This window comes from Virgibacillus halodenitrificans (assembly GCF_001878675.1).
Taxonomy (GTDB): domain Bacteria; phylum Bacillota; class Bacilli; order Bacillales; family Amphibacillaceae; genus Virgibacillus_Q; species Virgibacillus_Q halodenitrificans.
In genome coordinates this window covers 1,036,981-1,959,726 of the sequence record NZ_CP017962.1, presented here as the reverse complement: position 1 = coordinate 1,959,726, position 922,746 = coordinate 1,036,981, and the positions used below count along the sequence as shown (strand labels likewise).

General features: G+C 36.6%; 988 protein-coding genes, 8 tRNA genes, 6 rRNA genes, 2 other RNA genes, 8 pseudogenes, 6 riboswitches and 8 other annotated features (2 of these 1026 cut by a window edge). Of the genes and pseudogenes, 204 read left to right on the top strand and 808 right to left on the bottom strand.

From position 1 onward, the window contains the following. The 13 genes from parE to BME96_RS10225 all read left to right on the top strand — a co-directional run. On the top strand, positions 1–355 hold the end of the coding sequence (gene parE, locus BME96_RS10285) for a DNA topoisomerase IV subunit B (protein ID WP_019378466.1). The gene continues 1,604 nt to the left of window position 1, outside the view; 355 of the gene's 1,959 nt are visible here — the last part of the coding sequence; the start codon falls outside the window, past its left edge; it ends in the stop codon at positions 353–355. Positions 356–382: 27 nt separating this feature from the next. Further along, entirely contained in the window at positions 383–2,833 is a 2,451-nt protein-coding gene (parC, locus tag BME96_RS10280; protein ID WP_071649028.1) for a DNA topoisomerase IV subunit A, read from the top strand. Positions 2,834–3,544: 711 nt separating this feature from the next. Then, positions 3,545–4,162 (top strand): TetR/AcrR family transcriptional regulator, encoded by a 618-nt coding sequence (locus BME96_RS10275; RefSeq protein ID WP_026041472.1) that lies wholly within the window; start codon positions 3,545–3,547, stop codon positions 4,160–4,162. A gap of 66 nt (positions 4,163–4,228) precedes the next feature. Continuing rightward, positions 4,229–5,371, top strand: a complete 1,143-nt coding sequence (locus tag BME96_RS10270; RefSeq protein ID WP_019378463.1) for an acyl-CoA dehydrogenase family protein — start codon at positions 4,229–4,231, stop codon at positions 5,369–5,371. A 24-nt stretch (positions 5,372–5,395) separates the two neighbouring features. Next, positions 5,396–7,027, top strand: coding sequence for an AMP-binding protein (locus BME96_RS10265; RefSeq protein ID WP_071649027.1), 1,632 nt, complete (start codon positions 5,396–5,398; stop codon positions 7,025–7,027). Between the two features lie 15 nt (positions 7,028–7,042). Then, positions 7,043–8,398, top strand: a complete 1,356-nt coding sequence (locus BME96_RS10260; RefSeq protein ID WP_071649026.1) for an acetyl-CoA carboxylase biotin carboxylase subunit — start codon at positions 7,043–7,045, stop codon at positions 8,396–8,398. 13 nt (positions 8,399–8,411) lie between these two features. Continuing rightward, entirely contained in the window at positions 8,412–8,621 is a 210-nt protein-coding gene (locus BME96_RS10255; RefSeq protein ID WP_019378460.1) for an acetyl-CoA carboxylase biotin carboxyl carrier protein subunit, read from the top strand. 47 nt (positions 8,622–8,668) lie between these two features. Next, positions 8,669–9,451, top strand: a complete 783-nt coding sequence (locus BME96_RS10250; RefSeq protein WP_071649025.1) for an enoyl-CoA hydratase — start codon at positions 8,669–8,671, stop codon at positions 9,449–9,451. 15 nt (positions 9,452–9,466) lie between these two features. Further along, a complete protein-coding gene (locus BME96_RS10245) occupies positions 9,467–10,996 on the top strand; it encodes an acyl-CoA carboxylase subunit beta (RefSeq protein WP_071649024.1) in 1,530 nt (509 codons plus the stop codon). A gap of 387 nt (positions 10,997–11,383) precedes the next feature. Continuing rightward, on the top strand, positions 11,384–11,851 hold the full coding sequence (locus BME96_RS10240) for a flavin reductase family protein (RefSeq protein ID WP_026041470.1): 468 nt from the start codon (positions 11,384–11,386) through the stop codon (positions 11,849–11,851). Positions 11,852–12,125: 274 nt separating this feature from the next. Continuing rightward, positions 12,126–15,791 carry a dynamin family protein gene (locus BME96_RS10235; protein WP_071649023.1) on the top strand — a complete coding sequence of 1,222 codons (3,666 nt, stop codon included), beginning with the start codon at positions 12,126–12,128 and terminating at the stop codon, positions 15,789–15,791. Beyond that, complete coding sequence (locus BME96_RS10230; RefSeq protein ID WP_083547457.1) at positions 15,778–16,641, top strand: 5'-3' exonuclease; 864 nt, start codon at positions 15,778–15,780, stop codon at positions 16,639–16,641. The genes BME96_RS10235 and BME96_RS10230 overlap by 14 nt, the downstream gene beginning before the upstream one ends. A 377-nt stretch (positions 16,642–17,018) precedes the next feature. Beyond that, a complete protein-coding gene (locus BME96_RS10225; RefSeq protein ID WP_071649021.1) occupies positions 17,019–18,530 on the top strand; it encodes an FAD-dependent oxidoreductase in 1,512 nt (503 codons plus the stop codon). A 71-nt stretch (positions 18,531–18,601) separates the two neighbouring features. Here the strand turns inward: BME96_RS10225 and BME96_RS19860 are convergent, their stop codons facing one another. Then, complete coding sequence (locus BME96_RS19860; RefSeq protein WP_162985601.1) at positions 18,602–18,766, bottom strand: hypothetical protein; 165 nt, start codon at positions 18,764–18,766, stop codon at positions 18,602–18,604. Between the two features lie 232 nt (positions 18,767–18,998). Here BME96_RS19860 and cysK point away from each other — a divergent pair, with 232 nt between their 5' ends. Next, entirely contained in the window at positions 18,999–19,916 is a 918-nt protein-coding gene (gene cysK, locus BME96_RS10220) for a cysteine synthase A (protein WP_071649995.1), read from the top strand. Between the two features lie 700 nt (positions 19,917–20,616). On the opposite strand, the gene BME96_RS10210 is transcribed toward cysK, so the two are convergent. The 8 genes from BME96_RS10210 to BME96_RS10175 form a co-directional block, all read right to left on the bottom strand. Beyond that, positions 20,617–22,146 carry an FAD-dependent oxidoreductase gene (locus BME96_RS10210; RefSeq protein WP_071649020.1) on the bottom strand — a complete coding sequence of 510 codons (1,530 nt, stop codon included), beginning with the start codon at positions 22,144–22,146 and terminating at the stop codon, positions 20,617–20,619. Positions 22,147–22,286: 140 nt separating this feature from the next. Continuing rightward, positions 22,287–22,976, bottom strand: a complete 690-nt coding sequence (narI, locus tag BME96_RS10205; protein ID WP_019378449.1) for a respiratory nitrate reductase subunit gamma — start codon at positions 22,974–22,976, stop codon at positions 22,287–22,289. Between the two features lie 13 nt (positions 22,977–22,989). Continuing rightward, positions 22,990–23,592, bottom strand: a complete 603-nt coding sequence (narJ, locus tag BME96_RS10200) for a nitrate reductase molybdenum cofactor assembly chaperone (protein ID WP_071649019.1) — start codon at positions 23,590–23,592, stop codon at positions 22,990–22,992. A 4-nt stretch (positions 23,593–23,596) separates the two neighbouring features. Continuing rightward, the gene (narH, locus tag BME96_RS10195; protein ID WP_071649018.1) at positions 23,597–25,090 is read right to left on the bottom strand and encodes a nitrate reductase subunit beta; all 1,494 of its coding nucleotides are present in this window, start codon (positions 25,088–25,090) and stop codon (positions 23,597–23,599) included. Beyond that, positions 25,080–28,763: a nitrate reductase subunit alpha gene (locus BME96_RS10190; RefSeq protein WP_071649017.1), complete on the bottom strand. Its 3,684-nt coding sequence runs from the start codon at positions 28,761–28,763 to the stop codon at positions 25,080–25,082. Before BME96_RS10190 ends, narH begins: the two co-directional genes overlap by 11 nt. Continuing rightward, complete coding sequence (locus BME96_RS10185; protein WP_060681275.1) at positions 28,753–29,037, bottom strand: hypothetical protein; 285 nt, start codon at positions 29,035–29,037, stop codon at positions 28,753–28,755. Before BME96_RS10185 ends, BME96_RS10190 begins: the two co-directional genes overlap by 11 nt. Before the next feature lie 14 nt (positions 29,038–29,051). Then, positions 29,052–29,357, bottom strand: coding sequence for a hypothetical protein (locus BME96_RS10180; RefSeq protein ID WP_071649016.1), 306 nt, complete (start codon positions 29,355–29,357; stop codon positions 29,052–29,054). An 18-nt stretch (positions 29,358–29,375) separates the two neighbouring features. Further along, complete coding sequence (locus BME96_RS10175) at positions 29,376–29,795, bottom strand: hemerythrin domain-containing protein (protein WP_071649015.1); 420 nt, start codon at positions 29,793–29,795, stop codon at positions 29,376–29,378. A gap of 235 nt (positions 29,796–30,030) precedes the next feature. On the opposite strand from BME96_RS10175, the gene BME96_RS10170 reads away from it, so the two are divergent. Beyond that, positions 30,031–30,300, top strand: coding sequence for an acylphosphatase (locus BME96_RS10170; protein ID WP_071649014.1), 270 nt, complete (start codon positions 30,031–30,033; stop codon positions 30,298–30,300). Between the two features lie 57 nt (positions 30,301–30,357). Here the strand turns inward: BME96_RS10170 and BME96_RS10165 are convergent, their stop codons facing one another. Further along, on the bottom strand, positions 30,358–30,597 hold the full coding sequence (locus BME96_RS10165) for a ferredoxin family protein (RefSeq protein ID WP_019378441.1): 240 nt from the start codon (positions 30,595–30,597) through the stop codon (positions 30,358–30,360). A 191-nt stretch (positions 30,598–30,788) separates the two neighbouring features. Between BME96_RS10165 and BME96_RS10160 the strand changes: the two genes are divergently transcribed. Further along, positions 30,789–31,979 carry a M14 family metallopeptidase gene (locus BME96_RS10160; RefSeq protein ID WP_071649013.1) on the top strand — a complete coding sequence of 397 codons (1,191 nt, stop codon included), beginning with the start codon at positions 30,789–30,791 and terminating at the stop codon, positions 31,977–31,979. 48 nt (positions 31,980–32,027) lie between these two features. On the opposite strand, the gene BME96_RS10155 is transcribed toward BME96_RS10160, so the two are convergent. From BME96_RS10155 to vrrA, 3 genes are all read right to left on the bottom strand, one after another. After that, positions 32,028–32,234 (bottom strand): DUF6501 family protein, encoded by a 207-nt coding sequence (locus BME96_RS10155; protein WP_019378439.1) that lies wholly within the window; start codon positions 32,232–32,234, stop codon positions 32,028–32,030. A 36-nt stretch (positions 32,235–32,270) separates the two neighbouring features. Beyond that, complete coding sequence (gene msrB / locus BME96_RS10150; protein WP_060681286.1) at positions 32,271–33,239, bottom strand: peptide-methionine (R)-S-oxide reductase MsrB; 969 nt, start codon at positions 33,237–33,239, stop codon at positions 32,271–32,273. 75 nt (positions 33,240–33,314) lie between these two features. Next, positions 33,315–33,803, bottom strand: a complete 489-nt coding sequence (gene vrrA / locus BME96_RS10145; RefSeq protein ID WP_071649012.1) for a VrrA/YqfQ family protein — start codon at positions 33,801–33,803, stop codon at positions 33,315–33,317. 354 nt (positions 33,804–34,157) lie between these two features. Here vrrA and BME96_RS10140 point away from each other — a divergent pair, with 354 nt between their 5' ends. Next, entirely contained in the window at positions 34,158–34,475 is a 318-nt protein-coding gene (locus BME96_RS10140; RefSeq protein WP_071649011.1) for a YolD-like family protein, read from the top strand. A 265-nt stretch (positions 34,476–34,740) separates the two neighbouring features. Here the strand turns inward: BME96_RS10140 and BME96_RS10135 are convergent, their stop codons facing one another. The 7 genes from BME96_RS10135 to BME96_RS10105 all read right to left on the bottom strand — a co-directional run bounded on the left by BME96_RS10135 (position 34,741) and on the right by BME96_RS10105 (position 38,425). Next, positions 34,741–34,953 carry a YozE family protein gene (locus tag BME96_RS10135; protein WP_019378435.1) on the bottom strand — a complete coding sequence of 71 codons (213 nt, stop codon included), beginning with the start codon at positions 34,951–34,953 and terminating at the stop codon, positions 34,741–34,743. A gap of 20 nt (positions 34,954–34,973) precedes the next feature. Next, positions 34,974–35,729: a twin-arginine translocase subunit TatC gene (gene tatC, locus BME96_RS10130; protein ID WP_019378434.1), complete on the bottom strand. Its 756-nt coding sequence runs from the start codon at positions 35,727–35,729 to the stop codon at positions 34,974–34,976. 72 nt (positions 35,730–35,801) lie between these two features. Beyond that, complete coding sequence (locus BME96_RS10125) at positions 35,802–35,990, bottom strand: twin-arginine translocase TatA/TatE family subunit (RefSeq protein ID WP_019378433.1); 189 nt, start codon at positions 35,988–35,990, stop codon at positions 35,802–35,804. A gap of 17 nt (positions 35,991–36,007) precedes the next feature. Further along, positions 36,008–36,214 (bottom strand): twin-arginine translocase TatA/TatE family subunit, encoded by a 207-nt coding sequence (tatA, locus tag BME96_RS10120; protein ID WP_071649010.1) that lies wholly within the window; start codon positions 36,212–36,214, stop codon positions 36,008–36,010. A gap of 143 nt (positions 36,215–36,357) precedes the next feature. After that, positions 36,358–36,936, bottom strand: a complete 579-nt coding sequence (gene mobA, locus BME96_RS10115) for a molybdenum cofactor guanylyltransferase (RefSeq protein ID WP_071649009.1) — start codon at positions 36,934–36,936, stop codon at positions 36,358–36,360. A 17-nt stretch (positions 36,937–36,953) separates the two neighbouring features. Further along, a complete protein-coding gene (locus tag BME96_RS10110; RefSeq protein WP_071649008.1) occupies positions 36,954–37,439 on the bottom strand; it encodes a dihydrofolate reductase in 486 nt (161 codons plus the stop codon). A 29-nt stretch (positions 37,440–37,468) separates the two neighbouring features. Beyond that, positions 37,469–38,425: a thymidylate synthase gene (locus BME96_RS10105; protein ID WP_071649007.1), complete on the bottom strand. Its 957-nt coding sequence runs from the start codon at positions 38,423–38,425 to the stop codon at positions 37,469–37,471. A gap of 131 nt (positions 38,426–38,556) precedes the next feature. Here BME96_RS10105 and BME96_RS10100 point away from each other — a divergent pair, with 131 nt between their 5' ends. Then, positions 38,557–39,636, top strand: a complete 1,080-nt coding sequence (locus BME96_RS10100; RefSeq protein ID WP_071649006.1) for a C40 family peptidase — start codon at positions 38,557–38,559, stop codon at positions 39,634–39,636. 42 nt (positions 39,637–39,678) lie between these two features. On the opposite strand, the gene BME96_RS10095 is transcribed toward BME96_RS10100, so the two are convergent. Beyond that, positions 39,679–40,269 (bottom strand): HD domain-containing protein, encoded by a 591-nt coding sequence (locus tag BME96_RS10095; RefSeq protein WP_071649005.1) that lies wholly within the window; start codon positions 40,267–40,269, stop codon positions 39,679–39,681. Then, entirely contained in the window at positions 40,266–41,936 is a 1,671-nt protein-coding gene (locus BME96_RS10090; RefSeq protein ID WP_071649004.1) for a formate--tetrahydrofolate ligase, read from the bottom strand. The genes BME96_RS10095 and BME96_RS10090 overlap by 4 nt, the downstream gene beginning before the upstream one ends. Positions 41,937–42,254: 318 nt before the next feature. Here BME96_RS10090 and BME96_RS10085 point away from each other — a divergent pair, with 318 nt between their 5' ends. Both BME96_RS10085 and BME96_RS10080 read left to right on the top strand, forming a co-directional pair. Continuing rightward, entirely contained in the window at positions 42,255–42,455 is a 201-nt protein-coding gene (locus BME96_RS10085; RefSeq protein ID WP_019378425.1) for a cold-shock protein, read from the top strand. Between the two features lie 618 nt (positions 42,456–43,073). Continuing rightward, positions 43,074–43,754: a queuosine precursor transporter gene (locus tag BME96_RS10080; protein WP_071649003.1), complete on the top strand. Its 681-nt coding sequence runs from the start codon at positions 43,074–43,076 to the stop codon at positions 43,752–43,754. Positions 43,755–43,771: 17 nt separating this feature from the next. On the opposite strand, the gene BME96_RS19990 is transcribed toward BME96_RS10080, so the two are convergent. After that, the gene (locus BME96_RS19990) at positions 43,772–44,014 is read right to left on the bottom strand and encodes an isoprenylcysteine carboxylmethyltransferase family protein (RefSeq protein WP_231478692.1); all 243 of its coding nucleotides are present in this window, start codon (positions 44,012–44,014) and stop codon (positions 43,772–43,774) included. A 525-nt stretch (positions 44,015–44,539) separates the two neighbouring features. Here BME96_RS19990 and BME96_RS10070 point away from each other — a divergent pair. Genes BME96_RS10070 through BME96_RS10060 form a run of 3 tightly spaced genes read left to right on the top strand, consistent with a single transcriptional unit; the run spans position 44,540 to position 46,894 of the window. Further along, positions 44,540–44,683: a cytochrome C oxidase subunit II gene (locus BME96_RS10070; RefSeq protein ID WP_071649001.1), complete on the top strand. Its 144-nt coding sequence runs from the start codon at positions 44,540–44,542 to the stop codon at positions 44,681–44,683. Positions 44,684–44,702: 19 nt separating this feature from the next. Further along, on the top strand, positions 44,703–45,206 hold the full coding sequence (locus BME96_RS10065) for a cytochrome c oxidase subunit II (protein WP_071649000.1): 504 nt from the start codon (positions 44,703–44,705) through the stop codon (positions 45,204–45,206). Further along, on the top strand, positions 45,206–46,894 hold the full coding sequence (locus tag BME96_RS10060; protein ID WP_071648999.1) for a b(o/a)3-type cytochrome-c oxidase subunit 1: 1,689 nt from the start codon (positions 45,206–45,208) through the stop codon (positions 46,892–46,894). Before BME96_RS10065 ends, BME96_RS10060 begins: the two co-directional genes overlap by 1 nt. Before the next feature lie 63 nt (positions 46,895–46,957). Here the strand turns inward: BME96_RS10060 and BME96_RS10055 are convergent, their stop codons facing one another. The 9 genes from BME96_RS10055 to BME96_RS10015 all read right to left on the bottom strand — a co-directional run bounded on the left by BME96_RS10055 (position 46,958) and on the right by BME96_RS10015 (position 53,495). Further along, the gene (locus BME96_RS10055) at positions 46,958–47,482 is read right to left on the bottom strand and encodes an isoprenylcysteine carboxyl methyltransferase family protein (RefSeq protein ID WP_071648998.1); all 525 of its coding nucleotides are present in this window, start codon (positions 47,480–47,482) and stop codon (positions 46,958–46,960) included. After that, positions 47,482–48,567 (bottom strand): type III polyketide synthase, encoded by a 1,086-nt coding sequence (locus BME96_RS10050; protein ID WP_071648997.1) that lies wholly within the window; start codon positions 48,565–48,567, stop codon positions 47,482–47,484. Before BME96_RS10050 ends, BME96_RS10055 begins: the two co-directional genes overlap by 1 nt. A 35-nt stretch (positions 48,568–48,602) precedes the next feature. Beyond that, entirely contained in the window at positions 48,603–50,102 is a 1,500-nt protein-coding gene (locus BME96_RS10045; RefSeq protein ID WP_071648996.1) for a carboxypeptidase M32, read from the bottom strand. A gap of 8 nt (positions 50,103–50,110) precedes the next feature. Continuing rightward, positions 50,111–51,244 (bottom strand): THUMP domain-containing class I SAM-dependent RNA methyltransferase, encoded by a 1,134-nt coding sequence (locus BME96_RS10040; protein ID WP_071648995.1) that lies wholly within the window; start codon positions 51,242–51,244, stop codon positions 50,111–50,113. Between the two features lie 191 nt (positions 51,245–51,435). Then, an RNA gene (gene rnpB, locus BME96_RS10035) (RNase P RNA component class B) lies at positions 51,436–51,811 on the bottom strand. A gap of 84 nt (positions 51,812–51,895) precedes the next feature. After that, positions 51,896–52,213, bottom strand: coding sequence for a cell division regulator GpsB (gene gpsB / locus BME96_RS10030; protein WP_019378415.1), 318 nt, complete (start codon positions 52,211–52,213; stop codon positions 51,896–51,898). A 166-nt stretch (positions 52,214–52,379) separates the two neighbouring features. Next, positions 52,380–52,781, bottom strand: a complete 402-nt coding sequence (locus BME96_RS10025) for a cytidine deaminase (RefSeq protein ID WP_019378414.1) — start codon at positions 52,779–52,781, stop codon at positions 52,380–52,382. Between the two features lie 73 nt (positions 52,782–52,854). Continuing rightward, complete coding sequence (locus tag BME96_RS10020) at positions 52,855–53,205, bottom strand: DUF1798 family protein (RefSeq protein WP_019378413.1); 351 nt, start codon at positions 53,203–53,205, stop codon at positions 52,855–52,857. Positions 53,206–53,273: 68 nt separating this feature from the next. Then, a complete protein-coding gene (locus BME96_RS10015) occupies positions 53,274–53,495 on the bottom strand; it encodes a hypothetical protein (protein ID WP_071648994.1) in 222 nt (73 codons plus the stop codon). Positions 53,496–53,653: 158 nt separating this feature from the next. Between BME96_RS10015 and BME96_RS19855 the strand changes: the two genes are divergently transcribed. Continuing rightward, positions 53,654–53,758, top strand: a complete 105-nt coding sequence (locus BME96_RS19855; RefSeq protein WP_019378411.1) for a hypothetical protein — start codon at positions 53,654–53,656, stop codon at positions 53,756–53,758. 98 nt (positions 53,759–53,856) lie between these two features. Here the strand turns inward: BME96_RS19855 and BME96_RS10010 are convergent, their stop codons facing one another. Beyond that, positions 53,857–54,810 carry a DUF2515 family protein gene (locus BME96_RS10010; RefSeq protein ID WP_071648993.1) on the bottom strand — a complete coding sequence of 318 codons (954 nt, stop codon included), beginning with the start codon at positions 54,808–54,810 and terminating at the stop codon, positions 53,857–53,859. A 126-nt stretch (positions 54,811–54,936) separates the two neighbouring features. On the opposite strand from BME96_RS10010, the gene recU reads away from it, so the two are divergent. Beyond that, positions 54,937–55,527, top strand: a complete 591-nt coding sequence (recU, locus tag BME96_RS10005) for a Holliday junction resolvase RecU (protein ID WP_019378409.1) — start codon at positions 54,937–54,939, stop codon at positions 55,525–55,527. Positions 55,528–55,544: 17 nt separating this feature from the next. Further along, positions 55,545–58,265, top strand: a complete 2,721-nt coding sequence (locus BME96_RS10000) for a transglycosylase domain-containing protein (protein ID WP_060678923.1) — start codon at positions 55,545–55,547, stop codon at positions 58,263–58,265. Positions 58,266–58,331: 66 nt separating this feature from the next. On the opposite strand, the gene nth is transcribed toward BME96_RS10000, so the two are convergent. The 16 genes from nth to BME96_RS09920 all read right to left on the bottom strand — a co-directional run bounded on the left by nth (position 58,332) and on the right by BME96_RS09920 (position 73,034). Beyond that, complete coding sequence (nth, locus tag BME96_RS09995; protein WP_060678921.1) at positions 58,332–58,979, bottom strand: endonuclease III; 648 nt, start codon at positions 58,977–58,979, stop codon at positions 58,332–58,334. Between the two features lies 1 nt (position 58,980). Next, positions 58,981–59,664 (bottom strand): DnaD domain-containing protein, encoded by a 684-nt coding sequence (locus BME96_RS09990; RefSeq protein ID WP_060678919.1) that lies wholly within the window; start codon positions 59,662–59,664, stop codon positions 58,981–58,983. Between the two features lie 96 nt (positions 59,665–59,760). Next, positions 59,761–61,053 carry an asparagine--tRNA ligase gene (gene asnS, locus BME96_RS09985; RefSeq protein ID WP_019378405.1) on the bottom strand — a complete coding sequence of 431 codons (1,293 nt, stop codon included), beginning with the start codon at positions 61,051–61,053 and terminating at the stop codon, positions 59,761–59,763. Between the two features lie 23 nt (positions 61,054–61,076). Beyond that, positions 61,077–62,255 (bottom strand): pyridoxal phosphate-dependent aminotransferase, encoded by a 1,179-nt coding sequence (locus BME96_RS09980; protein WP_071649994.1) that lies wholly within the window; start codon positions 62,253–62,255, stop codon positions 61,077–61,079. 17 nt (positions 62,256–62,272) lie between these two features. Further along, positions 62,273–62,806 (bottom strand): cell wall elongation regulator TseB-like domain-containing protein, encoded by a 534-nt coding sequence (locus BME96_RS09975; protein ID WP_060678917.1) that lies wholly within the window; start codon positions 62,804–62,806, stop codon positions 62,273–62,275. After that, entirely contained in the window at positions 62,769–62,945 is a 177-nt protein-coding gene (locus tag BME96_RS09970) for a YpmA family protein (protein WP_019378402.1), read from the bottom strand. Before BME96_RS09970 ends, BME96_RS09975 begins: the two co-directional genes overlap by 38 nt. Before the next feature lie 197 nt (positions 62,946–63,142). Next, the gene (gene dinG / locus BME96_RS09965; RefSeq protein WP_071648992.1) at positions 63,143–65,944 is read right to left on the bottom strand and encodes an ATP-dependent DNA helicase DinG; all 2,802 of its coding nucleotides are present in this window, start codon (positions 65,942–65,944) and stop codon (positions 63,143–63,145) included. 81 nt (positions 65,945–66,025) lie between these two features. Then, a complete protein-coding gene (gene panD, locus BME96_RS09960; protein WP_060678914.1) occupies positions 66,026–66,415 on the bottom strand; it encodes an aspartate 1-decarboxylase in 390 nt (129 codons plus the stop codon). After that, positions 66,412–67,299: a pantoate--beta-alanine ligase gene (gene panC, locus BME96_RS09955; RefSeq protein ID WP_071648991.1), complete on the bottom strand. Its 888-nt coding sequence runs from the start codon at positions 67,297–67,299 to the stop codon at positions 66,412–66,414. Before panC ends, panD begins: the two co-directional genes overlap by 4 nt. A gap of 13 nt (positions 67,300–67,312) precedes the next feature. After that, on the bottom strand, positions 67,313–68,140 hold the full coding sequence (gene panB / locus BME96_RS09950) for a 3-methyl-2-oxobutanoate hydroxymethyltransferase (protein WP_019378398.1): 828 nt from the start codon (positions 68,138–68,140) through the stop codon (positions 67,313–67,315). Next, positions 68,134–69,129 (bottom strand): biotin--[acetyl-CoA-carboxylase] ligase, encoded by a 996-nt coding sequence (locus tag BME96_RS09945; protein ID WP_019378397.1) that lies wholly within the window; start codon positions 69,127–69,129, stop codon positions 68,134–68,136. Before BME96_RS09945 ends, panB begins: the two co-directional genes overlap by 7 nt. Then, complete coding sequence (locus BME96_RS09940; protein WP_019378396.1) at positions 69,105–70,307, bottom strand: CCA tRNA nucleotidyltransferase; 1,203 nt, start codon at positions 70,305–70,307, stop codon at positions 69,105–69,107. The genes BME96_RS09945 and BME96_RS09940 overlap by 25 nt, the downstream gene beginning before the upstream one ends. 12 nt (positions 70,308–70,319) lie before the next feature. Further along, entirely contained in the window at positions 70,320–71,444 is a 1,125-nt protein-coding gene (gene bshA, locus BME96_RS09935; protein WP_019378395.1) for an N-acetyl-alpha-D-glucosaminyl L-malate synthase BshA, read from the bottom strand. After that, positions 71,441–71,863: a methylglyoxal synthase gene (locus BME96_RS09930; protein ID WP_019378394.1), complete on the bottom strand. Its 423-nt coding sequence runs from the start codon at positions 71,861–71,863 to the stop codon at positions 71,441–71,443. Before BME96_RS09930 ends, bshA begins: the two co-directional genes overlap by 4 nt. Positions 71,864–71,873: 10 nt before the next feature. Continuing rightward, positions 71,874–72,668 carry a 4-hydroxy-tetrahydrodipicolinate reductase gene (gene dapB, locus BME96_RS09925; RefSeq protein ID WP_060678899.1) on the bottom strand — a complete coding sequence of 265 codons (795 nt, stop codon included), beginning with the start codon at positions 72,666–72,668 and terminating at the stop codon, positions 71,874–71,876. Between the two features lie 33 nt (positions 72,669–72,701). After that, entirely contained in the window at positions 72,702–73,034 is a 333-nt protein-coding gene (locus tag BME96_RS09920; RefSeq protein WP_019378392.1) for a nucleotide pyrophosphohydrolase, read from the bottom strand. Between the two features lie 180 nt (positions 73,035–73,214). Between BME96_RS09920 and BME96_RS09915 the strand changes: the two genes are divergently transcribed. Beyond that, the gene (locus tag BME96_RS09915; protein ID WP_019378391.1) at positions 73,215–74,090 is read left to right on the top strand and encodes a YitT family protein; all 876 of its coding nucleotides are present in this window, start codon (positions 73,215–73,217) and stop codon (positions 74,088–74,090) included. A gap of 30 nt (positions 74,091–74,120) precedes the next feature. Here BME96_RS09915 and BME96_RS09910 read toward each other — a convergent pair whose 3' ends face one another. The 38 genes from BME96_RS09910 to prsW form a co-directional block, all read right to left on the bottom strand. Further along, the gene (locus BME96_RS09910; RefSeq protein WP_051002318.1) at positions 74,121–74,765 is read right to left on the bottom strand and encodes a zinc metallopeptidase; all 645 of its coding nucleotides are present in this window, start codon (positions 74,763–74,765) and stop codon (positions 74,121–74,123) included. 108 nt (positions 74,766–74,873) lie between these two features. Further along, positions 74,874–75,143 (bottom strand): sporulation protein YpjB, encoded by a 270-nt coding sequence (locus tag BME96_RS09905; RefSeq protein WP_019378389.1) that lies wholly within the window; start codon positions 75,141–75,143, stop codon positions 74,874–74,876. 76 nt (positions 75,144–75,219) lie between these two features. Beyond that, on the bottom strand, positions 75,220–75,792 hold the full coding sequence (gene lhaT / locus BME96_RS09900; protein ID WP_060678896.1) for a lipoprotein heptaprenylglyceryl N-acetyltransferase LhaT: 573 nt from the start codon (positions 75,790–75,792) through the stop codon (positions 75,220–75,222). An 87-nt stretch (positions 75,793–75,879) separates the two neighbouring features. Continuing rightward, on the bottom strand, positions 75,880–76,656 hold the full coding sequence (locus BME96_RS09895) for a menaquinol-cytochrome c reductase cytochrome b/c subunit (protein ID WP_071648990.1): 777 nt from the start codon (positions 76,654–76,656) through the stop codon (positions 75,880–75,882). Positions 76,657–76,672: 16 nt separating this feature from the next. Next, a complete protein-coding gene (gene qcrB / locus BME96_RS09890) occupies positions 76,673–77,347 on the bottom strand; it encodes a menaquinol-cytochrome c reductase cytochrome b subunit (RefSeq protein ID WP_019378386.1) in 675 nt (224 codons plus the stop codon). Between the two features lie 6 nt (positions 77,348–77,353). Next, complete coding sequence (locus BME96_RS09885; RefSeq protein WP_019378385.1) at positions 77,354–77,866, bottom strand: QcrA and Rieske domain-containing protein; 513 nt, start codon at positions 77,864–77,866, stop codon at positions 77,354–77,356. Between the two features lie 143 nt (positions 77,867–78,009). Continuing rightward, entirely contained in the window at positions 78,010–78,468 is a 459-nt protein-coding gene (locus tag BME96_RS09880; RefSeq protein WP_019378384.1) for a DUF2487 family protein, read from the bottom strand. 91 nt (positions 78,469–78,559) lie between these two features. After that, the gene (locus BME96_RS09875; RefSeq protein WP_019378383.1) at positions 78,560–79,132 is read right to left on the bottom strand and encodes a ReoY family proteolytic degradation factor; all 573 of its coding nucleotides are present in this window, start codon (positions 79,130–79,132) and stop codon (positions 78,560–78,562) included. A gap of 66 nt (positions 79,133–79,198) precedes the next feature. Continuing rightward, positions 79,199–80,461 carry a tetratricopeptide repeat protein gene (locus tag BME96_RS09870; RefSeq protein WP_071648989.1) on the bottom strand — a complete coding sequence of 421 codons (1,263 nt, stop codon included), beginning with the start codon at positions 80,459–80,461 and terminating at the stop codon, positions 79,199–79,201. Between the two features lie 113 nt (positions 80,462–80,574). Next, entirely contained in the window at positions 80,575–81,861 is a 1,287-nt protein-coding gene (gene aroA, locus BME96_RS09865) for a 3-phosphoshikimate 1-carboxyvinyltransferase (RefSeq protein WP_071648988.1), read from the bottom strand. An 82-nt stretch (positions 81,862–81,943) separates the two neighbouring features. Then, a complete protein-coding gene (locus tag BME96_RS09860) occupies positions 81,944–83,044 on the bottom strand; it encodes a prephenate dehydrogenase (protein ID WP_197035852.1) in 1,101 nt (366 codons plus the stop codon). 3 nt (positions 83,045–83,047) lie between these two features. Continuing rightward, positions 83,048–84,148, bottom strand: coding sequence for a histidinol-phosphate transaminase (gene hisC / locus BME96_RS09855; RefSeq protein ID WP_071648986.1), 1,101 nt, complete (start codon positions 84,146–84,148; stop codon positions 83,048–83,050). 7 nt (positions 84,149–84,155) lie between these two features. Further along, entirely contained in the window at positions 84,156–84,527 is a 372-nt protein-coding gene (gene aroH / locus BME96_RS09850; RefSeq protein ID WP_019378378.1) for a chorismate mutase, read from the bottom strand. Further along, positions 84,524–85,597 (bottom strand): 3-dehydroquinate synthase, encoded by a 1,074-nt coding sequence (gene aroB / locus BME96_RS09845; RefSeq protein ID WP_071648985.1) that lies wholly within the window; start codon positions 85,595–85,597, stop codon positions 84,524–84,526. The genes aroH and aroB overlap by 4 nt, the downstream gene beginning before the upstream one ends. Then, complete coding sequence (aroC, locus tag BME96_RS09840) at positions 85,597–86,766, bottom strand: chorismate synthase (protein ID WP_071648984.1); 1,170 nt, start codon at positions 86,764–86,766, stop codon at positions 85,597–85,599. The genes aroB and aroC overlap by 1 nt, the downstream gene beginning before the upstream one ends. 305 nt (positions 86,767–87,071) lie before the next feature. Beyond that, positions 87,072–87,863 carry a CheR family methyltransferase gene (locus tag BME96_RS09835; RefSeq protein WP_019378375.1) on the bottom strand — a complete coding sequence of 264 codons (792 nt, stop codon included), beginning with the start codon at positions 87,861–87,863 and terminating at the stop codon, positions 87,072–87,074. Between the two features lie 644 nt (positions 87,864–88,507). Beyond that, complete coding sequence (gene ndk, locus BME96_RS09830) at positions 88,508–88,954, bottom strand: nucleoside-diphosphate kinase (RefSeq protein ID WP_019378374.1); 447 nt, start codon at positions 88,952–88,954, stop codon at positions 88,508–88,510. Between the two features lie 133 nt (positions 88,955–89,087). After that, entirely contained in the window at positions 89,088–90,059 is a 972-nt protein-coding gene (hepT, locus tag BME96_RS09825) for a heptaprenyl diphosphate synthase component II (RefSeq protein WP_071648983.1), read from the bottom strand. 59 nt (positions 90,060–90,118) lie between these two features. Beyond that, positions 90,119–90,829: a demethylmenaquinone methyltransferase gene (gene menG, locus BME96_RS09820; protein WP_019378372.1), complete on the bottom strand. Its 711-nt coding sequence runs from the start codon at positions 90,827–90,829 to the stop codon at positions 90,119–90,121. Between the two features lie 3 nt (positions 90,830–90,832). Beyond that, on the bottom strand, positions 90,833–91,603 hold the full coding sequence (locus tag BME96_RS09815) for a heptaprenyl diphosphate synthase component 1 (protein WP_156035988.1): 771 nt from the start codon (positions 91,601–91,603) through the stop codon (positions 90,833–90,835). Between the two features lie 102 nt (positions 91,604–91,705). Next, positions 91,706–91,921: a trp RNA-binding attenuation protein MtrB gene (gene mtrB / locus BME96_RS09810; RefSeq protein ID WP_019378370.1), complete on the bottom strand. Its 216-nt coding sequence runs from the start codon at positions 91,919–91,921 to the stop codon at positions 91,706–91,708. Positions 91,922–92,054: 133 nt separating this feature from the next. Next, positions 92,055–92,327 (bottom strand): HU family DNA-binding protein, encoded by a 273-nt coding sequence (locus BME96_RS09805; protein ID WP_033354088.1) that lies wholly within the window; start codon positions 92,325–92,327, stop codon positions 92,055–92,057. Between the two features lie 347 nt (positions 92,328–92,674). Continuing rightward, a complete protein-coding gene (gene spoIVA / locus BME96_RS09800; protein ID WP_019378368.1) occupies positions 92,675–94,153 on the bottom strand; it encodes a stage IV sporulation protein A in 1,479 nt (492 codons plus the stop codon). Positions 94,154–94,343: 190 nt separating this feature from the next. Beyond that, complete coding sequence (locus tag BME96_RS09795; protein WP_060678880.1) at positions 94,344–95,066, bottom strand: hypothetical protein; 723 nt, start codon at positions 95,064–95,066, stop codon at positions 94,344–94,346. A gap of 22 nt (positions 95,067–95,088) precedes the next feature. Then, positions 95,089–95,289 carry a DUF2768 domain-containing protein gene (locus tag BME96_RS09790; RefSeq protein ID WP_019378366.1) on the bottom strand — a complete coding sequence of 67 codons (201 nt, stop codon included), beginning with the start codon at positions 95,287–95,289 and terminating at the stop codon, positions 95,089–95,091. Between the two features lie 578 nt (positions 95,290–95,867). Continuing rightward, positions 95,868–96,128: a stage VI sporulation protein F gene (locus tag BME96_RS09785; protein ID WP_019378365.1), complete on the bottom strand. Its 261-nt coding sequence runs from the start codon at positions 96,126–96,128 to the stop codon at positions 95,868–95,870. A 57-nt stretch (positions 96,129–96,185) separates the two neighbouring features. Next, the gene (locus tag BME96_RS09780) at positions 96,186–97,223 is read right to left on the bottom strand and encodes an NAD(P)H-dependent glycerol-3-phosphate dehydrogenase (protein WP_071648981.1); all 1,038 of its coding nucleotides are present in this window, start codon (positions 97,221–97,223) and stop codon (positions 96,186–96,188) included. A 14-nt stretch (positions 97,224–97,237) separates the two neighbouring features. Beyond that, positions 97,238–98,548, bottom strand: a complete 1,311-nt coding sequence (gene der / locus BME96_RS09775; RefSeq protein ID WP_019378363.1) for a ribosome biogenesis GTPase Der — start codon at positions 98,546–98,548, stop codon at positions 97,238–97,240. A gap of 83 nt (positions 98,549–98,631) precedes the next feature. Beyond that, positions 98,632–98,817: a capping complex subunit for YIEGIA gene (locus BME96_RS09770; RefSeq protein WP_019378362.1), complete on the bottom strand. Its 186-nt coding sequence runs from the start codon at positions 98,815–98,817 to the stop codon at positions 98,632–98,634. After that, the gene (locus BME96_RS09765; RefSeq protein WP_071648980.1) at positions 98,814–99,707 is read right to left on the bottom strand and encodes a YIEGIA family protein; all 894 of its coding nucleotides are present in this window, start codon (positions 99,705–99,707) and stop codon (positions 98,814–98,816) included. Before BME96_RS09765 ends, BME96_RS09770 begins: the two co-directional genes overlap by 4 nt. Next, entirely contained in the window at positions 99,700–100,299 is a 600-nt protein-coding gene (locus BME96_RS09760) for a YphA family membrane protein (protein WP_071648979.1), read from the bottom strand. Before BME96_RS09760 ends, BME96_RS09765 begins: the two co-directional genes overlap by 8 nt. Before the next feature lie 195 nt (positions 100,300–100,494). After that, positions 100,495–101,631, bottom strand: coding sequence for a 30S ribosomal protein S1 (rpsA, locus tag BME96_RS09755; protein WP_071648978.1), 1,137 nt, complete (start codon positions 101,629–101,631; stop codon positions 100,495–100,497). Between the two features lie 140 nt (positions 101,632–101,771). Then, positions 101,772–102,356, bottom strand: coding sequence for a lysophospholipid acyltransferase family protein (locus BME96_RS09750; RefSeq protein WP_071648977.1), 585 nt, complete (start codon positions 102,354–102,356; stop codon positions 101,772–101,774). A gap of 51 nt (positions 102,357–102,407) precedes the next feature. Next, a complete protein-coding gene (cmk, locus tag BME96_RS09745) occupies positions 102,408–103,082 on the bottom strand; it encodes a (d)CMP kinase (protein WP_060678874.1) in 675 nt (224 codons plus the stop codon). A gap of 133 nt (positions 103,083–103,215) precedes the next feature. Then, complete coding sequence (locus BME96_RS09740) at positions 103,216–103,875, bottom strand: flagellar brake protein (RefSeq protein ID WP_083547454.1); 660 nt, start codon at positions 103,873–103,875, stop codon at positions 103,216–103,218. A gap of 84 nt (positions 103,876–103,959) precedes the next feature. Further along, a complete protein-coding gene (ypeB, locus tag BME96_RS09735) occupies positions 103,960–105,303 on the bottom strand; it encodes a germination protein YpeB (RefSeq protein WP_060678870.1) in 1,344 nt (447 codons plus the stop codon). 14 nt (positions 105,304–105,317) lie between these two features. Beyond that, positions 105,318–106,136, bottom strand: a complete 819-nt coding sequence (gene sleB / locus BME96_RS09730; protein ID WP_071648975.1) for a spore cortex-lytic enzyme — start codon at positions 106,134–106,136, stop codon at positions 105,318–105,320. 154 nt (positions 106,137–106,290) lie between these two features. Continuing rightward, on the bottom strand, positions 106,291–106,968 hold the full coding sequence (gene prsW / locus BME96_RS09725; RefSeq protein WP_060678867.1) for a glutamic-type intramembrane protease PrsW: 678 nt from the start codon (positions 106,966–106,968) through the stop codon (positions 106,291–106,293). Positions 106,969–107,055: 87 nt separating this feature from the next. Here prsW and BME96_RS09720 point away from each other — a divergent pair, with 87 nt between their 5' ends. After that, positions 107,056–108,027 carry an asparaginase gene (locus BME96_RS09720; RefSeq protein WP_071648974.1) on the top strand — a complete coding sequence of 324 codons (972 nt, stop codon included), beginning with the start codon at positions 107,056–107,058 and terminating at the stop codon, positions 108,025–108,027. A gap of 60 nt (positions 108,028–108,087) precedes the next feature. Here the strand turns inward: BME96_RS09720 and BME96_RS09715 are convergent, their stop codons facing one another. The 8 genes from BME96_RS09715 to BME96_RS09680 form a co-directional block, all read right to left on the bottom strand. Beyond that, on the bottom strand, positions 108,088–109,068 hold the full coding sequence (locus BME96_RS09715; protein WP_019378351.1) for a YpdA family putative bacillithiol disulfide reductase: 981 nt from the start codon (positions 109,066–109,068) through the stop codon (positions 108,088–108,090). A 96-nt stretch (positions 109,069–109,164) separates the two neighbouring features. Next, positions 109,165–110,442: a Glu/Leu/Phe/Val family dehydrogenase gene (locus BME96_RS09710; protein WP_019378350.1), complete on the bottom strand. Its 1,278-nt coding sequence runs from the start codon at positions 110,440–110,442 to the stop codon at positions 109,165–109,167. A 217-nt stretch (positions 110,443–110,659) separates the two neighbouring features. Further along, on the bottom strand, positions 110,660–111,253 hold the full coding sequence (locus tag BME96_RS09705; protein ID WP_019378349.1) for a genetic competence negative regulator: 594 nt from the start codon (positions 111,251–111,253) through the stop codon (positions 110,660–110,662). A 139-nt stretch (positions 111,254–111,392) separates the two neighbouring features. Further along, positions 111,393–112,160 carry a metallophosphoesterase gene (locus tag BME96_RS09700; protein WP_019378348.1) on the bottom strand — a complete coding sequence of 256 codons (768 nt, stop codon included), beginning with the start codon at positions 112,158–112,160 and terminating at the stop codon, positions 111,393–111,395. 45 nt (positions 112,161–112,205) lie between these two features. Beyond that, on the bottom strand, positions 112,206–112,472 hold the full coding sequence (locus tag BME96_RS09695; protein WP_019378347.1) for a hypothetical protein: 267 nt from the start codon (positions 112,470–112,472) through the stop codon (positions 112,206–112,208). 3 nt (positions 112,473–112,475) lie between these two features. Continuing rightward, positions 112,476–113,048 (bottom strand): CPBP family intramembrane glutamic endopeptidase, encoded by a 573-nt coding sequence (locus BME96_RS09690; RefSeq protein WP_019378346.1) that lies wholly within the window; start codon positions 113,046–113,048, stop codon positions 112,476–112,478. After that, entirely contained in the window at positions 113,035–114,585 is a 1,551-nt protein-coding gene (locus BME96_RS09685; RefSeq protein WP_071648973.1) for a RecQ family ATP-dependent DNA helicase, read from the bottom strand. Before BME96_RS09685 ends, BME96_RS09690 begins: the two co-directional genes overlap by 14 nt. Continuing rightward, complete coding sequence (locus BME96_RS09680; RefSeq protein WP_071648972.1) at positions 114,575–115,663, bottom strand: YpbB family protein; 1,089 nt, start codon at positions 115,661–115,663, stop codon at positions 114,575–114,577. The genes BME96_RS09685 and BME96_RS09680 overlap by 11 nt, the downstream gene beginning before the upstream one ends. A 236-nt stretch (positions 115,664–115,899) precedes the next feature. Here BME96_RS09680 and BME96_RS09675 point away from each other — a divergent pair, with 236 nt between their 5' ends. Then, positions 115,900–116,148 (top strand): ferredoxin, encoded by a 249-nt coding sequence (locus tag BME96_RS09675; protein ID WP_060678854.1) that lies wholly within the window; start codon positions 115,900–115,902, stop codon positions 116,146–116,148. Positions 116,149–116,207: 59 nt separating this feature from the next. On the opposite strand, the gene BME96_RS09670 is transcribed toward BME96_RS09675, so the two are convergent. The 12 genes from BME96_RS09670 to BME96_RS09615 all read right to left on the bottom strand — a co-directional run bounded on the left by BME96_RS09670 (position 116,208) and on the right by BME96_RS09615 (position 127,600). Beyond that, a complete protein-coding gene (locus tag BME96_RS09670) occupies positions 116,208–116,585 on the bottom strand; it encodes a DUF4430 domain-containing protein (RefSeq protein ID WP_019378342.1) in 378 nt (125 codons plus the stop codon). 50 nt (positions 116,586–116,635) lie between these two features. Further along, entirely contained in the window at positions 116,636–118,408 is a 1,773-nt protein-coding gene (locus BME96_RS09665) for an ATP-binding protein (RefSeq protein WP_071648971.1), read from the bottom strand. After that, a complete protein-coding gene (locus tag BME96_RS09660) occupies positions 118,408–119,124 on the bottom strand; it encodes a response regulator transcription factor (RefSeq protein WP_019378340.1) in 717 nt (238 codons plus the stop codon). Before BME96_RS09660 ends, BME96_RS09665 begins: the two co-directional genes overlap by 1 nt. A 191-nt stretch (positions 119,125–119,315) precedes the next feature. After that, positions 119,316–120,506: a cytochrome c biogenesis protein CcsA gene (gene ccsA, locus BME96_RS09655; protein ID WP_019378339.1), complete on the bottom strand. Its 1,191-nt coding sequence runs from the start codon at positions 120,504–120,506 to the stop codon at positions 119,316–119,318. Positions 120,507–120,532: 26 nt separating this feature from the next. Continuing rightward, complete coding sequence (gene resB, locus BME96_RS09650) at positions 120,533–122,176, bottom strand: cytochrome c biogenesis protein ResB (RefSeq protein ID WP_071648970.1); 1,644 nt, start codon at positions 122,174–122,176, stop codon at positions 120,533–120,535. 30 nt (positions 122,177–122,206) lie between these two features. Then, positions 122,207–122,782 carry a thiol-disulfide oxidoreductase ResA gene (resA, locus tag BME96_RS09645; protein WP_019378337.1) on the bottom strand — a complete coding sequence of 192 codons (576 nt, stop codon included), beginning with the start codon at positions 122,780–122,782 and terminating at the stop codon, positions 122,207–122,209. Between the two features lie 58 nt (positions 122,783–122,840). Then, on the bottom strand, positions 122,841–123,578 hold the full coding sequence (locus BME96_RS09640) for a pseudouridine synthase (RefSeq protein ID WP_019378336.1): 738 nt from the start codon (positions 123,576–123,578) through the stop codon (positions 122,841–122,843). Positions 123,579–123,658: 80 nt separating this feature from the next. Next, entirely contained in the window at positions 123,659–124,189 is a 531-nt protein-coding gene (locus BME96_RS09635) for a spore maturation protein (RefSeq protein ID WP_019378335.1), read from the bottom strand. A gap of 95 nt (positions 124,190–124,284) precedes the next feature. Beyond that, positions 124,285–124,866 carry a nucleoside recognition domain-containing protein gene (locus BME96_RS09630; RefSeq protein WP_071648969.1) on the bottom strand — a complete coding sequence of 194 codons (582 nt, stop codon included), beginning with the start codon at positions 124,864–124,866 and terminating at the stop codon, positions 124,285–124,287. After that, the gene (locus tag BME96_RS09625; protein WP_060678842.1) at positions 124,860–125,957 is read right to left on the bottom strand and encodes a D-alanyl-D-alanine carboxypeptidase family protein; all 1,098 of its coding nucleotides are present in this window, start codon (positions 125,955–125,957) and stop codon (positions 124,860–124,862) included. The genes BME96_RS09630 and BME96_RS09625 overlap by 7 nt, the downstream gene beginning before the upstream one ends. Before the next feature lie 318 nt (positions 125,958–126,275). Further along, positions 126,276–126,860: an SMC-Scp complex subunit ScpB gene (gene scpB / locus BME96_RS09620; protein ID WP_019378332.1), complete on the bottom strand. Its 585-nt coding sequence runs from the start codon at positions 126,858–126,860 to the stop codon at positions 126,276–126,278. Between the two features lie 2 nt (positions 126,861–126,862). Next, positions 126,863–127,600 carry a segregation/condensation protein A gene (locus tag BME96_RS09615; RefSeq protein WP_071648968.1) on the bottom strand — a complete coding sequence of 246 codons (738 nt, stop codon included), beginning with the start codon at positions 127,598–127,600 and terminating at the stop codon, positions 126,863–126,865. Between the two features lie 145 nt (positions 127,601–127,745). On the opposite strand from BME96_RS09615, the gene BME96_RS09610 reads away from it, so the two are divergent. Next, positions 127,746–127,835 (top strand): YjcZ family sporulation protein, encoded by a 90-nt coding sequence (locus tag BME96_RS09610; RefSeq protein WP_019378330.1) that lies wholly within the window; start codon positions 127,746–127,748, stop codon positions 127,833–127,835. Positions 127,836–127,981: 146 nt separating this feature from the next. On the opposite strand, the gene BME96_RS09605 is transcribed toward BME96_RS09610, so the two are convergent. The 20 genes from BME96_RS09605 to BME96_RS09510 all read right to left on the bottom strand — a co-directional run bounded on the left by BME96_RS09605 (position 127,982) and on the right by BME96_RS09510 (position 145,250). Then, positions 127,982–128,353: a GNAT family N-acetyltransferase gene (locus BME96_RS09605; protein ID WP_019378329.1), complete on the bottom strand. Its 372-nt coding sequence runs from the start codon at positions 128,351–128,353 to the stop codon at positions 127,982–127,984. A 220-nt stretch (positions 128,354–128,573) separates the two neighbouring features. Beyond that, a complete protein-coding gene (locus BME96_RS09600; protein WP_060678837.1) occupies positions 128,574–129,026 on the bottom strand; it encodes a M50 family metallopeptidase in 453 nt (150 codons plus the stop codon). Positions 129,027–129,047: 21 nt separating this feature from the next. Continuing rightward, positions 129,048–129,485, bottom strand: coding sequence for a peptidylprolyl isomerase (locus tag BME96_RS09595; protein ID WP_019378327.1), 438 nt, complete (start codon positions 129,483–129,485; stop codon positions 129,048–129,050). Between the two features lie 77 nt (positions 129,486–129,562). Further along, a complete protein-coding gene (gene lysA / locus BME96_RS09590) occupies positions 129,563–130,870 on the bottom strand; it encodes a diaminopimelate decarboxylase (RefSeq protein WP_071648967.1) in 1,308 nt (435 codons plus the stop codon). Positions 130,871–130,956: 86 nt separating this feature from the next. Then, positions 130,957–132,438 carry a spore germination protein gene (locus tag BME96_RS09585; protein ID WP_071648966.1) on the bottom strand — a complete coding sequence of 494 codons (1,482 nt, stop codon included), beginning with the start codon at positions 132,436–132,438 and terminating at the stop codon, positions 130,957–130,959. A 20-nt stretch (positions 132,439–132,458) separates the two neighbouring features. Further along, positions 132,459–132,884, bottom strand: coding sequence for a stage V sporulation protein AB (locus BME96_RS09580; RefSeq protein ID WP_019378324.1), 426 nt, complete (start codon positions 132,882–132,884; stop codon positions 132,459–132,461). Further along, entirely contained in the window at positions 132,865–133,479 is a 615-nt protein-coding gene (locus BME96_RS09575; protein WP_083547453.1) for a stage V sporulation protein AA, read from the bottom strand. The genes BME96_RS09580 and BME96_RS09575 overlap by 20 nt, the downstream gene beginning before the upstream one ends. 782 nt (positions 133,480–134,261) lie before the next feature. After that, positions 134,262–135,014, bottom strand: coding sequence for an RNA polymerase sporulation sigma factor SigF (sigF, locus tag BME96_RS09570; RefSeq protein ID WP_019378322.1), 753 nt, complete (start codon positions 135,012–135,014; stop codon positions 134,262–134,264). Between the two features lie 8 nt (positions 135,015–135,022). Further along, positions 135,023–135,463, bottom strand: a complete 441-nt coding sequence (gene spoIIAB / locus BME96_RS09565) for an anti-sigma F factor (RefSeq protein WP_019378321.1) — start codon at positions 135,461–135,463, stop codon at positions 135,023–135,025. After that, positions 135,460–135,813, bottom strand: a complete 354-nt coding sequence (gene spoIIAA, locus BME96_RS09560; protein WP_019378320.1) for an anti-sigma F factor antagonist — start codon at positions 135,811–135,813, stop codon at positions 135,460–135,462. Before spoIIAA ends, spoIIAB begins: the two co-directional genes overlap by 4 nt. Before the next feature lie 106 nt (positions 135,814–135,919). After that, a complete protein-coding gene (locus BME96_RS09555) occupies positions 135,920–137,101 on the bottom strand; it encodes a D-alanyl-D-alanine carboxypeptidase family protein (protein WP_071648965.1) in 1,182 nt (393 codons plus the stop codon). A 217-nt stretch (positions 137,102–137,318) separates the two neighbouring features. Then, a complete protein-coding gene (locus BME96_RS09550; RefSeq protein WP_019378318.1) occupies positions 137,319–138,623 on the bottom strand; it encodes a pyrimidine-nucleoside phosphorylase in 1,305 nt (434 codons plus the stop codon). 21 nt (positions 138,624–138,644) lie between these two features. Then, positions 138,645–139,463 carry a purine-nucleoside phosphorylase gene (locus tag BME96_RS09545; protein WP_019378317.1) on the bottom strand — a complete coding sequence of 273 codons (819 nt, stop codon included), beginning with the start codon at positions 139,461–139,463 and terminating at the stop codon, positions 138,645–138,647. Continuing rightward, on the bottom strand, positions 139,463–140,653 hold the full coding sequence (gene deoB / locus BME96_RS09540; RefSeq protein ID WP_019378316.1) for a phosphopentomutase: 1,191 nt from the start codon (positions 140,651–140,653) through the stop codon (positions 139,463–139,465). Before deoB ends, BME96_RS09545 begins: the two co-directional genes overlap by 1 nt. 115 nt (positions 140,654–140,768) lie before the next feature. After that, positions 140,769–141,662, bottom strand: coding sequence for a site-specific tyrosine recombinase XerD (xerD, locus tag BME96_RS09535; protein WP_071648964.1), 894 nt, complete (start codon positions 141,660–141,662; stop codon positions 140,769–140,771). Between the two features lie 3 nt (positions 141,663–141,665). Continuing rightward, positions 141,666–141,872, bottom strand: a complete 207-nt coding sequence (locus BME96_RS09530; RefSeq protein WP_019378314.1) for a DUF4227 family protein — start codon at positions 141,870–141,872, stop codon at positions 141,666–141,668. A 235-nt stretch (positions 141,873–142,107) separates the two neighbouring features. Beyond that, entirely contained in the window at positions 142,108–142,560 is a 453-nt protein-coding gene (gene fur, locus BME96_RS09525) for a ferric iron uptake transcriptional regulator (RefSeq protein ID WP_019378313.1), read from the bottom strand. Positions 142,561–142,668: 108 nt separating this feature from the next. Continuing rightward, complete coding sequence (gene spoIIM, locus BME96_RS09520; protein ID WP_019378312.1) at positions 142,669–143,307, bottom strand: stage II sporulation protein M; 639 nt, start codon at positions 143,305–143,307, stop codon at positions 142,669–142,671. A gap of 228 nt (positions 143,308–143,535) precedes the next feature. Further along, positions 143,536–144,705, bottom strand: coding sequence for an endonuclease Q family protein (locus BME96_RS09515; RefSeq protein WP_071648963.1), 1,170 nt, complete (start codon positions 144,703–144,705; stop codon positions 143,536–143,538). Beyond that, positions 144,705–145,250: an NUDIX hydrolase gene (locus BME96_RS09510; RefSeq protein ID WP_071649992.1), complete on the bottom strand. Its 546-nt coding sequence runs from the start codon at positions 145,248–145,250 to the stop codon at positions 144,705–144,707. Before BME96_RS09510 ends, BME96_RS09515 begins: the two co-directional genes overlap by 1 nt. A gap of 123 nt (positions 145,251–145,373) precedes the next feature. On the opposite strand from BME96_RS09510, the gene BME96_RS09505 reads away from it, so the two are divergent. Further along, entirely contained in the window at positions 145,374–146,294 is a 921-nt protein-coding gene (locus tag BME96_RS09505) for an aldo/keto reductase (RefSeq protein WP_071648962.1), read from the top strand. 28 nt (positions 146,295–146,322) lie between these two features. Here BME96_RS09505 and BME96_RS09500 read toward each other — a convergent pair whose 3' ends face one another. The 4 genes from BME96_RS09500 to BME96_RS09485 form a co-directional block, all read right to left on the bottom strand. Then, positions 146,323–146,652 carry an iron-sulfur cluster biosynthesis family protein gene (locus tag BME96_RS09500; protein WP_231478690.1) on the bottom strand — a complete coding sequence of 110 codons (330 nt, stop codon included), beginning with the start codon at positions 146,650–146,652 and terminating at the stop codon, positions 146,323–146,325. Between the two features lie 23 nt (positions 146,653–146,675). Further along, positions 146,676–147,479 carry an SDR family NAD(P)-dependent oxidoreductase gene (locus tag BME96_RS09495; RefSeq protein ID WP_071649991.1) on the bottom strand — a complete coding sequence of 268 codons (804 nt, stop codon included), beginning with the start codon at positions 147,477–147,479 and terminating at the stop codon, positions 146,676–146,678. Continuing rightward, positions 147,460–148,422 (bottom strand): MBL fold metallo-hydrolase, encoded by a 963-nt coding sequence (locus tag BME96_RS09490; RefSeq protein ID WP_071648960.1) that lies wholly within the window; start codon positions 148,420–148,422, stop codon positions 147,460–147,462. The genes BME96_RS09495 and BME96_RS09490 overlap by 20 nt, the downstream gene beginning before the upstream one ends. Positions 148,423–148,502: 80 nt before the next feature. Beyond that, entirely contained in the window at positions 148,503–150,125 is a 1,623-nt protein-coding gene (locus BME96_RS09485) for a M20/M25/M40 family metallo-hydrolase (RefSeq protein ID WP_071648959.1), read from the bottom strand. A 67-nt stretch (positions 150,126–150,192) separates the two neighbouring features. Here BME96_RS09485 and BME96_RS09480 point away from each other — a divergent pair, with 67 nt between their 5' ends. From BME96_RS09480 to BME96_RS09465, 4 genes are all read left to right on the top strand, one after another. Beyond that, positions 150,193–150,912, top strand: a complete 720-nt coding sequence (locus BME96_RS09480) for a glycerophosphodiester phosphodiesterase (RefSeq protein ID WP_019378304.1) — start codon at positions 150,193–150,195, stop codon at positions 150,910–150,912. Between the two features lie 82 nt (positions 150,913–150,994). Further along, entirely contained in the window at positions 150,995–152,011 is a 1,017-nt protein-coding gene (namA, locus tag BME96_RS09475; protein WP_408068409.1) for an NADPH dehydrogenase NamA, read from the top strand. Between the two features lie 20 nt (positions 152,012–152,031). Beyond that, on the top strand, positions 152,032–152,946 hold the full coding sequence (gene rnz, locus BME96_RS09470; protein ID WP_019378302.1) for a ribonuclease Z: 915 nt from the start codon (positions 152,032–152,034) through the stop codon (positions 152,944–152,946). Between the two features lie 25 nt (positions 152,947–152,971). Beyond that, the gene (locus tag BME96_RS09465; RefSeq protein ID WP_060678815.1) at positions 152,972–154,342 is read left to right on the top strand and encodes an aldehyde dehydrogenase; all 1,371 of its coding nucleotides are present in this window, start codon (positions 152,972–152,974) and stop codon (positions 154,340–154,342) included. A gap of 66 nt (positions 154,343–154,408) precedes the next feature. Here the strand turns inward: BME96_RS09465 and BME96_RS09460 are convergent, their stop codons facing one another. The 6 genes from BME96_RS09460 to BME96_RS09435 all read right to left on the bottom strand — a co-directional run bounded on the left by BME96_RS09460 (position 154,409) and on the right by BME96_RS09435 (position 163,064). Next, the gene (locus BME96_RS09460) at positions 154,409–155,662 is read right to left on the bottom strand and encodes a DNA polymerase IV (protein ID WP_071648957.1); all 1,254 of its coding nucleotides are present in this window, start codon (positions 155,660–155,662) and stop codon (positions 154,409–154,411) included. Between the two features lie 581 nt (positions 155,663–156,243). Continuing rightward, on the bottom strand, positions 156,244–157,590 hold the full coding sequence (locus BME96_RS09455) for an IS4 family transposase (protein ID WP_071647988.1): 1,347 nt from the start codon (positions 157,588–157,590) through the stop codon (positions 156,244–156,246). Positions 157,591–157,879: 289 nt separating this feature from the next. Beyond that, a complete protein-coding gene (locus BME96_RS09450; RefSeq protein WP_019378299.1) occupies positions 157,880–159,007 on the bottom strand; it encodes a M20/M25/M40 family metallo-hydrolase in 1,128 nt (375 codons plus the stop codon). Positions 159,008–159,031: 24 nt separating this feature from the next. Next, positions 159,032–160,582 carry an acyl-CoA carboxylase subunit beta gene (locus BME96_RS09445; RefSeq protein WP_060678441.1) on the bottom strand — a complete coding sequence of 517 codons (1,551 nt, stop codon included), beginning with the start codon at positions 160,580–160,582 and terminating at the stop codon, positions 159,032–159,034. Then, on the bottom strand, positions 160,582–161,406 hold the full coding sequence (gene mce, locus BME96_RS09440; RefSeq protein ID WP_071648956.1) for a methylmalonyl-CoA epimerase: 825 nt from the start codon (positions 161,404–161,406) through the stop codon (positions 160,582–160,584). Before mce ends, BME96_RS09445 begins: the two co-directional genes overlap by 1 nt. A gap of 14 nt (positions 161,407–161,420) precedes the next feature. Beyond that, complete coding sequence (locus tag BME96_RS09435) at positions 161,421–163,064, bottom strand: acyl-CoA mutase large subunit family protein (RefSeq protein WP_060678440.1); 1,644 nt, start codon at positions 163,062–163,064, stop codon at positions 161,421–161,423. A 113-nt stretch (positions 163,065–163,177) separates the two neighbouring features. Between BME96_RS09435 and prli42 the strand changes: the two genes are divergently transcribed. Further along, positions 163,178–163,291: a stressosome-associated protein Prli42 gene (prli42, locus tag BME96_RS19590; protein WP_019378295.1), complete on the top strand. Its 114-nt coding sequence runs from the start codon at positions 163,178–163,180 to the stop codon at positions 163,289–163,291. 31 nt (positions 163,292–163,322) lie between these two features. Here prli42 and BME96_RS09430 read toward each other — a convergent pair whose 3' ends face one another. The 10 genes from BME96_RS09430 to BME96_RS09385 form a co-directional block, all read right to left on the bottom strand. Further along, positions 163,323–164,309, bottom strand: a complete 987-nt coding sequence (locus BME96_RS09430) for an aromatic acid exporter family protein (protein WP_083547451.1) — start codon at positions 164,307–164,309, stop codon at positions 163,323–163,325. Between the two features lie 126 nt (positions 164,310–164,435). Beyond that, on the bottom strand, positions 164,436–164,867 hold the full coding sequence (locus BME96_RS09425; protein ID WP_019378293.1) for a BrxA/BrxB family bacilliredoxin: 432 nt from the start codon (positions 164,865–164,867) through the stop codon (positions 164,436–164,438). Between the two features lie 214 nt (positions 164,868–165,081). Beyond that, a complete protein-coding gene (locus tag BME96_RS09420) occupies positions 165,082–166,347 on the bottom strand; it encodes a dihydrolipoamide acetyltransferase family protein (protein ID WP_071648954.1) in 1,266 nt (421 codons plus the stop codon). Positions 166,348–166,388: 41 nt separating this feature from the next. Next, the gene (locus tag BME96_RS09415) at positions 166,389–167,372 is read right to left on the bottom strand and encodes an alpha-ketoacid dehydrogenase subunit beta (protein WP_071648953.1); all 984 of its coding nucleotides are present in this window, start codon (positions 167,370–167,372) and stop codon (positions 166,389–166,391) included. Positions 167,373–167,389: 17 nt separating this feature from the next. Then, the gene (locus BME96_RS09410; RefSeq protein WP_060678437.1) at positions 167,390–168,382 is read right to left on the bottom strand and encodes a thiamine pyrophosphate-dependent dehydrogenase E1 component subunit alpha; all 993 of its coding nucleotides are present in this window, start codon (positions 168,380–168,382) and stop codon (positions 167,390–167,392) included. Positions 168,383–168,399: 17 nt separating this feature from the next. Then, a complete protein-coding gene (gene lpdA / locus BME96_RS09405) occupies positions 168,400–169,821 on the bottom strand; it encodes a dihydrolipoyl dehydrogenase (RefSeq protein WP_071648952.1) in 1,422 nt (473 codons plus the stop codon). 21 nt (positions 169,822–169,842) lie between these two features. Further along, a complete protein-coding gene (buk, locus tag BME96_RS09400) occupies positions 169,843–170,961 on the bottom strand; it encodes a butyrate kinase (protein ID WP_071648951.1) in 1,119 nt (372 codons plus the stop codon). Between the two features lie 52 nt (positions 170,962–171,013). Further along, positions 171,014–172,108, bottom strand: coding sequence for a branched-chain amino acid dehydrogenase (gene bcd / locus BME96_RS09395; protein ID WP_019378287.1), 1,095 nt, complete (start codon positions 172,106–172,108; stop codon positions 171,014–171,016). A gap of 1 nt (position 172,109) precedes the next feature. Further along, complete coding sequence (yqiS, locus tag BME96_RS09390; protein WP_060678434.1) at positions 172,110–173,030, bottom strand: phosphate butyryltransferase; 921 nt, start codon at positions 173,028–173,030, stop codon at positions 172,110–172,112. Between the two features lie 130 nt (positions 173,031–173,160). After that, positions 173,161–175,212: a sigma 54-interacting transcriptional regulator gene (locus BME96_RS09385; RefSeq protein ID WP_071648950.1), complete on the bottom strand. Its 2,052-nt coding sequence runs from the start codon at positions 175,210–175,212 to the stop codon at positions 173,161–173,163. Between the two features lie 133 nt (positions 175,213–175,345). Here BME96_RS09385 and BME96_RS09380 point away from each other — a divergent pair, with 133 nt between their 5' ends. Continuing rightward, on the top strand, positions 175,346–175,576 hold the full coding sequence (locus BME96_RS09380) for a DUF2627 domain-containing protein (RefSeq protein ID WP_019378284.1): 231 nt from the start codon (positions 175,346–175,348) through the stop codon (positions 175,574–175,576). A 160-nt stretch (positions 175,577–175,736) separates the two neighbouring features. Beyond that, the gene (locus BME96_RS09375) at positions 175,737–177,083 is read left to right on the top strand and encodes an aspartate kinase (RefSeq protein WP_019378283.1); all 1,347 of its coding nucleotides are present in this window, start codon (positions 175,737–175,739) and stop codon (positions 177,081–177,083) included. Positions 177,084–177,194: 111 nt separating this feature from the next. Here BME96_RS09375 and spo0A read toward each other — a convergent pair whose 3' ends face one another. From spo0A to BME96_RS09250, 25 genes are all read right to left on the bottom strand, one after another. Then, on the bottom strand, positions 177,195–177,974 hold the full coding sequence (gene spo0A, locus BME96_RS09370) for a sporulation transcription factor Spo0A (protein ID WP_019378282.1): 780 nt from the start codon (positions 177,972–177,974) through the stop codon (positions 177,195–177,197). A 262-nt stretch (positions 177,975–178,236) separates the two neighbouring features. Beyond that, a complete protein-coding gene (gene spoIVB, locus BME96_RS09365; RefSeq protein WP_033354082.1) occupies positions 178,237–179,496 on the bottom strand; it encodes a SpoIVB peptidase in 1,260 nt (419 codons plus the stop codon). 233 nt (positions 179,497–179,729) lie between these two features. Further along, positions 179,730–181,457: a DNA repair protein RecN gene (recN, locus tag BME96_RS09360; RefSeq protein WP_071648949.1), complete on the bottom strand. Its 1,728-nt coding sequence runs from the start codon at positions 181,455–181,457 to the stop codon at positions 179,730–179,732. Between the two features lie 29 nt (positions 181,458–181,486). Further along, positions 181,487–181,936, bottom strand: a complete 450-nt coding sequence (ahrC, locus tag BME96_RS09355; protein ID WP_019378278.1) for a transcriptional regulator AhrC/ArgR — start codon at positions 181,934–181,936, stop codon at positions 181,487–181,489. A gap of 37 nt (positions 181,937–181,973) precedes the next feature. Next, positions 181,974–182,807 (bottom strand): TlyA family RNA methyltransferase, encoded by an 834-nt coding sequence (locus BME96_RS09350; protein ID WP_019378277.1) that lies wholly within the window; start codon positions 182,805–182,807, stop codon positions 181,974–181,976. 17 nt (positions 182,808–182,824) lie between these two features. Then, entirely contained in the window at positions 182,825–183,406 is a 582-nt protein-coding gene (locus tag BME96_RS09345; protein ID WP_019378276.1) for a CNNM metal transporter family protein, read from the bottom strand. A gap of 682 nt (positions 183,407–184,088) precedes the next feature. Next, positions 184,089–184,973 carry a polyprenyl synthetase family protein gene (locus BME96_RS09340; RefSeq protein WP_019378275.1) on the bottom strand — a complete coding sequence of 295 codons (885 nt, stop codon included), beginning with the start codon at positions 184,971–184,973 and terminating at the stop codon, positions 184,089–184,091. Further along, on the bottom strand, positions 184,974–185,207 hold the full coding sequence (locus BME96_RS09335; RefSeq protein WP_019378274.1) for an exodeoxyribonuclease VII small subunit: 234 nt from the start codon (positions 185,205–185,207) through the stop codon (positions 184,974–184,976). Beyond that, positions 185,191–186,549, bottom strand: a complete 1,359-nt coding sequence (xseA, locus tag BME96_RS09330; protein ID WP_071648948.1) for an exodeoxyribonuclease VII large subunit — start codon at positions 186,547–186,549, stop codon at positions 185,191–185,193. Before xseA ends, BME96_RS09335 begins: the two co-directional genes overlap by 17 nt. Further along, positions 186,550–187,401: a bifunctional methylenetetrahydrofolate dehydrogenase/methenyltetrahydrofolate cyclohydrolase FolD gene (folD, locus tag BME96_RS09325; RefSeq protein ID WP_071648947.1), complete on the bottom strand. Its 852-nt coding sequence runs from the start codon at positions 187,399–187,401 to the stop codon at positions 186,550–186,552. A 3-nt stretch (positions 187,402–187,404) separates the two neighbouring features. Next, the gene (nusB, locus tag BME96_RS09320; RefSeq protein ID WP_060678427.1) at positions 187,405–187,797 is read right to left on the bottom strand and encodes a transcription antitermination factor NusB; all 393 of its coding nucleotides are present in this window, start codon (positions 187,795–187,797) and stop codon (positions 187,405–187,407) included. 165 nt (positions 187,798–187,962) lie between these two features. Beyond that, positions 187,963–188,361, bottom strand: a complete 399-nt coding sequence (locus BME96_RS09315; RefSeq protein ID WP_019378270.1) for an Asp23/Gls24 family envelope stress response protein — start codon at positions 188,359–188,361, stop codon at positions 187,963–187,965. A 31-nt stretch (positions 188,362–188,392) separates the two neighbouring features. Further along, positions 188,393–189,751 (bottom strand): acetyl-CoA carboxylase biotin carboxylase subunit, encoded by a 1,359-nt coding sequence (gene accC / locus BME96_RS09310; RefSeq protein ID WP_071648946.1) that lies wholly within the window; start codon positions 189,749–189,751, stop codon positions 188,393–188,395. A 13-nt stretch (positions 189,752–189,764) separates the two neighbouring features. Further along, a complete protein-coding gene (gene accB, locus BME96_RS09305; protein WP_071648945.1) occupies positions 189,765–190,268 on the bottom strand; it encodes an acetyl-CoA carboxylase biotin carboxyl carrier protein in 504 nt (167 codons plus the stop codon). A gap of 274 nt (positions 190,269–190,542) precedes the next feature. After that, positions 190,543–191,097, bottom strand: a complete 555-nt coding sequence (locus BME96_RS09300; protein WP_019378267.1) for a SpoIIIAH-like family protein — start codon at positions 191,095–191,097, stop codon at positions 190,543–190,545. 15 nt (positions 191,098–191,112) lie between these two features. Next, positions 191,113–191,739 carry a stage III sporulation protein AG gene (gene spoIIIAG / locus BME96_RS09295; protein ID WP_019378266.1) on the bottom strand — a complete coding sequence of 209 codons (627 nt, stop codon included), beginning with the start codon at positions 191,737–191,739 and terminating at the stop codon, positions 191,113–191,115. Continuing rightward, on the bottom strand, positions 191,736–192,356 hold the full coding sequence (gene spoIIIAF, locus BME96_RS09290; RefSeq protein WP_019378265.1) for a stage III sporulation protein AF: 621 nt from the start codon (positions 192,354–192,356) through the stop codon (positions 191,736–191,738). The genes spoIIIAG and spoIIIAF overlap by 4 nt, the downstream gene beginning before the upstream one ends. 10 nt (positions 192,357–192,366) lie before the next feature. Continuing rightward, positions 192,367–193,554 carry a stage III sporulation protein AE gene (spoIIIAE, locus tag BME96_RS09285; RefSeq protein ID WP_019378264.1) on the bottom strand — a complete coding sequence of 396 codons (1,188 nt, stop codon included), beginning with the start codon at positions 193,552–193,554 and terminating at the stop codon, positions 192,367–192,369. Positions 193,555–193,588: 34 nt separating this feature from the next. Then, on the bottom strand, positions 193,589–193,981 hold the full coding sequence (gene spoIIIAD / locus BME96_RS09280; protein ID WP_019378263.1) for a stage III sporulation protein AD: 393 nt from the start codon (positions 193,979–193,981) through the stop codon (positions 193,589–193,591). A 6-nt stretch (positions 193,982–193,987) separates the two neighbouring features. Next, positions 193,988–194,194, bottom strand: a complete 207-nt coding sequence (gene spoIIIAC, locus BME96_RS09275; RefSeq protein ID WP_019378262.1) for a stage III sporulation protein AC — start codon at positions 194,192–194,194, stop codon at positions 193,988–193,990. An 18-nt stretch (positions 194,195–194,212) separates the two neighbouring features. Further along, the gene (spoIIIAB, locus tag BME96_RS09270) at positions 194,213–194,725 is read right to left on the bottom strand and encodes a stage III sporulation protein SpoIIIAB (RefSeq protein ID WP_071648944.1); all 513 of its coding nucleotides are present in this window, start codon (positions 194,723–194,725) and stop codon (positions 194,213–194,215) included. Beyond that, positions 194,670–195,647: a stage III sporulation protein AA gene (gene spoIIIAA / locus BME96_RS09265; RefSeq protein ID WP_019378260.1), complete on the bottom strand. Its 978-nt coding sequence runs from the start codon at positions 195,645–195,647 to the stop codon at positions 194,670–194,672. Before spoIIIAA ends, spoIIIAB begins: the two co-directional genes overlap by 56 nt. A gap of 755 nt (positions 195,648–196,402) precedes the next feature. After that, entirely contained in the window at positions 196,403–196,960 is a 558-nt protein-coding gene (gene efp, locus BME96_RS09260) for an elongation factor P (RefSeq protein ID WP_019377921.1), read from the bottom strand. 33 nt (positions 196,961–196,993) lie between these two features. After that, positions 196,994–198,055 carry a M24 family metallopeptidase gene (locus BME96_RS09255; protein WP_071648943.1) on the bottom strand — a complete coding sequence of 354 codons (1,062 nt, stop codon included), beginning with the start codon at positions 198,053–198,055 and terminating at the stop codon, positions 196,994–196,996. A 116-nt stretch (positions 198,056–198,171) separates the two neighbouring features. After that, positions 198,172–198,672 (bottom strand): YqhR family membrane protein, encoded by a 501-nt coding sequence (locus tag BME96_RS09250; protein WP_019377923.1) that lies wholly within the window; start codon positions 198,670–198,672, stop codon positions 198,172–198,174. Between the two features lie 258 nt (positions 198,673–198,930). Between BME96_RS09250 and BME96_RS09245 the strand changes: the two genes are divergently transcribed. After that, positions 198,931–199,305: an SA1362 family protein gene (locus tag BME96_RS09245; protein WP_071648942.1), complete on the top strand. Its 375-nt coding sequence runs from the start codon at positions 198,931–198,933 to the stop codon at positions 199,303–199,305. A gap of 14 nt (positions 199,306–199,319) precedes the next feature. On the opposite strand, the gene BME96_RS09240 is transcribed toward BME96_RS09245, so the two are convergent. The 3 genes from BME96_RS09240 to BME96_RS09230 form a co-directional block, all read right to left on the bottom strand. Then, on the bottom strand, positions 199,320–200,216 hold the full coding sequence (locus BME96_RS09240; RefSeq protein WP_071648941.1) for a patatin-like phospholipase family protein: 897 nt from the start codon (positions 200,214–200,216) through the stop codon (positions 199,320–199,322). A 295-nt stretch (positions 200,217–200,511) separates the two neighbouring features. Beyond that, on the bottom strand, positions 200,512–200,934 hold the full coding sequence (gene mntR / locus BME96_RS09235; protein WP_019377926.1) for a transcriptional regulator MntR: 423 nt from the start codon (positions 200,932–200,934) through the stop codon (positions 200,512–200,514). A gap of 348 nt (positions 200,935–201,282) precedes the next feature. Beyond that, positions 201,283–203,841, bottom strand: a complete 2,559-nt coding sequence (locus BME96_RS09230; protein WP_071648940.1) for a vitamin B12-dependent ribonucleotide reductase — start codon at positions 203,839–203,841, stop codon at positions 201,283–201,285. Positions 203,842–204,242: 401 nt separating this feature from the next. Here BME96_RS09230 and BME96_RS09225 point away from each other — a divergent pair, with 401 nt between their 5' ends. Then, positions 204,243–204,617, top strand: a complete 375-nt coding sequence (locus BME96_RS09225) for a rhodanese-like domain-containing protein (protein WP_019377928.1) — start codon at positions 204,243–204,245, stop codon at positions 204,615–204,617. A 51-nt stretch (positions 204,618–204,668) separates the two neighbouring features. Here the strand turns inward: BME96_RS09225 and gcvPB are convergent, their stop codons facing one another. Genes gcvPB through gcvT form a run of 3 tightly spaced genes read right to left on the bottom strand, consistent with a single transcriptional unit; the run spans position 204,669 to position 208,600 of the window. Continuing rightward, positions 204,669–206,129 (bottom strand): aminomethyl-transferring glycine dehydrogenase subunit GcvPB, encoded by a 1,461-nt coding sequence (gene gcvPB / locus BME96_RS09220; RefSeq protein ID WP_019377929.1) that lies wholly within the window; start codon positions 206,127–206,129, stop codon positions 204,669–204,671. Beyond that, on the bottom strand, positions 206,122–207,471 hold the full coding sequence (gene gcvPA / locus BME96_RS09215; RefSeq protein ID WP_071648939.1) for an aminomethyl-transferring glycine dehydrogenase subunit GcvPA: 1,350 nt from the start codon (positions 207,469–207,471) through the stop codon (positions 206,122–206,124). Before gcvPA ends, gcvPB begins: the two co-directional genes overlap by 8 nt. A 13-nt stretch (positions 207,472–207,484) precedes the next feature. Further along, on the bottom strand, positions 207,485–208,600 hold the full coding sequence (gene gcvT, locus BME96_RS09210) for a glycine cleavage system aminomethyltransferase GcvT (RefSeq protein WP_071648938.1): 1,116 nt from the start codon (positions 208,598–208,600) through the stop codon (positions 207,485–207,487). Between the two features lie 181 nt (positions 208,601–208,781). After that, positions 208,782–208,890, bottom strand: a riboswitch (glycine riboswitch). A 138-nt stretch (positions 208,891–209,028) separates the two neighbouring features. Between gcvT and BME96_RS09205 the strand changes: the two genes are divergently transcribed. Together BME96_RS09205 and BME96_RS09200 are read left to right on the top strand one after the other, a co-directional pair. Beyond that, positions 209,029–210,696, top strand: a complete 1,668-nt coding sequence (locus BME96_RS09205) for a DEAD/DEAH box helicase (RefSeq protein ID WP_071648937.1) — start codon at positions 209,029–209,031, stop codon at positions 210,694–210,696. Beyond that, positions 210,683–211,468: a YqhG family protein gene (locus BME96_RS09200; RefSeq protein ID WP_071648936.1), complete on the top strand. Its 786-nt coding sequence runs from the start codon at positions 210,683–210,685 to the stop codon at positions 211,466–211,468. The genes BME96_RS09205 and BME96_RS09200 overlap by 14 nt, the downstream gene beginning before the upstream one ends. A 24-nt stretch (positions 211,469–211,492) precedes the next feature. Here the strand turns inward: BME96_RS09200 and BME96_RS09195 are convergent, their stop codons facing one another. Continuing rightward, positions 211,493–211,666 (bottom strand): YqzE family protein, encoded by a 174-nt coding sequence (locus tag BME96_RS09195; protein ID WP_019377934.1) that lies wholly within the window; start codon positions 211,664–211,666, stop codon positions 211,493–211,495. A 166-nt stretch (positions 211,667–211,832) separates the two neighbouring features. Here BME96_RS09195 and BME96_RS09190 point away from each other — a divergent pair, with 166 nt between their 5' ends. The 3 genes from BME96_RS09190 to BME96_RS09185 all read left to right on the top strand — a co-directional run bounded on the left by BME96_RS09190 (position 211,833) and on the right by BME96_RS09185 (position 212,972). Next, a complete protein-coding gene (locus BME96_RS09190; protein ID WP_156035984.1) occupies positions 211,833–212,285 on the top strand; it encodes an ATPase, T2SS/T4P/T4SS family in 453 nt (150 codons plus the stop codon). 77 nt (positions 212,286–212,362) lie between these two features. Beyond that, a complete protein-coding gene (locus BME96_RS19585; RefSeq protein ID WP_156035982.1) occupies positions 212,363–212,521 on the top strand; it encodes a YhjD family protein in 159 nt (52 codons plus the stop codon). 253 nt (positions 212,522–212,774) lie between these two features. Further along, the gene (locus BME96_RS09185; protein ID WP_071648935.1) at positions 212,775–212,972 is read left to right on the top strand and encodes a hypothetical protein; all 198 of its coding nucleotides are present in this window, start codon (positions 212,775–212,777) and stop codon (positions 212,970–212,972) included. Between the two features lie 63 nt (positions 212,973–213,035). Here BME96_RS09185 and BME96_RS09180 read toward each other — a convergent pair whose 3' ends face one another. After that, on the bottom strand, positions 213,036–214,004 hold the full coding sequence (locus tag BME96_RS09180; RefSeq protein ID WP_071648934.1) for a DNA/RNA non-specific endonuclease: 969 nt from the start codon (positions 214,002–214,004) through the stop codon (positions 213,036–213,038). A gap of 183 nt (positions 214,005–214,187) precedes the next feature. Beyond that, on the bottom strand, positions 214,188–214,403 hold the full coding sequence (locus BME96_RS09175) for a hypothetical protein (protein ID WP_071648933.1): 216 nt from the start codon (positions 214,401–214,403) through the stop codon (positions 214,188–214,190). A gap of 148 nt (positions 214,404–214,551) precedes the next feature. Between BME96_RS09175 and BME96_RS19850 the strand changes: the two genes are divergently transcribed. Next, positions 214,552–214,983, top strand: coding sequence for a helix-turn-helix domain-containing protein (locus tag BME96_RS19850; protein ID WP_071648932.1), 432 nt, complete (start codon positions 214,552–214,554; stop codon positions 214,981–214,983). A 111-nt stretch (positions 214,984–215,094) separates the two neighbouring features. Here the strand turns inward: BME96_RS19850 and BME96_RS09165 are convergent, their stop codons facing one another. The 51 genes and pseudogenes from BME96_RS09165 to BME96_RS08950 all read right to left on the bottom strand — a co-directional run bounded on the left by BME96_RS09165 (position 215,095) and on the right by BME96_RS08950 (position 250,435). Continuing rightward, complete coding sequence (locus BME96_RS09165) at positions 215,095–216,285, bottom strand: abortive infection system toxin AbiGii family protein (protein WP_231478689.1); 1,191 nt, start codon at positions 216,283–216,285, stop codon at positions 215,095–215,097. Between the two features lie 136 nt (positions 216,286–216,421). Beyond that, the gene (locus BME96_RS09160) at positions 216,422–216,616 is read right to left on the bottom strand and encodes a hypothetical protein (RefSeq protein WP_071648930.1); all 195 of its coding nucleotides are present in this window, start codon (positions 216,614–216,616) and stop codon (positions 216,422–216,424) included. Positions 216,617–216,861: 245 nt separating this feature from the next. Beyond that, the gene (locus BME96_RS19845; RefSeq protein ID WP_071648929.1) at positions 216,862–217,701 is read right to left on the bottom strand and encodes a peptidoglycan-binding protein; all 840 of its coding nucleotides are present in this window, start codon (positions 217,699–217,701) and stop codon (positions 216,862–216,864) included. Continuing rightward, complete coding sequence (locus BME96_RS09150) at positions 217,701–217,958, bottom strand: holin (protein ID WP_071649990.1); 258 nt, start codon at positions 217,956–217,958, stop codon at positions 217,701–217,703. Before BME96_RS09150 ends, BME96_RS19845 begins: the two co-directional genes overlap by 1 nt. Before the next feature lie 30 nt (positions 217,959–217,988). After that, positions 217,989–218,330 carry a hypothetical protein gene (locus BME96_RS09145; protein ID WP_071648928.1) on the bottom strand — a complete coding sequence of 114 codons (342 nt, stop codon included), beginning with the start codon at positions 218,328–218,330 and terminating at the stop codon, positions 217,989–217,991. 86 nt (positions 218,331–218,416) lie between these two features. Beyond that, positions 218,417–218,575, bottom strand: a complete 159-nt coding sequence (locus BME96_RS19575; RefSeq protein ID WP_156035980.1) for a hypothetical protein — start codon at positions 218,573–218,575, stop codon at positions 218,417–218,419. Positions 218,576–218,711: 136 nt separating this feature from the next. Beyond that, entirely contained in the window at positions 218,712–219,356 is a 645-nt protein-coding gene (locus tag BME96_RS09140) for a hypothetical protein (protein WP_071648927.1), read from the bottom strand. A gap of 58 nt (positions 219,357–219,414) precedes the next feature. Next, positions 219,415–219,645 carry a hypothetical protein gene (locus BME96_RS09135; RefSeq protein ID WP_071648926.1) on the bottom strand — a complete coding sequence of 77 codons (231 nt, stop codon included), beginning with the start codon at positions 219,643–219,645 and terminating at the stop codon, positions 219,415–219,417. Further along, positions 219,645–220,010 (bottom strand): hypothetical protein, encoded by a 366-nt coding sequence (locus tag BME96_RS09130; RefSeq protein WP_071648925.1) that lies wholly within the window; start codon positions 220,008–220,010, stop codon positions 219,645–219,647. The genes BME96_RS09135 and BME96_RS09130 overlap by 1 nt, the downstream gene beginning before the upstream one ends. Further along, the gene (locus BME96_RS09125) at positions 220,011–223,712 is read right to left on the bottom strand and encodes a phage tail spike protein (protein ID WP_071648924.1); all 3,702 of its coding nucleotides are present in this window, start codon (positions 223,710–223,712) and stop codon (positions 220,011–220,013) included. A gap of 13 nt (positions 223,713–223,725) precedes the next feature. Further along, positions 223,726–225,165: a distal tail protein Dit gene (locus tag BME96_RS09120; protein WP_071648923.1), complete on the bottom strand. Its 1,440-nt coding sequence runs from the start codon at positions 225,163–225,165 to the stop codon at positions 223,726–223,728. Further along, positions 225,158–229,024: a phage tail tape measure protein gene (locus tag BME96_RS09115; RefSeq protein WP_071648922.1), complete on the bottom strand. Its 3,867-nt coding sequence runs from the start codon at positions 229,022–229,024 to the stop codon at positions 225,158–225,160. The genes BME96_RS09120 and BME96_RS09115 overlap by 8 nt, the downstream gene beginning before the upstream one ends. 36 nt (positions 229,025–229,060) lie before the next feature. Continuing rightward, positions 229,061–229,207 (bottom strand): phage tail assembly chaperone GT, encoded by a 147-nt coding sequence (gene gpGT / locus BME96_RS19840; RefSeq protein WP_197035851.1) that lies wholly within the window; start codon positions 229,205–229,207, stop codon positions 229,061–229,063. A gap of 38 nt (positions 229,208–229,245) precedes the next feature. Next, positions 229,246–229,605: a phage tail assembly chaperone G gene (gpG, locus tag BME96_RS09110; protein ID WP_071648921.1), complete on the bottom strand. Its 360-nt coding sequence runs from the start codon at positions 229,603–229,605 to the stop codon at positions 229,246–229,248. Positions 229,606–229,638: 33 nt separating this feature from the next. Continuing rightward, complete coding sequence (locus BME96_RS19985) at positions 229,639–230,655, bottom strand: hypothetical protein (RefSeq protein ID WP_071648920.1); 1,017 nt, start codon at positions 230,653–230,655, stop codon at positions 229,639–229,641. A gap of 3 nt (positions 230,656–230,658) precedes the next feature. Beyond that, positions 230,659–231,291, bottom strand: a complete 633-nt coding sequence (locus tag BME96_RS09100; RefSeq protein WP_071648919.1) for a major tail protein — start codon at positions 231,289–231,291, stop codon at positions 230,659–230,661. A gap of 5 nt (positions 231,292–231,296) precedes the next feature. Next, positions 231,297–231,665, bottom strand: coding sequence for a tail completion protein gp17 (gene gp17 / locus BME96_RS09095; RefSeq protein ID WP_071648918.1), 369 nt, complete (start codon positions 231,663–231,665; stop codon positions 231,297–231,299). Then, on the bottom strand, positions 231,665–232,072 hold the full coding sequence (locus BME96_RS09090; RefSeq protein WP_071648917.1) for an HK97-gp10 family putative phage morphogenesis protein: 408 nt from the start codon (positions 232,070–232,072) through the stop codon (positions 231,665–231,667). The genes gp17 and BME96_RS09090 overlap by 1 nt, the downstream gene beginning before the upstream one ends. Next, positions 232,069–232,437, bottom strand: a complete 369-nt coding sequence (locus BME96_RS09085; RefSeq protein WP_071648916.1) for a phage head-tail adapter protein — start codon at positions 232,435–232,437, stop codon at positions 232,069–232,071. The genes BME96_RS09090 and BME96_RS09085 overlap by 4 nt, the downstream gene beginning before the upstream one ends. Before the next feature lies 1 nt (position 232,438). Then, positions 232,439–232,765: a phage gp6-like head-tail connector protein gene (locus BME96_RS09080; RefSeq protein WP_156035978.1), complete on the bottom strand. Its 327-nt coding sequence runs from the start codon at positions 232,763–232,765 to the stop codon at positions 232,439–232,441. A gap of 13 nt (positions 232,766–232,778) precedes the next feature. After that, positions 232,779–233,990 (bottom strand): phage major capsid protein, encoded by a 1,212-nt coding sequence (locus tag BME96_RS09075; RefSeq protein WP_083547449.1) that lies wholly within the window; start codon positions 233,988–233,990, stop codon positions 232,779–232,781. 25 nt (positions 233,991–234,015) lie between these two features. Beyond that, positions 234,016–234,795 (bottom strand): head maturation protease, ClpP-related, encoded by a 780-nt coding sequence (locus tag BME96_RS09070; protein ID WP_071648915.1) that lies wholly within the window; start codon positions 234,793–234,795, stop codon positions 234,016–234,018. Beyond that, complete coding sequence (locus tag BME96_RS09065) at positions 234,795–235,931, bottom strand: phage portal protein (protein ID WP_071648914.1); 1,137 nt, start codon at positions 235,929–235,931, stop codon at positions 234,795–234,797. Before BME96_RS09065 ends, BME96_RS09070 begins: the two co-directional genes overlap by 1 nt. 18 nt (positions 235,932–235,949) lie before the next feature. After that, complete coding sequence (locus tag BME96_RS09060) at positions 235,950–237,635, bottom strand: terminase large subunit domain-containing protein (protein WP_071648913.1); 1,686 nt, start codon at positions 237,633–237,635, stop codon at positions 235,950–235,952. A 3-nt stretch (positions 237,636–237,638) separates the two neighbouring features. Beyond that, on the bottom strand, positions 237,639–237,965 hold the full coding sequence (locus BME96_RS20115) for a hypothetical protein (RefSeq protein ID WP_331279810.1): 327 nt from the start codon (positions 237,963–237,965) through the stop codon (positions 237,639–237,641). Between the two features lie 78 nt (positions 237,966–238,043). Further along, positions 238,044–238,151, bottom strand: a pseudogene (locus BME96_RS20110) (helix-turn-helix domain-containing protein); the annotation flags it as partial. 323 nt (positions 238,152–238,474) lie between these two features. Next, complete coding sequence (locus BME96_RS09050; RefSeq protein ID WP_071648912.1) at positions 238,475–238,816, bottom strand: HNH endonuclease; 342 nt, start codon at positions 238,814–238,816, stop codon at positions 238,475–238,477. A 30-nt stretch (positions 238,817–238,846) separates the two neighbouring features. Then, positions 238,847–239,251: a hypothetical protein gene (locus BME96_RS09045; RefSeq protein WP_071648911.1), complete on the bottom strand. Its 405-nt coding sequence runs from the start codon at positions 239,249–239,251 to the stop codon at positions 238,847–238,849. A gap of 368 nt (positions 239,252–239,619) precedes the next feature. Next, positions 239,620–240,066, bottom strand: coding sequence for a hypothetical protein (locus tag BME96_RS09040; RefSeq protein WP_071648910.1), 447 nt, complete (start codon positions 240,064–240,066; stop codon positions 239,620–239,622). 73 nt (positions 240,067–240,139) lie between these two features. After that, positions 240,140–240,619 (bottom strand): hypothetical protein, encoded by a 480-nt coding sequence (locus BME96_RS09035; protein ID WP_071648909.1) that lies wholly within the window; start codon positions 240,617–240,619, stop codon positions 240,140–240,142. Positions 240,620–240,837: 218 nt separating this feature from the next. After that, positions 240,838–241,380, bottom strand: coding sequence for a site-specific integrase (locus BME96_RS09030; protein WP_071648908.1), 543 nt, complete (start codon positions 241,378–241,380; stop codon positions 240,838–240,840). After that, a complete protein-coding gene (locus tag BME96_RS09025) occupies positions 241,377–241,826 on the bottom strand; it encodes an ArpU family phage packaging/lysis transcriptional regulator (RefSeq protein WP_071648907.1) in 450 nt (149 codons plus the stop codon). The genes BME96_RS09030 and BME96_RS09025 overlap by 4 nt, the downstream gene beginning before the upstream one ends. A gap of 133 nt (positions 241,827–241,959) precedes the next feature. Then, on the bottom strand, positions 241,960–242,115 hold the full coding sequence (locus BME96_RS19830) for a YWFCY domain-containing protein (protein WP_197035850.1): 156 nt from the start codon (positions 242,113–242,115) through the stop codon (positions 241,960–241,962). Between the two features lie 85 nt (positions 242,116–242,200). Next, positions 242,201–242,734, bottom strand: coding sequence for a hypothetical protein (locus BME96_RS09020; protein WP_071648906.1), 534 nt, complete (start codon positions 242,732–242,734; stop codon positions 242,201–242,203). After that, on the bottom strand, positions 242,727–243,578 hold the full coding sequence (locus BME96_RS19980) for an HNH endonuclease (RefSeq protein WP_231478683.1): 852 nt from the start codon (positions 243,576–243,578) through the stop codon (positions 242,727–242,729). Before BME96_RS19980 ends, BME96_RS09020 begins: the two co-directional genes overlap by 8 nt. Positions 243,579–243,662: 84 nt before the next feature. After that, on the bottom strand, positions 243,663–244,145 hold the full coding sequence (locus BME96_RS09010) for a hypothetical protein (protein ID WP_071648905.1): 483 nt from the start codon (positions 244,143–244,145) through the stop codon (positions 243,663–243,665). Continuing rightward, on the bottom strand, positions 244,142–244,336 hold the full coding sequence (locus BME96_RS09005) for an XtrA/YqaO family protein (RefSeq protein WP_071648904.1): 195 nt from the start codon (positions 244,334–244,336) through the stop codon (positions 244,142–244,144). Before BME96_RS09005 ends, BME96_RS09010 begins: the two co-directional genes overlap by 4 nt. A gap of 104 nt (positions 244,337–244,440) precedes the next feature. After that, a complete protein-coding gene (locus tag BME96_RS09000) occupies positions 244,441–244,893 on the bottom strand; it encodes a RusA family crossover junction endodeoxyribonuclease (protein ID WP_071648903.1) in 453 nt (150 codons plus the stop codon). A gap of 427 nt (positions 244,894–245,320) precedes the next feature. After that, on the bottom strand, positions 245,321–245,926 hold the full coding sequence (locus BME96_RS08990; protein WP_071648901.1) for a dUTP diphosphatase: 606 nt from the start codon (positions 245,924–245,926) through the stop codon (positions 245,321–245,323). After that, a complete protein-coding gene (locus tag BME96_RS08985; RefSeq protein WP_071648900.1) occupies positions 245,923–246,168 on the bottom strand; it encodes a hypothetical protein in 246 nt (81 codons plus the stop codon). Before BME96_RS08985 ends, BME96_RS08990 begins: the two co-directional genes overlap by 4 nt. Positions 246,169–246,346: 178 nt before the next feature. Continuing rightward, positions 246,347–246,676: a hypothetical protein gene (locus BME96_RS08980; protein WP_071648899.1), complete on the bottom strand. Its 330-nt coding sequence runs from the start codon at positions 246,674–246,676 to the stop codon at positions 246,347–246,349. Then, the gene (locus tag BME96_RS19570; protein WP_156035976.1) at positions 246,673–246,834 is read right to left on the bottom strand and encodes a hypothetical protein; all 162 of its coding nucleotides are present in this window, start codon (positions 246,832–246,834) and stop codon (positions 246,673–246,675) included. The genes BME96_RS08980 and BME96_RS19570 overlap by 4 nt, the downstream gene beginning before the upstream one ends. Before the next feature lies 1 nt (position 246,835). Next, a complete protein-coding gene (locus tag BME96_RS08975; protein ID WP_071648898.1) occupies positions 246,836–247,609 on the bottom strand; it encodes an ATP-binding protein in 774 nt (257 codons plus the stop codon). Positions 247,610–247,618: 9 nt separating this feature from the next. After that, positions 247,619–248,458: a phage replisome organizer N-terminal domain-containing protein gene (locus BME96_RS08970; protein WP_071648897.1), complete on the bottom strand. Its 840-nt coding sequence runs from the start codon at positions 248,456–248,458 to the stop codon at positions 247,619–247,621. Between the two features lie 17 nt (positions 248,459–248,475). Continuing rightward, a complete protein-coding gene (locus BME96_RS19820; RefSeq protein WP_197035849.1) occupies positions 248,476–248,643 on the bottom strand; it encodes a hypothetical protein in 168 nt (55 codons plus the stop codon). Positions 248,644–248,940: 297 nt separating this feature from the next. Then, complete coding sequence (locus tag BME96_RS19815) at positions 248,941–249,084, bottom strand: hypothetical protein (RefSeq protein ID WP_197035848.1); 144 nt, start codon at positions 249,082–249,084, stop codon at positions 248,941–248,943. 103 nt (positions 249,085–249,187) lie between these two features. Beyond that, the gene (locus BME96_RS08965) at positions 249,188–249,427 is read right to left on the bottom strand and encodes a hypothetical protein (protein WP_071648896.1); all 240 of its coding nucleotides are present in this window, start codon (positions 249,425–249,427) and stop codon (positions 249,188–249,190) included. Beyond that, complete coding sequence (locus tag BME96_RS19810) at positions 249,424–249,561, bottom strand: hypothetical protein (protein ID WP_197035847.1); 138 nt, start codon at positions 249,559–249,561, stop codon at positions 249,424–249,426. The genes BME96_RS08965 and BME96_RS19810 overlap by 4 nt, the downstream gene beginning before the upstream one ends. Further along, positions 249,562–249,762: a hypothetical protein gene (locus BME96_RS08960; RefSeq protein WP_071648895.1), complete on the bottom strand. Its 201-nt coding sequence runs from the start codon at positions 249,760–249,762 to the stop codon at positions 249,562–249,564. It abuts the gene before it with no gap. Then, positions 249,763–249,978 carry a hypothetical protein gene (locus tag BME96_RS08955; RefSeq protein WP_071648894.1) on the bottom strand — a complete coding sequence of 72 codons (216 nt, stop codon included), beginning with the start codon at positions 249,976–249,978 and terminating at the stop codon, positions 249,763–249,765. 241 nt (positions 249,979–250,219) lie between these two features. Beyond that, entirely contained in the window at positions 250,220–250,435 is a 216-nt protein-coding gene (locus tag BME96_RS08950) for a helix-turn-helix domain-containing protein (protein ID WP_071648893.1), read from the bottom strand. Positions 250,436–250,609: 174 nt separating this feature from the next. Here BME96_RS08950 and BME96_RS08945 point away from each other — a divergent pair, with 174 nt between their 5' ends. From BME96_RS08945 to BME96_RS08895, 11 genes and pseudogenes are all read left to right on the top strand, one after another. Continuing rightward, positions 250,610–251,239, top strand: coding sequence for a helix-turn-helix domain-containing protein (locus BME96_RS08945; RefSeq protein WP_071648892.1), 630 nt, complete (start codon positions 250,610–250,612; stop codon positions 251,237–251,239). Positions 251,240–251,307: 68 nt separating this feature from the next. Continuing rightward, on the top strand, positions 251,308–252,708 hold the full coding sequence (locus BME96_RS08940; protein ID WP_071648891.1) for a recombinase family protein: 1,401 nt from the start codon (positions 251,308–251,310) through the stop codon (positions 252,706–252,708). Further along, positions 252,699–253,304 (top strand): annotated as a pseudogene (locus tag BME96_RS08935) (ATPase, T2SS/T4P/T4SS family); the annotation flags it as partial. The gene BME96_RS08940 and the pseudogene BME96_RS08935, both read left to right, overlap by 10 nt. Further along, positions 253,255–254,313 (top strand): type II secretion system F family protein, encoded by a 1,059-nt coding sequence (locus BME96_RS08930; RefSeq protein ID WP_071648890.1) that lies wholly within the window; start codon positions 253,255–253,257, stop codon positions 254,311–254,313. The pseudogene BME96_RS08935 and the gene BME96_RS08930, both read left to right, overlap by 50 nt. Positions 254,314–254,324: 11 nt before the next feature. Beyond that, on the top strand, positions 254,325–254,642 hold the full coding sequence (gene comGC / locus BME96_RS08925) for a competence type IV pilus major pilin ComGC (RefSeq protein WP_019377937.1): 318 nt from the start codon (positions 254,325–254,327) through the stop codon (positions 254,640–254,642). Beyond that, positions 254,617–255,066, top strand: coding sequence for a competence type IV pilus minor pilin ComGD (gene comGD, locus BME96_RS08920; protein WP_197035846.1), 450 nt, complete (start codon positions 254,617–254,619; stop codon positions 255,064–255,066). Before comGC ends, comGD begins: the two co-directional genes overlap by 26 nt. Then, a complete protein-coding gene (locus BME96_RS08915; protein WP_071648888.1) occupies positions 255,053–255,391 on the top strand; it encodes a prepilin-type N-terminal cleavage/methylation domain-containing protein in 339 nt (112 codons plus the stop codon). The genes comGD and BME96_RS08915 overlap by 14 nt, the downstream gene beginning before the upstream one ends. Further along, complete coding sequence (locus BME96_RS08910; RefSeq protein WP_083547446.1) at positions 255,339–255,791, top strand: competence type IV pilus minor pilin ComGF; 453 nt, start codon at positions 255,339–255,341, stop codon at positions 255,789–255,791. Before BME96_RS08915 ends, BME96_RS08910 begins: the two co-directional genes overlap by 53 nt. After that, a complete protein-coding gene (locus tag BME96_RS08905; protein WP_071648886.1) occupies positions 255,760–256,149 on the top strand; it encodes a hypothetical protein in 390 nt (129 codons plus the stop codon). The genes BME96_RS08910 and BME96_RS08905 overlap by 32 nt, the downstream gene beginning before the upstream one ends. Before the next feature lie 92 nt (positions 256,150–256,241). Continuing rightward, positions 256,242–256,931, top strand: a complete 690-nt coding sequence (locus BME96_RS08900; protein WP_071649986.1) for a helix-turn-helix transcriptional regulator — start codon at positions 256,242–256,244, stop codon at positions 256,929–256,931. An 82-nt stretch (positions 256,932–257,013) separates the two neighbouring features. Then, positions 257,014–257,256 (top strand): DUF2626 domain-containing protein, encoded by a 243-nt coding sequence (locus BME96_RS08895; RefSeq protein WP_019377943.1) that lies wholly within the window; start codon positions 257,014–257,016, stop codon positions 257,254–257,256. Positions 257,257–257,423: 167 nt separating this feature from the next. On the opposite strand, the gene BME96_RS08890 is transcribed toward BME96_RS08895, so the two are convergent. Beyond that, a complete protein-coding gene (locus BME96_RS08890; protein ID WP_071648885.1) occupies positions 257,424–258,047 on the bottom strand; it encodes an MBL fold metallo-hydrolase in 624 nt (207 codons plus the stop codon). Between the two features lie 167 nt (positions 258,048–258,214). Here BME96_RS08890 and BME96_RS08885 point away from each other — a divergent pair, with 167 nt between their 5' ends. Next, a complete protein-coding gene (locus tag BME96_RS08885; protein ID WP_019377945.1) occupies positions 258,215–258,385 on the top strand; it encodes a DUF2759 family protein in 171 nt (56 codons plus the stop codon). A 138-nt stretch (positions 258,386–258,523) separates the two neighbouring features. On the opposite strand, the gene BME96_RS08880 is transcribed toward BME96_RS08885, so the two are convergent. The 3 genes from BME96_RS08880 to BME96_RS08870 form a co-directional block, all read right to left on the bottom strand. After that, positions 258,524–259,495 carry an ROK family glucokinase gene (locus BME96_RS08880; RefSeq protein ID WP_071648884.1) on the bottom strand — a complete coding sequence of 324 codons (972 nt, stop codon included), beginning with the start codon at positions 259,493–259,495 and terminating at the stop codon, positions 258,524–258,526. Beyond that, positions 259,492–259,713 carry a YqgQ family protein gene (locus BME96_RS08875; protein ID WP_060678446.1) on the bottom strand — a complete coding sequence of 74 codons (222 nt, stop codon included), beginning with the start codon at positions 259,711–259,713 and terminating at the stop codon, positions 259,492–259,494. The genes BME96_RS08880 and BME96_RS08875 overlap by 4 nt, the downstream gene beginning before the upstream one ends. A gap of 138 nt (positions 259,714–259,851) precedes the next feature. Then, a complete protein-coding gene (locus BME96_RS08870; protein ID WP_071648883.1) occupies positions 259,852–261,309 on the bottom strand; it encodes a spore germination protein in 1,458 nt (485 codons plus the stop codon). Positions 261,310–261,440: 131 nt separating this feature from the next. Between BME96_RS08870 and BME96_RS08865 the strand changes: the two genes are divergently transcribed. Continuing rightward, positions 261,441–262,298, top strand: a complete 858-nt coding sequence (locus BME96_RS08865) for a hypothetical protein (RefSeq protein WP_071648882.1) — start codon at positions 261,441–261,443, stop codon at positions 262,296–262,298. A gap of 95 nt (positions 262,299–262,393) precedes the next feature. Here the strand turns inward: BME96_RS08865 and BME96_RS08860 are convergent, their stop codons facing one another. The 5 genes from BME96_RS08860 to rpmG form a co-directional block, all read right to left on the bottom strand. After that, the gene (locus BME96_RS08860) at positions 262,394–263,938 is read right to left on the bottom strand and encodes a rhomboid family intramembrane serine protease (protein ID WP_071648881.1); all 1,545 of its coding nucleotides are present in this window, start codon (positions 263,936–263,938) and stop codon (positions 262,394–262,396) included. Between the two features lie 106 nt (positions 263,939–264,044). Further along, positions 264,045–264,233, bottom strand: coding sequence for a hypothetical protein (locus BME96_RS08855; RefSeq protein ID WP_019377951.1), 189 nt, complete (start codon positions 264,231–264,233; stop codon positions 264,045–264,047). 62 nt (positions 264,234–264,295) lie between these two features. Then, positions 264,296–265,309, bottom strand: coding sequence for a ThiF family adenylyltransferase (locus tag BME96_RS08850; protein ID WP_019377952.1), 1,014 nt, complete (start codon positions 265,307–265,309; stop codon positions 264,296–264,298). Positions 265,310–265,317: 8 nt separating this feature from the next. Next, on the bottom strand, positions 265,318–265,884 hold the full coding sequence (locus BME96_RS08845) for a 5-formyltetrahydrofolate cyclo-ligase (protein WP_019377953.1): 567 nt from the start codon (positions 265,882–265,884) through the stop codon (positions 265,318–265,320). A gap of 140 nt (positions 265,885–266,024) precedes the next feature. Beyond that, positions 266,025–266,174 carry a 50S ribosomal protein L33 gene (gene rpmG, locus BME96_RS08840; RefSeq protein ID WP_019377954.1) on the bottom strand — a complete coding sequence of 50 codons (150 nt, stop codon included), beginning with the start codon at positions 266,172–266,174 and terminating at the stop codon, positions 266,025–266,027. Positions 266,175–266,351: 177 nt separating this feature from the next. On the opposite strand from rpmG, the gene BME96_RS08835 reads away from it, so the two are divergent. Together BME96_RS08835 and BME96_RS19975 are read left to right on the top strand one after the other, a co-directional pair. Next, entirely contained in the window at positions 266,352–266,579 is a 228-nt protein-coding gene (locus BME96_RS08835; RefSeq protein WP_019377955.1) for a hypothetical protein, read from the top strand. A 15-nt stretch (positions 266,580–266,594) separates the two neighbouring features. After that, the gene (locus tag BME96_RS19975; protein ID WP_019377956.1) at positions 266,595–267,107 is read left to right on the top strand and encodes an endolytic transglycosylase MltG; all 513 of its coding nucleotides are present in this window, start codon (positions 266,595–266,597) and stop codon (positions 267,105–267,107) included. 33 nt (positions 267,108–267,140) lie between these two features. Here the strand turns inward: BME96_RS19975 and BME96_RS08825 are convergent, their stop codons facing one another. The 11 genes from BME96_RS08825 to BME96_RS08775 form a co-directional block, all read right to left on the bottom strand. Further along, positions 267,141–269,222, bottom strand: a complete 2,082-nt coding sequence (locus tag BME96_RS08825) for a peptidoglycan D,D-transpeptidase FtsI family protein (protein WP_071648880.1) — start codon at positions 269,220–269,222, stop codon at positions 267,141–267,143. A 70-nt stretch (positions 269,223–269,292) separates the two neighbouring features. Further along, positions 269,293–270,564, bottom strand: coding sequence for an MFS transporter (locus BME96_RS08820; RefSeq protein ID WP_071648879.1), 1,272 nt, complete (start codon positions 270,562–270,564; stop codon positions 269,293–269,295). 303 nt (positions 270,565–270,867) lie between these two features. Next, positions 270,868–271,479 carry a superoxide dismutase gene (locus BME96_RS08815; RefSeq protein ID WP_040955307.1) on the bottom strand — a complete coding sequence of 204 codons (612 nt, stop codon included), beginning with the start codon at positions 271,477–271,479 and terminating at the stop codon, positions 270,868–270,870. Between the two features lie 340 nt (positions 271,480–271,819). After that, positions 271,820–271,895: transfer RNA gene (locus tag BME96_RS08810), tRNA-Phe, on the bottom strand. 36 nt (positions 271,896–271,931) lie between these two features. Further along, positions 271,932–272,024 (bottom strand) — tRNA-Ser (locus tag BME96_RS08805). Positions 272,025–272,033: 9 nt separating this feature from the next. After that, positions 272,034–272,110, bottom strand: a tRNA-Ile gene (locus BME96_RS08800). Positions 272,111–272,125: 15 nt separating this feature from the next. After that, positions 272,126–272,201 (bottom strand) — tRNA-His (locus BME96_RS08795). Between the two features lie 14 nt (positions 272,202–272,215). Continuing rightward, a tRNA-Met gene (locus BME96_RS08790) sits at positions 272,216–272,292 on the bottom strand. Positions 272,293–272,294: 2 nt separating this feature from the next. Further along, positions 272,295–272,369: transfer RNA gene (locus tag BME96_RS08785), tRNA-Asn, on the bottom strand. 470 nt (positions 272,370–272,839) lie between these two features. After that, complete coding sequence (locus BME96_RS08780) at positions 272,840–274,471, bottom strand: Na/Pi cotransporter family protein (protein ID WP_019377960.1); 1,632 nt, start codon at positions 274,469–274,471, stop codon at positions 272,840–272,842. A gap of 277 nt (positions 274,472–274,748) precedes the next feature. Next, on the bottom strand, positions 274,749–275,381 hold the full coding sequence (locus BME96_RS08775) for an NfeD family protein (RefSeq protein WP_071648878.1): 633 nt from the start codon (positions 275,379–275,381) through the stop codon (positions 274,749–274,751). 76 nt (positions 275,382–275,457) lie between these two features. Between BME96_RS08775 and BME96_RS08770 the strand changes: the two genes are divergently transcribed. Further along, entirely contained in the window at positions 275,458–275,766 is a 309-nt protein-coding gene (locus BME96_RS08770) for a hypothetical protein (protein ID WP_071648877.1), read from the top strand. A 25-nt stretch (positions 275,767–275,791) separates the two neighbouring features. Here the strand turns inward: BME96_RS08770 and BME96_RS08765 are convergent, their stop codons facing one another. Beyond that, complete coding sequence (locus BME96_RS08765) at positions 275,792–276,172, bottom strand: hypothetical protein (RefSeq protein WP_060678402.1); 381 nt, start codon at positions 276,170–276,172, stop codon at positions 275,792–275,794. A 169-nt stretch (positions 276,173–276,341) separates the two neighbouring features. Here BME96_RS08765 and BME96_RS08760 point away from each other — a divergent pair, with 169 nt between their 5' ends. Beyond that, positions 276,342–276,629, top strand: coding sequence for a DUF2624 domain-containing protein (locus BME96_RS08760; RefSeq protein WP_060678401.1), 288 nt, complete (start codon positions 276,342–276,344; stop codon positions 276,627–276,629). A gap of 340 nt (positions 276,630–276,969) precedes the next feature. On the opposite strand, the gene BME96_RS08755 is transcribed toward BME96_RS08760, so the two are convergent. The 38 genes from BME96_RS08755 to gpr all read right to left on the bottom strand — a co-directional run bounded on the left by BME96_RS08755 (position 276,970) and on the right by gpr (position 318,004). Next, complete coding sequence (locus tag BME96_RS08755; protein ID WP_060678400.1) at positions 276,970–277,863, bottom strand: deoxyribonuclease IV; 894 nt, start codon at positions 277,861–277,863, stop codon at positions 276,970–276,972. A gap of 26 nt (positions 277,864–277,889) precedes the next feature. Beyond that, on the bottom strand, positions 277,890–279,203 hold the full coding sequence (locus BME96_RS08750) for a DEAD/DEAH box helicase (protein ID WP_071648876.1): 1,314 nt from the start codon (positions 279,201–279,203) through the stop codon (positions 277,890–277,892). Positions 279,204–279,247: 44 nt separating this feature from the next. Next, positions 279,248–280,360, bottom strand: coding sequence for a Nif3-like dinuclear metal center hexameric protein (locus tag BME96_RS08745; protein WP_060678398.1), 1,113 nt, complete (start codon positions 280,358–280,360; stop codon positions 279,248–279,250). Then, positions 280,344–281,060 (bottom strand): tRNA (adenine(22)-N(1))-methyltransferase, encoded by a 717-nt coding sequence (locus BME96_RS08740; RefSeq protein WP_060678397.1) that lies wholly within the window; start codon positions 281,058–281,060, stop codon positions 280,344–280,346. The genes BME96_RS08745 and BME96_RS08740 overlap by 17 nt, the downstream gene beginning before the upstream one ends. Positions 281,061–281,218: 158 nt before the next feature. Next, positions 281,219–281,593 (bottom strand): cytochrome c550, encoded by a 375-nt coding sequence (gene cccA / locus BME96_RS08735; RefSeq protein ID WP_019377970.1) that lies wholly within the window; start codon positions 281,591–281,593, stop codon positions 281,219–281,221. Between the two features lie 737 nt (positions 281,594–282,330). Beyond that, positions 282,331–283,452 (bottom strand): RNA polymerase sigma factor RpoD, encoded by a 1,122-nt coding sequence (rpoD, locus tag BME96_RS08725; RefSeq protein WP_019377972.1) that lies wholly within the window; start codon positions 283,450–283,452, stop codon positions 282,331–282,333. 43 nt (positions 283,453–283,495) lie between these two features. Further along, positions 283,496–285,310 carry a DNA primase gene (gene dnaG, locus BME96_RS08720; protein ID WP_019377973.1) on the bottom strand — a complete coding sequence of 605 codons (1,815 nt, stop codon included), beginning with the start codon at positions 285,308–285,310 and terminating at the stop codon, positions 283,496–283,498. A gap of 516 nt (positions 285,311–285,826) precedes the next feature. Beyond that, entirely contained in the window at positions 285,827–286,630 is an 804-nt protein-coding gene (locus BME96_RS08715) for a pyruvate, water dikinase regulatory protein (protein ID WP_060678395.1), read from the bottom strand. A gap of 33 nt (positions 286,631–286,663) precedes the next feature. Next, entirely contained in the window at positions 286,664–287,293 is a 630-nt protein-coding gene (locus BME96_RS08710) for a transcriptional regulator CcpN (protein WP_019377975.1), read from the bottom strand. A gap of 82 nt (positions 287,294–287,375) precedes the next feature. After that, positions 287,376–289,460 (bottom strand): glycine--tRNA ligase subunit beta, encoded by a 2,085-nt coding sequence (gene glyS / locus BME96_RS08705; RefSeq protein WP_071648875.1) that lies wholly within the window; start codon positions 289,458–289,460, stop codon positions 287,376–287,378. Beyond that, the gene (gene glyQ, locus BME96_RS08700) at positions 289,453–290,343 is read right to left on the bottom strand and encodes a glycine--tRNA ligase subunit alpha (protein ID WP_071648874.1); all 891 of its coding nucleotides are present in this window, start codon (positions 290,341–290,343) and stop codon (positions 289,453–289,455) included. Before glyQ ends, glyS begins: the two co-directional genes overlap by 8 nt. 61 nt (positions 290,344–290,404) lie before the next feature. Continuing rightward, positions 290,405–290,574 (bottom strand) — a binding site (T-box leader). Positions 290,575–290,634: 60 nt separating this feature from the next. Then, complete coding sequence (recO, locus tag BME96_RS08695; protein ID WP_060678393.1) at positions 290,635–291,378, bottom strand: DNA repair protein RecO; 744 nt, start codon at positions 291,376–291,378, stop codon at positions 290,635–290,637. Positions 291,379–291,452: 74 nt separating this feature from the next. Next, positions 291,453–291,599 (bottom strand): YqzL family protein, encoded by a 147-nt coding sequence (locus tag BME96_RS08690; protein ID WP_019377979.1) that lies wholly within the window; start codon positions 291,597–291,599, stop codon positions 291,453–291,455. A gap of 95 nt (positions 291,600–291,694) precedes the next feature. Next, a complete protein-coding gene (gene era, locus BME96_RS08685) occupies positions 291,695–292,597 on the bottom strand; it encodes a GTPase Era (RefSeq protein ID WP_019377980.1) in 903 nt (300 codons plus the stop codon). Between the two features lie 901 nt (positions 292,598–293,498). Further along, positions 293,499–293,861: a diacylglycerol kinase gene (locus tag BME96_RS08680; protein WP_202413369.1), complete on the bottom strand. Its 363-nt coding sequence runs from the start codon at positions 293,859–293,861 to the stop codon at positions 293,499–293,501. Further along, entirely contained in the window at positions 293,851–294,315 is a 465-nt protein-coding gene (gene ybeY / locus BME96_RS08675; RefSeq protein ID WP_019377982.1) for an rRNA maturation RNase YbeY, read from the bottom strand. Before ybeY ends, BME96_RS08680 begins: the two co-directional genes overlap by 11 nt. After that, positions 294,315–296,450 (bottom strand): HD family phosphohydrolase, encoded by a 2,136-nt coding sequence (locus BME96_RS08670; protein WP_019377983.1) that lies wholly within the window; start codon positions 296,448–296,450, stop codon positions 294,315–294,317. The genes ybeY and BME96_RS08670 overlap by 1 nt, the downstream gene beginning before the upstream one ends. Positions 296,451–296,518: 68 nt before the next feature. Continuing rightward, on the bottom strand, positions 296,519–297,478 hold the full coding sequence (locus tag BME96_RS08665) for a PhoH family protein (protein ID WP_019377984.1): 960 nt from the start codon (positions 297,476–297,478) through the stop codon (positions 296,519–296,521). 2 nt (positions 297,479–297,480) lie between these two features. Next, a complete protein-coding gene (gene yqfD / locus BME96_RS08660; protein WP_083547444.1) occupies positions 297,481–298,713 on the bottom strand; it encodes a sporulation protein YqfD in 1,233 nt (410 codons plus the stop codon). Between the two features lie 16 nt (positions 298,714–298,729). Further along, entirely contained in the window at positions 298,730–299,011 is a 282-nt protein-coding gene (yqfC, locus tag BME96_RS08655; protein ID WP_019377986.1) for a sporulation protein YqfC, read from the bottom strand. A gap of 118 nt (positions 299,012–299,129) precedes the next feature. After that, positions 299,130–299,642: a hypothetical protein gene (locus tag BME96_RS08650; protein ID WP_071648873.1), complete on the bottom strand. Its 513-nt coding sequence runs from the start codon at positions 299,640–299,642 to the stop codon at positions 299,130–299,132. Positions 299,643–299,674: 32 nt separating this feature from the next. Continuing rightward, positions 299,675–300,667 (bottom strand): flotillin-like protein FloA, encoded by a 993-nt coding sequence (gene floA / locus BME96_RS08645; RefSeq protein ID WP_019377988.1) that lies wholly within the window; start codon positions 300,665–300,667, stop codon positions 299,675–299,677. A 37-nt stretch (positions 300,668–300,704) separates the two neighbouring features. After that, complete coding sequence (locus BME96_RS08640; protein ID WP_033354020.1) at positions 300,705–302,021, bottom strand: NfeD family protein; 1,317 nt, start codon at positions 302,019–302,021, stop codon at positions 300,705–300,707. A gap of 301 nt (positions 302,022–302,322) precedes the next feature. Continuing rightward, positions 302,323–302,769, bottom strand: a complete 447-nt coding sequence (locus tag BME96_RS08635; protein WP_019377990.1) for a GatB/YqeY domain-containing protein — start codon at positions 302,767–302,769, stop codon at positions 302,323–302,325. 15 nt (positions 302,770–302,784) lie between these two features. After that, positions 302,785–302,961, bottom strand: a complete 177-nt coding sequence (rpsU, locus tag BME96_RS08630) for a 30S ribosomal protein S21 (protein ID WP_019377991.1) — start codon at positions 302,959–302,961, stop codon at positions 302,785–302,787. 143 nt (positions 302,962–303,104) lie between these two features. Continuing rightward, positions 303,105–303,776 (bottom strand): deoxyribose-phosphate aldolase, encoded by a 672-nt coding sequence (deoC, locus tag BME96_RS08625; protein WP_026041440.1) that lies wholly within the window; start codon positions 303,774–303,776, stop codon positions 303,105–303,107. Between the two features lie 172 nt (positions 303,777–303,948). Next, complete coding sequence (gene mtaB / locus BME96_RS08620; RefSeq protein ID WP_040955285.1) at positions 303,949–305,307, bottom strand: tRNA (N(6)-L-threonylcarbamoyladenosine(37)-C(2))-methylthiotransferase MtaB; 1,359 nt, start codon at positions 305,305–305,307, stop codon at positions 303,949–303,951. After that, positions 305,304–306,065 carry a 16S rRNA (uracil(1498)-N(3))-methyltransferase gene (locus tag BME96_RS08615; RefSeq protein WP_071648872.1) on the bottom strand — a complete coding sequence of 254 codons (762 nt, stop codon included), beginning with the start codon at positions 306,063–306,065 and terminating at the stop codon, positions 305,304–305,306. Before BME96_RS08615 ends, mtaB begins: the two co-directional genes overlap by 4 nt. A gap of 27 nt (positions 306,066–306,092) precedes the next feature. Further along, on the bottom strand, positions 306,093–307,037 hold the full coding sequence (prmA, locus tag BME96_RS08610; RefSeq protein WP_071648871.1) for a 50S ribosomal protein L11 methyltransferase: 945 nt from the start codon (positions 307,035–307,037) through the stop codon (positions 306,093–306,095). Between the two features lie 61 nt (positions 307,038–307,098). After that, positions 307,099–308,226 carry a molecular chaperone DnaJ gene (gene dnaJ / locus BME96_RS08605; RefSeq protein WP_071648870.1) on the bottom strand — a complete coding sequence of 376 codons (1,128 nt, stop codon included), beginning with the start codon at positions 308,224–308,226 and terminating at the stop codon, positions 307,099–307,101. A 161-nt stretch (positions 308,227–308,387) separates the two neighbouring features. Beyond that, positions 308,388–310,229, bottom strand: coding sequence for a molecular chaperone DnaK (gene dnaK, locus BME96_RS08600; protein ID WP_019377997.1), 1,842 nt, complete (start codon positions 310,227–310,229; stop codon positions 308,388–308,390). Between the two features lie 32 nt (positions 310,230–310,261). After that, entirely contained in the window at positions 310,262–310,822 is a 561-nt protein-coding gene (gene grpE / locus BME96_RS08595; protein ID WP_019377998.1) for a nucleotide exchange factor GrpE, read from the bottom strand. 80 nt (positions 310,823–310,902) lie between these two features. Further along, positions 310,903–311,937: a heat-inducible transcriptional repressor HrcA gene (gene hrcA, locus BME96_RS08590; RefSeq protein WP_019377999.1), complete on the bottom strand. Its 1,035-nt coding sequence runs from the start codon at positions 311,935–311,937 to the stop codon at positions 310,903–310,905. A gap of 119 nt (positions 311,938–312,056) precedes the next feature. Then, positions 312,057–313,220 carry a radical SAM family heme chaperone HemW gene (hemW, locus tag BME96_RS08585; RefSeq protein WP_071648869.1) on the bottom strand — a complete coding sequence of 388 codons (1,164 nt, stop codon included), beginning with the start codon at positions 313,218–313,220 and terminating at the stop codon, positions 312,057–312,059. 92 nt (positions 313,221–313,312) lie between these two features. After that, positions 313,313–315,121: a translation elongation factor 4 gene (lepA, locus tag BME96_RS08580; protein ID WP_019378001.1), complete on the bottom strand. Its 1,809-nt coding sequence runs from the start codon at positions 315,119–315,121 to the stop codon at positions 313,313–313,315. Positions 315,122–315,269: 148 nt separating this feature from the next. Continuing rightward, complete coding sequence (locus tag BME96_RS08575; protein ID WP_019378002.1) at positions 315,270–315,602, bottom strand: DUF3679 domain-containing protein; 333 nt, start codon at positions 315,600–315,602, stop codon at positions 315,270–315,272. Between the two features lie 12 nt (positions 315,603–315,614). After that, entirely contained in the window at positions 315,615–316,787 is a 1,173-nt protein-coding gene (spoIIP, locus tag BME96_RS08570) for a stage II sporulation protein P (RefSeq protein ID WP_019378003.1), read from the bottom strand. Positions 316,788–316,894: 107 nt separating this feature from the next. Beyond that, on the bottom strand, positions 316,895–318,004 hold the full coding sequence (gene gpr, locus BME96_RS08565; RefSeq protein ID WP_026041441.1) for a GPR endopeptidase: 1,110 nt from the start codon (positions 318,002–318,004) through the stop codon (positions 316,895–316,897). 217 nt (positions 318,005–318,221) lie between these two features. On the opposite strand from gpr, the gene rpsT reads away from it, so the two are divergent. Further along, complete coding sequence (gene rpsT / locus BME96_RS08560) at positions 318,222–318,488, top strand: 30S ribosomal protein S20 (RefSeq protein ID WP_019378005.1); 267 nt, start codon at positions 318,222–318,224, stop codon at positions 318,486–318,488. Positions 318,489–319,353: 865 nt separating this feature from the next. Here the strand turns inward: rpsT and holA are convergent. Then, the gene (holA, locus tag BME96_RS08555; protein WP_071648868.1) at positions 319,354–320,370 is read right to left on the bottom strand and encodes a DNA polymerase III subunit delta; all 1,017 of its coding nucleotides are present in this window, start codon (positions 320,368–320,370) and stop codon (positions 319,354–319,356) included. A 309-nt stretch (positions 320,371–320,679) separates the two neighbouring features. On the opposite strand from holA, the gene BME96_RS08550 reads away from it, so the two are divergent. After that, on the top strand, positions 320,680–320,814 hold the full coding sequence (locus BME96_RS08550; protein ID WP_019377884.1) for a YqzM family protein: 135 nt from the start codon (positions 320,680–320,682) through the stop codon (positions 320,812–320,814). A gap of 109 nt (positions 320,815–320,923) precedes the next feature. Here BME96_RS08550 and BME96_RS08545 read toward each other — a convergent pair whose 3' ends face one another. The 11 genes from BME96_RS08545 to BME96_RS08495 all read right to left on the bottom strand — a co-directional run bounded on the left by BME96_RS08545 (position 320,924) and on the right by BME96_RS08495 (position 329,743). Further along, the gene (locus BME96_RS08545; RefSeq protein ID WP_071648867.1) at positions 320,924–323,224 is read right to left on the bottom strand and encodes a DNA internalization-related competence protein ComEC/Rec2; all 2,301 of its coding nucleotides are present in this window, start codon (positions 323,222–323,224) and stop codon (positions 320,924–320,926) included. 12 nt (positions 323,225–323,236) lie between these two features. Further along, positions 323,237–323,809 carry a ComE operon protein 2 gene (locus tag BME96_RS08540; protein ID WP_019377882.1) on the bottom strand — a complete coding sequence of 191 codons (573 nt, stop codon included), beginning with the start codon at positions 323,807–323,809 and terminating at the stop codon, positions 323,237–323,239. 145 nt (positions 323,810–323,954) lie between these two features. Beyond that, positions 323,955–324,539, bottom strand: coding sequence for a helix-hairpin-helix domain-containing protein (locus BME96_RS08535; RefSeq protein ID WP_071649982.1), 585 nt, complete (start codon positions 324,537–324,539; stop codon positions 323,955–323,957). A gap of 180 nt (positions 324,540–324,719) precedes the next feature. Next, positions 324,720–325,469: a class I SAM-dependent DNA methyltransferase gene (locus tag BME96_RS08530; protein WP_019377880.1), complete on the bottom strand. Its 750-nt coding sequence runs from the start codon at positions 325,467–325,469 to the stop codon at positions 324,720–324,722. Between the two features lies 1 nt (position 325,470). After that, positions 325,471–325,827, bottom strand: coding sequence for a ribosome silencing factor (rsfS, locus tag BME96_RS08525; protein WP_019377879.1), 357 nt, complete (start codon positions 325,825–325,827; stop codon positions 325,471–325,473). Continuing rightward, positions 325,827–326,402 carry a bis(5'-nucleosyl)-tetraphosphatase (symmetrical) YqeK gene (gene yqeK, locus BME96_RS08520; protein ID WP_071648866.1) on the bottom strand — a complete coding sequence of 192 codons (576 nt, stop codon included), beginning with the start codon at positions 326,400–326,402 and terminating at the stop codon, positions 325,827–325,829. Before yqeK ends, rsfS begins: the two co-directional genes overlap by 1 nt. Next, entirely contained in the window at positions 326,380–326,958 is a 579-nt protein-coding gene (locus tag BME96_RS08515; protein WP_071648865.1) for a nicotinate-nucleotide adenylyltransferase, read from the bottom strand. Before BME96_RS08515 ends, yqeK begins: the two co-directional genes overlap by 23 nt. Positions 326,959–326,974: 16 nt before the next feature. Then, positions 326,975–327,265 (bottom strand): ribosome assembly RNA-binding protein YhbY, encoded by a 291-nt coding sequence (gene yhbY / locus BME96_RS08510; protein ID WP_019377876.1) that lies wholly within the window; start codon positions 327,263–327,265, stop codon positions 326,975–326,977. A gap of 1 nt (position 327,266) precedes the next feature. Beyond that, positions 327,267–328,112, bottom strand: a complete 846-nt coding sequence (gene aroE / locus BME96_RS08505; RefSeq protein WP_071648864.1) for a shikimate dehydrogenase — start codon at positions 328,110–328,112, stop codon at positions 327,267–327,269. A 12-nt stretch (positions 328,113–328,124) separates the two neighbouring features. Next, positions 328,125–329,225 (bottom strand): ribosome biogenesis GTPase YqeH, encoded by a 1,101-nt coding sequence (yqeH, locus tag BME96_RS08500; RefSeq protein WP_071648863.1) that lies wholly within the window; start codon positions 329,223–329,225, stop codon positions 328,125–328,127. Positions 329,226–329,227: 2 nt separating this feature from the next. After that, positions 329,228–329,743 carry a YqeG family HAD IIIA-type phosphatase gene (locus BME96_RS08495; RefSeq protein ID WP_019377873.1) on the bottom strand — a complete coding sequence of 172 codons (516 nt, stop codon included), beginning with the start codon at positions 329,741–329,743 and terminating at the stop codon, positions 329,228–329,230. A gap of 374 nt (positions 329,744–330,117) precedes the next feature. Here BME96_RS08495 and sda point away from each other — a divergent pair, with 374 nt between their 5' ends. The 8 genes from sda to sigK all read left to right on the top strand — a co-directional run bounded on the left by sda (position 330,118) and on the right by sigK (position 337,395). Next, positions 330,118–330,264, top strand: coding sequence for a sporulation histidine kinase inhibitor Sda (gene sda / locus BME96_RS08490; protein ID WP_019377872.1), 147 nt, complete (start codon positions 330,118–330,120; stop codon positions 330,262–330,264). Positions 330,265–330,564: 300 nt separating this feature from the next. Then, positions 330,565–332,883 (top strand): Na+/H+ antiporter subunit A, encoded by a 2,319-nt coding sequence (locus BME96_RS08485; protein ID WP_071648862.1) that lies wholly within the window; start codon positions 330,565–330,567, stop codon positions 332,881–332,883. Beyond that, positions 332,883–333,221: a Na(+)/H(+) antiporter subunit C gene (locus BME96_RS08480; RefSeq protein ID WP_019377870.1), complete on the top strand. Its 339-nt coding sequence runs from the start codon at positions 332,883–332,885 to the stop codon at positions 333,219–333,221. Before BME96_RS08485 ends, BME96_RS08480 begins: the two co-directional genes overlap by 1 nt. Beyond that, a complete protein-coding gene (locus tag BME96_RS08475; protein WP_060678379.1) occupies positions 333,214–334,695 on the top strand; it encodes a Na+/H+ antiporter subunit D in 1,482 nt (493 codons plus the stop codon). The genes BME96_RS08480 and BME96_RS08475 overlap by 8 nt, the downstream gene beginning before the upstream one ends. A gap of 6 nt (positions 334,696–334,701) precedes the next feature. Next, positions 334,702–335,178 (top strand): Na+/H+ antiporter subunit E, encoded by a 477-nt coding sequence (locus tag BME96_RS08470; RefSeq protein ID WP_071648861.1) that lies wholly within the window; start codon positions 334,702–334,704, stop codon positions 335,176–335,178. Then, on the top strand, positions 335,175–335,486 hold the full coding sequence (locus tag BME96_RS08465) for a Na(+)/H(+) antiporter subunit F (protein ID WP_019377867.1): 312 nt from the start codon (positions 335,175–335,177) through the stop codon (positions 335,484–335,486). The genes BME96_RS08470 and BME96_RS08465 overlap by 4 nt, the downstream gene beginning before the upstream one ends. After that, positions 335,467–335,853: a monovalent cation/H(+) antiporter subunit G gene (gene mnhG, locus BME96_RS08460; RefSeq protein WP_019377866.1), complete on the top strand. Its 387-nt coding sequence runs from the start codon at positions 335,467–335,469 to the stop codon at positions 335,851–335,853. Before BME96_RS08465 ends, mnhG begins: the two co-directional genes overlap by 20 nt. Positions 335,854–336,687: 834 nt before the next feature. Further along, positions 336,688–337,395 carry an RNA polymerase sporulation sigma factor SigK gene (gene sigK / locus BME96_RS08455; protein ID WP_019377865.1) on the top strand — a complete coding sequence of 236 codons (708 nt, stop codon included), beginning with the start codon at positions 336,688–336,690 and terminating at the stop codon, positions 337,393–337,395. Positions 337,396–337,470: 75 nt separating this feature from the next. Here the strand turns inward: sigK and BME96_RS08450 are convergent, their stop codons facing one another. The 18 genes from BME96_RS08450 to cymR all read right to left on the bottom strand — a co-directional run bounded on the left by BME96_RS08450 (position 337,471) and on the right by cymR (position 353,937). Continuing rightward, on the bottom strand, positions 337,471–337,704 hold the full coding sequence (locus BME96_RS08450; RefSeq protein WP_019377864.1) for a YrhC family protein: 234 nt from the start codon (positions 337,702–337,704) through the stop codon (positions 337,471–337,473). A gap of 74 nt (positions 337,705–337,778) precedes the next feature. Next, a complete protein-coding gene (gene mtnN / locus BME96_RS08445; protein ID WP_083547441.1) occupies positions 337,779–338,465 on the bottom strand; it encodes a 5'-methylthioadenosine/S-adenosylhomocysteine nucleosidase in 687 nt (228 codons plus the stop codon). A 24-nt stretch (positions 338,466–338,489) separates the two neighbouring features. Further along, positions 338,490–339,146: a YrrS family protein gene (locus BME96_RS08440; RefSeq protein WP_071648859.1), complete on the bottom strand. Its 657-nt coding sequence runs from the start codon at positions 339,144–339,146 to the stop codon at positions 338,490–338,492. Between the two features lie 133 nt (positions 339,147–339,279). Continuing rightward, the gene (gene greA, locus BME96_RS08435) at positions 339,280–339,756 is read right to left on the bottom strand and encodes a transcription elongation factor GreA (RefSeq protein WP_060678376.1); all 477 of its coding nucleotides are present in this window, start codon (positions 339,754–339,756) and stop codon (positions 339,280–339,282) included. Between the two features lie 144 nt (positions 339,757–339,900). Beyond that, positions 339,901–340,536, bottom strand: coding sequence for a uridine kinase (udk, locus tag BME96_RS08430; protein WP_060678375.1), 636 nt, complete (start codon positions 340,534–340,536; stop codon positions 339,901–339,903). After that, positions 340,529–341,188, bottom strand: coding sequence for an O-methyltransferase (locus tag BME96_RS08425; protein WP_019377859.1), 660 nt, complete (start codon positions 341,186–341,188; stop codon positions 340,529–340,531). The genes udk and BME96_RS08425 overlap by 8 nt, the downstream gene beginning before the upstream one ends. Before the next feature lie 112 nt (positions 341,189–341,300). Continuing rightward, positions 341,301–342,419 (bottom strand): endolytic transglycosylase MltG, encoded by a 1,119-nt coding sequence (mltG, locus tag BME96_RS08420; RefSeq protein ID WP_071648858.1) that lies wholly within the window; start codon positions 342,417–342,419, stop codon positions 341,301–341,303. Between the two features lie 243 nt (positions 342,420–342,662). Further along, the gene (locus BME96_RS08415) at positions 342,663–342,950 is read right to left on the bottom strand and encodes a DUF1292 domain-containing protein (protein ID WP_071648857.1); all 288 of its coding nucleotides are present in this window, start codon (positions 342,948–342,950) and stop codon (positions 342,663–342,665) included. Between the two features lie 12 nt (positions 342,951–342,962). After that, positions 342,963–343,376 carry a Holliday junction resolvase RuvX gene (gene ruvX / locus BME96_RS08410; protein WP_019377856.1) on the bottom strand — a complete coding sequence of 138 codons (414 nt, stop codon included), beginning with the start codon at positions 343,374–343,376 and terminating at the stop codon, positions 342,963–342,965. Beyond that, on the bottom strand, positions 343,377–343,643 hold the full coding sequence (locus BME96_RS08405; protein ID WP_019377855.1) for an IreB family regulatory phosphoprotein: 267 nt from the start codon (positions 343,641–343,643) through the stop codon (positions 343,377–343,379). Positions 343,644–343,804: 161 nt separating this feature from the next. Then, positions 343,805–346,444 (bottom strand): alanine--tRNA ligase, encoded by a 2,640-nt coding sequence (alaS, locus tag BME96_RS08400; protein ID WP_071648856.1) that lies wholly within the window; start codon positions 346,442–346,444, stop codon positions 343,805–343,807. 53 nt (positions 346,445–346,497) lie between these two features. Continuing rightward, positions 346,498–346,707: a binding site (T-box leader), on the bottom strand. 42 nt (positions 346,708–346,749) lie between these two features. Continuing rightward, positions 346,750–347,817 (bottom strand): AI-2E family transporter, encoded by a 1,068-nt coding sequence (locus BME96_RS08395; RefSeq protein ID WP_019377853.1) that lies wholly within the window; start codon positions 347,815–347,817, stop codon positions 346,750–346,752. A 48-nt stretch (positions 347,818–347,865) separates the two neighbouring features. After that, positions 347,866–348,054: a hypothetical protein gene (locus BME96_RS08390; RefSeq protein WP_019377852.1), complete on the bottom strand. Its 189-nt coding sequence runs from the start codon at positions 348,052–348,054 to the stop codon at positions 347,866–347,868. Between the two features lie 73 nt (positions 348,055–348,127). Continuing rightward, positions 348,128–350,440, bottom strand: coding sequence for an SF1B family DNA helicase RecD2 (recD2, locus tag BME96_RS08385; protein WP_083547440.1), 2,313 nt, complete (start codon positions 350,438–350,440; stop codon positions 348,128–348,130). A gap of 19 nt (positions 350,441–350,459) precedes the next feature. Then, the gene (locus BME96_RS08380) at positions 350,460–351,122 is read right to left on the bottom strand and encodes a tetratricopeptide repeat protein (protein ID WP_060678371.1); all 663 of its coding nucleotides are present in this window, start codon (positions 351,120–351,122) and stop codon (positions 350,460–350,462) included. Between the two features lie 15 nt (positions 351,123–351,137). Continuing rightward, a complete protein-coding gene (gene mnmA / locus BME96_RS08375) occupies positions 351,138–352,253 on the bottom strand; it encodes a tRNA 2-thiouridine(34) synthase MnmA (RefSeq protein WP_071648855.1) in 1,116 nt (371 codons plus the stop codon). Positions 352,254–352,269: 16 nt separating this feature from the next. Beyond that, positions 352,270–353,412, bottom strand: coding sequence for a cysteine desulfurase family protein (locus BME96_RS08370; protein WP_071648854.1), 1,143 nt, complete (start codon positions 353,410–353,412; stop codon positions 352,270–352,272). A 105-nt stretch (positions 353,413–353,517) separates the two neighbouring features. Then, a complete protein-coding gene (cymR, locus tag BME96_RS08365; RefSeq protein ID WP_019377847.1) occupies positions 353,518–353,937 on the bottom strand; it encodes a cysteine metabolism transcriptional regulator CymR in 420 nt (139 codons plus the stop codon). A gap of 142 nt (positions 353,938–354,079) precedes the next feature. On the opposite strand from cymR, the gene BME96_RS08360 reads away from it, so the two are divergent. Beyond that, positions 354,080–355,357, top strand: a complete 1,278-nt coding sequence (locus BME96_RS08360; protein ID WP_071648853.1) for a replication-associated recombination protein A — start codon at positions 354,080–354,082, stop codon at positions 355,355–355,357. 85 nt (positions 355,358–355,442) lie between these two features. Beyond that, positions 355,443–356,105: an RsfA family transcriptional regulator gene (locus tag BME96_RS08355; RefSeq protein ID WP_019377845.1), complete on the top strand. Its 663-nt coding sequence runs from the start codon at positions 355,443–355,445 to the stop codon at positions 356,103–356,105. A 97-nt stretch (positions 356,106–356,202) separates the two neighbouring features. On the opposite strand, the gene ssrS is transcribed toward BME96_RS08355, so the two are convergent. The 4 genes from ssrS to BME96_RS19805 form a co-directional block, all read right to left on the bottom strand. Then, positions 356,203–356,394, bottom strand: a non-coding RNA gene (gene ssrS, locus BME96_RS08350) — 6S RNA. 112 nt (positions 356,395–356,506) lie between these two features. Beyond that, entirely contained in the window at positions 356,507–358,276 is a 1,770-nt protein-coding gene (gene aspS / locus BME96_RS08345) for an aspartate--tRNA ligase (protein ID WP_071648852.1), read from the bottom strand. Positions 358,277–358,287: 11 nt separating this feature from the next. Beyond that, positions 358,288–359,556, bottom strand: a complete 1,269-nt coding sequence (gene hisS, locus BME96_RS08340; protein ID WP_071648851.1) for a histidine--tRNA ligase — start codon at positions 359,554–359,556, stop codon at positions 358,288–358,290. A 49-nt stretch (positions 359,557–359,605) separates the two neighbouring features. Next, positions 359,606–359,823 (bottom strand) — a binding site (T-box leader). Positions 359,824–359,882: 59 nt separating this feature from the next. Next, on the bottom strand, positions 359,883–360,056 hold the full coding sequence (locus BME96_RS19805; RefSeq protein WP_019377842.1) for a hypothetical protein: 174 nt from the start codon (positions 360,054–360,056) through the stop codon (positions 359,883–359,885). A 123-nt stretch (positions 360,057–360,179) separates the two neighbouring features. Between BME96_RS19805 and BME96_RS08335 the strand changes: the two genes are divergently transcribed. Continuing rightward, positions 360,180–361,199: an N-acetylmuramoyl-L-alanine amidase family protein gene (locus BME96_RS08335; protein WP_060678365.1), complete on the top strand. Its 1,020-nt coding sequence runs from the start codon at positions 360,180–360,182 to the stop codon at positions 361,197–361,199. Positions 361,200–361,366: 167 nt separating this feature from the next. Here BME96_RS08335 and dtd read toward each other — a convergent pair whose 3' ends face one another. From dtd to BME96_RS08300, 7 genes are all read right to left on the bottom strand, one after another. Beyond that, a complete protein-coding gene (gene dtd / locus BME96_RS08330; protein WP_060678364.1) occupies positions 361,367–361,813 on the bottom strand; it encodes a D-aminoacyl-tRNA deacylase in 447 nt (148 codons plus the stop codon). 29 nt (positions 361,814–361,842) lie between these two features. Next, the gene (locus BME96_RS08325) at positions 361,843–364,047 is read right to left on the bottom strand and encodes a RelA/SpoT family protein (RefSeq protein WP_019377839.1); all 2,205 of its coding nucleotides are present in this window, start codon (positions 364,045–364,047) and stop codon (positions 361,843–361,845) included. Positions 364,048–364,339: 292 nt separating this feature from the next. Further along, a complete protein-coding gene (locus tag BME96_RS08320) occupies positions 364,340–364,852 on the bottom strand; it encodes an adenine phosphoribosyltransferase (protein ID WP_019377838.1) in 513 nt (170 codons plus the stop codon). Beyond that, on the bottom strand, positions 364,842–367,166 hold the full coding sequence (gene recJ / locus BME96_RS08315; protein ID WP_071648850.1) for a single-stranded-DNA-specific exonuclease RecJ: 2,325 nt from the start codon (positions 367,164–367,166) through the stop codon (positions 364,842–364,844). The genes BME96_RS08320 and recJ overlap by 11 nt, the downstream gene beginning before the upstream one ends. A 56-nt stretch (positions 367,167–367,222) precedes the next feature. Then, the gene (locus BME96_RS08310) at positions 367,223–367,549 is read right to left on the bottom strand and encodes a LapA family protein (RefSeq protein ID WP_019377836.1); all 327 of its coding nucleotides are present in this window, start codon (positions 367,547–367,549) and stop codon (positions 367,223–367,225) included. Positions 367,550–367,884: 335 nt separating this feature from the next. Beyond that, complete coding sequence (secDF, locus tag BME96_RS08305; RefSeq protein WP_060678362.1) at positions 367,885–370,137, bottom strand: protein translocase subunit SecDF; 2,253 nt, start codon at positions 370,135–370,137, stop codon at positions 367,885–367,887. Positions 370,138–370,194: 57 nt separating this feature from the next. After that, on the bottom strand, positions 370,195–370,482 hold the full coding sequence (locus tag BME96_RS08300) for a post-transcriptional regulator (RefSeq protein WP_019377834.1): 288 nt from the start codon (positions 370,480–370,482) through the stop codon (positions 370,195–370,197). A 117-nt stretch (positions 370,483–370,599) separates the two neighbouring features. On the opposite strand from BME96_RS08300, the gene spoVB reads away from it, so the two are divergent. Further along, positions 370,600–372,150 carry a stage V sporulation protein B gene (spoVB, locus tag BME96_RS08295; protein WP_060678361.1) on the top strand — a complete coding sequence of 517 codons (1,551 nt, stop codon included), beginning with the start codon at positions 370,600–370,602 and terminating at the stop codon, positions 372,148–372,150. Between the two features lie 562 nt (positions 372,151–372,712). Next, entirely contained in the window at positions 372,713–373,936 is a 1,224-nt protein-coding gene (locus BME96_RS08290) for an IS110 family RNA-guided transposase (RefSeq protein WP_071648278.1), read from the top strand. A gap of 571 nt (positions 373,937–374,507) precedes the next feature. Here the strand turns inward: BME96_RS08290 and BME96_RS08285 are convergent. After that, a complete protein-coding gene (locus tag BME96_RS08285; protein WP_071648849.1) occupies positions 374,508–375,797 on the bottom strand; it encodes an ArsB/NhaD family transporter in 1,290 nt (429 codons plus the stop codon). A 128-nt stretch (positions 375,798–375,925) separates the two neighbouring features. Here BME96_RS08285 and BME96_RS08280 point away from each other — a divergent pair, with 128 nt between their 5' ends. After that, complete coding sequence (locus tag BME96_RS08280) at positions 375,926–376,303, top strand: TIGR04086 family membrane protein (protein WP_019376829.1); 378 nt, start codon at positions 375,926–375,928, stop codon at positions 376,301–376,303. A gap of 67 nt (positions 376,304–376,370) precedes the next feature. Here the strand turns inward: BME96_RS08280 and yajC are convergent, their stop codons facing one another. From yajC to BME96_RS08160, 24 genes are all read right to left on the bottom strand, one after another. Further along, on the bottom strand, positions 376,371–376,628 hold the full coding sequence (gene yajC, locus BME96_RS08275) for a preprotein translocase subunit YajC (RefSeq protein ID WP_019376828.1): 258 nt from the start codon (positions 376,626–376,628) through the stop codon (positions 376,371–376,373). A gap of 36 nt (positions 376,629–376,664) precedes the next feature. After that, entirely contained in the window at positions 376,665–377,804 is a 1,140-nt protein-coding gene (gene tgt, locus BME96_RS08270; protein WP_060678360.1) for a tRNA guanosine(34) transglycosylase Tgt, read from the bottom strand. Between the two features lie 18 nt (positions 377,805–377,822). Then, on the bottom strand, positions 377,823–378,851 hold the full coding sequence (queA, locus tag BME96_RS08265) for a tRNA preQ1(34) S-adenosylmethionine ribosyltransferase-isomerase QueA (RefSeq protein WP_060678359.1): 1,029 nt from the start codon (positions 378,849–378,851) through the stop codon (positions 377,823–377,825). Positions 378,852–378,871: 20 nt separating this feature from the next. Continuing rightward, on the bottom strand, positions 378,872–379,075 hold the full coding sequence (locus tag BME96_RS08260) for a DUF2905 family protein (RefSeq protein WP_019376825.1): 204 nt from the start codon (positions 379,073–379,075) through the stop codon (positions 378,872–378,874). After that, the gene (gene ruvB, locus BME96_RS08255; protein WP_019376824.1) at positions 379,065–380,066 is read right to left on the bottom strand and encodes a Holliday junction branch migration DNA helicase RuvB; all 1,002 of its coding nucleotides are present in this window, start codon (positions 380,064–380,066) and stop codon (positions 379,065–379,067) included. Before ruvB ends, BME96_RS08260 begins: the two co-directional genes overlap by 11 nt. 17 nt (positions 380,067–380,083) lie before the next feature. Beyond that, entirely contained in the window at positions 380,084–380,698 is a 615-nt protein-coding gene (ruvA, locus tag BME96_RS08250; RefSeq protein WP_019376823.1) for a Holliday junction branch migration protein RuvA, read from the bottom strand. 203 nt (positions 380,699–380,901) lie between these two features. Next, positions 380,902–381,633, bottom strand: coding sequence for a YebC/PmpR family DNA-binding transcriptional regulator (locus tag BME96_RS08245; protein WP_019376822.1), 732 nt, complete (start codon positions 381,631–381,633; stop codon positions 380,902–380,904). Between the two features lie 84 nt (positions 381,634–381,717). Further along, positions 381,718–382,281: a YhcN/YlaJ family sporulation lipoprotein gene (locus tag BME96_RS08240; RefSeq protein WP_071648848.1), complete on the bottom strand. Its 564-nt coding sequence runs from the start codon at positions 382,279–382,281 to the stop codon at positions 381,718–381,720. 66 nt (positions 382,282–382,347) lie between these two features. Beyond that, the gene (nadE, locus tag BME96_RS08235) at positions 382,348–383,091 is read right to left on the bottom strand and encodes an NAD(+) synthase (RefSeq protein ID WP_019376820.1); all 744 of its coding nucleotides are present in this window, start codon (positions 383,089–383,091) and stop codon (positions 382,348–382,350) included. 31 nt (positions 383,092–383,122) lie between these two features. Further along, complete coding sequence (locus BME96_RS08230) at positions 383,123–384,076, bottom strand: hypothetical protein (protein WP_060678358.1); 954 nt, start codon at positions 384,074–384,076, stop codon at positions 383,123–383,125. Next, a complete protein-coding gene (gene safA, locus BME96_RS08225; protein WP_071648847.1) occupies positions 384,069–384,989 on the bottom strand; it encodes a SafA/ExsA family spore coat assembly protein in 921 nt (306 codons plus the stop codon). The genes BME96_RS08230 and safA overlap by 8 nt, the downstream gene beginning before the upstream one ends. Positions 384,990–385,135: 146 nt before the next feature. Next, positions 385,136–385,990 carry a prephenate dehydratase gene (gene pheA / locus BME96_RS08220; protein ID WP_019376817.1) on the bottom strand — a complete coding sequence of 285 codons (855 nt, stop codon included), beginning with the start codon at positions 385,988–385,990 and terminating at the stop codon, positions 385,136–385,138. A 41-nt stretch (positions 385,991–386,031) separates the two neighbouring features. Continuing rightward, complete coding sequence (obgE, locus tag BME96_RS08215; RefSeq protein WP_071648846.1) at positions 386,032–387,312, bottom strand: GTPase ObgE; 1,281 nt, start codon at positions 387,310–387,312, stop codon at positions 386,032–386,034. A 19-nt stretch (positions 387,313–387,331) separates the two neighbouring features. Continuing rightward, entirely contained in the window at positions 387,332–387,859 is a 528-nt protein-coding gene (locus BME96_RS08210) for a Spo0B domain-containing protein (RefSeq protein WP_071648845.1), read from the bottom strand. A 544-nt stretch (positions 387,860–388,403) separates the two neighbouring features. Further along, positions 388,404–388,694 (bottom strand): 50S ribosomal protein L27, encoded by a 291-nt coding sequence (rpmA, locus tag BME96_RS08205; RefSeq protein WP_019376814.1) that lies wholly within the window; start codon positions 388,692–388,694, stop codon positions 388,404–388,406. Between the two features lie 14 nt (positions 388,695–388,708). Continuing rightward, positions 388,709–389,038 carry a ribosomal-processing cysteine protease Prp gene (locus BME96_RS08200; RefSeq protein WP_019376813.1) on the bottom strand — a complete coding sequence of 110 codons (330 nt, stop codon included), beginning with the start codon at positions 389,036–389,038 and terminating at the stop codon, positions 388,709–388,711. A gap of 14 nt (positions 389,039–389,052) precedes the next feature. Then, positions 389,053–389,361 carry a 50S ribosomal protein L21 gene (gene rplU / locus BME96_RS08195; protein ID WP_019376812.1) on the bottom strand — a complete coding sequence of 103 codons (309 nt, stop codon included), beginning with the start codon at positions 389,359–389,361 and terminating at the stop codon, positions 389,053–389,055. Positions 389,362–389,374: 13 nt separating this feature from the next. Next, positions 389,375–389,446, bottom strand: a sequence feature (ribosomal protein L21 leader region). Between the two features lie 71 nt (positions 389,447–389,517). Further along, positions 389,518–390,375: a site-2 protease family protein gene (locus BME96_RS08190; RefSeq protein ID WP_083547438.1), complete on the bottom strand. Its 858-nt coding sequence runs from the start codon at positions 390,373–390,375 to the stop codon at positions 389,518–389,520. Then, the gene (locus BME96_RS08185; protein WP_071648844.1) at positions 390,368–391,138 is read right to left on the bottom strand and encodes a M23 family metallopeptidase; all 771 of its coding nucleotides are present in this window, start codon (positions 391,136–391,138) and stop codon (positions 390,368–390,370) included. Before BME96_RS08185 ends, BME96_RS08190 begins: the two co-directional genes overlap by 8 nt. A gap of 192 nt (positions 391,139–391,330) precedes the next feature. Then, complete coding sequence (gene minD, locus BME96_RS08180; RefSeq protein ID WP_019376809.1) at positions 391,331–392,128, bottom strand: septum site-determining protein MinD; 798 nt, start codon at positions 392,126–392,128, stop codon at positions 391,331–391,333. Further along, positions 392,121–392,807, bottom strand: coding sequence for a septum site-determining protein MinC (gene minC / locus BME96_RS08175; protein ID WP_019376808.1), 687 nt, complete (start codon positions 392,805–392,807; stop codon positions 392,121–392,123). The genes minD and minC overlap by 8 nt, the downstream gene beginning before the upstream one ends. A gap of 21 nt (positions 392,808–392,828) precedes the next feature. Then, entirely contained in the window at positions 392,829–393,368 is a 540-nt protein-coding gene (gene mreD / locus BME96_RS08170; protein WP_172675239.1) for a rod shape-determining protein MreD, read from the bottom strand. Continuing rightward, complete coding sequence (gene mreC, locus BME96_RS08165; RefSeq protein WP_071648843.1) at positions 393,368–394,255, bottom strand: rod shape-determining protein MreC; 888 nt, start codon at positions 394,253–394,255, stop codon at positions 393,368–393,370. The genes mreD and mreC overlap by 1 nt, the downstream gene beginning before the upstream one ends. 12 nt (positions 394,256–394,267) lie before the next feature. After that, positions 394,268–395,308, bottom strand: a complete 1,041-nt coding sequence (locus BME96_RS08160) for a rod shape-determining protein (RefSeq protein ID WP_019376805.1) — start codon at positions 395,306–395,308, stop codon at positions 394,268–394,270. Between the two features lie 383 nt (positions 395,309–395,691). On the opposite strand from BME96_RS08160, the gene BME96_RS08155 reads away from it, so the two are divergent. After that, positions 395,692–395,934, top strand: a complete 243-nt coding sequence (locus BME96_RS08155) for a hypothetical protein (RefSeq protein ID WP_071648842.1) — start codon at positions 395,692–395,694, stop codon at positions 395,932–395,934. 231 nt (positions 395,935–396,165) lie between these two features. Here the strand turns inward: BME96_RS08155 and BME96_RS19565 are convergent. From BME96_RS19565 to BME96_RS08115, 8 genes and pseudogenes are all read right to left on the bottom strand, one after another. Further along, a pseudogene (locus BME96_RS19565) lies at positions 396,166–396,300 on the bottom strand (JAB domain-containing protein); the annotation flags it as partial. A 129-nt stretch (positions 396,301–396,429) separates the two neighbouring features. Further along, positions 396,430–397,233, bottom strand: a complete 804-nt coding sequence (lnu(G), locus tag BME96_RS08145; RefSeq protein ID WP_002333496.1) for a lincosamide nucleotidyltransferase Lnu(G) — start codon at positions 397,231–397,233, stop codon at positions 396,430–396,432. 318 nt (positions 397,234–397,551) lie between these two features. Further along, positions 397,552–397,926, bottom strand: coding sequence for a DUF6262 family protein (locus BME96_RS08140; protein WP_071648841.1), 375 nt, complete (start codon positions 397,924–397,926; stop codon positions 397,552–397,554). Further along, positions 397,927–399,825, bottom strand: coding sequence for a tyrosine-type recombinase/integrase (locus tag BME96_RS08135; protein ID WP_031911636.1), 1,899 nt, complete (start codon positions 399,823–399,825; stop codon positions 397,927–397,929). Beyond that, positions 399,822–400,907, bottom strand: a complete 1,086-nt coding sequence (locus BME96_RS08130; protein ID WP_071648840.1) for a tyrosine-type recombinase/integrase — start codon at positions 400,905–400,907, stop codon at positions 399,822–399,824. Before BME96_RS08130 ends, BME96_RS08135 begins: the two co-directional genes overlap by 4 nt. Positions 400,908–401,025: 118 nt before the next feature. After that, positions 401,026–401,589 (bottom strand): RadC family protein, encoded by a 564-nt coding sequence (radC, locus tag BME96_RS08125; RefSeq protein WP_071649979.1) that lies wholly within the window; start codon positions 401,587–401,589, stop codon positions 401,026–401,028. 184 nt (positions 401,590–401,773) lie between these two features. After that, entirely contained in the window at positions 401,774–402,697 is a 924-nt protein-coding gene (locus BME96_RS08120) for an SPOR domain-containing protein (protein ID WP_156035974.1), read from the bottom strand. A gap of 95 nt (positions 402,698–402,792) precedes the next feature. Next, positions 402,793–404,073, bottom strand: a complete 1,281-nt coding sequence (locus BME96_RS08115) for a bifunctional folylpolyglutamate synthase/dihydrofolate synthase (RefSeq protein ID WP_071648838.1) — start codon at positions 404,071–404,073, stop codon at positions 402,793–402,795. A 61-nt stretch (positions 404,074–404,134) separates the two neighbouring features. Here BME96_RS08115 and BME96_RS08110 point away from each other — a divergent pair, with 61 nt between their 5' ends. Both BME96_RS08110 and BME96_RS08105 read left to right on the top strand, forming a co-directional pair. Beyond that, on the top strand, positions 404,135–405,031 hold the full coding sequence (locus BME96_RS08110) for an ATP-grasp domain-containing protein (protein ID WP_019376800.1): 897 nt from the start codon (positions 404,135–404,137) through the stop codon (positions 405,029–405,031). 9 nt (positions 405,032–405,040) lie between these two features. Further along, positions 405,041–405,910 carry an ATP-grasp domain-containing protein gene (locus BME96_RS08105; protein WP_071648837.1) on the top strand — a complete coding sequence of 290 codons (870 nt, stop codon included), beginning with the start codon at positions 405,041–405,043 and terminating at the stop codon, positions 405,908–405,910. A gap of 16 nt (positions 405,911–405,926) precedes the next feature. Here the strand turns inward: BME96_RS08105 and BME96_RS08100 are convergent, their stop codons facing one another. Next, positions 405,927–408,572 carry a valine--tRNA ligase gene (locus tag BME96_RS08100; RefSeq protein WP_071648836.1) on the bottom strand — a complete coding sequence of 882 codons (2,646 nt, stop codon included), beginning with the start codon at positions 408,570–408,572 and terminating at the stop codon, positions 405,927–405,929. Positions 408,573–408,805: 233 nt separating this feature from the next. Next, positions 408,806–409,050, bottom strand: a binding site (T-box leader). Positions 409,051–409,193: 143 nt separating this feature from the next. On the opposite strand from BME96_RS08100, the gene BME96_RS19970 reads away from it, so the two are divergent. Next, positions 409,194–409,382 carry a hypothetical protein gene (locus tag BME96_RS19970; protein WP_019376797.1) on the top strand — a complete coding sequence of 63 codons (189 nt, stop codon included), beginning with the start codon at positions 409,194–409,196 and terminating at the stop codon, positions 409,380–409,382. On the opposite strand, the gene BME96_RS08090 is transcribed toward BME96_RS19970, so the two are convergent. From BME96_RS08090 to hemA, 8 genes are all read right to left on the bottom strand, one after another. Further along, a complete protein-coding gene (locus BME96_RS08090; RefSeq protein ID WP_071648835.1) occupies positions 409,379–410,392 on the bottom strand; it encodes a phosphotransferase in 1,014 nt (337 codons plus the stop codon). The two genes, BME96_RS19970 and BME96_RS08090, sit on opposite strands and share 4 nt — an antisense overlap. A 54-nt stretch (positions 410,393–410,446) precedes the next feature. Continuing rightward, a complete protein-coding gene (gene spoVID / locus BME96_RS08085; protein ID WP_060678348.1) occupies positions 410,447–411,529 on the bottom strand; it encodes a stage VI sporulation protein D in 1,083 nt (360 codons plus the stop codon). Positions 411,530–411,691: 162 nt separating this feature from the next. Continuing rightward, positions 411,692–412,981, bottom strand: coding sequence for a glutamate-1-semialdehyde 2,1-aminomutase (gene hemL, locus BME96_RS08080; protein WP_060678347.1), 1,290 nt, complete (start codon positions 412,979–412,981; stop codon positions 411,692–411,694). 33 nt (positions 412,982–413,014) lie between these two features. Further along, on the bottom strand, positions 413,015–413,995 hold the full coding sequence (gene hemB / locus BME96_RS08075) for a porphobilinogen synthase (protein ID WP_019376793.1): 981 nt from the start codon (positions 413,993–413,995) through the stop codon (positions 413,015–413,017). Positions 413,996–414,001: 6 nt separating this feature from the next. Next, positions 414,002–414,763, bottom strand: a complete 762-nt coding sequence (locus BME96_RS08070; RefSeq protein WP_083547437.1) for a uroporphyrinogen-III synthase — start codon at positions 414,761–414,763, stop codon at positions 414,002–414,004. Further along, on the bottom strand, positions 414,763–415,692 hold the full coding sequence (gene hemC / locus BME96_RS08065) for a hydroxymethylbilane synthase (RefSeq protein ID WP_071648832.1): 930 nt from the start codon (positions 415,690–415,692) through the stop codon (positions 414,763–414,765). Before hemC ends, BME96_RS08070 begins: the two co-directional genes overlap by 1 nt. An 11-nt stretch (positions 415,693–415,703) precedes the next feature. Continuing rightward, a complete protein-coding gene (locus BME96_RS08060; RefSeq protein WP_019376790.1) occupies positions 415,704–416,528 on the bottom strand; it encodes a cytochrome c biogenesis protein in 825 nt (274 codons plus the stop codon). Between the two features lie 18 nt (positions 416,529–416,546). After that, positions 416,547–417,920: a glutamyl-tRNA reductase gene (gene hemA, locus BME96_RS08055; RefSeq protein ID WP_071648831.1), complete on the bottom strand. Its 1,374-nt coding sequence runs from the start codon at positions 417,918–417,920 to the stop codon at positions 416,547–416,549. A 283-nt stretch (positions 417,921–418,203) separates the two neighbouring features. Between hemA and BME96_RS08050 the strand changes: the two genes are divergently transcribed. Beyond that, on the top strand, positions 418,204–418,683 hold the full coding sequence (locus BME96_RS08050) for a LiaI-LiaF-like domain-containing protein (protein WP_019376788.1): 480 nt from the start codon (positions 418,204–418,206) through the stop codon (positions 418,681–418,683). Positions 418,684–418,767: 84 nt separating this feature from the next. Here BME96_RS08050 and BME96_RS08045 read toward each other — a convergent pair whose 3' ends face one another. From BME96_RS08045 to BME96_RS08010, 8 genes are all read right to left on the bottom strand, one after another. Continuing rightward, on the bottom strand, positions 418,768–419,508 hold the full coding sequence (locus tag BME96_RS08045; RefSeq protein ID WP_019376787.1) for an amino acid ABC transporter ATP-binding protein: 741 nt from the start codon (positions 419,506–419,508) through the stop codon (positions 418,768–418,770). A gap of 17 nt (positions 419,509–419,525) precedes the next feature. Next, complete coding sequence (locus BME96_RS08040; protein ID WP_026041359.1) at positions 419,526–420,176, bottom strand: amino acid ABC transporter permease; 651 nt, start codon at positions 420,174–420,176, stop codon at positions 419,526–419,528. Positions 420,177–420,259: 83 nt separating this feature from the next. Continuing rightward, positions 420,260–421,078 carry a transporter substrate-binding domain-containing protein gene (locus BME96_RS08035; protein WP_071648830.1) on the bottom strand — a complete coding sequence of 273 codons (819 nt, stop codon included), beginning with the start codon at positions 421,076–421,078 and terminating at the stop codon, positions 420,260–420,262. 670 nt (positions 421,079–421,748) lie between these two features. Beyond that, the gene (gene yihA, locus BME96_RS08030) at positions 421,749–422,330 is read right to left on the bottom strand and encodes a ribosome biogenesis GTP-binding protein YihA/YsxC (RefSeq protein ID WP_071648829.1); all 582 of its coding nucleotides are present in this window, start codon (positions 422,328–422,330) and stop codon (positions 421,749–421,751) included. Continuing rightward, the gene (gene lon / locus BME96_RS08025) at positions 422,317–424,647 is read right to left on the bottom strand and encodes an endopeptidase La (RefSeq protein WP_019376782.1); all 2,331 of its coding nucleotides are present in this window, start codon (positions 424,645–424,647) and stop codon (positions 422,317–422,319) included. Before lon ends, yihA begins: the two co-directional genes overlap by 14 nt. A gap of 423 nt (positions 424,648–425,070) precedes the next feature. Beyond that, positions 425,071–426,351, bottom strand: a complete 1,281-nt coding sequence (clpX, locus tag BME96_RS08020; protein WP_019376781.1) for an ATP-dependent protease ATP-binding subunit ClpX — start codon at positions 426,349–426,351, stop codon at positions 425,071–425,073. Positions 426,352–426,666: 315 nt separating this feature from the next. Beyond that, the gene (gene tig, locus BME96_RS08015; RefSeq protein WP_071648828.1) at positions 426,667–427,953 is read right to left on the bottom strand and encodes a trigger factor; all 1,287 of its coding nucleotides are present in this window, start codon (positions 427,951–427,953) and stop codon (positions 426,667–426,669) included. A 133-nt stretch (positions 427,954–428,086) separates the two neighbouring features. Beyond that, positions 428,087–429,067, bottom strand: coding sequence for a tetratricopeptide repeat protein (locus BME96_RS08010; RefSeq protein ID WP_019376779.1), 981 nt, complete (start codon positions 429,065–429,067; stop codon positions 428,087–428,089). A gap of 491 nt (positions 429,068–429,558) precedes the next feature. Between BME96_RS08010 and BME96_RS08005 the strand changes: the two genes are divergently transcribed. Next, positions 429,559–429,954 carry a DUF1259 domain-containing protein gene (locus BME96_RS08005; protein ID WP_071648827.1) on the top strand — a complete coding sequence of 132 codons (396 nt, stop codon included), beginning with the start codon at positions 429,559–429,561 and terminating at the stop codon, positions 429,952–429,954. A gap of 277 nt (positions 429,955–430,231) precedes the next feature. Here the strand turns inward: BME96_RS08005 and BME96_RS08000 are convergent. From BME96_RS08000 to BME96_RS07965, 8 genes are all read right to left on the bottom strand, one after another. After that, positions 430,232–430,305: transfer RNA gene (locus BME96_RS08000), tRNA-Arg, on the bottom strand. Positions 430,306–430,318: 13 nt separating this feature from the next. Continuing rightward, positions 430,319–430,392 (bottom strand) — tRNA-Gly (locus tag BME96_RS07995). Between the two features lie 139 nt (positions 430,393–430,531). Further along, positions 430,532–431,041: a metallophosphoesterase gene (locus tag BME96_RS07990; RefSeq protein ID WP_060678340.1), complete on the bottom strand. Its 510-nt coding sequence runs from the start codon at positions 431,039–431,041 to the stop codon at positions 430,532–430,534. Positions 431,042–431,067: 26 nt separating this feature from the next. Continuing rightward, complete coding sequence (locus BME96_RS07985) at positions 431,068–431,661, bottom strand: XTP/dITP diphosphatase (RefSeq protein WP_060678339.1); 594 nt, start codon at positions 431,659–431,661, stop codon at positions 431,068–431,070. Positions 431,662–431,671: 10 nt separating this feature from the next. Continuing rightward, positions 431,672–432,418 carry a ribonuclease PH gene (gene rph / locus BME96_RS07980; protein ID WP_071648826.1) on the bottom strand — a complete coding sequence of 249 codons (747 nt, stop codon included), beginning with the start codon at positions 432,416–432,418 and terminating at the stop codon, positions 431,672–431,674. A gap of 240 nt (positions 432,419–432,658) precedes the next feature. Then, positions 432,659–433,735 carry a GerMN domain-containing protein gene (locus BME96_RS07975; protein WP_071648825.1) on the bottom strand — a complete coding sequence of 359 codons (1,077 nt, stop codon included), beginning with the start codon at positions 433,733–433,735 and terminating at the stop codon, positions 432,659–432,661. A gap of 893 nt (positions 433,736–434,628) precedes the next feature. Beyond that, complete coding sequence (gene racE, locus BME96_RS07970) at positions 434,629–435,435, bottom strand: glutamate racemase (RefSeq protein ID WP_071648824.1); 807 nt, start codon at positions 435,433–435,435, stop codon at positions 434,629–434,631. Between the two features lie 21 nt (positions 435,436–435,456). Next, positions 435,457–435,909 (bottom strand): MarR family winged helix-turn-helix transcriptional regulator, encoded by a 453-nt coding sequence (locus BME96_RS07965; RefSeq protein ID WP_019376772.1) that lies wholly within the window; start codon positions 435,907–435,909, stop codon positions 435,457–435,459. A 221-nt stretch (positions 435,910–436,130) separates the two neighbouring features. Between BME96_RS07965 and BME96_RS07960 the strand changes: the two genes are divergently transcribed. Next, positions 436,131–436,355: a helix-turn-helix domain-containing protein gene (locus tag BME96_RS07960; protein WP_019376771.1), complete on the top strand. Its 225-nt coding sequence runs from the start codon at positions 436,131–436,133 to the stop codon at positions 436,353–436,355. A gap of 45 nt (positions 436,356–436,400) precedes the next feature. Here the strand turns inward: BME96_RS07960 and BME96_RS07955 are convergent, their stop codons facing one another. From BME96_RS07955 to BME96_RS07940, 4 genes are all read right to left on the bottom strand, one after another. Then, on the bottom strand, positions 436,401–436,844 hold the full coding sequence (locus BME96_RS07955; RefSeq protein WP_077357863.1) for an acyl-CoA thioesterase: 444 nt from the start codon (positions 436,842–436,844) through the stop codon (positions 436,401–436,403). Positions 436,845–437,049: 205 nt separating this feature from the next. Then, the gene (sdhB, locus tag BME96_RS07950) at positions 437,050–437,814 is read right to left on the bottom strand and encodes a succinate dehydrogenase iron-sulfur subunit (RefSeq protein ID WP_019376769.1); all 765 of its coding nucleotides are present in this window, start codon (positions 437,812–437,814) and stop codon (positions 437,050–437,052) included. A 2-nt stretch (positions 437,815–437,816) separates the two neighbouring features. Then, complete coding sequence (gene sdhA / locus BME96_RS07945; RefSeq protein ID WP_019376768.1) at positions 437,817–439,580, bottom strand: succinate dehydrogenase flavoprotein subunit; 1,764 nt, start codon at positions 439,578–439,580, stop codon at positions 437,817–437,819. 28 nt (positions 439,581–439,608) lie between these two features. Then, positions 439,609–440,229 (bottom strand): succinate dehydrogenase cytochrome b558 subunit, encoded by a 621-nt coding sequence (locus BME96_RS07940; RefSeq protein WP_019376767.1) that lies wholly within the window; start codon positions 440,227–440,229, stop codon positions 439,609–439,611. Positions 440,230–440,525: 296 nt separating this feature from the next. Here BME96_RS07940 and BME96_RS07935 point away from each other — a divergent pair, with 296 nt between their 5' ends. Further along, the gene (locus BME96_RS07935; protein WP_019376766.1) at positions 440,526–440,960 is read left to right on the top strand and encodes a YslB family protein; all 435 of its coding nucleotides are present in this window, start codon (positions 440,526–440,528) and stop codon (positions 440,958–440,960) included. Between the two features lie 66 nt (positions 440,961–441,026). On the opposite strand, the gene uvrC is transcribed toward BME96_RS07935, so the two are convergent. From uvrC to zapA, 12 genes are all read right to left on the bottom strand, one after another. Continuing rightward, positions 441,027–442,817 (bottom strand): excinuclease ABC subunit UvrC, encoded by a 1,791-nt coding sequence (gene uvrC / locus BME96_RS07930; RefSeq protein ID WP_071648823.1) that lies wholly within the window; start codon positions 442,815–442,817, stop codon positions 441,027–441,029. A gap of 90 nt (positions 442,818–442,907) precedes the next feature. After that, the gene (trxA, locus tag BME96_RS07925; protein ID WP_019376764.1) at positions 442,908–443,222 is read right to left on the bottom strand and encodes a thioredoxin; all 315 of its coding nucleotides are present in this window, start codon (positions 443,220–443,222) and stop codon (positions 442,908–442,910) included. A 186-nt stretch (positions 443,223–443,408) separates the two neighbouring features. Continuing rightward, positions 443,409–444,380: an electron transfer flavoprotein subunit alpha/FixB family protein gene (locus tag BME96_RS07920; protein WP_071648822.1), complete on the bottom strand. Its 972-nt coding sequence runs from the start codon at positions 444,378–444,380 to the stop codon at positions 443,409–443,411. A gap of 30 nt (positions 444,381–444,410) precedes the next feature. Then, entirely contained in the window at positions 444,411–445,184 is a 774-nt protein-coding gene (locus tag BME96_RS07915; protein WP_019376762.1) for an electron transfer flavoprotein subunit beta/FixA family protein, read from the bottom strand. Between the two features lie 17 nt (positions 445,185–445,201). Beyond that, complete coding sequence (locus BME96_RS07910) at positions 445,202–445,975, bottom strand: enoyl-CoA hydratase (RefSeq protein WP_071648821.1); 774 nt, start codon at positions 445,973–445,975, stop codon at positions 445,202–445,204. A gap of 55 nt (positions 445,976–446,030) precedes the next feature. Beyond that, positions 446,031–446,615: a fatty acid metabolism transcriptional regulator FadR gene (locus BME96_RS07905; protein WP_019376760.1), complete on the bottom strand. Its 585-nt coding sequence runs from the start codon at positions 446,613–446,615 to the stop codon at positions 446,031–446,033. A 117-nt stretch (positions 446,616–446,732) separates the two neighbouring features. Next, on the bottom strand, positions 446,733–448,439 hold the full coding sequence (locus BME96_RS07900) for a long-chain-fatty-acid--CoA ligase (RefSeq protein WP_071648820.1): 1,707 nt from the start codon (positions 448,437–448,439) through the stop codon (positions 446,733–446,735). A gap of 184 nt (positions 448,440–448,623) precedes the next feature. Then, a complete protein-coding gene (locus tag BME96_RS07895; protein WP_019376758.1) occupies positions 448,624–449,034 on the bottom strand; it encodes a DUF350 domain-containing protein in 411 nt (136 codons plus the stop codon). A gap of 33 nt (positions 449,035–449,067) precedes the next feature. Further along, positions 449,068–451,410, bottom strand: coding sequence for an endonuclease MutS2 (locus BME96_RS07890; protein ID WP_071648819.1), 2,343 nt, complete (start codon positions 451,408–451,410; stop codon positions 449,068–449,070). A gap of 52 nt (positions 451,411–451,462) precedes the next feature. After that, positions 451,463–453,181 (bottom strand): DNA polymerase/3'-5' exonuclease PolX, encoded by a 1,719-nt coding sequence (gene polX / locus BME96_RS07885; protein WP_019376756.1) that lies wholly within the window; start codon positions 453,179–453,181, stop codon positions 451,463–451,465. 284 nt (positions 453,182–453,465) lie between these two features. After that, positions 453,466–454,020: a CvpA family protein gene (locus tag BME96_RS07880; RefSeq protein WP_071648818.1), complete on the bottom strand. Its 555-nt coding sequence runs from the start codon at positions 454,018–454,020 to the stop codon at positions 453,466–453,468. Position 454,021: 1 nt separating this feature from the next. Then, on the bottom strand, positions 454,022–454,285 hold the full coding sequence (gene zapA, locus BME96_RS07875) for a cell division protein ZapA (protein WP_040955165.1): 264 nt from the start codon (positions 454,283–454,285) through the stop codon (positions 454,022–454,024). 156 nt (positions 454,286–454,441) lie between these two features. On the opposite strand from zapA, the gene rnhC reads away from it, so the two are divergent. Continuing rightward, on the top strand, positions 454,442–455,374 hold the full coding sequence (rnhC, locus tag BME96_RS07870) for a ribonuclease HIII (RefSeq protein ID WP_071648817.1): 933 nt from the start codon (positions 454,442–454,444) through the stop codon (positions 455,372–455,374). A 382-nt stretch (positions 455,375–455,756) separates the two neighbouring features. Here the strand turns inward: rnhC and pheT are convergent, their stop codons facing one another. The 3 genes from pheT to BME96_RS07855 form a co-directional block, all read right to left on the bottom strand. Beyond that, positions 455,757–458,183, bottom strand: a complete 2,427-nt coding sequence (gene pheT / locus BME96_RS07865) for a phenylalanine--tRNA ligase subunit beta (protein WP_071648816.1) — start codon at positions 458,181–458,183, stop codon at positions 455,757–455,759. Between the two features lie 14 nt (positions 458,184–458,197). After that, on the bottom strand, positions 458,198–459,232 hold the full coding sequence (gene pheS, locus BME96_RS07860; RefSeq protein WP_071648815.1) for a phenylalanine--tRNA ligase subunit alpha: 1,035 nt from the start codon (positions 459,230–459,232) through the stop codon (positions 458,198–458,200). Positions 459,233–459,630: 398 nt separating this feature from the next. After that, positions 459,631–460,368: a TrmH family RNA methyltransferase gene (locus BME96_RS07855; RefSeq protein WP_060679155.1), complete on the bottom strand. Its 738-nt coding sequence runs from the start codon at positions 460,366–460,368 to the stop codon at positions 459,631–459,633. A 104-nt stretch (positions 460,369–460,472) separates the two neighbouring features. Between BME96_RS07855 and sspI the strand changes: the two genes are divergently transcribed. The 6 genes from sspI to BME96_RS07825 all read left to right on the top strand — a co-directional run bounded on the left by sspI (position 460,473) and on the right by BME96_RS07825 (position 466,505). Continuing rightward, on the top strand, positions 460,473–460,697 hold the full coding sequence (gene sspI / locus BME96_RS07850) for a small acid-soluble spore protein SspI (protein WP_019376749.1): 225 nt from the start codon (positions 460,473–460,475) through the stop codon (positions 460,695–460,697). Between the two features lie 420 nt (positions 460,698–461,117). After that, complete coding sequence (locus BME96_RS07845) at positions 461,118–462,692, top strand: flagellar basal body-associated FliL family protein (protein WP_071648814.1); 1,575 nt, start codon at positions 461,118–461,120, stop codon at positions 462,690–462,692. A 39-nt stretch (positions 462,693–462,731) separates the two neighbouring features. Further along, positions 462,732–463,955, top strand: coding sequence for an ABC transporter permease (locus BME96_RS07840; protein WP_019376747.1), 1,224 nt, complete (start codon positions 462,732–462,734; stop codon positions 463,953–463,955). Then, positions 463,952–465,091 (top strand): ABC transporter permease, encoded by a 1,140-nt coding sequence (locus tag BME96_RS07835; protein WP_071648813.1) that lies wholly within the window; start codon positions 463,952–463,954, stop codon positions 465,089–465,091. Before BME96_RS07840 ends, BME96_RS07835 begins: the two co-directional genes overlap by 4 nt. Then, on the top strand, positions 465,078–465,749 hold the full coding sequence (locus tag BME96_RS07830; protein ID WP_019376745.1) for an ABC transporter ATP-binding protein: 672 nt from the start codon (positions 465,078–465,080) through the stop codon (positions 465,747–465,749). The genes BME96_RS07835 and BME96_RS07830 overlap by 14 nt, the downstream gene beginning before the upstream one ends. Before the next feature lie 132 nt (positions 465,750–465,881). After that, on the top strand, positions 465,882–466,505 hold the full coding sequence (locus BME96_RS07825; RefSeq protein WP_071648812.1) for a lytic transglycosylase domain-containing protein: 624 nt from the start codon (positions 465,882–465,884) through the stop codon (positions 466,503–466,505). A 155-nt stretch (positions 466,506–466,660) separates the two neighbouring features. Here the strand turns inward: BME96_RS07825 and BME96_RS07820 are convergent, their stop codons facing one another. Both BME96_RS07820 and BME96_RS07815 read right to left on the bottom strand, forming a co-directional pair. Next, on the bottom strand, positions 466,661–467,746 hold the full coding sequence (locus BME96_RS07820; protein WP_019376743.1) for a M42 family metallopeptidase: 1,086 nt from the start codon (positions 467,744–467,746) through the stop codon (positions 466,661–466,663). Positions 467,747–467,827: 81 nt separating this feature from the next. Further along, complete coding sequence (locus BME96_RS07815; RefSeq protein ID WP_019376742.1) at positions 467,828–468,313, bottom strand: dUTP diphosphatase; 486 nt, start codon at positions 468,311–468,313, stop codon at positions 467,828–467,830. A 198-nt stretch (positions 468,314–468,511) separates the two neighbouring features. Between BME96_RS07815 and BME96_RS07810 the strand changes: the two genes are divergently transcribed. After that, positions 468,512–468,904 carry a hypothetical protein gene (locus BME96_RS07810; RefSeq protein WP_019376741.1) on the top strand — a complete coding sequence of 131 codons (393 nt, stop codon included), beginning with the start codon at positions 468,512–468,514 and terminating at the stop codon, positions 468,902–468,904. Between the two features lie 182 nt (positions 468,905–469,086). Here BME96_RS07810 and BME96_RS07805 read toward each other — a convergent pair whose 3' ends face one another. The 22 genes from BME96_RS07805 to citZ all read right to left on the bottom strand — a co-directional run bounded on the left by BME96_RS07805 (position 469,087) and on the right by citZ (position 492,243). Further along, the gene (locus tag BME96_RS07805; RefSeq protein ID WP_019376740.1) at positions 469,087–469,698 is read right to left on the bottom strand and encodes a TVP38/TMEM64 family protein; all 612 of its coding nucleotides are present in this window, start codon (positions 469,696–469,698) and stop codon (positions 469,087–469,089) included. Between the two features lie 78 nt (positions 469,699–469,776). Continuing rightward, positions 469,777–470,055: a DUF1294 domain-containing protein gene (locus BME96_RS07800; RefSeq protein WP_019376739.1), complete on the bottom strand. Its 279-nt coding sequence runs from the start codon at positions 470,053–470,055 to the stop codon at positions 469,777–469,779. Positions 470,056–470,120: 65 nt separating this feature from the next. Continuing rightward, on the bottom strand, positions 470,121–470,477 hold the full coding sequence (gene rplT, locus BME96_RS07795; protein WP_019376738.1) for a 50S ribosomal protein L20: 357 nt from the start codon (positions 470,475–470,477) through the stop codon (positions 470,121–470,123). A 70-nt stretch (positions 470,478–470,547) separates the two neighbouring features. Further along, a complete protein-coding gene (rpmI, locus tag BME96_RS07790; RefSeq protein WP_019376737.1) occupies positions 470,548–470,745 on the bottom strand; it encodes a 50S ribosomal protein L35 in 198 nt (65 codons plus the stop codon). 31 nt (positions 470,746–470,776) lie between these two features. Beyond that, positions 470,777–471,280, bottom strand: a complete 504-nt coding sequence (gene infC, locus BME96_RS07785; RefSeq protein ID WP_019376736.1) for a translation initiation factor IF-3 — start codon at positions 471,278–471,280, stop codon at positions 470,777–470,779. 68 nt (positions 471,281–471,348) lie between these two features. After that, positions 471,349–471,474: a sequence feature (ribosomal protein L20 leader region), on the bottom strand. A 371-nt stretch (positions 471,475–471,845) separates the two neighbouring features. Next, a complete protein-coding gene (gene thrS / locus BME96_RS07780; protein ID WP_071648811.1) occupies positions 471,846–473,789 on the bottom strand; it encodes a threonine--tRNA ligase in 1,944 nt (647 codons plus the stop codon). A 50-nt stretch (positions 473,790–473,839) separates the two neighbouring features. Further along, positions 473,840–474,061: a binding site (T-box leader), on the bottom strand. Positions 474,062–474,118: 57 nt separating this feature from the next. Beyond that, positions 474,119–474,970 (bottom strand): sporulation protein YtxC, encoded by an 852-nt coding sequence (gene ytxC / locus BME96_RS07775; protein WP_019376734.1) that lies wholly within the window; start codon positions 474,968–474,970, stop codon positions 474,119–474,121. Between the two features lie 413 nt (positions 474,971–475,383). Then, positions 475,384–476,310, bottom strand: coding sequence for a primosomal protein DnaI (dnaI, locus tag BME96_RS07770; RefSeq protein WP_071648810.1), 927 nt, complete (start codon positions 476,308–476,310; stop codon positions 475,384–475,386). Positions 476,311–476,331: 21 nt separating this feature from the next. Further along, entirely contained in the window at positions 476,332–477,666 is a 1,335-nt protein-coding gene (locus tag BME96_RS07765; RefSeq protein WP_071648809.1) for a replication initiation and membrane attachment family protein, read from the bottom strand. A gap of 36 nt (positions 477,667–477,702) precedes the next feature. After that, positions 477,703–478,185: a transcriptional regulator NrdR gene (nrdR, locus tag BME96_RS07760; RefSeq protein WP_019376730.1), complete on the bottom strand. Its 483-nt coding sequence runs from the start codon at positions 478,183–478,185 to the stop codon at positions 477,703–477,705. A 34-nt stretch (positions 478,186–478,219) separates the two neighbouring features. Further along, positions 478,220–478,609, bottom strand: a complete 390-nt coding sequence (locus BME96_RS07755; RefSeq protein WP_077357829.1) for a cytosolic protein — start codon at positions 478,607–478,609, stop codon at positions 478,220–478,222. Between the two features lie 258 nt (positions 478,610–478,867). Continuing rightward, a complete protein-coding gene (speD, locus tag BME96_RS07750; protein WP_019376728.1) occupies positions 478,868–479,248 on the bottom strand; it encodes an adenosylmethionine decarboxylase in 381 nt (126 codons plus the stop codon). 223 nt (positions 479,249–479,471) lie between these two features. Next, a complete protein-coding gene (locus tag BME96_RS07745) occupies positions 479,472–480,503 on the bottom strand; it encodes a glyceraldehyde-3-phosphate dehydrogenase (RefSeq protein ID WP_071648808.1) in 1,032 nt (343 codons plus the stop codon). Positions 480,504–481,330: 827 nt separating this feature from the next. After that, the gene (gene coaE / locus BME96_RS07740) at positions 481,331–481,930 is read right to left on the bottom strand and encodes a dephospho-CoA kinase (RefSeq protein WP_071648807.1); all 600 of its coding nucleotides are present in this window, start codon (positions 481,928–481,930) and stop codon (positions 481,331–481,333) included. A 14-nt stretch (positions 481,931–481,944) separates the two neighbouring features. Beyond that, positions 481,945–482,772 carry a DNA-formamidopyrimidine glycosylase gene (mutM, locus tag BME96_RS07735; RefSeq protein WP_071648806.1) on the bottom strand — a complete coding sequence of 276 codons (828 nt, stop codon included), beginning with the start codon at positions 482,770–482,772 and terminating at the stop codon, positions 481,945–481,947. A gap of 14 nt (positions 482,773–482,786) precedes the next feature. After that, positions 482,787–485,426: a DNA polymerase I gene (gene polA / locus BME96_RS07730; RefSeq protein WP_071648805.1), complete on the bottom strand. Its 2,640-nt coding sequence runs from the start codon at positions 485,424–485,426 to the stop codon at positions 482,787–482,789. Between the two features lie 244 nt (positions 485,427–485,670). After that, the gene (gene pnpS / locus BME96_RS07725; RefSeq protein WP_019378613.1) at positions 485,671–487,047 is read right to left on the bottom strand and encodes a two-component system histidine kinase PnpS; all 1,377 of its coding nucleotides are present in this window, start codon (positions 487,045–487,047) and stop codon (positions 485,671–485,673) included. Next, positions 487,044–487,739, bottom strand: a complete 696-nt coding sequence (locus BME96_RS07720; RefSeq protein ID WP_019378612.1) for a response regulator transcription factor — start codon at positions 487,737–487,739, stop codon at positions 487,044–487,046. The genes pnpS and BME96_RS07720 overlap by 4 nt, the downstream gene beginning before the upstream one ends. A 257-nt stretch (positions 487,740–487,996) precedes the next feature. Then, positions 487,997–488,473, bottom strand: a complete 477-nt coding sequence (locus BME96_RS07715; protein WP_019378611.1) for a MaoC/PaaZ C-terminal domain-containing protein — start codon at positions 488,471–488,473, stop codon at positions 487,997–487,999. Positions 488,474–488,722: 249 nt separating this feature from the next. Then, entirely contained in the window at positions 488,723–489,661 is a 939-nt protein-coding gene (gene mdh / locus BME96_RS07710) for a malate dehydrogenase (protein WP_019378610.1), read from the bottom strand. A gap of 30 nt (positions 489,662–489,691) precedes the next feature. Beyond that, a complete protein-coding gene (gene icd, locus BME96_RS07705) occupies positions 489,692–490,963 on the bottom strand; it encodes an NADP-dependent isocitrate dehydrogenase (RefSeq protein ID WP_071648804.1) in 1,272 nt (423 codons plus the stop codon). 164 nt (positions 490,964–491,127) lie between these two features. Continuing rightward, on the bottom strand, positions 491,128–492,243 hold the full coding sequence (gene citZ, locus BME96_RS07700) for a citrate synthase (protein WP_019378608.1): 1,116 nt from the start codon (positions 492,241–492,243) through the stop codon (positions 491,128–491,130). 286 nt (positions 492,244–492,529) lie between these two features. On the opposite strand from citZ, the gene ytvI reads away from it, so the two are divergent. After that, positions 492,530–493,639: a sporulation integral membrane protein YtvI gene (gene ytvI, locus BME96_RS07695; protein WP_071648803.1), complete on the top strand. Its 1,110-nt coding sequence runs from the start codon at positions 492,530–492,532 to the stop codon at positions 493,637–493,639. A gap of 2 nt (positions 493,640–493,641) precedes the next feature. Here the strand turns inward: ytvI and BME96_RS07690 are convergent, their stop codons facing one another. The 8 genes from BME96_RS07690 to dnaE all read right to left on the bottom strand — a co-directional run bounded on the left by BME96_RS07690 (position 493,642) and on the right by dnaE (position 504,399). Continuing rightward, complete coding sequence (locus BME96_RS07690; RefSeq protein WP_060679178.1) at positions 493,642–494,031, bottom strand: FxsA family protein; 390 nt, start codon at positions 494,029–494,031, stop codon at positions 493,642–493,644. 71 nt (positions 494,032–494,102) lie between these two features. After that, a complete protein-coding gene (gene pyk, locus BME96_RS07685; protein WP_019378605.1) occupies positions 494,103–495,863 on the bottom strand; it encodes a pyruvate kinase in 1,761 nt (586 codons plus the stop codon). A 25-nt stretch (positions 495,864–495,888) separates the two neighbouring features. Continuing rightward, positions 495,889–496,848, bottom strand: coding sequence for a 6-phosphofructokinase (gene pfkA / locus BME96_RS07680; protein ID WP_019378604.1), 960 nt, complete (start codon positions 496,846–496,848; stop codon positions 495,889–495,891). Between the two features lie 202 nt (positions 496,849–497,050). Further along, positions 497,051–498,070, bottom strand: coding sequence for an acetyl-CoA carboxylase carboxyl transferase subunit alpha (gene accA / locus BME96_RS07675; RefSeq protein WP_051002320.1), 1,020 nt, complete (start codon positions 498,068–498,070; stop codon positions 497,051–497,053). Beyond that, positions 498,006–498,878 carry an acetyl-CoA carboxylase, carboxyltransferase subunit beta gene (gene accD / locus BME96_RS07670; protein ID WP_071648802.1) on the bottom strand — a complete coding sequence of 291 codons (873 nt, stop codon included), beginning with the start codon at positions 498,876–498,878 and terminating at the stop codon, positions 498,006–498,008. The genes accA and accD overlap by 65 nt, the downstream gene beginning before the upstream one ends. A 165-nt stretch (positions 498,879–499,043) precedes the next feature. Then, a complete protein-coding gene (locus tag BME96_RS07665) occupies positions 499,044–499,667 on the bottom strand; it encodes a FadR/GntR family transcriptional regulator (RefSeq protein ID WP_019378601.1) in 624 nt (207 codons plus the stop codon). Positions 499,668–499,690: 23 nt separating this feature from the next. Then, positions 499,691–500,926: an NADP-dependent malic enzyme gene (locus BME96_RS07660; RefSeq protein WP_019378600.1), complete on the bottom strand. Its 1,236-nt coding sequence runs from the start codon at positions 500,924–500,926 to the stop codon at positions 499,691–499,693. A 122-nt stretch (positions 500,927–501,048) separates the two neighbouring features. After that, positions 501,049–504,399: a DNA polymerase III subunit alpha gene (dnaE, locus tag BME96_RS07655; RefSeq protein ID WP_071648801.1), complete on the bottom strand. Its 3,351-nt coding sequence runs from the start codon at positions 504,397–504,399 to the stop codon at positions 501,049–501,051. 141 nt (positions 504,400–504,540) lie between these two features. Here dnaE and BME96_RS07650 point away from each other — a divergent pair, with 141 nt between their 5' ends. From BME96_RS07650 to BME96_RS07640, 3 genes are all read left to right on the top strand, one after another. Further along, positions 504,541–504,873, top strand: a complete 333-nt coding sequence (locus tag BME96_RS07650) for a sporulation membrane protein YtrH (protein WP_019378598.1) — start codon at positions 504,541–504,543, stop codon at positions 504,871–504,873. After that, the gene (ytrI, locus tag BME96_RS07645) at positions 504,873–505,379 is read left to right on the top strand and encodes a sporulation membrane protein YtrI (RefSeq protein WP_019378597.1); all 507 of its coding nucleotides are present in this window, start codon (positions 504,873–504,875) and stop codon (positions 505,377–505,379) included. Before BME96_RS07650 ends, ytrI begins: the two co-directional genes overlap by 1 nt. Before the next feature lie 122 nt (positions 505,380–505,501). Then, positions 505,502–505,699: a YtzJ family protein gene (locus tag BME96_RS07640; RefSeq protein WP_019378596.1), complete on the top strand. Its 198-nt coding sequence runs from the start codon at positions 505,502–505,504 to the stop codon at positions 505,697–505,699. A 64-nt stretch (positions 505,700–505,763) separates the two neighbouring features. On the opposite strand, the gene BME96_RS07635 is transcribed toward BME96_RS07640, so the two are convergent. Then, the gene (locus tag BME96_RS07635; protein ID WP_071648800.1) at positions 505,764–506,705 is read right to left on the bottom strand and encodes a DHH family phosphoesterase; all 942 of its coding nucleotides are present in this window, start codon (positions 506,703–506,705) and stop codon (positions 505,764–505,766) included. 157 nt (positions 506,706–506,862) lie between these two features. On the opposite strand from BME96_RS07635, the gene BME96_RS07630 reads away from it, so the two are divergent. Beyond that, positions 506,863–507,156: a YtpI family protein gene (locus BME96_RS07630; RefSeq protein ID WP_019378594.1), complete on the top strand. Its 294-nt coding sequence runs from the start codon at positions 506,863–506,865 to the stop codon at positions 507,154–507,156. A gap of 153 nt (positions 507,157–507,309) precedes the next feature. Here the strand turns inward: BME96_RS07630 and BME96_RS07625 are convergent, their stop codons facing one another. The 12 genes from BME96_RS07625 to BME96_RS07570 form a co-directional block, all read right to left on the bottom strand. Next, on the bottom strand, positions 507,310–508,617 hold the full coding sequence (locus tag BME96_RS07625; RefSeq protein ID WP_071648799.1) for a DRTGG domain-containing protein: 1,308 nt from the start codon (positions 508,615–508,617) through the stop codon (positions 507,310–507,312). Positions 508,618–508,688: 71 nt separating this feature from the next. Beyond that, positions 508,689–508,916: a hypothetical protein gene (locus BME96_RS07620; protein WP_019378592.1), complete on the bottom strand. Its 228-nt coding sequence runs from the start codon at positions 508,914–508,916 to the stop codon at positions 508,689–508,691. A 175-nt stretch (positions 508,917–509,091) separates the two neighbouring features. Next, complete coding sequence (gene pilO / locus BME96_RS07615; protein ID WP_019378591.1) at positions 509,092–509,634, bottom strand: type 4a pilus biogenesis protein PilO; 543 nt, start codon at positions 509,632–509,634, stop codon at positions 509,092–509,094. Beyond that, a complete protein-coding gene (locus BME96_RS07610; RefSeq protein WP_019378590.1) occupies positions 509,615–510,166 on the bottom strand; it encodes a hypothetical protein in 552 nt (183 codons plus the stop codon). The genes pilO and BME96_RS07610 overlap by 20 nt, the downstream gene beginning before the upstream one ends. A gap of 12 nt (positions 510,167–510,178) precedes the next feature. After that, positions 510,179–511,096, bottom strand: coding sequence for a type IV pilus biogenesis protein PilM (gene pilM / locus BME96_RS07605; protein WP_071648798.1), 918 nt, complete (start codon positions 511,094–511,096; stop codon positions 510,179–510,181). An 18-nt stretch (positions 511,097–511,114) separates the two neighbouring features. Continuing rightward, positions 511,115–511,870, bottom strand: coding sequence for a prepilin peptidase (locus BME96_RS07600; RefSeq protein WP_071648797.1), 756 nt, complete (start codon positions 511,868–511,870; stop codon positions 511,115–511,117). An 86-nt stretch (positions 511,871–511,956) separates the two neighbouring features. Further along, positions 511,957–512,331 (bottom strand): prepilin-type N-terminal cleavage/methylation domain-containing protein, encoded by a 375-nt coding sequence (locus tag BME96_RS07595; protein WP_019378587.1) that lies wholly within the window; start codon positions 512,329–512,331, stop codon positions 511,957–511,959. A 34-nt stretch (positions 512,332–512,365) separates the two neighbouring features. Next, a riboswitch (cyclic di-GMP riboswitch) is annotated at positions 512,366–512,449 on the bottom strand. Between the two features lie 43 nt (positions 512,450–512,492). After that, positions 512,493–513,692: a type II secretion system F family protein gene (locus BME96_RS07590; protein WP_071648796.1), complete on the bottom strand. Its 1,200-nt coding sequence runs from the start codon at positions 513,690–513,692 to the stop codon at positions 512,493–512,495. Between the two features lie 2 nt (positions 513,693–513,694). Then, positions 513,695–514,735, bottom strand: coding sequence for a type IV pilus twitching motility protein PilT (locus BME96_RS07585; protein ID WP_019378585.1), 1,041 nt, complete (start codon positions 514,733–514,735; stop codon positions 513,695–513,697). A 12-nt stretch (positions 514,736–514,747) separates the two neighbouring features. After that, positions 514,748–516,376 carry a GspE/PulE family protein gene (locus tag BME96_RS07580; protein ID WP_019378584.1) on the bottom strand — a complete coding sequence of 543 codons (1,629 nt, stop codon included), beginning with the start codon at positions 516,374–516,376 and terminating at the stop codon, positions 514,748–514,750. Between the two features lie 13 nt (positions 516,377–516,389). Then, complete coding sequence (locus BME96_RS07575) at positions 516,390–516,809, bottom strand: hypothetical protein (protein WP_019378583.1); 420 nt, start codon at positions 516,807–516,809, stop codon at positions 516,390–516,392. Next, positions 516,806–517,228: a type II secretion system protein gene (locus tag BME96_RS07570; RefSeq protein ID WP_019378582.1), complete on the bottom strand. Its 423-nt coding sequence runs from the start codon at positions 517,226–517,228 to the stop codon at positions 516,806–516,808. The genes BME96_RS07575 and BME96_RS07570 overlap by 4 nt, the downstream gene beginning before the upstream one ends. 59 nt (positions 517,229–517,287) lie before the next feature. Here BME96_RS07570 and BME96_RS07565 point away from each other — a divergent pair, with 59 nt between their 5' ends. Then, positions 517,288–518,391, top strand: a complete 1,104-nt coding sequence (locus tag BME96_RS07565; RefSeq protein ID WP_071648795.1) for a prepilin-type N-terminal cleavage/methylation domain-containing protein — start codon at positions 517,288–517,290, stop codon at positions 518,389–518,391. A gap of 37 nt (positions 518,392–518,428) precedes the next feature. On the opposite strand, the gene BME96_RS07560 is transcribed toward BME96_RS07565, so the two are convergent. From BME96_RS07560 to BME96_RS19800, 7 genes are all read right to left on the bottom strand, one after another. Next, positions 518,429–519,109 carry a metal-dependent hydrolase gene (locus BME96_RS07560; RefSeq protein ID WP_019378580.1) on the bottom strand — a complete coding sequence of 227 codons (681 nt, stop codon included), beginning with the start codon at positions 519,107–519,109 and terminating at the stop codon, positions 518,429–518,431. An 81-nt stretch (positions 519,110–519,190) separates the two neighbouring features. Next, positions 519,191–520,741, bottom strand: coding sequence for a polyamine aminopropyltransferase (locus BME96_RS07555; protein ID WP_019378579.1), 1,551 nt, complete (start codon positions 520,739–520,741; stop codon positions 519,191–519,193). 102 nt (positions 520,742–520,843) lie between these two features. Beyond that, on the bottom strand, positions 520,844–521,239 hold the full coding sequence (locus BME96_RS07550) for a DUF350 domain-containing protein (RefSeq protein ID WP_019378578.1): 396 nt from the start codon (positions 521,237–521,239) through the stop codon (positions 520,844–520,846). A 15-nt stretch (positions 521,240–521,254) separates the two neighbouring features. After that, entirely contained in the window at positions 521,255–521,890 is a 636-nt protein-coding gene (locus BME96_RS07545; protein WP_019378577.1) for a DUF4247 domain-containing protein, read from the bottom strand. 69 nt (positions 521,891–521,959) lie between these two features. Next, positions 521,960–522,628: a PspA/IM30 family protein gene (locus BME96_RS07540; protein WP_040955108.1), complete on the bottom strand. Its 669-nt coding sequence runs from the start codon at positions 522,626–522,628 to the stop codon at positions 521,960–521,962. A gap of 12 nt (positions 522,629–522,640) precedes the next feature. Then, complete coding sequence (locus tag BME96_RS07535) at positions 522,641–523,150, bottom strand: DUF4178 domain-containing protein (RefSeq protein WP_019378575.1); 510 nt, start codon at positions 523,148–523,150, stop codon at positions 522,641–522,643. Between the two features lie 174 nt (positions 523,151–523,324). Then, positions 523,325–523,489 (bottom strand): hypothetical protein, encoded by a 165-nt coding sequence (locus tag BME96_RS19800; RefSeq protein ID WP_019378574.1) that lies wholly within the window; start codon positions 523,487–523,489, stop codon positions 523,325–523,327. Positions 523,490–523,619: 130 nt separating this feature from the next. Between BME96_RS19800 and BME96_RS07530 the strand changes: the two genes are divergently transcribed. Beyond that, the gene (locus BME96_RS07530; RefSeq protein WP_040955106.1) at positions 523,620–524,048 is read left to right on the top strand and encodes a universal stress protein; all 429 of its coding nucleotides are present in this window, start codon (positions 523,620–523,622) and stop codon (positions 524,046–524,048) included. Positions 524,049–524,080: 32 nt separating this feature from the next. On the opposite strand, the gene BME96_RS07525 is transcribed toward BME96_RS07530, so the two are convergent. From BME96_RS07525 to BME96_RS07500, 6 genes are all read right to left on the bottom strand, one after another. Beyond that, on the bottom strand, positions 524,081–524,593 hold the full coding sequence (locus tag BME96_RS07525) for a MogA/MoaB family molybdenum cofactor biosynthesis protein (protein WP_060679209.1): 513 nt from the start codon (positions 524,591–524,593) through the stop codon (positions 524,081–524,083). 21 nt (positions 524,594–524,614) lie between these two features. After that, positions 524,615–525,805, bottom strand: a complete 1,191-nt coding sequence (locus BME96_RS07520) for an acetate kinase (protein ID WP_060679211.1) — start codon at positions 525,803–525,805, stop codon at positions 524,615–524,617. Then, entirely contained in the window at positions 525,798–526,802 is a 1,005-nt protein-coding gene (locus tag BME96_RS07515) for a class I SAM-dependent methyltransferase (RefSeq protein WP_071648794.1), read from the bottom strand. The genes BME96_RS07520 and BME96_RS07515 overlap by 8 nt, the downstream gene beginning before the upstream one ends. 174 nt (positions 526,803–526,976) lie before the next feature. Then, positions 526,977–527,477: a thiol peroxidase gene (gene tpx, locus BME96_RS07510; RefSeq protein WP_019378569.1), complete on the bottom strand. Its 501-nt coding sequence runs from the start codon at positions 527,475–527,477 to the stop codon at positions 526,977–526,979. Between the two features lie 88 nt (positions 527,478–527,565). Next, positions 527,566–528,027: a GerW family sporulation protein gene (gene ytfJ, locus BME96_RS07505; protein WP_071648793.1), complete on the bottom strand. Its 462-nt coding sequence runs from the start codon at positions 528,025–528,027 to the stop codon at positions 527,566–527,568. Continuing rightward, positions 528,000–528,425, bottom strand: coding sequence for a DUF2953 domain-containing protein (locus BME96_RS07500; protein ID WP_197035845.1), 426 nt, complete (start codon positions 528,423–528,425; stop codon positions 528,000–528,002). The genes ytfJ and BME96_RS07500 overlap by 28 nt, the downstream gene beginning before the upstream one ends. Before the next feature lie 319 nt (positions 528,426–528,744). Here BME96_RS07500 and BME96_RS07495 point away from each other — a divergent pair, with 319 nt between their 5' ends. Further along, the gene (locus tag BME96_RS07495; RefSeq protein ID WP_019378566.1) at positions 528,745–529,545 is read left to right on the top strand and encodes an NAD kinase; all 801 of its coding nucleotides are present in this window, start codon (positions 528,745–528,747) and stop codon (positions 529,543–529,545) included. A 55-nt stretch (positions 529,546–529,600) separates the two neighbouring features. Here the strand turns inward: BME96_RS07495 and BME96_RS07490 are convergent, their stop codons facing one another. From BME96_RS07490 to refZ, 5 genes are all read right to left on the bottom strand, one after another. After that, entirely contained in the window at positions 529,601–529,801 is a 201-nt protein-coding gene (locus BME96_RS07490) for an alpha/beta-type small acid-soluble spore protein (RefSeq protein WP_060679219.1), read from the bottom strand. A 786-nt stretch (positions 529,802–530,587) separates the two neighbouring features. Next, positions 530,588–531,790: a tRNA uracil 4-sulfurtransferase ThiI gene (gene thiI, locus BME96_RS07485; RefSeq protein ID WP_071648791.1), complete on the bottom strand. Its 1,203-nt coding sequence runs from the start codon at positions 531,788–531,790 to the stop codon at positions 530,588–530,590. Positions 531,791–531,796: 6 nt separating this feature from the next. Next, a complete protein-coding gene (locus BME96_RS07480; RefSeq protein ID WP_071648790.1) occupies positions 531,797–532,936 on the bottom strand; it encodes a cysteine desulfurase family protein in 1,140 nt (379 codons plus the stop codon). Between the two features lie 71 nt (positions 532,937–533,007). Next, the gene (ezrA, locus tag BME96_RS07475; protein WP_071648789.1) at positions 533,008–534,699 is read right to left on the bottom strand and encodes a septation ring formation regulator EzrA; all 1,692 of its coding nucleotides are present in this window, start codon (positions 534,697–534,699) and stop codon (positions 533,008–533,010) included. Positions 534,700–534,884: 185 nt separating this feature from the next. Then, on the bottom strand, positions 534,885–535,511 hold the full coding sequence (gene refZ / locus BME96_RS07470) for a forespore capture DNA-binding protein RefZ (RefSeq protein ID WP_071648788.1): 627 nt from the start codon (positions 535,509–535,511) through the stop codon (positions 534,885–534,887). 127 nt (positions 535,512–535,638) lie between these two features. On the opposite strand from refZ, the gene BME96_RS07465 reads away from it, so the two are divergent. After that, complete coding sequence (locus BME96_RS07465) at positions 535,639–536,121, top strand: GAF domain-containing protein (RefSeq protein ID WP_071648787.1); 483 nt, start codon at positions 535,639–535,641, stop codon at positions 536,119–536,121. Positions 536,122–536,534: 413 nt separating this feature from the next. Here the strand turns inward: BME96_RS07465 and BME96_RS07460 are convergent, their stop codons facing one another. Continuing rightward, on the bottom strand, positions 536,535–538,385 hold the full coding sequence (locus BME96_RS07460; RefSeq protein ID WP_071648786.1) for a sensor domain-containing diguanylate cyclase: 1,851 nt from the start codon (positions 538,383–538,385) through the stop codon (positions 536,535–536,537). A gap of 341 nt (positions 538,386–538,726) precedes the next feature. Between BME96_RS07460 and rpsD the strand changes: the two genes are divergently transcribed. Further along, entirely contained in the window at positions 538,727–539,329 is a 603-nt protein-coding gene (gene rpsD, locus BME96_RS07455; protein ID WP_019378152.1) for a 30S ribosomal protein S4, read from the top strand. 331 nt (positions 539,330–539,660) lie between these two features. Here the strand turns inward: rpsD and tyrS are convergent, their stop codons facing one another. Next, positions 539,661–540,932 (bottom strand): tyrosine--tRNA ligase, encoded by a 1,272-nt coding sequence (tyrS, locus tag BME96_RS07450; RefSeq protein WP_071648785.1) that lies wholly within the window; start codon positions 540,930–540,932, stop codon positions 539,661–539,663. Positions 540,933–541,024: 92 nt separating this feature from the next. Beyond that, positions 541,025–541,247 (bottom strand) — a binding site (T-box leader). Positions 541,248–541,363: 116 nt separating this feature from the next. Between tyrS and BME96_RS07445 the strand changes: the two genes are divergently transcribed. The 4 genes from BME96_RS07445 to BME96_RS07430 all read left to right on the top strand — a co-directional run bounded on the left by BME96_RS07445 (position 541,364) and on the right by BME96_RS07430 (position 547,262). Then, the gene (locus tag BME96_RS07445) at positions 541,364–544,360 is read left to right on the top strand and encodes a transglycosylase domain-containing protein (protein WP_071648784.1); all 2,997 of its coding nucleotides are present in this window, start codon (positions 541,364–541,366) and stop codon (positions 544,358–544,360) included. Positions 544,361–544,800: 440 nt separating this feature from the next. Next, the gene (locus tag BME96_RS07440; RefSeq protein WP_019378155.1) at positions 544,801–545,454 is read left to right on the top strand and encodes a GNAT family N-acetyltransferase; all 654 of its coding nucleotides are present in this window, start codon (positions 544,801–544,803) and stop codon (positions 545,452–545,454) included. Beyond that, on the top strand, positions 545,455–546,108 hold the full coding sequence (locus BME96_RS07435; RefSeq protein ID WP_019378156.1) for an acetoin utilization AcuB family protein: 654 nt from the start codon (positions 545,455–545,457) through the stop codon (positions 546,106–546,108). It abuts the gene before it with no gap. Next, the gene (locus BME96_RS07430) at positions 546,105–547,262 is read left to right on the top strand and encodes an acetoin utilization protein AcuC (RefSeq protein ID WP_071648783.1); all 1,158 of its coding nucleotides are present in this window, start codon (positions 546,105–546,107) and stop codon (positions 547,260–547,262) included. Before BME96_RS07435 ends, BME96_RS07430 begins: the two co-directional genes overlap by 4 nt. A 237-nt stretch (positions 547,263–547,499) precedes the next feature. On the opposite strand, the gene motS is transcribed toward BME96_RS07430, so the two are convergent. The 12 genes from motS to BME96_RS07370 all read right to left on the bottom strand — a co-directional run bounded on the left by motS (position 547,500) and on the right by BME96_RS07370 (position 559,772). Then, complete coding sequence (gene motS, locus BME96_RS07425) at positions 547,500–548,288, bottom strand: flagellar motor protein MotS (RefSeq protein WP_019378158.1); 789 nt, start codon at positions 548,286–548,288, stop codon at positions 547,500–547,502. Next, positions 548,278–549,102: a flagellar motor protein MotP gene (motP, locus tag BME96_RS07420; RefSeq protein ID WP_071648782.1), complete on the bottom strand. Its 825-nt coding sequence runs from the start codon at positions 549,100–549,102 to the stop codon at positions 548,278–548,280. The genes motS and motP overlap by 11 nt, the downstream gene beginning before the upstream one ends. A gap of 56 nt (positions 549,103–549,158) precedes the next feature. Further along, positions 549,159–550,154, bottom strand: coding sequence for a catabolite control protein A (gene ccpA, locus BME96_RS07415; protein ID WP_019378160.1), 996 nt, complete (start codon positions 550,152–550,154; stop codon positions 549,159–549,161). 154 nt (positions 550,155–550,308) lie between these two features. Next, positions 550,309–551,397 carry a bifunctional 3-deoxy-7-phosphoheptulonate synthase/chorismate mutase gene (locus BME96_RS07410; RefSeq protein ID WP_071648781.1) on the bottom strand — a complete coding sequence of 363 codons (1,089 nt, stop codon included), beginning with the start codon at positions 551,395–551,397 and terminating at the stop codon, positions 550,309–550,311. Positions 551,398–551,746: 349 nt separating this feature from the next. Continuing rightward, positions 551,747–552,178 carry a YtxH domain-containing protein gene (locus tag BME96_RS07405; RefSeq protein WP_071648780.1) on the bottom strand — a complete coding sequence of 144 codons (432 nt, stop codon included), beginning with the start codon at positions 552,176–552,178 and terminating at the stop codon, positions 551,747–551,749. A 23-nt stretch (positions 552,179–552,201) separates the two neighbouring features. Beyond that, positions 552,202–552,606, bottom strand: a complete 405-nt coding sequence (locus BME96_RS07400) for a DUF948 domain-containing protein (RefSeq protein WP_060679239.1) — start codon at positions 552,604–552,606, stop codon at positions 552,202–552,204. A gap of 308 nt (positions 552,607–552,914) precedes the next feature. Next, positions 552,915–554,216, bottom strand: a complete 1,302-nt coding sequence (gene murC / locus BME96_RS07395; protein ID WP_019378164.1) for a UDP-N-acetylmuramate--L-alanine ligase — start codon at positions 554,214–554,216, stop codon at positions 552,915–552,917. Between the two features lie 124 nt (positions 554,217–554,340). Beyond that, positions 554,341–555,453 carry a nicotinate phosphoribosyltransferase gene (locus BME96_RS07390; RefSeq protein WP_060679241.1) on the bottom strand — a complete coding sequence of 371 codons (1,113 nt, stop codon included), beginning with the start codon at positions 555,451–555,453 and terminating at the stop codon, positions 554,341–554,343. A gap of 97 nt (positions 555,454–555,550) precedes the next feature. Beyond that, positions 555,551–557,878 carry a DNA translocase FtsK gene (locus BME96_RS07385; RefSeq protein WP_071648779.1) on the bottom strand — a complete coding sequence of 776 codons (2,328 nt, stop codon included), beginning with the start codon at positions 557,876–557,878 and terminating at the stop codon, positions 555,551–555,553. A gap of 115 nt (positions 557,879–557,993) precedes the next feature. Further along, the gene (gene ytpR, locus BME96_RS07380) at positions 557,994–558,602 is read right to left on the bottom strand and encodes a YtpR family tRNA-binding protein (protein WP_071648778.1); all 609 of its coding nucleotides are present in this window, start codon (positions 558,600–558,602) and stop codon (positions 557,994–557,996) included. A 16-nt stretch (positions 558,603–558,618) separates the two neighbouring features. After that, positions 558,619–559,422, bottom strand: a complete 804-nt coding sequence (locus BME96_RS07375) for a DUF1444 domain-containing protein (RefSeq protein ID WP_071648777.1) — start codon at positions 559,420–559,422, stop codon at positions 558,619–558,621. Between the two features lie 32 nt (positions 559,423–559,454). Next, a complete protein-coding gene (locus BME96_RS07370) occupies positions 559,455–559,772 on the bottom strand; it encodes a thioredoxin family protein (RefSeq protein ID WP_060679244.1) in 318 nt (105 codons plus the stop codon). Positions 559,773–559,959: 187 nt separating this feature from the next. Between BME96_RS07370 and BME96_RS07365 the strand changes: the two genes are divergently transcribed. Then, entirely contained in the window at positions 559,960–560,400 is a 441-nt protein-coding gene (locus tag BME96_RS07365; protein ID WP_060679246.1) for a YtoQ family protein, read from the top strand. Positions 560,401–560,432: 32 nt separating this feature from the next. Here the strand turns inward: BME96_RS07365 and BME96_RS07360 are convergent, their stop codons facing one another. Further along, the gene (locus tag BME96_RS07360) at positions 560,433–560,939 is read right to left on the bottom strand and encodes a DUF84 family protein (RefSeq protein ID WP_071648776.1); all 507 of its coding nucleotides are present in this window, start codon (positions 560,937–560,939) and stop codon (positions 560,433–560,435) included. 109 nt (positions 560,940–561,048) lie between these two features. After that, the gene (locus BME96_RS07355) at positions 561,049–562,116 is read right to left on the bottom strand and encodes a M42 family metallopeptidase (protein ID WP_071648775.1); all 1,068 of its coding nucleotides are present in this window, start codon (positions 562,114–562,116) and stop codon (positions 561,049–561,051) included. A gap of 178 nt (positions 562,117–562,294) precedes the next feature. Between BME96_RS07355 and BME96_RS07350 the strand changes: the two genes are divergently transcribed. Further along, positions 562,295–562,609 carry a PepSY domain-containing protein gene (locus BME96_RS07350; RefSeq protein WP_019378173.1) on the top strand — a complete coding sequence of 105 codons (315 nt, stop codon included), beginning with the start codon at positions 562,295–562,297 and terminating at the stop codon, positions 562,607–562,609. 41 nt (positions 562,610–562,650) lie between these two features. Here BME96_RS07350 and BME96_RS07345 read toward each other — a convergent pair whose 3' ends face one another. Both BME96_RS07345 and trmB read right to left on the bottom strand, forming a co-directional pair. After that, positions 562,651–563,505, bottom strand: coding sequence for a YtnP family quorum-quenching lactonase (locus tag BME96_RS07345; RefSeq protein ID WP_071648774.1), 855 nt, complete (start codon positions 563,503–563,505; stop codon positions 562,651–562,653). A gap of 293 nt (positions 563,506–563,798) precedes the next feature. Beyond that, a complete protein-coding gene (gene trmB, locus BME96_RS07340; RefSeq protein WP_071648773.1) occupies positions 563,799–564,437 on the bottom strand; it encodes a tRNA (guanosine(46)-N7)-methyltransferase TrmB in 639 nt (212 codons plus the stop codon). Positions 564,438–564,515: 78 nt separating this feature from the next. Here trmB and BME96_RS07335 point away from each other — a divergent pair, with 78 nt between their 5' ends. Further along, a complete protein-coding gene (locus BME96_RS07335) occupies positions 564,516–564,803 on the top strand; it encodes a YtzH-like family protein (protein WP_071648772.1) in 288 nt (95 codons plus the stop codon). Here BME96_RS07335 and BME96_RS07330 read toward each other — a convergent pair. From BME96_RS07330 to BME96_RS07310, 5 genes are all read right to left on the bottom strand, one after another. After that, positions 564,790–565,608: a phosphotransferase family protein gene (locus BME96_RS07330; RefSeq protein ID WP_019378177.1), complete on the bottom strand. Its 819-nt coding sequence runs from the start codon at positions 565,606–565,608 to the stop codon at positions 564,790–564,792. The two genes, BME96_RS07335 and BME96_RS07330, sit on opposite strands and share 14 nt — an antisense overlap. An 83-nt stretch (positions 565,609–565,691) precedes the next feature. Further along, positions 565,692–566,630: an NERD domain-containing protein gene (locus BME96_RS07325; protein WP_231478682.1), complete on the bottom strand. Its 939-nt coding sequence runs from the start codon at positions 566,628–566,630 to the stop codon at positions 565,692–565,694. Then, positions 566,605–567,186 carry an RNA 2',3'-cyclic phosphodiesterase gene (gene thpR / locus BME96_RS07320; protein ID WP_071648771.1) on the bottom strand — a complete coding sequence of 194 codons (582 nt, stop codon included), beginning with the start codon at positions 567,184–567,186 and terminating at the stop codon, positions 566,605–566,607. The genes BME96_RS07325 and thpR overlap by 26 nt, the downstream gene beginning before the upstream one ends. Positions 567,187–567,192: 6 nt before the next feature. Then, positions 567,193–567,915, bottom strand: a complete 723-nt coding sequence (locus BME96_RS07315) for a pseudouridine synthase (RefSeq protein WP_071648770.1) — start codon at positions 567,913–567,915, stop codon at positions 567,193–567,195. 13 nt (positions 567,916–567,928) lie between these two features. Next, positions 567,929–569,548: a putative polysaccharide biosynthesis protein gene (locus BME96_RS07310; RefSeq protein WP_071648769.1), complete on the bottom strand. Its 1,620-nt coding sequence runs from the start codon at positions 569,546–569,548 to the stop codon at positions 567,929–567,931. Positions 569,549–569,728: 180 nt separating this feature from the next. On the opposite strand from BME96_RS07310, the gene BME96_RS07305 reads away from it, so the two are divergent. The 3 genes from BME96_RS07305 (at position 569,729) to BME96_RS07295 (ending at position 572,641) form a co-directional block, all read left to right on the top strand. Beyond that, complete coding sequence (locus BME96_RS07305) at positions 569,729–570,991, top strand: BaiN/RdsA family NAD(P)/FAD-dependent oxidoreductase (protein WP_019378182.1); 1,263 nt, start codon at positions 569,729–569,731, stop codon at positions 570,989–570,991. A 112-nt stretch (positions 570,992–571,103) separates the two neighbouring features. Then, positions 571,104–571,295 carry a hypothetical protein gene (locus tag BME96_RS07300; RefSeq protein WP_033354065.1) on the top strand — a complete coding sequence of 64 codons (192 nt, stop codon included), beginning with the start codon at positions 571,104–571,106 and terminating at the stop codon, positions 571,293–571,295. A gap of 155 nt (positions 571,296–571,450) precedes the next feature. Continuing rightward, positions 571,451–572,641, top strand: a complete 1,191-nt coding sequence (locus BME96_RS07295; RefSeq protein WP_071648768.1) for a dicarboxylate/amino acid:cation symporter — start codon at positions 571,451–571,453, stop codon at positions 572,639–572,641. 922 nt (positions 572,642–573,563) lie between these two features. Here BME96_RS07295 and rrf (BME96_RS07290) read toward each other — a convergent pair. The 14 genes from rrf (BME96_RS07290) to BME96_RS07225 all read right to left on the bottom strand — a co-directional run bounded on the left by rrf (BME96_RS07290) (position 573,564) and on the right by BME96_RS07225 (position 589,977). Next, a 5S ribosomal RNA gene (gene rrf / locus BME96_RS07290) occupies positions 573,564–573,679 on the bottom strand. An 85-nt stretch (positions 573,680–573,764) separates the two neighbouring features. Next, positions 573,765–576,680, bottom strand: a 23S ribosomal RNA gene (locus tag BME96_RS07285). Between the two features lie 252 nt (positions 576,681–576,932). Beyond that, a 16S ribosomal RNA gene (locus tag BME96_RS07280) occupies positions 576,933–578,498 on the bottom strand. Together the 16S, 23S and 5S rRNA genes form the textbook arrangement of a ribosomal RNA operon. Positions 578,499–579,080: 582 nt before the next feature. Then, complete coding sequence (locus BME96_RS07275; protein WP_060679149.1) at positions 579,081–579,518, bottom strand: CBS domain-containing protein; 438 nt, start codon at positions 579,516–579,518, stop codon at positions 579,081–579,083. A gap of 86 nt (positions 579,519–579,604) precedes the next feature. Further along, positions 579,605–580,576, bottom strand: coding sequence for a UV DNA damage repair endonuclease UvsE (uvsE, locus tag BME96_RS07270; RefSeq protein WP_071648767.1), 972 nt, complete (start codon positions 580,574–580,576; stop codon positions 579,605–579,607). 107 nt (positions 580,577–580,683) lie between these two features. Continuing rightward, a complete protein-coding gene (locus tag BME96_RS07265) occupies positions 580,684–581,808 on the bottom strand; it encodes a Ger(x)C family spore germination protein (RefSeq protein ID WP_060679144.1) in 1,125 nt (374 codons plus the stop codon). A gap of 10 nt (positions 581,809–581,818) precedes the next feature. Beyond that, entirely contained in the window at positions 581,819–583,246 is a 1,428-nt protein-coding gene (locus tag BME96_RS07260; protein ID WP_060679142.1) for a spore germination protein, read from the bottom strand. After that, on the bottom strand, positions 583,243–584,316 hold the full coding sequence (locus tag BME96_RS07255; protein ID WP_019378926.1) for a GerAB/ArcD/ProY family transporter: 1,074 nt from the start codon (positions 584,314–584,316) through the stop codon (positions 583,243–583,245). The genes BME96_RS07260 and BME96_RS07255 overlap by 4 nt, the downstream gene beginning before the upstream one ends. A 125-nt stretch (positions 584,317–584,441) precedes the next feature. After that, entirely contained in the window at positions 584,442–585,932 is a 1,491-nt protein-coding gene (locus tag BME96_RS07250) for a PH domain-containing protein (RefSeq protein WP_060679141.1), read from the bottom strand. Continuing rightward, positions 585,929–586,435: a PH domain-containing protein gene (locus BME96_RS07245; RefSeq protein WP_019378928.1), complete on the bottom strand. Its 507-nt coding sequence runs from the start codon at positions 586,433–586,435 to the stop codon at positions 585,929–585,931. Before BME96_RS07245 ends, BME96_RS07250 begins: the two co-directional genes overlap by 4 nt. A gap of 637 nt (positions 586,436–587,072) precedes the next feature. Further along, positions 587,073–588,566: a peptide MFS transporter gene (locus BME96_RS07240; RefSeq protein WP_019378929.1), complete on the bottom strand. Its 1,494-nt coding sequence runs from the start codon at positions 588,564–588,566 to the stop codon at positions 587,073–587,075. 147 nt (positions 588,567–588,713) lie between these two features. After that, positions 588,714–589,316: a Dph6-related ATP pyrophosphatase gene (locus BME96_RS07235; RefSeq protein WP_060679137.1), complete on the bottom strand. Its 603-nt coding sequence runs from the start codon at positions 589,314–589,316 to the stop codon at positions 588,714–588,716. 78 nt (positions 589,317–589,394) lie between these two features. Next, on the bottom strand, positions 589,395–589,643 hold the full coding sequence (locus BME96_RS07230; protein ID WP_019378931.1) for a stage VI sporulation protein F: 249 nt from the start codon (positions 589,641–589,643) through the stop codon (positions 589,395–589,397). A 103-nt stretch (positions 589,644–589,746) separates the two neighbouring features. Next, on the bottom strand, positions 589,747–589,977 hold the full coding sequence (locus tag BME96_RS07225; protein ID WP_071648766.1) for a YppG family protein: 231 nt from the start codon (positions 589,975–589,977) through the stop codon (positions 589,747–589,749). Positions 589,978–590,335: 358 nt separating this feature from the next. Here BME96_RS07225 and BME96_RS07220 point away from each other — a divergent pair, with 358 nt between their 5' ends. Next, positions 590,336–591,112 carry a DUF2268 domain-containing putative Zn-dependent protease gene (locus BME96_RS07220; RefSeq protein WP_071648765.1) on the top strand — a complete coding sequence of 259 codons (777 nt, stop codon included), beginning with the start codon at positions 590,336–590,338 and terminating at the stop codon, positions 591,110–591,112. A gap of 167 nt (positions 591,113–591,279) precedes the next feature. Here BME96_RS07220 and BME96_RS07215 read toward each other — a convergent pair whose 3' ends face one another. Beyond that, positions 591,280–591,561 carry a hypothetical protein gene (locus BME96_RS07215; RefSeq protein ID WP_019378934.1) on the bottom strand — a complete coding sequence of 94 codons (282 nt, stop codon included), beginning with the start codon at positions 591,559–591,561 and terminating at the stop codon, positions 591,280–591,282. Between the two features lie 196 nt (positions 591,562–591,757). Here BME96_RS07215 and BME96_RS07210 point away from each other — a divergent pair, with 196 nt between their 5' ends. Beyond that, the gene (locus BME96_RS07210) at positions 591,758–591,862 is read left to right on the top strand and encodes a YjcZ family sporulation protein (protein ID WP_019378935.1); all 105 of its coding nucleotides are present in this window, start codon (positions 591,758–591,760) and stop codon (positions 591,860–591,862) included. A gap of 84 nt (positions 591,863–591,946) precedes the next feature. After that, positions 591,947–592,030, top strand: a pseudogene (locus BME96_RS20170) (YjcZ family sporulation protein); the annotation flags it as partial. A gap of 78 nt (positions 592,031–592,108) precedes the next feature. Here BME96_RS20170 and BME96_RS07200 read toward each other — a convergent pair. Next, positions 592,109–594,799, bottom strand: coding sequence for a UPF0182 family membrane protein (locus BME96_RS07200; protein ID WP_231478710.1), 2,691 nt, complete (start codon positions 594,797–594,799; stop codon positions 592,109–592,111). A 228-nt stretch (positions 594,800–595,027) separates the two neighbouring features. On the opposite strand from BME96_RS07200, the gene BME96_RS07195 reads away from it, so the two are divergent. Next, the gene (locus BME96_RS07195; RefSeq protein WP_060679129.1) at positions 595,028–595,261 is read left to right on the top strand and encodes a TM2 domain-containing protein; all 234 of its coding nucleotides are present in this window, start codon (positions 595,028–595,030) and stop codon (positions 595,259–595,261) included. An 86-nt stretch (positions 595,262–595,347) separates the two neighbouring features. Further along, entirely contained in the window at positions 595,348–596,340 is a 993-nt protein-coding gene (locus BME96_RS07190) for a sodium:calcium antiporter (protein ID WP_331279809.1), read from the top strand. Between the two features lie 102 nt (positions 596,341–596,442). Here the strand turns inward: BME96_RS07190 and BME96_RS07185 are convergent, their stop codons facing one another. The 7 genes from BME96_RS07185 to BME96_RS19795 all read right to left on the bottom strand — a co-directional run bounded on the left by BME96_RS07185 (position 596,443) and on the right by BME96_RS19795 (position 602,290). Then, positions 596,443–597,681, bottom strand: a complete 1,239-nt coding sequence (locus tag BME96_RS07185; RefSeq protein ID WP_071648762.1) for a metal-dependent hydrolase family protein — start codon at positions 597,679–597,681, stop codon at positions 596,443–596,445. Positions 597,682–597,696: 15 nt separating this feature from the next. Next, complete coding sequence (locus BME96_RS07180) at positions 597,697–598,860, bottom strand: hypothetical protein (RefSeq protein WP_071648761.1); 1,164 nt, start codon at positions 598,858–598,860, stop codon at positions 597,697–597,699. A 336-nt stretch (positions 598,861–599,196) separates the two neighbouring features. Beyond that, on the bottom strand, positions 599,197–599,352 hold the full coding sequence (gene sspO / locus BME96_RS07175) for a small acid-soluble spore protein O (RefSeq protein ID WP_019378942.1): 156 nt from the start codon (positions 599,350–599,352) through the stop codon (positions 599,197–599,199). Between the two features lie 57 nt (positions 599,353–599,409). Then, positions 599,410–600,600 carry a hypothetical protein gene (locus tag BME96_RS07170; RefSeq protein ID WP_231478681.1) on the bottom strand — a complete coding sequence of 397 codons (1,191 nt, stop codon included), beginning with the start codon at positions 600,598–600,600 and terminating at the stop codon, positions 599,410–599,412. A 21-nt stretch (positions 600,601–600,621) separates the two neighbouring features. Continuing rightward, on the bottom strand, positions 600,622–600,909 hold the full coding sequence (locus BME96_RS19965) for an alkaline phosphatase family protein (protein WP_231478680.1): 288 nt from the start codon (positions 600,907–600,909) through the stop codon (positions 600,622–600,624). A gap of 280 nt (positions 600,910–601,189) precedes the next feature. Beyond that, on the bottom strand, positions 601,190–601,966 hold the full coding sequence (locus BME96_RS07165) for a YtvA family blue-light photoreceptor (RefSeq protein WP_071648760.1): 777 nt from the start codon (positions 601,964–601,966) through the stop codon (positions 601,190–601,192). Between the two features lie 162 nt (positions 601,967–602,128). Then, the gene (locus BME96_RS19795; protein WP_019378945.1) at positions 602,129–602,290 is read right to left on the bottom strand and encodes a hypothetical protein; all 162 of its coding nucleotides are present in this window, start codon (positions 602,288–602,290) and stop codon (positions 602,129–602,131) included. 182 nt (positions 602,291–602,472) lie between these two features. On the opposite strand from BME96_RS19795, the gene BME96_RS07160 reads away from it, so the two are divergent. Next, complete coding sequence (locus BME96_RS07160) at positions 602,473–602,580, top strand: YjcZ family sporulation protein (RefSeq protein WP_019378946.1); 108 nt, start codon at positions 602,473–602,475, stop codon at positions 602,578–602,580. Positions 602,581–602,677: 97 nt separating this feature from the next. Here BME96_RS07160 and BME96_RS07155 read toward each other — a convergent pair whose 3' ends face one another. Both BME96_RS07155 and BME96_RS07150 read right to left on the bottom strand, forming a co-directional pair. Continuing rightward, positions 602,678–603,115, bottom strand: coding sequence for an antibiotic biosynthesis monooxygenase family protein (locus tag BME96_RS07155; RefSeq protein WP_071648759.1), 438 nt, complete (start codon positions 603,113–603,115; stop codon positions 602,678–602,680). Between the two features lie 117 nt (positions 603,116–603,232). Beyond that, positions 603,233–603,733: a metallophosphoesterase family protein gene (locus BME96_RS07150; RefSeq protein WP_071648758.1), complete on the bottom strand. Its 501-nt coding sequence runs from the start codon at positions 603,731–603,733 to the stop codon at positions 603,233–603,235. A 143-nt stretch (positions 603,734–603,876) separates the two neighbouring features. Between BME96_RS07150 and BME96_RS07145 the strand changes: the two genes are divergently transcribed. Together BME96_RS07145 and BME96_RS07140 are read left to right on the top strand one after the other, a co-directional pair. Beyond that, entirely contained in the window at positions 603,877–604,266 is a 390-nt protein-coding gene (locus tag BME96_RS07145; protein WP_019378949.1) for a hypothetical protein, read from the top strand. 78 nt (positions 604,267–604,344) lie between these two features. Continuing rightward, positions 604,345–604,950, top strand: a complete 606-nt coding sequence (locus tag BME96_RS07140) for a C39 family peptidase (RefSeq protein ID WP_071648757.1) — start codon at positions 604,345–604,347, stop codon at positions 604,948–604,950. A gap of 118 nt (positions 604,951–605,068) precedes the next feature. Here BME96_RS07140 and BME96_RS07135 read toward each other — a convergent pair whose 3' ends face one another. Then, positions 605,069–605,485, bottom strand: a complete 417-nt coding sequence (locus BME96_RS07135; RefSeq protein ID WP_060679111.1) for a universal stress protein — start codon at positions 605,483–605,485, stop codon at positions 605,069–605,071. 29 nt (positions 605,486–605,514) lie between these two features. Continuing rightward, a complete protein-coding gene (locus BME96_RS07130) occupies positions 605,515–607,161 on the bottom strand; it encodes a SulP family inorganic anion transporter (RefSeq protein WP_408068408.1) in 1,647 nt (548 codons plus the stop codon). Positions 607,162–607,279: 118 nt separating this feature from the next. On the opposite strand from BME96_RS07130, the gene BME96_RS07125 reads away from it, so the two are divergent. Beyond that, entirely contained in the window at positions 607,280–607,462 is a 183-nt protein-coding gene (locus tag BME96_RS07125; protein WP_019378953.1) for a helix-turn-helix domain-containing protein, read from the top strand. Positions 607,463–607,715: 253 nt separating this feature from the next. Here the strand turns inward: BME96_RS07125 and BME96_RS07120 are convergent, their stop codons facing one another. Both BME96_RS07120 and BME96_RS07115 read right to left on the bottom strand, forming a co-directional pair. Beyond that, positions 607,716–607,913: a hypothetical protein gene (locus tag BME96_RS07120; RefSeq protein ID WP_083547431.1), complete on the bottom strand. Its 198-nt coding sequence runs from the start codon at positions 607,911–607,913 to the stop codon at positions 607,716–607,718. 129 nt (positions 607,914–608,042) lie between these two features. After that, positions 608,043–608,699 (bottom strand): DUF4396 domain-containing protein, encoded by a 657-nt coding sequence (locus BME96_RS07115; protein WP_071648755.1) that lies wholly within the window; start codon positions 608,697–608,699, stop codon positions 608,043–608,045. 161 nt (positions 608,700–608,860) lie between these two features. Here BME96_RS07115 and BME96_RS07110 point away from each other — a divergent pair, with 161 nt between their 5' ends. After that, positions 608,861–609,244: a TIGR02328 family protein gene (locus tag BME96_RS07110; RefSeq protein ID WP_019378734.1), complete on the top strand. Its 384-nt coding sequence runs from the start codon at positions 608,861–608,863 to the stop codon at positions 609,242–609,244. Between the two features lie 52 nt (positions 609,245–609,296). On the opposite strand, the gene gvpU is transcribed toward BME96_RS07110, so the two are convergent. From gvpU to BME96_RS07030, 16 genes are all read right to left on the bottom strand, one after another. Next, positions 609,297–609,704: a gas vesicle accessory protein GvpU gene (gene gvpU, locus BME96_RS07105; protein WP_071648754.1), complete on the bottom strand. Its 408-nt coding sequence runs from the start codon at positions 609,702–609,704 to the stop codon at positions 609,297–609,299. Positions 609,705–609,733: 29 nt separating this feature from the next. Then, on the bottom strand, positions 609,734–610,516 hold the full coding sequence (gene gvpT / locus BME96_RS07100) for a GvpT/GvpP family gas vesicle accessory protein (RefSeq protein ID WP_071648753.1): 783 nt from the start codon (positions 610,514–610,516) through the stop codon (positions 609,734–609,736). Positions 610,517–610,519: 3 nt separating this feature from the next. Further along, positions 610,520–610,855: a gas vesicle protein gene (gene gvpJ, locus BME96_RS07095; protein WP_060679099.1), complete on the bottom strand. Its 336-nt coding sequence runs from the start codon at positions 610,853–610,855 to the stop codon at positions 610,520–610,522. A 64-nt stretch (positions 610,856–610,919) separates the two neighbouring features. Further along, positions 610,920–611,204: a gas vesicle protein K gene (locus BME96_RS07090; protein WP_019378730.1), complete on the bottom strand. Its 285-nt coding sequence runs from the start codon at positions 611,202–611,204 to the stop codon at positions 610,920–610,922. After that, the gene (locus BME96_RS07085) at positions 611,170–611,448 is read right to left on the bottom strand and encodes a gas vesicle protein (RefSeq protein WP_060679095.1); all 279 of its coding nucleotides are present in this window, start codon (positions 611,446–611,448) and stop codon (positions 611,170–611,172) included. Before BME96_RS07085 ends, BME96_RS07090 begins: the two co-directional genes overlap by 35 nt. Positions 611,449–611,458: 10 nt before the next feature. Continuing rightward, a complete protein-coding gene (locus BME96_RS07080) occupies positions 611,459–612,277 on the bottom strand; it encodes a GvpL/GvpF family gas vesicle protein (protein WP_071648752.1) in 819 nt (272 codons plus the stop codon). A gap of 5 nt (positions 612,278–612,282) precedes the next feature. Continuing rightward, positions 612,283–612,543, bottom strand: a complete 261-nt coding sequence (locus tag BME96_RS07075) for a gas vesicle protein GvpG (protein WP_071648751.1) — start codon at positions 612,541–612,543, stop codon at positions 612,283–612,285. Continuing rightward, on the bottom strand, positions 612,543–613,307 hold the full coding sequence (locus tag BME96_RS07070; RefSeq protein WP_071648750.1) for a GvpL/GvpF family gas vesicle protein: 765 nt from the start codon (positions 613,305–613,307) through the stop codon (positions 612,543–612,545). The genes BME96_RS07075 and BME96_RS07070 overlap by 1 nt, the downstream gene beginning before the upstream one ends. Positions 613,308–613,334: 27 nt before the next feature. Further along, positions 613,335–614,243 (bottom strand): gas vesicle protein GvpN, encoded by a 909-nt coding sequence (gene gvpN / locus BME96_RS07065; protein ID WP_071648749.1) that lies wholly within the window; start codon positions 614,241–614,243, stop codon positions 613,335–613,337. 22 nt (positions 614,244–614,265) lie between these two features. After that, the gene (gene gvpO, locus BME96_RS07060; RefSeq protein WP_019378724.1) at positions 614,266–614,526 is read right to left on the bottom strand and encodes a gas vesicle protein GvpO; all 261 of its coding nucleotides are present in this window, start codon (positions 614,524–614,526) and stop codon (positions 614,266–614,268) included. A 77-nt stretch (positions 614,527–614,603) separates the two neighbouring features. Continuing rightward, entirely contained in the window at positions 614,604–614,864 is a 261-nt protein-coding gene (gene gvpJ / locus BME96_RS07055; protein ID WP_019378723.1) for a gas vesicle protein GvpJ, read from the bottom strand. Positions 614,865–614,889: 25 nt separating this feature from the next. Further along, positions 614,890–615,354, bottom strand: coding sequence for a gas vesicle protein GvpQ (gene gvpQ, locus BME96_RS07050; protein ID WP_019378722.1), 465 nt, complete (start codon positions 615,352–615,354; stop codon positions 614,890–614,892). Positions 615,355–615,369: 15 nt separating this feature from the next. Then, on the bottom strand, positions 615,370–615,855 hold the full coding sequence (gene gvpT, locus BME96_RS07045; protein ID WP_019378721.1) for a GvpT/GvpP family gas vesicle accessory protein: 486 nt from the start codon (positions 615,853–615,855) through the stop codon (positions 615,370–615,372). Positions 615,856–616,150: 295 nt separating this feature from the next. Then, positions 616,151–617,179 (bottom strand): spore photoproduct lyase, encoded by a 1,029-nt coding sequence (gene splB / locus BME96_RS07040; protein WP_019378720.1) that lies wholly within the window; start codon positions 617,177–617,179, stop codon positions 616,151–616,153. After that, the gene (locus tag BME96_RS07035) at positions 617,172–617,432 is read right to left on the bottom strand and encodes a transcriptional regulator SplA domain-containing protein (protein WP_071648748.1); all 261 of its coding nucleotides are present in this window, start codon (positions 617,430–617,432) and stop codon (positions 617,172–617,174) included. The genes splB and BME96_RS07035 overlap by 8 nt, the downstream gene beginning before the upstream one ends. 111 nt (positions 617,433–617,543) lie before the next feature. Continuing rightward, positions 617,544–617,930, bottom strand: coding sequence for a DUF302 domain-containing protein (locus BME96_RS07030; RefSeq protein ID WP_060679084.1), 387 nt, complete (start codon positions 617,928–617,930; stop codon positions 617,544–617,546). 154 nt (positions 617,931–618,084) lie between these two features. Between BME96_RS07030 and BME96_RS07025 the strand changes: the two genes are divergently transcribed. After that, positions 618,085–619,731: a CoA-disulfide reductase gene (locus tag BME96_RS07025; RefSeq protein WP_071648747.1), complete on the top strand. Its 1,647-nt coding sequence runs from the start codon at positions 618,085–618,087 to the stop codon at positions 619,729–619,731. 140 nt (positions 619,732–619,871) lie between these two features. Here BME96_RS07025 and BME96_RS07020 read toward each other — a convergent pair whose 3' ends face one another. Further along, the gene (locus BME96_RS07020; RefSeq protein WP_019378716.1) at positions 619,872–620,420 is read right to left on the bottom strand and encodes a GNAT family N-acetyltransferase; all 549 of its coding nucleotides are present in this window, start codon (positions 620,418–620,420) and stop codon (positions 619,872–619,874) included. Positions 620,421–620,662: 242 nt separating this feature from the next. Here BME96_RS07020 and BME96_RS20165 point away from each other — a divergent pair, with 242 nt between their 5' ends. Next, a complete protein-coding gene (locus tag BME96_RS20165; RefSeq protein WP_223280644.1) occupies positions 620,663–620,749 on the top strand; it encodes a putative holin-like toxin in 87 nt (28 codons plus the stop codon). 222 nt (positions 620,750–620,971) lie between these two features. On the opposite strand, the gene BME96_RS07015 is transcribed toward BME96_RS20165, so the two are convergent. From BME96_RS07015 to BME96_RS06985, 7 genes are all read right to left on the bottom strand, one after another. Next, on the bottom strand, positions 620,972–622,552 hold the full coding sequence (locus BME96_RS07015) for a peptide chain release factor 3 (protein WP_071648746.1): 1,581 nt from the start codon (positions 622,550–622,552) through the stop codon (positions 620,972–620,974). A gap of 402 nt (positions 622,553–622,954) precedes the next feature. Then, positions 622,955–624,466, bottom strand: coding sequence for a multicopper oxidase family protein (locus BME96_RS07010; protein WP_071648745.1), 1,512 nt, complete (start codon positions 624,464–624,466; stop codon positions 622,955–622,957). A gap of 442 nt (positions 624,467–624,908) precedes the next feature. After that, entirely contained in the window at positions 624,909–627,017 is a 2,109-nt protein-coding gene (locus tag BME96_RS07005; protein ID WP_071648744.1) for a heavy metal translocating P-type ATPase, read from the bottom strand. 32 nt (positions 627,018–627,049) lie between these two features. Further along, complete coding sequence (locus BME96_RS07000) at positions 627,050–627,727, bottom strand: response regulator transcription factor (protein WP_071648743.1); 678 nt, start codon at positions 627,725–627,727, stop codon at positions 627,050–627,052. Further along, positions 627,720–629,111, bottom strand: coding sequence for a sensor histidine kinase (locus BME96_RS06995; RefSeq protein WP_071648742.1), 1,392 nt, complete (start codon positions 629,109–629,111; stop codon positions 627,720–627,722). The genes BME96_RS07000 and BME96_RS06995 overlap by 8 nt, the downstream gene beginning before the upstream one ends. 15 nt (positions 629,112–629,126) lie before the next feature. After that, positions 629,127–629,858 (bottom strand): urease accessory protein UreH domain-containing protein, encoded by a 732-nt coding sequence (locus BME96_RS06990; protein WP_071648741.1) that lies wholly within the window; start codon positions 629,856–629,858, stop codon positions 629,127–629,129. A 21-nt stretch (positions 629,859–629,879) separates the two neighbouring features. After that, entirely contained in the window at positions 629,880–630,788 is a 909-nt protein-coding gene (locus tag BME96_RS06985; RefSeq protein ID WP_060679069.1) for a F510_1955 family glycosylhydrolase, read from the bottom strand. Between the two features lie 230 nt (positions 630,789–631,018). Between BME96_RS06985 and BME96_RS06980 the strand changes: the two genes are divergently transcribed. After that, a complete protein-coding gene (locus BME96_RS06980; protein ID WP_071648740.1) occupies positions 631,019–632,227 on the top strand; it encodes a dicarboxylate/amino acid:cation symporter in 1,209 nt (402 codons plus the stop codon). 500 nt (positions 632,228–632,727) lie between these two features. Here BME96_RS06980 and BME96_RS06975 read toward each other — a convergent pair whose 3' ends face one another. Continuing rightward, complete coding sequence (locus BME96_RS06975; RefSeq protein ID WP_071648739.1) at positions 632,728–635,259, bottom strand: heavy metal translocating P-type ATPase; 2,532 nt, start codon at positions 635,257–635,259, stop codon at positions 632,728–632,730. A 13-nt stretch (positions 635,260–635,272) separates the two neighbouring features. Beyond that, positions 635,273–635,593, bottom strand: coding sequence for an ArsR/SmtB family transcription factor (locus BME96_RS06970; protein WP_071648738.1), 321 nt, complete (start codon positions 635,591–635,593; stop codon positions 635,273–635,275). Between the two features lie 188 nt (positions 635,594–635,781). Here BME96_RS06970 and BME96_RS06965 point away from each other — a divergent pair, with 188 nt between their 5' ends. The 4 genes from BME96_RS06965 to BME96_RS06950 all read left to right on the top strand — a co-directional run bounded on the left by BME96_RS06965 (position 635,782) and on the right by BME96_RS06950 (position 638,169). Continuing rightward, a complete protein-coding gene (locus tag BME96_RS06965) occupies positions 635,782–636,453 on the top strand; it encodes a DsbA family protein (protein ID WP_071648737.1) in 672 nt (223 codons plus the stop codon). A 3-nt stretch (positions 636,454–636,456) separates the two neighbouring features. Then, the gene (locus BME96_RS06960) at positions 636,457–636,873 is read left to right on the top strand and encodes a disulfide oxidoreductase (protein ID WP_060679060.1); all 417 of its coding nucleotides are present in this window, start codon (positions 636,457–636,459) and stop codon (positions 636,871–636,873) included. A 178-nt stretch (positions 636,874–637,051) separates the two neighbouring features. Continuing rightward, on the top strand, positions 637,052–637,960 hold the full coding sequence (locus BME96_RS06955) for a YIEGIA domain-containing protein (protein WP_071648736.1): 909 nt from the start codon (positions 637,052–637,054) through the stop codon (positions 637,958–637,960). Positions 637,961–637,962: 2 nt separating this feature from the next. Beyond that, positions 637,963–638,169: a capping complex subunit for YIEGIA gene (locus BME96_RS06950; RefSeq protein WP_019379341.1), complete on the top strand. Its 207-nt coding sequence runs from the start codon at positions 637,963–637,965 to the stop codon at positions 638,167–638,169. Between the two features lie 40 nt (positions 638,170–638,209). Here the strand turns inward: BME96_RS06950 and BME96_RS06945 are convergent, their stop codons facing one another. Next, positions 638,210–639,028, bottom strand: a complete 819-nt coding sequence (locus tag BME96_RS06945) for a ZIP family metal transporter (RefSeq protein ID WP_071648735.1) — start codon at positions 639,026–639,028, stop codon at positions 638,210–638,212. A gap of 214 nt (positions 639,029–639,242) precedes the next feature. Between BME96_RS06945 and BME96_RS06940 the strand changes: the two genes are divergently transcribed. Further along, on the top strand, positions 639,243–639,695 hold the full coding sequence (locus tag BME96_RS06940; protein ID WP_071648734.1) for a YndM family protein: 453 nt from the start codon (positions 639,243–639,245) through the stop codon (positions 639,693–639,695). Between the two features lie 124 nt (positions 639,696–639,819). Here BME96_RS06940 and ribH read toward each other — a convergent pair whose 3' ends face one another. The 5 genes from ribH to BME96_RS06915 form a co-directional block, all read right to left on the bottom strand. Further along, positions 639,820–640,287 carry a 6,7-dimethyl-8-ribityllumazine synthase gene (gene ribH, locus BME96_RS06935; RefSeq protein WP_019377264.1) on the bottom strand — a complete coding sequence of 156 codons (468 nt, stop codon included), beginning with the start codon at positions 640,285–640,287 and terminating at the stop codon, positions 639,820–639,822. Positions 640,288–640,301: 14 nt separating this feature from the next. Further along, positions 640,302–641,495 (bottom strand): bifunctional 3,4-dihydroxy-2-butanone-4-phosphate synthase/GTP cyclohydrolase II, encoded by a 1,194-nt coding sequence (locus tag BME96_RS06930; RefSeq protein ID WP_071648733.1) that lies wholly within the window; start codon positions 641,493–641,495, stop codon positions 640,302–640,304. A 68-nt stretch (positions 641,496–641,563) separates the two neighbouring features. Continuing rightward, entirely contained in the window at positions 641,564–642,214 is a 651-nt protein-coding gene (gene ribE / locus BME96_RS06925; protein WP_019377266.1) for a riboflavin synthase, read from the bottom strand. After that, entirely contained in the window at positions 642,199–643,311 is a 1,113-nt protein-coding gene (ribD, locus tag BME96_RS06920) for a bifunctional diaminohydroxyphosphoribosylaminopyrimidine deaminase/5-amino-6-(5-phosphoribosylamino)uracil reductase RibD (protein WP_071648732.1), read from the bottom strand. Before ribD ends, ribE begins: the two co-directional genes overlap by 16 nt. 225 nt (positions 643,312–643,536) lie before the next feature. After that, positions 643,537–643,684, bottom strand: a riboswitch (FMN riboswitch). 113 nt (positions 643,685–643,797) lie between these two features. Then, on the bottom strand, positions 643,798–644,772 hold the full coding sequence (locus BME96_RS06915; RefSeq protein ID WP_071648731.1) for an NAD-dependent epimerase/dehydratase family protein: 975 nt from the start codon (positions 644,770–644,772) through the stop codon (positions 643,798–643,800). Positions 644,773–645,084: 312 nt separating this feature from the next. Between BME96_RS06915 and corA the strand changes: the two genes are divergently transcribed. After that, positions 645,085–646,038, top strand: coding sequence for a magnesium/cobalt transporter CorA (gene corA, locus BME96_RS06910; protein ID WP_071648730.1), 954 nt, complete (start codon positions 645,085–645,087; stop codon positions 646,036–646,038). A 149-nt stretch (positions 646,039–646,187) separates the two neighbouring features. On the opposite strand, the gene BME96_RS06905 is transcribed toward corA, so the two are convergent. Both BME96_RS06905 and BME96_RS06900 read right to left on the bottom strand, forming a co-directional pair. After that, the gene (locus tag BME96_RS06905) at positions 646,188–646,727 is read right to left on the bottom strand and encodes a DinB family protein (RefSeq protein WP_071649973.1); all 540 of its coding nucleotides are present in this window, start codon (positions 646,725–646,727) and stop codon (positions 646,188–646,190) included. A gap of 8 nt (positions 646,728–646,735) precedes the next feature. Beyond that, entirely contained in the window at positions 646,736–647,161 is a 426-nt protein-coding gene (locus BME96_RS06900; RefSeq protein ID WP_071648729.1) for an RDD family protein, read from the bottom strand. 141 nt (positions 647,162–647,302) lie between these two features. Here BME96_RS06900 and BME96_RS06895 point away from each other — a divergent pair, with 141 nt between their 5' ends. After that, positions 647,303–647,647, top strand: coding sequence for a DnaJ family domain-containing protein (locus tag BME96_RS06895; RefSeq protein ID WP_019377275.1), 345 nt, complete (start codon positions 647,303–647,305; stop codon positions 647,645–647,647). Positions 647,648–647,759: 112 nt separating this feature from the next. On the opposite strand, the gene BME96_RS06890 is transcribed toward BME96_RS06895, so the two are convergent. From BME96_RS06890 to BME96_RS06845, 10 genes are all read right to left on the bottom strand, one after another. Then, positions 647,760–648,413, bottom strand: a complete 654-nt coding sequence (locus BME96_RS06890) for a Type 1 glutamine amidotransferase-like domain-containing protein (protein ID WP_071648728.1) — start codon at positions 648,411–648,413, stop codon at positions 647,760–647,762. Positions 648,414–648,589: 176 nt separating this feature from the next. Continuing rightward, positions 648,590–649,321 (bottom strand): pyruvate formate-lyase-activating protein, encoded by a 732-nt coding sequence (gene pflA, locus BME96_RS06885; protein WP_071648727.1) that lies wholly within the window; start codon positions 649,319–649,321, stop codon positions 648,590–648,592. A 41-nt stretch (positions 649,322–649,362) separates the two neighbouring features. Continuing rightward, entirely contained in the window at positions 649,363–651,615 is a 2,253-nt protein-coding gene (gene pflB, locus BME96_RS06880) for a formate C-acetyltransferase (protein ID WP_071648726.1), read from the bottom strand. Positions 651,616–651,899: 284 nt separating this feature from the next. After that, positions 651,900–652,319, bottom strand: a complete 420-nt coding sequence (gene arsC, locus BME96_RS06875) for an arsenate reductase (thioredoxin) (protein ID WP_019377279.1) — start codon at positions 652,317–652,319, stop codon at positions 651,900–651,902. Between the two features lie 18 nt (positions 652,320–652,337). Further along, the gene (locus BME96_RS06870) at positions 652,338–653,636 is read right to left on the bottom strand and encodes an arsenic transporter (protein ID WP_019377280.1); all 1,299 of its coding nucleotides are present in this window, start codon (positions 653,634–653,636) and stop codon (positions 652,338–652,340) included. Between the two features lie 15 nt (positions 653,637–653,651). Then, positions 653,652–653,990, bottom strand: a complete 339-nt coding sequence (locus BME96_RS06865; RefSeq protein ID WP_019377281.1) for an ArsR/SmtB family transcription factor — start codon at positions 653,988–653,990, stop codon at positions 653,652–653,654. 139 nt (positions 653,991–654,129) lie between these two features. Further along, positions 654,130–655,971: an LTA synthase family protein gene (locus tag BME96_RS06860; protein ID WP_071648725.1), complete on the bottom strand. Its 1,842-nt coding sequence runs from the start codon at positions 655,969–655,971 to the stop codon at positions 654,130–654,132. After that, positions 655,968–657,578 (bottom strand): aminotransferase class V-fold PLP-dependent enzyme, encoded by a 1,611-nt coding sequence (locus tag BME96_RS06855; protein WP_071648724.1) that lies wholly within the window; start codon positions 657,576–657,578, stop codon positions 655,968–655,970. The genes BME96_RS06860 and BME96_RS06855 overlap by 4 nt, the downstream gene beginning before the upstream one ends. Then, the gene (locus BME96_RS06850; RefSeq protein ID WP_019377284.1) at positions 657,575–658,126 is read right to left on the bottom strand and encodes a glycerol-3-phosphate acyltransferase; all 552 of its coding nucleotides are present in this window, start codon (positions 658,124–658,126) and stop codon (positions 657,575–657,577) included. Before BME96_RS06850 ends, BME96_RS06855 begins: the two co-directional genes overlap by 4 nt. Positions 658,127–658,348: 222 nt before the next feature. Continuing rightward, positions 658,349–658,960, bottom strand: a complete 612-nt coding sequence (locus BME96_RS06845; protein ID WP_231478679.1) for a GNAT family N-acetyltransferase — start codon at positions 658,958–658,960, stop codon at positions 658,349–658,351. Positions 658,961–659,101: 141 nt separating this feature from the next. Between BME96_RS06845 and BME96_RS06840 the strand changes: the two genes are divergently transcribed. Beyond that, entirely contained in the window at positions 659,102–659,995 is an 894-nt protein-coding gene (locus tag BME96_RS06840) for a DMT family transporter (protein ID WP_019377286.1), read from the top strand. Between the two features lie 37 nt (positions 659,996–660,032). Here BME96_RS06840 and BME96_RS06835 read toward each other — a convergent pair whose 3' ends face one another. From BME96_RS06835 to BME96_RS06820, 4 genes are all read right to left on the bottom strand, one after another. Continuing rightward, positions 660,033–660,536: a DUF1648 domain-containing protein gene (locus BME96_RS06835; RefSeq protein ID WP_071648723.1), complete on the bottom strand. Its 504-nt coding sequence runs from the start codon at positions 660,534–660,536 to the stop codon at positions 660,033–660,035. 42 nt (positions 660,537–660,578) lie between these two features. Further along, positions 660,579–660,806 carry a hypothetical protein gene (locus BME96_RS06830; protein ID WP_071648722.1) on the bottom strand — a complete coding sequence of 76 codons (228 nt, stop codon included), beginning with the start codon at positions 660,804–660,806 and terminating at the stop codon, positions 660,579–660,581. A gap of 104 nt (positions 660,807–660,910) precedes the next feature. Beyond that, a complete protein-coding gene (locus tag BME96_RS06825; RefSeq protein WP_071648721.1) occupies positions 660,911–661,339 on the bottom strand; it encodes a hypothetical protein in 429 nt (142 codons plus the stop codon). A 77-nt stretch (positions 661,340–661,416) separates the two neighbouring features. Then, positions 661,417–662,688 carry a S41 family peptidase gene (locus tag BME96_RS06820; RefSeq protein WP_071648720.1) on the bottom strand — a complete coding sequence of 424 codons (1,272 nt, stop codon included), beginning with the start codon at positions 662,686–662,688 and terminating at the stop codon, positions 661,417–661,419. 215 nt (positions 662,689–662,903) lie between these two features. Between BME96_RS06820 and BME96_RS06815 the strand changes: the two genes are divergently transcribed. Further along, positions 662,904–664,142 (top strand): dicarboxylate/amino acid:cation symporter, encoded by a 1,239-nt coding sequence (locus tag BME96_RS06815; protein ID WP_019377291.1) that lies wholly within the window; start codon positions 662,904–662,906, stop codon positions 664,140–664,142. A 463-nt stretch (positions 664,143–664,605) separates the two neighbouring features. Here BME96_RS06815 and BME96_RS06810 read toward each other — a convergent pair whose 3' ends face one another. Both BME96_RS06810 and fdhA read right to left on the bottom strand, forming a co-directional pair. Then, the gene (locus tag BME96_RS06810) at positions 664,606–665,511 is read right to left on the bottom strand and encodes a nuclease-related domain-containing protein (protein ID WP_071648719.1); all 906 of its coding nucleotides are present in this window, start codon (positions 665,509–665,511) and stop codon (positions 664,606–664,608) included. Positions 665,512–665,623: 112 nt separating this feature from the next. Then, positions 665,624–666,841 carry a formaldehyde dehydrogenase, glutathione-independent gene (fdhA, locus tag BME96_RS06805; RefSeq protein WP_071648718.1) on the bottom strand — a complete coding sequence of 406 codons (1,218 nt, stop codon included), beginning with the start codon at positions 666,839–666,841 and terminating at the stop codon, positions 665,624–665,626. Positions 666,842–667,057: 216 nt separating this feature from the next. On the opposite strand from fdhA, the gene BME96_RS06800 reads away from it, so the two are divergent. Beyond that, a complete protein-coding gene (locus BME96_RS06800; RefSeq protein WP_019377294.1) occupies positions 667,058–667,471 on the top strand; it encodes a GlcG/HbpS family heme-binding protein in 414 nt (137 codons plus the stop codon). Positions 667,472–667,966: 495 nt separating this feature from the next. Further along, the gene (locus BME96_RS06795) at positions 667,967–668,302 is read left to right on the top strand and encodes an antibiotic biosynthesis monooxygenase (RefSeq protein ID WP_082387990.1); all 336 of its coding nucleotides are present in this window, start codon (positions 667,967–667,969) and stop codon (positions 668,300–668,302) included. An 87-nt stretch (positions 668,303–668,389) separates the two neighbouring features. Here BME96_RS06795 and BME96_RS06790 read toward each other — a convergent pair whose 3' ends face one another. From BME96_RS06790 to tnpB (BME96_RS06785), 4 genes are all read right to left on the bottom strand, one after another. Next, positions 668,390–668,908 carry a GNAT family N-acetyltransferase gene (locus BME96_RS06790; protein ID WP_071648717.1) on the bottom strand — a complete coding sequence of 173 codons (519 nt, stop codon included), beginning with the start codon at positions 668,906–668,908 and terminating at the stop codon, positions 668,390–668,392. Positions 668,909–669,288: 380 nt separating this feature from the next. Beyond that, positions 669,289–669,339 carry a hypothetical protein gene (locus tag BME96_RS20160; protein WP_408068413.1) on the bottom strand — a complete coding sequence of 17 codons (51 nt, stop codon included), beginning with the start codon at positions 669,337–669,339 and terminating at the stop codon, positions 669,289–669,291. Positions 669,340–669,540: 201 nt separating this feature from the next. Next, a complete protein-coding gene (locus BME96_RS19560; RefSeq protein ID WP_156035972.1) occupies positions 669,541–669,708 on the bottom strand; it encodes a hypothetical protein in 168 nt (55 codons plus the stop codon). Positions 669,709–669,776: 68 nt separating this feature from the next. Continuing rightward, on the bottom strand, positions 669,777–670,949 hold the full coding sequence (gene tnpB, locus BME96_RS06785) for an IS200/IS605 family element RNA-guided endonuclease TnpB (RefSeq protein ID WP_071648716.1): 1,173 nt from the start codon (positions 670,947–670,949) through the stop codon (positions 669,777–669,779). A gap of 85 nt (positions 670,950–671,034) precedes the next feature. Between tnpB (BME96_RS06785) and BME96_RS19790 the strand changes: the two genes are divergently transcribed. After that, positions 671,035–671,184, top strand: coding sequence for a ribbon-helix-helix domain-containing protein (locus tag BME96_RS19790; RefSeq protein WP_019379196.1), 150 nt, complete (start codon positions 671,035–671,037; stop codon positions 671,182–671,184). Positions 671,185–671,276: 92 nt separating this feature from the next. On the opposite strand, the gene BME96_RS06780 is transcribed toward BME96_RS19790, so the two are convergent. Together BME96_RS06780 and BME96_RS06775 are read right to left on the bottom strand one after the other, a co-directional pair. After that, positions 671,277–671,984 carry a deoxyribonuclease IV gene (locus BME96_RS06780; protein ID WP_231478678.1) on the bottom strand — a complete coding sequence of 236 codons (708 nt, stop codon included), beginning with the start codon at positions 671,982–671,984 and terminating at the stop codon, positions 671,277–671,279. Positions 671,985–672,039: 55 nt separating this feature from the next. After that, a complete protein-coding gene (locus BME96_RS06775) occupies positions 672,040–672,378 on the bottom strand; it encodes a DUF4363 family protein (RefSeq protein ID WP_071648715.1) in 339 nt (112 codons plus the stop codon). 87 nt (positions 672,379–672,465) lie between these two features. On the opposite strand from BME96_RS06775, the gene BME96_RS06770 reads away from it, so the two are divergent. Further along, positions 672,466–673,326: a DUF421 domain-containing protein gene (locus BME96_RS06770; protein WP_019377307.1), complete on the top strand. Its 861-nt coding sequence runs from the start codon at positions 672,466–672,468 to the stop codon at positions 673,324–673,326. A gap of 126 nt (positions 673,327–673,452) precedes the next feature. Here BME96_RS06770 and BME96_RS06765 read toward each other — a convergent pair whose 3' ends face one another. The 5 genes from BME96_RS06765 to BME96_RS06745 all read right to left on the bottom strand — a co-directional run bounded on the left by BME96_RS06765 (position 673,453) and on the right by BME96_RS06745 (position 679,447). Then, positions 673,453–674,334 carry a M23 family metallopeptidase gene (locus BME96_RS06765; RefSeq protein ID WP_223280617.1) on the bottom strand — a complete coding sequence of 294 codons (882 nt, stop codon included), beginning with the start codon at positions 674,332–674,334 and terminating at the stop codon, positions 673,453–673,455. Positions 674,335–674,657: 323 nt separating this feature from the next. Continuing rightward, positions 674,658–675,350, bottom strand: coding sequence for an OmpA family protein (locus BME96_RS06760; protein WP_060678994.1), 693 nt, complete (start codon positions 675,348–675,350; stop codon positions 674,658–674,660). Beyond that, a complete protein-coding gene (locus BME96_RS06755; protein ID WP_071648713.1) occupies positions 675,340–677,169 on the bottom strand; it encodes a MotA/TolQ/ExbB proton channel family protein in 1,830 nt (609 codons plus the stop codon). Before BME96_RS06755 ends, BME96_RS06760 begins: the two co-directional genes overlap by 11 nt. 184 nt (positions 677,170–677,353) lie before the next feature. After that, positions 677,354–677,584: a cation transporter gene (locus BME96_RS06750; RefSeq protein ID WP_019377311.1), complete on the bottom strand. Its 231-nt coding sequence runs from the start codon at positions 677,582–677,584 to the stop codon at positions 677,354–677,356. Positions 677,585–677,938: 354 nt separating this feature from the next. Continuing rightward, positions 677,939–679,447 (bottom strand): DHA2 family efflux MFS transporter permease subunit, encoded by a 1,509-nt coding sequence (locus tag BME96_RS06745; RefSeq protein ID WP_071648712.1) that lies wholly within the window; start codon positions 679,445–679,447, stop codon positions 677,939–677,941. Between the two features lie 179 nt (positions 679,448–679,626). On the opposite strand from BME96_RS06745, the gene BME96_RS06740 reads away from it, so the two are divergent. Further along, positions 679,627–680,511, top strand: a complete 885-nt coding sequence (locus BME96_RS06740) for a TetR/AcrR family transcriptional regulator (protein ID WP_019377313.1) — start codon at positions 679,627–679,629, stop codon at positions 680,509–680,511. Between the two features lie 306 nt (positions 680,512–680,817). Here the strand turns inward: BME96_RS06740 and BME96_RS06735 are convergent, their stop codons facing one another. The 6 genes from BME96_RS06735 to BME96_RS06710 all read right to left on the bottom strand — a co-directional run bounded on the left by BME96_RS06735 (position 680,818) and on the right by BME96_RS06710 (position 685,360). Beyond that, positions 680,818–682,404 (bottom strand): BCCT family transporter, encoded by a 1,587-nt coding sequence (locus BME96_RS06735; RefSeq protein WP_019377314.1) that lies wholly within the window; start codon positions 682,402–682,404, stop codon positions 680,818–680,820. 146 nt (positions 682,405–682,550) lie between these two features. Further along, entirely contained in the window at positions 682,551–683,306 is a 756-nt protein-coding gene (locus tag BME96_RS06730) for an STAS domain-containing protein (protein ID WP_060678989.1), read from the bottom strand. Next, positions 683,290–683,952, bottom strand: coding sequence for a cobalamin B12-binding domain-containing protein (locus BME96_RS06725; protein ID WP_060678987.1), 663 nt, complete (start codon positions 683,950–683,952; stop codon positions 683,290–683,292). Before BME96_RS06725 ends, BME96_RS06730 begins: the two co-directional genes overlap by 17 nt. Before the next feature lie 29 nt (positions 683,953–683,981). Further along, on the bottom strand, positions 683,982–684,320 hold the full coding sequence (locus tag BME96_RS06720) for a hypothetical protein (protein WP_060678985.1): 339 nt from the start codon (positions 684,318–684,320) through the stop codon (positions 683,982–683,984). Next, positions 684,320–684,625, bottom strand: coding sequence for an antibiotic biosynthesis monooxygenase family protein (locus BME96_RS06715; protein ID WP_071648711.1), 306 nt, complete (start codon positions 684,623–684,625; stop codon positions 684,320–684,322). The genes BME96_RS06720 and BME96_RS06715 overlap by 1 nt, the downstream gene beginning before the upstream one ends. 117 nt (positions 684,626–684,742) lie before the next feature. After that, positions 684,743–685,360 carry a hypothetical protein gene (locus BME96_RS06710; RefSeq protein WP_071648710.1) on the bottom strand — a complete coding sequence of 206 codons (618 nt, stop codon included), beginning with the start codon at positions 685,358–685,360 and terminating at the stop codon, positions 684,743–684,745. Between the two features lie 152 nt (positions 685,361–685,512). Between BME96_RS06710 and BME96_RS06705 the strand changes: the two genes are divergently transcribed. Both BME96_RS06705 and BME96_RS06700 read left to right on the top strand, forming a co-directional pair. Next, positions 685,513–686,139, top strand: a complete 627-nt coding sequence (locus BME96_RS06705; RefSeq protein ID WP_071648709.1) for a metal-dependent hydrolase — start codon at positions 685,513–685,515, stop codon at positions 686,137–686,139. A 107-nt stretch (positions 686,140–686,246) separates the two neighbouring features. Next, entirely contained in the window at positions 686,247–687,071 is an 825-nt protein-coding gene (locus BME96_RS06700) for an alpha/beta fold hydrolase (protein ID WP_019377321.1), read from the top strand. Here the strand turns inward: BME96_RS06700 and BME96_RS06695 are convergent. Beyond that, positions 687,068–687,724 carry a DNA-3-methyladenine glycosylase family protein gene (locus BME96_RS06695; protein WP_071648708.1) on the bottom strand — a complete coding sequence of 219 codons (657 nt, stop codon included), beginning with the start codon at positions 687,722–687,724 and terminating at the stop codon, positions 687,068–687,070. The genes BME96_RS06700 and BME96_RS06695 overlap by 4 nt on opposite strands. Before the next feature lie 45 nt (positions 687,725–687,769). Next, positions 687,770–688,363 carry a class I SAM-dependent methyltransferase gene (locus tag BME96_RS06690; RefSeq protein WP_071648707.1) on the bottom strand — a complete coding sequence of 198 codons (594 nt, stop codon included), beginning with the start codon at positions 688,361–688,363 and terminating at the stop codon, positions 687,770–687,772. Positions 688,364–688,500: 137 nt separating this feature from the next. Between BME96_RS06690 and BME96_RS06685 the strand changes: the two genes are divergently transcribed. Further along, complete coding sequence (locus tag BME96_RS06685) at positions 688,501–689,043, top strand: DUF420 domain-containing protein (RefSeq protein ID WP_019377324.1); 543 nt, start codon at positions 688,501–688,503, stop codon at positions 689,041–689,043. 46 nt (positions 689,044–689,089) lie between these two features. On the opposite strand, the gene BME96_RS06680 is transcribed toward BME96_RS06685, so the two are convergent. The 19 genes from BME96_RS06680 to kynU form a co-directional block, all read right to left on the bottom strand. Continuing rightward, entirely contained in the window at positions 689,090–690,184 is a 1,095-nt protein-coding gene (locus BME96_RS06680) for a hypothetical protein (protein WP_071648706.1), read from the bottom strand. Between the two features lie 566 nt (positions 690,185–690,750). Then, positions 690,751–691,683 (bottom strand): aldo/keto reductase, encoded by a 933-nt coding sequence (locus tag BME96_RS06675; protein WP_071648705.1) that lies wholly within the window; start codon positions 691,681–691,683, stop codon positions 690,751–690,753. Between the two features lie 65 nt (positions 691,684–691,748). Further along, positions 691,749–692,072, bottom strand: a complete 324-nt coding sequence (locus tag BME96_RS06670; protein ID WP_060681990.1) for a YrhK family protein — start codon at positions 692,070–692,072, stop codon at positions 691,749–691,751. A 90-nt stretch (positions 692,073–692,162) separates the two neighbouring features. Beyond that, the gene (locus BME96_RS06665; RefSeq protein WP_060681991.1) at positions 692,163–692,399 is read right to left on the bottom strand and encodes a DUF3953 domain-containing protein; all 237 of its coding nucleotides are present in this window, start codon (positions 692,397–692,399) and stop codon (positions 692,163–692,165) included. A gap of 349 nt (positions 692,400–692,748) precedes the next feature. Next, a complete protein-coding gene (locus tag BME96_RS06655; RefSeq protein WP_071648703.1) occupies positions 692,749–693,225 on the bottom strand; it encodes a GNAT family N-acetyltransferase in 477 nt (158 codons plus the stop codon). A gap of 340 nt (positions 693,226–693,565) precedes the next feature. Beyond that, positions 693,566–694,075, bottom strand: coding sequence for a GrpB family protein (locus BME96_RS06650; protein WP_019377331.1), 510 nt, complete (start codon positions 694,073–694,075; stop codon positions 693,566–693,568). A gap of 40 nt (positions 694,076–694,115) precedes the next feature. Next, positions 694,116–695,126, bottom strand: a complete 1,011-nt coding sequence (locus tag BME96_RS06645; RefSeq protein WP_071648702.1) for a serine hydrolase domain-containing protein — start codon at positions 695,124–695,126, stop codon at positions 694,116–694,118. A 47-nt stretch (positions 695,127–695,173) separates the two neighbouring features. Beyond that, positions 695,174–696,037 (bottom strand): hypothetical protein, encoded by an 864-nt coding sequence (locus BME96_RS06640; protein ID WP_071648701.1) that lies wholly within the window; start codon positions 696,035–696,037, stop codon positions 695,174–695,176. A gap of 143 nt (positions 696,038–696,180) precedes the next feature. Next, positions 696,181–696,957 (bottom strand): GNAT family N-acetyltransferase, encoded by a 777-nt coding sequence (locus BME96_RS06635; RefSeq protein WP_060681808.1) that lies wholly within the window; start codon positions 696,955–696,957, stop codon positions 696,181–696,183. Between the two features lie 259 nt (positions 696,958–697,216). Then, the gene (locus BME96_RS06630; protein WP_071648700.1) at positions 697,217–697,423 is read right to left on the bottom strand and encodes a hypothetical protein; all 207 of its coding nucleotides are present in this window, start codon (positions 697,421–697,423) and stop codon (positions 697,217–697,219) included. Positions 697,424–697,446: 23 nt separating this feature from the next. Continuing rightward, a complete protein-coding gene (locus BME96_RS06625; protein WP_060681810.1) occupies positions 697,447–697,734 on the bottom strand; it encodes a hypothetical protein in 288 nt (95 codons plus the stop codon). After that, a complete protein-coding gene (locus BME96_RS06620) occupies positions 697,725–699,485 on the bottom strand; it encodes a M56 family metallopeptidase (RefSeq protein ID WP_083547429.1) in 1,761 nt (586 codons plus the stop codon). Before BME96_RS06620 ends, BME96_RS06625 begins: the two co-directional genes overlap by 10 nt. Positions 699,486–699,506: 21 nt before the next feature. Then, positions 699,507–700,601, bottom strand: a complete 1,095-nt coding sequence (locus BME96_RS06615; RefSeq protein ID WP_019377338.1) for a LolA family protein — start codon at positions 700,599–700,601, stop codon at positions 699,507–699,509. Beyond that, positions 700,588–702,066, bottom strand: coding sequence for a HAMP domain-containing sensor histidine kinase (locus BME96_RS06610; RefSeq protein WP_071648699.1), 1,479 nt, complete (start codon positions 702,064–702,066; stop codon positions 700,588–700,590). Before BME96_RS06610 ends, BME96_RS06615 begins: the two co-directional genes overlap by 14 nt. Then, positions 702,063–702,764 (bottom strand): response regulator transcription factor, encoded by a 702-nt coding sequence (locus BME96_RS06605; protein ID WP_071648698.1) that lies wholly within the window; start codon positions 702,762–702,764, stop codon positions 702,063–702,065. Before BME96_RS06605 ends, BME96_RS06610 begins: the two co-directional genes overlap by 4 nt. 265 nt (positions 702,765–703,029) lie before the next feature. Beyond that, positions 703,030–704,373, bottom strand: coding sequence for a sodium-dependent transporter (locus tag BME96_RS06600; RefSeq protein ID WP_019377341.1), 1,344 nt, complete (start codon positions 704,371–704,373; stop codon positions 703,030–703,032). A gap of 55 nt (positions 704,374–704,428) precedes the next feature. Then, on the bottom strand, positions 704,429–705,280 hold the full coding sequence (gene kynA, locus BME96_RS06595) for a tryptophan 2,3-dioxygenase (RefSeq protein ID WP_019377342.1): 852 nt from the start codon (positions 705,278–705,280) through the stop codon (positions 704,429–704,431). Next, the gene (gene kynB / locus BME96_RS06590) at positions 705,277–705,915 is read right to left on the bottom strand and encodes an arylformamidase (protein ID WP_019377343.1); all 639 of its coding nucleotides are present in this window, start codon (positions 705,913–705,915) and stop codon (positions 705,277–705,279) included. The genes kynA and kynB overlap by 4 nt, the downstream gene beginning before the upstream one ends. Continuing rightward, positions 705,915–707,189: a kynureninase gene (kynU, locus tag BME96_RS06585; protein WP_071648697.1), complete on the bottom strand. Its 1,275-nt coding sequence runs from the start codon at positions 707,187–707,189 to the stop codon at positions 705,915–705,917. The genes kynB and kynU overlap by 1 nt, the downstream gene beginning before the upstream one ends. Before the next feature lie 144 nt (positions 707,190–707,333). Between kynU and BME96_RS06580 the strand changes: the two genes are divergently transcribed. After that, positions 707,334–707,942, top strand: a complete 609-nt coding sequence (locus BME96_RS06580) for a TetR/AcrR family transcriptional regulator (protein WP_019377345.1) — start codon at positions 707,334–707,336, stop codon at positions 707,940–707,942. A gap of 235 nt (positions 707,943–708,177) precedes the next feature. On the opposite strand, the gene BME96_RS06575 is transcribed toward BME96_RS06580, so the two are convergent. Then, on the bottom strand, positions 708,178–709,605 hold the full coding sequence (locus BME96_RS06575; RefSeq protein WP_071648696.1) for an aldehyde dehydrogenase family protein: 1,428 nt from the start codon (positions 709,603–709,605) through the stop codon (positions 708,178–708,180). Between the two features lie 191 nt (positions 709,606–709,796). Here BME96_RS06575 and BME96_RS06570 point away from each other — a divergent pair, with 191 nt between their 5' ends. Continuing rightward, the gene (locus BME96_RS06570; protein WP_071648695.1) at positions 709,797–710,450 is read left to right on the top strand and encodes a serine/threonine protein kinase; all 654 of its coding nucleotides are present in this window, start codon (positions 709,797–709,799) and stop codon (positions 710,448–710,450) included. A gap of 64 nt (positions 710,451–710,514) precedes the next feature. Here BME96_RS06570 and BME96_RS06565 read toward each other — a convergent pair whose 3' ends face one another. Both BME96_RS06565 and BME96_RS06560 read right to left on the bottom strand, forming a co-directional pair. Beyond that, positions 710,515–710,946 carry a S1 domain-containing RNA-binding protein gene (locus BME96_RS06565; RefSeq protein ID WP_019377348.1) on the bottom strand — a complete coding sequence of 144 codons (432 nt, stop codon included), beginning with the start codon at positions 710,944–710,946 and terminating at the stop codon, positions 710,515–710,517. A gap of 343 nt (positions 710,947–711,289) precedes the next feature. After that, on the bottom strand, positions 711,290–712,852 hold the full coding sequence (locus tag BME96_RS06560; protein WP_071648694.1) for a hypothetical protein: 1,563 nt from the start codon (positions 712,850–712,852) through the stop codon (positions 711,290–711,292). A 168-nt stretch (positions 712,853–713,020) separates the two neighbouring features. On the opposite strand from BME96_RS06560, the gene BME96_RS06555 reads away from it, so the two are divergent. After that, the gene (locus BME96_RS06555) at positions 713,021–714,151 is read left to right on the top strand and encodes a CAP domain-containing protein (RefSeq protein ID WP_071648693.1); all 1,131 of its coding nucleotides are present in this window, start codon (positions 713,021–713,023) and stop codon (positions 714,149–714,151) included. 91 nt (positions 714,152–714,242) lie between these two features. Then, positions 714,243–714,458: a hypothetical protein gene (locus BME96_RS06550; RefSeq protein WP_071648692.1), complete on the top strand. Its 216-nt coding sequence runs from the start codon at positions 714,243–714,245 to the stop codon at positions 714,456–714,458. Positions 714,459–714,803: 345 nt separating this feature from the next. Here the strand turns inward: BME96_RS06550 and rrf (BME96_RS06545) are convergent. The 5 genes from rrf (BME96_RS06545) to BME96_RS06525 form a co-directional block, all read right to left on the bottom strand. Continuing rightward, positions 714,804–714,919, bottom strand: a 5S ribosomal RNA gene (rrf, locus tag BME96_RS06545). An 84-nt stretch (positions 714,920–715,003) separates the two neighbouring features. Continuing rightward, positions 715,004–717,919 (bottom strand): 23S ribosomal RNA (locus tag BME96_RS06540). A 397-nt stretch (positions 717,920–718,316) separates the two neighbouring features. Further along, a 16S ribosomal RNA gene (locus BME96_RS06535) occupies positions 718,317–719,882 on the bottom strand. Between the two features lie 488 nt (positions 719,883–720,370). Further along, positions 720,371–720,763 (bottom strand): gamma-glutamylcyclotransferase family protein, encoded by a 393-nt coding sequence (locus BME96_RS06530; RefSeq protein WP_060681955.1) that lies wholly within the window; start codon positions 720,761–720,763, stop codon positions 720,371–720,373. Positions 720,764–720,977: 214 nt separating this feature from the next. Continuing rightward, positions 720,978–721,190 (bottom strand): YdbC family protein, encoded by a 213-nt coding sequence (locus BME96_RS06525; RefSeq protein ID WP_071648691.1) that lies wholly within the window; start codon positions 721,188–721,190, stop codon positions 720,978–720,980. A gap of 329 nt (positions 721,191–721,519) precedes the next feature. On the opposite strand from BME96_RS06525, the gene BME96_RS06520 reads away from it, so the two are divergent. Further along, positions 721,520–722,434 (top strand): methyl-accepting chemotaxis protein, encoded by a 915-nt coding sequence (locus tag BME96_RS06520; protein ID WP_071648690.1) that lies wholly within the window; start codon positions 721,520–721,522, stop codon positions 722,432–722,434. A gap of 60 nt (positions 722,435–722,494) precedes the next feature. On the opposite strand, the gene BME96_RS06515 is transcribed toward BME96_RS06520, so the two are convergent. Continuing rightward, the gene (locus BME96_RS06515; RefSeq protein WP_071648689.1) at positions 722,495–723,118 is read right to left on the bottom strand and encodes a fumarylacetoacetate hydrolase family protein; all 624 of its coding nucleotides are present in this window, start codon (positions 723,116–723,118) and stop codon (positions 722,495–722,497) included. A 261-nt stretch (positions 723,119–723,379) separates the two neighbouring features. On the opposite strand from BME96_RS06515, the gene BME96_RS06510 reads away from it, so the two are divergent. The 4 genes from BME96_RS06510 to abc-f all read left to right on the top strand — a co-directional run bounded on the left by BME96_RS06510 (position 723,380) and on the right by abc-f (position 728,857). Then, positions 723,380–724,312: an NADP-dependent oxidoreductase gene (locus tag BME96_RS06510; protein WP_071648688.1), complete on the top strand. Its 933-nt coding sequence runs from the start codon at positions 723,380–723,382 to the stop codon at positions 724,310–724,312. A gap of 311 nt (positions 724,313–724,623) precedes the next feature. Continuing rightward, entirely contained in the window at positions 724,624–725,508 is an 885-nt protein-coding gene (locus BME96_RS06505) for a fructose bisphosphate aldolase (RefSeq protein WP_019377139.1), read from the top strand. A 604-nt stretch (positions 725,509–726,112) separates the two neighbouring features. Beyond that, positions 726,113–726,721, top strand: a complete 609-nt coding sequence (locus BME96_RS06495; RefSeq protein ID WP_071648686.1) for a hypothetical protein — start codon at positions 726,113–726,115, stop codon at positions 726,719–726,721. A gap of 510 nt (positions 726,722–727,231) precedes the next feature. After that, complete coding sequence (abc-f, locus tag BME96_RS06490) at positions 727,232–728,857, top strand: ribosomal protection-like ABC-F family protein (RefSeq protein ID WP_071648685.1); 1,626 nt, start codon at positions 727,232–727,234, stop codon at positions 728,855–728,857. Between the two features lie 171 nt (positions 728,858–729,028). On the opposite strand, the gene BME96_RS06485 is transcribed toward abc-f, so the two are convergent. From BME96_RS06485 to BME96_RS06465, 5 genes are all read right to left on the bottom strand, one after another. Beyond that, a complete protein-coding gene (locus BME96_RS06485; protein WP_071648684.1) occupies positions 729,029–729,595 on the bottom strand; it encodes a hypothetical protein in 567 nt (188 codons plus the stop codon). A 520-nt stretch (positions 729,596–730,115) separates the two neighbouring features. Further along, positions 730,116–730,583, bottom strand: a complete 468-nt coding sequence (locus BME96_RS06480; protein ID WP_071648683.1) for an NUDIX hydrolase — start codon at positions 730,581–730,583, stop codon at positions 730,116–730,118. A 92-nt stretch (positions 730,584–730,675) separates the two neighbouring features. Next, positions 730,676–731,386 carry a nucleotidyltransferase domain-containing protein gene (locus tag BME96_RS06475; protein WP_071648682.1) on the bottom strand — a complete coding sequence of 237 codons (711 nt, stop codon included), beginning with the start codon at positions 731,384–731,386 and terminating at the stop codon, positions 730,676–730,678. Between the two features lie 15 nt (positions 731,387–731,401). Then, positions 731,402–731,824 (bottom strand): FosM family fosfomycin resistance protein, encoded by a 423-nt coding sequence (fosM, locus tag BME96_RS06470; RefSeq protein ID WP_071648681.1) that lies wholly within the window; start codon positions 731,822–731,824, stop codon positions 731,402–731,404. Next, positions 731,825–732,910: a S66 family peptidase gene (locus BME96_RS06465; RefSeq protein ID WP_071648680.1), complete on the bottom strand. Its 1,086-nt coding sequence runs from the start codon at positions 732,908–732,910 to the stop codon at positions 731,825–731,827. Positions 732,911–733,176: 266 nt separating this feature from the next. Between BME96_RS06465 and BME96_RS06460 the strand changes: the two genes are divergently transcribed. The 5 genes from BME96_RS06460 to BME96_RS06440 all read left to right on the top strand — a co-directional run bounded on the left by BME96_RS06460 (position 733,177) and on the right by BME96_RS06440 (position 736,077). After that, on the top strand, positions 733,177–734,082 hold the full coding sequence (locus BME96_RS06460) for an ABC transporter ATP-binding protein (protein ID WP_083547428.1): 906 nt from the start codon (positions 733,177–733,179) through the stop codon (positions 734,080–734,082). Next, complete coding sequence (locus BME96_RS06455) at positions 734,083–734,817, top strand: ABC transporter permease (protein ID WP_071648678.1); 735 nt, start codon at positions 734,083–734,085, stop codon at positions 734,815–734,817. It abuts the gene before it with no gap. Positions 734,818–734,932: 115 nt separating this feature from the next. Further along, complete coding sequence (locus BME96_RS06450) at positions 734,933–735,532, top strand: histidine phosphatase family protein (protein ID WP_071648677.1); 600 nt, start codon at positions 734,933–734,935, stop codon at positions 735,530–735,532. Between the two features lie 72 nt (positions 735,533–735,604). Then, positions 735,605–735,859 (top strand): hypothetical protein, encoded by a 255-nt coding sequence (locus BME96_RS06445; RefSeq protein ID WP_071648676.1) that lies wholly within the window; start codon positions 735,605–735,607, stop codon positions 735,857–735,859. Between the two features lie 23 nt (positions 735,860–735,882). Continuing rightward, positions 735,883–736,077, top strand: a complete 195-nt coding sequence (locus tag BME96_RS06440; RefSeq protein WP_071648675.1) for a hypothetical protein — start codon at positions 735,883–735,885, stop codon at positions 736,075–736,077. 226 nt (positions 736,078–736,303) lie between these two features. Here BME96_RS06440 and BME96_RS06435 read toward each other — a convergent pair whose 3' ends face one another. Further along, positions 736,304–738,142: a hypothetical protein gene (locus BME96_RS06435; RefSeq protein ID WP_071648674.1), complete on the bottom strand. Its 1,839-nt coding sequence runs from the start codon at positions 738,140–738,142 to the stop codon at positions 736,304–736,306. A 187-nt stretch (positions 738,143–738,329) separates the two neighbouring features. Here BME96_RS06435 and BME96_RS06430 point away from each other — a divergent pair, with 187 nt between their 5' ends. Both BME96_RS06430 and BME96_RS06420 read left to right on the top strand, forming a co-directional pair. Continuing rightward, complete coding sequence (locus tag BME96_RS06430) at positions 738,330–738,689, top strand: DUF4181 domain-containing protein (protein ID WP_071648673.1); 360 nt, start codon at positions 738,330–738,332, stop codon at positions 738,687–738,689. A gap of 463 nt (positions 738,690–739,152) precedes the next feature. Further along, on the top strand, positions 739,153–739,335 hold the full coding sequence (locus BME96_RS06420) for an aspartyl-phosphate phosphatase Spo0E family protein (protein ID WP_231478676.1): 183 nt from the start codon (positions 739,153–739,155) through the stop codon (positions 739,333–739,335). Between the two features lie 9 nt (positions 739,336–739,344). Here the strand turns inward: BME96_RS06420 and BME96_RS06415 are convergent, their stop codons facing one another. From BME96_RS06415 to BME96_RS06330, 21 genes and pseudogenes are all read right to left on the bottom strand, one after another. Then, the gene (locus tag BME96_RS06415; protein WP_156035970.1) at positions 739,345–740,175 is read right to left on the bottom strand and encodes a DUF817 domain-containing protein; all 831 of its coding nucleotides are present in this window, start codon (positions 740,173–740,175) and stop codon (positions 739,345–739,347) included. A gap of 37 nt (positions 740,176–740,212) precedes the next feature. Continuing rightward, the gene (locus BME96_RS06410) at positions 740,213–740,431 is read right to left on the bottom strand and encodes a helix-turn-helix domain-containing protein (RefSeq protein ID WP_019377157.1); all 219 of its coding nucleotides are present in this window, start codon (positions 740,429–740,431) and stop codon (positions 740,213–740,215) included. A 10-nt stretch (positions 740,432–740,441) separates the two neighbouring features. Continuing rightward, complete coding sequence (locus tag BME96_RS06405; protein WP_071648669.1) at positions 740,442–740,921, bottom strand: DUF2975 domain-containing protein; 480 nt, start codon at positions 740,919–740,921, stop codon at positions 740,442–740,444. A gap of 276 nt (positions 740,922–741,197) precedes the next feature. Then, positions 741,198–742,826 (bottom strand): sodium:solute symporter family protein, encoded by a 1,629-nt coding sequence (locus BME96_RS06400; RefSeq protein WP_071648668.1) that lies wholly within the window; start codon positions 742,824–742,826, stop codon positions 741,198–741,200. Between the two features lie 144 nt (positions 742,827–742,970). Further along, positions 742,971–743,077, bottom strand: a riboswitch (SAM riboswitch). A gap of 312 nt (positions 743,078–743,389) precedes the next feature. Further along, positions 743,390–744,037 carry a hypothetical protein gene (locus tag BME96_RS06395; protein ID WP_071648667.1) on the bottom strand — a complete coding sequence of 216 codons (648 nt, stop codon included), beginning with the start codon at positions 744,035–744,037 and terminating at the stop codon, positions 743,390–743,392. 128 nt (positions 744,038–744,165) lie between these two features. Next, positions 744,166–744,579 (bottom strand): hypothetical protein, encoded by a 414-nt coding sequence (locus BME96_RS06390; protein ID WP_071648666.1) that lies wholly within the window; start codon positions 744,577–744,579, stop codon positions 744,166–744,168. 86 nt (positions 744,580–744,665) lie between these two features. Then, positions 744,666–745,142, bottom strand: a complete 477-nt coding sequence (locus tag BME96_RS06385; protein ID WP_071648665.1) for a GNAT family N-acetyltransferase — start codon at positions 745,140–745,142, stop codon at positions 744,666–744,668. Positions 745,143–745,189: 47 nt separating this feature from the next. After that, a complete protein-coding gene (locus BME96_RS06380; protein ID WP_019377164.1) occupies positions 745,190–745,378 on the bottom strand; it encodes a hypothetical protein in 189 nt (62 codons plus the stop codon). A 33-nt stretch (positions 745,379–745,411) separates the two neighbouring features. After that, positions 745,412–745,579: a hypothetical protein gene (locus BME96_RS19555; RefSeq protein ID WP_156035968.1), complete on the bottom strand. Its 168-nt coding sequence runs from the start codon at positions 745,577–745,579 to the stop codon at positions 745,412–745,414. A 41-nt stretch (positions 745,580–745,620) separates the two neighbouring features. Beyond that, a complete protein-coding gene (locus tag BME96_RS06375) occupies positions 745,621–746,022 on the bottom strand; it encodes a group-specific protein (protein WP_071648664.1) in 402 nt (133 codons plus the stop codon). Between the two features lie 59 nt (positions 746,023–746,081). Further along, complete coding sequence (locus BME96_RS06370; RefSeq protein WP_071648663.1) at positions 746,082–746,333, bottom strand: hypothetical protein; 252 nt, start codon at positions 746,331–746,333, stop codon at positions 746,082–746,084. Between the two features lie 59 nt (positions 746,334–746,392). After that, on the bottom strand, positions 746,393–747,142 hold the full coding sequence (locus tag BME96_RS06365) for a hypothetical protein (protein ID WP_071648662.1): 750 nt from the start codon (positions 747,140–747,142) through the stop codon (positions 746,393–746,395). A 26-nt stretch (positions 747,143–747,168) separates the two neighbouring features. Beyond that, a complete protein-coding gene (locus BME96_RS06360) occupies positions 747,169–747,591 on the bottom strand; it encodes a GNAT family N-acetyltransferase (RefSeq protein ID WP_071648661.1) in 423 nt (140 codons plus the stop codon). A gap of 58 nt (positions 747,592–747,649) precedes the next feature. Continuing rightward, positions 747,650–747,808: a hypothetical protein gene (locus BME96_RS19550; protein WP_156035966.1), complete on the bottom strand. Its 159-nt coding sequence runs from the start codon at positions 747,806–747,808 to the stop codon at positions 747,650–747,652. 50 nt (positions 747,809–747,858) lie between these two features. Beyond that, a pseudogene (locus BME96_RS06355) lies at positions 747,859–748,428 on the bottom strand (Uma2 family endonuclease). A gap of 167 nt (positions 748,429–748,595) precedes the next feature. Next, complete coding sequence (locus BME96_RS20050; RefSeq protein ID WP_019377172.1) at positions 748,596–748,724, bottom strand: hypothetical protein; 129 nt, start codon at positions 748,722–748,724, stop codon at positions 748,596–748,598. A 56-nt stretch (positions 748,725–748,780) separates the two neighbouring features. Further along, a complete protein-coding gene (locus tag BME96_RS06350) occupies positions 748,781–749,065 on the bottom strand; it encodes a hypothetical protein (protein ID WP_083547427.1) in 285 nt (94 codons plus the stop codon). 71 nt (positions 749,066–749,136) lie between these two features. Next, the gene (locus BME96_RS06345) at positions 749,137–749,637 is read right to left on the bottom strand and encodes a DUF4825 domain-containing protein (protein ID WP_071648660.1); all 501 of its coding nucleotides are present in this window, start codon (positions 749,635–749,637) and stop codon (positions 749,137–749,139) included. A 62-nt stretch (positions 749,638–749,699) separates the two neighbouring features. Then, positions 749,700–749,972 (bottom strand): hypothetical protein, encoded by a 273-nt coding sequence (locus BME96_RS06340; RefSeq protein WP_071648659.1) that lies wholly within the window; start codon positions 749,970–749,972, stop codon positions 749,700–749,702. Positions 749,973–750,051: 79 nt separating this feature from the next. Then, a complete protein-coding gene (locus BME96_RS06335; RefSeq protein WP_071648658.1) occupies positions 750,052–750,648 on the bottom strand; it encodes a hypothetical protein in 597 nt (198 codons plus the stop codon). Positions 750,649–750,692: 44 nt separating this feature from the next. Continuing rightward, positions 750,693–751,157 (bottom strand): glycine zipper domain-containing protein, encoded by a 465-nt coding sequence (locus BME96_RS06330; protein WP_071648657.1) that lies wholly within the window; start codon positions 751,155–751,157, stop codon positions 750,693–750,695. Positions 751,158–751,454: 297 nt separating this feature from the next. Here BME96_RS06330 and BME96_RS06325 point away from each other — a divergent pair, with 297 nt between their 5' ends. Then, positions 751,455–751,745: a hypothetical protein gene (locus tag BME96_RS06325; protein ID WP_071648656.1), complete on the top strand. Its 291-nt coding sequence runs from the start codon at positions 751,455–751,457 to the stop codon at positions 751,743–751,745. Between the two features lie 119 nt (positions 751,746–751,864). Here BME96_RS06325 and BME96_RS06320 read toward each other — a convergent pair whose 3' ends face one another. The 3 genes from BME96_RS06320 to BME96_RS06310 all read right to left on the bottom strand — a co-directional run bounded on the left by BME96_RS06320 (position 751,865) and on the right by BME96_RS06310 (position 753,119). After that, positions 751,865–752,515 (bottom strand): hypothetical protein, encoded by a 651-nt coding sequence (locus BME96_RS06320; protein WP_071648655.1) that lies wholly within the window; start codon positions 752,513–752,515, stop codon positions 751,865–751,867. Positions 752,516–752,664: 149 nt separating this feature from the next. Next, positions 752,665–752,847 (bottom strand): hypothetical protein, encoded by a 183-nt coding sequence (locus BME96_RS06315; protein ID WP_040954914.1) that lies wholly within the window; start codon positions 752,845–752,847, stop codon positions 752,665–752,667. A 47-nt stretch (positions 752,848–752,894) separates the two neighbouring features. Beyond that, complete coding sequence (locus tag BME96_RS06310; RefSeq protein WP_071648654.1) at positions 752,895–753,119, bottom strand: hexameric tyrosine-coordinated heme protein; 225 nt, start codon at positions 753,117–753,119, stop codon at positions 752,895–752,897. A 294-nt stretch (positions 753,120–753,413) separates the two neighbouring features. On the opposite strand from BME96_RS06310, the gene cls reads away from it, so the two are divergent. Beyond that, positions 753,414–754,835, top strand: coding sequence for a cardiolipin synthase (gene cls, locus BME96_RS06305; protein WP_071648653.1), 1,422 nt, complete (start codon positions 753,414–753,416; stop codon positions 754,833–754,835). A 109-nt stretch (positions 754,836–754,944) separates the two neighbouring features. On the opposite strand, the gene BME96_RS06300 is transcribed toward cls, so the two are convergent. The 4 genes from BME96_RS06300 to BME96_RS06285 all read right to left on the bottom strand — a co-directional run bounded on the left by BME96_RS06300 (position 754,945) and on the right by BME96_RS06285 (position 757,308). Next, the gene (locus tag BME96_RS06300) at positions 754,945–755,679 is read right to left on the bottom strand and encodes a spore coat protein (protein WP_071648652.1); all 735 of its coding nucleotides are present in this window, start codon (positions 755,677–755,679) and stop codon (positions 754,945–754,947) included. A gap of 535 nt (positions 755,680–756,214) precedes the next feature. Further along, positions 756,215–756,454 carry a hypothetical protein gene (locus BME96_RS06295; protein WP_019377188.1) on the bottom strand — a complete coding sequence of 80 codons (240 nt, stop codon included), beginning with the start codon at positions 756,452–756,454 and terminating at the stop codon, positions 756,215–756,217. Positions 756,455–756,527: 73 nt separating this feature from the next. Next, entirely contained in the window at positions 756,528–757,064 is a 537-nt protein-coding gene (locus BME96_RS06290) for a DUF5412 family protein (RefSeq protein WP_071648651.1), read from the bottom strand. Between the two features lie 55 nt (positions 757,065–757,119). Continuing rightward, positions 757,120–757,308 carry a hypothetical protein gene (locus tag BME96_RS06285; RefSeq protein WP_071648650.1) on the bottom strand — a complete coding sequence of 63 codons (189 nt, stop codon included), beginning with the start codon at positions 757,306–757,308 and terminating at the stop codon, positions 757,120–757,122. 279 nt (positions 757,309–757,587) lie between these two features. Here BME96_RS06285 and BME96_RS06280 point away from each other — a divergent pair, with 279 nt between their 5' ends. The 4 genes from BME96_RS06280 (at position 757,588) to BME96_RS06265 (ending at position 763,528) form a co-directional block, all read left to right on the top strand. After that, entirely contained in the window at positions 757,588–759,045 is a 1,458-nt protein-coding gene (locus tag BME96_RS06280; RefSeq protein WP_071648649.1) for an aldehyde dehydrogenase family protein, read from the top strand. A gap of 189 nt (positions 759,046–759,234) precedes the next feature. Continuing rightward, complete coding sequence (locus BME96_RS06275) at positions 759,235–760,563, top strand: ISL3 family transposase (RefSeq protein WP_071649969.1); 1,329 nt, start codon at positions 759,235–759,237, stop codon at positions 760,561–760,563. A 209-nt stretch (positions 760,564–760,772) separates the two neighbouring features. Next, positions 760,773–761,099 (top strand): nucleoside triphosphate pyrophosphohydrolase, encoded by a 327-nt coding sequence (locus BME96_RS06270; protein ID WP_071648648.1) that lies wholly within the window; start codon positions 760,773–760,775, stop codon positions 761,097–761,099. Then, a complete protein-coding gene (locus BME96_RS06265; protein WP_156035964.1) occupies positions 761,096–763,528 on the top strand; it encodes a DEAD/DEAH box helicase family protein in 2,433 nt (810 codons plus the stop codon). The genes BME96_RS06270 and BME96_RS06265 overlap by 4 nt, the downstream gene beginning before the upstream one ends. A 459-nt stretch (positions 763,529–763,987) precedes the next feature. On the opposite strand, the gene BME96_RS06255 is transcribed toward BME96_RS06265, so the two are convergent. From BME96_RS06255 to BME96_RS06190, 14 genes and pseudogenes are all read right to left on the bottom strand, one after another. After that, positions 763,988–764,383 (bottom strand): (deoxy)nucleoside triphosphate pyrophosphohydrolase, encoded by a 396-nt coding sequence (locus BME96_RS06255; RefSeq protein WP_071648646.1) that lies wholly within the window; start codon positions 764,381–764,383, stop codon positions 763,988–763,990. Between the two features lie 59 nt (positions 764,384–764,442). Continuing rightward, a complete protein-coding gene (locus BME96_RS06250) occupies positions 764,443–766,530 on the bottom strand; it encodes a DUF262 and DUF1524 domain-containing protein (protein ID WP_071648645.1) in 2,088 nt (695 codons plus the stop codon). 164 nt (positions 766,531–766,694) lie between these two features. Beyond that, positions 766,695–768,830: a DEAD/DEAH box helicase gene (locus tag BME96_RS06245; protein ID WP_071648644.1), complete on the bottom strand. Its 2,136-nt coding sequence runs from the start codon at positions 768,828–768,830 to the stop codon at positions 766,695–766,697. Next, positions 768,827–770,152, bottom strand: coding sequence for a BREX system ATP-binding domain-containing protein (locus BME96_RS06240; RefSeq protein ID WP_071648643.1), 1,326 nt, complete (start codon positions 770,150–770,152; stop codon positions 768,827–768,829). The genes BME96_RS06245 and BME96_RS06240 overlap by 4 nt, the downstream gene beginning before the upstream one ends. 8 nt (positions 770,153–770,160) lie before the next feature. Beyond that, positions 770,161–772,713, bottom strand: coding sequence for a PglZ domain-containing protein (locus tag BME96_RS06235; protein ID WP_071648642.1), 2,553 nt, complete (start codon positions 772,711–772,713; stop codon positions 770,161–770,163). 19 nt (positions 772,714–772,732) lie between these two features. After that, complete coding sequence (gene pglX / locus BME96_RS06230; RefSeq protein WP_071648641.1) at positions 772,733–776,287, bottom strand: BREX-1 system adenine-specific DNA-methyltransferase PglX; 3,555 nt, start codon at positions 776,285–776,287, stop codon at positions 772,733–772,735. A gap of 24 nt (positions 776,288–776,311) precedes the next feature. Next, complete coding sequence (gene brxC / locus BME96_RS06225) at positions 776,312–779,935, bottom strand: BREX system P-loop protein BrxC (protein ID WP_197035844.1); 3,624 nt, start codon at positions 779,933–779,935, stop codon at positions 776,312–776,314. A 13-nt stretch (positions 779,936–779,948) separates the two neighbouring features. Further along, positions 779,949–780,494 carry a BREX protein BrxB domain-containing protein gene (locus BME96_RS06220; RefSeq protein WP_071648639.1) on the bottom strand — a complete coding sequence of 182 codons (546 nt, stop codon included), beginning with the start codon at positions 780,492–780,494 and terminating at the stop codon, positions 779,949–779,951. Then, on the bottom strand, positions 780,475–781,263 hold the full coding sequence (locus BME96_RS06215) for a BrxA family protein (protein WP_071648638.1): 789 nt from the start codon (positions 781,261–781,263) through the stop codon (positions 780,475–780,477). The genes BME96_RS06220 and BME96_RS06215 overlap by 20 nt, the downstream gene beginning before the upstream one ends. Beyond that, positions 781,263–781,892 (bottom strand): BREX-6 system BrxE protein, encoded by a 630-nt coding sequence (gene brxE / locus BME96_RS06210; protein ID WP_071648637.1) that lies wholly within the window; start codon positions 781,890–781,892, stop codon positions 781,263–781,265. Before brxE ends, BME96_RS06215 begins: the two co-directional genes overlap by 1 nt. A gap of 176 nt (positions 781,893–782,068) precedes the next feature. Next, a pseudogene (locus BME96_RS06205) lies at positions 782,069–782,527 on the bottom strand (ATP-binding protein); the annotation flags it as partial. A gap of 299 nt (positions 782,528–782,826) precedes the next feature. Next, positions 782,827–786,609: an AAA domain-containing protein gene (locus BME96_RS06200; protein WP_071648635.1), complete on the bottom strand. Its 3,783-nt coding sequence runs from the start codon at positions 786,607–786,609 to the stop codon at positions 782,827–782,829. A gap of 470 nt (positions 786,610–787,079) precedes the next feature. Next, on the bottom strand, positions 787,080–788,093 hold the full coding sequence (locus BME96_RS06195; RefSeq protein WP_071648634.1) for an ABC transporter permease: 1,014 nt from the start codon (positions 788,091–788,093) through the stop codon (positions 787,080–787,082). Beyond that, positions 788,093–788,815 (bottom strand): ABC transporter ATP-binding protein, encoded by a 723-nt coding sequence (locus BME96_RS06190; protein ID WP_071648633.1) that lies wholly within the window; start codon positions 788,813–788,815, stop codon positions 788,093–788,095. Before BME96_RS06190 ends, BME96_RS06195 begins: the two co-directional genes overlap by 1 nt. A gap of 121 nt (positions 788,816–788,936) precedes the next feature. Here BME96_RS06190 and BME96_RS06185 point away from each other — a divergent pair, with 121 nt between their 5' ends. The 4 genes from BME96_RS06185 to BME96_RS06170 all read left to right on the top strand — a co-directional run bounded on the left by BME96_RS06185 (position 788,937) and on the right by BME96_RS06170 (position 794,321). Next, a complete protein-coding gene (locus tag BME96_RS06185) occupies positions 788,937–789,542 on the top strand; it encodes a TetR/AcrR family transcriptional regulator (protein ID WP_071648632.1) in 606 nt (201 codons plus the stop codon). 255 nt (positions 789,543–789,797) lie between these two features. Then, on the top strand, positions 789,798–791,126 hold the full coding sequence (locus BME96_RS06180) for a short-chain fatty acid transporter (RefSeq protein WP_071648631.1): 1,329 nt from the start codon (positions 789,798–789,800) through the stop codon (positions 791,124–791,126). 967 nt (positions 791,127–792,093) lie between these two features. Then, positions 792,094–792,174 carry a putative holin-like toxin gene (locus BME96_RS20155; RefSeq protein ID WP_223280501.1) on the top strand — a complete coding sequence of 27 codons (81 nt, stop codon included), beginning with the start codon at positions 792,094–792,096 and terminating at the stop codon, positions 792,172–792,174. 917 nt (positions 792,175–793,091) lie between these two features. Next, a complete protein-coding gene (locus BME96_RS06170; protein WP_071648629.1) occupies positions 793,092–794,321 on the top strand; it encodes a DUF438 domain-containing protein in 1,230 nt (409 codons plus the stop codon). Between the two features lie 247 nt (positions 794,322–794,568). Here BME96_RS06170 and BME96_RS06165 read toward each other — a convergent pair whose 3' ends face one another. From BME96_RS06165 to BME96_RS06105, 12 genes are all read right to left on the bottom strand, one after another. Next, positions 794,569–796,140 (bottom strand): hydantoinase/oxoprolinase N-terminal domain-containing protein, encoded by a 1,572-nt coding sequence (locus BME96_RS06165; RefSeq protein WP_071648628.1) that lies wholly within the window; start codon positions 796,138–796,140, stop codon positions 794,569–794,571. A 1-nt stretch (position 796,141) separates the two neighbouring features. Then, the gene (locus tag BME96_RS06160; protein WP_071648627.1) at positions 796,142–797,233 is read right to left on the bottom strand and encodes an S-methyl thiohydantoin desulfurase family protein; all 1,092 of its coding nucleotides are present in this window, start codon (positions 797,231–797,233) and stop codon (positions 796,142–796,144) included. Continuing rightward, a complete protein-coding gene (locus BME96_RS06155; protein ID WP_071648626.1) occupies positions 797,230–798,567 on the bottom strand; it encodes a cytosine permease in 1,338 nt (445 codons plus the stop codon). Before BME96_RS06155 ends, BME96_RS06160 begins: the two co-directional genes overlap by 4 nt. A gap of 23 nt (positions 798,568–798,590) precedes the next feature. Next, positions 798,591–799,175, bottom strand: a complete 585-nt coding sequence (locus BME96_RS06150) for a TetR/AcrR family transcriptional regulator (protein WP_071648625.1) — start codon at positions 799,173–799,175, stop codon at positions 798,591–798,593. A gap of 435 nt (positions 799,176–799,610) precedes the next feature. Then, positions 799,611–800,660, bottom strand: coding sequence for a nicotinate-nucleotide--dimethylbenzimidazole phosphoribosyltransferase (cobT, locus tag BME96_RS06145; protein WP_071648624.1), 1,050 nt, complete (start codon positions 800,658–800,660; stop codon positions 799,611–799,613). Positions 800,661–800,749: 89 nt separating this feature from the next. Beyond that, positions 800,750–800,924: riboswitch (cobalamin riboswitch) on the bottom strand. 94 nt (positions 800,925–801,018) lie between these two features. Next, positions 801,019–801,516 carry a methylated-DNA--[protein]-cysteine S-methyltransferase gene (locus tag BME96_RS06140; RefSeq protein ID WP_071648623.1) on the bottom strand — a complete coding sequence of 166 codons (498 nt, stop codon included), beginning with the start codon at positions 801,514–801,516 and terminating at the stop codon, positions 801,019–801,021. Continuing rightward, a complete protein-coding gene (locus tag BME96_RS06135) occupies positions 801,513–802,088 on the bottom strand; it encodes a bifunctional transcriptional activator/DNA repair enzyme AdaA (protein ID WP_071648622.1) in 576 nt (191 codons plus the stop codon). The genes BME96_RS06140 and BME96_RS06135 overlap by 4 nt, the downstream gene beginning before the upstream one ends. A gap of 66 nt (positions 802,089–802,154) precedes the next feature. After that, positions 802,155–803,408, bottom strand: a complete 1,254-nt coding sequence (locus BME96_RS06130) for an APC family permease (protein WP_071648621.1) — start codon at positions 803,406–803,408, stop codon at positions 802,155–802,157. Between the two features lie 568 nt (positions 803,409–803,976). Then, on the bottom strand, positions 803,977–805,104 hold the full coding sequence (gene yfkAB / locus BME96_RS06120) for a radical SAM/CxCxxxxC motif protein YfkAB (protein WP_071648620.1): 1,128 nt from the start codon (positions 805,102–805,104) through the stop codon (positions 803,977–803,979). Positions 805,105–805,255: 151 nt separating this feature from the next. Further along, entirely contained in the window at positions 805,256–806,443 is a 1,188-nt protein-coding gene (gene chrA, locus BME96_RS06115; protein ID WP_071648619.1) for a chromate efflux transporter, read from the bottom strand. Positions 806,444–806,458: 15 nt separating this feature from the next. Next, the gene (locus BME96_RS06110) at positions 806,459–806,764 is read right to left on the bottom strand and encodes a PadR family transcriptional regulator (RefSeq protein WP_019377214.1); all 306 of its coding nucleotides are present in this window, start codon (positions 806,762–806,764) and stop codon (positions 806,459–806,461) included. A 289-nt stretch (positions 806,765–807,053) separates the two neighbouring features. Continuing rightward, on the bottom strand, positions 807,054–807,620 hold the full coding sequence (locus BME96_RS06105) for a sugar O-acetyltransferase (RefSeq protein WP_071648618.1): 567 nt from the start codon (positions 807,618–807,620) through the stop codon (positions 807,054–807,056). 159 nt (positions 807,621–807,779) lie between these two features. Between BME96_RS06105 and BME96_RS06100 the strand changes: the two genes are divergently transcribed. The 3 genes from BME96_RS06100 to BME96_RS06090 all read left to right on the top strand — a co-directional run bounded on the left by BME96_RS06100 (position 807,780) and on the right by BME96_RS06090 (position 810,435). Continuing rightward, on the top strand, positions 807,780–808,727 hold the full coding sequence (locus BME96_RS06100) for a response regulator transcription factor (RefSeq protein WP_071648617.1): 948 nt from the start codon (positions 807,780–807,782) through the stop codon (positions 808,725–808,727). 164 nt (positions 808,728–808,891) lie between these two features. Further along, positions 808,892–809,743 (top strand): ABC transporter ATP-binding protein, encoded by an 852-nt coding sequence (locus BME96_RS06095; protein ID WP_071648616.1) that lies wholly within the window; start codon positions 808,892–808,894, stop codon positions 809,741–809,743. After that, entirely contained in the window at positions 809,740–810,435 is a 696-nt protein-coding gene (locus BME96_RS06090) for an ABC transporter permease (protein WP_071648615.1), read from the top strand. The genes BME96_RS06095 and BME96_RS06090 overlap by 4 nt, the downstream gene beginning before the upstream one ends. A 373-nt stretch (positions 810,436–810,808) precedes the next feature. On the opposite strand, the gene BME96_RS06080 is transcribed toward BME96_RS06090, so the two are convergent. The 11 genes from BME96_RS06080 to BME96_RS06030 form a co-directional block, all read right to left on the bottom strand. After that, positions 810,809–811,000: a hypothetical protein gene (locus BME96_RS06080; RefSeq protein ID WP_071648613.1), complete on the bottom strand. Its 192-nt coding sequence runs from the start codon at positions 810,998–811,000 to the stop codon at positions 810,809–810,811. A 22-nt stretch (positions 811,001–811,022) separates the two neighbouring features. Continuing rightward, positions 811,023–811,250: a hypothetical protein gene (locus tag BME96_RS06075; RefSeq protein ID WP_071648612.1), complete on the bottom strand. Its 228-nt coding sequence runs from the start codon at positions 811,248–811,250 to the stop codon at positions 811,023–811,025. 61 nt (positions 811,251–811,311) lie between these two features. Further along, positions 811,312–811,821, bottom strand: coding sequence for a hypothetical protein (locus BME96_RS06070; RefSeq protein WP_071648611.1), 510 nt, complete (start codon positions 811,819–811,821; stop codon positions 811,312–811,314). 511 nt (positions 811,822–812,332) lie between these two features. Next, positions 812,333–812,899, bottom strand: a complete 567-nt coding sequence (locus tag BME96_RS06065; RefSeq protein WP_071648610.1) for a DUF4256 domain-containing protein — start codon at positions 812,897–812,899, stop codon at positions 812,333–812,335. A gap of 212 nt (positions 812,900–813,111) precedes the next feature. Then, complete coding sequence (gene dhaM, locus BME96_RS06060) at positions 813,112–813,483, bottom strand: dihydroxyacetone kinase phosphoryl donor subunit DhaM (RefSeq protein WP_071648609.1); 372 nt, start codon at positions 813,481–813,483, stop codon at positions 813,112–813,114. Between the two features lie 6 nt (positions 813,484–813,489). Beyond that, entirely contained in the window at positions 813,490–814,110 is a 621-nt protein-coding gene (dhaL, locus tag BME96_RS06055; RefSeq protein ID WP_071648608.1) for a dihydroxyacetone kinase subunit DhaL, read from the bottom strand. A 22-nt stretch (positions 814,111–814,132) separates the two neighbouring features. Next, complete coding sequence (gene dhaK, locus BME96_RS06050) at positions 814,133–815,125, bottom strand: dihydroxyacetone kinase subunit DhaK (protein ID WP_071648607.1); 993 nt, start codon at positions 815,123–815,125, stop codon at positions 814,133–814,135. Positions 815,126–815,218: 93 nt separating this feature from the next. Continuing rightward, a complete protein-coding gene (glpK, locus tag BME96_RS06045) occupies positions 815,219–816,715 on the bottom strand; it encodes a glycerol kinase GlpK (RefSeq protein WP_060679412.1) in 1,497 nt (498 codons plus the stop codon). Between the two features lie 18 nt (positions 816,716–816,733). Continuing rightward, complete coding sequence (locus tag BME96_RS06040; protein ID WP_060679410.1) at positions 816,734–817,564, bottom strand: MIP/aquaporin family protein; 831 nt, start codon at positions 817,562–817,564, stop codon at positions 816,734–816,736. 232 nt (positions 817,565–817,796) lie between these two features. Further along, on the bottom strand, positions 817,797–818,294 hold the full coding sequence (locus tag BME96_RS06035) for a GNAT family N-acetyltransferase (RefSeq protein WP_071648606.1): 498 nt from the start codon (positions 818,292–818,294) through the stop codon (positions 817,797–817,799). Between the two features lie 50 nt (positions 818,295–818,344). Beyond that, positions 818,345–818,785 (bottom strand): VOC family protein, encoded by a 441-nt coding sequence (locus tag BME96_RS06030; protein ID WP_071648605.1) that lies wholly within the window; start codon positions 818,783–818,785, stop codon positions 818,345–818,347. 316 nt (positions 818,786–819,101) lie between these two features. Here BME96_RS06030 and bla point away from each other — a divergent pair, with 316 nt between their 5' ends. From bla to blaI, 3 genes are all read left to right on the top strand, one after another. After that, a complete protein-coding gene (gene bla, locus BME96_RS06025; protein WP_071648604.1) occupies positions 819,102–820,022 on the top strand; it encodes a class A beta-lactamase in 921 nt (306 codons plus the stop codon). Between the two features lie 182 nt (positions 820,023–820,204). Then, the gene (locus BME96_RS06020; protein WP_071648603.1) at positions 820,205–821,965 is read left to right on the top strand and encodes a BlaR1 family beta-lactam sensor/signal transducer; all 1,761 of its coding nucleotides are present in this window, start codon (positions 820,205–820,207) and stop codon (positions 821,963–821,965) included. Between the two features lie 23 nt (positions 821,966–821,988). Continuing rightward, a complete protein-coding gene (gene blaI / locus BME96_RS06015) occupies positions 821,989–822,393 on the top strand; it encodes a penicillinase repressor BlaI (protein WP_026041390.1) in 405 nt (134 codons plus the stop codon). A 53-nt stretch (positions 822,394–822,446) separates the two neighbouring features. On the opposite strand, the gene BME96_RS06010 is transcribed toward blaI, so the two are convergent. From BME96_RS06010 to BME96_RS05970, 8 genes are all read right to left on the bottom strand, one after another. Further along, positions 822,447–822,752, bottom strand: coding sequence for a hypothetical protein (locus BME96_RS06010; RefSeq protein ID WP_019377235.1), 306 nt, complete (start codon positions 822,750–822,752; stop codon positions 822,447–822,449). Positions 822,753–822,814: 62 nt separating this feature from the next. Continuing rightward, entirely contained in the window at positions 822,815–823,828 is a 1,014-nt protein-coding gene (locus BME96_RS06005) for a C45 family autoproteolytic acyltransferase/hydrolase (protein WP_071648602.1), read from the bottom strand. Positions 823,829–824,294: 466 nt separating this feature from the next. Further along, positions 824,295–824,483: a DUF6366 family protein gene (locus tag BME96_RS05995; RefSeq protein WP_019377238.1), complete on the bottom strand. Its 189-nt coding sequence runs from the start codon at positions 824,481–824,483 to the stop codon at positions 824,295–824,297. 150 nt (positions 824,484–824,633) lie between these two features. Then, positions 824,634–824,822 (bottom strand): hypothetical protein, encoded by a 189-nt coding sequence (locus tag BME96_RS05990; RefSeq protein WP_019377239.1) that lies wholly within the window; start codon positions 824,820–824,822, stop codon positions 824,634–824,636. Positions 824,823–824,847: 25 nt separating this feature from the next. After that, positions 824,848–825,297, bottom strand: coding sequence for a GNAT family N-acetyltransferase (locus BME96_RS05985; protein WP_019377240.1), 450 nt, complete (start codon positions 825,295–825,297; stop codon positions 824,848–824,850). Between the two features lie 160 nt (positions 825,298–825,457). Then, positions 825,458–825,946, bottom strand: coding sequence for a hypothetical protein (locus tag BME96_RS05980; protein ID WP_019377241.1), 489 nt, complete (start codon positions 825,944–825,946; stop codon positions 825,458–825,460). An 86-nt stretch (positions 825,947–826,032) separates the two neighbouring features. Beyond that, positions 826,033–826,644: a hypothetical protein gene (locus BME96_RS05975; protein ID WP_019377242.1), complete on the bottom strand. Its 612-nt coding sequence runs from the start codon at positions 826,642–826,644 to the stop codon at positions 826,033–826,035. 78 nt (positions 826,645–826,722) lie between these two features. Then, a complete protein-coding gene (locus BME96_RS05970) occupies positions 826,723–827,193 on the bottom strand; it encodes a peptide-methionine (S)-S-oxide reductase (protein WP_026041391.1) in 471 nt (156 codons plus the stop codon). Positions 827,194–827,542: 349 nt separating this feature from the next. Between BME96_RS05970 and BME96_RS05965 the strand changes: the two genes are divergently transcribed. The 7 genes from BME96_RS05965 (at position 827,543) to BME96_RS05935 (ending at position 832,694) form a co-directional block, all read left to right on the top strand. Then, positions 827,543–827,998 (top strand): MarR family winged helix-turn-helix transcriptional regulator, encoded by a 456-nt coding sequence (locus BME96_RS05965; RefSeq protein WP_071648601.1) that lies wholly within the window; start codon positions 827,543–827,545, stop codon positions 827,996–827,998. A 117-nt stretch (positions 827,999–828,115) separates the two neighbouring features. Continuing rightward, on the top strand, positions 828,116–829,072 hold the full coding sequence (mhqE, locus tag BME96_RS05960; RefSeq protein ID WP_071648600.1) for a ring-cleaving dioxygenase MhqE: 957 nt from the start codon (positions 828,116–828,118) through the stop codon (positions 829,070–829,072). Between the two features lie 20 nt (positions 829,073–829,092). Further along, positions 829,093–829,986: a VOC family protein gene (locus BME96_RS05955; RefSeq protein ID WP_071648599.1), complete on the top strand. Its 894-nt coding sequence runs from the start codon at positions 829,093–829,095 to the stop codon at positions 829,984–829,986. A 101-nt stretch (positions 829,987–830,087) separates the two neighbouring features. Beyond that, positions 830,088–830,678, top strand: a complete 591-nt coding sequence (locus BME96_RS05950; protein WP_019377247.1) for an alpha/beta hydrolase — start codon at positions 830,088–830,090, stop codon at positions 830,676–830,678. 145 nt (positions 830,679–830,823) lie between these two features. Next, a complete protein-coding gene (locus BME96_RS05945; protein ID WP_071648598.1) occupies positions 830,824–831,354 on the top strand; it encodes a YceI family protein in 531 nt (176 codons plus the stop codon). Positions 831,355–831,602: 248 nt separating this feature from the next. Continuing rightward, a complete protein-coding gene (locus BME96_RS05940) occupies positions 831,603–831,998 on the top strand; it encodes an NEAT domain-containing protein (RefSeq protein WP_019377249.1) in 396 nt (131 codons plus the stop codon). 168 nt (positions 831,999–832,166) lie between these two features. Continuing rightward, positions 832,167–832,694 (top strand): hypothetical protein, encoded by a 528-nt coding sequence (locus BME96_RS05935; protein ID WP_083547424.1) that lies wholly within the window; start codon positions 832,167–832,169, stop codon positions 832,692–832,694. Positions 832,695–832,844: 150 nt separating this feature from the next. Here the strand turns inward: BME96_RS05935 and BME96_RS05930 are convergent, their stop codons facing one another. From BME96_RS05930 to tnpB (BME96_RS05895), 8 genes are all read right to left on the bottom strand, one after another. Beyond that, positions 832,845–833,060 (bottom strand): hypothetical protein, encoded by a 216-nt coding sequence (locus BME96_RS05930; protein WP_019377251.1) that lies wholly within the window; start codon positions 833,058–833,060, stop codon positions 832,845–832,847. A gap of 88 nt (positions 833,061–833,148) precedes the next feature. After that, a complete protein-coding gene (locus tag BME96_RS05925; RefSeq protein WP_071649966.1) occupies positions 833,149–833,331 on the bottom strand; it encodes a PspC domain-containing protein in 183 nt (60 codons plus the stop codon). 90 nt (positions 833,332–833,421) lie between these two features. Then, positions 833,422–833,697, bottom strand: coding sequence for a hypothetical protein (locus tag BME96_RS05920; RefSeq protein ID WP_071648597.1), 276 nt, complete (start codon positions 833,695–833,697; stop codon positions 833,422–833,424). Between the two features lie 258 nt (positions 833,698–833,955). Continuing rightward, a complete protein-coding gene (locus BME96_RS05915) occupies positions 833,956–834,864 on the bottom strand; it encodes a sensor histidine kinase (protein ID WP_071648596.1) in 909 nt (302 codons plus the stop codon). A gap of 21 nt (positions 834,865–834,885) precedes the next feature. Further along, positions 834,886–835,635: an ABC transporter permease gene (locus BME96_RS05910; protein WP_071648595.1), complete on the bottom strand. Its 750-nt coding sequence runs from the start codon at positions 835,633–835,635 to the stop codon at positions 834,886–834,888. Then, positions 835,628–836,545 carry an ATP-binding cassette domain-containing protein gene (locus tag BME96_RS05905; RefSeq protein WP_071648594.1) on the bottom strand — a complete coding sequence of 306 codons (918 nt, stop codon included), beginning with the start codon at positions 836,543–836,545 and terminating at the stop codon, positions 835,628–835,630. The genes BME96_RS05910 and BME96_RS05905 overlap by 8 nt, the downstream gene beginning before the upstream one ends. 162 nt (positions 836,546–836,707) lie before the next feature. Further along, positions 836,708–837,394 carry a response regulator transcription factor gene (locus BME96_RS05900; RefSeq protein WP_071648593.1) on the bottom strand — a complete coding sequence of 229 codons (687 nt, stop codon included), beginning with the start codon at positions 837,392–837,394 and terminating at the stop codon, positions 836,708–836,710. A 258-nt stretch (positions 837,395–837,652) separates the two neighbouring features. Further along, positions 837,653–838,834: an IS200/IS605 family element RNA-guided endonuclease TnpB gene (gene tnpB, locus BME96_RS05895; protein ID WP_408068407.1), complete on the bottom strand. Its 1,182-nt coding sequence runs from the start codon at positions 838,832–838,834 to the stop codon at positions 837,653–837,655. A 75-nt stretch (positions 838,835–838,909) separates the two neighbouring features. On the opposite strand from tnpB (BME96_RS05895), the gene BME96_RS19785 reads away from it, so the two are divergent. After that, complete coding sequence (locus BME96_RS19785; protein ID WP_019379196.1) at positions 838,910–839,059, top strand: ribbon-helix-helix domain-containing protein; 150 nt, start codon at positions 838,910–838,912, stop codon at positions 839,057–839,059. Positions 839,060–839,251: 192 nt separating this feature from the next. Here the strand turns inward: BME96_RS19785 and BME96_RS05890 are convergent, their stop codons facing one another. The 11 genes from BME96_RS05890 to BME96_RS05840 all read right to left on the bottom strand — a co-directional run bounded on the left by BME96_RS05890 (position 839,252) and on the right by BME96_RS05840 (position 847,478). After that, positions 839,252–839,710, bottom strand: coding sequence for a GNAT family N-acetyltransferase (locus tag BME96_RS05890; protein ID WP_071648592.1), 459 nt, complete (start codon positions 839,708–839,710; stop codon positions 839,252–839,254). A 108-nt stretch (positions 839,711–839,818) separates the two neighbouring features. Next, a complete protein-coding gene (locus tag BME96_RS05885; RefSeq protein WP_071648591.1) occupies positions 839,819–840,310 on the bottom strand; it encodes a DUF4188 domain-containing protein in 492 nt (163 codons plus the stop codon). Positions 840,311–840,583: 273 nt separating this feature from the next. Beyond that, positions 840,584–841,003 carry a flavoprotein gene (locus BME96_RS05880; protein ID WP_071648590.1) on the bottom strand — a complete coding sequence of 140 codons (420 nt, stop codon included), beginning with the start codon at positions 841,001–841,003 and terminating at the stop codon, positions 840,584–840,586. 122 nt (positions 841,004–841,125) lie between these two features. Then, the gene (locus BME96_RS05875) at positions 841,126–841,314 is read right to left on the bottom strand and encodes a Z-ring associated ZapG family protein (RefSeq protein ID WP_071648589.1); all 189 of its coding nucleotides are present in this window, start codon (positions 841,312–841,314) and stop codon (positions 841,126–841,128) included. 93 nt (positions 841,315–841,407) lie between these two features. Then, positions 841,408–842,148, bottom strand: coding sequence for a type I methionyl aminopeptidase (gene map, locus BME96_RS05870; RefSeq protein WP_071648588.1), 741 nt, complete (start codon positions 842,146–842,148; stop codon positions 841,408–841,410). A 1,071-nt stretch (positions 842,149–843,219) separates the two neighbouring features. Next, positions 843,220–843,690, bottom strand: a complete 471-nt coding sequence (locus BME96_RS05865; protein WP_156035962.1) for a hypothetical protein — start codon at positions 843,688–843,690, stop codon at positions 843,220–843,222. A 110-nt stretch (positions 843,691–843,800) separates the two neighbouring features. Then, positions 843,801–844,583 carry a class I SAM-dependent methyltransferase gene (locus BME96_RS05860; RefSeq protein ID WP_071648586.1) on the bottom strand — a complete coding sequence of 261 codons (783 nt, stop codon included), beginning with the start codon at positions 844,581–844,583 and terminating at the stop codon, positions 843,801–843,803. Between the two features lie 104 nt (positions 844,584–844,687). After that, entirely contained in the window at positions 844,688–845,002 is a 315-nt protein-coding gene (locus BME96_RS05855; protein ID WP_231478674.1) for a hypothetical protein, read from the bottom strand. Positions 845,003–845,122: 120 nt separating this feature from the next. Further along, positions 845,123–845,779, bottom strand: coding sequence for a Type 1 glutamine amidotransferase-like domain-containing protein (locus BME96_RS05850; protein WP_071648584.1), 657 nt, complete (start codon positions 845,777–845,779; stop codon positions 845,123–845,125). 340 nt (positions 845,780–846,119) lie between these two features. Continuing rightward, on the bottom strand, positions 846,120–846,653 hold the full coding sequence (locus tag BME96_RS05845) for a hypothetical protein (RefSeq protein WP_071648583.1): 534 nt from the start codon (positions 846,651–846,653) through the stop codon (positions 846,120–846,122). A gap of 120 nt (positions 846,654–846,773) precedes the next feature. Beyond that, entirely contained in the window at positions 846,774–847,478 is a 705-nt protein-coding gene (locus BME96_RS05840; protein WP_071648582.1) for a CPBP family intramembrane glutamic endopeptidase, read from the bottom strand. A gap of 88 nt (positions 847,479–847,566) precedes the next feature. Here BME96_RS05840 and BME96_RS05835 point away from each other — a divergent pair, with 88 nt between their 5' ends. Then, entirely contained in the window at positions 847,567–848,292 is a 726-nt protein-coding gene (locus BME96_RS05835) for a MerR family transcriptional regulator (RefSeq protein ID WP_019376658.1), read from the top strand. A 107-nt stretch (positions 848,293–848,399) separates the two neighbouring features. Here BME96_RS05835 and BME96_RS05830 read toward each other — a convergent pair whose 3' ends face one another. From BME96_RS05830 to BME96_RS05780, 13 genes are all read right to left on the bottom strand, one after another. Then, a complete protein-coding gene (locus tag BME96_RS05830; protein WP_156035960.1) occupies positions 848,400–848,810 on the bottom strand; it encodes a hypothetical protein in 411 nt (136 codons plus the stop codon). Positions 848,811–848,879: 69 nt separating this feature from the next. Then, complete coding sequence (locus tag BME96_RS05825; RefSeq protein WP_019376656.1) at positions 848,880–849,074, bottom strand: helix-turn-helix transcriptional regulator; 195 nt, start codon at positions 849,072–849,074, stop codon at positions 848,880–848,882. Between the two features lie 203 nt (positions 849,075–849,277). After that, positions 849,278–849,835, bottom strand: a complete 558-nt coding sequence (locus tag BME96_RS05820) for a hypothetical protein (protein WP_071648580.1) — start codon at positions 849,833–849,835, stop codon at positions 849,278–849,280. A 20-nt stretch (positions 849,836–849,855) separates the two neighbouring features. Further along, positions 849,856–850,875, bottom strand: a complete 1,020-nt coding sequence (locus tag BME96_RS05815; protein WP_071648579.1) for a DUF2268 domain-containing putative Zn-dependent protease — start codon at positions 850,873–850,875, stop codon at positions 849,856–849,858. Between the two features lie 100 nt (positions 850,876–850,975). Continuing rightward, positions 850,976–851,284 (bottom strand): TIGR04104 family putative zinc finger protein, encoded by a 309-nt coding sequence (locus BME96_RS05810; protein ID WP_071648578.1) that lies wholly within the window; start codon positions 851,282–851,284, stop codon positions 850,976–850,978. A 76-nt stretch (positions 851,285–851,360) separates the two neighbouring features. After that, positions 851,361–851,528: a hypothetical protein gene (locus tag BME96_RS19540; RefSeq protein ID WP_156035958.1), complete on the bottom strand. Its 168-nt coding sequence runs from the start codon at positions 851,526–851,528 to the stop codon at positions 851,361–851,363. Positions 851,529–851,603: 75 nt separating this feature from the next. After that, a complete protein-coding gene (locus tag BME96_RS19535; RefSeq protein WP_019376651.1) occupies positions 851,604–851,759 on the bottom strand; it encodes a hypothetical protein in 156 nt (51 codons plus the stop codon). 139 nt (positions 851,760–851,898) lie between these two features. Next, a complete protein-coding gene (locus BME96_RS05805) occupies positions 851,899–852,420 on the bottom strand; it encodes a GNAT family N-acetyltransferase (RefSeq protein WP_083547422.1) in 522 nt (173 codons plus the stop codon). A gap of 52 nt (positions 852,421–852,472) precedes the next feature. Then, a complete protein-coding gene (locus BME96_RS05800; RefSeq protein WP_071648576.1) occupies positions 852,473–852,832 on the bottom strand; it encodes a VOC family protein in 360 nt (119 codons plus the stop codon). 105 nt (positions 852,833–852,937) lie between these two features. Continuing rightward, a complete protein-coding gene (locus BME96_RS05795; RefSeq protein WP_060678739.1) occupies positions 852,938–853,333 on the bottom strand; it encodes a VOC family protein in 396 nt (131 codons plus the stop codon). A 54-nt stretch (positions 853,334–853,387) separates the two neighbouring features. Further along, the gene (locus BME96_RS05790) at positions 853,388–854,245 is read right to left on the bottom strand and encodes an aminoglycoside phosphotransferase family protein (RefSeq protein WP_071648575.1); all 858 of its coding nucleotides are present in this window, start codon (positions 854,243–854,245) and stop codon (positions 853,388–853,390) included. 120 nt (positions 854,246–854,365) lie between these two features. After that, entirely contained in the window at positions 854,366–854,716 is a 351-nt protein-coding gene (locus BME96_RS05785; RefSeq protein WP_071648574.1) for a hypothetical protein, read from the bottom strand. Positions 854,717–854,793: 77 nt separating this feature from the next. Further along, positions 854,794–855,234 carry a MarR family winged helix-turn-helix transcriptional regulator gene (locus tag BME96_RS05780; protein ID WP_019376645.1) on the bottom strand — a complete coding sequence of 147 codons (441 nt, stop codon included), beginning with the start codon at positions 855,232–855,234 and terminating at the stop codon, positions 854,794–854,796. Positions 855,235–855,541: 307 nt separating this feature from the next. On the opposite strand from BME96_RS05780, the gene BME96_RS05775 reads away from it, so the two are divergent. Together BME96_RS05775 and BME96_RS05770 are read left to right on the top strand one after the other, a co-directional pair. Beyond that, complete coding sequence (locus BME96_RS05775) at positions 855,542–857,212, top strand: alpha-keto acid decarboxylase family protein (protein WP_071648573.1); 1,671 nt, start codon at positions 855,542–855,544, stop codon at positions 857,210–857,212. A 213-nt stretch (positions 857,213–857,425) separates the two neighbouring features. Further along, positions 857,426–857,794 carry a thiol-disulfide oxidoreductase DCC family protein gene (locus BME96_RS05770; protein WP_071648572.1) on the top strand — a complete coding sequence of 123 codons (369 nt, stop codon included), beginning with the start codon at positions 857,426–857,428 and terminating at the stop codon, positions 857,792–857,794. A gap of 85 nt (positions 857,795–857,879) precedes the next feature. Here BME96_RS05770 and BME96_RS05765 read toward each other — a convergent pair whose 3' ends face one another. The 43 genes and pseudogenes from BME96_RS05765 to BME96_RS05580 all read right to left on the bottom strand — a co-directional run bounded on the left by BME96_RS05765 (position 857,880) and on the right by BME96_RS05580 (position 883,674). Next, positions 857,880–858,200 carry a hypothetical protein gene (locus tag BME96_RS05765; protein ID WP_071648571.1) on the bottom strand — a complete coding sequence of 107 codons (321 nt, stop codon included), beginning with the start codon at positions 858,198–858,200 and terminating at the stop codon, positions 857,880–857,882. 286 nt (positions 858,201–858,486) lie between these two features. Further along, positions 858,487–858,594 (bottom strand): annotated as a pseudogene (locus tag BME96_RS19960) (GNAT family N-acetyltransferase); the annotation flags it as partial. 52 nt (positions 858,595–858,646) lie between these two features. Then, the gene (locus BME96_RS05755; RefSeq protein WP_071648570.1) at positions 858,647–859,021 is read right to left on the bottom strand and encodes a VOC family protein; all 375 of its coding nucleotides are present in this window, start codon (positions 859,019–859,021) and stop codon (positions 858,647–858,649) included. 152 nt (positions 859,022–859,173) lie between these two features. After that, on the bottom strand, positions 859,174–859,560 hold the full coding sequence (locus tag BME96_RS05750; protein WP_071648569.1) for a hypothetical protein: 387 nt from the start codon (positions 859,558–859,560) through the stop codon (positions 859,174–859,176). 56 nt (positions 859,561–859,616) lie between these two features. Then, positions 859,617–860,162: a hypothetical protein gene (locus tag BME96_RS05745; protein WP_071648568.1), complete on the bottom strand. Its 546-nt coding sequence runs from the start codon at positions 860,160–860,162 to the stop codon at positions 859,617–859,619. A gap of 266 nt (positions 860,163–860,428) precedes the next feature. Next, positions 860,429–861,100 carry a 5'-methylthioadenosine/S-adenosylhomocysteine nucleosidase family protein gene (locus tag BME96_RS05740; RefSeq protein ID WP_071648567.1) on the bottom strand — a complete coding sequence of 224 codons (672 nt, stop codon included), beginning with the start codon at positions 861,098–861,100 and terminating at the stop codon, positions 860,429–860,431. Between the two features lie 69 nt (positions 861,101–861,169). Further along, complete coding sequence (locus tag BME96_RS05735) at positions 861,170–861,730, bottom strand: class I SAM-dependent methyltransferase (RefSeq protein ID WP_071648566.1); 561 nt, start codon at positions 861,728–861,730, stop codon at positions 861,170–861,172. A 63-nt stretch (positions 861,731–861,793) separates the two neighbouring features. Continuing rightward, on the bottom strand, positions 861,794–862,228 hold the full coding sequence (gene aac(6'), locus BME96_RS05730; protein WP_071648565.1) for an aminoglycoside 6'-N-acetyltransferase: 435 nt from the start codon (positions 862,226–862,228) through the stop codon (positions 861,794–861,796). A gap of 255 nt (positions 862,229–862,483) precedes the next feature. Continuing rightward, positions 862,484–862,984, bottom strand: coding sequence for a hypothetical protein (locus tag BME96_RS05725; RefSeq protein ID WP_071648564.1), 501 nt, complete (start codon positions 862,982–862,984; stop codon positions 862,484–862,486). Between the two features lie 122 nt (positions 862,985–863,106). Beyond that, the gene (locus BME96_RS05720) at positions 863,107–863,943 is read right to left on the bottom strand and encodes a hypothetical protein (RefSeq protein WP_071648563.1); all 837 of its coding nucleotides are present in this window, start codon (positions 863,941–863,943) and stop codon (positions 863,107–863,109) included. A 40-nt stretch (positions 863,944–863,983) separates the two neighbouring features. Then, positions 863,984–864,541 carry an isochorismatase family protein gene (locus BME96_RS05715; RefSeq protein ID WP_040954785.1) on the bottom strand — a complete coding sequence of 186 codons (558 nt, stop codon included), beginning with the start codon at positions 864,539–864,541 and terminating at the stop codon, positions 863,984–863,986. A 197-nt stretch (positions 864,542–864,738) separates the two neighbouring features. Further along, the gene (locus BME96_RS05710) at positions 864,739–865,224 is read right to left on the bottom strand and encodes a tetratricopeptide repeat protein (RefSeq protein WP_060678716.1); all 486 of its coding nucleotides are present in this window, start codon (positions 865,222–865,224) and stop codon (positions 864,739–864,741) included. A 65-nt stretch (positions 865,225–865,289) separates the two neighbouring features. Next, a pseudogene (locus tag BME96_RS05705) lies at positions 865,290–865,493 on the bottom strand (alpha/beta fold hydrolase); the annotation flags it as partial. 55 nt (positions 865,494–865,548) lie between these two features. Further along, positions 865,549–866,406, bottom strand: a complete 858-nt coding sequence (locus tag BME96_RS05700) for an alpha/beta fold hydrolase (RefSeq protein ID WP_083547543.1) — start codon at positions 866,404–866,406, stop codon at positions 865,549–865,551. An 87-nt stretch (positions 866,407–866,493) separates the two neighbouring features. After that, positions 866,494–866,928 (bottom strand): GNAT family N-acetyltransferase, encoded by a 435-nt coding sequence (locus BME96_RS05695; protein WP_071648562.1) that lies wholly within the window; start codon positions 866,926–866,928, stop codon positions 866,494–866,496. Positions 866,929–867,248: 320 nt separating this feature from the next. After that, on the bottom strand, positions 867,249–867,299 hold the full coding sequence (locus BME96_RS20150; protein WP_408068412.1) for a hypothetical protein: 51 nt from the start codon (positions 867,297–867,299) through the stop codon (positions 867,249–867,251). Positions 867,300–867,710: 411 nt separating this feature from the next. Continuing rightward, complete coding sequence (locus BME96_RS05690) at positions 867,711–868,148, bottom strand: N-acetyltransferase (RefSeq protein ID WP_071648561.1); 438 nt, start codon at positions 868,146–868,148, stop codon at positions 867,711–867,713. Positions 868,149–868,286: 138 nt separating this feature from the next. Continuing rightward, on the bottom strand, positions 868,287–868,832 hold the full coding sequence (locus BME96_RS05685) for a hypothetical protein (protein WP_071648560.1): 546 nt from the start codon (positions 868,830–868,832) through the stop codon (positions 868,287–868,289). Positions 868,833–868,941: 109 nt separating this feature from the next. Then, positions 868,942–869,448 carry an NUDIX hydrolase gene (locus tag BME96_RS05680; RefSeq protein WP_071648559.1) on the bottom strand — a complete coding sequence of 169 codons (507 nt, stop codon included), beginning with the start codon at positions 869,446–869,448 and terminating at the stop codon, positions 868,942–868,944. 99 nt (positions 869,449–869,547) lie between these two features. Next, positions 869,548–869,910, bottom strand: coding sequence for a hypothetical protein (locus BME96_RS05675; RefSeq protein ID WP_019376614.1), 363 nt, complete (start codon positions 869,908–869,910; stop codon positions 869,548–869,550). 252 nt (positions 869,911–870,162) lie between these two features. After that, positions 870,163–870,615: an NUDIX hydrolase gene (locus tag BME96_RS05670; protein ID WP_071648558.1), complete on the bottom strand. Its 453-nt coding sequence runs from the start codon at positions 870,613–870,615 to the stop codon at positions 870,163–870,165. Between the two features lie 70 nt (positions 870,616–870,685). Beyond that, a complete protein-coding gene (locus BME96_RS05665; protein WP_019376612.1) occupies positions 870,686–871,156 on the bottom strand; it encodes a GNAT family N-acetyltransferase in 471 nt (156 codons plus the stop codon). A gap of 132 nt (positions 871,157–871,288) precedes the next feature. Next, the gene (locus BME96_RS05660; RefSeq protein WP_156035956.1) at positions 871,289–872,122 is read right to left on the bottom strand and encodes an alpha/beta hydrolase; all 834 of its coding nucleotides are present in this window, start codon (positions 872,120–872,122) and stop codon (positions 871,289–871,291) included. Between the two features lie 135 nt (positions 872,123–872,257). Continuing rightward, positions 872,258–873,127, bottom strand: a complete 870-nt coding sequence (locus BME96_RS05655; RefSeq protein WP_071648556.1) for an alpha/beta hydrolase — start codon at positions 873,125–873,127, stop codon at positions 872,258–872,260. Between the two features lie 129 nt (positions 873,128–873,256). Continuing rightward, positions 873,257–873,775, bottom strand: coding sequence for a P-loop NTPase family protein (locus BME96_RS05650; protein WP_071648555.1), 519 nt, complete (start codon positions 873,773–873,775; stop codon positions 873,257–873,259). 102 nt (positions 873,776–873,877) lie between these two features. After that, entirely contained in the window at positions 873,878–874,654 is a 777-nt protein-coding gene (locus BME96_RS05645) for a class I SAM-dependent methyltransferase (RefSeq protein ID WP_071648554.1), read from the bottom strand. Between the two features lie 213 nt (positions 874,655–874,867). After that, a complete protein-coding gene (locus BME96_RS05640; protein WP_071648553.1) occupies positions 874,868–875,308 on the bottom strand; it encodes a hypothetical protein in 441 nt (146 codons plus the stop codon). 70 nt (positions 875,309–875,378) lie between these two features. Further along, positions 875,379–875,753: a hypothetical protein gene (locus BME96_RS05635; protein ID WP_071648552.1), complete on the bottom strand. Its 375-nt coding sequence runs from the start codon at positions 875,751–875,753 to the stop codon at positions 875,379–875,381. A 180-nt stretch (positions 875,754–875,933) separates the two neighbouring features. After that, positions 875,934–876,131: a hypothetical protein gene (locus BME96_RS05630; protein WP_071648551.1), complete on the bottom strand. Its 198-nt coding sequence runs from the start codon at positions 876,129–876,131 to the stop codon at positions 875,934–875,936. Between the two features lie 274 nt (positions 876,132–876,405). Beyond that, the gene (locus BME96_RS19780) at positions 876,406–876,564 is read right to left on the bottom strand and encodes a hypothetical protein (protein WP_197035843.1); all 159 of its coding nucleotides are present in this window, start codon (positions 876,562–876,564) and stop codon (positions 876,406–876,408) included. A gap of 32 nt (positions 876,565–876,596) precedes the next feature. Next, complete coding sequence (locus tag BME96_RS20045) at positions 876,597–876,719, bottom strand: hypothetical protein (protein ID WP_269321199.1); 123 nt, start codon at positions 876,717–876,719, stop codon at positions 876,597–876,599. A gap of 796 nt (positions 876,720–877,515) precedes the next feature. Continuing rightward, positions 877,516–877,689: a hypothetical protein gene (locus BME96_RS19775; protein WP_162985626.1), complete on the bottom strand. Its 174-nt coding sequence runs from the start codon at positions 877,687–877,689 to the stop codon at positions 877,516–877,518. Between the two features lie 167 nt (positions 877,690–877,856). Continuing rightward, on the bottom strand, positions 877,857–878,210 hold the full coding sequence (locus tag BME96_RS05625; RefSeq protein ID WP_071648550.1) for a Fe3+-siderophore ABC transporter permease: 354 nt from the start codon (positions 878,208–878,210) through the stop codon (positions 877,857–877,859). A gap of 85 nt (positions 878,211–878,295) precedes the next feature. Continuing rightward, entirely contained in the window at positions 878,296–878,502 is a 207-nt protein-coding gene (locus BME96_RS05620) for a hypothetical protein (RefSeq protein ID WP_071648038.1), read from the bottom strand. Positions 878,503–879,342: 840 nt separating this feature from the next. After that, entirely contained in the window at positions 879,343–879,516 is a 174-nt protein-coding gene (locus tag BME96_RS19530; RefSeq protein ID WP_156035954.1) for a hypothetical protein, read from the bottom strand. Positions 879,517–879,632: 116 nt separating this feature from the next. Continuing rightward, positions 879,633–880,028: an HIT family protein gene (locus BME96_RS05610; protein WP_071648548.1), complete on the bottom strand. Its 396-nt coding sequence runs from the start codon at positions 880,026–880,028 to the stop codon at positions 879,633–879,635. A 244-nt stretch (positions 880,029–880,272) separates the two neighbouring features. Beyond that, positions 880,273–880,623, bottom strand: coding sequence for a DUF2200 domain-containing protein (locus BME96_RS05605; RefSeq protein WP_071648547.1), 351 nt, complete (start codon positions 880,621–880,623; stop codon positions 880,273–880,275). A gap of 2 nt (positions 880,624–880,625) precedes the next feature. Next, complete coding sequence (locus tag BME96_RS05600) at positions 880,626–881,135, bottom strand: hypothetical protein (RefSeq protein ID WP_060678700.1); 510 nt, start codon at positions 881,133–881,135, stop codon at positions 880,626–880,628. Further along, positions 881,116–881,859 carry a DUF5694 domain-containing protein gene (locus BME96_RS05595; RefSeq protein WP_071648546.1) on the bottom strand — a complete coding sequence of 248 codons (744 nt, stop codon included), beginning with the start codon at positions 881,857–881,859 and terminating at the stop codon, positions 881,116–881,118. The genes BME96_RS05600 and BME96_RS05595 overlap by 20 nt, the downstream gene beginning before the upstream one ends. Positions 881,860–881,899: 40 nt before the next feature. Next, entirely contained in the window at positions 881,900–882,193 is a 294-nt protein-coding gene (locus BME96_RS05590; protein ID WP_071648545.1) for a hypothetical protein, read from the bottom strand. 59 nt (positions 882,194–882,252) lie between these two features. Further along, a complete protein-coding gene (locus BME96_RS05585) occupies positions 882,253–882,681 on the bottom strand; it encodes a hypothetical protein (protein ID WP_071648544.1) in 429 nt (142 codons plus the stop codon). Between the two features lie 25 nt (positions 882,682–882,706). Continuing rightward, positions 882,707–882,880, bottom strand: a complete 174-nt coding sequence (locus tag BME96_RS19525; protein WP_156035952.1) for a hypothetical protein — start codon at positions 882,878–882,880, stop codon at positions 882,707–882,709. Positions 882,881–883,041: 161 nt separating this feature from the next. Next, the gene (locus BME96_RS05580; protein ID WP_019375673.1) at positions 883,042–883,674 is read right to left on the bottom strand and encodes a hypothetical protein; all 633 of its coding nucleotides are present in this window, start codon (positions 883,672–883,674) and stop codon (positions 883,042–883,044) included. An 892-nt stretch (positions 883,675–884,566) separates the two neighbouring features. Between BME96_RS05580 and BME96_RS05570 the strand changes: the two genes are divergently transcribed. After that, positions 884,567–886,051, top strand: a complete 1,485-nt coding sequence (locus tag BME96_RS05570; RefSeq protein WP_060678692.1) for an MDR family MFS transporter — start codon at positions 884,567–884,569, stop codon at positions 886,049–886,051. 92 nt (positions 886,052–886,143) lie between these two features. Here BME96_RS05570 and BME96_RS05565 read toward each other — a convergent pair whose 3' ends face one another. Beyond that, positions 886,144–886,650: a hypothetical protein gene (locus BME96_RS05565; RefSeq protein WP_071648543.1), complete on the bottom strand. Its 507-nt coding sequence runs from the start codon at positions 886,648–886,650 to the stop codon at positions 886,144–886,146. Positions 886,651–886,870: 220 nt separating this feature from the next. Between BME96_RS05565 and BME96_RS05560 the strand changes: the two genes are divergently transcribed. Further along, the gene (locus BME96_RS05560; protein WP_071648542.1) at positions 886,871–887,080 is read left to right on the top strand and encodes a hypothetical protein; all 210 of its coding nucleotides are present in this window, start codon (positions 886,871–886,873) and stop codon (positions 887,078–887,080) included. Between the two features lie 547 nt (positions 887,081–887,627). Here BME96_RS05560 and BME96_RS20040 read toward each other — a convergent pair. Continuing rightward, the gene (locus BME96_RS20040; RefSeq protein WP_071648541.1) at positions 887,628–888,758 is read right to left on the bottom strand and encodes an SEC-C metal-binding domain-containing protein; all 1,131 of its coding nucleotides are present in this window, start codon (positions 888,756–888,758) and stop codon (positions 887,628–887,630) included. 142 nt (positions 888,759–888,900) lie between these two features. Between BME96_RS20040 and BME96_RS20035 the strand changes: the two genes are divergently transcribed. From BME96_RS20035 to BME96_RS05520, 6 genes are all read left to right on the top strand, one after another. Next, positions 888,901–889,035 carry a hypothetical protein gene (locus BME96_RS20035; protein ID WP_269321198.1) on the top strand — a complete coding sequence of 45 codons (135 nt, stop codon included), beginning with the start codon at positions 888,901–888,903 and terminating at the stop codon, positions 889,033–889,035. Positions 889,036–889,320: 285 nt separating this feature from the next. After that, a complete protein-coding gene (locus tag BME96_RS05550) occupies positions 889,321–889,701 on the top strand; it encodes a potassium channel family protein (protein ID WP_071648540.1) in 381 nt (126 codons plus the stop codon). A 458-nt stretch (positions 889,702–890,159) separates the two neighbouring features. After that, entirely contained in the window at positions 890,160–891,269 is a 1,110-nt protein-coding gene (locus BME96_RS05540; protein WP_071649963.1) for a mandelate racemase/muconate lactonizing enzyme family protein, read from the top strand. A gap of 2 nt (positions 891,270–891,271) precedes the next feature. Then, entirely contained in the window at positions 891,272–891,970 is a 699-nt protein-coding gene (locus BME96_RS05535; RefSeq protein WP_071648538.1) for an N-acetyltransferase, read from the top strand. A 62-nt stretch (positions 891,971–892,032) separates the two neighbouring features. Further along, positions 892,033–893,154: a M20 peptidase aminoacylase family protein gene (locus tag BME96_RS05530; protein WP_071648537.1), complete on the top strand. Its 1,122-nt coding sequence runs from the start codon at positions 892,033–892,035 to the stop codon at positions 893,152–893,154. Between the two features lie 447 nt (positions 893,155–893,601). After that, positions 893,602–893,937 (top strand): hypothetical protein, encoded by a 336-nt coding sequence (locus BME96_RS05520; protein WP_071648535.1) that lies wholly within the window; start codon positions 893,602–893,604, stop codon positions 893,935–893,937. 173 nt (positions 893,938–894,110) lie between these two features. On the opposite strand, the gene BME96_RS05515 is transcribed toward BME96_RS05520, so the two are convergent. After that, positions 894,111–894,644, bottom strand: coding sequence for a hypothetical protein (locus tag BME96_RS05515; protein WP_060678684.1), 534 nt, complete (start codon positions 894,642–894,644; stop codon positions 894,111–894,113). 228 nt (positions 894,645–894,872) lie between these two features. On the opposite strand from BME96_RS05515, the gene msrA reads away from it, so the two are divergent. Then, positions 894,873–895,601, top strand: coding sequence for a peptide-methionine (S)-S-oxide reductase MsrA (gene msrA, locus BME96_RS05510; protein ID WP_071648534.1), 729 nt, complete (start codon positions 894,873–894,875; stop codon positions 895,599–895,601). 394 nt (positions 895,602–895,995) lie between these two features. Here msrA and BME96_RS05505 read toward each other — a convergent pair whose 3' ends face one another. Genes BME96_RS05505 through BME96_RS05450 form a run of 12 tightly spaced genes read right to left on the bottom strand, consistent with a single transcriptional unit; the run spans position 895,996 to position 905,986 of the window. After that, entirely contained in the window at positions 895,996–896,700 is a 705-nt protein-coding gene (locus BME96_RS05505) for a hypothetical protein (protein WP_071648533.1), read from the bottom strand. A gap of 14 nt (positions 896,701–896,714) precedes the next feature. Further along, positions 896,715–897,302 (bottom strand): cob(I)yrinic acid a,c-diamide adenosyltransferase, encoded by a 588-nt coding sequence (locus tag BME96_RS05500; RefSeq protein ID WP_071648532.1) that lies wholly within the window; start codon positions 897,300–897,302, stop codon positions 896,715–896,717. Between the two features lie 33 nt (positions 897,303–897,335). Further along, positions 897,336–897,767 carry a bifunctional adenosylcobinamide kinase/adenosylcobinamide-phosphate guanylyltransferase gene (locus tag BME96_RS05495; protein WP_071648531.1) on the bottom strand — a complete coding sequence of 144 codons (432 nt, stop codon included), beginning with the start codon at positions 897,765–897,767 and terminating at the stop codon, positions 897,336–897,338. After that, positions 897,719–898,345 carry a histidine phosphatase family protein gene (locus tag BME96_RS05490; protein ID WP_071648530.1) on the bottom strand — a complete coding sequence of 209 codons (627 nt, stop codon included), beginning with the start codon at positions 898,343–898,345 and terminating at the stop codon, positions 897,719–897,721. Before BME96_RS05490 ends, BME96_RS05495 begins: the two co-directional genes overlap by 49 nt. Then, complete coding sequence (cobS, locus tag BME96_RS05485; protein WP_071648529.1) at positions 898,303–899,103, bottom strand: adenosylcobinamide-GDP ribazoletransferase; 801 nt, start codon at positions 899,101–899,103, stop codon at positions 898,303–898,305. Before cobS ends, BME96_RS05490 begins: the two co-directional genes overlap by 43 nt. Further along, positions 899,093–899,935: a cobyric acid synthase gene (locus BME96_RS05480; RefSeq protein ID WP_071648528.1), complete on the bottom strand. Its 843-nt coding sequence runs from the start codon at positions 899,933–899,935 to the stop codon at positions 899,093–899,095. The genes cobS and BME96_RS05480 overlap by 11 nt, the downstream gene beginning before the upstream one ends. Further along, positions 899,932–900,495 (bottom strand): bifunctional adenosylcobinamide kinase/adenosylcobinamide-phosphate guanylyltransferase, encoded by a 564-nt coding sequence (locus BME96_RS05475; protein ID WP_071648527.1) that lies wholly within the window; start codon positions 900,493–900,495, stop codon positions 899,932–899,934. The genes BME96_RS05480 and BME96_RS05475 overlap by 4 nt, the downstream gene beginning before the upstream one ends. Further along, positions 900,477–901,553, bottom strand: a complete 1,077-nt coding sequence (gene cobD / locus BME96_RS05470) for a threonine-phosphate decarboxylase CobD (protein ID WP_071648526.1) — start codon at positions 901,551–901,553, stop codon at positions 900,477–900,479. Before cobD ends, BME96_RS05475 begins: the two co-directional genes overlap by 19 nt. Next, on the bottom strand, positions 901,528–902,493 hold the full coding sequence (gene cbiB / locus BME96_RS05465) for an adenosylcobinamide-phosphate synthase CbiB (RefSeq protein ID WP_071648525.1): 966 nt from the start codon (positions 902,491–902,493) through the stop codon (positions 901,528–901,530). The genes cobD and cbiB overlap by 26 nt, the downstream gene beginning before the upstream one ends. Further along, positions 902,447–903,958 carry an adenosylcobinamide amidohydrolase gene (locus tag BME96_RS05460; protein ID WP_071648524.1) on the bottom strand — a complete coding sequence of 504 codons (1,512 nt, stop codon included), beginning with the start codon at positions 903,956–903,958 and terminating at the stop codon, positions 902,447–902,449. The genes cbiB and BME96_RS05460 overlap by 47 nt, the downstream gene beginning before the upstream one ends. Further along, on the bottom strand, positions 903,958–905,025 hold the full coding sequence (locus BME96_RS05455; RefSeq protein WP_071648523.1) for a FecCD family ABC transporter permease: 1,068 nt from the start codon (positions 905,023–905,025) through the stop codon (positions 903,958–903,960). Before BME96_RS05455 ends, BME96_RS05460 begins: the two co-directional genes overlap by 1 nt. Continuing rightward, entirely contained in the window at positions 904,988–905,986 is a 999-nt protein-coding gene (locus BME96_RS05450; protein ID WP_071648522.1) for an ABC transporter substrate-binding protein, read from the bottom strand. Before BME96_RS05450 ends, BME96_RS05455 begins: the two co-directional genes overlap by 38 nt. A gap of 235 nt (positions 905,987–906,221) precedes the next feature. Beyond that, positions 906,222–906,407: riboswitch (cobalamin riboswitch) on the bottom strand. A gap of 273 nt (positions 906,408–906,680) precedes the next feature. On the opposite strand from BME96_RS05450, the gene BME96_RS05445 reads away from it, so the two are divergent. Genes BME96_RS05445 through BME96_RS05435 form a run of 3 tightly spaced genes read left to right on the top strand, consistent with a single transcriptional unit; the run spans position 906,681 to position 908,639 of the window. Further along, positions 906,681–907,064, top strand: a complete 384-nt coding sequence (locus BME96_RS05445) for a GntR family transcriptional regulator (protein ID WP_071648521.1) — start codon at positions 906,681–906,683, stop codon at positions 907,062–907,064. Then, positions 907,054–907,929, top strand: coding sequence for an ATP-binding cassette domain-containing protein (locus tag BME96_RS05440; protein ID WP_071648520.1), 876 nt, complete (start codon positions 907,054–907,056; stop codon positions 907,927–907,929). Before BME96_RS05445 ends, BME96_RS05440 begins: the two co-directional genes overlap by 11 nt. Continuing rightward, the gene (locus BME96_RS05435) at positions 907,929–908,639 is read left to right on the top strand and encodes a hypothetical protein (protein WP_071648519.1); all 711 of its coding nucleotides are present in this window, start codon (positions 907,929–907,931) and stop codon (positions 908,637–908,639) included. Before BME96_RS05440 ends, BME96_RS05435 begins: the two co-directional genes overlap by 1 nt. A 20-nt stretch (positions 908,640–908,659) precedes the next feature. Here BME96_RS05435 and BME96_RS05430 read toward each other — a convergent pair whose 3' ends face one another. The 10 genes from BME96_RS05430 to BME96_RS05380 all read right to left on the bottom strand — a co-directional run bounded on the left by BME96_RS05430 (position 908,660) and on the right by BME96_RS05380 (position 914,978). Then, the gene (locus BME96_RS05430) at positions 908,660–908,956 is read right to left on the bottom strand and encodes a hypothetical protein (RefSeq protein ID WP_071648518.1); all 297 of its coding nucleotides are present in this window, start codon (positions 908,954–908,956) and stop codon (positions 908,660–908,662) included. Positions 908,957–909,047: 91 nt separating this feature from the next. Continuing rightward, entirely contained in the window at positions 909,048–910,022 is a 975-nt protein-coding gene (locus BME96_RS05425; RefSeq protein ID WP_060678672.1) for a nuclease-related domain-containing protein, read from the bottom strand. A 181-nt stretch (positions 910,023–910,203) separates the two neighbouring features. After that, the gene (locus tag BME96_RS05420; RefSeq protein WP_071648517.1) at positions 910,204–910,932 is read right to left on the bottom strand and encodes a hypothetical protein; all 729 of its coding nucleotides are present in this window, start codon (positions 910,930–910,932) and stop codon (positions 910,204–910,206) included. Positions 910,933–911,127: 195 nt separating this feature from the next. Next, positions 911,128–911,532 carry a transposase gene (locus tag BME96_RS05415; protein WP_231478673.1) on the bottom strand — a complete coding sequence of 135 codons (405 nt, stop codon included), beginning with the start codon at positions 911,530–911,532 and terminating at the stop codon, positions 911,128–911,130. Continuing rightward, on the bottom strand, positions 911,504–911,821 hold the full coding sequence (locus BME96_RS05410) for a hypothetical protein (protein ID WP_071648516.1): 318 nt from the start codon (positions 911,819–911,821) through the stop codon (positions 911,504–911,506). The genes BME96_RS05415 and BME96_RS05410 overlap by 29 nt, the downstream gene beginning before the upstream one ends. A 20-nt stretch (positions 911,822–911,841) precedes the next feature. Continuing rightward, on the bottom strand, positions 911,842–913,221 hold the full coding sequence (locus tag BME96_RS19355; protein ID WP_083547421.1) for a T7SS effector LXG polymorphic toxin: 1,380 nt from the start codon (positions 913,219–913,221) through the stop codon (positions 911,842–911,844). Positions 913,222–913,319: 98 nt separating this feature from the next. After that, on the bottom strand, positions 913,320–913,574 hold the full coding sequence (locus tag BME96_RS05395; protein WP_071648515.1) for a T7SS effector LXG polymorphic toxin: 255 nt from the start codon (positions 913,572–913,574) through the stop codon (positions 913,320–913,322). Between the two features lie 24 nt (positions 913,575–913,598). Continuing rightward, positions 913,599–913,874: a YwqI/YxiC family protein gene (locus BME96_RS05390; RefSeq protein WP_071648514.1), complete on the bottom strand. Its 276-nt coding sequence runs from the start codon at positions 913,872–913,874 to the stop codon at positions 913,599–913,601. Beyond that, a complete protein-coding gene (locus tag BME96_RS05385) occupies positions 913,871–914,293 on the bottom strand; it encodes a YwqH-like family protein (protein ID WP_071648513.1) in 423 nt (140 codons plus the stop codon). Before BME96_RS05385 ends, BME96_RS05390 begins: the two co-directional genes overlap by 4 nt. Positions 914,294–914,459: 166 nt before the next feature. After that, positions 914,460–914,978 carry a GrpB family protein gene (locus BME96_RS05380; protein WP_060678666.1) on the bottom strand — a complete coding sequence of 173 codons (519 nt, stop codon included), beginning with the start codon at positions 914,976–914,978 and terminating at the stop codon, positions 914,460–914,462. Between the two features lie 132 nt (positions 914,979–915,110). Here BME96_RS05380 and BME96_RS05375 point away from each other — a divergent pair, with 132 nt between their 5' ends. The 3 genes from BME96_RS05375 (at position 915,111) to BME96_RS05365 (ending at position 916,447) form a co-directional block, all read left to right on the top strand. After that, on the top strand, positions 915,111–915,398 hold the full coding sequence (locus BME96_RS05375) for a hypothetical protein (RefSeq protein WP_019375636.1): 288 nt from the start codon (positions 915,111–915,113) through the stop codon (positions 915,396–915,398). A 77-nt stretch (positions 915,399–915,475) separates the two neighbouring features. Then, positions 915,476–916,027 (top strand): cupin domain-containing protein, encoded by a 552-nt coding sequence (locus BME96_RS05370; protein ID WP_019375635.1) that lies wholly within the window; start codon positions 915,476–915,478, stop codon positions 916,025–916,027. Between the two features lie 117 nt (positions 916,028–916,144). Continuing rightward, positions 916,145–916,447, top strand: a complete 303-nt coding sequence (locus BME96_RS05365) for a hypothetical protein (protein ID WP_071648512.1) — start codon at positions 916,145–916,147, stop codon at positions 916,445–916,447. 117 nt (positions 916,448–916,564) lie between these two features. On the opposite strand, the gene BME96_RS19770 is transcribed toward BME96_RS05365, so the two are convergent. Then, complete coding sequence (locus BME96_RS19770; RefSeq protein ID WP_060678663.1) at positions 916,565–917,821, bottom strand: thermonuclease family protein; 1,257 nt, start codon at positions 917,819–917,821, stop codon at positions 916,565–916,567. Between the two features lie 235 nt (positions 917,822–918,056). Here BME96_RS19770 and adhP point away from each other — a divergent pair, with 235 nt between their 5' ends. After that, entirely contained in the window at positions 918,057–919,079 is a 1,023-nt protein-coding gene (gene adhP, locus BME96_RS05355; RefSeq protein WP_019375632.1) for an alcohol dehydrogenase AdhP, read from the top strand. Between the two features lie 42 nt (positions 919,080–919,121). Here adhP and BME96_RS05350 read toward each other — a convergent pair whose 3' ends face one another. The 7 genes from BME96_RS05350 to BME96_RS05320 all read right to left on the bottom strand — a co-directional run. Continuing rightward, the gene (locus tag BME96_RS05350) at positions 919,122–919,691 is read right to left on the bottom strand and encodes a nucleotidyltransferase family protein (RefSeq protein ID WP_071648511.1); all 570 of its coding nucleotides are present in this window, start codon (positions 919,689–919,691) and stop codon (positions 919,122–919,124) included. Between the two features lie 24 nt (positions 919,692–919,715). Further along, a complete protein-coding gene (locus BME96_RS05345; protein ID WP_071649961.1) occupies positions 919,716–920,153 on the bottom strand; it encodes a DUF4181 domain-containing protein in 438 nt (145 codons plus the stop codon). Between the two features lie 288 nt (positions 920,154–920,441). Then, positions 920,442–920,699, bottom strand: coding sequence for a hypothetical protein (locus tag BME96_RS05340; RefSeq protein WP_071648510.1), 258 nt, complete (start codon positions 920,697–920,699; stop codon positions 920,442–920,444). 52 nt (positions 920,700–920,751) lie between these two features. Then, entirely contained in the window at positions 920,752–921,327 is a 576-nt protein-coding gene (gene bamE / locus BME96_RS05335; RefSeq protein WP_071648509.1) for an outer membrane protein assembly factor BamE domain-containing protein, read from the bottom strand. A gap of 59 nt (positions 921,328–921,386) precedes the next feature. Beyond that, positions 921,387–922,004: an NUDIX hydrolase gene (locus BME96_RS05330; RefSeq protein WP_071648508.1), complete on the bottom strand. Its 618-nt coding sequence runs from the start codon at positions 922,002–922,004 to the stop codon at positions 921,387–921,389. A gap of 75 nt (positions 922,005–922,079) precedes the next feature. Beyond that, the gene (locus BME96_RS05325) at positions 922,080–922,328 is read right to left on the bottom strand and encodes a hypothetical protein (protein ID WP_060678656.1); all 249 of its coding nucleotides are present in this window, start codon (positions 922,326–922,328) and stop codon (positions 922,080–922,082) included. A gap of 129 nt (positions 922,329–922,457) precedes the next feature. Beyond that, a protein-coding gene (locus BME96_RS05320) for a hypothetical protein (protein WP_071648507.1) crosses the window boundary here: on the bottom strand, positions 922,458–922,746 show its 3' portion. The gene runs 236 nt beyond the window's last position; 289 of the gene's 525 nt are visible here — the last part of the coding sequence; its start codon lies off the right edge, out of view; the stop codon is at positions 922,458–922,460.

Genomic DNA, 922,746 nt, shown 5'->3' with positions numbered 1-922,746 from the left:
TCCGCTTTATAAAATCTCCAAGGGAAAAGGAAAGAAAGAACAAATTAAATATGCTTGGGAAGAAGAAGAAATGAAAAAAGCGCTTAAAGAATTTAAGAGCGGATATGTTATTCAACGATATAAAGGTCTTGGTGAGATGAATGCAGATCAATTGTGGGAAACGACAATGAACCCTGAAACACGTACGTTAATCCGTGTAACATTAGAAGACCTAGCTAGGGCCGAACGAAGGGTAACTACATTGATGGGCGATAAAGTAGAGCCGAGAAGAAAATGGATCGAAGGTAATGTTGCTTTTGGTTTGGAAGACGACGCAAATATTTTGGATAATGATAAAATTCATACAGAAATATAATACGTATAATAGTAAGGGGGGGTTGGTTTGTCACAACCAGAAACATTTTTAGACCTTCCACTAGAAGAAGTTATTGGTGACAGATTTGGAAGGTATAGTAAATATATAATTCAAGATCGTGCGCTGCCAGATGCTCGTGATGGGCTAAAACCGGTGCAACGCCGTATTTTGTATGCAATGCATGAAGAAAGAAATACACACGATAAAAATTTTCGTAAGTCTGCAAAAACAGTTGGAACAGTAATAGGTAATTACCATCCACATGGAGACTCCTCCGTGTATGAGGCAATGGTTCGTCTTAGTCAAGACTGGAAGATGAGGAATCTCTTAATTGAAATGCACGGAAATAACGGTAGTATTGACGGTGATCCGCCTGCAGCTATGCGTTATACGGAGGCCAGACTTTCAAGTATCGCTTCCGAACTTTTACGGGACATTGATAAAGAAACTGTTGATTTCATTCCAAACTTTGATGATACGGATGCAGAACCAGTAGTTCTCCCTGCTAAATTTCCTAATTTGCTTGTCAATGGTTCCACAGGTATTTCAGCAGGCTATGCAACAGATATTCCTCCACATAATCTTGGTGAGGTTATAGATGCTGTCATTATGAAGATCGATAAACCTGAAGCAACAGTAGACCAATTAATGAAAGTTATCAGTGGACCAGACTTTCCTACTGGTGGAATTATTCAAGGTGTTGAAGGCATCAAAAAAGCTTATGAAACAGGTAGAGGTAAGATAATAGTTCGAGGCAAAACAAAAGTTGAGGATGTTCGTGGAAATCGACAGCAAATCATTATAGATGAAATTCCATTTGAAGTGAACAAAGCAAATATGGTTAAGAAAATTGATGAATTGCGTATTGATCGAAAAGTGGAAGGGATTGCTGAAGTACGTGACGAAACGGACCGTACTGGTTTACGCATTGTGATTGAGTTGAAAAAAGATGCAAACAGTGCAGGTATACTGAATTATCTATTTAAAAATACAGATCTTCAGGTTACATACCATTTTAATATGGTAGCCATTCAGGACAAAACACCGAAGCTATTATCATTACCTAACATTTTGGATGCGTATATACTTCATCAGAAAGAAGTAGTCACAAGGCAAATTAACTTTGACTTGAGGAAAGCTAAAGACCGTGCCCACATTGTAGAAGGCTTAATTAAAGCTATTTCTATATTAGATGAATTGATTGCTACTATTCGCTCATCAAAGGATAAACAAGATGCAAAGAAACAAATTATAGCGAAATATGACTTTACAGAAGCGCAGGCTGAAGCTATAGTTATGCTTCAATTATATCGCTTAACGAATACAGATATAACCTCACTTGAGAAAGAAGCAGACGAGCTTCGAAAAAAGATAGCTGAATACGAATCCATGCTACAAAGTGAGAATAAACTATTTCAATCAATTAAGAAGGATCTAAGACAGCTAAAGAAACAGTATTCAGATAGAAGACGTACTGTAATAGAAGAGCAGATCGAGGAACTAAAAATAAATATTGAGGTCATGGTAGCAAGTGAGGACGTGCTAGTGTCAACTACCAGAGACGGCTATATTAAAAGGACAAGTCTTCGTTCATATGCTGCTTCCAATGGGGAAGATTTTGCCATGAAAGATGAAGATCATCTCGTAGGTTTGATAGAAATGAACACAACAGATAAAATCCTGCTCTTTACAAATAAAGGTAAATATCTTTCTATACCAGTTCATGAACTTCCAGACATTAGATGGAAAGATATAGGCCAACATGTTTCAAATATCGCTTCTATTGATCAAGATGAACGTATTATTCAGTGTCTTCCGGTGAGAGACTTTGAAAAGGATAATTATCTTGTCTTCTTTACTAGAAATGGAATGGTAAAACGTAGTGAATTACAACTGTATGATGCTCAAAGATATTCAAAAGCGTTAATTGCTCTAAACGTAAGAAATAATGATGAAGTAGTGCAGGTTTGCAGAACGAATGGTCATGCAGATATATTTGTAGCATCCGATAAGGGCTATGGGCTTTGGTATCATGAGGAGGAAATTTCTGTAGTCGGTCAGCGGGCTGCAGGAGTAAAAGCAATACAACTAAGAGACAATGAAAAAGTAATAAGTGGGCAGGTTTTTGATGATTTATCTGAACCATCGCTTGTATTAATAACTCAACGAGGGGCTTGCAAGCGAATGAATTTGAAAGATTTTGAGAAAACAAGTCGTGCTAAACGAGGCCTCGTAATGCTACGCGAATTAAAAAACAAACCACATTCCCTTGTAGGCCTATTAGTTGTAGATGATAATGACTCATTATGTTTCCAAACGGAAAACGGAGAAAAACATACTGTTTTTCCATTGGAGCTACCGTTAAGTGATCGATATAGTAATGGATCATTTGTTATAGATACTGACCAGCATGGAGAAGTAAAGGAAGTATGGAAAAAAGCTAACTATTACAAACCATTTGAAGAATTAAATAATTAAAGATTGTTGCTACCTACAACCATAAAACCGAACTGATTCGACTTCTAATTTAAATAGATTCGAACAAGTTCGGTTTTTATTTAAAGTAAGACTATTTTTGATTATAATATATTGGGGTTATTTAATGATTCAGAAAATTTATAAACTGCGAACTAACTTGATTAAGATTTTAAATTAGCTTTTTGTGCAGGAAAGCTCGCTGAAATAATGAATCTGGTTACACCACCGCTACGGAAAATACTGGGCTTAATTATACTTTTTCAGCAATTATGGCTTTAGCATTAAGTGGAAAAAGCTTGCTTAACATCTTCAAGTACAAGTGAAAAGCCTACTCGGCATTTAAAATTTTAAAGCAGATATAAATTGATTGGAGCGAAAGCGTCCCCCTGCAGCGGAAATCAATGGGTCCTTCCGCTTCCATAAAATAAGATATACTTTAGTTCGTAGTTTCCTCCTACTATGAATGTAAGAGATAACGTTTGTACCTTAATATTTGCAAAAGAACTTAAAAAACTTTTGCATTAATAAGTTAAGTTCTTTGCTAGTGAACCCAAGTCCGGCTCCTCAGCCTAATCTAATGATTTGTATACGAAAGAGACTGTCTCCTAAGCTTTAAATTAAAAGGATAGCAAAGCAATTAACTTTTCTTGTTAAAATACTTTATGTATTCAGAAAAATATGGTAAACTTTTTATAATGCGTAAAAGGAGGGATTAGAACGGAATTACGTCAAAAAATTATCCAGTCTGCTTTACTTTTATTCGAAAAACAAGGCTACCATGGTGTCACTGTAAATCAAATTGTGGAAGATGTCGGCACATCAAAAGGTGGATTTTATCATCACTTTAAAACAAAAGATGAACTACTATATGTTATCCACGACACATTCATATCTTATGCTTTGGAGAAGGCAACAAAAGCGAACGACATGCATGACTCACCAACCAAGAAGCTCCAAGCCATTATCCATGACTTTGTAAAAGTATTTGACATTTACAAACCACATATCTCTGTTTTTTATCAGGAAAATATTTATTTGAATGAGGAATACGAAATATTAATTAAAAAGAAAAGAGATCAATTTAAAAACATTATTATGAAAGCGCTTTATGAAGGGAAGGAACAAGGAGAATTCAGATCAGATCTTCAGGTTGATATTACTGGAATGGCAATATTAGGAATGGTCAATTGGACATATAAATGGTATCACCAAGGTGGATTTAGAACCATTGATGACATAAGTAATATATTTGTTGATTTAATTCTACATGCCGTATTGGAATCTGAAACTATCACAAGTGGCAAATACAAGGAATTGTTAATGAAATAATCCGCATGAGTAAGCTAAATTTTTAACCAAAACAGACCAACTAGTCGGTCTAATAGGAGGCTTGACATGAATTTTGAGTTAACAAAAGAACAGGCAATGATTAAAAAGATGGTTCGTGACTTTGCTGAAGAAGTTATTCGTCCAAGAGCAATTGAGATTGATACGAAAGCAGAATTTCCAAAAGATATATTTGATCAATTAGGCGAGCTTGGGTTAATGGGAATACCTTTTCCGGGGGAATATGGTGGATCTGGTGGGGATACGTTATCGTATGCGCTTGCTGTAGAAGAAATAGGCAGGGTATGCGGAAGCACCGGCTTAAGCTATGCGGCTGCAGTATCGCTTGGTGCCAGTCCAATTTATTACTTTGGCACAGAAGAGCAAAAAAAAGAGTTTTTAACCCCTTTAGCAGAGGGCAAAGCGCTAGGAGCTTTTGGATTAACAGAGCCGAATGCCGGTTCAGATGCAGGGGGAACGAAGACTACTGCAGTGGAGGATGGAGATGACTATGTAATCAATGGCGAGAAATGTTTTATTACTAATGCCAGCTTTGCAAAGACTGTGATTGTTACAGCTGTAACAGGAAAAAACGAAAAAGGTAAAAATATTATATCGGCGATTATCGTTCCTACAGATTGTGAAGGGATAAAGATTACAAGTAATTACGATAAAATGGGCGTAAGGGGTTCAGACACAGCAGAAATTGTCTTAACAAATGTACGTGTGCCTAAAAAGAATTTATTAGGGGATCCTGAAAAAGGTTTTAAGCAATTTCTTCATACACTTGATGGAGGACGTATTTCTATTGCAGCTTTAGGCCTTGGTATCGCTCAAGGATCATTGGATAAAGCATTGACCTATGCAAAGGAACGTAAGCAATTCGGAAAACCAATTTCCAGCTTTCAAGCTATACAATTTAAACTTGCAGATATGTCAATGGAGGTTGAACTGGCAAGGAATATGGTACATAAAGCAGCATGGCTGAAGGATAATCATAAACCCTTTAGCAAAGAGGCAGCATATGCAAAACTTTATGCTACAGAAACAGCCTTCAGATCAGCGAATCAAGCGATACAAATACATGGAGGCTATGGCTACATGAGAGAATATGAGGTTGAAAGGTATTTGCGGGATGCCAAACTATTGGAAATCGGGGAAGGTACTTCAGAAGTTCAAAGATTAGTTATTGCTAGACAGCTAGGGTGTTAGAATAACTATGGAAGGAGTAAATTCATGTCTCTAAGAAAAATAACCGTTGGTGAATTATTAGAAGAACAAGTGAATTTGTATCCAGACCAGGAAGCAGTGATCTATCCAGAACTAAATATGAGAAAAACATATAGTGAATTTAATGAGATGGTTGATAAAGCTGCAAAAGGGTTGATGGCTCTCGGTATCAAAAAGGATGAACATGTTGCTATATGGTCTGATAATAAACCTGAATGGCTTACTTCCCAATTTGCAACAGGTAAAATGGGTGCTGTACTTGTAACCGTTAACACAAACTATCAAGCAAAAGAGCTGGAATATCTCTTAAAACAATCTGATGCTACGACTTTAATTATGGCAGAGAGTTACAAGGGAACATCTTATATTGACATCTTAAAGAAGGTTTGCCCTGAATTCTCTACAGCAGAAAAAGGAAATTTACATTCCAAAAAGCTTCCGCGGCTAAAAAATATCATTATTATTGGTGAGACTACTTATTCATTCGCTTATAACTGGGATGAAGTTTTAAGGAATGCAGATAAAATTACCGACGAAGAACTCCACCTTAGACAATCTTCTTTGAATCATGACGAAGTAATCAATATGCAATATACATCTGGCACCACAGGATTTCCAAAAGGCGTCATGCTGACACATTATAATATCGTTAATAATGGTAACCAGATTGCAGATTGTATGAAGCTAACAAATATAGACAGATTATGTATTCCCGTCCCATTTTTTCACTGCTTTGGCTGTGTACTTGGGGTACTGGCTGCAGTGTCGAAGGGTGCAACCATGGTAATTCTCGAGCAATTTGATGCTGAAAAGGTACTCCAAGCTGTAGATAATGAAAAATGTACTGCCCTTCATGGTGTACCGACAATGTTTATTGCAGAATTAAATCATCCAAGTTTCAACACTTACGATCTAACTCATTTACGTACAGGTATCATGGCTGGCTCAACTTGTCCAATGGAAGTGATGACAAAGGTTATGAATGAAATGGGTGCAAAAGAAATTACGATTGCTTATGGGCAAACGGAGTCATCACCGGTAATAACCCAAACCAGAGCAGATGATCCCATTGAGCTGAAGGTAGGCTCAGTAGGTAAACCACATCCTAATGTCGAGGTTAGAGTTGTTATACCTGGAACGAAGCAAGAGCAGGAAACGGGCGTACCAGGTGAATTGTTGACAAGAGGCTATCATGTTATGAAAGGTTATTATAATAATCTTTCTGCAACAAAAGAAGCAATTGATGATGAAGGGTGGCTTCATACTGGGGATCTCGCCGTATTGTATGATAATGGTTATTTGGAGATCACAGGGCGCATGAAGGATATGATTATTCGGGGAGGAGAAAATGTTTATCCCCGTGAGATCGAAGAATTTCTGTATCAGCATCCAGCTATTCTTGATGTTCAGGTAACCGGTATTCCTGATGAGAAATATGGGGAAGAAATAGTGGCCTGGGTCATTCTAAAGAAAGGCATAACTACCACCGTTCAAGATATTAAGTCATTTTGCAAAGGAAATATCTCTCATCATAAAATACCGAAGTATATTCAATTTGTGAATGAATATCCAATGACTGCTAGTGGGAAGATCCAAAAATTTAAATTAAAAGAACTAGCTGTTAAACAATTTCAGTAATAGGAGAGAGAGCGTATGATTAAAAAAGTTTTAATAGCAAATCGTGGTGAAATAGCTGCACGTATCATTCGTAGTTGTAAGAAATTAGATATTTTAACAGTAGCTGTATACTCTGAAGTTGATCAAAAAGCTCCATATGTCTCCATGGCTGATGAGAGCTATTTAATTGGACCCCCTAGGGTAAATGAGAGTTACTTAAATACGGAAAGAATATTTTCTATTGCCAAAGAAGCAAAAGTGGATGCAATACATCCAGGGTACGGCTTTTTAAGTGAAAATGGAGACTTTGCGGAAGCTTGTAATAAGGAAGGAATAATATTTATTGGTCCTTCTAGTCAAATTATAAAGCAAATGGGAGACAAAATTGCTGCACGTAAAGAAATGCAGAAGGCTGGTGTTCCGGTTGTCCCTGGCACCAGTGAGGCCGTGCCATCTGTTGAAGAAGCACTGGAAGTTGCAGGGCAAATTGGTTATCCGATTATGCTTAAGGCAACAGCCGGAGGTGGTGGGATTGGAATGCAGGTTGTGCGTTCTGATAAAGAGTTAACAAAAGCATTTGAAAGTAATTCCAAGCGAGCACTAACTTTCTTTGGTAACGGGGCAATGTTTATGGAAAAGAAAATCGAGAATGCCAGGCACATAGAAATTCAGGTTTTAGCAGATCATCATGGAAACGTTGTCCACCTTTTTGAGAGAGATTGTTCCATTCAACGAAGGAACCAAAAAGTGATTGAGGAAGCCCCTTCTACATTTATCTCTGAGAGAACGAGGGAAGAAATGGGAAGTGCTGCAGTAAAGGCAGCAAAAACATTAGGCTATACAAATGCGGGTACAATAGAATTTCTTGTGGATCAAAATGAAAATTATTACTTTTTGGAGATGAACACCAGAATTCAAGTGGAACACCCGATAACGGAGGAAATTACAGGGACAGATATTGTGGAAGCACAGTTTGCCATTGCGAATAATGAAAGACTTAACATAGAACAACATGAGTTAGAAATAGATGGACACGCTATAGAGGTGCGTATCTATGCAGAAGACCCTGTTTCATTTTTTCCATCACCTGGCCATATATCAAAACTGGAGTTACCAAAAGGAGAATCAGTGCGAAACGAAATCGCAGTAACAAGCGAGTACGATGTAACTCCATTTTATGATCCAATGATTGGAAAGTTAATAGTAAAAGGGAATACTAGAGATGATGCTATTGATTTATTAAAACAAGCTTTACTTGAGTATAAGGTGGAAGGAATAAAAACAAATATTTCAATGCTACTTAATATCGTAGATAGTGAACCATTCAAAAAAGGTAACACGACAACTGCATTTGTTGAGGAACATTATTTACCATCATTGACCAAAAACTAAGGAGGAATTAATTATGGAAATAACTGCAAATATGGCTGGTAACGTATGGAAAATTGTTGTAGCGGAAGGGGATCAAGTAGAAGAGGATCAAGACGTTGTTATTCTTGAATCTATGAAGATGGAAATTCCTATAGCTGCTGAAGAGGCAGGTACCATAAAAGAGCTGAAAGTTGCGGAAGGTGATTTTGTAAATGAAGGGGACGTACTGGCAATTGTAGAATAATCTCTATGATTCTCTCTTCATATATAGATTCTGATAAGGAGGCAGTTATGAAGGAACTCATTTCATTAGAGGTGGTTGATCAACATATCGCCGTATTAACCCTTAACCGACCTCAAGCAGCAAACGCATTATCGAAAGATTTACTTGACCAGTTAAATCATGTTATAGACAAAGTAAATAACAACCCGGATATTTACTGTACCATTATAACAGGTGCTGGTGAAAAAGCTTTTTGCGCTGGTGCTGATTTAAAGGAACGGAAGGGAATGACAGATTCGGAGGTTATTGAAGCTGTCAGTTATATAGGCTCAACGATCCAATCGGTTGAAAAAATGAAAAGTCCAGTGATTGCAGCCATAAATGGTGTTGCATTTGGGGGTGGTCTGGAGCTTGCATTAGCATGTGACCTTCGGATATCAGCTGCACATGCAAAGATGGGGCTTACAGAAACATCGTTGGCAATCATACCAGGAGCTGGCGGTACCCAGCGATTACCTCGTCTAATTGGGGTCGGTCAGGCAAAGCGCTTAATCTATACTGCCAAGCCTGTAACTGCGGACGAAGCGCTCTCTATCGGGTTGGTAGAACAGCTTTCAGATAAGGAAAAATTATTGGAAGATGCATTGGAGATCGCTAAAAAAATTGCCCAAAATGGCCCTGTTGCCCTGCGCCAGGCTAAAATAGCGATTAATCATGGAATGCAAACAGACATAACTACCGGGCTACTCATCGAGCATCTTTCTTATAAGGAAACAATTCCGACTAGAGATAGGTTGGAAGGGTTAGAAGCCTTTCAACAAAAGAGGAAACCATTGTATAAAGGGGTATAATTCAGGAGGTATTGTATGTCGTATATTGAAGTATTACAAAATAAAATAGAAAATATAGAGAAAGGCGGTCTTGAAAAGTATCATCAAAAAAACGAAGAAAAAGGTAAATTATTTGTTCGAAAAAGATTAGAATTGTTATTTGACGAAGGCTTAAATGTTGAAGATGCTTTCTTCGCTAATTGTATGGATGGATCTTTACCAGCGGATGGAGTTGTAACCGGTATTGGGAAAATTCATGGTCAGGATGTCTGTGTTATGGCAAATGATTCTACTATAAAAGCCGGCTCCTGGGGGAAACGAACAGTAGAGAAAATCATCCGCATTCAAGAAACAGCCGAAAAAATGGAAATACCAATGCTTTACTTGGTGGACTCAGCCGGTGCGAGAATCACAGATCAAATAGAGATGTTCCCAGGCAGACGTGGAGCAGGGAAAATTTTCCACAACCAAATCAAATTATCTGGACGTATTCCGCAAGTTTGTTTGTTGTTCGGTCCATCAGCCGCTGGCGGAGCTTACATTCCTGCATTTAGTGATATAGTTATTATGGTGGATGGTAATGCATCTATGTATTTGGGATCCCCACGAATGGCAGAGAAAGTTATTGGTGAAAAAGTTAGTTTGGAAGAAATGGGCGGAGCAAAAATGCATTGTTCTGTTTCTGGCGTTGGTGATGTATTAGTTAAAACGGAAGAAGATGCGATTGCATATGCAAAAAACTATTTAAGTTATTTTCCAAAGAATTTTAGACACAAGCCAGCCCAAATCGAACCTAAAAAAGAGCAAACGATAGAAAAGTCCATTAAAGATATCATTCCTGAGAATCAAAATGCCCCGTTTAATATGCATGATCTTATTAAAAAAATAATTGATGAGGGAAGCTTTTGTGAGATTAAGAAGAAATTCGCACCTGAATTAATCACTGGTTTAGCTAGAGTAGATGGGAAATCTGTAGGCATTATTGCAAACCAGCCACGGATGAAGGGCGGAGTTCTTTTCCCTGATTCGGCCGATAAATCTGCTAAATTTGTACAGTTATGTGACGCCTTTAATATCCCTCTACTCTTTCTCGTCGATGTACCTGGATTTATGATTGGAACAAAGGTGGAAAGAGCTGGGATAATTCGACATGGAGCTAAAATGCTCGCAACTATGAGTGAGGCTACAGTACCCAAAATATCGGTAATTGTAAGAAAAGCTTATGGCGCTGGATTGTACGCAATGGCCGGACCAGCGTTTGAGCCAGATTGTTGTATTGCTCTACCGACCGCACAAATTGCAGTTATGGGGCCTGAAGCAGCTGTCAACGCAGTATATGCTAATAAAATTGCCGAACTGCCTGAAGATGAAAGACCAGCCTTTATTAAAGAGAAACAGGATGAATACAAAGAAAACATCGATATTTACAGGCTTGCATCTGAGATGGTTGTTGATGCAGTGATTGATCCGAATCGTTTAAGAGAGGAATTAATCCAACGTTTTTCTATTTATGATGCAAAAAATGTTAGCTTTACGGATCGAAAGCATGGTGTATATCCTGTTTAAAAATAAGATTTATTGAAATAATAAATTGCAAAAAAATAGCTGAAATTAAATAATCCAGCTTAGGCAGGTAACCGATCGTAGAAGTAATGCATAGAATAACTATTAAGTTAAACGTAACCGGGATGTTATTTCTTCGCTCGTGAAAAGTCTTTTCGCATATTATAATAAATTATATTCTTTGACCAATCTAGCCGAACTAGTTCGAAATATTTCTATACAAATTTCGAATAATGTTCGGTTTTTACTATGTGCGAACGTTTGTTTGATCATGCATCATTTTAGTAGACCGTAATTATATTATGTAAACTGAAAGGCAGTTTTATTCAATTTTTGCTTAAATAATGATACGCTGAACTATAAGCAATAAAAGGAAAGTGGGGAATGATTATGGATAGTCGTACATTTCGTGATGTTATGGGAAAGTTTGCAACTGGAATTACAGTGGTGGCAACCGATTTTGAGAATGATATTAAGGCAATGACAGTTAATGCTTTCATGTCTGTCTCTTTAGATCCTAAACTAATTGCTATATCAATTGATGAAAAGGCAAGTATGTATACAATTTTACAAGAAACAGAGCAGTTTGGATTAAGTATATTATCAGAGGAACAAAAAGAATTATCCATGATATTTGCAAAGCAAATGGAGAAAGATAGAGAAATTAAATTTTCTCAACAAGATGGTGTACCGGTCATTAAAGATTCCATTGCAACATTATCTTGCCAAATAAAAGAAAAAGCTCTTGCGGGGGATCACATGATTTTTATTGCGGAGGTTACAGAAATAGATATGAAAGATGGAAATCCAATTCTCTTTTATGGAGGACAGTATCGCAATCTTGATAATGATGCTTAAACTTCTTCTCCCTAAACCAGCTGTATTTTGGCTGGTTTTTTTAATACTTCAATTTACCTGCAGTTGCATATAATTTTATTTAAGGCGATTAATTCGTGTAGCAGGAGCTTAAACTGTCTTCTCTGTAAGGGACTTTTCTTTCTGATATAAAAACCAAAATACGATCCAGTAGCCGTCCAAAGAACTATATGTACTTATTGGCTTTTCATAAACAAGGTAGCAAAACTGCTATTTATTCCGTATAATAGACGCTAGATGATACAGAGGAAGGGACATGAATGTTGTGTTTTTAAAAGAAAAAATAGATAGAGAGATAAAGCTTCATCATTTGGCAGCTCTATATAGATTAATGATAAATAATGAAGATGAACTTAATGCTAAAAAAATCTTAGATTTATATGAAAAACAACAAAAAGAAGAGATCATGATTAGTTTTGCTGGACATTTTTCTGCTGGAAAATCCTCTATGATTAACGCACTTCTTGATGACGATATACTACCTAAGAGTCCAATTCCAACAAGTGCTAACATCGTAAGAATAACATCAGGAGGCGGTTATGCGAGGGTTTATTTTCGTCATGAGCAACCGATACAGTATACAGAACCTTATGACATTGATCGTATCAAAGCTTACTCCAAGGATAAGAAAGCTATTAAACAGATTGATATTAGTACGTCTAAAAAAATCATTCCCCCGGGCTGTTATATAATCGATACACCAGGTATAGATGCTGCTGATGATGCGGATCGGATTATGACAGAGGGTTCTTTACATTTGGTTGATATTGTTTTCTATGTAATGGATTATAATCATGTGCAATCTGAAGTCAATTTGGAATTCTTAAAAGGACTCCAGGATAAGTCTATACCTTATTACGTTATCGTTAATCAGATCGACAAACACGATGAGCAAGAGTTAACATTTAAAGCTTTTCAACAAAGTATTGAACAAACATTTAAGCAATGGGGTGTTACACCAGAGAAAATCTTCTTTTCCTCTTTAACAGATTCAAATGCAGAACATAATCAATTTGAGGCTATAAAGAATAAACTATTTGCTTTTTTAAATGGAAAACGTAGAGATATTTATACTATTGGACCTTCAGTTAAGCAGATAATGGCAGGACATAAACGGTTTCTTGAAGAAAAATATGAAGAAATGGAAATCGAAATATCTGATGGTGAGGCTAACTCGGCACCAGACACTAACCATATAGAAGAACTCAATTATCAGCTTTCTGCCCTTTTGAAGGAACCCGCGGAGGTAGAAGAGCAGTTTATTGAAGAATTGAATCAAACATTAAAGAATGCTTATTTGATGCCAGCAGATCTTAGGGATATTGCAGAGGCGTTTTTGCATTCCAGGCAACCAGATTTTAAAGTCGGTTTTCTAAGTAGTAAACGAAAAACAGATGAAGCTAGAAAGAATAGAATGGAAAACTTTCTAACTGCCCTTCAGAAGAACACGGAAACAGCGATTGAATGGAAATTACGTGATAAATTCACCAATTTATTGAAGGTAAACAAGCTTTCCAACACTTCATTACAGCAAATGGTTCAAAAGCTAGGGATCTCTTTAACTGAAGATAGTATAATTGGAAAACTAAAACCTGGGGCAAAGGTAAATGGTGAATATGTGTTGAACTACACCAATGAAGTAGCAAACGAAATAAAAAGCAGATACAAGAGAGAAGCACTCCATCTTATTGGGAGAATAAAAGAGCAACAGGTGTCTGCAAATGAACAAAAGATAGCGGAAATTGAAGAGAAGCTAAATGAGCTTAAAAAAGCACATTCACAACATTTAAGAGTAGAAAACCTGCGAAATAATTTGTATGAAAAGTTGGACCAATTAGAGAAACAACTTATGTTAAATGAGGTGGAAGAAGCAACGTGGGAGCAAATTAAGAAAGCTGTTGAAGATTCCAACGTTACAGTTAAAATGGCAGAGGAGAATTCCCTCGGCTTTGAGTCAACTGGAGAGAATGACAAGGTTGCAGTTGTACCCACAGAGTTAAACAAACAACATAAAGCAATGACAACAGAAAAAATTATAGATAATGTGGAGAAGGTAATTCAAACAATTAAGGATTCTCCTGGTTTTCAAGGTATAGTAGAAGATTTACAACGAAAGAAGGAAAAGCTGGAAGATCAGTCTTACACGATAGCTTTATTTGGAGCCTTTAGTGCAGGGAAGTCTTCATTTGCTAATGCCCTTCTAGGCGAGGGAGTCTTACCTGTTTCACCTAATCCAACAACAGCTACGGTAAATCGGATAAATCCGGTTTGTGAAAAATATCCGCATGGATCTGTAGTCATTACAGTTAAGAATGAAGAAACGTTAAAAAATGATGTAAAACTGATCACCAAAAATGTGTCCTCTAAAGAAGGGGATTTTCAGGAATTACTGGAGTGGATTAAACAGGATAATATCCAACATCATGAAAAACTCGGTAATTTATATCAATCCTATTTACGCGCTATGTTAGCAGGATATGAAGATATTAAAGAATATATTGGATCCACTTTAACAGTTTCAATCAATGAGTTTGCCACCTATGTGGCGGACGAAGCAAAAGCTAGCTTTATAGAGTCGATTGATCTTTATTATGATTGCTCTTTGACACAACAGGGGATCACCCTTGTAGATACTCCTGGTGCAGATTCGGTAAACGCTCGGCATACGAATGTAGCTTTTGATTATATCAAATATGCCGATGCAATTTTATACGTAACTTATTATAATCACGCATTGGCTCGAGCGGATAAAGACTTCTTAACACAACTAGGGAGAGTAAAAGACACTTTTCAATTAGATAAAATGTTCTTCATTGTAAATGCAGCAGACCTTGCAGAAAACCAAACAGAAATCAATATGGTAACGAACTATGTTAAAGAACAATTAGTTCAACTTGGAATTAGAATTCCAAGACTTTATCCTGTGTCTAGTAAATTGGCTTTAAGGGAAAAACAAAATAAATCCCAACTCAATGAAGACATGCAATTCTTTGAGAATGAATTTTATCAGTTTATTCATCAAGACTTATCAGCATTAACAGCACAATCAGCTATCTGGGATATGAAACGGGCTTATACGAATATGGCGCATTACAAAGAGTCTGTTAATATGGATCAACAATCAAAAGAATCATTTAGATTGCAATTGCAAGATAAACAGAAAACAGTTACGAAAATAATAGACAAAACAGATACAACTATTCAGGAAGATCAACTTATCCAAAAAATTGAAAAACAACTCCATTACGTATTGGAAAGGACTTCGATTCAATTCCATGATCTATTCAAGGAAACATTTAACCCAACGACAATTACTGAATCTGGTAAGGATGCCAAAGTCCAGCTATGGAAAAGTTTAGAGCAGTTAATTGGTTATGTTGGCCATGAATTACTTCAAGAATTGCGGGCGGTTTCTTTGCGTGTGGAAGCGATGGAAAATAATTTGGCTAAAGAAATGTATGATGATTTAATAAAAACCACTAATTCAATAGATGATACATTAACCTTTCCTAAATACGAAGCTGCAGATTTAGCTACTCCGGTATTTTCTATTGCTTTCGAGTCAGTTGATTTGCAGCAATTTGATAAAGCTTTATCAATGTTCAAAAACACGAAAACATTCTTTGCACAGAATGAAAAAGAAAAGATGAAAGATAAAATTTATGAACAATTAGAGCCACTGATCAGTAGTTATTTAAGCGAGAATAAGTCATTGATGACCCGGGATTATTTAAGCCAATGGAAGGAATTAGTTACTATAATAAAGCGCGAGATGAAGGAACAGCTTCAGCAGCATACAAATAGTTACTTGGAAATGATGTCTTCTCATGTAAATATCGAAATCATCAATCAAAAACTATCAACTTTAACTGTAATCTTAACCAATCATGATATAAGGATGGATGAAAATGAACAAAAATAATATATTATTAGTTGATGGGATGGCTCTTCTGTTCCGCGGTTTTTTTGCGACTGCATTTAGGGGGAACTTTATGATGACAAGTAAAGGCATTCCTACAAATGGAGTATATCAGTTCTTGAGATATTTTCTGGATGCGGTCCAAACATTTGAACCAACACATGTTATTTGTTGTTGGGATATGGGAAGCAAAACCTTTAGAAGTGAACTTTACAATGAATATAAAGCAAACAGGGGAGAACCACCTGTAGAATTAATTCCTCAATTTGAGCTTGTAAAAGAAGTAACAGAGGCATTTAACATGCCTAATATCGGTATCACTAATTATGAAGCAGATGATTGCATTGGTACTTTGGCAAAAGCTTATTCAGAAGAAAATCAGGTAATAATTCTTACAGGAGACCAAGATATTCTTCAACTTGTTGATGAGGGAATAAGTGTTGCTATTATGAGGAAAGGCCAGGGTAATTATGAAATTTTTGACGTGAATAATTTTTACGATAAAAAGGGCATCCATCCTAATCAAATTGTTGACCTTAAGGGTTTAATGGGCGATTCCTCTGATAATTACCCTGGAGTGAAAGGAATTGGCGAAAAGACTGCCTTAAAATTGATTAAAGAACATGGTACTATTGATGCAATATTGGCTAATATAGAACAATTGCCTAAAGGTATACGAGCTAAAATAAGTGATAACCTGGATATGCTCCATCTATCTAGAGAACTGGCAGAAATCAAATGCGATGTGCCAATTCGTTGTGAAATAGAAGATGCACTTTGGAAATATGATAGGAATATAATTGAACAGAAATTCAGTGAATTAGAATTTAAAAATCTGGCAAAATTAATATGAGATACGGTAATCTGACATATCTCTTTATATTAGTTTAAGATTATATTTTGTAGTTTAATGAAACCTCTTGTGAACTTAGTTCATAAGAGGTTTTTTATATACCCCTATTAAAAGGTTAAATTTCACAACGATTCCCTTTGTATTAACAGTAACTTCAATCAGGACACCAGGTATGTGCATATACCCCTATGTGTATACAGATATAATTGAGGGGTATCCTTGAGTGGGTGAGGGGTATCGAAGTCCTGCTGAAAATGAAGGAAATTTATTCGGTTGAGTGACTGTACAGAGCTAAAGTTTTCATATTTTCGTTTAGGCAGGTTGGTTTTAGGTTATTAAATTAACAAGAAGATTTTAGACTTAGGGAGGCTATTAAAGTGAGTACAAAATTACAAAAAGAAGTAGTATCTTACTGGCGTGAAACAGGAAAAGCTAAAAGCTATGAAAAATTACAAGAAAATATAAAGGTTGATATTGCAATCGTCGGTGGAGGGATTGCTGGTACACTTACGGCCTATAATTTGGCAAAGGAAGGGAAAAAAGTAGCTCTATTGGAAGCTCGCGACTTATTTAGTGGAACGACGGGTTATACAACGGCTAAACTTACAGCACAACACAATTTAATTTATGATGAATTAATTAATCGATATGGTCAGGAAGCAGCTAAATTGTATTATCAAGCAAATATGGAAGGGATTGCTACAATAAAAGAATTAGCAAAGGAAAATAATATCGATTGTGAGTTGGAAGAAAAGGATGCTTTTGTATTTACAGAAAAAGCAAAGCATCGTGATGCAATACAAAAAGAAGCAAAGGCTTATGAAAAGTTAGGTATAGAGGGCGAGTTTATTGAGAGTCTCCCATTAAACTTAGATATAGAAGTTGCTATTATGATGCGAAATCAAGCGCAATTTCATCCGGTTAAATTTTTACAGTCAATGGTTGAACTTATCAAGCAATATGAAGGGGGAGTATTTGAAAACACACGGGTGATGGATATAAAAGAAGAAAAAGAAGGAGTTATTTGTAAAACAGATTCAAGTTATACTGTAACTGCGAAAGAAGTTGTTGTTGCAACACATTTCCCTGTATACGAAACAGAGGAGAAATTTTATTCAAATAACTTATCTACGGAAAGTTCATACGCACTAGCTATAAAATCTAATCAAGAATTTCCGGATGGGATGTATATTAACACTGATCTACCTAAGAGAACAATGAGAGGGATATTCAACGAGAAAGAAAATTATATCCTTGTAGGAGGAGAAAGCCACCCAACTGGAGATGGTAAATCATCTGAAGAACGCTACAATGAATTAGTAAGATTTGCAGAAAAACATTTTGGTGACATAGAAGTTGTGAATCATTGGTCTTCTCATGATTATATTTCCTCCGATCGGATTCCTTTTGTAGGTAAATTACATGAAGATTTAACCCATATGTATACCTTGACTGGGTTTTCAAAGTGGGGATTAGCAGCATCAGTAACCGGCGCAAAGGTTATAGCTGATTTGATTCTAGATAGAGAAAATCCTTATCAAGAGTTATTCTCCCCTCAAAGGAATATGGCAGCCATTAAGGAAGAAGGAGCAGAGGAAAAGAATCCAATTGATCAATATAAGGATGCTAGCCAAGCAAAGACCTATGAGGAACTTGGAAAAGGAGAGGGTTCTATAGTAGAAATGGATGGGGAAAATGTTGGAGCATATAGAGATAATGAAGGAAAAATTCATTTGCTTGATACATCTTGTACCCACTTAGGTTGTGACGTAGCTTGGAACGATGGCGATCATACATGGGACTGTCCTTGTCACGGATCTAGATTTTCTGCTACAGGAGAAGTTGTAGAAGGTCCCGCTGTGGAAGATTTGAAAAAAATTAATAAATAAGAAAAGCGCAAGCGTCTTGCGTAATTATTAAAAGGAACCTGGGGTAATCAGGTTTCTTTTAATATACAATACTATTTATTGTTCTCATTCTTAGTATCACGGCGGATATTACGGTTGTTATTATACGTGTTTTCTAAATTATACTTATCAAAGAACTCGTTTGCGAACTCTACATTATCTATATTATGATTGTTAGCATTGTTATTTCCTCTATGGTTTCGCTGGTTCTTTCCCATTGTAAGTTCTCCTTTATAAACATTTTTATTAATAAAAATATAGTTTGCATTCATTTACAAATATTTTAAACGCTTAGATTAAAAACATACATTTTTTAATTTTTTTGTTATGTTACGTACCCTAAACGTAAGCAATAAAAATTGAACTCCAGAAAACAAGATGATAAAATTAAGTTTAGTAAATAACTCGGAATTAATAGTGGAAGTTTATATGGGAAAGAAGGTTGTTATTATGAAGGTCGTAGATAGTATATCTGAACTTATTGGAGAGACACCGCTCGTCAAATTAAATAAAATTATACCTGAAGATGCAGCAGAGGTTTATGTGAAATTAGAAATGTTTAATCCTAGCAAGAGCGTAAAAGACAGGGCTGCCTATAACATGATAAAAGTAGCTGAGGAAAAAGGGTTACTTAAACCAGGTGCGACAATTATTGAGCCAACAAGTGGAAATACAGGTATTGGTCTTGCTATGAATGCAGCAGCAAAAGGATATAATGCCATAATGATCATGCCCGATAATAGTACAGAAGAGAGAAGGAATATCTTACGTGCATATGGAGCAGAAGTAGTGCTTACTCCAAGCAAAGAAAAGATGCCGGGAGCGATTAAAAAAGCGTTGGAATTACAAAAGGAAATTCCAGGCAGCTTTATCCCGCAACAATTTGAAAATACAGCAAACCCGGATATCCATCGAACGACTACTGCAGTGGAAATATATGAACAAACCAAAGGAAACTTGGATGCATTTGTTTGTACAGCTGGTACAGGAGGCACAGTAACAGGTACCGGGGAAGCTTTAAAAGAGAAGTTACCTGGCTTGCACATTGCTGTTGTTGAGCCAAAGGGATCACCTGTTCTGTCTGGTGGTAAACCTGGCAGTCATAAGTTAGTTGGAACAAGTCCTGGTTTTATTCCGGAAATATTAAACACATCAGTATACGATGAAATTATTCAAATTAGTGATGAAGAAGCCATTACCATGTTTAGAAAAGTAGTACAAACCGAAGGGATTTTTGTAGGGCCATCAGCTGCGGCTGCTATATATGCTGCAATTAATATTGCCAAAAAATTAGGCAAAGGAAAACGCGTTGTTTGTATAGCTCCAGATACCGGAGAAAGATATTTAAGCATGGATTTGTTTAGTTAGAAGTATTAAATAAAACCCAATCTTACCGTTAGATTGGGTTTTATTATTGGCAGGATAAGATTTTTACGCTCACCAAGTAAGAAGCGGAAGAGAACTTAAGCTTAATTTAAAAATGATAGTAATACTTTAAATGTTAATAAGCTAATGACTAGTACAATTGCATTTAGTAAATGATTTCTTGAAATTTTTTCGCTTTCTGTTCTGGAAGCTATTATATTGGCTAGTAATATAGTACTGCAAGAAAATAATAATATCAACATCACAGGCTTAATAATAATAGCTAAAAAAGGGATCATCATATTATTTGAGTCCAAATAAAAATAGGTTGAAATTAAAATTACGCTTATGGCTGCTAAAATAAGAGTTAGCCACCTTGCAGTGGAATATTTCATATATTTTCACCTTCTTTACGATAATTTACTATTAGTACGAATCATAAATGAAAGTGTTTCAAAATGTTGGAGAAGGTGGAAGTTTTTATAGCGTATTCCCGGGGGAGTTAGAGACATTGTTCAAGAAGGGAAGGAATCAAGAAATAATTATTACTTCTTCTAGTTTACATAATATATATTATCGGAAGTTAGTGCAAAACTTATAAATGTTGTCTCATAATAAAAGTATACTTAAGATAGTGAGATGAAACTAAAATTTACTATCTTAAGTATTATATTATTTACTAGTTTATTGTTGATCGTTGTTATTAGCTATGGTCTTCAATTTTCTTTAACGGTTTTTTTGCTGGACCTTCAATGACATCTCCTGTATATGAAAATCTCGAACCATGACAAGGACAATCCCAAGTGCGGTCTCCTGAGTTCCATTCAACCTCACAGCCTAAATGTGTACAAGTTGTATCAACCATATGGAGCTCATTTTCTTTATCTTTATATACACCTGTACGATTTCCTTTTATTCTAGCTACCAGAGCATTATCCGGCTCTAACTTGCTTACATCCGAGTTTGTATATTCCAATTTGCCTTTTACTAAATGTTTTGCAACGTCTGTATTCATTTTAATGAATTTTCTCACAGATGGATCAGCTTGAAATCTTGACGGTGAAAACAATTCACTATACACGTTTTCTTTGTTCAATATTTGATCGCATATAATTTTCCCTGAGATGGTACCATTAGTCATTCCCCATTTTCTGAAACCGGTTGCTATAAAGACTGCATCTTCATTTTTGGTTATCCTTCCTATATATGGAACTTTATCCAAAGTGGTTAAGTCTTGAGCTGACCATCTGTAAAGATAATCTTTAACAGTAAAATGATTTTCAGCAAAGTTGTACAGAGCTTTGTAGTGTTCCATTGTAGGGATCCCCTGCCCTGTTTTGTGATTTTCTCCACCTATCAACCATAATTTCTTGCCATTATGTTCAGTCGCACGAATTGATCTTGTTGGGGATTCTGCATTGATATACATTCCACCAGGAAAATTCTGATCTGCTTTTATAGCAATCAAATACGACCTTTCGGGGTACATTCTGCTAAAATAGAAACTCTCCTTATCATAAAATGGGAAATGCGATGCTGCTATCACATATCTGCATGTTACCCGATTGCCATCACGCATAACAATAGAAGGATGTTTATTATATTCAATGTCTACAGCAGTTGTGTTTTCGTAAAATTTAACCCCATTTTTGACACATTCTTTTACTAAAGCTTTCAAATATTTGATAGGATGGAATTGTGCCTGCTCTTTCATAATTAGAGCAGCTTTGACTGGAAGATCTAAAGGGATACTATTTGTAAGTTCTCCGGAAATGCTTAGTTGGTCATACGCTTTCTTTTCTAGTTCCAATTGTTTTATAAAATTATCCTCATTTGTATATATATAGGCATCTTCTTTTTGAAAATCACAATTTATGCCTAATTCTTTAACTGTCGTTTCAATGAATTGCTTGGCCTCTTCAGCAGCTTGATAATATAGAGTAGCCTTCTCTACACCAAAATGATTAATTAATTCATCATAAACTAGCCCATGTTGAGCTGTGATTTTTGCTGTAGTATGGCCTGTAGTTCCATTAACTAATACACCAGCATCTACTAAAGTTACCTGCAACCCCTGTCTAGAGAGTAAGTAAGCAGAAGTTATTCCTGTGATCCCCCCTCCCACGATGCCGACGTCTGTTTTTACGGATTCATTTAATTTATCAAAAGAGGGAATTTTACTATTTTCTCTCCAATAAGGTTCTGGGAATTGAGGAATCGATGAATTTTCCATTATGTAACATCTCCTTCGTATATTATTACCGTTAATTTCCCCTTGTGAAATACAAATATACCTATTCCTTCTTGTTTAGAGTGATTTAGATAAATAAAAAGTTCGGGAAATAACTCCCGAACTAGAAATACTATACTTAATTATTTGTTTTTATATTGTGCTCGTGACCTGTATTGTTGAGGTGAACGAACAGGATATGCTACTGGAATTGTATAAAAGTGGATTAATCGCGTAAATGGTATAGAAGCAAATAATCCGAAGGCTAATAAAGTATGAACCTTAAACAATACAGGTATCTCGCTCATTAACTGGTAACTCGGATTAAGGGTAAACAAACTTCGAAACCATGGACCAATCGTTGAACGATAATCAAATTCTTCAGGTGTTACGTTCTGAAATAGTGTCATATATAACCCAATACCTGAGATAATTAATAAAGCAATTACTGAATAAAAGTCAGCAAAGGTTGCATGTATACGAACAGGATCTATTACAATCTTACGAATAAGCAGGATAATAAGCCCAACAACTACCATTATTCCTGCTAACGCTCCACCATAAACAGCCCCTATATGGTAAAGATGGTTTGTAACACCTATAGCATTGTAAAAGCTTAAAGGCAATACAATCCCCATAATATGCCCAATGAATGCAAAGATGATCCCGTAGTGAAATAAGGGAGAACCTAAGCGTAACCATTTTTTTTCAAAAAATTCGGTTGATGGAGCAGCCCATGTTAGCTGACGAAAAGCAAACCGATATAATGTTCCGAATACCATTATAACCAAACAGATATACGGAAAAACGACCCACCAAAAAATGTCGCTCATTTTAATCCTCCTATCATTTATACATTATGGGATAAGGTAATTCTTCAAGGTCAGCCTCTTCACGCTCAAATTCCAATTTCTTAATATCTTCTCTTGTCGGTTGTGGAAAAACAAAATCCATTAAGACACTGAAAATACCGTAATATGGATTATTCTCTGGTAAATGCTCTTTTATTCTTTGTAAAGCAACCGAAAGTCTCTTGACTAGCCGAGCACTATTTTCTGTTTCTGGAGAAACGGCTAAAAACTCTAATAGCATAGGTATATAATCAGCCAATTCGTTATCTGTCCGATCATAACCCGCTACATTAATCAACTTCTGTAATTTAATTAATGCTGCACCTCTTTTCGGACTATCCCCAAGTTCATGTGCAGAGAGATACAAGCCAAATTTTGCCTTTAGATCAAAAATGGACACATATAGTTGTTGTAATTCTTCTGGTTTAAAATTGAAAAGCGGGTTTATTGCTACTTGCAATCTATTGCGAGCAGCTACTGATGGAATTTCTTCAGACATACATGCATTTATATCTTCCTTAGCTTCAAAAAGATCCGCATCAGGATAAGATAATACCCTTGAAGCTATGATTAGTATAGCTCTCTCTTGTGGTCCCATATTATCATCTCCTTCTCTGCATGTTTGTTACAATCCCTTCAGGTGGTGCCAGATCTTCTAAACTGCAAATTCCTTGCTTTGCATATAAATCATCTTCCATTTCTCTTCTGCCAGTGGGAATAACAAACCTTTCATTATATTTTGCTACTCCTAGTAATCTCGCCATATCTTCAATTTCTTCCGGTGTCGTGTTAGCTTCCTTTAATAATTCACTTTGTCTAAATTCATCAATTCCACCAACTGTTTTCCCCCGCATATGCACACGCATGGCGGTTAACTTCAGAAGCACATTACGAATTACTTCTGTATCGTCAGCTGCTAGAATAGAGGCTAGGTATTGAATAGGTATACGCATTTGATCGACAGCTGGAATATAGCCATCTGTACTAAGCTCTTCTTCATTGGTGATGTGATTCATAATTGGGCTTAGTGGTGGTACATACCAGACCATCGGCAAAGTTCGATATTCCGGATGTAGTGGCAATGCTATTTTCCATTTCATCGCCATTTTGTAAACAGGTGAATTTTGGGCACCTTCTATCCATTCATTATTTATTCCCGCTTTTTTTGCTTCTTTTATAACCTCCGGATCAAAAGGATCCAGAAATACAGATAATTGAGATTCGTACAAGTCTTTTGGATCTTCTACAGACGCGGCTGCTTTTACTTTATCTGCATCATAGAGCACTACTCCTATATAGCGAATTCTACCGACACATGTTTCAGAACAAATCGTTGGCAGACCTGCTTCTGTTCGTGGGTAGCAAAAATTACACTTTTCGGCCTTATGTGTATTCCAGTTATAATAAACCTTATGATAAGGGCAACCACTCATACAAAAACGCCACCCTCTACAAGCCTCCTGGTCTACAAGAACTACACCATCTTCGTCTCGTTTATAAAGTGCGCCAGATGGACAGGAAGCAACACATGATGGATTAAGGCAATGTTCACATATTCTCGGCAAATACATCATAAATGTTTTTTCATACTCCATAGAGATATGTTCTTGTAGCTTCTCAACGGTCGGATCCATGGAAGTTGTCTCACTACCACCAGCAAGGTCATCATCCCAGTTAGGTCCCCACTCCGGTTTATCGATATATTTACCGGTTATCTGGGATTGAGGCCTTCCTACAGGCAAATTTTCACGCTTCGGACTATGAATTAAATTATCATAATCATATGTCCAAGGCTCATAATAATTATCCATTGATGCCATGTCCGGATTATAAAAAATATTCATCAGTTTGGAAATGGGACCTCCAGCTTTAAGCTGTAATTTGCCATTTTTTAATACCCAGCCTCCCTTATAGTGGCCCGTATCCTCCCATCTTTTTGGGTAACCAGGCCCCGGTCTGGTTTCGACATTGTTAAACCACATATACTCCGTTCCTGGCCGGTTTGTCCACGTATTTTTACATGTTACTGAACAAGTGTGACATCCAATACATTTGTCCAAATGCATCACCATAGCGACCTGTGCCTTAATTCTCAAGCCAATCAACCTCCTTTAAAGCCCTTATGACTGCAACTGTATCTCTTTGGTGACCAGTGGGACCATAATAATTAAATCCATAACTTAATTGCGAATATCCACCAATCATATGTGTCGGTTTCAAGGTAATTCTTGTTACACTGTTGTGCGTGCCACCACGTTGCTTATTAATAGATGTTGCTGGAACACCTAAAGTTCTATCTTGCGCGTGATACATATAAACCATGCCTTTTGGAATCCGGTATGTTAATACAACTCTGGCAGCAATTGCTCCATTTCGGTTATATACTTCAACAAAATCATTATCTTTTAGGTCGATCGATGCCCCATCTTCTTCATTCATCCATATTGTTTGCCATCCTCTGAACAGTGTCGACATATTTGTTGTGTCGGTAAACATCGTATGAATACCCCATTTTTGGTGTGGTGTCAGATATCTGACTGTCAGAGATTTACCGCTTTCCTCAACACCTTTTTCTTTCTTTAAAAAAGGATCATAACTTAATGGTGGGAGATATAGTGGTAACCCTTCTCCAAAGTCAAGCATCATTTCATGATCCATATAAAAACTTTGTCGGCCTGTCAATGTTCTCCATGGTATATTGTATTCAGTATTGACTGTAAATGGAGAATATCGTCGGTGGTCTTTTTCCAAGCCGCTCCATACAGGAGTTGAAATGGCGGTTCTAGGTTGTATTGTTAAGTCATCTAACGTGTAGTCCTCTTCTTCCCTTGCTTTTGCAATTTCCTCCAATTTTTGACCGGTTTTTGCCTCCAGTGATTTCCAACCTGCAACAGCTCGTTTTCCATTCGTCGCACCTGACATTAAAAGGATGGCATTGATTGCTTGTTTGTCTGTATAAAGATCAGGATTACCTTTTCCAATGCCTTCTCTGGACGAAGTTCCTAATCTTGCGCTTAATTCGTCATGTACAGGCTCACCGGGAATAGTTACTCCCTTGCCACCATATCCTTTCTTAATCAGGTCTCCAATCGTAGTCATCTTTTGATATACATTAGGGTAATCTCTTGGCACTACCTTGAAGGATGGCATCGTTTTACCAGGGATGGGCTCAACCTCACCTTTACGCCAATCTTTTATCTTTCCTAATGATTGAGCAATTTCACCTTCCGTATCGTGCGCAAGAGGGGACATTACAAGATCTTCTGTAGCAGGCAAATGCTTTTCTGCTAACTCAGAAAAGACCCTACTTATTTCCCTGAACGTATTCCAATCACTTTTAGCTTCCCATGGCGGTGAAACTGCTGCATTAAAGGGGTGTACAAATGGGTGCATATCTGTACTGCTAATATCATACTTCTCATACCAAGTCGCAGCAGGCAAAACGATATCTGAAAATAATCCAGAACTAGTCATCCGAAAATCAACACTAACGAGAAGGTCTGCTTTTCCGGTTGGGCCTTCACCTTCCGCTTTCACAGTTTCCGGCTTCCAGGAATTTTCTGGTTCTGCCATTACTTGATTATCCCCACCAACTAAATGTTTAACAAAAAACTCGTGTCCCTTACCACTATCACCTAACAAGTTTGATCTCCAGTTGAAAAATACCCGCGGAAAATTTCTAGGATCGTCTGGGTTCTCAATTGCCCATTCTATATGTTCATTCTTAATCTGCTTAACTACATCTTCTATAATTTCTTGCTCCGTTTTAGCTCCTCTCTCTCTACTTTCTTTAACTAAATTTATGGAGTTCTGAGAGAATTGAGGGAAAGAAGGCAGCCATCCAAGTCTAACTGCAAGTGCATTTAGATCGGCCGGATGCATTTGATCGTACTTGCTAGCCCAATCCGTTTTTACTTCTTGATCTGGCTTGGTCTCATAACGGAATTGGTCTGTTACAAAGTAAAAGTAAGAAGTGCCATTCTGTAGGCGTGGTGGTTTTTGCCAGTCATTCGCAAAAGCAACTTGTTGCCAGCCTTCCTGTGGGCGAACTTTTTCCTGACCAACATAATGAGCCCAACCACCTCCATTTACACCTTGAGAGCCAGTTAATAATACAAGATTAAGGATTGCTCGGTATATATGATCACTATGATACCAATGGTTTGTACCGCCTCCCATTGCAATCATGGATTTTCCCTTTGTACGTTCCGCATTATCCGCAAATTCTCTTGCCACTTGGGTAACATGGTTTTTACTTACTCCTGTGATACTCTCCTGCCATGCCGGTGTATATGGCTTAGGGTCATTGTAATCTTTTGGATAATCGCCCGCTAATCCACGGTCGACTCCCGTATGTGCCATCATTAAATCATAAACAGTAGTTACTTTTAATGTTTTTCCATTAATATCTTTAATGTTTTTAACCGGTACTCCACGAGTCAATGTATTCCCACTTTTTTCTGCAAAATAGGGGAATTCTACCATTGCTATTTCATCGGAATGATCAATGAAGCTTAATCTTGGATCAATTGAACTTCCATCCTCTTTATTTAATTCTAAGTTCCATTGATTGCTTCCATCCCAACGAAAGCCCATGCTGCCATTTGGTGTTTCAAGCAAATTTGTAAGCTCATTCCAAACCAGCGTCTTCCATTCACCTAACGAAAGGTCTTTTTGTATATCTGAAGAACGGAGAAAACGATCAGAACGCATCTTACCATCCTCATTTTCTTCAATCGTTACTAAAAACGGCAAATCCGTAAACTTTTTTGCATATGATGTAAAATAAGGAGTTTCCTTTTCTACATAAAATTCCTTTAAAATAACATGTGTCATTGCCATTGCTAAAGCAGCATCCGTTCCTGCACGGGCCGGAAGCCAAATGTCTGCAAATTTTTCGTATTCCGCATAGTCCGGACTCACGCCAACCACTTTTGTCCCATTATATCTTGCCTCTACCATGAAATGAGCGTCAGGCGTACGTGTTTGAGGAAGGTTTGTCCCCCAAATTATAAAATATTTGGAATTGTACCAGTCAGCGCTTTCAGGTACATCCGTTTGCTCTCCCCATACTTGAGGAGATGCTGGTGGTAAATCTGCGTACCAGTCATAAAAACTTAATATTGTACCTCCGATTAGAGATAAGAATCTTGTGCCAGCAGCATAACTAATCATTGACATAGCAGGAATAGGGCTAAAACCGGCAATACGATCTGGTCCATACTTTTTAATTGTATGTATGGAAGCGCTCGCAATAATTTCACACATGTCTTCCCATGTCGCACGGACGAAGCCACCTTTTCCTCTTGCTTTCACATATTTTTCACGTTTTTGAGGATCGCTGACAATTGTTTCCCAAGCTTGGACCGCATCGCTTGCCTTGCTGCGCTCTTGCTTCCAAAGCTCATATAAATCACTACGAATATAAGGATACTTTACGCGAATAGGGCTGTAAGAATACCATGAGAAACTTGCTCCTCTTGGACAGCCCCTTGGTTCATATTCTGGAAAGTCATCCCCTGTACTAGGGTAATCTGTTTGTTGAGTTTCAGAAGTTATGATTCCATCTTTCACATATATTTTCCAACTACATGAGCCAGTACAATTTACTCCATGTGTAGAGCGAACAATCTTGTCATGTTGCCAACGCCGCCGATAAATATCTTCTGAGTCTCTCGGCCTCTTGCTCTCTTCTGTCCAATTATCGTTAATCTTTTCACCAGGTTTAATATGCTTTAACGCTTCGAATAGTTTATTCTTACTTCTCAATTTTACTACCCCCTTCTAACTGGCCTTTTATTGGATCAAATCGATCACCAAGTATTTTAAAACTATCTTGCCCTTCCTCTAGTTCTTCCAGGAATACAGATAAACTAGAGACATTAGATGCAACTAGTATTAATCTTTCTAAGCTATCATACGACTTAATCTCATAAATACGTTCTGTCACTTGAGGCGGCACTTCTTCAAAGCGCATTTTTAGTATTGCAATTAAATCTTCCCGATCTTGGACAATATTGGCTTCATCTTCAAACATGAACATCTATCTCCACTCCTTTACATTTTCATCATTTTGTAGTAATCAGCTATCATTGTTTCCTTGCACTTTTCACCAAATTCCTTAATAAATGGTTTTATATTGTCTTCTTTATTTTGAATTTGCTTTAAAGAAAGAGTTATTTTTTCTTGGTGACTGTAGTCCTCTCCAAAAGCGAAAGAGAGCTGATAACCGTCATGTTGATTCATTACAAATACTTGAATGTCATATGAGTGGATATTATGTTGCTCTTCAAGATATTCAATAATATATTGATAGAGTTCGGGCAGTAGGATGCGTAAGGGCTGCTGAGTGGATCTTTCCATATTTTTAAGCCTCCTTTTTTAATGTTCAGGGAGCACTTCCATTTCTTTTTGATTGTGTAGTTCATCTATAATAATTAGAGATTGAAAAAGTTGTACAATGTTATCAGAAATAGTTTTCTCCTCATTAAATTTCTCTTTTATATCCTTAATTATGATACGTAACAAATTATGATCTCTCGTTAATGCAGTAATTTCACTTTGTAGATCAGGATTATCTTTTACAATTTCCTTATATAAACCGGCTTCCTCTTCTTCTGCGTGTCGAAGCGTACGAGTTTCCCATTGTTCTACAAGAATATAACCAACTTCCAATGCTTTTTTATGTTGTTCTTTAATTACTAGCTGATCAAGCAGATTTGTTAATTCAATTGCTTCATTTAATGCTGCTTCATGTATGGCCGAATGGCTGTCTATTTTCCTCAATGCAGGTCCAGACATTTTTTAATCACTCCCTTAATTTTAATATTATTTCTAGTTTTTAACATAAAGATACTATGATTTTCCATTTATACTACGTATTTTCAGCATATCACTAATGAAAATTCAGAACAAATAATTATAGTAAATATTCTAAATAGTGTGATCATCATCACACTATTTTATATTTATAGTAGTTTAAATAGACCCTGTTTAGGTTATTAGTTATAAAGAGAATGAATTGAGGTGACTTTTTATGAGATTAATGCTATTAGTAAGTGGAAAGGTTCAAGGAGTTGGGTTTCGTAATGCAGCTAAGCAATATGCTGATATAAATGACATTACCGGTTGGGTGCAAAATCAAGATGACGGCACCGTTAAATTGGAGGTACAGGGAAAAGAACAAGTTGTAAATAAATTTATTGAGAAAATGAAAGAAGGTTTCAATAGTTTTATTCGCGTAAATGATGTACAAATTATTCACCAAGATGAAGAAGTAAGCTATAACAACTTTAAGATAAAATAAAGTTTCTGTGAATTAGAAGTAAAATAAAAAGATCACTGTCCTCGGACAGTGATCTTTTTATTGCTCTTCGAAGAATTTTCGATTCAAAGCAATATATTCAGTTTCCTCTTCCGGTACTTCATCCTCCATATAGATGGCCTCGACCGGACAGACAGCCTCACACGCTCCACAATCAATACAAATATCCGGATCAATGTAAAACATATCTTTACCTTCTTCTATACAATCAACAGGGCAAACTTCTACGCACTCCCCTGCTTTTTCATCTTTGCACGGTGATGTAATTATAAATGCCAATTTATTTTTCCTCCTTAAGCTGCTTCTGAAAATGAGTGGGATGAATGATCTTATTTATATCACCATTATTATAACGTAATTATCTTAAAAAATAAAAGATATAGAGGTAAAATAACCATCTCTCCTTATTGTATACATGTTTTAACGTTTTCTTCATATGAATTAGTATTCGAGGTTAAGGAGAGATTACCATGGATATTAAGGTACGTAATGGAGATACATACTGGTATTATAGCCAGTTATTTGGAATTCCACTGATCTTGATTGAAAATTCAAATCCGTTAATTAGCGCAGAAAAGCTTACGGTTGGTCAAATAGTACAAATACCAGGGTACAGAAAGACATCATATACAGTACAAGCTGGTGATTCGTTTTGGACGATATCGCTTACGAATAATATTTCTATAGATAGTTTATTGCTTTTGAATCCAAGTGTAGACTCCCAAAACCTGCAAATTGGAGATATTGTATCTTTACCCAAAAAGGTAAGTGAACTAATTATTAAAGACGTAAATAACTACACATACGAGAGAATGGTTGCTGACCTAAATGAACTATCTAATATTTACCCGTTTGTTAAGAAGCAATCGATCGGAAATTCAGTGATGGGTAAAGAGCTAATTGAACTCCAGATAGGAAATGGAACAAAGCAAGTTCATTTAAATGGAGCTTTTCATGCAAATGAATGGATTACTGTTCCTGTACTAATGCGTTTTATTAATGAATATGTTCTTTCCTTAATAACACATGAACCAATCCGAGGTATGTTTACACTTCCACTATATATGGAAACTAATTTATCCATTGTACCAATGGTTAACCCTGATGGCGTTAATCTTGTATTACAAGGTGCAACCACAGCCGGGGAGTTTAAGGAAGAAGTATTAGAAATCAATAATCAACAGAAAGATTTCAGTAACTGGAAAGCAAATATTAGAGGGGTAGATTTAAACAAACAATATCCTGCCCTATGGGAAACAGAAGCAGAAAGAAAACCTACAACGCCTCAACCACGAGACTTTCCAGGGTATGAGCCATTAACTGAACCTGAGTCGATTGCTATGGCAGAACTTGCTGATAATCGTAACTTTTCGATCGTAAATGCTTTTCATACACAAGGGGAAGAAATTTATTGGGGATTTCAAGGTATGGAGCCACCAATTTCAGAGCAAATTGTAGAGGAATACTCGCGCGTGAGCGGGTATGCACCAATTAGATACATTGATAGCTACGCTGGGTACAAAGATTGGTTTATTCAGGAGTTTAGACGGCCCGGGTATACGATAGAATTAGGTAGAGGAGTAAATCCTTTGCCAATTGGTCAATTCCCGGAAATTTATCAAAGAAGCTTAGGAATTATGCTCGCAAGTCTATATGTGTAAACAATGGTTTACTAACAAAAAGCAACAGGATATTCCTGTTGCTTTTTGTTAGCTTATTTCTTTAAAATACTCTTTTAAGAACCCACCAATGCGGTTGCTGTTATCAATAATAAAATAAAATTCATCTGTTTCATTCTTTACATCGTACTTCTTTCCAGGTGTAAGCTTATCATGCACAATAAATTTCTTGGCATCTACATGAACACATTCTATTTGCTTGATGGTTTCTTTGTTTTCCCAATTTAAATGAATCATTTATATTTCCTCCGTGTTTACATAATAATATTATAATCAATTAGATGAATGAAATAAATAATGGAATTGTCCGTAACCTTCTTCATCCATCTTCTGTTTTGGTATAAAACGCATGGCTGCAGAGTTCATGCAATAACGTAACCCTCCAGCTTCTTTGGGCCCATCATTGAAGACATGACCCAAATGAGAGTCAGCATTTTTGCTTCTGACTTCTGTACGAATCATTCCATGCGACTTATCTGTGTTCTCTTTAATATGGTAATGATCAACTGGTTTGGTAAAGCTCGGCCACCCGCAACCTGCGTCAAATTTATCCTTAGAAGAGAATAACACGTCACCAGAAACTATGTCTACGTATATCCCCTCTTCTTCATTATCCCAATATTCATTTTGGAAGGGTCTTTCTGTTCCATTTTCCTGTGTAACTTGATATTGAGTAGGAGTCAATTTTTTCTTTAGTTCACTCTTTTCTATTTTCGGTTGCCAGTTTGATTTGATAAAATCTTCTCTTCCAGACCCTTTCTTATATAGACGGTAATGGAAGGACTGCTTCTTGTAATAATCCTGATGCTTCTCTTCCGCTTCGTAAAAAGGCGTAGCAGGTAATATCTTTGTAGCAATTGGTTGATTGAACTTTCCGCTGTTATTCAATTTCTGTTTGGAAGCTTCCGCTATTTGTCGCTGCTGTTCATTATGATAAAAAATCACTGTCTGATAGGACTCTCCCCTGTCATTAAATTGACCTCCAGCATCTGTCGGGTCAATTTGCTGCCAAAATGTTTCAACAAGCTGCTCAAAGGACATAATAGCAGGGTCAAAAGTTATTTGTACTGCTTCCACGTGGCCAGTTTTATTTGAACAAACCTGCTCATACGTTGGGTTTTCTATATCACCCCCGGTATAACCCGACACTACTTTGATGATACCCGGTCTTCTATCAAACGGTTCTACCATACACCAGAAACATCCACCTGCAAATGTAGCCAATTCTATATTTTCCTTCATTTTATCTGCCTCCATTCCTTTATCTATACTATCTCTATTTTTTCGTTTATTAGAAGAAAAATCAAGTTTCAACTGTTAGATATATAATTTTGGTTGAGAAAGACTCCGGGTATCTTTTTTTGAAACTATCCGTTCATCCGATTCGGCTTGGATACTCTCGAGCAAAATTTTATCTTCCTCTGCTCCTTCATTTTCTGTTGTTTCTTCTATATTTTCCATATCTTTAAATGCCTTCATCATTCGATACATTGCAGGCAGGTTTTTTACCATCGGTCCATACTCCTGGACAAGTGGTGCTGTTGTTTGCACCATCTTTAATATGTTCTGCACATTGTCTAGTTTGCTTGTTATTCCTCCGCTTGTTGCCAAAGTTGAAGCGGTGTTAGCTGTATTATTTAAAGCACCAATTCCCCCTTTTGGTCTTATAAACCTGCTAATAAGAGATTGCAGCCCTTTCTGCCTTTCTGGATAGTTCATTGCCTGGGAAGGCATAAGAAAATTTGCTGATCTTTCTAAATTACGATAGGGGTATAAGCCCATTCTATGTTGATTTGGGTTAAACATAACAGATCCTCCCTATACAAAGCATAGTCTAGGTTATTGTACGCTGTGGATTTTAAATTGTGTAGGCATCTTACGGTTGTCTATATAAATAAGTCCCTCACATAAAAGGAAATAACGAGAAATATTTCCCGGGCAACCGCATGAACCTACAAATTACAGGCAATATAGGGATTTTTTTAGCGAATTAGAGAATATTTTGTAGAGACCTTGCATTGATTCCCTAAAATAAACAGCTTTCTTTATTGACCTATATTATCAGTTAATTGATCAAACGTTTGTTTGAAAATATATAGTAGTATCTTTTCATTGATAAAAGAACTTATGTTCGCTTATAATAATAAAGAGGTGGTAATAATGGTTCAAGATAGAGGGAATATAAAATGGTCATCTATGATGCTGCCAGAGCATGCAGAATTGCTTAAAACCATGTGGGCAGAAGATAAAAAAAAAGCAAGACCCTTATTAGATGAACAAGAAAAGGAAAGGTTAAATGAAGTGATCGTTCTGGCCCTTAAAAATCAAAAAATCATCACGGTTAGCGCATACCATAATAATATGATTATCAATTATAGTGGAGTGATTAAAAAAATAGATGAGATTAATAATAAAATCCTACTTCAAAATGGAGAGAATTATTCCATTCCAATAATGGATATTGTTGATGCACGGTAAGGGTTTAAAACACAGAGGTTGTGCTGTTTGTTGGAATGATCATAGAAATAATACATGCAGCTAGTTAGTGGGCTTTGCTTGTATCCAGAGAGGTGTGAAGGTGCCCCCTACTGTGGAAACTCCCTTTAAAAAGAGATAAAATACTACCAGGTTAGTTAGTTTATCATTGTTTTTCCGAATCATTGAATACCCCTAACCTATTTATTAAAAACTTCCTAATCTAAAAAAAGCACTGGCTTACTTAATCTGCCAGTGCTTTCAATAGTTATCTGCTTGAATAGACTTCCCATAGTTCATCAAAAACACGCAAGGCGGTTGTAAAGGGACTGTTCCACTCCAAATAATCACTAATCTCACTATAGTCAGTTGAGTGCTTTGGAAAATTATGGTCCATAAAAGCCCAATCAGCGAGCAAAGATTTATCGTCTGGTTGCTTTTTCCCTCGATAAGTCATTAAAAAATGATAAAAAGATCGCACCGTTTTTCACCTCTTTGATATTAGCTCTCCTCACGCATAAATGCTTCATGCTTTTTCAGTTTTCTACGATATACAATTGCGGCAAGATAAATACTGATTTCATATAAGATAATTAACGGAACTGCCACTACCAACTGCAATATAAAATCAGGTGGTGTTACAATTGTTCCAATAATAACTAAAACCAAATACGCGTATTTTCTTGTTTTTCTCATAAAATCAGGAGTCAGAACACCTAAAGCAGTCAAAAACATAGCAACTATTGGTATTTCAAATAACAGTGCAAATGGCAAAGTAATTCGAAGTAAAAATCTAAAGTATTTATCGACAGTAAACATTTCATTAAACATACCACTATTTAATGAAAGTAAAAAAGGAAGAATTAGTTTTATGAACATAATATAGCCAAAGACCAAACCAACAATGAATAATATAAACACAGCAGGAATGTATGCCAGAGATGCTTTTCGCTCAGTGGGAGTTAACCCTGGTTTGATAAAAAGCCATATTTGGAGAGCCAATAATGGTAAAGTAGCTGCAATTGCTACGAGACCTGCCATGGTAAAATGAATCCAAATAATTTCCCCGGGACTAATAACTGTCAACTTGAAATCCAGATCATTAACGAAAAACGAATATATATCTTTAACAAAAATAAAGCCGACAATAAAAAAAGCAAGAAAGAATAAAGCAGTAACAATTAATCTGTTTCTTAATTCGGATAAGTGTCCTGTTAGATTCATTTCTTTATCAATTTGAGCACCATTATCAGACATTCTTCCACCCCTCTACTACTCTATATCCAATATAAAAGAAGATGCAAGGGTATGCCTTACACCTTCCTTAGCTCATTTCTTAGAATGGTCACTTTTAGTTGACGTACTTTCGTCAGAAACTATATCCTTTGTAGCATTTTTGAATTCTCTCAAAGAGCTTCCAAAGGCTTTACCAATCTCAGGTAATTTAGAGGGACCGAACACTACAAGAGCAATCACGAGGATGAGTATTAATCCCGGCATACCAATACTACTAAACATTAATCATCACTCCAAAATTATTTTGCTTTATTCCCTTGGATAATATCTTTTGTGTCCTGAAATTCATCTGCTACGTCATTAGTTAAATCACTGGTAGATTTTTTAAACTCACGTAATGTCTGACCAGCGGCTTTCCCGATCTCAGGTAGCTTTTTAGGGCCAAAAACAATTAAAGCAATTATTAATATTAAAATCAATCCGGGGATCCCGATACTTGAAAACATATAGGCACCTTCTTTTTACATGATAACGTTATTATAGTGCAAATTTCCAATTACGTATATTTTTTTAAAAAAAATACATAAAACGTTCATAGATAAACTCGAAACGTATATAGTTTAACATGATTTAAATTAAGTAAACAAGTTTAAAATAATTTAGCTTCTCTGTATTGATCTGGATGATTCATATTAAAGAAATGCTTCTCAAGCACCCCTTTTGGAATACCATTGTAATCTTCTACGTACTTGATATCAATATGTTCGAAAAAGCTTTTCATCCGAAGGTTATTTTGTGCCAACTGTTCCTGTACTTTCAGTAATACTTCACGTTTATAGACACCAGCTAAGGGGTGTGTTTTTTCGTTAAAAATAGGTACAGCTGCACTGTAATGAGAAATCTGCTTTTGTAACCAATCGTATACACTCTTATTCACAAATGGCATATCGCAAGCAGCCACAAAATAGAGGTCTGCTTTTTTGTAATACATAGCACTCTCTAGCCCGGCAAGGGGGCCCTTCCCTGTATATCTGTCAGCTACAATATCTGTATTCAAAAAACGGTATAGGATTGGATCATTTGCTACAATTGTAATTTCATCTGTAAATAAACTCATTTCATTGAAGATATGCTCAATACTTGTCTTCCCTCCCAAGGGTAACAAGGATTTATTCGTACCCATCCTTGAAGACTTGCCACCAGCTAAAATAATCCCCTGTTTTAGCATGAAATCCCCCCCTAGTTCTATTTTCGATCATATTGTAAGAAATAGTAGTCATAAGGATTGGTCTCATTTTTTTCGCCTTTTGTTTTAGAGGTCAGGTTCCATTCCTCATCTGAAAATGCCGGGAAATAAGTATCACCTTCAAATTCTTCATCAATCCAAGTTATATACATACGATCAGCAAACGGCAGTGCCTGATTAAATATATTTCCGCCACCTATCACGAAAAACTCTTGCTCTGGATACTGCCTATTCCACTCTTCTACCGTTTCTAAATCATGGATAACTTCTACCTGATCTTTTAGGTTGGTATTTCGTGAGATTACAACATTTTTACGATTTGGCAAGGAACCTCCCATAGAGTCATATGTTTTCCTACCCATAATTATTGTTTGTCCCGTCGTTTTCTCTTTAAAAAAACGTAGATCCTTGGGTAAATGCCATGGCATCCCGTTATTGTGTCCGATCACATGGTTCTTGTCCATTGCAACTAATAAAGAAATCATAAAGATCCTCACCTTTCCATAAATGTATATTAAACTGCTATAGGTGCTTTTATTGCTGGATGAGGATTATAATTTTTTAATTCAAAATCCTCTAACTCAAAATCAAAAATAGATTTCTTCTCTTTATTTAAGAAAAGTTGTGGTTGCGTTTTAATCTCTCGGCTTAACTGTGTTTTAACTTGCGCAATATGATTTGAATAAATATGGGCATCTCCCAGAGTATGAACAAATTCCCCTACTTCCAAACCACATTCATGGGCAATTAAATGCGTTAATAATGCATAGCTTGCAATATTAAAAGGAACACCGAGAAAAACATCTGCACTACGCTGATAAAGCTGACAAGATAATTTGCCATCAGCTACATAAAACTGGAACAGTGTATGACATGGAGGTAATGCCATGTTTGGAACGTCCTCGGGATTCCAAGCTGAAACGATATGACGTCTGGAATCCGGATTATTACGAATGGATGCAATAACCTCTTTTAGCTGATCAATCGTTTCCCCTCTCGTTGTTTCCCATTTTCTCCACTGTTTTCCATATACTGCTCCAAGTTCACCATACAACTTAGCAAAGCTCTCATCCGTAAGTATTTTTTCTTTAAAATATTCCATTTGTGTTATATAGAGTTCTTTAAACGCCGGGTCCTTTTGGGCTCTATTCCCAAAACCGCTCATATCGGGACCGGTGTAATCGTCACTTTTAACCCATCTTTCAAATGCCCATTCGTTCCAAATATTATTATTATTTTCCAATAAATAACGAATATTCGTATCGCCTTTTATAAACCAGAGAAGCTCGCTAGCAACTAAACGAAAAGGAACTTTTTTTGTTGTTAATAACGGAAATCCTTTGCTTAGATCAAACCTCATTTGATGTCCAAATACTGATATAGTACCGGTATTTGTACGATCTTCCTTTTTATTTCCATTTTTCAATATGTAGTTACATAAACTTAAGTATGCCTCTTCACCACTCACCATGGTTATACCCCCATCTAAATTAAGATATCAACTGGATGTATTATATCATTCCTGTAACATAAACGTAACTCATACAACTATATTTTCTGACATAATACTTTATAGACAGACATCAAGAGAGGAGTAATAATATGCTAACTGGCACAATGGAGCATGTAGTTAAACATTCCTTAGTGTATAGCTATGCATTAAGCCAACCACTTACAACTTATGTTGATGCTTACCCTGAACTACAAAATAAACTATTGCTGGAAGCTGAACACTTGGAATATGGGGATCACGGAGAAATAGTCAGATTTCTACAATATAAGATGAGTGACCTATCATACTATGATGACAAAATAGATGGCGAATTTGGGATATTAACAGAATATGCTATAAAAAAATTTCAAAGGAAGCATACATTAACAGGTGACGGTCAGGTAGATCCGATTACACTTCAAACATTAATAAAGATAGAGAAGCAAAAAAATTTAAAACAGATTGAGAATCTGTCAGAGACAATTTACCCTGGGTTACATAGTAAAGACGTGAAAATTATGCAGGAATCTTTACGATATTTTGGATATTATACTGGTGAAATAGATGGGATTTACGGGCCTCTCACTACAAAGGCATTAAAGCTTGCGGAAGAAGAACATAAATTAGAACTAACAAAAGAAGTTACCAAAAAAGCATTAGTTCAGCTTTATGAAAAAAATAGCGCAAACGAAGAGATAAATATAGTTGATGAAAAAGCTAAAACGCATCTAAAGACTACAAGTCAGAAAAATAAGAAACCAAAGAAAGCGAATGAGAAAAAGAAATCAGTAAAAAAAGAGATAAAGCAAGCGAAAGTAATCGGGGCAAATAAGGGAGATACTGTAAAAACTGCACACTCTGTTTTAGGAACTCCCTATAAATGGGGTGGGTCCTCGCCAAGTGGTTTTGATTGCAGTGGCTTCATCCAATATGTTTTTCAGGAAAATGGGATGACAATACCCCGAACGGTTAATGATGTATGGAACTTTGCCGGACCAGTAAGTAGTAGATCTGTTGGAGATCTTGTGTTTTTTGAGACATATAAACCTGGGCCATCGCATATGGGGATTTATATTGGGGATGGAAGGTTTATCCATGCAAGTGAATCTAGAGGGGTAGAAATAAGTGAACTCACAAACACTTATTGGGAACCGAGATACCTTGGTACAAAAAGAATTACAAAGCAATAATTAAAAGTTGAAGAGGCAGGCAAATCAATCCCTGCCTTCCCCTTACCACTCTTTATAAAATTGGTTTAAAAATATCTCCATAAAATGATGTCGATCAGCAGCTATTTCAATTGCTGCTTCCGTATTTAGCATTGATTTTAATTTTAGCAATTTGTCGTAAAAATGCTGGAGCGAAGTATTCTTGTCCTCAGGATGATAAATCAGTTGCCCTGCTGCCCCACCATATGCAAAAGTTCTTGCGATACCAACTGCACCGATTGCATCCAACCGGTCAGCATCCTGCACTACTTTAGCTTCAAGAGAAACAGGCACTTCCCCTTTACTAAAAGAAACACTATCAATGACTTCATGGATCAAACTTATTTCTTTTTCCGGTATATGAATGGATGTAAGGAATTCAATCATATCTTGCTTTGCTGTTACAGGGTTAGCAACAAGTTTACTATCATAGACATCATGAAGCCAAGATGCCGCTTCACAAATAAATTGATTAGCTTCTTCTTCTTCTGCAATTACTACAGCTTGGTGTGCTACCCGCTTCATATGAAAATAATCATGGCCAGTTGGATCATTTGAAAATAAACGACGAACATAAGTTTTGATTTGATCTAGTTCTCTCTCACGTTGACTCAAAATAAGCCTACTGCCTTTCCGTCTTCTGATACATCCATTTTCAGTGCGGCAGGCTCTTTTGGTAAACCAGGCATTGTCATAACATCACCTGTAAGGACGACAATAAATCCAGCACCAATGGATGGTCGAAGTTCTCTAATATTAATTGTAAAATCTCGCGGTCTTCCTAATAATGTTGGGTCATCAGAAAGTGAATATTGGGTTTTTGCCATACAAATGGCAAGCTTTCCCCACCCCAGTTCTTCATATAAGGTTATTTGTTTTTTTGCTTTCGGGGATAATTCAATATCATCCGCACCATAAACTTGTTGAGCAACTTTTCTAATTTTCGTTTCTAAAGACTCATCCAGTTCATAAATCCGCTTAAAATTCTTATCAGAAGTATTTGCTTTCTCTACAACTTTTTGAGCAAGCTCAATGCCACCTTCTCCTCCATGTGCAAATACATCTGTTAAAGCTACTTCAAATCCCCTGGATTCGCACCAGTTACTGATAAAGTCTGTCTCGGCCTTAGTATCTGAAGGGAATTTATTAATAGCAACTACGAAAGGCAGGCCAAATGTTTCAATTGTTTCAATATGTTTTTTTAAATTTTCCATACCTGCTTTTAATGCTTCAACATTTTCTTGCTTCAGCTCAGCTTTCGCCATGCCTCCATGCATTTTTAAAGCTCTTACTGTTGCTACTATAACTACTGCCGCAGTATCAATATCTCCAGCCCTAGTCTTAATATCTAAGAACTTTTCTGCACCTAAATCAGCGCCAAATCCTCCTTCAGTGACAACATATTCACCAAGCTTAGCGGCTGTTTTTGTTGCGAGCACACTATTACAACCATGGGCTATGTTGGCAAATGGACCTCCATGTACAATGGCTGGAGTGTTCTCTATTGTTTGGACAAGATTTGGCTTAATTGCCTCTTTAAGTAGTAATGTTAATGCGCCTTCTACCTTTAGATCCTTAACCGTAATTGGTTGCTCGTCATATGTATAGCCTACCACCATTCTCGAAAGCCGGGCTTTCAAATCATTGATTGAAGTAGACAGACAAAGAACTGCCATAATTTCAGATGCTACAGATATATTAAAGCCGTCTTCTCTTGGCACTCCGCGTAATGGCCCGCCAAGACCTACTACTATTTGTCTTAGAACCCGATCGTTCATATCCATAACGCGTTTCCATTCAATTCTACGTGGGTCAATATTCAATTCATTACCTCTGTGAATATGATTATCAATGATAGCAGACAGAGCATTATTAGCAGTAGTAATAGCATGAAGATCCCCAGTAAAATGCAAGTTGATATCCTCCATCGGCAAAATCTGTGAGAATCCCCCACCTGCTGCTCCTCCTTTTATTCCCATTACCGGACCAAGTGAAGGTTCTCTTAAAGCAATAACTGATTTTTTTCCAATTCTATTTAATGCTTGTCCTAAACCTACAGTAACTGTAGATTTCCCTTCACCCGCTGGTGTAGGATTTATCGAAGTAACTAGAATTACTTTTCCTTCTGGTCTATCTTTTAATTTATCTAATAAGTGCTCAGAGAGCTTAGCTTTTGTATGACCATATGGTTCCCAATCGTCTAAATCTAAACCTAGGTCTGTAGCGATTGTATTGATTGGTTTCAGTGTGGCTTCCTGTGCAATTTCTATATCAGACTTCATGTATGTGCCCCTCTCTAAATTCAGGTTTTTTAATATCTCTTTAAACGCTTTCATTATAACTTTAATTTTTGTACAAAGCTAGTAAATACACAATAATAATTACAGCGAATACCTTGACTGCTCTAGTGAAATAAGCTATATTAGACACAAGCAAAGAAGATGTATGGATTCATTTATAACACAGGCAGCTTCTATAGAAGTGGATGTAATTGTGATCCTACACTTCTATGGATGCTGCCTTTATTTATGTATCATGAATCTTCTTTGTATTACCACGTTACATGAGATAGCGTGAAAGTTTTTAGGAGGATTAATAACATGGAAAATGGAGTAGTAAAATGGTTTAACGCAGAAAAAGGATATGGTTTTATCCAGCTTGAAGAAGGAAATGATGTATTTGTACATTATTCCGCTATTCAAGAAGAAGGTTTTAAATCTTTAGAAGAAGGTCAACAAGTTTCCTTTGAAATCGTTGAAGGTGAACGCGGCCCACAAGCAGCTAATGTAATTAAAAACTAATTAAATTATAATTAATATAATATAAGCGGCAGTCGAGATGACTGTCGCTTTTTTTGGTTCTACTATATAAGTTGTGATTATCCAATGATTCGTAAAGTAAATAAACTCCGAACTAAAGTAGACTTATTTCTCTGTTAATGTAACATTAACACCGCTACGGAAAAATACTGCGCTTTCCGGGGGCGGCTCCTACCGGAATAGCATGAGCTGAAGACCCTGGACGTAGCGTGGCGGAGGAAGCGACTGAAGCCATGCCGGTGGAAAGCGTCCCACTAAAGTGAAAAATCAATGGGTCCATCTGCTTCCTTAAAATGAGATATACTTTAGTTCACAGTTGCTTCCTATTGTGAATATACGAGATAATGTTTGCACCTCAACATTTACAATAGAACCTAAATTTTTGAACTAGAGAGCAATATATATTACTAGGTTAGCCATCTCGAGCTCCAGGACCTCCACCAAGTGGAGAACGAGTGTTATTTCACAATTAAAAGTCCTCTCCATTTTATCTATAAAAAAAGCACCTTGATTTATTGACCGTCTATCCGTATAATTAATTCTGTTGTTTTTCGCGGTTCGCAAACTCCCGCGTTATCAAAACTAAGGAGGAAATATTTCATGACAAATGAAGTTATTTGGTTATTATTTGCATTAGTTAATTTTTCTTTACTTCTCCTATTTTACAAGCTATTTGGAAAGATGGGACTATTTGTTTGGATAGGTATGGCTACTATATTAGCTAATATTCAAGTTTTAAAAACAGTTGAGCTTTTAGGGATGACAGCCACCTTAGGAAATATCATGTATGGTTCAGCATACTTGGCAACAGATATACTAAACGAAAAGTATGGCAAGCAAGATGCTAAAAAGGCTGTCTGGCTTGGATTCTCCACCCTAATTACTATGACTGTTATTATGCAAATCGCATTGACCTTTCAACCAGGTACACAAGATATTGCACATAACTCTCTGGAAACAATATTTGGGCTTATTCCACGAATTGCTTTAGGTAGCTTGGCAGCCTATATTGTAAGTCAATACTTTGATGTCTGGATTTATGATAAGGTAAGAAAACTTCTTCCCTCAGATAAATATTTATGGGTCAGAAATAATGGAAGCACCGGAATAAGTCAATTATTAGATACTGCAGTCTTTTGCACAATTGCTTTTTATGGGAGCTTCCCGTTAAATATTTGGATAGAAATCTTTATTACCACTTATATAATTAAGTTTCTTGTTGCGTTAATGGATACACCTTTTATGTATATAGCTAAAAATATGAATAAAAAGGATAGATGATCTCTCATCTATCCTTTTTAAATTGGGTTTTTTTTCAACAGTTTACTTTTCACTAATGCAGGAATATCCACTTTTAGAATTACTAAATGTACGAGTAAAAACAAAAAAGCAGTCATGTAGGCTTCAAACAAAAATGGCAAGAGGAACAACTCTGCAGTTAAAAGGAATAAATATGGTTGTCTAATCAATTTATATGGGCCTTTTTTAATTACAATTACATGGGGCAATTGAATATTTTTTGTGTTCCAAAACCTTCCCAAAGACATATAACACCATAATTTCAATAAAACTAAACAACAAAATAAAATAACCGGAAGGAAACTTATTAGAAATACAGACTTTTTGAGGAGCAAGATCTCCAAAAGAATAGAAAAAATGGAGAAATGATACAAGAAGAAAAATGCTTTATTTCTAAAATTGTCCTTTTCCTCTCCTCCTCTTTCTCTTAACCAGCGTTCATTCCTTCTTGAAACTCTCCATTCCACGCTTCGAAGCCAAATAACTATTGTAAAAAACATAAAAATCCCCACTATCTGCATTAACCCCACTCCCATAATTTTTTATCAATCTACCAATTAGTTTGCACCGCTTTTCAAGAATTATTAACAAAAAATACACAGAAAATACACAAACTTTCTAAACCTATTTGTTAGTAAAATCTTTAAATAGCCTTTTATCAAGGTAATTGAACAAAATGTGAACTGTACCGCATTCTTAATATTTCTATTTGCAAATTGTGTATGATGAAAACAAGAAGAAAAACTTTATTTCAAGGGGTGAAGGAAATGAATGAAATACATGGTAAGCATTCGAATACACCGAAAAAGGAAGAGCCTATTTTAAAGGGAACCTTTGTTTCAGTCCTATTAGTCGGAGTGTTTATAATTGTTAGTTGGGTCGCAGTCTATTTGTTGTTTATACTACGTTAGTGAAAAAGGAGGTTAAATTATGCATTTACACAAGTATGAGAAAAAATGGTTAATCTTTGGAATTAGTTCATTAGTTGTCTTTTTAATTATTTTAGGTTTTGGAGCGTTTTGGCAAGGTACGCATCCTCAAAGTCATGGGGTGACCATTGATCCGGAAAATGTTGAAGCTAACGAAGCTTTCAGGCCCGAAAATTTAGGGATTACAAAAGTAGATGATAATAAATATATTGTTAATATTGTAGCTTCAGCTTTCAACTATGACTTTGGTACTGATGAAAATGGAGCTCCGTTAAAGCATATCCGAATTCCTAAAGGAGCAACTGTTCTTTTCCAAATCACTACAAAGGATGTTGTACATGGATTCAATATTGCTGGGACGAATGTAAACATGATGGTAGAGCCAGGCTATGTAAGTAGTATAGAAACTGTCATGGACCGTACTGGCGAATATACAGTTGTTTGTAATGAGTACTGCGGAGTTGGGCATCATTTAATGTTTGCGACTGTGGAGGTGTATGATTAATGGGACTAGAGAAGATAAAAAAGGTTTCAAATAATGAAATACTACCATTGACTATTTCTAAACAAGAATCAAGGCTATATATGTCATTTATATATGTTGCTATTATCTCTTTACTTATTGGTGGACTAATGGGTTTACTACAAACTCTCGTACGTTCGAATACAATAACATTGCCATGGGGGATCGGTTATTATCAAATATTAACTCTTCATGGAGTAGTACTTGCACTTGTTCTAACTACTTATTTTATTATAGGATTCCAGTTTGCATTAATGGGTAAAACGGTTGGAATATCATTGAAACAAAGAAAAGTTGCTTGGCTTAGCTTCTGGGTAATGATAGTAGGTACGGTGATGGCTGCAATAACTATTTTAATGGGGAAAGCAAGTGTCCTTTATACTTTTTACGCTCCCTTAAAAGCCCATCCTGTTTTTTATATTGGTTTAGCACTTGTAATTGTAGGCAGTTGGATTGCAGGATTTGTTAATTGGCAACAGCTATTTGTATGGAAAAAGAAACATCCTGGAGAAAAGTCTCCCCTACTTGCTTTTATGGTTGCAATTAATATGGCAATGTGGTTTATTGCTTCTCTTGGTGTTGCAGTTGCAGTACTTGTACAATTTATTCCATGGTCTCTGGGGTATGCAGAAACAATTAATGTACTTGTAAGTAGAACACTATTTTGGTATTTTGGCCACCCATTGGTATACTTCTGGTTATTGCCTGCTTATATGGCGTGGTATGCAATCATACCAAAAATTATTGGTGGCAAAATATTTAGTGATTCACTTGCAAGATTGTCGTTTATCCTATTTTTATTCTTCTCCATCCCAGTAGGGTTTCACCATCAATTAACAGAACCTGGGATAGATCCAGTCTGGAAGTTTATTCAAGTAGTGTTAACGTTTATGGTAATTATCCCAAGTCTAATGACTGCATTTTCAATGTTTGCTACTTTTGAGATTACTGGACGTCGTAAAGGGTTTGGTGGATTATTTGGCTGGCTGAAACATTTACCATGGAAGGATGTAAGATTTCTTGCTCCATTTATAGGAATGCTTGCATTTATACCTGGTGGTGCTGGCGGTATCATTAATGCTTCTCATCAAATGAACGCAGTCGTTCATAATACGATTTGGGTAACAGGTCACTTTCACTTAACTGTGGCTACAACAGTCATTCTCACCTTTTTCGGTATTTCCTATTGGTTGATACCACATTTGACCGGAAGAAAGCTGACACCACAACTGAATAGATTAGGTATTATCCAAACTATTGTCTGGACAGTAGGAATGACCATCATGTCAGGTGCTATGCATATCCAAGGACTTTTAGGAGGACCTAGACGTTCAGCTTTTTCAGAATACGGCGGCACAGAACAAGCATCCAATTGGATTGGATATCAATTAGCGCAAGCAATCGGAGGAAGCATCCTATTTATTGGTATAATATTAATGCTTTATATTTTTATAAAATTAGCGTTCTTTGCTCCGAAAGGAATAGAAGAATTTCCAATAGCAGAGGAAGAAGAAGATGCAGAACCTACTCCAATGTTTCTCGAAAATTGGAAGCTATGGATTGCTATCACACTTGCATTAATTCTTTTTGCATACACGATTCCTTTTGTTGATATTATTCAAAATTCACCTCCTGGGTCACCACCTTTTTCTTGGCCTATTGGGAATTAGGGAAATAGAAATAAAATTCAATAAAAAAGAAGAGATAGCATATAAAGCTCCTCTCTTCTTTTTTTATTTCTCAATATTGTAAGCTTCCACCAAGGCTCTGTTTTCAACTGGAATTCGTATAAAAAGTAACAGAACATGCAGAATTGGAAATATTACTGCGGTTAAATAAGCACCAAATAGAAGAGGTATAATGAACAATTCAATACCTACAATAATGTAATTAGGATGTTTCACATATTTATAGGGACCTTTTTTAACCAATGAAAACTCCGGAGAAATTATTATTTTTGTATTCCAAAATTTACCCAATGATCGTATGCACCAAACTCTAATTAATTGAGTAAAAAGGAAAAGAGTAAAAAGAACAAGTGAGAATTGTTCTGTGGGAAAACCACGATAGCTAAATTCTGTAATAATAGATATAAAAAATAAACCGTGCACAATCACAAACCATTTATAATGCTCTCTTCCCCTTTCCACTCCACCCCTTTCTTTCATCCATAACTCATTATCTTTGGCAATTTTCAATTCCATAACCCGTTGAATAACAATAAAGATAAAAATTACCCACATAAACGTTAACAACATTATTCCCACTCCATTAAAATAAGCTCTGAACTGAAGCCAGGTCCTAAGGCGGAAATTATACTTTTTTCACCTCGGTTGTTATCTTCTATCATCCACTGTCTTAAAACATATAAAACGGTTGGTGAGGACATATTTCCGTGCTGGGAGAGAACTTTATAAGAATGTTTTAGTTTATTATCTGTCGTATTTAAAACTTCTCTCATCGCCTCTAACACCTTTTTCCCCCCAGGATGAGAAATAAATGAACTAATTTGTTTTTCTGTTATTTTATTTTCTTTCAGAAAACTATTTATGTGTCTATCCCAAAAGGTCTGAACCAAAGAAGGAATGCTTTTCGAAAAAACAACTTCCAATCCACTGTTCGTTACATTCCACCCCATTACTGAGGCACTTCCCTTCTTTGTTAGTGAACTATAATTAAGTAACTTCGGCGAGACATGCTTTCGGTATGAGAGATAGGGTGAGTTTTTCCCAACTGCCAAAGTCGCACAAACTCCGTCTCCAAATAAGGCGCTACCTATAATGTTACTTTTCTTCATATCCCCTTTTTGAAAGGTTAAACTACATAACTCACAACATATTATTAATACTGTTTTATCTGGATTGGCAGTAATCCAATCATGTGCGCGTGATAAAGCTATAGCTCCTCCTGCACAGCCCAGTCCCCAAATAGGCATTCGATTGACATCTTCTCTAAAAGGACGTTCGTGAACAAGGTGAGCATCTATAGAAGGTGTTGAGATTCCAGTGCTTGAAACAAATATAATCATATCTATTGCCTCATAAGGAACCTCTTTCTCTAAAAAATCCTGATTTTTAAGGCAATCATCTACCGCATTAAGCGAATATTGAATAGCCAACTCCTTATATAAATCATTTCGTTCCTTGAATGAATGATCTTCTTTAAACCAAGTAGCAGGAACAGCAAATTGTCTTTTTTCCACCTGAGCGTTATCAAAAACAGATAATAATCTTGATAGACGTTTATCAGATGAAACAAATATTTCTTGCACGAGCTTTTTTATATCACCTTGACCTATTTCGTACTCAGGGACTCCAATTCCAGTTGAACAGATATGTGTCATGAACTCACCCTTCTCACCTTAGGTAATGTAATTAATCAAAGTCTGTAGATATCTGTGTATTTCTGTGTCAAGTAATTAATTAAATAAACAGGGTTTAATTTCTCTTGAGTTACGTCTTCTATGAGCTGAAGTGGTTTTTTCATTTTACCGTATTGATGAATATTTTGAGTTAACCAATGCTTAATAGAACCTAAATTTCCAGTGGATATCGCTTCCTTTACATTAACTTCTCTCGACAAAATATGATTAAATTGCGCAGCATACATATACCCGAGAGCATAAGAAGGGAAATATCCAAAGTCTCCTCCTGCCCAATGTATATCCTGTAATACTCCCTCTTTATCCGTGGGTGGCTTAACACCTAAATAATCTTGCATTTTCTCATTCCATAAGTTTGGCAGGTCACTAACTTTAATGTCTCCATTTATTAAAAGTTTTTCTAATTCGTAACGAATCATGATATGAAGTGGATATGTTAATTCATCTGCCTCAATTCGAATGAAGGAAGCCTTTACTTCATTAATTGCTTGATAAAATTCATTTAAAGGAACTTGTTGAAATGATGTTGGAGCAAACTTCTTAAATAATTCGTAGTGACTGCTCCAAAAAGCTTTACTTCTTCCTATAAAGTTTTCCCAAAATAAGGATTGTGATTCATGTATGCCCATGGAAGTTCCTGTAGCAAGTGGTGTAGAAGCAAGTTTTTTACTAATATTCTGTTCATAAAGGGCATGTCCACCTTCATGGATAGTGCCAAAGATTGCTGTCCTAAAATCACTCTCATCATATCTGGTAGTTATTCTTACATCATTTAAATTTAATGTAATGGCAAAAGGATGTATTGTTTCATCTAGTCTGCCTGACGAAAAGTCATAACCCATTCTGTTTAAAATTTCCTTACTGAATTCCTCTTGATCCGTTTTAGGAAAATGGGATTGAAGGATAGAAGAATCTGGTTTTAGTGAACTTTCATTGATTTTTGTTAATAGGGAACTAATTGCCTGTCTTAAGTCAGGAAAAACACGATCAAGCGTTTCGGTGGTTATACCTGGTTCAAAGTTGTGCAATAAAGCATCGTAGATATGATCTTCATAACCCCAATAAGTAGCGAATCTTTGGTTATATTCAACTAGTCTCTCCAAATAGGGCTGAAATAAAGCAAAATTCGCTTTTTCCCTTGCTTCTTGCCAAACTGCTTCTGATTTTGATTGCAGCATGACATAATTTTTATATTCATCAAGTGGTATTTTGCTATTTCTAATATAATTTTCTTCACATTCAAGCACTGCTTTTTTAATAATTTCATTCTCCGTGTCTTCTTTCAGCATATCTATGAAGTATTTCATTTTCTCGGAAGTTTCAAGCTGATGTGCTTTTTCTGCAAGGAAACCAACAACTTCTGAACGCTGTTCTACTCCCTTTTTAGGTATTTTTGTTCGCATATCCCATTGAGCCAGAGCCAGCATTTCTTTGTAAGAATTTAATTCACTTAACAAGTTCTTAAAATCTTTTTCCAATAACTCCTTATTACCCATATAACAAACTACTCCTTTATTTTGTTACCGAAGTATTGATAAAAATCTGTTCGAATAAAACCATTAAATAACTTTCTCTTTTTGGTTGATTTCTGGCCATATTCTTTTTCAAATTCTTCGTAAGCAGTCAGAATATAAACACTCCAGCTTGGATGATTTCGCATAATCAATCCCAAATTCCGGTAGATATCCGCCACTGTTTCTTTGTCGCCGAGACGTTGTCCATATGGTGGATTACCTATAATATATCCGTTATCTTTTCTAATAAACAAATCTTTAACCTGCATCTGTTTCCAAGAAATAAGATCTCCCAAACCTGCTTCTATCGCATTATCATTGGCTATACCAATGAGCTTGTGGTCAATGTCTGATCCAATGATATCAAGCTTTTGGTCATAATTAGCCTTGTCCTCAGCCTCTTCAAAAGCTTCTTGCCAATATTTATTTTTAATAAAGCCCCAATTTTCAGAAGCAAATTCTCTATTAAACCCAGGGGCGATATTTTGACCAATTAATGCGGCTTCAATAGGAATAGTTCCTGATCCGCAGAAAGGATCAATGAGAGGGAATTCTGGTTTCCAGTTTGTAAGTAGAACAAGAGCTGCGGCCATCGTTTCTTTTAATGGTGCTTCTCCTTGCCCCACACGATAGCCTCTCTTATGAAGCCCAGCGCCGGAAGTATCCAGGGTTAAGGTTACTTCATCCTTTAATAAGGCTACTTCAACTTTATACATAGCCCCAGTTTCGCTCATTTTTGATGCAATACCATATTTTAGTTTAAGACGTTCTGCTATTGCTTTCTTAGTAATTGCTTGGCAGTCAGAGACGCTGTAAAGTTTGGATTTTACAGACTTCCCTGTAACAGGAAATTGTCCGTCTTCCGCAATGAAACTCTCCCAAGATAAGGATTTCACAGATTCAAAAAGCTCATCAAAAGTTACTGCTTTGAATTTACCGACAAGTAACCGCACACGATCAGCAGTACGAAGCCACAAATTACATCGGGGAATAGCAGAGACGGGAGCCTCAAAAATCACCTTTCCATTTTCTACTTCTGCTTCATATCCAAGCTGTTTTACTTCTTTAGCTACAACAGACTCTAAGCCCATTGCTGCTGTAGCAATTAGAGTTACATTTCTCATTTAATAATTCCTTTCGTTTCTAAAATAGTGTATCTAGATTAGCCTTAGTTTATCATAATCCTTTCTTGAATATGAAAACATAACCATCCGCAATTCAATAAGTTATGTAAAAACCATAACATAATAAAAAACCCTTTTTAGCATTTAAGCAAAAAAGGGTTCTCATTTAAAATATAATAGACCGTTAAATACTCGATAAGCCATGTTCTGTACCAATGTACTGCAATCGATGGTCAATCTCGTACATATGGATGTGATCATCTATCTACAAGTATATACTTGTCCTTCTTTCGGTTCGCTTCCCTACTGGAAGATGCCCCTACCATTATTTGGGTTGCTCACTCGCGGGGTTTACCTCGTTCCACCCGGATGTTTCCAAACCGGCTACGTCACTGTGGCACTTTCAAGGATAAATCCGTATCACAATGTGACTTAGGATGTCTCCTGCCGTTAACCGAAAAGGTTACCTTGACTTATGATTTCGTCAAGCACGAACACTACAAACATCACAGTTTGTGTGAGCATGGACTTTCCTCTGTATTATAAATACAGCGATCACCTGAGTATTTAACAATTTGCTAATAAATAGTTTACCACAGAAATAAAAGAAATTCAATCGGTGGGAATATTTTCCATTTATTATTCAGCTTGTTACATTTCACTATCCGATTCGTTAAACTTCTTTCCAAAAACTGCTTTTTCTAAATTTGAAAGTCTCTTCAATACATCATAATTAACTTGGGTGTTTTGCTGTACAGAAGATCTCGTTCTTGTTTGGTCTTGAGAAGTTTTCTTCAATCGCTCATTCTCTTGCTGTAGTCTCTCTATCTCTTGGCTAAAGGTGTCATAGTCTTGAATCACGGAATCCAGGAACTCGTCTACTTCTTCTTGATTGTAACCACGCATCGCTGTCTTAAATTCTTTTTCAAGTATATCTTTTCCACTTAATTGCACTCTACTTAAACTCATTTAATCACCTCTTCATATTCGCATGCTCATTTTTTCAAATTTCTAACGGAAAGTCAATTTAAAGTATTATACCTGTAGTTACCAATTATATTTATTAATTAGCTATAGTATACCATTAAAAAAGGAACCTGAAAAAGATCAGCTTCCTTTACTTGAAATTTATGTGCTATTTATTATGTAAATCTGATGGTTGAAAGGAAAATGGCAATAATTCTTCCATGGTCACAGTTTTCACTTCATTTTCCAGGTTAGTCAAATGAATCCGCATATCAGAAGAAAAGAATTCGCTCATTACTTGTCTGCAAGAGCCGCATGGTGGTACAGGTCTTTGGGTATCTGCAACAACCGCCATTTCCTTAAATTCTTTTTCCCCATTGGAAATTGCGTTAAATATTGCGACACGTTCAGCACAACAACTTACAGGATAGGCAGCGTTCTCGATATTACAGCCTGTGTATATTCTTCCCGATCCAGTAAGAACAGCTGCCCCAACTTGAAACTTAGAATATGGTACATAAGCACATTCCTTTATTTTTATTGCTTTTTCAATCAACTGTTTTCTATACATCTGTATTCCCTCCTCAACGTGTGGAAAGATATTATATGCGAAAATAAAGTGAATGTAAAGCGGTTTCACTGATCTATTGAAGTTCTTCTATTAGTTGATCAAAAATATAAGTAATTGAATTGTAAAGTTCCATATACCTTTTCCTTCTTACATCTACATAATAGCTATGCAGGAGAACCAATTCCATATTTTCCTTTGTGGACGTAATTTGATGTGGGTGTACATTCACTTTCCTTTCTTTAACAGTTTGTAAACCTAAAGCCTCCCACTCTTCAAGTAAATCATATATAGGGTTGGTTTCTTCCTTAACCTGTTGAAAAAATGCTTTGTCCCTCATGCTGGCAGGAGGCTCGTTCATTTCATATTTGTGTTTCAGGAAAATTAAATGATGTTTTAATGTTTTAGTTATATCTTGTAAATCCATATACGTTTAGCCCGTCCTTTATCTAATTCTTCTTTTCTATACTTTACCATTTTAAGGTTTAAATAGCATTAATCATGATAACATTCTATTGTACCTCTAATAAATTTTTTTGTTTCGCTTATCTCTTTATAATGTGATTGAAAACAGCCCCATACCTCACTATCTATGCTTGTGGTTAACTTCTGATCCAACAAACGTAATTGATCTAACATATGTTGCAGAGACTCTTCTGTTGCTTTTTTATCTAAATCATTCCTTATTCGATCATTTTTTAACATGGCTAAACCCATTCTATCCACCCTCTCATGGTTTTTTTATAGTAATTCGCGATCCGGCCTGGTTAAACCTTCCCCTTCGACAAAAGTAGAAAAAAGCTTACAAAACAAGTGATTTATTTCATTTTTTCTGCCATGTTGAGACATACTACACACAAAAGGAGGGTTTATTTATGAGCAAAAAACAAAAACCTGATAAATCAGCAGAGACCATTCAATCAAAGTCTCTGAAACAGGGAGATAAAAAGTTAGCTGGTCCAAATCGCCCTTCAACTTAATAAAAGAGGAGAAAGCGGCACAAAAGACTTTTATATATTAAAAATCCGAACCGATTCATTACTATTACTGAATCACGGTTCGGATTTTTTACAAATTATTAATTTTTCATGGTTTGTTTTAAATGGTAATAAGCGTACAACATGGCTCTTTTTCGATAAAAGGGTTTACCAATCTCCTTTATTTCTACTTTTTCATCTTCCATCCATTTTTTCTTTATACCGACCCAATTACTCCAATCCCGACGAATGATATCCTGATGTTCAATTACCGGATAAATCGTTCTCAAAGCGGGAGCAGCAGGCAGATTCACATTTATATATTGTTCATAGTCCTTTCGGGAACCTGTATGTTCACACTTCTTTGCAAAATTAATCGCTTGATGATAAATACTTGGTTCAAAAAGTATAGAAGCTAATTGTTTTCCTATCCTAATTCGTTTTGAGAGGTTCGAGAAGTCATGGACATAGATACCGTATAAAACTCCTGAAAATCCAGGAAAAACTGCAGCATTCATCATTAAAAAATCTTGGAGTAAATAAGGTATACTGGTAAATACATGCTTACGAAAAAATGATTGCCTTATTACAGGAGCTTGTATTACATTCTGTTCATTAATAATTAACGATTTTACTAGTCGATTTAGATCCTTCGTTCTCCAGAAACTTTCCCATTCGTTTATCATAAATTGAGACGTGTGAAAATTTCTTAATAAATAAAACAATGGTTGGTTTCGGTAAGAGGATAACTCATATGTCAGTAACTGAGGATATGCATCAGAAAAAATAAGCCAATTAGCACGTTCATATGTCATAAACATCCGGGTACGTTCCCTCTTATTTAACATATCGGTAAATGGAGGAAGCCATAAGTCGGTCATGTTATATCCGGCGTTCCTTGAGACCATACTGGCAAGGAATGACCATTTAATCTCTGGGTGTGCAACATAGTAATTAAAATAAGCTTTTGTACGTGATATGTTGTCCTTATTATGCTTCCTTGTTAATTTTGTTATATAATGAAGGTAATTAGTATCTTGAAGTGATAAATTCATTTCTCTTCTTCCTTTATTCAATGTTTATATTTAACTATCTGTATAAAGAAGGAAGTTTATACTTGTTTTTTATTATCAACGAGCTACTCTTATAGTATGATACAGTAATTCAAGGAGGAAACATGTTTGAAGTATCCAAATGGAAAAAGGCTTAACACATCTCAAAATACGATGCAGGCTAAGATGGGAAGTGTGTTTAGTAACCGTGGAATGACACTAGAGGACGACATCAATGCTACTAATAAATTTTATTTGGAAAGTAATAAAGCTATAATTCATAAAAAGCCTACCCCTGTACAAATTGTCAAGGTAAATTACCCTAAACGAAGTGCAGCTGTAATTACTGAAGCATATTTCAAACAGGCTTCAACAACCGATTATAACGGAGTTTATAGAAATAAGTACATTGACTTTGAGGCAAAAGAAACAAAAAATAAAACATTGTTTCCCCTGGCAAACGTCCACGAACATCAAATGGAACATATGAAATCAGTAACCGATCACGGTGGAATATGTTTTCTCATCATCCGGTTTTCTATGTATAACGAAACATACCTATTAGAGGCCGAAAATCTTTTTTATTATTGGCGAGAAAAGTTATCCGGTGGGAAAAAATCCATCCCTTATAGTGATATAGCAAAGAAAGGATATTTGATTCCTTTTCATTATCAAGCAAGAATTGATTACCTAGCTACAATAGATAAGCTTTATTTTTAGAGACGGAGGAATGAGCTATGGCAGATAAGAGCCAGACGCGTACAGCACGAAGAAAACAAAAGAAAACAAAAAAGAAACCAATATGGAAAAAGATATTAGTTGCGTCATTAATATTTGTTCTGGTGATTGGTTTGGGAGTGGCAGCAGTAGGTACTTACTGGATCGTAACTGCCCCCGACATTGAAGCATCAAAATTATCCGATCCCCTTGCTTCCCAGGTATTAGACAAAGATGGTGATGTTTTTGCAACACCTGGTGACCAAAAGAGGACGAAAATTGAGTATGATGATTTGCCTCAAATTTTGGTTGACGCTGTAACTGCTACGGAGGATGCCAGGTTTTTTGAACATAGTGGTATTGATTTACGGAGAATAGGTGGAGCGGTTATCGCCAACTTTACCAATGGATTTGGTTCAGAAGGTGCCAGTACAATAACCCAACAGGTTGTAGAAAAATCCTTCCTTTCACCAGAGAAAAAGATTAGCTTAAAAGTACAAGAACAATGGCTTGCATTGAAGCTTGAAAGAAAGTATTCCAAAGAAGAAATATTAGAAATGTACTTAAACAAGATATTCTATGGAAGTAATGCTTATGGTGTAGCAAGAGCAGCGGATGTATATTTTGGGAAGAAGGAGTTAAGTGAGTTGACTCTTCCTGAGGCAGCGATTTTGGCTGGTCTTCCGCAAAGACCAACAGCATATAATCCTTTTAAAAATCCTGAACTAACAAAGAAACGAATGAATACTGTTCTAACTCTAATGGTTAGACATAATAAAATAACTCAGGAAGAAGCAGATGAAGCACGAAAAGTAGATATTCCATCATTATTAAATGAATCAAAGCCAGACTCCATCAAATATGACGCTTTTCTAGATCAAGTGCGAAAAGAAGTAAGTGAAAAATTAGATGGTGCAGACATCGATACAGATGGTTTAAAAATTCATACAACATTGGATAAAAATATCCAGGAACATGTTGAGTTCTTATTAAAGGATAAAGAAAATAGCCCTATTTCCTACCCAGATGAAGAAATGCAGGCAGGAATGGTAGTGCTTGACACCAAAAATGGTGCAATACGTTCTATTGGCGGCAATCGCAGTGAAAAGGCTGGTGGCTTAAATTATGCCATTGACTTAAACAGACAGCCTGGTTCCACAGCCAAGCCTATTCTATCTTATGGGCCTGCAATTGAATATGATAAGATTTCCACCTATCATCAAATTAATGATGACAAACCATATGATGAAGGTGTTGAAACTCCAATAAGAAACTGGAATAGACAGTACGGTGGTTGGATGTCAGCAAGGTATGCTCTTGCCCAATCATTGAATGTACCCGCTGTGAAATTAGCAAAAGAAACAGGGCTTGATAAAGCACAAGAGTTCGGAGAAGGGCTTGGATATAAATTTGACAATGATCAGATAGATATCCGTGACGTTATTGGCGGGACAGGTACCGGAGTCTCCCCTCTTCAATTAGCTGGTGCCTATAGAGCATTTGGTAATGAAGGGATTTATAATGAACCATATGCTGTAACGAAAGTTGAGTTTCCGGATGGCAAAGTAGTTGAATTACAACCTAAACCAGAGGCTGCTATGTCTGATTACACGGCATACATGGTAACAGATATGTTGAAGAGTGTAATGACAGAAGGAACAGGAAAAGAGGCAAATATTCCAGGGCTCCACGTAGCTGGGAAAACAGGTACTACCAACCACACAGAATTAGAAGGTAGTCCAGATTCATGGTTTAGTGGATACACTACAAACTATACAATATCTATTTGGACTGGTTATAATGATTACAATAAAACGTTGCCGAATACAAAAATTCCACATGCTTTATTTAAAAATACAATGACGGAGATTTCCAAAGATAAGGAAACAGCTGATTTTGAAAAACCAAACTCCGTTGTGGAAGTTGCAGTAGAAAAAGGATCGCAACCAGCAAGGTTACCAAGTGACTTTACTCCAAGTTCTCAAATAGTAAAAGAATTGTTTGTAAAAGGTACGGAGCCAAAGAAAACTTCAGAAAAATATGATGAGCTTGATCCTGTCAGCGACTTAAAAGCAACTTACGATAAAGAAAGCAACACGATTGATGTAAAATGGAAATATGATGCTGATGAAAAAGTGAATTTTGAAGTTAGCACAAGTGTTGACGGTGGAGAAATGCAAAGCCTATCATCGACAGAAGATAAGACTATACAGATTTCAGAAGTGGAGAAAGGTGCTGAATATACAATTCAGGTTGTTGCGGTAAGCAGTGAATCAAGCTCCATGAAGAGTGAACCTGTGACTACAAGTGTCAATATAACTGATGAAGAAGAGGAAGATACTGAAGAAGAAAATGAAGAGGAAGATAGTGCTGAAAATATTCCTGCTGTGAGTGGGTTAAGTGCAAAGTACAACGAAGAGAATTCCATTATTGATGTTTCTTGGAATTACAATGGTCCACCAGCATCCTTTGAAGTATCTGTAAATGGTCAAACTCAATCGGTACAATCAAACGGAATAGAAATTTCAGGTGCCTCCCCTGGCCAATCTTACACTATTCAGGTAACTCCTATTGGCCAAAAAGGCGCGAATAAAGATGCTAAGGGTGAACCGCAAAGTACTCAAATTACAGTACCGGAAAGTCAAAATGAAGAAACGAACGGAAATGAAGATTCTCAGGAAGATCAAAACAATGAAGACAACCAAGAAGAATCTGGTGAGGAAGGACAAAACGAAGAATAAGTTAATTTAAAAGAGGTAAACGCCATTTAGGCGTTTACCTCTTTATTTTGTGAGTATTAACCACACTTAACGTTTCTTCATTCTTTTTTTACCCTCTCTACAGACAACTAATAAAGGGCATTCAGAACAATTTGGATTCCTTGCCTTACAGTGATACCTTCCAAAAAAGATCATGCGATGATGTGTTACACTCCACTCTTCTCTAGGAACTTTACGCATTAAAGTTTCTTCTACTTCAATGACAGAATCTTTCCATCTACATATACCAAGTCTCTTAGAAACACGCTCAACATGAGTATCAACTGCAATAGCTGGTTCATCAAAAGCTACAGAAGCAACAACATTGGCTGTTTTTCGACCTACACCTGCAAGCTTCACTAATTCTTCTTTTGTATTTGGCACTACGCCATTATAATCCTTTAATAGAACCTCACATAACTTACGAATATTCTTTGCTTTGTTTCGATATAGTCCTATTGATTTAATATCCATTTGTAATTGCTCAAGAGATACAGCTAAATAATCCTCGGGGGTTTTATACTTTTCAAATAATCCCTCTGTCACTTTATTTACAAGTACATCTGTACATTGGGCAGATAACAAAACAGCTATTACCAGTTCGAAAGGATTACTATGCTGTAACTCGCATGCTGCTTCGGGGAACATTTTTTCCATTTCATCTAAACAAAATCTTATTTGTGTTTTATTTAACATATTAATCTTCCCCCTCTAACCAGTTATAGTAAAAGGATGTATCTCTTTTTTTGGTTTGCTCTTGTTGAGAAGAATTTCTCGTCGAGGAATGAAAACTTTTACTGGCTTCTCGGGCTTGTTCAACCGTGTTTATTCCTTTTTTCTTCCATTCTCTAAGTATACGATCAATATATTTAAAATTTAATTTCCCCATCAACACGGATTCTCTAAGCCCGGCTTTTATTAGAGAAGCAGATATTTTATCATGATCAAGCCATGTATTAATTGTTTCTATTTCGAACGGGGATAATGGCCTGCCAAACTCCTGTTCAAAGAGAATAAATATCGTACCGTCTTCATGCTTCTCCCCCACTTCCTCTACTTTAAATAATTTTTCCCAAAGGGGATTAAGGCTATATGCTTCAGTAAGTTGATTTCTGTTATTTTTTAGTTGCTCAATTAACAATAAATCTTTCTGAATAAGTTTACGCAAGATGTTAGCACATTCCTTTTCATCGATACTTAAGTCAGAGGAAAGCTCATAAGGTGTAGGGAAATTATTGTTTTCAATTGCAAAACGATGAATCTGTAGAATTACAACCATATCCGTTTCCGTCAACCCCAATTTGACATAAGAAGTCAAAAGCTGAACCGGGATATGAATTTGATTTTTTATAATTTGTTGAAAAGAAACGTATTTTGTCACAAAGAACACCTCATTCTTAGTATATCACGAAATGAAGGATAAGCAGATGAAATCCCCTGCTTAGAAGCAGAGGATTCCATAATAGGTAAATATTAATTACGGGTATAAGCGATTTAATAGTCTTGGAAAAGGAATTGTTTCTCTAACATGGTCTACTCCTGATAACCATGCAACAGTTCTTTCTAATCCAAGGCCAAACCCAGAGTGTGGGACACTGCCGTATTTTCTAAGTTCTAAATACCACTCATATGCTTCCCCAGTTAAACCATGCTGTTCATATCTTTCCTTCATTAATTCTAAATCATCAATCCTTTGGGAACCGCCTATGATTTCGCCATATCCTTCCGGAGCAATAAGATCTGCACATAGTACAACATCAGACCTGTCCGGATCAGGCTTCATATAAAATGCTTTTATTTCAGCAGGATAATTTGTAATGAAAACTGGTTGTTCAAAATTCTCTGCGATAGCTGTTTCATGTGGAGCGCCAAAATCTTCTCCCCATTCTATATCATCAAACCCTTTTTCCTTTAACAGTTCTATGGCATGGTCATAAGAAATTCTAGGGAATGGTGCTTTAATTTTTTCCAGTTTTGCTGTATCTCTCTCCAATACCGACAGTTCAAGCTTACAATTTTCCAATACACTTTGAACAACGAAACTAACGTATTGTTCTTGTATCTCAAGGCTTTCGTTATGATCAACGAATGCCATCTCAGGCTCGATCATCCAAAATTCAATTAGATGCCGGCGAGTTTTTGACTTTTCTGCACGGAATGTAGGTCCAAAAGAGAATACTTTACCAAAAGCCATTGCAGCAGCTTCCATATACAGTTGACCGCTTTGGGATAGATATGCTTCTTCATCAAAGTATTTCGTATGAAATAGCTCCGTAGTACCTTCTGCGGAAGAACCAGTTAAAATTGGTGGATCAATTTTAACATACCCGTTATCATTAAAGAATTGATACGTTGAACGGATAATTTCATTACGAATCTTCATTACAGCATGTTGCCTTTTTGAACGTAACCAAAGATGTCTGTGATCCATTAAAAACTCTGTCCCATGTTCTTTCGGAGTAATTGGGTAGTCGTTAGCCTCATGTATCAGTTCAATATTACTTACTTGCATTTCATAGCCAAATGGCGAACGATTGTCCTCTACAATTTTCCCTGTTATGTACATGGATGATTCTTGGTTCATATTTTTTGCTAACTGAAATGTTTCTTCACTAACATCATTTTTAACTACTACTCCTTGGATGAATCCAGTACCATCACGCAGCTGTAAAAAAGCAATCTTACCACTAGATCGTTTATTGGCCAACCACGCTCCAATGGTTACTGTCTGTTCTATAAATTGTGGCGATTGTGAAATCGTTGTTTTCAAAAGAAGTCCTCCTAGTTCTCAATTTAATGTTCTGATACAAATCGTTTAATTCTTTTAGCAGCTTCTTCTAAAGCTTCTGTAGATGTAGCATAAGATAAACGTACATTATCTGGGGAGCCGAAGCCGGAACCTGGTACTAAAGCTACTTTTTCTTCCTCAAGAAGAGCATTGACCCAGTCATCTACCGAATCAAACCCATTATTAGTAGCAGCTTCTCTCACATTAGGGAATAAATAAAAAGCTCCTTTTGGCTTTTGACAAGTAACCCCAGGAATATCTACCAGTAACTTATACAAAAGATTTAATCTCTCATCAAATGTTTTCTTCATTTCTTTAACTGGATCTTCGTTTGCAGAATAGGCAGCAAGTGCAGCATACTGTGCAATAGAAGTGGGATTAGATGTTGAATGGGAAGCAAGATTTGTCATTGGCTTGATTATTTTGCTTGTCCCGGCAGCATATCCAATTCTCCAGCCTGTCATAGAATGAGATTTTGAAACACCATTAATGACAATCGTCTGCTCCTTTAATTCAGGGCTCAATTGTGCTATTGAAACATGGTTATCTTCAGTGTATAACAGCTTCTCATATATTTCATCAGAAACAATAAGAATATCATGTTTCATACAGATTTCCCCAAGTTCTCTTAGTTCTTGTTCGTTATACACCATTCCTGTAGGGTTACTTGGTGAGTTAATAATAACTGCTTTTGTACTTGGATTTATTGCCTCTTCTAAAGCTTGAGGGGTAATTTTAAATTCGTTTTCTTCCTTAGCAGATAGAATAACTGGTTTCCCGCCTGCAAGTTTAATTTGCTCTGGGTAACTCACCCAGTAAGGGGCTGGCACAATTACTTCGTCTTCGTCATTTAAAATTACTTGAAAAAGAGTATACAAAGCATGCTTAGCTCCTGTAGTAACAATAACTTCGTCAGCATTATACTCTAAGTTATTATCTGTTTGAAACTTATTAATAATAGCTTTTTTTAATTCTGCTACACCACCGGATGGGGTATATTTAGTCAGACCATCATGCATAGCTTTTTCTGCAGCTTCAAGAATATATTCAGGTGTATTAAAATCCGGTTCACCTGCGCCTAAACCAATGACATCATGCCCTTGCATTTTTAATTCCTTTGCTTTTGCTGTAATTGCTAATGTAGTTGATGGTGTTAATGTTTTTACTCTCTTTGCTAAATCAATCATTTTTGATCACCTTTCTATTTAAACATTTGTTTAAAACGATATTGTTCATAGCGGGAACCATCATAGATGGATAAATAATCCAATACATATCTGTTGGCCTCATCTCTATAAGAAAGTTCCCAAAGCGGCTTATCATTTACTAATGCTGGAGTAATTTTTATAAATTCACAGCTAGAGCATTGCTGTCTCCATTCCTTTTTGATTGCCTCTTCTGTAATAATATCTGATTGATCTATAGTTGTAAGTTCTTTTTTCTTTTTTTGCAGGGGATAAAATATAATTTGTTGCTTATTATTATCCGTTGTACCAAAAATAACATGGTATGCTTCTTCTCCGTTAAATTTTCTAATTTCATCAATTTTCTCTATTGACGTTGCTTGTAAAATTTGTTTTTTTGTTTCTGCAAAGCCCTCTGTTTTACTATCTTTTAGATCAAGATATAAAAATAATACGTAAATAAAACAAGAAATGATTACGATTAAAAATATTATGCTGCTCCAAACAAACCCTCTATGTCTTGTATATTGTAAAGATCGCTTTATCTTCATCTTTATCATCCAATGATAAACCGAACATGAGATCTTGATATTTTAATGTTCGATTTAAAGTATCCACTATTTTATAAAGATCTGATGAATAATTTAGTTTCACTGTAGACAATGTCTCAATATTTTTATGTTTATCCATCTTAACCTCCTTCAGTAATACAATTCTTGTTTTATCAATATTTGTTAGTCATATTGCTAAGAACTTTGCAGATAATATAAATACTATTGTAATAAATAAAAGCTAATGTAAATGAATTTATTTATTTCAATAAAAAAATTCCTAACCTGTGCTTAATTGCTACTGATGTATTCTTCCAACATTAGTAGCTTTTTTTCTTAAAACCATTCCTTTGCTTGCTCCATTAGTTTTTGTGTAGAATCATTTGTTATTGGTACCTCAGGTATAGAATCTCTAAAATAACTGCCGTATTTGGCCGTGATCATTCTTGAATCACAAACAAATACAATACCGCGATCTGAAGCTGAACGAATTAATCTGCCAAAACCTTGTTTAAATCGGATCACCGCATTAGGAAGAGCAAGCTCCATAAACGGATTTTTCCCTTCATTTTTAAGGTGCTCCGATTTTGCCTCATAGATTGGGTGATCAGGTGGTTGAAAAGGAAGTCTGATGATCATTAAACAAGAAAGGTCTTCCCCTGGAATATCTACTCCCTCCCAGAAAGAGCTAGTTCCAAGTAAAATTGCCTGTTCAAAGGTTTGAAAATTCTTTTTTAATCTGGCGCGACTTCCACTGCTAATTCCTTGTGCGATAACCATATATTTGTCACTTTCCATTATTTCTTTTAATAAATAGTACGATTTTCGCAACATATCATATGACGTAAACAGTACAAGCATCCTGCCGTTTGTTATCTCAGCAAGTGACATAATAGCTTCACATGTGGCATAAATAAAATCATCGGGTTTTCCATATTTAATACTGGGAAAGTCATTAGGTATCATTAACTTAACCTGATCTTTATACGAAAAAGGAGATTTTATTTTTGTAGTTAAAACTAAATCTGATGGTAACCCCAGCCGATTCTGTATAAAGCTAAAAGACTGCTTCATCGTCAGGGTTGCACTAGTTAATATAACACTTTTCTTTTTTGTGAAAAAGTCATTGGTTAAAAAGTCAGCTATGTCTGTAGGCTCACTATATAAATATACAGCATTTTTCGCTCCATGTGTTTCAATTTCCATCCATTTCACATACTTTTCCCCATGATGATTAAAGAACAGTTCAGCTAACCGATCAATGAAAGATTGTAGTTGGTCTATATTTCCTTTCAATTCATCATGATCAAATTTTTCAAAAGTTTCTTCTTTCAGCAGGTCTCTCTCTATACTGGTGAGAATATGGATTAAATCCTTTAAGTAAAAAGAAACACGGGAAGCCATTTCTCTTATAGCCTTCCATTTATCCGGTATTTCGTTCTCATCTTCAAAGCGATATTGTATTCTTCCGACATCACTTAAAGATTTATTTTTACTATTCTGTGCCATAACATATTGAAACAGCGTACGAAATAATTCATCTATTTCATATTTCGCATCAGATAAGGTAGCATTCCATTTTTCTAAGGAAAGATGGTGTTGTTTATACGGATACTTTTCTATAAACTTACCTAAAAATTTAGTTTCCTCGGTAGTACCCAATTGATTGAGTATGTACTGCATGCTAATATAATCAAGTTTTTTACCATAATGACGAGAAGCTGTTTCCTCCAGATGGTGTGCTTCATCTACAATTATTTTATCATAACTGGGTAATAGCTTGTATTCATTAAAAATATCCGTGCATAATAAAGCATGGTTTGTAATAACGATAGAAGCTAGTTGTGCTTTTTTTCTTGCCTTTTGATAAAAAGATCTGGAAAACCAGGGAGATGATGGATCTATATATCCCTCTGATTCTGTAGATACTTTCTTAAAAAAATGAAATCCACTAGTTGGGAGCTGTATTTCCTCAATATCTCCTGTTTCCGTTTCAGTTATCCAAATAAGAAGCATTGCTTTCGTTAAAACAACATCATAATTGTCTTCATAAGGAGAAGCTAGCTCATGATTAAATTTTTCCAGACTAAGATAATGCGACTTTCCTTTTAATAGAGCTACTTGTATCGGAAAATTGACAATATCTCTCACTAAAGGGATTTCTTCTTCCAATAGTTGAGATTGCAATTGTGTCGTAAAAGTACTTATCACAATTTTCCGCTCCGAATATACAGCTTCGTACACTGCTGGAAGTAAGTAAGCCAATGATTTTCCAGTACCTGTCTCTGCTTCGATCAGAGCATGTTTTTGTAACTGGAATGCATCAAAAATCACTTCAGACATTTCTCGTTGACCATCTCTTTTTTCATAACTGGATAACTTATTCTGTAAAGCTCCATTCTCTTCATAAATACTGTCAAGGAAATCTCCAAATGAAACATGCTCCACCCCATGTTCTACTTGTGGGACTTCTATGTGTTTAAATGCAAGCCCCTGGTATGTTGCAATATTTTTTTGAACTATTTCTTCATACATAAGTTGCTTTTGTCTTTCTAACAGCAGTGGATATAGATCTGACTTTAGCTTCTTCTCCAATCTGATTAAATGTTCGATCGTTTCACCGGGCAATGCCCAAAGCTTTTCTTTAAGCTTTAAAAAGACTTTTCCGGTAACATACGCATCTGAGAGTGCTCGATGAGGTTCATCATGGTAAATTCCTAAGTATTCAGCCAGTTGTCCTAGTTTATAACTGGGTGCCTGGGGGAATAAAATTCGAGATAACTCTACAGTATCTAATACAGGATTCTTTAGTTGTTGAAATCCATTTATAGCAAGCTGCGTATTTAAAAAGCCTAAATCAAATGGCACGTTGTGTGCTATTAAATAGCTTTCCTTAAATAGCTCAATAATTTCCTCTGCTTTTTCAAAAAAAGAAGGTGCATCTTTAACATCCTCATTTGATATACCAGTTAGATTAGAAATAAATGGCGGTATTTTCTTATGAGGGTTAAGTAATGTAGAATATTGATCGACTATTTTATCCTTTTTTAATATAACAATACCAACTTCAATAATCCGATCGTCCTTCGTTGGAGAATGACCAGTAGTTTCCAAATCAATAACAACATATCTGTTCACTGTTTCACCTCATTTCTACCGCAAGCCTATCATAAAAAACTCTTACCTTTTCATGCGATAAGAGTTTTTACATCTTAACATCTAGCTAGTTACTTCAGTTAATGGCGGCTCTTGTTCTAGGAGTTGCTCAACTTCATTTTTCTCATTCATAATCGCTACTTTTGGACGGAATGTAGCTAACTCTTCAGGAAAAAACATTCCATAAGATACTATAATGACAATGTCCCCTTTTTGGACAAGTCGGGCAGCTGCACCATTAAGGCAAACCACTCCTGACCCTCTTTCTCCTGGTATAACATATGTTTCCAAGCGGGCTCCATTATTATTATTAACTATTTGTACTTTTTCATGTGGCAATATATTAACCAAATCCAAAATGTCCTGGTCAATGGTTACACTGCCTACATAATTTAAGTTAGCTTCCGTAACTCTTGCACGATGAATTTTACCCTTCATCAATGTACGAATCATTGTGACTCCTCCTGTTTCCAAAAACGAATAATATCTCCATCCTCATTCAATAATAAATTATCAATTAATCTGGCTCGCTCAAATTGAACTGCCAGTGCTATTATTACCTGTTGATTCATATCGGAAACTGGCTTCAATTCAGGGTAACTAAGCACTTCTATATAATCAATCTTACCGTCCGTATTATTGGAAATGATATTATTTATCTCTTTAATAATAATAGCAGGATTAAATTCTCCGTCAACAACAAGTTGGTGACCATGCTTGAGTGCTTTATATAGCCAATTTGCTTGAGCTCTTTCTCTCTTGCTTAGATTTACATTTCTGCTACTCTTTGCTAAACCATCCTCTTCACGAACAGTTGGTAAACCGATTAGAGAAATCGGAAAGTTTAAATTATGGATTAACGCATCTATTACAGCAACCTGTTGTGCATCCTTCATTCCAAAATATACTTGATCGGGCTGTGTTATATGAAACAATTTTGTTACTACGGTTATGACTCCATCAAAATGCCCTGGACGAGCTTTACCGCACAACACATCAATTCGATCATTGATTGTCATTGTAATTTGCATCTTCTGTGGGTACATCTCATCAAGAGGAGGGATAAACAAGAAATCTACACCTACATATTCTGCCTTCCTAATATCCTCTTCTTCATTGCGTGGATACCTGTCAAAGTCCTCATTAGGGCCAAATTGCAGTGGGTTAACGAAGACACTAGAGACAACAGTATCATTTTCTTCTTTTGCTTTCTTCATAAGTTGGAGATGTCCGTCATGAAAAAAACCCATTGTCGGCACAAACCCAATCTTTTTTTGCCCTTGCTTTAACAACTTAATTATATTCCGCATTTCATTCACTTCACGAATTATTTCCATAGTAATCCCCACTTCAATTTTCAGGTAGAATATTCTTATCCTTTATAAAGAAAGAATGTTTATCGCCAGGAAAAATAGATTCTTTTACATCTCTAATATATGTCTCTATTGCTTGTTGACCATGTGAGTTAAAGTCTCCATATTTATTAACAAATTTAGGAAGACGGTCAACACCATAATTTACTATATCATGATATACTAATACTTGCCCATCACAATGGGCTCCAGCACCAATTCCGATTGTCGGAATATTAATTGCTTCCGTTATTAGCTCCGCTAACTCTTTGGGGACACACTCCAAAACTAATGCAATGGCACCATGAGTACTTACTTCTTTAGCTTCATAAAGCAGTTTTGCTGCTGCATCTGCATCTTTGCCCTGAACTTTATATCCACCCAAGACGTTTACGGACTGGGGTGTTAAGCCTAAATGGGCAATGACGGGGACTCCTGCTTCGCTTAAACGTTTAATTAAGTCGAGGTTGTCCTTTGAAGCACCTTCCAATTTAATTGCTTGGGCACCTGTTTCCTGAAAAATTCGCTGGGCGTTTTTCATCGATTCCTCCATGGAAATATGATAGGACATGAAAGGCATATCCACAACGATAAACGTATTACTTGCCCCCCTTTGAACCGCCTTTCCGTGATGAATCATATCTTCAACTGTTACCTGGATGGTAGAGTTATACCCAAGTACAACCATACCTAATGAGTCTCCTACTAGGATCATATCTATTCCAGCTTCCTCTGCAAGCCTTGCTGATGGATAGTCATATGCTGTAAGCATGGTTATCTTCTCTTTAGTTTCTTTCATCTTCAATAAATCAATTCGATTTAACATTCTTCCACATCCTTAAACCATTCGATTTCAGCTGAATATAATTTTTTAATTTCGCCATCCTTTTGTTTTACCAATAATGCACCATCCTCAGCAATACCCGAAAATATAGCTTGGAATTGGTCACGTAAGGTAGTGATCGAAATCGATTCACCTATTTTAAAGCCATACCTCTCCCATTTCTTTTTCACTTCCGGGAAGCCATTTATCAAATAGGAATCATACGCTTTTTCAAACTCCTCTAATATAAGGTGGATAAATTGTTTAATAGAATGCTTTTCACTGGATTCTACTCTTAAAGAGGTTGCTTTCGACTGAATTTCAATAGGAATGTCCTCTTTGGTCTGATTGATATTCATCCCAATTCCAATTATTACATATTGGATCTGATCCTGTTCAGCTTGCATCTCAGTCAAAATACCAGCAGTCTTTTTCTTGTTTACAAGTATGTCGTTTGGCCATTTGATCATCGGAGTAACGGTTGTGTTCTTTTGGACTACCTCTGCTAACACAGTAGCTGTTAATAATGTTAATTGAGGTGCTAAATATGGCAGAATCTCTGGCCGGAGTATAATACTCATCCATATTCCTTTTCCTTTGGAAGAAAACCATTCCCTATTCAACCTTCCTCTGCCACTCGTTTGCTCGTCAGCAAGTACAATAGTGCCATGTGGCGAACCTTCCTGTGCCAACTGGTGAGCGATAACCTGAGTGGAAGGAGTAGATTCTTTATGAATAATTTTACTTCCTAGCCATGATGTATTTAAACCCCATTTAATTGTATTCTCGCTTAATTTGTCAGGGAAACTGATGATACGATACCCTTTGTTTGATTTACCTTCTATTTGATACCCGTCTTTTTCAAGGTTTTTCATATGCTTCCAAACTGCACTACGGGAAATACCAAGATGTTCAGATAACATTTGTCCGGATATATATGTATCCTTATCTTTTGCTAGCAAATCAATTAATTTGTTTCGGGTGGATTCCATCTTATCCACTCCTTTATTTCTTTATTATTATTTCGAAGGTTTCCTAAAACAATTTCTTTTTCCAAGTTATCCATAATTTGACGGATCCACGGTCCTCTTCGCATGAAAGGAAATAAATCTATAACCTCTTGACCATTTATAGAAAGATCCGCTTTAGAATGTATAGGTAATTTATTATTAATAGTAAGTAATTTCTCCATGCTTAACGACACTGACGGATCAGCTAATGTTACAATACGAAGGAACGGAGCAAGATATGGCTTTTTCAACTGATAGACCAGCATAGAATTAACTCCGAATCTTTTAAATAAGTAATAAGAATCCACTAAATGAAGGGCATCTTTTTTTATTTTATTGGAACATTTCCATTCCTTAACCCAATGGGCAATAGATATACTTGGTTCTACTATATGCATATATGCAATCACTTCACTAAAGCTCATGAGTGAATGTATGTTAGAGGGTAACTTTTTTATTAAGTTCGGAAACGATCTGAATACAGGTAGGAAGGAATCAACTTGGATTTCCTTCATGTAGTTAACAGCCTTCCTTATATCATTTCCAGCAAAAAGCTTGGAAAATTCATTCGTTAAACGCTCTACCGCAAGTGTATTAACCAGATGGGCTGCCTCTTTCATGTGCACTTTGGTATCAGGTGCAAGTGAAAATCCTAATTGGCTTGTAAATCGTAAAGCCCGAATAATGCGAAGTGGATCCTCTGCAAATCTTTCGTAGCCATTTCCTACAGTCCGAATAATCTTTTCCTTTAGATCTCTTCTACCTTCAAATAAATCTATGATATGACCGCCTTTAGACATAGCCAAAGCGTTTATTGTAAAGTCTCTTCGTGCCAAATCTGCATCAATTTCATTCACAAATTCAACCTCATCCGGTCGTCTATTATCGGAATAGCTCCCATCAATACGAAATGTAGTTACTTCATAAGATTCTTTTTTATAACGGACCACCACTGTGCCGTGCTCAATACCGACTGGAATAACTTTATTAAAAAGCTGCTGAATGATCTCCGGCTTTGCAGAGGTAGCAATATCTACATCCCCAATTGGCCGATCAAGCAAATAATCCCTGACACAACCGCCAACGAAGTATGCCCGATGCCCGTTAGATTCAATTTTTGTTAATATATTTGTAGCAGTTAGAAAAGGTTCAGTTAACATAGTAATCACCTGTTATTCATTTCCAAGGTTATTATATAATTGCAGATATTGTCTGACAATTTTTTTAGAATGAAAGTGCTCCATAGCATGTGTTAATGAACGATTCGAGAATTCCACTAGTCTTTCAGAGTTCGTCAGTAACTCTATAGCATAAGCAGCTGCTTGCTCAGTATCCCCAATATTCACGAGATAACCCGTCTCTCCATGCTCGATAACTTCAGGTATCCCACCTGCCCTTGTGCCTATACAAGGAACCTCACAAGCCATAGCTTCAAGTAACACGAGCCCGAAGCTTTCTTTCTCAGAGAGTAGAAGCTTTAAATCGGAAATTGATAATAAATCACTTATATTTTTTTGTTTTCCTAGAAAAAGCACCTTATCATTAATGCCAAGATCTTTTACTAACTGAACAATAGAAGTATATTCAGGCCCATCTCCAACTAGCAGAAGCTTACTCTTACAATGATGCTGGATCTTTTCAAACGTATATATGACGTCCTCAACCCTTTTTACCTTTCTGAAGTTAGATATATGAATGATTACTCTTTCATCAGCTTTTATTCCATATTGTTCTCTCAGATGAGGTAATTCCTTTTTCACATACTCTTTTTCATTAACAAAATTGTAAATAACAGAAATATCTTTTTGAACATCGAGCATTTCGTAAGTCTGTTCTACTAAATCATTTGAAACAGCAGTAACAGCATCCGATTGTTCAATTCCATGCTTTATCATTTTTTTAAATGTATGATCAATGCCAAGAACAGTGATATCGGTACCGTGGAGTGTAGTGACAATCTTTACATCTCTTTCTGCAATATCTCGCGCTAATATGGCACAAATAGCATGTGGCATTGCGTAGTGCACATGGAGTATATCCAATTTTTCCTCATCAATAACCTCTGCCATTTTAGTTGCTAGTGCAAGATCATAAGGAGGATATTGAAAAACCGGATAATGATTTAATTCCACCTCATGATAATAGATTTGTGGATAAATACGGTCAAGACGGAAAGGTATACTAGAAGTAATAAAATGAATCTGATGTCCTTGCTCTGCAAGAAGCATGCCTAACTCCGTTGCGATAACACCTGATCCACCAACGGTTGGGTAGCAAGTAATGCCTATTTTTTTCATTTCTCTTTATCCTTTTTTCTATTCGATTTCACAATATTTCTCCAGCTAAGATCGCCTCGCTCCAAACCCCTAATAAAAATTTCCGATGCAGCAATATTTGTCGCTAAAGGTATATCATGAACATCACATAGTCTCATCAATGCACTTACATCAGGTTCATGTGGTTGAGCTGTTAGAGGATCTCTAAAAAAGATCACCATGTCCATTTCTTGATTGGCAATCATAGCCCCTATCTGTTGATCGCCTCCGAGTGGTCCTGATTGAAATAAATGTACATTTAGACCTGTTGCCTCCATAATCATTGTCCCAGTTGTTCCTGTAGCAAATAAATGATGTTTTTTCAAAATGTGTTGGTATGCAATACTAAAATCAATGATCTTCTGCTTCTTTTTATCGTGTGCGATTAAAGCAATATTCATAGTATCTCTCCTACAGTAAGTTTTCCAATCCGTAAACAAGTTCTTTGCGTTCCATGACATTTTCGATGCCGAGTTTTATTCCTTCCATAAAAGACTCACGATTTATGGAATCATGTTTGATAGTCAAGGTTTGCCCTGCACTTCCGAACATCACTTCCTGATGTGCAACAAGTCCAGGTAAACGCACACTATGAATATGCATCCCGTCAGTAACTGCACCTCTTGCACCTTGTATGGTTTCTGATTCATTCGGGTGTCCTTGTCGTTTTAAGTCCCTTGTTTCTTTAATAAGCTCTGCCGTTTTAATAGCTGTTCCAGAAGGAGCATCAAGCTTATTATCGTGATGTTTTTCGATAATTTCTACATCTGAAAAGTACTTTGCTGCCATTTGTGAAAATTTCATCATCAGAACAGCTCCAATTGCAAAATTTGGAGCAATTAGACATCCTAAGCCTTTCTCCTTTGCAAGCTCAGATAATTCTTCGATCTGTTCTGTAGTGAAACCTGTTGTGCCTACAACCGGACGCATATTATGGTTAAGAGCAGATTTGGTATGTAAGTAACCTGATTCAGGGATAGTTAAGTCAATAAACACATCAGCATTTATCTCTTTAAAACATTGCTCATGGTTTTCATAAATCGGAACATCTATTTCTGGAAGTCCTTCAATATCAGATATTTGCTTCCCGCCATTTTTACGATCAATACATGCTACAAGTTTAAAATCTTTTTCTTTATTTACCATTCGTACGGCTTCTCCACCCATTTTCCCACGCGGTCCTGCAATTATAATATTTATACTCATTATCCATTTTCCTCTCTCATCAAATTAGTAGAATTATTTTCTAGTCCATCGATCTTTGTCTCTTGTTTCTATCTTACTGACCGAAGCTTCAAATGCCTCAGAGAGATCAATTTGTAATGAATTTGCAAAGCAGGTCAGTACAAATATAATGTCCCCAAGCTCTTCTTCAACGGTTTTCTCTTTTTCTGTTTTCTTTTTAGGTTTTTCCCCATGATAATGATTAACTTCTCGCGCCAATTCACCTACTTCTTCTGTAAGTCTTGCCATCAAACTAAGCGGTGAGAAATATCCTTCTTTAAACTGAGAGATGTATTGATCGACTCTTTTTTGTATTTCTTGTGTAGTATATATGGATTGATTAGTCATATTTCCTCCTTATAAAAGCTTTCCGATTATGTACCTGTTTTTATGGTAGCTAATCACGCGGGTTTTGACAAATTTTTTATTCTGATAAAAGGATTTTATTGTTCTATCATGCAATTTTGATTATAATGATAAAAGTATGCCGAAGTACCACATTTAAATGTTGGGAGGTACGTATTACGAATGCTGTTTGGCTTAAAAATTAAAAACATTGTATTTATTTTATTAGGGGCTGCTATTTTTTCTTTTGGAATTGTTCACTTTAATATGCAGAACAACTTAAGTGAGGGTGGTTTTACAGGTATAACCCTTTTGTTATATTTTCTATGGGAATGGGATCCTGCCATTACCAATATTTTATTAAACATACCACTATTCTTTATAGGTTGGAAATTTCTAGGTCGTAATACTTTTTTATATACAATAATAGGTACAATTGCTGTTTCTGTATTTCTAAGTATTTTTCAGGCAAATCAATTTAACTTGGGGCTCGAATCTGATATGACATTAGTGTCACTATTTGCCGGTGTTTTTATAGGGGTCGGTCTCGGAATAATCTTTCGCTTTGGAGGTACTACAGGCGGCGTAGATATTATAGCTAGACTTGTTAATAAATATGCTGGGTGGAGCATGGGCAGGACGATGTTCTTATTCGATTTTATAGTAATCACAACTTCTGTCTTCGTTATACTAGATCTGGTTCAGGGAATGTACACCCTTGTCGCTGTATATATTGGTGCAAGAGTAATTGATTTTATTCAAGAAGGAGCTTATTCGGCAAAAGGGGCAACAATTATCTCAAGTCAAAGTGATGATATTGCTGAAAAGATTCTTAAAGAAATGGATCGAGGAGTGACTGTTCTTGAAGGAAGAGGCAGTTTTTCGGGAGAAAAGAGAGATGTGTTATATTGTGTTGTAGCCAGAAATGAAATTGTCAGATTAAAAAGTATAATTAATTCTATAGATCCACATGCATTTGTAGCTGTAAGCACTGTACATGATGTATTAGGAGAAGGATTTACTCTGGATGAAAATAAGAATCCGTTACACGAAAATTAAAAAACAGAGGACCTCGACGTCCTCTGTTTTTTAGTCATTGTTCCCGGCAAAGTAAATTAGTATAAAACGTACTAATTCTGCTACAGCTACCAAGGCTGCTGCAACATATGTCATTGCAGCGGCATTCAATACCTTCTTCGTTTCCCGTTCTTCATTATTTCTAATAACTCCTGTTGATACAAGCTGTGTCATAGCTCTGCTCGAAGCGTCAAATTCTACTGGTAATGTTACCAATTGGAATAAAACAGCAGCTGACATAAAAATAATACCAAACAGCAGTAAATTACTCATCTGCAGGAAAATACCCGCTAAGATTAAAAAGAAAGATATATTTGAACCGAAACTTGCCACTGGCACTAGAGCACTTCTAAATCTAAGAAAAGCATATTCCTCTGCATCTTGGATAGCATGTCCTACTTCATGAGCCGCAACAGCAGAAGAGGCCATCGATTGACCGTGAAAGTTTCCAGTAGATAGCCTCACTACCTTTTTTCTAGGGTCATAATGATCGGAGAGCATCCCTTTTGTTTCTTCAATAGAAATGTTATACAAACCATTGTCATCAAGTATCTTTCTAGCTACTTGTGCACCAGTCATTTGGGAAGAAGTTGCTTTTTTCGAGTATTTATTGTACGTGTTTTTTACTTTCGATTGAGCCCAGATTGGAATAATCATTAAAAGGGCAATATATATTATATACCCACCTAATCCACCTAACACCTTTGCATTCCTCCATTATTAGAATAAAATATCTATAGGTCAATTTTAGTCAAATCCAAGTAATTAGTCAACTAAATCGTCCTTTTGCATTTTCTTGTTTTTCTCGCCTTTATATTTTCTCCAACTTACGTAAGATAATGTAATACCAATACACCCACCAACTATTATAACAGTCCAGATAAGTAGTCCCAGACCATTACTTTGTGTGTCTACAACAGTGGTACCAAGTTGGATCTCAGCTTTTACCTGTAGTGGAAAAAAGTAAGAGCTAAAAATAATCCCTATGCTGAAGAAAATTAACCAAAGAAGTGTAATTCTTTTACAACCTGCCATAGAGATCACCTCAATATACATATTCTATTACAATATATGTAACGAGTCGGCGTTATATAACAAAGAAAACGGATATTTATCTTTTATTATTTGTAACTGTTAATCGATAAGCAATAATAATGGATATAATGCTTAGCCAGAATGTAAAGTAACCTATTTCATTCATATATGAAGTAAGTGATGAGTAGATTGGCATCATTTCAAATACGTAATCAATGATGTCATTGTGAAGTGTCCATATTCCAGCAACAACTATATGTCTTAGTTTAATTTTATAATAAGGGGCGTACAATAACCCCTGAATCGCCATCGCTCCATGTGAAGCAATTAACATATAACCTTGCCAGCCTAAGTCGCCCTGTACCAACCATGTAAGCCCATTCATCGCAACCGCCCAAACTCCGTATTTAAATAAAGTAATTATGGCAAGTGCTTCTATGTAAGGAAAGTGCTTTTTGAAAATAAAAAGAAGTAAAAATATAGTAAAAAAAAGACTTGCCGTAGGACTATCAGGTACAAAAATCATAAAGATTGGAGGAGTAATTTTCAATTGACTCTCATACCAGATATATCCATATATCGTTCCGACTAAGTTTACAATAAAAAGAAAGATTAAAAATTTCCTGTCTGTTAATATGTATCTAATCATAAGTTCACCCTTTCCTATCGAGACTAGGTTTTCAGGTAATAAAACACCTTCACCCCATTCGTGGGTGAAGGTGTATGAGTTAGTATCTTATTCTGTTCCTTCGTTTACGGAAACAATGAAGTCAACTAACTGTTTAAGTTCTTCATCTGTTCCTTGGAACTGATCTGGAGGCATGCTGCCAATACCCTCTTGGGCAATTTTTGCAATCTCTTCAGCAGAGTGTTCAGTTCCAATAAGTGCTGGAGCTGCCGGACCACCTGTTAAATCTTCACCATGGCAAGACATACAATTACCTTCGTATATAGCATAGCCAGGATCTTCTTTATCAATTTCAATTGCAGATGGCGGAATAGGCTTATTCGCTTCAGCTCTTGTTTCCCAATCCACATGTGAAGAAGATTCATAAGTAAGCCACATAACAGCAGCTAGACCAAGGAGCATCATTCCTACAGCAACCGGTCTTTGATGTGGTCTCCTACCTGGTCCTTGGTCTAAAAATGGTGCAAGTAAAAGTGCACCGAACGCTAAACCAGGTAATACAATTATACCTATAAGGCTAAAAGTACCACTGGCAAATTCATATTTTAATAATTGGTATAGAAACAAGAAGTACCAATCCGGCAATGGTATATAGGCTGCATTTGTAGGATCGGCCATCCCTTCAAGTGGTGAAGGGTGAGCAACTGTCAAACTTAGGAATCCTACTAAGAATACTGCCCCTACTAACCATTCTTTTAATAAAAAGTTAGGCCAGAAAGCTTCTGTTCTACCAGGATATTCAGAATAATCTTTTGGTATATTCGGTTTCCTTTCAGCAGAGATACGGGAATCTCCGACAAACTTCATACCTTTACCCTTATGCACAGCTTTCCCCTCCTTTTTATAATGGTCCAGAAATACCTTGTCTACGTATTAATATAAAGTGCACTGCTAGTAGAGCAAATAAAGCACCCGGCAAGAAAAACACATGAATTGCGAAGAATCGAGTCAGCGTTTGAGCACCAACAATATTCGGGTCACCAGCTAGCAATGTTTTTAAATCACCGCCGATAAATGGAACTTGTTCGGCAATTTCAAGACCAACCTGAGTTGCAAAATAGGCTTTATTGTCCCATGGAAGTAAATAACCAGTAAATCCAAGGCCGAGCATAATAAAGAAGATCAGGACTCCAACCATCCAGTTAAGTTCCCGCGGTTTCTTATATGCCCCTTGGAAAAACACACGTAAAGTATGTAATAAAAGCATTACGATAACGACACTTGCACCCCAGTGATGCATACCACGAACAATTTGTCCATGAGCAACCTCTGTTTGAAGATAATAAACGGATTTCCAAGCATTTTCAATATCTGGTACATAGTACATTGTTAAAAACATACCAGAAAGAATTTGAATAACGACAACAAAAAATGTTAATCCCCCAAAACAGTATACAAAAGCAGAGAAGTGATGGGCAGGGTTAACATGTTCCGGAACTTCGTGATCTGCAATATCGCGCCATATAGGCGTAATATCGATTCGATCATCAATCCAATCATACATTTTCTGCAGCATAATTGATTACGCCTCCTCTCTTAATTGTGGTTCTCCGAGGAATAACATTCCATCCTTGACTTCCTGCTCATAAACATCCAGTGGAGCTAATGGTGGTGTACCAGGTACGTTTGTCCCATCTTTATAATAGCGTCCATCATGACATGGGCAGTAGAATTGGTTTGGATATTGATCGCTTCCTTCCCATGATACTACACAACCTAAGTGCTTACATATTGGGGAAAAAGCTTGTATATCCCCATTGTCATCTTTAAATACCCAAGCAGATCTGCTGACTTGAGATTCATACCAGCCGTCTACCTGATCAATTTTCCAGTCAACACGCTGTGGTTCGTTTGTAATATCTTCCACTGCTAGTCCAACATTTATTAGACCGCCGTGTTTTTCTTCCTTTAATACTGGGTCAACAGCCATACGTAACATTGGAGCAAGCATACCCGCTGCCATAAAACCCCCGACACCTGTAAGCGTATAATTTAAAAATTGTCTACGGGATACTTGTTGCTTTTCTTCGCTCATGATTTTCCCCCCTCTTTTACGATAATCACGGACATTAAAATTAAAATCAGATTACTAGGACATTACCATAATAGCGCAAACTGGTAATTCGGTCAATGATTTATCAAATTTGTTCTTAAAAAGACATAGAATCAATTAATTACCTACCAATAAGACCTCATAAACTCTGTTAACTGCTCTACTTGATCTTTTATTACTCCGTGCATTTCTGCAGATTGCAAGTCCCCTGATTGGATGCCAGGAATCCAAAGCAAGGTACCGTTTAATTGACTCTCTACTTTTTTCCAAGAGGAATCAAATGATATAAAGAATATATGTGAAAACGGTTGTGCTTGAAGATTATTAACCCAGCCATTCACTCTTTGTACTTCCATCTCTTTTTCGGCAGTTTTCACGTAATTATATATAGGGGTTAATAACAATCTTCCAGTCAATTCTTTTTCAATTTCAGAGCATAGCAGTGTAAGGACTTCATGTTGAAATGACATTTTTTCTAAGTCAGTATCATTTGAAAACTGAAATGGTGCTAAAGGTAAAATTATTGTGTCGATATACTCCTTTGCCTGAACATACTGTTGCAAGTCAGCTTTTTTCCACTTCATACTTATCAACCCTTCTTAACTAGTATTTAACAAATTAAAAAAATTATTACATTACACATAAGTTTATCTTATGCGATCAAAAAAAATCAACCTATTGCCTTAGCAATTTAGGTTGATTGGATTCTTCCTTTAGTTTAAGTAACTTATTAGTAAAAAGAGTAAACTTTTCTTGATTATTTTCATCTAATGCCCGATCAATTTCACCTAATATATGAGTCAATTTGTATTCATATAAGGACTTTTCCAATAATAGTTCAGCTTGTTGCTGGTCTTTCTCTGTTATAAAATATTCATCTGGAATATAAGGATTTTCTTCAAGCACAGAAACATAGAAAGCATTTTGATAGGATTTCTTAAAATTCAACTGTAAGTATAATGGATCTTCTTGGTTCAAACGAATATCATGAAAAGATTTCTCAGCATCTGTGGTAACCAGTTGATTCTTATAAAAACGAAAAGGTGTTTCCTCTGAACAATGGCTTGTCATAATGATACCACGTGGACAAAATTTCGCTTCTCTTACAAAATGAACATTTGCCAGAACATCTTTATGATTTACTAAGTAATTTAAAATCCAAACACTTTCCCGCTTTTTAAGTTGATAATGATTTAGAAACCACTGTATAAAACTCTTTTTGTCCTGGACAGAAACAGGAGTTTGCATTTTTTAATGGCCTCCTTTATATTCTATTATGTTTTATTTCAACAAACCAGATAGAATTCCCTTTATTTACTGTTCTTCAGCTTGTTCCAGTCTCTCAACAAATTCCTCAATCTCGTCATCCACTGGAGTTAACTGAAGATATGCTCTAAATACCTCTGTTGCTTCCTTGCTCCTCCCTTCTTCTAATAGAAAATAACCATATTCTTTCAAGAAGTCACTGTCTTGGTTTAAATTATTGTATGCTTCTTTATAGTGATTTAATGCATCTTTAAATTTTTCAATTTCATTATATGCTCTAGCAAGCTCCCATTCGTATAAAGGATCTGTTGCTCCAGTATTCTTTATTTCGCTAAGCAGATCAATAATCCCTGCAAAATCATCTCGTTTTTTTAATAATTCTATTAAAAATAATATTGCTTCCTTATAATCGGGGTCTAATGCAATTGCTTCTCTTACCCATTGCTCACTATCCTGGTTTTGATCCAACTTATGTGCCAAGTTTCCAGCTACGAAATACAGCTCCTTATTAAATTCATCTATTTTAATTCCTTTTTTAGCTGTTTCATATGCTTCTTTCAACATTCCCTCTTCTTCATAAACCGTTGCAAGATGTACGTAAACGGTATGATAATAGATATCTATTTCAATAACATGCTCCCATGCCTTAATTGCAATATCCTTACGTCCTGCTTGGGATGCAGTAATTCCGTATTTAAACAATGTATCTGGATTTTCGCTCTCAATATCTTGGTAAAAAGTAAGTGCAAGTTCATATTCTCCTGCTGCTGCATACGATTCAGCTAACCGGTCATTAATCGAAACGTTAGCAATTTCCTTTTCTTTTGGAAGTACTTTTTCGTAGAAGGTTGCAGCCTTTCTATATTCACCGATAGAAAAAAACAGTTCCCCTAAAGCGAAATCGATAATGAGTTCATTAGGCTCGAATTGTTTTGCCTGCAATAGCTTCTGTTCAGCAACCTCAAACAGTCCTTGAGCTTGATATAAATCTGCTAACTGAATCAATGCCTGTACGTATGCTGGGTCATCCTCTTTTATATTGTTTAATAATCCCATTGCTGCCTCATCTTTATCCAATTCAATGTAGACATCTGCCAAGGTTACTACCAATTCAGTTTCACCTGGATACTGTTGTACTAATTCTTCAAGTATCGTGCTTGCTTCCTCCAAATACCCCCACTGCATGTATAATTCCGCAATCGTATATTTCTCTTCCTCGTCAGCAAGAGGCAGGTAATCTTCCAGTACTTCAATAGCTTTTTCAGTCTGATTGCTCTCCATCAGGTTTACTGCTTCCATAATTTTTTCCATTTTCTCCACACCCCTAGCGTTTAATTTCAATTAACATGATTTTAATCATAACTAAAATTAAATACATGTTCAAATAAGAAAGAATCTGTAACAAGTACAGATTCTTTCTTATATTATTTAATTTTTTTCAGATCTTCAAAAAAGGAAGGATAAGAGATAGATATTGAAGAGATATCATCAATAACGACCTCGTCTTCAGCAATCAAGGATGCAATTGCTGCCATCATAGCAATCCGATGATCATGATATGATGTAGCCTTGCCACCATGTAATTTTGCTTCTCCATGGATTTTCATCCCATCTTCAGTTGGCTCAATTGTTGCACCTAGGGTCGATAAGACGTCGTCGACTGCGGCAATTCTATCAGTCTCTTTAACACGTAACTCTTTTGCATCTTTAATAATGGTAGTTCCTTCGGCTTGAGTAGCAATTAATGCAAGAATAGGAATTTCATCAATAAGCCGAGGAATTATTTCCCCACCAATTGTCGTACCTGTTAATTTTGAATAACTAACAATAATATCCCCTAGTAACTCCCCACTAATTGTTTGCTTATTCCTAATTTGAATGTTTGCCCCCATAGAAATCAGCACATCAATAATACCTGTTCGTGTCTGATTTAACCCAACATTTTTTAATGTTAATTTACTTCCTGGTACGATTAGTGCTGCAGCTATAAAAAAAGCAGCTGAAGAAATATCTCCAGGTACGTGTACGTCAGTAGCTACTAACGTTTTTTCATTTGTTATAGTAACCTGCTTTCCTTCTGTTTTAATAGATGCTCCAAAAGCTTTCAGCATATTTTCTGTATGATCACGGGTTTTTGTTCGTTCCGTAATTTTTGTTGCCCCTTCTGCATGTAGTCCTGCAAGTAAAACAGCTGATTTAACTTGGGCGCTTTTCAGTGGCATTACATAATCAATACCTTGCAATTTTGAACCTCTAAGTGATAAAGGTATATAGCTCCCTTTCTCTCTACCATCAATTACTGCGCCCATTTGTCGTAATGGTTTTATCACTCTATCCATCGGACGTTTGGAAAGCGAAGAGTCTCCGTATATGGTCGTAAATAGTGGTAATCCTGCCAGAAGTCCAATCATTAATCTTGCTGTTGTTCCGGAATTACCGAAATACAACGGATTTTCCGGTTCTTTAAGGCCAGCTATCCCATTTCCTTGAATGGTAAGTGTTGTATTTTGCTTTTTTATTTCGACACCCATTTTTTGAAAAGCTTGGACAGTGCGCATGCAATCCTCTCCATCAAGAAAGTTGGTCACTGTTGTCTCCCCTTCTGCTAACGATGCCAGCATAACGGATCTATGTGATATAGATTTGTCACCGGGGACATGAATTTCTCCTGAAACAGGTGTTTTAACAGGCTTTAGTATAACCTCACTCATTTCTTTCACATCCTAAGTTATTAATTATGTTTTTCAATATAAACTGTCCTTCAATCATTATAAAACATAACAGGATCTCTAATTATTTCTCTATCATGGTCTCATAGCCATTAGCTTGTAATACCTGATCGCTCTTTTTCTGTGCTTCCTCACTTGAAAAACTTAAACGTAATGCACCATTTATACCTTCCCTTATCTCAAGTATCTGTATATTATTTATGCTAATTCTGTAACTGGCAAGCAATTGGGTAACAGTCGCAAGAGCTCCAGCCTGGTCTCGAATATCGACGTAAATATCATAAAAGGAAGGAATAGCTCCTTTGTCTGAGACACCCAATCCGTCTCGAAATTGCTTTGCCTCGTTTAGATATGTAATCATCTCATCTTTATTATTATCATCAAGTAAATTTTTTAAATAATGCATTTCCTTAATCCATTCTTCAAGCAAATGTGACATTTTATAGCGATTATGATAAAAAATATCCTGCCACATTGTAGGGTTACTTGAAGCAATTCTTGTGATATCACGGAACCCTCCTGCTGCCAGATTAGGTAAAAATGAATGCATGTCGTTCCATTTTCTTGCTTGATGAACAAGAGAAGATGCTATTAAATGTGGAAAATGAGAAACTACCCCAGTCATTTCATCATGCTCTGTCTGATTTAATATGACAAACTTACTTTTCGTATTTACTAATAGATTTTGAAGTAAATACGTATCTTCACTATTTGCGTAAACGGAAGGAGTCAATACATAAATGGCGTTTTCAAACAAATGCCCTCTTGCTGCCTGAATACCTTTTTTATGAGAGCCAGCCATAGGATGTCCACCAATAAACGTAATGTGTTTGTTTGTTAACGTATCAGCTATACGCATGACATTACTCTTTACAGAGGAAACATCTGATACAATTACTTTTTTATTAAATGTAAGACCATTTAACTCTTTTAATAGATAGATGGTTTGAGTAATAGGCGCAGCTAGTATAATAAAATCAGCTCTAACGGCATCCTTTTGGAACTCTGTTGCTGCTTCGTTAATTATTCCATTTTCTAAAGCATAGTTCATTACTTCTTCACTTACATCATAACCAATTACATGATTATCAGCTGATAAGACAATAGATTTAGCTATTGAACCACCAATTAATCCTAATCCTGCAATAACAATTGTCTTTTTCAAAATTTAACGCTCCTTGCTCACTTGCTGTTCCAACTCATGAAGAATCCTTTGCAGTTCCTTCATGTCATCTTTTTGTCCAAGTGTTATTCTAACAGTCTGTGGGCAGCCCAACAATTCACCAGGTCGAACTATAAACCCTCTTTTTAACAAGAAGTCAAAGACTTCCATACCACTTATAGGAGTCTTAACTAAGATAAAATTTGTTTCTGTAGGGTAATAACCCCATTTTATTTGGTCTAAGAATTTTTCAAAGTCATGCTTGACCTCCACATTATATCCCAATGTTTCATCTAGAAAAGACTCATCTTGAATAGCAATAACTGCTGCCTTTTGAGCAATGGATGATGTATTAAAAGGCCCTCTTACAACATTCAACTTCGAAATAACCGATTCATCTGCTATACCATAACCAACTCGTAAACCAGCTAGTCCATATGCTTTTGAAAACGTCCGGAGAATAATTAGATTTTTATGTTGAGATAGTAATGTGATCGCAGAAGGATCAAACTCTTTAGACAAATATTCATAGTATGCTTCATCTAATACGATAAGTACGTGTTTTGGGCATTTTAGCATAAACTCGTGAAGTTGGTTCTTTGATATAATGCCACCAGTTGGGTTATTAGGTGAGCAAAGCCACATAATCTTTGTATTTTCGTTTACCATTTGAAGCATCTGCTCTAGATTGTGCTTACCTTCAATCGTAGGGACTTCCTTTACCTCTGCCCCCTCAATAAGAGCATGATGTCTGTATTGAGGAAAAGTCGGTGTGGCCATAACAGTGTTCAATCCAGGTGCCAAAAAGGCACGGCACAGCATTTGAACAATTTCATCAGATCCGCTACCAAATACTAACTGACTCTCTGTCACCTGCCATTTATCAGCAACTGTTTTTCGCAATTCTCCGGCATTTCCATCCGGATAGATATTTAATTCCTTTATATTGTCTGTTAAAAATGTTTCTACCTTTTTAGAACATCCATATGGATTTTCATTGGATGCTAATTTTACAATTCGAGACAGTCCGTATTCATTCTGAATATCCTTTACTTGTTTCCCAGGCTTGTATGCGGAAAGCTGCTCTAAAACCGGTTTCCCCTCCATTGACTCTTCACCTCTTGTTCTTCACTAAATCTGGACGTAGCTTTACTGCCTCATTATGAAAGATGTGTTTTATATTTTGTTGGTCTTTTTCCGTATTGATTACCATCATAATGCGTATACAGTTTGGCAAGCTGCCAGGCACATCTATTTCAGTCATACACATTACTGGAACAAAAGTGTAACCAGGTAATTCACGAAGTGCTTTGGCAGGAAAAGCTGCATTTAAATCTTTGGTAACAGAGATAAATACATGTGAAACATCATTTGCTTCAATGTCATTTGCATTAACCATTTCTTCGAACAATGCTTTTGTGTTAGCAATTATTTGTCCTTCTTCATTACTTAAAACAGATGTTGCTCCTCGCAAACCCCTCGTCATGCTATCACCAGCTTTCTTAAAAATTGTTTTAGATAGCTACTCATATCCTCATCACTTATTTCTTTTATAACTGGTTCACCTACATTTTTAAGCAGCACCATTTGAATGTGGTGATTCAATGTTTTTTTGTCTGTTTTCATTAATGTAATTAAATCATTAACATGGAGTTGCTCTAAGAACAAAGGATAGTTATTGTTTAATAACCATCTATATAAAGGCTCATAAGGTAATTTTATCGTATAAACAGATTCACTTACGTACATAGAGAATAATAAACCAATGCCAATAGCTTCCCCATGTGTTAATACCCCGTACCCCAACGTAGTTTCCAAAGCATGGCCTAGCGTATGTCCAAGATTCAAATACTTTCTCATACCTTTTTCTTTCTCATCTGCCTCTACAATGGCAGCTTTTATTTTTATACCAGACCGTATATGATTATGTAACTGATCTTGAGAAAGACTCATTAAATCTGAGCTTAGAATAGACTGGAACAGTTCTTCATCCGCTATAAGACCTTCTTTTATAAGTTCAGCATACCCGGAACGAACTTGTGACCTTGGCAGAGTTGATAATGTATCAATATCATACAATACAGCTTTTGGTGGATAAAAACTGCCAATCAAGTTTTTTCCAAGCTGATGGTTAATAGCGACTTTCCCTCCGACACTGCTGTCATGTGCAAGAATAGTAGTAGGCATTTGAATATAATCAATACCGCGCATATAAGTTGCTGCCACAAAACCTGCTAAATCACCAACGACGCCTCCGCCCAGAGCTATAATCAGTGACTCTCTGTCCAGCCCATATGTAAGAGCTTCTGTATGCAGTTTTTCAAATAAAGCAAAACTTTTTGATTGTTCACCAGCTGGGATAATGCTTGTGAATATGTTCTCAGCCTGCAGGTTACTCATAACTTCACTTAGATACTTTTCTGCGACTTTATCGTCTGTAATAACTAGAATGGTAGAGTACGTTTTTGGCAATAATGTATTAATATCGTAACGAATTCTGTTGCCAATCATTATCTTATATTGATGTAATTCCGAGTTAATTATTAACTCATCCATTAAAAACACCTTATTTCTTCACGATAATCGTCAATTGCTTTCTTTAAAGTAGGAAATTGATCACTTGGAAATTGTTCAGTTATAGCTTTAGCTAGTTCAAACGCTACGACATGCTCCATGACTACAGCAGCTGCAGGGACAGCACATGCATCTGATCTCTCCACCGTAGCTTTGAATGGCTCTTTAGTTTCGATATCGACACTTTGCAACGGTCTCTTCATTAACGTAGGAATAGGTTTCATTACTCCCTTTACAACGATTGGCATCCCAGTTGTCATACCACCTTCGAAACCCCCGAGGCGATTTGTTTTACGATAATAGCCTATCTCCTCATCCCAAGCAATTTCATCATGTACCTTGCTTCCATTTCTTTTGGCAGCTTCAAATCCAAGACCGAATTCTACACCTTTAAAGGCGTTTATACTCACGACACTGCCAGCAATGCGACTATCTAATTTTCGATCGAAATGGACATATGATCCCACACCCGCAGGCATGCCTTCTACATAAACCTCAACAACTCCACCAATTGAGTCGCCTTCTTGCTTTGCCTGGTCTATCGCGTCCATCATTTCCTGTTCTACATCTTTATCCAAAACTCTCACTGGCGAATCTTCAGAAATTGTCTGCCTATCTTTAATGCTAAGCTCTTCTACTTCCTTTGCTTCAATTCCGGCAATTTCTTTTACATAGCCAGAAATTTCGATATCTAATTGCTTTAATAATGTTTTTGCAACAGCACCTGCTGCAACTCGTGCTGCTGTTTCTCTGGCAGACGATCGTTCTAACACATTACGAATATCTCGGTGTCCATATTTCATAGCACCATTTAGATCAGCATGGCCTGGTCTGGGTCTGGTTATAACACGTCTGATTTTTGCATCAGCTTCGATAGGATCTTCTCCCATAATATCCACCCAATGCTTAAAATCATCATTGTTTATTACTAAAGTAATTGGCGAGCCTAATGTGGATCCATGTCTAATACCACTGGTTATCTCCACAAGATCTTTTTCGATCTGCATTCGTTTTCCGCGTCCGTGACCTTTTTGGCGGCGCAATAATGATTCATTGATGTTTTCTTTAACTAGAGGCATGCGAGCTGGTACACCTTCAATTATTGTAGTTAGTTTTTTTCCATGGGATTCCCCTGCTGTTAAATAACGCAATGAACATTCTCCTTTTGAATTTTTTCTAATAACTATATCATAAGTTCATTTCATTTTGGGATAAAATTTAGAAAAAAGCAACTTATTTATCATGTTTTTTTATTACTTGTCAAATGTAAGCGTATACAGTATTTCAGTATTTTTATTTGTACACATGCTAACGTAAAATAGGCATTTAAGCTAAACATGGATGTTCGTACATAGAAGATGATGTTAGTTAGTATATTTTTACATAAAAAAACCGAACTAATTCGAAATATAGTACCTCGAATAAAGTTCGGTCTCTTAAAAATTCTCCCAGCTGTTTATACTTGAATCACATTTCCTTCTTTCTTGTAAAAGAAAGTATCCAGTAATTGCAGTTTATAATCTTTTGGGCTAAAAATTTGTTCTGTACTTCCAACAAATAATACCCCATTAGAATTTAATGATCTACCAAAATTCATATAGATCTCTTCCTTCGCTTGGTCAGTAAAATAAATAAGAACGTTGCGGCATATAAGCAAATCGACATCTTTTGGGTAACTGTCTGCCAATAAGTTGTGTTTTTTGAAAGAAATATTTCTTTTTATCGTAGGTGAAACAGAATAGAGGCCTTCCCTCTCAATAAAATATTTTTTAAGGATTTCGGCAGGCAACTCTTTTAATGCATTCTTGCCATAAATTCCTTCCTTTGCCTTAAGCAATACGTTTTCATCAATGTCTGTTGCTATAATTTCAGCTTTTGCTTCCGGAAAATGCTCCTTAAGCATAATAGAGACTGAATAAGGTTCTTCACCAGTGGAACAAGCAGCACTCCAAACCTTAATACTATTCTTTTGTTGAAGTAACCCTGGTATAATATTATCTTTTAGCACTTGCCATCTTTTCGGGTTCCGGTAAAACTCGGAAACGTTAATTGTTAAGCGATCGACAAATTCATTCATTAATTCTTTCTGATTAATCAATTCTTCATAGTAAGTATGAAAGTTTGCGAAGCCTCGTTTATTTCTCAATGAAATAATACGCCTTTTCATTTGGGCTTCTTTATATAAACTCAAATCTATACCGATTCTTTTTTTTATTTCAGCAATAAAATCATCATAATCACTTATCATTTCATCATGCCTCTCCGCTATAATAAGGCCAATAATTAGGTTCTAATATATATGTGTTAGTGTTATTCACTGATTCGCAAAAAAGATATATTGCGACGTAACTAAGAATATAGAGGCTGCGTAAATCCACCGCTACGGGGAAATATTCCGCTTTCCGCGGGCGGCTGATGAGCCTCCTCACGCTACGCGTTCCGGGGTCACATCTAGGCCTCTCCTCCCGCAGGACAAGGAAAGCTTCGTCAGCAAGGCATCGCACGAAGAAAATGTGTATTTTCATTTTCGAGGAGTCTCCATATTCCCCCTTCGCTACTATTTCCTATTATATCTACGAAGGATATGCTGTGTACGAATTGATTGGAGTGGAGGGCGGCAAAGAAGACACTGCGGATAACGAGCAGATGTCGCACTTGTACCCGGAGGTGTGAAAGCGTCCGCCTGAAACGCAAATCAATGGGGCATTTCTCCTCAAATATTTCACTGAGCTTTTCATTAATAAAGTTACATCGCAGTTTACTCCTACTATGAATGTACTAGTTAGAAATTGTTCCCTAACATTTGCAATCAAACCACAATTTATTTCTTAATAAAAGCCTCCGCTTAAAACGGAGGCTTGCAATGATATATAGCATTCCTTGCTATGAAAATTAATAAATCCAAGAGCTGTCTTGTTTTTCATAAGAAACTAACTCACTGTTATCAAAGAACAAATTAATTTCTCTTTCAGCGCTTTCAGGTGAATCTGATCCGTGGATTACATTTTTCCCTACTGTCATGCCAAAGTCTCCACGAATAGTACCAGCAGCAGCTTCCAATGGATTTGTCTTACCCATCATATCGCGAGCTGTAGTGATAACTTTTTCACCTTCCCAAACCATAGCAAATACAGGGCCGGATGTAATAAAGTCGACCAACTCACCAAAGAATGGTCTTTCTTTATGTTCTCCATAATGTTCTTTAGCTAAATCATCAGAAATAACCATAAGTTTAGCGCCAGCTAATTTAAATCCTTTTGATTCAAAACGTTTAACTATTTCTCCTACCAAATTGCGTTGTACTCCATCTGGTTTTACCATTAAGAATGTTTTTTCCATAATCTACACCTCTTCTATGTAATATAAGCTAAAAATGAGCGATAGCCAGTACCAACGTTTAATCGACTTAGGCTAGTTTCACTTCTCTTACTCGATAAAATTCTACCAAAACTTCCGTAAAATAACAAATAAATTATGACCGTCTATTACCAATATACTTAGCAATATCTTTTAATGTACTCTTTGCTTTCTTTTCAGGAGTTTTATCCAACATGTGAAGTGCCTTTTCTAAATACAGATTGCTCATCTCATAAGATCTTTCAATTGCATTTGTAGAGTGCAGATGAGACAGAATTGGTTGTATATCTGTTTCAGTTATCTCTTCCTTCTGGCTAAACAAATTCTTTACCTTCGAATTAAAAGATTCATCTTCCATTGCAAATAGCACAGGTAATGTTATGTTCCCTTGCAATAAATCATTTCCAACAGGTTTACCAAGTTCTTTTGGCGAAGAAGTAAAATCTAAAATGTCATCAATAATTTGATAAGACATGCCTATATAATACCCGTATTGATAAAGTCGGTTCGCATCTTTCCTGGATACCCCTGCTGCTAAAGCACCCAATTGACAACTGGTAGCAATTAATAAAGCTGTTTTCCTTTTAATTCTTCGTAAGTAATCCCTTAATCCCTGATTATAATTATATTTATCTTTAATTTGCTCAATCTCGCCCACACATACTTCCACGATTGTTTTTGAAAGAATGCGGTGAATGGCAATATCATTTAATGTAGTAATCTCCTCTAGGGCTCTCGCTAGTATATAATCTCCAGTATACATAGCTATCCGATTTCCATACAACCTTCTTATTGTAGGCTGACTTCTTCGTATGTCTGCATCATCAATTACATCATCATGTACTAATGTAGCCATATGGATCAATTCAAGGGTCACTGCAACTGTTTGCAGCCGTTCTATGTCACATTCCCCAAAACGACCGGATAGCAACACAAAGATAGGACGGATTCTTTTCCCGCCCGCTTTCAATAATTCAGTAGAAGCCTCACGCAATACAGAATGGTCGGCCTGTATTACTTTATTAATTGATTGCTCAATTAAATCTAAGTCCTTTTTTAAGTATCCATATGTTTTAGCTAATTTCATGTGGGTCACCTTTTATTTCATAGAAAATGTCTGTTCTGAATAACTTTTTTTGCATTTAGTCATTCTTTAAAGCCCATATGCATGGCAGCTACTCCACCTGTATAGCTTTTTATATCCACCTTTGAAAATCCTGCTTCCAAAAACATCTTTTTAAGCTCTTTTTTGTCAGGAAAGTTCTTTGCGGACTCATGTAACCATGCATACTCTTTATAGCTTTTGGCAAATAACCGGCCAAAGGCAGGCATTATAAAACGGAAATAAAAATAATACAATTGTCTAAAACCAATCAATTCCGGTTGGGAGGTTTCTAAGCAAACAACCTTGCCACCGGGCTTAACTACCCGATACATTTCTTGTAAAACTGTCAGGTAATCAGGAACATTCCTTAAGCCAAATCCGATCGTAACGTAATCAAACGTATTATCTTTAAAAGGCAGTTCCATTGCATTACCATGAATGAACTGAAGTTGCTTGATATTGTGTTCCTCTTTCTTCTGTTTAGCTACAGATAGCATATTTTCACTAAAATCAAGTCCTATTATTTCTCCAGAGGTACCAATTTCTTCAGCAAGTGAAATAGCCCAGTCTCCGGTTCCGCAACAAACATCCAGTGCCATAGCACCTTCTTCAACTTGCATTCGTTTCATTACATCCTTTCGCCAAGCTTTATGGCGCTGAAAAGAAATAATGGAATTCATGGCATCATATTTATTGTAGATCTTTTCAAAGACATGATGTACACGTTCTTCTTTTGATTGTTGTTGAGACATAAATTATCCACCCTCTGCAAACATTGACTTACCATGCCATACTTTCTTCAATAAACCCTCTACTTGGATGCCGTGAAGTGAATGACAATCCGGTAATGTGCGTAAATAACCATTAATTTTTTGCGATTTATGTTTAATAATTTCATCTATCTTCTCTACGATTGATGAATAAGTCCATTCTGGATAATATGCCTGCCAATGATTGATAATAGAATTTTCTTTTGTTTTTATAAAAATTAATTTATTTACATACATCCAGTCTTCGATCAAAGGCATAATGGTTACATTTCCCACATAGCGTGCTAACGATAGTGCTACTAGTGATTCTGTTTTCATAACGAAATCCAAATGCTCTATGAAAGTATTTGCTTCGTGGTAATATACTTTCATTTTATATTCATTAATCTCTTTAATGGCTGTTGCGAGTTTATGTATAAGATCAATTTCCTCAAGCTCTGAAAGCAACATATAGTATAGTCCACTATAATAATCTCCTGCCAGTACTCTCAGCTGTTTTTCTAGTTTTTCTGTTTTACTTTCCAGGCCATTTATTTCAGCTGGAACGTGATCATGTGTATCCAAGGCTATTTGCACAAGCATTGCTGTAATTATAATTTGCTCTTTTTTGTTTTTCGAAAAATCAGTACCTTCCATAATGCCAGACAAAATAAGCAGTTTTCCTTCATCAACAAAGGGCTGTTTTATATATTTATTAATAAATGAATGCTTCATTCTATCTTCCAGTAAAGTTTTGATAGTTGTTGAGGTATTCAAAAAATCACCCTAGCCCTTCTAACCGTCAGTAATTGCATTTGCTATTATAGCATAATTTTAGTAAAAACGTTAATCAATAATCATGGGAAAACTATTTATATATTAATTATTATCTATTTCTCCATGACTTGTTTGAATAATCGCTTTACCACGAACTTTTACGGCCGAGGTATGTTCTGTAAATTGAGCAATCATAACTTCATTTTTATCCAGTTTTTCGGAATGGTGGAAACGGGTATCAGTACCTCTCGTTAAACCAATTACGTTAACTCCGTCTTCCAATGCTTTAATAACAAAAAAATCACTTTTATTGTCCATAATAACCTCCTGTTTAATTATTCCCTCGTCCAACCTATTGTCTAAATATATTTATACTAAAGCTTGAGTTAATATCTTATTACTAAAAAAAAGATACGCCGAAGCGTATCTTTTTTGCCCTATGTAAAATTTATTATTTTACAATGTCTTTAAGGGCTTTACCTGGTTTAAAAGCAGGTACTTTGCTTGCTGGGATTTCAATTTCTTCCCCAGTTTGCGGGTTACGGCCTTTACGGGCTGAACGCTCGCGTACTTCAAAGTTACCAAACCCGATTAATTGTACTTTGTCACCATTTTTAAGTGAATCCATGACAGATTCAAAAACTGCATCTACTGCTTTAGTTGCATCTTTCTTAGAAAGATCGCTTTTCTCAGCTACAGCATTCACTAGGTCTGTTTTGTTCATGACATTCACCTCCTCCCAAAATCTTTCAATCGACATAGGAACAAAAGAAGTTATTCTCATTTGTTCACCAATTTGCCTACTTTTATACATAAAAGTCATCTTTTTCATTGATGACAAGGCTTATAATAACCGAGTTCGCGATAAAATTCAACAATAAGTAACTAATTTTTACCGATTTATTTAGAAAAAACCTGTTTTCAAGGAAAAAAGCACAATATTAGCCAAAATATGGGATGAATTTAATGATTGCGAACAGGTTGCTAAGCCTATTATACATATACGACAGAGAAATCAATTTTCCTGCCGTTGTTAAAAAAGAATAAAAAATAGCAGCTGGGTTACAGCTGCTATAAAATAATTGCTATCAATCCACCTGAGCCTTCATTGATGATTCGCTCCAAGGTGTCTTTTAATTTATATCTTGCATTTTCAGGCATGAGAGCAATCTTAGCTTGAATACCTTCTCGAACAATAGAACTTAATGAACGACCAAAGATATCTGATTCCCATATAGATAGTGGATCTTCTTCAAAATCCTGCATTAAATATCGTACTAATTCTTCACTTTGCTTCTCTGTACCAATTATAGGGGCAAATTCCGATTCAACTTCTACTTTAATCATGTGAATGGACGGTGCCACGGCCTTCAATCGAACACCAAATCTTGATCCTTGTCTGATAATTTCAGGTTCATCTAATAACATATCTTCCAATGAAGGAGCAGCGATACCATATCCTGTCTGCTTAACCATTTGTAATGCTCCTGAGACTTGATCATACTCTCTTTTTGCATGAGCAAAATCTTGCATTAGCTGAAGAAGGTGGTCTTTTCCTCTAATTTCCTCTCCAACAATTTCTTTTAATACTTGATCATATAAATACTCTGGTGCATGCAAATCAATTTCCGCAACTCCTTCTCCCATTTCCATTCCTGCTATATTCGCTTTATCAATATAATCAAATTCAGAAAATTCCCCTACTATCTCGTCAACATCCCGTAATCGCTTAATATTCTTTACTGTTTCTTGAATGGTGTCCTGATAGTTCTTTCTCAACCAGTGATTTTCCTTTAACACCATCACCCAACTTGGTAAGTTTACATTTACCTCTAAAACTGGAAATTCGTAGAGCGCTTCTCGCAAAACATTATGGACATCATGTTCAGTCATTGATTCTATACTCATAGAAAGTACAGGTATGTCATGTGTTTCGCTCAATTCCTGCCGTAACAGTTCTGTTTCCTGACTAGTTGGTCTTGTAGAATTGATGACCATTATAAATGGCTTACCCACTTCCTTTAATTCCTCAACAACTCTAGCCTCTGCATCTAAGTAATCATTTCTAGGGATCTCCCCTATGGTCCCATCAGTTGTAACGATTACTCCGATAGTTGAATGTTCCTGAATTACTTTTCTCGTACCAATCTCTGCAGCGTCGTGAAAAGGTATGGGATCTTCATACCAAGGTGTATGAATCATTCTGGGGCCATTCTCATCCTCAAAGCCTTTTGCCCCTTCTACTGCATATCCAACACAATCAACAAGTCTTACATTTACATCTAATCCTTCATCTACATTAACTGATACTGCTTGGTTAGGAATGAACTTTGGTTCTGTAGTCATTATTGTCCTGCCAGCAGCACTTTGCGGTAATTCATCGTGTGCTCTTGCTCTTTCGCTTTCCTCTTCAATATTAGGGAGCACAACCAACTCCATAAACTTTTTAATAAACGTTGATTTTCCTGTACGGACTGCTCCCACTATTCCTAGATAAATATCTCCATTTGTCCGTTTTGAAATATCTTTAAAAATATCAACTCTTTCCAAAAGATCCCCTCCCGATCTCCGTACTTTTATTAACGTACAATCTACGAACTATTGACATTACAAGTCTATGATGTTGTCCTATCAAATTATGACTAAAAATATGTGTAAATAAATATATTTCGTAAGTAAAAATGGATAACAAAAAAAACCCTTGCAACAATATATGTTACAAGGGAGTTAATATGTTATATTATTTATTTTTCATAAATACAGGTTCACCATTTTTTATTGTGTAAGGTAAAGAGTAGACAGGTAAAAACGGAGTATTTTCAGCTAGAATATAACGTATATCATCGCCTTCTTTATAGGAATGATCATATTCTTTTAAGGCATTATTTAGATCTATCCGATAATCAACAAATAAATCTCCATTTACATCCATTACTAATTGGAGATTTTCCTGTGAGTATGGACTAACTATTTTTGGTGCAGCATCAAAGCCAAGCTTTTTGTAATCAATAGTAAAAATACCATCAGAAATTTCCTTTTTATACGGTGGATATATATGTTTATCTCTATAAATATCCAGCTTAACATTTATCTTTCGAATAGCTTCAGTAATTCGAAGGTCGATTAATTTGACTTGCGGATTATCCTCTGGATAGATTAACGAGTATTGATATACTCCGCCGTTTTCATATGCATTCCCTGGTATATCAGTTAGTAAATTACTTTCTTTTAGAGCTGAAAAATCTATTAAATATTTTTGAAAGATGGGTGTGTCGCTTGGTTTTGTTTTAATAGGTACCAAGCCATTCGTTCCTTCCTTGTACTTCTCAACAGCCTGTTGTACTGTATCCAGTTGTAGTTCATTAGGTGATTGGTTTTTTGAAAGTTCACTCTCAGGATACATACACCCAGTAAGCAATCCTATAATAACCAGTAAATAAGTTAATTTATATGTAAATTTCATTTTTGCAACCTCCCTGGTTAACTTAGCCACCTGTTGGACCACTAAAGACAATATATAATATAATTATACTCCCTAAAAGAAGAGATATATAAGCAAGAATTGAAATGATGCCAGACAGCCACCCATTTAGCTTATTTCTGCTTAGCCAGATTAACCCTATAGCCAAAAATAATAATAGCATTCCGGCAAAAGAGATATACATGTTCAGCATTGATTGTGACATTTTTATTTCTCACTCCTATTAATGACTTTTTAACTGCAAACTGTATTATACCATAAGCTACTTGGATGCATAATAAAAAAATCAAGGTTGAAACACATAAAATATAAATAAAAGTTTACCTTATTAATTAGATTTTACAGCATTTGATATAAAGTTAATTTATTTTTTACTACAACATAAAAAAGCACAGTCCTAGTAGTAATGAAAACAGACTGAATTTATCTCATGAAACATTGATTTCAATTATTCACCTTCTCAAAAGCCAATTTAATTATGGAAAATCTCAACTAACTTAATGCTTAATGCGTTATAAGTTTATTTCAGCACATATACATTGACTTAAGACCTTGAGTGGGTAAATGCCCTTTCGATTTAGTTTGTTAGCTTATCAACTATTGAAATGATATGCAGATATTAGATATTGCGATTTTCTAAGCAATAAAAAATCCGAGATAAAGGGGGCTATCTTTATCTCGGGTTGACTAAATAACATCCACAGCAACTCTATTCTTGAATGCTTGTGCGATTTATTTTATGCAAGTATACCTGTTAATGTATCCTCACTTGCCCAAGGACAATTACTTTTTAAATAATTCATTTAACGATTGCATATCTGCAGGCATTTTATTTTTCACAATAGATTCAACTATTTTATTCTCTTTCTCTTTTGAAACCGGCTTATTGGCTATTTTAGATAATTGACGAACCAACCGCCGGACTGTTTTTTCATCAGTAAAATCAGCATTCTTCACCGAATCTGCTACTTTAAAAACATCTTCGGGTTTAATATTTGCATTCTTTTGGATCTTGTCAAAAAGTCCCTTCTGAAAGTTATTCACATACTCTCCTCCTTGCTGATATCCTCAACATATTGTATGCAAGAGAGTATTGACGTGTTATTGTGAATATCTTTCCATAAGTAATTTAGCAAGATCATCCATTTCTTCCCGTTTTGTTCGGTTCATTAATTGATCAACAACATCACGAGGATCTTTATCTTCAAATATTACTTGGTATATGCCTGTAGTAATAGGCATTTCAACCTTTTGTTCATTTGCAAATTGATGAGCTGCCTTTACGGTTCTAACTCCCTCAACGACCATCCCCATTTGTTCCAAAACATCATCCAAATTATTACCTTTACCGAGCAAATTTCCTGCACGCCAGTTTCGGCTATGGACACTTGTACAGGTCACAATAAGATCGCCAACTCCTGGAAGTCCTAAGAAACTTAAAGGGTTTGCCCCTAAAGTGGTCCCTAGTCTGGCAATTTCCGCCAAGCCTCTTGTAATTAATGCAGCCTTTGCATTATCCCCATAACCTAGACCATCAGAGATGCCTGCACCAAGAGCAATAATGTTCTTTAGTGCTCCACCAAGTTCAATCCCAATAATATCAGGGCTTGTGTAAACACGAAAGACTTCATTTATAAATAAATCTTGCGCGTGTTTAGCCAACTCAATATTCAATGCGGATACAGTAACAGTAGTCGGTTGTCTTAAGGCCACTTCCTCTGCATGGCTTGGGCCCGATAATACAACAATATCTTCATTGTCATATTGACTCAACTCATCGCTAATCATCTCGGACACACGTTTTAATGAAACAGGTTCAATACCCTTAGAAGCATGAATAATATTCACTTTCTGCTCAAGAACTTCGTTAAGCTGTTTGCATACTTCTCTAATTGCCTTTGTTGGAACTACGATTACAATTGCTGTTACATCCTTCACAGCACTCTTTAAATCATGATAAGCATTAATTTCTTTAGGTATTGTAACATCTAAGTATTTCTCGTTTTTGTGAGTTTTATTAATTAATTCCGCCTGTTCTTGGCGATGTGTCCACAATCGTACATCATGTCCATTATCTGCCAAGACAATGCTCAGCGCAGTTCCCCAGCTTCCTGCCCCTAATACAGCGACTTTTTGCATCAAGATCTCCTCCTTTATTGCCTTCTTCTTGGGAATAATTTTATGGGTGTCCCCACAAAGCCAAAAGCGTCTCTTATTTTATTTTCTAAAAATCGTTGATAAGAAAAGTGCATAAGCTCCGGATCATTGACAAATACAACAAATCCCGGTGGCTTCACTGCAACTTGGGTAGTATATAATACTTTTAATCTTTGACCCTTCATAGTAGGAGTTGGGTTCATAGCTAATGCATCCATAATAACATCATTTAAAACATTTGTCGGAACACGTTTTGCGTGATTTTCGCTAGCCAGCTTTATCGCAGGCAGCAATGTGTGTAATCTTTTTTTCGTTTTCGCGGATAAAAATACGATTGGAGCATAATCAAGATATTGAAAATGTGCTCTAACATTCGCTTCAAACTCTTTCATTGTTTTATCATCCGTCTCTATCGTATCCCACTTATTTATAACTATAACAATTGCTCGTCCAGCATCATGGGCATAACCGGCAATTTTTTTATCCTGCTCTCTAATACCCGTCTCTGCATCCAATAATACAAGAACTACATCTGATCGTTCTATCGCCTTTAGGGCCCGAAGTACGCTATATTTCTCTGTTGTCTCGTAGACCTTCCCGCGTTTACGCATACCAGCTGTATCAATTATAACAAAATCCTGATCATCCCTATGTAAGTGGGTGTCAATAGCATCTCTTGTAGTTCCTTCAATCTCACTAACAATCACACGCTCTTCATTTAACATGGCATTGACCAATGAAGATTTTCCAACATTAGGTCTGCCAATTAAACTGAAATAAATCGTTTCCTCATCCTTCGTCTCTTCCTCTTTCTCTGGAAAATGACCTACTACTTCATCAAGCAAATCCCCTAATCCTAAACCGTGTGAACCTGAAATAGGAAATGGTTCCCCAAAGCCAAGGGAATAATATTCATAAATATTTTCCCGCATCTCCGGGTTGTCAATCTTGTTCACCCCGAGCACAATTGGCTTATTTGACTTATAAAGCAGTTTAGCAACTTCTTCATCGGCTGCAGTAATACCTTCTCTTCCATTTACCAAGAAAATGATTACATCTGCTTCATCAATAGCTATTTCTGCTTGGTGACGCATTTGGACAAGAAGCGGTTCATCACCTATTTCAATACCACCTGTATCAATCAGACTAAAGGTAGTTGTCAGCCACTCAGCTTGGGCATATATACGATCTCTAGTCACTCCAGGTATATCTTCTACAATAGAAATTCTTTCACCAACTAATCTATTAAAAATGGTTGATTTACCTACATTCGGTCTACCTACAATTGCTACTACAGATTTCCTCATGAAAAGGAACATCCTTTCTCTATACGTTCTATTTGCCTAACTTTATACATTTTAGCAAATGTAGCACGTATTAACAATTCTTTTTAATGCTTAACAATAATAAATAAGTCATCACTAAGAGAATGTGCAATACCATCAGTTATTGCTTCAAGATTTGCAGCAAGAGCTTCCGATTCATTTCGATTATCACAAATAAAGATGGGGGCGCCTCCAGATATTCTTGTTTTATCCGTTGTAACCACCGCTAAGATTGCTTTTTCAAGCTTCATTCAAATTCCTCCTTAGCGATCGGTTTTGATTCAGAAGGCATTCGTATGGCACTTTCAAGCACAGGTACAGAACCGATCACTTTTATTGCTTTTTCAACATCTCTTAATTGAGGAAGAATAAACACACCGATTCTTCCGTCATCCAAATCTCTTTTTATTAAAGGAGTTAATGCAGGGGTTCCAGAATCTCTAAATACTCCGAGGGATACTGCTGTATCATGCAAGATAGCTTGGCGTTGTCCTAAATTACCGATTGTTGTAATCACATTCATATTTTTTGGTGTTAGAATAAAGCCCATACCATATTTTAATATCTCTTCTTGTCTTTCTTTTAAACCGATATTCATGATGTAGATAGTATCTACATAAAGACCAGCTCCATCGAAATGAAGGTCATGCTGCTTGATGTCGACAATATCCTTAATTATAGAGCCACTCATCAAACCTTTCCCTAAAACTAGCGCAACAACTCCGCCAAAAATTGCCAAATACGGATTAAAAACTATATATAACAAGGTACCTATTAAGGCGGTAAAAATAACAAGATAATTTCTACCTTCAAATGATATAGCGATTCCTTCAATATAAGTTTTTCCACGGGGTACCAATTCTAACTGATCTAATTCATTTAATGTATTTCTTTCCATGTTTCTTACTTCTCTGAATTGAGTAGCTGCAAGAGTCAAAAAAGTAACGGCAGTAAACTCAAGTTCCATAATTGCTGGGACAGCGACTGCACCAAGTGATGCTGCAATAAAACCTAACGAAATATGTATAATTTTCCCATGCAAATAAGTGGGATATTGGCGATAATCCGTTCGTAACATAATCATTCTTGCTATTACCCCAAGCATAATCCCAAAAACAATTGGATAGGTATATTCATTCATTTTGCCACCTCGTTAAATGATGATTAAATATTATTGAAACTATCTTATTTCTAATCCTTACTAGTATGTGTAATAAAGATATTAATACTATCGTTAAAAGCAATTCGTCCAAAAACTCCATTCCACCAATATCGACAGACAAGCCATACCCATATAAAATATATTGAAAAAGAATATCCCCGAACGTCATACCGATAATACCTATTATTAGTTGACCTTGTATCTGTTTAGTTAGAAAAAAAATTATTATCACTAGAACAAATGGTGTAATTTTAAATATTGGATTTATATATAGAATCGGTAAATTTGCTTCCCATAGTTGCGCAGATGCAAAAGCAATCATTACAACGAAAGAATACAAAGAATGAGCAATTGTTCTTTTTAATTTTATCATCCAAATGCCCCCACCCATCAATAAAACAAATACAACCACTGTTAACGTTATACCTGAAAAGCTAAAGTATAAGTTGGAAGTAATAATTATTAGCAAAAGCCAGCAAGAGAGTTCCGTTCGATATTCATTCTTTGGCATAATGAACGTTAAAATCACCCAAGCCATCCAACTAAACCAAAAAAATAATAGTCCACTCATCACGACCTCCTCCCAGTAGCAGTATAACTATTCTTATTTCTTAATATACCTCTAGGTGTTGTTCAGATCTCACTACTTCTAAAAGTTGCTCTTTTGCTTCCATAACAACCTATAGAATGAATTACAAAATAAAAAGACCGTCGAGAATATCGACAGTCTTTTGACCACACAACTCAATAACTTGAGTCAAATGGTTTATTTATACTTATTTAATTTATCACCAATGAAGTCACCAAGTTGGAAACCTGATTGGTCTTCATCTTTTTCATATTGTTTATATTCTTTTGTTTCTTGCTCCTGTTCTAATTCTTTAATACTTAAAGAAATACGTTCTTCTTTTGCATTAACATCAAGAACTTTCACTTTAACTTGTTGCCCTGACTCTAATACTTCTTGAGGTGTACCAATATGACGATTGGCAATTTGGGAAATGTGTACAAGCCCCTCAACTCCAGGTTGTATTTCAACAAACGCACCAAAGTTTACAAGACGGCGTACAACTCCATCTACTACATCCCCACGCTGGATACGATCTTCGATGTCAGACCATGGCCCAGGAATTGTATTTTTATGGGATAAAGAAATACGTTCATTATCACGGTCAACCGACAACACTTCTACACTTATTTTATCTCCTTCTGAGACAACATCAGATGCATTATCCACGTGCTCATGAGCTAATTGGGAAATGTGTACAAGACCATCAACTCCACCAAGATCAACAAATACACCAAAGCTTGTAATGCGTTGCACAGTACCTTCCAGAACTTGACCTTCTTCTAAATTATTTAAGATTTCATTTTTCTTCTCTTCTTTCTCTTCTTCAGCAATAGCCCGATGAGAAAGAATCACACGATTTTGTTCTCTATCCAGATCTGCAACTTTAACTTCCAGTGTTTTATTTAGGTAATCAGAAAAATCTTCTACGAAATAGGTTTCAACTAAAGAAGCTGGAATGAAGCCACGAACTCCTACATCAACAACTAAGCCGCCTTTAACAACTTCTTTTACCTCTGTTTCAAATTTTTCCTTATTGTCATATTTGCGTTCAAGCTCTTCCCAAGCTTTATCAGCTTCAACTGCTTTCTTTGATAAAACAACTTCATCTTCTTCTTCGTTTACCTTTTTCACCATAAGTGTAAGTTGATCACCTTCTTGAACAACATCCCCTGCAGTTTCCACATGTAGGTTTGAAAGTTCACTAATTGGAACAATTCCTTCGGTTTTATAACCTATGTCAACAAGCACCTGCTTGTCCTCCACTTTTATAACAGTTCCCGTCAATGTTTCTCCTTCTCTTACTTCTGTTAATTCATTCTTTTGTTCACTCATATTCTTAGCCCTCCTAATTACAATTAAAACTGCATAACTACAATAACAACCTGAAAATTCATCCTATAAATCCAGGTAACTGTTGTTATCGCCTTTTTTATAATTTCTAATAATTATAATTAATTGTCAAGTAAAGCAAATCATTTTTGGTGAGTTTCTATCAGTTTGCTGATTTCTTCCATTATTCCATCAGCAGCTTCCTTTGCAGATGCCTTTGATTTCCTATAATGTTCCATGTCTACAGGGGAGCCATACACTACTTTTAGTCTTTTAAAAGGTTTATATGGGCCGATAATTGCACATGGAATAATTACTGCTTGCGATCTTAATGCAAAAAAGCCTGCTCCAGCTAGAGGCTTACCCAACTCTCCTGATTTACTTCTTGTACCTTCGGGAAATAAGCCTAAAGTTTCTTGATTATCGAGAATTTTTAAACCCTTCCTAAGCGCATTTCGGTCACTTAGACCCCTTTTCACCGGAAATGCATGTATCCCTAATAATAATTTCCCTAAAATGGGTTTTTCAAACAATTCTCCTTTAGCCATAAAGTAAATATCCCTTGGAGAAGTAATCCCTACCACAGGCGGATCTAAATTAGATATGTGATTGGAACATATTATTACAGGCCCTTGCTTTGGTACATTTTCTTTTCCAATAACTTTAATTCTATAAAGTGGGAAAAGAATTATAGCAACTATCGTTCTTGCAAATTTGTATAAATTCATATAAAAACTCCTCGTAACCCATTATAACAAGTTATATGCTATTAGTTTCCGTTATTGCTTTTTGGAAACCTCTTCCATTATTTTATTGGCAACGTCTTTAATAGACAATGATGTTGTATCTATTTCTATTGCATCATCGGCTTTTATAAGTGGTGCAGCTTCCCGTTTTGAATCAATTTCATCTCTTTTTTCAATTTCTTTTTTTAATTCTTCCATGGAAGGAGTATGGCCTTTTAAAACATTTTCTTCGTAGCGACGTTTTGCTCTTTCTTCCACCGTTGCAATTAAAAATATTTTAATCTCTGCTTCGGGCAAAACATGCGTACCAATATCTCTACCGTCCATAACTACACTTCGCTTTTCAGCTAACTGTCTTTGTCTATTTACCATTTCATGTCTAATTGCAGGATGTTTGGCGACATAGGATACAGAATTCGTGACCTTTTGACTACGAATAGCATCCGTGACATCCTGACCATTTAAATAAACCAGTTGGCCTTGTTCACTTTGCAACAATTCAATCTCCGTATGAAGTAACAGATTTAACAGACTTTTTTCATCATTGATATCCGTATTATTTTCAATTGCATTTAATGTTAACGCTCGATACATCGCTCCTGTGTCAACATAAATACAAGAAAGTTTTTCTGCTACTATTTTTGCCACTGTACTTTTCCCTGCTGCCGCTGGTCCGTCAATGGCAATTGCTAACGATTTTTTTAACATGATTCTACCTCATTTCCTCATTAACCATAGTGTCTTTTGGAAGTAATTTAAAATAGTCAAACCTCTCCCAACTTAGTCCAATATAAATAATAACATAGCAACAGAAAAATGGTCTATTTGAATGAAGAGAAGATTAAACGGATATTTCTTTCTTTCTGCGTTCTCTTTGCTTTTCAAAACAATAACGAATAATATGTTGCTGATCATGTTTTGTAATAGTGGTAAACTGAAACGAGCCTATCTTTACTGTGCTTTTCTCTTTTTTTACAAATACTGTTTTTGCTCTCATGTTAAGATATCGCATTTTTCCTGTATACTCACCAAAAGCCAACCACACATCTACCTCTTTATCATCACCCCATGTAATATGATCCGGCAGAATAATTGAAATACCCCCACCACTTATGTCCCGCGTCACAGTAGTAAATGGTATAAAAGAGTTGTCTAATGGATGAATAGCAACATCTATTGCTGTTTCAATTCGCACAAATTGCCTGCGTTGTATTTTTTCGTGACTTTTGTCCGGTTTTCTAATTGCTAAAGCAGGTACATTCATTTTCACTCTATCAATAAGCTCAGATTTAAAGTGATAAATTGTTTCATCTTTAGTCATATATGTAATAGAGAAAATTGCACCGATTGGCAAAAAAGCAGTCTTATTTGTCTTTTTATTTACCGGATAATCAATATATATAAACTCATCGTTATCTTCTATTACTTTACTATAATATTCAGTAGGCTGCCTTTCACCAGGTCGGGTATGTTCTATATTTAATAATGTTCCGATAATCATAATTAACCCCCATTTCTTACGGCTAATCGCTTACAATTTAATTATTACAGAAAAGTCTAAAAAGGGAAAGACATTTGTCCTTCCCTAAAAGCTTCCTGCGTAGTTTATTTCTGTCCCATCTAATTTTTCTATCTTCTCTTCCTTCCCATCCATTGCATTAATAAAAATACGGTAGGTCTCCTGTCCCATCACACCTAAAAATTCATACGTTAATACCTCTTCTCCCAGATCGTTATCGATAATTGAAAGGAAATCTTCTTGAATTTTCACATTCGGATTCACCATTTCTTTTGCCTCGGATTTAGTTATAGACGGCTTAGGAATATTTCTTTCTTGATGATTCATAAAATAATTTCTTGCCGTTAATCCTAAGATGTCTCCATTATCCAATCCTATTTTTACTTCTATAGCATCAGAGAATACACGCACTCCATTATCGGTATACAAGAAGGAGTAAAACCCAATATTATTATATTCACTACTTTGGTAGAGCTGCATATCATCAAAACCAGCGTTTTCCAAGTACTTTTCAGCCTTATTCAATCCTTCATTTAGGCTTATTTTTTTATCATCTATTGGTCTTTCTACCAAGAGGGTTAATGGATGTCCACCTTGTACTGACATATCCATATAAGCATTAGTATTTCCCTTTTCGTAAGAGATACTGTAGAAAGGTATATCAGCACCTTTTCCGCTTTTTGTTATTTTCATATCTTCTGTATTATTTACATTAAAATAATCCTTACTCTTCAATAATGCTTTTTGTTCATTAAGCTTATCTCCCTGCAAATTTTGATATTGATGTTCTTTAGATGAAGTACCAATTATCGAAGAATCTACATTACTTTCTGAGTAACCTTTCACCGTTTTTTCTACTGTCTTAAAACCATCGATTATTGTGTTATCTGCCTGTTCATCTGCATTTACTAATGCCAGTTGCACATCCATCCAACGAAGGTTATTATCCAGTGCTACATGTTGTACTTGTCGAAGTTCATCACGTATGTCACCCGATTGCTTATATAAATTTTGTAATGCTTTGGTTTCCTTTTCAGATAACGGATCTTTTTCAAGATTCCTAACAGCTGTCTTGTAGGTGAAATCACCTATATCAGCTAAAAATTCCTCTGTTTTGTTAAATGGTAATAACCCAAGTGGTAGCTGACCTACGTTCGATAGAGCTTCTGAGGATAGCCGCCAAATTTCAACTAGTTGTGGGGATAAGCTCTTATTAGAATTCATTGCCAGTGCCGTTCCTATTTTATCATTCAAAAGATCCATATGATAGGATAGTTCATGAAAAGAACGTTGATATGTGTTCTCCGCTTGAATTAGTATGGCGTTTTTTTCCTGATGCTCCTGATATCCCCAAAAAGCAGTTCCAGCTATCCCCAATGTGAGTACAGTAATAATTATCCAGCGAATCATCAAATCACACCTTTCTATTTACAGAATATATGTTTCCCAATTTGCTTAATTTGTGGCCGAGACCATATCCATGCAGAAGTAGCTGTATCCGGATTGAAATAATATTGGGCACTGCCCGTCGGGTCCCACCCATTTATAGCATCCAAAACTGCCTGTCTTGCAGTGTCATTTGGGGTCAGCCATATTTGTCCATCAGCAACTGCTGTAAAGGCTCGAGGTTCAAAAATTACACCTGAGGCAGTATTAGGAAAAGTAGGGCTTTCTATTCGGTTCAATATTACTGCAGCTACAGCGACCTGCCCTACATACGGTTCACCCCTTGCTTCTCCATAAACAGCATTCGCCATTAATTGAATATCGTTTTGAGAGTACCCTTGGGGCACATTAACAGCTGTATTAGCTGTGTTTGCCGGTTTACCATCTTTGTCTTTTTGAGGGGCAGATTGTTTTTCTTTATCGACACCACCGTAATGAGTAAATTTTTTCCCTTGATTTAATTGGCTTTTTACATACTTCTCATCGTATTCACTTGCTTTTGCTAGTTTTTGCTTGGTTGTTTGCCCAGCTAGCCCGTCTATTTCCATACCAAATTCATATTGAAAATTTCTAAGTGCCCAGTACGTACCCCATCCAAAAACACCATCAATCTTTCCGTTATAAAAACCTAAATATTGTAATCTTGCTTGCAATTCAATTACATCATCCCCAACTGCTCCCTGCTGAATTACCTGGGAACTGAAGGCATCTGTTGTTTTTACAGGTAGTATCGTTACAACACCTATAAACACCAAGACTATTAACAAAAATATTGGGGAAAGTTTTTTATATACCATGTTTTTTTCCTCCTGATGAAACCTTGTATTATATGAGCTATTTTTTGAGTAAATCTTTCTTTTTATTCATCAAGAATTAAAACATGGTCAAAACAGCGTTTGAAGATTAATAAAGTAAAACAAAAAATCCTTTGTATTTTAAATACAAAGGATTTTACACTTGTTGTTTCTTAGTATGCAAGATAGTATGAGGTATAGAGGCATTTGCAGACTTAACACGACGCATTCCAATTATCCACAATGCAATCATAAAAGGGATAAGTAGTAGCAGCCAGTCACTTGCTATTGTTTTTAATATATAATTATATATTCCGTGTAAAAGAAATGGAATTAAAAATGCAAATAAGATATTTCTTTTTTTATTGGTAGTGTGAACCTTAGCTTTACCAAAATAATAACCCATTATCACTCCAAATAAAGCATGGGATGAGACAGGAAACAAAGCCCTGCTAACTGCATATCCTATCCCGTTAGTAAGCAAAAACAAGATATTTTCAACTGTCGCAAATCCTAAGCTAACAGCTACTGCGTATACAATTCCATCATAGTGAGCGTCGAATTCCGAATGATGATAAATGGTATACATGATGATAAACCATTTAAAAAATTCTTCTATTAATGCAATAGCGAAGAAAGACTGAAGAAATGCATCATTACTAATACCCTCCGAGCTAAGTATGTGTTGGATAAACATGATTGGAAATACAAGTAATGCGCCAAGGATGAAGGTTCTGATTATTAAACCCATAGGCTCAGCGAAGCGATCTTTTAAGTAAAAAAAGGACATTAATGCCAAAGCAGGAGCCACTCCGGCAGAGAGAACAGCAAACATAACCAAAACCTCTTTTCAATCCCGATAACATCATCCTATCATTAAGTTAACTTATTGGGAATAACAAATTTCAAAGTAGGTGAGTATATGAAAAAAATACTAATAATACATACTGGTGGAACAATCTCTATGTTAGAGAACAAAGAAACAGGAGAAGTTGCGGAAACAAATACACATCCCTTAACTGACCTTTCCTATCATTTTAGCAAATATGCACAAACAGAAGAGATGGTAATATTTTCGTTACCATCTCCCCATATTACACCTGAGCATATGTTAAAGCTATCTGAAGAAATAAAGAAGAAGTTATCTGATTATGATGGAATTGTGGTAACTCATGGCACTGATACATTGGAAGAAACAGCTTACTTCCTTGACTTGGTAATCCAGTCCTCCAAGCCAGTCATATTAACAGGTGCCATGCGATCTAGTAATGAAATAGGATCAGATGCTTTATATAATTTAATTAGTTCAATAAGGGTGACTGTTGGAGAGCATGCTAGAAATAAGGGCGTCCTTGTTGTGATGAACGATGAAATACACACGGCAAAGAATGTAACAAAGACCTCAACAAGTAATGTTGCAACATTTCAAAGCCCCCAATATGGTCCTTTAGGAATTATAACTAAAGATGCAATTATATTTCATCACACACCAATTGCGCATTACTCTTATCCTATAGATAAAATAGATAAAAAGGTCTTTTTATTAAAAGCTTATGCAGGTATGGACCTATCCTTGTTGGAAGCGATCATACAAGCAAAACCAGATGGCTTGGTAATCGAAGCATTAGGCCAAGGAAATTTACCAAAAGAAACGATAACTCCATTACGCGATCTAATTCAAAATCAAATTCCAGTTATTCTTGTTTCCAGATGTTATCAGGGGATCGTGCAGGCAACCTATGGATATGAAGCTGGTGGAAAACAATTGAAAGAAATGGGAGTTATTTTCGCCAATGGACTAACAGGTCCTAAAGCAAGAATAAAATTACTTATTGCTCTGCAAAATGAATATAATCTCGAATCACTTCAGAAGATGTTTGAACGTGAATTTTAATTTTTTAAAAAAACTTGTAGAAAGTAATTAGATTTTCTACAAGTTTTTTTATTGCTATATTTATCTATAGTCCAAAGAAATATGGTTTGCGATAGCCTCTCCGTGAAAGCGACCATTTTCAATGAAAATCTCATTATTATTATAACCTGAAGCAACTACCCCAGCAATATAGATACCGGGAATATTTGTTTCATAAGTATTTTCATTATAGTTAGGGCGACCATTATTTTTGTTGATTTCAACACCAGACTGTCTTAAGAAAGAAAGATCAGGATGATACCCAGTCATTGCAAACACATAATCATTTTCAATTGAGTAATCTTTGTCATCTACTGAATAGTGGACCTTTTCTTCTGTAATCTCCGTCACGCATGCATTAAAATACATGCTTATTTTTTTATTTCTCACCAAAGAATCAAATTCCGGAAGAATCCATGGCTTTATACTTTTTGAATATTCGCTTCCGCGGTATAAAACAGTGACGCGCGCGCCTGCTTTGTGAAGTTCAAGAGTTGCATCTACGGCGGAATTCTTTCCGCCTATTACTAAGACATTCGAATCAAAGTAAGGATGAGCCTCTTTAAAATAATGCATTACTTTTGCCTTATCTTCACCAGGTATTCCCATATAATTGGGTTGATCATAATAACCAGAAGCTATAATTACGTGGTCAGCGAGATATTTATTTTCTCCACCAGCTTTGTATTCTGTATTAACTTCGAACAACTTATTCTTTTTATTTATTGATACCACTTTTTCAAATGGTTGGATTCGAAGGTTTTCACGTTCGGCTACTGTTCTATAGTAGGCTAAAGCTTGATTGCGGACAGGTTTTTGTTTTTCCGTAATAAAAGGAATCCCTCCAATTTCCAACTTTTCACTGGAACTAAAGAAGGTTTGATGTGTTGGGAAATTATAAATTGTATTTACTATATTTTCTTTTTCAATGATGAGCGAGCTTATACCTTTTCGTTGTAATTCTATAGCACAAGACATCCCACAGGGCCCACCGCCAATAATTATTACCTTTTCTCTATTCAATTCTATGCACTTCCTTTAATTAAACGATAACTTAACTAATGAAAAAACTCTTATCCAACTATACATGATAAGAGTTTTTTCGTCATATGATTTGTTTTATACCCAACCGCGGAATCTGGATGCTTCTGCCATTTTTCTAACTCCAACCATGTATGCTGCCAAGCGCATATCTACACGTCTTGTTTCAGCTACATTATAAATGGAATTAAAGCCTTTAATCATAATTTCATGAAGCTTTTCCTCAATCTCTTCTTCAGACCAATAATAGCCTTGATTATTTTGAACCCACTCAAAATAAGAGACTGTTACACCACCAGCTGAGGCAAGCACATCTGGAACAAGTAAAATACCTCTATCAGTTAAAATCTTTGTTCCTTCAATGGTTGTTGGACCATTTGCCGCTTCTACTACAATACTGGCTTTAATATTATGAGCATTCTCTTCTGTAATTTGGTTTTCAACTGCAGCTGGAACTAATATATCACAATCTAACTCTAACAATTCTTTATTTGAAATTGTGTTATTAAAAAGTTTTGTAACAGTTCCAAAACTATCTCTTCTGTCAAGTAGATAATCAATATCCAGTCCTTCAGGATCATGCAACGCCCCATAAGCGTCGGATATGCCTACAACTTTTGCCCCTGCATCATGTAAAAACTTAGATAAGAAGCTACCAGCATTACCAAATCCTTGCACTACAACTCTAGCGCCTTTTACATCAATGCCCTTTTTCTTAGCAGCTTCATTAATGCAAATTGTAACACCTTTTGCAGTTGCAGATTCTCTTCCATGGGAGCCACCGAGTACAATCGGTTTACCTGTAATAAAACCTGGACTATTAAATTCATCAATGCGACTGTATTCATCCATCATCCATGCCATAATTTGTGAGTTTGTAAAGACATCCGGTGCCGGAATATCTTTAGTTGGCCCAACAATTTGACTAATAGCACGAACATAACCTCTACTTAAGCCTTCAAGTTCACGGAATGACATTTCGCGGGGGTCACAAATAATCCCGCCTTTACCACCGCCATAAGGCAAGTCAACAATACCAGCTTTCAGACTCATCCAGATTGAGAGCGCTTTAACTTCTTTCTCAGTTACATCCGGGTGGAATCTCACGCCTCCCTTTGTTGGTCCAACCGCATCATTATGCTGTGCACGATACCCAGTAAATATTTTAATTGACCCGTCATCCATGCGTACTGGAATTCTGACAGTCATCATACGGATTGGTTCTTTTAGTAATTCAAAAACCTCGTCTGGGTAACCCAGTTTTTCCAATGCTGTTTTAACAACAGTTCGTGTTGAACTTAATACATCCATTTTATTACTTCCCTTGGTAGAATCTGCTGCTTTATCGGCTACCATTAATTTACCTCCTAGAATATCTATAAATATTTTATAAATAGCTGTACTCAGAGATTAGTATACACTTTCATCATAATTATGCAATAAAATAAAATGATTTTATACAATTATTTTATTTTTGATTCTATAAGTAGTGTTTCTATTCCTGGTACTGCGGAATAGTTAGTTAAAAATCATCAATTTTTATTATGTGGAGATAAACAATTCACATATCCTATTACTTATCATCCTTGCTCATTAAAAAATACTGTACTACCTGTTGAACAGCTTGGGAAGAGAATATTATCTTTCCATATTCTTTTAAGCGTATGGACGTAATAATACTAGGAAAAGCATATTCTGACATAATAGCAATGATATCTTCTTTATGTTGACCGTTTAGATCTTCCTCATTTAACAACACATAATATGAATCGCTCATATAATATATCTCTCCACCATTAACTCCTAATGGAGATAAATAGGAACAAACTTGGATAATATTCTCAAAATCGTTAAATGAGAAAATCAATTCATTGCTTTCATCAAGAGTGACCTTCATTTCAATAAAATCCTCATCGTACTCCATCTCTTCTTTCTGTGTCACAATCACATGCATCCCTTGAGCTTGCATTAATTGTACTTGTACAAGTAGCATTCCTTCCAATTCAAAGCCAAGCTCTGAACTTGCCTCATACATCATATCACTAAAAAGCGTCCGGACACTTGATGCATCATGCCACAAATCTTCTTTCGTAAAACCACGTTCGATCAAATCATCAAACGTTAAGAAAATCGTAAACTGATCGTCAGACATTCTTTCAATGCGCATACAGTATCCTCCTTTGTATTGCAAAATACAGAATCCTTATTTCTTTAAATGTGCTGTAAAATACAGCGTTAATTTAATCCTTTATATACTATATGCAAATTTTAAGATTGTTGAACACGGCAACTTCTTTAGATTAGCATTAATTTCTCTTCAATTGAAGAATATGGCACTCTGCGTTTGTTCCCAGACGCAAAGGCAAGGTAGTATAACCGTATCCCTCACTAATTAACACATTCGTATCTCTGATCTTTCTAAGCTTACCTCTTTCATATGGCCCTTTGCCAAAAATCCGTATTTGCCCACCGTGTGTATGTCCAGCTAATACAATATGAAACATATCTTTTTCGTTGTTATTTAACTCCATGTAAGTGCTTGGATCATGTGTGATAAGTAGTTTATATCTACCCTTGGATTCGTTCATAGCTGCTTCAAGATTGACGCTTCCATACCTATAACAATCAAGTCCTACTAAGCTAATAATATGATCTCCTCTTTTTAAATCTTTACTAGCATTCAACAGTATATTGACATCTTCCTGTTCAAGCATACGTTTTATTTTTTCAGGAGAGGCTTCATAGTCATTGTTCCCCCAAATAAAATAAATGGGTGCGTGCATGTTTTTTAATTTCTTAATGTTATTTCTAATCCTATCAAGCGGAACTCCTTTCTCCGTTAAATCTCCTCCAATAACGATAATATCAATTTGGCTCAATATGGTTTTCAGTGTTGTTGTCCTAATCGACCTTCTATGTATATCAGAAATAAAGAAAATCTTAAAGCCATTAAATTTAGCGGGTAACCTTTCATCTCTGATTGTCTGATATCGTACATGATCATGATGTGCCAAAAATAACATATAGCAAAAAAGTATAGCACCAATACCAAACAGTGTAGCTATGAATAACAATACTTTTCCTCCTATCCATATCACCAGAATGTTATATATTTTAGATCAATACCACAGGTAATATGCTATGAGGACAAGAAAAGTCAGAGCAAGAAATACAATGATAAATCGGATGAATGCACTACTGACTTTAACCTTGGTTGATTTTTTTGTCGTATGTACTTGTTTTCTGGGTGGCAAATTTAATAAATCTATTTTAGTAGTTTCATCATCCTCAATGTTTCCTTCTTCTGCTATATCTATGCTTTTTTCATCATCTGTAACTAATTTTCTTAGTTCGGTTGCTTGATCTTTAGATTGATTAGAATCCATTGTTTACACCTCTTTTTTTAAGCGGATGAGTAACGCAAGTACAAAGTCTGTTATAAAATGAGCTGTGATGGTTACAACTAAATTTCCAGTCAGCTCAAATATGTACCCTATCAAAAAACTGACAAACAAAACAGAGATCAATAAGACTGGTTTCTTCAAATAACGAAGGTGTACCAAAGCAAATGTTATACTTGCAACTATATACCCGAAAGAACTCTGTATTACTCCTCTAAATAGCATCTCTTCCGCAATAGCAACAAACATCGTAATTAACAATAAAGATGAAAAAGTTATGTTATTAAATAAGCGCTTATTTACCCCACCATCATCATAATATTCTGGTGGAAAAATTAACATTATAAGCAAGTCTATCAGCACAATAATTAAAGCTGTTCCTATACCAAACCAAACTATTTCTCCAGGGTCTATCTCGAATAAGTCGAACCACCTCGAGGGTGGATCAAACAAGAAGAAACTCAAAAGTAAACTTCCCAAAAAAAATACAGTCTGGGTTAATACTACTTGTTGTCTTAATTCTTTATCAGTTAGTCGTTTAATTAATTCAGATTGTTTCATCGGGTGCCTCTATCAAAAGTAATTTTCTTAATTTTGTCTTCCAAGTATCATCCATCCCTTTTTTTGCTATATTAGTTTGTGGGGGATTCCATTGAGACCATTGGAAGTCACAATTACTACAGCATTGAAAAAGGGGTGATTTAACAGTGTTTTGAAATGCACTATACAGCCTCTTTCTCAGGCAACTTTTCTCCTCTGTCCATCTTAGAATTTCGGTAAGATTTTTTTCTTTTAAGCCAGACCTCTGATTCCTTAGTTTTATTATTTCTTCCTGTGCAGTTTTCCATTTCACCGGCTCGAAATAAATTGCTCTTCTTTTAATTATCCCTCTCTTTTCAAATTGAAAGAGTAAGAACCTCCACTGAATTTCACTTAATTGAAAGTAATTCTCTATTTCAATGTTATCAGTTGGCAGGGATTGATTCGCTATAACTAATTTTTCAAGTTGATGAAAAGTATATTCGATCTGATTATTAGTAGGGAGTTCTCCTTGAATCATAGATTGGGGAATATAAATATCACCAGGAGAAGACAAAAGTAAACTAACACATGTGTCTCCATCCCTTCCTCCCCTTCCCACTTCTTGAATAAAGCTTTCCAAATTCGGAGGCATATGAAAATGTATAATTAGCCGAATATTACTTTTGTTAATTCCCATCCCGAATGCACTTGTGCAACATATTACATCCAACTGATCATTCATAAACTGTTGTTGGATTGTAACACGGTCATATTGATCCATACCACCATGATAAAAAGCAATTCGAGCTTCTGTATTGCTTTTTAACTGTTCGGAAACCTTTTCTGTAGCTTCTCTGCCAGAAAAGTAAATAATGGTAGGTACCCTGTATTTATTAAGTAAGGGCGTTATTACCTGTAATTTTTCATTTTCGTCTACTACTTGCTGCACACTAAAAGTGATATTGTCTTTGTCCATGGGGTGTACATGGCGTGCGAATTCTTTTCTTCCAAGCGTTTTCACAATATCTGATTGTACCTGCAACGTCGCTGTTGCTGTCAACGCTAGTATTGGTGGATTATTTAATAATTCTATAGTAGATGCAAGTCTAAGATAATCTGGACGAAATTCATGCCCCCATTGAGAGATACAATGTGCTTCATCAATTACAAACAAACTGACGTGAAGTTCTTTTAGTAACCTCTGCAATCTATCCTGCTGTAAAATTTCTGGAGAAACATATACTAATTTATAGTAGTGTATATTTTTGTAGATGTGGTTTCTCTCTGATCTGGAAATAAAGCTATTAATTGCAGCTACTTTCTTGAAATGCGAGGCCTTCAATTGCCGCACTTGATCAACCATCAGTGAGATCAATGGGGATACAACAATGGTTACTCCTTCCAGAAGCTTTGCAGGTAACTGATAGCATATGGACTTACCTGAACCGGTAGGTAAAATGCCTAATACATCTTTCCCTTTCATTACATCCAGGATTATTTCTTCCTGACCTGTACGAAAAGCAGAATAGCCAAAATGTTTTTGTAAATTTTCTCTTAATATACGTTTATTTATCACGTTTATCACCTGAATGGGTTGTGTTCTTAATTAATGACAATACTAACCTGATCTCAAAGTAGCTTACTTCGTGATTAATATTCTCTTTAATATCTTTTAACATATACGATTTTGTTTGTTGGATCGCTTGCATTATGGATTGTTGAGTTTCTTTATTAACATACTTTTCAATTGGGAATGTTCGATCATGGATGGCGATTTCTACAATATGATCATATATTGTATTATATTTTAATTTTCTAATCTGGGCAATTGCAGGAATATCATGTCCCTTTTGTAAAAGTCGGTTTGTAATTATTGCTGAATTCGTTAATAGAGTATTTTCGGTTTGGAGGTCAGCTGCAATAAAGGTGAGAAAAGGGAATCGCTTTTTATTTGTAATTACAACCTGCAACATATTTTGTGTCATTGCTGTAATTAATAATTGTACTTCCAAATATGACTTACCATATTTATTTGCCAGCTGATCTAAGCTTAATCCATATTGGTCAAAACCAGTTAAACGGTCAATAAATAGATGAGCTTCTTCATCGGTAAAATAAAGAAATAATTTTTTAAGTTCCTCATACAATTGGTTGAGTATTTCTCTGGGTTGATAAACAGAGCTGCTATAAATTTTCTTCACCCACCTTTCTGTCTCTGGATCATTGACGATCGGTAGAAAAGAGTAATTATTCAATGTTGTATTCGTAAATGTTTGAATGAGGAGTACTAATCGCGAGTAAAACTTTAGTGAAGTGTTAGCATATGTTAGACCATTAAAGTAATGAATGGAGGAGCTACCAATATTTTTGCCCAACCATTCATTTCCTAATTCTGTCAACAAATAGGTCGCTATTTTTGGTTCTACATCTGTTTTTTTTATTAAATTTTGTCTAAGTAATTTCTGCATTTCTTTATTAAAATCAGCTTTTCTAATATTTTTAGCGCTAGAATAAAATTCTGTCAGTCGATACATATGAATATCCTGTATGGTTTGTATCGAGCGCTTTCCTTTAAGAATATGAAAGATAGCTGAGCTGGAACGTTCCCCATTTAGTCTCTTTATACATGTGAGTAGCAGTGCTTCTAATATCAATCTGTTTCTTCCTTTACTTATAAAATTATTGAATTACGGCACGATCAGATTTAAACTATAGTAAAGGGTTTTGAACAAAAACGAAAATGCCTTAAAATAAAAGGTACAAGATAAAATCAAACACTTGTGACTTTACTATTAAGGTCTGTCTGTCGGAAGTTAGACATAGCCAGAAAGAAAATCAAAACCTTTATACTTTTCTTAAAAAGCTCCCTTTAGACGAAGGAGGTTCTAAAATGTCTAAATTCACAGCTGTTGATCAAGAAACATGTATAGCCTGCGGTGCCTGTGGCATTAACGCTCCTGATATATTTGATTATGATGATGAAGGAATAGCATTTTCCTTACTTGATAGTAATTCGGGCACAGTAATCGTTCCGGAACATTTGGAAGAGGATCTAATAGATGCTTGGCAAGGCTGTCCGACTGACTCCGTAAAAGTGTCAGAAGCTCCATTTAAAAATAATCTTAAATGTGTTAAGTAAATATTTAAATACCAGTTTTATTGGAAACTGGTATTTAAATAAATAACACTTACCTATATTTACTTAGAAGAATGAAAATCAAATACAATTTTATCCCCAGGCTTTAGCTCGTAATTCTTTGGGTTTTCAGTAGTTGCCTCTCCGTTAACAGTATAGTACCACTGCTTTCCCTTATTCTCTTCTATTGACAATCGTTCAATCGAGGTAATTTCATCATTGTGGGAATTTGTTTCTACATAAAAATTATTCATCATTACATCAAGTAGATTATTCCCTTTTTCTACTGATATTTCTTTTTCATGTAGATATTCACTCCCATTGTCCTTTGAAATTGTAATTAATACATTATTTTCTTTCTTACTCATTTCATCTCCGCATCCAGCCAGCAAACAAATTATAATTAATATTATTCCCAGCTGAAGTGGTTTTTTAATCATCTCCAAACCCTCCACAATTTCACAAGTAGGTTACTTGATAACGAAAAAAATCAGCTTAGATTTTGATCAAGATGGTGTAGCTTAAACATAAAAGTAGTTCCTTGATCCAGCTTACTTTTTACCGTAATCAACCCATTATGAGTATCAATAATATTCTTTGCTATAGATAAACCCAGGCCTGTACCTTTTTGTTTATGAACTCTTGTCCTAGATTTGTCTGCCTTATAAAACCTTTCAAAAACAAACGGCAGATCTTCCTCAGAAATTCCACTGCCATTGTCAACTACCTTAACTTGAAGGGCTTCATTATCAGAAAAAACTTCAACATTTACATAGCCATTTTCTGCCGTATGACGGATAGCGTTATCAATTAAATTTGTAAAAACCTGATCAATTCGGTCAGGATCAAAATAAGCTGTAGGAACTTCAAGTTTTTTGGAAAGAGTTAGAGATACATTATTATCGTTTGCCAGTCCACTGAATTTCTTCATTATACGATCTACATATGGACCTATCTCAACTTCTTCGATATTTAATTGAATATTTCCTGCTTCCATTCTAGCAAGATCTAATAATTCATTTACTAATCTTCCAAGCCGGAGTGATTCATCATGAATAATTTGTGCCAATTCATTTTTTTCCTCTTTAGAATCTGCAATATCATCTACAATTGCCTCACTATAGCCTTGAAGCATAGAGATAGGTGTTCTTAGCTCATGTGACACATTTGCTATGAAATCCTTCCTGAGCTTATCCAAGCGTCGCTCGTCTGTCATATCCCGAACCACAGCAACCGCTCCGCGCACGTAGGATTGGTCATATAAAGGTGTCATAAGCATTACCCAGTTTCTTCCTTGTAGACTGAATTCATGTAAGACTTCTGGTTTCCCTTCAATGACTTCCCTTAACAACTCTTTTAACTCATCAGGAATTTTTCTTTCTTCATTGTTGACAGTTATGTTATTTTCAAAATACCAATCTTCAATAAACTGCTTTGCAGGTCCATTCGTTACAATCATATCGCCATTCCGATTCATTGTAATTACACCATCAGCCATTGAGCTAACGATGCTTGAAAGCTGTTCCTTTTCTTGTCTTAATGCGTTTATATGAAACTTTAACTGTCTTCCCATACGATTAAATGCCAAAGCCAATTCCCCTATTTCATCATGAGTTAATATCGGCACTTTCGTATTAAATTCTCCACGAGTTAGATCAAAAGCAGCTTCACGCATTTTAATTAAAGGCGAAGTTATTCTTGTTGATAGGAAAAAAGCAAATATTGTTGTAAGTACAATAGCAATTCCAGCAGCTAAAAAAATTATTTTAGTAGTTTCTGCTTTAGTTTGTTCTATAACATCCAAAGATTGGTAGACAAATATCGCACCATTTCCAGGAATAGGCATTCCAACAATCATTACTTCGGTTTCTTCATTTGGCAGTGTAATTTGTTTCCTAATTTCTCTCTTTTCAGTCAGTACATTTCTTAAATCAGGTTCATGATTGATTAGTTGTCTGTTTAGTTCCATTAACTCTTTATTTTTACTATCAGAAACCCAGCTTTCTCCATCTCCAAAGAAAATTGCAATTCTACTGGCGGGGTTTTTCACTCGTTCAGTAGTTTCCTCAATTAGCGATGTATTTTGATGCTGTTCCACAAGGACTGAAACCTTTGTAGCTGTTTGCATCATTGCTTTTTCAGCCTCTTGGATGTGGAAGTTTTCGAAAAACTGGAGTAACAAGATTGTTAAAATAAAAAGTACAAATGAAACAAGTAGCAAGATTGTAATTGCCAGCTTCCCTACTACACTACGCCAGAACATTAAACATCATCAACTTCGAATTTATAACCTACACCCCATACAGTCACAATCATTTTTGCAGCATCCTTGGAAACATTATTAAGCTTTTCTCTAAGACGTTTCACATGGGTATCTACTGTACGTAAATCACCAAAAAATTCATACTGCCAAACTTCTTTCAATAAATGTTCACGATTGAAAACCTTGTCTGGTGACTTTGCTAGAAAGCATAATAATTCGTATTCTTTTGGCGTTAAGCTAACTTCCGCGCCATCTGCTGTAACCCGATGTGCATCATGGTCAATTGTGATATGTGGGAAAACGATGATATTGGTAGAAGTTGATTCAGTCTGATTAAAAGCACCTGTGGTTACTCTTTTAAGTATAGCCTTAATCCGTAAAACAACTTCGCGAGGGCTAAAGGGCTTGACAATGTAGTCATCCGCACCAATTTCAAAACCCTGTACTCGGTTGGCCTCTTCTCCTTTAGCAGTGAGCATAATTACCGGTGTTGATTTTTCTTTTCTTAGCTCTTTACAGACTTCTATCCCATCCATTTCCGGCATCATAATATCAAGTAAGATAACATCATAATCATTATTTAATGAAAGTTCTAAAGCGTCTGTACCATTATCTGCCTCTTCTACTGTGAAATCTTCACGTTCCAAATACATTCGAATCAGTCTTCTTATTCTTTCTTCATCGTCTACAACTAAGATTTTCGGTGATGTTTCCATCAGTGTTCCCCCTTTGCAATTACGGAAAAATAAAAAATATTAAACAATTAACTAATAATGACTCGCCTTATCTAATATAGTAATAGTAGGCTAATAATATTATCTCTTTACATAGAGTATAAACTATAAACTATAAAAAGTATAAGAAAAAACAAGGCATCTCTTTTTCAAAAGATGCCTTGTTGGAAGAATTAAGCGTATGAATGTAAACCTGCCAACACAAGATTTACTGCAACTAGATTAAACATAATAATAGCGAAACCTACAGTTGCGAGCCAGGCAGATTTTTCTCCATGCCATCCTCTGGAAAGTCTTAGGTGAAGAAAAGCAGCATAGAAGAACCAAGTAATTAGCGCCCATACTTCTTTCGGATCCCAGCCCCAGAAACGTCCCCACGCTTCCTGTGCCCAAATTGCAGCAAATATTAAACCACCTAAAGTAAATACAGGGAAACCAATTGCTACAGCTCTATACGTGATTTCATCAAGTAAATCAGGTTTAGTATTTTTCAACAATGGTTGAATAACTGCACCAATTCGTTTACGAAGTACAACTCGTAAAAGTACGTATAATACAGTTCCGGTTATAAACGACCAGATTAGTGTATTAAACTTTCTGCCTGCATCTGCCCCGTGCATCCAAGCAGGAGTTTCAAATAAAGGTTGATTTGCATCTTTCGTTAGCAATTCCCCATCATTTGGACCTGCTATAGGAGGTAAATGATAATTAGACTCCAAAGTTTGTCCGCCTGTTGGATAAGTAAAGGTAGCATTATAATTCATCATATTAAAGGTTACTGTAATAACAATAAAACCAACAAACACGATTAATGAGTACAATACTACTTCTAGCCATGCTGTGCGTTTACTGCTCTTCGTCTGGTCAATTTGTCTTATTAAATAGATCAATCCCGATACAAAGCTAAAGGCCAAAATACCTTCTGCAAGTGATACGGTTGTGACGTGAATATATAGCCAGTGACTTTGCAACGATGGAACCAATGGCGATATATCAGTAGGGAACATGCTGGCATATGCAATAATAATTAATGCAACTGGTAATGCAAATAATCCTAAAACCTGCAAATCATAGATAAAGTAAATGATGATAAATGCCAGTACCAGAGACATCCCGAAAAAGGTCATAAACTCAAACAAATTACTAACAGGTACATGACCACTAGCTATCCATCTGGTCACAAAATATGTGAGTTGGGATAAAAAACCAATAATAGTAATAGTAATTCCTATTTTACCAGCATTTCCCTTCTTTGAACTTGTGCGTTTGTCCTTTATCGTAGCAGCAAAAAAAATGGTTGCTATTAAGTACAGTATAAAAGTTATATATAACATCGTACTACTGATCGTTGTTAAATCTCCCATGTATATCCTCCTAATATAAACATTGGTTAATCATCAAGTTCCTGCTGATCATTCACCATATTAACTTGTGTACCAGCTATCACTTTTTCAATGTCTTTTTTGACACCAAACCAGTTTTTATTTGTATGTGCAGCCATTAATAAACCACCATTTGATGGTTGTATCCAAATTCTTCTATGCTGCCAATACATCCCCTGTATTACACCAATCATGAAGATCAACGCCCCTAGACCGAAGAAAGGTAAGGAGTAGTCACGCTTTACAGCTAAACCACTAACATCATGCATTTCAAAGTCGGTAATTCCTAACTTATAATCATTTTCACCAGTAGCATCAATATTCTTACCTATGCCTAAAAAGCTAACTTCTGCTTCTTCGCTATCTGGTGGATATACTAAGAGTACAAATGCAGGATTTCTGGGAAAGTTAGTTTTTGAAGCAGGAATATTATTATCGTTTAAGTAATAGTCAGGATAATATTTACTTATCTCCACTTTAAAACCGTTATCTAAAATGTATTCAGGTTTAGGCGAATTTAATTCAATTGTAAACGATCCCAGCGCTTTTTCTTCTGCATCCTCAACTTCATGCAATTTAAATGTCATGTTGGTAAACTCATTTAATTGGTAGCCAGATTGGTAAATCGAATAACCATCGAATTGGATCGGTTGATTCATACGAATACTATCTTCAATAATTTTTGTTAGGTCAGGGTCTGCTCCTGGTACGGAAGATTCCTCTGCTTTATATATAATAGCATTTGTCTGAAAATTGCTTGGGATCTCTCCACCTTCTTTAACAATTGCTTCCTGGAATTTTTTGTCATTTTTATCATATGTTTCAATGATAAAATCTTTGTTTTCTATATAATACTCTCCGTCTGTTCCAGGAATCACTAATTGCTGTCCCTCTCTTACCCATACGTATTCATTGGTATAAAACAGCGGGGTTAAGCGCAAAATCGCTGCAAGTAAAATAATAATTAAACCAATATGATTGACATATGGTCCCCACCTTGAAAAACGGCCTTTTTCAGCTAGGATATGACCATTCTCTTCTTGAAGCTTATACTTTTGATTTTTTAACTGTTGTTTAATTAATTGTATCTCTTCATCGGTCACAGCATTCGTTTCACTGAACAATCGTTGTCTTCTCAAAAAAGTTTCATGACGCTTGGCTTTTTGTTTCTTTAATGCTTTGTATAGCGGTACGAAACGGTCCAAACTACATATAACTAGAGAAATACCGATTAAAGCGATTAATACCATATACCACCAAGAACTATATAAATTATGGAATCCAAGCTGATAAAAAATTAAACCAAAAATACCATATTGAGCCTCGTAGAAAACAGCTGGATCCCGGGATGGTGCATCGGCAGGTATGTACATTTCTTGAGGAAATATGGACCCAATTGCTGAAGCGATCAAAGCAAGAACAATCAGCCATACCCCTACTTTAACAGATGAGAAAAAACTCCAAATTTTATCAATGATGGATTTATTGTATGTTTGAGATCTTCTTGCTGTACCGTCATAACGCATGTTTAATAGCTTTTTTTTATCATTTCCGTCAATATGCTGGTTTCCTTCAATCGGCTTTCCACATGATTCACAGAGCACTGTCCCTTCCGGATTAACATGCCCGCATTCACACTTTATTTTATTCATTTAAATCCCTCGCAATAAGTTAAAATGATATTAGCTTTTCGGCTTAATATCCTGCAAATAACTTTCCAATCTCTCTAACGTCAAGGCCCCTTCCACAACTTCAACTATTTCGCCTTGCGGATTAATAAATAATGTGCTTGGAATCGGCCCTATTTTATACAAATCCTTCACTTCACCTGATTTATCAAACGGAACAGGAAATGTAAGACCATATTCATCGATGAAACGTTTAACCACTAATTGAGTGGCATCAAGACTTACAGCTACAATCTCAACTCCTTGTTCTTTGTATTTTGGATAAAGCTTTTGCATATAAGGCATTTCAACTTTACAAGGCTCACACCATGTGCCCCAAAAGTTAAGCATGACTCCTTTTCCCTTTAATTCGCTAAGTTGAATTGTTTCTAGCTCATTATTCTCATTAATCTGTTGGAGCTGAAAATCCGGTGCTTTGTCACCCGCTTTATAAATAGCATTATCTTTCTGAAAATGGGAAACAAGTGCAAAAATGACTGCACCAACTAAAATTGCTAATATAATCGAACGAAAAATCAGGCGATTACGTTTCTTTACTTTCTTATTTTCTCTAATTTTGTCTAAGCTCAAGCCGATCACTCCCTCAGCTATTATACCATTTAAGCTTACTTCTAATTTTGACTATTGTTTAACAATTTTCTAATGCAAGATTTCTCATTTGCTTTACTTCTTTTGGAGTAAGCGGTCGATACTTCCCTGGTTGCAAACCTTCCAATGTTAACATGCCATACTTTTCTCTTTTAAGCTTAATAACAGGATAGCCAAGCTTGTCCATCATTCTACGTACATGTTTATTTTTTCCTTCCTGCAAGGTTAACTGAATAATACTAGTATTTTTATTTTTGTCCGTAGAAAGGATATCGTAACGTACAGCCTTCAATAAGTCTCCCTCGTCGCGAACTCCTTTTCGCAGTAAGCCCAATTCTTTTTTTGTTGGGAGGCCTTTAACCTTAGTAACATATACTTTTTCAATTTGATATTTAGGATGCATTAGCAAATTAGCGAACTCACCATCATTCGTAAGAAGAAGAAGTCCAGACGTATCATAATCTAATCTTCCTACAGGAAAAACTCTCTCTTGTATATCTCCAAGTATTTCTGTTACGACTTTTCTCCCCTTGTCATCCTTCACACTAGAGATAACCCCTCTAGGTTTGTAAAGCATATAATATACAGGCTCTTCTTTTTCTAAAGGAACTCCATCTATTTCTATCTGGTCTCCTTGAGTTACCTTTGTACCTAATTCCGTAATTGTTTTTCCATTTACTTTTACTTTTCCATCTATAATAAGTTGTTCCGCTTTTCTTCTCGAAGTAACTCCACTTTGTGCTATTACTTTCTGAAGTCTTTCTAAAGAGTTTGTCATCTTTTTATCACCATTTCCACAAAATTTTCTTACACAATAATAGCGTTAACTTTATGTTAACGCTACTAAGTCATTATTTATTATCCAAACACCAATTTTACTACAATTACTGATGCTATTATACCAAGAAGGTCTGCTAATAGTCCAACTTTTAAAGCATATCCCATTTTCCGAATACCCACTGCTCCAAAGTATACCGTTAAAATGTACAATGTCGTATCAGTACTTCCTTGCATCGTGGAAGCAAGTCTTCCAATAAACGAATCAGGGCCATGTGTGCTAATTAGCTCTGTAGTCATTCCCAAAGCAGCGGTTCCTGATATAGGTCGGACAATTGCTAAAGGAATAATATCAGGCGGAACGCCCATATAGGAGAGAGCCGGTGCTAGTAAGCCAATAAAAGCTTCCAAAACCCCAGAGCTTCTTAAAATTGAAATGGATACAATCATACCTACTAAAAAAGGAAGTAAGGAAAATGCCATCTTGACACCATCCTTTCCTCCTTCCACAAATGATTCATAAGCTGGTACTCTTTTCATTGTAGCGGTTATCAAAACCAGAAGTAAAAAGCACGGTATAAGCCATGTGCTTATAGAGGTTATTAACTGCATGATCTATCCCCCCACATTTAATATAAACTTTTTCGCCTATTTACTTATTCAAAAGAAGATTGCTTCAATTATTTTTAACATAGCATAAAGCATGGTTATTTTTTGTTTTCTCTATAGGCGAAAAAGCGATCAATTAGTATAGCTCCAGTGGAAGAGATGACAGTAGCAATAATTGTTGTACCAACTATTTCTGTTGGTGAGACAGAATCATATTGCATTCGTATAGCTATGACGGTTGTTGGTATGATCGTGAGACTAGAGGTGTTTAATGCCAGAAATGTAATCATAGAACGGGATGCAGTTTCGCTACCGCTTAATTGCTTCATTTGTTCCATTGCTTTTATGCCTAGTGGTGTTGCTGCATTTCCTAACCCAAATATATTTGCAGTAAAATTACTTAAAATATACCCCATGGCCGGGTGATCCTTTGGCACTTCGGGAAATAATCGAGTTACAAAGGGGCGAAATAATTTAGTCAGGAATTTTAATATTCCAGCTTCTTCAGCTACCTTCATAATCCCAAGCCAGAACACAAGAACACTAATGAGACCAATCGATAGAGTTACTGCTTCCTGAGCGCTTGCAAATAATGCTTTATTTACTTCTTCCATTGTTCCATTAAACATTGCATAAATAATACCTATGATCGCCATAGAAGCCCAAATTATATTTACCATATAGAATTCATACCCATAACTTTTTCTATCATGTATTTTAGATCTGCGGATAAGTCCCTACGTTTCGGATGATCATATACAGAAGCTTGCAGTATAGGTTGGTTGTTAAGGTAAAATACCGACTTACCTATCGGATTATTAGCTGATTGCTTGGTTTTAGCAAGCAACACGTTTTTCTGCACTATCCTGTCCGTTTCATCTTCAGTTAGTGGGTATTCTACATCATCCCTGATATAACCTGAAGTCAGATTGTTTATGTCATCAAGTTTATATAATTTTTCTCCCTTTTTTTCCACTGTCTTCATTTTATAATTTTTAAAACCCCATTCAAATAATTGAATATGGTCATTCCAATCGTCTGGTGCATCTAAGGTAACGGCAATTAACTTCATCCCATCTTTTTCAGCAGTTGTGACAAGTGTTCTTCCAGTCTTTTTGGTATAACCTGTCTTTCCTCCTGTACAATATTTATAATACTGAGTAAGTAATTTATTTTTATTTCTCCAGCTGTAGGTTCTTGCATCAGATAAGTAAGTCTCTGCTCCACTAATTGCTCTAAATTTTTTATTATCCATTGCATATTTTGTAAGCAATGCCATGTCGTAAGCTGAAGAATAATGCTCCTTTGCATCAAGACCATGTGGGTTCATAAAATGAGAATCATTCATACCTAACCATTTAGCCTTTTCATTCATTAAAAAAGTAAAACCTTCCTCACTACCGCCTACGTGCTCACTAATGGCCACCGCGGCATCGTTTCCAGAGCGAAGCATCAAGCCATATAAAAGGTCTTCCAGCGTCATTTTTTCCCCTTGTTCTAAATATATTGAAGAACCCTCTGTATAAACTGCTTTACGGCTTGCAGTTACTTTCTTGTCTAAATTTCCAGATTCAATTGCTATAATCGCAGTCATTATTTTTGTAATACTGGCGATGGATTGTCTATCGTAAGCTCTTTTTTCAAATAAAACTCTTCCTGATGAAGCTTCCATTAATATAGCATTATTAGCTGAGACTGCAGGGGATGCTTGTCCAATCCTTGGGAAAGCAATAATTAACAAAATAGTCATCGTAAGTATGATATACCGCATAATAGTTCTCCTCCACCGTAGTAGTGTCTTTATATAATATGCTTGTATATATCGAGTATGAGTAAATTTTACATTCTACCATCGTCAAAGATCGAGAAGTACTGTTCGCTAATGAAACTGAGAGTACATGCTCTCCAAAAATAAACAAAAAAGTTGACGTTAAGTCAACTTTTTTTTACGTAATATTGTATTATGCCTGGTTATGTAAGATGAAATTTGCTTGAATGGACAATTAATTTCACTGGTAATTTCATTTTCAGCAATTATATGGCTATTCCTATTAGCACCGGCTTACATACCCAGCTCTGCATTCACCTATCATTCACTTAATTTTTCATTGAATTGTTTAAAGAAAAGATCTGCATCTTCCTCTACATTGCTTGGATCTGAGACCTCTGGAAGTGGGGGAAGTTCTTCTAGAGAAGTTAATCCGAAGAACGTTAAAAACTCTTTTGTTGTTGCAAAAAGAACTGGTCGACCGATTCCTTCTCTTCTTCCTACCTCTTCAATTAGCATACGAGCAATCAATGTTTGTACTGGACGATCACTTTTAACTCCTCTTATTTCCTCAATCTCAGTTCTGGTGATCGGTTGTCGATATGCAATAATAGCAAGTGTTTCCAAAGCTGCCTGGGAAAGCTTCGTAAGCATTGGTGTTTCCAACATCTTTTTATAATAGGAACTGTGCTCAGGTTTAGTTGTCATATAGTACTGTTGATTTGACTCCAAAATAGTTACTCCTCTGTGTTCACTTTCGTAGTCAAAACGTAATTCTTCCAATATGTGAACAACATAATCCTCGGGCACCTCTATAATTTTTGAAATTTGTTTGCAAGTAATTCCTTCGTCCCCGCTTGCAAAAAGGAGACCTTCTAAGATCGCTTTGTGTTCCGTAATTTCCACGTTTATTCCTCCATATGATAAACATATAAAGCTTCAAAATGTTTCTCTTGATTACAATAGACTTTATTATCTTTCATTAGTTCCAGTAATGCCATAAAGGTAACTACAATCGCACTATTTGATGGAACGCTGAATAATTCATAAAATAGCAAGCCCTCTTTAGCTCTGCTAACTTGTTCAAATATCTCGTCCATCCGGTTTTCTATAGATATTTCCGCCTTACTTATTCTTGTCTCCAGTGGTTCTTTCCATTTCTTTCTTTCCATCATCTTTCCAAGCGCGTGCAACATATCATACACAGAAATATTTCCTCTAGTCAAGGTAGGTGGTTCATTTAACAATTCTTCAAACGAAGAAGGGGGACGTGTGTGAACTTGATTTAAGTCTTCTTCTCTCTCCCTTAATTTTTCTGCAGCCTCTTTATATTTTCTATATTCAATTAGCCGCTCCATAAGTTCAGTCCTTGGGTCTTCCATATACTCCTCTGTATCTTCCACTATATCAGGCTTCGGCAAGAGCATTTCGCTTTTAATGGCAACCAATGTTGCAGCCATTACCAAGTATTCACTTGCAACGTTCAATTCAAGTCGTTGCATTGTATGTATATAGTTCATATATTGTTCAGTAATTACAGCAACTGGAATATCATATATATCTATCTCATATTGGTTAATTAGATGTAAAAGTAAATCAAGTGGCCCCTCGAACTTATCTAGTTTCACCTCATATGCCTGATTCATTTTTAACAACATCCTTTCTAATTTTTGTTGCATGAGTTTGGCATAAACGCCTATACAAACAACAGGGTCCCTACATAATTTACTAATGTAAGATAAATAATAACACAATTTATTTGTCTTAAGAAGAAAAAGGAGGAGTACTATTATGAGCAATAGTTATGGATATGGCGGCGGTTTTGCGCTAATTGTAGTTCTATTTATTCTGTTAATAATCGTTGGGGCAGCTTGGTTCTAAACCAAAACTGTATAACAATGCCGTAAAATAAAAAAATAAAAAGCCAGCCCTTCATATAAGAGGGCTGGCTTTTTATTTACTTAGGGCATTATAGATTTAAAACTTTGGATACTTTATTACTGGATTAGCCATGTCCAGATTTTTAATTAACCATTCTGTTCATCTACATCATCACATTTTGTATAGAACTGTTGCACTTCATCACTTGCACATACAGCGTATTTCTCCTGATATAGATTACTCACTTCAATAACCATTTTTTTACCTATTCCATTATTTCGGTGAGATGGATTGACAGATACGTGTTGAATAACAGCATTAATTTCATCTTCAATCTTTAAACCTACAGCACCTAATATATCATCATCTTCTTTCCACAAAAAAAGATGCCAATCTGGATTAGTTTCATATTCTTTTATCGTCTGCTGTAATTTTTTCACGTCTTTTTTTTCCTCAGGCATAAAAGATAATAAACCCATGGCGATTTTTTCTAAGTTCTTCTTATAGCGAATTAACATAGATACCCCTCATTAACAAAATAACTTAAATAACAGGTTATCCTGTTGTTTATTAAAATTAAACTAACATTTGAATAAGTAAGATTTGATTCGTATCTTTTTGCTTGTTATTATATATATTTATACATTATTCTTATTATTTGTCAACTCTCGCATAGCTATTATTAATAAGGATGAACAAAAATCTCCCAAATAATACCTTTTTCAACTATATGTATGTCTAAATTCTTCTGATAATCTCCTTAAAAATGGTATAACCATCCGTTTGCTTTTCCTTTATCTTAAAAGGAATTAAATTTACAACCGCTAGCCAAATATTAAATAAAAGAAATAAAGAAGTATAATTGTTAGGTATCCAATCATAAAGTAAATAAACAATAAAGGCTATTATAGCATTCATAATAGGACCAGATAAGCTGATCCATATAATCTCTCTCAATTTATATGGATGTTTCTTTTCATGCTCTACTACGCCGCCTAAAAAGTAAAGGCTATAGATGGAGAGCTGAAATCCTTTCCGGGAAATTCCTCCCAGTTTTTTTCCAGCTCCGATTGAAACTTCCACCTTATGTGCTTTTAACACAATAGCCATTAATGCATGACCGAGTTCATGCATTGCAATACTAATTGGCGCTACAATTAATATCAGATAAAACAGTAAAGGTATACTCATTCTATTTTATCCTTACACCTACTACTCAGAAAAAACTTTCATTTCTTTCATTTGATCTCCATTTTTCATTGCTTTGGCATGCTCAATGCCTGAGGTTACTTTACCAAATACCGTGTGCACCCCGTCGAGATGCGGCTGAGCTTCATGCACAATAAAGAATTGACAGCTACCTGTATCTTTTCCTGCATGGGCCATAGATAAAGAACCTTCTTCATGCTTATGAGGATTTCCTTCAGTTTCACATTTTATAGTGTAGCCAGCAGAGCCCGTTCCATTTCCGACCGGACAACCACCCTGGCTAACAAATCCGTCAATTACTCTATGAAAAGTCAACCCATCATAAAAGTTATCGTTGGCAAGTTTTTCAAAGTTAGCAACAGTGTTTGGAGCTTCATTTGGGTATAATTCAAATTCTATTTTATTACCATTTTCCATCAAGATATAACCATGTTTAGACATAGGTCACAACCCCTTTACTATTTTTCAACCAGTGTTATTTTACCACTTAATTTATTTTATGAAAAGAAATGCTTACTTTAAACGTAATGTAAATCATTTTTTGTAACATCCATATAGCTTTCTCTACGTACAACTAATTTTTCAGTTCCATTCTCTACAAACACTACAGCTGCCTTAGGCAAGCGATTATAATGATTTGCCATTGAATAGCCATAAGCCCCTGTTGAAAATACGGCAAGCACGTCACCATTGTTAACTTCTGGAACAGGCAAGTCCCAGATTAACATATCGCCGGATTCGCAACATTTACCTGCAACGGAAACATCCCTCACAGGAGGGTGTGACGCTTTATTCGCAATAACTCCTTCATACTTGGCCTGATATAACGCTGGTCGCAGATTATCTGTCATTCCTCCATTAATGGAAATATAATCTCTCGTACCCGGTATATGCTTTTGGGAGCCAATCGTATACAAGGTGATCCCTGCATTTCCAACTATTGCTCTGCCTGGTTCAAGCCAAATTTCAGGCATCGGTATGCCCATTTTATGAGAGTGGTTACGGACCGCTTTGACTAATTCCTCTATATAAAATTCATAAGGAATAGGGTTATCCTTTTCCGTATATCTAATTCCAAAACCGCCCCCCAAATTCAATACTTCCGGGGTATAACCATGTTTTTCTTTCCAAGTATTCAACTCCTGAAATAATAGCTCTACAGCAATTAAAAAACGATCAGTTTCAAAAATTTGTGAACCTATGTGGCAATGCAACCCTTTAAATTGGATCCTGCTGTGTTCATGTAATAAACAGAACGCTTTTTCAGCCTGTCCATTATTTAAATTAAAACCGAATTTAGAATCTTCATTTCCAGTCATAATATATTGATGTGTTTTGGATTCAATTCCTGGAGTTACCCGAAGAAGAACATCCATTTGTTTTTCATGCTTTTCAAGCAAGCTTTCCAGTAAATGTATTTCATTAAAGTTATCTATAACAATACAACCAATGTTATTTTCGATAGCCATCGTAAGTTCTTCTTCACTTTTATTATTGCCGTGCATATGGATTTTCTCTGTAGGGAAATCGGCTTGGATCGCAGTATATAATTCACCTTCCGAGACAACATCCAAGCAAAGGTTTTCCTGTTTTATTACTTGGAGCATAGCAATTGATGAAAAAGCTTTGCTCGCATATGCTACTTTAGCATTTATATTTAAATTATTAAATGTTTGAACAAAAGACCTACAATTTTTACGAATTAATTCTACATCATATACATACAATGGTGTCCCATAATTGCTTGCTAAATAAGTAGTATCTATCCCTCCAACTTCTAAATGACCTAATTCATTTACTTTAAAGGGGTGATTGTCAATAATCATGCTTAAGTTCCTCCGTTCCCCAACACCTAAATATAATTACAAACTTTATCATAATAATGAAAATTTTAAAAGAGCTAACATCATACTTAGCTCTTTTTAATTGGTTGACTATAGTTGTTTTTCGGATGCACAATACTCGGTCTACTATTACTGTATGGTTTAGGGACCCGAAAAATAATTTGTAACATTGCTCGTGGGTTAAATGGAATAAATGGCCATAAGTAAGGTGTTTTTATGGAACGTAAATGGATTAAAAAGAGTAGGTGTGACAATACACCGATAGTTAATCCGTAAACCCCAAAGAAGCCCACTGCCAAAACTAATCCTAAATTTATTAACTTATTTGCCACGCTCAATTCATAACTTGGTGTAACATAAGAGCCTATTGCGCTTACTGAGATATACAGAATTACTTCCGGACCAAACATCCCAACATCAATTGCAATTTGTCCAATCAGAACGGCTGCTATCAGACCCATTGCTGTTGCTAAAGGTGTGGGAGTATGAATTGCTGCCATTCGCAAAAACTCTAAGCCGATTATACCTAATATGATTTGATAGGTGATAGGGATATTCCCTTCTTCATTTGGTCCAATAAAAGCCAGTTCTTTCGGTAAAAACGTTGGTTCAATAACAAATAACAACCAGACGGGCAAGAGATATAAAGATATAAAAACAGCAATAAACCGAATGAGACGAATAAAAGTTCCTGTTAGAGGTGCTTCCCTGTATTCCTCAGCGTGCTGCATATGATGAAAAAAAGTAGTTGGTAAAATAATGGCACTTGGGGAAGTATCTACAAAAACAATAACATGTCCTTCTAACAAATGAGAAGCCGCTACGTCTGGTCTTTCTGTATACCTTACTAGGGGGTAAGGACTCCATTTTCTATCGATAATAAACTCTTCCAACGTTTTGTCGGCCATTGTAATCCCATCAACTTCAATTTTTTCAATCTTATCTTTAATAGTTTTTACTAATCCATCATCAGCTACGTCTTCCAAGTAAGTAACACACACATCCGTTTTGGAACGTTCTCCCACTTTCAACATTTCATTACGTAAACGAGCGTCTCGAATTCTCCTTCTCGTTAGAGCTGTGCTTTCTACAATGTTTTCTGTGTAGCCATCACGTGATCCACGAATCACTCTTTCTGTATCTGGTTCTTCAGGGGTTCGACCAGGATAATTACGTACATCAATGACAAAGGCAATTTTTTCACCATTTACAAAGACGATAATTAATCCGGAAAGCAAATTATCCACGACTTCATCCATCGTTTCTACTTCTTCTACCTGTTGATGCACTAACCGATTATTGACAATTTCTTTTAACTTCTTGGAATTTGCTTCATTATCATTTATTTGAATAAGAGTTTCTAAAATTTCCTGAATAATAACAGAATCACATAAACCTGTCACATAATATAACTGAACTTTTTTTCTTAATAAAGTAATTTCGCGGAACCCCAAATCAAAGGAGACATCTAGCCCAATTCTTTTTTTCATATATGTTTGGTTATCCATTATATTAGATGAGACCGCTATTTTATTATCTCGGCGTTTCATTGCTTTCACCCCTAAATCAGTTATTTAACAAAATACAGCCATTGAAATAATGAACCGGCAATCTTACCAAACACAAAAGCCATTAAAAGGAATAATAAATAATCGTCCATTCCAATCCTTTTTGATAATACTGGAAATACGTTCAAAACCTCAGTTAAAGCCGCAGCAAGCATGCCATTAAAGATACCATGAAGCAATCCCCATATAATTAGCATAATAGTTGGCTGATCCCAGCTAATATTAGCAAAGGAAATAAATGTACCAAAGATAGATGCAATCAGCACACACGCACCGTATACTTTCACTAATTTTTTTCTTTTTGTCAGTTGTACCATTCGCGGAATAACCCCAAGAACAGTCAGAAATGCTACAAAGCCAGCTCCGACCGCTATCCCTCCGGAAAATCCAATAAGTGCTTGAAAAAAATTAACGATTATTTCTTTCATCGTCCAACATATTTTCATTTTGGATTAAATAATCATCTAAATTTTGCTGGTAATTATTAATCTCGATTTCCAGGGGGCTTGGTTCCTCATTAAATTTTTTGCTAAACCAATGATTAAAGAACAGTAACATACCTATCCCAAGTCCAATTGAGTAAGGGACCTGAATCCATAATGGAAACTCATTCTCTTGTCCTGTCAATAAAAAGTGGAGCTTTTGCTGAACTTCCTGCATACTGACATCATAATGAAAATTCATGATCGTCATTGCGGTGCCTATGAATAAAATTAGCCATACGATTACTACCAGAAGAAAGGATAATGGTTTTTTCTTTTCATGAATCCGAATAATACATTGAGCTGGGCCAATAACTTGTAATTCCAACTCAGGAAATTTTTTATTTAAATAATCAATGATTAAAAAACTGTCAATTACTACAATATTTTTATCCTTTTTTGTTATGTGATAAATAGTTGTATTATTCAGCTCTTCTTTGTAAGAAGAGTCTATGGAGATATGTGCAATATTTTTTAAGGTAACTTCTTGATATTTAGGTAATTCAACACTTTTTTTCATTCTAAGATAAACAATAGACACAGGATCTCTCCTCTAAATGATAATCTACCTGTATTGTTTACCAAAAAAGGAATTATTATTAGATTCAATTGCAAATGTTGCGTACAAATGAGTTTGTTCATTCATAGTTGGAGGGAAATGCGACGTAACTTGTGGTGGACGGAGTAATTCATTTTACAGAGGAAGCACCCATTGATTTGCGTTTCAGGCGGAAGCTTTCACACCTCCGGGTACAAGCGCGACATCTGCTCGTGCCCTCACAGTGTCTTCTTTGCCGCCAGCATGGCCTCGGCCGCTTCCTTCGCTAAGGTCCGTGCAGAGTCTTCAGCTCATGCTATTCCGGTAAGAATCACCCCCTTCCGCTCCAATCAATTTGTACGAGCTTTAAAAGAGTGGTTTTTTTCACTTGTCCTTGAGGATGTTAAGCTAGCTTTTTACACCTGATACTAAAGTCACTTATTGCTTATAAAGTAAAACTAAGCGGAGGAAAATACGGAGACTTCTGGGGGAGATGAGGCATAGGTGAGACCCCGGAATGCGTTAGCATGAGGAGGCTCATCAGCCGCCCCCGAAAAGCGTAGTTTTTTCCGTAGCGGTGGTGTAATCAGATTCAATATTTCAGTGAACTTTCCAGCAACATAGTTATTTTTCTTACGCTAAAGACGAAAAGTTACTTCGCATTTTATCCATTTTGCGAATCATTGGATAACTACATTATTTGTAGTATTATCCAAAAAGGTGGTAATGATGAATATACTTCTTCTCATGTAAAAAGATCACCATCAGTATGGTGATCTTCTTTGTTATGTACCATCTATGTTGACTTTCATATCCTGCAGGATTTTTTTCTCAAGTCTAGAAACTTGTACCTGCGATATTCCCAGTCTCTGGGCAACTTCAGATTGTGTTTGATCTTTGTAGTATCTTAAATAGACAATCAATCTTTCTCGCTCATTTAAACCTCGAATCGCTTCCTGCAAAGTTATTTTTTCGAACCAGTGGGAGTCTTGCTCAGCAATTTGATCAAGTAAAGTGATAGGATCCCCATCGTTCTCGTAAACTGTTTCATGAATGGAATGCGGTGACTTTGAAGCCTCCTGTGCATGTACTACTTCTTCAGAAGAAATTTCTAATGCGTTGGCTATCTCATTAACAGTAGGAGACCTACCAAGTTCTTTAGTCAATTCATCCTTTTTTCTTCTAATTTTGTTTCCCATTTCTTTTAAAGAACGACTAACTTTTAAACTGCCATCATCTCGAAGAAAACGTTGGATCTCTCCAATAATCATAGGTACGGCATATGTTGAAAATCGAACATCATAGGATAAATCAAATTTATCAATCGATTTTATTAAACCAATACTTCCAATTTGAAAAAGATCTTCTTGTTCGTAGCCTCTATTCATGAAACGCTGAACAACTGACCAGACAAGACGGACATTTTTTTCCACCAACAAGTCCCTTGCACTCATATCACCTTGTTGACTTCTGCGAATATACTCTTTTACCTGTTCATCAGTTAGTGTCTTGTTTTCTTTTTTAACGTTTACATTCATAGACATCCCTACTTACAAACAGTCTTACTGTTTATTAGTTGTTTTGTCATGTGAACTGTTGTTCCTTCACCTGGATTAGAAATAACCTCAATAGTATCCATGAAATTTTCAATTATTGTAAACCCCATTCCAGACCTTTCCAAATCTGGCTTTGAAGTGTATAAAGGTTGTCTTGCTTCTTCCACGTCACCTATACCTACACCGTTATCCTTAATAACTAGTTCAATCTCACCTTCGTGAATGATGCATTTAATGAAAACCTGATGGTTAGGTTCATTATTGTAACCATGAATAATAGAATTAGTTACTGCTTCAGAAACAACTGTTTTAATTTCCGTTAGTTCATCCATAGTAGGGTCCAATTGGGAGATAAAAGCACCAACGGTCACCCTTGCAAAAGACTCGTTCTCACTTACACTTAAAAACTCTACTGCCATCTCATTTTTCATGAAGCCACCCCCAACGTTTCTAAGGCAAATTGCTCACTTTCTTCCAGTCTGATTATTTTAAATAACCCCGACATCTCAAATAGTCTTCTTATTGGCGGAGAAATAGAACACACTACCATTTCCCCACCGAGTTGTAGTACTTCTTTATATCTGCCTAAGACCACTCCAAGTCCGGAACTATCCATAAAGCTTACAGCTTCCAGATTTAAGATCACATGTTTTATCCCATGTTTATAAATTTCTTCTTTCCATTTATCACGAAGCTCTTCTGCTTCGTGATGATCTAACTCACCGGAGAGCCTAACGATCAATACTTCATCTTTCACTTGAAATTCTGCACTAAGACCCATCTTCTTTTCCTCCTTACATAACTTCATATGACTCTCTTTCTATATTGATTGATTGAAATCCTGCTAAGTGACAAAAGAAGAAGTATTTCATTGAAATTAGAAGATATCACCTAGAATTCGCTAATTTTTGCACAGATCTTTTAAATAAGGTTAAATAAGATGCTTTTTCGATATCTTCTTTCACTGTAAGTGATGTCTTAGATAACGTTTTGTCTCCGTCCTTTACATATAACATTCCTACTTTAGCTCCCTTTTTCAAAGGTAAAGTAAATTCAGAGTCTAGTGTAATGACAGTTTCAACATTCTTTGTGTCTTCGCCTTTTCGGTGAACGGTACTTATAGACTCTGAAGTAATTATTTCAATATTTTTTCTTTCTGCCTTTAAAAGATTTAATGAAGTTATTCGCTCACCTTTATCAAATATATGCTTTGTTTCATAATGATTAAATGCATAATCCAGCATACCCGATATTGTTGCATTCCTCTCTTTAATCGTCCCTGCGCCCATCACAACAGCTATAACTCTCATGTCACCTTTCTTGGCAGTAGCAGTTAAGCAATACTTTGCTTCATTGGTATAACCTGTTTTCAACCCATCTACGCCAGGATAAAACTTTACAAGTTTATTTGTGTTAACAAGCCAAAATTCATTTTCTTTCCCTTTTCTCAAATAATCTTCATAAATGGAGGTATACTTTGTGATTTTTTCATATTTCAAGAGTTCTTTCGCTATCATAGCCATATCATAGGCTGTGCTATAGTGATCTTCTGCCGGTAAACCAGTTGTATTTTGAAACTTTGTGTTTTCTAAACCTAGTTTCTTTACTTTTTGATTCATCTTTTTTACAAACGCTTTTTCACTGCCAGCAATTCTTTCTGCTAAAGCAACGCTTGCATCATTGCCAGAGGCAACTGCAATCCCTTTAAGCAAATCTTTTACAGTCATTTCTTCGCCTGCCTCCAGAAAAATCTGAGAACCTCCCATAGAAGCAGCACGCTCACTCACCCTAACTTTTTCTTCGTACTTTAAGTCACCTTGTTCCAATGCTTCCATAATTAATAATAATGTCATAATTTTAGTCATACTAGCAGGGGGTAATTTTACGTGTGCATCTTTATCATAGAATACTTGACCAGTATCTCTTTCTAATAAAATTGCAGATTTCGCATTATCTGCAAGGTTAATTGAATTGGTTTGATCTCCTTTACTTTCTTCCGCATATACTGACATTCCAAATAAGCTATAAACAATTACCATCATACTGGTTATGAGTAACTTTTTCTTCATCGTACTACCTCCAACTCATTTTATATAAGTATAGGATTCCCATTAGTAAATATATTTATACTGCTTTATAAGTCAGTTTAGCAATGTAAATAAACTCATTTGAAATGTTAAGTGCCGTAACAAATACTTTAAAGCCATAAAGAAAAATCCGAACTATGATTCATATTAAAAGAATCAGTTCGGATTTCCCATAATTAAAAATATATTTTCTTAAACATTAATCTGTATAAACCTCATAGATTAATGTTGGTGCTTTAATTTCTGACGAAGCTATGGTGATGTTCTTATATAATAATTGTTTTACTTCTTCAATGTCTTCTTTGTTGGAATGGACAGTCAGTAAGGTCTCTCCTTTTTCAACTGAATCTCCGATCTTTTTATGCAAAACAATACCAACACCTAGATCAATCTCTGATTCTTTAGTTGCTCTTCCTGCTCCTAGCATCATTGCTGCAGTACCAATTTCATTTGCAACAATTTCAGAAACTGTGCCTGCTTCTTTAGCAGGTACATCTATCTTATATTTTGCTTGTGGCAAAAGTTCTGGTTGATCAGCGACGGAAGGGTCTCCACCTTGAGATTCAAGGAATTCTTTAAACTTTTCAAATGCTTTACCGTTTCGCAAATTTTCTTCTAATTTGTTTCTGGCTTCATCTAGATTTTCCGCTTGTTTAGCCAGAACTACCATTTGACTACCTAATGTTAAACATAACTCAGTCAAATCTTCTGGGCCTTTACCTTTTAAGGTCTCAATTGCTTCTTTCACTTCCAGCGCATTACCAATGGCATAACCCAAAGGCTGACTCATATCGGAAATAACCGCCATTGTGTTTCTTCCCACTTTATTTCCGATGGATACCATCGCCTTAGCCAGTGACTGAGCATCTTTCAAATCCTTCATGAAAGCACCGGAACCTGTTTTAACATCAAGCACGATAGCATCCGCCCCAGAGGCTATTTTTTTACTCATTATAGAACTCGCTATCAATGGGATAGAGCTAACTGTTGCTGTGACATCACGTAAGCCATAAATTTTCTTGTCAGCTGGAGTTAAATTGCCTGACTGACCAATAACAGCTACTTTATTCCTGTTTACAAGATTTATAAATTCATCATTTGATATCTCCACATGGAAACCTGGAACAGATTCTAGTTTATCAATTGTACCTCCTGTATGTCCCAAGCCACGACCGCTCATCTTGGCTACCGGGACACCGACAGAGGCTACCAAAGGCGCAAGTATTAAAGTAGTTGTATCTCCTACTCCACCGGTGGAGTGTTTATCTACTTTTACTCCGTTTATATCGGAAAGATTAATTTGATCGCCGGATTCAACCATAGCTAACGTCAGGTTTGCTCTCTCTTCTTCCGTCATATCTTGAAAATAGATAGCCATTAAAAGTGCGCTGGTTTGGTAATCCGGGATATCTCCGTTCGTATAACCCTCGATAAAATAGTTAATTTCTTCAGAAGTTAATTCTTCTCCATCTCTTTTTTTCTCAATAATGTCATACATTCTCATCTTTATCGCCCCTAATAGGTATTATGGTAAAGTACTGATTATTTTTTTAATAAACCTTAAAAAGTCATCACGGACTCTTTGAGTTGTTTCAATAACTTCCTCATGCGTTAAAGGTTGATCCAGTATACCAGCTGCCATATTTGAAATACAAGAAACACCTAACACACGTAATCCTGCATGTCCTGCTACTGTTACTTCAGGGACTGTAGACATTCCTACTGCATCCCCTCCCCATGAACGTAACATTCTAATTTCTGCAGGAGTCTCGTATGTTGGACCAGTGTTACCTACATATACTCCTTCTTGTACTTGCAAATCTAAATCTTCGGCACATTCCTTCGCTAAACGTATATACGCTTTGTCGTAGACCTGAGACATATCTGGAAAACGAGGCCCCAACTGCTCTTCATTTTTTCCAATTAAAGGATTATCTCCCATGTTATTAATATGGTCAGTAATTACCATTAGATCTCCAGGTTGAAACTTTTCGTTTATTCCACCAGCTGCATTTGTAACAATAATAGTTTCTATTCCAAGTTGTTTCATTACTCTTACAGGGAATGTAACCTGCTGCATAGAGTAACCTTCATAGTAATGAAAACGCCCTTGCATAGCTAGTACCTCTTTACCTTGAAGTTTACCTATAACTAATTGGCCTTTATGCCCTTCCACAGTGGATACAGGAAAACCTGGAATATCTTCATATGAAATATCAATAGCTTCTTCAATTTCTTCAGCTAACACTCCTAAGCCCGAACCTAGAATCAACCCGATTTTAGGAGTAGTATCTAATTTCCCTGAAATATAAGCACTCGCTTCTTTAATTGATGATGGAATCATTAAGCATCTTCCCTTCCTAATTGGTTTAACAAGCTTTTACCGTAAGATGGCAGCTTCACGTTAAAATTATCAGAGATTGTTGCCCCAATATCAGCAAAAGTTTTACTAATAGGCAATTCTTTCCCTTCTTCTATACCTGTATGATAAGCAATTAAAGGAACATATTCTCGTGTATGATCCGTACCGTGATGAATTGGGTCATTACCATGGTCTGCAGTAATAAGCAGTAAATCATCCTCTTGCAATCTTTCTAACACTTCAGGTAGGCGGGCATCAAATGCTTCTAATGCATCACCATATCCCTTGGGATCACGTCGATGGCCGTACTTCGCATCAAAATCCACTAAATTCAAAAAGCTGATTCCTTTAAAATCTTTTGACATTGTATCTACAAGCTTAGTCATACCATCCTCGTTATCAATGGTTCTAATAGCTTCAGTAACCCCTTCCCCATCATAAATATCGGAAATTTTTCCTAGGGCAATTACATCATAGTTTTCATCCTTTAATTCATTCATTACCGTTCTTCCAAACGGCTTTAAAGCATAGTCATGACGATTAGCTGTCCGTTGAAAAGAACCAGGATCACCAACAAATGGACGTGCGATTACACGACCAACCATATATTTTTCATCGAGGGTTAACTCACGCGCCATTTCACATATACGATATTGTTCCTCTATAGGAACAATGTCTTCATGTGCAGCTATTTGCAGTACAGAGTCGGCAGAAGTGTAAACAATTAAGGCTCCGGTTTCCATATGCTCCTGGCCAAGTTCTTCAATAATTTCCGTACCGGAAGCAGGTTTATTTCCAATTATTTTCCGTCCGGATTTTTTTTCTAACTCTTGGATTAACTCATCTGGAAAGCCATCAGGAAATGTACGAAATGGCTGTTCTATATATAAACCCATTATTTCCCAATGACCTGTCATCGTATCCTTGCCATTTGAAGCCTCTTGCATTTTTGTATAATATGCCAACGGTCTTTCTGCCTTTTTTATTCCTTGAATTTCTCGAATATTACTTAATCCAAGCTTCCCCATATTAGGCATTTTAAGTCCTTTCATATGTTCTGCAATATGTCCTAATGTATCTGCACCTAAATCGTTGAATTCAGCCGCATCCGGTGCTTCACCAATTCCAACAGAATCCATAACAATTAAAAATACACGATTAAATTTTTTCATACCTAAAACCTCCCATAAATTGTATTCCCATTTCCTAGATATAATATGTCCAGTATTCTAAGACTACTGAACGAAACAACAACTTGTAGGATGTCAGACAACTATAATTAAAAAATTACGCCCTAGGATGATAGGCTGTATAAATATCTTTTAATCTAGTTTTCGTGACATGTGTATAAATTTGAGTAGTTGAAATGTCAACATGGCCTAGCATTTCCTGAACAACTCTCAGATCGGCTCCATTCTCTAATAAATGTGTCGCAAAGGAATGTCGCAATGTATGTGGCGTAATCTTTTTTTGGATACCAGCACGATTAGCATTTGCTTTAAGTATCTTCCAAAAACCCTGTCGTGTGAGAGGTCTGCCATGCTGATTAAGGAACAACACATTCCCATCCTTATTATTTTTCCCTAATATTGACCTTCCCTTTCTAATGTATTCTTCAAGGGACTTTATGGCTATATCGCCTAGTGGGACGATCCTTTCTTTATTTCCCTTTCCAACACACTGAACAAAGCCCATAGTTAAATGCAGGTCACTTACTTTTAAATTAATCATCTCGCTAACACGCAAACCCGTTGCGTATAATAACTCAAGCATTGCTTTATTTCTGAGTTCCAAGGGTTTTTCACCAGAAATAGCCAACAGTGAATCTATGTCTTTTTCGCTCAGCACATCCGGCAGTTTTCTTTCTTTTCTTGGTGATTCAATATGTAAACTCGCATCTTGCTGTACAAGTTGTTCGCGGATTAAAAACTGATGAAAGGATCTAATTGATGAAGTGTACCTTGCAATACTCGCCGCTGATTTACCTGCATCTTTTAACATTTGAAGGAACGCAATAATATCATTGCGGTGAACTGTTGCCCAATCAGATTTTAACTCTACCTTGCTAAGATAGTTTATATACTGAGTAAGATCACGTTTATATGAAATTAACGTATTCTCAGACAAGCCTCTTTCAATTTGCAGATAATGAAGAAAATCTGAAACAGTATCCTTAAGCATAATCTATTCTCCTAAACGAAAGAAAATATTCAAACGGTCGATAAACCGATCCTCTGTGTTTGATACCTTTACAGCTGGACCTTCTGGTGGATCATACCGATGAATTTGTTCATATTCATCGTGCATATAACGTAAACCAAAATAAAATAAAAAAGTGCAGGCAGTAAAAATGATAAAAACTTTTAGTATTTCACTAATGATCTGTTTCATGTCATATCTCCTTATTCAGAATTTAAATCCTACTAAAAGATATGCCAGAAATGGATCATATTATACATATAACTAGTTATTCAGTACACTTTAAATGTAACCTTTTTCTATTGATTTGTAAATTATTATGAAGATAAGGATTTTTGTAATTTATATTTTTAGCAATGGGTATATAAAACTAACTTTATGTAAAAATAAAAAAACCTTTTCTCAGCTGAAAAAAGGTTAGTCTATGTTAAGATTTTATGGTTATCTTTTGGCATTGTTTGCACACTCCGTGAAAAGTAAGCCTATGATCTTTAACTTGAAACTGCCAATCATTTTCTACAATTTTTTCTACATCTTTCAGCAAATCTTCCACTATTTCTTCAACTGAACCACATTCTATACATACAAGGTGATGATGAAAATGTTCAGCACCTTCTTTTCTCAGATCATATCGAGAGACGCCATCACCGAAATTTATTTTATCCACGATTTTTAACTCAGATAATAATTCCAGTGTACGGTATACTGTTGCTAACCCTATTTCAGGTGCCTTTTCTTTTACCAATAAAAAAATATCTTCAGCACTTAAATGATCTTCTTCACGTTCTAGCAGCACTCTAACAGTTGCTTCTCTCTGAGGCGTAAGTTTATAACTTTGTGCGTGGAGCTGCTTCTTTATATTATCTATTCGATGTTCCATGGCATTTACCTCCCTCGTGTGCCCATCTTCATTATATGCATGAATGAAAAAAGTGTCAAAACAAAATACTACTTTGTATTTATAATAATTATAATATAATAACCGTTATTAGTAAAATGATTTTATTAGAAGCTCCATTGTTTCATTAGCCACAAAAGCTTCCAGTAATGCAGCTACAAAAGAAAATAATAAAAGAAAAGCAAATGTTATGAAATATCTTCCGAATGGTTGAAAAACAGGCTGTGAAATCTTACGTGCAAATAACTTGTTTAACAATTTGAGCGAGAATATCATCGCCAAACTGCCTGCAGTAATATATATTGGAATAATTATAATGTTTTGAGGAGCAATTGACAAAGAAGCTAATAAGAGTCCTTTAAATCCTAGTTGGTTAACAATAAAGCCAATCGAAAACCCCACTACCAGTCCTTTAATAAACAGTAATACCCAAACAATTGGTAATCCGATCACAGATAAACCCAATATAAATAGTAATAATAAGTACTTACTGTGATATAAAAAGCTGCTTTTTAATATATCTACATTTTTAATATCTTGTTGACCTATTATTTGGCCAAAAAACCTCTCTAAATAAAAAAACAATTCCTGTTTTTGAATGAAATTCATACTATTAACCAGGATAGCTCCAAAAACGATTCCGGTAAGAAACAAAATGATCATAAACAGATAAACAGTGGCATTTTCTTTGACATGATCGACTACTATGAGAGATTTATTTTTGTACATCGGAATCCTCCATTCAATAAATACGACTATAGTAGAAATCTATGAAGGATCCCGAAGTAAAATACCAGTTCTCTATCTTTTTCCTATCTTTTCATATAAATTTATTCTGAACCCATCGCAACACGACGCAAAGAAGATACTGCAATAGCAAACGAGCAGATGCTCCACTTGTTACCGAAAATATGAAAAAAAGGTCTATTTATTAGTAAGTTGAGTTCTATATCACGGCTATTTGGATTTTACACTTCCGTATTTGCCTCCGCCCCCAGCTTCTATTTCCAACTTACCTTCGCGCATCTGTATAATATAGTGTGCAAGCTTTTCAGGAACTATCTTCACCAATTCTTCAAATGAAACATGGTGGATAATATTCATTTCGGTTGCAAACTGATCTAAAAGTTTCTCAAACGTCCTTTTTCCTAAAGCAGGCAGATATTCTAATGGCACTTGGTATAAATAGGGTGGCCGCTCCCTTTTAAAATTACTATCTTGTTTTAGTTCCTGAATCCGGTCAAACACGCCTTTAATAATCTTTTTAGAACCACAAACCGGGCACTCTATGGTATCAGAAGGTAATTTCGAAAAGCATTTGTTGCAAACTGTAGTATGATATTTTCCTAACTGTGGGTTCATACCAAAATTTTTAGTAACCTTCCTACCTTCTAATTGGTGTAAAGCCCACAGAAATTCTTTAAATGACGGTTTGTCCATTTTAATCTCCTGATATTCTCTAGCTATTTTTGCTAGAGAGTGTGCATCCGAATTAGTTAAAAATGTATAAGCATGTAGTTCCTTAATTTGATCAGCCATTTCTGTATCAGAGCTTAACCCCAACTCAACACCATCAATTAAATCTGGATCGAGTACTTCCTCCAACGATTCTCTTACCCCTTTACCATATAAACTTTTAAACGGAGTAAATATGTGGGCGGGGATAAATATACCTTCCAGTTCTTTTACTTTATACTGTAATTCCTTGGCTGTTCCGTAATATCTTTGAGAGCTTAATGTAATGTTCTTCATTTTGGTTGTAAGCCATTCAGAAAAAAGGCTGATTTTCTCCAAAGTAGGAAGGAAACAAAGAACATGAATTGGCCCTAAACAATTATCATCATACACCTCTATTTCTGAACCAAGTAATAAAGTAACTTCTTCAAATTGAATACCACCATCACTCAATTCATATGCTTTTCCTTCACTTATCAGGTTTTTAATTTCCTGCTGTACAGCAGGAGCATGGCTATCAATTACTCCTACCATGTCAATACCCTTATTACGGCTTGATTCTTTTAATATATTTGTAAGTGTAAGATTTTTGGACCCTGTTATTTTCACTGGCTTCCCATATATATCTCTACCTACGTGAATGTGCATATCTGCAAAATAAGGTGTAAGCATCAAAATCTCCCCAAAGCATGCAAATATAAAATTGCATAGTTTGTTTTTGCATCATGGATACGCTCTTCTTCTACATATTTCTTTGCTTCATCTAAGCTAAGTTCAAGTATTTCCACAAATTCATCTTCATCTCCTGCTGGAGGATTTTCTATTTTTTTTATTTCATCAGTTATATAAATATACATCAATTCATCCGCAAAGCCGGGAGAAGTATAAAATGATGTAACAAGTGAGAGATTATTTGTTGTATATCCTGTTTCTTCTTCCAATTCACGAATGCCAGTAAGCTCTGGCTTTTCACCTTTTTCAAGTTTTCCTGCCGGAAGTTCAATAAGTGATTTTTCCAAGGGTTTACGATACTGCTCTACAAAAACTATCTTATTTTCCTCAGTAATTGCGATTACTGCAACGGCTCCTGGGTGATTAATAATTTCTCTTTTAGCCGTTTTTCCATTAGGTAAAGTAACGTCATCCACCTTCAAGTGAACAACCTTCCCATCATAAATTGTTTTGGATTCTATCGTGTTTTCAGTAAATTTATCCATTTCAATCATCCTTTTATATCTCTTTTTATTTCATTCTAGCATATTTATATATACCCAATAAAAAATAGTTGTATTTCTTTATATTAATTCCTACAATAATAGTTAGGATTGGAGGTATTTATTATGCAAAAAAACCGGTTAGGCAATTCCGAATTGTATGTATCAGAACTAACACTCGGCTGTATGTCACTTGGCAAGGATCAGAAACAAGCAGGAAATATTATTGACTATGCACTGGAACATAATATTAACCATTTAGATACTGCTGACTTATATGATTTTGGAAAAAATGAAGAAGTAGTAGGTAAAGCTATTAAAGAAAAACGTGAGCAGATCATTCTGACATCAAAAGTTGGGAATAATTTTAATAAGGAAGACAAGAACTGGTATTGGGACCCTTCAAAAAAGCATATTACTGAAGGATTGAAAGATAGTCTGAAGCGATTGCAAACAGATTACATTGATTTTTATATGCTCCATGGAGGTACAATTGAGGATCCAATTGATGAAACAATCGAAGCCTTTGAGATTTTAAAAAGAGAAGGGTTGATTAGAGCTTATGGTATATCATCCATACGTCCTAATGTTATAAAAGAATACGTAAAACATTCCAATATAGATGCTGTTATGATGCAGTATAACATTCTCGACCGAAGGCCAGAGGAAGAAATACTCGACCTGCTCCACTCCAACAACATTAGTGTTTTGGCAAGAGGCCCACTTGCCAAGGGAATGCTAAGTAATCATTCAGCTAATGTGATCGCCCGAAAAGGCAAAGAAGGCTTTCTTGATTATAGCTTTAAAGAACTTACAGATATAAATAAAAACTTGGCTACACTTTGTGATGAGGATTTCACTTTAAACGAAATGGCACTAAAATATACACTAAAAAACCCTGCCATAGCAAGCGCAGTATTTGGTGCAAGCTCAGTTGAGCAAGTTAAAGAGAATATTGCGAACTATAATAAAGAGCCATTATCTGATGAGTTATACTCAAAGATTAGGCAAATAAGCAAGCCAATTCAATATAACGCTCATAGATAAAGCAACGAAGGGGATCCCTCTTCATTGCTTAGCCATTAAAAACCCTTCTATCCGGCAGAAAAGGATTCAATATACCTTCCGGACTAGATAATCGAAACATCCCATTCACAACAGTTAATTTCATCTTATCAGAAAAAAATGTTGCTTGCTGCTCTTCCATTACAGTCTTGTATTCTTCATTTTCTACTACAATATAATTATTGGGGAGACGATCAACAAAGCGAATCATCGGAATCCCATTAACTCCGCAACCGCAACCTTCCGTATCATACCATAGCAGTAAATAAGGAAAATTCATTGTATTTATTTCCTTTAGTTTCTTCTTAGCTTCTGAACTAATTTCTAGTTTCAACCTCATGGCCCTCCCAGTACTTTATTTTCTTACTTTTTATTAAACTGCTTTTTTAATAGTCTTTCCATAAGCCCTGGAAATAATTGATATAGTTTACTCCCCATCTCCATCCATACTGGTAGGTTTATTTCCCGTTTACGTTTAAATAAAACACCAACGACCCTGTCTGCTACATAATCCGGATCTAGCATGTACTTTTCTACACTCTTCTGATAATTCCCTTCCGGATCAGCCTTCGTAAAAAAATTTGTCTTAACAGGGCCTAAGTTAATAGATGTTACATAGACATGGTGAGCTTTTGTTTCTAATCGCAGACCATTGGTATATCCGATTACAGCATGTTTTGTTGCTGCATAAACTGCAGATTTAGGTGTGGCAATTTTTCCTGCCTGGGATGCGATATTAATAATATGTCCTTGACCATGTTCAATAAAGTGAGGTAAAAATAGTTGAGTAAGCTTGATAACCGAATTAACATTTAAAAATAGCATTTCCTCTGTTTCCTGCCAACTAGTATCTATAATATATTTAAAGTATCCTAAGCCTGCGTTATTAATTAAACCATGTACTTGTTCTTGCTCTTTAATAATTCTCTCCGCAAGCTTTTCTACTTCTTGGATGTCAATTAAATTAATTTGATATACAGGACTATTAATATGGTAATCCCTCTTAATAGAGTGCTGTAAATTATCCAGTTTCTCCTTAGACCTTGCCAACAAAATAGGAATCCCACCATTTAAAGCAACATGTCTGGCAATTTGTTCTCCGATTCCGCTTGAAGCGCCTGTGACAATAATTTTTTTATTTGTTAATTTATTTTGTTTCATATACATATTGTCCATTGACTAAGTCTTTTTCAATTAAACCTTCATTTTCTAAATAATCAAGCTGCCCGATAGTTTCTGACATAGTTAAACCAATCTGCTTTTCATATTGTTTTGGGAATAGCTGCTTACATATTTGATAGGGAGAAGCGGACTCCTTTTTTAGATATTGGTAAACTTTATCTGCTCGCTGTTCCTGCCTCGATAATTGATGTTCTACTACTTCATCTACATTAGAAAATACAGGACCATGGCCTGGCAAAACAGTTCGAATACTTGCCTCTTTGCATTTAATTAAATTCGACCTAAACTGCAGTAAAGATTTAGAACGGTCGTTTTGCCCTTCATATGGTGGTTCAATGAGTGGATTAGGAGAGATATGCTGTAAAAGATGGTCTCCCCCTATAAACATGCCGTCTTGTTCTCTTAGAAAAGATAAATGACTCTGTGCGTGTCCCTTTGTTTCAATAACACTCCAATCTTCATGTCCTGGTAGATTTTGTCCTTGATCAATAAATTCAGTTAACTCCCCTCGACCAAAATAATCAAAGGCCTTCCGCTCCTTTTCCATTTCAGATTGAAAAGATTCAGGAACCCCATTCACATGAAAACAAGTTTTAAAGAATTCAATATAATTGTCAATAAAACCTTCGTCCCTAATTAAAAAGGGGTTTATATATCTGTGTCCTACAATACTTTTCACCCTCGGAAATTCTTCAATTAGCCCTATATGGTCAGGATGGTGATGAGTTAATATAATTTGCTCTATATCATTTGGTGAATAGTTTAATTGCTTTAACTGACTCGTCAGTGCTTCCCACGCTTCCTTTGTTTTTACACCAGCATCTACTAATGACAATTTATCTCCCTTCAAAAGATATACATGTGTATCCCCCACTGCAAAAGGAGTGGGAATGGTGATTTGACTAATATCCTTATTAATAACTTTCATTTATAATCCCCCAAAACTGAACATCCATTCATTTTTATATTAATCTTACATCTTTTTAAAGAGATTGTCACAGTATTATGCTACTTTTTTAATAATTGTTTTATTGCCTCCGACACAATTTCCGGTAATACTTCAAAACTGTATGATAATTCTAGCCGTTCTGTCCACTGATGCGCGTCCTTTCCAAGAGGACCAATATTTAAAATAGGCATCGTTAGTTTTTCCATAATATCACTTGGAAAAGTGAACCCATGATTTTGCAATGGCATATTGACTGTTAACTGATCCAACTTCCCTTTGGAGGATACCGGGCCAATAAAACTCAAATCGGACAAACCAGTAAAAAATTCGGACACAGTCAAGGAAAGACCATACTTGTCAGCTACGTATTCCTTCACATAATCCATAACCCGACTAATATACTTATCTTGATGGGAAGATACCGCTGGATAAAATGGAGGGCTGTAAAATAAAACTATTAACGGTGTGAGATCTTTACACATTGCTGCCAACTCTTGAACAAGTAATGTAGAAAAATCCCTGTCGCCTTGTTCTCTCTGATTTACCAATAAATTTTGTATTCTATCAATTTCATCTTGGCCAAACCGCTTAACCGCTTCATTGTATAGTTCTTCATACATCATTACATGCACTTTTGAGTAAGACATGGTAAAATCAGATGCCATATCAGCATACTTTTCAGCTTTTTCATTAACATGTGTTTCTATATTTTTCGCAGCTTTTTTTGCGCTTTCAAGTAATTTTTCATTTATATCGTTAAAAGATTGCTGAAGGTACAAAACATTATACATAGAAACAGCAGCTTGCGGAGTTTGCACAGAATATTCCTCTTTCAAATCTCGCTGCATAAGACTTACAGGTGGTGGAGTTACTTCATCTCCTGCTTTCTCAATAAATGATTCGTTTAATTCAAGCTGCAGGGATAGAAAGCTATTCATAAGATTCGGATTTATTCCGGAAAAAGGCTCTCCTACATGGGACTCTTTGCCATAACAATAAAAACCGGGAAGCACCTTACCGATTGAACCAGTATACACATAATAAGATGGATCACCAGGATACTTACTAAACATCGGCTCTCCGTTTAGGCAGGCATTAAATTCAAGGTTTTCACTTTCTTTTAACTGATTTAAAACTGGTAATGCAGTTAACATACCTTTTGAGTTCACTTCCTCATCGGGAACAGTAAGAAGTAAAATGTTGCCATTAAACTCACCATTCATAGCCCTTTCAAGCATAGATAAATGAATGGATAATCCTGCTTTCATATCCATTGTCCCTCTGCCAAACAGCCATTCTCCCTGTTTAAGATCTTTTTGTACTTGTAAAGGTAATTGATCGTAAATCTTATTCATTTCCTTCGTAAGTTCCTTTGGACGGAATGCTAAATTTTCTAACGATCCATAATCCTCTGTTCCAACGACATCGAAATGGCTTAGCAAAATTATTGTTTCTTTTGTATTAGAAGCTCCTTTAACAAGAGCAGTTAACAAATGCCTGCCATCGTCCAAAGGGTGTAAATTTAAGTGATCGGAGTTTTTTTGGAAATAAGTCTTTTCCGCTAATAAATGATGGAGATATTCTGCCAAAGCTATTTCCGCATTTGTACCTGTTACACTTTGGTAGTGAGCAAGTGAAGAAAGTAATTCAGTTAATTGTTCCTTTGATTGCCAACTATTCATAATAATCCTCCTGTACAAATTGACTTTTATAACTAAATAAAACACAATCATAAGAGAGGTGAATTCATTGAAAACAAAAATTTATGCTCATCGTGGCTCAAGTCTTTTGGCACCTGAAAATACAATGGCTGCGTTTCAATTAGCTTTTCAACAAGGGGCTCAAGGCATAGAAACAGACGTTCAGCTCACAAAAGATAACATCCCCGTCCTTATTCACGATGAACGCGTTAATCGTACAACGAATGGAAAGGGTTATGTTAAGGACTATACATTTCAACAGCTGAAACAACTGGATGCCGGTGCTTGGTTCAATACAGAGTTTGCAGGCGCCACCGTCCCCTCTCTAGAAGAGTTCCTCAAATGGTTCGGTGGAAAACCTCTTACTTTAAATATAGAATTAAAAAACAATAAAATAGATTATAAGAATATGGAGTCCATTGTGTATGATTTGCTCTATTCCTATGATTTACTTGATCGTACCATACTATCTACCTTTAATCCAAACAGTGTAGAACGCTTAAGGAAGATCTCTCAACATCTAAATTGTGCACTATTACGTTCCAGGAGAAAAAAGCAGCTTATCACCTATGCTAAAGAACTCGGTGCAAACGCCATTCATATAAAATACCGGTTATTATCAAACTCACTTGTTCAACAATGTAAACAGCAAGGGTTACAAGTTAGAGTTTATACTGTAAATCATCCTAGACAAATAAAGCGTTGTTTGGACCTTGAGGTTAATGGAGTTATTACGGATGTACCGAACATTGCACTAAGCCATTTATAAAAAGCATAAATACTGCTTATAAGTTACTTAAAGATTTACTTAGAAAAATTTACTACTAACTATCTAACAGGAGGAATGAATAATGACAAAGTTATTCTCACCAATTAATTTTAAAAAAATCAGTCTAAAGAACCGAATTGTTATGTCTCCAATGTGCATGTATTCCTGCTTCAATGAAGACGGTATGATTACACCCTTTCATGTCACTCATTATGTCTCAAGAGCGATGGGTCAAGTGGGTTTAGTAATAACAGAAGCTGCTGCTGTGTTACCAGAAGGGCGTATTTCTCCTCAAGACCTAGGGATCTGGAATAATGAGCAAGTTGCAGGTTTAACCGATTTAAATAATCAAATTCACCAAGCAGGAAGTAAATCTGCTATCCAGCTTGCGCATGCTGGCAGGAAAGCACAAGTAGATACTCCCATATATTCAGCCTCGACGCTTGCTTTTGATGAGTCATATAAAAAGCCACAGCAAATGACATGGCAAAATATTAATGAAGTGGTATCTGCATTTCGCGATGCTGCGATTAGAGCTGATAAAGCTAATTTTGATATTATAGAAATACATGCAGCCCATGGCTATTTAATTAATCAGTTTCTATCCCCCCTAACAAATAAAAGAACAGACAATTATGGTGGCACTAGAGCGAACAGATATCGACTATTAAGAGAAATTGTCACAGCTATAAAAGAAGTTTGGGAAGGTCCTATCTTTGTCAGGCTTTCTACAGACGAATATAATGAGGAGGGAAACTCACTTGCTGACATTATATATTTTTCAAATATGTTAAAGGAGCAAGGTGTTGATCTAATCGATTGTAGTTCAGGTGGTGTAATTCCTGCTAAAATCCATACATACCCAGGCTACCAATTAAAACGCTGTGAATTTATTAAACAAAAAGCTAATATAAAAACAGGGGCTGTTGGACTGATTACAACTGGCTTACAGGCAGAAGAAATTCTTCAAAACGAACGTGCAAATCTTATCTTTATCGGTAGAGCTTTACTTCGCAATCCATATTGGGCAAAAACAGCTGCTGATGAAATCAATTATGAGATAGAAGCACCGCAACAATATAAACGCGGTTGGTTTTAAGTAAAACGGAGGTTCAATTTATGGAATTAATCTTTCTTGGAACAGGTGCAGGGCTTCCCTCTAAAGAACGCAACGTCTCTTCAGTTGCACTTACTTTATTACAGGAACAAAATAATATTTGGCTTTTTGATTGTGGTGAGGCTACACAGCACCAAATTCTGCGCACCTCAATAAAACCTAAGAAAATAAATAAAATTTTCATTACACATTTACATGGGGACCATATTTTTGGTTTACCTGGCTTACTAAGTAGCAGATCCTTTCAAGGCGGTGAAGAATTACTCACTATCTATGGACCTCATGGTATTAAAGAGTATGTCAACACATCTTTACAACTTAGCGGCACACATCTTACTTATCCAATTAATATCGTAGAGCTGTCGGAGGGCAAGCTATTTGAGAATGATCAATTTGTTGTGGAAACAAAACATCTTGATCATGGTCTTCCTAGCTTTGGATTCCGAATTATAGAAAAAGATAAACCCGGGGAATTGTTAGTGTCCAAATTAAAAGAGATAGGTATTAAGCCTGGCCCTATTTACAAACAAATTAAGGAAAATACTAAAATAAAGCTATCCAATGGCCAATATATTTATCGCAAGGACTTTCTAGGTGAAGATAAAAAAGGAAGAGTTATTAGCATTCTTGGGGACACTCGTTTTACACACGTTAATAGTAATTTTGTAAAGAATTCAGATGTTTTAGTGCATGAAGCTACTTTTGGTGGGGCATTAGAAGATCTTGCAGAAAAATACTATCACACTACTACCGAACAAGCGGCAAGGCTTGCTAAAGCCAGTAATTGTTCAAAATTAATATTGACTCACATTTCCTCTCGGTACCAATCAGAAGATATAGAGAATTTGATTGATGAAGCCAGGAGAATATTCCCTAATACGGAAATAGCTAATGATTTTACTCATATAAATTTATAGATAAATAAAAAAGGGAGAGCTTTTAATGGAACAATATTCATCTATGATAGCTAACCAACGTACTTTTTTTAAAAACGGTAACACACTGGAATTTAATTTCCGTAAAAAACAACTGCAAGAATTGAAGGACATGCTTAAAAACTATGAAGGTGCCATTTACCAAGCTTTAAAGGAAGACTTAAATAAATCCGAACATGAAGTTCTTACAACGGAACTTGGTATTCTTTATACAGAAATTGACTTTGCTATAAAGCATTTGAAAGAATGGATGGAGCCTATTAGCGTAAATGCTCCAATGACGCATAAAGGGACCAAAAATCTTATTATGAAGGAACCGTTTGGTGTAATATTAATTATGGCTCCATGGAATTACCCTTTACAACTAGCTCTAGCACCAGTAATAGGTGCAATTGCTGCTGGTAATTGTGTCGTTATTAAACCATCAGAATATGCTACCGCGACATCTGCGTTGCTGGAGGAGATGATTCGCGACACATTCGATCCTTCGTTCATTAGGGTCATTCAGGGAGATAAAGATATTAGTGAGAAATTATTAGAGCAGCGTTTTGATTATATATTTTTTACTGGTAGTTCTTCTGTGGGGAAGATTGTTATGAGAAAAGCAAGTGAGCACCTAACTCCTGTTACGTTAGAACTTGGAGGTAAAAGCCCGGTAATCGTCGATAAAGATGCGAATATTAATCTTGCTGCAAAAAGAATTGTCTGGGGAAAATACACTAATGCCGGGCAAACGTGTGTTGCACCAGATTATTTATATGTTCATGAAAAAGTTAAATTTAAATTAATGAAAGCAATGAAGAAACAGATTAAAGAATTGTTTGGAAAACAGCCATTACGAAATGATGAATACACTCGAATCATTAACCAATTTCATTTTGAACGGTTAAAAAAGTTACTAACTAATGGTAGTATACTTCATGGAGGTATTTCAGACAGTGATACACTCACTATCGAACCAACCATTTTAGATAAAGTTACATGGGAAGATCCGATCATGCAAGAAGAAATTTTCGGCCCTATTCTTCCTGTATTGACCTTTAGTTCAATTGAGAATGCAGTAGAGATAATTAAAAATAACCATAAGCCACTAGCGCTTTATTATTTTGGGGAAAATGATAAAATGGCCCATCAGGTTATCCAGTATCTATCCTTCGGGGGAGGAAGTATTAACGATACGTTTTATCACCTAGGAAATCCTTATTTACCTTTCGGTGGGGTTGGAAATAGCGGAATGGGATCATACCATGGGAAATACAGCTTTGAAACTTTTTCCCATAAAAAGAGTATTATGAAGCAGACAACGAAGTTCGATCTGCCATTTCGCTATCCTGGCAGCAAAATTTCCCACTCTATTGTAAAGAAGTTTATGAGCTGAGAGCCATTGGCGGTCTGGTAAACAAAACACTAAGAAACCCACACGTTATCTTTATGTGTGGGTTTCTTAGTGTTTATAGTCATCCAGAAAATCCTTTTGAAAGCTAGTAGTTGGATTTTCTTTTTCTTTTCTAATAGAATTTTCCCATCTCTTGAAAACATCTTTACCGTATTTCTGAGATAACTGATCAATAGCTGTATACAACTTTTCGTTTTGTGCTTCTTTTTCATATGTGAATAGATCTAATTGCTTTGCTATTCTCTGTTTTTCTTGTATATCCTGTACAGTAATTCCAAGGAGACGAATGGGCTCCTCATTCCAATGAAGTTCAAGGAGTTCTTTGGCAAAATATAAGATGTCTTCTTTATCTTCTATAAACATTTGTAATTTTTTACTTCTTGTTATCGTTTTTCGATCTGCATATCGAATCATTAATTGAATACTTTGCCCTACTGCTTGCTTTCTTTTTAATCTTCTTTCAACATTTGTTGCCAAAATAACCATTAATTTTTTAATTTCTTCTTCTTCTATCGTATCATGAGGTAATGTTTGCGAACTGCCAATACTCTTAAAATCGTAAATGGCGTCTGGATCCACACTCCTCTTGTCATTACCATTAGCTCTGTTGTTGAGTCGCTCACCATTAATTCCAAGAACCTGTTTTAACTCATAAACATCTTTTTTTGCCAGATCCCCAATTGTATGTATCTCCATTTTCTTTAATTTTTCAGCGGTTTTATTGCCAACCCCATACATTTCTTCAATTGGAAGTGGCCAAAGAGTAGTACTTAACTCTCTTTTTCTAAGAACAGTAATCCCCATAGGCTTTTTCATATCAGAAGCCATTTTAGCTAAAAACTTATTTGGTGCGATTCCTATACTACAAGGAAGGTCTAACTCATGTAATATGCGATTTTGAATATTTTCCGCAAGTTCAATAGCCTTTTCAGGTGGACCACAATCCGTTACATCCATATAGCCTTCATCAATGGAGACTGGTTGTACTATCGGGGTTATCTCTGAAAGGATTTTAAACATTGCTTTGGATGCAGATCGATAACGATCAAAGTTTGGCCTTAACACTACAAGTTCTGGACATAACCTTCTTGCCTGCCAAAGTGGCATTGTAGTTTTTACACCTTTAGCTCTGGCTTCATAGCTGCTCGTCACAATAATCCCTTTTCTTTCTTCAGGGTTTCCGGCAATCGCTAAAGCCTTTCCTTTTAAATCACTGTCATAAGCCATTTCTACTGATGCATAAAAACAATTCATATCAATATGGAATATTACTCTTCTTTTATTCTGATGTTCAACTACCATACGTATACATCCCTTTTACCCTTCATTACTCTCTATTGTACCAGAATAAAAGTGGCTGCGTCTTGTTGTAAAACTATGTGCATAATAAGGACACAGATATCTTTAACTCTTGCAAAAAATTATACCGCAATTGTTGAGGTCCAAACGTATTTTGTTTATTCATAGTTGGAGGAAACTGCGACGTAGTGAAAACTTATTTCCCAATTAATATAAAATAGCTTAATAACACCGCTACGGAAAAATACTACGCATTCCGGGGTCTCACCGATGCCTCACCTCCCCCAGGAGTCTCCGTATTTTTCCTTCGCTACTATTTACTATTATACCTAGGAAGAAAAATTGCGTCTGCATACCCCAGAATATGCTGTGTACGAATTGATTGGAGTGGAGGGCGGCGACTCCTGCCGGAATAGCATGAGGCGAAGACCCTGGACGGAGCGTAGCGGAGGAAGCGGCTGAGGCCATGCCGCATAGCCGTCAAGCTAAGAAAAAAGTTGTATGGTGCAATGAAAATACAAACATATTTTTCCAGTTTAATCCATATTCTTTTATGGCCATTTGTTTTCGTTTTTACACTTTTACTACGCGGCACGGAAATGTACTTTATACGCAATGTTTAAGACATCAAAAGGACTTTTATGCCGACAACGGTGATCTTTCCTTCCATGCCGGTATATGTTCTGGTAAATATTATCGATGAGCGCTTTCAAAGAAGAAAGGTGATAGAGTGAATACCCCCTCGTCTCTATTATTGCGTTTCTCGCATGGTTGATACATTTGTACTCACTCCCTTCTAGTTGATACCTTTCGTAAAGGCAGTAACGGCACTGAAAAGCAATCATCGAAGAAAGAAGAATATGAATTAAAGTCCCATATAAATGACAGTAAAAGCGGGCGGTATTCATTTCCTGCACATCATTAATTTCAAATAACGATTTCCATGTCTTAAAGAGAATCTCCACTTGCCAACGCAAGGAATAGATAGGATACAAGGTTTGCTCATCCATTTCTTCTTGTGTTATATTGGTGGCAAGAATTTGGATATGATTCTTCTTGTTGGCGGATTGGGTATGCCCCCCTTTCCGTCTTCTTTCTTTTAAATAGGTATCTCTTTGTTTTTGTTGCTCCTCGGTTAACCGTTGTACGACTACACGGGCATGGAATGTATTTTTTCCCTTAACACCTAATTGAATGAACCCATAATCCTGTATCTCTCCTGGAGCTAGATGCATGGCATCCTCTTCGGGCTTTATTTGGATTCGTCGTTGCTTGTCATCCAAAGTCCAATAGGTCATATTGGCAGGAACGCGAGTAATATAATAGGCTCCTGCTCGATCTATTTTTTTAAAGTGATCTCCTGAGAAATAGCCGAGGTCACGCAAGATAAGATCCCCTTCTTCTATTGTATCTGCCAATTCTTCAGCCGCATCGTGATCACTGTCTCTTGGACCATAGAACAACGTATGCAAAAATTTCCCTTGATACACTTCATACTCTAATTGGATTTTCACTCCATCATAATAACTCGGGGTTTTCTTCTTTACTTGAAAGGAGGTGCCATCTAAGATGCGGATCCGAGAAAAAGGATAATCGGATGGAGAAGGTAACGACAACATTTGTTGTTTCTCCACTAACTGCATAAAAACCTGCTTTAAAAAGGCTACTCCTTTCTCATCTAATCGTTGATGTAAGGCTTGTTTTGATATGGATATTTCTGATTCACGAGAAAGGGAAGCACATAGCTGTCCTAACCCCTCCGTACCAACTTTTTCATGTAAGAAGGCACATATACTTAAGAAATCTTCCGGCATTATCTTCTTCAATCGTTGTACAAAACCTGATTCTCGAGCAATATTGCGAAGTTCAGAAATAGATAAAATATCGAGCACACTTTTTACAAACGAGTCAAAATAATATTGCTTAGCCATACGTAATCCCTCCAAATTATTCCATTTATAATGTCAGAATAACGAATAACTTTTTGGGTTTTAAAATATTCTGCTTAACTTGACGGCTATGGGCCATGCCGGCGGAAAGCGTCCGCCTGAAACGCAAATCAATGGGTGCTTCCTCTGTAAAATGAATTACTTCATTCTCCACAAATTACGTCGCAGTATATCTATTTTCCGACGCATTGAATAACCTCAACATGTATATTTGAACATGCAAAAAAGCCCTGCCAGGCAAAATACCTGATAGGACTTTTTTTAATATAACTTAATTAGCTGCAACCTCTTCAATGATTGCCGTTACAAGCTCTGTTACTTTCACAAGTTCATCTACCGGAATTCGTTCATTGGTTGTATGAATCTCTTCATAGCCCACAGCAAGGTTTACAGTCGGTATCCCGTGCCCGGCAATAATATTAGCGTCACTCCCGCCGCCGCTTTTTAATAACTTGCTCTCTCTGCCAATTTTTTTAGCAGCACTTCTTGCAATCTCAACTACTTGATCACCGGCCTGGTGCTTAAATCCTGGATACATGACTTTGACCTCAACTTCAGCAGATCCTCCCATTTCTTCTGCAACAGTGATAAAAGTTTGTTTCATTTTTTTAACTTGTTCTTCCATTTTCTCTGGAACAAGCGATCTGGCTTCAGCTAAAATTTCTACATGATCCACAACAATATTTGTTTGTTTTCCCCCTTCAAACCGACCAATATTTGCAGTAGTGTCCTCATCAATTCGACCTAAAGGCATACGAGAAATGGCCTTAGAAGCAATCGTAATGGCAGAAACTCCTTTCTCAGGGGCAACTCCAGCATGGGCAGTTTTTCCTTTAATTACCGCAAATAACTTTGCTTGCGTAGGTGCAGCTACAATAATGTCTCCAACATCACCATTGCTATCTAAAGCATAACCATAATCAGCTTTGAGAAGAGAACGATCTAGAGCCTTAGCTCCAACTAAACCAGATTCTTCCCCAACGGTAATAATAAATTGTATATCGCCGTGCTCCACTTTATTTTCTCTTATCACTCGAATTGACTCTAAAATAGCAGCAAGTCCGGCTTTATCATCTGCACCTAAAATAGTTGTTCCATCAGATACAATATATCCGTCTTTAATTGAAGGTTGGATACTCTTTCCAGGAACTACCGTATCCATATGGGAAGTGAAATAAATACAGTCAGTATCTTCTTTATTTCCTTTTAGTAAACAGATAAGGTTACCGGCTCCATGGCCAGTTTTGGTAATACTCTCATCTTCATATACTTCTACATCTAAATCTTTCAATTTTTGTTTTAAAACTTTTGCTATTGAGGCTTCGTGTTTTGTTTCAGAATCCACCTTAACCAACTCAAAAAATTCATTAACTAATCTGTCTTTGTTTACTAATGTCATTCCAGTGCCTCCAGTGTACAACTTTTATAGTGGAATATTTCCGTGTTTCTTCATTGGTCTTTCTTCTTTTTTATTATAGAGCATTTCTAAAGCCTGAATCAATTTTATCCTTGTCTCTCTTGGATCGATGACGTCATCAACCATCCCCAAACCTGCAGCTACATAAGGATTTGCAAACTTCTCCCGATACATATCAATTTTTTCCTGTCTGGTACTTTCTGGATTCTCACTTTCAGCAATCTCTTTAGCAAAAATAATATTCGCTGCCCCATCAGGCCCCATTACAGCAATCTCTGCGTTTGGCCAAGCATAGACTAAATCAGCTCCTATTGATTTACTGTTTAATGCTACATAAGCTCCACCATATGCTTTTCTAGTTATTACAGTTATTTTGGGGACAGTTGCTTCTGAATAGGCATAAAGAATTTTAGCTCCATGGCGGATAATTCCCCCATGTTCCTGTTTCACACCAGGGAAGAAACCTGTAACATCCTCAAAAGTAACTAACGGAATATTGAATGAATCACAAAATCTAATAAATCTAGCTGCTTTATCACTTGAATCTATATCCAGTCCGCCAGCTAAATATTTAGGTTGATTGCAAACCAGGCCTACCGTTTCACCCTTAATTCTAGCAAATCCTACGACAATATTTTTTGCAAAATGCTTATGAATTTCAAAGAAGGTATTCTTATCGGCAACTTGTTCAATTACATTCTTCACGTCATACGGGCTCCTGGCATTAAATGGAACAATATCAGTTAGTTCCGGCCGCTCATCAGAATCTGTATTATCAACGGAGAGTTTTTCTGTTTTCACTTTATTATTCGCAGGTAAGAAAGAAATTAACTCTCGAACTGCATCCAAAGCTTCTTCTTCGTTTTTCGACTTAATATGGGCGTTGCCACTTTTTGCATTATGAATATGTGCCCCTCCTAAATCTTCCGAAGAAATCTTCTCACCAGTTACTGTTTCAATTACTTTTGGCCCGGTAATAAACATTTGCGACGTTTCTTCCACCATGATTACAAAGTCGGTAATTGCTGGTGAATAGACTGCTCCACCAGCGCTCGGTCCCATAATAACAGAGATTTGGGGAATTACACCGGAATAGATGGAATTTCGATAAAATACTTGTCCATATCCATCTAGTGATGACACCCCCTCTTGTATTCTAGCTCCCCCAGAATCATTCAAGCCGATGAAAGGAACACCATTTTTTGCAGCTAAATCCATTACAGCAGCAATTTTTTTGCCGTGCATCTCCCCTAAAGCTCCACCATAGACAGTAAAATCCTGGGCGAATAAATATACAGGTTTACCGGAGATTTTTCCATAACCTGTGACGACACCTTCCCCTTTAGCAGAATTACTGTTCATACCAAAATCAGAAACTCGGTGTTCAATAAAAGGGTTTAATTCAACGAAGCTGCCATCATCCAGAAGGTAATCAATTCTTTCCCTGGCCGTCATCTTTCCCTTTGCATGTTGCTTATCAATCTTTTCATCTCCGCCGCCTAGTTCCACTAATCTGCGTTTATCGTATAATTCATTAATCTTATCAAATATATCCATTAATCTTCACTCCTGCCTAAATGCTGACATAATTCAAATAATACCCCGTTGGCAGATTGAGGGTGGATAAAAGCGATTTCGCTATTATCAGCACCTTTTTTTGGTTCATCATTAATTAATTTTATATTTTCTGATTTATACTTTTTCAATCTTTTATTTATATCATCTACTTCCAGTGCTATGTGATGAATTCCTTCCCCTTTTTTATCAAGAAATCCTTGAATCGGCGAATTCTCATCTAAAGGCTCTAATAACTCAAAGCGTGACTCACCAATCTTTAAAAAGGCAACTTTAACACCTTCCGTTTCTACTTTCTCCACACCCTCCAAACTCAGTCCTAAAGCTCCTGTATAAAATGGTAGTGCATGATCAATATTCTTTACAGCTATACCTATATGAGCTATTTTCTTTGGCGGAATCATTTCTTTAGTTTTAGGATCAATTAATTCCTGAATGTAGTTTGCTAATGCTTCGGTTGATGAACCGCTTGTAAAGATATTTTTAACCCCCTTTTCCAATAAAAAAGGGATATCTTCACTCGGTATGACTCCTCCTCCGATTACCGGGATGTCTGCAGCATCTCGCTTACTCAATTCTTCTAACACTTTAGGAAATAAAGTATTATGAGCACCTGATAAGGATGATAAACCTATTACGTCTACATCTTCTTGTACAGCTGCTTGGGCAATCTGTGCAGGTGATTGGCGTAATCCTGTATAAATTACTTCCATACCGTGATCTCTTAACGCCTGAGATATTACTAATGCTCCTCGGTCATGACCGTCTAAACCCGGCTTTGCTACTAATACACGAATTTCCCCCAATTTACATCTCTCCTTTATGCCCCTGTATACTCACCAAATTCATCACGCAACACATTGCATATTTCACCAAGTGTTGCATATGCTTTTACAGCAGCCAAAATATAAGGTATTAAATTACTATTTTTATTTTTTGCACTTTCTCTTAATTCTGCGAGGGTTTTCAAAACTTCATCCTGGTTCCGTTGTTTTCGTATTTTTTCCAAGTTATTAACTTGCTCCTTCTCTAGTTTTTCATCTACTTTAAGAAGGTCAGGATTTACTTCCTCATCAAGTTGGAATTTATTCAGTCCAACAATTACTTCCTCTTCCTTTTCAATCTTTTTCTGAGTTTCGTAAGCGTTTTGATGTATTTCTCTTTGCATATATCCCTCTTCTACAGCTTGAACTGCCCCGCCTATTTCAGAAATTCGATCAAGATACTTGTTAACCTCTTTCTCTATTTGATCTGTCAGTTCCTCTACATAGTAAGAACCTCCCATAGGATCAATAGTATCCGCGACACCGCTTTCATTTGCTATTATTTGTTGTGTTCGTAAAGCAATTCTGGCAGAACTTTCTGTAGGTAGTGACAGTGCTTCATCACGGGAATTTGTATGTAAACTTTGCGTTCCCCCCATTACTGCTGCCAAAGCCTGTAATGTAACCCTAACAATGTTGTTATCCGGTTGCTGGGCTGTTAAGGTCGATCCGCCGGTTTGTGTATGAAAGCGCATTTTCCAGCTTTTTGAATTTTTAGCTTTGTAATGTTCTTTCATGATTTTAGCCCAAATTCTCCTAGCTGCACGAAACTTAGCTATTTCTTCAAAAAAGTTATTGTGTGCATTGAAGAAGAATGATAAACGTGATGCAAATGCATCGATATCCAATCCAGATTCCAACGCTGCATCTACATATGCCATTCCATTTGCTATCGTAAAAGCTACTTCTTGAACAGCGTTAGAACCAGCTTCCCTTATGTGATAACCTGAGATACTAATTGTATTGAATTTTGGCACATGTTCTTGACAATATTCGAATATATTTGTTATTAATCTCATTGAAGGTTTTGGTGGATAGATATAAGTCCCTCTCGCAATATATTCTTTTAAGATGTCGTTTTGAATCGTTCCCGTCAATTTATCTAGGGACACACCTTGTTTTTCCCCTACAGCAATATACATACATAACAATACAGACGCTGGGGCATTTATTGTCATAGAAGTACTTACTTTATCCAGAGGAATCTGGTCTAACAATTGTTCCATATCGTGAAGTGTATCAATTGCTACGCCTACTTTTCCGACTTCTCCTTCAGACATAACATCGTCAGAATCATAACCAATTTGTGTAGGCAAGTCAAAGGCTACAGAAAGTCCGGTTTGCCCTTGGTCTAATAAATAACGGAATCGTTTATTTGTCTCTGTGGCGGAGCCAAAGCCAGCGTATTGTCTCATCGTCCAAAACCGGCTCCGGTACATTGTAGGCTGTATTCCTCTTGTGTAGGGATATTGCCCTGGATAACCCAATTTATGTATTTCTTCATTGCTTTCATCAGAATATAGTCGCTTTACTTCTGTATCAGAAGATGTTGTAAACTTCTCCTTTCTTTCAGGAAAGCGCTTTATTATAGACTCCACTTGATCTTCCCATTTAGCTTTATTGTTAGTTGATTCTTTCATATAAAAACCTCCATTCTTTTAAAACGTTTATTTATTTCTATAATTAGTACTTGTCCAATCTACAGTTTCACGATAGAATACAAATAGAATCAGGTACTAAAGGAGGACGAAACATGGCTGTAAAAAGAAAGTCAAAACGCGAACGCAGGGCTAAAGTTATTATTTACATTATGATTATTGCAATGGTTCTCTCTTCATTGACAGCTGGATTGTCGTTATTCATATAATAATACGGATCAGGATTTGAAGGACTGGAGTTTACTCCAGTCTCTTCTTTATTTTGGATCTTTTGCTTGAAACATCACTTGTTTTAAATTTCTTCTTTAATAGCAAATATTGTTCAATTTCATGAAGTAAACGAAATAGATTTGCCCTTGTTTCAAATTCCTCTCTAGAAGTAGGTAAATCTTCATCATCAAAAGTTTTTCGTAATTCCTCCAGTTCCTCCAAATAAAGAATTGCTGTGTTACCTGGATGGACTGCATTTGATAAACCTTCAAAAAAGTTTGCTATCTTCTCTGATATGGAATATTGTTTCGGTAATTTAGTAACAAGAGGTAGCATGCGCTGTAATAATTCAAACTGTCTTTCTCGCATATTAAAATAATCCCTGAAAGGATGTCGATTTCGTAATAGATGATTCTCCTGGTCTCTTTCTACCAAGTCATGCGCTTCTTCTAGTAGTTCTTGTATTTTAGTAATTTCCTTACCGTCCCAGTCAATATTTTTATTTCTTATGTATTGAGCTATTTCAAACAATACTACTTGAAAGTTTTCTTCTAGCAGCATTTGTTTTTCAGTAAGCTTTTTATCTAAACTTGGCATATATAAATTCAGTAGTAAACCTATACCCACCCCAATAATAATAAGCAAAAACTGATCAACTAAAAAGGAAACGGACATATAAGAGGCACTATATAAATTTAATATAATTACAGAGCTTGTAGCGATACCTTGGGTAATGTTCAAATAAACAGTTGTGGGAATAAAAACCGCAAGCATCAGCCCAACAACTAGTGGGTTGTAACCTATTGTTTCAAAAAATATAAATGAATATATTGTTGCGATAATACAAGCTGAAAAACGATTCCAGGCACTTAAAAAGGATTGTTTTCTTGATGGTTGAATACATAATATAGTTAATATTCCTGCAGATACGAAGTTGGTAACACCTAATAACTGAGCAACTGAAATAGCTAACGGAGTCCCAATTGCTGTTTTAATTGTGCGGTAGCCAATCTTCACAATGTTATTCCCCTTTTAAATAATCAAATGAATAAAATGAGACTGACCTAAGTAACATAGAGACAGCCTCATAATTATTATTTTACCATATAGATATGGACTAATAATAAACTTTAGGAAATATAATTATACTTCTTTACAATGATCATCAAAGATATTCTGCAGTTTTCCAATCACATCCATAGCGCTGAATCCTTCAATATCATGTCTTTCCAGCATAGTTACAATTTTACCATCATTTAAAAAGGCAAAAGACGGAGAAGAAGGAGGATATCCCTCGAAATATTCACGTGCTCTTTCAGTAGCTTCACGATCTTGTCCAGCAAATACGGTAACAAGGTTATCTGGTCTTTTATCATAATGAATGGCGTTTGCTGCAGCTGGACGAGCCACACCACCGGCACAGCCACACACAGAGTTAATCATCACAAGAGTGGTGCCTTGTCTGCTAAGTGCCTGATCAACTTCTTCAGGGGTTTTCAATTCCTCATAACCAGCTTCTCTTATATCCTGTCGTGCAGCGTCCACTACATCATTCATAAATAAGTTGAAATCCATAGTAAGTACATCCCCTTCTTTCATAGTATTTGTAAAAACTAACAATAGCATATCAATTTTATTTACAGAATTCAATTCTAAGTAGTTGTACAACGATTGTAGTAGATGAGTTCATCAAAGTGCTATGTCAGCAAATTTAGATTTCATCCCAGCTACAAACTGTATAGATAATTAATCTTCTATACTTAATGCGTGAGGTGATGTCCTTCATCGCTTAGTATAAGCTGGTAGATGAATTCATATTTTCTAAAATTTCTTTAACGCGTGCTAAGAATTGTCCGCAAACCAATCCATCAAGGATTCGATGGTCTAATGATAAGGAAAGGTTAACCATATCTCTTGCAGCAAACATGTCATTTACAATAACAGGTCGCTTTACTATAGATTCCACTTGAAGGATTGCTGCCTGAGGATGATTAATAACCCCCATGGAATGGATAGATCCAAATGATCCCGTATTATTCACAGTGAAGGTACCTCCTTGCATATCTGAAGAGGTAAGCTTATTTGAACGTGCTTTCATCGCTAGTTCGTATATGTCTCTAGCAATACCTTTTATGCTTTTCTCATCAGCATGTTTAATAACAGGTACAAATAATTCTTGATCCTTTGCTACGGCAATTGATAAATTAATGTCTTTCCGCTGAATAATCTTATCTTCTGCCCAAGTACTATTAAGTTGCGGATATTCTTTAAGAGCCTGAGCAACAGCTTTTACAAAGAAAGCAAAGAAAGTTAAACTGAAGCCTTCCTTCTGCTTAAAATCATTTTTTACTTTATTCCGGTAAGTCACTAAGTCTGTTACATCCACTTCAACCGTCATCCATGCATGTGGGATCTCCTGCTTTGAGCGTACCATATTTTGGGCGATCACTTTACGAACCCCGGTGACTGGAATTTCAATATCTCCTGCTGAAGATGATACTGACTGGTTTTGTTCTGACTTCATTTTACTTGGTTCAGTTTTAGATTGATTGACAGTAACTTCACTTGAAGTTGTGCTTTCTTGTGGAACATTACCTGATTTAATTATCTTCTCTATATCTTTTCTCGTAATTCTTCCCTGCCTGCCACTTCCCTCTATTTGTGACAAATCAATATCGTTTTCCTGAGCCATACGAAGCACTGCGGGGGAATAGCGTTTTTTCATAGACGTATCAGTCTCGCTTTTTACTTCTTCACTAGCTTCATAATCGGTTTTCTCTGAAGTCTCTTCGTTAGCTGCACCCGATTGACTTTCTTCCGTATCGATATAGCACATTAATTCTCCTACTTCTATTGTCTGTCCCTCATCTGCCACAAGCTCCTTAATTGTACCTGTGAACGATGATGGAACTTCCGCATTCACTTTGTCAGTCATTACTTCAGCGATAGGATCATATTTGTTCACTTTATCTCCTGGAGCAACCAGCCAAGAACTAATGGTACCTTCCGTTACACTCTCACCTAATTGCGGCATGTTAATTTTTTCTTGGGCCATCCTACTTTCCTCCTTCTAGTAAATATGCAAAGTATGATTTTTTAAAATTCAGCTAGTTCTCGCATTGCTTTTTCTACTTTATCTGGATTAATCATAAAGAATTTTTCCATTGTTGGAGCGTATGGCATGGAAGGAACATCTGGTCCTGCTAAGCGGCTGATTGGCGCATCCAAGTCAAACAAGCAATTTTCTGCAATAATTGCTGCTACTTCTCCAATGATACTTCCTTCTTTATTATCTTCTGTAACCAATAGTACTTTACCGGTCTTTTTCGCAGCTTCAATAATTGCTGCCTTATCAAGTGGGTAGACAGTTCTAAGGTCCAAAATATGAGTGTCGATACCTTCTTCGGCAAGCTTTTCAGCAGCCTGTAAAGCAAAGTGAACACTTAATCCATAAGTGATAACAGTAATATCGGTACCTTCCCGCTTAACATCAGCTTTTCCAATAGGCAATACATAATCTTCCTCAGGAACCTCTCCTTTAAGTAAACGGTAGGCGCGTTTATGCTCAAAGAAAAGAACAGGGTCATTATCTCTTATAGCAGCTTTTAATAATCCTTTCGCATCATAAGGAGTTGATGGCATTACAATTTTCAAGCCTGGTTGGTTCGCAAAAATTGCCTCAACAGATTGAGAATGGTACAATGCGCCATGTACTCCACCACCATAAGGAGCTCGAATTGTAATGGGCACATTCCAGTCATTATTTGAACGGTATCTAATTTTAGCTGCTTCTGAAATAATTTGATTTACGGCTGGCATAATAAAGTCTGCAAACTGCATTTCAGCAACTGGCCGCATACCATACATTGCTGCACCTATACCAACTCCTGCAATAGCCGATTCAGCAAGAGGAGTATCCAATACACGAGCTTCTCCAAATTCATCATATAATCCATCAGTTGCTCGGAAAACGCCACCTTTTTTACCTACATCCTCACCTAAGATAAAGACTTTTTCATCACGTTTCATTTCTTCTTTTAATGCAGTAGTTACTGCTTGAATATAAGACATTACTGGCATTTTATTTTACTCCCTCCTTACTCTTCATAAACATATTTTAAAGCATCTTCCGGATCCGCATATGGAGCATTTTCAGCATAATCTGTAGCCTCATTAACAATTGAACCAATTTCTTGATTTAACTCTTTTTCAACTTCCTCCGTTAAAATACCTACTTCTTTAAGATAGGCTGCGAATGTTATGATGGAATCCTTTTGTTTAGCCTCTTCAACTTCATCACTTTCCCTGTATTGACGATCATCGTCATCACTTGAGTGTGCTGTTAAGCGGTAAGAAACTGCCTCAATCAGTGTCGGGCCTTCTCCATTAATTGCACGTTCTCTTGCATCTTTGACTGCTTCATACACAGCGAGTGGATCGTTTCCATCTACTGTGATGCCCGGCATACCATATCCTTGGGCCCTGTCAGAGACATTTTTACTTGCAATTTGTTTTTCAATAGGGACAGAAATTGCATATTTATTGTTTTCAACCATTGTAATGACAGGTAATTTATGTACACCTGCGAAGTTTAACCCTTCATGAAAATCACCTTGGTTGGATGATCCCTCTCCTAAAGTTACAAAAGAAACAAAGTCTTTTTTCTCCATTTTTGCAGCAAGTGCGACTCCAACTGCATGGGGAACCTGCGTAGTGACTGGTGAAGAACCAGTTAAAATCCTATTTTTCTTTTGACCAAAATGTCCTGGCATTTGTCTCCCGCCTGAATTCGGGTCCTCAGCCTTGGCAAATCCAGATAGCATTAATTCGGTAGCAGTCATTCCAAACGCAAGCACAACACCCATATCACGATAATATGGCGCAACATAATCTTTGTCTCTATCTAAAGCAAAGGAAGCCCCTACTTGTGCTGCTTCCTGTCCTTGACAGGATATGACAAACGGAATTTTCCCTGCTCGATTTAATAACCACATTCTTTCATCTAATTTTCTGGCCAGCAGCATAGTCTTAAACATTTCCAAAACTTGGTCATCAGATAAACCTAATGCTTCATGACGTTCCTTAGACATAGATCTCACTCCTTTAGTTATCCGTGAATTTGTTTTCCTTCCACTGCCAAAGCAGCTTCTCCCATTATCTCTGAAAGAGTTGGGTGTGGGTGCACTGTATTTGCAATTTCCCATGGTGTAGCGTCCAATACTTTTGCCAAACCAGCTTCAGAAATCATATCTGTTACATGCGGTCCCACCATATGAACACCTAATAAATCTTCTGTTTTTTTATCGGCAATAACTTTTACAAATCCTTCTGATTCACCATGAACAAGTGCTTTTCCAATAGCCTTAAAAGGGAATTTACCAACATTAATTTGAAAGCCTGCTTCTTTGGCTTGTTTCTCCGTTAGTCCAACACTTGCTGCTTCGGGATTAGAATAAATACAGGAAGGTATATTATTGTAATTAAGTGGTTGCGGTTTTTGGTCCGCCATATGTTCCACGGCTACAATACCTTCATGTGAAGCAACATGCGCCAGTTGCATTCCACCTATTACATCACCAATAGCGTAAATATGTGTTTCTTTTGTCTGATAATAATCATTTGTCTGTATGAAACCTTTATCAACTACAATGTCCGTATTCTCCAAACCAATATTCGTTGTATTAGCTTCACGTCCAACAGAAACAAGCATCTTGTCAGCGTTGAAATCTTTCTTTTCCCCATCAATTTCTGCCTCTATCGAAACCATATTATTAATTTCAAGTGTCTCCGGTAAGACTTTGGCACTTTTCACAAAGGTAATTCCCTTATTTTTCAACTGCTTTTCAACTTCCTTTGCAATCGCTTCATCCTCTGTAGAAAGAATATGTGGTAAATATTCAATTACTGTCACCTTTACACCAAAATCAGCTAGCATCGAAGCCCACTCAATTCCGATTACTCCGCCGCCTACAATAATTATGGAATTAGGCAACTCTTCCATCTGTAAAGCTTCATCAGAACTCATTACATATGTTCCGTCAAGAGTAAGTCCCGGTAAGGATTTAGGTTTTGACCCTGTAGCAATTAGCACATTTTTAGGAACAATCATTGTGTTTTCATCACCATTTGCATATTCAATGGAAATAGTCCCTGGCATTGGAGAAAAAATACTCGGACCCAATATCCGACCATACCCCTCAAAAACATCTATTTTACCCTTTTTCATTAGTCCTTGCACACCTTGATGCAAGTTGCTCACGATGCTTTCTTTTCTTTCTTGTACTTTAGAAAAATTTAAAGTTGTGTTTTCCGTATCTATACCAAATTCGTCAGCTTGCTTTGTCTGACGATATACTTCCGCACTCCTAAGCAAAGCTTTTGAAGGTATACATCCACGGTGCAGGCAAGTTCCGCCTAACTTTTCTTTTTCTACAACGGCTACCTGCATTCCAATTTGTGCAGCCCGAATAGCAGCAACGTAGCCACCAGTTCCTCCACCTAAAATAACTAAATCATATTCCTTTGCCATACAACTACCACTCCTTCCTAATTAACTATGTGTATATATCTTTGGCTTTTCTTCTTCACGAAGTACACGAAGTACACCTTCATTCAAGGCGTTAAGTTCATTCTCACCAGGATATGTTAATGTATCAGCTATCCAACCAACTCTTTTTGTGATCATTTCTACAAATGTCCTTCCATATGCCAATCCGCCGGTTAACACAATTACGTCTACATTTCCTTCGAGGACAGTGCTCATAGAACCAATTTCTTTTGCAACTTGATATGCCATAGCCTCATAAACTTTCAGTGAAAATTCATCTCCACTTTCAATTCTCTTTTCCACTTCTAAAGCGTCATTGGTGTTTAGATAAGCTACTAACCCACCCTTTCCAACAAGCTTTCCCATTATTTCGTCCCTATAGTAAACCCCTGAAAAACACATGGAAACAAGGTCCCCAGCAGGCACTGTTCCGGCTCTCTCAGGAGAAAATGGACCTTCTCCATGCAGACCATTATTGACATCTATTACTTTTCCTTTTTTGTGGGCCCCAACTGTGATCCCACCACCCATATGAGCTACAATTATATGAAGATCTTCATAGGAAGAACTTAAATCGGACGCAGCCCTTCGTGCAACTGCTTTCTGATTCAAAGCATGGAAAATACTTTTTCTAGGAATTTCAGGCACCCCTGAAAAACGTGCAATATCATCTAATTCATCAACAACAACCGGATCTACTATATAAGCATTTACGTTTAGTCCTGAAGCAATTTCATATGCGAGAATTCCTCCTAGATTGGAAGCATGTTCACCGTTATACCCAACCCTTAAATCGTGAAGCATCGCTTCATTAACTTGATATGTACCTCCTTCAATTGCTCTAAGCAAACCACCGCGCCCGCAAACAGAATTTAATTTTGATATATTGATACCTTCATAATCGAGCTGTTCCAATATAACTTGTTTTCTAAATTCAAATTGATCTACAACATGAGGGAAACGACTTAACTCCTCAACGTTATGACGAAGTGTCTTTTCAAAAATACAGTGCTCATTATTAAAAACGCCAATTTTAGTAGAGGTAGACCCAGGGTTAATGACAAGTATTCTGTACTGTGGTTTCAAATTATTTTCCCTCCGTTGAGAAAGTAAACAGCCCATTAGCGGACAATTTAGCCACTAATGGAACTGTTGCTCTACTAATAGCTATAGATTATCTTCTACTTAAAATATGGTGCCCATTTAATAGAAATTGGCTTCTCGAATTTCTTTCTGCTTCAATTCTTTCCTCAGCCATACGATCTGCAGCTAAATATGAAGGAATATGATCTCTTCGGGATATTTCAAATACTTTTTGTAAACTATCATAAATAGTTTCAACCTTTTTAAGTGCTCTCTCTTCATTGTAGCCAACTAATTCATCAGCTACATTTATCACACCACCAGAATTAATCACATAGTCAGGAGCATATACAATTCCTTTTTCAAAAATAATATCTCCATGTTCTGATGATTTGAGTTGATTATTAGCAGATCCGGCAATTACTTTAGCTTTTATTCTTGGAATAGTATCATCATTTACTGTTGCGCCTAAAGCACAAGGAGCATAAATATCACAATCCACATCATAAATATCCTCAGGGTCAACCGCTGTTGCATTGAATGCTTCTACTGCACGCTCGACTGCTCCTTTGTTGATGTCTGTAACAATCAGTTTAGCGCCTTCTTTATGTAAGTACTCACATAAAGCATATGCTACGTTACCAACTCCCTGTACGGCAATTGTTTTCCCTTCAAGCGAATCATCGTTAAATGCCTCTTTAGCAGCAGCTTTCATTCCTTTATAAACACCGTATGCAGTAACTGGAGAAGGATTACCTGATGAACCTGCCTCTGCTGAGATACCTGTAACAAAGTCAGTTTCCATATGGATTAAGTCCATATCTTGTACAGTTGTTCCCACGTCTTCTGCAGTGATGTAGCGACCATTTAATCCCTGAATATAACGGCCGAATGCCCTAAACATTTCTGGATTTTTATCTTTCTTTGGATCACCAATTATTACTGTTTTTCCTCCACCTAAGTTAAGACCGGCTGCAGCATTCTTATAAGTCATTCCTTTCGCCAGTCTTAAAGCATCTTCAATCGCTTCTTCTTCTGAACTATAAGTCCACATTCTGGTACCTCCCAAAGCTGGACCTAATGTTGTATCGTGAATTGCGATGATTGCCTTTAATCCTGAGCTTTTATCCTGACAAAAAACCAACTGTTCATAATCATATTTCTCCATATAAGTAAAAATTTCCATTTTAATTCTCCTCCTCAAATGTTGTTGATGATAACAAAGCTAAAGCTAATGAATTTAACTTACTCTCCGCGGAATCAGCCCTTGATGTTAGTACAATCGGAGCCTTAGCACCACTAACTACAGCTGCCACTTTTGCCTCAGCAAAATATACAAAAGACTTATATAATGTATTTCCGACCTCAATGGATGGAACCATAAGAATATCCGCTCTACCAGCAACTTCTGATTGAATATTCTTATGGTTAGCAGCTTCAGATGAAACAGCATTATCAAATGCGAGTGGACCATCAACAGTACATCCTGTAATTTGTCCTCTGACTTGCATTTGGGTTAAGATTGCTGCGTCTATTGTAGACTGCATCTCTTCGTTTACAACTTCAACTGGTGCAAGAATGGCGACTCGAGGTCGTTGGTAACCAATTCCTCTTGCTACTTTAACTGCATTTTGTATAATTTGTGCTTTGACTTTTAAATCTGGTTCTATATTCATTGCTGCATCTGTAAGAAAGAATAAACGATCTTGGCCAGGTATCTCAAATAGAGCCACATGCGATAATACTTGTCCTGACCTAAGTCCGTATTCCTTATGCAGTACGGCTCTTAACAGAGATTTAGTTGCTATATTACCCTTCATTAAAATATCAGCTTTTCTATTATGAACCGCAGAAACAGCTACCCTCGCAATTTCACTTTCCCCTTTAACATCCTCAATATTTATATACCGAGGATCTAACTCTAAAGCAATATCACTTGCAGCTGAACGTATTTTCTCAGAATCACCAACTAATAAAAAGGTACAAAAATCTTGCTCAAGAGCATATTTAATTGCTAAAAGCACTTCCTGATCAGCAGGATTTGCCACGGATACTTTCTGTTTTCTTTTCGTTCTAACTTTTTGTTTGATTTCTTCTAATGTTTGCATCATACCCTCCTAGAGTCCCTAATAAAGATAATGCAAGAAACATGCCAACCCTAAATTCCTGTAAGCGCTTTAACCACCCATAATATTACTATGCATTTTCATGCGCGTTTGCAAAATTTTGCATGCTGGATTATTCAAGTTGATGCTTTTCTAATTTATAGTATAAACTTCTTATTGAAATTTTTAATTCCTTAGCTGTTTTAGTTTTGTTAAAATTGTTCTTTTCAAATATTTTTGCAATATAACTTCTTTCATATCTTTCTACAGCCAGTTGTAAAGATTGTGCTTCAGTTAAATCATTCACAGTAGGCTGGTTTGATACTTTTGTTGTAACCCCTAGTTCGGGTAAATGCTCTAATTGAATAACTTCCTCATTAATATCCATATAAATCATTGCTCGACCTATTACATTCTCCAATTCCCTGATATTTCCCGGCCAATTATATTTTTTTAATTCCGTAAGTGCTTCATTTGATATAGATTTGACGTTTTTTCCATAATCCTGATTTGTCTTCACAATAATATGATGAACGAGTTCGGGGAGATCTGAGACCCTTTCTTGAAGGCTGGGAATAAAAATTGGCAATCGATTTAACCGATAATACAAGTCTTCCCTAAAGGTCTTATTCATTATTGCTTTTTCCAAGTTAACATTTGTGGCTGTAATCACCCTGACATCCAACGTAATAGGATCAGTTCCTCCGACGCGCACAATTTCATTCTCCTGTAAGACTCGAAGAAGTTTTGCCTGCATATTTAACGATAATTCCCCTATTTCATCAAGAAATATACTTCCAAAATTAGCTTCCTCAAATAAACCTTTTTTCCCTCCGTGTTTTGCACCGGAAAAAGCTCCCTCTTCATAACCAAATAATTCACTTTCTAAAATAGATTCTGCAATTGCCGCACAGTTTACTCGAATAAACTTATTATGCTTCCGATCACTTTCATTGTGAATAGCATGCGCAAATAATTCTTTTCCAGTACCCGACTTTCCTCTCAAAAGAACAGTTGCAGGGGTCTTCGCTCCTACTTTTGCCTGCTCCAAAGCTAACCTCATCTCTGACGAACCACCTATAATATCATCAAAAGTGTATTTCGCTTCTAAACTGCGAATAATCTGCCTTGCTCTTTTTAATTCACTTGTCAAAGAGCGGACTTCCGTAACATCATGCAAGACCCCGACACTACCTTTAATTTTCCCGTCTACAATTATTGGAGCAACGTTCACATACACATCTTTGTTGGTTGGCCCAACCTTCATTCTTACACCTCTAACCGCTCTGCGGGTCTGTAGCACTTTCATATGCATACTCTCTCCTTCAGAGATGTCCACAGATGCAGGGGCACCGACGATATCTGATTCTTTTAGACCGGTAATTTTTGTATATGCAGGATTGATCATTAAGCCTAATCCGTTTTCATCAACGACACTAATTGCTTCATCAGAGGATTGAATTATAGCTTCAAGCATTGTCTTAATTTCCTTGAGATCAGTATTTTCTTCTGCCAAATTTACTACTTCTGTAATATCCTTGAATATAGCAAAAGCACCCTGTAAATTACCGTCAGCATTGATAATTGGAATTCTTGTAGTAATTATTTGCTTTCCGTTTTCCAATACTAATTTTTGATTGACTTCTTTTCTTTTATTACGTAGAATAATCGGAAGTCTCGAATTTTGGATTACTTCACGAATTTGCTTACCTTCAAACTCATCTTTGTGTAATCCTACAATTTCCTGAGCACTTCTATTCACAAAGTCCACTTTACCTGTATGATTTACAACAATCATGCCATCTCTTATATTATTTAGAATAAGGTTTTGGTTATCCATTTGCAGGCGGATTTCTTTTAGTAATTCTTCTTTTTCATTAAAAAGCTCCGCAATTATGTAAGCTACAGTACCTGGAATAACAACAGTCTTTCTACTCCTGGTTTCTATGATCTCGTCAAGAACTTTATCGTCTCCTGTTGCTTCAATAATTATATCTATATCTTTGTCTACCCATTGTTTCCAGTCATTATCACAAGAGATATTAAATTTTCTAGCAAGACTTAACCCCTCTGCATGTATGTCTTTGTCTACTATTGCAACAATATGCATACGTTTGGTCGCGCGTAATATGTTTAAGAGCACACTGCCCCCTTTACCGGCCCCAACGATAAGTACTCGCTTCATCTCATCCCACCTTGCATTGTTTTGCATGTATTTATCATACGATACTCTGCATTTTTTAGCAAATAACCTTTCTTCCCAATTCCTACACATATTTGCTATACTAATAATAAGAAAATTTTTAAGGGGAAAAAAAATGAGTAGAACAATTGCTTTACTAGTGTTGCTAATCCCTGGTGTTATTGCTGCATTTGGAATTAAGTTAATGAGAGATTCCTTATTCGCTGACTTCTATCCGGTATTTTTCCATATAGGAATTCAGTTTTTTATAGGTTTAGTACTGTTCTTAGCAGGTATCGCATTCATTGGAGGTTTTATTGTACATAGAGACAGAAAGAAGGAAACTACAGCAAAGAAGAAGAATTAAAAGAATAGAGAAAAAAAGACGGCTACAGACCGTCTTTTTTTGTTATAGCCTCCTTTAATGCCTCCACAATCTGTTTGCTCTGACCTTATTTGTTCTGTTAAAATATAAAAAATTTTGTTATTATTAATAATAAAAAATATAGTTATCGGGAGGATTTTTGATGAAAGTTGTAAAGTTCGGCGGAAGTTCTGTGGCAAGTGCAGAACAGTTAGTAAAAGTAGGAGATATTATTAAGGAGGATGATTCAAGAAAATTCATAGTAGTGTCTGCACCAGGAAAAAGAACAAAAGAGGATATAAAAATCACGGATTTACTCATTGAATTAGGAAATACTTATATACATAAAATGGATTATAAGAAAGTTAAACAAATTATTCTTCAACGTTTTAATGATATAATTGAAAATTTAGCTTTACAACTAAGTCTATTGGACGAAATTGAAGAATCCATTGATAAAGGACTGATCGACCTGGAATATAACCTTGAAAACATCGATTGTCTTAAAGCGATAGGAGAAGATAGTTCAGCAAAAATTTTAAGTGCATACCTTCAAAAACTTGGACTAAATGCACGTTATTTAAATCCTAAACAGGCTGGAATTATCGTAAGTAATGAGCCAGGTAACGCTCATATCCTTCCTGACAGTTATAAAAAAATTCAGACCCTGCGTGAGAAGGAAGGAATTATGGTTATACCTGGTTTCTTTGGTTACACAGAAGAAGATGAACTAATGACTTTTTCCCGGGGCGGTTCTGATATCACAGGTTCAATAATTGCAGCAGGGGTTAAGGCCAGCTTATACGAAAATTTTACTGATGTGGATTCAGTCTACAAAGTTAACCCTACAATTGTTGATAATCCGAAAGAAATTAGAACATTAACTTATAAAGAGATGCGAGAATTATCTTATGCTGGTTTTTCTGTATTTCATGATGAGGCACTTATCCCTGCATTTAATGCTCAAATTCCGGTTTGCATTAAGAATACCAACAATCCTTCCAAACCTGGTACAATGATTGTCTCTGAGAAGAAACAAGATGAGAAGTGTGTTGTCGGGATTGCAAGTGACATAGGCTTTACCAGCATTTATATAAGTAAATATTTAATGAACCGAGAAGTTGGATTTGGAAGAAAGTTATTTCAAATTCTAGAAGAAGAAGGCGTTTCTTTTGAACATGCTCCTTCTGGAATTGATGATATGTCCATAATTATAAGAGAAAGCAGATTAGGGAGCGACAAAGAAGAAATCATTTTAAAACGGTTTAAAGAAGAACTACAGCCTGATCAAGTTGATATCCACCGTGATCTAGCTATAGTAATGGTTGTAGGAGAAGGTTTAGTCAGTACAATTGGCGTTGCACAAAAAGCGACAACTGCTTTTGCAGAGGCAAACGTAAATATTGAAATGATTAACCAGGGGTCCTCAGAGGTCTCTATGATGTTCGGTATTAAAAAGGAAGATTTAAGCAAGGCCGTTCGCTCATTATATTATCATTTTTTCGAATAATTAATTAAGAAAAGCGCAAGCGAACATTTAGCATTCAGATGGGACTAGAGAGATGCTTATTCTCACCTCAGTCATCAATAATGCTAAGCAATCGCTTGCGCTTTATATAACTTAACTCGCTTTATGCTCCAAACGTAACCGATCTGCAACCATAGCAATAAATTCAGAATTAGTCGGTTTAGCTTTTGTAATACTAATTGTGTAGCCAAAAAGAGCAGATATTGAGTCAATATTGCCTCTACTCCAAGCTACCTCAATCGCATGGCGGATTGCACGCTCTACTCTTGATGCCGTAGTATTATACTTTTTAGCTATATCTGGGTATAAGACTTTTGTAATAGACCCCAATAACTCGATATCATTGTATACCATTGTAATTGCTTCTCTTAAATACATATACCCCTTAATATGCGCAGGAACTCCAATCTCATGAATTATATTTGTAATACTTGCTTCTAAATCCTGCTTCTTTTTCTCTCTTTTGTTTGACTGACGCATATTTGGTGATGAAAAAGAACCATTACCCTGTACTTGACGTATTTGATCTGCCAAATGATCCAAATCAAACGGTTTTAATATAAAATAAGAAGCACCTAAATCTACTGCCTTTTTCATCACTTCTTCCTGCCCAAATGCAGTTAACATGATAACATTCGGCTTGTTACCATCTTGGTTTCTAAGTGTATTAAGAACGGCAAGCCCATCAATGTGCGGCATTATGATATCTAATAAGAGAACATCTGGCTCCATCTCTTCTAACATAGATAAACATTCTCTACCATTATGAGCAACTCCAATTACTTCTATATCGGATTGATCCTCGAAATACTCTTCCATCAATTTAACTAATTCCCTATTATCATCGACAAGACAAACTTTAACTTTTCCCACTAAAAAAATCCTCCTTTATGTAACAGTTATCTCTATTACTAATATTCTCCAAAAAATTAGAAATTCCTTCTTTTATTTAAAAAACTTTGACTTTTTTTTGTTTTACATTCTTTTTCTCTATATTACTTCAACTTACTGCATCATTTGATAAATTTAGACAAATTTGTCGAAAAATATTTATTTAAATATAACACATATTCCATAATATGGCTATATGTAAAAAATGACTTGAAATGGAGCATCTCCATAACAAGTCATTATTTTAACCAGCTTTATTTTTACTTTGTTTCTTAACATCTATACCTGCGTCCTGTAACATCCATTCAATATGGACTCCATAACCAGAGGTCGGATCATTTACAAATACATGTGTAACTGCACCTATAATTTTTCCGTTTTGTATAATTGGACTTCCACTCATTCCTTGAACAATACCTCCAGTTTTTTTGAGTAATTCTTCATCGGTTATCTTGATTACCATCCCTTTTGTTGCAGGAAATTTTTGCGGCACTGAACTGACAATCTCCACATCAAATTCTTCTACTTTTTCATCCTTCACAACAGTTCGGATTGTGGCAGGACCCTCTTTGACTTCATGTGATAAAGCAACAGGCAGTGGCTTGCCTTTTAAGTTGTTTATACTATTTGCATTCAATTTACCAAAAATACCAAAAGGGCTATTTTTAGTTATAGAACCAATTTTATTTTCTTTAATAGAGAATGTCGCTTGTTTTTCACCAGGTACACCATTATTTCCTTTTTCAATTGAAGTAACCGAAGAGTGTACAATTGTTCCATCATTAATTTGTATTGGTTTCTTCGTATCCATATCCGATATAACATGACCTAGCGCTCCATATTTTTTTGATTTTGTATCATAAAAAGTCATTGTTCCAATCCCTGCAGCCGTATCTCTTATATATAAACCCAGCTTGTATTCTTGGTCATTCTTATCCATTACTGGCTGCAATTTTTTCTCAAGTATCTCGTCTCCTCTTTTTAACCTAATATTTAGAGGGGTTTTATTTTTTGCAGCCTTACTTACAAATGGCTTTACTTCTTTCATTTCTTTTATAGGCTCCCCATCGATCTCCAAAATAACGTCACCAACCATAATATCTGCTTCTTCTCCAGGTGATACAGATCCATTCTTAATAGTAACTAAGTGGTGTCCTACTACAAGTACTCCTTTAGTCTGAAGTTGAACACCTATAGAATGCCCACCTGGTATCACTCGTAAATCATCAAGTACGGACATATCCACTTTTTTTATCGGCATTCCGGCAAGCTCATAAATAATTTCACTTCCACCAGGACTTTTAGCGTAAAAGGATGAGCCATCTATTGACTGCACACTTTTTTCAGAGGTATTACTTACTTGAATACTCTCTCCTAAAGTAGGGATTTGCACTTGGCTATTATGAAAAATTTCCAGCTCATTCGGAATGGAGAGGTAATTTTGTACAGGTGTTAGAAATGGAATAATTAACGCGGCAGCGAGAAGTAATATGCCTGTTAACATTCTTATATTTGTTTTTAAGAAATTCAACTGTGTCACTCTCCTCTTCCTAACCTATGCTTTATTTCTTCTGTGTCTTTAATTTGACCTAACAGCCATGTAAATAAACTGGTTAATGATAAGCAAAGATGTGTATCTTTTCCTTTTAAACGGTCAGCTATTTTATGTATATATGTATGTGGGCTCTTATCGTTTTTAAACAAACAAAAAAGCCAGATATTCTATTTTCTGGCTTCTTACATAAATTTATCCGTATTTTTTTGCTCTTTATAATGATTTGCTAATTCAAGCATCTCTTTTCCATGTTCTTTTGCAGTCTCGGTTAACTTAGTGCCGGTTATCATTCTGCTAAGTTCATCAATTTGTTCCTCAATTGTAAGCTCCGAGACAGATGTGAAAGTGCGCTGGTTTTTTTCAAGTTTTTTAATAAATTTGTGGGTATCTGCCATCGATGCTACCTGTGGTAAGTGTGTAATACACAGTACTTGCGAAGCTTGTGATATTTGATATATTTTTTCAGCAATGGCTTGTGCAACCCTGCCACTAACTCCTGTATCCACTTCATCAAAAATAACACTTGTAACACCTTGGTGTCTGGAAAAAATCTTTTTAAGAACAAGCATTATTCTGGAAAGCTCTCCACCGGAAGCAATTTTGTTCAATTCTTTAAGCGGTTCACCTGTATTTGTTGAAATTAAAAACCGTATTTGATCGAAACCATTTTTATGAAGAGGAAGCTTTTCTTCATTATAACCATCAACCTCTCCAAACGAAATCGCAAATGAGGCTTTTTCTAAATATAATCCTTTTAATTCTTTATGAATATTTGCAGTTAGAGAATTGGCTGCTTTTTTTCGTAAATCATGTAATTGTCTTGCTTCTAAATATGCATCTTTTTCTAATTCCTTTATTTCCTCATCCAACTTAGACAAGTGTGAATCTTTGTTAGTTATTTCTTCGATTTCCTCTTCTACTTTTCCCATATATTCCAGAATATCATTTACCGTAGCACCATACTTCTTTTTCAAACGGCTGATTTCGTTTAATCTACCCTCAAGTTCATTCAACCGGCTTGGAGAGTATTGTTGCATTTCTGTATAATTCCGTAGTTCATAAGTTAATTCCTCTAAAGCATAGTAGTGATTAGAGATTGCTTCAGCTTTTTCTTCAATAAATTTATCATATGTAGCAGCAGATTGTAGCGCCACCTGAGCTTTATTAACCCATTCCAGCCCTCGTTGCTCTCCATACAAAGCATTGTATCCATCCTGTAAAGCTTGATAAATACGTTCATAATTAACCAAGGAATCTCTTTCTTCTTCCAAGTTCTGATCTTCATCAGGAGCTAGATCTGCTTGTTCAATTTCCTTAAGTTGGAATTGAAGAAGATCTAACCGATGAGCCATTTCCTGTTCATTTTCACTTAATTTCTTATAGCGGTTTTTGAGGGATAAAAGTTTATTAAAAAGTTCTCGATATTCTTGTTTAGTTTTTCTAATTTGACCTGCATCATACATATCAAGTAAGTCGATATGATGTTCAGGATTCATAAGCGACTGCGTTTCATGCTGACTGTGAATATCAATTAGTGTCTTTCCAAACTCCCTCAATATTGCAAGTGTAACTAATTTACTATTTACCCTGCATATACTCTTCCCGTTGGCAGTAATAGTGCGTTGTAACACAATCTGCTTATCAGATATTTCTATACCATATTCTTTTCCTACTTTATAAATGGGATGGGTGTCAGAATCAATAATGAATAAGCCTTCAATCTCCGCTTTCTTAGTTCCATGTCTTACAAATTCGACAGATCCTCTGCCGCCAGCCAATAACTGCACTGCATCAATAATAATGGATTTCCCAGCACCAGTCTCACCAGTTAGAACTGTTAGTCCTTCATTAAACGTTATAGATATATCTTCAATAATCGCGAAGTCATGAATAGATAGTTCTGTTAACAATTTAATAATCACCCCAAACAAGACATTAGTTAAAGCATATCAATAAATCGTTCTTTAATAACTTCTGCTTTTTCTTCCGTCCTACAAATAATAAGACAGGTATCATCCCCACAAATGGTGCCCATAATTTCTTTCCAATCCAAATTATCAATTAATGCTCCCACTGCTTGGGCATTACCAGGTAAAGTCTTTAAAATTATAAAGTGGCTTGCATGCTCTATTTTTACAAATGCGTCATTAATTAACCGTTTTAATTTTTCTAATGGATTGAATCGTTGGTCAGCAGGAAGACTGTATTTATAGCTGCCGTTTGTGGATGGTACTTTTACAAGATGAAGTTCTTTGATATCACGTGAGACGGTAGCTTGAGTTACATTGAATCCAAGATCTTTTAAATCAGATACTAGCTCATCCTGTGTTTCAACTTCGTTTTCTGTAATTAATTCTCGAATTTTAATATGACGTTGTAGTTTACTCATTTAACACCCTCATTACGCAGACCACAAAGACCCGTAGTCATTTTTCTTTTTTATTTATTATTGTTAATTCATTATGTGCATCATCAACTAGCTTCAAAAGCTGCTTTTCATCTATTGGTTCACAATCTTCCCTATTCACCCAAGAAAGGTGAGCTAAAAATTCAATATTTCCATCTCCGCCCGTTATAGGGGAATATGTTACATCTTTGAAAGCGTATCCTTCCAACTGAGCAAAAGAAATAATTTGCTTTAAAACTTGAAAATGAACACCTCGGTCTCTAACGATGCCTTTCTTACCCACTTGCTCCTTACCCGCTTCAAATTGTGGTTTAATCAGAATTATAACATTACTATCTGCTTTTAATAATTTTTTCAACACTGGTAATATTAATTTAAGGGAGATAAATGATACATCAACAGAAGCTAAATCCGGTTGTCCATGTGCCAGCATATCTGGTGTAACATAGCGAAAGTTGGTACGTTCCATTACAATTACTCTTTCATCATTTCTTAACTTCCAATCTAATTGATTGTATCCTACATCTATCGCATAGCTTAATTTAGCTCCATTTTGTAAAGCACAATCTGTAAATCCACCGGTCGAGGAACCTACATCAATCATGATTTTATCCTGAGCAGAGATAGCAAAATAAGTAAGGGCCTTTTCAAACTTTAAGCCTCCTCTACCTACATATGGAAAAAGCTTTCCTTTAACAGTTAAAGGAATATCTTCTTCTACCTTTATTCCCGGTTTATCAATTCTTTCTTGCTCTGTGTATACAAGTCCAGCCATAATGATACGCTTGGCTTTTTCCCTTGTTTCAATTAACCCTCTTTCCACTAATAGAACATCAACCCGTTTTTTACCCATATTTAAATAATCCTTTACTACTTTTTATTTTTTGGTAATACTTTTATTTTAAATTTATTCTCAATTATTGAGATTAACTTTCCAGCAAAAAAAATGATTGAAGTAGAAGAATGTATAGCAAAAAACTTCCCAATTGCTTTGCCTCCAACTGTAATTGCTGCTACCAAGCTTGTCAATATAACAGAGAGGATGATCTGGATGGAGGACCCCTCGCCTTCACCAAATAAATTGGCAATTTGCAGCACCACAATAGCTGATGCAGTTCCACTTACAATACCAGAAATATCTCCTATCACATCATTACAAAAACTGGCGAATTTGTCTGCATTTCTTATTATTGCTACAGCTTCTTTGGCACCGTGTACTTTTTCCGCTGCCATCGCATGAAAAGGCGACTCGCTAGCAGCAGTAGCAGCAATACCAAGCATGTCAAAAATAACACCAATTAGCACAATGAGAAACACAATAACTAACCCTATCATCCACATAACTTCACCCAAAATGGAAGAAGAAATAACTGAAAAAATAGCCGCTAACACAAATGTGATAACGGCAATAGTAAGACTAAATTTTAAAGAATTTTTTATTTGGGAATTCATAATTTACCTCTGAAATCTTATTTTATTATGTAAGAAGGAATGGTCATTTAAAAGATAAAAACTGCGGCTTAGGTCCAGTAGGTTTTCCCAGATGGGTACCCTATGTTGCCATAAAAGGAGGTTCCCCTTTAAACCCATCTTAGCTATGTCACCATTAGCTAGACTGGATTACCACTTAGTCCACACTATAATCCCTTTTAAATGTCCAAGAACAGTCTAGGAGTTTTCCTCTACAGTCTTTAGCCGTTCCCTAGCCTCTTTTGCAGTGCTGATTTCATAGAGATAAAAATATAAATTCTGTGGCCACCAGTACTTATATTTAAGACTCTAATCCCCTCAGACACCACTCAAGGCAGGCTACGCTGCTAACAAGGTGTCCCTTACCCAATTAAGCAGGTTCATACCCCATTCCATAATGACTCCTAGGCTTAGCAGTCACGACAGAGATGGGCCTCCGCGGTAATCGGGTCAACGCCCACATGCCTTTGTGGATCGCCCGAAAACCTTAACTCCCAGCATCGACCCAAGGCTGGGCGCCTCAAGCCAACACAAGGAACTTCATCGATGTGCCCTTTGGCGGATTTTTAGGCCCGCCTTCAGGAACGGAGGACTGACTAGAATACTGCACCATTCCTCATTCTTTATAATTATAACATAAAAATCACTTTTATACCAATTACTATCAATGATCTCTATTACTAAAATGGTCTGTTAACGCCATTAAGTTAGAATGAGCTGCATTTGCTTCTTTTAAAGCTTCCTTTGCTTTTTTAGCATACATATTTTTTTGTTCGATAGCCCCATCCAAACCGAGTAACTTTGGATAAGTGCTTTTATTGTTTCCCTCATCACTACCGACCTGTTTTCCCATTTTTTGAGAATCTCCAGTAACATCAAGAATATCATCTTGTATTTGGAAGATTAGCCCAAGATAATAGGAAAAATCATTTAGTGCCGCTAACTCAGTAGTAGAAGCACCCCCAAGATACGCTCCAGAATAAACAGCAAATTGAAGTAATTCACCAGTTTTTAATACATGTATTCGTTCTAATTCAGTTAGAGAGGTAGCTTTATTTTCAGCTTCCATATCTAGAATTTGTCCACCAACCATCCCTTTAGGTCCACTAGCACGAGATAAAGATTTAATTAATTCAACTTTTTCTGCGTCTTGCAGAAGAGGATCATTTGCTATTAATTCAAAACTGTATGTTAGTAATGCATCACCGGCCAGGATGGCAGTCGCCTCACCAAAAACTTTATGATTTGTTAGCTTTCCTCTTCTGTAATCATCATTATCCATAGCAGGGAGATCATCATGGACCAGTGAATAAGTATGAATAAGCTCAAGAGCAATTGCACTGGAAATAGCTTTTTTATTATCTTCTCCATATGCTTCAAACGCTGAAAATAATAATACAGGTCTTAATCGTTTCCCTCCAGCTTTAACTGAATATAGCATTGCTTGCTTTAAGTTATCCGGAATGTCCAATTTCTCCAGACATGATATAAGTCCATCATGAATAAGCTCTTTACTTTCTTCCATATATGAAATCAGATTTCTACTCACCTATTCATCCTCCTGTATTTCAAAAGGCTCAAGGTCACCTTGTTCATTCATGATATTTGTCATCTTTTCTTGAACATTTTTTAATTTATCATTACATAGCTTTGAAAGCTTCATACCCTCTTGATAGTAATCAATTGCTCGTTCGAGAGGGACATCACCTTCCTCTAATTTTCCTACAATTTTTTCTAATTCCTTCATTGCTTCCTCAAAGGATAATTCATTGTTTTCCTCCATTATGCTCCTCCTCTACTTTCTCAACATAACAACTTAACCTTCCATCTGCCATATGCAGAATTATTGATTCTTTTTCTTTCACTTGTTTAGCTGACTTTAATATGGTCCCTCTCTGCGTATAAGGTATTGCAAATCCGCGCTGCATAATAGCAAGAGGGTTCACAAGTGGTAATTTATCAATTGTGTTCTGTAATTGATTACTACTCTGTTCAATTAACAAATTCATGCAATACTTTTGTCTTTTTGTCAGTTGGTCTAATTCGTTATGAGATTGTTGTATTTGATTTTTAGGATGCTGGGCCAGTAATCGCTTAAAAAGATCTCTATATGCTTTCTCTGTCTCTTTAACATAGTTGCCAGCGCTTTTTTGTAAATTTCCTACACTCTGATCCAGTTCCTGTTCTTTCTGCTTAAGAAGAAGTTGAGGGTAACGAAAAGCATAGGAATCTTTTATCCGTTGAACCTGTCGCTCCTCTTCCATAACTTTCCGTGCCATTTCTTTTTTCACTGATCTTCTTAACGTCTTTATTCTTTCTCTTAATTCAATATGTGAAGGCACAGCCAGTTCGGCTGCACCAGTAGGTGTGGGGGCGCGCATATCAGCAACAAAATCACTTATCGTAAGATCTGTTTCATGTCCTACTGCCGAAATTATAGGGATGCTAGAGCGAAAGATGGCCTCGGCAACTATCTCCTCATTAAAACTCCATAACTCTTCAATAGAGCCACCGCCTCTACCTACAATTAAAACATCAAACATTGCCATTTCATTCGCTTTATCAATTGCTTGCTTGATCGAATTTGTAGCATTTTGACCTTGTACCAAAACGGGAATTACGGTTAGGGAAACAATTGGATATCTTCTTTTTATTGTCGTGATAATATCACGAACAGCTGCACCTGTTGGCGAGGTTATAACTCCAATATGTTTTGGGTGTACAGGAATTTGCTTTTTATATTGCTGGTCAAAATACCCTTTTTTATGTAATTTTTCCTTCAGCTGTTCAAAGGCTAAATATAAAGCACCAATGCCATCTGGTTCCATATTTTGTATATATAACTGATATTGTCCGTATGCTTCAAATATACTTATTTCACCTTTTATCAAAACTTTCATTCCATTTTCAGGCATGAATTTGAGGAAGCGGTTGTTTCCAGCAAACATCACTGCCTGTATACGCGTCTGATCATCTTTAATCGTTAAATACATGTGACCACGACTATGGTGTTTGAAGTTAGAGATTTCACCTTTTAACCAAACATTTTTTAAATGGGGATCTGTCTCAAGCTTCCTTTTTAAATACTTTGTAAGCGCAGTTACTGTTAAATAATTGTCTTTCAATTATCTTGTCATTCCTTTAGCTGCTTTAATGGTATTTTTCAACAACATGGTAATTGTCATTGGCCCAACTCCACGAGGCACAGGAGTAATATAAGAAGCTATTTCCTTTGCGCTATCAAAGTCAACATCCCCAGTCAAGGAACCGTCTTCAAGCCTATTTACGCCGACATCTATGACTATGGCTCCTTCTTTAAGATGAGTTTGGTTAATTACATTTGGTCTGCCTACAGCAACTATTAGGATATCTGCTTGCTTCGTATAATGTTGAAGATTCTTGGTTTTTGAATGGCAGTAAGTGACCGTCGCATTTTCATTTAATAGTAATTGTCCAACAGGCTTACCTACTATATTACTTCTTCCAATAACTACAGCATGTTTACTTTCTATCTGTAAATTACGGGATTTAAGCATAGTAATTATACCATGTGGGGTACATGGAAGAAAGGTATCATTACCTGTCATCATGTGACCAATATTAATTGGGTGAAATCCATCCACATCTTTCTTTGGAGAAATTGTCTCAATTACCTTCTGTTCATTAATATGGTCAGGTAAGGGCAACTGAACCAAAATCCCGTGAATTGAATTATCATTATTCAACTTATTTAGCAAGCTTAATAATTCTGTCTCTGTAGTTGAAACCGGGAGCTCAATAAGTTCAGATTCGATCCCTGTTTCTGCTGAAGCTTTCTTTTTGCCTTTAACGTATGATTTAGAGGCAGGATCATCTCCTACAAGAACAACTGTCAGCTTTGGATATATTCCTTTACGATTAAGTTCTTCCACTTCCACCTTCATTTCATCTTTAATTTCTTGCGCCAAGTCTCTCCCATTAATTTCAACAGCAGTCATTACTTACTCCCCTTTGTCAATAATTACTTTTGAAAGTACACCATTTATAAATTTACCTGATTTCTCATCTCCATATTTATTGGCCAGTTCAACTGCTTCATTAATAGATACATTTGTTGGTATGTCATCAAGGTATCGAATCTCATATGAAGCAATACGCAGAATTGTTTTTTCTACTGAAGCTATCCTTTCAAAAGACCACTTTTCAATACGTTCAGTCAACACCCGGTCAATTTTTTGTTTATTTTCTGTTACTCCCTCAACAAGTAAGATTAAGAATGGATCACTTTCCTCTGTTTCAAGGAAATCATTAATTGCTTGACTAGGCTCATTTTTATTAATATCAAGTTGGAACAGAATTTGAAATGCTTTTTCTCTCGCTGTGTGTCTATTCATTTGTATATAGCTCCTTTAACTAATCTCTCCAAATAATAACATGATTAAGAAACCAACGCTAGGACCAACCAACTAAATTAAAAGTGTAATTTTAGAACTTTTTATTCGCATTAATTGTATAAAAAAGCAGACCAAAAGATGTGAAATCATCTTTTGGTCTCTCCCTTAATCCTCTTTCTGTTCATCGCTTTCTTTTGTTTCCATTTGTATACCTACAACATGTACATTAATTTCATCAATTTCCAAAGCAGTCATATTTTTTAGTGTCTGTCTTATATTTGTTTGCAACTTCTGTGCAGTTTGAGGAATAGAAGTGCCATAATTCAGGATAACGAAGAGATCAATTAGCACACCATTTTCAGTAAGTTCAACTTTAACACCCTTACTATGTGCTTTTTTCCCAAAGCGTTCTACAACACCCGTTGCAAAGTTTCCGCGCATCGCATAGAGGCCATCTACTTCTGTAGCAGCTATACCAGCAATTACCTCAATAACTTCAGGCGCAATTTCAACTTGACCTAAATTATTATCACTACTAACGTTTAACAAAGGCTGTTCATCCATATTCTCACTCCTTTATTAATTAAAAGATCAGTCAATCTTTTTTCTCGATGATCGGATTTTCCTCAAGAAAATTCGTATTGAAATCTCCCTTTATAAATACTTCATGATCCATAATCTGCCGATGAAATGGAATTGTTGTATACACTCCTTCTACAACAAACTCATCTAGTGAGCGTTTCATTCTATTTATTGCTTCTTCCCTCGTTTTTCCATATGTAATCAGCTTAGCGATCATGGAATCATAGTAAGGGGGTATTCTATATCCAGGATAAGCCGCAGAATCTACTCTTACCCCTAATCCACCTGGTGGAAGATACATCTCTATTTCGCCTGCAGAAGGCATAAAGTTTTTAAATGGGTTCTCCGCATTTATCCTACATTCCATTGCATACCCTTCAAACTCAATATCCTCTTGTTTAAAGGATAGTTTCTCACCATTAGCAATTAAAATTTGTTCTTTAATAAGGTCCACACCAGTCACAAGTTCTGTTACAGGATGTTCTACTTGGATTCTTGTATTCATTTCCATAAAATAAAAATCGTTACTTTTTCTATCAAATATATATTCAATTGTTCCTGCTCCTACATAATTAACTGCTTTTGCAGCCTTTACAGAAGCTTCACCCATTTTCTCCCTGATCTCAGGGGTAAGAGCAGGTGAAGGAGTTTCTTCTATTAGCTTTTGCAACCTTCTTTGAATAGAGCAATCTCTCTCCCCAAGGTGGACTACATTTCCATGCTCATCTGCAAGAATTTGTATTTCCACATGTCGGAAATCTTCAATAAATTTTTCAATATAAACCCCTGGATTTCCAAAAGCTGTTTCTGCTTCTTTCTGTGTTACTTGGATTCCTTTAATAAGATCTTCTTCTGTTCTGGCGACACGAATACCTTTGCCCCCGCCCCCAGCAGTTGCCTTTATAATAACTGGATATCCGATTTTTTCAGCAATTTCAATTCCTTCGTCCGTATTTTCAACAATTCCATCAGAACCAGGTACAATAGGCACATTCGCCTTTTCCATTGTTTCTCTGGCCACGTCTTTAATCCCCATTTGCTGGATAGCTTCTGGAGTGGGGCCAACAAAAGTAATATTACAGGCTTTACAAATTTCCGCGAAATCTGCATTTTCAGCCAAAAACCCATAACCTGGGTGGATGGCATCTACTTCTGTAAGTGTTGCTACACTCATAATATTAGTGAAATTCAGATAGCTGTCCTTACTTAAAGTAGGTCCAATACAATAAGCTTCATCAGCCAATTGCACATGCAATGCCTCTTTATCAGCTTCTGAGTATACTGCTACTGTCGTAATATCCATTTCTTTACAAGCACGAATAATACGCACAGCTATTTCACCTCTGTTAGCAATTAACAGTTTCCTAATCACACGCTACATCCCCTTATTTCTTGTTTACTCTGAATAATGGCTGACCATACTCTACTAACTCGCCATCTTTTACAAGGATTTCAACTATTTCCCCCGAAACTTCTGCTTCTATTTCATTGAATAGCTTCATTGCTTCTACAATACATACAACTGATGAATCTTCTACATTGCTGCCTACAGAAACATAAGGACCGCTTTCAGGAGATGGTGAACTATAGAATGTTCCTACCATAGGAGAGGTTATTTCATAATCAAATGACGGCTTACTCTCTTCTTTTACCGTTTCTTCTTTATGAGACTCTACTGGTTTTTCTTCTTTAATAGTTGGTTCTTCTTTTGTCTGAACAGACGGATTCTCTTCTACTACTTGAACTGGGGTATTTTGTGGTTGAACCGTTGTATTTCCGGCTGACTTTTCCATTGTTATAGTTGTTCCGTTTGACTCATAAGTAAATTGATTAATGGATGATTGATCAATTAGCTTGATAATTTCTCTAATTTCCTGCACTTTCAACATAATGGTAGCACCCTTCCATTCTTAATTTTAGTATTAGGTCCTAAAAACTCCTAATAATATTTTACGATAAATTGTGGTGTTCATTCAACATTGAGTACTTTCTTGTTTAAAGAACTCTTTAAGAATACGGTTTTATATAGATTATGTAAAACAATTTACTCCCCTATTATAACAATGATGTGTCTTCAATGCGAATAGTTTTGTATGTTAAATGAGGATGCCATGCTTCTAAAATTAAAAACCCGAGTCTGTCCACGGCTCGGGTTTTAGCAATTTATTCACTTGCTTTAGGTTGAAAGTTCACATCTACAGGAACTTCACCAAATTCGTCTCTCACCATTTGCATAATGTTAACTACTTCTGTTGAAGACAGTGTATCAACTTTAACATGTACATGTACTTTGTCATCTTCTGAACGAACTAATACATCCTCATATTTTTCTGAACCTAGAATAGTTTCCTCAAGAATGGACTCCTTTGTAGATACATCCTCGATAACGTCTATATCTCTAAGCGCCTGATCCTTTTCATCTGCAGAAGCAGAACTTGAAGCAACTATATCTTTTAACCTATCCTTTTTCATACTTCTTTCATCTTCCAACTCCATGCGAATAGTTGTGAATAATTCATCTTCACCCATGTTTGAAATACCTTCTACCTCAGCTTCTCCTTCTGTCTCCTGTGAATCTGTAGGTACAGCTTCCTCCTGATCTTGTCCATCATTAATATAGGCTAAATCTTCACTTGCTGGTGACGTCATGTAATAGACGCTCAACACAATCATCAAACTTAACATTGTTAGTAACCAAACTGTTTGCTTTTTTAACATTACTTCATTCCTCCCCTAATTCTTTGGCATTACTGAAACTCTATGTTTTGGAACATCAAGCACACGAGAGATTGATTCAATCATCCATTTTTTCACAGTAGCGTGATCAGCACCCTTGGCTACAACAAAGACTCCTCTCACTTGGGGCTTCTTTGTTTGTATCAACAAAGGCACCTCTCTATCTCCTTGTCTTACCAGCACTGTCTGCACCTCTTCCGTTTGGTCCTCCACTTTTCTTTCTCCGCCATTTTTATCAGATTCATCCGTTGATTGTTGTCCCTTTATTAAGTTTTTTTCATAGACCTTCACCGAAGTTGATTCCAGATTGACCATCACTTCAGCTTCTGATACCCCTGTTATTTTATTAAGCATTGATTCTAAATCTTTTTTATACAGGGATTCCAGTTCATCTATGCTAGTTGTAGTAGGTGCCTCCTGCTGACTTGTTTCCTTTGCTGTCTCCATTTTTTCTATCTCTTGATCATTAATTCCTTCAGAAGGAGACGAAGAGAAAATATTACTGAGAATTAATAAAAACAAACCAGCTATTCCCAATATAATCATATATCCGGTTTTTTTGGATGGTCGTTTACTGCCTTCACTATCTTTTCCTCCGAAAAACCTTTCCAATAGCTGCTTCAAGTGATCCCTCCCTCCTTTATAACCGTTAGGTCCTTATCTCCCATTTCCCAAAGCTCTCTTAAAAAAGACTCTATTTGTTCATTATTCTCGTTTCCTTTGGTTTCCACAGGGTTGTTCATGTCAATTACCACATCATCAACTAAACTCACTGCTCCCTCCCCACCCTTTGATTCTTTTATATATACAATGACTTTTTCCAATCCTTCAAAAGAAACCTCTGATGCTTCCGTGAATTGAAAATCAATATTTTTGATTTCAACCCTGTAATTTTCTAATAGAGGTTTTTCTGCAATTTCTGTTAATTGGACAGCCATTTGTTTTAAAATATATGCATCATGTGTTGTTTGTATTTCACTTTTTTGAAATTCTATTAAATTTGTTATAGATTTATCTTGGTTTCTTTCTAAATTAACTTGATTAATAGAAGTCCTGACAGCTTGTTCAATATCAATTTGAAGAACATAGAAAATAGGCTTTAATAAAATTAATACTAATATGAGCCCGGTAACTAACTTTACATATTTCTTCATCTTAGTTGAAGACACCAATAATTCAATAACGGTTGCCAGCAGAAGGAAAATAATAATCTGAGTGATCCAGTCTATAAGTATACTCATTTTAACCACCTTAACGTAAAAGCAATGTGATGTTGCTAGCTGCAACTAGTAGAACAATGGCTAACAGAAACATAAAAGATACCGCAAGTAAACAGGCTAATATATAGACAATATAATTACTGATTGTGTTGAGACTGGATATAACAGGTCCATCACCTATCGGTTGAAGAATTGCAGCAGCAATTTTATATATTAAAGCAATAGCAAATATCTTTATTGCCGGAAAAAGAGTGATAAACAAGACAATTGCCAAACCAACGATTCCAACTGCATTCTTTAAAAGAAGCGAGGCACTTAGAATAGTATCTGCTGCATCAGTAAATGTTCTACCTACTACCGGGATAAAATTTCCAGTAAGGAACTTCGCTGTTTTCATAGCCACACCGTCCTGTATTGCGCTTGCTGCTCCCTGAACAGATAGCACTCCCAGAAATATAGTAAAAAACACCCCTAGTGTGCCTATACCTACGTTGCGTAATAACTTAGCTAAATGTGTTACTTTGTATCCATCACTTAAACTACTAACTATTAGTAGAAGAGCAGACAAAAAGAGTAAAGGCATAATAAAATGCGATATAAGTAAACCACTTAAATTGATAAGAAAAATGATAATTGGATGAAAGAAAGAAACTGTAAGGAGATTTCCAAAGGTTGCCATCAGTCCCAGCACTAATGGTAATAATGCAATCATAAAACTACTCATTGTATTGATTGCCTCTTTCGCATATGAAAAGGCCAGATAAAAACTATTCAGTGCAATGAATATAAGTACAATGTAAACAACAAAATAAGCAATCTTACTTACTGCGCTTTTTTCAAAAGCTGTATGCATCGTCTGCAAAATAATTGAGAACAATGTAAGCATTAACAACATACCAAGTAACTTTCCGTTTAAAATAAGTTCATAAAACAGAAATTCCAGAAAGCCAATCACGCTATCTTTTATCGAAAAAGACTCTTGATTTTTTATTAGATCATACACACTTTTCTTCTCAAGTCCTGGTAAATAGCCGTTATATTCATTTACAAGCTCACTCCAGTACTCCTGGACACCTTCAAGAGAAATTTCCTGAAGCATGTCATCCTCTAATTCCTCAGAACTAACAGGTGGACTTGTTGTTGTAGCCGATACTTGTCCTGAAAATATATAAGGCAAGATCAGCAAGGAAACGAATAGAATTTTAGCAGTCCGATTCACACCTATTTCCCCTTTCTTTCAATTCATTGGTTCATTAGGTTGCCGGCAAGAAGCCTAATATTGCCTCGATCACAGCAGTAATAATCGGAACTGCTAATAAAAGAATAAATATTTTTCCTGCCAGTTCAATATATGAAGCAACGGATTGAAGACCGGCATCTTTAGATATACTTGCGCCTAACTCTGCAATATATGATATTCCAATTATTTTAAGGATTGTTTCCATATACATACCTTTTACGTTTGCTTTTTCGCCAAGTGATTGAAGTAATTGAAAGATGGTTCCAATTTGATGAACAATGGAAATAAAGATGATAATTCCTGTAATAATAATAATAAAAAATGCAAACGAACCATTAATATCTTTTAATGTAATATATAAAATGGTTGCAACGAGTCCAAGTGTAACAATCTGCAAAATGTCCATAACAACCTACCCTTGGAATAAAAACACAGATTTAATTTGTTGAAATAACTCTGAAAGACCATTGATTACAATAACCAGGACAATGATAAACCCCAATAATGTAGCAAATTGTGCAATTTCCTCTTTTCCCATTTGTTTTAATATTGTATGGATTAATGCTACAATGATCCCGATTCCAGCAATTTGGAAGAGAATAGACGCATCTGTAAGCATAGATGGGCTCCTTTCTAATTAGATAAGCAATAATACGATGAACACCCCGCATAAGAATCCAAGGCTTTTCGCCATTTTACTGTATTTAAAATAATTATCTCTTGCCTCTTCCAATTCCCTGTCCAGATGACCAACTGCGAGCTGTATATGTTTTTGTTGTTGGACGAAATCATGTTGACCTAATGTTCTTCCAAATTGTAATAAAATTTCCTTTTCATTTCTCTCTAAAGAAGAGACCTCAATCAGTCTATCTACAGAACTTTTCCATATGACGTATAGGTCTTTATTGTTGTCATTAAGAAAATCATCTAACCCAACAAAAAATGTTCGTGTAGGTTCTGGAACTTGTTTAGATATAACAACAAAAGCGTCTTTTAATGGAGATTGGCTATAAATCATTTCCGCCTCTAGTATTTGTAATGCATTTTTTAATTGACGGATATGACGTGGTCTCTTCTCCAGTCTGCTACTCCATTCAAACCCCATCCAGGTGGTTGTTCCTATCAAAAGAAGTGCTCCAACCCACATCATCCGATAAGCACCTCGTTTCCTTCCATATATTCACCTCATCTTCGTTGTAAATTCTTGCAATATGGCCTGGTTTTCTGTACTTTTCTAGAATGATAATCCGCTGAAATATTTTTTGCTCTATAAGATGACTAAAAGAAGGCCTTCTTTTTATCTCTTCAAGCGATCTACCATGCATCGAACAAATAATAGTTACACCAGCATGAATTGCTTCCATCAAGGCTTCTACATCCTTACTTGTTCCAATTTCATCCACAATCAAAATGTCTGGAGACATAGAACGAATCATCATCATCATCCCCTCAGCCTTAGGACAAGCATCCATCACATCGGTTCTTTTACCTAAATTGTGCTGAGGAATACCTTTGATGGAGGCGGCAATCTCCGAACGCTCATCAATAACACCAACTTTTTTAGCAGGCTTGTCCTTCCAACCGGTAGAGATTAATCGAGTTACATCTCGTATGATTGTTGTTTTCCCTGTTTGAGGTGCGCCTACGATTAACGTATTTACATATTGAGAATCATACAAATATGGTATGATAGGTATTGCTGCTCCAACTTTCGCCTTCGCTATTCGTATATTTAAAAAGGTGATATATTGAATAGATTTTACAGTGCCTCCAAGTGTATTTACTTTGCCTGCTAACCCAATTCGATGACCACCTTCAATCGTTATAAAACCTTCTCTGAGCTCGTCCTCCATACGATATAATGAAAACTGGCTAAGTTGGTTTATAATAGATATAAACTCTTGCTTTGTTGGCCTGGCATTTTCTAACCATTCATTAAGGTCATCCCAAATTAACTCCACAGGTTGATTTAATCGTAACCTTATCTCCTGAAGTTTGCCCCAACGATTCATTATATGCTTACTTAATTTTTGCTGAAGTATGTCCGGAAATATTCTTAATATTTCTTCCATGGCATGTCCCCACTTTTTAGAATTAACTTATTAATAAATGTATGTGGAAGCAAAAAAAATATGCCTTTCTATTGATAATCTAAAAGGAGAAAGTGCAAGGGCTCTTATAGATAGGAATGAAGGGAAGTAGATGAGTTGAGTAAAACGAAGAGTGGCAAGCAAAAATCTGGCCTCAGCAGCAGAGCGGGGCGTAACTGTTCAAGCATAGAAACAGACTAAAGTATATGTTGGTGAAGATACTGCAAATCTTAGATTACAAACTTTCTCTTACATTTAGCAAAATAGGAACTGGTGGATAAAACTAACTAGCTTAAAATGCTTTAATCAGCAATAAAAGAAAGTAATTCGCAGTACGAGGAAACTGCGACGTAACTTTATTGATGAAAAGCTCAGTGAAATATTTGAGGAGAAGTGCCCCATTGATTTTCGTTTCAGGCGGACGCTTTCACACCTCCGGGTACAAGCGCGACACCTGTTCGTAACCTCACAGTGTCTTCTTTGCCGCCCGGCACGACCTCAGCCGCCCGAGGAAAGCAGAATATTTCCCCGTAGCGGTGATTTACGCAGCCTCTATAACCTTAGTTACGTCGCAGTATATCTTTTTTACGAATCATTGAGTAACGCTATCAATATTAGAATCAAAATTTCATATTTTTTAATGTAAAAAAGCAGCCCTTGTAGGACTGCTTTTTATTGCTTAGATATTTGTGAAATTTGTAAACAGGACAAGTTATACCTGTTTTGCTTCCATGAAGTTATGCTCTTGAAACATATTTTCCATCAGTAGTATTGATCTGCAAAACATCACCTTTATTAATGAAAAAAGGTACTTGAACGGTGTGCCCTGTTTCCAACGTTGCAGGCTTCGTCCCCCCACTAGCTGTGTCGCCTTTAATACCGGGTTCGGTCTCTGTTACCTCAAGTTCAACGTTCTTTGGCAAATCAACCCCTAATATTTCACCTTCATACGTTATAATAGATACTTCCATATTTTCTTTCATGAATTTTAGCTCATACTCTATTTGGCTTGAAGTCAGCTCAATTTGTTCATACGTATTTGTGTCCATAAACGCATGAGAATCTCCAGATCCATATAAATACTGCATCTTTTTATTTTCAATATGGGCTTTATTTACCTTTTCTCCTCCACGAAATGTTTTTTCTTGAATGTTTCCATTTCGTAAATTGCGAAGTTTGGAACGAACAAAGGCTGCTCCCTTTCCCGGTTTAACATGCTGAAACTCCATTACCTGCCATATATCATTATCAACCTCAATTGTTAAACCTGTTTTAAAATCATTTACTGAAATCATGTTGTAGATCCTCCCTTTACATGTGTATTGTTTCTATAGTTGGATGAGTTCTTTTGGAGCTAAAGTTAAACGCTCATTACCTTCCTCTTTTATCAGAATATCATCTTCTATTCTGCAACCACCAACATTAGGTATGTATATACCCGGCTCCACTGTTACAACCATTCCGGTCCTCAATTTATCGTTTGTTCTATAAGATAGTCCTGGAGCTTCATGTACCTCCATTCCTAGTCCATGACCTGTTGAATGTCCAAAATACGCTCCATACCCTTGTTCTGTAATATAATCCCTTGTTAAAGCATCCGCTTCTTTACCAGTTATACCAGCTTTTATCCCATTTACCCCTCTAAGCTGTGCTTCCAACACTGTATTATATATTTCACGCAATTTATCACTAATTTCCCCAACAGCTAAGGTCCTTGTTATATCTGAACAGTACCCATTATATAACGCTCCATAATCTAACGTAACCAATTCTCCTGACTGGATTACCTTATCTGAAGCAACACCATGGGGAAGTGCGGAACGTAAACCAGATGCTACAATAATATCAAAGCTTGAAGATGTAGCACCTTGTTTTCTCATATAGAACTCTAATTCATTTGATATATCAATTTCTTTTACGCCAGGTTTTATAAAAGCTTGAATATGCTCAAATGCATCATCTGCAATTTTTGCAGCCTGCTTTATAATTTGTACTTCTTCCTCTGTCTTAATCAAGCGCAAATCTTCAACTAAACCACTCATTGGGATCAATTCCACATCAAAGGTACTTTTATACGTCTCAAACTGGCTATAAGTTACATGATCTTTTTCAAAGCCAAGACGCTTTATCCCCATGTTGCTAAGCTGATCTTTTATTTCCAATTCGATTGGTTGCTTATGCTCAATGACATCAAAGCCCTTTGCTTGTTCATTCGCTTGCTCCATATAACGGAAGTCCGTAATGAATTTGGTATCATTTTGACCAACAAGCGCAACCCCAGCTGTACCTGTAAAACCAGTAATATATCTTCTGTTAAAATCGCTTGTTATTAAAATACCATCTAAATTGTTGCCTTCTAAGGCTTTTTTTAAATTCTTTAGTTTATCCATTCTCCCTTTCCTTTCTATAACATTGTTATAAGCACGTTCATCTGCCAAGCGGATGTTTTTAGTTTATCATATTCACGTACTTTTGAATAATCATTACACTACAAGACACGGGAATTTTATCCATTTGCTTCTCTCATTTTAGTATCATAATAATCGTATGATATGGAATAACCAACAAAAGAACCATAGATGACAAACAAACAAATAGTGGAAACAATAGTATGATTAGTGAGCTGAGATAGCTCAGGAATATTTGGGAAAATAGGTTGAAATAAATAAAAACAAAGCCCCCAAAGTATTATACCAAACAACACCCCAGCCCATAAAGAATATATTTTTCTTAGTAAGCCATAATAACACATTGCAATTAATACAGATAGTATACCAAGCAGCAATATTGCAATAATGTTTCCCAGCCACTTTTCCGTCCATTCTTCTGTTACCCACGACCGAAGAACATATGATTTAGGAGACACTTCTGAAAAATTAAAGTAATACATCACCATCCCAAGACTTCCGAATAATAGCCCACCAATAAAGCCTGTTAGAAGTGAACGAGATAATAAAGACATAGGTTCTTCACGTTTGTTTTGTTCCAGCTTTTTTTCTTCCTGCATAAAAAACACCTCCGCGTTTAGTATTGCCAATTTGGTTAAAAAAACGCATAATTTACTTATTCATAAACTGGTTTCGTCTACCTAATTGTAGTAAAATTAATTAAGTATCAATGAATAAAATTTACCAATATGGGAAGAATTTTAACTAATAACGAGATATTTTTATATTTTCCGCCTAAAAATAGGGTAGAAAAATCAAAATAGTGGTATACAGTTTATAGGTGCTATTATTACCTTGGAGAGAGGAGGATCAATCTAATGGCTCGTAACAAAATATCTATTATTATGTATTTAATCATTTCATTAGCAGCTGTTGGGTTAGTATCACAAATTTTCACTAATACAAAAAGCTTTTTAACCAATATACTTGTTATGCTTGGTTTCGGTATAGCAATGTTTGCGGTTATCTACTTTATCTTTCTCAAGAAAAAGGCTCCCTCAAACGATATGAAAAAATATAAAAAAGCGGTCAAACAATCAAAAGCTAAATATAAACACAATACACCAGTGAAATCCACTCACACAAAAAAACAAGTACTTAACCCTTCAAAGCGTAAACCGAATAAACGTGCTTCTCACTTAAAAGTAATTGATGGGAATAAAACAAAAGAAAAGGACCGAGCATCATTTTAATTGCTCGCTCCTTTTTATTTTGGCCAAAATCTAAGAAACTTTTCTGCATGTTCTCTTCCATCTTGAATTAACCTTCTTTTCGTTTCATTATTAATATGTAAGTTAGTGGCATGTTGGTTCTCAACTGGGATAGTAATAATATTATTATTTTCTGATTTTGATATATATCTTGTATCATGTGCTTGTTTCATCGTAGAAAAAAGCGCGTAAAACATATCAATTGCATTATTAATAGAATTTGTCTCCTCTAATTGAGGCTTTTTTACTTCTTCTAATTTTATTCCTAGTACAGGTCGTTGATTTATTTCTCTCTCTTTTTCGAAAATCCATAAAGGAAAATTACTTAACAATCCTCCATCCACAATTAAACTTTTTCTGGAAGTCAAGTTTGGTATTTGTTTAGGCATGAAAAAGTATGGAAAACCAGCACTCATCCTAATCGCTTTTGAAACCGGAAAATAATCTGGATTAATATCATAAATTCGCTTTAAATCATCTGGTATAACGACTAACTTACCTAGGGAAATATCACTGACTACAATTTTAAGGGTTTCAAGGTGGAGATCTTTAAACGTATATACATTTTTGTTTGCTAAATGTTCGTACAACCATGCTTCTAATATATCTCCTTTATTTATTCCTAACTTAAAATAAATGTAGAACCATTTGCTTAACGGAAAAATCTTTGTGATTACAGGAGGATCAATAAATTTCGTTAATTCCAAGTTTGAAATAAGTTCGAATATCTCTTTATTCTTATATCCAGCTGCTATAAGCGCTGCAACAATCGCTCCTGCTGAAGTACCTGCACATCTTCTAATTTCCAATCCTTTATTCTCCATACTTTCCAGCACGCCAAGAAATGCATAGGCTTTTATTCCACCACCAGAAAAAACCGCATCAACCTCCAAAATAACACCCCATTTCAAAAATTCTTTGCTATACAGCTATATAGCTTTTTAAAATTTTTAGAACATTTTTCATGGAAGTAGTTCATTTCGAAGGTTATCTTGCTCTGCTGCTGACTTACTAGTTCTTTGCTGCTAATTAAAGTTTCCTGCGTCAGATTTTCCCACACTATTTCGCAGTTCTATCCTATACTGAATATACCAGCTAATGATTGTACTCCGGCATTGCAATAGAACCAATATTTTCTTCAAAAAATAAAAAACATACAATGTATTATCATTGTATGTTAATGGCTATTCATTGATCTTCTTCTTTCATGTGATACTCTCGTAAAGCATCTACTCTAGCTGGGTCTTCTTTAAAATAGTTGACTAAATCTCCAATACGATCAATGGAATTCCAGCTAAGATGATGTTCAATACCCTCTACATCTTCGTAGATATTCTCTTTGTCTACTCCAATAATTTCAAGGAAATCTTCTAACAACTCATGACGAAATACCAATCGTTCACCTATTTTTTCTCCTTGAGCCGTAAGAACAAATCCTCTATATTTTTCGTAATTAAGATAATCGTCCTTGTCCAATTTTTGAATCATTTTTGTAACTGAGGAAGGGTGGACTTCAAGTGCTTCTGCCAGTGCAGATACCCTTGCATATCCTTTTGACTTCATTAGGTTATATATTTGTTCAATATAGTCTTCCATACTTGGTGTCGGCATTAGTTTCTCCCCTCATTTCATTAATTATTATTTGGTTATCGGATAAAGTTTAAACGTGCATAATTATCATCCATCTAATATGAATGAACGTATAATGAAGCAAAAAAGTTGGCGTGTTTTAAAATAGGTCGTGTGAATTTGGTTAACTTCCTTCACAGTAAAGAAGTGTTACTTATACATCTGTTGTAGTTTGTTCAACAGTACCTATAAGAAATTTTCTCTATACAATTATAAAGAATCTTTTTTTATCTTGCGCAACTTTGTTTCTATCCTAAAGCATACAGGAACATTTAGTATTAAACAAGGAAAAAGAAAGCAACCTCTCTGGCTACTTTCTTTTTTGAAGATTTACAAACCACATTTAAGTTGGGCTCCACAACTTGTGCATGTATTACATCCTCCGATGTCTTCTACACTTCCATTTCGGCATACTGGACATGTATCCCCTACCTCTGAACCTATTGTTACATTTGTTTTATCAAGTTCTTGAATCGTATCCATTAAAACTACTTTAGGGCGCTCAGTTTCCGGGAAGAGCTCTGTTTGTTCACCGAATGTATTCTCTTCTGCTTTAAGTGTTAAGACTTGGGTATCTCGACTGCCATCCACATAGACAGTTCCGCCCTTAGCCCCGCCTTTATAAAGTCTGCGATATACATTCTCTACTTGATCAACTGAATAACCTTTCGGTGCGTTTACTGTTTTAGAAATAGAGCTATCAACCCACCGCTGAATAACACATTGTGTATCAGCATGTGCTTCTGGTTTTAGGTCCATTGCAGTAACAAACCATGCAGGTAGGTTATTTGAATCCTGTTCTGGATGCTTGTCCAAGTATTCTTGTACGATATCCGCCTTTACTTCGATAAACTTACCTAACCTGCCACTGCGGTAATAGGAGAAGGAAAAATACGGTTCAAGGCCCGTAGATACACCCACCATTGTTCCCGTACTACCTGTTGGAGCCACTGTTAGTAAATGAGAGTTTCGAATCCCATGCTCCAAAATACCATTTCTTATATCCTCTGGCATTTGTTTCATATAACCTGTATTAATAAATGCTTTGCGTAAATCTTCTGTTTCCTCTCTTGTACTTCCTGTTAAGAAAGGAAAACTCCCCTTTTCTTTTGCCAGTTCGATTGACTCTCTATAAGCAGTAGTGGCAATTATTTCAAAGATCTGATCTACTAATTTATTACCTTCCTCTGAACCATATTCTGTCTCACAATAAATTAATAGATCATGTAACCCCATAACACCTAAGCCTACACGTCTTTCTCCTAATGCTTGCTTCTTATTTTCCTCCAAAAAATATGGTGTCGCATCTATGACATTATCCTGCATCCTCACACCGGTTCTAACTGTTTGCTTTAATTTTTCAAAATTAACGTTCTTTGTTTCTTTATTTGCCATCTGAGCTAAATTTACAGCAGCCAAATTACAAACAGAGTAAGGAGCCAATGGTTGCTCACCACATGGATTTGTAGCCACAACCTGATCACCATATGCTTTTGCATTTGTCATATCATTTGCATTATCAATAAAGAAAATACCTGGCTCAGCTGAATAGGTTGCACAAATATTAATAAGATTCCATAATTCTGTAGCTTTTATACGACGGTAAACACGAACTCCGTAGCCCATTTCTTCCCATTTACGTACATCACCAATTTCATGCCACTTGTTATTATATGCTTCCATTTCTTCATTGGTATAGCTTTCTACATCTGGAAAACGTAAATCATACATAGTATCATTTTCTACTGCTTCCATAAATTCCTTTGTCAAACAGACGGAAATATTAGCACCAGTAAGAAATTCAGCGTTATGGACAGAGTATGTTCCACCTGTTCTTAATTTATCTTCAGCTTCCCTAATAGCAGCTTGGGTGAACCCTCCCAAACCTGGTTGGTTACGATAATTTACAATTCCTTGATACAAATCCATTTCTGTATCTGTTAACGGGGTAAAATTCAGTTTTTCCTTAGCAAGACGCTTAATTTGTTCATCTTGAGTGTTTTCAATTAAATAACGTAAAATACGTGGGTTTTGCATTTTAGAAATAATAAACTCAATAATATCAGGGTGGGAATCAACAAGCATAATCATTTGCGCTCCACGACGTGACCCTCCCTGTTCTACTAAATGCGTTAATTTAGCAATGTCATCCAGCCAGGAAACAGAGCCGGACGATTTACCATTCACTCCTCGTGCTAATGTATTCCTTGGACGAAGAGTAGAGCCATTCGTTCCTACCCCGCCGCCTCTGCTCATTATCTCCATTACTTGTTTTCTATGGTCGGAGATACCTTCACGAGAATCTTTAATATATGGCATTACATAGCAATTAAAATAAGTTACATCTGTATTTGCTCCTGCTCCATATAAAACCCTGCCTGCAGGTATGAAATTCATGTCCGTTAATTCTCTATTAAACTGCTGAAACCATGTCTGTTGCTTCTCAGTTGTTTGTTCCACGCTGGAAAGCCCTTTAGCATTTCGCTTTGCGATTTGTTCATAAAAAATCTCCAGCGGCTTGTCTATGACATCCAGACTCCGTTTAACAATACCGGACTTAGCTTCCTCTTCATTATCTAAGATGGAAACAAATTCTGCATCTACTTTAATCTCAGCCTCTTTTTCTATCCAATTGACAGATTTTACAAAACCATAACCTCTTGCAGGAAACTTAGGGTCTGCTTTTACTGTCAAAACTACAAAATCCCCAGCTTTTAAAGTTCTCTTTTCTGTATCTTTATATGCATATCTATCAAGCATAACAAGTCTGGAAACCCCTTGATGACTAAGCTGCATTTCTTCTGTGATTGGGTGGACTTGCGGAAATAACCGAATGTCCTCATTTAGTTGTTCAACATTTATTCCTGTTTGATCAATAACAGTAGGCATTTAATCGCTCCTTTTACTACTACATTTGACTGTCTTAAGTAATTAATTCGCTAGTAATACATTACCACATTCGGTCTATCATAAACAATATATTGAGAAGAATTCTTTAAAAAATACTATATGTTGGGCTTTTCGATTTTTGTCAAGCAATGAAAAGAGGTGAAATTACTAGCAAATAAAAGCCTAAGTAAGATTTTGATTAAAATCTCCTGCGAAACCAAGAATTTTGTGGTTTGCATTAATAAGTTATGTAGGTTTTTGTCACCAACATAGTATAAGATTTTCTTTGTAAGAAAAGCAACTCTAAAGAAACTTACAAAGATCCTTGGGAAAAGCTTTGAAAAAATATTAGATTAAGCATATAATAGATATGAAATAATTGTAGTGACGGGGGAAGAATGATGGAGTTTTTAATAATAGCGATCGTTGCATTGGCAGCGTTTAGTATTTTTAGGTATTTTCGCCAGCGCACATTTTTAAAGACCTTAACGGAAGATCAGTTTCGTGAAGGATATCGAAAAGCACAGTTAATAGACGTGCGGGAGCCACAGGAATTTGATCGTGGTCATATATTAGGGGCCAGAAATATCCCTGTAACTCAAATGCGGCAACGCCTGATTGAAATCCGTAAAGATAAACCAGTATACTTATACTGTCAAAGTGGATCAAGATCTGCGAGAGCAGCTCAATTACTTAATAAAAAAGGCTATGAGGATATAAACCAGTTAAAAGGCGGCTTTAAAAAATGGACTGGTAAAGTAAAAACTAAGAAATAGAAAAAAGTTCCTAAGTAACTCTTAGGAACTTTTTTTCTATTTTATTCTCGATTATTTACCATAATAACGCAGTATTGGTTTTCTGGCAGCAGTTGTTTCATCCATTCTTTTGACTATTGTATTGTGCGGGGCTTCTTGAACTAACTCTGGGTTATGTTCAGATTCGTCTGCAATCGAAAGCATTGTATCAATAAACCCATCTAACGTTTCCTTTGACTCTGTTTCTGTTGGCTCAACCATTAAAGCCTCTTCCACATTTAATGGGAAGTAAATAGTTGGTGGGTGATATCCATAGTCCAACAAACGCTTAGCTATATCTAACGTCCGCACCCCTAACTTTTTCTGTTGCTTACCTGACAATACAAACTCATGTTTACAATGTTGTGGATATGGAAGCGTATATCTTTTCTCTAATTTTCTCATCATATAATTTGCATTTAGTACAGCATACTCACTAACCTTTTTCAGTCCTTCAGCACCCATTGTCCGAATATAAGTATACGCCCGGAGGTTAATACCGAAATTACCATAATACGGCTTCACTCTTCCAATGGAATGAGGTCGATCATAATTAAAGATATATTGATCTTCTTTTTTAGTTAAAATCGGTTTAGGTAAATAAGGTTCCAACTCTTTAGAAACCCCAACTGGCCCAGAGCCTGGTCCTCCTCCACCATGTGGTCCGGTAAATGTTTTATGAAGATTTAGATGAACCGCATCAAATCCCATGTCTCCAGGGCGGGTGTAACCCATGATGGCATTCAGATTTGCTCCATCATAATATAATTTACCTCCTGCAGTATGGACGATTTCAGCCATCTCCATAATTTCAGTTTCGAATAACCCTAACGTATTTGGATTAGTCAGCATTAACGCAGCAGTATCCTTACCCACCACTCTTCTTAAATCCTCTAAGTCTACTAAACCTTTTTCATTTGATTTAACTGTTATTGCTTCAAAGCCAGCCACGGTAGCTGATGCTGGATTTGTTCCATGAGCAGAATCCGGGACGATTACCTTGGTACGCTCCATATCTCCATTTGCTTCATGATAAGCACGAATCATCATTAAAGCGGTCCATTCTCCGTGTGCTCCTGCTGCAGGCTGAAGGGATACCTCATGCATTCCTGTTATTTCCTTTAAAGAAGTTTGCAGATCATAGAGCATCTCCATAGCTCCTTGAACACTATTGGCATTTTGATAGGGATGAATATGACTGAAGCCATCAAGTCTTGCTACATCCTCATTAATTTTAGGGTTGTACTTCATCGTACATGAACCTAACGGATAAAATCCTGAATCGACTCCATAATTTCGATTGGAGAGTCCGGTATAATGACGGATGATGTCCAATTCGCTTACCTCTGGCAATTCAGGAGCAGATTTACGAATATAAACTTCTTCCATTTCTTGATCAATGTCGTAATCTGGTACATCTAATTCTGGTAAGCTATAACTTGTTCTTCCTTCTCTGCTTCGTTCAAAAATTAACGGAAAGTCCTGATTAGCCATTTATATCCCCCAATTCTTTTACAAAAGTTTCTATTTCTTCTTTTGTACGAATTTCTGTTACTGCGATTAGCATATGACCTTGTAGTTCTGGATAAGCCTGCTCCAGATCATAACCTCCAATTATCTTCTTCTCCAACAAACCAGTATTTACTTCTGCTACTGATTTATCCAGTTTAATGACAATCTCATTAAAATAAGCTCCGTTGTTTACTACGGGAATTTTTGCTTTCTTCAGTAATTCTTTAGCATAACGGGTCTTTTGCATATTCATCACAGCCATTTTCCTTAAACCATGCTTTCCAATTGAACTCATAGCAACAGAGCTCGCTAATGCATTCAAAGCTTGATTGGAGCATATATTAGAAGTGGCTTTATCTCTTCTAATATGTTGCTCCCTTGCTTGCAAGGTTAATACAAATCCACGAACGCCATCTTCATCTACAGTTTGACCAACAAGACGACCCGGAACCTTTCTCATGAGTTTCTCGGTGGTAGCGAAATAACCACAATGTGGTCCACCATATTGTGCTGGAATGCCAAAAACTTGTGTGTCACCTACTACAATATCTGCTCCGAAATCTCCTGGTGGCGTCAAATAACCTAAAGCCAATGGATTGCTGGAAACAATAAACATCGTTTTCTTTTGTGTACTGATTAACTCTTTAACTTTTTCCAAAGGTTCAATTTGACCAAAGAAATTAGGATACTGTAAAACAACACTTGCTGTATTTTCATCGAGTTCTTTTTCAAGCTGTGCGAGATCCGTCAATCCATTTTCAAAGTCTATTTCCACAATTTCTAAATTTGGTCCTTTGGCATAGGATGCAATAACAGCCCGTGATTCTGGATGAACTGCTTTAGAAACAAGTATCTTTTTCTTTTTTGTTTGTGCAGCACTTAGGTTAACAGCTTCAGCTAGGGCAGTACCTCCATCATACATAGAAGAGTTCGCCACAGCCATACCAGTAAGTTCTGATATCATTGTCTGAAATTCAAATATTGCTTGTAACTCTCCTTGTGAGATTTCAGGCTGATAAGGAGTATATGCCGTATAGAATTCAGAACGTGAAATGATATGATCCACGACAGATGGAATAAAATGATCATAAACCCCAGCGCCTAAAAAGGAACTATATTCTTTCAAATTGGCATTTCTTCCAGCCATTTTTGAAAGTTCTTTCATTAAATCAGCCTCATTGGCAGGTTTTTTTAGGTTTAACTCTTGCTGCATACGTAATTGACTTGGAATATCTGAGAATAACTCATCTGTAGAACGAATTCCTATTGTATTAAGCATTTCCTGCTTATCAATCTCGGTCATTGGTAAATAACGAAATTCCATCCCGGTTTCCCCCTTATTTCACTCGTTTATAAAATGGAGTTTTAATAATCTTAGCTTTTAATTTTCTCTTTCTAACTTGAACAGTTAATTCTGTACCTTCTTCTGTATAACCTTTTTCAACTAATGCCAGACCTATATTCTTATTTAACGTTGGTGATTGGGTACCTGAGGTTATAAAGCCAATAGACCGGTCATCAACTAACACTTCGTAACCATGTCTAGGTATTCCTTTATCAATCATTTCAATCCCTACTAGCTTTCTCTTTGGACCATTTTCCATTTGATTTTTCAGTACTTCTTTTCCAATGAAGTCAGCCTCTTTATTCGGTTTTATAGCAAAAGTTAACCCGGCTTCCACTGGGGAAATATCTTTAGATAGCTCCTGGCCATACAACGCGAGATTTGCTTCAAAACGCAGTGTGTCTCTTGCACCAAGACCAATTGGCTGCACACCCTCTTTTTCCCCGGCCTGAAGAATCAACTTCCATAGATCCCTGCCATGTTCCTTCTTAATATAAATTTCAAAACCATCTTCTCCTGTATAACCTGTTCGTGACACAAGGGCAGGTGTGGTAATACCATGGAAATACACTTCTTTTTCGAAGCGGAAGAATTTAATCTCTGACAAATCGAAATCCGTAATAGATTGAAGTACTAATTCTGCCTTAGGTCCCTGTAGAGCTAATTGGACGTAAAAAGCAGATGTATTTTCAATGCTTATTTCATCGTCACTGTAGCCATTATTTTTTACCAGCCATTCATAATCTTTTTCAGTATTTGCTGCATTCACTACTAATAAATAATGGGAGTCCTCTATCATATAGATAAGAAAATCATCGACTGTACCGCCATCCTCGTAACACATAAACGTATACTGTGCTTTATTAGGTACAAGTTTAGATACATCATTGGTTACCATTTGCTGTAAAAACTCTAAACTTTTTGGTCCTTTTACTTCAATTTCTCCCATATGAGATACATCAAATAAACCAGCTGTTGTTCTAGTAACCTCGTGTTCTTCTTTTATACTGGAAAACTGTACTGGTAAGTCCCAACCTCCAAAATCAATTGTCTTTGCCCCATGCTTTTCATACTCGGGGAATAAAGGTGTTCGCTTCAAATCACTCATTTCCCACTCTCCCATCTAAATTTTCTGATTCTTTAAATAAAAAAAGAGATCTCACTGATATTCAATGAAATCTCTGTCCTTAAACCAGAAAGTTGCATACCTGTAGCTTTTCTAAGTAAACACTACAAATACTTGCTTCGTGGGTGGCTTCCCGATTACTAGTAAGCGCTCTCCAGAGGTGCGTCCTACAAGAGTCTTTTTGCCTGAGAGATTCACAATTGTTTGCTCCTTCGGCGTTACGGCGGAATTAATTCGCTTTCTTTCCCCATAATCTCTCCCCTTGTAATCATTCGCTTTTATGAAATATTGAAAGTTGGTTATACTATGTAACAATATCATGAAAGATCTACTCACTTTTATAAAATCATTATAGCATAGAAGTAACCTTTTGTATTAATAATCTAACTTTTTATAAAGGAAGAATGTAAATGAAATCTATTGAACTTCAGAGGGATACACAATTTATTATGGAGTTACAAAAGAAGCTAAATAATAGTGATTATACTTCCACTTGGGATTTATTTTCACTTACGTACGACGCAGAGTTGACCAGGATGGCACCTGCTTTCACAGGCTTAAGAGCCTTAGATTACCTACCGCAGATCACGTTTATGAAACATCAAATAGAATGTGCAGAGCAGGTTATTGAGGATATGAATGGCCGCGCCATTTTAGCAGATGAAGTTGGTTTAGGTAAGACGATTGAAGCTGGTTTAATCTTGAAGGAATATATGATACGAGGTCTTGTAAAAAAAGCTCTAATTCTTGTGCCTGCCTCTCTAGTTAATCAATGGGAAAGAGAATTGAATGAAAAATTCTATATACCTGCTATAGCACACCGTAAAAACTACGGTTGGGAACATGGAGAAATCATAATTTCTTCTATTGACACTGCAAAAAGATCCCCACATAGAGAAGAAATCTTGAATATTGACTATGACTTCATTTTGATTGATGAAGCTCACAAGCTTAAAAATCATAAGACTAAAAATTTCTCTTTTGTACGTTCACTTAGAAAAAAGTACTGTCTTTTATTAACAGCAACTCCAGTGCAAAATCAACTTATAGAGATTTTTAATTTAGTATCCATTTTAAAGCCTGGACATTTAGGAAATTATGAATCCTTTCTAGAAAGATACGGAAAAGATAGAACAAAGATTAAAGAGGACATTTATCTTAAACAACTAATACAAAAAGTAATGGTCAGGAACACTAGAAAAGAAACATCACTCAATAACACAAAAAGAAATATTGAAACAGTATGGGTACAGTTTAGCGATGAAGAAAGATCTGTATATAAGGAGCTTGAAAACAGTAAATATTCCTTGCCTGCATTTTCCAAGATTACCTATTTAAGAGAAATTTGTTCCTCCAGAGAAGCTTGCTTCTTGTCATTAAATAAACTGGAAGAAGAAAACAAAGATTACTCTACTCTAGATCTGAAACACATCATCCAGAAGATCGAACAGCTTCCACACCATACAAAAGCAGTAAAAGTGATTGAACTAATTAAACAAATTGGTGATGAAAAAGTAATTATTTTCACAGAGTATAGAGCAACACAGCTTTATCTTCAGTGGTATTTACAACAATACGGAATTACATCTGTACCTTTCCGAGGCGGATTTAAGAGAGGTAAGAAAGACTGGATGCGTCAATTGTTTCAAAATCATGCCCAAGTTTTAATAGCTACAGAAGCTGGTGGAGAAGGGATTAACCTTCAATTCTGTAATTACATGATCAATTATGATTTACCTTGGAATCCAATGCGGCTTGAACAACGGATCGGGCGCGTTCATCGATATGGACAAACAAAAGACGTGCATATTTATAACCTCGCTATAAAAGGAACCATCGAAGAACATATTATGAAATTACTATACGAAAAAATTAATTTATTTGAACAAGTAATTGGGCAATTGGATGATATTCTTGCCGAATTAGATATTAAAGACATGGAAAAAGAAATACAAACAATATATTCGGAATCAAGAACGGTTGGAGAAGCGAAAATAAAAATAGATAATTTGGCTTCCATAATCCAACAAAATCAGCGGTTAAGTGAAGGCGAGGTAGATCAGTTTGGCAGTTACTGATTTAAATAAATTTCTAGCAACCTTTTTTTCAGCGAAACGTTGTACTATCGTTGAAAATAAGGATGGAGTATTAACTGTCCAATTGACGGAAGAAATGGACAGAGCCCTAATGAATCGGCCCTTTTATTGGCACTATATTAAAAAAATGGGTAACCAAGGAGACCCCATGCAATTAACCCTTGTTACAAATCCTAATAAAAAAGAGGTCAAAGGAGAATGGATTCATTTTGGAAGTCCAAGATTACAACAAATTATGAATTATTTAAACCAAAATGAAAAATACACTAAGCTTTTTCAATCCATGAACGTGGAAAGCAATACACCTCTTTACCCTTGGTTGATTACCAATATCAAAGTTAGTTATAAAGGAAAACACAAAAAAGATGAATTAATTTCGATCGGGCTTCATTTAGTTAATGGTTCCATGAAAGTAGAAATGATGAAAGAGCTTTCATCTGTTCCCTTGCAACAGTTGATTCCAGATTATTGCTATACCATCTCTCCAATGATTAAGCTGGATAGCGGGTTTAAAAGAATAGAGCGGGTTATCGATGATTATATTGAAAGACAAACGCATGATTGGGCTGAGGAGTCTATTCATCTTTTAAAGAAGGAAATGACTTTATTACAACACTTTTACAGTAATGACGACGAAGAAAATAGTGAACAACAGATGGAAAAAGAATTGAAGGAAATCAAAAACAGATATAATCCAACTATAACTTATCAAGTCATAAACGGTGGATTGTTTTATTTATCTCCTGCTCTTTAGATAAAAAGGATAGCCTAGTATCGGCTATCCCTTTTTTCTCCACGTACGATATGCAAAAGGCAGTATTCCAAACCATCTGTTGGCAACAATTTTGTTACTCTTTTTCTCATTATGTTTTTTCTTTCTCTCTTCTGGGGGCAAGTCAATATAGGATACAATTTGCTCAGTCATAAATTTCAGATAATCGTTTCCGGACATTGAGTACACACCTCTCTTCTTTGTTCTATTTTTAACAAAACAAGAAAAGTCTATTCTATTTAATAACAAGAACAAATTTTTTGTATTAATTTTCTAAAAAAGAAGGAGAAAGGAAGATCGTGTCGAATAAACTATATATTAGTCGTTAAAAGGAGGTGAATAACCTTTGGATGATGCTACAACAATATCTGATAAACTCTTGCTGCATGCCTTTGATGTGGAGGCGTCGGATATTCATTTTTCTCCTTTCCCCGATCGCGTTGATATATATTTACGTATCCATGGAAGAAGAATGTTTTACAAATCCATCCTTCCTTCACAATATCAAGTATTAATTACTTTTTATAAATTTACTTCTGGCATGGATATTGGAGAAATCAGAAAGCCTCAAAATGGTACCATACTTTATAAAGTACATCCTCAAGAATATTCTCTACGTTTATCTACACTCCCGGTTAACCAAAGCGAAAGTTTAGCAATTCGTATTCTCCCCCAACAACAAAAGATGACATTAGATCAACTCTTTCTTTTCCCTAACCAACTAACAAAAATTAAAAATTGGATATCAAACCGATCTGGCATCATTCTGTTTACTGGTCCGACTGATAACGTATTATAAATACAACTTATTAAATAAATTGATAAAACTTTTTTAATCACATATAATAAGAACAAACGTTCTTAAAGGGTGGTTATATGGACCAACAAATAAAAGAGTATATCGCTTTGTCATTAGCCATTAATGTATTTAAGCATGATCGACCTTTGTTTAAAGGCTGGTCAATGGCTAATTTGTACCTTAGCAAGATAGATCATGTAGTTGAGCAGATGCAGAATGATTTTAACCAAATGTGAGATGTAAATACTACAACAGGGTCAGAAAGCTGGAGAACGCTTATATAATTGATGGTCGAAAGTACACTTTTACAAGCGAGCAATTGAAGGAAATGACTGCTGAGGTTGCGAGTAGATACATGTCTGGAGACAAGGCTACGGATTTTGAATTAAATAATTTTATCCCATATACAGATAATCCTTATACTAATTAAACTAGATGCCCCCTTTTAGCTATGATATACGAATATAGCTTAAAGGAGGCTATTTTATTATGAAGATAAAGAGTCATTTAGTGAGTTTAACTGAATGGAGATATTGGGAGGAATATGAAAATCACGAGTGGCTTGGAGGTGCTACGTCTTACCTAGGATATGATGCTTATAGTGATACACCTAGTAAGGAAGAATGTGACCGAATATGCAAGAAAATGTCAGGTGAAGTAAAAATTTATAATATGAAAAGCAGATAAACAAAAGCCTAATTCCTCTGTAAGCGTTAAGAGAAATTAGGCTCAATATGTTTCACTAGAGTTTTACTCGCCTACCATGCCGTCACCATCGCGGTCATCCATATACTGGTATAACCAATGATCGCTTGTTATTGGCATACTAAAACCTGCAGCTTTTGCTTCACTAATTGTCACCTTACCATTACCATTTGTATCTACACTTGAGACATCACCTTCAGAGTTTGAACCCGTGGAATTGGAAGGCTCTTTGGAAGGTTCACTATCTGTTAAACCGAGTGACTCGTTTACTTCATCCGGGTTAACATTGTCATATGTATCAACGATCTCGTTCCCCATTAAAGTATAAGTATACTGATAACTTGAAGGTATCTGAGTTTCCGTATCCGGGTAAGTAATAATTGCTTCAAAATTAGTTGCTCCACCTGCATCACGGATTGCACGTTCCATATAAGCTACATCACCGTTTCGATTGAGCGTACTATCTTGTGGGGTTATATTATAAGCATTAGATACCCCACCGAGAGAATCAGCAATGACATGGCCTTCATCTAAAACATCACTTTCGACACCAGGGACTTTTGCTTCGTCAGAATAGTATCTGCCAGACGATAATACAGGTTCGCTATTGTCATCCTGTAAAATAATTTCATCCGCAATAATACGTACTAATTGTCCGTATTCATTAGTAAAAGCCCAATATTCTCGGTCTCCAAAACCAATATCAACAACCACTTTGGATTCACGATGACCAGACAAATCTCCACCATCGACTTCAATAAGATCGTATCCCTGGAACTGTTCATCATCTGTTTCACTTTCTTCAGCAACTGCAGTGGTGGATTCCTCGTCTTTGCTATTTACTTTTTCTTCTTCTGGTTCTGATTCTTCAGCCTGTTCTTCATCGGTATTAACTGTAGTTTCTTCTTGTGGTTTTGTTGGTTCCTCTGCACCAGATGCATCTTCTACGTCGGTACAACCAACCATAAAGATGATCGTAATAAGTAACATTAAATAGTTTAATTTCTTTTTCATTTTAAGACTCCCTTATAACCGTTTTATGGTAATTATTTCTAAATATATTATACAGTAGATACAAATAATTATGGGAGTTTAATTGATTTTTCTACCTTTTTTATGTTATTTTTGTTTTTATCTAATTGCGACTTAATCAAACCATTCACTCGTAATGCTGTCTACTAGTAACTCTATCTTGCATTATGCACTCACTCCATTTCTAATCGGTCCAGCTGAAAGGATATTATCTAATTTGAAAGTGCGCACTTTCTTACGGTAATAACAATAAGCTAAGATATGATCATCATGTACCTCCAGCACTCTAACAAAACGCTGTGTGACTTGATTTTCGCTATCAATATAAAAGATGATTAGCTTTTGTTTGGTGCTTACTGATTTAGATAATAGACCATTCATGCTTTTACCTCCCGGAACGTTTGTTTTCATTCATTATATACGAACAGTTGTTCTTTTTCAATCGTTTTTATGTTAAAGAAGGATTTTGGAAATATTTGACGAATATCTCTATAAATGTATTGAAGGACCAGACTTGGAGGATGATAAAATGAATATACATAGATACATGACACCCAATGAAGCTGCTTATCGCTGGGGAATAAATCAAGAAACCGTTATGACTAAATTGAATTCTTCTCTTCACCAAGAAGATATAGACACTTTTATTAAGAACGGATTAATAAAGTTTTTTGCAATAAATGATGGTACGAAAAAAGAATGGATAATCACAGAAGAAGCTATGGAAAGATGGTTTGGAGAATTGGAATTCAAAATCTGGGTAAGAGAAGGTTATGAAATTAAAGAAATTAAATCTCAAGGTAATTTACATGAGTTTGAAGTAGTAAAAGGAAGCGAGGTTGTTGCTACTATAGCTCCAGCTGATGTATATGATATGGAAATGATTAAAGCTGATCTTGATGATGGTGATGACGTCAATGGTTGGGATGATGGGAAAGGTAATACTATAAACGTTGATTAGTTATAAAAGCGCTCTGTTTCCGCAGAGCGCTTTTTAAGGCAATGTATTCGCAAATTCTTTTTCAGAAAGCACCAGTTTGCTTAATACACAAAGTAATTAGAATAAGAAAGATTATGTTAGTGTTTCTTTAACAAAGTATTTTTCCTTAAAAACTTTATCTGCTCCTGGAACCAGTGTAACTTTAACCAATTCTCCATCTTCCATGTCACGAGCTTTTCTTCTCATTTTTTCGATATTCTTCATCTTAAGGCAATTATAAGTTGTCTCTACTTTTTCTAAAGGGATGACAGCGTCAAAAAGCTCAATTCTAGCATCTTTGCCAGTGGCGGTCACTTTTAAACCCAAACCCTTTTGATTTTTAGGTTCAAATACTTGAATTAAGTCAAGCAATGCTTTTCTTTCAGTGCAATCAACCTTGACATCTTTTATCGTTTTTTGAACAGGTTTGTCTTCTACAATACTCTCCAATATCTGAATGCTTTCCCAATCTTCTTTATCAAACTTTTCAGGGATACGAAACTTAACATCAAAATTCTTTTCTAAACTAAGAAGACGGTTTATCAGCCTATACTCTCCTTCTAACTTTTCTAGGCTACCGTTAAATTCGAATTTGTTTGCAACAATAAAGTCTGTATCTGTTTGTAAATTTTTAAATATAAGCGAGCCTTTCTTTTCTGACACAGTTTTGAAAAAGGACAAAAGAGAATAATTTGCATCTAAATCCCGTTGTAAATCCGGTTTTATTTTTATATCAATTTTAACATTAGGTTTCCCCAAGCGAAATTGAAGGGCTACATGAAGCTTTGAGTAAACATGCTTGCTGTTATCTAACGTATATAAATTATTTCTTCTATCAACATCACATATATTTAGCTCAAGATAATCCAGTAGAGTTATTTCTTTACAATCTGATTCACTTTTTAATGACACCTTCAAACCCATCGGTTTAGGGAGAGGATCGGGAGCAATGACCCACTTCCACTCTTTTATGGCTTCATCAAATTCAGGCGTGGGGACTTCATTTTCTCCAAGCCATGCTTGAAAAGAAAGCATATTGATTTCAATATCTTCTTGTTTTATGTACGCTTCATCAAGAAGCTGGTCGAAATCTTTAGATTTATCTTTTTTAATCTTAAATTTTCCCCTATAAGAAAGGGGATATTTCTCTCTTGCTTCCTGGGTTAGTGGTTCATGTTCGAAAATATAGCGATCTCCCAATTGAACAGGTTTATAGCGATAATGGGGATAGAGAGGATGTGTAGTTCCTGCCATGTCAGTAACTTGTTTCAATAACTGGGCCATTCCCTCGTAATCCCCTTCTTGATTCAATCTTGCTATTTCATCATAAATAGAGATGGAAATATTTATTGTTGAATTCTGAACCGCAATATTATCATTGCCTTTTTGCTTAATATAATAGCCCTTCCTTTCTTCCATTTTATTCTCCTTTATTACGTTTTTTATTATTATAAATGTTAAGGGTAGAATCCATCATCGCTTTATTACTATCACCTTTTTGGGAAATAACCTTTTTTGTTTTACTCTTATTAATTAATTTATATGCAGCTCCCCCGACTATTACTGTACCGACCACACCAGCAATAACACTCCAAATGAAATTTGTCAGTTCCATAGATTCACCTCAATTCATCTTTTATTAATATCCTGTTCTAATTTGAGATTTCATTCAAAAATATGACCTATTATTGTATATAAATTAATTCTACATTTTAATTGTACCAAACTTTTCCACAAATTATCAGACTAAATCGGTTTTTTTATAGAAAATGGATTAAAAACTAATCCAACTAAATATAAAGAAAGAGATGGCCACCATTAGTGATAATTACACCAACGCGACATCTCTTTTATGTTTTCCTATTTAAACAAATGTTTAAACGTTACTGGACCTACTCGACCATCAACAACTAAACTTTCTGCTTCTTGGAACTCTCTTACTGCTGCTTCACAGCCACTACCAAAAATACTGTCTAACCCTTTTGGATCATAACCTTTACAGTATAACAATGCTTGGATAATCCAAGTAAGTCTGCCTTTTGCTCCTGGGTAAACAATGATACTTGCATTTTCTGTCTTAGGACCCCAAACACCATCTTTAACCAAACCTCTGTCAAACTGTTTATTTAATTCCGTTTGATATGCTTTAAGAAGCGCTTTTCTCGTTTTAGGCCCATCATAGCCATCTACTCTTAATCCTGCATTATAATACTTGTTGGCATAGATCTGTATCTCTTTTATGATAACTTTACTATTACCATAACTTGGTTTAGATGGTTTGCTACTGGAGACGTTAGGCATCTGCAAATGAGGATAGTCTTTGAAGCTTTTCCAATCCCCTCCCCACTCAAAACCAAGTGACTTACCAATAGCTGCAGCTCGTCTCCATTTTTTATCTACTTTCCAGATGGCATCTTGGCCATCATCTGAAACAATAAAGAAGTCTACTGCAGTACCGTAATTATGGATAGATTGACCAGGCTTCGCATTGGTTACAATGTTACCTGGTGTCGTTCTACCCTGATCATATAATGCTTGCTGTCTTGCATAGGAGCGATAACCTTCACTGATCTGTACGTAGATTCCTTCCTTATATGCTCTTTTAATCAATTCTAAAGCTTTATCGCGTACTACTGGATGAGTACCCTTGTCCATGTTTCTATTTGATCTGTCTAATAAAGTTTGTAGTGATACTGTCATTATTTAGTCACTCCATTTCTCTTTTTAAATAACTCAAATAATCCTGTTCCAGCTAGTCCAGCGAATCCTCCCGCCCATAACCTCAATACGAGATCCATGTCGGTAAATGGGTAAGCTGCAGCACCTATTAACAATCCGATAACTAAACTAATACCTGGTAAGATGTTCTTAGGTAATTTAACCGATCTCTTAACACCTTCCATTAATGCTGCGACTACTGGCATAATAACTGTGGCAAAAACTAATACTTGTTTCATAACTTCATTTTCCATAGATAATTCCTCCTCTTAATTAGCTAAATAAGTCAAAATAAAACCCGACATGGAAATAGCAAGAGCAATCCACGCGGGCAAATTTTTAAAAGTATTTTCACGTTGTTTAATGATTTTTTCTACATCCTCCTTACTAGCTTTTGAGCTGACCTTGGTTTGTAAATGTCCAATATCTTTTTCGTTGGATTCAGAGCGACTATCTGCTTCTTTGGCAATGTCATAGGTCTCATTAATTTTATCTTTCATGTCCAATAAACTATCTAATTTTCCATTTTGTTCAGCCAGAGAGACTTTAACATCCATCAGAACCGTCATAAATTCTTTCATGTCCTCCACTTCCTTCGCTGTTTGTGTCATCCTCGACCCCCTAACGTCCTGACGTAAAACTCTTTTTGTGCAAAGAAAAAGCACCTCATTAAAAGGTGCTCCTTACTTGAATTAAATTATGCTTTTTTTTTAAAATACATGAAACTGTATAAAACAGCCGTAATAGCGATCAATAGCCACATTTCTGCGGGCATTGCACTAATTATGATATTGATTACCATAATTATATTGTCCAGTATAGCCGTTGTTATTTCTTCGGCGGTCAAACCTAACATTGAATCCCTCCTTTACCTTTTATATCGGTTATAAGGAAGGAGTTTAAAACATAAAAATAACCCCTATGGATGGCAAGGGGAATTGCAGGCTCCCCGGTTACATATAAAAAAGCACCCGGTTAGGAGTGCCTTAAAATTAATTAATAGATTTCTTTTGATGAAAGTACACTTTGTTTTTACTAAAGACTAATATATCTATATGTCCTCCGCATGGATGATAGCCATCAATAGTTTCCTCATTAATGGAAGTTTCAACAATTTTTTCTGCAAATTCAATGGAATCTTTTAGGGGAAACTGATCAAAATCAATATCTACATCAGTGTATAATTCATCAACCTTGCTATGGTCTCCCCTCCATATAGCACCAAAAATAATTGAACCATTATTATAATTATTTCTAACATACTTATCTTCACAAATTGTATATACACTCGGAGTATCTTTATCATAGCCCGAAGCTATAAAACAAACTTTTGAACCAGAATTAACCAATAAAAACTCATGTAGTTTTCTACTAACGTCCTCTACAGTATCATTTTCTTGAATATACTTACTTTCTAATTCCGCAATTAATACGGCTATAGGAATTGATTTAATGTGAGTTTCTCCATGATAACTTATTGCTACATTTCTTTTTGTCAGTTGTAATATTTTAAATTCATTCTCTCGCTCACAATATTGATGTTTTTTACCATCAGGATATTGTATAGTAGTTGTCACTCTACTATCCGCAGCCATTACTATGCCTTCGGGAACAAACACACATGATAGTATCGTCATAAATATCCCCCTCCCATCTCCTAATATTCGACAGGAGGAAGCATTTTCCTTTTATTTTTTACGCAGCTGGACCATTCAATCGTTCCAGGACCTCACCTTTTACCAACGTTCCTAAACTGTCAGTAGATCCACTGTGTTGGAAGAACTCTACAGTAGTAACTGGAACATATCCATTCATGTTAATTTGATTGTTAGGATCCACTCCACGAAAATGAATATTTACCTTTTGTTCTTCACCCACGTTTACAAATTGAATATTAGTCACTTGAAAATCCATTGTTTCAATCATTATTTTTCCTCCTTAATAACTGTATTTAATAACCCTAATGTCTTTGGTGTAATCGAAATCGTGTTTAGGTCATTAATATTGATCTTGTGTATTTCCAACTTCACTTCCTGATCGAGCAATTCTTCCAATTCTTTATTAAATTCTTCTAGCTTATCTTCTTGTAGCTTTACACGCCCGTTTTCCAGGTCCTTCTCCTTATACTTGCCTATAATCTTAGAACGCAATTCCTGTGCTGTTTTAACCTCACCTCCCACAATTTTATGAACCCTTTGAATGTGAAAAGCTACCCCAACGGGTAGCTCTTTTTCGGATAGGGCAGTTAAACCCTCATCAATATTAAATATGTCTTTTACTTTTATTTTCATCTAAGCCACTCCTTTTAGTTGTTCTATTTCAGCTTTTAACCGTTGGTTTTCCATCTCTAAGAAATTAATACGCTCGTCATGATCGGTGGTAATAACGGATAGTTCCTGGATGGCTTTTGAGTTTAATGTACTATGAGAATATCCATCAATTGTTACTTGGTTATCCCCCAATACTTCCTTTGGTGTTCTATATCCTTTACCAATAATGAATCCATATTTAGTGTACATAGATCCATTTTCTACATCTGATTTAAATTTAAACTCGCATAGATCAGAGTTATTTAGTAAATCTAAAGCCTGAAAACCAATTGGTTTAATATCTGTTTTCAGGTCCAAAGTGGACACCGTATTAAAAGCTTTTGCAATACTGTTAACTGTAGTAGAAGAAGCAATTTGTGTATTCCATACTTCTTTTGGTGCTTGTATATAAGTTCTGTCATCTCCTACTGTTATTCTTGCTCGGTTAGCTCCATAAATGTTAATAGAACCATTGTATATTTTAAAATCCTTACCAAGAATCTGTATGCCTTCTTTTAATGGATCTGCCCCCCATTTTGCTTTAAATATAGGGTTACCTTGATAATCAAGCACATTCCATGAAGAAGTTTCTGAAGCACTAGGAGGAGCCCCGATATTTCCATACTTATCAAACTGCGCTCCACTCGCTTCTGTAAAACCAACTGTTCCAGAAAACTTCGTGTATGCTGCCCTTACTGTAAATCCTGCTAAGTCACGTAAATTACCTGTGGTGTCATATGCTAGAATTTCAAGTGCATCATTTAGGGTATTAAATTCAATATAGCCTGTTTCCTTAAAAGGTTTATTTACATCAGCCTGCCACAATCCTGTCTGCAACTGCAGGGAAACTCCGCCTTCTTGCTCTAAGTTAGGATTATTGATGTTAAGGACAGGCGTTTCGATTGAGCCTTTAAAAGTTCCGGTAGCACCATCTAAATGACCACCAAAAGTTAAATTACCATCTACAGCTAGATCAGTAGCAGTGACAAATCCATCTAGCTCTATACGATCTGCTTTTGCACTAATGGTGCTTTGCATGCCGTCAATGGTAAACTCTGCACTGGATACTCTATCCTCTAAATCACCCACCACTGTTGCATCTGCTTTAAGCGTTATAGTGCTGTTTAAACCATCAATATCAGCTTCAGCTGTGTTCATCCTCACACCTAAGCTATCAACAGTTGATGATTCAGCCTTAGCATTTATTCTCGTATCATATTGTGTAAGTGTGGTTTCGTTCGCTGTTACTCTACCTTCAATGGCATTAACTACACTTGTTTCCACTTTAGATGTAATTTGGTTAGATAATTGTGTAATAGATGTATCATGTTGCTCTATAATTAAAGCATTATCATCTATTTGCGCTTGTGTATCTTCTGGTGCTGGTGTCCAATCGGTGGCTACGTTGCCTTTTTCTATTTTGACATTACTGATTGTATACCAATCCTCTGACCCATATTGACTATAAAATTCAAGCCAAGTATCACCCGGTCTGGATACTGTACCAGGGTTTTCAATTATTGTTGTTTGAAAAGATAGCCTTTGTTTTGAAGTGCCGATATTCTGAAACGTTTTTTGAGGACTAAAAACCAATTCCCCATCTCTATTGCTGTTATAAACTTGGAGATATTCGCCTTTAGCCATTTTTACATCAAAACTAATAGTAATTTCATCACCAATATTCAACTTGGCAATTACATGTTGAATGCTTCCCCAATAGGTATGTTCAGATCTGGGAGTATTACCGCTGTATACTTCCCTTGCGCTATCATGAGTTAAATTCCTTCCACCAACCTCGATACCATCAATAGCCCCCTGCACATAAGTAGCATCAACTTTACTCGCAATCTGGTTAGCCTGGACATTAAGCTGAGCTGAATTATCACTAACAGTTCCTTTTAACGTATCAACTTCAGTCTGGTTAGCTTTTAACCCAATAGCTGTTTCATTCTGGCCAATACGTGTACTATAACTGTTTAAGTCCGTGACAATACCATCCATATCCGTTTGGTACTTCGTAACACCTACATAGTTAAGGAGTCGATTATCTACCTCAGATATGGTATATACATCACCTTTATTGGCTTTAGATACTAACTGACCATCTACATATGCCAATCCTGCTTTATCAGCTAAGTCCCCTGCTATTTCCGTCATTTTGGCATCATAGATAGTTTTCGCAACTGCATATGCTTTGGCATTCGCTTCTGCTTGTCCGGCAACAGTATCGGCATGTTGTTCGGCATTGGATTGTGCTTGACTTGCTTTTAGATCAGCATGAGTTTTGGCTGCGGACTCTGCGGCTGCTGCTGTTGTATCAGCATGTTGTTTTGCTTCCGTTAATTTAGCATTCACATCATTTATCCGCGCTTGCTCTTCAGCAGTGACAATTCCATCAGCATAACTTTCCGCCTTTACCCTCTCTGCTTCTGCTTTAGTGGTAGCGTATTGCTCAGATGCAGCTTGCGCTTCACTTGCTCGAATTTGTGCAAATGTCTTTCCATCTTCAAATACAACCTCGTCTTTGCTATCGATTGTCACTTTGTCGTAGGTGTATTCTGCTAGTTTGGCTCCGTCTATTTTGAGAGCAACAAGGGATTGCAAAGATCGAAAAATCGATTTCACTTCATCTTCGGTGTATTCAATGTAATCACCTAAAGTAACTTCACTTTGAGTTTGGCTATTTTCCTTAATACTTTCTTTCATGCTGTGCACGCGTGCTTCCAGATAAAGTGGTGGATAGAAACCTTCATCTTTTACCCGGATTGTATCCCCAAAGAATACGTGTTGGCCTGTTTTCGCAGATAGAGTTTCAAAGCTTGTTTTGTATTCAATTTGTGAGTTTACACGTTTGCCAAGTTCGTTTTCTGTTAAAGTAGTTAAATACTTTAACGTCATATCTTGGTCTGTAGATTGAGGATAGTATGGTTGAATAAGATGTTTACCGTTTCTTCCCCATCGCTTTAAAGCTTCCTCATCTTTTACTAGCACAGTCTTTCTATTTCCTTCTGTATCAGCAGGACCAATACCTAATAAGGCTGTAACGATCTCTGTATTTTTCTCAATCCGTTCTATTCCAGTTAAATTATGACCAAAAGTAACTTCATAACCTCTCCAAACTCCAATCCGTTGCAACAAATCAACATATCTACCAACTATTTTATTTCCTTCTATCTCAATTCGAAAATGAAGTTCTAAACTAAAATCCTTGGCAATCATTTTCAAGGCAGCATATGGATCGGTGTGTTCTTCGATAACAAATGTTTTACTTCCTTCTCCTTCAATTCGTCCTGGTGTCCATTCTGTACCATTTAAAACTAAGCCAGTTGCACTTGTAGCAGATTGATCTGTTAGTTTTTGAGGATGTATAACAGCCTGTTTCTGTAATTCCAAATAACTTGCAGTAGTAAAAACGGAGTAACCTCGGCTGCCATCTTGGTTTAGTACCTGACTTGATTCCTCAATAATAAATTCTACGTAGTAACCTTGTTTATCAGGAATAATGATTCGATTTCGATTCTTTAGGAACTTGGAAAAATTCTTGTTTGCAAAAGTAGTAAAATCAAAAGTATCCCAGTTTTTTGCGATTTGTCTTTCTCTAATATCTTCCCAATAATCCTTTTCCTCAATATAGTCGAGTAATTTATCATCTTGATTACCAGCTATATGAATTAATGATTGCATTCCCTCCCCTCCCTTATCTATAAGCTGGGCTATATTTCATTTTTCCATGAACTTTAGCTTCTGGCAGAAGAACAACATTATTTTCTCCTGGATACAAACTAAAAGGACTTGCCCCGAAATCACCTTTAACTAAAGGTTCTCCATTTAAGAGCAACTCCTTATTTTTATTATCTATTACAATTTTGTCACCAATACGAGCGATATAAGGCGTTTGGTCTATTGTTTCCTGTTTTAATTCGAAGGCTTTGATATGTTGTATTTTAGGCGCAGATGCTCGATCTGTAGAAGCATATTTCCCAATATGAATCTGAATATATTTTAATTTGCCCATGTACTCATTTGCATTATCGGTATAAGATTCTAAAAGGCTGTAAACATGGCGATTGTTATTTGCTATTCGAGAAACATAAAATTCAAATTTATTACCGATGCGTCGCATTCTTAACATGCCATAAAAGAAATCCCAGTTGTATAAATAATTTTGGGAACTAATAATGTAATTCTGCTGCCTACCAACAAACGGGCCTATACGCCCCTCTGCCTTTTTCCGATTGATATTAGTGTTATTATCAATTACAGCCATTTTGCCTAATTCATTCCTATTTTCATCAAGCAAATAAAACTCAATTCGATACGTCTGGCTGGTTTTTGTAGTCCTCCCACTCAACATCATTTCAATTTCAAAATTTTGCGTAGGTGGGACTTCTTTAACTAATGCCGGACCGTGCCAACCTGTTTCTGTATCTTGCCCATAACTAGGTACTGTGATCCCATCATTATCCGTATTTAAGGATCCGGTTACTACTCCACCATCCACATATGTTGGAGTACTTGACCATGTATCTAAAGTTTGACCACGTTCTTCCAAAAGAAGCATCTTTGTATCTACTTCTGTTTCTGAAACCGTTGCAGGTTTGCCTACTATCATATATTCTTCTCCATTGGAAACCATTGCAAAAGTTATTGGTGCTAATACTTCTAATTCAAAAACAGGCTTTGTTGGTGCAGTTCCTTCTACATTAACTATATTGCCTAATGTTGCGTCTAGGTTAACAGTCTTTTCAGGGCCGTATTTATATGGCTTGCATAAAAAAGTTAGCGTTCCTGATCTTAGAGTAACTTGTCTTTCATAGTCACTCATATCACCTGTTAATCGGCCAATATAGGTTTTTCCTGGAACATTATCAAACTCGATTTCTTGATTTTCTTCTGTAATCAGCCAGGATTTTAACTCATCTAATATTTGTTGTTCGTGTACTTCATCTTTGACTGTAAAGCCTACAGGCTGTTTAACGTACAATACTCCTGTTTCTGTTGATTGGATATGTGCTCCTGGCATTCCTGGTACTGATAATAAGTTATGATTGATTGGAGCGTAAGGGGATTCGCTTCTGCCTTTTAACAAATATAGCCATGGCTTTCGTATGCTGTTAAATTTTAATGATTCATGCAAAGCGCTCCCCCCTCTCTTGATTCCTTTTTTGAATTTCAGTTACACGTGGCTCCACCATACCTCCAACAAGCCTACTATCCATATATACATCAGAGTCTTTCAAAAGTATTTGAGCTAGCAAAGAAACGATTTCTTTTGTTTCTGCAACTTGTTGTTCTAGTTTTTCAACAATTAATTTAGATCCATTCTCTTGTACTTGCTTACTACTCTGGACAGGAGCACTCACTTTACTAGTTAAAGCCAACAACTTCATGAATTCAGTATTTCTTAAATTAGCTACAATCCTGTCTGCTTCACCTGCAGGGCTAACGCCAGAAGCAAAGCCTGGAATACTGCTTGTTGACGTTAAGATTTTTTTGGTTTCTTCATTCGTAAATACTTGAGCCCCTCGAGGCATATTGTACAAACCGAAATCGGCAATTGACCACTTGTTTTTATACCTTACAAGTTCTGGTCCTTCTTCTCCTAGAAACGCTGGTCCTTTTGGAGAAGAGTCAGTACCTTTGGCAAAACCAAGCGCGTTTCCAATCCATTTAACTCCTACGCTAACAACGCTAGGAACTAAACTGGCAATGCTAAATGTCTGCCTCCAAGATACATCTACATTTTTCTTTTTCTTCTGAGACACGTCTCTGTTTAGCTTACTTACACCACCATTGTCATCCACGTGTACATCTTTATTGGCATCTTTACCAGCTTCTCTAGTTCGCTTTTCCTCTTTCTTTATTCCTGCATCTGTTTTTCTATTATTCTTATCAATCTGAGCGCCCTGACTTCTTAAAGCGTTTTCGCCTAGGTTTATTTCATCTTTAACTTGATCCCATAGACCGGCTTCTTTCAGGATCTTCACTAATACATCATCATTCTTTAGAATTTTTCTATCCAGAGCAGAAATTTGTTTGTTTATTTCATCCTTGTTTGCTCCTTGTTTCTTTAGATTTTCTACAAGGTTCTTACGTTCCTTAAGGTGCTCATCATTCTTTTTTTGCAGCTGGCGAACGATATTACCTTCTTCAACTTTAATTTCTGTAGTCTTAGCAAGGTTTTCTATTTTTTTCTGTTTTTCTTTAGAGAGTTTTCCAAGCTTACCTTCTAGTAGCGAATTAACGCTTTTGTACAGATTAAGTTCTTCGTTAATATAGGTTTTAGCTTCCTGTTGCTTCTGGTTAGTTGCTACCAACTTATCGTAACGTTTTTGTTCTTCAGCAGTTAGCTGTCCATTCTTCTGTCTTTTTACTTCTAGTTTGGCTATTTCCTCATTGTTCTTAGCAATAGACTTATCAAGCTGCGCAAGCCCTTTTTCTCCTTCTGCGTTGATTCCTGCTTGTTTTAGCATCAAGTTGGCCATTTGTAGATCCATGGCTTCAAACTTCTGCAGCTTCTTTTCTGTTTCTTCTTTACTTATTCTTGCATTTTTAACTTCTTCAGTTTGGTCGGCTATTCTCTTCTTTAAATTACCGCTTAACTTTTGGTCTATGGCATTGTGTTCAGCTCTTAGTTCCTTTTTTCTTTCTTCTGAAGTTGTTTCCTTTTGGAGAGCTTCGTTAATTTCCCACTGTCTTTCTAAAGCTTCGTCTCTACTTATATTTTGAAGCTTTATCATTTCCTCAAGCTCTTTATTATGAAAGTTATAAACCTTTTGTTGCCCAACTAGTTCTTTACGAAGCTCTTTTTCTTGTTGAAGTTGTTTTATTCTTTCCCCTTCTATTTCGGCTCGAGAAGCCTTATACAACGATTCAACGAGTTCATTGACTGCATCCGTGTTTGCTGCCCAAGCGTTGCCTTGATCGGAGACAGTTTTTTCCACTTCTTCTGACTGATCTATGATGTGTTTATTAGCTTCAAATAGCCTTTTCAGCTCATCTTTAGATAAGCCAGAGTTTTTGGCAAGCGCATCATATTGTTTCTGTAACTCTGCAATCTCTCCTGGATTACTAGATTCAGAAATTCTTATATTAAGATCGTTCAATTCTGCCAATTGTGCATTACTTAATTTTGCTTTGCTAGATAGTTTATCAAACGTATTTGCGCTGTTTTCCAATTCAACTGCTTGATCAGTAAATGATTGTGCAAGGTCAAGGTTCACTTCCTTAGCTTCTTTTGATTTTTCGATTAGTTTAAAAACACCAAATCCAACTGCAGCTATTCCGGTGACAGCTAATCCTGCGACTCCACCTTTACCTAATAGAGATAAAGCTCCGGCAGTTCCTTTACCACCAGCAATTCCAATAGTTTTGGTTAACTTTCCTGCAACTTGCATTAGCGCCCCTGTTCCAGTTGCTAGGTGCCCAAACACTGTTATCACTGGTCCGGCAGCTGCAGCAGTACCAGCAAACATAAGAATATTCTTTTTCCCTTGTTCATCTAGGCTGGAGAACCAATCTGTAACATCTTGTATACCTTCTTTTACATCTGGAAGAACTTCACGGCTAAAATCCAGTAGTGTCTCACCTAATGGCAAAACTGCTTCTTTTGCTTCTCGCCAAGTAGATTTCCATTGTTGGGAGATGGATTTCTCTGCATTTTTAGTCATGTCATCCATGGTGCCATCTACATTTTTAAGCTCCCCATCGATTCCACCTAGCGCATACATTGCTTCTGTTTCTAAATCTTCCCATTTAGTTCCGTATAGCTGCACCCCGACTTCATTTGCTTTAACTTGATCGTCCATGCCTTCTAATTCACTAAGAACCGTATTGGAAACATCTTTGACTGTCTTATCGCCTTTAAGGAATTCCTTCCATACTTTTTGGGTATCTTTTGAAAGTAAACTCATTGCATCAGAAGTAGCATCTGAGCCATCTTTCACACGTATTTGAAATTCTTTCATTACATCGTTAATGTAATCTAGGTTGTAAACCCCAGCTTCAGTACCTTTCTGCAATAGTTGGAAATATTCTTCTGCTGAATATCCCATACTTGCAAATAGGGTAGAGTATTCGCTTAGGTTATCAAACATCTCATTTGAGAAATTGAGTCCATTTTGCGCGCCGTGAGCCATCAAATCAAAGGCTTGGTCAGCTTCAATACCAAAACCCTTCATAAGGTTATTTCCTGCTCTAGTGACCTCATTTACATCTGTTTCAAAAGTGTCTGCAAGTGTGAATGCTTTTTGGGTGATGCGTTCGAGATCCTCGTTATTAAGATCTTTTATGTTTTGTCTGGTTTGGATTAACGCGTTCTCTATTTCTTCTGTACTTTCTCCAAATCCCTTTTTATAAATATTTCGGGATATACGTGTTAGTTCCTTAGCTTCCTTAGATGTTAGTCCCAAGGAATTTTGCATTCTCACACTTGAACTTTCTACATTGGATGCAACTATTCCGATTGCAGTACCGAATCCTAATATAGGCGCGGTTACTCCGGTAGACATAATGGACCCTACACCCTTGGCGTTGTCACCAAAGGTTTTCATTTTAGAACCAGTTTCATCTAGCTTATTGCCAAACTTTGTCCAATTAGAGTTAGCAATTCGTTGCTCTTCTTTTAACTTAGCTAAATCATCTTTCACGCCTTCTACATAACGTTCTAAGTTATTTAATGCAGCTGCTTGATTGTTATATTCAGTAGCCGCCTTCTCTGCTTGCTCTGAGCCCTCACCATGTTCTTTTACCATCTTCTCGTAGCTTTTTAATGCTTTTTCTGTTACTTCTTTCTGTACTTCTAATTTCTTATTTAAGCCTGTCAATCTTGTTTCATATTTACCAATAGATTTATCACTACGATCGAAAGCAGACATGTTCGCTTTCATTTCACTGTTAACGAGTTTCAATTTTGTGTTCACGTTTTTTAGACCTGAATCTATTTTCATTGTTTCCAAGTCAAGGCCAATTGACAGACCTTCTATTCTTTCAGCCATTAGTTACCTCCTTTCTTTGGAGATAGAACAAAATCCTTAACCACCAAAAGCAGCAATTAAGGATTTTTTTTGTTTTGGTTTATTTTTATCTTTCATCAGTTCAACAACATAATGAATAGGCATGTTTAAAATATCGTTAATGTCTTTACCACTTTCCATCATGCTAACGATGAGTTTGTCCATGTATTCGGCTTGCTTGGCGAAAGAAAAATCCTCATCGTTTAACCTTTCTTCGCCAGGAAGTTTTTTGTATCATCCGATTGCTGTCCTTGAGCAATAAAAATGATTTGCTCCATTAAAACATTCTTTCCGCCTGGTGCGTGTAGCCGATTAAAAATATCATCTTTTGTAATTTTACCTGCAAAAATTTCGTTGGCTACAAAGTCTGCTATCTTATCAAACTTATCAAACTCTGACATATCTTCTACATCAATATCGTTATATAACTGAATTGCATCTCTTGCTACCCTTAGAGGGATAAAAGCAGGAGTCCAAATTTTTTCAATCTCAGGCTCTTCACCTTTCACAATTGCCTCCGGATTTTTAACAAGCTCTAACATATTACGCTTTAAATTTGCCATTCATATTCCTCCCAATATAAAAAGAGCAGGGGATTAATCCTGCTCTTCTACTTTTTCGATCAATGCTTTACCTTGTTTATTTTTAGCAGATGCAAGTTCCTGCAATCGTTTCTTAGTCACTTTTTTGTTTGCTGGACGCGGAAAAACATCACCCTCGTTATATGGCTTATTATCATCCTGTAAGTCCTCGAAATAATGTAGCACTTTGTATTTCATTGCATGTACCTCCTTTATCGCTTTTAGATACTCATAAGAAGCTTTATTTTTATTAGCATTTAATACATCTGTAAAAGGGGTGTGTTTAACATACTTCCCTTTAAAAAATAAGCCTTGTTGATCATCAATAACCCCTGCGTTATGGAGTATTTTCGTTTCCTGGTATCGTGTTATAGAATCCGTTGGCCAACAAAAGTCTAGTTCGTTAGGCGTTTCAACTTTTATATCAAAAAGGTAAACATTCCAAAGTTGAGCCCACATTTCTGCGGTCCATTTCTGAATATCTTTATCCTTTAAGAAGCGATACAGTTCAATCGAATCCTCGTACACCTTTTGCCAATATTGTAGGGAAGGATTTTCAATAACCCATTGAGCACCACCTGTTGGTTTTTCTTTGCGGATTAGTTCTGGATCAATGTCTATAGCATTGCACATCGGCTCCAATAATTCACCTACATAATCTATTCCTAAATACCCTTCACAATCAGAAGCATACCAGGTTGATTCAGTCGGTTTGATATTCGGTTCTTCTCGCAAGATCACATCACTATCCAAATAAAAATAGACCCCTTCTTCTCTTGTGGGATCTTCCTCTAAATATCTGGTCCATAAATATGGTTTTACAGATGGAATATAGGTTTTATCTTTTCGGTTATCCTCATACACATGGACATCAACAGTAAACTGCTCCTGGAGCTTTTTAGGTACTCGATCATCATTTTTAGTAAATAGCAAAACAATGTCATTCACTCCAAGAGATTTCAACCTAGTTAAGCAAACTTCCAACTCCCACTCAAAACGTTTAATGGCTGGTTGGCATAAGATGAATTTCATTTATTAAGATCCAGCACTAGTTGTGGTGGTTGTCGTTGTGGTAGATGGATAAGCTCGTCCAAAAACAGCTTGGAAAATAGCATCTCTTGCTGTTGTTGAACCTTTAGCGTCACGGCCGAATATAACCGTTTTCTCTTCCGTGAATCCTGCGACCTTACGATCCATAAATTCGGCAGTTGTTTCTTCACTTGAGAATTCTACACCGCCGCCTTCTTTAGTCTTGGCTTCTTGATTCGGGCGCATAAACATGCCCTTAGGTAAACCGACATATTCCTTCGAACCATCCTCAAATGTTTTGACAAACACAACTCCTACATATGGAGGTGAATCATTTGAGCCATACGCGTACAAACCTGTTTCCGTCTTTTCTAGACCAAACAGTCGTTGTTTGTCCTCTTCAGGGATACGGTGAAATGCAGCTGTTACTGATACATCACCGGAAGAAACAGCGATTTCTGCTGTTTTGTTACTGCCATAAGCACGTGCCGCTTCCTGAGGCATTTCGATGTTAATTGTTTGCGCAAAATCAACAAGTTCCGGATCGTTTAACGTAATGCTTGCCCCTGTTTCATCAAGCTCTGAATAATAAAATTCATCTACCCCTGTTGCTGATTTATAATATTTTTGTTCTGCCATTCAAATCACTCCTTATAATATATAAATGTGTAACGCCTTGCGTCACGAAAAACTCCCTTATCGTAATCAGAAGGACCAATCGCCGACTGTGTTACGTTATCATTGCGCAATACGTCTCTAATTGCATTTGCTAGGTTACGTGTTAGTTTGCGATCTGTTGACCATACATCAATTTGGGTTATTTGTTCATAAGCAATTTCTTTATTACCACCATATTCAACGGCTATCGGTGGTCCGATCTCATCAATTACGATGTAGGGACCTGTTACATCTCCAGTTGCCGGATATTCAAAGAATTTAATTCTACCCATTACCTGTTCTCGGATGTAATTATCAGCAACTAACAATTTATAAATTTCATCTAAGACATCCATCACAGACCTCCTTTTAATGCTTTTCTTACAGCATTACGATACGCCTTTTCACTATTTTTCATAGCACGGGCAATTACGCCTTTTCTAGGAGGGTTAGGATTGTTAATTGTACCCCACTCGTTCAAGTGAATAAGTCGATAACGCCCATGTGGACCCACCCAATGAACTTTCATAGTTCTAACTCCTCTAGCGTCCCAAAATGGTCCAGTGACCGTTATCTCGTCAACGGTATATCCTTCTGCATAACCTTTATCTCCTGCAGCTTCAAAATCCATTCTTAACACTTTAACAAATTCATTCGCAGCATCTATTAAAGCTTTGTCACTAATACGCTGCATGGCTTGTTTCCCTAGTTTGGTTTCCAGTTCGGACAGTAGTTTGTTTAATCCTGTTATCTTTACACTCATGTTACCAACCGCCCAATAATATTTATAAATCTATTATTTTGTGGATCCGGCTGTACATGTTTAACGTTATACCGATTGTCTTTATATTGAGGATGGTCAATGGATATATAATGCTTATCGGTTGGAATGTAATCCCCCAAGGGATCCCGAATGGTGATCGTGATGTCCGATAATGTTCCGTTTGACTTTGCAAGTTCTACATCCTTTAACCACACTTCATCGATCTTTCCCATACAATTGTATAGGGTGTTCTTTTCACTTTCCCCTGGTTCTGGACCTTGATTAGGTTTGTATTCATAAAAAGTAATAGGGGTTCTTAATTCCCCGCTATGGACACGTGGTGGCTTATACTTAAATTCTCTCAAACTATCCACCTCCCGTAGTTGTGGTGGTTGTGGTAGTGACACCTTCTTTAGCAAATACCATATCTAAACTTAGTGATAGAATATCACTTTGAAAGTTATCATCGAAGTATTCAACGGCATCATTGTAAGCATATCTGGTTCTTTCTATGACAAGTTCCTTTGCTCTAATATCAATATTAGCCGATCCGGAAATGTCAAACTCTCCACAGTTATCTTCTACGAATGCAATAGAAAAGGACAACAACTCTTTCAAATTGTCATCCTCTCCGCTATGAGATATATGCATTCGACCTTTAAACTTTTTCAGTAATTCCTCTGTGAGTTCCAATCACATCAGCCCCTTAAGCGCCAGCGCTAGTTGTTGTTGTCGTTGTGGTAGAGCTGGTAGTTGTAGTGGTAGAATTACCACCGCCATTAAACTGGATATTCAAGTCATAAAGCAATGCTGTCTTATTGTCCTCTGGCTTACCATTAGCAAATTGCTTAATTGTGTATAGCATTGCATCTTCAATCGCTAATGTTTGATCAAACTTGTTTGTTTTATATCCTCCTGCCAGTGCGGCAAGGTACTTTCCTTGTACAAAGAATAGTGCTTTTTTTGATGGGATTTCCTCAGATTCCACAGTTTTAATATTGTAAGGTAAAGCTGTTACCCATTGCCCGTTAGCTGTTTGAATTGTGTTTCTTGCTTGTACGCTAATAGCATCGATTGGGTTAACTACCATTACAATTTTATTTAACACTTTTCTAGCTTTCTCTTTTTCGTCGGTAGACAAAGCTTGAATTACATCGTGTAGCTCCCCAGCAACTATTTCCCCTTTGTCAGACGGTGCAAAAGTGAGTGTGCCGGCTGAAGTTTTTTCAGTTACTGCCCCTGTTTCCGCATCAACGTTTTTCATTAATCCAATTGGTTCATTTTTGGATGGGCCGCGGCCGTTTACTAAGCCATACTCCAAGCCAACAGAATAAGATTCAACCAGTAGAGTACGAGTGTAGCGTTCGACCCATACTGGTCCTAGCTCTAGCATATCTTTTGGTATTACAGCAAATGCGGTAAGTTTTAATTGTGTAATTTGTTCTTCGCTGAACGCAGCACTAACCTGGCCAGAAATACCTTCAAACAATTTACCCCAAGCGTAAGCTTTAGTTGGGTCTGATTTAATAAAACGTGTAACTGCCCCTAGATCTTTTAGTCCGATCGCTTGAAGTAACGGGTGGGCTTCTACCAGATCTTCAAACACTCTCTCTTGCGTGGTAACTGGCAAAATGGAATCCTCATCAAATCCACCAGATGTTACTACTGCGTTAAAGAACTTCTTTTCTTCGGAAGTCAATACGTTTTGACCGCGAGCTGATAGAATTTGAGCATCCATTTGTTGTGTGCGAACTTCTGCAGTAATTTTCTCTGTTAAATCTTCTGCGAGAGCTGTCTGCATTTCATCCCATGCAGATGCAAGTTTCTCCTGGTCTTGCTCTTCCGCTTTCACTAAATTCATATAAGCTTCTTTTTTCGCTTGAAAGTTATCCATTTTTCCTTTTAACTTAATTGTCATTTCTCATTCCTCCATTATTTTTTAATTAAAAAATGAACCCTTTTCTTTTTGGCTGCGTTGTTGCAGCTGGAGTAGGTTCATTTTGATCTTTGTTATTTTCTTTTAATTCATTTAAAATTTCTTTCTTAAACTCAGTAAACATATTCTTTACGGTATCTTTATCCAGGGTTTGTTCAGGCTTACCTGGTACTTTGTTTAACTTCCCCTGCCTAATACCGTCAATTACTTCCTGAGGTATTAAATTGGAAACACCTGAACTTGCTGTAAGTTTAATTTCATTTTCAAACATGATTTCATCAACTAGGCCTTTTTCGAGCGCATCCTGCGGAGTTAGCCATGTTTCTTCACCCATGAGATCCAGTAATTCTTTCTCATTCATCCCGGTCTTTAATCGATAGGCATTAGCAATCGTTTTATCCGTGTTCTGTAGCATTTCAGATGCTTTACTCATGTCCCGGTGGTCTCCTAAATAACCCATTTTGGAATTGTGAATCATCATTTCTCCAGTTGGGGCTATCAAAACTCTATCTCCACCCATTGCGATTACGCTTGCTGCAGATGCAGCTAATCCTACAATTCGTGTTTCAACACTTCCAGCATAAGATTTCAAATCGTAGTATATTTCAGATGCAGCATATACCTCTCCGCCCCCACTATTGATAATGACTTCTAAACTATCGCCATTAGCTTCTTCGATTTGCCTAGCAACTCCTTGCGGTGATGTATGTTCTATGTCAAACAAGTCATATATCCAGGAAATATCACTAGATACGATAGGACCTTTTACATTAATTCTCTTTGGCATTAATTCTCACCTCCTTCAGATGTATTAGCTGATTGGTAATTTTTCGTTTGATAATGTTCATCAAGACGTGGGTCTGAGGACGGTTCATCGCCAAGTTTCCCTCGTATTTCGTTTGGCGTGTATGCCATGCTTGCGATCAATTTATCTACCGCGTCAGCTACTTCTAACGGATTCATTTCTGCAACGCCTCTCACTTCAATTCTATCACCTTTAAAGTAATCAGCTTTTTCGATTAGCTTTGCGTTAAGTTCATCTGATATTTTTTTAATTAATGGCCCAATGCAAAACTTTATATAGGCCTTTAAACTTGTCTCATATTCTGCCAGATCTCCGTGTACTAAGGCAGTAGGTATGCCAAGGATATTTGCAACCTCATCCACCAATGTTTTCTTAAGTTTGTTTATTTCATCAATAGACTGTCCCTTGCCATCTCCTTTAGAAACCTCGGTATACTCGAAACCTTTTAACTTTGGCACAAGAGCAACAGTGTTTTTCTTGAAAGATGTAAATAACTTGTCAATAAAAGCTTGTAATTTATCCTGATGGTCTGAATCAAGTTTTTGATTGGCATTTAATCCAACGGTACCTCGTATTTGGTGGTTTCTCATACTAATTTCAATCATCCGACTGAACAAATCTCCAAAGTCTTGGAACATCCCATTCATAAAATTAGTAAGCTTTTTATTGTTATACGTTAAGTAGAGCACTTCGGTCATTTGAAATGTTCGAGCGAACGTGTAATCTTTGACTGTGACGTTTTTAAATACATCTGGGTAAACAGCGTATTCGACTCTCTCAAAATCATCTGCTATTAAAAAATCGTTATTGTCCGTAAGTATTACTAAAACCTCATTTTCATCTATCAACTTATAAATAAAGTCTTGCCAAAACTTTGCAGCTGTTTGATCTGTATTAGGACGAACATTTAAAAGATAATGCCAGTCATCAATTTGGCGTTTGCCATCTGTTATAATTCTAAATTCGGATTGGCTAATAGTCCTCCCAATAAAATTAATGTTTGTTTCAAGAGCCATTTGTTTTAAATATGCTCTGTGGTTTGTTTCATCAATTAAGTCTAAGTCAAATAATGACTCAAGTTCGCTATTTCTTCTTAAAACTTTATCAAGCCATCCCACCTTTTCTACTCACCTCCTTTAGAAGTTTAAGGCTTCGAGTGCATCAAATGAATCGTCAAGATCAACTTCATCTTCCAATTCTCCTGCACGATACAATGCGTGAACAAACGCCTGGAAACCGTCTGTCTTTCTTTTTACTTCTTCTTTCTTTAAAAACTGCTTTCCTGCCTGTGTTTCTTTTACCAATACGTTATTAGTAAACCAACGCATTAATGGGTTATCCCCAAAAATGAATTTGTGATTTGCAAATCCATCCTCTACTCTTGGAGCAAGTAATGGATGAATGCTTGATGGCCTTCTTATAGGCTCAACTTCAAAACCTTCCGCTTCTAGTAAAGGCCTTAATATATCCAACTTATAATTATCAGCAATGATTTTCTCTACTCCATATATCTCTCGCATTTCAATAAACCAGTTAACAATATGCATTGGATTTAAGGAAGGCTCATCTACTACCTTAATAAGTCCATCTTTTTCCCATTTTTTAATAGGAGCTTTTTTCTCGGTACCGAAATCGTTATTGGTGTTTGAATAGCCATAATGCACATCACAAAAATGTTTAATAGCAAACGTAAACGATTTAAACGCATATTCATCGGCTTTTTTAAATAACAATCCACACGTAGCAAAATCTCGGACACTTCCAAAGTCCAAAGATCCGATCGGCTTTGTATCCAATTTAAAGAATGGTCGATTAGTTGCCATGATCTCTTCACGGGAGGCTACAGAATTTTCCATATTGTCTTCAATGAAATTCATTCGTTTGGTAACGAATGCAGCACGTCCGGATGGTTCATAAGCTAGTTTTAAATACTTTTTCTTGACCTCGTTAAACAGCCTTTTGCCTCGTTTGTTTAAAGGCGGTTGGAGAGCTGGATTAGCTTTTGGCCACATATCAAAATTGTCCATCTCTGAGATATCATCCAATTCAGCTATATAAGGAAAAACCCCCTTAAACGCAATTAATCCATTAAGAATGTCTTCACACTCTCGGTACTTCGTATCGAAATAACCCTCTCTAACAAATCCTTTTGTTCCAATAAAAAACTGACGGCCGTGATCCACCTTACCAAGACCGCCGGAGAATACATCAACAATAGATGTGTCTTCCATTTCATGATACTCATCATACATAACTGCGCCTTCTCGACCGCCATCTTGAGAACTTGCGTTACTCGTTTTGTATTCAAAAAGACTCTGGGTTTCGTAAGAGGTAATGCTACTTTTATAGGCTTCAAATTCCTCTTTTAAATCTTCATTGCCTTTTTTATTTATAACTCTAAAGCATTCCATGAAGCTTCTTTTCGCCTGTTTTTCAGAGTTAGCCACAATGGACACGTCGTAGTAATCAATACCATGAAGTGGGCTGATAAAGTAATTGGCCAATGTAGATAAGAAACCATTCTTACCTCCACCGCGGCCAATGTTGATAACAAATTCATCGAATACTACTTCATCATCTTCAACATAAAATAAAAAGATGAATGCAGAGATAAATTTCTCCCACTCATCTAATTCGAAGTACCATTTTTCACTGAATTCTATATAGTTATCGATCTGCTCATCATCAAAATAATAAAGATCGTCTCTTGGTAGTATGTGTTTTTCAATTAGAGTTAATAGTTTTTCTCTTTTATCGTTTAAAACAATTTCCCCGTCATGCCATTTACGAATATACTCAGCAACATATTGATTATGCAGCATAGGCTATCGACCCAATAACTTCGATTTCCTATCATGCTTCGGTTGTGGCAGTAGATCGGTTAATTGTTTAATAATGGTTTGATAGGTTTTGTCTCGGTTGTCATAGTTTTCAACGATAGGTCTTTTGCGATCATAAGGCACCTGGTTCTCGCTTTGTTTAAACTTTTCATACTCTCCGTTTTCTAAGATGTCTTTCCAGTTATCATCGAGCAAAACCCTAAGTCGTGCAGCTTGGGTAATTAATCCTTCTGCAACATCCAGTTGATTCTTCGGAATGCTTTTAAAGAGATCTTTCAATCTTTCAGCTTCCGCCTCAACACGGTTCTCCATATCGTCGATTCTATCGTTTAATAAATAAAGTACAGATACATCCAAAGCTTTAGCGATCTTTGTTAAGAGATCCAAACTAGGTGAGTTTTTCCCCTGTTCAAGGCTTGCGTAGTAATTCGTAGAAATGCCTGCTTCCTTAGCGAATTCAGCTTGTGTAAGCTTTCTCTGTTTTCGTTTTTCTCGCATTCGAAAACCAACTTTTTGTTTATCCAAATCAATCACCTTCTTTCTGTACTGACCTAGGGGGAGGGAGGGGGTAGCTTATCGTGTTGCATTTGCAGAGTTGAGCCCATGCACCGGTTTCCCGCTATAGATTTTTTGCCAAAACTTTTTACCCGGGGGGTATTATTTATTTTTAATAAACAATCTAAATTGATTTTTGCTATCTTCTTTAGACTGTTTGCTAATTAAAGGTTGTTCTTTAGTAATATCATTTATCATCTTCTGTTCAATCTCTTGCGCAATGTATGGTGCCATTAAACACTGTATACAATTACATTTGTAGACCTCTACCACCATTCATCATCCCATTTCTTTTCCTTTTTCCTAGCTTTATAATTAAATCGTTTGTGTCTTTTATTATGGCAGTCCTTACACAATGTTCTCAGGTTATCATCTTCCAACGCTAACTCTGGACTAACCTCCAGCTCTTTAATATGGTCAACTTCTAATATCACTTCATTGCCATGTCTATCTAAGCCACCTAATACTGTTACAAACCCTTCTTCTTTACACCAAACACATTCGTAGTTATCTCGCTCTAAGATATCCCATCTCTTACCGTTTGGACCTTTCCACTGTGGAGAATTGTAGAAGTTCTTTTGTTGATCTTTCGTTTTGTATTCAGGCAATTACTTATCACCTCATAATAAAAAGACACCTCATTGAGATGTCTTCGATGTTTCTTCCTCTTTATTAGCCTCTCTGTATGCTTCAAATCCACCCTCTAAAGTGATTTGAATGTTATCTGCATAATTAATAGTATTTTCTATTTCACTAGGCAGCATGCTTGTAGACTGATTATCTATCAAATATCGAGTCAGTAAATACGCGTGGACCTCATGCTCCGAATCAAGGTTTTTATCATAATTAAGTATATAATTATCAATTTTCCCCTGTTCTTTTTCTGTAGGGTCGCGCTCTTCTTCAATTGCCTTAATAACTATATCTCTTATTGACTCTGTATCTTTTGCAAATGATGTTCTTATTTCGTCGTGATAAGCATTTGATTCACCACAAGCCGCTAATACTAACAGAGTTAATAATACAAACAAAACCTTCTTCATAACCAACTACCCCCAAATATGTATTGGTTAAATTATACAATACATGTAAGGGAGAAAGCACCCACTTATTAAAATGGATGCTTTGGTTAATCACTATTGTTACTGTGTTTCTGTGGACAGTAAACCGTCCCGATCCATCCCTTATTGACTGGGATCACCTTTAATCGGGAGGATTATAGAAACGTCATTGACATGGCCATCAACAACATTCAGGAGTGGAGTAAATTAAACTAATTACTTATTACCATAATAACTCTTTTATCATATAAAAATCTGTTTTTTTTCTGTCATTTATCTGCCATTTATTTTGTTATTGCTGAATTTATGTGTAAGATATTAAAAAAGCACTCACATATTTGTGAGTGCAATTAGACTGCTGAACTTGATACTAAGCTCTTGTATGCATGGTAAATTTTCTTCTGAGAAGAGTATTGAGGCATATCCCGTAATTCTATGGATTTTTTCTTTCTAATAGCTTTTTTCCGATTAGTTTTTCTTTTCATTTTTACAATTTTATCATTTTCACTAATTCTTAATGCTGCGTTCTCAAGCATTAACTCAATTATCATACCCACCACCACTGGGTACTTAAATAATACCATCTTAAATAAATAAATTGATTGTTTATTACTTTTAAAAAGAGACGTGATTGCCCAAAATAAGTGTAAAAAAATTAAAGATATTGGTATGAATGGAAATACCAACTTTGCTTTACCTATAAAATTTATCCCGTTTTGTCTGAATTTTTTGTAGGTGCCAACAACTAAACCTGTATACAAAGCAACCAGCAATGTAGTAATACCGATAATTAGCATGTCGATCCACCTCTCCTATTATACATATATCTTTATACATTAATTATAAGGCATAAATCAGAAAATGTGAATCCTAAGTATTCACTTTTTCTTCTCTATAATATTCTACCCGTTCTTCGAAGCTTTCATTACTTTTTTTATCCCGAAGTACTTTTTTAATTCTGTCCCTGTGTGCCACTTCTTCAACAGAGCTATACGAAGCCCAATCAGAAACAGCCATAACAATATAAAATGCAGCTAGGATCCAAACTAAAGATTTAAACCAGATTGCTAGCACCAAAAATTCCACATTAAAACCTGTAAAAGTAATTCCTAAACAAATTGATGATAAAATAACAGCACTCCAAATCCCGATGTTTTTTCTTCTTATATTTTTAGTTTCTATTGGTTGATGACTATAATAATCAAATGCTAAAGGAATTAAAAATAGAATGATTGCACTAAAAAATGATAACTGATCAGCACTATTAATTATAGTACCACCAAAAGAAAACCAAATAAGAATAATACATCCAAGTCTCAACCCGTAATGTACATCATATTGATGTGTCACACAACCAACACCTTTATATAGTCTTAAACAAATTATACCATATTCTTTTAACTAATAGAACACTAGTTATCCATATCTTATATTGTGTTGAATTAATAAATCTCTTAAATACGTTGATACATATGATTCTAACATACACTACTAAAATGAGTTATACATCATCTTTTTATGGTTAACTAATAAGGATAAAAAAATAAACTCACCGATTATAGATGAGTTTATATCCTAAAATCTTTCATGGCTTTATCTAAGCTATCCTGATTAATCCCTATGTATTTCAGGGTTATATCAGGGCTTGAGTGATTAAATATTTCCTGCAACATTGCAACATCTTTCGTTTGTTTATAAAAGTGATAACCGAAGGTTTTACGAAGAGTATGTGTACCTATTTCATCTAGACTTACGTATTCTGCAGCTTCTCTCAGTATCTTATAGGCCATACTCCTGCCGATTGGCTTATTAATGCCTTCTCTGCTCTTAAATAGATATTCATAGTCTTCCATATCCTCTACATATGCCTTCAATTCCCTTTTCAATGCTGGTGTCATATCAATACGCTTATGCTTTTTAGTTTTCATTTCCTTTAAGCTAAAATAAGACCTTTTCGCATCACTAACACGTAAAGGAAGAATATCAGATATTCTTAGCCCTGAATTAATCCCGACAACAAACATCATATAATTCCTTTTATTTTTTTCTTTAAAATAATGCTTGATTGCTCTTATCACTTCAGGATCCCGAATCGGTTGTACAAAGTTCAACTCACTTCACCTTCTTGTTCATAAGTCTCAATTCGAAGGATAAATGCTAATTTGTAGAATGCTCTTGCTTTAATCCGGTAATATTTCCTTTCACTATAACCTAGCTCGTTATACACTTCATAGTCGTATATTTCATCTTCTTTTAAATAGCGATTGATTATTACTGTTCTTTCCTGATAGGCAAGGCGATTAACAGCTTTCTGTATCTTAGTAATGTACTCTCTTCTTTTTCTTTCATCATCTAATCGTTTTATTGCCGTTTCCTCGGTAGAAGAATGAAACTGATTATTCACTGTTGGTGGAACTAAGCTGAATGAAGAAGTTATTTTAGGTTGGTAGTCCTCTGGATCCATTAATAAAAACATCTTATATTTTTCCAATGCAGACTCGACAGATGACTTTGTTTCATCTCTATTAATCTCTGGCAACTTAAACGACATTTGCATAGTTACACCGACCCCTTTTTATTTTTTTGCTCTGACTCCTTAAACAACTGTTTTAAGTACTCACTGCGCTTTACTGGAGATAGAGCCCCCACTCGTTTATCCCGTCTGTATTTGCTTATTTTCCATTGATAGATCATAGCCACACCAAACTCGCAAAAAATAATGCCATTGAAATAGCGCATAGAAACGCCATATTTTCCTGTAGTTTTTTATCATCCTTTTCTCCAATTGCTCCGATGAAGCTAATTACCAATATGATGATTACAATTGCTTTGAATGCTGTTATCATTTTTCGACCCCCTAATGAAAATAAAAAGGACACCAAACGGCAGCGTATAGCTGTCATTCAGTGTCCTCCAGTTGACTGGTAGAACTCATTTATTTTGTTCTATTAAATAATTGTGTTCTTTAATAAGGGAATCCCTTATTGAAATTAGCAGTTCTTGTTCATTATCCTCTTTAATTCCTTCTTTTTTGTTTTCCAATAAAGCTTGATAGTCTAAAATATTGCTATGACACTTAATAAAAGAGTCGTATTTTTCCATAGTAATTAACTCTAGAGGAAAATTATCAAACTTCTCTATCGTTACTTTAAGTATATTTAAATTCGATTGATGGAATGTTTCAGACATCTTTCCATTAATATGATAATTAATTCTTCTTATGACCGAATTAACCGCGAAACTTATTCTGTTATACCTTTTTGTAAATTCAAAATCCTTTTCTTTGTTTTGTCTGTCTATCAATTTAGAGTGTTGTACTTTAGTAGCGTAAATAGCTCCAAAAGCGCCTAATAAAGCACCTATTAATGCACCTAACAAAGTACCCAATGAAGTTACCCACGCATCCGGTGTAATGCATTCCCAAAATCCTTGGCACTTTGATTCTAATAAAATTACATCACTCAAAACTCTTCACCCTATGTTGGTTTAAATGATTTTCAACTTTCTCAAAAAGCTTTGAAATGTCCCTTTTATCCTCTAAATGATGCATTCTCTCATGACAATTAGGACAAAGCGCTATGACATTTCCTATAGTATCTTCTCCACCCCTAGATAACCAATTAATATGGTGTGTATGTAGGTAAGGCCGTCCTTGCTTATCAAGAAATGGAGCCTTCTTCTCGCATAATTGACAATAACCTTTTGCCCATCTTTTTGCATATTCTACAATAAATTGATCTCTCTCAAATATTTTAGCATATGATTTCATTGAGCCTGGCTTTCCGGAAGATAATTTAGCTCTTTTCTTTAATTCATCATCAGACATTTTTTTAGCAGATCTTGCTTGCTTTTTATGTCGATTAACTATTTTTCCAGGATCAACCTCAAAAGGTTGTGAATTAATTAATCTTAAAGGAAAGACCCAGACATCCCTTACTTGCTTAGAATCATCTAATTGTTTTTCCTTAAAGGGCTTTCCAACTAGCTTTACAGCTCCGATAAAAGTATATCTACGCTCTTGAAATACTTCAAAAAGAAATATGCTTATATCCATATTATTTGAGTTATTCAAAGTCTTATTTTGACTATAATCGAGGTCTTGATCCCCATTAAGTCCCATGCCAGTATAATAGAATATATCTCCTTCCCACTTATCTATATACAATGATTTAAAGGGATTTGATATCAATACTAAACTATTAGTCGTCTTTGACCTTCTCATCCCACCTTGGGGCGCGCATTTAAATATATCAACTAATTCCTTATTGTTTATTTCATCACCTTGCTTCAAACCATGTTTAAAAGTCACTAAAATCCTCCTTTCCATTTGTCTAAGAAGACAATCAAACGGCAGCATATAGCTGTCATTCTATCCACCAGTTGGATTAAGCAACTATATTTTTTCTCTGATGGATTGTATATATCCTTCATAATTTGATTCTAGTATAGAGATCTTTTTGATTGTGTCTTCATAAACTTCCTCTACAGATTTTTTTAGGTGTTTGCTATATTGCTTCGAGTTTATAACTCCTTTTGAATTTACAACTGCTTTTAGTAAGCCTATACACTCATAATATTCTTCAAAAATTTCAATTGGTACGTCTTCATAATTAACATGCTCTAATATATCAGCATCATTTGCTAAATGATCATAGTAATCGTCCGTATACAGTTTATCATTTATTAAATTTAGCATTGAGAAAAAGGAATTCCCTAAAGCTGGTTTTATTATATAATAATTTCTAATTTCTTTTCTAAACAACTGTTTTTTTTGAATTTTCTCATCATAAAAGAATTTAGATTTAGACGTCAGCCATGTGGTAATCATTGGTATTAAAGCACCTATTGCTAACGTAGATAAGATCTCCCAATTCAAAACTCTTCCCCCTCATCAAACTTGATGCGCTTCACCCTCCCTTGATGCGTGATCACTTTCGTCTCACCATGTTCAGGTAAATACGTCAATTTAGCCTCTCCTTGACAATATACGACAACAAACGGCTTTTCTCCTTTTTCTATATCGACATTTAATTTACCTTTTTCAAATGGAATATCCTTTAATCTCATAGCACCGACCCCCTGTTGTTATTTCGTTAACTGCTTATTAAAGCACTCTTGGCAGAGATAACTTGTATTGCTCCTTGATTCATTCCCACACTCGATACAAACTTTCATAACATCCCTCCTATGGCGATTTCATCTATTTCCCTTACGCTGATCTCCACCCTTGGATTATCTGAATAATACTTTGCAGCATATAAATCTACTATCTGGCTATCATCTTTGTATATAATGCCATTAAGGGCATCTTCAATTCCTTTGACATAATTGCTGGTGTCCGCCTTGGTGACAGGGCGCTTAATTCCTGCCAGAAATAGCGCTCTGTCCTTTTTCGTTGTTGACTTAGGTATTTGCCTGTAAATCTTAATAGAAACTTGTAGCGCCCCCTCAAATGGAATTTTCGGAGCATGTTGTTTGGCTATAATAGATACATAGTTTTTATAAGCTTTACTTTCTTGTGGATCATAAAGTACAATTTGTCCTCTTTTCTTACCACGTTGTATTTTTCCTGCTCTTGGCCTACCTTGTGGCACTGGTTGTCCAGGTATGACGAACTCAATCATTAGAACCCCCCTTAATCAGCTGTAATTTGTTGCGTTTTTGGTGATTCCGATATTTCTTGTTTGGTTCAACAATCTGTGTGATGTAGTATTTCATAGGAACATGAACTGTCATTTTATTTGTCCACTTTGGAACCCCTGTGGATATAACATAAACTAAGCAAGTGCCATAATTCGGGTTAATCAATCTCATGCTTCTTCTTGGCACGGGAAACGGATCCCCATATTTCACTTCAAAATTGTTAAGATATTTTTTCCCATCAATGCTGATCGACATAAGCTCTCGCCGCCTTATTCTTCTCATAGATGTGCGTCCATTCTAGGGTGTACAAGCTAAGATCCGTTAAGTTCCTGCCATCAATAGTTTGCGAGACTCCAAGATTGTGAAGCTCACGAATCAGTTCCTCTTTCCGTTCTTCTACAGCTATACTCAATATCCATTCGCCTGCCTCTCGTGGTTTTCTTGATTCTTTTGGAAATAAGCTTCTTCAATTTCTGAAAAGGAGAATCCAAAACCATTGATACCGATATTCAAAAAAGTTATCCAAGATAAATGAAAAGAATATTCGTTTTTCTGTATTCCTGCTATTTTGGCATCTTGTCCGTAATTAACCATATAAGATTCATTTAGGAAATAAGTCATTTGGAGATAATATCCTGTCAAATCTCCATCAAACTCATCGGGTTCCAGTTGTTCTTCGTACACCCAGAGAGAGTCTTCCCAGCCCTTTAAAATTGCTATTTGCAAGAATAAGTGGAGTCCGTCTATAAATTCTTCTAAGAGAGGATTTTTCCATACTGCTCCCGGGCCTAAAATAGAATCTTGCTCCGTGTAGTTTGTTAGATATTCTCTAGTATTTGGTTTTTGGTTATGACTCCAATACTTAAACCAACGACCTTCATTCGCAAACTCTGCCAATTCCACTTGTAACGCAAGGAAAGTATCAGCTACTATTTTTTCTACTTTAAGCCCTTTTTCTTGAACGATATACAGCAGTAATTCTCTCTGTTTATCTATTAGTTTTTGTAAATTCATCTTGTAGCCCTTCTTTCCCTCAAAGCCTTTGCCTGCTCTAATATCAATTTGTCACATTCGCTATCACCAAGCGTTTGCTGAGTAATACAATTAAACACCTTCCCTGTAATATCCGTTTTGTAAGGGAAGTTCATTGAGTATCGTTTAAACCATTCTTTCTTTATCTCTGTATTGTCTAAGGTGCCTCGTCCATATAACATAACCAATTGGTGTTCAGCGAAGTTTCTATATACTACTTTCATTGTTTACCTCCTCCTAGTACCATAGAGTCGCAATATAACCCCACAATGACCTACGTTTTTTGGAGAAAAACTCCTTTTCTTTCTGCAGCCGATCTTTTCTCATTTGTTTGCTCCCTTCGGATCGTATACGTATCTTCTTCCAGAGACCGTAATAATCGTTGGCACTTTCTTCACCTTTTCAATTGTCACGATAGGACGGTATTTCTGACCTTTTTTGAACTCTCTCACGACCTTCCCTCCCTTTCAGCAATTTACTTCCAGTAGCAAAAGCCTTCTCAATATCATCAAAATTTCCATCCATCCAAGCTTCATAGAGTGCAAGAAACACTTCATGAGGATTTCGCTTGGTCCATTTGGCAATGTACATTACGCTCTTTCCATCACGCCAGAGCCTTAGAATTTCTTTAAACTGCCAGAGTGGCATTCCAAAATCTATATCACTATCAGCAAACAACACCTTTGACTTTTCTTGTGGGAGAATCGGCGCATTGCCACCTAATGTATTCATGCGCTCACTCTCTCTGATTCTTTTAACCTCTCCCAAAGATCTTCTATATCGCTATCATCCCGAACAAAATCACAATGATTGTCAGGGCATGGTTCAAACTGTATGCCCCATTTATGTTCGATTGCTAGACCGCCTTGTCCGTTGCATGTTTTACACATATTAAAACTCCTTCCTACGGTAATCTCTACCGTTCATTGTGATAATTTCCGTGTTCTCCATCATCCGAGAGAAGTTGCGCTCATTGATCTGCGCCCGTAACTCTTTGCTGTTTAAATTCGTTGTGTAAATAGTTGATTTACCGGAACGATCGTCCAGTATTTCAAATAGTTTTGTATTCGCCCATTCGGTATGATGTTCAGCTCCAATATCATCTAAGACCAATAGATCTACTCGTTGGATGACTGCTAGTAATTCATCCTCTGTTACGCCTTTATTGTTATAAGTTTCTTTAATTTTGGTGAGTAACTTCGGCAATGATAGAAACAAGCACTCTTTCTTTTTCTCCATTACCTTTTTGGTTATCGCTACTGACAAGTGACTCTTTCCGGTTCCGTAACTACCATGGAGGAGCAAATTCTTTTTACCATCAAACTCCTGTATGTAGTTCGTGATGTTTTGCTTGGCGGTTGCTAGTTCCTGACTAGTAGGTTCATAGTTTTCAAGAGTTGCACTTTTTAAGTTGTCATTCATAAGAGAGTAATAATCAAAAAACTGTTTCATCTTCTCGTTCCGCAGCTGTACTCTTCTTTGTCCAGCTTCTTCAGCAAGTTTTAAATCCTCACACTTGCAACCAGCATTTACTTCTATCCAATCACCTTTATTGGGGCCACCTGTAATTTGCATTTCTTTCTTCTGGACAGTTCGTCCGCATCCTTCGCATTCGTAGGTTATGATCAAACGCTCTTTAGGTTTAAATAAACTAATCTGTTCCATAGCAACCTCCTAAAATCCGTAATTATAACCGTCATCTTCGGCTTCTTTTGGTCGTTTTGGCTTGAACGGGATAGTGTTGTTTTTATAATTCATGCGTTCTTTAGCTTCATCAGCGCTTGTATTTCTCATAATCCCAATGGTGTATTCTTCTTTCTTTCCAGCATGGAGCTCTACATGCGCTCTTAATGCATATTCAACAACTAAACGATCGTACTTCCTCCACTTTTTCATGTTGTTATAAATTACACTTTTAGCAATCTTTCCTGTTTTGCGAGTTTCTCTAATAACATCCCAATAGCGTTTGTTCAATTCGTTGAAAGTTTTTATAGAAGAAAAGTCCGGCAATAAATCCATGATTTTTGACGTATAGTATTTATCTTTATCTCTTTCTATATCTTCTTCTCTTTCTTCTTCTGTTGCGTTAGGTAACGTTTCATGTAACGTTACATCTTTATTTTTAATTTTTTTATTCTCCCTATGGCGCTGTACACGTTCTCTAGTCTGCTTTCTTATCCTTTCCATACCTTCAATGTTCTGGTGTTTCTCCCAATTGGAGATAGATATAAAAGATTGGTCATCAATTTCTATCATCCCGAAACTTTTAAAGGTTTCTAATGCTAATCGAACAGTGTTTAACGGTCTGTTAAAAATAGTTGATAGCATTTCATCTGTGTAGGGAATGTTTTCACTTAAATAGATATATCCACTTGCGTTTGTTCTTCCTGCTTGCGATAGAAGCTTGATCCAAATAATGAGGATGGTATCAGCTTCTGGCATTTGCTCAATCAACCTTATTTTCTCGTCCTCAAACATATTTGTGCTTAGCTTTATCCACTTCACATCACTCATTTTTAAATCACTACTCCTTAATTTCTATTAATTTCGCAAATAGCAAGACGACCGTTTATTTTTATCATTGTGTAATCTGGATAACCTACTTTCAGGTAATCAATAATTATTTTTTTAAGTTCTTGTTGATTGTGTGCCTGCTCGAATATCCAAGCAGGCAACAATACTTTACTACTGTTATTCATAAATAACCTCCCAACATTGTTTTCCAGAGGGTTTTCCGCTATAATAGAGTTACGCTCAAAAAAGAAAACCCTTTATTAGATCCCATTCCAGTGGGGTCTTTTATTTTTCTTGCCACATACAATGCATCTGTCAGTAAATACGCTGTATCTGTGTATCTTTCTAAATCTACAGTTAACAGTAAGATCCTGGTGGCTTTTAAAGTTTGTTAGATTAAGAGATTTAAATTTTATTTGCATTGTTTAGTTCTCCTTCCTAAATAATTATTAAGATGATTAATGTAATTACTAAAGCGCCTGTTAAGCTTCCTCTGAGCACTCTGTTTCACTCCTTTTCACAGTCTTCGCATTTTCTTGATAACCAGGTTCTTCAAAGTCTTCTACATATGCACCACATACTTCACATAGCAAACCATATAAAGTCATTTCAACTAATTCACCCACATTCTCACCTCCCCTCAGTAATTAACTAGTAGATATAAATTCCATAGCAGCATGGCGACAAACAAACCTAGCAGTGACCAATCTACGCTATCGTACTTCAAAATCAATTCCTCCTGGCATATACATGGTCTTTATGCTCTTCTCGTTTTAGCTTTTTATGGTTGAAAGCCTTTAGCACTTTTATCCCCTGCTCCAAATCAGCTAAAATCCTGTCAGTACCGGAAAACTGTGCCTCTATTGCGCTATCCAATAATTTAAGGCAATTCTTCTGTATATTCACTAATTCATCCGAAGCCTGGAAAAAGTCCTCCGGTGGATAGTTATCTTGTATCTTGCTAGTCATTTTCTAAGCCTCCTATTTAACTCAGATTTGTAAGCCATTAGCCGATCATAACGATAAGGATTATGACCTTTACTTATATGCTTAGCAACATATTCAGCGACCTTACGTGTGTAGTAAGCTATGCGTATATCCATTTAATTCACCTCATAAAAAGCAACGAATTGAATGTTACCGTACTTAATCAACAACCATTGTGAGTGGCTATCATAACTTTCCATTTCAATGCGACCAAAGTTTTTATAAGGATTTAATTTCTCCTCTGCCTCTTTCAAATTATCGCAATGAAACAACACTTCCACCTTAGCTCCTTGTGCGATTAGATCTTCAAGTTTCATTTATCTCACCCTCCCTGAGTCGACTGCATAACATACATCTCGATACAAACTCATAACTTCCAAGTTATTATTGATAAAAGCAACTGAGTAGTGTTCTGGAATGTTATAACACTCTTCCAGGTCTTTCTTTAAAGCTAAAAGGCGAGATCCACGTACAGGTGACTGTTTAATTTCTTTAAAACGTTCCTTGAGGGCTTCCAACTCTTCAGCTGTCATGATTTTGCCTCCTTTGTTCTAATATTTTGGGTAAGCTGTGTTTTACAAAGAATGCTGCCATTTCTTTTTTTGTTTCCTCGCTGATCTTGGGTTGAATAACAGCTTTCATACTATCCTCCTTCTTTCTACGCACACCCCCAAATCAGAAAACAAATGTCTTGGTGATTGGCTATTGGTAAATCATTGCAAGCCCCGCTCAATTCGTTTTCTCATTACAGGGTGTGCTATCTAAATTCGCATATCATGCGACAAATTGATTAAAAAAAATACTCATTGCTTCTTCTTTGGTTAATTTTAAAACCTTACAAATTAAGTTCACATCTTTAATAGTTAAAGAGTCTCCATCATTACTAATCTTTCTATAAAGGGTGCTTCGGTCCATTCCTATTTGATTAGCTAGCTCGCCAACAGTCAAACCGTTTTCGACAATTTTCCCCTTTAACTTGTTCACATTCACAAATATTCACTCCTCTCTTGTCGCATTTCCTGCGACTGACTAAATCTTACGACACAATTTTACAAAGGTCAAGACATTTTTCGCATAAAATAATAATAGTTTTATAGAATAACTAATTTTCGTTGCATATTTGCGACAAAATGATATAATTGAATTAAGAAAAGAGGTGAAATAATGAATGTTGGAGAGCGCATTAAACGTAGAAGAAAACAATTAAAATTGACTGCAGATGAACTAGCAGAAAAACTAGGAAAAAATAGAGCAACCATTTATAGGTATGAAAAGAATGAAATTGAAAATATGCCTTATGAAGTAATTGTGCCATTAGCTGAAGTATTAAGGGTATCCCCTGCATATTTAATGGGGTGGGAAGAAAACAATAATAAGGTAATTTCTACACCTTACAAGTTCATCCCCACCGCTATTTCCGCAGGCTTACCTTTGGATGTGGCCTCTATTAAACAAGTAGATGAGATAGAAATACCGGATGCGCTGATGGGTAAGTGGGCTGGAAGTGATGTTTTTATTACTAGAATTAATGGAGAGTCTATGAATAAAGTAATGCCGCATGATTCTCTTATTGCAGTAAAACCCATGGATTTGTGTAATTTAAAAGACGGAGATATTGTAGTATTCAGTGATCACCATGAGTACTCGGTTAAAAAATTTTACAGGGATGAAGATAAAATTATTTTCAGACCACATTCAAGTGATCGAAGATTTACAGATTATATAACTAATACAACTAATTCTGATTTAAAAATATATGGAAAAGTTGTCGTTTATGTAGTCGGTTTAGATTAATAATTGACGTCAAAGATTAATCATCAGGGAGGCTGATCACCTCCCTCTTTTTATAGGAGGTAATTAATATGATTGGCATTTATATAAGAGTATCTACAATTGAACAAGTGAAAGAAGGATATTCAATCTCTGCGCAACGAGAAAGATTAACAGCATTTTGCAAAGCACAAGGATGGTCTAATTATAAATTTTATGTAGATGAAGGTATTTCTGGAAGAAGCACCAATCGCCCTGAATTAGAAAAGCTAATAAATGATGTGCAACAAGATAAGATAAGAATGATATTAGTCTATAAATTGGATCGCTTCACCAGATCAGTACTTGATCTTCATAAAATGCTAGAAGTATTAGACAAACATGGATGTACGTTTAAGTCAGCAACAGAACCCTATGACACATCTACAGCTATGGGAAGAATGTTTATTACTATTGTAGCTGCAATGGCTCAATGGGAAGTAGAGAATTCATCGGAAAGAATTAAGATGGCCTTGGAAGAAAAGGTATCTAAAGGAGAACGTGTAGGCAACGTACCTTACGGATTTGATCTCAATGAGGAAGAAAAACTAGTGGCAAATGAGAAAGCCAATATAGTGTTGGATATGATAGATAAATTAAAATCCGGTTGGTCTGCTATGAGGATAGCCGATTATCTTACAAACACTAACGATGATAAAGGTAAATGGCTAGCTAATACCGTATTAAGGATATTGAGGAACCCTGCCCTTTATGGATCTACTAGATGGAATGATAGGATATATGAAAACACGCATGAAGGTCTTATATCCAAAGAAGAATATTTAAAGATACAACAAATATTAGAAGATAGAACACATACCAGATTAAGAAATGTTAAAAATACGTATGTGTTTCAAAATAAAATAGTTTGTCCAGAATGCGGCAAGATAATGTCGGTGAATCGATTTATACGTAAAAGAGCAGACGGCAGTAATTATGAAGGTGCTGTTTATCGTTGCCAACCATGTGCTAAAAGTAAGAAATTCACTAAAAGCCCAAGTGATCAAGTTTTAAGAAAAGCACTATATGAATATATGGAGAATGTTACATTTGAACAATTTAAACTACCAGAGCAAAAAGAAAATCCTCACATTGAAGAGCTTAAAAAAGTAGAAAAGAAAAGAGAAAAATTTCAAAGAGCCTGGGCCAATGATTTAATGACTGATGGTGAGTTCAAAAAACTAATGAATGAAACAAAGGAAATTTATGATGACCTTAAAGCAAAAACCCAAGAAAACAATCAAGAATACATTATCAACCCAGAAGAAATAAAAGACATTGTAATATCATTTAATGACGGATTTAAATACCTGGATGACGAACATAAAAGAGAATTTATCTCTAGGTTTATTAGAAAGATTGAGATAGAAATAATTGAAACTCCCCCTAAAAGAAAAGATAGATCGTTGAGAGGACAGTATAAAACCGTGATTAGTAACATTGTATTTATGTAACGCTAACAACAGGAAGCGGCAAAACTACGACTTTATATGCCTTATTGGAAACCATTCTGAAAGAAAAATCCTACCAGACCATTACATTAGAAGATCCAATAGAGAAAAATATGGCCGATATTTTACAAGTCCAAGTTAATGAAAAAGCTGGCGTAACGTATCAAACAGGATTAAAAGCAGCACTTCGTCACGATCCTGACATCATTATGGTAGGGGAAATTCGCGATAGTTATACAGCCCGTTTTGCTTTTGATGCTTCGCTTACGGGCCACCTCGTATTGAGTACTCTTCACGCGAAGGATGCACCAGGAACTATACACAGATTATTGGAAATGGGATTAAAGCAAACAGATTTGGAGCAATCATTAATAGCGGTAGCAGCATTACAATTAATTCCCATAGATATTGATAATAGAACTATCCGTCGAGCAGCTATTCTCGAACTATTAGAAAAAGAAGCATTGTTTAAAACAATACGGAATATGGATATAGCTGCAAATGATCAGTTTCATACATTTGATTATTTAAGAAAGAAGGCATTTGCTTATGGCTATTTTTCTGAGGAAAATTATCATGTGTTTCAAGAAAAAAGATAAATTGGCACCAGCACTTCAATTGAATTTTATAAGACGTCTTCATCGACTACTACTAAATGGTTACACACTCCTTGATGGATTAAAAATAATCAAATGGGATACACAGCTAAGCACAGCAGCTGATAATATTTCACTTTCTCTCCAAAATGGTTACACGATTGATGAGGCTTTTGAAAAAGCTCATTTTCATCCTATAGTTGTTGATTACATGAGTTTTGTGAAATCGAATGGTGATTTAGAGGGAAGCATTGGAAAGTGTGTTGATATGTTTTCCGATCGGCTTAAGTACACAAGGAAACTCAGTCAAATGATCAGGTATCCACTTATTTTACTTACCATTTTTTCACTTCTGCTTATCTTCATTAAGCAATCTGTTCTTCCCTCCTTTATAGATATTTTCCAAACAAGCGAAGAAGCATCTTCCACTGTAGTTATTTCGATGATAACTATTGAAGTGTTTTTTACAATAGCGGTTTTATTACTTATCATCTTAATTATAGTGGTTATATTTTGGCAATTCACCAGACACAAGTTCTCCATTGAAAACAGAATTGCACTCTATAACAGGCTTCCATTCTACAGAACAATTCTCAAGCTTCAAACTTCATTTCAATTTGCCACACATTTTCAAACCTTATTAAAAGCCGGAATGAATTATAAAGATATTCTTCTACAAATGAAACAACAAAAGAAACAACCGATCATCGCCTACTATTCTGACCTTTTAATTGATGAATTATCAAGAGGGTTTTACATTTCCTCTTTGCTTTCTCAATTTAGCTTTCTTGATAAACAGCTTGTAGCTATTTTTCAAAAAAATAATGACAGCTTGGAACTAGAGAAAGAATTATCTTTATATGCTGAATGGTTATCCGAATCCATTCAAACAAAATTAATGAAATCCATAACGTATTTTCAACCGCTATTTTTCATCATTGTGGCTTGCTTTATCATTTTTATCTACATTATTTTAATGTGGCCAATGTTTCAATTAATTACAACAATATAAGGAGGTTAATCATGCTAAAAAATAACAGGGGTTTTACATTGATAGAAATGCTTATCGTCTTAATGATTATATCAGTTTTAATTATATTGATTGTGCCTAACCTAAGCGGAAAGAGTAAACAGGTTCACGATAAAGGATGCGAAGCACTTGTGAATGTAGTACAGGCCCAGGTGGATCTTTATCATTTGGAAGAAGGAAACCTCCCTCCCACACTGGATTCTTTAATTCAAGGAAAGTATATTAAAGCAAGCCAAACAGAGTGCCCGAGTAAAGAAAAGTTAAAGTATGAGGACGGAATCGTCAGTGCTCCTCCGACAAATGGCCAATAAAAATGGCTTTACACTCATTGAAATGCTCCTCGTCCTAAGCATCGTATCAATTCTTTCCCTTCTGTCAGTCACTTGGAGTTTATCTGCCATATCAAAACAAGAAAGAGAACAATTTATAAATACGCTGGAAAACGATACTCTTTATATACAGCAGGTCACATCTATTAAGGGATCAGTGGAACAAAGACCATATATCACATTTAAAGAAGATTTTTATACAATCTATTTTACAAAAAGAAGAAAGCCTATTATAAGAAACTATCCTCCAGGTGTTCGAATCGATACTAGAAAACATCAATATTTAAAATTTGAACAAAACGGAAATATTCGCCAACCTAGAAGTATGGATTTATTTATGGGAGATGAAAGATATAAAATAATTTTTCCATTCGGTAAGGGGAGGTTTTATCTTGAAAAAGAATAACGGTTTTACCTTGGTAGAAGTAATTATTTCTGCAAGTATACTAATGACTGTTGTAACTACTATGTTTCCTCTCCTTCATATAATAACTACAGAAAAAATAATATTGAGTGATCGGCGTACCATTGTTGATAGACTCCATGATGAAATGCAGCCTTTTCTATTGGTAAGTAAAAAGACTCCGTATGAAACAGTAAAAAATATTAATCAGAAATTGGTCACTTTCACATTTGTACTTGATAGGAATTATTTAAAAGGATGTGTTGTGTGGGAAAATGCTAAAAAGAAAAAAGAAAGCCATTGCTTGTATGGTGTACCTAAAAGCTGAAAAGGGTTTTACCTTTCTTAACATGTTACTAGCTCTATCCCTTCTATTATTACTATTGCCCTTACCTTTTGAATTAGTAAAAGTCGATAAATACACTTCCAATGATATGGAACTATCCTTACAGCAATTTACTCATTTTTTAATGGAAGATTCATTAACAGCGGTAGGATATAAAGTAGATCCTACCTCGGTTTCTTTACAATTATCAGATGGGACGATTGCTGTTATAAGTCAATATAAGAATCAAATTCGCAGACAAGTTGACGGAGAAGGGCATGAAATTTATTTGAGAGACATAAAAAATGTACAGTTTTCTCCACTACCCTACGGATATCATATAAGTGTCACATCTGACAAAGGAGACTCATATGAAAAAACGATTCCTTTCTACAATCACTAATCAAAGAGGTTTTATTCTCCCAGTGGTACTCTTTACGATATCTATATTTTTTATTTTAATTACAGCAACTATAACCAGTTATCAAAATGAGATTCACATGAGTGAAGCGCATCTAGAGAGGATAAAAATGCACACACTCCTGCAAATGGGTTTCCAATCTGTCATGGAAGAATATGATGACCCAAGTGCTCTTCCTCACACCTTATACTACTCATTTTTGCAAGGAGAAGTAAACATTACCACAACTTCTATTACAAAAGACACTTGGGAAACGCTTGCTAAAGTAACTACAAATAACCATTCTGAACATACTTTTAAACAAAATATAAATATTCCTCACTTTTACCCTAAAGACTAAATGTGGACATTTTCTTACAAAAAAGAAGTACTAGCCCGTGCATAGATTATTTTTACTATAATATAAGTAATAACATAATGGGGTGATAGATGATGGAAAATACGTTGAAGATAACAAACGTACTGAGTGACCCAACAAGATATAATATTTATCAATATTTAATAAAAGAACATGAGGAAGTGAATGTAAATGACATTGCTAAAGCTTTCTTTATTCATCCAAATGTTGCAAGACTTCATTTATCTAAACTGGAAGATATCGGGATGGTTGTCTCCTACAATCTAAAATCCGGAAAAGGTGGAAGACCTAGCCGAAGATACCGTTTATCAGATCAGGTAATTGAACTGAACTTTCCTCATCGAGATTATAAATTATTATCCTCTATTGCACTGGAAGCATTTATGGAATTAGGCGAACCAGGTAAAGTGGCGTTATATCAAACTGGAAAAAAGTACGGACAAAAATTAATGGAAAATCAACATAATAACCTACAACCACAATCTATCACCATTGAAAATAAGATGAGGTTATTGGAAGACGCCGGGACATTGTTGGGAATGTATCCTTCTTTTTCTTATAATGAAGAAAATAATATAATATCTTTTCATATTAATAACTGCCCATTTAAAGAGATTGCTTCATCCAATCATACGATAATCTGTAACATGCATCAGGCTTTCATAAAAGGGATGCTCGAAGTGTTGTTTGAAAACGTTCAATTACAGGAAGTGAATAATATGTTTGAAGGATGTGAAAACTGTACTTATATAGCGAGAATTTAAATTCATTTATCAGTATCGTTTACAATATGACAAACCTCGTTTATAATATCAATGATAAGGATACATAAAAGGAGGGGAAAACATGGATCGTATGTTTCGTGTGCTTGCCTTTTGGACAGGAATTTTTACAGTAATGTTTTATATTGGCGACATGCAGAAGACAGCAGTATTATTCTTGGTACAGACGGTATTTTTCCTTACAGTTAGTTATTTGAAATTATCTGAACGTATGTATATGTATTTATTCGGAGCTTATTGTACTGTATTCTTTATTGGTTTTACGTGGTATACAGAATTTATACTTGTACCTGGTTTCGGACACTAAGAAAAATGGCGCTGCTTACGTATTCGTTTGCAGGCCATTTTTCTGTTGACATGATAACTGGTTGGGTTTATAGTAAAGGTGTAGCTTAACTTATATCCCTTTAACAACGAAAGAACAGAGCACATCCCCCCAAAAAAACCCTTCTATTAAGAAGGGTTTTTACTATATTATTCTCGCACAAAAGGATTTTGGATTTTTTCTTCCCTAATCGTTGTGGTTCCACCATGCCCAGGATATACAAGAAATGTATCACTCAACTTATATAATTGGTCTCTAATACTGCTCTCTAACTGTTTATAATCTCCACCAGGTAAGTCAGTCCTGCCTATCCCCTGTTTAAACAAAACATCTCCACTGATGACGAAACCTTCATCTTCAAAAACAAAACTGGTACTGCCTGGCGAGTGACCAGGAGTGTACAGCACATCAAAGTTGAATTCACCAATAGTCATCTTCCCTGGTACAATTCTTTTATCGGGGTCTTGTGTGACGATTTTGTCTCCCATAAATAAAGAAGAACCATTTAAACTGGGTTCTGCTAACCAGGAAGATTCTTTCTCATGCAAATATACCTCTATATTGTAATGCTTTCTTAAAGTCTCAACACCGCCAATATGATCGAAATGTGCATGAGTCAATAATATGGCTTGAGGAATAATATTCTTGTCTTCTAAATAATGAATGATCTTATCCTCGTCGCCACCAGGATCAAAAATTAACGCGTTTTTATTGTTATGGACGATGTAGCAATTAGTGCCTAATGGGCCTAACGGCATTTTAATGACTTCCACTTTTCCTGCCTCCTCATTTCTTCGTAAAACAAGTTTGGATTTACCTCGACAAAATATTGTTTTTACTATAAAATATATAATATAATTACTTAGATACATAATAATAAAATATAGTTCCATTATCAAACATGAGATAGTAGGAAGCATACAAGGAGGATGAATTAGTAATGCATATTGTATTGGCAATTCTGCTTTTATTAGTTACTTTACTCGCAGTAGTATCTGTTATTCGTCAATTGAAGTATAAGAACCTTTTTGCATTAGGATTCTCTGCAATCACTGCCGTTGCTTTTGGTTTTTTCTCAATTGCAACATTAATTTCAGAAATCGCTGGATAAGAACATTTCACATAAAAAAGCTGCTTCCTCTAATGAAGCAGCTTTTTTATGTGAAATTAATTAATTTCCTTAATTTGTAACATCCAATTCAGCTTTTACTTTCAAAGAATAAATATCAGTTAAATATACAGTATTGCTTTAAAACGTGAGATTTTCCTTTTTCTGTTTAACAAGAAAAGCAGCACCAATAATCCCTGCATCATTTCCCAGCTTAGCTGTTTTAATTTCGCAAATATCACTGACTCTTTTTAAGGCATATTTTTCAAATGCCATTTTTATTTCATTGATTAATGTATCCCCGGCTTTAGACACCCCACCCCCGATTAATACTTTTGATGGGTTTATAATTGTACCTAGATTTGAAATTAACAACCCTAACACGTCTGCAGTATGTCTAACTATTTTAAGAGCAGCTTTATCACCTTCCTCTGCGAAAATAAAGATGTCTTTAGCTGTAACAACACCTGTCTTCATGTAATGCTCTGCCATTCTGGATTGTTTGTCATGAGTAATTACATCCATTGCTTGCCTGACAATACCAGTTGCCGATGCTACAGTTTCCAAGCAACCAACTCTCCCACAATTACATTGGTATCCATTTTTATCAACAGTGATATGGCCAATTTCTCCTGCCATACCATTTTCTCCATTAATTATTTTACCATTGGCAATGATACCACCACCAACTCCGGTTCCAAGTGTTATTGCTAGTAGATTTGTCGCCTGATTGCCGGCACCCTTCCAATTTTCTCCTAACACAGCTATATTCGCATCATTTTCAAGGTAAACAGGAAGTCCAGATAGCTTTGTTAATATTTCTGCTAAACGATAATTCTTCCACCCGATATTTACAGCTTCATGTATGAAACCGGTATCCCCATCAATAAAACCTGGAGCTCCCACGCCTATACCTATTATTGTACGCTTATTTATATGTAAATCCTGCAGTTTTGTTTCAATAGCACTCCAAAGGTCAGAGAGAATAGAGTTTCCCCCGTTTGTCTTAACAGTTGGTATCTCCCATTTGTACCGGATATCACCTTCATTGGTAATAATGCCTATCTTTACAGAAGTTCCCCCTATATCCACACCTAATATATATTTACTCATTTGCTTTCCCCTTCCATTGCTTGTTGATCACGAATAATAGCCATTTCTTTTCTCAATAACAGCTTGGCACTTATGTAGTCCTCCTTCTGAATAAATCCATATTTTTGAAGCTCTTCAATTTCCATTTCCATGAGCTCTAAATCACCTATCTTATTCCCTGTATATATGTATGTTCCAAATTTTTTTAATAACTGACGAATATCGTACATTGATTTCATTTTTATCACCATTTTTATTATAGCAAATTTATTCACCTTCTGCTTCTGAAAAAATAGCTAAGGCATTTTATATTAAAACTTTTGTGAAGACAAATTCTCTATACTTTTATATCCATTAAAAAAGACCCTTCGCCTTTATTAACGGTCCGGGTCTTTAGGATGGAGAAATGTGGGCCTCCTATTTTTCAATGGAATCGGAGAACGAATAAATATATCTCTGAATGCTTTATAAGAAAATGGCAGGAATGGCCAAAAATAAGGGACTTTAAAGGAGTTCATCCTTACTAAATATAGAATCCATAAGCTAACCCCAAGCACATAGCCTGCAACTCCAAAACTCGCTGCCATTAGCAACAAGAAAATACGTACAAGCCTGTTCGCTAAACTCATTTCGTAACTTGGTGTAGCATAGGTGCCAATAGCAGCTACTGCAAGATATAAAACTACCTCGTAGGAAAACCAACCTACTTCAACAGAAACCTGCCCGATCATAATTGCAGCAACCAAGCCTAGAGCGGTTGCTAATGACGAAGGAGTGTGAATTGCAGCCATCCTTAATATATCTATACCTATTTCTGCAATTAAAAATTGAAATAATAAAGGGATTACTCCTGGTTCACTCGGGCCAATAAACTCAAGTGCATCGGGGAGTATTTCCGGATTTTCTGAGAATAAAAAATATAATGGGAGAATAAAAATGGAAGCCATAACGGCAATAAACCGTACTAGCCTTAAATATGCACCAACCAATGGCTTTTGACGGTATTCCTCTGCATGTTGCATATGATGCCAATAAGTTGCCGGAGTGATCATCACACTTGGTGAACCATCAATAATAAGCAGCACATGTCCTTCATATAAGTGGGAAGCGGCCGTATCTGGCCTTTCAGTATAGCGTACAGCCGGATATGGATTCCAATGCCTTCCACTTATAAATTCTTCAACCGTTTTTTCCGCCATTGGAAGACCATCTGTATCAATTGCTTTCAGTACTTTTTTTAAGTCTTCCACTCTTTCTTCCTCTGCAATATCTTCTAAATAACAGACACATACATCTGTTTTTGATCTTCTCCCAATTTGTAAATATTCCATTCGAAGAGAGCGATCTCGTACTCTTCTTCTGGTTAATGCCGTATTAAACACAATGGTTTCGACGTATCCATCTCTTGAACCTCTAACAACCCTCTCTAAGTCTGGCTCTTCTGGAGACCGTGCAGGATATGTTCTGGCATCAATTAAAATAATTTCATCAATTCCCTCTACTACTAATGCCGCGGGTCCAGCCAGGACAAAATCGGTAACTTTGTTTAAATCATCTTCCTTCTCTATTTCAACATAAGGAATGTAAGTTTTCATCAGTCTAGTGAGTGGATCCGGATCCAAATGTTCAGGTTCAAGTTTTGCCAAAAACTTCATAAGTAAATGTAATATATCATCTTTTACGAACCCATCAATAAAAAAGAAGGCCATCTTTCGACCAGCATATTCTAAATCAAGCTGAATAACATCGAAATTTTTATCAACACCAAGCCGCTCACGTAAATAAGAAATATTCTTTTTATAGGAATTAGAAGCTTCTTTTTTCTCTTTAGTCATTTTCTCACCCAGTCGTTGAGTAGTCTTACATTAATTTGCGCAAGTTCCCGGTGGTTATGCATAAAACAAGCATAAAGTATAGAACAAATTCATAGAATGCAGTAAGACAAGCATATAAAGGAAGCGATAAGATGTTTAAATGGATTATAACTATTACATTTGCTCTACTAATCAGTGTTATAACTATATATTTTATTAATGTACAAACAAAACCTGCCATTACATATTTTCCTGCTAATGAGGAAACTAAATTTACGGAAACAGAAACAAACTTGAAGTTATTTTCAGAAAAAGATAAGGATAAATATGAAATTAGCTGGACTAGTAATTCTAAAAGCGAAAAACCAATGTACCTTAGACAGGATGTGTCAATTTTATTTGAAAATGGCAGATTACGTGGTATGCGCAGTAAATGGGAACAGAACACTGATAAGATTTATATTAATGAAAAGATTACCCAGGAGGATAGTGGATATTTTCAAAGTGTATCCTATCATCATGGGGAAATTCATACAAATAATAACATAACGAGCATTCATAGACTATCTGGTGATAACCTTTATGTAATTGATTCCCCCACTACAGCTATAGATTCATTTAAAAAGCCTGAAAATAGATATGAAGAAGAATGGAAGCATCTACTAGACAGTATAACTAAACAACAGCTCCTCTTTCACTGGCACCAATTACTCAAGCATTTTTCGATTAAAAGCAAAGATTATTTAACTGTACCTTTAACTCAACTATCCAAATATAATGAAGAACCATTACCAAACCTTTCACAAGAGCAAACGGATAAAATAATGGGTCAATTATGGGAAGGACTTTATAAAAATTATGTTATTCCAATTATCAATAGTAACGAAGAAAAGGTACAGAGCTATATACCAATTGTTTTATTCTCCAACCAAGCTGATCATCTAATCGTACTTTTTGAAAGTAACGGCGAGAAAATGAAGCTAATCCAACGTTATAGTCCTATAAAATAAAAGACGCAAGGGAGCATTTTAGTTCTTAGCTGTGTTAACTGATACATTTAGCATTAGAACTAGTTTGGCTTTCCTTGCGCTTAGCATTTCCTGTTTTAATCTACTTTTTCTCCGGTTATTTGCTCATATAAATGAATAAAATCTTCATTTTCCGAGTTAAGCTTATAGGCTGTTCGGATCGCATCTTCCGCCTTTTTCTGTTCACCTGTATTGTAATAAACCAAGGCCAAATTATAGTAAGCTTGCGGAAATTCCGGATTGATTTTAACAGCTTCCTGTAAGTCCTGTTTAGCTTCATTTATTTTCCCAAGCTCAATAAAGGCATATGAACGCTGAAATAATATAGTCGCTTCTAAATCACCTTTTTTGTCTAACGAATCGGTAGCCAACTGGACAACTTCTTTGTATTTTTCTTCTTGCAAGTATTTTTCAATTTGAGTAAGTTGATAACTTTGGCTGTTTTGGTTGTTGGAAAAACCATAATAACCAATTCCAGTCAAAGCGAAACCATAAATAAGAATTGCTAGCACTTGTTTTTGAACATCCCTTTTCTTTGGTAAATGAGTAATAGAAGCAGCAATAAAGCCTGCTATTAATCCTCCCAAATGTGCTGCATTGTCAATTTGTGGTACCAAAAAACCAAATAAAATATTTATACCTATCAATATAAGCACGTTTTTCCCCATAGTTTGAAAGAAAATCTTTTTATAATGGAGTCCAAAAAACAGCAAAGCTCCAAACAAACCAAACAATGCACCAGATGCTCCAGCAGAAACATGTTGTGAGAAGGCAAAGCTCGCGATTCCCCCACCAATCCCCGCCAAGAAATAAATTACTATAAACCTCCAGGAACCATACATCCTTTCAACAGCAATTCCTAAATAATATACTGCCAACATGTTCATAAATAAATGCAATAAGCCGATATGTAAAAACATGGAGCTTACTATTCTCCACCATTCTCCTGCCATAATATCAGGATTATATTTAGCACCAAACTCAATTAAGGTCGGAATGGACTGACTACCACCATTGGCTTCCAAAAGGATAAATAGAAATATATTTACTGCCAGCAACAAATATGTCAAAAAAGGTTTACCGAAGGAAAGCACATTATTTTTTTCATCATGCTTTTGGCGCATTTCCTTGTGTAATTCATTTCTGAGGGAAACCGTTCTAGTTTCTCTTTCAGTTTCATCCAATTTTATACTGGGCATCTTCGTGATATCCAGATCATTAAATAACCTAGCCATTTCTTCTTCACTACTTGAATGAGATAAATAGTAAAGATTCATTTTAATTGAATTTTTTTCATTTAGTTTCATTGGCTTCTTAAGGATTTCCCAATCATCTACCGGATCATTCGAATGAACATATACATTGTGTATTTCAATATGCTTTCCCATTAATAATCGCTTCATCGCTTTTACTTTTTGAAAAACCTGTGCTATATCTCTCTTCAAATGATTTTTCCAATCAAATCCTTTATTTATTATCCGAATAACTTTTGAAACTTTATTTTGATACTTCTCTAACCATATTTCTTGCTCATTCTCATTAATATATAATACTTCATACCTTCCATGAAAAACTAAGTGATGGGCAATCTCATAGAGCGTGTGGCTTTCCTCCGAATACATATAAAAATTCCCCCTTACAACATATCATACCAAAACTTAATTTACTTTTCTTTAAAGAACAAAAAAGAAGCTGTTTCAAATCAACTTCTTTTTGTTTCAAATGTATTTAGTTTATTTTTGGTCCAAATAAATTCGGTAAAATTTTTGATCTGATTGCCGGCATATTCATCGACAAGTTTACTGCAATTTTACGCAAAACGCTTATTGCTAAAACTGTATTCAATATCCGATAGCGCCACCTGTAAATAACTGCAACCATTGTGAAGAAAGTAAAAATTAATGCAATCATTCTCATGTCCACACCTTCTTTTCTCATAGTGTTCTTAGTTATGACACAATGTAAAGAAAATATGCATGCTATGAACCAATATAACGATCATATACTGTCCTGGCGTAGACCTGATCCTCAGTCCCCTGAACAAGCACGCGACCATCCGTAAAGATCGTTAAACTAATTTGTTCATCAATTGTTACTTTTAGAAAAAAAGGTGTACGTTTTAAACTTTGGATTCCTGAAAACTTCGATTCTAACTGCTCCAAACTTACGTGATTCAATAGATGAATCTGTACTGTATTTCTGCCACAAAGGACAATTTCCTCTTCCTTTGCTTTTTTCTGTAATGCTGGATATTGATTTAACTGGCATGTGGGACAATTAGGATCAGGCTTATTCAATTTAATATCATATTGTTGATTAAACCATATGTCGAAGGAGCGAAGTGTATTCCTTAAATACTCTCCCCGGTTAGTTAAATACTTCAATGTTTCTGTCACTTGCAAGGAAGATACCATATCAACCACAGGGGAAATAACACCTACTGTATCACATGTTTGATTTCCATCAGACCCTTCTTTACTTAAACATCGTAAGCACGGGGTCTGTTTTGGCACAAAGAATGCTGTCATTCCTCGCGAGCTTACAACTCCACCATAGGAATAAGGAATATTTTTTTTAAAACAAATATCATTTAACAAATATCGAGTCGCAAAATTGTCTGTACCATCTAAAACCACATCTACGCCTTCCGTTAGCTCATCAATATTGTCACGAGAAGCATTACCGATAATGGCTTCGATTTCTACCATGCTATTTACTCTTTCTAATTTTCGCTTTGCAGCAATTGCTTTTGGGAGGGATTTCTCTGCGTCCTCTTCATCAAAAAGAATTTGTCTTTGCAGATTGCTTATCTCCACCACATCACGGTCCACTATCCTGACTTTTCCAACCCCTGCTCTCACCAATTGATTGCTGATTACCGTTCCTAATGCACCAATCCCTACAATCAAAACAGTACTTTCAGAAAGTCGCTGCTGACCTGCTTTATTTATTTGTTCAAATAAAATTTGTCGTGAATATCTGTTTATATCCATAAAAACCTCTACCTTATTGTATTAATAATATTTTTTTCAGTAATTAAATATTCTACAGGAATATCAAAGGATTCCTTTGGCAATTGACTAACAAGCTGTTTCTCACATAGCAAAGAAACAGTTGTATTCGGGAAATCTGCAAGAAAGCGATCATAATATCCTCCGCCAAAACCGACTCTAAATCCTTCTCTATCAAAAAGTAATCCAGGTACCATTAATAAATCAATTTGCTCTTTCAAAACATTCTCTGTTTTTTCTGGAATCGGTTCTAGTAAGTTATAATAAACAACCTCTAATTCGTTAAATGAAGTTATTTTATGAAAGTTAAGCAGTTTATCTTGTGGGGAGCACTTCGGCACACATACTTCTTTCCCCTGCGCCCAAGCAACCTCTATTATAGACTTTGTGTCCCATTCAAAACCTTGCGCCATTGTAATACCGATAACTGCTGCATTTTCCCAAAATGTACTATGTATTAGCTGTTCTGTTAATTCCTCTTCTATTTGCTTTCTTTTTGTTTCAGACTGACTTTTCAACATATTTATTGCATTAACACGTAAATCCTTTTTATTCATACGATCCACCTCACTCTATATCTAAGTATAACGTATTAACACGAAGTAACAAAGAACAAAAGCGTAAAGGACAAGTGAGCTAATCTGGAATGGATAATAAAAATAAAACCCTTATCTATTCCAGATAAGGGTTTTATGGGTTATTTTGTTTCACGATGTAAAGTGTGTTTTTTAAGACGTGGACAATATTTTTTAAGCTCAATACGTTCAGGATTTGTACGTTTGTTCTTTGTAGTAATATAATTACGATCTCCTGTTTCAGTACAAGCTAATGTAATGTTAACGCGCATAGTTTTCCCTCCAAACTTTTAAGCACTTGCTATTAAACAGCTTTCATTCATTTCAGACTTAATTATAATAGCAGATATTACGAAAACTATCAAGAATGTTGATAGAAAAAAATAAGGTTTCTTCTTTTATTATTCTATGATATAACTAATAGTGAATAAATAATGGAGGTAATACGAATGCTATATGCAATAATTTCCATCATTGGAATAGGATTAGTACTTTTTGTACTTTCTTTCTTTATGAATGATAAGTTTCAGGAATTAGAAAACCAATTAGAACAATTCTCTATGTCAACCATGCAGGATACATACCAGATGAAAAAGAAAATTAAGATTCTCGAAGAAGAGCTGTTGACTGAAGAAATACATCCTACCAGTCGAGATAAACAGAATAATATTCTTTAACAAAGGAGAAACAGAATGAAACAACCAATAAGAGCATTTGCCATCGGCTTATTAACTTCAGGGGTAATCATGTTAATTGGCTTCTTTTTCTGGGGAACGACTTCCGCCAAGGATGAAATGACTGCTGAAGAAATGATTCCGCTCGTTAAAGAAGAAGGATATCATGTTTTATCTCAAGAAGAATATATTTCTTTATCTGTAGAAAAAGACAAGCAACGAACAGATAAAAAGGAAGAAAATTCTTCAGAAAAGAAAACGGAAAATAAGAAAGAAGAATCCGATGATAAAAAGCAAACAGATGAAGAAGAAGCTTCAGATAAACCAACAAAGTACAAAATTAACATTAAGCCAGGAATGGCTACCTCAGAGATAAGTAATTTACTGGAAGAAAAGAAAATCATTAAAGATTCCGGTAAATTTGATAAGTACTTAGAGAAAGAAAATTATAGCGAAAAGGTACAAATAGGTGAGTTTGAAGTTTCCAGTGATATGAGTTTTTATGAGCTTGCCGAAAAGATAGCAAGATAAAAAAAGAAGAACCTAACACAGGTTCTTCTTTTTTTATTCCTTCATTTCTTCTTTATCTCTTTCTTCCTTCAAATCAAAATACGTATCCATAATGCGTTGACCAATGATTTTGCTGAGTGGATGTAAATTTTTTACTTTACCAGAATTCGGTGCAATCACCGCAAAAGCAATCTCCGGGTCATCAAATGGGGCGTAGCCAATTAGAGAGTGATTTTCAGTTTTATGAAGTATTTCGGTTTCACTATCAAAATAAAAACTTTGAGCTGTTCCAGTCTTACCAGCAGGGTTATAATCTTTCCCTTTAAAGTAACCAGCAGCTGTTCCCCCTGTTTCCTGGTACACTCTTCGGAAACCTTCTTGCACTCGTTCAATATAGGAGTTCTTCATTTGGATACGATTAAGTACTTCTGTCTCTTCACTTCTAATCATTGATCCCAATTCTCTCTCTGTTTCACTCGGCTTACGCACTTCTTTTAGAAAATGTGGACGGACACGATAACCATCATTTGCAATTGTTGACACATATTGAGCTAACTGCAGAGTTGTATATGAATCGAACTGCCCGATAGCATAGTCCATTAGTAAACCTGGACCAAGATCACTACCTTCATATCCGGTGCTTTCAAATGGAAAATCCACTCCCGTTTTAACTCCTAATCCAAATTGTTGGAAATAATTACGCATTTTTTGAAAACCTTCAGGATTAAATGCAGCCTTACTTTCGTCAGGGAATGGATAACGGTTCTCTCCACCCATTTTTAGGGCGATATAAAACATATAAACGTTTGAAGATCTTTTTAATGCCTCATAATCATCCACCAAACCTAAGTTATTATAAGAGCCCTTTTTTTTCGTGTCGGCAATTTTAATGGGCCTATCATAGAAACTCTGCCCTGGTGAAATAACCCCTGATTCGTAACCTGCTAACACAGTGGCTCCCTTCACCGTTGAACCAGGTAAATGAGCATCATACAAGGCACGAAACGAATTATTCTCATATTCTTTTTTGTCATCATTGTAGTGTTGACCACTAACTGCTAAAATTTCGCCTGTTTTTGGATTCATTACAACAGCAAGCGCATCATCCATATAACGGTTTGCAGCCCAATGTTTATTTTTAGCTGTCTTTAATTCTTCCCGAACAATTTTGTCGACTTCTTTTTGGAATTCCATATCGACAGTAAGGATTAAATCTTTTCCTCTTTCGCCTTCTACAACCGTTTCCGAATCAATTACTTGACCATTTTTCGTCGTTGTATATTGGATTTGTTCCTTTCTGCCTCGAAGCAGGTCTTCATAGTACTCTTCCAAACCACTTCGTCCGACGCGGTCATTTCTGCTATAACCTCTTGTTAAGTAATACTGTTCTTTATCTGCAGGTATCCCCTGCTCTTGTGATGTGATCGATCCTAACAAGCTAGAAAACGTATCCTTATACGGATATTCTCTATTCCAATCCGTTGTAGCATTAACCCCTGGTAATTTGTCCAGATGTTCTGCTACCCTTGCATATTCCTCAGGAGTTACATCTTCATTTTTAATAATCTGTGGTGTTAAGGAATACGCCTTATCAAGTTCTTTTTTTATAGCAATTACTTCAAGCTCCTGCTTGGAAAAGTCACTAATTTCCTCTTTGGTAATTCTGTCCAATATTGTTTTATACTGCTCCGAATTAGACATATCCGCAGCCTCTTCTTCTGAGAGCCTTTTATCTGCTTTTTTCTTATTTAAAAGATACCAATATTCCTTCTTATTTCGCTCGGTAATACTATCTAAGTAATCTTCTGAGTCCATAGAAATTAATTCTGCCAGCTTTTGAGCAACCTCTAAACGATCTTCTGCCTGTACGCCTTTAGCTGGAGTATAAGTGATTGAATACAACGGCTTATTATCAACAATCACATCGTAATTACTGTCATAAATCTTCCCTCTAGGTACTGGTATTTTAGTTGTGTCCTTAACCGTTCGTTCTATCTCTTTTTGAAACTCTTCCCCATTAAGTATTTGTACAACACCTAACTGTAAAATCAATACAGAGAACAATAGAAAAATCACAAAGAATAAAATATTTATTCGGAAGGGAAGCTGTTCCTTCTTTTTTCTTTTTCTCGCCATTATTTCTCCCCCATATATTTAACATAGCTTTCCACTCATTATAACATCATTTAGCTAATAAAAAATAGCGTTAACGGTTTTTTTCATCCGTTATTTGCTCTTTAATTAATACCTCTTTTTTTCTTTTGGTACCAAGATAGACATTCCTTGTAAAAAGATAAATAAAAATATGACCTGTTCCAAACAAAACCAGCAATATTGGTATTACCTTTTCTGCTGGATATAAAGAAACTGCAATTAAAAAGACTAAAATAGATGCAACTCTGCCAATATTCACAAACAACTCCCGTACGACAATATACTCTACACGGAGGTCTTTTGCTTTCCATGCCTTTCCTATTACATCATAGGTCATAGAGACATATGGCACATTAATAATCGGATAAGCTATTCCAATGAAAAAAGCGTATATGATTAGTTGAAAGTAACTAATATTAAATAAAATAATAAAGATGGAGAAATAAAGTAATAAACCTCCGAGCAAAATTGCTTTTTTTCGCATGTGGATCTTAATAAATTTTGTCGCAACAAAATAAAAGATAAATGATAAGCCGGAAAGTACCAAATTGAACATTCCAAGAGAGAATTCACTGCCAGTAATTAAAAAAACCCAAATGGTGATTACAAAGGCAAAGATACCTTCTCTTAAGCCTTGAAAAATATGCGCATATAATATTCTTCCCCAGTTTTTATTATGGTGCCTTTCTCTTAAAATACGTTTGAAATGAAAGTTACCTTCTGCCTGTCTTCGATTTAAAAAGAAACTGCAAACTACGGAAAGGATAAATAATGTGAAGGAAATAGAGAAGATAGTTGTATATCCAATATTTGCTTCCATTCTGGCAATAATAATACCCGCAAGTAATGGACCGATCATTCCACCAAATGATTGCAACACACCTAAAAATCCATTAAAAAAATCTCTTGTCTCCGGTTCCGTTATTTCAAAGGTCAGCACATTAAAGGCTAGCCAATAAAAACCATAACCTATCCCTAATAAGCTTCCTAGCATAAAGTTATACTTAGATGAGGCTTCACCAATTAGTAAGACACATAAAAAGAAAAGAGATAGAAAAGTGACCCCCAACCGTAACACAATTACACGATCCACTTTTTTAGCAATTTTACCAGCAACGATAAATGTAACTGGCTGAAAAAGAAAAATTCCCAAGTTATAGACAGCTATTGTCGTATAATCTCCTGACTGTTTCCATAAATATACATTTACAAATGTATTGGAAAGGAATATACCTAACGAATATAATCCGCCAATCACCAGTAAAAATAATAAATCTCTATTAATATCAATTTTATTATGAATGAATTCAAATCTCTTTCCCATAACCAAACTCCTTTTTGTATCACTCATAGTTTGGGCAAAAGAGATAGAGATATTCAATTTATAAGGAAAAGGGCCAATATAGGCATCTAAAGGACACAAACGTTACCTAAAACGGTCATATTAGGAGTAAAAAGCGCCTCTAATGGTGACGCAACAGTGCAAATGTATCGCCGTAGCTATACATGAACTTTATAGGGGGGGCGAGTGCTATATATTATTTTCCGAATTGCTTATGTAAACATATACTTGAACCGCAAAATAAAAAACGCGTGACTCATTCACGCGTTTTTTAATCCTTAAAGCTTATTTAGCTTCGTTGTAATTCTTTTCTACTTCATCCCAATTAACTACATTCCAGAAAGCTGAAATATAATCAGGACGCTTATTTTGATATTTTAAATAGTAAGCATGCTCCCAAACATCAAGTCCCAAAATTGGTTTCTTTCCTTCCATTAATGGGTTATCTTGATTTGGAGTACTCATAATTTCAATTTCTCCGTTATTTACTACTAACCATGCCCAACCTGAGCCAAAACGGCCAGCTGCTGCTGCAGCAAATTCTTCTTGGAATTTTTCAAAGCTGCCATATTTATCATTAATTTTATCTGCAACTTCCCCTGTTGGTTTCCCACCGCCATTTGGAGACATTAACTTCCAGAAAAGACTGTGGTTTGCATGACCGCCACCATTATTACGAACTGCTGTGCGAATATTTTCAGGAACTGCATCTAAATTGCTGATAAGGTCATTAAGAGATTTGTTTTTAAGATCCTCGTGACCTTCCAAAGCACCATTTAACTTAGTCACATAAGTGTTGTGATGCTTCGTATGGTGAATATTCATTGTTTCTTTATCAATAGTAGGTTCTAGCGCATCATACGCATATGGTAGTTCTGGTAATTCAAATTTTGCCATGTTTATCGTCCTCCTCTAAAATAATTTCTTATTAAAAGGATTGAAAATTCACCCTTTACATTTTTAGATTATCAGAGGTCCTACCCACTTGCAAATAATATGCATGGATAAATAAGGAACAAAACGCAAGCCATTTCAGCAGAGCGAAAGTAGCCACCACAGCTATACATGAAAGTTGAGTGGATGCTATATATTTTTTTCAAAACAGTTATTAACCGTACTTCTAGTTAATTCCAAGGCTATCTATTTTCCGTATCATTGAATAGTCCTAACTAACAGATTAGAACCTTAATTTCAGTATTTTTGATAACAAAAAAACAAGCAACCGCTTGTTAAAAAATGGTGGCTCGGGACGGAATCGAACCGCCGACACAGGGATTTTCAGTCCCTTGCTCTACCGACTGAGCTACCGAGCCAAATATTATGTTCAACTTTCTTCAAATAAATATGTATGGAGGAGGAAGAGGGATTCGAACCCCCGCGGGCTTTGACACCCCTGTCGGTTTTCAAGACCGATCCCTTCAGCCAGACTTGGGTATTCCTCCGAGTTTTTATGGTGGACCCTGCAGGACTCGAACCTGCGACCGATCGGTTATGAGCCGATAGCTCTAACCAACTGAGCTAAGGGTCCGTGTTTTAAATTTTATGGGGCGACCGGTGGGGATTGAACCCACGAATGCCGGAGCCACAATCCGGTGCGTTAACCACTTCGCCACGACCGCCATGATTATTCTTTTGGTAGCGGCGGAGGGGATCGAACCCCCGACCTCACGGGTATGAACCGTACGCTCTCGCCAGCTGAGCTACACCGCCATTGGCTCCACAGGTAGGATTCGAACCTACGACCGATCGGTTAACAGCCGATAGCTCTACCACTGAGCTACTGTGGAATAAAAAATATAATATTTCATTTAAGCATTCTTACAGCATTTAAAATAACAGCAACGAAATATAATTTACCATGTTCAACAAAATATGTCAACAACTTTTTTTATAAAAGTTATTTTCATTATCAATTATGTAGTACGTGTGTCTTGGAAACAACAATATATACTATAGCATGGACAATTATGAATTTCAATATAAAATTATAAAATTAATAAAATAAATTTTGGATAGCTAATGATGATATCCATACATTATTTACTATATAAGCTAAAATATTATACAATAAGCAATTATTTACTTACAAATTTAATGATTAATCTGTTGATAATTTATCAATAAATATATTTTTTCAGCACTTTAAAAGCAGAGGGTTGTCCTCCCTCTGCTTTTAGTTGCTTATCGAAGCAAGGCCCATCAACTTCTGTTAAAGATTACCTGTTTAGCCTTTCTGCTTCAAAATGAATTAGTTTATTCACTCACCTAGAACTTCTTCTGCAATATTTACTGCATGATCGCCAATACGCTCAAGATTACTAATAATGTCAACAAATACAATACCAGCAGATCCTGTGCATTGGCCTTCATTCATTCGGATAATATGTTTTTTTCTGTAGTTTCTTTCCATCTTATCGATTTGATCTTCTTTTTGAATTACTGCCAAGGCTGCTTCGCGATCCATCTTATCTAGAGAATCTACTGCTTGCTTAACCGTAGAAATCGTTAAATCAAACATATCGTTAAGATCTTCTTGAGCTTTTTCTGTTAAATTTACTTTATTTGATATTTTATAATCAATTAACTCAATAATATTCTCAAAATGGTCGCCTATTCTTTCAATATCCCTTACAGAATCCATTAGCGCAGTATGCTTAGCACTCTCAAACTCAGATAGTGAACCTGAAGAAATATCAATTAGATAATCTGTAATTTTTCGATCCAGATTGTTAATCGCGCCTTCTACTTGCATCGCAATTTCTGAATGCTTTTGTTGATGTGTATTCAAATACAAGTTTGTTTCTTCCAAACCTTTAGATGCATATTCACCCATACGAATAACTTCAGCTTTTGCTTGATCTAATGCTAAAGTGGAAGATTGCTGAATAAAGATTGGATTAAGATGCTTTGGTTTAAATTCGACAATAGTATCTTCGCCAGGAATGATTTTAGTTACAATCCATGCCAATGCCCCAATAAAAGGAAATTGAATTATTGTATTGGTAATATTAAAACTTCCGTGTGCGAATGCAATAGTCATTTCAGGGTTTAAGTTAAGCTGGGTTTGCAAATAAATAATAAGCTGGGTAAATAAGCCTAAAAAAACCATGAATATAGTAGCACCAACTAAATTGAAGATAACATGTGTGTATGCTGCTCTTTTTGCAGCAACTGAAGCACCAATCGATGCAATAATTGCAGTGATTGTGGTTCCGAGGTTGTCACCAAACAAGACAGGTAAGGCTGCTTTTAAATCAATTGCTCCCTCAGAAAATAAACCCTGCAATATTCCGATTGTGGCACTGGAACTTTGTACAATAAGTGTGAAAACAGTTCCAATTACTACCCCCAGAATTGGATTTGAGCTCATGTTTACGGTTAATTCATGGAAAGATTCTAAAGAACGAAGCGGAGACATACCACTGCTCATTAGTTCCAAACCAAAAAATAAAGCACCAAAGCCAAAGATTGTTTGTCCAATTGCATTGACTTTTTGATTGCTAAAGAAAAATAGCAAGAAACAACCTACAGCAATAATAGGTAATGCATATTCTCCAATGTCGATACCAATAATGAATGCTGTAACTGTTGTACCTACGTTTGCTCCCATTATGACGCCAATTGCTTGTCTTAAGGTCATAAACCCAGCATTTACAAGTCCAACAGTTAATACAGTAGTACCTGAACTACTTTGGATAAGAACAGTTACTATAATTCCAGCAAGTACTCCCATAAACGGATTACTTGTAAATTTATCAAGTATATCTCTGAGTCTGTCTCCTGCTGATTTCTGCAAGCCCTCACCCATATACTTGATCCCGAGAAGGAAAATCCCCAGACCACCAATAAATTCAAACAGCAATGCTTGTATATCGATTTCCACGTACATACCTGCCCTTCATTTTACAAATGTAGAATATTGTCGTAATTCCTTATCCATTATTAATTATTTGTTTATAGTTTGTAAAGGCTCTTACCATATATTTAACATAAAATTTACAATCCATTTAAGTATCCCCTATTAGTTACTACCCTATATATTAATTTTCATTCCGGAAAGTTAGTTAGAAAAGAGATAATAATAAGATAATTGAAATGAAAAATACTATACTTTTCCATACGCAAAAAATCCCTGCTCAATATATGAGGCAAGGATTTCTCTTTTACTAATTAGTTACCTTTTCAACAAGTATTTTTGTTCCGTCCACTTGGCTTACAAGAACTTCAGTGTTTTTTGCTATCCATTGACCATTTGAAACTGCACTGTAATCTTTTTTATTTATTCTAATTGTACCAACTGGTCTCATATCATTTAAAGCTATACCTTTCTGTCCGACTAATCCCTCATACGTATTATTCATGGAATTATAACCGGCTTCTTTGGTTAACTGATCTTTTAGTGTAATTTTACTCCACATATCCCTTCGTTTAAATACCTTTAAAAAGAACAAGGAGAGACCTCCACCAATTAAAACACCTAGAACAGCATATAGGCCTGTTGTTAAATCAGGAGCAGCTAAAGCTACAGAAGTAAGCATGCTCGCGACGCCTAAAGTGGCCAATGTGCCATCATTCAAAAGCTTTCCATCTATAATGATAAGTAATAATCCTACAAAGTAAATAATAAGCATAATAAAAAAGGAGCCTGTATCAACATATGTTGCAAAATAGATGGTAATAAAACCAATTCCCAACAAAGCAAAAATTCCTCGCATATTTACAATAACTTCTCCAATTAAAAATAAAGTACCTAAACATGTAATAATAAATCCAATCCATGCTAACTCAAAGATCTCCATGTTATGACCTCCTTTCTTTAAATCATACGTTAATGAAATGAAAATAGTTTCAAAAAAGGAGAATGAACTAAGGACCATGAAGAAACTATTCCTATATCTTATTGTACTACTCTTTATTATGAGTGTGTACAAAGATTTAACTGTTGGCTTAAATCCCATTCAACCTAATAAAGATTCGCTATTAAGTTTTACTGCAGTTCAGGTTTGGGTAGACGAAGATGATACTGTATTATCTGTTATCAGAAATATAAATGATGAAAAAAACTCAGCTACAATCAAAGAAAAAATGGCTATAAATGATTTTAAAATACTAAATCCACACGTAAACCCAAGAGAGTTGAAAAAAAATATGTATTACTATTTTCCTCTTTACACACAAAAATAAGGGCTGAATCCCAGCCCTTATTTCTTTATACAAATGGCAAAATAAATAAGGAGATTAAAATAGAAACTGCTCCAGCACCAATGGCAATATTTCCGAGTGTATCCGCATTACGTCCTCTCGAAATAAAACCAAAAATGATACCAGCAGCCCCCAAAATTACTGGCCACATGAAAAATGAAATAACTGATAACACAACTCCTATCCATCCGTACATGGTATTCGTTTCAGTACCTGTATCCTCATTCTGATCAGCGATTGTGTTATAGTCTTCAGCTGTTAATTCTGCAGCAAATTCTTCGTCTCTGGTACTGTCAGGTTGTAAATCTAAGGCATCATTTGTTGCTTGGTCTCCATGTTCTGGTGGTTTTTCTATTTGATTATTTTTATAATCCTGAAATTCATCCATTCCTATAACCTCCTTTTTTTGAGGTGCAACTATAGTTTATGGAAAGAAAAACGAATAATTTGTGTTAGTTTATGGAAATTTCTTAGAAAGACAAGTAAATTTTTAAATTATACTGAATAAGATAAATTAGCACGTGTTAAAACTAATTTACTTAAAGGAGTTATTTTACATGTCCACCTTTATTAAAGGACTCATCAAAAATAAACTTAAACAACTTACTGGAGATGAATTGATTAATTACGGAAAGGAATACGGTTTTGCAATAAATCAAACGGAGGCAAAACAGATTATAAATTATCTTCACAAAAAACCAATTGATCCTTTTACAAGTAATGGAAGAGAAATAATGTTTAGAGATTTAGCAAGGATTACCAATTTGGAAACCGCAAGGAAAGCTCAAAAAGTTTTTTATAAACTAATTAAATCATATGGTGTAGAACATTTATTTAAAGAATAATGACAACAACTGGATACTATGAAGCCAGACCCATGTCGTTCTGTTTGTTGATTTCCATCTTAGCGCCCTTATGAGGCTTATGTGAGGCTTCCTCTTTAACAGGATATGAAAAGCCGCGGCTCATGCCACGAAGGAAACATGGGCATTTCAATCAAGGTATTTGCGTGTTTCTCCTCAACTAAGTTGTAACAAAAGAAATCCGAACCAGGATTCAGTAATCGCATGAATCGGTTCGGATTTTAATGTTTAAAAATCTTTTGTCCCAGTAACTTTTTCAAGCAAAGAAAAAGAATACTTAATCGCAACCTTTAATTATGTCAAGGAGCTTGAGAGGTTAATCCTATGCTTGCATAATTATATCTTTTAACTGCGGATTAAATTTTCCGGCTTTAAGCATTTCAATTTCAAACTTATAAGGCGGCTTTTTGTTTTTCTTGTCTTCACCAACATAAGGTGTTTCCAGGATTTTTGGTAAATCTTTCAGCTGAGGGTGATGAACAATATAATGTAATGCTTCAAAACCAATATGACCAAAGCCAATATTCTCATGTCTGTCTTTATGAGCTCCCTGAACATTTTTACTATCATTCACATGAATCACTTTTAGTTTGTCTAATCCAATGATGTTATCAAACTCATTTAAAACCCCATCGAAATCTTCCACAATATCATAACCAGCATCATGAATGTGGCATGTATCCATACATACAGACAAATTTCCGTTGTGAGTCACACCATCCATGATTTTTGCGATTTCATCAAAAGTTCTACCTATTTCGGTTCCTTTTCCAGCCATTGTTTCTAAAGCAATTTGTACTTCACTATCTTTTTCAAGTACTTCATTTAACCCTTCGATAATCTTTTTTATTCCCTTATCCGCTCCTTCACCTACATGCGCACCTGGGTGAAGCACAATTTGTCTTGCACCAATTGCTTCGGTTCTTTCAATTTCATTTCTCAAAAATGTTACTCCAAGTTCATAGGTTGCTGGTTTTATTGTATTTCCAATATTTATAATATACGGTGCATGAACGATTATATCTTCTATCCCATTCTCTTCCATATGTTCTCTTCCAGCCGTAATATTTAACTCTTCAATCGGTTTCCTTCTCGTATTTTGAGGAGCTCCTGTATAAATCATAAAGGTGTTAGCACCATAGGAAGTAGCTTCCTCACTTGATCCTAACAACATTTTCTTTCCGCTCATGGATACATGTGACCCAATCTTCACCAAATTTCACACTCTCCTTCACAAGTTCATTACTTTTTGAACTTATTTTTTTTGCTTAATTGCTTTTTTATGGAAGCCTGTTGTTTTTTCATTTTCTTTTTATATCCTGGCTTCACCTTTTTTGCTTTGGTAACACGTTTCCAAGCTTCTTTGTCAATATCGGTTGCTGTAGTTTTGCGAAGTGCACGTTGGTTCCATGGTTTAGCATCCTTCCATTCCCCGTTGCGAACATCAACATATGTGAATTCCAAACCTTTTTGTTCTAATTTAGATATTAATTTAAGATCATTTTCTCTGAATAAACTAATTGCAGTACCTTCCATTCCTGCACGGGCTGTTCTCCCGACCCTATGGATATAGAACTCTTCTTCTTTAGGAATTTGAGCGTTTATGACATGGCTAACTCCCTTAATATCAATACCTCTAGCTGCTAAGTCAGTTGCAACGATATATTGATAACGTAATCCTTGAATTTCCTTTAAGACCCGTTTTCTTTCTCTTGGAGCAAGCCCGCCATGGATTAGCCCAACATCTATTCCCCTATCTTGCAAGGACGCTGCTAACTGATTTGCCAACTCTTTTCCATTAGTAAAGATAATAGCTAAGTATGGCTGGATCGTCTTTGAAATTTCATAAATAATTTCCGCCTCTTCGCGATGCTTCATATCAATTAGTAGATGTTCCATTGTCTCTGGAGAAAAGTGATCCTCCATTTTAATATGGACAGGGTGATCTAAATATTTTTTTAGAAAGTGTTGCAATTTTTGTGGAATAGTTGCAGAAAAAACTAACAATTGTATTTGTTGATCTGCTCGAACCAAAAGCTGATCTACTTCATTGATAAAACCTAAATCCAGCATTAGATCTGCTTCATCAATTACGAAGGATTTAGCAGTATATATAGAAAGAGCATCCTCTTTCACCATATCCAGAATGCGGCCTGGAGTACCCACTACAATGTGCGGGGGTTCTTTTAATTTTTCCATCATTTTCTGTTTATCAGTACCACCTACTAATAATTTTGCATTCCATTGTTGATCTCTGCCTGCATAATGGATAACTTTTTTCACTTCATCAAATAATTGCGTTGCTAATTCACGTGTAGGAGCAGTTATTACAAATTGTACTTCCCGCTTATTTGCATCTATTTTGTTAATTAATGGTAACAAAAATGCATGGGTTTTCCCCGAACCAGTACGCGATTGACCTATCACGCTTTGTCCTTCCAAAATGGGTGGTATTACTTTTTGTTGAATTGGAGTTGGTTCGTGAAAGTTTAATCTTTTAACTATATCATTCATAACTGGGTGAAATGAAAAATCTTGAAAACTAGTCGTTTCCATACGTTTAAAACTCCTTCTTTGTACTGGTTTGCTACCAGAACTCTTTATACAAACTGAAATGGATCCGTATTAACCTCTGAAACCATGACTGAAATGGAAGTATCACGAAGTTGTTGGTCCAAGTATTTTTTTGTAGCCTCTTTCATTATTTTTTCAATGTAATGTCCGGCATCTATTACAGCCAACCCCATTTCCCACGCATCTTGAGCGTTGTGAAAAGTGACATCACCAGTAATATATACATCTGCTGCACGTTGCTTTGCAACTGAAATATAATTTTCTCCACTACCACCTAAAACAGCTACTCTGTTTACAGTTTGGGACAATTCTCCCGTTACTCTCATTACAGGGAGACCGAAAGTGGTTTTTATTTTATCACAGAGATCACTAAGTAAAATTGGGGCAATTTCTCCTACTCTTCCAATTCCTATTGATTTTCCTTCATTGACTAGGGGGATGATATCATAGGCCGGCTCTTCATAGGGATGCGCTTTAAGTAAGCAATTTACAGCTTTGCTCAGTTTTGATTTTTGCACAATTGTTTCCATTTTAACTTCATTTACAAATTCTATTTCATTTTGATTTCCAATATAGGGATTGGACCCCTCTAATGGTTTAAATGTACCTTTACCCTCTGTTTGAAAAGTACAATGGCTGTAATCACCAATATGACCTGCCCCGGCCAAACTGAAAGCATTGTGAACTTCATCTTTATGGCTGAAAGGTACATATGAAATTAACTTAAATAATTCTTCGTTACTTTCTTTTATTAAAACTTCTCGATGCTTGAGTCCAAGTGCATCAGATAACATGTCATTTACGCCGCCCTCAGCTGCATCCAAGTTTGTGTGGGCTGCATAAACAGTTATATTATGCTGCATTAATTTCTTAATCACTCTTCCCTTTGGATCATCGAAATTTAATTGCTTTATTGGTTTAAATAATAGCGGATGATGGGCAATGATTAAATCTACACCTTCAGCGATAGCTTCATCTACAACAGATTCCAGAACATCAAGGGTCACCATAATTTTTTTTACCTTTGCATTAAATGAACCAACCTGTATCCCAACGCGATCCCAATCATATGCAAGGGATTTTGGAGCCCATTCTTCCATCATACGAAAAATATCACTATTATTAAGACTCGTCTTCATTTTGAAGAACCTCCTCCATCCATTGAAGTTCCCTTTCAAATCTATTTAATTTCTCCTTGTCTAAGAGCTTTGCTAATCTCATTTGGTCTATAACTCGTTTAAGCTTCTCATATTCCTCTGCCCATTTAGTATAAAACGCTTTAGTCTTATTTACCAACAATATAGGACCAAATAATAGCTGTTTTTCACTCAATTCTGGATAAACTGCTCCTGAATGTCGATCACCAACTACAATTTCGTATATATGGCCATTTTCTTCAATTATAGTTTCTTCAGATATCATAAAATTATTGTGCACGAACCACTCACGTACATCTCTTGCATCAACATTTGGCTGAGCAATTATTCGGTCTACACTTTCGATTTTATCTTTCCCTTTTTGTAAGATAGAACGAATTAAAGACCCACCCATTCCAGCAATAACAACTTGAGTTACTTCCCCTGCAGTGAGTACCTCTAGTCCATCACCTAAGCGCACATCAATAACTTCTTCTAGTCCATGGCCCCGAACAGTTTGTGTAGCACTTTGAAATGGCCCCTCGTTTATTTCACCTGCAATCGCTTTGGCTTGTTTATCTTCTAGACAAACATAGCAAGGCAAATAAGCATGGTCGGAGCCAATATCTGCGAATTTTGCGCCCTTTGGAAGAAAAGAGGCTGTTTGTTTTAGTCTTTTAGATAATTTAATGTTGTTTGTCATCTATATCTCCACTTTCAATTTCTTAGTAGGTGGTAAGAACTGCTTAAGCGCTTTGCATTTAAGCTAAATAAAACTACTCGCTGTTCATTTTTTATTTTTTAAAAAGAAAAGCTTTCTGTTCAATATGGCAGAAAGCTTCTCTTTTTATAAAATTTAATTTATTTTTTTTCTGCAAGCCAGTCAGCTAGAATTTTTGCTTCATCAGCTGTCGCCATTCCAGCAGGCATAGAACCTCTACCATTTATGATAACATCCTGAATCTCTTCTGCTGAAAGTCTGCTTCCAACTTGAGTCAAGTCGGGGCCTGCACCTCCAGATAAATCCGCACCATGACAGCTAGCGCAGTTACCTTCAAAAATTGCTTGTGGATCATCAGAAGCTCCTTCTTGTGCTTCTTCTGTTTTTTCTCCACCGCCTTCTTCTGCCTTTTGAATATCATCTCTCTGATTCAACCCTACAAATGAAATGACAATTACTGCTAGAATTCCTATTAGTGCAATGATAGCATATGGAACAACCGGGTTTCTTTTCATTATGTTTCCTCCTTATGTATCCCCTTAATCTATTACAATTGAAAAGACTATATATATTCTACTCGAAATTTCACAGAGTTTAAAGTGTTTACCTGTGAAAATTTACAAAACAATTGGTACAGCAATATAAATAATTAAAAATAGTATAGCCAATATACTAATGATTACTATAAAACTTTGATTATGCTTTTTGCCTAGTAAATACCAGCAAGTAAACTGAGTAAATAATATAAAATAAGAAAACCAAACAGATTCAACATATGCTTTGCTCACCGTAATAGACACCAACAGAATGAGTAGCATACTGTTAATCAATCCAATACTAGCAGTTATACCCCCTGAATTTCTAACATATAAATATATCCCACAAGAGTATGAAAGAAAAAGAATTAAAAAACCAAGTTGCAAAAAAAATGGAAATTGCGTAAAATATAATACAAGAAATGAAAACGGTATCAGAAGCACCATTACAATATTTTGGATTAAAAAAAATATTTTTGATTTTTCTTGTACTGGCGGTGACTTTTCCTCTTCTCCTTTTGTGTATAAAGCTAACAAAAAGTCGCAATATACCTCTGGGAGCAAATTGTTTTCTCTCCAGAAGTGAATTTCATTTATAATGGTCGGAATCCGGTCATCCTGCATTGGTTTCACCTCGATGCAGTAAATTTATTACCCGGCTAATAAAACATGCCTAGTCATTGCACACACATAACATGTGCCCAATGACTAACATATCAGTCCAGAAAGTCTTTAAGTCGTTTGCTACGGCTTGGATGTCTCAATTTACGGAGTGCTTTTGCCTCTATCTGCCGAATTCTTTCCCTGGTTACTCCAAACACTTTTCCAACTTCTTCCAGGGTTCTTGTTCTTCCGTCGTCTAATCCAAAGCGTAGTCTAAGCACATTCTCTTCACGATCTGTTAATGTGTCGAGTACATCTTCAAGTTGTTCTTTTAATAGTTCATATGCTGCATGGTCAGATGGGGACACAGCTTCCTGGTCCTCAATAAAATCACCTAGATGAGAATCGTCTTCTTCTCCAATTGGTGTTTCTAAGGATACGGGTTCTTGGGCAATTTTCAATATATCACGAACTTTATCAGGAGAAAGCTCCATTTCCTCACCTATCTCTTCAGGTGTGGGTTCTCTGCCTAAATCCTGAAGAAGCTGTCTTTGTACACGAATTAATTTATTAATTGTTTCCACCATATGAACCGGTATACGAATCGTACGCGCCTGATCTGCAATAGCTCTTGTAATTGCCTGCCGTATCCACCAAGTAGCATACGTACTGAATTTAAACCCTTTGCGATAATCAAATTTTTCTACAGCTTTAATAAGTCCCATGTTACCTTCTTGAATAAGATCAAGGAAAAGCATCCCACGACCAACATATCTTTTTGCAATACTAACTACTAGTCGTAAGTTTGCTTCAGCAAGTCGACGCTTTGCTTCCTCTTCCCCTTTTTCAATTCTAGTTGCCAGGTCAATTTCTTCAGCAGCTGAAAGCAAGTCCACTCGTCCAATTTCTTTTAAATACATCCGGACGGGGTCGTTAATTTTAATTCCTAATGGTACACTCAGATCATTTAGATTGAATTCTTCTTCTTTTGCTATTTGCTGCATATTTGGATCGTCTTCTGATTCACCAATTATCTCAACACCCTGTTCTCCAAGGTAATCATAGAATTCATCCATTTGATCAGATTCAATTACAAAATTGGATAGTCGGTCTGCTATTTCTTCATAAGCCAGAACACCACGCTTCTTACCCATTTCCAATAATTGATCCTTCGCTTGTTCAAGTGTTAATTCTGACTCATTTCCTTTTGATTGGGAAGGCTTATTTTCGGCCATGAGTCCCCCTCCTTCCAAAAACTACATTAAAATTTAAATTCTGCTAGTACGTATTCTTCATTTGTTTTTGCATTTCAATTATTTGACTCAATATCTGAGCAGCCCTGATTGGATCACTCTGTTTTTCTGCAATTATTTGCTGCTCTTTTAATGAAATAATATTAGCTTTGTCTTGAGATTCTGCCCTGATTATTCTAATATAATCATTAATCTCCTGGTCACTAATATCTCGTTGGATATCAGTTATGGCTATTTCACTTACCAACTTCCTTAAATTTGGGTCATCAAGTCGTTCAATAAACAAACTCACATCTGGCAATTGTTCTTCTTCGTAAAAAGCATACAAGAAAGTAACAATTATTTTATGTTCTTCCAAATTAAAGGAAGCGCCGATTTCTTCGCGAACTTTATCCGCAATTGTGCCATCTTGAAGCATATAAGAAATCAACTGTCTTTCAGCATTGTAATAAGCAGGCATTAATTTCTGACGTTTGTATTTAGCTCCATTTGTATTAGTATAGCTTTTCTTGTCTGTGTTATCCTTGAAAGCACCAGAATTCTCCCGCAGTGTATTTATTTCCTGTGCAAGTGTCTCTATGGATAAGTTAAATTCCACACTTAACTCTTTCAAGTAATATTCCCGTTCAATAGAACTCTCAATCAAAGCCAGCTGCTTAAGCACAGCTTCTACATAATCAATACGGTCTCCTTCCAGACTTAGGTTGAAATCCTTTTTTAGATACCGCATCATAAAAGCCATGAATGTGTCACTGCTACGTATCACTTCATTCTCAAATGCCTCTGCGCCATATTCTCTGATAAAATCGTCGGGATCCTTACCGTCCTTAAGTTGAGCTATCTTTACATCTGAGCCCACACTAAGTAATAGATTGGCGGCTTTATATGTTGCTTCCAAACCCGCCTTATCTGCATCATAACAAAGTATAGATGTATCAACATAGCGGTTAATTAACTTAGCTTGATATTCAGTAAGTGCTGTGCCTAATGTGGCTACACTATTTTTTATACCTGCTTGATAAGCTGAGATCACATCCATATATCCTTCAAATATAATTACGCGGCTTTCTTTCCTAATATGTTTTTTAGCTAAATCAAAATTATATAATAGCCTCCCCTTTTGAAAAAGTTCACTTTCGGGGCTATTTAAATATTTTGGTTCTCCACTTCCTAAAGAACGTCCGCCAAAGCCGACTGTCTGACCAAGATGATTCCTTATCGGAAATATAACTCTTCCTCTAAACCTGTCAGTTACACTATTATCATCTTGTAAGGAGACTAAACCTGCTTTCACTAATAATTGCTGATGGAATCCCTTTTTTTTCAGGAATTCCGCAGTGAAATCTTTTATATTTGGAGCAAAACCCAGCTGAAATTCATCAATCGCATGATCACTTACGTTTCTGCTTTGAAAGTAACTATAACCTTCTTTCCCATCTTTTGTATAACGTAATAAATGGTGATAAAGTTTAGTTAACCATTCATAAGCGGATAATATACTTTGATTTTCACTAGATATAGAAGCTGTTTTACCCGAGGTTGCTTCAGGCAAATCCTTGCCTACACGTTTAGCAAGATACTGTAATGCTTCATAAAAAGAATAGTTTTCAAGCTCCATAAGGAATGTCACAACATTCCCGCCTTTTCCACAACCAAAACAATGAAAAATCTGCTTTTCCTGTGTAACTGAAAAAGAAGGCGTGTTTTCACCATGAAAGGGGCAAAGACCAAAATAGTTTCTGCCCTGTTTTTTTAATTGGACATAATCTCCAATTACATCCACAATATCATTGGCATTTCGTATTTCCTCTATCATTTCTTCAGGAATTTGCTTAGCCATTTTACATCACCATACTATAATATTATTCGCTCTTAGAAAGAAAAACCCTTTATTTTCGACAAATTTTTTCACAGTGCCGAAAAAAACTCCTTCTTGTACTTTAAAGTAGAAGGATAGAGGTTTACAGAAAAGCCATCTTCAATCAAAGATTTTGCTTACTACAATTAATTCTAAGCACGTATAATAATTACTCTCTAAAGTTAATTCTACATATTAATCGTAAAATCCTGCTTCTAAATGAATGTTTTATTTTTCAGAATATACGACAAACGCAAAAAGAATAACTACCATTATTTATATATCTTTACACAAAAAAATATTATAATACATAATAAGCAAAATTACCATTAAATCATTCTAGGTTTATATATATTCACTAGAAGTAAAAACATTCTGCGTTGATTAGCAGAATGTTTTTACTTAAGAATTGGAAACAGTTTAAAATTGTCGCTTCCTCCAATAAACATTACTTCGCATATTCATATTTCGCTAAATAAATTGAGAGCTTGTATTTATTTATTTATTTATTAGCTGGAGTACGCTATTCGCTGTTTCTTCCACTGCCTTATTAGATACATCAATAACTTCACAACCAATTTTATCAACAATATTATCGAAGTATTCTAATTCCTGATGAATTCTGTTCATATTTGCATATGTAGCTTGATCTCCAAGACCTAATGCCTTCAGTCTCTCTTTTCGAATATCATTTAATTTTTCTGCACTGATGCGCAGTCCGATACATTTAGAAGGATCCACTTCAAACAGTTCTTCTGGAGGGTCTACTTCAGGGACTATAGGTACATTAGCAACCTTCAGTCGTTTGTGAGCAAGAAACTGTGACAGAGGTGTTTTAGAAGTCCGGGAAACCCCAATTAATATGATGTCTGCTCTGGCAATTCCTCGAGCATCTCGTCCGTCATCATATTTGACCGCAAATTCAATTGCTTCTACTCGTTTAAAATAGTCCTCATCCAATTTATGAACTAATCCCGCTTCCAATTTAGGTGAGTTTTTAAATACCTTCTCCATCGAAGAAAGCATCGGCCCCATGATGTCAATCGCTTCTAAATTTAATAACTTAGCTTGTTTATTCACATAATTTCTTAACGTAGGGTCTACTAATGTAAAGCCAATCAGACCTTTTTTTTCCTTAGCTAATTGTAGTGCTTCATCGATCGTACCCGTATCTTCTACGTAAGGGATCCGCTGAATTTTATATTCACCGTTATTAAATTGACTTAAACCAGCTTTAATCACCAGCTCCGCTGTCTCCCCTACAGAATCAGACAACACATATACAATTGGTTTAGCTTTCATATGTATACCCCTCTCCTATTGTCATAGCTTTTCCTATACTTTGTCGTCAACAATTAATTCAACAAATGCTTTTGTAATAGTAGTTTTCGTTACTCTGCCTACTACTTCTAAACCGGCTTCTACATCTTTTACAACAGGTAATCCGTCAATTTGTTTATTAATTAGTTTTTTGGCGACATCAAGTAAGAGATCTTCTTTTCTGCAGACAGTTATATTAGGCATTCTAGTCATAATAATATGAACAGGCACAGCATTTAGATCCTGTTGACCTATGCTCGCTCTCAACAAATCTTTTCTGGAGAGTACTCCTGTTAAACAAGAGTCTCCATCAACCACAAATAATGTTCCTACATCTTCCAGAAACATGGTAGAAATAGCATCATAAACCGAAACATTTTCCTTGACCACAATAGGTATATGCTGAAACTGATGCACCTTAAATTTTTTAATTTGCTCTGTAAGTAATTCTGATCCGGTCTTACCTGTAAAAAAGTAACCAACGCGAGGACGTGCCTCTAAAAAGCCCGCCATCGTTAAGATCGCTAAATCTGGTCTTAGCGTCGCTCTGGTTAAATGCAGTCGTTCAGCTATATTTTCACCGGTAATTGGACCGTTTTCTTTAACAATTTCAATAATCTGTTCCTGACGTTTGGAAAGTTCCATCTTTTCACCACCTACCAAAAATATGACATACTACTTGTAATTAGTATATACCATTTAAGATGAAAAGAAAATCTAAGGCTTTTTAAAACTGTTGCTTCCATTCCACTTTTGTTAAATCAGCATACCTATAAATCAACTCAGCAATTTGATTAATTAATGCTAACCGGTTGTTTCGAATTTTAACATCATCATCCATAACCATGTTGTTATCAAAGAAATAGTGGATAGGGTCTGCTAAATTACTTAGTGTAAGTAAAGCTTTTTCTGCATTTCTTCTCTTTTCAAACTCTGTAAACTTTTCATTAACCTCTAAGAAAGCGTGGTACAACTGTTTTTCAGAATCGGTTTGAAATTGTTCTATATTAATTACTGTTTCTTCGGATTTTTTAGCTAGATTTAGTACTCTGACCAATGCTTCTTCCTTGGTTTTAAAGTCTTTTTCATTTCTTTTTGCAGCTAACACTGCTGCCCTATCAATCGTGTAATAGAAAATATTAATACCGTCACTTAACACTGCCTGAACAATATCCTGCTCTATTTCCAGTTCCCTCATTAAGTATGTCGCTCGCATACGGAAAAACTCATCCAAAGTCGTAGATATATCTGGCTTTGCCTCTTGCTCCACCTTAATATCTTTAAATAACTTCTTAGCAATATCCAGTAGATCCTCTACTGCAAGTTCCCATTTATTATGATTCAATATACGTAATACACCTGCTGCCTGTCTTCTTAATCCATACGGGTCTTGTGAACCAGTAGGCACCAACCCAACGGAGATACAACCTACAATAGTGTCTAATTTATCAGCAATACTCACAATAGCGCCACTTACCGTATTAGGCAACTGACCATGTGCCTCCTTAGGTAAATAATGCTCACCTATAGCTTTAGATACTATTTCCTCTTCTCCAAAGATGGCAGCATATTTTTCACCAATCACTCCCTGGAGCTCTGTGAATTCATTTACCATATTTGTCATTAAATCAAACTTACATAGTTCAGCTGCTCGTATAGTAGCTCTGGCAGTAGTTGGGTCTAAATTTAATAATTCAACTAGTTCCTTCGTGATATGAACGACCCGCTCTATTTTATCACTGATAGTTCCTAATTTTTCTTGAAAGACTACTCTTTTCAACTTATCCAGATAGAATTCCAGCGTATGCTTCTGATCTTCCTCATAGAAAAATTGCGCATCCGATAATCTTGCCCGCAACACTTTTTCATTACCCCTGACAACCTTATCAAGCGAATGAGTATCCCCATTTCTAACTCCAATAAAATATGGCAGTAACTCACCATTTTGAGATTTAACAGGAAAATACCTCTGATGCTCCTTCATTGAAGAGATAAGTACCTCAGGTGGCAGCTGCAGGTATTCTTTATCGAATGAACCCATAAATGCTGTTGGGTATTCGACAAGATTTCGTACCTCTGCTAATAATTCAGGGTCAATTGGTACAGTAATATTATTTTTGTTTTCTATTTCTTTTATTTGATTACATATTAGTTGTTCTCGTTCTTTTAAAGAAACAATAACCCGGTTTTCATATAAAAGCTTTTGATAGTCCATTGGTTCTTCCAAATTAATTTTTTCACCTAGAAAACGATGGCCAAAAGTAAATTTGTCTGTCTTGACGTTAGCAATCTCAAAAGGAATTATTTCATTACCATACATTGCTACTAACCAACGAATTGGACGGGCATATCTTATTGTTTCAGTTGCCCAGCGCATGTTTTTTCCAAACTGAATGGATTCAATAATATTTTTAAAGTCTGGCAACAAATCGAAGGTAGACTTCCCTTCAATTTTTTTCTGGACAAATATATAAGTAGTTCCCTTTATTTCTTTTGTATAAATATCTTCCAGAGTTTTGCCCTGGCCTTTTGTAAATCCAATTGCTGCTTTTGTCCAATTACCACTATCATCCTTTGCTATTTTTATCGCAGGACCTTTTGCTTCTTCTTCAACAGTAGCTTGCTTTTCAGCTATGTCCGATATGATGACGGCCAATCTTCTTGGGGTTGAATAAGAGCTAATAGAGTCATAAGAGATTCGCATATCTTGAAGCCAAGCTGCTGTTTTATCTGCTAATTGTTTTTCTGCACTGTCAACAAATCGTGCAGGGAGTTCTTCTAGGCCGATTTCAAACAATACATTTTTACTCATTAACTTTTCCTCCTTCTTTCATCATAGGAAATCCTAGACGTTCTCTTTCAGCAACATAGGCTTTAGCTATATTTCTTGCCAAATTTCTTATTCTGGAAATATATCCAGTTCTTTCGGTGACAGAGATTACTCCTTTAGCATCCAATAAATTAAAGGTGTGAGAACATTTTAAAACATAGTCGTAGGAAGGAAACACAAGACCTTTTTCCATTGTTACTTTCGCTTCTTGCTCATACATGGAAAACAACTGAAATAACATATCTGTATTTGATTCCTCAAATGTGTACGTAGAGTGTTCAACTTCCGGTTGATAAAAAATATCTCTTACAGTTACACCCTTGGTCCATTCCAAGTCAAATACATTTTCTTTATCCTGAATATAAGATGCTAAGCGTTCAATACCATATGTTAGTTCAACGGAAACCGGGTTTGCTTCTAACCCGCCAATTTGTTGGAAATAGGTGAATTGAGTAATCTCCATGCCATCTAACCAAACTTCCCATCCAAGACCTGCTGCACCGAGTGTAGGGTTTTCCCAATTATCCTCCACGAATCGTATATCATGTTCCAAAGGGTCAATACCAAGTTTTTTTAATGATTCCAAATACAAATCTTGTATATTTTCTGGCGAAGGCTTCATTATAACCTGGAATTGATGGTGTTGATATAATCGATTTGGGTTATTTCCATATCTTCCATCAGCAGGACGCCTTGACGGTTCTACGTAAGCGACATTCCATGGTTCTGGACCTAAACTTCTTAATAGAGTCATGGGCGACATTGTACCTGCGCCTTTTTCTACATCATATGCCTGCATGATAATACAATTTTGTTCAGACCAATGCTTTTGTAACGTTAAAATCATTTCCTGTATGTTTAACATTGTTAACCCTCCATTTTTATATAAATCTAAAAACCCGTCCCTATGTCTGTATATATGCAGACATAGGGACGGGTTCTAACCGCGGTTCCACCCTATTTGCTCTTTAATAAAGAGCCACTTTAATATTATTGCTCCAGAGTGCCATTCCTCTTGATCCATTGTTCAGCTCCCACTCTCCTGAACTCGCTTTAAATAGTTGTCAAAAGTACTCTTCTCTATCAATGCAATATATTATGAACATATGTAAAAAACATATTACTCAAAACCCTCTGTTTTGTCAACAAAAGAAGCCTATTTTAAAAGATCTAACTGTCTTAAAAATCTTTTGGATTTCAAAAAATATCCACCGTATTGCTCATAATATGCATCAAGTATCTTTCTGATCAACTGCCTATTTTCTGATTTTACCGAAATAGTCCCAATACGTTTTAACTCAACGGCTGTAAACAGATGGAGTAATTTAGACACTGAATCCGGTAAAGGAATAGCTTTTTCATCCAAATATCGGCACCTTTTACATAAAAGCCCACCTTCAGCTATGGAAAATGCATATGGGAATTCCTTGTTATTACAATTTGCACAACCGTTTACCATTGGTCCAAAGCCACCTTTGGCAAACATCTTTAATTCATACATCATTATTGGTATTTCCACATCTTCATGTTCCTCAATCCATGACATGGTTTGATACAATTCCTCAAACAAAAATGGATCCGGAATCTGAGGATCAACTATTTTATCCGTTAGCTCTGTAATATATGCTGTATAAGCTGTTTTGAATATGTCTTCCCTTATTGCTCTAAAGGAATATTCAATTTCACCTTGCTGAATGGTACTAAGACCTTTGTTTAAATAAACGAAAAAGTTTCCATAAATGAACGGCTGCGTAACTGCAGCCATTCTACTTTTAGTTTTTTTGGCACCGCGAGCAAGAGTGGATATCTTCCCTAATTTCCTACTGTAAATGGTAATGATTTTGTGTGTTTCTCCATAGTCTTGCGTTTTTAGAATAACCCCATCCACTTTTTCAAGCATTCATGCTCACCTTTCTTTACACACAAGAGCTTCTCCGTCCATCCTCTTCCCCAGAGAAGTGAATTATATAATTTCTACAAGTTTAAATTAATCGAAGACATGTCTTCTTGTTGAGTTTTTTTACTTTCAACTGTATTTGGTTCATTTTCTAATTCCTTCATGAGTAAATAGGTTTCAATGTTTCCCGTTTGACTAAAAACTTTCCACGTTAAGTCGATCACAAGAAACCCCACCTTTCTTTATTAATTAAAAAATGTAACTTACTATATAGAATCACCATATAACGGAGAACAATTAGTATAAAAATTTACCAGAATTAATACTCATCACTGCGGAAACCATATTCATTTAATTGACTTTGCTTGTTCCGCCAGTCTTTTTTTACTTTTACCCACAATTCAAGATAAACTTTGGTACCTAGTAATGCTTCAATATCCAAGCGTGCATATTTACCAATACTTTTAAGCATGCTTCCTTGCTTGCCTATTAGGATACCTTTTTGTGTTTTTCTTTCTGTTACAATCGTAGCTTGGATAAAAATTGCATTTGAATCTCTTTTTTCAATATTCTCAATTACCACTGCTATAGAATGCGGGACTTCTTCTCTTGTAAGCTGCAACACTTTCTCTCTTATTAGCTCACTCATAATAAACCTTTCAGGGTGATCCGTAACCTGGTCCTCAGGATAGTACTGAGGTCCTTCAGGAAGATGCTGTTTTAAGATTTCCAGTAAATGATTTACATTGTTTCCCTGTAATGCGGAAATAGGAATAACTTCTTCAAACTCATATTTATCTTTATAAGTTTCGATTAACGGAAAAAGCTCGTCAGGATGAAGTAAGTCTATTTTATTTATTATTAGAAAGACTGGTCGTTTAACTTGTTGTAAGCGATCTAATATATATTGGTCTCCTCTGCCATATCCTTCACTTGCATTAATCATAAATAATACGGCATCAACCTCATTAAGTGTGTTTTCCGCAAGTTTTACCATAAAATCACCCAAGCGGTGTTTAGGCTTGTGAATTCCTGGTGTATCAATAAACACCATTTGAGCATCAGTTTGAGTTAACACTCCTTGGATTTTGTTTCGGGTTGTTTGGGGCTTATCACTCATTATTGCAATTTTTTGACCAATAACTCTGTTCATAAATGTGGATTTACCTACATTCGGTCTACCAATAATTGCTATAAAACCTGATTTGAAATTTGTGTCCATGTTGTATCCTCCATGACGAATTCTCTCTTATTTGTATGATACTATAAAAAATGCATCTTTTCATATTTTCGACAAAAGCTTTAAAAAAATTATCTGCTTACGTAAATTATTACATATTTTCCTGTTTATCACCAAAATTAAACAAATATAAAAAGGTTCTACTGCAAAAGTTGGAGCACAAACGAACTTTGTTCATTCATATTTGGAGCAAAATGCGAACTAGAGAAAACTTTTATAATTAATAAGCCACTGTAGAAAGCGGACAAGCCCATTGATTTCCATTACAGATGGACGCTTTCACACCTCCGGGTACAAGCGCGACATCTGTTCGTAACCTCACAGTGTCTCCTTTGCCGCTCGGCATGGCTTCAGCCGCTTCCTCCGCTACGCTCCGTCCAGGGTCTTCACCTCATGCTATCCGGCTGGAGTCGCCATCTTCCATTCCAATCAATTTGTATGAGTTTTAGTCTGCAGAATACAGCGTAGTGTTACCTAAGAACCAGATAGGCTTAGACTCAACAACTTGTACGCAAAATATAAAAGTGAGTACATTTCAGCTTCTAATAATAACCTAATACTTTTAAAGAAGTACTCTGAGCGGAGGAAAATACGGAGACTTCTGGGGGAGATGAGGCATAGGTGAGACCCCGGAATGCGTAGCATGAGGAGGCTCATCAGCCGCCCCCGAAAAGCGCAGTGTTTTCCGTAGCGGGGTGGAACCAGATTCAATAATTTGCGAGTTTTCCATCAACAAAGTCATTTTTCATACTCTAAACATACACAGTTACGTCGCAGTTTATCTATTTTCCGAATCATTAAATAACCCCAACATATATATTAGAACCTATAAAAAAGCCGAGACATAATGTAAGCACATTTGTCCCAGCCTAAGTACATAAACCTACATAAATAATGTATAAATTTTGGGCAGGAAAATAATTAATCCAATAAGTGCAGCAATAATTGCGGCAATCAATACGGCTCCCGCTGCCATATCTTTAATTATTTTCGCAGATGGATGTATAGCTGGATTCAAGTAGTCTATCATTTTTTCTATAGCACTATTTGTAACCTCTGTAACTAACACGAATCCAATTGCAAAAATTACTATACACCATTCTAACCAATTAAGCTCTACTAAGAAACCTATGGTAAGTACCAGCGCAGTTATAAATAAATGAATACGAAAATTTCTCTCTGTCCTGGTTACCTCCTTGAGCCCATTCCAAGCGAATGTAAAACCAACCGATCTCTTACCTTTCAATTCCAAACTCACCCAATATTGCTTCCTGTTTCTTAAACATCAATTTTTCTTCTTCATGTGACATATGATCGTACCCTAATAAATGTAAAAAACCATGTACCGCCAGAAAACCAAGTTCTCTTTCTAAAGAGTGATCATAATCCGCGGCCTGCTCCTTCGCTTTGTCAATGGAAATTACGATATCCCCAAGGATTAACGGAATGTCCTCTCCAACTATATCTATTTCTCCATCCACCTTCTCTTGCATAGCAAATGAAATAACATCAGTAGGTGTATCCTTTTGGCGATAGTTGCGATTAAGCTCTTGAATCTCTTTATTATTTACAAAGTTTATGGAAACTTCAGCCTCTCTGGAGATCCCCTCCTGTTTTGCTGCGAACTCCACCAATCGTTGTAAAAGATCTATATAATCACTTGGCACAGAATTTGTTTGGTCGTGAAAGTCTATGTGCATTATTTAGCCTCCTTCATGGGATATTGAATTCTTGAATGAAATATACCTTTTAATGTAGTACATATTGTTCGTTGGACTACTTTTAATTCCTTCAGAGTCAATGGACTATCATCCAATTGTCCATCTGTCATACGATCATTAATGATAGAGGTCACAATTTGCTCAATTTTATCTTCTGTTGGTTCTTTCAAGGATCGTACTGCTGCTTCTACAGAGTCACATATAGAAATAATGGCTATTTCTCTTGTCTGTGGTTTTGGACCAGGATAACGAAAATCAGCTTCCTTTGCTTTCTTATTTTTTTCTAACTCCTTATAGAAGAAATATTTAACAAGTGTTTCGCCATGATGTTGCTCAGCAATATCTATAATTTCCTTAGGCAAACGATGCCTTTTTAGCATTGCTGCACCATCATAAGGATGCTTAATAATTATGGCCGCACTCTCTTTCGCTGTTATAAGGTCATGGGGATTACTCATCGCTAATTGATTTTCAATAAAGTAATGTGGTTTTAAGGTTTTACCAAGATCGTGATAATATGCACCTACCCTCGCTAATAACCCATTCGCTCCTATGGCCTCACACGCTGTTTCGCTTAGGTTTGCTACCATTACAGAATGATGATACGTTCCCGGCGCCTCTGTCAGTAATTTTTTCATTAGTGGTTGGTTTGGACTTGCTAATTGCAATAGTTTTATGTCTGTAAGGATGCCGAGACCTGTTTCAAAAAAAGGCAATAATCCGATAGTCAACACTGCTGACAAGAATGCAGAAATAACACCAAACGACGTTTGAATAAATATATCACTAATTGCATATTTTTCAAAAGAAAGAAATAGAAATAGTAATATGGTTATTATATTTATAACTGTAATACCTACCCCTGCTTTTAAAATGGCTAAGCGATCTTTCACATTCATAAGGAAAACAATAGCTGCCAATTGAGAAAAGAAGAAGTAGATTCCTGCCTCAATATTTAAAGAACCAGGGATTTGGTTGTTAAATATGATGCTACCTAGAATAGCAAATAAGCAACTGAAGATAATTGCTGAACGTTCTTGGATCAATTGTTTTATTAATAGAGCGCCTGTTGCAATGGGTACTACATAAAAAAATGAATTGGCTTGTGTAGAATATAAGCTTACCACCTTCATAAAGAGAATAACTAGTACACTTATTAATAGTGTGGCAATAATCTTACTCTTATCAAAATGGGTATGCTTATTGATTCGCTGCAGTTCATATACTATCACAGAACAAATTAAAGTGATGAGTAAACCTAGTCCTATCATTGGGATAATATTTCTCTTACTGTCAAGTAAGCCGGCTAATTCTAATTTTTCATAGATTTCATTAGTAATAACTTGGCCTTCTCTGACTAAAACTTCGCCAGCCCTTATAGTGACAGGGTCCACATTACTAACCGCTTCTTTTCTTGCATTCATCGTTTTTTCTACATCAAAGAAAGAATTCTCCACAACGGCAAACTCTGCCAGTTTGTTAAGAGCTTCCTTTGATTCTGGTGTTAACGATGAATACTTTATCGATTGCTTTATTGTGGAAGTAGCTCCTTGGGTATTTTCCGCTCTTACACCTGCCTCAAAAACTTCTTGTAATGAGTTAATTAATAACTCATTCGCTTTGGATCGTTCTTCTTTTGGAAACTCTACAAGCTCAGCAAAAACCCAATCGTTAATATTTTGGTTTATTTCAGGTGATAGCAGTTGTTTCAACTGTTGTACTTTTTCTTGATTGGTTAGTGGAGGAGCGATATCTTTATTATTGGAATCCTCTTTGACTGATTCCATTTCTAACTTAGATATTGCCTCAAAAATTTCGTTAATATAAGCTATTCGCTCCTCTGTTATCTCAGTGGAAATCTCATAACGATCTTCAACGGCTTGCACAGTCTCTCTTCTTTTTCTGTCTGTTTCTTGTTCGTTTTCAATAGTAATTGGAGAGCGTATTGTCTCTTTTGTGGTTGTAAAACGTTCAATGTTATAAGTTTCAGTATGTACATTATTCAGGGTAATGAAAAAGAAAAATATACCTAGTAAAATAACGGATAGGATTATAAATATCCATTTATTTTTCATATAGTAGAATAACTTTGATTTCTTCTTTTTCTTCTCCATTTAGTCCACCTCATTTTTTTCAGAGACAATATAGAAAGAAGACCCTTTTTGGGTCCTGCTCTCTAAAACTAAACATTTTTTTCATATGCATCGATTATACGTTGCACGAGTGGATGCCTAACTACGTCTGATTGCTCCAGATATATAAAAGATATTCCTTTTACCGGTTTAAGCAATTGACTAGCTACCCGCAAGCCAGATTGCACGCCCTTAGGTAAATCAATTTGAGTAATATCACCTGTGATCACCATCTTGGATCCAAAGCCTAAACGGGTTAGAAACATTTTCATCTGTTCAGGTGTAGTATTTTGTGCCTCATCCAGAATTACAAAGGCATCATCTAAAGTTCTTCCACGCATATAAGCAAGTGGTGCTATCTCAATCGTTTCTCTTTCAATCAGCCTAAGTGTATGCTCGTTCCCAAGCACATCGTGTAATGCGTCATATAACGGACGTAGATAAGGGTCTACCTTTTCTTTTAAGTCACCAGGTAAAAAACCCAAACTTTCTCCCGCCTCCACTGCTGGGCGTGTGAGTATAATTCTTTTAACCATACCATTTTTCAACGCATGTACTGCCATCACAACTGCAAGATAAGTTTTTCCTGTTCCAGCTGGTCCAATTCCGAAGACGAGGTCGTTATTTTTAATTGCACTAACATATTTTTTTTGCCCCAGTGTCTTAACTCGTATAGGTTTTCCTTTTACATTTTTAGTGATTTCATCTTCAAATAATGTTTCTAATTGATTTATTTTCCCTTCCTTAGCTAATTCAATTGCATAAACAACATCTCTTTCAGTAATTTGCAGGCCTTTTTGCACAAGAGATAATAAAGTCAAAAGGATATCTTGTACAAGAGAAATATCCTTTTCGGTGCCTGAAACACGCACCTGTTCTCCTCGAGTTACAATGGAAACATTTAATTGTTCTTCCAATTGATGCAGGTATTTATCATTTGTGCCAAATAAAGCCATCGCTTCATTAGGATTTGTGATTTGTAGATTTATTTCAGTAAGGTTTTCGGACATAATCAATCTCCTTGATCCAAAGGTTGTGCTGTCGCAATATCTTCCTCGACATTGAAATATAAGTTTAATTTAACTTTACCATTCTCCTTACTTTCATGCAAAACTTTTTCAGACAATATTTTAGCTTCTGGTCCCAATTTTATCTTTAATTCTTTTTTGGCCTGCATTATTCCTACTTGAACAGCTTCATCCTCTGTTCTTTTGTTTTTATTATGCGTTTTTTCACTTAGTACCATTTCAACTATCTTTACTGGCATTTTCCATTTTAAAAAGTAAAGCGGTGTCTCTTTTCTTTCTCGGTGGACAGACTGATAGTCCGGATCGCTAAATCCCCATATCGGCAACTGAAAATTACCCAATTTTGCATAATATCTTTTTTCCTGTTCACCAGTAAGTGACTCATGACTCGCTGTTAATGGAACATTAACTATCACTTCATACCAAGTGGTTGCAGTGATATCTCCCTCAGCAGCAACATATTTTTTCTTACTTTGTTCCTCTTTATTTTCTTCCTTTTCATCTTGTTCATTTTCATTGATAACACCTGAAACTAAGAGATCCCCAGGTTTCACGTAATCATTCACCTTTACCTTTGGCATACCATTAGAAACATATAATTTCTTAATAATTCCTTTTTTTGAAGCTATCAAATTACGCGGCCCTAAAGGCTCCTCCTCTTTCACAATTGTCTTTTCTACTCCTTCAAGGAAAAAGGTTGTCCCTTTTTGATGTACACCAACCCATAATAATTCAGGAATATCCTCCACAAGTTCACGTTGAATTTTATTTGGTGAATCTAATGTAAAAATCCATGTACCTGAATGGATTCCATAATCATTCAGTTTACGGCTTATTTTTTCTTCAATATCCTTTGGGACTCCTGTAATATTAATTTTCCAAATAATATTTGAAAGAAATACCACTAGCAATAAACTGCAAACTAAGGCAAACATTAGCTCTCTTTTCTTTGTAATCCTTCGCAAAAAAAATGGATAGCCTTTTTTTTCTGTAAATTTAATTTTATAGTTTTTTCTTCTATTTATTTTCCTTAATTGCTGAATATCACTTAGTTTTATTGTTCCTTCACAAATCTTGGCTGATTTTTTCTTTACATTCCAAACCGTGATTCCTTCATTGGCACATGTCTGAAAAAAACGTTCTGGCAAATTTCCTGTTACTGAAATAGTTACATAACCAGTTAGATGTGATTTATTGTTTATAATCTCTTTCCCCACCTTCCCTACATAGCACTTAGTCAGTTACAAATGTAATATCTCTAATTACACCTTCCAAAAGTATTTCCTCAGGCAACATCATTTTAAGTACAAATGAACTTCCGGTAATTTTTACATAACCCTTATTCATCTTTAACTTTAATTCTGATTCAGAATATGTAGCAAGTCCTTTGTGATTTTCAATGTATACGTGAATTTGTCCAACTACTGTAATTCTTGGGAGTTCCAGCATAATATCAGAAGGAAATGCAAGATATTTAGTTAACCATGGTCGTAAACCTTGTTGTAGCTTTTTCATAAATGCAGCCCCTCTCCATTTATATATTTATGTATCTTGCGGTAATTTAAGAACATATCAAACTAAAAAAGCCTTTAGCCAAAAAGTACTTTTACTTTGGCTAAAGGCTTTTCTATTATTATTTTCTACGTTGTTGTACTACTGACTTGTAAGGCTTTACTGCTCTTGGGGGGCCAAGGATTTCTGACATAATAATTCCATTTGCCAATCCTTTTTTCTCAAAGTTAGCAGTGACTTGTTTTTTAAACTTTCTTTGTTTATGGGATAGTGCAACTTCCGACGGTTGTTTGGAAGTATTACCCAAAATGGCATCATGCCTATTGATCTCATCCTTTGATCGAGCAGAATATACTTGCTCTCTCTCAGCTAGCTCTTCCATACGTTTTCTCTGTTGCTCTGCCAATGTGTTGCCTAATTCTTCAGCTTGGCTTTGAGTTTCCAGCTGTTCATTTTGAACTGTTGGCTGAGAATAAGGCTGCTTTTGGGGAGAACTTTCCGGCCTATTAAACGGTTCCTGCTTCTTACCTTTTGAGGTATTATCTTTCATAAAACTAATAATACCTCCAATAATTAAAGCTATAATGAAAAAATTACTGGCAATAGCTTCAAAGAAGTCAGATATTACATCCATAAAATCCCTCCTTATGCTGCAATATCACCTAATTATTGATCATTATCATCATGGTTTTCTTGGGTTAATTTACCAATGGTGTCTCGCATATCTGTATCTGCATCGATATTTTTATAGTTCATATAATCCATCACACCTAAATTTCCAGAACGTAACGCTTCAGCTAACGCCAAAGGTACATCAGCCTCTGCTTCTACTACTTTCGCCCTCATTTCTTGAACACGCGCCACCATTTCTTGCTCTTGTGCAACTGCCATTGCACGGCGTTCTTCTGCTTTGGCCTGTGCGATGTTTTTATCCGCTTCAGCTTGGTCAGTTTGTAGAATCGCACCAATGTTTTTGCCGATGTCCACATCCGCAATATCAATGGAGAGAATTTCAAATGCTGTACCTGCATCCAAACCTCTATTTAAGACATTGTGGGAGATTGAGTCAGGATTTTCCAGAACTTTCGTATGAGCCTCCGAACTACCTATGGTACTTACAACACCTTCCCCAACACGGGCAATTACAGTATCTTCTCCTGCACCACCTACGAGACGGTCAATGTTTGCACGAACAGTTATCCGCGCTTTTGCTTTAACTTCAATTCCATCCATAGCAATACCCGCAATAAATGGTGTTTCAATAACTTTAGGGTTTACACTCATTTGAACTGCTTCCAAAACATCGCGTCCTGCCAAGTCTATTGCTGCTCCTCTTTCGAACGGCAATTCAATATTCGCACGGTGTGCAGCAATTAAGGCGTTTACTACCCTGTCAACATTACCACCAGCTAAATAGTGACTCTCTAATTGGTTCGTTTTAACATCTAGCCCAGCTTTATGAGCCTTAATTAATGGGTTAATTACCCTGTTAGGTACAACGCGTCTTAAACGCATACCTATTAGAGTAAATATCCCGACTTTTACACCTGCAGCCAATGCGCTGATCCAGAGCATTACTGGGATAAAAGTAAATAGAATTGCCAATACAATTAGAATTACCGCAATGATAATCAATGGCATAAGATCATATAATTCCATTCCATCTTCCTCCTGTTACATATTTATTTATTATAAATTAGATTTCTCTAACTACAATACGTACACCTTCTACTTTTATTACCTTAATATTTCTATTTGCATCTATATAACCACCTTCGGAAATAACATCTAGCCGTTCATTATCAAAAACAGCAGTCCCAGAGGGCCGTAAAGGCGTTACAGTTCTTCCCTCTAAGCCAATCAATTCCAGGCGATTTACAGAAGAAACATAGCCTAATTCAGTGGTAGTTTGTTCTTTTAAAATAATATGGCGGAAAACTCCTTTATCCATACCAATTCTTCTAAATAAAATGATGGACACAATAAGAGTTACTAGAAATGCAATGCTTATACTCATAGCCATATGACCCAAATCGTAACCTGACATAAGCAATGAGCCGATAATTGCACCTATCCCTAATAAACCAGCAATACCGCCAGGGAGAAAAAATTCAGCTATGATTAGCGCAATTCCTAAGATAAGTAATATAATTGCCTCCATCCCAGCTAATCCAGCTACAATATGTCCGTAAAAAAACAATACCAATGCTACTAAGCCCATCGTTCCAGGAACTCCAAAACCCGGAGAGTATAATTCCACAATTAAGCCAAGACTTGCCACAGACAATAATATAGGTATCACAACTGGATTTGTAAGAAATCTGGCAACTTCTTCTGAAAATGTAGGTTCTTTTTCAACTACAGCAGCATTCGACAGACCCAATTCATGTAATAACTCTACACGATCGTCCACTACTGCTTTAGCATAATTAACTTTCACTGCTTCAGTAGGTCCAAGTGTTAAAAACTTTCCTTTCCCAGCATCATATTCTGGTAAATCGATGCTGCTATCTGCCATAGCCGCTGCATAAATGGGATCTCTTCCCTTTGACTCTGCGGCACTTTTCATCGCCGCTAACCAGGCTGACTGAGCTTTCTTATCGGCAGCAGTACCATCTGAATTAATAACACCACTAGCACCCATTGTCGCTTGTGGCTTCATATATATGTTATCCGTGTTTAGAGCAATATAGGAACCTGCTGACAAAGCTTGATTAACAATAAAAGAAGTTGTCGGTATATCCAGATCCTGAAGGAGCTTTGCGATTTGACCAGCTGAATCAACCCTACCGCCTGGAGTATCAATTTCAAAAACAATATGATCGGCACCATTTTCTATAGCTTCCTCGGTAGTACGAGATAGAAATGCCTCAAGCCCTCTCTCTACTTCCCTTTCAATTGGTATAAAATATACTGATTTTCCACTTCCGTCTTCTGCTGCCTTTACAGGAATGCCATTTTCAGTGCAAAAAAGCAACAATACTATAAAAGTAAAAAGTATGTACCTTACCATTTTCTTTAGCGGCAAGTAAAATCACCTCCCTTATTATGTTACTTACGAATATATTATGTAATTGGTTTCAAATACATAAATTATTTTTAAATTAATTTTATTTCAATCGTATCATAAGGAGCTTTACGAAGATAGTCTCTTCATTCATTTACTTAGAAATGGAACAAAGCACCAAGAACATACAAATTAAAAGCCATGATAAACTCGTGCCAGCCTCGAGCAAAAACCTCAAGTCAAAATTTTTTCCTTAAATACGAAAAAGATCTTTGCTACTTTGGCAGCAAAGATCTTATCATTAAGCTTAATTTAACTGTTTTTGCACAATTTCGTTGATTTGAGAGCCATCTGCCTTTCCCTTGACTTTAGGCATAACCGCACTCATTACTTTACCCATATCTTTTTTAGATGTTGCATTTACTTCCTGAATCGTTGACTGAACAATGGCCTCCAGCTCTTCAGTTGTAAGCTGTTTTGGCATATATTCTTGTAAAATATTAATTTCTCTTTCAAGCTTTTCAACAAGATCATCGCGTCCAGCTGATTTGAATTCTTGGAGGGAATCTTTTCTTTGTTTGACTTCTCTGGACAAAATGGTTAATTCTTCGTCCTCTGTAAGAGAGTCTTTACCAAGTTTTATTGATTCATTCTGCAATGAAGCCTTCACCATACGTATAACACTTAACGTTTCTTTATCCTTGTTCTTCATTGCCTGCTTCATATCTTGATTCAGCTGTTCAAGTAATGTCATGCTTTTGCACCCTCTTTAGAATTTACGCTTTCTAGCAGCTTCAGATTTCTTTTTACGACGAACACTTGGTTTCTCATAGTGTTCACGCTTACGATATTCTTGCAGTGTACCACTTTTTGATACACTACGCTTGAAGCGACGAAGAGCATCCTCAAGAGACTCGTTTTTACGAACGCGAGTTGTATTTGACATGCTAATTTCCCTCCCTCCGAAGCACAAAACAGGATTGTACCAGCATATGAACTTCTGTCACATGCCTTTTTAAATTATAATATATTCATCCATACAGGTCAACAGATTATTTACATAAAGCTTCATTTTTATACATTTTTATATTAGTAGTCAGAAGTTCCACTACCGCCATGTATAATATCAACACCAGCACTTGCGCCAATTCTCGTGGCACCAGCATCAATCATTGCCTTAGTTGTTTCCAGATCTCTTACTCCACCGGAAGCTTTAACACCCAGGTCACTTCCGACAGTTTTTCTCATTAGTTTTATATCCTCCACAGTAGCTCCTCCTGTAGAAAAGCCAGTAGATGTCTTCACGAAATCAGCCCCAGCTTCTTTGGCTAATTTACAAGCACGAATTTTTTCGTCCTCTGTCAATAAGGATGTTTCAATAATCACTTTTGTTAAAGCTTTATTTTCCGCAGCTTTTACTACTGCAGCGATATCCTGTTTAACCGGATCATCCTCACCCGATTTCAAAAGGCCAATATTTATAACCATATCAACTTCTGTAGCTCCATCTTTTATAGCCTGCTCTGTCTCAAATACTTTTGATTGAGTTGAAGTAGCACCTAAAGGAAAACCGATCACTGTACATACCTTCACATTAGTATCCTTTAACTTTTCATAACAAAACGGCACCCATGATGGGTTCACACATACGGAGGCAAATTCATATTCCTTCGCCTCTGCAACTAGTTTTTCTATACTATCCTTTGTAGTGTCAGGCTTTAATTGGGTGTGATCAATATATTTTGCTAACTCATTATTCATCATTATTACTTCCTCTCCTATGTTGTACGTACCTCTAAATTCATCATAGCATGACAGAATAAAAACAACAAATTTTATTAATTGTTACCGGTATTTTTGAGCAAAAAATCCGAACTACTTCATTACAAAAATGAAGCATTCGGATTATCTTTAAAAAAATTAAGGTCAGATTCTAGTTTATTACAGACTTTGCCATCGAATGTGTAGCATTGTCCATAATTTTAACGAATTTACCTTCATTGATTGGATACCCGGCTTTAGTTAACTTAACTCTAACAATCTTTCCAATCATGTCTGGAGTACCTTCAAATTGGACTTTTAAATAATTATCCGTATAACCAATAAGTAATTCAGGCCGTAGAGGGTCTTCGGAATGTTCTTCTGGAATAACTTCCAAAACTTCATCTTCATAATTAGCAGCATATTGTTTAGCCAATTGATTTGATAACTCAATTAACTGGTGTACACGTTCATTTTTCAGTTCTTCATTCACTTGATTATTCATCCTAGCGGCAGGAGTCCCAGTTCTTCGCGAAAACGGAAAGACATGTAATTCAGAAAAGCCAATATCTTTAATAAAATCGTATGTCTCCATAAACTCTTCGTCTGTTTCACCAGGAAACCCAACAATAACATCTGAGGTTATCGCCAATCCAGGTAATGCTTTTTTTATTTTTTCTACTTTTTCTTTATAGAATTGACTGGAATATTTTCTCCTCATTCTTGCAAGTACACTATCAGAACCAGATTGCAGTGGAATATGAAGGTGACGGACAATTTTTTCCGATTGATCAAGTGCCTCAATCACTTCATCCGTTATCTGACTTGCCTCGATGGAAGAGATACGAATTCGCTTTAATCCTTTTACCTTTGTTTCAAGATCATTCAGCAACATAGCGAAATTATAATCAGTCATGTCTTCTCCATAGCCTGCTGTATGAATTCCTGTCAACACAATTTCCTTGTAACCAGCATCAACTAGCTTTTGGGCTTGGTCTACTACACTTTCCGGATCCCTTGAGCGGAGTAATCCTCTTGACCATGGTATAATACAAAAGGTACAAAAATTGTTGCAGCCTTCCTGTATTTTCAACGAAGCTCTAGTTCTGTCAGTAAATTCAGGGACATCCATCTCTTCGAAAACACGATTTTTCATTATATTTGTTACACCATTGATTGGTTCTCTGGTCTTTTTATGTTCTTCAATATATTGAAGCATATTTTTCCGGTCCTGTGTCCCCACAACAATATCCACTCCAGGGATCTCCATTATTTCACCTGGAGACGTCTGGGCATAACACCCGGTTACACACACAATTCCTTCAGGATTTTTACGTATAGCTCGTCGAATTACCTGTCTGCTTTTTTTATCTCCGGTATTTGTGACGGTACACGTATTAATTACATAAACATCGGCGTCATGATCAAAATCCACTCGCTCATATCCATGTTCCTTAAACATTCGCCAGATGCCTTCCGTTTCATAATGATTCACTTTACAACCCAATGTATGAAATGCCACTGTTGTCATGAATCACACCTCAATTCTTCAAAATGATAGGAAATGCTTGCTAAAGCATATAAAGCTGCAGTTTCAGTTCGCAAAATTCGAGGGCCTAAACGTATAGCCTGAAAGCCATTATCATTTAGTTTTTCAGCTTCTTTTGGAGAAAAACCACCCTCTGGACCAATACAGATAAGTATTTTATCCGTAATTGTAACGTTTTCTAATACTGTACCAAATGACTTATAATCCGACACCTTAGCTTGTTCTTCGTACGCATACAGTTTTACGTCATATTTGGAACTTTCTTCAATTAAACGCTCTACGGTTATGGTGCTATATATTGTTGGGATTTGATTACGATGGCTTTGCTCACTTGCCTCTTTGACAATTTTATTAAAACGAATTAACTTTTTTTCTTGCTTTTTTTTATCCCAGTTAACAATAGAGCGTTCTGCTTGAAAAGGAATAAAAGCATATGCGCCTAATTCCGTTCCTTTCTGCAAAATCAACTCTAGTTTATCACCTTTTGGTAAGCCTTGAGCAACAGTTACTTGAATTGGCAACTCCACGTTTTCATTCAACCATTGTTTGATTTCTGCTTGTACACTATCTGCTGTAATAACTAAAAGCTCACAAATAGCTGCTCTGCCATCAGGGTGATTACAGATTATATTGGTACCTTCTTTATAGCGCATTACTCTATTAATATGATGAACATCTTCTCCAAGAATGGTTACCTCATTTGTACCCCACCCTGTTTCAGATACAAAGTAGCGTTGCAATTCAAGCCCTCTCTTCCGTCACAAGAATTATGAAACATTCTTTCGTGCTACAATTGAAATCCATTCTTCCATTTCATTTATCTGAATAATTTCAAAGCCTTTTACTTCTAAATCAGTTTTTACCATTTGCTTCTTATTTTGAATTATTCCTGAAGTTATGAAGTATCCACCTGGTTTTAATCTTTCCCAAGCTTCATCAATAAATTGAACGATAATTTCTGCTAAAATATTAGATACAATAATATCCGCTTCTGTATGCACAGATTCTAACAGGTTTTTTTGTTCTGCTTGAATCTTGTCACTAAGTTTATTTAGTTCTACATTAAATTTCGTACTTGTTACAGCTACATCATCGAGATCATATGCTTGCACACTTTCCGCACCTAGTAAAGCAGCAGCAATACTTAAAACACCAGAACCGGATCCAACATCAATAACAGTATCACCTTTACTCAAGAAATTCTCTAAAGCTTGAATACTTAATACCGTAGTCGGATGGGTTCCTGTACCAAATGCCATACCTGGATCCAGTTCAATGATCACCTCATCAGAGGAAACTGGCTCATAATCTTCCCACGTTGGAGTTATGGTAATCCTCTTAGATATTTTAACAGGTTTATAGTACTTTTTCCATGCTGTAGACCATTCCTCCTCGTCTACTTCATTTAAGGAAATCGTATTCTGCCCCAGTTCTATTCCATAAGTCGATAAATTATTAATTGCTTGTTTTATTTCTTCAATAGTTTCACTTAAAAAACTATTCACTGGCAGATAAGCTTTAATGCGTACTCCCTCTTCCGGGTATTCAGAAGGATCCAATTCGAATAATTCACCGAAAAAGGCATCTCTTTCCTTAACAAGGTCAAGTGGGTCTTCAATTACCAACCCACTTGCACCTGTTTCATGAAGTATATTAGAGATAGGTTCAATTGCTTCATTTGTTGTATGGATACAGATCTCCGACCAATTCAAAAAAGATCACTCATTTCTAATTTAAAATTATATGTCATGCTATTCCATATAATAAGATTATTTATTCACTTTTAAAAGCTTTTTTGAACCTTTGGAAAAGTGAACTATCCTGTTCTTCAGTAGCTTCATTTCCACCTATTTCATTAAACTCTCTTAATAGCTCTTTCTGACGGTCAGTAAGATTTGTCGGTGTCATCACCTTCACCTTAATATGCTGATCACCATGACCGTAACCACGAACATTTGGAGAACCTTTCCCTCTCATTCTGAATGTCTTACCTGTCTGAGTTCCAGCGGGAACTTTCAACATTACTTTACCATGCACAGTTGGAACTTCCACTTCATCCCCCAAAGCTGCTTGTGCGTAAGTGAGTGGTAGCTCACAGAATATATGGTCTCCTTCTCTTTCAAAGAAGTCATGTGGTTTTACTTGAACAACTACATATAAGTCTCCTGGAGGTCCACCATTGATACCGGCTTCTCCTTTACCTGCCACTCTAATTTGTTGACCTTCATCAATGCCTGCCGGAATACTAATATGAATTGTTTTGTTCTTCTTCACTTTACCGGCGCCACCACATGTACCACATTTCTCAGGAATGATTTTCCCTGTACCATTACAGTAATGACATACTCTTTTATTTACTACTCTACCAAAAGGTGTATTTTGCTCTGTATTTAACTGTCCTGATCCATTACAATGTGAACATGTCTTTGTTTTCGTGCCTGGCTTCGCACCTGACCCATCACATGTTTCACACGTTTCTTCTTTCGGAATAATTATATCCTCTTCTTTTCCAAAAATAGCCTCTTCAAAGTCTAGTACCATTGTATATTGGAGGTCAGCGCCTTGTTGAGGAGCATTCGGATCTCTTCTGCGGCCACCGCCACCAAAGAACATATCGAAAATATCACCAAATCCACCAAAGTCTTGTGCTCCGCCTCCGAAACCTCCGAAGCCTTGACCTTGTGCACCTGCGTGGCCAAATTGATCATATTGTGCACGTTTTTGCTCATCACTTAGTACTTCATAAGCTTCCTTCGCTTCTTTAAACTTATCAGCTGCATCCTCTTCTTTATTTACATCCGGATGATATTTCCGTGCTAATTTTCTATACGCTTTTTTTACTTCATCTTTAGACGCGCCTTTTTCTACACCAAGCACGTCATAATAATCACGCTTACTCACTTAAAAATCACTCTCCCGACACAACTTTTGCATAAAATTAATCTTATCATTAATTTACCATGCGTGGCAAATTAGCTCCATTTTCAAAGCAACAAAATCCTGCTCTTAAAAAAAGCCAAAGCCAAGAGAATCCTGACTTTGACTTTTATAATTAAGCTATTTTATTTATTATCTTTCTCGTCTTTTTCCTCATCTACTTCCTGGTAGTCTGCATCTACAACATCATCATCAGAACCTTGGTCTTCTTGACCTTGCTGAGCCTGAGCTTCTTGTTGCATTTGTTCATACATTTTAACAGAAAGTTGCTGCACTTGTTCTTCTAAAGCTTCTTTCTTCTCTTTAATTTGTTCTTGATCATCTGATTCTAAAGCAGATTTAAGTTCTTCTTTTGCCTTCTCCGCTTTTTCTTTTTCTTCATCAGATACTTTTTCCCCAAGATCTTTAATCGTTTTATCTGTAGTGAAGATTAGTTGATCAGCTTCATTACGAAGTTCAATTTCCTCACGGCGTTTTTTATCTTCTTCCGCATTTTCTTCTGCTTCTTTAACCATGCGATCAACTTCTTCATCAGAAAGACCAGAAGATGATTTAATTGTGATTGATTGTTCTTTATTCGTACCCATATCTTTTGCTCTAACATTTACGATTCCGTTTGCATCAATATCGAAAGATACTTCAATTTGTGGCACTCCACGTGGTGCTGGTGGAATATCAGTTAGTTGAAAACGACCTAATGTTTTATTATCTGCTGCCATCTCACGTTCCCCTTGAAGGACATGAATATCTACTGCTGTTTGATTATCTGCAGCGGTAGAGAATACTTGGGAATGGCTTGTAGGGATTGTTGTATTTCGTTCAATTAACTTCGTAAATACAGATCCCATTGTTTCAATACCTAATGATAATGGAGTAACATCAAGTAGTACTACGTCTTTTACGTCTCCTTGCAACACTCCACCTTGGATAGCAGCCCCTAATGCTACTACTTCATCAGGATTTACTCCTTTAGAAGGTTCTTGACCGATTTCACGCTTAATAGCCTCTTGAACTGCAGGGATTCGAGTAGATCCACCTACAAGAATTACTTTATGAATATCATTTGCAGATAGACTAGCATCAGATAGTGCTTTACGTGTTGGCACCATTGTGCGTTCTACTAGGTCAGAAGATAATTCTTCAAACTTAGCACGTGTTAAGTTCATTTCCAAATGCAATGGTCCAGCTTCCCCAGCTGTGATAAATGGTAATGAAATTTGAGTTTGTGATACACCGGAAAGATCTTTTTTTGCTTTTTCTGCTGCATCTTTCAAACGTTGTGTTGCCATTTTATCTTTTGATAAGTCTATACCATTTTCTTTTTTGAATTCTTGAACCATGTGGTTAATAATTACTTCATCAAAATCATCTCCACCCAGACGGTTATCCCCGGCAGTTGAGACTACCTCAAATGTGCCATCACCGATGTCTAAGATGGAAACGTCGAATGTACCGCCACCTAAGTCATAAACAAGAATTGTTTGATCTTGATCATCTTTATCAATACCGTATGCCAAAGCAGCTGCAGTAGGCTCGTTTATAATACGCTCTACTTCAAGTCCAGCTATTTTCCCAGCATCCTTTGTTGCTTGACGTTCAGCATCATTAAAATAAGCTGGTACAGTGATAACTGCCTTTTCTACTGTTTCGCCAATGTAATCTTCAGCGTATGATTTAATGTGCTGAAGGATAATTGCTGATACTTCCTGTGGAGTAAATTCTTTATCTTCAATTTTTACTTTATAGTCGGTACCCATATGTCTCTTAACGGATTGGATTGTATTTGGATTAGTTATTGCCTGACGTTTTGCAACTTCTCCTACCTGTCTTTCGCCATTTTTAAAAGCTACAACAGATGGTGTAGTACGGTTTCCTTCCGGGTTAGGGATAACAACAGCTTCCCCACCTTCCATAACAGATACACATGAATTTGTTGTTCCTAAGTCGATGCCAATAATTTTACTCATCTTCTATTTCCTCCTTAGCTACCATTTCCAGATTATTTATTTACTTTTACCATAGCTGGTCTAATAACACGATCTTTAAGCACATAACCCTTTTGCAGCTCTTCAACAATTATGTTGGGCTCTTTATCTTCCTCTTCCACTTGCATAACAGCGTGGTGAAGATTAGGGTCAAACTCTTTATCAACTGAATCTATTTCTTCTACACCTTGAGATTTTAAAGCTTCTTTAATTTGTCGGTATACCATAGTGATACCTTCTACAAATCCAGCATTATCTTCAGTTGTTTCCACTTGTAATGCTCTTTCAAAATTATCCACGGCAGGTAATAATTCATTTACTAAATCTTGTGACTTATACTTCCTATCAGCTTCTTTTTCCCGCTGAGAACGTTTCTTAAAATTATCAAACTCTGCCTGAACACGAAGCATACGTTGAAAGACTTCATCTTTCTCCTTTTTTAATGCTTCATTTTCTTCTTGTAATTTTAATTGCTCATCTGCAGTATCTTTTCCTTCTTGCTCTGCATCAAGGACTTCAACTTTTCCATCTTCATGATTTTTTTCATTTTCGTTAGTATTTCCCTGTTCTTCCATCCGTGCCACCTCCATTTTAAAATCGCCACGTTACACTATAACATGGACCAATAGAGAAGAAAAACTATCAGCTCTTTACTCTATCCGTTGTTTTTATACCACATATATAATGCCTCAGTCATTTCATTTGATAAGATATTTAACAATGTAATGACCTTACGATACTCCATCCTTGTTGGCCCTAATAATGCGATCGTTCCTAATTGTCCTTCACCCAAATGATAAGAAGCGGTAATTAAACTTAGATCCTTAATGGCGTCTACTTTGTTTTCTTGTCCAATGAATACCTCTATCCCATCATGATTCTGCTTTAATAAATTTGCAATTTCTTCTTCATTTTCCATCATGGAATAGAAAGACCTTATTTTATCTACATCATTGAACTCAGGCTGCATAAGTATGTTTGATTTTCCACCTATATATAACTTCACAGGGTAGTCAGCAAGAAAAGCAGCTTTCAAATAATTGTAGGATGTATCAAAATCCTCAATATACTTCCGCATAATAGAAGCTATTTCCGAATTAAACTTTTCAGGTAACTTTACGATAGGTACTCCATGCAACCGATCATTCATAATGTTAACCATCTTTTCAAGTTCAGACGCTTTAATTTTTTTAGGTATTGAAAAAGACCGGTGTTCAACATGACCTGTATTTGTTACTAGAATAGCTACGGCTGTATTCGAGGACAATGTAATTATTTGTACCTGTTTTAATTTAGTTTCATATATCTCCGGCCCCAAAATAATGGAAGTATAATTGGTAAGCTCAGAGAGCATTTCTGCTGACATTTGAACAATCTGTTCAAATTCAAATACCCCATCCTGAAGAACGTGTTTAATTACGTTACCCTTTCTTTGCTGGTTTGAAAAAGGCGATATTAAGTGATCAACATAATATCTGTAGCCTTTTTCGGACGGAATTCGACCAGAAGATGTATGCGTCTTTTCCAAAAAGCCCATTTCTTCCAAATCAGCCATTTCATTGCGTATTGTTGCAGCACTAAATGGAATATTATCCTTCTTAGAAATAGCTCGAGAACCAACTGGATGTGCTGTCTCGATGAAATCATCAATAATGACCTGCAGAATCAACAATTGCCTTTCAGTTAACATGATGATCACCTCTGTTAGCACTCTTGAAGGTCGAGTGCTAATGCTATTATTAAATTATCAAATCATATTTTCTTTGTCAATAAACATGAATTCAAACAAGAAACTTTTAATAAAAATAATCAATTTTTATTCTTTGATGGTTCTTCGTCCAGTAAAAATCTTTCAAATACTTCATTAGCCAGAAGCATTCCTTCTTCCGTTAAATAAAGTTTTCTTTCCGCATTCACCAACCAGTTCTTTTTTGTTAATTCATTAATAGATTGCTCATAGAGTTTTACCAGATCCATTCCAAACTTCTGCATAAAGGCCACTTTACTAACTCCGCTTGTTTTACGCAGGCCCAAGAATAGTTCTTCTTCAATTTGCTCTTTTAAACCTATCTCATCAACATGTAAAATGGGTTGACCGTTTTGCATTGATTGCTTTATATATTTAGGTAGTGGTCGAATGTTAATTGTTCTTTTTCCTGGAAGATACCCAGAAGCACCTGCGCCAAATCCATAATAGTATTTGTTGTTCCAATATGTTAAGTTGTGTTCACTTTCAAAACCTTCTTTAGCAAAGTTACTGATTTCATATTGTTTCAAGCCATTGGCTTTTGCTATTTGCTTCAACAACTCATACATTTCAACCTCTTCCTCTTGTGCTGGACGGTGCAACTTCCCCTTCTGATGCCGCTGATAAAAAACCGTTTTAGGTTCAATCTGTAAAGCATATGTTGACAAATGGGGCAAATTAAGAGCAACTGCTTCCTCAAGGGTTCTACGAAAATCAGCCACGGTTTGGTTGGGAAGTGCATAGATAAGGTCCACACTTATATTGGTAAAACTATTTCTTTTTAATAAATTTACCGTTCGGTAAACATCTTCCACAGTATGCAATCTCCCGAGTTCTTTCAGTTTTTTATCATCAAAAACCTGTACTCCTAAAGAAATACGATTTACTCCATACATTTTCAGTAAATTTATCTTATCTTCATCGAAATCCCCTGGGTTCGCTTCTATCGTATATTCTTCACAGCTATTGACATCAAATTTAGCATCCACAGCTTGGAGCAAAGTCTCTAGTTGCTCTAAGTTAAGTGCAGTTGGAGTTCCTCCACCGATAAATATCGTTTTAACTTTATTTTTGTTCCCTTCCACATACGTGTCCATTTCCTTTTTCAACGCTACAATGTACTCGGTTGCCAGCTTCTCATTGTAGAAAAACTTAGTAAAATCACAGTAGTGGCAAATCTGCTGGCAGAAAGGGATGTGTATATAAACAGATTGGATGAGATTCATAACATTTCTCCTTTGGACAAAATAAAAGAGAAAAACCTTCCAGCATAAAAAACTGTCAGGTTTTTCCTCCCTTCTTTGAGTAAGCTTATTCCTTAATCATCATTCATTTCTAATACAGCCATGAATGCTTCTTGCGGCACTTCTACTGAGCCTACCATCTTCATGCGCTTTTTACCCTCTTTTTGCTTTTCAAGCAATTTACGTTTACGGGAAATATCGCCACCATAACATTTCGCAAGTACATTTTTACGCATTGCCTTGATGGTGCTCCTGGCCACAATTTTGTTACCAATAGCTGCTTGAACAGGAACCTCAAATTGCTGTCTTGGGATAAGCTCTTTTAACTTATCGACAATTTGCTTCCCACGTTCATACGCAAAGTCGCGGTGTACGATGAAGGATAACGCATCAATAGTTTCTCCGTTTAAGAGAATATCCATTTTAACAAGGTTTGAAGCTCGATATCCAATCAATTCATAATCAAAGGAAGCATATCCTTTGGTTTGTGATTTTAATTGATCAAAGAAATCATAAACAATCTCAGATAAAGGGATATGGTAAATTACATTTACCCGAATATCATCCAAATACTCCATATCAATAAATTGCCCACGCTTCTTTTGAGATATTTCCATCACAGCACCAACAAAATCATTCGGAACCATGATAGTTGCCTTTACGAAAGGCTCTCTTATTTCATTAATTTGTTGAGGATCAGGCATTACAGAAGGGTTATCAATTTCAATAAGCTCTTCATTTGTTTGCTCCACCTCATATATTACACTTGGGGCTGTGGTAATTAAATCAATTTTAAATTCCCTCTCTATTCTCTCTTGAATTATTTCCATGTGCAATAATCCTAAGAAACCGCAACGGAATCCGAAACCAAGTGCTTGCGATGTTTCTGGTTCATATTGAAGGGATGAGTCATTAAGCTCCAAACGTTCGAGTGCTTCTCGCAAATCATTATAATCATTAGAGTCAACAGGATATAGACCGCAAAACACCATCGGATTAAGCTTTCTGTAACCTGGTAAAGGAGTGTCTGCCTGTTTCTTCGCGTGTGTTATAGTATCACCAACACGGGAATCGCCAACATTTTTGATGGAGGCAGTTAAATACCCTACATCACCTACAGTCAAACTGTCTTTTTTAATAGGCTTAGGACTGAAGACACCAATTTCGTTCACCTCAAATTCCTTGCCTGTAGCCATCATTCTGATTTTATCGCCTAATTTCAAAGAACCTTCTTTAATACAGATATAGGCTACTACACCACGATAAGGATCATAAAGCGAGTCGAAAATGAGGGCTTTTAGTGGAGCTTCCGGATCTCCAGCCGGGGCAGGCACCGACTCTGTAATTCGTTCTAATATTTCTTCAATCCCGATATTTGACTTTGCTGATGCCAGTAATACTTCATCTCCATCAATTCCAATGACATCCTCTAACTCTTTCTTTACTCTTTCAGGGTCTGCGCTTGGCAGATCAATTTTGTTAATAACAGGAATTATTTCTAAATCATTATCTAGGGCAAGATACACATTGGCCAAAGTCTGAGCTTCAATCCCCTGTGCTGCGTCTACAACAAGGATCGCACCCTCACAAGCAGCAAGACTACGGGAGACTTCATATGTAAAATCAACATGCCCTGGAGTATCAATTAAATGAAAAATAAATTCTTCGCCGCTCTTGCTTGTATATTGAAGTTGAACCGCATTTAATTTTATAGTTATTCCACGTTCTCTCTCAAGGTCCATCGCATCCAATAATTGTTCCTTCATTTCTCGTTGTGTTATTGCTTTTGTATTTTCCAATATCCGATCAGCCAATGTTGATTTACCATGGTCGATATGGGCAATAATCGAGAAGTTACGCACATTTCTTTGTCTTTTTGTCATTAGTGATGTTCACTCCTACATAAGCTTCAACTTTTAGTCGACAATAACTAGCCTTGATTATAGCAATTGAAGCAGTTATATTCAAGAACAAAACAGATGACAAACTAGTAAAAGGGGCTATTTTCATTAACTATTGATACTATTATTGCTAAAAGAATAGCTTTGAAACTTGATACAAAAGTTGAACCAATACTTCATAGAACCCTTTTACTACAGCTTCAAGAAAGGCTGCAGCTTTTTGAACAAAGCTAACTGGTTCCGCTACATCAACTTGCTCTGTACTAACTGCTTTTGGATTCTGGTATATTACTTCCTGTGTATTAGCTTCATGTTCCTTTTTCGTTTTCTTTGTCTCCACTGCATTAGTCTGTATCTCCCTCTCCCCTTCACCTTCCATAGGCTGAGCATGATCCATGCCGTAAAGTGTTCCTGTTAAAAAGAATATGGCAAACAAAAGTAAAACAATAATTGAGCGTACCATTTGTTTTCCCCCTTAAGAGTCAGAGTTTACTTTTTCTGCATCCCAATAAAATTCGCTAAACACCTCTGCAAGCGCATCTGCAGAGCGATATAGCTCTTCTAAATGGTTGTCAACACCGCCCATTTCAAGAACAAGTAAGTTTTCGGATAAATCCTGATTATAAATACCATTTACTCCAGGTCCTTTTTTTGGATAGACACCCCTACTCAAACCAGGATATTTGTCCTCAAGTTTGTAGTGCAATTTTGTAGCCAAAGCTAAATTTTTCTCGTAATCTTTATGCTCAGCTCCGATGACAATCATGATTCTGGCATAATTCTTTCCATCAATCTTTTTCGTAGTAGCTTCTCCTTGAATGGAATCCCTGTGTAAGTCAAACGCAAATTTTATATCTTTGTTCGTAGCAAAAGCTTCTTTGACAACATCCCTAGATGCTTTATACGATTGTCCATAACCCCAACCTTTATCGTTTAATATACTCATAATATCTGTATTATCAACCGTTGCCCCTATTCCTTCCGCTTCAAGTGAAGCTGCAAGACGATCACTTACCTTTGTTATATTTACTTCCTTATGATGTGCTAAATCAGGGTCAGTTACTCCGGGAAGATGGGGTAGAAAGGACTCTCTGTTATGGGAATTATAAATATAAACAACCTCTTTATCTCCAGTGGTTGGTTTGCCATCATTCTTCGTCTTATCATCTTTTTCTTTAGCTTCTTCTGACTCTTCATCCAAAACAGCTTCCCTTTCTTTTAACACTTCTTCTAAGGGGGGTGACGATTCTATTGGAAGGTTTGTATAATTCGTCCCTTCACCCGCGATCAGGACACGGCTGTCAAATAAGGAGAAGCCTGGTAATTCCTTTCCCAGTAAACTACGCGGGTCATCCGGCTTAATATTTGTTGCGATATGAAACAAAGCAGTTGTTGGTTTAGGGATGGTTTTATCCTCAGGGTATGCCTGTTGAAATGCTCTGTTTTCCAATCCTAATAAATAAAGAAATATAGAACTGTCCATATCGCTTGTCCATTCCGTTATCATCTGGGATGAAATTCTGTAAGCAGGCTTCGCAGTTGTTAAGATTCCAATTAAAACAAATAGACTAAGGATGCTAATAATATATATACCACTTCGTTTATAAACCTGATTTATTTGTTTCTTTCCTTTACTATTTGAAATCATGGTTCCACCCTTCCCCGCATCATACTCTATTGATATAATCTATGAGATGAATCAGGCAGATAGAACCAAAATGTTTTCAAGCTAGACTTAGTAGAGTCCTTACCATTTTAACGTGAGTATGATGTAAAATTACTAACATCTATTTTCTCATGCAAAGCAGCATTTACCCCGTTAGCAATTACTTCAGCCATATCAATCATAAATCCATCCACTTCCTTTGGGGTTACCATTAGATTGTGTCCCATTGGAGTGAGTACTTCCGTAATAAGACTTCTCTTTTCTTCATCGGAAAGACCTCCCACCATACCCATTAATGTTCTTCTCTTCTCTTCATCGGGTAAGTCCTCTTCTGTAAACTTTTTTCTTTCACCAAAAGAAAGACTTGCTGGAGCTAAGGATTTCGAGGGGCGATCTTTCTCTTTCCATTCTCTTCCAAAATGTTTTAATAAAAAGTCTATTGTGTCACTCGTAATTGTTACAGCATCCACGACGGTTGGTACACCTATAGCAATAACAGGAATTCCCAAAGTCTCTTTACTAAGTTCCTTTCTTTTATTCCCTACTCCTGAACCCGGATGGATACCGGCATCAGATAATTGAATTGTTTCATTTACTCGTTCAATAGATCTTGAAGCAAGGGCGTCTACTGCAATCACAAAATCAGGTTTGAATTTTTCTACGATACCAAAGATAATGTTACTTGTTTCTATCCCCGTCACACCCATAACTCCCGGTGTGACTGCAGCTACGGATCGATATCCTTCTGAAACCGTCTCATGCTCTAATTCAAATAAATGACTTGTGACAAGAATTTTCTCCATTGTCATAGGTCCAAGGGCATCAGGAGTTACATTCCAATTTCCTAATCCTACAATAAGACCTTTCCCTGTAACGGGTATATTATTTTTATTAATTAATTCCTCTAACTCTTTTGCAACAACCTTTGCAGCAGCTTCCTGACTAGCTGTATCCTGGCGTTTCACCCCATCAGCATAAATAGTAACGTACGTACCAGGTTTCTTGCCTATCATTTCTGCCCCAGTTTCATCAACCTCTACATAAGAAATATTAATATCCTCTTGTTTTCTTTCTTTAATCGTTACACCTTTAATTTCATTTTGATTACTATTACTTTGCTTTTTTTCTTTTTCAACATACATATCTCTAGCTTCAACGGCCAAATCCGTTCTAACTTGTGGTATACTTTTATTATCCATAGCAAACTCATCCTTTCCTGCTTCTTTCATTCTTAGGGTCTGCAAAGGTAGTAAAAAAATACAAAAAACATATTACGCATCAAAGCTATTGAAAACATGCCTTTCGTTTGGTAAAATGTCTTTTGTCCACTAACAAAGTGAAATGGGCTAAAAGCCAATACTTAATTGAGGATAATGTCTTACTTTATACGCTTTATGAAATTTAGGAGGTGAAACAATGGCTAATATTAAATCTGCGATTAAACGTGTAGATGTCAACAATAAGAAACATGCAAATAACCAAGCACAAAAATCTGCAATGCGTTCAGAAATTAAACGTGTAGAAAAATTAGTTGAAGCAAATGATGCAGAAAATGCAAAATCTGCATTCAGATCTACTGCAAAGCATATTGACAAAGCTGTACAAAAAGGAATTATTCATAAGAACAACGGTGACCGTCAAAAGTCTCGTTTAGCAAAAAAAGTAAACAGCTTAGGTGCATAATTTCCAATAAAAAAAACGATCCTCCAGGATCGTTTTTTTTATTGCTTAAGTAACTATAAAATTGTTCTATAATATTTACTACAGTCTCCGATGATCGGAAAATAAATAAACTGCGACGTAACTTTTCGTCTTTAGCGTATAAAAATAACTGTGTTGCTGGAAAGTTCACTGAAATATTGAATCTGAATACACCACCGCTACGGAAAACACTGCGCTTTTCGGGGGCGGCTGATGAGCCTCGGGCCAACACGATGTTGGTCATGAAGGCGTTGCGACAGGACGTCGCGACTTTAGCCTTCCAACCTAAATACCCCATTCCGGGGTCTCACCTATGCCCCATCTCCCCCAGAACAAGGAAAGCTTCGACAGCAAAGCATCGCACGAAGAAAATGTGTACTTTCATTTTCAAGGAGTCTCCGTATTTTCCTCCGCTTAAGTGTTACTTTTTAGCGATAAATGAATTTAGTATTAGATGTAAAAAGGTCACTTTATATCGTCAAGTACAAGTGAATGGCCCACTCCGCATTTGAAATATTAAAGCTCATATAAATTGATGGGAGAGTAGGGCGGCGACTCCTGCCGGAATAGCATGAGCTGAAGACCCTGCACGGAGCGTAGCGGAGGAAGCGGCTGAAGCCATGCCGGCGGAAAGCGTCCGCCTGAAACGCAAATCAATGGGGCACTTCTCCTCAAATATTTCACTGAGCTCTTTCAATTCATCAATAAAGTTACGTCGCAGTTTACTCCAACTATGAATAAACAAAATACGTTAGTGCTCCAACATTTGCAATAGAAACATAAACCTAAAACCCGTAGATTATTACTGGAGTCTCCACTTCCAGGTGCGGCTCGCCCTTTTGGTTCATTATTCGTTAATAAGATCATATAATAACAACTGAAACACTAAATCCTTTTCCATCGTCCCCTGCTTCATGGATGCATCAGCTTGAGCCAACTTATCCATTGCAGCCTCTAATTTTTCTACAGTGAATTTCTTTTCTCTTGCCAGAGCAATTTTTATTACGTACGGATGGACACCAAGTTGTTTCTGCATTTGTGATTGACTGTATCCTTTAAGCTTTAATAATTTGACACGCAAAATGGTACGAAATTGAAAGGCTAGTAAACCAATTAACGCTATTGGTTCCTCTTTCATTTTTTCTAAATCTTTATATATAGCAATTGCTTGTGCTAAGTCTCGATCAATAACAGTATCCACTAACCGTAATGAAGAGCTGCTCGCAGTATGTGAAATTAATTTCTCTGCCACTGCTCTAGTAATAGTTCCTTTTTCTCCAACAAAAAGAGCCATCTTCTTTAATTCATTTTCCATCAAATTTAAGTTAGTGGATAGTTCAGCTTCGAATATGTCATAGGCATCTTGATCAATAAATACTCTTAACTGTCCAGCCAAATTATCAATCCATTTTCTTACATCATAATCTTTAATTGGGTTACACACTGCAATATCTGCATTCTTTTTAAGTACTTTGGTTAGTTTTTTCCTTTCATCAATTTTCTCATAAGGTGCTATTAGAACAAGTACAGAATAGTCAACTGGCATGGAGAGATAATTCTCTAATATTTCTACATTATGTTCCACTGCAGTTCTATCTGGTTTGGCCTTCAGAAAAGAAGGCTTAGTTGCAATGATTAACTTTCTCTCCCCAAAAAAAGGGTAGGTTTCCACATCACTAATTACTTCCTGAACCGGCGTTTCATCTAAATCATAAAATGACAAATTATCCATTTCTTTACCAAGCACTTGTTTTTTTATTTCTTTTTGTAATTTCTGTATAAAGTAATTTTCTGATCCGTATAATAAATAAACTGGTGCAATTTGTTTATTTTTTACTTTCTTCATTATTTCCATATATGACATTTCTTTCACTCCACCATTTATGTATATAGATTATATGGTAAAGTGTGTCCCCTTTAATAGCAAGAGTAAAGTCGAGGAAAGTGTTTGGGCACTTTCCCCGATCATCTATATCAACGTTTAAGAACCAGCTCTAGAAACTGACTCCTAAACGGGATTGGTTCCTATACTTAGGTTATCCCGCAAGCAGAAAAGTATAGTTGTTAGTTCTTTCTATATTTGGAGATGTATATCGTTAGGAATAATTTTTATTCTAAAGTGGATTTTTTCCATAATTTAATTTATACTAGTGGTGATATAGGAGGGGTAAATGTGAACGAATTTGAAAAAAATGTACAATCCAAAAATAATGATGTTGTCGATTCCATGAAAGGCTTTGCTTTCTCATTTATTTTCTTTATTTTAATTTTTGCTATCGGTGTAACAGTTAGTGTAATCGGCCAATAATTCGAAAACCATAATAAGGTCAGATGGCTTTAACGATCCATCATAAAGAGACTGATATTTACCAGTCTCTTTTTCATTTTTTATTTATATTTTTTCTCTTCACACCATTCTATGGGGATTGCCTATAAAATGTTCCTTCTTTATCTTTTTTAAAACGAAATTGTACAGCTCCATCTTGGTCCGTTCGCAATATGGTAGTATCATACTTCTCAAGCCTGTCGATCACCTCTTGAGTAGGATGACCATACCTATTATTTTTGCCTGCAGATATAAGAGCGTATTCAGGTTGCAACTTACGAATAAATTGATCATCTGTTGAGGTATTACTACCATGATGAGCTACCTTTAATACATCTACTTCCAACCCCGGGAATTCCTGTAAAATATTTTTTTCTTCTTCTACACCAATATCCCCTGTAAAAAGCCAACCTTTCCCTCCAAGCCTTCCATAAATTACTAATGAGTTTGAATTTGATGAAGCTCGATCTTTTTTTGGACCTAATATCGTAAACGACTCTCCACCGATCGTTACCGCCGTATTTTCATTTAATCGTAATAGCTCTACCCCTAATTTGTTCAATGAATCTATTTCCTGTTTCCCCAGTTCGTAAAATTGGCTTACAATTATGGCACCAACTTTAAACTCGTCAATAATAAACGATAAACTCCCATTATGGTCTGTATCTTCATGGGATAAGAATATTGCATCTATCTTATTTATTCCACGCGACAATAAATATGGCTTAATAACTTGTGTATATACTTTTTCCGTTGGCTCTCCCGAATCGAAGGAAAAACTCGCACCAGCATCAATTAATACGACTCCTTTGCGATGTGGTAACTCCACAACAAAGGCATCCCCCTGACCGATATCCAACATAGTTATATATCCAACATTCGATACGTATGGTTTTATTGCTCCACTTACCAAAACAGCAACCAGTAAAATGCCATAACCAAATGCTTTAGTTAAATTTTTGTAGTGGAGATTTTTCATCAAAAGAAAAAAGATGACATAATAAATAACCGTAATACTAAGTGGTAAAGGGCCTAAAGATAAGGATGTTGAAAAAGAATTGTCAATATAAGTTATCATTGCAAGCATGTATTCCTGCAAAACATTAATTAATGAGCTTAATATAGCAGCAATTAATTTAATTGGAGACAAAATGAACAGGATGAAAAGTGAAGGAATTAAAAAGAAGGAAAAGTAAGGGACGATAATCATATTTAAAAGTATTGACAATGGTTGAAATGTAAAGAAATAAGTGAAATATAACGGCAGGATTATAAGTTGAGAAATAAAACTCAGCTTAAGCATTTGAAATAATGAAAAACCATCCTGCAGGAGCCACTTTTGTGAAAGTAGTATACCGAATGTTACGAGGAAAGAAAACTGAAATCCAACGTGATAAATAATATACTTATCAACTAAAACAAGTAGAATAAAAATGAAACTTAATACATCTGAGACACTCCATTTCATATGCAGTTTGTTTATGGCGATAAAAACAAATCCCATGGCACTCGCCCGAATAACCGAGGGCTCTCCCCCAGCCAACACAGCATAAATAGGCAAAAACAACAGGATCGTCCATTCTGCATTTTCTTTCGTTAAGCCAAGTAGTCGAATCAAAATAAAATACAACAAGGCCAATACAAGCCCAACATGTAAACCAGAGATTGCTAACAAATGTGATAGACTCCACCTTCGAAATAACTCAATTGTGTCCTTAGGCAGGAACGAATCATCTCCAAATACAATTGCACTCAACCATGCGGATGTGCTTTCAGAAGTGTTGGTTACAACATAGGTTGTTAACATATCCCGAAGCTTATAAAAACGGTGCATATATCCGGAACCAGAACATTTCAAATCAGAAAGTTGATTAACAATAATTTGATAATGAATTCCTTGACCAAACAAGTATTGTCGGTAATTAAACTGGCCTGGATTAGTCGGTTGGTCTGGTACTTCCATTATGCCTTTGATTTCGCATGTAGCACCATATTTGAGCGAATGAATACGACCTGATGTGGAAGCTGTATCATGCTTGCCATTAAAATAAACTACTTGTACAGTATTATCATGTGAATTGTCCTTAAGCAAAAATTGAATGCTATGACTTTTTTCATCAATGGGACTAATAATTTTTCCAGTCATTTGATGTTCTTTTTTATCAGGAAGATGGGGAGCAGTGTTTTCGAGTTGTGTTGGAGAAGGGATATACCAACTGAAAAAAAGAGATGCGATTAGGGATATTAGGATAGGAAAAATCCCTAATCGTTGTTTATGGTAAAGATACAATATCCATATTAAAAAAAGTCCTAAAAGCCAGTAATTCATTTGGCTTTTTGTCAAGACGCCGAGAGTAACGGAAACAGGAATGAGATACCAGTAACCTTTCAATGATTGTTCTCCCTATTCAGTTGTATACTGAAATAGCTTTTCAGCTTCATTTTTAATTTGTGTTATTTCTTCCTTTTCCAGTGTGGATAATTCAAGCTTTTCAAGTAATCCATCAACAAACATCTGTTTTTCACGATATTGTGTATCGACAGCTAGATAATCAAGCTCTACTTTTACCGTTTTTACACCTGATTCACTAAATAATTGTTCAGCATATGGGTGATTACGATAATCTTCTGCATAATAGACTGTTTTTATTCCTGCCTGGATAAGTTGCTTACAGCACTGCAGACATGGGAAATGTGTTACATATACATCTGCATTTTCTGTTGGCACACCAAATTTGGCACACTGTAAAAGTGCATTAGCTTCAGCATGCACTGTTCTTACACAATGACCATCAATAACATAACAGCCTTCATCCATGCAGTGCACACTGCCAGTTACACTTCCATTATACCCTCCTGCTATAATTCTTTTATCTCGAACAATGGTGGCCCCTACCATTAATCTTGTACAGGTACTTCTCAATGCCAGTAAATGGCTCTGTGCCATAAAATATTGGTCCCAAGAAATTCTTTCCATACTATATTCTCTCCCTATAAAATACTATTTTCCTCTAATTTTGATAATACTAAAACTGATTGAAACCAAAGCATTTTTCGTACTAAATTAATTTTGCAGGTTTCCATCCAATTTTACCTTTATCGTATTATTTTCGTCAATCTGCTTAAGGTACTTGAATATCATCAATGAAATTATTAAGCGTCTTTTCGCCAATTCCAGGAACCTGAAGAAGATCCTCCGCTGTACTAAAGAGTCCATGTTCTTCACGAAATTGAATAATTGCTTGTGCTTTTGCAGGACCTATTCCATTTAAGGTTTCAATTTCTTCCTGTGTGGCATAATTAATGCTCAATTTTTCCGTTTGGATACTACTAACTTCACCTTGTGTAAAGGGCTCTTCTCCTATAACAGGGATATTTATTATCATCTCATCCTGGACTTTCTGCGCTAAATTGACTTGTGACTGATCAGCATCAGCTGTAAACCCACCGGCTAGTTTAATTGCGTCATTTACCCTTGATTCAACAGGCATTTCAAAAACCCCCGGCTTCGCAACAGCCCCTTTGATATCAACCATAATTTTTGTATTTTCTTTGGATGGATTACTTTTCTCTTGTGATTCCGTTGTAGAAATTTTTAGTGGGGAAATTTCTTGTTGAACTCGTGGCTCTTCTTCGCGGGTAATTATTAAAAAAACAACCACTACCGATGTAATAATAAGAAGAAAGCCAGCACTTCTAATTGGCATTTTCAATGAAGGTCACTTCCTTGTGGTATAATAAGGGGGATGAAGGCGGATCGAGCATACTTTGAGGTTCATTCAGATTGCGAAGGGCCAAACATAAATTTAAAGCAAGGACGAGCCCTCCCTAATTCATATTCGACAAAATCACTTAAAGTCCTTTAATAAAAAAAGAATAGGATATTTTTATCCTACTCTTTTCTGTGCTACAAAGAACACCCGCTCAGTCTCCTCGGTTATTTCTTTATCTATAGAAAAATCTCCATATATTTTTATATTTTGAAAACCGGCTGCTAACAATAGACGTTCATAAAAAGAAATTGGGTATGTTCGTTGAAAATGTTCTTCATCGAACCGAACGTACTTATTCCCTTCTCTATGAAAAAATGTTAAATCGTGATACATTTCTCCAGGATTTTCTCCTCCCGTACAGAACCAAATATAAGAAGTGTCTTCCGTTACTTCTGCAAATGTATGATCGATAAAATTATTTTCTACCTGTTGCATTGAATGAACATCAAATATAAATACGCCGCCGGGTTTTAATGAGTCTGCGATTCGTTTAACAACATTTTTCAAATCACTTTCGGAAGTAAGATAATTCATAACATCACAGTAGCATACAGCTGCATCCATTTCTTTTAAACCTTCCAGTTCTCTTAAGTCCTGTTGAATCAAATCAATGTTTGTATGCTCTTTCGTCGCCTTTCGTTCTGCATATGCGAGCATATCAGAAGAATAATCCACACCAGTGACCTCGAAACCTGCTTTAGCAAGACGCACACTGATTTCTCCTGTACCACAGCCAAGATCAATCACCTGTTTAACTGGTTTATCACATTGTTTAAACAATCTTAAACTCATTTCAATCCATTGATCATAAGGTGCAACTGCCATTAACGTATCATAAACATCGGCCATTTTCCCATATGCCATACTATTTTTCCTGCCCAACATGCAATGTAACTTGTGTAGCATCTCCCCATAAGCGCTCTAAATTATAATAGCTTCTTTCTTCTTTATGGAAAATATGACAGACAATGCCGCCTAGATCAACGAGCACCCAACGAGCTTGTTCCATGCCCTCTAAACGTTTTATTGAAATCCCTTCTTCTTCCACTGCATCTTTTATTCCTCTAGCAATAGCCTGAACTTGTCGTTCGTTACTACCATGACAAATTAAAAAATAATCTGCTACCAAGGAAACTTCATTCATATCCAAAGCAATGATATCTTCTGCCCTTTTATCATCACAAGCTGTTGCTACTATCTGTAATAAATCTTTATCTTCCATTAACGATTACCTCCGTTTACATATCTTGTAAGATCATTATATGCATGAAATGTGTCTGGGTAGATGGTTGCTTTCTTTTTCATCAAAAATTCAATTGTGTTTCGAAGCGCCATCCAACAGGCTAAATTAAGGTCAGATAAAACTACTTCTCTGACCTCCTCAACCCCAGGAAAATTTCTTTCTGGCTCTATATAGTCAGCAATAAAAACAACCTTCTCTATATCCTTCATATTTGCTCTTCCAGTAGTATGGTAGCGAATTGCCCCTTTTATATCAGCATCATGAATGTCAAATTCCTTCTCTATTAACAATGCCGCTACAGGGCCATGCCATAATTCATGATGATAAGTCAATAAATTATCAGGCAACTCACTTTTTTTTATATAATCTTCCATTTCTTCAAGTGGGCGGTATTTTGCATAGTCATGAAAGATAGCAGCTAATTCCACTTTTTCCCTGGAAACTCCAAATCTTTCAGCTAAGTCCACCGCCGTTTCAGCTACTCGTAATGTATGTTCAAATCTTGCTTTTGTTAAGTGAGGTTTGACATACTCAACCGCTTGTTTCATTTGCATATAGTCGTTTCTCCTTAATATAATTCATTACGCCTTCAGGGGTGAAATACGAAAATGGCTGATTATTTTTTATTCGATTACGAATAATGGTAGAAGAAATATCCATTTGAGGTACTTCTACCTCTATCACTGGATATGTTGAAATTAAAGAAAAACCCGGCCGCTTCACCCCAACAAATTGCACAAGTTTAATTAGTTGATCAATTCTATTCCATTTAGGTAGATACTCAACCATATCAGCACCTATAATAAAATAAAATGTGCAGCGTGGATATTCTTTATTTAGTTCTTTTATTGTATCAAAGGTATATGATTTCCCGAAACGATCTATCTCTATCGTGTTGACTTTAAAGTAAGCGTTCCCCTGTACAGCCAGCTTCACCATATTTACCCTATCTTCAGCATTGGTTTTTGTCGTATTTTTATGTGGAGGGGTATGGGAAGGAATAAACCATACCTCATCCAAGTTTAATGACAATTGGACCTCCTGAGCAATAATCATATGCCCAAGATGAGGCGGGTCAAACGTTCCCCCTAGTATACCTACGTGTTTCATTAAAACAACACCCTCTTTATGGTAGTTGAATCGTTTTATTTTCTTTAGATTCCTTGTAAAGGATAATATTATTACCTATAACTTGCACAATTTCTGCCTGAGTGCCTTCAGCCAACTCTTCAGCAATTGTATCTTTATCTTCCATACAATTTTGCAAAATACTAATTTTGATTAATTCCCTTTTTTCTAAGGCTTCGTTAATTTGAATAATCATATTTTCATTAACACCTGTTTTTCCAACTTGAAAAATTGGCTTTAGATGGTGAGCTTCTGCCCTCAAAAAACGTTTTTGTTTACCTGTTAACATATTATCTTCCTTCCAAAAGTAATTTAAGTTCTTCCGCCATATTGTTTAAAGAGACCTTTTTATCAGTCCACTTTTCAAATGCATATTGAGCTTGATATAAAAGCATTGTATGTCCAAAATGAATTGGCGCACCGGCAGCCTCTGCCTGTGATAGAAATTCTGTTTTTAACGGCTGATAAATAATATCACTGAATATTCCTTTGTCTTTTACATTTGCCACTTGAATAATTGAATCTTTACTATTTGGTCTCATTCCGACCGAAGTTGTTTGGATTACAATATCATAATCTTTAAGCGCTTTTTCAGCCTCCTGAATAGATAAAACAGTACAATTTCCATGATCAGCCTGAAGCTCCAAAATGTCAGATGCACTTGTCTGTGTGCGATTTGCTATGTCAATTCTTGAGAACCCTCTGTCCCGCAGAGCACAATAGATACCTCTTGCCGCACCACCCGCTCCTATAAGAAGGATTCGACAATCTTGATTTAAGAGCGCCTCAGGATAGGCTGCTTCCAATGAACGTACATAACCAACGCCATCCGTATTGTACCCAACCCATTTACCATGTTTATTTACAACCGTATTTACAGCACCCATTTTATCAGCAATAGGATCAACCTCATCAAGGTATGGGATAATCTCTTGTTTGTATGGAACGGTCACATTGAAGCCATCGTATTTCTTCCTTTTCAATAATTTAATATTCTCTTCAAAAGAACTTGCCTGATCAAATTCATGAAGTTTGTAACTTCCTCTTAAACCTGCTTTATCTAAGAATTTGTTGTGGATCCAAGGTGATAATGAATGCTTAATTGGGTACCCAATCAAAGCTAGATGGTATTCCATACTCTACTCCCCCTAAAGTAGTGATTTCCTTATTGAAACAGCAACCTTTTCCGGACTATGTGCAGTAATTGTTATTTCATTACCTTCCACACTTACCCAACCTAAACCTGGAAAAACAATATCTGTTTTTTCTCCGTTTAGCTTAAAGCTATTTTTTTTAAGTTCTAGCGATTTTTTTACGGGCGTTTCACTTGGAGGAGACAATAGTTCACCAATATGATTGACATAAAGCTCGTCCGCATTTTCCAATTTCGTTCGATGTATCGGCAATTCATTCGAAAAATAGCAAACAAAGGATGTTTTTTCTCCTTTTATAAAATCCAATCTGGCAAGTCCTCCGAAATATAATGTCTGTTCGCTATTTAACTGATAAACCCTGGGCTTTATTTCCTTTTTAGGTGTGATAACCTTCAAATCTTTTTCAGAAATGTAATGAGCTATTTGCTGCTTATTAACAATCCCTGGTGTATCAATTAATGAAGATTGCTCATCCAGAGGAATCTCAATAAATCCCAATGTGGTACCAGGGAAATAAGAAGTAGTGATCACATTGGAATAACCTGTAGTTTGCTTAATTAATTTGTTTATAAATGTTGATTTTCCTACGTTTGTAGTTCCTACAATATAAACATCTTTTTTCTTACGATACTTTTCTATTTCAGTAGCCAACTCTTCAAGTCCATACCCCTTCATTGAAGAGATAAGAAAGACATCCTCCACTTTAATCCCTGCTTCTTTAGCAGATGTTCTTAACCATTGAATTAACTTACGCTCATTAGTGGATTTTGGTAATAGATCGATTTTATTACCGACCAGAATAATCGGGTTATTACCAACAATTCGTGGAAGTCCCTGTAATAAACTTCCATTCACATCAAAAATATCAATAATATGCACGACTAGTCCTTCTGCATTCCTTATTGAACTAACCATTCTCAAGAAATCATCATCCGAGACGGATACATCTTGTATTTCATTATAGTGTTTTAAGCGAAAACACCTTTTACATAGAACGTTTTCGTTTTGAAGAGAAGCCTTTGGAGTATAACCTGGCCCCCCTGGGTCTGTTGACTGAATTTCAGCCCCACAACCTTGACAATAAAGTGTTTCCATTCCTATTCCTCCCAAGTAATTTGCCCTTTCTTCCTCATATAATTTAATATGCGTCTTTCTATCCTTCGATTTATCTTCGTTATTTTACCATCCGTCTGGACGATAGGCACGACCAAAATGGTATAAAATCCTGCCGAGTTCCCTCCGAGTACATCTGTGAGAAGTTGATCACCGATCACAGCAATTTCATTCTTTTTTAATCCCATTTGTTTGGCAACCGTTTTAAAAGCACGGCTCAACGGTTTACGAGCACTAAAAACAAAGGGTGTCCCTAAAGGTTCAGAAAAAAGCTCTACTCGTTCCTTTTTATTATTTGAAATAATTGTTACGTTAATTCCATTGTCCTTCATCAATTTAAACCACTGAATAACCTCTGGCGTGGCATCCCTGACATTCCATGCTACGAGAGTATTGTCTAAATCTGTAATAATACCTTTAATCCCTCGTTGCTTTAATTTTTCTGGTTGTATATCAAATATACTTTTCACATGTTCATTCGGTAAGAATCTTTTTAACAACGGTCACACCTCATAATTTCTAATTAGTAACATACTATACTTTATCTTCTTCCGTAAGATAATATTATAACTTAATCCTATAATAACTTACTATTCTTTTGAAGTGAAACCATAATTCTCTTTGAACACTCACTTAAAATTGCTACCAAAATATTCCCAGAATCGTTCGACAAATAACATCAAAATTTGCGTTGTGGATAACTTTATTAACAATTTTCGTATTGAATTAACAGCGTATTATTACCAAACAAGTTGATTTACGCACAAGTTATCTACAGGGTAATGTAGATAACCTGAGTCTTGTTATGGTATGTGGATCGTGGTAAGTTAGTAATAGTTTAAATTTAAGTAAAATTTTTAGGAGGGCTGTATTTATGGAGCAATTATCAGATGAATTATTGCTAGAATCTTACTATACAGCATACGAATTAGATCTAAGCCCTGATTTTCTTTCACTAATTGAAGAAGAAATTCAGAGAAGACATCTTTCTCATAAATTAAAAACAAAAGATTACCGATAAAAATTGCTGGCTATATAAATATGAAGAAACAGAAAACCCCTATTATTTTTACTGAATAATAGGGGTTATTTATTTTTCTTGTTATTATATTGTGTTAAACTATTGTTTGAATAAATTGCTTTAGAATCCATGTTTTAGCCATTCATTCTGTATCAATTACAAAAGCTTCATCACCACCATTCCATGTTTGGATACCCACATATTACAGTTTCCAGTGACTTTGTATAACAGCTGACTATTTAAGCAACATAATGTGCAATAATTAGACAGCCTTATTTTTTTGAAGGAGGATAAATTTTAATGATATTTGCAGTGTTAATACCACTCATTATTGCATGTTTTATTCCGTTATTAAGTAAATTAAAAGAAAAGATACATACTGGCATTTTTGTCTTGTTTGTGCCACTCTCCATATTTCTGTATTTCGTCCAATTTTTAGGGAGAGATTTCAATCCAATTCGACATACATATAATTGGATTCCTTCTTTGGGGATTAACTTTGATTTCTATTTGGATGGTTTAAGTTTACTATTTGCTTTATTAATCAGTGGGATTGGAGCACTTGTTGTTCTTTATTCTATCTTTTACCTTAGTAAACAGGAAAGACTCGGTAGCTTCTATGTCTACTTACTAATGTTTATTACAGCAATGCTTGGCGTAGTGCTATCAGACAATATTTTTGTTTTGTATACATTTTGGGAGTTAACTTCCATTTCTTCATTCCTGCTGATTGGGTACTGGCATTTCAAAGAACGATCAAGGTATGGAGCTCTTAAAAGTATGCTTATCACTATATTTGGTGGTTTAAGTATGTTTGGTGGATTTATATTACTCTGGGTTGTTACTGGAACTACAAGCATCCAAGAGATGATCAACCAAGTAGATGTCATTCTAGACAGTTCCTATTTACCATTAATTTTAGGTTTTATTCTATTAGGGGCATTCACAAAGTCTGCACAATTCCCGTTTCATATATGGCTTCCTGATGCCATGGAGGCACCAACTCCTGTCAGTGCGTATTTGCATTCAGCAACAATGGTAAAAGCCGGATTATTTCTTATTGCACGTTTTTCACCCATTTTTTCCGGGAGTGAGTGGTTCTTTATTGTGGTGAGCCTTGTAGGTATTACTACCCTATGTTGGGGCTCTTATATGGCCGTTAGACAAACAGATCTTAAAGCAATCCTTGCATTTTCCACCATCAGCCAGCTGGGTATGATTATGGCAATGCTTGGCTTTGGAACTACTGCTGCTGTTTTTGCAGCAATATTCCATATTCTGAATCATGCTACCTTCAAAGGCAGCTTATTCATGGTTGCTGGCATTATTGATCATGAAACAGGGACTCGTGATATTAGAAAACTTGGCGGTTTGATTACATTCCTTCCGATAACAGCCACACTTGCGTTATTTGGAACATTCTCTATGGCGGGCGTGCCATTGCCATTTCTAAACGGTTTTTACAGTAAAGAATTGTTTTTCGATGCAACACTTCATTTAGATAGCACAACATTTTTAGCTCAAGCAATCCCTTATTTAGCTGTATTTGGGAGTATCTTCACATTTGTATACTCCATGTACTTCTTCTTTGGTGTTTTCACCGGACCAAAGCAGCTGGATAAATTACCTAAAAAACCACACGAAGCTCCAATTGGAATGTTACTCTCTCCAATTGTACTTGTGGCGGGAGTTATTTTAATCGGGTTATTTCCAAATATAGTAAATGCTCCCTTTCTATTGCATGCAGCACAGGCAGTTAACCCTGATGTCGAATTCCATAAAGTAGCTTTTTGGCATGGGTTTAATACACCGCTTAAAATGTCTTTAATTGTTGTCGCAATTGGGATTATTCTTTTTGTAACAAGAAAAAAATGGAGCAAGGTATATACTATCTTACCTGGTAAATTAAGTCTAAATAAGGTTTATGATCAGATTGTAGAGAAACTGGATGTTATCTCAGGGGCAATTACTCGCTCTTATATGACTGGGTCTTTAAAAAATTATATGTCAATTATTCTTGCAACAACATTAATTGTTTCCTTTGTGTTTATGTTTATAACAAATGGGTTTACTTTGGAATATGACTACTTGGCAGATGTAACTATTTTAGAGGTATCTGTAGTTATTATCATGATTATAGCTGCTGTAGCTACTATTTTTACCAATCATAATATAGCTGCAATTCTTGTACTAGGCGTAGTAGGTTATGGTGTAGCAATTTTATTTGTTGTTTACAGAGCTCCTGACATTGCTTTAACTCAGTTTGTAATTGAAACAGTAACAGTAGCTTTATTTTTGTTATGTTTCTATCATTTACCTAAACTGCGTAAATCTACTGATAGTGCTCGAACTAAGATGACTAACCTATTTATTTCTGTCGGTTTTGGTGCTCTTATGACGATGGTCGCTATTTCAGCTCATAGTAGTAACTGGTTTGAGTCAATCTCGGACTACTTTGTTGAAACGTCTTATAAACTTGGTGGCGGACATAATATTGTTAACGTCATTCTAGTTGATATGCGTGGCCTGGACACACTATTTGAAATAGCGGTTCTCGGAATTGCAGCATTAGCTATCATTGGCCTCATCAAACTAAAAAAAGATAAGGGGGCTCAGTAATGGAGATTATTACGTCCATTTTAGCAGGGATACTTTTCGCCACAGCCATATACAATCTGCTGCAAAAACAGCTTTTACGAATCGTAATTGGGACAGCTTTGCTATCTCACGGCGCCCATATCTTTATTTTGACTATGGGGAAACTTAAAACAGGCCAACCTCCTATTCTGACGGATGGTGTATCCGATTATACGGATCCCCTTCCCCAAGCATTAATTCTAACCTCCATCGTAATTAGTTTTGGAGTAACGAGTCTATTATTGGTGTTGGCTTACCGAACTACGAAAGAAAATAATACAGATAATATGGAACAATTAAGGGGTAAATCAAATGAGTAATTTAGCAGTTTTACCAATCATACTTCCATTAGTATCAGCAATTACACTTATATTTTTCAATTCAAAGGTGAATATATCAAGAAAGTTAACCCAGATATTCTCTGTGATAAGTCTTTTGGTTTCTTGCTATATCGTTTGGAAGGTATTTACTGATGGAACAATTATCTTGGAAACAGGTGCATGGGTTGCTCCATATGGGATTATTCTCGTCATGGATTCCCTTGCATCCTTACTTATATTAACCACAAATCTTGTGGCAACCGTTTGTGCTTTTTATGCGCCACATGCCGGACTGGAAAAAAAGGAAAGCTATTATTTCTATCCTTTTTTCTTCTTCTTAATAACAGGCGTATCAGGGGCTTTTATAACCGGAGATTTATTTAACCTATTTGTATTTTTCGAAGTGCTTCTTATGGCTTCCTATGGCTTAATCGTTTTAGGTGGAGGAAAGGTTCAGTTAAGAGAGTCTCTAAAATACTTATTAATAAACCTTTTCTCTTCTATGCTATTTGTTACTGCTATAGCCTTTCTGTACGCTGTTGTTGGTACAGTAAATATGGCTCAAATTGGTGAGCGAGTACAAGAAGTAGAGCAACAAGGGATATTAACCACCATTGGAATATTACTCTTTTTCGTGTTTGCTACGAAAGCAGCTCTATTTCCATTGTATTACTGGCTTCCTAAATCTTATATTGTGCCTAATCCCGTCATATCAGCATTATTTGGTGCATTATTGACAAAGGTTGGAATTTATTCCATTCTTCGTGTGTTCTCCCTGATCTTTGTGTATAAGCTAGAATTAACCCATGAATTATTTATATGGGTTGCTGGATTGTCTATGGTGTTTGGAATTATTGGCGCATTATCTACCAATAACATAAAGTTAATTATTGCATATAACATCATTCCTGCTATTGGTTTCATTCTATTGGGAATCGGTACATTCACTATAGATGGTATAAGCGGCTCCATCTATTATTTAATTCATGACATGATAATCAAGTCTGTACTCTTTTTATTAGTGGGGGTAATTGTTTACGTTGCAGGTACATCTGATTTAAGAAAAATGGGTGGTTTAATTCATTATTACCCGGTACTAGGTTGGTTATTATTTATTTCCGCATTTGTTCTGGCAGGCATTCCACCATTCAGCGGTTTTATCGGAAAACTACTATTGCTTAAAGGAGCATTTGCAAGTGGCCATATTGCCATAGTAATTATTGGTTTGCTTACCAGCCTATTGATCCTTTATTCCATTATGAAGATCTTCATTTATGGCTTCTGGGGCGATAAGCAAATGCTAGGAAACTTAGAAAAAAAATCAACAAAAGGGCTAATTGCTCCTGTTGCCTTTCTATTAACCTTTTCAGTCCTATTGGGTGTAGGTGCCGAATTTGTTTATCCACATATAGATTCGATTGCGGCCTATATATTAGACCCGCAAATATATATCGATTCTGTTTTAAAGGAGTAATGCGAAATGACATTTCAGATAATTATTAATCTAATTATTGCTTTTATGTGGATGTTTCTAAGTGAAGCCTATTCTGTCACTAATTTCTTCGCAGGATACTTATTAGGTGTTTTACTCTTGTTGCTATTAAATAGGTTTGTGCCCGATACCTTTTATCTGCGACGATTTATAAAGATTATCAGTTTAATCTTCTTATTTATTAAGGAACTGATTTCATCAAATATTGATATTGTTAAAGTTGTCTATACTCCAAAGCCGAACGTTGAACCAGGTATTTTCGCATTACCAATAGACTTAAAGAGTAACTGGGAAATCACTTTACTTGCTAATTTAATTACACTAACACCAGGTACTCTTTCAGTTGCTATTTCCAATGATAATACTCAGTTATTTATACATGCAATGGATATAGATGATACGGAAGAGTCTATAAACTCAATTAAAGACACATTCGAGAAGGCAATTATGGAGGTGACAAGATGAATGATTTATTAGCATTAACAGAGCAAATACTTCAAGTCTCTTTGGTTATTTGCTTTATAGGAATAGCTGCATCACTTATCTTATTGCTTTATCAGGTAATGATAGGTCCCACTCAGCCCGATCGAGCAGTAGCATTAGATACAATGGGTATTAATATAATGGCTTTAGCAGGACTATTATCCATCTCTATCGTTACCTCCAAATTAAATGATGTGGTTCTATTGATTGGGATCCTATCTTTTTTGGGAACTTTAGCTATCGCCAAATATCTGGAAAAGGGTGTTATCATTGATAGAAATTTGGAGTAATATAATTATCAATATACTTGTTATCCTGTTTATCCTTGTGGGAACTTTCTTCATTTTGTCAGCTTCTATAGGGATAGTAAGATTTCCAGATGTATATACAAGGCTACATGCTGCTACAAAAGCATCAACATTAGGGATTGCATGTATTCTGATCGGAGCTTTTTTATTTTTATACGGGTCGCATGGAATTGTGAGCGGTAAATTATTATTGGCGGTTGTGTTTATTTTATTAACTGCCCCGGTATCCGCGCATATGATCGCACGTGCTGCTCACCAAAAAGGAATAAAACCTTACCTAAAAAGCCGTACAGATGCATATGAAGACGCAATACAAAATTATAATAAGAAAAAGCAACCCTCAAAGTGACTGTGAAAACAGTCACTTTTTTTGTCTTGAAAAATCTAAAATTTAGGTTCTAATATATTTAGAGGTTAGCGATTGATTCGTAATATAGATAAACTGCAAACTAATTTGGCAGGGCTGCAAACTCCCCTTTTAAAAAACAATATAGCTAATCCCTAAATATCTAAGACATATCTCTTTGCTCTCCAGTCGATAATTCTATCTCCGGAAGTTTATCTCGTTCTGCTGCTGATTAATTCAGTCTCCGGCGGATTAGGTCGCTCTGCTGCTGATTAATTCTTTCTCCAGCGGATTGCTTCGCTCTGCTGCTGATAGCCCCCGCTCTAGTTCACAGTTTCCTTATACACTGAATTAAAATTCAATATTTGCAGTTTTTCTAGATTAGCCACTTTCAAACTCCAGCACGTATTTATGGCTTTTTATATTTTTATCCCATTTATAATATTAGCGCAATGACATATAGTAAACCCAGTTAAATACCACCTACTCCTTAAATTAGAACTACTGTTACATTTCCAATGTTTAAAAACTTTATTTTTATTGGACAGACACAAACCTTTCACAGTTCACATAGGAATGTTATATAGGCAAAAGCCCACCTATTACTTTGTAATCATTAAAGACCGGCAAGTAACACGTTTCATTATTGTAAAAACTTAAAAGGGTTTTGGTCGTTTACGAGTATGTAAATAATTAAAGAAAACCGTTTCAGACGTAGAAAAAACAACATTCTATTAAACTAAGCAGACTTTGAACTTTTCTGAGTGGTGTGTTGATCTTTCAGTTGGAGGTGAGCTAAACGTTGTAGTTTCGTTACTTTAAGGAGGTGATTATAGTTTGTCCGGAATTCTGACTGTTCTCGGGCTTTTAATTAAAGAAGCTTTATTCTTTGTTTCATACGTAAAAAATCACGCTTTTCCGCAACCCTTGTCCAAAGAAGAAGAAGCGAAGTACATTAAGTTAATGGAGGAAGGAAACGAAGAAGCCAGAAATAAGCTTATTGAACATAATTTGCGTTTAGTTGCACACATTGTTAAAAAGTTTGAAAATACAGGAGAAGATGTTGAAGATCTAATTTCGATTGGTACTATTGGTCTTATTAAAGGTGTAGAGAGCTTTTCTACTGGTAAAGGAACAAAACTTGCAACTTATGCAGCAAGATGCATAGAAAACGAAATTTTAATGCATTTGCGTGCATTGAAAAAGGTTAAAAAAGATGTTTCTCTCCAAGATCCAATCGGCCAGGATAAGGAAGGTAATGAAATTAGTCTCATTGATATTTTAGAAGCAGAAAACGAAAATATTTTAGAATATATACAATTAAACATGGAAATTGAAAGAATGCAAGATTACTTCAGCATACTGGATAAACGTGAACGCGAAGTAATTGTATACCGATACGGATTGAACGATTATGAAGAAATGACACAACGTGAAATTGCCAAGAAGCTAAATATTTCTAGAAGTTATGTTTCACGTATTGAGAAAAGAGCTTTAATGAAAGTCTTTCACGAATATTATCGTAGAGAAAGAAAACACAAATAATGTAAGCCCTCTATCTTCCACCATTAACTACACGTCAAATATCAAAACAAAAAAGAGCGCTATCTATAGAAAAGATTAGCGCTCTTGACTAATTTTATCTTGAATTCCTTTACCTTTTCCAATAAACCATATTCCAGCTGATACTGAAATCAAGGAAAGCAAAAATAATATTCCACCATGAGAGGTTGGTTGCAAATATGTTTTTATAATGCCACCCATATAAAGATAACTACTTAAGATTAACAATGCAGAAACAAAACGTTTATAATCAATTAATTGATTCTCTAAATCTCTCATCTTCTCTTCCATTTTAGCTCCCCCTTCCTTCCATAGAAATAGTAACATAATTTCAGTTGGAGTGAAGGAGGTAATTTATGGTGCTATTATAGAGATTTTAACATTGACAAAATTAAATTGGCTGCATTTTCTGCTGCCTTCTGTAAAAAAGCATCAAATGTAATAGATGATTCTTTACCTGCGATATCTGATAAAGCCCTTATAATAACAAAGGGTGTGTTATATTGGTGGCATACTTGAGCTATCGCAGCAGCTTCCATTTCTGCAGCAATCATGCTTGGGAATTTTTCTTTCACCCAAGCTACTCGTTCAGCATCATCCATGAACGAATCACCTGTAGCAATAATACCTTGCTCATATGAAATAGGTAAGGTTTGTACAGCAGCAATAGCTTTGGCCGCCAACTCCGTATCTACCGGGAACATCGCTGGCATACCGGGTACTTGCCCGTAGGCGTAATTAAATGCTGTTACATCTACATCATGATGAACTACTTCCGTAGAGATCACAATATCCCCTACTTCCAATCTATTGGAAAAGCCACCAGCAGATCCTGTATTAATGACGTGAGACGGATTAAATTTTTCATGTAGTATAGTTGTTGCCATTGCAGCATTTACTTTTCCGATACCGGATTTTAAAATAACTACTTTTTTTCCCTCTATTTTCCCTTTGATAAATACACAATTAGCAATCAATATTTCTTCCTTTTCCTTCGTCTTACTGACTAGCAAAGCTACTTCTTCGTCCATTGCTCCTATAATGCCTATCATCACATTTCCTCCATTTGAACAGGTTTAATATTTAACTGTTTTTAACTCTTCTAGTTTGGTTGGCTGCCAACCTTCACCTTCAACCCAAGATAAGTAAACACGATATATTTCACTGTTATCTTCGTTCGAGACAGTGGCTTCTACTTTTTGGTCTCCTCCGTTGCCTACCCAGTGCATAACCAAATTTTGTTCCGGAATATCCGTTACCATTAATACAGCTTCTTTAATTTCAATTCGGTCTTGAGAACCATCACTATAGTTGGTTGTATGAGGTTCCTCCTGTTCTGTACCTATTGGTTTCCAGTCCGCAGTATATGCTTTTAATACATTTTCATCTGAAGAATCAACTTCTTGCTTTTCTATCTCTTCCTGTTCCTCGTCTTCTTTATCAATATTTCCATCATTCTCTGAAGAGCTATTTTCCTCTTGGTCTGTTTCCGTATCTTCCTTAGATTCCTTTTCATAAAAACTTTCATTTTCTTCATCAGTTGAATTTTGCTCTTCCTGGGAAGATGGCTGTGTCTGATCTGTAGTTTTTTCTTTATCTCCACCACCAAATATCCAAATACCAATTAGAAGGATAAGCAATACAGCACCTAAAATAAGTAATATGGATATCGACTTCGTGTTTTTACGACGCTTCTCAAATTTATCTACTCTTGAGTCATTATTATTAGCCATTTACTCTTCCCCCTTTAATTATCATTGTAATCGTATTTAATTTAGAATAACAAGCTTTATGTACTTACTAAATAGCAAAAAAGCGAGTTATCCCCGCTTTTTTGCTTTCCGTTATACTATTCAAGCGGGACTACTATTCAACGTTCACAATTTTAACTTGAATTTCTCCACCTGGCGTAACCACCGCTACTTCAGTTCCGACTTCTTGTCCTAATAAGCTTTTCGCCATCGGAGAATCGTTTGAAATCTTTCCCTCGAAAGGATCAGCTTCTGCACTTCCCACGATCATATATGTTTCTTCATCACCGTCAGGCAGCTCCTGAAAAGTTACAGATTTCCCCAAAGAAACTACATTCGGATTGTCATTATCATTTTCTATTATAACAGCATTACGAATCATCTTCTCTACTTGGGCAATACGTGATTCCACGAACGCTTGCTCATCTTTTGCTGCATCATATTCGGAGTTCTCAGAAAGATCACCAAAATCACGTGCAACTTTAATTCTTTCTACTACCTCTTGTCTTCTATCTGTCTTTAAGTAATGTAATTCTTCTTCTAATTTCTCTTTACCTTCCTGTGTCATATAAAAACTTTTTTCAATTGCCATCTAATACACTCCCTTTTCTATCTTCCCTAACATGTAAATAATATACTATATGAGCCATGTAAGCATTTTAGCCCAATTAATAAAAAGATGCTAAAACTTACTATGGCAGACTTTATTTAATTTTTCAATAGTTTGCCTCTGAAATTATTTTTCCTTATTTTTCGACAAAATGTTCTCTATTTTAGTCGCCATAATATCAATAGCTACTAAATTCTGTCCTCCTTCAGGGATAATTATATCTGCATAACGCTTTGTTGGTTCAATAAATTGTAAATGAGAAGGCCGAACATTATTAATATATTGGTCAATAACCGAATCTAAAGTTCTGCCTCTTTCTTTTATATCTCGCAGTAACCTTCTGATTATTCGTAAATCAGCGTCTGTATCAACAAATACTTTAATATCCATTAAGTCAACAAGCCGCGGATCTTCTAAAATCAATATACCTTCTAAAATAATAACTTCCTTTGGCTCTACTTTTATTGTTTTGTCTGAGCGAGTGTGAATTTTATAATCATATACTGGTTTATCAATTGCATTTTGATTCATTAATTCATGTAAATGCTCAATTAATAAATCATTATCAAAAGCCAAGGGATGATCATAATTGGTGTTCAGTCTTTCTTCAAAAGGAAGATGACTTTGATCTTTATAATAATAATCTTGTTCAATAACAAGAATTGTTTTGTCTGAAAATCGATTACAGATCGATCTGGTTACAGAAGTTTTACCACTTCCGCTTCCACCAGCAACACCGATCACTACTGGTTTTTTATTCATGAAGGTAATTCCCCTTTTTATTGTTTTTCAAACTGATGGCTACTCCGTCCCCAATAGGTACAATGGATGTTGAAAAATTGGTATGTTTGAAAAGCCACTCATTGTACACTCTTATTTTTTCAACCATTTTTTCATGCCGTCGATGTGCTTCTTCTGGTTTAGCTACATAACCTCTAAATAATACATTATCTGAAATAATTAATCCATCGTTGACTAAAAGTCCTTCAGAAAGGATAAAAAAGTCCCTATACTTCCCTTTTGCGGCATCAATAAAAATGAAGTCGAAAGAATTATCTTCTAATCCCTTTAGTTTCTCCAAAGCATCGCCTAACAAAACCCTTATACGATCTTCTTTATTATTGGCTTTTATATTATTAAGTGCTTGTTGATATCTTACTTCATCTTTTTCAATCGTAACAACTTTAGACTCCGGAGAAGCTTCTACCATTCTTAAAGCAGAATATCCGATCGCTGTGCCTATTTCTAAGATTCGTTTTGGTTTTTTTATTCTAATTAACTGCATTACAAAATTCATACTAACCCGATCCATGATAGGTACATGGTTCTCCTTAGCTTCACCTTCTAATTTTTTCGCCCAATCTGGTGAGGTTGGTAAAATTTCATTTAAATAACTTTTTACGTGCTCATTCACATTAATCCCTCAATTCCTTAAAACCCTGATTATATCCAGGCAACGCATGATTTGGCAAATAGAAATAAAATAGAAAATGTGAAAGTCGCTTCACACCTTCTATTTATCCTGTCTAATCAATATACTTTTTCCTATATTGCTTGTGCTCATCCAATGTTTTTGAATAGTATATATTCCCCTCGCCATCGTGAAGGAAGTATAAGTATTCCGATTCAATCGGGTTGATAACAGCCTTTAGTGAGCTTTCAGAAAAATTACCAATAGGACCAACTGGTAAACCGCTTATATGGTAAGTGTTATATGGAGATTCAACTTTCAGATCCTCAAAAAGCACTCTGTCTTTATGTTTTCCTAATGCATATAACACAGTGGGATCAGTTTGAAGCTTCATCCCTTCTTTTAGACGATTAACAAAAACACTTGCAATTTCTTTCCGTTGTTCTTTAGTACTTGCTTCTTTTTCAACTAACGAAGCAAAAGTTAGTGTTTCATGTACGGTATAATCTGACGCTGTAATTTCATCCAAATACTTACTTAAAATAGACTCTGTCTTTTTTAACATATTTTCGATCACCACTTCTACTTTTGGATCTTTTTCATAGAAGTCGTAAGTTGCCGCGAACAGATACCCCTCGAGCGGTGTACGAATTTCAGGATCTAGGATGTCTTTTTTTAGAACAGATGGATATTTGTTCATTAGCCCTTCAATATAGTCAATATTATTTACCTTCTCCATAAATTCCTTTTTAGTAAAAGGTAATTTTTCAGAGTAAATTACAGCCATTTCTTCAATTGTTTTACCTTCTGGTATAGTAACTGTGTATAAAGGATCTGCCATAACTTTACCTTTTTTCAGAGATTTAATGATCTCATCTATCGACATAGCAGGTGAAAATGTATAATCTCCAGCCTGAAAATCAGCTTCATTTTTAAATTTTATGTAAAAGCGAAACACTCGACTATCCTTTATAATTCCCTTATCTTCAAGAATGGAAGCAATTGTGGAAGTAGAAGAGCCAATTGGAATTTCGACTTCAATATTTTTATCGCTCTCTGGATTCACCGGTTCTAAAGCAGATTTTATGAATAAATAACCTGATACTCCCCCAATTATAATAATAAGTAGAAGTGAAATAATTATAATTGCTACAATTTTTCTAACTGTTCTTGCCTCTTCACTTCTTACTGCGAGATTTTCTTTGAAATCATCTTGTTTTTCTTTATCGGACATAAAACGCCCCCCTCTCACCCGCTATATTATACTAAAAATCGATAATATATTCCATTAAAATCCTTATATTGTTTAGGAAATGAATCTAAATAAGATATTCTATACAAATACTGCCATACAAACGTTAGTTTAAAGTTAATCTACTTTGTGAGTCAATGGATAATCTCCCCATATGTTATAGTGGCAATCCACATTAATAACAATAGCTGATGTCGAGTGATGACATCAGCTATTTATATATGCTTAGTTATTCTCTTCTTCTTCTGCCAATGTGTTTAGCATTTCTTCAACCATATTCCACTCTTCTTCAGAATCAATAGGGAATAGTGACAAGTCATTATCGTCATTATCTTGCTCTTCGTAGCGGAAAGCATATACTTCCACTTCTTCGTCCTCTGTTTGTTCTACAGGCACCACCGCAATGTAGGATTGGTTTGTTTCATCCACATCAAAAGTAAATAAAACTTCAAATAGATGTTCTTCCCCATTTTCATCTGGGATAATTATTCTTTCTTTCTCTTCTAATGCCATGTTGACACTCCTTTACTTCTGATCAAGGTAACCTTGTAAAATCATTACCGCTGCCATTTTATCAATTACTTTTTTTCGTTTTTTCCTACTCATGTCAGCTTCCAATAAAACACGTTCAGCTGCCATTGTAGTCAATCTCTCATCCCACAGTACAGTTGGAATACCATGTACCTCTTCCATATGTTTTGCAAAAACCTGGGATGCTTCTCCTCTTTCACCTATTGTACCATTCATGTTTTTAGGTAAGCCAATAATAGCTTTCCCTATTTCATGTTCGATTATAATGCTTTTTAGCTCTTCGTCTGCGGAGGTTATATTATTCTCATCCCATTTTATCGTTTTCACACCTTGGGCTGTCCACCCTAAAGCGTCACTTACAGCGACTCCAATTGTTTTGGAACCGACATCTAATCCGATCAATTTCATTTAACTTTCCCTTTGTTTTTCCAGATAGAATTTAACTAATTCCTCAATAACTTCATCCCGTTCAACCTTACGAATCAAATTACGAGCATCCTGATGTCTAGGAATGTAGGCAGGATCTCCTGATAATAAATAACCCACGATTTGATTAATTGGATTATAACCTTTTTCTTTTAATGCTTCATGTACAGTGAAGAGGATTTGTTTAATATCCTGATCAAAAGGTTCTTCTGAGAAATTAAATTTCATTGTTTTATCAAACGAACTCATCGCGCCACCTCATTTTTAGGAATTCTAGGCTATCATTCTGATGATGGAACCAGTGATCTACCATATTTACTAGTCTTTCATAGTTATACTTGTAATTCAAATTATTGCCTTGTTATTCTAATCTTCATTATATCGTTTTGTGCAAAAGTATACAAGCTGGACTACTTTACATTGTCGCTTATATATTGCTTAGCAGATGCTAGAGCATCCTGAATTTTAGACGGTTCCTTCCCACCAGCTTGGGCCATATCAGGGCGTCCACCACCACCGCCGCCACATACTTGGGCAGCCTGCTTAATTAATTGACCGGCATGCATGCCTTTATCCATAAGATCTTTGGAAACACCAGCAGCTAGTTGAACCTTTTTATCATTTTCTGCAGCAAGAAGAATTACTCCTGTTCCCATTTTTTGTTTTAACTCATCAACCATATTTCTTAGTTGGTTCATATCCTTCACGTTTACCTTTTGAGTTAGCAAAGGAATGTCCTTAATCGTTTCTACTTTATCAAGTAAGCTAGATGCTTCCACATTTGATAATTTTGAACTTAGAGAGTCATTCTCTTTTTGCAAGACCTTCATTTCTTGGAAGAATCCCTCTATTTTTTCAGGTAGCTGTTCTTCATTCGTTTTCATAAGTTGTGCTGAAGTCTTTAGAATATGGAGACGATGATTCAGATATTCATAAGCTTGTTTGCTTGTTACTGCTTCGATCCTTCTAACACCAGCTCCAATGCCACTCTCCGACATTATTTTAAATAATCCAATATCAGAAGTGTTTTTCACATGACAGCCGCCACATAGTTCAATGCTATAATCTCCTATTTGCACTACTCTGACGATATCGCCATATTTTTCACCAAATAAGGCCATTGCACCCATTTCTTTTGCTTCATCAATCTTTCTATAATTAATGTCGAGCGGATACGACGCCCATATTTTTTCATTGACAATTTGTTCTATCTGCTTAATTTCTTCCTCTGTAACAGAGTTGAAATGAGAAAAATCAAACCGCAAGCGCTCAGGTGTTACAAGGGATCCAGCCTGATTCACATGAGTCCCTAATACATCCTTAAGAGCTTGATGGAGTAAATGGGTAGCTGTATGATTTTTCACTACACCCTCTCGGAATGTACCTTCAACCATAACCGTGACCTCATCACCAACATGAAATTCGCCATTTTTAACACGTATACGGTGAATATGCTGTCCTTTTGGTGATTTTTGAACATCCTCAACATATGCTGAAGCATTATCAGAGTAAATCCACCCCTTATCTGCTACTTGTCCCCCACTTTCCGCATAGAATGGTGTCTTATTTAAAAACACAAATACTTCTTCATCCTTTTCAGCGACCTGTACTGTTTTCTGCTCGTGAATCATAGTAGCAATTATCGCTTTTTCTTCGAGCTGATCATATCCAGTAAATTCACTCTCTACTTCAATTTCACTTAAAATACCATCTTGTACTTGCATAGAATCAACTTTTTGTCTTGCATTTCGAGCTCGTTCGCGTTGCTTATGCATTTCCTCATTGAAGCCTTCTTCATCAATAGTAAACCCTTGTTCTTCTACATATTCTTCAGTTAATTCTTTAGGGAACCCATATGTGTCATATAGGCGAAAAACTTCAGAACCAGGAAAAACAGTACTCCCTTTTTCTTTTTCCTTTTTCATAATAGAGGATAGAATATCAAGTCCATCCTGTAGTGTTTCGTGAAAACGTTCTTCCTCTACTTTAATTATGTTCTTGATAAAGTCTTTTTTCTTTAAAACCTCTGGATAGAAGTCTTCCATAATACTTCCTACAGTTTCTACTAACTCATACATGAATGGCTTCTCAATTCCGACTTCTTTAGCAAAGCGTACTGCTCTTCGAAGTAATCTGCGTAATACATAACCTCTTCCTTCATTTGAAGGCACTGCACCATCACCTATTGCAAAACTCACTGTACGAATATGATCAGCAATCACCTTAAAAGCAGTATCTGCAGCTTGGGTTTTACCATATGAAGTATTTGCAAATGTTTCGGCCTTTTTTATAATTGGCATAAATAAGTCGGTTTCAAAGTTAGTAGGTGTATCCTGTATAACACAAACCATTCTTTCCAAACCCATACCTGTATCAATATTCTTTTTAGGTAACGGTGTATACGTATCATCAGGGTTGTGGTTAAATTGTGAAAAAACTAAATTCCATATTTCCAGATAACGTTCATTTTCTCCACCTGGGTACAGCTCCGGATCATTTGGATCATTGCCGTATTTCTCGCCACGGTCATAAAAGATCTCCGTATTTGGACCACTTGGACCTTCTCCAATATCCCAAAAATTTTCTTCCAAACGAATTATCCGCTCTTTCGGAAGTCCAATAACGTTCAACCATAGATCGAAGGCTTCGTCATCTTCAGGATGGACCGTTACTGACAATAGCTGAGGATCAAACCCAATCCATTTGTCGCTTGTCAAAAACTCCCAAGCCCATTCGATTGCTTCTTTCTTGAAATATTCACCGATTGAAAAATTACCAAGCATTTCGAAAAACGTATGGTGTCTAGCAGTAAAACCTACATTCTCAATATCGTTAGTTCGTATGGATTTCTGTGCATTTACAATACGCGGATTTTCTGGAATAACTCGACCATCAAAATACTTTTTTAATGTAGCAACTCCACTATTTATCCATAGAAGAGTGGGGTCATCCTTTGGTACTAGTGAAGCACTTGGTTCAACACGGTGATTCTTTTCTTTGAAAAAGTCCAAAAACATTTGTCTGACTTCTGCTGATGTTAAATGTTTCATTTCCATACCTCCATTAAATAATTTATGAAATAAAAAAATCCCCTCTCTGCATATGCAGGGACGAGATTCTATCGCGGTACCACCCTAATTACAAACAAAAATTTCTGTTTGTCACTTCATCATGGTAACGGTATGAAACCGGCGGGAATTGGCCGCACTCCAGTTTAGCTTTCCATGATTCTTGCTTAGGATTTTTTTCAGCCTATTGAAAATCCCTCTCTTTAAACCGATCATCATGTACTTATAACTTTCAACGTGTTTCATATACTAGTTTAGCGATATTATAATTAACTTTAGCTTTATTGTCAATTATAACTTTTAAATGCGCGTAAATGTGTGACAACTACTTTAATAATTGTCAAAGTTGGTACTGCAACAATCATCCCGACCACACCAAATAACTGGCCTCCTAATAGTAAAACAAAAATGATTACTACAGGATGAATCTGAATGCTTTTACCTACTATAAAAGGTGCCAAAAGATTGCTTTCAATTAGCTGAATGATAAACACCCCTATAATAACGTAAATAACAAGTTTCCCCGAAAGAGTGAAGCCGACCATTGCAGCAGGTACAGCACCTATGATGGGCCCAAAGTAAGGAATTAGATTAGTTATACCCATAATGATTGACAATAATAGAGCATATTTTAAATTTAGTAGTTGAAATAGAATAAATGAAGCTATACTTACAAATAAGCAGACAATTAACTGACCTCTTATATAATTTCCTAAATTTTCATCAATCGCATCAGCCATCTTACCTGTCTGATACCGATATTTTTCTGGCACTAATCGCTTACAATATGCCTTGATTTTGGTATAATCTTTTAAAAAATAAAATACTAAAACAGGAATTACCATTAAAAAAATAATTGTATCAATTATCTTGGTAAATCCACCAACTAACCTAGTTAATATCTTATCAATAGATTTTTCAGCTCGAAGAATTAGTTCATCGATTTTATCATGTACAGTTTCAGGTAGAAATGAGGTATATTCATATAACTTATAAATTAACTCCTCATATAATTTGATAAACTGTGGTAATTGCTCATTTAAATCCCGTAATTGCAAGATAATCAAAGGATAAACTCGATAAATTAAGTAGGTAATACCTCCAAAGAACAGGAAGTAAATAAGTAAAATTGCTATGCCCCTATGTATGTTGTATTGTTGCAGTTTGTTAACAATAGGATAGAGCAAATAGGCTATTAAACATGCAACAATAAAAGGCGCTAATAGACGCCAAATAAAAGAAAGTACGGTTCCATACATCGGGAACAATTTAATAAATAGATAACAGAACAAAAATAAAAAGATGCCAATTAACAGCCAATATAAATATGCAAGCTCTTTTCTGTCTTTCCACAATGGTAATCTCCCCTTAGCCAAAATCAATTATATTTATAGATAAGAAGGCTACCATTGCAGTTTTCTTTCATCCTTTGAAAACAAATCATCAAGCGAACTTAATGATCCGTCTACTTCCACTTGGTGAATTGCCAGTTCATTATTAATTACTGATAGCTCAATGAAACACGTCCAACAGTAATATTGTTGCATACCAATCTTTCCTAGGTCTTTTCCGTTACAGTTTGGGCATCGCATACATATAAAGCTCCTTTAATTATACTTTATTATGTTATGCTAACCCGTTTTTTGTATATATATACCTCTTTTCTCACATAAAATCATACGGAGAAATGTCATCTTCTGCTACCGGTTCCTCTAACTGAGTTTTTTGAGTTTGTACTCTTTCCAATAATTGTTCTTTTAATGTTGTATACCGTTTATTCGTATCCATTGTTTGCACTCCTTTCAGGAATGCGTCTTGTTCACCACATATAATAAGTGATTGTTTACTTCTGGTAATTGCGGTGTAAAGTAAGTTCTTTCTTAACATACGGCGATATGCAGAAACTACGGGCATAATTACGATAGGGAATTCACTTCCTTGAGATTTATGAATCGATATACAATATGCATGCATAATATTAACATAATCTTTACGCTCATAAACTACTTCTTTTTCATCAAATAGAACTACTAGTTGCTCCACATTATCCGTATTTTCATCTTCTCTAAAAATAGCTACAACTTCTCCGATATCTCCGTTAAATACATTGTCTTCTGGTTGATTTACAAGCTGGATCACCTTATCTCCTTTTCGGAATATTGTATCAGCAATCTTTACTTCTCTTTTTCTCTTGTCTCTAGGATTAATTAATTGTTGGAGTTCTCTATTAATCGTGGTAATTCCAGCAAGAGAGCGATACATTGGCGCAAGGACTTGAATATCTTTAACATCAATCCCTTTGGAGACAGCCTTGGAAATAATCTTAGTAACGACTTCAATCATTTGATTTTCGTAACAAGGGATATAACTAAAGTCTTTATCATTTTCTAGTTGAATTAGCGCATTATTCTTAATCTGATGTGCAAGCTGAATAATCTTCGAACCTTCTTTTTGTCGATATACATCCGTCAATTTCACATATGGTAGCACGTCACTTGCTAACAAATCTGTTAACACTTGACCAGGACCTACAGAAGGCAATTGATCCTCATCACCAACTATTAATACTTGCATGTCTTCAGGAATTGCTTTAAATAAATGATTAGCGAGCCAGATATCTACCATAGAAAACTCATCAATGATTAAAAATTTGCCACTTAATTGCTCGTTCTCTGTCTTATTAAATCCACTTTTCCCATCCCATCCCAGTAATCTGTGTATTGTTACTGCAGGTAGGCCGGTTGATTCTGTAAGTCTTTTGGCAGCACGACCGGTAGGGGCTGTCAGAATAAATGGAAATTCAGACTTATCTTTATAATCCTGTGGATCAAGAGAAAGATTATGGATAGTGGAAAAAGCCTTAATTATCCCTTTAATAACCGTTGTTTTCCCCGTCCCTGGCCCACCTGTAAGTATTAACACTTTTGAATGAACAGCCTGGTTTATAGCTGAAAACTGTTCCTTCCCATAGCTTAAAATTTCTGTTTCCTCTATATCACCGATAATTTTCATCAATTCAGCAAGAGGTGTTTCATCTTCAATAGATTTACTTATAATTCGATTCAGCTGGGAAGCAAACCCATCTTCAGCGTAATATAGAGAAGGTAAGTAAACTCGGTCCTCTAGAATAATAACAGATTTAGTTGTATTTAATTCTTTTAACCTTTCTGTAATAATATCGCTAGAAAGGGAATGAGCAGATAACAGATCAAAAACTCTCTCAACACAGACAGATAAGGGTAAAAACACATGACCATCCTGCACACTTTTTTGTAATGTATATATACAACCAGCACCGATACGATTTGGATGAGTAGGTGAAAGTCCTCTTTGACCTGCTATTTGATCTGCAGTTTGAAATCCAAATCCCTCTATATCGAAAACATATTGGTAAGGATCTTCCTCAAGAATGGTTATCGCATCCTCTTTATATTCTTGATAGATTTTTTGTGCCATCTTTAATCCAATATTATATTTTGCCAAATATACAACAATATGCTCAAAGCCTTGATTTTCCTGAAGGCTCTGAGCAAGTGAATCTGCAGTGTCTTTATTTAATCCTGGCACACCAGTTAAAACATTACGGTCATTCAAGATCTTCGAAACTGCATTCTCTCCTAAATGCTGAACGATTTTACCAGCAGTTTTCTTTCCGATACCGTAAAATAGATCACTCGATAAATAAGCAATTAAACCTTCTGTTGTGTCCGGAATATACGTTTTATAAGACGTGACCCGGTACTGAAGCCCGAATTTAGGATGATTTTCAAAAAGACCATAGAAAAGATAAGCTGTTTGCTCCTGTAGATTTGAAAAATACCCTTTGGCTATTATTTCTTTTTCTTTGAAGTCTTCATTTGTTTCAATCACTTTAATTTTAGCAATTGAGAAATGCTCTGCTTCGTTATGAAAAATTGTATGCAAAAGTTCGCCTTTCACATAACCTTGCTCAGCTATCGATTGTTTTTCCATATCCATTTCCAACAACCCCAATTGCTTATTGTTCGCTTAGAAAACTCTCCACATTCTTTTTTCCGTTTGCAGCAAGCACATGCTCCGGTTGAATGGATAAAGCTTTTTCAAAATGTTTTAATGCTTCGTTAGCTTCTTCACGGTAGAGAGAAATGACCCCTAAATTGTAGTAGGCATCACTATGATCTTTGTTTATATTTAAAACGTTTTTAAATACTTTTTCTGCATCTTCAATATGATTGCTTTGGGCTAAAGTAAGCCCATATTGAAATAAAATTTCTTCATCTGTTGTGGCAAGCTCTGTAGCGCGAAGCAAAAAAGGGATGGCTAGCGTGTAATGCTCCTGATGTCGAAAACTCATTCCTAGCATATAGTAAACATCTGCTTCTTCCAAGCCAAGATCAATAGCTTTTTGAAAGTTTTCCTGTGCTTTTGAATAAATGGATTTCTCAAAATACGTATTTCCCAGTCCGTAATATGCGGTAGCTGCAGCTTCATCCAATGTGATAGCTTTTTCAAAAAAACGCTCGGCTCGTGTATAGTCTTGCATGTGTACCAACAGATTACCAAAATTGATATAACCTACTGGATCATCCTGGTTTTCTTCAATATAGGATGTAAGTAAAGCCGCAGCTTCCTCCAGTTTATTGTCTTTCATTAATTGAATAGCTTCTTTATTTTTATCCACAAGTAAAACTCCTTCTTAACCTACATAGTCAAGTGCTTCGCCATTTTTTATAATTTCATCTATTGTGCCACCACCCAGGCACACCTCTCCATTGTAAAAAACTACAGCTTGTCCTGGTGTAACAGCACGTTCTCGTTCTTCTGTAAAAACCACTTCTACTTTATTATCAGGCAGTATGTTCACTTTTACTTCACTATCTTTTTGGCGATAACGAAATTTTGCAGTACATGTAAAAGTACCTTGCACTTTATCCGGTGTTATCCAATTTACATCTGTAGCAATTAAGGAATCAGAGTATAGTTTTTCATTGGAATACCCCTGTTCCACATATAGGATATTGTCTTTAAGATTTTTGCCAACAACAAACCAAGGATCACCAGCTCCACCTATTCCAAGTCCTTGACGTTGTCCAATTGTATAATACATTAATCCATCATGTTGACCCTTTTCTTCTCCATCTAATGTTGTCATTTTGCCAGGCTGTGCAGGCAGATATTCACTTAAAAATTCCTTGAAATTACGTTCACCAATAAAACAAATGCCTGTACTATCTTTTTTTGTAGCTGTTGCTAAATCATTCTCTTTGGCAATTTCACGAACTTGAGATTTAGGCATACCACCTAATGGAAACATTACTTTTTCTAGTACACCCTCTGTCAATTGATTGAGAAAATAAGTCTGATCTTTATTATCATCTACTCCGCGTAACATTTCATAGCGTCCATTATTCTCTCTAACCTGCGCATAGTGACCTGTAGCTAAATAATCTGCCCCCAATGACATTGCATGATCTAAAAAAGCTTTAAATTTAATCTCCTTATTACACATTACATCAGGATTTGGCGTCCTTCCTGCTCGATACTCATCAAGAAAATAAGTGAAAACTTTATCCCAATACTGCTTTTCAAAATTTACAGCATAATAAGGAATGCCAATTTGATTACAAACTCGTACAACGTCCTCATAATCTTCTGTGGCAGTACAGACGCCAAATTCATCTGTATCGTCCCAATTTTTCATAAATATCCCCACAACATCATATCCTTGTTGCTTTAATAGAAGAGCAGCAACTGAAGAATCTACTCCCCCACTCATTCCTACAACTACGCGTATATCTTTATTATTTTTCATTTTATATCAAATCCTTTTAAGAAGTTAAGCGATGGACGATTTTCGTTACTCGTTCCGCAGCCTCTATCACATTTTCTTTTGTATTATGGCTCCCAAAACTAAATCGGATAGAATTTACCGTCCGGTCATTATCGACCCCATACATGGCAGATAATACATGAGATGGTTCCACCGAACCTGCTGTACAAGCACTTCCGCTTGAAGCAGCAATTCCACTTAAATCAAAATTAGTTAGCAATGCTTCTACATTAGTTCCCGGAAAGCTTATATTAATAATAGATGGAATTGTAGACTCATACTCCCCATTTATTCTAAAGTTAATATTATTGTTTCTTAATTTCTCTAAAAATAAATCTTTATAGGATTGATATAGGTTCTTTCTATCTTCACGATAGTCCATAGCCAATTCGACTGCTTTTTGGAAACCTACAACACTAACTACATTTTCTGTTCCTGGGCGGCGTTTCCGTTCTTGCTCTCCACCAAACTGAAGGGGATCAATTTTCACATTTTCTCCGATATATATAAAACCGATTCCTTTTGGGCCATTAATTTTGTGAGAAGAAACAGTCAACAAATCAATTCCCATTTCATGGACGTTCAATTCCATTAAACCAAATAACTGAACAGCATCTGTATGAAAATAGGCAGGATGATCTCTTAGTAAATCTCCAATTTCTTTCACTGGTTGAATAACCCCTGTTTCATTATTAGCAGCCATAATAGATACTAAAAATGTATCTGGACGAAGTGAATTTTCCAGATCTTCCATACTTATTTTCCCATTTTCGTACACAGGTAAATAAGTAACATCATACCCTTCCTTTTCTAGTTTTTGTGCAGTATGAAGAATAGCATGATGTTCTTGCACCGAAGTTATAATATGCTTTCCACTATTATTAGTGTATTTGGCCGTACCTATCATTGCCATATTATCAGCTTCTGTGCCCCCACTTGTAAAAACGATCTCCCTTTCATTAGCATGTATACTTTTGGCCATTACCCTTCTTGCCTGATCAACAAAAAATCTTGCTTTTCGTCCAAATGAATGAATACTTGATGGGTTACCAAACACTTCCTTGTACACAGGATACATAGTATCAATGACCTCTTGATCCAATGGGGTAGTAGCTGCATGATCTAAATATATGGGTTCCATAATTTATCTATCCTTCCATAGTTCTCGTCTTTTGTCTACTGAGTATATATTGCTAGTCTCGACAACACCAATTGGAAGAGAATGCATACTTTCATTTTTTACTTATTAAATGTAAAACATATAGGCTTCCTTTGGTCCTTCATCTTCATAGTTAATTAAATCTTCCAATGTTGTTGTATCTAGGACATCTTTTACCGCATCACGGATTCTAATCCATAGAGCTTGCTTTGCAGGTTCTTCGTTTTCAATTCCTTCTACCGGCGTAATAGGACCTTCCAGTACCCTAATAATATCCCCTGCCTTAATTTCTTTCGGGTCTTTTGCTAACACATATCCCCCGTAAGCGCCTCGAATGCTCTTTATTAAACCTGCATTCCGTAGTGGGGATGCAAGCTGTTCTAAATAATGCTCGGATAAGTCATTATCCTTTGCAATTGATTTTAAGGAGGTTGGTCCATTACCATGCTTTTTTGCAAGGTCTATCATAATTGTTAAACCGTATCTGCCTTTTGTTGAAATCTTCATTTAGTACACCTCTATCTAGTATTACGTTGCTATACGTACCTAATAATACATGATATTATAGCATGAATGGTGCTTTTCTTGCATTTGAACGATACTTAGAACGCTGAATTACCTATTAATATGAAGAAAAAGGAAGATAAATATGTCAAACAAACCACTAGCTTATCGTATGAGGCCTAATTCCATAAGTGAAATTATTGGGCAAGAACATTTGGTAGCCGAAGGAAAAATAATAAATCGAATGGTTAAAGCAGAACGTTTAGCATCTATGATTCTTTTCGGGCCCCCAGGAACAGGGAAAACCTCAATGGCAACTGCTATTGCTAAAAGCTTGGGATTACGGCATAAATTACTCAATGCTGTCACAGATAAAAAGAAAGATATGGAAATTGTTGTGGAAGAAGCAAAGATGACAGGGAAAATGGTGCTAATACTTGATGAAGTACATCGCCTGGATAAAGGAAAGCAAGATTTCCTTTTACCCCATATCGAGAGCAATCTTATTACGTTGATTGGTTGTACCACAAGTAACCCATACCACGCTATTAATCCTGCTATTAGAAGTCGTTGTCACCTTTTTGAATTGTATGCTCTTACCAAAGACCATATCAAACTGGCAATTCAAAGGGCAGCAAAGGACACTACAAATGGATTGGGTGAGCAAAATATCGTAATGAGTGAAGAAGCATTGGAACATTTCGCCTTTAGTGCAAATGGAGATATGCGTGCAGCACTAAATGGTCTTGAATTAGCCGTTTCTTCCACTCCTGTTGATGCCCTTAACCAAATAAACATTAATCTAGAAATTGCTGAAGAATGTATGCAAAAAAAGAGCTTCTCTCATGATAAGAATGGAGATGCCCATTATGATGTGTTATCCGCTTTTCAAAAATCCATTCGTGGTAGTGATGTAGATGCTGCCCTTCATTATCTGGGTAGATTAATTGAAGCTGGTGATTTAGACAGTATTGCCAGAAGAATGATTGTCACCGCCTACGAAGACATTGGGGTGGCTAATCCACAAGCTGGCCCCCGTGCAGTTGCTGCAGTCCAGGCAGCTGAAAGATTAGGTTTTCCAGAAGCAAGGATACCCCTATCAGTAGTTATTGTAGAATTGTGCCTATCGCCAAAATCCAATACGGCATACAAGGCACTGGATGCAGCTTTAACTGATATTCGCAATGGTAAATCAGGAGAAATTCCTCAGCATCTGAAGGATTCTCATTATTCAGGAGCTGCATCTCTTGGAAGAGGTAATGAATATAAATATCCGCATAATTCCGAGAATAATTGGGTTAACCAGCAATATCTACCAGATTCTATTAAAAACAAACACTATTACCAACCAAAAAATACAGGCAAATTTGAACAAGCTATGAAACAAGTTTATGAAAGAATTCAAGCTGATAAACAAAAATAAGGTATAAAACTCCATAATAAGGTAAGACTATGAGATAAAATATGAAATCTATTTAAAGTTGTTACTAAAAAGGAGTTGGAACACAATGGTCAAGGTTAGACAAGATGCTTGGTCCCACGAGGATGATCTATTATTAGCAGAAACGGTGCTACGCCATATTAGAGAAGGAAGCACGCAATTAAATGCCTTTGAAGAAGTTGGTGATAAGCTGAATAGAACTTCAGCTGCATGCGGCTTCCGTTGGAATGCAGAGGTGCGTTCAAAATATGAGAATGCTATTGATCTTGCAAAACGACAACGTAAAGAGAAAAAACGGGCAATTGCTGCAGCAGGACAAAAATTAAGTAAACCTGTTATTGAATTACCACAGACTGAAGAGGGCCAGTTGGAAAGTATAATTGAAGAAAGTGAAAAAACAAATGGTACTGGTACATTAACAATTGACACAGTTATACGATTTCTTAAAGAACTGAAAAGAGACTATTATGCTTCTAATCAATCAAAAAATACATTGGAGCAATATAAAAAGAATAACTTAAAATTACATGAACAAGTTAACCAGTTAGAGAAGCAATTGGCCCAAACAGAAGCCCAATTATCTACTATTCAAGAAGATTATCAAGTCTTTATTCAAATTATGGATCGGGCAAGAAAGATGACTGTTTTAGATGATCAGGGCAGCATGCCATCTCCTGCATTCCGAATGGACAAAAATGGTAATCTACAACAATTAGCGCAAGGAAATTAATTATAGTCTTTTCGTTTAACCACAATCTCCCAAATCAAATTATATAATACAAGAAAAACACCTGTATAGACAGGTGTTTTTCTTGTTATGTACGTTATCAAGTCCCGATTGTGCCGTCTAATTGTAAGTTTTGATCCCGCTCATGGCAGGTGGGTGCTCTGTTCTATATTTATTATGCTTCCTCACGTCCAATGGACAAGGCATGCACGCAATATAGAAACCAATTCGAGCTCCCATTTTTAATGTTGTTCGGTCAAACACTTTTAATAGACGAACACATCAGGAATGATAACTTTATTAATTATGTTGTATTTATATACTACCATACGAAAAAATGCATTTCAATTATTTTTCTTAAAAATGTACATAATATTTGGTAAACTATCTAACAATCATTAGAGTTAGTCATTTTTCTTTTGTACTTGAATAGATAACTCTCCAAGTTGATCATTACTTACAGTACTAGGCGCATCTGTTAACAAATCTGTAGCTGAAGCGGTTTTTGGGAACAAAATTGTATCCCTTAGATTTGTTCTGCCTGCCAATAACATAATAATACGGTCTAATCCTAAAGCGACGCCACCGTGTGGAGGAGCTCCATATTCCAAGGCCTCAAGCAGGAAGCCAAACTGTGCTTGTGCTTCTTCTTCAGAAAATCCTAACACATTAAACATTTGATCCTGCAATTCCTTTTTATAGATTCTGATTGAACCTCCACCTAATTCATAACCATTTAAGACTAAATCGTATGCATTTGCTCTAACAGTTCCCGGCTCAATACTTAATTTTTCTATATCCTCTTCAACAGGAGAAGTAAATGGATGATGTGCTGCAAAATATCGTTGAGCATCCTCATCATATTCCAACAGCGGCCAATCTGTAACCCAAAGGAAATTAAATTTGTTTTGATCGATTAATTCAAGTTCTTTCCCTAATTTCAAACGAAGGGCTCCTAGGCTGTCATATACAATGGAAGTTTTATCAGAGCCAAATAATAGAAGATCTCCATCTTCGGCAGAAGCAGTATCTTTCAGCCCCTGGATTTCCTTCTCTGTTAAGAATTTAGCAATAGGCCCTTTTAATTCATCGCCTTCTACTTTAAGCCAAGCAAGCCCTTTTGCGCCATATACTTTAACATATTCTGTTAGTTTATCGATATCTTTTCTGGAGAAGTTAGTGGCCTCCCCCTTTACATTTAATAAACTAACGATACCTCCTGCCTCAATTGCTTGATGAAATACCTTAAAGCTGGAGTCTCTGAGCACTTCTGTAACATGAATAAGTTCCATCCCAAAACGAGTATCGGGTTTATCAGAGCCATATCTACTCATGGCTTCATCATAAGGCATTCTAGGTAAAGGTAGTGTAATGTCTATGTTTTTTACTTCCTTCATGACCTGTTCCATCATTTTTTCTGTCATATCCATAATATCATCACTGGACATAAATGAAGTCTCAATATCAATCTGCGTAAATTCTGGCTGTCGATCCGCTCTTAAATCTTCATCTCGGAAACAACGTGCAATTTGATAATATTTCTCAAAACCACCCATCATGATCAATTGCTTAAATAATTGTGGTGATTGTGGTAGCGCGTAGAACTCTCCAGGATGCACACGGCTTGGCACTAAATAATCACGCGCCCCTTCTGGTGTACTCTTAGTAAGCATTGGTGTTTCCATTTCCAGAAACCCATTCTCATTTAAAAAATTTCTCACTGTCTGTGTTGTTTGATGACGTAATTTAAATGTTTCCTGCAGACCACTTCTGCGCATATCCATATAGCGGTATTTTAAACGTATATCCTCCGCTACATCAATGTCATCTTGGATTGGGAATGGAGGAGTCTTGGATTTATTTAATATTTTAATTTCCTTTGCAATTACTTCTATCTCGCCCGTGTCCATCAGATTGTTTACGGTAGATTCATCTCTTTTTACAACATTTCCAATTACTTCAACAACATATTCACTTCTAATAGCTTCAGCAATTTTAAGTGCTTCTTCAGAATGATCAGGATTAAAAACTACTTGCACTACTCCTGATCTGTCTCGAAGATCTATAAAAATTAATCCACCCAAATCCCGACGTTTTTGCACCCATCCTTTAAGTAAAACTGAGTAATCAACGTCTTTGTTTCCAAGCTGTCCTGCCATTTGCCTTACACTCATGTTATTTCCTCCTACAATTTTTCTTTAATAGATTCTGCCAGGTGTGCTAGTGGCACCTCTATTTGTTCACCTGTTTCCATTGTTTTCACATTAATAACTTGTTTTTCTAGCTCTGACTCGCCAAGCACTAAAACAAATTTTACTTTTAGTCTGTCTGCTGCTTTAAATTGGCCTTTTGGCTTACGTCCTTGATAATCCTTGTCTACCTGAATACCAGATTGGCGAAGGTTATGGGTAATTCGAACAGCTTCTTTTTCAACATTTTCACCAAATGCTACAATATAACAGTCCAACTCATTATTGACAGGAATATCTATGTTTTCTGCTTCTAATGCCATTAAAAGTCTTTCCACACCCATCCCAAATCCGATTCCTGGTGTTGCTGGCCCCCCTAGTTCCTCTACAAGTCCGTTATATCTGCCACCACCAGCTAAGGTAGTAATTGCACCAAACCCTTCAGCTTCACTCATAATTTCAAATGCAGTATGGTTATAATAGTCCAAACCACGAACCAATTTCGGATCAATTGTGTATTCGATATTCATTGCTGTTAAATAGTCTTTCACCTGTTCAAAATAATCTTTTGATTCTTCATTTAAATAATCCAAAATAGATGGTGCTGTTTTCATAGCAGGATGATCACGGTCTGTTTTACAATCAAGTATTCTCAAAGGATTCTGTTGAAGACGGGATTGACAATCTTTACATAATTCGTCTTTATGAGGAGTAAAATGTTCTATTAAAGCTTGACGATGATTATTTCGACTTTCGTGATCACCTAGTGAATTAATAACTAGTTTTAATGATTTTAGCCCTAACTCTTTATAAACAGTCATTGCCAGATCAATAACTTCTGCATCTACAGCTGGATTAGCACTGCCGAGAACCTCCACTCCAAACTGATTTAATTGCCGCATCCTGCCCTTTTGTGGACGTTCATAACGGAACATAGAAGCAAAATAGTACAGCTTAGTCGGCTGATTCGGGTCTCCAAATAACTTATTTTCAACAAAAGCCCTGACTACAGGAGCAGTTCCTTCCGGACGAAGAGTTAAACTTCTTCCGCCTCTGTCTTCAAACGTATACATTTCTTTTTGCACGATATCTGTCGTATCGCCTACCCCTCTTTGAAACACCTCTGTATGTTCAAAAAGTGGTGTACGAATCTCCTCAAAGTGAAATCGATGACAGATATTTTTAATTATTTCTTCCACAAATCGCCATTTCTTAGAGTCCTTTGGCAAAAGATCTACTGTACCCCTTGGTGCTTTAAAACTCATTTTAATACCTCCCGTTTTTTTCCATACAAAAACTCTCGTCCCTTATAATAAAAGGGACGAGAGTTAACCCGCGTTGCCACCCTAGTTGATGCATATTGCATCCGCTCTTCACAGTTAACGCCTGCAAAACGTTTATATCTACTCTGCTTTCGATATAAATCCTCCAGAATGTCTTTCATCAGTTCAATATGCAAGAATGCTTTCAGCCAATGGCATTCTCTCTCTTTTCATTTGAAATCTGACTACTTTTTCTATCGTCGGTTTAGTCTATAGTATAACATTGTACTATTGAATGACTATTATAATAATCTTTACAGAGACTAATGTCAAGAGCGAGTAATCTTTTTCTTCAGCGTCTTTACTTCACCTAGGGTAATCCCTAATTCTTGAGCGATTTCCATATGACTACTATCTGCCTCAATTTCTACGAATCGGTGAAGGTTTACTCCGAAGATTTCCTTGTTATTCCCAGCATTCCATTGTTTATCATTTGTACGCAACTTTATCCCTCCTCCACATCACCCACATCACAAGCGGATAACAAAGGTTATCTATCTAGTTTTGCCAAAGGAATTTTATTTTATTATACTTAAAGGAAAGTTTTATTTAACGGGGGTGTTTTATTGCAGTCATTAAGAAGTTTTCTTACTCTTATAGTTGTTTTGCTTATACTTTTATTTCCTTTTTCCATTGGTGCTGAGGATGCATTAATTAAGACAAATTATTTAAATGTAAGAAGTGGTCCCGAGGAAAGCCATTCTACAATAGATCAAGTACATAAAGGAGAAATTTATCCCATACTGGAAAAACAGAATAAATGGGTAAAAATCAAGTTAGAAAAAAAGAGTGGATGGGTCTCTCTGGATTACATCGATATGCAAAATCAGCCAGAAGCCGGAAAGCAGTTAAAAATTGTTTATGATCAAGTTCATTTGAGAGAAGGTCCATCCACAGACCATTCAATTACTTCTTTTGCTAAGAAGGGGGAAGTCTTTAAGATAATATCTTATAACAATGGATGGTATGAAGTGAAAAGCGGGCAAACTAGAGGTTATATACATGAACGTATTGCTCTTGAAGAGAAAAGATCTTCATGTACAGATGTAAAAAATAAAACTATCGTTATTGATGCTGGTCACGGAGGGCGAGATGTTGGAGCAATCGGTATAACAGGAGTACAAGAAAAGCACCTTACACACAAAACTGCCGAGCTTTTAAGAGATAAACTTATCTTGCTTGGAGCAAATGTCACTCTTACAAGGCCAAATGATGAATTTATTTCACTTGCAAGCAGAACAAGCGTAGCAAATATTGCTAATGCGGATGCATTTCTCAGCCTGCATTATAACAGTGTTTCAGATTTACCAGGAGTTTCAGGAATACAATCCTATTATTTTTTGAATAACAGCAAGGAAATGGCTCAAACACTTCAATCATCATTAATTAATATAAGTGAGGCAAATGACCGGGGAGTACACAAGGAAGACTTTTTTGTAATGAGACAAAATAGAAATGAGGCAGTTCTTTTAGAGTTAGGTTTTATATCTAATAAAGAGAGTGAACAACTTTTAGCCACACAAGCTTACCAAGAAAAACTAGTTGCTGGTATTATAAATGGATTGAACAACTACTTTTGTAATTAGAATTTTTATACTTGTTAAAGCCGGAAGTACTATCAAAAGAAACTTATATACATGCTGAGTTTTCTTCATTCATTAGTGCAAAAAAAAGCCGAAAACAATTTCGAATTATAGTTAAAATCTTCGAATAGTTTTCGGCATTGGTTTTATTTGAGGCTATTATTTCAAGTTTATCTATCTTTACTGTCAATAATTAGCGTAACAGGCCCATCATTTATTAATTGCACGTCCATCATTTCTCCAAAAATACCTGTTTCTAACGGAATATCTTGATCTTTTATCAGTTGATTAAATACTTCGTAAAGAGATTTTGCAACTTCTGGCTTTGCTGCCTGCATAAAATTAGGTCTTCTTCCCTTTTTTGTATCCCCATATAAAGTAAATTGGGATATAGAAAGAAGACTTCCTTCCACATCTTTCAACGATAAGTTCATTTTTCCATCTTGATCCTCAAAAACACGCAAATTAATTATTTTATTCACAAGATATATGGCATCCTCTTCGGTATCCTCATGAGTAACTCCCAATAATACTACATAACCATAATTAATACTTCCAACCACTTCATTATTAACCTGCACGTTAGCTTCTTTCGTGCGCTGAATTACTGCTTTCATTATATGGTACTCCTTTGTAAAAACGATGACTATTGTAACGTTCGGGTTACAGTATATACATCTTTAATCTGCTTAATACGTTCCACAACTTTACGTAAATGACTTGTGTTATGAATTAGAATTGTTAATTGCACGATAGCCATTTTATTTCGGTCTGATCTGCCAGTCACGTATGTTATGTTTGTTTTTGTTTCATTCACTGCCTGAAGAACTTCATTCACAAGGCCACGACGATCATATCCGGAAATATCTAAATCTACATGATATTGTTTTTCTGTTGTTTGGTTGCTTTCCCATTCTACATGCAGATAACGTTCTTTTGCCTCTTCTGTCTGGACATTAGGACAGTCTGCCCGATGGACAGAAACACCGCGGCCCTTCGTAATATAACCAAGAATTTGATCACCGGGCACAGGATTACAGCATTTAGCTAAGCGGACCAGTAAATTATCCACACCCTCCACTTGGACCCCGGAGTCTCTCTTATGAGCTTTTTTGCTTTTAATATCAGCGGTTTTTGCCTCTTCAATCGACTTCGCCAGGTCCTGTTCTTTTTGCTTGGTCTGGCGAATTTTATCTGTAAGTCTAGTAGTTACTAAAGCTGCGGTTATTCCTTGATAGCCTACTGCAGCGTACATATCTTCTTCACTTGAGAAGTTAAATTTCTCGAACACCCTCTGAAGATTATCTTGTGTTAATACTTCTTTAGGTTCAAGTTGTAACGCCCTTATTTCTTTATCAATCGCTTCTTTACCTTTAATAATATTTTCATCTCGTTGCTGTTTCTTAAAAAACTGCTTGATTTTACTTTTCGCCTGAGATGTTTGTGTTATTTTCAACCAGTCCTGAGAAGGGCCATAGGAATGTTTAGATGTCATTACTTCAATGATATCCCCATTTTTTAATTTATAATCCAATGGCTCCATCTTTCCGTTAACTTTGGCTCCTATAGTTTTATTTCCAATCTCTGTATGAATTTTATAGGCGAAATCTAAAGGGACTGATCCTGAAGGTAACTCGATTACGTCCCCTTTTGGAGTGAAAACATATACCATATCTGAAAACAAGTCCATTTTTAATGTTTCCATGAATTCTTCTGCATCATGTGTCTCATTTTGCCATTCTAATATTTCTCTAAACCAAGTCAATTTTTCTTCAAAGGATTTCTTATTCGTAGTAACTTGTTTTCCTTCTTTATATGCCCAGTGTGCAGCAATTCCAAATTCTGCAATTTCATGCATTTCCTTCGTACGAATTTGAACTTCTAATGGATCACCTTTAGGCCCAATTACAGTTGTGTGCAAAGACTGATATAAATTAGGCTTGGGCATTGCAATATAATCTTTGAACCTTCCTGGCATCGGTTTCCAGCATGTATGAATAATGCCTAAAACTGCATAACAATCCTTAATACTGTCAACTAAGATTCTTACCGCAAGCAAATCGTATATTTCATTAAATTGTTTGTTCTGTTTTACCATTTTCCGATAAATACTGTATAAATGCTTCGGTCTACCTGACATCTCGGCCTCTATATTAACTTCTTGAAGCTGTTTAGATACCTCTTCCATTACTTGTTCAATATATGATTCTCTTTGGTCCCTCTTCTGCTTCATCAGTTGGACTATGCGGTAATATTGCTGGGGGTTTAAGTAGCGTAAAGCTGTATCCTCAAGTTCCCATTTAATAGTAGATATACCTAAACGGTGTGCTAAAGGTGCAAAAATTTCAAGTGTTTCATTTGAAATACGTCGTTGTTTTTCTGGTGGCAAATGTTTTAAAGTACGCATATTGTGTAAACGGTCTGCCAACTTTATTAAGATAACTCTTATATCTTTTGCCATAGCTACAAACATCTTACGGTGATTTTCGGCTTGAATTGCCTCTTTTGATTTATATTTAATTTTCCCTAGTTTGGTTACACCATCAACAAGCATAGCTACTTCATGATTAAAAGCTTGTTCAATCTCTTCAACCGTTATGGAGGTATCCTCTACAACATCATGCAAAAAACCTCCAGCAATTGTCTCCGGGTCCATTTCCAAGTCTACAAGAATCCCTGCAACTTGAACGGGATGTATAATATAAGGCTCGCCGGATTTTCTAAACTGCTCAGCATGTGCTCTCTCTGCAAACTCATAGGCACGCTTAATAAACGTGATATCATCATCAGAAAGATAGCCTTTCGCCTTCTTTACTATATCTTCAATTGTTAATATATCATCTTTAGCCATCGAATCACCTTGTCTGGAATTGTTCTTTTAATCCCCTGATTGTTTATTTATAATTTATATAAAAAGAAAATTATAATATTGATTATATTCTTTTTCCACCAATATGTACAATTAAAAAAGTATTTCCCTTTTAAAATGTGGAAAAGCTGCCTTGACCGTTATAATTTTATTCATCTAACCAAAGAGAATACATTTATCTGGCTTGTTACAGCTTCACTAAAAATATATAAGAATAGGTCTGAATGAAATTAACTTTTCATCACTCAGACCTCTCAGTTTTCATTCGGGAGATTTAATAGCTCATTAAAGTAAGTACATCGTAGCCTTCTAACTTATCCATTCCATCCAAATAGCTTAGCTCAATAATAAAAGCACAGCCAACTACAATGCCTCCAAGCTCCTCTACCAATTTAATTGTTGCTTCAATTGTGCCTCCAGTTGCAAGTAAATCATCTGTAATAAGCACACGTTGTCCAGGCTTTATGGCGTCTTTATGAATAGTCAATACATTTGAACCATATTCCAAGCCATAGTCAACCTTAATTACTTCTCGAGGCAACTTGCCTTCTTTACGTACTGGAGCAAAACCAACCTCAAGCGCATAAGAAACCGGACAACCAATAATGAATCCTCGCGCCTCTGGCCCCACCACAATATCTATTTGCTTTTCTTTAGCAAATTCAACTATTTCATCAACTGCTGATTTAAAAGCCTTCCCGTTATCCATGAGTGGGGTAATATCTTTAAATTGGATTCCTTGTTTAGGCCAATCTTCAACTATTTTTACATATTGTTTATAATCCATGAGCTAGTTCCTCCTTGGGGCTATCTACATAATCCATACATTGTATGAACCAATTTCTCAATTCTTCATAATTGGAATAGTACAAAATTCTTTCCAATTCAGCTTTATATTTTCTCTTCTGATATATTTCAGATTCACTCAAATCTTTTTTGACTGGCTTATCTACAACGGTAATGATACCATTTTCTATTTTAACAAATTCCAATTCAAAAAACACTTTTGAAAGAAAGATCAATTTTTCCTTTGACCAGCCCTTCATTTGCACAAGTTTATTTAACTCTGTTTTCATGTCAATTTGCTTTCTTTTCAACAAAAGAGCATAAAGCCACTTAAAATCATCTCTAGATGGAAATGATGTTAAGTAAACACTATTTTCCACGTGATAACCAGCGTAGACGTTCTTCGGTTGAGTAATTTGAACCAATTCTTTTAGTTCATCAAGCGAATCAGGGAGATCTAATATATACAGCGTATCCACCTGTGGTAAATCAGTTCCAATTTCCTGGTAGGTAATCTGTTTGATTCCAGGTAAGTATTCTTCGTTATTATTACTTACGATTAAATTATTGTTAGTTAATGAGATATATTGTGACACATCTGCGTCTTTTTTTCCGCGGCAGTCAAATAACTGCCATTCCTCTATTGCCAGATCCTGTAAAACAATCTGTGGTTTTCTAAATCCATTCCATTCATTAATACCTAGTTCTCCTACAATCGAGACAAGCGTCTTCGGCGTAAATAAAGGATATAGGTGGCCAAAGCCAAAGCCAATACCCTCCAAATTAACTTCTTCCTCTTTAAAATGAAGTTTTAAGTGAGTTTTTTTACTGCCAATTTGTCTTACATCTTTTGGAGCATGAGTTAGATGAAATACGGGTTTTGGATTTTTCATTCCAAAAGGTGCTAAACGTGCAATATCATTAATTAATTTCTCATTTATGTCTTTCACAGAAATACTTTGACTTATTTCTATCGCTTGTTTAAAGTCCTCTTCGGTAAGTTGATTATCAATAATACGATTTAATTCCTCTTGTAATTTGCTGAGGTTATCCATCGGTAATGTCATGCCTGCTGCTTGTGCGTGTCCTCCAAAGTGTGTGAACAATTCTCTTACTGTCATACAATTTTTAAATAAATCAAATGCTGGAATACTTCTCGCTGAACCTTTTACTTCCGATGTTTCCGGCTTAACAGCCAAAACAATAGCTGGGCGGTCATATTTCCGAACAAGTTTAGAAGCTACAATTCCTAATACTCCCTCATTCCACCCTTCTTTTGCAGCGATAATAATGCCTTTTTTATTAGTCGAATTAACCATTAACTCTGCTTCTTTTACTATATCATTTACAATTCGTTGCCGCTCAAGGTTAATAGAATCAATTCTTTCAGCAATATAATCAGCTTCCTCCTGGTCCTCTGTCATGAGTAGTTGTACGGCCAAATCTGCATTCTGGAGTCTGCCAACTGCATTAATACGAGGACCAATCAAAAAACCTACGTCCTCCTCTGTGACATTTCCTTCTATATTACAGCGACCTTTCAATGCCTTTATACCTGGATTTGTTGTAGTAGTAAGTGATTTCAAACCATGAAATGTAAGAATACGATTTTCACTGATAAGTGGAACCAAATCAGCTATCGTACCAATTGCGACAAATTCTAATAGATGTCCAGGAAAGTAGCCTAGTAAATGTTCGGCAAATTTAAAAGCGACGCCAACACCTGCTAATTCCGGAAAACCATAATCTGGTGAGCATTTAGGGTGGATAACAGCATAAGCGTCTGGTATCTTCTCTTGTACCTCATGATGATCCGTAATTATTAAATCCATACCTAGTTCTTTCGCAACTAATGCTTCTTGGACCGAGGCAATGCCACAGTCTACAGTGATGATCAGCTTAGCCCCGTTTTCATATGCTAATCTGAAAGCATCTTCATTAGGGCCGTACCCTTCTGTAAACCGGTTCGGAATATAATAATCACAATTGGCTCCGAGCTCTTTTAAGGCTTTCAATAAAACAGTAGTAGAGCTTACGCCATCGGCATCATAGTCCCCATAAACGAGTATTTTCTCCTGGTTGGTTATAGCCTCTTTTACTCTTTTACCCGCTTTATCTATAGATAAAAGACCAATCGGTTTATGTAAATCATTTAAATCCGGGGAGAGAAATCGTAATGCTTGACTTCCTTCCTTAATACCTCTTTGCAATAGAAGCTCTTGGACAATAGGAGAGACATTAATGGAGCTATCTATCCAGTCAATGATTGTATCATTCATTTCATTATGCTTCCATGTTGCTTTACTCTCTAACATAAGTTCACCCCTGACTAATCTATTATACAAAAGAGCATCAGGGGTGGCAAATACTATTATTTGGTTGTCGAATCCTCGTGACCTTTAGAATGCTTATCTTTCTTTTCCAGAGACACGCCATTTTCTTGTAATTTTTTATTCATAAGGTTATTCTCATGCTTATATCTTTTAAGTTCTCTCTGTAAACGAAATACTTTTACAGCGCCAACAGCAGCGGTTATGATTCCACCCATTAAGACTGAAAAGAGAATCACTAAGATAAGAGGTGAATTTCCGGTCCAAAATATATAGTTTACATCCACTGCTTCTACATTACTAACTGCGAAAATAGCCACAACTATGATAAAAACAATAGCTAATATAACATATGACTGTCCTTTCATCCTATCCCTCCTTATACTTTATCTTTTACATTATTTACCCTTTATAAGCAATTTTTAAGCTAGAATATATTACTTCCCTTGAAAGAGTTATGCTATAAACGTTATTAAAAATTTATTTACGACATAGTTAGGAGAAAATGCTAACTAGTGTAGGTACAATCTTACACAGCAGAGCAAAAGAAATCCGAACCATGATTCAAAAGTAGTACGAATCGGTTCGGATTTTCAATGTAAGATTTTTTGTCTGGCCCTCAATTTGCACCACTACGTTACTGTGCTGTACATTTTTATTATTATTCAATTTCAAACAACTGCTTAAGCAAGGTCGCGTGAGATTAAACTTGTGGTCCTTCAACTTTCTTCTTCTTCGTAAAATCTACTGGTTTATTCTTAAGCATCTTACCTCTCCAAATAAGCCACAGTTGAGAAGCAAGGAATAATGAACTGTACGTACCAGCTATCAAACCAACTGTCAAAGCAATAGCGAATCCGGTAATAGATTGAGCACCAAGGAACAAAAATGCCAGGACAGCAAGCAATGTGGTTACGGTTGTATTAATACTTCTGCTCAAAGTTTGAACTAAGCTTCTGTTCACAATAATTGCCAATTCTTTAAACGATTTGACTCGTTTATTTTGCAGATTTTCTCTTATCCGGTCAAAAGTAACTATCGTATCATTTACTGAGTAACCAACAATAGTTAACACGGCTGCAACGATCGTAATATCGAATTCTATCCTTGTAAAGCTGAATATCGCTATAACAAAGAAGGCATCGTGAAGTAAAGCAATAATCGCTGTGATCGCAAAGAACAATTCAAAGCGGAAAGTAACATAAATAATCATAAAGATGGAAGCTATTGATACTGCATAAATAGCGTTCTTAACCAATTCTTGACCAACAATTGGTGACACTACACTTACACTTGGGGCATTACCATATTTATCTTTGAAATAGGAAGTTACTTCAGCAATTTTTTCTTTTTCTATTACTTTATCAAACCTCGTTACAGCAATATCATTATTATCCCCGGAAAGCACTATGGACTCAGCTTCTAACCCTAATTCAGATAGCCCATCTTCAACTTCCTCCGTTGTAATCGTATCCTCTGCAAGGATTTCAATTCTTGAACCACTTGTAAAGTCAATTCCAGGATTTAATTTAAATAAAAGGAGTGAAGCTATTCCTAAGACAACCATAGAAATAGAAATCCAGAAAAATTTCTTTCGATGCTGAACGACATCGATCTGCTTGTTAAATATTTTTGGCTCTTCCTTATCCTTCAAAGCAATATCCTTTATGTCTTCTTTTTTAACACCAAACCAACCAGGTCGCTTTGAAAGAGTTTTGCTTTTAACCCATAAACCAAGCAGAAGCCTTGTTCCAAATACAGCTGTAATAAAGCTGACTAAAATACTGACTATTAGCATCGTTGCAAAGCCTTTTACTGAGCTAGTTCCGAAAATGAACAATACTACAGCAGCTATTAATGTTGTCAAGTTGGCATCGAAGATTGTTGATAATGAATTTTTTGACCCTGCCTTAAATGCCGCCATAACTGATTTCCCGGACTTTAGTTCCTCTTTAATACGTTCAAAGGTTATTACATTAGCATCTACAGCCATCCCTACACCTAATATCAGTGCAGCAATACCTGGTAAAGTCAGAACACCGTTCATTAATTCAAAAACTAGTAAGATTAAATAAATGTAAATACTTAAGTTAATTGTAGCAATCAGTCCAGGGAAACGATATACCGCAATTATAAACAGCATAACTAGTCCTACACCTATAAATCCTGCAAATACGGTTTTATCCAATGCCTGCTCTCCAAATTGAGCGCCAACAGCAGTAGAGTATATTTCATTCATATGAACAGGTAAAGAGCCGGAATTAATTATATCCGCAAGTCTCTTTGCTGATTCCACTGTGAAGTTTCCGCTAATCATCACATCAGTAGTATTTAGAGTTTCTGTAACACGCGGTGCAGAAATATATTTTGGATCTTCTTTCATGGATTCCTCTTCATAGGAATCCCCTTTTTGATAATCCATCCAAATAACTAACAAATTGTCCGGCGAACCCATATTTTTAATTTTTGTAGTTACATCAGCAAATTTGGAAGCATCCTTCAGTTGCAATGTAACAATTGGGGCATTCGTTTTTTGATCAAAATCCTGCTTTGCACTGCCTTCTTTAATGTCAGAGCCATCGAGAAGTTTATTGTCATTTACATCTCGGAAAGACAACCTGGCAGAAGTAGATAACATTTCTCTGGCTTCTGATTGATCCTCTACACCAGCAAGTTGTACCCGAATTCGATCTTCACCCTCAATGTCAATGTTAGCCTCGCTAATACCTAAACGGTTGACACGATCATTAAGAGTTTCTACAGTAGCTTCCATTAATTTCCTATCTACTTTTGCTCCATTATCTACAGGCTCTACTTCATAAAGCACCTCAAAGCCACCCTGTAAATCCAGACCAAGATTTATATCTTTTGTAATTCCTGTTACCGTTGTCCCAATCAATCCTCCAAATATCAAAACGATTAGAAAAAAGGCAACGATTCTGCCTCTGTTTTTCATTTAAAAACTTCCTCCTCATTATTCAGTTCTGTCGATGGCAATTTCCTATAAGTTTCATTACTCGCTGTTTGTCAAAGCTGCGATGGAAGCCATCAAATCATCGTCCTGATAAGCTTTTACTGTTAAATAACTCAGATAAATATTTGATCCCAGATGAAAAATATCCTGGACCACTTCATAGATTCTTTTCTCCGGATTACCCTTCCACACTTTTTCAAGCAAACAACGCCATATATCTTCACTCGTAGCCTGTGTGTAACCCATTAAACGAAATTCGCTACTTTTACTTTCAAGAGCTGGTAAGACCATTTCTCTCCAATCAGTAACACTATGTATGGTTTCCAATAAAATTCCTCCTGTCCCGGAGTATAATTATACCCTTCTTGTCATGCTTGACCCATTTCTTAGCATATACATAATTGTATACGAAAAATTATTATTTGAGAAGGCAGGTCGACCATAATGACCAAACAAACTTTTTTGCAGGGTACTCTCATTTTAATAGCAGCGGGTATGATCACCCGGTTTCTAGGCTTTATAAACAGAATTGTTGTTGCTCGGCTGATGGGGGAAGAAGGTGTGGGCCTTTATATGATGGCATTACCAACATTCTTCCTCGTGCTTACGCTCACTCAACTTGGGTTACCTGTAGCTATATCGAAACGCGTTGCTGAAGCGGAAGCTAAAAATAATCCCCAAAAAATAAAGCAGATACTTGTAGTATCATTAATTGTTACAGCCATATCAAGTATTCTGTTTACTATCGGGATGATACTTGGTGCACCTTTTATTGCAACAAAACTATTGACCGACAGTCGTACGCTATACCCTTTACTTGCAATTAGCCCTATCATTCCTATTATAGCCATTTCCTCTGTACTCAGGGGATATTTCCAAGGAAGGCAAAACATGAAGCCTCAAAGTTATTCTCAAGTAATTGAGCAAATTGTGCGCATTACTTGTGTAGCATTCTTTGTAAAGCTGTTACTCCCATTTGGTGTGGAATATGCTGCAGCTGGAGCTATGTTTAGTGTAATTCTTGGAGAATTTGTCAGTCTCCTTTACATGCTTCACATGTTTAAACAAAAGAAAATAGTGAAAATAAGATCACAATTCTTTTCCTATTTAAAGACCAGTTCCCAAACACTAAAAGAATTATTTTCTATTGCACTACCAAGTACAGGAAGCCGAATGATTGGGTCCTTAACCCATTTTCTGGAACCAATACTTGTGGCACAAAGTTTAGCAATTGCCGGAATATCAAGTTCATTAGCAACGAAGCAATATGGAGAATTAACGGGATATGTGTTACCCCTTTTATTCTTACCAACTTTTATTACTCAATCTCTTTCAGTAGCGCTAGTTCCATCGCTATCTGAGGCAGATGCTTCTTCTAACAACAAGTTGATTCACTATCGAATCCATCAATCTATTCGTATCTCATTTGCATCTGGCGCTTTGGCAACGATTGTTCTTACATTATTCGCGGATACCATTTTAACGTTTATGTATGGTACTGCTAATGCTAGCAAATTTATCCTTTTAATGGCACCTTTTTTTATATTACTATATATCCAAGCTCCTTTACAAGCTGCTTTACAAGCATTAGACTTTGCAAAACCAGCAATGTGGAATTCCTTGATAGGTGCAGTTTGCAAGTTAACAATTTTGTTTCTCCTGGCTTCTAACTCTGCTTTTGGAATTATGGGCGTAGCGATTTCTATGTCTGTGGGTGTAGTTCTAGTTACTTTATTACATTTGATTACACTGCAAAAAATGATAAACTATACACTTCCTCTAAAAGACATAGTAAAAATGGTAACCTTAATTGGCTTGACTTGGCTAGCAGGAAGTATAATAAAGCAAATATTCCCCTGGGGAACAGGAAATCCGATTCTATTTTTAATTACTTTAATAGCTTTAACAGGTATTTATATCTTTTTCCTTTTCTCTCTAAGGTTTATTACAAAGGAAGAATTAAATCAAATACCTTTTATAAAGAGATGGATTTGATTTCAAATAAAAAAATGAAGTAATGAGCAAGAAGTGAGTTTAACAACATACAAAATAGTTTAGTCTTGATTACTACTCCAGCTAAATGCATTATCTGTCTAACTGAAAAAACTTGAAATTCTCTAGACTATATACAATATGTTATGACCATGTATAATTCGCAAAATGGATAAATTGCGACGTAACTAAGAATATAGAGGCTGCGTAAATCACCGCTACGGGGAAACATTGCGCTTTCCGCGGGCGGCTGATGAGCTTCCTCACGCTACGCGTTCGGGGATCTCATCGAGGCCTCTCCTCCCGCAGTCAACCATGTATTAAAAAAAGAGCTATACACCACAAGGGATGAAAATAGATGTAGAGTGACGATACTAGTGCTACGGCTGGATGAGGAAGGTCGATACTCCTTGGTGCCTTAGAGCCCTACCCGCAGTCTGACTCCTTCGACCACGGCGCATCACTTATTGTTGCTCCTTTCGGGAAGCACTCATGGTAGATTAACCCTATTCTGGTTGTTGCGCCAGCCTTAAAATATTTGATGCCGTAGAAGGGATACTTTTTAATGGATATACTCATTGAAAGAGCATGCGGTCTAGATGTCCACAAAGACAACATTACTGCATGCATTATTACACCAAAAGGAAAGGAGATTGGAACATTTTCAACCAAAACCGTTTATCTGATCGAGTTAGTGGATTGGATTAAGGAACACAAATGCACCCATGTTGCGATGGAAAGTACAAGCGTCTACTGGAAACCAATTGTTAATTTGTTAGAAGCAGATGATATTGAATTCCTAGTAGTAAATGCGCAACATATTAAAGCTGTTCCAGGAAGAAAAACAGATGTTAAAGATGCTGAATGGATTGCCAAGCTTCTTCGTCATGGTTTACTCAAGGCTAGTTTCATCCCAGATCGGAATCAACGGGAACTACGTGAACTTGTTCGGTATCGTAGAAGTATCATTGAAGAACGTGCAAGACAACTCAATCGAATTCAGAAAGTGCTAGAAGGCGCTAACATCAAACTAGGTTCTGTTGTTTCTAACATTACGGGAGTGTCTTCTCTTGATATGCTTCGATCTATAGCTAATGGCGTTGAAGACCTTGATGTTTTAGCCAATTATGCAAGAGGCGTAATGAAACAGAAAAAAGAACAACTAAAACTTGCACTACAAGGTTATATACAAGATCATCAACGGTTCATGATAAAGACTATTATAGACCACTATGATTACCTTACTAACACAATAGATATGCTTGATAAGGAGATAGCACAAAGAATGAGAGAATATCAGGAAGATATTGAGCGACTGGATTCAATCCCAGGAATAGCAACAAGAATGGCTGAACAAATACTTGCAGAGCTGGGAACAAATATAAAAAAACAATTTCCTAGTGCACCGCAAATGTGTTCATGGGCGGGGTTAGTTCCCGGTAATAATGAAAGTGCTGGGAAACGCAAATCATCTAAAACCAGGAATGGAAATAAATATTTGAAATCTGCATTAATTGAAGCGGCTCATTCACTTCGGGGTTCCAAAAACTATCTCGGAGCACTCTATCGTCGTACTGCTTCCCGTAAGGGTAAAAAACGAGCAGCAGTTGTAGTCGCCCATGCCATTTTACGAATAGCCTATTATCTACTAACTCGTAAAGAAATGTATGTAGATTTAGGGGAAGATCACTTCGATAAGCAAAGACAACAATCTATTGTTAAACATTCCCTGCGCCGTCTGGAAAGTTTAGGGTATACAGTTGAAATCAAGGAACAAATAGTATCTTAACATCTTACTGAATTTCTATATCCCATTAGACATCGGCGCTCTCCTACTTTTTTTAAAGTGAATGAGCTGCGTCTACTTTAGTGTTGACATTTTTCAGTATTATAGTACTTTTATTTTCATGGTAGGAGTCTCCATATTTCCCCTTCGCTACTATGTACATTTATATCTACGAAGAAAAATTGCGTTCACATAGATCCAGAATATGCTATGCACGAATTGATTGGAGTGGAGGGCGGCGACTCCTGCCGGAATAGCATGAGGCGAAGACCCTGGACGGAGCGTAGCGGAGGAAGCGGCTGAGGCCATGCCGGCGGAAAGCGTCCGCCTGAAACGGAAATCAATGGGGCACTCCTCCTCAAATATTTTACTGAGCTTTTCATCATTAAAGTTACGTCGCAGTTTACTCCAATTGTGTATTAAATGAAGCTGTATTGTTTTCAATTCTCTGGTCCTCTATCTAAAAAAAGAATCTCCTGCTAACCTCTAACAAGAGCAGGAGATTCTTTAATTTGCCATAACTTATTTATGAGTTGCTGGGATACATATAGAATATCTAAGTATGAAAGATATATTACATAAATGGAAGTAAATACCGAAAGTATATATAAATGGTTGCAACTATTAATGAAACAAATACAAGTGGAAAGCCATATAGCATAAACCGGATGAAGGAAATTTTCTCATTTTCTGCTTCAGCCATACCTGCAACTACTACATTTGCCGATGCACCCAACAGAGTAGCATTTCCTCCTAGACAAGCACCAAGAGACAGAGCCCACCACATGGGGTCCAAGTGCATGATACCATAGCTTTCAAATTCCTTTACCACAGGAATCATTGCAGCCACAAATGGAATGTTATCAACTACACCAGAGAACAACCCAGAAACCCATAAAATTAACATGGTAGTTTTTACGTATTCCCCTTCTGTTAATAAAACTATTGCTCTAGCCATTTCATCTATTACCCCTACCTCCTGTAAACCACCTACAAGGGAAAACAAACCAATAAAGAAAAATAAAGTGACCCACTCTACCTTTTGAAAAACATGTTCTGTAGGTAATTCTTTTTCAGTTAAGAATAATAATAAAACGGCACCAGATAGTGCGACGATAGTTAAATCCGTATGTAATACTGTATGTAACATAAATCCTGATATAGTTAATAACAAGACAGAAACTGATTTGTATAGCAATGGACTCTTCTTCAAATACATTTTAGCATCAATTTTGTGGAGTTCCTCATTATTAATTTTCGATTTTGCAAGTTGGCTTCGAAATATAAAGTACAACATGAATAGAAATAAAAGAAAAATAATTAAAGCTATGGGAGCTGCATGTAAGATAAAAGATAAAAATGTCAGATGATCTACAGCTTGTCCTATCATAATATTTGGCGGATCGCCAATTAACGTTGCAGTTCCTCCTATATTTGAACTAAAAATAATAGCAAGCAGATAAGGAAATGGAGGAAGCTTTAAAAGTTTTGTAATCTTTAATAATATGGGTACAAATATTAAAACAGTAGTGACGTTGTCTAAAAGAGCTGATCCAAGGGCTGTTAATATACTCACTCCCATAAGTAATGGCATAGGCTTACCTTTTACTCTTTGAGCGAAGCGAATTGCAATATAACTAAATAATCCCGTTTTTTCTGTAATTGATATAAGAACCATCATTGAAAATAATAATGCAATTGTATTCCAATCTATATAGTCCATAAATGCTCTCTGGGGACTGTAAATACCTGTTGCTAATAGAAGCGTTCCTCCTGTAAGGGCGACTACCGCTCGATTAACTCTTTCCGTCATAATAAAAATATAGCTCACAATAAAAATAAGTGATGCTAGAATGATATCCATAATACACCTGCTTTCTATACAGCATGCTTCTATAACTATATGAATGTAAAACCTGAAATATTTTCTTCTATTTTATTTATTAATGAATAAGCTAATAATGGAAGGACAAACTTTTTGGGGGGAATGTTATGACAAAGCAGTTTACTGCAGTAGTTTATGGCTTGGTTATGGTTCTGGGTCTCATTCTAATAACAAGTATCATTTTAGCATTACTACTTCGGTTCACTTCATTTAATGATCCTTTGCTATCATGGATAACCTTGGGAATCGGCCTTATATCTCTATTTATTGGGGGACTGGTTGCTGGTGCAAAAGGAAAAGCAAAAGGATGGATTATTGGTGGTGTAACAGGTTTGGGTTTCACTTTATTTACATTCCTGGTTCAATATCTAGGATACCAGCAAGGTTTTTCATTAGAACAATCCATCCATCATCTAGCATATATTTCAGCAGCTGTGCTGGGGGGGATTGTAGGGGTAAACACGTTAGGTACAACTACAGAATAATTTATAGAACCAAATAAAAAGAAGTTAATGCCCTTAAAGCATTAACTTCTTTTTTAGTTTAAAAATACTATTTTTTAACTTCTCTAATAGCAGAACGGTCGTATGTAAGCTTAGTACCATCGCCCGCTTGAATCACAACTGTACTTTCATCGATGGCATGAACCACACCATGAAATCCGCCAATCGTTATTACTGAATCTCCTTTTTGCAAATCAGACTGCATCTGTTTCACTTGCTTCTGTCGCTTCTGCTGTGGACGAATCAATAAGAAGTAAAAAATCACAAACATTAAAATGATTGGTGATAAAGAAATCAGCATATCCATTTATTATCCCCTCCTTCTATTTATCATGCTATGCAATTAGAAGTTTTTGGCATTTGGTTTATTAAGACCATATTGCTCAAAGAAATCTTCTTTAAAATCTCCAAGACGATCATCGCTTATCGCTTTTCGTACTTGCCCCATTAATTTTACCAGAAAATATAAGTTATGGTAAGTAGTTAGTCTGAATCCGAATGTTTCATTACATTTTATCAAATGACGAATGTAAGCTCTAGAGTATTTCTTACAAACATGACAATCACAATTTTCGTCCAAGGGGCCAAAATCCCTTGCATATTTTGCATTTCTTACAACTAATCTACCCTTCGAAGTCATACAAGTTCCATTTCTGGCTATTCGTGTGGGTAATACACAGTCAAACATGTCAATACCACGAATCGCACCATCAATTAGTGAATCAGGAGATCCTACTCCCATCAAATAACGCGGTTTATCTGAAGGTAGTACTGGAGTGGTAAATTCCAGAACACGGTTCATTACATCTTTTGGTTCTCCCACTGATAATCCCCCAATAGCATAACCAGGGAAATCAAGAGAAACTAAATCTCGCGCACTCTGTTTTCGAAGATCCTCATACTCCCCTCCCTGAACAATACCGAACAATCCTTGATCTTGTGGTCGCCCATGTGCTTCCAGACAACGTTCTGCCCATCGGGAAGTTCTCTCAACAGATGATTTCATATACTCATATGTTGCCGGGTAAGGAGGACACTCGTCAAAAGCCATCATAATGTCGGAGCCTAGTGCATTTTGGATATGCATTGCTTTTTCAGGAGATAGAAATAATTTCTCGCCATTAAGGTGATTTCGGAAATGCACACCTTCTTCTTTAATTTCTCTCATATCACTTAGGCTGAACACCTGAAAACCTCCAGAATCAGTAAGGATTGCTCCATCCCAATTCATAAATTTATGCAAGCCGCCCGCTTCTCTAACAATGTCTTCGCCGGGTCTAAGCCATAAATGGTATGTGTTGGAAAGAATAATATTGGCGTTTATATTTTTCAATTCTTCCGGACTCATAGTCTTAACGGTAGCCAAGGTGCCAACAGGCATAAATGTGGGAGTATCAAATGAGCCATGTGGAGTATGAACTCGTCCAAGTCTCGCACCTGTTTGTTTACATGTTTTTATTAATTCATATGTTATTGGTGTCATGATTTATTCGTTCCTTTTTTATAAAATTAACATGGCATCCCCAAAACTGAAAAAACGGTATCGTTCTTGAACAGCTTCTTTGTATGCATGAAGTATAGTTTCTTTATCTACTAACGCACTTACTAACATGATTAAGGTTGATTTTGGAAGGTGAAAATTAGTAATTAATCCATCAATTGCTTTAAATTCATATGGTGGGTAAATAAAAATATCCGTCCATCCGCTTGTTTCCTTAAAAGCCCCTTGGTGATCTCTTGCAATAGTTTCCAAGGTTCTTGTAGAAGTAGTACCTACGGAGATAATCCTGCCATTTGATTTTTTTGTCTCGTTTAATATGTCTGCAGTCTCTTTAGACATATGATAGAATTCTGAATGCATTTCATGGTCATCTATATTCTCCACACTTACAGGCCGAAAAGTTCCCAGCCCTACATGTAAAGTAATAAACGCAATAGTTACACCCATATCTTCAATCTCTTCTAATAGTTCATTAGTGAAGTGTAAACCAGCAGTAGGAGCAGCAGCAGAACCTTCTTCCCTGGCAAAAACGGTTTGATATCGCTCCTTTTCCGGAAGCTGTTCTTTGATATATGGCGGGAGAGGCATTTCCCCTAATTCATCAAGTACTTCGTAAAAAATACCTGTATAATAAAATTCAAGGATACGACCTCCATGCTCTTCTGTGGCCAGACAAGTCGCTTTTAATTTCCCTTCCCCAAAAACAAGTGTCGTGCCTACCTTTATCTTTTTAGCGGGTTTTGCAAGAACTTCCCACGTATCAGCTTCACGTTGATTTAATAAAAGAATTTCTACTTTTGCCCCTGTATCTTCTTTGACACCATATAACCGGGCAGGTAATACTTTGGTGTCATTTAATACGAGGCAATCTCCTTTTTTAAAATAACTTTTTATATCTGAAAAATGTTTATGATTCACTTCTTTCGTTTGTCGATCGAGAACTAATAAGCGCGAAGCTGTTCGCTCTTGTAGTGGTGTTTGTGCAATTAACTCTTCTGGTAAATCAAAATCGAAATCCTCAATATTCATGCTGAATCTCCTAACATATACTATCTAAACTTTCCAATAAGGAATAAAATTGCAGTTATGATGATGCTTATAATAATCGAAGTCATTATTGGAAAATGAAACGTCATATTCCCTTTTCTAAAGCTGATGTCACCTGGTAATTTACCGATAAAAGTCCAAATGAAACCAATAATTAAAAAAACAACACCAAGCAGAAGAAAAATTTTACCGAAATTATTGATCATTCTCTTTCACCCCAAAATGCTGATAAGCTTTTGTGGTAACAACTCTTCCTCTAGGAGTCCGTTGAATGAAACCAATTTGAAGCAAATAAGGCTCATAAACGTCCTCTATAGTCTGGGACTCTTCTCCAATGGTAGCTGCAATGGTATCCAGACCAACTGGGCCACCTTGAAAACTTTCCATAATACCTCTAAGTAACTTATGATCAATATGATCCAAACCCTCATCGTCTACTTGAAGCATTTCCAAAGCAAGCTTTGTTGTTGGGAAACTGATTTCTTCTTCCCCTTTTACTTGTGAAATATCACGTATTCGTTTTAATAAACGGTTTGCTATTCTGGGAGTACCTCTGGATCTTCTAGCAACTTCCACAGCAGCCTCCTTGCTAAGACTAGTTTGAAAAATTTCAGCTGTTCTCTCAACAATTGAACACAAATCTTTTGTCTCATAAAACTCTAATCTGCTTAAAACCCCAAATCGATCTCTTAGCGGAGCAGAGAGTAAGCCTGCTCTAGTTGTGGCACCAACCAGAGTAAAAGGAGGTAAGTCAATTCGTACCGAACGAGCGCTTGGGCCTGTACCGATAACAATATCAAGAAAGAAATCCTCCATTGCCGGATATAGTACTTCTTCCACAGAACGTGGTAATCGATGAATTTCATCAATAAAAAGAACATCCCCCGGTTCCAACGAGGATAGTATTGCAGCAAGATCTCCTGCGCGTTCTATAGCCGGCCCTGAAGTCGAACGGAATTGTACTCCCATCTCATTTGCAATAATGCCGGCAAGTGTGGTCTTACCTAAACCAGGAGGTCCGTAAAGCAGCACATGGTCAAGCGGCTCTTCGCGCATCTTGGCAGCCTGGATGAAGATACTTAAATTTTCTTTAACCTTCTGTTGTCCTATATATTGCTTTAATATCGTTGGACGTAAACTTAATTCCACAGAAGCATCTTCATTCTGTAATTCACCCGTTACCACTCTGTCATCCATTTAGTATCCCCCCTTCTTTAATTTTTCATTAGTAATGCTAGTGCTTTACGTATTATTGTGTCAGTAGAATTATTTTCGTCATTAGGTAGTTTAGGCAGAACTGATTTAATTTCACGATCCGTGTATCCTAATGCTTTTAAAGCCTCTTTTGCTTCATCCAATTGTGCAAGGTTTTGATTTACTTCTTTGTGTTGTAATTCATGATCAGAATCTGTACTGGAAATAGAAATCATAGTAGTTAATTTGCCTTTTAAATCTAAAATTATCTGTCTCGCAGTCTTTTTTCCTACACCTGGAAAACTTGTTAAATATTTGTCATCTTCCCGTTCAATTGCACCTACAAAATCAGCAACATTAACTGTACCAAGAACTGCCAATGCACCCTTTGGTCCTATTCCCGAGACGGAAATTAACTTGGTAAATAAATACTTTTGATCTTCATCTTTAAAGCCATATAAAACTTGGATATCTTCCCGTACATAGTGATAGGTACTTATTAAAACTTCTTTGTTAAGCAAGTGTTGAAAAACAAAGGGATTGGCACAAATTATTTCATAGCCAATTCCTTGAACTTCTACTATCACTGATTCATCTTGAATGTATGTAAGATTACCTTTTATGTATGCGATCATTTTTATTTTCTCCTCCATTTACCTTACATCATTTTACCATATGCGCCCATATAGTAAAACAATTGAACTATTGGTGCTTCTTCTCAACCAAAAGTAGTTTGGAAAAAATTGATTTATTCTACATGAATACTTTTGCTTTCTTAATATCTAAAAACAAACTTCTATCCCCTGATATCAAGGGATAGAAGTTCATTCAGCAAAGTTTATTCTGTTTCATCTAAATTATGGTGAATATCTTGCACATCTTCGTTTTCTTCGAGAGTCTCAATTAAAGTGAACATTTTACCTGCATCTTCTTCGGATAGTTTATTATAATTTTGTGGAATTAAAGTTACTTCAGAATCTTCAATTGAATACCCTTTTTCATTTAAATAATCTACAACTTCCTGATAAGCCTCAGGGGTAGTATAAATTTCGTATCCATCCTCTTGGGTAACGATGTCATCAGCCCCAGCTTCTAAGGCCTCAAGCGTTAATTCGTCTTCATCAATTTTAGCTTCCTCATTTGAAATCACGATATAACCTTTTCGATCAAACATAAAAGAGACACTTCCATTTTCCCCAAGATTACCGTCATTCTTTTTAAAAGCATGTCTGACCTCAGCGGCTGTTCTGTTTTTGTTGTCAGTTAAAACATGAACGATAACAGCAACTCCCCCTGGGCCATATCCTTCATACGTAAGCTCCTCAAAACTCGCACCGTCTAGAGTGCCTGTTGCCTTTTTTATCGCTCTGTCAATATTATCATTAGGCATATTATCTGCCTTTGCCTTTTCCACCGCTAATCTCAATGAGGCATTTGTGGAAAGGTCCCCGCCCCCTTGTTTTGCAGCAGTATATATATCTTTTGCGTGGCGCATAAAGATTTTCCCTTTTTTAGCATCCTGTGCATTTTTTCTTCTCTGTATATTCTTCCATTTAGAATGACCAGCCATAGGACATTCTCCTCTCTAGAAATTTCCTTTATTACTATACCAAAAAAAGGGATAAAAGTAAAAAAACCTTTGTAATACAAAGGTTTAATTTTTCATATTTAAAAAATCCTCCACTATGTTTTCCAAGTCATCTCCTCGATTTTTTGCTTTTAATCGAGCATCTAAATTCTTCATACGATCCCAATGAATATCATCTGTATATACAATAATTTCTTTTTCTGTATTAGGAAGGATTTCTCTTATGGTGGATTCAATCTTATTTACAGCAAAGTGATCTGTATGTTCCCTTTGCATCACTCCAACGATAATTCGCTTATCCGTCACTGCCACTTGTGCTTGGATAATATCCTTTTTATTCTGAAGTTCCTGAGAAAGCAAGATAGCTTCTTTATTGGTAAAGGCATCGGAATATCCGCCTTTATAATCTGCATCATTTACTTGTTCTTGCTCACTTTGTGGATAGCCGCCACGTTCTCCAATACTTGGTTCATCATAGTTTAATCTATCTTTTTGTTCCTGATCAGTTTCATAATGGATTGGTTGTGTGTTAGGATTTGTTTTATTCTCCCCTGATTCATCATTATTGTTTGAACAACCAATGGTAAATGCGAGTAGCACTATACATGGAATTAGACCGTATTTAAGCATAATATAACCTCCCTTCTCCAATAGTTTGGATCCGAGAGGTTTTTTTACACTGTTAAATAAAGGAAATTACTTATTCCGTTTATATTGAGGTAATGGGTTTCGTTTATGCTCGGTTCTTCTGTGGAGGGACTCAATAACCTCTTTGTCTTTTTCAGGAATCTCTTCCCCATTTATATATGCATCAATTTTATCATAAGTAGTTCCCATTTCACTTTCATCTGTTTGCCCTTCCCAAAGGTCAGCACTTGGCTTTTTCTGTGCTACTTCTACCGGGACACCAAGATATGCAGCCATATCCCGCACTTCCTGTTTGGTGAAATCAACCAAAGGAAGAATATCTGCTCCTCCATCTCCATACTTGGTAAAATAACCCGTATACCATTCAGCAGCATTGTCTGTACCTACAACTAAATAATTATAATTTGTTGCTAACGCGTAAAGTGTACTCATTCTTAATCTTGCCCTTAAATTCGCATCTGCTAATTGGTCATTTTGTTCAATAAAGGTATCGTTCTTCATCAGTTGATTTTTGATTTGGTCATACATTGTTTGATGTGTATTTGATAAATCAATGGTGAGTGAACTAATATCACAGCCTTCGACTACTTTTTTTGCATGGTTTAAATCTGTTTCTTTTGTATGAATCGGCATTAACACACCTAAAGAATCATCTGGAAAAGCCCTTTTAATTAAATGAGCAACTACGGCTGAATCTAAACCACCACTTACACCAACTACTAATCCATTAACTCCTGCCTTATTGACTTGGTCTCTTAGCCACTGCACAATATTTTCCACATGCTTTTCCACTTTATCCGCTCCTTTATATTTGTTCCGTTGTTTATTGTATCACTTTGTTAGTGTAATTTGAAAAGAGTTTGCGTCTCTCCCATTGTTTTTCCATTTGTTTTAAGTGCCTTCCTACTTCTCCTGGCTTCTCTGATACGCTGTGCAATGTTTCTCTCATTAAATCACTTGGCACATTGATAGCGGCTAACCATAACTTGTGCTCTTTCTCTTCAACCATCTGATATGAAAATAATTCTTCAAGATTCCAATTTATATATGGTAAAAAGCGTTGACCTAGTTGAATATAATCATATATTTGTGAAGTACATTCTAGAAGGTCGAAATCAATCATAAAGACTTCGTCAGCATTGTTTTTTATAAAATTGTGTGAAGCGACGTCCCCGTGGATCCATCTTCCTTTTTTTCTTCCGGAATAATCGCACTGATCCCAAGAGTAGTCTGATAAGCGATAAAATTGTTTCACCGTTGTTTGTACTATATCCTTATGCAAATTTTTCAAACCATATTTAGCGAATATATTCTCTGTTTTTTTAAATTCCTCCAACCTTTTATACCATCTTATTATGACATTATTTTTAATTAAAGGTTGCTCAATATATATATTCTCAGCTTGAGCATGAAACTTTTTTAATGTAGCTACAGCACTTCCTCGATCATGCTTAAATCTGTAATTTAAATGTTCTCCTTTGATATAAGGAGCTATAGTCCAAATTTGGTTATTTTTTTTAATAATTTTTTGGCTGTTAGGAAATGCAATAAACGGAATCACTGGATTGTTAGAAAAATTATCAAAAAACTGCCACTGTTGATCGACTATTTTTTTTCGTAAATGACGTTTTATAATATATTTTTCACCATTAGTATCTGTTACTTTAAAAACATTCTTTTTGATATTAATAGCAGAGTATACTTCTAATTCTCCCTCCTCAAATAAAAAAGAAGAGAGACGATTAACAATCTCGTCTCTTTCCTTTTTATTATTCATTTTCTGATCCTTCCTCATTCTTTCGATTATAACCCTGATATGGATATCCTGGTGGCATAGGATAGTTGTCATTCATGTTGGTTGCTCCATATTGAGGTGGGAAAAGATTTGTCTGGGGCATTGTATTTCCTTGATAAGGTGGTTGGAAATTAGGTTGTGGAGGTGTCATATTCTGGTGTGTGTTCTGGAATTGGTGATGCTGGGTTTGATAACTAACATTAGAATAGTTGTTTTTATCATTACAACCACAATCACTATGTTGCGGCTGCATATGCATTGGCATTCCACCAGGCATTGGCATCATTGGAGCACTTGCAACATTAGCCATCATCGGAAACGGTGTTGGTGGATAGCACGGATGAACAAAATGACAACACATTGGTACAAAATGGGCTGGCGCTGGTTGGGGTACTGGTTGAGGTACTGGTTGGGCTACCGGTATTTCTGCTGGTGATTCATCAGATACTGATTCATGATGTTCATGACTATAATAAGGCATTTCCGGAAAATTTATTGTAGTATAATTTTGAAATTCTTGTTCAAATGTTGGCTGCTGCACGATAGGCTGTGGAGGCATTGCAGGCATTTTCGGCATCTGAGGTAATGGCTTCACAGGCATTTCTGGTTTAATCATTTTCTTTTTCTCCTTATCATCTTCTTTTATTACTGGTAAAGGTTTAGGCGAAACATCCTTAAAAGGCTGTTTTACCATTTCCTTAGGCATTTCTTTTTTTGGCATCTGTGTCTTCTTTACTGTCTTTGAAGAACTAGGTATCTTTATCTTCATACCAGGCATAATCATATCTGGACTTGATAGGTGGCTGTTCAAACCTTTAACCTCTTCGAAATCCACTCCATATTTTTGTGAAATATCCCACAAGGTATCTCCTTTTTGAACAATGTGTATCTTCAAGACGAATCAAACTCCTTTCATTAATAACTCTGGGCTAATTACTCTCTATCAACATATGCATGTAACGCATAAAAGTTGAAACATATTTATTAAAATATAAATAACCGCCCTCTATTCCTCATAGAGAGCGGTTGTTAATTCCGATATTAAACATTTAATTGATAAACAGGGTATGTACCAAGAATAGTTACCTTGCAGCCAAGTGCTTCTAATTCAGCCTTTACTCCAGGAAATAATACATCATCATACTGCTGATTAACATCTACAATAAAAAAGTAATTACCTAAACCAGTTTTCATCGGCCGTGATTCAATCTTTGAAAGGTTCATCTTTCTCCAGGCAAAAGCGGCCAATACCTGATGAAGAGCCCCAGCGAAGTCACTGGGCAAAGTTATTAGCAGGCTTGTTTTCTCTGCAGTAGCTTCATGTTTAATATGTACTAGCTCTTTTTGTTTTGAAAGTACAATAAAACGCGTATGGTTGTTTGGATAATCATGAATATTTTCTTGAAAAATTCGTAAGCCATATTCTTTTGCTGCAAGCTTATTACCAATCGCTGCAATAGGTTTAAATTGTTCACTTACTATTTCGGCAGCCTTCCCAGTCGAAGATGTGTATTCTATCTTCCCATTTGGGATTTGCTGGTGTATATATTGGTGGCATTGTGCAATTGCATGACTGTGTGAATGTATTTCTGTTATATCATCTACAGAACCGGAAAATTCAGGATGTACTAACAAATGCTGTTCAATTGGAACTACGATTTCCGCCATAATTGGCAACCTCACTTGATGTACAAGATAATCTACTGTCAATTGCACTGTACCTTCAATTGCGTTCTCCAATGGAACAACACCGATATCTATCGTATCCTCCTCTACAGCATCAATGCATTCTGGAATAGTCGCAAAACCTTCTTTATACTCCCCATTAAAAGCAATGTCCACTGCCAATTTTGTAAATGTTCCTTTCGGTCCTAAATAACCTATCGAGATAGACAAAACCTCTCCCCCTATTCCTCTAAAACTTTAAATCGTAATTTTTATTCAATAAACTCAAATTCATAATCTAACAGTCGGATCGTATCCCCATCCTTTGCTCCACGTTTTCTTAAAGCTTCATCAACTCCCATACCTCTCAGTTGACGTGAGAATCGTTGAACTGCTTCGTCTCTGGCAAAATCAGTCATCTTGAAAAGCTTTTCGATTTTGTCTCCACTTAAAACATACGCACCATCATCATCTCTGCTAATTTGAAATGGTGCATCTTCTTTTTGATAGCGATAGATTACTTTTTCATCGTTTTCTTCTAATTCCGGTGCACTCTTTGGAATACTTTCAAGCATATCCGCAATTGCAAACAAGATATCCCTAACTCCCTCTTTAGTAAGAGCAGAAATCTCATATACAGGAATTTCACTGTCTATTTTCGTTTTAAAAAGTTCTAAATTTTCAGAAGCGCCAGGCATGTCCATTTTATTAGCAGCTATTATCTGTGGCCTTCTCATTAAGTTCATATCATATTCAGTTAATTCCTTATTGATCTTAATATAATCATCATAAGGATCTCTACCTTCTGTACTCGCCATATCAATTACATGCACAATTACTCTGGTTCTCTCTACATGTCTTAAAAATTGATGACCTAAACCTATCCCTGCATGGGCTCCCTCTATCAAGCCCGGTAAATCTGCCATTACAAAGCTTCGTTGATCACTTGTATCTACCATACCGAGATTTGGCGCAAGTGTGGTGAAATGATAATCAGCAATTTTAGGTTTTGCAGCACTAACTACAGACAGAAATGTAGATTTCCCCACACTCGGAAAGCCGACAAGACCAACATCTGCAATCAGTTTTAGTTCAACCTTTATATTTCTTTCTTGTCCAGGCTCCCCATTTTCTGCCATATCTGGAGCCGGATTACGAGGGGTTGCAAAGCGGGTATTTCCGCGACCACCTCTACCTCCTTTTACGATTACTGCCTGTTGGCCATGGGTGGTTAAATCTGCGATAACCTCTTCTGTCTCTTCATCAACCACTGTTGTACCCGGGGGCACAGGTACAATGAGAGGTGCAGCATTTTTTCCATGTTGCGTCTTACTCATTCCGTTTTCTCCACGTTTACCTTTAAAATGGCGATTATAACGAAAATCCATTAACGTGTTTAATCCTTCATCAACTTTAAAAACGATATCAGCACCATTACCGCCATCTCCACCTGCTGGACCGCCCTTTGGAACATACTTTTCTCGCCTATATGCCACAAGGCCATTTCCACCATCTCCAGCTTTCACATAAACACTTACCTGATCTACAAACATACTTTCTCACCTCATACATTTATGGAATAAGAAATTGACAAGCTATCCCTTCATTATTTTCGGAGATATTTTGTTCATATTCCCAATTCATCGATTTCAATTTTCGTTTAATTTCTTCTTTATGTGCTTTTGTTTTTATACGTAAAAATACGTTAGCATTATTGTTTTCTTCCGCCTCATTTAGCTGAAGCAATATCTCAATAAGCTCGGTTCCATCCGATTCCTCAACAATACAAGAAATGATGTTTTCGAGATGATTCTTCAATATTACATCTATTTGACTTAAATTTCTATTTTGAACATGAATGTTATATTCCAAACGCAAATACTCATATCTACTGTTAAACTCAATTAACCATATAGAAAGCGAAGGGGCGTTTAGACTCATTAATTTTCTCTCATTTTCATAATGATTGAAACAACTTTGAACTTTAGATTCTACTTTTTCTAGTTTTCCCATACTCAAATACCCTTGAATGAGTTGCAGATGATTCATTAAGTCATGCCTGTAATGTTGCAGTAATTTTACGACCTGTTCCTCGTTCATCTTTTTCCCTCCATATTAGTAAAAGTATAGCAGAAAAAAAAGGAAAGTTCATGTTTTGTTCAAAAACTAGCTAGATAGTAAACACAGAAGTAGTGAAAAATGAATCTTTCCCCCTTAGGTATACATCCCCAGCTAACATCTGTTATTTTAAATGAAGAATTACGTTTATTCTCCATAGATTTCGACGGTTCTCATTCTAATTAACATGTTAAATTATAAACATTCGCTCACAAACTTTCATTTACTTCGCAGTTGGAGAAAACTGTGACATAGTGTAAGAACAATTAATAGCATAGCGGAGGTAATGCCGGAGAACAAATTAATCGGCAGGAGATCAAGACTATCCGCCGGAGAGCAAATTAATCAGCGGTAGAGCGAAAATTTAGGCACTAGCTATATTGGAACTGTTCCGAAACGGGCGATTTCAAACAAACAAGTTACGTCGCAATATATATAAATTATGAATTACTTTAATATCCCTAATCATATATTATGCTGTCCAATATAAAAACCCTAGCCGAAAAATCGGCTAGGGTTTTATACATTATGCCTCTTGTGCAACTGGATATACACTTACCTTTTTGCGATCTCTACCATAGCGTTCAAATTTCACAACACCATCTGTTTTAGCAAAAAGTGTGTCATCACCACCGCGTCCTACATTTTCACCTGGGTAAATCTTTGTACCGCGTTGACGGTAAAGAATAGAACCACCAGTAACAAATTGGCCATCAGCACGTTTGGCACCCAGGCGTTTGGATTCAGAATCACGGCCGTTCTTCGTACTACCGGCACCTTTTTTCTGTGCGAAAAATTGCAGATCTAAACGTAGCATTGTTTTGCACCTCCTTACTTATTATGAATTTTTATAAAGTTGCTATATTCTGCCTCAATTGATATTAAAGATACCAACATACCTTCAAATAATAGCTGAACTTGCTTCATTTTTTCATATGAGATGGAATCCGGAATGGTAACATAAAGATACCCACCTTCATCTCCCTGCTCTATCTCAAGCTCTACATCACATAAAGTCAATACAGCATTAACAGATCCAATAGTGACCGCTGAAACTCCGGCACATACTAAATCATATCCATATGGACCACTCTGGGCATGTCCAGTTAGCTTAAAGGCTGTAATATCACCATTCGAACGATAAACCGTCGTATGAATCATATTCAGATCCCTTATTATGCATTGATTTTGTCAATCACTAGTTTAGTGTAAGGCTGACGATGACCTTGCTTACGATGGTAGTTCTTCTTTGGCTTAAATTTAGTAACAGTAATTTTCTTTTGACGGCCATGCTTTTCAACTTTAGCTGTAACAGTTGCACCATCAACAAATGGAGCTCCTACTTTAACATCATCTCCACCAACGAAAAGTACTTTGTCAAATGTAATAGAATCATTTGCATCTGCTGCAACTTTTTCTACGTAAATTTCTTGTCCTTCGACAACCTTTACTTGTTTACCACCTGTTTCAATAATTGCGTACATATCTTGCACCTCCTTAAAAACTCAGACTCGCCATCAAGGTACTCGTAATGAGTTTAAAACCTTTTTTGAGCGGTTGTAGCACTGGTGCTACGATGAATAACGTACTAATATTATCATAATGTATGAGACTCTGTCAACAAGTGGAAGGATAATTCCTTATGTCATATAATCCGTAATCTCCCCTACTGTCTTAGAATAACTTTTGTCATGAAAGAAACTATGTAAACAGTCATTTTCATCAATTGACTTACGTCTGTTTCCAGGAAAGACAACATAGATGGCATGCTTGCGATCACGGAAAAATTTTGAAAAAACATCAAGAACCATTGTCTCGTGAGAAACTACGATTGAATTACTACCAATTTTGCTTGGTCCGTTATAGTACCTACTCATTAAGAAACGAATAAAAACATAATAGCGTTGTTTCCATTCATTTCTATTTTCCATAAATAAAAATAAAAGTAGTAAAAAGGCACTTAACGTAAATGGAAAGAAGACTAATTGGATTACTAAAAAAATTATACTTATTATCATAGAAACTAATAGAGTAGAATAATAAGCCTTTCTAAATGGGAAAACAAGTGATTGACATTGAAGTAACAGCTTCCCACCGTCCAATGGCCAGATTGGCAGTAAATTAAATAATAAAATCACTGTATTATAATAATACGCCAAATCCAATACTGAATTGGGCAGCAATTGGAATTCGTTGCAAACAATTAACCCGAGGTAAATTATCACATGTTGAAAGGGTCCTGCGAGAGTTACAATCACTTCTTCCTTGGCAGGTCTGGTTGAATGCTCTTCAACATCCATAACCCCACCAAAGACCCAGAGCATAATTTGTTTTATTCTCCAGTCGTGTATAACCGCAGCAATATAATGACCTAATTCGTGAAAAAATACAATAGCCAAAATAATTGATAATTCCATAAATGTACCTGTTAGCATAGAAAGTATAATAAATATCATCAATACAGGATGAATGTTTATTCTCGGAAAGTACCTAATCAAGTTGGTCCACCCTGATCACTTTAACAGGATCAATATACTCATTATCCTTCTCGATCGAGAAATATACAGTCTTATTTTCACTAGTGGGGGAAAACTTGCCAATAGAATCGTTACTATTAATAAATTGATAAAGGTGTACATCGATTGAGCTTAAATAACCGTATTTTGATTTACTGCCATCTGCATGTTGCACAATAACCGTGTTATCTGTTTCGTTGTCTTTCCCAGCAAATATTACTACTCCTTCACGAAGTGTTACAACATTATCTGCTTTTCCCGGTTGTATTTTTATCCCTTTTCCATTCACCTGAAAATTCTCTGCCACGTCACCATGGACTGGTAGAGAAAGTATTTGATTACCCTCATCTTGTTTATCTGTGTCTGGTGTCAGTGCCAAAGGAGTTCCAAAAGTATCTTGGTACCATAGCTGCACTTTTGCAAAGGGAAACTCTTCCTTTAAAACTGCACTTGTCCATTCTTTTGGTGTTTCAAAACCAGTTGCCTTTGTATTCCATACATACGCAACACCAAAAAACAATAAAATGGACAACATTCCTTTGAGAATAAATCCGGTCAATACTTTATTTTCACTTTTATGCGATATGTCAGCTTCAGCAATTACCGGAAAATAGCCGTGCTTTTCTTCATCTTGGGGAAATGATGGCTTAATTGATTTTTTAGTTGCTTGTTGCTGATAAGGCAAACCACGAAGTTTTCTTCTTTGCTCAATTGATTGACGAACTTTCTTGACTCCTCTACTCATTGGCCTCACATTCCTTCATATCTTTTGTACAAGTGTATGTACGAAAAGCTGCAGATATGAAAAAAAGGTGGAGGGTTGTCTTATTTCCCTTCACCTTTCTTCTAAATCGAAGCTATCTATATATTTTGTATCAAACTAAGCAATTTGTGGTAAGTTTTTAATTTTTACAGATAACTTAACGTGTTCAAAGGGTTAAGCCCTCATCCCAAAAAATTTCTTTACTTTATATAAAACACCTTTTTCATCCTCTAATGATTGAAGAGGGACGGTTTCACCAAGGATTCTTCTTGCAATATTTCTATATGCAATGGATGCCTTGGAATTTGGTTGAAGTGCCACAGGCTCTCCCTTATTAGATGCTTTTATAACTTCATCATCATCAATTACAATACCAATCAAATCAATGGAGAGTACTTGTATAATTTCATCAATCTCAAGCATATCTCCATTCTTCATCATATGATTACGGATACGATTAATAATTAATCTGGGCGACTCCATATCTTCTTTTTCCAATAATCCTATAATACGATCCGCGTCTCTTACACTGGATTTCTCAGGAGTAGTTACCACAATTGCTTTATCTGCTCCCGCTACAGCATTCTGAAATCCTTGTTCAATTCCAGCAGGACAATCGATTATAATATAATCATACTCCTGTTTTAACTCTGATATAATCTGTTTCATCCCATCGGTTGTTACTGCAGATTTATCACTTGTTTGAGCCGCCGGTAATAAAGATAGATAGTCAAATCGCTTATCTTTAATTAATGCTTGTTTTAATTTGCAGCGTTCTTGGATTACGTCAACAATGTCATAAATAATGCGATTTTCCAGTCCCATTATGACATCAAGATTTCGCAAGCCAATATCTGTATCTATTAAACAAACTTTTTTCTCCATAAGCGCTAACGCTGTTCCTATATTGGCAGATGTAGTCGTTTTACCAACGCCGCCTTTACCAGAAGTGATAACAATAGCTTCACCCATTTTGCATTCTCCTCTCAAACCCGCTTAATACTTGTCGTTTATGCGAAAGAACCTGCAGCCGATCAATAACTATTTTATCCTGCTCTTCGTCGACAAGACCACATTCCATATAAACACCATCTGCTTCGTAATCAGGTGCACGGCTTATATAATCAGCAATTCTTAGTTGGTTTGGTTTCATAAAGGATGCTGCAATAAAAGCCTGTCTATCCCCAATAGAACCTGCATGAGCAATGCCATGTAAATTACCCATTATGTAAATATTACCTGTAGCTACTACTTTGCCTCCAGGATTAACATCTCCAATTAATAGTAGATCACCAGTCACTTCAAGAACTTGCCCTGAGCGAATAACTCGGCTGACAGCTTGTATGTCACTATGCTCTTTCCATCGTAATGCTTCTTCCCTGCGAATAACGGATGATTCAATTGATTCAACGATAAACCGATGATCTTTTGTTATAATATCCGTTAGTTCCTTTTTCTGCTGCTCTGTTAAAAATCGGTTCCCTAATTGGACCTTTACAGATACAACAGGTTCATTTTCTTTCGGACTACTTTCCGCAATTGTTGCATGCAATTCATTGACTACAAGATCATATGAACAAACTTCGTCTATGAACAATGTCAACCCGTCTCTAGTCCCTTTGATCGTGATTAACTGCTTCTTATCAAGCATGATAAGCTCACCTCATTATATTTATAGCGAATTGTTACTGAATAGCTGGTCTCTTCCCCATCTCGTAAGGCGTTTAACAAATATAGGATATAGAAACAATAGAAACACCAAATTTAATAGTAACGTAGGTAGTAAACGGTATAATAAGTAATCTTTCCAGACCATGCTTGCTATACCAGCCACTGTATAAATAACATTTATAGCAATATCTGCTAAAGATAACCCAACTATTCCTAATAGAATACTTACAAAGACATTCCCATGTAACATTTTTTTTAACCCATGTATTACATATATAACAAGCGCATAGGAAAACATATATACCCCAAGTACTCCTGTATACACAATATCAATCAGTAACCCGAAAATAAATCCATAAAGTACTGAATAATATGTATCTTCCTTATCGTAAAAAATAGCGATGAGGACTAAAAACATGAAGACCCAATGTGGAACAATTAACAGATTTCCTGTAATCAGACTTGGTGGTAACAGTTCCAGCGCAACCCCCTCCGAGACCAGAAATAAAAAGAGGAAAAAAGGTAAAAATAAACGTTTCATTATTCCTCCTCCTTATCTTCTGTCTTCTCATCGGTTGCTATGGAACGGTCCACCACCATCACTTGATTAATTTCATACATATCAGCAGCTGGTTCAATTAAAGCCGTTTTTGTTAACCCATACTTATCTGGGGCTGTTTCCTTTACTGTACCAATCGGTAGTCCTGCTGGGAAAACGCCCCCCATACCTGAGGAAAACACTAACTCTCCCTCTTTCACATCCTTGTCAGATTTTTCGATAATACGAAATAACAGTGAATTGCTTTCTTCATCAAAGCCTTCAATCATTCCAACGATATTCTTACCTTCGCCCTTCTCTCTTGAAATCGTAGCAGAAATTCGATTGAATTGATCAAAGCCGGTTAACAATTTAACTGTTGAGGTAAATTGAGATGGTGTCTGGACCTTTCCTACCATGCCATCTGCCGTAATCACAGCCATATTAGCCTTGACCCCATCTTGTTTTCCTTTATTAATAGTTACCTGTTCGATCCACCTCTCCGGAGATCGTGACATAACGGTTGCCTGAATAGGCTCATAATCACGTAAGGACTCTGACTCTTTCAAATCAAGTAAATTTCTTAGTTCTTTATTCTCTTCCTTTATTTCCTGTACTTCATAAATAAGCCCTTTATACTGGGATAATTTCTCCTTAAGAATTTGATTTTCTTTATAAGTATCTCTAAAGTCGTCAATATTTGTAAATATATCTGAAACAAATTCAACCGGAGCATAAATGATATGCTGTGCCCATCCCACAGTATCATTCACGAATTGCTCTGCAGTAGTCAGGTTGCTTCTTTCTTTCAGAGAGAAACCTATTAATGCAACCAGGACAATCACCCCGATCAGGATGATGAATAATTTTTTGTTCGAGAAAAATGCCATGTGAACACCAGCTTACTTTGTTATAGGATGAGCGGATACATTCGGATGGGAACGGAAATGTTGAATGTATTCCAAAGATTTACCAGTACCGAGGGCCACACTTTCAAGTGGATCTTCGGTTACAAAAACCGGCATTTTTGTCTCATCACTAATTACTTTATCGATGTTTTGTAACAAGGAACCACCACCGGATAATACGATACCCCGATCCATAATATCGGCGGCTAATTCAGGCGGCGTCTCCTCGAGTGTATTTTTAACCGCTTCAACGATCGCTTCTACAGTATCGTTTAATGAACTTGCTATTTCACTTGCGGTAATTGTTATGGTTTTAGGTAAACCGGTTAATAGATCACGTCCACGAATATCCATTTCGACATCTTCATTTACTTCTCCAGCTACACCTATATCAAGCTTCACCGATTCTGCAGATCTTTCTCCAATCATTAAATTGTAATTTTTACGTATATAATTCATAATTGCTTCGTCCATGTCATCACCAGCTGTACGAATAGATTTACTAGTTACAACACCCCCCAGTGAAATAACCGCAACCTCTGTCGTACCTCCGCCAATGTCTACAATCATACTTCCAGTAGGCTCCCATACTGGTAAACCCGCTCCAATAGCAGCTGCAAAGGGTTCAGAAATAGGAAACGCTTCTTTAGCACCAGCTTGTTTCGTTGCATCAATTACAGCTCGTTCTTCTACCATCGTAATTCCAGAAGGCACACATACCATTACATTTGGTTTTTTTGCAAACATAGAACGGTTTTTCATTGCTTTTTTAATATAATATTTCATCATCGCAGCAGTTGTATCATAATCAGCAATAACCCCGTCTCTCATTGGTCTTACGACTGTGATGTTACCGGGTGTTCTACCAATCATATTACGAGCAGAACTTCCAACTGCTTCGATATCACCAGTTTGATTATTTTTAGCTACCACGGAAGGCTCAGAAACTACCACACCTTTTCCTTTGACGAAAACCAGCGTGTTAGCAGTACCTAAATCAATTCCTAAATCCTGTGAAAAATTAAAAATTCCCAAAAATATCTTCCTCTCCAAAACAAACACTGTATATTATTTAGCTTAACTATATCGATTCATTTTATGTGTTGCAAACATGCACGTATATTATCACATACGAAAGAAGAAAGTAAAATGTAACTATCCATAGGAATAAGCGCCAATTTCTTGTATATAATGAAAATGGCGCTTATGTGCGTGTTTCTATATAATTATACGAAAAAAATTATAAAATAGATAGTATTACAGGTATCATATTTTAGGTTGTTTCTACTTCTCACGCTTTAAAAATAAATATTTCATCAAATTTAACTAAATTTCCATCTTTATACCACACTTTATTTACATTCCTTTGTTAAACTAAATTACTACTAAATAAGTATATCATTGGGAGGTTCATTTTAATGGATATTTATAATGTGGCATTAAAAGATAAATTAAATCTCTTTGAAATTAGCATTCTCGTTCAGCTTGAAAAAAATAAAAATCACTTTATAAGAATTGAAGAAATAAGCGATGATATTTTGACACAAAGCTATATTAGAAAGTATATTTATGGTTTAGTAAAAAAAGGGTATGTAATGAAACATTTTAGTAAATATCGCATTAACGATTTTCCATTAACGTGTACAAATGGGCAAACATAGATTTTTATAAAGAATAAAACTAAAGGCTCTTAAGAATTCATTAAGAGCCTGGTATTTAGCCTACTGGTAAATCAGATATAATGCTTACGCTAATTAAATTACAATTAGTGTAATTTCTTTTTTTAAAATACCTATATTCTTTCGGTTAATTTCCGACTTTTTCGCACCTTTTATAAGACATATCTCTCCCATAAATATTTCTCAAGTTTGAGCATTTCGAAAATCTATCTATTATAAATATCCCTTTTCTTTTAAGGAAACAAATTTTCTATCTCCAATGATAAGGTGATCTAATAATTCAATGCCAATCATTTTTCCTGACTCAGTCAATCTTCTAGTTACCTGGATGTCTTCCTGTGATGGAGTAGTTGATTATCAAGAGTAAACTATTAAAAATCCATTAAAATCAATACTTTCACTTTGAGAACATGTATTTAAAGTAAATAACAATTAAAGCCTGTATCTTAGTTATCACTTGAGATACAGGCTTTTTATTTATTCGTTCATATAATTAAACAGTTTGCCTAAAAAATCATCGCTAATGGTTAATTGATACTGTTTTTCAACGAGATTTCGAAGTTCCATAACGAGAAGCAAAGAGTTCTTATAGGCTTCATATAGTTCTAATTCATTTAATCGGGCAGTAGTCTTTTTAAACTTTTCATAGTTTTCAGGACTAATTTCTTTTTCAAGATTCTTTGTCATATTAAACCAATTATCGGCATTTTCTTCCGCAATTCGAATGAGTTGTAGTATATTTTTTTGTAATTGAGATAAAAGTTCCAGTGAACGTGCATTTTCCCCTCTTTTAAGAACATTAATCCCCATTAACCATAGGTTGGAAAAATTATTCAATAAAAAATTTACGTTTTCTTCTGTAAGTCTATTTGGTCCCGGACCTTCCAACTCTGATAAATACAATTCTAGTTGTCCTGTTTCATCATAAATAAACATTGCTTTTGTGTCAGGAATGTAGCCTGATTCTTTGAATGAAGGAATAATATTCATTTCGTTTTCGGAAAGGAAATGAAATTCACCACGTATTAGATTTTCAAAAATTACTACTTCCGTACCGTACTCATTTTGATAGAGTAAAGTGTAGGAAGCGACTTCATTTAGCCATTTTGCTGAATCAAAGGTGGAAATTGTATCATCTTTTAGAAAAACGTAATATTCTATATCAGAGTATTGATCTCCCTCTCCTTTTGTAAAAGAGCCATACATCATACAAGCAGATATTCGTTCATCTGACTGGACAAGTTCCTTAACCCTTGCCATTAGTTCCTTTTGTTTTAACAATTCGATTCCTTCTTTCTTTATTTTGATTCAGGGAGAAATAAAAAATCCTCCCAAATAATGTTGGAAGGATTAGTCATGTCACTTTTTAAGACACTCAAATAAAACTATTTAGCCTTTTTAGCTATTCAGTCTTACATTTATTTAGTATATGGAAAAATGGGCAGACTAATCCTAAGTTTTTAAACTGAAATATACTATTTCATTTGTTAAAAATTAGATTAGTTCTTCATTGTCCACCCATCTCTCCTTTCGATTAATAGTATATTAATTTTAACACTTCAAAGTTCAAAGCACAAGTTGGTGAAACTCATAGATTAACTATTCTCTAATGTACAAATCTCCGTATAATTTTTGGATCTGGTTCCTTAATCTTATATTTTCCTCTTCTAATTCCTTTACTCTTGTTTTTAAGGTTTTAATAAGGACTTCTTCAGAACGGGAGCTTTTCTTGGGTTTTGATATTACATTTTCTGTTTGCTGTTTTCGGAGAGATTCAATCCTTTGCCTAATATCATGTTCCTTATAAAGCCATGATTTAGAAACATTAGCTTCCTTTGCAACTGTGTTAAAATTAATAGTCTTACCTTCAAGCGATAGTTTAGAGATAACCTTGTCTACATTTTCTCTAGTCCGCCTGGACTTTTGCTTTGCCAAACGCACAATTTCCTCTGTATTTCGTACCTGTTTAACCATCTAACTAATCCCCTTCAGGCTGCCAATTATTTGCTCTAGTCGCTCTTTAACACGGTTATTAGTCTCTATTTGCCTTTGCCATTGCTTTTCCTTAGCGACTGCCAATAACTCCTCAGTACGATTTAACTGTTCCTCATGCTGCGATAAAAACTGCTTACTTGTACAAAAATGAGTACAATCTAAACAAGCATTGGCGTGTGGACAAGAACCTGCTATTACTGGTAATCGGCAATAACCATTTGGAAGAACTTGTGCATTAATATTTTTCTTGAACCATTGAAGATCAACATCATCGACTTCATTGTCATTATCTAACTCAATTATATCTCCATTATTAGTTACCAGTTTTTCTTTGAATTTTGTAAATTCAGCTTTAAGGGTTTCATCAAAAATATGAGCATATCTGCTTGTCATTTCAGGACTTTCATGACCCAAAAACTTTTGTACAATATGCTGCGGTACTCCGTTATTAATCATTCTTGTTCCTACTGTATGGCGAAAGGCATGGGCATGGAATCTATAAATCTCGCCTGATTTATCGACTATTTTTTGCTCATAAGCTAATTTGTTTAACTCGTCTCTAAATGTTTCTTGTTTTAATGGCGATCCATCTTTTCTTGGAAAGAGGTATTCACTATCTGGAAACTCCCATGAAACTTTATCTTCCCGAACTTTAATCAATAAAGCTACCTCTTTTGATATTGGAACTATATGCTCCTTTTTCATTTTCCATTGATAATACTTTAAAAAGTAATCTCCATCTTTGTCCTCTAATAGACAACCTTTTTTCAAGGTGCACAATTCGCTTATCCTCATCCCACATTCTTGGACTATCATAGTCATCGTAGCTATATATTCGGGTAATTTATCAAGATGACTGTTCAATTGCTCCAGAACGTATTCATCTATAAAACGAGGTTTTGCTCTCGGTATTTTGGGATAGTCTTCTGGATAGATTAACACCTTGGAAGGAATATCATTCCATTCTAGCCTTAGAAGGGTACTAAATAGTCCTTCCAATATAGAGATCCTCCCAGTTATTGTGCTAGGCTTTATCCCCATCATATTTAATTCGCTTAAATATGCTTCAATTTCCATTCTCGTTAATTGGTTTATTCTCTGAACGTGTTTAAAATTCATGTCCAAGAAATTAAAGAACTCTTTAAGTTTTTGGGCGATATCACATACATAGGAAAAGCTATCCGTATTTAATCTCAATTTACAATATCTTTTTACGAGTTGTTTAAAATACGTATTGCGAACCCCTTTAAAGTTAATTACATATTCATATTGTGTCGGATTAACCTTATCATCTGGCAAAGGTAACTTACGTCTATCCCAAATGTCTTTATCCCACTCCTCCCCATCAAAATAAAAGTCCTCATAAAACTCCATAAATTGTTTTAAATTAGTAACATAGTAAGAATTAGCTTCTACAGCTATTTTTTCTTGATTAGCAGTAATCTTATAATTAGTAGTGGTAATTCTAACACCCTGTTCTGTCAAATATGTCCTATATTCCGTCATTGCTTTTTTAATAGGAACTTCAGTAATTGAAGTAATGTTAGGATACTTTAAATCTAAAAAATCTAACATTCTATTAATTACAGTTCCTTTTCTAATCCATACAGTTTTTGCATTCCATATTCCATTATTTAAATGGTAAAAATAAAAATATTTCAATTCTGTTCTTAACCACAGATTTTTAACACGTTCAAAACGAACCCACCGATTTCTTAAAGTAGGGTTCTTACTTAATTCTATGGCAGAAGGATGCGGACATTTCCTTATATCCCAACTATTATTAGCCCAAAATCCCTGCAATTCTTCATTCATTGCAGCTATTTTCTTACTGATCTCACTCTGACTGATAATTTTCCTTTTACTAGAATCATTCATTTCTTATGTTCCTTTCTCTCAAGATATTTATTAAACTCATTTTTCATATCTTGATCTGAAAGATGAACATAGGTATTTAACGTTGTTTGAACATGTGCATGGCCCAACCTCTTTTGAACGTGTGCAACATCCCATCCATCCCTAATTAGCTGCGTTGCATGAGTGTGGCGTAGCATATGCGGCGTAAACTCTATTCTAGTTCTTTTAACTATTCTTCTAACTAGATCAAGAACACTTTGGTACTTTAGTGGTTTTCCAAAATAGCCTTCTTTTAAAGAAATAAAAACATAATCATGCTCCAAGTCCTCACCATACTCATATACCAAATAATCTGTATAAAGTGCCATAAGTTCTTTACTCACATGTATTGTTCTTTCCTTCCTTAATTTAATATAGGCCTCATTAACATTAACGTCTCTGGGTGTTAAATGGATTTGATTGTCCCAAGTGGCAATATCCTCAAGCCTTAGCGATAACACTTCACCGATTCTTAAACCACCCTCATACATAAGCATTAAAATTAATTTATCCCTCTTCGTATGACAAGCATCAATAATTTGCTTAACTTCCTCTGATGTTAGTGTTCTTATCTGCTTCTTTTTAACCCTTAACTTTAAGACATTCTTTTGATATTTACCCTTATTAATATGATGTAAAAACCCCTTAAAATTTCTCCCCTTTGCTTGTTTAAATACATCAATTGACTTAAATTCTCCTAATCTACTTGAATATTCCAGATAACTCATAACAGCATTTAAAATTGTATTCACTGTCGTTTCTTCTCTTATGGCTTCTTTTGACTGGAGATCAATTACATTTGCTGCTGTTGGGTATCTCAACCAACCTACAAAATCTGCTAATTTCTCAAAGTTAATATCATTAAGGGTAATCCCCCTCTGTTCCATAAACTCATATAGCAACTTTAAATGATAGCAGTATGCTTTAATGGTATTTGGTGACTTACCAGTATTATCTAGATATTTTATAAACCTCATTATTGGTTCTATTACCTGATATTCTTCATCTAGCAATAAATACAATGGATATGGCTTATTCTCCACTTTTATCCTTTGAACCTTCACATCCTCCCACCTCTTTAACCACTTTAACTACTATAAATTATAGACCTTGTTAATTTTTATTTAAAGTAAAAACCTCCCTAATATCCCCCTCCTAAACTACTTTAACTACTATTATTCATTATACTATGGATAATGGGTCGCCGGATGGATGGTTATGTGCTACAATAATTGAAGCAGCTGATCGTTTTACAGCTTCACGATATACTTCCCGTGGATGAACAATCGAGGCATTAAGACTACCAATGAAAATAGTTTGTCTGTGGATAATTTGATTTTTCGTGTTAAGGAACAAAACTACAAAATGCTCTTGATGAAGACTTCTCATTTCTTCCATTACGTAATCTGCTCCATCCTCCGGGGACCGAATTACATATCTTTCTACCGGCTTATAACGATTCATTCTTTTCCCGAGTTCTATAGCAGATAATATGAGGACTCCTTTTGCTTTACCGATTCCTTTAATTGCTGTTAATTCTTCAATTGTTGCATCATTTAATAATTTCAAACCTTCAAAGTGCATAAGGACTCGGTTAGCAAGCGCCATCACTGACTCTTCTTTCGTTCCACTTCCTAGTAAAATGGCTAGCAACTCCTGGTTAGATAAATGGCTCGCCCCATGGTTGATCAATCTTTCCCTTGGTCTGTCGTCTTTAGGGACATCTTTAATCATTAATGATTCCATTACCAATTTAAATACCTCCTTTCCATAGTTATATCATAGACATCAATTCACTATAGAACAAATCCGGAAAAAGAAAAATTACCAGGCAAAACATCAATGCATTTTATGTATTTCTAAAGCTATTTTAGAATTTCTCCATCCAGTAATTTATCAAAATTAAAAAACAGGCAAATTTAGCCTGTTTTTATTTGGATTCTAATTCTTTTATCGTCTTTTCATACGTAAGCCAGAGAGATAATAAAACTGCTTGCGCCTGATTGTTATTGCCTTCACTCAGCTTATTTAAATTTTCCTCCAGATGTGAATCCAAATGTGACAATTTTTCTGTATCTTTTGGAAAGCCATCAACTATTTGTTTCCAAGCTTTTGGTTCAAGCTCTTCACCTGCGGATAATAATTTCAAAGAGTTCTTCCATTCGTTCTGAAACTTTGCCAACCATTGATGTTCAACATTCGACAACTTAGTTTCAATCCCTTCTGTCTGCCATTCTTTCACATATACTTCTAACTCATTTTTTTTAAATTGCTGACTTAAATGGTTAGCTTGCGATTCTGTTTCAGCTATCCCCGCAAATAAGTGAAACCGCTTATCTTTCTCCCACACTACTGTAGGTATCTTTTTATTCTCATACTTTTCTTTCCATTCTAAAGCATTTGCTTCTTCACTAAATACACCTGCTTGAAGAACATATGCCTGTACACCTTCTACGTGGACTATTGATGACCCGTTTTGCAACTTTTGCTCCTCTTTGTCTTTTTCTATTGCAGAAATAGGAATGTCATCATTTCCTGAAGTTGCATCACTATCCAATGTTACAAACATTTTTAGCATAATTAGTCCTAAAACAGAGCCTATTAAGAGGGCTGAAAAAATTGGAATAATAACAGGTTTTATATATTTGCGCTTTAGTTTGTTCGCCATATTTTTATTTGTATTTGTTGTTAATCTAGCGAATGTTGGTACAGGTTCGTTTTCTTCTTGAACAGCAGCTTGTTCTTTTCTAAATAACTGGTTGGAGTGCTTACAGCTTGTCTCTTTCACCTTTATTTTTACTGGTTTACCGTTCTCCCATACAGTTATGACTCTTTGCTTATCTATTTCGCTCACCTCCGCTAGAATTAATTATACTTACTCTAGCATAGGAAAATTAAAAAGTAAGACGTAAATTGTCACATTACTAAAAAATAATTTCGCACAAAACGTCAACTTTCTTTATTTCTAAAAAATTCTCTAACTCTTGATATAAAATGCAATGAACCAGTAATAAAATAGATATGCTCACTATGTTGTATTTTTTTTATTGCTTCCTGCCAATCCTCAGTCATAAATTTATGCTTATGATTTGTCATTTCATAAAGTTTATCTGCTTTAGCTGCCCGTGGATGCTCAAAAGAGGTAAGGATTATAGAAGAAAAAGTAGTTTTTAATCTTTCTAGCATTGCAGAAAAATTTTTATCCTTAAATGCAGCAAAAATTAGATGCTTCGTATTATTTGGATAATATGCTTCTACCGTATCCAGAAAAGTCTCTATGCCTGCAACATTATGTGCGCCATCTACTATCACAAGTGGATGACTATTGACCACTTCAAACCTTCCTGGCAGCTTGGATATATTAAAAGCTTCCACTGTTTTGTCCATATCTATAGTAAAGTTCATTTGTTTAAGTAAATATAAACTCATAAAAGCAAGGGATGCGTTTTTTACTTGGTGTTTTCCTCTCATTTGAATGGTTAGGTTATACTGTTTCCCCAACCGAATCCAAGAGAAATGTTGATAATTGTCATCTATTACAATGTTACTGTAACTAAAATCTTTTCCTAATTTATATACTGCTGTTTGGACATTCTTCGCTTCTTGAAGTATGATCGTTTCAGCTTCAGTTGGTACTTGACCTATAATTGCTGGAACGTTCTTTTTTATAATTCCAGCCTTATGATAGGCTATTTCTTTTATTGTATTGCCTAAAAACTGCGTATGATCCTTTGCTATGTTTGTTATAATGGATAAGATTGGTTGAAAGCAGTTTGTTGTATCTTCTCTTCCCCCCATCCCTGTTTCAATAATAGCAATTTCTTTATTTTCATGAAAATACATAAAGGAAATTACTGTCAATATTTCAAATTCGGTGGGCATCTCTTCTTCACTATCTAAAACTTCAATGGCAGGATATAACCTATTAAATAGAGAAAGAAAAACTTGTTCCTTAATCGGGGCATCTCCATCCAGTATGTGACCTGGCAATCCATACATACTTGGAGAGGTAAATATCCCTACATTGTATCCGTTAGCCACCAACGCTCGCTGAATAAACTGAATGGTAGAACCCTTTCCATTCGTACCTGCAACATGAATTGCTTTAATTTTATCTTGGGGGTCCCCTACTTCTTTGAGAAGCTTTTTCATTCGGAATAACCCAGGTTTAATTCCTAAGCTTGCTCTCGAAGAAAAAAAAGCCTCTACTTGTTCGATTCGCTGAAACATATGTACACCACATTTCTTAATTAATATACTGTAGGTAAGTATAACAGAAAGGATAAGGACTATGAATTTACATGGATGGATAATATATAATGGAAGTTTAACAGGAAATAAGTTTCTTGATTATGCTGAGTGGATCCAACAAGCCGCTTATGCAAGAGGAAGTGAAACAACTATTTACAAAAATAATGAACTTAATCCCTACCTTGTCTCCGGGGAGTCAGGTCTAATTAAAAAGAAAGATGAAAAAATAGCAGATTACGTTGTTTTTGCTGATAAGGACATCTACTTGGCAAAACAGCTCGAATTAATGGGATTACATGTATTTAATTCTTCTCAAGCAATTGAAATTAGTGATGACAAAATTGCCACGTACCAGCACTTAGCAAAAACAGGATTACCAATTCCACGAACAATCGTATATCCGAAAGTTTTTATTACAACTCAACCTGATGAGGATGTAATTAACAATGCTATAAAATCTCTTGGCTTTCCTATGGTAGTAAAAGAGTCTTTTGGCTCTTTTGGTGAACAAGTTTATTTAATTCATACTAGAGAGGAACTATGGAACAAAGTGAATGAATTACTGGGAAAAGCATTTGTCTTTCAAGAATTTATTTCATCAAGTTATGGAAGAGATATGCGGCTTCAAGTAGTTGGTAATGAAGTAGTTGCAGCAATGAAGCGAGCGTCCAAAAATGATTTTAGAGCAAATGTTTCTGCTGGCGGTACAATGGAAGCGTACACCCCAACCAAAATAGAAAGGGAGATGGCTGTACAAGCAACAAAGTCAATTGGCGCGGATTTTGCAGGAGTTGATTTGTTATATGGAACAGATGGAACTCCCTTAATTTGTGAAATTAACTCTAATGCTCATATAAGGAACATGTACGACTGTACCAATATTAATGTAGCAGATTTTATTATGGATTATATATTAAATACATTAATTCAAGAATGAGGTTAAAACATGGTAACAGGATGGCTAATATACAGTAGGATAGATGCTAACGAAAACAGCTCTTACATTAACTGGTTTTTGGAGGAAGCAGCTAAACAAAATATCTCCCTTACCCTCATTATAAGGGAAGAAATGACTTTTGGAATTATTAATAACCAACGAACAATTTTAGTTGGAGGAAAATCGTTACATCTCCCTGACTTTGCAGTTGTTCGAACAATAGATACAATGATTCAGCTACAACTGGAAGCTTGTGGCGTTCTTTGCTGCAATTCTTCTGCGATTTCTCATATTTGTAATGACAAAGCTTTAACCCATCATCACATTAAAGATCTAGGGATACCTATGGTGGACACTATTTTTCAACATAACAAGAGCTTACCAAAAAAGTCTCCCTTGCCTCTTCCTTGTGTGGTGAAGGAAGTTTCTGGCAAGGGAGGAAAGCAAGTATATTTTATCCGAAACCAACAAGAATGGGACAAGGTTTCCAAAATAGCCACTAATAATCTTATCGTACAATCCTGTAATGTCCAACTAGGAAAAGATTTGCGTGTATTTGTAGTAGGAAAGAATATTATCGGCGCAGTTCTAAGACAAAGCAACAACGATTTCCGTGCAAACTATAAGCTTGGTGGTACAGCAACCCTTTTCAAATTAAGCAACGAACAAGCTTCTATGATTCAAGATATTATTGATTATTTCGATTTTGATATGGTAGGAATTGATTTTTTATTTGATAAGACAGGTGACATTCTCTTTAATGAGATTGAGGATGTGGTAGGATCAAGGATTTTAAGTGCTGTCACAGACTCTAACATAGTTAAGACGTATATTTCTCATATCATAAAGAAATTGAAAAAACGGAATCCCATTGGATAGGATTCCGTTTTTATAATTACCCTTTTAATTCATTCAATCTTGCAGTAACCTTTGCCTGCTTCTCAAGGTAATCCTTTTCTTTTTGTCTCTCTTCTTCTACTACAGCTTCCGGTGCCTTACTTACAAATCCTTTATTAGAAAGCTTCTTTTGAACACGCTCTACCTCTTTTGTCCACTTAGCCAATTCTTTTTCTAATCGCTCTATTTCTTTATCAAAGTCAATTAATCCCTCTAATGGTAAAAACAATTCTGCTCCAGTTATCACAGCTGACATTGCCTTTTCAGGTGCTTCCACATTTGTGGCGGTTACTAACTCACTTGGATTACAAAAACGTTGCAAGTATTCCCGATTGCTTTCCAAAGCGTCCATAATTGATTGACTTTCAGCTTGTATAATTAATTTAATTTGTTTAGACATCGGTGTGTCTACTTCTGCTCGTATATTTCTCACTGACTTTATAATTGATACGAGCAGTTTCATTACCTTCGATGCTTCTTCATCGTGAAATTCTTCTCTCACTTTAGGCCATTTTGCTACAGTAATAGATTCACCTTTATGTGGGAGCTTCTGCCAAATTTCCTCTGTGATAAACGGCATGTATGGATGAAGCATTCGCATTGTTTGATCTAGCACATAAGCGAGTACAGATCTCGTTGTAGTCTTCTTAGCTTCATCTTCGCCATATAATGGTAATTTCGCCATTTCAATATACCAGTCACATAGGTCATCCCAAATGAAATTATATAAATATCGACCAGCTTCCCCAAATTCATATTTATTTGTGTTCTTTGTAACATGCTCAATTGTCTCATTTAAACGAGTTAATATCCATTTATCAGCAATAGTTTTTTCACCAGACAAATCAATATCTTCATAATTGAATCCTTCCATGTTCATGAGAGAAAAGCGAGAAGCGTTCCAGATTTTATTTGCAAAGTTCCATGTTGACTCTACTTTTTCCCAATGAAAACGAAGATCCTGTCCTGGGGTAGATCCAGTCAATAAGAAATACCGAAGTGAGTCTGCTCCATATTTATCAATGACCTCCATAGGGTCGACTCCATTTCCAAGTGACTTACTCATTTTTCTTCCATCTGCATCTCGAATCAATCCGTGAATTAAAACATCTTTAAATGGCTTTTGATCAGTAAATTCTTTGGATTGAAAAATCATACGGGCTACCCAGAAAAATATAATATCATAGCCTGTCACTAATACATCTGTTGGGAAAAAGCGTTTAAAATCCTCTGCCTCTAAATCTGGCCATCCCATCGTTGAGAACGGCCAAAGTGCAGAGGAGAACCATGTATCCAAAACATCTTCATCCTGTTCCCATTTATCAATATCGTCGGGAGCTTCTTTACCTACATATATTTCTCCTGTTTCCTTATGGTACCAAGCAGGAATACGGTGGCCCCACCATAGTTGGCGCGAAATACACCAATCTCGTATATTGTCCATCCAGTTCAAATATGTTTTTTCAAACCGATCAGGCACGAAGTTCACTTTATCCTCAGTATTCTGCAGATCAATAGCCGAGTCAGCTAATGGTTGCATCTTTACAAACCATTGGGTGGATAAGTACGGTTCTACAACAGCGCCACTTCGTTCTGAATGACCAACTTGGTGAGTATGATCTTCTATATCAAATAGAACTCCTAGGGCTTGTAGATCTTGGACAATCTTTTTACGACAATCAAATCGATCAAGACCTTCATAACTTCCGGCATTTTCATTCATTGTGCCGTCCTCATTCATTACCAAGACACGTTCCAGATTATGTCTATTTCCGATTTCAAAATCATTTGGATCATGAGCAGGAGTTATCTTAACAGCTCCAGATCCGAAATCTCTATCTACATAATCATCAGCCACTATTTCAATTTCCCGACCGATTATCGGCAAAACAACCTTTTTGCCAATTAAATGCTGATATCGTTCATCTTTTGGATGTACAGCCACTGCTGTGTCTCCCAGCATTGTCTCTGGACGAGTAGTGGCTATCTCAATCGTTTCATCGCTATCTTTAATTGGGTATCTTAAATGATAAAACTTGCCTTGAACTTCCTCATAAATAACCTCAATATCAGATAAAGCGGTCTTTGTTTTGGGGTCCCAGTTAATTATATATTCCCCACGGTAAATTAAACCCTTTTCATACAACTTTACAAATACTTCTTTTACTGCTTCTGACAGTCCTTCATCCAAGGTAAATCGTTCTCTGGAATAGTCCAATCCCAGCCCCATTTTTTCCCACTGTGAACGAATAAAATCAGCATATTCTTCCTTCCATTCCCATGCGGTTTCAAGAAATTTCTCTCTCCCTAAATCATAGCGAGTTGTGCCTTGCTCTTTCAGCTTTGCTTCCACTTTTGCTTGCGTAGCAATACCTGCGTGGTCCATTCCTGGTAACCATAACACATCAAATCCTTGCATTCGTTTCATCCTTGAAATGGTATCCTGCATGGTTGTATCCCAAGCATGCCCTAAATGTAATCTTCCTGTTACATTCGGAGGGGGAATAACAATTGTAAATGGCTCTTTATCTTTATCGCCACTAGCCTCAAAAAACTTTCCTTTTAACCAAAATTTATAACGATCTTGTTCAACTTCCTGAGGATTATACTTTGTAGATAGTGAATTTTGTTGTTTATCATTCATTATGGAAAACCTCCTTATTCATTAAAAGACTTTGTCAAACAGGCTAAACACATGTATGAACAAAAGGGCCAGCATCTTGATCATCACCGCTATGCCTAAGCAAGAAATTGTAATGATGTTGTTTGCAATGTAGAGTTATTGCTTAAGTTTTCGGGAATGGGAAGCACTGAAGCTGGTCATGGTGTGATACTTGTATAAAACTTAATAAAAAACAAAAAAACCCTTTCATCCTAAGAAAGGACGAAAAGGTATATTTCCGTGGTACCACCTTTGTTTACAAGTAAAATACACTTGTACACTCATGTTCAGTAACGGTTTCTCACCGGCATTCTTCTACATGTATAATCAGTTAATTACACGTTCAAAGAAGCAGCTCAAGGGCGACCTTCCAATATAATTCATCCTAGGAAGTTTTCAGCTTAATACTTCCCTCTCTTATAGGTAATCATAATGTACTCTTCCCATTCATTGCATTTACATCCATTATTCAACTAGTTTCATCTTCTTATATTTTATAGATAACCAGTTCAATCGTCAACTATTAATATAGTTGCACAGAACAGCTATCTTTATACATATCATATTACATAATGAAAGAAAAGTGAATAAAGAGGTGATAAAATGGCTCGCTATTATCGTTATAAACTCCCGCCATGGTGTAGAAAATGTATAATTGTTATAGAAAGAGTAACTCTGCCAATATTACTTTTCCAATTGATCCGAACACTTTTACTGCCTACAACGTTTGATGTAATACTGCTTGGTCTGCTAGTGGGATTATTTGTTGCTTTTTATTTAGAGTGGTTTTAACTTTCAAGGTCATCTAAGGATATAGTTTCATATTCTCGCTCCACATATGCTGTCCACTTTAAAGCAAATATGATCCTTCGATATGTAAATTGCAAATTTCTTACTTGGTTGAACATCGTATCATTTAATGGATCCATCATGTATTTATCTATGAATTCCAAATAAGGAGATGGGTTTAGCAAGTATATAGACAGAATAAGTAGTTCTATTTTTGAAAGCTCGTTTTCTTGATAATAAGTGGAAAAAGACTCAATTAATTCATCAACAGGTGTATTAAATCTCCACGTTTCATTTTCAAAGAAAGATACCAAATCCATTATTGGATTATCCATTTGTGCTCTTTCCCAATTGAGCAGATAGGTTTGATCACTGCGTATACTATGTTCAAATGCCAAATTGCCATGACATAAACACATATCCCATGATAGTTCTTTTTCTTCAATTTCATTCAGCGCCATAATCCGCTCATCAATTTTTTGAAATGCTTGGTCTATGTCTCGAAAGTGGGTACAGACCTGAAGCTCAAGTGGAGACATGAATTGAATTTGTTCATAAGCATCTACAGCTGAGTACAATTTTTTTCTCATCTGGGAGCAAAATGTTCTGTATTCTATAAAGGGATCTTTTACTTTATGCATAGGAATAGTCTTCAATACTTTAGTTTTTGCATGAATTCGGCCAATTGCCTGATATAATGGATTAATTTCTTCATTTCTTTCCGCACCATCTCTACGTTCCAACCATGGCTGCAAATAATAAGTTTGTCCATCAACCATTGAATATAAAGTCCCGGCGTCAGAAAGGTAAATAGGTAGGATTTCTGAGAGTTGTTTACTATACGCTTGCTGGTACACACTCTCCCACCTCGAAAAAGTTGTCTTGGAGAAATTTGCTTGCTTAATTGCATAGTCCTTATTACCATCAGAAACCTTATATAAGCGATCAGTTATTTTAGTAATATGCATTGGATATATTTTATAGTTACGTAAGACATTATATATATGCTCCAATTTATTACCCCCTATGTAGCAGACCCCTTGATTTTTCAACCAAGGGGCCCATTTTTATTTCTTAGTATGAGGGATATAAAGTAATTGCCCTTCAGATACATCATATTCTTCATCTAATCTATTCTGCTTTATCAATTGTAAAGTTGTTATCTGATAACGTTCAGCTATGGTTTCAATCGTGTCATTTGGCTGCACAAAACAGAGTCTCATCTTAGAATATTGCTCCTCATCAGAATGACGGAACATGTCAGACAAATAACTCACATCCTCAACTTCACGACTATTACTACTTTCCATTATTTCATGTGAGATTGATGGTGAATCAGAGGATGGAGAAGAATAATCATCTGCAATACTAGAAGAGGAGATTTCTGGATCCTCGACACTTAGTTCTTCTTTAGATGATAAATCTTCAAAAAACTGCGTTAACGTTTTTGTTTCCTTATACTTCCATCGGTTTCCTTTTTCGTCTTCCTCTATGTTATTCTCTTCCTCCTTATCTTCCCCTTCTTCTTCAAGAGAATCATCCCTTAGAGAGCTTGGAAGAAAACGCGGAATTTCTTGTTCTTCCTGTGTAGAATCCAATTCATTTATTGACTCATTCTCTGGCTTAATCTCAAATTCAAATGTTTCTTGCTCTACTCCTTCAGATGACTCTTCTTCCTGTTCTACATCCACACGGTTTTCAGCACTTTCTACCAGTTGATTTACCCCATGGATTTGTACGGTAGAATAGAGTTTCAAATGATCTTTCTCTGGTAACTCATAATCGAAAGACTCAATATATACGCTTACCTCTTCCAAGTTTTCTACACGGTATGTTGGTACCGAAATCTCTACTGGAAATCGATGTGTAAATTCCAAGGTGCCATCATCATTATCCATAACCCTTTCTACAAAACGTTTTGACTGAAAAGCATCATAGTCGAATCGATTTTCCTTATCTTCTATTTGGACTTCTTTTACATATTCTCCTTGCAATTCAATAACACCACGAATGGAAATGTATTCATTGAATGGTTGTATAGAGATTTCTGGATCAAGTGAAATGCCTCTCATTTCCAAAACTTCCTGTCCCTTTTCAAAATAAAGGGACTCGTTCAACTCAAAACTGAAAACTGAACTTTCGTTTTCCAACAGACTTCCTCCCTTCAACATATATTTCCTTAAACTCATATGTCTTAATTATCTATATGTTCTTTTCAAATAAGATATGCTTTAAAAACAATAGAAAAATAGAAAAAGCTATTCCTTAATTAAGGAATAGCTTTTAGTGTATTATTAAGATTAAAATTCATTTTATTTTTCAATTTTAGAAAAGGCATTTCTTATCGCTTTAACTGTTTTCTCAATATCCGCATCAGTATGAGCAGTAGAAAGAAATAATCCTTCAAACTGAGAAGGCGGAAGGAATACGCCTTCTTCAATCATATTTCTATAATATTGTGCAAAATAATCGAGATTGGAGGTCTGTGCTGTTTCATAATTAATTACTTCTTCATTAGTGAAGAACACCCCAACCATAGAACCAGCACGGTTAATTTGTAAAGGAATATGAAACTCTTCTGAAGCTTGTTTAAACCCATTAATTAACTTATCCACTTTTTTATTTATTTCTTTGTAAGATTCTTCATTTAGAGCTCGTAGCGTTTCATAACCAGCCGTCATGGCCAATGGATTTCCTGACAAGGTACCCGCCTGATAAATGGATCCTGTAGGCGCTACTTTTTCCATAATCTCGCGTTTTCCACCATATGCCCCTACAGGTAGACCTCCACCAATCACTTTACCAAGACAAGTCAGGTCAGGTGTTACACCGAAATGCCCTTGTGCGCAATTATATCCGACACGGAAACCAGTCATCACTTCATCAAAGATTAAAACTGTTCCGTTTGCTTCAGTAATTTCTCTTAACTCTTTTAAGAAATCATCTTTTTGTGGAACTACTCCCATATTACCAGACACAGGCTCTACAATTACAGCAGCTAAATCCTCACCATAGTTCTCAAATGCATAACGTACACTTTCCATATCATTGTAGGGTACAGTAATCGTATTTTTAGCAATTGACTCTGGAACACCTGGACTATCAGGTAATCCCAGTGTTGCAACACCAGAGCCTGCCTTAATTAATAAGGAATCGCCATGTCCATGATAATTTCCTTCGAACTTTAATATTTTATCTCTTCCTGTATAACCTCTGGCCAATCGTAATGCACTCATCGTTGCTTCTGTGCCTGAATTAACCATACGAACCATCTCAATAGATGGCACACGATCGATCACAAGCTTTGCCAATTCATTTTCCAACTTAGTTGGTGCACCGAAACTAGTGCCCTTCTCAGCTACACTTTTCAACTTCTCTACCACCCGATCATCGGCATGTCCAAGAATAAGTGGCCCCCAGCTTAATACATAATCTATATATTCATTTCCATCAATATCCACAATTTTAGAACCCTTTCCGGACTCCATAAAAATTGGCGACATGCCAACAGATTTAAATGCACGAACAGGTGAATTTACACCACCAGGCATTAAATCAACAGCCTCTTTGTATGCATCTACTGAATTTTCAAAGCTCTTCATAGTTTCTCACTCCAATTTAAGTTAATCTGAATCTTACTCACTTAACCACTTAGCAACATCTTTAGCAAAATAGGTAATGATTAAATCTGCTCCAGCTCTTTTCATGGAAGTAAGCTTTTCAAGTACTAATTCTTTTTCGTTTATCCATCCATTTAATGCTGCTGCTTTAACCATTGAATATTCACCACTGACATTGTAAGCTACTACAGGTGCATTAAATTTATTTTTCACATCACGAACGATATCCAGATAAGATAAAGCTGGTTTTACAATCAAGAAGTCAGCACCTTCTTGCATATCAGATTCTGCCTCACGCATGGCTTCTAGTCTATTTGCAGGATCCATTTGGTAACTTTTTCGGTCTCCAAATTGAGGAGTACTATCTGCAGCATCACGAAACGGTCCATAAAAAGAAGAGGCATATTTTACCGCGTAAGACATGATCGGAATATTTGTAAACCCTGCTTCATCCAAAGCTTTACGAATAACTGTTACAAACCCATCCATCATATTGGATGGAGCAATAATGTCCGCACCGGCTTCAGCCTGGGAGACAGCCGTTTTGGCCAATAGTGCAAGTGATTCATCATTATCTACATCTTGATTATGAATTACTCCACAATGGCCATGAGATGTATACTCGCAAAGGCAAGTATCTGCGATTACTAGCATATCAGGGACTTCCTTTTTAATCACACGTGTTGCTTCTTGGATAATCCCGTCTTTTATGTATGCACCTGTTCCATGTTCATCTTTTTCATTAGGTACTCCAAAAAGTATCATGGATTTTATTCCAAGGGAATGAATTTCTTTTACTTCTTCTTTTAAAATATCCATTGTAATTTGGTAAACACCTGGCATCGAAGGTACTTCATTTTTCGTGTTCTCACCTTCCAAAATGAATAAAGGATAAATTAAATCATCTGTGCTTATATGTGTTTCCCTCACCATGGAACGCATAGCTGCTGAAGATCTTAATCTGCGATGTCGCTTAAATTCCGGCATGTTCTTCATATCTATCTATCCTTTCATAGAAATATATTTACTTATACTTCTTACCATTTCTTCTATAGTAAATTCGCTTGGAGAGATAATAGGTGATAACCCTATTTCCCTCGCCTTATTCTCAGTGGTCGTTCCAATACATACATACACAAATCCTGTTTTTTTAGCAGCCATTGCGCAAAATGACTCTACCGTTGAAGGGCTTGTAAAGGTAATAAAATCAATTTGGCTTTTTTCCAGATGTTTGTTCAATTGCTCTTTGACTAGAAAATTATAAGATGTTTCATATACTTCTATAGAATCAAAGTTTAAACCATTATCAATAAAAGTAGTTGGAAGTACATCCCTGGAAAGGTTCCCTCTTACAAGCAGAATAGACCCAGGGTTGGGGAATTCTGTTAAAAATTCCATCCCCATTACTTCTGCGTTATAAACAGATGGTCTGAACTTTGCACTATAACCAAACCTTTTTAACGCGTTTTCTGTCTTATGACCAACTACGGCAATATTAGTTGGAAGTGCATTTTCAGGGGTGAGATACTTCTCTACCGTTTCAAAAAAGCACTTCACCCCGTTAGCACTTGTGAAGAAAATCCAATCATAATTTGAAATGGATTGCAAAACCTCTTGATTCTCTTTATGATCCTTGCATGAAACAGTTAATAGAGGAACTTCAATGGGTATTCCTTGATGCTCCAGAATTAAGTCAGCAAATTCTTTTGCTTGTTTTTTTTCTCTAGTTACAAGTATTTGTTTTCCTTGTAAGGATACATTCATTATTGATCCAATTCCTCTTTTACTTTTTCCACTATTTCTTTTGCACCCTGCTTAATTAATCGATTTGCTGCAATTTCTCCAACTGATTCCGGATCTTTTCCTCGCACTTCTTCCTTTAATATTGTTTTCCCATCCGGGGTACCAACCAATGCAGTAAGAATTATTTCATCACCTTCCAGGTAAGCATATCCTCCAATCGGAACCTGGCAACCACCTTCCAATAAGCGCAAGAAGGTTCTTTCCGCTTCCACAGTTCTTGTAGTATACGAATTATTGATCTTTTCTAACAAGTTGCGCATTTCCGTGTCATCTTCTCTACATTGAATAGCTAACGCACCCTGTCCTACAGCAGGGACACAAATTTCAGGTTCAAGATATTCGGTTATCAACTCTTCACTTACTCCAACGCGTTTAAGTCCCGAAACTGCCAGTATAATGGCATCATAGTCCTCTTCCTCTAGCTTACGTAATCTAGTTTCAATATTACCTCTTATCCATTTAATAGTTACATCTGGTCTCTCTGCGAGTATCTGAGCAGATCGTCTTAAGCTACTTGTACCTACAATCGCTCCAGCTGGAAGATCACGAAAAGGTGTGTTTCCCTTAGCAATATAAGCATCACGATGATCTTCCCGATCAGGAATTGATGCAATTACGAGCCCTTCTGGCATAACTGAAGGCATATCTTTCATACTATGAACAGCAAAGTCTATCTCCTCATCATACATAGCCTGTTCAATTTCTTTCACAAACAGACCTTTCCCACCTACTTTTGACAATGTTACATCAAGAATTTTATCCCCTTTTGTCACAATTTTTTTCACTTCAAAATCATTTGTAACTCCAGCTTTTTTCAACTGGTCAATCACCCAATTTGTTTGTGTTAATGCAAGGTTACTCTTTCTTGAACCAACAACTATTTTACGCAACTAAATTCCTCCTAAAATGAAAAATGAAAATTTGATAGCAAGCTAAATAAAAAGAAGTTAATTAAGAGAACAAGAAACGCAGCGGTATTATAAATTGCTATCGTCTTCCCTTTGTAGCCACCTACCAATCGCAAGATTAAATATAAAATATACACAGCTAACACAAGTATAGACCCTATTGTTTTGAGATCAAACCAATAAAACTCCGCACGGGAAGAATATGCCCATACGACACCCAGAATAATCCCTATTAAAAGTAAAGGTACTCCTATTGTTATTGCCCAAAAAGAAAAGGTATCCAATCTATTCAAATCACCAAATCTCCACATCCACTTAAATCCTTTTTTCTTCTTGAGCAACTTATATTGAACTAAGTACATAACAGAAATTAAGAAGGATACAGTGAAAAAGCCATAAGAAACGATTGCTAATGTAATATGGCTCACTAAGATTTCATGTACTAATTGGACGCCATTTGCTTTCATGTCATTTTGTGCAACTGTAGAAATATGAAATAACAAAATAAAAAAGCCAAATAAATTAGTAAAAAAAGCGATGAAATGAATCGTAAAAAGCTTGTTAATGATTAAGGATATTGTAACAAGTACCCAGGCATAAAAAAACAGGCCGTCATTTAATGTGATTACAGGAAAATTCCTTTCTATCACTACTTCAAGCAATAAAAAAAGGGTTTGAATAACCCAAACCATACTAAGTAACCAGAAAGCAATCCGATTTGCTCTCCGGTTATCTTGGATAAAATCAAGGAAGTAACTAACCAAACTTAAGCCATAAATAATTAAAATAAATTCATAAACCCATTTTAATTCAAACATAGTTAGAATCCTTTCGCCTTAAAAAGTAGTTAATGGACTAATATTCGGAAAGGATACTTCTTTCTCGTTGTTTTTTTCATTATTATTCTTTTTTTTAACTACTTGTTTTGCTAACTCTTCTTTCACTTCTTCTTCAATACCAAAAATATTGACAAACAGTGCTAATGATTCATCGGCATCTTTACTATCCGCTAGTTCCTTCGCTTGAGTAACCGGCTCTTTAAGAAGCTGATTTATAATACTTTTCGTATGTTTATTCAATACCTTTTTCTCTCTTACTGTTAGATCAGGGATCTTTCTTTCAATGCTTTTCATCGTTTCTGCTTGAATAGAAAGAGCCTTTTGGCGCAGAGCGGAAATAACCGGAACAACTCCTAAGGTTTTTAGCCACTCTTTAAATAAAACAATTTCTTCTTCAACTTGAATTTCAATTTGCTCAGCAGCTGCTTTTCTTGCTTGAAGATTTTCATCCACAATATGTTGTAAATCATCAATATCATACAAGAATACGTTCTCAAGCTCTCCAATTCGTGGATCTAAATCTCTAGGCACAGCAATATCTACAAGAAATAAAGGATTACCCTTTCTTTTCTTTTGAATAGCTGCCAAGGACTGTTTTGTAAGGACAAGCTCTTCTGACCCCGTCGAACTAATAAGAATGTCCGCTTTCTGCAAAACAGGAAGTAAATTATCGAATTGATCTGCTTTCGCTGCGAACTTATCAGCTAATGCCTCAGCCTTTTCTAATGTACGATTAACCACCGTGATTTCAGTTGCTCCAGAACCTTGAAGATTTTTAGCAGCCAACTCCCCCATCTTGCCAGCACCAAGAATAACAACATGCTTATTCGAAAGGTCCCCAAAAATCTTTTTTGCAAGTTCTACAGCAGCATAACTCACGGATACTGCATTTTCACCAATTGTTGTTTCTTTTTGCATTCGTTTTCCAAAGGTGATGGCTTGCTTAAATAATTTGTTAAAGATAGTCCCTGTTGTTTTTGTATCTTGCGCAGTAAAAAAGGCTTGTCTTACTTGTCCGAGTATCTGGGTTTCCCCTATAATCATGGAATCAAGTCCTGATGTAACACGAAATAAATGCTCTAATGCTCCGTCATTTTCAGCAATACGAAGATATGAGGTAAATGCTTCTTTTTCTAATTGAAACCAGTCAGCTAAAAATTGTTTAATATAATAACGACCAGTATGAAGTTGATCTACAACGGCATAAATCTCTGTTCGATTACATGTTGAGACGATTACATTTTCCAAAATACTCTTCTGCTGCTTTAAATTATTTAAGGCATCAGGAAGTGTATGCTCGGCAAAGGTTAGTTTTTCCCTGACTTCCACAGGGGCTGATTTATAATTGAATCCTACTTTAATGATATGCACATGATCTACCCCCAACCTGTAAAGCGCTGGTCTAAATAGACAAACGCACAGTGAAAATGATTAATGTTTACACTAATATTATATCCCACTTATATAAAATAAATCTCAGTCAATACTAATTATAACATGGATGAAACATGAGTTTCAGCTAAAATGTGAACACATTCTGAAACTATATGTTAAGATGATACGTAACTATATTGTAAATTGTGTAACCCGAATGTACTTTATCACATTGAATTACATATAGCAAGAAAACAAGATGGTAAAATGGGGTGAATATATGAGGAAGAATAGCTTAGCGGCTTATATCATCATTGGCATTGGTATTTACTTTTTGCTAAAAGAATTGCGATTACCTATTATCACCAATTTTTATTCATGGCAGACACTACTTATTATTATTGGATTAGCTTTTCTTATACATAGTTACACAACAAAGCAACATCAAAATTTATTTGTTGGAACAATTTTGCTTGGTTTTGGTATTCATTTTCACGGAGTACAAAATTATTCTTTTTGGATCGATCATTGGGGTGTTTATTTATTAATAATAGGAATCGCCTTTCTTATTAAATTCACGCAAACCAAAGAAGGGTTATTTCCTGGATTATTACTCATTAGTATAGCTCTAGTATTCATATTTTCTGTTCAATTACCGGAATGGCTGACATGGGTCTATGTATTAATTGATTATGGGGAAAGATTTTGGCCGATTATCCTTATTATTCTCGGAATCTATTTATTAAAGAGAAAGAAGTAGATTCTTTTAACATAATAAAGCAAAAATTCTATCTAAAAAAAGAGCCCCTTTAAGACGAGGTTCTTTTTTTAGATTGGTTGAATGCTATAGTACGGAGCTTATAAAGGATCTAGTTCGCTCTTCTCTTGGTTGATCAAATATTTCGTTCGGGTGACCATATTCAATGATCCTTCCATCATGCATATATACAACCCAATCACCTACTTCTCGTGCAAACCCCATTTCGTGGGTGACTACTACCATTGTCATTCCTTCTTCAGCAAGTTCCTTCATTGTAGAAAGAACTTCACCGACCAACTCTGGATCCAAAGCAGATGTCGGCTCATCAAACAACATAACTTCCGGTTTCATTGCAAGGGCACGAGCAATAGCTACTCGTTGTTTTTGTCCGCCAGATAAAGTAGAAGGATAAACATCATATTTATCTTCCAAACCTACTTTATCCAATAGTTTTTTCCCTTCCTTTATAGCATTTGCTTTATTCTCTCCTTTCACATGAATAGGAGCTTCAATTACGTTACCGAGAACAGTTTTATGTGGAAAAAGATTGAAGTGCTGAAACACCATGCCCACCCGTTGTCTAATATCATTTAAATCATGGGTACTTTTGTTGATTTTCTCTCCATCCAGAAAAATATCTCCACCATTTTTCATTTCCAAAAAATTTAAGCAACGGAGTAATGTACTTTTCCCTGAACCACTAGCCCCAATTAATACGACAACCTCACTTTCCATAACTGTCAAATCAATATCCTTTAATACGTGCAAATCACCAAATGACTTATTTAATTGATCTACACGAATAATTTCCTTTTTATTATCCATTGTGCTCTTCCCCCCTTTTAGTCACTTACTGCCAATCTTTTTTCAATTCTGTTAACCAATACGGTTAATACTAATACAATGAATAAATAATATACTGCAACTGTAAAGAAGTATGATAAGTAATCAAAACTATTTGACCCCATTGTACTTGCTACTCCAAATAAATCCTGCATCCCGATAAAGGAAACTAAGGAGGAATCCTTTATGCCAATAATAAACTGATTACCTAGAGATGGGACTGCTCTTCTAAATGCTTGCGGAAGGATGATTCTTCGCATAGTTAAACTTGTACTCATTCCAAGCGATCTCCCTGCTTCCCTCTGTCCTTTTTCAATTGACTGAATTGCACCTCGAATTATTTCAGCTATATATGCCCCACTATGAAAAGCAAGTCCAGCTACTCCTGCCCAAAACATTGGTATTAATAATATGTCTGTTAAACCATAAAACAGGATAAAAATTTGAACGATTAAGGGTGTGCCTCTAACAATCCAAATGTAAGCATCAGCAATCCATTCAAGAATCCTAATATTCGATATTTTTAATACTGCAAAAAACAAACCTATAAAAAAAGCTATGACCAAAGAGGCTAGTGATAATTTGAAGGTTATCCATAATCCATCAAGGAAAACATCATAACTATTTATAAACACATCAAAAAAATGCATAATTGCTGCCAAACTTATCCACTCCCTTATATCCATATAAACACAAACGTGCGCATATACTGCGCACGTTACAGACAAGTAGATTATTCTTCTATCTCCTCTGGTTTCTCAGTAATATCTACGCCCACCCATTTTTCCGCTAATGCTGCCAGTTCGCCACTTTCTTTCAATTCTTTAAGTGCATTATTTATATCCTCAAGTAGTTTTTGGTCATCTTTAGCTACAGCTACAGCTTGTTCACTAACACCTAACTGACCGCGATTTTCAATATCTAAACCATTCTCAATTGCTGTTTTTCCAGTAATATCATCTGTTATTACTGCATCATGATGTCCTTTTGCCAATGATTGCAGTGCAACTACATCACTGTCTACCTGTGGTATATTATCTGTATATTCTTGAGCCATTTCCACATATGTAGAACCTCGTGACACGGAGATTTCTTTTCCTTTTAGATCATTAGCTTTTTCAATATCACTATCAGTCCTTGTATAAATAACCGGCCCTGAATAATAATAAGGGTCCGAAAAGTTCACTTGCTCTAATCTTTCGTCGGTAATTGTATGACTTGCGACCGCGATATCATAACGACCTTGGTTAACACCTGTAACAATCCCTGAAAATTTAGCTTTTTGTTGCACAGCTTCTAATCCAAGTTTTTCAGCGATAGCTTCAGCCACTGCAATGTCGTAACCTACCATTTTGCTTCCTTCCATATAACTAAAAGGTTTGAATTCTCCGGAAGCAGCAAAAGTCAATTTTCCTTTCTCCACGAGATTGTAGTTATCTTCTTTTCCGTTCTGAGCTGAGGAAGTATCTGCTTCTGTTTCATTTTCAGCACCACAGGCTGCCAACATTAGAGTAATTATAACTAATATTAACGCAATATTCAGTCTTTTCATTCGCTAAAATTCCTTTCACTAGGTATTTTTTCTCTTTCGCTAAACTGTACTATTAAGTATACAAGCAGTGGGAAAAAGAACCAAGTGCCTGAAAATTTGATATAAGCCCATATACTCCCATATATACTAGCATAGCGATAATAACTCCATCCACCTTACATATACCCCAAAATGCTAAAATATAATACTGAACAATTAAACTTTTTTGAATTTTACCCAAAATTGACTGTCTGTAGTTTAAAAATTTTGCTATATTGCAACTGATAGGCGGACAAGGTTATCTCTGTTATTTATAGTTGGAGTAAACTGCTCATTAGAGAAAAACTTATTTCTCAGTTAATATAAAATAGCTAAATAACACCGCTACGGAAAAACACTGCGCTTTTCGGGGGCGGCTGATGCCATGCCGGGCGGCAAAGAAGACACTGCGAGATAAAGAGGAGCCCGATGTTGCACTTGTACCCGGGGATGTGAAAGCGTCCGCCTGAAACGTAAATCAATGGGTGCTTCCTCTGTAAAATGAATTACTCCATTCTCACAAATTACTTAATAGTTTATCCATTTTGCGAATCATCGGATAATACCTGCCTACATATTAAAACCATCCATTTAAATAATTATAAATAAAAAAGCTATCGAAGTTTTTGTTTATTCTTCGATAGCAATAATATTAAATAAATTTCTTTAGAAGATTCCATGCTTCTTCTTTTCCGTATCCTTTTTCTGCCGAGAATGGCAATAGATAATCATCTGCTTCCATTTCTAATGTTTCTTTTGTTCTCTTTAAACGGGCATCTATTTTATTCTTTGGAACCTTATCCAATTTTGTTGCAACCACAATGACTGGAAGCTGATAATACTTTAGAAAATCATACATTTGGATATCATCTGAAGTTGGCTCATGTCTTACATCAGTAATGAGGATGACAGCATTTAAAGTATCCCTTGTCTGAAAATACTCTTCCATCATCTTGCCCCATTTTTCTCTCTCTTTCTTTGAAACCTTTGCGTAACCATATCCGGGAACATCAACAAAGTAAAATGCATTATTTAATTTATAAAAATTAAGAGTTTGTGTTTTCCCAGGTTTTGAAGAAGTTCTCGCTAAATTTTTCCGGTTTATTATAGTATTAATAAAGGATGATTTACCCACATTAGAACGACCTGCCAAAGCAATTTCCGGTAACTGATCATTTGGATATTGTTTTTGACTAACCGCACTAATTACAATTTCAGCATTAGTTATTTTCATTGTTCTCCCCCACTAAAGCGTGTTCCAATACTTGATCCAAGTGACTAACAGGTATAAAAGTTAGATCTTTACGGACACTTTCAGGTATGTCCTCGATATCTTTTTCGTTTTCTTGCGGAATAATAATTGTTCTAATTCCAGCTCTATGAGCACTTAACGATTTCTCTTTTAATCCGCCTATTGGCAATACCCTGCCCCTTAGTGTAATTTCTCCTGTCATGCCTACTTCTTTACTTACAGCTCTTCCTGTAAGAGAAGAAACCAGCGCAGTTGCCATCGTTATCCCAGCTGATGGACCGTCTTTTGGCGTAGCCCCTTCAGGAACATGGATATGAATATCAAATTTCTGATGGAAATCAGGGTCAATATTTAATTCTTCTGCTCTTGATCTAATATAACTAAACGCTGCTTGAGCAGATTCTTGCATCACTTCACCTAATTTTCCTGTTAAGGTTAATTTACCTTTTCCTGGGTAATGTGATACTTCGATAGAAAGCGTATCTCCCCCAGCAGAAGTATAAGCAAGACCAGTAGCAGTACCTACCTGATCTTCTTTTTCCATTAATCCATATCTGTAAACTGGTTTTCCGAGCAACTCTTCCAAGCTGTTTTCCGTAATAATAACTCTTTTCTTTTCATTCGAAATAATAATTTTAGCAGCTTTTCTACACAACGCTGCTAGTTGTCTTTCTAAATTACGAACTCCTGCTTCTCTAGTGTACCTACGGATCAGTTTCAATAATGCTTCGTCTCTTACTTGTAGATTGGCTTTCTTTAACCCATTTTCTTTCAGTTGCTTAGGTAGTAAATGCTCCTTCGCAATGTGCAGTTTTTCCACCTCTGTATAACCAGCGATAGAAATAAGTTCCATACGATCAAGAAGTGGACCGGGTATATTATTTACATAGTTAGCCGTTGCAATAAAAAGAACATTTGATAAATCATATGTTTCTTCGATGAAGTGATCACTAAAGCTATTATTTTGTTCAGGGTCTAAAACTTCCAGCATAGCTGATGAAGGGTCTCCTCTAAAGTCATTTGACATTTTATCAAGCTCGTCCAATAGAAAGACTGGATTGATTGTTTTAGCTTTTTTCATACCCTGGATAATCCGCCCAGGCATTGCTCCAATATAAGTTCTTCTATGTCCCCTAATTTCAGCTTCATCTCGTACTCCACCTAAGGAAATACGTACAAAATTCCGGTTAATAGATCTTGCAATTGACTTGGCTAACGAAGTTTTACCAACCCCAGGAGGTCCCACTAGGCAAAGAATAGGCCCCTTTATTGAATTCGTCAATTTTTGTACAGCAAGGTATTCTAGAATACGTTCTTTTACTTTTTCTAAGCCATAATGATCGTGATTCAAAATACCCTCTGCACGTTGAATATCAATAGTATCTTCTGTAGCGTTTGTCCATGGTAATTGTAATAGCCAATCTAAATAATTTCTAATAACAGAACTTTCGGCAGAACTTTGAGGTACTTTTTCAAAACGACCTAGTTCCTTGGTGGCTACATGCCTAATATGTTCAGGCATATCAGACTGCTCTATCTTTTCCCTAAGTTCATTTACCTCACCGCTTTTACCATCTTTCTCCCCAAGTTCTTGTTGAATAGCTTTCAACTGTTCCCGTAGATAATACTCTTTTTGAGTCTTCTCCATTGAAGTTTTTACGCGTGCCCCTATCTTTTTCTCTAAATCGATTACTTTTTTCTCATTAGAGATTAATTTCACAAGTCTTTGTAGTCTTTTACGAACATTAGTCATTTCCAATAGTTCTTGTTTCTCGTTAATTCGCAAAGTCAAATGGGAGGTTATAATATCAGCAAGTCTTCCAGGTTCTTCAATATCTGCTACAGTAGAATAAATGTCTTTCGTTACCTTACGAGATATTTTTGTGTATTGCTCAAATTGCTCTAATAAAGAACGCATTAATGCTTCTTCTTCATTTTCATTTTCATGCACTTCTTCAAGTTTCACAAATTCAACCATGAATTCATCATTATCTTCAATAAACCGCTCGATTTCCGCTCGATATAACCCTTCCACTAAAACCCTGATTGTGCCATTGGGGAGCTTAAGCATTTGATTAACTTTTGCTACAGTACCCACTTGAAAGATTTCATCTGGATCAGGCTCATCTATACTAACTTTCTTTTGAGCAGCCAGAAAAATGGTTTGGTCACCCATCATCGCTTTTTCCAAAGCAGCAATTGATTTATCTCGTCCTACATCCAGGTGCAACACCATGGATGGAAAGACAAGCAAACCTCGTAATGGAAGGAGGGGTAGTTGAATAGTCTCTTTTGTCATTTTTATTCCTCCAATTTTTATGTAATCTATACAGATTTTAATCGTTTTCTTTGGTTCATATGTTCTTAAAGTCTAAATAATACTCTTAATGTTGTAAAGCTCAACTTCTTAAAGCAATCAATTAGCTACTTTTAGTATTCACCTTCAAAATTATACTAAACATGTAATTTAGAAACAAATCAGAACACCGATTGTAGAATTTCGGATAAAATATTCCGTTCTAAACAAAATATTTTATTACCTTTAGCATATGTATTATTTTATTATTAAACTTCCACCAAATAGAATGAGAATTTAGATCTTTCAATCCAGACCTAATCATTGGACCAACTTTTATAAAAATTAATTCTGCAATGAAAAAGACTGACTACAGCCATTTCTAATTGAAACGACTAGCCAGTCTCCTTCTTTAGATTTTATAAATTAAGCACTCTCTTTTGGTAGCTTCTTATTTCCTTCTTTAACTGTACCGTCTCTAAATACCAGTTTCGGACTACCGTCTTCATCCAATACTGTATTTTTTGTAATAATACATCTCTCAATGTCTTCTCTGGAAGGCAACTCAAACATTACATCAAGCATAATGCCTTCTATAATAGAGCGAAGACCACGAGCACCGGTTTTTCTTTCTATTGCTTTTTTAGCAATCTCACGTAACGATTCTTCTTCAAATTCCAATTCAACATTATCGATTTGGAATAATTTTTCATATTGCTTGACCAAAGCGTTCTTCGGCTTAGTTAGAATTTCAACCAATGCATCCTCATCTAACGGCGTCAGACTGCCAATAACTGGAATTCTCCCTATGAACTCAGGTATTAAACCATAACGAAGGAGGTCTTCAGGTAATACCTTTGAAAGCAATTCTCCCATTTCTAAATCTTGTTGTTTTTCGTTTGCACCAAAGCCAATAACTTTCTTTCCAAGACGACGTTTAATCACTTGATCAATTCCGTCGAAAGCACCGCCAACTATGAATAGAATGTTGGTTGTATCAATTTGAATGAACTCTTGATGAGGATGTTTACGTCCGCCTTGTGGTGGAACACTTGCAACTGTACCTTCAAGAATTTTCAGTAACGCCTGCTGTACACCTTCTCCGGAAACGTCTCGAGTAATCGATGGATTTTCTGACTTACGAGCAACTTTATCGATTTCATCAATATAAATGATTCCTTTTTCTGCCTTTTCAACATCATAATCTGCTGCTTGAATTAATTTAAGAAGAATATTCTCTACATCTTCACCTACATAGCCTGCCTCTGTCAATGATGTTGCATCTGCCATCGCAAAAGGTACATTAATAATTCTGGCTAGGGTTTGAGCAAGTAGAGTTTTACCACTACCTGTAGGTCCAAGCATCGCAATATTACTCTTTGAAAGTTCTACATCGTCAGTTGAAGTCTTAGGGGAATTTATCCGTTTATAATGGTTATAAACCGCTACAGATAAATTCTTCTTTGCTTTATCCTGACCAATTACATAATCGTCCAGCGTTTCACATATTTCTTTTGGTTTGGGAATTTCCTTGAGCTCGGTTTCCTCTTCAGTTCCCAATTCCTCTTCCACTATTTCAGTGCAAAGTTCAATACATTCATCGCATATATAAACGCCTGGACCGGCAACTAACTTACGAACCTGATCTTGACTTTTACCACAAAACGAGCACTTTAATTGTCCTTTTTCTTCATTAAATTTAAACAATACACTTCACCCCTAAAAGTTTAAATCTACTCCTAAACACTTATTCAGGATTCAACTTTTATAGTCATCATATCAGATCAAAAATAAAAAACAAAACAATATACTTTAAAATTGTTAATAAAACATATATTTTCCATTTCTGGTTCATCAGCTTAACTTGTATATTTCAATTTAGGCTTCTTATACTATATGACAAAAATGAATATATATACGCTTCAACTTCAATCTGACTTAATATGAAAACAAGGTGCGTTTATAGCACCTTGTTTTCATATTAACCTTATTCAACTGCAATTAAACCTTTTAGTAGAGTTATTATACAGTTTTACTGTTCTCAACTAAGAAATCAATTGCTTTTCTCATTTTAAGTTCACCTTTAAGTGCATCTGTATTTCCGCCAAGCATTTGTTTCAATTGCTCAACATCTGTTCCGTACATAGAAGCCATGTTTTCCAACTCAGCGTTCAAGTCATCTTCAGACACTTCAAGATCTTCATTTTCCACGATTGCTTCTAAAGTAAGATTTGTTTTAACTCGTTTCTCTGCATCTTCTTTCATTTGCTCTTTTAATGCGTCAACGTCTTGACCAGAGAACTGAGAGTACATTTCAAGAGTCATTCCTTGCATTTGCAGACGTTGTTCAAATTCTTTAACCATTTGATCTAACTCTGTATCTACCATTGCTTCTGGAATAACTACTTCCGTATTTTCAGATGCTTTTTCAAGAAGTGTTTCACGCTTCTGATTTTCTGCTTCTTGTTTCTTTTGTTCTTCTAGTTCTTCTTTTTTCTTCTTTTTAAGCTCATCAAGTGTCTCTACTTCTTCATCTACATCTTTAGCGAATTCATCATCCAATTCAGGTAGTTCTTTAGATTTAATCTCATGAATTTTAACTTTAAAAGTTGCTTCTTTACCTGCCAACTCTTCTGCATGATAGTCTTCAGGGAAAGTTAAGGAGATTTCTGTATCTTCTTCTGCTTTCTTTCCTACCAATTGTTCTTCGAATCCTGGAATGAATTGTCCAGATCCAATTTCCAAGGAATGATTTTCACCTTTTCCACCTTCGAAAGGTTCGTCACCAAGAAAACCTTCGAAATCGATTACTACAGTGTCACCCTCTTCAACAGTACCTTCTTCTTTCACAACTAGCTCAGCATGATGCTCACGTTGATGCTCTATTTCTTTTTCTACATCCTCATCTGTTACTTCAACGGACTGTTCTTCTACTTCAAGACCTTTGTATTCACCAAGCTTAACTTCTGGTTTTACAGTTACTTTAGCAGTGAAAACTAAAGGCTTTCCTTGTTCAATTGTTTCAATATCAACTTCAGGCTGTGCTACAGGCTCAATATTTGTTTCTTCGATAGCTTTCATATAAGCATCAGGTAGTACAATATCTACAGCATCCTGATATAAAGATTCTACACCAAAACGGTTTTCAAAAATCTTACGAGGAATTTTCCCTTTACGAAAGCCGGGAATTTGCACATCTTTGGATACTTTTTTGAATGCTTGATCCAAAGCTTTATCAAATTCCTCCGGTGATACTTCAATTGTTAAGACTCCTTCATTTCCTTCTTGCTTTTCCCATTTTGCTGACATAAGTTTCCCTCCAAAATCTATTGTTTCATACATTTTTAACGTCCGTTTACTATAAACAAAGCATTTTTCAAATTTACAACCATCTTATTATAACATAATTAATATGCCTTTCAAGCATTTCTATTTAATCCATTCATTCTTCAATAATACTTAGATAGAGTGCTTCACAAAACTTAATTTCTTCTATATATTTATTTACTCTATCATTTTTATCTGCTTCTAACAAATTATGTATACTAACATACTCCTTGCCAATCATTATTATGGCATTAGCGATATGCTCTATATCTTCGGGAGGAGGTGATAGCGGATAACGAACATAAGCATATCGATACAGTAGCTTATTTATCAACTGAAACATAGATGGATTTTGTTGTTCCAGATCGCGTAATAGAAGAACAATTTCTTTAATAAAAACTTGCTCCATCATTTGCTCTGTATCCATAGGAACAACATTCACCGTATGTCCCAATTTGTTTATAGTAACAGCCGTTTCAAGCTCACTTTGCTGAAGCCAACAAAACAAGGCTGTTTTATTTACCGGATGTATTTCTTCATCGGCCAGATAAATAATCACTTTTTCGGATGGTTGCATATCTATATTACGTAATTTATCTATTATTCTCCACTGTTCTGCATGATTTTTATGAACTACTGCTTGTTCAAGTTCATTCATATATGTAGTTGATCTATCAATTGTTACATCTAGCTGCATCTTTTTACTCATATTGTAAAGCTGGTCAAATTGCTCTTTCATTTCGATCGGAGTTTTCCCAGAGGCATATTCATCCTCCACTTGCTCCATAAGTAATTGATATTGATTCGTTTGAAATAACAGTGTTAAATATACATGAAGATAGTGATAGTAATGCTGGTCTCTATTTTGTAATAAACCTTCACATATTTCTTGTGCCTCATTCTCTCTACCTAATTCCATAAGACAAATCAACTTCCCTACCATAACCTCATGACTATCTACCTGGTAGCTTATTAATTCATCAAGCTTAATTAATGCCTGTTCATACCTCTTTTCCTTTAGTGCCTGAAGACTTTCTTCCTCTAAAACACTTTTCCACTTAGGAAAAAGGATTACATTACTTGTGTGGTGCTCCATTACTTTCCTCCTTTCTTTTCCATGATGTAGTACTAGTATCTATGTTTTTCTATTTCATATACATTCCCCTTCACCATTGAATCTAAACAAACTAGGAAGGAGAGTTATAGTGAAAAAAGGAGAAACCAACAAGTAGGTTTCTCCTTGGTGACGTCTCAAGGCGGACATATATAAAAGGTAGAAGCTCGTCTAAACGATTGGATCGTCATCAGCTTTTGTAAAATATATGTAAAAAGATTATAACATAGCTCTCAAAAATTTCATTAGAGATATACTCTTTTATGTTAACATTAAATGGGAACTTTTCAAGGAATAATTACATCTTGTTTTTTAGGAGCAGTTGGTTAGTCTTATTTGGTCTTATTAAGACAAAAAAATATAGAGGATCTGTTGGTAGTTTTATATCATCTTTCCTTAACTCTTATTTTAATTTATCTTCCCTTGCATAAATTTCAAGCTAAGTCATATCATAAAATAGAGGTGAAAGACAAATGGAAAATTTTCAATATATTTGCCAACAATATGCACAAATCGTTAACGGCAAGCCCAAAATAAAAGATGGTGCTTGTACTGCAGATATAGGCCGTAATCTTAATGTCACCGTATTTGGTAGAACAAGTAAGAGTATTCTTACAGCGGAAATAACTTTTGAATCAATGGAGGCCAATGGAAACGCTCTAAACTTAGCTGAAGTAGCAGTACTTCAAGAAGAGCTCCCCCTATTTGTCGATAATTTAGCCAAAAACAATTTAACTGTTAGTGCAATTCATAACCATTGGATATTCACTAACCCATCCGTATTATATGTTCATGCTCAATCTATTGAACATCCCATCACATTTGCTCAAAAATTTGCAAATGCGTTTAGTGTATTGAAAGAAAAATAGCCTCTATTTAAAGAGGTGCCCCTCTCTATTTTATTATTCCACTTCAAATACTTTTCAATCTTATTAATCGTAACCGTTACTGGTTTTTAACTGTCCGTCAATTATCTTCAATAAAATGATGTTGTAATTTCTTGTGTAAAATTTGTGTAAAAACTTTACACAAACGACCTTATTTAAAATTAATCCCACAAAATAAAAGATCACTTACAAACACTGATATTTCAATGTTCATAAGTGATCCTCTGTGTCTTTATCTTACTCTGGATTGTTTTAATGACGTCCCAGGCAGGATTCGAACCTGCGACCCACAGCTTAGAAGGCTGTTGCTCTATCCAGCTGAGCTACTGGGACAAAAAGTTATGTATGGAGCGGGTGAAGGGAATCGAACCCTCATCATCAGCTTGGAAGGCTGAGGTTTTACCACTAAACTACACCCGCAAATAGAAAAAATTAAAATGAACTTTTTTAACGGACAAGAATCATTATATGTTTTATTTAAAGATTTGTCAACACATTAAATAACTTTTTTTAAAAACTTATCAATCCCTCCCATAAGAGACTGATAAGCTTTTTTATTTTAAAAAGATGCATTATAAAATAATTCGGTTATAGGTTCTCCGCTCTCTTCATAAAAAGAGACGGTAATATTAGAAGATGTTTCCCACTCCATTATTGCATAAGTAGCTTCTTTACGTCCTCTCGGTAAGCGGATGCTTCCCGGATTAATAAACAGCTGACTCCCCACTTGTTCAGCACCTGCAATATGAGTATGACCAAAGCAAATAACCTGGGCACCTAGTTCTTTAGCTCGATAACCAAGTGTTAATAAATTTGATTTGACTTGGTGCAGGTGACCATGCACAACACAAAAGGTTACTCCGTTTATTGTTAACGTTTGTTCCGTTGGATATCGATTATCAAAGTCGCAATTCCCTCCAACAACATAAAACTGATCTAATTCATCAGCATCAGCGTCTAATTCCGAATCTCCACAATGGATCATATAATCTGCGTTTTCCCTGTCTCTGACCGATAAAATTTCACTAGTAAGTCCATGGCTGTCACTAATGATTAACACGCGTGTCATATATATACCTACCTTTTTAGATGTTCTTATATATTTTTTATCCAGTCTTCCAATTGATTAATCGCATTCCTACGATGGCTAATTTCATTTTTTTGTTGTGCAGAAAGTTCAGCCATCGTTTTATTATAGCCTTGAGGAATAAATATCGGATCATATCCGAAACCGTGCGCTCCTCGAGGAGAAAAGGCTATTTCTCCTTCACAATATCCTTCGCGAAACACTGTTGCCTCTCCCGGAATTGCTATAGCCAGAACACACACAAATCTAGCCTTTCTTTTGTTTTTTGGCACATCTTGTAATTCTTTCAATACTTTATTCATATTAGCCTGGTCGTTTTTAGGTTCACCCGCATACCTAGCCGAGTAGATACCAGGCTCTCCATTTAGCGCATCAATGACCAAACCAGAGTCGTCGGCCAAAACAGGAATGGAAAGCATTGTAGAAATCTCTTCTGCCTTCAGTGCGGCATTTTCCTTGAAGGTAATGCCTGTTTCTTCCACATCTGGCATCACTTCTTGAAAATCTAACAGCGATTTTATGCTTATACCATACTTCCCAAAAAAACTTTTAAACTCCTCTGCTTTCCCTTTATTCTTTGTCGCAATAATTATTTCCTTCATGTTTTCACCCTTATTTCGTTTCTCCAATTCTATCGGACAAGTCACCAAGCGTATTGCGTTGAATTTGAAAAATTTCTTGCAGTCCATCATTTGCTAGCTTCAACATTCTCATTAACTGAGCATTGGTGAACGTTGCTTCTTCTCCAGTACCTTGTATTTCCACAAACTCTCCTGTTCCAGTCATGACAACATTCATATCAACTTGTGCTTCAGAGTCTTCTAAATAGTTGAGATCCAGTATTTCCGTTCCATTAGATAAGACACCAACCGATGTTGCACCAAGAAAGTCTTTCACAGGCATTTTACTAATGGTACCTTTATTAAGCAATTCACCAAATGCCAGCACCACTGCAACAAATGCACCGGTAATGGACGCAGTACGTGTACCACCATCAGCTTGAATTACGTCACAATCCACCCAAACAGTACGTTCCCCAATTTTCTCCAGGTCAACAACAGAGCGTAAAGCTCTTCCTATTAATCGTTGTATTTCCATGGTTCGGCCGCTTACTTTTCCTTTTGAGGACTCCCTAATATTCCTTTGTTCTGTGGCTCGGGGAAGCATTGCATATTCCGCAGTGATCCACCCTTTCCCCTGCCCACGCATAAATGGAGGAACTCTATCTTCAATACTTGCATTACATATGACTTTTGTATTTCCTACCTCAATTAGTACAGAGCCTTCAGGATGGTTTATATACTCTGTTGTTATCTTAATAGCACGTAAATTATCTGAATTTCTTTGATCGTTTCTCATTTAAATTCCTCCTTGTTTCATCAATTAGCTTAACATATTTTTCCGTAAATCAACATGTTAATACATAATCGGGAACATAATTAGTTAAAGTGCAGGCCTTAGAAATTGAAAGTCTGGATAGGGTCGATTAACTGAACCCATTTATAAATCAAAAGTAACAGCCACATGAAAGCACACAGGATAATACAGGCTATTTTTAAGAAAGAAGAAAAAGAAGAGGCTTATAAAAGCCCCTCCTTCCTAAAGTTTTTCAGTAGGCATAAAAGTTTGTTTTGTTACAGGTTTGCTATAGGCTTCTCCGTTCTCGTTAACTATTTTTTCAATTCCCTCTACACTTACTTTCACGGCATCGATTGATTGCTGTTCCGTAAGAGTACGAACTAAAGTTTCCATAACCTCATCTGAGATCATTGACTTCTCTTGATCTTTTAGTATATCTTTACTAAACTCTATTTCTAACACGCCATCCTCTAATTTAGGTGCTTTTGTAATTAATGTCTTCGCATTAAATACGTGCTTTACGTTTGTATTAAATCCAGGTCCTTCAAGTAGTGCCTGGACAATAGATTGGTACGTATTTTCACTATCTGTTTCAATATATTGAGTTACTGGTACATAGTAGCGGTTTTCATTATGCTGGGTTGGATAATACATTGTTACTGGTTTACTTCCAATCAAGTCAAGTGTGTCTGTATCTGTTATGTTAACCCCATTAGCCTTGGAATAACCCTCATTGATCGGAGTCCCGTTTACAGGCATTTCACTTAATGGGTAACCATTTACCCTAAGTTGTATCTTATCCACGTTATCAAACTGAGTTAGCGTATGTGTCATCGATTCAAGTATTTTTAATTCCTCTTCTGCTTTATAGTTCTCAAATTCTTTCGAAACATCTACAACCATGGTGCCGTCTTCCTGTAAATCCAATCCTAATATTTCTGTACCTTCTGGCAGGACTGCCTGAAACCCATTTGGCAAAACAGACGTAACAGGTCCACCTTTCACTAAGTACTCTAACACCTGACTAGCTACTTCATTTGTTTCTGGTTTAGGTAATTCTACTGTTTGAGCTGCAACCATTCCGTTCGCATCAATTAAATATAATTGGCGAGCAACCATTTCGGCTGGAGCTTCCTCTCCACTTGCTTCCTTATTTTCCTTAGCTTCACTTTCTTGTTCAGGGTTTTCCAGTTTATCAACTTCCTCAGCATTTTTTGGTGGATCCATTTCCTCTAAAGACTGTTCTCCCTGAAAACATCCTGTCAATATAATCGAAAGCGTTACAGCACCTGTTACAATTAAACCGCGCTTCAGCATGTCTCTACCCCCTATGATGGTTTGTACTACTATATATACGAGCTATGCATTAAAATAGACCATTCAACTTAAAATTTATTTAAAAAAACATAAGAAAAATAAGTAGGCTCCCTTTGCCTTAACATATGAATGGAGATGGAGTGAAATATTCGCTATTTAAATTAAGGTGGCTTTCAATGGGTGCTCTTCCATATTTAAGAAGATAAAGACAAAGGAAGTTTATAGAACATGTATTTAAAAATACTTAGTGTTGAAATAGCTGGATCAGAATCTATAAAATAGGTAAAACAATGGCTGTCTATTCCCATCTATTAACACATGGTTCAATTGGTGAGCCGGAACTGTATATTACTAGACTTCTAAAGGCAATTGCATTTCTACGCAGTTGGAGGAAACTGCGACGTAGTGAAAACTTATTTCCCAATTAATATAAAATAGCTAAATAACACCGCTACGGAAAAATACTACGCATTCCGGGGTCTCATCTATGCCTCATCTCCCCCAGGAGTCTCCGTATTTTTCCTTCGCTACTATTTACTATTATACCTAGGAAGAAAAATTGCGTCTGCATACCCTTAATATGCTGTGTACGAATTGATTGGAGTGGAGGGCGGCGACTCCTGCCGGAATAGCATGAGGCGAAGACCCTGGACGGAGCGTAGCGGAGGAAGCGGCTGAGGCCATGCCGGCGGAAAGCGTCCGCCTGAAACGCAAATCAATGGGTGCTTCCTTTGCAAATTGAATTACTCCATTTTCCACAAGATACGACGTAGTATATCTATTTTGCGAATTTGTTAAAAAAACACCATTTACTTAATATCATTGAATTAAAATTTCATAGTTCTTAAACAACAAAGTCAGAACCCATTTGTAGTTATGGATTCTGACTTTTATTAAATCATCGCCTTCTCAATACGTACACGTTTGAAATTTGACTTTTTAAAAATGGTTTCTGATATTTTGCTAAATATCTTCAACTCTCCAGTAGTATAAAATTCATGAGTAGGTTTTTTGTTGCCATTGGCTAATAAATGATGCATTGAGAGCAAAGCACTAGTTTCTCTTGCTGTTTCCTCACTGGAGGAAATAATTGTTATATTTGCTCCCATTTCCTTCTGAATAGTATTTTTAATTAATGGATAATGTGTACAGCCAAGGATTAAAGTATCCATTATTTTATTATTTTTCAACGGTTTTAATGTTTCCTTTACAACGCTTTCTGCTTTTTCACCAAACATTATTCCTTGTTCAACCATAGGTACAAACATAGGACATGCTAAAGAATCAACAGTTATTGCAGGGTTTATATTTACCAAGGCATCCTTGTAAGCATTGCTGCGTATTGTACCTTCTGTACCAATTACCCCTACATGATTATTTTTTGTCCACTTTATGGCAGCGCGCGCTCCTGGCTGAATAACACCTAATACAGGTATATCCAGTTTATCTTGCAACTCTTTTAGTGTAAAAGCAGTTGCCGTATTACAAGCAATTACTAACAACTTAATATTTTTTTCAAGCAAGAAAGAGACCATTTCCCATGTGAATGCTCTTACTTCTTGCTCTGATCTTGGGCCATAAGGGCATCTCTTTGTATCTCCTATATAGATTAACTTCTCTTTAGGTAGTTGACGCATTAACTCGTATGCTACTGTTAAACCGCCGACACCGGAATCGATAACACCAATCGCTCTTTGCATATATTCCCCTTCTTTATGCTATTATTTATTATTTACTTTCCTCATTTGCTCATGTAAAAAATCCAATAATTCGTTTAGAGATTCTGTTTGCTCTTCAGTAAAATCTTCTAAAACTTCCCCTAAATAAACTTGTCTCTTCTCAATTACCTCTTGTATAATCTGCCTTCCTTTATCCAAAACGCGAATGCGCACTACTCGTTTATCTTTTGAATCTTTAACTCTTTCTACAAGTTCGTTTTTCTCCATACGGTCTACTAAGTCAGTAGTTGTGCTAAAAGCAAGGCTGATTTTATTGGATAACTCACCAATTGTTAGTTCCTCATTTTCCACTAACCATTGTAAGGCAACAAATTGTGGTGAAGTGATGGGATAATTAGTCAAAATCTTTCTGCCATTTTGCTTAATAATCCCAGATATATAGCGCATTGTTCGTTCTATATTATTTATTGTGTATGTTGAAGAATTTTTTTCCAAAAGAGCTACCTCCTGCTTGCATATATGTAAATAAAATAAGTCTTTTCGACATAAGATTATTATAACAAAGATTTCTTTATTCCATATTCAAAATGTTGTTTGTATAATGGGCATTCCATAAACTAAATATACGCACTGTTTTATAACTTCCTTCATACGCTATATTGACTAAATAATTTCCCTTCATTTGCAGCTCTATGACAGCAAGGAGGGGTTAACACTTGAAGGACAACGAGTATAAACCGAAGCAATTACTGACAAAGCGAGAAAAAGAAGTGTTTGAATTGTTAGTACAAGACAAAACAACAAGAGAAATTGCCCAAGAATTATTTATATCAGAAAAAACTGTCCGTAATCACATTTCTAATGCTATGCAAAAGCTTGGAGTCAAGGGGCGTTCACAAGCAGTAGTTGAGCTCCTGCGCATGGGGGAGTTAAAGCTTTAGAAGAACCGACTTTCCTTCGGGAAGTCGGTTTTCCATCTTTCACACCTAAGCGTTCGCCAGCTTTTCTTTAATGGATTGTTCGAGTGATATCGGCTTTCCTGATTCAGCTTGAACAAATACCAATCGTCCTCTACCTGTTAATGCGATTTCTTCCTTTTCATCAATAGCCATATAATGTAAATCAACAGATGAGTTACCGATATGATGTACTTTTACATATAATTGTATTTTTTGATCAAAAAATATCTGTTTTAAATAATTGCATTGTAAGTCACCGACAACCGGAATTGCCTTATCTGTTGATGAGCTAGTAAATAATTCCAGTGACTTTAAGAACTCAATTCTGGCTTCTTCAAAATAAATAAACGGAGAAACATTATTTACGTGGCCAAACATGTCCGTTTCTGAGAAACGAATGGAAATAGGGATTGAAAATGAAAATTCTGAACGCCATTGTTCCATATCCTCAATATAAGTTATCTTTGACAATTTATATCCTCCTAAACAACTAAAAATTTCTCTCTTTAAATTATTGTTTTTGCTACTTACCTCGATTATTTGCATAAAAACAGAGTAATCCAGAAATTATTTAATATTGTTCTTTAAACAACTGTCGCTTATAACTTTGATTTAAAAAAATGACCCCGACCATTTTATTGGACAGGGGCCATAGTATATAAATATAAATTTTTACTTAATGCGCGTTGTCACTTCCAAAGAAGTTTTTAAAGGCTTGAATATTTGTAGCCCTGTTCATCGCTGCAATAGAAGTAGTTAAAGGAATTCCCTTAGGACAGACTTGAACACAATTTTGTGCATTTCCGCACCCGTCAATTCCACCGTCGTCCATTAGACCATCTAATCTTTCACTCGCATTCATCTCACCAGTTGGATGTGCATTGAATAAACGAGCCTGCGAAAGCGCTGCAGGTCCAATAAAGTTTGATTTATCGTTAACGTTAGGACATGCTTCTAAGCAAACTCCACACGTCATGCATTTTGAAAGCTCATAAGCCCACTGTCTCTTTTTCTCAGGCATACGTGGGCCCGGCCCTAAATCATATGTTCCATCAATAGGGATCCAAGCTTTTACTTGTTTAAGTGCATCAAACATACGTTCACGATCAACGATTAAATCGCGAACTACAGGAAACGTTGACATTGGTTCTAAACGGATTGGTTGTTCCAATTGATCCACAAGTGCAGCACAAGACTGTCTTGCTGTTCCATTAATTACCATTGAACAAGCTCCGCAAACTTCCTCGAGACAGTTCATATCCCAATAAACCGGAGTTGTCTTCTCCCCACTAGCGTTAACCGGATTTTGGCGAATTTCCATTAACCCAGATATCACATTCATATTTTTACGATAAGGAACATGAAATGTTTCCTCATAAGGAGCAGATTCTGGGCTGTCTTGTCTAGTAATAATAAAAGTAACAGTTTGTTGTTCAGCCATGATTACTTACTCCCTTCGCTTTTTTTCGTATAGTCACGTTTACGTGGTGGAATCAGCGACGTATCAACCTCTTCGTATGAAAATACCGGTGAATTATTATCCTTATCAAAAGAAGCAATTGTCGTCTTCAACCACTCTTCATCATTTCTTTCTGGGAAATCAGGCTTGTAATGAGCTCCTCGGCTTTCGTCACGATTATAAGCTCCCATTGTAATCACCCGTGCTAGATGTAACATGTTCTTTAACTGCCTTGTAAACATTACTCCCTGGTTGCTCCAGCGGGATGTATCATTAATATTGATATTCTCCCAACGTTCAAGTAATTCTTTAATCTTCTCATCTGTTTTTAGAAGCTTATCATTATCTCTAACTACTGTAACGTTATCTGTCATCCATTCTCCAAGTTCTTTATGAAGTTGATAAGCGTTTTCTTCACCCTTCATATTCATCAAGGCTTCGAAGTTTTCTTGTTCTTCCTTCGTATTTTCATCAAATAAATCAGTAGGTAAATCCTCTACATGCTTTTCTAAACCATCAATATATTTAATAGCGTTCGGTCCAGCTACTGAACCACCATAAATTGCTGATAGAAGTGAATTTGCTCCTAAACGATTACCGCCATGTTGAGAATAATCACATTCACCTGCTGCAAAGATACCAGGAATGCTGGTCATTTGTTCATAATCTACCCAAAGTCCACCCATAGAATAATGGACAGCAGGGAATATCTTCATTGGTACTTTTCGTGGATCTTCTCCAACGAATTTTTCATAGATTTCTATAATACCACCAAGTTTAATATCCAATTCTTTTGGATCTTTATGAGAAAGGTCCAAATAAACCATATTTTCACCATTAATACCTAATTTCTGATTAACACACACATCGAAAATTTCACGTGTAGCTATATCACGTGGCACAAGATTTCCATATGCCGGATATTTTTCTTCTAAGAAATACCAAGGTTCACCATCTTTGTATGTCCAAATTCGGCCACCCTCCCCACGAGCAGACTCACTCATTAAACGGAGCTTGTCATCGCCAGGAATAGCGGTAGGATGAATTTGAATAAACTCACCATTGGCATATTTTGCACCTTGCTGATAAAGTTTACTTGCAGCTGATCCTGTGTTTATCATTGAATTTGTTGATTTACCAAATATAATGCCAGGACCACCAGTTGCAAATATAGTAGCATCAGAAGGAAATGCTTTTATTTCATGTGATTTAATATCCTGGGCTACAATTCCTTTCCCAACACCTTCATCATCAATTATTGCACGAACAAATTCCCAATTTTCATATTTCGTTACTAAGCCTTCTACTTCATAGCGGCGAACTTGTTCATCCAAGGCATATAACAACTGCTGCCCAGTAGTCGCCCCTGCATATGCAGTTCGATGATGCTGTGTACCACCAAAACGTCTAAAATCTAGTAAACCCTCTGGAGTACGGTTAAACATAACACCCATGCGGTCCAACATATTTATGATACTCGGCGCAGCATCACACATTGCTTTTACCGGGGGCTGATTTGCTAAGAAATCCCCACCATAAACAGTATCATCAAAGTGAATTGCCGGAGAATCACCTTCTCCTTTTGTGTTTACCGCGCCATTAATACCACCTTGGGCACACACAGAGTGAGAGCGCTTCACAGGTACAATAGAGAAAAGGTCTACATTCACACCTGCTTCAGCAGCTTTTATTGTTGCCATTAAGCCGGCAAGACCTCCGCCGATAACAGCTATTTTTCGGTTACTCATAATACTTGCTCACTCCTTATATTTCTATTTACGCTCCGTACGCAAATTGGATAAGTGTTCTAACACCTATATAACTAACAACAAAAAATATGATCACCGTTACATATGTAGCGATTTTTTGGGATTTTGGTGATTGGGTAAGTCCCCAAGTCACTGCAAAGCTCCATAAACCATTTGCGAAATGGAATACTGCAGAAACAACCCCAATAATATAAAACCAGAACATAATAGGACTTGATAGAATCCCTTCCATTAAACTGTAATTTACTTCAGCATTGCCCAATGCAACCTGCACTCTTGTTTCCCAAACATGCCATGCAATGAATACAAGTGTAATTATTCCAGTTACTCGTTGCAAAAAGAACATCCAGTTTCGGAAAAATCCGTATCTTTTTGTATTGTTTCTTGCTTCAAATACAATATAAACTCCTAAAATTGCATGAAACAAAATCGGTAAATAAATTACAAATGTCTCCAGTACAAGTACAAATGGTAAATTCGCCATAAAACCTGCAGCTTTGTTGAAACTTTCTTCACCATACACAGCAAAATGATTCACCACTAAGTGTTGAACCAAAAATATTCCGATTGGAATTACTCCTAACAGTGAGTGCAGTCGTCTGCTTAAAAACTCACGGTGTTCTGCCATGTGTTACCCCCCTTTAGTTTGTCAAATGCTCTTCATAGTAAATACAATTTATGCTCGATAACCTATACTTATCTGTCAATATCGTATCGCTAAATAAATTGTACTGTTTGTGACATATTTATTGTACTTCTATCTACAAAAAGCGTCAAGAAAACGAGATACATATTTCGTTAAAATTATATAGTTACTTTAAAGGTTTTACTTAAATGTACTTGCGAAATAAATAAAATATATACATAATAAACTAATAAACTAAAATTCTATATGAGTCGAAAAGCAAGGAAAGGATGACCTCCATGTCGAATAATAATACTGTTTTTCCAATTTCCCAACTCACTGATTTACAGTCTTCAGGAGCTGGTTATGATATATTACGTTACTTGGGATTACCAGAACTTTTAGGTACAGAGTCAAATACATTACTTTATTTTTTAGGAAGAAACCTTGCAAGAAAATTTGAATTTAACTCAATGGAGGACATTGTTCACCTATTCGAACAGCTTGGATGGGGTTACTTAGAAATCGTTAAGGAAAAAAAGGAAACAATTATTTTTCAACTAATGTCAGATGCAATCGTACAACGTTTGAAAGCACCGATTGATACAGAATTCAGATTAGAAGCTGGCTTCCTAGCTGAAGCATATCAGAGAATTGACAATTCTGATTGTGAATGCACAGAAGAAATCAATAGCAAACTTTTTCTGGTACAATTTACCCTCCACCGTGTTTGAGAAGCTGAGTTCAAAAAAACATAACTGCCATTTAAAAAAATATTTAAAGAGAACCTGTAATCTAAATTACAGGTTCTCTTTTTGATCATTATTTAAATAGCTTATAATATCTTCAGCAATATTTGATGGTATCCCTAACTTAGTAATATCTTTGATGTTGGCTTTCTTAATTTCCGTAATAGATTTAAAATGAGTCAATAACAATCTTCTACGTTTTTCTCCAATACCGGGAATTTTATCTAGTTCAGACTGCACAAGGTTTTTCCCGCGTAACTGGCGATGAAATGATATAGCAAAACGGTGTACCTCGTCTTGTATTCGTTGTACAAGGTAGAATTCCTGTGATTGTCTTGACAGTTCTACAACTTGAGGTGGTATCCCATAAAGTAACTCACTGGTTTTGTGTTTATCGTCTTTAACCAGGCCGCACAATGGTATATCAAGCCCAAGCTCATTTTCTAATACATCTAATGCAGCGCTCATTTGCCCCTTTCCACCATCTACAATAATTAAATCAGGCAAAGGAAGTCCTTCCTTGAGAACTCTAGCGTAGCGCCTCCGGATAACTTCTCTCATTGTATCATAATCATCCGGACCTTCTACATCCCGGATTTTATATTTACGATATTCTTTTTTATTAGGCTTTCCATCAATAAATACAACCATTGCCGAGACAGGGTCGGTGCCCTGTATATTAGAATTGTCAAATGCTTCAATTCGATGGGGAACTTCTATATTTAAAATTTCTCCCAACTTTTCAATTGCTACTATAGTACGCTCCTCATTTCTCTCAATTAAGGAAAATTTTTCTTCCAAAGCGATTTTTGCATTTTTTTCTGCAAGCTCGACTAACTCTTTTTTTCTGCCCCGATATGGTGTGTGTACATCAACTTCTAAAAGCTCTTTCAGCAGATTAACATCTGTTCCAAGAGGCACCAATACCTGCTTCGGTTTCAGGTGATGCTGGTGAAGATAAAACCTTCCAATATAACTCAAAAAAGTTTCCTCAGCATCGTCAAAAAATGGAAATACCGCTACATCTCTTTCCATTAATTTCCCTTGCCTGATAAAAAAGACTTGAATGCACATCCATCCTTTATCATAACTATAACCAAATATATCTCTATTTATTTGATCATTTAACGTCATTTTTTGTTGTTCCATTACTACTTCAATATGTTGAATTTGATCCCTTAATTCCTGGGCTCTCTCAAAATTTAATTGTTCACTGGCTTCATACATTTTACGCGACAGGTCATTTTTAATACCTTTGTATCCTCCATTTAGAAACGAACTGATACTTTGAATAATTGAACCATACTCTTTCCTTGTCGGGGGTGTCTCGCTGCATGCCAAGCACTGATTCATATGATAATACAGACACACCCTCCCAGGGGGATTATTACATTTTCTTAATGGATAAAGACGATCAAGCAGCTTTTTTGTTTCTCTTGCTGCTATAACATTAGGATAAGGTCCAAAATATTTACCTTTATCTTTTTTAATTTTTCTAGTAATAAGTAAGCGAGGATGCCTCTCAGATGTAATTTTTAAGTATGGATAAGATTTATCATCTTTTAACATGACATTATATTTAGGGTCATACTTTTTAATTAGATTCATTTCAAGAATTAATGCTTCAATCTCTGAATTGGTAACTATATACTCGAAATCTTGAATTTCCTGTACTAATCGTTGTGTCTTTCTATCATTTGCTCCCGTAAAATAGGAACGAACTCTATTTTTCAATAATTTTGATTTCCCTACATAAATAACAGTGCTTTGCTTATCTTTCATTAGATAGCAGCCTGGTTGTGCCGGAAGCACTGCTAATTTCTCCCTAATTGTTTCATTCATGTTATCATTCCTCATATATTTAGAAAATCCCTTGTTACAAAAAAGCAACAAGGGATTTGAAATTTAATTTATAGTCTTATTATACATAAATTAAGCGTGTTTGTTAATAAGGTCAACTAAAGCTTCTTTTGGTTGAAAACCAATTACCTGATCAACTACGTTACCGTCTTTGAATAGTAGTAGCGTTGGAATACTCATTACGCCGTATTTACCAGCTGTTTCCTGATTTTCGTCTACATCCAATTTGACAATCTGAACTTTTTCTTCCATTTCGCCATCAATTTCTTCTAATACAGGCGCGATCATTTTACAAGGTCCACACCATGGAGCCCAGAAATCAGCTAATACTAAGCCCTTTGAAGTTTCTTCCGCAAAATTTTGATCTGTTACATTAACTATTGCCATTTATATTCCTCCTTATTGCTCATTCTTGCTTTATTCATAATGAAAGTATAACATCGATATTATTTACTAGCTAATACTTTGCTTATACTTAATTTTAGGTTGAATTGAATTTCTTTTCCGTATAGATACTTTTAATAAATGAAATATGCTTCTTCCTAACAAGGAGAAGCATATTTACTGCTATATTTATTTTATTTTCTTTATTTCTTCAATAAGTACAGGGATAACTTCAAATAAGTCACCAACAATTCCGTAATCCGCTACGTTAAAAATATTTGCTTCTGGATCTTTATTGATAGCCACTATTACTTTAGAGTTTGACATACCGGCTAGATGCTGGATAGCCCCTGAAATACCTACAGCAATATATAAATCAGGAGTAACAACTTTACCTGTTTGTCCAATTTGGAGGGAATAATCACAATACTCCGCATCACATGCCCCACGGGAAGCGCCTACCGCCCCTCCAAGAACATCTGCGAGTTCTTGTAACGGCTTAAATCCTTCCTCACTCTTAACGCCACGACCACCTGCAACTATAACGTTTGCTTCGGATAAGTCTACACCTTCAGAAGCTTTACGTATTACCTCTTTTACGATCGTACGAATATCTGTAATATCAATTTCCTTAGTAGTAACATCGCCTGAACGTGCTTCATCTCGTTCAAGTGAAGGTATGTTATTCGGTCGGATAGTAACAAAAGTTAAACCACTTGTTGTGATTTTTCTTTCAAATGCCTTTCCTGAATAAATAGGTCTAATAAATTCAACTTTCCCATTTCCTGTTTCAATATCAACTGCGTCGGATATTAAACCAGTTCCAAGTTTACTAGCAAGCTTTGGAGTAAGGTCTTTACCAATGGACGTATGACCCATTACAATACCAGCAGGGTTTTCCTCATTAATTATAGTCATTATCGCCTGTCCAAATCCCTCTGATGTATACGTTTTCAAATTATCGTGCTTTATAGTTATAACTTTATCAGCACCATAATATATCATTTCTTTTGCTTGCTCGGATAAATCCTCATCTCCACAAACCACACCAACGATTTCCGCATCTGAATTTATTTTTCTTGCAGCCGCAATAGCTTCGAATGTAGCGTTACGTAATGACCCATCTCTTGTTTCACCAATAACTAAGTATTTTTCACTCACGTCGCTTTTCTCCTCTCTATCTATTAATTATTAAAGGACTTTCGCTTCATTTTTTAATAAAGATACTAATTCCTGAACTTGTTCTTCTATTTCACCTTCCAACACTCTACCCGCTTCTTTTTCAGGTGGTAAAAAGATATCTGTTGTTTTAGTTTTTGGTTCCAGCTCATCTTCATCTAAATCTAAATCGTCAATTTCCAATTCTTCAAGTGGTTTTTTCTTCGCCTTCATAATACCCGGCAAAGAAGGATAGCGCGGATCATTAAGCCCCTGTTGACAGGTAACAAGAACTGGAAGACTTGTTTCAATAACTTCAACGTCTCCTTCGACGTCCTTTTCAATATTTACTTTTTCACCATCAATTTTCAAACTGGTAATCGTAGTAACATACGGAATACCTAACAGCTCTGCAAGCCTGGGACCAACTTGGCCACTTGCTTCATCAATTGCTACATTACCCGCAAGAATTAGGTCTGGTTCTTTATCTTCAAAGAATGCTTCGAGAATTTTAGCAGTTGTAAACTGATCCCCCTCTTCTAAGTCGTCTTCCGTGTTAATCAAGACAGCTTTGTCAGCCCCCATAGCTAATGCAGTACGTAGCTGTTTTTCTGAATCTTCATCACCAATAGTTACAACCGTGACTTCTCCCCCGTGTGCGTCTCTTTGAACAATTGCTTCCTCAACAGCATATTCGTCATAAGGGTTAATAATGAATTCGGCACCATCATCTTCAATTTGTCCATTGGACACAGAAATTTTCTCCTCTGTATCAAAGGTCTTTTTTAATAATACAAAAATGTTCATCTGTACTCCTCCTTTGTTTATTTATCCTGGAAGTTTGGCTTACGTTTTTCAATAAATGCCTGAATGCCTTCTTTGGCATCGTCAGAGCCAAATATCTGACCAAATTCCTTCGCCTCTTCTTCAACACCTAAACGAAACTGACCGGTTTTTGCAAATGGGATTAGCTTCATTACACTATTAATTGTCAACTTGCTTTTATTCGCAATTTTTTCTGCTAGTTTAGTAGCTTCCGAGAATAATTCCTCCTCAGACACTGCCTTATTAGCCAATCCCAAATGATACGCTTCCTCTCCACTAATCGGCTCCCCTGTAAGTACCATTTCATAAGCTTTTGAGGTTCCAACATAAAGAGGTAATCGTTGAGTCCCCGCAAAACCTGGTATGATTCCTAACGTTAGTTCAGGTAATCCTAGTTTAGCAGAACCACTAACCAGTCTTATGTGACAAGCCATAGCCAATTCAAGCCCCCCGCCAAGCGCTGCTCCGTGAATAGCGGCAATTACCGGAACGTGAAAATGCTCAATACGCTCAAACAATTTCTGTCCCTTTTCAGCTAGAGTTTGGTAATCTGAAGCATGCTGTAGGGAAGTGAACTCCTTAATATCAGCTCCTGCAGAGAAAAACTTCCCTTCCCCTTTTAATACCACAGTTTTAATTGCATCATTTTGTGCAATTTCATCCAACTTTTCAGAAAGGTCATTTAATAATCTGGTAGATAATGCATTTGCTGGGGGACTTTGGATTGTTAGATATGCAACTTGATTGCTCGTCTCAAATGTTAATGTTCCCATAACAAAACCTCCCTTTCAGTATAATTCAAATATAAGAAAATTGGAAACTCAATATCTATGATACAGAAAGTCCATTTATTAATAAAGCATGAACATCTTCTGCTTGAGCTACTAAATCATATTTCCTTTCCTTCATCACCCAGTTGGTAACTGTTTCATCCAATGTTCCAAATATCATTTGTCTAACGAGTTGGGTGTTCAAATTATCCCGGAAGCTGCTTCCTTCTATACCTTCCTTTATAATGGAATCAATAACTAATAAGTATGGTTTCAATACTTTATTAATTTTCAGCCGTAGTTGAGGATCAGATTGCCTTAACTCCAACTGGGTTACAGTTGCTAAATGATGATTATCAGCAAGCTGGCGAAAATGTAACATAATAAGTGTCAAAAGTTTATCGTTTGCTGTTTGTTTATCGCTAATACCTTTTTCTATTTCCTCTATAAACTGACCCATTTTCTCCTCAAAAACAGAAACAAGAATGTCCTCTTTATTTTTGAAATATAGATAAATTGTCCCATCTGCTACCCCGGCTTTCTTAGCAATTTTAGATACCTGAGAAGCATGATAACCATTTTCAGCAATAACAACTACAGCTGCATCAATAATTTGTTTGTATTTTGGTTTGTTTTTTTTCATTGTTTACTCCTTAGAATAGATACATAATGAATGAATCATCATTCATATTTATTCTAACGGCACAAACAGAAGATGTCAATAATTAGCTTGTCTTTATTTTTTGAAAAAACGAACGGTTTACACCGTTTTCTTACCTTTACTCTCCTGAAGTTTTTTTTCTGTTTCTTCATCAATTAATTTTCTTCTTAGAATCTTACCAACTGCAGTTTTAGGCAGTTCATCTCTGAATTCATATATTCTAGGTACCTTATATGCAGCCAAATGTTTTCTACAATAGTTGTCTAAAGTTTCTTCCGTAGTGTCATAGCCCTTCTTTAATACCACATAAGCTTTGACAGTTTCCCCTCTGTATGGGTCAGGTATCCCAGCTACCACAGCTTCTTGTACACCTTCATATTCATACAATACCTCTTCTACCTCTCTAGGATAAATATTATACCCTCCGGCAATAATCATATCTTTTTTTCGATCCACTACATAAAAATAACCTTCTTCATCCATATAGCCTAAGTCACCAGTAAATAGCCATCCGTCTTTTAAAACATGCTCAGTCTCTTCCTGCTTATTCCAATACCCTTTCATTATTTGCGGGCCTTTTACAGCAATCTCGCCAACTTCCCCAATATCAGCTTCTTCTCCCGTTTCCATTTTAAATATTTTTGAATCGGTATCCGGCCATGGTACCCCAATACTCCCGTTAATACGCTTATCCCATACAAAGTTTGCGTGGGTGACAGGAGATGTTTCTGTTAGACCGTAACCTTCCACTAATTTTCCGTTTGTTACTCTTTCAAATTTGTCTTGCACTTCTACTGGTAAAGGGGCAGACCCACTTATACATGCTTTAATGGAAGAAAGATCGTATTTACTTAAATTTTCGTGATTGAGTAACCCAACATAAATAGTAGGAGCTCCTGGAAATAGTGTTGGCTTTTGTTTATCGATTGTCTTTAGAACATCCTCTACTTTAAATTGTGGTAATAATACCATTTTGGCAGCAGTCATAATCGAATTATTCATGACAGTTGTCATTCCGTACACATGGAAGAATGGCAAAACTCCAAGGATTATTTCTTCGCCATGCTTTGTATTATATAACCAAGCATCACACATTTGTACATTGGCAACTAAGTTATAATGTGTTAGCATCACACCTTTTGGGTAACCTGTAGTTCCACCAGTATATTGAAGTAAAGCCAAGTCTTCTAATGGATCAACTTCGACTGGGGTAAAATCTTCGCTTGAATGACTCAACATGTAGTTCCAAAGATGTGTATCCTCACTTTGTTCAGCTTTTACAACCATGTTGTATTGTTTACGTTGGATAAATGGATAAATGATATTTTTAGGGAAAGGCAGATAATCTTTTATCCCTGTAACAATGGTATGTCTTAATTCTGTATTTTTCCTTACTTTTGTTACAAGTGGCAATAAAATGTCCAAGCAAATAATAAAAGTAGCTCCAGAATCCTTCAACTGATATTCAAGTTCCCTATCTTTATATAAAGGATTCGTCTGGACAACTATGCCACCGGCCATCAATGTGGCATAGTAACTTACTACAGCTTGAGGACAATTGGGTAACATAATTGCCGCTTTATCACCTTTTTTAAAACCGAGCGATTGCATATAGCTTGCCATCTTCTTTGCCTGTTTTTCAAGTTCTGCAAAACTCATTTCTTTCCCCATAAAATGAAGCGCTTTCTTATCCGGGTAACGAGTAGCATTCTCAAGTAAGAATGCAAATAAAGGTTTTTCATCATACTTTATACTTGTAGGGATCTCAGGTGGATAATGCTTTTGCCATCTTTTCAACTGACTCATCTTTTTTCCTCCCTTACACTACTTTATACTCATTATACCGATTCTTTTCTATTTTTTGAACTTTTAAGCGAATTTTAAAAAATTTTTATTATTTTATTAAGTATATGATACCCACAATCACAAATATAACTGCTACAACACCTAAAATTTTTGCTAATCTGTCTAATACCATTGTTTTCTCTCCTTATCCAATACTCGCCCCAATGACAAATGCCAAGCCAACAGAAATAGTCATCGAAATAAAACCCACTGCAATATTTCCTTTACCTATTTCTTCATCTATTTTAATAGTAGGGGTTAAAAATTCGAACATAATATAACCGAATAATAGAAGAAGAAATCCGATAACTCCCCATCCAATGCTCTGTAACAAGGTATCGTTATGTTCTATGGAATACCGAAAAATAGTTGCGATGCCGAAAATTTTACCCCCGGTAGCCATCGCAACTGCAAAATTACCACTCTTGATTTCCACCCAGTTTTTATATGAAGTAACCAGTTCAAATATAGAGAGAAAAACAACTGTACACAACACAACTACACTGTATCTTGCAGCTGTTTCCACAATAATATTCTCCCAAAAACCATCGCCCATAAACGGACACCCTTTCCCTGTTATACTTCTTTATTAATTTAATTCTATTACCGTAATCCCACTACCGCCTTCTCCCGCGGCACCCGATCTAGAAGATTTGATGCGTGGATGTTTTTTCACAAAGTCTTGCACCCCTTTACGCAATGCGCCCGTACCCTTACCGTGTATAATGGATACCTTTGTATATCCAGCCAGAAATACATCATCCATATATTTTTCGAGTTGAAGTAAAGCATCTTCAAACCTCTCTCCACGAAGATCAAGCTCGGGTTTCACATGATAATTGGAGCCTTTAATTGTTGTTAGGGGTTTCTCATACGTTTGCTTCTGTTTACCTATTAGTTGAAGATCTTTTCTATTAGCTTTTACTTTCATTATTCCTACTTGTATTAGGTACTCCTTATCATTTATCTTTTCAACAACAATACCCTTTTGGTTAATTGTGAGCAGTTTAATTTCATCCCCATTACGTAATTCTTTATCCGTAGAAGCTGTTGGCAGCTTCATTTCCTGCTCCTTAGAAGATAGTTCAGGCTTTGCTTCCTCAAGCATTTTTTTTGCTTCAATCCATTCATGTTCTTTTAGCTCAGCACCTGTTTTCATCTTTCTAATTTCCTGGACAATCTCTTCGGCTTCTTCTCTAGCTCTAGTTAAGGCTTTCTCCGCCTTTTCTTCAGCCTTTTTGTATAAACCTTCTCTTTTTTGCTCGAATTGTCTCCATTGTTTTTTTATTTCCTCATGAATCTTTTCACTTTCCATTAAGATATGATGAGCTTTTTCATAATCATTTTCTGCCTCAATTTTTGATTTTTCCAACGAAGCAATCATATTTTCCACACTTTTAGAATCTGTGCCGATATGTGATTTTGCATTTTCAATAATAGTATCCCGCAGACCCAAACGCCTAGAAATTTCAAATGCATTACTTCTACCAGGCACTCCCAATAATAATCGGTATGTTGGTCGTAACGTGTTCACATCAAATTCAACTGAAGCATTTACTACCTGTTCACGATTGTATCCAAAGGCTTTTAATTCTGGATAGTGTGTTGTAGCAATTACCCGAGCATTCGTGGAAATGACCTCATCCAATATCGACATTGCCAGAGCTGCTCCTTCTTGTGGATCAGTACCAGCCCCAAGTTCATCAAATAAGACAAGCGATCTGTCATCAACTTCTTCCATGATGTTTACAATATTTGTCATGTGAGAAGAAAATGTACTTAAATTTTGTTCAATGGATTGCTCATCACCAATATCTGCAAAGACCTGGTTAAACACTGATAATTCACATCCGTCCAAGGCAGGCACTTGCAGACCGGACTGGGCCATTAATGTACATAATCCAACCATTTTTAATGTTACCGTCTTCCCTCCGGTGTTCGGGCCAGTAATTACAATTGTGGTATAATTATCACCAATTTCTACATCGTTTGCCACCACTTCGTCGGCAGCGATTAATGGATGACGTGCTTGTTTCATTTTAATGATTCCACGTTCATTCATCTTTGGCTTGGATGCTTTCATATTATTTCCCAATTTTGCTCTAGCGAAAATAAAATCAATTTGTCCAAGCACAGCTATGTTCTCAGTTAAAAATCCTTCTTGATTTGCTATTTGTTCACTTAACTCACGAAGAATCCGCTCTACTTCTTGTTTTTCTTGAATGGACGCTTCCTGAAGTTGATTATTTAAATCCACGACAGCTCGAGGCTCCATAAACAACGTTTGGCCAGAAGCTGACTGATCATGAACTATTCCACCTATCGATCCACGATATTCTTGTTTGACCGGGAGAACATACCGATCATTTCGAATGGTTATGATCGAATCTGATAACATATTGCTTTTTGTTTTGGTAAAGCTATCCAGCTTATCTCTAACTCTGCTTTCAAGAGTTCTTATCGTAGACCGTATACTGCGTAACCGTTGAGAAGCACTGTCCATCATGTGACCATGGTCATCGATGCTACTTTTTATACTCTTTTCCAGCTCTCTTAAAGGAGTAATCCGCAAAACAAGATCTTGAAGTATTGGAATATCCTCCTCTAATTTTTCAATAAAATCTTTAACCTGTCTGCCTCCATAAATTGTGTTCGCTACATCCAAACATTCAATCGTAGATAAGACCCCGCCAATTACAGTTCGTTTCAAGGACTCATTAATATCACGAATTCCACCTAATGGGACATTCAAGTTTAAACGTATAATTTGCATGGCTTCATCTGTTTCGTCCTGCAAATGTTGAACTTCATTAAATTCTGTGGAGGGGTTCAATTTACCGGCCATTTTCTTACCCAAAGATGTTTCTGTCTTATTAATTAATTCATCTCTAATTTTTTTATACTCAAGTACACGTAGCACACGATCATTCATACATTCTTACTCCTTTTAAAAAATACTCTCGATCACTAATAACTAACCACATTTACTTATTACGATTAAAGTAGGCAATTAGTTCCTCTTTGGACCATGTATTTAACACATTTTTTTTAATGGTCCAACCCTTTCTGGCTGTTCCGACCCCATATTTCATATGATCAAGCATTTGATAATTATGGGCATCCGTATTCACAGCAAGCTTAACTCCCATATCATTTGCCTTTCGCGCCCAATCAGCCGAAAGATCCAACCGATTTGGATTAGCATTTATTTCCAATGCAGTGTCTGTTTCCTTTGCTCGCATAATTAATTTATCCACATCTACGTCATAACCATTTCTTCTGCCAATTAATCTCCCAGTCGGGTGTGCAATTAGTGACACGTAAGGATTTTCCAAAGCAGCATATAAACGATCCATTATTTTTTCCTTCGATTGATTGAAGTTTGAATGAATAGCTCCAATTACAAAGTCCATTTCATTTAGGAAATCAGTGGAGAAGTCCAGCTTACCATCTGGTAAAATATCCATTTCTACACCTGCAAAAATATGAAAATCTTTATATTTCTGATTTAATTCATTTATCTTCTCCCTTTGTTCTCTTAACCTTTTCTCATCCAATCCATTTGCAACTCGAAGATACTTCGAATGATCAGTAATCGCAACGTAGGAATATCCTTTATCTCTTGCCATATTGGCCATTTCTTCAAGGGACTGAGCGCCATCACTCCATGTTGTATGCATGTGAAGATCCCCCTGGATATCTTCCAATTCAAGAAGGTCTACGTGTTCTTCGTATGCTTCAAGCTCTCCGGTATTCTCTCTGACTTCCGGAGGAATGAAAGTAAGACCAAAGTGGTTAAAAAAAGCTGCTTCACTTTGAAAAGTAAGGAGCTCTTCAGTTTCTTCTACTTCCACACCATATTCACTAATTTTTTCTCCTCGTTCTTTAGCAAGTTGCCTCATTGCAACATTGTGTTCCTTCGAGCCAGTAAAATGGTGTAATGTGGAAGCAAATTCACTCTTAGTAACAAGGCGAAAGTCTACATTTACATCGTAGACGTCATCGATTGTGATTGAAACCTTAGTTTCTCCCTTAGCAATTACGTCCTTAATACCTTCCATTTTAAGGAGAGTGTCACGAACGATTTCAGGCTCCTCAGTTGCAATTATAAAATCAATATCTTTAACAGTCTCACGCATCCTTCGTAAACTGCCCGCCCTTGAAAAGTCCTTTACCTCTTCAATTTGCTTTACATATTGTTCTACTTTTTCAGCAATCGGAAGCATGATAGCTATTGGCAGGCGTTCCGGTCTCTTACCGCTTTCTTCAATAGCCTCCAAAATTTTTTCTGCTGTCTTCTTCCCAAAACCAGATAATCCTTCTACTTGGCCATTCTCACAAGCCTCTTTTAATGCTTGTTTGTTAGTGACCCCTAACTCCTGATAAAGTTTAGCTAGTTTTTTACCTCCTAGACCGGGTAACTGAAGAAGTGGAACTAATCCTTCAGGTACTTCCTCTTCTAATTGTGCAAGCGTTTCAGATTCACCTTGTTCAATGAATTCTTCAATAACATTACTTGTTCCTTTACCAATCCCATTTATCTTCGTAAAATCATCTATATCCCCTAATGATCTGTCATCTCGCTCCAGTGCTTGAGCGGCTTTTCTGTATGCAGAAATTTTAAATGGATTTTCACCTTTTAATTCTAAGTAAATAGCGATTTTTTCCAATAATTTTATAACATCTTTTTTATTGACCGTCATTCGTTCACACCTGCTTTTATAATGATTTTAGTTATGGAGAGAAATATATAGGATACAAAAAATTGTTTTTTATAATGTAATTAAACCTAGTAATTTTTCATTTAGCCGATTCTCTGGAAAAACTACTCAAACGAATAAAAGCTTTAGAAAAAAAGACTGGTTCAATCTAGTTAACACTTATTGTACATGACATATAAGTGTTTCTCTAATACTTTGAACCAGTCTCATATTAATAATAATAGCTTCTGTAATAAATACGCCATTCTGTTCCACTCACCATGCAGCTATCCTTTTAAAGCATCTGCAATATGGGTGAACCATAAATCCTTAATTTGTTCAGATAGGTATGGAGTGTGTTCAAGAATTAAGAGAGCCATATTTGATCCATTTATCCATGATTGTATGCCCTCCATTGGAGTTAAAGCCAAGATATATAATACAATAAAGAGCAGCAAATAAATTTCTACAAATCCAAGTACTGCCCCCAATAGCTTGTTTAAGGAATTTAAGACTGGAAGGGATGCAATAAAGTCAAGCATAGAGCCAATAATTTGTAAAATGATCTTTACAGCGAAAAATATGATAGCAAATGCTATTGCATTATAAAAGCCATTTTCCAAGGGTAGTGCCTGAAGAAATTCTGCCCATTTACTTTCGTCTGATAATTCAGGATAAGGAATCCATAATGCAAGCTTTGGCCCTAACTGATCATAATAAAGAGCTGCAATTATAAAGGCAACCACAAAGCTAATAAGATGAAATAATTGCAGGATAAAACCTCTCTTTAATCCAATTAAAAAACCAAAAATCAAAACCATAATGATAATAATATCAACCATTTTATTTATCCTCTTTCTTATTCAATGAGCCTAATAATGTAGCATAATCTTCTTTAAGTTTTAAATAGTCACTCATCGTATTAACAGCAGTCAAAACTGCCAATTTAGCTGTGTCTAGATGACGATTCGAATCTTGTATCTCATTCATTTTCTGATCAACAAGGCTGGCAACCAACCTTACATGACTTGGAGATTCTGAACCTATGATTGTATATGTTTTATTATGTATTTCAACAGTTAGTCTAGATTTTTCATGTTCGGACATCTCATATCCTCCTACCGGGAAAATTGTACATCTTATATTAACATGAACTAAACTATTTAGGAAACTGTGATCTATTCATAATGCTTATGAAAGTCGTTTCTTTCTCTCTTTAAATTTGCTATAGTCTATATTATCGAATGAATTGGAGTGATCTCAATGTCTCAAGTAGTTGCAGCGATATCAAAGGACAAAATTATAGAAATGAAAAGCTTTTATTCCACATATTTAACAAACACTCCACAGGGAGCTATATTTCGAGCGAAAACACCAAACGCTGTTATAACCGCCTATCATTCTGGAAAGGTTCTCTTTCAAGGGAGCAATCCAGAAGCAGAAGCCGGGAAATGGCCAGAAAGTAGTAATAAAAAGAGCACCTATAAAAAAACTCAGAAGTTGAACAATAGTTATGCTCCACCGGAATCATTGTTCGGTAGCAATCATATTGGTACGGATGAAGCGGGAACAGGTGATTACTTTGGACCCATTACAGTAGCCGGTGTTTTTATAAAAAAAGAACAAATCCATTCGTTAAAGACAATGGGCGTAAAAGATTCAAAAAATCTGACTGACTCGGTAATTAGAAAACTTGCACGTGAAATAGTAAAACTCAACCTCCCTTACTCCTCTCTTGTGTTGCCTAATGAAAAATACAACCGGCTACAAGAGAAAGGTTGGACACAAGGTAAGATGAAGGCAATGCTTCACCACCATGTTATAAAGAATATTTTTGGTAATATTGATAAAACTCAATTAGACGGCATCCTCATTGATCAATTTTGCGAACCACATGTCTTCCAAAGGCATATATCATCTGAAAAAGAATCTATTCTTGAAAAAACATATTTTATGACAAAAGCTGAAAGTTATTCCATTGCAGTAGCCGCAGCGTCTATTATAGCAAGAAGTCGTTTCTTAAGTGAAATGGACCTTTTATCTGACAAATTGGGTATTGTTCTCCCTAAAGGCGCTTCAAAAAAAGTCGATCAGACAATAGCTAAAGTAATATTGGAAAAAGGAGAGTCTACCTTGGATGGTTGTGCAAAAACGCATTTTGCCAATACCAGAAAGGCACAGGCTTATATTAAATAAGAGAAAAAGGGTATAAAAACAAAGTCCTGAAATTTACCAGCACTAAAGCATCCTTGTACGTTTCAGATGAGAATGGCCGTTTATGAATAAGAAATTGATAAAACATAATTTCTTATTCATCCTTATCTTTTAAAAAGCAGTTTTATTGCAAAAGTTAAGGAACTAACGTATTTTGTTCATTCATATTTGGAGGAAACTGCGACGTAACTTTATTGATGAAAAGCTCAGTAAAATATTTGAGGAGAAGTGACCCATTGATTTCCGTTTCAGGCGGACGCTTTCACACCTCCGGGACATATATTAGAATCTAAAAAGCCGAACGAATTTGAAATTAACTCAAAAATTTCAAATACTGTTCGGCTTTTTCTACTGTTACAAACTTTTAACTACGAATAATGGTATTATACTTGTTATTTACTGTTTCTACAATTTGGTTGAAGGATTTTTCAATTTCTTCATCTGTCAACGTTTTTTCAGGATCTTGATAGAGCAAGCTATATGCAACTGACTTTTTACCTTCTTCAACATTCTCGCCGTGGTATACATCAAATATGTTAACAATTTTCACTAAAGGAGCACCTATTGCTTCAATTGTTTCTTTCACTTTACCTGCATGGATATCCGCGTCCATAATGAAAGCAACATCTCTTGCAATCGAAGGATACTTTGGTATTTCATTGTACGATGGAATAGATTGGAATTCAGAAAATACAGTTTCCATATTCACATCAAATACATACGTATCTTTCACTTCTAATTTCTTCTGTAGTACTGGATGGAGTTGTCCTATAAAACCGATCACTTGATTATTCAATTTCATGATTGCACTTCTGCCTGGATGCAAATCATCCAGTCTTGCAGGTTCAAAGACAACAGGAAGTTTTAGGTAATTAAAGAGCGCCTCCATAATACCTTTGACCACATAGAAATCAACTTCCTTCTTTTCTTGCTGCCATGGATGTTCCACCCATTGTCCACTAAGTGCTCCAGATAGTCTTAATCTTTCGTCAGGTTGACTTGTAAGCACTTCTTCATCAGATATAAATATTTTACCTAGCTCATAGTATGCCAAATCATCTTGATTTCTAGCCTGATTATATGCAAGTATATCCACTAGTTCAGGTAATAGACTAAGTCGTAGATACTTATGATCCTTACTCATCGGCATTGCGAGCTGTACAGCATGCACATTCTCTTCTTTTATTTCTGGACTGATTAATTTACTTATAAAATTTTCATTTGTTAGAGAATACGTGATCGTTTCCAACAAGCCTGCACCCTGCAAGAAATTATTAATATTTCTTTTTAACTGTTGGTTATTAGTTAAACCACCTGCCTGGGAAGCGCCTGAAGGTAAAGTATACGGGAGTTGGTCATACCCATAGATCCTTGCCACTTCTTCTAGCATATCTTCAAATATGGTAATATCCTGCCTACGAGTCGGTGCATACACTGTAAATGCTTCACCTTCATTATCAAAACGAAAACGAAGACTATTTAAAATCTTTATAATTTCATCTGTGGTAATTTTGGTGCCTAATCGTTTGTTAATTTCTGTAGTGTTCATCGTTATTACTTTTTCTGAACGCTCTAATTCATCAAACTCTACTATATTTTGAAGGATCTTACCATTTGCATACTTCTGTAATAACTGACAAGCTCTCTTCCCAGCTGCCTTCACTCGATTTGGATCTATTCCTTTTTCAAATCTGGTGCTTGATTCACTACGCAGGCCAGTATGTTTAACTGTTGCTCTCACAGCAGATGGTGCAAAGTAAGCTGCCTCTAGTAAAACGGTAGTAGTTTGCTCGGTTACCTCTGTATTATGTCCGCCCATTACACCAGCTAATGCCACGGGCTCTTTGCCATTCGTTATTACCAAATGCTCTTCTGTTAAAGTTCTTTCCTGCTCATCTAATGTTACAATTGTTTCCCCATTGTATGCTCTGCGGACAACAATTTCTTTTGTTTGTAATTGATCATAGTCAAATGCATGCAACGGCTGTCCATACTCCAACAAAACATAATTGGTAATATCCACAACGTTATTAATTGGACGGATTCCTGCTGCAATTAAATAGTTACTCATCCATAACGGAGATGGTTTTATTTCTAAATCTTTTATAATAAATGCTCCGTAATATGGATTTATATCTTTTGCATCTACAGATACCGAAATGTGGTCTGAAGCATCCTCTTCTGATGTATCATATTCTTCGTTTGGCAATTGAATATCCTGGTTCAAAATTGCGGCCACTTCATAAGCTACTCCCAGCATGGACAAACAATCTGCTCGATTTGGAGTTAAATCAAATTCGAGAACAGCATCATTTAAATTTAATAAAGGTTCTACACTTTCCCCCACATTTACATCCTCTGGGAAAACGAAAATTCCATCGGCTGCGTCCTTAGGAACGTACTTCTCTTCTATTCCCAATTCTTGAAGTGAGCAAATCATTCCATTTGATTCAATCCCACGAAGCTTAACTTTTTTTATTTTAAAATCACCCGGTAAAAGAGCACCTGGTTTAGCAACAGCTACTTTTTGCCCTTGCGCTACGTTCGGAGCTCCACATATAATTTGTAAGGTTTCTTCTCCAACATTGACCTGGCATAAATTTAATTTATCAGCATTTGGATGCTGTTCACATGACTCAACATAACCTACAACTACATTTTCACTCTTTTCTGCTATATACTCAATACTATCTACTTCAATACCTGATTTAGTTATTTTTTCAGCTAATACTTCTGGTTGAATTGACTCAATATCAACATAGTTTTTTAGCCAATTTAATGATACTAACATTTTCAAGCCCCTCTCTAAGCATTATGATACTGTTTTAAAAAACGAATGTCGTTTGTGTAGAACTGTCTGATATCATTTACTCCATATTTAAGCATAGCAATTCTTTCTGGCCCCATACCGAAAGCGAATCCTGTGTACACTTCCGGATCATAGCCAGCCATTGATAAAACATTTGGATGTACCATACCGGCACCTAATATCTCAATCCAACCAGTCCCTTTACAAACCGAACAACCTTCCCCACCACAAACCTTACAGGAGATATCCATTTCTACGGAAGGTTCTGTAAATGGAAAGAAGCTCGGACGAAGACGAATTTCCCGATCTGTCCCAAACATTTTTTTAGCAAACACATCTAATATTCCTTTTAAGTCACTCATCGTTACATTTTTATCTACATATAATCCTTCAATTTGAGTGAATTGATGAGAATGCGTTGCATCATCAGTATCCCGACGATATACTTTACCAGGGCAAATCATCTTCACAGGCTTTTGACCATCAAACTCTCGCATGGTTCTAGCCTGTACAGGAGAGGTATGTGTTCTCATCAGTAATTCATTAGTTAAGTAAAAAGTATCCTGCATATCACGGGCGGGATGACCCTTCGGAAGATTTAGTGCTTCAAAGTTATAATAGTCTGTTTCCACTTCTGGACCTTCTCTTACTTCAAAACCCATTCCGATAAAAAGATCTTCGATTTCTTCAACGATTTTTGTTAATAAATGAGGTCCGCCAACCTTTATCGGACGTCCTGGCAGTGTTACATCAATAGCTTCCTTTTCCAGTTGTTTCTCTAAGGCAACTAGTTCCAGTTTTTCACTTTTTTCGTTTAGGGTTGCGGTAATTGCTTCTCTTACTTTGTTAGCCATTTCACCAATAACAGGTCTTTCTTCTTTTGAAAGTTTCCCCATACCTCTTAATACATTGGTTAGCGATCCCTTTTTCCCCAAATAAGCTACTTTAATTTCTTGAAGTTCTTTCGTGTCAGCTGCTTGACCTATTTTTTCAAGAGCCTCTGTTTGAATTGTTTCCAACTGTTCTCTCATAGCAAAATACCTCCTTAATTATAGGTTTAACTGTGTCTAATGCCAGATCGGACCATATAAAAAAGCCTCTATCCCAAAAAAGGGACGAGACTTTGCTTCGCGGTACCACCCTATTTGGCCCATGATTTCCCATGTGCCCATCTCTTGACATGATAACGGATGTTAAGTCCGAAACACCTTTACTTGCAAAACAAGGTCCAAGTGCTAGCTCCAGAGTGAAATGACAACAGTCATACGGTAGAAATGCTTACAGTCCAAGGCATTTCTTCCCTTGTCCGTAATCAGCCTGTAATCAGTCTCCTTCAATGCTTCATATTATTTAAAGATCTTTTTATTATAATTTTATTTATTAATTAGATCTTTAGTTATTATAATTTTATTTATTAAATAATGCAAATCTAACTCTTGGTATAATACATTAATATTCCTGCTGCAATACTTACATTGAGTGATTCTGCCTTTCCATAGATCGGAATAGTAACAATGGAGTCTGCCAACTGAAGAAGGGGATCCTTTACGCCAGCACCCTCGTTTCCAACGATTAAAGCTACTTTATCTCCCACATTTACTTCATTATATTTCTTCGCATTCTTTAAAGCAGTTGCCCAAATTTGAAAGCCTTTTTTCTTAAGGTCTGCTACCTTTTCTTCTAAATTCTCCTTAATCACCGGAATATGAAAGATAGATCCCTGTGTGGCACGAATCACTTTATCATTGAACATATCCACTGTATCATTTCCTAAAATAATACCATCATAACCCGCCGCTTCAGCAGTACGAATCATCGTCCCTAAATTACCAGGATCTTGAATGGAATCAATTAAAAGCATATAGTTTCCTTTAACCTCTTTTATCTCGTTCATCCTCACAACTGCTGCAATCCCCTGAGGTGTTTTCATTTGGGAAAAATGTTGGAAGACATTTGAGCTAACTTCAAAAAGCTTGTATTGATAACACCATTCAGGAATATCCGTACCTTCCTGAATAATTAATTCCTCTATAACCCAATCACTCTCCCTAGCCTCCTCAACTAAGTGAAAGCCTTCTACCAAAAACTTTTGACTAGCTTCTCGCTCCCTTCTCTTCTGAAGTTTTCGCAAGCCTTTTATCTTTTCATTTTTAACTGATGTAATCATTTTAGGCCTTCCTTATTGTTTATTATTTACTATATCATACATATTTCAGCAGAGTTAGGTCAAACTATCTCTAGTTTACTTTTACTTAAAAGGAGTGAAATGCAATGAACTTAAATCTAAGAAAAGCTATTCTGTCCAATATTGCCACGAATAATCAGGACCAACTTGAAGCTACAATTGTGGATGCCATTCAAGCAGGTGAAGAGAAAATGCTACCAGGTCTTGGCGTACTATTTGAATTGATTTGGCAACAGTCAGATGAACAGGAAAAACAGGAAATGATCGACGCATTAGAGCAAGGTGTTAAACATGCTACAAATACCCAATAACTTAAATGATGGTGTAACAAACTAATTTGATAATGAAAATCCGAACGATTCATATAATATGAAATTATAGTTCGGATTTTCTTGTGGCTTTTTTTATTATAAAACTTACAACTTATCTTCAGTGCCTCCCCTTTCTTAAAAATTAATTCTTTAGACCCAATATGTTTATGTTTTAAAAGCTTTCTTTTTAAATACCGAAGAAAATTTTAGATTGATAATTAAATTATAGGTATTTCTCACTAACAAAATCTCTTTGTTTCAAGACATCCGAGACCTTTCATACACTAAAATATAAATGTTTTTTAGAACAATTTGACTATATATTTAGTAAGTGATATAAAAAGTGAAGATGCTTTATTATTACTTGTCTATCTTTATCATAGATATAATAATAAGCTACATAAAGAGAGGAGAAATGGCATGACAGAGTCAACAAACGATGGGGTAAGAAAGAAAGGTGTCTCAAAAGGGATGATCGCAATCATTGTAGCGCTCGTCTTGGTTATTGGCGGAAGTGTAGCTGCCTTTGTATTGCTTAATCTTTCTGATAAACAAAAATATTTTCTGGCAGAGAAGAATACACTTGATTTCGTTGTGGAAGAAGTGGAAAACAGGTATCAACCGGAGTTAGAGTGGGTAGAACAAACAGAAGAAAATCCAACACAATCAACAATGGAATTATCAGCAGAATATAATGATCCTGCAGCTGTAGGAACGGGAACATTTGACCCGTCCCAATTCATTAATAATTCCACCGTCACGCTTACAAGTGAAGCAGACATGGAAGCAAAGAAAATGAGTGCTAAGTTAAAAGCAAATATTGGCGGGGTAGAGATCGATAACTTTAATGTTTACATAACTGCTGAAAAGCTATTGGTTGGGCTACCATTTATCGAGGAATTATTACAAATAAAAGATGAGGACTTGGGCTCCCTTCTCCATGAAATGGACCCAGTAACCTTTACAGGTGAAGAATCTCTTAACCTGGATTCTCTATTTGAGAGCGCTAAGAATGCGGAAGACTTAGAATACCTCAAAGAAGAATATGGCAAAATGATTTATGAAGAAATTCCTGAGGAAGCGTTTGAAACTACTGAAGAAACGGTTAAAGTGCAAAGTGAATCCCTTAAGAGCGAAAAAATTAAATTTCATTTAACAGAGGATCAATTAAAAACACTTATTACAAAAGTATTAGATAAAATGAAAGACGATGAAAAATTAAAGAAAATAATAGAAGAGCAAATCGCCCTTCAGCAGTTAGGAACACCAGCTACTCAAGATATCAATCAAATGATGAAAGACTTTGAAACTGGTATTAAAGAAGCGAAAGCATCATTAAAAGATTTTCAAATCCCAGAAGGGTTAACTTCAATTATTTGGGTCAATGATGATAAAGTTGTTCAGCGTGATTTGAAACTGGAAATGGGTCCGTCAAAAGACGAACTTGTTGCTTTTACAGTTAAAGGCTCACAATTACTAAAATCTGAAACTCAATCATTTAACTATGACCTCGGTTTCTCCGATAACTTTAGTGAAGGAAATATGAACCTTTCAGGTGAATTATCATGGAAGGACCAAAAAGCAAAAGACTCTATCAATCTATCCATTGAAGATATGGCACTAGCTTATGACGGATCAGAAACTTTAAATGATGGAAAGCGCGATTTCACGCGTAAGTTCTCCTATGAAGATGCATCTGGAACTGGAGGCAGCCTAATCTGGGACGGGGAAGCTAATTACGAAAAAGACCAAATGAAAGCAGAACATGATTTTTCTCTTGAAGCTCCAGGGCTGAGTCAAGATATGTTCGGTCTTCACATCGTAACAGAAGGAAAGACGATTGAAAAAGTGGAAATACCTTCAGATGAAGATGTCAAAGATCTAGGTGGCATGAGTGCTGACGAAATTATGAACTATATGGAAACAGATGTCACACCAAAATTCCAACAGTGGATTTTTGGAATCTTAGCAGGCAGTGGTAATTTAGGATTTTAATAGCTTCAATACTTAATTTTCAGGATTGGAAGTGCTCGTATGCATTTCATAAGAAATATTATCTTATTTTTTACTAATAATGTAAGATATCTTAAGAGGAAGTGGCTATCACTTCCTCTCCTTTTACTTCTCCCCATTATTATCATTGGTTTAGTGATTACGATCACCATCTCTTTTTTCTCCCCCTCTGAGACCACTCCTATTCAAGTTGGCTTAGTGGACATGGAGCAATCCAAAGAGACTCAATTAGTTGTTGATCTAATTGAAGAGTCTTCCCAACTAGGTTCTTTTATTCAATTAAAAGGGATGAAAGAGCAAACTGCCGAAGCTTCCCTTCAATCAAATGACTTAACTGCCTATATTGTTTTTCCAAGTAACTTTACTACAGATTTATATAAAGGCAATTCCGTTACAATACCTATAATCGGCAACCCCCAAAAACCTATTGAAAGTCATATGGTTAAGCAATTAATTGAAAGTATTACAAGGCATATACGAGCTTCTCAAGCAAATATATTAACCATAAATCAATACGCAAAAAATATGAATATCGCAGATACAACAAGAAACGATTTAGTATTTGAGCAGTTTAAAGAATTTTTATTTTATACGATTGGCAAGGACAAGATTATTTCAGAAGAGAAGATTTCTAATCAAACAACCTCTGCACCTCTTCACTATTACGGACTAGGTAGTTGGTTTATCATTTTTACCTTATGGATGTTGGGTATGTATAGTTTATTGGGAAAGGAAGAGCCCCCTCTCTTAAAAACACGGATGAGTTTATATGGTGTATCTGAAATGCAACAGCTGATTGCAAAAATAATGGTTACAGGACTATTCAGTACTTTCTTAGCTGGTATACTATTTTTCATTTTAAATTATTTGCTTAATTGGAGCATCCCAACTGAAAATGTAGTACGAATCACCCTTATCTGCTTCTTATACGGTATAATATTTTTGGTTCTGATGGCTTTTGTGGAAATAATTATTTCATCAGCAAAACTACGATTGCTTATTCAAGCAGGCTTGACAGGATTTATGTTGCTTATCAGCGGGGCGCTTATACCTACAATCTATTTTCCTTTAATTTTACAGGACATCTTGCAATACAGCCCCTCCACGGAGGCTTTTTACTGGCTTCAGCAAATTGTACTCGAACAACGCTTATTTGCCGACTATTTACCTTTATTCCTACTCATGTCAGCAGTAATTCTAACTCTTATAGGAGTGGCACAGATAAAGGAGCGTACATATTTATGAGAGCAATATTAAATAATCGTCTGCTTTTCTGGAAACGTCAAAAAGGGACGCTTCTGTTTTGGATGTTATTACCGATCATATTGACCTTCAGTATTATAATGTTAATAAGTACCACTCAAGGAAATGCAAAAATCCCTGTGGGTATTGTACTACAGGAACAAACAGATTATACAGACCGACTACTCAAGGAATTAAGCAACACTTCTTCCTTGCAAGTTGAGATAATGACAGAAGAAGAAGCATTGCACCAATTAGAAATTCATAAGCTGGACAGTGCCTTTATTATTAAAGAAGGTTATACAGAAAAAATATTAAAAGGAAGCAGAAACAGATTAATTACAGGAATTCGTTCAGACTTATCTTTTGGCTATATACCCGTTTCTGAAGCAATTCAGGCAATTATCCAACAGGATACTGGACGCATTAAAGCCGCATTTACGGTTCAACAGCTTAGCAAAGAATATGATTCACCCCCAATTTGGACGATGAATGAAATCCTGGAAAAAAGTAAAGAAATTGAGAAGCAGGAGAATTTGCTTCAAACCTCTTTTTCTTTCACAAGGCCTAAAGCATCTTCTGGTGAAAATAAAAGTTCCCTAGTAAATCCATGGGGAATATGGGCAATTTTCAGCTTTTTATCTACGCTTTTACTATTTGATTGGTTAATAAAGGAGAAAAACTCTTCTATATACAAACGTTTTACCTTTACTAAATATTCTTTTAAAATGTACGCCATTCAAAACAGCATTATTTATCTGTCCTTATTTCTTTTATTTGATTTTATTTCTATAAGCTTGTTCACTATATTTCTAAATCAGCCTACTTCCCTTACCTTTATTATTAGCTTGGTTATGCTTCGTCTGACTCTAATAACGGCTGCTTTCACACTTGCACTATCATTTAAAAATGTCTATTTATATTATGTTTTTTCATTTACTTTGTCTTTAATTATGGCGATAACAAGTGGAAGTATTGTTCCATTAGATAGACTTCCAGAAAAAATTAGCGTTATTTCTTCACTTCACCCGTTACAGCCTTTTTTACATAATAAAATAGGTTTTTTCTGGTTCATTCTGCTATCAGTAATTGTTATGTTTTGGTATGGAAGAAAGGGGAAATTTGATGCTAACTATTGATTCATTATCTAAATCCTATGGTAAAAAACAAATACTGAATAATATCTCATTATCTATAGAAAAAGGAGAGATCATCGGGTTGGTAGGTGAAAATGGTGCTGGTAAATCTACTTTAATTCAATTACTAGCAACCATTGATAAGCCAACTTCAGGGTCGATAATATTAGGAGAAAGCAATTATGCGAGACATAAAAAAGAGATTAGAAAACAAATTGGCTTTGTTCCACAAGAATTAGCATTATGGGAGGAATTTACAGTAAAAGAAAATATGTTATTTTTTGAAAAACTATCATGGATAAGAAAATCAACAGGGGAGTTAAAACAACTATGCTTAGACATGAGCCTCGATAAGTGGGATGAGCCAGTGCATACACTATCAGGTGGAATGAAGCGTAAATTGAATTTAGCTATTAGCTTAATTCATGACCCTCCCCTATTACTATTAGATGAGCCTACAGTGGGGATTGATCTTAAGTCACGTAAAGAGATTGGTAACTATTTACAATTGCAGGCAAAAGAGCATGGTAAAATAGTTATTTATATCTCACACGATATGGATGAAATAACTTCTCTTTGTGACCGGGTGGTATGTATTGGAGAGGATCCATTTTATGAAGAAATTCTAGCCAAAACCGGAACTGAATTAATAGTGTTTTAGAATAGATAATATAAGCAACTGGATAAATAATTAAAAAAGTTTATGAAATAGATTAATTCTTATTGCTTAAATGGAATAATATAGTAAAATAGATAAGAGTAATACTAACCCTATAAGCAAAGGGGCTTGACAATGGAAATTAGCGTACTGCAACAAATGATTCAACATCAGGCCATGGCTATGATGGCATCTGGAAAACAAAACACAAGTAGTAATAGCGTATTTGCTGATTTGGCATTCAAACAGCTATTACAAGAAAAAATTAACAACGCAACCAACTATAATAATACTTTTATGCAGCAAAAATACATCCCATCATCCGCACATACTACGTACCCGATTACTGTACTTCCAGAGAATAGCTCCAGCACCAAAGAGGGCACTGATTCTATTTATGCCTATATTAAAAATGCTGCCAGCAAATACGGCGTGGATGAGGGCCTTATTCATGCTGTTATAAAAGCCGAATCGAACTATAATAATGAAGCGCGAAGTAATGCGGGTGCACAGGGTTTAATGCAATTAATGCCGGCCACAGCCAGAGGCTTGGGAGTAACTAACCCTTATGATTCGCAACAGAATATAGAGGGCGGTACAAAATATCTAAGCCAAATGCTTCAACGGTACAATGGAAAAGTGGAACTGGCGTTAGCAGCATACAACGCTGGACCAGGTAATGTAGATAAATATCAGGGAATACCTCCATTTAAAGAAACACAAAATTATGTTTCAAAAATAATGAAGGCATACATATAATAAAATGCCAAAAAGCCGAACTTTATTCGAATCTATTATAAGATTTCGAATTAGCTCGGCTTTTTCTGTATCTATACGATTTTCAGGCTTATAATCTCTTTGCTTTAGTCTCAGGCATAAAACCATACACATAATGATTGCTAGAGTATACGTATTTATGCAAGTACAATATCTTTTACAGTGTTTGCGTCAAGTTTCTTAATTGTTTCTACAATGAGTTTAACTGCATTTTCGAAGTCATCACGGTGTAAAATAGCTGCATGTGAATGGATATACCTTGTTGCTACAGTAATAGACAAAGAAGGTACGCCATTTGCAGTTAAATGGATAGATCCCGAATCTGTACCCCCTCCTGCCATAGAAGCATACTGGTAAGGGATATTGTTTTCATCTGCCGTATTAACTACCAGATCCCGCACTCCTTTATGTGAAATCATGGATGCATCGTAAAGTATAATTTGTGGTCCTTTTCCTAGTTTACTATCTGCTTCGTGATCGGAAATCCCTGGCGTATCGCCTGCAATTCCAACATCTACCCCAAAGCCAATGTCAGGTTTAATTTTATGTGTTGATGTGCGTGCGCCACGTAAGCCTACTTCTTCCTGAATGGTCCCAACTCCATATACGATGTTAGGATGGTCTACATCTTTCAATTGCTTCAAAACTTCAATTGCAATAGCACAACCAATTCGGTTGTCCCAAGCTTTAGCTAGTAACATTTTTTCATTCTTCAATTGGGTAAACTCAAAATATGGCACAATTGAATCTCCTGGTTTCACGCCAAAATCTTCAGCTTCTTCTTTACTTGAAGCACCGATATCAATGAACATGTCTTTAATATCTACAGGTTTTTTGCGAGCTTCAGGTGATAAGATGTGCGGAGGCTTTGAACCAATTACACCAGTAACATCTCCGTTCTTTCCCATGATTGTTACACGTTGCGCAAGCATGACCTGACTCCACCAGCCACCGACTGTCTGGAAATAAACAAATCCCTTGTCATCAATTCGTGTTACCATAAAGCCAACCTCGTCCAGATGACCAGCAACCATAATTTTAGGCCCATTTTCATTACCAGTTTTTTTGGCAATTAAACTACCTAAGTTATCTGTAAACACTTCATCAGCATAAGGGGTAATATACTTCTCCATAACGTCCCTTGCTTCTTTTTCATTCCCTGGTATACCTCTTGCATCTGTAAGATCTTTAAGCATCGTTAATGTTTCATCTAATTTAGCCATATGTACTAATTCCTCCCTTTATCTGTCATTTCTAATTATAAACTCTTTTTAAGAAATAATAAAATATTTAGTATATCTTACCTAGTACCCCGTATCCTGACGTTTAAAATTAACTTCGTTTTTTTGTAGATATGCTCTTTGAATATCTTCTTCGGTAAAGCCAAGCAATTTACCAAGCTGAAGATAACTTTCAAACATCGCTTGATAATTTTCTTCTGTGGGAAAAGAGTGAAATAACGTACATGCTTGAAAAACTTTGATGAATTGCTCTGTTTCTGTAAATGTTGGCATAGTCTTCTTTTCACTCATATAATAATAATCATTTTCTATACCAAGGGATAATATAAAATGAATGCCGTCTACGTATTCTTCCAGGATAATGTGCTTTTCATTCCTTGGTTTCTGACTCCAGAATTTAAAACAACGAGTTTCATTTGCCAGCTCGCCAAGCTCTACTAATAATGCAAGGTGTTTCTCTTGAAATACATTTTTGTTTTCCAGATTGTTATTTTTTTCAATATATCGATCCAATTCCTTTTGCATATTATATAATTGTTTCCAATTCAATGACAGATCCCTCTTTTTCTCTTTTTATTGATTGTATCACGGATGAAGAAGTTAGTTATAGTTAAAACCCGGCTAAAGGCTTTATACTTTCTCAGTCTTTCTTTTTTTTATAAAATAAAAGTAAATGTACTGAATATGAAACCTTCTGTTGAAGTCATTCGTATAAAGAGTAATAAATAGCAGGGAGACGTGTCAGATATGATTGTTGTCTTATTTAGAATTCTTATATTGGTTTCCATTGCCTTATTAATATATACCTGGGTGCAATACTACAAAAACCCACAGCGAAAGCTACGAATTGCTAAGGAATCTAAAGAGTTTTATTTCGTTGATCAAGCAAACAATAGCAAAAAAAACCTTCAGTTTGTATATAAAGGATGCTTCTTCGAAGGGGAAAAATATCTTGGCACAACCGAGGATTCATTTGAAGTTGTCAATATTAACATTACTGTTAACGATCATTTAGAACTTCGCGGATTAACAAGAGATGATTTGTATTTTCTTGAAAATGAAATTTTACTACGTTATCCCTATGCTAAAATCACCTGGAAACACCCTATAAATAAATTACTACTTACAACGTTAGAATAAAAAACTCATCCAGTTCGGATGAGTTTTTGTGTAGGAACATTACATTTAAATTCTGTAGAACAATGTTACTCCTAAAATAGCAATATCAAACTTGAAGCATTCTTCCTTAATCAATAATTCTTCATGACAAACTACCTCATTAAGATTTTGAATATCTTATTAGAAGTGAGAACCAAGCGAAATTAGCCGACCTTTCTTACTTCAAAACGTTTGGGCTTTTGTTCTGCACTAACTTGAAAGAAATCCTGCCATTTAATATTAATTTCTTTCCTTCTTAACAGGTACAAAACAGGAAGTAATAATAAAAGAAATAGAAAGACGGTTATTGGAGTCAGGTTAGATATCCAGCCCCCAACTGAAGTATAAACAAATGCAATAGGAATATTAGAGATAAGTGATGATTTCGTATAATCCTTAAAGCTCGCCGATATTTCAAGTAAGCATAAGGATAATAAATGAAAATGTATAAACGGAACAAGACGGAGTAAGGCAATTTGTGGAGTAGTCAATTCTCTATTCTTACCAACTATTTTTTGTTTTACAAAGAGTAGCTTGTTTGAGGTCCTCGGCATCCATCTAATTACAAAATAAAAAATGATACTAGATAAAGTAATTCCAATTAATGAGTAAAGTGTACCCGCTAGAGCTCCGAAAAGAACTCCTCCCGTAATACAGATAAATACAACTGGCAGGAAAAATAAAGGTCTTAGTAAATGAAAGCTAATGAACAAGATAGGAGCAAAGAGCCCACCTGTTTCAATGATTGCCATAAGATGATTACCAAGCATCTCCATTCAATTTCCCCCATTCTCTAGCTGATTTTCTAAGCTGCATATCACCTCCTCTTAATTTATATGACAATAGACGAGCCTTTATGACATGTAAAAAAACAAATATACAAAACAAACTATATTCACAATCAGCAAAATGGGTGCACCATATTGAAATGATTTGTGCTTGGTTTTATGACGAAAGGCCTTCATCCCTATTAGGACACCCAGAGCTCCACCCAACAAAGATAATAACCAAAACGTCCGTTCAGGTATTCGATACTTTTTCTTTATGGCTTTTTGTTTATCCATACCCATTAATATGTATGTAAAAATATTTACTCCTATAAGGTAAAATAACACTCCACTTAGTTCGTTCATTATACCGGCTCCTTAGTAAAAGAGACTAAACCCTTCACACGAAGAATTTAGCCTCTCTTGATCTATTACTTTACAGCTGTTTTTGCTTTTTCTACTAATTGAGCAAAAGCTTTTTCATCATTAATGGCAAGATCGGAAAGCATTTTACGATTAATGTCGATACCTGCTACTTTAAGACCGTGCATTAATTTGCTATATGAAATATCATTCAAACGAGCAGCAGCGTTAATACGAGAAATCCATAATTTACGGAAGTCGCGCTTTTTCTGTCTGCGGTCACGATAAGCGTACTGACCTGATTTAATCACCTGTTGTTTTGCTGTTTTGAATAACGTTCTTTTTGAACCATAATAACCTTTTGCTAATTTAAGGACGCGTTTACGACGTTGACGCGTTACTGTTCCACCTTTTACACGTGGCATATTAATTCCCTCCTAATACAAGTACAATCTGATTTTATTATATGAAAGTAGTTTTTTATAAAAGCCGACCTTATTTATAAGGAAGCATTGTTTTAATGCGTTTGAAATCTCCAGAAGATACCATTGCAGATTTACGAAGCTTTCTTTTTTGCTTTTGGGATTTGTGTGCAAACATGTGGCTTGTGTAAGCATGTGCACGTTTTAATTTTCCCGAACCAGTTTTTTTAAAGCGTTTTTGAGAACCTTTATGGGTTTTCATTTTAGGCATGTTGATTTCCTCCTAGTATAGACTTGAATGATTATTTTTCATTTAATGGAGCCAACATCATAAACATGTTACGGCCTTCCATTTTGGGCTTTGTTTCAATTGTAGCTACATCTTTCACATCTTCAGCCATACGGTCTAAGACTTCACGTCCAAGTTCCTTATGCGTAATTGCACGGCCACGGAAACGCACTGCAGCTTTTACTTTATCTCCTTTTTCCAGGAACTTTCTAGCGTTTTTCAGTTTTGTTTCATAATCATGTTCGCCGATTCCTGGTGTAAAGCGTACTTCTTTAACATTAATAACTTTTTGCTTTTTCCGAGCCTCTTTTTCTTTCTTTTGCTGTTCAAAGCGATATTTCCCATAGTCCATGATTCGACAAACTGGTGGTTTTGCATTTGGAGCAACTAAAACAAGGTCAAGGTTTCTTGTTTGCGCAATTTCCAATGCTTCCTGACGTGATTTCACCCCAAGCTGATCACCATTTGAATCGATAAGACGCACTTCTCTAGCACGAATCTTCTCATTGACATTCATATCTTTGCTAATAGCCAGCCACCTCCAAATTATTTTTGAGCTGATCATCATTGACAAGCGAATATTTTGTCATTAAAAAAGTGTCGGTACATACTGCACCCACACGTCTCCAATAATTTATTAAAAGAGTTCAGAACCAGTCAACTACCTCAAGGTGTCGATCAGGTGAGAAGCGGGTGCTTCTACTTGTCTCAGATCATTTAATTTTTCCAACCTATTTATAATAACATCTTGGTTGTTTCTTGTCAAACATACTTTGAATGTATGCTTAATAGAATAATTATAATATATCTTCTTTGTGGACTTTAGTCAAGATACACGGGTTATTAATAACTTCCCTTAAGTAATCTTTTACACTTTGTACTTTTAATGCAAATGTTGGAATATAAATATTTTCTCTTACATTCATAGTAGGAGAAAAACTTATTTTCCAATTATTATAAAATAGCTAAATATCACCGCTAAGGTTTGTTTTTCTAAAACGATTAAAAGGAAAAATTATTTTTTCTGTTTCTATTAGAACCTAAACAATCCCAGGCAGTTATTTACTGCCTGGGATTGTTATCTATCGTTTATTTAGTATTTTTTCGTCTATTTCTTTATTAATTAATGTTTCAAATTCATCATATGCTATTGTTTCTGAATTTTTTTCACCATAACGACGAACGTTAACTGCATTTTCTTCAATTTCATTATCACCGAGGACTAAGGCAAAAGGAATCTTTTGTGTTTGTGCCTCACGTATTTTGTATCCAATCTTCTCGTCACGCTCATCAATCGATACCCTGATATTTTGTAATCTTAATTTATCAGCAACTGATTTTGCGTAATCCAAGTGTACCTGTGGTGATACTGGAATCACCTTCACTTGAACTGGGGCAAGCCAAGTCGGGAATGCTCCCTTGTACTCTTCAATTAAAAAGGCTACAAATCGTTCCATTGTAGATACAACTCCACGGTGGATGACTACTGGGCGATGTTCCTTCCCATCCTCACCAATATAAGTTAAATCAAAACGCTCAGGTAAGAGCACGTCTAACTGCACGGTAGATAAGGTTTCATCTTTTCCTAAAGCTGTTTTGACTTGCACATCAAGCTTAGGACCATAGAATGCCGCTTCCCCTTCTGCTTCCACATACTCTAAATTTAACTCTTCCATTGTTTGTTTTAAAGTAGATTGTGTTTTTTCCCACATTTCATCATTGTCAATGTACTTCTCTTTATCTTCAGGATCTCGATAAGATAGGCGGAAATAGTAATCATTAATTCCGAAATCCTTATATACACGTTGAATCAGTTCGATTACGCGAACAAATTCATCTTTCAACTGATCTGGACGGGCAAAAATATGTGCATCATTTAGAGTCATAGCACGTACGCGTTGAAGACCTGCTAATGCTCCGCTCATCTCATAACGGTGCATTGTGCCTAATTCTGCAATCCTTACAGGCAATTGACGATAGCTCCATAATTGATTCTTAAATACCATCATATGATGTGGGCAATTCATTGGACGCAAAACTAATGTTTCATTATCCATTTCCATCGGTGGGAACATATCCTCCTGATAATGCTCCCAGTGCCCACTAGTCTCATATAACTCTTTGCTCCCTAAAACAGGAGTATATACATGGTCGTACCCTAGCTTTTCTTCAACGTCTACAATATACCGCTCAATTGTACGACGTATTGTAGCCCCTTTCGGCAACCAGAGCGGCAATCCTTGCCCTACTTTTTGCGAGACTGTGAAAATATCTAGCTCTTTACCAAGCTTTCGGTGGTCTCTTTCTTTTCTTTCTTCAAGAATTCTAAGATACTCATCCACTTGGCTCTGTTTCTCAAATGAAGTTCCATATATACGTTGGAGCTGTTGATTATTGCTATCACCACGCCAATAAGCCCCAGATATGCTAAGCAGTTTAAATGCTTTTATTTTATTTGTTGATGGCACATGAATGCCTCTGCACAGGTCAAAGAATTCTCCTTGTTTATAAATAGTCACTTGTTCATCTGCTGGAATAGCGTCTATTAGTTCAAGCTTCAAGTGATCATCTTTAAACATTTCTTTGGCTTCCTCTCGGGAAACCTCTACTCTAATGATATCAAGGCTTTCATCTGCAATACGTTTCATTTCCTTTTCAATTTTAGGAAGGTCCTCTGGAGTAATTGTATGCTCCATATCCATATCGTAATAAAATCCTTCTTCTATTACAGGCCCAACTCCGAAATTTACCTCTTTAAAAAGTCTTTTAATTGCATGTGCCATAAGATGTGCTGTTGAATGGCGCATTACTTCAATACCTTCTTGGTTTTTATAAGTTATAATTTCAATTTTGCCGCCTGTCTGTAATTCACGTTTTAAGTCAACAAGCTCACCATTTAGCTTAATAGCAACTGCTTGCTTTTTTAATCCTGAAGAAATTGACCCTGCTATCTCTTCCCCTGTTGTACCTTGGGGAAATTGTTTTTCTGCTCCATCTGGAAAAATAATTGAGATTTCTGCTGCCATTATATTCACTCCTTTTTCAATTAAAAAACGCCCATCCCTCTGCTATTCAGCAAAGGGACGAGCGTTGGTCACGTCGTGGTTCCACCCTAATTTCCGTAATATATACGGCTTTGGTATCTTTAACGCAGATAAGACGCTGCTATTTACTACATATTCGATAGCAGAGTTCAAAGGTGGTAATTAATTGTGTGTGATGCGGAAGCTCCCAGCCATTGGCTTCCTTCTCTGGTACATCCAGGAACAATTAATCTTGTCCTTTTCCATACTTTTAAGTAATAGATTTATAATGAGTATTATAGCCCTACAATGTTTTAAAATCAAGTCTTTATTCATTGTTTTTTAATTTTATAAAGAAATGGAAAGTTTCTATAAGGAAAAAGACTGGCTCTTTCTTGAAAAACATTTATTACTGTCAATGTTTTTGGATCATCAGGCTTATCTCCATAGATATTTACCTTTGCAGGTGCCATTGCGATCAGAGGAGCCAAATTCATTTCTTCTTCATCTAGACCTACCATGTACAACGGTTCCTTCTGCATGATGCTATGAAGTTCTATCGGTGACATACTCTTTCCGTCAGAATGATAAAATGTGAAAGAATCTCCTTGTAATACATGTATCTCTGTTATTATTGGATCTTTTTTAATAATATATTCACGAAGCATATTAACAAATTCCTGATGTTCTTCCTCACGCTTAAATTCATCAATAGCTAATCCAACATAGTAAACAAGTTTTTCTTTAAAGCTCTTTAAACCAAACTTAACTATAGAATCGAAATGTATTGTAGCGATATTTTTAAAATTTGCTATGAATAAAGACATTAATAAATTGCTGGGATCCTTGTCATTTCTAACTTTCCTGCTGTCTTCATCATCACCTCTCACTATCCATTGGGCCAGATCCAATATACGTTCCACTTCGTCAGCATTCGTGTAGTAATAATAATTATAGATAATTTCTTTTAAACATGATCTTAAACGATATTTGATAAACACATCTACCATAGCCCGAGCATTTGTTATAGTTAAATCATCCGCAGGGGCATTTTTATCAACACATAGATGATTCCCCCAATCTTCATTTCTTTTCCAGCACAATTCAATATGTGGATCATAATAAAACAAGCGGTCACAAAAGTAGCTTACTTCTTTATCAGATTCTAAATAAACCTCCAGCAATAAACATCACCCTCACCCAACACCAAACTGTTACATTATATGGACAAAGATGAGAAAAAATGAATAATCAGGAAAACTAGTAAATGAAATTAGTAAAAACTAAAAGATCTGCAAGTAAAGAATTTTTTATAGCAGGAAGTAAAGTTCGTACAACAAAAACTATCGACAGCAATGAGAGATAATCGAGGTAGAAAAAGTTAATCAGCAGTTGAACCAGAGTATCCACAACAGGATAATTTACCACATTTTTTCCGAGAAGGTCCGTTTACAATCCCGGAAATTTACTTTAGAATTTATAAATGGCTCATGAGAAAACTCAAACAAATAATTTCGAGGCAAATTTATATTCATCCTTACAAAGAAAAGCTAGTAAAAAAGCAATTCATTTGCCTTTTCACTAGCTTTTTAACATATTAATTCCTACGGTTATTCCCATTTATTTCTACTTCTTTACACACTTGCTTCATTCGTTCAATGATTCTACCGGCCTTCACTAATTCAACTCCCCCTCTTGTAGTTGCGAGATGCTTCTCCAACTGTTCCAAGCTATAATTGGAAGTAAAGAATACCGGAAGTCGCTCCATCATTCTGTATTGAAGAATAGAACCAAGAATTTCATCACGGAACCAGGCAGATTGCATTTCAGCTCCGATGTCATCAAGCATCAGCACATCTGCTTTTTTGAAGAATTCAACTTTATCATTAAAAGAATCATCTTTCATGGAAGCTTTTATTTCTCTTACGAATTCAGGCATATAGATGAGCGTAGAAGAAACATTAAATTCTTTTAATTTATTTGCCAGTGCACCTAGAAAATATGTTTTTCCTACACCAAATGGTCCGTAAAAATAGATTCCCTTTTGAGGAACCCCATTTTTAGCTCGTTCAACAAAGGAGAGCAATTCACGTACTGCATTGCTTCTTTCCGGATTACTATCGATATCAGCTATGGTAGCTTCCATAATTTCTTTAGGCATATACAGACTTTGAATAAGCTTTTGCTGTTTCTTTTGCTTTTCATAGTCAAGGCGACTATGGCATTTTTCATAAGACAAATGTATTTCATTATTTTCCACATGTAAAATCGGCGAGTATCCCTGAAGCATATTCACACACGAATCAAAGGATTTGCATGCCGTACATTGCTTAGTCTGTGACTTGTATTCATAAAGCTTTATTAGATTTTTATCAATCTCTTTTTGAGTGAGCTCTGGATGCAAAGAAAGAAATTCTTTAATTTCAGGATCATTGACTACTTCCTGCTTCACACGGGCATAAGTTTCCTTGAAATTTTCATTTTCTCTCATCCATTTTTGTAAAGCTGTTTGTACTGGTTTCATAAAAATCATCCTTGAGACAAATTATTTTTCATTACTAACAGAGTACTGACGAAGCAACGCTTCTATTTCCTCCTGCTCTTTCTGCTTGTCTACATCTTCTATATTCTCTGCTTCTGTTGATTTTTTCTTATTCCTGTCTTTAAACCAATCCGGAATTACTTCAGTAGACTTATTGCGATAGGAATTATTCTTATTACTCTTTTGCTTACCCTGATATCGCTCTTTTTCTTTTTTAGCAAACTCCATTGCATCCTTAGCAGTCTGTAAGTTCGCTCTGGACCAATGGCTTGCTATCGTCTCGATATAAGCTTTGGAAAGCTTCATATTAGATTGCAACAGCACATAATGGATCAACACATTCATCACTGGAGCTGGAAGACCCTGTGATGTCATCACCTCACGAATAACTTTCATATCCTGTTCAGAAGCCTGCTTACCATTCGATAAATCTTCCAGTAATTGTTTTGGAGAAATTGTTTCGAGCTCATAAATTAGCTGTTCTTCTTTCGTAAGTGGTCTATCACGCATCGTTTTCTTTCTATTTTGCTTTTCTGTTAATCTTACGGATTGTTGGTTATTCTTTGTTTTAAACAAATCATGACATGCACTTTTAAATTCATCTTGATTTAAAATATTATCTTCTGATAGTGCCCACAAGACTGACTTTTCCACTTCAAAGGAAGCAAGATCATATAAATTCATCATTTGCATTATCAACCTGCGATTCTCTTTAGTTAAAACCCTGTTAATGGGAATCATACGTTGTCTTAACATGTTTTCCATCCAGGAGAAATCTAGTTGTGTCATCTGTTGCTCTTGTTCCTCCAAAGATTGATTAGCAGGAGCACCTTCCATCGTAGGTGTAAATGTTTGAAATACCTCATTGAAGGTTGCTGTCACTTCAACGTCTGTTTGCCTATCCTTTTTCTTGGAGAAATGCTTTTCTAAGAGGGAAAATTTCTCCTCACCAATATGGTGATACAGGAGTTGTGTAAGCATGGCATCATTAAAAAAGCCAGCAGGGGAAAAAGGGCTTTGTAATTGGTATGTATATATAGTTGCCTGAGAGGACTGGCTAACATAAGTTTTCAGTAACCCAATAGCTTCCAACTTTATTCTTGAACGATATACCTCGTCCAATGGCAAATTTAAGTAATTCATCAGAGTATGATGTGTTTGTGGCGTATTTGCAGTAAACATTCTTTCATTTAAAAGAGTTTGAAATAATGAAATCGCATGAATACCGATTAAAGGCTGATACAAATGTGTTAAAGAGAGGTTATATTCTGTTGGTAAGTCATTCTTTAATTCGACAAAATATCCATCAACCGGTAATATTTTTCCGATATAATTCATAGATCTCTAACCCTTTCCATTGCTTATATTTACGTTCTATTTTTTATCTTCCTGATGATCTTCTTTATCTGTATTAATCAGATCCTTTAGTTCATCAAGAAAAACTGTAATGTCTTTAAATTGACGATACACAGAGGCAAACCTCACATATGCTACCTCATCTATTTCAGATAAACGGTCCATGACCATTTCACCAATTTCCTTACTGTCTACCTCTGATAGACCAGTATTGCGCAATTCTCTTTCTACATCCAATCCAGTTGACTCTAATTTTTCAAGTGGAACAGGGCGTTTTTCACAAGCCTTAATTAAGCCTCTAATTAATTTTTCCCTACTAAATTCCTGGCGGGCACCCTCTTTTTTCACTACAATTAATGGTACTTCTTCCACACGTTCAAAGGTCGTAAAGCGAAATCCGCATTGTTCGCACTCACGACGTCTACGGATAGAGCTACCTTCTTCGATTGGACGAGAGTCTAAAACTTTTGTACTTTTATTACCGCAATTTGAACATTTCACGTTGTTCAACCCCATTCGTTTTGTCTGCAATCTTCTAGGTAATTAATGTTAATTCTTTATTGATATCATTATATAAGCTATATATAATTTTACTACTGTAACCAAAATCAATAGGAAGAAGGGACTCTGTTGTTACCGAAAAGTCAATTGCTGTATAGTATGGTCTAACCATAATCACTGTTGCTACAATAAAAGCATTTCTTCCCTTTTTCACTTGTAAACTAATTTCTCCATGTTCCTTGGACATTGCGTGAACTTCGTAAACAGAGGATTTTTCAAAGAAATCAACAAGGTATTGAAACCCTTTGTCTTTAGTTATTTTATAATAATGTGTTTGAAGTGATGGATCCCAGTGATTTTCCCTTGTTTCTGCTTGATTACCAAAATATTTGTTAACCTTCTGACGTAAGCCTATTTTCCTCACCTCATTGGGATATCGATTTTTATGTATAGTATTACTATTTTATCATGATTTCGATAAATCCTCTATTAGAATAGAATGGAAAGTATCTAAAAAGAAGATATTATACTTAAAATAATAGTTGCATGATTAGAGGAGAAACTCGTGAAAGCTTAATATAAACTTTAAGGTTACATTGTAATTTATCGTTTTTAAATGGTAATTTAAGACAAAAAAACAAAGGGTTGATGCTCCCTATTTAGAACATTCAACCCAGATTATTTATAAAACTTTTTGAAATTGGTTTACTTTAATTGGTCCCATACCTCTAGGTATTTCAACTTTCTCACATGTATCCGATTCAAGTGCTTCTGCTATATATTCAGCTGCAACGTTAGGATCAATAATATCTCCACAAGTATACACATCAATACTTGCATATCCATGCTCCGGAAAGCTGTGAATGGTTAGGTGTGATTCAGAAATAATAACTACCCCACTCACACCATGAGGAGCGAACTTATGAAATGCTACCTCCCGTATTTCAGCCCCAGCTTTTAATGCTGCATTTACAAATATGCGTTCAATTAATCCCATATCATTTAACTTTTCAATATTGCATCCCCATAGTTCTGCAATGACATGTCTTCCCATTGTATCCATAGGAATCCCCCTTTTATCAAATTTCTTCCTGCCATTCACTTCTGCCACGGGGGAAAGTTAGTCCGATGAGGTCCTAACCCTTTAAGCAGAACTAATACTATTCAGGAAGTACAACGAAAAGTATAAACGGTTTTTCCCACATTTGCAATATATTTTTAATAATAAAGAGTATTGATCATGATAATAAATTATCATGATCAATACTCTCAATAAAAGTAAATATTTAAGAGATTTTAACTTGTTTTTGGTGCAAATATGTTCCTACATATCTAGCTAAATCCACAACTCGTTTTGAATAACCCCATTCATTATCATACCAGGCTAAAACCTTTATTTTATTGTTTTCCATTACTATTGTAGACAAGCCATCTACAATTGCGGAAAATTCAGTTGTTGTGTAGTCAATAGAAACTAACGGCTCTTCAGTATATTTAATAATTCCATTTAATTCACCTTGCGCTACATTTTTAAATACTTTATTCACTTCTTCAACTGATACAGCCTTTTCCACATCCACCACCAGATCTACAAGAGAAACATTTGGCGTTGGTACTCGAAGTGCCATTCCATGTAATTTTCCATTTAAATGTGGCATTACTTCTCCAAGAGCTTTTGCAGCACCAGTTGATGTAGGAATAATAGACTGTGTGCAGCCACGTGCACGACGTAAATCCTTATGAGGATTATCAATATTTTTTTGATCATTTGTAAAAGAGTGTACTGTTGTCATTAGCCCATTTACAATGTTAAAATGATCATCAATTACTTTTGCTATAGGAGCCAAGCAATTGGTTGTACAAGAAGCATTTGAGATAACATCATCTTTATCCGGATGGTATGTTTCTTCGTTTACTCCCATCACAATTGTATTATCTACTTGCTTACCAGGTGCTGTAATAACAACTTTCTTCGCTCCGGCTTTTATGTGAAGGCCTGCTGTTTCCTTCGTTTTAAATTTACCAGTTGCTTCGATAACTACATCTATATTCAATTCTTCCCACGGAAGTTTTTCAGGTTCTCTAGAATTTACTATTTTAATTTGTTTTTGATTTATTTCCAGACCATTTTCAAGCGCTTTCACTTCACCTTGAAAAATCCCGTGGACACTGTCATATTTAATAAGATGGGCAAGCGTTTCCGGAGGATAGCTTGCGTTAATTGCAATAACCTCTAATTGATCATCATTAATCGCTTGACGAAATACCATTCTGCCAATACGGCCAAAACCATTAATAGCAATTCGAGTTTTATTCATTTAAGGTCCTCCTATATGTGTTACACTTATTTGTCTTTTATATTAATTAGTATAACATATTAAAGTTTAAATGTGACCTTTAATTTTGTTTTTAATGCATGTTTAAGTATTCATACAATTGCGTTAAATATTGACCTTTTTCTTTGTGTAAAACAAGCAAAAATGGATGTAATAAAAATGTTGAAGTATAAGTTTTCTCCCATAATTTCACTTTCTTCGCATTAGGAGAAAACTGCGACGTAGTGAAAACTTATTTCCCAATTAATATAAAATAGCTAAATAACACCGCTACGGAAAAATACTGCGCTACTATTTACTATTATACCTAGGAAGAAAAATTGCGTCTGCATACCCCAGCATATGCTGTGTACGTATTGATTGGAGCGGAAGGGGGCGACTCCTGCCGGAATAGCATGAAGCCACTGAAAAAGTCCGGTAAATTCTTGAGAAGGCTAGTTCCAAAAAATTACATCACCACTTTTTAGTCTATGAGTGGAATAAACTGGTTCTGGCTCTCCATTTATGCATATTATCAAAACAAAATTTTGGGATAGCGTCTTTTGAAAAACTTCTATTTTAGTAGAAAATGACTTTTTCAGCGGCCTCGAATAGCATGAGCTGAAGACCCTGCACGAAGCGTAGCGGAGGAAGCGGCTGAAGCCATGCCGGCGGAAAGCGTCCCCCTGCAGTGGAAATCAATGGGTCCATTCATCTCCTTAAAATGAGATAAACTACTACCAAGTTACGTCGCAGTTTATCTATTTTACGAATTACTTTAAACTCTATTTTCTTTCGACCACAAAAAAAAGCCGGGAAATCCCGACTTTTTAAATGACTTCCCAGCTTTTTAAAAGTTTCTCCAATTGTTCGTATGTTTCAAATTTCGACCCGTTATTATCTATAACAGCATCTGCTAATGCTGCTTTTTCTTTAACAGGCATTTGCGACCGAATACGCTGTAAGGCTTCTTCTGCAGAATAGTTATCTCTTTCCATTAATCGCTTAAGCTGTAGCTCTTCGTCTACATATACAACAACTGTTTTATCAACAAAATGAGTTAATTTACTCTCAAATAAAAGTGGGATGTCTAAAACTACACATTTAGAACCAGCTTGTAAAAAGCCATCTCTTCTCTGAACCATTTTCTCTCGAACAGCTGGATGGACAATACTATTCAACTTATTCCTTTTATTTTCATCAGCAAAAATGAGAGCACCTAATTTTTTTCTATCTAGAGATTTATCCTCTCTTAGAATGTCTTTTCCAAACGTATCAATGATTTGCTCGTAAGCTTTTTCACCAGGCTTAACGACTTCTCTAGATAGCTTGTCCGCATCAACTACAGGAATATTATAATCATCGAACATAAGAGAAACAGTACTCTTTCCACTTGCGATACTACCTGTTAAACCTATCGTAAGTGCCATCTCCATCCCACCTCCTAATTTTTTTGACATGTAGGGCAAATGTGTGTGCCTCTGCCGCCTACTTTCATTTTCACAATTGGCTTGCCACATGTTTTACATGGTTTATTTTCCTGCCCGTATACAAAGAGCTCTTGTTGAAACATCCCCATCTGCCCCTGCCCATTTACATAGGAACGAATTGTTGTACCACCTAGTTTAACAGCTCCTGCGAGCGTATAAATTGCAGCTTCCTGTATCGCCTTTATTTCTTTCTTAGTTAATTTACTTGAACGCTTTAAAGGATGAATACCTGCTTTAAATAATGTTTCATCCACATAAATATTACCCAAACCAGCGAGTATTGACTGATCCAGCAATGCTGCTTTTATCGTTCGATCAGTCTTTTTCAGCTTGGAATAAAAGTAGTCAAACGTAAAAGCATCTTCAAATGGGTCAGGGCCCAATTGGTTTAGCGGTTTCTCATTTAATTCTTCTCCAATAGGATACACATGCATTGTGCCGAATTTACGCACATCATTATATCTCAGCTCGTCACCATCCTCAAAATAAAAGACGATATGTGTGTGCTTTTTTACTGGCTCAATCGGTTTGTTTACACTATATTTTCCTTCCATTCTTAAATGGGAAACTAAATAGTAATCATCCAATTGAAATAATAGAAACTTCCCTTTTCTTTTTATATCACGAATGGTCTGACCAGAGAGAATATGCTTAAACTCCTCTACATCATCTGGCTGCTTAATAATTTTGGGCCAATATACCTTTACTTTCTCAATCTTTTTATTTAGTACTAAGTTTTTTAGTGTTTTTCTAATTGTTTCAACTTCTGGCAACTCAGGCATCTTAACTTTTCTCCTTACTTAGCATCGAACCAGCTATTACCGTAGGCATAATCTACTTTTAATGGTACAACTAAATCTACAGTATTTTCCATAATAGCAGGTACTATTTCTTTTAATTGTTCTAATTCTTCTTTTGGTGCTTCTATAATTAACTCATCATGAACTTGAAGTAGCATTCTAGCTTCCAAATCAGATTCCTTCAATTTTCCATCTAAATCTATCATTGCTTTTTTTATGATATCCGCAGCACTACCCTGTATCGGGGTGTTCATTGCAGTACGTTCTGCGAAGCTTCTTAAATTAAAGTTTCTACTCGTAATTTCAGGTAGATATCTTCTTCGATTCATTAATGTTGTTACAAATCCTTTTTGCTTAGCTTCTGAAATAATCTCATCCATATATTGCTTCACACCAGGATAACTTTCAAAATACCGTTCAATAAATTGCTTTGCCTCTTTACGGGTGATCCCCAAACTCTGAGAAAGTCCATAATCACTAATACCGTATACAATTCCAAAATTGACTGCTTTCGCGTGCCGCCGCATGTTTGAGGTTACTTCTTCTTTTTTTACATGAAATACGTCCATCGCTGTCTGTGTATGAATATCCAAGTTATTATTAAAGGCGTCAATCAATTTTTCATCCTTAGCAATATGGGCTAGTACGCGAAGTTCAATTTGTGAGTAATCGGCAGCAAACATAATCCAGTTTTCCTTGGCTGGTACAAACGCTTGTCTAATTTTCCTGCCTTCTTCCAGGCGTATCGGAATATTTTGCAGATTAGGCTCAATCGAACTCAATCTGCCTGTCTGTGTTAATGCTTGATTAAACCTCGTATGAATCTTGTGTGTTTGTTTGTCCGTAACTTTCATTAATCCTTCAATATACGTGGATTGAAGCTTGCCTAGTTGTCTATATAACAAAAGCTTTGGAATAATTTCATGCTCTTCTTCCAATTGCTCCAATACATCTGCAGCTGTTGAATAACCTGTCTTTGTCTTTTTGATCACAGGTAGCTGAAGTTTTTCAAATAAAATTGGTCCCAGCTGCTTAGGGGAATTTAAATTAAAGGTTTCACCGGCCAATTCATAGACCTCTTTCTCTAGATCAGTTAAACGTTGTTTTAAATTTGTTCCCATTTCTTCTAATTTTTCTATATCCACATGGACGCCTCTGTGTTCCATTTCGCCAAGAATCAAAGCGAGGGGCATTTCAAGTTCCTTACATAATTCATATTGCTGATTGTCTTTCAGTTGATCGTCCATCTTTTCTTTTAATGCAAATAAGGCATTTGTTTTTCTAACAATATGCTCAGCTAAGATTGCCTGCTCAGGTACTTTCCTTTTCGCACCCTTTCCATAAATCTCTTCGTCAAAGAATACATCTTTTTTACCCATCCGATGGGCAATTGCCGGTATTTCATGATTATTTTCCGACGGGTTTAATAAATAGGAAGTTAAAAGCATATCAAACTTAATTCCCTTGATATGGATGTTATGTCTTAATAATGACACCAATGTTTGTTTCGCATCGAAGACATATTTTTCTTGCTGGTGATTTTCTGCCCACTCTTTAAAGAAAGAAGACGTAAGCATTGACTCTACAGACAGAAAGTATGAACCTTGTTCATTCGTAATTCCAATTCCTTCAATATCTGCCTGATGATAGTTATCACCAAGCATCTCAACAACCAATGCTTCTTCTCCTGTTATCATTTCCGGAGTAAGATCATCTATAATTTGGTAGTCAATATCTTTAAGAACCTCTTTTTCCTTTTCTTCCTCATCGTCTAAGCCTCCTACCTTATCTAAGAGTGAATTGAATCCAAGGTCTTTAAAAATTTCACTAACCTTACTTGCCTCATATCCTTCATAATCGATATTTTCAAGTGAAATATCTATCGGTGAACTGCAATTAATAGTAACGAGTTCTTTACTCATAAATGCATCTTCTTTATGGTTAACCAATTTTTCTTTCAGTTTCTTACCACTTATCTCATCAACATGATCATAGACCTTTTCCAAGGTTTCAAACTGCTTAAGTAATTTTGTTGCCGTCTTTTGTCCCACTCCCGGCACACCGGGAATATTATCCGAGCTATCCCCCATCAATGCCTTTAAATCTATAATTTGCTCCTGAGTAATCTCCATTTTTTCTTTTAAGAAAGCAGGTGTATAGCTTTCCACATCACTAATACCTTTTTTCGTAAGGTTGACGGTTACCTTATCAGAAACTAGTTGTAACAAATCTTTATCACCCGAGATTACGGTAACATTCCAATTTTCCTTTTTAGCTTCTTGTGATAGTGTGCCAATAATGTCATCAGCTTCATAGTTCGGCAATTCATAATGGGAAATTTGAAAAGCATCCAGGACTTCTTTTAACAAAGGAAATTGCTCTGACAATTCTGGTGGAGTCTTTTGTCTACCACCTTTATACTCTTTGTAGGTTGCATGACGGAAGGTTGTCTTTCCAGCATCAAAAGCGACGAGCATATGTGTGGGCTTTTCTTCCTCTAAAATTCGAAGTAGCATTGTAGTAAAACCATAAACTGCGTTTGTATAAACACCTTTATCGTTATTTAATAATGGCAATGCAAAAAAGGAGCGATAGATAATACTATTGCCATCAATAAGAACTAGTTTATTCGCCATAAGCGTTTCCCTCCATCAATAATCTTTGTCTTTATTTTATCATTATGGAGGGATAAAAGAAAAAATAATAACGCATTCCACTAATAGCCTAAAAAGCGCGGTAAATAAATACAAAAGTGGTCCTTCTTAATAGTGTTTTTTCAGAATAAGCCTTATACAGTTCTGCAAAATTGTTTTTGAGTTTACTATTTCGGAAATTACCATAATGCTTGAACTAAAAAACATCCTCCAAGGAGGATGTTTTTTACAAAGGATTATCTTGTGGTAGAAATACTGTTATTGTTGTTCCAGTATCCTGTTCACTTTCTATTTTTATATCTCCATGATGCACTTCCACGATATGTTTTACTATGGCTAACCCCAATCCAGTGCCACCAGTATTCCTGCTTCTCGCTTTGTCCACCCGATAAAATCTCTCAAATATTCTCGGGAGAGCTTCTTGTTCAATTCCTATACCTGTATCTTTAACTTGGATGTAAAATTGTTCTTCTTTTGAACCAATGGAAAGACTTACATTGCCACCCTTAGGTGTATAGTTAAAAGCATTATCCAAGAGATTAATAATTACTTGCTTTACTCTTTCCTTGTCAGCCTCAAAAGTATTTACTTCTTGAATGTTTAAAGCTAAATGAATTCCTTTTTCTTGAGCTTGATGTTTAATTAATGGCGAGATATCTTCCATAAGTTGTTCAGCATCTATTTCTTCAAGATCTAATTTAAAATCTTCTTTTTCAAGTTTTGATAAGATTAATAAATCTTCTATTAGCAACTGCAAGCGATGACTTTCATTATAAATAATAGACAGAAATTCATTATGCGTATCTCCATCTGTCAACGGGGTTTCCATTAAAGTTTCAGCAAACCCTTTAATAGAAGTAATAGGTGTTTTTAACTCATGAGAGACATTAGCCACAAAATCCTTGCGCATGAGTTCAAGCTTTTTCATCTCTGTAATATCATAGATAACCAGAACTGCACCTTTAAGCATATTGCGTTCATTAAAAATAGGTGCACCAACAATTTCTAAATAAAACTTATCTTTATTCTTATAATTGGTGAAGGCATACTTTATGTTTTTTTCATATAAAAAAGCTTTTTGTACCGCTTCATGGATAACTTCATTTTCCAGAACATCGTAGTATAAATATCCACGGTAATCTTTTGGTGTACCTCCAAACATATCTATGATCTTTCGGTTCACCAGATGGATATAGCCTTTTGAATCGATTAATATCAATCCACTTTCGGTATTATCAATGACGGTAGATAATTGTTCTGATTGCATTTGCTCCTGTATGGACAGTTCACTTAGGTTTCTGGCCAAAGCATTAATCCTTTTACTTAGCTGACCGATTGTATCATTTACCGGATGATGGAATCTCGCTCTGTAATTACCCTTTACAATCTCATCAACTGTTTTTGTTGCCTTCTTAATGGGCTTCATATATTTATCATAGAAATGTAGCAAAAATAACAGAAATATAATAAATTCGATCAATAAAACCGCTATTAGTATAAAGAAGTTTTCGATAACCTGTGATAGAACAAAACCGGTAGTCGTTATCACTAACAGTATTCCAATCACATAGGAGATAAGCGGTTTTGAAAACAAAGCTCTCATGATGTTGGTACCTCCAATTTATAGCCGAGTCCTCGGATTGTTTTTATATAAGTAGGTTTTTTTGTGTCTGGCTCGATTTTTTCTCTCAGATGGGAGACATGCACATCAACAATTCGGGTATCGCCAACGAAGTCATAGTCCCATACTCCGCTTAGCAATTGATCACGGGAGATAACTTTTCCTTTATGTTTAGCAAGGTAATGCAGTAATTCAAATTCTTTTCTAGTAAATGTGATTATTTTATTGTACATTTCTGCCTCATAGCGTTCTGGATAAACAATTAAATCTCCTATACGAATCGCTTGAAATACTACTTTATCATCTTTATTTACTCTTCTTAAGATAGCTTTAACACGAGCAATAACTTCTTTAGGGCTAAAAGGTTTTGTTAAATAATCATCGGCCCCAAGTTCCAGTCCTAATACTTTATCGAACTCGTCATCTTTCGCTGTTAACATCAGTATAGGAGTATCAATTTTATTTGCCCGCAAATATTTACAAACCTCCATACCATCCATGCCGGGAAGCATTAAGTCTAGTATTATGAGGTCATATTCAGTTTCAGTTGCCTTGCTAACTGCTTCATTACCGTTATAAGCTACATCTGTTAGAAACCCGGCTTTCTCCATATTAAACTTTAATAAAGTAACAATTGACTTCTCATCATCAACGATCAGAACCTGCGGCTGCATTTCACATCCTCCATTTCTCCAAAACAACGGAATTTCTTTCGTTGACTCTATCTTACAATGAATAATGAGGAATGTGAACATAATAGCCATTTGTAAATTTTTTTTTACATAGAGAGGCTACATCTTTTTGCCTTATTCAGTTTCTAAAATATGAACGCCCATATACCACTTAATCCTCGTTTGGGATGAATTTAGTCTTCACTCTGGTATCATTGAAATTTCTAAACATAATTAAGTAGCAACAGTAAAGTAACCTGTTAAAAGAAATTTTCTAAAGAATTGGCTATTAGTGAGTTAGGTTTGTAGGAAGGACAAACCTGTACTTTTCCTTGAATTACAGTATCCCCTGTATTGTCAAAACCATTTACAGACATGGCTATCTGATGGTTTCCCTGATCAATTGCTATTATTTCAACGTGCAATTTTATTTCTGTATTATGGTGAACAATTTTAGGAAATGTCATTTCATGTTGTGTGATATGACTGCCAGGACCAGGCAAATGCATGGAAATCAAAGAGGAGATCATTCCAAAAAGCATTACAGATGGGACAATTGGCTTTTCATACGGTGTTTGTGACGCATAATCGTGTTGTATGTATAGCGGGTTGGCATCATCAGTTAATCCCAAATAGAGGAGTAAATCTCTATCATTAATCATCTTAACTGCTGTATAGCTATCTCCGACTTTCAAATCTTTTATCTCTTTTCCCAGCATTCTTTTTTTACCTAACATATTCCCCACCTCCATTAATGTAAGCGTTTTCTATTATATCAAAATCTTTGCTTTTTGCCTAATAAATATGTTTTCAAAAAAGTTTCTGTTCTTTTTGCATTGCCATATTGCATTTTCATTTTAAAAAACTTTGGACCGTAAATTCTAGATCAGTACTATATCTGAAAGTTCCGATATATGCATAAGAACTTTTCCTATCTTAAAAAAAGCCTGTACACCATTATGGAGTACAGGACTTTTTCATCTAAGTTATTTTAAAACGTTTAGAACATTTTTTACAGACTCTGCTGATTTATCTAAAGCAGCTCTTTCTTCATCTGTCAGGTCTAACTCAATAATTTCTTCAATGCCTTTTCCGCCTAATACAGTTGGTACACCAAGATAAATATTAGTATAACCATACTCACCTTCAAGATAAGCAATTGATGGTAATACGCGGCGTTGATCTTTAAGAATAGCTTCAGCCATAACTGTAAGAGAAGCGGCTGGAGCATAATAAGCACTTCCGTTTCCAAGCAACCCTACGATTTCTCCGCCACCCTTGCGCGTGCGATCAACAATAGCATCTAAACGATCTTTAGAAATTAATTTTTCTAAAGGTATACCTCCAGCATAGGAATACCGTATTAACGGTACCATATCATCACCGTGGCCACCTAAAACAAAACCCGTAATATCTTTTACAGATAAATTTAATTCCTGTGCAACAAACGTACGGAAACGAGCAGTATCCAGCACACCAGATTGCCCAATGACACGTTCTTTAGGAAAACCAGATTCCTTGAAGAACGTATAAGTCATAGCATCTACAGGATTAGATAATACGATTACGTACGTATCTGGTGAATATTTTTTCACTTCCTGTGCAACTGTCTTCATTATTTTAGCATTCGTATTCACCAAGTCATCACGACTCATACCTGGTTTACGTGCAATTCCTGCTGTAATAATAACCAGATCAGAATCCTTTGTTTCTTCATAATTGGATGTACCAATTATGTTTGCATCAAAACCTTGCACAGGACTAGCTTCTAGCATATCAAGCGCTTTTCCCTTCGTTGGATCTTCCATATTTGGAATATCTACAAGAACCACATCACCCAATTCCTTCTGTGCAAGCATTAATGCTGTTGTCGCACCAGTAAATCCGGAACCGATCACTGAAATTTTGTTTCTTTTAATAGCCATTTTGGAAATCCTCCTAATCTGGGAATATATTTAGTCCATATTCTTAATTAGCTCATCACCAAACTCAGAGCATTTTACTTCTTTAGCTCCATCCATTAAACGGGCAAAATCATATGTTACTACTTTAGATGCAATTGTCTTATCCATTGCTTTTGTAATGAGATCTGCTGCCTCTCTCCACTCTAAATGTTCAAGCATCAATACAGCTGAAAGTATTACAGATGATGGATTTACTTTATCCATGCCTGCATATTTAGGTGCAGTTCCGTGAGTTGCTTCGAAAATAGCATGTCCAGTAGCATAGTTAATATTGGCTCCTGGCGCAATTCCAATTCCACCGACCTGTGCAGCAAGCGCATCAGAAATATAGTCACCATTTAAGTTCATTGTAGCTACTACGTCAAACTCTTTTGGACGTGTTAAGATTTGTTGTAAGAAAATATCTGCAATTGCATCCTTAACAACAATCTTACCCGCAGCTACTGCCTCATCTTGAGCTTTATTTGCAGCATCTTTGCCATCTTTTTCTACGATACGGTCATATTCAGCCCATGTGAATACTTTGTCACCGAATTCTTGTTCAGCCACTTCATATCCCCATGCTTTAAAAGCACCTTCTGTAAATTTCATGATGTTACCTTTATGTACTAAAGTAACACTTTTACGGCCTTCATTTAGCGCATATTCAATTGCTGAACGTACTAGACGTTTTGTGCCTTCTTCAGAAACAGGCTTAACTCCGATGCCGGATGTTTCAGGGAAACGAATATTATTTACATTCATTTCATTTTTAAGGAAATCAATTACTTTTTTAACTTCATCAGAACCTTTTTGCCACTCAATACCTGCATAAATATCTTCTGTATTTTCACGGAAGATAACCATATCTACTTCTTCAGGACGCTTTACTGGAGAAGGAACACCTTCAAAGTAACGTACTGGGCGAAGACAAGTAAATAAATCAAGTTCTTGACGTAAAGCAACGTTTAAAGAACGAATACCGCCACCAATTGGTGTTGTAAGAGGACCTTTAATTGCAATTTTATATTCATTTATTTTATCAAGCGTATCTTTCGGAAGCCATTCGCCAGTTTTATCATACGCTTTTTGCCCTGCGTACACTTCCATCCAATCAATTTGTTTCTCGCCATTGTATGCTTTCTCAACAGAGGCTTCAATTACTTTCTTAGCTGCTGCCCAAATATCCGGGCCTGTGCCGTCCCCTTCGATAAATGGAATAATAGGATTATTAGGTACATTCATCTTACCGTTTTCTACAATGATTTTTTCTCCCTGACTCATAATAAAACCTCCTGTAAATTTATCTGGCTAATTATTTTACATTTGCCATTATAACAAATAGAGAATGTAAAGTCTTCATGCAGGAATAAACTGCATGATGTTTATATTATTTCTACAAAAGAGCATCCTAAAAGCCGGGATCACCGGCTTAACTTGACTGCTATTTAGCGCTGTTCAATGGAAACATATTCCGGTGATTCTGGACCTACATACTCTGCGCGAGGTCGAATTAACCGATTGTTATCGTATTGTTCCAAGATATGTGCGATCCAACCAGAAACACGACTAACTGCAAAAATAGGTGTAAATAGATCATGATCTATACCTAAGCTATGGTAAACCGATGCAGAATAGAAATCTACATTCGCCGGAAGTCCTTTATTTTCTTTAATATACTCTTCAATTTTAACAGACATATTATACCATTTTGATTGTCCTGTTAGTTCAGTTAATTGTCGAGACATTTCTTTTAAAAACTTCGCGCGAGGATCACCACTTCTATACACACGGTGTCCCATACCCATAATTTTTTCTTTGTTATTTAATCTCTCTTTAATATAAGGGATTGCATTCTCTTCTTCCCCTATTTCAGTAAGCATTTTCATTACTCGCTCATTCGCTCCACCATGAAGAGGCCCCTTCAATGCACCAATTGCTGCTGTGACTCCTGAATAAATATCAGATAAAGTAGCAACACATACTCTTGCAGTAAATGTGGATGCATTTAATTCATGATCTGCGTGAAGGACTAAAGCTTTGTTAATCGCTTCAACTTCTATATCTTCCGGCGCTTTGCCATTTAGCATATATAAGAAGTTTTCTGCATAGGAATATTCCTTTTTTGGTTGAACAGGATCTTTACCCTGTCTGATACGAGCAAATGCTGTCACAATCGTTGCAATTTTCGCTTGGATTCTTACAGCTTTTCGCTTATTAGCATCCTCTTCCATAACGTCTGCTTCTTCATCGTATAATCCGAGCAGTGATATCGCAGTACGTAATGCTGCCATCGGGTGAACCGTGGAAAGATCATATGACCGAAGATGATTAATAACAGCTTCAGGTAAGCTCATTTCAGCTGCCAAATCTGCTTTCAATTCATCTAATTCCGACTTATTTGGTAGCTTTTGATTCCATAATAAATAAACTACTTCCTCAAAACTAGAGTTTTCGGCTAGATCATCGATCTTATAACCAACATAAGTCAGTTGATCATCAATAATTGAGCTGATTGATGACTGAGTTGCTACAACCCCTTCAAGCCCTTTTGTTGTTGTCATAACAAACCCTCTCCTTTTCATAAATTGTTCATAGGATACTATCTATTCAAGACAATATATTAAAATAGTACATTGTCATCCCCCATGAACATTATAAAGTATAATGAGAACAATGTGAATTGAAACCGATTAAATTCATCAATTAATTTATTCAACCTACCTTATTTGCTAAAAAAATAGATATTTTCTTCAGTAAGTCACAGTTAAATATTAATAAATAATGTCCTAACCCTCTTTTGTGTCTCATATATATAGAAAAAATCTTCTATAAAATGGGGTTATTTTTATGTACAAGCAACTCTTTCCACAGATTGCAAGATTTCTTATTGTCGTTTTCTCAATACTCATTCTATATATCCTTATACGCTATACAGGCTCTATTCTACTTCCAATAATAATAGCCACCATTCTGGCTATTATTATTCACCCTTTAGTGAGTTTTATGGAAAAAAAACTTAAATTTCCAAGAATTGCAGCTACGTTTAGTGCTATTATATTAATATTTTTAATTATGATTGGAGGCATCTTTCTCCTTATTACAGAAGTTATTCAGGGGACAGTGTACCTAGCGGAACATGTACCTACATATTTTCGACAAGCAATACAGCAATTAAATGAATTTATTCAATTAAAAATTCTCCCTTTTTATGAAAAACTATTATCTATTTTTAATAGTTTGGAAAATGGGTATCAATCCGCTATTGAGGAATACTTGAAGCAAGCAACAAGTAGTATTGCTGAATCCGGTTCTGCCATTTTACAAGATCTGTTACTTAGAATTCCGTCCTATCTGACAATGCTCCCTGGCTCCATAACTATTATTATTTTTCTATTATTAGCAACATTTATTATTACTAATGATTTAAACAACCTTAAGAATATGGTAAGTAAAGCAATGCCAGTGCAGTTACATTCGATCATTCGAGAACTTATTACCCAATTTAAAAAAACTACCCTTGGTTTTATCAAAGCCCAAATAATACTTGTGATTATTTCCGCAATAATTATTTTTGTTGGTTTAACAATTTTAAATATAAAGCATGCTTTTACTATTTCCTTATTCGCAATCGTTGTAGATTTACTGCCCTATATTGGAACAGGGATTATTTTCATTCCATGGATTTTATTTTTATATATTACAGCCGAATATACACTTACTATTCGTTTAGTTATTCTATATATGATAGTGATTATTGTAAGGCAAGTTATCGAACCAAAAGTCTTATCATCGAGTATCGGCATACATCCGTTAGTAGCTTTAATAACCTTATTTGCAGGGGTTCAATTATGGGGAATTATGGGGTTTCTTCTAACACCGGTTTTTTTAATAATTTTAAATGTCATCTATCAGGCAGACATATTGAAAAAGGTGTGGTTATTTATAAGAAGCGGCTAGTACTACCACTTCTTATAAATAATTGTCTTATTTTCAACTAATCGTTTAAGTAATTTCTGAATACTGTCTCTGAACATTCCGCGTGTATATGGAAGCACAAGTAAAAAGCCAACGGCATCTGTGATAAAGCCTGGTGTGAATAAGAATACTGCTCCAGTAAAGATACAAATTCCATCCATGATATAAGCAGTAGGCATTTGTCCATTACTTATAGAGAGCTGGGCACGATTCCATGTTTCAATTCCTTGCTGTTTTGCAAGCGTAATACCGATAATGCCAGTTAATATTATTAAAAGGACAACCCACCACGGACCAATCAATCCGCCGATCCAAATAAACACACCAATTTCCAGGGCAGACAAAACTAATAAGGTTAGCATTAACCAACGCATAATCTCACCTCTTCTTTCTCTCAATAATGTAAAGAAAAAGAAGGGAAGCCCCTTCTTTTTCTTATAAAACCTTACAAGACTTTTGTATGGCCTTTGTAGATATCTCCTTTTGTCCCATCAACCGTTATATCTTGGCCATCCTTAATTGTATCAAATACTTCCTTGACACCAACTATGACTGGGATACCCAAACTTAAACCTACCACTGCAGCGTGGGAGGTTAGACCACCTTCTTCTGTAATAATACCTCCTGCTTTTTCAATAGCTGGCATCATGTCACGGTCTGTCCCATATGTGACAAGAATATCTCCTTCGCTCAACTTCTCGATGGCTTCTTTACTGTTTTTAGCAATCACTGCTTTTCCATAAGCAGTACGTCGGCCAATACCTTGACCTTTTGCGATGATATCTCCGATTACATGAACTTTCATAAGATTAGTTGTACCACTTTCTCCTACAGGTACACCAGCTGTAATGATTACTCGGCTCCCGTGTTCTACCAATCCAGTACTTAATCCACGGTCAATTGCTATATCAAGCATTTCATCAGTAGAATGAGCTTTGCCTCCCATTACAGCATGGACACCCCATACTAAAGAAAGTCTACGGTTAACGATATCAGAAAACGTGACAGCAATAATTGGCGCTTGTGGTCTGTATTTTGAAATCATGCGAGCAGTATGTCCACTTTCCGTTGGAGTAATTATAGCACTCACTGCCAAATTCATTGCGGAATGCGTTACTGACTGACTAATCGCATCAGTAATAGTCATGTCTACATGTTTCGACCGATCTTTTAAGATTGAATTGTGATCAAGCCCTGTTTCTGCCTTTACTGCAATATTATGCATTGTTTGCACAGACTCTACAGGATATTCTCCTGCTGCTGTTTCCCCTGAAAGCATAATGGCATCTGTGCCATCAAAAATAGCGTTGGCTACATCGGAAGCCTCTGCTCTGGTAGGACGAGGATTCCTTTGCATGGAGTCAAGCATTTGGGTAGCAGTAATAACCGGCTTACCTGCAGTATTGCATTTTTTAATTAATCTTTTTTGGACCAATGGTACATCTTCAGCAGGAATTTCCACACCTAAGTCGCCGCGTGCAACCATCAATCCATCACTTACCTCCAGGATACTATCTATATTATCTACACCCTCTTGGTTCTCTATCTTAGGTATAATATTAATATGAGTAGCTTCATGCTTTTCGAGTAACTCCTGTATTTCAAGAATATCAGATGGGCGTCTTACAAATGAAGCTGCAATAAAGTCAATGCCTTGCTCAATTCCAAACTCAATATCTTTTGAATCTTTCTCTGTAATCCCAGGTAAATTCACCGACACGTTTGGTACATTAACACCTTTTTTATTTTTAATTAAACCGCTATTTAAAGCTACTGTTTGTAACTCTTGGTTTTCCTGATCAATATCTTTTACCTCTAGTTCAATTAATCCATCATCCAAAAGTATTTTTGAACCAACATGTACATCGTTTATTAGTCCTTCATATGTTACTGAAAAACGCTCTGCAGTACCCTCTGTTTCTTTCATGGATACGTAAACAGTACTGTTTTTCTCAATATCCGCCTGACCATTTTTAAAATTACCTGTTCTTATTTCAGGTCCCTTTGTATCCAAAAGAATTGCTACAGTTTTCCCGGTATTTTCAGCAGCTTGTCTTATATTTTGGATTCTTGCTCCATGCTCCTCAAAATCTCCATGAGAGAAGTTAAGTCGGGCAACATTCATCCCTGCCTCAATTAACTTTTCCAATTTTTCTATTGTTTCGGAGGCTGGACCAATCGTACATACTATTTTGGTATTTCTCATGATAAACATCCTTTCCTACACCTGTTTAGATCGAAAGTTCTTGTGATAATTTGTACATATCTTCATTAATTGTATGTTGTTTTTTTAATACTTCGAGGATGTCGTGGTCAACTAAGTGATTGTTTTGAATACCGACTGTCCGACCTGCTTTTCCAGCTAATAATAAATCAACAGCATAAGCTCCAAGCCTGCTAGCTAATACACGGTCAGAAGCAGTTGGCGAACCACCTCGTTGAATGTGTCCCAATACGGTTACACGAGTTTCCAGACTTGTTGCTTGATGAATACGCTCACCATACTTAAATCCGGATCCAACACCTTCAGCAAGTACAATGATACTATGCTTCTTCCCTCTTTCACGTCCGCGTTGCAGCTTTTGAATGACTTCTGAGAAATCATCCTTTCGTTCCGGTATAAGTATACTCTCAGCTCCATCTGCCAATCCGGCCCATAAAGCCAAATCACCAGCATCACGGCCCATTACTTCTATTACATAGGTTCTTTCATGGGAAGTAGCTGTATCACGTATTTTATCAATAGCTTCAATAACAGTATTTAATGCCGTATCAAAGCCGATGGTGAAATCAGTCCCAGCTATATCATTATCAATTGTTCCAGGAACACCTATACATGGGTATCCTCTCTCAGTTAACTTTTGAGCTCCACGAAAACTTCCGTCCCCACCAATGACAATTAGTCCCTCTATCCCGAACTTTTCAAGTTGTTGAATTCCCCTTGCTTGGCCCTCAGGCGTTTTAAATTCATCACTTCTGGCAGAATAAAGTATAGTACCACCACGGTGAATAATATCACCTACAGAGCCGACCTCCATTTTAAATATATTTCCTTCCATAAGACCCTGGTAACCATATTTTATACCATACACTTCTAAGTCATGAAAAATTGCTTTTCTGACTACTGCTCTAATCGCAGCATTCATACCTGGCGCATCCCCACCACTAGTTAGAACTCCAATTCGTTTCATTATAAAATTCACCTCTGTTGAGCGGATTTTCTAGTTTAATGTTCCTTACTTAAAGATAAAACGAAAACGTTAAAATAGCAATCAATAGCATAATTCCCATAACGAATGGAAAAAAGTAAGATACTAACCTGAATAGGAGAGTAAAGGCAGGATTTACTTACAACAGCGAAAGAGACTAACAATATGTCAGCCTCTTTGAAGATCATAAGTCTATTGATTGATCCAACTTATAATCACCGATCTTCTTGTACTTTTCCCATCTTTGTTCAAGTAGCTCATCTTTTGAAAATGCTTCTAATTGCTGCAATGATTTTTCCAGTACTGCATCCATATTTCTGGCTTGCTCTTCCAAGTCTCGATGAGCTCCCCCTTTTGGTTCTTGAATAATCGTATCAATAACACCTAGCTCTTTCAAATCGTAAGAGGTAATTTTCATGGTTTCAGCAGCTTTTTTTGCTTGACCAGAGTCTTTCCATAACAGGGCAGCTGCACCTTCTGGAGAGATAACTGAGTATGTAGAATTCTCCAGCATGTGAATGTGATCTCCAACTCCAAGCGCAAGCGCACCACCACTACCACCTTCACCGATGACTACACAAATAATAGGAACAGTTAGACCGGCCATCTCCATAAGGTTTCTGGCGATGGCTTCACTTTGGCCACGTTCTTCTGCCGCTCTACCAGGATAAGCCCCCTTTGTATCAATAAAGCAAATAATCGGTCGGTTAAATTTCTCTGCTTGTTTCATATGACGCAAGGCTTTGCGGTAACCTTCGGGATGAGGCATACCAAAGTTTCTGCGTATATTCTCTTTCGTGCCTTTTCCCCGCTGGTGGCCGATTACAGTTACAGGTTTTTCTTTATAAAATGCAATTCCCGCTACTATTGCTTCATCATCGCCGAATAACCGATCACCATGGAACTCTATAAAATCAGTAAAGAGATTTTCAATATATTCCAATGTAGTTGGTCTGTCTTGGTGTCTTGCCATTGATACACGGTCCCAAGGTTTTAAATTACCGTAAATGTCCTCTTCCAGTTTAGATAGTCTCTTTTCGAGGGTAGAAATCTCTTCAGATAAATCAATATCACTATCCTGCGTAAAATTCTTCAATTCAGCAATTTTTTCTCTTAAGTTGACAATTGGCTTTTCAAAGTCAAGAATTTGTTTCAAGTGACTTCCCACCCTTCTGATGTAGCTGAAGTAAAGTAGATAATACATGCTTCAACTGGTGTCGATGAACTACTTTATCCAATTGGCCATGTTTTAATTGAAATTCAGCTGTTTGGAAATCATCAGGCAGTTTTTCGCGAATAGTTTGCTCAATGATTCTTCTCCCGGCGAAACCGATTAAGGCACCAGGTTCAGCAAAATTATAATCTCCTAATGAAGCAAAACTAGCAGATACCCCACCTGTTGTTGGGTGCGTCATAACAGAAACCATTAATCCACCTGCTTCACTGAATCGTTTAATAGCAATAGACGTCTTAGTCATTTGCATTAAGCTGAGCACGCCCTCTTGCATTCGGGCCCCTCCAGACGCAGTAAAAATAATAAAAGGAATGGATTCATCCTTAGCATTTTCAATCGCACGTGCGATCTTCTCGCCTACCACAGAACCCATGGATCCCATTCGGAAAGTTGAATCCATCACAGCAAAAGCTGCGCGATGGCCTTCTATTGTTCCTTCTCCTGTAACCACACCTTCATTCAAGCCTGTTTTTTCACGGTCTTTTTTCATTTTCTCTTCATAGTCCGGAAAATCAAGCGGATTACTCGTAATCAACTGCTTGTCCCATTCTTGAAAACTATTTTCATCAAATAAGGAATCAATACGCTCCCAAGCAGTTAATGTATGATGATAGTTACAATTAGGACAAACATTTACGTTTTTCTTCATTTCTTTTCTATAATAAATTTTATGACATCCTTTGCATTTCTGCATTAATCCTTCGGGAACATCTGTTTTTGCCTGTTCACTTGGTATGGATGCATACTTTTTTCGCTTGCCAAAAAAATCCTTAAGCAAGATGACTCCTCCTTTTCGAACCAAACCTATAGCTGCAAAGCAAGCTTTAAGCTAAAAGCCTATTAAAGTTTCTGCCCTTACAACTTAGCTACACTTTTCCTTCACTATAATACATTACTTTTAAAAAGACTGTCATAAAACGTCGAGTTCATAAATTAATCTTAATTACGAACATGTATATTTTTCAAATAGATTCTCGATCTCCATATATACATTTCTTTTGTATATATCAACTAATTCTACATAAAATGAATCTACTAGTTTTTGTTCTGGCATTGTAACAGAGAATTCATCCATTAATTGCCATATTCTCTGCATCAAAAGATTATCTGTTTTGACAGCTAAATGAGTGAAAAAAGCAGTATGTCTTTCAGTATCACTCATTTTTGAATCAGTTAACAAGCTCTCCATCTTCTGCAGATCATCTTCAGTTAGCTGTTTATAAGCTAACTTAGCACATTCCTTTTCTATTATACGTTTAGAAATTAATAAATCTTTTTTGGTACCATTCCCTTGCAAAATAAAAGAAGAAAGGATTTCAACTGTCTGATAAGGTCGGTACGTACTTATAAAGGTACCTTCCCCATGCTTCGTCTCAATTAATCCCAATAATTCCATTGCTCTTAAAGCTTCTCTGATTGATGATCTCCCTGCTTGAAGCCTATCAGCTAATTCCCGTTCAGAGGGTAATTTATCTCCAGGCTTCAAATCATGATGGTCAATAAATTTCCGGATTTCCTGAAGAATTTCCTGATATACTTTTTGCTTAGGTGACATGGGCACTGCCATGGTTCACTCCCTTAAACCACATTTTATTGATCAATCTGAGTTAATCTCCGAGTTTTCTCTGCGACTTCCTCAGGGTCAACTTCAATTCTTGCTACACCGGATTCCATTGCCGCTTGGGCCACACTTTTGGCAACAATTGGTGCAACACGGGCATCAAAAGGAGCTGGAATTACATAATCTTCATTTAACTCGTCCTCTCCAATTAGAGAAGCGATTGCTTCGGCAGCTGCTACTTTCATTTTCTCATTAATCCTAGTTGCCCGGACATCTAGCGCACCACGGAAAATACCGGGGAAAGCCAACACATTATTCACCTGGTTTGGAAAGTCAGATCTACCGGTACCTATAACTCTTGCACCAGCCTCTTTTGCATTTTCAGGCATGATTTCCGGATCAGGATTAGCCATAGCAAAAATTATTGCATCTTCGTTCATTTTCTTTACCATATCAGAAGTTAAGGCACCACCTACAGATACACCAATAAATACATCCGCATCCTCTAACATTTCTTCAAGAGACCCTTCTTTTTTTGCCAGATTAGTAAATTTAGCGACATTCTCTTTCACTTCATTCATACCATATGGGCGATCTTCAAAGATGGCTCCTTTTGAATCACACATAATCATTTCGCGAACACCGAAGCTATATAATAATTTAATAATTGCTATACCAGCGGCACCTGCTCCGTTTGCCACTACTTTAATATCAGAGAAAGATTTCCCTACCAATTTTAATGCATTAATCAATCCTGCTACTGTTACAATAGCTGTTCCATGCTGATCATCATGAAAGATTGGTATATTCGTTTCTTTCTTTAGACGCTCTTCTATGACAAAGCAATTAGGTGCTGCTATATCTTCCAGATTTACGCCTCCGAATGTTGGTTCCATTAGCTTAACTGTTTGAACAATTTCTTCTATATCATGGGTATTCAGACAGATAGGGAAGGAATCTACTCCTGCGAAGCTTTTAAACAAGACAGACTTCCCTTCCATTACTGGCAACGCAGCCTCAGGACCAATATTTCCTAAACCCAATACAGCAGAACCATCACTCACAACTGCAACCATATTTCCTTTCATTGTATAATCATATACTGTTTCTTTACGTTCATATATCTCTTTACATGGTTCTGCCACACCAGGAGAGTAAGCAAGACTTAAATCCTTAGCATTACGAACCGGAATTTTTGAGTTCGTTGTTAATTTCCCTTTATTTACTTTATGAATATGCAATGCTTCATCTCTTAAGCTTGCCATTTCAATTACCACTCCTTATCCCATATCTAATTGTATTTTAATAATTTTATACGCACGCAAAGTGGTCAGACCACCCTTAACTTCTTAATTATAACAGATGGTATTTATGTGTAAAGTATTGATTACTTGCTCTTGTTATCCAAAACTACACATGTTTTTCCAAAATGGCCTGTCATTTCGTTTATACATTCAGTTGTGGGATGAATGGCAACATCTTTTAATTGGTATGTGATTCGATCATGTTCCAAATATACTAAAACTGGAGTAGTCCCTGGATATCGCCTTGCTATTTTTTTAATAAGCACTAACCCTTCTTCTTTATTATGAGGGGAGAGCTTTATAAACAGCCTTCGGTTATCAACATGCGGCAACTCCACTTCATCCAATGGCTTCATATCTCCCAGTACCCATTGTAATCTACCGCTTCTGTTTTCTACCTTACCTGTTATAGCTACCAGTTGTTCCTCCTTTATCCATCTGCTCACATCTCGATATAAATCCGGAAACATAACCGCCTCCATTTCTCCTGTCTCATCCCCTAAGGTAAGAAACGCCATGGAGTCTCCACGCTTCGTTCGTATCACTTTCATGGATTGGATAACTGCCCCCGCTTTGCTATTTCTTCGCCCAACCAACTGTTCTGCCTGAAGTAGTGTAGTGAACCCTCCTTGTTGCAATTTATTTCGGTAACTTTTAAGTGGATGACTTGATAGATATATTCCTACCAATTCTTTTTCATCTGTCAATTTTTTAAATTGGCTAAAGTCTTCAATGTCTACATAATTTGCTTCCAATTCCAATTTGTCCTGGAATAAGCTGGGTTGATCATTAAATTCCCTGAATAGTTCTCCTTGTTCCAATGCCTGATCTATGGATGCAAGCAGACTTGCCCGATTTTCATAGGTTTCATCAAAAGCTCCAGCCATAATGAGGTTCTCCAATATTTTCCGATTAATAATTTTCAGAGGTACTCGCATGCAAAAATCAAATATATTTTTAAATCGTCCATCTTTTCGAATACGGATAATCTCTCTAATTACTTGATTACCAATTCCTTTAATACTTAACAGCCCAATTCGTACTTTATTCCCTTCCACAGAATATTTTCCAAAACTGTGATTTATCGATGGAGGCGCAACTTCCACTCCAAGCCCTTTTATTTCTTTAATATATTGCTGTATTTTTTCTTGCTGACCAGCAATAGAACTTAATAACTCTGCAAAGAAATGTGCAGGAAAATGCGCTTTAAAATAGGCCAGCTGATAAGAAATTTTACTATAAGCTACCGCATGGCTTCGGTTAAACCCATAATTGGAAAACTTAACAATCCAATCAAAAATTTCCTCTGCGACTGTTTTATCGTAACCATTAGACAGACAGCCTTTAATAAACGCTTCTTTTTGCTCTCCCATCACTTCCTGCTGTTTCTTACTGACAGCTCTCCGTAAAATATCGGCCTCACCAAGGGTAAAACCGGCAATCTGATGAGCTATTTGCATAATTTGTTCCTGATATACTAATACGCCATACGTTTTGCTTAGAATGGGGGCAAGATCTGGATGTGGATAGGTAGTCTCTTCCATTCGGTGCTTCCTGTTAATATAAGTAGGAATATAATCCATTGGACCGGGACGATACAAAGCATTAACCGCAACGAGATCTTCAAATTCAGTTGGTTTCAATCGTTTAAGTACTTGTTGCATACCTTGAGATTCAAATTGAAAAACCCCATTTGTATTCCCCGCTTTTAGAAGTTGAAACGTCTTTTCGTCCTGTTCAGGAAGATGCTCCAAATCTATTCTCCTTCGAGTGGAGTAATAAATTGTTTCTTTCATTTTTTCTAAAAGTGTAAGATTTCGCAACCCCAATAAATCAATTTTTAACAATCCTACTGCTTCTAAATCATTCATTGGATATTGGGTCAGGAGTCCTTCATTAGCCCCAACGGTTAAAGGAATATGTTCCATGAGCGGTTCTTCGCTAATTACTATTCCTGCTGCATGTGTAGAAATATGTCTGGGAATACCTTCTAATTTTGTAGCTATAGAAAACAAAACCTTTAACTTTTCCGATTGTTTAACATACGCTTTAAGTTCGCCTGATTCATTGATAATGTCAATAATTCGTTTATGACCTTGGAGGTTTTTTAAAACAAAGTTACTATCTTCCTGTCCGATATTTAATGTTTTTAAAAGTTCCCTAATTAATGATCTCGCTGCAAATGTTCCAAAAGTAATGATTTGTGCAACATGCTTTTCCCCATATTTTTCTTTCACATAATCAATTACTTCATCTCTTCTTCTATCCGAAAAATCTATATCAATATCTGGCATTGTTACTCTCTCCGGGTTCAGAAACCTTTCAAAAAGCAGATCAAAACGGATCGGATCGACATCAGTAATGCCTAGGACATATGCTACTAACGACCCAGCAGCCGACCCTCTACCTGGCCCCACCAGTATGTTATTTTTTTTCGCATATGCTATAAAATCAGACACGATTAAAAAATAATCACTGAATTTCATGGATTTAATGACTTGTAGTTCATACGTTAATCTTTCCGTTATTTCTTTTGTAATTGTTTGGTACCTTCTATCTAATCGATTCCAGCATTCCTTCTCCAAATACGTATGTACATCTTCATTAACATTCAATGGATAGGCAGGAATCATACGCTTGGTAAAGTCAAAGGTTACCACACAGTTAGCACTGATTTGCTGATTATGCTTATATGCCTCAGGCCAAGTCTGTTGGAACAGCCCCAGCATTTCTGATGGTGATTTTAAATAACGTTGTCTTACTTCAGGTCCCGACAAACGCATATCCCATTCTTTCCCCTGCTTCATAGCTTGTAAGCAATCAAATGCCACTTCATCTTTTTCGTTTAGATAACGAACATCCTGTAATGCTACCACAGGAAAAGGCTGAATCTGGTAAAAATGATGAAGCTTGTAGTTAATAATTCTCTCATCCTCTGTTCCATGATCTGCAATGCCAATATAAAAACTTTCATCCGGAAACACAGCTTGTCTTGTATGGATATAGGAATTAATATCGGGATCTTCTGCCTTTATTAAAGAAGTCAGTTGTGATTGGGCAGCAGGAATAATACCAAACAATTCATTGGTATAGTGAGATAGTTGATCTAAGGTTATATGGCTACTTTTATTCTCCTGCAAGAATGTACTAAGCTTCATCAAATCATGATAGCCAATATTATTTTTAGCTAATAAAATACAGGACTCCAGTGAGCCGTCTTCTAATAGAATACTTGTAACCATACCGATGATTGGCTTTATCCCCTTCTGTACACAAGCTTTATAAAAAGAGACAGCACCGTACAACACATTTTCATCTGTTAAGGCAAGTGTATTAAACTGAAGTTCGTTTGCTTTATTTACTAATTTATCAATGGTTATAGTGCTGTTCATCAGGCTATAACCTGTTCTCACCTGTAAATGAGTGTATGACATAATATCCCGCCTTCTAGTTCTCTACCTTCTATTATAACAATCTCCAGAGAACATGCATACGGATTACCTGTGAGATTATCATAACCATCCTTATCTTTTCATAAAATAATAGAAGCATGTCCTAGAAGGAGTGTGTATGTAGTGGAAGAACGTTTTTTTGCATCGTTTATTCATTGTTACTTTATTGCGTTTGGTGTCATTATTGGTGGAGCCATAATCGGGAGTATCGGATCTTTTCTTACTGGGGAAGCGCCTATAACCGCTATCAACAGAATCGCTAAAAGCTTACGTATATGGGCCATTGTAGCTGCTATTGGGGGTACGTTTGATGCGATTGCTAATTTCGAGAAGGGGCTATTGGACGGTTCTACCTTGGATTTGGTGAAACAGATTTTATTTATTGTTTCTGCAATGGGAGGAGTTAAAACAGCTATCTTATTAATTGAATGGCTAATTCAGGAGGAAATCACATAATGCATATCCCTCCATACCATAAAAAAGTCACTTGGCAACGTTTCTTTGTAGGCATGTTATTCGGTGGTGTTATCGCCTACTGTACGCTTATATATATGTATGGTGAGATGTATGAGCAGCTCTTAAAAGAAAATCGGGAATATCGCACAGAATTAACCGAGTTAAGAGATTTAAACGAGGCGCTTCTTCAGGATAAAAAAGATTTAAACGAAAAATCGAAGGAACCTCTTACTGTTGAAACTATAGAAATTAACATCGCTAATAAGAACGAATACCGTTTAGACCGGTTAATCGTTCATGATTTAGAAGAAATGGTGAAAAAGGAAATAAAACATATCATAGGTAGAGATATTTCCATTATTGACAAAAGTGATGATCTTCTAATTTCCTCTATCGAGAACAAAAACTTTACTGTAGATGAATTTACTTATTCATTTAAAGTGGAAAAGCTAGCGATCATCTCTCAAACAGTGAAGTTAACACTTCATGCAGAACTTGCTGATTAATGTGAACGTTTCATGAAATATTTGAAAACGAATGGCAAAGTACAAAAAAATGAAATAAAATAGAATTAGAGACAAATAACTAATTTATTCATATACTAATGAACGGGAAAGGAGAGATTGGGATGTTAATCATGAATGAGAGAAGATTACGAGATGAAAAACTCAGACAGTTAAAACAAGGTCGCACCGCTTATGCTGAATCCGGAGAACTAATTAGGTTGATTAAACGGGAAATTGAGAAGGAGCATCTTCATGTCTATTGTGATGATACAAGAACAGGTTGCTGGTTTATCCCAATGCCTGACAGTAAAACAAGCTAAAAATTTCAAACCATATAGAAAGTGTGCTGATTTCCTCCCTCCATTATGAAATCAGCACACTTTTTTATTTATAATCAGAACATGCTATGTGTAGGTCATTGATAACTTTTTCCGCTTCTTTCCATGTTGGTACAGATGCACCTGCAGCCATAGGATGACCTCCACCATTATATTTCGCAGCAATATCATTGACTATAGGTCCTTTTGAACGGAATCGTACCCGTATGAGATCCTCTTCTTCAATAAAGAAGACCCATGCCTTTATACCTTCCACTTCTCCTAATACACCAACTAGCTGACCGGTATCTACAGGACTGACCCCAAATTCATTCAATATGTCCCTTGTTAATTTAACCGTACTCATCCCTTCTGGAGACAATGTGTAATTTGTTAATATATACCCTCGCATTCTTGCTATGGATTCCTTCATACTGTAGATACCATCATAAAGAGCCGTACGGTCAAAATCATAGGCTACAAGCTCAGCAGCATAATGGAATGTCTTTGTCGTAGTACTAGGGAATAAAAATCTTCCTGTATCACCGACAATTCCTGCATAAATAAGTCTTGCTGCCTTTACATTCATTGACAATTGATCTTGTAATTCAAGATAAAACTCATAAATCATTTCACTTGTTGAACTCGCATTTGTATCTACCCACCTTAAGTCACCATAGGTATCCACATTTGGATGGTGGTCGATCTTGATCAGTTTCTCACCTAAATCATATCTCTGATCACAAATTCGAGCAGCATTTGCGGTATCACAAACGATAACTAATGCGCCTTCGTACACTTCCTCCTCAATCGTATCCATTCGCACAAGAAATGTTAGAGATGGATCCTCTTCCCCAACGACATAGACTTTCTTCTCAGGGAAATTCTCCTTAATTAATTCCATTAATGCCCCTTGAGAACCGAGTGCATCAGGATCTGGTCGTACATGCCTGTGAATAATAATAGTATCAAATGCTCTAATATCATTTAAAATTTGTCTTGTAATCATTTTATGACTCCCATCTCAACTACTCTCCTTAGCTCTACTTCCATACCTTAAGAATTATCACTAATATTTGCGGCCACAAAGCAAGCTTTCTCTTTCCTATCCTGATAAAAAAAGTTACAATATATGAGGATATTAAAAAGATAGTAGGAGAGGTTATATGTTTATATTTCCAATCATCATCGTACTTTCACTTGTTTTATATGTATATTATAAAGTCGCCATATTAAAAAGTGAAGATAAATTAACTCAAGCTTATTTTAACGCAAAATCCCGAATATGTCTTGGTAGTTTCGTTTTCTTTTTTGGGATAAATCAGTATATTTTTTATCAGACAAGAATTTCTCTTTTTATTGGCATCGTTTTTCTGATTTTGGGTGGAATGCAGTTATTAAGAGGAATGAAGGAAGTCAAGCACTACCGTAGTGAATATAGGCGTTTGAATCCCAAATAAAAGTCCAAGTTCCTACAATAAAGGAATAATTCGCGAGGAGTCTGCGCATTTTCCCTCCGCTAATTACAAAAATAAATCCGAACCATGATTCATTAGTAGTACGAATCGGTTCGGATTTTCAATGTATAAATTTTTTATGCCTGCCTCTGTTTTTTATCTATCAATTAATTGTGCCATAATCAGTCCTTTGCCGACTACTTTTCTTCCTGTTAAGACCTCTACATCCAATTTGGCATATACACGGCCCGCTTCCAGCAGCTTAGGCTTAATTGTTATTTTACTATCAATTTGTACTGGTTTTATAAAAAATACGGATAGATTTTCAACTACTAAATCACCTTTTTTATAATACTGCAACAGCCTGCTACTTGCCTCTGTAATTAATGTGGTGAATACACCATTGGATAGTGTACCAAGCTGGTTCGTCATTTGGGGGGTAACTTCTGTTTCAAATACAATCTCACTGTCTTCTGTATGGGTAAGATTACGAGCAACGATGTCATTAATCGTCTCTCCAACCTGAGGCTGTTTTTGGATCTGCTGTAATGCCTTCAAAACATCCTGTCTGGAAATAATCCCTTGTAATTCATGAGCCTGATCAACTACTGGTACAACCTCGATTCCTTCCCAAACCATTAGGTGAGAGACGGAAGCAAGCGAAGTTTTAGCTTGTACTACTTGCGGATCCCTGCTCATTACTTTTTCAATATGCACATCATTTGCTTTACCGACAATATCCTTTGAGGTTACCATTCCTATAACTCGCTTTTTGTCATCCACAACTGGAAAACGAGTATGGCCGGATTGATCATTCAGTCGATACCAATCAGCTATCGTATCTCTTGCAGTCAGATAAAAGGATTCATCATAGGAAGTAAATATATCGCCTACATAAACGATTTCCTTCTTAATGAGCTGATCATAAATGGCTCGATTGATCATTGCTGCAACAGTAAACGTATCATAGCTTGTGGAGATAATAGGCAGCTGCTTTTCATCCGCCAACTGCTTAATATATTCCTCTGTATCGAAACCACCTGTAATTAAGACAGCTGCCCCCTCTCCCAGGGCCAGTTCCTGTGCTTTTATTCTATTTCCAACAATGACCAATGAATCTGCTTCTGTGTAACGAAGCATGGCATCAAGCTGCATTGCACCGATGATGAATTTATTTAATGTTTTATGCAGTCCTTCTCGGCCTCCAAGCACCTGGCCATCAACAATATTAATTACTTCTGCAAACGTAAGACGCTCAAAATTTTCTTTCTTTTTTGTCTCAATCCGAATTGTCCCAACACGTTCAATTGTTGATACAATACCTTGATTTTCCGCTTCTTTAATGGCGCGGTATGCCGTACCATCACTTACATTCAATTCCTTGGCAATTTGCCGGACAGATATTTTATGGCCTACTTCCAATGCTAAAATATGCTGAATAATTTGTTCATGTTTTGTAGCCACCGGGGCCCACCAACTTTCAACTGTACTAATATTATCTGTATATTTTATTATACAGTTGAAAGTACATAAACTCAATGATTAGAGGCTTGACGTCTTCTCAACTCTTTCTGTTCCATAACAGGAGGGGTTACCATTTGTAAAAGAGCAGCAAAATTCCCTCCAACTACCAAAATAAAAAAGGCTAACCAACCACCCCAAAAAAGCTTGGCCACAAATCCTGTTTCTTGTGGAATAATTGGCCAAGCAACATATAGTAGAAATGCTGCCAATAATAAACGCAATACGACATAATGACGCATGTCCCTTCTCCTCCTTCCTATTTATCTATATGAGAATATAGACAAAGTAGAACAAGATAGATAAATAACAATAGAAGCTGTGGAGAAGATAATTAGTACATAACATGTGGAGCTTGTTAAAAAAGCACTTAAAAGGTGCTACCTATATAATTGAAAAAGATAGCCAGAAATCCGGCTATCTTTGAGCATAAGTTTTTATTTGCAGGCTGGCAGTCGCTTGATCTGCAGTTTGTTGGATGGATAATGTGTCAATTGTAATTAGCCGTTCACTCTTTTGGATTCCGTCGAGAAAATGATGAATGTCATTTAATTTTCCGGCATAAACATCGATCACATATTGTTCCTGTGGGAGGCCCTCTGTCTGCTCATCCTCACCTTTCTCCAGCTGTTCCTGTCCTTCTGTTCCGACATATTCAATGGTCACTTTTGCAGCTATGGCCGCTTGCTGGAGTTTGCGCAGAACATCATCTGGTGACTTTTTAGGCGGCACAAGCAGATTAAGAGCTTTGTCCTCTTCAGTTAACTCATTTTTACTATTCGCTTGTGAGTCAAGCTTTTGCAATTGCTGTTCATACATGGAAACTTTTTGTACCTCTGTTCCAACTTCTTCCTGAGCAGGTTTGATAAGCGTGATAAACGAAATAATATAGATCATTATAACTGCCGCAACAATTCCCAACGTAATATATGTATGATTTTTAGTCCATTCCTTCCGCATCACCTAGCTCCTCTCTCAGGGCATCCTCGTCCACGATAATGGTTATTGTTGCCTGATAATTTTTATCCAACTTTGTCATCGCAGTGAGTTCTGTACGAAGGATGTACTTCTTCTCCTGAACGTCTTCCATATAATTTGCTACTTCTTCTACTGTAGAAAAAATTGCACCCATGACTAGCCGGTTTTCGTCCGTATGTTCAAAGCTAACCAGCTGATTAGGATTCTTCAATCCTTCCAAACTGCTATAATAGGAGGTAACCACGGGAATTTCCTCCGTGCGAATGATTTCTATCTCTTCTTTTATGTTATTTAATTGCTGTTGGTTTACTGTTGCCTTATTGATTTCCAGCAACTGTGTTTCCACCTGTGCTATCTTAATTTTCTCCTCTGTTAATTCAGCTTCAAGCCGGCTCTTTTGAATATATAAAATGGAGACAGCGATCGTCAGAAGAAGTAAAAAGAGGGCGACAAAGAAAACTGTTTTCCGATATTTCCAAGGCTGCTTTTCAAGAAAGTTTATTTCGGTATTCATACGTCATCCCCTTTAGCAATCTGTCTTCAATCCCAACCCCATTACATCCACATATTTCACAGGCAATTCTTCTTTCGCAAAACGATCTATTGGAATTGTTGCCTGATCAGCTATTTTTCTTTGTGCTTCTTCCAATAATGGAAAGTCCCCTGAAAGTACTATTTGCTCAATCTGCTCATTTCCTTTGGTGATCGAGTAACGATAAAAATCAATAATGCGGTTGATTTCCAAAATATAATCATCCAGCATTACAGTAATATTCGCTTCTTGTTCACTAAACAGCAAAGGATCAATTGTTATATACCTTGTGAAGATTGCTTTATGTTCTTGAAATATTGATATCCCTAAGCTGTCCCGATTCCAATGCGCTAATAACACATGCCTTGATGGCTCTTCTCTTGTCTGATAATAATAACGGTATACAGACAAGGAAGTCAGGTCCGCCCCAATCACTTTAAAACCCGCTTTGTCAAACACCTCTTCAAAAGCAGTTAATTTATCTTGCTGATAGGCGTATAGCAACACTTGCTGATATTCTTCACTTTCTGGTGTCACATCAAGATAATCAAGGGCAATTACTGGATTGGAAAAAGGAAGATATATTTTGTTCCCCAGTTGAGTTCTTACATAGTCCTTTGCCTCATTTCTAGCTAATGAAGCAGGTATCTCTATATTTCGAATCACGACTGTATCATCCGGCAAAGAAAAGAAAAGCTTCTTTTTTCGCCATTTTTTCTCATAAATCAGTTTGTTAATCATTTCCACAAGCACCGATTTATTCTCGACTTTCCCCTCTCGCACCGTTCCCTCCGGCAGTTCAATTTCTCCATAACTCACAAGACCATCTGCTGCAGGCATGCGATAGTAAGAATAACGTAAAAGATAATTCGTTATTACAATATTGACTCTGTCATTTGTTAATAAACCCATCGTGTATTCACCACCTGCTTATAAAAGTATCGTAACGTACCAGTTTATTAGATTGTCACCGTAAAAATATGTAATTAGGCTTGCTGCTACAATATAGGGACCAAAGGGAATCGGCTGCTTGCGATCAATTTTCCCCGACAGAAGCAAGATAATACCGATAATTGCACCTATCGTACAGGAAAGAAAGAAAGTGAGTAAAACTCCTTTCAGTCCGAGCACAATCCCCAGTAAACCAAACAGCTTCATATCTCCAGCACCCATGCCACCACGACTAATTAAAATGATTGCTGCGAGCAGCACAGTGCCAACTAATGCTCCAACTATACTTGACCACCAAGGGACAAGCGGCTCTACTACTCTCAGTATAATAAACAAAGGTAAAAAAAAGAGCAGCACCTTATCCGGGATGAGCATATAAGTAATATCTGCTACAAATATGATCATGAGCATCGACACAAATAATAAGGCAATAGCAAGCTCGATTTGCCAGCCAAAAATAGCATAGCTCAACGCAAAACCTATTCCAGTGATTACCTCGGTAATCGGGTAAATAAAAGAGATCGGCTGATGGCAATGACGGCACTTGCCCCCCTGTATAATAAAAGAAACAACCGGAATATTTTCATACCAGCTAAGCTGTTTTTTGCACTGGGGACAAATCGACCGGTCATTAGCAAAGGGGATCTGTTTTGGAAGGCGTAATCCGACTACATTAAAAAACGAGCCAAAAATGAGGCCGAATAGAAAGAATGACAATATGATGGCTAGTTGCATAATGTAAGCTCCTTGTATGATTCTATTAAACTATGTAATTATTGAAGAAACGCCCCGCGCACGGGATGTGCCGGGGCGTCTTTATTTTATTCTTCAGCACTTCCATCTTTTTTGTACTTTGTGTAAACAGCTATAGAATTAGATACTTTAACAGTATCATCTCCGTTATACTCGTTCTCACCAACTTTATCAGGAATAGACTCTAGAAATCCATTATCAACCAAATCGCTAAGTTTATAATCTTTCGAATTAATTCCTTCAGAAACAGCAGCTAATTTAGCAGCATTTTCTATTAGTTCAACATTTGCTGAGTGAGCTTCTTCCTCTGATTTACTGATCACATTTCCTATAGTAGGAACCGCAATCGCCACAATAATCGCTAAAATTGCAATAACTGCCAGTAACTCCACCAATGTAAATCCTTTTTGTTTTTTCAACACTTTTTTCATGCGTGTAAGCATAAAAATCCCGCCTCTCTTTAATATGTATCTATTAAATGAAGTCGGCCGGTTGCACTACTCGCTCCTGATTACCAAAGTGCCCATATACAGGTAATCACTCATCACTTCCTACTTTATTCCTAGGTATATTATAATACATAATCTTACTAAAATCTACCATTTTATTGAATGTTTTCAAATAGAGAAAACATTGGGATAACTACTGCGGTAATAATGCCGCCGACAATCACGGTAAGAATAATAATCATTAATGGTTCAATCAGTGTCTTAATCCGATTGGATAACTGCTCCACTTCTTCTTCATAAAATTCGGCAGCTTTTGTTAGCATATGATCAAGAGTTCCTGTTTTTTCTCCAATTTGAATCATTTGAATGATAAGCGCAGGGAAAGCCCAATGTTTCTTCATCGGTTCGGTTATTGATTCCCCTACTTCCAGGGAATCTCTTGCCTTTGCCAATACTTCTTCGATTACTCGGTTACCAACAACTTTCTCGGTAATTTCCACTGCTTCCAGGATGGGCACTGCACTGTTTACTAAGGTGCTTAGCGTTTGTGTCATTCTTACCAAGGCACCCTTATGGACGAGCACTCCGATAAATGGAAACTTCAGCTTACCGACATCTATCCGATAACGAAAAGAATCATACTGAATGAAGTATTTATATAAGATAAACCCTAACACACCCAAGACTGGAACCAACCACCAGAATAGGCCTGCCCATTCACTTAATGACAAAACAAATTTCGTATATGCTGGTATCTCTTCACCAAACGAACGAAACATCGTGACAAATTGGGGGACAATAAACACAAGTAAAAAGATACTTAAAACTAATGTAACTATTCCTACTATGGCTGGATAAAGTAACGCAGAAATGACCTTCTGTTTATTTCGGTACTCTTTCTCATAATAATCTGCCATCTGATTAAGAATATCGTCCAGCTTCCCACTCGCTTCCCCTGCATGAATCATATTAACTAGTAAACTTGGAAACACTTTTGGGTGACGTGCTGCTGCCTTAGATAAAGCTTGTCCCTGATCCAACTGCTTATCCATATCTGTAAGTGCAGTTCGCAATGCATAGTTCCCTGTCTGCATAATCATTGTTTTGGTGGCATCAGAAATAGAAATTCCAGCATGAATCAAGGTTGCATATTGCCGTAGGAATATGACAAAATCCTTATTTTTAATTCGTTTATTAAGAATGATATCTTTATTCCATGGCTTTGTTTCCTCTATCCGTAAAATAATCAACCCAGATTGCTCCAATTTCACGAGCGCTGCCTGTCGTGTATCTGCATCGATTTGCCCTTTCACCTTTTGACCAGAAAGCCGTTTTCCCGAGTATTGAAAATTCATTGCTAGTAACTCCTTTCGGGAAGGAATGGAGCAGCAGTCTCATAAGCAATTTGACCTTCATGTACTAGCCTTTTCAAATCCATTTCCAATGTATGCATTCCCAATTCCCGCGAGGTTTGCAACACGTTTTGGAGCTGATGGAGTTTTTCATTGCGAATGAGATTTTTCACTGCAGAAGTACTAATCATAATTTCCGTTGCCACTCTGCGGCCTTGCTCGTCCTTCGTAATGAGAAGTCGTTGGGAAATGACTGCTGACAAAATGGTAGAAAGCTGGATACGAATTTGGGCCTGTTGCTCTGGTGGAAAGACATCGATAATTCGCTCAATTGTCGAGACAGCATCTTTCGTATGTAAGGTACCTAATACCAGATGCCCTGTTTCCGCAGCGGTAATTGCTGTAGAAATAGTTTCCAAATCACGCATTTCCCCAACAAGAATAATATCCGGATCCTGCCTCAGACTTGCCCGTAAACCATTGGCAAAATTGGCTGTATCAATCCCAACTTCCCGTTGATCAATAACCGACTGCCGATGTCTATGCATATATTCAATCGGGTCCTCCAATGTAATAATATGTTTTCGTACCGAATGATTGAGATGATCGATCATCGACGCAAGGGTAGTACTTTTTCCGCTCCCCGTAGGACCTGTAACGAGCACAAGACCTTGTGGCTGTTTCACTACTTCTTTCAAAATGGGTGGAAGTCCGAGTTCGTCAATGGACGGAATGCCTCTAGGAACAATCCGAATCGCTAAGGAAAGCTCTCCTCGTTGATAAAAGGTGTTTATCCGAAAGCGGGAGACTCCATTAATTCCATAAGAGAAATCCAGCTCTCTTTCTCGCTCTAATTGCTTCCATTTTTCCTCTGATAAAATGGAATAAACAATTTGTTTTGTTTCTGTCGGCCGTAGCTTCTCCATATCCTGTTCAATCAAATTCCCATTTATACGGAAGATAGGCGCTTTTCCTATCGTTAGATGAATATCAGAGGCTTGTTGGTGATATGCTTCTGTTAACCATTTGTCAAATTGTAGTTTCATTAAAGGGCCTCCTTATAGCCGGATGGAAACCTGCATAATTTCTTCCATAGAAGTGAGTCCTTGCTTAATTTTATCTAATCCATCGTGAATTAAAAATTGAAAATTTCGTGCTGCTACATAGGCACGGATCTCTGAAACAGAACGATTATTTAGCAGCATACTGCGTATTGTTTCATCCACTGTAAGGACCTCCTGTACGGCGATTCTCCCTCTATAGCCCTGCTGATGGCAAACATTACATCCTTCGCCATAATATACACGCTCTACTTCCATTCCATTTTTCTCAAATATTTCTTTTTCCATTTTTGATGGTTCTCTTTCCGTTCTGCAATCCCGGCAAATTTTCCGGACAAGACGCTGTGCTACAATACCTGACAAGGAGGAAACAACCAGATAAGGTTCTACCCCCATATCAATCAACCTTGGAATGGTATCAATCGCACTGTTCGTATGTATCGTGCTAAATACAAGGTGCCCTGTCAATGAGGCACGGATAGCAATCTCCGCTGTTTCCTGGTCACGGATCTCTCCGACCATAATGATGTTAGGATCCTGTCTTAAGATGGATCTTAATCCATTGGCAAAAGTTAAACCGACCGCACTATTTACTTGCACCTGATTGATTCCTTCCATCTGAAATTCAACCGGATCCTCAACGGTAATAATATTCACATTATCTTTGTTAAGACGCTGAATCGATGCATACAATGTCGAGGTTTTTCCAGATCCAGTTGGGCCTGTTAACAGAATTAAACCAGATGGCTGTTGAATCAATTCCTGGTATGTGATCATATTTTGCTTGGAAAAAGTTAAATCGTCCAGGTTCATTAACGCATTGTTTAAATCCAAAATTCGGACTACTATTTTTTCTCCGTGTACAGTCGGCAGACAAGAAATCCGCAAATCAACAGGCGTGACTCCTACTGTTGTTTTGATTCGTCCATCCTGTGGTAATCTGTTTTGGGTAATATTAAGATCTGCAAGTATTTTAATTCTCGCAATTAAAGCATTTTGCATCTGTTTTGGTACTGTGTTTTCTGTCTGAAGTCTCCCATCAATACGATAACGGATATTGACATGCTGTTCCTGTGGATCGATATGTATATCACTTGCCTTTAATTGAATACCTGTGGTGAGAAGCTGATCCAATAGCCTTATAATTGGCGCTTCATCTGTTGGTGTTCCCTCCGAATCGCTGATATTAGCTTTCTCCGATTTAAAATAATATTTATTAATAGCAAAAAGAATATCGTCTTTAGCAGCAATTACCGGAGAAATAGGAAAACCGGTAGATAGTTCGAGATCATCTATAATATAGTAATCCATCGGGTCCTTCATAGCGATCATTAAACTATTATCCTGAAATTTTAATGGGATGATATAATTTTTTTGGGCCACATCTCTTGACACAAACTGTAAGACATTTTCATCGACAGGATAACGGTACAAAGAGACGTGCGGTATTCCGAGTTGAAATTCTAATACTTCAATTAACTGTCTTTCCGTAATATAGCCGTGTTCGAGTAAGGCATCTCCTAATTTTTGATCCTCTTTCTTGGTTTCCAATGCTTCCATGACCTGTTCTTCCGTAACCAAACCCGCGTCCTTCAGCAAGTCACCTAGCCGTTTTCTTGTTATCATTCCATTCACCGCCTTATTCATAGGTAATCTTAATAGTATCTTCCACTTCTTCTGTTCTGTCACCGCTTACTCCGATACTGGTGTACGTAATTTCAATTGGGCTCGCTGCTTCATTTATCTCCGGTATTTCTACCTCTAATGTAAAATGACGCCCGCCTCCAAGGTCTCCTATGTTATTTGCTTCCTTTACTTTTTCTTCAAGATAATTACTGATCTCCTGTTCATCCTCTTCAAGATTATCCATTGCAGCCCGAAGATAAGTTACCCCCATCTCGGCAATCAACCTGGCATCATGCTGTTGCTCCATTCGATTCACCTGCTTATTCGTGTTGGTAACCTGTAAAAAAAGCGTAAGAATAAACAATAAAAGCAGGGTAATGATCATTAATGTCAATACGAGCGCCGCACCGTTGCTGTTCTTTAAATACTTCATGAGTCATCACCTGTTATGTATGTATATGATTCGCTAATTTTTTTTCCGTCTTGGGAAATTTCGATATTTGCCCTCGTTAATCCTAATTCCGCTTCTTTTTCAGATTGGCAAACTTCAACCCGGGCTGTGTACGTATTATTGTTTAATTCATAGGATGCTTTATATGTTATAAATTCCCCCAGTGATTTAGTAGAGGGACAAGATGGTAGTTGTTCGATGTTCAGTTCTTTAATATCATGGGCAACTTGACCTAGCAGGTTACTGGAGCTAAGCTCGTCCTCTGTCATATTTGACCAACTAAATATTTGTGGAAAAATTGGTAACATAACGGCAATAACAATTCCTAATATAGTAATCGCTGCTATAATTTCTATAAGTGTAAAACCGCTACTATTCATTTGTTTGAATTTAGTATACAATAGATTCACGCCTTAACTGTGACTTTTATCCTATTATAGCATGTATTGGAAGTGGAAACATGAGAATATGCCAATTTAAAAGTGAAAAAGGAATGACATTAGTAGAGCTGCTGGCAGCACTTGCCCTGTTTGGATTGATCGTTGCATTGTCTTCTGGTGTCATTGTGCAATTAATGGGTAGTGAACAGAAAACAAGCGCATCCATCTCACTTAAACAAGAAGCAAATGTGGTGATGAGTGATCTGCGCAGTCAATTTTATAATAACAATACAAAAAAAATATGTCTGTCTCCAGACACTCCCCTTCAAGTTAAAGACTCTCTGATTTTCAATGGAGAAGAAGAAGAAAAGCAATTGGATAGCAATAACTGTATTACTGATGTGGATCATGATAAACCGTTGAATATTTTTCTTACCTTTGCCAGTCCAGAAAACGGACAAAATTTAGAACTAAAAACTACATGGGCGGGTAGAGATATATATCCTTTAATAATACTTCCTAAGGAGAAACCCGGTATTCCAAGCTGTAGCAATGTGCCAGAAAATGTGAAAACAGATAAATTTAAGAACCTCTCTAAAAGCCATAATAATTCTGTAATAATCACAGATGAGGTTGATATAAAACATGCTTCTTATACGATTAAAGGTCACCTTACTACAGAGGAGGAATTTGAAGCAAAGCACTCTACTTTGTCTGTAATAGGTAATAGTATATTCAAAGACGAGTTTGAAATGAAGCACAGTGTACTTGATGTGAAATGTTCTGTAATTTTTGAAGATGAGACAGAAATAGAACATTCAACAATAAACATAGTGGGTAATGGAATTTTCAACGGGACCGAAGTAGATTACGATGAGGATGAAGATACAGACAGCGTTGTTGAGATCAAACAATCTACCATTAATATTACCAATGACACTTGGTTTGCAGGAGAATTAGAACTGGATCATTCCACTTTGACAGTGCATGGGGATGCTCAAATAAATCATAAAACAGAAATTAAAAATGCAGATATTCAAATAAATGGGAAACTTTCCTTTAAAAATGAGGTTGAAATTAAAAACTCAAAAATTAGTTTAACAGAAGAACCCATTTTTAATAATAAAGTGGAAATTAAAAATTCTAAAATCACGATAAATGGAGAACCTTACTACCCTAATTAGCAGAAAAGAGCAGGCCCAACCAGCCTGCTCTTTCTTCTTACAACTCCATCTCTTCCCCAATCTTCATTACCTTTCCTTCACCAGTTTTTACTTTGCTTGCAAAGTCTTCTGGGTTCTGCTTGATTACAGGGAAGGTGTCATAGTGAACAGGTACTACGGTTTTTGCTTTTATCCAGTCTGTGGCGATTAACGCATCCTCTGGTCCCATTGTGAAATTATCGCCAATTGGAACAAATGCTAAATCAATATCATTCATGTCACCATACATTTTTAAATCAGTAAATAATGCTGTGTCACCCATATGATAAATGGTTTTTCCTTCAATCGTTAGCAGAATTCCACCAGGCATTCCTGTATAAATAATTGTGTTGTCTTCCTCAGTATAAGAGGAACCGTGAAAAGCTTGCGTGAATTTCACTTTACCAAAATCAAATTCGTGTGCACCGCCAATATGCATAGGGTGTGTATTCAATCCTTTAAACCCGAGGTAAACAGCCAATTCATTGGGTGCGACTACTAAAGCATCATTACGCTTTGCAATATCAAACGTATCACCTACGTGATCGTTATGACCATGTGTTAGCAAAATTACATCTGCTTCCACTGTATTTGGGTCTAAGTCACATGCTTCATTTCCAGAAATAAATGGGTCAATTAAAATTTTATGGGAGTCTGTTTCTACCTTTACTACAGAATGACCATGATAAGATACTTTCACATTATCTCTCCTTTTTCATTTACTCTACTCTATCGTTTCGACAGAGACTCCACTAATACCTTTACCCTTTTTTAATTGTTTTTAATAGTTTTTCCAAGCTTTTTCATAAATTTGTATTAAGTGTGGATCAATTAATGTATTTGGTTTTAAGGTAAGGTATTTCCCCTTTTTCCCTTCTATTTTTCCGTCTTCATCCTTACCAAAAACCGCAAGACTAGGAATCAGCTCAGGCTTTAGATATCTTGTTGGAACATTTATTTTTAGCTCACCCAAGTCTATTTCTTTTCTGCTCGCCATTACAAAGCCCCAATTTCCGAAACTGGGTACATCAATATGCAGATTTTCTGTATTTAAACCTGTAGAAGAAATGGTTTCCGAGATCGTCCAGTATACTTCTGTTGCAAAAACCGGACTTGTTGCCTGAACCATCATGGTCCCTTCTGGTGATAAATGATTTCGAACAAGCGAATAAAATTCTTTCGTATAAAGCTTATTTAAACTTTCATTATTAGGATCAGGTAAATCAACGAGAATCACATCATAAAATGATTCTGTTTTTTCAAGAAACTGAAAGGCATCTTTATTTTTTACGTGTACCTTTTTATTTTTTAATGATCCGTCGTTTAGTTCCAGTAAATATTTATTTGTGTTGGCCAGATCTATGACTGCTGGATCAAGATCAACAAGTGTAACATTCTCCACCCGATCATACTTCAAAACTTCCTTCGCAGCCACACCATCCCCACCACCTAAAATGAGGACATTTTCAGGTTCTGGTACAGATGACATGGCCGGGTGTACCAACACTTCATGATAGCGATGCTCGTCTGTCGAACTTAACTGTAACGAACCATCTAAATAAAGTCGAACATCTTCTTCATCACGTGTCAAAATAATCTTCTGGTAACTACTTTCTTCTATGTGAAGAATGGGATCTTTATATAGCTTTTGTTCAAATGTAAAGGCGAGCTCCTCACCAAAGAATAGACCGATTACCAAAAGTAATGCAATACCTGTTCCAACAATTACATGAACACTAAAGTACTTAATCTCTTTTCGAAACAGCCAGAGGACAACTAATGCTACCGTTACATTAATACAGCCTACCAAAAAGGCAGATTTAACCATACCAAATTGGGGACGCAGCAAAAACACAAATAATAATCCGCCAATTAATCCACCTGCATAATCAGAAAATAGCACTCTCGCGGTACTCTTATTTAATGTAACCCCAATCTCATTTGCCTTTCGTATTAAAATAGGCAGCTCAAAACCTGTTAGTGCACCAATTACTAATGTAATGAGGTATAAATAGAAGGCATCCGTTCCTTCCGGAGCAAAAGCAGTTATGCCAAACATGGTAAAACTGGAAAAGCCGCCAATCACTGCTACACCGAATTCAACATACACGAAGGCAATAATCAGATGTTTCATTACTTTCTCACTTAAACTGGCTCCAATTCCCATCCCAGTTAAAAATAGAGAGATAATAAGTGTATACTGTTTTACTCCATCCCCTAGTATGTACGAACCAAGTGCCCCGAAAAGCACTTCGAAAATAATACCACAAATGGATACAATTCCCGAAGCCCAGTAAATGATGTTACTATTTCTTTCGGCTAAATTTTTCACTATGATCACTCCAAATTTCAGTTCAGAAACAAAAGGTGGCTTCTCGCCAATTAGATGACGGAAGCCAGTTATAATTCACTATTATTAAAAGCACTGGTGAAATTATGTAATAGAAGCTCCAATCACAAGTGCTAGACCAATTGATACACCGACTGAAATAAGCCCTACTGCTTTGTTGTTTTTCAATAATTCATCCTGCACTGAGAAGCTCTTTGTAAAAAGATCAAAAAGACCATAAGCAACCATTTGCAGAATAACCCCTACAACTCCCCATATAATCGTTTCATAAATAACAGAACTATTATATATTGCAAAGGCTAATACAATGCAAATACCGATTATTTTTCCAAGGATAGATAAAGCCACTGCTTCATTTCCATTCTTTACTTCTTCCATGTCCTTATATTTTCTGGTCATGTTTTCAAATATAATTAATCCAATAATAACTATTACAATTGATATTACAAAATATAAAAGTGTTGCAATAAATGGTTCCATTCCATTTCCCTCCTTTTATTTTCCTGAACCAGGCCCGCCTCCGCGATAACTGGTATTTCCTCGTTTTGGTGCACCATATGCTCCTCCACTATATCCACCGTAGCAACCACCATTTTGACATTCTCTGGCACGTCTGTCACTCCAATTGTTTCCTAGCATACTGTCAAGCAGCCGATAGGTGAAATACGTACTTAGAAAACTAGGTGAGTAATTATTACGCACAAATTCCTTGCTTGCCACTTCTATTACCATTACACTACTGTCGTCTTCACTTGGTTTAACTGTAACAAAATCGTCTTCGTAAACCATAATTTGTTGTTGATCCTTCTCTTCACTAATCTCTCTAGGCTCTATTACGGAAGCGAGTAAGGAAACAATTTCCTCACGGTTAAATCGCTTAGTCGCAAATACTTCCGCATCGTATGTATCACCATTAACTACATCTATTAATGGAAAGTGAGCTTCTATTAAGTCATCAATTTCATAGCTTCCATCTGCTTTAATAGAGGATATAAGCTCATTTTTTTCCGGTTCATCTGGAAGCTCTTCAGAAGTGATGCTTATTTCTTCGTTCATGCCTCTGTCTGAACATGCAGTGAGCAATAGGATCAAGAGAGAGAAAAATCCTAACATCAGCCATCTCTTATTCAATTTATTTCCCCCTTCCCACCATGAAAATAAGGAATAGGAGCAGCTAAGGAACTGCTCCTGAACAAGTAATTATTCTTTCCCCATTTTCTTTTTTAATGCTGCAAGTTCATCGTCGACATTATCATTATTCAATTCTTCAAACTCATCATCCAATGAACGGCTGGATTGAGACATATCTTCACTCGTTTCTGCTTCTGCCTCATATTGCATTACTTTTTCTTCCATTCGTTCAAAACCACGTTTGGAATCGTCACTACCAATTGAAGACATGGTGCGATTCATTTTTGTGCGAGTTCTTGCTGATTCAGCACGTGCTTTTAAGGAATCCTTCTTCAATTTCATTTCTTGGTATTCCTTTTTCATTTCTTCCAATTTATTACGAAGTGTGTCAGCATCCTGTTTCGCACGTTCCCATGATTCATTTAAACTGTTGGCATTAGATTCATGTTCATTTTTATCTTGAAGTGCACGTCTTGCCAAATCTTCATTACCAGCTTCAATTGCTTGTTCTGCTTGTTTCTGTCTCTTTTCTACAAGAGCTTTCGCATCATTGGCTTTACGTTTCAACATTTTTTCGTTTGCAATTTGCTTGGCTACAGCAGCTTCTGCCTCGCGAATATCCTCGGACATATCTCGCATAAACTGATCAAGCATTTTAACGGGATCTTCCGCTTTATCCAACATAGCATTTAACTCTGAACTGACAACTGTTTTCATACGACCAAAAAATTTAAACATAATCTATTCCTCCTATATAGTTCCTGCTAATATTTTTAATTCAAATTCTTCAATAGGATAACCATAACTTGCTTCTGTTTCAGTTCCCCATGTTTCAAAGCTTAAAAAATGTTCCTCTTCGGAATCACTGTAGTCAGCGTAATGGGTTTGTGTACCATTGATATTTGCGCTTCTTCCTTCACCAACTACATTTGCTTTACCTGATTCTTCAAGATAATATTTTCTGTTTTCATACGATATTTCTTTTGGATAAGGGATAGAAACAGGTAGTTGAATCTTCTTGTAAATACCTAATTCCAGTTCGTCATCCATTTCCGCGGATAACCATATGGTATTGTTTCCCTCTAATAATTGATAACCAAGCCACTCATAACCACCATCACGGTACGTGATCTTACCTACCACTTCATAATCGACTAAGTCATAAGTAACAATATCTCCAACTTGTATTGTTAATGCAGTTCTCTCCTTCACCTCAGGTTTATCTTTCTTACTACTAAAAAGCTTGGAAAAGAATCCCATAGCCACACCTCACAATTGTTCATGAACTCTGTTCCCTATCTAGTACGAGTAACCCCCGACTTAGGTTTCAAAAAACATAACAAAAATTATTTTTTTACAAACCTATTATAACGTAGTTTATTTCTATGTAAAAAGAAGAAGAGCTAGAATACTCTTCTTCAATGGAATAATATTTTATTTTTTTTGGTTATTAAAAGTGTGAATAGCTTTGTTATTATGAAGTTGATCTTCGATAACACCACTCTGATAGCTTTCATTTAATTGGTTCTGAACTGCAGCTACTCCAGTTTCATCCTCAAACATTCGTTCAGGAGTATGCCTTTTCTCCTTTTTAGCCATGCGATCACCTCCATGATTAGTTTACCCATAAAAAAGAAAGAAATAATAACTTATATTTACCATTTATGCGCAAAATAGATTGTTCCTTTAATTAGAAGGGTATATAATTATAGTGAAGGGGGAGATAAACATGGAATATAAGCATATTGTAGTAGCCGTGGATGGTTCTGAAGCATCCGAAAAAGCATTCAAGAAATCATTGGACATTGTTAAACGTAATAATGCTAGACTTATTCTCGCACATGTTGTAGATTCCCGAACCTTTGCGACTGCTGAAGCATATGATCGCACACTAGCTGAGCGTGCCGAAGAGTATGCGAAGGACTTATTGGATAATTATGTGGAACATGCGAAGGCTGCAGGTATTAAAAATCTTGTTCGCTGTGTGGAATATGGTTCCCCTAAAGTTAAAATAGCAAAAGAAATTGCTCAAGATTTTGAAGCAGATCTAATCATTTGCGGTGCAACAGGAATGAGTGCAGTTGAACGCTTCTTAATTGGTAGTGTTTCCGAAAGCATTACACGCTATGCAAATTGTGATGTCTTAGTAATTCGATAATAAATAAAGGCTAGCGTATGATACGCTAGCCTTTATTTATAGTCCTTTTTAATTTCTTGGCTAATATGAGATAGCTCTGGAATAATAAGCCTATTCATTGCTAATTTTACTGCTCCAGTTGAACCTGGGGTGGATATAATTGCCGTTTGCCCAAGCACTCCAGCGGCTGCACGTGATAATATAGCTGCAGATCCAATATCCTCTTTATAGCTTAAGTACCTGAAAAGTTCCCCGAATCCAGGTATATCCTTTTCAAATATTTCTGTTACGGCTTCTATCGTCACATCTCTGCCTGCAATACCTGTGCCTCCATTTGTCAAAACAACTTCAATATATGGATGCTCACATCCTGCCTTAACTGCTTTTTGAATAAGCGAATATTCATCTGGAACAATCTCTCTCATTACGACATGATGCCCGGCTTGCTCTAGTAATTCTTTCATTAAATTACCGCTTTTATCTGTATCTATCGTGCGTGTGTCACTAACTGTGATGATCATACAATTAACAGACTGATTATTTTGCTTATGCTCCGTAACCGACAAGTTATCCCCTCCTTGCTTAAGCTACTTATTTAAAACTTTTTCCACTGTATCTCTTGCGATCATTACTTCTTCATTCGTAGGAATGATGATGACTTTAACTGGTGAATGTGGGTAATTAATAAATCTTTCCTGTCCCCTCACCTTGTTTCTTGCAGGGTCCCAATACACACCCATAAATTCAAGTCCGTGAAGTACTTTTTCCCTTACAACATCACTGTTTTCCCCTACGCCAGCTGTGAATATAATTGCATCAACACCAGACATTTTTGCAGCATATGAACCAAGGTATTTATGGATTCGCCCAGCGAAAACCTCCAATGCTAGTTCTGCCCGTTCATTATCTCCAGCCTGTTGCTCAATATCCCGCAAATCACTTGAAAATCCAGATAAAGCTAACATTCCACTTTCTTTATTTAATACATGGATAACCTCTTCTGCAGTTTTGCCCGTTTTCTCCATAACATACGGAATAAGTGCTGGATCTATGTTCCCTGAACGTGTCCCCATCGTAACTCCTGCCAGTGGCGTAAATCCCATCGATGTATCGATAGATTTTCCTTCTTGAATCGCTGCTATACTAGCTCCGTTTCCTAAGTGACATGAAATAAGACGCAGCTGCTCTACTGGCATATTTAATAACTCAGCGGCACGTTGAGAAACGTATTTATGTGAAGTCCCATGGAAACCATATTTACGAATACCGTAATCTTTATAGTATTCGTATGGGAGACTGTATAAATAAGATGATTCGGGCATTGTCTGATGAAAAGCAGTATCAAATACGGCCACCATTGGAACCTCAGGGAGGACCTCTTTAAACGCTAATATGCCTGTCAAATTAGCAGGATTGTGTAATGGGGCAAGCTCAGAAAGCTCTTCAATACTCTGAATAACCTGATCTGTAATAGGTACTGAATCACTAAAACGCTCTCCTCCATGCACTACACGATGACCTACCGCATCAATTTCATCGAGGCTTTGAATAACTCCTGAACTTGTTAAGGTCTCCAGAACTTGTTTAACAGCGATTTCGTGATTTGGTATATCCTGAACTGTTTTTTTCTTATTATCTTCTATTTCTACTGTAAAAATGGAATCCTTTAAGCCAATTCGCTCTGTTAGTCCCTTTGCAAGTACAATTTCTTCAGGCATTTGAAATAATTGGAATTTTAATGAGGAGCTACCTGCATTAACAGCTAATACATTACTCATTACCTTTCATCTCCTTTTGATATGTGACAAACCAATCGTTCATTTGCTTAAGTATATCACTCATTCCTGTCGTATTTTTAAAGGAAGGCATTTGGGCCAAGAGTGGCTGTTTTGGTGAACGTGTATTTTGACCTTTCTTTTGAAGCACTAAAATACTTTTAATATTTTTCTCAGATTTAAACGCACTCTCTGGTAAACGAATGACTCCAGTAATATGGGCGTATTCTTGTAAATAAGCGTGAAGCTTGTCAGACTGATCGCTATTAAAAATAAAATCCGGGACGACAAAAATTAAGTAGCCTCCAGGCTTCGTATAATTCATTGCTTGTTCAATAAATAAATGATGGGCATATGAGTTACCATTCTCTGCTTTTAGCTCATATGTATCTGCCTGAACATCATCAGGATAGTATCCAACTGGGAGATCTGCAATGATTAAGTCAACCGGATCAAGTAAGAATGGGCGTAAGCTATCTTGATGGAAAAACTCTATACTCTTCTGTTGTAAATTTGCATTTAAAACAGCTAGCTGTATTAGCGTAGGATCCACTTCTCCAGCAAAAGCAATTAGATTCTTTTGTTTTAAATGTTCCATTACCGTTGTTATTAAATTCCCTGTCCCACTAGCTGGATCGAATAAGCGCACTTCTTCTTTATCTGCAGTTAATTTTTCCGCAAGATAACCAACAAGCAGGGCCACGGTTTCTGGTGTCATAAGATGCTGCTGCTGTGTAGAATCCTTCATACCTTTTAAAACGGCAAGCTGAATCCCTTTTCGAATTTCCTCTGTTTTATATGAAGTAATGTCAACTTCAGTCAAGTTACTTCGTAATTTTTGAGAAAGTATTTCTTCCAAGTCCTCCGGAACATGCTGTTCAAACAAAATTTCCATCGTATATATTAAACTGTCCAAGTAGGGCTCATTCACATGCTGTTGTATGATGCCCGCAGTATTATCTAACCATTCATATAGTATTTCCACGTTTGTTTTTTTCATTATAATATTCCTCCATCTACTCCGTTCAAAGCGATTCTATTGTACCAAATCATAGCCACATTTGTGAAACAATAGAGAACAAAACCTAAGGACTTTGGCCAGTATTACCAATACTATTTTTCTACAAGTAAAAATCCCTCCTGCATCAGGAGAGATTTTCAAAAAGTTTATAAATTAATTTGCTTTTTTTGCAGCTTCCAGAGCTGCGTCATAGTCAGGATGATCGCTAACTTCCTTAACATATTCAGTATAGGTTACTTTATCATTAGAATCTACAACAAATATAGATCTTGCGAGCAGACGCAATTCTTTAATAAGCACACCGTATTTTTCACCGAAATCTGCATCCCGATGATCAGATAATGTGTCTAATTTGTTAATCTCATGTTTTTTCACCCAACGGTCCTGTGCAAAAGGCAAATCCATACTAACAGTCAGTACCTTTACATTTCCAATTTTTTCTGCTTCCTCATTGAAACGCTTTGTTTGCAATGCGCAAACCCCTGTATCAATAGATGGAACTACACTAATTAATTTTACTTTACCTTGATAATCTTTCAGGGATACTTCTTTTAAATCATTAGATAGAGCAGTAAAATCTGGAGCACTGTCACCAACTTTAATTTCTTGACCTATTAACGTTACTGGATTTTGTTGGAATGTAACATTTGCCATATGAATCATCCCTTCTATAAAAATGATTTATCAACTTTAGTATGAATAATTTGGTAACAGTTGTCCACTAATACCCTTTATTTAAAATTTATATATCATAGTGACTCTGTGGCTCATTTCCTTCTTCTTTTTCATCTTTCTTTTTCGAGGCTTGTTTATTTTTGTTGCTAGTTTCCTTTAATATCTGCTGTATCTTCTCTACCACTTGAGGTGCAGAATGAAGCATCTTTTCATAAATATGTGTGTGCTGGTCTAAGTGAACCATTTTTATTCCATTCTTACTCACAACTAAAAAAGCTACAGGAGTTATCGATACTCCTCCACCACTACCCCCACCAAAGGGAAGTGCAGCTTCCGAGTCTCCTTGGGACGCACTTGCTCCAAACTCGCTTCCTCCTGCCGCAAAGCCAAAACCTACCTTTGACACAGGTATAATCATACTTCCATCTGGGGATTCCACTGGGTCTCCAATGATTGTATTTACTTCTACCATATCTTTTAAGTTTTCCATAGCAGTTGTCATTAAGCCCTGAATAGGATGTTCTTCCATTTTAAAATCCTCCTCTTTCTATAATTGTTTTTATTCTTATCTTGAGAAATAAGCCGCAACCCTTTAAAAAATACGTGTATAGCTTTCCCAATTCGAAATGAAATCATGCATGTTAACTCTGTTTGAAAAAAAGTCTGCTGAAAATATGGTTCAACATAAATTGAGGGCTCACATCGCATATTGCTTTTTTCAACTAATTGACCAAGAATAATCCCTTTTAATGACCAAACAAGTCCAGTAACTGTTCCTGTGACACAAGCTTCTCCCATCCCGCCTGCAGTTTTCCATTTTAATTTTTGGATGCTTATATTACTTAATATGATGGAAAGTAGTTTACTTGATGATTGGAGTATCTCCTTCCATTCATTCAACTTAATGGGATAGTTGTTCAACTCCATAGAGTTTCCCTCTGAAGTTAAGCGAAATAACATCTTTTTTTTGTATAATTTTAAGTTAAATATGAAAAATTCCATATATAGGAACTGTTCTTTATCTGAATAAGCTAAGTGAAGCTGCAAATTAATTTTTGCAATTAATAAGGACAACAAAATTATAGTTAGAAAAGAAATTAGTACAACCCAAAGCATATTTTCCCTCTTCTCTTATTTCTTTGGATTATTTTGCCACAGTTCACCAAATTTAATCGTGGAATAGTAGGATATACTTCTTTAAAATGCTAAAATTAAACTAGATATATAAAATTGGAGGGAAAATGATATGGTTGCTCGAAATAAAATTTATTTCTACTATGCCCCAGATGATACGCTTGCTGATAAAATAACCTCTTTAAGAAAAGCAGCTGAGGATGAAGGCTTTGAATTCGTAGAACAAGCAAACGAGGCGAACATTATTGTTAGCATAGGAGGAGACGGCACATTTCTCCAAGCAGTGCGAAAATCCGGATTTAGGCAAGATTGTTTATATGCTGGCATCACCCGAACCGATGAGTCAGGTTTATACTGTGACTTTAATTTAGACAATTTTAACGAATTGCTTCATACATTCCGAAACGAAGAAATGGAAGTACGGAGATTTCCAGTTATTAAAGTAGAAGTTAATGGGGAGTCTTCCTTTTATTGTTTAAATGAAGTGAGCGTTCGCTCCACCATTATTAAATCCATTGTAATTGATGTGCTTATTGATGATGATTATTTTGAAACTTTTCGTGGTGATGGCTTAATTGTTGCAACCCCTACTGGAAGCACTGGCTATAACAAATCTACACACGGAGCGGTAATTGATCCTAAAATACCTTGTATCCAAGTATCTGAATTAGCATCAATAAACAATAATCGCTATCGTACACTTGGCTCCTCCTTTGTACTTAATAAAGACCGCAAGCTTACTTTGCGGATCAGACAGGATGGGAATGATTATCCGATTGTAGGTTTAGATAATGAAGCATATTCCATAAAAAATATTCAAGATCTTACGATATCATTAGAAGGAAATGTAATTAAAACCGTTAAGTTAAAAAATAATTCCTACTGGGATCGTGTTAAAAGAACCTTCTTATAAAGAATGAAAGGGCTATCCCTTCATTGGGATAGCCCTAAACCAATTTATTTAATTGTTATTGCCCTTGCCCGCCAAATTGCTGTTCAGCCATTTGAACTAGGCGTTTAGTAATTTCTCCTCCAACAGAACCGTTGGCACGAGAAGTCGTATCAGCACCAAGTTGCACACCAAATTCTGAAGCAATTTCAGTTTTCATTTGATCTAAAGCTTGTTGAACACCAGGAACTACTAATTGGTTAGAATTGTTACTTGCCATGTGAGTTCACCTCCTTGGTACTACTAGAATGTGTAGTAACGAAGAAAAGCATTCATTAATATCATTGGTAGTTGTTGACAATTAACGAGATAGGAAAAGAGAAGGTCTAGAAGCCTTCAGGAGGATTTATAAGCATAGGTTCTACTGCAAATATTGGAGTACAAAAGCATTTTATTTCTTCATAGTTGGAGTAAACTGCGAACTAGTGTAAGAACAATTAATAGCATAGCGGAGGTAATGCCGGAGAACAAACTAATCGGCAGCAGAGCAAGATAATCCGCCGGAGAGTAAATTAATCGGCAGCAGAGCAAGACTATCCGCCGGAGAACAAACTAATCGGCAGCAGAGCAAGATAATCCGCCGGAGAGTAAATTAATCGGCAGCAGAGCAAGATAATCCGCCGGAGAGTAAATTAATCGGCAGCAGAGCAAGATAATCCGCCGGAGAGTAAATTAATCGGCAGCAGAGCAAGATAATCCGCCGGAGAGTAAATTAATCGGCAGGAGAAAGAGATAATCTGCCGGAGACATTCGCAAACAAACTTACTTCGCTTTTTATCTATTTTCCGAATCATTGACCATCATATATATCAGGACCTAAATATATATAAATGCTCTTTGCCACGGTGGCTGAAGCGATTGTGTGGTATCTTTAGTGTAAATAATTGTAGTTTGGACTATCCGCCTTCTGCTTTCATATAAAAAAGCTGAACAACTCGGTGCTTAAACCATTGTTCAGCCTTTTTATGTTTAAACCTTCTACTTAAATAATATCATTTATTAAATATTACAGGAGATCATCTAATGTATCTTTTTTATTATCCTTTGCTGTTACCTTTATAGTTTCAATTCCTTCTACAGCTTCCTTTAATAATTCACTAAAATCATTTTTCTGTTCAAAATGACTTGCTTTCTCACGTTTTGGCTTTGTTTTAGGAGACTTAGGAACAAATATAGTGCAGCAATCCTCATAAGGTAAAATTGACGTCTCATAAGTGCCAATTTCCTGGGAAATGCTGATGATATCCGATTTATCCATTGTGATTAGTGGTCTAATAATCGGATATGTTGTTACTTCATTTATTGCATTCATACTTTCCATTGTCTGACTAGCAACCTGACCCAAATTCTCACCTGTTGTCAACGATAAAATCGATTGTTGATCGCAAACCTGTTCACTAATACGCATCATCATTCTACGCATGATAGTCATTGCATAACCATCTGGCATTGTTCTAAAAATTTCTTGTTGTAATTTCGTAAAAGGAACAATGTGTACTTGGATAGACTTACCAAACTTGGTCAATTGTTTTGTGAGATCAAGTACTTTTTGCTTCGCTCTTTCACTTGTAAAAGGTGGGGAGTGGAAATGAATAGCCTCAATCTGTACTCCGCGCTTCATAGCTAAGTAACCAGCTACAGGGCTATCGATCCCTCCGGAAAGTAATAGCAAAGATTTTCCTGATGTACCTACGGGAAGTCCTCCAGGGCCTTTTATAACACTAGAAGTGATATAGGTTGCCTCCAGGCGAATCTCAACTCTTATTTCCATATCAGGCTGATGCACATCTACGGTATAATTATCAGTATTTGTAAGTAAATAACGTCCTAAAAGTTGGTTCATTTCTTGTGACCGTATTGGAAAATCTTTATTAATCCGCTTTACTGTTATTTTAAATGTTTCAATAGTTGGATTCTTTTTCAAAGCAAATAAGGCTGCCTCTTTGATAACACTTTCTTCATTTTCCACTTTTATGGCTAAGCTCATACTTTGAATTCCAAATATATGCTTACATCTTTCAATAATTGGTTCAGGTTGGTGTCCATTTAATAAGATGAACATTCTCCCCTGTGTACGTTTCACTTTCACATTAGGAAAATCATTAAGCTTATGCTGAATATTCTCCTGCAATTTTAGTATAAACATTTTTCTGTTCTTCCCTTTAAGGGCCATTTCACCGTATCTGATCAATATATGGTCATATTGCATAATAATCTACTCCATCACTTTTCTAAATTGGTTTATTGCTTGTTGAAGGTAATCCGCGAATTGCAGGATATCCTCTTCTGTAGTTGAATAAGACATACTGACACGATAAGCCGAGGATGCTCGCTCCTTCGAATAACCGCATGCAAGTAAAATTCTGCTTTCTTCTTTTTGTTTTGAAGAACATGCAGATTTAGTGGAAATATAAACTTCCTGCTCACCAAGCATATGAATAATCACTTCTGGTTTTGTGCCTGGAACGGAAAAATTCATGATGTGTGGAGCAGCCTCAGGAGGTGTATTTATTTGTACCTCATCAATTTCAGTTAATTTCTCTCTAAGTATCGCTTGTAAGCTTTTAAGCTCTGTTCCCTGAGTTTGCTCCTTTTCCTTAATAAGTCTAAGAGCTTTGCCCAAAGAAACTGCCCCTGCAAGATTTTCTGTACCTGAGCGAAAGGACTGTTCTTGGTTTCCTCCATGAAATAATGGAAACAGGTTGCCCCCTTGTCTTATATACAGAATGCCTGTCCCTTTTAATCCATGGATCTTATGCCCTGATAAAGTACAAAGATCTATACCACTATTACGTAGCTCTAAAGGAACCTTTCCAAAACCCTGAACATGATCTACATGGAGAAACAACTTTGGAAATTGCTTGCATATCTCCCCTATTTTTTCTATTGGTTGAATGGTTCCAATTTCATTATTCACATGCATAATACTTATTAAAATTGTATCCTTCCGTATAGCAGCTTCTAAATCCTCTATAGATATTACACCATTTTTATTCACTGGTAAATACGTTACTTCAAAACCTAAATCCTCCAGACTTTTACAGGCATCATAAACAGAAGGATGCTCAATCTCTGTAGTAATAATATGCTTTCCCCGTTTACGGTGCTCTAATGCAATACCTTTAATTGCAGTATTATTGCCTTCGGTCCCACCAGATGTGAATATAACCTCTGATGGAGTAACATCTAGTATTGAGGCCACCTGGTTCTTTGCTTTGGTCAGAAGATGTTCTGAGTGCCCTCCTAATTGGTGAATAGACGATGGGTTAGCAAAATATTGAGTAGAGGCCTGTTCAAAGCTTTTCATTACGGATGGGTCTGGTATAGTAGTAGCACTGTTATCTAAATAAATCATTTTTCATACCTCATTTCAGCAAAGAAAAGGATATTTTTAAAATATCCTTTTCTTTGTTTATTACTATTTTGTTAGTTTGCTGTTTGCTGGAATTCTTCGATTTTTTTTAGAGCACCTGGTTCAATTTCCTCAATTGCCTTCGCTGCATGCTCTAAAGCAAGTTCATAATCGTACGTTCTAAATAATCGTTCAGCTTCAGCTAATTTAGCAGCCAAAAGCGGATATTGACTTCTATATCTGTTTGCATATTGGATGACCTGTTCAGTCAAGTAAGCTTGATCCAACATCACATTCGTTTGCTCAATTACATGCTCTACAGCATCATTTGCTTCTGCTAAGGCTTCTTGTACATTTGACATCTCAAGCGGCTGTTTCTCAAGTACTTTCATGACACGAGTATTCTTATCTGAAGCTTTTCTTATCATATCCCAAATAAACTGTGGTACTCCCGGCACATTACTTTTCTTTAATTTACGTTGGGTATCTGCTAATTTATTGCGTATTTCAATTAATTTTTCTTTTGCTTCAAGTTCATCTTTTCTAAGGTTATGGACTCGTTTTCTAAATGCATCATGTTTTTCATTTAATTCCTTCAGCTGTTCAAACCCCTGCTCCACCTGTTCACGTAGTTTAGAATGAGAGGTATCTTCATTTTCTAACTCCAGCAGTAGTTCTTCTAACTCAGTTTTTAGCTTAGCTATCGTGTTTTCCAACATTAAATAACGTTCCATATCATGATCTTCAAAATAATAGGCATGTTTTAATTTTTCCACTTCCAGCTTTGTATCAAGAAAGGCATTATTAATATCGCCTAAAGACTCTTCATAGCTGGGTATCTGTGTATCTAAGTAGTTTTTCGCTAGGGCTTCTTTTTCCAACAACTGATACATCTCTTTAATTCGTACTTCCACATCTTCTATAAGAGACTCTGTATTTTGTAAGTCTCCAGCTTCCAGTTTTTTTACCATTAACAAAAGTTGCTCTTGATATGTACGAATTTCTTTTTCAAATGCCAAATGCTCTACTCGGTAACCATCTTCCTTCATTCCTTTTATACCGCTATAAAGATTATCCAGTTGTGAAGGTAACTCATACTTACATAGTTTATATATTCTTGGAAATACCTCCAACTGTTGTTCCAATTGGTCAAGACTTAATTTAATCTCATCGACAATCTGCTTTGCCTCGAGATAATTTCCTTGCTCCACCAGACTATAGTAGTTATTCAGTTTTTTCTCAAGTACATCAATTTCTTTATCAAAATATGCCTCTGCCTTTCCATATTGATACCGATTTTGGGAAAGTTTTTTTCTACATGCTTTTATATGTGGTAAAATTTCTTCTACCTCTTGTCTGCTGGATTCCTCTGATTGCAATAATTCGTCTACTTCTGCAAGCAGCTTCTCAATTTCTTTTTCAATTGATTGGAGAATTTCTTCAACATTATGTAGGATTTTTTTCGCTTTGGAAAAACGGTAACGATCTGCACTTTCCTCAGCATCAAACAAATGCTCTTCAATATCTGGTAATTCCTTTGTAATAATAAATTCCCAGCGTTCTTTCCAAGCTTCAAATTTTTCCTGTGTTTCCCCAGATAAGTTTAACGTTTTAATTTTACTAAGATGTGCAGCTACATTTCTGCCCATAATATCCATTTTCCATGCCTCATAGCGGTCCACATGATCGTATATTCGTTTCCGCATGATTAGGCCAATAATAATTAGAGCAATGATTACAAGAATTATTCCTATGATATACGCCATATAATGCCTCCTAACAATATTCCTATTTTAAGAGGAACATTTCTCTCAAAGCCTCTTGATGAACAAATAGCAAATAATACTGTCGTTTTTATAATTATAGTAACTATAATACCATGTTACTTCCTTTTTTGGCTAAAAAAACACAAATTAATTGGCTTTTTGTCAATTTTTTATCTGGGGATATTTTAATTAGCAACATTTGTATTTGTTTTAGATAGAAAATCAAGCCATTGTTGTATATTTCGTGCATACTTATTGACAAAGACATCATGTGAATACGAGCCAACAACTTGGTTTTTCCATTCATTATGCATGATGTAGGGAGTAATCAACATTCCCTTTAACTGCATAAGCAAGTAATTTCTATCGTCCTCATTCTTTTTTTGATCTTTTATTAAAGTGAAAAATAAGTTCCGAATATAATAGTTTTCTTTCGCTAAGTATGTAACTGCCATTTCTCTAACAAATACAGAATCCAAGGATAGCTCCCGTTGAATGAAACAAGATAATTGATGATTACTCTGCTTGTACTGTATAATGTGAAAAATTAGTTCTTTCAACTGATCGAGAGGGGATAATGTTTTTACATCGTCTATTGTCTCTTCTATAACAGTTAGATAATTCTCATAGTAATGGGTGACAGCATATTCCAATAATCCCTGTTTTCCTTTAAAGTAATAACTGATCAGGGAAACATTGACAGAAGCTTTCTCTGCTATATCACGCACAGAAGTACCGTGAAACCCTTTTTGGAAAAATAAAGAAGAAGCTGCTTCCAGGACTTTTTGTTTAGAGGCGTTTATTTTCATCATTATTCAACTCCTTACTTTTCCATTACGACAAAAGACCTTATTATTCCTGCAATATCTTCTCGACAAATAAATCATCAGATGTCGAAATAGGATAGATAATGAAATCCATTATGAAAGGAAAATGCATATGTTTCAAGTAACGAATTATTCAGGTAATAGAGCAAAAGACTATGAATTGTTAAATAAACAATTGCGCGCTTTAAGTGAAGGAGAAACAGACGAGATTGCCCTTTTATCCAATGCCTCTGCCCTATTAAATCAATTTTTATCAGAAGTAAACTGGGTTGGTTTCTATCTTTTTAAGAAAAATGAATTGGTGCTCGGTCCGTTCCAGGGGTTGCCTGCATGCATCCGCATCCCAGCAGGTAAGGGGGTATGCGGAACTGCCTTAGAACAACGTACTACACAGCTTGTTGCAGATGTAACAGCTTTCCCTGGCCATATTGCCTGTGACAGTGCGAGCAAATCGGAAATCGTTATACCAATTGAACTGGGAAATTCCGTATATGGGGTATTAGATATTGACAGTCCTATTACCAACCGTTTTGATGAGACTGATCAACATTACCTTGAAGAATTCGTTGCCATTTTACAAGAATACCTAGCTTAAAAAAACGGCGGCTTACAATTATGTGAGCCGCTTTTCTATTTCAATTTTACGGTTTTAATATGTTGGGGTTATGATTCGCAAACTATATAAACTCCTAAGTAACTTGATCGTACTGTAAACGGCCGTTTCGGAAAATAGCGTATAGTGAACAAACTATAGCTAGTTTGCGATGTCTCCGGCGGATGAACTCCGCTCCGCTATTTTTTTCTCACAATAGTTCGCATTTTCTTCCTACTTAATGTACAAAAATACATTGCAACTACATGTGTAACTAAACTTTTTTTACAAAGCTTGTTTCATAGTCAAAAAATAATTGGTGATTTATGCTAATTTTGAAACACAAAACACTTCATTCATGCCAGTAGATGCTGAAAGAGAAGTGTTTTGCGATAAGGAAATCTATACTTTCTTATCTATTGCTTATTCGTATTCGCATCTATTGCATAGGAAGCCAAAGTATGTTTAGCAACACAATTTTTACCAGTGTTTTTTGCTTCATATAATGCTTTATCCGCTCGCAGAAACAAATCCTTGATCGTATCTTCTTCCTCTAGATCCCAGGCAGCAACACCACAAGAAAGAGTGACTACAGGATCTGTGAATTTTTCTACTTGGCGACGAATTAGCCCTGCTACCTGTACACCTTCATTCAATGTGATATTCGGAGCATATATAGCTAATTCTTCCCCGCCCCATCTTGCTGGTATATCTTCCGTTTCGATGAAGGTTTTAATAACTTGAGCTACTTGTTTTAGAACTTGGTCTCCAACATGATGTCCAAATGTATCATTCACCTTTTTAAAATCATCGATATCAAATAATAGAAGTGCCCCCATCTCTCCGACAACCATATGACTGCTAATTTCCTCTTCCAAATGGTTTCTTGAATATAGCTTCGTAAGGTGGTCTGTAATTACTGCTCGTTCCAGCCGTTCACGCAAACTTGTATTTGTTAAGGCAAGTGTTGAATGATGAGTTAATAACTGTAATAACTTAAATCTTTCGAAACTAAAGTAAGCTTGCTCTTCATGCATAACTACAATAAAACCATAAATAGTATTTGAATTAGTCATCGGTGTTACCATCACGGACTTATATGGGAAATGCGGAATTTCTTTAAAATCTCCAGAAAAAATTGCTTCTTTCAGGTTTCTGCCAACCAAATATTCTGCAAGCATGTGACCTTGTTTTGTAGTGAAATATGCTGTACTACCAGTCAAAATTTCATAATCGATTTCTTTTGTTTCTGAATAATAAATAAATCCAATTTGGGAAGCATGACAAACTTCTATAATTAAATTTCTAATATGTTTCGTTATCTCGGACAACTGCAGATTAGAATTTAATTTATGTGTTGTATCATTAATTAGTTTCAAATCGGAAATCGACTGATTTATATGCGCAAATAATGAGGCATTCTCTATCGCTTTTCCAGTAATTTCAGCGACACCCTTTATAAAATCTGCCATATCATCTAGAAAATGCAAGTCACTTTTCGTTATTACCTGAAGTACTCCGTATACACCTTGTTTCCCACTTAACGGAGCATATAAAGTAGGATTTTCCCCTGTCTCACCAATTTCAATTTGGAGACTCCCTGAAATAAACACCTGGGTACTTGCCCTTTTGGTGACATCATCACTATATTCAATTGTCTTTACAGGCAAATCGGAATTTGTATCCAGATCATGCGATAATAATAGATGGAACTCGCAGTTTGGATACAGAAAACTCAATTTCTGGATAATATAATGTAAGATCTCTTCTTTGTCCTTCATTGGCAATAAGTCTGAAGAGAATTCATACAAAAGATCAGCTTTCTCTCTGCTCTGTTTTTGCAAGTAGTAGGATTTAATAATAGTTAAAAACCGCTCCGTTTCTTCTCGTATTTCATCTATATTTTCTTGTGAAAATGGTTGCTTCTCGAGCCAGCCAGCATACAATAAGATGTTAAATTCTTTAAGAGGTTGTATTGATAACACAGCATTAAACATAGTTTTTGGACTCATTTGTTTCAATTCCTGATCATTCACTATTATCTTTTTAGGAGAAAAGTTTTCCTGCACATTTATCTCATTGATTAGCTTATAGTTTTTTTCCCATTTATTATATGTGTACATGGCCACAAATGGAGTATTGAGAACCATCTTCAAAGAAGAAACAAGCATGCTAATAATTTGCTGGTAGTTATACTCTTCCAAGTGTGTACATATATCAAAATATTTATTTTTCATAGACATTATTATTTCTCTCGGTTCAGTCATTCTCATCACCCTAAAATGAAATGATTTTTCATCACCTATATTTAAATTATCTTTATACTCATTATATACTAACTAGTACGTATAACCTATATATTAAACTTTATTTGTATAATTTAAAAGAATGGTTGACTTCTTTCCACAAAAAATATACAATAGTCTTTGTGTAAAATAATAAAGTAGCCTATGTGAACCGACGCTTGAACCCATTTTGTTCCTCTCTCACGAGGTGTATCGCGTAACTCTTAGCTGCTGGAGCGATGGTACATGAAAACATAATGGACAACGGATTGGAACACGCTCGTTTATTTTATGCAAATAAAATAAAAAGGAGGAAATGTCTTATGGCTCGCTATACTGGATCAGTATGGAAAAAATCACGTCGTCTTGGCATTTCATTAACTGGAACTGGTAAGGAATTAGATAAACGCCCTTACGCTCCTGGTCAACATGGACCGAATCAACGCAAGAAAATCACAGAATATGGTTTACAAATGCAAGAGAAGCAAAAGCTTCGCTTCATGTACGGGTTGACCGAACGTCAATTCCGTAATTTATTCAACCTTGCTGGTAAAATGAAAGGTATTCATGGTGAAAACTTCATGATTCTTCTTGATTCTCGCCTTGATAATATCGTTTACCGCTTGGGACTTGCTCGTACTCGCAGACAAGCTCGTCAGCTAGTTAACCATGGTCATGTTCTTGTTGATGGTTCTCGTGTGGATATTCCATCATACCGTTTAAAGCCTGGCCAAGCTGTTAGCTTGCGTGAAAAGTCTAAAAATCTTGATATTGTTAAAGAAGCGATTGAAGTTAATAACTTCATTCCTGAATATTTAACATTTGATGCAGATAAAATGGAAGGTACTCTCGTTCGTTTCCCTGAACGTTCTGAACTTCCAGCTGAAATTAACGAAGCGCTTATCGTAGAATTCTACTCTCGTTAAGCTAAAAACCGGAGGATGTCCTCCGGTTTTTTTGTTGCTTTGAAATCTATAAAATTGGCTTTAGTATATATGTTGGGGCTATTCAATGATTCGCAAAATATATAACCTGCGGACTAACTTGATAATACTGTAAACAGCCGTTTCAGGAAATAATGCATGCTAAGTTAAACCCTATATATTAGTTCATGAATAGGTAAGGCGGATTATCTTATTCTGCGGCGGATACTTTTGCTCTCCTGCCAATTAATCTGTTCTTCGGCGAGTATCTCCCATCGCTTTACTCTATCTCCATTTAAAAAGCAAGGACAATTATAAATTGCCCTTGCCAGCATTAACTAAAGTCAATAAGAAAATATTTCTTCTTCCCTCTTCGGATTACAGTAAACATATCACCAATACGATCCTCTTTACTTACTACATAGCCTAGTTCCTGTTGACGCTCTCCATTAATATAGACAGCTCCATTGGTAATATCTTCTCTTGCCTGTCTTTTAGAGGAAGAAATAGAAGCATCAACAAGTAGTTCTATTAAATCTATTTCGTTTTTCGCAGCTTTGTATGTTGGTACATCCTTAAAGCCTTGTTTAATTTCTGTTGCAGTTAATTGTTTGATATCTCCACTGAATAATGCGGCTGAAATTTTCTGTGCCTGTTCAAGAGCCTCCTGACTATGAACCTCTTTAGTCATTTCCTCAGCTAATCTTCGTTGAGCTACCCTTTTTTCAGGTTGGTCTTTAACTTCACTTTCCAGTTCAGCCATCTCTTCATCAGAAATAAATGTGAAGTAACGTAGGAACTTAATTACATCTCGATCATCTGTATTAACCCAAAATTGGTAGAATTCATAGGGAGATGTTTTTTCCGGATCAAGCCACACAGCGCCGCCTGCTGTCTTTCCAAACTTTGTCCCATCCGCTTTCGTAATTAAAGGAACCGTAAGACCAAATACCTTAATTTCATCGCTTTCCTGCTCGCGAGATCGACGAATAAGTTCCATGCCTGCTGTAATATTTCCCCATTGATCACTTCCGCCTATTTGCAGCGTACAGTTCTCTTGTTCATATAGCTTAAGAAAGTCAAGAGATTGCAAAATCATATAACTGAATTCTGTGTACGTGATTCCCTGCTCGATTCTTGCCGATACAGATTCTTTTGCGAGCATATAGTTTATCCCAAAATGCTTTCCTGCATCTCTAAGAAAATCAATAATAGTCATATTGGATAACCAATCATGATTGTTACGTGCAACTACAGGATTATCTCCTTGATTAAACTCAACAAGTTTAGCTATTTGCTGCTTTATTTTTTCACTAAACCCTTTAACTACATGAGCTTCATTCAAAGAACGCTCACTAGTACGACCACTTGGATCGCCTATCATACCGGTACCACCACCAACAAGCGCAATTGGTTTATGCCCGGCTTTTTGGAATCTTTTTAACATAGTAATTGGTAACAGATGGCCAATATGAAGGCTGTCTGCTGTTGGATCAAATCCACAATATAAGGTAACTTGGTTTTCTGCCAAGTGTTTTTCCAGTCCTTCTCTATCCGTTGTTTGATGAATTAAACCTCTTTTTTCTAAGTCCTGCAAAATATCCATTCTTCCTCACACTCCATCATAAAATTAATTGCAATTACTTTTGTAGGTCTACTGTTAAAAAAATAGCCAAATAAAAAAACTCCTCCCTATAGAAAAGGGACGAGTTTAACACGCGGTACCACCCTTGTTGCAAATAAATTTGCCACTTAGGATTGTTAACGATGTTTCCACCGCTTTCCAGTTATCTGTATAAAGATGAAAGGAAAGTATGCTCCAGATTGTAATTCGCCTGCAAATTTGTCCTGACTTCCACCAACCGTCAGGTCTCTTAAACAGTGATCTGCATAACTACTGTAATTCCTTCATTGCAAAATAATATAGTACATTTATTAATACCATATTCCATTTTTAAATGCAAGGCTCTTATAAATTTTGTATACCCCTTAATTTTAATTATGCTATAATAGTACTTGAATTTAGGAGGTTTTGCTATGGATTTCAAGCAATTATTTCAAAAATATAGCAAGAAAGTTAAACACTTATGGAAAACAGGAAAGGTTCAAAAGTCTTCTCGAGTTACATATGATGTAGTTTGGAATGTTATTCTTTTCTTTTTGATTATTAGTTTCATAGGCATGTTCTTTGCAGGTGGAATTGGAGCTGGCTACTTTGCCTCACTAGTAAAAGATGAACCAATTCGAAGCAAAGAAGCGATGAAAAAAGACATCTATAATTATGAAGAAACTACGAGTCTCTATTTTGCCGATAAAATTTATTTGGGTGATGTGCGATCCGACATACATAGAGAAGAAACCTCGTTAGATAAAATATCCCCAACCTTAATTGATGCAGTAATCGCTACAGAAGATGAATATTTTGAAGAACATAAAGGAGTAGTTCCTAAAGCAATTGTCAGAGCTATCATGCAGGAAGCTCTTAATTCCGATGTAAAGACTGGTGGTAGTACATTAACTCAGCAATTAATTAAAAACCAAATCTTAACTAACGAAGTGTCTTTTGAGAGAAAAGCAAAAGAAATACTTCTTGCACTACGTTTAGAACGTTTCTTTGAAAAAGACGAGATTTTGGAAGCATATTTAAACATCGTTCCATATGGTAGAAACGCTTCCGGTCAAAACATCGCTGGTATTCAAACAGCGGCTCAAGGTATATTTGGATTAAATGCGGACGAAGTAAACTTGGCTCAGGCTGCATATCTTGCTGGACTTCCACAGAGCCCTTCTGCCTATACACCTTTTGCAAATGGCGGTGGGTTAAAAGAAGAAAGCGGTTTGCAGCCTGGAATTAACAGAATGAAATCTGTGCTTAATAGAATGTATGATGCAGAGTATATCTCAGAAAAACAATACAAAGAAGCCATGGAATACGATATTAAGTCAGATTTCGCCAAGGGTAAAAAATCACCAATTGAAGAATACCCTTACTTGACTGTAGAATTGCAAGAAAGGGCAAAAAATATTATAAAAGAATACTTGATTGAAAAAGACGGCTACACCTTGGAAGATGTGAAAGGGAATAAAAAGTTAAATGAAGAATATTCGATTCTTGCTGAACGTTCTATTGAAACAGATGGTTTTCACATCTATTCTACTATAGATAAGAAAATTTACGACGTGTTTCAGAAAGTAGCAAAGAACTACGAACATTATGGACCAGACCGCACATTTACGGATACCAATCCGGAAACCGGCAAAACAGTTGAAATAACTGAAAAAGTACAAACAGGAGCTGTTTTAAGAGAAAATAGCACAGGTAAAATAATTAGCTTTGTTGGCGGGCGTGGGCATAAGGACAACCAAAATAGACATGCTACTGAAACGCTCAGATCACCAGGGAGTACCATTAAACCATTACTAGACTATGCACCAGCTATGGAGAAAGGCTATATTCAGCCTGGTACTGTGCTAGCTGACTATGCAAAAAAGTTGCCGGGTTGGGACTATAACGAGCCTAGTAACTACGGTGGTGGACATTATGGAATAATATCTGCAAGAACTGCACTTACCAATTCATATAACATGCCCGCAGCTGAAATATATACTAGAATGATTCACGAAAACCCTGCAAAGGAATATTTAGTAGATAAAATGGGAATTAGTACGTTAACCAAAGAAGAAAAAACATATCCTTCACTAGCGATTGGAGCTACTGAAAAAGGAATTACAGTTGAAGAGAATGTGAGTGCTTTTTCTACCTTCGGAAATAACGGTAAGTTTGTTGATGGTTATATGATTGAAAAAATAACTACAAATGACGGTGATGTAATTTATCAACATGAGACAAAGCCAACGGACGTGTTCTCACCACAAACAACGTACCTAACTGTCGATATGATGCGTGATGTAATTAACCAAGGAACTGGTGCCTATTTAAGATCACAGCTAAGCAATGGTGGAGTTGATTGGGCTGGTAAAACAGGTACATCACAGGATTATAAAGATGCATGGTTTATTGCGACAAACCCAAATGTGACGTTTGGAACGTGGATTGGCTATGATACACCACACTCCATTTATAATACTGGAATGTCTCTAAGCTATAGCAAACGTAATATTAAACTATGGGCACAATTAATCAATAGCGCTGCAGATATTAAGCCAGAGCTAATTACCCCTTCTGATAGATTCAAGCAACCGGAAGGCATTGTAAGTAGAAGCTATTGTGCAATATCAGGAATGTTACCATCCGAACTTTGTGCAAAAGCCGGTCTAGTTAAAACTGACCTGTTTAATGTCAAATATGTTCCAACTAAAAAGGATGATAGTTTGATCGGTGGCAGCTATGTCACAGTTAATGGTAAAGCTGTCGTAGCAGGGCCTAACACGCCAAGCGAATTTGTAAAAGGTGATGGCTTAGCATTTAATCCAGAATGGTTAAAACGCAATGGTTATGATAATCTTAGTGATCTTTCCCAGCTTTATCCAAGGACAGAAACTGAAAAGTGGGAAAAGATTAGCGGACCAAGTGGTGGCAAGGTTGGAAGTGCTATAAAGGATGATGGTAAATCTCCTGTAGCTCCTTCCTCCCTCTCTAAATCAGGTAGTAAGTTGACTTGGAGTAAGTCTGGAAGCAATGACGTGGTCGGCTATCGTATTTACAAAGAAAGCGCAGGCGGCGATTTATCCCTTGTAGGAAGTACTGTAGACACATCCTATCCAATTGGAGGCGGAAATGCTATCTATCGAGTAAAAGCGGTTGATTATTTCGGCAAAGAGTCCTCCCCTTCAAAGGAATTGATTGTTGGAGATACAAATAAAAAAGAACCTGAAAAGCCAGACAAAGACCAGGATAAGAAAAAAGATGAAAAAAAACCTGATGACAATAAAGATGAAAATAAGGATAAGAAAGATAAGGAAGATCAGAACGATTCCAAACCAGATGAAGAGAAACAAGACTCAGAAGAAGCAAGTGAAAATAATGGTGGAGAAAACAACACTGGTGATAACGAGGAAAATGCCAATCCATAAGCCTCTTCACTCATAATAATTTAAAAAAGCCAGCCGTGAATAAATATCACAGCTGGCTTTTTGTTAGTTCAATAACGCATGTGTCTACATTAGTAACTACGGATTATAGATAAACTGCGACGTAACTTGGTTGTTTGTAAATGGTCCCGGCGGATTGCTTCGTTCAGCAGCTGATTAACTCATTCTCCGGCAGATTATCTCACTCTGCTGCTGATAGTCCCCGCTCTACTTCGCATTTCCCTCCAACTACGCAAAATTTTTAACAATAAATCATATTTTGGCCATAAAGAAATTATCAAGTTTTAATAATAAATTTGTATACCATATGTGAGATAATTTCAACAAATTCCATAAATAACTAAAATTATATAGCTTTATCTAGTATAATGAACATAAGCGTACAGTAATCTAAACATTATTTTAAACAGGTGGTGAAATGATTGGAGCACACGAAAAACTATCATTCCCTAACTAAGCACACAGCAGACGAAACAATTACCATTGAAGGTCCTTTATCCTCGGGTGAATTAAAAAAATATCAATTTCATGAACATTTAACCGCATTCCGTCCAGCACCTAAACAGTTTGAAGCTATCCAAAGTATAGCTGATTTCCCGGAAGGACGCCTTATCATTGCACGTACAGAAGACACGATAGTTGGATATGTAACCTATTTACATCCAGATCCTCTGGAAAGATGGTCTGAGTTTAAAATGGAAGAACTCATTGAATTGGGAGCTATAGAAGTTATCCCTGCCTATCGGGGGGCGAAAATTGCATCCAATTTATTAAAGGTCTCCATGTTAGATGAATATATGGAGAATTATATCGTTATCTCTACAGAGTATTACTGGCATTGGGATCTTGACAGAACCCGGCTAAGTATTTGGGATTATCGGAAAGTAATGGAAAAGATGATGGCTGCTGGAGGCCTTGTACCTGCCCCCACAGACGATCCTGAAATAATATCCCATCCGGCAAATTGTCTAATGGTGCGCATTGGCAAAAATGTATCCCAGGCCTCTGTAGAAAGATTCGACACCCTGCGTTTTTTGAAAAGACATCAATATCGTAATATGAGGGAGGGATTATAAGTGCTAGTTGAAGAAATAATGAAAACATCAGTGGTTACTTTGCCGCCAACTGCTACCATTGCTGAAGCTTTACAATTATTGCAAAAGCATAGAATCAGACATATCCCCATTGTGAATGAAGAATATCAAGTTATTGGAATCGTCTCCGATCGGGACGTTCGCGATGCTAGTCCTTCGGTATTTGATACAAATTCAATATCAGAGGAACTTGAAAATGAAATCCAAACAATTATGAGCACACCCGTTATAACAATACATCCTCTGGATTTCGTAGAGGAAATTGCGCGCGTTTTTTATGATGAAGAATTTGCAGCACTTCCAGTGGTAAGAGACAACAATAAACTTGTTGGGATAGTAACTGAAAAAGATATGCTTCATACATTAATTCAATTAACAGGTACACACACACAAGGTTCCCATATTGAAGTAAAAGTACCCCATCGTCCCGGCATATTACCTGAGGTTACCGCAGTTTTTGGAAAAAGAAAAACCAATATAATTTCTGTCCTGGTGTACCCTTTTAAAAATGATCCAAATTATAAGATACTAGTTTTCCGTATTCAAACTATGAATCCGCTACCAATTATAAATGATCTCCGCACTGCAGGCTTTGAGTTAATGTGGCCAAATAATGTACCGGAGCCAAAGCTATGACGTGCAAGTCAGCTTTTGTATTCGCTAAAGAATTCCTGAACTATCATTTTAATGAAGATCATCCATTCAATCAAAAACGAGTTCTCATGGCAAAAGAATTACTTGAGGAAATGGATTATTTAAGTGAATCCCAGATTATTCCTCCACGTATGGCCACAGAGGAAGAATTAGCATTATTTCACGATCCTGTCTATATTGATGCAGTAAAAAAAGCAGGTAATGGTAAACTTGCATCAGAAGATGGATTTGAGTACGGATTGGGAACAGAAGATACACCTATTTTCCCTGGTATGCATGAGGCGTCAAGTTATTTAGTAGGCGGGACATTAACGGCAGTAGATGAAGTTTTAACTGGAAAAAGCCAACATGCCCTTAACCTAGGTGGTGGACTTCATCATGGATTTAAAAGAAAAGCAGCAGGATTTTGCATTTACAATGACAGTGCTGTAGCAATAAAGTACATTAGAGAGAAATACAACTTAAAGGTGCTCTATATCGATACAGACGCACATCATGGTGACGGTGTTCAATGGGCTTTTTATGATGATCCTAATGTTTGCACGTTCTCTATACATGAAACCGGCAGATATTTGTTTCCTGGAACAGGTAATGTAAATGAGAGGGGTATAAAAGAAGGGCATGGTTATTCATTCAATCTGCCAATAGACGCATTCACCGAAGATGATTCCTTCCTCCAAGTTTATGAAACTGCTTTAAGGGAAATTACGGATTTCTTTCAGCCAGATGTTATTGTCTCTCAAAATGGAGCTGATGCGCATTGTCTTGATCCTTTGACACATTTATGTGCTACAATGAAAATTTATGAACAAATTCCATTGTTGGCACATGAGTTAGCACATCAATACTGTGATGGAAAATGGATTGCAGTTGGCGGTGGAGGCTACGATATTTGGCGTGTCGTACCACGGGCTTGGTCTCAAGTTTGGAATGTGATGGCTACAGGTAAACCAGCAACCGGTATGCTTCCTGCTACTTGGTTATCTCGATGGCAGCAACAATCTCCGGTTAATCTGCCTTCATATTGGCATGATCCAGATGATATAGTACCAAATATTCCACGAAAAACAGAGATCACTGAAAAAAATGCTAAACTATTAGAAAGTCTGTTAAAATACACGAAAAAAAGGACCTAAGAATACAGTTTTCTTAAAATAAGATAGACTGCTAAACTAGCCACCCTATGGGGCTGCGTTTACTCGCCCCACTGTCATGCAGGCTTCCCTTTACATTTAAGAAAGAAACCGAAATGGCGGTCTTTGTCTTGGAAGGTTTTTGATGAAGCGGCTAGAAGCATGCTCGCCTCCTGGTAATAAATACGTAGGGAGAATCTTATACTTCGATTTTTCTACAATAAAAGAAGGAGATAACTTTTAAGAGTTATCTCCTTCTTTTATTGTAGCTTCCTCATCTAGAATTACTATCTCGACTCTTCTATTCTTTTTCCAATTAACCGAAGAAGTATTTGGCACTAAAGGCCTGGTATCTGCATAACCAACAGAAGAAAAACGGGATTCATCAAATTGATTCTTATCAATAAGATATCTTATTACACTACTTGCACGTGCCCCTGAAAGTTCCCAGTTAGAGGGATAGCGATAATTTGAAATTGGCCTGCTGTCCGTGTGACCTTCTACTTTCACCTGATTGGGCATCTTTTTTAACAATGATCCTATCTTATTAAGGAACGGTTTACCGCCATCGATGATATTAGCTTCTCCGGAATCAAAAAGAATTTTCTCCTGCAATACTAAAACAACGCCTCTTTCAGTTCTATTAGCAGAAATCACATTATTTAATTCATTTTTATCCAGATATTTCTCTATTTCATCCATTAGTCCATTTAGTGACTCAGTTTCCGACATCTCTAACTGTTCCTCTTCTATTTCTGTTGGAGCCTCAAACTCATTCGAGTCTTTACCTGTTTCTTTTTCACTGGAGCTTTGTGTTGGATTCTCCATTGGTACTGGTGATGGATAAAAATCAAATATCATGCGATTTCGAAAGGATTCAGATATCGCATCAAACTTTACCAAATCAATTTGTGACATGGAAAACAATAAAATAAAAAATACTAAAATCAGTGTAACCATGTCTGAATATGTAACCATCCACTTTGGCGCACCATTATTTTGCCTTTTTTTGATTCCCCTACGCTTCATTAATTTTTTCCCCCACGAAGCCAGAGTCCTCTTGTTCTTCTTGTTTGTCTTTTAGATCGTTGGGGAGAAATGCACTAAGCTTCTCTTCTAAAATACGCGGGTTTTGGCCGGATTGAACACCAATAACACCTTCAATAATAATTTGTTTAATAAAAACTTCTTCTTCCGTTTTCGTTTCCAACTTACTTGCCATGGGTACAAATACTAAATTTGCAAGCACCGTACCATACAATGTTGTTAGCAATGCTACAGCCATGCTTGGTCCTAAGGCTGTGGGGTCCTGAAGGTTATTTAACATGAGCACAAGCCCCACTAATGTACCAATCATCCCCCAGGCTGGTGCATACTCACCCGCCTTTTCAACAAGTGTTCTTCCTCTATAATGTCTATCTTCCATTGCAGTTATCTCTGCATTCATAATATCCTTGATTACCTCGGGTTCAATGCCATCAACAGCAAGTAAGATTCCTTTACGAATAAAAGGATCTTCCACCTCTTCTAATTCGTTCTCGAGTGCGAGAAGCCCTTCTCTTCTGGCTCGCTCAGACAATCGGATAAACAAACTAATAAGCTCAGGTAATTTTAGATCGTTTTTATGGAATGCTTCACTAATTATTTTGTTAGTCAGCTTTATTTGTTCCATTTTAAAATTAATTAACATAGAAGCAATTAAACCACCAATCACAATAAAGATTGATGATATGTCTAGAAAAAGAGAGGCGCCTGCGGTACCTCCCTTGGACATTATTGCTAGCATGATCATAATAAAACCTAACGTTATGCCGATCGGAGTCAATATATCTCGTTTTCTCATATTTTCTCTCCCCAAACCGTGTAGAATTGATTCTAATTCTTATATCGGCATAAGTTCTATTTTGTTGAATTTCTTTTTTCAATTCGATGAGGTAAAACTACCTTTTGATCTGTAACCTCTTCCTTATTCATAAACTTCGTTAACAATCGCATAGCGACTGCGCCAATATCATACATTGGTTGAACAATGGTTGAAAGTGTAGGACGTACCATTGTAGCAAGTCTTGTGTTATCAAATCCGAATACTTCAATATCTTCCGGAACCTTGTAGCCTTTATCTTGGGCACCATGTATAACTCCTAATGCCATTTCATCTGAAGCAACAAAAACAGCAGTTGGCTTTTCTTCTAACTGCAGTAAGTGATTAATCGCTTCTATTCCAGAGTCATAAGAATAATCTCCTTTAACTATTCTTTCCTCATCTATCTTAGTTCCGGATTCGTCGATTGCACGTCGGTATCCATTATATTTCAAAAGGCTAATATGAGTATCTTCCTGTCCGGATACAAAAGCAGGCTGCTTGTTACCCTGTTCTATTAGAAATTTGGTTGCTTCATAGGCTGCTTCTTCATAATCTATATTTACGGATGGTATGTCTTCATTTTCATCGTAAGTAGCAGCAAGTACCACAGGAACTGAAGATGTTTTAAATTGCTGCACATGCTCTTCTGTAATGTCTCCACCCATAAAAATAATGCCATCTACTTGTTTTTCCAGCATTGTATTTATTAATTGAAGCTCTTTATCCTTATTTTGGTCAGAGTTGCTCAGTATAATATTATATTTATACATTGTTGCGATATCTTCAATTCCTCTTGCTAACTCAGCAAAGAAGATACTTGAGATATCAGGAATAATTGCACCGACGGTTGTCGTTTTTTTGCTCGCGAGCCCTCTTGCTACTGCATTAGGACGATAGCCTAATCTCTCAATAGTTGCTAATACTTTTTTTCTTGTTGTAGGCTTCACATTGGGGTTACCGTTAACTACACGGGAAACCGTTGCCATGGATACGTTTGCCTCTCTTGCTACATCATAAATTGTTATATTCATTCTTACTCTACCTCCTAGTTAACATGACAAATCGTCCTCTATTTTCTTTATCATACTCTACTCCGAAAAAAAATACAAAAATTTAAAGGCTAATTCAACTAGGTTGAACAGCCTTTAAATAGAAAAGTAGCATTAAATGTTGAATCTGAGAAGATTAATTTTTTTCTCCAACCAATTTAATTCGTTGATCCATTTCTTTTAATTCTTCAATAAAATGATCAAACATTGATATGTCCATCTGTTGAGCAGAATCAGATAATGCAACAGCTGGATCTGGGTGAACCTCTGCCATTACTCCATCTGCGCCAATTGCAAGTGCGGCTTTAGCAGTTGGAAGTAGTAAATCTCTTCTTCCTGTTGAATGCGTTACGTCTACCATGACCGGTAAATGGGTTTCTTGTTTTAGAATTGGAACCGCCGAGATATCCAATGTATTTCTAGTCGCCTTCTCATATGTACGTATGCCACGTTCACAAAGAATGATATTTCCATTTCCTCTTGAATTAATGTATTCAGCTGCATTAATAAATTCAGAAATAGTAGCAGAAAGCCCCCGTTTTAATAATACAGGTTTATTCACGTCTCCTGCAGCTTTCAATAATTCAAAGTTTTGCATATTTCTAGCTCCAATTTGGATTACGTCAACATAATCAAGAGCTTCTTCAATATGAGCAGGGTTAACAATTTCACTTACAACAGCCAGTCCATGTTTATCTGCAGCACGCTTTAGAATTTGCAGCCCTTCAATCCCTAACCCTTGGAAGTCATATGGTGATGTTCTAGGTTTGAATGCGCCCCCACGTAATAATTTAATCCCTTTGCTTTTCACAGCGGCAGCTACCTTTTCAACCTGTTCATAGCTTTCTACTGCACAAGGCCCTATAACGTAATGAGTTTTGCCATCCCCAATTTTAGCTCCTTTAATATCAATGATAGTATCTTCCGGCTTCTTTTTACGGGAAACAAGCAAAGCTTTTCGATGATCATCTTCCTGCAGCTCTAAACTTGCTTTGAATATTTCTTTAAAAATATGTTCAATTGTTGCTTTTTCAAATGGTCCATCATTTTGTGAAGTGATTTGATCAAGCATATCTCTTTCCCTTACTGGATCAAAACGCTTCATACTTTGCTTTGTTTTGATTTGGCCAATATCCTGTACAAGTAATGCTCGCTGGTTAATTAGCTTCAAAATCTCTAAGTTCACATCATCCAATTGTTCTCTCAACTGCTCTAAATCTTTCATCTAATCTTCCTCCTCTTACGTATTTGATCACAATTTTTTAATAATTAGAGACAATTATAGCTAAAATACTTCTCATTGTCGATGGGAAATTTTTATTTAAGCAAAATTTTTTTGTTATTTATCTTTCTCGAGCCTTTACTTCCTTTATTTATATCAAAAGCGTAAGTAACTTAGCCAGCTTCGACAGGCTTTAATAGAGCCTTCTATTTAATTTTAATCTCAATGGAATGCAGCTAAAGTAAAAGTAGCTTAAAAAGCTAGTTCATTAATAGAAATTACCGCCAACCACAAAGTACTATGGTTAACAATGAAAAAAGACTGCTCTACAAGAGAACAGTCATTTTCTGGATTATTTTGTTTTCATTTCTTCTGCAGCTTCCTCGATTGCCTCAGCAACTTCTTCGGCAGCCTCTAATGCTTCATCTTCTTTAGTACGTTTATCCTGTAGCTTGCTTTGAACAGTCTTCGTTAATTCTTTAGTTTTATCAGAGGCATTTTTAGTTAACTGAGAAGTCGTGTCCATTGCTCTTCTCTTAAGCTCAGATCCGGTGGTATATGCCTTATCTTTCCAGTGGTAACCTTTTTCTTGGGCAGTGTTTTTAAACTCGGAAGCTTTTCCTTTCATTTGGTAGGCACCCTCATTAATATCACTTCTCAGATCTTTTCCGCTTTTAGGAGCAAATAATAAGGCAGCAAAAACTCCCACTATACCACCGATTAATGTGCCGATAATAAAATCTTTTGTGTTAATATTACTATTACTATTTTTTGTCTCTTCCATTCTAATTCCTCCTCTTAAACATTTTATTTATTTTTCTTTTTCCATAAGTCCATCATTGCAGAGCCCCATTTAATTGCTTGAGCAGCTTTTTCCGGATTTTCTTTTGATGTCCGTCTAATGCTTTCAGATAATTGTTTTAAGGAATCATTAAAATCCTTTACAGTATCACCAATACCTTTGGCTCCGTCAAATAAACCATTTAACTTACTTGACTTATAATTGACATCGTCTGCCAACTTATTTGTTTTGACAAGCAGTTCTGTTGTTTCACTAGTAACACCCTGCATTTGCTTTTCTAAATTAGTCATTGTTTCCGATACATTGTTAAGAGTTTCTTTTGTTGCTTTTAATGTGATAATAACATATACAACTAGTACTACGAACGCCAATGCAGCAATAATTGCAGCTATGTATCCTAAAATTTCCATTTTCATGTTCACTCCTTGTCTTATGTTGGAATATGCTGTGTCAGAGGCTTTTTGTGTCGAACCTGTTGTTAGTATACCAAAAAACAACCTTTTTTAATAATACCCTGCAAAGAAAATATCAAACCTTCTATTCTCCCATAAAAATTATCTTTCTATACATTATTTCGACAACTATATCTAATTTCCTTTTATTGAGTTTGGTTTTGTTGAAATTCTATCAATTAGATATCCTCCTATATGAAACGAATTTCATTGTGCCGAGCCAATTAAAAAGAGAGTCTGCAATATGGCAGGCTCTCTAATTTGAGTTATTTTACCGGACTATTTTCTTCATATGCTGCCTGGAACTTCTGAATATCCCCAGCACCCATAAAAATAAGTACACTGTCATTAAATTCGGAAAGCACTTCGGTTTTTGATAATTCCAGTACCTTCCCATTTTGGATAAGTTTAAGTAGATCGTTAATAGTTAATTTACCAGTTTCTTCCCTCGCAGAACCAAAAATATCACACAAGTACACATGATCTGCCTCATTTAAGCTATCAGCAAATTCCTGTAAAAACGTTTTTGTTCTTGTAAAAGTATGTGGTTGAAAAATCGCCACAATCTCTTTATGAGGATATTTTTTTCTAGCCGAGTTAATCGTCGCAGTTATTTCTTTTGGATGATGTGCGTAATCATCAATAAGTATCTGGTTACCTCGTTTTTTCTCGGTAAATCTTCTCTTAACACCTTTAAACGTGCTTAAATTTTTAATGTGTTCTGCCTTAATCCCTTCATAATGACAAATAGCTATAACAGATAATGCATTTAACACGTTATGCTCGCCAAACATGGGGATTTGGAATGTATCGTAATACGTATTTCTAACAAAAACGTCAAACTGAGTTCCTTCAGGAGTTTCCGTTATATTTTGAGCTTGGAAATCATTTGTAGCAGCAAAACCATAATAAACAACCGGAACTTTAGCATGGATTTGTTGTAGTTGGTCATCATCACCACAAGCAATTATCCCTTTTTTAACACGATCTGCCATTGACTGGAAGGCCTGAAAAACATCTTCAACACTTGTAAAATAATCAGGATGATCGAAATCAATATTCGTCATGATCGCATAATCCGGTTCATAACTCAAAAAGTGTCGTCGATATTCGCAAGCTTCGAAGACAAAATACTTACTGTCTACATGACCCTTACCTGTACCATCACCTATAAGGTAAGAGATAGGAAAGCTTTCATTAAGCACATGTGCAAGCAGGCCTGTTGTAGACGTTTTACCATGAGCTCCAGTTACTGCAATACTTGTATATTGTTTTAGCCATTCTCCTAAAAATTCATGATACCTATAAAACGTAACACCTTGTTTCTTAGCTTCTTGTATTTCAATATGATCATCAGAAAATGCATTACCTGCGATCACCGTGAAATTTTCTTTGATGTTGGTTTCTGAAAAAGGGTAAATAGGAATATTTTTCTCTTCAAGTGCTTCCTGTGTAAAAAATTGCTTTTCTACATCTGACCCCTGCACAGTTTCTCCAGAATCATGGAGTATGTGGGCTAGTGCACTCATTCCAGTCCCCTTTATACCAATAAAATGGTAAGTTGTCATAAAAAAGAACCTCCAAATTGTACCTGAAAATCAAATTAATTATCCATATTTTCAATAGTAATTTTGTCAACTATCGTTTTATTATATCAAATAATGGATTGAAATAGAATAGGGGGGTTGTCTGTTAATCAGCTTGATTCATCGTCACCTTTTCCAAACGAGGATTTGGGCGGAATCTTCTTCCTTCTTTTGCTTCAGGTGAACCATTTAACAATACATTGTCACCTGTAAAACCAATATTGATCTTTAAAAGACTTCCTCCTACTCCATACATATCAACAGGTACACCTAATTTTTCAAAATGGGTAATACGACTCTCTGTAAAGCCCCCACTAAGCATAATTCTCACATGGCTAAAACCTTCGTCATCAAGTGCTTTTCGCAAAGCAAACGTTAATTCCGGATTTACTCCTCTAGGATCAAACGTGCCCATTAAATGATGGTTTCTTAAAAAGTATTTATCCACCAACGTTCTTGATGTATCAATGCGAACAGCCTGCAAGTCCTTTCCAAATTCATGGGCTACTTTTAAGGAATCTGTAATTACATCATTATTGTAATCGACTAACGCAACAAGGTCGTCCTCTGGGTACATTTCATGATAGGCCTTTGATGCAGCAACAATATCTCCACGGAACATTTGAATCAATGCGTGAGGCATCGTACCCATTCCCTTTTTCCCCCACCATTCATTCATTGCATGTGTAGCCTGTGCAGTAGAACCTCCGATAAATGCAGCATAGCCATCACCAGCCTGTTGGGTATAGTGATCATCTCGATCTCCCATAAATATGACGGGCTTCTGTTTTCCGGATGTTCTCGCCGCTTTTACAACATTGTATACATTTGTAGCCACAGATGTTCTTCTTCCCAATATTCCGTCAATAATCCCTTCCAGAAAACCGAATTGTTGATATGCTCCTGAGACGGTAAGTACTGATTCATAAGGACCTATTCTGTCTCCATCTTTTAAGGAGTGGATTTCAAGCGTTTCAGGATTTTCCGCGAAAGTATGCAGCAAAGCAATAGCTTCGTCCGTTCCACATAGAACAGCATTTTCTTTTTGAAAAAATTGCATAGTGACATAGTTATCAGGCAACTTATTTTCAGCAATTTCTTTTGTCTTTAAAAAATAAACTGCAGAAAACCAGCCTTCCTTTATACGTTCATCGAATTTAAATGTTTTATTTGTAAGCCGATTAATTTTCCCTTCTAACTTTTGAGTGATTTCTTTCATTATGTTTCTCCTTATAAAGGTTATTGTTTTCCATTTCTTCTAATGATATATAAAAATATATCATGAAACAAGAATAATCCACTTATACTACTAAAAACTACCTTATTTCATCCAACTGGGAATTTGTAATTAGAACTTCTCTGGGTTTACTCCCATTTTGTCCGGAAATCATACCTCTTTGTTCAAGTGTATCAATTAGCCTCGCAGCGCGATTGTAGCCTATTTTAAAATGTCGCTGCAGAAGGGATGTACTGGCACTATTGTGCTCAACTATAAAATCTATGGCTTCTTGAAGTAGTTCATCTTCTTCTTCATCCATGGTGATTTGCTCCAATAATTGTTCCTGCTCGAATAAATAATTAGGTTCGGCAATGTTTCTTGCAAAATTGGTGACCCGCTCTATTTCATCATCCGACACAAATGGACCTTGTAGACGAATGCTCTTACCTGTTCCGTTCTCTATAAAGAGCATATCTCCTTTTCCGAGCAGCTTTTCAGCCCCGCTCGTATCAAGGATGGTTCTTGAATCAACCTGGGAAGAAACGCTGAAAGCAATTCTGGTAGGAATATTCGCTTTAATTAAGCCAGTTATTACATCAACAGAAGGTCGTTGTGTTGCGAGCAACAAATGAATACCACAGGCCCTGGCTTTTTGCGCAATACGGCTAATCGAATCCTCTACGTCTTGAGGGGAGACCATCATAAGATCTGCCAGTTCGTCAATAACTATTACAATATAAGGCATTTTCTCATGTGCTCTTCCTTGTTTTTTAACCTTTTGATTATATCGCTCAATGTCTCGAACGCCTTCTTGCACAAATTTTTCATATCGGTCTTCCATTTCACTAACTGCCCACTTCAACGCAGCAGTTGCAGCCTTAACATCTGTAATTACAGGTGAAACCAGATGAGGAATTCCATTATATGGCGCTAATTCGACCATTTTAGGATCAATTAACATAAACTTTACATCTTCATGACTTGCTTTGTATATTAAGCTAATTAAAATTGTATTAATACAAACACTTTTCCCTGATCCTGTAGCTCCAGCTATTAGTCCGTGGGGCATCTTTTGAATGTTTGTAATTAGTGGTTTCCCTTCAATACTTAATCCCAACGCAATTGTTAATGGAGAACTACTTTGACTAAATTCTTCTGAATCAAATATACTCTGAAGACCCACCATTTCAGCTTTTAGATTAGGAATCTCAATCCCAATTGTATTTCTGCCTGGGATTGGTGCCTCAATTCGAATATCCTTCGCAGCCATATTTAATTTTAAATCATCACTAAGGTTTTTCACTTTGCTAACTTTCACACCTAGCTCAGGTTGTACTTCAAATCGCGTGACAGAAGGCCCTTGGGTAGCATTAACTACTTTAGCACGTACATTAAAATGCTTTAATGTTTGCTCCAATAATTCTTTCTGTTGTTCGACCCATATATGATCCTCACTATTCTTAACCACTGGATCATTTAACAAATAATGAGGAATAGCTACTTCTTTTTTTATCGTTTTAGAGGACTCTTGCGTTTTTTTATGTTTATCGAACAAGTTCTTTTTGTCTCTGGGCGTCATCATAACATTGAACGGTACATGCTTTGATTCCTTGTTTTCTCTTTTTTCTTGTTGGCTATTCGATTTTGCTGTTGCTGTTTCTTTCTTTTCGCTTTCTTCCAGTGGAGATACTGTTTCTGTTTCCGTTTCAGGTATTAACTCGGATTCGGTTTCCAACTTCTCCTCCACTTCTATTTCTCTATGACTTTGGTCAATTGATAAATTATCCTCTTCCAATTGAATTAACTCTTGCGGTTCATCCAACTGGTGTAAGTAGTTTTCGCTCTCCTTGTATGTATCCACCTTATGATTAGGCTCTATGTGAGAAGATAAATTAGTTTCTTCCACTAGTTTCTCTTTTTTACGTTGAAATGCTGGCACATCTTCAATTATTTTTTCTTGCTTCCTAGGCTGGAAACCATAGATTGGAGAAGGAACCTCTGTAGGTGTGAACGGTTGGGAATCTTTTTTATATACCTTGTTCCCGCTCTCCCTCGACTTCCATCCACTGGTGGTACTTTGACTTTTTCTTTCATAGTCAGCAGCTTTCCTTTTTTCTATGGAAGGTTGTATCTTTCGTATTGATGATTCTGTACTTGGTTTTGGTTTTTGTTTCTCCACATCTATATTTCTTTCTGTATTACGTTTCCTTTTCGGTTCTGTATTTCGTTCCATTTTCTTTGAATCATCCGGTATCACTGGAAAACGAAACGATTTTCTTTCCGGATAACGATAAACCATTCTAGCTTCTGGTTGATGTTGTTGCCTGGAATTATTCATAACATACTTTTGTTCTTCAATGTATTCTTGCTCTTCAATTTCTTCTGTAAAAAATGATTTTATTTTGTCTTTCCATCGTTGCCACATATCATTCACTCATTTCTCTTTTCTATTTAAAAATTGCTTTTATCCTATTTTAGCAGTTTTCGATCCAAATTTGGTTAGAAAATAGAAAGTACAAAAGAAAAACAACCTGAAGTACTTAGGTTGTTAAAGAGAATTCCTTTCCGACCTCTACATTGTCATCTAAGACATAAATTCCTTTCTCTTTAGGGGCATTTGGCATACCCAATTCTTTTTGCGAACATATCATACCATTCGAAGGTACCCCTCTTAATTCTGTCGGTTTAATTTTCAATCCACTTGGCATAGTTGCTCCTACCTTTGCTACAACTACTTTTTGCTCTACGTCCACATTTGGTGCTCCACATACAATTTGCAATGTTTCGTTTCCAACATCTACTTGACAAACACTCAGTTTATCAGCATTTTCATGTACTTCCTTGCTAACGACATGGCCGACAACAAATTTGGGACTAAGATCAAAATCCAAAGAATCGTTTATATTATTTTGTTTAAATTGTTTCTTTATTTCTTCTAACAAATCCTCAGTTAATTGTATTTTCCCAGTTTGGTTAAGATTAAAGTGGCTGGAAGCCTGAAAAATATTATATCCCAAAACCTTATCATTTTTGTTTGTAATACGAACAATATCTCCATGTTTAGTGTAAGAGCGTTCATAACGATCGCCCTTCTCTATAGGGATTAATAGCACATTACCTACACCTTTAGGGTTGTAAAATACATCCATTTTAGTCATCCTTTCTTTATTTTTCGGGTTTGTTTTTTGCAAGAATGAAAATCGGCTCTAATTCTTTATTTTCATAAATAAATGGTAACGAAGTGATCGGTATTCGCCCTTCGGCAAAGAACTTCATTGTCATTTGTGCTAATATATCATACCCTGTTTTGTTCTGTATGTCAGCTATTATTAACACATCCTGATGTGGAACTGCGATAGCCAATTCTCCTGAACTGTTTGCTTTCATTTCTTCTAGTAATGCTTCATTAAGTATACGACTCGCGTCATATCCGTCCTGTTTGGCAAAAAAATAAAAATTGTTGTCGGCTACCCGATCCATTTTATACTCCGTCTCCAAGGATCTTAAATTGAAAGTAGCAATCTCATCGATTCTATCTTTATTCCAACCTTCTTTTTCTAATAAGTCTTCATCAATTAAGCGATAAGATTTCCCTAAATCAAGCGCATAATAAATTCTCGTCTCAGCCGTATGCTCTTTATAAACCAGTTTTATTTCTGATTTGGTGGTGGTTGGAAATGAAGTTGCTCGTATAACAGGAAAAATATGCTTTTCCATACCTGTCAATTGGTGTTCTTCATTCATAATTCTTAAAGCCTCATTAATATGGTCTACCAGTTCTTCAATTGCAGCTTCTCCTCGTGTATTATATTTTGCTACAACATTCGGAAGCGTAATAGTCATACCTTTTCTGCTTTCCTTCCACTCAATCCGAAATGTATCTTTATCCCGGTTATAGCTGGTACGATAATTTTCGTTTGCTAATTTATCATCAAGTATTTTCTTTAATTTTAAAGATGTCATTTTCATAATCTTTTCTCCTTCTTCTATTTAGTGATAAACTATCCTGGCAAATCACTTAAAAATGTTTCGATCTCTTCTTGACTCTTCCTGTTCTTACTTACAAACCGTCCTAATTCCTTGCCTTCTGCTAATGCAATAAAACTTGGTATACCAAAAACGTCATACTGCTGACATATGTCAATAAATTCATCCCTGTCTACTTTGATAAATGTATAGGCTTGGAATTTTTCTTCTATTTCCGGTAAGACTGGCTCAATTACCACACAATCCGGGCACCATCCTGCCGTAAAATATAATACAACTTTTTCTTGATTTATCCATTCATTTAATTGTTCAATAGTTTCTGGTTTTTTCATTTTTTATCATCTCCTGTAATTATCATATCTTTGTTGCTCTCACCTTTCAAATATCAAGAATCGGGATAAGCAAACAATCAACAGTCTGTATTATAAGCATCTTCATTACAATCTAACGGCTGTTTTCTTGGCAATCTTTTAAATATTGTATACTATTATGGTAACACGAATTATTTGGAGGGATAATATGGAATTAACCGTTTATTTAGCTGGTCAAATTCATGATGATTGGAGAGAAAAGGTAACACAGAAAGCAAATGAAAAAGGACTACCACTACAATTCGTTGCCCCACAAACAAATCACGATCGTTCAGATGATATTGGAGAAGCAATTTTAGGTGAGCAACCTGGAAAGCTGTATCGTGATGATGCTGCTTCAAGTATTAATAATTTGCGCACACAGGTGCTTATGCAAAAGTCTGATATCGTAATTGCATTATTTGGTGAGAAATATAAACAGTGGAATACAGCAATGGATGCAAGTACAGCAATTACAATGAACAAGCCGACTATTATTGTTAGGCCAGAAGAACTTATTCACCCTTTAAAGGAGTTGTCTAATAAGGCAACCGTCACCGTTGAAACTATCGACCAAGCTTTAGATGTTCTAAGCTACATCTTTGAATAAGAAGCAAAAAGCAGCGGATATGCCCGCTGCTTTTAATGATTTTGACTATATTCCCATTGACCTTTTAAGAGCATTACTACATGCTCAAACATCAATTGACGTGATACTAGATCATTCGTAAATATGCCAATGGCACCTTCATTATTACGTACTTCCTGTCTTTTGGAATAATCATCCATTATTACTCCAAGTTCTATACCTTGCTTCAACTGTCGATCAATGGTAGAAGGAAGCGCTATTCTCGCTCCACTTGCCGTATGGATTTTTCCTTCTGCAGTGATTAACGCACCCCAATTGCATAAAAACAGTTGTCCATCTACATACATAACTCCACCTTCGAGTCCTATACTAAATGTGCCCGAGTGTTCAATGAGACAATTTTTCGCACGGTTAATTGCACCTTCTCTTGTTTCTTCATCAGAAAAAGGCTGGTCGGACACGAGAGAAGCAACGTTTACACCTTTTACTTCAACATTTGGGAATACATTCTTAACTGCAGCCACCTTCGTGGGATTTTTTGAACCAATTAATATATTCAATTATTATCATCCTTCTTAGCTTTGTCTTATCAAGACATTCATAATACTTAAGCATATACTGCACTTACCTCGAAGGCGTCTTTATTTAACCTGCTAGCACTAGAAAACCTTAACTATTTTTACGAATTTGATCTACAGTATTTTGATCTGTCTCTTTCACTAGCTTAACAATTAATTCTTTTGCAGCGGCATAATCATCTACGTGAATGATGGAAGCATGCGTATGGATATAACGGGAACAGATTCCTACAACTGCCGATGGGACGCCGTCATTTGCCAAGTGCACACGCCCAGCGTCTGTGCCTCCTTGAGATATAAAATATTGATATGGTATATTGTTTGATTCAGCTGTATCCAGAATAAACTCTCTCATACCTCTGTGCGTAATCATTGACCGGTCAAAAATCCGCAGTAAGGCACCCTGGCCCAATTGTCCAAACGCTTCCTTATCGCCAGAGGCATCGTTCGCCGGAGAAGCATCCAACGCATAGAATATGTCCGGATTAATCATATTTGCAGCTACTTGAGCACCACGAAGGCCAACTTCTTCCTGCACGGTAGCACCTGAGTACAGTTTATTTGGAAGTGTTACCCCTTGTAATTCTTTTAGCAGTTCTATAGCTAACCCACAGCCATAGCGATTATCCCAAGCTTTTGCAAGAATCTTTTTTTCATTGGACATTGGTGTAAAAGGTGTAACAGGTAAGATAGATTGACCTGGTCGAACACCTATCTTTTCTGCATCTTCTTTATCATCTGCACCGATATCGATAAGCATATTCTTCATTTCCATTGGCTTTTTTCGTTGTTCTTCTGTTAAGTTATGTGGTGGTATGGAACCAATTACACCAATTACCGGACCTGCTTCTGTCATGATTTGTACTCGCTGTGCAAGAAGTACCTGACTCCACCAGCCACCAAGTGTCTGAAAACGTATCATCCCATTTTTAGTTATCTGTGTAACCATAAAGCCTACTTCATCCATGTGACCCGCGACCATTACTCTTGGCCCCTGACCCTCACGGACACCGAATACCCCACCAAGATTATCCTGTATAATGGAATCAGCATACGTTTCCAATTCTTTCTTCATAAAAGTTCTTACACGGTGTTCATTTCCTGGTGCTCCTTGTAATTCTGTTAAATTTTTAAAAAGGTCCATCGTTTCTTTATTCATGAGTTTCCCTCCTGGATATACTATGTACTAAATTTAAGTATAACGGAAAACTTTTTGCTTTTTCCACTATTCGCTCATATTGGTATATTATTTTCTATTTTATCAATGATGCGTTATACTGAATTAAGCGCTACTATAGGAATCTGGAATTAAAAATATATAGCAAGAGGTGACAAGAATGAATGTAAAAAAAGCAGTTCTTGCAGCTGGTGTAGGTGTTGCAGTTGGATATGTAGCAAAACAGCAGCTGGATAACTATCAAAAAATCACTCCTGAAAAGGCTTTAAAAAAAGCAAAAGAAACCTTTAAGAAAAATGGACCTATCAGCGGTTCCTGGATCTATATGAAGCCAGAAGAAGTAGAAAGAAATGGTCTAATGTACAATGCTTATCGCGGTGGAGTAACCAGAAACAAAGATGGAGAAAACATGCAGTACGAGTTTTATGTAGATGTGGAAACCGGTGCTGTAATTGACACAATTCAAACTGCCTAAATAATACAAAACGCATGGAAACTCAATCCATGCGTTTTGTATTATTTATATTCATATCTTTCTCGTGCTACTTCGTCTACCTTATTTCCTTCTTGATTAAACTTAATAGCACGGAAATACGCATCGTGGTAGAACGTGTACCATGCTTCTTTTTTATAGCCCTTATTCATCCATTTTTCTTTCTCATGAACGGAAGTAACAGGATAGTCATCATAGGCCAGGGCCCATAACTTGTTTTGGTGAGCATGCGTTGGCATTAAATCCGCCATATGGATAAAGTGTTCTTCTCCATCCGTAAAAGTTAGTATACAATGACCGTCACTGTGTCCCCCGGTATGCACCATCTTTAACCCTTCAGTGATTTCCAACTCAGTATCAAATGTCTCTACTTGATCTACTATAGGTTCCCAATTCATTTTCCAATAGGTATTTACCGAACGTATATTGGGATTTTTCATTTCATTCCATTCTACTGCAGAAGTATAAATAGTTGCATTTTTAAAAACAGATTCGTATGTATCACCACCGGGTCTTGTTAAACCACAAGCATGATCAAAATGTAAATGTGTCATTAATACAGCATCAATATCATCTACAGTAAGCCCTAAATTTGCCAAGGAGCTTTCTAAATAGGATTCTTCCAGTACACCAAAATTACGTAATAGCTTCTCATTTAATTTATTATTTCCCATGCCAGTATCAATTAGATAATTTTTGTTATCTATCTGCAACAAAATAGGATCGGTGCGTAATTCTATCTGATTTTTTTCATTATGAGGATATTTTTTGCTCCAAAGTGCTTTAGGCACAACACCGAACATGGCCCCACCGTCGAGAAAATTCACACCACCACTCAACCAGGTCAATTTTGCTCTTCCAACTTGAAGTTTCTCCATTTGTCTGCCTCCCTTATCTATACAGGACCAAGTGTAGCAAAAACACACTGTAAACGCTAACAAGCAGCATCCCCTAATTAACTTATTTGTGATTAACCTTACTATAAAAGCTGTCCGTTAAAGTGATGGGCTCATTATGCACAGGTGGAAGAACGCTACAAGATAAGAGAGAAAAGTTAGATACCACAGTGGAATAAATAATCACCCAGAAAAAAATTAATCGGCCCCCAACATATATATTAGAACATGAAAGTAAGCAGTAAAAAAGGAACCCTTTTCAGGTTCCTTTTTCACTATTTAAAAGTAGTTTTACTTCGATAGATCTGCTGTCCCTTTGCAGAAAACTTCTCTTCATATTCTGTCATTATATTTGTAGGGTCTTCATGTGCATGAAGATCCAAAAGCACTTCTTCTAATTTCATCCCATACTGAGAAAAGCTTACTAATGAATATTCAAACAGACCTCTATTATCGGTTTTGAAAACAATTTCTCCCTTAGGATGAAGTACTTTCTCATATTGTTCTAAAAATGTACGATAGGTCAATCTTCTTTTTTCATGCCTATTTTTTGGCCATGGATCAGAAAAATTTAAGTAAATGGTATCCAGTTCGTTTTCCGCAAAGATTTCTAGAAGATCCGCTGCATTTTCATTTAAAAGCACTACATTATCTTGTCCTGCCTCCATTACTTTTTGAGCAGCTGCAACTACTATACTCTTAGCAAGTTCAATACCTATAAAATTTATATTCGGAAACTGTTTAGCCATTCCCGTAATAAACTGTCCTTTCCCCGTGCCTATTTCTACATGGATGGGATTGTTATTACCAAAAAAATCCTTCCAATTATTATGATACTGATTTGGATTCTGCAATACAATATGCTTATTTTCTTGTAAAAAGTCATCCGCCCATGGCTTATTCCGTTGCCTCATATGTCCACCTCTTTTACTCTTTGAATTATAGTATATTAAAAATTAAAATGATTAAACTAAGATCTGAGGTGATTATCCATGACATTAACTGTCCAAAATCAAATCACATTACTTTATGACTTATTGGACGAACACTCGGGAGAGCATTTTGGAAATATATCTGAATATCAACAGATCAGAAGATTAGTTAAATCACTACTAGCTAATCAAGAAATTTCAAACGATCAATTAGTTCAATTGCTTCCGGAAATTTATAATTATGGGCTACAAGGCGAAAGTGCCTCCAATGCCGCTGAGCATATTTCTGCAAATAAAGAAAACATCGAAAATTGGGTAAATGTACTCGAACAAACTAGGTTAGAATAGTCATTCTAACCTGCTCATTTAACTCCTGCAGGTCAGTTAATCTTTCCATAACCTTCCAGGTTTCTTTACGATCGTAATGCCAAATTAAATAATGGAGAGAATCAAGCAATAAATACCAGAACATACGTCTATACAGTTGCTGATTATTCGCCACCCCATATTTATTAAGCCAAGTATCCCAATCCTTCATCGGAATATACCATTTTAGAACCATTCCATAATCGATGACCGGGTCAGCAATAAGTGCATTGTCCCAATCTATAAGATACAGATTTCCTTCATCTGTTAAAAGCACATTGTTATGATTAAGATCGCCATGACAAACAACTAAATCCTGGCCTCTTGTTTCAGGTAATAAAAAATCCAAATAATAAAGCGCTTCTTCTACAGCTGGATAACGATGGATCCCCTCTATCCTACCTATATTCTGTTTGATTACAGCAAAGCCCTCATCAGAGGTGACCGGTTTTTTACCTAGACGCATAAGCATGTGTAATAATTCAGAGGAATGATGAATTTTTTGTAACAGCTTTGCGACACGATCATTTTGCATTTCCTGTGGCTTAAGTTCTCTTCCTTCAAGCCATTCTTGGGCAGTGATAACATCTCCATTTTCCAATCGCTTTGTCCATATTAGTTTTGGTACAATACCTTCTGCTGATAATACAGCAAGGAAAGGGGAAGAGTTTCTCTTTAAAAATAATCGTTGGTTTCCCTTAACAGCATGATAGGCATCACCTGTCAATCCACCAGCGGGAGCAACTTTCCAATCCTCACCCAATATCCTTTTCAGCCAATCCACCATACATTCCTCACATCTTTCAAGTTTTAGCGCTCAATTATTCATTTTATATTTATCGATTAAAAAATACAACTAGGAAATGGCGTTCATTTACTTATATCATGATCGGTGGTCAAAAATGGATCTTCATCCTCTTCCCATTCCGGACGTTTTACTGATGTCGTTTGAGAATGTTTCAGTAAGGCTTCTGCCACCTTTAATTGCTGGCTCTTTAAAGGAGAGGCGAGACTTCTTTTTTGCTTAAACCATTCTTCATACTGTTGAACACCAACTAATTTTGTCTGATATAACTCCTCATTGAAAATAAATGTATTTCTGCGAGAGAGAACCGTTTTTTGTACAGGAAATTCAATATTGAACGAACGAAGGATACTAGTTACAATTTGCTCTGTTCGCTTTAATGCGATTTGAGGGCTTAAGATTTTCTTTTCCTGTTTATCAGAAATTATCTTCCACGTTCTCCCACTTTCCACAAAAACCTTCGCCATATTATCTTCTTCAACAATATAAATTATTTCAATACCTATTGGACTAATAAGGATAATCTCCCCATCTACCGGGGCTGATTTCACAGTAAAAATAGGATAATACATACAAAGATAATTATCAGGAAAACGTTGTAGAAAAAACTTTAACAAACTGTCCGTATAATAGGAACGGTTCATATAAGACAGCTCAGTGACAGTAGAAGTTGCCCATTTAAGCTGAAAGTCAAATATTCTATTTAAAAAGTGCTGTTTGAGCTCAGCCTCTGTTTCTGGTAAATTCTCTTCTTTTAAATTTTGCTTCTCTTCATCAACGTCATTTTTTCTCATCAATGCTTTTATTTTGGATAGCGCCCCTAATTTAGGAGATTCCTGTTCAATTTCTTCAGCTACCTCTGTAAGTGGTTCTTGCCAACGGGCATATAGTTTTTTCCAATTATCTTGTTTTAACCGGATAAACTGACTGGGATATCTATAGGCGTTCCACTCATATCTAGATACATAATCTTGAAGTTTAATTAATTGAGCCAGCAAGGTCACCCCTTTTCAATTTAAAAATAGCGATTTCTTCGTACTTTGGTGATTTTTCTGGATGTATTTTGTATATAACGACATGATCAACATCAAAAGCATACTTTTCCTTAAACTTTTCAGCTAGTTCATCAATGCTTGTTTTGAATGGAACTCCAGTCCACTTTTTAGCAAGCGTAATATGTGGACGGTATGGTCTATTTTCTTTGGAAAAGCCAACATGTGAAAGAGCTTCTTCAACCTTATTGTAGAGCTCTAATAGCCCTTTATTCACTTCCACACCTGCCCATAAGACCCTCGGGTTTACTTGATTACCAAAGCTTCCCAGGTTTCCTACATTTACTGAAAATGCATTTATTTCTTCAATTGGTTTCAACATTTCTGTAACAGACTGTATCTTAGTATCGGCAACTGGGCCCAAAAACTTTAAAGTAATGTGCAAATCCTCCTGATGAGGCCATTGTTTATAGGATACGTGTTCCCTTAACTGTTTTTGCCATGTAGAAAAAAGACTTTGAAAGCTGAAAGGGACTGGTATAGCTATAAAATAATGTGGTGAGGCCATTCTTTATCATCCTCCTGATTTTAAAGAGAGACAGTATTCTTTTTCACTTTCGCTTAATTCTCTCCATGTACCTCGCTTTAATGTATCGTCAAGAATTATATTCCCCATCCGAATTCGTTTTAGATAGATGACCTTTTTATCGACCGCTTCAAACATACGTTTAACCTGATGGAATTTACCTTCCGTTACAGTTACTTCTATTTCTGATATCTCATCTTGCGCCATAATACGTAACTGTGCTGATTTAGCTTGATAACCATCATCAAGAATAATTCCTTCTTCAAAAGCCTTTACATCTTCAGCAGTTACTCTGCCTTTTATTTTTGCATAATATACCTTTTCAATATCTTTTTTTGGGGAGGTTAATTGATGCGCTAATTCTCCATCATTAGTTAGCAATAGTAGACCTTCTGTATCTTTGTCCAATCTGCCTACAGGAAAAGGCTTATAATGTTGGAGTTCTTTACCAAGAAGGTCGATAACTGTTTTCTCCTGCTTATCTACTGTTGCCGAGATGCAGCCTGAAGGTTTATGCAGCATTAAATATATATATTTTTGATAATAAACAATTTCTTCATTAACTTTTATTATATCTTTTTCGGGATCGATATGCTTACTCCCATCCTTTATTATCAGTTCATTTACCTTCACATGTTTCTTTTTTAGCAGTGCTTTTACTTCTTTTCTCGTACCAACACCACTGTTAGACAGTAACTTATCAAGTCGCATTCTACCGCCTCCCTTATTTACTTAAAAATCGATCTAAGAAGCGAACTTTTTCACCCAATACACGTTCCAACAGGGTGGATTTATATGCAAACCATAAATAAACCATACCACCGATACCTACACCTATAATAAGCATTACTAATGCTGCCCAACGTTGCTCTTCAAATGGGAGGAAGAAACCAAAAATATATTTGGCGAGTAAAATAGCTATACACATAAACAGAATAAAAATCCCTATAAGCATCGTCCGCTTAATAATTTCCTTAAAGGAAAAATCAATTGCTGAGCGGATACGCCATAGATTCATTGCAACTGCAGTTCCAGCTGCAAGAGCCGTACCAAAGATTGCCCCTTTTGCACCAAAAATATAGATAAGTTGAATGTTAAATAAAACTTTTATTAACAGGCCTGCCAGCAGGCTGAATACCGCGTATTTTTGTTGATTGATCCCTTGTAAAATAGAGGAAGAAACACTAAACAAGGCAAAAAGCAGTGCAACAGGTGCATACCAGGCAAGTAAAGTACCAGTAGTTTCAATTTTACCCATACCATATAGTGATCCATATGCCTCGTTTGCAAGCATTGACATGCCAACTACTGCTGGTATGACAAGTACAAGAATAATTTGTAAAGCCTGATTTATTTGTTTGTTAAGCAATTGCCTATTTTGCTGGGTGTACGAATTAGTTAGCGTCGGTAAAATAGCCAGTGACAAACCTGTAGCCAGCGTAATAGGTATGATTACTAATTTATGTCCATAAAAGTTAATTGCCGAATAAGCAAATTCCCAAATATCCTTTTGATCTGCAGCAACCATTGCTCTCTCAAATGTAAATTGATCAACCATTTGATACAGCGGTATGGCTAGTCCCACTAAAACAAAAGGGCCAGCATAACGGAAAATTTCAATAAATAAATCTTTCATAGGTATTTCGTGTGTATATGTTTGCTGCTCAATTTGTCTATTTAAATAAGTTTTTCTTTTTTTCCAGTATACAAACAAGACCAGACAGGATGCCATGGCACCAATAAATGCTGCAAAGGTGGAAAAACCAACCGCTGCAGTGATGGTCCCGTTCATAAACTTGAGGATGACAAATGCTCCCCCTAATAAAAACACAATACGAATAATTTGCTCAACAACCTGAGAGACAGCAGTCGGTCCCATTGAATTATGCCCTTGAAAGAAGCCTCTTACAATACTCATTGCTGGGATTACGATTAGAGCGACACTTACCATTCGAATAACAAAAGCCACATCATTCACAGTTATATTAACTGGATCATCGCTAGTAATCATTCTTCCCGCAAGCCAGTCTGCACTGAAAAACATTGTAAGAAACGCTAAGAAACCTGTTACTGACATTAAAGAAATCCCAGCCTTAAACATCCGCATACCAGTTTCATAATCACCAACTGCGTTATATTTCGAAACAAACTTTGATACTGCTAATGGGACTCCTACAGTAGAGATACTTATAAAAATACTATAGGGTGTGTACGCATAAGCAAATAACGTACCACCAGTCTCACCTACTAAAGCATTGAATGGAATAACATAAATCATTCCAAGAAATTTTGATAAAAACGATGCACCAGTTAGTAGCATAGTGCCTCTGACAATATTCGACATTATTTCACCTGCATTACCTTTATTAATTTTATTGTTATTTTATCACACTTCGTCTTCTATCCTATATAATATGTCGTTTCTTACACAACTAAAAAGTGACAATATATTTATTTTCCATATGTAAATATTGAGCAGAACAACCTGCAAGTGGTAAGATACATAGGAAAGGAATGAAGTATAGTGACTTATGATGTAATTGTTATCGGTGGTGGGCCTTCTGGTTTAATGGCTTCCATAGCAGCAGCTGAACATGGAGCAAAAACTTTGCTGCTTGAAAAAGGAAAAAAACTCGGTAAAAAGCTTGCTATTTCTGGTGGCGGGAGATGTAATGTTACCAACCGTCTGCCGGAAGAAGAAGTAATTAAACATATCCCTGGTAATGGGAGATTTCTATATAGTGCATTTTCTGTATTTAATAATTATGATATTATTCGCTTCTTTGAAGACCTTGGTGTCCAACTGAAAGAAGAAGATCATGGGAGAATGTTTCCTGTTTCTAACTCTGCCCAATCAGTTGTTGATTCTCTACTTAACAAGATGGAAAAGCTGCATGTTGATGTTCGTAAAAATACATCCGTGAAAGCTATCCATTACTCAGAAGAAGGACATACGATTATTCTCTCAGATGGCGAAAAAATAGAAACGAATGCTGTAATTATTGCTGTTGGAGGAAAGGCCGTCCCACACACCGGATCCACAGGTGATGGTTATGCATGGGCAAAAAAAGCAGGCCATACCATTACAACACTGTATCCAACAGAAGTGGCTCTCACTTCTAAAGAAGATTTTATAAAAAACAAAGACTTACAAGGATTATCGCTTAGAAATGTTGCTGTATCGGTATTAAATAAAAAAAGCAAACCAATTATTACTCATGAGATGGATATGATTTTCACTCATTTTGGCATTTCCGGACCAGCGGTGCTTCGTTGTTCACAATTTGTAGTAAAAGAATTGATGAAAGGCCGGGAAGAAATACCAATAGAAATTGATGCTTTACCTGACCACAATGAAGAAGCTTTATTTAGAGAAATAAATACAATGCTTAAGAAAAATCCTAAGAAGACTATAAAAAATATTTTTAAAGGGATTGTTCCAGAACGATTCCTGCAATATATTCTGCAAAAAAATAATATAGCTGAAGAGCAAAAGGCCGCTAATATTGCTAAGGAATCCATACGAGCAATTCTTCACGATATGAAACATTTTACATTCCATGTTCATGGATCACTTCCATTAGAAAAAGCTTTCGTCACAGGTGGCGGTGTTTCTATTAAAGAAATTGTCCCAAATACAATGCAATCAAAGAAAATGCACGGCCTATATTTTTGTGGAGAAATTTTAGACATCCATGGTTATACGGGGGGTTATAATATTACCTCTGCACTAGTAACAGGCAGACTCGCTGGGGTTAATGCAGCAAAAGAAGTTTCTGGCAGATGATACCTAGAATGATTTCTTTCATAAGTGCCAACCTAAGAATGTCTGGAAGGCGATTACCTTTCCAAGATAATTTGGGCACAAAATGAAGGATCATGAGAGGATGGAGTATGAAATGCAAAAAAATGGAATGTGGATACCAATTATTGCTTCCGTAGGTGTTGGAGCAGCAACATTTTATACAATGACCAAAAGCAATCAAAATTTTGGACAAACCATGCAGAAAATGATCCCATTCGTCACACAAATGTCAACGAATGGAAATCAAAGTAACTCTCAACAGCTTGGTCCCTTTGGTATGAGCTAGACAGAATACAGCGTACCTGTCATTTAGATAGGTACGTTGTTCTTTTTACTGCTCAGCAAGCTCTAAGGGTTTGGATTTGTTTCTTAAAAATATATTAGACGAAATACGATATTGTATTGTAGAATAGGTGTATTACATAAAAGGAGGTAACATCATTGAAGGGCATTGGACTATTAATTAAAATAATAATCGCAATTGTTTTAGGTATTGCCATCGGCTCTTTCTCAAATGAATGGTGGATTCAATTATTCGCTACATTTAACGGGCTTTTTGGTAATTTTCTCGGTTTTGTAATTCCATTAATTATTCTAGGTTTTATAGCACCCGGGATTGGCTCTATGGGAAGAGGTGCAGGAAAACTTTTAGGTCTAACTGGAGCTATTGCATATACGTCAACAATTTTAGCAGGTGTTTTAGCATTTATCGTGGCTAAATCAATCTATCCAACTTTACTGAGCGGTCAATCGTTGAAAGCGTTTTCTGATCCCAGTGAAGGTTTGAGTAAAGCTTTTTTTGAAGTAGAAATGGCTCCATTAATGGGAGTAATGACAGCTTTGCTTCTCTCTTTTGTAATTGGATTGGGAATTGCTTCAATAAAAGGTGATACCTTGTTACGATTTACAGAAGAATTCCGTGATATTATCCATTTGGTTATCGAAAAAGTAATTATTCCACTTTTACCTTTTCACATTTTTGGGATATTCGCAAATATGACTTATGCTGGACAAGTAAGTACTATTTTAAGTGTATTTGCAAAAGTATTTGTTATGATCGTTATTCTACATATACTTTATCTAACGGTTCAATACACAGTTGCAGGAACATTAAGTAAACAGAACCCATTTTCTATGCTTAAAAGAATGTTACCAGCATATTTTACGGCATTGGGAACTCAATCATCCGCAGCTACAATTCCTGTTACACTAAAACATACAAAAACACTTAAAGTACGTGATAGAGTTGCCGACTTTACCGTACCATTATTAGCTAATATTCATTTATCAGGAAGCACGATAACATTAGTTAGCTGTGCACTTGCAGTTATGTTTCTACAAGGAGATACGGCTACATTTTCTGCAGTATTCCCTTTTATATTAATGCTAGGGGTTACTATGGTCGCTGCACCAGGGGTACCTGGGGGAGCAGTAATGGCAGCAATCGGTTTGTTGGAATCGATGCTTGGATTTGGTCCTACAATGGTATCCTTAATGATTGCACTATATCTTGCTCAAGACAGTCTTGGTACTGCATGTAATGTTACAGGAGATGGCGCTATCACTTCAATAACAAACTCATTAAGCAAAAACAAGAACCATACAGAAACAGAACAAGTTGAAGCATTATAAAAATAAATAAGGATATTTTTTAACTTTAGGAAGTCAGACAGTGCACACCACAAGGCACTGTCTTTCTGATCCTGAGTTAGGTTTATTTAACTACTCAATCTTCCAAGAACATTGCCCTTCTGCGGTTTTCTATAACAAAATTTCACTTAAATTTAGAGAAAGCATGCTAATTTATCGCTAGTTTTTTTATAAGCGGATAGCTCTAATGTGGTACTTATAGCTCTTTAGTTTTTCATCAATTTGTTTCTTAGTAGCTAGCCTACAGCCTATTTTCTTAGAAGAAATAATTTATTCCCTCTCTTTTAATAACCTCTTCCCCTCACCTACTATTAGTTCATATGATAATCTTCTCATTTTACATTCATAGAATTTCTAAATTTTAAGTTATTGTTGCTATTAGCTAGGCTTCTATCGTTGGGATGGGGATTTTGTCCATTAGGGATGAGCTATTGGACAGTTTATGGCATTTGGATGGTGCTTTTGTCCATTAGAGAGGTGCTATTGGACAGTTGTTGGCATTTGGATGGTGCTTTTGTCCATTAGAGATGATCTATTGGACACTTTCTGGCGTTTGAATAGGAATTTGTCCATTAGAGAGGTGCTATTGGACAGTTCTTTGCGTTTGGATGGAGGGTTTGTCCATTAGAGACGAGCTATTGGACATTATGAGGCGTTGGGATGGCGGATTTGTCCATTAGAGAGGTGCTATTGGACAGTTCTTTGCGTTTGGATGGAGGGTTTGTCCATTAGGAAGTTACTATATAGCACAATTCATAACGATTGACTCAAGTATTATCTCTGATCAATATTTACAGATTCGAATTCTCAAAAAAGGAATTGGGGCGATATGGCATTTCCTCCTAGAAATCATCCATATAAAAAAGCATTGTGATACGTAGCGTATCGCAATGCTTTTTGAATTGCCTAGCGGCGTCCTACTCTTGCAGGGACAAAGTCCCAACTACCATCGGCGCTGGAGAGCTTAACTTCTGTGTTCGGCATGGGAACAGGTGTGACCTCTCCGCTATTGCTACTAGACAACTTTTTAGCGGTATTTATCATAAAATGAATTTATACCCTAAAAACTAAATAAGAGGGGAACAACGACATTCAAAGAAGAAAATTAGTTAAGTCCTCGATCTATTAGTATCCGTCAGCTCCACGTGTCACCACGCTTCCACCTCGGACCTATCAACCTCATCGTCTCTGAGGGATCTTACTCACTCGAAGTGATGGGAAGTTTCATCTTGAGGGGGGCTTCATGCTTAGATGCTTTCAGCACTTATCCTTGCCACACGTAGCTACCCAGCTATGCTCCTGGCGGAACAACTGGTACACCAGCGGTGTGTCCATCCCGGTCCTCTCGTACTAAGGACAGCTCCTCTCAAACTTCCAACGCCCACGACGGATAGGGACCGAACTGTCTCACGACGTTCTGAACCCAGCTCGCGTACCGCTTTAATGGGCGAACAGCCCAACCCTTGGGACCGACTACAGCCCCAGGATGCGATGAGCCGACATCGAGGTGCCAAACCTCCCCGTCGATGTGAACTCTTGGGGGAGATAAGCCTGTTATCCCCGGGGTAGCTTTTATCCGTTGAGCGATGGCCCTTCCATGCGGAACCACCGGATCACTAAGCCCGACTTTCGTCCCTGCTCGACTTGTAGGTCTCGCAGTCAAGCTCCCTTCTGCCTTTACACTCTACGAATGATTTCCAACCATTCTGAGGGAACCTTTGGGCGCCTCCGTTACCTTTTGGGAGGCGACCGCCCCAGTCAAACTGCCCGCCTGACACTGTCTCCGGACCGGATCACGGCCCTGGGTTAGAATGGTCGTACAGCCAGGGTGGTATCCCACGGATGCCTCCACCGAAGCTGGCGCTCCGGTTTCCAAGGCTCCCACCTATCCTGTACAAGCTGTACAAACATTCAATATCAGGCTACAGTAAAGCTCCACGGGGTCTTTCCGTCCTGTCGCGGGTAATGCGCATCTTCACGCATAGTATAATTTCACCGGGTCTCTCGTTGAGACAGTGCCCAAGTCGTTGCACCTTTCGTGCGGGTCGGAACTTACCCGACAAGGAATTTCGCTACCTTAGGACCGTTATAGTTACGGCCGCCGTTTACTGGGGCTTCGGTTCTGCGCTTCGCGTAAGCTAACGCTTCCCCTTAACCTTCCAGCACCGGGCAGGTGTCAGCCCCTATACTTCGCCTTTCGGCTTCGCAGAGACCTGTGTTTTTGCTAAACAGTCGCTTGGGCCTATTCACTGCGGCTCCTCCTTAAAGGAGCACCCCTTCTCCCGAAGTTACGGGGTCATTTTGCCGAGTTCCTTAACGAGAGTTCTCCCGCTCACCTTAGGATTCTCTCCTCGCCTACCTGTGTCGGTTTGCGGTACGGGCACCTATGAACTCACTAGAGGATTTTCTGGGCAGTGTGAAATCAGGAACTTCGGTACTCAATTTCCCTCCCCATCACAGCTTGAAATTGTTGGACGGATTTGCCTATCCAACTTTCTCACTGCTTGGGCGCACACATCCATCGGTGCGCATTCCTTATCCTACTGCGTCCCCCCATCGTTCAAACGCTCATGAGGTGGTACAGGAATATCTACCTGTTGTCCATCGCCTACGCCTTTCGGCCTCGGCTTAGGTCCCGACTAACCCTGAGAGGACGAGCCTTCCTCAGGAAACCTTAGGCTTTCGGTGAAAGAGATTCTCACTCTTTTTTCGCTACTCATACCGGCATTCTCACTTCCAAGCGCTCCACCAGTCCTCACGGTCTGACTTCACAGCACTTGGAACGCTCTCCTACCATTGTTCGTAAGAACAATCCGCAGCTTCGGTGATACGTTTAGCCCCGGTACATTTTCGGCGCAGAGTCACTCGACCAGTGAGCTATTACGCACTCTTTAAATGGTGGCTGCTTCTAAGCCAACATCCTGGTTGTCTGGGCAACTCCACATCCTTTTCCACTTAACGTATACTTTGGGACCTTAGCTGGCGGTCTGGGCTGTTTCCCTTTCGACTATGAACCTTATCACCCATAGTCTGACTCCCAAGTCTAAGTAGCTGGCATTCGGAGTTTGACTGAATTCGGTAACCCGATGAGGGCCCCTAGTCCAATCAGTGCTCTACCTCCAGTACTCGTTCCTTGAGGCTAGCCCTAAAGCTATTTCGGAGAGAACCAGCTATCTCCGTGTTCGATTGGCATTTCACCCCTACCCACACCTCATCCCCGCATTTTTCAACATACGTGGGTTCGGGCCTCCAGTCAGTGTTACCTGACCTTCACCCTGGACATGGGTAGATCACACGGTTTCGGGTCTACGACCACATACTCAAATCGCCCTATTCAGACTCGCTTTCGCTGCGGCTCCGTGTCTTCCACTTAACCTTGCATGGGATCGTAACTCGCCGGTCCATTCTACAAAAGGTACGCCGTCACCCATTAACGGGCTTCGACTACTTGTAGGCACACGGTTTCAGGTTCTCTTTCACTCCCCTCCCGGGGTGCTTTTCACCTTTCCCTCACGGTACTGGTTCACTATCGGTCACTAGGGAGTATTTAGCCTTGGGAGATGGTCCTCCCGGATTCCGACGGAATTTCTCGTGTTCCGCCGTACTCAGGATACACTCCGGAGAGAATTCCTTTTCGATTACAGGGCTCTTACCTGCTGTGGCTGATCGTTCCAGATCGATTCATCTAAAGAATTCCTTTGTAACTCCAAAAGAGTGTCCTACAACCCCAGAAAGCAAGCTTTCTGGTTTGGGCTAATTCCGTTTCGCTCGCCGCTACTTGGGAAATCGCATTTGCTTTCTCTTCCTCCGGGTACTGAGATGTTTCAGTTCCCCGGGTCTGCCTCACATAGCCTATGTATTCAGCTATGCGTACTGTTCCATTACGAACAGTGGGTTCCCCCATTCGGAAATTCTCGGATCGATGTCTACTTACGACTCCCCGAGACATATCGGTGTTAGTCCCGTCCTTCTTCGGCTCCTAGTACCAAGGCATCCACCGTGCGCCCTTATTCACTTAACTATTTTTACAATGAATAAGCGTGCTAATTTCTTAGCCTTGCTTTTATATTTAAAATTGATGTCGTTGTTACTCTTATTTAGTTTTCAAGGTACAAAAAGAGAGATTCGCTCTCTCAAAACTGAACCAAACAACCATGTATGTCCTTACCGGAAGACCCGAGGGCCTGGGCCTGCAGGATGCAGGTCATGCCGACGTTGCCACAGGACGTGGCGAACTTAGTCGGTCTTCCGTTTCCTCGTTCTAAATCCTTAGAAAGGAGGTGATCCAGCCGCACCTTCCGATACGGCTACCTTGTTACGACTTCACCCCAATCATTGGTCCCACCTTCGGCGGCTGGCTCCAAAAGGTTACCTCACCGACTTCGGGTGTTACCAACTCTCGTGGTGTGACGGGCGGTGTGTACAAGGCCCGGGAACGTATTCACCGCGGCATGCTGATCCGCGATTACTAGCGATTCCGGCTTCATGCAGGCGAGTTGCAGCCTGCAATCCGAACTGAGAATGGTTTTATGGGATTTGCTTGACCTCGCGGTTTCGCTTCCCTTTGTTCCATCCATTGTAGCACGTGTGTAGCCCAGGTCATAAGGGGCATGATGATTTGACGTCATCCCCACCTTCCTCCGGTTTGTCACCGGCAGTCACCTTAGAGTGCCCAACTAAATGCTGGCAACTAAGATCAAGGGTTGCGCTCGTTGCGGGACTTAACCCAACATCTCACGACACGAGCTGACGACAACCATGCACCACCTGTCACTCTGTCCCCGAAGGGAACTCGGTATCTCTACCGATTACAGAGGATGTCAAGACCTGGTAAGGTTCTTCGCGTTGCGTCGAATTAAACCACATGCTCCACCGCTTGTGCGGGCCCCCGTCAATTCTTTTGAGTTTCAGCCTTGCGGCCGTACTCCCCAGGCGGAGTGCTTAATGCGTTAACTTCAGCACTAAGGGGCGGAAACCCCCTAACACCTAGCACTCATCGTTTACGGCGTGGACTACCAGGGTATCTAATCCTGTTCGCTCCCCACGCTTTCGCGCCTCAGCGTCAGTTACAGACCAGAGAGTCGCCTTCGCCACTGGTGTTCCTCCACATCTCTACGCATTTCACCGCTACACGTGGAATTCCACTCTCCTCTTCTGTACTCAAGTCCTCCAGTTTCCAATGACCCTCCACGGTTGAGCCGTGGGCTTTCACATCAGACTTAAAGGACCGCCTGCGCGCGCTTTACGCCCAATAATTCCGGACAACGCTTGCCCCCTACGTATTACCGCGGCTGCTGGCACGTAGTTAGCCGGGGCTTTCTGGTTAGGTACCGTCAAGGTGCCGCCCTATTCGAACGGCACTTGTTCTTCCCTAACAACAGAGCTTTACGATCCGAAAACCTTCATCACTCACGCGGCGTTGCTCCGTCAGACTTTCGTCCATTGCGGAAGATTCCCTACTGCTGCCTCCCGTAGGAGTCTGGGCCGTGTCTCAGTCCCAGTGTGGCCGATCACCCTCTCAGGTCGGCTACGCATCGTTGCCTTGGTGAGCCGTTACCTCACCAACTAGCTAATGCGCCGCGGGCCCATCTGTAAGTGGTAGCTAAAAGCCACCTTTCAACTTCCCATCAGGTGATGAAAAGTATTATCCGGTATTAGCCCCGGTTTCCCGGGGTTATCCCAGTCTTACAGGCAGGTTGCCCACGTGTTACTCACCCGTCCGCCGCTCGTTCCACAAGCGTCACCTCCGAAGAGGATCACCTTGCTTCCCGCGCTCGACTTGCATGTATTAGGCACGCCGCCAGCGTTCGTCCTGAGCCAAGATCAAACTCTCCAAAGAAAACTAGCTTTTGATTTTATCAAAAGCGTAGTTGCGCTTGTGCAACGAAGAAACGAGTTCTTCTTGCCATAAAAGTTTGAATAAGATCGACACCAATCAATCTTATCTCATGTCTTAGCTGCAGAAGCAATAACTTCTGGCTTTTTAAAAATTAACGAAAAACGTCATGTTTTTCTTGACATACTGGTTGTTTTGTTCAGTTTTCAAAGAGCAAATTAGAGTGTCACTTCAAAAAAGCGACTTTAATATCATACCACCCAGAGAATAATGTGTCAACAACTTTTTTCATAGTTTATAAGTTTCACATTGTTCTCCCAAATTGGCGACCCAATTAATATACCATATATTAATATACGAGGTCAATATGTTTTTTTCGAATGATAATGAATGGGATGTGCTGAAAAATTTGTATTCTGTTTGAACAGCGAGATTAATATTACAGCCCATGCCTTTGCTTGTCAACTATAAAAAATAGCTACACTTATTTATATACCCACTCTATACTATTATAAAACATAAAGTTGTTGCCAAATTATAATTTGGCAACAACTTGGTAGAGAAGTTAAAGCATTTCATTTATCGTTACTTTTGAGGACTAGATGGTGTTGAAATATCTGTCAGCGTTTGTTCAGCTTGTTGATTATATTGATCTTCTACTGCAAGGTCCCCTAAAGAAACCATTCCAACAATTTCTCCATTTTCTACAACCGGTAAGCGTCTAATTTGTTGCTGAGCCATCATATGGGCAGCCTGTTGCACATTCATTTCAGGTGTACCTTGAACAACTTTCTGTGCTGTCATTACTTCTGAAACTGGTGTCTGGGACGCCTCTCCTTGTGCTGTCGAACGAAGCGTAATATCGCGGTCCGTAATAATGCCAGTCATTTGCCCATTTTGATTAACAACAGGAACTGCCCCAATGTTATTCTCACTCATTATCGCAGCTGCTTCCTGTATCGACTGTGTTTCCTTCACTGTAAATACATTGGATGTCATAATGTTTCTTAATTGTTGATTCATGCAATAACCTCCCTTTCACTACATAGGGTGGTTGTTCTTGACAATTATATTATAGGTAGTTTTTACAAATATAAAAGTTCCTCATTTTATTTAATTAAAAAACTTCCTCCATCCACTAGTTCCGCTTCAGAATAATTTTGAACTTCCTTCATTAATTGAAATAAAGCTTTGTCCTTTTGCTTTGCTTCAATCATGCAATCTATTTGTTGAACACTCCCTTTAATTACCTTAAGAAAATCCATAAACATTTCGCTGTTAATAAAATCAGCATGAGATCTGTAATTAGATTCCGATTTCGGACTTGAGATGTGCATTTTAATAGGTAAGCTTGAATGTTCCCACGTTTTAAGAATACGTGGCCAATGCTCCTCCCAACGTTCACCCTTTTTATGATTGGCAAAATGATGATGAATATCAAAAACAAATGGGACTCCTAATTTTTCACAAAGAAACAGTGTATCACTAAGATCGAAAGTCTTATCGTCGTTTTCTAAAATAAGCATCTTTTGTAAATCAGCAGAGAGAAATCCCCAATTATGAATAAACTGTTCTAACGCTTTTTCCTTATTGCCATACGCACCTCCTACATGCATGACACACCGATGCTCTGGATGTATCCCCATACCACTGAGTAAACGTTCATGCATTCTTAGTGTTCTTACAGCCTGATTAAAGACATCTTTTTTCGGTGAGTTGATTAACACAAAGTGATCTGCATGGAAGTCCACTCTCATCCTAGGATGACTTTCTAAAAACGCACGTATGTTATGGAGACTTTCTTCTAAGTGCTTTACATAATTCCACCTTGGTATTTCTGGATGATTTACAAGAGGAATTAACTTAGATGACATACGATAAAAATGGATACCATGTGCAACATTATGTCTTAATAACCGTAGAAGATTAGCTAAATTCGTTGCTGCAATTTGAACTATTTTTCTTAAGGCAGCATTCTTATCTTCTATTTGTGAATAGCGGGAAAAAGTCATTGTTTTTGATGTAGAGCTATTTTTTACGTGCGTACTTATTGCTGAATAGCCTAAACGAACTAAAGTCATTGCGGCACCACCTCCATACTAACTATTGATCTTAAACAATCACGCTATGTCACATTCTTTTGAAATAGATGTTTGTTAACTTCAATACTTAAATTTTCCAAACCCAATTATTTAATTTTCCCTGCACCTGAATGCCGTAAATAAACATCTACTTTCGGATTAAGTTTAATCGTTTTCAAATATAGCCCTTCGTTCTTTAACTGCTTCCACAACTTGTAATCTTCCCGGTACAACTCATACTCTAAGTTTAGAAAGTCAACCCCATCCTCTTTGCCCAATTCATAAAAATCAATGATTTCCTTTTTTATTAGAGAAGAAATTTTTTTACTTATTTCATTATTATTTAAAGAGGCTCGATTCTTTTGGTTTGTTACATAAGAATCAAACTTCACGTTATAATCTACTTGAGGCTTTCCTTTTTTCCTATGATATTGTTTGTTAATTCGAATATTTTCTATTACAACAAGCAATTTACTATCTTGATACGGAATTGTGACTGAAGTCCGCTTGGTATCTGGGGTTGCCCACCGTATTGACCTAATTTCATCCAATTCATAATACTTATTAACTCCTTGCTGCCCCATAAAGAAAGCACCATCAAAAGAAAGCTTCGGATCATCTTCCTGATTTTGTTCCCATTGCTTCTTATTTACATAGAGAGAAGGTAAAAAGGTTGTAAAAGCTGGTTCTGTTATTTCTCTTGCGTACTGATGAAGCTTTATAGGTCGAATAATAGAATCCTGTTCTTCAATATTTTCCGGGTTATGCAAAATGGTTTCAGTAGGAGGCTGGTTAAAAAAACCTGGTGTTGACATTATCTCGGTCATATTTCCTTTCACACCAAATATCCAAGGTGTTGGACGGAATTCATGATAGCGAAGAATTCCGTCCAAAATATCATCAAATCCTTCTTTAATCGCTGATTCATCAAGTATAATACTACTTACATGAGACCAGATAATTCTCTCTTGAGCAGTATTATACAAATCAAACAAGGCATCATTAAAAGTTTCCCCAGACGATTCAGAGACAAGAATTTGACTTGTAGCACCTTGCGCACCCTCTACATTCGATAAACTGTTTAGCCCGACCATCTGGACATGAGTAACATATCTTCCTTCTTTGTATTCAATGCCTATTGCAGTAGCATAGTTCATCTTTTGAATTTCTTTAATGTCACTACATCCCATAAGCAACAATAAGCAAATACAAACTATAATTAGCTTCTGCATATTCCATACCTCATTTCTTATTATGAAGAGTATTTGGCTTTCTTTTTCTTAACAATGTAAAGAAGATTGAAGAATTAATTTTTTTCCAGTTAATCTCAGTAATTGGCTGTACATAAGATATACCGAATGACTCCAGTCTACACAAATAGACTAAAATACTTATTAATCCAAGAATAAAACCATAAACCCCTAAAATAGCTGATGTTAGAATTAGATAAACGCGCAGTATACTCACACTAGCTACGAGCGATTGGTTTACTAATGTATAGGTGGAAACAACAGAAACAGCAATTACTACAATTAAAGTTGGGGAAGCTAAGCCGGCTCTAATAACCGCATCACCAATAATTAAACCTCCAACCACTGTAATCGTTTGCCCAATAGGCTTAGGCATTTGAATACCTGCTTCTCGTAAAATTTCAAACAGTACCAGGATGAAAATAAATTCTAAAGCAAACGGTAACGGCATTCCTTGCCTGGATTCCACTATTGTGGCCAATAAATTAAGAGGAAGTTGATCTATGTTAACTGAAGTGATGCTTACCCAAAATCCCGGCAAAAAGATTGCCGCAAATAGCCCCATAACTCTAAATATCTTTTGAAATATAATTATTTGAAAGGAATAGTGAATATCTTCTGGTGAATTTAATAATTCGAGCAAATTAACTGGCCCAATTAACACTAAGGGTGAGCCGTCCACGATAAGTATAAACTTTCCTTTTAATAAAGACTCGACAACAAAATCCGGACGGGCTATATAGTCAAATAAAGGAAATAGGGAAAATGTACGGTCAGACAACCATTGCTCCAACTGCCCACTACTTATAATACTGTCTACTTGTATTTTTTTGAGACGGTGATCTATTTCTTTAATAACTTTAGAGTTAGCCCTATTCTTCAAATAAAGCAAAGATACCTTCGTCTTACTTATACTCCCTAATTCAAATGCCTGATTATACAGTTCTTTTGATTTTAATCGTTTTCGAATTAATGAAACATTTACATTAACTTCTTCAGTAAAGCCATCTCGCGGGCCTTTAATCGATATTTCTGAGGTGGATTCCTCTGGCTCTCTTTTAGGTATCTTTGAAATATTAACTGTATAAAAGAATGTATCTCCATCTTTATATAAAATTAATAAACCAGAGAACAAGCTCTCAATCATTTCATCCAATGAAGTCAGAGAGGAAATAGGCGGTAAGTTTTTACTGGCTTTCTCCAATTTATTGTCTAAAATAGCTTGCTCAACAGCTTCCGAAAACTCATTAAGCTGCGTAGAATCAATCATACCTTCTGCATAGTACATCGAAACCTTTCCTTCAACCGTTTGAACATCAGCATAATTAACAAAAAACCGCTGAAGATCTGCTGATTTTAAGCGGCCTTTGGTCAGGGCTTGATTAAGCTTAGTTAAACTGGTTATTTTTTGGTTGCTCATGAGCTAGTTCCTCCTCTTTTAAAGTAGCTTGCTATTAGAAGAAAAACAGTGATAAAGATTGCGAAGATGAACGAATAGAAATAAAAATATCTCTCCATAATTGTCTGTAAATACACATCAGCATTTGGATGCATCATAATAATTAAAATGAAGATAGAATAAGCTCCAATTAGAATCCGCCTAAATTTTAGAGAAGGATTCTCCCAGATACTCCACAATAGATAAATGCTTAACGCCATGCGAATGATCGAACCAGCCAGTAATTGAAAAACAGCTAGAAAATCAACATGTGAAATGGTCTCACCAATACTAACCAATCGCCATTGTTCAAAAGCAGGAAAACGCATTTCCGATGCAATTTCCGGACCAAAAGCTGCGATTGCGCCAGTGGTTGGTCCTATAACAAGAATGATTAGAGTAGTTATTATCACAAAAAAATCCAATGAAGAATATTCCTTTTTCATCTGGTTTTGAATGAGAAATAAAAACAAAATGTCCGCATTCGCTCCAACAACCATAATAGCGCCTTTAAAAATCGGTTCCATCCCATTTGTAAAAATAGGGAATAATAAGGAATAGTCCTTTTCCGCCATTGTTGATAAAGCTACAAACAACCCGAGTATGATAACCAGTGGAGATAGTATTAGAGCCAAGTAAACAAGCGTTTTAAGATTTTTATAAGCAATACACACAGATAATAGAAGGAAGGCCAAGCCTGTAAAAAGAATTGGGGTTCTTGGTAAAAAATATATTTGTATAGTGTTTACCAAATCATTAAATGTTATTAAGCTAGTGATTACTATGTAAAAAGAAAATAAAGATAAGAGTGTATAAGTGATAACCCTCCCCATTTTCTTTTGTGACCATACGAGCAAAGAGTTTCTGTTCATTTTTTTCAATATAAACTTTAAAATAATTCCCCAGACTAACAGAAAAAAGTATGCAATTAATGAGGCGATCCAAGCATCTCTATTTGAAACACTAATTAAATGCGGCAATAAGATGACATGATTAGAAATTCCAACATACAATATAATTAAAAAGAATAATTGAAACCGAGAGAATTTCATATAGAGCCTCCAATAAGACTAAAATTCTCTACATAGTATTTTCTAATACCAAATGTTTATTCAAAAAGTTTCAAAATCAAAATAAAAAAGCTACCAACGATTGGCAGCTTTTTTATTTACTTAAATTATTCATGCTCTACTTCTTTTTCTCTTTCCATATACCAAGAATAAAATAGTGTAGAAAAATTTACCGGAACATCAGTAAGGGTGTTATGATAAACTGGTTTAGCTCTATTTACAGTAGTGACAGTAGCGAGACCTAAAAACTGTTGAATTAAATTACTAGAAACCCCAACTTCGATAATTTTATCTCTCCGTGACAAAAATGTGGTAGTTGTAAATCCACCTTTTCTGAACTGAATAAATCGCCCTTTGACTAAATATCCTGTGTGATAATAATCCAATATCCTCCCAAATACAATAAGCGTCAATAATAGAATGGAAAGAATTAACCAGGTCATTTCCATCTGAAAGAAAACAGGATGAAAGTAAAATAACGCACCAGTTGCCATTACCCAAAACCAGCTCGGTTTTAACAATCGAATACCTAGCGATTTTTTAGGCAGAGAGTACAAATGCGAAGCTACTTCGTATGTTGGCAACAGTTCTGTAATCAGATCATACGCTCTATTTAATGGTAGGAAGGGATATAATGTATTCACTTCGAGTTCTTCCCCACCACTGAAACTTCCTGAACTTGTAAGTTTCACTTCAGCAAGACCAAGCAACCGCTTCATAAATGATTGTGTTACTTCCACAGCCTGCACTCTACTTTTTAGAATGGAAAATTCTGTGGTTTCCATAACTCCTTTTTTTATGTAGATCCTCTCACCATCAGAAGAAATTTCATATTTACCGTATTTTAAAAACGTCCAGGCCATGCCGATTAATAGGGATAGACAGCCAAATACAAGCACAAGAACTACAATCATCCACCAAGCATCCAAAAGATATGACAAATATCCTTCTGCTCTCTTTTCCAAATCAAGTACTTGATTTATTTTAGAATAGATAGAGCCTAATATAGGAATTAAGACCAAAAAACTTAACGAAGTAAAGGATGCTTTTACAATATCCTTTCTTACAGGCTGAAAATGAACTGTTTTCCTGCTGTCCAGATCACTCCTTCCATTAGAATCTAATTCTTCGAATGAAATGGTGCTTCCTGTCCCCTCACCTTTTTCAGCAATATACTCTTCAAGCTGGTCAGCAGCTGTCCGCTTTATTACAGAAAATTTAACACTTGAATCCTCAGCGGTACCTGTCTCGAAGTGTATGGAAGTTACGTTAAACAGACGGTGAAACAGGGAAGTGTGACGATTTACATTTTGAATTTTGGAAAAGGGGATAGTCTGCTTTGTTTTTTTAAATATACCGTGAAATAGATTAAAAGAAGTTTCATTTACCGTGTATTTATTGGTATACCATTTTATAAAAATAGTAATGAATGTAATTCCAATAAAAATCCAAAAAACTATCCTTGCATAATATATAAAGGTAGAATCAGAGCTAAAATTTAAAATATATAGATAAAAAATAGCAAAAAATGAATTTTTCGCAGTCTTCCACATATCGAATACAATCGTTAATGGGTGATAACGATTCAACTCTTTCATTCCTCTGCCTCCTTCACTTTTGCAAAGATGGCAATTTGGTTTCTTACTTCGATGGCTGTTTTCTCAGGAATACCTGGAATAGTGTGAGAAGTCCCCATTGTCATGATTTCGATAGAAAATAACCCATACTTTCTCAGTAGTGGGCCTTGTTTTGTAGAGACAGCCTGAATTTTCGCCATGGGGATAAGTTGATGTTGTTCAAGAATAGCACCTGATTTTAATTGCAAAAATGCTTCATTCAAATCATAACGCCAATTTTTATGTAAATAATAAGGTCTAATAATTACTGACCAAACAGAATAAACGAAAGTAAGCAATAAGAATACTATAAGAATCCAGCCAATCCATGCTGGCCAAGCAAAATAATAGTCTAAATAAAGCAGAACAGCTAGCAGGAGTAATCCTATCCCATCTTCAATTGCAGCACTCATCCTCCATACCTTCACAATTGAATTTTCCAGCTTTCTTGTTGGTAGTGGAGGGCCTTTTGTTTCTGTGTTCATAATTTCACCTCTATGTTGTGATCATGTTTTAATACGAATTATACCTCCAAAAAGTTTCAAAGAGAAGAACAATTAAAATGGATCCACTGCAAATTTTGTTGTACAAACGTATTTTCTTCATTCACAGTTGGAGTAAACTGCGACGTAACTTTATTGATGAAAAGCTCAGTGAAATATTTGAGGAGAATTGCCCCATTGATTTCCGTTGCATGCGGACGCTTTCCGCCGGCATGGCTTCAGCCGCTTCCTCCGCTACGCTCCGTCCAGGGTCTTCAGCTCATGCTATTCCGGCAGGAGTCGCCACATTCCACTCCAATCAATTTGTACACAGCACATTCTGGGTGTATGCGAACGCAATTTTTTCGTAGATATAATAGGAAATAGTAGCGAAGGGGAAATATGGAGACTCCTGCGGGAGGAGAGGCCTCGATGAGATCCCCGAACGCGTAGCGTGAGGAAGCTCATCAGCCGCCCGCGGAAAGCGGAATATTTCCCCGTAGCGGTAATTTACGCAGCCTCTATATTCTTAGTTACGTCGCAGTTTATCTATTTTCCGAATCATTGAATAACCCCAATATATATTAGAACAATTAAAATAAACACCACTTTTAAATAAAAGCGGTGTTTATTCTGAGTTTTAACGTACGCCTCGCATGTATTTTTGAATTAATGGGGCAAATGCGTACAAGATAATACCAAGCAAGATAGAAAATCCACCGATTACACCGAAATAAATAATTTCAGTGGCTGGGTCATAAAATTTCACAATTTGAGCATTGATTGCTTGTGCAGATGCATTTGATAAGAACCACAAACTCATTGTTTGAGCAGAAAAAGCAGCTGGTGCGAGTTTTGTTGTGGCTGATAAACCAACCGGTGATAAACAAAGCTCACCTAATACAACAATAAGAAAGCTTAATACTAACCAAATTGGACTTACCAAAGAATCTGTTCCATGCATAAATGACGGAATAATCATGATGAGGAAAGACAAGCCTGCAAAAAATAATCCAAAAGAGAATTTTTTGGTTGTTGATGGCTGACGATCTCCTAATTTAACCCATAGCCCTGCAAACATTGGTGCCAGAGCAATAATAAATAGTGGATTTAAGGATTGGAACCAAGATGATTGTATTTCAATCCCTAGAAATTCAAGTTGTGTCCGCTTATCAGCATACTCTGCCAAAATAATGGACCCCTGTTCCTGAATAGCCCAAAACATCATGGCTGCTATAAATAAGGGTATATAAGCTATTAAGCGTGATTTTTCGTCTGCATTAGTTTTCGGACTGCGGTACATAACAATAAAGTAAGTAGCAGGAATCAGGATCCCAAGTATACTTATTAAATAGGTAAACCGGTTAATTGTTAAAATACCTGTTGGAATTGTGATTACAGCTAATAGTGCAATAATAGCTGCCCCTATACCAAAACGACTATATACTTTTTTCTTTTCGTCTGCTTCTAAGGGATTAGGCACATACGTACCGGCAAGCCCTAAATTTTTCTTCTTAGTAATTATGAATACAATTAAACCCAAGAACATACCTACAGCTGCGGTACCAAAACCTAAGTGGTAGTTATATTCCTGACCAAGTGTCCCCACTACAAACGGAGCAATAAATGCCCCCATGTTGATTCCCATATAAAAAATACTAAATCCTGAATCACGACGGTTATCCTCTGGAGCATACATGTCACCAACCATATTGGATACATTCGGTTTTAGTAAACCTGTACCAACAATAATAAGCAACATGGAAATAAAGAAAGCTGTTAAACCAGCAGGAAGTGCAAGAACAATATGGCCGGCCATAATTAATGCGCCACCATAAAAGACTGTTCGTTGGGTTCCGAGCAAACGGTCAGCAATCCACCCCCCTATAATACCTGACATATATACAAGTGAACCATAGATCGCCATGATGGACCTTGCTGTTTCATCTTCTATTCCTAAACCACCATAAGCTACCTCATTGTACATATAGAATAGTAATAAGGCACGCATTCCATAGTAAGAAAACCGTTCCCAAAACTCAGTAAAGAACAAGGTAAACAAACCTTTAGGTTGTCCAAAAAAACCTTGTTGAGGAACACTTCTGACAATTTCCTTTTTATCATGCGTATTCATGTTGTTGTCATCCTCTCCGTTAATAACGCAATTGTCTGAAAATATTTTTGCTAACAGAACTATTTTAGACAAATTGAATACCTACGTCAATAAATTAAGTATTCAAAAGGATGAAAATTTAAATTAGTCATTGAAAATGAGAGAAAGTTAATACAATGAATATGTAAAGTTTGGTCCATCGTATACGCGTGTATGATACTCGCCTGATTCTCCTAATGGGCAAACACTCTGCAGTTGCGTGATATCTTTGATAAACAGTTCATCAATTGATCTGCCTACCCATGCTTTAGGTAATTGGTTATTCACTTTTATAATTTCTGCCTTAAAACCTAGTCTAACAAAATCCTTGAGGAGTTCTTTGGCTTGATTTTCATCTCTCCATAGGGGATAAAACGCCTCCAAACCAGCCTTTTCAGCAATACCTTCTCCCCATATGCGGTGGCCCTCAAGGTAAATGTCACCGTAAGCTATTCCATCCAAACCGTATTTATCTTTGACCTCACTTAATTTAAGAACAAATTTTTCTTCATATGTTGAAAAATCAGTCTCAATGGTATGCAATGGAAGCGCTAGAGCATCTGCCTGCTTCCGAATTTGTTCTATATGTTCATTGTGCGCAAAAGTTTTCATTTCCTCTGTCCAAACGGTTGTCAATAGGCATTCGACTTTTACATTCTTTTTTTGTAAATAATATAGTGCCAAACAACTATCCTTTCCACCACTGAAAGATAAAGCAACTTTGTGTTCCATATATATCCTCCTTCAATAAAATACGATGTTATCTCAACAATAACATCGTATCTATTAACAAGCTATTGATTATTAACTTTATTTCTTTAGCATTTTAGAAATAGTAGAAGCATCTACTTTATTCTTTCCATTTACTAATGTGTTAACAATCATATCTTCTGTTTGCTTACTCACCTTTTTATTTGCTAATTTACCTAATTGCCTGACCAATTTACGAATACTTTTCTCATCCTGCAGATCAGAATTGCTTAGTGATTTGGCAAGATTTTGTATATCATTTCCCTTAACACCAGTTTTTTTCTCTACTTGCTTGATAATATCGTCCATCAAACGCACCTCCCTACTGTTTACACCTTATAATATGAAGGGAATGACACAGCGGGTAGGCTTACGCAAGTGTTTTCAATAATTTGGTTTTCTATCCAGCAATTTATTTACCTATTTTTGTAATGAATTTACTTATCATCGGACTTACTTGACCGTATAGACTATGCATTTGTTGCGCAGTACCAGTAATTTTATTCAAGTCAAATCCTCCTTCGCTTGTGCGAAAGGCATCAAGTAAATTTTGCTTAGATTGCGTTTTAGGTACTTGTCGAGGACGTTGAAACATAAAAGGATTCTCTCTTGGCATTGGCCTTCTTGGTTTTCTTGGGAACATATATAATTCACCCCCCCTTTTCATCTTGTATATAGTTTATTCTTTACCCATAAAAACGAAAGGGTGTATGACCATTTGAATGAAAGTGACCTTGAAACCCTTTCTTCATCCTTTGCATAATTTATAATATAGAACAAAATGAAGGCGCCTTTGAATAAGGAAGACAGGCTAACACCAACCGATCCTCTGGCAGCATCTATCTGTTCTGGATCTGGAGTTGCATTCAAAGGTCAACAGATACTACCTGAGCTTCATAATCGCTACCAGGAAGTTCTGTCCGCCTAAACTGGTCGTTGGAATCCCTTTATAAGGATATGAAAAAGGTAAAATTTATCTTATAAAAAGTAGAGGTGTTTTTATGGGAGTAGTTAAGACAGATAAATGGTTGCTTGATACTCATGAAGAACCAGTTATCCTTTGCGAAAAACTAACAGATTTGTTTACCAACGTAAGTGCTGAAGACATTTACCATCACCTTTCAGCCTACGGAATGTATACACCACCACTCCCCGATGGTGAGGAACTTATAAAAAAATTACAGAAAAAAGAAGTATGGCAAACAATTCAACATGAATATAAAAAATTACAAAGTGAATGGAATGGCCCTGAGGTTCCCATATTTATTTTTCCATCCGATCCGAAGAACCGACGATTAAAAGATGATCATAACGGAAAAGCAGGTTTGACCTTTAAAGATAAGTTATTTCTATTTGTATCAGGGAATAATACAGAGAAGGAACTTCAAGCATTATTAACCCATGAATATAATCATGTTTGCCGGTTATCCAAAGTAGATAGGAAGGAAAAAGATTTTACGCTTTTAGATACCATTATTCTTGAAGGTTTAGCTGAAAATGCTGTTCGTGAACGTTTAGGAGAAGAAAATATAGCTAATTGGACTACCTATTACTCTGAATTGCGGCTTCAAAAACTGTGGGAAAATCTGATATTTCCAAAGAAAAATATGAAAAGAACGCATTCAAGTTATTATTCTACCTTATATGGCGGGGCATTCCATCCAAAGATGGCGGGGTATTGTGTTGGATATCAATTAGTGAAAAAATATGCAGACAATAAGAAAACTACTACCAAGGAAATGCTCGATCTCCCTTCAGAAGCTTTCATTCCCTCTTAAGCGTAATAACGCAATTATCTTGCAAGTAAGGAAGCAAGATAAACTCGTCCCATCATAAGGCAAAGATTTGCCTAACCCGGTTTTAATTTCAAGTTTCTTAGGCAATAAGATAGCTGTCGAGGTCCTCGACAGCTATAACATAGAAGTACACTAAATAAGTTATTTCCTCACCAAAGGAAGAAAGGTAGTAAGGCCAGTGTACCGATTGCACCCAAAGCGAGTCCGTACCCAAATCCTGGACGATATCCAAAACCATATCCCCAGCCGGGCCCATAAAATCCAAGCCCAAAACCACCTAGATCTCTTCTACCGCCGAGTGGTTCCAGGTAAACTCGTCGCCGGTCTACATGTCTAATTACTCCACGATGAACCTCACCTCGATGGGTTCTTATTTCCACCGCTTTGCCTTTATAACGTTGACAAAGATTATGATAATGTTGAACAGACATATTTTCACCTCCAACATGCTTAGGACATTATATGTAACTAAAAAAGAATCGTATGGGACATATGCGTTAGGGGAATTGCGGAATTTGTTAAGAAAATCATTTACTATATTTTTTTGTGAAATTGGGATAATGTCCATAACATCGTGAAGTTCTTTACATAAGATACAATGTAAGCAGATATGGAGGTGGTTTACGAATGAGTGGTTCATATGGTGGCTACGGCGGAGGATTCGCCTTAATTGTTGTGCTGTTTATTCTGTTAATAATTGTAGGCGCATCTTATGTAGGATACGGATACTAAAAAATAAAAGGAGGAAGTTATATGTTTGGTAATTATGGATGTGGCTGTGGCGGATACGGCTATGGAGCACCTGTAGGAGGATACGGCGGCTATGGAGCCGGAGGCGGTTTCGCCTTAATTGTAGTATTGTTTATCCTTCTGATTATTGTAGGTGCTGCTTGGTTCTAATATTCAAACCAATAAAAAAGGTGTTCTCCCTTCATGGAGAACACCTTTTTTTATTTGAATGCTGAAACTTTCCTTTTTTTATTCAACTTCATTTAGTCGGCTCTCAATTTCTTTCATGATCTTGCCGGCTTCTTCCCAGTTACCTTCTGATAACTCCGTTTGATAGTTCTCAAAGAGCTCAGAGAATTCGCGGAGCTTTTCATCCGCGTCTGTTATTGGTGAGGATTGGTCCTCGGTGTCATCTGGGTCTGTTGTATCTTCGGATCCTTGTTCGCTTTCCGGATTAATCAGGGCAAGCATTTTATCCAACGAAGCGTCAAAGGTTTCTTCCATTACAATATGATCCTCATAGGCGATAACAACTCTTTTTACTTCTGGAAGTGATGTTTCGTTAGAGGACTCTATATAAATTGGTTCTACATACATAACGGTATCTTCAATAGGAATAGCTAATAGGTTTCCTCTAATTACCTTAGAACCACCCTGAGACCACAGATTAAGCTGCTGTGAAATGGTGCTATCCTGGTTAATCCGATTTTCAATTTGTTGCGGACCATATATGTTTTTTTGCTTAGGGAAACGATAAACAAAAATTTCACCATAATTCTCTCCGTCATTTCTTACCCCCATCCAAGAGATCATATTCTGACGTTTTTTCGGGGTGTAGGGCATCATAAGAATAAATTCCTCTTCATCGTATTCCGGAAGCTTCATCGTAATGTAATATGGCTCCATTTCTATGTCTTCATTGAAATATTTTTCTGTTGGAAACTGCCAAAAGTCTTCCCTGTTATAGAAAACTTCTAAGTTAGTCATATGATATGTTCCATACTTTGCTGCTTGAATAGAGAATAGTTTTTCAGGATAACGGAAATGTTTTTTTACATCTTCCGGAATTTCTTTAGTAAACAGCTCTGGGAACATATTTTCATATGTCTGTAATAATGGGTCATCTGGATTTACAATATAATAATTGACTTCACCGCTATATGCATCAATCGTTACTTTTACAGAATTACGAATGTAATTTTTGTTCTTCTCGTAGTTTTCTGCGTACGGGTAATTATCAGTTGTTAAATAAGCATCAATCATCCACGCCAGAGTACCATCCTCACGAACGAAAATATACGGATCTTCGTCATATTCAAAGAAAGGAGCAATTCTATTAACTCTGTCCATGATATTTCTGGTTTCCAACAATTGGCTATCGCTTGTTATTTGATCTGAGACAAGCATACGCATAGATCCTTCGCTCAAAGTAAACAACAGTCGGTTTACACCAGACAATTGAATGCCTAAATCCGCTTCGTATCGATTAGCAACATTCTCATCCCCGGAAGGATAGTCAAATTCATCAACTTTTGAATTAACAATCACATTTTCATATTTTTCTTCCCCAAAATAAATTTGTGGTCGACTTATATCAAGTACACCTTCAGGAGGGAGATTTTTCATCATATATTTCGGCTGGCCTTGTTGGGTAACTTGATTAACATGGCTCATTGCCATGCCATAACCATGCGTGTATCTCAGCTTTCGGTTCACCCAGGTCTTCGCCTGTGAAGGAAGATCTCCAGTGCTTAATTCTCTTGCACCAATAAATACTTGTTCATATTCTCCATCGATTTCATATCTGTCAATATCAATATTATTAAATTGATAATACGTACGGAAAGTTTGTAATTGATTGTACACATCCAAAATGGGTCTTGAATCATTTATTCGGACGTTTTCTATCGTTTTTTGATTTCTTTCAATCATCTTTTCATCAAGAGAATCATTACCAGGATGTTCCTTTTCCTTAATTTGATCGAGATCATATGCAGCTCTTGTATATTCAAGATTATGCTTTAAATAAGGCTTTTCTTTAGAAAACTCATTAGGAGAAACAATAAAGTTTTGTACAACCACAGATGCTAATTGTCCTCCTATTACTAAAATCACATACACAATGACAGGAAGCAGCATGGATGAAAGCTTCTTTCTATTAAGAGCTATAATCATCCAAATACTTCCAATTACAGCTACAGCCGCTAATGCATATGATACTGGAATATTTATAATTTTATCTGTATAGCTTATGCCATGAACAACGCTTTCTTGGAAAATATTCACTTGATTTGTCAGCAGCGACTCATATGGTGTAAGTAAGTGCATTCCAGCCAATAGTAAACCAATGAAGCCAAGCGTTGTAGCTAAATGGATCTGAGCTGACCGACTCATACGGTATAAATTAAAAACGGAATATGCGCCAATTTCCAGTAATAAAAAGAAAATAGCAATGCCAAGCAAGATATTAATGACAAACTTTACAAAAGGAAGTATAAACATATAAAAAGATATGTCTAAGTTAAAAAAAGGATCTGTCTCTCCAAAAGAGGCATAGTTTAATAGTTTTAATGCTGGTTCCCAGCCAACACCCTGAACAATCGAACTGCCGAATGCTCCTATTAAAACTGCTATACCAGCTATAATCAGTCTGCTCATTTTTTTGTTTGTTAGAACAGGGGCCAGTTGATGTGCATCAAAATGCCCTGTGTATGTATTTCTAATCCAAGATAAAGTAAAATAGGTTAAAATAAAGTATAGAATGAAACCTACTGCACCGAGTATTACTTTACTGCTTAGAATCGTTGTATAGATACTTTCAAACCCCAAAGAATCCATCCATATATAATCTGTAAACCAACGGTAGGAGAACAAACCGATTAGAGCAATTACAAATAAAGCACCGAGTATTTTGCCCAATCGAGTACCTACCTTTCCCATTCGATTCGTTCTCAGTTTCTCTTTAAAATTCAATGATAAACCCCCTAGTATTTAAAACTATTAACTCTTATACGTAAAAGAGACGTAAAAGTTTCAGTTATTCATATAGACAAGTACACATGCTGAGGAATTCCAGATCACTTGACTATTCATTAATAGGATAACATAATTGATACATTATTAGCTTAACTATATTGATATAAAACTTTTCTACAAGGAGGGGAATAAATGCCTCAAAAAAGTTATGCTTTAGCATATATTTTATGGTTCTTCTTTGGACAAATCGGTGTACATCGCTTTTACACAGGAAGAATAGGCTCCGGCATTGTACAATTGTTAATCGGGTTGATTGGCTGGGCTACAACATGGCTATTGATTGGCTGGCTGCCACTTGCTTTTCTTTGGCTCTGGTTATTTGTAGACATATTTTTAATCCCCGGCATGTGTCGAAATCCGCGCTAAATACGCTTGTTAGTGCTGCTATGAAAAAGATGTTTACTTGGCCATCAAACAGAGAATAGGAATAGGGACTCTATTGATGGGAGTGGATCATCATAACACTTACACTAGGTTTAATCTTTGTAATAGCAGCTTTCATATCTGCTTACTCAGCTATCAAGCTATCTACATATGCAGATAAAATAAGCAGGGAAACAAAGCTTGGCGGAATGATGGCAGGCACCATACTATTGGCAGTAGCAACCTCCCTGCCAGAGTTAACTGTATCTATTTCAGCCAGTATAATTGGCAATGTTAATATTGCTGTTGGTAATGGGTTTGGTAGTATCCTTTTTAATTTCTTCGCACTATTTGGCTTGGATTTAATTTTCCGAAAAAAACAGTTGTTTTTACATGGAGCCAAACACCATGTTTCAACAGGTTACCTTGCACTTCTTCTTTCTATTATTACGATGTTCGGGCTATTTACCAATGATTCTTTTTCAATATTCCATATCGGTTTGGCAAGTTTGTTAATTGTTGCTGCATATGTAATTGGCCTAATTTTTATTTCAGTCATACAAAAAAAGGAAGAGAATAATGAAATAGCTGATCAAACAACCACTTCCGTAAAAGGAATCAGCAAAACATTGATCAAATTTTTCCTATTCTCCATTGTTATTTTAGTGTCTGGAAGCGCATTGTCTCTTTCTGGTGATCGATTGGCTGCTGAAACTGGGCTTAGTGCAACATTTATCGGCAGTATTTTAGTTGCTATGGCTTCCTCCATCCCCGATACGTTAAGTGTTTTTACTGCTTTAAAATTAGCTAACATTAACATGGCTGTTGGGACAATTCTGGGAAGCAATTTATTTAACATTTTAGTAATCGCTATTTCAGATCCATTTTATCAAAATGGATCATTGTGGAAACAAGCAAATGACCAGCTCATTATACTTTCCGTTATTGGCTTTCTCTTAACCATTGTCACGATGCTTGTAACAAAGCGAAATGTGACAAGGAATCCAATTACGTATATGATTCCTTCTTTAACTGTGGTCATAAGTTACCTAGGGGTTGTTGTATATATAGTATTAGGCTAACTACTTGCTAAATTCTAAAATAAAATGCATCGGTTTCATGTCCGATGCATTTTATTAATTGTAGCGATAAACATAGATCAACCTTCATATATATTTTTCTTTTTACAATATGTTTTTCTCTATCTGGCCATTCTTTACAACAACTTTTACAGTATCATTATTTGCTAAGGAATAAATATCCTCTAATGGATTTTTTCCAACAATAATAATATCTGCCAATTTTCCTTCTTCAATTGTTCCCAATTCATTTTGCCATCCCAAGCATTCTGAAGCTGTTTTTGTTGATGCAACAATTGCTTCTATTGGCGTCATGCCAGCTTCAGTCATTAGTCCAAGTTCCCTTAAATTCGTACCGTGTTTCATAACACCAGCATCAGTTCCCATTGCAATCTTCACTCCGGCTTTATAAGCTTTTGCAATACTCGCTTTGTGTTGTTCAATTACTTCTTTAGACTTCTGAACAGCAGTAGCCGGCATACCTGTTTCTTCTGCAGTTTCCAAAACAGCTACAGGGGCAAGCAATGTCGGAACCAAATAAGTACCGTTTTCTTTCATCAATTCAATAGCTTCGTCATCTAGAAAAATTCCATGTTCTATCGAATGAATTCCTGCTTTCACCGCATTTTTAATTCCTTCAGCACCTTGAGCATGGGCCATTACCTTAACCCCTTTGCGGAATTGGCCTTCTTCAACAATCGCTTTTAATTCCTCTAACGAGAATTGAGTAAACTCAGGATGATCTGTCGCACTTAGTACTCCACCAGTAGCATGTACCTTAATAACTTCCGCTCCCGCACGCAGCATTTCCCGTGCTTTTTTCCTTACTTCTTCTACCCCATCACATTTACCATTCGGCATACCAGGGTAATCTGATGGTAGAATATCCATTGTATTACCGGATACAGTATATCCATCTCCATGCCCTCCAGTAATTGTTAGTGCATTAATACTTAGCTGGAGACGTGGGCCTGAAATAAGTCCATCTTCTACAGCTTTCTTCACACCTAGATCCGTTCCTAGTGCATCCCGTACAGAAGTTATTCCTGCATGAAGAGTTGTTTTTAAATATTTTGCTGCTTGATAATACATGAACGAAAAAGGAGTAGCCAATCGATCAGCAATTGGTGAGAATTCCATCATCATATGTACATGTGTATCGATTAAGCCAGGTAGAATCGCACCTCCTTGAGCATCAATAATTTGTTCCTCTCCAGTTAAAGAGTAATTTGCTTCTTGACCAACATAGATAATTTTATTTTCATCTATGACAACTACCAAACCATCTACTGGGGTTCCACCATTTCCATCGATAAGTAATCCATTTTTAATAATTTTCTTCATTCAAGACTCCTCCTCTTATAATGTTTGTACTAATACACCTGCAATTACTACGGAGGCTACCGTAACCGTTGCAAACCCTCCAATTAGCATAGGGGCCAAAAGTTCATTAAATATGATTTTTTCTTCTTTTTCGTTTCTTGCAACACTTCTACTTACTTCTTCACAAAGTATATAATCTCCCGGAAAGCCGAATAATGCAGTTAAAGCTACTGGCATACCTTTATACGGATGCCACTTAACAATTTTTGCCGTTATGAATCCACCTAAACAAATACCAAAAGTCCCCAGCACTAAAATGGTTAGAATGCTAGGTAAATTACTAATTACTTGTTGCGGAGTAACGTCTGCCATAGTTCCAATAACGACAAAAATAATTCCTAACATTGTGATTGTAAATGAATTTGCTTTCTCTAATGAACGATTTTCAAAAAAACCAAGCTTTAACCCAATAATTCCTATTACTAAACACCACAAACTATAGTGTATTGGTGTAACTTCTCCTAGAGAAACTCCAATTGCTGCACCAACAAAAACAAAGAATAATTTTAATGTAGTACTTTTTTTCCATGCAGACTCTTTTACAGCTGATTTTTCTGTATCTGCACTAGTTCCATCTGTTGCAACAAATACTCCATCATCTAACTGATTTTGTATCTTTATTGCATATCTTCGCATGAAATTAAGAGCGATAGGCATACCAAGCACACCTTGAAAAGCAACGATTAGTGCTGGAATTACTACAAGGGCAGACTGGCCAATTTCCGCCAACTTCTCTGAAGTAATAATCAAAGCAATAATCCCTCCACTAAGTGGGCCCATTCCTGCTACAGCTGTTGGATAATTAAATAATAGCGTTATCGTTGGTAATACTATAATAGCAGCTCCCACGATTCCACCTAATGCAATAAAAACCGCCTTCAGTTGACTTTTCAACATAGAAAATGGAATTAATGTTCCCATATGAACAATAGCCGGCCCGATTAAAATAGCCCCTAAAGCAGCAAAGGTTGATTTTTCCAGGATATCTGCTGGAAAAATACCCGTCCATGTCATAAGCAAAAAACCTAACATTGCAGTTAATAACATCGGGATCCTTGCTCTGGAAATAATGGATATCCATTCTCCAAGTGCGATTAATGAAAATACAAGTACAGTAGCTATAAGTGGATTACTAAGCATAAAGATCCCTCCTCTAAAAATAATATTTTAAAATATAACACCGTTTCTTTAGATTGTCCATATGTTATCAGACTATTTTTTCTAGATAGAAAAGTCTTATTTACAAAATACTTCCAATTATAAAAACGTGATATTGATAATGATTGCTTACAGATAAATAATGTATTCGATTACATTTCTATTGATAGATGAATGAAAAAATATAAAATTTGTGCAAAAAAAATTTATATTTTTTTATAAGCTCGCTTGTTAATTGAATAATTTTAAAGAGTAACTTCAAATAATTAACAAAAGCCATAATGGAATTACCTTCCATCATGACTTAAGATATGCTCGTTATTGACGTTTTTTTGTTTTTTTATTATGTTGTCTTTCCATTTCAGTTAATGGCTCATTGGCAAATTCATGATCCATTTTTTTGGTAAGTCTCTTAGCAATTGGCTGGTCACTACTATATGGTGTACTTGTCAATTTCTTTTTGTTTTTACTCATTTCTACACCTCCTCATCTTAGTATGTAAAAATGATAAAAACGTATTCTAACGAAGTTCTAATTAGAATCAATTAAGTTGATAATATAATTTTTCATATCGACAAAACGTCTATGGAGAGGTTTTTCATTTGTACCAGCAATAATTAAAGGCACAAGTGACTCTTGTCTGTGAAGAGAACCATGTGCTGCCCCATTAAGATGAAATGGAGTAGATTGTGCTTTAAACTCATACCCTGGTTTTGCATTAACAACAATAAAGCGGCCTTCATGGGAATGCAAGGCTCCGGATAGTCTCGCCAAAGCATCCGGATAATCACCATAAGATATAAATTGTTTTTTTGTTAGAGTGAGATCAAGTATATCCAACTGTCCATTAATACTCCAATTCTGATTATAAATATCCGTATAAATCCCTCCATTCCGGTAGGTAATCATACCGGATTTCATACCTGAAACTACATGAACATCCTCGCCATCTTTCCAAGCAATGACATCAATACGTGATTCTCTTTGAAGCAGTTCAATTAACTTACGAATGGAAATTTCTTTATCTAAAATATAAATATAAGCCATACGCTGGTTTACACAAAATGCAATTTGATCATTATTTTTTGGTCTTCGTTGTATTTGAGCAACCTTGAACTGTTTAAATATTTTTCGTAAATTAATGAGCCCTTTGCGATAACTCGTTCCTGTGGCAGCATGCCCATTATCTCCAATTATCATCCAGACATTCTTTTCTAATGCCTTTTCCCAGCTTGGATACATATTTAATATCTTCTGAATTTCTTTATCGATTTTTTTAATAAGCTTTTTATCTGTAGGTCCTTTTAAATGAATACGCGCATCCATATCTTGAAAAATACAAAAGGTGAAACTTGGCAACTTGTTTTTACGGATCAGGTAACGTAGTTCTTTTGCTGTATACTTACAATTTCCTGCAGCAATTTGTGTTGGGAATCCCTTCTTCCTTATTTTGGAAAAAGTACCCAATGAAAATATGGAAGGAACCTGAGCTGTCCACTCTCCATTTTCAAATTTAGTAAACGTCCGAAGTATTTTCGGTGCTTTTAATTTTTGAGTTTTATTTCCTCGATATACAAATGAATTTATGGAAGCAGAATGCAGTTGCTTCTTTGCTAATTCCTCATAAATAGTTGTAACTTGTGAGCTTAAATGTTCATGATTTAGTTGGTAAAGCATGTTATGAATGGAACGACGCCATCCAATTCGAAACGTTTCCCTCAAGCCTGTCCCATAATTAATAAACTACAAGTTTCGGGTGTCAAACCAATGTAAGCCTGGAATTTGGTGCTTATCAGGATAAGTCCCTGTTAAAAGTGAACTGTCAATCGTTACAGACATAGTAGGGAAAGAGTTGACCATATTTGAAAAATACATTCCATTTTCCATTAAAAATTTTAAGGCTGGCGTTTGATCTGTTTGTACAGCTATCTCAAGAGGTTGAGGCATCAAGGAATCGATATTCAATAGAATTACGGGTTTATTTGACGATTTATCTTTTTTCACAATTCTCCCACCATCTTCCAAATTCATTGCTGGAACCACTATCCTATTAATTAAATTGTACAAGTTAAATGGTTCTATACATTATTTGAAGATGAAGAGGGAATAAGAATACAAGTGCAAACGTTGCAAGTAAGAAAGCCGTCCTCGCCTCATCCTTCTTAAACAGTTGCAGCTATACCGACAATAAGCATTCTGTTCGCCGGAGCTTGGCAGGACTATTAAGTATAACAACATAAATAGCAGAAGCAAAAATAACCGTTTGTTATAAAAAAAGCTCTGCAGGTCAATTAACACTGCAAAGCTTTTTTTATTTTCTTTGTAAATATTCAATAGCTGTTTTTACGTTATGAAATGTAGATAGGTTAGTGAAGCTTCCTTGGATGCTTGTTGTTTTAGCTGCTAATTCAGGGCGCATACCTGCTACCACCAACTCTTTTCCCATTAAGGAAACAAGCTGTTGTAATTTCAAAAATTTAGAAGCTATGTACGTATCTACTTCATGCAGGCCGGACAAGTCTACTATAAGATAATCCTCTTCTGCTGTTTCCAGATAGGATGAAACTTTATTAAACATAATCTCATACCGATTATCATTAAAGTCTCCTATAATTGGTAAGATAGAAGCATTATTAGTGATTGGAACAATTGGAGTAGATACAAGTTCCATTTCCTTTAATGTATTGTCTAATAATCTTGATTGTTCTTTTTCAATTGTTACATCTTTTTGCACACCAACAAAATAAAGTTCCTGTTCCTCTTCTAACCACATGGGATCAATTGACAACTCGTTCCAAAAACCTGTACCATCTTTTTTATAATTATAGAGCTGTATAGTGATGGATTGTTTATTTTTAATTGCATCCCGAACTTTTTGCACACTTTCTGTATCCGTATCAACACCTTGTAAAAACCGACAATTATTTCCTACTATTTCTTCTTTCGAATATCCAGTCATGTTTAAAAAACCTTCATTGACAAAGATAATCGGATTATCTTTCTGAGCTGGGTCTGTAATAACAAGACCAACCTTGGTAAAATTTAATGCCTTTTCAAACAAATGAAGACTTTTTTTGTGCACCTCCACTTTCTCCCCCCTTTGACGTACATTCTATATGTCTTCCTATACTAGCATATACTTCATTCTTTACACAATGGAAGTAAGCTTTAAATCTCTTGGCTTGCAGTTAGCCGTTACAATTAAAAAGCCGGAATACTATGCATATCCCGGCTACCAAAAAAGCATATGTTAATCTTTATTTCTTCCGCTACGTTTATTCTTCTTGTTATCCAAATTCAAAAACTCTGTATCCTCAGCGATCTCTACATCGTATTCTCGTTGTTTATTAAACTTATTTCGATTATTCTGTTTGTTTTTATCTTTATTGCGGTTTTTATTAGCTTCAGACATGATTAATATCCCTCCTGTTATCTATGACTCAAAATTATTATCCCCTCGATCAAAATAACTATGTAAGGAAGACATGCCTAAGCATTTTACGCTATTCTTATATTGTTGGTATATCCGCCTATATCACATCTGACAGTGAATACATATATTGCTATTATCCTGAGAAAAAGGAGGTTTTCATTATGGGTGCAAATGCAGGATATGGCTACGGTGGAGGCTTTGCCTTAATCGTTGTCTTGTTTATTTTGTTAATTATTATTGGTGCTTCTTATGTAGGCTACGGCTACTAAAAGTGCCGGTAAAAAAAGTGAAGTGAAGATAAATATCTTCACTTCTCCTTAAAAATAACGTGTTAAATTTACCCCATTCTCTGATGTACAAGAGAAATTAACTGCCCACTTGATAAACATGGTAGTTTGTTTTTCTTTTGAGAACATTTTTTTGCTGATCAATACCCTGTTTTGTCCCCCTATTTTTATGAGCATGTTGGTATGCTTTTGATTCTTGCCAGCTCCTAAAGGACGATTCTGAATCCCATTGAGTCATAATCGTATAAGTATCTCCTTCCAACGGTCTCATAACTCTAATAGAAATAAATCCATCCACCGCTTCAATCATTTTGGGTCTATTAAGAAACCGTTGCTCAAACTTCTCTCTCGCCTCATAAAACACCGGTACATTATTCAATACAATAACCCCACTATTCTCCAATGCGCCTGATTGATCAATAATTTCATATACGTCATCATTTATTGAGATATGATTGTCTCTTTCTCCAATAACTACTTTTTCATCTCTTTCTACAGAATTTATAATTATTTCCAATTTTCATTTTCCCCTTTTCATGCTTATTATTTTATAAAACTAATTGCTTTTTTCTTAATTGGGAGATCCATAGTTAACAATAATTACGTGTTATTATAGCTCTACTCACTTTCTTTTTTATTTTACTTCTTTACTAAAAAATTCAATTTCCGCGTGAATATTTTTATCAATTTCAAGAATCCCATATGAAAAATAAGGCAAAGCGCGCTTAGATGTAGGAGATCCAGGATTCATTAATAAAGTGTTTTTAAAATAACGGATTAAAGGAATATGTGAATGGCCAAAAATTATAGCATCCGGGCTTTCTTCTGTAAAAGCTTGTAATGCTCTTTGCTCGGTCGTCTTCTTTTCCCCGTGTCCATGCACAATCCCTATTTGGAATCCATTTACTTCTATTAATTGTTTTTCAGGAAACTTTGAAGTTATGTCATATGAATCAACATTGCCATAAACACCTTTTACCTCAGCATACTGACAAAGCAAATGATATACCTCCATGGATTTCCAGTCACCAGTATGAATAATCAGATCGGCCGATTTGCAAGCATTTATTAAATTTAGTGGTAATTGTACTGGTTCCCCGGCGATATGTGTATCTCCTGTAACGATAATTTTCATTTAATTCCACCTTTCAATATTGAACCATTAAATTGAAAAGAGAGTTAGTCTGTATGACTTTTCATCTTCAGTTAACACTAAACAAGAATAATTTTCAATAACAAAGACATTTCCGCATTAGAAGTAAGGGGGGAATTTAATCATTGTTTTCTTTTCGAGGGGATGCTCATAAAATTTATTTGCAATTAAAGAACCAAAACAGTAAAACACATAAAGACATTTCAGAAACTGCAGAAATTAAAGCGTATTATGAAAGTCTTGACCGGGAGACGCTTCAGCTTATTTACTATAGAATGATTAAAGAACAGAATGGCACAGGGATTATACCTATCTATGTATCCGCTATTCCTTGGCTTTTATTTCTCTTTTCTGGAAAAGTGGAGGAAATATTATTTGGAAACGGAAACCTTCTATGGGTCAGTTTTGCTTCAGTATATATGATTTTATTGACTCTAAGTGTACTATTTCACTTTAAAGAGAAGGCGTGGGCTGCTTTCCACCTTGAAATAATAAAAGACATATTAGAAAGCTAACTTGTTACTTTTCATTTACTTTCCAAAAAGTAATTATTAAGATACTCTGAAAGTAATATCTTATAAGGGGAAGATGAAATGAGCAAACAAGAGAGTAGTATAATTTCCAGCGTACCTATTGATTATCAGTATCCGGATTTGCCAACAGGATGTGAAGCAACGGCACTCTCCATGTTGTTACGTTGGGCTGATGTCAAAATAGATAAATTCTTGGTCGTAGATACATTAAAAAAAGGTGAAAAAGTTCATATGGTTGATGGGGTATGGTATGGGGCCAACCCAAATGAAGAATTTGTGGGAGATCCCTATTCCGATGATTCCAGTTTTGGCGTTTTTGAGAAACCGATTCTAGAGGTAGTAGAAAAATTCCTCCCCGGTAAAGGAATTAATTTAACTGGAAAGCCATTTAATACCTTAATCAATTATTTGGAAGAAGGTCAACCAGTTATGGCTTGGACTACACTTAAACAGCAAAAAACCTTCCATAGCAAATCCTGGTATGATAGAAGTGGTCATAAAATAGATTGGTATCGATACGAACACGCCGTAACGATGGTCGGGTTTAACGAAGAGTATGTATTCGTTAACGACCCAGATACAGGTAAACAAGAAGCGTATAATCGAATTACCTTTGAAGAAAATTGGATATCTCTTGGCAGGCGAGCAATTAGTGTTGCTCCTTAAATAGATAGTCACTTTTCAAAAAATAACACTATTAAATACCCTACTGCTACTATTTGTGAATCAAAAAAGCCAGGCTCTTTAATATGAACCTGGCTTTTTGAAATTAACATAACTTATTCTACTTTACGATAAGTACAGGACAGGTGACACGTTTAGCTACTTTATGACTAACGCTACCAAGGATCATTGTCTGTAATTTATTGAGACCTCTGCTTCCGATTACAACACAATCCACATCATGTTCCTGAGTAAACTTAATAATGGTAGGGCCTGGCTCTCCGTGAAGAATATGAACCTCGTATTCTACCCCTGACTGCCTAAGCAATTCTTCCACCTTATGAATCTTTTCTTTCCTTCTTTGTTCAATTTCGAACTTACCATTGCTATGCAATACATCCTCTTTGGAGGTTTGGCTGTCAACCACATAAATCACCTTAATGATACCTGAAAAATTGTTCGCTAACTCAACTGCATAATTTGCAGAGCGAATAGAATTTTCCGAGCCATCGGCAGCTAAAACTATCCGTTTGAACATATTCTTCACCTCGTTTTAAAATTATAAAATTAATGTCCTGATGCCTTTGATAATCCACCTATTTGCTTTTTCAAATGCATACTTTCTTCATTTAATCCTCGGTAAGAAACTTGGATACCATTCTGTTCAAACTTCATTTCAATTCTATCTAATGCACCAACTGCAGAATCATCCCAAAGATGCGCATTACTTAAATCTATTTCAACATCTTTAACTATATCCATATAATTAAACTTTTTTGGAAAATCGTTTACAGATGCAAAAAATAATTGGCCATTCACATGGTAGATTTTTTTCTGATCATTGTTCACTAATTCCTCTGTCACTTTTACGCGTGAAATTTTTGCTGCAAAGAAAATAGCACTTAATAACACACCTGCCAAGACACCAATGGATAGGTTATGAGTTGCAAGTACAATTACTACAGTTGTCACCATTACAAGTGCATCAGTACGTGGAAGTTTACTTAAATTTTTCACAGAAGCCCAGTCAAAAGTACTGATAGATACCATAATCATTACACCAGCCAACGCAGCCATTGGTATCTGTACTACAAGCCCTCCCATTACAATTATGAGAAACATAAGGAATCCACCTGCCACTAAAGCAGATAAACGTCCCCTTCCACCTGATTTCACGTTAATAACTGATTGACCAATCATCGCACAACCGGCCATTCCGCCAAAGAACCCAGCCACAATATTTGCAATACCTTGACCACGGCTTTCTCTGTTTTTGTCACTTTCCGTATCCGTCGCATCATCCACAATGTTAGCAGTCAACAAAGATTCTAATAGACCAACAATCGCTAATGACAAAGAATAAGGAAGGATAATCATTAAAGTCTCCCAAGTAAACGGAATAGAAGGAATCAGGAAAACAGGTAATTCCTGTGTAAGTGCACCCATATCTCCCACAGTTCCTACATTTAAATTCCCATAAATTGCGATAGCTGTAACAACTATAATAGCTACAAGTGTTGAGGGAATAGCTTTAGTTATTCGTGGAAAAATATAAATTATTGCCAATGTCAATGCAACTAATGCATACATAATCCAGCTTTCTCCTACAAAATGTTGTAGCTGAGCCGTAAATATTAATATTGCAAGTGAATTAACAAAGCCGACCATCACCGAACGTGGTACAAACTTCATAACTCTAGCAAGTTTAAAAACTCCAAATAATATTTGAAAGATTCCTGTTAAGATTGTTGCGGCAAATAAATATTGTAAGCCATGCTCGGCAACCAATGTAACCATTAATAATGCCATGGCACCTGTTGCTGCTGATATCATTCCTGGACGCCCACCTACAATTGCAATCACCACTGCAATACAGAAGGAAGCATACAATCCAACCATAGGATCAACACCTGCAATAATGGAAAATGCAATAGCTTCTGGTATAAGTGCCAATGCTACAACAATACCTGATAGGATATCTCCCCGTATATTGCCAAACCATTCTTGTTTTAATTGTTGCGTATTCAATACAGCACCTCTTTTTCCTATAATAGTTGTCTTTTGTGCATCACAAAAGCGTGTTCCGTGTACAACAAAATGAATCATACCATATAGCAAGAGGTTTACCAAATGGCTATAAAGCGCTGTCATTGTAAGAATACATCTATTTTCTTTTATTTTCTCCATATAACGACTAAATTTTATTAAACGCATAAAACCTTATACTCATTTATAATCATTTATAATGGAGTATATTTACTTATTATTTTTGTAAAAAGATAAGACTTTTATGATATGATATCTATAGGTTAATTGTTTGGAGGCGACCTAAATGACACCGGAAATCATGACTGTTTCACAGGTGGCTGAATATCTGCAACTCAGTGAAATGACGACATATAAGCTTGTTCAGGAAGGTAAGATTCCTGGATTTAAAATTGGAAGACATTGGAGAGTAAAAAAAGAGGACTTAAATGAATTTATCGAACGATTGAAAAACGGCGAACGTCTATAGGGAGATGTTCCCTTTTTACAGGATGGAATTGACGAGGAAGGCAGAAAGCACTGCCTTCTATTTTTATTAGCTGTTGCTGCATTTCTTGCAGACTAAAAAATCAAGTGTTACAATGCTTCGCAAAATAGTTAAGCTGTGAATTAACTTGATAGTACTGTAAACGGCCGTTTCGGAAAATACACTTCGCTTTCCGTGGGCAACCCTTCAGCTTCCTCGGAAGAAAACCACTTCCTTGAAAAAGAAACCCGCTTTTTCATGTAGATTTGTTGTCCATGGATTCCTGATTCTTTATTTTCACTTCTTCCACATCGGTATTACTATAAATGTGGGTACCATGACCACCAGTAGTTTTAGCAATAAATTCTTTTGCTTGGTTGTAAGTTAACCCTGATTTCTGTGCTTGTTTCATAAGTGTATTAACGGTCAAATCAGACATATTTTCTTCTCTCACATTAATAACCTCCATTTATGGATTATCTTATCCATCCAAATAAGATTCATTCATAACAAAGCTGTTTGTGGAAATGATAAATATGATGTAAAAATCTCATCGGGAAAATTCCCCAATGAGATATGTTACTTACATTGCTTCTTTAATTCCTTTTTTAACTAAAAACCAGTTAGCTGGATAACTAGTTAGGAAACCAAGTATCATAGCAATTTGCATCATAAACCAGTATGTGGCTTCAGTAGGTTTCGGTGGTTGAGCAAATAAGCCAAAATGAACAATTGCCATCCAACCAAACATACCGATTTCAAACATAATTAGTGACAATGTATCAGCTTTAATAGCATTTTTTAAATTTTGCATTACTCCTGCTTTTTTGTTCATTGGATAGATAGCATAAAATTGAAAAAGAATCCCGAATATATATGCTAAGGTAAACTGGACCACATAGTGTGCGAATAAGGTTGTGCCAAGCAACGTAAAGCCTGTCAGCATAACGATAGGCACTCCTGCAGCATCGCCAAGCGTACAGCCTGATGAACAATGACTTGTTGACATGAACACCTTGGCACCCCTGCCTCTGTTATCTTCTCCGTCATAATCCTTCGCCTTTAATCTACCCCACTTGAAATAACTCCATATAGCAAACGGCCCAAAAAACCAGCCATTAATTGGCCACACCACATTCATAATGGTCATCATTTGCGGATGTCTTACTACATCAATCATAATGATAATGGAGCTAATTATACCAATTCCTAAAGCAATCCACGAAATTGTTGTTAGCAAACGATCACCTCCATATTACGATTAAAATTTAATATAGTAAAACATACCCGTAACTGATATGATTAAACGTCGACCTTATAGGGTATTCTCTATATAGCTATATGGTTATCTATGTCAAAACATAAGTAACTATCAACAAATATATATAAGGAGAATGCAGGATGCGTCTTTGGCATGAAGATTTAATTACATATTTGCCTCGTCAGCAATTACTTGGCCAGCATAGAGAATGCTGTGCCTTAAGAGGGAATGGATGGGGAAAGAAACATAGTACAGTGAACTATGTTTTCAACTATTCGCCATATCTACTGTACAACTATCATATGAAGATTATCACTGAAATGAAAAATCGTGGTTATCAAATTGACCGTTTATGGGAGCACCCGGCATATCGAGGTAAAAGTTGCTCCCCTTATGATGAAACAGAAATAAAAGAACAGCATCAGACAGCAAGCTCTCCTATATATTGTGAGCATAATCAAAAATATTTACAGGAATGTATTGAGAATCTAAAAGAAAAAGGAATTGAGTTGGATTTCAGCTAAGCTTTAGCTTTAAAAAACGCATCTCCCTATTGAACGGGAAATGCGTTTTTAATTATTTATCATTATTTTTGCTTTTGGATTTAGGTTCAGCTATTCTCCCCAAGAAGAAACTATCAACCTCTTCCAGTTTACCACGCCATAAAATTTCTCCTTTTGATGGGGTTGGTTTACTGTCACCACAATAAATCCTTGTATTTTTCAAATGAATAAAATTTACTTCTTGTTGGTTACCGGAATCAGCTGATTCACCTGCTTCTGAAAGCTGCTGACTTACTTTCTGCGAGATATCGCTGCCATCCTCAAAGGATTGACTCATATTTTCAAAATACTCCGTAGCAGAAATTAGAGTACCCGTTACAATAGCTCCATGAACCAACAAAGAAATATCCAATTCAAAATCATGTTTATTAGCAGCTGTTACGAAAAATTCTAAAATATTATCCTTTGTATTTTCACTCATTGCTATCTCTCCCTGCTATATTTAAAATCTTAAGCTGAAGTATCATCATTTTTAGTTAATGCTGTTCCTTCTTCCTCACCGTCTGCATCTTTCGATTTATTGTCATCTTTCTTGCTGTTTTCTTTATCACTCTCTTCCTTTTGCTTATCTTTCTTTCCTTTTTTATTTGTGCTAGATTTCTTTTTAGTAGTGTTTTCATCCTTTTTATTTTCTTTTTTCTTTGAATCTTCCTCTTTATCTTCTTCATTATCATTCTCTTCTGAGGCGTCCGAATCTTCTTGTTCTTCTTCGGAAGATAAATCATTTTCTTCTGTTTCCTCATCTGAATCTGATTCCGACGAGTCTTCTGAATTAGCACCACTTACTTCCAATAGCTTGTTCATTTTTTCCTCTAAGTTATTTAAACGATTTGACAGTTGCTGATTCTCTTGTTTTAAATCTTCGTACGTCTCATCATTTTCTTCTGCTTGCTGAACAGATTGATCCTGTATCTCTTCATTCCCTTGATCTTCTTCCTGATTTTTATTAGAGAACATATTTACAGTGGATGTTTTGACATCCTTAAGTGTCTGACTTGTTTTATCTTTACTTGAATCTTTTAATTGCTTCCATTTATTTTTAGTTTTCGAACCAAATTCAGAACTTTTCTCATTTAATGCCTTGGTTAGTTTTTGGCGATTTTCTTCAGCGGATATATAGCCAACCGCGGCACCAAGTATACCACCGGCTGCAGCTCTTCCTACAGGGTTCGTTTTTCTACTTGTTTCCTCATTGTTCAGGTTTGAATCGTTCTGGTTGTTTTCTTCAGTCATTTTTTATCCCTCCGATTTTGATTCTGTTGTAATTCTATTGTTGGTATTCACTTGACTTTCCAGTGCATCAAGTCGATCTTTTAATAATTTATTTTCTTCTTCTAATGCTTGTGTATTCTCATTTGCCTTGGAGCTTAAATAAGGATCCGTCTCCCACCAGTCCATACCGATTTCTTTCGCTTTATCTACAGAGGCTACGATTAACCGTATTTTTATTGTCAGCAGTTCTACATCTGCAATGCCTACACGAATATCACCAGCTATAACCACACCTTTATCCAAAACCTTTTCAAGTACGTCTACAATCGTGCTCGATTGCATAGGATGTTCAACAGCCATGAGTTTTCCTCCCTTCTTTACCCTTTCATTAATAAACAAAATAGACTTTACATTTTTTTGTAGTTTATAATAGATTTCCTAACGGGCCGAGATCTATATTTAAGTCTTCTGCTTCTAAACCAAATACTTCCTTCAGCTCTTCCATCTTGTCTTCCAAGTTCATCAAAGCAACTCCAAGATCTTCAATTTGCTGATCAGAAAGTGTTCCACCTTCCACTCTTCTCATCGCATGTCTTTCTACTATTTGTCTGAGTAACTCAATTACTGTCATCACAAGCTGTGCTAAACCATCTTCTGCATTATCCGGATCCAAATTAATCCGTCCATTTGTTTGGCTGGCCGGTTGCATCAACTAACGCCCTCCTTTCGTCATCGAACTGGTCAGAAGTAACATCTTTTCGATTATTCTCATAAGATTGCACCAGAGTTTCTACGGATGAAATTAATACCCGCAAATCAAGATAGACGAGATCTACACCGGCAATGGAAATAATGAGATCTCCTTTAATTGCAACACCTTTATCAAGAATGACGTCTAAAATATCAATTAATCCTACTTCTTTGTTTTCAATTGTTTCTCGTACAGAAGGCATTTCTATCTCCTCACTTTTTCATCTGACCCAAACGGGAGAAATGATATGCCGGCCATGGACCAGTAGCTTCCATTTGCAAGCCTAGTTCCCCCATCTTCTGTTCTTGTATCTTTACTTCCTCCAAAAACCGATTTACTTCGTTTTGTTCCAATAAATACACACTGTTCCAACTCATGTTCTCTTTTCGACCTGTCGCTTTTTTATCCCAGTTTTTTTTCACGTCTGCTTGAACCGCATACGCTGTTAATTCGTCATGAATGTGTCCACAAAGCTGCTCTCTTTCCTTTTCTAACTCTCTTTCAACCAGTTGGTCGAGTTTCTTTTTTTCAAAAAACTGTTTTCCAGGTGGCAAGCTGCTTATTTCTTTCCTTTTTGCTTCTATAGTTGAATTACTATCGCTTACCTTCTTTTTAAGTATTTCATCATTGGAAAAGACTTTCACGTTCCATTCTTCTTTTCCATATATTCTAGAAATAGATTCTGTAAGCTGATCCATTTGGGATGAAATAGATGTAATTAAACTATCTTCATTGTTGTATATCGTGCAAAAAGATAGTGGAATAACTGTATAGAGTTTATTTAGTAACATGAGCACCTCATGGTGATGAAATGCTTTTTTTTGCAGCCATTCCAAATCATTGTTCATTTTCTCTTCAATAAATGACTCTGTATATGCGTTGCTGTCAAGTTTACATAGTATTGCTGTGATTTCACCCATAGGTAAAGCGTGTATTACCTCTTCATCATCAAAACCTCTCTTCTCAGGTAAAACACTTTCTTCATATTCACTCGTGGGAACCAGACCATATAAATATACTTTTTTCACCATTACTATCACTCTTCCTTAGGTTTCGTTAAAGCTTTCCATTGTTCCAGTTCTTTCCTTTTAGCTATTTCGTATCGTTCCAGAAGCTCGGCTTCCTTATGCTTATACTCTTCCTCTGACATCTCCTGCAGTTCATATTTCATTTGTAGCTGTACCAGTTTCTTTTGAATGGTTGGAAGATCATATAACTCCTTATCCGCTTCTTCCTGTATTTTTCCGCCTACTTTTTTCACCATATTCAAAGGTCCGGTAACTAGTTTGTGAAGCATTAGGCTTCCTCCACCGTCAGACGTATATTTATAAAATTATAAGCAGGCCATGGACCTGTATAATTAAATTCAACCTGCTCCTTCCAACGCTCGTGCGCTTCATTCACCAGTTCATCAAATTCTTCTTCTTTCTCTTGATCTACTAAAAAAGAAGCGTTTAAAAGCATTGTCTCACTAATAGGATCATTATCTTTAGCTGCTTCAGCTTTTTCCTCTAATTGCTCAAAAATATCTGTTTTGACTTCACTTTGTAGCTGATTAAATAATTCTTGAGCTTTTCCACCCAATTTTATGCGATCATAATAACCAGCCTCTTTTGACTTAGCTTGAACGGTTCTAGTCATTTCATCAATCTCTGGATGTTGATTTACCCGTTTTTCCAACCATTCTTTCTTTCCAATTACTTTTAGGCCCAGTTCTATTTTCCCTTTTATTTTAGGAAACAGTTCAGTAAACTGTGGGTGAAGGTTTTGCAAAAGAACTTCTACATCACCCTTCGAATTGAATACATTCCCAAAACTAATAGGAATTACCGTATCATTCTTATCCATAACTCTTGAAATAACTTGTTGATGCATCATTAGGTTTTCCTTGTTCGGGTGATATATTTTCATAGGTACTTCCGTTGCAACCATGGCTGCATTTTCGTAATGAATTGTAAAAATAGCTCTTTTCTCACCTTCAAATTCTACATGTCCAAAATCTTCCTCATCGGTTGCTTCCACCCCACAAAAAATATAAATGCCCGTTTCTTGCTGTTCCATTATTCTCTCTCCTCTTGTTAGCATCTTTTACTCATTCAATTCTTCCATAATTATATTTTCAGCCTCTTTTAGTGCTTCATCTGCATTCACACATTGACTTAGTGGATATGTTAAAATGTCTAAACACAATTGTTGAAAATCCTCATCTTTTGATTCGATAGGTATGTCTTGCTTTGAAGCAAGCTTCGCTAGCATTAGCGAGGATCTTAGGCTTGGTCCTTTGCCATCATTATGACTACATTTTCCCCTTAGTTTTGCTACCAAGTGACTGATATACAGAGCATCTTCTTTATCTAGTTCACTTTTCTCAGCCACGATCCGCGCCTCTTCTTCAGGATCTTCATACGAGATAGGTATCGTAATTAATCGATCCAATAATGCATCTTGTGTTTTATAAACACCAGCATATTCAGCTGGATTACTTGTAAAAATTACTGAAAAAGATGGATGAACACGAGCAAAAGGTTCTTTTGACTTCGTTCCATAAAGGGGAATAATTCCTTCTTCCAAAATGGAAAGAAATAAATTATTCGTTGTTGGTTGGGAACGGGTAAATTCATCATATACAAGTGTATATCCATTCAATACAGCTTCTAACAAACGCCCATTCTCCCATGTTTCTGAAACACTTTCCTCTTTTTTATATACTGTGCGCACGTATTGATCTATTACTTTTTTACTTGTGTAACCAGTAAAGTCACCAATTAAATCCTTGTTGTTCATTTCATGATTCCCATGAATTAGCATTACAGGTCGCTTTCTTTTTCTAGCAAGAGCAAGTGCAATCGATGTCTTACCAGTACCTGCAGGTCCAGTAAAATGAATAGGATAACCAGCTTGTATATAATCGAATGTTCGCTTCAGCAACATTTTAGTGTTATCACTTTCAACCAGCTGATTGGAACGCTTATTTTTACTTTCCTTGATAAAAGACATTCTTTATCCTCCAGTCACTCCTTTAGTTTTGTATTTTACTACGGTAACGAATATCTAACCGTTTAAAAGAAGTAACTTCCTTATTCTTATTAACTGCTACCTCATAAATTCCCAGCATTTCATCTTTTGCATATTTTTTCATGTACTCCTTCTCTTCGATTACTTCCAGTGTGAGGTTCCAGCCTTCCTCTTCACCAGCTTCCACTGCAGTAATTTTATGAGGAGGAGCTACATGCTCTTCAAAAAAATCATTTACATTTTCCATGACTTCTTTAATCTCCATTGTCTTCCTCCTGATCCATTATTCTTAAAAGTTGAAGGGATCATCCTGTTAGGGAAGATCCCTTCATAGGAATTATATTAAATACTAAACTGTGCATTTCTTTCATTGCTTTGCTGTGGCAATCCTTCTTCTTCCACCTCGTCACGGAGCAAGCCAACAGCTTCCGCATAACGTAACCAAGTGTCTACACTCGCAATAACCACTCTTGCTTCTACAGTTAAAATCTCAATACCTACCACGGATACTCTTGCATATGCATCAATTACAATCCCTTTATCCAGGATACGGTCAATCACCTCTGCTAAACTTGAACTATCTGCAGTCTTTTGTACAGCCATGTTTCATTCTCCTCTCATCATGTGTTTATCCAATTTTTTTAATTGATGTAATAGATTTTACATCTGATGATTTTTTTACATTTGCAGGACCTTTAATAGTAGTTGCACTTTTTATACTTGATACGCCTTTTATTTGATGTGCACCTTTTACTTTACTTCCTTTTTGCTCATCATTAGAGGAGATTTTTTCTTGAAATTCCTCTCCTGCCTCTTTCGCTTTTTTTAATTTTTCCTTTAAAGTTAACAACGCATCCTGAGTTTTTTCCTTTGCACTCTCGGCACTACCTTGGACCTTTTCAGCATTTTCCTCTTTAACCTCAGCAAGGTTATTTGATGCTTGAGTCACTTTGTCCTGCACTTTATTTTCTATTTTTTCGACCGACTTTTCTTTTGCTTCTTCTTTTATTTTTTCTTTCCATTCATCTGGAGCTTTCTCCACTGCGGTTTTCGCTAATTTTCCGGCAGTTTTTTTTATAGGACTATTACTCATCATCCACCTCCTTTACTACTTATCCAACGCCTTTAGCAACGTGTTTAATTTATCCTCAATTCGCTCAAGATTATCGTTTAACTCCTTATTCTCCTGCTTTAATTCCTGGTACCGATCGTCTCCATCCTCTGAGCTGCTTTCTTTATTTTGTTTATTTGATGGGCTTGTCTCCTGACTTTCACCCAATAATTTTTGTTGATACTTACTTAAGGAGCTTGTGGCACTTTGCTTTAACATAATCATCGCTTGTTCGGTTACCATTTCCTGAGCTGTGCGACGTAACTCTCTTCCCGCACTTTGGAGGACTTCTGATTGCCCAATTCTTCCAGCAACCTTCTTACTGACTTCCGGACTGGCAAGCAATCCTACCCCTGCACCAACAACTCCTCCAATAACAGCAGGATATAACCCATTTTTATACTTTTCATCTGACTGGTTATTCTGACTTGTAACCTCATTTGATTGATTGTCTGATTCTGTTTCTAATGATTCATCAGCCATTAGATCACCTGCTTTCCGTATTATTAAAAATTCATTTGATAATATTAAATTTTATTAGTGAATAGCCTTTTACCGGACAGCACAAACCTCTGATAATTTTAAAAAGCAATTTCTTACCATTATTTTCACCTTATATAACAAGACTACAGTTTTCTGTAACAATAAAATCCTTTAAATAATAGAGGTTTCATAAAGATTTGGTTCCCTCTGCAAAAATATTACGTTCTGATTACCTTTTGATTACACACCTGTAATATCTGTTTTAAAATAAAAAACGCCACCATAGTGACGTCTTTTAAGTAAAATATTCAATTTTAGCTTCTGGAAAGTAAGTATGGATGTAGCTGCCTAATGTATCCTTGATATCTTCCTGTTCTTCATTCGTATACACGTACTTACCAATACCATAACGCCCCCATTTCCATTTACGTTTAGATTCATCGAGTTCCAATTTTGTCATAGGATAATTTTCTTGAATAACTCGCTTAGCAGGCTTCGTAAATCGATGTTGGATCAGTTCAAAGGTCAAATCTTTTTTTGCGTTTGAGGGCAGAGCTGCTTCCAGTTTCTCAAACATTTCCTTATACCCTTCCTGCCATCCTTCATGAAGATAAATGGGAGCAACAATAAATCCTAATGGATAGCCTGCTTCTGCAATTTTAACTGCAGCTTCAATTCGTTCATTTAGTCTCGAAGTACCTGGCTCAAAGTATTTAATAATATATTCATCGTTTACACTAAAACGAAACCTCGTTTTTCCATTATGTTTTGCGTCCAGCAGATGATCTACATGCGCAAACTTTGTAACAAATCGAAGCTGACCATATTCGGACTTACCAAAATACTCAATAGCTCGTTTTAGTGTGTGTGTTAAATGGTCAATACCTACAATATCTGATGTACAGGATGCCTCAAATCGAGTTGGTTCTGGCGCCCGTTCTTTCATATATTCTTCTGCTGCTTCAAAAATTTCTTCAACGTTCACATACGTTCGTATGTAAGGCTTGCTCCCCATGGTTGTTTGGAGATAGCAATAATGACAATGCCCCATACAACCTGTTGCGAAAGGAATAGCATATTCAGCGGAAGGCTTGGAAGTATCAAATTTTAATGTTTTACGTAGCCCTACTACCAACGTAGATTTTGCAGTACGATATTTTTGAAAATGATTATCCCCTGGTAAATTACGAATCTGATTATGAGAAGTGGTTTGACGAATTTCAATTCCCATACCTTCGAATTTTTCAATCAACTTCTTTCCTAACGGATATTCCAATGCTTTTGGCTCCACGTATACGAGTTGCGGGACAAACGGTTTAACCATAGAATTCCTCCCCAGAATCTACTGTACCAAATGCTTGTTGGTAAGCTGCTTCAGCTTCTTCCTCTGTTGTGAATACCGCATATTCTTCTGTTAAAGGAAAGTAATTTTCATGAATAAACAAAGCTAATGAATTAGCATCTTCCGGGTTTTGCACGACAGCTGCCTGCTGAATATGAGCAACGTCTTGAGCATGAGGATTACGAATAATAATATACACAATTTCACCTGGATTGAATGATTGATTGATTTCCAAGTTTTTCACCTGTCTTTCTTATAATCTACTCTCATTCTTCCTCAGTAATTAGAAATTATGTAAAAAGAAAAAACCGTTGCCTTTAAATTAAGCAACGGTAAATTAAAAATATTATGCAATGCTATTATCCATACATCGAATTAAACGTTTTTCTATATTATTTGCAAAATCCTTAAGTTTATCATCGTCAACCATTTCAATAAGCTTTGTTGGACGAGGCATGCCAATCTTCGTTTCTCCTGCATCTTCATAAACTACAATCTTACATGGAAGAAAATATCCAGCCATTTGATTACGTGATAGAATTTCTTTCGCCTCTTTTGGGTTACATACTTCTAAAACATGGTAAGACTGGTCATATTCAAAACCTTTATTTTGCAATGTTTCCTTAATATCGAAATTCCAAAGGACTCCAAATGATTCTTCCTTTAAACTTGTTTCAAGTGACTTAATAGCTTCTTCCACCGTTTGGTTTGTATTAATTGTATAATGAAACATTTATAAAACATCCCCTCAAAAATTGATTTCTACTTATAATATACCCCTAATCGTTTTTTTGATAAACATGTGATGTTTATCACAGATTTTTATTGTAAATCGAGTATACTTTAATTATAATATACCCCTAGGGGTATTAAAAGGAGTGGTAATAATGACAGAGAAAATAATTATTATTGGTGGTGTTGCAGGAGGTTCAACTGCTGCAGCTCGTTTAAGAAGACTCAACGAAGAATCTAATATCATTATATTTGAAAAAGGAGAGTATATCTCCTTCGCCAACTGTGGTCTTCCTTACTATATTGGCGGTACAATTACAGACAGAGATAAGCTTCTTGTGCAAAATGTAAAAGATATGTCATTACGATACAATTTGGATATTCGCATTTTTAGTGAGGTTATTAAAATTGACAGGCAAGCTAAAAAAGTTTTTGTAAAGAATGTGCAGTCAGGAGAAATTTATGAAGAAACGTATGATAAAATCATTCTTTCACCAGGAGCTCGTCCTGTTGTCCCACCAATCCCAGGTATAGACAAAGCAAAAACACTCTTCACGTTACGAAACATGGAAGATACGGATAGAATAAAGTCATTCATTAATAAGCACCTACCTCGTAAAGCAGTGGTTATCGGCGGAGGTTTTATAGGTCTTGAAATGGCTGAAAACCTTCATGATCAAGGCATAAAAGTAACAGTAGTAGAAATGTCTGAACAAGTCATGGCTCCACTTGACAAGGAAATGGCAGCAATTATTCACAATCACTTGCAAGAAAAGGGAATAGAACTTATTTTGGGTGACGGAGTCAAGTCTATTGAAAATAATGGTCAATCAATTCTTACTCAAAAAGGCAACAAAATGGAAACAGATTTAATACTGTTATCTATTGGAGTCAGACCTGAAAATGAACTAGCTCTACAAGCCGGCCTACGTACTGGCAAACGAGGAGGCATACAAGTAAATCAAAAACTTCAAACGAATGACCCTTCCATTTTTGCTATTGGCGATGCTATTGAAGTGAATGACTTTACCAATAAACAACCAACAATGATTCCACTTGCATGGCCGGCAAATAGACAAGGTAGATTGGTTGCGGATATTATTAACGGTAAAGACGTCCAATATAATGGGACACTTGGTACTTCTATTGCAAAGGTATTTGATTATACAGTAGCTTCGACTGGAAATAATGAAAAGATACTTAATCGCCTTGGTAAACCATATGAGGTGATACACATTCACCCCGTTTCACACGCCGGTTACTACCCTGGTGCAGTTCCTATTGCACTAAAACTGATATTTGATAAAACGAGTGGGACTATTTATGGAGCTCAAGCAGTAGGAAAAGATAGTGTTGACAAGCGAATTGATGTAATTGCAACTGCAATAAAGGGTGGATTAACTGTTAAGGACTTGCCTGATTTAGAATTAGCTTATGCCCCTCCTTATTCTTCAGCAAAAGATCCTGTAAACATGGCAGGATATGTTGCAAGTAATATCATGGAGGGAGAAGTAGATACAATTCAGTGGCATGAAATTGATCGTATTTTAGCAGATGGTGGAACGTTAATAGATGTTCGTAGGCCTGAGGAATGGGAAAACGGGCATATTACAGGTGCCACCTCTATACCCTTGGACGAATTACGTGATCGACTAGATGATTTACCTAAAGAGGAAACTATTTACGTGAATTGTCAAGTAGGACTTCGCGGTTATATAGCAGCAAGAATCTTAGCAGAGAACGGATTTAAGGTGAAAAATCTGGATGGTGGATGGAAAACATACGAGACAGCATTACAGTAAAAAAATAGAACCGTCCGAACAACTTCCTTGTAAAAATGCAATAAAAAAGTCAGGTAACTCAACTTCCCGTAGAGGTATTACCTGACTTTTTTATCACTGTCAAAATCATGCTAAAAAAAAGCTCGTCTTATTCTATTTTTTTATGCCCTAGCATCCCATTCATCATTTAGCAAAGAAAAGATATACGCATCATGAGACTGATTATTTTGGTAAAGATAACGTCTTAGTAGACCTTCCTTTTGAAAACCAAGTTTTTCAAGCACAGCAATTGATGCTATATTTTGCGGATAGGTAACTGCTCCCATTCGAACTAATGCCAGCTCGGAAAATGCATAGTTCAATACTGATCTCGCAGCTTCAGTAATTATCCCTTGGTTCCAATAATTAGGATGTAATTCGTAACCTAGTTCAGCTTTTTTACTCCATAGACTCAAATTATTTAAGCCTAACGTTCCAGCAAATTCTTGCGTATCCCTTATAATGATTCCCCAACGGATACCACGTTTACTTTCATAGTTATGACGAAAAGAGTTTATCATGTTTATAGCGTCGCTTTCCTTTTCCAGAGGATCCATTCCATAATATCTAGTAACCTCATCCATTGATAATATATTGTAATAATGGACTATATGTTTCTTTTTGATTTCTACTAATTGAAGGCGTGGAGTTTCCAATTCGGGAAATGCCATTTAACTTCTCTCCCTCTTTAAAATATATAACATCTTACTTCTCTATATATTTCAAAATTCCTCTTTTTTTAAAACAACATATTAATAGATGCTAATTTTGCAAATTTATAAGTAAACATATACTTTTTTATAGGAACATATGATCGGTTGTGTTATAATTAGACATACAATAGACTAGCTTCCATGGATGGGTATGGTACACGTCACCTCTCAGGTATTCTGTATGAAGGGGGTGATGCGGGATGGATGTAGAATCAGTTTTAACTTTGATGATTTCTTTTGGGGCTTTGATTGTTTTGATTATGGCCCATAAAAATGACAAAAACTAACCCCTCTAGCTTTTTAGAGACTCCAGAGGGATTAGTTCAACGTTGTGCCACCCTTTTATTTAAGGTTAGCTATTGTACCGTTCCATGTTGCAGCATGGGGCGGTATACTTTCAATTTCTATTATATATCATATCATGAATTAAGACTTTTGACACTATTTTGGCATGACTTAGGTCAAAATGCTCGTTATTAATTAGCTGCAAAGTAACTTTAGAATAACTATTACGTTGTCTGATCATAGCTGTTTACTTCAAACAGATCAATCAGCTTCATATCGGGGTGTTTTTCTTGAAACCAATTCAAGGCAAATTCGTTACGGAATAATACCAAATGATTTTCTTCCCGATCACGCACCAGCAAGTTACCTTCATCAAACAGAGACTCATCTATTTGTTCTGCCTGTAACCATCTTGGAATCCGTTCACCAATAGATTCCAACATCACTTCCACGTTATATTCATTCTTCATACGATACTGAAATACTTCATATTGTAATTCACCGACTGCCCCAAGAATATAAGATTCTGTCCTGTGACGTTTAAACAATTGGATGGCGCCCTCCTGAACAAGCTGCTCAAGTCCTTTTTTAAATTGTTTTGCCTTCATTACATTTTTAGCAGTAACTTTCTTAAATAACTCGGGTGGAAATTGTGGAAGTTCATCATATTCAAATTTATCCTTACCTGTAACAAGTGTGTCACCAATACGATAAATATTAGGATCATAAATACCAATGATATCTCCAGCATACGCTTCTTCTACGGTCCCTCGAGAGGATGCTACAAATTGTTGCGATTGAGCGAGTTTAATTGTTTTTCCTGTTCTTGATAGCTTTACTTCCATTCCACGTTCAAATTTCCCAGAACATACACGCACAAACGCAATACGGTCTCTGTGTGCAGGATTCATATTCGCCTGTATTTTGAATATAAAACCAGAAAACTCAGGGTGATCTGGACTTACTACACCTTCAGTCGATTTTCTTGGACCTGGAGCTGGTGCCATAGATACAAACGTATTAAAAAATGTTTCAACACCAAATGGAGCTAATGCACTTCCAAAAAACACAGGCGTCTGTTCCCCAGCAAGAACATCGTCTAATGAAAAGTTATCTCCAGCCTCATCCAACAGTGCAAGCTCTTCCTTCGCATCCTGGAACATTGCATTTTCTGTAAGGTCTGAATGCGCGTGCAGTTCAGTATAAGGAATAATTGTTTCTTCTTCAACTCCGTTATACCGAACAAACTCTTCTTTTTGACGATTGAATATACCAAGAAATCGTTTACCCATACCTGCGGGCCAATTCATCGGACATGTCTGGATATCCAAAACTTCTTCAATTTCATCTAATAACTCAAATGGATCTTTTCCTTCTCTGTCCAGCTTATTAATAAAAGTGAAAATGGGAATACCGCGCATCCGGCATACTTTAAATAGTTTCAACGTTTGAGCCTCAATACCTTTAGTAGAATCAATAATCATAACTACGCTATCCACCGCAGTTAATGTACGATATGTGTCTTCACTAAAATCTTCATGGCCTGGTGTGTCAAGAATGTTAATTTGGTGACCTTGGTAAGGAAAGTTCATTACGCTCGATGTAACAGAGATACCTCGCTGTTTCTCAATTTCCATCCAGTCAGACGTAGCAAACTTACCAGATTTTTTTCCTTTTACAGTTCCAGCAGAACGGATTAAATTTCCATACAATAATAATTTTTCCGTCATGGTTGTTTTACCCGCATCCGGGTGAGAGATAATTGCAAATGTTCTTCGTTTCTTCATTTCATCTTGCAGTGTCATATAAATGTCCCTTTCATAAATAATATTGAGTTGTGAATATGCGTATTTAAATAGATTTTACATGAAAGGGATGCTCCTTTTCCGTTAAATTAGTATGTTAAAAATATAGCACTATGTGCGGTTTTTTTGCAACAAGGGGGATGTTATAACTACAGTTTATTCTTCTATTAGCCACCTACCGTGTTCTAGTTTACGCATTTAATCGTACTGAATATAATCTTTTCTAACATTTAAAACAGCGATTCGATTTTTATACGGTCTTACCTCTACATAAAAGATTGGGACAAATACACTTTTATATATTGAAAATCCGAACCGATTCAAATTAATGCTTAATCATAGTTCGGATTTCTTCTTGTAACAAGTTGGTGGAGTAAAAACGCACCGACTCCTCGGAAATGTTTATTCTGGTTGGTTATCTACTTTTCCATTATCTTCATAGAACGGTTGAAAGTTATTATATTTCACCATTGTTACCATTCCATTGGAAGCATGATGAAGATCATGGCAATGAAATAGCCAATCACCAGGGTTATCTGCTAGAAAAGCAATTTCATACGTTTCACCTGGCTTTACATTTAAGGTATCTTTAATGATAGGAGCACCTTTTAATGGTTCTCCATTTTTACTCAGAACCTGAAAAAAATGTCCATGTAAATGCATGGGATGCGTTGAATTATCTCTGCTGTCATTTTTCATGGTTACCTTTACCTTGTCATTCTTATTTACCTTAAATGGCGGAACTTCTGGAAAGGTTTCCCCATTTATCGTCCAAGCCATTCCCATATCCCCTTCACTCATATCCATGGTTGCATTCAAATCCATTTCATATTCAATATCAAATTCATCATCTAGTGAAAAAGGAGCTGTTGCACCTTCTCCAAGTTTAGTAATATCCACTGTTTCTAAGGAATTCGTATGATTTAGCTGATTAGTAATGGATTCTTCTTCATAAACAACATCCACTCTCATCTTATGATTAGCCTCTGATTCGCCATGCCTATCAATGGTAAAGTTACCTTCTCCATCTGCTTTAAATTCAATATCATACCGCTCTCCCGGAGCAATCTCCAGTAATGTCCCTTCATTCTTACGAGGTTCATTTACTTTTTGTCCATCCACATGGGTCACTCGATAATCTACAGGAATATGTAATTTATGTACCATATATCCAGCGTTAATAAATCGCAGTTTTACTCGATCCCCTTTACGCACAACCAGGGGCTTACTATTATCATATGTTTTTCCGTTTATCGTATAGATATCGTAAGAACTCATATCATGTTCCATCATGCTACCATGGGTATCACCCATATGCCCATCATTACTTTCTTCCTCTTTTTCTCCAGATTCCCACTCATCTACAACCAGTGTATAGTCACGGTCAACATTTGTTCCTTCTTTTGGTTCCACAATAAGCGTGCCATATAATCCTTTGTCCATTTGTTCTACACCGTTTTGATGGGTATGGTACCAGTATGTTCCAGGGTGATTAGCTACAAATTCATACGTATAGGTTTCCCCTTGTGGAACAGCATCTTGAGTCACTCCGGGAATCCCGTCCTGTTTATTCGATAACGGAACTCCATGCCAATGTATGGTAACAGGCTCTTTTATCGTGTTTTTCAAGTGAACCTTAACAACTTCTCCTTCTTTCACTCTAATTTCTTCCCCAGGTACAGTCCCGTTATATGTAAGTGCCTGAATCGTTTTATCGGGGCTTAACTTCCACTCTTTTTCCTGAGCTGTTAGCGTAAATTCATTTATCTTCTTTCCCTTGGTATTTTCTTCTTTCGCATATACCTTTTCCGTTTTTTCGTTTTGTTCCGAGCTTTCTTTCATCGTCTCTTCCTGCGTACACCCTACTATCAAATATGTAAGAACTATGAACGTAATTAACAAACTTTTCTTCATGTGCTTTTCCTCCTTTGTTGTTTTAGCATACAAAAGAAATGTGGATTTTTTATCGAGAGGAGTACACAATGATAAAAAAGCACAAATAACTTCCACCCAGCAAAAAGAGACTGGGACAAAATAAATTTTATACATTAAAAAACCGAACCAATTCACACTACTAATGAATTATGGTTCGGATTTATTTTTTGCAACGAATTAGCGGAGGAAAAACGCGCAGACTCCTCGGAAATGAAGTACACATTTCCTTCGTGCGATGTATCGCTGTCGCAGCTTTCCTTGTCCTGTGGGAGGAAAAGCCTAGCTAAGACCCCGGAGTGCATAGCACGAGGAGGCTTAGCAGCGCCCACGGAAAGCGAAGCGTTTTTCCGAAGCGGGGTTCCCACATTTTAAATAGTTCGTCTTTAGAATAGCGTTGTTTAGTTATGTCCCAGCCTTCTGTCTATGCCTTTAATAGCTTGGCATTAATTGCAACAATCACAGTGCTTAAGCTCATTAATACAGCTCCTACAGCCGGGCTTAGTACAATTCCAACAGGAGCTAGAACACCTGCCGCCAGTGGTATGGAAAAAATATTATAGCCTGCAGCCCACCATAGATTTTGCACCATTTTTCTATACGTTTTCCTAGATAGATTGATTATAGAAACGACATCTTTCGGATTGCTTTTCACAAGCACAACATCAGCCGTTTCCATTGCCACATCTGTTCCTGCGCCAATTGCAATTCCAAGATCCGCTGTGGCAAGTGCAGGTGCATCATTAACACCATCTCCTGTCATAGCGACTCTCCAGCCTTTATTTCTAATATCTTTTACTTGATTTGCTTTATCGTCAGGAAGTACTTCAGCATAAACCTCATCAATTTCAAGCTGCTTGGCAACCCAGTTGGCCACTTTTTGATTATCACCAGTAAGCATGATGGAATGAATTCCATCTTCTTTTAAAGCAGCAATTGCCAATTTAGCTGTTTCTCTTACGATGTCAGCAAGTGCAATCATACCAACTAAGCGATCGTCCACAAGCACAAATACAACTGTCTTTCCTTCCTCAGACATTTTGTTGAATGCATCTGTATCATAATTAAGCCCATTGCTTTTTATATAGCCAGGGCTAACTACATTAATTTGTTTCCCATCTACTTTCCCTTCAATTCCTTTACCAGTGATGGAAGTAAAATCCGCTACTTTTTTTAAGGTAATTTCTTGATCCTTACTATGCGCAACAATTCCTGCTGCTATCGGGTGTTCTGAATGTGCTTCGAGACTAGCAGCCAGCATTAATATGTCTGCTTTACTTTCTCCTTCCACAGGAACAATTTCCGTTACCCCGAACTCGCCCTTTGTCAGAGTACCCGTCTTGTCAAAAACGACTGCATTGAGATTTCTTGCGCCTTCAAAATTCGTCCGATTTCTAATTAACAGTCCTTGTTTAGCTGAAATAGATGTAGATACGGCAACTACAAGTGGCGCGGCAAGCCCAAGTGCGTGAGGACAGGTTATTACCATAACGGTAACCATTCGCTCTAATGCTACATCGAAGCTATAACCAAGTGCAAGCCAGATAAACAATGTAGCAAACCCTGCTAGTAAGGCAAGGTAAAATAGCCATTTAGCGGCTCTGTTTGTTAAATCCTGTGTTTTGGATTTGGAATCCTGTGCCTCTTTTACCATGGTGACTACTTGCGAAAGATAAGATTCCTCTCCTGTCTTCTCTACCTGTACTGTGATGGAACCTTCCTTATTAACAGAACCTCCAATCACTTCATCATTTTTATATTTTTCAACAGGTACAGATTCCCCAGTGAGCATGGACTCATCAACGGCCGTTTTTCCATCCAATATAGTGCCATCCACAGGTATCTTCTCTCCTGGTTTTACAAGTACCCTGTCTTTATTCTTCAGTTCAGCAACCGGTACATCTACCGCCTCGTCATTCTCGTCCAATTTATGTGCCTCATTTGGCATCAGTTTAACAAGCTCCTCCAATGCATTAGAAGCCCCCATTACCGAACGCATTTCAATCCAATGGCCGAGAAGCATAATGTCTATTAACGTGGCAAGTTCCCAGAAGAAATCCTTTCCTTCCCAACCAAATACCGTTAAAGAGCTATAGCCATATGCGACGAGAATAGCAAGACCAATTAAAGTCATCATGCCAGGATTCTTTTTCTTTAATTCTCCAATAGCTCCAGTTATAAAAGGCCAGCCACCATAAAAGAACACAAAGGTAGCAAGAATAAATAATACGTATTTATCAAACGTAAAACGCCACTCTATCCCAATAAAGCCTTGGATCATTGGTGACAATATGAGAATCGGTATGGTAACTAGCAAAGAAATGTAAAAGCGTTTTTTAAAATCATTTACCATATCGCCATGATCATGTCCATGGTGCCCATGATGTCCATGCTCTGCATGTTCATTGTCTTCCATTTTATGTTCGTGATTTTCTTCGTGTTCATACTGGGCATGATGATGCGAATGCCCACCTTTTTGATCCGTTTTTTCATTATCATGCTCAGAAAAATGCCCTTCGTTGTTTTTCCCCATGAAACTTCCTCCTTTCAAGAATATAAATCAAGCTATTTGGATTGTACCCACTTATAGCCAACTCCCCACACTGTTTTAAAATAAGCATCAATAGGAAATCCTGACTGGCGTATTTTCTCCCGTACATTCCGCACGTGAGAATCGACCGTTCTCCCTTCTGTATGGCTGGCAAATCCCCATATGAGATCAAGCAATTGTTCTCTGGCAAAAACCTGATTTGGATGTCTTATCAAATGACCCAGCATAGAGAATTCTTTTGGCGTAAGCTTAATATGTTGATTTTCATATGTAAGCTCAAATTTTGACTCATCCCAGATTAGTCCAGCAACCTTTATTACAGCGGAATCTGAGATACTCCTCCGCAATAATGCCTCCATTCTTGCTAGAAGTTCTTGCTCATCAAATGGTTTGGTAATATAGTCATCTGCTCCCAACCTTAATCCCTTAACTATATCCTCCTTTTGATCCCGAGCAGTAAGCATAATAATTGGAACATCAGATATCTTTCTAATTTGCTCGCATAGTTCCCATCCATTTACCTGTGGCATCATTACATCAAGTAGAACAATATCAAACGTTTCCTTCTGAACATTTTCCATAGCAGTAGCTGCATCTTGAGCTTTTACACAGTGATACTGGTGTGGGTGCAAATACAATGCAAGCAGCTCCAGCATGCGTTTTTCGTCATCGACAAGAAGTACCTTATACATTTTCTCTTCCACCTTTTCTTAACCTAATACGAATTGTAGTTCCTTTTCCTATTACACTACTTGCCTCTATTGTACCGCCGTGTGATTCGATAATTTCTCTTGCTATGGAGAGCCCCAACCCTGTACCTCCACTATCCCGAGATCGGGATTTTTCCACTCGATACAATCGATCAAATATATATGGCAGATCTTCTGGAGGAATCCCTTCTCCCTCATCTTGAATAACGATCCAAATATCGTCCTCTTTTTGTTTTACCGATAAACTCACTCTGCCTCCCTCAGATGAATGCTTTCTTGCATTTTCTAAAGTATTGAAGATAACCTGTTGTAATCGCGCCGGATCTACATCAATAACAAACTCTTTTTCACACAAATAAGAAAATTGGATAGCTGACTTTTCAAAAGCCGGTTGTACACGCTCCGCTATTGTACGAGTCAATTCACATAGAGAGATCGGCTCCCGCTTTATTGTGAAATTATTTTCATCCATTTCAGCCAGATCAAACAGGTTCTTTATGAGATAAGTTAAATGTTCAGCTTCTTCACGGATTATTTTCGTATATTCTTTCATCTCTTCTTTTGGTGTGTCATCCCGACTAATAATGTCTGCATATCCCTTTAAATAGGTGAGTGGCGTTCGTAACTCATGTGAAACACTTGCAAGGAACTCATTTCTAGCCATTTTCATTTGCTCCAAGTCATTCGATAATTTGGTTATTGAATTTGCCAATTCGCCTAGCTCATCTGTACGTTCCGTATGCAAGGCAACTCTATGATCTCCTTTACTCAGCTGCTCCGTAGCTTCCTTCATTCTAATTAACGGGATGGCAATAAATTTTGACAGAAACATGATTACAATAATAGTTAAAGATATCGTAATAATGCTCACCATCAAAAATTGGTCACTGAGCTGATCTATTATTTTTTTCACATTATCCGTATCAGCAAACATAAAAACATTTCCCTCATGTTTGCCGTCTATTACTATGGGACTGTCTGTCGCAATAAATGCTGTTTCTTCCCATCTTTTTTCCACTATTTTGCCATTCTTTGGGATCTTCTCTTCTTTCACCCGATCGATAATGTGACGCATTTCCTTATTAATAGGATCGGAATTCACAAGCAATTCTCCTGCTTCATCGGTTATTACTACTGCAAAGTCAGATGCTGATTCCATAATAGCCACATGTTCAATAGTCGATGTTTGGAAGTTTCTTTCAAGCACTTCCCTATGTGTATTCCCACGACCCAAAAGATTTTCCATGACCTCCTCAATTCGATCATTGGCAAGGTTCGAATATAAAGTGAAAAATAAAAACGCTTCTATAATTAGAAAAAAAACAAAGAACAATATACCAATTTTAAACGATAGCTTATTAAACATGTAAATTCCTTTCTTCTATAACCAATAGGTGACAGTATCAAAAAAACCTATAATAATTATTACAATACCTGCTAAGGTTTGTACAAGTTGACCAATTTTTCTACTTTTTTTCAAAATGGCTCCACTTGCCCCAAAATACCAAATTAAAAAGATAATCAACAAAAGAGGTAAGGAGGTGCCGAGAGCAAAGAAAGCAGGTAACACGGCACCATAAGGACTAGAAAGCACAATTGGTATCAAGGTAAGAAAAAACAACACAAACATAGTTGGGCAAAAAGCGATCGAAAACGTAATTCCAAGGAAGAAACTACCTAATAAAGTTCTATTATGGGTACTCCTCCGCAATAAATAAAATGGCCATATACGCCTAATATGAAACATTCCCATCATAAATAAGCCAATGAAAATTAGCATTGGCCCGATGATTTTTCGAAGAACAGGAAATACTAGCGTGAGGCTACTATGTATGTCCTTACCCATTACCCAAATCAAAAAACCAAGACCACTAAATACAATTAATTTCCCTATAATAAAGACCCACACATGTAACCATGGTACCTTGTAGGTAAGTGACCTATTGCCATAGATCGTAATAGCACTAATGTTACCTGTCAACTGACATGGAGCTACTGCCCCAACCAATCCAAGAAAGAAAGCAAACAAAATAGGTAAATGCTCCCAACCATATGCGAGCTGCTGTATGGGACGGCTGAAAAGACTTGCAATTTGGTTATATAGTTCAAACATATTAGTCTGTCCACGCTTTCTTTAATTTATCACATGTCCATTATCTAAAATCTGCTCCCAACTCTTCATCCCATCTTTTGAAATAAATGCCTGCCCTTTTATAGTATAAATAGCAAACACTTTTTCCTCCTGTGGATTCTTTGCAATGTAAACTGGGCCATCTTCATTTAGTTCAGGTAGCTCAACTTTTTCTTTACTGGCGTCTGAAAGAGTATACTTTGTCATTTCAGGGCTTGATGTAAAAGAAGCAAAGTAGAGATTTTCCTCATCAAAATAAACAGACGTACCAGTTCCATCACCACTAATTAATTCAAAACGTTCCCCTGCGTCTTCAGAAAGATAAATTCCATTACTAGTAGCTGCAGCGACCCAGTTGGAATCAGATGGATGTATAGCCAGGTGCAGAAGTTCTCCTGCCAATCCAGCTCCAGCAGCTTCGTCCCATGTATCTCCATTATCTACGCTTCTATAAAATCCCTGGTCCAGTTTTGAATTTTTTTGGGGATTCATTAAGAAGATGTCATGGCTGGAGAAGCCAACAGCCATTCCGTGGAAGTCTGTTTCTCCTGCAAAATCAATCTCATCAAGACTTTTGCCTCCGTCGGCGCTTCGCTGAATTCCTATTGGATTTGGTAAGTCCGAATCTTCACCGGGGTGGCCAGAAGTGTAAAACCCATCATCAACTGCATTAAATCCCATATAGTCATTATGGTTTTTAGATGTTTCCAACCATTCTCCATCTCTATATATTTTTAGACCTGTATGGGAAGCAAAATGTAATCCGTTATCTTTACCTGCATAACCTATGCCATGAACATGTTCCATTTTCCCATCAAAAGGAACTTCAAAAGCCTGTTTTTTTCCAGAATCGCTGCACCCAGCTATAAATAGACCCGTGCTAAGTATTCCAATTAGCATTACTCTTTTCATAATCCACGCCCTCCATCACTCTCTATGTATTAAAGTTATTTTATATAAAATTTATCCAGTTTTTGTGCAGGATCTTTATAATAATTGAACTTTTAACAGAATTATTAATATGTCACCGCCCTAATCCCATTTCCATGTTCTTAATTTTCAAACAAGTACATACATATTTAAAAACGCGCGTTTGAATAGTAAAGATTTTTGAAAGTCAATGAATTAAGGAGGTTTGGTACATGCGTATTGGTTTACTTCCCCAGATTTTAATCGCATTTATAAGTGCTATCATATTTGGTATTATTTTTGGCCAAAACATGGAAGTCGTGCAACCATTAGGCGACTTATTTCTTAGACTTATTAAATTCGTAATTATCCCTTTAATTGTTTCATCTTTAATTGTAGGAGTAGCAAGCACTGGTAACATGGAAACACTTGGGAGAATCGGCGGAAAAACTATTTTTTATTATGTTGCCACAACACTTCTTGCTGTTACGATTGGATTGATTTCAGCTTTCCTTTTTTCACCAGGAAAAGGAGTGGACATTTCCTCTACAGGAGAAATACCGGAAGCCACCGAAACTGGTGGTGTAATTAATGTGTTTCTTAACATCATTCCAACCAATCCGATTGAAAGTCTTTCTAGTGGTAACATTCTCCAGATTATATTTTTTGCTATCTTCATTGGTGTGGGGATTACCATGGTGGGCGAAAAAGCTCAACCTGTTTATCGATTCTTTGAAGGTTTGGCCGAAATTATGTATAAAATCACCTGGATTATTATGAAGCTTATCCCATTTGGAGTCTTTGGTTTGCTAGCTCCTATTATCGGACAATATGGGCTTTCTGTTTTGATGCCTTTAATAAAGCTAGTTGCAGTTGTAGCATTTGCTTGCATTGTTCACACACTCGTAACCTATTCATTTGCAGTTAAAAGCTTCGGAAGTATGAATCCACTGAAATTTTTCAAAGGAATTGCCCCAGCTACGCTTGTTGCTTTCAGTACGCAAAGTAGTTCCGGAACATTGCCTGTTACTATAAAATGTACAGAAGATAACTTAGGAGTCTCCCAAAGAGTGTCCAGTTTTGTTTTGCCACTAGGAGCTACAATTAATATGGATGGAACCTCACTCTATTTAAGCATAGCAGCCCTGTTTACTGCACAAGCTTATGGCATCGAGCTTTCTTTTATTCAGATATTAACGATTGTATTAATTGCAACATTAGGTTCCATTGGAGCAGCTGGTGTGCCTGGAGCAGGGCTAGTTATGCTGACACTGGTTCTTACAGCAGTTAATCTCCCATTAGAAGCCATCGCCTTAATTGCTGGTGTGGACCGCTTTATGGATATGTTCCGTACTGCAGTAAATATTACTGGTGACGCCTCTGCTGCTCGTGTTGTTCAACAATTAGAAAATAAGAGAAATGAAGCTTCACTTGAAATATAATTCTCATATACTTTCCATCGATTTAATAAAAGGTTTAACTTTAAATTTTAGGTTACAAACATATTTAGTTATTTCATAGTTGGAGGAAACTGCGCAGTAACTATTCGTGTTTAGATTATGTAAAATAACTGCGTTGCTGGAAAGCTCATTGAAATCGTTGAAGAGGTAGGTAAGCCGCATTGATTTCCGTTGCATACGGACGCTTTCACACCTCCGGGTACAAGGGCGACATCTGTTCGTAACCTCACAGTGTCTTCTTTGCCGCCCGCGGAAAGCGAAATATTTCCCCGTAGCGGTGATTTACGCAGCCTCTAATATTCTTAGTTACGTCGCAGTCTATCTACTTTCCGAATCATTGAATAATCCCAACATATATATTAGAACTAGTAAAAGCAGCTCTACATACAAGATGCAGAGCTGCTTTTAAGCATTCTATTAAGTTTTAAACCTGTAAAATTTTATCACTGAAATTGTCACTTCCAGCTCTGACACGTATTCTACTATTCTGATCGCACCCGTAATAATCGTAACGCATTCAATATTACAAGTACTGCTGCTCCAGTGTCACTTAGCACAGCCATCCATAGGGTTAGCCAACCCGGAAAAATCAGGATTAGAGCCGCTAGTTTTATAAGCAATGAAAAAGCAATATTTTGTTTGATAATAGATAAAGCTTTTCTACTTAGTCTAATTGTGTATGGCAGTTTCTCCAAGTTATCTGCCATAAGCACTATGTCCGCTGTTTCCATTGCGGTATCTGTGCCTGCACCGCCCATGGCTATTCCCAGCTCTGAAGTCGCAAGAGCAGGGGCATCATTTATGCCATCTCCAACCATAGCCACGCTATGGCCTTCTTCCTGAAGCTTTTTAATTGTGTCAACTTTATCTTCCGGCATAAGTTCAGCAAAATACCGATTTACCTTTGTTTCTTTGGAAATCATTTTTGCAGTCCCCTCATTATCTCCAGTAAGCATCACAATTTGTTTCACACCAATATTATCTAACTGCTGCAAAGCATTTACTGTTGTAGGACGTAGCGAATCACTTACAGCAATCATACCTAAGATCATTTGCCTCGTTCCAATTAATACGATCGTTTTACCATGACCTATAGCCCTTTTAATAGAATCAGCGACAGGCTTTAGGTCTACCCCCATTTCTTTAAATAGCTTAGGGTTTCCAGCATAATATGTTTCATCATTTATCATTGCTTGGACGCCTTTACCGGCAATGTTGGTAAAATTCGATGCTTCTATCGTTTCAATCTCTTGCTTTTTAGCATATTCCACAATCGTATGAGCAATTGGGTGAGTAGAATATTCTTCTAGCGTCCTCGCAATGGCAATGAGTTTCTGTTCAGATCCATGAAACGTATGAACTTCTGAAACATTTGGCTTCCCTTCTGTCAGTGTTCCTGTTTTATCAAAAGCAATTGCGTCTATTTCTCCAGCTTTTTCTAAAAACGTTCCGCCTTTAATTAAGACACCTTGTTTGGCTGCATTCCCAATCGCAGAAACAATTGCTACAGGAGTAGATATGACGAGCGCACATGGACAGGCAACGATTAGTAATGCAAGACCTTTATAAATCCACTCACTCCATCCACCTAAACCAAGCAATGGAGGAATAATCATTATTCCGAAGGCAAGCACGAACACAATTGGAGTATAAATACTAGCAAATTTATCAATAAACGCCTGAGCTGGTGCTCTTTGATCTTGTGCTTCTTCTACCAAATGAATAATCTTAGCTATGGTTGTATCTTCTAGCAGTTTTGTTACTTTTACTTCTAAGGATGCATGTTCATTAATTGTACCGGCATATACTTGATCACCGAGGGTTTTATTAACCGGAATCGATTCTCCCGTAATAGGTGCTTGGTTAATACTGGAGCTTCCTTTTACAATCTCTCCATCTAACGGTATACGTTCACCTGGCTTGATAATAATGAGAGAGTTTAGACTGACTTGCTCTGCTGGTACCCTGCTCATTCCATTACTTGTTTTTAACCATGCTTCTGCGGGGGCTAAATCCATAAGCCCACGAATTGATTTTCTTGTTTGTTCCATCGAATTGTTTTGCAGTACATTACCAAGAGCGAATAGCCAAACAACTGTAGCTCCTTCAAACCACTCACCAATTAGAGCCGCACCAATGGCGGCAGCTGACATGAGTACATTCATATCAAGAGAGCGGTTTTTCAACGAATAAAAAGCAGCTTTAATTGGTTTATAGCCATTAATCGCAATAGCAGCTGCATACAAGAAGACGCCTATAAGATTGGAAAGTCCATAGAATGATCCGAAAAACGCAATGGCAATTAAACCACCTGAAAAGTAAATAGAGATCATTTCTTTACTTCTTTGCTTATTAGAAGATAACTTATTTGCGGTTCCATTAACTAGTACAGCTTTATACCCTAGCTTCTCTATTTCTTTAACCATCTCATTGTTTTTATTAGAATGGGAAAGCTTCATCTTTCCAGTGGAAAAGCTAACTGTTACGTCATTGACACCCTGAAGTCGTCTCATGTGTGATTCAATGCTCTTCGCACAATTTCCACAATCCATTCCTTCAATTTCATAAATAGAAGTAAATCCCCCTCTATCTTCCATACTGGCAGTAAAGCCTAATTTATTGACTTCTAATGGTACAGCATCCAATGCTTTCTCCGTACCTGCCGCCACAAGCTTGGCAGTATTATAGTTTAACTTAATCATTTCCAAACCATCAATTTTATTTACCGCTTTTTCAATTGATGCCGCACAGGAAGGGCAATCCATCCCTTCAATCACAAAAGTACGCTTATTAGAGCAGTCATCTTCAGCTTTGTCTTCTTTAATTTCCGAGTTACCAGAACAGCAACTCGAATCGGGCTCTGACTCGGCATTCTCCTCCTCTGCATTGCAACATACTTCGTTAGACACCGTTAACTTATCTTGATCGTTGTTTTGTTCCGTTCCTGTTGTCTGCGAACAACAGGCATTGTTCGAATGATCTGCTTTATTTGATCCACAACATGATTTACCCAAGCTATTTCTCCTCCTACTCCACCTCTTTTTTACAACAAGCTACCTCTTCTTCTACTTCTTCAAGAACCTCGTCAAACATCGTCAATAAGTCTCTGACCTTCTGATTCCTTAAACTGTAATAAATATATTTCCCTTCCTGTCTTCCAACAACCATCCCACATCCTTTTAAACAAGCAAGGTGCTGAGAAATGTTGGACTGACTTGCATTTACGGTCTGAATAATTTCAGAAACCGTTTTTTCCTTGTGCTTTATAGCTTCAAATATTTGAATTCGTGTACGATGTGAAAAGCCATGTAAAAATTTAACCTTAACCTCTAAATCTGAAGTTATCATTTTTGCCACCTCACATATTCATTTATTCTAATATGTTATATGCTCATCATATTAGCAATATCGAATATGTGTGTCAACGAAAGATCATTAACTTTTATGACTATTATTTGAACAAGTTAGATATTGTTCAACTTTAAGATAAATTAATGGTACTATATCATTACATAAAAAAATAAAGAGGTGTTTTAATGAAAGGTAAAAATTCTCCTATCAAAATTACCGTAATTATTACTTTGGTAATTATTGCGTTAATTGTTGCTATTGTGGTGCTTACTAACAATGGCACAGGAAAGGACACGACTACCGGAAATCAACCTTCCATTGAAGGACAACCAGTCATGGGAGAAGAAGATGCTCCTGTAACTATTGTAGAATTTGGAGATTTCAAATGCCCAGCTTGCAAAGCTTGGGGTGAACAATATTTTCCTCAAATAAAACAAGATTATATTGATACTGGAAAGGCTAAATTTGCTTATATTAATGTTCTGTTCCACGGAGAGGAATCCAAGTTAGGCTCTCTTGCAGCGGAATCAGTATGGGCACAAAATCCTGAAGCATACTGGGATTTTCATAAGCAGTTATTCGCTCAGCAACCAGCAGAAGATCATGATACCAAATGGCTGACAATGGATACTATAACAAAAATAGCTGATAACATGGAAGAAATTGATGGAGAGCAACTAAAAGAGGATATTGAAAATAACACGCATTTGGACGCTGTAAATAAAGATACGGAGTTAGTCACAGAGCACAATGTGGAGTTAACTCCTTCGATTATGGTTAATGACAAAATGATCGAGGATCCTTTTGACTATGCAGCTATTCAAGCAGCAATTGAGCAAGAACTGGAAGGTAACTAATAAATGACAAATAAATCCAGGAAACAACTTTATCTCTATTTCGCTTGGCTGGTTTCAGTTATAGCAACACTTGGGAGCCTGTATTTCAGTGAAATTCTTCACTATATTCCTTGTGAACTTTGCTGGTATCAACGAATTATAATGTATCCATTAGCTTTAATTCTTGGTATTGCTACATTTACGAACGATATTAATGTAAAAAAGTATGTACTGCCTCTCAGTTTAATCGGCTGGTGCATCTCTCTTTTTCACTATCTGGAACAGAAGGTACCTGGCTTTGCAAAACTAAAGGCTTGTGCTGATGGCGTACCATGTGATGCAGCGTATATTAATTGGCTCGGTTTTATTACGATTCCTTTTCTTGCGCTCATTGCTTTTACATTGATTAGTATTTTTATGATTATATTAAGAAAAAAATAAGTAAATGAAGAGCCTTTCTTTTTAGGATGGCTCTTTTTACATTTTAAAAAAACACTCAATTTCGGTTCTTTTTTTAAGTTCTAGTTTATTTCCATGTCCTTTATATTAATTGGGGTAAATTCATTTATCTTGCACATACTAAGTTCACATACATAGTAGTGAATGGAAGGTGATCAAGGTGGAAGGAGCTCAAATTCTGTCTACCGAAGATTTAAGTATAATTGCAGGGTCTATTTTGGTAGGTACCCTTTCCAGAATTCTCATCCTAAAAGAAGATTATCGACAGTATCCTAGTTATCCCAACGGGTACTTAATTCACATGATCACTGGATTCGTCGCTGCAGCTCTTGGGGCAGTTGCTCTTCCAGCTTTACTCAGCAAAAATTTTGTAGCAGTCACATTCTTGACTTTGGCTCTGCAACAATTCCGTGATGTGAGAAAAATGGAAAAAGAAAGTCTGAGTGATTTAGAACATACGGAGTACACCTACAGGGGTGCGGCTTATATTGATGGTATCGCAAAAACATTTGAGTCAAGAAACTATATTGCATTTATTACTTCTTTCCTCTCCTCTATTACAATGATGGTACTTCCCTATGCCATATGGATTAAACTGATTGGTGGTTTCTTAGTAGGATTTGCTGTATTATTCTTATTAAAAAATTTCACTAAAGGAAAAAGCATTGGTGACATTGCCCAAGTAGAGAGGGGAACAATCGAAGTGAAGGATTCCAACCTTTATGTCAATGGCATCTTTATAAGTAATATCTTAGGAACGGAAAATGCGGAAAAACTTTTTCAGGAAGAGGGAATGGCTGTTATTATTACTCCCAATGAAAATCATTACCGAATTAATTTGGACAACTTTGGACAAAGACAAGCTGCCTTATTTGAAGCAACAAGAGCCCTGGGAAATAAACGATATGCTTTTACGAGAAAAGATTATGAGAAAGGTAGAGTGGTTATTACAATGATACCGATTAAGCGGGATTTAGATGCACTGATTGAAGCCGTGAAAAAATGTCCTTTATTGGAAAGTGCAAAAAAATCGCATGCTGTCATGAAAACAAATCTGAAAGGAGATTAGTTATGGGAAGAGAATCCAGTTTGAGACCAGAGTATCAAATTTTGGCTTATGTAACCTTAGCGAAGGAAAGGGTTCTTTCAAGCAACTGCCTTTGTCTCCTAGCCAAATCAGAAGATGAAGCAAAAATCTTAACAGCAGATGTTGCCAAAGCAATGAAGGCAGATGTTACAAAACTAACAAATGGTGACTATGTAATTATCCGTGTATAACAAAAGGCGAGAGAAATTATCCCTTCGCCTTTTAGTAAATCTAACCTAAAGCCACATCCAAGATCATCATAATTGTAAAACCAATCATTATACTCATGGAAGCGAGATCTTTATTTCCATTTTCCTGTGAACCTGGAATTACTTCTTCCGCAACTACAAAAATCATTGCGCCCGCTGCAAAGCTAAGTGCATAAGGCAATAAAGGCTGTATTAAAGTTACGGCAAGTGCACCTATTATACCAGCAATAGGTTCCACCATGCCGGAAGCCTGCCCATACATAAAACTCTTCCTCCGGGACATCCCTTCTCTTCGGAGAGGCATAGAAACTGCTAAACCCTCAGGAAAGTTCTGAATACCTATACCAACAGCAAGTGTTATGGCCCCAGCTAAAGAGGCGGAAGGTAAATCCGCAGCAATTGCGCCAAACGCCACACCTACAGCTAGACCTTCAGGAATATTGTGTAACGTAATTGCCAATACAAGTAATGTACTTCTTTTTTTGCTTCCCGGATTTATTCCTTCTGCTTCATTCATAGACGAAGAAGATGGATGGAGGTGTGGTAGTATTTTATCAGATATCCACAAAAATACTCCTCCAAGAATAAACCCTACCGCTGCCGGGACCCAGACTGGAACTGGCCCTCCTTCCGCCATATCCAACGCAGGAGAAAGCAATGACCAGAAACTTGCAGCTATCATAACACCACCAGCAAAACCTAACATACTGTCCATAAAGCGTTGGTTAAATCCTTTTGTCGCAAAAACTAAAGCTGCTCCCAAGGCTGTCATTCCCCATGTAAATAAGGTTGCTAAGGCTGCTTGGGCTACCGGATCCAAATTCAAAAAATAGTCAACCATCATGCAATGCTCCTTTGTTCAAAAATTAACTCTTTTATTTAGATTACTTCATCTATATTCCCACTTTTACTTGTGTAAACCATATTTTTAAATCTATTTGTGATTATAGTTAACCATTTTGCGTGTGGCAAACATTAAGCCTTATAAGTTTATGTAGGGAAATAATAATTGTGAATAGAACAGGGCAGTCTATTCATAAATTGGAGGTGATAAAATGGAACATTGGAAGGCAGTCTTTATGAAGTTTATTATGTGTACCGGGATATTGGGGCTTGTATTAGGTTTATTTTTTGGTGTATCCTTTCCCAATATCTTCATTCTAAGTGTCCTGCTTACAGTGGTTTCCTATATAGTTGGAGACGTTTATTTATTACCAAGGTTTGAAAATTGGGGAGCAACTTTATTTGACTTCATTCTCGCCTTTGTGGCCATCTATTTATTAGGTTCTTTTTTATTTGAAATGGAAATCCCCCTCGTAACTGCTTCACTTGTATCATCTGCATTTCTCGCAGTTGGAGAGTACTTTTTCCATAAATACATGGCTAATCAAGTGTTGGATGGCCATGCTATCCGATCTGATGAAGAAAAGGAACTTATTAACCAGAAACTTCAGGCTGAATATAGCGAAGAGCTGAATCAAGGTATTCCGGAAGATAGAGAGGAATGATTATTGTCTAAGCTGAAAATAAGAGGCACTGGTCTGTGCCCCTTATTTTTATAGTAATGAATGAACGAGTTCTGTTCACAGAAATTAACAATGTAATAACTGTTGCAAAGTTATTTAAATACCTCTATTTCAATTGTTTATACAAGTTAGCCATTTCAATTGCCGTAACAGCAGCTTCTGCACCTTTATTTCCTGCTTTGGTGCCTGCCCGTTCAATAGCTTGTTCAATTGTGTCGGTTGTCAGCACTCCAAAGATGACAGGAATTTCGCTTTGCATTCCAGCATTAGCAATTCCTTTCGCTGCTTCTCCACTGACATAATCGAAGTGAGAAGTAGCACCACGTATAACTGTACCAAGCGTAATTACCGCATCATACGTTTCTGACCCTGCAAGCTTCTTTGCAGCAAGCGGCAGTTCAAAAGCTCCAGGCACCCAGACAACAGTAATATTATCTTCTTCAACACCATGGCGTTTAGACGCATCAATTGCGCCTTCCAGCAGCTTACCAGTAATAAATTCGTTAAAACGAGAAACCACTATACCAAGCTTTAGTTCCGTACCAATTAAGTTACCTTCAATTACTTTTTTCATTCTAAATCTCTCCTTTAGTATGTTAATAAATGTCCAAGTTTGGTTTTCTTTGTTTGTAAGTATCCTTCATTTTCCAATTTTACAGGCATCTGTAAAGGAACCCGTTCTACAAGCTGCAGTCCATGTCCACTCAAACCTGCTATTTTACGTGGATTATTTGTAAGTAACCTCATCTTAGTCACACCTAAGTCTCGTAAAATTTGAGCTCCGATCCCGTAATCACGAAGATCTTCAGCGAATCCTAATTTTTGGTTGGCTTCCACCGTATCATAGCCTTCTTCTTGTAATTTATAAGCCTTTAATTTATTGATTAAACCAATACCCCGGCCTTCTTGACGCATATACAACAAAATGCCCCTACCTTCTTCTTCAATCTTCATAAGCGCCCTGTGGAGCTGTGGACCGCAATCGCAGCGATTGGATGCAAAGACATCACCTGTAAGACATTCAGAATGAACCCGAAGTAAAATAGGTTCCTCCCCTGTTATATCTCCTTTTATAAGTGCTATGTGTTCTTTCCCATCTATTGTATTGGAATAACCAACTGCCCTGAAATCACCAAACTCTGTCGGCAGTTCAATCTCAACCTCTCTACTGATCAAAGATTCATGCTGCAAGCGATATTCTATTAATTGTTTAATGGTGATCATTTTGATACCAAACTTTTTGGCAACTTTTTCAAGGTCTCCTACTCTAGCCATTGTTCCATCCTCATTCATAATTTCACATATTACCCCAGCTGGAGAAGCCCCTGCTAGTACAGCTAAGTCAACCGCTGCCTCTGTGTGTCCTGCTCTTCTCAATACACCGCCAGGCTTTGCAACCAAAGGAAATACATGACCAGGACTTGAAAAATCAGTAGGCCTTGCATTTATTTTCAACATTTCTTGTATCGTTTTTGCTCTTTCAAATGCACTAATACCAGTCGACGTTTCTTTATGATCAATACTTATTGTGAAGGCTGTTTCATGACTGTCCGTGTTATGGGTAGTCATTGGATTAAGTTCAAGCTTCTCGCCGATTTTTTCTGCGATTGGAGTACAAATTAGCCCCCTGCCTTGTTTAGCCATAAAATTGATTGTTTCCGGTGTAGCATATTCGGCAATCGCCAGAAAGTCACCTTCATTCTCCCGGTCTTCATCATCACAGACAATAATCATTTTCCCTAACTTTAAATCCTCCAAAGCATCATTTATTTGACTGAACATCCATTTCCCCTTCTTCCTATATTTGAATACTGACATGTGTACTCTTACATACTTATAATCTATGAAGCCTAGAATCCATTCTGTTGTAAAAATTGCTCTGTTATCTTACTTTCAAATTTCCCTTCTGCTCTGTGTTCATGTACAAAGGAATACAAATACTTTGCCAACATGTCTGTTTCCAAATTAACTTGATCACCTGTACCTTTTCTTCCAAGCACTGTCTCTTTTGCAGTATGTGGGATAATTGAAACGATAAGCGTATCTGCTTCAATTCCAAAGACAGTCAAAGAAATGCCATCTATTGCAACAGAGCCCTTCATAACAATATATTTAGAGAAATCCGTAGGTATAGAAATATGAAAGTAAATGGCGTTTTCAGTAGGTTCTTTCTTTAAAATCTCTCCTACACCATCTACATGACCTGTTACAAAATGACCATCAAATCTACCTGTTGCAGGCATTGCCCTTTCCAGATTCACTTCCATACGCTCTTTAAGTGTGGATAAAGAAGTGCTACGGAAGGTTTCAGGCATGACATCAACAGAAAACTCGGTTGAAGTTAATCTAGTAACAGTGAGACATATCCCGTTTACAGCAATACTGTCACCAAGCTTGATTCCTGGCATTATTTTGGTAGCGTGAATTGTAATTTCCATTGCTCTTCCTTGCTGTGCTACTTTCTTTACACTGCCTAATTCTTCAATTATTCCGGTAAACATTGTGTAGATCCCTTCCTTCGTGGTCTTGCTGCTATTTTTATATCAGAACCGACTTGATTTACGTCGATGAACTCAAGTTCGTTTGCCTGTTCAACAAGTTGTGCTCCGCTACCTCCGACACACGGTATAGCTTGTTTTCCACCAATTATTTTTGGTGCCATATAGAAAATAAGTTGTTGAAATGCATTTTCTTCAATAAAAGAAGCGTGTATCTCAGAACCGCCCTCGACAAGTAAAGTCATTATATTTCTATCACCTAAATCTTTTAATACATCTTCAATAGAAATTACATTTGAAACCAATTGAACAACTTCAACGAATTCATTACTAATTTTTCTCATTTTATCTGAATCTGCATCTTTACCAGTATAAATAATTGTTTTTACAGCTTGATCTGTAAGAACATTTGCTTCTAGGGGAATACGTAAATGCGTATCCAAAATAATTCGAATGGGATTTTTTCCACCTTGGGGCAATCTGGTGGTTAAACGGGGGTTATCTTGAATGATGGTATGTATGCCTACTAATATAGCGTCATGTTCATGTCGTAGTTGATGAACGTCGCGTCTGGATTCTGGAGAAGTAATCCATTTGCTGTCACCAGTTGCTGCAGCGATTTTTCCGTCTAATGAGGTCGCTGCCTTTATCGTTACAAAAGGTTGTTTATTTTTAATAAAGTGAAAAAAAGGTTGATTCAGTTCAACTGCTTCTTTTTCCAGAAGGCCTGTTTCTACTTCGATACCTGCCTTCCTAAGTTTCTTTATCCCCTTACCTGCAACAAGCGGATTGGGATCTAGGGAAGCAATATACACACGTTTTATTCCCGCTTGTATAATAGCATCTGCACACGGAGCTGTTCGGCCAAAATGGCTACATGGCTCAAGCGTAACAAATATATCAGCACCGAAAGCTTGCTCGCCGGCAGCTTGAATAGCATGTATTTCTGCATGTGGTGTTCCTGCTTTAAAATGAGCACCTGTGCCAACAATAAAGCCATCCTTTACAATAACAACTCCAACAAGTGGATTTGGACTTGTCTGCCCTTTGGCTGCTATGGCCATCGAGAGCGCCAATTTCATATATTCCTCTTCCTGCAAAGTAGTACTCCTTCCTCTATTTTATTTCTCCAGTAAAATTATTTCTTAAATACGACAAGCCCCGTACACCAATAAAGGCAGTACGGGGCTATAACATGACGAATAACAAGCATTTAGAATTAACCATTGAAAAAGATGTCGTTAAAAGATTACAGGGCATCGGAAGCATCCTGCAATTTCATAGATCTCATCTTTTTTAATAGTTTACTAATACATATTTTCCAGTCATTCCTTCTCCCATCCAGACTATACTGTCGGCTTTGGAATCTCACCAAATCCACCGTTTTCAATGCAGAAACCGGGTCACGGACTGAGAGGGAACAAAGCCCTCATCACCGCCGGTAGGGAATTTCACCCTGCCCCGAAGGAAATTCTATTCGATTAAAAAAAGTCTATCATATACCAATTTTTTTAACAACTATTTGATAAGGGTCAGTGCTCTCCCTAAGCTTCAAAAGTGTTAAGGTGAGTAGCAACTATAAGCTTTTAACAATTTACCGCTTTTTTAATAGATTCAATAATCGCTTCTTTTATATCATCTTCTTGGTAATTTAACACGGGCATTGTTTCTTTAGGATCAAGATATGCTCCTCTATTTTGCATTTCTGCAGTCTGAGCTGCATGGATCGCTCTTTCTTTTCCTTCATAAGCCAGTTTTTCATCCGCTTTTTGAAACGAAGGCTTCATTTGCTCTAGTGGTACTACTTTTATCTCTGTATCTTCTTGTTCAAGCGCTTCTGCTATAATTTTATAAAACACAGCATAGGACATATTTTCACCACATAAAGCATAACTTTTCTGATGCTCCCCATTTTCCAAGGCACCAACAGTTGCTTCTGCTACCTGCTTTACTGTAACCATAGCTGTTCCACCTTGCAATACAGGCACAACATCTTTCCCCTCTACCTGAGGTAAAAACATCTTCCAAAGCGGCGTACGTCCAGGCATTGTTCCAAAAATATATGGTAAACGTAACGCCATGACATCCATTCCATTTTCACCTTCCATAAAGGCAATTTCTTCTTGCAGCTTTCTTGTTCGTGGATACGCTTCTGTTTCAAAAAGATTTAGATCCTGCCATTTCTCAGAAAATTCCACGTGATATGACCCATGAATCACAAATTTTTTAACACCTGCTCTTTTGGATAGCCGTGCGAGACGTTGGGTTGGCAATACATTCTGTTCATAATAAAATTTCTCAGCTGGTGCCTGCGGAATTGTTCGTTCATCAACTCCCGCTGCATAAACAAAGCTGTCACAATCCCGAAGCAGCTCCACTATTTCCTCATCTGATAATGTATTAATATCTCCTAAATGTTTCTCCACTTCCTCAGGCATCAGCTGATTCATTAGTTTTTCTTTTCTTGCTATTGTTTTTACTTCATACCCTTTAGCTAATAATTCTTTAATCGTTTGAAAACCGAGCAGTCCTGTACCACCCAGTACAAAAGTTTTTGCCATTTGTTACTCCTCCTTACGGGCATAATTTGCCCTCTAGGATTATTCCACCCTTATAAAAAAGTTAATCCTTTTATTAAAAAATGACAGGAAAGTAATATTTCCAATTTACTTAGTATTTATGCAGAAACACAACACCCAACAAAACGGCCTAGACCTTCATTTGTCTGCATATTTTACATTCCCATTTTAACAAGTTTAAACAATCCTTGTTAGTAAAAGGTCTATATTTTTTCTTTCTGCAAGCCGATTGTTTTGGATTTAAAAAGGGTAAATAGATAGTGATAACCACTGAAGAGGAAAGGAGCATTTATATTGATCCATCTATATGGAGTAACCGCACAAGGAAAACTAGAAAAAAACATACCAATAACATCTTTTCATTTTTCTAATTATAAATGGATCTGGGCAGATTTTAACCAGCCCACGGATGAGGAAGTTAATTACCTCACAACAGTATTTCAATTTCATCCACTCGCTATTGAAGATTGTATGCACAGATTACAACGTCCTAAGCTGGATTATTATACGGATTATACGTTTTATGTTACCCACAGTGTACGGTTGGAGAAGGATGAACTCATTAAAGAAGAACTGGACTTTTTTGTAGGTGAGAATTTTATCGTTACATTTCACCATCAACCATCTATGGAAGTAACTCAAGTTAAAGACAGACTCCTTGGACAGAACGGAACGAAAAACTGGGATACGTATGATGTATTCCACCAAATTCTTGATAAAATAGTAGATAATTATTTTCCGTTAATTTATGACATTGAAGATGAATTGGATGTCATCGAGGATAATAGAAATAACAGAACGATGAATGACTTGGTTACAGAACTATTTGATATTAGGCATATGCTGGTAAATCTTAGACATACCGTCAATCCAATGCGGGATTTACTATATCGCATGTTAAATTCCCAGCACCAGGCTGGTGTGAGGGAAAGGAAAGAGTATTTTTCTGACATTTATGATCATTTATTGAAAATTTCAGAAATGATCATGTCCAATCGAGAAATTACTGCAGATATTAGGGATAGCTATTTATCTTTAAACGCACACCAAACAAACAATGTTATGAAGGTTTTGACTATCATCACATCGATATTTGTTCCCTTGACTTTTATAGCAGGTATATATGGAATGAATTTTACATACATGCCTGAATTGACATGGAAATACGGCTATTTTGTTTCTCTTGGTGTCATGGGAATAATTGCCGTGGCTATGTACATGTGGTTTAAGAAAAAAGGCTGGTTTTAATGCCAACATAGCATAAACTTCATTGCAAATCTTTATAATTAAAACAAAGGGGTAGGGCAGCTAAAACTGGCGGCCCTACTATACTTTTCTGTTAACAGATTTAGGTCATAACCTTCATTTCTTCTTTTAAAATCATTTTATCTAAATACTTATGGGTTAATTTGATTCCTCTCCAAATGTTTACGAATAATACGAATCTGCCCCCTGTGATTTAACTCGTCTTCAAAAACATGAAACCAGCGAAAGTAGTTGTTGGCTAAGTGATCTGGACCAAATGGAGACACTTCATCCAACCAATCATCCTCTTTTTCTTTAAATCTCTTGAATGATACTTCTCGAACAGCATGTAATCTATCTGTATAATATGCCAGTTTATTTCCCCTTATCTGTTCATGCGCATCTTCACCAAGGGTAAGCCCTAAGTGGAGCCTATCCATCTCCTTCTCGTTAGGTCCTCTGCCTTCAAATGTTATAATTTGATAGACCTCTTCCACACAGCTCATATGATATAGCAAACAGCCTATCGAATTCCCTTGATCATCAATACGATAGTCCAGTGCTTCTTTCGAAAGATTAGCGGCCGCTTCTAGTGTTGTCATTCTAGTATATTCCATCATCGAAAGTAATCTCCCTATGTTTGGTGAATACCCTTCTATTTCATCAATCATATAACGATCTGTATTTTTCATTATTGCTATCATCTGCTTTCTGCATCATTTTTAGTATCATAAACTACACGTGTACCGGCAATAAAATCATGAGTAGCACGGTTATCCTCTCTTATCCCTACCATAAAAGCACTTACAATAACCCCCACACCTAGTGTTAGCCCGTAAACTACTCCGCTAACGATATACCTAAGAAACATAGTCCATAAGGTTACTTTTTCTCCTGTCATTTTAATAATATGAATATGTGTCATTCGTTTTCCCAGCGTATAACCTCCCCATATCACTGGAAGTAATAAGTTGTATAACGGTTCGATAGCATCAACCCACCTAAGTTCGTCTTGAAAAACTACTCCAAATAAAAAGTAAGAAAGAACACCAACCGTTACGGTAATAATAATAACATCTAAAATAGTAGCCAAAAACCTGACTTGGAAACCAGCTGTATCTTTCACTATGCATTCTCCTTTATTGAAGCTTCACATTAATTACAAAGTTTTCCAATTATAGTTCTCACATTACCATAATTATCATATAATTAAAATATCTTATAATATGAATGACACATACCAAAAAATGAATAGGAGTGTGAATCAATGGATAAGAAGTACAATGATTTGATTGGTGACATTCTGGATGCAGCGGGGGAAAAAGATAACTACAGTGGACCTGGAAAAGGAAAGCCGATTCCCAAAGCCAATACAAAATACGATTTATTTCAAAATTTCCAAAGAGTAGCTAAGGAAAATGGCTATCTACCACCATGGTTAAAGCTTCAAAAAGAAATAACACGGTTGATTCATACTGCAGCTACCGAACAAGATATCAAAGAAATCAACAAAAAAATAAGCGCCTACAACCAACTTTGCCCCTCTCCATTGCAAAAATCCCCCGTTCATCCAGACAGACTTGATAAAGCAAAAAAAACCTGGAATATGTAGGTTGAAGCGGGTATAGCTTAAAAAGAAACGACTACTCAATCTATGCAAAGAGAAGCACACTTTTCAAAGACGGATGGACCCTTGTCTCATCCGCCTTTGCTAAAGAGAAAAATTATAACACCTGTGCTTTTCTTTCAACATAAAAACCTTCTCCTTCTATCTCTTCAATCTTTCCATCTCTAAAATAAGCTGCCGTTCCATCATCCAGACCGTAACCGACTGATACGTCAAGTTCCTCCACATTTGTCTTTAAATTTTTATCTTCCTGCCATTTTGAATAATGTACACTAATTACTGCATCGTTTAGGAAACCCATTCCTTTAAGCAATAGTTTTTCCCCTCTTGTATTGTCAATTGGAGGGATAATGCAATGTGCTGGAGATAGTAGCGCGCCTGCAGAAAAGCCTGCAACAGGGGTTCCCTGTTCATAAAGTATGTTTATTTGTTTACCAATGGATGTATTTACTATTCTTTCTTGATATTTCTCTGTTTCACCACCACTGATAATAATTCCGGAACAGTTTACCAATTTATTGGTATTCTCCTCTTCCAAATCTTCCATAAGAGGTAGGTACTCAAATTTACTGTGTCCATAAGCAGCTAATGTAGCAGTATAAATGCGCATATACTGCTTCCATCCGTCCCTCGGGATAAATAAGATGGCAACCTTACCTTGTTCAGGTAGTGCCAAATCTGCAAAACGTTTACCAAACCGTTCTCCGAATGGAGGACTTCCGCCATATAAAAATAGATGTCGTTCCATCATTTGTTTCCCCTTTCTTAGAAAAGCGCAAAGCTCGTTATTAGTCTGCCTTCCTTAAAATTTCTATATGAACCTGTAAAACTCCTTTCTCAATTCTATTATTTTTGTAAATGATACCTTTTCCAGACGATTAATACTAAAAAACAGAGGAGCTAAGCTTCTCTGTTTTTTTATTCTTTTTAACTTTCCCTTGCCAAAATACGTTCCGCGTTCGCTATTCTTTCCTTGGTCGGTGGCTTCGTATCTTGTAAAGTATACTCAAGTCCAAGTGCCTCCCACTTATATACACCCAGCTGGTGATAAGGGAGCACTTCTACTTTTTCCACATTTGGCAACATATCTATAAACTGTGAAAGCTTCTCCAAATCTGTATCAACATCTGTGACTTCAGGAATAAGCACGTGGCGAACCCATACAGGAATCTTCTTTTCAGCCAAATAGTTCGCAAAGTCTAGAATATGATCATTGCAAAGACCGGTGAGCTTTACGTGTTTCTCAGGATTGATTTGTTTCAAATCTAGTAAAACAAGGTCCGTTACTTCCATTAACTCATCCAATGTTTTCAAAAATGTAGGGGAGTGGGAGAAGCACCCGCCTGAAGTGTCAATGGCTGTATGAATACCACGTTTTTTTAATTCCTTGAATAACTCTACCAAAAATTTAGCCTGTAATAATGGCTCTCCTCCACTTACAGTGACTCCCCCATTCGTTGACTTAAAAAATGGAAGGTAGGATTCGATATCTGAAATGAGCTCATCTACCGTTACCTGTTTACCGTCACCGATTTTCCACGTATCCGGATTATGACAAAATTGACAGCGTAACAGACAGCCCTGCATAAAGACAATATACCTTACTCCTGGGCCATCCACTGTACCGAATGTTTCAACGGAATGGATTCTCCCCTTCATATTTCATCATTCCTTTCCAAAAGCTTGCTTTTACCAGCTGACTATCTACTTTCATGGAATGTTCGATTTATAACATCAATTTGCTGTTCCCTTGTAAGCTTTATAAAGTTAACAGCATATCCGGATACACGAATAGTCAGCTGCGGATATTCCTCCGGATGCTCCATTGCATCAAGCAATGTTTCTCTATCAAACACGTTTATATTTAAGTGATGGCCGCCTTTAATCATATACCCATCTAACATACCAGCTAAGTTACCCTTTCTTGTTTCCTCATCTTTTCCAAGGGCTTTAGGAACAATGGAGAAGGTGTTACTTATTCCATCCAAAGCATCTTCATATGGCAGCTTGGCTACTGAGCTTAAAGATGCCAATGCGCCTTTTGTATCCCGTCCATGCATTGGATTGGCACCTGGAGCAAAAGGTTCACCCGCTCTTCTTCCATCCGGTGTGTTCCCTGTTTTCTTTCCGTATACGACATTAGAAGTGATAGTTAGTACCGATTGAGTTGGTACGGAATTACGATATGTTTTATGATGCTTTATCTTACTCATAAAACGTTTAACGAGATTAACCGCGATTTCATCTGCCTGATCATCATTATTTCCATATTTAGGGAAGTCTCCAACGATTTCAAAATCAATTGCATAACCTTGCTCATCCCGAATTGGCTTAACAGTAGCATGTTTTATTGCACTCAATGAATCAGTGACCACAGACAATCCAGCGATTCCGCATGCCATTGTTCTTACTATTTCTCTGTCATGCAATGCCATTTCCAGGCGTTCATAACTGTATTTGTCATGCATAAAATGGATAACATTTAATGTGTTTACATATAAGCCTGCAAGCCAATCAAGCATCTTGTCATATTTCTCCATAACCTCATCGTATTGGAGTACATCAGATGTAATTGGTGCATAATTTGGGCCTACCTGTGCAAAGGTTTTCTCATCAACGCCTCCATTAATGGTATATAGCAAAGCTTTAGCAAGGTTGGCACGTGCTCCAAAGAATTGCATTTGCTTACCAATGGTCATTGCAGAAACACAGCACGCTATACCGTAATCATCCCCATAAATTTCCCGCATAATATCATCATTCTCGTACTGAATGGAGCTTGTTTTGATAGACATATTTGCACAGTATTTTTTAAATTTCTCTGGCAGGTTTTCAGACCATAGCACAGTTAAGTTTGGTTCAGGTGCTGGTCCCAAATTATCTAAGGTATGAAGCATACGGAAAGCGTTTTTCGTAACAAGTGATCTACCATCATTTGCCATACCACCAATAGATTCCGTAACCCATGTTGGATCACCACTAAATAGTTCATTATAATCAGGTGTACGGGCGAATTTAACGAGACGGAGCTTCATTACAAAATGATCAACTAATTCTTGAGCTTCCTCCTCGGTTAGAAATCCGTTTCTTATATCTCTTTCCATATAAATATCTAAGAATGTGGAAACGCGTCCAAGACTCATTGCAGCTCCGTTTTGTTCTTTTATTGCTGCTAGGTAGCCAAAATACAACCATTGAAATGCTTCATGTGCATTCGTTGCTGGTTCTGAAATGTCATAGCCATAAATTTCAGCAAGCTGCTTTAATTCTTGTAATGCACGAATCTGTTCATTTATTTCTTCACGATCACGGATGACTTCCTCGCTCATTACCCCATTGGCTCCAACCCCAGCCAATGCTTCTTTTTTATTTTCTATGAGACGATCTACACCATACAATGCTAATCTGCGATAGTCGCCAATAATCCGTCCTCGGCCGTATGCATCAGGTAATCCAGTAATAATCCCAGCTCTTCTCGCCATTCTCATTTCTGGAGTGTATGCATCAAATACGCCTGCATTATGTGTCTTTCTGTAATCAGTAAAGATATGCTGTACTTCTTCATCCACTTTATAACCATACGCATTACATGCATCCACAGCCATCCTAATCCCACCAAATGGTTGTAGGGAACGTTTAAATGGACGGTCCGTTTGGAACCCAACAATTTTCTCTTTATTTTTATCAAGATAACCTGGTCCATGTGAAGTGATCGTCGATACAATCGCAGTATCCATATCAAGTACTCCACCATTTTCCCTCTCTTGTTTGGTTAATTCCATTACTTGATCCCACAAAGCTTTCGTCGAATCAGTTGCCTTAGACAAAAATGATTCGTCACCAACATACGGTGTAACGTTTTGAATGATAAAATCGCGAACATCTATTTCTTTTTGCCATTTCCCTTTGGTAAAATGATCCCAAGCTTTATTAGCCATTTTACTAACCTCCATATCGAAAAAAGTTTGTGAAGTAATGAACAATACTTCTTATATATATAATAACATATAAAAATTGGAAAATATTCAGTAGGTGTTACGGATTTATGACGATCAGAGACACTCACCTTAAAACCTGTCTTTTACTATAGGAAAAAATCTTAGTTAATAATCCCCAACCAGTATAATTATCCTTTCATCTTTTGTTACAATAAGCTTTGTAGATTTATTAAAAAAACTAAAAAAAATCAGATCTTCCAGCCATATTTGGTAACTGGACTTGAAGATCTGACTCTCTATTATTCCCCGGTTTCCTCAAACTGCTTTATTCTTTCCCCAATTTCATCTCTTACACGTTGAAATACCTCCCAACGCGCTTCTTCCGTCCCTTCTGCTTTAGCAGGGTCATCAAATCCCCAATGCTCACGCCTTACATGTGGTGGTGTCATTGGACATTTATCTGCTGCATCTCCGCAAAGTGTTACAGCCAAAGTTGCATTATTTAAGGTCTCACTATCTATGGTCTCAGATTTCTGGTCTGAAATATCAACACCAACCTCCTTCATTGCCTTTACTGCATTTGGGTTTAAGCCGTGCGCTTCGATTCCTGCACTTTTTACTGTCCATTTATCACCCAGAACTTTTTTTGCCCATCCTTCAGCCATTTGACTTCTGCAGGAATTACCCGTACATAAAAAATAAATTGTTTTTTCCTTCATTGTTGATCCTCCTTTTTATTATAAAATTACTAGCGTGAGATAAAGCCCGATTAATGTAATAAGTAGAATGGGAATTGTTAATGTGACTCCAATCTTAAAATAAGTCCCCCAGGAAATTTTAACTCCCTTTTGAGCTAACACATGCAACCATAAAAGAGTAGCAAGGGAACCAATTGGCGTAATTTTAGGCCCTAAATCCGAACCAATTACATTTGCATATATTAAAGCTTCCTTCATCACACCAGTTGTATTTGTGTCTGCAATAGCGATTGCATCAATCATAACCGTCGGCATATTATTCATAATGGAAGATAGAATAGCTGCGATAAAACCCATTGCAATCGTAGCTACAAATAATCCTTGTTCTGCACTTTTTTGTATAATATTTGCCAAGACATCAGTAAGCCCCGCATTTCTTAAACCAAATACTACGACATACATACCGATAGAGAAGAACACAATTGCCCACGGAGCACCTTTTATAACAGCTTTTGTGTCTACTGCATGACTGTTCCCGGCCATTAAAATAAAGAAAATCGCTACAATTCCTGCCACAATGGAAACAGGCAGGTTAATAAACTCACTTATAAAATATCCAATCAGTAGTATGCCAAGAACTATCCAGGACAAGTTAAACATCTTCCTATCCTTAATTGCTTCCACTGGCTTTTTCAGTTGCGCCATGTCATAGTGTCGTGGAATACTTTTTCTAAAATAAACCAAAAGCACAAGTATGGTTGCTATTAAAGAAAAAAAGTTAGGGATAATCATTCTTGTTGCATACTCTACAAAACCAATGTCAAAGAAATCTGCTGACACAATATTAACCAAGTTACTAACAATTAATGGAAGTGATGTGGTATCAGCAATAAATCCACTTGCCATGATAAATGGGAATATCATTTTTTCTTGGAAATTCAAGTTACGAACCATTGCTAAAACAATTGGTGTTAAAATTAGTGCTGCACCATCATTAGCAAAAAAAGCTGCAACAATAGCTCCTAATACACTCACATAAATAAACATTTTCAATCCATTGCCTCTGGCGGCTCTAGCCATATGTAATGCTGCCCATTCAAAAAATCCAATTTCATCTAAAATTAAAGAAATCAAAATAATTGCTACAAATGCCAATGTTGCATTCCATACAATCCCCGTAACTTCAATTACATCCTGAAAACCTACTACTCCAGCTAGTAAAGCGAGTACAGCTCCGCCGCAAGCAGACCAACCAATGGACAAACCCTTTGGCTGCCATATAACCAAAATAAGTGTGAGTAAAAATATACATGATGCAAGCAGAACAGATGATGACAATTTACTTTCCTCCTTTTAACAACAAGTAATTCGTAAACCTTGTTCTTCTAATTCTTTTAATTTACCATCCTGACTAGGCAATTGATTCAGGATCTGCTGAATAAATGAATAATATTCACTCTCTTTTTGCAACGAATAAAATATCCATTGACCTCTTCTCTCCTCTTGTACAAGTCCTAAATCTCTTAGCTTTCGAAGATGTTGGCTTACAGAAGATTGACTCGTTTTGAAGATTTCCACAAATTCGCATACACAACAATCATGATTATCCAATATTTTCACCATCGTTAGACGAGTTCTGTCGCCAAGTAACTTCAATAAAGGGGCCGCTTTATTTATATCCAAATTTTCCACAATGTTCACCTCCTACAAGCTTATATAAGTATATTATGATTTGCTTATATATTCAAATGCAACGAGGCAGTTTTACGTTAAAACATAAAACTGCCTCGTTAACTAGCATAGATGTATTACACTAAAAAGACTTACTATTTCACTTAACAAATCGTAGTAAATCACCAAATATTAATTCATCAGAAAGTTGGAGTTCCTGGCGACCTATTTCTAAATATTTTTCACATGCAGATGTCTCAATTACTTCCCCTGATTCTTTGTTGTAGCATTTGCGATCAATAGAAGCATATTTTTCTGTTACAATATCCCCATTTCGAAACACGACAGGCTGTTCTTCATTTCTTGTAAAAAGATTTCTGCTTAAAGTAATGTGTTCCTCAGCAGGAATTCCTAATAAATCAAGAAGTGTAGCATGAATATCTATTTCCCCTCCGACAGTCTTTATCTCTTTCCCGGTTTGCCCAGGTATATGGATAATAAGTGGGATTTTTTGTAGATCTAAATGATTTAATGGGTTCTGTTCTTGTCCAAGCAATTCGTGTACACCTTGCTCATATTTTCTTGAAATCCCATAATGATCTCCATAAAACACAAAAATGCTATTCTCGTATAAACCTTTTTCTTTCATAGAGGAGATAAATTGCTCCAATGCTTTATCCTGATAATTTACTGTCGTAATATAACGGTTAACTACCTCCACACTTGTATCAGCAGGGGAAATAAACTGATCTTTATCCTCGAGTAAAAACGGAAAGTGATTTGTCATGAGAATAAGCTTTGCCATAAATGGCTCAGGTAAATTGTTCATTTTTTTTAGTGACTGTTTTAGAAAAGGTATATCTTTTATCCCATAATTAACTGAATTGTCCTCAGTTACTTTATAATCTTTTTTTGAAAAATAATGATCATAGCCAAGTGATTGGTACATTTGATCCCTATTCCAAAATGAAGCATCATTTCCATGAAAAGCAAAAATCTTATAATCACCTGTTCGCTTGAGCACTTTTGGCAAGGATTCGAAATGATTTTCAGGCCGTCTGACATTTACAGAACCACTTGGTAAAGGGTAAAGACCTGTATCAACCATAAATTCTGCATCGGAGGTTTTCCCCTGTGCTGTCTGATCGTAAATGTTAGGAAAATAAAAGCTTTCTTTTACTAAATCATTTAAAAAAGGGGTAATCTCTTCCCCATTTATCTGCTTGTTGATTACAAAATTTTGCGTTGATTCCAGACTGATGAGCACTAAATTTTTCCCCTGCGCAAGTCCAAAGTTTTCCGACCTCCTTATTCCGTCAGGTTGAACATCTTCTGCTGTTTTAATAGCAACTTTTTCATCTGCGGCTACTTTCATTAATGGTGCCTGAAGTCCATCAATTAGATTAACAATCTGGTAATTATACAAGCCTATTTGCTGAACCATTTGATCTCTGTCATAACCAGTTGTTAATAAATATGGATTATTCCACATTGCAATACTGAAGGTAAGCGCGATAGACACCAAGCCTGTCATTGCATAATTTCTTTTTTGGGGCATATGCATTGTCTTGTTTTTTCTATACATCCGTATTAGTAAGTAAATTATCACACCAATATCTGCAATAATAAGCAAGTCAAATGGTGAAATGAGTTCAGCTGTACTTGGACCTAATCCCCCTACATTACTCAATTGCAGCAAGACGGAGACAGTTACAAAATCAATATAAAATCGGTAATAAAGCAAATTGGCATAGAGCAAGCTACTTATAAGAAAATATGCAACAATAAAAATAACCGGACGAACTTGCTTTGAAAATAAGAAGCTTATCCCCATAAGTATCATGATGATTCCTAATGGCCCCATTATTAAAAGGAGTACATCCTGCCATGTGTTTAACGTTACATCAAATTGAGTCCAGGTTATAATTACTGTTTTCAACCATAAAATCACTACAGAAATAGCAACAAGGTGGCGAGATATAAAATTCAAGTTTTTTTTCATTGGAAGCTTCCTTCCTTTTTCTTAACAGAACGATACAAACGAATAAGCAAGTCAACTGCCTTCATTACGTCAGTATCAGGTTGTGCCCCCATAAATGCGAGTTGAATCCAATTACGCTTCAGTAAATAACTGCTTTCGTAGCTTATATACACTCCTCGTTGCCTCAGCATTTCACCAAATTTTATTGAATCAATGAAGGCAGGTAATCGTATCGTTAGAATACCTGGTGAATAATTCTCTCCCCATATAACATCCATTCCCTCATGTAGAAAGCGATGAGAAATTCGTGCAGCAAGCTCTCTTGATGCTGGTTGGGTCTGTTTAAGCGCTTCATGAAGTGCTAATAAGCTATTAGATGAATGCGTAAACGGCACTCCGTTCTTTTGCTGGTACAATCCTATGTCCAAATAACTGGGAATACAAGTATGAGGTTCTAGTTGGTCTTCATGAAAAACAAAAGCTAATCCTGGATAGGAGCCGATTCCTTTGCCACTTACGCTTGCCGTCAGATAAACATCCTTTAGATCTATGGGAAGGACGCCAAGACTACTGCATGCATCCAGGCAAAGCCTTACTTGATTCCTTTTACAATGAGATTTTAATTCTTCTATAGGAAAAACAAAGCCCGTGGAAGTCTCACAATGCACCGTCCACAGCCAGTTAATTTCCGGATTCGTTGCCAGCCTTTTTTTCACTTCATCTGCTGTAATTGGCATATTCCATGACTTCTGAAATGTTTCAAAATCCAGCTGCCACCTGTTCGCTTGTTGAATCAATCTGTCACCAAATTCCCCATTGGAAAGGATAAGCCCCTTACCCTTTATTGTTGATAATTGTGCTGCGACCATTTCATTGGCAAGTGTTCCAGTTCCTACTGCAATTTCCACAAATGAAGAATTAGTCAAGCTGCATAATTTCTTCTGTACACCCCGAAAAATTTCCAGAAACCTTTCTGAACGGTGAGAAATCGCCGGTCTTTCAAATGCTTTTTTTACGTTGCCTGAAATAGAAACCGGGCCTGGCAGAAAGGAATGGTTCATTGTATTTTTTTCTCGTTTCATTAACCTTTCAAAGGCCGGAGTGGATTTTTCAAAGCCTTCAACTGTTAAATACATCGGTTGATAAGGAGCTTCACTAGTGCCTACAAGCGGACCGAATGGTTTAAATCCAATATGCCTATAAAGCTTTGTTTGTCTTGTCGTCCCTGAGATAAGAGCCATATTAAAGCCTTGCTCTAAACAATAGGAAACTAACTTTTCACACAAACCATAGAATACGCTACCACCCCTGTGCTCCTTTTTTATGGACAATAAACGAATTTCACATGGAACGGCATCTGCTGGTAGATATTCATCTAGATTGCTAAGCTTTTGATCAAGGGAAAAGGGTCTCTCACCTCTTACAGTGATCATTCCAATTACTTTCCCGGCAAGCTTGGCAATAATGTATGTGTTTTGTTCATGAAAACGGTCCACCAATATTCTTGTCGTATTTTTCTCGTGTTGTGGTATCTCTTCAACAAATGTTTCGTAGTTTAGTTGATGAATTTGATCTAACTCTGCTTTGTTATCAGCCAGCTTATATAAAATCGATGTACACTCATTCATGTTCCTTCCCCATTTCTATGTAAAAAAATCACAATAAACAATAGGATACTGAAAACTGCTGCAAGAATAAACTCTGCTTTAATAAACAGCGTGACGGGTATGACAAAAAATCCTATTAAGCCAGCGATGGTGATGTCTTTCTTTAGTATGAAAAGTATAAATACAACTATTCCTGTTATTAGTAAAGCCAGAGGTGCAAGAACTAATGCTGCCGCCAGATATACAACAACTCCCTTCCCGCCTTGAAACTGTAGCTGTACTGGCCAAATATGTCCCACCATAACTGCTCCTGCAATCATTCCCAGAATTAGCGGCCGCTCTCCAAATAGATAGATTACTATAGCTAGAGGAACGACAGTCTTCACAGCATCAATGATTACAGTATAGATAAATGCTTCTCGTCCGAATACCCTGCCCGCATTTCTAGCCCCGGCATTAGAACTACCCAATTTTCTTACGTCACTATTTTTAAGCATTTTTCCTACGTAATAGGCCCCGTTTATGCACCCAAACAAATAAGCTCCCACGATGAATAGGCAAACAAGCATATTCATTTCCCCCTCTCTAAGGGCCAATAAGAAAATATAATATTGAAGTCACAATATATAAGGTTATAATTCTACAACTCACTCAATATTGGCATAAGCAACCAAAAATATTATCTCAAATTTCCATTATTTATACAATTTTATCAATACTTCTTAATTTATAACATTTTCTATTTATGGTCATAAATAATCCCAAGCTAACTATGAGCTTGGGAAAGAAACTTATACTGAAACTTTGGCATAGATGCAAGTATCCCTTAATTCAGGACGATCTACTGCAGTATCCTCATTTTGTAAAATGCCTTCTAATTTATACCCAATTCTCTCAGGTATTGCTCTGCTTTTTAAATTTCTACTGTCACAGCGGATCTCCATTCGCCTGGCTTTTAGTTCAGTAAAGGCAAAATTAGTAATACCTGTAACAGCTTCTGTAACATACCCATTACCTGTAAAACGTGAATCAGCCCAATATCCCACTTCAAATTTAGGTACCTGCCAATTAATCCGATGTAAACCGGAAGAGCATACAAGTTGCCCAGTTTCTTTTAAAAAAACGAGTAACCGTAAATCTTCACGCTTAAGAAAATTAATATGGGCTTCACGAATATTTGCTTCTGTTGCCTCTTCTGACTGCTCATAATGAGCAAAAGGCATCCAGGATTTAAGTTCCGGGAGGGAAGCTTGAACAGAATTAAACACAATATTCCCGTCTCCTGGTAACGGCATTCGTATGTGCAGCCTCTCTGTCTCAAATTCATGTGGAAACTCGATTAATAGTGGATTCACAACAAGGCACCTCGCTTTATATTCATAAAATAAACTATATTCTATCATACCCCACCTAATCTGGATAGATTTTCTATCAATATAAAGAAATTACATGCAATTGAGTGCGTCAACCCTCTCTACTAGGCAAAATAAAATTTTTGTACTAATATAGGTAGCGGTAAATAACATGAATAAATGGAGGAGCCTATGAGTGACAAAAATAAGGGGATCATTTTATTACTATTGTCGGCAATGGGATTTTCTCTCATGGCAGCTTTCGTGAAACTGTCTGGAGATGTGCCTACCGTTCAAAAAACCATGTTTCGAAATGCAGTATCCATGGTCATAGCATTTGGGTTTGTAAAATACTATAAAGAACGATTATTTGGTAAGAAGGAAAATCAGAAAATTTTATTGTTACGATCTTCACTTGGTGCCATAGGTATTGTTCTATATTTCTATGCTATTGATCATTTGGTTCTTTCAGATGCAGACATGTTGAATAAAATGAGCCCATTTTTAACGATTATTTTTGCTGCCATATTTTTAAAAGAGCATGTGAGAAGATTTCAGATCGTCGCAATTCTTATTGCCTTTGCTGGTACACTATTTATTATAAAACCAGAATTCGACGTGGAAACCATTCCCTATATGGCAGGATTCCTATCAGCTGTATTTGCAGCTGGTGCATACACCGTTTTGCGTGTACTTGGAAGTAAAGAACAGTTTTATACAGTTGTTTTTTATTTTTCCTTTTTTACAACAATGATTTTACTTCCCTTTGTCCTTATTTTTTATGAACCAATGTCCATGAAGCAATGGATTTATCTTCTTGCAGCAGGTGTCTTTGCAACAGTGGGTCAATTTGGGATAACCGTTGCTTATAAATATGCGCCTGCAAAAGAAATTTCAATTTTCTTCTATTCTACTGTCGTGTACTCAGCTTTAATCAGTATTGTCTTGTTTGGCCAAATTCCTGACATGTGGAGCATCATTGGTTATATCGCTATCTTCGGAGCATCATTTTATATGTTTTTGAAAAATAACTACGATAATAAAAAACTTGCTAAAATTGCTAAAGAAAAACACCAGCATACGTAAATTGCTGGTGTTTTCTAAATTAAAAAGAATATACAAATCAGTCATCTAGCTGGTCATGCTGACGGTGTTTTTGATAAAGAATACCAAAAAATACTCCTATTGTCGTAATGGGGACAACGATAATCAAGGGAAAAAAAACTTCTCCAAGTTGATTTCCAGCCATCGTAAATGATAAATAGGTGAACATAACCACCATTTCAAAATTAATCACTGTCATGAATAGCTGTGCTAACGGATAGATGCTTCTTGCATTTCCTTCTGTTACTTTAAACGGATAATTAAATACGTGCGGGTGTTTGCTTAGTAAATATAGTGGAACGTAAAGTATCAAAGCAATTAAAGGCATAAGAATAATGGTAGCTTTACTTCCCCAGTTATCCGGGTCCCCCGCTGCATTGAAATGAATTGGGATTTGATCCGGCAGCTCTTTATAAATAGTAAAAACATAAATAAACGAACATATTATACAAAATAACGAGAGCAAGTTCAAAACCGCATTCCATTTACTTACAGTAAAATCAACTTTCGGATGGTTGTTCATGGCTTCCCCCCTTGCTAATTTGTATGGATTTCTCACTTTAAATTAAAAGAAATATGGCAGCACGACAAGGAATACAAGTACAAGACCATTCCCTATTAAACCAATAAATTTGTATCCACTTGGAGAAGAAAAAAGCCCAGTCACCACACCCCCTGTTGCATAAAATACACTTTGTTCTGAAAAACTTTTTACGTCTACATAAATAGGCAACCATGAAACCAATGCCATTAAAAACAGAACAGAAGAGATGATGCCTAAATTTTTCCGCACATTAGCCCCTCCAAAAAAATCCTTTCTCTATTGTATTTTTTTGAAGCAGCTAATATGTAGGTGAGTTTAAAGTCTGAACGAATCTATTCTCCAGACCCGCTACCTTATTGCTTTGAGCTGATAGATTTTATTAGTAAACCGACTGTAACCCCAAAAATAGCATGTCCAATTGTCCAATAAAACCATGCTGCTGCATTTGTATAAGCTGGTGGCGTCTCTGTCAATGCGCTTAAGAAAAATAATATACCTCCACCAATCGTGTACACAGCCACATAAAGACTGGCTACTTTTTCCCAATTAAATAGTTTGAGAATATAAAACAAGCCAATAACACTTACTATACATGTAATAAAGTGAAAGAGCATTCCCGCTCCCGGTACATCATTCCATTGCTTTAGTACAGGTATATAATCCATATTAAATAATAAAATATAAGCTGGATTTCCAGTGGTGATCTGAATTATTTTTAAGCTTAAGGCAAGTATAACACCTGCTATTATTGCTGTTGTTATTAGCCTGACTATCTGTTTCATCGAGACCCTCCTGAATATATATACAATTGCTTTTACCACAGCTTGACAATTGTAAACATTTTGAGGGTTTGCCTTTATTAATTTATTGCATATATAATTTCCAGAGCTCTTTTCATATCTAGATCTTCTTGTAAATGAGCAGGCGTCCATGGAATATAAATATCCGGCTTGATTCCTATTCCAGTCATTCCCTTCCCGTCATCCACGTTGGAAAGCTTAGAAGTGGGATACCATAATTCAAATTTATTATTCAGTTTCATAATTGCCAGATTAGCGTAATCATTCAGCCCTAAGGTTGGTCTGCCAACGACCGTTACTTTGGGTGAATGCTTACAAATCTCTACAAAGGAGTCACCAGAACTACCACAATAAACATCTGTCAATATGATTATTTTTTCAGGTCCCCTTTTTGTTGCTAAAACAAAGCTATCTTCTTTTGTACCGAAATCGAGCTCTACAAAACCTGCACCTCGATTCCTCTTTAATTCCTTAATCAGTTCTTTAATTTGCAGTACTGTTTCTTTATCCTTCACTCTGTGCGCAGCAATTTTTAAAAGTTCTACACGTAAATCCACATTACGTTCTGTACAATTTGTCAGCATTTTACCATCATCAAAATCAGCCAAATTGATTTTTTCACCTTCAAATAAATAAGGAAGTATTTTCATAAAGGCCAAATCACTTCCACCATTGTTTATCCTTACATCAATAACTAAATTTTTAATAGAAGAAAGTGTTTCTTCATTTTCACGGATGAGTTCTGAGATGGCATTTTCGTCCATAAAGTCAGTTAACACCATTAAAGCAAGGTCACTAGCAATTTTATTAAAAGAGTAAATAGGAGGAACTGGTTGCTTTGGAGTTTTTTGCAATTTTAAGGATTGTACCTCTCCACTCACTTTCTTTACTGTTGCATTCGTGTAGAGGAGTAAAATCGATTCCCAATTCTCCCTCTCTGCATTGGTTTCCATCAACTGCCGTTTGTGTCGTTGGACTAACTCCAAAATACCTTCCTCATCCAAAGCAATGATTTCATCCCCTGGCACCAATCTGTTCTCCATATCACATCGTGTTACTACCAAGGATTCACGAAATCTTCTTACCTGAAATCCTGCGTTTAATTTGGAAGCAGCTGCACCCGCTTTACCAAAGTGCATATGGCGATCCTGAAAATCGAGTAAGTAATCCTTTACTATTTCAATAAAAAGCTGATCATTTATACCAGTCTTATCTAACTCCAAAATCCTTTTCCGGAATAAATCAGGCCGATCTTGTCCTGCTTTATCCAAACAACCTGCGTAATCTTCATGCATGATTCGTACTATTTCGTTAAAAATAGATACATACATACCTCATCCCTCCATTAGATAGATTATATTTCCTATCCTAACACGTTATTTAAGGTTAGACTCCCCTAGATTTCATATTGATGTTAGGTTAGAGCATTGTCTTTGACAAGTGGGCTTCATATACTATATTGTTAGGAAACAATTCCGAGTAATTTGATGTACATTATCTCAATTATTGATCATTGTACTTTTAATATAAAAGGGGGAAGTAAAAATTGAAAAGAATGTGGAAGAAATATGTGGAATCATCACTTATTTTAAAGATCAGTCTTGCTCTTGTTCTAGGAGTAATTGCTGGATTAATATTTGGAAAAGATGCTGCTATTTTAACACCATTTGGTGATTTATTATTACGCCTATTGAAATTCATGATTATTCCACTGGTTACCTTTACATTAATCGTTGGAGTGAACCAGACAAAAATAGGTAATCTGGGAAGAATGGGTGGTAAAGTTTTCTTGTATTATGTGATAACTTCCGCTCTGGCTATTATTGTTGGTATTACGATTGGCAGCATTTTTGAACCAGGAACGGGTATGACAATCGATACTAATGAAAAAATTGAAGTACCTGAAAATCCAGGTGTTATGAGTGTACTACTAAGTATTGTGCCAGATAATATCTTCACAGCCTTTACCGAGTTAAACCTGCTCGGCATTGTTTTTACCGCATTGGTATTCGGAATAGCTATTTCTGCTTTGCGTTCCTCAGAAAAATGGGGCGAAACAGGGGAACTTGTCTACAATGTAATTGAAGGTTTAAATGAAGCAACATTTAAAATTATGCAAGCTATCTTGCTATATATACCTATTGGGATTTTTGCTATTATAGCTAAAACAGTTGGTAATCAAGGTGTGGAAACATTAACATCACTTGGCAACATGGTTCTCGTATTGTATGTCGCGTTACTTGTCCAAGTGGCCGTTTATATCCTATTTATGCTCTTCACCAAAGTTTCTCTCAAAGACTTTTTCACACATGCCAGAACACCTATACTAACAGCATTTGTTACCCAGAGCAGTTCAGGCACATTGCCATTAACATTGGATGCAGCCAAAAAATTGAATCTTAATAAAGGCTTGTACGGGTTTAGCCTCCCATTCGGAGCTACAGTAAATATGGATGGCGCTGCCATACGAATTGCCATTTCTGCAGTTTTTGCTGCCAATATTATTGGAGATCCATTAACATTCACAGATATGCTGCAAATCGTTATTGTAGGAACCTTGGCAACTATTGGTACTGCAGGCGTTCCAGGGGCTGGAATTATAATGATCGCAACTGTATTTGCCCAAGTCGGCTTACCGATGGAAGCAGTCGCTATCTTAACAGCAATTGATGCACTTGTTGGTATGGGAGCAACTGCCCTAAATGTAACTGGTGATTTAGTTGCAACAACAGTTATTAATGAAACAGAAAAAAAGCATCAAGCAGAGCCAGCATATCAGGAATAGAGTATGTGAAACTACCCACCATCTGAAGGATGGTGGGATTTTTGTCGTGAATGGTGTGGAGGGGGAACTTCATTTCGCTTGAACGGTAGACATTGGGAGGCTGTTTTCTCGCTGCAATGTCTGTCATCCTTTGAGTGATAGACATTTAAGGGTGATTTCCCTCTCGCAATGTCCGTCAGCATCCTTATAATAGACATTCAAGACCAGATTCCCTCTCGCAATGTCTGTCAGCATCCTTATGATAGACATTCAGACACGATTTTCCTCTCGCAATGTCCGTCAGCATCCTTATGATAGACATTCAAGACCAGATTTCCTCTCGCAATGTCCGTCAGCATCCTTATGGTAGACATTCAGACGGGATTTTCCTCTCGCAATGTACGTCAGCATCCTTATGATAGACATTCAAGACCAGATTTCCTCTCGCAATGTCCGTCAGCCCAATAATCAATTCTTTAGAGAGTTACTTATAGAATGTCCATTGTCGAACTCCTTCTTTCTGAAAATTACTTTCCAAATATCTCGAAATCCGTTTTTTACATGTGACTATTTTACACCAATCATGAATGATATTCGTTGTTATTTTTTCTTTGGGAAAAAGAGTCGTGAATTCTTCGACACTTCTTAATACAGCTAAGGAAACTAGCTCTTTGTGATTGCATAAATTACAGGAGCAGTATTTCCTTTCTACAGTTATGGAAAATGAATCACATTTTTGACAGGTAATACCTTTACGTAGTAGTTGATAATCATAGTGAAGAACATGTGGATAAAGAGGTTCTGCTATATGTCGTTCTACTAATTGTTCAGCAATATTTTTATGATAATTAGTCAATCTAGAGTGGGTATTACTTAGATTACTCATGTGTCTTTTCAGTTGACCTGGGAAAATAATAGGTTTTCCTATCGGGGCTTGATAAAGCGTAAAGTCGGGGTTAACAAAAACTACAAATGCTTCTATAGGCATTTTTATTTGTAGTTTGATGAGTAATTGACTGAATAAGGAATTGCTTCTACCTACTTGATGTAATGGATTAACAATTTCCCGCTGATTTCTGGTGAATAACTTATCTTCCTCGTAATAAAAATCTCCTCCAAAATTCTTCACCTCGTACAATTGAATCTTCTCCTGGGTAATAAGGAGTGAATCAATTTGAAAAACTGTATGATTTACTTCCAGCAATAAATCATTCAAAATAATACATTCTTCCTTAAGTTCATTGATAAATGTATCAAAAAATAACTCTCCTTCATATCCCTTTTTCAAACTTACATATTGTTGCATTGTTTTGCTATCAATGGACATACGCTTGCTTAAAAGTTCTAACATTCTTAATCCAATTGGTTTATCACGCCGTTTATGAATCATAATTAACCTCCAAACTAGTTGATTAAAGTTAATTATAATAGATTACTTGATTTTTTCCACTAATATAAAAAACTCCCTCTTTATCAACAAACAAAGAGGGAGCAATCTTAACCTATTTACTTAACGACCCATGTGGATCGATGATAAACTTCTTAGCTACCCCACTGTCAAAATCAGCGTAACCCTGTGGTGCTTCATCCAAAGAAATAACTGTTGCATTTACAACCTTTGCAATATCAGCTTTACCATTTAAAATGGCATTCATCAGCTGACGTTGATACCTCATTGCTGGAGTTTGTCCTGTATGAAGCGAATGAGCTTTAGACCAACCAAGGCCAAATCTTACTTTTAACGAACCTTGCTTCGCATCCTTATCCTTGGCGCCCGGATCCTCTGTGACGTATAGACCAGGGATACCATATTGTCCACCTGCTTCCACAACATCCATCATTGTATTCAACACTGTTGCAGGTGCATCATCATGGTCTGTACCATGACCATACGCCTCAAATCCAACTGCATCAATCGCACAATCCACTTCTGGTTCGCCGATTATCTGTTCAATTTGTTCACCCACATCATCATGCTCTTTTAGATTAATTGTTTCACACCCAAAGCTTCTTGCCTGCTTTAACCGTTCTTCTTTCAAATCTCCTACGATCACTACCGCAGCTCCGAGTAATTGGGCTGAATGAGCTGCAGCCAGGCCAACTGGACCCGCTCCTGCAACATAAACCGTTGAACCAGTAGTTACACTGGCCTTAATTGCCCCATGATACCCTGTTGGAAAAATATCAGAGAGCATTGTAAGGTCTAAAATTTTATCCATCGCTTTATCTCTATCCGGAAATTTCAATAGCTGAAAATCCGCGTAAGGAACCATAACATATTCCGACTGGCCACCTACCCAGCCACCCATATCTACATAGCCGTATGCTCCTCCTGGTCTTTCCGGATTAACATTTTGGCAAATATGCGTATCCTGTCTGCGACACATTTTACAACGACCACAGGCCACATTAAATGGCACAGATACAATATCTCCTTTTTTCAAAAATTCTACATCCCGTCCAACTTCTACAATTTCACCGGTAATTTCATGGCCAAGTACCAAGCCTTCAGGTGCTGTGGTTCGTCCACGCACCATGTGCTGGTCACTTCCACAAATGTTAGTGACTATATTTTTAATAATTACCCCATGTTCACACTTTCTTCCTGCATTCGATTTAGGTACCCCAGGCCCATCATGTAATACTAAATCCGGATATGAAATATCCTGAACCTCCACTTTTCCATCCCCTACATATACTACTCCACGATTCCCAGCCAATTTAATACCTCCCTTAAATGTTAGAAACATACAAGGATCTCATAAGTTTATGTAGACCCACTGTTAGTTCTCTTCCCGACAAATGGTTTTTAAAACTTAAAAAAATTTATTTTTTCAATAATTGAATAGTTTTTATAATATACGTTTAATTGATTAGCAGCAGGGAATCGAATTAATAGAACAATTTTTACTTTGAAAAAGAAAGGTTGTGTACAAATGGAAAAATTAAACTTGGAGATGGCGAAAAAATTAATTGACGCTGCCGAGGCGGAATCAAGAAATATCGGAGTACAGATGGTGATTACGATCGTTGACGATGGCGGTAATCTAGTCGCTACACACCGCATGGATGATGCATGGTTGGCGAGTGTGGACATAGCGCACAATAAAGCATGGACGTCCGTTGCTTTAAAAATGCCTACATCCAATCTGGAAGAAGCTACAGTCCCTAACTCTGAATTATGGGGGTTGAATACAACGAACCAAGGTAAAATTGTCGTATTTGGTGGTGGTCTTCCTCTTGAGAAGGAAGGCAAAGTCGTCGGAGCTGTCGGAGTTAGCGGTGGGGCTGTCCCACAAGATGTACAAGTGGCAGAAGCAGCCCTAAAAGCTTTTGAAAATGAAAAATAATAATATAAAAAGCGCTAGTGCTCTTTTTTGAAAAAAAAATTTAAAAAGCCTCCAACAGTGGAGGCTTTTCTTAATGTAATTTTTCAAAACTCTGACAATGTAGTTTCCCCATCCAACTTCTCCAATAATAAAAGTTACATTTGGATAAAACCGAAAACGGAAGATCTGAAATAACGAAATGTCGGTAAATGAATTAGAAATGTGACATAGGAAACAATTTGTTCTTTTATTCGAGGATACACTCGAATATTAGTTCAGTCTTATTACACTAATTCCCTTATTAAATATAAATACCACAATCCTCTATGAATAATTTGCTTACATACCAGCTGGAAGTTTTGAAGTTTATAAAGACTTTCACTATAAACAAAGTGTTGACATTGATAATCGTTTTCAACTACAATACAGTTAATTGAAAATGATTATCAATATTAAAAAACTAGCAGAACCAGTGTTAAACTACTTGCAAACATTACTATCCAAGGAGGCTATAAAATGACAATGATGAAAGCAATAAACACGCTTCGTATTAAAAAAGGGAGAACTGAAGAAGTAATTACAAGATTTAAAACTGCTAAATCCGTACATACATTTGACGGTTTTATATTAATGGAAGTACTAAAAAAAGAAAATACAGAAGAACATGATGAATTGCAGATCTGCACAACTTGGCAAGATCACTCCTACTTCAATGCGTGGCGAGAAAGCAGGGCATCTGAAAAAGCTCATGCAGCAAAAGAGATAGATAAACAAGAATCTGGGGATAATCCAATTTTAGGTTCGGAGCTATCCACATTTGAGGTTTGTATACAGCATCACCCTGCGAGATGATATGCTGAGTTCACCCATGGTGGGCAGCAATACCCCCATTTATCCGGTTTCCCCCCTTTCGGCCATGAGTGGGGGTATTGCTGCCCATCAACATTTATATTCTTTGTTTAGAATCTCCCAGCACATAATTTCTTCTGTAGTACTCACATGTTCCATCCCTATTTTCTCAAGTACACGCACCGAAGCAATATTAATTGGGGAGCACTTTGCTGAGATCCCTCTCAGCTCTTTTTCCTGAAATGCCCACTGAACCACAGCATTCGCCATCTCTGTTGCATAACCTTTCCCTTGATAAGCTGGAACAATATCATATCCTATTTCCCCGTGCTTCATCTCATCTGGGGGAGATTTAAACCCCATAGTACCAATAGCAACCTTTTCAGACTTGTTCAAAATTACTCCGCTCCACTGTCCATAGGAAGCATCCTTTTCCAAGCTCTTTAGTAAATCCGGTAATACATGCTGTCTTACAGGTTCATTGGGGAAATCTTCCGGAATCCGCGCATCAAGTAATTTCCCGAGTTTCTCTTTATCCTTCATAGCTGCCATGACAAGCGCTTTGTTCCATGAAATCATAAATAAATTTTTAGTTATTATGTCTGGCATTTTATTTATCCCCTTCCTAAAAGTACACGGATATTCCTTTCCGTGTTCAACTTAATCAGCTATCTTATAATAATTATTTCCCCCAGCATAATCCTAACAACAAATAATGCTTCACCTATATTCTCCTTTTACAACTCAGTAACCTTAAAACTTACCTCACTATAATATTAAATCGTTTTATTTGTAGTCTGTTGCCCGGCCTATACGAGGCTTGATTTTACTCTAAAATAGGGTATACTATAAATAGAATGTTCATAAAATAAAAAAAGGCTTAATGGTGCTGATACACCATTAAGCCTCCGTGTAATAGCCCTTCAAGGGGGCAGCTCACAAAAAGGTGCATAAAATGACCACCCTAATTGCTTGCTAGGCTTGGGTGGTTATTTTTTTTCTGACAATACGGCAACAATCAATGTTGCAAACGAGATCATTAAAACTAATGTCTCAAACACTGTCAAAAGGCATCACCCCCTTTCGGAAGGGAGTTGAGCCACCACCCATGATAAGCCTTATCACACTATTATCAGTATACCAAACAATTTGCTGATAAAAAGTGTCTACAATACATTTCTTGAATTTTTCCAATATGTATTTCTTTCAGGATGCATTTATAAGTTAATGCCAACATTTTCTTAATCCGTTTTTGTCCTATTCAATTTCTCGACTTCATTCTCCAAATACCTTACTCTTTTTTGTAAATCTCTATTTGGCCCTGTAACTCTTCTCATAACGAGAGATGCAATCCCCATAATTATAATCAGCACACCAACAAAACCAACGACAATTGAACTACCCACCACTTATCGACCTTACGGTGTGATTGAAGTGGGAGATTCCTAAGAACACCAACCTAACGGTTAGTTATGGATTAGGCTATCCCCGCAGTTCCTGCGGTTAATCGTAATGCTTCGTTACGAAGATTGATACTTGCGTTAATATCTCTTTGGTGATGCGTTTTGCACATCGGACATTCCCATTCACGCAAAGCAAGATTTTTAACGTCTTTATGCTTGTGACCACAATTGGAACAAAGCTGACTTGAAGCAAAATTTTTAGCTGCAGTCACGATTTGTTTTCCGTACCATTTCGCTTTATATTCAAGCATTTTTCTGAACTCGGACCATGAGACTTCACTAATCGCCTTTGCAAGATGTTGATTCTTTAACATATTCTTAATAGACAAATCTTCAATCCCAATGATGTCGTGGTTTTTGACAATATCAGTAGAGATTTTATCCAACATATCTTTTCTAGCATTTGCTATCTTTTCGTGAAGTCGAGCCACTTTTGTTTTTTGTTTTTTCCAATTCGAAGAACCAACTTTTCGCCTTGAAAGCACACGCTGAGCTCTTACTAACTTTTCTTCTAACGAACGGAAAAACTTTGGATTTGCATATACGGTTCCATCTGAAAGCGTAGCAAAATCTTTCAACCCGACATCAACACCGATTGCCGAACCCGTCTTTTCAAAGACTTCAACTTCTGTTTCAGCTAAAATCGAAATGAAATATTTGCCCGAAGGATTACGTCTAATTGTTGCGTTCATAATTCTGCCTTCCACTTCACGACTCTTAGCAAAACGAACAAGACCTAATTTCGGCAATTTAACATGCTTATCCAAAACAGCAATATTTCCATTCACCCATTTCGTTGTATAGGATTGAACAGGATTCTTTTTGGATTTGAAACGAGGTTCACCATTTTGCTTTTTATAATATCTTGTGTACGAATCGTTTACGATTTCAACCGACTTTTGAAGGGCAATACTATCCACTTCTTTTAAAAATGAATAGTGCTTCTTTAATTCGCGAACAGCTTTAATGGATTGGTTTTTATTGAAAAACTCCCCTTTCCAATTGTTTTCAGTGAGTTGACCGTTCTGCACCATTTCATTGACGATATGCCAATAAGCGTCTTTGGTTTTTTGCTTCCCAACAAAATAGTTGTAGACAAAGCGAGCACATCCAATCGTTTTGTTAATCAGTTCCATTTGTTTTTTGGTTGGATAGATGCGAAATTTGTACGCTTTTTTTGCTAACATTGATTATCACCTTCCTTTCATATATTATTTTAATATACAATAAGTATACTATATATTATTTTAATAACAACATAGGAGGTTTAAAATGTCACAGGTTTTAAATATGCGTTATCCAAAAGCACTATTGAAACGAATTGATGATTTTAAAGAAAAAAAGGGGTTTACGACTCGTACCCAAACGATTATCTACCTCATCCAATACGCTCTCGAACAGTCGGACAATCGAGATAGCTGAAGCTATCCCTTGTCCGAAGGCGATTCATCCCCCACTTACTCATTGGGATTTGCCCTTCACATTCCTTGAAGATGGGGGTTTTCTCGCCTATTTTAGATAAATCCTCCAGAAAAAATATTAGCATGACGATCTTTTCCATGGCCTGTGTCATACTTAGAATTATTAAAGTGAATGACTTCCAGCTTGTCAAAAAAATGAAGTTTTATCGCATTATCCATGACAGCTTTCCAATTGTCACCCGTCCATAGGCCGCTCGCAAAAGCATGGCAGATATCTAAGCAAAAACCTATTTTTTCAGGATAATCACTGAGCTTCCGAATCATTGCTAGCTCTTCTAACGTCGTTCCCATTCCTCCAGGTAATCCTGCACTATTCTCGAGCAAAATCCTACCCCTTCCATTCCATACGCTCAATATTTCATTTAATGTATCGATCATTAAATGGTAGCTAGCAACCGGATTATTAACATGAATTTGCTTACCAAAATGGACAACTACTCCCTTGCTACCACAAGCTTCAGCAATTTCAAGGTCATTCAACACAGAGGAAATAACCTGTGCTCTTCTCTTTGCATCACGTGGTGTAAGTGTAGTTGGGTATGGTGCATGTGCTACAGATTCCAGTCCATTCTCTTGGCAAAGCTTTCGGCATAACAGTACATCATCCTGGTTAAATTCTTTGATAGATAAGCTTCGCGGATTCTTAGGAAAATATTGAAAAGCTGAGGCTCCGTATGCTTCAGCTATTTTTGCAGCCCCTGCATAGCCATCTTTTATGGATAAATGGCATCCAAATTTCATTCTATCCCTCCGTTGCGCGCAAGTTATTACCCGCCTTCCTTTGCTATAATCCCCATTAAAGAGAATAAATATCTTTAATAAGCGATTTCACTGTTGCAAGCTCTATTTTAGATTCCGGATTCGCTTCTTCTCTTATTGTCACCTTTAATCTCTGAATCCCTTCGTATAGTTTCTCATATTCACCTTCATCACCCAGTAACTGAATTTTCCACCTGTTATCCTCATAAAGCCGTTGTAGTTCATCTGTATGTTCCTCAGCTGACTCCCAATCCTTTTGGTCCAAAGCCATTTCCAGTGTTTTTATATTAATGAGTAATACGTCCTTACCTGTTATCTGTGAACAACCTGATAAAATTATAAGAATAAGAACTGCAAAATAAATTCTTTTAACCAATTTATTCTCCACCTTCTGTTTTGACGTATGGTTATTCATATCTTGCCCAATAATAAGAAAAGCATCTATCGATTGGAGGAGTTTTACATGCCAGAGTTAGTAGTAATCTTAATTCGTTCTGTCTGGGCCTTTCTATTATTATTACTAATGACTCGAATTATGGGTAAAAAGCAGCTTTCCCAACTAACCTTTTTTGATTATTGTGTTGGAATAACAATTGGCTCCATTGCTGCAACTATGTCTGTGGATCAGAATGTAAAAATAGCTAACGGTTTAATTTCTTTATTAATTTGGGGGCTATTCCCAATTCTATTGGCGGTGATTGGATTAAAATCCAGATCATTCTTACATATAACCGATGGAAAACCAGCGATTGTTATTAAAAATGGAGAGATTCTAGAAAATAGTATGAAAAAAAATCAGTTAGCAATTGATGAATTAATGATGCTACTACGAGAGAAAAGTGTTTTTAAAGTGGCAGATGTAGAAATGGCAGTGTTAGAAACAAATGGAGAGTTAAGTGTCATGAAGAAAACAGAACAAGAACCAATCACACCTTTTATGTTAGGGATGAAACTGGAAAAAGAACATGCCCCAACGCTTCTTGTCGCAGATGGGCATGTTTTATCTAAAAATCTCCATACATTAGGTTATACAGAAGAATGGTTAATGGGTGAAATGGAAAAACAAGGAGCTTTTCGAATCGAAGATGTATTTCTAGCACAGGTAGACTCGACTGGCAGCCTATTTATCGATATGTATAAGGAACAATCGAAACAAAACACAGTGAGATCAAAACCTTTATTGGCAGCAAACCTTAAAAAGCTTCAAGCTGAATTGGAGAGCTATGCTATTGAAACTCAAAATCAGGAAGCAAAAGAAATGTACGCACAACAAGCATCCAAGTTGCAGCAGGTAATTGACCAGACGCTCCCATATTTGAAGTAACTCTATAAATAATCTGAATGAATTATCAGCTCTTATGGTCACTTATTTTGATTTAACATAAATGAGCAACTGCCTTTTTAGATAAAGAAGCTTATTTAGTGGACGGCAAAGGTAAGTGAGAGGACTCTACTTACCTATTCCATAAACTGTATCTCCCTGCATCCAATCTTCTTCGTTTTCCAATTGTATACGAATTGATTTTCCTTTTTCTAAGTCAGGTAAATCACCCACATGGAAATGAATATGAGGTTCACTGGAGTTTCCTGAATTACCAACCTGTCCAAGTAATTCTCCTGCTTGAACATGATCTCCCGGTTTCACTTTAACAGATCCTTTTTTGAAATGAGCAAGAAAACTGAACTCCTCATGCCCATGATCAATGATGACATAGTTCCCTGCTGGGACAGCTGCATTCATACTGCCAACCGGTTCGTTATCCTTTATAGCATTTTCGACCTCTACAACATTGCCATCGGCAGGCGCAAAAACATTTTCCCCAAAGGCGTAGTAACTTTCATTTTTGGAAGAGTCCCCTTCATAAGATTGGTTATCAATCATTTTGATTAGATCATAAGCATACCGTTGGTTTTTATGTTCATAATGGTAATTTACCAGCTTGTTTGTTCCACCCCAAAAGACAAACCAATCTCCTTCGAACGGCTGCTGAAAGATGGTCTTCGTGTACTTGTTATCCGTTTCTTGGAAGGTTTCCAAAGGCAAGATTCGCATACCTGTTATTACTTGTTCCTTATCAACCACAGCTACCATACCTTTTGTTTCCTGCTTATCTGTCCAAACATACTGAACCGTATCCTCCGTTAATGGCAGCTCAGATAACAAATAATAAGCTTCTACCCCTTGATTGAAATTTTCACCTGTTTTTTTAAATTGCTTTAACGATATCTCATTTTGAAACGGTTTGCTTAAATGTGTATATATCTGTTCATAATCACCATCAAGAAATACATCAGCAATACGTTTCGGTTGTAGTTTCTCTTGAGCTTTCATATTTGTTTCCCTTTCTTCCGCTTTAATTTCGGAGGGTTCTTCCTTTGATGGACTACACCCTAATAGCCCTCCAATAATGATGCATGAGAATAAACAAAAAATAAATCGCGATCGCAAATTGCTTGCACCCCTGTTCACATTATAAATTCTCTACAATAGTAACATAGAAATGAAAGAAAAAGAGGAGATAGATTAAGAGTTTATGGTAAAAATGGCTGAGTAATTCTCTTAAAGCATACTATTTTCCTTTTATGACCAAATAACTAGGTTCCCTGTTAATCGTAATATGGATGTCCGATCGCATGGCGAGTTGAAAGAGGGTTTTATTCACCTAAAATCTCTCGTGTTTTATTTAAAATTTCTTCATCCTTAAGTCTGAACTTAAATTCTACACGGCGAGATTCTTCCGGGCTATACTCCCCTTGTTCATTTGTACGATAGTCAGAAAAGGATTTACTATTTACTGTTAACTTCTCCTTCAGGTGCTTCTGAATATTTTTATATGGAAAGCTGTCACTTAAAATGTATTCAGCTACACTATATGCCCGTTCCTGAGCAAGCTCCAGATTATATAAATAGCTGCCATCCCTGTCTGTATGACCTTCAATAATGATTTCTGCTACATATTCCTCATAACCGCTTTTCAGAAGAATATCCAAGTATTTAGGAACAAATTCATCCAGAAATTCAAACGAGGCCGGTTTTAATTCTGATTCGTTATAGGAAAATAATATCTCTGTATTAAAGATAATGGCACCTGTTTTATCATCTACTTCAACGCCAAGGGAAGAATCACTAAACTCAGCCTTCATTTCATTTACCAGTTTTGCCCTCACTCCCATAATCTGGTCAATTGTCCGCTTCATTTCCTCAATTTGTAAGGATTTTATAATCATCATACAAATAAATATAAGCATGAAACAAAGCAGAATGGTTGTAAGCAAGTCCGTGAACGATGGCCAAAAATGCCCCTCATTTTGTTCTTGTTTGAATAACCGTTGATATTTAGTATTCATTACGGCTCATTCCTATACTGTTAATCTGTCTTCTAGCCTGCTGATCGAATGTGTTCAACTGCTGATTTAATGTATGAATTTCTCTTCCCAGTTCCTCCATCATCCTTTGAAATGCCCGCATATTATTCTGCTGTGTATCTTCAGAAATACGTTGCCATTCTTTCATCTCTCTTTTTACCACATCATTTGTACCTCGCATATATTCTCCAAATCCTCTGGCAACCTGATCCAGTCTGTCTCCAAGAGATCCTTCAAGATTTGCGACATAATTAGCAACTGTGTCTTTTAAAATACTCACACTGGATTCCAACTGATTCTCACGCTGTTGAAAGCCTTGATTCATTTGAGAAATGGTTGATTTTATTTCCTGAATAAGCTGGTTGTTTTTTATTCCTACTTGTTCATAGGAAGTTGTTGCCTGCTGAAGCTGTTTCTCAAATGCGGATGATTCCTTCGTATGTGCATGAAGATGGTTACTAAATACACGGTTAAATTCCTTTAACTCCTCAAAACGATCAGAAAGCAAATGGCGATGCTCATTTTGTGTTCGTTCAATTACTTCAAGCGCATGTGGAAGTTTTGTTATAGAATCGCCTAGTTGATCAAATTCACGTGAAAGCTCGCTCAAATATGACATAATTCCCCCAAGCTTAGAAGTTAAATCAGAACCAAACACTTGCTTAAATTCTTTGTTTTGCGTCTCCATCTTTTTAACTAAATCGTTGCTGTGCTGATAAATCTTTTCAAATGTGTGTTTGATTGTTTCCTGCCCCTGCAACATAGATGCTGTAAAATCTTTTAAGTCAACGACTGATGCATCAAACTGCGTTAGTGTTTCCAACTGCGTTTCGGCAACTTGTTTTACTTTTTCATATGTTTGTTCAAAGGCAATTGTCATTCGCTCATTGCGGCCATCCATCTTTTTAAAATGAGAAAATAGCGAATCAAAATTTTTATTTAGTTTAGAAGTACCTTCACTAAATCCATTTGTTACTTCTTTCATCGAATGGAATAAGTGATTAAATTCCTCCAAATTTTGTGAGAGTCCTTCATTAAATGAAGCCAGATCTTTTGCAGATTGTTGCAAGCCTGTCGTATATTCTTGAAAACCGGAGAAAGCCGCTTCCATGTTTTGAAGAGATTGTTGATTGGTTTTTTGAAGGTGAATGATGGACTGGTTAATGTCCTCAGACACAACGATAAGGCGGTTAAGTCCCTGTTGTTCCTCTCCCTCCAGAATCGATTCCGTTTTTAACATGATGTCTGTCAGCATATATTCCGTGTTTAGAACTTTAACCAGTATTGTCATAATCAAAGATAATCCCATCCCGACAATACTTGTATAAAAAGCAACATCAATGCCTCCAAGAACACCTGCTACATTTTCCACTAGCTGATCACCTGTGCCATCAATACTTCCTAGTGAAAAAGTAAGACCAATAAACGTACCAAGTACACCAATTAAAATGAAAATAGAAACAGTCATTTGAATTATTTTAATGAGGCTAATAACTGGTATATGATACATCCTCCAATCAGAAAACTTTTCTTGAATAAATGTCTCCACTTTAACAGATTCTTTCTCTTGTTTTTTCTGAAATTGGTCTTGCATCGTGTGAAGTGGTTCGACGTCCAGTCGATTTGTCGTTTTGATGTGATTTCGAAGGTTTTTTAATCGTTGATATAGTGTAATATGGATAATTAATGCAATAATAAAGGTCACAAACAAGACCATAAAAATGAATTCAATCATGGGATTTGCTAACATAGCTGTTACTTTTTGTTCACTTGTAAATAGTTTAAGGATCGCTTCTACCATATGGTTCTCCTCCTACTGTCTTGATGCCTGTTTATGAGAATGTCGATTTTGACATTCTTTGTATATACTTATTCATGGCTCGGACAATTCATGAGGGAAAATTGGAAGATGGTGCTAATTGTGTTTCGGTAACTAGGAAAATAAAAAGCGAACAGTAGCTGGTACTGTCCGCTTTCCAAATTCATTATCGTTTAATTGTATTTACCTCTTGTGCAGTAAAGCCCATTTTTCCAATACGTTCGGTAATTTCGGATATAGAAACCAGATTCCTGTCATAAGTGACGCAACCCTGCTCACTCTTCCAATTAACATCGATTTCAATAATCCCGTTCATTTTAGATACTGATTTTTCCACCTTAATTGGGCAATTGACACAATGCATTCCCTTTATGTCCAAATAAACTGTTTCATTCATGATGCCCCACCACCTTTTTACAATTAATAATACAGTTTATGCTCTCTTAAAATTCTCTAGAACAAATAGATAGAAACTTACTGGCTACTTTAATTAATTCTTTTCCACAGCCATAATCGTCAATTTGTGAACAGCAAGCATCGAAAAACCTGCTGTAAGTTGATTAGAACATGAAAGGAAAATGTAGGAAGTATCTTCTAATTCATGAAACGATCTATGCCAATAAAACCTTTTTTGAATAAAAAGTTTCATCTGTTTCCGGTTTGAGATACAACTACTTTCATTTATTTTATTACAAAAAGCAAATGATCCATTTTTACTTGGACCATTTGCTTTTTATATTTTACTTTTATTTTATTCTTCTACTGTTTCAACAGTAACTTCGGTTGATTTTGGCGGTGTTACCCGTTTAATGAAAAAGGCCAGAATCAATGCAACAATCGCAATTAAGGTGGATATAAAGAATGTAAATTGGATGCCATCCAACATTGCCTGACTACCGAGCTCCATTTTAAATTGGGCTAAAGCATCTGGAGATTGTGGCACATTTCCAGACCCCATTGCCTCTTTATATAATTCCTCACCTGCTGATTCCGTACGTTTATCCATAACTGTTAAAAGCAGTGCAGAGCCAATTGCTCCGGAAATTTGCTGAAGCGTACTATTCATCGCTGTTCCATGTGGATTTTCATGCATCGGCAGCTGATTTAAACCGTTTGTCATGACAGGCATCATCACCATAGAAATTCCTAACATACGTACTGTATAAATAACCATCAAAGTGTAATAACCTGTATCAAATGTGATCTTGCTAAGCTGGTACGTAGTGATAACTGTAATTGTTAACCCAATGATTGCTAAAATCCTGGCACCAAACTTATCAAATAAACGACCAGTAATTGGTGACATAATTCCCATTACAATTGCGCCTGGCAACATCAGTAAACCAGACTCAAAAGGAGAAATACCCCTAATCGTTTGAACATATAATGGTGTGAGAATCATCCCGGAAAACATCGCCATGGATAAAACAACAGAAATTACTGAAGCTAATGCAAACATCGGATGTCTATAAATCCGAAACTCCAGCATTGGTTCATCGACACGTAGCTGCCTAATAACAAATGCTGTTAGTGCAATTGCTCCCACGAGAATCGTACCATACACTTCTACTGCATCCCAACCCTTGTCTCCAGCCGTACTGAAACCGTACAGGATTCCACCAAATCCAATACTGGATAAAATTAAGGAAGGTACATTTAACCTTACTTCTTTATTTGGTGTTATGTTTTTTAGTTTAATAAAAGCATAAATCAATGTAAATATCGCGAAAGGCAACACAATACCAAAAAGCACTCGCCAATCATGATGTTCCACAACATAGCCGGACAATGTTGGGCCTATGGCAGGTGCTGTAATCATTGCCAAACCAAAGAATCCCATTGCCGTGCCTCGCTTCTCAACTGGAAACGCAGTAAGCATTACATTCATTAAAAGTGGCATCATGATAGCTGAACCTGATGCCTGCACCATGCGGGCAAATACAAGAACACCGAAAGTCGGTGATAGCATAGCTAATGCTGTTCCTAAAGAAAATAGCATCATAGCAGTTAGGAATAATTTTCTGTTCGTAAACCTTTGGATAAAAAAAGCACTTGCCGGAATTAATATACCATTTACTAACATGTAACCAGTAGTGATCCATTGAACGGTAGATGGAGATACTTCAAATTCTTCCATAATCGTCGGTATCGCTACATTTAATAATGTATTATTTAGTAATGCAACAAACGCACCTATAAACATAATGATGATCATGCCATATGGTGGATTTTGATGCATTTTTTTAATATCTGCTTCCATTAATATTCCCTCCATTTCATACACTTTGTATAAAATATATACTCTCAGTTCAATACTTTAATATTCTATACCTGTTGTATAAAAATATCAAGGTTTATTTATGTATTTTTTTCAAACATTGATAAGACAAGGCTTGTGATGTAATATAAGAGTATACTATAAGTACAAAAGGTGATTAAATGAATGATCGCAAGCGACAAGTAATATTTACAGCACAACGTCTTTTTATTGAAAAAGGCTTTAGTAATACTTCTGTTCAAGATATTCTAGCTACTTCCAACATTTCCAAAGGTACATTTTATAATTATTTCCCTTCCAAGAATGCTTGTCTGATGGCGATTTTGGAATACGTTAACGAGGAGACATTTGTTAAACGTAGAGAATTTCTGATCGGGAAAGATATCTCTGATAAAGAAGTTCTTGCAAAGCAAGTTGCTATTCGCATGCAAATGAACCGGGAGCAAAATCTGTTTTTGCTTTTTGAAGAAATATTTCATTCTGGAGACCAGGAACTTCGGGAATACGTTAAAAAAAGCCATTTAGATGAATTATTCTGGCTTACGGAAAGACTTGTGGATGTTTACGGAAAAGAAACTGCGCCATATACGATGGACCTAGCTGCTTTAATGCTTGGAATGATGCAGCATGTTATTCATGTTTGGGCAGCAACTGCAAAAGATGTCGGTGACCTTCAAGCACTTGTACAGTTCGTTATTCGCAGGCTTGATTCAATCATTCCGGATATGATAGAGACAAAGGATAAATTTCTTAATGATGAAATATATATATTGTTAAAAAATAATCTCACCCGAAAAGAATATTCAACAGAGGATGTTATTTCACAGCTTGAAGGTTTTTGCGAGAAGCTACCTGCTGAAAGAAATCAGAGCGGACATGAGTATGCGCAATTTCTTATTGAGGAAATAAAAAGTGACCAACCAAGGACTTATTTGATTGAAACGATTACTCGTTCGTTTACAGCCGCCTTTAGTGGCACCTCAGATGAAGCTGAGGCAAGAGAGCTTGCATCAAGAATATGGAGTATTGTCGGGAAAAATGATTAATCTAAAAAAGTTGCAATTGCGAATGCTGGGCGACGAACACTATCTGGTACAGATTTATATTTTATAGCAGGAGGAAATTGCGAATTAGAGTGAGAACAATTAATAACAGAGCAAGGTAATCCGCCGGAGAGCAAATTAATCAGCTGCAGAGCGAGATAATCCGACGGAAATATTCGCAAACTAGCTATATTTTGTTCACTATACGGTATTCTCCGAAACGGCCGCTTAAAGTACTACCAAGTTACTTCGGCGTTCATCCATATTCCGAATCATTCAAAGCACAAAAAAAGCGCAGCCTATTCAAGGCTACGCTTTTTTTCTTGTATTTTCAGGTTTATCTTTTTCCCTTACATTGTTTAACCACGCTTTATCCTGATCCATCATTTTCTTAGCTGCATAGATTGTCAAGAACTGAATGGCAATAATAGGTATCCCCATAATTCCTGATAGTACCTCTAGTGGTGGCAGCCCACCAATTCGCATAAGCAATAATGCCAGTACAGTAATAACTGCTGCAACAATAATACGCAACGTTTTAGATGGCTCTGCTTTACTCATATTCTCAGTACCTGTATAGGAAGCAATTGTGTAGGTAGTTGAGTCAAGTGTCGTAGTTAAAAAGATTGTTGCAATAATGATAAATACAACCATTGCAATGGTTGGCATTGGCAAGGAAGACAAAATTGCCGGAATGGCAGCCATTTTGTCATCACTTACAATGTTTAAAACATCCACTTCACCTGTCAGATAACGTTGAACCCCAAGGCCTCCAAGCACACCAGTTGCTATCCATGATATCAATGTTGGTGCAAGCAAATAAGTAAGGATCATTTCCTTGATCGTTCTACCTCTTGATATTTTCGCTGCGAAAACACTGTGGAGCATAGCCCATGTTGCACTATAAGCAAACCAGAAAATTAAGTGACTTTCAATATGGGTGCTTCCATTTAAGTCTAATGAATTCGTATATAAAGCCAGGTCAAAATAATTTGATGCGAGGAATCCTATTGTATCGGTAAAGTAATCAAGAATAAATACCCCTGGCCCAATAAGCACTACGAATAAAGCAAATGCACCAGCTAAATACATATTAGCTGTACTTAACTTCTTGATCCCTCGCTCAATTCCTAAATATGCACTAATAGAAAATAGAAATACCCATATTAAAGTTACAATTAAAGTAAGGATAAAATTAACTTCTATGTTAAATAACTCAGCAACATTATACGTAATAATTGGTGTGCCTAAACCGAGCGTTACTGCAGCACCTGATAGAATACTTACAAGAAAAATAATATCTAAAATCTTGCCACCGATTCCGTCGGTAAATTTGTCACCAAATATTACTCTGCATGCCTCAGAAATACGCATAAACGGTCGCTTACGCACATGTAAAACATATGCCATTGCTGGTGCGGCCATAACGAATATAGCAAATACTTGAAAACTCCACATGAACATCCCATATGTGTTCCCCCACATTAAGGCCTGCGTAGAACCAGGGTCAACTCCAAACGGCGGGTCATTCGCCACGGCTGCCCATTGTACTAAAGCTGTTCGCATAATTGTAGAGCCAAGCCCCATAGCAATTAGGATAGAAGCATATTCAAACATCGTAAATCTTGGCTTTTCCATTGGATCACCAAGGACCACATTCCCATATTTGGAAAATGATAAATATAGTCCAGCAACTACAAGAACGATAGTATACCAAATATACCCCCATTTAAAATTGTCTACAATGGAGTCAAAGACTCCATTCATCACTTCTAATGATTCTTTTTCGTTCATTGCAAATGGAATACAAATTCCAATGATTATAAGTAACGAAGGAAGGAAAATTCGGTAATCTATCAATCTCTTGTTGATGCCTCCCTGTTTACTTTTACTCATATTTGACCTCCTAAACATTTTTTACAGTACTCTACTAATTTCCGCTAACTAGCTTTGTTAAACGTAATTAGCAAATAAAATAGCGTAAAAAAATGCAAAGTTGGTCCCTTTGCTAATCCCTAAAATAACTTATTCAATTCAAAAGGTTATTTCGTAAGCTTTGTGATTGCCTTTTGAAGTGATGGTAAAAAATGAATATCCATCGGTACACCTAATTCATGAAATGTTTTAGCATGACGCGGCCCGACACCGGTAACGGTTACCTGCTTTCCGAGCATCTCCAATGAACGAAATAATTTATTAAAACCCTTTAGGCCATCTCTATCTATTCTACCAATCGCAGTGAAGTCAATAATTAGCTTTGTAGCAATGGCGTCATAGGCATTTTGAATAATTAATTCACTTATAATCTCACTTTTCTCCGTATCGATCTCACCGAATATGGGAATGAGTGCCAATTCATTCGTTACTTCAATAAATGGTGCAGATAATCGATTGTTTTCTTTCAGAACTTCCTCTGCTTTCTCCTTTTCTTGAAGCAATTCCATATCTGTTGCTTGCAATCTGGATTGAAGCTTGTTTAAACTTGTACTCACTCTAGTTATTGTTGGATCCTTTTTTAGAAAGAGTAATTCTGCATGAAGCTCTCCCTGCCAGCCAGCATAGCAATCTACCAATAATAATTCCCCAAATTTGTCTACAATATTTACTTCAAATGTATTTTTCACCTTGGAAGGATGAAGCATTTGCAAAATTTTTTCATGACTTCCTTCATCTATAATTTGTAGAAGCGTCTGTGGCTGGCCAAACCACTCTGTCGCTTCTCTCGTACACCCAAGGATTTCCAGGTTTTTGTCTACCTTAAAAATAGGTACAGGAATAACACTATCCACTTCTTGCATCAATAAACCTCCCTCCTTTTTCCATAACATTCAACCAATTTTGTAAGGCATGTAAATTATTCATAGAAAACACTTGGTTTGCTAATTCATTCGGTATTGGAAATTTATCTGCCATTCGGCCGCCAAGGACTATAAATGGTTTGTTATCGACCAGTGACAATCTTTGGACAGTCTCTGTTAATTTAGGTAATCGATATGACAACGCAGCAGACAAGCCGATTACAGTTGGTTGCCACGTATTTACTGCTGTGATTGCATGTTCCAACGGGAGGTTCGGTCCCAAATAACGCACTTCCCAACCATTTTCTTTAAATACATTTGCTGCCATTTTAAGTCCAATATAGTGTTCTTCCTCTTCCACTGCAAATAACATTACTTTTGTGTGAAGGGGATTGGAAGCATCATTATTATGATTTTCCATCATGGAAATAACGAAATCACAAGTTGCGGTAGCTAAATGCTCATCGGCAACGGATATTTCATTTTTCTCCCATCGTTTACCTATTATATACATTGCTGGAGTTAAAAAATCCTCATATAAGGAAAGCTGTTTATTTGCTTCTAAATAATCGGTAATATACGTTATCGTGCCTTGCTCATCGCCTGCTAACAAAAACTCCGCAATTTTTTCGGGGTGTTTATGCATCCTTTAAATCCCCCTTTCTTTTACTTCATCTATTTAAGCAATGTTAAAGCATTGTTTAAATATGAACTATACATCTTTTCTTCTTCGTCTTCTCTCATCTGAGAGACTAATCGCTCATAATTGTCTATAATTAATTCTGTTCCTACATTTCTAGTTGTTAGCACCTGCTCCAACCATTTTGTATAATCCATAAAAAATTGTTGGTCATTCATATAAAAAGCTGTTTCTAGATGATTTAAGTGGTGATAATTATCTTCCGTTGTTCGCTTGTGCCCATTATCGCCAAATTTATCCCATAGAGTAGGATAAGCATCATAAATTTGTTTAACTACTTCTGTAACGATTTGATCCTTTCTTGCTTTATCCATTATTTAGCAACAACCTTATATTGAGTTACGCGTGGAATAATAGCTGCAAGTTCCTGATCAGGGTATTTTTTCTCAAGTTCATGAATTTGTTTATACTCGTCGCTTCTTGCCCATTTTAAATAATTTTCTCTAGTATCCCATTCCAAGTGTACTGTGAGTTCAGAAGGCTTTTTTTGATTTTGCAGTAATTGAAAAGATAAAAATCCTTCTGCTTTATCTACCATTCTGGAACGATCGCGATATATTTGTATAACTTCCTCGGCCTTATCTTCTGGAACCGATACCGTAGAATTTACTATATACATAAAAGTCTCCTTCAAATTCAATCTGTATCTACCATTCTATCATATAGTTTGCAATACAAAAAAACATCCGTTCACATGGTAACGGATGCATCCCTATGTACATTTATTTAATAGGCTTTATTCCACGTAAGCTTTTAAGGTTTCTTCTGTGAAATATTCTTTAATACCGTTTTTATCCATTAAATATTTGATCACTTCTTCCTTGCCCATTCCAAGTTCTTTTAATCCTCTTATAATCATAGAAAGATAGGTTATTGATGGTCTATTATAGGTTGTCTTGTTCTGGGACTCCTTTGAATTCAATGTAAAAGTAAACATAGGATATCCATTTTCTTTTCCAAGATAAACGATTTGACCATACCATCCGTCCGCCATACTTAAGCTTCCTTCTTTAATGACTTTTTCCAAATCAATCTCTACTGTATGCATATTATTTTCCTGTGCAACTACATCATAAAATTGCTCTGCTGTTATAAGATACTTCCTACCGAAAGTGGGATGATCTTCTGTACGTTCTTGGTCGATAAAAGCAACCCCGCCTTCTCCCCATTTACTACGTTCCTTAGCAAAGAAAAGAGAGTATGGCAGCTCTGCTTTACCAGTTTCAATAGGTGGTGTCTTATCGATACAACCTCTTTCTCTTTTCGTTGATCCCTCAGGTATGTCTCCATTTATGTAACATAAAAATCGTTCTTCACAAATGTTGGAGCCATAGCTTACATACCAAACATTCATTGTTTTTGCCTCCTAAGCCCTGTCTTTCTATTATAGTGCCATAAACAAAAGATTTATCACAGTATAATTATCTGCGTTCTTCCTCTAAACAGAACATACATTTTGTTGTAGAATAGGAGAAGTATAGAAAAACATAGAAAGGAAATAATGACGTGAATGGTACAGCACATGCAGCAATTGGAGCTGCAGCCGGATTTATTATCGCAAATAAGTATCAGACAGACCCGACAACAACGATTTGGCTGGTAGGAATCGGTGGAGTCTCAGGATTAATTCCCGATTTGGATATTGATGGAAAGCTTCGAGGTAAAATTACACTCTCCCATCATGTATTTCGTACGATCGCCCAATTAATTGCAATTTTAATCATGGGATATAGCTTTTATGAAGGAACAGATACAGAGAAATATGTAGGTATTGGTATTGGGCTTGTCCTGCTTGGTATCGCCTCATCCATCAAACAAAAACACATGCTGCTGTTGACAGGAATTGGTGTTCTCGGAGCTGGCGCAACTTTACAGGAAACGTGGCTTATGCTGCTTGGGATATACATATTAATTGCTTCCCTTGTGGCACACCGAAGTTACACACACTCATTACTTGGAGTAGTTTTCTTTGGAATCATTGCCTCCAAGCTCGAAGTATCTCTCGGAAAGGAAGGAATCTTTTTGACCTGTATGGCTGGGTATATTAGCCATTTACTTGCAGACAGTAAGCTACTCCCGTTTAATAAACGAGGAGTGAAGCTATTTCTCCCTCTTTCCTCAAAGGAGTTTTAAATGAAAGAAACACGTGTACAATAATTATAAGTAGAAATATTAACAAAAATATACGAACTAACGCTTGTAACCTAAAATGTAACCAAGCTTAAATAGGAGGCACTCCCATGGAGGAAAAAAATTATAAACAAAAGCATATACAATTACCAAGTGGAGAAATCTACGCAGAATATGTTCTTAATGATAAGCCACCAATTCTGCTCCTTCATGGATTTGTTTCCTCTACATATACGTTTCATCAGCTAATGCCCTTATTAAAGGAAAAGTTCTCTGTTATTGCAATCGATTTAATTGGCTTTGGTAAAAGCGAAAAATCTACCAGCTTTATTTATTCTTATGCTAATTATGCCAAATTGATTAAAGAGTGTATGGACTACTTTGATATAAAAAAAATCAGCATTGCTGGTCACTCTATGGGTGGACAAATCGCGCTCTATACCGCCAAACAATATCCGGAAAAAATAGATAGATTAGTATTACTTGCAAGTTCCGGCTATCTTCCAAGAGCTAAAAAGCGACTGATTTTTGTAAGTTACCTTCCTTTTTTTCACCTGTTTGCCAGAAGGCATGTACAAAAACAAGGTGTTGCAAGTACACTAAAAAATGTACTGTATAATCAGGAATATATCACCCCAGAATTAATTGACGCATATGGGGCTCCGCTTAAAGAGAAAAATTTTTATAAAGCTTTGATTCGGTTACTGCGCTACCGGGAAGGCGACCTTAATCAAGAAGCTTTAAACCAAATAAAACAGCCAGCCCTTTTAATTTGGGGGAAAGAGGATAAGGTTGTATCCCTTCGAGTAGGTATGCAGCTTGAAAAGGATTTGCCACATGCGACTCTAATTAGTTACCCAGACACTGGTCATCTGGTTACTGAGGAAAGACCTGAGGAAGTTTACAGAGATATTATTTCATTCATCAAACATTAGTCGATCTTTGGGTGGATCACTTCTTCTTTATCCTTCCTTATATGATCATCATCAATAACGCGCCATAAATAAAAAGATGCAATGGTTTGATAAGGCTGCCATTTGATGGATTTATCCAGGAGCAGACTTTTGCCATCCGTTTCGTTATTTCCATAAAGCCATTTTGCAGCTCGTTGTAACCCAACATCGGCAAGTGAGAGTATGTTCATTCGTTGCATGGAGAAAATGAGAAACATCTCGGCTGTCCATGGTCCAATTCCTCTAATGGCAGTCAATCTACTCATAATCTCTTTATCTGAGAGGTAATCGAGTTCCTCCAAAGGAAGTTCTCCATTTTGCACGCGTTCAGTTAAATCGCGTAGTGAGGCAATTTTTTGTTTGGAAAAGCCTAACTTTTTTATTGTTTGATCATCCATCCTGTCTATTTTTTCAGGCGTAATTTCTCCATTACATGCGTTAAATACACGTTGCCGAATGGTGTTTGCTGCTTTCACGGAAATTAGCTGACCAATAATAGATTGAACAAGTGAGCTATAATAATTTTTGCGTGTTTGAATTTGAATATCTCCGATCAACTGAATAACTTTAGCCAGTTCACGATCGTTCTTACATAGGTACTGAACCTCTTGGCTATCCACGTTTATTAGAAGCATGATTATTCCTCCCAGCTTTTATTGACATTGCTAATTTTAGTAGATTTATTTTGGATTTGTACATTTAATCATTAAAAATAACCCTTTATAATGCGGATTAATGCATTCAACTTGTAATCCTGCCTGTCCTAAAAAACTTACGATATCCCTATTTAGATGACATCCATCACATATGTTTTTCCAAGCAGGTGTTAACATATCTTGTGCTTGGGCAAGAAGGGGCTGCTCCATCCGCACATGTTCAAAAAACAATATTGGTGCTCCAGGTTTGCTGACACGTTTTATTTCTTCCAAAGCTTGTAATGGGTCAGGAATTGTACAAAATACTAATGTAGAAACAACAGAATCAAATACACTTCTCTCAAATGGAAGCTGCTCTGCCCTTGCTTGATATATGGTAATCGGCACATTGGTAGAAGCAATATTTTTCTTTGCTTGTTGAATCATTTGTTGATTTGGTTCAATTGCATCCACACAATCTACGTGCTTATAATATGGAAAATTCACTCCCGTCCCCGAACCAATCTCTAATACTTGGCCTGTCGCATGGGACAGAAGCTCTCTTCGGATAGAGTTAAATTTTATTTTTTCTAATGGTTTCATGATAGGATCATACAAACGTGCAAATAGCTTGCCCATGTTTTCACCTCATTTCCTAATTTCTATAATTATAGAAATTTGCCACTTTGTAAAATGGTTAGTTGTTGCTTGCCCTTTTTCCCCACAGCAATTATGCTTAATAATGAAGCATATGAGTTGAAGGGGACATAGATCTAATGACAACAAATGACATAAAACAAAAAAATTATACACCACTTATTTGGATTTTATCTATCGCCATCGTTGCTGTTATTTTAGGAACAAATCTGTTGCCTAAAAGTAAGGATGGAACTATATTCGGGATGGAGCTGACTGTATTACCAGGTATTAATGCTTTTTTGAATAGTTTCACGTTTCTGTTCCTAATTGGTGCTCTCATTATGATTAAAAAGAAAAATATTCAGGCACACCGTCGATTTATTGTTGCTGCTTTTGTGAGCACATTTTTGTTTTTCATATCTTACTTAACATATCATTCTATGGCAGAGTCAACAACCTATGGCGGTGATGGCATACTTATGTATGTGTATTACTTTGTATTGATAACACATATTGTGCTAGCAGCAGTCATTGTGCCATTAGCATTAATTACATTAAGTAGAGGATTAAATATGCAGGTGCCGAAGCATCGAAAAATAGCTCGTTGGACGATGCCACTTTGGCTATATGTCAGCTTTACAGGCGTACTTGTATATTTCATGATTTCGCCATATTATTAGATAATATAAATAAAATGAGATGGAGCAAATAACCCCATCTCATTTTTTATTGATAATTAACAATTGCTGGAGCCGGGTCTAATTGCAGTACTTGCTCTGGTGTTAATACAGGCTTATCATTTTTCTTAAATACTTTAAAGCCACCGTACTGAATTGGTTGGTCTTTTACCAGCTTTCCATATGCACTTAATTTTATTGCTGCATCACCAAAGCCATCATAATTAAGTGGTACTTGGACATGTTCAGTTGGATGAATCTTTTCTTTATTTTTAATAATGCCATTACCAAATTGATGGACAAGCACTAATTTATCCGGTAACTGGTTTTCCTCCACAAGCTGATCAACATATTCTACAGCTTTTTGGACATCTGCCCCATTTACCTGCCCTAGATCCTCTCCTGGAATTTCTCCCTCTTGCACACTATATTCTGTATCAATGGCAAGATGGACATATGGCAGTTTCAAATATCTTTCGATTGCCTTTACTTCCTGCATGACAGTGGCGCGTCCGAGTTGAATATCCAAAAGAAGTAGAGCTCCATGTTTTTTGGCAAGCTTTGCATATTCTTCAATTACTTCTTCATTTGGCGGAGAAACGTATAAGCCATCCGGGCCCGGATCACGATTTGCTACCGTAGCAATCAGTTCGATTGTCGGTATAGCGGGACGCTCTGGGTCTAATTCAGAGTATGCTTTTGTGTGTTCCTTTAACTTTTTCATCATTTCTTCTGGGCCATACTCCCCAAGGATACCCATATTTTCGGATAAAGGTGTCCCATAAAACGCCACGAGTCGATGATCTTTCAATGGACCATTCGTTTTATCCTCTTTTCCTTTTTGCAATGTTTGACCAAGTGGTACACTTCTCTCTCTTTCTCCACCATGTGCCTCATTTGCAGGCATAAGTTTTTGCTCTTCCTCTGTGTAATTTTTTTCAAGTGCAACAGCCTCTTTAGACGGTTGAATCGGTTTATATGCTTCTATGTATGGTGATTTCTTATCCTGCTTTTGATTCTCCTCTTTTTTCTCATGGTTTTGCGCTTCTTTGTTCTCTTGCTTTGCTTGGTCTGCTGAATCGCTGCATCCGGCAAGAAGCATCAATCCTATAAGTAGGATAAATAAAAAATTTTGTTTTTTCATGCTGCTTTCTCTCCCATCATTTCTCCTGTTTTGGAAATAATACCCTTAGAGAGCCTAACTGAAACTCTTCTTTTTATCTTAAGGCCTCTATTATGCAGAATTGCTGCTTGGGGATGGGAAGTTTGTCTATTAGGGCGACTCTGTTGGACACTTATGCTGTTTGGGGTGCGCAGTTTGTCTATTAGAACGGCTCTATTGGACACTTTCGCTGCTCGAGGTGCGCGTTCTGTCTATTAGAACGGCTCTATTGGACACTTTCGCTGCTTGGGCTGGCCGTTCTGTCTATTAGAATGGCTCTATTGGACACTTTTGCTGCTTGGAGTGCGCACTCTGTCTATTAGAACGACTCTATTGGACAAATATGCTGCTTGGGGAGGGCGTTCTGTCTATTAGAACGGCTCTATTGGACAAATATGCTGCTTGGGGAGGGCGTTCTGTCTATTAGAACGGCTCTATTGGACAAAAGTGCTGCTCGAGGAGGCGATTTGTCTATTAGACTAGATAAAAAGTCATAAAAATAGCCGATAGAACTCGTCCCATGTTCTATCGGCTGTACCGCATCATATTCAGCTAAATAGCTGATCAATCTCTTGAATAGTTTTTTTTGTTAGCTTGATCTCCCCAGCACGTTTATTTTCCTTCACTTGGTGGACGCGTTTCGCTCCTGGTATAACTACGTCCAGTGATGGTCTGGAGAAATACCATGCGAGCACAATATGGGCTACTTCTTCTCCGTACGCATTAGCAATTTCACGAAGCTTTTCTACCTTTTTCAAATTTTCCTTGAATGCCTCACCTTGGAAGGTTGGTTTCTTAGCTCGTATATCTGTAAACTTGGTGGAAGTGTTATATTTTCCCGCAAGTAGCCCGGATTCCAATGGAAAATATGGGATATAGGTAATATTTTCTTTGCTCGTGTAAGGGAACATTTCTTTTTCCGCATCCCGATGAAGTAAATTATATTCTGATTGGATGACATCTACATAGCCATCTTTGTTGGCCTCTTTTAATTGCTCTAAAGAAAAGTTAGATACCCCGATGGAACGGATTTTCCCCTGATCACGCAATTCCTTTAAGGCACCGACTGCTTCATCTTTTGGTGTGTCTTCATCCGGAAAATGGATGTAATACAAATCTATATAATCAGTCTGCATCCGGCGAAGACTGTCCTCCACCTGTTGCTTTAGAAAGGTTGGCGAGTTATTCATTACAGTTCTTTCCCCTATGAATTCATGTGCTCCCTTTGTCGCAAGCACTACCTCATCGCGCTTATAATCCTTCAACACTTCTCCAACAAGCTCTTCGGAACGTTCAGGTCCATAAATAAACGCAGTATCCAAAAAATTAATACCATTATCAAGTGCCGCACGAACTACATCTTTCCCCTGTTTTTCATCCAGCATGTTCGGATAGATATTATGTCCACCAACTGCATTCGTTCCCAACCCTACAGGAAAAACCTGAAGATCCGATTTACCAAGTTTCACATGTCGATTCATTATTTAAACACTCCTCTCCTACCTATAAGCATGTTCCTCTTAACTAATCTAATTAAACGTCTGCTCTACGTATTCCGAATCTCTTCATCATATTTTCGACCATAGTATCGCTTTGCATCGATTTCATGAATTAAGCGAATGGTTGGTTTTAATACGAATTGTAGGCTAGCAATCACAAATAATGTGACTCCCCAAGTCTTTAAGGGCTCAAAATAAAAGAATATGCTTCCAATTAAAAACCACAGTCCTAAAAGAAAGTCATTTAAAGTATATAACAATTGGTATATTTTTTTGTAAAACCTTGTATGTTGCCGCATTTTTCCAGTTACATACTCATCGCGTGTTTGGCTGCTATGGTTTGTATCGTTGCAACATTCCGTATTTGGCATGAATAGTCCTCCTTTAGCTTCTATAGTTCTATTCACACCTATTTATAATATTAAACAATATAATTTCGACACTTTTTAAAAAATAGTTTATTAACTATACATAACCCCTTGTATAGCAACAAAAAATAAGAATAAAGCTATAATAATATCTGCATAACCCAAAAAGCTTTTCTTGTTTTTTTGTAGCAGCTCGATACCCGTAAGACATAACTGTATTCCTAAAAGCGCCATGATTATCGGCAAGCTTTCCAAATTACCTGTTATTAATCCATATGCTGCCATGATTACTACAATAATGGAAAGCACCAAACGGCTGATTGTAAGCAATAAAACACACTCCTTTCCTTTAACAATGATTAAAAACGTTTATTGTGTATGGTAAGATGAATGCAACTAATCTAGTAGATTGGCGGTGTAGTATGAATAAATTTACAAAAATAACTTTATCATTATTGTTGATTCTACTTCTATGTGTTCTCATTTTTTCATTGATCTCAGCGCCGCAAGTAGTATTTTACATTGCTTTTTTCTTCTTGCCTGTTTATGCTCTTGCCGGCATAATTGTTGCCATGTTTAGTATCCAAAAAGAGAAGATAACGATTTATAAATTTTTCAACATTCTAGCATTAATTATTTTTATTGCTTGCATTGTTTACTTATCAATGTTGGATATGAACTAATTTTGCTTATATAAATCATAACTCATTTTTAGGAATTCATAAGTTCCTCCGTTTGTATCCTGTTTAAAAGTTTCCTCAGGAACAAATCCAACTTTTTTATATACATTAATTGCACGTTCATTAAAGTTTGCGACTGAGAGAGTAATGGTTGCTGGCTTGTATTTATTAATCCCGAATTCGATACCTGTTTTTAGAAAATCCTCTCCATTTCCTTGGCCTGTCAGTTGCGGCTTCATCCCCAAACCGATGTCTATTATATTAGCATCCAGCTTCTGGAAACAGAAAAATCCGATAAGCTCATTGGCATTTATTACAACAAAATAGTTAGACGCCCGAGCCTCTTCATCAAGGAATTCATTTAGGTCTTCTTCGTCCGCTTCCATATCGTAAAATGAGTATTCACCCTCATAATGACAATGGTAAGCAATAATTTCTGCATGCTGCTGTGTCATTGGTATAAATTCATATTTCATTCTGTTTCCTCCAAGTTTATTTCTTGCACTGCTCTCTCATCTTGGATGGGCTGTCTCTCATTTCTGGCGTTGCTCTCTCATCTCGGGTGGGTTGTCTCTCATTTCTGACGTTGCTTTCTCATCTCGGGTGGGCTGTCTCTCATTTCTAGCGCTGCTCTCTCATCTGGGATGGGCTGTCTCTCATTTCTGGCGTTGCTTTCTCATCTCGGATGGGCTGCCTCTCATTTCTAGCGCTGCTCTCTCATCTAGGATGGGCTGTCTCTCATTTCTAGCGCTGCTCTCTCATCTGGGATGGGCTGTCTCTCATTTTGCACGTTATTCACAGTACTCAGTAATAATACTAGTTTTCTTTTGCCCAAAGAAGGGCGCGTTCCTCCAGTTCCTGAATAAATGGCTTTTTCGCTTTACTATAAAAACGTGTATCATTGTACTCCTGCGCCAGCTTTTCCTTTAAGCGACTATACATAGTAGCTTCTTTCGGGTAGGTACGCAAATAATCCCTTACAATGAGATGCCTTTCGATTTCAGGATGGTCACTCTGATAAACATGTAGATGATGGGTTCGGTTTTCACCACCCTTGCGAAATAATCTCCGTCCTGAGATCCCCCATTCACCTGCAGCTTCATAACCTATAGTTTCAAGCGTTAGATTAAAAGCATCAATTTTACTAATGTCTTTTACAAGACACATGATATCTATAACGGGTTTTGCCTTCATGCCTGGAACGGAGGTGCTGCCAAAGTGCTCAAAGCAGACAACCTCATCTTTCAATATGCTTTTCAGTTCAAGTGTTTCTTGTTTATAGAGCTGGACCCAATTCTTATTATATGCTTGAAGACGTATCTCCAAAAAATCACCTCATGGATTGTAATAGGATCAATATTATTACTTACTTCTCCAATATTATTTCTTCTACTAAACGCATCATTTCAAATGCACCTTCTGATTTATTTGAGCAAATGGTGCTAATAAAACTACTTTGAGGATAATAAGCTGAATGGAAGCTGACACCAGGGTCATAACCCATAACATGATATTTCAAAATTTCCCCAGTTGAATTTTTACTTATCCAGACGCCATAACCATAAAAAACGTTCTTATTGGCCTGTATCATAGGTGATAATAAGATTTTGGTAGTTTCTTCGTTTAATAGTTTACAATGAATCAGATTTGACCAAAGCTTTGTCATATCTTCTGCAGTTACAAACGCACCTCCATCCGGCCCGCCCTTTACTGGCAAGGAATATATATTGGTTTTCCACTCTTCCCCCGGGAGTTCAATATAACCTAAGGCAGTATTTGCTGGAAGAGAATCAAGGGAGAAATATCCTGAGTCAACCATAGCTGCTTTTCTAAAAATATACTTTTCAACATATTGCGAGAATGCCATACCACTAATCGCTTCTATAATTAAACCAAGTAATATGTATCCGGCATTGTTATAATGGAACTTTTCACCTGGTGTGAACTTCATTGGCTTATTTGAAAACATTGGTAAAAAGTCTGCTGGTTTTCGAAGAAGATACATCGGGTTTTGCTCCCAAAGCTCCTCGAAATCATCCATCTCTTCTTCATCAAAGTAATCGGGGATACCGGAAGTGTGTGTAAGTAATTGATGAACTGTAACTCCCAAATCAATATGTTTAAACTCATATGGAAGGCATTCACTCAGCTTGGAGTGAAAAGAAAGTTTATCTTGCTCCACAAGCTGACAGATTGCTATTGCCGTAAATAATTTACATCCTGAAGCAATACCAAATCGTGTATCGATGTTATTCTTTACCGAGTGCGACCGATTGGCATAGCCAAAGCTTTCCTTTACTTCTACTTTCCCTTTTCTTTGTACATACACTACTCCAGAAAAATCCTTCTGCTTCTGTAGATTTAGTTTTTCATGCATTTGGTTCTCCCCCTATCCTCCGCAAATCTATATAACTTCTTCCCCTCCTAAAAAGAAACATGAATGCTTGTTCTTTTCCCCATTTCTTCTTTAGTCTTTTTATTTACGGGAAGTTTTGCTAGTTTTAGCGTCACTTCTGATATATTTAATGTTGGGTCATCTAACATATATACAAGTGTTGTATTCCTAGGTATTTGTGTATCAAAATTCACATTGGTCATGCCACTGAACATATCATGAGCGAATAAGTTTTTACTACCAATATGAAGAGTAGCAGCTGCAAATGGAAATCCAATTGGCTCCTTGCTTGTATTTTGCAGGATTGCATCCACCTGAACGAATTTCACTTTTTCTCCGGAGATACCTGAAATTGCGCTATCCGTCACATCGCCACTCACGATGTTTATATTTTTAATTTTAATCGTCATCGGCCCTACATATACTTTTGAAAGATTCGTCCATTGTTTTTCAATAACAAACGTACCTGTATCTGTTTTCACAGTCTCTCCCTGTGCACCTTCCACTGCGAATTGTCCTTTTGGATACTCGTCAAACCCCGCCTTATCCTCAGGCATTTTCACTCCCTTTTCCTTATCTTCTTTTTCATCTTGACCTTGAGTACTTTTCTCTTTGGTTTCTTTATCTTCTTTCCTTACTTGCTCTTCGGCTTCCTTCTTTTCAGCTACATCATTTTCTTTTGCTGTATTTGGTATTTGCTGGTTCTTGTTCTCTTTTTCTGATGGGTTGCTATTTTCCCTCTCCACTTGAGATTCTTCATCTTCATCAGAAAAATTATTTGTCAAGAGCTCATTTGCTTCGTTCCCAACCAAATCAAAATAACTTAACCCACCGAGATCCTTTACTGAAAAACTAACTGTGAATGCTAATGTAATTAACCATTTTTTCCACATCCATTATCCCCCTTGCTATAAGTTACTTCTCTAAGGGTAGCAAGGGTATAACAAAGATACAAGGTTTATTTTTCCTTTTGTTGGTAATTATAACTCAAACAAATCATTGGGATACTATACACTTGCTAGACTTTTTTTCAGTGCTAATCCATTACAGGAGAATTACATTCATATGTATAAGCCAGACAAAGAAAGCCTTGTTTCTCTAAAATTTTTCTGCTCATTGGACTTGCATCAACAGTTAAAAAAGAATATCCTTTTTCATAGGCCTTTTTGGCCCTTGCTGACAAAAGAGCATGATAGTATCCTCTTCCCCTATATTCCAATAGTGTAGATCCGCCCCAAAGGCTTGCAAAAGATGAGCTATCCTCCAAATACATCCAGGCAGCACTCACTAACCTATCCTCATCATAAATTCCATATAAATATAACGACTCTGGGTAATTTTGTTTATCACGCCATAATCTTTCTCCGAGCTCATTATGCGCTTCCTTCCAAATAGCTTCTTCCAAACTAATTATATCTTTGATTCCTTTTTGATCCGTAATTTCTTTTACCTCTATAGCAGGTCTACTGTGAAGTAATGGATGATCTTCCACCAACTTCATCATCATTAATGCTTCTGTGTTTCCAATAAGGAAGCCTTCCTCTTTCAGTATGTCAACTAAGTTTACCGGTTGATCATAACTATAAACCTTCCATTCAAATCCTTGCCCCAACTTTTGAAAATAGCTTAACTCTTGTCGAACCACTTCTCGAGCATTACTTTGATTTAAAGTGGACGCGATCACAAACCCTTTCTCATCAAAATTGGAAACATGGCGTACAACATGCTCAGTTTCTTCTCTTCTATATCCCTGTGTATACGCTTCCTGCCGTAATTCCTTATGAAACAAGTGAAGCCATTCATGGTTAATCATTACAAAACCTCTTCCCTCTGTCTTCTGTTTAATTATTTTATCATAATTTTTTCATTATTAGTACGTTTCTACAGCTGTAAGCAACTTGCTCTTTTAGCTAAGGAAATTATTTATTGAAGGTTCCGAGAAGGTTAACGAATTAGAGTCTCAACATATATTAGAACCAATTGTTTAACTTACGCTATAAGTCATCCAGCAAAAAATAAGGATGTCTACCTATAATGGCAAACATCCAATTGCGAGAAATTTAAATTTACTTTCATTGATAAAAGCCCAGCATGTAAAGAACAGCTACTCCAGCCAGTATTGTTAGAATACCTGCTAGTAAAATAAGCAGGGAAGATTTTTTATTCTTAGTTTGAGTGAACACAGCAATAGAACCAATAAGGGTGACGAGCATTCCAAAAAATAAAGCTGCATAAGGGTTCGTGGGGGTAATTAAATCATGTAATTGTAACCACTCCATCTATTTACCTCCTCTACTAACTTTTATTCTATATTTTTAAGCCACTCCAATAGTTTAACCTTTGAATAATAAGCAGTATTATTCACCGTAATATGAGGTATTTCAGGATGTTCTTTTAATAACACTTGTGTATCTGCGTTGGAAATCCCAATAATATGATGTACCTCATTTTCATGAATCAGTGCATGATCATCATCCGCTTCCTCAAATAAATTACGTGCAGATGGGTTTTTGAAATTTTTTAAACCGTCTCCAATAAAGTAACCCATGGCAGCTAATCCAAGCCCCACCCATAGAAGATCTATTTCCATGCATTAACCTCCTTCGTATTTTGCTCATTACAATGGATACTTTTTCTAAAAAAATCGGGCAGGGATTCTTTTAATCTTGCGCCAGCCCAACCCATTAGCGTTGATCTCCACCCCTTATACGTACGTAGAGAATATATACGCCAATATAGTGGCGGATGAACCATAAATTGAAACTCAATAAACCTCAGAAACCATCCTTCCCGTTCTGTACTAAGTTTTCTTTTTACCGAATTTGCACCTTGTGTGCTATAAGATAGCTTCTTTTTAACTGCTTCATCCTGTGCTTTACCTAATTCATAAAGTCCATTAGCCATTTGAGAGCGTTGTTTATCAAGGAGCAAAGAGCCTAGATAATCCGCACGCATCTCTGTCCATTGTGCAATAAATGATAAATACACAGGGAATAGAATCATTAGGAAGTAGATAAGAATCGTAAGGAACACAATATGATCGGTCAACATCAATAGTTGATCATAAAAAAGATAGGACCCTGCAGCAATCACTGTGAAAAAAAGCATGCGAGCAATTTGATTGCTTAGTATATCCCTCTTTTTAATATGAATCGCCTCATGTGCGATAATTGCTTTTATCGTATTTAGGGAAAGCTGTGCTGTGGCACTTGTCAGCATAATCGTTCCCCGCCCAAGGTTCATTCCAGTTGCCAGTCCGTTATGAATTGGTGAATCAACAAGATATAAACGTGTTTTGCTTATTCCAGCTTGCTTAAACAACTGTTGTGCTTCATTGAATAACTTTCCTTCTGTAAGCTCCTTTGCGTCTGAGGCTGCCACAAGTACACGATCAGAAATATACAAATTAAAGACCCACCACAATAATACAAAGCTGATCATGACATAGGAAGGAGCATCTAACCAAATCAATATAAATAGTAATCCTGTATAGGCTGAAACTCCCTTTACCGTTATAGCATAATACCCTTTCCAAAAGAGACGCTTTAAGTTATCCGGATGCCAAAGTGCTGCCACTTTCTTTTCTTTCTGCTCCGTATCTTCTTTCATGCCTTTTATTAATTGTTTGAAAATGTTTGATTTCAAGTCAAAGTTAATGTATATTGTTTCTCCCGGAAACGACAGCCGGAGTACAGAATTGAAGGATATGGTATAATCTATGTTTTCCGACATAAATGTAAACATCGGATGGAGACGCAGCAGATCGGGACCTGTTTCCCTACGTATTTCCTGTACTTCTTCCAAAGGTAAATCCCTTGGTTCCAAGGCTGACATGATAATAAGCCGATTTTGTTCCGGAAGAAAATAGAGTTCTGCAGTTACATAATTAGTTACTCTCGAAATAAATTGGGTAATTGTTAAGATAAAATAGATTCCAATAAAAAACTTTAAAAGTGCATAGGTTTCTGGTGCATAAAAAATAAATAGTAGTCCGATCGAGCTAACTAAAAGAACGAAAAAGATATCCAAGGTTAGTCTTCGCACGTCTTTTTCCTGTTGAATCTTTTTGTAGGAAGATTGCTTTAACTCCTCTTTTAATTGGCGTTGCTTTGCTTGTTTATCCCGATCAAAAATAACAAGTAAACTCCCGTACACGAAAGCACATAAACTGATTAACATAAGTGCCTCTGTAATCTCGTACGTCAGAAACAGATAAATAAGAAAGCCAAGGATGACGCTTATTTCAAATAGCTTCCCAATGCGCTTAGGAAGAATAAAAGATATAAAAGCGATCATTCCTGTTAATACAATGTAACTAATGATTGTCATAGCCTGGGGCATTCTTTCTTCCCTCCCCTGTTTTTACTTCACTATTTGCATCTTTTCCGTCGCTTGCAATAACTTCTCCAAAGGAATTGACGGATCAATAATTAATATAGAATATGTTAAGCCTTCTTCCTGCCACACCAAGTTACGAAACCCTTCCATATCAATAAAGGAACCTTCATGATTTCTAACTGTAACCGACTCTTCCTCCGGGAGCGTATAGGTTTCATCTTCCTCCTTTGGCGATTCGAATACAGACAAGGTTAAAAAAGGTACATCTTCTTTGTTGTAATTAATATTGATTTCCGTACGTTCTACTAAGCCTGTAAGATCGTCTTGCTCAATAGTAGAGATTTCCATTCCGTTTTCTTCTGGAAAATAAAGGAACGGAGTATCCAAGCCTTCCCTTGCTTGCTGTAAGGTGACGGTTTTCATCTTATTAAGCTCATTTAAATTCTTTATTTCTACGTCTTCTGCCAGATGGAGGGCAAATTTCTTCTCTGGAATAGTTGCACCTACATCTATTTTGGTATAAATCGCTTTGGACGTTTGATTACCTGAGGTAGAATACATCTTCAATACCATCCAATTTTCCTTATCAATCCATAATTCCTGCTTACCTAGTAAACTACTTTTTTCTTTAGGCTTGGCGACAAGATGGAAAGTATTACGCCCTGCGATTTTTTCATCTCCTTCACTGGTAATCTCATGTGTTTCCTGAATCATTTCCAGGATGGCGTTTGCCTGTTCTTTTGGTGACGGTTGATTAAACTCAATTATTTCTTTATCATCTATTATTGTCGCTTGCTTTTCTTTTTCATCATATGTTGTGATTGTTTGGCCGTCGTTTACCACGATCACTTTATCTTTTTCACTCTCATCCGTCGTTTCGATACGTATTTTTCCGTCCTTACTGCGCCACTCCTTCATCCTCATTTTCTCGATCATTTCGCCATTATCATATATTTCCATGAGGGACTCTCCATAATAGTTAGGATTCTCCTCCTCTTCCAAGGCGTTATTAATCATTTGTTCAGGTGAATAGCTACTTGTTTCGGTAGAGCAGCCGCTACTTAAAATTAATGCCCCAAAAGTAGTTAGTATGCCCATCCTCCATTTAGTTACCTTCATTTACAATCTTTTCTCCCCTCTGTGGCAAGACACAAATAACACAAGTCCCCACCTCTTCTTTAGAAAATAACTTCACTGTCCCTCCATGTTTCTCCATGATCTGTTTTGTTATGCTTAGCCCCAAACCGGTACCTTGTGCATCTCGTTTACTCCTCGCTTCATCTACTTGGTAAAGCGGATCAAATACACGTAACAAATTCTCTTCTTTGATTCCCTTCCCCTCATTTTGCACAATAAAGTAGGATGAAGGCATTGGAGTTACAAAATCTTCCGGATCAACAAAATCAAATATTTCGTCTTTTAGCTTCGCTGGTTCAGAAACAGCAGCTATCCAGATCCTCCCATTCTCCGGTGTGTGGGAAATAGCGTTACTTACCAAATTATCTGCTATTCGAATTATTTGTTTTGGATTCACTTCAAACAATCCTTGAACATCAGCGTATGCTTGAAGGCAAATATTCTTTTTCTTACACAAAGGTTCGTAATCTCCCACAAGCATCTCAAAAAACTCTGATCCATCGACCTCAACCAGCTCCATATCATGCTTTGGTGACTGAAGGAGAGTGAAGGTCAACAAATCATCAAGCATTTGTTGCATGAAATCTGCCTTCTCCTTTATTACACGTTGGTAATCTCTTTTTTCTGATGGTGACAAATCCTTTTCCACTTGTAATGATTCGGCATAAGCTTTAATAGATGTGAGTGGTGTTTTCAAATCATGGGAAACACTGGCAATTAAATATTCCTTTGCTTGCTGTTCCTGCTCAAGATATTTTCTTGCATTGTTTATTTGTCTGCGAATATCGTAAAAGTGCTTTGTTAACTTACCAATCTCATCATTATTTGTTGGTTTTTCCTTTACTTGAGTACCTGCTGCAAATGCTGTCATCTCATTCATCAATCCGGTAAGTCTTATATTTAACTTTTTATTTACAAGTCGGATAATGCAAATATAAATAAGTATAAAGACGAAGATAAATAATCCACCAACTAGTAAACTACGGTTTTTCACACCGGCTACCCACGTATCACGTGCTAGTTCTACATGAAAGAAACCGACAAGCTCATTTTCGGAGAAAACAGGTTGTTTGTATGTATACGTACGGTATCCCCGTTCCAAGGAATAGAGACCTTCATACAGCTGTTGCTTTCCAATTCCGTAATGGGCCGGCATAAAGGAAGGGTTTGATGTATAAATAACAACCCCATCCGGATTAAACAATGCAATCGATTGTTTTGTATTTGCAATAGTATCCAAGCGTTTTCTATATGTTTTTGATGAATAAAGCTTTGGATCACTTAGTGACTGATTCAACGACTGTAAAGCAGAGACGGTCTCCACATGCTCTGTTACTTTTTGTTCATTATTGTAGGACTGAATCCAGCCAAACAAGAGATAAGCTGCAATTAATGGCAACACCATTACAACAAAATACGAGATGAGTAACCATGTTTTAATCTTCATAGGGGTTCACCTATAAATCGATACCCCTTTCCCCAGTCCGTTTGAATAAACTTAGGGTTTTTGACTGGATCAGCCAATTTTTCTCTTAATGCTTTTATATGGACGGTGACAGTAGGAACGCCATCTGCTTCGAGTTGTTTCCAAACATGCTCATATAGTTCTGTTTTGGAGAATGTCTCCCCAGGGTGCTTAGCAAGTACTTCCAATAATTCATACTCTTTGCTTGTGAGAGGAACCTTTACTTCGTTTAGAGTAACCTGCTTCTGGTCCCAATTAACTTTCAAACCATGCATATATGTTGAACTGTTAACTCTTGCTTCTTGGCCTTGGTACCTCCTCCATCGGCGTAATTGAGATGCTACTCTTGCTTTTAGTTCTACCAGGCTGAATGGTTTTGCAACATAGTCATCTGCTCCTAAGTGTAATCCAGCAACCTTATCCTCATCTTCCTTGCGGGCACTAATTATGATTAAGGGGATATCACTTTTCCAACGAATATTTTTACAAAGTGTAAAGCCATCCATTTCAGGTAGCATTAAATCTACCAATACAAGATCGTATAAATTCTCCTGAAAATCCTCCCAACCTTCCAGCCCGGTCGTTGCCCAGGTAACTTCATAGTTTTCGCGTATGAGCATATCTCGTACGACCCGAGCAATTTCCGGGTCATCCTCAACTAATAGAATACGTGCTTGCATGCTGATTCCTCCTGTATAGTGTTACTATATCATGGTAAAAACGGATAAAAACAAACTTTATAAATTCTTTATAATTAAATCAATCAAGCAATCTACTGCTGAAACGATTATATCATTTCCCGGGCAATGAAAAGAGCGTCACCCTTAATAGGATGACGCTCTTTTCATTCCTGTTTACACACATGCAATTTTATACGAAACCCACTTAAATTGAACTTATTTTCAGTTAATTTCGCATCTGGTTGTTTCTAGATTTAGATTTTATCTAAATAAATCCTAGTGAATAAATGAAAACAATTAAAATAGTTACAGGTACTACATAGCGCATGAGAAACCGCCATGCTTTAAAAATGCCCATACCAACTTTGGAGCCTGATCTAAATTCCTCCATAACAATCGCCTGATCCATGCGAAAAGAAATAAATATTGCAATTAACAAGCTGCCTAATGGAAGTAAAATATTACTAACGAGGAAATCAGTCGCATCGAATACGGATTTACCAAATATAGATACATCTGCAAGAACACCAAACGATAATGCTGCTGGTATGCTGGCCAGGAAGACAATACAGCCTGTTATTAATGTTACTTTACGCCTTGTATAATTTTTATTCGCAATGAATGCCGAGATGATAATTTCCAATAGGCTAAATGAGGATGTCAATGTAGCAAATAAAAATAGTAATAGAAACAAAGCTAAGAACACAGAACCAAATGCCATTTGACTAAATACTGTTGGTAAGACAACAAATAATAGTCCCGGACCTGCTGCTGGCTCTAGTCCAAATGCAAAAACTACTGGAAAAATAGCTAATCCTGCGAGCAAGGATACTAATATATTTAAAGTTACTACACTCCCCGCTGAATTAGGTATGCTTTCCTGTTTACTTAAATAGGAACTATATGTAACCATACAGGAAAACCCTACAGCCAGAGAGAAAAAGGACTGACCAAGCGCATACAGGATACCCTCACCTGTAATGCGGGAAAAATCTGGACTTAAGAAAAACTCTATCCCTGCCATTGCGCCGTCTAACGTAATAGATCGCACTACAAGAATAATGAAAAAGATAAATAGAAGCGGCATGAGATATTTACTCGCTTTTTCAATGCCATTTTTAATACCAAACAAAAGCACAATTACATTAATGAGCAGGAATATTGCTAATCCTCCAAGCCCCATCCATGGTGTACCAATAATGGTATCAAATAAAGCGCCATAATTTGCTCCTTCTTTAATAACGTTACCTGTTAAACTTAATCCGGAATAAAGGACGATCCAACCACCCACAACACTATAAAAGGATAACAGTAAAAAACAGCCCACAACGCCAAGTCTTCCAATTATCCGCCAAGAGGAATTTGGAGCCAAATGGTCATAAGCAGAAACTGCTTCTCTTTTTGCTCCCCTTCCAATGATAAATTCTGAAATTAACATTGGTAAACCAATAAATATAGTAAATAGCACAAACACTAGGAAAAACGCTCCACCGCCATTCATACCCGTAGCATATGGAAATTTCCATATTGCTCCGAGTCCGATGGCTGCCCCGGCAGATGACAAAATAAACCCTAACTTAGAAGACCATTGTTCTCTTGATTCTTTCATTAATTTTCCCCCTTTGGATTAAGAAATAAGAACTTCTTTATCTATCAAACTATGATTAGATCTCTGTACGAAGCTGCCAAAGTTCAGGGAAGAAATATTGATCAAGCACCTTTTTTAAATAGCTGACACCACCTGATCCGCCTGTCCCCATCTTAAAGCCAATAATTCGTTCTACTGTTTTCATATGACGGAAGCGCCACTGCTGGAATTGGTCCTCAATATCAACTAGCTCCTCAGCAAGCTCATATAGCTCCCAATATTGGTCAACGTTTTTATATACTGTCTTCCACGCTTCCTTCACACTCTCATTTTTTTGATGTGTTTCACTTACATCCCTGTCCAGGACTTCCTGATCAATTGACAGCCCAGCTCTAGCCAGTGCTTGTATTGCTACATCATAAATACTCGGTGCCTCATACGCTGCCTTCAGCTTTTCATGTAGCTCAGGATTTTTCTCATAGATTTTAATTACATAATCGGTTTTGTAACCAAGTGCAAACTCGATAAGCCGATTCTGATACGATTGGAAGCCGGAAGCATTGCCAAGCTTATCGCGAAATTCAATATACTCACTAGGAGTTAAAGTAGCCAGCACATCCCATACATTTTTTAGCTGCATTTGGATTTGAGAAACTCTCGCCAGCTTTTTAAACGCCTCACGTAAATTGTCTGCCTGAATATCATGAATAGCTGAATTCATTTCATGTAGAATCTGCTTCATCCAGATTTCACTCACATGGTGAACCGAAATAAATAACATTTCATCATGATGATCACTCAATGGATGATGACTTGCCAATAGTGTATCAAGTCCTAAGTAATCACTGTAAGTCATTTTTTCTTTGAAATCAGTATGAATGCTTTTCTCGTTTTTAAATGCTTCATGTTTATTTTTATTTGTCATCATTTGCTGTCTCCTTCTAGTGGTTTAATTACGGCACGCACGGGACTACCATCAGCCTCTTTTAGTGGCAAAGGTAAAGCAACTAACTCGTAATCGCCTTCCTCGACATGATCCAACATGACATTTTCCAAAATATAAATGTCATTCTCGTGCAATGCATGATGGCCAGCAAGATCTTTGCTTGTAACCGGATCAATAGACGGTGTATCTACACCAACCAGTTTGACACCTAATTTCTTCATATAAGCAGCTCCATCTGGAGTGACTGGTGGTACTTCATCCGGGAATCTTTCAGGATTATTTGGCAAAGAAGTGCGAATGAGTAAACGTTCTGCCTGTGTCAATTGTTTTGATTTCAAAGCTGCCTCGTCAATTGCAGGGAATTCACTTACGTCAATGACTTTGCATGGCCCGATATAACGGTCGATATCCATATCCAAAATTCTTTTACCATCATTCAGAAAATGAAATGGTGCGTCAACATGTGTACCTATATGAGCACTTGTTGTTATTCGACCAATATTGACAGATCCGGTTTCTTCTTTTGTAAGAGCAGTTTCATATTGAAAGCTTGTATCTCCTGGCCAGTGAGCTATTGAATTTGTTAACGGCTGTGAAATATCAATCCATTTTGTCATTAAGAAACAATCTCCCTTTTGTTTTCAAATTGCTTGTAAAGCTCTTCTCTCATAATTTCCTTTAAGATATGGACACATTCATACACATCTTCAAATGTATTGTACAATGCTACCGGAGCTAAACGGATGCCACTTGGCGTACGGAAATCAGGAATAACCTTTTTCATTTTTAGTGCCTTACATATACGGGCGGCTTCCGGATGCTCCAAATACACATGTCCGCCGCGTTGCTTTGGATCAACTGGATTACATATTTTTAAATCGAATTCATCTAATTCATGCTTAATTAATTCCATCATATAGTTCGTTAACTTCAACGATTTTTCACGCACCCTATCAATTCCTGCTTCATTAAATAATTCCAGGGCACCTATGAGTGGTGCTGCACTTAATACATGTGGTGTACCAATTTGAAACGCGCCGGCATCTTCGGCAGGTGTAAGTGAATGTTCCATATCAAACTGTTTGTCTTTTCGCGAACTGAACCATCCTGCTAATCCTGGAGTAATACCTGCATGTTTTTCGTGGACAAATAGCCCGCCAACACTTCCAGGTCCTCCATTTAAATGTTTATACGTACACCAAAACGCAAAGTCAGTCCCCCAGTCATGTAACTGATGAGGCACGGATCCAATCGAATGACATAAATCAAATCCAATCTGAATACCACGTTCGTGTGCGGCCTTTGTAAGTTTCTCCATGTCTAAAATCTGGCCACTTCGATAAAGGACTCCTGGAAGAACAATCAATGCCACTTCGTCAGTCATTGCATTAATAATATCTTCTTCATCCAGTACATGCCCATTCGTGCTTGGCACCTGAATAAGATGTGTATCATCATAACCCTTCAGTGCCAACTGAGCTTTAAGTGCATAAATATCACTTGGGAAATTAAGTGAATCAGCTAATATCTTTGTTCGCTTTCCTTCAGGCTTATAAAATGTTGACACAAGATGATGCAAATTCACTGTTGTTGAACCAGTTGCGATAACCTCTTCCTTTTTACCGCCGACCAACTCTGTCATGCTTTCGCCAAGTTTTTCAGAAAGGTAATACCACGGTTGTTCTCCCTCTGTCCATCCATCAATAGCATATTGCTTCCAAGAATTCAGTAACTCATGAGTTGTCTCTTCGGCGCGTTTACTAAGCAAGCCTAGTGAGTTACCGTCCATGTAAACGCCATCATTTTTTAAGTAAAACTCATTCCGGAATGATCGTAATATATCTTGTTGATCCATCATTTTCGCTTCTTCTCTTGTAAAATTAGTTGCCATTACATTTATTCCTCCTATATCCTTATATTAGAACTTCATTTAATTATCAGACATATTTTACTATTGGTTTTATGATACAATAATAGTGACAAACTGTCAATGACACGTTATCAGTGAAATAACATATAATAAAAGGTGGTTTATATGGAGGATAAGAATCTAACCAAACGTGATTTGCAGGCATTGGAAACAAAGAAACGACTCATTCGCTCAGCGCACGAGGTGTTTTTGAAAAACGGCTTTAATAAGACAACCATTTCAGAAATCATTAAAAAGGCTGGTGTAGGATACGGTACTGCCTATGTATATTTTAAAAACAAGGATGCCATGTTTGTTACCGTAATGGAAAGTGTAATGGAACGTTTTTTGCAGGTCGCAGATCAAACTTTTCATCCCAATTCGGTTGTAGCTGCCCGTGAACAAATATTGAATCAAGTGAGAGCCTTCCTGGAGCTGGCTATTGAAGAAAAAAATATGCTAAAAGTAATTAAAGAAGCAATTGGCATAAGTGATGTTGTGGAAGCTAGATGGCTGGAAATTAGGAAGCAATTTATTGAAAGTATTACAAATGATATCACCTATTCCCAATCAAACAACCTTGTTAGTACAAAATTTGATGCACCTATTGCTGCAAAAAGCTGGTATTTTATGAATGAAATGTTTTTATGGGAGTGTGTAGAGACAGAGGAAGTAAACCTTGATAAAATTGTAGAACAGCTATCCTTATTATATACTTCAGCCTTATATGAATAGATAGTGATGGCTGGAAAAAGGTTTTGCTGCAATTGTTGAGGTAAAAACGTTATCTCTTAAATTCTTAGTAGGATTAAAATGCGTACTAGTGTAGGAACAATCTTCCCCAGAAGTGATTAATCTGCTGCAAAGCGGAGTTTATCATTATGCAAACTATGATAATTCCAACTAATATATTTAAACGATAAAAAACAATCCAGACATATTTTTAATGTCTGGATTGCTCTTAGAATAGTTACTTCATACCTAATATAGTCTTCGGCTCGAGATATTCGTCAATTCCATAATCTCCCCACTCACGTCCAATACCAGATTGTTTGAAGCCTCCGAATGGAGCAGAGAAATCTCCTTCTGCATTGTTAATCGTAACCCGGCCAGCGCGAATATGTTGAGCTGCCTTCGTTAAACGATTCTTATCCTTACCAATGACATAGCCTGCAAGTCCATAAGGTGTATCATTAGCCACCTCAATAGCTTCATCAAGCGAATCAACATAAATAACAGCTAATACAGGCCCGAAAATTTCTTCGCGAGCAATGGTCATTTTTTTATTATCCACATCCGTAAAAATAGTAGGCTTCGCATAATATCCTTTGTCCAGACCTTCTGGATTTCCAGTTCCTCCTGTTAATAAGGTCGCACCTTCATCAATACCTTTTTGAATATATTCCTGTACACGATCCCATATCTTTTCAGCAACTAACGGCCCTGTAAACGTATCCTCGTCTTGTGGGTCTCCTACCTTATAGTTCGGTAATACGCGTAGTAAAGCTTTTTCAAAATCGAATTTCATTTCTTTCGGCACTATAATTCGGGTTGCAGCTGTACATACCTGACCAGTATTCGTTAGCATATGCGTTACTGCAGTGTTTGCAGCGTATTCCGGATCTGTATCATTCAGCACAATAAGTGGTGACTTCCCTCCAAGCTCGAGGGCAATTTTCTTAATATTTTTCGCCCCATTTTCCATCGTCTTTTGTCCAACACCTACTGATCCAGTAAAGGAGACAAAATCAATATCCGGATGTGAGCTTATACCATTACCAATTGTGCTGCCGGTACCATTCACTAAATTAAATACACCTTTAGGTACGCCAACCTTATCGAAAATCTCAGCCAGAATTATCGCTGCAAAGGGGGTTATCTCAGCAGGCTTCAAAACCATTGGGCTACCTGCAGCTAACGCGCTGGCAATTTTAGTAGTGGTTTGATTTGTTGGAAAGTTCCATGGTGTAATCAGACCACTTACACCTATGGATTCCTTCATGATCGTGGAATCCTCCCGTTCCTCCATAAACTCAAATTGTTTTAATTCTTCAGCAGCTTGTTTAAAATGGTTATATCCCATCTGATAATGGATCTCTTCAGATTTGGTTATTGGAGAACCAAGCTCTTCCGTTATTGTTTCAATTAACTCTTCTTTTCGATTTTCATATTCTGCTGCTATTTTCTCCAATAAATCAATACGTTGTTCCCGTGTTGTAGTAGAATAAGAAGAAAAAGCTTCACGAGCAGCTTGGACAGCTTTATCCAAATCTTCCTCTGTCCCCAGACTAATTTTTCCAATTACTTCTTTGTTTGCAGGGTTAATTACTTCAGTTGTTTCGTTTCCTGTAGAATTAATCCATTCTCCATTTATATAATGTTTAAGAACGTTTCGCATGATAAAACTCCTTTATTTAAAGTCGTCACTATTTTTGTAGTAACATGGTTTCTTTTCCCTATGAAAGAAAAATGAAACCACGTCCACACACCCACCAATGAAATATTACGTGTACGAATACTATTTCATAAGCATAATTTTTTGTTCCATTCCCATATAGTAAAAATAGATAGAGGAAAGGAGCCATCCTGTTGAAACAAACCCATGAGCTTGTTGATACAATACAATTCGAAAAAGACATTAAACTAACGAGAGAAATAAAAGTGAAAGCTTATAATAAAACTTATCTCACACATATTGCTTCTGGCAGAAGTGCTGCCGTATTTTTAATTAATGATACAGACCTGGCATTGAAGGTTTTTCACCCTTATTTTGCTTCGATTACGAAGGCTGAAACGGATATATATCGACAGCTTGAAGGCGTTCATTTCTACCCGAAAATGTATGAAGCAGGGCAGAATTTTATAGTCATTGATTATATAGAGGGCACAACCTTATTTGATTGTTTAATTGAAGGCATTCCTATAAAAGAAGAAACAATTTACCAGGTGGAAAAGGCATTACATGCTGCCAAAAATCGAGGACTGAATCCATCTGATATTCACCTAAAAAACATAATACTAACACCAGAAGAAACAATTAAACTAATTGATGTCGCCCGTTTCCAACAAGAAAAAGAATGTCAGCAATGGCGTGATTTAACATATGCATACCACCATTTTTACAAACAAGAATACTTCCCAAAAAAATTATCAGGAAAAGTATTAAACTTTATCTCCTATATGTACAAACATAACCTTTTGCAAGTTTTAACGAAGAATCGAAAAAATAATCCAGTAGCTTAAAAAGCAATCAATATAAGAAAAAACAAGCCACTAGGGCTTGTTTTTCGATATGGTATAAAAGGAGTTATCCTCGTCTTCCGCCTCTACCTCCACGTTTAGTGTCTGTATGGCGTTTAAGCGTGGACAGATTTTCCTCACTGGTTTTCAAGAATTTAGCCATCTTATCTTCAAAGCTTTCCTTTGGTTTGTAGCCACTGCCTTTACCACGGAAATCCTTTGAATTGCGATCCCTATTCGGACGAGGCGTTCTTTCCGGACGCGGACGATCGATCGCTTTCTTAATTGATAAGGCTATTTTACCTTCTTTTTCACTGATGACTTTAACTTCCACTTCGTCACCAACCGTCAAGTGATCATTGACATCCTTTACAAAGCTGTCAGCCACTTCACTAATGTGAACGAGTCCGGTTTTACCTTCCGGCAGCTCGACAAAAGCTCCAAAATTAGTGATACCAGTAACTTTTCCTTTAACTTTACTACCTATTTCAGTTGACAAAAAAGCTCCCCCTTATAACTTTTAAAAGCGCTTAATTATAACAAACATTTTAAAAAATATCAAATGCCTATCGTATATAAATTAAAAAAAGTAAACAAGTCACCTTGAATTTGACTTAAAAAATATTTGACACGAAAGAATTAGAGTCATGGTGATATTGAAAAATACCTTTATATATTTTCGCTCGTATTTTTAACTTGGAAATACCAATAATTCCACTTCATATATTTTCGCATAGATTGACATTTCCGGCAATAAAATAGCCTGCAAAGCTATTTTAACAGAATTCCGAACATACACAAACCTATTCCATAATTTGTCAGTAAAACTGATTGCTCATGAATTAAAATCCAGTTAAATATGGACCGAATACAGCTGCAATCATAAGAATATGTGCTCCAATAAACAGACTGATTCGTGCAGTCCCAGCCCATTGTCTAGTATTTTTGGTAGATTGTGCACTAACATAAGCAACAATGCCGAACAAAATTATATACACATAGGCACTACCTGGAAAGGTTAAATAAGCTGGTGCCTTTGCAGCAATTGCTGGTACAAAATACTGACTCTTAAAAAGGAGTACTGCCAGCATATAAATTGCAATCCCCGTAAAAAATATCCATGATGGATCTTTCTGGACCTTCCTGGATTTCCAAAAATGCATAATCACAATAAATAAAATCGGCCAAATATACCAAATACCAGAAATCAAAAATGTTAATAGCGATATGGATAGCATACCACCTGTTTTCCCCAGGATTCGCAACCAGTCATCAGAACTTATTCCATTTGCCTTTTCAATAATGGCTTGTGAACCGGACGATATAAACATATCTTTATGACCAGAACTTGCTTCCAGCCAGGCAATGGTATTTTCATCTACCCATACAGGTTTATTTGAGACATCTGGTGTATTACTTTTTCGATGTACCTCAGTCACCTTGCCATCTTTCAGTTTAGCCGTATAAATGTTAAATGCTTTATCACCCATGAATTTCGTACGTGAAAAACCATTTGCCTGAAAAACAAGTGATGGTATATCCTTATTGAAACGAATATTTACTGTCCCTATTTCCTGAAGATCACTTCCACTTATCGGATCTTCAAATCGCAATTTAGTTATTGCATTTTCACCAAAGTTACTGTTCTCAGTCATTGCCAAATAAGTGAAAAACTCTGGAGATCCTTGTGTACTTTTTTGTATTGCTTGGATAATTAATACTACTTCATTATTTCGAACTGCAAAAGCTGTTTGCTCGGAAGCATGTCCGGGAGCAAGCTCTAAATCACCCTCTACAACCCTGGTTGCTTGCATATCATTCACCTTATATATAGTTGCGTGTACCAGGTTATTTTCGGATTGCTCTGTCATGAAGAATAGTCCTTCTTCATTCTCATAAGGCGAAATTTCCTCGGTATTTTTCGGAAGCTTCATTAACTCAGTCGATTCTTTTGTTGCTGGATTTAGCTGAAACAACTTATTCTCTTTTATGTACAAGATAGAATCCTTCATCGGATAAAACTGAGACACATCCGATACTATTTTCTCTTGATCTTTATTATAGATATGGTAATAATCATGATAAATCACATGCTCATCCTTTACATATACCTGTGTCCACTTGGTAATCGGTATAGAAACCTCTTGTTGCTCTAGTAACGTAAACTCCTCATCAAAGGTTTTTGTTACTAAAGCCTCGTTCTCATAAGAAGGAATAATGATATTACCTTCCTCCGTCTGCCTGATAACCGGGAACTTATTTAGCATTGTAGACCCAATTGGCAATGCTCTACTCCACCCCTTTTCTGGTGGCTCTGTTGCAGTTTGAAGATTTTGTACCACCAAAGAAACAATGCCAGCAAGCACTACAATCACTGGCAACATCCAAAAAAAATGCTTTCTCATTTGACCCCTACTTCCATTTATTTCTTTTTCTATATTTTAACATAATTTTCAATTTTACATATGTGAAAAAGTAGTTTTTGTTTATAACAGCTTCCATTCTTTTCAAGTTGTATAAAACCTCTCATATCGGCTACAATGGAGTAAATATCATTAGACGGGAGTGGCAGGATGCCAAAAATACGTACCATTATTTTTATTCTTCTTATCGGTTGGGCATTTTGGCATTTTTATGGAGAAACATTTGAACAATCTGGTGCTTCCGGTGTAATAAATGAAATGGAATCAGATGTTCATAAAATTAAAGAGAATCCCGCAGTAATCGAGACGATGGAAAATATTAATAGTGGAATACAAACTTTAATTGCATCAATTACTGATAAGCAAATACCAGAGGAAAAGCAAAGTGATACTAAGGCTAATAAACCAAAAATGGAGTCACCCACAGAGCAACCATTTACTGTTCACAATGTGGGCCTCGGGACAGATAGAGCGGAATTAGAAAATCAAGTGGGAAAACCAGAGCGGGCTACGATGAATGAATATGGTGTCGATTGGGTTACCTACCACGAGAATTATCAAAATTTCTTTATGGCTGCATACAATGATCAAAATCAAGTTGTTGGACTATACACCAATCAGGATTTACTGCGGTCAAAGGATAACATTAAAATAGGTAGCTCTAAAGAAAGCGTCCAAAATGCCTTAAGTGAACCACTACAACGTATAAAAAAAGGATTCATCAACTACCAGATTGATAGTAAAAATGAATATGATGTTTTCCAAATAAATGATAACTATATAACTATTTTCTATGATAAACATGAAGATAACACAGTTACAGCGATCCAAATGATTAGTGGTGACCTGGAAGCTGAAAAAAAAGCCTATCTGCCTGAAGCGAGTAAAGAATTGAAGAAAGGCTTTGAATACCAGTTATTTGATCTGACAAACGCAGCACGTGTGGAGCATGGACTTTCCCCGTTGAATTGGGACGAGCATGTAAGAAAAACAGCGCGTGATCATAGCCTGGACATGGCTGAAAATAATTATTTCAGCCATGTGAACCCTGATGGACAATCCCCTTTTGAAAGAATGAGAGAAGATGGCATTGGCTTTCAAATTGCTGGAGAAAACATTGCCGCTGGGCAAATCAGCAGTATCTTTGCTCACGAAGGTCTAATGAATTCCCTCGGCCATCGTGAAAATATATTAAAAGAAGAATACCGTACACTTGCTGTCGGTGTGGCATTTAATAAGGATTCCATGCCATTTTATACAGAAAACTTTATTACGAAATAAAAAAGCTGGAGAGGCTGTGACTGAACCTATTTACCATGAAGGTTGGTCACAGTTTTTTTTATTTTAATGGAGATTATGGGGTTCTGATAGGTTGAAGTCACAGTTGGCTGCATATTTCGTTATTTTAGAAGAGCTATTGGACATGTGCTGGTATTTGGGTGGTGGTTTTGTCCATTATGGACGGGCTATTGGACAGTTTATGGCATTTGGATGGGGTTTTTGTCCATTAGGGACGAGCTATTGGACAGTTTATGACGTTGGGATGAGGTTTTTGTCCATTAGGGAGGTGCTATTGGACAGTTTATGACGTTGGGATGGGGCTTTTGTCCATTAGAGATGGGCTATTGGACAGTTTATGGCATTTGGATGATGATTTTGTCCATTAGAGTGGTGCTATTGGACAGTTCCTGGTGTTCGGGTGGGGTTTTTGTCCATTAGAGAGGTGCTATTGGACAGTTTATGGCGTTTGGATGAAGGTTTTGTCCATTAGGAAGTTACTCTATAGGAAAGTGGAGAACGGCTGACTCACGTTTTATCTCGGATGGACACGAAACCTCCAAAAATAAACTAGATTGGTATGACTTTTCCTCCTAGAAATCACCCATATAAAAAAGCATTGCGATACGCTACGTTTCGCAATGCTTTTTGAATTGCCTAGCGGCGTCCTACTCTTGCAGGGACAAAGTCCCAACTACCATCGGCGCTGGAGAGCTTAACTTCTGTGTTCGGCATGGGAACAGGTGTGACCTCTCCGCTATTGCTACTAGACCACTTTTAGCGGTATTTATCATAAAATGAATTTATACCCTAAAAACTAAATAAGAGAAAAGCAACGACGATCAAAGAAGAAAATTAGTTAAGTCCTCGATCTATTAGTATCCGTCAGCTCCACGTGTTACCACGCTTCCACCTCGGACCTATCAACCTCATCGTCTCTGAGGGATCTTACTCACTCGAAGTGATGGGAAGTCTCATCTTGAGGGGGGCTTCATGCTTAGATGCTTTCAGCACTTATCCTTGCCACACGTAGCTACCCAGCTATGCTCCTGGCGGAACAACTGGTACACCAGCGGTGTGTCCATCCCGGTCCTCTCGTACTAAGGACAGCTCCTCTCAAACTTCCAACGCCCACGACGGATAGGGACCGAACTGTCTCACGACGTTCTGAACCCAGCTCGCGTACCGCTTTAATGGGCGAACAGCCCAACCCTTGGGACCGACTACAGCCCCAGGATGCGATGAGCCGACATCGAGGTGCCAAACCTCCCCGTCGATGTGAACTCTTGGGGGAGATAAGCCTGTTATCCCCGGGGTAGCTTTTATCCGTTGAGCGATGGCCCTTCCATGCGGAACCACCGGATCACTAAGCCCGACTTTCGTCCCTGCTCGACTTGTAGGTCTCGCAGTCAAGCTCCCTTCTGCCTTTACACTCTACGAATGATTTCCAACCATTCTGAGGGAACCTTTGGGCGCCTCCGTTACCTTTTGGGAGGCGACCGCCCCAGTCAAACTGCCCGCCTGACACTGTCTCCGGACCGGATCACGGCCCTGGGTTAGAATGGTCGTACAGCCAGGGTGGTATCCCACGGATGCCTCCACCGAAGCTGGCGCTCCGGTTTCCAAGGCTCCCACCTATCCTGTACAAGCTGTACAAACATTCAATATCAGGCTACAGTAAAGCTCCACGGGGTCTTTCCGTCCTGTCGCGGGTAATGCGCATCTTCACGCATAGTATAATTTCACCGGGTCTCTCGTTGAGACAGTGCCCAAGTCGTTGCACCTTTCGTGCGGGTCGGAACTTACCCGACAAGGAATTTCGCTACCTTAGGACCGTTATAGTTACGGCCGCCGTTTACTGGGGCTTCGGTTCTGCGCTTCGCGTAAGCTAACGCTTCCCCTTAACCTTCCAGCACCGGGCAGGTGTCAGCCCCTATACTTCGCCTTTCGGCTTCGCAGAGACCTGTGTTTTTGCTAAACAGTCGCTTGGGCCTATTCACTGCGGCTCCTCCTTAAAGGAGCACCCCTTCTCCCGAAGTTACGGGGTCATTTTGCCGAGTTCCTTAACGAGAGTTCTCCCGCTCACCTTAGGATTCTCTCCTCGCCTACCTGTGTCGGTTTGCGGTACGGGCACCTATGAACTCACTAGAGGATTTTCTTGGCAGTGTGAAATCAGGAACTTCGGTACTCTATTTCCCTCCCCATCACAGCTTGAAATTGTTGGACGGATTTGCCTATCCAACTTTCTCACTGCTTGGGCGCACACATCCATCGGTGCGCATTCCTTATCCTACTGCGTCCCCCCATCGTTCAAACGCTCATGAGGTGGTACAGGAATATCTACCTGTTGTCCATCGCCTACGCCTTTCGGCCTCGGCTTAGGTCCCGACTAACCCTGAGAGGACGAGCCTTCCTCAGGAAACCTTAGGCTTTCGGTGAAAGAGATTCTCACTCTTTTTTCGCTACTCATACCGGCATTCTCACTTCCAAGCGCTCCACCAGTCCTCACGGTCTGACTTCACAGCACTTGGAACGCTCTCCTACCATTGTTCGTAAGAACAATCCGCAGCTTCGGTGATACGTTTAGCCCCGGTACATTTTCGGCGCAGAGTCACTCGACCAGTGAGCTATTACGCACTCTTTAAATGGTGGCTGCTTCTAAGCCAACATCCTGGTTGTCTGGGCAACTCCACATCCTTTTCCACTTAACGTATACTTTGGGACCTTAGCTGGCGGTCTGGGCTGTTTCCCTTTCGACTATGAACCTTATCACCCATAGTCTGACTCCCAAGTCTAAGTAGCTGGCATTCGGAGTTTGACTGAATTCGGTAACCCGATGAGGGCCCCTAGTCCAATCAGTGCTCTACCTCCAGTACTCATTCCTTGAGGCTAGCCCTAAAGCTATTTCGGAGAGAACCAGCTATCTCCGTGTTCGATTGGCATTTCACCCCTACCCACACCTCATCCCCGCATTTTTCAACATACGTGGGTTCGGGCCTCCAGTCAGTGTTACCTGACCTTCACCCTGGACATGGGTAGATCACACGGTTTCGGGTCTACGACCACATACTCAAATCGCCCTATTCAGACTCGCTTTCGCTGCGGCTCCGTGTCTTCCACTTAACCTTGCATGGGATCGTAACTCGCCGGTCCATTCTACAAAAGGTACGCCGTCACCCATAAACGGGCTTCGACTACTTGTAGGCACACGGTTTCAGGTTCTCTTTCACTCCCCTCCCGGGGTGCTTTTCACCTTTCCCTCACGGTACTGGTTCACTATCGGTCACTAGGGAGTATTTAGCCTTGGGAGATGGTCCTCCCGGATTCCGACGGAATTTCTCGTGTTCCGCCGTACTCAGGATACACTCCGGAGAGAATTCCTTTTCGATTACAGGGCTCTTACCTGCTGTGGCTGATCGTTCCAGATCGATTCATCTAAAGAATTCCTTTGTAACTCCAAAGGAGTGTCCTACAACCCCAGAAAGCAAGCTTTCTGGTTTGGGCTAATTCCGTTTCGCTCGCCGCTACTTGGGAAATCGCATTTGCTTTCTCTTCCTCCGGGTACTGAGATGTTTCAGTTCCCCGGGTCTGCCTCACATAGCCTATGTATTCAGCTATGCGTACTGTTCCATTACGAACAGTGGGTTCCCCCATTCGGAAATTCTCGGATCGATGTCTACTTACGACTCCCCGAGACATATCGGTGTTAGTCCCGTCCTTCTTCGGCTCCTAGTACCAAGGCATCCACCGTGCGCCCTTATTCACTTAACTATTTTTACAATGAATAAGCGTGCTAATTTCTTAGCCTTGCTTTTATTTAAATCTAGCTTTGGCTCCTAGCGACTAGCGCGACTTCCTTCCCCTTCGTACAATAAGTCAACATCGATTCATTTACATTCATCGTGTTTCCTTTATCTCCTACGGGTCAGTCCAGTCCGTACGTCGCTGAGCAGTCGCCTCAGCTTTTTATTTGATGTCGTTGTTACTCTTATTTAGTTTTCAAGGTACAAAAAGAGAGATTCGCTCTCTCAAAACTGAACCAAACAACCATGTATGTCCTTACCGGAAGACCCGAAGGCCTGGGCCTGCAGGATGCAGGTCATGCCGACGTTGCCACAGGACGTGGCGAACTTAGTCGGTCTTCCGTTTCCTCGTTCTAAATCCTTAGAAAGGAGGTGATCCAGCCGCACCTTCCGATACGGCTACCTTGTTACGACTTCACCCCAATCATTGGTCCCACCTTCGGCGGCTGGCTCCAAAAGGTTACCTCACCGACTTCGGGTGTTACCAACTCTCGTGGTGTGACGGGCGGTGTGTACAAGGCCCGGGAACGTATTCACCGCGGCATGCTGATCCGCGATTACTAGCGATTCCGGCTTCATGCAGGCGAGTTGCAGCCTGCAATCCGAACTGAGAATGGTTTTATGGGATTTGCTTGACCTCGCGGTTTTGCTTCCCTTTGTTCCATCCATTGTAGCACGTGTGTAGCCCAGGTCATAAGGGGCATGATGATTTGACGTCATCCCCACCTTCCTCCGGTTTGTCACCGGCAGTCACCTTAGAGTGCCCAACTAAATGCTGGCAACTAAGATCAAGGGTTGCGCTCGTTGCGGGACTTAACCCAACATCTCACGACACGAGCTGACGACAACCATGCACCACCTGTCACTCTGTCCCCGAAGGGAACTCGGTATCTCTACCGATTGCAGAGGATGTCAAGACCTGGTAAGGTTCTTCGCGTTGCGTCGAATTAAACCACATGCTCCACCGCTTGTGCGGGCCCCCGTCAATTCTTTTGAGTTTCAGCCTTGCGGCCGTACTCCCCAGGCGGAGTGCTTAATGCGTTAACTTCAGCACTAAGGGGCGGAAACCCCCTAACACCTAGCACTCATCGTTTACGGCGTGGACTACCAGGGTATCTAATCCTGTTCGCTCCCCACGCTTTCGCGCCTCAGCGTCAGTTACAGACCAGAGAGTCGCCTTCGCCACTGGTGTTCCTCCACATCTCTACGCATTTCACCGCTACACGTGGAATTCCACTCTCCTCTTCTGTACTCAAGTCCTCCAGTTTCCAATGACCCTCCACGGTTGAGCCGTGGGCTTTCACATCAGACTTAAAGGACCGCCTGCGCGCGCTTTACGCCCAATAATTCCGGACAACGCTTGCCCCCTACGTATTACCGCGGCTGCTGGCACGTAGTTAGCCGGGGCTTTCTGGTTAGGTACCGTCAAGGTGCCGCCCTATTCGAACGGCACTTGTTCTTCCCTAACAACAGAGCTTTACGATCCGAAAACCTTCATCACTCACGCGGCGTTGCTCCGTCAGACTTTCGTCCATTGCGGAAGATTCCCTACTGCTGCCTCCCGTAGGAGTCTGGGCCGTGTCTCAGTCCCAGTGTGGCCGATCACCCTCTCAGGTCGGCTACGCATCGTTGCCTTGGTGAGCCGTTACCTCACCAACTAGCTAATGCGCCGCGGGCCCATCTGTAAGTGGTAGCTAAAAGCCACCTTTCAACTTTCCATCAGGAGATGAAAAGTATTATCCGGTATTAGCCCCGGTTTCCCGGGGTTATCCCAGTCTTACAGGCAGGTTGCCCACGTGTTACTCACCCGTCCGCCGCTCGTTCCACAAGCGTCACCTCCGAAGAGGATCAGCTTGCTTCCCGCGCTCGACTTGCATGTATTAGGCACGCCGCCAGCGTTCGTCCTGAGCCAAGATCAAACTCTCCATAAAAGTTTGAATAAGATCGACACCAATCAATCTTATCTCATGTCTTAGCTGCAGAAGCGTTAACTTCTGACTTTTTAAAAATTAACGAAAAACGTCATGTTTTTCTTGACATACTGGTTGTTTTGTTCAGTTTTCAAAGAACGAATTAGAGCGCCACTTCAAAAAAGCGTCTTTAACATCATACCATCCAGAGAATAATGTGTCAACAACTTTTTTCATAGTTTATAAGTTTCACATTGCTCTCCCAAATTGGCGACCTAATTAATATACCATATATTAATATACGAGGTCAATATGTTTTTTCGAATGATAATGAATGGGATGTGCTGAAAAAATTGTATTCTGTTTGAACAGCGAGATTAATATTACATGTTCTATAATCGAATGTCAACAGTTGCAAAACATTTTTCCCCAAAACGGGACGGTAGTTGTTCTTTTCCCCTTCCTTATTGTATGAATATAACCTCAAAATCCCTAAAACTAAGTTCTCCTTATCGTATATGCCTCTTCCAATCTCCACTTTCTATTAAAGATACACGCATCTCCAATGTTTTGTTTGTCATAACATATACATATGCTGGCCAACTAGCTTTATCGGTGAAAATTATTTGTTGAATCCGATCATACAAGTTATCTTTCTCCTCACCTATATATCCTTCTAACTCGTCAAGCTCCTCCAGTTTATCCTTTGTTACTTCATATAACTCTCCATATACTTCCCCTGATTCATATTTTTCAAGAACTGGATAGTAGCTTGTTGTAGAATACAGCCTTCCTGAAGTCCATGCTTCTTCGGCAACAAGTCGTGCATCTGCCAAAACTTTATTATTACTTTCATCCTTGCGTAAAGTCCCATATACAAAAACCAAATAAGTTGCAGACATATTAGCGCTCCCTTCATTAAATTAAAATTTCTCCTAGATAATAGTGGGAAAAAACAAGCTTTTTTAAAATTAACCTATTTATTATTGTGTATAACACCTTTTCTGCAAGTTGTATTACTAAACTTCTATATTAACACTTTCTTAGTTTCTATTTTTAAACAATCCTAATGCACTAATTATTTATCGATTTAAAAAAGTCCTAGAGAGATCCGCATCATCTCTCTAAGAATTTTTTGAGTTCTTCCAATTCCGCCTTCGTCAGTGTCACACCCTTCCCCATTTTTTCTTTATCTGGGGACCAGTCTCTAATATCATATTTGGGATCTCTTCCATTCCAACTGATTAAGTTTAATTCTTTTTTCCAACCTTTTGGTGATTCGGAAAGTACACCAAGTGTTTCAATAATATCAAATTTTAGCTCAGCCAATTTTACTCCTCCTACACTTGCAATATTTTATCGCTTCCTTCAACTAAAACTTTAGCAAATCAAATAGCCATCGTCCATTTTGTTCTATATTACTGTCCAATATGCGTTTCATTTATTATAATATAGGGAATTAGACCTAAGCTACAAAATTAAAAGTAAAAGATAGTTACAGGTCATCCGTTCATTACTAATTGATGGAGAATAACATAAGGATATTGCTAAACACCACTCTCTTTAAGAGATCAGTTATTCCATACACCATCCTTATTTCATCTATAAGATGATGTTTTTAGATGTAGTAACTTATCTCAAGAGAAGAGAGGAAAAAAATGTTACATACAAAAATAAATGAAGAAGTTACCGATGCACACGTTGTAAAAGCTATAGAGGAAAATCTTGCTATCGTTCGGTTTGGACTGGATCGGCGGATTGCATATGTGAATGAAGTTTTTTCAGAAACAATTGGTTACACCCCAATGGAAATGCAGAACATGCATCACCACTCACTTTGTTTTCCCGAATTTGCCAATAGCCCTGAATACGAAAGGTTCTGGAGAAGGTTGCTTGCAGGTAACGTTTATCAGGATAAAATCGAACGTAAAAAGAAATATGGTGATCGAATATGGCTTGAGGCTACCTATATGCCAATATACAACGAAGCACAGACAAAAGTTATCGGGGTATCCAAGGTGGCGACAAATATAACAGATAGATACAATGATCTAATGGATGTAGCAGACCATCTCACTCAAATGTCAAGCACGTTAAATGACAAAGCAGAATCTGGAATCCACCGATCTGAAGAATTTCTAGTATTAATGGAAAACATTCTTCGTGTATCCGAAACTAATACTAAAACCCTTCAAGGCCTGCAACAGGAAGCGCAAGCAATTGGTAAGATAGTAGAAACAGTTAGAGGAATTGCAGCACAGACAAATCTTTTAGCATTGAATGCTGCCATTGAAGCCGCTCGTGCTGGAGAACACGGAAGAGGCTTTAATGTAGTTGCCCAAGAAGTACGCAGGTTATCAGACAATGTAGAGAAATCCATTATACAGATTCGAGATAACACAGATAAAATTAAGACAGAAATTAATACAATTACAGAAGGAACAAAAAATGTGCAGACCCACATGCAAACAGGGCAAGAAAAGGTTCATGCTACAGTTAGTGATTTTAAAGATTTCAATCAATCCTCCAGACAATTGGAGGAACAAGCTCAGCAATTCAGCAAATTATTGTAACCTTACATGAATGAAACTCCCCCCCTCCTTCTATATTAAGTAGAAAGAGAGGGAATTTTTTTATCTTTGCTCAACAACAAAGCTACCTTTTACTTCTTCTCCCCATATAAGTTCATATGTTTCTCCATCAGAAATAGGGCCCACGCCTTCAGGAGTACCAGTGTAAATGATATCCCCTTCGCTCAAACCAAACTGTTTGTGAATGTATTGAATAAGGTCTTTAAAAGGAAATATCATTGATTTAACATTCCCCTTTTGGACTTCCATACCGTCCTGACGCAATGAAAAAGCAGTTTCTGCACAAGCAGTCACACCTGGAAAATCCCAAAAATCTGTATAGATTGCAGCATTTTTAAACCCTTTTGCCAATAACCAAGGATGCCCTTTCTTTTTCAAATCAGTTTGCACATCTCTTAAGGTAAGATCCAAGCCAAGCGCCATTTGTGTAACAACCTCATCGACAGAAGAATCCTCGGAGACAGGTTTGCCTATGTATAAGACAATTTCCAATTCATGGTGAATATCTCCTTGATCTGCTGGATATGGAATCACCTTTCCATCTGCATGTACAAGTGAATGTGTCGGCTTTGAAAAGATCATTGGCTTGGTTGGCACCTTATTCCCAAGTTCAGCCGCATGTTTAGCATAATTTCGTCCAACACAAAAAATATTGTTGATTTTCATTGTTACCCTCCCTAAAAACTTAATAACCTAACATCCCAAACTTTTTAAAATTTATAACACATATAACAATGGCAGTGCAATTTAGCATCAAAAAATTTGAAGCAATTTGGTGTCTCTATTCCCTTCATGGTTAACACCCTACTTATATATTAGTATACTAATTATATACATCGCCCTTTTTTACGTCAAAAAGGCATCACCATATGCAAAAAAGACTAAAAACCAATAGTTATCTCTATAAAAAACAAGGAGGTCGTCACTATGTCACTGATGAAAGCATTTGTGCGAACAAACGCTAAGACAGAGGAAGTAGAAATTGCACAGGTCCCTTTGCCTGAAATATCCGAGGAAGAAGTTTTAGTTCAGGTAGAAGCATTTGGTGTCGGTATCCATGATAGATATTTCATTCCTAAAGATGCTCATTTTCCTTATGTTATTGGGACAGAAGGTGCTGGAAAAATCGTTAAAATCCGATCAAATGTAACCAATTTTTCCGTCGGCGATTCGGTTATTTTCACAACAAACCTCCAACCAAAGGGCGGTGCATGGGCAGAATATGCAGCCGCTAATAAGGAAACATTAATCTCCATGCCGGATCAATTAACGTATCAACAAGGCGCTGCCATTCCAGTTGCAGGGAAAACAGCATTGGAAAGTATGCGTGAGCTTGACCTTAAAGCTGGAGATTCGTTATTTGTTGCCGGAGCTTCCGGAGCCATTGGCACCTATGTCATACAACTCGCAACTGCACTTGGAATCCATGTTGCTGGTTCGGCTTCGAGTAAAAACCATGAATACATGCAGTCCCTTGGTGCAGAAAAAACCGTAGATTATCATGACCCAGATTGGACACAGCAGGTCAGGGATTGGGCGAGAGACGGTGTGACGGCTGCACTTGCTATCCAGCCAGGTACTGAAAAAGACAGCATGCAGGTTGTAAAGGATGGCGGAAAGGTTATAACTGTTTCAGGGTACGGTCTGGATCTAACTTCTGAGCGGAATATTACTGTACGGCAAATGGGACATCATCCGGAGACTCAGAAAAAAGTTAAAGCGCTTGTTAAGCAAATCGCTGCTGGAGATATTCAACTTGTCATTGAAAAGGAGTTTTCTTTTAATGATGCATTGGAAGCTCTGAAGAAAACAGAAACCAGACACGCAAGAGGAAAGTTGGTTGTTAATGTTGGTGAATAATTGAATGGACTGAGTTTTCAACTGTAGTTAGCATGGTTATTTTTATGTTTGCTACAGGTTTTATGCTGAAAAGATTTATTAAGAGCAAGGGGTATAGCCTTGAAAATTCCTGCAAAGAGCATTTACCCTCATATTATTGAATAACGAAACTTGCATGATGGTGAAATTTTTCACTCTTTTTGTGCGCCTTACTACACCCTTCTCTATATTAATGCTACAATTAAATCATGAGAGTTGCTTCACACTTTCTTATGAATAATTAATTTCTTAGCTGAAAAAGCTAGCACTATTACAATAGAGGAGTGAGATTCATGCAACAGCATCAACTTGAAAAAATTAAAAATGGTAAAGGATTTATAGCCGCACTTGACCAAAGTGGTGGTAGTACTCCTAAGGCGCTTGCTGCATATGGCGTGCCGGAAACTGCATTCTCCAATGAGGATGAAATGTTTGATTTAGTACATCAAATGCGGACAAGAATTATTACCTCACCTGCATTTAATCCAGAGCATATCCTTGGTGCTATCCTATTCGAACAGACAATGGACAGTAAAATTGATGGTAAATATACTGGTGATTATCTTGCAGAAGAAAAAGGTATCGTTCCTTTCCTAAAAGTGGACTTAGGACTTGCAGAAGAATCTAATGGTGTTCAACTAATGAAGCCTATTACAGACTTAGATGATAAATTAAGCCGTGCCAATGAACGCCATATTTTTGGTACAAAAATGCGTTCTGTTATTAAAGAACCTAATGCTGAAGGTATTAAAGCAGTTGTAGATCAACAATTTGAAGTCGGTAAACAAATTATTGCTGCAGGTCTCGTTCCAATTATTGAACCAGAAGTTGATATAAACAGCACTGAAAAAGAAAAATGTGAAGAGATGCTAAAAGAAGAAATTTTACGCCATCTGAATGAATTAAGTGAAGATCAGCCAGTTATGTTAAAACTAACTATTCCCACAGTAGCAAATACGTACAAGGAATTAATTGATCACCCTAGAGTGGTACGAGTTGTTGCATTATCAGGCGGATACTCCACTGATGTAGCAAATCAAAAATTAAAAGAAAATGATGGCCTGATCGCAAGCTTCTCCAGAGCATTAAGCCAGGATCTGAATGTAAACCAGACAGATGAGGAATTTAATGCTGAATTAGAGAAAGCAGTAAAATCTATTTACGAGGCATCCATCTAATAATAAATATGTTAGCTGCAGGGTATTTGTCCTGCAGCTTTTTTATTGTAAGAAAATTATTATGTGGAGTGCAGGTTGGCGGGGGAGTGATGCTTGGCGGGGTGTTGTGGACTGGCGATGGGCAAACGAGGTTTCATGCAGCTCTCTCATTTGGAATGGGAAGTCTCTCATTTTTCGGGATGCTCTCTCATTTGGAATGGGAGCTCTCTCATTTGGGCTGGGGGCTCTCTCATTTTTCGGGATGCCCTCTCATTTGGGCTGGGGGCTCTCTCATATGGACAAGCGGGTTCCCTCATTTGGATTGGGTGCTCTCTCATTTGGACTGCGGGGTCTCTCATTTGGGCTGGGAGCTCTCTCATTTGGACAGAGAGTTCTCTTATATGTAGAGATTACCTCATTACTGATCATTACTTTCATACTATTCTTTTGTAAAATATTGTTATATACTTAATTAGGATTAATTTTTTGAATATAATGATTTTATAAAGTGAATATGCTGTCCTTTATGATAACTTTTTCAAAAGGATAGTGTTTAACTCAATTCCTGCTTGCTTTTTATATTATTGGTTTAGTGAACCTAAAAGGACTTTAGAGGAGTGGTCATTTGAAAAGATTGGATTTGGTTGTTCTATTCATTTGCTTTCTGATAATAACAGGTTGTTCAAATGTAGCAAGTACGCAAGAAAAGCCCCCCACGATTTCGAGTATTACGGATTCTAAATATACAGAGACATTTAATGAATTAAACTTAGGTACTGTATTTGACTATAATCTTTATCTGCCCCATGCGGATAAACGTTGGGTTCGCCTATGGGTAGAGAAATATCAGAATGGAAAAAAAGACGATCAGCCATTAACCGAGTTAAGTTATGGAATGAGTGTAAATAAGGTCGATGAAGGCCACCTGGGTTTTGGTATGCTTTCTGATAGTTCTGTCTTACTGTATGGTCCAAATGTGAATATACAACCCGAACAGATTGATTTAAATCTCAACGAGGAGTACATAACATCATGGGGACATGCGATAGAAGAGGGAAAGGAAATTGATCTGGAATTGGGTAAAACCAAGCTACTTGCAGCTTATTGGCAAACTGCGAGTAACAAAATCCCAACCATCGATTTTCAAAATGAAGATGATATAGCAAATCTAATAAAAGAAAATGAATTCGTGCTCCTGTTAAAAATAAAGATTGATGAAGAAATGCCTGATTAACAGCTGGTGAAAAAGTGTTACTTTACCTGTATGCAGCTGTCTCGGCTGAGGCTGCTGCGTCTCGAGATAAGGGGCATCTGTCTCGGGTGGGGGCTCCTGTGTCTCGGTATGTGGGCTGGCTGTCTCGGGTGGAGGCTCCCATGTCTCGGAATACGGGCTGGCTGTCTCGGGTGGGGGCTCCTGTGTCTCGGTATGCTTGCCGGTTGTCTTGGGTATGATTGTTGGAGTCTCATGCAGTTCCATATCTGATTGATTTTTACAAATATTTATGATAGAATTCCTTTAACTAAGTCGAAAGGAATGATGGGTGGACAATGGATAACTAATCTTATTTTTAGTATTTGAAATGATGATTTCGAAGACTGCAAAATTAGGATTAGTATGCCCATTTTTCTTTGAGCGGAATAGCTATGCTTAGGCACAGCTTATTTAGGCACGGATAAATGCAACTAATCCTTCCAATCACCTGGGAGGATTTTTTTATTCTCTCAGTAAAAAGGGGATAAATAAATGACGGAAATAATGCAATTACGCAACATTTGTGTGGAGATAGAAGGATATCTTCTATTAAAAAATATTAATATCACTATTCAGCAAGGTGATCGGATTGGTATTATCGGAAAAAACGGAGCTGGAAAATCAACATTGTTGGATGTCCTGCAACAAAAAAGGCAACCTACAGAAGGTGAAATAAATTACCCGCGTAAGGCACCTGTCCTTAGTATAGTGGAACAAGAGTCAAAAACATTTACCTTTGAGCAGTGCTCCCCATTAGAAACCGCATTTTTAGAAAAATGGCAAGTACCAAAAATAGATTATACTAAACTGAGCGGTGGTGAGAAGCTAAAAGCACGGTTGGCAAGGGGGATGGCACAAGATGCGGATATTCTTTTACTGGATGAACCGACAAATCATCTGGACACTCAAGGTAGACATTTTCTTATTGAACAACTTAACGCTTGGAGAGGCACCATTATTTTTGTCTCTCACGACCGGGAATTTTTAGATGAAGTGGCCAAAAAAATCTGGGCGATTGAAAACCAGACGGTGATCCCCCACCTTGGAAACTATTCCAGTTACATGAAAGCTCGCGAACAAATGCGACTCACCCAGCAAAGGAAATATGAAAAGCAGCAGAAAATGAAACAGCGAGTCGAAGCACAAATAAAGGAACTGAGCTCCTGGTCCCAAAAAGCCCATGCACAATCCACTGAAAAGGATGGATTTAAAGAATATTTTCGAGTAAAAGCCAAAAAAATGGATGCACAGGTTAAATCAAAACAAAAACGGCTCGAGAAGGAATTAGAAAAAATCAACGCCCAGCCTGTGGATCCTGAATATAAAGTATATTTTACAATGAAGACAAACCCAAAAGTCGGCAAGCGTTTTGTAGAATTTAAAAATGTTGAAAAGTCATTTGGGGCGCGTAATCTTTTCAGTAATGTGCAACTTACCATACAGCATGGTGAAAAATTAGCTATTTCAGGACCAAATGGGAGCGGGAAAACCACATTTTTGAAAATACTCATGGGACTAGACACTGCGAATGGGGATATTTGGATCTCCCCCTCTGCCGAAATAGGCTATTTAACGCAGGAAGTATTTGATTTACCTTTGGAGCAATCCCCTGCCCAACTGTTTCATCAAGACAATTTTAGAGATAGAGGGGTCGTGCAGAATCTGATGAAGCATTTGGGCTTTACAGCATCCCAATGGGAAGAACCAATAGACCAAATGAGCATGGGTGAACGTGTAAAATGTAAACTGATGAAATATATTCTTGAGGATAAAGATGTGCTTATTCTCGATGAGCCTACTAATCATCTGGACATAGCCTCCCGGGAGCAGTTAGAAGAAACATTAGCAGTATATAACGGCACATTAATTGTCGTAACACATGATCAATATTTCCAGAGAAAAACAACCAATATAGAGCTTCGGATTGAAAATCAATGTATTGTAAAACATTCTGAGCAAGCATCGACAATTGATGATAAAGAAAAAATCAGACTCCAGCTGGAAACAGAGAGACAGGAAATTTTGGGGAGACTTAGTTTTATGACTCCAAAAGATAAGGACTATAAACATTTAGATGCAAGATTCAATGAACTAACTGATAGAATAAAGAAGCTCTAATGTAATTGAAACGACTTGTTTTGCGCGGGTCGTTTCAGTTATTATATAAGATTTAAGAGAATAAAATTGTCAGTTACGTAACATGAGATTAATACTTTGGAAGAAAGATGATTTTCATAGGATGGGGTTTGCTTTTCCCTGCTTAATGACCGGCAGTTATTTATCTTTAAACTAGATAATGTTCAGTAGTCTCAATAGATTTAACCAACGATTTACTTTTCCCGGTAAATGAGGTAATCGTTCGTCTGTAATAATTGACTCTTCCGGCAATGATTTAATATTTAGTTGTTTACAAGATACATCAACTAATTCAGCTATCTCCATCTTACGTGAGTGGTGTTTGAAGGGATCAGTTGATGACTTAGAAGCTACAGTTTGGCGAAGTTTTTCCATTACTTCACCATTCACCATGTACAACGAATTAAAGTCAATTTTACTTGGAGTTTGCTCTAGAGTATTATTTATAAACGGATTCATATAATTTTCCGGACTCATGTAGATGAAATGTTGTATATTATCATGATCCGTGCAATAAATGATAGATTGACAATGGTTACACACAATTTCCCCAACCTGCCCGTAACGAGAACCCTTGTAATGAAAAAAATGACTCAATTGCTTTTCACAATTTAAGCAATAAGCAGGAATGACCATAGCATCAATTAAACCTCCGTCTAACGGAACCAGGATGGGAGGTTCATTTTCTTGATTTGGATCAGTCATAGGTGTAATAGACATTAGCGTGCTCCTTTTAATTAATACTTGATATGAAAAATATACATACAATAATTTGAGTTCTTTTTCAGATAATGTGAAGGACATTCACGGACGTTTTTTTGCTCGCAATGTCCGTCATCCGCTTTATGAAAGACATTCACATGCGTTTTCCTCTTCGCAATGTCCGTCATCTCCACTATGATAGATATTCACACCCGATTTCCTCTTCGCAATGTCCGTCATCTCCACTATGATAGATATTCACACCCGATTTCCTCTTCGTAATGTCCGTCATCTCCACTATGATAGACATTCACACCCGATTTCCTCTTCGTAATGTCCGTCATCTCCCTTATGATAGACATTCACGCAAGATTTCCTCCTCGCAATGTCCGTCATCTCCACTATGATAGACATTCACACCCGATTTCCTCTTCGTAATGTCCGTCATCTCCCTTATGATAGACATTCACACCCGATTTCCTCCCCGCTATGTCCGTCATGCTTCCTAACTCCCTTACAGCACGCTCAGTTTAGCAATTTAATCTTTAATAATAATGTGCTCAGGCTTTGTCGGTATTTCTTTTAATGCGGTTTTTAAAAATTCTGGGCGAAGTTGTATAGTATGTAGATCTTCTAGTGGGATCCACTTGTAAATCAAGCGATCTCCCTCTTCCCCGTAAAAGCTTTCTTTCTCGAGGGTATAGCTTCCCTCTTGGAGAGAAACATGATAATATAAACCGATCTCGTGATAATTCCGCTGATCATATTCGAAGAAGTTTTCTGTTATCCAAACCAAATTATCCACATTTATATTAAAATCTAATTCCTCTTTGATTTCCCTTTTAATACTAGCTTGAGAATCTTCCAGAACTTTTACCCTCCCACCAGGAAGTGCCCAATAGTTGTCGTTTACTTGCTTGTGTAAAAGGAGATGATTTTTCTCCACCATTATTGCTGCAACCCGATAGTTAAAAACTGCATTTTCCAGCTTAAACGTAGCATCCACTCTAACTCCCCCTTTTAAAAAACTTATTCATTGCTACTGTTTCATAAATGACTGTGCTATTTCTAATAAACTTATCAAGTATCCCACATACTTTATAGTTTGCCAATAGAAAAACCATCGAATAGCCTGCCACCATATGGCTGTAGCACCGTGTCAACAAGCTGGATCACAGGTCCTTTTTCCCCTGTTTTATAAAATAAATCAAATGCCTCAATAAATGTTTCGGCGAATGCTTCATCGTATTGCTTGAGTAAACGGACAACCCATTTGGAGCTTCCAAGCCAGTTTTGCTCTGCTCTTAACTTAAATTCACTGATCATTTCCGCTAAAGCTCCTGCGATGACAATCTCTTCTCCCCTTGTAGCACTGCCAATAAAATCATCCAGCATGTCGGTAAGAAAATAGCGCTTGATGTCGATCATCTCTGATGTCCATTTTTCAGGGCCAGCTTCCAGAAGCTCATTCGCTTCCTGTTTAATAGAATGCAATCTTGGATCTTCTATTAAAACGATCCCTTCCGTTACCATTCTAGGTAAGGTCGGAATGGCTCTTTCCCTATCACTTTTAAAAAATTCCTTATAGGAACTGAAATTATGTACAAAAGCTTCCACTGGCCAATCTAACTCAATAAACGATTCTCTATAAGAGAAAAAAGTTTCATCTGTGAAAATGACGATATCGAGATCAGATGTATTCGTTGCCTCCCCACGAACTACACTTCCTGCGAGCAGCGCCCCATTACAATGTGGATATTTCTTCTCAATAATTTGCTGTGCAGCCTTCCTTGCATCTAATTTTGCCATCCTCCGCCCTCCCAATTAATCGTAAAATTCCATATACGGTTTTTCTTGCTTATAGTAAGCAATTCGATCCTGTAATGTGCCTGTATGAAATTCAAATTTATGACCATCTGGATCAGTAAAATAGATCGATTGTTTATCTTTTTTGTCTCTTGGTCTGCCAGATAAGATAGTTACATTTAAATCTACTAGCTTTCTGTACATTTTCTCAATATCTGCTTCCTCTATGGTGAAGGCAATATGGGTATAGGACTGACTAATCTCATGGCGGGGAATAGCTTCTTCCACATTGAGCGCGAGCCAAATTCCTTGTAAATCAAAGTATGCGGTATTCTTTCCTTTCACTAAAAGCTTCGCATCAAATACATTTTCATAAAATGAAATGGATTTTTCTAAATTGGAAACGGAAAATAAAAAGTGATTAAGCCCTTTTATATGCACTTACTTACCTCCTTTACCTTCTTCCTCCTCGTAGTTATCCTTCTTATACAAATCAAATGGGTTTTCCAGCAAAGTAATTTCCTCAGTCAACGGATTCAATTCTATTTTCCCACCTAAAGGTAACACCAGCTTGGGATCCGTATGACCAAAGTCAACCTCTGTCACGATAGGTAAATTGCTTGCACCAAACTCTCCACTTATTACATCTATAATGATTTTGTTTAACTCTTCTTTTTCATCTGTTGAATAATCTTTCGGCCTGCCAAACATGACGCCATTTATCTTTGAAAATACGCCTTGCATTCCATAATTACGCAGCATGTAGCCGACTTCCATCGGAGAAGGTTTCTCTTCCGAAGTTTCAAAAAAGAGTATTTTCTTTTCCCAAAAAGTTGGATCAACCCAATAAGGGGTGGATTTCAAGAACTCCAATACTTCAATACAACCTCCCCAAAGCTCCCCTCGCACCTTGTCTGCCCCTTGGAGAAATTTCCAGCCAGACAAATTATCATAAAATTCTTTACATTCTCCCAACGTATCCAAGTTGTTCCAATCCTTGTAGCCATTTGTCCACTCTGAATAAGGTTTATATTTGTACGGATACGCACTACGAAAGAAGATCGAATGCAAATGCTCTGTATATGCAGAAGGCAAGTGTTTTAGTTGGGCAAAACCAGCCATAACGGACGGACCATAGAATGTGATCATCCCCAGTTTATTTAAATAGGTTAAGAAGGTTGTTGCGTCCGAGAATCCCATAATAAACTTTGGATTACTTCGAATCAATTCCACATCTAAAAACGGTAGGATTCGAATAGATTCATATCCTCCAATCGTTGTAATGATCCCCTCTATGTTCACATCTGCAAAACAACGATTAATATCTTCCGCCCGAAGCTGCGGATTATTATATAGCTCTTCCGGAGCCATTCTTGCTGTCGGCATTTCAATTATTTCAAAGCCAAGTACTTCTTGCATTTGCTTTAGACCCAGTTCATATATTTCCGGAAACAAATACGGAAGTCCATTAGACGGAGAGATAATTGCAATTCTGGATCCTTTTTTAAGCATTTTCGGTTTGATCATGAATTCAGCTCCCTTGTATTTGAAAAAATTTACTTCGGGTTTAATTTTCAGTATTTTTAGCTTACTATTTGCGTACGCTTTAGGCAATCATAATTTTTATCTTTCATTACATAAATATTCTCGGCTTCTACTTCTCTTAATTAGCAGGTTTTAAAGCACTCATAGAGAATTATTAACTAGGAACCTTTTAACATGAACAAACGTAAGTAAGTTAACTGAATAGTATGATCTCATTTTATAATATATTTATTAAGGGGGTAATACATTTGCAAAGCTTAATTCAAGTAAACAATGTTACGAAGCGTTTTGGAAAAACAACTGCAGTGAATAACGTATCTTTCACCATTGAAAAAGGCTCCACTGTAGCTATTTTGGGACCGAATGGTGCTGGGAAGACAACAACCATTTCTATGATGCTAGGATTGCTGGAGCCAACAGAAGGCGGGCTCACATTATTTGGCAAGGATCCAAAGGAAGTAGCTGTCCGGAACCGGATTGGGGCTATGTTACAGGAGGTTAGCGTTATTGATAAGTTAAGGGTTCGGGAGGTACTTGAATTATTCAGAAGCTATTATACGAATCCTCTTTCTATGGAAGAGCTTATTTCTGTGACTGGGTTGAATGATGAGATGCTGAAAAAGTGGGCGAATAAATTGTCAGGGGGGCAAAAAAGAAGATTAGGTTTTGCTCTCGCTCTTGCCGGTAATCCTGACCTACTCTTTTTCGATGAACCAACAGTAGGTCTTGATATTACGGCGAGAAAGAATTTTTGGGAGAAAGTGAATATGTTAAAGGAACAAGGAAAGACCGTTATTTTCACGACACATTATCTTCAGGAAGCGGATGACTTTTCCGAAAGAATTATTCTTTTTAATAACGGAGAGATCATTGCCGATGGACGTCCAGATGAAATCAAGCATAATGTTGCGGCACGTAGCGTCTCCTTCCGATCCAGCAATAAAGATGCTGTGATGGTACGTATGCAAACCTTTGAAGAGGTTATCCGTTGTTATGAAAAGGATGGCCGAATTTATGCAGTAACAAATGATACAGATGCGGTTCTTGCAAAAATTTTTGGTCAAGGAATGGATGTTAAAGATATATTTATCGAACAAGGACGATTGGAAGAAGTGTTTGATCATTTGACCTCTAAGCAGAAGGAGGTAATTTAGATGAATGCGATTTTGACACAATGCAAGTTTGAAATGATCCGTATCTTTCGTAATCCTTACTTCGTTTTTTGGTCCTTGTTTATGCCAATATTATTTTATTTTATCTTTACAAATATAGTAAACACTGGAGTACCAGATCAAGGAGAGTGGCAAGCTTATTATCTGATGTCCATGACCACATTCAGTGTGATGGGTTCTGCTATTATGAACTTCGGAATTCGAATGGTACAAGAACAAACAGAGGGCTGGTCGACGTTTATGAAGCTTACCCCCTTTCCTTCCTGGGCTTACTTTGCTTCAAAGATGTTTGGCCAGCTAATCATTCATTTACTATCGATCGTGATCGTATTTTTAGCTGGTTATTTAATAAATGGTGTTTCTCTATCTGTCTCGCAATGGATATTTTCCGGCATATGGGTGCTGATTGCTTCTATCCCTTTCTTAGCCCTGGGTTCTTTAGTTGGTACGATGAAAAAAGTTGAAACTGCTAGTGGGGTAAGTAATATTATCTATTTAGCGTTAGCTATTGTTGGTGGAATGTGGATGCCCATTAACACCTTCCCTACCTTCCTGCAAAACATTGCGGAATGGCTTCCATCCTATCATTTCGGCAGCGGCGCTTGGAATATCGTACAAGGGACTTCCCCTGATTGGCAAAGCTATCTTATATTAATTGGTTATCTGATCATTTTCCTATTACTTGCTGTTTCCATCCGACGTAAGCAGGAAGCATAGGAATAGAGAATGATTACACGATTCTGATCAAACAAATTCTATGATAAGCCTAATTGCATTATCTATGGTTTAATAGAAGAAGAGAATCGTATTTTTATAGAGAGTAGGTTTATAAATGATAACAATTGGATTGGTAAGACATGGGATTACAGATTGGAATGTTCGTGGTAAAGCGCAAGGGATAACAGACATCCCTCTAAATGAAGAAGGCAAAAAGCAAGCACTGCAGCTTGGAGAAAGATTAGTCCTTGAAAAACAATGGGACGTTATTGTCAGCAGTGATTTGTCCAGAGCAAGTGAAACTGCCAGAATTATTGGGGAGAAATTAAACGTACCTGTCGATCCTTATGATCAACGTCTCCGTGAGAAAGATTTCGGAATAATACAGGGAACAACAGAAGAAGAAAGACTGGTTACTTGGGGAGAAAACTGGCGGGAGCTTGATTTAGGTGCGGAACCAATGGAGGCTGTTGCTGCAAGAGGAATAGCTTGTTTGAATGATTTAGCAGGAACCTACCAAAATAAACGCGTCTTAGTTGTCAGTCATGGTGCCTTAATTGGATCTACGCTAGAGGAATTATTTCCGGGGAAATTTAAAGAGACTAAAATGGGTAATACTTCTCTTACTATACTAGACAAGATCCAGGGTGAGTGGAATTGCTCGTTATATAACTGTACCACTCATTTAAACCAGCAGAAGGAAGTCAAAGCTTAATAAGCACATGCTGTGACTTTTTTCCCAGCAAAGTATGTCATAAACACAACCAAATTTATAGAGGTGGCCTCGTTGAAAAACTTTATTATTTTTAGTGGCAGTTTTTTGGCCTTGTTTTTCTTGTTACAAATTGTATCTGGTATGCTTTTAACTTTCCTATATACACCTGATGTAGAAGGAGCATGGAAATCAAGTGCGCTTCTTTCAGGTGAAACAACCTTGTATGGTGTCGGTCCATTCCTTCTCTCCCTATTATCAGCTTTAATTGCTGCACTGATGGCGTACGGTGTAATGCGAAAAATACGTAAAAATGATCAGAGCAGATAAAATTTTGAAGAGGAGTTTTATATTTGCTTTTATTTGCAGAAATACTGCGCACACTTAGTTTAGTCATTCTTATTATAAGTTCTTCCTTTTACTTACGTCATTTAACAAAAACGAAGAAACAAAGAAAACTATCTCTATCAGAGTTTTTCTGGTTTATTCTGATACAGGTAGCCTTTCTTCTCTTCGCTATTAGTTTATTGCTTTTTGTATTCATGTAAACAAAAGTAGAATAGGAGAAAACTTCTTTGCAAGTATTGGGAGCAAACGTTATCTCGTACACTTTTTCAAATTGTACCTGCTTTAAACTTTCTTTAAGTGTGTCACTCAAGAACACGCTAGGATAACAGTTAGTTCGGTGTTTATATATTTTCCTACATCGAAAGCCTCAACGTTTATGTTTGAGTCTAGAAAAACAATAACCTTCGAAAGTTATTGTTTTTCTTTTTAAACTCCCCTATTTCTTTTCGGCTTCCTTTTTAAAATAGGATAGGATAATATCAAACCAGCCACATATAGAAGTACTAAAAAGTATACTGGCAGCAGATGGATAAAATCGGTGTATCCAATATACAGATGTGTTCCGATTCCAGCTATAAATGCAGGTAAGGCACCAATCGCAATTGAATTCCAGACCCAGCTTGCTCCTTGTCTAAATCCCCATAAAGAAAGCATAAGCACAAGCAAGCCAACACTGACAAGTGCACTGCCAAAGCCAGCCCGATCATGGGCAATAACAGGTATGAGTTTATTATTTATTTGATCGAGCATCTCTGGTGTCATACAAATAAAGCTCAAATCCGTATCTACAAACACCTTCGTTATGCCAATAGCAGAAATTACAATTCCACCAATACTAATGAAGAAACCTAACATGACAAACAGCAGCTGTCCATACAATCCGAGCTTCCAAGCCCTATCATTAGTTCCATGCCTCGAGGCAGGACTGCCATTGACAGACTTAGCCTCTTTTAAACTAAGAAAGTACACGGGCAATAAGATTAGCCAATATAAACCATGCAGCCAGTCAAAATAACCAAAACCAATAAACAATAAAATACCTAGAAATCCGATAATTGCTGCAGAATGAAACGCAATCTTCGCCCAATGCATGTTAGCTCTTATGCCATTTCTAGCAAGCTGAATATATAATATCCCACCAGAAATCATTGTCCCAGCTAGCGCCATTCGATCATGTGACATAAATGCTAAAATCCGTGGATTAACCTGTAAAAGCTCCGCTCTTGTAAGGCCTAAAAAAACTTCATCATATGGTAAAATAATTCGTGTTAATGCAAAAAAGAAAGCGATAATTCCACCAAATAAAATAGCGAGCCCGAAGAAAAAAGACCAATGGCTAGTTCGGATCCGTTTTGGAGCTGAATTGTTCTGTTCCGCCATTATTCGTTCATGTATGCGCTTTGGTAAGCCGGGCCCTGCGTTTACATAGCCAGTGGAAAGCATCACTAAATCTGCCCCGACCTGATGTAATTGCAATCCCTCTTCAGGGGTTTCAACTCCACCAGATGTAATTACCGTCCAGTCGGGATGCTCCATTTTCATCTGTTTAACTGCCTGAATTAAGGAGTCATTTGCATGCTGTTTTTCGTACCAATAGTCGCCGTTTAATCGACAAGGTGCATCCAACACGACACCATCTATGTGTGGATGATTAATACCTGTTTTCATTTCGTCAGTATGTAACCCAATATAAAAAGCGCAGTCTAAACGCTCATCCTGTTTGGACACAAACGTATCCATTTGTTCTTCAGTTAAAATGAATGCATCTAAGAAGGGAATTAATTGAAGCGAAATCACCTCCCATTCTCTTTCACCTACATGCCGATCCAATCTGGCAACTACAGGAACGTTTATAGGGTAGTTTAATAACTTTTTCATTGCTAGCTTTAGAGGAACTTTCTCCTGCTGATTTGAAAATTGAATTGTATTATTTTGACGAATTGGCTCCTCTTGTTCTGCAGGCTCTTTCAATACAATTGGCCCAATTTCCAAAAATCCAAAACCAAGCTCCTGAAATGCGAGCACCCCTGATAGTTTTGGATCTATATGTCCACTTAACCCAATTGGGGAGGAATAAACTGTATTACCTATTTTCTTCTGAAGTTCGTCGGGTGGCTTCATGTGCCCGAGAAAGCCAATGAGTTGCCTCCCTCCTGGCATGGAGGCAATGTTGTTCATGGAATGATGGATGAATTCTCGGCCTTTTCTCGCTGACATTTTATCTAAAAGCACCCTTTTCATAGGGTGATAAGACCAATCTGGCATATACAACACCTTCTATTAATATACGTTAGCTGTTCTTTTATTTATTTTAACATGTAGCGCCCTTTAAGAGTGATCACAAATAAAAATAGAAAATGATATAAATGGAAAATAGTGTTAAACTGAAACAAAGTTGTGTTTACTTTGAAGGTTTAAAATTCAAATTACGTTCTTGAAGGAGAATTCATATATGGTTACGTTTATAGTAGTCTTGAGTGCAGCAATTCTATACATGGGTATTACTACATGGGGCTTGAAAACTAAGTTTACAATAGCTGAACGAGAAGGTGTACGTTATCATCATGTGAATGGAACACATAAATTGTTGGAATATGGAACTTTTTGCTTCTTTATAATTATGATCATTCTATCCAAAGGGCAAAATGTGATGGACTGGATCTTGGTTTATCTTATTTTTTTATATGCGATTCGTACTTTTATGGAATGGAAATATGAGAGAAAGCAGCAACGATTTTTATTGTCATTAAACATTTTCATCGCATGTTTGCTTTATCTGACATTAGCTTCTGTATCGATATTAATCTATTGAATTGTATAAAATATCCTTTCAATCTCCATTTTTAAAAAAGCAAACAAAAAAAGCTTGGTCGCACCCAAGCTAACCCATTTATATTATACAGGAATCGATAATATGTCTACTTTTTCGTTACTTTACCTAATGCTAGCTTATGAATTTTTTCCAGGGGGATGTCCGTTGAACTAGAAATCTGTTTCATGGAACTGCGGGGGTTTTCGCTAATAAATAGAAATATTTTTTCTCTGTCTTTTAAACATGTAGAACATAACGTAAACGGACCAACTTCCATTTCGTTCTCACATAAACGACACTTTCTAACAATTACTCCCACACGCTCACCCCTTTAACTAGATTAGTTAAATTGTACATTATTTAAGTAATATTGTAAATAAAATAATTATTTAAAAAGTTTATATTTCTGTAAATAGGGTATAAAATAATAGGAGTAAAGTACCTGTTAGTATAAATGAGAGGGGTGAAAGACCTGAACACCCTGCATGATCTATATAAAAAAATTGAAGAAACAAGACAAAAAATGTATAAAGCATATAAAAATGATCCACAGGGCCCTGAGGTACTTGCTATTTCTCAAACACTAGATGAGCTACTTAACAAATTAGAACGTTTGAAGAGGGAAAAAACACAGGATGGTAACTAATACTTCTCTCTAGTAAACTTTTCCTGATCCTCTATATCGCTCCTCATTTTGTCGAATAATTTTACGTGTTGAATAACGATAATTTCTACTTTTCACCTGTTTTAATGTCGCCACAATCAAAAAGCTCACAATAACTAGCAAAAGCCAGGAACTTACTTTTCCAAGATGTACAAGACTCCAAGCCTCTGTCTGATTTGGATACTGCCATGCACCAAAGAACGTAGCGATGTTTTCTGCAATCCAGATAAAGAAACCAATAAGGACAAAGGACAGTGCAAGCGGCATACGATAATGCTTTCCACCAACTTTATAGGTGACCCATGTACGCCAGAAAACTATTATGACAGCTAAGGATAGCCACCACCGTATATCCAGCCAATAATGATGGGTAAAAAAATTCAAATAGATGGCAGCTGCGAGTGGCACAACAATGGAGAAGGATGGCCATTTCACTAAGTTGACATCCAGTCTCCTCCAAGCTTGGCAAAGATAACTTGCGACACTCGCATACATGAACCCACTATACAACGGCACGCCAAAAACTTTGGAAAATCCCTCCTCTGGATAAGACCAGGACCCCATATTTACTTTGAAAATTTCCAACGTTAGTCCGATCAGATGAAACAAGGTAATTACCCTGAGCTCGTCTTTTGTTTCAAGACCCGAGCGAACCATTAACCATTGCATTAGAAGAAAGATAATAAGTAACCAGTCATACCGTGGCAGAATCGGCATGGAGATAAATTTAGTTAATGCCAGGGAAGCAAAGATAACGACAGGAAACAAACAGGACAAGGCTTGCTCCCAACCAAACCTAAAAAGTTGCTTTACTCCATTCATCCTCTTCCCCCTCCTCCCTTTTTGTATCCTTACAGTGCTATCCATTGTCTTTCTCATCACGGTATTCCAAAATATCACCAGGCTGACATTCCAAAGCTTTACATATGGCATCCAAGGTAGTAACACGAATTGCTTTTGCCTTTCCATTTTTCAAAATAGAAAGATTAGCCATAGTTATTCCAACACGTTCCGAAAGCTCGGTAACACTCATCTTACGTTTTGCTAACATCACGTCAATATTGATTATAATCGCCATTTCATTCACCTCAGACCGTTAAATCATTTTCTGTTTTTATTTCGATGGCATTTCGTAATAATTTTTGTAGAACAGCAGCAAAGACGGCAATCACAAATGATGCAAAAATAAGGATCATTCCAATTAAAATGACACCTGGTGCGTCGTCTTTTTCCCCAATTAGATAAAAGAGCGGCATGCCTACTACATAAATACTACTAATTGTAATTGCACAGTATTTTATCTTTTTTAATGCAGTTACCGAAAACTGCGAGAAAGCTTTACTCTTATCAATATAGCTTAACAACTTGCAAGCCTGATATAAGGCAATATAAAAAGGTATTGCTGCACTATACATGACTAAAAATATAAGATATTTTAAATAGGCCATATCTGGATATAACTCCACAGCAAAATTGGCAATCCCAGGTACAGCGAAAATACATAATGCAAGCACAGGGAGCCCCATAAGAATTATAGTTGTTTTCAAAAAAAGTGTTTCTCGTTTCATACAAGCACCTCTCCTATTATTGTTAATTTGATTTTAATCTATTTTTTATCGAATTACAATAAATTTTTATTAATATTTATGTTTTATTTATTGAAAAGGTGTAGGATTAGGTGTTTTCAGGTATGGAATAGAGGTGAAGATTTCGCAGTGTTTATCCGCCGAAAAGATAATTAATCTGCCCTAAAGGCTTTTCGCTCACAGAACAGGGATAAAAAAAGAAAGCACTTTACCCTAAAAGATAAAGAGCTTTCTTCTATAACACTCATTCCATTTTAATTATTGGGTAGCTTTTGCTACTGCACTCACCTCGATTGATGTTTTTTCTTCCACTGGGCGTACAAGTCTGATAGCTGAAATAAAGAATGCGATGATGGTGATAAATACAAACAATCCAGTCAACCCACTTTGATATAATGTGTCCGCATAGATAATATTTATGGCGAGCAGGATAAAGCCACTGAGTATGGCGGCATATGTTCTTCCTGCTTGCTTACTAAGCTGTAAATACCACCTTGCCGCTGGGTCCAATATTGTAACAATACTAATTGTTAGCACATTGATCGAGCTTCCAACCCAAACTGGATGAATGTTCATATAAAATGCATTTGGCTGCCATCCGCCTAAATAATACCATGCCAAACCACTGATAAAGCCTGTGATTAACGCTGCCCATACCGCCCGTTTAGTAACGACCGGCCAGAATAATGCAGCAACAACGGGAGCAAATGTAGCACTATTCCGAATGGTCCATGCTAACACATTCCACCACGCGGATTGTTCTGTCCGAAGCATACCAAAGATAATCATTAATACAGTTAATAGAAGGAGGGAAACTTTCGTATAAAAAACTAGCTGATTCTCACTGGCCCGTGGATGTAAAGCGCCTCCCACGTCACGCCCAAGACTGGTAGCCCCAGAAAATTGACACGGTGCTCCCCAGCTCAATGCACAGCCCCACACACCAAGAAAGAAAATGCCGACTAATGGCGCAGGTAGTACTTCCATTAAATAAAGCGGAATCGCAATGAGACCTGTTTGTGCATTAGGAACAACCACTGCCGCTGCAACTCCAAACAGAATGCCACAAATAATAAAGGGAACCGCTAAGACGCCAGCAATCATTAATCCTTTTTGACCCTCTTCAGGCTCTTTGCATGAGAGCGCCATTTGAAAGGCTGCCTGAGCCAGAATGACATTTACCAGAAAGGTACCAAACCAAGCGACAATCACCTGTAAACCAACACTATCAAACGCAAACATTGACGGAGACTCTACCATTAGCGTTTTTAATCCTTCGATTCCCGGGTTGATAAAAAAAGCCACAATACCAACAATAAACATGAGAAAAAATAACACGCCATTCATTGTTTGCGTAAAAGCAATGGACCACATCCCTCCTCCCTGTAGATATACAAACAACAGGATGGCAGTAAATGCTACAGACCATGTCAGCGAGATGCCTGTGAATACGTGCATAGCTGACGCGAAAGCAATCGCTGTCGCCACAGACCACATCGGAAAGGCAAAAGCAGTAATAGCACCTGCCATTCCTCTCGCTGCCCTGCCATATTTATCACCGATTAGTCCGGAAATCGTAATTAGCATTTTTTTACGGAAGGATCGAATTATTAATAAAGCAATAATAACGATTTGGACAATTTCAGCCACCCCATACCATATTGCTGAAACGCCATTTAAATAGGATAACTCCAAAATAGAAATATACGTAGATCCGGAAAATAACCCTGTAATACAAAATGCCACAATCCACTTATTGAAAGTTCTCCCACCAACAAAGTAGCTATCTTGTCGGTTTACTCGCCTTTTTGCTAACTGACCTGCAATTATTAGTACAAAGGTATATCCAACTGCAAAGATAATCATCCAATATCCATATGATGACATATAAACTACCCCTCTTTTTAAAAATTTTATAAATCAGATCGAATTACTTTGTTTAACGTTTAAAAAGCCTCCAAACTTTTTTAATTTAAAATAGAAAAACCCTCTTCCAAAATAAGAAGAGGGCTGTACGATCATAGCATCCTCTTCTTATCTCTCAGACAAATACTTGTCTGTTGGATTTGGCACAGTACTCTACAGAGCCTGTTGCCGAGGTTTCGCAGGGCCAATCCCTCCACCTCTCTTGATAAGAAGTTGCATTTAATTTATTAAATTATTTATCAATTTACATTATTCCAACACAAAAGTCAATACATTTTTACAGTATTGGGAGAAAAGGATTAATAACAACAAAAATCAAAAATAATGCCACGGTGATATGTACACATCCTAAAACTTTTTCTTTATAGCATAAATAGTGAATCCCAAACAGAAAAAACATGACAGATAAAAATGAAAAAATCACATTGATTGGGATAGAAATTGCATCATAAAGAAATAATAAAAAGTGAAAATCAGCATGAAGAGAGCGATTCCTGTATTTAACTTACTTAGTGTACTTCTACTCATAAGATCCGTTCATCTTTTCCATCAATAAGCCTAAAATGAAGGGCGAAAGATGAACCTTCCGAGATATGGTTTTGCACTCCAGTAATATCAATAATTTCTTTTAGATGTATTGCTCTTTTCTCGTTTGCTTCCAATGCTAACATGTGTGGGCCTGCCTCATTTATTAGCGACTCCATGCGCGTTTCATCAATGAAGGAATCGATCAGTTGAACTTCGAAGGTCACTGGTTCATTTCTCCGGTTTTGAAGCGTAAAATGACATTCGCCCTCTAACTGGGATTCATTTATTGAATTAAAATCACATTCCCCCTCATCTTCCTTTGAAACAGCAAAGATACCTTCTGCAAGTGTCTCTTGATATACTTTGATAAGTATTGGTGGCAAAAAACTGTATAAGAATATCACAATAATCAGTGATCGAAGACGGAATTTTCTTAAACCGAACATCAGCAATACCATTGCGACAACAAATAAAAATGAACCAATGACACCAGCTTTTATATAACCATCATGGTCCATAATGGGAATGGACATAAAAATAGTAGTAGCATGTAGCAAGGGATCATCAGGAAATGGAAAGAATAACCACATACAAATAATAAACAGAATAATAGCGCCAATAACTGTAAACTTGCTTCTTATCACAAAATTCCCTCCTCTCACCCACTCTATATATTTTTTAGAAATAAATGTACGCTTCTTTAATGCTTAGGAGTTCAACACGAGCTTTTTCAGCTTTTGTTTTGGTATTTACCTACGTTCTATTTCTACTTTCAGTTAGCTTGGTTGCTTATGCCTTGGACTACTTCAATCACACAGCCGCCCTTGGTATCGCTTCCCTCAAGTCTTACTGAATACAACCGGGTACTTGCAGTAAACGTTAGTTCACCATTTCCATCTGCTTCAAAGCGCTTTTTATCCACTACACCTTTAAAGCTCCTCCATTCAAGTTCCAACGCGCCCTCTTCTACAGTGACGTCTAATTTCAGTGTATAGCTGACGCCTTTCTTTAATTTAAAATAATAATACTCTATGCCGGTAAATTTTTTGTAACGGACTGTTAGTGTATGTTGCAACTTTTTATATGTATAATTTATTATCTTTGTACTCATAAACCGCAATATACCTTTTTTATATAAGATTATTCCAATCCCAATAATTAAAAGTATACTTATAGCTTCCTTCATGTTCATTTCGCTCCTACTTTTCCGTATTCTGGGGCACTGCCAAAAATTTGCAGAGACGCTTTTTTACTTGCTACTAGCTCCTATTTCTATAATTCTTTTATATACCACGTGTCCATCGTGCCATGCTCTGAGCCTTCTATCGGTTCGGTAAGTTCGCGGAAACCGAATTTACTATACAGGCGATTTGCAATTTCAAGTACATGAGAAGTTTCGAGATAACAATATGCATAATGCTTCTTAGCAAAATCCAATGCTACGCGCATTAATTCCTTGGAAAGCCCTTTTCCTTGGTGTACCGGGCTAATATATAGCTTTTGCAGCTCACCAACCGTCGAATCACCTACAAAAGGGCCAATTCCCACTCCACCAATCACTTCATCTTCTTCCGTTACAGCAACCCAATAGTTAGCATTCGATTTATCCTTGTAAAATGCGGATAATTTGCCTAATTGAGGATCAAAATACGCTGTTCCAGGGATATCTAACCCCACTTGCTCCAACGACCGTTTTATAATTTGCTCCATTTTTTTATTGTCTTGATCTTTTATCTCGCGAATCTTCAACTTCCGGTGCACCTCTTTCTTTTTAAGAAATACTAAATAGTCGGCTCTTACCTTTTCTCAAGGCTCTTAACCAAACGAATCAGCCAATATAAGCCAATCCATGGCAGGATAAATGTTGTAGCCCATTCAATTACTGCTGGAATAATAGCAGTGTTAATGCCTAATAATTCAAGAACCAACACCAATAAAATAACCGCAATAGTATAAATAAGAATATTTCTGTATAATTTTTTCAAATTATCTTCCTTTCTATTTTCAAGGAGTTTCTTTTAATTACTGTCACGCAACTCCTTCAATAATTGAATTATTTGTTTGTTTTGTTCACTATGTAGTTCACTGTTCTCTTTAATTTCATTGATTTGTTTTAAGAAAAATATGATTGCTAAAGGTATCCCGATGTAAATAAACAAAAATGAAAACAGGGCTAAAAATTCCATCGCCTACCCCCCCTTAATATGTATGTGTATGTTAATTTAAATTAAATACGGTTCAATGCACTTTTTGTTATTTTTTCCACTAACTCATCAATCGTCCCGACACATTTTTCAACATTTGATAGGTGATAAAATGTACTTGTCGTTGCAATATTATTTATATCGTCGTTTGGTGAATAGAGATAAATGGGTTTGCCTTGGCCTAGCGCCATACCAAATTCTATATGACTCCCTTTTCCAGCCGGCAGTAGCACAACAATAAAATCTGCTTCTAACACAGCTTTTTTCTCCTTCGTGCCTATTTTGACCAAGTCTTCAATCGTTGAAGCCCTCTCATTTTGGGTCCAATCATATGTATGAACAAAGCCCTTTTTTATTAACTGATTGCGAACAAGTCGTACTGTATCTATATTTGAAAGACTTGAAGCTATATAAAACGTATTCATTTTCCATTCTCCTAAAGTGGGCTGATTTAATCTTTAAGTACTATTGCCCCAATATTATTTTATTCATACTCACCACTGTATATTAAAACAGCTGCAACGGTAATGTTGACAAACAGGATCCAACCATAATCGATAAATTTGTTACCAGTTATTCTATCAAATTTTCGTTTTGATAGAATGGATTCAACTAACGAAAAACCTCCAGCTATGATAAAGAAAGTGAAAGGTCCCAGATTATTTGTGAACAAAAGTGTTAAGATTACCACACAAACAATCACGAAACGGAAGAAAGCCAGTCTAGGGATTTCCAATAGAAAACCTCCAATTTGTTTTATACAAACTTTTTATCTTTCACGCCTGAAATAATTCCCTATTCCCACCATGTCACCTGGATTTTCCCATATCTTCCATTTATAGTGGATACCACAATATATTTTGTGGTTGTTTCTTCAAAATCCATGCTTACTATATCTCCACCTTCTTCATTCATTCCAGCATAATCTCCGTTCTCATCATAAAGAGACATTCCGTTTGCTCCACTAATGTTGGTATGTTCAACATCAAAGTAAATCTTTTCCCCTTTCTTCCCATGAACCGGGATCAGATGCTCGCCATTGAAAAATTCATAATCAATCTCTACAAATCCATCTTCAGCTACTTCGTTCCACCCAATCTTTGAAGTGAAATCGAACGGCCACATCACAAGACATACAATTGGAACAATAAAAACCATCCAGCTGTACCACTTGAACGGTTTTAGTGTTTTTTTACCTAGTAAAAACAGAAGGGAGAAAAAAGCACCAACTGTACCAGCTATTAACACATACCCGAGGGGCAAAAAAAATAAAAAAATAAGATACCCAAATAAAATATAAAATAATATCTGTTTACCTAAGTTGAAACGAGGGATCATTCTTCCTATGCCATCATCAATAATGAGAGAACTAAGTATTCCATAACCAAAAAACAGCATCCAAATTGCTGGCTGTGTAATTAATTCATGAAATTCAAAAAGGTTAAAGTTGGTATCAATCAATGTGGTGATATAATAGATTGATATAGAAAAGCTTGCACCTACTAACTTTTCCAATAAGCGATTAGTAATTAAATGCTTCCCCACGACTACTCAACTCCTACAAAACATTTCTACTCAGCAAATCTTTTATGTAAGAAATATTGATTAAACCCTTTGGGATGATCTTCTAAAGTACCAAAGACTTCATATCCATGTTTTTTATAAAACTCAGGGGCCTGGAAACTGAAAGTATCTAAATAAACAAAACGGCATCCCTTTTCTTCAGCAAAGTTCTCTAACTTTTGTAAAAGTGCACTGCCATACCCTAGTCCCCTAACTTTTTTGTCCACCCACAGAAATTCAATATGCATTTGATGCCAGAACGTGTTTGCCGTAATTCCTCCCACGATTTCCCCTGCATCATCCTTGATAACAAAACTAATATCCTCGTTTGGAGTTTTAAGCTTATCAGGAAGCTTCTCCATATTATGTTCAATAACTTTTTTTCTGATAAAGTCACTATCCTCTTGCTTCCATTGTTGGGTCATGTTCAATTGTGTCATCTCCTTCCTAAACTGCTTAAAAATTATTTTCGCTTTTTATCTGTTTTTACTAGCACAAGTTCATTAATGATGTTACCAATAAAAATATAAGAAACCATTTACCAGGTTTTAGCTCTATCACTTGAGGCAGATCAAGTCGAAAAAGGATAAATGCAACAAGAACGCCAATTGCAAAATATATGGCACGGAATAATGCTTTGTGTTTCATTCAAACATTTCCAAACACATTGTTTAAAATGACACTATATTTCACATTTCCTACAAAAATATTTGATTTAAATCGATCTTCATTTCAGTCAAAATGTTTACAGTAACGGTGTCTTCTTTTGTAAAGACGCCTTGAAATTTGTATTGCCCATCAATTAAAAGATGTGTTTCTACTGATTCGTTGATTGAATCAACAAGCCAATATTCTTTTACTCCCGCTTTTTCGTAAAGCTGATACTTTTTCCATCAGTCCAGCTTAACAGATGAAGGAGAGAGGACTTCGATAATCATATCCGGCGCTCCGTTACAGCCTCTGTCATCCAATTTTTCTTGATCACATACAATCGATAAGTCTGGTTGAACAACATTATTTATATCCTCATCCTGTTTATTGTCCGCTAATAATCGCACATCAAAAGGCGCAAAAAATACTTCACATTCTTTATCTCGCAGAAAAATAGAAAAGGCTGTAGATAACTCTCTAAGAACTTGTTGATGCTTTCTCAAAGGAGTAGGGGACATATTAAAAATCACACCGCCAATTAACTCAATCCTTCCCCCTTCATCCCATGATAGGTAATCAGCATATGAATATTTATCTTTTTTGTCTGGAATGACCATTAAAATCCTTCCTTTCAACCTATTTTACAAATAGAATATCATAACGGTAAATATTCACCTAACTTTGGAATAACATTGGTCAGACCACAGGATAGACTTGTTCTTGTTCGGTAATTTCAACTTCCAAATTGTTTCTAGCAATTCATCTCTTTCTTTAAGTGATTTTTTTATTTGGATGAGTGAACCTTTTCTTTGAGCAGCTCAGCTATTGTCGCATGTGTCTTGGTTAATCGCTTAAGCTGTACTTCTATGGAAATGAGCGTAATTGCAATTATGCTTCCAATAATAATCATCATCTCTTTCTCTCCTTATCTGATTGTAGCTGGTTACCTTATCTTTTAAATTTATAAAACTAATTTTTTTTTAAAACAAATCCTTGCTTTCTTGCATAACTGTTAATCAATTTAACTAATTTTTTCTTACTTATGGACACTGAACTGTGAATTTCCCTTTTCCCATCAATTATATATTCAGGAAAAATAATGAAGTTTAAAGCATCCATTTTCTTAATGACAAATTCGTTACATTCATATTCCCCACTTCTAATATTGCAGGAAGTTACAAAGTCAATGATTCCGTCATAATATTCTTGATCTGTGATCTCATTTGCTAAAAATGATTCCATTTGTTCAAGCACATCTACACTCTCCTTTAATAAATGGCCATTCGTTTACGCGTCTTTTATTCCGGTTGTCACTAGAAAGAATTCTATTGGGCAAAAAATTGGTTCACTTTGCTATCATCTGACAACTGTTTCTCTACAGCTGCCTCCAATTCTTTTTGACTTGCAAACTCATTTAAATCGTTACTATGGAAATCCTGTAATTTAGATCTAGTAATTTTATATGCCTGGTCATCAAAATGAAAAGTGATCCATTTTGCATTTTTAATTAATGCAAAAAGAAAAGTAGCATTTGTAATTGCCGTTTCTTTATACTCTTTTTCAACCTCTGGAGTATCCAGGCTACCGTATGTCACTGTCATACCATAAGGCTTTTCACTTGTAACAAGTGAAGCTTCTTCAAATTTTTCATTGTGTTTTAGTTTACCAAGGATATTAATTATTGCACTATTATCACCAATGACAGTGCCCTTATATTGAAATATATCCTCATTCGAATCTTTCGTTTCATTATTAGTAAACGCACATCCATTTAAGATAAGTGCCAGTAATAATGAAAATAACAAATAACCTGCTATTCTTTTCACTAACCTTCCCTCCAACTGCTCATGTAAATAGCTCTTTTCCAAGTACAATATTTTAATAGCTTTTAATCTTTCTCCCCATGCTTATCTGCTACCCCAGAAATAATAAAAGTTATAAACGGATATATTATATTAAAAATTGTAAGGCTAATTCCAGATTCGGGATAGTAATAAAGTGAAGACCATATTTCATACAACAAATACAAAAGTAGTGTTACGATAGGTCCAACGAATACTCTTTTAGTTAGAATTGCTGCTAAAACACCTAAGCCAATTACTACAACAGGAACGATAACTAATTGCATTAAAAATGGATCTATGAAATTGATAAAGTTCAACTGAATATTCCTCCGCTTTCCTAAAGGCATTGTTCTACAACTAAATTTTTCTATTACTAAAATCAGATGCGCTTCCTCTTTACCTCGTCCTTTCGTAAAATGGATTTACATAAAATCGAAAACCGTCTCTAAAATCACCGCGAAGATTTCGAATTGAATTTTTTAATTCTTTTCTTGTAATAAACTTCTCATCACGGATGTTTCTGATGCTATCTTCTATATGGAGAAGGTTTTTAATGCTGGCAAGCAAATAATTCCCCTGCTCTTTCGTATAATTCTCATCAGCGAGAAGCTGTAACATTATGTCTCTACTATGTTGTACTTCGAAGAGCATGTTCTCCAGTTTATAAGGTTTTATAGTTACAGGATTTGTGCCAAGCAGCCATTCCTGTTCAAATAGTGGAAGGATATATTCTGTCTTGACTACAGTTAAATCAAGATCTCTCCCCTTACTCTCAAATTCCTTAACTAGTTCCTTCTCATACGTTTTTTTGAACGCATTTACTATTTCTCCATATGTTTTATCGTTATATAATATTTTGCCTGGCTTATATGTGTAACTTTTATGTATGCTGAAAGAGGATAATGGATAATACCATGTCATGACAGACAAGTAAATAAGTATGAGTGCTATTACTCCCCCTGTCTCCCAAATGAAAGTCCTCTTCTTTCTCATATGAAATTCCTTTCCGCATATTAACGTTTACTGTTTAACAAGACTTACAAAACCAACCCTTTTTTACCGGCATCAGCATCTAAGTACGCTCCAATTATTATCCCGATGCCCATACCGATTGGTAACCAAAATCCAATATTATCAAAGATCAACATACCAAATAACAAGCCGATACTTGGACCAAAGCACATGCTAATACTTAAATAATGACCACTTGATACTAGCTTGTGCTTCCCCTGAAGATGAGAGCTGATCGTCTCTAATGTTTGCTTATGGTGTTTCAAATCGGAATCTTCCAGTTCACCTAATTTATCTTTCAGTTGGAGGATATCGTCTTCTAAAAGCTTAAAATGTTGGTTACATTCTTCGCACGCTGTTGAAAAGGAATTCAACCGTTGAATGATTCGCTCACATTTATTTAATTCAAGCTGCAGATTCAATTGCTCATCAACTGTATTTCTAATTTCTTGTAGAATGGCTTTAAGTGTACTAACTCGCTGAACTTCCATTGACCCACCGCCCCTTTTTCTACCATTAATCAATTACGTTTCTTGATCAATACACACTCATTTTCACGAATAACCTCACTTAATTATACCAGACATTTCCAGTAAATTAACTGAATTTGATGTAAATAAAAAATCTTAGTTTTTATTTTATAATATAGGTTCTTTTATTGAAAAAGCTTATGTGCAACATGTGCTTACAGTTGTTGCACACCTAATATGATAGCGTTTTCGCATTGAATAAATAATCTCTTCGCTTTACACTAGAGTTACCAAATAATTCATTGGGAGGGAATTACTGTGGACATTCTTATTACAATTGCAATATTTATTATTATTTTATTTGGATTTAGCCGTCTAATGGGATATCGAAATAATAATATTACGTTGGAGCTTGATGATCGCTATACAAACCTCACCGAGCATGCTAAAGCTGTTACCGAAGAATTAGAAAAAGAAGGAAAGAAAGTGGAATATCAAGGGGATGGCTATTTCCTTGTGGATGGAAAGCAATATGTGATGCATGGAAGAAATGTAGCTATGGGTGGTGTACCTCTTCAACGGACAATCTTGGAGCCGGTGGAAAAGTAAAATCATCATTATTGGAAGGGCAATTCGTATGGCATATATACTAATAAAGGTCAGCTAAGAGACCGAAAGACTTTCTATATCCTTTCCGTCTTTTAGCTTTTTTAAGTCTAGAATGCTTTCTAGTTCTGCATCTGGATACGCTTGATGAGTTCAGCGATTTCTTTGTCTTTCCCTGGATCAATGGCTATTTGTTCATTATTTTCCAGCAGATCATTGTAAAACTTCTCACCTGCTGGATAAACACCATCCCAACGCAGGGGAATATCATATACGTTTATGGTGCCATCCCCATTCCCGCTATATGTTACCGACCCGTCCACTAGTCGGACACCTGATAATTGGATAACATCCTCCGGGTAAACCGTGCTTGTATCATCCTTTGCGTTCAATTTCGTCCCAGCAGGTATGTGACGGACATTTATTTCTTCTACCTCTTGATTTGGTCCAAGCTGGCGCCAAACCCGTGCATACTCGATTTGTTCATTGGAATATGACGCTAAAATATCTTCCTGCTCTTTGTTATTTGAGGAATTACTATCTGCCTTTGTAGGCGCACTGCCTTCCGAACTTTGCCCGTTTTCCGTAGTGGAAGCTTCCTGCTCATTGGTTGATTCATTCTTCTCTTTATCACTTGCAGCTTTATCCTGAGATCCCGACTCGTCATTCGCTTGCGGAGAATCAGCTTCCGCTTCTTCGCTTGTGTCAGTGGAACAACCTGTAAACACTGCTAAGACAATACCTAAATAAATGAGTATTTTTATCATTTTCATTTCCAACAAACCCCCTTGTTTGAATAAAAATAGGTATGTATCATGATCATACTAATAGATTACAGAGAAGACAACAAAAAATTCCAACTAGTTGGCAAAAAAAGACTCCTCTCACATTGTGCGAAGGAGACATTTCAAACATATAATATTTACTTCCGAAACAATTCTGGATTATCAACCCTTATAGATATAACTTCTCCGCAATTCAGACAGAAGGTATAGATTTTGTTTGAGCCTTTGGATAGTTTCTTATCTAACGGCTTGATAGCCATAAAATCCGTTCCTTCAGCAAATTCTTCTCCTTTACACTCAGAGCATGTCTTCTTTTCCATTTCATTCCCACCTTGTAGTTTTTATCTAAACATCCATTTCCTATTAATTACTTCCAATAATTATTCGCTGCTGCAACAGTTTGATAGTGAATCGCAATAACTTGAGAAGATGCAATAAGACTATCTGCATTATCCTCGTATACCGATCTTAATTTCTCTCTGACTTCAGCTGAAGGTTGGGTGTACCCCACTCCTTTTCGTGCCAACGTGATTGCCAGTTCAAACCCTTCCTGTGGTGTATCTGTTTGTAAACTAGTAAGCCACTCACTCATTACCATCACCCTCCCTATGGATTCTACTTCCAATTTACGCCTTACGAATAAAGATAGCAATAAATTTCGCTTAATATACAAAATAATCAATCATTTAGGAGGTATTTGTAACACTTTAATAAGGGCTACTGTTTCATTTTTTCACTTCACACGATGCTCTCTGTTTATAATTTGTAATTATATATAGGAAAGGATAAGACTTTACCATGCAATGTGAAAAAGTGTACTATTGAACAATATCAGATTCTATTAAGTAGGCTAAATAACAAATAAGTAACATCAAGGAGGCGCTGAATGTCTATTCTTTTAAGTGTTTTATTTTTTGTAAATATTTTTCTAGCAATCGTAATTATTTTCTTTGAACGGCAAAGCCCGAGTACCACATGGGCATGGCTCATGGTTCTTGTGTTTCTGCCTGTAGTTGGGTTTATTCTCTATCTCATTTTCAACCAAAACTTCACACGGAAGAAAATGTTTTACTGGGCAGACCAAGACAAAATTGGTATTAAAGAACGAACCGAAGAACAGATCAAGACAATTAAAGATGGAACCTTTTCCTTTAAAAGCTTCAACAGTGCCGCATATAAAGATAATATTTACATGCATCTGGTCAATGATGGTGCGCTTTTCACACAGGATAATGAGGTAACGATCTATACAGATGGAAGAGAAAAGTTCGATGCACTGTTGGCAGATATTAAACAGGCCACTAACCATATCCACATCCAGTACTACATTATTCATGAAGACGGACTGGGAAAGGAATTGGTTGCTGCGCTAACTGAAAGAGCAAAACAGGGTGTGCAGGTGCGTGTGCTGTATGATTACATGGGATCAAGAGGAATTTCCTCCCACTTTTATAAAGAGCTGAAGCAAGCTGGCGGGCTAGTCGAAGTCTTTTTCCCGAATTTCCATCTGAACTATCGGAATCACCGTAAGCTGGCTATCATGGATGGAAAGATTGGGTATGTTGGTGGGTTTAATGTGGGGGATGAATATCTCGGCTTGGATAAGAAGTTTGGGTATTGGCGTGATACCCATCTTCGAACAGAAGGTGATGTCGTACATGCCCTGCAAACGAGATTCATTTTAGACTGGAATCAAGCTTCGAAGCATCATGATATTGCCTATGAGGAGAATCTCTTCCCTCGTCTGCCGGCAGCAGGAAATGTCGGTGCACAGATTGTGTCCAGCGGTCCGGATACCGAATGGCAGCAAATTAAAAATGGGTATGTCAAAATGATTAACTCAGCCAAAAAATATATTTATTTACAGACACCCTACTTTATCCCAGATGAGAGCTTATTGGATGCATTGAAAATAGCTGCCATGTCTGGTGTCGATGTGCGTGTCATGATTCCTGATAAGCCTGATCACATGTTTGTCTATTGGGCAACCCTGTCCCATGCTGGTGAACTGTTAAAAGCTGGAGCCAAAATCTATGTCTATGAAAATGGATTTATTCATGCGAAATCACTTGTTGTTGATGATACAACTGCATCTGTGGGAACAGCGAATATCGATCCCCGCAGCTTTAAGCTTAATTTTGAGGTGAATGCTTTTTTATATGATGAAAAAACAGCTGAGGAGTTACGTGACGCCTTTGAAAAAGATATCCCGCTAGCAAGAGAAATAACATGGGAGGAATACAAAAAACGCCCGAAAATCATTCAACTAAAGGAATCTGTTTCGAGATTGATTTCCCCTGTATTGTAAAAGAAAAATAACGAGGTGTGGAAGGCATGAATCCTCCGACCTCGTTATTTTTTATTTGCACAGTGTTTTTCCTGGCAACAGGGACATCTTTATTACTTCCCGTCTTTGCTTACTTTGGCTCGCTTCCGTAGATCGCCATCCATTGCTGCCAAATAGAGAATTTATTTTGTTCCCATTTTAATGTATTGATGATATACCCGAAGGAATCCGCATGATAAAGCCCACTGATTTTCTGATATGCCTGAATTTCATAGACCCCATCACGATCCATATCTACGGGATAGAATCCACTGACACCATCAAACATCCCCTGGACAGGCTGCTTCAATATGCCCTTTTCATCATAAATCTGTGATAGGTACTCTGCATCTCTGTTGCTGATATCCACAACATACGCCTGCCCTGTCGCCGGGCTATACACATTTACTTTATAGTAATCCAAATAGGTGACACTGTACTTATTTTGTTCATTGTATTTGTTGAAATCAAATAACTCTCTAGCCTGGTTGTTTACAAACGAGTAAATATAATTAAACGTAAAGGCACCAGAGCCACCTGAATCAATCGTAACTAAAATATCTTTGATGCCATCCCCCGTAAAATCGCCAAGAAACACGGTTGGCTGATAACCGGAATTTCCATCTTTATTTAACGAAATATTATATAACCTGTTCGTCGCCCCGTCCTGAATATTTAGCGTAATGTCTTGCAAGTAAGGACTGGAAGGATCTGCTTTTACTGCGGTTAAAAACACGTAGTCAAGCGTACCATTCCCATTTACATCTCCATATGCCCCATCCACTAGTTGTGCTTGATTCACACGATAGGGTTCATACCAATACATACCTCATCCCTCCTACTTAAGTTCTCACCAGTAGTAGCATATTCAGCGGGATGGATTAATGTCCCGGGAAGTTATAAAATAGATGAAGAAAAAATGCTTTGAAATAAAAGATATTTGCATCTATGCGAGGTTGAGCTGTGGCATTTCATACATGTGGAATAATTAATGAAGAGAGAAGCATGTTGTACTTTTACAGTTGCTTCGTGAAGAGAGTTGGAAGTAATTCGTCGAATGATGAGCGGAGGTGACTGAAATTAAAATTTTACAGCTAGTTTACTTTATCATCTGCTTTAGCTTTTTTCACAGATTGCTTGGGTCCATTTATTTTTACAGTTCTCCTGTAGATAACATTCTCATTAGTCTTCTTGGATATTTGCTGGTATTCCTGTTGGTGTTGGCAATTACTACGACAATTTTAACCTTTTATTATGCGAAAAAGGTGTATGGTAAGTAGTAATATTTACTCTGGAATCGTAGACTGTGAACTGCTTAAAACTCTGATCGTGTACACAGAATACCAGCCGACAAATGAACATCACAAGCTCTTTTTCTTTAATTTATAAACTTCCATTTCCAGTTCATTTACTTTGCTAAGCAAAAAGTCAAAGTCACTAGATGTAGTTGTAAACCCAAATCCCTCAACAATACTATCCAATTTAGCGTCAATGGCATCAAATCGCTTATTCATTTCGCTTATTTCCTGATTCATCTCGGAACGCATACTTTTCATTTCTTTATCCAAGTCAGTAAGCATTGTGATTATTTGGCTCTCCATTTCTCCACCTCCTTTTCATCTATTATAATAGATTGCACATGAATAAGCATTATTAATAGAAGTTTATTATCTGTTAATAACCGTATGTCTCTCCCTCATCCAATTGCAATGTGTGATTGTTGATGGTAACTGTATTTTCATCTTCCCATGTGACATTTACATCCTCTTTATTTACTTGATAATAGAATCTCTTCTTCGTCCAAAGTGGTCCGTTTATTTCCCCACTGATCCCGAGTGAACCTGCTGCACCTGCATTCCATCGATAAAACTCAAGCGTATAGCTATCATCAGGCGAGCTGGCTGTTTTTATATGTACACTTGCCCCCATCGTCGAGGCAAGAAAAGTAACAATCACAGCGATTATTAGGGCTATGGATAAAAGTGAAGAAAAAGCAACCGTCACCCAGCTTCGTATCCTTGCTAATCTATTTTCCTTGTACTTTAAACCTTTTATCGCTAAAACCAAGATACATAGACTGCCGAGGAGCAGGATGTAGTTTGGCGGTGCTACTAACCACATGTGGTTTATATTAGAATAAATTGCGTATCCCACCAATGCTGCTAAAGCAAGCAGCAAATAGAAGGATCCTAGGTTGTATTGTTTATTCACTAGTTACCTCCTTTCATATTAGTTGCTGTATACGTTTAAAGAAAATATCTCAGGTCTACAGCAAGCTAAAAAGTAGCGGTAGAAGAAAAGCAATTCCGAAGCAGATCACAGCTGCTGCTTTTAATTGTTTATTAACACGTTCATCACCTTTAGGTACATTCTCAAAAAATGTAAGTGTAAAATAAAAAGATAAAACAAAACTTATAACTGCAATGACTTTTATCCAGGTTGCTATCTCCTCCATATCCTCTTCCTTTCTCTTATTTAAATCGTCTCATTTAGTTTAACTTACTATTCATCCTGTTTTAAATAGTTAATTACTACTTAATAATATCTTCGAAGCAACTTCTCCACCTTTCCATTGTATTTTGCTTGGTACTTCTTACTGAAATGAACAAGCGTATTCTAGCAAGGCACTCCCCTTTGTTTGTGAAATAATTGAAAAGGGTATGAGAAGAATGGGACTCTTTAGGAAACCTAAGTCTCCAGAACACTTATGAACTATGATAGGAGGCAATTTAGTATGAATCAATATCAGGAATTGAATAAAAGTTATATTAATGGTGTGTGGGTAGATGGACAGGAAAGCACCCAACAAAATATGGTTAACCCTTATAATAATGATGTTTTGGCAAAAGTAAATATTGCCTCGTTCGACCAGTTGAATGAAGCATTTGAAGGAGCGAAAGAAGCTCAGTCTTCATGGGGGCAAGATGCCGAGCTTCGCAAAAAAGTAATGACTAACGCATTGAGTTATTTTAAAGAGAACAAAGAAGCACTAATTGAAATGTTGACACTGGAATCTGGAAGTACGCAAGTTAAAGCAAATCTTGAATTAGATTTAACAATTGGATTAATGGAAGAGTCTATTAAAATGGTTGATGAGATTGGTAAGTTTGAAGAAAAGCCTTCTATTATTCCAAATAAGGTGAATGAAAACTATCGATTACCAAAAGGAGTTATATCTTCCATCGCACCATTCAACTTTCCACTATACTTGTCTATGCGCACGATTGCGCCAGCCTTAGCATTAGGTAACACAGTAGTACACAAAGCAGATATCCAATGTGGCCTTATTTCCGGTTCTGCCATCGCTAAAGCATATGAAGAGGCTGGTATCCCGTCTGGTGTATTTCAATCCATTTTAACTACACCGGAAATTATTGGTGATGGCATGTTCAACCATAAAGACGCAAATCTTGTTAGCTTTACTGGCTCTACGCCTGTTGGACGCCAAATCGGGAAAGTTGCTGGAGAACAATTAAAAGAAGTTGCATTAGAACTTGGCGGTAATGGTCCATTCTGTGTTCTTCAGGATGCTGATATTGATCAAGCAGTTAATGCAGCTATCTTCGGGAAACACTTGCATCAAGGGCAAATTTGTATGGCGATTAATCGAATTATTGTACATGAGGATGTCTATGACGCATTTGCAGAAAAATTTGTTGCTAAAGCAAAAGAGCTAAAATATGGTGATCCACGAGACCCTGATGTCGTTGTAGGGCCCCTTATCAATGAAAAACAAGTAGAAAGAGCACAGGATATTATTAATAAGGCAAAAGAAGCTGGATTTGATATGCTGTTGGAAGGTGAACGTATTGGCAACATTCTTACACCAACTGTGATTGGCAATGTTGATAATGATAGTGAAGTGGCACAAAGTGAACTCTTTTCCCCAGTGGCACTTATTACAAAGGCAAGTTCAGATAGCGAGGTTATCGAAAAGGCCAATGCAACACAGTACGGTTTAAGTTCCTCCATCTTCTCCAATGATGAAGAAAAAGCAAGGGAATATGCTTTAGAATTGGCATTCGGAATGACCCACATTAACGATCAGCCCGTCAATGATGAACCAACCGCATTGTTTGGTGGTATGCGACAAAGCGGGATAGGTCGTTTTGGCAGCCCATATGTCATTGATGAATTTACAGAAGGAAAATGGATATCTGTTCAAAAGGAATTTAGAGATTATCCATTTTAATAGAAAAGAGCCAGGGGGGAAGTTCCTCTGGCTCTTTGTAAGGATGAATATAAATTGGTTGTACAATAAATGACGTTGGTGGGGAAAACTCACCTACGTCATTTTTGTGTTTATAAATAGAAAACAAGTGAGATTCCCTGTAGAATTAAAGTCGCTGAACACTAATTCTGGGAGGGAACTCACTTGTCTATATCAAATGATATAAGAAATTTGTTAGATATTCAAGATAAAAATATTTATGTGAACGAAAATGCAGTGACGTATGGAGAACATAAGGGAAAGACATGTAAGTTTATAAAGGCGACATTAACATATGAAGTGGATCAATGCCCAAACTGCCAAGCAGAAAAAATAGGCTCTACTATTTATAAGAATGGAACACAGTTATCCCGTATTACCATTCCCACCATGGGAGTTTACCCAACCTATTTATTATTGAGTAAACAGCGTTTTATGTGTAAGCATTGTGTTACAAGCTTTACTGCGCAAACCAATATCGTGAAGCGCCATAGCTTTATATCCTCAAATACAAAAGCACAGATCATTATTAAATCAGCCGGGGCACAGTCCGTTAAAGATATCTCGCAGGACTGTGGTGTCTCTGGTGCAACTGTTCAGAGAGTCATCAATAAAGAGGCGGATACATATAAACCGAACTACAATGCCCTGCCTAAGCATCTATCATTTGATGAATTTAAGTATGCCAAAGGAAAGATGGCTTTTGAATATATCGATGTTGAAACAGGTGACATCTTAGACATTTTAAATAGTCGTGATAACCGCACCATTACAGATCATTTCATCACCAATTATAGCTTATCAACTAGAAAGCAAGTGCAAACCGTGACCATCGATATGAATGCAGGTTATGTAAGTCTGATTAAAGAGATGTTTCCAAATGCGGATATTATTATTGATCGTTTTCATTTGGTTCAACTTATCTCTAGAGCAATGAATAAAACGCGTGTTAAAATAATGAACCAACTCCGAACATCTCATGGAGAAGATCAGAAGAAGTATCGTCGCCTTAAACGTTATTGGAAGCTTTTACTGAAGAAAAGATCGAATTTATCTTATACAGAATATAAATACTACGGCCTATTTGGCCAGCGTCTTGAAAGTTCAGTAGTGCAAGAGATATTGAATTATAGGGAAGAACTTAAAATCAATTATGATTTATATCAGGATGTATTGGAAGCCATTGATGAAAAGAATTACCATACATTGGAAAACGTGTTAAGCAAACAGTGCCCAACTGCAGCGTCCACCTATTTAAGAACAAGCATTAAAACATTAAGGAAGCACTTGCCCTATATAAAAAACAGTTTCCAATATACCTATAATAATGGCCGAATTGAAGGAATTAATAATAAGATCAAGGTACTCAATCGAATTGCATATGGCTACCGGAATTTTAATCATTACAAGAACCGAATACGATTACATTTCAAATTTAAACCTGTGGCAAAGAAGCCTATTATATCTGATGAAAACAAATCACACTCTAGGGTAGCTTAACCTCCCCAGAGTGCGACGAATAAATGCATTTTAAAATCGACTAAAATTCAATACCAACGTCATTTGACTTAGAACCGTAATTGTGACTAGTCTATTACGTTAAATCGATTATTACTTTTTCATCGCTGGTATATCAACTGGCTCATATAGTTTTATAGTTGCTCTTTCTCCTATTTCTTTATTAAACTAAACGTAAAGGGGGAGAAACAATGCCGACATATCATAAATTAGTCCGTGATCGCATCCCGGAAATTATTCATTCTACTGGTAAAGAGTTAAAAACAGAAATACTAAACAATACAAGATACATAGAAGAATTAAAGAAAAAGTTAAATGAAGAAGTTACCGAATACCAGGAAGCAACAACAGATGAAGAAGCCCTGGAGGAGCTTGCAGACGTGCTGGAACTCATGCATGCACTTGCACAACAGCATGGTGCTACAATCGATGACGTAGAAAAGGTTAGAAAAGACAAAGCTGAAAAACGCGGTGCTTTTAATGAAAAAATCTATTTAATTGAGGTTGAAGACGATTGAGGGACATCTCCTTACATACAAGTCAGTTGCATGAAGAAATAAAGCAGGCGATGGTGGAGTCCTCAACCATTTATATTTTAAGCTCCTTTATTATGAAGTCAGGTGTCGAGATGATTTTTGATGCGTTGGAGCATGCACTAAAAAATGGTGCTGATGTGAAGATTTTAACCGGTGATTATTTATATGTCACCCAGCCAAAAGCGCTCCATCGTTTACTGAATCTTCAGCAGGAGAATTTGGAAATTCGTTTATGGCAAAGTAATGGTGTTTCCTTTCATCCAAAGACATATATCTTTAAACACAAGGAAAAGGGTTCCCTGATTGTTGGATCCTCCAATATGTCCCGTTCTGCATATACGTCAGGTGTGGAATGGAATTTGCAAATGCAGCGCACTGCTTCAAATACTACGTTTGATGAAGCAATGGAAGCATTTATTGAGCTTTTTTATGCCAATGAAACGATGTCTATTAATGCAGAGTCACTAAAAATCTATCAGCAAGAATATGATCAGTTTCACGCAACCCATGCAGATCTCCTCACAACGTGGACCAAGCAAGAAGAAGTGGAACTAACGTTACCTTCTGAAGAAGAACCATTACCAGCTGAAGCAAATGAGCCTAATGCTCATTATCCAGCCAAACTCCAGCCACGCCAAGCGCAAACCGAGGCATTGACTGCGCTTGAAGCTACATTGGAAGAAGAATACAACAAAGCAATGGTTGTGATGGCCACTGGACTTGGTAAAACCTATTTAGCAGCATTCTTTGCCAAACGGTATAAGCGCATACTCTTTATTGCACATAGAGAGGAAATCTTAAAACAGGCTAAGGAAAGTTTTGAACAGGTTATGGGTGAGCAAGGTGGGCTTTTCTATGGTCTGGAAAAGGATACAAGCAAGGACATGCTTTTTGCTTCGATCTTTACCCTTAGTATCCAGGAACAGTTACATCAATTCGCTCCGAATGCATTTGACCTCATTATTATAGATGAGTTTCACCATGCAGCAGCGAAAAGCTATCAGCATGTTATCGACTATTTTGAACCACAATTTCTTTTAGGCCTTACAGCAACACCTGAGCGGACAGATGGGCAGGATGTGTTTGCCATTTGTGAAGGAAACGTCTCCTATGAAATCACATTTATCGAAGCAATCCAGCGCGGTTGGCTGACTCCCTTTACCTATCATGGCATTCTTGATGATATTGATTATTCTTCCATCCGCTGGTTAGGCACAAAATATGACCAGCATGAGCTCATGGTCCAGCAGCTGCAAACAGACAGAGCAAAGCATATTTACAGCAAGTGGAAAGAATTAAAACAAACCCGGACACTTGGCTTCTGCTCTTCCATTCAGCAGGCAGAATTTCTAGCAAACTACTTTAATGAGAATGGAGCACATGCACTTGCATTAACTTCACAATCCAAAACCTACTCACGGACAGAAAGCATCCGCATGCTGGAAGCCGGCGAGCTCGATATTATCTTTACTGTGGATTTGTTTAATGAAGGGGTAGATATTCCATCTGTTGATACGCTTTTATTTGCAAGACCGACCGAATCACTCGTCGTCTTCACACAGCAAATTGGCAGAGGTCTACGTACATTTGCTGGAAAGAATTCATGTGTCATTATTGATCTAATTGGTAATTATCGCTATGCTGACACCAAGTTGAGTGTCCTTGATATTGAAGAGAATGACAAGAATGGTACAAGAAAAAATATAGAGCCTGTCGTACCGAGTGCATGCGAGGTTCATCTGGACACTGCAGTAGTAGACTTGTTGAAAGAACTACGGAAAAAGCGCAGTCCAAGAAGGGATCGGATCTTCCAAGATTATTATCAGGTCAAAACACAGCTTGGCAGAAGGCCGACATATAGAGAAGTGCATCTGTATGGCAGCATAAACTCCAAAGAATACAAGCAAGCGTTTGGTGGTTACTTCGCCTTCTTAAAAACATACGGAGAACTAAGCGAACATGAAGAAACTGTTTATGAAAAGCATTATGATTGGTTAAGTAAAGTAGAAAAAGAAACGATGACCAAATCGTATAAAATGGTAGTCCTCCAATACTTACTTGATAAAGGCCCTGCTGATTGGCTAGTACCTGTAACACCTGAAGAAGTCGCACCGTATTTTCATCAGTTCTACATGGAAAAGAACTACCGAAAGCAGATTGACTTCTCGAGTAAAAACACAAAAGCGATGTGGGAATATGATGAAAAGAAAGTTGCTAAGTTGATAGCAGATATGCCAATGAGTAAGTGGGTTGGCAAGGATGGGCTAGTCTTCTTTAAGGATGGGAAATTCGGTGTTAATTTCATTGTAAATGTTGAGGATCAAGAGATTTTGCATAGAATGACTGGGGAGATCAGTGGGTATAAGATGCAGTGGTATTTTGAGAGGAAAAGCAAAGGAAGTGTTCAATAGTTTTGATAGCGAGCAGATTCTTCTCGAAAACTTCTTGATTCGCATATTTATTAACTGTGCGTGGGTCTATCCCCATTCTTTTACCTACATTGGCATATGTTTCTCCTTTTTGGTTTACTTCATGTCTGATATAATCAATTTGAGCCACCGCTAACATCTCCTAATATCCTCCTGTCGAACGTTGTTGGTCCAACGAGGAGTTTAAAGTTATTTGGAGAGGTTGGCAAGTGGTTTTTCTATTTATGCAGCAACTTCTAAAACCACTACATAAATTAACTGCCAAAGACTACATTTTTAGTTTGCCATAAACAAGTATCCAGGGAGACAAGATCATTTTTAATTTGCTTATTTATAATTTCTTCATAGATCCCTTGTTTTAGCAAAGCTTACACCCCACGTTTTAATTTATAGTTTCATTATACTAAAAAGGCTATTCAAATTAATGAATAGCCTACATTTTTATGAAAAATCATTCATTATCTTTTCTACAGCAGGTATGTCTGCCGGTGCCCAGTCGAAATTTAGAAGTTGCTTAGGTGGAAGCCATTTGATGGTAATATGTTCAGTTAGTGTTGGGTCTCCACCCATAAGGCTACAATAGAAGGTAGTTAAATGGACAACCCCAAAATCATACTCGTAACTAGTATGCTCCACCTGTGGCCCAACATCTATATTGCATTTCATTTCTTCTTTAATTTCCCGTTGCAATGCTTGCTGTGGTGTTTCTCCACTTTCAATCTTCCCGCCTGGAAACTCCCACTTGTTTGGGAGATCTTTAGAAGGACCTCTTTGGGCGCAAAGGATTTTATTGTTTTTTATGATGACGGCGCCGACCACGTGTATGTCTTTTTTCATTTGTATCACCTTGTTTTTTTATCTACCATAGAAGTATTCCTGTATTTATGGAATTAAAATCACTTCTCCATCTGGTAGTCAAATGCTTGTTGTATCAAAGTAATTATATAAGGGAGTTCATCTACAATTTTTAGACTAACCTCTACATCCCCATTTCCCCATCTTCCTATATTGGTAACATCCCTACATCGTTGCATGGGATCGTTTATTTCATTATAAGGTAGGTTTAAAGATATACGAAGCTTTCCTTTCTGGGGTATAATATCTGCAAAATTAGTTATTGACTTAAATGCGATATATAACTTTGTATACTCTACACGAACGGAACTATCTATATTCTCAATACGTTTTCGTAATTCTTCATAAAGGTCTCTTGTAGCACCATTCATATGTTCATAACTTTCCAGAGTGTAACCACTTTTTGGTGATTTCTTCTTCGTATCTAAAATTATATTTTTCATTTCTTCCGTAACATTTGGATAAAACCAGATGGTTCTAGCTTTTTCTACAAGCACATTTGCACGTTTCTCAATGCTTTGTTTGTTCCAGACTGTTTGCCTTGCTACACTACGATTTAATCGCAATGGACTATCATTAAATCCTCCCTCAACAGTCTTCTTATACGAAAAAGGTTTGTCACTAAGCTCGGAATTGTATCTTGTTAGTGTTAAATTACCAATTGTGTGCAGAAGATTCTCATGTAATGCTTTCCAATTTTCTCCTAGTTCCTTTTGCCAATCATCAGATAAGTCTTCATTTTGGGGCATAATATGCTCAATAGTATATGCATCTATATCTATTATTTCTTTCCGCCCACTATTCTCCAATCTACGTAACAAGTAATTTCGATTTCGGAAATTATATACGTCTTTAACTTGTAGCTCCCTCATAAATTCAGCATCATCTGGGAACCGACGGTAACTGGTTTTCTGTACAAGGGCAACTTCCAGGCTTTCCACATATAAATCTTTATTAATCTCCTTAATTAAAGTTACGAATGTCTTATTTAAAGAATTGGTTGGAACTCCACAAATAGCTCTACGGAATACATAGGACTCAACTAATCGCAATACTGTTAAAAAATCTGTTTCTGAAAGTATTTTTTCATCATAATCCTTATAGACCTGTAGCAAGAAAGGGTGTGAAACATCTACTTTTAATGCATCTATATTTTTAAGCGCCTCATTTAAATTGGGATTAGGTTCTTGTAAAAACACGATATTCGAATAGTAATTGGAGTAAAGATGCATATCTTTTAATATGTCTGAAATATCAAGGTCATCATGCTGCATAATATATTCCTTAAAATCTTGATAGATATTTCTTATATTAGGAATTCTTTCTGTTTTTACGGTTAAATAATCTCTCATAAAGCGATCAAATACTTTAGCGTCTGATAAATTTCCAAACCGTTTTTCAATTGGAAGCCAGTACCGATTATACAGATCCTCTTGTACTTTTGGTTCAAGCCCCATCAATAAGTAGTTTCGTATAAGGTCTGCCTGGCTCAAATCTAAACCAGTAGAATTTAGACTTTCAAATATTAATTGTGGGTTATCATTTTCTCGGTCTAGTGCGATATCCACCATAATTAATTTGGATAGTCCTTGATACAAATCATCCATACTCATTTTCATGGATTGGATTTTCCCTACAAAGTATTCATAATTTCTTTGAACATTAACAGCAACTTCCTGTGGTATACGATCTTCAATCAAGGCCATCAACGTCTCTTTGTCTGATTTAGTTAGGATTAATCTATGGTATAATTCCCCTTCTTCATCACTATTAACTAGATAATAGTTTTTAAGCTTTTTACTTGTTATACCTCCACTAATAGATTCACTTCTTTCTCTTAGTGAGTTATGTAGAGCTAATAGCATTAACGAAAGTGTTGTCAGTCGTTGTTGTCCGTCAATCACTAATAGTTGTGGAACAGCAGATACATTATAAATACCTCGCTCGACGTAAACCACCGAACCAATAAAATGAGCTTTAATATCTTCGTTTAACGCTACTCGTTCTATGTCCTGCCATAATTGCTCACACTGCTTTATATCCCAACTATATTTTCGCTGATAGATTGGAATTATAAATTGTTTACTTCCTTGTAAAAATTTCAATAAATTAGTTTCGTTTGCTTTCATACATATCTCTCCACATCATATTATTACTATGAATTCTCTTAACATATTATTTTTTTCTTCTCCATTACTCGCAAAAGAATTTAGAGTTCTGCTTTAAAATAAGAAGTATATGATATGTTTAGTAATAAAAACTTTTAAAGTCTCATCCATTTCTAGAATCAATTTTACAGTTTCCTAAAAACGATCTCAATAGTTCTCAGATAACTTAAGAGTTGCTTTAGATCAAACAATTGTTCAACTATAAATGACTTCTCAGCAAACTCTGGTAGATATTTTTGAAACTTCGCGATATTTATATCTCCAATATAATTTCTTAAAACAAGTAAATCTTCACTAGTAATGTCAGTTTGAATCCCCTGAATTATTTTTTCAAGACGTTCATAAGGGTAGTCTTCCAATTTAAACTTCACTTTTTGATAATCTGATTTGACTTCTGCACTGGTATAATGCTTTAACAAAGTAGCTAGGGTATAGTTTACCTCGTCACCAGCAAATGTATTTAGGGTAAAACCTTTAGGCTCTTCTTCAATGACCATCATTCCCGGTTTCATTCCAAAGTGTTGAAAATCCATACGATATTCTTTTAATCTTTGAGAAGCATACTGATCGATATATGGAAAGCTATCATGACTTGATAAGATTCTTAGTATCTGCTGAGCAATTGCAAAAGAAGTTTTTTGACCGGATCCCTGCCATATTGGAATAGCGCCCTTTTCAGCTTTGTTCGCATGTATAATGAATCGTTCCTTATCGATTTCAGCTGCCTTCCATACTTGACCGTTTAATATAAAAAGGAATGGTTCATTATCCTTATAAAAGGCATTTACAAACCAAGAATCTAGTGTACCAACTTCACGATTTTGATGTTTCACCATGAATTCTTGAGTTGTCTCAAATACTGAGCATAGGTCTAAAAAGTTTCTTCGAGAAAAGGTTTCTTCTAACTGATCTGATAAAAAATAAATTCCATCAACTACTGATAGATAACCAATTTTGAGAAGCCCTTCTAAAAGTTTCTGTAGATTATCTTCACTTATACTACTAAAATTCCTCCTATCTTTTATCAAATTCGTTAATTGATCATATGTTGCACCTTGCTTTTCCCTAATTGTAGAATAGATTTGTTGGATTAATACATGGTAAGCATGTGTTGGAAATTTTACGGATTCAACCCATTTCTCGCGCGCTAACTCAATTAATGAAATACTTCTTAATAGTGATTCCTTATTCACCGTTAAAAATTCATAGTGTGCTGCCCGTCCTTCTCTTCTTCCAGTTCTACCTAGCCGTTGTAAAAACGAAGATACTGTATTGGGAGCATTGTACTGAAGGATAACATCTAAATCTCCAACATCAATTCCTAATTCCATTGTGCTAGTACATGCAACCATTAGTTCTCTTTCTCTTTGTAAAAGTGTTTCAGTCTGCTCTCGGTAAATCTTAGATATAGATGAATGGTGCAATCTACTTTGGACTCCTAAATTTTTTATGGTATTTGCGACTTTTTCAGCTAAAGACCTGCTATCAGCAAAAAATAAACTCTTTTGTTGTTTCAATAAGGGGAGTACTTTGCTTTGCAATTCCTCTTCTGACCATTCATCAACATATCTTATAAAAAGCTTGGTCTTTCTTTTACTATTTAAATTAGGCTGTATCCAAGACTGGTTCCTTTTACTCGAACCCTGCATCCAATTTAATAGATTATTAGGATTTCCAATTGTTGCGGATAGTCCAATTCGCTGAATGTCGTACTTAGAATATTGCTGAATTCTTTCTATAATTGACATAAGTTGAATTCCTCGGTCATTGTTAGCAAAATAATGAATTTCATCAATCACAATAAAACGAACATGCTCGAATAAGTTAACACACGGCTCGCTTCCATTCATTAAAAGAACCTCAAGTGATTCAGGAGTTGTAGCCACTATATGATCTGGATCTCTTTTAAAATGCCTTTTATCTCCTGTTGATACTTCACCATGCCATTTAAACGCGTCAATTCCTACCAATGACCCTAAACCTTTTAGTCGATATTCCTGATTATTAAGCAATGCTCTAATTGGACTGATATAAATAACCGATAGAGGGGGCAAACCTTCATCGTTAATAATACTCAATATAGGAAAAAAAGCAGCTTCTGTTTTTCCCCCAGCAGTTGCTGCTTGTATAATGACATTATTACCCGACAATATAGCAGGAATCGTATCCTCTTGGACATCTCGTAAAGATTTCCATTCCAATTTATCAATGATTCCATTTTGTAGCCTTTTACTTAATAGCGAGAAGGAATTACTACTCATAATTCAATATCTACCGCCGTTTCTCTTCCACCGGCAACTTCAAAATTATGTCTTACTCTTTGTACGACCTCCGGATTAATATTTAATAAGGAGTGAACATCGTTTCCTTCCTTTGCGGCGTCCAACACAAATAGAAATTCTCTTAAAAATGTTCTGGGTAAAATTGACACTTCACGATCAAAAGCTATTGTAAATGATTCGACATACTGTTTTATAAACGCATCATCAATAACCGTTTCTGACAGCCAATCGTGTACTTCCCCGTGAATTTGACGAACTTTATGTGCTACTTCGACCAATTGATTTGTAGAAAAACGATTAAGCTTCAAAAGAGGAGTTGAAAAAACCTTTTTGATACCCTCTTTATGCTGTAGTGATAATGGTTTTATCCTTGAAAAGAGTGCATCATGTTCTTTAATAGACCGGTCTTCATTCTCAATAAGATCATCTGTACCAGTAAACAACATATAGCACCCTTTTAGGCGATCCTTACTAACCATATCAATAAGAAACCTTAAATTTTCGAACGCTTGATATCTAATATCTCTGCGCTCCTTTCTAACTGTTTCAACCTCATCAATAACGATTAATAATCCTTTATAGCCTGAAAGTTTTAAAATATGGAGAAGGGCAAGTAAAAACTCAAAAGCATTCGTTTTATCAACTTTTCCAGTTACTCCAATTTTGGATTTAGCTACCCTATCAATACTGGCATCCCCTGCAATCCAACCTAGCGCCCAATCAGAAAGCTGTCGATCACCCTCCATTAGACCTTTGTAGAAGCTATGAAAGGCTTGAACAATACCCGGCGATGTTGCGTTGGCTTTCGAAAGTTCATCGCTTATCTTTTGTTCCAATAAGTTCATAAGTTGTTCTTCGTCTTCATCACTCTCATCTGGATCAAGATCAAATTTCCGAATAATTTCCCTTTTTTCTTTAGAAAGCCATTCTTGAATAACTTGTCTAAATGCTGAATAATCCCGCTGATTTTTAGTTCTAAGACCGGTCATAATTGCTTGATAAACAGTTTCGAAGTTCTGAAGTTGCACGGATTTGCTAATTACAATTTCAGAGACAGCATAATTATTTTCAAGCGCATCCTCTTTTAATACTTCACATAGGAACGACTTACCAGAACCGTACGGACCATATAAAAATTTAAATCCAGCATGTCCATCATTATCAAATGAAATATATTCTAACTCATTATTTAAATGTCTTCTTTCTTCCTTATTTCCTGCTATTAATAAGTGGGTTCCTACATTTGGAACTGTACCGTTTCTTAAAGCACGTAATATAGTTTCACCTATTTTTAGATCCATTTCTTCACCTACTTTATGGAGTATTCGTACACTGTTCCATTTATCATTTCAACTTTAAACCAATCTTTACCCTCATCTTCCATTTTGTCAATCAAACCAGACATTGCTTCAGAAACTAAAACGGATTTAAATTTAATCCCTTTTGTATTTGCCCGTTGTAAAAGTTCATTTTCATTCCACTTTGAACTATCTAGGAAACAACTTAACAAGAATTTCTCACGCTTTGTTAAATCGTCCTTATTTTCCTGTAGAAATGCCTTAATTTGATCCTGAATATCTACAGTTTCATCTGCCTTTATTACTTCGTCCAATGCCCCTTGTTGTTCTATACGCGGGTCATCTATATAATCTAGTGATATATTCCTTGATGATACCGTAAGAACAGGTATAATAACTTCTTGAATACTTATACCACCGTGACTAAATTTCGCACCACCACTTGCAGTGAAATAATAATTACTTGAAGGATAATATTGATAAAAGTCACCTTTATGATGAGACCAAGCTAGTTCTTTAACAATCCAGTCTCCTTTAACTCTATTATCTGCAATAGCATATCGACGTGACCTTTTCACAGATTCTACGTCATTTGGCAAGGTAACCTGATTCCATCCCTCCAGACCGTTTGTTAGTAAAAATCCATGATCAGCTGTTATTACAACTTCGTCAACTCCAGCTCTTAATAAGTTTTCAGTCACTATTTTTATTTTATTTAATAGGTGCGGGAACATATAAACAGCTGAATCCTCAATATTTTCTCCCGTTGAATCAATTTCGCTAGAATATATAATAATAGTGTCCTTACCATTTATTTCTGTTTGTATGTGGTTCTTAGACAATTTATAAAAATTTTCCAGATTAACAATCTTTCCTTTGGATCCTAAAATAGCTTCTAGAAGCTTAATACGGTCCTTCTTCGTATTTAGTTGCGTATTATCTTCTGAAAAAATAACAAAGTCATCTTTTTCCTTTTTCCATTCCAAGACTGAATTGGAAAGTGGTAATAACGCGGTCATCCCGACCTTCGTAATGGAAGGCAAGGAAGAGAGCATACTATTAACCTCTACTTTCCACTCTTCATCAATTAGAGATTGTAGTTCCGTACCCATTTCATAACGTAGTGCATCTACATAAATAACTGCCGTCTTTCTATTTAAATCATTTATATTTTCGTTCCAAAAATGCCTCTGGTGAGTTATTCCTTCTATTGAATAGTCCCGTTTTGACTCAAAACTTTGTTGAAATTGAGTGTTTAAAGGTTTTAAAAACTGATGTATGTATTGCCCATTAGCATACTTAATAAGAGCAAAAATAAGAGGATCATTTGATTGGTATTGTTCTTCAGCTTTCCTAAATCTATAATCAATGGCCCACCATTTTTGTTGAATATATTCTTTAACAATACCTTCAGGATTCTCAAACGGAGAAACTTGATTAATATAAGCCTTAAACTTGTTCAGTTCCACAATAAAATGTAATAGCTGAGCCAACGAACTCCATTTGTTGATAAACTCATTATCCGTTGCCCTTGTTATCCGGGCTTCTGCAATAAGAATAAATTCGCTAATTGAAGGTTGTTTTAGTACGTCAATATTTAATTCGTCCGGTAAAAAACGTTTTACGATCCGCCGCCATAACTCCTCATCGATTACTGAAAAACCTTTTATTGAATATAACTCTTCCGTCTCTTTTAACGAAATTTGTTGTTTAAATTCATTTGATGTCTCTTTCGACCACTCTTCAAAGTGACTACGATAATAATCATGCTGTGACCAAAGGTTAAACAGTTCACTGCGTCTATGTGTTATTTTGGAATCTGTAGTATAGTTCTCATCTTGAATATCCAATGACAGTTCAGTTTTAATTAATGTATTCGCTATTGTCGTAACAATCTCTTCATAAGACTGTTGCTCGTTAATAAGAAAGCCATAATATTCATCAGCCAGTTGACAAAAGGCCTGTAAATTCTCTAGCTCTTTTAGTGTTTGATAGTAGGTCTTGTCTGTTATAAATCGCAATATTGTTTCCTTTTTATCAAGTTCATCCATTGATAAGTGGTTCTGTAAAATAAACTGCCCTATTTTTTCCTCATTCAAGTTTTCAAGTAAATCATCTGATAATATATCCCACTTTGTTTTAATAAATAGTAATTGCTTTTGCAAACGATCACTTTTATTTAAAGGTAAATTAATATTGTAGTGTTTTGATAAAACATCTCTTATGGTATCATCATAACTTTCTGCCAAAAATACATATTCTTTTAACAATGTTAAATTGGTAGAATTACCGGGTATATATATTAATACACGGTTCTCAAAATTTGGGGAATACCGGACAATTTTGTGTCGCAACTGTAAAAAGCTTCCCTCAAAAACGAAACGACTTAAACCTTCTTCCTTAATGAATCTTTCGTATTCAGTTATAAACGATTGATACCTGTCCGACCAAATAACAACTGAACTTTTTTGAAAGAGTTTGTTAAGGTCTTCTGCGACCATATCATAAAATGACTTTTTCATAATTTTGTTAAAAGCACCTACAAAATACTGCAGGTGCTTCAATTGTACCTCCCTTCACCGATTATTTTTCTATTTTCTTCGCCAAAATAGGGTTTAACGGTTTGATATTATATAAAACTCCTTGATCAATATCTGGCTCATAACCGGACGCAATAATTTCATCAATTTGTTTATCAAAGGTTTCCAAATCATTTATTTGCTTCTCTAAATCAATAACTCTTTTCTCAAACTGCTTTGCAAGTTTCTTATCATTGGAAGAAGTCATTTTTTCTCTGTAAAAAACAATATCTTCACTTAGACTATTCATAAACGGTATTAAATGGTTGGATTTCAGTTTATATAATGTATCTGGCGTAATGGCATAATAATTTATAATTGAATTAAAATTTTTGTTTGGACTACAAATATGCCAATATATTGGTCTGTTTTTAAATTTACCTACATGCCTCTTAAAGAACTCTTTTAGTATCCATCCTAATATATTTGACCCTAAAATTGCCTCTAGCTCTTCTATATCATTTTCTATATTTTCTTCTTTTGAAAGGAGTTCAACTTCATCCAATAATATTCCTTCCACAAATTCATTATCAAGTATTATAAACTCTTTTTCTGAACTGTTTGAATCACTATCAAACTGTTTCCTTAATATTGATGATAAAAATTCAAAAAACTTTTCAATATAATTGTGGGCTGAAATGATATTCCTATTCTTAATGAAGTTTAATAATTTGAATGGGTCGATGGAATAGCTTCTTAATAAAGAATATATATTAAAAACATTATCTGAAAGTTCCGCTATTATCTCTTCTTCATATTCTTCAATATCTTCAATTACATACTGATTACTTTTTGTAAAATAACTTTTTTCAATTTCATTTTCGATATTATAAATATCTTTTTCAGAAATACCATAAATATCATAAATAAGATGATCTATCTGTTCTGAATAATATTTTTCTTCCAACTCATAGAATAAATCTGTTATAATTTGGTTTTTAAGAAACTCAATAAATGATTCTCTCTTAAACTTTAATACACTTTCCGGGTCATAAGTGACACTTAGTTCATTTCGACTAAGTTGTTCCATTTTGTTATCTCTTATTTTGTTTATAATTTTTTCTATATTTTTAAGTGAATCGTCACTTGGTTCAACAATAGGAATCCTTTTTAAATCCCCAACTTGAAAATTGTGTGTAGGATTTAACAGTTTAATGATATATGTAAACAACTTACTATTTGTAAATGCAAGTAAATATACATTACTTATCTTTTCTGGGAAAATACAAGAATTTCCTTTGTCAAAAATAAAGCCTGATGGCAGATACCTTGATTTGAATCTATTTCCTATTAGTGAATACATTATCCCTTCCCTTCCGAAGAATGTCTCACCCCTTACAGCAGAACTTTTATGTTTTCTAATTTCCTCACCGTTGTTTTCCCAATAAACAACCGTCGGATAAAAAGTGTAATACTCACTATTGTCAATTACTTTTGAATAGGGTTTCCATTTATTCCTATCAAGGTCCTTAAATTCCCAAAAGTATTTTAAAAATCTGGAGTTATCTCCAGTTGCCATCCCCTGTCTCGGTATTGCATATTTCTCAAGTGGTATTTTTGTCTTGAAAAGTGACAATATTTCATTTGAAGCCCAATAAACAAAAGGCATACCACTTATATTTTTGAAATCTTCCTGATTTATATAATAAGTATGGTCTTTAGCATCATTCATTAATGCAACTTGTTTTGATTTAGGAGTATCAAAATTAATAAGCCTAATGTATTTTCCCTTAAATTTTTTATCATGTATTGTTTTTGCAAAAACAAACATGACTGTATTAACTTTAGCACCACTAATTTCATCAAACGCATTTGTGCCTAAATGACAAACACTTCTTATGCTAAAATGACTTAATATTTCCTCCCTTAAAGATTCGAAGTTACTTGTAAACATAAATGACTGTTGTGTGACCATACCCAACAAACCATCATCACTTAGAAAATGCATAGATCTTTCAATAAAGGAAGAGTATAAATCCACAAAATTTTTCTTGTAATGCTTCTGTAAATATTTTTTTAGCGTTTCGTTCATATTTCTTTTTCCTAAATAGGGTGGGTTTCCAACAACCAAATCATATTTGTTCATAAAGATATTTAGTAGATAAACTGACTTTTTTACTTCACTTGCAAAAAGTAAATTGTTTATGTCTTTCGCTTTTACAGCTTGTGTGTATATTTGTTCCAGATATTGAAATAGCTCTTGTTCACCTTTAGAAAGAATTGATTCCTCTTGATCCCTTACAAACTCATCAAGTCCCTCAAAAAGACCTAAATCTTCTTTTTGTACCTTCTTCTTAAACTTTCTGTGTTTTTCTTGCTTATATTCTTCAATTAGCGGCAATAACTGTTTTTCTGGTTGAATCAGGCTTCCCTTGATACGTGTATCAGTAAATTCATCATAGATAATTTCAATCATTTGAAGAACTGTTGGATTATTTTCAAACTGTTTTTTCATTTTGGCCAAACGTTCACCATTTAATAGAACTGCATCGGCACAAACAAGGTTTACTGTAAGTTCATTTTCTTTTACTTCATTTATTCCCGCTTCTTTTAGCGAAACTCTTACTTTTATATATAATATTAGTGCGGTAAGCTGAATTGCCCTAGCATCAATATCTATCCCATGAAGATTATTACTTAATATTAAAAACGGGATTTTTTCTTTTGAATAACCTTCTTCAACATAGTATCTATAGAATAGATCATATGCCTTGATAAGAAAGTGACCACTACCACATGCAGGATCTAATAGTTTAATTTCCTCAAGCTTTTTATGCTCTCTTTCACCATTTATTATTTCTTCATGTAATTTCCCTAAAGAGTTATTTATAATCCAGTCGACAATCCAATCTGGAGTAAATAATTGGGTTGCAGCTGGTATATCAATACTTTTTATCTTTTCCTTTTTATTATATAGACGGTCAAAAACATCATCTTTTTCTTCTTCATTGAAATATTGATAAATCCAACCAATTATCTCATCTTGTTGCCATGATTCTTCATCAATTTCGGTAGTTAATTGATGAATGATTTCCAATAATGCTTGGTTACTTGGCCCAATAATTGAATATTCATCTTCCGTATTAAATAAAAGCCCTATATCAGACGAAATCTCATTAAATATTAAAGAAATAAAATAAGACAATCCCTCATCAGATTGCGATTTACAAAATTCACGTGCAACTTCAAAGAAGTTTCGGTGACCATATGAACGATTACTGTATTCTTCTCGTTGAATAAGAACTTCTTCCATCAGCCCCCTAACCTCCATAACACGTAGAGCGGCTATACGATTCAAATATGTATAAGTAACCTCACGAATATAGGAGATAAGGGCCTCCTTTTCAGAAAGCCCCCCTTTCATCTCCTTGGAAATAGCATCACGAAGGTCTTTATAGATTTGCTCTTCTTCATCTGAAAGTGATAATTTATCTTTTTCAATCCAAGGCTCGTCTAGTAGAATACCGCAAGTAACAAGGCGATTTTCTATATCACTTTCTAAAATTTCCCTACATTTTAATATGGTACGATTAATTGCCTTTTTTTGTTCTGGCTTCATTTTACCAACCCTTTCCTATCTCAATTAAGATAAGAAGAAATAGTCAATACGCTTCAATTCTTCCTTTAGTTTCTCTTCTAAAGTTTTCAAATAGTCCTTAATTTCTTCTTCCGAAGAGATTTTCTTCATTTTCATAATGTCTCTAATTTCAACCTGTTTAAAAGTAGGTTTCTTTACTTCAGAATTATTATCATCATCGTCATCTGATGTTAAATTAGTAGGCTGTCGTAATTTTTCAAGAAACTCACCATATATTCCAATAGAATTCTGTTTATAGCTTGGTAATGCGTGTTCTAGTTGTTCTAAATAATCATAATTACGACGGTTCTGTGGTACTTCCTCCTCATAATGCTTACTTAGTGGATTCAGAATTTCTCTCTGTTGAAACACATCAAATGAATCAAATTTCGGGAATTGCTCAATTTCATTCATTATGTTCTCAATTTTTTTCATAACTCTAGAGTGAAGCTCTTTATAATACTTTTCATAATAATTTTTGATATTTAAAAAATCACCTTGAATATTAGCCCAATTATCAATGAATCCATTTGATGATATCTCACTAAGTATAGATTGAACTTTATTTTCTTGCTCCTCTCCCTTTGGAAAATGTTGAGGTAACCATACATCCGAAATAAACTTTAACATTTCTTGTAAGGAATCCATTTGACCATTTTCAACAAAGTGGTCGAATTTTTTCATAAAACTCATTTCATCTTTTAATTGTTGATACTTATCCACAAAAGAAATAATGACTTCACTAGAATGATTTTTATTAACAATTTCTTTATAAGCCGTTTCTAATTTCTGTAGCTGATCAATAATCGATAACCGCTTTTCCTTAGCTGTAACAATTAAACCTCTAATTTTTATTAAAATATTGTTTGAGACTTTAATACATTTATCATAATACTCCGGAATTGTATCAGCCGAAACGTTTTCCTCAAACTCTGATTCTAATATTTTTTTGCATTGCTGACGTATTGCAGGATCAACATTCTTGACTTCTATAAACTGGCATAATTTAAAATGCGGCTCTTTCTCAAAAATTTCTTTAACACCAGATTCGGTATAACTTCTTATTGATTTACCTTTTAGTTCTAGTTCAATAAAACCGCCACGAAACAGTGCTGCAGCAAAAAACCTGATTGCCATACTATCCCAACCGTATTGGTTGCCTTGAAAGTAATCCAAAATATCACTTCCAGTGCAAACCCCAAACCGCTTATAACGAGACTTAATTTCTGTTAAAACTTCACTTAAAACCTTTGAACTTGAATTAATTTGATGTTCATTATCTAAAATATTTAATTCTTTAAACACCTCAGACGCCGAGTGGATATTTTGTTTAAATACCTCATCTATATGTGAGGAATTAATTTTTACTGCTGCATCGTCAAAGCGTGTATAGACTGTTGGAATTACAATACTTATTAGAGAATCAAATATTGGTTTAACTTCTTCTCCTTTTGGTAAATCATATTCTTTTCCTCGAAATAAATACGATCCAGCTAGAAAAGATACCTTTGTTTTCCTTTTAATTTCTAAAGCCAAATTTTGATTTTTTTGCTCTTCCTTTCGTAAAAAGAACATCCTTTCTTCATCTGCTTTTTCCCGTTGTTTAGCTATTGTAGATTGACGTGCTAGATATTCCTTAATCATATCTTCAATCTCTTCATTAGGATGAGATAACCAATAAATGCGTTTTTCTTCTCTTATCAAATCCCGTTTCTTTTTATCACGTAGAGTCTCATCATTAAATAGGATTACCGGACTTAGGGCCTCAAATGAAATTTCAGTACCGTTGGCATACTTTTCATCATCTGCAATCAGATTAATGGAAAAAGGACGTATTTGTTTATATAAAACCCTATTCTGGTTAAATATATCCTTTACTGTATCCCTTACATATTTCATAATATCTCTTGTTCGAACTTCTTCCTGCTCTGCAAGTACTTCATGACGGAAATTCTGCTCTTCCGGTGATAAAAAGCTATATACTTCACCCTCTCTCTCGACAAAACCAGCCTTAATGAGTTTTTGAAGAGAAGACTCAACCATATCTTTTAGTTCGTGAAAATTAAGTTCTATACTACTGAAAAGCATTTTTGTTAAATTATCTAATGTTTTTGGTAAATAATTAATTGAATCAAGGAGATATAATACTTTCAACACCTTTTTTGTAAAATCAGGGTTTTCCGGATCAGCTTTATCGACTTCATTTATAGCATCAATCACGGTTGAAGGAACAAAATCAGAAGCTCTTGCTTCAGCATAGACCTGATCTAACGTTACGAAACTACCGATTTCCCTTTCATCAAAGTGATTCTCTGGATTTATTAATATTCCTTGAGTTGTTTTGATCATGCTACGATTGGTTCCGCCATGTTTTTTGTTTGATTCTGTACGTTGTAGAAACTTTACAAAAATATCTTTTATAATTCCTAACTGATAAGGAAAAAACGGATACGCCTTAACAAAGTATTCTTTTGTTAACTCTGGTAACTTCCGATCAGCATCAGGAAATTGCAAAACAGATACCAGCTTTCCCGAATATTCCTCATATTCATCTTCTAGTATTGAACTTGATTCTGAAGTTTTCTTTAATACACGTTCATAAAGAACTGTATCTAAGTTCTCAGGTGTTAAGTGAATCTTCACTCCAAAGCGGTCAGCGATCTTTCCTAATTCCGTGTTAAATTTAATCGCATCTTCAACAACCGCTTTTAACTCTTCTTGTGCAGTAACGCCAAGCCATATCTTTCCTTGCCCGGTTACCTCAACCTGATGCGCTATTCCTTGAAGCTCACTAATTTTTTGATCATCTCTTGCCATAAACTGTCCCATTTCATCGATTAACAGAAATAGCCTTTTCTCTTCACCTGTATCATGGGTTTCCTTTTCAATATATGATTTAAATACTTCAATTAATCTTTTGGGAGACATAGAAAAGTCATCTTTAATGTCATTAATAATGTCTATTGCAATTGTCTCAGAAGGATAATCATCCGGTTTAATCTTGCATAGTGTCTTTGCAATTTTAGTCTTTTGGCGCGAAGGCTTTTTACGTGCATCTTCCCAAGACTTACCGCTTACCTTTTCAAACTCGCTTTTAAAATCTTCATATAACCCAGACTCATATAGATCAAATTCTAATTCACCAACCCAAAGAATATGACTATAGAATCCTAAATAGGAAAGAAACTGTTTATAAATAGTAATAGAAATACTTTGCTGTTGATTATTACTGTCATAAGCAGTTTCCTCCAAAATATCGAACATTAGAATTTCCGTTTCATATTTCGTACGGATTTCTTGAACAAGTGTTTGTAGATCTTTAGATACATCTCTTGTTAGAAATACTTCCGAACTAGTTGTATCTCCAAATTCATAATTTCCAAGAACATGCCCTAGCAGCTTAGTGAAATGGGACTTACCTGATCCAAACCAGCCTGAAATCCAATAACAATAATTATTACCATTCAAATAATTAGTAAATGCCTTTTTAAAGTGATCTCGTATTTGATCTGTTATAACATACTCATTTAGTTCCTGACGAATATGGGCCAAATTTTCATCTTGAACTTTGACTACTGGATTAATATCACGATTAATATTTTCCCGAAATATTTCATGTATCTTAGTCAATCGTCTCACCCCTTTATAAATAAAATGCTCTAGAGCCACTAATATCAACATCATCGAGCATTATAAACTTCCTTGAATTAACTGTACCGGGAACAAAAAAACATAGCGGTATCGATACCTTATTCTCCAATTTAGAAAGTAATTGAATGAGTCTAAAGTGTGGTGCTGTACAGCCAACACGAGTGAATAACATTCGTCCTTTTTCACCCAATTTTTCTGTTCTTTCTAAAATCCATTCATATAGTAGGTTAAGCATCGTATTCTGCAATTCCTTCATGAATTCCGGATAGTCTTCTTTTTCAAATTCATACAGCTCTGTTAAATCACCGTTTTCATCTTTTAATAAGAGTTTATAAAGTAATTTTTCCAGATTGACAACTTCGACTTTATATCCTTGTGTTTTACCTTCCTGCTCTATTTCTTCAAGTTTAGGCTTTAAATATAATTGTTCACTAGGACTAATCGCAACAAGCATAAAGGGGACACCCGATTGGCGACTCCATGCTATTTGATCATTAAGAAGCATATTTTTGATTTGATTAATTTTCTCCGACAACATATTGGACAACAAACTCCTTTAAAGATGGAAACTTATAATGTATTTCAGTTTCTTTATTTTCTTCTAAGTGAATGACTCCACTTAACTCTAATTCCTTTAACATCATCTTTCTTTGTTGTTTATCTTGTAGAAATAATTTGAAATCATTGTGGTTGTAATAGTCCTCAAGTGTCAAAATTGAATACTTATTAAAATAAAGCACATAACCAAAAATTCTATTTGAAAAATATACATTTTCATTAAATACTGGATTACGTCTATTTGAGAGAAAGCCTGTTTCAAGTAAAACGGTTATCAAGGCACTTTTTAAATCCTTATAGGTTCTTTCGGACCAATTTTTCATTTCTTCATGTTCTATAGAAGAAGATAGTAAAAATTCCCCTGCATCATCACTTGAAACTCCTAAAAAGCCCTTGATGTACTTCTGAAAAACTACCTCAACAACAAAGTCATACAATACCTTATCCGACATACACATATGATAATAAAGAAGGTAAAAGGCTTCTTCTTTGTTCATATTTTGTATTGCTAATAAGAGTGGATTTTCAGAAACAGGTTTATTGTGAAGGTCCTGTAAATATCTCTTTTTAATTGAACCATATACGTTCTCAATCCGGCGTTTCGATGCTTTTAGCAATAAATTATTTTCAAATAACTCATCTTCTAACGCCCTAATGCTATTCAATTCAGACAGCCTGTTAAGAATTCTAAGTGAATCCTCAAGAACTGCCCCTGTTGTTTTTAAATCTGCAGTATATTTCTTAATCATTAATTTACAGCAACCCTTTTATAATACGGTATTGTAACTTGGCCTCTCCTAGCATAATCATAGACAGAAATTAATTGATGAATAACCTCTTCTAATTCTTCATTATGTATATAAAAGTGCCTTCTTTTCGAACCTAATTCATAGGATTCCCCTGATACATTATCAAATGTATCCAGACGTGGTTCATTAAAAAAATCCCTAGCCCAGTGTGGAGCGAATGAATAATTTTCTATTGCCTCTATTTCATGAAGGATATCCTTCCATTCTTTTCTTGATGAGAGTATTTTAACAGCTGGTTCATATACTTTTTTTTCAAAGTCATATCCAAAGTGAAATAGAGTTATTACCTTATTAGCACTTATACTATGTAGTTCTTTCTGCCGAACACTTTTTTGGGCCATATCTAGTCTTTGTTGGTAAAAGTTACGTGGTAAAAACGGCATTAGATTCATTCTACCTACTGTACCTAAGATACGAGATTCCCACCAAAAGTTATTATCCTCCTCTCCAAGTCGGGCTATCATTAAACGATAATAGATAACTTTTGCTAAGTTTCTCTTTGAAACACGTCGATCTTGTATATCACTATCCTCAATATTATTTAATATTAGATCGTAAACTTTTTTCACCTGAGTCACCTCTGAAATATGGTTATAAATATAGAATTATTCTTATTTATTATTGCATATAAAGATATTTAGAAAAAGAAATATAGCTTATTTTTACAATACTTAAAAGGTAATATACACAGCTGCTATTAAGATAAATACTTAACTAAAGCAGATAATTAAAAACTGATTTCAAAATCACCCTTTGTGAATACAGGCGCTTGGTCTATGTAGTATTGATAAACATTATCTGTTAGCGGATCTGTAGGTGTGTTTACAATGTAGTTATGTAAATAAGCGCAAGGATAAAGATAAAGATCAATATTATCCTGCTGTACCGTTGCGTTGTAGTCTTTTATTAAAGAAGCATAGGACCATGCCTGGTAGGAGGGATGCATGGTTTCCACCAAAGCGTGACGGAATGCAGTTTTTACAATCGCTTCTTTTCCATCTATCTTCTCTACTTTATCCCATTGTTTAAGTTCAACTACTACAACGGTCTCCTGCTCCTTACTTTTTCCAGTGATCAGAAAGTCCACACGCTTGGGTGAATAAGGTATTCGATATTCAATCGCTACTCCAGAGTTCTTCGGTATATCCGGATCCATGAGCACACGATACATACATTGCATAGAATTATCCCAGGAACGGACTTCTACCTTGGTAGCTTCTTAAACTCACATATGAGCCCCTTCATCTGCAGTTTGTTATTATAAAAATCGGGAAATTTGCACGAAAAGTGTCGATATACCTATTTTACCAGATGTTAGGAGAGTGTACAGACCCGATTTTGGAATTCTCCCCCTTTTATATTGGTAATTTCTAGTTTTGTGACCAGTGGATGAAATATTAGGTTCATTGTAACGTGAGATTGGCGGAATGGGAATTTAAAAATACGTGCACTTTTTTTAAAAAAGTAAAAGAGCCATAAGGTATATTATGACTCTAATAATAACTATCCATGTTGCTTTAAAGCTTCTTTACTTTTCTCCTGCGCTATTATTTTCTTAATCAGTTGATCAATTTTTTCCATCTCACCATTCGGATCTTTCCACCAGTTTCTACTCCAAATACGTGCAATCTTCCAGCCTTTCCCTTCAAGGAATCGTTGTCTATATACATCCCTTTCTTTTGCGGAAGGTGCACTGTGATACATAGCTCCATCACATTCTATTCCAAGTATATATTTATGTTTGTCCTTGGGATGAGCAATAGCCAAGTCAATTCGATAACCGGACATTCCTACTTGTGTATCAACTGAATAGCCCATTTTCGTTAATTGTTCATATACTTGGGATTCAAAAGGAGAGTCAAAACTAAGATCGCCTTGTTCTTGTTCTCGTTTTGTATTTACTTCATCACTCATATCCGATAACACAAATTCTGCCTGTTCTTTTTTAATATTAGATACAGCACGTGCATACTCCATATAGCGTTTTAAGAAACGAGGGCCATCATTTTTCGTATTACCAACATTTAACTCATTCGGTTCAATACTAGAAACTAAATGTATTTCTTCCTTCGCTCTTGTTATAGCAACATTCAGGCGGTTTTCTCCACCTTGTTGGCCAAGCGTCCCAAATCGATTATAAACACGGCCCTCTTGATTTTTAGCATAACCGATAGAAAATAGAATGATATCTCGTTCGTCACCCTGGACGTTTTCAATGTTTTTCACAAAAATTCGTTCATCCATATCTTTGTTCATCACTTGTTGATAAACAGTATTAAACTCTTCATCATTTTCAACCAGTCTATCAATTAGATCATTAATTTTATCTTGTTGCTTCGCGTTGAATGTTATAATGCCAATTGATTTATTCATATCCTTAATTAATAACTGTTTCAAGAGCTGTACCACCTCTTGGGCTTCCATCTCATTACTTTGGTTTATCCACATACCATCGACCTTATGCCATTGAAGAGCTGATGGCTCTTTCAAATGATCTACATTTGGAGCAATTTGAATATTAGCATTATAAAATGCGTGGTTTGAAAAGTTTATAAGTTCTTCCGATTTTGAACGATAATGCCATTGCAGCATTTTACTTGGAAACACTCTCTTTGATAGGTTTAGAAGGCTCTCTGACTCTTCTAACTCATTATCTTCGTCATCTTCATCTGTTTGAACACTTCCTCTGAATAAATTAGATGGTGGTAATTGTTTTTCATCACCTGCGACAATTACTTTTTCCCCACGGTATATGGATGGCAAGCCATTTTCGACAGTACATTGGGAAGCCTCATCAAATATAACCATATCAAACATTTCTTGCTCCAAAGGAAAGATAGCTGAGGCTGTTTCTGGAGATACAAGCCATACAGGCATAACATCCAATAATCCGTCTAGAGAGTACTTCTGCACAAGTTTTCTTACTGGCCAAACTTGTCTCTTCTTTCCTGTTTGGTGAATAATATCTTTGATTGTTTTAGCATTGTTTTCCTTAACTTCTGATAAAGTGAATAGCAATCTATTTTGCAGTACCTTTGCTGATAGATTCTTTTTCTTTTCTAAAAGCTCTCTAAATTGTTCTCTTAACCGTTCGAATTCATCAGTTCCAACTTTTGTAAGAACACGATGCTTACTCTCAATCTCATCGATCCAGTGGATGTATGCTGATTGTTTCACATAATCAACCCATTGATTCTTTATATAACGATGTACATTATCTTCACTTTTATCTTTCAACTTTTCAATAAGCCTTTGGATGAATGGAAGACTCTCATCGTAAATTCTACCCATATTTCGTAAGTCTTCAAAATCCTGTGTAACATATTCCTGTTGTTTCTCCAATTCTTTTAACGGAATATCACCTTTCGCTATTTGATCATGGTACTTTTGGATCTTTTCATCAGAAAAATAAGTGGACAATTGCTTTATCTTTGTGTCCATATCCTCTGAAACATTAGAGAGTTCGTACAAAACCCTTAAGCTTTCACGAAGCTTCGGCCATTCTTTTGATGACAACCCCTTAAACTTTTCTCCATCCAATAATTCCTCGACAATTGTCTTACCTGTTAACGAGGTCCACCACCAAAGACGTAATTTTTGAAGTGTCTTTTTCTCATTTGGGTTCAAGTCCTCATAAATCTTCTCTAGTTTATTTCCAACTCCCCAGCTATATTCAGGTGTGATATCATCTTGTTCAAAGTGTTCCAGGAATTCCGTGCTCTTTCTTGCTTGGTTGGTAGCTTTGTTCAAGATTTCTACAATTGTCAGCCTATCTTTAATCTCTAGCTTTGCAAAAGATTTTCTATCTTTCAAAGGATAATTTTCCTTTCCAAATCTACCGTAGTTATCTCCGTAAGAGAGAATTGTTGAAAGAACATCATCCATATTATGCTTATTCAATGACTCGATAACATCACTTAATTCAAGGATCACATCCATATTTTGAACTGGTTTCCCTAGACTATATAAATCAAAAGCCCGGTAGCCATGGGGCTGGACTTCATAAAGGCCCTTCGCAATAGCATCGAGTTCCTGTTCATATTGTTCAATTTTACTGGAGAGCTGAACAAACTCTTCTTCTAATTCTCTTGGAAAATGATCAGTGGTTAGTCTTGTATTTAATTTACGATATAGTCCTTTTCTGTCTGCCTTCTCATCGTGCAACAGACTTACATTTGCAGATAAGCCCAAGGATTCTAATCGTTGATACACTACATCCAAGGCAGCACGCTTTTGACAAACCAAAAGAACTTTTTTATTTTCAGCAATTGCATTTGCGATCACGTTTACTATTACTTGGGATTTTCCAGTACCAGGGGGACCATGAATGACAAGTCCTTTTGTTTCATCAATTGATTCAATAATTTCTTCTTGAGAAGCATCTGTATCCAGAACGAAAAACTTATCCTTTTCTTTTTTCTTTACTGCTTTGGATGAATCGGTGTCCTCCTGCGCTAGGTTATCTGTTTCTTCAGAAGTTGTTTCACCGATATTAATTAGATCACTAACTATACCAAGATCCGAATTGCCTTCCTCTAACTCTTGAATAAAGTCCTCATAGTCCTTTAATAAAGCAGAATTACCTTGTGGGAAATGCCCAAGTATTGCATAATTATTTAATTGGAATTCTCCTTTTTCCATTTGAGGAATCGTTTCTTTCGTATAATTAGGAAAAGGCAATATACCTTGATTATTCGTTTCCTGAATATGCACTGAGTAGATATCTAGCCACTCTGCCCAGTTAGAAAAGTTTACGACCTCTGCTTGCTGCTCTGCTTCATCATACATCTCATCTGGGACATGAAGGTCGCTCATTTTTTGCATAGCTAAGAACACAGAACGATTGAGCATTGGTTCAGAATCAGACATTGTTTCTAGAACCCATTTTGTTCCATGAGTTTTTATCCGGTTTAATTTTACAGGGTATAAGAAGAGAGGAGCTCTAATGTATGTTCCATCCATCATATTCCCACTAATAAAGGGATAGCCTAGATAAAGATCATACAGTCCCGTTTCTTCTTCAATGGATTTTAAGTTGCGATAAAGCGAGGTTAATTTACCAGAAAGATTTAGAGCATTCTCATTTTTTACATCTTGTTTCAAAAGGTCTGCTTTCCCTTTATTTGTGATTATAGCTTCAATTATAGTTTGTGGATCTTTATCCAATTGATTAAGCATACTTAAGTCAAAAGACCATTTATCATACTTTTTCAGCATACGAATTGACCTGTTTCTTCGGCTTAGATCATTCAACCGATCCTTAAGGTACATCATTTTTTCCTTCATTTAAAAACCACCTAATATTTTTGATAATCTATGTAGTATTATAGTTCTATCATACTAATTATAAACGTCAATAGACCACTTTAAAAGGGAATTAATTTTTTTGATGTTTTTAATTTAGTGAATTCTTGATTAGTTAAATTTGAGTCTCCAGCAAGTTATTCTTGAGTTTCAATAGAACCAAATATGCTAATCTAGTATTGGCTTCGCTTGATGGTTTAGGTCTACAATTTCTTCCTAGCATTCTTCGAGTAAACGCTCTTGTTTTTGGGAGTTGATTTTACTGATGATTTTTAAATAAAAAAATAACCCCTCACATACAACTAAGCCATATGCTGAGGAATTATTTTTTATAATATACGACTATTAATGTTAGTTTTAGTTGGTTGATCCGAGTATATGCGCTTGCCAATCATACCAACTAAAACGTTTCTCAAACGGACAAACCAGCCCCCCTTCTCTCATCATCCTTCTCAAAACGATCGATATTTCCTCAATGCTACGATATTCAGCACAATAAACAAGGCTGCAAAGATAAGCAATATTAATAGATCAACTGCAATATCCTGAAAAGTGAAGCCCTTATACATGACCCCCTTTAATGCATCGGAGGCATAAAATAATGGCATAATTTTTCCCAGCGATTGTAGCCAGTCGGCCATTCCTTCCATTGGGAAGATACCAGTAAAGAATATTTGTGGTACGATGACCAGTGGGATAAATTGCATCATCTGGAACTCGGATACAGCAAAGCTTGACAGCAGTGTACCAAGAGACAGGGCCACTAGGGCGATTAATATATTTGTTAGTATGACAAGCCAGATGGAACCAAGATGAACAATATCCAGCACATAAATAGAATAAAACACGATAATGATCGTCTGAATAAATGCGAATATGCCAAAACCAACAAGGTATCCAGCGATGATTTCATACCGTTTTATCGGAGTGGCCATTAATCGTTCCAGTGTTCCGGATGTACGTTCTTTTAAAAGTGAAATACCTGCAATCAGGAAAACAAAGAAAAAGACGAAGAAGCCAATTAACATGGGACTGAATGTATCAAATATCTTTGTATCCTTATCGCCGTAAACATAGTTAGCAGAGATGCCAGGTCCTTTCTTTTCAGTCGAAAGCATGTTGCCTAGCTGCATCTGGACCTTTTTTGCCTGTGATGGGTCATCATTTAACAGTGTGAGCTCCATCTTCTGCTTATCAACATTTAGCCAGGCATGTTCGTTTTTCTCCTTCATCTCTTCTGTTGAAAATTGCTCTACTGACGTAATATTGAAGTCTGCTTGTTCTAGTTGCTCCGTAAGTTGTGTGCTGCCTCCAGTGATTGTAATTGTTGGCTCGGTTTCCGAAGAATCGAAGATCAAATACATGAGTGACAGGACAAGTAATGGTGCAAGAAAAAGTAATGCGAGTGTCCGCTTATCGCGGCGCATTTGACGTATAATACGGATTACAAGTGCATTAATACGCATTAGCTCTCACCTCCTGCTCTAAGAAAGACTTCTTCAAAACGAGTGGCTTCATACTTTTCCTTCAGTTTGTCTGGTGATCCAGCGGCAATAATATGCCCATTTCGGAGTAATGCAGTTTGGTCGCATCTCTCGGCCTCATCCATCACATGAGTGGTAATAACTATTGTCTTGCCATCTTCCTTTTTTAAACGCTCAAGCTCACTCCAAATAGATCGTTTTAAAACAGGATCGATCCCTACTGTAGGTTCATCTAAGATAAGCACTTCCGGATCGTGGATGAGTGCGATGGCTAGAGAGAGACGGCGCATCATCCCTCCAGAATATTCAGCAATGCGCTTTTGTAACACATCTTCCAGCTCGACAACACGAGCAACATACTGAATCCGTGCGTTACGTTCCTTTTTTGGAAGCTTATAGAGTCTTGCGAAGAAGTCAAGATTTTGTTCCCCCGTCAAGTCGGTATAGAGGGCATCTGACTGGGCCATATACCCAATATTAGGGAGCAATCGTTGGTCAGGTATATTATAGGTCAGCACCGTAATATCACCTTCATCTCTTTTCAGCATACCAATAATTAATTTAATTAAAGTTGTCTTACCGCATCCTGATGGCCCCAATAGGCCGAAAATTTCTCTTTTTGGGATCTCAAGAGATAGTTTGTCTAGGACAAGTTTATTATGAAAAGACTTAGTGGCGTTATGAACAGTAATTGCCATAGTCATACGTTTACTTCCTTTCTGTATTTACTGAACACTGTGTTGATTGTATTTAAATTGTAAGGTACGATGATAGTCAAATACAATCAACACTTTTTATGGAATTGTTGAGCAAGAGGTGAAGTTTATGGCTGATCATCATAAAAAGATGAATGAAAATACTAAACAAAGAATTGAGACAGAGTTTATAAAACTGCTTGAGTCTGAAGGATTTGAACGAATATCAGTGAAACAAATTGCTGTGTGTGCAAGTATTAATCGTGGTACATTTTATCTGCATTATATAGATAAATATGATGTAATGGAACACATTCAAAAGCGCTTGCTTGAGGGGTTGTCCGGCTTGGTGGAGCAAGTCCGTCCTTCTGAGGTGTTACATGCTTTAATGAGCGGAAATTTCTACTCTCCATTTTTAATGGTGTTCGAATATATAAAGAACCATGGTAATGAATTCAGAGCACTTCTCGGAGACAGGGGTGATCCTTCTTTTGCAAGAAAAATGAAAGAAATCTTTGGTGACATACTTTTGAATAAATTTATCCAGCACTATCCCGGGACTAATAAATGGTTTCCGCAATACATGACTGCCTTTATGACCTCCTCTATTCTGGGATTAATTCAGGAATGGCTCGAGCATCTTGAAGAGCAAAGTGTAGAAGAAATGGCGCGTACGCATTTAGAGGTCATTGGATTCATCTCTAATTTAAAGACGATGCTTAAAGAAGGAGAATAGTATGGAAAGGTTTATATATTTTGTATAAAAATGCCCGACTACTTGATTCGAATTTTTTCATAATGGAAATCAACTGTATAAAAGTTGGGAACAGGTTGTTTGCAAGATAGATTTCTTCACCTGCTGCGGGCACACAATTCTATTCCAATAAACTTCTTTTCCCTCTCGCCCAAGCATACAATGCATTATATTTCCTTTAGAAAAACTATTCTGTTATTATTTTGAAAGCGTTTTAAAATAAGGGGGGAGATTTTATTGAGAGCAGTTAGTTCTTTTTTTGAACGAATGGTGCAGCGGTTTTTACCTGATGCCTATTTGTTCGCTGTTATTATCACGTTTATTGTATTTGTTCTGGGAATATTATTTACAGACAGCTCAGCCTTTCAGATGGTCGAGTATTGGGGAAATGGATTCTGGGATCTGTTGGCATTCGGGATGCAGATGTCACTTATTGTAGTTACTGGATACATACTTGCCAGCACAAAAATTGTTAAAGGAGTGCTTACAAAGATTAGCAAACTGGCAAATACTCCTGGTCAAGCGATTTTGCTAGTAACCTTTGTTGCATCGATTGCGTGTCTGATTAATTACGGATTTGGGCTTGTTGTAGGGGCGCTTTTTGCTATTCATATTGCCAAACGGGTGCCGACAGTGGATTACCGTGTACTCATGGCGAGTGCATATAGTGGTTTTCTTTTATGGCATGGCGGGCTTTCCGCTTCAATACCGTTACTCATTGCTACTCCGGATCATTTTCTCCAGGACACGATGGGAGTTATTCCTGTATCGGAAACATTATTCAGCAGTTTTAACTTATTTATTGTGTTTGTTCTATTATTTACATTACCTCTCTTGAATCGTTACTTGATGAAAACAAGAGATCAGCTGTATCATCCAGATGCAAACCTTTGGCAAGAGGAAGAAAAGGAAGATGATGATGCTATTTCTGCAACTGCGGAAATGACTCCAGCAGAAAAATTAGAGAATAGTAGAATCCTATCTATATTGATCGGTGCATTTGGCCTGCTATTTGTCGTCTTCTTTTTTATGGAGAATGGGTTTGATCTAAATATTAATATTGTCAACTTTACGATGCTTTTTCTCGGGATTATTTTTCATGAGACACCGAGACGTTTCCTTAACAGTGTGGCAGATGCTGTAAAGAATGTTGGCGGGATTATTATTCAGTTCCCGTTTTATGCAGGAATCATGGGGATGATGGTTGCATCCGGGCTTTCCCAACAAATGTCGCTATGGTTTGTCAGTATATCCAGTGATTTCACCTTCCCATTGTTCACTTTTTTAAGTGCTGGGCTTGTCAATTTCTTTGTACCATCTGGTGGAGGTCAATGGGCAGTACAGGGGCCAATCATGATTCCAGCAGCGCTCGAGCTTGGTGTGGATACAGCCAAAACAGCAATGGCTGTTGCTTGGGGCGATGCGTGGACGAACATGATTCAGCCGTTCTGGGCATTGCCGCTGCTTGCCATTGCAGGTTTGAAGGTCAGGGACATTATGGGATTCTGTGTCATGATTCTCATTTACAGCTTCATTCCAATTTCCATTGGACTATTGTTCTTTTAATAAAAATCTCCGGCAGTCTGTACACTGCCGGAGATTTTTTAGTAAGGAAAGATAAAATATTTTAGAATTGCTAAGGCCAGAAATATCAGCACTACGAACAAACACAGGATGGCAGATGTATAGGCTTTTTGCTTAATGAAATAAATCCCTCTTAATAAGAAGAAGATCAGTGCAACAAAGAAAACGATCTCTCCATAGATCATATAATGTTCTCGATCAATGTACTGGAGCAGGACACTTATAATCCCTATCGTTATCAACACGCGGTTACTGATGGCGAAGAACTTATTTCTTTCATTTGTTGGTTTAATAGGAAAACCTCCACTTTTATGTAGTTAGCTATTTCTGTTAATAGTACTTCACGAAAGATAATTTTTTTATTTACGATAGGAACGTACATTCTTATTTGATATACTGATTTTAACAATAGACTGGCTTCACATGAGGGATTAAGGTGCATCTTTTTCTTCCTGGAATTTTTCCATGGAAGGAGGCGTTGCCCATGGATATGTATAGTGTATTAACGCTGATGATTTCATTCGGCATGTTAATTGTGTTTATCATGTCCGAGAATAAAAAATAACCCCTCATGCAACTAAGCCCAGTGCTAAGGGATTATTTAGACCTGATTGCGCCTTCCCCTCTTGTTGGGGTTGGTCTATTGGAACCGTTCCATGTTAGAGCATGGAGCGATTTTTACTTTGTTATGTTTATCTATAGTTATTATATCACAGGTAGCATAGTTGTAAACCACTCTTAGCCTCTAACCTTTTCCATTCCGTTGTACTTAAGACAATGATTAATTATGTATGTTAAATATTAAGTTAACAACTTAATTTAGTTTATAATTTAAATAGGAACATACGATCTAATATGATATACTGATTTTAACAATAGACTGGCTTCACATGAGGGGTTAAGGCGCACTTTTCTTCCTGGAAACTTTCCATGGAAGGAGGTGTTGCCCATGGATATAACAGATACGTTAACGCTGATGATTTCATTTGGCGTTTTGATTGTATTAATTATGTCTGAGAATAAAAAATAATCCCTCACTGTGCATTGACCAGCCATGAGGGATTATATTCCTAAGTGCGCCTTCCCCTTTTGTTGGGGTTGGTCTATTGAAACCGTTCCATGTTACCAGCATGGAGCGGTTTTTACTATGTTATGTTTATTTATACTTATTATACCACATGCTTGATTATTGTAAACCAATCCTACATCATAGCATTGTCCGTTCGGTTGTACTTAAAACAACGTTTAATTATGTATGTAAATTATTAAATAAGCAACTTAATTTAGTTTATAATTTAAATAGGAACATATGATCTGATATGGTATACTATTATTAACAATAGACTGGCTTCACATGAGGGGTTAAGGCGCATTTTTCTTCCTGGAACTTTTCCTATGGAAGGAGGTGTTGCCCATGGATATGTATAGTGTATTAACGCTGATGATTTCATTCGGCATGTTAATTGCGTTTATCATGTCCGAGAATAAAAAATAACCCCTCATGTCACTACGCCATGTGCTTAGGGGTTATTTCTCTGCCTAAAAGCGCCTTCCCCTCTTGCTGGGGTTGGTCTATTGAAACCGTTCCATGTTAGAGCATGGAGCGGTTTTTACTATGTTATGCTTTTCTATACTTATTATACCACAGGTAGCATAGTTGTAAACCAATACCGGCATACCCACACCATTATTGCATAAGGTAGATTTTTTTACTTCCAGGAATCTTTCCAGCGATCAGAGTCTCTAGCGTAACCACAAAATCACGAAATATTTGTTGGTTTTCTAGGATTAAGTGATCTATGTCATTTAGCAACTAACACGAATCGGCTATAATTGCATCAAAGCCGTAACCACGGAGAATGGACAACGGTCTGCTGTCCCATCATGTTGGAGTTTTTTTAAACTGCTATACAAATTGCATCTTTCTACAATAATGAGGTGAAAATAGTGCAAACACATTTGGATATGAGACGAATTAATACAATAAAAGAAATTCTGCTTAAATTGAAGCTTGGAGACTCAGAGCAAACGATTCAGGACGCTTTTGATGAGCATGTTCAACCTTTGGGCAAGACAGATATTTTATTGATTTTACAAGAACTAAAAAATAGCACTGCAAATGATTTTAATATGAACGATATCCGGAAATTTTTTGATGTGTATCTTGAACTGTACGATCATTCGCTTCAGGTTATTCATGATCCAAATGAAGAGCATCCAAGTCACCCTATTCAAATTTTCAATAGGGAAAATCAGGCATTTGCCTCTATATTAGATCGGGTAAATAGCCTTGTAGAAGCGATTGCTAATGATCCAGGACATCGCACAGATCAACTTAAGCATGAAATGATTCAATTGGGAAAGATTTATAGTCATTACAACCGGAAAGAAAAACTCTATTTTCCGATACTGGAGCGTTATCGTATTTATTCCATGTCAAGAATAATGTGGGCAGCGGATGATCGTATCCGCACGTTATTTAAAGGTACCAAAAGAATAATGGAGAAAATGCCAGACATCGATTTTCATTATGTCAAGCAAGCTTATTTCGACTTGGAAAATGCATGTAGAGAGATGATGCTGGAAGAAGAATATTTGCTATTACCTATCACACAGTCTATTTTTAAGGAAGCAGACTGGTTGGCCATTGCAAAGGAAAGTAAAGCATTTGGTTATGCAGTAGATGAACCGGAAGAAACCTGGATTCCTGATGAAGCGTTACGTAATAAAAACACAGAAAAGCAATCCGACACACCTAACGAGGAACATCTGCAATTTGGCGGTGGTTACTTAACGATTAAAGAAGCCAACCATATTTTGAATAATTTGCCCCTGGAATTAACGTTCGTTGATAAAAATGGCATCTTTAAATACTTTAATGAAATCGTAGAATCATCAGAGATGATGTTTATCCGTACACCAAGTTCCATTGGACGGAATGTAGCCATGTGCCATCCACCAAAGAGTATGAAGAAGGTCATGCAGCTCATCCAAGATTTAAAGTCAAAGAAACGCGAGTCAGAAACAATGTGGTTCAAAAAGGAGGATGAGTATGTCCATGTTACGTATAAAGGTGTGTTCGATGAAAACGGAGAATACTTAGGGATATTAGAATATGTTCAAGATATTCAGCCATTTCTGGACTTAACGCGTGAGGTAAAGAGAGAATTAAGGTAAAAGATTTATTTCGGTGTATTAATTGTAGCTGAAAATAAAAATAACCCCTCATGCAACTAAGCTCAGTGCTGAGGGATTCTTTCTAAGTGCGCCCTCCCCTCTTGATGGGGTTGGCCTATGGGAACCGTTCCATGGTAGCGCATGGAACGGTTTTTATTTATACTTTTTATACCACAGGTAGGATCAATCTAAACCAACCCATTGACAGTTAAAAGGTTCATTATCGCCATCCAGAACAATCTGTTTCTTAAACACCTACTGTATTTTTCAATGCGCCTGCCGCTTTTGCCCGGATTCTCGTTGCATTACCAGGCAGGTAGGCTAATGGAACATATTCTAAATCAACGATAACTAGCTGATCTGGATCTGCTCCTGCGTTTATTGCTTCTTCTTTTGCCATATTTTTAGCAACTTCTATTGTTTGCTCACGTCCAAGGTCATCCATGGCGAATATTTTTTCTACTTCTCCACTAACCTGTGAGATGGCGGAACCAATCGCATTTGCTACACCAAAGTTTTCTGGTCGGATGACTTCGGAGGCTCCCTGTAATTCTTCCGGCAGTAAAATGCTTCCCCCACCAACTAGTATGACTGGCATATCCTCGGCACTTGTTTTCATTTTATCCAATGCTTCCTCTACCATGCCTACCATCTTGGCATAGATATTTTCAAGCAAAGCTTTATCAAGGTGAGCCACTTTTGCTGGATCTCCAAGCTTTGCTTTTCCAAGTCCAACAATAACATCTGTCGTAGTTAATGTGTCTCCTCCAAAAATCAGTGCTTTTTCTTGCAGACGGTACCCGACACTATGTGGTCCAATTTGGAAGGTTTGATCTTCATGAACCTGGATAATCGTGCCACCGCCGAGTCCGACAGACATAATATCCGGCATACGGAAGTTCGTTCTGACACCACCAATTTCTACTGCTAAAGAGGATTGACGCGGGAATCCATTTACAAGTACGCCAATATCTGTCGTCGTTCCTCCTACATCGATTACCAAGGTATTGGATTTATTGCTTAAGTAAGCAGCTCCTCGCAAACTATTTGTTGGTCCACATGCGATTGTCAATATCGGGTAACGAACGGTGTATTCTACCGACATTAGTGTACCGTCATTTTGGCCGAAGAAAACATCTGCCTCAATTCCTTCTTGCTCCAATGCTTGGATAAACCCATCTGCTGTGGATTTAGCAACATTCACGACAGCAGCATTTAGTATTGTTGCATTTTCCCTTTCAAGCAGGCCAACATTTCCAATTTCACTTGATAGAGATACGGCTACATCATCTCCCAAAATCTTAGTGATGATTTCTGCTGCCCGCTCCTCATGTTTTTTTGTCACGGGAGAGAAGACGGAGGTGATAGCAACAGAGTCTACCTTCCCTTTTATTTCATTTGCGATTCGATAGAGATCTTCCTCATCCAATTCGGTTATTTCCCTGCCATCAAATTCATGGCCACCTTTTACAATATAGGAATGTTTCCCAAGAATTGCTTTTAAGTCATCTGGCACACTAAGCAATGGTTTAATAGCTAGCGTCGCTGGTGCACCAATACGTATGATGGCAATGTCATTCAGCCTTTTCCGTTCTACGATAGCATTGGTACAGTGTGTTGTACCGAGCATAGCATAGTTGATATTACGAACATCGACCTTTGATGTTTTTACTACTTCATGTAAAGCCTGGTAGATTCCACTGCTGACATCTGTGGAGGTTGGTGCTTTTGTTTGTGCGATGACATTGTAGGAGTCATCCAAAATGACAGCATCTGTATGTGTTCCGCCAACATCAATTCCAATTCGGTAGTTTGCCATATTAAGCTTCCTCCTTTTCTACTAATTGTTCGACTGGTACATAGTCCAGATCATATCCGAAATATCGTGGACCTGTTGTCTCAATTCCTTTATCTGTTCGCCATTTACTATGTGCTGGCATGCCAATTACCGTACAACGGGCACCGTAGCGTAATCCCTCCGTAGTAATTGGCATTCCGGTGTCTGAATCCAGTACCGCAATTAAATCAGGAGTCATGCACAATGTTTTGTCTTTTGTTTCAGCAAGTAAATGTTCATTTTGAAAGCGGAGATACAACTCGTCCTGTTGATACTCCTCCACCCCTTCAATTGTTGCCGTACCGCGGGCGAACCCTGTTTCTGTCTTCCGATTAACATCAACAACCTTGCCTTGAAACAGCTTGTAGCCATCGGTTAGTTTTAACACTTCTGTAATTGGATTGTAGTTATGCGTCTTGGCCTCTCTAATTGTTCTGCCAATTTGCTCTTCTAATTTTAAAATATGATGGATGGAGCTGCGTTTGACTGTTTTCCCATCCATAGGATAGATGGAGAGCATGACAGAGCCACCCATTTCCACTGTTGCAGAACGTGCAATTCTCTCTGCCCAGACGTTGTTTACTGTATTCAACACAGAGTTATTTCCTTTTTCATCTGCCAGAACCATTGGAGTTGCCGGGACACCTTCCAAATAAAATGTTACCATCTGCAATTCAGGAAATGCTCGTCCCATTCCATCTGCGTCAACTACGGGTAAACCCAATTGGGCTGCTAAGGCAAATGGTAATAGAGAGTTCACACCACCTGCTTCGATAGGCATTGTTGCATAAACCTCTTTGCCCAAGTATTTTTGCAATGATTCAAAAGCTCCCACTGCCTCTTCCCCACTTGGAATTTTCTCTACCATCACAGTTGGCGCCCCCATCATGGCAGATGGTACGACAAGTGCGTCATCTGGCAGCTCATCTACATCTAATAATTTTACTGGACCATTTTCCTCAATTGCTTGTAATGCCATTAATTTTCCGATGTACGGATCACCACCGCCTCCTGTTCCTAAAAGAGCTGCACCAATAGCAATATCTTCTATTTCCTGTTTACCTATTAATCTCATGAAACTTTTCCTCCCTTTGCGTGTTGTTCTAAATCAATTGTTGCTGTTTTGTTTTTTATCACTTTTCCGACAATTAATTGTAAAATAAAGGCGACAATGAATGCATCAAACCCAGACGCTCCTGTGAGTGTAAATAAACCAAAACCACTTGGGGCGGCAGTTGTCATAAATGCTACGAGTGCAGCTATAATCCAGATAGCTACAGATAGTGGTTCTACATTTTTTGTCTGGTCTATTTTTTCAAATTGGTACTTTTGTCGGTTCACTAGAAAATCAGCTACGTAAATACCTCCAATTGGCGGAATCAGCGCACTAAGGAAATTTAGAAACGGGATAAAGTTTTCGTAAATACCGGATACAGCCAGTCCTGTACCAATTGCTCCTGCTGTAATAGTAATAATTGATTTAGGAACCTTCTGAAAAATGACGGCAAATCCTAGCGCGGAGGAATATAAATTATTATCGTTTGTTGTCCATTGTGCAAGAATTAAAATTAATAATGCGGCAGTGCCCCATCCCAAGCCAAGCATAATCTCAACAATATCAACCTGTGTTGTCGCTTTTGCGAGAATGATAGAGATAATTAATACAATACTAAATCCTAGAAAGTACCCAACGAAGGAAGATATCACTGCATCTTTCGTAGAACGGGCATAACGGGAAATATCTGGTCCAATAATAGCTCCTATTGCCAGTGAGCCGATAATTAACGATACAGCAGAACCAAATGTTAATGGATCGCCGATGATTGGTGCTTGAGAAATCGATTCTACCGATTTACCTGTCATAACCTTGACCAATGAACTGATCAGCAGGATCCCAAGCAGTGGTACAGCAACCAGACTAAGTTTTTCGATTGCTTTATAACCAATAAAAGCTGTGACAGTCATAAGAATCCCACCTGTGATCACCAATGCCAGGACAGGCAAATCAAGAGAAAGGCCGTCTAACAATACGTTGCGCAAGCTGGACCCAAATAAGGCAAGCTGTACACCAAACCAACCAAATAAAGCAATTGCTAGTACGATGGAAACTGCGTATGCTCCATATTTACCTAAGGCAAACTTAGAAACTAGTGCTGTTGATAAACCTGTCTTGGCACCGACTACACAACATAAAGCACTTAAAACAGCCAAAATGAAAGATCCTAAAAATGAAGCTAGTATTGCTTGTGCAAATGGCATCCCTGCACCTAAGGTTCCACCTAACACAACTGCTGATAATGCAACGATTCCTCCTGTCCAAACAATGGATAATTTTATCCATCCCTTTCGCTTATGTTGGGGAACAGGCTCCAATTCATAGTCTTCTGTCAAATCAAATCTATTTTCCATTTCGTTTCACTCCTTTTATATTGTTATCGTTTATTTTCTAATTCCAAAAATAGGGTATGAATCATTTCATCAGCCAGTTCGACTTGTTCTGTAAAGTCTCCCCCATCGTATAAGTTAATACCCCAGAACACCCCGTTTGCTATCAGGACGTATTGCTTAATTGTCTTGTCTACCTCCTTGTCCGTAATTGCGGGATAACTCGCCTTCATAGCATCTCCAAGCGAATTCATCAACCAATCATTATGATGCCTTAAATGCTGTTGAAGATATTTCTTAATTTCCGGTACCGGTGAAGTGACGAGTGATATATAGGCAATTGTTCCTTGTTTATCTCCGGTATGGTGACTTACAAGGCCATGTAGCATCGCTGAAAATATCTCTTCCACTGAACGATCTTTATTCTCCAGCAGGATTCGTTGCATTTCCTGAAAGTGATTCTGGAGTAGCTGTTGAAAAGCAGCAATGAACAGCGCTTCTTTATTGTTATAGAAAAAATAAATAGATGCCGGTTTGATTCCCACATCATCTGCAATCCTCCTCATGGTTGCCCCATCGTAGCCATATAGAGCATACTGCCGTATCGCAGCTTCAATTAATTTTTGTTTCAAAACATCACCACCTAACAAGTGTTAGGTAGATTATAGTGGTGTATTTTTCGTTTGTCAACGAGTTTTTTAACAATTCATTCAAAAGTAAATATTTAACTTTTTCTTAAAACGCTTACATTTTTTATGGTAGGAAAGGGAAGAGTAATGCAAACGGAAGAAAGCAAAAAAAACCCCAGCACTCGAAGGGAGAGCTGGGGTTTTGATTGAATTTATTATGTCCGAGAATAAAAAATAACCCCTCAATGTGCAAGCCCATTGCTGAGGGGTTATTTGACCCTAATGCGCCTTCCCCTCTTGTCGGGGTTGGTCTATTGGAACCGTTCCATGTGACAGCATGGAGCGGTTTTTACTATGTTATGTTTTTCTATCCTTATTATACCACATGCCTGATTATTGTAAACTAAACTAATGGTGACATACTTATTTCAATGTGATTTATATCTCCATTCCGACGTCAACAAATGTAGCCATATTTTTCAGCATACTGACTGCAGCATCTAAAATAGGGAATGATAAAGCTGCCCCAGAACCTTCTCCAAGACACATATCCATGTACAACATTGGTTTAAGCCCCAAAAATTCGCTTGCCATCTGTCCACCTGTTTCTGCAGAAGCATGTGAGGCGATAAAGTATTCCTTTGCTTTAGGCTCTATAGAAGCTGCAAGGATAGCAGCAACTGTTGAGATATAGCCGTCCACGACTACTGGGATCTGATTCGCAGCTGCTCCAAGCATCACGCCTGCCATGCCGCCAATCTCCAATCCACCTACCTTTGATAGTACATCCAAGGGATCTTGCGGGTTTGGCTGGTTTACTGCAATCGCTTTTTCGATTATTTCCACTTTGTGTGCGATACCACCCTCACCAACGCCAGCTCCTCTACCAGTTATAACTTGAGGGGCATAATTTCCTAAAACAGATAATATTGCGGTACTGGGAGTAGTATTACCAATGCCCATCTCACCCGTTCCAATCACAGTTATTCCTTTTTCAACTTCCTTGTTAACCATCTCAATTCCTACCTCTATTGACTTAATGGCTTCTTCCCTAGTCATAGCAGGCCCTTTTGTCATATTAGCCGTCCCATTTTTTATTTTTCTTTTCATTACCCCAGCATCATCTGGAATTACTCCGTTCACACCAATATCCACTGGAACTATTTTTGCTCCAGCAGTCCTTCCTATAACACACACTCCTGTTACACTTTTCGGAAATAGTAAGGTTTGGGCTAAGGTTACTTCTTGTGGATTGCTGGAAATTCCTTCTTCGTAAACTCCATGATCTGCGGCCATTATGATTATTGCTTTTTGATCCAACACAGGATTTAAATTTCTTGTAATCCCAACTAATTGTACAGCTAGTTCTTCCAGCTTCCCAAGACTGTTTATTGGCTTTATCAAGTTATCCACTCTCACTCTTGCCCTAGCCATCAATTCCTTATCTAAACTCTCAATTCTATCAATTGTTTTCTGTAATAATTGCATTTTCAATTCTCCTTTTTGGTTTATAATCAAAAATAAAAAAGCCTGCAGTTTATTCCATGTACAAATAAACTACAGACTTTTCCATCATCTATAACTGGAAGCAAAAGGCAGGTCTCCTGGCTCAGGGGTGTCGTTCTATTAACCTTCCCAGAATAACTTCCAGTGGTATTTCTAATAGAACCCCCTTCACAGTGGCGGGTCCGCTGAAGATTCTCACTTCATTCCCTATTCTCCCATATAGGCACCTACTGCTCTCATTCACTATTCTATTAGTTCAAATTATAATAGAGTCAATGGATGAAGTAAAGGTACAAAAGATATATAAGACCATGGTTAAAGATTACGGCTGCCTGCTACCCTAGTCCTGCCGACTCTCCATTAGTACTAATTGCCTCTTTCGTTCTAGTCCTCCTCTATATCCAGTCAATTGTCCGTTTTTACCAATAACCCGATGACAAGGAACAACAAATAGTAGCGGGTTTGCACCTATCGCAGCTGCAGTTGCACGAATAGCTGTTGGCTTTTGGAGCTGATTTGCAATCTCGGAATAGGTTTTTGTTTGTCCATAGGTGATGTTTCTTATTTCCCTCCAAACAGCTAATTGGAATTTGGTTCCATGCATATCGGAAGCAAATGTAAAAAAGGTCCTTTCTCCTTTAAGATATTCTTCAAGCTCTTTGGCATATGGTTGAATTTCCTCATCTCTTTGTTCTATTTGATATGCTGGCAATTTTGCTTTCACCCAATCCACTAATCCTTGAACATTAAAGCCAACATAGCAAAGGCCATTTTCAGTAGCTGCAAGATACAAGGTCCAGCTTTCATATGTCCTATTGCTCCAATAAATTCTTTTCAATTGCCCTTCCTCCCTTTTTCCGTTCTAAAACATCTTGGGGAACAGCCACATATCTTTTTAAATTGCTTGTAGAAGCTGGAGAAATTCTGATATCCGACTTGAAAACAAATTTCGGTACTATTTTCTTTCGTAGTTACTAATAATTCCTGGGCTTTTTGTATTCTGAGGGTGGAGAGGTACATCTGTGGTGTGTAGCCTGTCTTTTCTTTAAACGTCCGACTTAAATAGTATTGACTAACACCAACATGCATCGCTAGCTGGGCTATCGTTATGTTACTGGCATAGTTCTCTTGTAAATACTTCTTGGTATCTTCTATAATTTCCAGATGTGGATCATATGTATTCTCCAGCAAATCAGGCCGACACCTTTTACATGGGCGGAAGCCTTCTTTTCTAGCTTCTTCTGCATTAGGAAAGAAGCATATATTTTCATAATTTGGAGTCTTTGATTTGCATGATGGCCGACAAAAGATACCTGTTGTTTTTACTGCATAGAAAAATTCACCGTCATATTTATGATCACAAGCAACTGCTGCTTTCCACATATGAGCTTTCGTCAGTGCAGCTTTCATAGGCGTATCCCCTCCTCTGAATTGTGCAAGTTTGGTCTTGTAAAACGCTAGCGATTCACACACTTTTTAGCTTTGATTTACTGCTTTCCTATAAGTCATATACAATGCATAAAAAACAATAACAATCACCGGAACAAAAATGAACAACTCAAAGAACGGCAGCACACCTATACATAGAAGAAGTGATAATAAAGAAGACCACCAAGCAAGGCTGCGATTTGTAAGGAGTTTTACGCCAGCTGCCATAGAAAAAATATAAACAAAAATTCCAAGTGAAGTAGGAATAAAGAGCAGGTCCTGAAACGTTATGTTCAAAACCTCCGTCATCAACACGCCTCCTATAGCAAATAATATCACAAAGGCAACCATTCTTCTTGGCACTTGGGTACGAGCATGCACGACAGACAATATCTTTGGAAACGCCCCATCTCTGCTTAACGAATACCCCAATTGAGTCAAACTTGCTACAAATGCATTAGAGGTTCCAATACAAATGAGGACTGCCACCACAGCTGTAATAAGCTGTGCCTCCACTCCGATAGTTTCTCCCATCAACACGCCAATTGGCGAGAGATTATGTTGAAGACTTCCATACGTATGTGTAGCGACAGTAACAAAACTTAATGCCACATAGAGAATGCCTACAATAACGGCACTTATCATCGTACTTTTCACAATGATTTTATCCGGACGTTTAAAATAAGGAGCAAGATTGCAAATAGCCTCCCATCCGAAAAACGCCCAAAAAATGACTGTTATAGCTGTTCCCACCGAATACCATCCATTTGGGGCTATCGGCTGAAAATGGGCTAAATCTATATAGGGAAGAGAAGCGACAACAGTTAGAATAAGTAGTAGAAATAAAGCTGTACTGAATATAAATGCAACTTTTCCGCTTACTTTCATTCCATTATAGTTGGCAAGACCAGCAATTACCAAGATCAAAATGGCGATCCATACCCTCGAAAAATCAGAAAGATCAAATGCCTGACTAAAATAAAATGCACCTGTCAAAGATACAATCGTTTGTCCGACAGCAGCAGTTACAAAATAGAACCAGCCAACCATATTTCCAGAATGAAATCCGAATGATTTTCTTACAAATGTTGCTGCACCTCCAGCATCAGGGTATTTCCTGGCTAGACATGCAAATGAATAAGCCAGAGGAAAACTAAGTAAAATCACAATTGTCCATGACAGTAACGATGCTGGTCCTGCAAGAGAAGCCGTCACACCTGTCAAAAATAAAACACCTGACCCTAATATTGTAGCAATATATAGTGCGACTCCTTCTTGTAAACCAATAGTACGTTGATCCATAACCCCTTCCCTCCCTTTCTCTTTCTACCATAGCAGTTTTCATGTCCTCATTCCTTTCCATTTTTGCGTTCTAATTCCAAGAGGAAATTTAACTAGAAGCGTAAGGGATGGGATCACATTGGGTAGTATCAGAAGGATGATTTTATATGGAGAGTTATCTTTCATGGTCTTGGGTTTTGATTAGTCTAAATTTGCAGGTGGCATATTGATAAGCTTATAAAAACGAGGCTGGGAAATGCGCTGCAAATAGTGGCATAGGAATAACCATTGTACCGCAATCTGTTGTGGAAAATGTTTCATTAAGTCAAAAGGATAATTTATACCCACTAACTGACCCCGCATTTAAAAGCCATATTGTAATAAGCTTTGCTCGAGATATTAAGCGTAGTCCCGCAGCACACGAGTTTATTAAGATGGCACAAAGCGTTTGCCATGATGATTAATCTCTTTAAACACTTTTTTCTTGTCAAAAATGCCCAACCAATCACTTATGGATTGGTTGGGCATTTTATTTTTATTCAGCAACAAAACACTCGAAGAAATAATGTGTATTATTTTTTACCACCATTTACATAGAAATATTTGCTTTTCTCTTTGTAAAGTCGGTCTCTTGGTAATAGGTGTTCTTCACCAAAATATTGGGGCCTAAGCATTTAACTGCTGGACAATGACAATTGATTGATTTCGCAGTGCTAGACTCCATCCATTTTTCATAGGCGGTTTCCAGTTTTGTATCTTGTATGTTACCAAGTGCGGGATCATCATCACCGAAATCTGTCACAATAATATCGCCATTAAAAATGTTAACATTTAAGCGAGAGCGGCCATCAGGATCATTACGTATCGTTACATTGTTGGATTTGTACATCCGCTGTAATAGCTCCATATCCTCCTGGTCACTGCTGCACGGATAAAACGGAAGCGTACCGAATAACATCCATGTAGAAGGATCTCGCACATCCAACAGTCGCTTGATAGCTGTACGCATTTCCTTCAAGCTTAACGTTTCTAACGCACTACCGAAATCTACAGGGTACATTGGATGAATTTCGTGCCGAGCACAACCCATCTCCAATACATGGTTGTGAATCTTTTCCAAATAAGGAAAAGTGGACTTATTCAGCATTGTTTCTGCTGATACCATGATACCTTCTGCCGCAAGTCGTTGCGAATTTTCCACCATACGTGCAAAGTATTTCTTTCTATTCTCCTCTGTTGGTTTACGCTCCATACGGGCAAACCCAACTTCGGCAAATTCTTCTTCTGTCCCCCAGTTGTGAGAGATATGTAGCACATCAAGGTACGGAATAATTTCTTCATACCGGCTATAAGGCAGGGTTAAATTTGAGTTTATTTGTGTGCTAACCCCACGTTCATGGGCATATCGCAATAATGGAACAACATAGTCTCGCACCGATTTCTTTGACATCATCGGTTCACCACCCGTAATAGACAGGGTACGCAAATGTGGGACTTCATCCAACCGTTTAACCAGTAGCTCCATTGGCAGAGCCTCCGGATCTTTTTGGCTTAGTGTATAACCAACCGCACAATGGGCACAACGCATGTTACACAATGTTGTTGTTGTAAATTCCACATTAGTCAGTGTCATTTCCCCATAGTCCTTTACATCCATATACGCTTCCCACGGATCATGACTTGGTGTGATTTTTCTCAGTTGTTCTTTTGTTTGCATATGCATTTCCTTCCTGGTCCGTTAAATATTCTTTTCAAATTATATTTTAGCAGACTAATTGAGAAGAACGTCTAAAGCAAGAATTATTACATTTGCCTGTGAATTTTACATTGAGAATTTGTTTCTTTATGAAGCACACGCAGGAGATTTTTTATATTGTAATAACCTGTAAAACGTATCCCCCAACTACACCGAGAATTACAATCAGCCATGCTGGCACTTTCCAGATATTTAATAAACCGAATAAGATAACAGCAAGAGCGAAATCAGAGGCAGATAAAATAGAGCTTTTGATTACCGGATCATAAAATGCAGCTAGTAAAATACCTACAACACTCGCATTGACTCCCATAAGAATCCCTTGGAAGCTAGCACGTTTCCGCAATTCATTAAGAAAAGGTAATGCTGCAATGATAAGCAAAAAGGATGGGAGAAATATTGCTATTGTTGCTACTACAGCCCCTAACACACCTTCCATCATTGTTCCAAGATAACTGGAAAAGGTAAATAATGGACCTGGAACTGCTTGGGCCATTCCATATCCAGCTAAAAATTCATTAGCTGTTAAAAAGCCTGTTGGAACCAGTTCGCGTTCGATCATTGGCAACACAACATGCCCACCACCAAATACAAGCGAACCTACTCGAAAGAAAGTGTCAAATATCGTAACAAGTGGATTATCTGTAAATCTATTTAGGATTGGCAACAAAATAAGTAGACTTATTAGTATACCTAATGAAGTCAACCCGAGTTTTTTAGAAATGTTTACATGAAACGGCTGTACATTTGTTCCTGCCTGATGGGTAAATAATTTTAAACCGACAAGTCCTGCACCTAAAATAATTAAAATCTGCATCCATGCGGTAGGATATAACAGCATAATACTTGCAGCTATGATCGCTATTGCCAGTCGTGTTTTATCTGGTGTTAATTTCTTCCCTAAGCCAATGAGTGCATGAAGAACGACAGCAGCGGCAACAATTTTTAAGCTATGGATGAAGCTGGCATCATCTAGTGTGAAGGTTTGGTACAGTAGAGCGAAAACAATTAAAACGATAACAGATGGAATCGTGAAGCCAAACCATGATACAAGTCCACCAAGCAATCCGCCACGCAGCATGCCGATTGATATTCCAACCTGACTACTTGCGGGGCCGGGGAGAAACTGACAAATGGCTATAATATCTGCATAGGTTCTGTCATCTAACCACTTACGTCGATCAATATATTCTTCCTTGAAGTAAGCTAAATGAGCAACTGGACCACCAAAGGATGTGAGGCCTAGTTTTGTTGAGGCTAGTAAAATTCCCCATAATGTACGTAGGTTATTTTTTTGCATTGGCTTTTCCCCCTATTATTTAATTTCTTTAAATAATTCATATGCTTTGGCTCTTGCTTCTTCAAGTACTTCTTCACCCTTATTTGTGGCCCGATAATATTTTCTAATTTTGCCATGTACATTTTTCTCAGTTTTAGTCAGAAGGCCGTCCTTTTCCATACCATGGAGAATAGGATAAAGTGTTCCTGCACTCATTTCATATCCGTGTTCATGCAGTTCTTCGAGCATCCAGGAACCATAAATGGGTTCTTCCTTGGCATGATGTAGAATATGTATTTGAATGAAACCTAAGAAAAGCTTTCGTAATACTTTATTATCCACTACGATACTCCTTTCCTGATTTGTTGTTGATTTCGAATTTCGATATCGATTTACGCTTGTATTCTATCTCTTTTTTCTGTTTGTATCAACATCTATAGAAAAACTTTACGTTCTTTTAACAATTGCAGATAGATGGTGTATGGGCCATAGGATCTGAGAATCAGCAGTAAAAAGTTTTATTACGCCGCAGGTGCATTTAATCGGCAATAGAAAACAGCTGCAAGTCCATGCTTGCAGCTGTTTTAGTGAGTTAGGAAGTTTTTTGGATATGAACCTTCCACGTTGCTGTTTAGTTGTTTTGTTCTATCTGTTTAATCACTTTAGCTGGATTTCCACCAGCTACAACATTAGCTGGTACATCTTTAGTGACCACTGCGCCTGAAGCGATGACGGCGTTGTCTCCAATCGTTACACCTGGATTAATGATCGCTCTTCCGCCAATCCAAACATTATTTCCAATGGTTACTGGCTTTCCATATTCTTTGCCCGAGTTGCGTTCGTTTGCATGTATTGGGTGTGTGGCCGTGTAAATGTGCACCCCGGGAGCAAGCATACAATTATCGCCTATGCGAACTTCACAGGAGTCTAATATGATGCAATCAAAATTCGCATAAAAATTTTCACCCACATAGGTATTACAGCCATAATCGATGCGTACCACAGGTTCTATATAGATATTATCACCTGTGGAACCAAGTAGCTCCTTTAAGATTTTTGTGCGATTTTCCATTTCTGTTTCCATCGTTTGATTATATAATCGAACCAATCTTCTAGCATTCTCTCGCATTTTTGTTAATAATGGATCGGCAGGATTGTACATCTTACCGGCCACCATTTTATCGAATTCTTTATTCATGCCGAAACCCTCTCTTTTTATCAAAATGATTAATTTTATACTTATTGTACGTGAATGAGCACTTGCATACCACCAACATTTTCTTCATCTTCTTTTAAAGTAGGTAACGGTATGCTAAATTAAGTTTAATAGATAACTATTTTTGAACAGGAGATTATCATGGCACATTTTACAATTAATCAAAAAATGACAGACAGTGATTCCCTTCCCTCCTTCAACCTCACGCTAGATGGGGAATCGGTTACCACCATTTATGGCGACAATGACATGCAGACTGCGCTGGTAGATGCTCTACGGACGAAAAGCAGGATTCCTGTTTTCGATCAACAGGAAGGCTTGTACCATCGACTAACTGTTGGAGACAATGTTGGCTTTTTTCATAAATGGTTTAACTGCAAAGTTCCATTACCAGAGGTCTTTGTACTATTTGAGTTACAAAACTGTCTAAAAAAACCCCTACAAAGATGCACGGATTCCGAAATCCGGAGAGTTTATTTTGCTAAATATTTAATGAGCGGGGTAACACCAACTGTTTTTCGTGAACCATTACATGGGGTGGACATTAAAACAATCCAAACCTTTATCACTATGCTGGAAAAGTTCAAGGAACGTCACATCCCTGTCCTTATCCTTGTTGCAAATATGGAGCATGCTCTTCTGCTTGGCGATGTTGGCTATAAGCTACAGCAAAGTGGGATACATCCAATTGAGCTTGAGGAGGATGAAGTTCAACCAGATGAGACATCCTTCCAAGCACCGGCGATTGCCAATTTGTTTAAGGTCCCGGCAAAGGTGGATGATAAGGTGATTTTGTTTGATCCGTTGGAAATTGACTACATTGAAAGTCAGGATGGAAAAGCAATGATGGTCATTAACGATGCATCTTATCCAATGGAAAGTACACTTTCGGAAATCGAAAAGAAATTAGAGGTTTATGGATTTTATCGCTGCCACCGGTCCTATATCGTTAACTTACAAAAAGTACGTGAAATTATTACATGGTCCAAAAATACGTATTCCCTTCGGATGGATAATAAATCGCAATCAACGATCCCTTTATCAAGAACGAAAATACAGGATATTCAGGAAAAATTCAGTCTGAGATAGGTACCATTCACTCCTTCACACGGTACATTTCATTGATTCTACTTATTTTTTCAATGAAATACCGGTACATTTCACCCTGCTGACAGTACATTCCGCCTTATTTTTGCTGATTATTGCAGGCCTCTCCTTTACGATGAGGATAGTTACGTAAGGGAGGGTTTCATTTGGAAAATAGTATAGAAGTAAGTGATTTGCATAAAAGTTTTGGTAAAAAAACAGCGATTAAGGATGTTAGTTTTCATGTGGAAAAAGGAGAAATTTTTGGTTTACTCGGTCCAAGTGGTTCAGGTAAAACAACAACAATTAAAATTCTAACAGGAGAATTAACGCAAACGCATGGAAAAGTAACAGCGCTCGGGACGGATGCGAGCCGTTTTTCGACTGCTGATTATAAATCCAAGATCGGCATTTTATCAGACAATAGTTCCTTATATGAGCGACTATCTATCTATGATAATTTGAAATTATTTTGTAAACTTTATAACGTTCCGCTTAAGCAAATTGATGTCATGCTGCAAGAGGTTAATTTACTTGAGGAACGGCAAACAACCGTCTCAAAGTTATCGAAGGGGATGAAGCAGCGTGTTATGCTTGCGAAGGCTCTCATTCATAAGCCTGAACTGGTATTCTTGGATGAACCAACATCTGCGTTAGACCCTGGTAACATGGCACATATTCATCGTAGCTTGCAGAAGCTGAACGAGGCAGGAACAACCATTTTTCTGACCACGCACAATATGGAGGAAGCTACTGCATTATGTGATCGTGTTGCATTTTTGCATAAAGGAGAGCTTCAGGAGCTAGATTGTCCGTCCGCGCTTCGATATAAGTACTCTACCCACGCTTTTCATGTGGAAACAGTACAAGGCGATCGGCTGGTCATTGAAAATGTGCCTGAAAATGCCAACCGAATGAAAGAATTAATTGGAAACGGTCATGTAAAGTCTATTCATACAGACCACCCTACACTAGGGCAAGTTTTTCTAAAAGTAACCGGAGAGGAGCTCGTTTCATGAATGTTCAGCGGATTCATGCCATTTTTGAAAAAGATATAAAAGATTTCATGAAAAATATGATGTTAATCACCATGCCATTCATCCCAATCGTATTATCTTTGATGTATACACGATTTAGCGATGGAGGAGTACTGCCTATTTCCATGTTATATATCATTGTTGGAGCAACGTATTCAGCTGTTACTTCCAGTATTATGATGACGATGATGGCTGAGGAGAATGAAAAAAAGACATTACGTGGACTGGTTCAGTCACCAGCATCGTATGTCGATATTCTTGTCGGCAAAAGTCTTGTTGTGGCGTTAGTTAGCTTCACCTCATTACTTATATCTCTTTTAATCGTCGGAATAGATCCCTTCCTGAATCTAAAGGATGTGATCGCATTGTTGTTATTATTCATCTTCTTTTTATTGCTTGGCATAGGAATAGGGTTATTTTCCAAATCGGTCGCCTCAACTTCAGCTTATATTATGCCCGTCATGTTTTTATTCGGGTTCACGCCAATGCTTGAGGCTCTTGGTATTGCGAAAGAGAGTGCTGTATCACAAGTGGCAAGTGTATTTCCATTAATGCAGGCCATTCACGTTCACGAGAATAATTCTTGGATATCTCTTGGCATCATAGCCCTTTGGAGTATGGGTTCAGCTATATTTGCATACATTTGCTTCAAAAAGACAACTACAGATGATTAACTTTTAAATAAGCAGCTGCCTTCCAGAGAGGAGACAGCTGTTCGTTTTTCATCTTTGACCTAATCCATGAAACTATAAGCTAAAACAAACCAAACACATGCTATGCCAAGGTCTGTCAGAAACGCCTTTTTCGGCATTTTCATTTTATATTTTTCTACCCCTTCAATAGCGGAACTAATTCCTAACAACAAAAAAATCCATTTCATATAAATGAATGCAAAATCATTGATGATACATATAACCATTAGGACGGCTGTTACTATTGCAATAATTAGTTGAAGAATTATTACTGATTTTGAGCTTTTTAGGTCTTGTTGTTGAAAAAATATGCCTATTCCTATCACCTCTTTATAACTCTACTGCTTTGACATGCTTACTCCCTCGTTTTATATGTTAAGGTTGTGGCTCTTTTTACTCCTACAGCGGATACACTTAAAGAAAGGATAAGTGCCAAAACCCAGAATTCATTTTCAAAAGTAGCTAACAGAATTGCTGTAATGGATAACAGCAAAGTGAGTAAGAAAGATATCCACCACTTTTTATCTTTTAATAATGGCCAGTTCATATTATAAACCTCCAAACCGTCCTTATTTCGTACCACCTTGTTTTCTTTTTTCATAATAATTGCCGATAAAATAACATGATATTAAGCCGATTATAAATGGGATGACGGATCCCTCTGCCCAAAAACCTGTAGAGGAACTCTCATAAAATGTAAATGTAAGCATGTCAATATGAAACAGATGACCAATCCCGATCAACAAACCACTTATGAGAAAAAATGATATTAATCCAACGAGCACTGTTTTAAACATAAGCAGCTTCCTCCCTCCTCGTTATCGTATATACAAGCGATTTCTGTCCTGAAGCTAAAAATTACTTATTATCTAACTCTCCTAAGAAATCATCAATACGAATTAACATATCTTCAATTTTATGGTTTTCATTTACGTTGGCTTGCCCTGTCACTGTCTCCGTTTGCCATGAATCATTTCCCTCTTTTTGATAGGATAGCTCAACTGTAAAATTATAAATAAGTTCTTCTGAATCTGTTTTATCAAATTCTATATTCTCTACTTTAAATGTGTATCCTTCCCGCATCGGTGTAGTCATCAAAACCGCTCCATAGCTATTAACGAAATCCATGTATGCTGTTTCATTTGCAAAGTAACTGACAAAATGGTCTTTATCGTATTGAATGGTATCTTCTGCAGTGCCTTCATTAAATAATTTTTGTAAATCTTCATTTGGTCCATGTAAGGCATTTTCTATCACAGCTTGTATTGTTTTCACATTTTCATCTGTCTCAGTTTCACCTGAACAGCCTGCTGCTAAAATAAGAAATCCAAGCATCAGTAAGGATAAAACAAGTTTTCCAACCTTCATGCTATCAGCTCCCTTGTTTCTAATACGAAGCAAAGAAGCATTTGGTTCCAAATTTTCTATAAATTTACTTTTTATTATGGTTTTACTAATGTTAGGTTATAAACGTATTTAGGTATTTTATAGTTGGAGGGAAGTGCGAAGTAGAATGAGAATAATTAATAGCAGGCGGAGATTATCCGCCAGAGAATGAATTAATCAGCTGCAGAACGTGATTATCCGCCGGTGAGCACATTAATCCGCTGCAGAGTGTGATTATCCGCCGGAGAACGAATTAATCAGCTGCAGAGCGTGTTAATCCGCCAGTGAACAAATTAATCAGCTGCAGAGCTTGATTATCCGCCGGAGAGCGAATTAATCAGCTGCAGAGCTTGATTATCCGCCGGAGAATAAATTAATCAGCGATAAACTTCCAAGTAACTTGGTAGGGCTGCAAATTCCCGTTTCGGAAAATAACGCCCAGTGAACAAAATATAGCTAGTTTGCGGTTAGAAAAAAGTTTCCCACTCTGTCTTTAAACTTTCAATGAGCCGCGGAAACCTCTGGCAGCATAATAGGAATCTGCGCCGTTGTGGTAGACGAAAACATGACCGTAGCGATAGTCGCAAAAAATTGCACCGCCTTTTTCCCTAATTGCAGCAGGTGTTTGGACCCAACTGGAGGTCTTCTTATCAAATTCGCCCAATGTCTGCAACTTTCGATAGTCTTCTTCTGTTAACATTTCGATTCCCATCTCGGTTGCCATATCGATTGCACTATTTTCCGGCTTATGTTTTTTCCTTGCTTCCAGTGCGGCCCGGTCATAACAAATGCTTCTGCGCCCTTTAGGACTTTCAGGCGAACAATCAAAAAAGAGATATTCTCCTGTATTTGTATCTTTTCCAATGACATCCGGCTCTCCACCAGTCTGTTCCATTTCATATAGAGACCATAATTTATCAGGACTAGTTTCTAATTTTGATTGAATATCTCCCCATTGAAGATTTGGATGGCGATCCATATGCTTTTCGAAGCGAGCTCGTAACGTTACTAAAAGTTCATTCTTTTGCTCAACTGATAATTCTTTTTTGGTGCTTGTCATTACTTTTCCTCCTTTTAGATGAAGTAGAAGTATTGCTGAACTTTCTTTTTAAAATTAGTGTACCACATTTTATAGAATTCTTATCTGTCACAACAGTTTTCCTCATACAGCTCTAACCGTCGATCAACATTAAAATAGTAGCTCAAATACTAAAAATAGTGTGAGCCACCTTCAGCTCACACTATCTCTGGACTAAAGATACTCTCTCTTGCTTAAAAGTTTTTCTCAAGAGTGGTTATTATCTCGTCTATTGATTTGCCCATGCCAGCTTCTACAGATGCAACATATGCACCCTCAACTATCGGAGCTTCAGCCATTTTTATATTATTTCCCTCTGCCATTTCTATTGCTATTTCTGCATTCATTTTTGCACTGCCAATGTCGTATAGTAATAGGACGCCACTGCCTTCGTCCGCATGATTAATTGCTTCAAGAATTTTATCAATACTTGTACCAATTTCCTTATCATCTGTGCCACCAGCAAGCTCAATTGCAACATCCTGATTGACCTGTCTAATGATCTCTTTTGTGCCTTCCACCACTTTTGGACTGTGAGAAATAAGTACAATTCCTACATATGCCATGTCCTATCACCCTTCCTCAGCGATTACTTCTGCTAATGCTTCAAATAAATAGAAGGAAGAAACAGAGCCTGGGTCCATATGTCCGACAGATCTCTCCTTCAGATATGCGGCGCGCCCTTTCGTTGCCATCATTTCTTTCGTACTTTCCATTGCTTTCTTCGCAGTATTTACGATAAGCTCAGCAGTGAATTGACTCTCCTTAGACATTTGGTCTGCAACTGCCGACCAAACATCCACCATCGTTTTTTCACCAATTTCTGCTTTTCCTCGTTGTTTCACACCATTTACCGCTTCTGTTATAGCTTGAGAAAAATTTTTATACGTAGCATCCTGTTCTTTAAGACGCGTAGACATTTTCAGAAATGCCGTCCCATATAACGGCCCGGCAGCCCCACCTACTTTGGACATGAGCGTCATAGCAATATCTTTCAGCATATCTGCCACATGCTCATAATTCTCTGCATCTAATTTATTCATAACCTCCTGAAATCCTCGTGCCATGTTAATTCCATGATCACCATCTCCAATTGCCTGATCCAATGAGGTTAGAACTTCTTTATTTTTTTGGATTTTATTATTGGTAATTTTCATCCATTGATATACATGATTTACTTGCAAATGGTTCATGCCTGCATCTCTCCTTCTTTTGTTACATTTTAAATGCGAGTGCTGTTGAAGGCGCATCAAGCAATGCTTTCAGCTCCTTATCTACTTTTAATAATGTCACTGAACAGCCAGCCATCTCTAATGCTGTCATATATTCACCTACAAATGTATGTGATACCTTTATTTCTTGCTCTGCCAAAATTCCCTGTACTGTCTGATTTACAATGTAAAGCTCCATTTCCGGTGTGGAGCCTAATCCATTTATCATTACAGCAACTTCACTATCTTTAAAATTGAGATCTGCTAATATTTTATCTGTTAATTCTTGCGCAATTTCAGCAGCAGATGTTAATTTTTTTCGTTCAATTCCCGGTTCTCCGTGAATCCCAATACCTATCTCCATTTCATCCTCTGCCAATTCGAAGCTTGGCTTTCCAGCTGCAGGTACGGTGCATGCAGCTGTTGCTACTCCCATGGACCGTACACCAGCGATTACTTTCTCTGCAATATCCTTTACTTCCTTCAAGGAAGCCCCTTGTTCTGCCATTGCTCCAGCAATTTTGTGAACAAGAACTGTCCCCGCAATTCCACGACGGCCGGTAGTTGCTGTGCTATTTTCTACAGCGACATCATCATTAACAATAACTTTGTCCACTTGGATGCCTTCCGCTTCCGCCATTTCAGCAGCCATTTCAAAATTCATGACATCCCCTGTATAATTTTTAATAATTAAAAGCACTCCAGCACCGCTATCGACTGCTTTTATTGCTTCTAACACTTGGTCCGGTGTTGGGGAGGTAAATACTTCACCGACTACAGCGGCATCTAACATTCCGTTACCGATATATCCTGCATGGGCAGGTTCATGGCCACTTCCCCCACCACTAACAAGGCCAACCTTGTTAGCTACGGGTGCTTCTTTGCGAATAATTACATTTGTACCCGTAATTTGCTTTAGTTGCTTAGGATAAGCGGCAACAAGACCTTTAATCATGTCTTGAACAGCATGCTCCGGGTCATTAATAATTTTCTTCATCCCTATCCACTCCCACTTTTTAGATGATTCGTTTTCTCCAGGCTTTCATTCTAAATAGAGACCAACTATGGATAGTTGATCTCTATTGGCTTCCTATATCTTAAATGCTCTTGTTGCTTCTACTGCCTTTTTCCAACCTTCATATAACTCATTACTTTTTTCCTCTTTCAGCTCACTTGTAAACGTTTTATCGTTTTGCCATTGTTTCGCAATCTCTTCCTTGTCCTTCCAATAACCGACTGCCAAACCAGCAAGATACGCTGCGCCTAGTGCTGTTGTTTCCTGAATGACAGGAACTTCTACAGGTACGTTTAAAATATCACTCTGGAATTGCATTAGAAAATTATTCTTCACCGCACCGCCATCCACACGCAGTGTTTTTAAATCAATATCTGAATCTGCGATCATTGCATCAAGCACATCTTTTGATTGATAAGCGAGCGATTCAAGTGTTGCACGAACAATATGTTCGCGCTTTGTACCTCTAGTTATACCGAAGAAGGACCCACGTGCATCACTATCCCAGTATGGTGTACCTAAGCCGACAAATGCTGGCACCATATAGACTCCATCTGTTGAATCAACCCGGGTAGCATAATATTCACTATCTGGTGCGCTATCAATGATTCTTAAACCATCACGCAGCCATTGAATAGCAGAGCCTGAAACAAAGATACTTCCTTCCAGTGCATATTCCACTTTTCCGTCAACACCCCAAGCAAGCGTTGTTAATAACCCATTCTCTGACTTCACTGCCTTATCACCTGTGTTCATTAACATAAAACCACCAGTGCCATAGGTGTTCTTGGCCATTCCCTTTTCAAAACAAGCCTGACCAAACAGGGCTGATTGCTGATCTCCGGCAATTCCAGCGATTGGAATTTCATGTCCAAAGAAGTGATAATCTACAGTTTTCGCATATACTTCCGATGATTGACGAACTTCAGGAAGCATACTTTTAGGAACAGTTAACATATCTAATAATTCTTCATCCCATTTTAATTCATGTATATTAAACATTAATGTTCTGGAAGCATTGGAGTAATCTGTAATATGCACCTTTCCGCCGGATAGCTTGTGTACAAGCCACGTATCCATTGTTCCAAATAATAACTTTCCTTTATCTGCTTTTTCTCTTGCCCCTTCTACATGATCAAGAATCCATTTCACCTTTGTTCCAGAAAAGTATGGATCAATAAGTAGTCCTGTTTTATCTCTAACTAAATCATTTAGCCCTTTCTCTCTAAGCTCCCTGCATATTTCTTCTGTCTGTCGTGATTGCCAGACAATGGCTTTGTATACTGGTTTCCCTGTGTCTTTATCCCATACTACAGTTGTCTCCCGTTGATTGGTAATCCCAATGCCGGCAATTTGCTCCGGTCCAATATCTGCTTTTCTTAAGGCTTCTGCAATACAAGCCAGCACAGAGTTCCAAATTTCATTCGCATCATGTTCTACCCAACCAGGATGCTGAAAAAACTGTTCGAATTCCTTCTGTGCTGTTTCAACAATCTCCCCTTTTTGATTAAAGATGATGGCACGTGAACTTGTCGTCCCTTGATCCAATGCTAAAATAAATTTGTTATCCATTCTATCCTCTCCCTTAAATTAATTTTTAACTGTTTCATTGATTTCTTTTGGTGCGTGATTTTTCATAAGCTCTGCTCTTGTTGCAGCAACCAATATAACAGCAATTACAGCACTTGAAATCCAAAAAGTTACGGAAAGCTTGCCCAGGAATAATGCCTGATACAATAATGCACCGTACATGCCTCCAATTACGGGGCCTACGACAGGAATCCAGGCATATTTCCAGTCAGACCCTCCTTTTCCAGGTATCGGAAGTATAGCATGGGCAATTCTTGGCCCAAGGTCACGTGCTGGATTAATCGCGTAACCTGTGGGACCACCTAATGACATCCCTATGGCTACAATTAATAAACCTACAATTAACGGATTTAATCCTTCCGTAAAATCGTTTGCTCCAATAAACATTAGCCCCATTAATAATACGGCTGTTCCAATAATCTCTGTGACCAAGTTGGAAAACGGACTTCGTATTGCAGGGTCAGTGGCGAACACACCAAGTTTCGCTGCTTTGTCTTTCGTCGCACTCCAATGTGGCAAATAGGCTAAGAAAACGATACCTGCACCAATAATTGCACCAATTAATTGTGCGCTGATATACATGGGAACCTTTGCCCAGGGAAATTCACCTACAGCTGCGAACCCGAGTGTTACTGCAGGATTTATATGTGCCCCTGTAAAACTACCAACAGCATATACCCCCATTGTTACAGCAAGTCCCCAACCAATGGTAACTACAACCCAATCAGCTCCCTCAGCTTTTGACTTCTTAAGTACAACTCCACCAACAACACCTGCCCCAAAGATAATCAGGATCATTGTGCCAACTAACTCAGCTAAAAACTCCGACATGTCAAACACCCCTCTGGTATAATAGTAATTCAATAAATAACTGATATTTCTGTTAATTAAAACGCAGAAAAACCCACATTTCAATCAACCTACCTTTGGTGGAAGGGTGCTATTGAAATGTGGGTCTCCATATCTCCGCCACTTAATTAACTTGTTCCCAAGTATAAATGAAATTGTAACCGTTGTCAAATTAAATTAATAGATTGATAAACAACCAATGAAGCATAAGTCTTTATAAAAGTTTAGCCATATAATATTCATCATAGGCAACGTCGTTGAATATAAGCGACTTTCTTTTAGTTCCTTCTATGTTAAATCCGCTTTTCTTGTATAGAGCTATACCGGCCTTATTTTCGGTAACCACAGTTAATTCCAGACGGAGGAGTCTGTTTCTTTCCGCCCAGTCCGTCACATTAGAAAACAATGCACTGCCAATCCCTTTGCTTCGATATGCTTTTAGAATTCCTATAACGAGATAAGCCGCATGCTTTGTCCGCTGGGTGCTCCCACCAATGGCAATCACATATCCAACTAATTTATTATCCATTTCAGCAACCAAAATGGTAGAATTACTCTGCTTTTTTATTTGCTTTAGTTTCCCGCGTTGTTGTTCCAGAGTCACCTTTCTTTCTCCAGGCTCCATCAGCATGTATGTAGCTTGTGCTTCGACTTCTGTGATTAGATTTGTAAATTCTGTTGCATCCTCTATGGTTATTTCTCTAATTAGCAAGCATCGCCCCTCCCTTCTCGTTTTAAAACAGCTTTTTTTAATAAAATACTTTAGTTAATAATTAACATATTGGCATCATCAAATTCCCAATTGGAGCCATATGCTACTTCCCAATAATAACCGTCAGGATCTACGAAATATCCTCCATACCCTCCCCATGATAGGCTTTGCGGTTCTTTAACAACTTCCGCACCGACCTCTTTAACTAACTGAAAAATAGAATCGATCTCTGCTTCTGATTTTGCATTATAGGCTAATGTGATTCCAGAGAACCCTCCTTTAGATAGCTCAGGTGGATTTTTATCATCAATGTCTTTTGCAAGCTCTTCCAGAGGAAACAGTTCAAGCTTAGAGCCTTCATTATTGAAAAACACAATAATTGGTGCCTCCTCTCCCCCTATTACAGAAGCTTTAAATCCAATATCTCTATAAAATTGAAGGGATTTTTTAATATTTTTCACACCTAGAGTAATCAAATTAATCCTGTTCAACCTACTCACTCCTTTTTTATGTTAATTAGAATTTCGACAAACTAAGGAGATTTCCTTGTTTAATCCATCAAATCTAATGCATAAGCTTAAGCATTTCCTAAAAATGATAGTTGCCAACTAGAGCCATGCGCCTTTTCTCTTTTCCGTTTTCTCTTAATTGCTAGTAGCTCTATATTCATTTAATTAATTTGATAGTTAATTTTCCACTTGACTACAACTGTAGTATTGTATTACAGTTGTAGTCAAGTGGATTAGGTTGTATGTAGTAAGACATCCATTGGTAAGTATAACTGTGCATAAGGAAGGAGATTTTAAAATGAGAAAAGGAAAGATAAACAAGGCTAAGATTTGCTTGTACGTAGGCGTAACGCTTTTGTACATGCTAACTGGTTGTAATACGAATGAACAGGATGAAAAAACAGCGTCGGTACAAAAAAAGAAAAAAGAAGAAATTATTACCCAGGATGAAAAATTCGCTGAAATTGAAAAGGAATATAATGCACGACTAGGTGTCTACGCAATCAATACTGGCACAAATCAACGTGTCCAGTATAACTCAGATGATCGATTTGCCTATGCATCCACCTTCAAAGTTTTAGCTGCGGCAATTCTCTTGAAGCAAAACTCTATCGAAGATCTGGAGAAAGTTGTAACATTCAGCAAAGATGACCTTGTTTCCTATTCACCAGTTACTGAAAAACATGTGGATACTGGAATGACATTAGGGGAAATAAGTGAAGCAGCCATTCGACATAGTGACAACACTGCCGCAAACCTTTTATTAGAAGAAATAGGAGGACCTAAACAATTTAAGCAAGCTCTACGAGATCTTGGTGATAGTGTTACACAGCCCATGCGTTTCGAAACTGAATTAAATGAATTTACTCCTGGAAAGAAGCACGATACCAGCACACCAAAAGCCATGGCGAAGACTCTGAAGAAAGTCGCCCTGGACGATTTTCTGCCAGAGGATAAACGTGAGCTTCTACATAATTGGATGAAGGGAAATGCAACAGGGGATAAATTAATACGTGCAGGCGCACCTGCGGAATGGGTAGTTGGAGACAAAAGTGGGGCTGGAAGCTATGGAACGAGAAATGACATTGCTATTGTATGGCCACCAGACAGAGAACCAATTGTTATTGCAGTTATGTCTCGCCATGAGGAAGAGGACGCCGAATACGATGATGCATTGATAGCCAAAGCTGCCGAAATTGCCCTAAATGCGCTGAAATAATAATATATACACACATGCCTCCTTAATGACATGTGTGTATATTTACTTTATCAAAAGGTATGTGCCTAATGGACTTTATGATTCTATTAACTTAATTTATTAAACTGTCTAACCTTTTATTGACCCAGTTGTCAATTTGAGTTAATTTAAATTGGAACCATGTGGGAAGGAGTTGATATGGATTGTTTGCTCTACATTTAGCTGAAAGTATGTTTATCTCTTCTTTTACAGTTATTTTGATAATTCTTTTTAAAAAACTATTTCATAACCATTTATCACCGAAATGGAAATACAATTTATGGTTTATTTTACTACTTGCTTTAACAGTTCCTTTTTTACCTGAGCATCTGCTCGACTTTTTGGGTGGCTCCCATTCAGATGGAGAACAAATAAATTACCAACAATCCTCTAATTCCTCAGCACCCTTTACTACTATAGCAGACGGAAACTGGATGAATAATTATGCGCTTTCCGTCAATAAGATGGAGCTGCCATTTATTAACCAGTTTATCGTGACTATATGGATGACTGGTCTACTATTCATGCTCGCACTCGTCATTCGCTCATGGATAAATCTAAGGAAAATAAAAAAATCCTTATGTCTTGTGAAGGATCAAGCGATACTTAGTTTATTTGCACAATGCAAACACCGTCTTCATATTTCACGAAAAATAGTATTGGCACAATCTTCACTTATCAAGACACCAATGACCTTTGGTATTACCAGAGCATACATTGTTGTACCTGCCCATACACAAGTAAAGTTAACCAATAATGAATGGAAATATATTTTGCTTCACGAACTAAAACATCATAAATCAAAAGATATTTTCACGAATTACCTTGTAGTGCTTTTTCAAGTAATTTATTGGTTTAATCCGCTCATCTGGGTTGCCTTTAAAGAGATGCGTCTTGATCGGGAAATTGCCTGTGACCATGCCGTATTAAAATTGCTCAAACAAGAAGACTACAAAGCCTATGGAAACACGATCATTAATTTTGTTGATAAGACTTATTTATCAGGAATTGTTAGCCAGTTTGCCAGTTCAAAGAAACAATTAAAGAAGCGCATTAGACACATTGCATCTTTTAAAAACGAGTCTAGGCTTTTAAAGGGAAAAAGTGTGCTTATTTTTTTGACAGTAACAGGAATTGTCCTGAACCAGTCCTCCCTTGCTTCAGGAATGTCATATAACAACGAGCAATACCACTTGGATAACGAGCGGATCGTGGAGGAAGACTTAAGTAGCCATTTTAGTAAAGGTGATGGAAGCTTTGTATTGTATGATTTGCGGAAAGCAAAATACTTTATCTATAATAAAAAGAAGAGCACACTACGCGTTTCTCCAAACTCCACTTATAAAATATATAATGCATTGTTCGCCTTAGAGGATGGCGTAATTAACAGAAAACATACAGCTTTAAAATGGGATGGAAGCAATTACCCATATGAAGCATGGAACAAGGATCAAAACTTATTTTCAGCAATGGAAAATTCGGTAACATGGTATTTTCAACGCTTGGATAAAAAATTACAGTTGGAAAGTATTCAAGCATATATACGTGCTATAAATTATGGAAATCAGGATGTCTCAGGTGGAATTGATGAATACTGGCTCGAATCTTCATTGAAAATTTCACCAATCGAACAAGTAAAAACATTAAAAGACTTTTATACAAACCAATTTGACTTTGATGAGAAAAATATTCAATTAGTAAAAGACACGATGAAGTTAGAATCAAAGGAAAACGCCATATTGTATGGAAAAACGGGAACAGGATCTGTGAATGGAAAGCAAGTCAATGGCTGGTTTATCGGTTATGTGGAAACCAAAACGAACACGTATTTTTTCGCAACAAATATAGAAGACAAACAACATGCAAACGGAAGTACCGCTGCAAAAATCACCAAAAACATCTTACAGGATAAAGGAATCTATTAAATTAAAAGGCAGGGATGATGGACGTGACGAAAAGTATACCTAAAATTTCAGAGTCAGAATGGGAAGTGATGAAGGTACTATGGCAAAAAGCGCCCCTAACAGCGAGTGAAATCACTTCTTCTCTACAGCCAACGACTGAATGGAAATCAAAAACAGTTCGTACTTTATTAGATCGGCTAACAAAGAAAGAAGTTATTGGAGTGCATCGAGATCAGCGTGTCTATACGTTTTACCCGCTATTCTCCCAAAAAGAGTGTCAAAAAGCGAAAACGTCTTCTTTTGTCAAGCGGGTTTATGATGGCACGCTTAAAACAATGCTTGTTCAATTTATACAGGATGAAGATTTATCTGATGCCGATATAAAAGAATTACGATCAATATTAGATACTAAGCAAGATACAGATCGTCCTACCACAGACAACAAATAATAGAGACGAGGAAGAGCTAACTGTGGCTTGATAATACTCGCATGTGTAAAAAATCACCAATGGCCAATCTCTATACTGTAAAGAAAACCAAAGCTATTTTCTTTCATACAAACACCGGGAATACCGTTTTCCGTTCCATTATTCACTTTTTCATTATGAATATAATAACACGTACCATACGCTTCTTCTATGGCATCAGGTTCATCTTGGATCTCCGTGTTGAACGCCTGTATAAAGTAGCCATTCAAAAAAAGTGTTCGTTGAATGACAGTTTTATGAGAAAAAGAGGTAGCTATAAATATGACTAAGCAAAAAAGCAGGATACTGACAGTAATTTTAATCCACCGTTTTTTAATCATGATTTTAGCTCCCTTTAACTGACGCTATTTTTTCATTCAAAGTAGCACATAACACATAGAAATTAGTCTATCATTCCGATTAGCTTTTTTTCGTTTATATCTTTTCCATCAACCCAGTCTTGAAAGTTTATATCCAAGGTTTGTTCACTTTGTGCAATGGTCGTTTTTATTTGTGAATCTTGATAAGCGTAAGAAATTGTATGAAGTGTCCCAAACATATTTTCATAGTCAGTAAAAAATAAAGGAGAGTGTATATTTCTAAATTCATCATACATGTTTTCATGTGTCATTTTCTTCGTGGCCAATTGTTTCATATAATGATTACGGGTAACCGATCCGTCTATGCTTTCTCTATTTTTTTCTTTCAGCTGCCTCATCTGGAAATGATTCACACAGGCTAATGTTGATTCGTCATATCTCACTGCAATATTCTCCGGGCTAGCTTCTACTACAGCCATCTTGCCATGTTTATCACCGAGAGAAAAATTATAGCAAGCTGCGTGTGGGATTTCCTTCAGTAGCTGAACGGCCTCATCGACATTGGAACACATGTCCAAAATTATTCGTATTGCCGTCCACGCAGAGATGCCTGTTGTATAGCCATGATTACTTACAAAGTGTAGACCTGCCACTAATCCATGCTGATTGACCCCATCATGTCTGCCTATCACTTGCAAATTATATCCTGCAGTTGCCAATGCGGAATCACTTTGTACCAGACTGAACAACCCATCATAAAGAGCAGGGGAAAAATCATAATTTCGTACATAAAAGTCCTTTGTCATGATGGCCGAGCAGCCCATAGCCTCTGTCTTCGGTACATCAAATCCACTAAATAAGGCAGCAGCTTTTTCACTGGAAATTCCTACTCCTTTTGCTAATCCTTCTAACTCCTCCAATAAATGAGGGGCTAATGCTGAAAAAATGGACGTGAGATTTTTATAGTCTATCTCTGATCTCGTAACAGATTCAAAAATATCAACTAACGCATTTCCTTGCAAATTGTTTCCAAGTTTTCTTCCAATGTTAAACGAAGTATCCCTAAGCTGGATTATTTTCACGGAAAATTCAGTCACGGAATCCTCTCCTCTCTCCATGAATTGTTATTCTAGATTTCATTCTCAAACTCTTTAATATTGAAAAATCACATATATAGTAATGCCATACACGACAGAACAGATAAAGATAAAGGTTGTGTGTATGCGGAGAAGAAAGTTCCCTACACCAATTTGAGTAATGTTCGCTAGTTGTTTTGCAATTTTATAAAGGAATGGCAAAAAGTATAAGGAAAACAAAAATCCACCTGAGAGCGAAATACTTATAAAAACAAGTACTTGACTAGAAATCAAATTTTCAACTAAACCTCCAATGATAAAGAAAGGCGCACCCGCCCATAAGAAAAAGGTAGGAATCAACAAGACGATTGCCATTATTAGTAGCATGAAATTTTTTTTGAGTACGTTTAAAGTACTTTCATAGTAGAGACCCATTCTATCACCTGCGATTATTTGTAAAATAGCATGTATTCGTTTCTAGAGATTTTCACCAAAGTAAAACATACCCCACCAAAATAATAATTAATATAAGAATAATAATTCCAGTTCCTTTCCAGCTCAACCCACCCACTAAATCAGACAGATTACTTCCGTGTATGCTGCTGGAAGGTTGCTTTAATTCCTCCTGTCTCAATTTTTCTCTTTGTTCTTCAGGTGCCCTCTTATTTTCACTCATTCACTCACCTCCAGAAAGAGTGAATTACAACTCTAAATTGATGCCATACCCAAGAAGAAGTCAAACGCTTTTTTCTTAATTATACAAAAAATACAATCAACTTGCTATGCTTCATTCACAGTCTCGTGTAGCAACTTAGCAGTACAAAATTTAGTTAAACAAAAAGTTCCCAACTAAACCAAACACTAGAATCAAAATAATTCCTCCAATTAAAAAATAACCAATGACTTTGATGGGTAGTGGAAGTTCTCCGGTGTTTGGGATTGGAGCTCCTTCCACATTTTGCTGGTGTTCCATTGCATCATTAAAGGGTTTGTTTTGTTCTTCATTTTCCGGCAAATCTTTCTCTCCCTTCAACTGCTTTCTACTGCTTGACTGTATATTTAAATATAAGTTCTCCATTCGGGTCTTTCTCATTTATATACTTAAACCCAATGCTCTCATATAGGTGCCGGGCTACTTTATTTTCTTCTACAATACTTAAGTGTATGTCTTTAACTCCATATTCCTTTGACACGATTTCAATAAGCCTGAACATTGCTTTTTTACCGAAGCCATTCCCTTGGTATTTTTCATCAATGATAATTCGGTCTATCCACGTATCTTTATTCGGCCCAAAGGACCCGTACATAGCAAAACCAATTATTGCATCTTCATTATAGATGGCTACTGGACGCCATTGAGGTACCGTATTTGCTTCGTTCAGGCATTCATCCACAGATTCAATGAAACTTTTCTGATCCTCTTTCAAGGTTATTTTTCTAACTGCACTTTCGTTGTTGCTATTAATTTTTCTTATAGAAATGCTGCTCATTAGTCTCAATTCCTTTTTGAAAAACGTGTATTGCTTGAGAATTTTTAAGTTTATAAAATGGACTCTCATATGCATTGAGAGTATGCAGTAGTTTCACAATATGGATACCCATGCCCAGTTACAGCTGATTCTTTTGCCCTGCGGCGGATTGTTCTGCTTATTAAATAATTCCAGTTATTACGATATACACAGACACGCTAAGCAGTAGGATGGTTGTAATAAATAATGTTGTTATATGTTCTTTTTTATTCGTAACTACCATTTCAATGATTCGCATCATAAATAGCATCCCTAATGAAATTGTCAAACCGAAAAGCGATTTGCTCATTGCTTCAAATGAAGGAGTTATACTCAGCAATTCATTTGAAACTACGAATGGGAATCGTAAAATGAAATAAGCTGCGAAACCACTTAGCAAAATATCCAGAGTTAAAAAAAGTTTATGTCTTTTTGTATATTTATCGTTTATGCTTTTCACTCTCACATACAATAACAGAATGCAAATACCTGCCATGCCACCTGTCATACCATATAACCATTGTGACCAATTGAATTGCTCATTCCATAAACGAATGATTAAAAATAGAGCAGTGTAACCAATGGGGAAAACAAGTAACATGCCCAATAATCTTTTGAAAGACATACTCATTACACTCACATCCTGAAATAGTTTTTTGCAGGTTGGCATGGAGGCTACGCTACATTCAATTCCAGCGAAACAAGGTTATTAAACTTCTATCCTGAGAATTTAGCTTTTATTACGTATACGGTGCTATACTTTTTCAGCACATCTAGATGTGCTTTAGGATTCTCATAAAAATCAACAGGTATAGAGCTGATACCCTGCTCGTTTTCGTTGGAATACGCAATTGTCGCCAATACAAGCTCCTGTTGATTCAATGCTTGTTCTTGTGACAACTCTCCATACATAACAGCCGCGTTTTTAGATTTCTTTGGTTTTTCAATTGTAAAACTGGAGGATGATGTTCCACTTTCATCACCAATACCTATATGATAAGCTTGGGACTTTTCATCATCAAGAACCTTTCCAGCTGCTAAAATAATTGATCCTTTATCGGCTGCAAGCGTTTTGATAGAACCTATTTCATCCTCAACCAGTTCACCAGATTGATATTTTTCTATCCAAACTGCTACTTCTTCAAATGATGTATTGGTAAAATTAAATACAGAAGACGCTTCCGCAGTCGTGGAGAGTATCGCCTCCTCTCTGCTATTTAAATCACTAACTACAATACGATTTTCTTCAGTTTCTGAAGCTTCGTCATTGCAACCAGCTAATGTACCAATAAGTAAAATAAGTACTAAAATCCCGACTAACCTTTTCATATAACCGCCTTTTTTCTAAAATGATTTAATCTTAAATTGGTGTTATTAAATAATTTACTGAAGTGCTTTGGCTTCTTCCTATTTATACTTATTTAGCAATGCTTCTGGAATATGACAATAATCATTCGGGCATTTCGCTAATCGATCTTGGTGTTCTTCGGCACTTTTCACATAGTTTGCAAGAGGGAGCACTTCCACGACGATACGATCATAATCCTCTCGCTCCCGAAGGAATACTTCCGCCTCTTTTAGGTGGTCAGGATTTTCACTGTAGACTCCTGTTCTATACTTCTCGCCGACATCCTGTCCTTGTTTATTCACACTGTATGGATCAATAATCTCAAAAAAGAAACCCATCAATTCCTTGATTGTTACAACTGTTGGATCAAATTCAGTTTTCACACATTCAGCATAGCCATCATACTCTCCATCAAGTGTATGACTTGTGCCATTCGCTCTCCCTGCTTCTGTAAAAGTGACTCCTGGTAATGTTTTTACAAAAGCTTGAACTCCCCATAAACAGCCACCTGCAAAATATATTATTTCGATAGCGCCTCACCTCTTTGTTTGATTTCTAATTGTATACTTCTTCCACAATTTTACTATACTCGCTTTCGGATACAAAGACTTTTTGTTATAGACGTTCTATACTTGCGAATGATTCCAATAATACCAAGAACTAATCTAATGAAAGGTATTATTATAGTAAGAATTCCAAGAAGTAGAAAACCAATTGCTTTACAATGAAATACGGATTCAAACGGAAAATGTTTCAATTTTTTAACTATTTATATCTGAAAGAGATATTTAGTGGGTTGCAAAAAATGAATGGGTTGACACATGAAAAACAATATACTATGATTAATTTATCTTGAATTCGAGATAAAAGGAGCGAGTCATGAATAGCAAAGAGCAAGATTTATATGACGAGGAGTTGTCTCTAAAGGCATTTGTAGTGTTAACTCGAGCATTACAATCGATTAGAGCACGTGCCGAAGAAGATATAAAATCATTCGATTTGAACCCAACTGAGTTTGCTGTTCTGGAATTAATTTATAATAAAGGCGATCAGCCGATTCAAAAAATTGGTGAAAAAGTATTAATTGCGAGCAGCAGTATCACTTACGTTGTAGATAAATTAGAGAAAAAAAACTTAATTAAAAGAAAGCCTTGTCCAAAAGATCGACGTGTAACCTACGCAGCGATTACTCCTAGTGGAACAGCATTGATGAATGAGATCTTTCCAAAGCATAGTAATGCTATAAAAGAAATTTTTGGCGGGCTGGACATAAAAGAAAAAGAAGAACTAATTGAGCAGGTAAAAAAACTAGGTCTCCATGCGCAACATATGTAGTTTTTTTAAATAAATATCTCGAATTAGGAATATATGAATTAGTGGTAAAGAATCAAAACAGTTTACGTTACTAAACAGCACGAGCTTTAAAAGACAAATACAAAGGAGTTTTTCCATATGACTGACGGACTACTAGGAATTCATCATGTTACGGCAATGACGGATGATGCAGTGAGAAACTATAAATTTTTTACAGAAGTACTTGGAATGAGATTAGTGAAGAAAACGGTGAATCAAGATGATATCCACACGTATCATACTTTTTTTGCAGATGATGTGGGCTCACCAGGGACAGACATGACCTTCTTCGACTTCCCGGATGTACCTAAAGGGGCTTCGGGTTCAAACTCGATTTCCCGAGTAGGTTTAAGAGTGCCGGACGATGCAGCACTTGAATATTACTTGGAACGTTTTAAAGCGTTTGGAGTGAAAAATGAAGGTATTCAAGAGCTTTTTGATAAAAAAGTGTTGCCATTTGAAGAAGCTGATGGGCAAAAATATCAACTGTTCTCTGATGAAAACAATCAAGGGGTGGCACCAGGTAAGCCTTGGAAAAACGGACCAGTTCCACAAGATAAGGCGATTTACGGTTTAGGTCCGATTGAAATTACAGTAAGCTATTTCGATGACTTCAAAAAGGTACTTTCTGAAGTTTATGATATGAAGCCGATTCTTGAGGAAGACAACGTGACTCTATTTAATGTTGGTGAAGGTGGTAACGGTGGTCAGGTCATTTTAAGAAAGGATGAGACAACACCTAGTCGTCAAGGTTATGGGCAGGTTCATCATGTATCGTTCAGGGTAAAAGATCACGAGACCATTAAAAAATGGGAAGCAAAATACAACGAGCTCGGAATGGGCCATTCAGGTAATGTAGATCGCTTTTATTTCGAAGCACTTTATACTCGTGTCGGTGATATACTCATCGAGCTTTCAACAGACGGTCCTGGTTTTATGGATGATGAACCATATGAAACATTGGGCGAAAGTCTTGCACTTCCACCATTCCTGGAGTCGAAACGCGAATATATTGAAGGACAGATCCGCCCGTTTAATACGAAGCGTTCGAAGTAGTTAAAAAAGGAGATCGTTTTATGGAAGCAATTAAGCGAATTCATCATATCTCAGCCATTGTAGGAGATCCCAATGAAAATGTGAAATTTTATAGGGATGTTTTAGGACTTCGTCTAGTTAAACAAACAGTAAACTTTGATGATCCTGGTATCTACCATCTGTATTTCGCTGATCACTGTGGAACACCCGGCACCGTCATTACCTTCTTTCCCTGGCCAAACAATAATTATGGAAGAAAGGGTAGTGGCCAGGTAGGAAGAATTGCCTTCAGAGTACCTAAAGGCAGTCTTGACTACTGGAAAGAACATCTAACAGCTCAAGAACTGCAAGTTAAGGTGACCCAACTTTTTGGGAAAGATACACTTGAGTTTAATGATATTCATGGGCTAGAGCTTGCAATTATCGAAGGAGAAATAACTGCAGCTAATAAAGATATACTTGGTTTTCATGGGTCCGTATTATTGTCTGCAAATCCAGAAGGTACAGAAGAACTGCTTACAGGGCTTATGGGTTTGAAAATATTAGATACACATGATGGAAATCACCATTATGAAACAACAGGCGAGGAAAAGCATCACATTATTATTTCAACTCCACCCAAGCCTGCTGGCAGATTCGGCATCGGGACTGTACACCACATTGCCTGGTCTGTGCCTGATATGGATGTATTGAAAGAATGGCAGTCCACTCTTAGAAGGGAAGGCTTTGGGGTAACCGTAGTAAAAGACAGAAGTTACTTCAAATCCATTTATACTGGAGAGAAGGGAAAAGTCGTGTTCGAATTCGCAACAGACGGCCCAGGTTTCGAAATAGATGAAGATATGTCATCCCTTGGCACAGCACTGAAGTTACCAGAGCAATATGAACACAAAAGGCAGGAATATGAAAAACTGCTGCCGAAACTGGACATATAGTGTAAATGCTGTCAGCAGACCTGCTGGGAATCATTATGCGGAAATAAACAAACGATTTATTATTGGAACGACCTCAATCATACGAATGGGAGTGAATATAGTTGAAACATATCTATAAAGAAAATAAAAAAGGAGCTCCTGTGTTTATACTTCTACACGGTACAGGTGGTACAGAAACAGACTTGATTTCACTTGCAGAACTCCTTAACCCTGAATATAACATTTTAGGCATCAGAGGAAATGTCCAGGAAAATGGGATGAACAGATACTTCAAACGCCACGGTGAAGGGAAGTACGACTGGGAAGACCTGGAATTTCGTGGAAATGAACTATACGAGTTTATTGTGGAAAAATCAAAAGAACATGACTTCAAACTGGAAGATACGGTTCTTGTTGGGTTCTCCAATGGCTCCAACATTGCTATACAAATGATGCTTAAGCAACCTGACATATTCAAAAAAGCGGCTTTATTCGCCCCATTGTATCCGGCAGATGTGGAAAATAAACAGGACTTTAGCGATGTGGAGGTATTCTTATCACTTGGTAAAGGAGATCCTATCGTACCAGAATCCGAAAGTAATAGAGTCATCCGCCTATTTAATGAAAGAAGTGCAGATGTTACAACTGCTTGGGTTAACGGCCATAGCCTTACACAGGAAGTTGCTATGGAAGCGAAAAACTGGTTGAACTAGTAAACAGCTAATGGGAGTGGGCTTCAGTTATCTACTGCTCCCCCAAAGCTTAAAGGGGTTGATTTATAGTAAAAGATAAAATAAATGAACCAAAATATAACATGTTGAAAGAATAAAATTTAAACTATTATTGGAGGAGATTTATATGACAAAAGCAATATGGAACGTTGATAAGGTACACAGTGTGGTAGGATTTACAGTAAAGCATATGATGATTTCGAATGTGAAAGGTACTTTTAACGACTTTGAGGGTACAGTTGAGACAGATCCAAAAGACTTAACAGATGCTTCCATTGAATTTAAAATTGATGCAAGTAGTGTTGATACCCGCATGCAAGACAGAGATGGTCATTTACGCTCAGCTGACTTTTTTGATGTAGAAAACCATCCCCATCTATTATTTAAAGCAACAGATATTAAGAAAAAATCTGAAGATCGTTATGATGTGACTGGTGACTTTACAATTAGAGGCACAACAAAGCCAGTAACTTTTGATATTACTTTTGAAGGTATAGCAAAAGATCCTATGAGTGGAGATGAAGCTGCCGGATTTACAGGTAGTACAAAGATAAACCGTAAAGACTTTGGTTTAACATGGAACGCAGCAGTTGAAACAGGTGGCTTTGTCGTAAGTGACGAAGTAAAAATTAATATCGAGATTCAATTACGCAAATAAGCTTTGTAAGACTCGAAAATAAAAGGAAATCTTTTATACGAGTGATATCCACACCCTTCCTGTTAGAGGATCAAACGTAACAGGAAGGGTTTTTTTAAGGTTAAAATTATTGAATGATTATTAGGTACAGTCCGTGAAAAATTCTACTCCTGGACACGGTTATTCTTCTATGAGAGCATTTATGTTGGCATTAATATTGTAGTATAGTAAGATGAAATACTCATTCATAGCTTAGAGGAGGAAACAAAATGACAATAATCAATGTAGATGAAGGTACGTATGCAATTAATATTCAAGCAATGAAAAAGAATGAAGATGAACCTTCAGCAATGGCTAGTTTTCTTTCTGAATCAGCTATTATTGAAAATCAAGCTGGCTCCCTCTCGCTTATTATTACGTTACTGGATGCCAAAACAATCACTGGTTTCCAAGTGAAAAATCAAGCAGGTGAAGAAATAAATGCCTTTGATAAACGATTAAATGAAGAAACAAACACTCGAGATGAGGTGTTTAAGATCGACGAATTAACAACATCTTTAGGTGCTCGTGTCCAATACGAAGCTGTGTATCAAGGTCAAAAAATCCAAGGCGATGAGGAACTCAGGTTAATTTTTGTCGAGGAAAGGATAGAGAAAGTGAACTAAATTAATTACTATCCAGAGAGTGTTCTAACGTAGAGCACTCTCTTTTTTGGCTTAAAAGTAAGTAAACGCTTATATTAGTAGCAGCGAGAATAGCTGTAATGTGTCCCAAGAATAATAATTATTAACTTGCGTAAATTAACTTTACTGAGACTTAGGGAGGTTTACAACGTGAAGAAAATAATTTTATCACTTATTATTAGTGTAATAAGCTGCAGTACAGTCAACGCTTCTACAGAAAAACCACCATCGTATGAAGATATGTATCCAGAGTGGGGGTATACATCAATAAATGAAGCTTTAAGTGAGGTTGAAGATGCTTTCAACAAAGAGTTACGGTTACCGTCAAGGGTGCCTCCAATCATTTTCACTCATTATTTTGGTAAGTTTGATGAGCCAAGAAGATCTTTTCATGCACAATATGTAAATGATAGAACCCCTGCGAATCATTATAAAATAGATGTACGAGCTGCCGAAGACGGAATAGATTTTCATGAAAGACAGGTAGTAGATACTTACAAATTAAAAAACGGAGCAACTGCTAATTATATATCATTATCTCAGCATCACATTGGGTTTCATGCACTCGTATTTAATAAAGATGAATGGCAATATATCTTAAGTGTTGATAAAAGAGTTGCTGCCACTGTCACTCCTGAAGTTTTAGTTGAGATTGCCAATTCCATTGAAAATGGCTAGGAGTAATATAGCAGCTGCACTTTTTTATCCTCAGTTGCAAAATCTTATACCAGATTGGCGATTTATCATTTAGTAATCTTTTCCGTTATTAGAAAAGACGTCTATTTGATATGTCATTAAATCAGCTGATAAATGGGTTCTTTTTGAACTTTAACCTGGAGAGTTGGAATCATTTGTTAGCTTTTTTAACTCACTCAAAATTTCTTTTTGTACGTCAAGGTGCTCTTTTCGCATAGCCATTAATTCATCTGCTCTTTTCTTTTGTGCTTTAGCAAACTGGGATGCAAAAACTGATAAAAAGGTGACCACGATTGCTAAGACAATCACTATTACAATTATTATATTTAAAACACTTATTAAATCCACTTTGAAAAACCCTTTCTATAATTATTAAAAAACCAAACATAACACTAAATATAGCTATAGACTTAAAATATTCAACAAGTTAAAAACCCTACAAAGACGGTGGGCTGTCTGGAATTGTGTTTGCGAGAATAATATAAATAAGTAAATTAGCAGGTAAAATGATGAAAAGTATTCTTACTCCAAAAGAGGAAATACCGAAAAACTCTGCAATACCACCACAAACGCCAGCTATGGATCTATCTGTTGAGGACTTTCTTAATTTATTTTGAATTGTAAACACCAGCTTTCCATAAAATTCTTTAAACTAAAACGTCCATAAATGGATACTCTGCCGCCACTTTGCCTATCAACATAGTATATTTTATGCAAGAACTAAATAAGAACCGTATACAAAAACAATCAATATTCCAGCAATAGAAATATACTTGAGAAATTTTCTTTCTTTGCGATTTGTAAGCAAATGGGATGCTGAATATTGAAAGTAATACCATAGAAAACCAGAGCTGAAGGCCATTAATAAACGTCCCACCTGATCTTCGATGATCAGAATATATCTTAATCCAGCCAACAGAAAGAAGATAAAACCGAGATATCCAACTGTAATTACTAAATGAGGTTGTTTCTCTTTATCAATCATATTCTGCCCCTCCTCTTGAATAAGAATCTCTTTGAGAATCCAAAGCCTCACGAGATTGCCAAGTTCAGAATTAAGCAAACCAACTCTTCTTTGTCGCCCTCTTCCAATTATTCCAATAATAGTAATAAAATTCAATGCTCATTATAAAAATTAAGACATCTATTTTATTTAATAGATGTCCAGGATTATTTTAGCTACAATAAATGGCTAGAATTTGATTCTACCAGTCACCGCAAACTAAAAATCAGTGATTTAATTTTAACTCCATTTCTTAAAACACACTTCCATTATGAATTCTTCATTAACAACATCCGCTGTTACTGTCCCTCCCTGCTTATTAATAAGCTTCTGAACAATGTGAAGCCCTAAGCCTAGCTGGCCGCCAGTCCGACTGGTATCCATCGTGAAGGTACGATCGAAAATATGGGAGAGTTCCTTATGGTTAAATGCTTCCACATCATTTGTTGCTCTTAACCGGACAAAATTCTCATCTTCCATCAGATGGATGGTGAAATAGCTTTTAGCATAGCGCAGTGCATTTTGAATGATATTGATAATAATACGATTTGTCGCTTTTTGGTCGGCCAAAACGGGAGATACGGAAGCTTCTTCTACGTGGACCTTTAACTGCCTTTTTTCAAAATCATCGTAGAACATTAGTAATGTTTCAGCTACACTTTGATCCAATAGTTGCCGTTCCAGGACCATGTGATTATCCTTCGAGTCAATCTGTGAGAGCTCGTAAAAAACATCGACCATCATTGTAAGATTGTCGATTTTCTTTTGCACAATAGCTAAAAATTCCTTCCTCTGCGTCTCGGTTAAAGAGGGATCTGTTAACAGTTCCGAAAAACCTTTCATGGATGTTAACGGGGTACGCAAATCGTGAGAAATATTGGTGATTTCTTGCTTTAGATCTTGCTCTCTTTTTTCTTTATTTTGCTGATCTTGCTTATAAAAATAAATAAGCTGGTTGATTTTCTTAATGAATTGTTTCAGGCTTTTACTTTGTGTATTGGTACGGACCAATTCATTTGTTCCGAAGTTTTCAATAATGCCTTCTAATTGATTCGTCATTTTTCTTATATCCCAATGCAAAAGTAAAAGTGCTCCGATACTAATTAGTAATAAAAGCGTCAACACTGCAATGATCAACCAGCAATACATATCCATTCTTCCCTTCAATCTCTAGTCGATATTTTGTTTAGCGAACCTTCTTGCACCCAGGCTTAGTGATGCAACCGATATTAGCATACCGACAACCCAATAACGATAATCCAATGCTGCTCCATGATCCATAAAGTCCATTAAGTTTTCATTCAGCAACGAACTTGGAGCATATTTATAAACCTCCTGTAAACCTGACACGGGTCTGAACAGTAATCGTAAAAGGTCTCCAGAAAACATAAAGACAATTAGCAATAGAATAAGTGTATAGAGATCCCCAACCTTCAGCATTTTCAGTATATGAATGATAAAATATGCGCCTAGTATTAATGGCAACATATTCAAGCTGGCCAGGAGGAAATTTCCTATTGAATTGCCTTCACTAAACAACAGATTTTCACCTAATACGATCATTAAGAGAAGACCAATTACACATAAGAAAAGAAAGTAACACAACGGCAGTAATAGTTTTGCCCAAAAAATAGTATTACGGGATACACCAAAGGATACGGATTGTTTAATTACAGAAATATCCTTGCCCGTCAGAGATTGATTGAAAACAAACGCTACAATTATAATCAGCAGGCTACCAGCTATTACATTGGAATAGAAGAACGTACTTGTTGCATATGGAAAATTTATTTCGTTCTCACCCAAAAAGTGTAAAACAAACGCTGCTGCAGTTATTAATAATAAACTAACAATACTTGTTATATAGAGACCTTTTTTACGAAGCAATCGGTAATTTTCACTTTTTACATAATTAATCATTTGCATTCCCCTCCACTAATCCTAAAAAGTACTCTTCCAGATTAAGTGCTTCCGTGCGAAATTCCATCACGGACACGCCATTGTCGATGAATAGACGATTCATTTCGGCACCTTTATCTACATGATTTTGGAGGCTTATGACATGATCTTGTAATACTTTGTATTGAATATCCGGATATGCTCTTTCCAGCAATTGGGCTGCTTTCGTTGGGTTATCAACCTTCATTTTTATTTGTTTCCTGCTTTTCTCATCTAAAGCTTCTCTACTTAAATCCTCAACAATTACACCATTTTTAATAAATACAAAACGTCTTGCCAACAATTGAAGTTCAGTTAAAATATGGCTAGAGACTAAAATCGTGATTTGTTTTTCTTGGTTCAGCTTCAATAGCAGATTACGAACCTCCATGATCCCCTCTGCATCCAACCCATTAATTGGTTCGTCCAATATTAAACAATCCGGACTGCCAAGCAGACAAAGAGCTATTCCTAATCTTTGCTTCATACCCATGGAGTAATCTTTAAATCGTTTCTTTTTTTGAGTCGCTAAACCGACGATTTGTAGTACTTCATAGATACGTTCCTTCTCAACAACACCCCGTTGAATGCGAAAATACTCCAGATTTTGAAAAGCAGTGAAATCCGGAAAAAACGCAGGTGTCTCAATCATGAAACCCATTCTCTTTTTGGCTTGCTCTATTTCATTCCCCGATTTTCCAAATAAATGAATGTCGCCGGAAGTTGGTATTAATTGGCCTGCGAGCATTTTAAAGAATGTTGATTTTCCCGCACCATTCTTACCTATTAATGCACAAATTCCCCCTTTCGCCAAGGTGAAATCCAAGGGCTTGATGACTTCATCCTGTTTAAACGTTTTTGCCAGCTTATATGTTTGAATAACGCTATTCATCTTTTTGACTCCTTCTCTACTTTTCTGTATACAACTAGTGTAGCGGAGGAGTCTTTAAATTCCATTAAACAAAACATAAAGAAATCATAAAGAATGAGGAAAGCTAAAGCGGGCCAAGGAGAATAGGCTGAATTTGCCCGGTGCTATGTGATTAACTTCCTTTCAAATAAGCATAAAGCCTACTCCCCAAATTGTTTTTATGTATTCTACAGAGGTGATTCCAGCCATTTTTTTACGTATGTTAGAAACATGCACACTAATTGTATTGTCATCTCCTAAATATGGGCCAGTCCATATCCCTTCATAGATTTGCCTTTTTGAAAAAGCACGTTCTGGAGCGCTTACCAAAAATAATAGAATATCAAATTCTGCATTTGTTAACTGAAGCTCCTGATTTTCTAATGTGACGGATCGTTTGTCGGGATGTATTCTCAGTTCACGCCAAACTCCCTCTGTCTTTGACGGTCTCGTTAATTGATCGCTTGACTTACGTAATTGCACCTCAACCCTCGCCATAACTTCTTGTTTATTAAATGGCTTCGTTATGTAATCATCTGCGCCCATCTTCAATACTTCGACTTTATCCTCAATACCTACCTTCGCTGAAATCACAATAATTGGCAGGGTATTTACTTCTCTAACTTGCATGATAAATTCTTCTCCACTCAGTCCCGGTAACATCAAATCCAATAGAACTAAGTCGTATGATTTTTGTTGTAGCTGTAACAAACCTTCTGTTCCAGAATAAGCCGGAACTGCAACCATCCCAGCCTTTTCAATAATCATACATAATAATCTACTAATCTCCTGATCATCTTCAATTATTAAAATATGAGATCTATCTTTCATCGTTTTCACCTGCCTTTTAAACTAATTCACCTAGTTGCTTTTATCTCATTTCACATCTACAAGTGGTTATTCCTGTTTGACTCTAATTGGCTTATAGATTGTGTATCCAGCATTCGATTTAGGAGAGATTTTCTTTATGAAACTGAAAGTGACAAGTAATAGAATATATACTAATTGAACTACCCACCACTTATCGACCTTACGGTGTGATTGAAGTGGGAGATTCCTAAGAACACCAACCTAACAGTTAGTTATGGATTAGGCTATCCCCGCAGTTCCTGCGGTTAATCGTAATGCTTCGTTACGAAGATTCATACTTGCGTTAATATCTCTTTGGTGATGCGTTTTGCACATCGGACACTCCCATTCACGCAAAGCAAGATTTTTAACGTCTTTATGCTTGTGACCACAATTGGAACACAGCTGACTTGAAGCAAAATTTTTAGCTGCAGTCACAACTTGTTTTCCGTACCATTTCGCTTTATATTCAAGCATTTTTCTGAACTCGGACCATGAGACTTCACTAATCGCCTTTGCAAGATGTTGATTCTTTAACATATTCTTAATAGACAAATCTTCAATCCCAATGATGTCGTGGTTTTTGACAATATCAGTAGAGATTTTATCCAACATATCTTTTCTAGCATTTGCTATCTTTTCGTGAAGTCGAGCCACTTTTGTTTTTTGTTTTTTCCAATTCGAAGAACCAACTTTTCGCCTTGAAAGCACACGCTGAGCTCTTACTAACTTTTCTTCTAACGAACGGAAAAACTTTGGATTTGCATATACCGTTCCATCTGAAAGCGTAGCAAAATCTTTCAACCCGACATCAACACCGATTGCCGAACCCGTCTTTTCAAAGACTTCAACTTCTGTTTCAGCTAAAATCGAAATGAAATATTTGCCCGAAGGATTACGTCTAATTGTTGCGTTCATAATTCTGCCTTCCACTTCACGACTTTTAGCAAAACGAACAAGACCTAATTTCGGCAATTTAACATGCTTATCCAAAACAGCAATATTTCCATTCACCCATTTCGTTGTATAGGATTGAACAGGATTCTTTTTGGATTTGAAACGAGGTTCGCCGTTTTGCTTTTTATAATATCTTGTGTACGAATCGTTAACGATTTCTACCGATTTTTGAAGGGCAATACTATCCACTTCTTTTAAAAATGAATAGTGCTTCTTTAGTTCGCGAACAGCTTTAATGGATTGGTTTTTATTGAAAAACTCCCCTTTCCAATTGTTTTCAGTGAGTTGACCGTTCTGCACCATTTCATTGGCGATATGCCAATAAGCGTCTTTGGTTTTTTGCTTCCCAACAAAATAGTTATAGACAAAGCGGGAACATCCAATTGTTTTGTTAATCAGTTCCATTTGTTTTTTGTTGGATAGATGCGGAATTTGTACGCTTTTTTTGCTAACATTGATTTTCACCTTCCTTTCATATATTATTTTAATACACAATAAGTATACTATATATTATTTTAATAACAACATAGGAGGTTTAAAGTGTCACAGGTTTTAAATATGCGTTATCCAAAAGCACTATTGAAACGAATTGATGATTTTAAAGAAAAAAAGGGGTTTACGACTCGTACCCAAACGATTATCTACCTCATCCAATACGCTCTCGAACAGTCGGACAATCGAGATAGCTGAAGCTATCCCTTGTCCGAAGGCGATTCATCCCCCACTTACTCATTGGGATTTGCCCTTCACATTCCTTGAAGATGGGGGTTTTCTCGCCTATTTTAGATAAATATTTGGTAGTTGCAAAGCTTTCACCTACATTTATTATATTGGCTATAATAGCCTGCTTGAATATGCTTCAAATAAAAGTAACCCTTGTAACTATAATATCTTCTTCATTTTAATATTTGTTTCTACATACCCTATTTTTTTGTATAAATCCCGGGCTATCTGATTGTGACCGAATACGTGAAGGCCAATACTTTTTAATCCTATTTTCTTGGCAATAATTTCAAGCTCTTTCATTGCTTGTTTCCCATAACCTTTCCCTTGATTGTCCTCCCAAATATTAAAGTCATAAATAAAGCCCTCATCATCTGTTCTTCGGGCAAGCCAAATCATTCCAACTTCTTGATTATTACTGTGAATTGTATATAAATAATTATCTTCGGTTTTTTCGTTTTCAGGCAACAGGCTATCATATTCATTTGTAGCCATAGGAAGAACCTCTTGTTGCTCCCAATCACCAGATTTACTAAGTTCATCAGCATAATTTCTGATTGCAAACTTTCGATATTGTTGAAACTCTGTTGCATTCATTTTTTCTAAGCTGATCGTCATTTGTTTTTCTCCCCTTCTTCGTGAATTTAATAAAACATAATAAATAAAAATCTGAGTAGTATATAAGTTCATCATTATGCACCATTTTTCAAAAATAACCTATAAAAATTATTTATTTCCTTTTTTATCAACTTTCAGTCTTTTTCTTGCATTATTTATTTCTTTGCCAATCGGGATGTGGGGAAGAGCCTTGCTCAACCCGTGTAATGGCATGTTGCCGTAGACAGATTCATAGGTTCCTTTTTTTATTTGATAGGTTTCATGGTAAATACCAACTGCATTATTGTTGCCTACCTTTTGATTAAAAGCTTTCCAGGCTTTTAAATGTTTTTCTCCCCTTGCATACGTTAAAAGATCTTCCGTTGAATTCCAATACTGAATCATGACAGTAGTCCTTAGACCAAAGAAACTTTCCACAGACAAAAAACCAAGTTCCTCCTGATGAGTGTACAATTCCTTTACCATAGAAGGCATTGCTAAAAAAACAGGCAACCACTTATGAATGGCAAGTCTTCTGTTAATTCGCATTCCAATAATGAAAACTACAATATCACTATCATTTTCCGTGGTATAACGACCCTTGAATATCTGCTTCCCCATCGCTTTCCTTCTCCCCCATATTTTATCTCCCTGTTTTTTCCATTGCCTATACTTTATGGAATCCCTAAGCTTGCTTTAAAGGAGTTATTCATACTCTAATCCCATAAATACTTTATGTATAACTTTTTAGATGTAGTTTCAATAACTTTTAGCGTTATAAAAAAAGAAAACCCGGCCATAGGGTATGCAATCATTGATTCCCTATCAATAGTAAAATTACCATTTTCAAAAGTTTGTACTAATGTTATTAATATTAAGATGACATCGCGCCTGTTAGTTGAATTGTATCTTACCTACATTTGTACTTGGAACTCCAGCTTCTATGTAACTTCTTATCAATTTCCAAGCACCATTTTCATTCCTCTTAAATGTCTGAAAGAATAAGCTAACATTCTCTAAACTTTTTCCATCCATTATTATTGTAGCTGATAAAATTACTAAAACTTCATTTTGTCGCAAAGGAATTACTGAAATTTCATTTAAGTCCCATTGGTTATTTTCTTGTTTCACGAAATTAAATCCTTGTTCCCAGCCTGTTATCGCCTCTTCATACCCAAAATCTACTATTTCACTTTTTGAAACCTCTCTTGCTTCGTAATCTTTGGAAATAATATCTTTCAAATCTGTTAAAGAAGAGTTTCTCCAAACATCTAGATATGAATTAAGAAATGTGCGAAATAAGCTATTTTCCATGATAAAAACCCTCCAATATATTAGTTCTGTTCAACTTAACTGCCCGTATCTAGAATAATTTTTAACGAATTTAATTCATTTCTCCCGGACAGAGTGCTTATTAAACAACCGCGCCCTTTTGTTTAATCCTGTTTTTTGCTTTGTGACTTTCTCGATGTAAAAGAAATAAAGAAAAAGCCTACAACAAAACCTCCTATTGTGGTACCAATTAAATGATTCCAGTCCATTGAACCCATTATTAGATTTATAATTAAAGATATAACTGCAAAAACAGCGGCCCCTAATAAACCTTTTAAGAGTCTTGCACTCATAAACACTCCACCTTTTCAATTAAATGATCCGTTTAGCAATTCGGGGTGCAGTATTTTATACCGTAACTGCGCCAGGTTGTGGTATTAGTGCTCTTACAATGTAGTAATAATCGGGCCTTCCTTGGTAAGAATAATCGTATGTTCGTATTGAGCCACAAAGCTTTCATCGGTTAAGAAGGTCCATCCATCTTCGGATTGGTAAACTTCCTCTTCCAATGTAGAGATAAACGGTTCAAAGGCAATTACCATACCATCTTTTAAAATTTCGTCATCCCAGCGAGAATAGTAATTGAAAATATGATCTGGTGCTTCATGAAGGGAGCGCCCAACGCCGTGTCCAGTAAGATTTTTTATGACTGTTAAACCGTGCTGTTTTGCTACATTATGTACAGCTTTTCCTAGCCCACTTCTTTTACCACCTGGTTTTGCCTTTTTAAGTCCAGCGTCGAATGCTTCTTTAGCAACATCACATATTTTCTGTAAAAGTGCCTCTCCCTTTCCAACTACAATGGAAATTCCTGTATCTGCGAAATAACCGTTTTTTGAACCTGAAACATCAATATTCACGAGGTCCCCTTCTCGAATTGTCCGATTCCCCGGAATCCCGTGCGCTACTTCTTCATTTATGCTAATACATGTATAACCAGGGAAGTCGTATTCTCCTTTTGGGGCAGATTGAGCTTCTGCTTTTTTAAACATTTCTTCCGCAATTTCATCGAGTTCTTTTGTAGTAATACCAGGTTTGGTACAATGGACTAACTCATCCCGAATCGCTCCACAAATTTCGCCAATTTCTTTTAATCCTTTAAAATCCTCTTCAGTCTTTGCAACCATTGGATATCCCCACTTTTTAAAGTATTTTATCATTAGTGTTCCATTTAATTTCTAGCATAAACGGCATAATCCTTATTATAGAATTACCCTATTGCGGCATTATTGAGTCTAGGTTCTTATGTTATTGTGGTTGTTTACCGGACAATGATCAACCACCAAATTTAAAGAGGAAAAATCCCCCATTAAAAACAGTATAAATATTAGCGATATGTTATAATCAAATACAATAGACTGGATTCGCATGAGGGTTAGGTAGCACTGTCGATCTGCCGTTAGTCTTCGTTGGGAGGCTTCCCGGGGAGGGAGGTGCTTGCCTATGGACATTGTTAGTGCGCTGACGCTTATGATATCCTTCGGGATGTTAGTAGCGTTTATCGTTTCTGATAATAACCATAAAAAATAATCCCTCATGCGCTTTAGACGGTACGTGAGGGATTATTTCCTAAGCTGCCAACCCCTCTTGTCGGGGTCAGTCTATTATGACCGTACCATGTAACAGCATGGACGGTCTTTATTAGTGTATGCATTTATACTCTTTCTATGTTCAGTATACCACGAAATATACGTTTGTACACACTTTCATCTTTGTTATTTCATTTTTAATTTAAATCCACTTAATTACCAAAGGGGCTTCTCATTCATGAAAAGCCTCCTATTATTGAGGGAATTTTCTATCTGGGATACTTGTATAATGATTAGATATCTTATCTACGCACTCTTTTATCATTTTATCCACTCCGTTATCCGTCTCAGCAGTTCCAACAAAACCATAAATTATTTTTAACATTGCTTTTTCCTTATTTTAATCTAGCTGTTCAATTTTTTTTTTATCTTACTTTCTATCAATATACCCCAATAGGAGAGATTAAATCCCATTTGCATGCTGAATTGGCTTAATAACAATTACTTTAAGTCTTTGTTAATTTTCACAAGGGTTATTCCATTAAATTACCTCATATGTAATACTAGCGCTAAGAATTGCTCCCGATTCCGGAAGACCTTTTGCAACCACCCCCTACTGTAACTCTTTCACTTTTCTATAAAATGTTGTCTTTTTGTCCCCTGTCGTAGTCAATGATTCTCATTACGAGAATCAAAAAGCATTAGATACGCAAAAAAATCAGGTGTTTCTTGATTAACATGAAATATGTCAATTCCACGTTCGATTATCATATCCACTTTTAGTTCTTCGCAATTGGAGGTTATTGCATTTAACTGGGATTCAGCAATGACAAGTATTCTTTCATTATCAGATGTAATCCCCATATGATTGTAGTAATGGTCACTTTTTTCATTTCTTACTACTTCATACGAAATGAAATTTAAGTTATTCAAGTTAGATTTTATAGGATCGTTTTTGTGTGCATTAATATAGTTAGGAATTGTCATTTCCAAGAAAATATCTTCGGATTCTGATAACTCTGTTTCGACAATATCTAATTTTTTCTGGAATGCCGAGATAACGTCATTAACTGATTGTAACGGTCGAATCTCTTGGGAATATTGCTGCTTCAAATATGCTTTGTACTTATCATGTTCCACGTAATCACCCCAATTTTTAAAAACGAAAGATGCTTTAGAGAACATCTCGATATTATTATCACTGATAAAATACTTTATGTCGCAAAATGGCTCGATTACAGAAACAACCATCAAAAATCATTCAACTTAATTGCTCTTGTAGCAATGAAAGTCTTAATGTAATTGTCTAAAATTCTTGTACCTCCGAAGTCATCCTCATAAAAGCCTGAAATTACAAATCCAGCCTCAATCTGTCCTTGGATTTGATCTTCTAAAGTATGTGCATATTCTATGGTGTTGTTTGAATCAATAAAGTCTTGCACTTCATTTTTAGGCAAATAATCTAATGTGGAAGAGGGTATGGAGTTTTTAACATCAAGGATGCCTTTTCTTTCTTGATTATCATCAAAAATCCATAACAAAGGATTAGTAAATCCAGCAATTAAAATACCTTTGTTTTTTAAAACCCTTGATACTTCCTTCCATACAGGTTTAACATCCTTGATAAACAAATTGGAAACCGGATTAACAACGATATCAAAATATTCATCTTCAAAATCACTCAGATCTGACATATCACCTTGTACCGTTCTTAACGTTAACCCCTCACGTTTTGCTACATTTTCATCTTGTTCTAATTGTTTTTTAGAAATATCGGTAACTGTAACATTTGCTCCAGCGGCAGCTAAAACTGGCGCTTGCTGGCCACCACCAGATGCCAGGCATAATACGTTTAAACCGTCTAAAACTTTTGGAAACCAATTTCTTGGAACTGATTTTTCTGTTGTAACAGAGATTTCCCATTGACCAGCTATGCTCTTTCTAATAGTTTCACTACTCACTTGCTGCGTATATCTAGAACCCTCATCTACCTTTTTATCCCAAGCGTCACTATTGTGTTTTGTTACATCCATTATTTGTCTCCCCCTAGTAAAAAAGCAACTTGCTTTTTAGGTGCTTCTCTTTAGCAAAATTTATACTGTTATTAAATTCCCTGACTCCGACTCTGGTAATTAAGTTAGCCCTCAACCAAACCCAAATATGGTATTTCCTCATTATTCAACTTAACAATATAGATGGAACCACTCTTATTTTGAGGCTCGTATATCTCTGTTCCAGTAGGTAGTTTTGAAGCAGTAAAATTTTCAAATTCCTCACTATTGTCAGTTTGATTCTTAATCACACCAATTTTCTCTCCTATTGTTAAGTCTTCTTTATTTACCCATTCTATATTCTCTGCATTCGTGTAGACTGTGCCACCCATAAAAAATATATCTGCATTTTCATCATCCGCTAAAATTTCTTTGGGAGTTGGATTCCCTTCAACTTTCACATTAATCTTATCCTCATTATAATTATCGCAAGCTGCTAATATTGTAAATAAGGCTATGCTCAATAATATCAATATCTTTTTGCTTATTGTTCTCCCTCCTTTAAACTCCAGTAAATTAGTCTAAAGCGTCTCCTTCATTTTTTGGATCTTTGAGTGGGTAATTAGATATACATTGCCCAAAATGTCAATTTCATCTCCTTTTATACGTACAGCGCAATCCTTGTTCGAAGCATAAATATCTATTTCTTTCGATAAGGGAGACAGTTCCGTCTGAACCAGTGTGAAATTATTTTCAAGATCAAAGTGAGACAAAACTGAAAAATCGTTAAGCCCGATTCCATCATAAACAGAGCTTGTTTCAACTTTAAATCCAAGTTTTGGTGAACATAACCATTTAGCAGACATATTAATTGCACCAGCACTTGCACCAATTACAACTGCTGTGCTTTCCTTTATTGCACCCGACAATTCATATTCCTTCAAAAAATGATTTTGTTTAAGTGGATCTCCACCCAACAAGAAAATAACTGAAGTATTTTGAATTAACTTGTGGGCATCTTCCTTCTGGACGCGATAATTAATTAAATAATATTCATCAAATATAATGCCGGCCTGATTAAGCCAAGAGCGTTCAGTAGAACCATCATCCTCATAAGAGAATGGATCCGAGCTAATCATAGCAATTGATTTGCGATCCGTTATATCCTCTTGTAACGACTTGGCCAAATTTTCTGGAAAATAATTGTTAAACCAACCTAAATAATAATGCATTTCCATATGTACCCCCGTAGCAAAGTATAATTATATTTGTCTGCTATCTTTGTTATTCCATCTTCTATATTGTATTTTATTTACCAACTGCATGTATTTTGAACAATTAAAAACATAAAACTGATAGTAATTTTAAATATAACTCCTCCTTACCTTCATTATAAAAGAAAAAGAAATAATTACCATATAAGATTCTTTACACGATTACGGAATTAGAGGACCCTTACTGAAGATTTTCATTAATTATTATCTAATGGTATAAACTCGCATTTTATTTATAATGCGCTGTTTGTTAAATCCTATCTTTCTGTAAACTAAAGGTAATTAAAAGATTTAAACCGCCTCTCTAAGCACTTTTTGGCCATATAAAATTACTGATTGCAATTAAGAAATCCGCACCTAGTACAAGCGTCCATAATTTTAGAAACCCAGCTAACACCTCGGTTCGAGAAGGGTCATCAATGAAATAAACTAAACCGACTAGTATCCCAGCGCCTATTAGATAAGCTAGTACATGTTGTCCCCAGCTTTTAAAATAATGTTTTGCATATTCGATACCGTGTCTTTTAACTGGCTTCTCTCCCTGTTTCATCACATAATATTGAAACCGTATGTCAGCCCAAGCGATCATACTCTTACCGAATGCAACGGAAACTCCAATATAAATAGCGGCAATACCATGTATTTGAGTAGCGGTGGCACCATAATATAAGTCAACACTCGTAGCAATCAGTAATATTAAATCAATAACTGGTGTTAAGGCCAATAGAAAAAGACCAAGTCTCTTTAATTTAAAAATGTAACGTGTAATAAATCCTGCCAAAATTAAAACCCAAAATCCAATTTCACTTATCACAATCATCCAAGCAATAAAATCCAAATTAACACTTCCTTATCCTTTTTTATCCTTACATAGGTCTTGTGTACAATGTACTAGCAGTCGTCATTAATCTTTGCATCTCTCGCACTGTTCTAGTTTCGGCTATCTGAAGCAATGGCTTTATGGCAAAACTGTCAGCAAAACCATAATTCCATTGGTTAAACCATGAATAATAACTGATGGCCATATTGAACCTGTGCGCTCATACGCCACTGCAAAAATAACCCCACTAAAGAAATTTACAGGCATGGCATTATATGTGGGTATATGAATAGCCGTAAAGATTATTGAACTAAGCAAAATGGCTCCAAGTAATCCTATGCGTGTACGTAACCAACGATATAAAAAACCGCGATAAAAAATTTCTTCATATATTGGTGAGATGATTGCTGCAGAGATAAAGGCTATTAGAAACGAAATGAAAGTTATTCTTTGTTGAATTGCTGCTGTTTTGCTATTCTCCCAAGTATTTCCTACAAAACTCGTAAGGACTACAATTAACACAGCACCAAACAATAAAATAACAGAAAATACAATAATCATTTTCCAGTACCTTGCAGCGAATGCTTGGACCCCTACTTCACTCCATGAAAGTTTTTTTGGACGTATAGCAATAAAATATACGCCTAAAATTAGAATTACAGCTATTGTTAACCCCATGAAGGTTCCAGAATACAGTTCATTATCAAACCAATTTGAATAGATTGGGTGAATAATAAATTTAATACAACCAATTACAAATACAAATTCAAGCACCATTAAAAATATGAATTCTTTCAAACCCCAATAGTCTTTCTCTTTCCAATTCATTTGATTAATTTCCATTCGTTAACCCTCTTCCCACTATGGTATAATCCAACTATAATAGGTTACGTAACGTCACCCGCAAGTTTTTTTCAAGGAGGGGAAAAAATTGCATCGATGGACCACTGGGGAGTTATCTAAACAGAGAAATATATCTGTCCGCACACTTCGTTATTATGATCAGATCAATCTCCTTACACCAAGTTTTAAGGATACTCACGGAAAACGATATTATTCAGAGGATGACTTATTTAAATTAGAAAAAATAATGATTCTAAAGTCACTTTCACTTCCATTAGAAGATATTCGCGGGATGTTGGATAAGCTTTCTTATAAACAAATCCTAATTTCCCACTACAATTATTTACAAGAACAACTATCGGAAATACAAACAAGTATTTCTAATACAACTACATTAATCAATTTAATGGATTTAGAAGAATCTTTGTCTTGGGAACGTGTTTCTGAGCTTGTACAAAATTCACAAAAGAACCATAAAAAATGGCTGAACTATTTTCAGGAGCATGAACAAGTCATCTTAGAAAACACCCTCCCAAACCTTAGTAATAATGATAAGACAACACATCAATATATATCATTGCTGCGACGAATTGAATGGTGTATAAAACACAATATTAAGCCTGAATCAGAAGAAGGCTTTCAAATTGCTTCAGAGTTAATAGAAGTATCGAATACTTCTTTTTCAGAGAATACAGAGCTAGCAGACAAGTTCTGGGAGGTTAGAAAGCTACCCGCTGAGGAAACAGGACTATTTCCAATAGAGGAAGATGTACTGGAATTTGTGGAACGCTGTATTGCTTATGTATCTAACTAAGATCACGATCTATAAATGGTCGCTAAATACTATAATCCTTTTTAGCCTATTCTAAAAAATAAAGATGGGTTGCTAAAAGCAACCCATCTTTATTTTTTCCCAATTACCTAATCCTCTAACTCAGTATTTCTCTTGACAGAACGCTTGAGGGAAATTAAATCAAAAAGGAAATATAAAAGCGTAGAAATAACCGGAAGAGCGATCAGATCGATACCCTCATTATAGTTTTTTGGAATCCCTTTGGCGATTAGGAGAAGGATAAAAAATATACCACCCACTGATAAAGCGCGCTTACCAGCTACACGCCGTTCCCTTTTATAGCTTTGCTTGTTCAATACTTCTGTATGTTCTATTCCTGAAAATATATATCGAAAATAAGTATATCCCACCATAAGCATTGGAATCATGGTAAGGATAAAAGTTACTTCAGTTCCTTCAAGATTCCATTTTAACAAGTAATTGTTTAAAGCAGACCCCAACATCAATAACCCAATCATTAAAAATGCTGCTTCAGCCATAAAATATAAAACCCGTAAGCGTTTATATTCATCATCTGGTAAAAATACATTTAAAAATGAATGTATCAATTAATCACCTTCCCAAAATAATTCATCTAATGTCTTATTTAAAGCTTTGGCTATTGCAAGACACAAGTTCAAACTGGGATTGTACTCTCCTTTTTCAATTAACCCAATTGTTTGCCTTGTTGCATTGACATGTTTCGCAAGCTGCGCCTGTGTTAAACCTTTCTCCACTCTTGCCACTTTCATTTTACTTACCATACACTCACCCACAGAACGTAATATATATCTAACATATTGTTATATTAACTTTACATTTAATTTCGGGTAAATGCAAGATAAGTATTACATTAAATTAAAAAAGCCAACTTCTTATAAAAGAAATTGGCTACTGTTTACCTGAATATGCTCTTTATGCAACATTCTCTTCCTGAAACTGAAATGCAAACCCTACTTTTAAAAAATCATTGAATTAGCACTTCTATTCCATCTTTATTTTCTTCCACCAACTCCTCAAGTAAAGCATCACTTTTTTCATTAAATTCATCCTTTGCTGCTTCATCATCAACGTTTTCAATTCCTGTCTTTTCTTCTAAATAAGTAATCATATAGGCATTTTGTTCATTGATTATTTTGGCATATTGTTTTTGAAATTCTTCAGGTTTCATATTTAGCTTCTTGGCTTGTGCCTCAGCAAACTTACGAATTTGCTTTCCTCCTTGATCTTCTGTGTTTTCAGGAGGGAGTTGCCCAAACCAATCATCGTCCCCTTCCCTATTCAGCTTGTCAGTAACTTCAATGTTCATTTTCTCTACCTCTTGCTTTACCAATTCAACTTTTATGGCCCAATCCAAATAATCTAGTGCCTTATCATCAGGATATAAAAATCGTAAATCTCCTACGGTAATCTCTTGATCTTTTACAACGGCTGCTACTTCATTATCATCATATCTTGACAAACTGCTACAACCTGCAAACAAAATTAAAGAAATTAAAACGGAAAACAGTAAAGACCTTTTCAATAAAATGCCTCCTCTATAAATCAATGTTTTTCTGCATACTTACTTTTCTCAAGAATTTCATTTGCTGGCATATCTGTCCAGTCGCCAATGGTAATATTTGGGTTTTCATCGATAAAACTCTCCATTATTTTGTTCCCTATTTTATAATTCGCCCATTGAGGTAACCCTTTACTTGTATTACCCAGGAAGAAGTCATCCTGAATGGAAGGCATAGCGGAGGTCATATTTTCCTTAAGCACTTTCCATGTTTTACTTTCATTTTCCTCCGAAGAAAAATCGCTCCATGGCATCTGAATATCTGGATATATTATCTTTGCAAACGTGTCTGCCTTCCCTTCAATCAGGACAGATTCTAATAAGGAATAACCCAATTCATTATTCTCAAAAAAGACGGTATGATGATATTCATGTGCAACTGCCTGTTTTAAACTTTTCTCTTCAAAATAAGGAGGAGCAATTTGAATGGCAAAGAAGTTTTCACTCCATGCAGAAGCTGCCACACCCTCCATTGTTTCCATAACGTGATTATCCTCTGGATTTGCAGGAAATACATATACGTATTTATCAGCTCCTGGTTGGAGTTCATTCGCTGACTTTTTCAATGAATCTGTAATTACTTTATGTATTGTATCTTGATTATCTATTAATGATTTTAGATATTTTTCTAAAATTTCTAGTTGTGTAGGTGTACCGAAGCCCCACACTTTTGACAGCCGAACACCCCTCTCTTCTGCTATTGGATTAATAATTGTTTCTATATATGTACCATTTAAATTTTCAGGTTGCTCTTCTGCTTTTTCGATATACTCCAGGAAGCTCTTATAATAATAGACTACCTCAAATTTTTGACCTTTATATGTAAATGAAAAAGAGCTTGGGACTTCTTCCTTTGTTGTATCTGCTTCCGTCGCTGAGCTATGGGCTGATTGTTCGGCAGCTTTCTTATCATTATCCTGAGAGGAAGCTGGATTAGCCGAATCATAACTACATGCAGTAAGCGCTATCAAAATTAATAATAAAAGAAAAGTTAACTTTTTCATCCCATATCCTCCCATAACATCGTATATTAAACTATTACATCGTAGTATAGATACTATTTATGAACGTTAAAAGACTTCCTCCCTCTTCAATCAGCCATCTTCATTTCTCAAAGAAATTAATATATTTTTCTTCACTGCTTAGCTCAACTAAAAACGGGAATAGCGACATAGCTAAAAGGAAGAAAATAATTAGTAATATTAAAACATGGATGCCTGGTTCGTAAAATATATTCAATAGCAAGGGTAATAGAATGATAGGAGTTAATAATGCACATTTTGTTTTTGACCTTTGGGTTTGGTATTGCTTTTCTTCACAATATGGGCAAATCATAGCGGGGTCTAAGGTGGTAGTTTTCTTGATCGTTTGTTTCCAACTCCATTTGTTCTTACAGTTCTGGCAAACAGGCACTCTTTTAATCCCCCCTCTTTTTACTTACCTTTATGAAAACTTTCTCTAGGGTGCTGAAAAATATACTTTCACATACTTAACGAAAGAAAAAAACATATATTACAATAGCTATCACTATCACAAAAAATGCTATTCCAAAGTTCTTCCAGCCTAAACCAACTACTGTGTCATATTGCTTTTTTCTCTCTATGTCATTTCTCTGTTGATCCATTTTTTCTTCGGTAGTTTTATTATCGCTACTCACTTTATACCTCCTATAAAATAAGTTCTAAGTTGGTATTCAAGGCAATTTGTTATAAGAAAAATCCAGATTATTGCTTTATACTCTTTTTCTCTTGTACAAAATAAGTGAAATTATAAGACCAATCAACAATGCAGCAAAAGAACCGATTAAACTTTGGAAAACAGCTTGGGATGTTAAATAAATTCCGATAAATGTTCCGATGGCTAAACCAACAGGAAGGTTCCAGTTCATAAAAAGCACCTCCTTTTCCTACTTTTGTATCTTCATACTTAATATTTTCCTTGTTATGAAGAATTCAAACAAATATCAACATGAGCAGGATGGAGAATACAAATCATTTCTGGACGGACTTTCGTTTAGCGATTAACAATTAAACGAGTTTATACATTAAGACATCATCAACATATTTCGTGTCACTTATCTTGAACTCTCGAACTTTTCGTCCTTCTTCTATGAATCCCATCTTTTTATATAAAGCTATTGCTCTTTTATTTGTTGAAAAAACACCTAAAGAAACTTTTTCAATACATGGATTTACTTCCGCCCAATCCAATATACCGTTTATTAATAATTTCCCAATGCCCATATTCCTAAAGTTTTTTTCAATCATCATTCCAAAGGAACCGGTGTGAGATAACCTTATTCTGTTTTGTGACATAAACACGATCCACCCTACTACTTGCCCGGAATATTCAGCAACCAGCATCGTTTCTCTATCGTTATGTATCATATTTTCTATCCAATCACTTTGCTGATCTACTGTCTTATCAAATTCTTCTAATGAAGTTATCAAAAAAGTCTCTTCTGACACGACTTCACGCTCAATTTGTAAAATTCTTGGTGCATCTTTGGTATTTGCTGTTCGGATAACTATTTTTTCTTTTGGCAACATATTCATCCCCTAATAAAACCTTAATTAAGTGTTATATCAATTTAATGTTCCATCATTTCCCTACTAACACAAATACATTGTCGTCTGGAGCCTTCATTACTGCCACATGTCCACCTAAACTATTAGGAAATGGGGTACGAATCCATTCAACTTCAGTATCAAATTTTAAAGCTTCATAGATAGCCTTAACATCTTCAACTACAATCTCCATCTCAGCAAAGTTTAAATCCGGATTGTTTTTTAACACTAATTCAGAATTACCATCGGGAAATCGCATACCTACAAGTTGCCATTGTTTTTCATCATCTTGGTATGCTTCCCACGCTTTTGTTAACCCAAGTGATTGATAAAAATTAATTGATTTACGAATATCGTTTGTATAAACAGCAAGACATTCTATTTTTCTCCACATCTGTTAATACCTCGTTTTCTAATTCCGACCTTCATTCATATTTTGATTTAAGTTAATTTTAGCACAATTTATATTACAAAGATTTAATAAATCGGGTTTTTTTCGTTAAGGTGCCACAAGCTCTACTTTTATTCTATCAGGATCTTCAAAGTAAATAGCATAATAATCATCTCCGCCAGCAAATGGATGCTGGTCTTGATAAAGTATGGTGACTCCTCTATTGTTTAGCTTCTCGGTCATCTCATCTATGTGTTGTCTGGATTCAGCGTGAAACGCCACATGATTTAAACCTACCCGCTTTCTATGGTACGAAACATCAAGAAAGCCTTCCTCTGTTTGTACAAAAACAATATATGTATCTTCTATCTTCCAGCTTTGTCCATACTCCCATTTTTGATAGGAGCGGTACCCTAATTCTTCGAGTAGCCATCCCCAAAACTCAGCAGATTTCTTTAAATCAGAAACGTATATTTCTATATGGTGAAGTAACCCTTTTGACAAACAATTTCCCCCTTTCCCACTGCTCTTTATTTATGAAGTAAGACGGGTTGTCTCTCAGATTAACATCCTTTTTAAGATAGAAAGATTTTCTTCAAGAAAAGATGCATTTTTCTCCAAACCGCGCCGCTTACACCAGCCAATACTATTAAAAGCATCGGTAAATTGATAAAAGGGTAATACGACCTCTAAATCTAGTAATGGTCTTATGTTCTTATAGCCCTCTTGATATGACTGAAACAACTCATCATCAAAACTTAAATAATCACGATATATTTTGGTGAAATCAATTTCTGTTGAACCAAATCGCACGCTCTCAAAGTCTATGACCCCAGAGACTTTCTCTCCATCAATAATTATATTTGCCGGACGAAAATCCATGTGTATAAAACTTGGACCATCAGAAGGTGGGAGCTGTAGTTTCATGTTTTCAAACTTTTTCAAAGCCTGTGTGTATAAATTTTCATTTATCACTTTCTGTACATCTTCAGCGAAACTATAAAATTGGCGCTCCACAAAATTTGCCCAGTTCGGAAATTCATTTCGTATTCCACTTAACTGCGAAGATGGCTGAATTTGGTGCATGGAAGCATGAAGTTCTCCAACTTGAAAAGCTACTTTGGGTAAATCTTTATTTGTTAACGGCTTCCCCTTTAACTCAGAAAGTAAGAAAGCGCCTGGACACGTTTCATCCCCAGACCAGTAATCTAACATTTGCGGAATGGAAACTTTATCTTTTAATATCTGATATGCTTCCAATTCACGCTCATACTTCAATTTTGTGTAAGGAATCTTCAAAAAAATAATTTCACCGTTAAGTAAATTACATTTATACACTGTGGAACTATAGGAATCTTCTACCTCATTAACAGATAATACCCTAAGATTAAATTGTTGAATGACTCGAGTTAACACCTAACCTCCCCCTTCTTTCACGTGTCATAAAGCAAGGCGTGTGTAACGAAAGATTTGTACACACAATATTATTGGAGTCCAATTCACATTCAATAAATTTCCGCCCTAATAATATTTATTCTAATGCTTTTTATTCCCTTCACCTGCTATATTTATTGTTTTCACTTTAGGTGTATGAAACGCATGCCATTCATATTCAAGATCATATTTTTTATCTTCTTTTATTAAGCTCCACGTGTTTTTATCTTCTACTACTACCTTTTCACCATTAACAAATAAATAATAATCTTCCTTACACAGTATCTTTTTATCGTTCACATTCACATGCTCTTTTGTTGTACAATCTACCTTTTTTACTTCTACATCCTCAACAGCTTCTGTATGGATGATAGAGTAAAAACCATATGCGATTAATAGCAGAATTACTATTATTGAAATTGTTATATATTTAACGATATGTTTAGAATTCACTGTCTTTCCTCCTACTAAAATATGAACGAGTTTGCTTTAAATTTCAAAAAATCCCACTAACCATACATCCTCAACTATTACTCGTCCTTCTCATTATCAATAATTTTTTTCATAACCTGCTTCCAGGTTTCCTCGCTATCCGGCCCCATCGTTTCAAAGATGGCATTCATTTTGCCACGTTGAACATTGCTTAATTGCCTCTCAAGCTTTTGCCCTTTTTCTGTTAAACAAAGCTCTCGGACACGTCGATCATATTCCGCGGGTTCACTTGTTATATATCCCATCTCAATTAGCTGTCGCATTGGAGCGTGCAATGCTTGTTTGCTTACTTCTAATGTTTTCAAAAGCTCGTGCACACTTATGTTTGGGGTTCGAGCTACAAAAAATAAAATGCGATGATGCAGCCGTTGGATCCCATGTTCTTCAAGAATGCGATCAGGTTCATTTGTAAATGTGCGGTAAGCAAAATAAAAAAGCATTAGTGTCTCATTTAATTGTTCTTCACGTTTTTTATCCATTTAGTTTGTACCTCCTGATAAAAGAATAACAAAATTTCAACATCTTTTGTATTAGCATCCCCTTTAGAGCAAGGGGTTATATATAAAATAACTCACTTAGGTCAATAAAGTTGACCTATATTTCATCTGGTGTTACCATTTTATTTAAGGTCAAGTTAGTTGACCTAATAACAGCGTTGAGTTTTTAGTTTTAATTAAGTTCCGTTGGTCTAATTTCTTTTAATTAAGGATGTCTCGCCAGTCATCGTATAGAAAAGTAATATATGTTAAATCTAAAACAGAAAAATACTGATTTGAGGTGCGATTAATGAAACATGAATATACAGTTGGAAATTATTTATTGGATCGTTTATCCGAACTAGGGATTCGCCATATGTTTGGCGTTCCAGGTGATTATAATTTGGCTTTTTTAGACAATGTTATTGATTATGAAGGAATGGAATGGGTTGGAAATCGTAATGAGTTAAATGCCGCTTATGCTGCGGATGGATATGCCCGTATTAACGGATTTGCTGCCTTAATCACGACTTTTGGTGTTGGTGAATTAAGTGCCATCAATGGAATTGCTGGGTCCTATGCTGAACATGTGCCTGTGGTTAAGATTACTGGCGCGCCAACAACAAAGGTGATGGACAATGGTTTATATGTTCATCATACATTAGGCGATGGCAAATTTGATCATTTTTCCAGAATGTTTCAAGAGGTGACGGTAGCTCAAACCTTGTTAACCCAAGAAAACGCTGCACAAGAAATTGACCGTGTATTGCTTGCCTGTATGACAGAGAAGCGCCCTGTTCACATTACCTTGCCAATTGATGTATATGATAAACCCGCGAACAAACCGGAAAGTCCCTTACATGATGAGGTAGCGACAAGTAATCATGAAGCGCTCAGCCAAATGCTTTCTGAGCTAACACCTATGATTGACAAAGCAAAGCAACCTGTTATTTTAGCAGGATACGAGGTAAACCGTTATGAAAACCGAGAAGAATTACTCGCGTTCGCTGACAAAACAGGAATCCCTGTCACTATTTTAAGCGGAGGAAAAGGCGCTTTTAACGAAGAGCATCCACAGTTTATTGGTGTCTATAATGGCGAGCTAAGTGCTCCCTATTTACAAAAACGTGTAGATGAAGCGGACTGTATTATTCAAATTGGTGCTAAACCGACCGATTCAACGACAGGTGGGTTCTCTTATAACTTTTCTGATAAAGATGTGATTCAGATTACACCATTTTCTGTAATTACTACGAAACAAAAGTACGCACCAATTACAATGAAGGATGCGCTATTAGCTCTTAGCGAAAAAGTTACACAAAAAAATTCAGAGGAACTTAATATACTTCCTCTTCAGTCACAGCTAAATCAAAATGCTTTTGAAGTAAAAGAAGAAAACATAAAACAAAATCGCTTCTTTGAGCGTCTATCTCATTTTATGAAAGAAAAAGATGTATTGTTGGCAGAACAAGGAACTTCTTACTATGGTGCCGCAACGATGGCCATACCGAAAAATACCATGTTTATTGGGCAGCCACTTTGGGGATCCATCGGTTTTACTTTTCCGGCATTATTAGGTTCACAGCTTGCCGATATGAACCGACGTAATATTCTTCTAATTGGAGACGGTTCGTTCCAATTAACAGCACAAGAGCTTTCAACCATGCTCGATCAGAAAATCAAACCAATTATTTTCTTAATTAATAATGACGGCTACACCGTTGAACGTGCCATTCACGGCGAAAACCAAGCCTATAATGATATTCCGATGTGGGATTACAAAAAGCTGCCTGAAGTATTCAGCCCTGAAGGAAAAAGCCTGACATACAAAGTGCAGACGGAAACGGAACTGGAAGAAGCATTAAAAGCAGCGGAAAATAATCATGATTGTCTAACGTTTATTGAAGTTGTCATGCATCGTGATGACAAACCTGAATTACTAGCACAGCTTTCAAAACGATTCGCAAAACAGAACGGTTAGTGTTGGCGGAGAAGCTTCTTTTTTAAGGGCTTCTCTTTTTTCTTAACCGAAATCTCCTTTAAGGATTACTAATTACTTCATTTTTAATTAGCCAAAAGCCTTCTGTATTTTTCAAACTATATGGTTTGCAATAGCCACTGAAGGGAAAATGGAAGATGAACTCATTCAATAAAAATAGGAAAGCAGAAAGAAACAGAAGGGAGTAATAACCGTATGAATAAGCATATTGTATTTTTCGATGCCGAATGCCCTCTATGTCGTACAGTGAAAGCTGTACTGAAAAGATTGGATTGGAATAACGCCATTTTCTGGTACCCTGTTCAGGAAGTAAGTGATTCGATTAAAGAAAGAGTCAATAACTATAAAAATTTGTATGACGAAATTTATATGTATACAAAAGATAAACGGGTGCTAACAGGATTTAATACTGTGCGCAAAATTCTTTCTTTACTGCCCGCTACAATGCCTTTAGCTTTCTTGCTCTATCTTCCTTTTGTGAAAAATATAGGGGATCCTGTTTACCGTTTTATTTCCACTCGCCGTTATGAGTGGTTTGGCAGAGTGCCATATAATAAAGAGTGACTACTGGATCAGGGGGATTGTAATGCAGCTCCCCCTGAGCGCTTGAAATTCAAAGTACTGGATAAATGATCTATGTTATTACATCCTAAGAGAAATAGTCTACATAAATAAACAAGATTGCAAGTAATCCGGCCAATGCATAAGTTACTGAAACGATGAAGGGAACATTAGGTGAAAACTTAAAATTTTTGTCACTTTTATCATTTGCCGGATTTCCCATGGCTAGGTCTGTATACTTCGTAGTAAAACCTCCTGAAGAAGAAAAAAACATGATAATGAGAGAAATTACTATACCCACAAATAACATAACATCTATAAAATGAGTGTCAGTCAGATCGTTTAAGATAATGTTAATAATTATCAAAAACAAAACTGTAATTACGCCACTAATGAAATTCTTCAACATATGCTACCACCTTTGTTTAATAGTTATTATTTCAGTACTAATCCAACATCTTTATTTGAAATAAATGTTTCTTCCCCTTTTTTATAGAGGTACGATTATAATAAGAAAACGTTTCAAATTATTTCCATAATTGAAAATAGAGTTTTAAGAAAGCATAAACTAATAAAGACCGAAGATACGCTAATATCTCCGGTCAGCAATGAATCGCTCCTCTTCAGGAGGGTCCAGTACGAGTAAGAAATAGACCTGACTAGGCTGCTAAACGAAGGGAGGTCTATTTTTTATAGTCTAAATACGCCTCTGGTACAATATTTTTATATGTAGTTTTCCAACTATCCACCTGTACTTTCGCAACACCTAAAGCGTCGTTTAAATTAGCTTTTCTAATCTCCATACCACACCTCAGTTTAAAAGTATTAAAACGAAATAGGCCAATTTATTCTATCTCACCAATGTACTTGAAGCTTATTACCGTTTGGATCATAAAAGTGGAAATAGGCATGATCGTTATCTTCTTCAATATCCTCGACCGTAACTTGATTATCAACTAAGTGTTGATGAAATTCAGTTAATCTTGGACTAGTAAAACCAATACTAAATTCTTGTTCATTATCAATTGTAAAATGTGCAAAGGTTTCATCATCAGTAGGTACCAAGATAAGTAAAAAAGGACCTTCATTTACCTTTATAATCGCCAATGGCTCCTCTGTAATGCTTAATAACTGAAGCCCTAATACATCTCTATACCATTGTGCAGACTGCTCTAAATCCTTTACAGGAATCCGAATATAATGTACTTGTTCAATAAATGATTTACTCATAATTTTTTCTCCTTTATATCAGATGGTATATCAAATACAGCCTGTGTACCTTTTAAAAAATAAGCGAAATTACTTGTTATAAATTTTTTGAATAGAGTAAATTTGATCCGTTCAGTTTTCCTTTCAGATAAGCCCGTATTTGCCGTTTTGCCTCATTTATTACTAACAATAATTTTACTGGCGATCATTTTATTATTCGGGTTATTATTCCACTTATCCTTCACCAAAATTTCTACTTTCTGATCAACTTTAAGTTTTGAGAATTCATTAATAATCCCTACAATTTTCGTTTGATTATCAACAAACACTTCAAAAGCTGGATATGATGCTTCGGAATCTACATTATTTGTTCCAACAGTAACACTGGATTCATTAATTTCTAGAATAACACCTTGATAATCAGAGGTACCTTCATTAATTACATTATTAGGATTGTTAGGCTTTTTATTAGATGGATTTAGAATTGAATTATTATTATCACAACCTAACAATGAAACACTTACTAATAAAATATGCACCACAATAATAATTTTACTCATTGGTTGCACCCCTCTGATTTAAACCTGGCTAAAATCAAATTTCCTAGTTAGAAAATTTATTCCACCTTTACAATAATTGTATCGAAAAGTTCTTCTTCGATATATACTAGGACTTTCCATGTTCCTGTTGATGGAAAGCGTAAACGCGAGGGCATATTTACACTTTCAGGACTTACCTCAGCACTCTCGAAAAAGGTACCCGAATAGACTTCAATACTATCTTCTTCTCCTTTTTTTATAGCTTTTATTTTTACAGGTTTATCATAGATATCCTCTGCTCCAAAATAAAACCACATATATTTCTGGCTATCTTTTGCAATAATTGGAAATGGCCCTGTAATTCCCATACCGTCTTTATTTCCTCTAATCTCATAAGAACCTTTTTCTCCACTTTCATATTCAACAAAATGAATGAATTCAGGAGATAGTTCCCAGTTCTTTTCTATTATTGTCTCATCATTCTTACTCGAAATTTTTTGTGCTTCACTTTCTTCCTTTGAAACTTCTAATTCGTTGTCTGACTCGTTACTGAAATTAGAAGAACAAGCGACCAATAAACCTACCATTAGTATTAGGGATAAAAGTACGAGATGCTTCTTCACATAGAACACTCCCATTAATTTTATAGGTGCAATTAATGCATCCTCTGAGCAGATTCTAATTTGGAACATAACCTAGACAACTGCATTCACTATTTTAGTAAAGTAACTTCTAAGTTGGATTATAGTCTTTTTCGGGTCCATCTCGAACTCAACAATTAGCCCAAATTCCAGCAAATTACCAAGCAACTAGAAAGCTCTGATCCTTAAAAAGGCAGCGAAGACATACCTTTCATTAATAATACACATGCTTTTTATTAACTATAACTTTATATAAATCTCTTTAAATATTCTCCAAAAATTTTTTCCATAACTTTAGGGGTGTTTTCTAAATAGATATTAATTTGTTCCATGTTCGATTCATATTTATCGGAACTGCTTTCATCCGTCGAGAAATCGGAGATCCCTTTTATAATAATGCATTCAACATCATTCTTCTTACATATGTAAGCAATTGCTCCAGCTTCCGTATCTGCAATTGTTATTTCGTTTTCTTTCAGTTCCAAATAGTCCTTCCACATTACTACTGCTTTATCAGCGGTACCAATTACTCCAGTATGAAAATCACTACCGTATTTTGAGAGATCAAAATCAACTGTGAAGGATTGTTTGATTAAAGGCTCAACTTCTTTTACTGTGCAATCATATTGAACGGCTTTATAAGGCACAAAAATATCTAGATTATTATATCTATCATCTATACCTGCACTCGTACCAGCAACGATCACTTTAGATAAGTTGAATTTTGAAATCATATACTGATTGCCACCAACACCATTAACTTTTCTTACACCAGTGCTGTAAAAAATAAGTTCAGTGCCACTAATTGTTCTTAAAAAATACTCGCCATAGGGATAACTTAAGCGTTCATTATCCTTTATGCCAAAGTACTCTAACGTGGCTTCATACTCCCATTTTGTCGCAATACTTATCCCAATCATCCGCTTCTCACCCTAAATACGTATTTTGTCATATGCATTTTTTTATTAATAAATGTTGCTAATCTTCGTTTATATCTTTACAGCGTCAACTATCAAGGATGGAAATATAATCTGCTGCCCTTGATTTCTTGGGTCATACTTTTTTGATCTAAAAATCACTCCATCTTTTCCATCCCAAAAATTTTGGTGATATGCACCTTTTTCATCAAAATACTCGAGTAATTGTGTTTCAAATCCGGCAGTATGAAACATATCCGTGATAGATTTATAATTATAAACGATCTTATGATCTACTGCTGGATGATCTTTTGGTCCGGGACCTCCTATTTTAACTGTATTCTGATATTCTTCATCTTGGAAAAAGGCATCAGGAACAGCACATCGTATGTATCCACCAGGCTTCAGAAATTTATGGCATACCTTTGCAGCTTGAACTCCTTCATAGTAAGTTAGATGCTCCCATACATGTTCAGCCAAGATTACAGCAATCGAATTATTATCAAACATTTCCCCCCAGGTTTTCTCGTCTAGTAAACTAAGTTCATTTTCCTGAGTGTGCAACCAACCCGGATTGTTATTATATCCTCCTGACCCTATTACTAATTTTATATCCTTTTCCTTTAGACTCATAAAATCACCTCGCGCTATACATTTTAATTCTTAAAAATAAGCATCGAGTTTTTAATTCCAGCTTTACAAATCTTTTTTAAAACAAATAATACGATTTGTCTCGCAAAATCCTAACTTTAGATGCATTACCAAGCTCTCTACATTTTCCAATTCACAGTCACTTGCAAATTCACGACAACCTTTTTTCTTTGCCCATTCTTCACATATATTCACTAAACTTCTAGCAACGCCCTGTTTACGAAACTCTTCTTTTACGAAAAGCCCTTCTAAATATCCTACTGGACTTGAACTAGTCCCTTCTACATAATCATATCTCAGCTGGCACTGGGCAAACCCAATTATTTCGTTGGCATAATAAGATAAAAAAATCTTTGAATCAGGCTGTGAAATAAGATGTGTAATTTCTTGAGTTAATTCCTCCAATGTGTGATTCGACCAAAGATGTAAAGCAAGATTTGCAACCTTGTTGGCCTCCTGTAACGTTGCTTCCTTTAGCATAAAAACCTCCAATATATCTTTTTATAAAAATTTACTGGTGCAATTTTATTTTAATTAATATTTGTTCAATTTCTAAGAGACTGTATAAATTTACGCGCAAAAGATAAAGTACAAAAACGAAAACAGCAAGAGATATTATAGAACCAACTACACTGAAGTTTGATTTCATTATTTATCGCCCTTTTCATCGGATTTCAGTTTGAGTCTCTTATAAGATTGTGTTGCAATTGAGCATGATATTGGTATGTTAAGAAACTATTCATTTATTTCATATATTAATATGTCAAATAATTCATTATCCGTATAAAGTAGCATAGCCCATTTTCCTAGCTCTGGTATTTTTACTGAAGTTGGTGTATGTGCATCTGCACCATTGTTTGCTCCACCAAGCGTTGTTGACCATCCATTTGTTAGTATTTGATGAACGGTTCCTGTTTCTTTATGAAAACCAACAACTGTTAGATCTGTGTTTACAGGATTTTCAATTCCCCAAAGATGCCACATCCACTTTTGGCCATTTAAGCTGGGCATATCTACACCAATCACACCAGATTTATTTTCATTTCCAATAATATTTCTATCCCCGAATTCAACTGCTTCCTTTTCCCAATCAATTTTGTCAAAATCAGCTCTCGTTACAAATTCAGGAGCATCTTTTGGGAGAGTAATCTCTTTTTGAACTGCTTCATCTGATGTGCAAGCAGCCACAACAAAAAGCATACTGAATAAAATTAATATTAGAACAATTTTCTTCATAAAATCACCTCAGTAATTTCATTGAATTTTAATATCTTTTTAATTCTTAGTCTTCCAAGCGGAAGGTGGAGGAAACATGCCAATTAAAAATAAGTACACTTTTGAAGAGCAGTGTGTTAAATTCATATAACCATGTTTATAATTTTAGCTAACCACTCAGGGTTCTCATCAATATTTAATTTATAACAAAGAGAATGATGTACTTTTTTAAATTCATGAGCTATACATTTCATGACATTTAAAATCTCTACTGGATCCCGTCGACAATCCCAACTTTTGAGAAGCGACTGCTGCCATTCTTCTAAATTACTTCTTTCACCTTCATATCTGGCCCAATCACCAAACGTATTTGGTTGAACTCCGATTTCCATATACCATCCAGCGATAATTGATAACCTTAAATTATCTATACATTTCATAGCATAAAAATACTCTTTTCTCATAACTCTTCTATATGCCTCATGAAAATGCGCAAAAAATTTCGTTCTCCATAACTCTAATCCGTCTAGGGATAGCTCATAAGTAAGTAACATTGAGTTGTCTAAAATCTTAGCCATCATTTTATCCGTATCTTTTATAATTTTAATATTTTGCAACCATAAAGAGGGGTGGATATCACTAGGGATATAATAAAAAGCATCAACTTTAATAAAGCAATCATAATGAGCAACAGTGTAAACTGATAAGGGGTTTACTTCTTCAAAATAAAGGACGTTCCCCCATTCTTGAGCTCGATTCCTTTTATTAACAACGTATTCCTTTATTTTTTCAGGCTTTACAACTACTCTTAGATCAATATCAGAATATTCATCTGTATTTTCATTTCCGATGGAACCACCATAGAAGAGAGCCATTACATTGTCGTCATTTAATAGATCTGTCTCTATTGAACTTAATATCTTTTTGCGATAATTTGGTAACTCTGAATCTCTTGCCTGATGATTACTTACAAATCCCACACATTCAAAATCACTCTCCCTTTATAATAATAAATATTAATTATCGATATTCATCGTGATTAGGTGTAAATAAGTTGTCATCTGCATTTCTGACCACAGAAAAATTATCAACATTATAGTGTCCATGAAGTACTTCATTGTGGTGGGCGATAATCTGCTCGGCAGTTAAGGATTGTGAATCTGTTGTGGAATGGCCATCTCCTACTAAGGTCACGTCGAGTCCATTTACCGTTGCCGTTCTTACGGTAGTATCAATACAATGCTCTGTCTTGCAACCCATAACAACAAGGTGTTCGACCATGTTATCACGTAAAAACTCTAATAGTTTCGTTCCATAAAACGAATTTGTTGCTTCTTTATCAAATATCTTCGCTTCTTTGGGTATATCAATTTCGGAATGAATTTCAAATCCTTTCCCTCGGCCTTCCGCGACATCTTTATCTCTTATAAAAACAACTAAGCTACACGAGATTACTGCTTTATTTACCACTTTATTAATATTATCCAACAAATTATCTTTATTGCATACACTCTTTTCGTTCGCATTACCATCAATAAGTTCTTGCTGTGCATCAATAATTAGCAAAGCTTGTTTCAATAAAATTCTCCCCTTATAATTTGGTATAATTTTCACGCCTCTGATACAGTGTTCAATGACCTACTCATTTTGCTTCTTAAACTCTTCTAAAAATTAATCCAATTTTTAATTAAGTAATTTATCATTCTGATTTTTGTTTTTTATAAAAACGATTACACTGCACAAAAATCAAGTTTCATAATATTCATTAAACACAATCACTTCCAAATTTCATCTAATTTATCAGAATAGAACTTAATAGCCTTTTTATAACTAATAATTTCATCATCAGAAGTTGTATCTACCAAGCATTTGAGCAACAGCTCCATTGCTTTACTATGCTCCTTCAAGTTGTATAAGGTCATCGCATAGAACGTTTGAATAGCTTTATTATTTGGAAAGGCTTCAATTCCTTTTTGAAGGGTTTCTTTTGACTTTTCGTATTCTCCTAATGTTCTATATGTACTGCCTAATCCTAACAGCGCTCCCTCCAGTTCATTTAAAGCCAACCCTAATCTGATCGATTTTTCGTAAAAAGGAACTGCCTTAGACTCTTCTCCTAATAAATCAAAGCTCCAAGCACAATGATAATTAATCGATGCATTGTCGGGAAAGTCCAGCACCAATCTCATTAGCAACTCGTTCGACTCTTTATGATTGCCACTTTTTCGTTTGGCAATAGCCCGCTCTAATTCTTTTTCCATCGTTATCACCCCCAAACCTAACTTTTCCGTGCAGTTCTCACAATATTGCTTAGTTGCTCAAAAACTATGTCTTGTGCTGAATCCTCAAAAAAATTGGAAAGGTCTTTTTCTCCCGATTTCCCATGACCACGTAAATCTGGAAGAATCACTTTATATTTTTCTTTAAAATATTCTCGTTGATATTCGAAATCTGTCATACCCGTTTGCAACCCAGTATGGAGGAATACGATGGGCTCCCCATCCCCAAAAACTTCAGTATGTAAAATCAATTAAACACCTACTTTTCAGTTTTTTGTCTAGATAATCAAAAAATAGCTGTGAGCACTACTGAAGATATTCCTTTATAAATAATTTATATTCTTTCTTAAATCGTTCTGCTTCTTCCAGAAAAGGATAATGATTGCTTTTCTCAAAAATAACTAATTTTGAATTAGCAATCCCATCATGCATTTCAATTGAGTATTTAACCGGACACTGGACATCATATCTTCCACAAATTATTAAAGTAGGACATGATATTAATTCCAACTTTTTCGTTACATCATATACCTGCACCTCTCTATTAAAGAAATCCATACGAATTGCAGATATTCCCTTAATAATGTCTCGTGAGAAAAGTGCATCATAGTTTTCAGGTTCATATAACGATAACTTTGTCCTCTCAGTTTTTAATGCATTTCTTTTGTCTAATGTTAGATCTGAACATTTTAAGGTTTCGTTCAGTTCTTGCATTCTGAAAAACTTAGGATGATTAGAATTATAAATGCAATCTTTTGAGAAGGTCATATACTCTCTTGCCGCTGCTCCTACAATGAGGTTAAAACTTAACCTATTTGAAAAATATATTCCGTAAATCACCCCTAACATTCCACCAGTCGAATGGCCTGCAAATCCCCATTCATCTAATTCAAGTTCTTCACGGATAGCTTCTAAATCAAATATGGTTTCCAGCATGCTTAATTGATAAGGCTCTTTTGCTTCCTCTGAATTACCTGTTTCTCTTAAATTAACTAAAAATACTCTATTCGCATTTGTGAGTGATTCCGCAAAATAGTCACCTGTTTGGTTAAAAACAGAGTAATGATGAGCAACACATACTGGTCTTCCTTCACCTTTTATAAATATTTCAAAAACACCACGAGTTGTATTAAGTAACTTTCTTTCCCAAATACCCACTGACATTTTCCTTTCTTGCTTAACTAGCTGACCAGTTTTTACAAGGTTGGTCTCATTTTCTTGTGCTTTGTTGCGTTCGACTGCCATGTATTTTTATAATCTTTTTTCAAGAATTATCTTCGGTTCGCCTTCATTATCCGTATATGTTCCGATCACATCAAACCCACTTTTTATAATCAAAACGAGCATACCACGCCATTTATTTTTAGTTTTTGTTTGAACGATTTCATAACCTTTCTCTATTAAATACAGATGTTGTTGATCCATTAGTTTGGAAGCTACACCTTTGTTTCTATGACTTTCATCAACCCCACCAAGCCAACTATAGAAAAGGTTCGGTTCTAACTCGTAACCAATTTTGTAACCAATAATTTCTTCATCCTCCAAAGCTAAATTAAAGACTACTTTTGACTTATTTTCAGCTTTGCTAATCAGTGTGGCAGCGTCCTTAAATATGCTATCGTGTAAATTCAAAACTTTATTTAGTAACTCTGCATTAGGAAACCCATCAATATTAAGCAGTTTCAAAGAAAGCTCTCCTCCTTTCCTATAAAAATAAGCTTACCCGGTGTCAGAAGGCTACATAAGCTTATTCAGAAAAGCTGAAAGTATGGAAGTTAAATTAAAGCGCTCTCAAAAATTTGCCATGCACACGCAATTTTTAACCCCAGTCTTGTTTGCAAATCACTTTTTCGTGTTATAATAAACATAGAGAGAAGAAAAAAAGCATAAGCTAAGAAAGACCGAAGATACGCTAATATCTCCGGTCAGCAATGAATCGCTCCCCTTCAAGAGGGGTCAGCGCGAGCAAGGAATAGACCTCACTAGCCTGGTAAACTAAGGGAGGTCTATTTTTTATGGTCTATAATCGTTATAACGAGTGTTGCAAAAGCGATCATTAGAACCAAAGTCTCAAAAACAGACAAGGGCAACACCTCCTTCCGTTATAGCGTATCGTATGACACTACAACCGATAGGAATGCGCCGACCTCCCTTAAAGAAAATGCGATTATTGCTTATTTCCATTATATCACTAGCCTTAGAAGTTTAAAGAATAATTTCAATTTTCCTTACAACCTATTTGACTAATAAAAGCTTGTTTTCTCAGGGCTTATTTTAAGAAAGTATATTAAACTAAATTGCCCGGTTGGGAATACTTTTTCTCTTGGAGAGTCTGAACGGAGTAAGAACTATTCCTTAATCAATAACTTCATCATAATCATACATAAGACAACCTAATCATTATCATTTTTTATAACAACTCGATTACTTATATGTATGATCTTTCATTAATTTTCACCAGATGCTTTCTAGTTGTTTGTGTCTTTAGTCCATCCCATTAAATACTCTTGTTTATTAGTTGACTCATCTGTTAATTCTTTTTTTATAATAAATTCATTCTTTTCGTAAAAACGTATTGCTGAGAAATTTTCTTTGTAGACTTTTAACTGAATTTCATTTCTTTGTCTCTTTACAAATTTCAATAACTCTTTTCCAGCACCATTATTTTGATATGCAACATCAATAAATAGTGCTGCCAAATAATCCTCTACCATTGAAACAAAACCTATTATTTTTGTTTGCTCAGTCATGACATATGTTTCTGACATTGGAATATATTTATCCTTCATCTCTTTAATTTGAGATTCCCAATAAGCAGAATCAATAAAATCGTGTGCCTGTAATGAACCTTCAAACCAAATGTCAATTAATTTATCAATATCGGTATCCTTATATTCTCTTATCATAATGTTCCTTTCCGTTTAACCCGTAATCCCAGAGATTTCAGTACTTCCGGTGGCAGTATACGGATATTAACCAACGATAGTTTTATAGATCCGTGAGATATTTTCCCACAGAAGGTAACCTAGATCTATCTTGTCATTCTACTCAACAACTTTAAAATCAATTGCTGCTTCCATATTAAATTTCTTCTGTTCCAGTTCTCCTTCAGACGATAAAGAAAAGTCCGTATGCCCTTTTACTTTGTAATAGCCAGGAGGAAAACCATCATTGTTTAAAAAATCTTCCATTAACTCCTCGTAATCCTTTGCCTCAGCTTCTGGGTTGTTAACAACATTTTTTGTATATTGCTTTCGGTAAGGACTTCCTAATCTATGAAGTGTTGTGGTTAATCCGATATCTTTTACAGCATAACCTATTTCGTATCCTCTTGTTTCTTCTCGTATATTAAAAAAGATAGCAGAGGAAGCATGGTTAATATTAACTTCTTCTTTATCGCCTTTATATACAATTTCGCCGTACAGTATAACCTCTTCACCTTTTTTATAATGGTCTTTTTTGCTCACCAATCGGAAGATAAAGTCATCTTGAACGGTTTCATCCGTTGTCTTTTTCACTTCAATTTTTTCTAATGCTTTACTATCAATCTTTTCTGAGGAACTACAACCTGCAATAAGTAAGACAACCATCAGTACTAGTACTATAAAATATTTCCTTATTTTTAATTCCTCCCTGCACAACAATGTCCCTGTATAACAGTTCAGGAACTAGTAACTTTTAGATAACTGCGTACGATTGTTAATAAAGAGATAAGTTATCCAACCACCGATCGTTCCACTGAAAATATACTTCCTTGTTTTCCTCTGACAAGAATAGCGATTTTGGGTACGGCAAGGCTAGTTCAGGCATGTCTTCTAAACTAAAATAACGCAATTCAGTAGTTTCGCTATCTATTGGATTTTGAACACCGGTTTTTATTTCACACTCAAAAACATAGGTATTATATTCTACTAGGTGACCGTTAGGATATTCATATCGAAAATCCTTGCCTCCAAATACTCCTAATAATTTCTTAGGAACAACAATTAGACCTGTCTCTTCCCAAACTTCACGAGCAACGGCTTCTGCTGGTGCCTCTCCAACTTCTATCCCTCCAGCCGGTAGACTCCACTTCTCTCCGTTTCCTTTGTTCTGAAATAAAATTTCTCCTTTAACATTTCGAACAACTCCTGCAACACTAGGCATAAATAATAATTCATTTCCTACCTTTTCTCGAAGGTTTTTATAATAATCAGACATACCCACCTAAAAAGCACCCCCTATTTTATTTCTATATTAAATAGCCTTTTACCTTTTGATTTATCTTTACTTCTTATCTTCTCAAATGTACCTACTCACACTCTGTTATTGAACCTTTATGACAAAAGCATAGAAAGCATCACCGTGAGATAAATTTTCATCTTCTTCATCCATCCACCACACACTATAGGCATAAAAATAAATGCCTTTTTCATCAGGAGCTTTAAACTGATTATGCTTTAATTTAATTTCCGTTTCACCATCATTATTTATCTGTGAAAGATAAGTTTCATTAGGTTTTGGTGTGTACTTCATGTTCAATGTGATTTGCCCACCAGCATGTACTTGTACAGGGGCTTTTTCTTTCAACAGCTCTACTGGTCCAACGGTATCCACACAGTTCCCATTCCAACAATATGTACCTAGTTTGGTATCATATTCTTTATTATCAATCTTTATAGAGACCAAAGGTGGCTTGCTCCCAGACAATCCATTATTCAGCCACTAAATATAAAAACTGACAATAAGATAACAACGAAACCAGTAATTTTCCTCATTTTTAAGCCCCCTTACAATCAAAAATATGGATTTTTACCCTTTTTAAGTATTGTCGCAAATTCTTATTACGAATTAACGTCCTTTTATGAAAGGTTAAAATAATATATACAGAAGTATTTTGTTAAGCTAATTATCTATCTGGGAGATAAAGAAAATCTAAGTCTATTTACATAATTCTTCAATGAAAGGATCTATGTAGCTACGATATTCTTTAGTTAATCCCTCAGGTAAATTCTTAATACCAAAGTACTGAACGTCGTATGATACAGTTGGTTCATATTCAATCTTACCCTTTATATTTCTTGTTACATAAACAGCAGTTACAGAATATAATTCATCACCATTAGAAACCTTAAAGTAGTAGTCTTCACCAGAAAATACTCCTAACAATTTAAGCTTTTCAATCTCAAGGTTTGTCTCTTCTTTTACTTCTCTTCTCGCAGTATCTTCTAAGCTTTCTCCTAATTCCATTAATCCTCCTGGCAATCCCCATCCCCCATCAGTTCTATGCTGTAATAATAATTCATTGTTTTCGTTTAAAATAAGAACCACCGAACCAGTTAATATTAAAGGTCTGTGACCAACCAGTTTTCTTATCTCACATACATAATCCACTTAAAAATCCCCCCTTTAGCATATAACCAACCTGATGAACATTGCTTTTAATAATGAAGTACTCGTTTGCTTAACAAGACTTTTTATAAAAAACAAGCGTCGTATTATCATTTATAATTCTGCGTACTCCTGTTTGGCTATATCCCATTTTTTCATAAAGGTAACAATTTCGAGCTTCTTCTAATATTGTAGATAATTCCCAACTGGTGGCTTCAGGGAACATTCTTTCCATTAAAATCATTGCCTTCTGAGCTATTCCCTTACCTTGATAAGAAGGTAAAATAAACATTGGGCTAATCCAAAACCGTACATTCTCTTCCCGAAAGATGCACATAGCACCAACAATTTCACTGCCAACTAATATCTTGTAAAAACCTCCATTAGGTCTATTTATTCTCTCTACTACTCTATCAATAGTTTCTTTTGCCGGATTTACATCATAATCATTGTACTTCTCTAACAAGGGTGTAAATGCCTTTACTTGTAGATCAAAAATAGCTTCTGCATCATTTTCTGTTCCTTTAACAAGACTAACTTTCATACATTCACCTACCAAGTTATTTTAGACTTTTTACAGCGTCACCTAAAAGATGATTATATGCAAAATCTAGTTTAATTGAGGACTGCCCTTATTCCACAACTGCAGGCGATTAAGGTCATAACATTAATCAAATTAAAGCTTCATTATCCACTCATTAATTTGTTCACCTACAAATAATGGATTATCCCAATAGATATCATGTGAGGCATTTTTTACGTTAACTACAGTTGTATTTATACTTTGATTAAAGCGTTTTGTTTCTTTGTCTCTTAAGTAATTAAATTCTTGAGGTATGGTGCTCCTTAGTAATAATACTTTTGAACTAACAGCCATTAGCGTTTCATCGGTTGGTTCATTATACTTCTGTCTAACGATATGACTTGCCACTTTAGGATTAACAATCAATTTAATCATCCTATTTTCACTTTTCATACTATCTTTTGACAGATCGATATGCATTTGAGACATCCCATCATTGAATAGCTCTTTCTCATATGCTTCCCAAGAGGAAAAAGTAAAATTTTCAATATGTTGTTCAGTCATTTTTATTTCGTCTTCAAGGGTATTATCCGGGATGTTTTTTGCTCGGATATATCCCCCATCAAGTAGGATTAATGACTTCAAAATATATTTTTTTGCGAAGGCAAGACCAATGTTTCCTCCAACAGAATGACCCACAATATGAAAGTTATCTACATTTAAGTAGTTAACAACTTCCTTTACCCAGTCTGCTAATGACTCCATCGAGAAAAAATCTTCATGGTCGAGATATGTTGAAGTTCCGTGGCCAGGTAAATCAAAAGCATATACATTATTATTCTGACTAAGTATAGCAGCCAATTCACTAAAACTTTTACCAGTGCTTCCTAAGCCATGCAAAAGAATCACTGATGATTTATGGTTACCTCCCCACATATTTACTTTTACATTTAATTTATTTTCTAATGTAATTATTTTAGAATTCATTGCTTCCTCCCAATTATTCACTTAAAAACTTCCTTCAATCCGACTTATTAATGAATGCCTGCTTTATTCGAGATTGGGCTCTTTTCCGGAATAAATCAATTCTCGGAGATATAACGTTGAAAGTCTTCCGGTTACTTAATCAATCGCATCATTGATAAATGCTCCTACACGTTCATAAAATTCTTCCGTTACGGTTTCGAAGACCTTCAAATGATCAGCGCCAGGTACAAGCCATATTCTTTTATCGCCACCTGCGGCATCATAAATACGTTGTCCCATTTTTGTTGGAACGCTATTATCTGCTTTACCATGAATTATAAATATTGGGCGTGTATTTTTTGTCACCTGCTCGACAGCAGATGTTTTCTCAAGTCTAAAACCTGACTCCATCTTTGATAAAAGTTTTTCTTCACCTAGGTAGGTCAACTGTTTTTTTACTGATGTATAACTACTGTCCGCAACAATACCTTTCACTTCGGGTGGCAGATTTTTGCCGCTTGCCCCCAGTACAACTGCCGCCCCCATTGATTCCCCGTGTAAAATAATATTTTTCGCCCCATATTCATCAAGAATCATATGTATCCAGTCCACCATATCTACGACAAGATGATCATGCCAATCATAACTTAATACGTTTCCTTTGCTGTCGCCATTACCACGGGAATCAGGCATAAGAATATTAAATCCCTGGTCGTAATAAAATTTTGCTAAGAGCCTCATATCTTCTTTTGCACTACCGAATCCGTGTGCAAGGATAGCCAAATTTTTTGTATTTGATCCATTCGTAACAAATGCTGCTTTTAATGTTAACTCGTCAAACGATATTAGCTTCAATGTATCGGGCTCCAGGTTTTCAGACCATGTTTTTGCTTCTTTCAAAAGTATTTGTTTGTTGGTGCTGGGCCCGGCAGAACTGCTTTCTGTTTCTTGGAAGAAATAAATTACGGCCACAATGATAAGCACCCCTATGGCACATAATAAAAGTATCGATGTTCGACTTTTCATTCGCCTCCCCCTTCCCCACTGTTCTTTCTGCAGTACTATTCGAACCTGCCTACTATCTCCAACTAATTGCTATTTACCCTTGAAAACACATTTACTTCACATCGCGAGGGATTGCCTGATAAGTGCTCTTTAATTGAAGTATTTCTTAACACTGTTTGTTGTGCTGTTATGGATTTCTATTTTAATTTTATGTATGCCATATTTATTAAAGAAATTAACCTTTCCTACTTCCTCAAAATAACGATTCCATTTAAACATTTTAAAGAATATATGTACTGTTGGTTGGTAATTTGACCTCTCCAATCGAAGTTTTTGTTTAAAGAATCTCTTAATAATCCGGTATATTCTAATCGAGTATTTTGTATCCAAAAAAATAATTAAATCAGCACTTTGAAAACAATTGCTAACCCAATCCTCTTGATGAACTCCTTCTATGATCCAACTGTCTGATTGTAATATATTATTTAAATACCTTTCCCTCTCTTGTTCAGTCCTTCTTATATCTCCAGAACTATGCCTTTTCCAAACTACATTATCTAATTCATAATATGGGATATCGAATTTAAAAGATAATTCCTTTGCTAAAGTTGTTTTACCACTTCCAACAGAACCAATTATATGGATTCTTTTAGGAGTTGTCTTTTTCAATAAAAACACCTAATCCTTCATGATTTTCTTTATCAAATTATATAATTTTCAGTCGATTATTACGCTTATTTCATTCCATCCACTTTGGCAAAAAGCTACTAACTATTTCACTGCTTTCCAGATTGTCCACCTGTCTTTTTCAATTAGATCTTGATTTGTTGTTATTGATTTATCAATATGAGCTATTAACGATTTCAATTCTTCATCGTCTAACTCATGCAAAATGCTTCTTCCTGTTCGTTCACTCAAATCTTTAAACAACTGCTCTTTATTTTCATACACTTTTCTTACTTCCCAAAACTTTTCTTCTTTGATATGTTTAAATCCTGCTGCCTTAAGTGTGTTAATTACAAATTGACTATGAAATCTACGTTTAGTCTCCTTTTCAATTAGTTGTGGGAAAAGTTCAAAGAAATACCCTCTGATATGTTTCTCATCACCTTCTAGTAAACAATCTTCAGGAGTACGATCTTGAATAATATAAATCCCATCATTTTGTAAAATCCTATATGCTTCTTCAAAACATGGTTGTAAATCTTTAATATGGTGTATTAACGCTCTCTCAAGAACTAAATCATAACTATTATCATCCAATCCTGTTTCTAGAGCGTTGCCATACCGGAGTGAAATATTTTCGTAACCCTCACAATGTTCTTTAGCCCCTTCAAGCATCGCCTCAGAAAAATCAACACCAGTAACAGAGGTTACACCGACTTCCGCCATTGCCTTCGAATAAATTCCTCCACCACATCCAATATCTGCAGCCTTTGAGATATCGTTAATGGATATAAGTTTGCTTATTGTTTCAATCCATGATTTGTTAGCTTCCCGTGTGGTATAAGTTAGACGATTCTGTTGGTTATGAAAGTCCATCCCCATGTCGCATCCACCCTCTCAATATTTCCCATTTTTCTGTCTACATAAATTATACCTAGAAGTAACTATAATTAAAAATACTATTTTCCAATATAAATAGATAAATTTTAGTTATCATTTTTTTTCTGGTACTATATTGAAGGAAACATTGGTTTAAGTAGTGTGTCCTATTCTGAAATATGCTCTTAACTAAATCACCCGTTTATTTTTGTGGAATTAAACGGCTATTTCATCCTTCTTTTTAAAATAAATTGTTAAACCGAAAATAATTCCATAAAACAATGACATTAACAAGGAGTATGACCCGTAACTTAGGTCGAATAATATATTTCCTCCAAACACTGGCGTGATAAAAATCAAGTAAAAAGGATACTGCAATGATGCTATTGAATCTAAAATGATATTATCAAACATAGCGTGTTCAAATGTTGTAATGAAGAATACAAGAATACCTGAAATAACTCCTAATACTGCAAACACCTTCAACTTCTTACTTCCTCTTCTGGAGTACAAAAGTAATAAAAACATAAACAATAATGATACCAGTAAATTGAAACCGTCCACATTTAAATCTGGATACATTATGGAAGGCATTAAATTTACTGAAAAAGCCAAAATATATGACGCTATTAAAAATAATAAGTGTTTATATTTCATACTAGCCTCCTTGCCCTAGCATTACTAACTATTATTTCTAAAGAAAAGAGCCCTCTTGCGAACAAAATCTTTATTTTAACCCTTTTTGAAATTTACCAATCGCTTTTTCATTAACAAAAGTTACAGTAATAAATTTAAAACCTAAATCATCTCTCTGCCATTTAGCTTCAATAATCGAGGTACCATTTTCCTCATGCTCTGACCTATCCGCCGGATGCTGCCCTCCCATCATTTTCATCACTTCATCATAAGTTGAACCACCTTCACCAGTTTCACTGTTGCCAAGCTTAATACGCTCCAAGTTTTCTATTGTAACGCTTTCGTTATATACTAATGTTTCATCAGTTTCCATCACAGTGTTCTTTAAATGTTGACACCCTAATAAAGAAACAACAACAAATAGAGTAAACAAACATGCCACATGTTTACTTGTTTTAGAAAACATTCACTGTCATCCTACCAATAAACAAATGATTTTGTACTCTTAATGCGTTATTGGATTCATTTCTATAAGTGATCAGTATTATACTAAAGGTTATCCAAACAACTTTCTTATTTATATTACTTCCCTTTTTCATGATTTGACTCATCTATGATGAAATGGCCTATTCTTGAACATCGTAAATCATCTTCGTTTATCCAAAAGAACCAAAGTCACTCCAAATAAAAACACAATTCCTATTAGGACATAAACAAAGTAGGGTATTATGTCACCTACGTAATTACTAATAATAAATATAGCCTCTGCCACCCTTGATAAAATGATTACCATTACCAAGGTTAATAGAGAAAGTCCGATTAAAAGCAAACCAACATTACTCACTCTCAATCTCCTCCTTGCTTGTTAAGCATTAATAGTTACAATAAAAATAGCTATGAATTCTATAATTAAAAACAATTTATTTCTATCTTTTGAAATCGGGTGTAATCTTTTTTCTACAATGTTTAATTTTCGTTTTTAAAATAAAATGACTCATTAAGAAATATAGCGAAAAGAAACCGATTACAATTATGATAATAACTAACATCCTTAACAATCCCGTTACTGCAAGAGAACACATATCACAATAGATCACTATAATATTGGACACACTTATTCAAGAGGTGCGGTCTTCAAATTTGTCTAAAACGATTGTAATAATTGTTGCAAGTACCACCACACTTATATATTCTAGCCATCCATCAAAGAAGTAGAAAGCTATACCTATACCAGCAGCAAGGATTAATAAACGAATGATTCTCCACCACATGCCCAAATTATACTCCTCCTGTTAATTGTTTTTGGAATTTAGATTATAGCATTTTCAGAATCACTTTCATTCGGTTCATTAGTTATTTCTTCGTTTGTTTCACTTTCACATCCCACTAATACAAATCCAATTACAAAGATTAATATGAGAACCTTTTTCATAAAATCCCCCTGTATAATTGAACTATTTGCTCTGTTGGTTAAATAAACCTTTTTAAATTAAATGATCCTTATGTATGGTATTCAAGCGAATTTCATTAGATAATAGCAACCAATCAGGGCGCAATCATTGTTAAGAGAACTCTTTCGGTGGTTTACAAATAAATCAGTTTATTTAGTTGTAATTTATTATAGAATGATAGCAATATGTTATAATATAATTTAATAGACTGGCTTTACATGAGGGGTGGCGCACTGGTAACCTTCTTCGGAATTTCCAAGAAGGGAGGTGGCGCCTATGGATATAATAAGCGTTCTAATGCTGATGGTTTCATTTGGCATGTTAATTGCGTTTATCATGTCCGATAAAAATAAAAAATAATCCCTCATGTGGTTTGCACGGCCTTTGAGGGATTACTTTCCTGAATGCGCCTAGCCCCTCTTGATGGGGTTCGGTCTATTATGACCGTTCCATGTTTCAGCATGGAACGGTCTTTACTAGTGTATGCATCAATAATCTTTCTATGTTCAGTATACCACGAATTCACCGTTTGTACACACTTTCATCTTCGTTATTTCATTTTTCAATTAAATCCACTTGCTTAACAAAAGGCTTCTCATTCATGGAAAGCATCCTATTATTGAGGTGATTTTTTATGCTATAAAATGCGCAAAACGAAAAAACAAGACACTTTGGTATTCCATTAAGGCGCCCTTTTCTGGAATAATCATTTTACTGACAACTGTTACTTTAGTAGAGAAGAAAATTAGTCCCAAGATATTGTTTATGTAAGAATATTTATTCGTCCTCTCTGCTGTTTGTCTTTTTGCTCGCTGCCCAAAATGCCAAAGCAATTAACGGAATGGCAATAAACCATGGAATGTTAATATGCGTTTGCAGAATAAATGAAATAAACAACAATACTGCTACACCAATAATACAATACAAGCAACCTCTTCCAAAGGTTTCCATAAATCTTCCTCCCTAATTTTCAAAAACCATTTTTACTTCACAAAACAGACCATTTCTGAAAAAGTAGTGTATCTTTAGGTATAAAGAACAACTACAATTCAATTTTATTACTCGACAAAATAGTCTAATTCACGCTCAGTGCTTCTTCCACAACTGCGCCCGATTGTTTAAATCAAACAACTATAAACTGCTATACCTATTACTCCCAATAATATCAATGCAATACTTGTTACAAAACTTACTTTTTTCCTTTTCCTACTTACGATACTTGTAGTAAACCAACTAGTCACTACCATAATTGCACCTATATGCTGAGGCAATTTCAGAGACGAAATGTAACCAGAAGAGAATAATAATAAACCTATAACAACAAACCCGACTCCAAACAGAGCAAAAGGGTTTTTAAACTCATTTTTTAATTCTTGCTGTTCTTTTTTGTCCATTTTACAATAAGTGTTTATAGAAAGAATTGCTGGTAAAACCCAAATTACAATTAAAAATAAAATCTGCAATGTCCCCATATACTCCCCATCCCACTGTTCGGCTGGCCCGATCGTTTAAAAAAGTCTAGATCGTTCTTCCGTGTACGCGCCCGATTGCTTACATTCATTTCTCGATATTGTTTATTTTTTTAAGACCAAAAATAAACAAACCTAATAACAATACAAATGAGCCACCAGCTAATAATCTAGGAGCTAATTCTACTTTTGTCATGAATAAATAAATATCAAAAATCATAAACAATCCAATTATGAGTTCGCCAACCACTAATCCCATTTTTTTATTTGAATTATTTACATTACTATATTCCATTGCTATTCACCCTCACTTTAAATCATTTCAACGGTCGGAAATAGTTCTTAATTTTAGGTTACCACACAGACCACTAGTTAAACAAAATGGCCCGATTCTGGAACAGTGTTTGGTGTCCAACACCTGCGTTTTAATGAGTGTAAAAAGCATTTTAACTTATTCCCCTCACCCTAAAAGAAGATAAATTAAAACCAGAGCAATTGCACTTAAACCATACAAAGTGATTTTTTGACCTAGTTTACTTTTGTGATAAAGAAAGAGAAATAAAAAATATATAACGGTTGCTGCAAAGTAGAATACCAACCCTGAAATAATTTTCTCTTTACTGTACTCATGAGCATAAGCTACAAAATAAACGATTACTGACAATATTGATCCCAAGCCAATTATATTTAAAAGTCTATATGTATTCATTTCATACCTATTTCCTTTCCCACTCCATTCCTTTTAAGAAATTCACAGAATTACTGGCTCAGAGAAACCTTACTGATGAAAGGTAAATTAATTTTCTATATACAAGTAGAGAAATCTAGCCAATTTTCCATGCAAAGGACTTTTTTCCTTCAAGTGTGTCTAATTTAACCTTTTTACCAATGGTCAGTGGAGGGAAAGGTTATGACACGGATCGAACTCAGCTAAATTTGGTATTTCTAATCCATCCAATTGTATTTTCAGTAGATCTAGTGGCTGTTTACCTGTACCCAAATCATCGAATTGCTCATGTTTTCCTAGAGTAATTCTAGCAACTTTGTCAAAAATACCTTGGACACTTAATCCTGATCCTCTTTTTTAAAATTTACATGATAATTAACTACCTAAAAGTTTCATATATCAAGAAAATCAATGATCCTTCTTACGTTCACTTAGATTCTCTAACTTCATTTTGATTCGATTCATTTGGTTTGACCGTTTTACCCATGTGCGGATGGCATAGATAATAAATGCAGTAATTACTAACAAAATCACGAGAAACCCAAGCTGAATCAGTACATCTCCCCATACAATTTCATTCATTAGAAAGCCCCCAAAATCTATTAATTTGTTTAATACTTCTAAATAGAAAGGTACTTCTTTATTTAGTTAGCGGCTGGTTATATTTTTCAAACACGATAATCAAGCTACTTCCCAACTTATCTCTGATTTGCTTCTCCCTTAAACATAAACCGGATTCCTTTTCCGGCAAGTGGCTCATCTTTGTATCGTGGTAAAACATGAAAATGTGCATGGAAAATATGTTGGCCTCCGACTTCCCCACAATTCCAGCCAAGATTGTATCCATCAGGGTGATGCTTCTTATCGATGTATTGTTTCACTTCTTGAAGTAAGCGGTATGTGGCATTCCATTCTTCCTCTGTTAAATCAAATGCAGTTACCCGATGTTTTTTGGGTACAATTATTCCTGCTCCTTCTAAGTTTTTTCCTTTTATTTGCGAGCTTTCCAGCTGTAAAAACAGACAGTGTTCATTGCTAAAAACGATGTTTTGCCCTGGTTCTAAATCTGGTTTGCAGAATACACAATTGTCCATATTCAGTCTCCTTCAATACAGTCAAAATTACTTTGCTTCATCATCATGATCTTTTTCTCTAAGTGTTTTTACATAGGCCAAAAAAAGGATTAGGAAAGTGATACCCATAACGGTCGCAACAGTGACTAGAAAATCCAATGATGGGCCTCCTTCTAATTAAAATGTATAAATTGCTGTTAACTACAAGTGCGGGGATGTACTTTTTATTAATCAAAAACTAAAAGCTAGTTTTATAATCGTTGTTTTACTTCCGTAATATTTTATCCATTGATTTGCCTTTTGCTAATTCATCGACTAACTTATCCAAATAACGAATCTCCTGCATGGTTTGCTCTTCGATGTCCTCCACACGCACACCACAAATTACACCTTTGATTGCTTTTCGCGAAGGGTTCAATACAGGAGCTTCTGCAAAAAAGGTCTCAAAGTCCGTCTCGTTTTCCAACAAGCTCTCCATTTGTTCCTGACTGTAACCTGTCAGCCAATGAATAATTTCATCGACTTCTGATTTAGTTCGCCCTTTTCTTTCTGCCTTGTTAATATAATGTGGATATACGTTTGCTACTGGCATCGTATAAATTTTATGTTTTGTCATTATTAGTCCTCCTCCTTTTTTCTGCTCCAATGTCTTTGCTGTTTCTCTTCAACTCTAATTTTCGAAACCAATAAAGATACATGAAAATAGATAATTGCTGCTGCCACTCCCAATATAGAAAGTGGTAAAACTTCTTCTGAGCTAATTGTACCTCCAAAAAACAAACTAAATACAAAGCCAGCAAGAACACCAGCCAAGGAATATAAGCCAAACTGAATAAAGTACTTCTTCCAACCATAATGCTTCCCGAGTACACGTGCTAGCCTATCAATAATAATGGATGCAGGTAACCCTACCAGAAAGTACACAGGTCCCGAATAGATAACGACAAATAGAAATGTTTCTAAAAAACCAAAATAGTAAACATTTGGTTCACGTTGGGAACTTGGGACATATGATATTGCAGAAAACAATGTGGCAAAAATTATAATTGCTAGAATTGTTGTCAGCAGTCTCTTCATCACCTTCATCCATACACGAAAATAGATCTCCTCATTCGTAAATATACTCATTTGCTGCCACCACCTCATATAAACCGCTTTCTTTTAGAAATTGGGTTAGAAGGTGAACATGTGCAGAACCGATGATTAACAGTGTACGATCAGATGATTCTTTTGTAATTTCTGCTATATTGGAATAGATAGTGAGATTTCGTTGATACCACCAGCTTAACCAGTCCATCCCTATATATTCTGTACCCTTCTGAAGTCGGCCAATCGCCAAATACATTTCATGATCAAGTTTGATTCTTCCAGGAGCATTACACATTTGAATTAATTTAAATATGTTTTCTTCTTCTGGAAACTCTAATTTCGGACGATAGTATTCATTCAATTGCTTATAAAGTTCAGGTTTTTCGGTTCGAGCCCATTCAAAAACGGAGCCCAAACCGTGATTACTTCCATCCCCCATCCAATCGATTGCATAGACGTTCTCATGATGTAATTCAGCCGCTGCTCGGAAGCCGAATTGATGCACTTCATTTACTTCCAGAGCCAATTCCCCTTGTAAAAATTGGTGGTATTCTTCATTTAAAGCAGCTTGGTTTTCCTTTACAACTTCCACCGCAATTTTTGTTGGATTGAATTTTTGTATAGCCATTAAAACTGCTTTTATTTCATTCTGTTTTTCCAAATTTGAAATGGAGTGAAGATCCACACCCTCTAAATCGGGTGTTTGTCGCATATGAAATGTTCCTAAAATCATTACTCGTGGCTTTGGTTTTTCTTTAACCAAACAATTCCTCCTATTCTTTGGGGGCGTTTTTGTTATGTATCTACTTTACTGTTTTGATGAAGGTGATCGCGTTTAATAAAACAGTAACACTCAACAGCACAACCGAGGCGAAAACAACGGCTCCTGTAGTATCCAAGAGTGCAGCCCAATCTTGTATTTTTACTAGGTGGTAGTTATAGATAATTTGAAAACAAAGAGCTAAAGCACAGGCGGTAATGCTGAGGATTGGCCACTTTTTTACTTTCGTTTTGTCGTAGCTTAACAAGCTAATTGCCGGGAGTACCCACGCAACGATTCCTAGTATCAAACTTCCGATATTCAATAAACCCATCATGTATTCCTCTCCTATCACCTATTTTCCAACATACCGTTAATGCAATAATGCTAGAATTATTATCTTTCAAGAATGCTATAATCCTTTGTTTTTTCTACTGCTACCTGATTTTCTTTAGCAAATGTAAGGAGGTGATCATATGCCGTTTTCGGTTCTAGAACGGCTAAGCGAACGTTCAACCCTTTATTTACTTTTATGATGGCAGCTTTTGTTGCCCAGTTTACACGAATAAATTTCAATCGCTCAATTTGATTGGGATAGATGTGCTTCTCCAACACACGTATTTTCATAAAGCTAACTTTGTAGATTAATTGATCTTCATTAATTTTGAAATGGAAGTGAAAGGATCCGAGAACAACGGCTAAAAGTAAAAATGCGAGTAGCAACAGATAGGAAAAATCGTAATAGTCTGCAACAATATTCCAGCTTATTACAAGAAAAACGATTATTAACATACGAAGCCTTTGATTGTCTAACTTATACTCCATTTCTCTCCCCCTTTTATCTATGTAATCACTTCTGTGGAAAAAGTTTGTTACCTAGCAGCCCGCCAATAAATGCCGCTCCTCCCGCAACGAAAATCGTTATTAGGAATGGAGGGTTTTTAATCAAGGATTCCATTATAAGTATAGCTATCCCCACAAAAACCCCTGTGAACAACGCCCAATCTAGACGTTCAAACCTCATACTTTCCCTCCAATGTTTTTAAAAAATGTCTCCTCACTTTTCATACGTTTCGTTTCTTGGTTGGTTTCAATTAAATACCTAATAATTCCAATTTTAGACTTATTGTATCATACTATTCTGTGAATGAATGGATGATTTAGATTAGAAAGGTCAACTAAGTATTAACTATTGTCCTTGTGAAAATCTATTTCAATTTCCAGATCCTTTCCAAGTGAGTCACCACTTCTATTAACAGGTGCATCAATAAGTAACGTTGCGTTTTTCAATTCTTTTGCAGTCGTTTTTTTTAACAGAAAAGTAAATTGACGAAGATGACTATCCATTCCAGTTTCTTGTGTGTTCTTTAATGTAGAAATATTAAGGACACTACTCATGAACTGGTCTGGTTGTTTAATCATATCCCCAGTATTTGTCTTGAGGTGTAAATGTTTTTCATTATTGAATGAGATATTATCGTTAACTTCTTTATTTAATTTAAATCGAATGTGAACATTAACTAATTCCATTGGATTGTAGATCGTATCGTCACTTGTTCTGAATTCTGTTGTTATACGTCCCTGCACTGTTTCTGCAGCTTCAATTTCAACTATAATTGGCCCTGTTTTGAAAGTCCCGACATTTTCAGCCTTTCTGTATCTATAAAAGGTGCCTATCGAATCTAATCCAAACGCATGACCTTTAATAAGGATTGGATCCTCTCCTTGTTTGGAAGACTCTTTCTTTGCATCGGAATTGCAGCTGGTGAGCATAAAACTTACTGAAATAGCTATAAAAACCCAGATAATTTTTTTCAAAAAGATTCTCCTTTAAACAGAATTCTATTGATTACAATTTTATCATATCTCCCATTTTATCCGTCTATACCTATGCTAAAATCAGAAGCAACTATACCCTACTCTTATTCACTTTCATATGTCACTATCTGGAAAGGAAGTTTTGAGATTATGGAAAATCTACTCTTTGGAATAATGCTGTTCTTTGCTAATCTAGTATCTTGTGGCCTAAGTTTTATTATTTTTAAGTATTTGTATATAAAGAGGAAAAGCAAAGGATATCTCTATCTCATTACCATAGCTTTTTCCGCAGTCTATACACTAATAAAGTTATTTCAGCTTTCTATCATTCTTAGTATTGCTTTTCTGATCACCTATATAGGTGTGGGAATACTCGGGTTTTTTGAGATGAAAAAGCACGTGAGCCAGTAAGTTAGAAACACATCTTCATACTGCTGTTTATTTTTAACATGTGTCAAAAATTTCATTGCTTACTGGACCCTTCCATCTTGGGCTCTCATACTGGCTCTGGTTCTTTCATTTGGATGTGCGTGTGTCTCATATTGTCGTGGGTTCTCTCATTTGGGTGGGCTTGCCTCTCATACTGACGCGGGCTCTCTCATTTGGATAGGCTTGCCTCTCATACTGGCGCGGATTCTCTCATTTGGGTGCGCTTGTGTCTCATACTACGTGGGTTTTCATTTGGAGGGCATTTTGCAAAATAAATGTTTGCTTTCATAACACCTTTTTATTCCCTTCCTGGATAAAAACCTTTATACTTATCTGGATAAAATAATTTGTTCTCTGTAGTAATGACAGGAGAGGAGCGCGTGATTGGTGCTACTCTCCTTTAATATCTGTTTTAGCCTTTCAGAGAGCAGTTTTTTAATATAGGTATGGAGAGGGTTTTTGGATGAAGGATAATCATACACCAAAAAAATACGAATATTTATCAGAGGATCCCAATGTAAAAACTTTGCCGATTATGCTTTCGCTAATTATTGGTGCTTTTTTTGCAATACTAAATGAGACGTTGTTAAATATTGCGCTAACAACATTAATGGAGGAATTTCATATTTCACTGCCTACTGTGCAGTGGATGGCGACTGGTTTTATGTTGGTAATGGGAATTGTTATACCTGTGTCTGCCTTGTTGCTGCAGTGGTTTACCACCCGCCAGCTTTTCCTGGGGACGATGACCGTTTTTTCTATTGGAACAGCGATCAGTGCGATGGCGCCCAGTTTTTCTATCTTATTGGTTGGTCGGTTGATTCAAGCTGTAGGAACTGGTTTGCTCATGCCAATTATTTTTAATGTATTCTTATTAATTTACCCTCCACATAAACGTGGAAAAATCATGGGAATCGTTGGCCTTGTAATTATGTTTGCTCCGGCAATTGGTCCTACCTTATCAGGGGTGATCGTGGAGTACTTAGGCTGGCGCTATTTATTTATTACCGTGCTTCCTTTTGCAGTTTTTTCAATTGCATTTGCTTACAAGTTCTTAATTAATGTTTCTGAAGTGACTAAGCCGAAAATTGATGTTCTTTCCTTAGTATTTTCTACGATCGGTTTCGGTTCGATTATCTATGGTTTTAGTGCTGCTGGGGAAAGTGATGCAGGTTTTCTTAGCCCTGGAGTGCTCATCCCAATTACCTTAGGAATTGTGGGGATCATTTTATTTTCGGTTAGACAGCTTAAGTTGGAAGAGCCAGTAATGAATTTAAGAGTGTTCAAATATCCGATGTATACCCATGCGGTTATTATGTTTTTGATTATCATCATGTCCATGTTCGCTTCTGAAATTATTTTGCCAATCTATATGCAGGGACCGCTTGCGTTAACTGCTGCTACCGCTGGCTTAATCTTACTGCCAGGTAGTATATTGAATGGGATCATGTCACCATTTATGGGGCATTTATTTGATAAGTTCGGACCGCGGTGGTTGATGATTCCAGCAACTTTCGTATTGAGTGGTACGGTATTTATGTTTAGCCGGTTAGATGTGGATACACCAATATGGGTGGTCATTACCGGGTATATTCTATTAATGCTTTCTGTATCTGCGATCATGATGCCTGCTGAAACGAACGGGTTAAATCAATTGCCCAAGCATCTGTATCCACATGGAACTGCGGTAATGACAACATTGCAGCCAGTTGCCGGAGCCATTGGTGTTTCTGTATTTATAAGCATCATGAATGCAAGGCAGCTTCACTTCTTGGGGCAAGCAAGTAATCCGCAAGATCCTGCAACCATTAAGCAGGCGATGGTTGCTGGTGTCGAGTTGGTCTACTTCATCGCTTTTGCCATTTCAATTCTTGCTGTTATTCTGGCATTTGTCGTATATCGGGCTGTGCCGCCTAAGCAGGAGGATGAGTTACAAGAGCAAGGTTAATCGATTATTTTGAAATAATTTAGTTAAAAAACCCCCGCCTATGCAGTATATGGGCGGGGTTTTTTTAGTTTATTTGATACCTTCATTCCATGTTATTTTTCCTTCCGATTATTTTCCCTCAGCTTAAATAAAAGCTCCAACACAAGAATAATGAGTGCCACTCCTCCCCCAACGACAATGCTGTTTGTCTGATTTAAACCAATAAGCAAGCCAATGAAGTAAAAAGCCCCTACTCGAGTTAACAATATAATGGCATGATCGAAACTGGTTTTTCCTACAAGATATTTTACAATCGCTTCAATGATACTATCAATTGTAAATAGATAGATAAGCACACCAATAGAAAAGAAAATGATATCAGTGATGTCTATATGAAGGCTAAACATCGTATCCACCACATTTGCAGATCCCACGAGCGCCAACAATATAATTGCAAAAAGGACTGTAGGTGCCAATGCAAGCAATGCGGAAACCATAGTAACCATGACTAACCCCATATTCTCTTCTTCTTTTTCACGCCTGTTGCTACGATAAATGAAGATAAACATTAACAAAAAAGTTACGATGTATAAAATAAATAGCGTCTGTACAATTGGCATTTTAATCATCCTTTTAAAACATTTAAAGCATTCATTCTTTGTTCTCTGTTCTGTTGAATTTTGAAAACAGTAGTATGTATGGTTACGAATTACCAGATAAAAAGTTTCAGCCTGCACACTCAATTTAGTTAATGGACACCCACAGTTATTCCAAATTTTGTTAAACTAGACGTGTTACTTAAGAAATTGGAAGCTAGTACATAACGGGGGAGGGGACCTCATGCGCGCTTATTCGAAGAGAAGTTACATATGGAAATATACAAAGATATTTATTTTTTCTACTGCAGGCCAAAGCCTCGTTCACTTATTATACCAGCATCAACCAACAACAGATTTAATCGGAGAGATACTTACTGCATCGTTGATCACTACAGGTTTATGGTGGTTAATGGATATAAAGCATTCGGAGAAGAAGGAAGAGTTTGAGTGAGGCTGAGTGATAATTTAATTTTAATAAGGCTAGCTTATTTTCGAATTTAATAGAAGCTTGACTGTGCCTGAATTCTTATTAGACACTTATGAGAGGCAGATCTGCGCTAGTTTGTCCATTAGATCACTTCTATTGGACACTTTTCATGCGGAGAAGCGCTAGTCTGTCTATTAGATCGCTTCTATTGGACACTTCTCATGCGGAGCAGCGCTATTTTGTCCATTAGACCACTTCTATTGGACAATTTTCATACGAATCAGTGCTATTCTGTCCATTAGATCGCTTCTATTGGACAATTTTCATGCGAATCAGTGCTATTTTGTCCATTAGACTGCTTCTATTGGACAGTTCTCATGCGAAACAGTGCTAGTCTGTCTATTAGACTGCTTCTATTGGACAATTTTCATGCGGAGCAACGCTATTTTGTCCATTAGACTGCTTCTATTGGACAATTTTCATGCCAAACAACACTATTCTGTCCATTAGACGCGCCCCACACAAAAAAACGGACAGTCCAAGACTGTCCGCGATCTTTTACTAGTTGCCATTATTTATTCAAACAACATTTTTTATATTTTTTCCCGCTTCCGCATGGGCATGGATCATTTCGGCCTACTTTTACTTGCGCTTCCGCAGGATTTGAATGACCTTCATAATTAGGTAATTGGCGTAGAATTGATCTGTCAACATTTGATAATTCAATTGGCATGTGCCCCTTCAAATCCCATTGCCTTGTGTGATTCATGAGCCGAGATACTTTGTCAATCATTGCTTGCAATTGTTTTTTGCTATCAGCTTCGAAAATATCGTTGAAATAGTGTATAACCTCATTAGGACCTACGCCTTCCTGAATAAAATCCACTCCATCTGCAACAATCGTTTCTACTTCTTCTCGACCTGCTTCATAATTTTTTAAAATATGTGCTACCAATTGCTTGTACATTTGGTTTTTTTCTACATAACCTGGCTCAGCTGCTTGCAAAACTTGCTTTTTTGTAAATGGATAATATGGGACATCTTTTCTCATTTCATGCTCCCGTAGAACACTTTCCGGATCCTCTACTCTCCAATAGGATAATCCGGATATACCAAGCTGCAGCTCATCATAATATTCGTTAGCATCAAAAATAACCTCAAGGTAGTCGTCAATATGAATTGATTCACCTGTGTATTCTTTTAGCATTTCAGCAAGATGATAAATTTTCAACGTTCCATAAAAATAGAGCAGACCATGGGTAAGCTGGATCCATTCTGTATTTCTTTTTATAGCTGCTTTTACTTGAAAGTTTGTTTGCAATGATTTTATTTGTTCGATTATATCTGTTGGCACCGCGAGTATCTTTTTCCCATTATTCGTTCCAGTAAAGACAAATCCAGTAGCACGCAAATAACTATACTGCTCAGGTTCCAGTTCAGGTGCTGGAATGAAACCTCCATTTTTAGCTATTGTTTGTAATAGCTGAAATCGCTCCTTGTCCCAAATCTGGCAAACCTCCTGCAGGCTTTCTGGAATCGTTTCATCCAACAAGTCTATAAGCTCAGCCTTCTTTAAGCTGCTTGCATTTTTTATATTCAAAAACTTTCTTATTTCTGTAAGCTCATCTTTAGAATAGTTGGCAAGTCCTTCTTTTAATGTTTGTTTAGAATTTATTTCTTTCCACTGCTTATCTTCGTTCATAACTACCACCTCAATTACTGATCTACCTGCTATTATACATGAATTAGCGGATATTTTACAGTTAGGCTGTGTACTGACAACAATTGTAAAGTTTTTCATTTGCCAGCTATGTTACCATATAGATAATAAAACGGGGGGATTTATGATGCGTGACTTCTTTACTCGCAATAATAGTTGGTATTTTTGTCACTTGGGTCATTCCTATCGTGCTGCTGGTTTTGGTAGTTTATTTAGTTTTGAAGGTAAACAGGCTGGAGAAAATGCTACAAAAGTTTGATAGCAGGAAGCATGAAGATAATTTATAAAGATAAATGATGAGGAATCTGGTAACTCGGTTATTTTAATATTTGCGTGCTATAAGGTAATGTTTGTAAAAAACGGCTTCAGTAAATTCCTAAATCTCGTATATTCATAACACGAACTTGCCTTTTTCGTGTTGTTTTTATTAGGCAAACCAATTCTCTTCTTGTAAAATGATACTCATCTTGTTTTTCCAAAAACTGTTTATGAGTAGTTTCTATGGAAAGCAACATACATCTCAAGATATCGGAGTGGAGAAAAAATGATTTCATTCTTTTTAACCTTAAAGCGTTTGTTGTCAGCAGTTTTCCGTCTAATGAAGGAACGCGTGTTTAAATCCTTATTAGCTACCTTAGCAATAATATTATTATCCGGGACACTGTTCTACAGTCGAATCGAAGGCTGGTCCTTCTTGGATGCCTTCTATTACGCATTTGTCAGCTTGATTCCAACAAGTGTAACTACCGGGCTGATCCCAGAAGCTACCGTCAGTAAATGGTTTACGATGATCTACCTTGTTGTAGGTGTTGGTGTCATGCTTATGATTATTGTAATGATCGGATTTGCTGTCGTGAAATTTGAACTATCAGAAGAAAAAAGAGCTGAATTGAAAGAATCGAATCGAACTAGAAAAAAAGATTAATAGTTGATTGAGGACCAGCGCAAGGCATGCACCGACTTATTGTTCGCCGCGCTAGCTTACTCATACTGGGAGCTCTCTCATTTTTGGGAGAGCTTTCTTATTGGGGTGGGCGGAGCACTCATTTGAATGCGGGGTTCTCTCATCTGGATGCGTGTGTCTCTCATCTGAATGCGCAGCTCTCTCATCTGAATACGCAGCTCTCTCATTTGGACGCATGGCTCTCTCATCTGAATGCGGGGCTCTCTCATTTGGATCCTAGGCTCTCTCATCTGGACTCGTGTGTCTCTCATTTGAACACGAGGCTCTCTCATTTCAGAACTCCTTCATCCCGCCTCCTACAAATTATTCAATTTTCCCTTCCTTCCCATTGACACTTGCTAAGTTTTTCGTTCATATTTAACCTATAAGAAAACGCTCCAGCTTTAGGTTGAGGTGGAGAAAAAATGAAGGAGATTTATATGAAAATACATAGCATAGAAGTTTTTGTAGTTGAATTCCCATTAATCGAGCCTTTTGTCATCAGCTATGCCTCCTATGACAGCATGCCCTCCGTAATAGTTAAGCTAACGACTGAGGACGGTTGGGTAGGTTATGGTGAAGGGGTGGCTGATGAACATGTAACAGGCGAATCTGTGGAAAGTGTATTTCAGATAATAACGAAGACACTTGCTCCACAGCTTATTGGGCAAAATCCGATGAATTTGGAAAAAATACATGATGTCATGAACAAAGCTATCCTAGGCGCTCCAACCGCGAAGGCTGCAATTGATATTGCCTGCTATGATGTTGTGGGAAAAGCACTACATGTGCCTGCATATGTGTTGCTTGGTGGTCGATATCACGAAAAATTCCCCATCACGCATGTGTTAAGTATTGATACACCAGAAAAAATGGCTGCCAGTGCAGAAGATCGTGTCGCTAAAGGATACACTTCTTTTAAAATGAAGGTTGGCTATGATGTAGCGGACGACGTGGCGCGGATCAAAGCTGTGAGTGACCGTGTTGGAAACAAGGCTGCTATCCGGGTAGACGTGAATCAGGGGTGGAAATCGGCTGCTAAAACCTTGCAAGCACTTGATGCCTTGAAAAACGTAGCACTAGATTGGCTTGAGCAGCCGGTCGTTGCCGAGGATATCGATGCACTTGCAGAAGTAAAAGCAAAATCCTCTACTCCGATCATGGCAGATGAGGCACTTGTCGGTTTTAAACAGATGCGCGAAATTATTGCGAAGCGAGCAGCTGATAAAGTGAACATTAAGCTTATGAAATGTGGTGGCATGTACCCTGCCGCTAAGCTTGCCGCTATGGCAGAAATGGCTGGTATCGATTGCCAGGTTGGTTCCATGGTAGAATCCTCTGTTGGTTCGGCTGCTGGTTTTCATGTAGCCTTTTCAAAAAAAACAATTAGCAGTGTGGAGCTGACTGGGCCATTAAAATTTTCCAAAGATATTGGTAATCTGCATTATGATGTACCTTTTATTCAATTAAACGAAAAAGCCGGACTTGGTGTTGATGTGAACGAGGATATTTTACATGCATTAACTGTCTATTCCAAGGAGGTAAAATAATTGTGGAAGAGTCAATAATCGAACACGGAAAGCTGCAAAAAAGCAGGGAATCATTTGAGATTCGCCTTTTAGATATGAAAAATGTGGATGAAATTTTTCAGCTTCAGGAAGTAGTTAGACAGGCTGTTGCACAATCTGATGCCCTTCAACCTCTAAGTGATGAGGAAATTGAAAATATTTTATCTGGAAATGGTTTTATGATTGGTATCTATGTGAAGGAAAACTTGATTGCCTTTCGTGCAATGCTCATACCGCCAGTTGACGATCCGGAGCATCTTGGTTCCGATGCCGGTCTGTCAGATGAGGCAAAACGTTTGATGATGTACTCGGAAATTTCCGTCGTGCATCCCGAATTTCGTGGGAATGGCCTGCAGACCCAGATGGGAAAGGTTGTCATGGAAAAAATCGATAAGTCTCGCTTTCGGTATGTTGCGACAACCGTTGCCCCATTCAACATTCCCAGTTTGAAGGACAAGATTGCTTTGGGGATGAAAATCATTGCTTTAAAGGAAAAATATAATGGAAAGCTGCGTTATGTACTTTTTCGTGATTTTAAGGCCAAAAGAGACACTCCAGCCATGCAATCAAAAACCGTTGGCATGGCCCAAACAGAAGTACAACAGCAATTACTCCAAGAAGGATATCGTGGTATTTCCATTCAAGCCTCCGATGAAAAAGTTGAAGTGATCTATTCGAAATAGAGTGCTTCGAAGGAATTTTTTCATAGAATAAAATATCAACACAGAGGAAGGCGAGGATCAGAATGAGTAAGCTTCAGGAGCAAGTGATAAATACGTTTCATTACTTGCATGAACATGCGGAAATAAGCTGGGAAGAGATGGAAACAACGAAGTATATTGCATCCATTTTAAAGGATAATGGGTGTGAGGTAACGACGTTTGATGATTGTACAGGAGTTATTGGTGCATATGGAAATTTTAACAGTAATCTTCCGGTTGTAGCCATCCGCGCCGATATGGATGCATTATGGCAGGAAGTGAACGGTACATTCCAGCCAAACCACTCGTGCGGTCATGATGCACATATGGCGATGGTACTTGGATTATTATGGAAGCTGGAGGAAAATCCCTCACTCAAAAATAACATCGCGATCAAATTTATTTTTCAACCTGCGGAAGAACAAGGTGCCGGTGCGCTAAAAATGGTGGAGAAAAGGGGACTGGACGAGGTGGATTACTTATTCGGTATACATCTCCGCCCACAGGAAGAAACCGCGATGGGACACGCAACCCCTGTCATTATCCATGGAGCCACAACCGTATATGAAGCAGAGATAACCGGACATGATGCGCATGCGGCAAGACCGCATTTAAATGTTAACGCAATTGAAGTGATTACAGAAATTGTTAATCTGCTTGGAAATATCCATTTAAATCCACGCATCCCGTTTTCAGCTAAGATGACAAATGTACATGCAGGTGGCAAAAGCACAAACATTATCCCAGGCCACGCCACTTTTGCCATTGATATGCGTGCACAGAATAATCAGGTCATGGATGAACTGGAGAAGAAAGTCGATGAAATACTTGAGGCAATGCATCAGCTTTATGATGTAAAAGTGGCTATTACACATAAAGAAAAAATTCCTGCAGCTGAAACAAATGAAAAAGCAATTCAGATTATGGAAAAGGCAGCTGTTGCTGTATTAGGAAGAGAGCATGTAGATCCCCCACTTGTTACCCCAGGAGGCGATGACTTTCATTTCTACACCATCAAACGACCAGACTTAAAAGCAACTATGCTCGGTCTGGGATGTGACCTAAAGCCAGGACTGCATCACCCCAACATGACATTTAATGAAAAAGCCTTAACGAATGGTGTAGCTATTTTATACGCAGCTGTGAAGGAAGTTTATGGCGTTTAGGTGGATGGTGTGGGGTCATATTGGCGCGGGCTCTCTCATCTGGGTGAGTGGGTCTCTCATATTGGCGCTGACTCTCTCATTTGAGTGGGTAGTCTCTCATATTGGCGCGGGGCTCTCTCATTTGAGTGGGTGAGTCTCTCATATTGGCGTGGGGCTCTCTCATTTGAGTGGGTGAGTCTCTCATATTGGCGCGGGGATCTCTCATTTGGGTGAGTGGCTCTCTCATATTGACGTGCAGCTCTCATTTGAGTGGGTGAGTCTCTCATATCCGCGCGGGGATCTCTCATTTGGGCCCGCTGGTCTCTCATACCAAGGCCTGGCTCTCTCATTTCGGTGCGTGGGTCTCTCATATCACGCCGTCCGCCTCTCATTTGAGTGGGCGCATCTGTTATGGATATAATAAGATTATTAAACAGGAATAACACCAAGTTGCTTGGAGGTCTACCAATGGAAGAAGCAGTATCACTTAGTACATTAAAAGTTTTAGTTGAAAATAAAATAAAAAAGAAAACCCTTATTAAGGTCATATGGAATGAGGAGGAGAAAATCACTTTACTCATTACACCAAATATAAAAATCAATTCCTTTATTTATGATCAAAAAGAGGGTTACTTATTTTATGATTTAGAAGGAAAGGTAATCGACCGGGATATTCCATGTGTTTTACCTGAGTCAGTAATGGCTGAGGGGAAAGTTTTGTTGAATTCGAAACTACAGATTAACCATCAGCCAATAACAGACGAAGATAAGACTTTTTTAATTAATATGGAAAATGATTTCTGATAACGAACATCATCCGGCCAAGTTCTTTTTAAATAAAGTTTTATAACCACAGTACATTTCTGTGTTCACCAGGAAATCCTGTACTGATACTAGAGGTTTTTTATCTTGTGAAAATGTTCAATAGGACATCCTGTACTGTTTATAACTAGCTTTTTATCTTGTAAAAAATAAGTTTATGCTTTTCTTGGCCAAATAAAATAGCTTATGGAGATGGCATTATCTATGATCACGATAATCCCCCAAACTCTAAGCGTTGCCCAAAGCTCTGTTGTGTCAACATCAGTACCAATATAATAGATCATGAACAGCAGCATTGCTCCCCCAATCATGTATGCCAGCACGTGCTGCAACGACCCCTTCATGCTGTGCTTGGCATAATCCATGCCGATCCTACGTTTTGGCTTCGGCCCTTCTCGCTTCACATAGTAAAGAAATCGTTCGTCAGCCCAGCGGATCATACTTTTCCCGTACACGATGGAAATAGCAATATAAAGTGGTGCGATACTATGCGCGATAGTTGGTACAGCACCCCGATATATGTCTATACCAGTAACGATAAACAGTACCACATCAACCAAAGGAGTCATAGCTAGCAATAGTAGACCCGCTTTTTTCTGATTAAAAATATATCTTGTCACTAATCCTGCAATGATGAAAACCCAAAAACTAATTTCGCAAACAACAATCAACCATGCTACCAAGTTCACTTTCTAACCTGCCTCTCAGAAAAATTTTGTACATTCGTAATAGTATGTATTCCTTTCCATCATACAATATTTTATTAAAGAAGAGAATATTCCACGACACTCCTTTAAAGCAAAATGGTATCACTACGGTCTTTCCTGTGTTATAAAGGAAATAAAGATCCTCATCCAAAATTTCGTACATTGCTCTTCCACTTGCGCTCTACCATTCTAAGAAAAGAGGTGCCTCATATGCATGTTACCTTTAAATTGTTTTTCATTGTGCTTTGCGGTGTTTTTCTTGCGGCATGCATGGGAATGTCTCTCGGTAGTTCTACGAATAATCATCCAGATCCCAAACCTGCAGAAGAAGGAGATGGTTACATGTTGAAACCTGATGTAAAAAATATTAATGAACACTTAGAATACGAAGGACGCGACCTGAAAAAGATTTATTTTGCTGGTGGTTGCTTCTGGGGTGTGGAAGCATATATGAATCGCATTTACGGGGTATCTCAAGTTGTTTCTGGTTATGCCAATGGTAAGGGTAAAAATCCAAGCTACGAGGATGTCATTAAAGGCGATCAGAATTTTGCTGAAACGGTAGAGGTTACGTATGATCCAGAGCGTGTTTCCTTGGATACGTTGATTGACAGATTGTTCCAGGTCATTGATCCAACCTCTAAAAACAAGCAGGGTAACGATGTCGGGGTTCAATATCGAACAGGTATTTACTTTACTGACCCGGCTGAAGAAAAAGTGGTAAAATCAGCAATCGAGCGCGAACAGGAATATTATAAGGATACCATTGTAACTGAAGCGCAGCCACTGGAGAACTTTTATAAGGCAGAAGAATTTCATCAGGATTATTTAGAAAAAAATCCAAATGGCTACTGTCATATAAACTTAAACACTGCAAATCAGTTTGCGATTGATCCAATTGAAATGGATAAAGAAATTGTGGAAAAGCTAAGTAAATAAATAAAAACCAAGGGCATACAATTTATCATTGTTGCCCTTGATTTATGGGTATTATTATATGTTGATTTCACATTAGTGCGGATTGTTTTGCTCTCCAGCGGATTATTCCTATCTGCGGATGATTGTTTCCCTCTCCAGCGGATTATTCCTATCTGCGGATGATTATTTCTCTCTCCGGCGGATTATTTTTACCTGCGGACGATTATTTCTCTCTCCGGCGGATTATTCCTACCTGCGGACGATTATTTTCTTCTCCAGGGGATTGTTCCTACCTGCGGATGATTATTTTTCTCTCCGGCGGATTATCCATACCTGCAGCCGATTTCCCCACTCTCCGGCGGATTAACCTGGCCTGCAGCCGATTAAAATCCCCTTCAATCACGCGTCCCCAAATCTACCCAACAATCAATTCATGATAATGTGTCCCTGCAATGCTCTCGACAAGCCTGGTATTTTCCCTTTCATAAGCAATAATAAAACAGGTTGCCGGACCAGCTGATTTCATGATATCCTCACTGCAGCTAAGATGGCAGGCGGTTCTGTTCGTCCATTTTTGCCAGGTTGCTGCAATTCCTTTGGAGCCAACTGGTGCAACACCTTTTACGACAGCCATATCGCAAAGTTTTTTAAATAAGCGAAGTGGTGCTATTTTGTCAGCTTGTTCCACCACTTCATTTCCTACTAGCGGCACTCCAATTACAGCAAACCGCACATGCTCAGAGATAACATCTGGCGCTGCACCAACGGATCGTTTCCCAATCACCGTTAATCCCAGGCCGGATTGCAGTCCAGGAAAATTACTTTCTGTACTTCCTGTAATCGGTATTGCATCATAATCCAGTTCGTCCATCACCTGTCTGACTCCTAGCTGATAGGCATGCCAGGCTGCTTCATCAGTGAAATTTTGCATGACGACAGCATTCGGTTCGCCTCCCACGGCTAGTAAATCCATCATAGCAACACGGCATGCGTAATGTGCTACCACTGTGTTTGGAACATGAACCGCGTCCATTTCTTTTTCTCCGATCGCTCCACTATTATCAGAAGCAATCACCATTTCTTGTGCTGCTGTTAAAGGTAAAATAATGGCATTACTCATGTTGAGAACTGCTCCTATTCCTCTTTTTTCTTTTTATTGCTGCCACGGAAAACCTTAGCACTTCGGATATATTCTACATCCGGAATTTCCAGACGGGCATTGATAACTCGTGCTACAGCAAAAAAGTAATCTGACAGTCTGTTGACATATTTTAACGGAATTGGAGAAACTCCTTCTTCTGTTTTCATCAAAGTAACAATCATTCGTTCTGCTCTTCGTGCAACAGTGCGGCAAATATGAATGGTGCTGGCTGCATCTGAACCTCCAGGTAAAATGAAACGCTCCAATGCTGGTGCTTCTTCAATAAAGTCATCGATTTTATTTTCCATATACGTAATAGGTTCTTCGGTTAATTTATGCTCTCTTTCCTTTTTAATATTGGAAAGCTCGGAACCACAATCAAACAGTTCGTGTTGGATTTTTTCCAAATCATCGATAATATCCTTAAACATCTTCTTATCTAATTCACAGATCGCTTTGCCAACGAAAGAATTCAGTTCGTCAATCGTGCCATATGCTTCCACTCGAATATCATCCTTATCCAGTCTGCCTCCAATAACACTTGTCTGACCCTTATCCCCAGATTTTGTATATAATCGCATCTATAACACTCCTTTTATTAATTGTATAAAACCTTACTTCAGTTGCTGTGCCACGCCATACCAGATAACATCCATCTTTTCTGCTCTTTCAGCTATATCCTGATACACCCAGCCTACTGCATCCCGCCACATTCTGTCACGTTTTTCTATTGGGACAATGCCCTTGGTAATATCTGTTCCGATGATGATGAGCTTTCGTTTGTCATTTGCCTTTTCCCATTCCAACCATGCTTGAATCTCATGGGCCATTTTTTCACGAATCGTAGCAATTGCTACTTCTTCATCCAGCAGCCTACCTACCCATTGCTCCACTCCCTCTAGTACGACGACAAGGAGATTCTCTGCTTCTAAAGGGGCTTCCAAACGAGCACTATCATAGGCAGAGCACCAATAGGATGTAATAGGGTAATGCTTTTTCACCCATTTTCGCTTTCCGTTATAGGCACCTCCTGTAACGAAGTGCATTGCTTTCCCTCCTTCCAATCCGCCATATTCCAAAAAAGTCTTAATCCACGCTGATGTGGTACATGCCATTCCCAAAAATGTTTCTTTTCTCGTGTGAAGGTTGATAATAACAGACGGATCACCCCACCATGTGTTACTAACAGAGTTTCCCGATGCTGTTCCTTATCGATCTGCTCCCTTAAAAGTGTCCACCCTGCCGCAACGCGTGCTTCCATTTCTGCAAAACGCTCTCCCCCAGGTGGCTTCACCTTAAAAGGATGATTGATCCATTCACGATATGCTGATACATGGCAGAGGGTCTCATATGTTTGCATTTCCCATTCACCAAAATGCAGTTCTCGGAATGCTTTTCTTTCAAGGATAGGTATATTTGGCGCGAGGCATTCTGCTGTTTCCCTGCAACGTCTTAAATCACTTGTTACACAGAGATCAAACCTCGGTAAAGCATCAGCTATGTCCATAAGCTTTTGTTTCGCTTCCATTGTAATTGGTGGATCACTCCAGCCTACATACCTTTTTTCAAGATTTGCTTGTGTCACACCATGGCGAAAGAGTGTAACAGCAACACCATTATCCATAAAGCCAATTCCATCCCTTCTGAGCTTGCACCCAACGTATCACCAGTGATGCCTCCGAAATTCTTCACTAATTTTCCAGCAATGCCATAGCCTAGCAGGACAAGCGTAGAAACCAAAATGCCATAGCCTAAAAGCAATTCTTTAGCATAAAACAGAAGAAACAGACCCATTAATAAAAGAAAGAGAACGTAAGCAAGCCAAATGCCTTTCCTGGCCCCTTGCTTGAAAAAGGAAGCCATTCCTGACTCTCTTGCTGCAGGCAATGCTTGTAGATATGCACCTAATATCATTTTACCAAGAAAAGGAATGAGTATGACCCATACATATATTTTTTCGTTAAAACCAATTAATTCATATAAAACAATAAATCGAACGAACAGAAACACGATGATAGAAAGGACACCAAATGCGCCAACACGTGGATCCTTCATAATCTCTAAGCGTTTTTCTTTTTCCCGAAAAGAAAAGTAGGCATCACTTGTATCGATCCAACCATCTAAATGGATACCCCCAGATAAAGCAATGAGGACGAGCCATAAAACAAGTGTCACTAGTATGTCCGATAAAGGGAGAGTTTGTGCGATGAATAAAAATAGTGCGTAAATACTCCCTTGGATAAGCCCCAGCAACGGAAAACTATATAATGCATACGATAAATGCTTCTGCTCCATTGGTAGTTCTCTGCGTAAGGGGATGGTCGTAAAAAATTGCAAATTAATCCCGATGCCAATAAAGATATCTTTCAGTCTAGTAAGCATGATTTTCACCCAGACTGATTGCTAATAGCTTTTGCCAATCAATATATTTTTCCACTTGAGCAGCAAGTTCCTCATAATCCTCCTCTGCAGGCATGCCGGATTTCTGCTCACCATTTGCACCAAGCTCATCTTCCTCCTTGATGTGATGCATTAAACCAGGAATTACCCCAAGTACAGGTAACCCTGTATGTCGTTCGATCCACTCTCTGCCAGAAGAAAAGGTGGTCATATCACCATGAAATTTATTAATAATTAACCCCTTCACTCGTTTCCTTTCTTCAGGTGCCAGCAGCTCCAGTGTGCCTACAATGCTTGCAAAAGCCCCGCCTCTGTCAATATCTGCAACCAAAATAACAGGAACATCAGCCAGCTCGGCAATCGCCATATTCGCAAGGTCCCGGTCCTTTAAATTCATTTCTACAGGACTGCCTGCTCCTTCGATCACCAACAGATCATACTTCTTCTCCAGTTCAGATAGGCCTGTTTGAACGGCTTGTTTTGCACGATCATAATATACCGACTTAAACGTACTTCCTTGAAGCTTTCCTTGAGCTTTTCCCAAAAATAGTACTTCTGTTTCTTGCTGCGGATATGGTTTTAAGACAATTGGATTCATATATACAGAAGGCTCAATTTTAGCCGCCTGTGCCTGCTGAAATTGAGCAATACTCATTTCTATATCCTCTCCCAATGGGATCGTAAAACTGGACATGTTCTGGGCCTTGAAAGGAGCGACAGCATAACCTTTATTTACATATAACCGGCACAGCGCCGTTGCAAGCAAACTTTTCCCTACATTGGATGCTGTTCCTTGAATCATGATTCCTTTCATCCTCTTTCTCCTTTCATGCAGACAGGGATCCCTGCTTCTACGAGATAAGCGCTATCCGCCTCCCCGACAATTCGTTGGTGCAGCTTGCCAAGAATATATTGATAGCGCTGAACAAGCTCGGTGGAGGAAGGAATCTCGTGAACAACCTCATTGGATACGAGAATGATGGCTGCGCCTGTTTTTCGTAAATTGCTTACATCTTTCCAAATTTGCTGAATCACTTGCTCTGCATCTTCCATTTCCCTCAGGAATAAATAATTATTAAGTAGTGTTGTTACACAATCCAATACCAAAATATCTGTCTTTCCAAATGAAGAAGCAATTTCATACACATCATATGCACATTCCCATGTCTCCCAATATACATCGGAAGCATGCCTGTCCTTCTGATGCCGTAAAATACGCTCCATCATTTCCTTATCTGATGCCACACCACAAGCAATATAATGGAGTTTTGTGTTTGGTGATTGCAAATGTAGATCTGTTGCGATTTTTTCTGCAAAGGCACTTTTTCCGCTACGTACGCCGCCGGAAATGAGAATCATTCTTCCTTCTTCCATTGTACGAGAGCCTCCATCAATTGATTGTTTTCTGCTTCCTTCTTCACTGCTGCACGGAGCCAATTCCCCTCCAAACCAGGGAAATTATATGTATGTCTTAATACAAGTCCTTTTTCTAATAAAAAATAATATAAGCTTTCTTGTGATGCAGCTGCTGGATCCTTCAGCAAATAAAAATTTACTGCAGAAGCGCTATGGATATAATCGGATCGTTGAAGAAAGTGAAACACTCTATCTCTCTCTTTTGTAATGAAATTGGTTGTATCCTTCACATGTTCCTGCTCCAGAAGGCAAGAAACTCCTGCTTTTAATGCGATGCCATTAAGCGCCCAGTGCGGCTGCCTTTTACCGATTTGCTCCACCACTTCCGGATGTCCGACAAGATAGCCGAGACGTAACCCGGCAATATGGTACATCTTTGTAAGCGAACGAAGAACGAGTAAATATGGGGAATTACTGGCTTTCTGAATAGCTGTGGCAGGTGGACTAACAAAATCATAAAAAGCTTCATCCAGGATCAGCAATGTTTTTGCTTCCTCACATGCTTCTATTAGCCAATTCATTACATGTTCATCAAATGCGATTCCGGTCGGATTATTCGGATTGCAAAAAAACACTGCGTCTGCAGCTTGTAACTTCTTATGTAGTACTTCTTTATCCAATGTAAAAGCCGGTGGTTTAAGCTGATAATAGGAAATATTACAATCCTCAACGCGGCATGCCGTTTCGTATTCCGAAAAAGCCGGCTGGGCAATAAGAACGTTTTTACCATGAAGAAAACGGGCGATCAATGTAATCAGCTCAGCAGCGCCATTTCCTGGTAACAGGCTTGCAGGCTCTACCTTTTCCTTCGTGGCTATTTGTTGCTTCAATTCGGTATAATGCGGATCTGGATAATCATACACCGCTTGCAGCCAGTCCTGCCAACATGCTTGAATGGAAGCTGGCGTGCCTAATGGATTGGTATTTACACTGAAATCAATAATGGTGGCTGGTGCTTCCATTCCTAAAGCTGTATACAGATGCTGTGTGTTAGCTCCATGTGCTGGTAAGTGCAATGCAGCCCCCTCCTATCCATAACAAGATAAAAAACAGCCAAACCGTATGTGTCATGATGCGATTCGTCTGTATAATATGTTCTTTTTGCAGTTGGTGAATGGCTTGTCCCATCCGTTCACGCTCTGATTTTATTCCTTTATAATAATTCACACCACCAAGCTGAACACCAAGAAGGATTGCTACAGCTGCTTCTCCCCAGCCACTGTTTGGGCTTGGATGCTTCTTCGCTTCCTGTCTAAGCTGCGATAATGCCTGTCTTTTTAATAGTATGTTTGAACGATTGGCCATCATCATGCAAAAGCCTGTTAATCTGCTGGGGATCCAGTTTACAACATCATCAAAACGGGCCGAAGCCCAGCCAAAATAAAGATACTGATCATTTTTATACCCAACCATGGAGTCACATGTATTCACTGCACGATACGCCATGGCCAGCGGTGCACCACCAATACATGCCCAAAATAGTGGTGCAGTAATACCATCACTACAGTTTTCTGCCACCGTCTCCACTGTAGCTCTCGTAATTTCACCTTCATCAAGATTCGCTGTGTCTCTGCCAACAATCATAGAGACACGCTGCTTCGCCTTCTCCATGTTGCCATCCTTCAGTGGTTGATAAACACCAAGCGCAGCTTCCTTCAACCCTTTTTGAGCAATCGTTGTAGCAATAAGCATTGCTTCTACTGCGATCCCTAAAATATTATGTATCTGATAAGCAGCCAGGACAATGCCCCATGTAACAAGGAAGACGATTACTAAAATAAGTATAAGCAGGACGGTTCCCTTTGCTTTACGATGTTTTCCTTTGTTAAGAAATCGCTCCAGCCGCAAAATAAGCGAGCCAATCATTTTCACCGGATGTGGCCATGTTGGTGGATCGCCAATGAGCCGGTCAATAATCAGGGCAAATGTGATGCTGAGTAAATGATGCAGAATCATAATTTCCCCTCTTTTTATAATTTTTGAGTGCTTTTTTTGTTTCTGTATAAACACTCTTTCCGATCAATTCTCCCAGCTCGGTTGCTGTTCCCGCATAGGGCAAATCTGCACCTGATTGTGTTGCAGCAATTAATATACTGTCTGTTGAGGTTCCAGTAGCAACTGTATTTGTACGTTTATCCCGAATATCCAACTCTTGAAGCACTTTTGCCTTTGCCTCAGTTGCTGTAATCACAGCCTGAATAAATGCTTCTTCAGATAGCTTTCCATTTATAAAAATCCAAGTGTTAATCGTACCCTGAGGAGTGGAACCGGCAGCTGCCTTTACTTCTGTACTATCCGTAGCGTTACCGACACCCGCTGTTACAACCGTTAATAACGAAAAGTTCTCTTTTTCCCAGCTTCCATAAGCTGCGTCCTTTAGTTGAACAGCTGTCATCATGCCGACCGTTTGTGACACGTCAAAGGCATGCTTTTCCAAATATGCATGCATATCCTCATGATGATCGGAACAATCATAGTCTTTAGATACATGGCGATTGACAAACTGCTGATGCCAGCCAATCCCTGCCCCACAAACACCGGAAGATAACGTGCGTAATGGTTTCGGAGAACGTAGTGCAACATGATCCTCCCCACATTCAAGCATGGAAGCATTGATGATAACCTGATGCTTCGCAGTATCCTCATATTTAGGCACAAGATGCATCTGTGGCTTCGCTATTGTCGGATGGGCATGCTTTTTAATATCTGTTCGGTATACATCCTTTAACATCGCCTCGGTCACGACGCCATCCGGTGCATGTAAGGCCATTGTCTTTCCTTGTGATAATAATAGCAGCCGGTCACAATACAGGCTCGCAAGATTTACATCATGGAAAATAGAAATGACAGTTAGCTTTTGCTCGATTGCCCTTTGCTTCAATAAATCCAATAATTCTTTTTGATAGGCCAAATCCAAATGGTTCGTCGGTTCATCAAGCAACAAAATCTCCGGTTCCTGGGCCAATGCCTGAGCCAAAAACACCCGTTGCTGCTCCCCACCAGATAGCTCCTGCACAGACTGATCCTGGAAGGAGATAATTTTTGTTTGCTGCATCACTTCCTGAACAACCTGTTCATCAGCTGCTGTCCATGTCTGGAAAAGCCCTTTATGATGTGCATACCTTCCCAATGCTACTGTTTCCTTTACCGTATATGGGAAGGCATGTGATGTAAGCTGTGGCAGGACAGCCATTTTTTTGGCAAGCTCCTTTCGTGAAAAATCACCTATATGTTGCTCGCCAATCGATATGGAGCCCTCTATACATGGCAGCAACCCACTAATCATTTTTAATAGTGTTGTTTTGCCGCTTCCATTCGGTCCCAATATACCGAAGAACTCTCCTTTGTCTACAGAAAAATGAATGTCCTGGACAATCGCTTCTGCATCATACCCTCCGGAAACGTGATCAAGATGCAACATTACAAACCGCCTCTACTTCCTTTTCGTTGTTTAATTAAAATCACCGCAAATACCGGTGCTCCAATTAATGCGGTAATCACACCAATCGGCAATAGACGTGGGGAGATGATCGTCCGGGATACTAAATCGGTTAAAATCAAAAATCCTGATCCCGTAATAATGGATAAGGGAAGTAAATGGACATGGTCCGGTCCCCATAAAAGTCGCGTTAAATGTGGAATCACCAGCCCAACAAAACCAATGGCTCCTGAAACAGCAACAGCAGCACCTGTTAATATCGATCCAGCGGCTAAAATAATCATTTTTCTTTTTTGCACATCAACACCTAAATGCTGTGCCCGTTCCTCTCCAAACGACATGGCATTCAACTCTTTACTGTTGATCATAAGCAAAAGGGCTCCCACAATAAAGAACGGAATAATAATACCGACATAGTCCCACCCCCTCATGGATACACTACCAAGCAACCAGCCGACAATTGCTTCCAATTGGTCACCTGTAAGCGCAATCATCAAGGAAATAAATGACCCTAAAAAAGAACTGAATATAATCCCCGTTAAAATAATTGTCTCCACCCGCATTGTTTTTTCCACTTTACGAGCAAAGAACAGCACAATCAAAATGGTAAGCAATGCTGTTGCAATACTGAAAACCGGTAAGGTATAGAGACCTAAGAAAGGTAAACTAATGTTGAAAAATATAGTAATCACCGCACCAACAGATGCTCCTGAAGATACTCCAAGAATGTACGGATCTGCTAATGGATTTCGCAGCAAGCCCTGAAAAGCCGCTCCTGCAATTGCAAGAGAGGATCCTACCAGACCAGCTAATAGCACCCGAGGTAAGCGAATTTGAAAAATGATATTTTCATACATCGGATCCACCTGATCGGAAACCGGGAAATGGAACAGATGGGCTGCTATCACATGCACAATATCCCCCACCGGCACTGTCACACTGCCAACAGATATGGCAGTAATGGCGGCAGCGATAAGGAATAATATGGATACGGCATATGCTATTATATATTTACTCTGCAAAAACGTCCGGATAGACAACCTTCGCAAGCTCCTTTGCACCCTCAACTAAACGTGGACCTGGGCGGCTAATCAAGTCTGAATGAATATCATATACAGCTTCGTTTTTTATTGCAGTAACACTATCCCATCCATCACGACTCAATACGGACTCCTCGGCATTTTCCTCGTAATGACCATATGTAGTTACAATCACATCCGGATTAAGCTTTACAATCGACTCTGGATCGATTTGCACCCATCCGTCTTGTTCCTTTGCTGCATTTTCTGCATGGATGATCTGCAATAAATTATCGAAAAATGTATTCTTCCCAGCAGTGAAAATTTCTGGGGCAGGAGATACTTCAAAGAAAACAGATTTACGATCTTCCTCACTAACCGTTTCTGCCTTCTCTTCCAGACTCGCAAACTCGTCTTTCATGTTACCGACAATATCCTCTGCTTTTTCCGTAGTACCAGTGATGTCTCCAATTTGTTGAATGGATTCGTATGTCTGATCAACATTCTGTGCATCTGCAACGACAAATACGTTAATCCCTGCATCACGCAGCTGCTGCAGCCCAGCCTCTGCATTATGTGCACTGGAAGCATGTGCAAGCACAAGGTCTGGCTTTAGACCAATGATTTTCTCAATATTTAATTCCATTCCACCGATTTTTTCCTTTTCCTGTACGGCTTCCGGATAATTATCATGATCAGATACGCCAACAACCTCTTCATCTAATCCTAGCGCAAAAGCAATTTCCGTATTACTTGGAATTAATGATACAATGCGTTCCGGCTTTTCTTCTATTGTTACTTCTTTGTCAATTGCATCTGTTAAGGTAACTGGAAAATCACTTTGCCCGGTTTCTTCTGTTTGTTCTGTGTTTGTTTCCTCGTCTTTCGTTTTGTTCGAAGCATCGTTGTCACCAGAATCACCTGACCCGCAACCGACCAGAAGACCAAGTGTTACGATTAATACAAATAAAAATGATAAAAGCTTTTTCAATCTGTTCTCCTCCTTTAAGTTATATACCTGTGAGAGAAATGATTATGTAAAGGATGTGAACGTGCAAACTATCTTTTCTGCCAATGTGAACCCCCACATACGGCTCATTTACCCAGTCATTATTTCCTAGGAAATGAAAAAAACATCTCCAAGAAATGAAGATGAATGGTAAAAGAAAAGGTTTTAATAATATGCATACCTGTTCCTTTACACCTTCCTATTCCTCGTAGGCTGTGGTGCATCGGGGTAGCAGGCAGGTCTCCTGGCTTATGGTCAACACTCGCTATGTCCCTTCCCATACTAACGTACAGTGGTAACACACAGCTAGCTCGCAAATACAGTGGCGGGACCGCGTTGGCTTCTCACCAACTTCCCTTTTTACGATTTCTAAACAGAAATCACCTGCACCCTATGAATAAGATTGTAACTGCCTTCATTATACATTTTTTTGTGGGGCATGTCATTTTATACAGGAGGAGGAACGAAGAATTTCTTGGTTAAGGGGACTACAGTTTTACTATGGCTTGAATTAGCATCTCAGGCTAGTGCACTTCTAGAGTATACGTAAGGATATTCTTACCGACAAATAGGACATCATTATTAGCCCACAATTTATCTATAAAGTTACTCTTGCATTGCTATGGTATTATAGTGTACTATATAACCATATAACAAACTTAAAGGCGATGGTAGAATGACTCAACATTTTAAATCCGATAAACCAATCTTTTTACAGATTCGAGAGAAAATAGAAGACCAAATTGTTCAAGGCACTCTAAAAGAGGGAGAACAAGCCCCCTCCACCACTCAACTGGTTAATTTCTATAAAGTTAACCATGTTACCGTCGCAAAAGGGATAAACCAATTAGTTGAAGCTGAAATCCTTTTTAAGAGACGAGGAATAGGCACGTTTGTCACAGAGGGAGCTCAACAGAAATTGCTGCAAAAAAGGAAAGAAACCTTTGCTTCTGTTGATTTGCGAAATATGATTATAGAGGCTGAAAAACTGAATCTTTCTGAAGAGGAATTAATTAATTTGATTAAGAAAACAAAGGAGGAGCTCCATAATGAGTCATAAACTCGAAATTAAAAAGATCTCTTTAAAATATGAAAACCAAAATACACTGACAAATGTTTCTACTGTATTGGAATCCGGTAACATTTACGGTCTTATTGGAAGGAATGGTGCTGGAAAGACATCCTTGTTATCCCTCATTGCTTCTTATCATCTTCCTACATCAGGCACCATCATCTATGATGGTGAAGCACTCTTTGAGCATGCTGTACACACAAAGGATATTCACTTTGGTTACGATCGTGTTTATCAAGATGAAATAGTTGAAAAAGCAAACAAATATCTTGAATCGGTTCATCTACATCGTCCTTATTTTGATAAGGCCTATGCAGCCAAGCTTATTAAGAAGTTTAAGATTGATCTGAACAAACCGCTCAGTAAATATTCAAAGGGAACGGTCGCCGCTTTTCACGTCATGCTTGGGCTGGCAAATCGTACACCAGTTACAATTTTTGATGAAGTTTATTTAGGCCTGGACGCTCCAACCAGAGAAATGTTTTATGAGGAGCTATTAGAAGAACATAACAGAAGTGAAAGGATGTTTATTCTTTCTACGCATTTAGTCTCTGAAATGGAACACTTATTTGATCATGTACTCATCCTTCACGAGGGCCAGCTCATCGTTGATGAAGACTTCGAAACGTTCACAAGCAGAGGCGTTAAACTAATTGGAGATGAAAATTCTGTGGATGAATTAACTTCCAACAAACACATTTTGCACACGGAAAGCCTTGGTCGAACAAAGGCCACAACACTTTATGGCGGATTTACGGAGGAGGAGTGGGCACGCGCAAAAGCGAAAGATCTTGAAGTTAGCCCAACTTCCCTTCAACATCTATTCACACATCTGACTAAGGAGGAAGCCTAATGCTTCAACATTATAATAGAACCGTTATAAAAGAGCTTTACAAAGAATGGATGAAATGGTCAGTTTGGTACTGGGCTGTCATTATTACCATTCGCGGGGTTCACTGGATTGCGCACTATCTCAGTGAAGAGGTACCGATCATCGATCATTTTATTTACTTTGCAAATGAATCCAGTTCTGTTCTCATGCTTGTCATCGGGGTTATGATGGTATTTTCGTTTCTTCGCCATTATATAGAACATGGACTTACACGCAAAACTTACTTTATAGGCGGGAGCATCGCTTCTCTCCTAATTGCACTAACCCTTGGAATCATCGGTATTATACTCTCTCTACTGGAAGGATCTATATTATCATTATTGAATTTAACCGATTTAACATCGATGGAATCGCATAGCTTTAGTTATTGGATCGGTTTCTTTTTACTATCTACGGTGACCTCTTGGCTTTATTATATGATTGGCTGGTTTATCGGTCATGTTTTTTACCGGTATAATTGGTGGAAAGGAATCGTTGCTTGTGTCATCGCCTTTTTCTTCGTGATGATGGAAAGCATTATAAATGGAGAGTCAGTCTCTCTTTATAGCTTTACTATTGAGGGTCTCTCACTTTCTATTTTCACTTCTATAATCATCTTAATCCTGATCAGTGCAGGGATGTTAGTAATAAACTACCAATTGGTAAAAGATATTCGAGTGAAAATGAAATAAACACAACATTTCTTTCTAAACTACACTAAAGCAATTGGTTGCCAGGCAGCTAGTTGCTTTGCTTTTATGGTCGCATAACATGCCAGACCATCTGATGTACCTGTTAAAGAAGAATTTCCACCGACTACTTTACGTTTATCCCAAAAGGTAATTGGTCCGTAATCAGGTTGTTTAACATTGTCAGCGTTGAAGCTGGCATCTTTTTCATCCAAATTCTTCAAATACTTAGATATGCCTTCTTCCTCTTGGACAGAGAGCTTATTTTGTTCAGCTAGCTGATGGTACTCTATTGATGCCTCTATCTTATCGAAACTCACTCTTTAATTTGAACGTGCCGTCTCTCATTGTCGGGCGGGTCCCCAAATCGGCAAAAAAATAAGCCATTAAAGCTATCCATACCTTAATGACCTATCTATCAATATTATTTTTTGCTTTCAAAATCCGATAAATATTTTCTAAATCAGATGCTGTGAAAAGCGTGTTCTCCTCGGCTAGTTGATTCTTGAAAAATGCAGCTAATTCTTCTTTTTCAATACACACATTTACATTTTGATTTTCCGAGTAATTAATTACTTTATTTTCCTCGTCAGATGAATAACTATAATATACAATCGGCGTCACAAAATTGGATTTCTTATTTTCCTTCAGAAGAAGCTTTCTTAATTCCAATGCTGTTCTCATCACTTGAGCAGCTGGATTACCATATGACAATAGCCTTAATTCAAGCTGACTTCTTCCATCGACTTTTCTATTTTTGTTTAACATCTTTTTAATAACAAGGGTTTGTTCTTTCTTTAGTTCATAGCTTGAAAACATGTTATCCAATAAAATAGAAAGTGTTTCATCGTTTTGGTTATTTTTAGTGACACCATGTAATACTGTCCCCGCCCAGTGCTTCGTTTCAATTACGTAAACACCCGTCGGCAGGAGTACTAAATGATCGATTTGCCTTGTATATAAATTCCCGTCTTCCCATATTGGTACAAACAAATTACCACCGATAATCATTTCATTGTACGTAATTACTCCTTCTCCAACCAGCTCATACTTTAATTCCTGTAACAGGTTGTGTGTCTCAACTTCGCCTCTATTAATAGAAAATTCCTGGAGTGTTTCAATATATTTGTCTTTATCATTTAGTTTCTGTACAAAATTATCATTTATTCTTTTAATTTCATCATGATAGTGCTGATATAAGCTACTTTCCAATTTCTCATATTCTGTTTTATGCGATTCATTCGCCTCTTGAATTGTTGCAGCAGTTTCTGAGTGGTTTCTCTCAATTTCTTCCATAAATATTTTATGTTGTTTTTTCTGTCTAAAAAACAAAAACAGACTAAGTCCAATTAATAAAATAATGATGGGTATGTATATTAATTCCAATCCAAAAACTCCTTCCATCTTCATTTTACGACAAATGAAGGAATTTTTCTGCAAAAAAGGTAAAATCATATATAAATAAAATAAAAGTCCTATTATATAAACGATAGATTTAATTTTTCTGTATTGATGTTTAAACTTATATCCGAATATAACTATGCAGTTTCCAGGAGAGTTTTATTCATTATTTAATCACAATTCCCTTCTCTTGAAATTCTTTTTTTATTTTTTTCGTTGGTTCTTGTAAATGAATTAAATGTTTATTCTTTTTCATAAAAAAATATTTGTATATAAATTTAACAGCCAAATTTGCATTTAATATTGAAAAGAAAGCAAATACGGCAAGCAACATTATATTCGTCAAGTTTTCAGATTTATTAATTACAATCTGAGCGATTACATATCCTAATGTAGGAGCAATAACTATTAAACTACTATATTTAACTACGCTTGTTCCCGCTTTTCTTTTGTTATCTCTTATATTAGAATAACTTTTAATATAATAGATGACTAACAGCACTACAATTAAAGCATATACAGTACCAGATGTTACGTAAAAAAAGCTGGATCCTATATTTAAATTGTAATAACTCATCTTCAAAAAAGTCACAAGATGGATGATTGAGGCGACTGTTCCCAAAAAACCAGTAAACAAAATAGCTTCAAATTGTACAGAATATGGGTTTTTAAATAATATTCTTAATGCCCAGATATGAATAAAACAGATTAAAGGCATGGTTATAATCCAGATAATATGAACTCGTGGGTACAGTAACGGCAGCAATGCTGTATCTAAAAAGATAATTAAAAATATAGTTATTCCAGGCTTAATATTAAATGTATCAATAAAAGATAACATCTTATTAAATTGTAAAGGTAACTGCTTTCTGCTTAGGTTTTGATCAATTCTCATTTATGCCCTTCCTTCAACGAATTTCTTTTTATAATACGTTACTTAAACTAATTAGCAATGGTTTTGTCTGACTTAACCGTATGAAGATTAAAGCATAAAAAACCTTGAATAGCATTTAGCCAGCCAAGGTTATAAAATTTTTTAGAGCTATATAATTATCTTTTGTGAGATTAATCTCTGTAATCAAACCTTCAATTAGCTGTTGCTATCTCTTTCTTCTATTAATTCTAAAAAAAGATCTTGTAGTTCTCCTTCTGTGTCGTTAGAATCAAGCAGTAATTTGAGTTCAAACGGACAATCATTTAAAGTTGAGCTTCCATCAATTACACCTAGCATGTTAGAAATGGTATCAATCATGGTTTGTTCAATTATTCTCATTAAAGTATCTTTATTTTCATCAGTTAAACTTTCGTAAAAACCAATAGCGTTTTTCCAATATTCATCTGTTTTAGAAGTAACATTCGTTGTTTCATACAAATTTTTGTATAGTTGAAGGTTCTCTTTAACTATAGACTCATAAAGCGATTTAACAAAAATATCATTCATTTTACATGTTTTTTCAGTTACATTATTAAAGTAACTGCACTCCAACTTGCTCAAAAAATTTCACTTTTAGCCTCTCTTCTTTCTCCACATACATAATTAAGACTTTGTCATCTTTTTTTATACTTGTTACATTATGAAAGTCCCCTGTAAACACAATTAAATCATTAAATGTTAAACTTAGACTAACCATTTGTTGATATACATCCATTGTTAAAATCACCTTAAAGTTTTGTCCATCTCTATAAGTATAAATTAACTCCCCATCATCTGTATTGCCTGTGATACTTATTGGCTCACTTAGAAAAAGTTCTAATAGATCATATTCATCATACTTTATAAACATCCTATTCATCCTTTTATTAATTATTTCGGTATAACTGTAATAACATCGCCTACTTCATTTATAATTACTTTGATATCTTGGGTTCCGTGAATAAACGTTCCGCTTCTATTACCTGGTATCTTTTTAGTATTCGCTATAGCATCTTCAATAACTGAAGGTGGAATATCTCTTGGATCTACGTATTTTTTGATAAAGTCACTAAATTCCTTTGTTTGCGGTTTATACCCTAAATCTTCAGCTTTTTTAATTGCTCTATTTGTTAAAGTAGCTTTCACTTCAGGAATGTCAGGTGCCATTCTTTCCAAAGCATGCTGCGAATACTTTCTCTCATTTATTATTCCTCCACCTACTGACATACTCCAACCAATTTCACCCATACCCTTACCAACCTTCCCCACATCCGCTGCTTTCTTCGCACCTGCTACATCATCCAATGGTTTCAGTAGTTTGAATGGGGTTAGGAGTAGAAAAAATCCTGATAAAGCACGTTCATTTATCGCTGCTTCACTATTCATAACGGTGGCGATGTCATCGGTAAAATAGTGGTAAGCCATGGTCGCATAACCAGCAAGACCATCTGGTGTACCTGCCAATGAGGAGTTTCCACCAACTACTTTACGTTTGTCCCAAAACGTAATTGGTCCATAATCAGGTTGTTTAACATCGTCAGCGTTGAAGCTGACATCTTTTTCATCCAAATTCTTTAAATACTTAGATATGGCTTCTTCCTCTTGGACAGAGAGCTTATTTTGTTCAGCTAGCTGCTGATACTCTACTGATGTCTCTATCTTATCAAAATTCATGGGGGTCTTACTAACTGAATGGCCACGATAGGAGAGAGGAAACATCTTATGCGGAAGCTGCATGGCCATATATGGCGCGATATATGCAAAATTTGACTGAAGCTTTTCAAGTGCGCTCTCCAAAGGATAAATTTTTTCCATCATTTTATTGTGAGTTTCACTTGTCTCTAAAGCAAATCTGTTATACTCCCCAACCTGCACCTCACCACTTTTAAACTTTCCACTCAGCTCTTCTATGTAGTTTTTCATCACCAATAGATCTTTCTCTACTTTTTCAAGTGCTGCGGTTTGGGTGCGGTCCAGTTCATGAAGATTTTCTAATGTATTATTCGTTTTCTGCTTCCCTGTCTGGACAGATTTAACAAGCTCACCTGGGTCAATTTTAGTTAGTGTCACAATGTCTTTCACTTCATCCAGTGCTATATTTGCCTCGTCACTGAGACCTTCAGCCACTCGCTTCACCTTATCCAATCCCTCTTCCACATCATTTTCCAGATATTCTTGCTTTATATAGCCTTCGGAAGATGATTCAAATGTTTGTACACTTTGCTGCATTTGTTCTAGAGTTTTTTCAAAATCAGCTAAGAATTGGTACATATCATCAAAAGTGGAAGTGCCCTGATTAGCGACGTACGAACTGGACTGACTCGGAGGAGATAAAGAAAACACGATGAACGGAGTGAATTGATGTTGCCTTATCGTACGGAGAGGAAGGAAGTTGCGCTAGTCGCTGGGCACTGGAACTGGACGTATCTCTTGCCATAAACATGATGACAGTCATCATAAAACCCTCGAATTGCTTCCCCACCCGTACCTTTTAGAGAATCCTCCAAGGATACAATGCCACGAACTGCTTTTTGGAGCCCTGTGATCTTGTCCTGAAAGGCATCTATTTGTTTAGTTGATGTTGTAATATTATTCTTGAGGCTTTCCACATCCAATACTTTCAAGTAAGCTCCCCCCTTTGCTCTACACTACTTTTGGTGAATGGATGTGGCTACAGATTCATCCGTTTCCTTCAAGTTTTCAACTGCTTGAACGGTTGCTTGAGCATAATCCAGTAAGAGTGTTTGATAGGATGTGACAAGTTCTTCAAATATTTTCTTCATCTCTTCTAATTTATCTACCATTTCAAGTGAATTGTCGCCTTTCATTTCCGCAAACGATACTTCAAATCCTTGGATAGATGTTTTTAATTCCTCCAGCGCTTTTTCAACTGGGGCGCTGGCTAACTTTATTTCTGTGCTCATCCCTTCGTTAACTCCTCTCTCTTCTGCTCAAATAAAGCATCAATATTTGTCTGCAAAGAAGAAACCGTCCGCTCCCATCCGGCGATTTCCTCCTCAATGGCCTTCATTTCACGCTGTAGTTCTCCCAATGTTGCGCTCATCTGTTCATTCGGTATAGCCATATAGCTGACATGGAGCTGCTCTTTACGAAAATTATCAAAAGCTGTCGCCAATTCCCCGTGCCATGTGGTTGTACCCAGCTCGGGTTGCATGCACAAGCTCTTCTTATCCACAAAATCACTTTTACAAGCCGTTAATTTTGTAGCTGTTTGCTGTAGCCGAGCAAGATCCTTTTTTCTTTCCTCTATTCGCTGTTCAAGCAAATGGACGGAACCCTGCAAACTTAAAATTTGGATGCTAATCCATAAAAGAATACTCATTTATTTCTGCCCCCATCCGTGCAATTAGGTATAAATATGCATACATTTTTTCTCAGATACTATTATTATACGTAAAATGGGAAATTTTTCTAAGATTAAAAAGTACCTCTTTTTAGAGAAAATATGTAATTCCACAAGTAAATGTAGTTAGAAAGTCCTAACACTTCTATTTGGATTCTTTGTACCATTTTACTGCCTTTGCTTCTATTTCTTTTACAAAATCATTTTTCCCCTCTATATACCTTTCCATATCAGTGGGAAATTGTGTTGCCAAGTGCTGCTTTAGATTTCCATAGCTTTCGCTTATAGCCGGATTTACTCGCAAGTAATCTCTGAATGCCAGATGTCTTATCGCTTCGGGGCTATCGATTTCAAAAATGTGAACATGATGAGTTCGGTCTTCTCCTCCTTTACGAAAAAACCGGCGCATCGGTATGCCGTATTCTCCCATCGGCTCATATCCAATACGCTGCATTCCCTCATTATATGTATCTACTAGAGTGATATTCTCTACTACTGGCATGATATCGATAATAGGCTTGGCTTTTAGACCAGGTACAGATGTACTCCCAATATGATAGATATGCACTAACAGATCTCCGAAAATTTGTTGTAGCTTTATTGCTTCTTCATTAAACTTGTCTGCCCATGTTGGATTATAGGGACATACTTGTACTTTTCTCATTGTAATTACTCCTTTTACGCATTAGTTTGTCTCTTATTCTTTTCTATTTTTCTCCGAGTATACATTGTACCTTTTACCTGAAGTTTCTGTTTTCATTGTATAATATAGTAGTTAAATAATGGAGGTTGGAACATGCGCTATATTATCTTTTTATTAGTTGAAGTCATCATTTTTTGCAGTATTATTCTTGTTCAATTCTTTTTATCTCCATATATTGGTGCACCTTTTTCAGTAATCGATATCATTGCTGGCATTATGATTCTTTTTCTTCTGGGTTTGCTCTTCTATTTCTTAACAATTTTATTTCAGAAAAAAATGCAATCGATACCAATAAAAATAAAATTAATTCTATCGATCCCATGCTTTCTTCTAACATCATTGGCTCTCGGCATTGGTCTAAGTTTTTTAGGCATCGGCTAATATGAAAGTGATGCTTGGTACATTTGCCCTCCCTTCTGCATAAAATAGGGTGATGAAAATTGTGAAGGGATGATAATATGCATCATTATTATTACACATGTCCATATATGAACTTTACTAATCTACCAATTGATTACACCAGACAATACGGCTATCCTGCCTATCCACACGGTTATGCACCATTCGTACCAAATGACCACTTACCATTAGAGGAAACACGCTTAAAGGATTATGGAAAACAACCGTATGTAATTAATATTGAGGAGGCAGCAAAGAGGAATAATAACTTCCGCACTGCAATTTGGACTGGAGATAACTTACAGGTGACTGTGATGAGCATTCCTGTGGGCGGCGATGTAGGATTGGAAGTCCATCCAGATGTAGATCAGTTTTTACGAATTGAGGAAGGGCAAGGCGTTGTCCAAATGGGCAACACGGAAAGCAACTTGAATTTTCAACGACAGGTTACTGAGGATTATGCTATTATGGTGCCTGCTGGGAAATGGCATAATCTAATAAATACAGGAAACAAACCATTAAAGCTGTATACAATATACGCCCCACCTGAGCATCCATTCGGCACGATCCATCGTACACAAGAAGAATCGATGGCAGCAGAAAATTACTAATCATCTGATGTAAAAAACATCAATCGCTAAGGATTGATGTTTTTTCATTTTCCCCCTTCAGCTTGTGGTAAAATATAACATAGAAATAGAATAACTGTTTAAAGGGGAGAGAATTATATGCGCGTGCTGCTGGAGCTTTTCCGTATCATCTTTATTTTTGGCTTGCTTGGTGGATTAACCTGGGGAATAATTGGGAACGTTTATATCCTAAATGAAGCGACCGAATTATACGGTTGGATGGCTGGTTTGGCTATTTATGTGCTTCTATTTATATTATACAGAAATAAATTCCAGTTCTCCGGATGGTATAAAGGAAAAGGCCGGAAAAAGCTTTCGCGAACTGCTACCGGCATTTTATTAGCTTGTGCAGGAATTCTATTTTTACTTCCGTTTGGTTTAGCCTATTTTATTGGAATTTGACAAAAGGCTTCGGTAAACAAAGGCACGCAGCTTATAAGTCTATGCCTATTGTGCACTCGCAAACCGAAAAATACTCCATCTGCCCTGTTTCATAAAAGCTACCACCTTAAAAAAGGCTTATGGTAAGCTTTCACATACAATTCCATCCCCATCCCGACCATCTAACCGATGCGGATCTTTTGCGGGGCCACCTGCTGCTTCAAAGAAATCTTGCGCTTGTTGCTGTGTATCAAAATCTCCACAATCTCGGTCTGGACCGTTTGGATCATATTTCAAAGTACTTGAAGAAGAACCTTTTTCTCCCTCATTGGCTTCATTTTCAGACGCTTTTTCCTCTGTAGAACTGCTATTATTATTCCCAGAAGAATCTTTTTCTGTGCCTCTTCCATAATAAAAGCCATCATCACGGACATAGCCATCACGCGACCATATCCCTTTTTCTTTATTTTTAGCTCTGTTTTGTGCCTTCATATATTCTTGATAATATGTATATGGTGGGTCATATACATAAGCAAGCCTTGCCAGACCTTCCTCCAGCAGCATTTGATTGAACATTTTCCCGTCCACCCAAATGTAAGCTAAAAGCCGACCATATTTATCCCGCTTCGGCCCATCGTACTCTACTTCGATTTGCTTACCAGAAAGCTCTTGCTTGGCAAAGCTGCTCGCCTCGGGGCCAAATGGTTGTACTGGCTTGGATGGGTGTTTGGTTTCCGGTGTATCGACAAGTAAAAGACGCACTGTTTCTTCCTGTCCATTTAATTTTATTTTAACCGTATCCCCATCTACTACTCTCGTCACCTGAGCGTCTGGTCCGTGATCTGCCTGTTTTTGTGGTGTTGCCGTCTTCTTAGCTGACTGCTCTTGCTCCTCTGCTGCAGATTCGTTTTCTTGCTTCACTGACTGCTTTTCTTTAGATGCTTCCTTCTCCTCGTTCTGTGCTGTATCTTGCTCAGATGTAGGTTTTTCTTTCTGTTCTAAGTTCGCTATTTCTTTCTCAGCAGCTTTTTCCGCTTCCAGTTCGTTATTTTCTGCTTTATCAGTCTCCTGCTCTTGAACCTCAGCCTGTTCACTACCAGCAGGAAAAGGCATTGCTCCTGCTGCAATAAGAGAAACGACGAGCACAAGAATTGCCACCTTGCGATTTACGATATGTAGAAGCTTTACATTACCTTTAAATAATGCGATCACTGCTGCCACAAAAGCGATCATCATAATGACTTGTGCACCGTTCCATAATGAATCAACAAGTGACCCTTGAAGCACTACGGGCAATACGCCCAATAGTAAAAAAATATATCCAATACTTGCAATCACTTTCTTCCATGTCGTGTCAGACCGAAAACCTGGCACTTGTTTTATAAAATTCTTCACGTTATGTCCCCCTAAATAATGAAAATATAAATGCTCTCTGATGAAATTGGAGTATCATATGTGATTAGTTTACCAGAAATTACTTTCAACGTGTCCATCGATTACTTTAACAGTTTGCAGTAAACCCTATTTTTTCTTATTCCGTTTATTTTTCAACTTGCAATTCTGTTTTTAACAAGGTAATATATAATTGTGAAATAATTCACAAACCAATCGCTTAAGGGAGGAACTATTTATGAAAGCTGCTGTAGTGAGTGCTAAAAACAAAGGTCGGTTGGAAATTAAGGAAATTGAATTACCGAAGCTAGCACCAGGGCAAGCCCTTGTAGATGTAGAATACTGTGGTGTGTGTCATACTGACTTACACGTTGCGAAAGGCGATTTTGGAGAAGTTCCCGGACGTGTACCAGGCCACGAAGGTATTGGTATTGTTAAAGAAGTTGCAGATGATGTAACAAGCATTAAAGTAGGCGACCGGGTCAGTATTGCTTGGTTTTATAAAGGATGCGGAACATGTGAGTATTGTTTAACTGGTCGAGAAACATTTTGTAGAGATGTTAAAAATGCCGGCTTTACTGTCGACGGAGCCATGGCTGAACAATGTATTGTCGAGGCTGATTATGCTGTAAAAGTTCCAGAAGGATTGGACCCTGCGCAAGCAAGTAGTATAACTTGTGCTGGTGTTACTTGCTATAAAGCAATTAAGGTTGCTGATATAAAACCAGGTCAATGGATTGCGATCTATGGTTGTGGTGGTTTAGGAAACCTAGCGATCCAGTATGCTAAAAATGTATTTAACGCAAAGGTAATTGCTGTTGATATTAATGATGATAAGTTAGAGTTAGCTAAAGAAATAGGTTCAGATCTTGTTTGCAATCCGCTTACAGATGGAGATGCAGGTGATTGGATTCAGGAAAAAGTCGGTGGAGCACATGCTGCAGTTGTAACCGCCGTTTCCAAGGTTGCTTTTAACCAAGCTGTTAATTCTGTCCGTGCTACATCCAAAGTGGTTGCCGTAGGTCTTCCACCTGAAACAATGGACTTGGAAATTGTAAAGACGGTATTAGATGGTATCCAGGTAGTAGGATCTCTTGTAGGGACAAGAAAGGATTTGCAAGAAGCATTCCAATTTGGGGCTGAAGGGAAGGTCGTTCCTATTGTAGAAACCAGATGCCTGCATGAGGTTAATGATATTTTTGAAGAAATGGAACAAGGTAAAATTCAAGGAAGAATGGTTATTGATATGCACAAGAAATAAACGATAGACTAAAGGAACCTGCTGTGTTCAGGTTCCTTTAATCTATCGTTGATCACTCACCGTCACTTTCGACCAAATTGAGGTCCAGTCCTTTTCTTTTATTCTTTTCTCATAAATAGCCATACGCTCTTTTGTCTCTAGAAAATATGGAGTTGGGTTTACCTCCATTTCTAAAACATCCGTGATCCCCCATGGCGCTGTAAGTATCATCTTATTCTCCTGATCCAGCTTCAGCCCAAGTGCTGTTACTGTTTCGGGAAATTTAGAAATAGCTTCCTCAGCAGAAGTATAGGCTGGGATTTGATTGACCACATGCATTCTTGCTTCATTTTTAACCGACCAAGGAATATGTGGCATCAAACTAATTAATTTTTCCTCCAGCTGCTTTTCTATCTGCTCATCCAACTGGTTTGGATTAAAATAAATAACATCTACATCCGCGGTACGTGTTGGTTCATCATACCCACTTAATGCATCCCAAATTTTTGCTCGAATGTAGCCAGCACAAACCCACCAATCCGGTAAATTTAATGTCTTTACCACCTGCAGTATTTCCATCACTTCTCTATCTGAATTCAATAAGTGTACAATATCCTCTTTGGATTTAAGCATTTGCTTCCCCTTTTCCTAAACTGACTAATAAAGCCATACCTCAAAGCCTTTACTGTTTATTATTAAAAGTACGGCAACCAAGAAGATAATATAAACCCCTATCATGCTGATTGTGTAAACATATTGCCTTTGATTACTAGCATACTTCCACTCCATAAATGCCCGCAGGCCCTCAGAGAGAAAAATCAGTAAAAATATAAGCGTCCATGGTGCCAAGTACCAAAAATCACTCATGTCTCGGCTCACATTTATAAATAAGGAGACAACCATTAGACTAAAAACAACAATACGGAGAGTCCAATCCCATTTTTTATGTTGTTCATTTATATGATTATGTGAAAAACTCTTTCGTTTCTCTACTTTAAAGACTTTCCGCATGAGTCTATCAATACCAGCGAGGAATAACCCGATTAAAATCATGAATAGAATAAACTTCCACCAATCAAATTCAACATATTCCATTATTTTCCCACTCTCTTCATAGATTAATAGTGAACCGAGACATGCGAAGCTCATACCGCGACATATCCCCCCAAACGAGACAGTCTATCCAGCAACCGCGACACAATAACGGCTAACCGAGACATGGCGAACCCCACCCGAGACAACGACTTTACCAACCGCGACAAAATAGGTTCTAACCGAGACTCAGGCTATCCTATTTGAGACACCGGCCCCTCTATCCGCGACACAGTGAGCTCCAACCGAGACACCGACTCCCCCATCCGAGTCAGCCTCCCACCAACTTCCCTATCTTTCGGCAGCTACAGGCATATATTTTGTGAAATAAGCACCTAGCATGAGGAAGATAACGGTGAGTGTCCAATTCACTATCCCCATAAAATTGACCCAATAAGCGAGCAAATTTGTAATTGCAATAAGATAGAAGCTTATAGGTGTGAGCAGCGTCTTCCAACCGGTAATACCATTTTTCTTTCTCTTGTGAATCAGATAATTAAAAGAAATTAATAGAGCAATAACTAAAATAACAGACAAAATGATTGGCACTTGAAAATCCCTCCTTTTTAACAGACTTAAACATCATTGGCTTTCATCTTAATTAATCCGTTACTACAGCATATTTTTTCACTTTATCTTCTTTATCAAAATCAATGACTAACCATTCACTATCAATAGAAATTAGCCCTCGCTCGTTTCCAAGATGATAAACGATATTATTATCATTTTTAAAATATTCTGTAATAGTCGGCTCCCCTAGAAGGCTGAAAACTTCTTCCCTTGTTTTTCCACCGATCTCATGGTCAATTAATAAATCGTCCACCATGTACACTCTTTTTCCCGTGTCGTCCTGCATCCATTTTTCAGAGGTGAAGTGCGTCTCACCTTCATTAACACCGAGCATGATCATACAGATTAGAACAGGAGCAATTCCAATGAGGGCAATTCCCGCAAAGATGCTTTTTTGCTTTCTTCTTCTGTTTTGCTCTGTTTTCTTCCATAAAGACCACTGAAATAATATGAAAGCAATAAATGGAAGCATAATAAAACTTATACTAACTACATTGTACGTTGAATGCATAAGATGAATGAAAAGAATATATCCAACCTGCAGAAGAAGATAGAATCCCCCATAAAAATAAAAAATTCGCCATAACTGGTTTGGCTTTTGTTGCATAATCATCCCCCCAATACTTCTTTATTAAAAACAAGCAAAGCACAGGCTCATCTCTCTTCCTAATCAAACACAGCTGCTTTGTTTGGGTTCTTCGCAAATTCAAACAGCATCTTAATCTGCTTTTTTGTATTTCTACCTGTTGAAAGAGTTGGCAGATCATCTTCGGCGAAGAATCTCACATCTTTTGTTTCTATTCCTGTTTCTGCCTTACCTCCAGCTAATTCACACTGCATAAAAATTTTGTAATAATGATAAGGTTGAGCTGGGTGGTCATGTTTATTCATATCCAGTAAAGCAACTAATTTCCTCGCATGTGTTTCGTAGCCTGACTCTTCCTTTATTTCTTTCACTACATTTTCAGCTGGTGAAATACCTACATCACAAAAACCACCAGGCAATGACCATTTATTATCCACTTTTTCCTTTACTAGCAAAATTTTATTATCCTTAAAAACAGCCCCGCGAATATCCACTTTAGGAGTTTGATAGCCTGTTTCATTTGTAAATAGTTCTTTAATCTTTTCCATTTCCAGGTCCGTATACTCTTCTATAATTTCGGCACTGATCTCTCTTAACTCTTCATACCTCTCAATATCATATATATCCTTTGAAAAAGTTAATCCAGCTTGAGAGAGGGATTGAATCCGTTTCGCCCATTCCAGCCATTTATCACTCATATCAATCACCTTTTTCTACAAAATGTAAAAACTTCCAGTAAATAAAACATTCCCATTCGGATTGCCCGAAAATTATTAGTCCCACTTACTCTCTAATTCTCTCTCAATTTCTTCGTTACTTATCTTGTCTCCCTCCTCCTCTTCTTTTATATGAAAATGATTGGCGATCCCAGCCAATTGGTCCCTTAAGCTTAGCAATAAATAAATCCCATAAAATAGACACCCGGCGATAATTCCAAATGCAATAATTCCACCAGGTAATCCCAGCATAAATAAAATAAGGCCCAGAAGCGTGCTTACTAAAATAGACACTATTAATTTCATATGTATAACCTCCTTACTACACTCGCCACAGTCTACTAACCCTACGATAAAAAAACAAGCCCTATAGTATTTAGCTAGAGTTGGAATAACGAGATCGTCAACTTGATTTTTCACTCTTATGCCAAAAAATCACAAACGAACTTTTCTTTCTTGTCTGTATTCCTTCCATGCTTTTATTATTTGATACCCATCGGAAGACATACCACTGTAAGCCTTATACCAGGTGGGATAAATAATTGGGACCGCTGTACAAAGGAATTGCCATGCATTCACAATTGCTATTGCTGTTACGAAATTTTTAAGTTGATATGGAAAGTCAAAAAACAGCAAAAAAATGGAAGCAAAAACAATCAAAAGGGCCATAGCAGGACCTCCGGCAGAAATAGCGATTCGCTGCATAGCATTTAACTTGTTATAG

What these genes read in the sequence shown, in the direction of transcription:
- BME96_RS10270 (WP_019378463.1), top strand. Translation starts at nt 4,229, where the DNA reads ATGAATTTTGAGTTAACAAAAGAACAGGCAATGATTAAAAAGATGGTT.
- BME96_RS10265 (WP_071649027.1), top strand. Translation starts at nt 5,396, where the DNA reads ATGTCTCTAAGAAAAATAACCGTTGGTGAATTATTAGAAGAACAAGTG.
- BME96_RS10260 (WP_071649026.1), top strand. Translation starts at nt 7,043, where the DNA reads ATGATTAAAAAAGTTTTAATAGCAAATCGTGGTGAAATAGCTGCACGT.
- BME96_RS10255 (WP_019378460.1), top strand. Translation starts at nt 8,412, where the DNA reads ATGGAAATAACTGCAAATATGGCTGGTAACGTATGGAAAATTGTTGTA.
- BME96_RS10250 (WP_071649025.1), top strand. Translation starts at nt 8,669, where the DNA reads ATGAAGGAACTCATTTCATTAGAGGTGGTTGATCAACATATCGCCGTA.
- BME96_RS10245 (WP_071649024.1), top strand. Translation starts at nt 9,467, where the DNA reads ATGTCGTATATTGAAGTATTACAAAATAAAATAGAAAATATAGAGAAA.
- BME96_RS10240 (WP_026041470.1), top strand. Translation starts at nt 11,384, where the DNA reads ATGGATAGTCGTACATTTCGTGATGTTATGGGAAAGTTTGCAACTGGA.
- BME96_RS10235 (WP_071649023.1), top strand. Translation starts at nt 12,126, where the DNA reads ATGAATGTTGTGTTTTTAAAAGAAAAAATAGATAGAGAGATAAAGCTT.
- BME96_RS10230 (WP_083547457.1), top strand. Translation starts at nt 15,778, where the DNA reads ATGAACAAAAATAATATATTATTAGTTGATGGGATGGCTCTTCTGTTC.
- BME96_RS19860 (WP_162985601.1), bottom strand. Translation starts at nt 18,766, where the DNA reads ATGGGAAAGAACCAGCGAAACCATAGAGGAAATAACAATGCTAACAAT.
- cysK (WP_071649995.1), top strand. Translation starts at nt 18,999, where the DNA reads ATGAAGGTCGTAGATAGTATATCTGAACTTATTGGAGAGACACCGCTC.
- BME96_RS10210 (WP_071649020.1), bottom strand. Translation starts at nt 22,146, where the DNA reads ATGGAAAATTCATCGATTCCTCAATTCCCAGAACCTTATTGGAGAGAA.
- narI (WP_019378449.1), bottom strand. Translation starts at nt 22,976, where the DNA reads ATGAGCGACATTTTTTGGTGGGTCGTTTTTCCGTATATCTGTTTGGTT.
- narJ (WP_071649019.1), bottom strand. Translation starts at nt 23,592, where the DNA reads ATGGGACCACAAGAGAGAGCTATACTAATCATAGCTTCAAGGGTATTA.
- BME96_RS10185 (WP_060681275.1), bottom strand. Translation starts at nt 29,037, where the DNA reads ATGTTCATGTTTGAAGATGAAGCCAATATTGTCCAAGATCGGGAAGAT.
- BME96_RS10180 (WP_071649016.1), bottom strand. Translation starts at nt 29,357, where the DNA reads ATGGAAAGATCCACTCAGCAGCCCTTACGCATCCTACTGCCCGAACTC.
- BME96_RS10175 (WP_071649015.1), bottom strand. Translation starts at nt 29,795, where the DNA reads ATGTCTGGACCTGCATTGAGGAAAATAGACAGCCATTCGGCCATACAT.
- BME96_RS10170 (WP_071649014.1), top strand. Translation starts at nt 30,031, where the DNA reads ATGAGATTAATGCTATTAGTAAGTGGAAAGGTTCAAGGAGTTGGGTTT.
- BME96_RS10160 (WP_071649013.1), top strand. Translation starts at nt 30,789, where the DNA reads ATGGATATTAAGGTACGTAATGGAGATACATACTGGTATTATAGCCAG.
- BME96_RS10155 (WP_019378439.1), bottom strand. Translation starts at nt 32,234, where the DNA reads ATGATTCATTTAAATTGGGAAAACAAAGAAACCATCAAGCAAATAGAA.
- msrB (WP_060681286.1), bottom strand. Translation starts at nt 33,239, where the DNA reads ATGAAGGAAAATATAGAATTGGCTACATTTGCAGGTGGATGTTTCTGG.
- vrrA (WP_071649012.1), bottom strand. Translation starts at nt 33,803, where the DNA reads ATGTTTAACCCAAATCAACATAGAATGGGCTTATACCCCTATCGTAAT.
- BME96_RS10140 (WP_071649011.1), top strand. Translation starts at nt 34,158, where the DNA reads ATGGTTCAAGATAGAGGGAATATAAAATGGTCATCTATGATGCTGCCA.
- tatC (WP_019378434.1), bottom strand. Translation starts at nt 35,729, where the DNA reads ATGTCTGATAATGGTGCTCAAATTGATAAAGAAATGAATCTAACAGGA.
- BME96_RS10125 (WP_019378433.1), bottom strand. Translation starts at nt 35,990, where the DNA reads ATGTTTAGTAGTATTGGTATGCCGGGATTAATACTCATCCTCGTGATT.
- tatA (WP_071649010.1), bottom strand. Translation starts at nt 36,214, where the DNA reads ATGTTTTCAAGTATCGGGATCCCCGGATTGATTTTAATATTAATAATT.
- mobA (WP_071649009.1), bottom strand. Translation starts at nt 36,936, where the DNA reads ATGCTAAAACAGGGGATTATTTTAGCTGGTGGCAAGTCTTCAAGGATG.
- BME96_RS10110 (WP_071649008.1), bottom strand. Translation starts at nt 37,439, where the DNA reads ATGATTTCTTTATTAGTTGCAATGGACAAGAACCATGTGATCGGACAC.
- BME96_RS10105 (WP_071649007.1), bottom strand. Translation starts at nt 38,425, where the DNA reads ATGGTGAGTGGTGAAGAGGCATACTTAAGTTTATGTAACTACATATTG.
- BME96_RS10100 (WP_071649006.1), top strand. Translation starts at nt 38,557, where the DNA reads ATGCTAACTGGCACAATGGAGCATGTAGTTAAACATTCCTTAGTGTAT.
- BME96_RS10090 (WP_071649004.1), bottom strand. Translation starts at nt 41,936, where the DNA reads ATGAAGTCTGATATAGAAATTGCACAGGAAGCCACACTGAAACCAATC.
- BME96_RS10085 (WP_019378425.1), top strand. Translation starts at nt 42,255, where the DNA reads ATGGAAAATGGAGTAGTAAAATGGTTTAACGCAGAAAAAGGATATGGT.
- BME96_RS10080 (WP_071649003.1), top strand. Translation starts at nt 43,074, where the DNA reads ATGACAAATGAAGTTATTTGGTTATTATTTGCATTAGTTAATTTTTCT.
- BME96_RS10070 (WP_071649001.1), top strand. Translation starts at nt 44,540, where the DNA reads ATGAATGAAATACATGGTAAGCATTCGAATACACCGAAAAAGGAAGAG.
- BME96_RS10065 (WP_071649000.1), top strand. Translation starts at nt 44,703, where the DNA reads ATGCATTTACACAAGTATGAGAAAAAATGGTTAATCTTTGGAATTAGT.
- BME96_RS10060 (WP_071648999.1), top strand. Translation starts at nt 45,206, where the DNA reads ATGGGACTAGAGAAGATAAAAAAGGTTTCAAATAATGAAATACTACCA.
- BME96_RS10055 (WP_071648998.1), bottom strand. Translation starts at nt 47,482, where the DNA reads ATGTTGTTAACGTTTATGTGGGTAATTTTTATCTTTATTGTTATTCAA.
- BME96_RS10050 (WP_071648997.1), bottom strand. Translation starts at nt 48,567, where the DNA reads ATGACACATATCTGTTCAACTGGAATTGGAGTCCCTGAGTACGAAATA.
- BME96_RS10045 (WP_071648996.1), bottom strand. Translation starts at nt 50,102, where the DNA reads ATGGGTAATAAGGAGTTATTGGAAAAAGATTTTAAGAACTTGTTAAGT.
- BME96_RS10040 (WP_071648995.1), bottom strand. Translation starts at nt 51,244, where the DNA reads ATGAGAAATGTAACTCTAATTGCTACAGCAGCAATGGGCTTAGAGTCT.
- gpsB (WP_019378415.1), bottom strand. Translation starts at nt 52,213, where the DNA reads ATGAGTTTAAGTAGAGTGCAATTAAGTGGAAAAGATATACTTGAAAAA.
- BME96_RS10025 (WP_019378414.1), bottom strand. Translation starts at nt 52,781, where the DNA reads ATGTATAGAAAACAGTTGATTGAAAAAGCAATAAAAATAAAGGAATGT.
- BME96_RS10020 (WP_019378413.1), bottom strand. Translation starts at nt 53,205, where the DNA reads ATGGATTTACAAGATATAACTAAAACATTAAAACATCATTTAATTTTC.
- BME96_RS10015 (WP_071648994.1), bottom strand. Translation starts at nt 53,495, where the DNA reads ATGGGTTTAGCCATGTTAAAAAATGATCGAATAAGGAATGATTTAGAT.
- BME96_RS19855 (WP_019378411.1), top strand. Translation starts at nt 53,654, where the DNA reads ATGAGCAAAAAACAAAAACCTGATAAATCAGCAGAGACCATTCAATCA.
- BME96_RS10010 (WP_071648993.1), bottom strand. Translation starts at nt 54,810, where the DNA reads ATGAATTTATCACTTCAAGATACTAATTACCTTCATTATATAACAAAA.
- BME96_RS10000 (WP_060678923.1), top strand. Translation starts at nt 55,545, where the DNA reads ATGGCAGATAAGAGCCAGACGCGTACAGCACGAAGAAAACAAAAGAAA.
- nth (WP_060678921.1), bottom strand. Translation starts at nt 58,979, where the DNA reads ATGTTAAATAAAACACAAATAAGATTTTGTTTAGATGAAATGGAAAAA.
- BME96_RS09975 (WP_060678917.1), bottom strand. Translation starts at nt 62,806, where the DNA reads ATGAAGATAAAGCGATCTTTACAATATACAAGACATAGAGGGTTTGTT.
- BME96_RS09970 (WP_019378402.1), bottom strand. Translation starts at nt 62,945, where the DNA reads ATGGATAAACATAAAAATATTGAGACATTGTCTACAGTGAAACTAAAT.
- panD (WP_060678914.1), bottom strand. Translation starts at nt 66,415, where the DNA reads ATGATTCGTACATTGATGAAGGGTAAAATTCATCGTGCAAGAGTTACG.
- panC (WP_071648991.1), bottom strand. Translation starts at nt 67,299, where the DNA reads ATGGAAATAATTCGTGAAGTGAATGAAATGCGGAATATAATTAAGTTG.
- panB (WP_019378398.1), bottom strand. Translation starts at nt 68,140, where the DNA reads ATGTTAAATCGAATTGATTTATTGAAGATGAAAGAAACTAAAGAGAAG.
- BME96_RS09945 (WP_019378397.1), bottom strand. Translation starts at nt 69,129, where the DNA reads ATGGAATCCACCCGAAACAAATTAATTGATTTGCTAGCAAAAGATAAG.
- BME96_RS09940 (WP_019378396.1), bottom strand. Translation starts at nt 70,307, where the DNA reads ATGTTAACTGAACCTTTTCTAACTGCTACAAATATATTAACAAAAATT.
- bshA (WP_019378395.1), bottom strand. Translation starts at nt 71,444, where the DNA reads ATGAAAAAAATAGGCATTACTTGCTACCCAACCGTTGGTGGATCAGGT.
- BME96_RS09930 (WP_019378394.1), bottom strand. Translation starts at nt 71,863, where the DNA reads ATGAATATTGCTTTAATCGCACACGATAAAAAGAAGCAGAAGATCATT.
- dapB (WP_060678899.1), bottom strand. Translation starts at nt 72,668, where the DNA reads ATGAGTATAAATATTATAATTGCAGGACCGCGTGGGAAAATGGGTGGA.
- BME96_RS09920 (WP_019378392.1), bottom strand. Translation starts at nt 73,034, where the DNA reads ATGACTAATCAATCCATATATACTACACAAGAAATACAAAAAAGAGTC.
- BME96_RS09915 (WP_019378391.1), top strand. Translation starts at nt 73,215, where the DNA reads ATGCTGTTTGGCTTAAAAATTAAAAACATTGTATTTATTTTATTAGGG.
- BME96_RS09910 (WP_051002318.1), bottom strand. Translation starts at nt 74,765, where the DNA reads ATGATTATTCCAATCTGGGCTCAATCGAAAGTAAAAAACACGTACAAT.
- BME96_RS09905 (WP_019378389.1), bottom strand. Translation starts at nt 75,143, where the DNA reads ATGGCAGGTTGTAAAAGAATTACACTTCTTTGGTTAATTTTCTTCAGC.
- lhaT (WP_060678896.1), bottom strand. Translation starts at nt 75,792, where the DNA reads ATGATTAGATACATATTAACAGACAGGAAATTTTTAATCTTTCTTTTT.
- qcrB (WP_019378386.1), bottom strand. Translation starts at nt 77,347, where the DNA reads ATGCTGCAGAAAATGTATGATTGGATTGATGATCGAATCGATATTACG.
- BME96_RS09885 (WP_019378385.1), bottom strand. Translation starts at nt 77,866, where the DNA reads ATGAGCGAAGAAAAGCAACAAGTATCCCGTAGACAATTTTTAAATTAT.
- BME96_RS09880 (WP_019378384.1), bottom strand. Translation starts at nt 78,468, where the DNA reads ATGAAGTGGAAAAAAGCTGACTTGCAACAGTATGTTCAGGCAAAGGAG.
- BME96_RS09875 (WP_019378383.1), bottom strand. Translation starts at nt 79,132, where the DNA reads ATGCAAACTCCTGTTTCTGTCCAGGACAAAAAGAGTTTTATACAGTGG.
- BME96_RS09870 (WP_071648989.1), bottom strand. Translation starts at nt 80,461, where the DNA reads ATGGAAAAAATTATGGAAGCAGTAAACCTGATGGAGAGCAATCAGACT.
- aroA (WP_071648988.1), bottom strand. Translation starts at nt 81,861, where the DNA reads ATGAGTGAGGTTATACTAAAGCCTGTTAAAACACCTGTTTCAGGAGAA.
- hisC (WP_071648986.1), bottom strand. Translation starts at nt 84,148, where the DNA reads ATGGAGGGGAAACCGGTTTTAGAGCAGCTTTCCGCATACAAGCCTGGG.
- aroH (WP_019378378.1), bottom strand. Translation starts at nt 84,527, where the DNA reads ATGACGAGGGGTTTGCGAGGAGCAACATCTGTTTTAAGTAATGAAGAA.
- aroB (WP_071648985.1), bottom strand. Translation starts at nt 85,597, where the DNA reads ATGGATGAGTTAATAATTAACTCGGAATTACATCAATATAAGATAATG.
- BME96_RS09835 (WP_019378375.1), bottom strand. Translation starts at nt 87,863, where the DNA reads ATGATAAGTGATTATGATGATTTTATTGCTGAAATAAAAAAAAGAATC.
- ndk (WP_019378374.1), bottom strand. Translation starts at nt 88,954, where the DNA reads ATGGAAAAAACATTCTTAATGGTAAAACCAGATGGAGTACAACGCAAT.
- hepT (WP_071648983.1), bottom strand. Translation starts at nt 90,059, where the DNA reads ATGAAATTAGCTAAAACATATGGATACTTAAAAAAGGACTTAGATTTA.
- menG (WP_019378372.1), bottom strand. Translation starts at nt 90,829, where the DNA reads ATGTCTCAACAACAATCAAAAGAAGAACGTGTACATCATGTCTTTGAA.
- mtrB (WP_019378370.1), bottom strand. Translation starts at nt 91,921, where the DNA reads ATGGACAATAAAAGTGATTTTTTTGTTATTAAAGCATTGGAAGACGGA.
- BME96_RS09805 (WP_033354088.1), bottom strand. Translation starts at nt 92,327, where the DNA reads ATGAACAAAACAGACCTAGTGAATGCTGTAGCTGAGAAAAGCGATCTT.
- BME96_RS09795 (WP_060678880.1), bottom strand. Translation starts at nt 95,066, where the DNA reads ATGAAATTTACATATAAATTAACTTATTTACTGGTTATTATAGGATTG.
- BME96_RS09790 (WP_019378366.1), bottom strand. Translation starts at nt 95,289, where the DNA reads ATGTCACAATCAATGCTGAACATGTATATCTCTTTTGCCGGAATGCTA.
- BME96_RS09780 (WP_071648981.1), bottom strand. Translation starts at nt 97,223, where the DNA reads ATGCAAAAAGTCGCTGTATTAGGGGCAGGAAGCTGGGGAACTGCGCTG.
- der (WP_019378363.1), bottom strand. Translation starts at nt 98,548, where the DNA reads ATGAGGAAATCTGTAGTAGCAATTGTAGGTAGACCGAATGTAGGTAAA.
- BME96_RS09770 (WP_019378362.1), bottom strand. Translation starts at nt 98,817, where the DNA reads ATGAAGCTTGAAAAAGCAATCTTAGCGGTGGTTACAACGGATAAAACA.
- BME96_RS09765 (WP_071648980.1), bottom strand. Translation starts at nt 99,707, where the DNA reads ATGAATGAATATACCTATCCAATTGTTTTTGGGATTATGCTTGGGGTA.
- BME96_RS09760 (WP_071648979.1), bottom strand. Translation starts at nt 100,299, where the DNA reads ATGAGTGGACTATTATTTTTTTGGTTTAGTTGGATGGCTTGGGTGATT.
- rpsA (WP_071648978.1), bottom strand. Translation starts at nt 101,631, where the DNA reads ATGAGTGAACAAAAGAATGAATTAACAGAAGTAAGAGAAGGAGAAACA.
- BME96_RS09750 (WP_071648977.1), bottom strand. Translation starts at nt 102,356, where the DNA reads ATGAATTTATACAAATTTGCAAGAACGATAGTTGCTATAATTCTTTTC.
- cmk (WP_060678874.1), bottom strand. Translation starts at nt 103,082, where the DNA reads ATGTTAAAAAAATCGTTAGCAATTGCCATTGACGGACCAGCGGCAGCA.
- BME96_RS09740 (WP_083547454.1), bottom strand. Translation starts at nt 103,875, where the DNA reads ATGATTATCGGAACATTATTAAATATAGAACATACCCGACCTGGTGAA.
- ypeB (WP_060678870.1), bottom strand. Translation starts at nt 105,303, where the DNA reads ATGATTCGCTGGATAATTATTACTGTACTCACATTGGGGATAGCTGGA.
- sleB (WP_071648975.1), bottom strand. Translation starts at nt 106,136, where the DNA reads ATGGTATATAAAAAACTTTCCCCAATATTTTTGTTAATAGTCTTGGTG.
- prsW (WP_060678867.1), bottom strand. Translation starts at nt 106,968, where the DNA reads ATGTTTGCTGTTCTCTCTGCCGGAGTGGCTCCTGCTTTGGCATTAATG.
- BME96_RS09720 (WP_071648974.1), top strand. Translation starts at nt 107,056, where the DNA reads ATGAAAAAAATACTAATAATACATACTGGTGGAACAATCTCTATGTTA.
- BME96_RS09710 (WP_019378350.1), bottom strand. Translation starts at nt 110,442, where the DNA reads ATGGTAGCCGATAAAGCAGCAGATTCTACCAAGGGAAGTAATAAAATG.
- BME96_RS09705 (WP_019378349.1), bottom strand. Translation starts at nt 111,253, where the DNA reads ATGCGCATTGAAAGAATGTCTGACGATCAGTTTACGATTTTCTTAACG.
- BME96_RS09695 (WP_019378347.1), bottom strand. Translation starts at nt 112,472, where the DNA reads ATGGATTCTAATCAATCTAAAGATCAAGCAACCGAACTAAGAAAATTA.
- BME96_RS09690 (WP_019378346.1), bottom strand. Translation starts at nt 113,048, where the DNA reads ATGAAACAATCTGAATTAATTAAACGACTAACTGATAAAGAATTAAGA.
- BME96_RS09675 (WP_060678854.1), top strand. Translation starts at nt 115,900, where the DNA reads ATGTCTAAATTCACAGCTGTTGATCAAGAAACATGTATAGCCTGCGGT.
- BME96_RS09670 (WP_019378342.1), bottom strand. Translation starts at nt 116,585, where the DNA reads ATGATTAAAAAACCACTTCAGCTGGGAATAATATTAATTATAATTTGT.
- BME96_RS09665 (WP_071648971.1), bottom strand. Translation starts at nt 118,408, where the DNA reads ATGTTCTGGCGTAGTGTAGTAGGGAAGCTGGCAATTACAATCTTGCTA.
- BME96_RS09660 (WP_019378340.1), bottom strand. Translation starts at nt 119,124, where the DNA reads ATGGAAACATCACCGAAAATCTTAGTTGTAGACGATGAAGAAAGAATA.
- ccsA (WP_019378339.1), bottom strand. Translation starts at nt 120,506, where the DNA reads ATGGGAGATTTAACAACGATCAGTAGTACGATGTTATATATAACTTTT.
- resB (WP_071648970.1), bottom strand. Translation starts at nt 122,176, where the DNA reads ATGAATAAAATAAAGTGTGAATGCGGGCATGTTAATCCGGAAGGGACA.
- BME96_RS09640 (WP_019378336.1), bottom strand. Translation starts at nt 123,578, where the DNA reads ATGACAAACTCTTTAGAAAGACTTCAGAAAGTAATAGCACAAAGTGGA.
- BME96_RS09635 (WP_019378335.1), bottom strand. Translation starts at nt 124,189, where the DNA reads ATGCAGTTAATAACCTCTATAAGCACATGGCTTATACCGTGCTTTTTA.
- BME96_RS09630 (WP_071648969.1), bottom strand. Translation starts at nt 124,866, where the DNA reads ATGGTAAATATAATTTGGGCTTCTATGGCGATCATAGGTATTATTTAT.
- BME96_RS09625 (WP_060678842.1), bottom strand. Translation starts at nt 125,957, where the DNA reads ATGCGGTATATCATACTTACGATGACTATTTTGTTAATTATTGCTTTC.
- BME96_RS09615 (WP_071648968.1), bottom strand. Translation starts at nt 127,600, where the DNA reads ATGAATCAGGCATATGAGGTGAAACTAGATAAGTTCGAGGGGCCACTT.
- BME96_RS09610 (WP_019378330.1), top strand. Translation starts at nt 127,746, where the DNA reads ATGAGCAATAGTTATGGATATGGCGGCGGTTTTGCGCTAATTGTAGTT.
- BME96_RS09605 (WP_019378329.1), bottom strand. Translation starts at nt 128,353, where the DNA reads ATGTTAATTCGCTATAAGAAGAACTTAGAAAAAATCGCCATGGGTTTA.
- BME96_RS09600 (WP_060678837.1), bottom strand. Translation starts at nt 129,026, where the DNA reads ATGAGTATACCTTTACTGTTTTATCTGATATTAATTGTAGCGCCAATT.
- BME96_RS09595 (WP_019378327.1), bottom strand. Translation starts at nt 129,485, where the DNA reads ATGTCTAAACATGGTTATATCTTGATGGAAAATGGTAATAAAATAGAA.
- lysA (WP_071648967.1), bottom strand. Translation starts at nt 130,870, where the DNA reads ATGATTATTGACAATCACCCCTTTAAAGTAAATGAATTAGGTCATTTA.
- BME96_RS09585 (WP_071648966.1), bottom strand. Translation starts at nt 132,438, where the DNA reads ATGAAACGCCGAGATAATAAAATAGCGGTCTCATCTAATATAATGGAT.
- BME96_RS09580 (WP_019378324.1), bottom strand. Translation starts at nt 132,884, where the DNA reads ATGAAAGAAATAATCGTTAATTTTTTTCAAGCACTTATTGGATTTTCC.
- sigF (WP_019378322.1), bottom strand. Translation starts at nt 135,014, where the DNA reads ATGAATGTAAACGTTAAAAAAGAAAACAAGACACTAACTGATGAACAG.
- spoIIAB (WP_019378321.1), bottom strand. Translation starts at nt 135,463, where the DNA reads ATGAAAAATGAGATGGCAGTAGAGTTTTTAAGTGTAAGTGAGAACGAG.
- spoIIAA (WP_019378320.1), bottom strand. Translation starts at nt 135,813, where the DNA reads ATGGGTCTTAGTGCAGAATTTCAAGTGAAAGATGAAGTATTGATCGTT.
- BME96_RS09555 (WP_071648965.1), bottom strand. Translation starts at nt 137,101, where the DNA reads ATGAAGAAAAAGTTACTCATAACCAGTATGATGGTAATTGTTTATAGC.
- BME96_RS09550 (WP_019378318.1), bottom strand. Translation starts at nt 138,623, where the DNA reads ATGAGAATGTATGACATTATTGAGAAAAAAAGAGATGGAGAAGAATTA.
- BME96_RS09545 (WP_019378317.1), bottom strand. Translation starts at nt 139,463, where the DNA reads ATGATTCCATCATCAATTAAAGAAGCGAGTGCTTATATTTCAGGGAAA.
- deoB (WP_019378316.1), bottom strand. Translation starts at nt 140,653, where the DNA reads ATGAAAAAATTTAATCGTGTATTTTTAATTGTTATGGATTCTGTTGGA.
- xerD (WP_071648964.1), bottom strand. Translation starts at nt 141,662, where the DNA reads ATGCTTAAGGATACTGTTTCAGATTTTCTTCATTATCTGCAAATTGAA.
- BME96_RS09530 (WP_019378314.1), bottom strand. Translation starts at nt 141,872, where the DNA reads ATGAAACAGATCATTAGTGAAATACTAAAAGTTTTTATCATTTTTACT.
- fur (WP_019378313.1), bottom strand. Translation starts at nt 142,560, where the DNA reads ATGGAACATCGAATAGATAATATAAAGAAGCAGCTCCACGCACAAAGT.
- spoIIM (WP_019378312.1), bottom strand. Translation starts at nt 143,307, where the DNA reads ATGTACAAAAATAAATCTCTCATAGTAGTCGATCATGTCAAAGAAAAT.
- BME96_RS09515 (WP_071648963.1), bottom strand. Translation starts at nt 144,705, where the DNA reads ATGCTTACACCTTATTTTGCAGATATGCACATTCACGTAGGTAGAGAT.
- BME96_RS09510 (WP_071649992.1), bottom strand. Translation starts at nt 145,250, where the DNA reads ATGGATAAATTTACTGAAAACACGATAGAATCCAAAACAATTTATGAT.
- BME96_RS09505 (WP_071648962.1), top strand. Translation starts at nt 145,374, where the DNA reads ATGCAAAAAAACCGGTTAGGCAATTCCGAATTGTATGTATCAGAACTA.
- BME96_RS09500 (WP_231478690.1), bottom strand. Translation starts at nt 146,652, where the DNA reads ATGAGGTTGAAACTAGAAATTAGTTCAGAAGCTAAGAAGAAACTAAAG.
- BME96_RS09495 (WP_071649991.1), bottom strand. Translation starts at nt 147,479, where the DNA reads ATGTATATGAAACAAAATAAATTAACAAATAAAAAAATTATTGTCACA.
- BME96_RS09490 (WP_071648960.1), bottom strand. Translation starts at nt 148,422, where the DNA reads ATGAAAGTTATTAATAAGGATATTAGTCAAATCACCATTCCCACTCCT.
- BME96_RS09485 (WP_071648959.1), bottom strand. Translation starts at nt 150,125, where the DNA reads ATGAATAGTTGGCAATCAAAGGAACAATTAACTGAATTACTTTCTTCA.
- namA (WP_408068409.1), top strand. Translation starts at nt 150,995, where the DNA reads ATGACAAAGTTATTCTCACCAATTAATTTTAAAAAAATCAGTCTAAAG.
- rnz (WP_019378302.1), top strand. Translation starts at nt 152,032, where the DNA reads ATGGAATTAATCTTTCTTGGAACAGGTGCAGGGCTTCCCTCTAAAGAA.
- BME96_RS09465 (WP_060678815.1), top strand. Translation starts at nt 152,972, where the DNA reads ATGGAACAATATTCATCTATGATAGCTAACCAACGTACTTTTTTTAAA.
- BME96_RS09460 (WP_071648957.1), bottom strand. Translation starts at nt 155,662, where the DNA reads ATGGTAGTTGAACATCAGAATAAAAGAAGAGTAATATTCCATATTGAT.
- BME96_RS09455 (WP_071647988.1), bottom strand. Translation starts at nt 157,590, where the DNA reads ATGGCTAAGCAATATTATTTTGACTCGTTTGTAAAAAGTGTGCTCGAT.
- BME96_RS09450 (WP_019378299.1), bottom strand. Translation starts at nt 159,007, where the DNA reads ATGACATTAGTAAACAAAGACAGATTAGTTAATGAATTTTTTGAGTTG.
- BME96_RS09445 (WP_060678441.1), bottom strand. Translation starts at nt 160,582, where the DNA reads ATGGATATATTTGATAAGATTAATGAATTATACGATAAACGCAGATTA.
- BME96_RS09435 (WP_060678440.1), bottom strand. Translation starts at nt 163,064, where the DNA reads ATGAAAGAATCAACTAACAATAAAGCTAAATGGGAAGATCAAGTGGAG.
- prli42 (WP_019378295.1), top strand. Translation starts at nt 163,178, where the DNA reads ATGGCTGTAAAAAGAAAGTCAAAACGCGAACGCAGGGCTAAAGTTATT.
- BME96_RS09425 (WP_019378293.1), bottom strand. Translation starts at nt 164,867, where the DNA reads ATGGATTTCAACTTATTTATGAATGATGTAGTGGACGCTGCACGACAG.
- BME96_RS09420 (WP_071648954.1), bottom strand. Translation starts at nt 166,347, where the DNA reads ATGGCCCAAGAAAAAATTAACATGCCGCAATTAGGTGAGAGTGTAACG.
- BME96_RS09415 (WP_071648953.1), bottom strand. Translation starts at nt 167,372, where the DNA reads ATGCCAGTAATGTCTTATATTCAAGCAGTAACTACTGCATTAAAAGAA.
- BME96_RS09410 (WP_060678437.1), bottom strand. Translation starts at nt 168,382, where the DNA reads ATGTCTAAGGAACGTCATGAAGCATTAGGTTTATCTGATGACCAAGTT.
- lpdA (WP_071648952.1), bottom strand. Translation starts at nt 169,821, where the DNA reads ATGGCAAAGGAATATGATTTAGTTATTTTAGGTGGAGGAACTGGTGGC.
- buk (WP_071648951.1), bottom strand. Translation starts at nt 170,961, where the DNA reads ATGGGCTGTTTACTTTCTCAACGGAGGGAAAATAATTTGAAACCACAG.
- bcd (WP_019378287.1), bottom strand. Translation starts at nt 172,108, where the DNA reads ATGGAAATTTTTACTTATATGGAGAAATATGATTATGAACAGTTGGTT.
- yqiS (WP_060678434.1), bottom strand. Translation starts at nt 173,030, where the DNA reads ATGCAAACATTAGAAGAAATCAAACAAAAAGTTAGAACGAAAAGAAAA.
- BME96_RS09385 (WP_071648950.1), bottom strand. Translation starts at nt 175,212, where the DNA reads ATGAAGCGAGTACTTATCGTTGGGGCCGGTAAAGGGGGCAGTGTGCTC.
- BME96_RS09380 (WP_019378284.1), top strand. Translation starts at nt 175,346, where the DNA reads ATGAGTAGAACAATTGCTTTACTAGTGTTGCTAATCCCTGGTGTTATT.
- BME96_RS09375 (WP_019378283.1), top strand. Translation starts at nt 175,737, where the DNA reads ATGAAAGTTGTAAAGTTCGGCGGAAGTTCTGTGGCAAGTGCAGAACAG.
- spoIVB (WP_033354082.1), bottom strand. Translation starts at nt 179,496, where the DNA reads ATGTTAACAGGCATATTACTTCTCGCTGCCGCGTTAATTATTCCATTT.
- ahrC (WP_019378278.1), bottom strand. Translation starts at nt 181,936, where the DNA reads ATGAGTAAACTACAACGTCATATTAAAATTCGAGAATTAATTACAGAA.
- BME96_RS09350 (WP_019378277.1), bottom strand. Translation starts at nt 182,807, where the DNA reads ATGGGTAAAAAACGGGTTGATGTTCTATTAGTGGAAAGAGGGTTAATT.
- BME96_RS09345 (WP_019378276.1), bottom strand. Translation starts at nt 183,406, where the DNA reads ATGAATTCCCAAATAAAAAATTCTTTAAAATTTAGTCTTACTATTGCC.
- BME96_RS09335 (WP_019378274.1), bottom strand. Translation starts at nt 185,207, where the DNA reads ATGGAGGAAAACAATGAATTATCCTTTGAGGAAGCAATGAAGGAATTA.
- folD (WP_071648947.1), bottom strand. Translation starts at nt 187,401, where the DNA reads ATGACTGCTGTTGAAATTAATGGGAGAGACTTGGCGCAAGAAATTAAA.
- nusB (WP_060678427.1), bottom strand. Translation starts at nt 187,797, where the DNA reads ATGAATAGACACACAGCGAGAGAAAAAGCATTTCAAATTCTGTTCCAA.
- BME96_RS09315 (WP_019378270.1), bottom strand. Translation starts at nt 188,361, where the DNA reads ATGGATGAACAGCCTTTGTTAAACGTTAGTAGTGATAATAATTTAGGT.
- accB (WP_071648945.1), bottom strand. Translation starts at nt 190,268, where the DNA reads ATGTTGAAAGTGCAGGAAATTAGAGAAATTATCAAGCTAATTGATCAA.
- BME96_RS09300 (WP_019378267.1), bottom strand. Translation starts at nt 191,097, where the DNA reads ATGTTAAAAAAGCAAACAGTTTGGTTACTAACAATGTTAAGTTTGATG.
- spoIIIAF (WP_019378265.1), bottom strand. Translation starts at nt 192,356, where the DNA reads ATGAGTATACTTATAGACTGGATCACTCAGATTATTATTTTCCTTCTG.
- spoIIIAD (WP_019378263.1), bottom strand. Translation starts at nt 193,981, where the DNA reads ATGGACATTTTGCAGATTGTTACACTTGGACTCGTTGCAACCATTTTA.
- spoIIIAC (WP_019378262.1), bottom strand. Translation starts at nt 194,194, where the DNA reads ATGCTTACAGATGCGTCTATTCTCTTCCAAATTGCTGGAATCGGGATC.
- spoIIIAB (WP_071648944.1), bottom strand. Translation starts at nt 194,725, where the DNA reads ATGATGTGGGTTGGAGCACTTCTTTTGATAGGAACAACCACCTGGATG.
- spoIIIAA (WP_019378260.1), bottom strand. Translation starts at nt 195,647, where the DNA reads ATGGAAGAAATATTAAGAATATTTCCGGACATACTTCAGCAAAAATTA.
- efp (WP_019377921.1), bottom strand. Translation starts at nt 196,960, where the DNA reads ATGATTTCAGTAAATGATTTTAAAACAGGTTTAACAATTGAGGTTGAT.
- BME96_RS09255 (WP_071648943.1), bottom strand. Translation starts at nt 198,055, where the DNA reads ATGGATAAACTAAAGAATTTAAAAAAAGCCTTAGAAGGCAACAATTTA.
- BME96_RS09250 (WP_019377923.1), bottom strand. Translation starts at nt 198,672, where the DNA reads ATGCAGGAAGAAAAAAAGCTGGAACAAAACAAACGTGAAGAACCTATG.
- BME96_RS09245 (WP_071648942.1), top strand. Translation starts at nt 198,931, where the DNA reads ATGGCTCGTAACAAAATATCTATTATTATGTATTTAATCATTTCATTA.
- mntR (WP_019377926.1), bottom strand. Translation starts at nt 200,934, where the DNA reads ATGCCGACACCAAGTATGGAAGACTATATTGAACAAATATATAACCTA.
- BME96_RS09230 (WP_071648940.1), bottom strand. Translation starts at nt 203,841, where the DNA reads ATGCCTACTGTTATTGATCAAACAGGAATAAATGTTGAACAACTAAAT.
- BME96_RS09225 (WP_019377928.1), top strand. Translation starts at nt 204,243, where the DNA reads ATGGAGTTTTTAATAATAGCGATCGTTGCATTGGCAGCGTTTAGTATT.
- gcvPB (WP_019377929.1), bottom strand. Translation starts at nt 206,129, where the DNA reads ATGGCTAATCAGGACTTTCCGTTAATTTTTGAACGAAGCAGAGAAGGA.
- gcvPA (WP_071648939.1), bottom strand. Translation starts at nt 207,471, where the DNA reads ATGGAATTTCGTTATTTACCAATGACCGAGATTGATAAGCAGGAAATG.
- gcvT (WP_071648938.1), bottom strand. Translation starts at nt 208,600, where the DNA reads ATGAGTGATTTGAAGCGAACACCTTTATTCCCCGAGTATGAAAAGCAT.
- BME96_RS09205 (WP_071648937.1), top strand. Translation starts at nt 209,029, where the DNA reads ATGAAATCTATTGAACTTCAGAGGGATACACAATTTATTATGGAGTTA.
- BME96_RS09195 (WP_019377934.1), bottom strand. Translation starts at nt 211,666, where the DNA reads ATGTCCGGAAACGATTATCTGAAATTTATGACTGAGCAAATTGTATCC.
- BME96_RS19585 (WP_156035982.1), top strand. Translation starts at nt 212,363, where the DNA reads ATGGACCAACAAATAAAAGAGTATATCGCTTTGTCATTAGCCATTAAT.
- BME96_RS09185 (WP_071648935.1), top strand. Translation starts at nt 212,775, where the DNA reads ATGAAGATAAAGAGTCATTTAGTGAGTTTAACTGAATGGAGATATTGG.
- BME96_RS09180 (WP_071648934.1), bottom strand. Translation starts at nt 214,004, where the DNA reads ATGAAAAAGAAATTAAACTATTTAATGTTACTTATTACGATCATCTTT.
- BME96_RS09175 (WP_071648933.1), bottom strand. Translation starts at nt 214,403, where the DNA reads ATGAATGGTCTATTATCTAAATCAGTAAGCACCAAACAAAAGCTAATC.
- BME96_RS19850 (WP_071648932.1), top strand. Translation starts at nt 214,552, where the DNA reads ATGAATATACATAGATACATGACACCCAATGAAGCTGCTTATCGCTGG.
- BME96_RS09165 (WP_231478689.1), bottom strand. Translation starts at nt 216,285, where the DNA reads ATGGCCCAGTTATTGAAACAAGTTACTGACATGGCAGGAACTACACAT.
- BME96_RS09160 (WP_071648930.1), bottom strand. Translation starts at nt 216,616, where the DNA reads ATGGAACTGACAAATTTCATTTGGAGTGTTATTGCTGGTGTGGTCGGT.
- BME96_RS19845 (WP_071648929.1), bottom strand. Translation starts at nt 217,701, where the DNA reads ATGACAGTATCACTACAAACTTTATTAGACAGATCAAATAGAAACATG.
- BME96_RS09150 (WP_071649990.1), bottom strand. Translation starts at nt 217,958, where the DNA reads ATGAAACAAGTATTAGTTTTTGCCACAGTTATTATGCCAGTAGTCGCA.
- BME96_RS09145 (WP_071648928.1), bottom strand. Translation starts at nt 218,330, where the DNA reads ATGACACAAACAGCGAAGGAAGTGGAGGACATGAAAGAATTTATGACG.
- BME96_RS19575 (WP_156035980.1), bottom strand. Translation starts at nt 218,575, where the DNA reads ATGTTAGGTTTGACCGCCGAAGAAATAACAACGGCTATACTGGACAAT.
- BME96_RS09140 (WP_071648927.1), bottom strand. Translation starts at nt 219,356, where the DNA reads ATGACGATACTATCATGTGTGTTTGTTCCCGAAGGCATAGTAATGGCT.
- BME96_RS09135 (WP_071648926.1), bottom strand. Translation starts at nt 219,645, where the DNA reads ATGATTGAAACAATGGATTTTCAAGTGACTAATATTCAATTTGTAAAC.
- BME96_RS09130 (WP_071648925.1), bottom strand. Translation starts at nt 220,010, where the DNA reads ATGAAAATAAAAGTAAAAGACATATTTAATATTGATGAGGGTTTAACT.
- BME96_RS09125 (WP_071648924.1), bottom strand. Translation starts at nt 223,712, where the DNA reads ATGCAATCATTAATTCATATAGCTGGTAATCAAGATGATAAATTACTC.
- BME96_RS09115 (WP_071648922.1), bottom strand. Translation starts at nt 229,024, where the DNA reads ATGGCTGAAAGAATAGAAGGTCTGTCAATTGGCCTTGACTTGGAAACA.
- gpGT (WP_197035851.1), bottom strand. Translation starts at nt 229,207, where the DNA reads ATGGACAAACTCATCGTTAGCATGATGGAAAGTGGTAAAGACATTAAC.
- gpG (WP_071648921.1), bottom strand. Translation starts at nt 229,605, where the DNA reads ATGGCAAATTTAAAGCGTAATATGTTAGAGCTTGTTAAAAATCCGGAG.
- BME96_RS19985 (WP_071648920.1), bottom strand. Translation starts at nt 230,655, where the DNA reads ATGAAATTCATCTTATGCCAACCAGCCATTAAACGTTTTGAGTGGGAG.
- BME96_RS09100 (WP_071648919.1), bottom strand. Translation starts at nt 231,291, where the DNA reads ATGGCAGAACAAAAATATTATAAATCAGCAACAGGGGTAGATGAATTT.
- gp17 (WP_071648918.1), bottom strand. Translation starts at nt 231,665, where the DNA reads ATGGATGTCTTAGATGAAATTTATAAATTGTTAGTTGCTGATAATTAC.
- BME96_RS09090 (WP_071648917.1), bottom strand. Translation starts at nt 232,072, where the DNA reads ATGAGTGTAAAGATAACAGGATTAAACAAACTACTGTCCGAACTGGAA.
- BME96_RS09075 (WP_083547449.1), bottom strand. Translation starts at nt 233,990, where the DNA reads ATGACAATTAAGTTAAAAGGAAAAATGGATAACTTTCAAGCGAAAAAA.
- BME96_RS09070 (WP_071648915.1), bottom strand. Translation starts at nt 234,795, where the DNA reads ATGCCAAAGAGAATTAATGTAAAAGGTCCTATCGTATCTAGTGATATT.
- BME96_RS09060 (WP_071648913.1), bottom strand. Translation starts at nt 237,635, where the DNA reads ATGCTGCATAATCAATATGTTGCTGAGTATATTCGTAAATGGCATGAC.
- BME96_RS20115 (WP_331279810.1), bottom strand. Translation starts at nt 237,965, where the DNA reads ATGGAGAACCGTGTTGAGGCGGAAGCTGAAAGATTGAAAGATCTCTTT.
- BME96_RS09045 (WP_071648911.1), bottom strand. Translation starts at nt 239,251, where the DNA reads ATGAAGAAGGTTTTGTTTGTATTATTAACTCTGTTAGTATTAGCGGCT.
- BME96_RS09040 (WP_071648910.1), bottom strand. Translation starts at nt 240,066, where the DNA reads ATGCTAATTATCGGTATTACTACATTGCTGGTTGCTTTGTATACAGGT.
- BME96_RS09025 (WP_071648907.1), bottom strand. Translation starts at nt 241,826, where the DNA reads ATGCAAATGTCGTTTAAGTTGCCAGAGATTAATAGAGATGAAACAAAG.
- BME96_RS19830 (WP_197035850.1), bottom strand. Translation starts at nt 242,115, where the DNA reads ATGATAACAGCATTCAAAGCAATTGTAATCATCATATTGGTAATTAGC.
- BME96_RS09005 (WP_071648904.1), bottom strand. Translation starts at nt 244,336, where the DNA reads ATGAGATTAAAGGATATTCCATTTGAAAAAGGTAAATTAAATGTCGAT.
- BME96_RS09000 (WP_071648903.1), bottom strand. Translation starts at nt 244,893, where the DNA reads ATGATTGAGTTCGTCATACCTGGACAACCAGTGCCACAAGGTAGGCCA.
- BME96_RS08990 (WP_071648901.1), bottom strand. Translation starts at nt 245,926, where the DNA reads ATGAATTTACAAAAACTAATAGATAAACAGAGAGAATTACTGCTGTAT.
- BME96_RS08985 (WP_071648900.1), bottom strand. Translation starts at nt 246,168, where the DNA reads ATGAAAGTAGTATATAGAAACTTCGCTGAACACCAATTGGTTATGTTA.
- BME96_RS08980 (WP_071648899.1), bottom strand. Translation starts at nt 246,676, where the DNA reads ATGAATACATTAGGTGGCAATGCGCCGATTCTCCCACAAGAAAAGTCA.
- BME96_RS19570 (WP_156035976.1), bottom strand. Translation starts at nt 246,834, where the DNA reads ATGTGTAAAACATGCAACGGACAAGGCGGTCTAGCAATCGAACATAAA.
- BME96_RS08975 (WP_071648898.1), bottom strand. Translation starts at nt 247,609, where the DNA reads ATGGAACAGATTAGTTTATTTAAACCTAAAGAGCGTTTGATCATAACC.
- BME96_RS08970 (WP_071648897.1), bottom strand. Translation starts at nt 248,458, where the DNA reads ATGAGTGATGTGAAGTGGATAAAGCTAAGCACAAATATGTTTGAGGAC.
- BME96_RS19820 (WP_197035849.1), bottom strand. Translation starts at nt 248,643, where the DNA reads ATGAATAACAGTAGTAAAGTATTGTTGCCTGCTTGGATATTCGAGCAG.
- BME96_RS08965 (WP_071648896.1), bottom strand. Translation starts at nt 249,427, where the DNA reads ATGACTAGCAAGATACAAGATAACTATCCACCGGAGGACTTTTTCCAG.
- BME96_RS19810 (WP_197035847.1), bottom strand. Translation starts at nt 249,561, where the DNA reads ATGGATATACGCATAGCTTACTACACACGTAAGGTCGCTGAATATGTT.
- BME96_RS08960 (WP_071648895.1), bottom strand. Translation starts at nt 249,762, where the DNA reads ATGAAACTTGAAGATCTAATCGCACAAGGAGCTAAGGTGGAAGTGTTG.
- BME96_RS08955 (WP_071648894.1), bottom strand. Translation starts at nt 249,978, where the DNA reads ATGACAGCTGAAGAGTTGGAAGCCCTCAAGGAACGTTTTAAAGAAATT.
- BME96_RS08945 (WP_071648892.1), top strand. Translation starts at nt 250,610, where the DNA reads ATGAATGTTGGAGAGCGCATTAAACGTAGAAGAAAACAATTAAAATTG.
- BME96_RS08940 (WP_071648891.1), top strand. Translation starts at nt 251,308, where the DNA reads ATGATTGGCATTTATATAAGAGTATCTACAATTGAACAAGTGAAAGAA.
- BME96_RS08930 (WP_071648890.1), top strand. Translation starts at nt 253,255, where the DNA reads ATGGCTATTTTTCTGAGGAAAATTATCATGTGTTTCAAGAAAAAAGAT.
- comGC (WP_019377937.1), top strand. Translation starts at nt 254,325, where the DNA reads ATGCTAAAAAATAACAGGGGTTTTACATTGATAGAAATGCTTATCGTC.
- BME96_RS08910 (WP_083547446.1), top strand. Translation starts at nt 255,339, where the DNA reads ATGCTAAAAAGAAAAAAGAAAGCCATTGCTTGTATGGTGTACCTAAAA.
- BME96_RS08905 (WP_071648886.1), top strand. Translation starts at nt 255,760, where the DNA reads ATGAAAAAACGATTCCTTTCTACAATCACTAATCAAAGAGGTTTTATT.
- BME96_RS08900 (WP_071649986.1), top strand. Translation starts at nt 256,242, where the DNA reads ATGGAAAATACGTTGAAGATAACAAACGTACTGAGTGACCCAACAAGA.
- BME96_RS08895 (WP_019377943.1), top strand. Translation starts at nt 257,014, where the DNA reads ATGGATCGTATGTTTCGTGTGCTTGCCTTTTGGACAGGAATTTTTACA.
- BME96_RS08885 (WP_019377945.1), top strand. Translation starts at nt 258,215, where the DNA reads ATGCATATTGTATTGGCAATTCTGCTTTTATTAGTTACTTTACTCGCA.
- BME96_RS08880 (WP_071648884.1), bottom strand. Translation starts at nt 259,495, where the DNA reads ATGAGTAAATATATATTAGGTGTGGATATAGGGGGAACTTCTGTAAAG.
- BME96_RS08875 (WP_060678446.1), bottom strand. Translation starts at nt 259,713, where the DNA reads ATGAAATCAATGTACGATATTCGTCAGTTATTAAAAAAATTTGGAACA.
- BME96_RS08870 (WP_071648883.1), bottom strand. Translation starts at nt 261,309, where the DNA reads ATGACTAAAGAGAAAAAAGAAGCTTCTAATTCCTATAAAAAGAATATT.
- BME96_RS08865 (WP_071648882.1), top strand. Translation starts at nt 261,441, where the DNA reads ATGTTTAAATGGATTATAACTATTACATTTGCTCTACTAATCAGTGTT.
- BME96_RS08860 (WP_071648881.1), bottom strand. Translation starts at nt 263,938, where the DNA reads ATGTATTCGGAGGAAAGCCACACGCTCTATGAGATTGCCCATCACTTA.
- BME96_RS08855 (WP_019377951.1), bottom strand. Translation starts at nt 264,233, where the DNA reads ATGAGAATGATTGCATTAATTTTTACTTTCTTCACAATGGTTGCAGTT.
- BME96_RS08850 (WP_019377952.1), bottom strand. Translation starts at nt 265,309, where the DNA reads ATGGATATAAACAGATATTCACGACAAATTTTATTTGAACAAATAAAT.
- BME96_RS08845 (WP_019377953.1), bottom strand. Translation starts at nt 265,884, where the DNA reads ATGAATAAAAAGGATTTACGTGTTAATGCAATAAATATGTTGAAAAGT.
- rpmG (WP_019377954.1), bottom strand. Translation starts at nt 266,174, where the DNA reads ATGCGCGTTAACATTACATTAGCTTGTACTGAAACAGGAGATCGTAAT.
- BME96_RS08835 (WP_019377955.1), top strand. Translation starts at nt 266,352, where the DNA reads ATGCTATATGCAATAATTTCCATCATTGGAATAGGATTAGTACTTTTT.
- BME96_RS19975 (WP_019377956.1), top strand. Translation starts at nt 266,595, where the DNA reads ATGAAACAACCAATAAGAGCATTTGCCATCGGCTTATTAACTTCAGGG.
- BME96_RS08825 (WP_071648880.1), bottom strand. Translation starts at nt 269,222, where the DNA reads ATGGCGAGAAAAAGAAAAAAGAAGGAACAGCTTCCCTTCCGAATAAAT.
- BME96_RS08820 (WP_071648879.1), bottom strand. Translation starts at nt 270,564, where the DNA reads ATGGGAAAGAGATTTGAATTCATTCATAATAAAATTGATATTAATAGA.
- BME96_RS08815 (WP_040955307.1), bottom strand. Translation starts at nt 271,479, where the DNA reads ATGGCAAAATTTGAATTACCAGAACTACCATATGCGTATGATGCGCTA.
- BME96_RS08780 (WP_019377960.1), bottom strand. Translation starts at nt 274,471, where the DNA reads ATGTACGTGGAAATCGATATACAAGCATTGCTGTTTGAATTTATTGGT.
- BME96_RS08775 (WP_071648878.1), bottom strand. Translation starts at nt 275,381, where the DNA reads ATGGAGATCTTTGAGTTAGCATGGATTGGATTTATTATTACATGTTTA.
- BME96_RS08770 (WP_071648877.1), top strand. Translation starts at nt 275,458, where the DNA reads ATGAAGAAACTATTCCTATATCTTATTGTACTACTCTTTATTATGAGT.
- BME96_RS08765 (WP_060678402.1), bottom strand. Translation starts at nt 276,172, where the DNA reads ATGGATGAATTTCAGGATTATAAAAATAATCAAATAGAAAAACCACCA.
- BME96_RS08760 (WP_060678401.1), top strand. Translation starts at nt 276,342, where the DNA reads ATGTCCACCTTTATTAAAGGACTCATCAAAAATAAACTTAAACAACTT.
- BME96_RS08750 (WP_071648876.1), bottom strand. Translation starts at nt 279,203, where the DNA reads ATGGAAACGACTAGTTTTCAAGATTTTTCATTTCACCCAGTTATGAAT.
- BME96_RS08745 (WP_060678398.1), bottom strand. Translation starts at nt 280,360, where the DNA reads ATGAAGACGAGTCTTAATAATAGTGATATTTTTCGTATGATGGAAGAA.
- BME96_RS08740 (WP_060678397.1), bottom strand. Translation starts at nt 281,060, where the DNA reads ATGACAAACAACATTAAATTATCTAAAAGACTAAAACAAACAGCCTCT.
- cccA (WP_019377970.1), bottom strand. Translation starts at nt 281,593, where the DNA reads ATGAAAAGAAACCCGGTTGTTCCATATGCTATCATTGCACTAATAGGA.
- rpoD (WP_019377972.1), bottom strand. Translation starts at nt 283,452, where the DNA reads ATGGCCGAAAATAAGCCTTCCCAATCAAAAGGAAATGAGTCAGAATTA.
- dnaG (WP_019377973.1), bottom strand. Translation starts at nt 285,310, where the DNA reads ATGGCTAAGCAAATTCCTGAAGAAATGATAGAGGAAATACGAAATGCC.
- BME96_RS08715 (WP_060678395.1), bottom strand. Translation starts at nt 286,630, where the DNA reads ATGAAAGCTAAACCAATTGTATATGTGTTGTCTGATTCTGTAGGGGAG.
- BME96_RS08710 (WP_019377975.1), bottom strand. Translation starts at nt 287,293, where the DNA reads ATGGAACTTTCCAAACGTCAGGAACAGATTATTGAAATTGTTAAAGAA.
- glyS (WP_071648875.1), bottom strand. Translation starts at nt 289,460, where the DNA reads ATGAGTAAAAATGTATTGTTTGAAATCGGCCTAGAAGAACTCCCTGCA.
- glyQ (WP_071648874.1), bottom strand. Translation starts at nt 290,343, where the DNA reads ATGTTAAACATACAGGAAATGATTTTAACGTTACAAAAGCATTGGTCT.
- recO (WP_060678393.1), bottom strand. Translation starts at nt 291,378, where the DNA reads ATGCTTGAAAAAGTGGATGGGGTTATTCTAAAAACGCAAGACTATGGA.
- era (WP_019377980.1), bottom strand. Translation starts at nt 292,597, where the DNA reads ATGGACACAAATTTCAAATCAGGTTTTATAGCAATTATTGGTAGACCG.
- ybeY (WP_019377982.1), bottom strand. Translation starts at nt 294,315, where the DNA reads ATGCACATAGACTTTCACGACCAAACAAATTCTGTGCCAAGTGATTAT.
- BME96_RS08670 (WP_019377983.1), bottom strand. Translation starts at nt 296,450, where the DNA reads ATGGAGAAGAAAAAGAAGAAATCAAAGTTATTCTACTATATGAAAAAT.
- BME96_RS08665 (WP_019377984.1), bottom strand. Translation starts at nt 297,478, where the DNA reads ATGTCCGAAAACCTTACTGAAATAAATCTACAAATCACAAATCCTAAT.
- yqfC (WP_019377986.1), bottom strand. Translation starts at nt 299,011, where the DNA reads ATGAAAAAGCTACAACAAGGTTTACGACCATGGTTAACTAAATATCTT.
- BME96_RS08650 (WP_071648873.1), bottom strand. Translation starts at nt 299,642, where the DNA reads ATGGATGTAATATCTGACTTCTTTGAAGCTATTGCCAGTAATTTTTTC.
- floA (WP_019377988.1), bottom strand. Translation starts at nt 300,667, where the DNA reads ATGGAATTATATGATCTTATGCCATTGATTATCATTGCGGTAATTCTA.
- BME96_RS08640 (WP_033354020.1), bottom strand. Translation starts at nt 302,021, where the DNA reads ATGGTAAGGTACATACTTTTTACTTTTATAGTATTGTTGCTTTTTTGC.
- BME96_RS08635 (WP_019377990.1), bottom strand. Translation starts at nt 302,769, where the DNA reads ATGACATTACTTGAACAGCTGAATCAAGATATGAAGCAGGCAATGAAG.
- rpsU (WP_019377991.1), bottom strand. Translation starts at nt 302,961, where the DNA reads ATGTCAAATACAACTCGCGTTCGTAAAAACGAGTCTCTTGAGGATGCT.
- deoC (WP_026041440.1), bottom strand. Translation starts at nt 303,776, where the DNA reads ATGAATAATGAGTTAGCAAAATATATTGATCACACCCAATTAAAGCCT.
- mtaB (WP_040955285.1), bottom strand. Translation starts at nt 305,307, where the DNA reads ATGACAACAGTGGCATTTCATACATTGGGTTGTAAAGTGAATCATTAT.
- dnaK (WP_019377997.1), bottom strand. Translation starts at nt 310,229, where the DNA reads ATGAGTAAAATTATTGGCATCGACTTAGGAACAACAAATTCATGTGTA.
- grpE (WP_019377998.1), bottom strand. Translation starts at nt 310,822, where the DNA reads ATGGAAGAACAGGGAAATACTAACGAAAATGAAAAAAATCATGAAGAT.
- hrcA (WP_019377999.1), bottom strand. Translation starts at nt 311,937, where the DNA reads ATGTTAACTGAAAGGCAATTGTTGATTCTGCAGGTCATTATTGATGAT.
- hemW (WP_071648869.1), bottom strand. Translation starts at nt 313,220, where the DNA reads ATGAATCTCATCCAATCTGTTTATATACACATCCCTTTCTGCCAGCAG.
- lepA (WP_019378001.1), bottom strand. Translation starts at nt 315,121, where the DNA reads ATGACAAAAAGACAAAGAAATGTGCGTAACTTCTCGATTATTGCCCAT.
- BME96_RS08575 (WP_019378002.1), bottom strand. Translation starts at nt 315,602, where the DNA reads ATGGTACGCTCAATTATTGTTTTACTTTTGTTTGCCATATTCTTTTTA.
- spoIIP (WP_019378003.1), bottom strand. Translation starts at nt 316,787, where the DNA reads ATGATTTCAAATAGTAAAGGAAAGAAACAAATAAATCAGGTTTATAAA.
- gpr (WP_026041441.1), bottom strand. Translation starts at nt 318,004, where the DNA reads ATGGATAATAAAAGTATACCACAAGTTAGAACGGATTTGGCCGTTGAA.
- rpsT (WP_019378005.1), top strand. Translation starts at nt 318,222, where the DNA reads ATGGCTAATATTAAATCTGCGATTAAACGTGTAGATGTCAACAATAAG.
- holA (WP_071648868.1), bottom strand. Translation starts at nt 320,370, where the DNA reads ATGTCATATATGGAAATAATGAAGAAAGTAAAAAATAAACAAATTGCA.
- BME96_RS08540 (WP_019377882.1), bottom strand. Translation starts at nt 323,809, where the DNA reads ATGGAAAGAATTTCTTGGGACCAATATTTTATGGCACAGAGCCATTTA.
- BME96_RS08535 (WP_071649982.1), bottom strand. Translation starts at nt 324,539, where the DNA reads ATGCCAATTAGAAGTGCTGGCTTTCTTCTTATTATTACATCGGTAGTG.
- BME96_RS08530 (WP_019377880.1), bottom strand. Translation starts at nt 325,469, where the DNA reads ATGGCATATGGGAAAATGGCCGATGTTTATGATACGTTAATGGCAGTT.
- rsfS (WP_019377879.1), bottom strand. Translation starts at nt 325,827, where the DNA reads ATGGAAGATAAAGATTTATTACAGATAGTAGCAACAGCTTGTGATGAT.
- yqeK (WP_071648866.1), bottom strand. Translation starts at nt 326,402, where the DNA reads ATGCAAATGAAACAAGCGGTTGAGTATGTCAAACCTCACTTAACAAAA.
- BME96_RS08515 (WP_071648865.1), bottom strand. Translation starts at nt 326,958, where the DNA reads ATGAAACACGTAGGTATACTAGGGGGAACGTTTGACCCGCCTCATCTT.
- yhbY (WP_019377876.1), bottom strand. Translation starts at nt 327,265, where the DNA reads ATGTTAACAGGTAAACAAAAACGTTTTTTGAGGGCAGAAGCTCACCAT.
- aroE (WP_071648864.1), bottom strand. Translation starts at nt 328,112, where the DNA reads ATGGAATACCATCTAGCTTTGATTGGGTACCCAATTAAGCATTCATTA.
- yqeH (WP_071648863.1), bottom strand. Translation starts at nt 329,225, where the DNA reads ATGGAAACACTTTATTGTCAAGGTTGTGGGGCTGAAATTCAGTCAACA.
- sda (WP_019377872.1), top strand. Translation starts at nt 330,118, where the DNA reads ATGGAGCAATTATCAGATGAATTATTGCTAGAATCTTACTATACAGCA.
- BME96_RS08485 (WP_071648862.1), top strand. Translation starts at nt 330,565, where the DNA reads ATGATATTTGCAGTGTTAATACCACTCATTATTGCATGTTTTATTCCG.
- BME96_RS08480 (WP_019377870.1), top strand. Translation starts at nt 332,883, where the DNA reads ATGGAGATTATTACGTCCATTTTAGCAGGGATACTTTTCGCCACAGCC.
- BME96_RS08475 (WP_060678379.1), top strand. Translation starts at nt 333,214, where the DNA reads ATGAGTAATTTAGCAGTTTTACCAATCATACTTCCATTAGTATCAGCA.
- BME96_RS08470 (WP_071648861.1), top strand. Translation starts at nt 334,702, where the DNA reads ATGACATTTCAGATAATTATTAATCTAATTATTGCTTTTATGTGGATG.
- BME96_RS08465 (WP_019377867.1), top strand. Translation starts at nt 335,175, where the DNA reads ATGAATGATTTATTAGCATTAACAGAGCAAATACTTCAAGTCTCTTTG.
- BME96_RS08450 (WP_019377864.1), bottom strand. Translation starts at nt 337,704, where the DNA reads ATGGAAGAGAAGATGAGAGATTTAGAGAATCAATTAATTGATTATAAA.
- mtnN (WP_083547441.1), bottom strand. Translation starts at nt 338,465, where the DNA reads ATGATAGGCATTATAGGAGCAATGGACGAAGAAGTAGCTTTGCTAGTC.
- BME96_RS08440 (WP_071648859.1), bottom strand. Translation starts at nt 339,146, where the DNA reads ATGGCTAATAATAATGACTCAAGAGTAGATAAATTTGAGAAGCGTCGT.
- greA (WP_060678376.1), bottom strand. Translation starts at nt 339,756, where the DNA reads ATGGCAATTGAAAAAAGTTTTTATATGACACAGGAAGGTAAAGAGAAA.
- udk (WP_060678375.1), bottom strand. Translation starts at nt 340,536, where the DNA reads ATGAATAAAAAACCAGTAGTGATCGGTGTTGCTGGTGGAAGCGGAAGT.
- mltG (WP_071648858.1), bottom strand. Translation starts at nt 342,419, where the DNA reads ATGTCCGATAAAGAAAAACAAGATGATTTCAAAGAAAATCTCGCAGTA.
- BME96_RS08415 (WP_071648857.1), bottom strand. Translation starts at nt 342,950, where the DNA reads ATGGCATTAGAAGAGAAAGAAAGAATAATTATCCCAGATGAAAATGGG.
- ruvX (WP_019377856.1), bottom strand. Translation starts at nt 343,376, where the DNA reads ATGAAATTGATCGGATTAGATGTCGGTTCCAAAACAATTGGAGTCGCT.
- BME96_RS08405 (WP_019377855.1), bottom strand. Translation starts at nt 343,643, where the DNA reads ATGAGTTCGTTTGATAAAACAATGAAATTTAATTTCTCAGAAGAACCT.
- alaS (WP_071648856.1), bottom strand. Translation starts at nt 346,444, where the DNA reads ATGAAACATTTAACATCAGCAGAAGTCAGACAAATGTTTTTGGACTTT.
- BME96_RS08390 (WP_019377852.1), bottom strand. Translation starts at nt 348,054, where the DNA reads ATGCGATGCCCAAACTGTAACGGAAAAGACCTAGGAAAGATTGGTATG.
- recD2 (WP_083547440.1), bottom strand. Translation starts at nt 350,440, where the DNA reads ATGGATATGGAAAAACAATCGATAGCTGAGCAAGGTTATGTGAAAGGC.
- mnmA (WP_071648855.1), bottom strand. Translation starts at nt 352,253, where the DNA reads ATGAAAAATAATAAAGATATACGCGTAGTTGTAGGAATGAGTGGGGGA.
- BME96_RS08370 (WP_071648854.1), bottom strand. Translation starts at nt 353,412, where the DNA reads ATGGAACCCATATATTTAGATCATGCAGCTACTACCCCATTGGATCAA.
- cymR (WP_019377847.1), bottom strand. Translation starts at nt 353,937, where the DNA reads ATGAAGATTTCAACAAAAGGCAGATACGGTTTAACAATTATGATAGAC.
- BME96_RS08360 (WP_071648853.1), top strand. Translation starts at nt 354,080, where the DNA reads ATGTCAAACAAACCACTAGCTTATCGTATGAGGCCTAATTCCATAAGT.
- BME96_RS08355 (WP_019377845.1), top strand. Translation starts at nt 355,443, where the DNA reads ATGGTCAAGGTTAGACAAGATGCTTGGTCCCACGAGGATGATCTATTA.
- aspS (WP_071648852.1), bottom strand. Translation starts at nt 358,276, where the DNA reads ATGAGTGTAAGGCAAATGGCAGGACAGCTTGGAAACAAAGACGTTGAT.
- hisS (WP_071648851.1), bottom strand. Translation starts at nt 359,556, where the DNA reads ATGAGTTTTAAAGCACCAAGGGGTACAGTAGATCTTTTGCCAAAGGAC.
- dtd (WP_060678364.1), bottom strand. Translation starts at nt 361,813, where the DNA reads ATGAAAGCAGTAATTCAGCGCACGAAAGAAGCTAACGTGCAGGTTAAT.
- BME96_RS08325 (WP_019377839.1), bottom strand. Translation starts at nt 364,047, where the DNA reads ATGGCTAAAGATGATATATTAACAATTGAAGATATAGTAAAGAAGGCG.
- BME96_RS08320 (WP_019377838.1), bottom strand. Translation starts at nt 364,852, where the DNA reads ATGGATTATAAACAATATGTAAAAATAGTTGAAGATTGGCCTAAACAA.
- recJ (WP_071648850.1), bottom strand. Translation starts at nt 367,166, where the DNA reads ATGTTAGAGAGTAAAGCAACATGGAAGCATAATGAAATGAATGATACA.
- BME96_RS08310 (WP_019377836.1), bottom strand. Translation starts at nt 367,549, where the DNA reads ATGAAAGGACAGTCATATGTTATATTAGCTATTGTTTTTATCATAGTT.
- secDF (WP_060678362.1), bottom strand. Translation starts at nt 370,137, where the DNA reads ATGAAAAACAGAGGCAGAATCGTTGCCTTTTTTCTAATCGTTTTGATA.
- spoVB (WP_060678361.1), top strand. Translation starts at nt 370,600, where the DNA reads ATGACCAAACAAACTTTTTTGCAGGGTACTCTCATTTTAATAGCAGCG.
- BME96_RS08290 (WP_071648278.1), top strand. Translation starts at nt 372,713, where the DNA reads ATGGATATACTCATTGAAAGAGCATGCGGTCTAGATGTCCACAAAGAC.
- BME96_RS08285 (WP_071648849.1), bottom strand. Translation starts at nt 375,797, where the DNA reads ATGGATATCATTCTAGCATCACTTATTTTTATTGTGAGCTATATTTTT.
- BME96_RS08280 (WP_019376829.1), top strand. Translation starts at nt 375,926, where the DNA reads ATGACAAAGCAGTTTACTGCAGTAGTTTATGGCTTGGTTATGGTTCTG.
- yajC (WP_019376828.1), bottom strand. Translation starts at nt 376,628, where the DNA reads ATGGATATGCTGATTTCTTTATCACCAATCATTTTAATGTTTGTGATT.
- tgt (WP_060678360.1), bottom strand. Translation starts at nt 377,804, where the DNA reads ATGACACCAATAACATATGAATTAATAAAAACATGTAAACAAACAGGT.
- queA (WP_060678359.1), bottom strand. Translation starts at nt 378,851, where the DNA reads ATGAATATTGAGGATTTCGATTTTGATTTACCAGAAGAGTTAATTGCA.
- BME96_RS08260 (WP_019376825.1), bottom strand. Translation starts at nt 379,075, where the DNA reads ATGATCAATAATTTCGGTAAAATTTTTCTTCTGCTTGGTGTTGTTTTT.
- ruvB (WP_019376824.1), bottom strand. Translation starts at nt 380,066, where the DNA reads ATGGATGACAGAGTGGTAACGGGTGAATTACAGAATGAAGATGCTTCT.
- ruvA (WP_019376823.1), bottom strand. Translation starts at nt 380,698, where the DNA reads ATGATCGCATACATAAAAGGTAATCTTACATACATTCAAGATGAATCA.
- BME96_RS08245 (WP_019376822.1), bottom strand. Translation starts at nt 381,633, where the DNA reads ATGGCTGGTCATTCTAAATGGAAGAATATACAGAGAAGAAAAAATGCA.
- BME96_RS08240 (WP_071648848.1), bottom strand. Translation starts at nt 382,281, where the DNA reads ATGCTTAAATACGGTCTAATTCCATGTATAGTGCTACTCGCATTTACC.
- BME96_RS08230 (WP_060678358.1), bottom strand. Translation starts at nt 384,076, where the DNA reads ATGAATAATAAAAAGGAAAGAGACGAGATTGTTAATCGTCTCTCTTCT.
- obgE (WP_071648846.1), bottom strand. Translation starts at nt 387,312, where the DNA reads ATGTTTGTAGATCAGGTAAGTGTTTATGTGAAAGCTGGAGATGGTGGA.
- BME96_RS08210 (WP_071648845.1), bottom strand. Translation starts at nt 387,859, where the DNA reads ATGAACGAGGAACAGGTCGTAAAATTACTGCAACATTACAGGCATGAC.
- rpmA (WP_019376814.1), bottom strand. Translation starts at nt 388,694, where the DNA reads ATGCTACGTTTAGATCTGCAATTTTTCGCACAGAAAAAAGGTGCCGGT.
- BME96_RS08200 (WP_019376813.1), bottom strand. Translation starts at nt 389,038, where the DNA reads ATGATTCATACGACGGTTTATCGTTCGAATGGTGATATTACAGCCTTT.
- rplU (WP_019376812.1), bottom strand. Translation starts at nt 389,361, where the DNA reads ATGTACGCAATTATTGAAACAGGTGGTAAACAAGTAAAGGTTGTCGAA.
- BME96_RS08185 (WP_071648844.1), bottom strand. Translation starts at nt 391,138, where the DNA reads ATGAGTAGAGGAGTCAAGAAAGTTCGTCAATCAATTGAGCAAAGAAGA.
- minD (WP_019376809.1), bottom strand. Translation starts at nt 392,128, where the DNA reads ATGGGTGAAGCTATTGTTATCACTTCTGGTAAAGGCGGCGTTGGTAAA.
- minC (WP_019376808.1), bottom strand. Translation starts at nt 392,807, where the DNA reads ATGCTTGATAAGAAGCAGTTAATCACGATCAAAGGGACTAGAGACGGG.
- mreD (WP_172675239.1), bottom strand. Translation starts at nt 393,368, where the DNA reads ATGAAACGTTTATTTTTACCTTTTTTCCTCTTTTTATTTCTGGTCTCG.
- mreC (WP_071648843.1), bottom strand. Translation starts at nt 394,255, where the DNA reads ATGGCATTTTTCTCGAACAAAAAATTATTCATCATCCTGATCGGGGTG.
- BME96_RS08155 (WP_071648842.1), top strand. Translation starts at nt 395,692, where the DNA reads ATGGATATTTATAATGTGGCATTAAAAGATAAATTAAATCTCTTTGAA.
- BME96_RS08140 (WP_071648841.1), bottom strand. Translation starts at nt 397,926, where the DNA reads ATGGTTAAACAGGTACGAAATACAGAGGAAATTGTGCGTTTGGCAAAG.
- BME96_RS08135 (WP_031911636.1), bottom strand. Translation starts at nt 399,825, where the DNA reads ATGAATGATTCTAGTAAAAGGAAAATTATCAGTCAGAGTGAGATCAGT.
- radC (WP_071649979.1), bottom strand. Translation starts at nt 401,589, where the DNA reads ATGGAATCATTAATGATTAAAGATGTCCCTAAAGACGACAGACCAAGG.
- BME96_RS08115 (WP_071648838.1), bottom strand. Translation starts at nt 404,073, where the DNA reads ATGTTTCAGCGAATCGAACAAGTAGAGGCTTTTTTTTCTTCGAGAGCA.
- BME96_RS08110 (WP_019376800.1), top strand. Translation starts at nt 404,135, where the DNA reads ATGAATTTACATGGATGGATAATATATAATGGAAGTTTAACAGGAAAT.
- BME96_RS08105 (WP_071648837.1), top strand. Translation starts at nt 405,041, where the DNA reads ATGGTAACAGGATGGCTAATATACAGTAGGATAGATGCTAACGAAAAC.
- BME96_RS08100 (WP_071648836.1), bottom strand. Translation starts at nt 408,572, where the DNA reads ATGAATGATAAACAACAAAATTCACTATCTACAAAGTATAATCCTCAG.
- BME96_RS19970 (WP_019376797.1), top strand. Translation starts at nt 409,194, where the DNA reads ATGGCTCGCTATTATCGTTATAAACTCCCGCCATGGTGTAGAAAATGT.
- hemL (WP_060678347.1), bottom strand. Translation starts at nt 412,981, where the DNA reads ATGAAGAGCTTTGAAAATTCAGTAGATGCATACAAAGAGGCTGTTGAT.
- hemB (WP_019376793.1), bottom strand. Translation starts at nt 413,995, where the DNA reads ATGAAGAACATGCCGGAATTTAAGCGACATCGCAGATTAAGATCTTCA.
- BME96_RS08070 (WP_083547437.1), bottom strand. Translation starts at nt 414,763, where the DNA reads ATGAATGTATCCTTACAAGGAAAACAAATACTTGTAACTAGAGAAAAA.
- BME96_RS08060 (WP_019376790.1), bottom strand. Translation starts at nt 416,528, where the DNA reads ATGTTTGAATTAAAATGGGTTTATGAATTTATTTTAATTATTTATGGC.
- BME96_RS08050 (WP_019376788.1), top strand. Translation starts at nt 418,204, where the DNA reads ATGAGGAAGAATAGCTTAGCGGCTTATATCATCATTGGCATTGGTATT.
- BME96_RS08045 (WP_019376787.1), bottom strand. Translation starts at nt 419,508, where the DNA reads ATGGATAATAAAAAGGAAATTATTCGTGTAGATCAATTAAATAAGTCA.
- BME96_RS08040 (WP_026041359.1), bottom strand. Translation starts at nt 420,176, where the DNA reads ATGCATTTTTTTGATGTGTTTATAAATAGTTATGATGTTTTCCTTGAT.
- BME96_RS08035 (WP_071648830.1), bottom strand. Translation starts at nt 421,078, where the DNA reads ATGAAAAGACTGAATATTGCGTTAATATTAGTTATAATTACTCTAATG.
- yihA (WP_071648829.1), bottom strand. Translation starts at nt 422,330, where the DNA reads ATGAAAATAACTAATGCTGAAATTGTAATTAGTGCGGTTAGTCAAAAA.
- lon (WP_019376782.1), bottom strand. Translation starts at nt 424,647, where the DNA reads ATGACAAAAGAGACTATTCAACTACCCCTCCTTCCATTACGAGGTTTG.
- tig (WP_071648828.1), bottom strand. Translation starts at nt 427,953, where the DNA reads ATGTCAGCAAAATGGGAAAAGCAAGAAGGAAATGAAGGAGTCTTAACA.
- BME96_RS08010 (WP_019376779.1), bottom strand. Translation starts at nt 429,067, where the DNA reads ATGGAGCACCACACAAGTAATGTAATCCTTTTTCCTAAGTGGAAAAGT.
- BME96_RS08005 (WP_071648827.1), top strand. Translation starts at nt 429,559, where the DNA reads ATGGAAAATTTTCAATATATTTGCCAACAATATGCACAAATCGTTAAC.
- BME96_RS07990 (WP_060678340.1), bottom strand. Translation starts at nt 431,041, where the DNA reads ATGACACGCGTGTTAATCATTAGTGACAGCCATGGACTTACTAGTGAA.
- BME96_RS07985 (WP_060678339.1), bottom strand. Translation starts at nt 431,661, where the DNA reads ATGAAGGAAATAATTATTGCGACAAAGAATAAAGGGAAAGCAGAGGAG.
- rph (WP_071648826.1), bottom strand. Translation starts at nt 432,418, where the DNA reads ATGAGAAACGATCAAAGAAATTCAGATAATTTACGTGCTATTAAGATA.
- BME96_RS07975 (WP_071648825.1), bottom strand. Translation starts at nt 433,735, where the DNA reads ATGCTGAAGCGCGGTTTAATTGTAACAGGTGCTGTAACGCTTTCGATT.
- racE (WP_071648824.1), bottom strand. Translation starts at nt 435,435, where the DNA reads ATGCAAAGAGCGATTGGTGTTATCGATTCCGGTGTCGGCGGTTTAACA.
- sdhB (WP_019376769.1), bottom strand. Translation starts at nt 437,814, where the DNA reads ATGGCTGAACAACAAACTGTTACTTTTATTATTACTAGACAAGACAGC.
- sdhA (WP_019376768.1), bottom strand. Translation starts at nt 439,580, where the DNA reads ATGAGTAACCGAAAAATAGCTGTTATCGGCGGAGGTCTTGCCGGCTTA.
- BME96_RS07940 (WP_019376767.1), bottom strand. Translation starts at nt 440,229, where the DNA reads ATGGCAGAACACCGTGAGTTTTTAAGCAGACGACTGCACTCACTGTTA.
- BME96_RS07935 (WP_019376766.1), top strand. Translation starts at nt 440,526, where the DNA reads ATGTCGAATAATAATACTGTTTTTCCAATTTCCCAACTCACTGATTTA.
- uvrC (WP_071648823.1), bottom strand. Translation starts at nt 442,817, where the DNA reads ATGAATGAAACAATTAGGGAGAAATTAGCAGTGCTTCCGGCACAACCA.
- trxA (WP_019376764.1), bottom strand. Translation starts at nt 443,222, where the DNA reads ATGGCAATAGTTAATGTAACAGATCAAAATTTTGCGGAAGAAACTTCA.
- BME96_RS07915 (WP_019376762.1), bottom strand. Translation starts at nt 445,184, where the DNA reads ATGAACATTTTTGTATTATTAAAAAAGACCTTTGATACAGAGGAGAAA.
- BME96_RS07910 (WP_071648821.1), bottom strand. Translation starts at nt 445,975, where the DNA reads ATGGGAACATTAACATTTGAGACGAGCAATCAAGTTGCATATCTAACA.
- BME96_RS07905 (WP_019376760.1), bottom strand. Translation starts at nt 446,615, where the DNA reads ATGAAAAAAAACAAACCAAAATACAAACAAATTATTGATGCAGCTGTA.
- BME96_RS07900 (WP_071648820.1), bottom strand. Translation starts at nt 448,439, where the DNA reads ATGAGTCAGTTGAAAAGATGGCAAAAGCATTATCCACCTGAGATCCCT.
- BME96_RS07895 (WP_019376758.1), bottom strand. Translation starts at nt 449,034, where the DNA reads ATGGGCGATGGTTTTTGGGAGAATATTATTGTGGAAACAGCTGCAAGA.
- BME96_RS07890 (WP_071648819.1), bottom strand. Translation starts at nt 451,410, where the DNA reads ATGAATGATCGTGTGCTACGTGTACTTGAGTATAAAAAAATTAGAGAT.
- polX (WP_019376756.1), bottom strand. Translation starts at nt 453,181, where the DNA reads ATGACGGTCAATAAAAAAGATGTTATAAAATTATTGGAAAAAATCGCT.
- BME96_RS07880 (WP_071648818.1), bottom strand. Translation starts at nt 454,020, where the DNA reads ATGGTTGATATTATTATCATTATGGTTTTGATTTTTGGTTTTTTAATT.
- zapA (WP_040955165.1), bottom strand. Translation starts at nt 454,285, where the DNA reads ATGTCCGAACATGAAAAATCTAGACTAACTGTTGAAATACATAATAAA.
- rnhC (WP_071648817.1), top strand. Translation starts at nt 454,442, where the DNA reads ATGTCTCAAGTAGTTGCAGCGATATCAAAGGACAAAATTATAGAAATG.
- pheT (WP_071648816.1), bottom strand. Translation starts at nt 458,183, where the DNA reads ATGTTAGTATCATTAAATTGGCTAAAAAACTATGTTGATATTGAGTCA.
- pheS (WP_071648815.1), bottom strand. Translation starts at nt 459,232, where the DNA reads ATGAGAGAACAGTTGGAAACAATTCAAACAGAGGCTCTTGAAAAAATA.
- BME96_RS07855 (WP_060679155.1), bottom strand. Translation starts at nt 460,368, where the DNA reads ATGATTACATCAGTTAAAAATGAAAAGATAAAAGGCTTGCGAAAACTT.
- sspI (WP_019376749.1), top strand. Translation starts at nt 460,473, where the DNA reads ATGAACTTAAATCTAAGAAAAGCTATTCTGTCCAATATTGCCACGAAT.
- BME96_RS07845 (WP_071648814.1), top strand. Translation starts at nt 461,118, where the DNA reads ATGACAGAGTCAACAAACGATGGGGTAAGAAAGAAAGGTGTCTCAAAA.
- BME96_RS07840 (WP_019376747.1), top strand. Translation starts at nt 462,732, where the DNA reads ATGCATTTCATAAGAAATATTATCTTATTTTTTACTAATAATGTAAGA.
- BME96_RS07835 (WP_071648813.1), top strand. Translation starts at nt 463,952, where the DNA reads ATGAGAGCAATATTAAATAATCGTCTGCTTTTCTGGAAACGTCAAAAA.
- BME96_RS07830 (WP_019376745.1), top strand. Translation starts at nt 465,078, where the DNA reads ATGCTAACTATTGATTCATTATCTAAATCCTATGGTAAAAAACAAATA.
- BME96_RS07825 (WP_071648812.1), top strand. Translation starts at nt 465,882, where the DNA reads ATGGAAATTAGCGTACTGCAACAAATGATTCAACATCAGGCCATGGCT.
- BME96_RS07820 (WP_019376743.1), bottom strand. Translation starts at nt 467,746, where the DNA reads ATGGCTAAATTAGATGAAACATTAACGATGCTTAAAGATCTTACAGAT.
- BME96_RS07810 (WP_019376741.1), top strand. Translation starts at nt 468,512, where the DNA reads ATGATTGTTGTCTTATTTAGAATTCTTATATTGGTTTCCATTGCCTTA.
- BME96_RS07805 (WP_019376740.1), bottom strand. Translation starts at nt 469,698, where the DNA reads ATGGAGATGCTTGGTAATCATCTTATGGCAATCATTGAAACAGGTGGG.
- BME96_RS07800 (WP_019376739.1), bottom strand. Translation starts at nt 470,055, where the DNA reads ATGAACGAACTAAGTGGAGTGTTATTTTACCTTATAGGAGTAAATATT.
- rplT (WP_019376738.1), bottom strand. Translation starts at nt 470,477, where the DNA reads ATGCCACGTGTAAAAGGTGGAACAGTAACGCGTCAACGTCGTAAACGC.
- rpmI (WP_019376737.1), bottom strand. Translation starts at nt 470,745, where the DNA reads ATGCCTAAAATGAAAACCCATAAAGGTTCTCAAAAACGCTTTAAAAAA.
- infC (WP_019376736.1), bottom strand. Translation starts at nt 471,280, where the DNA reads ATGAATGTCAATGAGAAGATTCGTGCTAGAGAAGTGCGTCTTATCGAT.
- thrS (WP_071648811.1), bottom strand. Translation starts at nt 473,789, where the DNA reads ATGGCAGCAGAAATCTCAATTATTTTTCCAGATGGAGCAGAAAAACAA.
- dnaI (WP_071648810.1), bottom strand. Translation starts at nt 476,310, where the DNA reads ATGAAACCAGTACAAACAGCTTTACAAAAATGGATGAGAGAAAATGAA.
- BME96_RS07765 (WP_071648809.1), bottom strand. Translation starts at nt 477,666, where the DNA reads ATGAATTATATCGGAAAAATATTACCGGTTGATGGATATTTTGTCGAA.
- speD (WP_019376728.1), bottom strand. Translation starts at nt 479,248, where the DNA reads ATGGATACAATGGGAAGACATGTCATTGCAGAACTATGGGGATGCAAT.
- BME96_RS07745 (WP_071648808.1), bottom strand. Translation starts at nt 480,503, where the DNA reads ATGAATAAAACTCGAATTGCTATTAATGGTTTTGGCCGTATTGGCAGA.
- coaE (WP_071648807.1), bottom strand. Translation starts at nt 481,930, where the DNA reads ATGGCACTTACGATAGGTTTAACAGGTAGTATCGCAAGTGGAAAGAGT.
- mutM (WP_071648806.1), bottom strand. Translation starts at nt 482,772, where the DNA reads ATGCCTGAGTTGCCAGAAGTTGAAACAATTAGAAAAACACTAAAAAAC.
- polA (WP_071648805.1), bottom strand. Translation starts at nt 485,426, where the DNA reads ATGGCGAATAAACTAGTTCTTATTGATGGCAATAGTATTATCTATCGC.
- pnpS (WP_019378613.1), bottom strand. Translation starts at nt 487,047, where the DNA reads ATGAGAGCTTTGTTTTCAAAACCGCTTATCTCCTATGTGATTGGAATA.
- BME96_RS07720 (WP_019378612.1), bottom strand. Translation starts at nt 487,739, where the DNA reads ATGCAGCCGCAGGTTCTGATCGTTGATGATGAGAAGTCAATTGTTACT.
- BME96_RS07715 (WP_019378611.1), bottom strand. Translation starts at nt 488,473, where the DNA reads ATGTTAGGTAAAAAAAGAATGCTGGGAAAAGAGATAAAAGATTTGAAA.
- mdh (WP_019378610.1), bottom strand. Translation starts at nt 489,661, where the DNA reads ATGGCTATTAAAAGAAACAAAATTTCAGTGATCGGTTCCGGATTTACT.
- icd (WP_071648804.1), bottom strand. Translation starts at nt 490,963, where the DNA reads ATGAGTCAGGGAGAAAAAATCATTGTAGAAAACGGTAAGATGAATGTA.
- citZ (WP_019378608.1), bottom strand. Translation starts at nt 492,243, where the DNA reads ATGACAACAACAAAAGGGCTTGAAGGGGTTGTAGCAACTCAGTCATCA.
- ytvI (WP_071648803.1), top strand. Translation starts at nt 492,530, where the DNA reads ATGTACAAGCAACTCTTTCCACAGATTGCAAGATTTCTTATTGTCGTT.
- BME96_RS07690 (WP_060679178.1), bottom strand. Translation starts at nt 494,031, where the DNA reads ATGCGTTGGTTAATGCTAACCTTATTAGTTTTGTCTGCCCTGGAAATT.
- pyk (WP_019378605.1), bottom strand. Translation starts at nt 495,863, where the DNA reads ATGAGAAATACCAAAATAGTATGTACGATTGGTCCAGCCTCCGAAACA.
- pfkA (WP_019378604.1), bottom strand. Translation starts at nt 496,848, where the DNA reads ATGAAACGAATTGGAGTTCTAACTAGTGGTGGGGATGCGCCAGGTATG.
- accA (WP_051002320.1), bottom strand. Translation starts at nt 498,070, where the DNA reads ATGTATTATCTACTTTACTTCAGCTACATCAGAAGGGTGGGAAGTCAC.
- BME96_RS07665 (WP_019378601.1), bottom strand. Translation starts at nt 499,667, where the DNA reads ATGGCAGTGCCCATGTCACCTAAGCAAAAAGTATATCAGGAAATTCTT.
- BME96_RS07660 (WP_019378600.1), bottom strand. Translation starts at nt 500,926, where the DNA reads ATGGCAAGCTTAAGAGATGAAGCATTGCATATTCATAAAGTAAATAAA.
- dnaE (WP_071648801.1), bottom strand. Translation starts at nt 504,399, where the DNA reads ATGTCATACACTCATTTACAGGTGAGAACAGGTTATAGCCTGATGAAC.
- ytrI (WP_019378597.1), top strand. Translation starts at nt 504,873, where the DNA reads ATGCATATCCCTCCATACCATAAAAAAGTCACTTGGCAACGTTTCTTT.
- BME96_RS07640 (WP_019378596.1), top strand. Translation starts at nt 505,502, where the DNA reads ATGTTAATCATGAATGAGAGAAGATTACGAGATGAAAAACTCAGACAG.
- BME96_RS07635 (WP_071648800.1), bottom strand. Translation starts at nt 506,705, where the DNA reads ATGATTACAAGACAAATTTTAAATGATATTAGAGCATTTGATACTATT.
- BME96_RS07630 (WP_019378594.1), top strand. Translation starts at nt 506,863, where the DNA reads ATGTTTATATTTCCAATCATCATCGTACTTTCACTTGTTTTATATGTA.
- BME96_RS07620 (WP_019378592.1), bottom strand. Translation starts at nt 508,916, where the DNA reads ATGCGTCATTATGTCGTATTGCGTTTATTATTGGCAGCATTTCTACTA.
- pilO (WP_019378591.1), bottom strand. Translation starts at nt 509,634, where the DNA reads ATGCGGAAGGAATGGACTAAAAATCATACATATATTACGTTGGGAATT.
- BME96_RS07610 (WP_019378590.1), bottom strand. Translation starts at nt 510,166, where the DNA reads ATGAATACCGAAATAAACTTTCTTGAAAAGCAGCCTTGGAAATATCGG.
- pilM (WP_071648798.1), bottom strand. Translation starts at nt 511,096, where the DNA reads ATGGGTTTATTAACAAATGACAGAGTCAATATTGTAATAACGAATTAT.
- BME96_RS07600 (WP_071648797.1), bottom strand. Translation starts at nt 511,870, where the DNA reads ATGCAACTAGCCATCATATTGTCATTCTTTCTATTCGGCCTCATTTTT.
- BME96_RS07595 (WP_019378587.1), bottom strand. Translation starts at nt 512,331, where the DNA reads ATGCTTACACGCATGAAAAAAGTGTTGAAAAAACAAAAAGGATTTACA.
- BME96_RS07590 (WP_071648796.1), bottom strand. Translation starts at nt 513,692, where the DNA reads ATGAATTTTCAATACTCGGGAAAACGGCTTTCTGGTCAAAAGGTGAAA.
- BME96_RS07585 (WP_019378585.1), bottom strand. Translation starts at nt 514,735, where the DNA reads ATGAAACTACAATTTGACAAATGGTTAACAGAAGCATATCACCAACAA.
- BME96_RS07580 (WP_019378584.1), bottom strand. Translation starts at nt 516,376, where the DNA reads ATGATAACAAGAAAACGGCTAGGTGACTTGCTGAAGGACGCGGGTTTG.
- BME96_RS07575 (WP_019378583.1), bottom strand. Translation starts at nt 516,809, where the DNA reads ATGAAGTATTTAAAGAACAGCAACGGTGCGGCGCTCGTATTGACATTA.
- BME96_RS07565 (WP_071648795.1), top strand. Translation starts at nt 517,288, where the DNA reads ATGAGAATATGCCAATTTAAAAGTGAAAAAGGAATGACATTAGTAGAG.
- BME96_RS07550 (WP_019378578.1), bottom strand. Translation starts at nt 521,239, where the DNA reads ATGGAACCATTTATTGCAACACTTTTATATTTTGTAATATCAATTGTA.
- BME96_RS07540 (WP_040955108.1), bottom strand. Translation starts at nt 522,628, where the DNA reads ATGTTTAAATTTTTTGGTCGTATGAAAACAGTTGTCAGTTCAGAGTTA.
- BME96_RS07535 (WP_019378575.1), bottom strand. Translation starts at nt 523,150, where the DNA reads ATGGGATTCTTTTCCAAGCTTTTTAGTAGTAAGAAAGATAAACCTGAG.
- BME96_RS19800 (WP_019378574.1), bottom strand. Translation starts at nt 523,489, where the DNA reads ATGGCTAAAAAGGAGAAAAGGCATACTCCTGAACGAATGTTTGAGGAT.
- BME96_RS07530 (WP_040955106.1), top strand. Translation starts at nt 523,620, where the DNA reads ATGGAATATAAGCATATTGTAGTAGCCGTGGATGGTTCTGAAGCATCC.
- BME96_RS07520 (WP_060679211.1), bottom strand. Translation starts at nt 525,805, where the DNA reads ATGAGTAATGTATTAGCTGTTAATGCAGGTAGCTCCTCATTAAAATTC.
- BME96_RS07515 (WP_071648794.1), bottom strand. Translation starts at nt 526,802, where the DNA reads ATGAAAAAAACAAACGTGGAAATACTATATGAATGGTTAGATAATACT.
- tpx (WP_019378569.1), bottom strand. Translation starts at nt 527,477, where the DNA reads ATGGCAAATGTTACATTCCAACAAAATCCAGTAACGTTAATAGGTCAA.
- ytfJ (WP_071648793.1), bottom strand. Translation starts at nt 528,027, where the DNA reads ATGGAAGAACATCCTATTCAGGGCTTAATGACAACTGCTATGGAAAAC.
- BME96_RS07500 (WP_197035845.1), bottom strand. Translation starts at nt 528,425, where the DNA reads ATGGAGTTGAACAACTATCCCATTAAGTTGAATGAATGGAAGGAGATA.
- BME96_RS07495 (WP_019378566.1), top strand. Translation starts at nt 528,745, where the DNA reads ATGGTTGCTCGAAATAAAATTTATTTCTACTATGCCCCAGATGATACG.
- BME96_RS07490 (WP_060679219.1), bottom strand. Translation starts at nt 529,801, where the DNA reads ATGGCAAGTAACAATTCTAACCAATTAGTAGTTCCTGGTGTTCAACAA.
- thiI (WP_071648791.1), bottom strand. Translation starts at nt 531,790, where the DNA reads ATGCAATATGACCATATATTGATCAGATACGGTGAAATGGCCCTTAAA.
- BME96_RS07480 (WP_071648790.1), bottom strand. Translation starts at nt 532,936, where the DNA reads ATGATTTATTTAGATAACAGTGCTACTACTATACCAGACCCATCCGTA.
- ezrA (WP_071648789.1), bottom strand. Translation starts at nt 534,699, where the DNA reads ATGGCGTATATCATAGGAATAATTCTTGTAATCATTGCTCTAATTATT.
- refZ (WP_071648788.1), bottom strand. Translation starts at nt 535,511, where the DNA reads ATGATGAAAATAAACGCCTCTAAACAAAAAGTCCTGGAAGCAGCTTCT.
- BME96_RS07465 (WP_071648787.1), top strand. Translation starts at nt 535,639, where the DNA reads ATGTTTCAAGTAACGAATTATTCAGGTAATAGAGCAAAAGACTATGAA.
- BME96_RS07460 (WP_071648786.1), bottom strand. Translation starts at nt 538,385, where the DNA reads ATGACTGAACCGAGAGAAATAATAATGTCTATGAAAAATAAATATTTT.
- rpsD (WP_019378152.1), top strand. Translation starts at nt 538,727, where the DNA reads ATGGCTCGCTATACTGGATCAGTATGGAAAAAATCACGTCGTCTTGGC.
- tyrS (WP_071648785.1), bottom strand. Translation starts at nt 540,932, where the DNA reads ATGGATATTTTGCAGGACTTAGAAAAAAGAGGTTTAATTCATCAAACA.
- BME96_RS07445 (WP_071648784.1), top strand. Translation starts at nt 541,364, where the DNA reads ATGGATTTCAAGCAATTATTTCAAAAATATAGCAAGAAAGTTAAACAC.
- BME96_RS07430 (WP_071648783.1), top strand. Translation starts at nt 546,105, where the DNA reads ATGACGTGCAAGTCAGCTTTTGTATTCGCTAAAGAATTCCTGAACTAT.
- motS (WP_019378158.1), bottom strand. Translation starts at nt 548,288, where the DNA reads ATGAAGCGTAGGGGAATCAAAAAAAGGCAAAATAATGGTGCGCCAAAG.
- motP (WP_071648782.1), bottom strand. Translation starts at nt 549,102, where the DNA reads ATGAGAAAACGAGATATATTGACTCCGATCGGCATAACGTTAGGTTTT.
- ccpA (WP_019378160.1), bottom strand. Translation starts at nt 550,154, where the DNA reads ATGAATATAACAATTTATGATGTAGCAAGAGAGGCAAACGTATCCATG.
- BME96_RS07410 (WP_071648781.1), bottom strand. Translation starts at nt 551,397, where the DNA reads ATGAAAGATTTAGAGCAGTTGAGAGAACAATTGGATGATGTGAACTTA.
- BME96_RS07405 (WP_071648780.1), bottom strand. Translation starts at nt 552,178, where the DNA reads ATGGAAGAGACAAAAAATAGTAATAGTAATATTAACACAAAAGATTTT.
- BME96_RS07400 (WP_060679239.1), bottom strand. Translation starts at nt 552,606, where the DNA reads ATGGAAATTTTAGGATACATAGCTGCAATTATTGCTGCATTGGCGTTC.
- murC (WP_019378164.1), bottom strand. Translation starts at nt 554,216, where the DNA reads ATGACAACTTACCATTTTATTGGTATAAAGGGGACTGGAATGAGTGCA.
- BME96_RS07390 (WP_060679241.1), bottom strand. Translation starts at nt 555,453, where the DNA reads ATGAAAGAAATCACTCAAAAGTTAGAAGGGAAAATTAATCGGCTTACA.
- BME96_RS07385 (WP_071648779.1), bottom strand. Translation starts at nt 557,878, where the DNA reads ATGTGGCAACGATGGAAAGACAAAATAAAATCATTTTTTACAGAAGAA.
- ytpR (WP_071648778.1), bottom strand. Translation starts at nt 558,602, where the DNA reads ATGGATGTATTTTACAACCCTAAAGGTGTAGGTAATGTGCTATTAATC.
- BME96_RS07375 (WP_071648777.1), bottom strand. Translation starts at nt 559,422, where the DNA reads ATGAAAATGACATCTTTAAAATTAAAGAAAATACTTGATGATAAATTA.
- BME96_RS07370 (WP_060679244.1), bottom strand. Translation starts at nt 559,772, where the DNA reads ATGAAAAAACCAGAAACTATTGAACAATTAAATGAATGGATAAATCAA.
- BME96_RS07365 (WP_060679246.1), top strand. Translation starts at nt 559,960, where the DNA reads ATGGAATTAACCGTTTATTTAGCTGGTCAAATTCATGATGATTGGAGA.
- BME96_RS07355 (WP_071648775.1), bottom strand. Translation starts at nt 562,116, where the DNA reads ATGAATAAAGAAACGATGGACCTTTTTAAAAATTTAACAGAATTACAA.
- BME96_RS07350 (WP_019378173.1), top strand. Translation starts at nt 562,295, where the DNA reads ATGAATGTAAAAAAAGCAGTTCTTGCAGCTGGTGTAGGTGTTGCAGTT.
- BME96_RS07345 (WP_071648774.1), bottom strand. Translation starts at nt 563,505, where the DNA reads ATGGAGAAACTTCAAGTTGGAAGAGCAAAATTGACCTGGTTGAGTGGT.
- trmB (WP_071648773.1), bottom strand. Translation starts at nt 564,437, where the DNA reads ATGAGGCAACGGAATAAGCCATGGGCGGATGACTTTTTACAAGAAAAT.
- BME96_RS07335 (WP_071648772.1), top strand. Translation starts at nt 564,516, where the DNA reads ATGACATTAACTGTCCAAAATCAAATCACATTACTTTATGACTTATTG.
- BME96_RS07330 (WP_019378177.1), bottom strand. Translation starts at nt 565,608, where the DNA reads ATGGTGGATTGGCTGAAAAGGATATTGGGTGAGGATTGGAAAGTTGCT.
- thpR (WP_071648771.1), bottom strand. Translation starts at nt 567,186, where the DNA reads ATGGCCTCACCACATTATTTTATAGCTATACCAGTCCCTTTCAGCTTT.
- BME96_RS07315 (WP_071648770.1), bottom strand. Translation starts at nt 567,915, where the DNA reads ATGCGACTTGATAAGTTACTGTCTAACAGTGGTGTTGGTACGAGAAAA.
- BME96_RS07310 (WP_071648769.1), bottom strand. Translation starts at nt 569,548, where the DNA reads ATGTCGAATATTGTCAGAGGCACTATGCTACTAACTGGTGCATCGTTT.
- BME96_RS07300 (WP_033354065.1), top strand. Translation starts at nt 571,104, where the DNA reads ATGCAAAAAAATGGAATGTGGATACCAATTATTGCTTCCGTAGGTGTT.
- BME96_RS07275 (WP_060679149.1), bottom strand. Translation starts at nt 579,518, where the DNA reads ATGAATCAACAATTAAGAAACATTATGACATCCAATGTATTTACAGTG.
- uvsE (WP_071648767.1), bottom strand. Translation starts at nt 580,576, where the DNA reads ATGACTTTAGTTCGTTTAGGCTATTCAGCAATAAGTACGCACGTAAAA.
- BME96_RS07265 (WP_060679144.1), bottom strand. Translation starts at nt 581,808, where the DNA reads ATGCAGAAGCTAATTATAGTTTGTATTTGCTTATTGTTGCTTATGGGA.
- BME96_RS07260 (WP_060679142.1), bottom strand. Translation starts at nt 583,246, where the DNA reads ATGAGCAACCAAAAAATAACCAGTTTAACTAAGCTTAATCAAGCCCTG.
- BME96_RS07255 (WP_019378926.1), bottom strand. Translation starts at nt 584,316, where the DNA reads ATGAAATTCTCTCGGTTTCAATTATTCTTTTTAATTATATTGTATGTT.
- BME96_RS07250 (WP_060679141.1), bottom strand. Translation starts at nt 585,932, where the DNA reads ATGAAAGAGTTGAATCGTTATCACCCATTAACGATTGTATTCGATATG.
- BME96_RS07245 (WP_019378928.1), bottom strand. Translation starts at nt 586,435, where the DNA reads ATGAACACAGAAACAAAAGGCCCTCCACTACCAACAAGAAAGCTGGAA.
- BME96_RS07240 (WP_019378929.1), bottom strand. Translation starts at nt 588,566, where the DNA reads ATGAATACGCATGATAAAAAGGAAATTGTCAGAAGTGTTCCTCAACAA.
- BME96_RS07235 (WP_060679137.1), bottom strand. Translation starts at nt 589,316, where the DNA reads ATGGAACACAAAGTTGCTTTATCTTTCAGTGGTGGAAAGGATAGTTGT.
- BME96_RS07230 (WP_019378931.1), bottom strand. Translation starts at nt 589,643, where the DNA reads ATGGACGATATTATCAAGCAAGTAGAGAAAAAAACTGGTGTTAAGGGA.
- BME96_RS07225 (WP_071648766.1), bottom strand. Translation starts at nt 589,977, where the DNA reads ATGTTCCCAAGAAAACCAAGAAGGCCAATGCCAAGAGAGAATCCTTTT.
- BME96_RS07220 (WP_071648765.1), top strand. Translation starts at nt 590,336, where the DNA reads ATGGGAGTAGTTAAGACAGATAAATGGTTGCTTGATACTCATGAAGAA.
- BME96_RS07215 (WP_019378934.1), bottom strand. Translation starts at nt 591,561, where the DNA reads ATGTCTGTTCAACATTATCATAATCTTTGTCAACGTTATAAAGGCAAA.
- BME96_RS07210 (WP_019378935.1), top strand. Translation starts at nt 591,758, where the DNA reads ATGAGTGGTTCATATGGTGGCTACGGCGGAGGATTCGCCTTAATTGTT.
- BME96_RS07200 (WP_231478710.1), bottom strand. Translation starts at nt 594,799, where the DNA reads ATGGGAAAGGTAGGTACTCGATTGGGCAAAATACTCGGTGCTTTATTT.
- BME96_RS07195 (WP_060679129.1), top strand. Translation starts at nt 595,028, where the DNA reads ATGCCTCAAAAAAGTTATGCTTTAGCATATATTTTATGGTTCTTCTTT.
- BME96_RS07185 (WP_071648762.1), bottom strand. Translation starts at nt 597,681, where the DNA reads ATGAAGAAAATTATTAAAAATGGATTACTTATCGATGGAAATGGTGGA.
- BME96_RS07180 (WP_071648761.1), bottom strand. Translation starts at nt 598,860, where the DNA reads ATGCTTAGTAATCCACTTATAGCTACTGTACTTGTATTTTCATTAATC.
- sspO (WP_019378942.1), bottom strand. Translation starts at nt 599,352, where the DNA reads ATGAGTAAAAACAAAAAGAAATTGACAAGTACACCATATAGTAGTGAC.
- BME96_RS19965 (WP_231478680.1), bottom strand. Translation starts at nt 600,909, where the DNA reads ATGAATTTGGAAGATGGTGGGAGAATTGTGAAAAAAGATAAATCGTCA.
- BME96_RS19795 (WP_019378945.1), bottom strand. Translation starts at nt 602,290, where the DNA reads ATGTCTGAAGCTAATAAAAACCGCAATAAAGATAAAAACAAACAGAAT.
- BME96_RS07160 (WP_019378946.1), top strand. Translation starts at nt 602,473, where the DNA reads ATGGGTGCAAATGCAGGATATGGCTACGGTGGAGGCTTTGCCTTAATC.
- BME96_RS07150 (WP_071648758.1), bottom strand. Translation starts at nt 603,733, where the DNA reads ATGAAAATTATCGTTACAGGAGATACACATATCGCCGGGGAACCAGTA.
- BME96_RS07140 (WP_071648757.1), top strand. Translation starts at nt 604,345, where the DNA reads ATGAGCAAACAAGAGAGTAGTATAATTTCCAGCGTACCTATTGATTAT.
- BME96_RS07135 (WP_060679111.1), bottom strand. Translation starts at nt 605,485, where the DNA reads ATGTTCAAACGGATAGTTTTAGCTGCCGATGGCTCGGAAAATTCTATT.
- BME96_RS07130 (WP_408068408.1), bottom strand. Translation starts at nt 607,161, where the DNA reads ATGCGTTTAATAAAATTTAGTCGTTATATGGAGAAAATAAAAGAAAAT.
- BME96_RS07125 (WP_019378953.1), top strand. Translation starts at nt 607,280, where the DNA reads ATGACACCGGAAATCATGACTGTTTCACAGGTGGCTGAATATCTGCAA.
- BME96_RS07110 (WP_019378734.1), top strand. Translation starts at nt 608,861, where the DNA reads ATGCGTCTTTGGCATGAAGATTTAATTACATATTTGCCTCGTCAGCAA.
- gvpU (WP_071648754.1), bottom strand. Translation starts at nt 609,704, where the DNA reads ATGAGTGAAAATACAAAGGATAATATTTTAGAATTTTTCGTAACAGCT.
- gvpT (WP_071648753.1), bottom strand. Translation starts at nt 610,516, where the DNA reads ATGACTGAAGAAAACAACCAGAACGATTCAAACCTGAACAATGAGGAA.
- gvpJ (WP_060679099.1), bottom strand. Translation starts at nt 610,855, where the DNA reads ATGGCTGTTGAACATCCTATGCAATCGAGCACGATTGTAGACGTACTT.
- BME96_RS07090 (WP_019378730.1), bottom strand. Translation starts at nt 611,204, where the DNA reads ATGCAACCGGCCAGCCAAACAAATGGACGGATTAATTTGGATCCGGAT.
- BME96_RS07085 (WP_060679095.1), bottom strand. Translation starts at nt 611,448, where the DNA reads ATGCCTTCTGTACGAGAAACAATTGAAAACAAAGAAGTAGGATTAATT.
- BME96_RS07080 (WP_071648752.1), bottom strand. Translation starts at nt 612,277, where the DNA reads ATGGTGAAAAAAGTATATTTATATGGTCTGGTTCCCACGAGTGAATAT.
- BME96_RS07075 (WP_071648751.1), bottom strand. Translation starts at nt 612,543, where the DNA reads ATGCTTCACAAACTAGTTACCGGACCTTTGAATATGGTGAAAAAAGTA.
- BME96_RS07070 (WP_071648750.1), bottom strand. Translation starts at nt 613,307, where the DNA reads ATGGAACAGCAAGAAACGGGCATTTATATTTTTTGTGGGGTGGAAGCA.
- gvpN (WP_071648749.1), bottom strand. Translation starts at nt 614,243, where the DNA reads ATGTCTTTTATCAAGGAAAGTAAAAATAAGCGTTCCAATCAGCTGGTT.
- gvpO (WP_019378724.1), bottom strand. Translation starts at nt 614,526, where the DNA reads ATGGAGATTAAAGAAGTCATGGAAAATGTAAATGATTTTTTTGAAGAG.
- gvpJ (WP_019378723.1), bottom strand. Translation starts at nt 614,864, where the DNA reads ATGGCTGTACAAAAGACTGCAGATAGTTCAAGTTTAGCAGAGGTGATT.
- gvpQ (WP_019378722.1), bottom strand. Translation starts at nt 615,354, where the DNA reads ATGAGTAATAGTCCTATAAAAAAAACTGCCGGAAAATTAGCGAAAACC.
- gvpT (WP_019378721.1), bottom strand. Translation starts at nt 615,855, where the DNA reads ATGGCTGATGAATCATTAGAAACAGAATCAGACAATCAATCAAATGAG.
- splB (WP_019378720.1), bottom strand. Translation starts at nt 617,179, where the DNA reads ATGGTTAAACCGTTTGTCCCGCAACTCGTATACGTGGAGCCAAAAGCA.
- BME96_RS07030 (WP_060679084.1), bottom strand. Translation starts at nt 617,930, where the DNA reads ATGTTTCATTATACAATTAATACAAACCAAACGGTGGAAGAAGCTATT.
- BME96_RS07025 (WP_071648747.1), top strand. Translation starts at nt 618,085, where the DNA reads ATGACAGAGAAAATAATTATTATTGGTGGTGTTGCAGGAGGTTCAACT.
- BME96_RS07020 (WP_019378716.1), bottom strand. Translation starts at nt 620,420, where the DNA reads ATGGCATTTCCCGAATTGGAAACTCCACGCCTTCAATTAGTAGAAATC.
- BME96_RS20165 (WP_223280644.1), top strand. Translation starts at nt 620,663, where the DNA reads ATGGATGTAGAATCAGTTTTAACTTTGATGATTTCTTTTGGGGCTTTG.
- BME96_RS07015 (WP_071648746.1), bottom strand. Translation starts at nt 622,552, where the DNA reads ATGACACTGCAAGATGAAATGAAGAAACGAAGAACATTTGCAATTATC.
- BME96_RS07010 (WP_071648745.1), bottom strand. Translation starts at nt 624,466, where the DNA reads ATGAAGAAAAGTTTGTTAATTACGTTCATAGTTCTTACATATTTGATA.
- BME96_RS07005 (WP_071648744.1), bottom strand. Translation starts at nt 627,017, where the DNA reads ATGGGGAAAAACAACGAAGGGCATTTTTCTGAGCATGATAATGAAAAA.
- BME96_RS07000 (WP_071648743.1), bottom strand. Translation starts at nt 627,727, where the DNA reads ATGTATAAGGTACTTCTTGTCGATGACGAAAAACGCATGCTGGAGCTG.
- BME96_RS06995 (WP_071648742.1), bottom strand. Translation starts at nt 629,111, where the DNA reads ATGTTTAATAAGCTATCGTTTAAAATTGGTATATTGTTCTTTGTTTTT.
- BME96_RS06990 (WP_071648741.1), bottom strand. Translation starts at nt 629,858, where the DNA reads ATGTTTGAACTATATAACCAAATTGCAAGTCTTTTCAGCCGTCCCATA.
- BME96_RS06985 (WP_060679069.1), bottom strand. Translation starts at nt 630,788, where the DNA reads ATGAAAAGAGTAATGCTAATTGGAATACTTAGCACGGGTCTATTTATA.
- BME96_RS06980 (WP_071648740.1), top strand. Translation starts at nt 631,019, where the DNA reads ATGCGTATTGGTTTACTTCCCCAGATTTTAATCGCATTTATAAGTGCT.
- BME96_RS06970 (WP_071648738.1), bottom strand. Translation starts at nt 635,593, where the DNA reads ATGATAACTTCAGATTTAGAGGTTAAGGTTAAATTTTTACATGGCTTT.
- BME96_RS06965 (WP_071648737.1), top strand. Translation starts at nt 635,782, where the DNA reads ATGAAAGGTAAAAATTCTCCTATCAAAATTACCGTAATTATTACTTTG.
- BME96_RS06960 (WP_060679060.1), top strand. Translation starts at nt 636,457, where the DNA reads ATGACAAATAAATCCAGGAAACAACTTTATCTCTATTTCGCTTGGCTG.
- BME96_RS06950 (WP_019379341.1), top strand. Translation starts at nt 637,963, where the DNA reads ATGGGAAGAGAATCCAGTTTGAGACCAGAGTATCAAATTTTGGCTTAT.
- BME96_RS06945 (WP_071648735.1), bottom strand. Translation starts at nt 639,028, where the DNA reads ATGGTTGACTATTTTTTGAATTTGGATCCGGTAGCCCAAGCAGCCTTA.
- BME96_RS06940 (WP_071648734.1), top strand. Translation starts at nt 639,243, where the DNA reads ATGGAACATTGGAAGGCAGTCTTTATGAAGTTTATTATGTGTACCGGG.
- ribH (WP_019377264.1), bottom strand. Translation starts at nt 640,287, where the DNA reads ATGAAAAAAGTAATTGAAGGTAACTTAATTGGTACGGAACTAAAGCTT.
- BME96_RS06930 (WP_071648733.1), bottom strand. Translation starts at nt 641,495, where the DNA reads ATGTTCAGTCAAATAAATGATGCTTTGGAGGATTTAAAGTTAGGGAAA.
- ribE (WP_019377266.1), bottom strand. Translation starts at nt 642,214, where the DNA reads ATGTTTACCGGAATAATTGAAGAATTAGGCAGTGTAAAGAAAGTAGCA.
- BME96_RS06915 (WP_071648731.1), bottom strand. Translation starts at nt 644,772, where the DNA reads ATGGCAAAAACTTTTGTACTGGGTGGTACAGGACTGCTCGGTTTTCAA.
- BME96_RS06905 (WP_071649973.1), bottom strand. Translation starts at nt 646,727, where the DNA reads ATGAAAAATACAGATCGTTATATGATTGATGAAATAGAAGGGTATTCA.
- BME96_RS06895 (WP_019377275.1), top strand. Translation starts at nt 647,303, where the DNA reads ATGGATAAGAAGTACAATGATTTGATTGGTGACATTCTGGATGCAGCG.
- BME96_RS06890 (WP_071648728.1), bottom strand. Translation starts at nt 648,413, where the DNA reads ATGATGGAACGACATCTATTTTTATATGGCGGAAGTCCTCCATTCGGA.
- pflA (WP_071648727.1), bottom strand. Translation starts at nt 649,321, where the DNA reads ATGAAGGGGAGAATCCATTCCGTTGAAACATTCGGTACAGTGGATGGC.
- pflB (WP_071648726.1), bottom strand. Translation starts at nt 651,615, where the DNA reads ATGGAGGTTAGTAAAATGGCTAATAAAGCTTGGGATCATTTTACCAAA.
- arsC (WP_019377279.1), bottom strand. Translation starts at nt 652,319, where the DNA reads ATGAAGGAAAAAACAATTTATTTTTTATGTACGGGTAATTCCTGCAGA.
- BME96_RS06860 (WP_071648725.1), bottom strand. Translation starts at nt 655,971, where the DNA reads ATGAAAAAAAACTTGAATTTTATATCTCGCCACCTTGTTGCTATTTCT.
- BME96_RS06855 (WP_071648724.1), bottom strand. Translation starts at nt 657,578, where the DNA reads ATGAATGAGTGTACATCGATTTTATATAAGCTGGCTGATAACAAAGCA.
- BME96_RS06850 (WP_019377284.1), bottom strand. Translation starts at nt 658,126, where the DNA reads ATGCTTGTTTGCCTATTCATCGTGGGAGCTTATTTGTTTGGGTGCATA.
- BME96_RS06845 (WP_231478679.1), bottom strand. Translation starts at nt 658,960, where the DNA reads ATGATAGAATATAGTTTATTTTATGAATATAAAGCGAGGTGCCTTGTT.
- BME96_RS06840 (WP_019377286.1), top strand. Translation starts at nt 659,102, where the DNA reads ATGAGTGACAAAAATAAGGGGATCATTTTATTACTATTGTCGGCAATG.
- BME96_RS06835 (WP_071648723.1), bottom strand. Translation starts at nt 660,536, where the DNA reads ATGAACAACCATCCGAAAGTTGATTTTACTGTAAGTAAATGGAATGCG.
- BME96_RS06825 (WP_071648721.1), bottom strand. Translation starts at nt 661,339, where the DNA reads ATGAAACAGATAGTCAGGCTAATAACAACAGCAATAATAGCAGGTGTT.
- BME96_RS06820 (WP_071648720.1), bottom strand. Translation starts at nt 662,688, where the DNA reads ATGTATGTATCTATTTTTAACGAAATAGTACGAATCATGCATGAAGAT.
- BME96_RS06810 (WP_071648719.1), bottom strand. Translation starts at nt 665,511, where the DNA reads ATGATTCATAAACGGCGTGATAAACCAATTGGATTAAGAATGTTAGAA.
- BME96_RS06800 (WP_019377294.1), top strand. Translation starts at nt 667,058, where the DNA reads ATGGAAAAATTAAACTTGGAGATGGCGAAAAAATTAATTGACGCTGCC.
- BME96_RS06795 (WP_082387990.1), top strand. Translation starts at nt 667,967, where the DNA reads ATGACAATGATGAAAGCAATAAACACGCTTCGTATTAAAAAAGGGAGA.
- BME96_RS06790 (WP_071648717.1), bottom strand. Translation starts at nt 668,908, where the DNA reads ATGCCAGACATAATAACTAAAAATTTATTTATGATTTCATGGAACAAA.
- tnpB (WP_071648716.1), bottom strand. Translation starts at nt 670,949, where the DNA reads ATGTTAGCAAAAAAAGCGTACAAATTTCGCATCTATCCAACCAAAAAA.
- BME96_RS19790 (WP_019379196.1), top strand. Translation starts at nt 671,035, where the DNA reads ATGTCACAGGTTTTAAATATGCGTTATCCAAAAGCACTATTGAAACGA.
- BME96_RS06780 (WP_231478678.1), bottom strand. Translation starts at nt 671,984, where the DNA reads ATGAAATTTGGATGCCATTTATCCATAAAAGATGGCTATGCAGGGGCT.
- BME96_RS06770 (WP_019377307.1), top strand. Translation starts at nt 672,466, where the DNA reads ATGCCAGAGTTAGTAGTAATCTTAATTCGTTCTGTCTGGGCCTTTCTA.
- BME96_RS06765 (WP_223280617.1), bottom strand. Translation starts at nt 674,334, where the DNA reads ATGAAAGCTCAAGAGAAACTACAACCGAAACGTATTGCTGATGTATTT.
- BME96_RS06760 (WP_060678994.1), bottom strand. Translation starts at nt 675,350, where the DNA reads ATGAATACTAAATATCAACGGTTATTCAAACAAGAACAAAATGAGGGG.
- BME96_RS06755 (WP_071648713.1), bottom strand. Translation starts at nt 677,169, where the DNA reads ATGGTAGAAGCGATCCTTAAACTATTTACAAGTGAACAAAAAGTAACA.
- BME96_RS06750 (WP_019377311.1), bottom strand. Translation starts at nt 677,584, where the DNA reads ATGAATGAAACAGTTTATTTGGACATAAAGGGAATGCATTGTGTCAAT.
- BME96_RS06745 (WP_071648712.1), bottom strand. Translation starts at nt 679,447, where the DNA reads ATGGAAGCAGATATTAAAAAAATGCATCAAAATCCACCATATGGCATG.
- BME96_RS06740 (WP_019377313.1), top strand. Translation starts at nt 679,627, where the DNA reads ATGAATGATCGCAAGCGACAAGTAATATTTACAGCACAACGTCTTTTT.
- BME96_RS06735 (WP_019377314.1), bottom strand. Translation starts at nt 682,404, where the DNA reads ATGAGTAAAAGTAAACAGGGAGGCATCAACAAGAGATTGATAGATTAC.
- BME96_RS06730 (WP_060678989.1), bottom strand. Translation starts at nt 683,306, where the DNA reads ATGCAAGAAGTGGATAGTGTTATTCCTGTACCTATTTTTAAGGTAGAC.
- BME96_RS06725 (WP_060678987.1), bottom strand. Translation starts at nt 683,952, where the DNA reads ATGCATAAACACCCCGAAAAAATTGCGGAGTTTTTGTTAGCAGGCGAT.
- BME96_RS06720 (WP_060678985.1), bottom strand. Translation starts at nt 684,320, where the DNA reads ATGGATAAAGCAAGAAAGGATCAAATCGTTACAGAAGTAGTTAAACAA.
- BME96_RS06715 (WP_071648711.1), bottom strand. Translation starts at nt 684,625, where the DNA reads ATGTATATAGTAAATTCTACGGTATCGGTTCCAGAAGATAAGGCCGAG.
- BME96_RS06710 (WP_071648710.1), bottom strand. Translation starts at nt 685,360, where the DNA reads ATGAATGTTTGGTATGTAAGCTATGGCTCCAACATTTGTGAAGAACGA.
- BME96_RS06700 (WP_019377321.1), top strand. Translation starts at nt 686,247, where the DNA reads ATGGAGGAAAAAAATTATAAACAAAAGCATATACAATTACCAAGTGGA.
- BME96_RS06695 (WP_071648708.1), bottom strand. Translation starts at nt 687,724, where the DNA reads ATGCTTCTAATAAACGTGGATAGCCAAGAGGTTCAGTACCTATGTAAG.
- BME96_RS06690 (WP_071648707.1), bottom strand. Translation starts at nt 688,363, where the DNA reads ATGGGCAAGCTATTTGCACGTTTGTATGATCCTATCATGAAACCATTA.
- BME96_RS06685 (WP_019377324.1), top strand. Translation starts at nt 688,501, where the DNA reads ATGACAACAAATGACATAAAACAAAAAAATTATACACCACTTATTTGG.
- BME96_RS06680 (WP_071648706.1), bottom strand. Translation starts at nt 690,184, where the DNA reads ATGAAAAAACAAAATTTTTTATTTATCCTACTTATAGGATTGATGCTT.
- BME96_RS06675 (WP_071648705.1), bottom strand. Translation starts at nt 691,683, where the DNA reads ATGAATCGACATGTGAAACTTGGTAAATCGGATCTTCAGGTTTTTCCT.
- BME96_RS06670 (WP_060681990.1), bottom strand. Translation starts at nt 692,072, where the DNA reads ATGCCAAATACGGAATGTTGCAACGATACAAACCATAGCAGCCAAACA.
- BME96_RS06655 (WP_071648703.1), bottom strand. Translation starts at nt 693,225, where the DNA reads ATGAAATATGAATTTATACCAATGACACAGCAGCATGCAGAAATTATT.
- BME96_RS06645 (WP_071648702.1), bottom strand. Translation starts at nt 695,126, where the DNA reads ATGCATGAAAAACTAAATCTACAGAAGCAGAAGGATTTTTCTGGAGTA.
- BME96_RS06640 (WP_071648701.1), bottom strand. Translation starts at nt 696,037, where the DNA reads ATGTGGAAAAAATGGTTAATTACATTAGCATTCACAGTTAGTTTTTCA.
- BME96_RS06635 (WP_060681808.1), bottom strand. Translation starts at nt 696,957, where the DNA reads ATGATTAACCATGAATGGCTTCACTTGTTTCATAAGGAATTACGGCAG.
- BME96_RS06630 (WP_071648700.1), bottom strand. Translation starts at nt 697,423, where the DNA reads ATGGAGTGGTTACAATTACATGATTTAATTACCCCCACGAACCCTTAT.
- BME96_RS06625 (WP_060681810.1), bottom strand. Translation starts at nt 697,734, where the DNA reads ATGGAAATAGATCTTCTATGGGTGGGGCTTGGATTAGCTGCCATGGGT.
- BME96_RS06620 (WP_083547429.1), bottom strand. Translation starts at nt 699,485, where the DNA reads ATGCCCCAGGCTATGACAATCATTAGTTACATTGTATTAACAGGAATG.
- BME96_RS06615 (WP_019377338.1), bottom strand. Translation starts at nt 700,601, where the DNA reads ATGAAGGTAACTAAATGGAGGATGGGCATACTAACTACTTTTGGGGCA.
- BME96_RS06610 (WP_071648699.1), bottom strand. Translation starts at nt 702,066, where the DNA reads ATGAAGATTAAAACATGGTTACTCATCTCGTATTTTGTTGTAATGGTG.
- BME96_RS06605 (WP_071648698.1), bottom strand. Translation starts at nt 702,764, where the DNA reads ATGCAAGCACGTATTCTATTAGTTGAGGATGACCCGGAAATTGCTCGG.
- BME96_RS06600 (WP_019377341.1), bottom strand. Translation starts at nt 704,373, where the DNA reads ATGAAAGAATCAAGAGAACAATGGTCTTCTAAGTTAGGGTTTATTTTG.
- kynA (WP_019377342.1), bottom strand. Translation starts at nt 705,280, where the DNA reads ATGATGACAAATAAAAATAAACATGAAGCATTTAAAAACGAGAAAAGC.
- kynB (WP_019377343.1), bottom strand. Translation starts at nt 705,915, where the DNA reads ATGACAAAATGGATTGATATTTCACAGCCGTTAACAAATTCAATAGCT.
- kynU (WP_071648697.1), bottom strand. Translation starts at nt 707,189, where the DNA reads ATGGCAACTAATTTTACAAGAGAAGAAGCGAAAATGATGGATCAACAA.
- BME96_RS06580 (WP_019377345.1), top strand. Translation starts at nt 707,334, where the DNA reads ATGGAGGATAAGAATCTAACCAAACGTGATTTGCAGGCATTGGAAACA.
- BME96_RS06575 (WP_071648696.1), bottom strand. Translation starts at nt 709,605, where the DNA reads ATGCGAAACGTTCTTAAACATTATATAAATGGAGAATGGATTAATTCT.
- BME96_RS06560 (WP_071648694.1), bottom strand. Translation starts at nt 712,852, where the DNA reads ATGAGAAAGCATTTTTTTTGGATGTTGCCAGTGATTGTAGTGCTTGCT.
- BME96_RS06555 (WP_071648693.1), top strand. Translation starts at nt 713,021, where the DNA reads ATGCCAAAAATACGTACCATTATTTTTATTCTTCTTATCGGTTGGGCA.
- BME96_RS06530 (WP_060681955.1), bottom strand. Translation starts at nt 720,763, where the DNA reads ATGTCTGCAACTTATTTGGTTTTTGTATATGGGACTTTACGCAAGGAT.
- BME96_RS06520 (WP_071648690.1), top strand. Translation starts at nt 721,520, where the DNA reads ATGTTACATACAAAAATAAATGAAGAAGTTACCGATGCACACGTTGTA.
- BME96_RS06515 (WP_071648689.1), bottom strand. Translation starts at nt 723,118, where the DNA reads ATGAAAATCAACAATATTTTTTGTGTTGGACGAAATTATGCTAAACAT.
- BME96_RS06510 (WP_071648688.1), top strand. Translation starts at nt 723,380, where the DNA reads ATGTCACTGATGAAAGCATTTGTGCGAACAAACGCTAAGACAGAGGAA.
- BME96_RS06505 (WP_019377139.1), top strand. Translation starts at nt 724,624, where the DNA reads ATGCAACAGCATCAACTTGAAAAAATTAAAAATGGTAAAGGATTTATA.
- abc-f (WP_071648685.1), top strand. Translation starts at nt 727,232, where the DNA reads ATGACGGAAATAATGCAATTACGCAACATTTGTGTGGAGATAGAAGGA.
- BME96_RS06485 (WP_071648684.1), bottom strand. Translation starts at nt 729,595, where the DNA reads ATGTCTATTACACCTATGACTGATCCAAATCAAGAAAATGAACCTCCC.
- BME96_RS06475 (WP_071648682.1), bottom strand. Translation starts at nt 731,386, where the DNA reads ATGGCAAAATTAGATGCAAGGAAGGCTGCACAGCAAATTATTGAGAAG.
- BME96_RS06465 (WP_071648680.1), bottom strand. Translation starts at nt 732,910, where the DNA reads ATGATCAAACCGAAAATGCTTAAAAAAGGATCCAGAATTGCAATTATC.
- BME96_RS06455 (WP_071648678.1), top strand. Translation starts at nt 734,083, where the DNA reads ATGAATGCGATTTTGACACAATGCAAGTTTGAAATGATCCGTATCTTT.
- BME96_RS06450 (WP_071648677.1), top strand. Translation starts at nt 734,933, where the DNA reads ATGATAACAATTGGATTGGTAAGACATGGGATTACAGATTGGAATGTT.
- BME96_RS06435 (WP_071648674.1), bottom strand. Translation starts at nt 738,142, where the DNA reads ATGCCAGATTGGTCTTATCACCCTATGAAAAGGGTGCTTTTAGATAAA.
- BME96_RS06430 (WP_071648673.1), top strand. Translation starts at nt 738,330, where the DNA reads ATGGTTACGTTTATAGTAGTCTTGAGTGCAGCAATTCTATACATGGGT.
- BME96_RS06415 (WP_156035970.1), bottom strand. Translation starts at nt 740,175, where the DNA reads ATGAATGGAGTAAAGCAACTTTTTAGGTTTGGTTGGGAGCAAGCCTTG.
- BME96_RS06410 (WP_019377157.1), bottom strand. Translation starts at nt 740,431, where the DNA reads ATGGCGATTATAATCAATATTGACGTGATGTTAGCAAAACGTAAGATG.
- BME96_RS06405 (WP_071648669.1), bottom strand. Translation starts at nt 740,921, where the DNA reads ATGAAACGAGAAACACTTTTTTTGAAAACAACTATAATTCTTATGGGG.
- BME96_RS06400 (WP_071648668.1), bottom strand. Translation starts at nt 742,826, where the DNA reads ATGTCATCATATGGATATTGGATGATTATCTTTGCAGTTGGATATACC.
- BME96_RS06390 (WP_071648666.1), bottom strand. Translation starts at nt 744,579, where the DNA reads ATGAAGGAAGCTATAAGTATACTTTTAATTATTGGGATTGGAATAATC.
- BME96_RS19555 (WP_156035968.1), bottom strand. Translation starts at nt 745,579, where the DNA reads ATGGAATTTTTAGCCCTGTTTTCATTTTTGTTTATTTACATCGGGATA.
- BME96_RS06375 (WP_071648664.1), bottom strand. Translation starts at nt 746,022, where the DNA reads ATGAATACGTTTTATATAGCTTCAAGTCTTTCAAATATAGATACAGTA.
- BME96_RS19550 (WP_156035966.1), bottom strand. Translation starts at nt 747,808, where the DNA reads ATGAAACACAAAGCATTATTCCGTGCCATATATTTTGCAATTGGCGTT.
- BME96_RS20050 (WP_019377172.1), bottom strand. Translation starts at nt 748,724, where the DNA reads ATGATGATTATTATTGGAAGCATAATTGCAATTACGCTCATTTCCATA.
- BME96_RS06335 (WP_071648658.1), bottom strand. Translation starts at nt 750,648, where the DNA reads ATGAGAAAGAAGAGGACTTTCATTTGGGAGACAGGGGGAGTAATAGCA.
- BME96_RS06330 (WP_071648657.1), bottom strand. Translation starts at nt 751,157, where the DNA reads ATGGAAGTTCAGCGAGTTAGTACACTTAAAGCCATTCTACAAGAAATT.
- BME96_RS06320 (WP_071648655.1), bottom strand. Translation starts at nt 752,515, where the DNA reads ATGAAAATGATAAAAATACTCATTTATTTAGGTATTGTCTTAGCAGTG.
- BME96_RS06315 (WP_040954914.1), bottom strand. Translation starts at nt 752,847, where the DNA reads ATGGAAAAGAAGACATGCTCTGAGTGTAAAGGAGAAGAATTTGCTGAA.
- BME96_RS06310 (WP_071648654.1), bottom strand. Translation starts at nt 753,119, where the DNA reads ATGAGTGAGTGGCTTACTAGTTTACAAACAGATACACCACAGGAAGGG.
- cls (WP_071648653.1), top strand. Translation starts at nt 753,414, where the DNA reads ATGTCTATTCTTTTAAGTGTTTTATTTTTTGTAAATATTTTTCTAGCA.
- BME96_RS06300 (WP_071648652.1), bottom strand. Translation starts at nt 755,679, where the DNA reads ATGTATTGGTATGAACCCTATCGTGTGAATCAAGCACAACTAGTGGAT.
- BME96_RS06295 (WP_019377188.1), bottom strand. Translation starts at nt 756,454, where the DNA reads ATGGAGAGCCAAATAATCACAATGCTTACTGACTTGGATAAAGAAATG.
- BME96_RS06285 (WP_071648650.1), bottom strand. Translation starts at nt 757,308, where the DNA reads ATGGAGGAGATAGCAACCTGGATAAAAGTCATTGCAGTTATAAGTTTT.
- BME96_RS06280 (WP_071648649.1), top strand. Translation starts at nt 757,588, where the DNA reads ATGAATCAATATCAGGAATTGAATAAAAGTTATATTAATGGTGTGTGG.
- BME96_RS06270 (WP_071648648.1), top strand. Translation starts at nt 760,773, where the DNA reads ATGCCGACATATCATAAATTAGTCCGTGATCGCATCCCGGAAATTATT.
- BME96_RS06255 (WP_071648646.1), bottom strand. Translation starts at nt 764,383, where the DNA reads ATGAAAAAAGACATACACGTGGTCGGCGCCGTCATCATAAAAAACAAT.
- BME96_RS06250 (WP_071648645.1), bottom strand. Translation starts at nt 766,530, where the DNA reads ATGAAAGCAAACGAAACTAATTTATTGAAATTTTTACAAGGAAGTAAA.
- BME96_RS06245 (WP_071648644.1), bottom strand. Translation starts at nt 768,830, where the DNA reads ATGAGTAGTAATTCCTTCTCGCTATTAAGTAAAAGGCTACAAAATGGA.
- BME96_RS06240 (WP_071648643.1), bottom strand. Translation starts at nt 770,152, where the DNA reads ATGGATCTAAAAATAGGTGAAACTATATTACGTGCTTTAAGAAACGGT.
- pglX (WP_071648641.1), bottom strand. Translation starts at nt 776,287, where the DNA reads ATGAAGCCAGAACAAAAAAAGGCAATTAATCGTACCATATTAAAATGT.
- BME96_RS06220 (WP_071648639.1), bottom strand. Translation starts at nt 780,494, where the DNA reads ATGTTGTCGGAGAAAATTAATCAAATCAAAAATATGCTTCTTAATGAT.
- BME96_RS06215 (WP_071648638.1), bottom strand. Translation starts at nt 781,263, where the DNA reads ATGATTAAGAAATATACTGCAGATTTAAAAACAACAGGGGCAGTTCTT.
- BME96_RS06200 (WP_071648635.1), bottom strand. Translation starts at nt 786,609, where the DNA reads ATGAAGGAAAAAATGATGTACCTTAAGGATCGGTTGAATGATCTAAGC.
- BME96_RS06195 (WP_071648634.1), bottom strand. Translation starts at nt 788,093, where the DNA reads ATGCGTATTAATGCACTTGTAATCCGTATTATACGTCAAATGCGCCGC.
- BME96_RS06190 (WP_071648633.1), bottom strand. Translation starts at nt 788,815, where the DNA reads ATGACTATGGCAATTACTGTTCATAACGCCACTAAGTCTTTTCATAAT.
- BME96_RS06185 (WP_071648632.1), top strand. Translation starts at nt 788,937, where the DNA reads ATGGCTGATCATCATAAAAAGATGAATGAAAATACTAAACAAAGAATT.
- BME96_RS20155 (WP_223280501.1), top strand. Translation starts at nt 792,094, where the DNA reads ATGGATATAACAGATACGTTAACGCTGATGATTTCATTTGGCGTTTTG.
- BME96_RS06165 (WP_071648628.1), bottom strand. Translation starts at nt 796,140, where the DNA reads ATGGCAAACTACCGAATTGGAATTGATGTTGGCGGAACACATACAGAT.
- BME96_RS06160 (WP_071648627.1), bottom strand. Translation starts at nt 797,233, where the DNA reads ATGAGATTAATAGGTAAACAGGAAATAGAAGATATTGCTATTGGTGCA.
- BME96_RS06155 (WP_071648626.1), bottom strand. Translation starts at nt 798,567, where the DNA reads ATGGAAAATAGATTTGATTTGACAGAAGACTATGAATTGGAGCCTGTT.
- cobT (WP_071648624.1), bottom strand. Translation starts at nt 800,660, where the DNA reads ATGCAATTATTACAGAAAACAATTGATAGAATTGAGAGTTTAGATAAG.
- BME96_RS06135 (WP_071648622.1), bottom strand. Translation starts at nt 802,088, where the DNA reads ATGAAAGCTGCACTGACGAAAGCTCATATGTGGAAAGCAGCAGTTGCT.
- BME96_RS06130 (WP_071648621.1), bottom strand. Translation starts at nt 803,408, where the DNA reads ATGGATCAACGTACTATTGGTTTACAAGAAGGAGTCGCACTATATATT.
- yfkAB (WP_071648620.1), bottom strand. Translation starts at nt 805,104, where the DNA reads ATGCAAACAAAAGAACAACTGAGAAAAATCACACCAAGTCATGATCCG.
- chrA (WP_071648619.1), bottom strand. Translation starts at nt 806,443, where the DNA reads ATGCAAAAAAATAACCTACGTACATTATGGGGAATTTTACTAGCCTCA.
- BME96_RS06105 (WP_071648618.1), bottom strand. Translation starts at nt 807,620, where the DNA reads ATGAATAAAGAATTCGATAAAATGGTGGCCGGTAAGATGTACAATCCT.
- BME96_RS06100 (WP_071648617.1), top strand. Translation starts at nt 807,780, where the DNA reads ATGGCACATTTTACAATTAATCAAAAAATGACAGACAGTGATTCCCTT.
- BME96_RS06090 (WP_071648615.1), top strand. Translation starts at nt 809,740, where the DNA reads ATGAATGTTCAGCGGATTCATGCCATTTTTGAAAAAGATATAAAAGAT.
- BME96_RS06080 (WP_071648613.1), bottom strand. Translation starts at nt 811,000, where the DNA reads ATGAACTGGCCATTATTAAAAGATAAAAAGTGGTGGATATCTTTCTTA.
- BME96_RS06075 (WP_071648612.1), bottom strand. Translation starts at nt 811,250, where the DNA reads ATGTTTAAAACAGTGCTCGTTGGATTAATATCATTTTTTCTCATAAGT.
- BME96_RS06070 (WP_071648611.1), bottom strand. Translation starts at nt 811,821, where the DNA reads ATGAAGGTTGGAAAACTTGTTTTATCCTTACTGATGCTTGGATTTCTT.
- BME96_RS06065 (WP_071648610.1), bottom strand. Translation starts at nt 812,899, where the DNA reads ATGACAAGCACCAAAAAAGAATTATCAGTTGAGCAAAAGAATGAACTT.
- dhaM (WP_071648609.1), bottom strand. Translation starts at nt 813,483, where the DNA reads ATGGCATATGTAGGAATTGTACTTATTTCTCACAGTCCAAAAGTGGTG.
- dhaL (WP_071648608.1), bottom strand. Translation starts at nt 814,110, where the DNA reads ATGAACCATTTGCAAGTAAATCATGTATATCAATGGATGAAAATTACC.
- dhaK (WP_071648607.1), bottom strand. Translation starts at nt 815,125, where the DNA reads ATGAAGAAAATTATTAATGACCCGGAGCATGCTGTTCAAGACATGATT.
- glpK (WP_060679412.1), bottom strand. Translation starts at nt 816,715, where the DNA reads ATGGATAACAAATTTATTTTAGCATTGGATCAAGGGACGACAAGTTCA.
- BME96_RS06040 (WP_060679410.1), bottom strand. Translation starts at nt 817,564, where the DNA reads ATGTCGGAGTTTTTAGCTGAGTTAGTTGGCACAATGATCCTGATTATC.
- bla (WP_071648604.1), top strand. Translation starts at nt 819,102, where the DNA reads ATGAGAAAAGGAAAGATAAACAAGGCTAAGATTTGCTTGTACGTAGGC.
- BME96_RS06010 (WP_019377235.1), bottom strand. Translation starts at nt 822,752, where the DNA reads ATGATTAAAAAACGGTGGATTAAAATTACTGTCAGTATCCTGCTTTTT.
- BME96_RS05995 (WP_019377238.1), bottom strand. Translation starts at nt 824,483, where the DNA reads ATGAGTGAAAATAAGAGGGCACCTGAAGAACAAAGAGAAAAATTGAGA.
- BME96_RS05985 (WP_019377240.1), bottom strand. Translation starts at nt 825,297, where the DNA reads ATGAGCAGCATTTCTATAAGAAAAATTAATAGCAACAACGAAAGTGCA.
- BME96_RS05980 (WP_019377241.1), bottom strand. Translation starts at nt 825,946, where the DNA reads ATGAGTATGTCTTTCAAAAGATTATTGGGCATGTTACTTGTTTTCCCC.
- BME96_RS05975 (WP_019377242.1), bottom strand. Translation starts at nt 826,644, where the DNA reads ATGAAAAGGTTAGTCGGGATTTTAGTACTTATTTTACTTATTGGTACA.
- BME96_RS05965 (WP_071648601.1), top strand. Translation starts at nt 827,543, where the DNA reads ATGAATAGCAAAGAGCAAGATTTATATGACGAGGAGTTGTCTCTAAAG.
- mhqE (WP_071648600.1), top strand. Translation starts at nt 828,116, where the DNA reads ATGACTGACGGACTACTAGGAATTCATCATGTTACGGCAATGACGGAT.
- BME96_RS05955 (WP_071648599.1), top strand. Translation starts at nt 829,093, where the DNA reads ATGGAAGCAATTAAGCGAATTCATCATATCTCAGCCATTGTAGGAGAT.
- BME96_RS05945 (WP_071648598.1), top strand. Translation starts at nt 830,824, where the DNA reads ATGACAAAAGCAATATGGAACGTTGATAAGGTACACAGTGTGGTAGGA.
- BME96_RS05940 (WP_019377249.1), top strand. Translation starts at nt 831,603, where the DNA reads ATGACAATAATCAATGTAGATGAAGGTACGTATGCAATTAATATTCAA.
- BME96_RS05920 (WP_071648597.1), bottom strand. Translation starts at nt 833,697, where the DNA reads ATGATTGATAAAGAGAAACAACCTCATTTAGTAATTACAGTTGGATAT.
- BME96_RS05915 (WP_071648596.1), bottom strand. Translation starts at nt 834,864, where the DNA reads ATGTATTGCTGGTTGATCATTGCAGTGTTGACGCTTTTATTACTAATT.
- BME96_RS05910 (WP_071648595.1), bottom strand. Translation starts at nt 835,635, where the DNA reads ATGATTAATTATGTAAAAAGTGAAAATTACCGATTGCTTCGTAAAAAA.
- BME96_RS05905 (WP_071648594.1), bottom strand. Translation starts at nt 836,545, where the DNA reads ATGAATAGCGTTATTCAAACATATAAGCTGGCAAAAACGTTTAAACAG.
- BME96_RS05900 (WP_071648593.1), bottom strand. Translation starts at nt 837,394, where the DNA reads ATGAAAGATAGATCTCATATTTTAATAATTGAAGATGATCAGGAGATT.
- BME96_RS05890 (WP_071648592.1), bottom strand. Translation starts at nt 839,710, where the DNA reads ATGACGATCAGCTTAGAAAAAATGAATGCAACAGAGTTTCAACAATAT.
- BME96_RS05885 (WP_071648591.1), bottom strand. Translation starts at nt 840,310, where the DNA reads ATGGGGAAGCAGATATTCAAGGGTCGTTATACCACGGAAAATGATAGT.
- BME96_RS05880 (WP_071648590.1), bottom strand. Translation starts at nt 841,003, where the DNA reads ATGGAAAATAGCTTATTTCGCACATTTCTTAATTCATATCTAGATGTT.
- BME96_RS05875 (WP_071648589.1), bottom strand. Translation starts at nt 841,314, where the DNA reads ATGAGTGCAAGACTCTTAAAAGGTTTATTAGGGGCCGCTGTTTTTGCA.
- map (WP_071648588.1), bottom strand. Translation starts at nt 842,148, where the DNA reads ATGGTTGCAAAGACTGAAGAGGATTTTAAAGGATTAAAAGAAATTGGC.
- BME96_RS05860 (WP_071648586.1), bottom strand. Translation starts at nt 844,583, where the DNA reads ATGGATGTAACAAAACACAATAGTGACGCTTGGGATAAAAAGGTAGAT.
- BME96_RS05850 (WP_071648584.1), bottom strand. Translation starts at nt 845,779, where the DNA reads ATGGAAATGCATTATTATTTAGGTTGGTTTAACAATTATTTTCCAGAA.
- BME96_RS05840 (WP_071648582.1), bottom strand. Translation starts at nt 847,478, where the DNA reads ATGGAAATTAATCAAATGAATTGGAAAGAGAAAGACTATTGGGGTTTG.
- BME96_RS05830 (WP_156035960.1), bottom strand. Translation starts at nt 848,810, where the DNA reads ATGGCTGAAGCAGCATTTTTAATGATTGGGTTATTGATGTTGGGGTCT.
- BME96_RS05825 (WP_019376656.1), bottom strand. Translation starts at nt 849,074, where the DNA reads ATGGTAAGTAAAATGAAAGTGGCAAGAGTGGAGAAAGGTTTAACACAG.
- BME96_RS05815 (WP_071648579.1), bottom strand. Translation starts at nt 850,875, where the DNA reads ATGAAAAAGTTAACTTTTCTTTTATTATTAATTTTGATAGCGCTTACT.
- BME96_RS19535 (WP_019376651.1), bottom strand. Translation starts at nt 851,759, where the DNA reads ATGAACTGGAACCTTCCTGTTGGTTTAGCCATCGGAACATTTATCGGA.
- BME96_RS05805 (WP_083547422.1), bottom strand. Translation starts at nt 852,420, where the DNA reads ATGTTGCCAAAAGAAAAAATAGTTATCCGAACAGCAAATACCAAAGAT.
- BME96_RS05800 (WP_071648576.1), bottom strand. Translation starts at nt 852,832, where the DNA reads ATGTGGAGAAAAATAGAATGTCTTGCTGTTTATACAAACGATATTCGT.
- BME96_RS05780 (WP_019376645.1), bottom strand. Translation starts at nt 855,234, where the DNA reads ATGGATAAAAAACGTGAAGAACAATTAAATGAGACACTAATGCTTTTT.
- BME96_RS05775 (WP_071648573.1), top strand. Translation starts at nt 855,542, where the DNA reads ATGAAACATGAATATACAGTTGGAAATTATTTATTGGATCGTTTATCC.
- BME96_RS05770 (WP_071648572.1), top strand. Translation starts at nt 857,426, where the DNA reads ATGAATAAGCATATTGTATTTTTCGATGCCGAATGCCCTCTATGTCGT.
- BME96_RS05765 (WP_071648571.1), bottom strand. Translation starts at nt 858,200, where the DNA reads ATGTTGAAGAATTTCATTAGTGGCGTAATTACAGTTTTGTTTTTGATA.
- BME96_RS05755 (WP_071648570.1), bottom strand. Translation starts at nt 859,021, where the DNA reads ATGAGTAAATCATTTATTGAACAAGTACATTATATTCGGATTCCTGTA.
- BME96_RS05750 (WP_071648569.1), bottom strand. Translation starts at nt 859,560, where the DNA reads ATGAGTAAAATTATTATTGTGGTGCATATTTTATTAGTAAGTGTTTCA.
- BME96_RS05740 (WP_071648567.1), bottom strand. Translation starts at nt 861,100, where the DNA reads ATGATTGGGATAAGTATTGCGACAAAATGGGAGTATGAAGCCACGTTA.
- BME96_RS05735 (WP_071648566.1), bottom strand. Translation starts at nt 861,730, where the DNA reads ATGAGTCTAAAGGAAAAGGATATAAAATTAGTAATAGGGTCAGGAGGA.
- BME96_RS05725 (WP_071648564.1), bottom strand. Translation starts at nt 862,984, where the DNA reads ATGAAGAAAATTGTTCTAATATTAATTTTATTCAGTATGCTTTTTGTT.
- BME96_RS05710 (WP_060678716.1), bottom strand. Translation starts at nt 865,224, where the DNA reads ATGGAAAAAGAATTAGAGCGGGCTATTGCCAAACGAAAAAGTGGCAAT.
- BME96_RS05700 (WP_083547543.1), bottom strand. Translation starts at nt 866,406, where the DNA reads ATGTCAGTGGGTATTTGGGAAAGAAAGTTACTTAATACAACTCGTGGT.
- BME96_RS05690 (WP_071648561.1), bottom strand. Translation starts at nt 868,148, where the DNA reads ATGATAAGAGAATATAAGGATACCGATATTGATAAATTAATTGACATT.
- BME96_RS05685 (WP_071648560.1), bottom strand. Translation starts at nt 868,832, where the DNA reads ATGGTTGTCTTACTTATTGCAGGTTGTAGTTCCTCAGAAAAGATTGAT.
- BME96_RS05665 (WP_019376612.1), bottom strand. Translation starts at nt 871,156, where the DNA reads ATGAAAGTTAGTCTTGTTAAAGGAACAGAAAATGATGCAGAAGCTATT.
- BME96_RS05660 (WP_156035956.1), bottom strand. Translation starts at nt 872,122, where the DNA reads ATGAATTCTAAAATAATTACATTAGAAAATAAATTAAATGTAAAAGTA.
- BME96_RS05655 (WP_071648556.1), bottom strand. Translation starts at nt 873,127, where the DNA reads ATGAAAAGTCGAACATCGATACTTTTATTATGTGCCATAGGGGTGCTT.
- BME96_RS05645 (WP_071648554.1), bottom strand. Translation starts at nt 874,654, where the DNA reads ATGGGGATGGACTTTCATAACCAACAGAATCGTCTAACTTATACCACA.
- BME96_RS05640 (WP_071648553.1), bottom strand. Translation starts at nt 875,308, where the DNA reads ATGAAATATAAACACTTATTATTTTTAATAGCGTCATATATTTTGGCT.
- BME96_RS05635 (WP_071648552.1), bottom strand. Translation starts at nt 875,753, where the DNA reads ATGTTTTCTAAAACAAGTAAACATGTGGCATGTTTGTTTACTCTATTT.
- BME96_RS20045 (WP_269321199.1), bottom strand. Translation starts at nt 876,719, where the DNA reads ATGAAAAAGGTTCTCATATTAATCTTTGTAATTGGATTTGTATTAGTG.
- BME96_RS19775 (WP_162985626.1), bottom strand. Translation starts at nt 877,689, where the DNA reads ATGGAAACCTTTGGAAGAGGTTGCTTGTATTGTATTATTGGTGTAGCA.
- BME96_RS05625 (WP_071648550.1), bottom strand. Translation starts at nt 878,210, where the DNA reads ATGGGGACATTGCAGATTTTATTTTTAATTGTAATTTGGGTTTTACCA.
- BME96_RS05620 (WP_071648038.1), bottom strand. Translation starts at nt 878,502, where the DNA reads ATGGAATATAGTAATGTAAATAATTCAAATAAAAAAATGGGATTAGTG.
- BME96_RS19530 (WP_156035954.1), bottom strand. Translation starts at nt 879,516, where the DNA reads ATGAATGAAATTGTATGGGGAGATGTACTGATTCAGCTTGGGTTTCTC.
- BME96_RS05610 (WP_071648548.1), bottom strand. Translation starts at nt 880,028, where the DNA reads ATGGACAATTGTGTATTCTGCAAACCAGATTTAGAACCAGGGCAAAAC.
- BME96_RS05605 (WP_071648547.1), bottom strand. Translation starts at nt 880,623, where the DNA reads ATGACAAAACATAAAATTTATACGATGCCAGTAGCAAACGTATATCCA.
- BME96_RS05600 (WP_060678700.1), bottom strand. Translation starts at nt 881,135, where the DNA reads ATGAGTATATTTACGAATGAGGAGATCTATTTTCGTGTATGGATGAAG.
- BME96_RS05590 (WP_071648545.1), bottom strand. Translation starts at nt 882,193, where the DNA reads ATGATGGGTTTATTGAATATCGGAAGTTTGATACTAGGAATCGTTGCG.
- BME96_RS05585 (WP_071648544.1), bottom strand. Translation starts at nt 882,681, where the DNA reads ATGGAGTATAAGTTAGACAATCAAAGGCTTCGTATGTTAATAATCGTT.
- BME96_RS19525 (WP_156035952.1), bottom strand. Translation starts at nt 882,880, where the DNA reads ATGAGGTTTGAACGTCTAGATTGGGCGTTGTTCACAGGGGTTTTTGTG.
- BME96_RS05570 (WP_060678692.1), top strand. Translation starts at nt 884,567, where the DNA reads ATGAAGGATAATCATACACCAAAAAAATACGAATATTTATCAGAGGAT.
- BME96_RS05565 (WP_071648543.1), bottom strand. Translation starts at nt 886,650, where the DNA reads ATGCCAATTGTACAGACGCTATTTATTTTATACATCGTAACTTTTTTG.
- BME96_RS05560 (WP_071648542.1), top strand. Translation starts at nt 886,871, where the DNA reads ATGCGCGCTTATTCGAAGAGAAGTTACATATGGAAATATACAAAGATA.
- BME96_RS20040 (WP_071648541.1), bottom strand. Translation starts at nt 888,758, where the DNA reads ATGAACGAAGATAAGCAGTGGAAAGAAATAAATTCTAAACAAACATTA.
- BME96_RS20035 (WP_269321198.1), top strand. Translation starts at nt 888,901, where the DNA reads ATGATGCGTGACTTCTTTACTCGCAATAATAGTTGGTATTTTTGTCAC.
- BME96_RS05550 (WP_071648540.1), top strand. Translation starts at nt 889,321, where the DNA reads ATGATTTCATTCTTTTTAACCTTAAAGCGTTTGTTGTCAGCAGTTTTC.
- BME96_RS05540 (WP_071649963.1), top strand. Translation starts at nt 890,160, where the DNA reads ATGAAAATACATAGCATAGAAGTTTTTGTAGTTGAATTCCCATTAATC.
- BME96_RS05530 (WP_071648537.1), top strand. Translation starts at nt 892,033, where the DNA reads ATGAGTAAGCTTCAGGAGCAAGTGATAAATACGTTTCATTACTTGCAT.
- BME96_RS05520 (WP_071648535.1), top strand. Translation starts at nt 893,602, where the DNA reads ATGGAAGAAGCAGTATCACTTAGTACATTAAAAGTTTTAGTTGAAAAT.
- msrA (WP_071648534.1), top strand. Translation starts at nt 894,873, where the DNA reads ATGCATGTTACCTTTAAATTGTTTTTCATTGTGCTTTGCGGTGTTTTT.
- BME96_RS05505 (WP_071648533.1), bottom strand. Translation starts at nt 896,700, where the DNA reads ATGAGTAATGCCATTATTTTACCTTTAACAGCAGCACAAGAAATGGTG.
- BME96_RS05500 (WP_071648532.1), bottom strand. Translation starts at nt 897,302, where the DNA reads ATGCGATTATATACAAAATCTGGGGATAAGGGTCAGACAAGTGTTATT.
- BME96_RS05495 (WP_071648531.1), bottom strand. Translation starts at nt 897,767, where the DNA reads ATGCACTTCGTTACAGGAGGTGCCTATAACGGAAAGCGAAAATGGGTG.
- BME96_RS05490 (WP_071648530.1), bottom strand. Translation starts at nt 898,345, where the DNA reads ATGGATAATGGTGTTGCTGTTACACTCTTTCGCCATGGTGTGACACAA.
- cobS (WP_071648529.1), bottom strand. Translation starts at nt 899,103, where the DNA reads ATGCTTACTAGACTGAAAGATATCTTTATTGGCATCGGGATTAATTTG.
- BME96_RS05480 (WP_071648528.1), bottom strand. Translation starts at nt 899,935, where the DNA reads ATGAAAGGAATCATGATTCAAGGAACAGCATCCAATGTAGGGAAAAGT.
- BME96_RS05475 (WP_071648527.1), bottom strand. Translation starts at nt 900,495, where the DNA reads ATGGAAGAAGGAAGAATGATTCTCATTTCCGGCGGCGTACGTAGCGGA.
- cbiB (WP_071648525.1), bottom strand. Translation starts at nt 902,493, where the DNA reads ATGATTCTGCATCATTTACTCAGCATCACATTTGCCCTGATTATTGAC.
- BME96_RS05460 (WP_071648524.1), bottom strand. Translation starts at nt 903,958, where the DNA reads ATGTTGCATCTTGATCACGTTTCCGGAGGGTATGATGCAGAAGCGATT.
- BME96_RS05445 (WP_071648521.1), top strand. Translation starts at nt 906,681, where the DNA reads ATGACTCAACATTTTAAATCCGATAAACCAATCTTTTTACAGATTCGA.
- BME96_RS05440 (WP_071648520.1), top strand. Translation starts at nt 907,054, where the DNA reads ATGAGTCATAAACTCGAAATTAAAAAGATCTCTTTAAAATATGAAAAC.
- BME96_RS05435 (WP_071648519.1), top strand. Translation starts at nt 907,929, where the DNA reads ATGCTTCAACATTATAATAGAACCGTTATAAAAGAGCTTTACAAAGAA.
- BME96_RS05420 (WP_071648517.1), bottom strand. Translation starts at nt 910,932, where the DNA reads ATGAGAATTGATCAAAACCTAAGCAGAAAGCAGTTACCTTTACAATTT.
- BME96_RS05410 (WP_071648516.1), bottom strand. Translation starts at nt 911,821, where the DNA reads ATGTTTATAAAGTATGATGAATATGATCTATTAGAACTTTTTCTAAGT.
- BME96_RS19355 (WP_083547421.1), bottom strand. Translation starts at nt 913,221, where the DNA reads ATGTACCAATTCTTAGCTGATTTTGAAAAAACTCTAGAACAAATGCAG.
- BME96_RS05390 (WP_071648514.1), bottom strand. Translation starts at nt 913,874, where the DNA reads ATGAGCACAGAAATAAAGTTAGCCAGCGCCCCAGTTGAAAAAGCGCTG.
- BME96_RS05385 (WP_071648513.1), bottom strand. Translation starts at nt 914,293, where the DNA reads ATGAGTATTCTTTTATGGATTAGCATCCAAATTTTAAGTTTGCAGGGT.
- BME96_RS05380 (WP_060678666.1), bottom strand. Translation starts at nt 914,978, where the DNA reads ATGAGAAAAGTACAAGTATGTCCCTATAATCCAACATGGGCAGACAAG.
- BME96_RS05375 (WP_019375636.1), top strand. Translation starts at nt 915,111, where the DNA reads ATGCGCTATATTATCTTTTTATTAGTTGAAGTCATCATTTTTTGCAGT.
- BME96_RS05370 (WP_019375635.1), top strand. Translation starts at nt 915,476, where the DNA reads ATGCATCATTATTATTACACATGTCCATATATGAACTTTACTAATCTA.
- BME96_RS05365 (WP_071648512.1), top strand. Translation starts at nt 916,145, where the DNA reads ATGCGCGTGCTGCTGGAGCTTTTCCGTATCATCTTTATTTTTGGCTTG.
- adhP (WP_019375632.1), top strand. Translation starts at nt 918,057, where the DNA reads ATGAAAGCTGCTGTAGTGAGTGCTAAAAACAAAGGTCGGTTGGAAATT.
- BME96_RS05350 (WP_071648511.1), bottom strand. Translation starts at nt 919,691, where the DNA reads ATGCTTAAATCCAAAGAGGATATTGTACACTTATTGAATTCAGATAGA.
- BME96_RS05345 (WP_071649961.1), bottom strand. Translation starts at nt 920,153, where the DNA reads ATGGAATATGTTGAATTTGATTGGTGGAAGTTTATTCTATTCATGATT.
- bamE (WP_071648509.1), bottom strand. Translation starts at nt 921,327, where the DNA reads ATGCAACAAAAGCCAAACCAGTTATGGCGAATTTTTTATTTTTATGGG.
- BME96_RS05330 (WP_071648508.1), bottom strand. Translation starts at nt 922,004, where the DNA reads ATGAGTGATAAATGGCTGGAATGGGCGAAACGGATTCAATCCCTCTCT.
- BME96_RS05325 (WP_060678656.1), bottom strand. Translation starts at nt 922,328, where the DNA reads ATGAAATTAATAGTGTCTATTTTAGTAAGCACGCTTCTGGGCCTTATT.